This window comes from Paenibacillus sp. FSL H7-0357 (assembly GCF_000758525.1).
Classification (GTDB): domain Bacteria; phylum Bacillota; class Bacilli; order Paenibacillales; family Paenibacillaceae; genus Paenibacillus_AQ.
In genome coordinates, this window is the sequence record NZ_CP009241.1 from 4,843,196 (window position 1) to 5,765,941 (window position 922,746).

A 922,746-nucleotide genomic window follows, 5' to 3' on the forward strand; every position below is an offset into this window, starting at 1 on the left:
TCTAATCAAACTGGCGGAATTCCATCAGACGAGCACTGACTATTTGCTGAACAGGACGAACCAAAAAGCTTCTTATCCAAAAAGTTGAACTAAAATAATCAGTAGGTCTCGCAGTTCTCAAAGGAAGCTATTCGCTAAACACACAGGTGATCTTGTACAAAAGAATCCGCGACTTACGCGAAGACAAAGATCTGACACAGCAACAAATGGCTGAGCTATTACATATCACTCAAGCCACCTATTCCCGCTATGAGAATGGAAATTTGGATGTCCCGAGTGCCGTTTTAATTACTCTGGCCAATTTCCATAAAGTAAGCATCGACTATATTCTGGATCAGACAGACAACCCCAAGCGTTATCCCGGCAAAAAAGAATAGTACGCAGCAAAAACAAGCTCCTGTGACAATCTACGGGAGCTTGTTTTTCAATTATCCAATAAGTATATCAGCTTGATAGGACAATCCGAAAATATTAATAAAGTAGCCTATCCCACTGCTTCCTCCATCCTCCCCAGCACCCTCAAGCCGAGAAAAATAAACCATGCAGCAAAAGCCAGTTGAGAAACAAATACCATAGCAGTTCCAACCATCCACGGATAGGCTCCGATAAGATCCAATATCCCTACCACAAATCCAAAATAAGCTGCAGGCTTGCCGAGCACACTTTTTCTTATCACGAGACACAATATGATGGTTGCCATGCTCAGTATAATCGCTACAGAGTGCATGCCTCCATAGTATATGCTGATTACCAGCTTGTAGATATCAGGTGGGAGTTCAATATTAAAGACGGGATAGACCAAACGCCCCAAGATAATGACCAGTAAGATATTAACCGGTATGATAACAGCCAAAAGACCGCACCCCAGCATTGTTTTGATCTTGTCCACCTTCACCAATATCCGGTACAATGCGACGGTTGAGGGTATTAATAATAATGTAGCAAAAAACAACAGTTCGTCTGCCATCGAGAGATTGAACCGCCATTCCTGCAGCCATGTCACCAGGACCGCATCCGAGAGCGGAGGACTAGGCATAGGCAACATAAATAGATATTGGACAAAAAAGAGAATCCCCGAAAGGATCAATGTAATACCACCAAACTTAATAAGGCCGTATTTAGGTTCCATCGTAATCCGCCTATTCTAATAAACTATCAACAGCATTACATGCTCAAGAGTTCGGTTTCATATTTTTCAAGCTTCTCCATTACACCGTCAACCCATTCCCGGTCATCCCACAATTTAGGATTATCAAGCTTCCTTACCGCTGGGTGGCCTGTTGCCATCGTATCTACACCATCTTTGTTTCCAAAGTACAAATCCACTATTATTAATGACTTGTTAACAGATTGAACTAACAGCTTGCAGCTCATTCCAGAACCCTGGTTTGAAAAGGGTAACTCTAAATAGTAAAGATTGTTATCCAGCCTCTTGAGCTCTGCTTTCTTAAACTCATTGTCCAGGCCGAATATTATACCATTACCACCTTTCGAATCCTGCAGTTGTTCTAACTCCAACATTTTATTAGTGAACTGAAGGAGATTTTTATTAGCGATGTAGTTTTTAAAAGATACGGTTTCCTGTTCTGCAACAGCTCCGGTATAAAGATTTATGAATGCTTTTCCGAAGGCCTCCATAAAAGTATAATCATCTTCACTAATCTGACCTGCTTGGATTGAAAACTCTTGATTAGCCAGATCACTTAATATCTCTGCTGCAGATTTCTCTAGCGATTCAACAGAAGCTTCTATATAGGATATAGATTCCTTTGTTGGATGATTTTCCTTCTGTGAACAACCCGCAAGGATCACAAATACCAATACAGCAATACCTAACGTAAATTTTTCCATAGCACCACCTTTTAATAAATCATACAGTTACCTCAGTCCACGAATTTCAAGACCCCTTACATTCCGGGAGGACCGCGGCGGTTTGTCCGCCATCAAAACATTCCTTAGGTCAGTGGGTTCTCTCCAAATCTTTCCCATAATAATGGGTACATTTCTTCCAGGTCTTCTTCCTCCCAATCATTTTCAATCTCTGTTACTTCAAAATTGTAGCCTCGAGCTTCCAGCTCATTATAGAATTCAGTGTTTATATCATCGTTGTACTCGAACATACCGGTTTTTTGATAAATGTACGCGTCTGAAGCAACTGACAGCATCTCTTCCAGTTGGGGTGCAAAAACATCCTCTTGCAAATTTTCTTCAGATAAATATTCTGCCAGAAATTCAGGATTCTTTATTACCTGATTGAAAACTTCTTCTCCGCGGGAGATTAGCCAACCCCTAAAGCAATCAAATCCATCATCTGAACATCCTCCCATTACTACAAACGCTGCCCCCCATAATGAAGAAGTATAGGATTGTTCCATCTTATTCCTAAATTCTATTTCAAATTGAAGGATCTCTTCTTTACTGGACTTTGTTAATTCTTTGGTTAACCATTCAATTTGTTCTTCACCATACTTTTTTGAGTTGTTTATCATTTCCCAGAATAAATCAGTCGTCATTGCAGAGAACCTCCGTTATTATATTTTTTATTGGGATTACTTAACTTCATATTCATTTAATTTGGATTCAATATATTCCCAAGCACTATTTAGATCTTTAAACACCCATCCAATTTCTTCAATTGTTTTATTGCTTTCTAAGCCAACTATTAGAGTTCTAATAGCCTCTTCTGATCTGTGCCCTACAATTAATGCTACTGGAAACGGTGTGTCTAAATATTTTTCTTCTCCAACAAAAAAGATGCTTTCAATTCGATCCCCCCACTCATATGATAGATCGCTTAAGTCAATTATTAGTCCCCCAGGTTCCCAAGCTTCTAAAACGGCTTTACCAATTGCGCTCATATAAGTTGCATCCGAGTTCCCAGCTGATCCATATCCATAATCCCCGATAAATTTTAAAATCATGATTTCGAGATAATCTACTACTCTTGATGTGCCAGTATGTACTTCATATTGGATATTGCTCAGATCCTCTAGTTTCAATTGCTTTGTAAATATGTTCATATGTTCCTCCGATTTGAGACTCGTGAATATTAATACAAAGCTTGTTGCAGCAGATACGGTGATTTCCCCTCGACTAACCAATAGGATACTTTTTGAATTGTCATGGGGCATTACCTCTTTTCGGTACGATTTGGGGAAAGAGGTTTCATTTTACCTTACTGTAAACCATAGAATTCAATGTCTCTTTAGTTATCGGATCTATGTTAATTATATGTTTCTCAATATCCAATAAACTAAATACCTTCTCTTCAATGTCAGCCCTTTTATAAAAGTATTCCATTAAATCTTCCCTGTTTCCGACTTCATTCTTCTCCCCATAGCTAGAATTCTTTACATATTCAATCATCCAATCAATCCAATCAGGATATAAATCATAATTATCTGATAAGCGTTCAGATGCAACTTTATCTATAATTCCTTTAGTATTATCAGTGCGCAAATGAAACAATATGGGGTTCAATGGTTTTAAAATATTTGTCATTTTCGCTATACATGCTGAAATATATGTTTCTGATAAGTTACTGAAACGCAATAATTCATTTATAATGTGCTGAAATAAAACACTTTCAAAAATAAAAACAATATCATCCTGTAATGCTTTCTCAACAAAATCATTAAATTTCATAAACATTATTCTTACAAAAGTATCACTATTCAATCTTCCTTCATATGCCTGATAAGACTTTAGTTTGTCTAATAATTCATTACAATCATCACTAATGTCCGGGTAATAAATTTGATAGTATTCATCATCAATTTTCTCAACTAAACTTTCAATCAAGCTGGATTGTTCAGGATACTGAATAGTTAGATTCTTATATTCTTCTTCATTTAATAAAGCTAAAAATCTAAGGTCACAGGGATTTCTTTGAGCATAGTCCATGTCCACTTCAAGATAGACTCTCGAGTTGAAACCTTGCTCCCTCAATTTTTCATTTAGCTTCCATGCAGTTGTTGATTTCCCACAACCATGTAATCCTTCAACGTTAATGAACTTTGTTTTCATTTCATACCTCTTTCGTTAAAAAATAGTCCCCAACTTCACACCAGTTGTTAACTCGCACAAAACCTTATTCATTGACATTGTGTGGAGCAGTAAATAGTTGTGGGATAAAAGGAAAGTTATCATTTAACCATTCAAATGTAGCGTATCCTCCATAACCTTCTGCCTTGCAAGTCCTCAATAGTTCGCTTCAATGAATTCAGCCCAATTAGAGATTATTAAGTAGTTTCCAGGCTAGATCGTGTTTAGACGCCTGCTTGAAGCTTGTTTTAATTATACTATCAAATGGAAGAATATTACGATTTCAAAATACACTTAAAAACTAAAAAGCCTCCACCTAACTCTGGAAGAAGCTTCCTTGAATAATTTAATCATTCGAACATCACATCAATGAGAGGTTCGTGTGGGTCAATAACTTGCTCTACACAATAATTCTAATTGTTATCTTTACCAATTCGCTTTATGTATTCAATAAAATAATATCTTTCCCAAATTGGTTCGAGTAGTTTAATAACTTCCTTAATGACTATTTTATTAAGATTATTTATTGCATTCTTGCATTTAAGTGCTTCAATATAGCACTTAAATAACTCACCAATTTGCCCCAAAGTTATATTTTCTTCAACAATAGTCTCTAATTTATGATTAATTAAAGCTATTGCATCCATATGATTATTTTTTTCAAGCATTGAATAATTAATTTGCTTTTTTATGTAATAGTAAGAGTAGTTTGGTAACTCTATATTCATCAGAATATACTTTATTCCTAAAAAAATAGACTTGATCTCTTCTAGAGATAAAGAAATACTTGGGTTAGTACTAAAAAACATTTGTAATGAACACATCTCAGATAACAAATCATCAGCACTGTCAATAAGTTTAAAGTCTCTTTTTATCTGAAAACTAGAATTTATTATGTAGTTGTCAATTTTAAAATCGTTACTGAATTCAAGAAAAGCCATACTTTTTTCAAACCAGCGTTTCTTTATATTGACTAGTTCATAGTAATAGACAACATAAGGAATAAACTTTTCTGTCAACCAATGAAATGTCTGTTCCGCCGTCCAAGGTTCTTCGTCCTTTATTAATCGATTATCATACCTCTTCCATTTAATCCATAAAGTTTCATCGGGATTCATATAAGATTCATAATGATAAGATTCTATGTTCTCAGGTTCTAGTCTTGTCAAGATTATACGATTTGGATAAAGCATTATAGTGCCATTTGTACGATTAAATATATGCCATTCTGAATTTCCATTTGCATAATCAAATTCCCACGAAAACTCAATCATCTTCCTCCATAAACTTCTTTTAATTTCAATAAGTTTTACTGAACATTCATATGGATCAAACTCACAAAAATTTGATACTCCCCATTTGTTTTCAATTGATTGAAATCGTTTAACAAAAACTCCTCCAAAGTCATCAATTATTTTACATAGATCTTCAACTTCTTCTTCCTTTAATGTAAAACGATTATTACCAAGTTGTATATAATACAGATTTGGAAGATTAAAATGCTTACCTACTATAAAACCTCTTTTCTCTAATTTGTAATCAGTATTCAAACCTAAAAACAGTTGTTGGGTAATTTGCTTATGTGAAAGTGTGATCATACAATCACTAACAAAGACACTTCTGAATTCAAAACAACAACTACCACACTGCTCATAAATCCTAGGTAAAAATGCCATAAGACTTACCGAAGGCAGACTTCTTGAAAAATGCTCAGATGTAACTTCTCTTTTATTCTCAAAAGGACCAAATTGTTCAGGTAATAATTCTACTATTTTTGAAAACTCTATCCTTGGGTTATTTGAACTACTAATGTAAGCGCTTATTGCCGCAAGATATCTTTCGAAATCTTTAAAATTCCTCAACTCTTGGATTCTTTTTATTATTTCCGAGGCTTTTTCTTTTGCCCGATTTATTAAAAAAATTGCGTGTGGTACTTTGTATAATTTGTTGCTTTTTAATAAATTTATCTTCCAGGTTGCAGGAACCAAATTATACAAATGATTTATGTCTACATCATGACCAAGTACTCTCTTATATTCATTTAGTTCGTCTAATTTACCTTCATAAGATTGCGGAACTATATGATCTATTGTTGCATTAAACATATTCAATGATTTTTCAGTATAATAGCATTGAAAACCATGTGCTTCCAAAATTGCATAACGAACAATAGGATCTTTAGGATTAACCTCCATTCATAAAGCCCCCATTTCATTAGAAATATTTTTGTTTCCTGCAAGCGAATTTTATTTGCGGCTGATTCTGATTTCTTCTAAAATAGATATAGAATTAGTAGAAGGTCGCTCTACATTATGTAACTTTATTATAAACTAAAAACTAACCACCTATTGAAAAATAAGTGGTTACGTTTTATTGGTGAATTTTTTTATTATCTAGAATTTTTGCGCACTAAAGCTATCTTGACTTTGTCAAAAGCTTCTTCCGACCAAGGAAACCAGTCAACTGGATTGTGTGCCTGTTTCAGCAATTACAGCGACTTTTCCTTGGCTAATCTATTGGGTACTTTCTGAGTTGTCATGGGGCATCACCTCGTTTCGTGTTGAATTTGGGTAAAGTATTGCTTAGGGGTAGTTTACCCAAAAAGGTGGGGGAAGGCGCAGTGAAAACAATTGAAGTATTTGCTCATGATAGTCATTAACACCACCATTTAATATACCCATAAGTAACTACAATCTTTAAAAAGTTTCTTTTGTCAGTATTCGAACACTTTCCAAATCAGAAAAATACCTTGTAATCGCCATTTCCAGGCATGCTTGTCTGTTTTCTGGGGTTCTTTGATTTATAAAACTTTTATTATAGTAGGATGCCATATCATGTATTGTTCCAAATATCATAGAGCAAGCTTCACTCCAACCCTTCATATTATCTAATATAAATCAATGAATTTTGACACAAATATGATACAAGATAACCGTTCTACTCGAACGATTATGATTGGTCTTCATTATTCTTAATTCTGAATACCCATATTCATCATCGATACTTGTATCTGATGAGAGCAAAGGTGCAGGATAGCTGTGATTCGTCACATGCGCAGAATATCTTTCCCAAAACGAATTGAAGTCTGCGATTTTGACGTAAGATAGGCATACATTGAATTTATTACCTGAAGTATCGTATGAAAAAATCTTATCCAAATGCTCGTTAATGTAGTTTGTACTTAAAGAACTAAGATTCATTGCTTCAATAACAGTAAACGGTAATCTGTCTTTTGACACGAATATATCAAGTTCACCAGAACCTTTGCCTGACGAAGAACTTCCTCGTCTAGTTTGGTCTTTTATGTTATAACCGATGGCTGCAAGCATGTCACCAATATAATCATTACGCTCGTCTTCACTTGCATTAGAATAATAATTTCTTGCTTGTAAAGTTAAACAAGCTACAATTAAATTTTTGATAAAACCTTCTTGCGAATCGAGATCTCTTGTAAAATTCATAGAAAGAGCTTTGGGGCTATTCTTCAACTTTATTACAAATACATTTCTCCCATTAACATCTATGTTATCGTACTCAACCTCAAGTTCAACGGATATAAGGCTCAATGCAGTAGAGATAGGTTCTTTAGCACTGTCTTTAACCGTGAGGCTTAACCCAACAACCGCGTAATTGTTGATAAGCTTAGATACACCCATCACGATATACCCATATTCTTCGGAGTTGTCTAATGCACGCAACATAAGCAAAGCCAATTCATACGGCTTTAATTCCATCCCTACACCGACTAGGTTCTTAAAAGATGTTGAACCTAACAACGTACTGATTGTATGTCTATCAATCATTATTCTTTAAACTCCTCAATGGAATTTTGTTTACCCCCGTCAATTTCAGTATTCTGCCAAGAGTAATTTTTTTGGGGATTGGATCAACTTCATTCTCCACCCATAGTTCACAATCTTTATCGAAATCCAGCAGATCTATTTCAGTATCGTAGTACAAAATTATTTGTTCAAAATCCGAAGGTCTAGCAATAATATAAATTTCTCGCCCTAATTTACGAACTCTAAAAATCGTATTTGCTGTATTTTCTATAAGCTGAAGATTGTCTTTGTCAAACTCGTAATCATCATGTTCATATAAGAAGTTTACAATATTCGTTCTTGAGCGATTTAGAATATTTTTAACGTAACTAAAGAGCTCAGCACTATTTGTAGATTGATGAATCTGGGCAGAGCCAAAGACGTTCTTTGACAGAGCCTTACGAAGTTCTTCTTCTGATGATATACCCCACTGAGCAAGAAGTTCTTTTGAAATGCTAATAGCTTCGCTCCCCGCAGATGATTGAGTTGCAAGTATATTCGCCAATTCATTTATATCAGCTACATTATATCTTTTTAAAACTTCATCATACTGTTCTGACTTTGCCATACTTTCAGCAATTTCTTCATCGTCATAGAACCAATGAAGATTTTCTATAAGTTCTTTAAAACACTTACTTACTCTACTATCTTTGCGGTTATCCCTAATCCATGCGCAAGTGTTTCTAAATGTTTCTCTAAGCTCGAAATCGTTTAGTCTTATTGATTTATTGTTATTTCTAACATAGTCAGTGATTGTTGGAGCTATAGTTTCAAGCGATATAGTTCGGTTTAAGGGTAACTCAATTGCAATGCCTTCAAACAACATTTTTCCCCTTACGTCATTGCCTGAATACGTAGCCGCGTCTTTTAGAATTTCATTAAGACTTCCGTCGTCAAAAAAGATTTCACTCTTACACATAAAATCCCCAATTTGATTTGGTAATACAGCGTATCTATCAAGTAAGTTTTCATCCTCACATATTCTGAAATGGTTTGCCAATTTTGAAACCCATTCAGCTACTTCTCTGTCATTTTGAAAGTCATAATGAACAAGGACACTACTAATAGAAGCACAGTCACTTAAATCTATACAAATCTTCTCCCTCCAAAACTTCAATGCGTCGGAGAGCAGTTTATCATTAAGATAATTTACTCTGCTGTACTGATCAAAGCAATTTGGATATAGGCATTTAGCAATATCAACAAACTCATTTTGCTTTTCATTTTTTCCTGCACGAAGATTGATGATAGCTTTATAAAATTCAGGTTTTGTTTCTTGATTAATTTGGGTTTGAATAAGCTCACTAAATACATTCTTTAAGTTAAATTCTTGTAACCCTTGCAGGTAATCTTTTGAAACCCTGTTATCAAGCAATCTTTCTCTGAAATTAATACCTGCAATTAAGGCTATATCCTTGTATATTTCGCCGATATTGTTTTCAGCATATATTCTGTCCAAAGGTAAGAAATCTCCACATTGGTTAGGAAGAATGGATGGATTACGCCCTAATTCAGCAATGAACTTACTTGAATTATGATATAGAAGAATAATTAAATCGTTAAGCCATTTTATCGAATCACAGCCCAAACGAGTACTCAGGGTCACCAAATTACCGCAGTCCTCAACCTCTTTAATTAGATCAACAATGCCAAAATTGCGGCACTCCACCCACAATGAGTTGTACCAGTTTTCGATTTCATCTTTTCGGGTCATCTTCGCAGGCATCAATATATTTGACAACTCCCAAACTTTACTTCTATATTCAGGAGTTTCATCTTTCATAATCAAAATGCTTGAGGTACCCCAAACATCATAAAGAGAACAAATTTCATCCAAACTATTATGAATGAAAGTAGTTGTTTTTATATGCTCTTTGATTGGATGAATAAGAATTTCCTCAACCCAATCTGAGTCGAGCCAATTTTTTTCGGATTGTTCAGAAATCTTAACAATATTATAGAGGTCTTTGTAACCTTTCGTTGAAAAATAGTCAAGCATATCGTTATATAGGTTTATTGCTTCTATAATTCTTTTTCTGTTCTCATCTGAGTCACCACCTGAACGCTCGGAATGAATCAAGGGGATGCCGTCACGAGGCTCTGTGGGATTAAACAATGGACTATTGACAACTACCGGAAATGCAAAGTCATGAGTGCCTAATAAGGGGAAATCGCAAAAAATCCGTGGCAATTCCTTATGCAGCCCAATTAAATGTTTTTCATTTGTGCTGTTTTTTTTAATTTCTACAGCGATCGATACCTCATTATTCGCTTGCACAAAGACATACCTATTGTCGAAAGTAGTGTTTTCGCCTTTTGATGTTGAGATTTGTACCTCGGTAACATTAGCAGATTGAAGTTCTACAGATAATTCCCCCCCTCTTCGAATCACTCTTTCATAATTATCCATGCTAACGGTTATTGAACTTAACTCTGGCACAAATGCAAATACATATGGAATAGAAATTAGAAGATTTTTTAGGCCTGACTTTGCTGTTTCTATCCCTACTCTATCCAATTCGTAAACAAACTTTGTATTCATTTGACTCTCATCAACAGCACATTCTGTTCCGTTGTCCAGCATATCACAACTGTCACTTATGGCATTCATGATTGATGTTTTATCTTGTCCAGTCCTGTCTAATAACGTCTTGAAGGAACGAGGGCTTTCATTATCATCTTGTAGAAATCCATGCACCTGAACTTTCTCAGAAAGCAAATGAGTCGTCAAGAAACCCGTTCCAAATTTACCAGTAGATTTCTTTTTGTTCTCAGCGGTCAATGAGCGTTCTTTTGTTGAAACCTGCTCAATCAAAAAAACTATGTTTTCAGTCGTAAACAATCGACCATTATGGTTAAATTCAATAGTTTTATTAACTTCGCTAAATTTAATCTCGATATCAACGAATCCACTTGCATTCACGACATCCTTAGCGTTTTGAATCAACTCCCATATCCATCTATACGATGTATCTGGACCATTGCTGTCTTTAAGGGCCTTGAGCTTATCGATAATTTTTGTTGCAGATTGAGCCTCGCTTGCACCTTTACGCAATTGTTGGATTTTCTCACGAAACGTCATAAACTATCTACTCCCTTGTAATAAAATAGCCTCTCGATATTCGTCGAGACAAATGGGACAAAGCTTCCATTGATCTATCCAAACTCACATCCTCCTACTTTGCAGGAAGATTTTTATATGTCCTATTTATTTCATTCCGGAAAATCTTCTGGATGGTTTCTATCAATAAAACTTGACAATCTATCATTTATACACATGCTAAAACTACAATAAGCATAGACCATTTAGGTTTTAAATTCCAGAAATTTTTCCCATTTGCAACACAAAAAGACCTCCTCAAGTGACAGGAGCATCATTTTTAAGTAGTCCTATATATACTATTATCTATCCAACAAACGGTATCTTCATCAAATGTCTTACGCTGAATTAATTACTTTGGTTATAACAAATAGCCCGAACTCTAGAAGCTTCGGGCAAAGTAGCTATTTAAACAGGTGAATGTGGCTCCAACTCACTACTCCCTAACCAACAACACACAGCACTCAACATGTGAGGAGAAAGCAATAAGAACGAATATATCAATCTTCATTTATAACAAACCGTCAGCTCCACCCGATTCCCTTCCCTATCATACACAATCCGCTCCACTAACTTCTTCAACGCCCGATTCTTCTCTTCACTTGTCACCGCAGCGCCCCATAACTCCCTAAACTCCCCTATCCGCTCATATATCTGCTCCACAGTCGGATAATTCCCTTCATCTACTACAACCTTCCGCAAATCCTTCAACTCTTCCTCCAGCTTCTGTATCTGTCTTGAACGAACAGCCTTTCGCTCTAAAAACACTTGTTTCGTTATCATGTCCTCTTCATACGATTCATGCAGCTTGTCCAATGCCCGCTTCTGCTTCTTCAACTCCTGCGCTTTAACCTCGATGATCACTTGTGTATCATTATACCGACTGTCATGCATTTCAATCTCCCGCAAAATGTTTGGATCAACATGGATAATCCGATCATACAGCGCATTGAAAAAGTCAACATCCATTACCTTGCCACGCTGTTCACATTTGCTTCCATCTTTGTATTGGTGATAGCATAATGCACTCCAATGCTGTCCCTGCTTCTTGTTCTCACCTACTCTAAATCTCATCCGAGAACCGCATTTCTCACAATAAAGCAAGCCTGATAAAGGAAAAATGTTACGTCTTGAATTTGGATTCAACATGCGATTCTTAAGCAGCCGCTCCATAATTGCTTCATGTTCTTCCGGTGTTTTCAGCTTTTCATGTGTTCCCATGACTTTAATCCGCTCTTCCTCGGGTACAAGCTCCACCTGACCACGCTTGGAACGGGTTTTTCCATAAGTAATGTAACCCAAATGGATTTCGCTTGCCAGTAAACGTTGCACCGTAATGTTCGACCAGCCTTTGTTCTTTCCATCCGGCTTAATGTTATATGGTGTGGGTATCTTGTTATCCGTCAACCAAATGGCGATATGTCCAAGGTTTGTTCCATTAAGATATTTCTCTACAATCGCTCGGTAAATCGCACGCTTCGTCTCATCCACCAGTACCGATCTTGTGTTCTTATCGTAGTAGTAAGGAAACGGCGGCTTTCCATTGGTCCACATGCCTTTCTTCGCCCCGGCCTCTTTGCCCTGCTTCATTCTTCGCTTAATCGTTTTGTACTCTATTCGGGCAAAAATGGACATGAAGTCAAAGGATACATCGTCATTGTCTATTTCCAAATCGTATATCTTGTTCGGTGTAATGATTACCGTCTCTGAGTTCAAAAACGTATCTTTTATGAGTGCCCAATCCTTATTTTCTCCACGCCCTAAACGGTCAATATCCATGACCACTACGCCATCATAGAGCTTGTCTTCAACATGCCGAAGTAACTTCTGCATTTCCTTACGGGACTCTATCTTTTCCCCAGAGGCCACTTCTTCATATAGCCTATAGGTCCAATTTCGATTCTCGACCAAGGCCAGAAGGGTATCCCTATGCTTCGAGAGAACGTCTTCAAATTCACCATCATCACGTGATTTTCTTAAATAAACGGCTACGTGTTTAATTGTTTTGCTTTCCATAAGTTCCTCTACTCCAAACGTGTTAATATTTTGCCGCCTTCCAAATAGAATGTTGAGCATTTTTGATGACACATCATCGAATATGACAACTCTTAAATTTTGGAGGCGTAATTCATGAAGAAATGTGAATATGTAATCAAAGAAGTTAATCAGCAATCTGGCAAAGCGTTGCGGCAATTTCATGAGCATGTGATTGAGATATTGAGCCAAACGGTCCAAGCCAAGGCCGACATAGACATACCTCTCCCCAAAGTGCATCATTCTACGCAAGACAGCCAGAAAATTTAACAAAATAAAAACAAGCCGGAGTACATGACCATCCATGCTCCGGCTTGTTCTATTTCAGGTTATTTTGAATGAATTCTCGCTCCGACTTTTTCAGATACCTTAGTGAGTTCTCGAAGGAATACAAATAAATGGAGCGAAGCAACCTCAGCTTTTCTACTGAGCCAACCGCAATCACTTGCTTAATGGCCGGGATCATTTGGCTGTTCGTTACTCCGAATTTTCCCGGCTTTACAATATCTTCAATGGCAAGTGACGACTCTTCTTTGCCATCGTTTGATTCTGGCTGCAACTCTTGTATATTTGCTTCATTTAATATTACTTGCTGAAGTTTTCCATCATTTAGGTCAGCCACGATCTCTTGTTCTTTATGAATAATTGGCTTTTCCTCTAAGTTCTCATTAGCTGCCTCAGTTGGAGCTGGTTCTTCCTGAACCGAGACCTCCTCGTCCTGTTGAGCTTGTTCTTGACCTGTATCTTCATGAACTTGAATATCCTCTGCCTCAATACTTGTCTGCTCATTTTCACTTTGAAGCTGTTCTGACATCGTTTGTTCACCTTCCAGTTCAAGATGATTACTTCCACGGCTGTTTCTGCCTGAAACCCTATTCTTATTTGCCATTTCTTAACTCCTATAAATTGGTATTTTTCTTAAGTCGATCTTATCAACATGCTTGACCCTCGTACACCGTTTCTTCCGTTTAATATAGTAACTATTTTGCTATGTATCTTCATTTAAAAGGCAAAACAAAGCCCATAGTGAATTTCTACACTACAGGCTCATAAAGCTTGATTAAAATGAAGTTATCTTGCACGCTTTACGACAAGCTTCCCCAATCCCTAATGATTGTCCAAGGGTTCTTCCTTGTCCAGGTTACAATCTGCTCCGGTATAAATGGCTCTGTGATAATCTCCAGTTGGATAACTTGATCTGGACTTAAACTCAGAAAATGTGGTTTTGGCTCGCTATCCAAGTCCCACATATGATATTTGTAAAATTTGATCTTTGCTCGTTCACTAGGTGCCAAATCCAGTGGCGCACATCGTCTACTCCGTTCCTCTCCACTTCTGGTTGTAAACGTAACTCGTAGTAACCTTTTTCGCTCAATGGCATCTGCAAACATCAGCAGCATTTGTTTATCCATAATTGACACTTCCTTACACCTTATTTCCACTTTTGCGGCTTAGTTGAATCATATATCTTGTTGAGCAAAACATAACCTGAAGGAATAGCTTCACATGAAAGTGTAAAGATTCATTGAACAAAGAATTAACACTTTGACCACTTCAAGGCTATTCTTAAAAAAAAGCTATTCATCAAAATCAGTTTCCGCCCATACCTGCTCCCGACCAATCATCTGATCTCCTTTAAAATAATGTTGTCCTTCCTTTTGTAAGCGTTCTCCACATTGTTTGCAGGAAAACCGTTCTTTACCAACATACATGTTTAAACCAGATTCTTTCATTGCTCGTACAAGTTTATTCCCACAAGAACAAGTTGCAACCCATACATACTTTACTTGTCCCGGATAAATGTTCGTTCCTTTGGCATTGATGATTTGCTTCATTAGTAAAACGCCTCCTTCATATGCTACTGAAAATGAAAAAGACGTTAACCAGATGTATTACATCCGTTAACGTCTTCATAGGTTAAGATTGAAATAAACATTATCTAGCTCTTGTCGAGTGATTCCTATGTATGCCAGAGTGACACTCGGTGCTGAATGGTTGAGCAGCTTTTGAATACGAGTAATATCTACACCACTTTGGTAAGCATGAAAGGCAAACGACTTTCTCAAGGTATGTGTTCCAACGGCTTCTTTGATGCCAACACGGCTTGCCCCTTCACTCAGTATCCGGTAAGCATGTACTCGGCTAATTGGATTCCCACCTTTGCGGCTGGCAAACAGCGCTCCTGACTTATGACCTGTTGCTTTTACATATTCCTGAATTGCTTTTTTACAGGTATCTGACAAGGGAAAATCTTTTCTTTTACCTGTCTTCTGCTCTCGAAGGCTGATCCGATCTTGATTGTACACCTCTTCCACCTGAAGCTTGAGCAAATATGATATTCGCAATCCTGAGTTAATGCCAAGCACAAACAACAGATAGTCTCGGATATTCTGCCCTCGCAGATACTTCTTCAAAGCATCAATCTGTTTCTTACTACGGATAGGTTCTACAAATTCCATACCAAACACCTCTTAAACTTAATGTAACTAACTATATAATAATTATATATTGTGTTACTTTCGACGTAAACGGCAAAGCTCCATGGAGCCGAAAAGAACCCGGATGTCTTACCCCGCCTACCCTCGTGGTCATTTGGCCTATGTAACACTATTCTATTGTGTAACATTCATGTTAATTGAAAGTAACTTCATGTTGTTTAATAGAATTGCGAAAACTCCCGTGCCTTTGACTGCGGGAGTTTAAGTTATTAAAACATGCTTTAACCATTCGACAAAACTTATTAATTTATCTGATAGGCTTTTTTTGAATTTTCTCTCATTATATACTCCTTCGTTGCACTTGTTATTTGTGTATCTTTGTTAAAACCAATTATCTTATAAAAATCAATCAGACCTTTACCTTTTGTTTCCAATAAATCATTTAAAATTCTAGATCGTATTATTTTTTGTGTATTGACTCTTGTGGATAAAAATAAACTATTTGACTTATTATCATTTAACACATTTAATAATTTATTTATCGACAAATTGTCAGCGGATTGACCGTTAATACTTATCATATTGTCTGATTTTTCTATAATTTCATTTGATATTCTATAGTTGTAATATTTTTCGCAGACTTCATAAAATTTCTCATTCAATTCAATCCATTCATTAACTAATGGATCTGTATCAAATCTAATATTCCGTATCCTCTTTAATTTAATGTCAAAATCACTCCACTTCAATTTTGCAAGATGATTCTGTTCAAACAAAGCAGAATATGACAAAGAAATAATCATGGGTGTTAACAAACTATCTTCGAAAGCCCTTCTCTTGCTATATTGATAATTAAAGTCTAGTAAAAAATTCAAATCATCTTTTATTAAAAAATCTAATGGTTCTTGTTTTTTACTTTGATATTGCTTCAATTCATTTTTTATTTCAATATAATCCTGTGGCTTAATCCTTCCAACAATAAAGTAAAAATCAAGTAGATTTGTAACAGCATATCTGGCAGTAGCTGAACTTCTCAATTTGTGGTAGCTTTTTAGAGAATATTTACTAAAAAAATCTTTATAATCTTCAATAAGGACTTTACTATTAATACAATTTTGTATATAGAAATTCAAATCATCCAAATATCTTTTCTTTGTCTCATAGCTAGTAGATCGTTCTTTCATTTCAAGATAATTAATAAAATCATTAGAAACCGATTCAAATAACTTTTGTCTAAAATCCAAATCACATACCTCCGATGAAATAGTTTTTCATAGTTATTGAAGCATAACATGAATTTTTCCTATCGTATATATATGATATTGTCTGTTCTATTAATTCAACAATTGATTCACGCGAACATCCCATCAGTGACAAATACGTGTGGGTCAATGACTAGCTATACCAATGTCTTTTGAAACATAGATCTTTGGTGCATCTCCTATCATTTTTAAAACTAAGCAACTTATCCTTATACAGAACCTTGCATATTCACAATCTAAAAAGTTCTATTACAGTCGTGTCCAGTCCCTCTCATTGCTAACTTTCCAGAACGGATTCGTTAAAAAGAAATCAGATGAGTAATCGTTAATCTCAGAAAATAAAAAAGGCAACTTCAAATGAAGTTACCTTTAATAAACAATCGTTATGATGTCATTTCATCGTTTTTTTTGTTTATTGATCACAAATTTACTGGCTTTTTATCTCCCCTGCCTCCTCATGATGAATAAGACATGCTGCTAGCAACCCAACGCACAGAATACATGCCAATAGAAGAAACGTAATTAAATAACTTGCATTATTCATCAATTGAAGCGAGATAATCGGACCGAAGCTTGTGCCTGTAAACAATATAAAAGTATATACGGATACAGCTATCCCGCGCATCTTGCCGCCCACTTGCCCAACAAGCGAAACAAGTGAAGGAACGGCTAGTGCGATCCCTCCCACAAAAAGGATGCTCATCACAATAAGAAGTGGCAGATTAGAAATCATCCCCATAGACGCCAAACCAATGATCGCTAGCAACAATCCACCGCGAAGCGTTCTACCTACGCCGACATGCTTGGATATTCTTCCCGCGAATGGAGAAACGAGCATCCCTACTATGCCGATAATACGGACAGAAAGAATTTCTTGCTTGCTTAGCTCATATGGAGCTGTACTTAGATAGTTACCCAGCACTGTATACATACTTACAAAAGACATAAGCAGAACGAATGCTACTAGATAACATAATACCAATTGTTTTTGAACAAACACTTTGCCAATTTGCTTAATAGGCTCCCAGATATTAGCGTGTGCCTGCTGGATACCGCCTTTGGGAAGGAAGAAGAACACTAATATGGTGGTCACCGCATAAACAACGGCAAGAATATAAAAAACAGCGTTCCAGCCATAATGCTCACTGAGTATACTACTAACCACTTGACCAACAATACCTGCAATCAGAAATCCTGTACTGATAAAACCAATGGTAGTTACCCGTTTTTCCGCTGGATACATCTCAACCGCATAGGCAAGTGCTACTGGAGAGAAGGTTGCTGCTGCTGCTCCCTGTAGTCCTCTTAATCCTAAAATCCATACAAAGCTGTGAACGGTCCCCAGAATTAATGATATCAATGTCAGGAAAAGGAGCCCTGCAAATATAACAGTCTTCCGTCCGTATTTATCGGACAGCGCGCCATAGATTAAGCAACCAATGGCAAAGCCTATCGAAAAGGTGCTTCCCGCAGCGGCAGCATTCGTCGTGGAAATTTCAAAAAGCTGTGCAAACAATGTAATTAGCGGAATCGTTACGTATAGACTGGACATGACAACAAGGCCGGTCCAGCAAAGGATAATGGTCATAAGCTTATAATTTCTAGTTGTACCCGTTGCATTGATTGGATTGTTCATATTACACCTCAATTATAAAATTTGTTCGAAGTTAGATTTTGTTGGAAATTGCATCTCGTATAGTTCCTTGTATCGCCCATTTCGGCGGAGTAGGTTTTCATGATTTCCCAGCTCCACTATCTCTCCATGCTCCAATACAACAATTTGATCGGCATTTTGAATCGTGGAAAGACGATGGGCGATAACCAGACAAGTTCGACCTGGAAGAAGCACAGATAACGCATGCTGAATACGTTGTTCAGATTCCGTATCCAGTGCAGCCGTAGCTTCGTCCAAAATAAGAATACGAGGATTGATCAAGAAAGCTCTGGCGATTGACAATCTTTGCTTTTGTCCTCCGGAAAGCTTGACCCCTCTTTCACCGATGGGCGTATCATAGCCCATTGGAAAGGCTGAAATAAATTCATGGGCGTTTGCGGCATGGGCAGCCGCTTTAATTTCATCTTCAGTGGCCTGAGGTCTACCGTACGCAATATTTTCACGTATCGTGCCATTGAGGAGGATTACGTCCTGAGATACGATCCCCATCTGCTGACGAAGCGACTTCACCGTCACTTCCGTTAACGGATAACTGTCAATATAAATGTCCCCTCGCTGAACGTCGTACAAACGGGCAATCAAATAAGCAATCGTTGACTTTCCTGATCCTGACGAACCAACCAAAGCCGTAGTTTGGTTACATGGAAGCCGCAATTGAAAGTTTTGTAGAATGGGATGTCCTTCTTCATATGCAAACTCAACATCATCAAACACAATTTGTCCTTTTACTGGCGGCAGAACAATCGCTCCTTCCTTATCGTAAACCTCTGGAACGGTTGCTAAGACTTCTTGAATGCGCTCGAATGCTGCTGCCGATTGCTGCACTTTGGTAATCATTCTGCTAAAGGAGCGGATGGGCGCTTGCAACAAACGTAAATAAGCTAAGTAAGCTACGATATCACCAACGGACATGTTCCCATGCATAACCTGCCACGCTCCGAACAGGAGCACCGACGTCATACCTACATAATTCAGCCAATCGATAATTGGCGAGAAAGTTTCCGACAACCTTGAAGCAAAAACTGTGGCTATCCGATGCTGTTCGCTCAATGCCTCGAACTGCTTAGCTTCCGCATCTTCACTTGCAAAAGACTTGATCATTCGTATGCCTGACAACGTATCTTGAAGTGAGTTGTTTAACTGAGCTGATATGTGACGTACCGCTCTATAGGCACTCTTAATGCGTAGGCTGAAATATCGTGACGTTACAAATAAGAATGGCAAGGTAATAAGCGTAATTAATGCTAGTTGCCAGTCCGTATATAATAAGTACCCCACGATCGCAGCGAAGGTTATGACATCCGCTATGATGGACAGGCTATCGGCTGAAACCAGTTCCTGTAGTTGATTTACATCACTCGTTAACCTTGCCATAAGATCCCCGGTCCGATTACGATCAAAAAATTTCAGATCCAAACTTAATGTGTGTTTGTGCAATTTGTTTCGCAACTGGAGAATTGCCTTCTGACTAACAATTGTCATTACATAACTGCTACTGAAGTTAAATATCCCCAGCAGCAATGCAGTTAGCAGGATAAGACCTCCCGTTTCTAGTAGCGCGTAATACCTTTTTCCAGGGATGATCTGGTCTATGATCTCTTTAGTTAACTGAGGGATCATAAATTCAAGAATGGAAATGGCTATCACTGTGACGGCACCAAGCATAAGCAAGACCCATTGCGTCCTTGTGTGCAAGAACATCTCCTTAAACATGATGCGCAGCGATATAAAATGCTGTTCACGACTCTGCTGCTGGTCCCCGGAATGCCAAGCTTGTTTCATTTTGAATCACATACCTTCATGTTGTAATATCCATCACGGTTATCAGATCATATCCATCTCTTATTTCATGTAATTAGATTATCTAACTATATGACCAAAAAAATTATCTACCCGATCCAAGTCGTTTTTCTAAGCTTGCATTTAGTTTAACCAGCACTTTTTGGAACACCGCTTGCTCCTCTTTATCTAATTCATCAACAAGGGATGCGCAAGTAGACCAGAACGTAGGCAATATTTGATTCATAAGCGTACTGCCTTCAGCGCTAATACGAACGTGAGTCATGCGACCATCCTTGGCATACGGTTCACGAACAATCAAATTTTTTTTCTCCAGCCATATTAACAAGGCCGTTACAGACGATCGACGAATCCCCAATCGGTCTGCTATGGATGAAGGTGTAACCAACTCCTGATCTGCGTGAAGGGATAATAGGAGTAATAGATCCAGCTTACTCTCCGTGATGTCAAAAGCAGCTAAATCAATATCCACCATGTCTAAAGTGTTATCTCCCAGCCAGAGCATAATTAGTCCCAGGTGTGCTGAATTTAGATTGGTATCGGATGAGGCTGTACGCTCCATCAACTTCAAATAAGGTGATGTTCCAAGTCTCGGTAATTGTTGCTCGGTCGTATATTCCTTGGCAGGCTTTCTTTTCAATTTGTATACCTCCTTACTCCTATAGTTAGATTATCTAATTACATTGAATATAACTGATTTCTTTTATTTTTGCAAACCAGCTTAAGAAACAAAGGTAAGCTTAGAGGCAGAGGTTTAGAATAAACGAACCGCATTACCAATGGATTTGTTGTATAATTATGTAATATTTTATTTTAGGAGGAAGGATCTTTTGAAAATCCTAATTTATGGTGCGGGCACAATCGGGAGTGTTTTCGCTGGGAAACTTGCTTTGTCAGGATATGATGTCACTATCCTTGCAAGGGGAGCAAGACTTGTTGAGCTGAAAAAAAACGGTGTGATTCTCGTAAATCCAGGCAATAACCGAGAAGAAATCGCAAAGATAGATGTGATTGAACATCTGCTGCCAGACCATATTTTCGACTACATACTCGTTGTAATGCAGAAAATACAGATAGATAGTGTATTACCGGTTCTTTCTCAAAACATATCTAAGAATATCATCTTTGTGGTCAATACGGCATCCGGTTATGACGATTGGGTTCAGGCTGTGGGTAGTGACCGGCTGATGCTCGGCTTTCCGTCCGCAGGAGGAGAACGTGTAGACGGTCGAGTACATTACTTTATCGGCAAGGGATTCATGCGGATTTTTCAGACCACAACCTTTTCAGAATACAATGGTCAAAAAACCGAACGGCTCAAAAAAATAGTAGATGTTTTTAACTGTGCCGGTATTCCTTCTGTTGTAAGCAATAATATGGATATGTGGCAGAAAACTCATGTAGCAATGGTTACAAGTATCGGAAACGCTCTTTATAAATACAATAGTAATAATTATGCTTTAGCAAAATCATATGCAGATATTAAGCTGCTGGTTCTGGGGATAAAAGAAGGATTTGCTGTGTTGACTAAATTGGGTATAAATATCAAACCATCAAAACTCCATTATTTCAAACTTCCCGTTTTTTTGATTGCCCCAATTTTTAAAATTATTATGGGCACAAAGTTTGCCGAAACAGTCATGGCAAAGCATACGGCCGTGGCAAAATCCGAGATGGTCTGCCTTCAAAATGAATTTGATATGCTGATCATGAAGAGTAAGATGGAAACACCTTCTATTGATAAGCTACGAAAAAACCTTGCGAAAGACTGATTTCGTTTTATGTAATGATACTTATATTATGTCGTATTCTTATACTATGTGGAAATATTTGAATGGTAGTAATTGCTTATCTTCAAATAATATAAACTCCCATTAGGCAGCTTGCTGGCACGCTGCGTGAATGCGATGTTGTCTGAAGTGTATGCCCCCTTCAAGCATACTCTCAAAATTCCTTTATGAGTCTTGTGTTGTTTGTTTATTATCACTTAAAAAATAGTCCCCAACTTCATACCAGTTGTTAACTCGCACATAACCTGATTCGTTGACATTGTGTGGAGCAGTAAATAATATTCCTTGTCCTTGAAATCTTTGAAAATGCCTTGAACTATCATCTATAAGATACTCAGCATTAATAATGCTTTTATCACCACAAAACACATAATTCATTTGTGGAATGAAAGGAAAGTTATCACTTAACCATTCAAATTTAGCTTGAAATGAAGATGGATGTTCCATTGCTGCTGTTGTGATATAAATCTCGTAATATTTACTCAATTCTCTGATTACTTTCTGACTTCCCTCCATTACTTTCAAGTCCCGAAAAAAACCTGGATCATCCACAAAATCCAATATTTCTATGAATTCACCCTCAATTAGAGATTATTAAGTAGTTTTCATGCTAGATCGTGTTTAAACGCCTGCTTGATGCATGTTTTTATTATACTACTAAATGGTAGAATATAACTTATTTTTCGAAGTTTGCACTTCTGCCTGTGACCCTCTTCGATCTGTCAACTATGCGCAGGTAATGACAGGACAGTATGAAAGAAAAACAATATCATAATATGCAGAGGGGTGAGTATAAGCCACCCGCTTATAAAATATTTGAAAAATAGTCTGAAAGAAGGCGCTCACCATGTCAAACCAGTTCGTTAGCTTTTCAAAATTCGTCTCAGAGGGCAGCCATTACGAGATTGGCACTAAGCTGGCTCATACAGTCAGAAACAACCCGGAGCTTATGAGTATCAATATACAAGGTGATTGTATGGATAGTTTTTTATTAAGAAAGAAACAAACCCTTTTAGATGAATTTTGTCCCGGAGTAAACGAGGAAATCCTTGGACTTTCAGACAGCTTAAAAATCCCACTGGGGAAATTGGCTGTATTTGCGGATGATGTAATAGAAGCTGGAGCATGCAGTCAATTCGCAGCTTTGCCAAGTATTACATCTGATGGGCACACTTTAATTGGCAGAAGTTATGAATTTTCGACTGAAGATGAGATGTGTTTGTGTGTAACAAGGGCAGACGGAAAACCTGCACATATAGGTTTTTCACTGCTATTGTTTGGGAGATTTGACGGAATAAATGAGCATGGCTTAACAGTAAGCATGTCATCTTGTGAATTTGGACAACGCCCTTTTGGTGAAGGACTTTGGTTCCCGTTTGTGCTGAGGTCTTTATTGGATAATTGCTCCTCTGTTGAGGATGCCATATATCTTTTGAAGAATATGCCTATACGAAGCAATGTAAACCTGCTGATTGCTGATACTTACGGAAATGCCACAATAGCTGAAACTGCCTGCTTCGGAGACGATAGAAAAATATCTTTTAGAAACAGTGAAGATCTTCTTATCGCGACGAATCATTATCAGAATAACGAAATGTTGCCTTATGATAATAATCGCAGAAGGCATTCTGTGATTCGATACAACACTATAAAAGATTTTTTTTCAAAAAAGAAAGGATCTATTTCTGTAGAATCAATAAAGACAATCCTAGAGGAAAAAGTGCCACAGGGCGTATGTTGCCCATTTTATGAAGATTGTTTAGGAACCTTGCATTCAATGGTTTTTGACACGACGGAGATTAGCGTACAGGTGTGTTTTGGGGCAGCATCCCCGCAAAAATGGGAAAAAATCTCTTTTAATAGTCCATGTGAAAATTCTAAAATACAAGTCCCTATAAATAACGAGTTCCCCCAGAACCCCACAACCTTTTGGGAGCACTTAAACCCTGGAAGTATGGAGCAGAATCGTCTTCATCGGTAACCGTAGCCGCATATCACTTTCATGCAACCTGACGCCCTTCTGGCCGTATGAACTACAGTAAACTTGGCACATACGATACTCTAAAGGAGTGAAGCAAATGAAGAAATATGGCTTAAGTCTGCTGCTACTCATCTTGCTGGTTGTACCGGGTTGCGGGATTGCGGAAAAGGTAGGAGACAGCGTCAATTTCACCGCCGATACCGCTTCTTATATGCAAACTTTGACGGAGTTCGGACAAGAGATGGGAACCTGGGCCACGGATGCTGCCACAGACCCGCAGGCCAGGGATGAATTAAAGGATAGGCTGCTTGCCCTCAAGGAACAGATCGTCCAATATGCCGGGCTTCAGGTTCCGGAATATGCGGCAGGCCTGCATCAATCTATTGTCGGATACAATGAAACACTGCAGCAAGGACTGGATCAGGCCATAACCAACCTGGAAGAAGGAAAAGCCGCCTTCGAATCGACAGGTATTCCCGAGACTATAAACCAAGTCAACGAGCTATTGAACCAGATCACCCAGCTCATCCCGCAGTAACAGTCTAAATAAGCGCTCAAAGTATGGGAAAACATACCTGGAGCGCTTTTTCTTTTGTCAGCCGCATCTAAGGGAGCACGTGAAAAAGAAGTGGCAGGTTTCTCCACTTCTCTCAAATTTTCATTTACGATGCTATTTCTGCTTTTTGTACACTAGTTACAATCTCTTGGCTGATAGGAATTACTGCCTTTTTATCTTCTTGCTCTTCAAAATTCCCATGTTTATCTAGCGTATAACAACTCTTGATCAGGTAGCCCTGTTGACAATTGGGACAATGACCAAACTTAAATCCATATTTAACATTAGTATCTGAAGCTCCACCCTCACAAAGTGTCTTTTGTTCAGTGATATATTTTGTTAATCCTTCACCGTTGTTATTTTGTATGTATTGATTGATTTCACTTAATACCGGCTCTATCATTTCATCATTTACATCTAAGAGCTTATGTTCCTGTAAATAGGCTTTGTTACACGAAGAACAATGTGTCTTACCACTTGTCACCAGCAATCCGGCACTTAGACCACCTATTAATAAACCAACACATTGTATGAGGAATTTGCTGATGTTTACCCACTTATTTGGTTCAATATCTATTGCATTGCCTACATGTCCTCTTGAAAATATGCTTAAACTGCTATTATTAAATTTATAATCATAATAGTTCAATAGTGTTATAGGTTTATCTGATTCTCCAAACACAAAATTGCTTATATGCTCCCCCTCAAACTTATAATTAATTTCATTCGATGATGAGACATATGCCATCTGATATTCTCCATACATAAACCCGCTAAATGAAAGTAATATGAAAATAACCGATATTAAATAGTTGTTTTTATTCGGCTTTAATCCCTGTCTTACAGTTTTAGAAAAATACCCGAAGGTGGCTATACCTCCGAGAATAATCCCCCCTACCGGAATAATGAATAACACAGAAAAGCTAAAAAAGTTAAAACCTAAGAGACTCAAGATAAGCAATTGCACAATTACTGATACTGCCGCCGTTATTACTCCCCAAACCCATTTCATAAATATTACTTCCTCCTCTTTCTGAATAAGATATATTTTAACATCTGATGCAAAATGCCCCAATAATAAAAATTACATCATTTTTCGACAGTTTAATCTTGTATTCCTGCCTGTTCACTGGCTTGGGCTTCCTGTTTATTCGCCCCTAGCAGTTTGACGAGCTTTTCCGATCCATGCTGGAGGGGCAGTACAGATGGCGGCTTATTTGGATGCCATTCATCAGGCGGATTTGCTGATGGGAGACCGGAAAGCGGCGGATGAATATGCGAGACCGCTCAAGGAAGGCAGCTTAAAATTATGCCATGATGCACCGCTTCAAAGTTGGTTGCCTTATCTTGAAAATGCGCTGGATCGAGGAGATTTCGAGGATGCGGCTGCCAGTGCTAATGCGCTTTATCGGCAGGGAAGCGGAATAGCTCTGACTATTTTGCACGGGATTTGGAAGCTGCCGAGCGGCTTTTACTCCAGCACAGCCAGAAGTGATTCAGAGCAGAGCCTTAATGCAGAGAGAGTCGGCAGGTTCCCCACATTCTCTCTACAAAACGCAAATAGGGTTGTTACCGCGCTATGCGATAACAACCCATTTTCAAACCAAGGAAATCAGTTCACGCAGTTACTTTTTAAACAAACACATACTCACCAGCACCAACTTGAATTGTCTTTCCTTTTAATCCGGTGGAATCCGTTTCAAAAATGACCTGTTTGAATTGGTTCTCATCCCCTTGCAGAAAAGCAAAAGACTTATCTCCAATCTTAAGGGTGAAGGTGTTATTAACCTCTGACTGTTCAATTGGCAGTCCAAATAACGCTCCCCAATGTTCAGCGGCGGCTGCAGGATCTGAGACACGGAATACCGCCCTCACGATTTCCGCATGTCCCGCAGGATGGGATTGAATGACTCCGGATGCCGTTAACCGTTCCAATCGCTCTTCATCCGTCCCGTTCCATTGAATGATAAACGGATAGACCAGTCCTTGAAAGTCTCCATCTATGGTCATCATCCGCCACTCTATTAATCTTCCTTTATTATCCAGACGTTTACCATCGATTATAGGAGATAACGATAAACCGGCTGCCTTCAAGGAAGCAGCGATTTCTTCAATATCATTCGTCCGGATCACAACTCTGCTTAAGACTTCCTGTTCTGGAAGAAGGTTAACCGCATCCCTCACTACAACATTGTGCTCGGTTGCCTTCGCTAATTCCAGATCCTCGATGCCAAGAAACTCAAGATAGGTTAGCCCAAAGTAACTTAAGGCATTATAGGTTCCCCAATCCTTATGAGAACCTCCCTTAAAAGCAATCAAACCATGATCTCCGAAGATTTCAACCGGTTTATCCAGATCATTGACATAGTGTACTAAATGATCCCATTTCAGGATTGCCATTATTCCTTCACTCCCAGCTCAGTAGTACGCTTTACGGCTGCCAGAACACTTCTTTGCAGTCCGGCCGCGAAATCACTGTTGTTCAGCTCGTACAAGCCGTGAATGCCAACACCGCCAGGCGAATTATTAATATCAAGCAATTGTCTTGGATGCAGACCTGTCTGCTGCAGCATCACAACCGCTCCCATAACATTCTCCAGCGCTACCTTCCATGCTTGCTCCCTTGGCAGTCCTGCGAGGACACCCGCATCCGCAAGAGATTCAATGAAATAATAGATATAGTTAGGTCCAGCTACACCGAACCCAGTGAAGATATCTATATATGACTCCTCCAGATATTGTACTTTGCCGAACCCGAGCAGGAACTTTTCAACTTGATCACGAGTGGCGTAGGCATTTAAAGCTACACCGCTATAGCCGTAACCCGTATCGGTCAACGTATTGGGAATGACCCGAATGATTGGGCGTTCAGCTCCAAAATATTGTCCTAACTTCGCAATCGTTACCCCCGCCACAATCGATACGACTGCGGCAGCAGGTGAAGCGAATTGTTGCACAATTTGTCCGAGTGCAGTCAAATCATCCTGTGGACGAACTGCAACTACAATCAACTCTGCTGTTGAGAGGCCGTGCTCCTGCGAACTATCTGTATTTACGCTGTATTTTGTATTCAACAACTGAAGACGGGCTTCATTAATATCGGATACACTGATTTGTTCTGCAGACAGGGTATCATTGGCAATACTTGCGCGGATGATCGCTTCCGCCATCTGTCCTCCGCCAATAAAATGAATCTTTTGCTTGGTCACGTACGTTCACTCCTTACTTAATTATTTTTCCATGCTTCAGGCAAAATGAAACCATCATATTTCTCGATTCCAAGGATATATTCTTCAAACTCTTTGGATTCATAGGCAGCCTTCAAGTCCTTGGCCCACTGCGAATTTTCATCCTTTTTGTTAACCGATACGATGATTCTGTGTTGCATTGGCGTGTTTTCAATCTTGAGTGCATCCGTAATCTTTCTGTCGGGTGAATTCGCAATATAATTACCGTTCACAACACCATAATCCACATCTTGAAGGGAAACCAGAATTTGCGCCGGGTCCAAAATTTTAATATCAATATTATACTTATCCGGCTCCATGCTGTTAATGTTGAAGTCTGCTACACCTGCTCCTTCTTTAATTTTGATCCAGCCCAATTCCTCCAGAATACGCAGTGCACGCTCCTGGTTAACCGGATCGTTGGGAACCGCCACCGTTGTACCATCTTTAACATCGTCAAGAGTAGTATGATTTACGGAATAAAGACCTTGTGGAGCGCCTGGCACATAAGCAATTCCTGTCATGTCTGCATTAATTTCTTTATTAATGGCTTCCATGTAAGCTGTGCTTTGGAATATGCTCGCATCAATGGAGCCTTCCTTCATCGCCGGATTAACCTGCATGTTTTGCGAGAAGGTTTTAATATCAACGGTATAGCCTTGTTTCTCCAGGATCGGCAGAATCGATTGACGGAATTGTTCCTCATAGGTTCCGACACCGAATCCAACGGTAAGCTTCTTTTTATCTCCAGAACTTTCTGCTTCCTTATTGCCGCAGGCTGTTAACACCGCCAGAACACCTATCAACATTACTAACATTAACTTTTTCATTACCTTCATCTCCTATTCAAATACTGAGTTTTTTAGTTGTTCTAACGCCTCATCTGTAACATTTAGCGGGATCGCACAATTTGGCGAGAGAATAAAAGGCTGGTTTTTCATTAACGTCAAAGCTTCCTTCGCCTGCTTTTGAATTTGATCTAAATTGTTTTCTGCAAACAATCCATGATCAACGCCGCCTACTTTAGTAGCTTTAAGATTCGCTTCTAAACCTGGATTGCCTTCGGCTATAGTATCCCAGCTGATCCCATCAATACGATAATCATTGAATTTCTCCGGCTTTGCATGGGCTCCACAGGTATGAAGGATGTTTTTTCCATAACTTGCGGCCTCCAACACAATAGAATCATAGGGTCTGGACAGCTCATCGAACATCGCTTCATCAAATAATCCCGGATGTGCTGTACCTGTCACCGCGTAGAACAAACCATCTGAACCCGCATGCTGCAACTCTTGCACATAATCAGCTAAGGTTAATGAAATAGCATGTAACGCATGGTGTGCTGCCGCTCTATGCTCTTTAAACAACGATTCCAAAGTAACAGGCTGCTCAATGCCAAACACTGTTTTTGTTACATATGCAGAACGCCCTACGATAAACAGCAACACCGTTAATGGCGAAAATACGGTTTGGATTAGCGGAGTGTCCGGTAACCCTTGACGAATTTTTCTGACCGCCTCTAAATGCTCCTGCAGAGATGCAGTCTGGGTTGCCTTTTTCACTTCGAGATCCCACAGGTTATCGGCTGTAGGAATAGCAGTCGTCTTCTGTCTTGGAAAGACAGTCTGATAATCCGTAAAGTCATACTGATTACCCCAAGCTTCAGCTAAATAAGTTGCTCTAGGATTAATTTTGACCCAGTCCCAATCATATTTTTTCGTGAAAGAAATCGTTGTTGCTGCTAAATCATCCGCATTTTGTTCCTTGTCAATAAAATGACGCCATCCGCTGACAATGTGACGATCCGCCCGTTCTCCGGACAATATTGCTTTAAACCGATCTTGCTTACTCCATTCACTCATCTGCCAATCCCTCCATGTCTCTGTAATAACTAATAGCGGCGAATTTTTCTTGCCAGCTTGTTACCTAAAGATTGAATGCCTTGCACCAAAATGATGAGAATAAGAACGGTGGCTACCACGACTACGGTGTCAAATCGCTGGTATCCATAGACTATGGCCAAGTTGCCGACTCCGCCGCCGCCTACTGTTCCGGCCATTGCAGTTGCACCTATCAATCCGATCGTTGCTGTTGTCAATGACAGGATTAAGGATCCGACCGCTTCCGGCAACAAAAAGTACCAGATGACTTGAAAGGGAGTAGCCCCCATCGCCTCTGCGGCTTCCAGAATTCCCGGGTTCACTTCAAGCAGCGAGTTCTCTACCAAACGTCCTATATAAGGCGCGATATAGATAATCAGCGGTACGATCGCTGCGCTTGTCCCAATCGAAGTATGCACAATGGCCCGTGTAAACGGAACAATCGCAACCAGCAAAATAATAAAAGGTAGAGAGCGAATGATGTTGATCATCGGATTTATGATGGCGTAAAGGGCTTTGTTCTCCAAAACACCGCCTGGACGAGTGATTACAAGCAATATCCCGATTGGAATCCCGAGCAGGGAACCAAGAAACAAGGAGAACCCTACCATTTGAATCGTTTCTATTATGGCCTGCATAAATTGTTCACTTGTTACTGTGGTCGAAAACATAAGATTCTACCTCCTCTACACCGACTCCGCTTCTTTTCAGAAAAGCTAAGGCATTGTTAATCTCTGATTGCTCTCCATTTAATTGAATGATCACTGTTCCGAGTGTCGTTTCTTGAATCTCTGTCATATTCGCAAATAAAATATTGACCTTTATCTCGGAAGAACGAATCATCTCATACAGAACGGGCTCAGATGCACTTTCACCAACAAAATTAAGTTTATAGAGCAGACTTCCATGTTCTGCTTTTATTGATTTTTGAACACTGGACGTCATGCTGTTTTGAATAACGGTTTTCACAAAATTTTGCGTGGTCTCATGTTTGGGTTGACCGAATACATCCAGCACGCTTCCTTGCTCGATGATCCGCCCCTCTTCCATCACAGCCACCTTGTTGCAAATCTCTTGAATGACAGACATTTCATGCGTAATGATCATCACCGTAATGTTGTATTCCGCATTGATTTTTTTCAAAAGCTGTAAAATAGATCGTGTTGTCTGTGGATCTAAGGCAGAAGTCGCTTCGTCACACAGCAGGATAGACGGATTCGAGGCAAGCGCTCTGGCAATCCCGACCCGCTGCTTCTGTCCACCTGATAATTCACTCGGGTAACTTCCAGCTTTGTCACTTAATCCGACAAACTCAAGCAGCTCCTGTACCCGCTTGCGGATTTCATCTTTATTCTTTTTCAACAGAACGAGAGGAATCGCGACATTATCAAATACTTTTTTAGATTCTAACAGGTTAAAATGTTGAAAAATCATGCCGATATTTTTCTTGGCCGCCCGCAGCTCTTTATCGTTGTATGTTCCCAAATCACGCCCGGCTACTAGAACCTGTCCTTTTGTGGGTCTTTCCAAATAATTGACTAAACGGATTAATGTGCTTTTTCCCGCACCACTATAGCCGATAACCCCGAATATATCGCCTTTTTCAACCTTTAAATTGATCCCTTGCAGAGCATCAATCGTAATATCTTTGCGAGTGAATGTTTTGTACACATTCTTTAATTCAATCATGTTCATTCCCCTCAATCATATTGTAGATTTAAGATTGAACTGAAAAGTTTAGAGTAAAGGTTCAGTCGCAACTACGGGTAATGTTTGGACTTCCGGCCGCTGTTGTCTTCGGATTTCTTGATTATGACCGCTGTTCGCGGATGAAATCCGAAGACAAAGGCGGTCGCTATCGCTCCTACAGTTCCAAAATTCCCCTCCGCCGCTCCGCTCTCTTCCCTCAAGTTTCAAGTTCAATCTATAGGATTAAGCCTTCTCTTGCAGCTTCTGAAGTGCTTGCTCTGCCAATGAAGCAAAATATTTAGCGGCAGGCAGTATAGCTGCCTCATCAACATCGAATCGGGGGTGATGCAAAGCATAAGCCGGTCCTGTTCCGATATTTACAAATGCACCCGGTATCTGCTGTAAATAGTATGAGAAATCTTCTCCCCCCATTTGCGGCGGGATATCATGCACATCATATCCGGCTTCTAAGGCGACTTCCTTGGTGAAATCAGCCCAGTCCCCATGATTGATAGTTGCTGGCGGGCCTGGATACCAATGCAATTGCGCCTCAGCCCCGGCTCCTGCAGCAATCCCTTCGATAATTCGGGTCATTTGTATAGGAATCTGGCGGCGGATCTCTTCATTGTAAGTACGTACCGTACCTTCTAATTCAACTTTTTCCGGCAATACATTCCATGTGAAGCCTCCGTTAATTCTGGTAACACTTAACACAACCGGCTCTAAAGTATTATTTTGGCGGCTTACGACGGTTTGCAGCATTGTAACAATTTGCGCAGCGGTCACAATTGAATCCACACCTTTTTCCGGAGTAGCAGCATGAGCGCCAACGCCTTTTACAGTGATTTCAAACCGGTCAACACCTGCCGTTAAAGCTCCCGATCTCGTTCCAAAAGATCCTGTTGGCAAGTCTGGTGAGTTATGTAAACCGAATATAGCTGTTACATCCTTGAGGCCTCCTGATGCTAAGACACCTTCCGCCCCGTGTCCTGTTTCTTCTGCCGGCTGGAACAACACTCTAACTCTTCCCGGCAATTCACTTTCACGCTCTTTCAGCAACAAAGCAGCGCCTAAGATGGTAGCAGTGTGAAAGTCATGTCCACATGCATGCATTTTCCCTGGAATCTCTGAGGCAAAAGGTAATTCTGTTTGTTCTTCTATCGGAAGTGCATCAATATCACAGCGAATGGCCACAACAGGCCCGTCACCTTGTCCAATCTCTGCGATAAGTCCAGTCTCTAAAGGGAGGTCTAAAATATGTATATTGGCAGATGTCAGCCATTCCCGCAGTTTCTTTGTTGTTCTGAACTCTTCATATGCCAGCTCTGGTTCTCGATGCAGGTTTCTTCGAACCTCTATCAATTGACTAGCTAAAGCTTGATCAATCTTATGCAGTGGCTTCATAGGTGAAGTAATCCCCTTTCGTTATGGACCGATATGGTCTATCTCGTTTTCTTCCAGCCCTTTGATTCGCGCAAGCGCAGTAGATAAGCTGCTTAGAATATGATCCCTCATTGCTTTTTCTGCACCATCTTCATTTTTGTCAGCGATCATTTGCAGGATATAATTATGTTCTTCATCCGCCTGTGTGTTCCAATCTCCATGCATGGTGACATAGCGACAGTAGCGAAGCGAATGATCTCTTAATTGATTCAGAACTTTCTCAAAGGTTCTAAGTTCGCTTATTTCAGATAAATAATCATGGAACTCAAAGCCATAGGATACAAAATCCTGTTTGTCACCTAACTGGAAGGAATGTTTGATTCGCTCCATCATCGTCGTTAAATGTAGAATATCTTTATCTGTAGCATGCTTAGCTGCACTTCTTGCAATATAGCCTTCAAGCATGCTGCGAATCAGAAATACCTCTTCCACCTCTTTGATAGTTACGGAGGCTACCCGCAACCTTCCATTCGGCTGACGAACGAGAAAATCCTCATTCTCCAATCTCTGAATGGCCTCTCTTAAAGGAGTCCGGCTGACCCCGAGCAACGCTGCCAAATTTTCTTCATTTACCGCTTGATTCGGCTCTAACTCACTATCAATAATTTTTTGTTTTAATGCATAATAGGTATTATCCTTTGACAACCTTCGTGATCGTATCACCATACCTTTATTGCTCCTCATCGATAAATTGAGAGTGGCTTTAAATATATTTGTATAATTGTATACAATTATTAATTTAATAGATTAAATAGAAGATTATTTTAAAACACGTCTCTGTTTTTCAAGCTTTTTTCATACTATAAACCTATTATTCCCCCTAGTCAAGTGGGTATTATGGGTGAATAAACTCAGGCTTATCCGAAGTATACTGTGCCCCATAAGAAAGACACTTAAAAACAGTAAAACTGTTGAGAGTCTTGCAAATACGTATAGAGTTTCCTACTAGTTCAGAGTTGGTTTCGAGTCGTCATTGGAAATCCCAGGAACAGCAAAAGAAAGACAAAAAGTATCTCCAGTATTGAAATCACCCTTAGCTAGCAAAAGACACTAACGCAGGTTAGTGTCTTTGTCTGTTCATAGCTTGCAATTTTATCATTACATCGAAATAGGACCCACTACCGGATGTGGAACATATGGCTCTTCCAGCGACGCAATTTCTTCAGCTGTTAACTTAATGGAAAGAGCGGCTACGGCATCTTCAAGGTGAGACATTTTCGTGGCACCGATAATCGGGGCTGTTATTGGTGCTTTCTGCAACACCCAGGCAAGTGCAATTTGAGCGCGGGGAACACCACGGTGCTCTGCGATTGCTGCAACTTTCTCTACAATTAACCGGTCCGTATTCGCAGTCGCATCATATTTAGATTTCTGGACTTGGTCGGTTTCGGAGCGATGTGTGGTTTCCGACCAATCACGCGTCAATCTCCCTGATGCAAGTGGGCTATATGGAATCACAGCGATTTTTTCTTCCTTACAAAGCGGCAGCATCTCTCTCTCCTCTTCACGGTATACGAGGTTTAGATGATTCTGCATGGATACAAACTTAGTCCATCCATTGTTCTCAGCTACATGTAATGCCTTTAGAAACTGCCAAGCGAACATGGCAGAAGCACCAATATATCTTGCCTTCCCGGCCTTGACAACATCATGCAAGACTTCCATCGTTTCTTCAATGGGAGTATTGAAATCCCAGCGGTGAATCTGGTATAGATCCACATAATCTGTTCCCAGTCTCTTGAGACTCTTGTCTATTTCACTCATGATCGCCTTTCGGGAGAGTCCGGCACCGTTTGGACCTTGATGCATCCGGAAATGAACTTTCGTCGCCAGGACAATTTCATCTCGATTAGCATAATCCTTTAAAGCCCGTCCAACGATTTCCTCGCTTGTTCCGTCTGAATATACATTTGCTGTATCAAAAAAATTGATCCCATTCTCCAGAGCTTGTTTAATAATGGGACGACTCCGCTCTTCATCAAGGACCCATGGATGGACCCATCGTTCTGCTTCACCAAAGCTCATACAACCCAGACATAGCCGAGAGACATCCAAACCAGTATTTCCGAGTTTCACATATTCCATTTGATTGTTCCCCACTTCCCCATAGATATTGTTTCCTTCAAATGTAGTTTACTCCTTGGAGTTAACTCCAATGCAAGCGAAATTATTACTCACTGCGGATGAATAGATGTCTTCATTGACCATAGCCGCTAAGCGCGGTAATCGTTACGCTTAATAGAGCAAAAACAATATAGAGAGGATGAACCTGATGTTGGAACACCATAGACAGACAATGGAGAATTTCGTGAACAAGCTGAAAGTTGACGCTTCATGTCTGGCGGTCATCACCTCTGGGTCGGTTGCCCGGGACCGGGCGAAGGAAACTTCCGATGTGGATGTCCATCTGTTGGTAACTGATGAATCCTACGAAGCGCATGCAAGAAACAACAACCTGTCTTATGTGGACCGGGAGGCCAGCACCTATGAAGGCGGGTACGTGGATGTGAAGGTGATTAATCTCCGCTTTCTGGAGCTGGCCGCTGAGCGCGGTAACGAGGCGACACGGTATGCATTTACCGGTTCGCAAGTACTTTTCTCAAGAATACCTGAACTGGAGCGTCTTGTAGCTCGAATCCCTATTTATCCCGAAGAGAACCGTGAGCGCAATTTGCAGGACTTCAGCGCGCAGATTCATCTGTATGCTTTTTATTTCTCTAAGGAAGCCGCCAAAAATAACGATGCCTATCTAATGGCGCATACGGTAAGCAATCTGGTATTTTACAGCGGGCGGATGATCCTGGCCTATAACCGTATGCTCTTCCCCTGCCACAAGGCCTTGCTTGATACGGTCGAGACCGCGCCGCACAAACCAGAGGATTTCAAACAGCGGGCTACAGAGCTTCTGCTTAATCCGAATGTCAATAAAAGCACACGGTTTGCAGCGATGATGCTCTCTTTCCACAACCCCGGGCTTTCCTCTGACCAGGCACTGGGGATCTATGTAAAGAACAATGAGCGCAACTGGATAGACCAGCCGCCTCCCTTGTCAGACCGTTAATCCGCACACAAAAAACAGTCTGATCCCTAGACCAGGTTCTGGCCACCGGATGCAGACTGTTTTCTTATTTACCTATAGCTCCAGGCCTGTTCGGCCATAGCCATCATTCGCGATTGAAGAGTTACCCGTTCCAAGGAACGCACCAGTCCAGCCTCACGGGTCCCGTCCATTATTTCAGCGAAAGCTCGAAGCTGGTTCACGTAATAATTCATTGGTTCAAAATCTTGAACTGTGCTGCGGTCATCCGGCAGATCATGGCGTATTTTCATAGGATAGAATCCTTTGAGCGGCCGTAAGAAATCGGGTACCGTCAGCACCGTCTGATCAAAATAAAGGGTATGCGAGGCGCGGTAAGGCAGTTCAAAGGAGATCAGACATTCCGCATCCAGCCCGCTGTCATACTTAAGCGATGCCTGAAAGGTCCAGTCGCAGCCGTCCGGACCGTCAAATTTCGACTGCCCGGAGATTTGCACATGTTGAAGCCCCACTATGTTCTCCACGAACTGTAGCCAGTAACAGCCCAGGTCGGCAAAGGCACCGCCGCCTTTTGACTTGATGCTGCGGTAATTCCCGGAATGTTGGTCCTTGGCAGGAATGGTTATGCGGGTCTTCAGACTGCGCAACTGGCCATATTGACCGGAATCAATGATGGATTTGAGCGCCTGCTGCCAAGGATGATGGGCCACCATCAGGCCTTCGACTAGCTTCGGAGCTGCAGGCTGTGCCGAAGCCGTCCTCAATTGTTCCGCCTCTGCGGTAGTCAAGGCAATTGGCTTCTCGACCAGCACATGCTTGCCAGCCGCCAGTGCCTTGAGGGCCCACTCTGCATGCAGGTCGTTGCTGAGAGCGATATATACCGCATCCAGCTCCTTCATTTCCAGCAACGCCTCAAGACTGCCTGCAACTTGGGGGATGTTGTATGCGTGAGCCAGTTCCGCCGCCTTCTCCGTGGTGCGGTTGGCAATAGCGGATACGGTAATACCATCAACATAACGAGCCGGTTCCAGCAGGGCAGGCCTGACGATATTCGAAGCACCGAGAATGCCGAGCCTGTAAGAGTGTGTCCCGCCTTCAGTCCTCATACATGTGTCAGTGCCGAATAGGTATTCAGGTACAGCACATTGCACTTGGAGCAGGCCGGGGACAACCCTTCATCCAGAATCCGCCGCAGCCGGTCATAACGCTCGGAGTTCCAAATATCCGTTAACGTTTGTTCGTTTACATTGCCGATGGACAACTCAGAAAAGAACTTGCAGGCGCTCACATCGCCATTCGGGGCAATATCGACCCGGGTGCTAAGCGCCAGACATTTCGAGGTGCTGCGGGACGCCATCGGCTTGCCGGCCACGAAATCCTCAATCTCATCGAAGTCCAGTCCCGGCTGGTAACGGATGCGGGTATTTTTCCAGGTGTGGGCATTGATCCGTTTCAGGTCTTCCGTCAGCCTGACCACATTGTCAGGTTTGATATGATACTTGAAGGCATGCCAGCTGCTGCGGTGGTCCGGGCTCAGCTCGGCAAGCCATTGGAAGCGCTCGTCATAGAACCGGTCCATTTCCAGACTGGTCTCACTGGATATATACCAGGGGAAGCAGAGCAGCACCAGATCGACACCCTTTTGCTCAAAGTATTCCACCATTTCGTATAGCTTGCCGATCATATTGTCATTGATCACATTATGCACCGATATTCTGCCTCTGAACTTCCCTTGCTCCCGCAAGGCAAGCAGCCGGTCCACAGCCTCGACCACTTTTTGAAAAGAGCCTTTCCCCCGCAACAGATCATGTTCTTCCTCGAAGCCCTCAATCGGGATCAGCAGTTCCAGATTGTCCGAGATCGCACACAGCTCCTCTTCATATTTAGAGAGAAGAAGGGCATTGGTGCAAATCGTCGTATCTCTGGGATGCGCCTTGAGCAGCTCCAGAATTTGCTGTGTATCGCGGTGAAACAACGGCTCTCCGCCCCACAAGTACAGCCTGGACTGTGCTTCATCGGTCTCCTCCAGCAGTTCGCTGATCATGTCCAGCCTCATGTCGAGATTCTGTTCGGCCTTGTCCATATCATGGTGATAGCCGGATTCATTCCACTGATAGCAATGCTTGCAACGAAGATTACAACGGTTGGTCAGCTTGAGCGACATAATTTCCGGCATCACCGTCTTGAAGCCGGGATCAAGCTTCCGCTCTCTATGAGGAACGACTACATTTTTGATGGTGCGTTTCAGCGCTTCAAAGGACTTGGCGTCCAGCGCTACTTTGCTGCTTGGTTGCATTAGTTTCTCCCTTCTGCTGCATACAGACGTTCTGCATAGCTTTTGGCATAATCAGGATACCATTCTCTGGACGTTAGGATGTTCTCCGATAACCTCCGCAGCAGTTCACGGTCAAAGCCAGCCTGCTTCCACTCCTCATAACGGATACCGAAGCCAAGCCCGACCCAGAGATCACTGTTGATTTGCTCGTGGGGACCGAACGGGTCCAGCAGCACGAGCGGAGTCCCGGAAGACAGTGAATCGACCAAGGCACCACCACCAGGTTTACTGATGACTGCAGAGGCCTGGCGGATAACACCATACATGCCTTCTGGATAATTCTGACAAGTCGGGAACCGGTTCTCCCCGCTGCCGCTCACCTTGGCAAAAGGAGGGAAGCTGTAGTGTCCGCTGCTGTCACGGAGCCATGTCCTCCACTGCGGGTCATTCATATAGTAATGTCTTCCGTGGATTTCTTCGCCGATCTCCTCATTGCTGTAAGCAGCTATATCAAGCAGGTAGCCCGCTGCCTCCAGCTCAGCAAATTTCTCGCGGAATGTTCCGATTCCCCAACCTCCGCCATGCACAACCAATCGGCCATTCCTTGCTGTCATGGGCAGCGGCTCGATACCCGTGTCAATTCTGCACAGCACCTTCCGATTCACAAGGTCATACATGTTCACTTCATGGTAGCCCTGCGCATACCCGGGGTTCAGTCTGCGGAGGTTCTTCCAGGAAGGAGAGAGGTCCGCATCGATATAGAGCAAATCGGCCAAGACTTCATAAGCCGCCGTTTCCCGGTACATATCCAGTACATGAACCCAGTGTCCGGAGAGTGTAATGAAATGCTGCCTTCCTTCCCCGCGCCAACGTTCAAATAGAGCTTTAACCACAGTGGGGTCAAGGCTGTTGCGGATATCCCCCGGTATTTTTTGCGAAGTCAGCGCCACGGCAAAATTCTCCCTGTAAGCTTTGCGGCTGTTATCTGTCGTCTTCTTCTTATCTTCAAACATTAAGGTTTCGAAGACCTCCACCTCCGCCTTGATTCCCAAAACCTTCAGCGCCCGTTCAATCAGCAGGCCAGGGACATAAAAGCCCAGCCCAAAGCCAGAACATAGTATTGTCACTGTATCCTTCATTGGCTGCTTCCCTTCATTTCCGCAAAATAGTATATCCGCTGCTTTGCAGCGCCTCGTCCAGCTTGACCGACAGCTCCTTCTTATGCGCAGTATCGCGGTAAGCAAGTGCCGCATACAGCTTGCCTTTGGTGCCTGCGGAGTGCTCCTTGCCCGGCGGATGAAGCGTTTTTGAAGTTAAAGGAATCACGCCTTCCCCGTTTTCCGCGAAGAACAGAATATTCGCTTGCTCCAAATGCTGCAGCAGCACTTCATAAGAGGCTTGCCCCATAGAAACCAGCGGGACCTGAATCAGAACTGTATGGATGTCTTCCCGGTTCAGATACCGGTCTACGCTGTGCTTGATCAGACTCATCGATTTCCGTGCGTTAATCTCGACCAGAGGCGCGATTGAGCCGTCGCGCAGCAGCATCGAATCCACACAGACATCGCCATAATAGCCATCCTTGTAGAGATTTCTCCCTATACTGTGCATGATTTCACAATAATTCTCCTGCTCCAGCCTATCCAGCAGCGCTTTGCCGGGAGACTGTGATTCTCCGAAGGCAAACCCGTTGTTCACCAGTTGCTGCACAGACACAATGGAGATTGCACCTGCTTGATCAATGTGAAATTGACAGGAGAAATCCATTTCGCGGTCAAGCAGCCGCTCCAGTACAAAACGGATTCGCTTCTCCTTATTCCTGCCGGATTCCAGATACCCGGCAATTCTGCGCAGGGTCCGCTCGGAATCTACCAGCTGGTTTCCTTTGCCGGAAACACCATACTCATCCTTGATCAGGAATGGGCCCTTCTTCAGCATTTGCAGCCCGGTATTCAGCAATTCCTGGACGCTGTCAACTGCTAATCCTACGTTCGGCAACGACAATCGGTCCCGCATCGCAATCGAGTAGGATTTGGTGTTCACGCTGCGAACCGTCTGCTCGTCCGGCAGTTCGGGCTGAAGGCGGTAGCGCCTTAGGGCATTCTGTGTTCCGGGAAGCACGGCAAAAGGGGAAAGCGACGCTCCCCCGGGTATCATCCTGGCTAATGGGCCTTCCGGGTCCAGTCTGTCCAGCAGCTCAAATATATTCAGACTCTCCTGCGCAGCACCTTCCTCTTGCAATGTCATCGGATACACATTGGTAGTGAATGCGTAGCCGAGGGAATGCAAATAATCGACCTGCGCTTTGTTCATGCCGTAACGGGTCAGCAGAACATCGCCGCTGCCGCAGAATACAAACAGCATTTCATCCATAGCCTGCACAATGGACATCCCGCTCAGGTCGGGAATGGAAGGCAGCGCGGCGAGGTCTTTCTCCCGCCAGTACCGTTCCGACTCAAAGCTGCCGCAATGCACCGTAGTCTTCATTGTCCGGTAAGTCCGGCAACATAACCCGTGAAACGGTCTACCGATTTCAAATGCTCCAGATCAAAGGTATCGAAATCAACTTCGATATTAAACTCGTCTTCGATCCTAAGAATAAAATTAATAATCTGGAGAGAATCCAGAGCAGCGTCAATCGTCAAATCGGAGCTGCCGTCAAGCGTTTGCAACAACGCTGGATCCTCCTTGATTTCCGCTATGATTTCAATAACTTTTTGCTGCATGTGTATACTCCTTTCTCTGTGCTTACTTGGATGGAATGAAAAGAATATACCAAATTTAAAACTGTTAATATATGGTTGAATGCGCCAAAATATTCAGTTATACTAGATGGATTCCAGACTACTAATCTTATTTATTCTTCTACTTCTAGCTGAAACGGAGGTTCGTCTATGGAGGTTTTTCCGGTAGTTGCTGGGGAATATCTATTTGACACAAATTCACCGGTTCAAGTGTTGCTGACCGAAGAATCGCTCACATCTGTTCTCCACCAGCATGATTTCATGGAGATCGCATATGTGCTTGAGGGAGAGGGCATTCAGCTTATCGCCGGGGACAAGATACAGGTTGCAAAAGGTGATCTGTTTGTCATCCCGCCTGAGGTATCCCATGTGTTCCAGCCCCGGGATCTGAGTGGAACACAGCCGCTGCGGATCTTGAACTGTATGCTCAGTCCTGAGGTGTTCAAGCTTCCTGCCGCTTTGCCGGCGCTCTTCACGGGGCTGTTCGATGAAGAACAGCAACGCCGGTTGCGGTTGCTGAAAGAACAGAAATCCTGGTTCGGATGCCACGGGCAGGGAATGGAACTGGAGGTCTTGTTCCGCCGCATGCAGGAGTTACATAACAACAGCCCGTCGGCAGATCCACTGAGGCTGTATCCATTATTATTCGAACTTCTAAGGATTGTCGAGCCTTGTGCGGGTGTTCCTTTCTCAGACCGTTTACAGCAGGCAGATGATCCGCTGCATGATGTAATTTTATATATGGTCAGTAATTTCAAGCAGAGAATTTCATTGAAGGAGATCAGCCGCTATATTTCCATGAGCTCGCGCCAGTTTCAAAGACTGTTCAAGCTGAAGACCGGCAAATCCTATATCCAGGTGTTTCAGGAAATTCGTATGAAATACAGCTGTGCACTGCTGATGTTCACAGACTTCGGCATTCAGAAAATTGCGCTTGAGGTCGGGATCGGAGATATGAAATACTTCTACCGTTTGTTCCGCGAATACAGCGGGATGACACCGGGTAATTACCGTAATTGGGGGCACAGCCATTTCTCAATTGCCAAGGAGGTGATAAGTTTTGCTGAACATCCTGCCCGTTAAAAGCACCCCCTACCCTACGCTTCGCAGCTGTATCGATGACTGTATCCAATCAGTGGCTGAATGGCAGGGTAAAGACAGCAAGTACATGTACGGCAATGCCTGGCAGTTCTCCTTCAAGCAACAACAGTCTTCAGGACAGTCCGTCATCGACCGGGTATCTACTCCGCGAATCAGCAAGGAGTATCTGGCGGCTTATCATGGGATAAATTTCACATATGTCAACCGTGAAGAGCCGGCGATGGACAAGTCTTTTCTGCTTGAAATGCTGGAGAAGCGGCTCGCTGGCGGCATGCCTGTTCTGGTAGGATTCGATTCCTATAGCTGCCCCTGGTGTCTGGCCTACCGTAGGCTGCATACTTCACATGCCTGTCTGGCTGTAGGCGTCGATCGTTCAAGCCGGAAGATTTATTTAACGGATGGCTACTACGGCCGCCCCCTGGAAACGGTGGATTTGGATGAATGGGAGTCCGCCTGCCATTTCTTCGCAGAGTTCAGCCTGTGCGAAGCATCGCGCCCCCTTGGGCAATGGCGCCTCGCCCTTGAGCATACGCTGCTGAATCAAGAGCATGAAGTCCAGCCGCTCCAGGTTGCGGAGCATCTAAGGGCCTATGCTGATGCCTACCTCGAGACAGGAATAATCGCCGAGAATCCCGAGGAATATAGTGCCTATTTCTTGCTGGCTGCCAACACCCTTCCGATCACACGGATAAGGTACAGCCTTTTCCTGAGTGCCATTTCCGCTGATCAAGAAGTGCCTGAGCTTACCCGGATTGCCGAGGGCTACCGGATTGCCGGGGAGATGTGGAATATGGTGAATCAATTTATGATAAAGGTGATGTGTTCGGGTAACAAACCGGCACAACGCGGCAAAATTCATAAGAAAATGCTTGAAATCATTCACTCGGAAGAAGAGCTGCTGCTTGAGCTGGTGCAATTAGTGAACCAACCCGCATTCAAGAGTTAGATTTCCCATAGACACCACTACAAATAGACCGCTCCTTATTAGGAACGGTCTTCTCTTATTACGCTTAGATCAAATAGATTTTAAGAAATCGTTAACGGCTTGAGTTTTTTAATCTCCGTTCAAACAACTACTTCTCTAATTGTTCCATGACCAGTGCAATGAACGACTGAACATAACCTTCCTGCTCTGCCTTGGGTCTGCTGGCCATCCATATGGAATGCTTGGTCACAGTGTCTCCTGTTTCAACCTTGGCTAACGTCCCCTGATCAAGATAAGGCTGTGCCAACAAGGAAGAGACAAAGGTAATTCCATAACCGGCTATCACGGCCAGAATCGTCTCGTTCACACCATTAAATTGCAGTTCGATCTTGGGTTGGCCTACTTTTCTGTCTTCGCACAGCCGAAGCAGTCTCTCTCTGGCCGCACTGCCTTCCTCTCTCATAATAAACGCCTCAGATACCATGTCTTCAAGGCAGACCTGCTGCTTGGCAAAAGGGTGCCCGGAAGAAACCACAAACACATACTCATCCTTGTACAATTCGCGGTATTCAAAGTTTCCCGTATTATGTGAAGGAAATTCCATATCACTGTAAATAGCCACGTCCGCTTCAAAGTTTATTAATTTTTCCATAGTTTCGTAAGAATTGGCGGTCGAAATCTGAATTCCAAGGTCGCGAAACCGTTGTTTAAATAAGGAGGCCCATCTGGGAATGAGCAGGCTTGTGGCAAGGTAATTGCCTGCGATGCGGATATTCCCTATCGGAAATTTGTGATAATCTTCAATCATTTGCTCTATTTGTTCACCCATGGCAAACAGTTTCTCAAGTGGCTGGATCAGCCTGTGTCCAAGTGGTGTGAGCGCCATCCTCTTTCCTCTCACTTCTAATAACGTAATGTTATTCTCCCGTTCAAACTTACGAATCTGTGCGGATATCGCGGGTTGGCTGATATGCAATCGTTCCGAGGCTTTGGTTACACTACCTGTTATCGCCACGTAATAAAACAATCTCAATACATGAAAGTTCATCTGAATACCTTCCTAACGATATGAATGGAACGCTGTATTTGTGCAAACAGGAATTTTCAACTATAAATATACATTATGAATATTAATTATTATATAATGTTTATTTATATTTTCTTATTTTATACTTACATCTATAAATAAGGGAGGCTTCGAACATGACAGAAACCGTATTATATTTAACCCGCCATGGGCAGACAGAATGGAATTTGCAGAAAAGAATGCAAGGGCATCAGAATTCAGCGCTTACTACCCTGGGAAAGCAGCAAGCTGAATGGTTGAAGGAACGTTTAGAGGGAGAGAACTTAGGCGCGATCTATTCAAGTAGCAGTCTAAGAGCATTGCATACCGCACAAATTTTGAGGGGAAATCGAACGCTGCCTATACAACAGTTGGATGAGCTGATGGAAATCAATATGGGGATATGGGAAGGAATGAAAACCGAGCAAATAGAGCAGGATTATCCCTTGCAATATGCTCGATTTTTCACCAGTCCTGATCTATATGTTCCTGTCAGCTTAGGCGAAACGTATGAACAGCTAGAACAAAGAGTGATTCCCGCTGTTGAGTGCATCCTTAAAGATAACCTGGGACAGCAGCTGCTCATTGTTACACACCGAATGACCTTGAAAGTTATAATGGCTCATTTTCTCAATAAAACACTGCGGGAAATCGGGGAAATGCCGGATATTTTCTCCACTGCTTTATGTAAAGTACAAGTAATAAATGGAATACCACACGTCGATTTGCTGGGTGATACTTCACATTATCGTGGAGCACAGAACCAGGGAAGCAGAACCGGTAAAGCTACTTGTTAGCAAATGGGAGACCGGTTCAGGTTGAGTTAAGACAAATTGCTCCTAAGGACTCCTAGCTTTTTCAAATTCAATATAATCGATAACATGCAGCTGAGTGAAACAAGGCCCATCCATAGGAATAGGGAATACGACATCCACACGCTAATCATGTAGTAATTATTGTTTAACAGATAAGGCCAGAACATAACCATTACCAGCAACATCGCTCTTAGGATAATAACAAGAATTACTATAATCCTTTTGTTCCTTGTCTTTTGAACATTTTTATTTTGCTTGCTTCCTCCAGCTAATTTAATCACCTTAAGACTGAAACTAATGGCTGCTAGTAAGGCCAGGAACGAAAAGATCAAATCAAGCAATATATAACTGTCATCGTATGTAAATTTATTCATTGGATTACCATTCATATTCTCATGCAGGTTATGTGCAATCAGTGATGGTGCAGTTGAATTCAAATTAGTTAATACTAATACGGCCTCAAGTTTCCCTATATCCATAATAAAATGTGAGGAATAATTAGGATTACTTCCACTGTGACTAATCACCCGTTCTTCTGGATCATTACTCCAACCGTATGAATAGTATTGGTTCTTCTCTTCATATCCAGCGGTTTGGAGGTCCACCTCATGAGATTGCCGAATAGCTCTCCTCAGACCCTCCGGGATATCACCCATTCCTAATTGGGCATTCATCCAATGCTCCAAATCCTTTATATTCGTCACCAAATATCCTGCAGCAATATTCCCATAATATCTGGGGGCATCATATTGGAAGCTTTTGCCGAAAAACACCCGGTATCCTCTGGTAAGCTGATCCGGTTTCTGTTCCTGACCTGTTGAAAAATAACTGTCCGTCATTTTTAGCGGAACCAGTATATTCTGAGTTACATAATTCTGATAGCTTGTACCTGTAACTTTCTCAATAATCATCGCCAGAATATCATAATTTACAGTTGCATACTGATATTCTGCCCCCGGGTATGTATCCAATGAAATATCTGAAATCTTATTTATGGTTTCGTCAAGCAGATTCTCAGTAGTTCCTTCAGGAATTAACTTTATACTCCAAGACGGAATCCCACTTGTATGTGCTAACAGCTGATCAATTGTAATATTCACATTCTCTTCTTGAAAGGTTGGGACAAAACGGGGAAGATACTCTGAGACAGCATCCGAATAAGCCAATTTCCCCTCATCTTTCAACAGAATAATAGCCAGAGCTGTAAACGCCTTAGTCGTCGATCCTAATTCAAATAACGATTCTTCAGTGACCTTCTTGTCTAGGTCAACATCTGCGTATCCGTATACTTTATAATCTGTATTGCCCTGCTTGGATGAGACTATCGCTACTCCTGGAGTCGCTGTTTTGGCCATAAGGGTCTCTACCATATGCTCCTCAGTATCATATTTCCCTACCGTAAACAACGTTCCAAACGCGCCCCTGTCAACAGCGGCAGTAATGATTACGATAAGCAAGATTACACTTGCTAGTGCTAAGCCTTTTCTCCTAAATAAGTTCTTCATTGTCTCTCCTCTTCATGTTCGTATTATTTCATACTCCGTACAGCATCGTTCTTCATTTAGTTAGACGTTATATTCCTCAACTTCTCTGCAACTATTTGACAGGAATCCTCTCCACTAACCGTTTACACAAATCTAAAGACAACCAAAAAAGCTCCTGCCAAAACATCAGCAAAAGCTTCTTTGAACTATTTTTAGACATTTCAGGTCAATTAGTATCTTCGTCACTTTTGTATTCTAAGATATCGCCAGGCTGACATTCTAAAGCCTTACAAATCGCCTCTAAAGTGGAGAAGCGAATCGCTTTTGCCTTTCCATTTTTTAATATAGACAGGTTAGCCATCGTGATTCCAACCCTCTCCGTAAGTTCGGTTACGCTCATTTTCCGCTTAGCCAACATCACATCAATATTGATTATAATCGCCATAGTTTTCACCTCAGACTGTCAAATCATTTTCAGATTTTAGTTCAATCGCCTCTGTTAAAAGCCTTTGGAGAACAGCAGTAAAAACGGCAATCACCATGGAGGCAAAGATAATAATCAATCCGATGACTATGATTCCAGGGGCATCATCCTTCTCCGCTATGAGATAGAAGAGTGGCATGCCTAACACATACACGCTGCTGATTGTAATCGCACAGTATTTTATATTTTTTAATACTCGTACTGATAATTCTGAGAAAGCTTTGTTCTTGTCAATATAGCCCAGAAGTTTAAAAGCTTGATACAGAGCAATGTAAAAAGGAATCGCCGATGCATATAAATCGAGATAAACGAGAAATTGGATGTACGTCATCTCCGGATACAATTCTGCTGCAAAATTTGCGATCTCAGGTACCAGAAATATGCACAAAGCCAGAACCGGGATTCCAATCAGAATAACTGCTGCCTTTAAAAAGAGTGTTGTTCCTCGTTTCATAAAAAGCCCCTCACTTATGTTTAAATTTAATATGACTTTAGCATATAATTTATCGTTTTTCAATAAATAATTAGTGAATTTAAATATATTATTGTTGTTAAAAGTAAAATCCAAAAAAAGCTCCTGCAGCACTATGCTGCAGAAGCTTTAATCTTTTCGTCACTTAAGCGCAACGCCCTTTACGCTCACTCAAATCTGCGACAACAGACCAGCTCTGTTGCCGGCTGTTTAAAACACTTTTGTCGTCCACGATTCGCAGTTCCAGGTTTCTGTCACAATATCGCGGTAAAACTCGGGCTCATGGGAGATCAGCAAAATACTGCCCTTGTACGCCTTGAGCGCACGCTGTAGCTCGTCCTTCGCATCCACGTCAAGATGGTTGGTTGGTTCGTCCAGTACGAGCAGATTTGTCTCACGGTTGATCAGCTTGCACAAACGGACTTTGGCTTTCTCGCCGCCGCTTAAGACCGCGATCTTGCTCTCGATATGCTTGGTCGTCAGACCGCATTTAGCAAGAGCCGCCCGAATTTCAAACTGCGTATAGGACGGGAACTCGGTCCATATTTCTTCAATACAGGTGTTGTAGTTCGCATCCTTCATTTCCTGCTCGAAATAGCCGATTTCCAGCAGGTCACCGAGCTTGACCGAACCGGAGATCGCCTGAATCTGGCCGAGAATGCTGCGCAGCAGCGTCGTCTTCCCGATCCCGTTCGCACCGACGAGCGCTATTTTTTGTCCCCGCTCCATGCGCAGGTTCAGCGGTCTGGACAGCGGAGAATCGTAGCCGATCACGAGTTCATTCGTTTCGAAAATCAGCTTGCCGGAAGTGCGCGCGTCCTTAAAGTTGAACTGCGGCTTCGGTTTTTCCCTCGCGAGCTCGATAACCTCCATCTTGTCCAGCTTCTTCTGCCGGGACATCGCCATATTCCGCGTAGCCACACTGGCCTTATTCCGCGCAACAAAGTCCTTCAGATCTGCGATTTCCTGCTGCTGACGTTTGAACGCAGATTCAAGCTGCGATTTTTTCGCCTCGTACACCTGCTGGAAATAGTCATAATCCCCCACATAACGGGTCAGTGCCTGATTCTCCATATGGTAGATCAGGTTGATGACACTGTTCAGGAACGGAATGTCATGCGAGATCAGAATGAAGGCATTTTCGTATTCCTGCAAATACCGCTTCAGCCACACGATGTGCTGCTCGTCAAGATAGTTCGTAGGCTCGTCAAGCAGCAGAATGTCCGGTTTCTCCAGCAGCAGTTTAGCCAGCAGCACCTTAGTCCGCTGCCCCCCGCTAAGGTCATGGACGTCCTTATCCAAGCCGATGTCGGTAAGTCCAAGTCCGCGGGCGGTTTCGTCGATTTTGGCGTCGATCATATAGAAATCCTGGCTCGTCAATGTGTCCTGAATGGTTCCAACATCCTCGAGCAGCTGCTCCAGCTCCTCTGGGGACACCTCACCCATTTTGCCATACATGTCGTTCATCTCTTGTTCCATATCGAACAGATACTGGAACGCTCCGCGCAATACATCGCGGATCGATTGTCCTTTGGTAAGCACCGCGTGCTGGTCCAGATATCCGGTCCGCACTCGTTTAGCCCATTCAACTTTACCTTCGTCCGGTTGAAGCTTGTCTGTGATGATGTTCATGAAGGTGGATTTACCTTCACCGTTGGCACCGATCAGACCGATATGTTCGCCCTTCAGCAGGCGGAAGGATACATCGGTGAAAATCGCGCGGTCGCCAAACCCGTGACTCAGCTTTTCTACGTTTAATATGCTCATGTATTTAACACCTTTTCCTTTATTCTTTATACTCGTCATATTATAAAGGCTAAAGCGCCACAACTCCATACGGTTTTAAAAAATCTTACATTTCCCTTAACCAAAAACAAGCCATCCCCTCACACGGTCTAAGGGGAAGGCTTGTTCAATTATGCTTCATTGCACTGTGGCTGGGCTGTCCCCGGAAGTATCAGAGCGCCGCAATCCGCTGCTGGATGCGCGGAAACAGCCCAAAGGCATTCTCGTAAAATACCTTCTCGTGATGCTGCTCAGGCACAAGCCGGCGGACGAATTCCGCATACAGGTCAATTGGGGCAAGCGGCCAATCGGTGCCGAACAACATTTTCTCGTAATGGTCGGAGTACACCAGTGCCCGGCGGAAATGGTCCATGAACAAGGGTTCGTTCATAAACCGTTCAAAATGGGGCCGGTCGCCGACGACAAGGCCGGACAAATCGGCATAGACGTTCGGATTCTTGGCCACCACTTCGGCAGCGTCCATCACCCAGGGATCGCCCAGATGGCAGATCATAAAGTTCACGCCCCGCTGCTGGTAGGCTAATTCATCCACGGTAAGAGGATGCGAATACTTAAGCAATCCATTCATCGAATACGTATCGCCGGTATGAATGACCACAGGCAAACCGTATTTGGCAGCCAGCTCATAGACGGGTGTATAGATTTTGTCATAGACGTAATGATGGTAGTACCCGGCGTAGAGCTTAATTCCCGCTACCTCGGGAGCTTGCAGCCGTGCTTCGATTCGGTCAAGCTCCTCTTGGACATGGCCCCCTGCAAGCATGTTCGGGTTGATGCCAACGCATTCCATTAAGAACGGCGGAACACTGGCTTCCAAATCAAGACCCATCGGATTGGGTGAAGTAGAGTCAGGAAAGGCACCCTTCGTCTGTTCCGTGACCCCCATACCAATACCGAGAACAACGTCGTTCTTGTCAAACTCCGCCTTGAGGCCAGCGGCTGTGTAATCGACCTTGGACAGATCCGCCGCTGTTTGATGAAAGCTGTCGATGTCAGACAGATGAATGTGTATATCAATGATCGGCATTTAAGCTCTCCTTTTCGTCAGTGGGACTGGCAAAGGCCAGCTTCAGGAGACCACGTACATCCTCTGGATTCAGAGGGATCTCCCCCATGATCAGGAAGATTGGCTGTGTCCAAGCGGTTTCTCCGTTCAGAAGTGGAAGATGATGACCCACATCATGAGCGAATACCTTATTGTTCACATACGCTGAAGCCCTCTGGTTGGGGTAATTATTCACAACATGCAGCATATCCTTACGTGAAGCCGCACCGACTCGCAAGATCCCCTTGGAATCCAGATGAGCTTCCACTTTCCCAAGAATGAATTTGCCTTCCCCGGGGAATTCCATCCATCCTTCGGAAAAAACAGGTGAAGGCTTGAAGTAACTATCCTCCGATAGCGAATACTGTGGCAGAACCATTCCACTTCCGTTGGTCACTGAATGGAGCATACAGAGCACCGGAACGCCGGGCAGCATAAGGTAATGCTGGTTGATTGTGATCCCCCGGTTTGCCTCCTGCTTTTCGATAGAAGTGGTTAACCGCAGGCCTTTCCAGACATTGCCGTGAACATCCTTCCGCTTCACCCATGCTGCGGTTCTCGTCTCCTGCTGCCGGCTGAATCCGCCCATTCCGGAAATTCCTACGCCGAGACCGCCGTACCAAGGATTCCACCAGGAACGCGGAACGGCTTCCGGGTAGGAGCTGTCCAGCCATTCTTCCCCTTGGTGCTTAAGGGAATACACCACGCTTCCGAACTGAGGGGCAGCCGCTATCGAGAGTACTCCATTACTCACCGTATAAACGGAACCCGCCGGACCTTCCTCGATCTCGCAAACAACAGTTGTTTCCGTCTGAGGGAACCAAAGACCCGACCGTTCCTGAATGCGATCCTCACCGCGATAGACGACCCGGACCTTCTGGCCGGAGTTGCTGTGTCCCGGTGATCCCATTTCCTCAGGAGAGAGCTCAAAGCCCGCAGAGCGTAAATCCTGCTCCCTTTGCAACTCGATACCAGCCGTTCTCCGCTCCGCTCCGCCATCGTTTTGCACATACAGATCGAGGCTTCCTGCAAGCGGGGTCATCTTTCGTTCGAGTAGTTCTGCCTGAAGCGCACCCCCCGCAAACGGATTTCCGCCGCCGAGTGTGAGTTCCAGATGATCGTCCAGCACCGGGATGACCGAATTCTTCTGCTTTCTGGCGAAGGCGCGGAATTCCGGCCACTTAGGAAAGGTGTTTAGTGCAAACACAGTTGCCTTTGTCCGCACGACCTCTCCAGCGGAAATCTGCCCAAGGTTATGCTCAAGCCCAAGCGTGTATTCCGGGCGAAGCAGCTTCAGAGAAGGGTCCCAGCAAATTCCGCAGGTGACGTTCTCTTCCTTGCAGAACATCCAGTTCTCCGTGACATGGTCGCTGTCCCAAAGACCCGGATCACCGGCGTACGCATCGCCCATGTCCACGTAATGTCCCTGATACGGCAGGATGAGCCGCTTGCCAAAAAAGCCGAAATTCGTCAGTACATACATATTCTCATCCAGTGCTTTGCTGCTGGTGTTGCAGATCTCATGATGAAACTCAGCGATTCCGTTTGCGGATAGCTTAGCCACTGTTGTTATCTCCATACCCGGGAATTCATCCGACGCGTAGAGCGCTTCGAGAACCTGGCTCTCCCCTTCCGGGTAGATCTTCACGCTGACGGCCTGCTTCTTAGAGAATTCTTCTGCGAACGGCTTGCCTAGCTTCGGAAAGGTCCACCAGAAGTTATGGCTGGAGCCGGGATATTCAATCCACATTCCATTGTCGGACTTGTTCATATGGAGCGAGAAGGCGCCGTTCACAGCGACCCACTGATCACCCTCCTGCCCGCCGAAGCGGCCCTGCGTTCCCTTCATTAGAACGGATAGTTTACTTGTGAAGGAGACCGCCTTTTGCCCAATTGGAACGGCCGTCACTTCAATATCTTGTGAGTAAAGCCCGTAGGACAACAGGGTGAAGGGTACCGGGATAGAGGCTTTGCTCTTAGCCGGAACCGTGAAGCGTACTGCACGTTCACCCCACTGCAGGAAATCCTCCTCCGGCAAGTCAAAAGCGAACTCCGCTTCCGAGGCGAAGTTATTCTCAACGTTCAGATACAGCTCAGCCGGACGGCCCGGATACAACTCCCGGGTTGGCAATACAATCTTCATCTTGACCGGAAATTTCGGAGCTACGCCAAGGCGGAACTCAGCCCGCTTGCCACCGATGATCCATTGGCTCGTCACAACCGGATGGGTCTTCTTGTCATTCTGCTCCTCCCGAACCGGATCAAGCTCGAAATCACCCTCTACAATGACCGTTTCTCCCGCAGCGAGCGTAAGTGTAGCGGAAAGATCAAACCGGATGTTCTTGTCGTTCTGGCCCTTGATCTCAATCGCCAGCTCGGAAGCAGAACGATTCTTGATCACATAACGAATCTTGTAAGCGGAGCCAAACACAAGATCATGATCGTCGATTTCAGTGGAGATTTCATAGTCAGGTGTATCAAGAGCGGTCAGCCCGCGACCGGACTTCTCGAATTCTGCCCGCAAGGAGAGTTCTCCCTTTTGCCAAGTGTAATCAAAGAAATCAAAACCACGCTCCCGCCGGCCATCCGGCTGAATGGGAAGTTCGCGGGTGCTGTCTGCGTACCAATCCAGCTCCTCGAAATAGGGAGCAAGCGCCTCCGTCTGCAGAACGGTTGGAATGAAGTTCATCAGATGGACGTAATCTTCATTCTTTTCCCAGAAGAATCCGCATTTCTTATACATCGGCACAGCCTTGGTGTTGCCTGCCCAGGTAAACAGATCGAGACGAGGCCACCCCGCTTCGACTGTCTTACGGACGGCGTTCAAAATCAGATTACGGCCTACCTTGTAACCGTGATAATCAGGTCGCACATTTAATAACGGTACGTACAAAGCCCCTTCATCTTGGCGGTAATGTGCAAAACTGCAGAATCCGACCACCTCTTTGCCATCGACAGCGAGAAACACATGAAGATTGGCCGAAACCTCCATCTCCCTGCGCACACTGTCTTCTGTTCTGTGGTTGGTACCGCCCCCCCAGCTTTCGTTGCTGCGGTTCCACATCTCTGCGACCGCCCCAGCGTAAGAAGGATCGTATTCAATAATGCGGATTTGTTCCGTAGGGATAATTGCTGTCATGAGCTCATCTCCTTATGTTTCAAATATGGATATGTAATCTTCTTTAGCAGGGCAATAATAGCCCTATAAGTTCTCATTATACTATTAATTGGAAGACCATTACGAGGGCTAAAACTCTTATACTTAAAGAATACATAGCACAGTCTGACCCTATTATAGGAAATAGCGGCAGCCATGGACGACGAAATTATGTCCGGACTGCCGCTGTTTTATTGGAGTATCGTTCTCTCTTAACCCATAACACTCAGCTTCTTGTTAGGTTGCTAGAGCAAGCGCGTTACCGCGCTGACTAGTTCAACCCGCTCGTCTTGCGGCCATGACGTCCGCCTGGCAAACCGGCATCCTGTCCCCTTCCCGGCTCCGGCACTAGCATGAGAATGACAATACCTGCGATGAACAGGACGACAAGGCTGAAGACCCCCATGTTCGTGTGGCCGGTGAGCTGCGCGGTGACTCCGATTAGAAGAGGCCCCAGAATCGATGCGAACTTGTCGAAAATATTATAAAACCCGAAAAACCGGTTAGCGTTCTCCTTCGGCACCATCCGTGCGAAGTAAGCCCGGCTCAACGCCTGAATGCCGCCTTGCGAGGTGGCGACCAGCATCGCAAGCACCCAGAAGTCGAACACCGACTTCATGAAATACGCGTAGATACATACGATGATGTAGACGCAGATACCGACATATAGCATGGTTTTGCCCGAGAACCGATCCGCCAGACGCCCGTACAACATCGCAAATGGAGCAGCGACGACTTGCGTGACGAACAATATAATAAGCAAATCAGTCGATTTGATGCCCAGATCAGTTCCATAAGCGGTAGACATCGTAATGATCGTCCCGACGCCGTCGATATAGAAAAAATAAGCGAGCAAAAAAAGGAAAATCGCACGATGCTGCTTGATTTGCTTTAAGGTCTCGTAGAGACGCTTGAAGCTGTTCGCGATAATTCGCGGCTCGCGGTTCAAGTAATGCTTCTGGTGTACATTGCGGAGCATGGGTAAGGTGAAGATGCCCCACCAGAGGGCCGTAATGAAGAAAGCGATCTGGCTCGACGCCGTGACGGAGATCGGCAGAATTTCTTGCTCAGCAAGAAGAATGATCGCGATGCTGATGATAAAAGGAATCGTGCTGCCTATATACCCGATCGCAAATCCGCGGGCAGATACCTTATTCATCCGTTCGTTGTCGGTTACGTCTACTAGGAACGCGTCGTAGAACACATTGGAGCCCGCCGACCCGACCGCGATGAACATATAGCAGATGAGCAGCAGCTCCCAGCTATCGTTCGGAATAAACGTGAGCAGCGCGGTAGCGACTATGCCGAGCAAGCTGAAGCAGGCGAAAAACGTTTTTTTGAACCCTTGGTAATCAGCAATTGTGCCCAAGATCGGGCCTAGCAGGGCAAGGATAAACGTCGAAACTGCAACAGCATATCCCAGGTAGGCCGTAGAATCCCCGGCACTAATGCCAGCATCCTGAGCTGCTGCTTTGTAGAAGAGCGGAAAGACTGCCGTCGAAATGATGATAGAGTAGGCAGAATGACCCCAGTCGTACCACATCCAGCTTTTTTCTTCCTTCGAATATGTACTCATAAACTGAGCCTCCTGAATGAACCGAATGCTTTTATGTGTAGGGAATTTTGGACTAGGTGAAATGACTCATAAAGGAAGTATAAGGCTTGAAATCGCAAAAATAACACGATATTTGTAAAAATTGATGGATATAGAATTTATAAAGAGCGATGAAGATGATCAAGAAAAAAAACAATTTAGGCATTAGTCGTTACAGAGATAGGGACAGATACATAGTATGGGGTATAAGTTAAAGCAAAGGAGGAACAACAATGAGTGGTTGTGCAGGATTTGGAGGGTATACTTCTACTACTGTCATCTTGGTGCTTTACATTCTGTTGGTAATTGTTCTGAGAACGTTCTAAAATGATATTAAAAAAACAAGAGCCTACGCTATGGAGGCTCTTTTCCCATTTATGTTATGTGTACAATAAAGTAATGACAAGCAGCTCGTACAGGACAAGAGTTAGAATCATCTCATCACTACTGTAAGAAGGACCTCCGAAAAAAGCACGCTGCCCTCCTTGCTTTGGAACTGCGAAATACAGTAAGCCTCTGTCACAATGCACAATTCTCCCGACGTAAACTTGACCGTCCAGGGTTTCAATTCTGACAATTTGATTACCATGTTGTTTGCATATATGCTGTAGGTGACTTCTAATGTTTTTTAAGTTTTGAACAGATTGGCTGTCTGCTTGATACAAAACTTTTTGCTGATATCCTGCAGTTTGGAAACTCATGGTTAACACTCCCTTCTAATAAACTAATACATCATATGCCTAGTGCAATTACGTGGTTCGTTGCTTTAGAAAAAAGTTCTATGAACCTCCCCTCTTCCTTTTATTTGAAATGAACCCGTTTTATTTGGTATAACATAAGCAAACTGGTAAGGAGGTGAGCTCATATGAACCATAAACTGCTTAAAGCACTGAATAAGCTGTACAAATATCCTAATTACGATTACGACAGAGAGAGGGAAGTAAGCGTCTACCTGGTGGATACCCTGTCATCCCGATCGTGAACTGCTGGAACAGCATCATTGGCAGGCTAATGATATCGGGCACATCACACATGATTCTGTGATTCTGTGTGCGGGTTCAGCCACAACGATGAAGGCTGGACAAACGCATCCTATATTAGATATGCCATTCACTTAGGGAATGTATATGGAAATAGTCCAATCGGCGCCTATGTGGACATAACCGAGTTTGCGCAAATCATAAAGAATGAGCCTATAATCCCGAGTAGTGAGGATATTGCCGTTTTTAATCGGCTGCTCCGCAGTCTCGCTGAGGCGCCGGAAGATGAGACTCCAGGTAAATATGAGAAACGCCTAACCTCCATGAAGCTGGTTAAAGGAACGGCAGGTGTGCGCCGGGGTATCCTGCAATCACTGGCAACGGTCGGCATCCTGCCCAATCAGGTGTTGGAGCTTCAAGCTGATCGTTGGAGCAATAGGGAAGACATTGTAAACGGAGAACTGCAGTTGAACAATACAAGAGGCCGGTCCGACATGGAAATGCCGTGGGCGGGATGGTACGGAGACCTTGGGGTGGATTGGGACAAGGCGCAGCAGTTATTTGGCGAATGGATACAGCCCTAATATTAAAGCGGAGCTGCACAAGAAAGTCGGCAAGAAACTACGAGCAAGAACAATGGTGTTAGATGCATGTAAAAAAGCGAATTTCACGACTGTCCAACTTTTGAAAACTTCATAGCCGTTTCGATTATTGGAAGGGAGTACACCTATTTATGGATAATCTAAAAGCGATTTTGCAAGAAAAAGGGGTTCAATATGAGATTATTCATCATGAAAAACAGATTCGTACAGCCCAGGAAGGCGCAGATTATTTTGGAATTGAAATAGGTCAAACAGCACCCACTTTGGTTCTCAAGTCAGAAAAAGGATATTTTGCAATGATTGTTTCTGGAAATCGTGGGCGTGTAAATTTAGAAGAAGTGTCAGACATTTTAGAATGCAACCAATTGAAAATGGCAACCCCAAAAGAAGTCCAGCAAATAACTGGATACACTGTTGGTAGTGTCTCCTTAGTGCTTTCTTTGCCTTGTATCGTAGATAGAGGGCTTTTTTATTATCCATTTGTTTACGGAGGTACGGGAGAACCAGCATCGACATTGAAGATTGCCCCAAATGATTTAGAAAAACTAAATCAAGTTGTCGCTTTTTGGGATTGATTAAAAGAAAATCATCTTACGCCAACTTGATACTCTAATTATCTAATAAAACAACAATAATTACGAAAAGAGCCAAAAAGAAACATACTGTACCCGATAGATCATCGTTGGCTTCACTATAAATATTAATGCTATTTTCAGCATCATCATGGGCAGTAAGATTATATGAGTCATCAATCCAATCGCCATTGCTGCGCGCCAGCAAATCGCCTAATTCTTCATCTTTAGGCTCAGCAGTTATTTCCTCTTCCACCTTCTTGGGTGGATTGTTCTCAGCAGCGCTACCTCTATTGTCATTTAATTTTGATGTGCTGCAAGCAATCAGGGATGTTAGCAGTAGTGAAACCAAAACAACCATAAACATACGTGATAGAAATTTCAAAAATAGCCTAAGTTTGTTTTATTTTCCACAGTCTAGTTTCTAGTACCCTCTTCCCCACTAGTGAAAAGTCAGCAAAAAGCGGCACATTTAAGTGCCGCCTGCGAATTATGATCTATAAGAGTCATGTGTGGGACGAAACAAATCTTCCTCGGAATCTCTGACCATAGAAAAGTGTTCCACATTGTAGTGCCCATGTAACGTTTTATTGTGATGCCTGATGATCTGTTCTGCACTTAAAACATCAGTGTCCGTTGTAGAATGTCCATCCCCAACCAAGGTGACATCCATATTACTGACCGTAGCAGTCCGGACTGCAGTATCGATGCAGTGCTGAGTTTTACACCCCATAATGACCACATGCCCAATCTGCTGATCTTTCAGGTATTGAAGAAGTCCTGTCCCGTGAAAAGAATTGGTTGCCAGCTTATCAAAGACTTTGGCATCCGCAGACTTATTGATTTCATGGTGCACTTGAAAACCTGCACCTTTTCCCTCCGCTACATCGAGGTCCCTTACAAACACAACTTCGACACCTGCTTCTTGGGCTCGTTCAATCACTTTATTAATATTCCGGATAAGCTGTTCTTTGTTAAATACCGCACTTTCCTGCTCATTTCCATCGATTAACTCTTGCTGCGCATCAATAATTAATAATACCTGATTCAAATTGATTTTCCCCTTTCAGATGGCGGGGAACGTTAACGGACATGATTAGTTAGACGTTATCCCCATATTGTTTTTTTCGCTGGCATTGTTTTTCATAATATCTACCTCCCGAGAAAAATAGTGTATCCACTTTAGGGTGAACCTTTAAGACTTTATTAGTCAGGTACCGCAGAAAGTCCGGTAGGGTCTGGTGGATTCCTCTGGCAGTGAATTGTAGTCATCCTGATCTGAAGAGTAGGCGTATGGGTTCGCAAGCACACCAAGAAGCCGCTCCAGCACACTGAAGTCCTCTTTTCTCACTGCTGCTTCGAGCGCTTCTTCTACCCGGTGGTTGCGTGGAATTACCGCTGGATTGCTGGCGCGCATTACCTGCTGCGAAGCGTCTTGCGATTCCTGCTGCCTGCCCAGTCTCGCCTGCCAAAGTTCATACCACCCCGTAAATTCAGATGTTCCATGCAAAACCGTTTCTTCCGGCTTATTTAAAGTTAAGGCACGGAAAGTATGGGTATAGTCGGCACGATACTGTTGCATCATTTCCAGCAAGCCTTCGATAAGGGATTCATCCTGCGGTTCTTCGTTAAAGATTCCAAGCTTCGCCCTCATTCCTGCGAGCCATTGGCTGAGGAAGATCTCTTGAAAATCTGCAATCGCATCCTCGGCAAGGCTGATCGCCTCGCCCTTGTCTTCATGCAGCAACGGCAGCAGCGTTTCCGCAAATCTTGCGAGATTCCACGCAGCAATCCCCGGCTGATTTCCATAGGCATACCGGCCTTGAAGATCTATCGAGCTGAATACTGTCGCAGGATTATAGACATCCATGAAGGCACAAGGACCGTAGTCAATGGTTTCTCCACTTAGCGCCATGTTGTCGGTATTCATCACTCCATGAATAAACCCGACCAGCTGCCACTTAGCAATCAGCTCGGCCTGACGTTTGATCACTTCCCGAAGCAGCACAAGATAACGGTTCGGATCAGAATCAGAGTCAGCTCCCGGATAATGTCTTTGCAGCGTGTAATCTGCCAGAGCCTGAAGATCCTTGTCAGTGCCCCATGCGGAGACATATTGAAAAGTACCGACACGCAGATGACTGGCAGCTACACGAGTCAATATAGCACCCGGCTGCTCGGTCTCGCGGAATATGGACTCCCCTGTAGTGACAACCGCCAAGCTGCGGGTGGTAGGAATACCAAGCGCATGCATGGCTTCACTGATAATATATTCGCGTAGCATTGGCCCGAGCGCTGCCCGTCCATCGCCTCCGCGGGAGTATGGCGTTCTACCTGCACCCTTAAGCTGAATATCAAATCTCTCGCCTTCTGGCGTAATCTGTTCACCAAGAAGCACAGCCCTGCCATCACCTAACCTGTTAAAGTGTCCGAATTGATGCCCTGCATAAGCTTGGGCAAGTGAATCAGCACCTTCAGGAATTTCGTTGCCTGCAAACACTGCAGCACCATCATCGCTACGCAGTGCCGGACCCTTCAACCCAAGAGATGCTGCCAAGGTTTCATTGAAAATCACCAGCTTCGGCAGTCTTACGGAATCCGGTTTGAGCCTTGTATACAGCGATTCGGGAAGAGAAACATAACTGTTGTCGAAATTCCATCCTGCATCTATTTTCTCAGTCATAATATCTCCTTTATCCGAAATTTATTCTTCACAAAGCATTTTCTCTGATTTCATTTAGTTCAGCTGTATTAAAAACACCTGCATGATACAGGTTGAAAAATTCCTCCGAAACACTTTGATCAAAAATAATCATGTCATCCGTATTTACGGTGACTCTAATCCCATTATCATATAATTTTCTAATAGGATGCACGTTATAACCTGCTGCCCTGCAAAGTACAACATTACTTGTCGGACATATATTAAGCTGAATTTTATGATCACATAACCAATTCATAATGCTTTGCGAGCTGGCAGCAGCTATGCCGTGCTGAACTTGATCGAGTTCAAGTTCTTCTACAGCCTCTTTGACTAATTCAGCTGATCCAAATTCGCCTACATGCGCTTTTAGCAGCAATCCTTTTTCTTTCGCTTTTCTGTATACTTTTTTGAAGGAAGGAACAGCAAATTCATCGCCAAACATATCCAACGATTGGAAATAATTCTGAGCGAAATATTGATCTAACTTTTCATTTATCTCATCAATAGGAGTATAGGATAAGAATGCAATTTCCGGTACAAAAGTAACATCTGGAGCAACGCTTTGATGAATCCTTTTTAATGCTTTAACCAAATCCTCAATGGATTGATCATAAAAAGCCTCTTCTCCTATTGAAACGCTCATATGAAGCAGCTGTACACCATCCAACTTTGCCTGCATAAATGCGGCTTCGAGACGTTTTTCATACCCTAATCTTCCCTGAAATAATGGTTTTATGTATTGCGCATTCCATTGATTCATTTCATCCAGATCTTTAAACTTCGGACAATCAGGTATTTTCACTCCGGCCCATTCTTCGATATACTTCTTATTACCGCCTCTTGGAAGATGGTTGTGCAAATCCCCTTTTGGTATTTTTCTCATCTCAGCCAAATCATTACTTTCCAACGCTTTACAAAATCTTTCCTTCATCCTGCACCTCCTGAATACCGCTCCTCCAGTTCCAAAATCCCCCTCCATTGCTCCTTTTCCTTATCTCAAGTATTTAAGTTCAATTTATATGTCGCTAAAATTCCTTGGATGTAACCGGTCAGCTCTTGTGCCGCTTGCTTATGGGCCAAAACCCCGGGATGGCTTCTTGCACCTATAGTTTCATTCGTCATATTCGGAAGTTGAAATACAGAAACCTTCTTGTCGCCTGTTCTCTTGGCATAACGGTCTACACCACGATGAATCGCCGGCATCATCGGGATGCCCAGCATTCCATAGGCCCAGATGATGTGCGCAGTTTTATTATTAGTTCTGAGCTTCAGAAGAAACTTCTCAACAGCCAACTCGAATGCCGCCAAATCCGCTTCATTATAAGTCCCGTCCTCATTTAGCCGTTGATTATGAATCTTCCCGCTATCTTCATCGTGCCATCCCGGAGAATGAAAAGCACCGTCATCATTGGTTCCGAGATTAACCACCACCACATCCGGCTGCCAAGAATCAAAATCATTTGCTGCAAAAGCTCCTAACGCTGCATTTTTCGCACCGGCAAGCAGCCCGCATACCTGCTCGTAGGTTTCAGGAAGATTGGCATGCGGATTATTATCCCAGCTAGTAAGCACTCCCCACCCGCTTTGCGAAATAACCCGATATTCTGCGTTAAAAGCGTCAGCCGTCATTGCCGTATAATTATGTATTGCGCTGAACCACATCGGAATCCAGTCTTCTTCACTTTTGCCTCCGACGACGCCTTCCCCGGAAGTAATGCTGTCGCCAATAAACTCAAATTTATAGGGCCTAGCTTCAACAGGCACAAATTCCCCATCCGTCTTCACGGCGTGGATTTGCATGTAGCAGCCCGGATCTCCGCTCATAGCCTGCACATCTTTTACAACCCGGACATTCTTCGCAGCATTCTCATTCATCCCTCTGAACACACAGACCCAGTACCTTCCGGCGGTTAACATTTGTCTGCTTACAGGTACAGAGTTGATGAGTATACTAATCCAAGGCTCGTACTGGTCATATCCGGACTCCACTTCAATCCAGAGCTCCGAAGCCTTTACGTTGAATTCAACCGCACTTCCTGTCCAGAACAAGGTTACCGGATCCAGGCAGCCTGTTGTTCTGCCATGAACCTTCAAATGTTCGATCCCGGAGCATGGATATGTCTGCAATGCTTCATTTTTGTGCATCAAATTCCCTCCAATTTACGGTTTTAACCCACAGGAGATCTGTAAACTTCTCTACATCCATTGATACATCATAACAATAGAGGAGATCAGGTTAGTCAGCCCATGCAGGACCCAACCTGGTATAATCGAGCCGGCAGATAACTTCTCGTCCAACAGTCCGATGCTCCAGCCCACAAAGCCTGCAAGAATCATTACAACTACAGAATGAAAAAATCCGGCACTACTGTATAACATAACAGCATGTACGGCGCCAAACAATAGAGCCTGGGCACTGTTCCCAATTGCAAATCCGAACTTCGAGCTTAGCCGTTTGCCAATGAATCCGCGGAACAGAATCTCTTCGGACAAACTCGTCTGCATCCATGAATAGATCAACGCCGGAATCAGCCCCTTAAGACCTGTACCGTAAAACTGCGAGCTGGCCAAAGTATCCTTATCCAGCATATAGATTGTAGTAAGCATTCCCAAGCTGGTGAATATAGTCGCTGTAAGGATGAAGCATAGGATGAACTGCCTTCTGGAAACCACTTGAGGTTTCTTCCAGCCAATCCACTTTACAAACGAAGATGTCTTTCTGCTTGTAAAGAACCAGTATACATAGGGAATAGAGGTGAACAAGATAAGCTGAAGGACTGCACTGATGAGCAATGACAATGTCAACGGAATAACCTCCTTTTAATAAAGAACAGCCTCACTTTATCATGGACTGCTTCTCTGAAACGGGAGGAGACCGTAACTTGCCCGGTTGATGGAGTAATTGGCATCTGATAGCTACCCGGGCACTGGCAATACCGCCAGCATCATGAACTGCTGATCCTCATATCTGAAACTGACACTTCCTTGAAGCTGCTGAACGGCATACTCAATACTTTCGATTCCGAACCCTTTGCTGCCTAAGTTCCGCTTGCTGGATAAAAAGGAGCCATGTCCGTCCTCCGTAAGCAGAGATGCGGGATTCTTCAGGGAAATCACCAATAATCCGTCACTATAAATCACTTCCAGTTCAATTGAATACGGCCCTGGCTGGGGTAATCTCTGAACTCCTTCAATCGCATTGTCGAGGGCATTGCCAAGGATTATCGCAATATTCACCTCTTTGCCTGCAAGCGACAAGTCCTGAGGAATGCGAAAATGAGATTGCATTGCAACCTTATTCAGTTCGGCTATAGCGAACTTCTCGTTATAGATCGCATCAATAGCTATGTTTCCAGAAGAGATAAATTTTTCTCCCGGCCTATGCTTCAAAGCAACCTCCGCAACATAAGCGCTGGCTTCTTGTACAGCTCCTGCTTCCAGCAGAGAATGAATGAGGAGCAGAACATGATTCAGATCATGGCGCAATCGCTTTGCTTCTTGATTCTCTTTCAGCTTACCTGTGTATTCCGTCACTTGCTGCTCCAGCACATGATTATGGAATTCTACCTGCATCCGTCTCATTAACTTATGGTACATAAACATTACAGCAATGTTAATGACAAGAATACCTAACAGAATGATCACAAATTCAAGCGGGATATTGGAAGGCTTGAACCCATTCCCTCTTATATTGACAATAATAATGAGCAAAGAGCCGGCCGAAACCAGATCCAGCACAGCCCAATCCTGATTCGACAGTAACGTTGTGTTGTCAACTTGGAATAGCCGCAACAATAGCAGGCATAACATGATGCTTAGCAAAATAACAACGATGAAACTGAAAGACAGCCATAGGAAATTGGCGTTATCCACTCTCTCGGGATCGAGCGGGATATGCTGAACCCCGTACCACACCAGCATTTCAATAACAACTGTAAATACCGTATAGAAACTGCTGAAGAACAGCTTTTGCAGTACACTGCCGCGAAAATAAACGGTCGTAATCAGACTATACACTAGGAGGTGAAGGACAACCGAAACAACCGGCGGCAAGCTGGCTGCGGTAAGTGATTTAACCATATAAACGAGAATAAGGCAGCCTACGAATGACTTCTTGCTCCTGTTCAGGATTAGAAATTTCTTTAGAAAAATATAGAATGCAAACCCCTGCGGAGCATAAATAAGGATGAGCATAAACACACCGAGCAAAAAGTAAGGACTATTCTCCTGAATGAAAGACATCTATCTAAGAAGCCTCTTTTCTATAAAGGCATGGTACGACCGTAAAGAATCAGAGCTTCTACTGCGGCTGACAGGAAGTTCCACTCCGTTCTTCAATTGAATAAGCTCTTTACTTAAAGACCGGACATAGAACCAATTTACAAGGTATCCCGTATGTACGCGACAAAAATCATGCGGCCAGAGCCGTCCCTCCAACTCCCCCAATTTGCCGTAATATGAATAAGTAGCGTTTTCAGTACACAGGACCAATTTTTTTCCCCGTTCTACCGTGATATACATAATGTCATCTACTTTTAAATTATAGTCCATATGATGAATTGAGAATGACAGCACATTGCTTCTTTGCATGCATTGCTGGACAGCCTTGACTGTCGCGGCCTGCAGTTCATGTTCATCAATGGGTTTCAGCAAATAACGGAACGGATGAACCTCAAAGCTTCTTCTCATATAGCTGGTGTGGCTGGTGACATAGATGATTAACACCCCGGCATCTTCTAGCCGGATCTTCTCTGCGACTTCTATGCCGTTATACCCGGGCATCTCCATATCCAGATAAACAATATCGTAAGCAGTAGAGCTCATGGCCGTAAGCAAGGATTCACCTGACTCAAAAATCTCAATGGTGCCAGTTATCCCCTGCAGGTTCATCAGCAGCTTCATTAGCAATTCTTCCAATCTTGAGGCCTCTGTCCTCTGATCGTCACAAATAGCAATGTGAAGATTCATAATATGTATCCCTCCAAGTGAACGTATTCTATCATATTATCAAATGGAAAAATATGAAGATCAAGTGTGATAAAAAGCGCAGATAACATTCCTATATAGGAATATCCTGTATAGGAGGAAGGTGGTCCACACGAAAACATCAGGTGGTTTCTTGATCTCTCAGATCAAACAGCTCCAAGGCAGAGTTTTTGAAAAAATGTTAAAAGAAAGCGGTGTGGACGCGTTTAACGGTGCACAAGGAAGGATTTTGTATGTGCTGTGGGAACACGAGAGGCTTACGATTTCCGAGATTGGCCAGCTTACCTCGCTTGCAAATACTTCTTTGACCAGCATGCTTGACAGAATGGAAGAAGGGGGGCTTATTGTTCGAATTCCAGACAACCATAACCGCAGGCAAACTTTCATAACGATTACTGAACAGGCCAAAGCATACCGTGAGGCTTACGATCTCGTATCTGAACAAATGAATACTTTGTTCTATCAGGGATTCACAGAATCGGAGGTTACTGCATTCGAGAAAATGCTGAGCAGAATTGTTGATAATTTGAAATGATGAATTGGAGGAACCCGAAATGGAGCAGCAAACCAAAGAAGCTATCATCAAATTAATTGAAAATAGCCGTGATGCCATTGCATGTTCAATTGACAGTGACGGATTTCCAAATGCCAAAAATATGTTCAAGATCAAACATGAAGGCCTAAAGACCTTCTGGTTCTCGACAAACACGTCTGCAATCCGCACCAGCCAATGGATGCACAACTCCAAATCTTGCATTTATTTTCTCGACGCCGAGGACTTTCACGGATTGATGCTTACAGGGCATATGAAGGTATTCCTTGATGATGAAACGAAGCAGAACTTCTGGAAAGAAGGCGACGAACAATATTATCCGCTTGGGCCAACCGATCCGGATTATTGCATGCTGTGTTTTACGGCAGAGAAAGGGAACTATTATCATGGGCTGCAGAAGCATTTGTTCAGCGTAGAGGAATTGCAGGATTATAATCGTCATGCCTTATAAGGCGTGCCCGGTACGAAAATTACGAAACCATTCCGTATCGGGCAACTCATGCCTAATTATTAGATCTCTTTTTAACGGTTACGTACGACGCATATATGCACGCACGGTGATGGGAGCGAAGATCGCTACGATTACAGCCGCTCCGACGAGGGAGAAGACAAGATCTGTGCCCATTGTCCCCGAGTTGACCAGCTCCCGGACGGCTGTTACCAGATGAGAAATCGGGTTAATATTCACGAACCACTGGAGCCAGTCCGGCATGGTATTGACCGGCACAAAAGCATTGGAAAGAAAGGTGAGCGGGAACAGCACAATCATGGATATCCCCTGCACACTGGAAGCCGTGCGTGCTATTACGCCGAAGAAGGCGAAAATCCAGCTGATCGCCCAGGAACATCCGATCACGAGGAGCGCAGCGATTGCTACATGCCCGATCCCGCCTTCGGGACGAAAGCCCAGAAGATATCCCATGACAAAAGTAAGTACAGTCGCTATGGTGTACCGGACGGTGTCGGCAAGCAATGCTCCTGCGAGCGGGGCAATCCGCGAGATCGGCAGTGACTTGAACCGGTCAAACACTCCCTTTTCCATATCCTCCCTGAGCTGAACGCCTGTAACTATGGAAGTCGTAATAACGGTCTGTACGAGAATACCGGGGATGATGACCGGCAAATAATTATGCACATCTCCAGAGATCGCACCGCCAAAGATATAAGTGAACATCAGCGTGAAAATGATAGGCTGAAACGTGACATCAAACAACTGCTCGGGTGTACGCTTGATTTTCAGCAACCCCCGATAGGCCATTGTTAGTGAATTGCGCACCGATTGGCTAAAGCTCGAATGATTTTTCAGCTTTCGTTCGGCACCCGGTTTAATGATTGTACTCATACTGTTGTTCCTCCACTTTGTTCGATTTGCCGGACGCCTGAACCGCGTCCTCCTGTACACCATGGCCCGTGAGCGTCAGAAATACCTCATCCAGCGTTGGTTTCTGCACACTTAATTCGGCTAGCGGGATACCTGCTTCGCGCAGCGCGATCAACAGATCGGTAACCCGGTCGGCGTTGCCCATAGGTGCAGTGATTTTCGCGACTTCCGCCGAAAGACTGGACGGTACCTGAAGCACCTGTTGCACAAGCCGGCGGGCATTCGTGAGATCTTGCGGATTCTGAACCTTTAAATGCAGCGACGAGCTTCCGACAGAGGATTTCAGTTCATCTACGGTACCCTCGGCAACCACACGGCCATGATCGATAACCGCAATCCGGTCGGCCAGTTGATCAGCCTCTTCAAGGTATTGCGTGGTTAGCAATACGGTTGAACCCGACTTCACCAGCCGCCGGATCGTATCCCACATTTGGTTGCGCGTACGCGGGTCCAAACCGGTCGTGGGTTCATCCAGGAAAATGAGCGGTGGCTGCGCAATCAGACTTGCGGCCAAATCCAGCCTCCGGCGCATACCGCCGGAGAAATTTTTGAGCGGACGTTTCGCCGCTTCGGTGAGTCCGAATTCCTCCAGCAACTCTGCTGCCTTATGACGTGCCTCGGCACGTCCCAGTCCGAGCAAGCGGGAGAATATAACCAAATTCTCTGTCGCACTGAGCGACTCATCGACTGAAGCGTACTGGCCGGTCACCCCGATCAGCTGACGCACAATCTGCGGTTCCTTTACCACATCATGTCCGAAGATCCGCGCCGAACCTGCATCCGGTCTTAGTAAGGTCGCCAGCATTCGGATGGCTGTGGTCTTCCCCGCTCCATTCGGACCCAGCACACCGTAGATCGAACCGGTCCCCACTTTCAGATCCACACCGTCTACCGCCCGGTTGTCTCCAAAGACTTTGACAAGTCCCTGCGCTTCAATGGCCCAATCGCCGTGGTGTGGTGCTGTTTTCGTTAATTGATTCATTTGCAATTCCTCCTAAACAACTGAATATATAAGGATGGTAAGCCCCTTATTTAAACTGAATATAAACCTGCTATGTATTTCCTCGGTGCTGCTTTATTATAATCCCGCACCTGCTAGGATCTTAACGGTCTGTGAGATGATTTAAATCTCGGCCTCGGGATGGATAAACCAAAAAAGCCGATCCTCTCGGAGCGGCCCATAATCACTTTTTTTCAAGGAAGTTTCAATCCTAGTCATTTTCATCCGAATCGCTGAACAGCTCACGCAGAACACTCTTTCTATTTTCGAGAAACCGTCTTGTGATCATGTAATGCATCGTCTCTTCATAACGAATTTCCCCAACCGGATCTTCATCGAAATTCAGAATCTGGGCATCCGGATAACCGAGAAGAATCGGCGAATGTGTAGCTATGATGAACTGGGCTTCATGTTCCAGATCCTTAATAATACGGAGTAAGGCCAATTGCCGTGCTGGCGAAAGAGCCGCCTCCGGTTCGTCGAGTAAATAGATCGCCTTTTTGCCGAAACGATGATTAAAGAGTGCCAGAAACGCCTCACCATGGGATTGCTCGTGCAACGAACGCCCACCATAATACTGCAAGCTCTGAGGCATAGTATCCAGATGAGAGGCAAAGTGATAAAAGGTCTCTGCCCTGAGAAAAAAGCCGTTCGTAACTTTGGGCAGCCATGATAAGCGAATATGATCTCCCAGAGCAGAGTGGGAAGCATCCACCTCGTAGAGGTTGTTCTTGCTGCCTCCTGCTGTATTAAACCCGCATTGATAGGCCATGGCCTCCAGAAGGGTTGATTTGCCCGAACCGTTCTCTCCCACAAAGAAGGAAACGTTTGTTTTGAATTCAAGAGAGCTCAGGTTCTTTAAAGCTGTAATGGAAAACGGATAACGGCTATGGTCCATTTCATGTTTCCTCAGAATTTCAAGACTGCGCAAGAACAAGGTACCCTCTCCCCACCATTTTTATAGAATTGTTCCATCGTTGTTCTTACCATACACCTGCGGAATGTTTGATCTGCCGGCCGCTGTAGTCGTAAGAATTTCTTGATTTCGTTCCGCTGTTCGCGGCTAAACGTCTATTCAGTCTCAGTGCGCTGCCGGGACGCCAGCCGCCGAAACTGAATGAAGATAAACAGAGCGGTCAGCATCACGACTATTCCTGAACCGAGGAACCATAGCTGCACGCCGTATTCATCCACCACGGGTCCTGCCAACAGAAGTCCAACCGGTGAAGACAGCATCATAATACTGGTCACGAGTGAAATGACGCGGCCCAGCATCTCCGGCTCGAATGAACGCTGAATCATCGCCATGAAGGGGCCATTGAAGAAGGGTGCGGCACTTCCCATGAAGAACGAGAGAACCGCAAAGATCACAAAAGCATCCGAACCAATCAAGCCGCTGATTACACAGGTCAGGCCGATGACCAGCAGACCCAAACTCATATAGCTAATATCACTCCATTTGGATGAGAACACCGACAGAAGCAATCCTCCCAAAATCATCCCGATGCTGAACACCGCTTCCACCAAGCTGGCACTGTAGCCCCCACGGCCAAAATGAGACAACGTCATATAAGGAAATAGTGTCGCCAGCGGCATAAACGCGATACTGAACACTGCTGTAGCCCCCGTAATCAACACAATAGGTTTTGCTTGAATGAGTGCGCTCCAGCCCAGCCGGAATTCATGGATAAAGGAGGGTGAAACTGTTACCTGCGCTTTGGGCTGATGAATCTTCACCAGGAACAGCATTAGATTCGCAATCAGCGCCCCGGCCACATCCAGGAGCAATACCGCCCCAAGCGAAGTCGCCGAATATACTGCTATCCCAAGCGCTGGACCCATTACATTCGAGAAAGAGAAGACCATCTGCTGCCAACCCGCGACTCTTGTCAGCTCCTCTTCCGGTGCAATCAACGGAATGGCCGCCTGGAAAGCCGGGGCATGAAAGGCCGAAGCCGCCGAACGCAAGCTCAGAATGATATAGACGAAGCCGAGTCCCGGCTCCCCCAAAATGAAATAGAACCCTAAGATCAGACTGAAGAGCGCAATTGCGCTATCCGCAATAATCATCGTTAATTTACGGTTCCAGCGGTCCAGCCAGACCCCTACGAAGGGACCCAGGACAGCTTGCGGCAAGAATGCAGCCAATCCGGCAATCATCAAAACTGCGGCTGAACCTGTCGATTCCGTCAAATGCCAGATCACTGCGAATTGAACCATCGAACTCGTGAGTATAGAGAATATCTGTCCGCTAAAAATAAGCGCGAATGTTTTTTTCCATTGTTTTTGCATAAGGTCATCTCCTTTGATTAAAAACTCAAATAAACTCATTCCATTAGCATAGGCAGACTGAAACAGGCGCATAACAAATAAACTCATTCCCTTGTCTCAAAAAATGGGTGAGTTCACCAGTCTTGCACCTCCAATTACCGTAAACGTATGGAATGGGTCACAAGGAGCACCTCCTGAAAAATTATGTTTATTATAACATCGCCTATCCTCCATGAGCCAGTTTCAATAATCGGCTCGTCTCTTCCATATCTTCTAAGGTCCATTCCATTCAGCATTCCTCCTGAGGTACAATAGTATAATTAACCAAATAAATGCTATTACGGAGGTAATAAATATGAAAAAAAACATTTCAGTTGTATTGATTCTCGCAATTTTACTTATCTCTTTGTCAGCTTGTGCAAAAAATAGCCCCACTAAATATGTAGATGCAAATGGAAAAGAGTATACATATAGTCTTGAGTTAAGTGGCACAATGCCAAATGCTGAAAAGTCGAGTAAATGGGTCGTTTACACGAATGATGCTGATTTGACATTTGATGAGGCAGCAAAAAGTATATTGAGTTCTAATTCAAATGACTGGATTGATATGCATATTGTTTCAATGGAATAATATAGGGCTAAAAAAAGCCCGGTGATGCAGGAATTCCTGAATCACGCGGGCTTTGCATGGGTTGAAGCAGAATATGCCTTGTCTTCTATTACTCTTTCACGATCAGCTTCAGCGGTGCGGGAATCATTGGCTTCACGGTCTGCCCGTCCAGTACATCCTTTGCAGCTTGAACGGCCAACTGGCCGATTAATTCGGGCTGCTGGGCGATGGTTCCGGTCAGTTTGCCTGCCTCGATGGAATCAAGAGCGTCTTTGTTGCCGTCGAACCCGATTACGGGGATGTTTTTACCCGAGCTCTGGATCGCTTCAATCGCCCCTAGAGCCATCTCGTCATTGTGTGCGAAGACTGCCTGCACGCCCGGATTTCCTTCGATCAGGTTCTCCATGACGGTCAATCCTTTGGTGCGGTCGAAATCGGCGGTTTGCTTTGCAATGACCTCAAGCTGGGTATCCGCGATTTCATGGAATCCCTTACCCCGTTCACGGGTGGCTGATGCGCCCGGTGATCCTTCCAGCTCGATGACCTTCGCACCCTTGCCCAGCTTCTGGACGATATATTCAGCCGCCATGGAACCGCCTTTGATGTTGTCCGAAGCGACCAGCGCTTTGACATCTCCTTTATCCGCCGAGCGGTCTAATGTAATGACGGGGATATCTAGGCTGTTCGCCGACTGGACCGCCGTCGAGATTGCCGATGAATCCACAGGGTTGATCAACAACGCGTCTACCCCTTTTTGTATCAGATCCTCCACATCATTGTTCTGCTTGGCAGAGTCATTCTGCGCGTCGATAACCAGGATCTCCACCCCTTGCTTATTCGCCTCGGCCGTCACGCCGTCTTTGAGGGCCACGAAGAAGGGATTGTTCAGAGTTGAGAGAGATAAGCCGATTTTCAAATTTTGCCCGTTGCCTTCATTATTGGGCTTGGCCCATTCCGGGGGCTCCAGGGAGCAGCCAGTCATTAGCAGCAGCAGTATGGACGTCAGGACTAAAGTGATTTTTTTCATAATAGAATCCCCCTTTTATGCGGCTTTCTTGCGGTCAATCAGTACGGCTATCGCAATGACAATCCCTTTGACCACCATTTGGTAGAAAGAAGAAACGCCCAGCAGATTCAACCCGTTGTTCAGAATTCCGATAATGAGCGCACCGATCAAGGTACCCACAATACGTCCGCGGCCCCCGGTCAAGCTGGTGCCTCCCAGTACAACGGCCGCGATAGCATCCAGCTCATAGGAGGTTCCTGCCGTTGGCTGGGCCGAATTCAACCGGGAAGTCAGAATGGCCCCGGCCAATGCCGACAGCATACCTACCAGTGAATAAATCATAATTTTGATGCGGTCTACCTTAATCCCGGAAATTATTGAAGCTTTCTCATTGCCGCCGATGGCATAAGTCTTGCGGCCGAACGGCGTTTTGTGCAGTACGACCCACAACAGAGCGAACACGATAATCATCGTCACAGCTGGAACAGGAATGCCCAAGAAGTACCCGCGGCCAAACAATTGGAATGTCATGCTGTCTCCAAGGCCCGTAATCGGATTGCCATCCGTATAGACTAGAGTTAATCCCCGGAAGATCGTCATAGTCGCCAAGGTAGCGATGAACGGCGCCATTTTCCCCTTGGTGATCATTAGGCCGTTGACCATCCCGATCACTCCACCCAATACACAGCCGCCGATAATCGCCAGTATGGGATTCCAGCCCGCCAACAGCAAGTTGGCCATGAAGGCACTGGAGAGCGCGAGAACGGAACCCACCGATAAGTCAATTCCGCCTGTCAGAATGACAAAGGTCATGCCAAAGGCGATCAGCGCGTTGATCGCAACCTGCCGGAGCAAATTCAGAATATTAAGCGGCTCCAGAAAGCTTGGGTTCAGCATGGACACGATGAGAACAAGAATAAATAACCCCAACAGCGGACCCAACTTTTGTGTAATCTGCCCCACCCGCAAACTCTTCTTTTCTTTGCCATCCGTAATTGTTGTCATCTCTATTGCCCCCCTGTGGCTAATGTCATAATGCATTCCTGCGTCGCTTCCTGCCGAGAGAGTTCTCCGCCGATCTCCCCTTCATGGACCACTATTATGCGGTCACTCATCCCCAGAATCTCTGGCAGTTCAGAGGAGACCATAAGGATCGCAACGCCGCGTTCGGTTAACTCGTTCATGAGCTGATAGATTTCGCGTTTCGCTCCCACGTCGACGCCGCGTGTGGGTTCATCCAGAATCAGCACGCTGAGGCCGATACCAATCCATTTGGCGATGACCACTTTCTGTTGATTGCCTCCTGAGAGCTGACGCGCCAGCGTAGATGAGGACTCTGTCTTGATCTGAAGACGCTGAATGAGCAGGTCCGCGAAATCTTTTTCCTTCTTGTCTATGATTACACCCTTGGGGGCGAAGCTGGATAAATTCGTCATTGCCATATTGTCCCGAATGGAAAAATCAAGAATCAGGCCCTCATCCTTCCGGTCCTCCGTAACGAAGCCGATACCCGCTTGCATCGCATCATGGGGATTGCGGATTGCCACTTGCTTTCCCCGAATCTTCACCTCACCGCTGTCCAGAGTATCCAGTCCGAACAACGCTCTCATGATTTCCGTCCGGCCCGATCCCATCAATCCGGAGAATCCAATAATTTCACCGGCCCGCACCGAGAAGTTAACGTCTTTAAATTTTCCCGTTTTGCAAGCATTCTTCACTTCAAGCACCACTTCTCCGGGCTGGAAGACGCGCTGAGGGAAACGGTCCGTTAATTGACGCCCGACCATTTTCCGAACCACATCGTCAAAATCCGTGTCTGGAATGGCTTGGGTATCTATGGTTTTCCCATCCCGCATGACGGTGATCCGGTCGCATATCGTAAAGATCTCCTCCATCCGGTGCGAAATATAGACGATGGAGACACCTTCTTTTTTGAGGGAGGCAATGACTTCGAATAATTTCTGAATTTCCCGTTCGGTCAGTGCAGCCGTGGGTTCATCCATCACGATAACCTTGGCATGGGTCATGAGCGCCTTGGCAATCTCGATCATCTGTTTCTCCCCGACGGAACATTCTCCAGCCTCCTGGTTCAGTGGAATCGTCACGGAGAGCTTGCGGAACTGTTCGTTTGCTAACGCTTTCATTTCTTTCATATTCAATAGCCCAAGTGAAGAGATTTTTTCCTTCCCGATAAACAGGTTCTCCAGAACTGTCATATCCGGCCATACATTCAGCTCCTGGTGGATAAAGGCGATCCCGCTTCGCTCTGCTTCTCTGGGGTTGGCAAAATAGGTTTCCCGCCCATCAATGTGAATCGTTCCCTGATCCCGCTGATGAAGACCAATCAGAATGTTCATCAGTGTGGATTTGCCGGCGCCATTCTCCCCCATCAGGGCATGAATCTCCCCATCCAGCAGCTCAAAATCTACCCCCGCAAGAACCGGGTTGGTGCCAAAGGACTTATAAATGTCTTTCATTGCAATACGCATATCCCTCGAACCTCCTCCATATCAAAAATAGACGCCGGCTTGCAGGATGCAGTTCGCGTAAGGCTTCGCTTCGCCCGTGCGAACAATCACCTTGGCCTTCTGGGTCAACTGCTTGAATTGCTCATGGGTAAGCGCCTCTACCGGCGTTCCCCTGAATTTATCATTCACAAATTGCGAGGTTGCTTGATTATTCCCGGCCAGTTCCTCGGCCACAATCACCTTTTCGATCACCATATCCTCCGCAATGACATCGACGACCTCTTGAAAGCCGGGGACGCCCAGTTTAAGCGCCAGGTCAATCTTGAGAACGCCCGCCGGAACCGGCAGTCCGATATCTGCAATGACAATCATATCGGTATGGCCCAGATCGGCCAGTATTTTGGAAATATGACTGTTCAATATTCCATGTTTCTTCATAATTAAAGACTCTCCTCGACTTCAGCTCTCATGGGCATGCCGCCTTGAGCGCCGAATTTTGTTACGGATAAAGACGCTGCACGATTCGCGAACTTCACGCTGTCCGGGATGGAGCTGCCTTCGGCCAGAGCCACGGCAAATGCGGCGTTGAACGTATCTCCCGCTCCAGTTGTATCTATAGCCTCCACTTGATAAGTGGGCACCAGCACCTCGCGCGCTCCATCGTAATACCGCACGCCGCTGCTGCCCTCCGTTATGAATAGCTTGCCCGGAAACTTCCGTAAAGCTTCTGCTTTATCCACCCCGCTGAACAAAATGGAGCATTCGTGTTCATTCGGCGTCAGATAAGCAGCCTTTTCGATCACCGCTTCACTAAGCGGACGGGCAGGCGCTGGATTGAGCAGCAAGGGCACATTGATTCTCTGGCAGAGGCTGCTAACATACGATACCGTTTCCTCCGGAATTTCCTGCTGCACCAGGACCATATCGGCGCTTCGGATGGCGTCCAGTGCCCGTTCGACCAGAGCAGGCGTGACGTGATCATTGGCGCCTTTAACCACGATAATGCTGTTGTCCCCCTCAGCTAAAACGATGTGGGCTGTTCCGCTCTCTGTATGTGTAACCGGTTCCACATTAGTGGTAATAACGCCATTTCTTTTAAAATTGTCCATGATCGCTTTGCCGTAAAAATCGTCCCCGACACAGCCGATCATCGTTACCTCAGCACCCAGCCGTGCGGCGGCAACCGCTTGGTTCGCACCTTTGCCTCCCGGAACGGTGGTGAAGCGGTCTCCTAGAACCGTTTCACCAACTTGAGGCCGTTTGGAAGCGGTTACCACCAAATCCATGGAACAGCTTCCAATTACACAAATTTTAGCCATATCTTTCACCCTTTCTTACTTGTTTCCATTCTGCTTCGGGTAGTTTCCCGCTCGATGAAGCTGACGGGCAACTGAATGATCTTATCTTCCACCTGATCCTGCTCAATGAGCTGAATCAATAATCGTGCAGCCTCGCTGCCCATGTCACGTGCAGGCTGGCGGATAGTTGATAAAGATGGCGACATCAGACTGCTGAGCGGAATATCGTCAAAGCCGATAATCTGAACGTCCTCCGGTACGGTTTTACCCAGCCGGTGGGCTTCATGAAGAACCGCCGTGGCCACAATATCATTACTGGCGATCACGCCGTCTGTATCCAAAAACCGCTCAAACAGTTCGGTCGCCCATTGTTCTGCTTCGGTATAGGAAAAGGATGATGTCCGGATCACATTGTAGCTGATCCCCATTTCTTCAAGCGCTTCGGCCGCGCCCTGAAACCGGTCCTGTGCCGGCTTGACATGTGCCGGTCCTTGGATAATGGTAATCCGGCTACTGCCTCTAGCGACAATTTCCTGTGCGGCGAGACGTCCGCCCTTCCGGCCATCCGCGTAAACGGAAGGACTGTCATTGGAAGTACGGTCCAGGAAAACAACCGGAATATTCATTTCCAGATAAGCCCCGCTGTCGGGAAAATTCGTTGAAGATATCACGCCTACGACATTATTCTGTACAAAAGTGCGGATATAATCCAGTTCCTTCTCCTCATTCTCGTCACTATTGCCAAAAATAATCCGGTACCCATTCTCTTGCATGTAATCTTCGATGCCGCGTGCCAACTGTGGAAAAAAAGGGTTGGTAATATCCGGCAGCAGTAAACCGATTAACTTGGATTTGCGTTTGTATAAAGACCGGGCCACTTCATTGGGGGAATAATTGCTTTGCCGGATCGCCGCCTCTACCTTTTTGCGGGTATCGATGTTGACATAACCTGATTCATTGATTACCCGTGAAACTGTGGCCACCGAAACGCCGGCAATTTTGGCGACATCCTTAATTGTAATCATGGACTGCTCTCACTCCCTCATGTGTGTAACCGGTTACATGTTTTACATTTACAGATTAGCATATCCCGATTTGATTTACAAGTACCAAAAAAAGGCACTTGCACGAAGCAAGCACCTCATACTTAGCGCCCCTGTGAATACGGTCTGGGCGATAGGTCTGGGTTCAAATCCACAACATCACCCAGCCATGTTCGCAACGGCATACCGCAGCAGCTGCTCACGCGTATCTAGCGGAATGTCCTGAGGCTCATCCACCAGAGCATGCGGGTTCACCTCTATCTCTTCTCCAGCTTCTGCCTTTAAACGGGCAATCTCTTTAATGGTGTCTACAGGACTGGAGTGACTTCCCAGCAAATGAGAGGTTAACCGCTCCGTCAACTCTTGCGGATTCTCCATCTTAAAGCACAGCTTCCCTTCTGTCAGCCGGATCTGCGACTCATACTGATCTCTTTGATCGGTCACGGTCCATCCCGGCCAAGCTGTGCGAATCTGCTGCAACAGAGTCCCCGCATCCGGGGCATACCAGATGTCTATCGTCCGGGCCAGCAAATCCAGGTGGAAGCCTTGATCCGGTGTCTCTTTCGGCCATTCGTTTAAGTCCAATTCTGTGCTGCCTTCCGATTTATTAAGCAATTCTACCAGCGAAGGCCCCTGCAATAGATAATCTTCCAGCTCCGATTGTACCGGGTATAGCCGCAGTTCCCCATCCAGATAAACCACGCTTGCCACCGTTCGGACCCAGCCGTCCCTGGATTCAGGCACCAGCGATAATGGTGTAATGGTCCTACTCACTTCACTGATGAGTTCTTCCACCGGATAACCCACATAAGCTGCCATGTCCAATATCCCGGAAGAAGCCCATTCAATGGTCCATCCCGGCCATAAGGGCTGCATCATCTTCAATAGATGCCGGCGCAGCGGAATCTCATAATGCTCGTCTTCTCCGCCGTACCACAATAATTGCCTGTGATCCAAATCCACACATGCACAGCCTTCCGCCCATGCATTGTCCAGCCAACCCTCTGCTGGTTCCTGCTGTTCAATAAAAGCCACAGCCGCTTCCGGCCCCCAGAACAAATCACTTGGAAGAGTAATTGCGCACCAATGGCTGTAGTACAAAGAGTAATTACCTTCCCGAATAATCATGAGATTGGCCCGATGTCCCATACTCTACCTCCTAGTGAATGAATGCAGTTTCTCCGATCTCAACTACATCAGCGGTGTTAATTCTTTGTGCACTTTTTCGCTTGATATATTATTCGGCTTAACTACCTCTTTCCCCTCTGAGATTGATAGAATGGTCCTGAATTGGACGGGAATTCGCGCGCAAAGTTGCTCGGAAAACGTAGCTATAACAGCAGCAGCAAACCGCCCTCCAGCTTAATGATCCTTGGCATAATTCAAACCTAAGCGGTAAGCTTGGTTCAGCAGCATTTCGAAATGACCGGGATTTGAAGCCATGGTCTCATATAAGAATTCAACCTTGGAATTGGAAACACCGCAATAATCTGCAATTCCTACATTCAGCAGATGAGTAATCGTTTCATCATAGTTACGCTTTTTCATCTGTTCTTTCGAAACGCCAGCCAAACCAATCCACAAGACATGCTGATGATGAAGGTGGTTCGAACCGTACGCAAACCCATTGTTCCATACACGGTCAATATACCCCTTTAGCATAGCCGGCAAATGCCACCACCAAAGTGGAAAAATAAATGCCAAAGCATCATGCTCCTTCATCCGTCTTATTTCCATTTCTACTTCAGGGGAAAAGGACTGTTCCGCAACTAACCAATCGGGTTCATCTGCTCCTTTTAAAACAGGGTCAAAACCAATCCCGTGCAAATCCAATATCTCGTAGTCGTGGCCAGCCTCGGCAAGACCTTGTACGAAACGACCAGCCACCTGAAAGGTCAAGGAATCTTTTCTCGGGTGTGAAACAACGATTAATACTTTCATGCTTGTATCTTCACTACCTTTCTTGAGTAGCTGACTTCTAGCCATGATCATTGGCTGATGCTATTATAAACAGTAGGAAAATAATCTGGAAGTACGCACTTTTAAGTTCTATAGGAAGATACAGGTGCCATAGGAACATGGAAGTACCCTAGGTAGATTCCCCAGAAACTGACCTGAGTAACGGATTGAAGTGATTGGTTGTTCTCAGCAAACCTAGCCTTTTTAACGGAGGATTAAGAGATGACTGAACAGATGAAAAATAGCGTTCAAAAGAAGTATCAAGTTGGAGTGGAAGCGGCTTTAGAAGTAATGGGAGGAAAATGGAAGCCTTTAATTATCTACCATTTGATGACAGGACGGAAACGAACGTCTGAGCTTCGTCGGTTAATACCCGGCATTACTCAAAAAATGCTGACCACTCAGCTCAGAGGCCTGGAAAAGGATAAGATCGTTACACGAAAGGTTTATAAGGAGATCCCCCCTAAAGTGGAGTATGAGTTAACGCACTACGGCTGGGGATTAAAACCCGCGCTAGACCATTTATGCTATTGGGGTGAGGATCACCTGGAAAAGATTCATGGAGACAAATCCAAGGTTTTGGAAGAGTTCCAAGAGTGACGTGGCCACTGCGAAGAGAGGGGGCCTCCGATCAATCCTTAATGTCGAACAGTAACGTTTTTCCAGCCTCCCTCTCCCTCCGTCTCTGTTACGTTTGCCAGCCAACCTAAGTAGTAATGTTCATCCAGCTTATCGAGACATGCTTCATTCTGATCCGCTCTATTCAGCAATTTGCGTAAAAAAGACCCTTCCCGGGAAGAGTCTCTGTCAGGTTGATTCATTAATCCCAATTATTAAAAACTATCTCTTTAAGTACTTGTGGTTTCCAATATTTAATCTGCTTCAGTTCATCTTGGTTCAGGTTTTGAATCATCTCTTCATTAACTCTCATTTCAAGATCCTCAAGCCCTAATATGCGATAAATATCGCAGCGATCATTACTTTCAAATTGCTCTCTGCATCGAGAAAAGGTATTAATATAATATGTATTATCAATAAATTCAATATTTCCATTTCTATATTCGCTTGCAAATGCTACGAAAGGATATTGTTTGTTCATGATTATATACACCTTACCAGATGCTTTAGCCAGTTCTCCAATGTAGTAATTTGAAGTGTAAAAAATCTCTACAACATTAACTATATCCAACCCTAATTCTTCTGAAAATTGGTGACAGAAGAATTTAAATTCTTTATCCGTAATTTTTGTTGTGGCTAAACTCTTGCCAAATCCCGTAATACCTTCCGGAAGGATCATACTTGATTCTCCAATTTGTCCTTTACTCGTTCAATAAAATTAAGCAACTGTGACTGCTCTCTTCGTTCTGCTATCATCGAATCCATTACTTCTACTGTCACATCACGGCCTCCACTTAAATTCGTAAATAGCGAACCAATGGTATAAATCGGCCCCCACGGTATGCCCCACCATCCGAACAATACACTAATAAACGTGAATTTGAGCCCTGTACCAACTGAACCCATTCTTGGTTCTATGTAATAGATTGACGAACTCTTCCGGAAGGTCATGAAGATGATGGATATACAATATGTATACACGACAAATTTCCCGCCTTGTTCAACCTCCTGCTCTAATGTATCCCAAGGGAGTCCCCCCAGGCCAATAATATCCATCTTACAATTCCCTCCATATGTATGTATAGTTGCAATATTCTTTTGCAGAGTGATTGTAACATAGATTCCACAATTTGTAATCGAACAATAGTCACCTTCCTACACAAGAAAACCACGCCATTTCGGCATGATTTTCTAATCAAGCTATGCAGATAGGACTGTCACGTCATTTACGGTTGCAGAGGGATGGTCACTTCCAAATCCTTCAGATATGTGCGCTTTCCCAGATTTTCAGTCCCTGGAAGAATATTGCCTTTGCTGTCTTTCTTTTGCCCAACAATACTAAAGTCATCATTCTTCATGGTCAATGTAAATGGTTTGATTGTTACCGTCTTAGGTGTAGCGGCAAATGGAGCATACAGTTCATTAACGTGATACGAAGTTTCCGGTTTGCTGTTGAAGAACCCGAATCTGTATGGGTCAAAGGCATTTCCCTGATCATCAACAATCTCATAGTACACTTTACTTGCACTGTAGTCGCCTGACTGCTCCTTAGACTGTGGAACCTCACCTTGGCTGTCCAAGATCAGACGGGTGGAGACTGGAGAAACAAACAATTCCTTGACGGTATAACTAAAGGATCCATCCGATTTGGAAATGTCCGGCTTGACCACAAGCGCATTGTCGTCCAACTGTACAGGTACCTTGAATTCATAAGTTTCATTCACCTTAGCGATTTTAGCCTGAATCGTCAGATCGAATTGGTCAGGCAGATTCAAACCATGTGTCAATTCGACCAGATAAGCGTTCTCTTGAAATGGCACATCACCAAAACTACCTGAGCTGAACTTGATCTCCTGCCCGTCAGCAAGCAGAACCGGAAGTTCAAGTTTTGGTCTCGGATCATTCACATCTGCACCTTCGTGTTCCAGCACGAAAGATAGACGTGTGCCATCATACAGCAGATTGCCCAGCTTCAGAGTGATTCCGTCATGAGTCACACTTTGTCCAGGTTCGGATAGAATTCCTTGCGCAATAGCGGTCTCTACCGCTTGATGGCTCGTTCCTTCATAAATGATGCCAAGGCCCGGAATCTGCTTTAGAGTTTCTGCCATGACCGGTGATACAAATCCTGCGCCGATCGTACCTGCACCAAGCACCCCTGCAATTGATGCCGCAATTGCGGTTTTTTTGAAGACACTGGATTTTGAATTCGATGTTCTTGTTCTTCTGCTCATATCATGCTCCCCAATCTTGTTCATAATGTAACTGCTCAGTTCTCGCTTTGGCAAAGTGGATTCACGAATTATTTGTTCAATGGCATCCAGCTCAGTATGTTCTGTTTGCTTCGGCAATTGTCCCATGTACTCTCTCTCCTTTGTGGCCTATGCGTTCCATTAGCTTTTTGCGCAGCCGTTCATATTTTTTTCTGACCGTAGCGGTCTTGAGTCCCATAATTCCACTTATCTCCTCAAAGGTGTACTGTTCTACCGCTTTTAGAAGCAGGATATGACGTTCTTCCGTTGTGAGATAGGCCATAAGTTCGTAGATCACCGAGTCTTGTCGGGAGATGTGCATCTGTGACTGCTCGTCTTTGCAATGTTCAACCAGCCTAAGCCAACGACCTTGTTTCTTCTTCATGTTGATCAAATGATGGTATGCCAGCTTGTAAAGCCAAGCCGAAAAAGAAATACTGCTACTGTAGTGATGAAGGTTCTGATAGGCGCGGATAAAGATTTCCTGCACGGCATCTTCTGTTTCTGTATGATTTTTTAGAATATAGAAACAATAGGTATACATTTGCCGCTCAAACTGATGAATGATAATTTCGTAGGAATGCTTGTCTCCTGCTCTGACTGCTTCCACAGCCTTCTCGATCATTTTCTTCCTATCATCCTCTTCCCCGGGGATGGTTGGCTGCACAATCTCACCTCCTTCCGTATGTTTACCTATATAACAATCCCAAAGCATGATATTGTGACACGATCAGGTGATTTCTTCTATTTCTTTCAAGCTTACGAAAAAGACCCTTCCCTTGAAGAGTCTAATTAGAATCGTATGTTCACAGCAAATTATCTTCATACACCGTAATGTATAACATATTTCTGTGCAGCAATCGCCTTCCTTAATAATGTCATTAAATCTGTTAGTTCCATTGATGCGGCTGATCTTCTATCTTTTGCAACAATGCTATAGAAAGCTTCTAATGATTCAGGCGGAATTAACGTGACTCCCCACCTCGCAAGCGCAAAATCCGGTCTGCTATAGGAGTGGAAGTAGGTTCTAATTAAAGTCAGGTCGCTCCACCAATCATTCAGGATATCATCATCAATTGCCACACAATGATATTTCATAGGTTCATAGCAGACAGCATAATCCTTATCTTTCTCAAAATCATCTATGATACCGAATTCCGCCACGCAAGGCATAGGACTACCTCCTTTTCAAATCTCCTTAATACTCAATTTCCGCCATTTGCCACATTCGCTCTACGATCAAGCCTATTTCATGAAGCACAGAATCACTCCGTTTATCTTTCGGATACCCAAAATACAGATCAATCTCAAGATCAATGCCGTTCCAGATCTGCAGCTTATTGTCCTCGGCAAAACGCATTGCAATCGGCTCCGCCAGCAGCGAGCAGCCGGTCTCCCGCCCGACCAAATCCCCGATCAGCGATTCGTCATCGACATACATGATTTTGAGCGGAAGCAGTTTCTGCTGCAGGAAATAATCAATGGATTGTTTATAGAAGGGACAACCCTGTGTCGTCCAGATCCATGGCTTCTGAGTAAAATACTCCAACGTTAACTCCCCTTCAGGCATAGCCCAGCTGTTAGGGTAGACAACAACCATCCTGAAGGAATGCAGTTTGATCGAATGTACGGACGGATGTCCGGCAGTTCCATAGTAAAAACCCGCGCTTATCCGGGAGCTGGTCACATCCTTAAAGAAATCTTCACTTTTGATGTCCATAAAATGCAGCTCTACTTGCGGCAAACTCTCCGAGATGAACTCAATCAATGGTTTGATTTGAAGAACCTGCCCGTCTGTATTCAATCCAATCCGAATGGGTTCCGTTGAATTTGTCAGCAAATCACTTGCTTTATTGTGAAAATCGTCAATGGATACGAGTATTTTCTGCGCTTCCGGCAGTAGCTGTGAACCTTTTTCCGTAAGGACCATCCCTCTGGAGGTTCGGTAAAAAAGTGCAAAACCCAGCTCATTCTCCAGAGCTTTCAGCTGCGCGCTTGTTGCCGGTTGGCTCGTGTTGAGCTGTGCTGCCGCTTCAGTTAAATTGCCTGTCCGGGCGATCTCGACAAAGGTCTTTAATTGGTACAGTTCCATGGCTCTCCCCCCTTTAATTGCGGTTAAATAAACCATCCGTTTTTCCGATCGACTTCATCTGAACATACAATTGGACGGCGTGATTCGGATCAACTATAGTAACTCCAGAATGACTGACAAGGAGTGTGCAATTATGTCTCTATTCATTGCCATGTGCTTTTTTTCATTAACCATGTCGATTTCTCCCGGTCCGGTGAACATGACAATTCTGTCTACAGGAGTCAATTACGGATTCAAGCGCTCTATCCCGTTGGTGTCCGGCGCAACTGTCGGCTTTACGCTCTTGCTAATCGCCGTTGGACTTGGAATATCCAATCTCGTAGCCCAAGCTCCGGTATTCTATCAGTTGCTAAGATACGCGGGCACAGGGTACATGAGTTATATTGGCTACAAAATAATGGTATCCCGTCCAGAGATCGAATTCAAGGAGGAGAGGCTCCCATATTACCGTCATGGCTTGCTCATGCAGTGGCTTAATCCCAAGGCTTGGATCGCTTGCCTTTCCGGTGTTTCGGCCTTTGGGTTAAATGAATCCTATTCTTCCCTGCTTGTCTTTGTATGTATCTATTTCCTGATCTGCTATCTTTCGCTTTCCGCCTGGGCCCTTCTGGGCTCAAAACTGCAATTTCTCACCAAAGTGAAGAACGGGATCAAAGTGTTTAACCTGGTAATGGGAGGATCATTGATTATAGTAGCAGTTTATCTGATGTTCACGAAATAGCATGGCTTCAACTTTTAACACTTCAGCCGGCATATAGGCCTCTTTAGCTTGTTAAGAGAATTATACTGTGCGTAGTCAAATCCAGTAATTGACATGAATTTTACATAATAAGGTTGCATTTCTCTTAAATCCTTCTCCCAATCTAGTTGATTTTGAGCGCTTCCATGTAATAGAATGGACTAATTAAAAAGAAAAGGATGCGCATAACCGATGCGGTTGAAGAAACCACGTACACTCAGTAAAAGATCCATATTATTTTTCTCACTGATCATGCTTGCCAAAAGCTATTTTGCTTGGTATTACTTGTTCGAAGACGGGCCAACCTGGACTACATGGTTCAAAGAAATTCCTTTTGTGCTATTGATCTTCTGCTTGATCGAATGGTTCGCTACGAAACGTAAAATAGCCATCTACATGTTTGTGAATTTGCTCATTACCGTTTTGTTCTTCTCTTTGATTGTATATCATAATCATTTTGGTATTATTGCTACCTCTCAGGTCATCGGCCAGGCGAAACAGGTGGGAGCCGTGAAGAAAAGTATTTTTTCGGTCATGCACCCTCAATATATGCTTATTTTTCTGGATATCATTATCATTAGTTTTGTTATGTTTAGCCGAAAGAAAGCAGTCGCCTGGAAAAAAGCCATGTCACGCCGAAGTAACCGCAAAGTGGTGGCTGCCTTGTTCTGTGTTTCTTTCGCGATCTGTGTAATGAATATTTTTCCGAACCAGGCCAGTATGAATGAAACCATCCAGGCTGAGCAAATGGGAATTCTCAACTATGAAGCCTACGCCCTGCTTGCGGAGCGTGAAGAAGAGCTTATTGAGCTCTCCAAAATTAATCAATCCGTCATTGATCAAACTAAAGGCATTGAGGCTCAATCTAATCCGCTCTTGTTCGGAGCCGCCAAAGGAAAGAACCTGATTATTATTCAAATGGAGTCTTTTCAGAACTTCCTGATTAACTTGTCGATTGACGGGCAGGAAATCACTCCGAATCTGAACAAGCTTGCCGCCGGGAATTTCTATTTCCCCCGTTTCTACCAGCAGGTTGGACAAGGCAACACTTCCGATGCTGAATTTATCGTGAACACTTCCTTTTATGTGCCACCGAATGGTCCAGCTACTGATATATATGCTCCCAAAGAGCTTCCAAGCTTACCTAAGCTGCTCCAGGCGCAGGGTTATGATACAGCAACCTTCCATACGAATGAAGTTGACTTTTGGAACCGCGGGGAGCTTTATGAGGCATTAGGATTCGACCGCTTTTATGACAAATCTTACTTCGGTGAAGATGACACCGTCTTCTACGGGGCGTCCGATGAAGTTCTTTACAAGAAGACATCGCAAGAGCTGGCCAGAATGGACCAAAGTGCTCAACCTTTCTATTCACATGTAATCTCCATGTCCTCTCATAATCCGTTCTCGATTCCGGAAAGCAAATACAAAATGACATTGCCGGAGCGATTCGAAGGAACGCTCGTTGGCGATTATATTCGTGCTCAGAATTACGCGGATTACGCGCTTGGACAGTTTATCGACGAACTAAAGCAGAACGGCGTATGGGATAACAGCTTAATCGCATTATATGGTGATCATCGGGGACTTCCTATTTTCTCACTTAAGGATGAGGATAAAGTCTTACTTCAGGAAATTCTGAACCATGAATATACGGAACGCGATTTGATTAATATTCCGTTAATCATAGCTTCTAAGGGGATTACGGCTCCAACCGTAAAGGATCAATTAGGCGGACAGGTTGACATTTTACCTACGGTATCCAATTTATTAGGGGTAACGTTAGATAACCATATTCATTTTGGACAGGATCTGTTAAATGAATCCGCCTATAACCTGCTGCCTCAACGCTATTATTTACCTACCGGATCTTTCGTGAATAACGAAGAGCTTTTCTTGTCCGGCAGCGGGTTTGAAGACGGCCAACATTATACTTTATCCGGAGATGGCGCTAAACCGCTTCAATCCACAGAAGATGAGTTCAATCGTGCCCTGGAGCTCCTCCGGCTGTCAGACAGTTATGTGACGCAATTACCTGATAGAGAAGTTGCCGAAGTAGAACAGTAGGCACAGCCCTCACAGCAAGGACAGCCCTACATAGCTCATTCAACCCCACCGTTATTAAACGGTGGGTTTTTTTGTAGGCACTTAACCCAATCAGCTGAATAATATGTCTTGAAAAGACAAATTAACGGATGAATGAGGGAAGCCTAATGGAACATTGGATTAGAGTAGAACCGCAGGTGAATGTATATGTAAATGATATCAACCCGCTAGGCAGGAAAACGATATTGTTCATCCATGGCTGGCCTGTGAACCACAAGATGTTCGAATATCAGTGCAATCGTCTGGTGCCCATGGGATATCGCTGTATCGGAATGGATATGCGGGGATTCGGGAATTCGGATAAACCTCTGAGCGGATACGACTACAATCGGTTAGCGGATGATATCCGGTGTGTTATCGGGGCCTTAGGGCTTCGGGACATTACACTCGCGGGACACTCCACCGGAGGAGCTGTAACTATACGTTATATGGCCCGCCACAACGGGTATGGGGTGTCCAAACTTGCGCTTTTCGCCTCGGCTGCTCCCAGCCTGATTCAGCGGCCCGGTTTTCCTTATGGCACCACAAAAGAAGCTATAGATCAGATCATTCAAGCGACCTATCAGGATCGGCCCAAGATGCTGCATGACTTCGGAGAACAATTCTTCTATCAAAAAGTATCGCAGCCGTTCTCGGACTGGTTCTTCCAATTAGGACTGCAGGCAGCGAGCTGGTCCACTATAGCCGTCTCCAACGCCTGGCTCGCCGAAGTATTATTTCAGGATCTCCCAAAAATACAGGTCCCTACTTTGATTCTTCATGGCATCCATGATCAAGTTTGTTACTACCCTTTGGCTGTGGTGCAGCATCAAGGGATAAAGAATTCTGTGCTTGTGCCATTCGAGAATAGCGGCCACGGATTGTTCTATGACGAATGCGAAAAATTCAACCGGGAACTATCCAGGTTTGTCGGGTAGCCTAAATAAGAAAGAAGGGCGGGATGCAGATGGGCAGCAATAAGGGTTATGAGCAATGGGCGATTTTTCTGGCTGCTGTCTGCGGACAGACCTATGCGCAATTTTCGAATACGGATGGTTCGTTCGCCGTGCCGGCGAATTATTCGGTCAATCATGTAATCAAGGCGAAATCCTTGGGCCATGTATGGGAAAACTTCGGATTTATTATGGAATCTCCACAGGAGATAATTATTGCTTTTCGGGGGACCAGCTCGACAACCAATTGGATCTCGGACATCATCGCCTCACAGAGAAAATTCAAATATATTAAGGAAGATTGCCTTACCCATCGCGGGTTCACAGACATCTATTCTTCGGCCCGTGAAGGAATTCTCTCAGCACTGTCCAAGATCGAACCCGGCAAGACATTATACATTACAGGCCACAGCCTCGGTGCAGCACTTGCGACAATGTGTGCAGTCGATCTGAGTGCCAATACGGATTACCGCTCACCATATCTATTCACTTATGGGTCCCCTCGTGTAGGCGATCCAGCCTTTGCAAAAGTATGTACAAGGTATGTTCCGAACAGCTACCGCATTGCCAATCCTTTTGACGTCGTGACCTACACTCCACCCTCTATCTACAAGCTGCCTAAGCGGGAAAAAAGGTACTATTACAGTCATGTCCAGACTCTAAATCCGCAGTCTTTCCAGAATGGTGCTGTTGGTCTCAATCACATTATTGGAAGTTATTTCACAGCGCTCTCCAAGCTTCAGCCGGAGTTTACCGAACAATTATGTCAGGCGAATCCCGGTTTTTGCCCGCTCATTGAAGTGAAAGTGCCAAACTAATTCAGGCCGCTATCCATGAATTGGCGCCTTATTGTATCCATTCCATCAAGTACAACCGTTGCTTATCCACGTTAAGGATGATGATGCAGTAACTGCCGTCCTCTTTCTTTTTGTAATAATAATAATCACCTGCGTTATACTCCGTCGGGTAGTTCTGATAAAGTTTACCGTATTCAGCAATCTCTTTCTGTGACACCGGTATAATAGATTGTGTGAACCGCAATACTTCTTCTTCCAGGGAATGCCTTGATTCTTCAGTTATTGGCTGCCAGAGTGCCTGGTCTTGAACCTTTGCCAGTTGTTCTTCGTTATAATTCAGAACATAGTATCCTTCTCCATCCCCATGAAAACTCGGTTCACTTTCAAATACTACTACTAGCTCAGCTGGTTTGGGGATCGTTATTCCCCACCTGCCGCTCCACATATCATAGTTTGCGGTATCGTTGTCATACATTTTATAACCCGCACCTATACCGATAACGATTAAAAAAATGACGCCACTCCATATGGCTACTGTCTTCCTTCGCATTGTTGCTTCCTCCTGCCTTGGGTACTCCCCGAAATAATTGCTACACTTTCAAAAGTAAATATTTGTTATTATACCTTGAATGGTTATTGTTTGCACTCTACTATCCCAATTGCGGTCATAATGATTGTGAGCTAGAATGTTCTTTAATTAGCCATAGAGGTGGTGATTTTTACTTGCTTAATCAGAATAAGAACATAGTTAATAAACCGTATATTCCATTAGATAATTTATCCTGTAAACTTCGGGAGATTATTCATATCAAGTGCAGTCCGAACGAATGGGAAATAAAGCTTCAGTTCATCGAATCGCACCAGCTTCTTATCGCGGCAAGCGGTCAAGGGTGGCTGAACATTGACGGACAGTTCATCGAAATGCGGGAGGGCAACATGTATGTGTGCACACCCGGTCAATTGATTCAAGCCGTGGCACACTCGTTTGATGAACGCGGATTCTATTATTTGCGGTTCGATGTCATTGAGGATGATAAATCAACAGTTGATCCTATGCAGATGGTTAAGCGGGACAGTGTGTTCCCGGTAAAAGGCGAGGTTGCCGCCTCTTCTCCAGTTTCTGTTAACGCATTGTGCGAAAGCATTTGTAACTTCTTTCAAAGCGAAGATCAATTGGAACGGTTTCGCAGCCACATTCTCTTTCAAGAGCTTCTGTATCATATCTTGCAGGATGCTCATGTTGTACAGGCAAAGGATTCGGATGCAGCACTTGAATATGTGAAAACCTACATAGAGCAGCATTATCAAGAGGAGTTGTCGATTGAGCAATTGGCCAAGGTGGCGGGAGTCAGCTCCCGCCACTTCATGAGGTTATTCAAGAAAAGATACGGCTGCAGTGCGATCGACTATTTGGCAGCCTTCCGGATCACGCAGGCGCAGCAGCTTATGAGGACAGGAGGAGAATACCGGCTCAAGGATATTGCCCGGCATGTGGGATACCCTGACGATCTTTATTTCCGGCGCAAATTCAAACAGATATCAGGAGTCCCGCCTGCCGCATTTATGAGAAACAGCAAGCAAAAAATTGCCGCTTATCACGGGTCTAGCATCGGTCAATTGCTCCCGCTTCAAGTCACCCCTAGGGCTGCACCATCCGATCATCCCTGGACAAACTATTATCAGCGAAAATACCAAACGGATCTTGTTCTGCCGCTGAGTAAGGATCATTCATTGAAAAGGGACGAGCTTAAGCTCGCTGTGCCTGATTTTATTATCGGAATCGACAGCTTCGTATCTGCCGAGGAGCAGACAAGGATCAGGCAAATTGCACCCGCATTTTTCGTACCCTGGATTGACAACGACTGGCGTGGACATTTGCGCTTGATTGCACAATTTCTGGACAAAACAGCAATAGCAGAAACCTGGCTTGGTAACTATGAGCGCAAAGCCCATTTTGTAAGAGAACAGATTAAGAACACGATCGGGGAAGAAAATCTTCTCATCCTTAGAATCACTGGAGACCGCTACCATGTTTTGGGCTGTAGGAGCCTGGACGCTGTGTTCTACGACGATCTGCATCTTGTCCCCGCTCGCGGTGTCGATCGTATGAATCCGAATCAGCAGCTGACCCCAGATGAGTTAACGGATTTCTGCCCAGATCGGATATTGCTTATCCTGGACGAAGACCCGCTGTCCCAATCAAGTTGGCGTGATCTTATGCGCTCAGCATCTTGGCGGGAGCTAAAAGCAGTCAGGAACGGGCATGTCGACTTCCTTCCCACGTATCCTTGGATAGAATATACGGCTTTCACACATGAGCTTATCCTCGACGAAGCCCTCAAGCTGTGGCGTAATCGTGCATAAAAAAATGTCGTTATCGTCAATATGCCGAAGCTACAAAATCATTTATACTCCATCTATGTGATAATGATAATCAATCTTATTGCGAGGTTGTCATTGGCAAATTAGTTTATAAGAGGAGTATCGGCGAATGAAAAGAAATAAAATAATGATCACGGGACTAGTTATCCTATTGTTAATAATGCTGAGCACGGCATGTGCGGGCAAAAACACAGCATCAGATAATTCCGGCACGGCATCCGGAGACTCTGCTGAAACAAGCGCAAGTGCATCCGATAATAAGCAGCGTGTTGTAAAAAGTACAAACGGAGACATCCGAATTCCTACAGAACCTAAAAGGGTTATTGGTCTTTCAGTCGTGTATCCCGAGTTCTTATATGCTCTAGGTGTGACACCGGTTGCCGTTCAGAATTACCATCAGGATTTCCCTTCTTATTTAGAAGAAGGATTAAAAGATGCATTGAAAACCGGGATTGCCGAAACCCCTAACTTTGAAGCCATATTGTCTGCTAAACCGGACCTCATTATTGCACCCGTGTGGTGGTCCGAAAAGGATTATGAGCAGCTTTCCAAAATTGCACCAACCGTGCTTTTGCCACAACGGGATCATTGGCGTGAGGAATTACTCGATATTGCTGAGGTTCTAGACAAGAAGGAACAAGCTGAGCAGGTCATTGAAGATTTGCACCAGCAAGAAGCCGACGCCAAGGCTAAACTAGATACTCTTGTTGGCAACGAAACTGTAATGTATATGATGATTATGGCAGATCAACTGATTATTTATGGAGAAAATATCGATCGGGGCAGCTTCATCCATAAAGTGTTAGGCTTGTCACCCGTTAAGGAATTCCCGCAAAATGAAAAGAGCATTTCGATTTCATTAGAGAAAATCCCCGATTATAATCCTGATCATATCATTCTGCAGCTTGATGACGAGTCCAACGAAAAAGTTCAGAACAGGTATAAAGAAATGCTGGACAGCTCGCTCTGGAAAAATATGACGGCCGTGAAGAAAAACCAGATATACATGATGAATGGCAAAGAATGGTTCAATCTGGGGATGTCTCCTTTGGCAGACAGTAGTGCAATTAACGATGTACTTGATGCGTTTGAGAAGAAAGGGAATGAGTAAGGTGACGGTGACAGGTGGTGGAGCGGATGGACTTTAAGCAATTGGAAGACAAGTATTTCCTGACCCTGCATGAGCCTTGCAATACCATACTTGCTATGTCAGCATATGATTTACTCCAAGCAGGACATACGTTACTCCTGCTCGATACTTACGGTCCTTATATCAAGTCAAGAGAACGCTCGACCACTGCCGTTTTTTTCTGTACCTGGCTTGGTGAGCTGTGTGCTGCTATGCAGCACATGTTGTTTTACGGCGAAGAAACCATATTGGAATTGTCATTACGGAATATATCTGTACAATTGTATGATGCAGACACCCAGTACCCTTTGTTTTCATTTAAGATAAACGAAATAAGGCGTATTGAAATTCCGGCTGTAGACCGGGAAGCGTGGAGTATGAAGGTACTCCATTCCTTTTACAACGATCTTGTTAGACCGCTAATCGAAATTTTGTCTGCAGTGGCTCAAATAAACGTCATGCAGTTATGGGGGCAAATCACCAATACGTTGTACTCTCGAATGGAAGAGGAACTTGCCGGAGCTTCGTCCGTGGAAAGCAGGCTTCAAATCAGTAATCATTATAATATCCTGAAGCAGGGTATCGATCCCAAAGCCTTCGGGCTTCGCAGTAATCCGTTTGATGTGAAGTTGCGGTACATTGAAGACCCGGCTCAAAGCAAACAGAGACTCTTGCTTAAGACAGCCTGCTGCCTTGCTTATCGCTTGGATACCGGGTTCGGATATTGCGATACTTGTCCGCGATTGAATGCAAAGGATCGGGCAGCAAGGTTCCCATCCTGATGTTGCCCTTCACCCTTCCACTAACCCATAAAATCTCAAATCTCCGTCTTTAGTTTCCGCGATGAATATATCGCTCCGTTCCTTGACGCTGTAGATCTTTGTCCCAATGGATAATTGATTGGCCGTGCCATTCTTAAATTCCTTGCCATCTCCGGACTGTTCAATAATTTCCGTTACATACTGATCTTTATGAAGTTCTAATTCATCCACCCATGGAATCCCAGAGTTATAAATGATATCCGAGAACATAAAGATATTCGCATTGGAATTGTCAGACAGAACATCTTCCGCAGTTGGATTGGATGTACTCCATTCCCGGCTGACTGAACTTTTGTTGGAATTACAACCAGCTATAACAAACATGAAAATGATAGTGACCCATAGAATTGCAATCCGTTTGTTCATTTTGTCCTCCCCTGAGCTGCTAAAGTATTGGGTGCGGCTCCCTTTCTGTCATTCTCCAAACGTAAGAACCAATTGAAACTCCCCATCCGCAAGTGCGGCGCCAAGGCTCCCCCCCTGCTTCTCTACCAGTTGTTTCACGATGGATAAGCCGAGGCCCAATTGGCCGCTTGCTCTGGAGTGATCACTGGTATAGGTTCGCTCGAACAGCTTGGGAAGATCCTGTTCGTGGATATGATCGGTGTCATTCGCGAAAATAATCATTACTTTGTGATCCTCTGTAAATAAAGAAATCGTAAGCCGGTTTTTGGCATACCTAAGCACGTTCTGCAGCACATTGGAGAAAATTCGGATCATGGCTTTCTCATCCAGCCAGATCGTCCGCACCGCTTCATCCAAGTTCAGCTGAACTTCAATGTTCTTCTGCACAAGGTCCGTATGGAACGCGAGAATTACTTCGCTCAACAAGCTGTACAGATAGAGGGGCTGCATATCCATAGGATAGTCCCCGGACTCCAGACTGGACAATTCATAGAACGACTCCACGATGTTGTTCATCACCGTCATTTTATGCAGAATAATGTCCAGGTACTCCTGCCGCTCCGCTATTGGGATTGCCGGGTCCTTCAGCAGATTGGCGTAGCCTTGCATTGAAGTAAGAGGTGTCCGCAAATCGTGAGAAATGTTGGCGATTTCCTGCTTGATTGCAAGCTCTCTCGATTGATGGGTCACTTGTTCTTTCCTGCGCTGATCGAGCTGCCGGTTAATGGCAACCACCAGCTGCTCCATTTCACGTCCCGGCAAAGGCAGCTTCACGTTCAGGTGCTGCGTGGGAGGATGGTCTACTTCTGCCAGTTGTTTTCGTACTTGCATAATGCTCCGCCGCTGCAGTATATAGGGAATAAGAAACAAAGCAGCCGTTAAGGCAGCAGGTATGACTAGAGCTAGATGCATGTTCCTTATCCCCTCCTGGACCTAGTCAGAACTCTTCTTTCTTGAACAGATATAGCCCTAGCGTATAAAAGACCAGCGTATAGACCGCCCCGACTGCCCACGGTTCCCAGGCTGCATAGCCCATCTCTTCATAGGCATTGAGCAAATAATAAGCGGGTCCATGACTATGCAGCCACCCTGCCCATGTAAATCTGCCTTGGAGGTAACCCAGAATATAATGTGGCAGGAAATAGATGAGCAGGTAGGCGATGAGCAGCTGTGCATTTTTCTTCATGATGGCAGCAAGACAGTAGTAGGTTGTGATTCCTGCAATCATGAGGGGCAGCATGTTAAGCAGCATCCTCGTATATTCCGTGAGTGCGTGATCAACATTGCGAACCAACAGGGTAGTTCCCAGAAGCAGGGACACTCCCACCAGTACAAGAGCGAACAAGAAGAACCCGGCCATTGTAATCAGCAGTTTGGCTGTATAGATGGTTTGCCTGCTGTAGCCATAAGCTACCGTATTCTTAAGCACATTCTTATTGTCGCCCATAACGATCAGCGGAAAGATGAAGAGCAATACGAACACAACCGGCATCATGCTTAGGACATTGCGGTAGAAGAATCGTTCATTTCCGTAGGGGAAATTAGGCTCTGACTGCTGAAAGGCATACAGGGTGACAGCCGCGCCAACCATTAGCAGGATATAAAGCAAACCAGATAAATAATAGTTTCGGGTCCGGACGAAACGATACTGCTCGCTTTTCATCAGATTAAGCATCACGTTCACCTCCCAGCAGACTCAGGTAGTATTCTTCCAGGTCTCCTCCCGTGACATTTATCGAAAATACACCGATACCCTGACTATAGAGTACCCGGTTAATTTGATCGGTCTTGTCCATACCGCCGAACAAGCTGAATATGATGATCCGGCAGGATTCGATAAGGGATGTCCGGGAAGTGCTTTTCCAGAATCGTGGCGGCTTTGCCGCTGTCATTCACAACCAGCTCGACGGTTTTTCTGGTTTTGTTCAGCAGTTCCTCTGCCGTCAGCTGCTCAACAATCCGTCCCTGATCCATGAAAACATACCGGGTAGCTACGCTCTGTAATTCAGATAACACATGACTTGAGATTAGAATTGTCACCTTTTTTTCCTCATTCAAGGTCTGAATAAGCTGACGGATCTCCACCTTCCCTTCCAGATCCAAACCGTTAGTCGGTTCATCCAGAAGCAGGAATGTCGGATGAGTCATCAGGGCAAGCGCCAGTCCCAGCCGCTGCTTCATTCCGAGGGAAAACGCCTTAAATTTCTTCTTCCCGGTAGTAAGAAGCCTCACTTCCTTAAGGGCTTGATCGATAGAGGTTTTGCCTGCGATGCCCCGCTGCTGGCGGTAATATTCCAGGTTCTGCCTGGCCGTAAAGTCCGGGAAAAATGCAGGCTCTTCAATGAGCGCACCCATCTTCCTGCGTTCCTGCCTAACCTCGGCAGCTTCACTTTTTCCATACAAAGTGATTTTGCCAGCCGTCGGAAAGACCTGTTCGGTAATACATTTGAATAAGGTAGTTTTACCAGCGCCATTTTTACCAATTACTGCGCAAATATCACCTGCAGCAATGTTCAGGTGGATATTCTGGAGTGCGTGTGATTCCCGGTAGGTTTTACTTAGCCCCTCAATCTCCAGTATACAATGCATCATCGTAATGACTCCCTTGCAATTTGATAATTCAATTGTATCCAGGTCACCCTTAATAAGCTTTAAGCAAAACCTTAAGAAACCTTAAAGAAGTTAAGACTACACTATTTTGAACCCGATACCCCAAACTGTGCGGATATATTCCTCTTCGGTAACCGCGGCGATTTTGGCCCGCAGGTTGCTGATATGTACATTAATGGTGTTGTCGTCTCCAAGATACGTCCCTTGCCAAATATTCCGGTAGATCTCACTTTTCGAGAAAATCTTATCAGGCTTGGACAGAAGCAGTGCCAGAATTTCGAATTCGTATTTGGTTAAAGTCAGCAATTCGCTGCTCAAGGTGACCTCACGCTGCTGCTTGTCCATGATCAGTTCACGTATACGGATAATTTCTTCGCCAGGATTCACCGCATGCACATACTGTAGACGTCGAAGCTGTGCCTCCACTCTAGCCATAACTTCTTCCTGATCAAAGGGCTTGGTAATATAATCATCCGCACCTAAACGAAGCAGCCCCACCTTGTCCTCCAGTGTACTTTTTGCAGAAATGACAATGATCGGAACCGTGGATTGTTCCCGGATTTGCGGAATCAACGTTTCTCCAGGCATTCCCGGCAGCATCAAGTCCATCAGCACCAGCTGGTAGGCTTCAAGCGACAGCCGAAGCGACGCTTCACTTCCCGAAAATGCAGAGACGGCAGTAAGTCCTTCGCCCGTAAGCATGCGGCACAGCAGGCGATTGATATCGGCATCATCTTCTATTACGAGTACTTTGATGTTTGAGTCATCCACTTAGGTTACCTCCAGCTACAATTATGGCCAATTCCAGTTCATTCTCTGGAAACGTAATTTGCATTGGCTCTACTACTCTATTAATCTTAACGTATTGTGACATCATCCGGTAGACCGGACAAGGGGGAATCGTTCATGGAATGGGACAACGTATTCGGAATCAGTTATCAGAAGCAGCCTGGCCTAACGGAAGCAGAGCTGGAGCAATTTATGCAGAGCTGGCACAAACCGCTGACGGAGCCAGAAATCGACGAAATCATCAGCCGGCAGCGCAATCCCTTCCCGGTTGCCCATCCGCTGCATGCGCAGTACGCTCCGTTTGACCCCGGCTTATGGTCCATCCCGCACAAAGCGCTGCCTGCAAGTTATCTGGACTTTCTGTGTTATTCCAATGGCGGGGAGTTTGTGAACGGGGAACGCTACTTTCAGTTTTTTAGCGCGGCTGAATTAAGACCCATGCTTCTGGCCTATGAGTTTCCGCAGTATATGCCGGGAGCGCTGCCCTTTGCCATGGACGGGAACGGCAATCATTACATTTGGGATATGCGCATGGAAAGGGATGCTCTGGAATATCCGATTCTTGTAGCCCATTCCGGCAACCTCGGCTACGAGGATTCCATTGTTATTGCGGGATCGTTCCCGGAGTTATGCCACGGAACTACTTCAGTGGACGATGAGCTGCACGGGTAGGGCCTGCTGGAGGAAGAAATAATAAGCCTGAAATCGTCCCAGCGCTATGGTATTATCCCCTTCAAGTAGACACTCGTAAAAAACCTCCTGTGTTAACATGAGGAAATGAGTGAACTTGGAGGGGGTTTTTGTATGGCGAAAAAGGGACAAGTATTTCAATCGTACTCAGAGGAATTCAAGGTAGAGGCTATTCAAACCTATCTTAAAGGAGTAGAGAGCTACAAGGTAGTCGCAGAAAGGTTGGGGATTGCGAGTTGTACCCAGCTTAAAGTATGGGTAAAGAAATATCGGATTGGAGAGCCATTTGATACACGTAAGGGTACAACAAACCCTTTGAAAGGACGTCCTCGTACTACATTTGCCAGTATCGAAGAAGAACGAGATTACTTGAAGGCACAGGTGGATTACTTAAAAAAGCGGTATCCAAATCTGTTAACGGAGCGAAGTTCGGGCTACAAGACAAATACGCCGTAATCGAAGAGCTACGTGACCAGCATGGCGTTACCCGCCTATTAGCTATTGCAGGTGTATCTCGAGCAAACTACTACAAGTGGCGAGGTACACAGGCTCAGCGGATTGAAGCCCATGCGCAGGAGCACGCAATTAAAGAGCATATGGTGGCCGTTCACTTAGCCCATCCCTATTTTGGATATCCTCGAATGCGAACAGCCCTGTGGGAGGCCGGCTACCTCGTCAACCACAAGAAGGTGTGGCGGCTCATGAAAGAACTGTCGATCCAGTCGGTCATTCGAAAGAAAAGGAATCGCTCGAGCTATGCTCCTTCCGTGGTCTATCCTAACCGATTAAAGCGCCAGTTTCATGCGACAGCTCCTCAACAGAAGCTGGTAACCGACATTACGTATATCTCAGACGGCACGCGCTTTTATTATCTGTCCGCCATTCAGGACCTGTTTAACAATGAAATTGTGGCCTGGCAGATCTCAGAGCGAAACGACGTAAAACTCGTCCTGGATACAGTTGAACAGTGGACACGAAAAAGAGACGTGTCTGAAGCCGTACTCCATTCGGACCAAGGCTTCCAATACACGTCTCAGGCGTACAACACACGATTAGAGGCATTCAGCGTCAAGGGCAGCCACTCTCGCAAAGCAACCTGCCTAGATAACGCCTGCATCGAATCCTTCTTTTCGCATCTGAAGACAGAAAAGTTGTACCTTCACCAGTTTAAGTCAGAAGCAGAGATTCATCAAGCCGTCGAGGAGTATATCTACTTTTATAATTACCAACGTTTCCAGGCGAAACTCAAACAGCGCGCGCCGATCGAGTATCGGCACGCGCTGGCTGCTTAGCTTTTTTTCATCTGTCTTCTTGACAGGGGTATGACCACTATGCTAAGACGACTTCAGGCTATACTTACAGCTTCTGTCTGCAACTATTTATCAAATAAAATCCATCTTGATCAGCTGCTCAATATGGGAGGGATGATACATCGCCATGCCCGTCTTCATTCTTCGAAACCCTTGTTCCTCGTACCAGGAAACCGTATTCGGATGGGTATACAGCACGACGTTGCAGCCTGCTGTTTCTTCCAGAATCGCAGCAATGATTTGCTTGCCCAAGCCTCTATGATGATAGGCTTCATCCACTGCAATGTTATACACTGCCGCTTGCGAAATGCCGTCAGACAACGCTCTGCCACAGCCGATAACCTTGCCGCCAGCCAATAAAAATACATTGACAGCACTGTTCTCAAAGGCGGTTTGTGTCTGCGCGGGTGTGAAATCCGTTAAGCCAAAACCATTCAACAACCCGGTTACCTGGGTCCAATCGATATTTCCTCTATCTTTTTGAAAAGTATAGGTCATCTTAAATCCCTCTTCTTAAATCGCAAATTCCGGTTCCTGATCACGGTAGTAATTGGCGAGAAACTGCTTGGTTCTGTCGGATTTCGGATGTGAAAATACTTCCTCCGGCGTTCCGTCCTCCACGATGACACCTTGATCCAGAAATAGCACTCTTGTAGCTACTTTGCGTACAAAGTTCATCTCATGTGACACCAGCAGCATCGTGTTGCCTTCTTCCGCCGCCTTTTTGATCGTGTCCAGCACTTCGCCGACCAGCTCCGGATCGAGTGCGGAGGTTGGCTCGTCAAACAGCAGGATTTTGGGCATCATCGCGAGCGCCCGGGCAATCGCTACCCGCTGCTGCTGCCCGCCGGATAATTGCTTGGTATAATGATGCACCCGGTCAGAGAGTCCAACTTTGGCAAGATGTTGTTCGGCGATTTTCCGTGCTTCCTCTTTGGGAACCTTCTTCACAACTGTTAATCCTTCCATGACATTTTCAAGCGCCGTCTTTTGGCGGAAAAGATTAAACTGCTGGAATACCATTGCCGTACTTTTTCTAAGCTCAATCACATCTTTTTTGGATTTCTTAGCCATATCCACCTTGAGATCATCGATCTTAATCGTACCTTCATCCGGTACCTCCAGAAGATTAATGGATCTTAACAACGTAGATTTCCCTGCGCCTGAAGAACCAATTACTGCAACGACGTCTCCTTTGGCAATCGTTAAGTTAATGTGATCGAGGACGATACTTTTATGAAATGATTTGGTGAGTCCGTTAATCTCAATCAAGGATCACATCTCCTTTTCTGCGCCGCAGGCTCTTGTAGTCGATGTCCAGACGTTTCTCGAGCAGCGCAATCGCCTGTTCAATCAGGATCGTCATTGCCCAATAAATTAAAGCCAGCGAGCAATAGGATTCAAAGAACCGGAGATTGTTCCCGGCGAGTATCCGCGATTGGGCCGTGATCTCAACGACCGAGCAGACGAACGCCAGAGAAGTGCCTTTCATCAGTCCAATCAGGGCATTGCCTAACGTGGGAATGGCAACGATAAAAGCCTCCGGAATAATGATCCGTCTCAGCACCTGTCCATAAGTCATGCCTAGCGATTGTGCGGCTTCAGTCTGTCCTTTATCCACAGACAATAAGGCCGCCCGGATAATCTCAGAGTTGTACGCAGCTTCATTTAACGATAAGGCAAGCAGTACATAAAATATAGAAGAAATCGAATTCACATTGTAGCTTGTATCATGATAGTAATTGTAATATTTCAGAATCAGCGGAATTCCTGCGTACGATAAATATAACTGAATGAGGATCGGTGTCCCGCGGATGAACGAGATGAACACCACACTAATTTGATACAGTACGGGTATTCTTTTAATCTTGATAATGGCCAGCAGGAGCCCCAGAAGAAGCCCTACCAGCATGGATATAAGCGTCAGTTCAATCGTCACAGGCAAATATTTAAGCAGCTTCGGAATCAGCGTAAATACGAGCTCAATATCAAATATATTCGGCATGGGTACGTCCTTTATTGAAGCTCTGGTGCAAAATCGCCATTTAAGTATTTTTCGCTGATTTTGGAGATGGTGCCGTCCTTGATCAAAGCTTGGATGCGGCTGTTTACATCCTTCGTCAATTGTTCGCTGTTCTTGCCTTTACTGAGTATCAGGTAGCTGTAAGGAACGCCAATCCGGTCCGTATCTTCCTGTGACAACGGGATGGCTTTCAGCTTCAGGCCAAATTCCTTAATATACAGCTGCAGCATCGCTGCATCAATTAAGTTGAAATCATCTGCGCCGCTCTCCACATTTTGCAGGGTTACGGCAAGCTCAGTGTCTGTGTAGTTCAGAACGACCGGCGTTTTCGCGTGTTCCTTGTTGTATTTCTCCAGAGCGACGGTATAATTCACACTTGGGCTTACGGAGGTCTTCTTGCCTTCCAGATCCGCAAAGGATTTAATATCGTCCCGATCTTCTGCTACGGCGATCACAAACTGATTTTTAAAGATCGGGTCCGAATAAATGTATTTTTCTTTTCGCTCCGCATTGCTGGCAAAATTGTTGGCGCCAATCTGATAGCGGTCCGAGTCCAGTCCGGCAAAGATCGAAGGGAACTCGGTTTTCTCAATATTAATCTCGTATTGGGGCAATCCTTCAAAGATAGCTTTCACGATCTGAATATCGTAACCGTCAATCTCATTATCATCATTTACATATGAGAAAGGTTTCGGCGCACCGCCTGTAGCTATATTGATTGTCGTTTTTTCCTTGTTAGCAGCATTTGCGCCTGCAGCATTCGCCGAAGAGTTATCTTTTCCGTTGCCGCAGCCGGCCACTCCGGCTAATAATACGATTGACGCCAAACCGAGTCCTAATTTTCTCCATGTTGTCATCTTCATTTCCCCCTATATTTCAACCTTATTAATATGCTTTATTTTTGTGCTCTGAATTTATTCTGCGGATCAGCACTTTTGTCTTGTCTGTTCTGCGGTTCTGACCACAGCCCGTCAAAATCAATCTCATTCCAAAACCGTGTATTATAATCAATAAAGATGGTTTCCTTGTTGCCATTCGATTTAGCCAAGTCCCGCAAATACGTATTGTTCTTAAAGGCCGGAATTTGATATAAATCACGGGCATATCCCCATATATTCTTGAAATCGACAATCCGGTTCCGGATCGGGCCAAGGTTCTTGAAATAGTAGGTATCAAAACGGGCCAAGGTTACAAATAAGCGGACATCTGAATCTGTAACATAGTCCCCGAATAAAAATCGTCTGGACTCTAGTCTCTCCTCGATAGCATCAAACGCCGCATACAGGTGATTGAAAGCATCGTTATAGGCTTCCAGTGATTGCGCGAACATGGCCTTATACACGCCGTTATTGACATTATCGAACAAGTAATCGTTGTACTTATCAATTTCTGTTCTTAATTCTGCAGGATACAAATCCGGCGCACCTTCTTTGTGGAAGGGGGCAAATTCATTCTCCAAGTAATTCGTCAGCCAGACGTAATCGTTATTCACAACTTTTTGGGTTGTAATGTCAATTACCGCGGGAACTGTAGGTCTTCCTTTATATTCGGGATCACCGTTTGCGTATAATGTACTTAGGAACTGCTCACCTAATACGGGGTCGGTATTATTGTCATCGTAGACAAATTCCCACCCGAGATTCACTTCATGTTTTCCGTGTCCCACCAGATTAATGCTGATCACGTCTTCTAAACCGAGTAATTCTCTTACGATTGAGGCACGGTTGGACCAATGGCAGCCTTTCGCCCAGATCAGACGGTAACGCCCGGCTTCAACAGGCAGCTTGCCTTCTCCCTCTCCAAAAGGGGTAGTGAAGTGGTTTTTCTGACGGACAAAAAATCCTTTGTCGTCGATTTCATGCTCCGTTTCCTTCGGTCTTACGCGTACATTCGTTTTTTGGGTCATTTACTTTCCCTCACCATCTATTATTTATTATTTTGCTGCTCAAACTTTTGGGCTCTCCCGTGCTCCGTATGCCAGCCGGCCAAATCTGGTCCTTTGGGCAGGATTTTGGAGAATGTGCGGTTAGGGTCATTGGTGATGGATAAATGATAATGCTTTTTAATGGCTTCAAAATCAGTGGTGTCGCCAAAGCCGGGAGTTTGGTATAAATCCCGGGCATATCCCCATAAGTTCGGAAACTCAACCAGACGATTGCGGTTTACTCTGAAAGCTGTGTTGTAAGCAATATCAAACCGGGCCAGCGTTACATACAAGCGGACATCTGCATCGGTTAATTGATTGCCGAATAAATATCGCTGCGCCGCCAGCCGCACCTCCAGCTCATCCAGCAACTGAAATACACCGTCAAATGCCTGCTCGTAGGCTTCCTGAGAACGGGCAAACCCCGCTTTATATACCCCATTATTGATGCCGTGGAAAATACGTTCGTTCAGCTCACGAATCTCCGGCTGCAGCACTTCCGGGAATAACTCCGGTGCACCCTCTTTATGAAGTGGTTTCCAGGCGGTCTCCAAGTAGTAAGTCAATTCATGGTAGTCGTTATTGACCACCTTCTTGGAGGCAATATCGACTACAGCCGGAACCGTAGGTCTGCCTGTGTATTCAAGATCACTATTGAAATACACTTCACTGATATAGTGAATTCCCAAGACCGGGTCCACATTCTCTTCATCCAGTGTAAATGCCCAGTCCACCCGATCTATGATTGGCCGCAGCGGGTCCGCAGTGCCAACACTTATGGCATTTTCGAGTCCAAGCAGCTTCCTCACAATAATGGAACGGTGCGCCCAAGGGCAGACTGGAGCCCACAATATCCGGTAACGGCCCGCTTCTACAGGGAGTTCCCCTTCACCGCTGCCAAACGGAGCCGTGAATTGGTTGCCCTGCCGTTTAAAGGCGCCTGTTTGTTCAATTTCCGCAAGCTTGCTTGTCATCCACGTTTCCCTCCTCTTTCGCTTATTGAAATCTGTTTCGGTCATGGGATTCATTCCAAATCGACACATCAGGACCTTTGGCCAGAATTTGATATGGATTTTCCGCATGATTTCCATGCTGATAACCTCTTTTTATCGCTTCAAAATCTGTGGTGTCCCCGAAGCCCGGTGTCTGATACAAATCCTTGGCATAATTCCAAAGGTTCGGGAAGTCAACGATCCGGTTGCGGTTCGTCCGGAACACAGAGTAATAAGCCACATCAAACCGCGCCAGCGTCACATAGAGCCGGACATCTGCGTCGGTAATTTGATCTCCCAACAAGTACCGCCGGGTTGAAAGTCTTTCTTCCAATTGATCCAGTCTGGCAAACAGGACATCATACGCTTGTTCATAAGCCTGCTGGGATTTGGCAAAGCCAGCTTTGTATACCCCGTTGTTCACTTCATGAAAAAGAATGTCATTCAGCGCATCAATGTCGCTTCTTAATGCTTCCGGATATAGATCAGGCGCCCCCGCTTTATGAAATGGCTTAAAGGCGGTTTCGAAGTAATTGGTTAATCTGAAGTAATCATTATTGACTACCTTTCTCGTAGTTACATCCACTACAGCAGGCACCGTTGCTCTGCCGCTGTATTCCGGATCGGTCTCCGCATAAATTTCAGGCAAGTAACGGATGCCCAGCAGTGGATCAACGCCGCCTTCATCCAATGAGAATTCCCAGCCGTTCTCCGTTCGTACAGGACTCGCAGTCCCCAGGCTAATGACCTCCTGCAAGCCCAGCAATTCACGTACAATTACAGCGCGATGCGCCCAGGGGCAAATTCTTGCCCACAGCAAGCGATAACGTCCTGCCTCAGCGGGCAGTTCGCCCGGCCCCTCGCCAAAAGGAGTAGTAAAGCGGTTTTTCTGGCGGTTAAAGGCCCCATCCTTGGTAATTTCATTGGCATCCTCGTGGTTCACTATATGTGTATCGAGGATTGTATTTTCTTGGGCCATAATCTCCTTCCTCTCTTCAACTGATTTCTTTTTCTGTATACACAATGGGAATCGCGGACTTTATGATGATTTCTGGCTTTGCGATATAGCCTAAGCTCTCATAGAAACCTACCGCTTGTTGTTGACTTGTAATCACAATCTTGTGAATGCCAAGTTCTCTGATCCAGTTCTCCGCAGCATCTATGAGAATCCGGCCATACCCCTTGTTCTGAAATTCCGGAATAACCCCTACCCTTTCAATCTTGGCATACTCTTCATGGGTTAAATTAATGCGCGCTGTGGCAACTGCAGTTTGGTTCTCCTCCAGCAAGAGATAACAGTACCTCTCCCCATACACTTCATCGAACTCTAATTCTTTGGGAATCCCCTGGCCGTTCACAAAGGTTCGAGTTCTTACTTCATAAACACCTGCTAATTGCCAGACAGAATCCACCCTGTAAATTTCCGTCATCTCTCTCCCCCTTGAAATACACTTATCATATCCATGTAAGTTAATTGAAATAATACTACTATAATTCCTATCTACTAACTGTGATTATTATCATTATTAAAAACAGAACGCAAAAAGCACTAACGCGGGTTAGTGCCTTTGTAAGCTCTTATGTACCTTGTATTCAAGCTTATAGCCATCTCTTAAAGCTTTTATGGAATACTTCAATCTGGTGCTGTTCTGCCCATGCCTTCAGCGCTTTCATCCCCTGGTCTTCTTTTTCGGCAAAGGAGAAACAGGACTTATACGGTACAAAAACATTTCCATTCGGTTTAATTCCGACCACAGGCTTGAAATACCCTTTAATATACACAGCTTTGGTTTTCTCGGCTTCAATCGTCAAATCTTTTAAGATAATTGCACCAGGTATCAGCTCGATATTCATAATCTGCCTGGCTGTGAAAAGCCGTTGCAGCAAAACCCCTATGATGGTAAGACAGAAGATGCTCCAAACATACGCGAAATAAAGTGAAAAGCTCCCTTCTTCCGATAAATAGAGCATTGAAAAGATCGCAATTCCTATCGACACACATAGCGATATAGTCATCATAAGCTCCGCAGGACGTCTGCCTTTGTATACCTCTACCGGGTCCATACCTTCACCTCATTCTTTTAATATCCTTGTTAAACCAATGAATATAACCACAACGGTGACAAGTTAAGGTGTTCGCGGAACGGTTGGCAAAATCAAGGTTCAAAAAACTTAAGAAAGCTGTATTCAGCTGCGCGTATCCATGCTCGAATTTATCATATTGGCAATGAACACAAGTGACATAAATTCCATTGGCCTGATAATAACCGGGACCTGTTGATTCCTTAATATTCTTGGCAAACAGCTTAAAGAACCTTTTCGCCTCATTTGGCATAGCAGTTATCCTCCATTTAAATATAGCTTTATATATACATACGCTTCCGTTATTTGGGAAGTTTCGATTACTTGCCTCATATAAGTAAATCATAACCAGCTGAAGAGCAAGCCTAAGAGTTCATTTTCCCCGAGAAAATATTAAGTCCATGCAAAAGAGGGTCTCCAGCCATTTCTGGCTTGGAACCCCTCTTTTGCTAAAACTCAAACCCTTTTTTAAAATTTTCCAAGTTCAATCTATCTAGTTGCTGCTCTCCTGCGCTCCCGGCTTCATCCGATGTTTGCGGTAATCGCCCGGTGTGACACCGACAACCCTTTTGAACACCCGTCCAAAGGTAATGGAGCTGGTATAGCCGAGCTTTTGGGCAATATCCTGTAAATTATCACTTGTTGTCGCGAGCAAATATTCCGCCCGCTGCATCCGGAGCTGCGTCAGGAAGTCTACGAATTTCATATTAAATTCTTCCTTGAACAGGTGACTGGCATATTTGCCCGAGATTTGAAACCGGTCGCTCAGATGCTTAAGAGATAAATCTGGATTCTCAAAATTCTCCTCAATATATATCTTCATTTCGCTGATCATCGCCCGGTAGCTTTTGGATTCATTCACAGACACATAAATCCGGTATATTTCAGCGAGCCACTTCAGCATAACGGTGTGAACCTGCGTCAGAGTGGTCTGTGCCTCAATTTCACTATAATATCCCTGCAGGCTGGGTTCTCCGAAAATTCTGCGTAGGCTGTCCGACAGTTGACCCAGCTCACGGTCCAGCATTTGAATCAGCGTGTGCAGCAGCATATGGATATCTTCATCCTTGATCTGATCCTCGCTGAACCAGACAAACAGCTCATCCACCCGCCGCCGCCAGTTCTCATCTGCAATCCGGAATTCCCGCACGATTTCGCCCAGCATCTGCAAATACTTGTACGATTGCAGCGTCGACCGGTCCGGAAGGCTGTCACTCAGCACGACCATATCTCTGCCGAGTGACAACTTATGCTGCAGGGCTGTCTCCGCCACCGTGCAGGATTTTGAAATAGCATCCAATCCATCTACAACCGGTCCCACAGCGAACGTCAGCGACAGCCCCAAGTTATCACTAACCCATCTCAGACATCTTTCTGCCAGTATTCTAAGCATGTTTTTGTCCGCACTCAAATCCTCGCCGCAGCCGATCATCAGCCCGATCCGGTTGCCGCTCACCCATTCTGCCCAACCCTGCAAGCCTTCATCGCCCGCAAGCTCCTGGAACAGATTCATGAGCGTCAGTTTGAGCATATTCTGCTCCTTAGCCGGATATTTCTGGCGAAAATCATCGTATTGATTAATTTCAGCGGCAATATAGGCGAATTGCACGGCCCCTACGGCGAAGGGTTTAAACCGCTCCAGCTTGTCCTCCAGGAAAGCGACGCGTTCGCCTTCGATTAAATCCAAAAAAAGCTGACGCCGCTGCACCAGCAGGTTCTCATCATGCTGCTTTTGATAGTCCATCGTTTGATTAATCAGCGTTTCCAGCGCCTGATCAATCAGCACAAGCTCATTCCGTGAAGTGCTGTCGAGACTTTCCTCCCGGAACTGCAGCGCTTGAATCCGGTTCATCATTGCTTTGATCGGCCGGTAGTTTTTGCGGGTGATATACAGAATATAGAGTGTTCCCAGAACAACGGTCAGAACACCGATGATAATCCAGAGGTAAGAAACAACGGACATCCAGGCGAAAAGCTCGCCTGCGCGGATTCCGCTCTCAAAGGTCCAGCCTACATTGTCGGAACGGATTCGGGTAAGCACACTGCCCTCCGGAATATCATTCTCCCGATGAGCGGCATAGATTAAGTCCCCCTGATCATCCACCACCCGCATGAAGGATACCTGGCCGCCCGTCATATCATCAATCATACGTTCGATCCGGTACATGCTCAGGTTCACAACAATCATACCTTCCGCCCCGAATGGCAGCGGCAGCTGCCTGGACATACTGATGACCTGCACCGTTTGGTCGGAGTTGAAGAGCCGGAGGGGACGGACATCGCTCCAGTTCCGTTCATTGCTGCCCTTCAAAGCCTGATTCAAATAATCACGGTCTGCAAAAACATCCCTGTCCACCAGACCGTTCAGGGTCAGCACTTTTTCGTCCCATTTACGATAGATATAGATGGAGTCGATCAGTTGGTTGCGGTAAAGAACTCCCCTCATGTCTTTCACGGAACTGTACAGGCGGGTACGGTCACCTTCGTCGCTCAGCCCGCTCAGAAAATCGCTGTAGCCGTGGTTGGTCTCCATCTCCTGAAGCACGGATAGCTCCACCTCACTTAAAGCATTCTGCAAGGTGTCCACTACATATCCAGTAGAGATCCGGTTGGCCTTATTGGTTTCGCTGCGTGAAAGTTCACCTACAATCAGAAAGGAAAGAAAGATCAGGATCGACACGGTCAGCAAAAAGATCGGGAAATAGGAGAACATCATTCTGCTCGACCAGTTCCGCTTCATATGTACTCCCCGCCCCTCTTGAATGGAATCCGAGAAATGCCGCCTGATGTCTTACATAAAACTCAAGATGACAATTTCGATTTTCGGTTTATCCAATATAACATGCCTGCGCCGATAAGTGCACTAACCGTACAAGCCAAATACATCATCTGCGCGCCTCCGGAATAAAACAAATAGCCGTTCAACAGATTCCCGACGATTCCCCCAAGACCTGAAAATACCATATTGAACACACTTTGACCTGTCGCCTGCATTTTTTTGCCGGAGGCCTGGGCCACATATTCAACAGCCGCAACATAGAACAGCCCGAAGGATAAACCGTGCAGTACTTGGATGCCAACCATGACCGCCGGTACAGGGAACAGCCACTGAATGCCCCAGCGCAGCGCGTAGAAAAATGCAGCCAGCAGCAGGGTGCGTTCATGGCCGATGCTCCTGAGAATTCTGGCCGCGAGCAGCATGGAAGGAATGTTCGTCAACGAGGCGAGCAATAACGCAGTGCCGACCAGAGAATAGCTGCCTCCGGCATCTTGAAAGGCCAGGACAAAAAATGAATTATACGCGGTAAGCGTCTGGTTTACAAAAAAGCAGGCCACCAGAAACATCAGAAACAGACGGTTCCCCAGCAGCTCCCTGATCCCTTGCGTAAGTGAAATCGCAGAAGCATTCCTTTCGGTACTGCGTGACAATGTCAGAACCGTAGCCGCCCCCGCAAGACTTAAAGCAAGAAACGGCATCCATAGCTGGGATATCCCGAATCTCGACAGATAGAGTCCGCCGGCATAACCGCCCAGCGCCGTACCCAGACTGCCCAGGCTGCGGATCGTCCCATAGGAGGTACGGCCTTTTTGTGCTGCGGAAACCGCATAGGAGTCGGCGACCGGGCTTTGTGTAGACTGAAAGATAATGGACAGGAAATAGGCCATAATAATCACCGCAACATATTTGAATCCGTAGAAAAAGGACAGGCTAGCCGGTACGCATATACTGAGCAGCAGCACCAGCTTCGTCTGGCGGTACCGGTCAACCAAAAGGCCCCAAACCGGCTGTACGATGATAGAGAGAAGGGTGCCAATTGACATTAGCACACCGACAAGATTGGCTCCGATACCCTGGTGTACAAACAGGGTGGTCAAATAAGGATTAAACAGACCGCCAGCCAGTCCGGTCAACAAATATAATAAGCGGAGCTTAAGCAGTTCCGTTCTGGCTTCCAATGGTATTATCGCCGTATTCTCCATGGTGCATTCTTCCTTTACCACAAGATATTTGCAGCGGCTGCTACCGCTCCAACCGCACCAGCCGTGTTGCCCAGCTTTGCCGCTTCCAGGTCAACCGGATACGGCAGATAGGCATTTACCCGGTTGCGAATTTCATTCATATAATAATCACCGGAAGCAGCAACACCGCCTCCAAGTACGACAAGCTGCGGATTCAGCAGCACCACAGCGCTGGCAATCCCTGCCGCCAGATGCTCCAGCGGCTTGTCCATGATCTCCAGAGCGGCGTAATCCCCCTCCGCCGCTGCTTGCAGCACATGCCGGGTTTCTATCTCCTCCGGCTTGCCCCCGGCAAGCGCCAGAATCCGTGAAGCAGTCAGGGACGCAGAATCGGCAAAGCGGGCTCTGGCCAGTGCCGTGATGCCGCTGCCTGACGCAACAGCTTCGAGCGGCCCGAAGTCAGCTCCTGAAGCGGAGCCCCTGCTGCGGGCAAGCCCGACATCAACAACCATATACCCGGCTTCACCCGCTGCATTATCCGCTCCTTTATAGAGCTGGCCATTCAACAGCATCGCACTTCCGATGCCTGTACCGACCGTCACCATCAGCACATGTTTTTTTCCCGCAGCGGCACCTTTCCAGCATTCGCCAAGCAGTGCCAGATTAACATCGTTGTCCAGATACAGCCGCCCTTCATAATAACGGCGGATAACCGGCCGGATATCCGCCACCGGCCAGGGCAGAGCCGGAGCCTGGCTCAACCGGCCTTCTGTGTCACCGATCACCCCCGGGAATCCAATACCGATCCCTTCCAACTGCTTCAGGGTTAGCGAAATCCCTTGCAGCAGATGCTTCAGTTCAACAAACAGCCAGTCAAAAAAAAGCTCGGGCGAGCCATGGGCAGCTGTGCTTCTGCGCTCCAGCAAGAGAATATCGCCGTTTGCACCCGTAATGCAGAACATAGTCTTCGTACCGCCAACATCAATCCCCGCCTGATAACCGGTCAATTCCTGTGCTGCCATTCACTTCGCCCCCCTTTTCTTATCCATTTAGAAAAAAGATAGACCCCGCCATTTGCTTGAGGTCTATCTGCGCAGGCCTTCCTCTATCAAGAAACCGGGTCGATCCCAAGCGTAAAGCTCATGCTCTGTTTCCCTGCTGCCGGATGGTACACATAAACAATCTCCAGAAGCTTCTCCTGCTCATGCCGTATCACGGATGGCTCCGGTGCTTCAGCAGCCACCTTGCAGGACAAACCCGGGAATGTCCAGTGCTGAGGGGTAATTTGGGCAGCGGATAATCCGGAGCCGCTAATTTCAAATACCACCTCAATCTCAAGCTCCGTTTCCAGCCGGACCTCAACCGCCAGCAGATCCTTTTCCACTGCCGCTTCAAAGGTCATCCCACGCAAATGGGAGTTCCAGCTTTTGCCCTTCTCCCTGCGGATTAGACGCAGATAATAAGGGACTCCGTCCGGAGTTTTCCAGTGAATGGTTGCCGGATGCATCTGCCCGTTCGTATTGCGGCTTCCCGACATCGCGCCGATCATCCGGTTCTGCTCAATCCATGCCGATGCAGTACAAAGATTGCGGTTCTCGTCAGGCTTGTCTCTTTCGCAGAGCTCACGGAACTGCTTCTCCACTCTGCGGTCTCCCCCATGCACCATAAACTGCGACATCAGCTCCGCAGGGATGTCTGCACCAACCAATGCGATGAGCGGATCATGGCTCGTCTCACAGTTGACCCCGGCTAAATGTTCATATCCTTCTCCCAGTGCCAGGTACAGAAAGACACCGATAGAGCTGTGGCCTGTCATCTCCATTTCATAGGCACGGGAGAACGGACCGGACAGATTCTCCAGAACCGGATTATAGAATAACGCAATATTCTCCCAAAGTCCCCGCTCAAGGGTATGGCCTATTGTCTTGAATGTCATTGAACGTCCATAGACTCTCCACATTCCCAGCACTGTAAGATCCACACCGTAATAGGTAGTTGTATTGAATTCCGCAAAGGACCCGAACTCCTCAAAAGCAGCCAGGAACTCCACCGCTTCCCTGTCGCCATGGGCTATCCATGCTGTATTCTCCAAACGGTATCCATAGTAATGAACAATAAATATATGCATCAGCTCAATATTGGAATTCATTGGTATCGCATCAGATAAACGCCTGTCGATTGAAGTTGAGACCGCTATGCGCATAGATTCATCCATTCGCTGAACCAGTCCGCCAGGCAGTACATTTGCAAATTGATCCAGGATTACTGCAAAAGTGCTGGCAATAAACTCCCGCCAATTGGGATCATAACTCTTCCACACCGGAGGGATAACGTCATCCACCGAGGCTTGCAGGCACTTTCTAATCGCCCGATCATCCAGTCCCGGCAGCGCCTGACCCGCTTCCCGGGAAAGATTCAGGCTAAGCTGCTTTCCGATCTTCTCTGTAGTCTCACTCAGGAAAAAGGCAAAGCCGGGTGCGAATGTCTTCCACGCATAATTGCCTGCAGGAGGCAGAGCCGCCTGGGGTGAAACGCGGAACGTGCCGTGATAGATCTCATCCGGGCAATTAAACTGTAAATCCATCACCCGGTCCAGCAAGCTGCAGGCCCGCTGGACATCACCGGTGCCGCTTCTGAGAAGCAGCCCAAGCGCATAGTGGGCACTGCTGCGTGTATTATGCTGGTCATTCTGTTCTTCATCTCTGAGCAGCCCCATCCCTTCGTCATAGAGCGAATCCATCAGCGTCATGGACTGAAGCAGCAGGTGGCGCTGTCTATCCGTAAACCTCTCCATCATTGTCCGCGTCATTATTCCTCCTCCTTTTCAGCTTAGCCCTTGACCGCACCCACCATCATGCCGCTGATAAAAAAGCGCTGCAGGAACGGGTATACGATCAGAATCGGAACGGTGGAGAAAATAACACTGGCCGCCTTCAAGCTCTCAGGCATCAGTTGGGCCATGCCGAGACCCTCCTGCTGCATCAGCTCGCTTACCTGATTGTTCTGTATCATCTGATACAGCTTCAATTGCAGCGGATATAAATCAGGTCTGTTGATATACATTAGAGCATCCTGGAAGCCGTTCCAGCGGCCCACGGCATAGAACAGGCTAAGAGTAGCAAGCGACGGCAGCGACAGTGGAAGGATAATGCGGAACAGGGTGCCCAGGTGAGTAGTACCATCAATTTCTGCCGCCTCCTCCAAGCTTTTGGGAATGCTGTTCAGGAAGGAGATCAGAATGATCATATAGAAGGGACTGATTAATCCGGGCAGTACCAGCGCCCAAATCGTATCGAGGAGATGGAGATTCCGCACCAGGATATAATCCGGAATGATCCCCCCGCTGAAGAACATGGTAATTACAATAATCAGCATGAACCATTTTCGTCCTCGCAGATCCTTTTTAGACAAGGAGTACGCAACAGCTATTGTCATGGCCATAGACAGCACTGTAGCCAGAATAGTCAGGATGATCGTGAAACCCAGGGAGCGGATCATGGACATATCAGAGAAGACCTTGGTATACGCTTCAACATTAAATTCCTTTGGGAAAAAGGTCACCAGCCCCGACATAATCGGGCGGCTAGAGCTTAAAGAAATGGCTACAATATGAATAAAAGGCATCAGGCACAGCAGGATTACAGCAACAATAATCAGGACATTAAGGACATCAAATGTCCGGTTGGATGCGCGCTCGCTCATTCTATTTTCCCCCTTAGTCTCTATTTCGTCCGGCCAGGTCTAAAGTATGCTCTCATCCGCCAGTTTCTTGGATGTATAGTTTGCACCGAGCAGGAAAACAAGTCCTACCAGTGCCTGGAACAACCCTACAGCTGTAGCCAGCGAAATTTGTCCCGATTCAATACCCACGCGATAGACAAAGGTGCTCAGCACCTCGGAGTAATCCCGGACGGCCACATTGCCGACGATAAACGGACGGTCAAAGCCGATAGAGATCATATTTCCCAGGTTGATAATGAGCAGTGTGGCAATGGTTGTTTTGATACCCGGCAAGGAGATATGCAGGATTTTCTTGAACCGCCCCGCACCGTCCACCTCGGCAGCTTCAAACAATTCCTTGTTGATCCCGGTCAATGCCGCCAGGTACAGGATAGTTCCCCAGCCCGCGCTCTGCCATACGCCGACCAGCAAATAAGTAATCAGCCAGTAATTTTTGTCCGAGAGGAATGGAATGGCCTCCAGCCCCAGCCCGGTAATCACATTATTAATGAACCCCGATTCGGTGCCGAATACCTGCAGCACAATCCCGCCGATAATCACCCACGAAATGAAATGGGGAATATAAAGGATGGTCTGGGCAAGCTTTTTGAACCAGCCAATCCGCAGCTCATAGAGCAAAATGGCCAAAATTAGCGGAGCCGGAAAAGAGACGATCAGATCCAGCAGATTAAGCAGCAGCGTGTTGCGCAGTGCCTTGAAGAAATCATTGTTATGAAATACTTCACGGAAAATGTCCAATCCGACCCATTCGCTGCCGCCGATGCCCTGGAAAAAGTTGAATTCTTTAAAGGCAATCTGTACGCCGTACATCGGGCCATATTTAAAAATCAGGAAGTAAATGACCGGCAGGACAAGCAGAGCGTATAATTGCCAGTTTCTGCGTAGATAAACGGTGTTCTTCACTGCCTTCACCCTCCTTCTCTGTGTACGGCCGGCAGGTGGAAGAGACTTCTCCCGCCTCTTCCACCAGAGCAAGCCGTCATCTGTGCTTTTTATTTAGAAGTCATTTCTTTGTAAGCTGCGGTACGTTCATCCTGAATAGCCTGCCCTCCACTGGACATGTAATCTTTAATCATAGAATCATAAGTGCTGTCGAATTGCTCCGGCTTGATCATCGTCAGCTTGACAATGATTTCCTGAAACTTGTCGGCCAGTGTTGTTCCATATTTCGCTTCCGCCTCAATGGGATGATCAAAGCGCACCGGCTGAATTTTATCGACATTGGAGATTTCTACGGATTTGCGCATGTCTGCCTGGAATTTCTCAGGTGTCTGGGCGATATATGCCGCTTCATTCTTGGCATCGTCACCGGCGAATTTGCCGTTTACAATGATCGCGATGTCGCCAAAGTTGTACAGCCGATCCGTCACTTCCTGAGTTGCATCCGCCTTAACCACCGGCACACCGTCAACCAATGTGTAGTTTTCATTCTCCACACCGAACTGAACATCGAACAGGTTTGTTCCCGAAGCCATCCAGTCCAAATATTTCAGTGCGGCTACAGCATTGCTGCTGGATTTCGGGATCATGACATACATAGCGTTAGGGGCATAAGCCGGCTTGGCATGTTTACCTTCAGCATTAGTGAATACATCCACCGGCGTCATCGAAGCACCTGGAACATTACTCTGCAAATTCTCATAGAAATCATTCCAGGTGAAGTACGGCTCTCCCGCATCTTCCGTATAGAAACCAATCTGGCCGTTCTGCAGATTCTGCCACAGTTGCTTCTTATCCTTGTCCAGCCCGAAATCCTTGCTCATCAGGCCTTCATTATATAGTTTATTCATAAATTTCAGCGCATCTTTGAAGCCTGGAAGCAGGGTCGGGTAATCGCTGGATCCCAGCTGCTGGGTCAGGGTGTAGCGTTGCTCATCAGTGAGCGGCTCGATGAATGACCAGATCAGCGGCTCAACTTGTGCGGCAGCGAGACTCACACCGAATGGAATGACTTTCCCACCGGTTCCACCCGGATCTTTATCCTTGAAGGCTTTCAGAGTAGTGTACAGCTCTTCTGTAGTCTGCGGCACCGGCAGCCCCAGCTTGTCCAGCCAGTCCTGTCGGATATATCCGGCATACTTGCCAAGTACAAGTCTTCTGCCCGGCAGAGCAAATTGCTGACCCTTATATTGTCCGTAGGCCAAAGTATCCTCGCCTAGAAACTCTTTGAGGTTGGGTGCATATTGATCGATCAGTTCTGTAAGGTCTGTAAGCCCGCCCTGCTCCGCATATCGGTTGAACGTTCCCGAATCATAGGTAAAGACAATGTCTGGCACTTCGCTTTTACTGGCCATTAATACATTCAGCTTCTGGATTTCTTCCGAACGGGGGACAGGGACAAACTCTACATTAATATTGTTCGGCTTGCCGAACCGCTCTTGCACAAGTCTCGTTAAATAACTGTCTGAGATCGTATAGCCGGAAGGTGTATTCCCGCGGTCGAACACTTCTACCTTTAATGTAGCAGGCGCTGAGGAAGCCGCACCGGCATTTCCGCTTGTATTGTCCTCCTTGGAAGAACATGCGGATAACAGCATTGCGGAGGCTAACATAACCCCCATTGCCGGACTTGCCAACTTCTTAGACCATCTTTTTGTCATTCTCTCATCACCTTTCCCCTTTTGATGTCAGAAAACATATCTTCTAGTGCTGATCGATAGTTAACAGCGCCTTCGATGTCACCTAGTATTACACGAAATTATAAAATCGTACAATAAACCATTTTCCACTCCAAATCGTTTGTTTTTTATGTATGAATACCTGACAAATAAACAATTATCGTCTACACAAACTGCTTTCAACTAGCATACCGGAGACTGCAGGTCCGCCAGTCCGGGTTATTTTGGCCCCGCCGTTTCAGGCTTATACCGGAGTAAGCAATCCTCACACCAGTATAACCACATCCAGTCTGATGTTCATTGGCATAAAATTACATCGCCCTAAAAACGAAAAAAACAGCCTGCCGGAAAGGCAGACTGCTGTAATTTCTATAACGATTCACGGATCACTCTCTTGTAAAAGAGCACCGACAGGAAGCCGAAGACCGAATACAGTATTGTATAGAACAGCATGACCAGGATCATCGGTGTAAGCATTTCAGTACCAAAGAAGAACCAGCCGGATTTGACAGCAAAGTAGCTATGGCTCAGGCCGATGACCAGCGGAATGCCGAAATTGAACAGCTGCTTGAATTGGATGCCGTGCAGAAGGTCGCTCTGGGTAAAGCCCAGTTTGCGCAGGATGGTATAACCGCCTTTTTCCTCCTCGCCTTCATCCATCTGCTTGAAGTAAAGAATACAGCCTGAGGTAATGAGGAAGGTCAGGCCCAGAAACCCGACGATGAACATAATCATCCCCATATTACTCCGCTGGTTCATTTCGTACTCATGCTGGGAAAAGCTTGGCTCCTGCGGAGCCTGGTTCTCGTAAATTTGATTCGCGGTGTCCAATTTCGACCGGTCGGTAATTTCAATCCCATAATAATTCGCTACTTCTTTCTTTTTTTGCAGTTTGGGGTCGAGCACTTTAACCAGTTCCTGATAAACGGACTCATCCACCACGAATACTCCGGAGCCGGAGGCATAATAGACAGGCAGGGTAGGCTGTTTGGATACACCGCTCAGCTGCAGCTTAATCGTCCCGCTTGAAGTCAGGAACCCAACCTCTCCGGTCTCTTTCAGTGTTATTAATTTTTCCAGAGCATTGCTGTAGCCCATGAGACGGGTCTCACCGGGTTCCAATTCTACACCTTCGATGCTGATGTCACTGACAACAGAGGTGGATAGGATGCGGTCCTCGGAAGCTGTGAACGGTGACACGTCCATAATTTGAGTGGCATCTACATCCACCCCAACCGGATAGATATCAATTTCCTTATACTTGATCTGCTCCTTATTGAGCGCTTGAATAAACTTCTCCTTCGCCTCGGTCCGGGCAAAGCCAAAATCATGCGGGGAACTTTCTTTGGCTGTCGCTTCCGCCGAATAATAGGAGATATAGCTTAAAGACAACAACCCGATGGCCAGTGCAGAAACCGTCGTGATGATCGTCAAGAGCAGCGCGTTCGATTTCATCCGGAACATGATCGATGAGAGCGACAGTACCTCGTTGATAGACAGGTAACCCTTTTTGCTCTTGCGGATCGCGTTGAATACAAAGCTGACCGAACCTTTATAGAAGAGGTAGGTGCCGACAATGACTAAGCCGAGAACCAAGATCATGATGATCATTAATTCGTTCATGGCATTGAACTTTCCGCCGAAAAGCTGGGTCGACAGATAATACCCCCCCGCAACAAATCCGATGCCTAGCAACCCCATGATAATCTCCCACAGCGACATTTTTTTAATCCGCTCCTGAGTCGTGGAAGTGACCCTGAACAGGGAAAGGATGCTCTGCCCTTTAATGAACACGTAGTTCATGATCATAATCAGCAGGTATATCGCGGCAAAAACGATCACGGTCTGCAGCAGCGCCTGCGTGGAGAAACGCAGCTTGGCCAATTCATCCACTTCAAGGATTTTGAACAAAATCATCAATATCAGCCGGGACATCACAAATCCCGCACCAATTCCGATGATCATGGAACCGAAATACAGAATCAGGTTCTCCGCGCTGAGCAGTTTGAAGATTTTACCCTTGGTGAGTCCTATCAGCTGGAACAAGCCGATCTCCCGGCTGCGCCGTTTAATGAAAATCGTATTGGCATAGAGCAGGAAAATCGCAACAATGACCACTAGCAGCACAGAAGAGGTGCCGATAGCTGCCCCACCCTTTACCGAACCTTTGACTTCGTCCATGGCCGGATCATATTTAAGGGTCACAAAGGAAAAATACAACGCAACACCGAAGATCAAGGCAAAAACATAAAGATAATAATTTTTAATATTTTTTTTCAGATTGCGCAGAACGATATAATTCAGGCTCATTGCTGGACACCGCCCAATACGCCCTGAGTCTTGATAATGTCGTTGAAGAAGGACTGCCGGGACTCATCACCTTTATTCAGCTGCGTATAAATTTGCCCGTCACGGATAAACACCACCCGGCTGCAATAGCTGGCCGCCACAGGATCATGCGTAACCATGACGATGGTCGCCTGGCGTTTGCTGTTCATGTCAGAAAGCTTGTTCAGCAGGTCAGAGGCCGACTTGGAATCCAGCGCCCCCGTAGGCTCATCTGCAAAAATGATGCTTGGGTCATGCACAAACGCCCTTGCCGCCGATGTCCGCTGCTTCTGCCCGCCGGATATTTCCGAGGGGTACTTATCCTTCAACTCGTAGATCCCCAGTTCGCCCGCTACCTGTTCGAACTTCTGATGGGCATCTTTCTTGGAAATACCTGTGATGGACAGCGGCAGCAGCACATTTTCTTTGACCGTCAGTGTATCCAGCAGGTTATATTCCTGAAAAATAAATCCGAGGTGATGCTTGCGGAATTCAGCCAGCTGTTTCTCCTTCATGCCCGTAAATTCCTTGCCTTCGATTTCGATCGTCCCCTGGCTTACGCGGTCAATGGAGGACAGCACGTTCAGCAGTGTCGTCTTCCCTGAACCGGACGCCCCCATAATGCCGACAAACTCGCCTTTATTTACTTGAAGGTCAATGCCTTTCAAGACCTCTTGTTTATTGAATTTTTTTCCGTAGGTTTTGTAAATTTTATTAGCCTGCATAATGATCATGTTCCACCCACTCCTTTTCTATAGTTCTATCATAAGCGGGATGTTTTTCTTTTTCCTGCGATTCGCCGAACAAAGTGAAGAGGCATGTGACATTGTTGTCACATGCCCGATATCTCCTGAAAAGGCCCTGCCATTCTCAGAATGTATAGGCTGGACTTGCCGTATCCGCCCAAGCCAGCGTTCCATCCGGCATCCATCCGAGCAGCGTGCCCGCAGCCACAAATTCAAATGTCCGGTCAATACGATTGTATACCCAAATAGTGCCGGTATTGGAGGCGTATGCCGCGAGCTTGCCATCTGGCGACCAACGGATCTTCGAGATAGCATAATAGTCCTGCTGGCCTTCATGCGCAAAAATATCCTCCACCACCTGATCCGTTAGCCGCTCATCCTGGACAATCGAGGACTTGCTGCTCCGGATGTCCAAAGCTATCCTGCCGAGCGGATTACTCTCTTCACTGTCTGCTGGGAGAATAAGCACGGAATTGTCCTCCCAAGTCAGTGGATAAACGAACAAGAAGCCATCGCTATGTGACATTGAGGCCGCATTTTCCTTCGAAAAGACCTTATTCCCCTTCTTATCCAGAACCAGCAGATCCGCCCCGGTACCCACATAGTCATCGTGAGCAAATAATACGGCAATTTTGCTGCCATCCGGTGAGGAAGACATTCCGTATACCGGCTTCTCAAAGCTATGCAGCGGCTCGCGCGAGAAATCGTTCAAATCAATTTTGTATAATATCTTGTTTCCCAGAACCATGTAAGTATATTCAGGATAGAAACGGTCGGAATACATTTCATGGTATCCATAGTCATTGCCGTACGAACCCTCCTTAGCCGGAACTGAAGGGATATTCATAATCTTGTCCCCTAAGGCATCGTATAAATGATGTTCCTCTTTCCCGTAAAACAGGAAGGACGGACCGTTCTTACCGTTGTCGTTGATATTTTTGATCCAGCTTGTATCCCAAGCCGGAAGTACCTTGTTCGTATCCGATTGAAAGTTCTTCAGCGTGATACTGCCCTGATTGGCTGAATATTGCACCACGACCTTATTGCGGTACGGCTGATCCTGATTTTTATACGTTCTTCCGTCTGCCGTTTGGGCTTCATCCAGATTAAACAGGCAGGAAAAAGGACTCTCCTCAAGCATGCGAAGACGAATTTGCACAAACCGGGGCGATTCCCATTCCAGTGTATAGCTGAACTCCGTATGTGGATCGCTTGTATTTAGGCTGTTCTTCAGCGCCTGCTCCAGTGAAAGCTTGTCTATGTCGCTATTGGATTTCACTTGCACCAGTTGTTGACCGCTGCTGATACTTTCCAGTTGTTCTATATAGAGAAAGGGTTCTTCTGTACTTACGGGTACTGTGGAGGACGGCGGCGGTGCCAAGGGCGAGCTCTGAGCTTCTGCACTTTTATTGGTATTCACTATGGAAGCATTAACGTTATCCACCGTCGCTTCCGCGTTCTGGCATCCTGCGAGCAATATGGCGGCAACCGCAAACATCGCAAAATAGCGCATATAAACAACTCCTACCTTCAATTTTTATCCAGTATATTTATATTGACGCTTTTTTCGCTCAGATGTTTCAGCACGGACCGCAGGTATGTCCATCTGCAGTCCCTTTAATCCATTGCGCGACGACTTCCGCCAGCTTCTCTTGCTTGCCCTCCACATCCTCCATATCCGTAATTGTCACAATCGCCCGGTCAGCAGCAACCCATTCGAGCAGTCCGGTAAGGTCCTCGAAGAGGTTCCCTTTGACTGCATGCTCTTGTACCTTGGCCCCAGTATGAAAAACAAGCCGGAAAAAACCCTTGCCGTGCAGGTTAAAGGTTATACGATCCTCCCCAGTGAAGCAAAAACTCGGTGCTTTCCATTTGATATGTTCAGAAATTGAGCGACTTGTTCAGGCCCGGATAATTTGACCGGTTTCTTGCCTGGAATTCCGGGCCCATTCTTAGAGTTTGTCATCTTCGCTCATCCTTCCATTATGTTCACATACCTTCAATCTTTACGAACTCATTCTCCCGCGGAAAAATCAATGTAAATACTGTTCCTTGCCCAAGTATAGAATTCACCTGAATATTGATCCCCAGCGGCTCCGCCACTTGCCTAGTCAAATACAGTCCCATCCCGGTAGCGGCCCCTTCCTGACGCCCGCTCGTCGAGGTGAAGCCTTTATCAAATATCCGCGGCAGATCCTTTGGGTCAATTCCCCGTCCAAAATCCTCAACGGTAAGCACAACATGACCGTCTTTTTCCGTGCTCAGGATGAGGATATCGGAAGCTTCACTGTATTTCACGGCATTCGTGAGCAGCTGCCTGAGCATAAAGCCTAGCCACTTGCCATCGGTCAGCACTTCTTCGGCCGTAAGGAATACGTCGAAACCGATGCCTTTGGGAATACACCAGGATTTCAGCGCCCGGATCTCCTTGTTCAGAACCGCCTCCAGCTTGACCCTTTCGATAAACAGGTCATTGCGCATAAAGGGAATCCGTTTCTGGTGAAGCTGCTGGTCGAGCAGATGATGGATCCGCAGCCATTCGTACATTAACTGCTTCTGCAGCGTCTCGTCCGGAAGACGTTCAATCATCAGCTGCATGGCCGTTAGCGGAGTTTTGACCTCATGAATCCACGACAGCAGATCATCCTTCTCTGATTCCAGCAGCTGAAAATTCACCGAGGTTTCCTGCCGGTAACGTTCCGTTTGGGTGATCACGGCTTCCTGCACTACCTTTTCGAACGGGCTCTCGGCTTCCCCCAGAACACCAAGATCATAAGTTTGATCCCAGGCTTCCATGTTTCTGTAGAACCGGGTTTCCTTGGGATATCGGAGAAATACAAATGCGGTACAGACCAGCAGATTCAGCAGTATTATGTACAGCATCGGCATTAACGGAATAGACGCATCGAGATAGACTACTAACAGAAGGAGCAGCTGCAGCACGACCAGCAGGAGCAGCCAGCTCCGTTTCTCTTTAAGGTATTTCCAGATCATAACGCCGCCTCTTCAGTTGCCATATACCCTTGTCCCACCCGGGTTTCAATGTAAGTGTCCAACCCCAGCGGTTCCAGCTTTTTGCGCAGCCGGTTCACATTCACGGTCAGCGTGTTGTCGCTCACAAAATGCTCATTGTCCCACAGATCCTTGATCAGGTCTTCGCGGTTTACAATCTGATCTTTGCGCTCTACCAGGATCTTCAGGATAAACGTCTCATTCTTAGTAAGCAGAGCAGCGCCAAGACTGTTGGTTACAGTGTTCTTCACATATTCAATCGTAGCTCCGCGCCATGTCTTCAGCTCCGTCCGCTCAGTGCTATAGTTGTACACCCGGCGCAATGTGGCTTGGATTTTGGCGATCAGCACCTCGAAATGAAACGGCTTCTGAATAAAATCATCGGCTCCCAGCTGCATAGACATCACCATATCGCTCGGATGATCGCGTGAGGACAGAAAGATAATCGGCACATTGGAATGTGCACGCAGCAGCCGGCACCAGTGGAACCCGTCAAACTGCGGCAGCTGAATATCGATCACGACCAGCTCCGGTTTGACCACCGTGAATTCCTGCAGCACCTTGCCGAAATCCGAAATGCCATAGACTTCATAGGACCACTGTGACAACCGGTCCTTGATCTCATTGAATAACGTAACATCGTCTTCGATAAGCATAATTTTAAACAAATAAAGCCACCCCGCTTTGAATCTTTGGACAGATTCATCTTTTTGTAGTGTCCATCTACATTATCATTAACTATTTCGTTATGCCAGGTCAATATTACTTAATCCCCTTTACAGGAAAAACCCTCTGCGCACACAACGCAGAGGGTTCAATATGAGTATTATGCCATTTCATCCAATCGTACGAATCTAAGGTGTCTTGTCTTCAATTGCGGCAGCACCTCGTCTAAAGCCTCCAGCATAAAATGAGGTGCCTGTGAGTCTGCACCCACTGTCTCGCCGCTGTCATGCAGCAACACAACGGAGCCGCCAGTAATTTGGTCAAGCAGCTTTGACTGGAGGCGGGTCTGACAGACCCGGCTGCTCCAGTCACCTGCCGTAATTGACCATAACGCAATCCGGTACTCCTTGTAACGGAAGTAATCAAACATATTCATTAAGCCCCAGGGCGGACGATAGTGGTCGGGTCTGGTGCCAACAATACCTTCTATAATATCTGCGGAACGATCCAGATGTTCACTGCGAATCGTTTTAGGCAGCATTAGCCAGTTGGAAGTATGACAATAATTATGTATGCCAATCTGATGGCCCTCACGGTCGATTCTTCGAACAAGCTCTGGATACCGTTCCGCTTGCGATCCCAGTACGAAAAAGGTTGCCTTAACCTGATGCCGTTCCAATAAATCGAGTAATTTCGGTGTATATTCCGGATGTGGCCCATCATCAAAAGTGAAGGCCACCTCTCCCTTTCCTTTACCTTTGCGGAAGACCCCCCATCCGGTCATCCGCGAGATTAAGCTTGGAATGAACATATAAAGAGTGGCAATACAGAGTATTCCTCCTATTAAATAGTTAAACATGCTTCCCCTCCCCCTTTATTGGCAGCTTATCCGGACAGACGCTGTTCGGGTGAGAAACGCTTCTTCAGCGATCCCCGCGAGTGAACCAGAAGCATGGGTACAAGCTGATCAGTGCGCCGGTCAATTCTTTTTCTTCCTTCCGGATGCATAGCTGACAGCAGCAGGCGGAGGTAGACTGTTGTAATTCTCGTAAAAAATCCCGATTTCATCTGCTGCTGCTCAAAGCCCAGACCATGTGTCAAACCGCGATGGAGCAGCGTGATACCCATTAACGCTTTCACCTGCTGATACTCCGACTGCGATTCAAAGGCTTCATTAATTTGCTTCATTGATTTACGCAGCATCCGGGCCGTTTGCAGTGCCGCACGATCCGAGCCTTCGGACTTAATAAGCTTCAGAATTTTTTCATTGTCCAGGTGAAGCTCCCCTACCCACTCTCCCTTGTGGATAACTGTTGAATCCTGGCATACAATGGCCTCGCCCCGATGTTTTTTTAGCATCACCGAGCATATGCCAAAACGCGATGTACTCGCTCCCCGAAAATATGTAAGCACTGAAAATGCTTTTTCCCACATCATCCAGAGGTTTTGAACCGTAGTTTTCCGTATTTTGATTCCCAAATGATACACCTTCCTTACTTAGCTGTTCTTTTCCCTAATTACTATAGTAGTGATCAGAAATTTCTTTTTTCTTATGTAATTCTTACGTTATTCTTAAGTTGTTATTGCCCCTAATACTCTACTCCTTTCAATGCAATCCGCTGTGTTATCACACTTCCTTTATTTGACGCTATAGATAGGAATTCCCCTGCAACCGGACCAGCGATCACAGAGAAATGAGAAGGGAATGCCTTCCCTTGTTTATTTACATCCTTCATTCTTCCAGACTCATAATCATTGAATGTAAACGGATGCCTTCCGGCAAATTTTCCTTGGCGACACTGATAAGAGATCTGGTAAACAATTTTCCTGGCATTTCTTTGTCCGATGGATTCTGATCACTCACAGGCACTGCCTCAATTTTTAAAATCGGTTTTTCTGCAGCGGCATATTCAGCGGGAAGTGTCAACGATTTCACCTCAAATCCCTTTGTTACCGACTCTGTTTCCCCGATGCTCACGCAAATGAAATACTCTGTGGGGGTTTCCTTCACTAGATATCCGCCGGGTGCTGAATTTTCGTACTCTTTATACCGGTCCGTTACTTCCTTCAGTAGATTTTCGGTATTACTCCACTCCCAAGTGAAATCAGGCGAATGCTTGGAGTAGAGATGTTGTGTAAACGGGATACTTGCACTCTGTTTATTACTATCTATTTCTACGGTTTCAGTTTCAGTCTTAGTTGCCGTTACTCTATGATTCCTATTTCCTTCTATGTCTGCGCTGCACCCCAGCTGCAAGCCTAACATCAGCGTGATGATACAAGCCCCATATCTTGTTCTGGACAATGCTTAATCCCCCTTATTGGCAAACTTCCTTTTTCGCTTCTTCCCGGAAATCATACCACAATTAGACTTTTCTGTAAGGCCGTTCAGTACCTCTGCTCCAGCAACATCATTCAAGAAATGTTCTGTTGTTCATATTATAATGGTTACATAGAACCAGAAAAGAAGGTGCAGACAGTGACTCGTGAAGTACGTACGGTAGTCTATGATACGGACTTAAAGCTTGAAGCGTATCGGTTTGAAGGAATAATGCAGAAGTTCCCCAACCATTTCCATGACTACTATGTCATTGGATTCATTGAACAGGGCAAGCGGTATCTGGTATGCAATCATGAAGAGTATATTCTTAATAGCGGAGATGTGATTATCTTTAATCCGCAGGATCCCCACGCCTGTGAACAGCTGGACGGCAGAACGCTTGACTATCGCTGTATCAATATAGAGCCGGAGATAATGCGCCAGTATGTGCTGGAAATTACGGGGGCGGGCGATCTGCCCAGATTCACACCAACTGTTCTTTACCAGAGTGAGCTGGCCTTGTCCCTGCATGAGCTGCACCGGATGCTGCTGGAGGAACAGTCCGATTTCCAAAAAGAAGAACTATTCCTGTTTCTGCTGGAGCAGCTCCTGAGAGAATACTCCGACGCAGAACTCCCTAGCCCCAACCGGGAGCTTACCACGGAAATCAAAAGCATTTGCCAGTACATTGAGTCACATTATATGGAGAGCATTACGCTGAATCAGTTAACAGCCTTGACCGGCTTGAGCAAATATCACCTGCTGCGTCTATTTACGAAACAAAAAGGGATATCGCCCTATTGCTACCTGGAAACGATTCGGATTAACCATGCCAAACGCCTGTTGGAACAAGGGATGCTGCCCATTGAAGTGGCGCTCCTGACCGGATTTAGTGATCAGAGCCATTTCACCAATTTCTTCAAGAAGCTGATCGGTCTAACGCCTAAGCAATATATGCGCATATTTACAACCCGGCAGACAGAATCAAAGCCATCTCCGGAGAATACGCCATGATGGAGGAGCGCAAGGCCACTACCGGACATCTGCTCGCGTTGCTTACCATTCTGATCTGGGGTACAACTTTTATCTCTACTAAAATACTGTTAGTTGACTTTACGCCCATTGAAATTCTGTTCTTCCGCTTTATCATCGGTTACATCGCATTGTGTCTTATTTATTCGCGTCCGCTTCGGACGAAATCATTCAAAGAAGAGCTGCTGTTTATCGCGGCTGGGCTCTGTGGGGTAACGTTATATTTTCTAGTGGAAAATATCGCCCTTGTCTATACGCTCGCATCCAATGTTGGTGTGATTGTTTCGATTGCGCCCTTCTTCACGGCGCTTGCCGCTCACTTCTTCCTGGAGGAAGAGAAGCTGAATGCGCAGTTTATGACCGGGTTTCTGATTGCGCTGGCCGGGATTGTGTTAATCGGGCTGAACGGGAGTTTCAACCTGCAGCTGAATCCCATTGGAGATTTGCTGGCCTTCCTGGCCCCTGCCTTATGGGCAATCTATTCCGTACTGATGCGGAAAATAAGCGAATTGCAGCATCATACGATCGGGGCTACCCGCAGAGTGTTTTTTTATGGGCTGCTGTTTATGCTGCCTGCGCTTTTACTGTTTGATTTCCGTCTTGGCCTGGACAGATTACTCAGCCTTTCCAATGTATCCAACCTTCTTTTCTTGGGACTGGGAGCCTCGGCACTCTGTTTTGTCACCTGGAACCGGGTGGTCGGAATCCTTGGAGCGGTAAAAACAAGCGTGTACATCTATATTGTGCCTGTAGTTACAGTTGCCGCTTCCGCCCTGTTCTTGCATGAGAATATCACTTGGGTCACAGTGGCGGGAACCTTGCTCACCCTCGCCGGCTCCTATATTTCAGAGCGCAAAGCAAAAACGATCCCCCGGAAGCGGATCGCTGTAAAAAGTGCGGATTGAGTCTGTCCGTATGCTTATTTGAACGTAAATCCGCTGTGGATGGTGCCACCTGCTTGTTTCACCTGTTCGGCGATTTCTGCAATAATATACTATATGCATGCTAAGATCACCTGTATTATTCATGGGAATAGACTTTAGGAGGTCCTCATGAATATTACAGCTTTTATCATCTATTGCGTTGTTATCACCATCACACCCGGGCCCACCAATATTGTGATCTTATCTTCTGTGCAGCATTTCGGGGCAAGAAAGACCATGAAATATGTATACGGAGCCACGATTGCCTTTGGCCTGCTGCTTGCCGCTTCTGCTGTGCTGAACCATGTGCTTGCCGGAGTGATCCCGAATATTGTGGGTATTATGCAGATCATCGGCAGTGTCTATATGCTCTATCTTGCCTATCAAATCTACAAGATGAATACAGGGGAGGCCACACCGTCCCACAATACCAATTTTTTGTCAGGCCTAGTGATGCAGTTTGTGAATCCAAAGGTGATCATATTTACTTTAACGGTGATTCCCAGCTATGTGATGCCTTACTATTCCTCCTCTTTAGCATCATTTCAGTTTGTAGCTATTATTACGGTTATCGGGTTTCTGGCATTTATGACCTGGGTCATCTGTGGAACAGTCTTCAAGAAATTTCTCCAGCAGCATCAAAAAATAGTCAATATCCTAATGGCGCTGTTTCTGGTATACTCTGCAATTATGGCGTCGGGAATCGTATAAAGAATGTTGGGGGTGAGGGTATGGAGCAATTTACGTATAAAAAATCTGCAGATGTCATTGCTCTGGCAGCAAGTTTCGCCGATTTCACCTATAAAAAACATTGCCACGAGGAGTATGCTGTCGGCGTAACCCTGCGCGGCATTCAGCAATATAATTTGAGCGACAGCTTCCAGTCCTCCCACAGGAATGGCGTCATGCTGTTTAACCGCGAGCAGTATCATGACGGCAGGTCCTACGATAAGGAAGGCATTGATTATGTCATGCTCTATATCAAGCCTGAGCTGGTAGCCGAGATCCTGGGGAAGAAAGAGCTGCGTTTCCAGTCCCCTATCGTCTACGACGTCAGCCTGGCACGAAGCATCTGCGCCCTCAGCCGGGCCATTCTGGACGGTAACGACGAAACGCTGTGTACGGAGCAATTGATCCATTTAATCGGCATGTTATCCAAAACAGCGATAGATGCAGAGCAGCGGAAGAATAACCGGCTAGTGAAACAGGCGAAGGAAATGATGTACGGCAGCATCGGCAATGTGCTCAAACTGGATGATCTTTGTACAGAGTTTGGGATGTCCAAATACCAGTTGATCCGCGAGTTTAAGGCCCATACAGGGATCTCGCCTTATCAGTTTTTTCTGAATTGCAAGGTGGAACATGCCAAACGGTCCATTGAGGCCAGCAAGGATATCTACACGGCCGTAGCGGAATACGGATTTGTAGATCTGACACATCTGAACAGGCATTTCAAAAGTATGTTCGGGATTACTGCATATGAGTACATGACACAATTACAATAATACAATTACGGATCACCCAGATGCCTATGGCATCTTTTTTTTGCCGTTTTATGGCTTGGATCTCCATCATAAATTTACTCTTTACAAAATATTGACTATGGGTTATTTTAACATTAAGTAATTATTAAATATTAACCAACTATCTATAATATTTAAATTATTCAAACTTGAAATTGGAGGACAGTATGGAAATTGCGATGAAGGATATGTTATTGAACAATATCAATTTTGCTTACAATGAGGCCATCGAATTGATAGTGTCCATGGGAATGATCGCTTGTGAGGGAGAGCTGACCTCCATGGCAGAGGATTTAAAGATTGAGATGGACCCACTCGTAGCAGCCTACTATGAGGACGCACGGGTCCGTTTGTCACCTCATTCCTACCGGGAGCTTCAGTTTTTTTTCAACTATAACTTTTTCCACAAGGCACTCGATTTTGCTTTCTACGAATCCATCTGCACTTATCCTGATCCACAGACTGCAGAAGCATGGATTGAACGGCTGGAGCAGAGACCGGCAGAACAAGTGGTAGCCGAAATGGTGTATGGCGTGTATTCCGATAAATTGGAAGATCTGCTGGAAGGCAATGACTGGGAGGAAGTCAAGAAGGATGTTCATTTGATGTCTGAGCTTGTGGCAAGAACGAAACCCCAGCCTGAGGTTGCCGGGGCGCAAGGACCGCTGCTTGAATGTCTTGCTTTCCCGGAAGAAACGAAACTGCGGTATATGCAGCTGCTCCGTCAATTCTACAAGGATGTCTTTACCTATTGGAAAGAGCGGTTACAAATGGAGTCTGAACAAGCCACTCTACATTACGAAGCGCTTTTCCTGGCCGATCCCGTCCGCTTCATTAGGGATATTAACAAAAATGAGCCTGCGCTGTATGATGTACCGACGACTTTTCATATCAGCTTCTTTTCGCAGGTGGGCAATCATTTCCTTAATTTCTGGACGGAGGCTGGAAGGGTCGGATGGGTGATATTTGGTGTACTCAACGACCGTGTATACGGACCTGCTGCTGACCGGGAGAAGACAGAACTTTTCTTAAAAGCATTCTCGGATAAAAGACGCCTCGACTTCCTGCTGCTGTTAAAAAAACGCCCGCATTACGGGCAGGAAATCGCCGCGGCCCTTGGCATTACACCGGCAGCTGTGAATTACCATTCCAACTTCTTATTCTTTCTGGACCTTCTGGAAATTAAAAGAGAGGATCACCGCTTATATTACCATCTGCGCATAGATAGATTACGGGAATTGCTGGCCTTAACCGCAAAAGTCATGCTGGATGAAGATTAGACTGGCTTAACAGGAGTACAGGAAAATTTGAGAATAAGGGGAGTGTCCCTCGTGAGTGAATCAAGCCATGCAGCAGCCGGCAACAAGGAATCCGCTGCTGTTTCCAGCACAACTTTCCGTTTATTTAAACTTGGCAGGCCTTATTTAGGCTGGTACATTCTATTATGCGCCCTGGCAGCAGTCATCTCTCTTACAACGGTTGGTGTAGCCGAAGCTTTACGGCGAATTATTAATTCGGCTACAAATCACAATATGCCGGGCCTGACTTCCGCTACCCTGTTTGCCGTTGCCATTATGTTCGTCGATGCCGCAGCCAACTTTCTAAAAAGCTATTTGTCAGGTGTACTTGAGGTCAAGTCGACCTCCCGGCTTCAGGTATCACTTCTGGGCAGACTGCTGAACGTGCAAATGAAAGAGCTGGATCGTTATCATTCTGCAGATCTGATCAGCCGGATTAATGATTCCGCCTCTGCGGCCCAGCATGGAATCAACCAGAAAACCATTGACCTGTTCAGCAATCTGCTGCAGATTGCTTTCCTTCTCACATATCTGTTATCTCTTCAATTTGCGTTAACCTTGGGAACAATCATCATTTGCTCCCTGGTTCCACTCGTCATGCTTCCCTTCACTTCCCGGCTGCGCTCCATGCATGAGCAAAGACAGAAGATCGAAACCGCGCAGCAAATGTTTATTCAGGATACAGTCCAGGGTGCCGAAGTCGTGCGTGCCTTCTCTCTTGCCCCCAGGCTGCACCAACAATTTGCCGCCCGGGTAAAACAATATTTTACTATTCATATACCGCTCACCCGTTTAGAAGCTGTTGGCTATAATATGCCACTGGTCGTTATCCTTGGCGGACTGCTCTACGTCCTCTCTTTTGGCGGATATCTGGTCATCGGGGGGCGTCTGGATGTGGGAGCCGTGGCGGCCTTTCTGATCTGTTTTGAGCAGATTTCAAATCCGGTCTCGAAGCTGGCCAACCTGTGGACGGAATTGCAGATGTCTTTAGCGCAAGGCAAACGGATGTTTGAAGTGCTGGATTTACCGGAGGAAGAGGCAAATTACGAAGCCGCAGCTTTAAATTCCCGGATTGAGATAACTGAAGAGCCCGATCCGGAAATGATCAGCCGATCCGATATTTCTTTTAACAACGTAAGTTTCCACTATGATGCCGCTCCAGTATTAAACAATGTGCAGCTTACCATACGACCCGGCAAGGTGACTGCATTAGCAGGCCCCAGTGGCAGCGGAAAAAGCACCCTGCTCCATTTGCTGCTCGCAGCCTATGAACCGGACGAAGGGGTTATCTGCTGTGGCGTTCACTCCTTAACCAGAATCCCGCTCCGGCTCTGGCGTGAGCGGATTGCCTACGTGTCCCAGGAGCCTTATCTGTTCTCCGGCACTTTCCATGAGAATATAGCCTGGGGAAGATCGGGTGCCACAACGGAAGAGGTCATCCAAGCAGCCCAAAGAGCCGGCATCCATGAAGTCATTATGAGAACGCCCTTACAATATGAGACTACTATTGGGGAACGGGGGTTAACATTATCGGGCGGTGAACGGCAGCGTCTCTCCATTGCCCGGGCGTTTGTCCGCGAGCCCAAACTTCTGCTGCTCGATGAACCTACGGCCGCACTGGACAGCCACAATGAGGAGCTGATCCAGCAAGCCCTCAGGGAACTCATGCATGACCGGACAACAGTCGTTATTGCCCATAGATTGTCCACTATCCGAGACGCCGATCAGATTTATTTCATGGAAGCAGGATCTGTAGCAGAAACAGGCACACATCAGGAGTTAATGGCACTAGAAGGCAAGTACTTCAAAATGGTTGAGACTTCGATGAAGCAGAATCACGATTTGCTTGAGGTCAGGGAGGGTCTGGAATGAATGCAAAAGCGTCCGCTAAACTCAAGCTTGGATATGTACTGCGCAGGTTGATGACCTTCTCAACCCCCTACCGTATCGGGTTAATGGCGGCTGTATTACTGCTCTCGGCAAGGCTGGTCTTGGACATCGGCTTTGCAGCCATCCAGCAGGTGTTTATTGATACCATCAACAGCTCTAATATGCATTCCCTTACACGCATTACCGTTATTTGCGCCATCGTCTGTTTTATCATTATTATCTGCCTCATGCTGCAGCATTACTTCCGCTTTATTACAGAGAGCCAAATGGCTTGGGCGATTCGCGCCAAGCTGTTCGACAAGACCCACCGGCTTCCCTTCCGTGAAGTCCAGTCCATGCATTCCGGAGATTTGGTCTCGCGCAATAACCGGGATGCAGGTGCGGCCATTGGCATGATTAACGGCATCGTCTATGATTTGGGCTATAATCTGCTTTTATGTCTCGTTTCTTTTCTGTACCTGGCGAAAATGGATGTCTGGATCGCGCTGCTTGCGCTCGGTTCGGGACCAGTTGTGTTTCTTTCCGGACGCTTCTTTGACCGCAGACTCCGCAAACTGTACACGGAGATCCATCAGAAGGAAGCTGAGCTGCGGGGTATTCTGCAGGAAACGCTGCAAGGAATGAAAGTGGTCCGGGCCTTTTCCCTGGAGGACAATCTCTTGAACCGGTATGCAGCCGGACGTGAGCAGTTGAACCGGCTGCAGCGCCAAAGAGCACTGCTGAACACGCTGCTCTGGCAGTCCTCTGCCTTTATCAACAATATCGTAATGGTGGCCTGCGCTGCGCTGATCGCAGTCTCTGCCGTAAGAGGCGGAACAACAGCCGGTGAAGTACTCGCCTTCATCATTCTGATGGGACGGGTACAGTGGCCTTTTGTCCACATGTCCCAGACCTGGGGTGGTGTTCAAGAAGCGTTAGGAGCAGCTGACCGCGTATTCGCTGTACTGGATGCAGATGAGGAAGGAGCACCACATTCTTCTCCGGCTTCATCCCCTCCTCCCTCTGCTTCCGAGAAGTCGGCTGCATTAAGCCTGCAAGAGGTCAGCTATAGCTATTCCGGCCGAATAGAAACGGAGCCGCCGCTGTTTGAAGGCTTCAGCCTGCAAATTCAGCATGGAGAAACGGTCGCAGTTGTAGGCCCAAGCGGTTCCGGCAAAACAACGCTTGCCCGCTTATGCTGTGGATTGTATGAACCCGATGCCGGCAGCATCTCGGTTTATGGAAGACCGGTTCAGGAGCAGCTGGAAGAAGCCAGGGCACAGGTTACTTATGTACCGCAATCCCCTTATTTGTTCTCTGGTACGATTAGAGACAATATAGCCTTCAGCTCTAATTCAGCCAGTGAACAAGAAATTCACGAAGCCGCCCGGCTTGCGGGCGCAGCCGAGTTTATCACGAAGCTTCCGGGCGGATACGATACGGTCATCGGTGAACACGGCTCGAGTCTTTCCGGCGGACAACGGCAGCGAATCGCTATAGCCCGGGCCTTTCTTCGTGATGCACCGCTGCTTCTGCTGGACGAAGCCACCTCTGCTCTGGATAACGAATCTGAGCGGTTGGTTCAGGAAGCGTTAGATCACTTGATGAACAACAGGACAACACTGGTAATTGCGCACAGGCTTTCAACCGTACGGAACGCATCCAGAATTGTTGTACTGGATCAGGGGGTTATTACCGAGGAAGGCACACATGATGTTTTGCTCGCCCAAAACGGGCTTTATGCACAGTTATATAACCTCCAGTTTAAAGCAGCAGAGGCAGAAGCCTCCCTATTTGAAGAATCACATGCAGCTATACAGCCTGCTTAGCAATATATTCTAAATCTTAATATTTTCAAAACATCCCAATCGGGGTTGAAAAGCTCCCTTTCTGGATAGAACGGATCAGCTCCGCCTGATAGACTGTACATAATGCCCACGGCTAAATATCCCAGTGGGCATTTGTGTTCATGAACATCAGGCGGGGGCTGATTAACTCAGCATATTTATTGGTGTTTCTCCCAGTGAAGGGATGAGGAATTTATGATCGATCGGAGATGACATCACGATTAGAATCGTGTAGGTCCCGTATCTATCACATTGATTTCCGAACTCTTCAAGCGCTCGCGTAGAATCGCTAATCACTTTCAATAAATAGTTGTGCTCCCCGCTTATCCGGTAACATTCGACGACATCGGGAGCCGCCCGGCAGAAATCAAGGAATGCGTTACAATCTCTAGAATGAAACAATATATAGGCGGCAGCCTGTTTGCCAATCTTTTCAGGGGATATGATGGTGCGATATTCACTGATGATCCCCTTCTCCTCCATGCGTTTAACCCTCTCTGTAACTGCAGGCTGTGATAAGCCGACGTTTTTCCCCAGTTCTGTCATAGAAATTCTCGCTTGGCTCTGCAGGTGGAACAGGATTTGCTTATCTACATGATCCATTATAGTCAGCTCCTTTAAAATTCAGGTCAATTGGATAAAACAAATATAATTTAATCGTTTTACAGCCGAGTTACCTTTGTTACGTTATGTAACCAAGGTAACTTATTTTATATAATAAGCCTACAATAGTAAAGTGTCCAAGACTTTAACTATTCCGAGAGGATGGAGCCCATGTGTACATTATATTCAAACCCAAGTGATCCGCAATGTTTGTCGGGCCGCATCGATGAAGTGATGGATCGGACGCTTGCCGACAAGAGGCTGGTCGGTGCCGTCATTAAAGTAGCAATAGACGGAACAATGGTTTACAGCCGCGCTGCCGGTTATGCTGACCGCGGTCTGAACCGGCTCATGAGAGAAGATGCTTTATTCCGGCTCGCCTCGGTCACCAAACCTATTGTTTCCACGGCTGCCTTAGTACTGGTTGCACAAGGGCGCCTGCAGTTGGACGACCGTGTTGACCGTTGGCTTCCGGAGTTCCGCCCACGCTTGCAGAACGGCGAACTTGCGCAATTGACGGTCCGCCATCTAATGACGCATACAGCCGGTCTGTCTTACCGGTTCTTCCAGGAAGAAAATAGTTCCTATCAGCGGGCAGGGATTTCGGACGGCATGGATCAGTCCGGAATCACACTGGAAGAGAATATGCGCCGCCTCGCCTCTGTGCCGCTTCTCTACACGCCAGGCACAGAGTGGAGATATTCCATAGCAACGGATGTGCTGGGTGCAGTCATAGCCAAGGTCACAGAAACAACGCTCGGCGAAGCCATAGATTCACTGGTAACCAAACCGCTCGGCATGAGTGACACCGGGTTCATTGCAGCTGATCCAGAACGGCTGGCCACCCCCTATGCCAACAACTACCCGGAGCCGCGGCCATTACTTGATCCGGACAAGATTGCCTTTGTGGACGGTACAGCAGGCTTCCTGCTTGCTCCAGGCCGGGCACTTGATGCCGCCGCCTATCCCTCCGGTGGAGCCGGCATGGTTGGCAGTGCCGGGGACTTTTTGCACCTGCTGGAAACATTGCGCCAGGGCGGGGGCCCTTTGCTGCCGGAATCTCTGGTTCACGAAATGACTACCAATCAGATCGGTGACCTGCCTATGCCCTTTTGGCCAGGACGGGGATTCGGTCTTGGCATTACAGTGCTGAAAGACCCTGCCGCCGCAAACACTCCTGAATCACCGGGAACATGGCGGATGGGCGGCACTTATGGCCATTCATGGTTCGTCGATCCTAAGCAGCGGCTAAGCGTTGTGGCATTTACAAATACCTTACTGGAAGGCATGTCCGGCCAGTTTACGGTTGACCTTTGTGAAGCGATTTATGCCAGCATCAGATCATAAAGAATGAGTACAGGGGAGCCTTGGCCGGTACGTACCGGTCAAGGCTCTCTGTGACTGAAGGAGTCGTGACTTGTATCGGCCTTCAGAGCAGGCTGGCCGTAAAATCTAAACATAAAATAATAAATGCAAAGAGGTGCTACTCAAATGAGCCAAAATACAACTTCTTCCGCACAGAATGACTCCGGCACTTCTGAGCGGCTCCCATGGGCTGGCTTGCTCGCCCTCGCGATGACAGGGTTTATCTGTATTCTCACCGAAACGGTTCCCGCCGGCTTGCTGCTGCAAATTGGTGATGGGCTTGGTGTCTCTGAAGCTCTAGCCGGTCAGCTTGTCACTTTGTACGCCCTCGGTTCATTGTTGGCCGCCATTCCCTTAACCGCCGCAACACGCGGATGGCGGCGGAGACCCCTGCTGCTGCTATGCATTATTGGGTTTCTCGTATTCAACACCATCACTGCCTTTTCTTCTAATTATGTATTGACGCTGGCTGCCCGTTTTTTTGCCGGCATATCTGCCGGTGTCCTGTGGGGAATGATCGCAGGGTATGCCCGCCGCATGGTGCCGGAATCGCTTAAGGGGCGGGCCATGGCGGTGGCGATGGTCGGCACGCCTCTGGCCATGGCCATCGGTGTCCCTGCCGGAACATTTCTTGGCACCTTTGTCGGCTGGCGTGCTGTGTTTGGAATCATGTCACTGCTCGCGCTGCTGCTGGTCTTCTGGGTGCTTTGGAAGCTGCCGGACTACCCGGGCACAAGTGCCGATAAGCAGCTGCCGCTTTATAAGGTCTTTGTTATTCCCGGAGTACGGCCGGTCCTGGCCGTTGTTCTAGCTTGGGTATTGGCCCATAACATCCTTTATACCTATATTGCGCCATTTCTTGCGCAGGCCGGGCTTACCCGGCGTATTGACCTGGTGCTGCTTATTTTCGGTATTACTTCACTGGCAGGCATCGCAATTACCGGAATTCTGATCGACCGTAAATTGCGTCCATTGGTTCTGATTAGCCTCGCAACATTTACTTTGGCCGCCGTTGCACTTGGCATAAGCAACCATCCCGTCGTAATCTATCCTGTGGTTGCTGCATGGGGATTGACGTTCGGAGGTGCTGCAACAATGCTGCAGACAGCAATTGCCGAAACTGCTGGGGAGAGTGCCGATGTAGCCCAGTCCATGCTGGTAACGGCATGGAATCTGGCTATCGGCAGCGGTGGTGTGCTGGGCGGGATTCTAATCGAAACGCTGGGTGTCGCCTCATTCCCCTGGGCATTGTTTATTCTATTGCTGCTTGCGCTGTTCACCGCTTGGCGAGCGAAGGAATACGGATTTCCTGTGAAGCGGCCTTGAGGGAATTGTACATGTGAGAGAAGCGGTCACCTGTGTTGCCGGTTGAGCCAGACCAAACAAATACACCGTCAGCAATCTGACGGTGTATTTGTTTTCTCCTAATTTTTCTTGAACAAGTTTGCTCCCTTAAGCTGTACCCTTTCTACACCCTTTTCGCAACCGGAATCCAAATTTCGCTTTTGTAAGTCGGGGACGTTACATCTTTGCTCTCATTCCATAAGATTTCCGGCCCTTCGGTCTGCTCATAGTTGGAAGAAGGGAACCACTCGGAATAGATCCGTCCCCAAATATTTTGCAGGGTAGCCGGAAAAGGTCCGATGGACTCGAATACTGCCCAAGACATTGCCGGAACCTCCAGCAGCGTGAAGGTCTCGGGACATCCCAGCGTGGTAGCCACTCCGATATAATGATCCAGTTCCCCCTTTTCTTCCATCCGCCCCTCGGAAAAGTTTGTGGATGCGCTTATCAATCCCAGGGGTGCGACATTCGAAAGCTCTTTGAGCTTGGAGAGGGTTGGCAGATCCAGGCTTTGCCACATTGCGGAAATCTCCGGATTCACCCCCTCAAAAATAATAGGGACTCTCTTCTTAATCCCGACGATATGGAATGCTTCCTTCTCCTCAATCCGGTAATTCATTTCATTTCCTCCTCTGATAATGAGCTGAAAAGTCATTCGAGGAAAGGACTTCAGTGAAGGTCCTGCGGTTCTTGCTTCTGAGGGCAAAACACCGTGAAACTGCTGGAATGCCTTGGTGAAGGCGTCCGGTGAACTGTATCCATAATTCAGCGCAATGTCGATAATTTTGAGCTGGCTGCTCTGCAGATCGAAGGCCGCGAGTGTCAGCCGTCTACGCCGTACATATTCCGAAAGCGGGAGGCCGGCGAGAAAAGAGAACATCCGCTTGAAATGATATTCCGAGCACAATGCGCGTTTTGCCGCTTCCCGGTAATCAATCTCCCCAGTCAGATGTTCTTCGATATAAGCCAATGCATGATTCATGTTCTCCAGCAGGTTCATCTTCGCTCCTCCTCTCCTCACATCCAGAATAGCAATAATGGAGCACAGTCACCCGACAGTTCGTGCACTGTTAATGACGGGTCCTTAGAGATTTAGATCATTGGCTCTTCCACACCACGCACGTACTGCTCTATGTAAGTAACTGCATCAGCAAAATCTCCGGCAATATAATCCGGCACGGTATCCAGCCATTTATTTCTATACTCATTTAATGCCGCGTTTCCTGCACCAGTCATGACTAACACTTTCATACATCCGGCACGGTCTGCCGCCACCATATCCGTCCAACGGTCTCCAATCACTGCACATTTGCTTAGATCCAGATTGTTTTCTTGCGCTGCTCTAATCAGCATTCCAGGATTAGGCTTACGGCAATGACAGCCTTCATTATGCTGATGCGGACAAATGTATACACCGTCAAATCCAAACTCCAGCATTTCTATTCTAAAAGCTTCCTCCGTTGCCTCCCCTCTCGAGATTCCGGGTTGATTCGTAAAACCATAAAGTTTAAGCCCCATGAATTTCAGCGTGTTTAAAGCTCCGGGGGTAAACGGGAACAATTCGAAAGCCCCCGGATACTGCACTTCGTCACTTCCGCCCAAGGTTCCATCCCGGTCAATAAATACAGCCTGCAGTTTAGGTTCTCTCATGTTTGTTCGTTCCGCCTTCATACTATAATCTTTTCTCTAAAACAGCTTCATCATGCTTAACATAACCACAGCTTGCGTACGTGGCAATCGCCGGATCATTCGTTCTTCCTGTCAAAATCTTCACAGTGCCCACACCGCGCAAGCGGAGCTGAGCTTCCAGAAAGGCAAGCAGTGCTGCCGCCGCGCCTTTCCTCCGGGCTGATTCCTGAACATACATTTCCGTAATTTCACCATGACTTGCTGCGTAGCAGAAGGATTGCGAGCTCTGCGCGCAGGCAAAGCCGACGACTTCGTCCCTTAATTCGGCAACGGCAACTAACTCGTTCCCTGTGTTCAAACTCCCGATAATTTCCGCCTCCGGACGTTTGTCCCCGCCATTAAACTCATAATTCAGCCTGGATAATACATCTGCATCTTCTATTGTAGCCAGCCTGACTATTGGAATCACATATGTTCACACCCTCAGCAAAAATATTTTGAAGCTTACATTCCCGCAGCCGCCTTAATTTGCTGCCTCTGCGTCATGATTAACTCCTTCAGCCGGTCTGTTCCAAACGCGCCTGCCGTGAAGGCATTCCCCTTGGGATAATAAACCATCCGGAAGGAGGTGCCATCTTGCAGATGCACCCGCAGGAACACTCCGTAATCATGTTTTGTTTGCTTATAAACTGCATCGAAACCAACATTTTTCAGAGGCAGCAATTCACGAATGAATTCTTCGGAGGCCTCTTTTGTGAAATCACCAAGCGGACTGCTATCCATACCGCTTTCCAGACTGACTTTGTCCACTTTCCCTGCAATATCCAGCAGGTCTCCGATAGTGGCTGCCTTTGGATTCTCTTCTACTTCATAAATTTTGTTATCCGCTACCACCCGAAAATCGGATCTGTAGCCTTCCAGCGCATAAATCACTGTACCCACAGGAAGGAATGCGGCATCCCCGTTTTTGGTGACATGATCCGTACAGGCATTATCACTCACTTTAAAAGACACTTCCCCTACCTTATCTCCGAGTTGATCCGCAGGTACCGGCTTGGTTGCATCATAATTATGAGAATACCTGATATCATTGATCATCAAGAAATCCACCCATTCAATCTCGGCATAGCAGGGTTCTGACGTCTGCTCCGGCACTGTTTCAGGTGCAGCAGTCCCGGCTATTGGCTCCACATTTGCCTTATTCGTTGTCCCACAACCGGCTGCGAGCAACATCAATATAAGCAGCATTGAAATCGGCCCGCCAATTTTCATCCATTTCATCATCGTTATTCACCTCTGTTACTATTGACGGGCTAGTGCACCTTGATGTTACAGCATTTACCAAAACTTTTTCATATCCCGATTTATTATTCGTTTTGAATAACTTTTTATATAAAAGTTCTCTATTTGTGCTAATATATAGAAAAATAAAGGAGGGATGCTGATGAATAACCATAAAGTTAAAACTAATAGTCATTATGTTGAATTAGATTCGCTCAGAGGCATCGCTTCTGTTCTGGTGCTTATTACACACCTGATGATTGTTTTCCCCATGATTTACTCGCCCAGTTCGCCGCAGGATAACCTGACTCTCTTCGTGCTCAAATATTTGCCGTTTACAAGGGCTCTGTTTATCGGCGGTCCGGAAGCGGTCAAACTATTCTTCGTACTGAGCGGATTTGTTCTGGCTTTACCCTTTCTTAAAGGCGGTACAATCCGGTACTTGCCCTACTTGCTCAAGAGATTCCTCAGAATCTGCATCCCTTTCTATGTTGCCATATGTTTAGCGGTGCTTCTCAGCATAGTGATCCAAAGGAGCTCCATTCCTGAACTGAGTGAGTGGTATAATTCCATGAGCTGGACTACGCCGATCTCAACCAGACTACTCTTGGGACATTTTTTCCTGATCGGCAATTTCAATGTGAATGCATTTAACAATGTAATTTGGTCGCTGGTTCATGAAATGCGCATATCCATTCTGTTCCCCTTGATGATGTATGGAGTGATCAGGTATTCATGGCAAAAAAACGTCGCAGCTTACCTATTGGCCGGTATCATCGGGTTTTATTTAGGCGGATATGGAGATACGGTTGGCTATATGCTGCTGTTTGTGGTCGGCGCATTGCTGGCGAAACACAGAGCTTTTTTCATCAAACAATATAAAAGAACCGGCTCACTCCCGAAAATCATTCTTTTCACCTTTGCCTATGCGTTGTATTCGCTGCATGCACCAGGGAGCAACCCCTTAATCACAGGTTTGGTTTCCTATATCAACATGCTCGGATGCGGCTCATTAATAATCATTGCCTTATCCAGCGGGAGATTCTCAACAATCCTGAGAAATAAAGCCGTCAGCTATCTGGGGCGGATCTCGTACAGCCTGTATTTATATCATTTCATCATCCTGGTAGCTTCCATTAAATTATTGTACGGAGTCATCCCTATTGGCTTCATCCTCTTGCTAACAGCCGCGGCCAGTATTTCCATCGCTGCATTGTCATATCATTTTATTGAAATCCCGTCTATTAAATGGGGTAAAACACTTACACGCAGCAGGGATACCGCCATTCAGCAGCAATACGCACTTCCCCCATCACAATAAGGTTAGCCTATTCTAAAAGGTGCAAAGTGATTGATTCACTATGCCCTTTTTTTTGCTACTATATAGATTCAACTATAGTTTTAGAGTACAGGATCAGTCGCACTTTTGCACCTAGAGCAACGGTTTAAACCCTTGAGCGCGTAAGAAGAATTCATAATAATTTTCACTTGAATTGACAAAAAAAACACCTTGCTTGTTTGGTATCATGGAAGCGCGAACACCCATGCCAATAAGAAAGTGTCTGAACATTGATTAGTTGAATTTATTTAAGGAATCAATTAAGCGTCTTAAGTCGTCCAATAAACGCTGCTTTTCGTCTACGGTCCAGTCCGTCAAGGCTTCTTGTAAGATGCCATTTCGAGTGGAGTTAATTTGAGAAAAAATCTCCTTTCCGTGATTTGTTAATTCAGAAACACGAATTCTAGAATCATTCCTTGCCGGATAAGTATGGACCAATCCGGCTATTTCCAATTTATCAATTTGACGGCTAACACTGGAGTAATTTTTGCCCATCATGGCAGCCAAATCGCCGACACTAGTTGACTGAAGACGCCCAATGCCGATGAAAACACGAAAAGCTGCTGCTTCCATATTAACGCCAGCATGGGCAATCATTTTCTTATGGCGGTCTGACTGATTAAGCATTGTAGTCAATTCAATCAGTGTACTAAAAAGTTTATCTTCCATGTTCCTTATTTTATCATTATAACGGGACGAGGTGTCAATGGTGCATTCCAAGCTATTTCGATATCTTCTAAAGAAAATGTTGTTGTAGCGATATGGATCTTTCCTTTTGAAGCAAGATCCAAAACACTTTGTGCAGATGACAGCATATTTAATTGTGAAACACTTCTGCCGCCACTGCCGACCAGTTCGATCGTAGATGCACGAAGTAATGAAGAGGGCATGTTGATGTATTCTTGCCCGTACGCAGTTCCTATACTAACAAATCGCGTTGGGCGGCTCCCACCAGCTTTTGCAGCAGCAGAGAGAATGGCGAAGGCACTGTCACCCCAGAGATAATCTAGTACTACATCTACACCATCCGCAAAAGCTGGCTCCAGGGCTTTCTCAAAAGCTTGTTTACCGTTGTCAGTATTCATGTCAAATGCAACGAATTCATCTGCTCCTAAGGACTGTAACTTTGAGTGGTTTCGTCCGGTTGCAATAATTTTTTTTGCGCCTAAATATTTAGCAATTTGAATGGCCAAACTACCGGATTCACTAGTCGCACCGTTAATCAGAACCGTTTGACCAGATTGGAATTGCGCCCGATATACCAAAGCAGCCCACGAAGACATAGCCGGGTTTGTGATTGCAGCGGCGGTTACTTCATCAATCTCTTTGGGTAAATGTATAATCATATTTTTTTCTACAATGGTTTGTTCAGCTAAACTCCCATAGGGTGCGGCAGGGAGCGCAAAGTAAACACGAGATCCATCTGCCAATGTGCCGACACCATCTGCACCAGCTACAATTGGAAAGTTTGTTTCTGATGAATAATGCATGCCTAACGAACGGAACTTGCTAAGTTTACTTAAAGCAGCGGTCGAAACGTTAACAATAACTTTATCAGCGGATTCAACTGGTGCAGGAAATTGACCTAATACGGGAGGGATTCCCGCTTGCTTAACAATTGCGGCTTTAATCATTTGCATTCTTCCCTTCAATTAATATATGTGCGTTTTGCACATAAATACCATAACATAAATAAGTGCAAAATGCACATATTATCGAAGCCGAGTTTATGTATTGTATTTTGCTGCTGATATTCACTCAAAAACCCGAACAATTTCTCGCACATGATGCGATAATTGCCCGGGTTTTTCTGTATACCCTCTATTCCTGCCATGATTGGCCGTGTGTGGGAGTCTGTACACCGCTGGCACAATGCTGAAGCGTCAACAGAAGCTTCGTCTGCTGGTCCTTTGTCCGTACCGCCATTGCCCAGTTCAAAAAATCATTGCCCTTAACTCATTATGAATTCTCTCTGGGATCTCATACCCCTGTCCACTGTCTTCAGTATCTACCAGCAGACCCGTTATCCCCTCTTGTTCGCTATTCGAAATGTTTAGTACATACTTTTTTTGCGTGCCGTCAAGGTAAGAAATATGCATTAGAAAATATGTAACATAATTCAGTTCACCATTCATTTTCACTGCCTTGTTCAAGGCATTTGCAAAGACTTCAAGTTCATCTTCATCGGTGTAATTTTTTTCAGTAAATGGTCCAGACTTGTCCGTCCCTTCTTTGCATAAATCAGCACATTCCAGCCTGATGCTCTTGATCCTGGTGTCCTTTATTCGGAGGCCTGTCAATATCCCGATAAATTCCTGTTTGGTTTCCGCAGCTTTATCATTGTTGGAAAAATTCAATATATATATAATTTCTTCTTTATGCGGGATCACCGCATAATAGGTATCATGAGTCCCTGTAAGCCCGGACGCTGCAGAGCCGTTGTCGGCATCCAAAGTAAATAATCTGCTTGTTCCCATTGGAATATCAAGCTCCTCCTCAGAAGTCAGCGAGCTGTGATTGGGCATTACCATTTTCTTAAAATCAAAGTTCTCCACAAATTCACTGGCCGATACTTCGCCCCTGGCCTCACCTTGCTCATCTTTAATTACATAAACCTTCGGATCGGACGTATCCAATCCCCAGTTTGCCGGCAAGTCCATATGGAGTGTGGACAAATCATAGGACTGTTGAACCGCAGGCGCGGCTGTGGAGGAACCCTGCTCTTCTAACGCTGTAGAGGATGAGCTGGAGCATCCGCCAAGTGTGAATACTGACAAGATCAATACGATCATTATTTTTTTGGACACAAGCACTACCTATTCAACCTCCCCATTCACGTAAATTAATGTCCCCGAATATCAAACGAGGCATCATATCCTCCATCGTACAAAATGATAAAGTAATAACCGGAGTAATCTGCGATGTCTTTTAATGTACCAAAGGTCAAAGAGCCGTGTTCCAAATGTACCGAATCCACAGCAGCTCCTGTAACAGGCAGTACTTCAGTGATGACCGGGTATTCTCCGCTCCGCTTGGCATTTTTAAAGGTTTCCTTGGTGTAATAGCTTGTCAGCTCGTCCACAGATAATGAAGAATCCACTAGAATTGCAGCCAAAAAGTCCAACCCGTTGCCGTTTCCATTCAGTTTGCCAAGTATAGACTCCCTTTCTACAATCGTGGTTTCAGGCGGGAGCTGATGTTTGCTGAATTGTTTCTCGAACTTGGATAAGTTCACATTGTTAACCAATGGAATAATCAGGAACAGGGAAACGAATAACACTATAATAACCAAAGGAGTGACCAGAAGGGTTAATCCTATCTTCTTCAACATAACGGGTCTACTCCTTCACGTCTTGATAGCAGGTTTCATATTGGTCTTTAAGCAGGAGGCTTCGGCAAGCAGATCCTGACTCCTCATAGATCTCGGTATTCACCTTCAGTTCAATATTCCGATATTCTTTATATTCTGGACTTTCATTTGTGATCGAGAGGATATCCGAAGCTTGCCAGTCCATTGAAAATTTGTCTTTGTGCTCGCTGGAATATATGATTTTCTTCACGCCTGTCTTGGTTTGCTCGACTTCGACAAGATACATTACACCGCCTGCAGCGCCACCATATGGGATATAATACGCGCGTGCATTATACTCACCTTCGGGTGACTCAATGGGACCACTAAATAGGGTGGCTTTCCCAAGATCCATAAATTGATAGAAATATCTTCTATAGCCCACTAAACCTAAAATGATTATTAGTAGCAGGATTAATCCAATCGTTCTTTTTTTCACACTAAACCTCCTATGTATAAGGATCGCAGTCCATCCATATTGTACCATATAGGATTTATCAGAATTGACTGGATTGTCACAAGTGGAAACGGCTTCGCCGTTCTCAAAAGGACGGTATCCGTTTCAGCGAGAAATAGAAGGATAATTTATAGTGTGAAGCATATAAATTCTATATTTTAAAAAAACCTGCAGACGTAGTGCCATCGTGGCACTGTCTGCAGGTTTTTGTAAAAAAGTATGATTGCAGTAAATGAATTTACTTAACTTCGGTTGCTCCAGTTACTTTACCATCCACTGCTGCGGATGCTTTCACATCTTCGCTGGCAAAGTAGAGGTTACCATCAATTGTAGAGGATTCGTGCAGGTTAAAACCTTTTGCTTCTACATATACATCACCTTTGATGGTTCCGCCTTGCACTCTGAAGTTTTCACTTTGTACGGTAACCTTAGGTGCGGTAAGTGTGTAATTTGCAGTAACTTTGTGATCCGCATCCTGTGCATAAAGAGCAAGCTTGCGGTAAATTGCATTCTCAGCAACACCTTTATCATGGAACTCACCGGCTACAACAACGTCTTGATCAACAGTCACATCATTTAGAATAGCAACGATCCAGGTTCCTTCTGCACTTACAGCCTTAGTAAATGCAGCCGCTTCATTAACGATGGAAGCTGCCGATGTAGCATCTGTCTGAGCTGCTGCTGGAGAAGCAGTTGCTGCCTCATTTGCCGCCTTTTCATTATTCGCACCACAACCCGACAACAATGCAACCGATACTCCTGCTACTAGCAAACTTTTAAATAGTTTCATCTCAAATCCCCCTAAATTCTTTTTATAAATTTATTATATATTAAAATTTTATAATAGTCACGTGAATCTTTTCACAATTCTGTGTCTTTTCATATTTCGACAAGACATGACAGTCGTCCCCGATTTGCCGTAGGAACGCATAAATCCCCGCTTACCTTCAGCCTAAGGTAAACGGGGATTTATGTGTTCAATCCGTTCTTCAATTCAATCATTTCCTCCAGCAACAATCCATATCCCTGACATGGTGATTGTTATTCATATTTCGGTAGTCCCCGTGCGCTCCCTTTCGGAGTGTTGCTCCATGTCCTGCATATGGGATGAGTTCCCGCGTACTCGATGTCACGAAAAACGTTTTCACGGACGTTTTCCCTACTGTGAGCCATCGTGTTTAGTACGCATCGCTAACCTTTTTCAATGGAATCACGCTCCTTCTTCCGCAAGATGAATCCTGCTTGAATAGCTGTTCCTTGTTCATGGTTACCTCTGGATTCCCGCATACCCACGGTCTGCGAAAAGATGTCGTCACTTACACCTTCTCCAGCAGCAGCCGATTCCGGCATGCATCGCTAACGGTAGTACATCGGGGCCTCTCCTTTCCTACATTCATTTCTAAATTTAGGAATGAGTCCATCACCTGTAACCGCTTGCTGCTGTTCTTTGTGGTTACCATTTGGTGATGTCTATATCTTAACGTATTACGCCTAAAAATTAAACCTTCATAATATTATGTATTCTGTCGCAATACCTGGAAAATCCTGATCTCTTGCAATGAACCGCCCAGACCTAAGAATTCCTTTGAATTTTGGACTATTGTGCGTAAATACGCAAAAACCGCCTTGAGATTCCAAGACGGCTGGTGATCTGAAGCCGAAAATATTAATCCCTGATCAGAAATATGTATTCAAACAGCAAAATAAAAAAGGCGGTGAACATTCCTACCGAGTTAATGACCGTAAGTTCTGCCACATAATTTTCGCTTTGAAAATGAGAAAAGAAGGCGACAGTCCAAAGCACCGCAAAAAAAAGCGGGATCATTCCGGAAACAGCTCCAACGGCTGCCCGTCTGCCCCGGTAGATAAACAATGTAATCTCCGAAACGGTGTAAACGATAAAAATAATGATCTCAGACAACTTAACCGAATCCGGAATGTGGAGCTTGAAAAGATGCATGAGAGCATACTGCAGAGCCAAAACAGTAAATAACCAGTTGTTAAACGAAATCCTCTTAAAGATCAGCATTAAATCGACTCCCTTAAACAGAGTAATCGGACTGCTGTCATATGGCACGGATGATCCTGGAAATGCAGGCCGATTCCATAATGATATCGCTTACATTATACTGGAAAATTTTATTAAATTCTGTGGATATCCTATGACATTTGATCTAAGTAAATAGTATCACCCTTTCGCCGGAGTTGCACAATGAATCCCGGCTGAGAGGGTGATGCAAATTTCATTCCTTAGTCTATCGCTCAGAACTCCAGGGTCCGCAGCCATGAGGACAACTTCTCTTCCCTCTGCTTAAGATCACCTTTTTCTTTATGATATTTGCCCAGCCAATGCTCCGAAGCCATTCGGCCATCCAGCATGTAGAGCACCCGCTCTGCACCAGCAGCGACCTTGGCATCATGGGTAACCAGAAGAATTGTTGTTCCCGAACGGTTAATCTCCCCCAGGATTTCCATGATCTCACCGGCAGCCTTGGAGTTCAGTGCTCCTGTAGGCTCATCGCCAAACAGAATATCCGGCTGATTGATCAGCGCCCTGCAGATCGCCACTCTCTGTGATTGTCCGCCGGACACCTCTGTTATTCCCCGGTCAGCCAATGCGGAAATGCCTGTCCTTTTCATAAGATCGGCAGCTCTTGCATTGATGGCTCTACGGCTGGTCTTTTTCGCCCGGTAAGCGGACAGGATGATATTGTCGCGGATATTCAGATTTTTTAACAGATGCATCTGCTGAAAAATGAATCCCATACTATACAGGCGCAGCGCCGCCAGTTCGGTTTCGGAAAGGGAGCTGATCTCCTGCCCCTTAAAAAGGACACTGCCCGCAGTCATTGTATCCATACCGCTTAATGTATACAACAATGTTGATTTGCCGGAGCCTGAAGGTCCCATCACTGCTGTGAACTCCCCCTGTGGAATCTGCAGGTTGATCTCTTTTAATACAGGCTGCTGCGTTCCTTGCCCGTTTGAATAAGTTTTGCTTAATCCCTTAGTTTCTAATATATGCATCCAGTTGTCGCCCCCTCAGTCGGCTATTTTATTCGTGAACCCGGACTTGTGTATGGATCCTGTACTTCCTATAGTAGTAACCGCCACGGCCAGCATGAGGCTAACCGGAAGAATCAGATAGGCCAGCACCGGATCAACCTCAAGCTGAATTCGGGAAGCACCCAGGAATGATCCGAGAACATGCACCAGACTTTGACCGATCGTCCCGGCCGTCAAGATCCCAAGCAGGCTGCCAAGACCGGCGATCAGCAGCGTTCTGGCCAGATATTGCCGGCGGATATCAGCGACCGTGAACCCGATGCTTCGCAAGATTGTAATTTGTGTGGAATCCTTCGCCAGCAGCATTTTTAGAAACAAGGACGTAATCAGTACCGCTATCGAGATGGAAATGGTGATCGCGAGTATAGTAACCATCCGCAGCTGCTTAACCGTATTCCCCAGGGTCTGAGCTAAATAGCTGTCCAGATAAGTGATTTTAGCCGGATAGAATGCCCCGGCCAACTCTTCTATTTTCCCGGCGACCGGAATTTCAGGCTGTACATCCACCGCTACCACATACCACATTACAGTCTTTGGATCATAAGGCAGCTGCGCTTTGGCCGTCCGCCCTCCATTGGTGATATCCTGATAGATTCCGCTTACTGTCAGCTGCCGTTCTTTCCCTCCAGCCTTGATAAGAAGCGTATCCCCGACCCGTTTATTCAGCTCCTTAGCGTTCAGATCAGACAGGGCGATTGCACTTCCGCCTTCCGGGGCGCCCCCTTCTATGTATGACAAAGGAAAGATGGAGAAATCTCCTGTTTCCACATTGATATTCTCCCAGACGTCATCACTTCCCAGTACCTTAAACCGGGAGGTAATCAGCGGCGATAGTTTCTTGATGTCTGGATCCTTCTTAAGTGTTGTGAGCATTTGTTCAAACCGCCGGGCGGTATCGCCTGACTGCTGAAGATCAATCCGGATGGTGCTCTGTCCTACGCCCATATAGGATATAAAGTGCGGGGAGCGCAGCGTATTCAACAAATTCACCGGCATGATGATCATAAACAGACAGATGACCACAACCAGCAGCAACACTCCGAACATGCTGAAGCGGCTGTACACGTCTTTTAACCCTAAAAAACCATTCACAGGCAGCCATTTACGGTTGCTGAGTGTAAACGATGACGTATGTGTTCTCCCCACCCCGGCAGTACCTGACCGCAAGGCTTCAATGGCTGTGATCCGGTTGAACCTTCTAAGGATCAGCCTGCAAAAGAGCACAACAATCCCGAAGCTCAGACTGACAGCGAGTAAAGGAACAATATACTGAAGCAGACCCTTCGGAGCCGCGCCCAGGTACAGGCTAATGTTGGCTGTAAACAACCGTGCAGTAAAAAGGGACAATCCATAGCCGCAGCATGAAGCCAAAGCGGCCAGTATGATGTATTTGGCCATATAGATTCTTCTGATATCCTGCCGCGGCAGTCCGATTGCTTTCATGACTCCGATCTCCCTGTAATCCTCCTCCATGGAGGCGATCATCGTAAATCTGAGACACAGGATAGCAATCACCATAAGCAGGAGGCTCACCAGTATAATGACAAGGGCTATAATTCCGTCGGTTAGAGCATTTAGCGTCTTAAATAAAGGGTAATCAATGGTCGGTCCTTTATCTGGCAGGCCGGCAGATTGATAGCTATTACGGAACTCAGTAAGCTTGCTGCTATCCTTGAGCTGAAATTCAATCAGATATTCCACTTCACCAACGTTCCCCCGCAGCGCTGTGTAATCCGCCTCATTTACGACAAAACGTTTGGAGCTGACAATCGCCGGATTCATTTGAACATCCCGGACAAAATCAACGATCACGAACTCTCTGGTAAAGGACCCGGAGGTAACATTGACCTTATCCCCGATGTGCAGCTGCTTCTGTCCCTTATAGTAGATAGGAACGGCAATTTCGCCGCGTGAAACCGTGATCACCTGATTATCCAGATTCAGCAGCAGATCGAAATTCTGATTCTGCTTCACAAAACCGATATCCATGACGCTGGCGGCTTCCGACTTTTCCGGATTGCCCAAGTACACATTTGAGCCGTCGACCGTAAGCATCTCCACCGTCTGCTGATCCTGTACAAGCGGATTTTCCGAAACAAAACGTTTAAGGGCGGAATCATCTAGGGTCCCGGAATGCATTTGCACAAAATGGGGAGCCTTGGATGTTGCCAGGAGCTGATTCAGCGAGCCGGTCAGTTCCATAATGATGTGCGAGGCAGAAGCAACCAGCAGCGAAGACAGCATAATAAAAACGAACAATCCGCCGGTGATGATTTTATTGCGTAGAACATCTCTTTTTACGATTTGCAGCAGCATCTGGCTGTCTTGCCTCCTTCTCCGATATAGAAACTCATTAATGTTGTTGTTCAAGAGCCCGAATAGATTTGATTCTTGGAACAATCACCGCCACAATTACTATCAGCAAACCGCAGACGATGAACAGGAGTCCGATACCCCGGCCTTCTCCTGTACCCAGCACCTTGCCCACTGAGGAAGCAAGACTTCCCCCGCTGCGCAGCAGTGGATTAAAGACATGATCTGCCAGCACCCCGGCTACAGCATAAGCGGCCACATACCCGAGCTGTGAAAGAATGCCAATGATCCCCCAAGCACGGCCTTGTGCTTCGGCGGCGATATTTTTTCGGATCAGCACGTCAGCACAGGTGTTAATGAAGGGTAGTGCCGCGAAGAACAACAATCCGGCTGCAGCGATAAAATATAGATTTGTAGTCAGACCAACCAGTGCAAAGAAACCTCCGGCGAATCCCAGGCTTACAGCCAGCACCCTGGCATATCGGCCCTTAATGCTGAACATCCCGATGAACAGACTGCCGATCAGCATGCCAATCGCACTTACCGATTCCACTGTGCCCAGGGTTTGCGTATCTGTAAACGGCAGTAAGAGCGGTGTAAACAAGGTCTGGAGAAAACCCATATAGAATGTAACCAGCGATAAAATGACCGTAAGCTGTAGAACACCTTTCACGGAAACGAGCGTATCCCAACCCTCCTTCAGCTCTCTTGCAAAGGACTGCCGTGTTTTCGCTGGAAACTCAGCCTGCAGGTTCTTTTTCACAGCCAGCACCGCAAGCACGGTCACCACAAAAGTAGAGATATCTATAATCAGCACAGCCTTTATATCCATGTAGCCAAGCAACACCCCGGCAATCAGCGGAGAGAGAAGATATTTGGAGGAGGCTGCAAGCTGCACCAGCCCGCTGGCCTTGGCAAACTGCTCCTCGGTCAATAAATCGGTAATGGTCGCCTTGTAAGCCGGTTCGAGCAAGGATACGAATATGGAGCTGAAGGCCACTCCGAGACAAATTTGCCAAACGGGCGGATCGCCCAGCAGCATGAGAAACAGTAGGAAGACAAGTCCAAATGCGGAGCATAGATCACCCGTGATCATCATCAGCCGCCGGTCAAAGCGGTCAGCCAGCACGCCGCCGATTGGACTGAGCAGAATGGAAGGCAGAAAAGCGCAGAGCGTTACCAGCGCTACACTGGCCGCAGTCCCTGTCATCTGGTACACATAAACACCCAGAGCAAAAGCGGTCAGCCCACTGCCCATACTGGATATCCATTCTCCTGTCCATAACACCAGAAACTTGCTGAAGGATTTATTGTTCTGTTTCCCCATCCTTTATCCCCGCCCTCTCATCCTTTCCATCAGCTACGGGCGGCTGCCCGAACATTTGTGTGACATAGGCGAAGCTGCCCTGCTTGGCACCCAGAGAGGTTTCCATAATATGAATAAAAGCCTCGATCTTGCGGAGAATTTCCTCCGGCTGCCACTGGAAGATGCCTTCATCCAGCAGAAATTGCGAAGCCACCAGCAGAAACTCAACCGTTTCCCTGGGATAAGCGGTATGGAATAACTGCTCCTCGATGCCCTGCTCAATGACTTCTGTCAATACAGGTGTCAGCCGGAGAATGGTTTCCGTCAAGCTCTTTTGATGAAGCTGGGCATTCTCCGCCTGATGGAACTGCTCAATCAGTTGCTCCTTCCCTTCCGAGTCCGGCTTCTGTGCCATAATGATCCTCAACAGCTTCTCATGAACCGTAAGCCTGTGATCGGAGGCAATCTCTTTCGCAGCTGCGACCCCGGCATCAATGAACCGCATGACCACCGCATCCATTACCTCCTCCTTCGATTTGAAGTAATAATAGAAGGTTCCCTTGGCGATTCCGATCCTCTGCAAAATATCGTTAATTGTAGTTCTGCTATACCCCTGGGTGAAAAAAAGCAGCTCTGCCATATCTAAAATTTCGTTTCTGCGTTCTTCAGGTTCCTTGGAAATCCGCATAATTGTAATCCTCCATTTCATCGACCGACCGTCGGTCTATTATGATTATAGTGAGTACCCCCCTCTATTGTCAATCACTGGATTAAGAAAATAATCGCACGCAAAGAAACTCCCGCATACTTAGCTGCAGGAGTTTTTGTGTTCATGTGATATTTAGATCCTTTGATTAGACACTCAACGTTTCCATTGCAATCTCCCATTTTCCGGCATCATAATGGATGTGATGGAGACTGGTATATGTACTAGGGTAAGCTTTGCCTTTATTCGACCACTCTACCCCATTTAAAATATGATAAATAATATTAATAACTCCGCCATGGGTTACAATTAAAATGTTCCCCTCCCCCTTGTTGAGGAGCTGCTCCTCGCATAACTTCTTAAAGGTTGCCTGTATACGGGTGAAAAAATCAATCGGACTCTCCCCGCCCGGGAATTCCTCATCCATCCGCAAAGTCGAGAAATAGAGACCCGGATACTGCTCCTCTACAAGTTCATGAGCCATCCCGGCGATGAGGCCATTGTTCATTTCTCTCCAGTTGTTGCTGCTTTCGAGTGGTAAGCGGAGTTCACTGGCAATCTCGGTTGCGGTTTCAACCGCACGGCTTAAATCACTGCTAACCACCCGCTGAATGTTGTAAAGATTGTTGTGCGCTTTAAGATACTGCCCCAGCTTTTTCGACTGTTCAATTCCTTCTGCAATAAGCCCACGCTGGCTCCATCCACCGCGGAATCCCTCATCATCTTTACCGTGTCTGACCAAATAGATTGACATTGTTCTCCCCCGCAACCATTCTGTTATATTGTGAGCTGTTCCTGATTTCACTTGAATACTGGATGGGACAGCCATTCCTCCCTCAGCAGCCCCATTTGAATTGAATCATAAAATTCTCCATTTGTATGTTAATATTATTGGTTGAAAGGCAAACTATCGCGCAGATGCCGGGTTTCACCCATGAACTCTCCTGATATGATAATGAAAGGATAAACCCAATGAATCTATCTTCAATTTCCGCAGCGCTAACAATGCTCGATTTGCGAAGCTGTCTGATCAGCCGGGACAACAGGCTTGTACTTGAACACTATAGAACGCCTAATACAGCCACTGAACTGGCCAAAATCAATTCCTGCACCAAAAGTGTGCTCTCCGCACTGATCTGCATCGCCATGGACAAGGGGCTGCTGCCGCAGCCGGATGCGCCGCTGACGTTATTTTATCCGCAGCTTAGCCTTGACCCGGATCATCGTAAAACAGAAATCACACTGGAGCATCTGCTCACGATGTCTGCCGGTTTCAACTGGACTGAATTTGGCGGGCAGAACTCATTCCCCCGGATGACCCGTTCTCCGGATTGGGTCCGGTTTGTGCTGGAACAGCCGATGTCGGACACACCCGGAGCACGAATGGTATACAACTCCGGCGTTTCCCAGCTGTTGTCTGCCATCCTGAGGCAAGCGGCTGGCATGTCCACGGCCAAGTTTGCCGAGCATTATTTGTTTGGCCCTTTGGACATTAAAGCTTATGAGTGGGAGGTTGATCCTCAAGGCGTTCATACGGGCGGGTTCGGGCTGAAGCTGCGGCCTTCCGACCTGCTGAAGCTGGGACAGCTCTATTTGCAGGAGGGCATGTGGGAGCACACAAAGCTCATTTTCCCTGAACGGGTCAACCGCTCTACGGAAACCGCACTTCATGTAGAAGCCCCCTACCGCGGCGGATATGGCTGGCATTGGTGGACTGATGTCTACACCTCGGCTGCTCAGGAGTCATCTGCAGCTTCCCAGGCATACTTCTATGCCCGCGGGTATGGAGGACAGTTTGTTTATATTATGCCGGAGCTTTCGACGGTTGTGGTTCTGACCGAAGATCAGCGGCGGAAAAAGAAACCTCCTGTTGATGTGTTCCGTGAGATCATCGCACCTGCACTGCTTGCCCCGTGATCAAGCTTTAACTTTCAGACTCCGGAATTTGGTTATAAGACAATTCATTCTGAACGTTCTTCCCTTACAAAAACGCACCAAAAAAATACTTAAGCGCCTCCTGGGAATAACCATCCTCACCCCGCCAATTGGCTACCGAAATAAAATCGCCGTTGCCGCCCCGTCCCGGGCGCGGCTCGTTCGATGGAGGCAGGATCCCGGCGTATCCCCAAACCTCCATCACGACATCGCGTTCCTGTTTACTGGAAGGGACAACATCCTTCCAGCGTTTCTCCAGCTGCCGGGCAGCATCCTTCGCGCCGCAGTCCATAACTGCATCCGTCATTGCGGTGAGGATGTCCAGATCCTCCCGGCTGACATGCAGGTTCTCCTCCAGGGCAAGCATCTCCAGATCAAGCCAACAATAGAGAAGCCAGTTCAGGCGGACTCCTCCCCATTTGATCCGTTCAAAATTCAGCACATTCCAGTCCTGATTCACATAGGCCTTGTCTGAGATCAGCTGTGCGTTATTGCAGTGACCGCAAGAACTGAACATGGGCGGTTGTACAAGAAGCTCCCCATAGTTGTGCACAGCCAGCTCCGAGGTTAACGCCCAGCTCGACAAAGCGCTCCGCAGATGGACCTTTCGGGTTGACAAGCTGTGCAAGAATGCTGTGGCCGCCCACTCTTTGCTGATGATCTTCTGGTGCAGCTCACATAACCTCTTAATCACCGCATCATGTGTGATGTTCACCGGATCGAACATAAGGCCCTTGTCTTTGGCATATTCAAAATCCGCTCCACTGTAAGGAGACGGACTGCTCTTCCAGCCGCCGGATGTCCAGAAGGTACTTAACAATATTTTTTTGGCTTCTTTATCCATGAAGTCTCCCCCAGTCCTTTAAAGGTTAATAGAGTGCTTCTGCTTCGAGCATGTTCAGTGCTGGAAGCATCGCCTTCTGTTGTTTATGTAACTGTATGTATTACCCAAATAAAGACAAAAAGACTCCGGCCTTTGCCAGAGTCTTCCTGAAACTATTATGTCTGCCTGTTTAGTTCTGCCGGACGCTATGATTCACGACCACATCATCCGAATGTCTGCCCCCGGCGAATTCAAGTCCGGCCAGCACGGATTTGCCTGGCAGAAGCTCCTGGGAAACAATATTCCCGGTGTGGTCCAGATAGGAGTTCACGTCTACAGAGTTGTGATACAGGCAAATCTCATCACTCCAATTATCCCCGGATATCCGCAGCGCCGTAGCTTCCAGCGCAGGCAACTCCCGGCCCTCCAGCGTGACCGGCATTCTACTGATCCGGATCTGCGGCTGGACCGTCCCATAGGGAACAACGAGCGTTTCATAAACCGCTCTTCCCGCAGTGGACATGGACCGCTTCGCTACCGGATTCACGTAATATTGACCCTGCCTGAAATCAAGACCGCTCTCCAGTGTAAGCTGATCCTCAGCCTGCTCCTGTTCCGGGAATAGAAGCAGCACATTGCTGTCATTATGGTTCGTATGCACCTGCCCACGGTCCCACTGGACTACCGCATCGCCTATTGGCAGGTGGAAATATTGCTCGTAGGTATGCTGCTCTTGCGCCTCAAACAGATCCACTATCAGCCAGTAACGGTTCTTCACAAAAACTACCTTACGGGAATGGATAACGGGATCGTCATAGCGGGTATAGCCATAATGACTCGCGAAGCAATAATCATAATCCTTGCCATGACGCGCATCCCATATTTTACAGGCTACGGTTTGCGGTGTATTCCAATGCAGGCCGCGCACATGCTGATCCTGCCCGTCAACGACGACCGTGTTATGCGCTCTTGTCGATACAGCATATTTGCGTTCCTTATTCCATTCGAACAGTCCCATGCCGGAATCGGCCAGCAGTTCCCGTCCTCCGGCATAAAGAATCAGGCTAAGCGCATCGGAATGGGCATGTCCCCCAATGCCCACCCCTGCCCGCATCGCCATATACATAGCCTCCTTCTCCCAGCTCTGCCGGGAGAAGGGCCGCCTCGATCAATTACAGCGTCCCTTATTTCAGCAGTATGTTCAAGAAAACCGTAGGCGAGAGTTTTATCCAGTATTTGACCCGATTGCGGATAGAAAGGGCCAAGCTGCTGCTGTTGACCTCCGATCAGAAAACCTTTGAAATCGCCGAAGCAATCGGGTTCGAGAACTACCGTTCCTTCAACCGTATCTTCAAAAAAGAGACCGGGTTCTCTCCCTCGGATTTCCGCAGGATCGGTGCGTCTGCCGAAGCCAGCGTCTAGAATCCGCTGGCTCTTAACGTCAAAAGGCGCCTCCAGCATTAAGCTGAAGGCGCCTTTGATAAGTGGTGAAGCTATTCATTAATCGCAGCACTCAAGCCACTTTTTGCAGAATCAGGGGTTTCTTCCTCTATGCAGCCTGACCTACCTGTGGTTCCCGACCGTTTTGCCGACTGGATGGTTGACCTTGTTTCTGCGCACCAGGTTGTAAGCCAGATAGATTCCATAGATCAGATACAAGATATTCAAGAAGGAAACCAGCAGAACTTCCTGGTCCAGATTCTCATTGCTGATCATCGCAAGCGCATCATAGGCAAAATGAAACACGATCAATGGAATAATGTGATTTGTAGTTTCAATAAGCAGTGCAAATATGAAACCGAGCAGCAGCGCATTAATGACCTGCAAAAGGATATGTATTATATTACTTCCGTTTAGTGCATTAGCCATATGTAGGACACCAAAAAAGACGGAGGAGAACACGATGTAAAACACCGGCCCCTTGAATTTCAGTTTATCCCTGATGATTCCCCGGAAAACGGATTCTTCCGTAAAGCCCACCAGCATGGTGAAAATTACAATAACCAGAATGTCGACCGCAGAAAGCTCAAAGTTGATGCCGCTCATAATAGGTTGTACAAGTGCGATAATAAGCAGCGGTACATAATAGAGAGCTTCTTTTGCCTTGGACACGCCAGTGCTTCTGAAGCCGAATTGGGCTAATGTGTGCTCTCCTTTTGTCATATACAGCATTACAATAACAGCCATGACCAAAAATGCTACAGCTTGGGCAATCTTCAGCCCCGTATCGTCCAGTTCCATGATGGTTCCGGCTGCGGATGCGACTGAGATCAATACTATCAGCAGAACCCCCAGCATGAGTGAAAATAAAATCGGATGCCCTTTTGCAGTGTTTTTTACCATTACTCGTCTCCTCTGTTATACAATCTAGTGTTCATCGCCATGCAAAGGGCAATAATGGATTTATTGTAATCCATTTCTGTGACTTACGCCATATTTATCTACATAATTCCGCTATGATTCCTTTTTTTAAGCTTCAACTGTTCTCCCCAGTGGTCCATCATCCCAGACCTGCACTTCAATATATCTCTCCGGCCCATATGAGCCATCTCTGTTCCATTCCTGAGGCAAGCCATATTTCTGAATGAGCTCTAAGATTTCTTGGTAGGTGTAAATCTGCCTGCGATATTCCTTGCCGTCATTCACCCGCGGGCTAAAGGTGGGAAACAAATCGCCATAGGAGAATGAGAGGGTGTCCAGTTTAAACTGTGAAATAGGTATTTGTACAAAAGCACTTTCCTTATACCAGTCACTAAGCCAGTCGCATGGGCCAACTACCATATAATGCGGGGCTTTTCTTACAGGCTTCCCGCCTTTTGAGATGAACAGTTCTCTGGCTAATCCCTCTAACTCACGTCTGCGCACTAAATACCCCTGATCTCGGCGGGAAGCCATCACATCGTTTTGTTTGCGGATTGATTCCAGAACTTCGTCTGCCTGCGCTTCGCTCAAATCGGATAAATTGGCAAATGGGCCTCTGGACTTCTCATAATAATGATATAAATAGTCAGCGGAGCTCTCCATACTTACACCTTGCCTTTCTTTAATGAATCGGATCAGACATGCTTTGAGGTAGTGCAACCGTTCGCAAAGAGCAGTGAAGACAGTAAAATGACCGCAAAAAAGCCTTTGTTCAAATCTGCCACTCCTTAATATTCATTCATTCGATAGTTGTATATTTGATCTTCTCTGCCCAGCTTAAACTGCAAAGTATTGCCTTCACGTTTGATAAACTTCAATTCGTCTCCGTAATAAGGCACGTCGTTCGTTTCCGCATATTGCTGCTGTTCCTGATTCAACAGCTCCTTGTACAACAACGTCTTTCCGCCTGTCTTGCGGTCAATAAACATTAGAAGCCCCTTCTGATTCGGACGGATCAACAGGAAATCATCATCAATTCCTTCGACCAGATAATTATCGTCTTCACCCCCGAGCTTCGCCAGATCCAGGGTCTCCTTCACCTTCCCTGTTCCGTCCTCAATCAGCCGGAGAATCTTGCCATCTGTAAGCACCAGATTATTGCCATACATGACAACATTATTCCCGAACCGTTTATAATAGCCGACACTCGCCTGCCGGATCACCACTCCGTTCTTTATCACCAGGGTGTACCATGCATTGTTGATATGAGGTTCACCGTAAATATCCGAGAGTGTCAAGTGGATTAAGCCTCCAGGTGTCTTCTGGAACTTGAATTCGACCATCTCGTACAGCTTGGAGCCGAGCTTAGCAATCAGCTGCGGTTTTCCCGGTCCCTTTGCGGCATACAGCTTGCCGGACTCTTTAACAACAGAATACGTGATACCTTCAAATGTTGCGTTGATACTCGCGAAGGTCCCAAGCCCTTTGGCGGTGTAGACAGCATGAGCCGCATCCCAGCTTACTGTCTGCCCCTCCAGCGCCTGCACCACGAAACGGGCAGGAAGATATAATTGCTCTTTATACCGGAACGGTGCTCCTCCTAATTGAACTGTTTTCCCATCAAGCACAGCAGTCTTGCTTCCAACCGTGACAACCACTGTTTTTTCCCATCCAACGTATTTGGCCCGCAGATCTGCCTTATCCCAGGCAACCCGCAGACCCGCCTCTTCCAGCAGACTTGCCGGGACAAACGCAGTTCCGCTCTTAACCAGTGCCGGAACAGTACCCTTGCCGCCATTCGCCACGTAATAAATGAACGAAGCATGGGTAGCCGCTGACGATATTGCCGGGAACAGAAACAGCAAAAGTAATATTGGAGTAAACTTCCATATTTTTCTCATTACCTATCCATATCCTTTCTTCACTTTACTTTATTTTCTAATTCACAGATAATTATAAGACTCTTGGTTTTCCAAAAAGTTGCAGCTGCGGATGAGGAGGCGGGATATTTATGTTGGAGGGATGCGGACGTTTGCTGCTTAACTTCTATTTGGTTTGCTATAAATTCATCCTTAACATACTGAGCCTCGACCGGACACCGCTGTTTACCGTTCTCTTCGACAACCACTTATTCTGCGGTTTCATCTCTCTAAAAACAATATTACACTTTGAAATGATCCTGCTGCTCTCCAATCATCTCGTACAGGGTTATGATCTGGTATGTATAGCAAGTAAACGAATTCTTATCCGGTTCCATACCTTCAAGGAGCCTAGCCACATCCTGCTTTCTAATAGATAACGCCCGCCGTTATTACTATTAAAGGAGGATTATTTGCTATGGGCAACAATCTGTATAGCCGCATAGAGGCGAAATTCCAGGAGCGTAAGCTCAAGCCTTATTATGAAAAAATCAAACGCATCCGCCAGCTTCCAATGGAGAACTGGAGCGACATCCAAATCAGGCGTTGCGCCGGGGAAATGAAGCTGAAAGCCCAAAGTGGTGTACCGCTTGAGGATTTAATGATTCAAGGGGCAGCACTTGTAGCTGAAGCTGTGTGGCGATTCATGCAAATCCGTCTCTTTGACGTACAGCTCGCAGCCGGATTAGCCCTGTGTGATGGTTATCTGGTGGAAATGCAGACCGGGGAAGGGAAAACGCTGGCTGCCGTCCTCCCCGCTTACTTACAGGCGCTTCAGGGGAAAGGCGCTCATATCTTTACCTTTAACGATTATCTGGCTCGGCGGGATGCCGAATGGATGGGCCCTGTCTACAGGGGGCTGTCTCTCCGTCGGTTATGTTGCAGAGGGGCAGGAGGTCGGGGAAAGAAAAGCAGCATATGCTGCCGATATCACTTATTTGTCGGCGAAGCAGGCTTGCTTTGATTACTTAAAGGATTCACTGGTGTATACTCCAGCCCACAAAGTCCAGCGCCCCCTTCACTGCGTACTGGTCGACGAGGCGGATTCCATACTCATTGATGAAGCCCGGATTCCGCTTGTCATCGCGGGAGAAACGGACAAGAAACGTGCAGGTAACCGTGAAATACCGTTGATCGTGAAGCAGCTCATTCAGGGGCCGGATTATGATACGGACGAGCATAGGCGGAATGTACACCTGACGGAAGCCGGAGCGCTTAAGGCTGAGGTCATGCTGAAATGCGGAAATTTATATGAGTCCCGCAACTCGGATACGCTCGCAGAGCTTCACTGTGCGCTGCATGCAGAGGCTTTATTAAAGAAAGATGTCGATTATATTGTAAGAGACGGCGCCGTGCTGCTTATTGATGAATTCACCGGGCGAATTGCCGAGAACCGGCATTGGCCAGACGGTCTGCAGACAGCAGTGGAAGCCAAAGAAGGGCTGAGCATTCAGTCCGGCGGCAAAATTCTTGGAACCATGACGCTGCAGCATTTTTTAAGCCTCTATGCCCGGCTCTGCGGGATGACAGCAACGGCGTTATCCTCGGCGGATGAGTTTAGAGCCTATTATGCCCTGGATGTGATGGTGATTCCACCGCATCAGCCCTGCAGAAGAATTGATTATCCTCATGTAATATTCACGCACCGTGAAGCCCAGTGGCAGGCCATTCTTAGTGAAATTGCTGCTGTTCATAAGACGAAGCAGCCTATCCTAATTGGTACAGCTAGTGTGCAGGCATCCTGTCAAATGGCAGCCGACTTGCAGAATGCAGGCATTCCATGCAACCTCCTGAACGCACAAAATGATCAAAGGGAAGCGGAGCTGATCGCCGGAGCAGGCCGGCTGAATGCGGTGACCGTTTCAACCCATATGGCAGGCCGGGGTGTCGATATTATTCTCGGCGGAGGCGATGCGGAAGAATACTTGGCAGTAAAAAAGCTCGGAGGGTTGTATGTCATCGGTACAAATCTGCATGAAAGTGTACGTGTAGACCAACAATTGCGTGGCCGTGCAGGCAGGCAGGGAGATCCCGGCTCCTCCCGCTATATGATTAGCCTGGAGGATGATTTGCTCGCAAGGTTCGGCTTAAGAGAGGCGCTTCCGAAGGAATATCAGGATCTGCAGCAGGATTCTCCGCTTAAAGGTTCCAGAATCTGCAACCTGATCAACCATATTCAGCTAGTCATGGATGGCCAGCATATTGAAATCAGAAAAACCTTAAATAAATATGCCGATTTGATCGAACAGCAGCGGCGTATTCTTTTCACGAAACGGGAGGCCCTGCTTGGTGAGTTATTGAGGCCAACCATCTTAATGACAAGAGTACCAGCAATTTACGAACAATTATGCCGCAGGTTCGGGGAAAAAAGGGTTGAGGAAGCCGAAAGATTCATCACACTGGTTCAAATTGATAACGGCTGGGCTGATTATCTGGCTTACGTTTCTTCTGTGAAGGAAGGCATTCATCTGGAAAGCCTGAGCCACAAAAATCCGCTGCATGAGTATCACCGGCTGATCATAAATGCCTTTACAACACTGGAAGAGAGGATCGAAACCGCTGTTGTGGAACTTTTTCTGACAACGGACTTTTGCTCACTGAAGATAAATTTCCACTTGGAGGCTTTGAGAGTCCCCTCAGCGACATGGACGTATATGATCAATGACAGCTTTTTTCAGAACAGAATTAATCTTTTATAAAAGGAAAACTGCTTGTTGCCCTGTCTTAGCCAACTTTCAATGCAATCAGCCATTGTGCGGCTTCCAGCAAGTCTGCTGCAATAAAGTCCGGCTCCGCCGCCTCATACCAATCCTTGCGGTAAGCCATAAGCGAATTTTCGCCCCAGCCCGTACGGACAAGCACTTTGATTGCGCCCACTGCGGCTGCTGCCAGCATATCCGTTGTTCCAACCCTGGTTTGGGTTTCTGGCATTCACAGTCACTACCGGAGGAATGAGGACAAATGTAGGAGGCGTCCATTCCGAAGGACACAAACTGGCTGCTAAATTCCGCCTCACTGGCTTGGCCAACGCGAACGGGAACAGTTCAAAATCGCGGGGATGAATAAAATGTCCAGTTCCCCCCATCGTCCCGTCACGGTCTATGAAAACGGCTTGAAGATTATGCATAAGCATAAAGCCCTCCTTATTGACTGATGATTAATTTCATTTGTTCAACTACTTCGTCCACATCGTGGCTGCTTGTATCTATTTTAGTAGTCCCCATGTTCCGGTATAAGCTTAAACGTTCGATACTGCTGAGAATTTGCTCCTCCGGTCTATGGTCTTGCTCCATCCGCTGCCTTAGTGCAGTCTCCGAAGAGATCAAGGTAATCGTTTGTGTATCAAATTCCAGATCATCTAGCCGTTTCAGAAGACCTTGCAAGATCTCTTCGCGATGAAGTACCCAACTGAAAATGACATGTTCAAATGTAGAGTTCGTCAAGAAGCTTCTTAGCTGATATGTAATGTTATTCTCCACCATGGCTCTGTTTTCATCGTTTACGATCCAGGGATTCATCATCCAGCACCAATCGCCGTCCAGCCATACGGAATGATTTAGCACCCCGTTCAGGCTTTTGCATACGGCGGATTTCCCGACACCCATTGTGCCGTTGACAACAATTAACTTTTTCATGACATCCTCCTCTAAAAGGTATTTACACATAGTTCCATCGAACTATTCTTTTAATAAATTTCAGTAGGAAATGATTCCTTTGCATGATATAATCTCTTAGTCCATCATCGAGAATTTATCCCCATTGAAAGTATGGGTTTGCAGGAGGATCATTATCATCATGAACAATCAGATTAAAATAGTCAAAGTATCCGCAGAGATTGAGAAGGATGAATTTGATATTAAGGTGAGCCCTTGGCGATTGCTGCTTGAGACCAACCGTTATTACGAGATCAAACCCGAGCTTGGACCTGTAAAGAGAATCTATAAAGAGAAGCTTAATACCGTTACCGATGAAACAAAGTCTTATGCCGACGGTATTCTCTCCTGCTCCGCATTTTGCATTGAAGACCGGGTTAATGAGATGCAGTTGGAGATCCTGCGCAAACTGCAGTTGAAAATCAATGCCTTCAGAGATGAACTGCAGTTAAACCAAAAAGCAATCGAACAACAAAAATTCTTACCAAAAATAGAGGGTTCAACGGAATAAATGAGAAGTGGATTTCCTCACAAAGGTAAAGAGCCGCAGGTGCGCAGGTGTCGCATCTTCGGCTCTTTGTCGTATTGTTCTATACCAGCTCTGCGTTTTTCAGGGCATGCTCCCAGCTTGGAAAATAATACAATGCGCTCCGCATCAGCTCCGGATCCTGCTGTTTTACCTGCTTTTTGTTGATTGTTCCGTTGGATTGAAGCTGCTTGATCCGGTTGATAACTTCATCAGATCCCAGTGTAATATCCACATCACCACTCCTTTCCCTTAAGTCTTCTTCCATATTTTTCTCCATCCTGTAAAGTTCTATACAGCGCTCTATTGAAAAAGAGTGCTCATCAGCCATTCTCCCGGCTGATAAAGCACTCTCTCATCATAATTTAATGGCTTACGAGATAGGAAGCATCCAAGATGATAGCCACCCGTCCGTTCCCCAGAATGGTCGCCCCGGATAGATGGTTCAAGGTCCCGAGCATGGTTCCGAGCGTTTTGATGACCACTTCCTGATTGCCCAAGATTTCATCCACCGCAAAGGCAGAAATTTTGTCGACTGATCTGACAATGACAATCGAGATCGTTTTGGAACTGCGCTCAACACGCGGATAATGCAGCTTGTCCCGCAGCCAGGAGAACGGCACAATCCGTCCATGGTTGATAATCGCCTGCTCCCCTTGGATCGTCTGAATCTCTTCCGGGTGAATACGAACAATTTCAGCAATGTTGTACATGGGGAGAATCAATACCCGGCCTGACACCTTGACCAGCAATCCCTTGATGATCGCCAAGGTGAGCGGAAGCCTGATCGTGAATGTCGTCCCTTTACCCGGCTCTGTATCAATATCAATGATTCCGTTCAATCTTCCGATTTGGCTGCGGACAATATCCATTCCCACACCACGTCCGGATACATCACTCACCTCGGAAGCCGTCGAGAAGCCAGGCTCGAAAATGAGATGAAGCGCTTGAAGCGGCGTCAAATGTGCAGCCTGATCCTCTGTAATGATGCCTTTGCGAAGCGCGGAAGCCTTGATATTCCCGGCATCAATGCCCTGACCGTCGTCTGCCAGGGAAATCACTACATTATTCTCTTCATGGAAGGAGGACAGGGTAATGCGTCCCTTCGCCGGTTTGCCTTTTGACGCACGCACTTCGTGGCTTTCGATTCCGTGGTCTGCACTGTTGCGGATTAAGTGGATCAAGGGATCGCTCAATTCCTCGATAATCATCCGGTCCAGCTCAGTCTCGCCGCCCTGTACCACCAGCTCTATATCCTTGCCGAGCTTTTGCGCCAGGTCTCTGACCATACGCGGGAACCGGCTGAAGAGCTGGTCTATAGGCAGCATGCGTGTCTTCATCACGCCTTCCTGCAATTCCTTGATGACACTGCCCATATGATCGGATACGCCACTGATGCTCTGCAGCGCTTTAGCAGGGTCATTGCGGATGCCGGTCGTTTTCAGATCCGCTAGTGAGGTCTGGTCTATCAGCAATTCACCGACCAGATTCATCAGATGATCGAGCCGTTCCACACTGACCCGGACCGTCGGTTGATTACCTTTGACCCGTTCTTCAGCCGGAGGCCCGGACTGTGGCATATTTGCCGGTACTTCTATAGTAGCTATCTCTCCGCCGGCAGCTTCTCCCGATTCGAAGGGAGTAATCGCCAGAGTTTGCACATCTGAATCCCCCTCCAGCTGTGACTGGATCAGCTGCGGCTCTTTCGAGGTTGCAACCACTACAGCGAATCTGCCGTAACGGCTGTCTTCATCTTTATCTACAGCTTCACCGGGTGAAAGTGAAGCAGCAATAACCGATCCGCAGACATCTTCGATCCGCTGCAACAGGATGAAATGGCGTGCTGCCTTCATCTGGCAATCCTCTTTCAGCGAAACGCCGATCATCAGTATCTGTTCCCCGGCGGCAGTGGCTTCCTCTACTTTAAGACTCTCAGCGGCACTTAACACAGGCGGGCGGACCGGTTCTTGCTTTGCAGGTTTGTTAATCAGCGCTTTAATCTCCGAAACCACAGAACTGCAGTCATCATAAGCTTCCCCGCTGATATATTGGCTGCGCAGCTTCTTCATGGCATCCAGTGCGCTAAAGAGTGTATCAATCAGAATTGCGGTGATTTCCGGTTTTTTCTCACGTACCCATTCCAGCGCATACTCCACTTCATGGGTCAAATCACTCATTTCCCGGAAGGCCATCGTTGAAGAAGAGCCCTTGATCGTATGTGCGGCCCGGAACAGAACTTGGATCAGCTCGGACGAAGGAGATTGCTCAAGGGTCAACAGGGACTGGTCCATCCGCTCCAACTGGTCGTTCAGCTCTTCTATGAAAATATCTCGGTAGGCAGACAGCTCCATCATTATTTATATTCTCCTTTCTATCCGCCCAATATTTCCTCGAGCTTCAAGATCCCAATAAGCTGGTCTCCCTGTTGTCCAATGCCATGAAAAACACCTTCTCTACTTCGGCTATGCGCTCCAGTAGGCGGATGAATTTCTCCGTAGGTAGTCACTTTGTTCACTTTATCTACGATCAAACCTACGAATTCATCCCGGCAACGGACTACGATAATCCGGGTTTCTCTTGTATAGGGCTCATCCGACATACCAAGCAGATTGCGCAGGCTCATGACACAGACTACTTTGCCCCGGAGGTTCACCACGCCCTTAACTTCATTCCTGGTGAACGGTATATCCGTAATGCTCAGCATCTTAATGATTTCATGAATCTCTTCGATACGGATCGCACAGGTCTCGGCACCCACGGCGAGTTCAATATACTGTTCCTTCTGCAGCGTGGACATGTTGTCACCTTCAGTCTGTAAAATTAGTGGGTTTTGAATGCGGCAGCGGAAATCGCCAATTCTTCAGAGAGCTGAGCCAAAGACTGGCAGGTAGCTGCAGTCTCTTCAGAAGCAGCGGCGGACTCCTCACTAGAAGCCGAGATTGCTTCTACCGAACTCATAACCTCTGCAGCCTGTGCAGACTCTTCTTCGCAAGCTGCAGCAATTTCATTCACTTTAAGCGCGGAGTTATTCACCATCGCGATAATTTGCTCAAAAGCCTGGCTGGTCATCGAAGATTGCTCCACACTTTCGGACACGGCCCGGACACTTTGCTTCGTATTTTCCTGCATCGCTTTAATAATCTTCGTAATTTCCTTGGTCGCCTCGCTGCTTCGTTCCGCCAGCTTGCGGACTTCATCGGCTACAACGGCAAAGCCGCGGCCCTGTTCTCCGGCACGGGCTGCTTCAATGGCTGCGTTCAGCGCAAGCAGGTTCGTTTGCTCGGCGATATCGTCAATGACCTCAATAATATCGCCAATCTTGCTGGAGTCATCCTCCAGCTGAGTCATCTTGTGATTCACAGCCTGCATTCCCTGAAGGGATGTTTCAACCACATGTCCGCCTTCACGGGCAGTTCTGACCGTATCATTAGAGAGCTCTGCTGCTTCTTCTGCACTTACAGCCACAGAGTTAATGGCAAGCGACAGTTCTCTGAAGAGTTCAGTGATGTTGGCTGCCGCAGCCGACTGGCTGGTGCTGGTGCTGGAAATTTCCTGTGTGCTTGCTGAAATCTCCTCGGAGGAAGCGGCAACACTTTGCGAATTCATCACAATACTATTGATCAATTCCTTTAAGTTGGTCACCATCCGGTTGAGTGCAGATGCCAATTGACCCACTTCATCCTTGGAGGAAACCTCTGCTTGTTGCGTCAAATCTCCGTCAGCCACCGCGGAAGCGAGACTAAGCATCTGCCGTAGAGGTCTAGAGATCGAGCGTGCAATGAAAGTTCCAATAAGGATGCTGATAATGACCGCAGCGACTACCACGGCTATAGTAACAACCAGTGAGGTGTTATAGGTTTGTTCCGAACGATGGTTGGTGGCTTCTGCCAAGCTTGCATTGAAAGCAACCAGCTCCGTCAATGTTACTGCAACCTTTTCTGATTGCAGGCTCAGAACTGTTTTATTAAATTCGTTAAATGCCGTAATATCCTTATTCTCTGCGATGGACATGCCCTGCTCATAAAGCGTTAAATAGGATGGGTATTCGATATCGAACGTCCGCAGCAGTTCCTGCTCCTTCGTGGTAGTGGCTACCGTACGGAAAGTATCGATCTTTTGTTCGATACTCTCGCGGGCTGCAGCAATCTCGGTCTTGATCTTAGCCTTTGCTTCAGCTCCGCTCTCTGTGCTCATATTCCGCAAATATAAACGCATATTCATAAAACTGATCTGTGCTGCGGATAAATCTCTTACGGAAATTAAATTGTTGTTGTACATTTCATTTGTGTTTTTGTTCATCCCCCGCAGCGTCGATATCGAATAGATACCGAATCCCGCCAAAATCACAGCGACTAGCAGAAAAGCTGAGATGATTTTCTTTGCTGTTTTCATGTTACTGAACCACTTCATGAGTACTCCCCCTGGATACGATCTTTGTGTGTGTCCGGTGTTTAGCTGTGCAATTACGCAATCTCCCCAGCATGCATCCCGGACAGCATAGATATATTTCGACAAATTTCGTCGATTTCTGAATAGTTTATTTTTGCATTGCCAAAAAAAAATTTAAAAATCCATACGCCTTTGCTTCTATTACGAAATATCCGGAATCGTTATTTGCGCAAACATTATTACAATATACATATCCAACCAGTTATGCACTACAATCATCTTTAACTTCAGCGGAAATGAGGGAGGTCTCATGGAAACGAAAGTACCCGTCAAAGAAAAGATTTTTTTCTCCGGGGGATTGCTGGGCCAGAATATTCTATACAGCTTTATGTCGATGTACATTTTGTTCTTTTACACCGATTTATTAGGCATACCTGCTACCACGGCCAGTCTAATTCTGGTGGTAGCCAGCATAGTCGATGCCTGTCTTGATCCCGTAATGGGGATGATTACAGACAAGACCCGCACAAAATGGGGGAAATTCAGACCCTATCTGCTGTTCGCCCCGTTCCTTATCGCGGCTGCTACGGTTCTGTGTTTCTGGGATTTCGGAGGTTCCTCTACACTGACGTTAGTAATCGCCTCTATCTCCTATCTGTTATGGGGTATGTTGTATACCGTATGTGATACGCCGCTCTGGGCATTATCCTCTGTAATCTCCAAAGACCCCGATGAACGGACGCTGGTAGTTACCTTAGGAAAAATTGGCGGTACCCTCGGAGCCGTAGCCGTTACCATTGGTGGCATCCAGCTGCTGCTCGCCTTCGGCGGCGAAAGAAACACGGATGCTTACCTCTATTCCGCAATCCTCGTAGCCGCTATTGCGGCGGTCTCTATTTTCCTCACTGGATTAACCTCCAAAGAAAGAGTAACCCCTTCGCCCGGTAAGATTTCCTTTAAGACAAATCTTCAGACGATTTACAAAAATAAGCCTTTGCTGGCCCTGCTCGCCTCACTGCTGATTATCAATTTGATTAACGGCATCAGGCAGAGCATTCAATTGTATTATGTGATTTATGTCTGGGGGGATGCGGTGTATGTCACTCAGGTGGGGATCAGTCTTGTTGTGGGGATGCTGCTGGGAATGGTAGCCACTCCGAAATTGCTGAGGTTGTTTTCCAAGAAAAAGGTGTTTATCGCCTCTTGCCTTCTGGGCAGCTTATCCTGTGTTATTCCCTATCTGTTTGGGGACGAGAATAGGATGTTTGCACTTGTCTTCTTTGGGATCAGCTTCTTTTTTTCAGGGATGACCATCATTGTGAGCACATCCATGCTGCTGGATACGATTGACTATTCCGAATGGAAGCTGGGCTTCCGGGGGGAGGGTATTGTTTTTTCCACGAATACATTCATCACTAAATTCAGCGGAGCTGTCTCCAGAATCATCATCGGTACAAGCCTTGGATTCTTGAACTATGTTGAGAACCAGCCGGTAACCCCGGGTCTCCAGCATGGGCTCAGCTTTGTGATGTTCATCCTGCCGGCGCTTTGTTTTGTCGCTGCCATTATCCCTATCCTGTTCTATACTATTAGCGACAAGCAAAGAGATCGTATATTGTCCGATTTGGAAATTTCCCGAGCCTTATAATCGTCTGAAGCTCGTACATTATGAATAAGGAGTGAATGGATATGGATTCATCTGCATTGCATACCCTTATGGCCCCTCCCGAACTCACGGGATGCCGCAAAATATTATGTGTACAACCCCATCCGGACGACAATGAAGTCGGAATGGGCGGCATTATTGCCAGCTTCGCGGAAAAAGACTGCGAAATCCACTACCTGACCGTAACGAATGGTGACCTGGGGGCAGAAGATGAGCAGCTGTCGCATGAAGAGATTGCCAAGATCCGAAGAGTTGAGCTGGAGGCAGCGGGGAGAATGCTGGGCGCTACGGAGTTTCATCAGCTGCAGCATGGTGATGGCACACTGGATCATGTGCCTTCATTGGCCGAGGAAATCGCCGAAATCATTCGATCCGTACAACCCGAAGCCCTCTTCTGCCCCGATCCGTGGCTGGCCTATGAAGCGCATCACGATCATATCGTTGTTGGCAAGGCAACGGCACAGGCTTTTCTCCTGGCAGGACTTGCCCGTTATCCCAAAGGCACCTCAACCAAACCTTGGCAGCCGCAGGCCATCGGGTTTTATTTCTCGTCAGAGCCGAACACGGTCATTGATATCACCGGAACTTTCGAGCAGAAATTTGCTGCAATGGCCCAGCACCGCAGCCAGTTCAGTGATGAATTACTGGCCCTATACCGGCTCTACTTTGCAGAGAAAGGCCGGCAGTTGGCCCGAGATAAAGATTTCGAAATGGGGGAAGGGTTGAAGGTGTTGTCTCCGCTGCACATGCATTGCTTCGTGGATGCGAAACGGATCTGAGGTCAGGAGGATTCAGCACGGTAAATGTAAAAAGACACCAACGAAACGCTGGTGTCTTTTTACATTCCGGCTCAGGACTATCACATGCCCCTTCGTCTCCAGCCAAACACTTGCACATGTACTATGGCTTTGGTTACCCAATGCGTCAGTACATACAATACGATAAACAGCAGCACGAACGGCCTGAATAAAATCCATATAATGAACCAGGCCATAATGATCTGCCACCGCTTCATTCTGCGCACCAGCCGGGTAGGCCATAAAAAAATCCGTAGCAGCTTGTGCTGCTGCTGGAGCGCCTCCAGAAATTCGCTCTGAATCTGCTTATCGTCAGGGCTTAGGCGTACCGCATTTTTCATGTATGTTTCTTTAAGCTTGTAATCCCCGCGGTCGCCCGCCGCCCATCCCAAATATAACATCACATATGGCATTTCGGCTCCATATTGAACCGCTTGACGGTCAAGTTCGGCTGACTCTTTCATATTGCCCAGCAGTGCCTCAGTATAGCTTAATGTAGCCAAATACAGCGGACTCTCCGGTCTTAGTTCCAATGCAAGCCGCAAAAGCTCTCTCGACTCTTTGTATTTCTGCTTCTTGTTTAGAAGATTAGCCTTCAGAAAAAAGTAATGAGCTTCATAAGGATCAATCCGCATCGCTTCCTGCAGATTCTCATTCAGCGCTTTCTCGTTGTCCGTTTCGTAGTAGACACTGACGCGTACATACCAGGCCAACGTCTGCTCCGGTTCCCGGATCAGTGCCTCGTTCGCCCAATACAGCGCCTTTTCATAATTATCCATGAGATTATAAATATGGGCAATCAGTGCAAAAACATCCGGATCCTCCGGCTCTTCCCGCAGCGCCTGCTCTGCTTCTGTCAGAGCTTCCTTGTAACGTTTCCACTCGATGAGCTGATGTACCGCTTGAAGGGTATTTTGCTTAAATTGATTCTCCACTGTCAGCGCCTCCGTCACTCATCCCGCTATTTAATTCCGTGTTTCTTGACATAGTCCAATACGATCTGGTAGTCCCGGTTGACATCGCTGAAGGTCGCATAATTCTTCGCGGTTGAGAACCATTCCAGTGTCGTGGCCTTCCGGGACTTCGCTGCTTTCTTCAGATCATCATTTGTAATCGGCTGGATCTCTCCGGTCTCAAAGGTGCGCTCCATCGCAGACTCTATGGCATCGCTCACCACCTGCTCCAGATCGGCACCCGAGAAGAATTTTGTATCTGCTGCAATCTTGGGCAGATTCAAGGCTTGAGCAGGTTTTCCGGCCATCTTCAGGCCCAGAATAGTCTCACGTTCGGACTCCTCCGGCGGCGGGACAAACACCAGGTGGTTGAAGCGGCCCGGACGCCGCAGTGCGGAATCGAGATACCAGGGTGTATTGGTGGCACCGATGACAAACACATTCTCATTCTCGGCTTGCAGACCATCCAGCTCCAGCAGCAGCTGATTCACCAGCATCCGGTCATGATGCTGGCGCATCTGATGGCGGCTGCCGCCCATCGCGTCCAATTCGTCGATGAAGATGACGCACGGTTTGTTCTCTCTGGCTTTCTCAAAAATATTATGCAGGTTGTTCTCACTTTGGCCCACATACATCGCCAGGATGGCCTGCAGCTCGATATGCATAAAATTCGCTTCAATCTCACCGGCTACCGCCCGTGCCAGAAAAGTTTTGCCGCAGCCCGGGGGCCCGAACAGCAGCAGACTGCCGCCCGCTTCTTTGCCGTAAGCTTTGAACAGCTCCGGCTGCTTCAGCGGCAGAATAAAGTTCATCCGGATCTTCTTCTTCACTTCTTCCAGACCGCCTACATCGGCGAAGGTTTCCTTAGGTTTCTCTGACTCGATAAGCGTTTGATCCTCTTTACTGAATTGAATGAGTTTCAGCCGCTTGCGCCTCTGTTCCATAAGCTCATCATGATCATCGGACATTCATCTCTCACCCCTATGGTTAATGTGATAAGTTTACCATATTTTAATAGGATTTGTTGTTACACCAGATGTGTTCTCCAGTGCTCCCAAGCGGTCAAATAGTCCTTCAAGTCATGCGGATGGACTCTGGCACAGATGCCAATCCGGCAATACAGCTGGAAGACTACCTCTTCTATCAATCTGGAATGTCCTATTGCCTCCTGCTTGAGCTGGTCAAACGCCTTAAACAAGGTGATCCTATTCAAGTCATCCGGTGAGGAACAGAACGCATAAGTGAAGTCATAGATGAGTGGTCCAACCATCGGCGAAGGGTCAATGACGCCCACCAGGCTGTGATCCTGAAATACAAAATTATGAACACCTGTATCGCCATGCAGAAGATACTTGTCCTCCGCGCCGGAGATTCTGCCGGACAAGGCTTGTACTTTATCATTATCCTCCGCAGGCAATATGTCCCCCACATTGGAGCGTGCCTCTTCTAAACTGATTCTATTGAACTCAGCCCATGAATCCCGCGGCATTTCCAGGCGGCCCCATTGTGGCGCAGATGAGGTTTCATAATGGTTCAGAAGACCGGTTACAATGCCTGTCAGCCAATCTATCTTGGCACCGCGTTTATAATGAGTTGTACCCGCAGTATAGGTATACAGAATGTAGTTACCGTGCGGATCGGTATACAGCAGTTTTGGCAGCAGTGAACTCCCGGGATACGTTGCCAGCAGCAGTTCGGCGCAGGAAATGCTCTGCGGCCTGTCCACCTTCAGCACATATTTCTTTTCCTTATTGACGGTCAGAATGTATACGAGACCTTCGGTCGTTCCTTTCATTTCCTCGCTGACTTGACTGTTCTGTTCAATCACTCCCAGGTCCTGAAGTGTATCAACTATCGCCTGGATATCAGGTCGCAACGTCATTCTAATCCGCCTCCAAATTTATACGTATTCTCTATTATAGGGACGGGTGATCCACAAGAGATAGGTATAGTTTGGATCTATTCAGACTTTGCACTTATTGGGCCTCTTCTTGTGATTCCAGAGCGAATCTCAGCAGACGGCTGAGCGCTGCGGGCAGGACCGTAACATGGCCCTCTTGCGGGAATTTGGCCAGGCTGACCTGCAAGCCTTCCGCAGCAAGTGGGGCGAGCAGAACCGGCAGCTTCTCGGCATCCTCGACCATGTGATCCAGCTCTTCTGCGCCAATGGTGATCAGCAGTTTCCGCTGTAGTTTCAGCCCAGGATAGATGGCGGAGAACCGCTCCTGCTCAACTAGCAGGGAATAACCACCCCACCAGACCGAAGGGCTGCCGGCAGCGTAATGCGTGAACAGTTGCGGCCGTGTGAACAGGGCATGGAGGACGAGCAGACCGCCCAGCGAATGTCCGAACAGTGACTGGCGCTGGCTATCCACAGGAAACAGCCCGGAGATCAACGGCATGATCTCGTTCTGCAGCAAATCGAGGAAGCTATCCGCGCCTCCATGTTCAGGCCAATCACTGCCGTCTGGCCGCTTCGGCAGTGATTCTAACTCCGCAGGCATCGTGAAATCATAGCAACGGCGGGTCATGTCAAAGGGTTCGCTGGAGGGATAGCCGATGGCTACAATCACAACAGGATCATAGCCATGCGGCTTGCGTGTCTGCAAGCGCGCGGACTCTGCCAGCGTATGAAATACGGCATTCCCGTCGAGTGCGTAGATGACCGGGTAGCCCTCCGGCGGCGCTTCCCCGGAAGGATGGGAGACAAGGATCCGGTACTCCAGATTCCGCTCACCTGCGTAGAGGACATGCTCCTCACAACCACGGTGCGGATAACTCCGTTCAAGTTCTTTACTCATTACAATCATTACACTTCCCCCTAATGATAACCATTCTCATTATTGGAGATTATAAAGGATACACGCCCGGGTATCCATGGACTCTATCCTGCTCCGGGCTTGGACAATGTGCTGAAAGCATCAATAACCGCTCTTCCAGCATCCGGTTAATCGCTACGGCCGATTATTCAAAATGTGTTCAACAAAAAGAGACACTACAATGTGTCCCATTAGAAATTGGTTGCCGCTTATACGCCTGCCCTTATAGGATTACACAGCCAGCCGGTAATATGGCAGAGTAACCGCCGGCCTAAAACCAAGCTTTTGCGCCAAATAATATGAACCTTGATTTTCCAAACGACAAGCCCATACCGGCTCCAGATTATGCTCCAGACAATAATCGATCAGTGCTGAGCATACAGCAAGTGCGCAGCCTTTTCCGCGATGATTCTCCGCCGTTTCGATTCCGATCTCCAGCTTCCCCGCAGTGCGGCAAGACGCAAAAGAGGTAGCGGCAGCTTCACCGTCTGAAACTAAAGTATAGCCTATCCCTTCGGCAGCAAAATGCTCCTCATCCCGCCAAAAAAACCGGGGAACGACCGCTCCGCTCTGAGCCAGGAACTGTTCTTTGGTCGTACGCATGATAATGCCGTCAGGTCGCGGAAGCTGCGCCTTGGCATCCATGTAGGCTTCTCGGTTGAAGCAGAAGTTCACTCTTGTATTCCGCTCAATGGCCCGGGAATGATTCTCCAGGGATGAAATTCCGCTGTTTATCAGAGAGCTGTTATGAATAGATAAAATAGAATCAAGGATAGGGGTCCACTCTGCTGCCGGATCACTTTGCAGCCACTCCGCACTCTGTCTCATTCCTGCTTGATTAGTCATATAATCATGAAGTCCCCTTGTAAACGCCTCGTTGCCGGCCTCTCCAAACAATAAAGACATGCCATAGGAATGCACTACATAGAAGGCACGGGGATTGTGCACAGCATCTACATAAACGCTGCCGGGAACAAGGTGCTCAAGCACTGCCCGTGCAAACATTGTGTTAATATTCACATGATCGAGCAGCGGCAAGCCTTTGAAATAATCCTTGCTTTCAAGTTCTAACATGTTATCCTCTCTCTTCTTTGAGTAGTAAATTAAAAAGCCAGCGGAAATTCCATTCATATACATGGGACATCATCCAATGATCATACGGTGCCGGTATCCCCTTCTCCAGCCAGCGATCGGCGGATTCTCCACTCTGGGCAGCGTTTTCCGCGTAAGCCTGGATATCAGTAAGGTAACTTATCATTTCTGTAATGCTTTCCCTGCCGGTGACCCCGCCATGCCCGGGAATAACCAGATTGACATCAATCTCGCGCTCAATCCGTTCCAGAATCTCAATCCAGGCAACCGGAAAGCCGCTCAACATCGCCGGGTGGGAGTGGCTTAAGATAAGATCACCGGCAATCAACGCCTTGGCGTCTTCGATATACACCATCGCATCGCTTTCCGTATGCCCGCCGCCATAGGTGAGCAGAGTAATCGAACGGGCCGAGCCGTGAATGATCAGTTGCCGCGAGAAAGTAACGGATGCTGTCACTCTATGGATCATAGGCGTTGCCGCCAGCAGCGCAGCCTTGTCGGCAATTTCATAACCGAGTGCTTCGCGGAGCCGGGGATCTGCCGCAGCCTTTTCCCCTTGTTCCAGCATTTCGATTTGATTTCGCAGGCCGCTCTGCCAAGTATTCAGATCTGGAGCCCCGCCTTGAACCAGCACCTCCCGGGTAAGCGCTGTGGAGATAATGATGCTGCCGGCAAATACCTGATTGCCATAATGATGATCTCCATGATAATGGGTATTGACTATGTATTTCACTGGCTTTCCCGTAAGCAGCTCTGCCTCAGAACGCAGGAACTCGGCTGCCTGCGGAAGACTGAAGGTGTCTACAACTACTGTTACATCGCCCAGATCTATGATCGACGCGTTCCCCAAAGCTCCACTTCCGGGAATAACGATAGCGGCCCAGACACCTTCCGACACCTGCTGCAATGTAAAATAAGGATTCGTATGCTTTACCTCCTCTATATCTACCTTATAATGGTGCGAATCTCTCATGCCTTTCTTCAGTGAGCGATCACAGATTTATCAGACATTATACTATATTATGGGAAGCTTGGAGTAATCATTTATTAGTAAAAAAAGCGGCGGAGTGCCTCTTAGCACTCCGCCGCTTTTTTTACCAGTGAGTTCTGTCTTGAACTATGCTCTTTGCTTGCGTGTCATTACATCAAAGATTACAGCTGCGGCCAGCACGCCGCCACGGATCATGTACTGATAGGAAATACCAACGCCTAGCAGGTTCATGCCGCTGGAAAGTGAAGCCATAACGACCGCACCGATAATGGAACCGGTAACCTTACCTACCCCGCCGGCAGCGGATACGCCGCCAACATAAGCAGCCGCAATGGCATCCAGTTCAAACAGCGTTCCTGCTGTGGTAGTCGCCGACTGCAGGCGGGAGGTGAACAGTATCCCCGACAATGCAGACAAGAGTCCCATGGAGCAAAATACAATGTACGTAATTTTCTTAACGCTGATCCCGCTTAGATTCGCGGCTTCCGGGTTGCTTCCGACTGCGTAGATATGACGCCCGATTACAGTGGAGGTCGTCAGAATGTGATAGATGACAACGACGATCATCACGATGACTACTGTCCACGAGAAGCCGTTATAACCTGCGAGAATCCAAGTGATGTAAGCAATGATGGCGGACACGAAGACCAGCTTGACGGTAAACATGCCGTTTGACAATACTTCGAAGTTGTATTTGAGCTTATTGTTCCGTTTGGAGAATTCAAAATAAATGAACAGGACGATAATGAGTGCGCCGATAATCAGCGACAGCAGATTCAAATTGCCAACCTTGGCGATGGCCGGGATAAAGCCATTGCCGATCGCGTTGAAATGCTCATCCTTCACGATGATGGTTCCTGTCTTCTCCGTGACCCGGAGCAGCGCACCTCTGAAAATCAGCATCGCTGCCAGAGAAGCCACAAAAGAAGGAATACCCATCTGTGCAACCAGGAAACCGTTAAAGAGTCCAACAATAATCCCCATGATCAAAATAAGCGGAATGGTGAAATAGACCGGAACTCCTGCCTGCGTTAAGAAGATGGCGGCAATTGCCCCCAGGAACCCGGCTGCAAAACCGACGGATAAATCGATATGCCGGATCACAATGACCAGTGTCATTCCGACAGCCAGAACAGCAATGTAGCCAGTGGCATCAATCAAGTTGCTTATATTCCGCGAAGACATAAACAGTCCATCCGTCATGATCGAAAAAGTCAGCATAATGACGAATAAAGCAATGTACATCCCATAATCCCGGATATTAACCTTGATCAATGATTTCGCTTCGTTAAATAATTTCACGGGTCTTCCTCCTATTGCGTAGCAAGTTTCATTATTTTTTCTTGATCTGCGTCCTTTGCGGACAGCTCGCCTTTGATTTTGCCCTCGGCCATGACATACACGCGGTCACTCATTCCAAGCACTTCAGGCAGCTCCGAGGAAATCATGATGATGCTCATACCCTCGCTGATCAGCTTGTTCATAATCGTATAAATTTCAAATTTCGCTCCGACGTCAATGCCGCGTGTAGGTTCGTCCAGAATGAGCAGGGTCGGTCCTACAAACAGCCATTTGCCAAGGGAAACTTTCTGCTGGTTGCCGCCGCTTAAATTACCGACCAGCTGTTCAACAGACGGGGCTTTGATATTCATGGATTTTTTGTATTCGTTCGAAATCTTCACTTCTTCATTGGTGTTGATCATTCCCTGCGAAGAAATGGCCTCAAGATTAGAGACTGAAATATTTTGCTTGATATCCTGAATCAAAAATAAGCCGTCGCCTTTCCGGTCTTCCGTCACATAGGCGATTCCCGCATTGATTGCGTCTTTGGTGTTCTTAAATACTTTTTTGGCGCCGTTCATATATAAGTCGCCATGTATTTTATAGGATTTCGGATTGCCGAAGATGCTTTGTGCCAATTCCGTCCGGCCTGAGCCCATCAGACCGGCGATGCCGACGATCTCGCCCTTTTTCACGTGGATGTTCACATCCTTGACCACATCCCGGCCCAGCTTGGGGTCAAATGCCGTCCAGTTCTTGACCTCCAGCACATCATTTCCGAAATGCTCAGTATTCCGTTTAGGGTAGATATCATCGATGTCACGGCCGACCATGTTCTTGATAATTACACTTTCCGATATTTCATTCTTGGCAGCATCAAGCGTGCATATCGTCCGTCCATCGCGAAGCACGGTGACATGATCCGCTATGGCAATGACTTCCTTCAATTTATGGGAGATCATGATGCTGGTAATTCCTTGTTTCTTCAGTTCTCTCAGCAGTTCCAGCAAGTTCTCACTATCATCTTCATTAAGCGCGGCTGTTGGTTCATCGAGAATAAGCAGCTTCACATCCTTGCTGAGCGCCTTGGCGATTTCGACCAGCTGCTGCTTGCCGACACCCAAATCCTTAATCAGCACTTCAGGATTGACGTTAAGATTCACTTTCTTCAGCATTTCCTTCGCTTTGACAATCGTCTGATTCCAATCAACAATTGCGCCTTTCTTCACTTCGTTCCCGGCAAAAATATTCTCATAAACGGTTAGATCCGGAAACAGGGCTAACTCCTGATATATAATTGCGATCCCGGTTCTGACGCTGTCGCTAATTCTGCCAAAGCTCTGCACGTTGCCTTCGTAGACAATATCTCCTGAATATGTTCCATGCGGATACACCCCGCTAAGCACCTTCATGAGTGTGGACTTGCCGGCACCGTTCTCGCCGACCAGACAGTGAATCTCGCCTTTGCTAACTTTGAAATTGACATTCGAGAGTGCCTTTACGCCGGTGAATTCCTTGGAAATATTGTTCATTTCTAAAATATATGGATTCATAATTAGCTTGTGCTCCTTCACAAAACAAGTCTTAGAATAGAGGAATAGTGATAGATGTATCTATCACTACTCCGTCTAAACTATGTTCAGGTGCGTTTACAGTCCCGTGAACTCGCTGGCTTCGTAATATTTGGAATCAATGAGTGCTGCTTTGACATTGTCCTTGTCAACGACTTGAACATCGGTTTGCTTCGCTTGTACTTCAATCTTGCCGTTATCGTAGGAGCCGGTTGTTTCAGGCGTTTTGCCGTCGAGAATGGAAACCCCCATGTTGATTGCATCTTTAACGAGGTTGCGGACATCCTTGAACACGGTCATTGATTGTTTGCCGTCAATGACGTATTGGATGGAAGCCTTCTCAGCATCCTGGCCGGAAATGATGAAGCTGGTCACTGCGGAATCCGAAGCGAATACGTCAGCAATGGAACGGGCTGTGCCGTCATTTGGAGCAAGGATGGCCACATCGCCCTTTTGATCAGCGCTTGCAGCGGTCAAGTGAGTTTGTGCTTTGTTCTTGGCTTCGTTGGCATCCCAGTTTGTGGTCACCTGGCTGATGATTTTACTGCGTTCCTCACGGGTCAGCTCTGCTTTATCCTTCAGAGCAACAGCTTCACTGGAGTTGGCGATGGTGAATGTGCCGTCAGAAATCTTCGGCTGAAGCACAGACCAAGCGCCTTCAAAGAACAGAAATGCGTTGTTATCCGAAGCTGCACCCGCGTACAAATACAATGGCTGGCCTTTGCCTTTGGCATGATCCACCAGGTATTGGGCTTGTGCTTTACCTACTGCGATGCTGTCAAAAGTTACATAGTAGTTAACGGCATCCGTGTTGTTAATCAGGCGGTCATAGGCTATAACCTTGATGCCTGCTTTTTGAGCGGCCTCAGCTGCTGCAGCGGCGGCATCACCGTCTTGCGGACAAATGATCAGGACTTTAATGTCTTTGGCAATCAAGGCCTCTACGTTTTCTTTTTCTTTAGCAGAAGAACCTTGGCTGAACAGGATCTCCGAGGTATATTTGGTGTCTTTCAGCGCATCCTTGAATCTTTGCTCATCCTGCACCCATCTCGGCTCATCTTTAGTCGGCAGCACGATGCCTACATCCACCTTACCGCCTGCACCGTTACCGCAAGCGGATACCAGCACGGCAAGCATCATGGCTACAAGCAATAATGGTATCGCTCTCAAAGACTTTTTCATTCTAAAAAACCCCTCCCTATATTTGGCTGCTGCTGTTCTTTCATCCTGATGTTATCATTTGAGCTATCCACCCGGAATAGAAAATTCTCCTTTGTTTCTTGAATATCCTCACATCACGGTCCAGCACTTTTTTTCATCATAAAATACTGCACATGGCTATTTATTATAGGAAAGGTTTGATACAATTCTATTGACTTGTTAATGGCATAACATTAGCTTTCTCACATAATAGATTGACCTGAAAGGAAACGAAGAGATGATTATTCCAATCCCTGAAGTGAATTTTGACGCTTCCCCTTACTATAATCCCGTGCTTAAAAATGTGGTCATTCTGGCTACCGGCGGCACCATTGCCGGAAGTGGAGAAGCCCACAAAACATTGAATTACGAACCCGGCGCCCTGCCGATACAAGACCTGCTGGACAGTGTTCCCCATCTGGAGCGGATCGCAAATTGCGCCGGAGTACAGGTCAGCAACCTTTGCAGTGCCGACATTACCAGCGACCACTGGCTGACGTTGGCTACATTGATCAACACTCTTGCCCTTCGTGAGGATATTCACGGATTCGTCATTACGCACGGAACCGACACTCTTGATGAAACCTCTTATTTCCTGAACCTGGTTATCAAAACCGACAAGCCGGTGATTATTACCGGATCAATGCGGCCTGCAACTGCGATCAGCGCAGATGGCCCACTGAACCTGTTCCAATCGGTAGCGTTGGCAGCGAATCCGGACGCTTCCGGTCAAGGAGTTATGGTTGTTTTTGCAGAGGGGATCTACAGCGGCAGAGATGTGCAGAAGGTGAATACCTTTAAAGCCAACGCCTTTGACGAGCGGGATTTCGGCTGCCTGGGCTACATGCGCGACAGTCAGGCTTTCTTCTATACAAGATCCCTTAAAAGGCATACCACTGCAGCACAGTTCGACGTATCGGCTCTGAGTGGATTGCCTGAAGTGTCTGTCGCTTATTTCCACGTCGATGCCGATCCGGGCATTCTAGATTACCTGGCTACGATCTCCAAAGGAATTGTAATTGCGGGAGCGGGCGGAGGAATATACAGCAAACCATGGATTGATAAAGTCGGGAAACTTAAGAACAACAACATTCCGGTCGTCCGCTGCTCGCGGATCTCCAGTGGAATTACGCTGAAGGATTCTTACATTGACCTTTCTGCCAATTCGATTCCCTGCAACAGCCTGGTGCCGCAGAAAGCGAGAATTCTCCTGTCGCTGGCACTGACGCAAACTGTACAGTACGATGAAATTGCCACAATGTTCAATGAGTACTAAGAGTTAAACAACAAACCGCCCGTGGATTGTCCACGGGCGGTTTGTTGTAGTTATAAAAGACAAACTACGCAAATCACTTATTCTTCTTCATATCCGAGCGCCTTTACGCTCATCTTCTCTATGTATGCCGCTATTTCTTCCCCGGACGGATCGTCCGCACATTCCTTGTTAGGCTTTATTCTTCAATTTCAACGATGATGTTAACAATAGATGCATCGTGGTTTTTAATACGAAGCGGAGCTGTAAAGGCAGAAATTAGCTTTTTGCCAACCAACGGCGCTGGATTAATGTCTTCATAAATGAGTATTGTCTTCTCTTTATACTTTTCATGATCTAAGAAGGCATGGTGGACAAAATAACCGTTTCTTTTGGCTTCACTCATATTCTCAATGCTCAAGGTATCAATAGCCACCGCTTTGCAGTTTGGCAACTTCGTCCGTATGTATTCAGCGGCTTCAGGAGAGACAGCGGGGAAATTATTGGCGTATATCCCGAAATCAGTATCCCGGTGTTTCCAATGACTCGTGTTGAAAATCAGAAGATCCGCTTCATTCAGTTCTTCATATTCCTCGAGTTTCTCAACGGTGATAAAGCCGTTCGGGCCAAGCGGGCAATCAATTAACAGCGGCTTTCGGTAAATGAAATCTTCAATCGGAATAGCATCTATTCCCTTACCGTTATTCATGTGATGCCATGGGGCATCGACATGGGTACCGGCATGAAGATAAATACTTAACACACTTCCGTTCCAGTCATCCCCTTTGTCCAAGCGCTCTTTAGGCTCTAATTTCACTTCTGGCAATCCTGGAAAAACAGGCATTCCTTCATAAATTGGATAACCAATTTCGACGTATTTTGACATATTAAGCTGCTCCTGTAGTTTAGTTATAGTTTTGTGCCATGCAGCTCCAAGCAGATTCAGCAGTGTCACTACCACAATAATACTTGAACTTAAGCGCTAACGGAAGCATGGGGAAGCAGCCTCACCGCAGAATAGATAGAGATGTTAGGCTAGTTTTTTTGCGGGTTCAGAGCAGACAGCAAAACCTCCGCAACCTTACGGCTCTGGAGGTTCTGAAAGAGAATTGGCTATTCAAACAGCGTCACACAGTTTCTGCCCGCTGCTTTGGATTGATACAGCGCATCGTCGCCGAGCTTGTAAATATCCTCTTCGCGAAGGTTATCGACGCGAACTGCGGCAACACCTATGGATACCGTTATGATTCCGTGCTCTGGACTCAGCGAATGTTCGATCCGCAGATCGGCGATGCTTCTTCTGATGTTTTCAGCATACTCGCGGGATTGCCACGGAGTGAATCCGGGCACCACGATGCCAAATTCCTCACCGCCTAACCGGAACGCGAAGCCGTCGGCACGTTCAGCCAATTGCTGTAGCAGACTTCCTACCTGCCGGAGTACGCTGTCTCCTTCATAATGACCATACGTATCATTGAATTTTTTGAAATAATCAATATCCAGCATCAGATAAGTCAGATTATTTTTATCCTTTGCCGCTTTCTCCACTTCATCGAGGAATAATTTGTTGAAATACCTCCGGTTATATAGACCTGTCAACTCGTCGGTTATCGATATCTCTTCGATCAGCTGGATATATTTATTCAGTTCCTCGTTGTTCAGCTCCAGCTCCTTAGTCCGCTCCACAACCAGTTCCTCCAAATGATCCTTATGCCGTCTCAGCTCCTCCTCCGCCTTTTTGCGCTCGGTAATATCCTTTACGGTGCCTTGAACAGCCGGTTTGTTCATATAGGTAATAAGAGTCGCCTTATGAATGACAATAATTTCACGACTTTTGTCCTTATGCATCAATTTGGTCTCATACTCAAATGGCGCCTGCTTGCCCTCAACCCGTCTGGAGTAATAATGCAGAACCTTTTCCCGTTCAGCTGGACTCACGAAGTTCTCAAAATGCTGCTCCAGCATCTCCTCCGTGTGGTAGCCAAGCATTTGTGCCAGCGCTTCATTTGCGTATTTGCATTTTTTGTCCTGCGTAATAAAGATTCCGTCCTGCAGATTGCCCACCAGCTCACGGTATTTCTCTTCGGAGCGCTCCAGTTCGGAGTAAAGGCTGGCATTCTCCAGCGAGAAGACCATTTCTCTGGACAGAAGATTGATAATCTTCATCCGTTCCTTCGTAAATAGGCCTGTCACCAGGTTATTCTCCAGGTAAATAATCGCGATGGTCTTGTTCTGGTTGATCAGCGGCATGCAGACGAGCGATTTGGGACGGTGCTTGACGATATAAGGATCATTAACGAACGGGGTCTCGGAATAGGCATCATTGTAAATGACTGTTTCCCTGCTCTCCTCCACCAGCCTTACTATCGAATCCGGCAGATTGTCATACCTCTTATGATCCTGCACGGCTACCGTGATTTTATCTTCCTCCGGCTGATACTCCCCTTCCACCAGCAGACCGGTCTTGGAGGTCATCAGGATAAAACCCCGCTGGGCCCCGGCATTTTTGATGACAATCTGCATGAGCGCTTCCAGCAGATTATTCAGCTCAATTTCCTTAGAAATAGCCTGAGAGGCCAAGATCATCGAATTCAGATCAATGCTTTCGGTATAATCCGAGACCGTGCGCCCGTGCATAAATTCCTTGGTGTTGATTTTCTTGACGATATCCGGGTAGCGTTCGTTAATAAACCTGATCTTCTCCTTCGCCCCCCAGACGGAATAATAATATACCGATTGTCTGAGCAGATAGGCTGCGAACTCTTTGAAACCCTTGTTGTAGTAAAAACGGGCCGCCAGCTCATTGGTCAGCGCCTTATATCTCACGAAGCTGCCCTGTTCACTGGTCTCAATCGCCAGGTCGTAGTAATGCCCCGCTTTCTCGTCCTGCCGGGAGATCCGTGCCCATTCGGCCTTCATCAGATATTCATGCTGGCGGAAGGTATGCGGTGCATGCCTGGCCCACTTGCGGACCCGGCGGAACTCCTTGCGCATTCTGCTCCGGGCCTTCTTTTTATCCAGAAAATTCAGATCCTTGTAACTGTAAGCCAGGTTAAGGAACGTGTAGAGGGCGAACTCCTCCATAAAAGCCGAGCCGGCAAGTGTGCCGATAATCGGGTAGGCTTTATCTATATACTCCATGGCCTCCCGGTAGCTCTCGTAGGTGAACAATAGCTTCATTTTATAAATATAATAGATGGCGATTCCGGAAAAATAATTGGCCTCCGTAAGCTCCCGCAAATAGACTTTTTCACTGAACTCATCCCCGTCAAAAGAATGGTTGTCCGCAAGCTCACCGGCCAGATTCAGTAGATACTGCCGGGCCAGCTGCGCTGTCGCAAGGGACTCCTTATACTTCGTATTCTCGATCATCGCAAGGGTCCGGCTGCTTTCCTGCAGGTTCGCGGCAATATCCATTGACGGATTCCAGAGATTTACGTAGAAGGAGGAGTGGGCCAGATACAATAAATCCCCTGTCCGCAGGCTTGCTTCTATGGATGTGGTGAACCAGTCCTGCAGCGTGTCCCAAGGCTCCGTCCAGGCGTGAGAGAACAGGGTGTATAGTACATATGTCGCGCCCTTCCACTGCTGGTCATTGAACTTGTCATTCATTCGTATGCCCAGTCTTCCATAGTCAAAAGCTCCCTTGCTGTCCCCAAATCCGGATAACAGCATGGCATAGCCGACAAAAGCAAGTGCCGATTCCGGAGCATTGCCGTAAGTCAGCGTGAGCCCAACCTTCTTCAGTACAACTAAGCCAAAAAGTGAGGTCTCCCCGGAAATAAAGGCTGGTGGAATGAAGTTAATCAGCAGTCTCATGATCAGCTTCATTTCCGGCTCCTTCATCTCAGCCGCCGCAAAAATATCCTCGGCCGGTCTCCCGCGAAGTGCAGTCTTGATCTTCACAAGCTCCTTAAGCACGGAGCCCATACCAACCTTCTCCGGGATGTTCATTCCCAGTACAGCCAGGCCTTGTCTGCCCGATTGAATTGATTCCTTCATCAAGCCCAGATACATATAGTGATTAGCCTGCATCTCGTAAATTTGCGCAAGGGCCATTCTGTCTTCCGTATGCTGGATTAGAATTGAACAGGCTCTGTCTGCCGCTTCAGTATGATGGGTGAGGTAGCCGCATTCCGCATAGAGCTCATAGATTTCCGCCGTCTGAAGCCGATCTTCGGTCCAGGCATCCTCCGGCAGCAGCTTTTTTGCCGTCTCCAGCAGCACATAAGCCGATTCATAGCCAAACCCGGCTTTTGCTTTGCGGGCTGCCTTCAGATTAAGCAGAATTACCCTGCTGATTTCCAGCTTATCGCCAATCAGCTCCAGCCCTTTGTTCAGATGTGCGGCGATATCGACGATTTTATCCTCCGCTTCCTCAGGCGTCAGCTTATCCAGCATTAGCCGCCCGATCTTCAGATGCAGCGCTTTGCTCTTGTCCTCGTTCAGCATCTGGTAGAACGCCTGCTGAATCCGGTCATGGGAGAATCTGAACGGGATGTCGGCCAATTGCAGCAGATCTTCCTCCGCATCGGCGAGCAGACCTGAGAATAGGCCATAACGGTAGTCGGCAGGGTGAATGAACTCTCCTTCCACCGCCGCAGCGATACAGCCGGCAAGGACTTCCCGCGGCTCTTCCGCAATCAATGTCAGCATGCCATAATCAAACACATTGCCAATGGCAGCACCAAGCATCAAAATTCTGCGCAGATCTTCCGGCAAGGTGATCAGCTTCATCATTAGAAATTCGACGATATTGTCATTGATCGGGAGGTTTACAATTTGCTGAAGCTGCCAGCTCCACTCACCTTGCCGCTCATCAAAATGCAGGTACCCGGTTTTATTAAGATCCTTCAGAATTTCGCTGATAAAAAAAGAGTTGCCCTTGGTACGCTTATAAATAACCTCTGCAAGCTGTCTGACGTTGTCTGTACCCGTATAGAGTGTATCGGCAATCAGACTTTGCACATGACTCAAGGACAAAGCTCCCAGCTTAATTTCATCAACTTCCCTGCTTTTCTCCATTTTCATCTTAGAGGTAAACAGCGGATGACCAGCAGGTATTTCGTCGTGCCTGTAAGAACAGACAACAAAAACTTTCCGCAGCTGGTTATCCAGCACCAACCTCTCCACAAGCTGAAGGCTCGAGAAGTCCGCCCATTGCAGGTCATCCAGGAACAGGACCAGCGGTCTCTCGTTCCTTGTTATTCCTTCGATGAACTTAGCAAATGTGAGGAAGAACCGGTTCGTCTCCTCTGCGGGATTAAGCGGCGGGGGCTCTATCTCCGGCTGATCGCCGATGAACAGGCTGAGCTCCGGGATCAAACCGGCAATCAGGCTGCCATTTCCGTCCAGCGCCTTGGTCAGAGCGCCTCCGATATATTGTTTGTAATCCTCATCCGGGCTGTCCAGCAGCTGGCTGATCAACTTTCGGAACGCCTGAATCAAAGCACTGTAAGGGATATGCCTGTTGTACTGGTCGAACTTGCCTTCGGCGAAAAGGCCCTTCTCCTGGCTAATGTATTGATGCAGTTCGTGAACCAGCGCAGTTTTGCCCACTCCGGCGTCTCCCGTTACGAACATAATCTGCGGATTGCCCCGGACACAACGCCGGAATGCATCGGAAAGACAGGCTACTTCCGCTTCCCTGCCGTACAGCTTTTGCGGGATGCGGAATAGATTCAGCCGATCCTCGCTGCCGATCACAAACTCCTCGTTTCCTGCGAGACATTTTTTCAGATCCGCTTTAATTCCGTAAGCACTGCGGTATCTATCTTCAGCGGATTTCTCCATGAGTTTCATGATGATAGCGGACAGGACAGGTGAGACCTTGCCGCCGGTTGCTTTATAGGGGGGAACGGCTTCCTTGGCGATAATGGAATAAATCTGCTCCAGCATTTCCTCCGAGTCATGCGGCTTTATGCCGGTCATCATCTCGTAGAGCACAACACCAAACGAATAATAATCACTCCGGTAATCAATATTCCGGCTCATTCTTCCCGTCTGTTCCGGGGAAATATAGTGCAGGCTCCCTTCGAGTACACCGCTGTTCTGAAACTCCGGCCTCTCCTTGGACAGCTTCACGGCAAGATCGAAATCAATGATCTGCACGAGATTCCGTTCCCTGTTCCAAATGATATTCGAGGGTTTGATGTCCTTATGGATTACATTCTGTTCATGTATCGCTCCCAGAATATCAATAACCTGAATCGCCAGCTGCAAAAGCGTGTGCTGATCCGGTGAATCTTCAGCCATAATCCTCTTAAGCGACCGTCCACCGGTATCCTCCAGCACCATAATGTAGCACCCGTTCTGCTCTACCAGCTTGTAAGGCCGAATAACCCCCGAAGCCGTTTCACTCAGCTCTTGAAGCAGCCTGAATTCCTGTTTGAACCGCATCACAGCTTCCGGACCGGCAAACTCCGACTTCAGCACTTTCAGAATGACCGTAATACCTGATGCAGCATCTGCGCACCTGTAGACCGATTTGATAACGTTGTCGGAAATAGTTTCCAGAAGCTGATAGTTTTCAAATGCAATCATGCCCACTCCACCTTTAGCTCTTGTCTCCCGTTACTTCAAAATCGGCATCAAATTTAAACACATAGGCGGCGATCAGCCACATAATCCAACAGTTCAGGCCAAAAAATAGATACCCGTAGTAGCCCAAAATCGGCATTTCGGAAAAAATATGGAACTTATCCAGATAAGGCACAGAATATTTCCAATAATTCGGATTTACGGGCATTGAATCGTGGAACCACTCGCTGCCAAAGTTCCAGAACTCCCAGAAGAATCCGTTGCACAAAGTGGCCAGTGCTATCAGAATAACCTTGGACCAATCTCCGTTCTTGATGGATGTAAACGGGGTCCAGAAGCCGGCAAGCGCCATAGCGGCAGACAACATCGGGACAAGAGCCACCCAAAGTACCCAGAACAGCAAATAGGGGTAATACCCCATACCAAAGGCCAAAATCAGTCCAAGGACATAATAAATAATCAGAAAAGTTCTGGAGACCGTAAATTTCGGCCCGTTTTTGTAGCGCTCCCTAAGCGCCCTGAAAGTCTTGAGCAGCATGTACCATTCAACAATTGCCGGAAGAACGGTAGTATAGGACAAAGAAAACCAGAACACATTACCAAAGTTCGAGAAGACCTCTTTATTGGGATAATACCAGTTTTCGATCACAAAAAAATTAAGATATTCAAAAGCGAACCAGCTGAAGCAGGACACCACAGCCAGCAGCTGCATCAGTTGAGGCTTGCGGGAAATAATCGAAACTCCGTTAGTTCTTTTATAAACCAATCCGTCCAAAATCAAAATAAATGACCACCACAATGGAACAAACGTGTAGGATTCCAACGAAAACGGCAGCTTGAGCCGTGCCCACATCAGAAACCAGCTGAGTGCAAGCACCGGCAGACTCCACCAGAACCAGACGGGAAATCCGGTTGCTGGAGCCTGCGGCTCAGGTATCCGCTGAGTCTTCTTGAACCCAAACCAGCGGGGAAATAACAGCACCAGGGTAATAAGTAAAGCCACAATACAGGCCAGGGAGAAATAGATCAGGCTGAACCCCGGATCGTTCTCCACCTTTTGTGCGGGAAACTCACCATAACCTGCGGGCAACCCCTTCCACTGAGCCAAACTGCCCAGTAAAGGCAGAAGAAAAATCAACCCAAACGTAACAACCAAAAAAAATGTTTTCCGCCCTGTTTTCATTGTCTCTAACCCCTCTTATGCACGGATTTCAAAAGTCGAATTTTGCTGGCACACACTCGCTATCTATTCGATAGTCCTCCAATTTATTCCTGCTAGCGTGATCGGTTCTTTCAACTTCTAGTCATACTTTTCAGCTTTTTTCACAAGTGGAAACGGCTTCGCCGTCCTCAAAAGGACGGTATCCGTTTCAGCGAGAAATAGAAGGATAATTTATAGCGTGAAGCATACTAATTCTTATATTTTAAAAAAGGTCCCGCCGGCCAATCTTGGCCAGAGGAACCCTTAGGAAACATCCGCCTTCGGCGGCATACTCCATGGGATCAACGAACGCATTATCCTGAATCGTTGTTTTCCATGATTTATTGAGCACATTCATATAATAAGAGCAGTGTCCAAAATGATTTACAACGTTGGCCTTACGGGCAATCCAGCGGTTTTCGGCTTATATTTCTTTCATATCAAGCTTGGTGAGCGGGAGTCCCAGAAAAGCAGCATAACGTCCGGCAGCCTCTTCCAACTGTTCTTTGAGGACGCCGTCCAAGGATCTAAAGGGGGATAACATCAGCTCGGCACCTTTTTTCTTGAGGCTGCGTTTCCATATCCCGATGACCTGTCCATCCCATACAATCGTCGGCATAAATACACCGTTGTTGCCGGGAACAATTAGCGGAGCGGTCTCCGGCTCAAGGACCGCACTGCGGTCCTTGTAGCCCAGAATATACTCATCGAAACCCGGAAGCAGATAGACAGCGGAAGATTTACCGGTCTCTGTTCCGTCACCAGGTGTATTCGGCATCCAGTACTCACCGGATTCTATAACTTCGCTTATAAGCTCGTTGCTCACCGCGTCCAGTCCTGCTCTGGCATCCGTAACCGTCATGCCTGTCCACCAGGCGAAATCATGTACGGTTGCAGGCCCATGGGTCGTAAAATACCGCAGGGCAAGCTCAGCAAGTGATTCATCGAAGGACAGCTCCCTGGACCCGGTTACCCATTCATCCAGCAGGACGAAGGTTTGCTGCTTGCCGTGCAGAGGCCCAAAACAAATTAATGCGTTATACGCGCAGTGCCACAGGATATGGTAGCCCCGTTGGCTGGCAGTGCTGATCCCCTCTTCCTCCAGCAGCCGAAGCAGATCAGGGCGCGTAACACACCGCCCTCCTTTTAAGGCATGATAGAGGATCCTTCTGCAGCGCTCCAAAGTCTTGTCGTCCAGCTCCAATTGTTCCAGCCTGCGTTTTGTCGCCCGCAGCAGCCGTGGAGCGCATAGCTGAAGCATCCACTTCACATCTTCAGGCGGTACACAATGAATGGTCCCGCGAAGTGACCAGGTCAGAAGAATTTTCCGTTCCGTGATGGCCCGCTCCACATCGGCCAATCCTGCCGATGCTGTGCGCAAGCCGATAGCCCAGACCGCCTGCATATAGTCCTGTGCCTGCAGCGCACCTAGTGCCCTTACGACCTGTTCCGGCTGCTCGAACGCGGGACTGCTGATGTGCTGGTTCAAGAGCCGAAGGCCGGCAATCCGCTTGTTAGTCACTTCTATTCTCCTTTGCTAAAACCTTTTGAAACCATTTCATTCCCCTAGTATATTGAACGGGCCGGTTAATTGTCTATCCGAAATACTACGGCCCAGGCAGGAAATTGGAAGTTGTCCAGCGAAGCTAATACCAAAAAATGACTTTAAAGCGAGGCGGTTAGACTGCAGCAGTATATGATTGGACAATATGGAGGGTTTGATTACGAGAAATTCCATAAAGACTTTAGAAACGGATTCTATGGAATAGAGGCTTGTTCATTCACCACCGCAGAAGATATGCAGCATTTAATCGAAGAATCGCGCACCAAAGGATTTCAGGTTGGCGTACATTTTCCGTTCCGGGCTGACGCCACCAGGCTACGCGATCCCCTCCTCCTCTCCACAGACGGGCAGGTACGTGAGGATGCCTATCAGCATGTCCGGGAAGAGCTGGATGTTCTGACAGCCCTTCATCCGGAATATATTCTTTTTCATTATCCGAAACCTGTGATTCTAGACGAACGTGTGAATTGGACAGGATGGCGGTTTGGAGATTCCCGGGAGTTTATCTATGAATCTGAAATCACGCTGGAAGAGCTGATAATGCGCAGCGAGCAACTCTTTGAATGGCTGAATGCACAGAGCCTTCAGTATCAATTTGTCCCCGTATTGGAATTTGATGCATTAAACAGATATATTTACGACAACGATTTTTTCGAGCAATTATTGATCCGGTACCCCCGGATTAAGCTCTGCCTGGATACTGCGAGGTTATTTTTGCAGGACAAGCTCGACCCGTATTTTGACGCCAGAGCCATCCTGAGAAAGTTTACCCGCTATGCAGGTCTGATCCACCTCTCCAATGTTCAGGTGAATGACAGCGTGCACAACAGCCACTATCCGGTTCTTCCGGAATTAAGCCCGCAAGACGGCTGGGCACCAATCGAGGATTATTTGCGGATTATCCGTGAGGAGAACAGTGACGTAAAAATCATGTTCGAGCACCGCTCCGACCTTATTTCAGAGGAACAATTGCAACGCTGTTATTTATGGGTTGACGGAATCCTGAACGGAGCAGCGCAGCCGGACAGCGGGAACATTTCATTCTGATGGTCAACTCTTCATGCGCAATATTACCTGAATTGACATGAATTTTGGGGTATTCATTGTATTTGTTCATTGCAGCTTGTAATATAGACCCGAAAGAATATTTTTCTATGGACAAGGCCATGATACAATATGGAAATATGCGCTTGGCTTAATTTAACATTAGAGGAGTGAAGCATGTGTCTGTTGATGTGTATTTGAATTTCAATGGGAACTGCCGTGAAGCTGTAGAGTATTATGCTGCGGTATTTGGTACAGAGGCTCCACAGATCATGACCTTTGGAGATTCGCCGCCAAACCCCGAGTATCCGCTTCCTGAAGAAGCCAAATCCTTAGTCATGCACTCCAGATTGAACATTGACGGCAGCAATGTAATGTTCTCTGATGTGTTTCCGGGCATGCCTTTTACGGTGGGGAACAATATCAGCCTCGCTCTCGTATCCCGCGATGAAGAGCAGCTCAAATCCTGGTTCAATCAGTTGAAAGAAGGCGGAACAGTAGTCATGGAGCTGCAGGAGACCTTCTGGAGCAAATGTTACGGCAGCCTGAAAGATAAATTCGGCATCGAATGGCAGATCAGCCACGAGAATGGCGAAGCAGGCAAGTAAGAACAATGCATGTTGATATCTAAAACAGAGAATATAGAATCCCGCTCGTTTTTCGCAGGGTCTATATTCTTTTTTTGTGGGCAAGAAATCACATTTCTTGAAATAAAAAAACAAGCTGAGACGGTTGTTACAGGTTCGAGGGAAGTTAAAAATCTTATTTATTAATGCGCTTACATACTAAACTATGGTTTAATTAAACTACCGCTACGCATTTATTCCACTGTAAAGGAGTCGAACCTATGGAAATATCCTCTTTTTTGCTGCCCAAAGATCAGGTCGCATTTATTGCTTCCTCCATATCCATGCTGGAAGCTATGGAGCAGCTGGAACAGCATTATTATTCTGCGATACCCATCATTGACGATGAAGGCAAATATGTTGGTACCTTATCAGAGGGCGACTTGCTATGGAAGCTGAAGAACACAGCGGACCTCGGCTTTGAGAATATGCGTGAGGTTACCGTAAGCGAGATCCAGAGACATGTGCATAATGAAAGCGTGGAAATTCACGCCCAGATGGAGGATATGCTTACACTCGCCGCAGACCAGAACTTTGTGCCTGTCGTCGATGGCGCCGGAGTCTTCCTCGGTATTATCCGCCGCAAGGATATCATTGAATATTACACCCGGAATATAACTGATTAATTCGTGAATTACAACTAAGGCCTCCCCCGCAGAAAGCGGTGGGAGGCCTTGGTTGTATTTTTGCTTATAATATCTCAAACACATTGGTCAGCCTTGTTAGTTCAAAGATCTTCAACACATTTGAATTCAAGGATTGCAGTCTGATCGTGCCGCCATTCTCCACGCATTTCTTATAAGAGCTGACAATCACCCCAAGCCCGGTGCTGTCGATAAACCGGCAGCCGCCGAAATCAAGCAGAAAACTTGAATATCCCGTGCTGATATAACTGCGGATATCTTCTCTAAACTTGCTTGCTTCTTCTACGGAAAACATCTCCGGCATTTCAATAATAATCTCGCTCATGTCATTTCCCCCTAATTATAAATTTCTCAACGAGGAATTCCAGCTCATTGGCCATGGCGCTGACCTCCTGGGCAGAAGAGACGAAATTGTTGACTGTCGCCGCTTGTTCCTCGGTTGCGCTGGATACACTTTCGCTGTTCATTGCCGCCAATTCCGAGATCGTGCCCATAGAGTCAATGAGCTTGATGATCTGATCCGAGGTAGCAACCTCGTCTTTGGTAATCTCCAGGATTTCCCGCACACTATCGTTAATCATCTCCACCGATTCAATGATATGGATAAATGCATGATCGGTTTCATTAACGATCCTCACTCCGCCCTCCACGGCTTCCGAGGCACCCCGCATCGAGCTCACAGCTTGCGCAATCCGGGAGACCATATCATGTACCAGCGATGAGATTTCGTTTGCCTGCCTGTGCGTTTCATCCGACAGCTTCCGCACCTCTCCGGCCACCACGTTGAAGCCGCGCCCGTGTTCTCCCGCTTTTGCAGCTTCGATGGCGGCATTCAGTGCCAATAAATTGGTCTGCTTGGCGATGGCATTAATGGTTCCGATAATAGTGGAAACTTTGCCGGACAACTCGCTCACAGTCTGCAGCTGCTCTTCTGTCTCCTTGGTGCTGCTGTTGATCGTATCCATCGCTTCAACCGTATTAATGACCTTGATTCTGCCATCCTGTGCTGCCCGGTTGGTGCTGTCCGCATTCAGGGAGGTCGCTGCCGCCTTGCTCTGAGCCAGCTGCACCAGACTGGAAAGCTGCACCAGAACCTGGGAGGCATTCACTACCGAATGGTTGTTATTCTCCGCACCGGCGGCAATTTCCTGAGTGCTGGAGCTGATTTCTTCAATCGACGCACTGATCTCCTCTGAAGAAGCCGCCATTTCTTCCGACATGGAGGTTAGAACCTCCGAGCCCGCCCTTACTTTCTCAATAATGGCTTCCTGCTTGTCAATCATTGCATTAAAGGAATCGCTAAGCGACTGCAGCTCATCCCCTGATGTGATGGCCGTATGTACTGTCAAATCGCCATCACCAGCCTGAGCCATGGCTTTCTCCAGCTTCTTGATTGGACTGATGATACTCCGGGTGGTGAAGAAATACCCTGCAAGAAGAGCTACCAGAATGAAGGCAATAACAACGATCAGTGTCGTATTTCGGATCTCTGTTGCAGACGCCATATATTCCCCGTAATTCGCAGTGGTCGCCACAACCCAGCTTCCTACAGGCTGAAAGGACACATATTTATAGACGCCTTCATAGGTATAAAAGCCATGGGAAGCTTTGCCGCTTTTCATAATCTGTACAAGCGCATTTAATTCCTTATTACTGTTGCCGTCCAGATTTTCTGTGAGAATCTTGCCTTTATCAGGATGATAAACCACAAGGCCTGTACGGTCGATCATATACCCGTATCCGCTCTCGCCAATTTTCACTTCGGCTACGGGCGCGGAAATGCTGTCAAAGACGATTGTCCCGATCAATACACCCTTAATAACATTATTCTGACGCAGCGGATGGGCAATCGCGACGATATGCTGATTAGTTTCCCTGGAGGTGAGGACATCGCTTATCGCCTCTTTCCCCTGAAGCGCCTGCTGAAAATACTCCCGGTCCTGCACATCCAGCTCTGGAGCTTCAGAACTGCTGGAAAGCAGCGCCTTTCCGTTCACATCAGCAACGATCAGCGATTCAAGCAGCTTGGCGTTGTCTTGCTGGATCCCGGAAAGATAACTGAAAGACGTCTTTCTTTCTCCCTCCGAGGCTGGACTTGCGGCGAAATCGGCCAGTGTGCTGTTTTTGCTGGCGATTTCAAGATAATTGCCTACCGCTTCAAGCTCGCTCTCAACAGACTTGGCGGCTGAACTTGTTGTTGTTCTTAATTCCTCTTCAATTGTCGTTTGCAGTGCATTTGCCGCTAGTTTGTAAGAGATGATACCGGAAACAAATAACGGCACGCTAATGATGAGGAACAAAAGAATGCTGATTCTAACCTTTAAACTTAACTTCACCGAATTCTCCCCTTTTCCATTCACAGAAAACAGTCCTCAGAAGAAAACCTGTCAACTATATAGATTGAACTTGTGGTTTTAGAGTACAGGATCAGTCGCAACTACGGTGAATATTTGGACTTCCGGCCGCTGTTGTCTTCAAATTTCTTGATTTTAACCGATATTAGCGGTAGAAATCCGAAGACTGCTTATGCTTTCGATGCTAGCTTTCCTTCGGAAAGCTTTCAGGCGGACACTACCGTTCCTCCAGTTCCAAAATCCCCCTCCGTTGCTCCTTTCCCTTTTCTCAAGTATTTAAGTTCAATCTATATAGGACATACATTCTTGCTGATGTACATCGTATTTCGGATCATCTCCACACTATCCGAGAAGCAGCTGATCAAGTACAGACCTCTTCCTCCGTCATCCAGCAGCTCGTCACTACTGATATCCTGCGGAATAACGAGATCCCGGCCGCCTTCTCCAGAGTCTTCGACCTGAAGCTTAAGCAGCTCATCTCTAAGCAAATACCGGATATAGATCGGCTTCGTGCAATCGCTGAGATTCCCGTGATAATACGCATTCGTAATAGCCTCAACCAGAATCAGACGGATATCAAAAGCATAGGCTTCCAAATCAAGCTCTTCGATAATTCCGTCAATAATTCCCTGTGTGTGCTCCAGTCCGTGAAGCAGCACTTCCTTATGTACAGCGTTCATAATTCACCCCTTGTCTCACTGGATATTCAGGCTCAGCCAGGTGCAGTCGTCCTGCAGACAAACGCCCGCAACCTTATCGTGCAAATATTCGTATTCACGGCCTAACTCCGCTTCTTCAAACAAAAGCTCCATACCGTCGCTATAGAAGCAGAAACGGTCACCCGATCCAAATGCAACAGCCTGCTGCTCAAATTCACTGTCGCTGAACATGCCCAGCGGAGCTCCTTTGACTGTTATTTGCTGGCCGGCCTGCGCTTTCGGCACATAGATGAATTCGTTGATCCCGGCCCCTGCTGCCTTAAGCACACTGGCGCCGAAATCGAGATGAAAGCAGCAGCCGGCAATATAATCCTCTCCCAGATACTGTCCCGCTTTCAGATTCAAATCCTTCAGAACCTGAACCGGCTCTATTGAAGTGAGCAGACTGTCCAGGAACAGCACACGCAGCGCGGAGATGCTTAATGCGGCCGAAATGCCTTTGCCGGTGACGTCACCGATGATTCCGATGACCTGTTCATCATCAATTTTGTGAAAGATGAAGAAGTCGCCGCTGAGTGTTGTAGCAGGAATGTAGATCTTGTCCAGCACTGCCCTGTTCTCCAGAGGAAAAGCAACGGCATGACGGTGTTCTTGAAGCTTGACCGCCCGTTCAAGTTCCTTTTTGTTCTCCGTAATATCCCTTAATACCAATTGCAGAGCTACTTCTTCTTCATATACAATCGGTACGCCCGAGATCTCCAGATCAAAAATATGTTTGTCATGCCGGATAAAACGCTGCTCGATCCGAAACCGGTCCTTCATGGAACCTTTGGTTTTTAGTTTTTTATACTCTGTGCTGCTAAGCGGTTCCTCGTAAAAAAAATCATCAATGCCCTTTCCAATCAGTTCCTTCTTCTTCCTGCCGAACATCTTCTCAGTTTGCTGATTTGCAAACAGAATCGTTCCCCCGCTGTAAACCAGAATGGCTTCAGGACAGAGATCAACCAGATCCCTGTAACGTTCTTCGCTTTCCCGGAGTCTTTGTTCGGAGCGGACCCGCTCGCTGACGTCATGAATAACGGTGTAGACACATGTCTTTCCTAACATCGTCATGATCCCCGTATGAATCTCCACCACTATGATCTGGCCTCCGGCCAACTGATGCCTGTCCATAAACACCTGGTTTCCCAGATATTCTCCGCCGGGCATCGCCTTATCCACGAAGTCCCGATCCCCAGCCTCACCCTCTGCATTCAAATCCGAGATATGAAGTTTTCTGAAATCACGGAGGCGGTAGCCATAGAAATCGCAGGCTGCCCTGTTCGCATCAACGATACTTCCGTCAGCCGGGTCAACCATCAAGGTAATTAAATGGTTATTCTCATAAATACAGCCATAGTGCTCCATACACTGCTGAGGGCTGGGTGCGCCATGCTGATTCTTGCAATGTTTGTCTGTTGCCATTTCTGATCCTCTATTCCCCTTCAGCCTTGAGTTACCATTATATTCATTCCCTCCCCATAAAACCGTGAATTCCGACACATTAAGACAAATAACCAAAAAAAATAAACCCGGTCAGCGCCATGACATGCATGAGCAGCTGACCGGGCTTACCGGCAGTACTTCCAACCAAATTACGATCCAAACACTTAAGATTACAGCTCCGTCAAAATAATCGTTCCCTGCGGAGTTATCGCCAGGGTGTGCTCGTATTGCGCCGACAAGCCGCCGTCAATCGTCCGGGCTGTCCACCCGTCCGCATCTACCTTTGTCCGGTAGCTTCCGGTATTGAGCATCGGCTCAATGGTGAAGACCATGCCTTCCTTGAGACGCGGTCCTTTGCCTGCAGGTCCGTAGTGAGGCACCTCAGGGGCTTCATGCATTTCGGAGCCGATGCCGTGCCCGATAAAATCACGGACGACTGAGAACCCGTTCGACTCGGCATACACCTGAATGGCATGGGCGACATCGCCGATCCGGTTGCCTGCAACTGCCTGCTCTATGCCCTTGAACAGTGACTCCTTGGTCGTTTCCAGCAGCTTCGCTGCCTGATCGCTGATGTTGCCTATCCCGTAGGACCACGCAGAGTCGGCCAGCCAGCCATTCAGGTTCACGACCATATCAATCGTTACAATGTCACCGTCTTTAAGCGGCTCATGTTTGGGAAACCCATGGCAGATTACATCGTTCACGGATGCGCAGGTTGCGTAAGGATATCCATGATACCCTTTTTGCTCAGGTGTTGCCCCTTGGGAAAGAATGAACTTCTCAGCAAACTGGTCAATTTCCCAGGTCGTAATTCCGGGTTTCAGCATTCCGGCGATTTGCCGGTGGCATTCAGCAAGAATCTTGCCGGCTGCACGCATTTTTTCGATCTCTTCCATCGATTTCATGATGATCATCACATTCGCCTCTTCTGTACAGAACGCATTACTCACTATAATGGCTCTTAGATATGTTATGGGTACTCTTTATATTATGTAAGAAAACCGCCGAAAATCCAAATTCATTCTTCGATTATGTAAATTGAACTTATAATTCTTCTGTTTGGGGATTGCCCGTAAAAAGGAACCCATCCTCCGTGTTGCATTGGAGAACAGGTTCCTTTGTTAGTCAGTCATGGAAATTAAGCCCCGAGGTGACGGCCTTTACATAGCCGCTGCGGATAACAAAATCTCCGAAATGTTCGCCCGCCGCGCGTTCTTTGGCAAAGCGTTGAAGAATAGGCCCCAGCGTTTCAAGAATTTCATTCTCGTCGATATTTTCCTTGTACAGCTTGTTCAGCCTGTCTCCGGTAAAGCCCGCACCCAGATACATATTATATCTGCCCGGAGCTTTGCCGATAAAGGCGATTTCCCCCAGTGCCGGTCTGGCACAGCCATTCGGGCAGCCGGTCATGCGGATGATAATCTCTTCGTTGCGCAGGCCCGCTTCATCAATGATCAGCTCCAGCTTATCGAGCAGGAGGGGAAGATAACGTTCCGCTTCGGCCATGGCAAGACCACAGGTTGGCAAAGCTACACAGGACATAGCGCTGCGCCGCAGAGCGGTGTGCTGCGCTCCGTCGGTCAAACCGTATTGCCGGGCAAGTTCGTCCACCTTACGTTTCTTCGCACTGCTCACATTGCCGATAATCAGATTCTGATTCGGCGTCAGACGGAAATCCCCGGTGTGTATCTTAGCGATCTCCCGCAGTCCGGTCATCAGCGGATAACCTTCCTGGTCCTGAATCCGCCCGCTTTGGATATACAACGTCAAATTCCATTTACCGTTGATGCCCTTCACCCAGCCGTAACGGTCACCGTTATGGTCGAAATGGAATGCACGGGCAGCCTCCAGCTGCCAGCCCAGCCGGTGATGCAGCTCGCCCGTAAACCAATCCAGGCCATGGCGGTCGATGGTATATTTGAAACGGGCATTTTTGCGGACGGAGCGGTTGCCATAGTCACGCTGAATCGTGACCGTCTTCTCCGCCACATCAATCATCTGCTCCGGCCGGCAGAAGCCGATCACCCGCCCAAGCTGGGGATAGGTGTTCGTATCGCCGTGCGTCATGCCCATCCCGCCGCCAACCGAAACATTAAATCCTACCAGCTTGCCTTCCTCCAATACCGCGATGAAGCCAAGATCCTGGGAGAAGACATCGACGTCATTGGAGGGCGGCACTGCCAGACCGATTTTGAATTTGCGCGGCAGATAGACCGGACCGTAGATCGGTTCCACTTCTACGCCTTCCTTGCTGTCCACAACCTTCTCGCCGTCCAGCCAGATTTCATGGTATGCCGGAGTACGCGGGGATAGATGATCGCTGATCTTCCGGGCCCATTCGTACACTTCCGCATGCGTTTCGGACTGATACGGATTCGGGGCGCTCATCACGTTGCGGTTGACATCCCCGCAGGCTGCGAGTGTGGTCATCAGCGTATCGTTAATGGTCTTGATCGTCTTTTTCAGGTTCCATTTCAGCACACCGTGCATTTGAAACGCTTGTCGTGTCGTCAAACGGAGTGTGCCGTTGCCGTATTTATGGGCAAGCTCATCCATGACCAGCCACTGTGCTGCAGTAGCGACTCCGCCCGGAGCCACCACACGCAGCATGAACTGATAGGCCGGCTCCAGCTTGGAGCGCTCACGCTCACTGCGCAAATCCCGGTCATCCTGCATGTAGCTGCCATGAAATTTGAGCAGCCGGTTGTCATCCTCTGGCAGTCCTCCGGTTACCGGGTTGCCCAGTGTCTCCACAAGTGCGCCCCGCAGGTAGTTGCTCTCAATCTTTATATGTTCAACATCACTAGGCGGGCCGCCGATCGGCTTCACCGCTGATTCATTATTCGCCATAGCTGAACCTCTCCTCCCTTAATACACATCGCGCTGATAACGCTGTTCCTGCTGCATGTGCTCCAGGTAAGCTGCTGCCTCTTCCGGGCTTAAGCCGCTCTCCCGCTGGATCACAGTGACCAGTGCGGAATGAACATCATGGGCCATATGCTTCTCGTCACCGCATACATACACATGAGCACCTTCCTGCAGCCAGGCATACAGCTCACGGCTCTGTTCCAAAATGCGGTGCTGTACATATACTTTCTCTTCCGTATCCCGGGAGAACGCAACATCCAGCTTGTTCAGCACGCCGTCCTTAAGCATTCTCTGCCAATCCGTCTGATAGAGGAAATCGGTCACGAAATGCCGGTCGCCGTAGAACAGCCAAGTTCTGCCGCTTGCGCCCTGCTCTTCCCGCTCTTCCAGGAAGGAACGGAATGGCGCTACCCCCGTACCCGGCCCGATCATAATCACGGGAACCTCGGAATTGGCCGGAAGTTTGAAATTCGGGTTGTTCTGAATATAGATCGGAAGGGTATCGCCCGGCTGTACCCGTTCAGCGCAATGGACCGAGCAGACGCCGTAACGGTCACGGTCATGTGATTCGTACCGCACCGCGCGAACCGTGAAATGAACCTCATCGGGGTTCGCGTTATAGCTGCTAGCGATCGAATACAGTCTTGCGGGCAGCTTGCGCAGAATGGTTACAAAGCTGCGTGCAGGCACTTCCCATGGTGCGAAATCCTGGACCAGATCCAGCAGATCACGTCCCTGGATATATGACTTCAGCTCCTGCTGATGATCCGGAGCAAGCAGCGCATGAAGCCCTGCCGATGCGGTCAATTGTGCCGCCTGTTCCAGCAGCGGCTTCGTCAGGACTGTAATTTCATAATGACGCAGCAGCGCTTCATGCAGAGTGCCTTCCTCCCCCTTCTTATTAAGGGGAACAGATTCATCGCTATTCCAGCCCATAGCGGCAATAATATCCGCCACCAGCTGAGGATGATTCTCCGGGTACACTCCCAGCGAGTCGCCCGGCTCGAAGCTCAGATTGGAGCCGGCAAGCGACAGCTCCAGATGGCGGGTCTCGCGGTCAGAGCCGCGTCCGTTCAGATTAAGATTCTCCAGCACTTCAGCAAGGAAAGGATGGTTGCGTGAGTAGGCTGAATCCGGCGACTCCGCATGTTCAGCTGCCTGTACCGCTTCCCCGGCAATTGCCGGGGCATTCTGCGGACCGCTCAGTGAGCTGATGACCTGCTGGAACCATTCCGCTACCGGCTCATCGTAATCGAGATCACAATCGACGCGCGGGCTCAGACGCCGTCCGCCCAGCTCTTCGAGACGCTGATCGAAATCCTTGCCGGTCTGGCAAAAGAACTCATAGGAGGTGTCGCCGAGCGCCAGTACGGAATAACGCAGATGATCCAGTTGGGGCGCTCTCTTGCTATAGATAAATTCATGGAAGGCCCGGGCATTATCCGGCGGTTCGCCTTCGCCGTGCGTGCTGACCAGCAGCAGCAGATTCTCGACCTTCTTCAGACCATTCGGCTTGAAGCCGTTCATTGCCGACACGGTAACCTGGAAGCCCTGCTCCTCCAGCTTGCGGGACAGACTGGACGCCAGACGCTGGCAGTTGCCGGTCTGAGAACCGAACAGCACCGTCACTTCGCGGGAGATTTGCGGCTGTGCCGCCGGGGAGACGGCTGCTGCAATCCCCTCTGCTTGCAGCGGCGTGCCAGTGGAAACCACTGCCGCATTTCCCTGCAAGGACAACGCGGACAAATATCCGCCGAGCCAGATCTGCTGCGTCTCTGTCAATGTCGGCAGAAGGCGGTTCAGAAGCTCAACCTGGTTCTCGTTAAATGGACTGTTCGTAACTTGTAGTTGCACCAATATCGACCTCTCCTTAACATGAAATCTAGTTCCCTCTTAACCTCATGTGATCAGGCTATCATAATTATATGAAACGATCAACGAACTCTCTTTATCATAAAATTTGGTTTTATTAGTAATATTGCCTATAAAACGCGTAAAAGCTGCTTAAATCAGAGTAAATGACCCCGATTTAAGCAGCTTCATTACAATTAATGATAACTTGCATTAGATAAAATGATACTTAATATTCAGCTTTTGATTACTGATTCGCGATCTTACGGACATGGGTCTGCATTTGCAGAGGCGTTGTTCCTCCTTTGCGGCGCAGCAGAAGCATGAGCGGAAAACCAAACAGTACGATGATGGCAGCGACGACAAATACATCATTTACCCCCATTGTAAATGAGAGCAGGGTGATCGAATCAGAACTCGCTGCACCGGACTCAACGAGCTCTTTGGAGTGGATCACAGATCTGCTCGACAAGAGTGAAGTGAATACGGCGATGGCCAATGAGCTTAATACATTGCGCACCCAGTTGTTGATCGAAGTTGCATGACCTGACCATTCCACCGGAATCTCCTCCATGGATGCCGTGCTGCTTGGAACATTGGCCAGACCGATCCCCAGATTGCGCACAACCATCGCCCACAAAATAAAGTTGTGCGAAACATCCACATGCAGCCTGCTCAGCATAAACAAACCGGCAAAGATAAAGGCAATTCCTGCGGAAATCAGCTTCACCGGACCGAACTTGGGATACAGCTTGCCCACAACCGGGCTTAACAATGCCAGCAGGATGGATGAAGGCAGCAGAATTAGTCCTGTTTTGAGGGTCGTGGCGCCTTGCACAGTCTGCAGGAAAAGCGGCGTTAAGTATGTGCCGGCATACATCGCCACCGTTACCAGACTATAGATGCACAGCATAGCCGTGAACCGCCGGTTCTGAAATACGCGCAGATTCAGCAGCGGCACTTCCGTCCGCAATTCACGCAGGACAAACAAGAGGAGCAGAACGATCCCGGCAGCGATTAACAATAGAGTTCTCCAGGAACTCCAGCCCCAGCTGCTGCCTTGGCTAAAAGCAGTCAGAAGCGCGAGGCTGCCCGTCACCACCGTAATCAGGCCGGGAACATCGAATGACTTCGGTACATTCATCCGGTAGTAAGGGATCAACAGTTGGGTTAATATAATAGCCACAAGTCCCACCGGGATATTAATCAGGAACAGCCAGTGCCAGCTGGCATACTGCAGCAGCCAGCCGCTGAAGGTCGGCCCGATGGCCGGCGCAACCATTGCGGACAGCGACCACAGGCTGACGGCGAAGGGCCGGCGCTCAATCGGAATGACCTGAAAGATAATCGTCATCGTGCAGGCCATAATCAGTCCGCTGCATGAGCCTTGAAGCATCCGGAAAATGATCAGCATCAGCGGGTTACCCGATACGGCGCATAACAGGGAGAACAGTGTAAAGCCCGATAAAGCGAACAAATAAAGTCTCTTATAACTGAATCTGCCGCCAAGATAACCGGCCAAAGGTGCCGTTACACCTGTTGCCAGCATAAAGCCGGTAACCATCCACTGCATCGTGTGCAAGCCGGTATGGAAATGATTCATTAGTAGGGGAACAGCAATGTTAATCGTTGTGGTGCTTAAGACAGAGACAAAGTTCCCGAAGAATATGGCAATCATAATCGGCCAAAAAGGAACTTTGCCTCGTCGTTCATGGTTCTCTTCCATGGCAGTTCCTCCTCATCATTATTTATATGTCTACTTTTACATATGTGAGTTAACTTAAATAATGTTATAATCGAATCTACAATATGTCAATGATGACATAGTAGTAATACTCCTAATGAAAACGGATTAATTTGGATTGGAGGAACTCATAGTAATGAATACTCTGTCTTACGGGCTCCTTGCCCTGCTGACTGCCAACTCGCTGTCCGGATACGAGTTAACGCAAAGCATTAAGCCGCTATGGCGGGCGGGCCATAGTCAGATTTATCCTCTGCTGGTGAGTATGGAGCAGAAGGGATACATCTCCTACGAGCGGATCGAGCAGTCAGATAAGCCGGATAAAAAAATATATACGATCACGGATGCAGGACTTGAACAATTGCGGGAGTGGGTTGAGACGCCGGCTGATCCCCCCGTGTTGCGGGACGAACTGCATTTCAAGCTGTACAGCCTGTGGCTCGCAAGGCCGGAGGAGGCTAAGGCGCTGCTGGTAAGGCGTGCGGAATTCTGCAGGAGTGAGCTGGACCGGTATAACCTCATGATTAAAGCTAATGAAGCCCTGTGCCAGGAGCGCGGAGAAACCCGCGAGCTTACGGCAACGACGTTCGGGCGGTATTTGCTGCTGCGCAAGCGGGTAATGGATATGGAATCTTCTGTAGCCTTTTGCGAATGGGCCATCGGGGAACTTGAATCGAACGCCGGTCCGCTGGAATAAAGGTTCGATGTATTGCAGCAAATGATAAGTAAATCCCAAAGAAATAGGGTTGTCCATAGTCATAATAATGACTAATAGGACAACCCTATACTTAAAACCGGGGGTAAGAACAGTCACACCTGTCCGGTGCCGCTGCCTTTCACCCGTCTTCTCTTGGCCGTGCTGCTCTTCACCTGATCGATAATCAGATGGATCACGATCAGGATGCCGCCGGCATTGATTGCCAGATCGGCCAAATTCATGATGCCGCCGCCTTCCCCGAATACAAGAAAATCCGTAACCTGATGAAAAATTACGCGGTCTATTGCATTGCCGATAGCACCGCCCACCAAAAATCCGCTGGCGGCTTCAAGCAAGGGCCCTCGCAGCACTCCTTTACGCCGGTAATAAAAAATCGCGACTACAAATACTGCCGCAACAATCGAAAAATACTTCCCAAAACCCTGAAAAGAACTGAAGGCCGCACCACTGTTCTCATAATAAGTAAATTGCACGTAAGGGTTCCAGAACGGAATGGTCTCCCCCAGCTGCATGTTTAACCGCACCATCCATTTAGCAGCCTGGTCCGCCAGTACCACCAATATTGAAATCAGGTAAAAAAGCATCTCTGTGCCCCTTTCACGTCTGTTAGAATCACTCCATTAACGGGTTCATAAAGACAGCTTATCACAGAGCACCACCCGGATTCACCTTTGGGAGTACAGATAAGGAGAAATGTTACATTCGAAAGCGTAATGGTTAAACACTCTTAGATTATAAATCGTTTATTTGAGGGTGGGTGCCAAATGGAATACGGAGCGATATTCATCAAGCTGATCGCGGGTTTTATCGGGTTATGGGCAATGACGAGATTGCTGGGCAAGAAGGAAATCTCCGCTTTGACACCTTTTGACTTTATCTCTGCAGTGATTCTGGGTGATTTGGTCGGGGACACCATATATACACCAGAAAATTCCGTGCTGATGCTGATCTTTACACTGGCTGTTTGGACCGTATTATCCCTGACGTTCGAGAAGGTTACCCAGCGAATCCGCGCGCTCCGCAAACCGCTTGAGGGCGAACCGGAAATACTGATCCGTGACGGAGAGATCGATCTGGTCAAGCTGCGCAAGAACAATCTTGACTTCGACCAGCTGAGGATGATGCTGCGGGCTAAGGATACTTTCTCTGTCAGTGAGGTCGCTTATGCCATCTATGAGACGAATGGTTCTTTGAGCATTATGAAAAAGCCGCAATTTGAGGCAGCCACCCGCGAGGATCTGGCTGTTTCCATACAGGAAACCACGCTGCCCCAGAGTATTATTGAGGACGGGATCATTCAGCGGCGTACGCTAAGCGAACTTGGCCATGACGAGGCCTGGTTGGATTGCGAGCTGCGCAAACTGGGATATTCGGGCCCGCAGGCTGTAGCTTATGCTGAAATCACTGAAGAAGGCGAGTTTGCCGTGGTCTCCTCGGTTTCCCACTAAAGAAACCAAAAAGAGGATATGCCCGGTGTTCGGACATATCCCCACTCTATCAGAATCTTGCTGAATGGTTTACCAGGCGTAGGCCTCCGGAGCCGGACGTCCCGGTCCCGGGAATATTTCATCCAGCTTCTTCAGCGTGACTTCATCCAGAACGATTTCAGTCACGCGCAGCGAATCCTCGAACTGTTCAATAGTTCTCGGTCCGATGATGGGCGCAGTCACGGCTGGATTCGCCAGCACCCACGCCAAAGCTACCTGATCCTCATGCTCGCCAAGCTCCTTGCAGAGGGCAGAGAACTGCTCCAGCTGGCTGCGGTGCTGCTCCAGCTTGGCGGAGCGGGCGCTGCGCACGCCGGTCTTGGCCAGCGCGTTGCGGCCGAGGAGACCGCCCGCAAGCGGACTCCACGGGATGACGCCAAGTCCCAGTTCCTGCGATGCCGGTAGCACCTCAAGCTCCGGCGTCCGTTCGAGCAGATTGTATAGATGCTGCTCGGAGACAAGGCCCAGGAAGTGGCGCGCTTTTGCCTGCGCCTGAGCATGTGCAATATGCCAGCCGGCAAAGTTGCTGGAACCGATATAATCCGCCTTGCCCTGGGAGACCAGGATTTCAAAAGCACCCCATAACTCATCCCAGGAAACATTGCGGTCGATATGATGCATTTGATACAGCTCAATATGATCGGTCTGCAGACGTTTCAGCGAGCCCTCGAAATGTCGTCTGATCTTATAAGCGGATAAGCCCGAACCTGAATTGGGACCGTCCTGCTCATCAAGCATGTCATTGTAAACCTTGGTCGCCAGCACCACCTTCTCGCGCCGTCCGCCCCCCTGCTGAAACCAGCGTCCGATAATCTCTTCGGTCCAGCCGCGCCGTTCCTGGCCGCCATAGACATTCGCAGTATCAAAAAAGTTAATGCCCGCATCCAATGCGGCATCCATGATCCTGAAGGCGTCCTTCTCCTCGGTTTCCGGACCAAAATTCATCGTGCCGAGACATAACTGGCTGACCTTTAAACCCGATTTCCCCAAATAACTGTACTTCATCGCAATTCCTCCCATTCATCCCTGTATGGTTGTCCGCATTCCCTCCCACTATAAGCCTTAGAGTCCACTTTAAGGCAAGCTTTTTTTTCAGAAAAAAAACAGACCGTTTGTGCATGGCCTGTTCTTCTAATCCTTTTATAAATAATCATTTCGATAAGTGCTGCTACAAAATAATTCTCCTATTCCCCATCATGACCGCTGTCCGGAAACAGCACTTCTCCAGTTCCCTGTTCAATCGCTATGATTTCCTGCAGGGTAACCGACAGATCACCAGGGGGATAAGGTTTGGTCAAATACTTCTGAACATTGTTCATCAGACTTTTATCTGTTTTGTCCAGCGCCGAGGAAATAACTATCGGAACGTTCGCTGTCCGCTCATCATCCTTCAGCATGCGGATCAGGTCCCAGCCATCCAGCTCATCCCCCAGCATCAGATCCACGACAATCGCCACAAAAGGTGTCTTCAGTGCCTGATCAAACGCCTGCTGCGGATGATAATGATGTGTCACCCGGAAGCCTTTGCCCTTCAATTCCTCCGACAGCAGCAGGGAAAGACTGTAATCATCCTCTACAATCATTACGTTCGGCTTCGTTTCCTTCTCCGAATTCCATTTATAAGGCTCATCTTCATGCCGGCTGCCGCTATGATTCAGAACCGGAAGACTGAACCATACAGTGGTGCCTTCGCCTTCCACCGAATCAATGCCGATCGCACCCTTCTGCTTCTCAATGATTTCCTTGCAGATGGCCAGGCCTAGACCTGTTCCGCCGATCCGTTTGGATGCGCTGTTGTCTACCCGTCTGAATTTCTGGAACAAATGGCCGATCTGATTCTTAGGAATCCCCAGCCCGTGATCCTGGATCTCCACAATAATCCGCTCGGGTTCATTATGCAGCAGCACCTTGATCTCATTGCTGTTCGGTGAGAACTTAATCGCATTGCTAAGCAGGTTGGTCAGTACCTGGACAATCTTGTCCTTATCCACTTCCACCTCTGCATTCCGCGCTGCATCCTCCAGCAGAATATGGTGGGTGCCACTCAGTTTGTACTGGTCAATGACGCCGAGGACAAGCGAGCTCAGATTGACAGGCTCGGCATTGTACTGCTGGGTGCCTGATTCCATCCGCTGCAGATCCAGAAAATCATTGATCAGATCGGTCAGCCGGTGCGCCTCCCTATGAATGGTCTCCAGATATTTCAGCTGCTTCTCCGGCTTCATTGTTCTGGATAACAGCAGCTCTGTGAAGCCGAGCACACTGGATAACGGTGTCCGCAGCTCATGGCTGACCGTGCTGACCAGTTCGGATTTCATCAGATCCAGCTCATATTCCCGGGTAATGTTCCGGTGCACAAACAACGTCCCGAAGCGGATCTCGCGGCGGAATACCGGAATAGCATATACCTCCACATGTTTCATCGCTTCCGTGCCTATGGAATATTTGATCGTGCTAGAGTCAAAGAATGTTTCGGACATCGCCGTTTGGTAGAACAGCCGCAGATCATCCTGCTCATTGGCCCTGTGGATGAAATGTTCTGTCCAGCGTTCCTTAAGGACTACTTCCCCTTCAGTCCATTCATCGTACCCGAACAGCTGGCCAAGGGCCTTATTCATCTGCAGCATCGTTCCGTCCATTTGGACAAACTGAATTCCTTCATTGACGTTATTGACAATGTCCCTGTTCAGCATCCGGCCATCTTCGATTTCTTCATACATGAACAGCCGCTCAATGGCCAGCGCCACCCGGTTCATCATACCTTGAATCTCGTCGGTTTCTTCTTCGCCAAAGGAATGTCCGATCCGGGTACCGCAGAATACAGCCAGCACTTCATCATCAGCATTGACAACCGTTGTGTAGTAATCATAGGAATATATGCCTTCCGGAGAAATGCCCTGCTCCCGTAAGGATGCCGGACGTTTTGTAATATAGGATTTCTCCGTTTGCATGCGGAACAGCATATCATTATTATCACTATCAAGATAACGTTCCACATTCTCCAGAGGTACGCCTTTAACGACGGCAATTTTGTCTTTGACCATCAGGAAAAAGCTCGAGTCGAACGCATATTGCTCATTCATAAACCGGATAAACTTTTCGGCGAACTCCTGCTTGTCCAGAGTATAGGTAATGTCATGATTGAGCTGATTGCTCCGCTCCAGCAGAATCTTGGTTTGTTCCGTCTTTTTCAGGGTATCCGCCAGCTCCTGCTGCACACTTTTCATGGAAGAAATATTGTTGGCGATGAGAATGTACTGGTAGACATGGCCTTCATCATTCAGATAAGGCATCGCCGTCAAATGCAGCCAGATCACCGAACCGTCCTTGGCCCGAATCTGAATCTCGTCGCTCCATACCCCGCCCGTGTTCAGCTTGTGGAGAATTTGCTGCGCCTGATCACCTGAAATATTATTAAGCTCGAACAGCCTGAAGGTGTGACCGATGATCTCCGGGTTCTTATACCCCGTATACTCGCTCAGATTCTCATTAGCATAGGTGAATACGCCTTTGTTCGAAAGAATAGCGACTGCGGAGGACTGATCCAGCGCCTTCATCATGCTCTCGATCTCGCTTAAAGACCGTTCCAGCTTAAACTGCTGATCCTGAAGCTCATCCTGCTGCGCATGCAGTTCTTCGTTCTGCATCGTCAGCTCTTCTTCTTTGTCCTGTATGCTTCTCGCCATATTCAGGAATGCTTCATAGAGCCGGCCGATTTCATCCTGCCTCTGAAGCTTGCTTAGCAATACAGACCGGCCTTCCGCAAGCGAATTAGTTGCCTCCTCCAGCTTCACGATCGGATCAATGAGAACCTTCAGGATCCTCCAGATCATCAGGGTGAATAGAAGCAGCAGGAAGCTGCTTAATACGAACGACGCAATAGTAAACGAATTAGCTTGCTTAATGGAATCGGCAGCCATTTCGTTCAATTGTGCATCTGAGCGCGCTTTGTATTGCTTCGTGTATGAAAGAAACTCATTTACCGCCTGGGTGTTGCCATCCTGTGCCAGCGCCCGCAGCGTAACATAATTATCTTGCTCGACCAGAGCGATCGCCTTAGGCAGCGTAACTTTTTGATAATTTTGACTGTATGCCGTCAATTGGTCCTTGAACTGCAATTCTTCCGGGGACAGCTTGAGCAGGGAATACGTATTAAGGACTTCCCCCAGCTTCTGCAGTGCTTCATAGGCGAGCTTCAGCTCATTATCATTTTTCAGCGCCGTGTAGCCTCTGACCCGAAAAAAAACATCATTCAGTGTTGTTGCCAGTTCATTGATCGTCTCCGCCTTGTTCTGCAGCACTTCACGGTCATGGCTCAACTTGTTCTGCTGAGAAGATATATAGAAGAACAAGAGCAGGCCAGTCAGCGCGATGAGAACAAATAAGCCTGAAATAATGCGGAAATATTTATCTTTGATGCTCAAATTAACGAATTTTTTTCTTTTCACCAAGAATACCCTCCACGATCTGCAGGAGCTCTGTCGGACTGAACGGCTTAGGCATGAAATAACGCGCGCCCGCCTCCCTGGCTCTGCTCCGGTCCATTTCCTGCGCCTTGGCGGTCAGCATCATTATCGGCGTGGAGTTCTTCATGTCCTCGTCCAATTCAGACAAAACTTCAATACCGGTCATTTCCGGCATCATATAGTCCAATATCACCAGATCGTAGAGATCATCCGATAGCTTGGCAAGCGCCTCAACCCCATTTTCAGCGGTACGAATCTCCACATCTTCGAGGTCCTCCAGCGTATCTTCAATCAGCATGCGCAGAACATCTTCATCATCTACTACAAGTACTTTTTGCATCTTTCTCTCTCACCTTTCAATGTACCCTAAACCATTATCTGCGTTTCAGCGCTAAATGTTTCAGAACAAAAATCTGTGGGCCAGCCGTTCAATTCTTATGAGCAGCTCCGGCAAGTGAAACGGCTTAATGACATAATCATCGGCGCCCATTTGCAGGGCATGTATGATATCCCGCTGGTCGTTCCGCCCGGTCAGCATGATCACGAGAGTATTCACTTCCGGATAACTGCCGCGGATCCGCTCAAGCACCTCCAGCCCATCCAGCTCCGGCATAATGCCATCAAGCAGGATAATAAATTTCTCCTCGGGAGCATACCAATCCGACTGGAGAAACTGCGGGCCGTTAGAATAGCTGCTTACTTTCACTTTGGCAATGCTCTCCGGCTCCCAAGCTTGGAACTGATGGGTCACTATTCTGCGGATCAGCGGATCATCGTCAACGATGATGACATTCAGAACCGACTCCAGCTTGCCTGCCGGCAAATGCTCGTCATACAATGTGGTCTGGTTTCTGCCGGCATGTTTGCTGGCATACAGCGCCTGATCCGCTTCGTCAATAAGTTTATCGGCATTGAGATGTAATTCCGTTACCTCTGTGATCCCGGCGGAGAAGGAAACATTAAATCGTTCATTTTTGGCCCAAAACTCTTTTAAGGAAAACTTCTGCTGAATCCGTTCGATGACAAGCAAGGCCGATGCGGCATCGGTATTGGGCATGAACAGGGTAAACTCTTCACCGCCATAGCGGCAGAATGTATCCTCCACCCGGATGGATTTCAGCACCAGCTCGGAAAAAGTCTGAAGTACCTCATCTCCGACCAGATGGCCGTAGCTGTCATTCACATGTTTAAAGTAATCCAGGTCCATAAGCGCAAGTGAAAACGTCCGAGCGGTCCGCCTGAAATCAGAGATCAGCTGCTTCATCGTTTGATTAAAATATTTGCGGTTAAAAGCCCCGGTCAGCTCATCCACGATTATGGATTTTTGCCATTCAAGCTTCAGCTCAAAGCGGTTCTTAATGAGTACCAGGAACAAATCAATATCTACAGGCTTCGGAATATAATCCATCACCCCCAGCGAATAGGCATACATCTGCACATCCTTGGAATGTTCACCGCTGACGATAATAATCGGAATACGCTCTTTCTTCGCCTTGCCGATGATTTGTTTCAGGACATCAATCCCGCTCTGATCGGGCAGCAGGATATCCAGCAGGATCATGTCCGGCTTACTTTCATAAAAAATTTTGAGTCCCCGTTCGGCGGATAATGCAATACTCACAAAATAGGACTGCTTCTCCAGCGATTCCCTTAAAAAGGCCACCAGCTCTACATCATCATCAATGAGCAGAATTTCGTATTGCTTCTTGCCGTCAGGCAACATTGCCGCTTGCAACCCCGGGACAGGTATTGCTCCGTTCATCAATTGCTCATCAAAAAGCCCCAGCAAAGGATACAAATAATCCCCCCACTCGGCCTCTGTCCAATTTTTATAAGATTCATCCGAGAAATAAAGCAATGTGCTGCCGGCATACTCCTCCACCAGGTGAAGGTCTACCGTTCCGGCCGTGCCCTTCAAATTATGCAAAAAGCGGTAGATTTCCTTTTCCTCGACGTCTGGCTGTTCCGACCACTTTTGCAGGGTTTGCCTGGTACGCTGCTCAACCAGCTCTTTGTATTTTCTCGTTGTCATAGTTACTCCTTCAGACGATCATGTCAATCTATCGGTTGATCATATATTTTTAACACTGTCAACTGTATTCTAATGAAATTAGGGCATAAGATCAAATTTCTGATCAGACTGACAAAAAACCTTTGGTTGATGACTGCAACATCATTTGCAATAATAATTGCAACGGTTCATTCCGTTAATGCGGCGGATGAACAGAGAATAGATAAATAGGAGGCTTTTTCATTGAAGGGGATTATAACAGTACTGGGAAAAGACAAAGTAGGGATTATCGCCAAAGTCTGTACCTACCTTGCAGGCCACAATCTGAACATTCTCGACATTTCGCAGACGATTGTGCAGGACTATTTCAACATGATGATGATTGTGGATATTTCCGCACCAAGCAAGTCCTTTGAAGAGATTGTGGAGGACCTGCAGCAGGTGGGCGAAGAAATCGGCGTTGAAATCAAGCTCCAGCACGAGGACATTTTCAATATTATGCACCGCATCTAGCTAGCAGCGAAAGGAAGAGATAGGGATGATTTCACTTGTGGAAGTGCAGGAAACGAATAAAATGATCCGCGAAATGAATCTGGATGTCCGCACCATTACGATGGGGATCAGCCTGATGGACTGCGCCCATACAGATTTGCGGGTGTTTAACCAGAATGTATACGACAAAATCACCCGGTCCGCCGAAAAGCTGGTGAAGACCGGTGAGGATCTGGAACGGCAATTCGGCGTACCGATTGTCAATAAACGGATCTCCGTCACCCCGATCTCCATTGCAGCCGGTTCCGTGCATACGGATACTTATGTGCCGGTTGCCGAAATTCTGGACAAGGCGGCCAAAGAGGTAGGCGTCAACTTTATCGGCGGCTTCTCGGCGCTTGTGCAGAAAGGCTGCACCAAAGGCGACCGGATTCTGATCGACAGCATCCCTGAAGCGCTGGCTGTGACGGAAAGAGTCTGTTCCTCTGTGAATGTAGGCTCCTCGCGCAGCGGGATCAATATGGATGCCGTGAAGCTGATGGGCGACATCATCCTCCAGACAGCGGAACGCACCAAGGACCGTGATTCCATCGGCTGCGCCAAGCTGGTTGTCTTCTGCAACGCCGTTGAGGACAACCCCTTCATGGCCGGAGCATTTCACGGCGTGGGCGAGCGGGAATGCGTGATCAACGTTGGGGTCAGCGGCCCTGGTGTAATCAAGCGCGCGCTGGAAGAAGTAAAGGGCCAGGACTTTGAAACACTATGCGAGACGATCAAACGAACCGCCTTCAAGGTGACCCGTGTAGGACAGCTTGTTGCACAGGAAGCCTCCAAACGGCTGGATGTGCCGTTCGGCATCATTGATCTGTCGCTGGCACCCACCCCTTTGGTCGGTGACTCCATCGCCGAGATTTTCCAGGTCATGGGCCTCGAAGAAGCCGGAGCACCCGGCACCACGGCAGCGCTCGCCATCCTGAACGACAACGTCAAAAAAGGCGGCGTTATGGCCTCCTCTTATGTCGGCGGACTTAGCGGCGCGTTCATCCCGGTCAGTGAAGACCATGGCATGATCCAGGCTGTTCAGCGCGGTGCGCTGACGCTGGAGAAGCTTGAAGCGATGACCTGCGTCTGCTCCGTCGGCCTCGACATGATTGCCATTCCGGGCAGCACCAGCAAAGAAACCCTCTCCGGCATTATCGCTGATGAAGCCGCAATCGGCATGGTCAATAACAAGACAACCGCCGTCCGCCTGATCCCGGTTATCGGTAAAGAAGTCGGCGAGATGGTCGAATTTGGCGGTCTGCTCGGCTACGCCCCGGTGATGGCGGTGAATCCTTTTAACTGCGCCGGGTTCGTGAACCGGGGCGGACGTATTCCCGCTCCAATCCACAGCTTCAAGAACTAATATTCCAAGTGGAAACGGCATCCGCCGTCCTCAAAAGGACGGTATCCGTTTCAGCGAGAAATAGAAGGATAATTTATAGCGTGAAGCATATAAATTCTTATATTTGCACAAAAGCGCCGCCTCACCTCATTAGGTGGGCGGCGCTCTTTTTGTAAACCAACCTGTTGATAGAACAGCCCGCGGCTTAGAAGACATGACCCAGCTTTTCCGGTCCTACAACCAGATAGAAACGCTGAATCTGCTGCCCTGCACGGTCCAGCACCAGACATAGCACGGCTTTAACCTCGCCATCCTGCCTGAATACCAGTTGATCTTCGCCATTGACCGTTTCTACAGACGGCTCCAATTCCCGCAGCCGGTTCAGCACCCGGCGCGAGGTCAAGAGTGCCAGCACTCCCTTGCGGCCAACCATCGGCCTAAGGATCGTATGGACATCCTGGCCGCCGCCGTCGGCAACAAGCACGGGATGATCGGACAGCAGTTCCAGCATCGCACTGACATCATAAGCGGTAAAAGCCTCTGTAAAGCGCCGCAGCAGGCCAGATCTCACCGTTCCCGTCCCGGGTTCGGCCATGGTTGCAGAAGGTTCGGTCTGAAGCGTGCGCTTGGCCCGGCTAAAGATTTGCCGGCAATTGGCTTCCGCTTTGCCCAGCATCTCTGCGATATCCCCATAATCGTACTGAAAGGCCTCGCGCAGTACAAATACCGCCCGTTCAGTGGGCGACAGCCGCTCAAGCAGCACCAGAAACGCATACGACAGCGTATCCTTACGTTCCGCTGCTGCCTCAGGTCCGTCACAAGGTTCGCTTACCGGCTCAGGCAGCCACTCGCCGATGTAGGTCTCTCTGCGGCTGCGCGCCGAGTTCAGCATATTCAGGCAGCGGTTGGTAATGCCTTTTGCCACATAGGCCTTCATATTGTGAATGCCGGTCCGGTCACGCCGCTGCAGCTCGGCGAAGCAATCCTGCACCGCATCCTCCGCATCAACCGCTGTTCCGAGCATCCGGTAAGCGATGGAGAAGGCGTAAGCCTTGTAACTGAGAAACAGTTCCTCCATCCCCGGTGCTTGAGATGCAGTTAACCTTGTGTCGGCCTCGTTGCTTTGTGGTTTCAATGGCACTCCTCCTGCTCCTGAATTTATCCTCAGCGATTTAGAGGCTAGCTCCCGGATACATTCCTGTAGAAATCGCTAACCGGTTCCAGCAATTGATCGTATTGATCGCCATAATCCAATCAACAAATTCTTCTTCGCTGAAATGCTCCCGGACCTTCTCATATACATCGTGGGGCACGCCGGCCTCACTGATATGTGTGACTGCTTCGGCAAGCTCAAGCAAGGCTCTCTCTTTATCCGTAAAGATCGGCGCCTCGCGCCATACCGTGACCAGCAGCAGTTTTTCCTGATAATCCCCCAGCTTCAGCAAATCCTTGGCGTGCATATCCAGGCAGAAGGCGCAGCCGTTCAGCTGGGATACCCGTATTTTGACCAGTTCAGTCAGGAGCTTATCGCTGCCCCGGCCTGCGGTATGCTGCTCCAGCGACATCATTGCCCGGAAAGCGGGCGCGTTCACTGCTCTGTAATTGAATCTCAAACTCATCATAATCTCCTCCTCAATGTGTTTACAATACTGTAGACAACCGGGCGGATTATTTTGTGACAACTACTTCAAAATATTTGTTCAAGTTAAGCTGCTGCTCTCTTGTCTCTTCTTGCCGTGATCAGCCGCCAGCCGGTAAGCAGTGCCGAGACCAGGCAAATTGCCGAGGAAGTCATAAATACAACATGCATCCCCGAGAGAAAAATATCCGGACGGCCCGGAACCAGATCGGTTACCCGATGCCCTGCCTTGCTGCTCATCACATTAAACAGGATGGAGGTGGCGATGGTGATCCCGACAACCATGCCCACATTGCGGACCAGCGAGTTGACGCTGCCTGCGGAACCGAGCTGTGTCCGCGGCACTTTGGACATGATGAGTGAATTGTTGGGCGATTGGAACAAGCCGCTGCCGACACCGAGCATCGCAATCCATAGTCCGACCAATAGCACAGAGCTTCCGTCATGCAGCCGGGCCAGCCCAAACTGGGCGATAACCATCACGATTAGTCCGGCAAAGGTCAGGAACTCGGAACCGATCTTATCGGACAAGGCTCCGCTGACCGGCGAAACCACCACCATGCAGATCGGAAACAGCATAAGCAGAAATCCGGCATAAAAAGGCGACAGATTCAGCATGTTCTGCGCATAGAACGGGGCAATGATGTTGAAGCAAAAGTTGGCCACGAACACAAGAAATGCGCACAAAATGCTGAGTGAGAATAAGGGGTTCTTGAACAGCGAAAGCTGCAGCAGCGGCTCCGCGCGGCGCAATTCTACGGTAATAAAAGCAATAAATGCAGCAACTGCGATGATCAGCGCCGTGAGGATGCGGGCATCCCCATACCCAAGCTGCTGCCCGAGCAGCAATCCGGCAAACAGCGTTAGGATAAACACCGCGAACAGCATGCTTCCGGGAATGTCGATTTTCGATTTTACCCGTACCAGATCCTTAGGCAGAACCTTCCATCCAAGCACAACGGCAATCAGGCCAATCGGAAGGTTTACCCAGAAAATATATTCCCAGCCCAGTGTTGAAACAATAATCCCGCCCAAACTCGGTCCGGCGATACTCCCCAGCGATACGAAGGTGCCGATAAGTCCCAGCGCTTTGCCCCGCTCTGTAGCCGGGAAAATATCCGTCACAATCCCCTGGCTGTTCGCCATGGTCATGGAGGCCCCGATCGCCTGAATCACACGCGATATTATAAGGAAAGGCAGACTTGTGCTCAGCCCGCAGAGCAGCGAGCCGACGATAAAGACGATCGTGCCGATTTTGAAAATCCGGATCTTGCCGAGCATATCTCCAAGCTTCCCGAAAAGCAGGATGACTGCGCAAATAGCCATCAGATACCCTGTCGTTACCCATTCGACCTGAGCTACCGGCAGGTTCAGCTGCTTCACCAGCACGGGCAAAGCAATATTGACAATACTTCCGTCGAGCGTTGACATAAAGGTAAAAAGATTTAAGACGATCAAGATAATCCAGCGTTTCTTCTGGATGGCGGCATCATCCTGATAGGTTGCGGCAATGGAACTCATAACTAACACCCTCTTGAATCAGTTTTTAGAGATAGTTGCACGCGCAACTATCTGACATTCCCCAGTGTACCGCAAACTAGTTGCGCACGCAACGACTTTGTTGTAATATTTTGAGCAGATAAAGGGTTGCAACAGCATTTAACCTAAAGAGGTGTCATTTTTGAAAAAAGAACCGATTGGCAAGTTGATTTCCAACCTTCAGCGTCAAAACCAGAAATATTTAGCCCGGCAGTTGGCTCCTTATGGGATCGGCGGCGGCGGGCAGCACAACTTTCTTAAGCTGATCCTTGGCCATCCTGGAATTACCCAGGATCAAATGACAAATGAGATGAAGTTCGATAAAGCAACAACCGCCCGGTCCGTCAAACATCTTGAGCATTTGGGTTATATTGAACGGAGAACCGATCCGAAAGACCGGCGCTCTTCGCTCCTGTATCCGACCGCTAAGACACTTGAGTTCGCACCGGTATTTCAAGCTATAATGGATGAACTTAACCGCAAGCTTTCGGCCAATTTAACGGAGGAGGAAGCAGATCTATTGGTTACTCTGCTCCAAAAGATCAGCATAAATTCCGGAGAGTTGTGATTCGGGGAGGGGGAGGATTGGATGGTCTTGATCGGATTCATCAGACACGGCATTACCGATTGGAATGTGCAGGGGAAGGCGCTGGGCTTGTCCGATCAACCGCTAAATGAGGAAGGCAGACAGCAGGCTGAAGCTTTGGCAGACCGACTGCTGAAAGAGCCTTGGGATATGATCATCTCCAGCAATTTGTCCCGTGCACAGGAAACTGCAGGAATCATTGCTGCTGCAGCTGGAATCCCGGTATGTCTGACCGATGACAGATTACGCGAGATCGACTGCGGACAGATCGAAGGAATGACGGAAGAAGAACGAATCAACAAATGGGGGCTTCGTTGGCGTGATCTTAACCTGGGAATGGAGAGTGTCCATGACACTGCTGCCAGGGGCGCCTCTTTCCTGGAAGAGATTCATTCCAGTTATATTGCCAAGAACATCCTGGCAGTCAGCCACGGTGCGTTAATCGGGTTAACGTTGCAGCATTTGCTACCACTTCAATTTACTGCAACTCATATGAGAAATACTTCTCTGACCCTGCTCACCAAAGCAAACGGCCGGTGGCAATGTGACTTATACAATTGCGTGAATCATCTGTCAACGATGCACTAAGGGCAGATCATTTAATTAACGCCAGCTGACTATACCAGGCTAACACCCTCCAGAATTAAGTCCCAGGTCTCATTGTCCCCGGTCCGGTTCGGAATGCTCAGTGAACTGATGCCGGGTAGTCCCCACTCGTTATCGATCACTGAATCCAGTCCGTCCACTCCGTTTACGATCAGAATATGGAAGGTTCCCAACGTTAACGAGCCCAGCGCTTTTTGAAGCTGCAGTGACTGTTCATAAGTACTTCCCCAGCGGATGAACAACGCCTTCCGGCTGACAATCAGCTGATCCAGCAAGCGCTGGCTGCGTATGTCGATTTTATCCTTAAAGCCCGGATACACGGAGCCCCACTCCTGCTCCCCGAGAATAGGAAAATCATGAACGGAAATCACATAATAATAGTAATCTTTTATAAAATACGATCGGACCGGCATTACAACTTCATTCTCCACGAAGACATCGTCCCCTTCGTCCGGCACCTCATTCGGCAGCTCCATGTATTCCGGGAATCGTCGGCTGAGCAGCAGGTTCACATCTGTATGGGATAACGAAACAACCCAGTCCAGAGGCGATGAAAAAGTCCTTAAACCCCATCTGCGCAAATGCGCCGCCGGTTCGCAAGAACTTCCCAGGCATACAATGCAATCATAAGCCCCCTTGATCTCCTCAAACCTCATCTGTCCTCACCTCTATCCTGTTTTTGTATTATTTAATGCCCTTGAGCCAAAAATGCTTGGATGCTAGATTAGGAATGTTTTGCCCATGCATAAAAAACAAGTTAAAATGTAAACCAAATGAAAAAATAATGAACTTTCAGAAAGGAAGCAAGGCTCATGTCGATTGTAAGTGTAAAAGAACATTTCCGTACCTTTAACAAAGAGCAGGATGTACTGGAGTTTGCCACTTCCAGCGCTACCGTAGAAATGGCGGCGGCGACGATTGGGGTAATTCCTGCCCGTATAGCCAAAACCTTGTCCTTCCGCGGGGTAAATGACGATGCCATTCTGGTCGTTGCTGCAGGAGACGCCAAGGTCGACAACAAGAAATTCAGAGAAGTCTTCGGTTTCAAGGCGAGAATGCTCAGTCCCGATGAAGTTCTGGAGCAGACGGGTCATGAGATCGGAGGGGTTTGTCCATTTGGCCTCACCCGGGAGCTTAAAGTTTATCTGGATATTTCCATGCAGCGCTTCGATACGCTGTTTCCGGCCTGTGGCAGCACCAATTCTGCGATTGAGCTGACCTGTGATGAACTAGCACTGTACTCTAAAAGTACGGACTGGGTGGACGTGTGCAAAGGCTGGGATGAGCCGCCACTGTCCGGGGACGGACAAGCCTTATGAAGATGAATCCGGCCAAGGGCCACACATCGCCATCGCAGCGAAAGGAACGGTTTCCGCTGTCACTTCTCTGTCTTACCCTTGGCGCATTTGCGATTGGCATGACCGAGTTTATCATCATGGGGCTTCTGCCCAATGTTGCGCATGACCTCGGGGTAACCATTCCGCAAGCCGGACAGCTTATTACCAGCTATGCGCTTGGTGTAGCCATCGGCGCACCTATTCTGACTATCTTTACGCACCGGTTGCCGCAGAAGCAGCTGCTCGTCATTCTGATGTGCATTTTTATATTCGGCAATGCTGTGTCGGTGATTGCGCCTACCTACACGCTGCTGATTATCGCCCGCATTCTTACCGCCTTCGCGCACGGGACCTTCCTGGGGGTAGGCACAATCATTGCCGCCAGATTGGTAAGGCCGGAGAAACGGGCCGGGGCCGTATCAGTCGTGCTTGCGGGCTTGACCGTCGCTAATATTATCGGAGTGCCGTTCGGCACCTTTATCGGCCAGCAGCTCGGCTGGCGGGCCTCCTTCGGGGCCATTACCGTGCTGGGCATCGTCTCATTGTTCGGTATTATCCGGTTTATTCCCGTGATTGTCCAGGAGCAGACTGCCAATCTCCGCGAACAGGTGCGCGGTCTGGTGAATCCGAAGGTGCTGCTGATTCTGCTCACCGGAGCGCTGGGCTGCGGCAGCCTGTTCTCGCTCTTCACTTACATCACGCCAATGCTGGAGAACATTACCGGCTTTGCCGAACATCATGTCACCTGGATTCTCGTACTGTTCGGAGTTGGCGTCACCATCGGAAATATTGCCGGCGGCAAGCTGGCTGACTGGAAACTCATGCCGTCACTGATGGTCAACTTCGGCGTGCTCGCACTGATTATCTCTATGTTCACGCTGACGCTGCACAATCCGGTGCTTACAATTATTAATATCTTCCTTTGGGGAATCGCGGCGTTCGGCATTATGCCCGGCATCCAGCTGCGGATCATGAACCTGGCGCATAAAGCGCCGCTGCTGGCCACAACCTCAAGCCATTCCGCACTTAATCTGGGCAATGCGGCAGGTGCTTATCTCGGCGGGGTCGCCATCAATTCATTCGGCCTATCCTCGATTCCCTGGCTTGCCGCTGCCCTTGCAGTGCTGGCCTTGGCCGGTGCTTGGCTCAGCTACCTGTCAACGAGCGGCCGTGCCGGAGCCGTTGTTTCCGGCGATATAACCGCCGCTCCGTAAGGAGCAGCGGGGGGAATATTCTTTTGGGTTAGACGAATGGTTTGGACAAGACAGAAGGCCGGATTTCCCTGATGGGAACTCCGGCCTTCTGTCTGTTCGGGTGCTACGGGCAGCGGAAGCATTTTTCACCGGAATACGAGCATTTACAAGCTGATGGGAGTACTCATAGCGGCTGATCAACCTGGAACGTAGCACTACTCACAGCTGCTGATCAACCTGGAACGTAGCACTGTACTCACAGCTGCTAATCAACCTGGAACGTAGTACTGTACTCACAGCTGCTAATCAACCTGTGAAGTAGCACTTACTCATAGTTGCCTACTTTCTACAATGTTTTCTATCCTTACGGACTCAGATGCAGCTATTGTGGAAAAACAAGATGATTAATACCACAAGCGGACTCAGGTGCAGCTATTCCTTCGATCACAGCCATAATCCGCATCAAGATCAGCATATAACGTCACTGGAGTCCGAATGTCCAAATAAACACATGATCTATCTTAAATAAGGACGCTGGGGTCCGAAAGCTTGTTTATACAACACTGGAACTGTTTGAGGTCACTCACTCGAAACCAAATGTCTAATTGCACTCCACCTGTAATCTCCTTACATACGTCATCCTTTACGTTTACGTCACTTTAACTCTCAGTCAACACCAGAACGGCGCCTTATTCCATCCTTTACTCCCTATCCACTCCCCCCAACCATCCTTTCCATGACCGCGACCGCCAAAGCCCGCTATTCCGCCATATCGCTCATTTGCTCCGCCTCTCTGCTTTTCACGATCACGTTGACTTCTTGGGTGATCTGATCCCCGCCCTGCCTTTTCCATTCCGCCACAAAAGTATCAAAGCTGCTCACCGGCGTATCACCGACGATAATGTTCAGGAAGGTCTCGCTCTCCAGCTTCTGTAGCGCCGGCCATACACTCTGCATATGGGCTGTGCTGCCATAAAAAACGCTGCGCACACCCTCGATCGCCGTCGTGGACAATACAGCTGCCCCGTATTTGTATGAATTGGCTGCTTTCCAGCCCTCCAGATTCTTCTTCGGCTGCTCCTCCTCGGCGAGCCACCGCTCATAGATGACCCTGGTATCCGGGTCGAGCAGATCCGGGTCGATCTTGCCGTGCAGCGCCTGCTGAATGTCCGCATAATGCTTCTCAATAGCGCCGGAATAATCAATCAGCAGATCAAACGGGTAATACGCACGCGGCTGAATGCCGGTCTGCGCCGAGAAGTCATCCAGTTTCTTGACTTCCCCCGTGTTGGGGTCCCGTCTTCTCTCCAGCCGGGTGAAGACGTTGAGCAGCTTCATAACGGCTTCGGGATGCTCATACCCTTTGCGGACGACCAGATAGCGGTCAGTTACCGGCGCCATATGCGCGACGAATTTGCCTGCGCTGTCCAGCGGCGCGGCATAGGCCCGCCATTCCGCCTTTGTATCAAGCGCCACTGCCTCTGACAGCGGATAGTAGGGCATCCACCACGGGCCGAAGAACATCCCCGCATTGCCGGAGATAATCGGCTCCTGCGTTTCTTTGTACAGCGCAAATTCAGGGTCGATTAGGCCGCGTTTGTACCAGTCGGCCAGCTTGGCCAATGCTTCTTTGGTTTCCGGTGCAACTGACCCGTAAACAATCTCGCCGCTGCCCGTTCTGATCCAGTTGGTAGGAAAAGCGTGAAAGGCGCTGAACACGGAGTCTAAGCCATTCACATGCGGCTTGGTTCCGTACACGATATTTTTGTAAGCGCTAAGCCCCAGCGTATCCCGTTTACCGTTGCCGTCAGGGTCCCGTTCAACAAACGCCTTCGCGATGGCTTCAATATCCTCAAAGGTCCGTGGAGCCGGAAGCTCCAGCTTGTCGAGCCAATCCTGGCGGATCCAGAGCAGCGACAGGGAATCCGCATTGATCGCCACATTCGGCAGCCCGTACAGCTTACCGTTGCGGGAGGCATCGCCAAGCGCCTCGCCTTTGGTCGAATCATACATATCCTTAATCAGCTCTGAGCCGTATTGCTCGTATGTTGCGGTCAGATCCGCAATCATATCGCTGTCGATCAATTTTTTTAATTGATCCCTGTCCACCACCACGGCATCGGGCAAATCATTGCTGTCGATAGCCAGCTGCACTTTTTGATTAAACGGCTCCTCGCCTTTTGCCTCCCAGGAGTGGATAACCCTGATGTTCGTGAGGCTCTCCAGATACCGGGAAATCGGGTTATTATCATTGCTGTCGCCGGTGTTCAGCCGGGAATCAGGCACTTTGAACCCTACGCGCATTACGACCGGGTCTTCATATCTGCCATAAGCAGCAGTTTCGGCGGCACCGCCGCCCGGTTCGCTCCCTGCGGAATCCGACGGCCCCCTGCTGCCTTGGCATGCCGGCAGACAAAGCAGCAGCAAGGCGGAGATGTAAACAGTAAGCCTCTTCGTCAAGTCCTCATCCCCTCCGCACGGTATTCACTCGGCAGCTTGCCGACCCGATCCCGGAACAGCCTGCTGAAATAACGGTCATCCTCAAAGCCTGATTTGCAGGCAATCTCGCAAATGGGTTCATTACTTTCAAGCAGCAGCGATTTGGCCAGATTCAGACGCATCTCCCGCAGACTCTCCCCAAAGCTCTCCCCGGCAAAGCGGGCGAAGCATTGGCTGAAATAGCCGCGGCTCATATTGACAGCGGCTGCAACATCGCTTTGATTGATTTTGTCCCCGGCATGGCTTCGCATATAACGGACAGCACGGATGAGGCAGAGCATCACCTCTTTGCTCAGGCCCAGCTCAATCATCCGCCGCTGCGCATGATCGGAGAACTGCCGCAGCCAGTGTTTCCATTGGCACCAGTTCAGGTTATTCCCTGCCGCCGCTTGCAGCTGCGCCGTCTCCTCGGGCTTCAGCAGCAGAGCCCCCCAATTCCCGAGCAGTGCATACCCAAAGTCGGAAACCCGCTGCGGTGAAGGCTGCTGTGTCACTACTCCGGCCATAAAAGTCTCCCATCCGCCCCGGTCTATCGTCCATCTGAGATTCAGTGCTCCTTGTAGTACATCTTTCTCATCACTGAAGATCGTTGCTTCTGATGCCATTACTTTAAGCTCGGCATAGTTCAGTCTGGCCGGTTCCTCGGCTCCGCCGGAATAGAACAGCGCATGTTGCGCTGACAGCCCTAGGATCTTCTCCACTTCCTGCAGGCTTTGATCCCGCAGTCCGCTCACCAGCGCCGTCTGCCAGCGGCTCCCAAGCACTTGCTTGAGCTCACGGCTGCCATCTTCCTCCGCAAACCGCTGGTGCAGCGGCGTGATCCACATGTCCTGAAAAGTGATCAGCGGATGGTTCTTCACCACCGAGAGCTGAAACAGCTCTTCCTCGCTGGCCCGGGGGTCCAGCGGCAGATAGAGCAGCGCCTTGTCCGCAGCGATAATCCTGCCCTCGCTGCGGCTAAGCGACTCCCGGTTGCTGTCCTCCCATTTGATCCGTTCAACCAAACGGCGGATCGTCTCATCCGCATTTTCCACCTCCAGCAGTGTCTTCACGATGTAATCAACCGCACCCAGGCGCAGCGCCTCCTGCACATAATCAAATTCATGATGGCAGGTCAGCACTACACAGCGGATAGCTGGGAACCGCTGCCGCACCTGCCGGATGAGATCAAACCCGGACATCCCCGGCATCGTGAGATCGACAAACAGCAAATCGGTCTCCTGCTCGCGGAGCAGGGCCAGCGCGGCGTTGCCGTCCCCGGCCTCGCCGACAATGACAACTCCAAAGGACGACCAGTCAATCAGCGAGATGAAGCCTTTGCGCACAAGCCGCTCGTCATCGACCACAACAGCCTTAATCATCGAAGTCCTCCTTGCTTTTCTTAGGTATGATAATGGATACACATGTGCCTTCCCCCGGGTTGCTGGCAATTTGCAGCGTCATCTGCTCTCCGTAATACATCCTCAGCATCCGCATGACGTAGGAGAAGCCGATGCCGAGTCCCCGCTTTCTGGCACCGTCATCCGAGAGCAGCTCTTCAATCTTGTCAGGGGCCATTCCCGTTCCGTTATCCTTCACACACAGCAGAATTTCATCTACATCATGCGCAGTAATTATAACCTCGACCTTCCCGTTATCGCTGAGCCCGTGATAAATCGAATTTTCGACCAGCGGCTGAAGCAGAAAACGTGGGACCGCAGCGGACAGCACATCTTCCTCCGCTTGCACGTTGAACTCAAATTCATAATCGTAACGGATGCGCTGAAGCTCCATATAATTGCGGATGGCTTCGATTTCTTCACCGATCGTAACAATAATGCTCTGTTTGCCGAGATTGTAATGCAGCACCTTCACCAGCAGCGTGACCAGCTTGTCAATTTCCTTCTGCCCGTTCAGCCGGGCGAGCCACTGCACCGTGTTCAGGGTATTGTGCAGGAAATGCGGGTTGATCTGGCTGAGCAGCTTCTCAATCTCAAACTGGCTTTTCTGCTTCTCATTGCGGGCTACGGCCAGCAGCAGATCGTTGACCTGATCCTTCATCTGCTGAAAGTTGCTCAGTACAAAGTCGAACTCCTCCACATTCGTGAAGGCAACAGGCGCGGTAACATTTTCAGCCATGCGGATAATTTCCATGTTGACTTTGCGCAGAGGGCCATAAATCCGCTTCCAGATCAGCCAGGCCAGAAATCCGGCAAAGAGCAGTGTGGAGAGGGCGAGCAGAATCATTTTGTAGAACCAGGAGTAAATTTCGCTGTTAAATACCGACTTCTTCACGACAGCCACCAGCTTCCAGCCCTGCGGACTCTCGTATCGGAACAGATGGTAGCCGTCCAGCTCCTCATGCGGAAGCCCCGAAGATTTCCCGGCTGCTTTGACGATCTTTCCGGGCAGCTTGCCATCGATGACATGGGTAAGTGTGCCGCTCTGGTTGACCAGCAGATGATTTACCTTCATTCCATAGGCTTCCTGCTTGAAAATTTTGCGCAGCAGACTGTAGTTCGTCTCCAGATAGATATACAGCTGATGCTGGCCGCTCACCCTGACAATCCGCTGCTCGGAGAAAACCACGTTATCGCCTACAGCATACATCGTGCCATGCGGCCCGTAATAATCAGCTCCGTTATAGCGCATAAAAGAAGGCAGCGTGCTGATATCAAAGTTCCTCCGCGCGCTCATGTTGGTAAACAACACCGGGTCATCGCTGCCCGGCATGATATAGGCAGTTAACCCTATGTAAGGATTGGTGAAGTTGACCAGATTAATCTTCTGGTTGATCGAACTCATAATCTGCGATTTGCGGTAAATCTGCTTCTCCAGCAGAAAAGAAGACATTTCCTCCACAATCTGGCCGTCAAGCGCAAACTGCTTGGAGGCAAAATCAAGATTGTCGATGGCATTCTCCAGGCTGAGCGCCTCCTGGCGCAGGCTTGCGCTGATCCCGCTGCCGATTTTCCCCGAAAGAATCGAAAAAATGGAAGTGTAGGATACAATTCCGACGATCAGGAGCGGCAGCAGCGTACCGATCAGCAAATAAATCACCAAGGTAGTCCGCAAAGATTTGACTGCCGGCGTATGGCTCCCTGGCTTCGTTCTGCTCATTTTCCGTATCCTCTCTTCTTTTTGTAAGCGTTTTATATAATAGAATTAGAATACCAGATTTAACCTGAACTGAAAATAATAAGGCAGAACAGCTTAACGCGCCGCCCTGCCTTATCTTTATGCTTTGCCCCTGCTTACTTTACACTTTTGCGGGCCTCGAACAGCTCCTCCGCTTTTTTGACCGAAAATTCAATAACGTCGGCATAGCCGAGACCGTTGACCTTGTCATGCATTTCCTTGTTCAGCTTGTCAAATTCAGCCTGATTTTTGGCAAAAACCATTTTCCAGGAAATCTGCTGAATGACTGTACCGATCTGTTTATTTTTCTGCTCCAGCGTTTTATCCATAATCAGCGGCTCTTTGCCGGTGAAGCCCTGCGGCGCAACGGCAAGCAGATTGTTTTTCTCAAAGTATTCCTTAGCCGTCAGCACGCCCATCTTTGCTCTCCAGTCACTGTCAAGCTTCGATGGATTGCGTTCCAGTGTTGTCTTCCACAGATTGTGGTCATACGGCTCGCTTGTCTCGGGATTCTCCATCGCCGGAACAACAAACGAGAAGTTCATCTGATTCGACCCGTAATAATAGTCACCGCCGCCGAATTCTTCAGGTACTTGGGTGTTCTGCTGGTCAGTGTAAGCCTTCCAACCGAAATCGGTGACTACTGGCTGGCCATTGCTGTTAATATCCCAGGTCAAGCCCTTAGGCCCGTTAGGTACAGCTGTTCCGCTGCCTGCCGAGAGCATCGCGCCTTCCGGTGTATACATCCAATTGAGGAACTCCATAATCCGCGCAGGCTCCTTGGCTTTTGCTCCGATGGAGATAATACCGTTGCCGCCGTACACATTGAAGCCTGTTGAATACATCAGCTCATCCTTGAACGGTACCAGTGCAAAACCTTTGCCTTCTGCCGTTCTTTCCGCAGTATTGTAGTTGGCGGCACCCAGCCACGGGAACCAGGAGAACAGCATACGGCCATCCTTGTATTTCGCCACCACATCATCAAATTTCTGGGTCAGGGAGTCAGGATCGAGCAGCCCCATTTGATTGGCCTCGTAATACAGCTTGAGCGACTTCATGTACCAGCTGTCCTCGGAGAGGAAATCATAATATTTCTCTTCATCGGCTTTAACGTAGACTGCAGTATCGGGGATTTCATCATAGCCCAGCATGTTGGCGAATTGCTTTGCCAGCGTCATTTTGTAGTTGCCGTCCCAGTCGGACCAGAGCGAGAAGGCATAGGTTTTTTTGCCTTGCTCATTCTTCGGCTCAAGCTCCTGCATCTTTTTCAGTACCGGCAGGTAATCCTCAATGGTTTTAATCTCCGGTGCCCCGATTTGCTGGTACAGATCCCAGCGTAAATCCGGTCCCCAAGTCATATCCTTGCCTTCGGAAGGGCCGGAAGGATTGGTAGCAACACTGTTTCCGATGCCATAGACTGCGCTGCCCCCGCCAAAGGCAACTTTAGCCTTCTCCACAGCTTTCGGGAATTGCTTCATGATATCGGTGCCGTATTTGTCAAGCAGCCCATCCTGCGTCCAGTCCAACAGCAGCTTTCCTTTGATCGCATTGGGATAGTGGTTTTTATCATCCCCGAAGACGATGATATCTCCAAGATCGCCGGAAGCCATCATCGCCGAGATTTTGGTGTCCCCGCCGGTCAGGTTGGAGGCGACAATATCCAGCTCGATATTGAATTTATCCTTGATGACCTTAGCGAACCAGCCGGTCTGCGGACCCGCATAGTTGGCGGTTGTTGAGAATACCGTCAGCTTCAGCGGTTTGGAATGATCAAGTGCGCCGTCATCCGGTGCTGCGGTTTCTTTTGCCGCATTCGTAGCCTCGGTGACCGGTTTATCTGTACTCTCCGCTTTGCCCCCATTGCCTGAATTCCCGTTTCCGCCGCCGCAGGCTGCCAGAACGAACACCATGATGGCGCTCAGCAGAAGCAGCGATAACCTTCTGAACTTCATAGCTTGTTACCCCCTAAAAGTTTTGTGAGAATCTGCTCCTCTTGAATCTGCATCGAACAAAACTCGTTTCGTAAGCATACGCTATAAGTTTTGTGTACATTTGCATAAGTGCAAGCTCCGCCACAGGCAGAGCCGGACTCCATTCCTGTTCCTTGCAGCTGCTGCCTTGTGTCAGCCCTTGACTGCGCCGATCATAATGCCTTTGACAAAAAAACGCTGGAAAAACGGATACACAATCAGAATCGGCAGTACCACAATCATCGTTACTGTCATCCGGACCGAGGTCGGGGTTTGCATGTTCTGGACGCTGGCCGCCATATCTGGTGAATTGCGGATCAGCGCTGCCAGCGAACTGGACTCATTTAAGTAACGCCAGAGCAGAAACTGCAGAGTGTAATATTTCGTATCCGTCATCAGAAATGCGGTATCAATGAAAGAATTCCACTGGCTTACCGCCGAAAATATCGTAATCGTAGCCAGTATCGGCGTCGTCAGCGGGACAATAATACTCCAGAACACCCGCAGATAACCTGCTCCATCCATGCTAGCGGATTCCTCCAGTGAAGGCGGGATCGCCTCCACAAAGGTTTTGACCAGAATAATATTGAAGGGCGTAATGATCGTCGGCAGAATATAAGCCAGATAATTGTTGGTCAGATGCAGGTTGTGCATCGTAATGTACCAGGGAATCAGCCCGGCGCTGAAATACATCGTGACCACGACGCTGCGGTACCAGATTTGCCGGCCCCACATCTCCTTTTTGGTGAAGAGATACCCCAGGAAAGCCGAAGCACCCACAGTCAGCATTGTGCCGACTACTGTACGGTAGACCGACACCAGCGCTGCATGACTGAGCCCGCTGATCCGCAGCACCTTGAAGTAGTTGTCGAAATGGATCTCACGCGGATAATATTTGATATAGCCTGCCGCACTGAGATCATTGGAGCTGATCGTGTTGATGAACAGATAATAGAACGGATAAATGCAGCTCAGGGTGAACAATCCAAAGAGCAGATAGTTAATTCCCTGGAACAGGGCATCGCCGGGCTTTAGCTTTTTTCGCAAGTGGAGTCACCCCCTTAAATGATAGATTCGTCGCGCACCACTCTCGACAGCGTATTGGCCGCGAACAGCAGAATAACGCTGACGACCGATTTCAGCATGCTGACCGCCGTGGCGAACGGGAAGTTGTTGGCAAAAGCGATATTGTACACATACAGGTCCAGCACTTCGATGGCATCCTTGTTCATTGCGTTCTGGAAGGCAAAATACTGTTCCATCCCGTTATTCACAAAGTTCCCGATCGAGAGCAGCAGCAGTACAAAAAAGGTAGGGATAAGACCGGGCACGGTAATATGCCAAATTTTGCGGAACCGGCTGGCTCCGTCCACCTCTGCCGCTTCATACAGCTCCTGGTCAATGCCTGCAATCGCCGCCAAATACAGGATTGCCCCCCACCCGAGCGATTTCCACCAGTACCAGGCAATCATCGTGACCCAGATATTCGAACTGGAAGCAAGAAAATTGTATCCCTCATCGACTATGCCCAACTGCACGAGTATGCCGCTCACCACCCCGCTATCTACGGAAAACAGCGAGAACGCCAGCGCATAGACGAGAATCCAGCTGATGAAATTCGGAATCGTGGTCAGTGTCTGTACGAACTTGCGGTACCAGCCCGACTTAATCTCGGTGAGCAGTATCGCAAAAATGACCGGAAAAACAGAGGTTATCAGCCCCAGGGAGCTCATCGCCACCGTGTTCTTCAGCACGCGCAGCACTTCGGCGGTCTGCGTCGGATTCGAAACCATAGTCCGGAACCATTTCAGCCCGACATACGGCGTGTCCGACAGCGGAATGCCGGGGATGAAATCATAGAACGCGTAGATCCATCCGCTGATCGGCAAATAGTAGAAAATAAAGGTCACAACAAGAAACGGAAGCGCCATGAGAAACAGCTTGTGTTTGTTCTGCAGCTTCCTGCGGGATGGACGGACCGGCTCCACTCCGCGAAGCAGCTCTTCGGAAGGTACCCCCATATCGGAATCTCCTATATCCAGATTTTGTTTACGCTTTCATCCTACCAGACCTAAGCACACCGCCGGGAGAGAGGACAGATCGCCTTTCCGTGAGAGCTGTAGCACAGTTTCGGACCATTTTCGCAGGGGATTAGACCATTTTCACAAGGTGATGCCAAAAGAAACAGACCGCCGGGAACCGGTGGCCTGTTTACAGTTCTATTGTGAAATTATGAATTGCACATGAAGACGGTAACTGGGATGATTATCTCATCAATCAAATGAAGGGGACACATCCTTCATATACAGTTTGAACTTAAGATCTTTCGATTTTGGGTTACTGTCGTAACTGCGGAGAATGTTTGGACTTCCGGCCGCTGTTGTCTGCAGATTTCTTGATTTTATTCCGCTGTTCGCGGTTGAAATCCACAGACAAAGGCGGACGCTAACGCTCCGTAAGTATCCAAACTTCCCCTCCGTCACTTCCACCCTTTTTAAATTTCCAAGTTCAATGTTCATAGGAGGTTATGCCGTTGTTAAAAAATACTGCAAATATCCTCTCAATCAGCCGGATCGTGCTCTTGCCTGCCTTGTTTTTCACTTACGGCAATGCCCTGCTCTTTACGGTAGTTTATCTGGCTTGCGGGCTTAGCGATGTGTTGGACGGGTATATAGCCCGTAAGACCAAAAGTGAAAGTACCTTGGGCGCGAAGCTGGACTCCATTGCAGACCTCGGCTTTTTTGCTGTAGTTATGGTGTCGATCATTTTCAAGAATGGGAATGAAATATTAGAATATCTGCCATGGATCGTAACCATCATACTCATTCGCATGGCCAACCTGGCCATTGCGGCGTATAAATATCATTCTTTTGCCATCCTGCATACCTGGGGAAACAAACTCGCCGGTTTTTTGCTTTTTGCAACCCCGCTCATCCTTCACTTGGATCAAACGGCATGGCTTTTGCCGGTATGTTTCACCGCCGTTCTGTCGGCAGCGGAAGAGAGCATTATTCACCTTTCCTCCACCGAACTTGATTTGAACAGAGCCAGCCTCTTTTACAAAAAATAAATGAATAGCTCGTCTGTTTTGGAATTCATCTAATAAATAGCTTCATCAACTTAACATAAAACGGATTCACTATGTATCCGGTCGGGTTTACTGAGTACCTTTTACCCGTATTTAATCGGTTGACCTTCTCCATCTCTTCTGCGGTTAATTCAAAGTCGAATATTTCGCTGTTTTCTTTTATCCTTTTGGGGTTTGAAGATTTGGGGATTACAATAATCCCCCGCTGCAGATGCCAACGCAAAATAACTTGCGCCGCCGACTTTTTGTGATGACGAGCAATTTCCGCTAACTCCTTACGCTCCAGCAGTGCTTTGTTACCTTGCCCCAATGGCCCCCAGGCTTCATGCGAAATTCGATGCTGCACAAGATAATCATGCAATTCGTTTTGTGGAAATTCCGGATGGGTCTCGATTTGGTTAATCATCGGTGGAATTCTGGAATGCGCCATAAGATGTTCAAGATGTTGTATCTCAAAATTCGCAACGCCGAGAACTTTGATTTTCCCTTCGGAGTATAATTCCTCCATGGCTTTCCATGCCTCAACGTAATGAGGACTAGCAAAATGAATCAGGTACATATCGAGATACTCTACTTTAAGTTTTTTGCAGGTATGTTCAAAGGCCTTTTTCGTCGCGTTATAACCGAGATCCGTCGTCCACACTTTTGAGGTAATAAAAAATTGTTCCCGGGGGATCCCGCTTTTTTGAATCTCCAAACCGAGCGCTTCTTCGTTTCCATAAATTTTGGCCGTATCGAAATGACGATAGCCAACACGAATCGCCTCGCGAATTGCCCTTTCGAATTGTTCTCCTTTTTTGATTTTATACACACCAAAACCCAATTGTGGAATTTTGACGCCGTTCTTTGCTTCAATTACATTGTTCATTCTGGGTTCGTCCTCCTCTATTTTTGAAAATTAATCCTCATCTGTCATTCGCACTGTGAGAGCAGGATCTCAATTTCATCCACGAGATTTTTCAGCAGCTTTAGCTTGCTTGTAACGTCCAGACGATAATAATTCTTGGCCCCTTCTTTACGAACACTTATAATTTGTGCATCCTTCAATATTCTTAAGTGATGGGAAACAGCCGGACGGGAAAGATGGGTTCTCTCCTTAATTTCACCCACCCGCATGCCAGGATATTGTTGTCCTTGAATCAGGGTCATGAGAATGGCTTGCCTGGTTTCATCTCCGATTGCAGTTAATACCTTTTGATTATTTTTAAATTCGTTTGTGAGATTAGCTATGATCTCTTGTTTCACATGATTCTCCCCCTTTCTTGATTCAAGTGTTTAATTCTTTCGACGGATAAAGGATAACACACGTCTCTTTTTCGAAGCCACATCGGGAAAGAAAATCGAGACCAATTTATAATCATTTACTTGATGGCGAATAAGAGCCTCTTCCGGATGGCTGTAGTATAATTACAAGAAAATATTCAGGGAGGGCAGATCCAGCTCAATGCAAACAAAGCATAAATTTTTCATACTGAGTTTGGTAGTTGCAACCGTAATGATTATGCTGTTGCAATTACGTACCACTTCTACTTCCGCAGCTGCTCCTACTTATTTTGTAGACTCCAAAGGCAACGATGATAACGCAGGCACCAAAAAATCTCCCTGGAGAACGCTCCAGCATGCAGCAGACTCCGCAAAACCGGGCAGCACGGTGTATGTAAGAGGAGTCGTCTATAAGCAAAAGCTTAAAATAAGCCGTTCAGGCTCGGCCCGGGAGGGTTCGATCACGTTCGCTAATTTCCCGCAGGAAAGAGCAATCCTTGATGGCAGCGGACTTTCTGTCACAGGACAACAAGGCCTGATTGAGATTGAAAATGCCAGCTATATCACGATAAAGGGGTTTGAAATCCGTAATTTCAGCACAGCAACAACAGAGCAATTGCCAATAGGTATATTTGTCCACGGTTCAGGTAGCTATATTAAGATACTGAATAACAAAGTACATGATATCAAAAATACCGCAACACCAGCCGGCAGTGACCTGCTTGGCCGGGATGCTCACGGTATCGCTGTATATGGCACTAATGCTCCCGCCTCCATTCATGATGTAACGATAGAAGGTAATGAGCTTTATAGGCTGGTACTGGGTTCAAGCGAGTCCCTTGTTATCAACGGAAATGTCGATACTTTTGCCGTGACGAACAATCTCATTCATGATAATGACAATATCGGTATCGATCTCATCGGCTTCGAAGGAACGGCGCCGCATCCCTCCTACGATCAAGTGAGAAACGGATTAGTCAGTGGCAATAGAGTATATAACATCACATCCAACTTTAACCCTTCTTACGGTACATCACTTCCTAACCATAGCAACGCGGCTGGCGGTATTTACATCGATGGGGGAAAAGGCAGCGTTATTGAACGAAATTACAGTTACAACAACGATATTGGCATTGAAATTGCCAGTGAACATGCAGGGAAATCCACAAGCGAGGTTACCGTGCGGAGCAACATAGTCTACAGTAACCGGTATACGGGAATAGCGCTGGGCGGATACGATATGGAACGAGGTTCAACAGTAAATTGCAAGATCATCAACAATACCCTATATCACAATAATTCGTTAAATGATGGCAGTGGTGAAATTTTGCTACAGTACGATACCAAAAATAATATGATGACCAATAATATCATCTTTGCGAATTCATCGAATGTCTTCATCTATAACGAACAGAAGAAAAACTCGGGAAATGTAGTGGACTACAATCTTTATTACGCTCCCGGAGACGTATCGACAGCAAGTTGGATTTGGAAAAACCAGGAGTATATCGGTTTCTCCACCTATAAGGCCCGCACCGGAAATGATAGCCACTCTGTATTTACCGCTCCTGGATTTGTGGATCAAGACTCACATGATTTTCACCTTAGAGCTGCTTCCGCCGCAATCGATGCGGGTAAATCTTACAGTTTCATCATCAAAACCTTGGACATCGACGGTCAAGCAAGACAACGGGGAGCATCAGTTAACATAGGGGCCGATGAGTAACGGCTCACGTGCGTCCGATAGTCTTTTCTCACTATTAGGAAAAAAAGTTCAACCTGCTGGAGACGGGATAAGTAATTATGTAAATATTCTTAGCTATATGGATTGGTTAGCAACCGGTCGTGATTGCATTGTTAGTTCAAATTGACGGGTATTTTCACAGATCTTACATTTCGGGTTCCAAGTGTACTGAGCAGGAGTTAAAACAAAAATATCTAAAAGTAAAAGAGCAAATTACTGATTTAAGAGATTTACCCGAAGTCTTTTACAAGCTCTACAATTTCGAACAGTTACCTCTTAAAGGAGAGGTAGAGGTGGATTTTGTAATCGATACTGACACGGATAGGATTTACAAACCGAGTTATTGAGATGACGGAACACCTTAATTCAATAGAGCAACGGCAGTCTAGAACGCTATTTCGTTCATGGCTGCCGTTGTTTCTTTTATTTGGGTCAGTCTAACACTTTATTTTATTTAATCAACAGGAAGCCCCTACTACCGAACCCCGCCTGCAAAAACATTGGCCGGCACTCCCTGCACCCCGGCTTTGAACTTAAACAGTCCTCCAGCCAGCGGCCAGTGCTGCAATTCTTCTTCGCTCATTCCGCTTCTCGCTGTAGTGATGTACAGCTCGTCCAGCGCCTCGCCGCCGAAAGTGCAGGAGGTTACATTCTTGGCCGGCACCTCAACCTTGCCGATCTGCTTCCCGGTGTGCGGATTCCAGCGCGAGACACAGCTCCCGTCCCACTGGGCCACCCAGAGCATGCCCTCACGGTCAATCGTCATCCCATCAGGACCGCCTGCACCTTCCGGCAAAGTAAAAACTGTCCTGCGTCCGCTGACTGTCCCGCTCTGCAGATCATAATCCATAACATCGACGCCCCGGGTCGGCGTATCAATGTAATACATCAAGCTGCGGCTGTCATCCCAGGCCAGTCCATTTGAGATGCCGATGTCCGGCAAGACATGGCGCACCTCTCCATGAGGCTCCATGACATACAGATTGCCCGCCCCCGGTGTTGAATCCATACTCATGGTGCCGAACCATAGCCGGCCTACACTGTCGCATTTGGCATCGTTCAGCCGGTTGCGGGGCAGCTCAGGCTCCACTGCAGCGATAAGCTGAGGCTGCCCGTTCTGCTTGAATCTGTAGATTCCGTCCTGCAGCGCAAGTATCCAGCCGCCGCCTGCGGCCGGCACTGCCGCACTGACCATGCTATCGAAGGAATAGATCTCCTCGCCTTGTCCCATTGGTTCATAAATTCTCAGCTGTCTGCCCTCGATATCAACCCAATGAAGCTTACTTTCCTGTCCGTCCCAGTGGGCGCCTTCCCCAAGCAGTGCTTTCGCGTCAATTACCAATTCAGCTTGTCCAATCATTGAAGCTCCTCCTAATTCATGCCAGTATATTACACTTCTCTTTATTCTACATGCTTCCACTTTCCTAATCTACTCCGGTCGAAGATGACACTCTTATGTCAAGTTACACATGATATTCTTAGATTAACACAATCTATTGATGAGGTGATTTCTATGAAATACGAATGGAAAAAGCAGGACAAGGCCCTGTATCTGCCCGCCGTCGAACCGGCAATTCTTACAGTGCCTGCATTTCCTTACTTTATGCTGCAGGGAGAGGGCAATCCGAACAGCGAGACCTTTGCTGATGCTGTAGGTGTGCTGTACTCTCTGGCTTACGCGGTAAAGATGCTGCCCAAAAAAGGAGCAGCACCTGAGAGCTACTACGATTATACCGTTTTCCCGCTGGAAGGTATTTGGGATCTGAACCCTGAGGGCCGCAAGAAAGCTGTCCTAGACAAAGACGACCTGCTCTATACCTTGATGATCAGGCAGCCTGATTTTGTGACAACCGATCTTGCGGGTGACATCCTGGAGAAGCTAAAGACAACCAAACCGCATCCACTGCTGCATAAAGCCGCCTTCGGAAGCTCCGAAGACGGCCTAAGTGTGCAAATGCTTCATCTGGGCTCTTACGATGAGGAGCCGCAGAGCTTCGCGCGGATGGAACAATATTGTTCCGAACATAACTTGCAGCGGGTTACCCACACCCACAGGGAAATCTATATTTCAGATGCCCGCAGAACAGCGATGGAGAAGCTGAAGACCGTCCTTCGCTTCCAGGTCTCCCGGCAAGTTACTTCGTAACCTTCACCTGCTGCTTCACGGTGGCACTCTTGTGAATTTCCAGCTTGCCGCGGTATTCCACGATCCCGATTTCGCAGTCTGCACCAATGATGACGTTTTCCCCCCGCACCACTTCTGCACGGGTATTTTGAATGTCCACCTGGTCTCCTTCAATCACCCGTGCAGTAAACAGAATCCCCTTCGACTGAACCTGTTTCAGCAGAACCCCAGCCTTGCTGCGCTTGATGGTAATGCTGCCTCCCCCGACTTCTGACGATCGGCTGGGTCCAAACAGCACAAGCTCCAGAATGTCTGCATTCAGTAGCCTGCCTACCCTAAGCGCACCGGTCATTTGCAGCTTCTCCGCTTCGCAATCTCCGGACACCTCCAGATCGCCGCTCAACTTGACACGTTCAGCGCTTAAGCTGCCACACTTTATCTCCCCCTGTCCGTGCAGGGCTCCTGCCGTAAGCCGCTCTTTGACTTCAATTTCACCGGTGAGCTTCAATTTCTCCGTCCGCAGACTGCCAGAAATCCCGCTGTTCCCGGTCAAAGAAAAGCTCAGGCAATCCACATCTCCGGCAAACTTGCCTTCACCGGTCACCTTCACATCAAGAAAGCATCCGCCCATTGACGATGAAGTTCCAAGAATTTTCAGATTATTGCGCTCAGCAGCATTACTCACCGTACTTCTCCACCTTTCCCACACTTGAACCAGGATGCACTTTCAGTTCCGAGCGGTATTCCAGCCGCCCGATCCTGCAGCCTATTCCGATTATGACCTTGTCGCCCCGCACAATATCTGCTGTCGTATTTTCCAGTTCAAGATAGTCGCCTTCAATGACCTTGGCAAGCAGCTCTGTTCTAAACCGGGGAATCAACCCGCCCAGCAGTTTGCTCACAAGATGTGAATCCCTCTGCCGGACAATCAGGCTCTCTACACCGATCTCATCCGCCTTGCTTTGCCCCTCAAGAGTGAAATCCATATATCCCGCACTAAGTAAGCCGATTACTGTAAAACTCCCCTCACCCTCAAAACGCTCCAGCTCGCAGCTTCCTGTTACACGGATCATCCCGTTCAGGATACAGTTCTCGCCGCGTAGGGGACCGTCTATCGTGACCATTCCGTCTAGCTGCATTCTCGCGGACTCCAGGCTGCCGTTGATTTTGAGCTTTCCATTCACGTCCATTTCTTCTGCTGAAAGATCCCCGTTCATCTGTATAACCCCGTTGCCCTTGAAATTCCGCGCCAGAACCGGCCCGTTCACCCGGCTTACTCCGTCCAAATTAACGTTGTTATAGGTCCCGCCTGCGGCGCCGCTCACTCCGGCCATCTGCAAATCCGGCAGTTGTTTATCAGTAAGCATTAACCATTCCTCCTTAATTCACTTTGCCCTTCAGCTGTTCCAGCAAATCTGTGAAAGCGAGTCTGCTAACAAGCCTTACGCCCTCATCAAAAACCAGATCGGCTGGAGATGCAGCGAGCAGGAACATGCTAACGCCCATTTTGCGGACAAAAAACAGCTCCCAGCTTTTCCCCTCGAACCTCTGCGTATTCACCGTCAGTGTATAGAACAGCCTGTCGGCTTCCTCCAGATTCACCTCGCCTTTGCTAAGCAAGAGGTCAACGGCAAATAGATGTACAATCTGCTCAAAGGCATATTCCTGAACTCCGCCTCCGTCCAACCCACCGAATCTGTCCAGGGTCAAGTTCGAAACAATGTTACGTTCTAACAATTGCTTCGCCGTCAACGACAGCTTGTAGAGGGTTGAAGTATCACCTAACCTGTCTGCCAGCTCATCCAGTGAAAGATCATCCTTCATGTGGATAATATTATGGATCCGACCCAGAATTCTGTCTTTCGGAAAAAAGGTTTCCTGCCCGGTAAACGTAGATTTGCGGATAAACCACTCCTCGGGAATCAGCTGTTTCCGTTTCCAGCGGTACAGCTGCCCGTAAGAAATGCCGGTCAGCTCCAGCAGATCCTTCTTGGAGATCAAATCTTCTTCCATCTTGATCACTCCTTGAAACGATCGTAACATAACACTGTTACGTTGTAAATTATGAAACAGCAAATTTCCCGGCCCCATACCAAGTCACATCAGCCAAATCATTGCACGCAAAAGGAGCAGACAGCTCCTTGTTAAGGAAATGTCTGCTCCTATTTAAACTGAATCTTCAAGTCCGCTAAGTAGCTTATTCTTCCGTCTTGCCCTCTTCGGAAGCCACTGCTGCTGCCGGTTCGGCAGTATCCGTATCCGTCGGCTCTTCAGCAGCGACAGGAGGCGAAATTCGTACGATCAGTGTATCCTCTGGTGTCAATACTTCCCAGCCTTCATGCTTCGGCAGATCGGAGACCAGCAATTGATCGCCAATATCAAGGCCGCTGATATCTACTTCAAAGGTAGCAGTCAGCTTGTCCGGCAAGGTGCGGATATCCAGCTCATAGAGCTCCACCTGCTGACTGCCGCCGCTCTTGACGCCGACAGGATCACCGGTGAAGTGGAAAGCAACCTTGGTGTCCAGCTCAGCCTTCATATCAATCTGATGCAGGTCCACATGCAGCAGCTTGCGTGAAAGCGGCTGACGCTGCACTTCCTGGATCACCACATTCTTGGAGCCGGAATCCGGCAGTTCCACCTTGAGAATCGCCCGCGGGTTCTTGCCGAGAATTTCGTTCAATGTCTTCGCATCCGCTGTAAAGGATTGGCTATCTGAACCTGCACCGTAGACGACAACCGGTACAAAGCCTTTGCTCCGCTGTGAAGAGGTCGAGCCGGATCTTTCAGTCAAACGTACTGTGGTATTCATGATATTTCCTCCTAAAAGTTTTGTCAGCTTGGGCTGCAATGAATTACTACGAACAAAACTGGCTTCGAAAGCATATGCTTAGTTTTGTCAGCTTGGGCTGCAATGAGTTACTACGAACAACTGACTTAAGTATTAAAAAAACAAGACCAATTAGATGTATAGGTCTAATCAGTCTATTATTAACCATATTTACCTGCTGTGGAAACAGTATAGCACTGCCAGTACACCAAGTCAAAATCGGTAAATATTCAATTATAATACATATTTATAAGAAGTTATGCCAAATGACACGCCACATAATGGCCTCCGCCGGCATCGCGGAACACCGGAATCTGCGATTTGCAGACCTCCACGGCAAACGGACAGCGGGTATGGAATTTGCAGCCGGAAGGCGGGTTTGCCGGGCTCGGAATATCGCCTTGCAGCACGATCCGCTCCCGCTTCAGCTTTGGAATCGGAACGGGAACCGCCGAAAGCAGCGCCTTGGTATACGGATGCAGCGGATGGCGGAACAATTCGTCCCTAGCCGCTGTCTCCACCATGGAGCCCAGATACATCACACCGATCCGGGAGCATAAATGCTCCACTACGCTGAGATCGTGGGAAATAAACAAATAGGCCAGTCCCTTACTCTGCTGCAGCTTGCTGAACAAATTGATGATCTGGGCCTGAATGGACACATCCAGTGCCGAGACCGGCTCATCGGCTATGATGAGGTCAGGATTCAGGATCAGCGCCCGCGCAATTCCTATCCGCTGGCGCTGGCCGCCGGAGAACTCATGCGGGAAGCGGTCGATATGATAGGAGGACAAGCCGCAGGCTTCAAGTGCATCCAGCACCAGTCCCCGGACCTCCGCTCTGGAGCATAGTCCGTGATCCAGCAGAGCTTCGCCGATGGCGTCACCAACCCGGACTCTGGGATTAAGTGCGCTGTAGGGGTCCTGAAAAATCAGCTGCATCCGGGGCCGCAGCTGGCGCATCTCAGCAGGTGAAAGGCTGTGAATGTCCACACCTTTAAACTTAACCTCTCCGGCTGTTTTTTCGGTCAGCCGCAGAATGGTCCGGCCTACCGTACTTTTGCCGCTGCCGGATTCTCCGACAAGCCCGAAGGTCTCGCCCGGCTGAAGCCGGATGCTGATATCGTCCACAGCTTTAACATGTCCTACCGTACGGCTCAGCAGACCTTGCGTGACCGGAAAATACTTCTTCAAATGATTAACTTCAAGCAGTGCCTCAGACATGGACTTCCGCCTCCTCATACAGCCAGCAGGATACTTTTTGCCCGCTGCCCGTCTCCTGGAGCTGCGGCTGGCGGCTGCGGCAGACCGGCATGCAGTGCTCACAGCGGTCATGGAAATAACAAGACGGAGTCAGCGTAAGCGGATTAGGCACCTGCCCCGGGATTGAATACAGCTCCTCTTGCCGCTGGCCCATCACAGGCTTTGACTTCAGCAGACCTCGTGTGTAAGGATGTTTGGGATTCTTAAACAGTTCGACAACCTCGCCCTCCTCGACGATTTTGCCGGAATACATCACAATCACATAGTCAGCCATCTCTGCCACTACCCCAAGGTCATGGGTGATTAGCAGGATCGACATTTTGGAGCTTTCCTTGAACCCGCGCAGCATATCCAGAATTTGCGCCTGGATCGTAACATCCAGCGCCGTAGTCGGCTCATCGGCTATCAGCAGCTTCGGATTGCAGGAAATAGCGATGGCGATCATGATCCGCTGCAGCATTCCCCCGCTCAGCTCATGCGGGTAACTGTCGGCAATCTGCTCAGGCCGGGAGATCCCCACTTGCTGGATCAGCTCAATCGCCCGCAGCCGGGCTTCTTTTTTCTTCATTTTCAAATGAACGGTCAGCGGCTCCATAATCTGCTCCCCGATCTTCATTACCGGATTGAGCGATGACATCGGTTCCTGAAAGATCATGGCAATCTCGTTGCCGCGGATCGCCCGCAATGTATTTTGATCTAGCTGCAATAAATCTTCTCCCTGAAAATCTATACTTCCTCCGGCAACCCGCCCTCCGGGTTTCTCCACCAGTCCCATAATCGACATGGCGGTTACGCTTTTGCCGCAGCCGGATTCCCCGACAATGCAGACCGTTTCCCCTTCGCGTACCTGGAAGCTTACATTATCAACGGCTGTTACATTCCCTTCTTCTGTGAAGAACTTGGTGCTGAGACCGTCTATCGTCATTAAATCCTTCATCGGATGTTGGACACCTACCTCTTCTGTTTAGGATCAAGCACGTCTCTGAGGCCGTCACCGAATATATTAATGGCAATGACCGTGGCGAATATCGACAGACCCGGCGGAATCCACAGCCAAGGGCGATTCTGGAAATCGATCATATTATTCGCAGCATCAATCATGTTCCCCCATGTCGGCGTCGGCGGCATAACCCCCAAGCCGAAAAAGCTGAGTACGGATTCGCTGAGAATCGCTCCGCCGATGTTAAGCGTCGCCATCACGATCAGCAGTGGAACGATGTTCGGAAGCAGATGGTTGAACAGCTTTCGGCGGTCGCTAAGCCCCAGCACTACCGCAGCCTGCATGAATTCGCGTTCCCGCAGGCTGAGCATTTGGCCTCTCACCATCCGTGCCAGACCCGGCCAGTTCACGATACTCAGCATAAGCATAACAATATACATCCGGTAGTCCGTCGGAATCTTCCATTCCGACAGCAGCGCACCGAAGATGAACAGCAGCGGCAGACTGGGAATCGTCATTAGCAGATCCGCAATACGCATGATGATCTGATCAGCAATTCCGCGGTAATAACCGGCTATCGCCCCCAGAAGGGCGCCGAGAAATACGGACAATACCATCGAAGCAAGTCCGACCGTAAGCGAGATGCGTCCAGCCTGCATCACCCGCGTCAGTATATCGCGGCCCAGCGCATCCGTTCCCAGCCAATGCTTGAGATTCGGTGCTTTATTCATCATGGCCATATTGATTTTGTTATCTGTATACGGCGAGAACAAAGGACCGATAAAACAAAGCACAAACATAAATACAACGACTACAAAACCGGATACCGCCAGCTTGTTATGAAGCAGTCTCCGTATTGATTGCCGGAACAGTGAAGATTTCTGGACCTTGGCTGCAGGCCTGTGAAGCTCGTTTAAAGTGCTGTTAGCTGCCACAATGTCATCCCCCCTCTATAACCGGACACGCGGATCGGCAACCCGGTACAAAATATCCGAGAGCAGCGTTCCAATCACGGTCAGAATGGCAAGCAGCATCGTAAAGCCCATCAGCAGAGGATAATCTCTCAGCCCGAAGGACTTCATATACAGTTGGCCGATGCCCGGCCAGTTGAAGATCTGCTCGATAATAATCGACCCGCCGAACAGCGCCGGAAGCTCGAAGCCAACGAGCGTAATGGCCGGCAGCAGCGCATTTCTCAGCGCATGGGTGAACAGCACCTTCCGCTCCTTTAAGCCCTTGGCCCGGGCTGTGCGGATATAATCCTGTTTAAGCACATCTATCATATTGCTGCGGAAATACCGGGTTAGTGAGCCCAGCCCAAGCAAGGTCATCACTATAACCGGCAGCGTCATATGACGCACAACATCTTTGAGGTATGCCATACCGGCAGCATTGCTGCCTGTGGTCGTCATTCCGCCAGGCGGCAGCCATTTGAAGTCAACCGCCAATATTTTAATCAGGAATAGGCCGATAAAAAAAGACGGAAGCGACATCGCCGCGAATATGGCAATCATCACCAGCGTATCAAACCAGGAGTATTGCTTATAGGCAGAAATCACTCCGATAATAACTGCGATAACCCAGGTCAGAAAGGTCGATACCGCCGCCAGCAAAAAAGAATTCCAGATATAGTCGTTGAACAGCTGAAGCACCGGCTTCTGCTGGGCGAGCGAATATCCGAAATCCCCGTGCAGTGCATTTTTCATCCATATGCCGTAACGCTCAAGCACCGGTTTGTTCAGACCGTAGATCTCCCGCAGCTCCGCCTTGCGTTCTGCAGTCAGCTTGATATTGCCGGTGATAAAGTCCCCCGGCGTAGTAGCATAAAGACAAAAAATAAGCAGTGATGCCGCAAACAGAATGATGAATATATACAGCAGTCTTTTTGTCAAATAAGTACTCATGATTGGCTCCTTATGGATTCGTCCCCTGCCGTTGCATACCCGGCAGGGGACGAACAGTTAATTATTGCAGAGTCCAGTCCGGCAGGCTGCCGGCAAGCCCGATGAATGGGCTGACCGTAAGATTCTGGATGCGGCCGTTATAGGCGTACACTGTCTTTTTGTAGCTGGTGAAAATGATCGGAAGTTCATCATTTAACAGCTGATAGAGCTCTTTGTAGACTGCTTTACGCTGTTCGATATCGGTAGTGGCCAGTGCTTTATTGTACAGCTCCAGGAATTTCGGATTTTCGTAATCGGTAATTTCACCGTCGAAGAATTGCATGAATCCGTCAGCCGGATCGGTCAGCATAGGTGTGGAGAAGGATACAAGATCATAATCCCCGCCTTCCACCTTCGAAACCAGCGAGTTAAAATCTGCAAAAATTTCCGGTTGGAACTCAATGCCCAGCGCTTCAAAGTTCTCTTTGGCTACAGCAATAAAGATGTCGGTGTTTTTACTCTTGGAGCCCAGATAGTGAATGCTGAGCGGTTTGCCGTCTTTTTCGCGGATACCGTTCGCACCAACAGTCCAACCGGCCTCATCCAGCAGCTGTTTGGCTTTTTCCGGATCATATTTATAAGGATTGATGCCCTCTTCCGTATATGACCAGGAGATCGGCGATGCCGGAATATTGGCAATGGAGCCTGCACCCTGGGCAGCGTCCACGTAAATACTCTGACGATCAAGGCCGTAGACTATCGCCTGTCTCACCAGCTTATCCTTGAGCTGCTCGTGCTTCAGGTTAACCTGCATGTAGCCGTAAGTGCTCGGTGTATAAGGAATGATATTCACATACCCGAGTCCCTTCAGCTTTTCGATATTTTCTTCTGTGGCACTGAAGGAAGCATAGTCGACTTCTCCTGTCTCCAGGAACTGCCAAACGTCGCCCTCAGAGGTTTTGTAAATAAAATGTTCGGTCTTTGGTTTGCCTTTGAAGTAGTTCTCATTAGCCACCAGCCGAACTTCTTGCCCGGGGATGAATTTCTCCAGCTTGTAAGGACCGTCGCCAAGCGGTTTCTCATGCAGCTTCTTGATGTACTCCAGCTCGCCGAATTTGTAGTCCTTGCCATAATAGGCTTTCGACAGCACATTGGAGCCAAGTACCACAAGTGCCGTAGCATTTGGCTGCTCCAGCGTTACCGAGATCGTCTGCGGGTCAATAACCTTAATGCCTTCGATGCTTTTGGAAGTACCTTCTTTGTAAGCTTTGCCGCCCTTCACATTGAGCGAAGGCAGCGAGGACCCGCCGTCATAAGTCTTGTCATATTGAATCGTCCAGGTAAAAGCCACATCCTCCGCAGTGAGCGGTGAGCCGTCGCTGAATTTCAGGTCTTTGTGCAAATGGAAGGTGTATGTAAGCTGATCCTCCGACACATCCCAGCTTTCGGCAAGCTCCGGAGTAGGAACACCTTTGTCATCTACCGTTACCAGTGAAGCATAAAGTAGAGAAGAAACGTTGCCGTCATAACCACTTTCCTGGAAATAAGGTGTAAACGCGCCGCTGGGGTCGGTGAGTCCGACGATTATCGTATCCGTACGGTTCTGGGCAACTGCGGGCAGCTTCGACAAGTCAGTTGCCGTGAAAGGCTCGCTGAGTGCGCCAGCCGGCACGGGTGCCGGTGAAGCTGCCGCTTCGGTTCCGCCAGTATCTGCAGAGGCCGTAGCCGGGGTGTCCACAACTTCAGAGTTGTTCGCACTGCCGTTGTCCGAGCAGGCCGACAGCAGCAATGAACCTGCTATCAGTAAGGTGGACAATAAAATCGTACTTTTTCTCACAAAATCATCTCTTTTCTCTCCATTTTATAAAGACTGATAATTCCTACCTACTAAGTATGATTAATGACCGATAGTTCACATTATAGAAAGTAAATTCTGTTCTGTAAAGAGAGAACTTAAAAATAATTCTCCACAAACAGAATTCACTGGCGTTTTTTCCGGTACAAAAAAAGCCAAAGCTTCTCTTCAGCAGAGAATACCTTGGCTTTGTAAAGGATTATAGGGTGTACCGGGTTCAATTCAAATATTTAAAAAGCTGCTCATTCATCCGGTGAATCCCCTCCAGACGAAGGCTGTATGCGGTGACATTCTCCCCTTCGATGTAGGCATGAAGCAGACCGGCACACCGGAGACTGAAAATATGATCATGTACGATCCCTTTGGAAATGCCCGCTTGCTTTACGATTTCCGTGAACGTTTTGCGTTCTCCGCCGACCGATTGAAGAATCTTCAGCCGGCTTTTTTCACCCAGACTGCGTAGAGTCCTGTACATGAACGGTGATATTTCCTCATCTGTGACCATAATTCTCGCCGCATAATGACAAATGGTCAAAGTGCCGAAGTTGTAAATAATGTTGACAGGCTGAAAATGAAACTGCGGGATTAGCACCAGCCTGCGCAGTCCGTCCCCCGGCAAGAAATAGAAACCATTGGTTGTCTTGTTGACAAAATCGGAAGTATTGTTTGTCTTGAGTTCCCGGTTCCGTTCCTTCGTATGCTCCTGCAGCTTAGCGAGAATGGCGGGATCACTAGTGCTGAAGTATTGCCGGTTCCATTCGGTTAACAGGTAGGTCATCCGGCTGCGGAACTGCTCCATCTGGACAGGAAACACACTGACATGCCCGGCAAGGGTTTCGTATATTTCACCGACCGACAGACTTTCCAGCCAGTTCAGCGCACTCTCCACATTTTGTTTGGCCGGACATAAATAGATCAGCAGGTTCAGCAGCTTCCAGTCATTCCCGAGATCTGTTTCCTCCAGTGCACTAAGAAGCCCTGGACTAAGCTTGCCTGCCACTTCGGCAGCCCACGGGGTACCCAGATCGATTTTTTTATTGGATTTCTTGCAGATAAATGTATGTATGCTGTTTACTAACTCATAAACCGGCTCAAACTGAACCTCTATCTCGTATTCCATGGGCGTTCCTCCTGATGCAACTTCTATTCGTTACAGCGTTAGTGTCTTAATCTTAGGGCATGAAGCAGCGTAAGTGCAAGTCATTCCGCATCCCCTTCCAGTTGGTGTTAAGTTCTTCCATGAAAACAGGCAGTCATTATGTACAGTTCTCGCTTTTTCCAAATCAGGGTAGTAAAATAAAGGCATTACATTTAGGCAGGAGTGAAGAATATGGAACTGATTGAACAAGGAGAAGGACGTTTCTATATTGCAGGCGACGGTAAGGACCTTGCCGAGATTACATACAGGCTGGAAGAGGCTACAGGAACACTGGTCATTGACCATACCTACGTCTCTGAGGATCTGCGCGGTCAAGGTGCCGGTGAAAAACTTGTACGGGCGGTTGTGGACAAGGCCCGTGAAGAGGATTTGAAGATTGTCCCCGTGTGCTCTTATGCTGCGCATCAATTCAAAAAACATGAAGAGTACTCGGATGTACTCAGCGGAGACGGAAACCGGTCTTAAGACCATGCCCGTTTCCTTAAATACTATGAATCTATGGGAGCTAAAGCTTCATCGCTGAGCGCTCACAACCTTAGGAGGAAACGGTTTGACTACAGCTGACACTTTAAAAGATATAGAAGAATTGCAGCAGCGCTGCGAGCAATACGAGGGAATCTCCCTCAAATTGAATTGGGATATGCTGCGGCTGCCTTCAGCGGCCGGCGGGACGGAATGGCTGGTAACCTACGAAGAGGAACTGCTGGTCGGTTTCATCGGACTATACAGTTTCTCCAGCGAAATGGAAATATGCGGCATGGTCCGCCCGGGCTACCGCCGCCGCGGAATCTTCACCTCCCTTTGGATGCGGGCCCAGAGCATTATTAAGCAGAAAAAGGTTACCACACTGCTGCTGAATACGCCCGCCAATTCAGCTTCGGGTTCAGCATTCCTGCAGACATTGCCACTGGTCTTCAATCATGCCGAATACCAGATGAAATGGGATGGAAGCACTTTGCCGCAAGGCTCCGGAGAAGCCAGTTCTGCTGCCGGTACCGTGGTGCTGCGGCCCGCTCGCGAGGACGAGGAATCCATCCTCATTAAGCTGGACAGCGTCGGCTTTAACATGTCGGAAGAGGATGCGGCCGAAGTTTTTGAAATGTATAAACATGAAGGGCTGGAGGAGCATATCATCATTGAAATGAACGGACAGCCTGCCGGTAAGATGCGGCTGTCCACGGAGGATAACGAAACCTGGATTTTCGGATTTACGGTCGACCAGAAGCTGCGCGGACTCGGTATCGGACGCAGTGCACTGCTGCAGACCATCGAGCGGGAGCGGCGCAATTATAACAGTGTGAATCTGGAGGTTTCACTGGACAATCCCAACGCGCTTAAGTTATACGAGAGCTGCGGATTCGTAATTCTTAACAAGCAGGATTACTACCGCTATACCGGCTGAATTCTCTGCCTCTCTATAGCAGCACAATAGTACAACATACAGCAGCCCCTTGTCGCTTGGCACCCTTCGCCAGCAGCAAGGGGCTTTCTTGATTGCCGGTGAGTCCAGCTCCTTATGTTACCTGCAGGTTCCTATATGACTTCAAAGTGCGTACTATTCATCCCTCTTCCCGCGATCCATACTTGGGGTGTATCCAATACGCAGAGAGAGGACAAAGAATATGTATTCTAAAGAATATACACCGCAAAAAACAGCCCTTGTTGTAGGAGCAGGCGGCGTGATTGGACGCAATCTGATCGAACATCTCATTACGCTGCCCGAATGGGACATTATCGGCGTGTCACGCCGGGGTGGAGAGAATACTACGCGCATCCGCTACATTTCCGCCGATTTACTCGACCCTTTGGACGTCCGCCAAAAGTTAGGCAGCCTTTCGGAAGTGACACATATTTTTTACGCAGCCTATCAGGATAAGCCCACCTGGGCGGAGCTTGTCCCCCCAAACCTCGCCATGCTGGTTAACGTAGTAGATGTTATTGAACCGGTGGCCCATGCTCTGCAGCATATCAGTCTTATGCAGGGCTATAAAGTATATGGCGCTCACCTAGGACCCTTTAAAACGCCTGCCAGGGAAACCGATCCCAATCATATGCCGCCGGAATTCAATATTGATCAGCAGAACTTTCTTGAAAAGCGGCAGCAAGGGAAAAGATGGACCTGGTCAGCACTGCGACCTTCCGTCGTCGGCGGGTTTGCACTTGGCAATCCTATGAATCTTGCCCTCGTTATTGCCATATATGCCTCCATGTCGAAGGAGCTTGGGTTGCCTTTGCGTTTTCCTGGTAAACCTGGGGCCTATCATAGCCTGCTCGAAATGACTGACGCAGGGCTGCTGGCGAAAGCGACCATATGGGCGGCAACCGATACGCGCTGTGCTAATCAGGCTTTTAATATTACGAACGGCGACCTGTTCCGCTGGAGTGAGATGTGGCCCAAAATCGCCGCGTATTTTAATCTTGAAACGGCTCCGCCTCTTCAGATGTCGCTGTCTGTAGTCATGGAGGATAAGGAGACACTGTGGAATAACATGGTAGAGAAGTACGGCTTGGAAAAAAACAGCTATCAGAGCGTATCATCCTGGGCATTCGGGGACTTTGTCTTCTCCTGGGATTACGATTTTTTTGCAGACGGTACCAAAGCACGCCGCTTGGGCTTCCATGAGTTCGTAGAAACGGAGAGTATGTTCATGAATATTTTTGACGGGCTCCGAAAAGCCAAGGTTATCCCTTAAGCAATACTCCCTGTATGTATGATAGCTTTTCTTAAGAAAAACGACCGGTCCCTGTTTCAGAGGCCGGCCGTTTTATCATTCCGCTCACGTTCAGACAATACAATGGCCCGATCACCGTACACCCGTTCAATGTGCGTATCGCCCCATTTGCACAGAAGGTGAAGAATTGCTTTTAGACTCCAGCCATATTCTGTCAGCTCATACTCTACTCTCGGTGGAACCACATTATAAGAAGTCCGTTTTATGACTCCGTCCTCTTCCAATTCCCGCAGCTGCTGCGTTAGCACCTTCTGTGTAATAGCAGGCATCAGTCCCATCAGTTCCCCATTGCGTTTCTTGCCAAACGTAAGAAAGAATAGAATCACCGGCTTCCACTTGCCTCCGATCACTTCAAGCGTCGCTTCCACTGCGGTGTTATAGGTTTTAATTGTTTCCGGCATTGGCTGGAACACCTCCTGCCCTTAACCATATCTTCATGTCCCCTGCTTGGCAAGCCTGTCATGCTCCGGGAAGGAATGGATAGTCCACTTGGTTACGGATTACATTAATCCGTATCTTCCGAAGGATTCCTCACTTTTCTCGTTCCTGCGCTCTCCGTATTTTAATGCAGGATGTGCCATGGCTTCGCCCTCCAAGAATACAGACAACAATCGCACATAATCAAGTGATTCGCCAAGCGGTACACCTGCTCCGTCAAAGATATGCCGGCGGCCGTCAAGCAAAGTATATATTTCAATGGTTTCAGCTGGTTCTCCATAAGCCTTATGGCAGAACACATTAGCCATGTGCAGAAATCCGGTGATCACATCCTCATTTCCGTTCACCATAAATTTCTGGATATTCAAGCAGCGTCCATTTATTGCGGAATTCCAGGCCAGTTGAAAAATCAGTGCCAGGTCGATCGCCAGCTCCGGTACCGGAACATGCCACTGCTCATAGAGCATCACCGGCACCTCGCGGGTATGATTCCCGGAGACAATGCGCATCAGCTCGTCAGCCACCGCCGTTTTGATATCCCAATAGTGCATTAGCGAAGGAAAAGCTGTTCCTTTGGGCGGCCAGCGCCGCTCCAGCAGAAATTGGATAGGCGTCTCCCTGCGCACCTCTGGCTGCAGACTGTAGAAATCGTTAAGGGTATGCCCTACTGCATACTGGACTTGCTGCCTCCAGCGCGGAAGCCCTGTGGCCGCAGCCCCTCCGGTAGGATCCTCGGCTCCGCCCAGCATGATATGCTCCATGCGGAAATCGTTAAGCCGGCTGTAGCCTGCGTCCGGCACTTCCCTTCTTCCCGCCACCTGATATCCTGCCGCGCCGCCCATTCTTAAGAAACCGCCGCGCAGGTTTCGATAAATTGACGACCGAAATTCCGGCAGGCCTCTTTCTCGGCAGCGTTCGGACCGTATTCAATCTTCAAGCTTTCCTGAACAATCTCTGCGCCGCGTTCCTTGAGTTTCTCCTCAATCTGATTCACGGCTCCGCAATAGATTTCATATCCGGTGTCCCCGCTTCCGAAGGCAGCTGCCTTATAAGCCGTCAGATCCAGATCATCCATCTCCTCATAAAAATCTAAAAATTCATCAGGCAACTCACCGTCACCCCAGGTATAGGCACCAAGCAGCACGCCCTCATAAGCTTTTATCTCATCCGCATTGCAGTCGGTGACCGATTTCAGAACGGCCTCTCCGCCTGCCTGGCGTATTCCTTCCACAATCAGCTCAGCAATCTCTTCCGTATTGCCGGTCAAGCTGGCATATGCCACGAGCACCTTAGCCATGAATCTGTTCCTCCCCAAGGTAAACATTAAATTTAAACCAACTTTTACTAACCTCATTCTATTTGATAATGATTATCATTGTCAATATATAAAAACACGAACACTGACCGGGAGTCCGGTTGATGTTCGCGTTCATCGTCGATTCTGTATTATCGAGGCTTGCTATAACTTAATATGCTCCTTCAAGCAAGGTAATGCTATTGCCGTCAGGATCGCGGAAATTCATTTCCTTACCCCCGTATTCCATTGTAACCGGCGGCTGGCAATCCAATCCTCTTGCCTTGAGCGTTTCATAGGTCTCATCCAGATTGCTGCAGGAGAACACCAGATTGACTGCTCCTGTCGTCAGCTTATCCCATTTATTCTCATCCCAGATAATGATGCCCGGCTGACTTTTGTCAAAGCCAATCTTCGCCCCGTCAGAGTTGCCATAGCCTTCAAACGGTACAGGAATCCCCAGCACCTCTGCATAAAATGCCGCCAAGGCTGCAGTATCCTTGCTGTACAAATTGATGCCTTCAAAAGCAGAAATCATAGTATATCCCTCTCATTCTCATCATTTGGTTAGCGGCGCATTGGCCATCTGACAACAGTATACCTGGTGACCGCCGCCGCTGTATTGCAAAAAAACGACATGTTAATTCCGTGCATAGGCCAGAGCTTCAAGCGGCGTTTTGCCGGCAAATTTCTTGAAATTATTATTCAGATGGGACTGGTGGCTGTAGCCGTAGCTATATACAACATCCTGAATATTTCTATTCTGCGGGGCTGTGCGGTATAGTTCCAGCCATACATTCTGAAAGCGCACAAGATCGGCTGCTTTTTTGGGCGAAATTCCGATATATTCACGAAAAAGCCTTTCCAGCTGCCGGCTGCTAAACCCCGAATCCCCTTCCAGTGCAGCAGCGGATATGACGCCTTTGGACTTCACGATGGCATACACAGCATTCAGCATGCCGTCATTGCTGTGCCGGGTCTTCTCCAGCTGACGCAGCAGATAAGCTTCCACCAAGGCAATCCGTTCTGCTACAGTACGGGTCCCCGGCAGCTTGTCTCCCAATTCGCTGCGGAACGAACCGAAATAATGGTCCACCCCGGTATGGATGTTCAGGACCTCCCTGAGATGGTCATCGGCGAACAAGTGCACGGCCCAGAAGTGGAAGCGGATGGCGAAGCGGATTTTTCCCGTATCGTCGTGAGCTTGTCCGGCTTCAAAAGGCGTATCGTTAATCCCGCAAAAAATCCCGCCCGACTCTCCCGTCTGCTCATCCCACTCCCAAATGATGTCCATGCAGCTGTCCGGTATAATAATTTCTCCCCCAAGGGAGGGGGCCGAGGGAGCATTAAGCTGTTTCTCTGGCTCTCCCCAGAAACAGCGGATATAAGGACGCAGCGCCTTGCAGGGCAGAATCTCCCCTGCCCCCTTCGGATTCGCCGTAATCGGATAATACAGCTCCGACAGATTGTACATGAAGCCGCTGCCCCTTTCTGTGCTTGTTCAACTTCCGATAAACATACTTAACCTGATCATACACAATCACTGCCAGAAACGCTACAATAACGGCCGTCAGCACTCCTCCGAGAAGCAGATAGTTTCTTGTCATTTGTTGGCCTAACTCGCTGATATATTTGGAAATATTATACGCACATCCCCAAATGGGCAAAATGAGAAGAGTCGCAGCTTTGTTACCTTTTTGTTTGTAGGGCCCGGGCTAAATGTTGTACAATAAAGGCTAAATGAATTTTTTGAAGGATGGATTAAATATGTATATAGCAGGCGATTGGAAAGACTACGAAGTTATTGATACCGGAGGCGGAGAAAAGCTGGAACGCTGGGGCGATATTATTCTGCGCCGCCCGGACCCGCAAATCATTTGGCCGCTCGCGAACGAGACGGCGAAGTGGCGGGATGTGCACGGACATTATCACCGCAGCTCGGCAGGCGGCGGACAATGGGAAATGAAGAAAACCATTCCGGACGACTGGAAAATCAGCTACGGCAAGCTGAATTTCCACCTGCGTCCGACAAATTTCAAGCATACTGGCCTGTTCCCTGAGCAAGCGGCCAACTGGCGCTGGATGATGGACAAGATCGCTGAGGCGAACCGTCCGATCTCTGTGCTCAACCTGTTTGCTTACACCGGTGGGGCTACAGTGGCTGCAGCGAGCGCCGGAGCTTCGGTAGTGCATGTGGATGCGGCCAAAGGCATGGTCCAATGGGCGAAAGAAAATGTGGCCCTGTCCGGCCTTGCCGAACGTCCGGTCCGCTATATTACCGATGATGTCTTCAAATTTGTACAGCGCGAACAGCGCCGCGGCAGCAAATACGATGCAATTATTATGGACCCGCCTTCCTATGGCCGAGGACCCGGCGGTGAAATGTGGAAGCTTGAAGCGAGTCTGTACCCGTTCCTGGAGAGCTGCATGCAAATCATGAGCGACAGACCTTTGTTCATGCTCATTAACTCCTATACGACAGGCATTTCTCCAACCGTTCTGCGCAACATGCTCTCGATGACGATGGGCAAACGGTACGGCGGCAAGCTGACCTCCGGCGAAATCGGACTGCCGATTACCTCCTCCGGGATGAACCTGCCTTGCGGAATTTTGGGCCGCTGGGAGGCGTAAGCCATGACTGCACACAATTCCGGTACAGCCGGAGTGGGCGGGGAGGGAAGTTCCCGTTTTGAAGTTCTGTACGAGGACAACCACCTTCTCGGCATCGTGAAGCCTGTAAATATCCCCGTACAGGAGGATGCTACTGGCGATGCAGACTTGTTGAGCCTGCTTAAGGAAGATGTGAAGGAACGCTTTAACAAGCCCGGTAATGTGTACATGGGACTCGTTCACCGGCTGGATCGTCCAGTCGGAGGTGCGATGATCTTCGCCAAGACATCCAAAGCCGCTTCACGGCTGTCCGAGAGCGTCCGTACCCACAGCTTCCATAAAGTCTACCTGACCGTGGTGCACGGCCAGCCTCCGGCCTCCCAGGGCCGTCTGATCAATACCTTGCTCAAGGATGCCAAGAGCAATACAGTTACCATTGTCCGCAAAGGAACACCGGGCGGCAAAGAGGCTATTCTGGATTATACGGTGCTGGACAGCGCGGAGGGGTATACTCTGCTGAAGATAGACCTGCTTACCGGACGTTCGCATCAGATCCGCGTGCAGCTTGCCGGAATCGGCTGTCCCTTGTTCGGGGATCAGAAATACGGTTCGGCGGTGAACAGACCGGGGCAGCAAATTGCCCTCTGGTCCGCGCTGGTCGGCTTTCCGCATCCGGTTACCAAAGAAGAAATCGAGCTTATCTCGCTGCCGCCGCAGACTTTTCCCTGGAATCTGTGGTCCCGGCATTTGCAAAAACAGGCCATCCGTTAACGGATGGCCTGTTTTTTGAGCTTATATAAGTATTAATAAGATCCAAGTTTAGGTTCAGGGTGTAGAGCCTTCCGGCGTAGGAGCAACCGCCATCTTGCCCATCAGATAAAGCAGCAGCTGCTGATTATGTGAAGAAATCGGATCAAGCGCTTCGGCAAAAAAATCACTGCGGATCTGGAGTCCGCGCTCGGTCTCTTTCTGTCCGTTCTCCGTGATGCTCACCCAGACAATCCGCCGGTCCGCTGCATCGCGTTCACGCACAATCAAATTATGCTTCTCCATCCGGTCAAGCAGCATCGTCACCGCCGCCGGGCTGGTCGCGAGATGGGGGGCCAGATCAGAAGGCTTCATTGCGTCACGTTCCTGAAGCAATTCAAGCACGGTGAGTTGGGCATCTGTCAGTGTAGGCGCAAGCTTGCTATCCATATGTAGCTTATAGTCCTTCAATATTTTATGCCAAATCTTACTGAATTCTGAGGAATGCACAGTTACTCCTTCCTTTCCCTGCGGATTTCAATCCGGTATATCTACATTTTCGAGAAAGAAATTCCATTTCCTGCAAAACGAAAAAATAAATAACCAAACCCCTTGTTATCCGTTACTTTACCTATACAAAAAGGCGTTGTAGCCAGCCAGTGAGGAGCCGTCAAACGCCTTTTGTATGTTAGCCCTGTTGCAGTGCATACGAATTACTTAATTGCAGGCAAAAGAGTGATGATCTCATCCTTCTTCTCAACCGGAACAAGTTGTTTGCCTGTAGAACGGCGATCACCCAGCGGAGCAGCCTCAGAAGAGAACTGATGATGCAAGCCATCACGGGTGAAGGCGACTAACTCCAGCGGATCCTTGCAGTGGAATGCCCCCGCAAGCCTGCTGCCGTTCGGTTTGACCCGTTTGCCTTCCTTGAACTCGAAGGTCGGCATCCCTTTGCCGCCGCGGCTCTGCGACGGATAATCCACTAATAGTGTCCGTTTCGCATATCCAAGGTCGGAGACAACCAGTATTTCGCCTTCGTCTTCGCTTACCCAGAAGCAGGAAACCACTTCGTCACCTTCGCGAAGCTGAATACCGCGGACCCCGCTGGCCACACGGCCCATCGGATTGACTTCGTTCTCGCGGAACCGGATGCTCATCCCTTCGCGGGTCACAAGCACGATGTCCTTGTCTCCGCTGCTCAGCGCCACTGTAATGATCTCATCGCCATCAGCTACCTTGCAGGCAGCCACGGCTCCGGAACGGCTCGTAGAGTACTCCTTGAGCTCCGTACGTTTGACCTGGCCCTTACGCGTGACGAAGACCAGACTCGCCTGAGGCTCCTCCAGATTGCCCACCGGCAGCACGCTGACAATGCCATCGCCTTTCGCCAGGCTGATGACGTTCACGATTGCCGTGCCGGGCTCTTTCCATTTGAATTCCGGTATCTGGTGAACCGGAAGCAGGAAATATTGCCCCTTGCGGGTAAATACCAGCAGGCTGTCCCTTGTATTGAGATCCAGCAGCTTGACGATATGGTCGCCTTCCTTAACACCGGAGGCTTGGCGTTCACCGCCCGAACGCGTGAACGAAGGCATTCCGGTCCGTTTGATGTAACCATCGGCCGAAAGTGCTACAAGCACATCCTCGGCGTTAACCAGTACTTCAAGGCTGACCTTCAGCTCTTCAACCTCGCCCTGAATAAGCGAGCGGCGGTCTATCCCGTATTTATCACGGATCTCCAGCAGTTCCTTGCGGATGACGGCGATCAATTTTTTGTCGCTGTCCAAGATACCGCGTAATGTGGCAATCCGCGCCTGCATTTCGTCCAATTCCTTCTGGAGCGAATGAATCTCCAGATTGGTCAGACGGTACAGCTGCAAAGTAAGAATGGAATCGGCCTGGCGTTCGCTGAAGCCGAACATCCATACCAGATTGTTCTGGGCATCCTGGCGGTTCTTCGATGCCTTGATCGCAGCGATAACCTCGTCCAGAATGTTCAATGCCTTTACAAGCCCTTCCAGAACGTGGGCGCGGTCCTCCGCTCTTTCCAGGTCGAACTGGGTGCGGTGGGTAACCACATCACGCTGGTGGGCGATATAGGCTTGCAGGATAGCCTTAAGGCCAAGCTGCTGCGGAGCCTTGTTGACAATCGCCACCATATTGAAGTTGTAAGTGACCTGCAGATCGGTTTTCTTCAGCAGATAAGCCAACACGCCCTGGGCGTCGGCTTCCTTCTTCAGCTCCACCACAATGCGCAGCCCTTCCCGTCCGCTTTCGTCGCGGACTTCGGCGATGCCTTCGATCTTCTTCTCCAGACGGATGTTCTCCATGGAGGTGACCAATCGTGATTTCACAATCTGGAACGGCACTTCCGTAATAACGATCTGTTGTTTGCCGCCGCGCAGATTCTCAATCTCTGTCTTGGAGCGCAGGTAAATGCGGCCTTTGCCGGTACGGTAGGCGTCCATAATTCCTTCGCCGCCCATAATCGTACCGCCTGTCGGGAAATCCGGACCCTTGATAAATGTCATGATGTCCTCGAGCTCGATCTCCGGCTTTTGCATCACCGCGATACAGGCATCAATGACCTCACGCAGATTATGCGGCGGAATCTCCGTGGCGAATCCGGCCGAAATGCCGCTCGTTCCGTTGACCAGCAGGTTCGGATAACGTGAAGGAACCACCACTGGCTCCTTGGCTGTGTTGTCAAAGTTATCTTTGAACAGCACGGTGCGCTTCTCGATGTCGCGCATCATCTCCATGGCAATCGGCGACAGGCGGGCTTCCGTGTACCGCATCGCTGCTGCCGGATCATCATCCATCGAGCCCCAGTTGCCGTGTCCGTCCACAAGCACATGGCCCATCTTCCAAGGCTGTGCCATCCGCACCATTCCGTCATAAATCGACGAATCCCCGTGGGGATGATAATTACCCATGACGTCCCCGACGGTTTTGGCGGATTTACGGTACGGCTTGTCCGGGGTATTCCCGGAATCGTACATGGCGTATAGAATCCGGCGCTGTACAGGCTTCAGCCCGTCACGCACGTCCGGAATCGCCCGGTCCTGAATGATATATTTGGAATACCGGCCAAAGCGGTCACCGACGACCTCTTCCAGAAAAGCCGGTGAAAATTGTTCTGATAAACTGCTCACTTGGCTCACCTTCTGTTCCTCAAACTGCCCGCCTAAAAATAGTGTGGTGATCCCTTGTCACTGCGGGGAATGTTTGGACTTCCGATCGCTGTTATTCCCGAATTTCTTCAATTTGACCCGCTTTACGGTTGAAATTCGAGAATAAAGGCGAACGCTGACGCTTCTGCAGTTCCAAACTTCCCCTTCGTTCCTCAGATCACCAAGCTCTTTTTAACAATCGGGATAATCGTCACTTGCACACTACTCTACAAATTCGGTAAAGTCGACGTTTTCGACAATCCAGCGCTTGCGGGGATCGACCTTGTCGCCCATCAGCGTGGATACGCGGCGCTCCGCCTTTGCGGCGTCCTCAATCTGCACCTGAAGCAGCGTGCGTGATTCCGGGTTCATCGTCGTCTCCCACAGCTGGTCGGGATTCATCTCGCCGAGTCCTTTGTACCGCTGCAGCTCGAAGTTTTTGCCGAATTCCTTGAGGTAATTCTGCAGCTCCTCGTCGCTCCAGGAGTAACGTACCGTCTCCAGCTTACCTGATTTGCGCGTCAGCTTATACAGCGGCGGCTGGGCGATAAACACCTTGCCGGCGTCAATCAACGGCTTCATGTATCGGTAGAAAAAGGTCAGCAGCAGCACTTGAATATGCGCACCGTCCGTATCAGCATCGGTCATAATGATAATTTTGGAATAATTGCTGTCTTCTACGGCAAAATCCGGACCGATTCCCGCACCGATTGCGGAAATAATCGCCTTGTACTCATCATTCTTAAGAATGTCCAGCAGTTTGGCCTTCTCCGGATTCATCGGCTTGCCCTTAAGCGGCAGAATAGCCTGAATCTTGGAGTCACGCCCCTGCTTGGCTGATCCTCCGGCGGAATCGCCTTCGACGATAAACAGCTCTGTACGCGTAACGTCCTTGGACTGCGCAGGCGAGAGCTTGCCGCCCAGGTTGGAGCTTTCACTGCGTTTCTTGCCGCTGCGGATTTCATCGCGGGCCTTGCGCGCCGCTTCACGGGCTCTGGAGGCCTGGATGGATTTCTTCAGCAGGCTTTGCGCCACCTGCGGATTCTCCTCCAGGAAACGGGCCATGTTCTCGGACACGATAAAGTCGACGGCACTGCGGGCAGAAGCGCTTCCGAGCTGATCCTTCGTCTGGCCGACGAATTCTACCTCGGACATCTTGACGCTGATTACCGCCATCATGCCTTCGCGCAGATCATTGCCCTCCAGGTTCTTGTCCTTCTCCTTAAGCAGCTGTGTCCGGCGGGCATAATCATTCAGCACGCGGGTATAGGCTGTCTTGAAGCCGGTCTCATGTGTTCCCCCGCTGCGCGTAGGAATCGAATTGACGAAAGAGGCCAGCGTCTCGGTATAACCTGCGTTATACTGCAATGCCACCTCAACCTCAATATCATCCTTCTCCGAACTGAAATGGATGACGTCATGCAGCACATCCTTGCCCTCATTTAGAAACTGCACGAACTGGCTTGCGCCGCCTTCATAGAAAAATTCATCCTGGCGGCCGCTGCGCTCGTCACTTAGATTAATCCGCAGCCCGGAGTTCAGGAAGGCGATCTCCTGCACCCGTTCCGCAAGGGTATCATAGTTCAGGGCAATGCCATTCGGGAAGACGCGAATATCCGGCTTGAAGGTAATCTTCGAACCGGTCTTATTCGTATTTCCCAGCACCTCAAGACCGGTAACAGGCTCACCGACATGCTCTTTCCCCTTTGCATCTACCCAATATTCGAAACGCTGGCGGTGGATTTTGCCGTCACGATAAATTTCGACTTCCAGCCACTCGGACAGCGCATTGGTAACTGAAGCCCCAACGCCATGCAAACCGCCCGATTTCTTGTACCCGGAGCCGCCGAATTTACCACCGGCATGCAGGATCGTGAAAACAACCTGCGGTGTAGGCACTCCGGTCTTATGCATCCCGGTCGGGATTCCCCGGCCGTTATCAATGACGGTAACCGAACCGTCCTTGCGCAGTGTAATATCAATCTTCGAGCAAAACTTGGCTAAATGCTCATCTACGGCGTTATCCACTATTTCCCATACGAGATGGTGCAGTCCCGAGGAACTCGTACTGCCGATATACATGCCGGGCCGTTTGCGGACCGCAACCAGACCTTCGAGCACTTGAATGTCGTCAGCATCGTATCCAGTCCGGCCTGTTTCGGCGTTCTTAGAGACTTTTGCAAACATATCGATCTGTTCGAGCATTCATGCTCCTCCTTCTTTTCTCTCTATCTATGAAATGCAAACAAACGTTTTGGTTCACTTTGTACATTCTAATTCAAAATATCCCGTTTCGTAAAGACGGCGAATGAAATGATTACTGCAGAAATCCCCCAAACAGCCAGAACAGCCATGGAAAAAGGCAGTGTCATCCCCTCAATCGGTGCCGGTGTTCCGGCCAAATACCCGGTTAATCCCAGATTAACCATAAATAAATATTTAGCTGTCGTCCAGGCCGAAGCCATATTGGTCAGAATCGTTCCGGCGATCAGTGCGGCCATCATCACCACGATGCTTGCCGCTGTGCTGCGCACCAGTACCGATACCATAAATGCCAGCAGGGCAACGACTACGCTCACGAACCAGATTAATCCGCCCTGCATCAGCAGGTATTTCCACTGCGGAACGGAATGGACAGCCGACATATCCACCGCATCTCCGCTGATTTGGAACCCGGTAAATACAGGAAGATTAAAGCCCTTGTATCCAAAAACAAGCCCCGAAATCAGATAGCTGATTGCAAACACCGACAGTACAATCAAGGAGACGAACATCAGCAGCGCCGCCAGCTTGCTGAACAGCACCTTCCAGCGTTTGACCGGCCGGGTCAGCAGCATCTTGATCGTACCGGTCGTCCTTTCCCCGGATACAAGATCTGAGGCTACTGCCATAATCAGCAGCGGAATGAACAAGGAGACCGAGTTGTCCAGGAACTCGCGGGTAAAGGTAACCCCGCTGGGCTCATTCGGATTGACGTCATGGTCCAGATAATATTGCAGCTGCTGGACGAATATCCGCCGGTAGGACTTCCATTCCTCGGGAATCCGGTCGCTGCCCAGTGAATTTTGATTATCGGTAATCTGCTGCTGTATCTCCAGTCTCCAGTCCGAATTAAACTTGTCCCGGCTGCGCTCGGCTATACGCATCTGTGCATAGGTAAACATAGGCACAAGTACGACCAGAATTAGCAGTATAACATAAAACCGTTTCTTTTTTATAATCTTCAGGCACTCATTACGGATGAGCGGAAGCAAATTAATCAATAGTTTCACCTTCCGTTAGCTTCAAGAATAGCTGTTCCAGTGTGGGGTTTATTTTATGCACAGCGCTAACTTCCACTTCTGCTGTGACGAGCACGGCAACAATCTCCGGAATCAGGTCTTCATCCATGACCGTGATGAGGGAATTCGCGCCCATTCCGGCAATAACGGAGTCGTCAAGCGTAACCTCATCCAGTTCGAGAAGCTTGATGTCAGGACGTCCGGCCAGTATCGTTCTGGCCCTGTCCAAAGGCTCCAGATCCCATAGCACATAAGGGGAATTGCGTGCAACCAGTTCATTTACACCGCCAACCGCCAGCACGCGGCCTTTACTGATAATCGCAACACGGTCGCACAGCAGCTGAATTTCGCTCAGCAAATGGCTCGATACAAATACCGCGAGGCCTTCCGCAGCAAGCTCGCGGATAAATTCGCGCAATTCTTTGATCCCTTTAGGGTCCAGACCGTTTGTCGGCTCATCCAGAATCAGCAGCCGGGGACGGCCCAGCAGCGCCTGGGCAATTCCAAGCCGCTGCCTCATCCCCAGCGAATAGGTGCTCACCTTGTCATGAATGCGCTGGTCCAGCCGGACAATATCCACTACCTCAGCAATTCGCGCCTTGTCCACGCCTGGCTGCATGCGGGCGAAATGCTGCAGATTCTCCCAGCCTGTCAGATAGGTATACACTTCCGGATTCTCTACGATCGAGCCAACATATTGCAGCGCTTTTTCCGGTTCACGGTTAACGTTATAGCCGCAAACGGTTATCTTGCCTTCACTTGGGCGAATCAGGTCCACAAGCATACGGATTGTAGTTGTTTTGCCGGCCCCGTTGGGTCCAAGGAAACCGAAGATTTCCCCTTGCTTCACATCGAAGGTAACATCATCAATGATCCATTTCCGGCCGATTTTTTTGCGGACGCCTTCCACTGACAGAATAACTGTCCCGGCTTCTCCGCTTATGTCTTTATCCATGTTCTCACAACTCCTTGCTACGATCATTTCTGACTTGCGGTGAAGTAAATCCTTAGCGCACAGCCTGTATGATTCGTTCGCTCATCCGCTGATAGCCGTCGCCGTTCGGGTGAAAATGATCGTTTGAAAGATACTTATCCAGATGGCGGTTGAACAAATCAAAGGTTGGGACGAGTGTCATATTGCTGTGTGTGTTAATGATCTCCATTGCCGCATTATTCCAGGCTGTAACCGCCTGATTGCCGGGCACCAGCAGATCCTCGATATCTCCAAATGGATTATATAATCCGACATAATAAATTTGCGCCTGCGGATTGATCTCGGCGATGCTCTCCAGAATCCCGCCAAGCCGTTTCGAAGCATCTGGCAGCGCGGCCAGCAGCGACTCCGGGGTCACCTCATCTTCAGTTGCCGAAGGAACGCTTGTCCCGGATGAGCCGGTTTTCCCGCCCGCTGTCCCTGTTTCAGAAGGATCTGCTCCAGGCATTGAAGCAATGTCCGCAGAACTCCCTGTCTCCGTTGATGTTGTCCCTTGTTCTGCACTGCCCGTTCCCATTATATCTGAGCCCCTGAACAAATCATTGCCCCCGATCGAGAGCAGCACGACGTTGGCCTGCCGCAAGGCATAGCGGACGCCTTCTTCTTTGAGCTTGCTTTGCAGGCCTGCGGTTGTCAGCCCGTTAATGCCCATATTGCCTAGCAGCTCCGCCTTGCCTCCGCCAGCTGACAGACCGTCCAGCGTCCGCTTTACAAAACCGTTTCCGGTGTTGTCACCGGTGCCTTTGGCCAAAGAGTCACCAAGTGCCAATATTTTCACTTCATCGCTGCTTGCCGCCGTGGGAACCGGTGTTACCTGCGGCAAAGAGGTTGATAGAACTTCACCCTTCGGGTATATAATATCGTTCACCGCATATCCAAAACCAACGATCAAAACTAACGTTGCTGCTATGGAAATCAGGCTCACAGTGCGCCAGGTCCATTTTGAATCGTTCAAAGCCATCCCTCCGTATGCAAGTTCTTATCTCCAGTGTTCCACATTTTACAAACTTCTTAACTATGTAGATAAACATAATTCTTCTATACTTAATTTGCAAATATCCACCGCCCAAGCGAAATTTGGCGGTTTTTGTCCTTAATAGTCTATTATATCAATCGAAAGCATTTTTTTCTCAAAAAAAAACGTCCCCCGGCAATGCCGGAGAACGGGTTTTGTACTTTTCATTAGGTTTATTTTCCGATGAATTCCTGAACCCAGTAATTGTTGTCGAAACCTACGCCGATGTAGTTAAAGTTCGCACTCAGAATATTGGCACGGTGTCCCTCACTGTTCATCCAGGCCGTCATTACTTCTTGCGGAGTTCTCTGGCCCATGGCAATGTTCTCCCCGGCAGCCCGATAAGTGACGCCAAAAGTGGCCATCATATCAAAAGGTGAACCGTACGTCGGGGATGTGTGCGAAAAGTAGTTGTTCGTACGCATATCGGTTGCTTTGGCTGCGGCCACCTTGTTCAGGCTTTCCAAAGCGCTGACCGGGGACAGCCCTGCTGTCGCACGTTCCTTATTCACAAGCGTAACGATTTGCTGGATATAGGACTCTTGAGTGCTGACTGCTGCTGCTGGTGTTGCCGTTGGTTTTGGTGTCGCAACAGGTGTTGCCGTTGGTGCCGCTGTTGCTACTGGTGTCGCCGTTGGTTTAGCTGTCGCTACAGGCGTTGCTACTGGTGTTGCCGTTGGTGCCGCTGTTGCTACAGGTGCCGCTGTTGGTTTAGCTGTTGCAACCGGTGCAGGTGTGTTTGTCGGAACAACAACCGGTTGAGATTTGTAAACTGTCACTGTTGTATTGGAAAAAGGAAATCCCTTAAGGCTATATTGGTTAAAATATTGCATGAATTGTGCGAAATTAGTTGGTGCTCCAGTCGCAGTATTACCCGCCTCTGCATTTGCCTGTATTGGAAGAGAAATGCTAAGCGCCATCACTGCCGCCACACTTCCACCTATCATTGCTCTTAAAGTTTTGCTCTTCATTCTGCCATCTCCTTGTTCATGATGTATTTGTTATGTTGCTGTCGGCCGAAGTAATGGGCTCCAAATATTACAAAGTTGTAATCTGTTCCTCAGTCATTGTAGCATAAATCTCTCAGCTGTGCGCTTCTAAATTTTTACATTAATAGATTGCCAGATAAGCAAGCAGACGGCTTGTACATTTCAACTCCAATACAACAAAAAAGCCGCCATCCTATTCAGGACAGCAGCCTCCTATTGACTTCGCTGTACATTCTGTACAGGTTAAGACGTTACCTTCGTTGCTGGAAGCTTAATGGAAAGACTGCCAGAACTCACCTTCGGTCGAGATCAGACCCATGATTTCTGCATAAGGAATGCGGAATGTCGGGAAACCCGCAGCATATGGGGCAATCTCGTAGGGAGCGAAATACAGATACAGCGCTTCTTCATCAACAAAAAAGGGCTGATCCGCCGTAATCCCCTTGTAGGTGTCCGGAAAAACGTAAGAGTACTGGGGATCGTTCGCAATCTGTTTGCCGACAATAGCGCTGAGCTTCGCCACATATTTGCTGCCCGGCTTGAACAGGTCACGAAGAGCATAAAACTTGCCGTTGCGCAAATTGATATGAACATAAATCCGGGTAGGCATGCCATGGGCAGCGCCAAAAGGGTACTTGTAGCCGCTCAGTTCCAGGACAAGCAGATTTTTGCGGAAGAAGGAGACGGCAAAATCCCCGGTATAGCTATAATCCTGCGTCCCTTCACCGGTCCCCGCTCCTTCGGCAAGGGAAAGGCTGCGCAGCTTGTCATTCACTTCTCTGGAAACCTCGGAGTTTGCGATCCCTTCGATAACCGGATAATACACCAAATAGTCTCTATTCGGTTTGTATTTCTTCTCCAGCACTGAATAAGGCGGACGGAGCGTTATGACTCCATTTTGCTTCCATACCTGATTGCCCCGCCGGTCGTAATAGGCTGTCCGCTGATCCACGTCAGCCCTGATCAGACTTCCGCTGAAGGAAAGTGTGCCTGAACCGGCAATCACGGGCGGCTGAGCTGCTTTTTTTCCGCTTTTGTCGATGAAATAGGTATCTGTGGCGTCAAACACTGAGGCGAGTCCATTCTGATAATTGTTCACACCCAGCAAGGGGTGGGTGCTGAGGATTCTGCCGGTTACCGCATCAGCGATAACATAACGTGAACCGCGGTAAGGCTGGTCTGGATACACTGGTGTACCCAATGCCACCCGGTCTTCACCCAGCTGTTGAACTTCATAATACTGGGCCGGGACTACGAGCTTGCCCTGCTTATCAATCAGGCCGTAGGCATTGCCATAAAAATTCTCAGCCGTATTGATCACCGCTCTTCCCGCAGAAAATGGCAGGGCGGCTGTATACTGCGGCTCTATCGCGATGCTTCCGTCTATCCGCAGATACCCGTATTTACCGTTCTCGGCAGCCTGGTATGCCAGCAGGCCATCCCCCGGATAACCTACAAATGGATATTTATACGTATGCAGCACGGTGCCTTGCGGGTCTATCAGCGCAAACTCCCTTTCGCCCAGCTTGACCAGTGCCATTCCGTTCATGAAATCGCCGGCGTCCTCGTAAACTGCAGGCAGTACTTCTTTTCCCTGGGCATCCAGATATCCGTAGTGGGAAGTACCCGTCGTACTTTGCTTGGAGAACATCGCACGCCCTTCATGCAGCGAATTTAAGTAATCATAACGCGCTGCTGTAACCTGCTTGCCTCTTTCGTCAATCAACGTATAGCCTTTGGCATCGGAAACCACAGCACGGCCTTCTGAAAAAGGGGCAATAAAGGAATAGGCCGGTCTCACTTTCTCCCGCCCGGAGCTGTCAATCAGGCCGCTCTTATCGTTGCGCTGCACAATCGCCAGGCCGTTCTCCTGAAAATCCTCGGCATATTCATACCTCGGTTCAATAACCGTCCGTCCTTCATTATTGATGTACCCCCAACGAGTCCCCTCTTTAAGCTTAAAAGGAGCGGGATGCAGCAAATCCGCCCGCAGCTCGCTGTCATCCACCTCAGGCAGGAAATAAAGCGCCTCTACAGGCTTTTTGGAGTAATCTACCCGATACAAACCCGCTTCTGCAGGAATCGTTACGAACAGATCATCATCCGCACGGATGAAATCCTCTTCCTGCTGAGGAATACATTCATTCCAGCCAATCCCGTCCCATCTCCACACTTCCGTCTGCACCAGGCTGTTATCCGTTCCTTTCGCCAGCTCATTCAGCTTAATCCTCAGCATCCCGTCGCTCTCCTTTACAAGGGCTTTTGCCTATAGGATATGTGGTCAAGGGAGAAAGGGTGTGTGGTAGTAAGCTCTGACGCTTTCCTAATTATTCGACGTCGGCGACATTGTCTCTGGTAATCTTCTTATAGGGGATCCATACATACTGGTTATCGGTAATATCGAAACCAATATTTTGTTTGGTTGGCGCTTCGCCTCTAGAGAGAACAGCCGCAAGTTTAATTGCTGCTTTGCCTTGGATGTTGGCATCATTTAGCACAGTGCCCAGCATGGTCCCCTCTTTGAGTGCTTTAACGGCCGGAGCTGTCGCATCTACACCGACTACCGGCATGTATTTCCCGCCGGAAAAATATCCGTCAGCTTTTAGAGCTTTAATTGCACCGAGAGCCATATCGTCGTTGTTGGCAAGCACAGCTTCAATCCGGTCTCCGCAGGTCTTCAGAAAGCCCGCCATTTTCTCCTGGCCCTTCACCCGGTCGAACATTCCGCTGTCTTCCGCCAGTTTCTCGACCTTGATACCTTCATCTTCAATCGCCTGAATGGAATAATTGGTGCGCAGCTCGGCATCCTGGTGTCCCGGCTCGCCCTTCAGCATGACATATTGAAGCACTCCGTCGCCGTTCTTATCGGCTTCGGGATGGGATTTCCAGTATTCCGCGATAATCTGGCCGGACATGGTGCCCGATTCTTCCGCTTTGGCGCCTACATAATACACCTTGTCCCATTTCTTCATATCTTCCGGAAACGGTTCACGGTTCAGGAAGACGACGGGAATGTCGGCGGTTTTTGCTTTGTCAATGATAACTCCTGCAGCAGTGCGGTCAACCGGATTAATCAGCATGCCTTTATATCCCTTGGTAATGAAAACGTCAACCTTGTCATTTTGCGTAAGCTGGGAGTTTTTGCTGTCTACAATGTCCACAGCTGCGATGCCTTTGGCTGCCGCCACAACCGATTTGCGGACACCGGCCATAAACGTATCGCTGAATTTATAAATGGCTACACCAATTTTTGGAGCTGAGCCGGTACCACCAGGGATTGCCGTCTCAGCGCTGCCGCCGGTATTCGCAGGGCTGCCTCCGCAGCCGGACATAGCAGCACCCAGCAACACGGCGGCGAATAAAACGGAAGACATTTTTTTCATCACTAATTGACCTCCCGAGGGTAAATCTTTCTCATGCCGGATCTGTCCCAGGTACATCATTATGCCTGAAAAAAGCACAGTTGCGAATATAAAATCCTACTGTATTCAATAAAAATCCTAATGAGTTCCCTATACTACCGGACAAAAGGAAACAGCAGCTTTTGATTCTCGGGCCATAGCATGTTTTCCAGGTCAATCAGCTTGGTGCCAGTATCCACACGCTCAGGAATGTCGATGCCTTCCAGGGCTTGGGCTGCATATTTCACGGCCAGATAACCGTTGCTGAACGGATTCTGGATCACAGTTGCCTGGACGGTTCCGTCCTGAAGCATTTCCATCATCGAGGGAGAGCTGTCGAAGGCCACCATTTTAACCTTATGCTGCTTCAGATTCTGCAGCACTTTGCCCGCGCCCTGCGACGCCGTTTCATTCAATGTGGCGATTCCGCGCAAATCGGGATGATTCTGCAGCATGTCCCGGGTCAATGATTCTGCATTGTCCGTGTTTGAAGAGGTGTAGGAAATCTGCACGACCTGAACATTCGGATAACGGGCCGCATAGTTCAGGAAACCCTTTTCCCTTTCTTCTGCGTCCCGGGCTCCATAATCAATCGGTCCGCTGGATTCCGGCTGCACGTTCTGAGAGGAGTTGGTGAAATTGATGATTCCAATCTCACCATATCCGTTCAACAGCTGTATCAGTCTTTCCGCTGATTTCTGTCCGGCTTCATAGCCATTTGAACCCACGTAGGCTTTGACTCTGGCCGAACCAACCTCGGCATCGACGGAAATGACAGGGATTTTGTAATAGGCGGCCTGATCCACTACCTGGGCCAACCCCATATAACTGCTGGCTGCCAAAATAATCGCCTCTGCCTTTTGATTAATAGAATCCTCAACCATGGTAATCTGCTTATCAATCTCACTCTCGGAATCAGGTGCCTTGAACGTCAGCTTGACATTAAATTCCTTGGCGGCGGCTTCAGCACCGAGCTTAACCGTGTTCCAGTAATCCCCTTTGTTCATCTTGACAATCATATCGATATTATGCGTTTTGTTGGTGCTGATATAAGCGGCGGGAGACGTATTGAAGCAGGAAGTGACCGTCAGCCACAGCACCGGACAAAGCAGCAGAATCAGCCACAATCGTTTGCTTCTCATGGAGATGATTCATCCTCCTTCTGCGGCTCCGGCCCCTCTGCGGTTTGGATTGCCGGGAATGTAATAGTGACCGTTGTGCCTTCCTCAAGCTCGCTTTCGAATGCAAGACCGAATTCGCGTCCGTAATAAAGTCTGATCCGCTCATTCACATTCCGCACGCCTACACCAGAGCCGCTGCCGCTTTTGGTCCCGCCGCTTAAAATCATATTCAGCATTTCCCTCGGCATTCCTAGCCCGTTATCACTGATTGTGATGACAATTAAGCCATGCTGAAGCTCGGCACTAATGGAGATCAGACCTTCGTCCGGCAGCATTTCAATCCCGTGATACAGTGCATTTTCTACAATCGGCTGCAGAATCAGCTTGATCGTCTGGTACTGGAGCACCTCATCCTGCGCCTTGATTTCAAAGCGGAATTTATTCTTGAAGCGGAAGCTCTGGATGACAAGATAATGACGGATATGATCCAGCTCTTCCTGCACGGTAATAATATTATTCCCCTTGCTCAGGCTGATCCGGAAAAACTTCGACAAGGATTGGATCATCGTGACCACTTCCTCGTTTTTGCCCCGTTCGGCAAGCCGGATGACAGAGTTCAGCGTGTTGTACAAAAAGTGCGGGTTGATCTGCGACTGCAGTACTTCAAGCTCACCTTTGCGCTTGGTCTCCTGCTCATAAATTATCTGGTCCATCAGCTGGCGGATCCGCTGGAGCATCAGGTTAAAGCGCCGCGACAGCTGTTCAACCTCATAAGCGCCGCTGACATTGATCGGAGTATTCAGATCACCCTCACCCACCTGCTTGACGGTCCGCTCCAGCTTGCGGATGGGACTGGCAATGAGCCAGGACAGGAAGACGGAGACAGCAATCACTCCAAGAATAACAGCAGCCAGAAACCAGACCAGAAATTGATTCAGATCCCGTTTCGTAGTCACAATTTCATCGTAATAAGCGACACCGACGATTTTCCAGCCGGTCTCCGCCAGCGTGCGTACGGTGATAAAACGTTTCTCTCCTGTCGATTCATCCAGATAGCTGCGGTAAGCATACTCCAGCACCGGTTCCACGTTCTCATACTTTAGACCGGCATAAATGAGCTGTTGCTGGGGGTGATAAACGATGTTGCCCAGCGAGTCCAAAATGTAAGCGTATCCTCTTTTGCCAAGCTTGACCTGCCGGCTCAGCTCATCAATCGTCCGGAAGTTGAAGTCGATCAGCAGGATGCCGGTTTTCAGTTCTCCGTTTTCTCTGTATTGAATCATTTTGCTAATGGAGACAACCCAGGTATACCGCCCCTTGAATAAATTTTGGATATGCGGTGCGGAATAGGAAATCTCCGAGCTTTTTTTGGCGGTGGTGAACCAGCTCTGACTTTCCAGCTGTGTATTCAGGCGCATGTTCTGGCCCGGGGTCCCGACCACATATTTCCCCTGCAGCGTAAACACGGCGACCGACACCAAATCTTTTCTGCTGTTCATCAGCGTATCCATCCGTTCGTACAGCAGCGGGGAGTCAATAGAGGCACTCGTCGTGACCTGTTCCTCCGCCGTCTCAAAAATATTGCTCATTCCTTTGACATACAGCTCCAGATTATAATTCACCTGCTCTATTATCTGCTGCATATTCAGATTGGCATTCTCCTCGGCTGTCTTCGCAAACTTGTTGTACAGCATGAAGCTGACGATCACCGCAACCAGCACAGTAACCGCCGTGAACGACACCGTAATGATAAGCTGAATACTCCGAAGTTTGGAGGATATCCTTGTTTTGCCGCGTCTGTCTTGCTGCGGGCGCAGCGGGAAAAAATAAGCCTTCGGCCTGTTCATGGCTAGCCTCCCCGGGAGCTGTTCTTATACTCTTTGGGAGATTGTCCATATTTCTTGCGGAAGCAGAAGCTAAAATAATTCGGGTCGGCAAAGCCGATTTTTTCGGCAATTTCAAAAGCCTTCAGCTCTGTTGAGCGCAGCAGTTCCTTGGCAGCCTCCAGACGGATCTGCAGCAGATAGCTGACAAAGGTCATCTTCATCTCTTTCTTAAAAATGCTGCTGAAATATCCCGTACTGATATGCAAATGCTGGCAGACTTTGCCGATCGAGATGTCGGACTCCTCATAATGACCCCGGATATATTCCTTGGCTTGGTCAATCAGCTGTTTGTAGCTCGACTGCCGCTCCGAAGCGATGGAATCCATCAGCCGGCTGCACACATTGATAATCCACTGCTTAGCTTCGCCCATATTGTTGAATTTATGGATTTCCGTCAGCGAAGACAGCCCTGATCCGATGTAATCCGTGGTCTCACTGCCTGACTCCTTAGCCACCCGTAGAATCGAGGTGATGATCTCCAGCAGAAACACCTGATAGTCCTGCGTCGAAACCTGTGCGGTGTCCAGTCCCCCGAACAATTCGTCGACAACCTCTTTCAGCTCCTGTACCGTGCCCAGCTTGATTGTACGGATCAGCGATTGTTGGGTCAGCTCGTCATAAGCCAGCATTTGATTGGATCTTGACTCCACATCTTCGATCCAGATCACTCTGTTGTTGCCGAGAATGAGGCGGTAATCAAGTGCCTGCAGCGCATCGCCGAATGAATTGAACAGCAAGGACGCTGTATGGCATACTGTTCCGGCTCCTGAGGTCACCGTCAGCTTTAGAAACCGCTGTACATTTTGCCGGATTTCCTCCAAGATCGCGAAGGTTTTGCCGGTAATCTCCGCCTCATCCTTCTCCATACTGACCGAGAGCAGCACGACATCATCCCGGTGTATAAATACTTTGCCGAAACCATGCTTCAGACAAATTTCCTCAGCGATATTAAGCACCGCGAACAGCTGCAAATTGCGGTCGCCGGTGTCACGCAGGGATATGGGCAGACTCTGGATAACTCCTGCATTCTTCTCCGAACGGATATAATCTATGCTGATTACGGAAGACTGAAAGCTCTCACCAGAGAGGCTGATGCCGTATTCCGCACTTTTCTCGGCGATTTCCGCGGGCCGCAGCCTGCGGGAAACAAGCGAGGAGAGGAATTGTTCACGAAGCACAGGCAGACTCTTCCGGTAATGCTCGCTCAGCACAAATACATTTTCTTTCTCAGCGATTTCCGCCTCTATGGTTTTTCTAACCTTGAGCAGTGTGTCGATCAATTCCTGAGAAGAAAACGGTTTCAGAATATACTCGTCAATTTGCAGTTTAATCGCTTTCTGGGCGTACTCAAATTCATCATAGCCGGTGAGAATTATGATCTTCGTATTGGGATGACGGCTGCGGATCCATTCGGACAGCTGAAGTCCGTTCAGAAATGGCATCTGGATGTCGGTCACGACCACATCCGGCAGCAGGCGGTCGATTGATTCCGCAGCCTCACGGCCATTCTCCGCCTGATCTACAACCTCAAAACCATAGCTGCCCCAGTCGATCTGTGCGATAATCCCTTCTCTTACGTCCTCTTCATCTTCGGCAAGAATCAATTTATACATGCTTCATCCCTCTTATAATTTCTGTTTAGGTAATTATAAAACTATTCTAGCTGATTCGATCAACTCTATCTATGTTTAACTTAAGTAAGGGGTAAAAGATAATGAATGGCTATTCCGCCGGTTCAGCAAATTCATTATACAGTGGCAATGGACGGGTATACATAAGCAAATTGAGGGAATGATATTCTCCTGTGCAGAACGGTCGGGTATACCTCTACGGCGAATAGACGGTATAGGATTAAATTTCTAAACAGCCTCGATAAAACGGGGGGTTCTGAGGAAACTGCAAAAAAAAAACCATCCCGGTTGCCGGGATGGGGATGATTGTACGTATTAGATTTACAGCAATGCTTTGTTGAAGCGGTAGCCGGTAGTCTGCTCGAAACCCATATGACGGTAAAAAGCATGCGCAGGCGCACGTTCCACACGGTTGCCGCTTCTAAGGAACAGCTGGCAGCAACCCTGCCCGCGGGCCCATTCTTCCGCTGCAGCTACCAATCTTTTGCCGAGGCCGTTGCCTCTAAGCTCCTCTGATACAATCAGCGCGTTGATTTCCGTAATACAATCCGCATGTTTGTAATAGGATTTCACCTGCCGAAGTCCAATCATTCCCACAACTTCATTGTCCAGTTCAGCGACCAGTGTGCAATGGAACGGATCATTCTCCATGCCTTCCATTCTCTCTTTCATCACGCTAAGTGTTGTCGGATAGCCGAATTCCCGCAGAAGGGCTGTCACTCTCTCCAGATCATTCATGCCGCATTTGCGAATTTGCAGTACTTGCTCCTGAGTACTACTGTTCATTCTCATATACCTCCACTTTTAGCATAGACGCCGCCTGTTTGGCGGTAGTCCGCGCGATTTCTACATCTTCCGCTGCACTGAGGGCTACTGCCATCCGCCGTCCAGGACGGATTTCAGGTTTGCCGAATACCCTAACCTGTGTACGGGGAAGCGCCAGCGCTTCGCCGATTCCGGATATGGCAAAAGCCTGTCCGGTTTTTTCTGCTTTCAGGGTAGCCGAAGCGCCCGGTGTTACAAGCGCAACCGAGTCCAGCGGAAATCCAAGAATGGCTCTGACATGCAGAGCGAATTCCGATAAATCCTGCGTAATCATTGTAACCATGCCGGTATCATGCGGTCTGGGCGATACTTCACTGAACAATACTCCCTGCTCTGTAAGAAACAGCTCCACTCCAAAAATACCAAGGCCTCCAAGCTGATCAGTTACCGCTTTGGCGATATTCTGAGCTTCTGCCAGCGTGCGCTCACTCATCTGATGCGGCTGCCAGGACTCTACATAGTCGCCGTCCTTCTGGATATGGCCGATCGGCGGACAAAATACAGTTCCGCTTGCCGATCGGACCGTAAGCAAGGTAATCTCACTTTCAAACGTAACGAAAGCCTCCACGATGACCCGTGTCCCTTTGGCCCGCGCTCCTTCCAGAGCCGTATTCCAGCAGTCCTCCACATCACCTGGTTTCTTGCAGACACTTTGTCCTTTGCCGGAAGAGCTCATAATCGGCTTGATCACACAGGGTGTGCCAAGCTCTTCCACTGCCTGGCGCAATTCGTCCAGACTGTCCGCGAAGCGGTATGCCGCGGTCGGCAGGCCAAGCTCTTCAGCCGCTAAACGCCGGATACCCTCCCGGTCCATGGTCAGCCGGGCTGCACGTGCAGTCGGGACTACGAAGAATCCTTCCGCCTCCAGCTCCAGCAGCGCATGAGTGGCAATAGCCTCAATCTCGGGCACAATCAAGTCAGGCTTCTCGGAACGGATGAGCGTCTTAAGCGCATCCGCGTCCAGCATATCAATTACATAGGAGCGATGGGCTACACCCATCGCCGGGGCATCTTGATAACGATCCACAGCTACGGTCTCTACGCCAAGGCGCTGAGCTTCGATAATGACTTCCTTACCCAATTCCCCGCTGCCCAAGAGCAGCAGCTTACGGCTTTGAGCTGAAAAAGGAGCTCCCCACATTGTCGACTCCAACCTCTTTCGGCTAATTTGACTGCTGACTCTCTTTTTCTGTAAATGTCGCAGTTTTCATTGTAAATTTTCAGGCTTCTTTATTTTCTTCCATCAACGACCAGATTGCAAGCCTTCTTCGACATTTTCCTACAATCTTCACAGATCGCCGTCTACGAGATCGTCGAAATTTCTCTCCAGAACATTTAATTGATGGCCAATTTGGCCCCAATGTTCCGCAGAATCACCCCCTTTCAAGAGACCGGACATCACTTCCTCCCGCTCAGCCAGAGCTGCTCGGAGTGTGTCTGCCGAACGTTTCAACGCCTGCTCCGCTACACCCGTATAAAAATCCAATAATAAATCTTCCTGCGTTCCGGCGGCTCCGGCAACTGTTTCCTTCAGCCAAGGGTCCACTAATGCTCTGACTTCGTTACGCCCCGGCCCCTCAAAGAAATGACGCGGCGATTTGAAGCGGCCCCATAATGCAGCCCAATCCAGAGGGGATAACCGGCACTCCAGCTTATCCGGGGAAGGCCAGTGTTCTTCGGCATTGTCCATGAGCTGAAGCTCCTGAGCCGAAATCGACAGTTCCGACGCGGCCGATGAAGCTGCCGTCCGCACGAGTTTTTGACCTGCCGCTTCCAGGCGCAGGGTAGTCGCCCACAATTCCTGTTCCAGTTCACGCTCAAGGGTGCGTTCCAGTTCTCTGCCACAGGCTGTAAAGATATCTTTCAGATTTCCGCTATCCTCGCGCAGCACGGAAGGATGGAAGGATTCCTGGAAGAAACGGCCGAAGGCAAATCCGATCCGCTGCCGCACATGATAGAGCAGTTCTTCACCTTCCCGGCGCAGGTCGCGCAGCGGACGTTCCTCGGCGGAAAGCGCCGTGAGCCGTGCTTCTGCGGTGCGGCGCCGTTCCTGCAGCTCCAGCAGTCCGGCTTCACGCCTTCCTGCCTCCATCTCGGCCAGCTTCTGCCATTCTTCCGCCCGCATGCGCACGGAGGCAATGTTCTCTTGCGCGGCTGCAAGCGACAACCGCGGCAGTTCTCCGCCCGCGAATTCCGCAAGCGCCTCTTCAAAGGTCTGGAAACGGGAGCTTTCATAAGCTTCCCGGTTGTGGTCTGTTTTGCCTTGCAGCGCCAGCAGACTGGACAAGGTATATATCCGCGGCGAGGTAAGGCCGCCGGCACGCAGGTTCTGCGCGACATGCCCCTTCACCTCTTCCAGCTCCGCTTCGTCTGCGGCCAAATCAGAAGCGTTGATGATAAAGAACATTTTATCCAGCGCGAAGCTGTCTTTAATTCTTCCCAATTGGGCCAGCAGACCACGGTCCGCTTTGGAAAAGGCATGATTATAATAGGTCACAAAACATATCGCGTCCGCATTCTTCATGTAACCGAAGGTTACACCGGTATGACGGGCATGCAGGGAATCCGCGCCAGGGGTATCCACCAGCACAATGCCGCTCGCGGTCAAGGGACAGTCATAATACAGGTCAATCCCCTGCACAAAACAGGCCCGCGTCTCCTCGGCGACCAGTCCACGGTATTCCTGCAGATCAACAGTCCGCACCGTTCCCAGCAGTCCCTCCGCTTCTGACCATCCAGCCGCCGCCGCCCGCAGGAATCCGGCATGCGGCAGGGCGGAAGGATGCAGGCCGCTGACCTTCAGCCCAGCCACCTCAGCGGTCCAGCTCTGCCGCTGCGGGGGCGCAAGCTGCAGTACGCTGAAGGAATGGAGGATGTCCTCCCAGAAATCCTCCGCCGTCTTCATCGTTACCACCGCGCTGGCATGGCGGAACTCCCCTTCCGGTGACAGGATGCGATTCACTGCTGCTGTGGCGGGGTGGGGAGACACAGGCAGCACTTCTTCGCCCAGCAGCGCATTGGCGAAGGAGGATTTACCGGCGCTGAACGCTCCGAACAGCGCCATCGTAAAGCGGCCGGCGGCGATGCTCTCCGCCCGTGCCGCAAGGCTGCGCGCCGCCGAGGCCATGGCCGGCTCGCCGCGCAGCAGCTCTGCCGCAGCGCTCAGCGCCGCTGCGGCCTTCGTGAGCCGGCGGCGTCCGCCCGCCGGCGAGACCGGCCCTGCCGCCCAGGCTGCGGCGGCAGGCCTTCCGGCCGCTGCGCCCGGCAGCGGCCGGACCTCACGCGGTGCGGCGCTGCTGGCGCCTGCCCGCGGGGCAACCCTCACCTCCGGCAGAGTGCCGGGGGTGAGGGTACGGCGCGGCGGCGGCAGCAGCGCCGCGAGCTCTGCCGCGCGGGCATCCGCCGCGCGGTCAAGGGCAGCCAGCGCGGCTAGCGCGCGCGCCTGCCGCTGAAGGGCTTCTTCGCGGCGCGACAGATCGGCGCGCCGCTCTTCCAGCAGCGGCGGCAGCTTCGCCAGCAGCTCATCGCCAAGAGACAGGGCAGCCCGGCGGAACTGGGCTTTAATTTCAGCCGCAAGCGTGCGGGTGAAATTAAGCAACGCCTCGCCCGAGGCCCCGGTTCCCGGCTTCACAGCAGCCGCCAGCCACTCCTGGCTCACCGCCGGAAAACTTTGCTTGAGCAGATTCTCGGCCCCCTCCTCCCACACGCCAAGGCCTTCGGCCCATTCCCGGACCAACTGAAGAATATGCCATTCCAGTTGGGCGGTGATTTCCCGCGTTTGCAGTCCGTGCCAGGCTTTTAGCCGTTCTGCTTGCACCTTCTCCCGTTTCGCAGCCGTAAACAGCAGGCCCTGCCGGAAGCCGGGAGCCATGCTTTCAGCATAAGCACCTGCAGCTTCCCTTACATCGGCAGGCATCAGGTTGCTGTTGCCCAGCAGTGCATCGAGTGCGTTGCGCAGCATTAGGATTGACTGATCAGGCAGCTCTGCAAACTCCTTACGCTCTTCGTCACAAACCTGGAGCGCTCTTTCCACGGTGTACTTATCCACACCGCCCGATGTTTCCAGCAGTGCTTCGCGCTCCTCCTGCTGCTGCTCGCGGTATTCTGTCACTACCGCATCGGCCACATGATGTACCGAGCGGGACAAGCTGTAGCCAAGCAGCTCCTCCCGATGATCCAGCAGCTGGCGAATCAGCATAAGCAGACCGTCCCATTGATTTAGCGGATGCTCCATGTTCTTAAGTGAAGTGAACAAAATACCAGCGGATTGAATTCCCCATTCATGGAAAGCGCTTTCCAATTGCTGCCGATAGGCTTCAATGGCAATTTCCTGTTCACGGTGCTTGTCAATCTGATTGATAATAAGATACAGCGGTTTGCCCCAATCACTGAGGTTTTTGGCAAAAGCCAGGTTATTTTCCGACTGTACATGATTGTAATCCATCACATAAAACACCACATCGGCCAAGTGCAGTGCGGAGCGCGTCGCGGCTTGATGCCCGTCATCCGTGGAATCAACCCCCGGGGTGTCCATCAGAACACCATGTGCTCCAAGCAAAGGCACATCCTCCCAGACTTCAATCGCAGAATAATCACCGCCCTTGCGGCAATATTCCTGCAATTTCTCCGGTGTGGTCTCCCATGCGGAATTTGTCTCATTCTGTCCTTCCACCTTGGGATAGAGCCGTACGCGTGGTGCTCCGCTGCGGATAGACACGACATTGGCACTGGTCGGAACGGGCCCGGAAGGCAGTACATTGCTGCCGCATAACCTGTTAATCATACTCGACTTCCCTGCCGAAAAATGTCCGCAAAAGGTGAGTGTCAGCTCACGTGCACACTCTTTACTCTCCAAATCGGAGAGTACCCGCTGCGTTTCCGTCTCCCCCCACCGTTCCATCAGTGCTCCCAGCAGAGTAAGCGGCGAATCCGTCACATTCTCTGTTTTAATCTTGATTTGTTCTGCTGCCACTATATCCACCTCCGCTGCATCCTAGAAAAAATCGACTTTATTTGAAGTCTATGTATGTACCCTTCATAAAGCGATATCTAAAATAAATATATCTTAACGTAAAAATAAATGGCATAACTAGAATAATTACATTTTATCACCAGTTTGCCACAAATCAAATATTCACGAATTACAAAATCCCCTATAAACCTTTACAAAATTCAGTTGACTAAAAATTTTGCATCCCTGACTTGACAATGCAATATTATGGAATTATTATATCCATATCAAATATATCACTAATGGATATATCCATAACAGATATACCTGTTATTTTAGAAAATGGAGGTGCGCCAATGTCCAGAGCTAATTCACTGCAGACCGAACAGTTGACTGATTCGGCTTACTACATCCTGCTTGCCTTACTCACTCCGAAACACGGCTATGCAATCATGAAATATATTGAAGAACTGACGAACGGGGAAGTCAAAATCGGGCCTGCAACACTTTACACCCTAATCAAGAAAATGCAGAAATCAGGCTATATCCTATTGAATGAGGACGACGATGACCGGCGGAAGACTTATCAGATTACTCAAAGTGGGGAGCTTATTATTACAGCTGAGATCGAACGGAGACTTAGAATGGTTGCACACGGGAATGCCGCAATACAAACTGCGAAGGAGGAATCATCTCATGAAGAAGGATAAACAAACACGTTATGTGATAACGAAAGGTCTGGCATTTGTCGAGGAAGAGGATATGAACAAATTAAGCGCACTGTCAGAAAAAGGCTGGTTTCTGGATCATTTCTCTTTATTTGGTTACGTAATCCGCAGGGGTGAGCCGCATAAGCAGATTTATTGTCTGGATATACGTGAATTGCCGAAGGAGGAGGAAGCAGAGTACCATAATATTTTTGCAGACAGCGGCTGGACTTATGTATGCTCCGCCGGAGACTTCCATATCTTCTCGGCAGAACCGGGAACTGTTCCCATCCATACTGACCGAGCGACTATATATGACAAATATACCAAGGTTGCCCGAATCAGCAAAACATCAGCTTTCATAACACTGTTGCTGACCTTAGGAAGTATTGCTTTAAGGTCCCTGTCTACAAAGGTATGGAACAGTTCACTTCTGGAGTACTCATCTCTCGTAGTCTTAGTGTTGTGCGTCATGGCATTCGTACCTTCCACCATGGTCTATATTGCATACTCCTTGCGTTTAAGGAAGTTCTCATCTTAAGCTCATTCCATAAAGATGTCCCCACGTTTTCAAAAACGTATGACGAACAAAGAGCCGGCCCCAAGGCCGGCTCTTTGTGTGTAAATCCTATTACGCTGTTTCCAGTACCGGAAGCAGAATTTCGAATACTTTACCGTGCTGAAGAATGGTCAGACCACGGGATTTGTCTCTCATAACAACCACTTCAGGCTTCTGGGACATCCGCTCCAGGTAATGCTCAGGCACATCGCCGGAATGGCTGATCGTGATGCCTTCTACTTCCTGCTCTTCATTTTCTTCCAACGGACTTTCCACTACACGGTCAAAAATATCGGAAAAAGCTTCAAAATTATTGGTATATACAGAAATGCATTTCATCTCTATCCCATCCTCTTCTTCATCTCTAACTTTTTACTTGCCTTTAAAACATCATTATCTTTCCTGATTACAGCTGTTTTCATACGTTTCTTGCCCTCACGGCATACATCCAAGAGCGGGCATACCTGACAACTTGGATTCTGGGCTTTGCAGTGATAGCGGCCAAAAAAGATCAGCCGATGATGTGTAAGTGTCCATTCCTCACGCGGCACCGCCTTCATCAGCTTCTTCTCCACTTCCAGTACGGAATCCTTCCAGCCCGCAAGTGCGAGCCGCTTGGATACCCGTTCCACATGGGTATCCACAGCAATCGCAGGTACGCCAAAAGCGTTGGACACAACGACATTCGCAGTCTTGCGGCCGACCCCCGGCAATGTTACCAGCAAGTCATGAGCCTGTGGCACTTCTCCGCCATATTGCTCTATAAGAATAGAACAAAGGCTTTGAATATGCTTAGCCTTATTGCGATACAAGCCGATACGCCGGATATCCCTCTCCAATTCCTCCAGCGGCACGGAAATATAGTCAAGAGGGGTTTTGTACTTTTGGAACAGGTCCTCGGTCACTTTGTTCACTGTTGCGTCCGTACATTGGGCTGACAGCAGCACCGCAATGGTTAGCTCAAAAGCGTTGCTGTGATTCAGCTCGCAATGCGCATCAGGAAACATGTCTCGAATCGTATCCAGAATGTGGCGGACCTCTGCAACTTTCACCGGCGTCCCCTCCACGGAGTATTTACACTCAACAAACCAGACGAGCGTATCTTCTCTGATGTAATGAAATATAAACAAGTATAACCGCTTATATTTCAAAAAAAACGTCTTGATCCAGACAATCTCCTGGATCAAGACGGTGTTTCTCACGGAAAATCACCATTGCCACTATTGTTTCACGACTTCAACTAAGACATCGTTTTTGAAATACAATATAATATTATCATTTTCTTTGAGAGATTGCACGGATAAAGTCGTGTCACCCTGGTGAATATATACACTCGAAGTGATCGCGAACTGATAATTCGTATCGCTCAGAGAAGAGCGTTTGGTTACGATCTGGTTATTTAGGCTGTCGTAACGCGAAACCGAGCGGGTAAGCTGCTTCAGTACAGTGACGATCACTGATCCGTCAGCATCTTTACGGACATCTACCCGGTCAGTTGTAGTCAGACTGCCAAGACCTGTCGTAGTGACACCGTCACGGATAATTTTTACGCCACCGCTGACTGCAATCGTCTGGGAGGTGCCTGCATAATCCTTAAGTACGAACGAACCTGCAGCTGCATCTACTGACGACACAACACCAGTATTCTGCTTGATGTACTGAAGTGATACTGGAGTGCTGCCGCTTACGGTCAGATTCACATAATCACCGACCTTCAAGTCGCCAATTTTCAGGGTTTGCCCTGCTTCATTGGTCATCGCTAAAGTCAAAGTATTCAGTTCAAGCGTTCCTCCGGACCATTTCACACCCAGCTTATTCATTGGTGCATTAAGGGTAGTGATTTCAACCTGTACTGATGAGTTCACTTTAAGCACTGAGATGACATCCTGATTGCTCGTAAGCACTGCGGTTACCGAAGAGTTAAGAGGTATTTCTGTGATGGCAGAAGATGTACGTCCGAGAATATCTATTACCTGTGGATAACCCAGAGTAAGAGTTTGCCCTCCTGCGAGCTTCAGAACAATCGTTCTGTTTGTTGTATTAATCTCGGACAGGGTTCCTGTATATTTGGTGCTGGTTTCTACCGAAAGGGCCCGCTGGCCGACAGCTTTTACATCCACCCTGCGCCCTTCGTAGAGATATATCCCCATAGTAGTCAATGATGTGGTAATGCCCTCGTCAAAAGCAAGTTTTGTCTTGTCATCAATCTGTACCAGATGTGCTTTACTTTTGCCGTCCATAACTGTCAGCAGCTTTGTCTTGCTATTAAAAGCAATTACAGTCGCACCGATAAATTCATCCAGCTGGCGGTTCAGCACTTCAATCTTCGTTACCTGATCAGAGCTGTTGAGGGTAATCTGAACATTGTCTCCACTGGTCGCATCGGCAAGCAGATCACCGATTACCGGGTTAGTAATGTTAGGTATCACAATTGTCGGCGCCGGTGATGTAGCCAGCAGCTTCACTTCGCGCGCACCGTCAGACTTTTTATAAATAATGCTTGAGCTTGTAAGCTCATAAATCGATCCCTCTACCGTTCGCTCCGTGCCCGAAGTCACTTCCACCGAACGGATGACATTGCTATTTATCGTATATTTCACAGCGGCTCCGGTCTTCAAGTCGGCTGGCAGCAGAACTGCGTTTTGCGAACTGAACAGTGTAACCCCGTCTTCCCACTTGAACGTTTCCGCAATTCCGGAAGCATTTTTGAACGTGATGCTTTTTGCTGCCTGATCCACACTTTGAATTGTCCCTGTAGTCGTTTTGTTCACAACGCCCGAGGTCACCTGAACCTTTACCAGCTTATTAGTTCCTGTGAAAGTTTCACGCAGCAAGGTAACTTTACTGTTTGCGGTAATTGCTCCGGAACTAATCGCGCTTCCATTTACATCTACAAAAGAAGTATCGGCATCATAGCTGTACTGGTCATATCCCGTAGCAGAATCAAGCCAAATCGTACTTGGAGTGATCTTGGCAAAGTTCCCTTCGACACTTACCACCTGCTGGGCAGGATCTGTCACCTCAACATAAGCTGCATTATAGGTTGCACCAATAACGGTTACTTTGGTATACGGCTGAACATCATTCAGACTGATTCTTGTGTCTGCCGTACTAGTGTAGTATGCAGTTACGGGAGTCAAATTAAAGACAGACGGTGAACCGTTGCTGTAAACGGTCATTTTCCCGTCCTTCAAGGCACTGATGCTCCCTTTGACTGTGTTGTCATACCCTATAGTGTTAAATGCTTCTGCGCGGCTGAAGAAAGTTGCCACTTGTGCACGGGTTACCGCTCCTTGTGGATCAAAGCGGTTGCCGTCAAGACCATTGGCCAGTCCCAATTCCACGGCAGTGTTCACGTAACCCCGCTTATTCGCCGAAACCTTGGCATCATCAGCGAAGCTAGTCGGCTTGCCTGATACTGCGGCCGCTTCGGAGTTTTTGCCAAGAGCACGGACCAGCAATTCAGCAATCCATTCACGTGAAGCCTTGCGGTCACCCCAGGATGTCTTTAGATTATCCGCCGACATTTCAACCGTCTTGTCCAGAAGGCCCTGCTGGAAAGCCAGCACAACAAACGGCTTAAAATAATTGGACACCTGGAAATTAGTCGGAAGCACCACGTCAGTGCCGGTATTTACTTTGTCCTCAAGCTTCATGAAGCGAAGTGCGATCAGCACAGCTTCCTGCTGGGTAACAGAGTCCCCCGCACGGAATAATCCGTTATTTCCGACAACAAGACCTTGCGCTGCCAGTTTATAGATATGTTTTTCTGCCCAGAAGCCTGTTTTTACATCGCTGAACAATCCTGGTGCAGCTGCAGGCGGCGTAGCTGTAGGTGCAGTTGTAGCTCCAGGCGTAGCTGTTGCTGTAGGCGTTGCCGTAGCTTTTGGCGTAGCTGTAGGTGCAGTTGTAGCTGCAGGCGTAGCTGTTGCTGTAGGCGTTGCCGTAGCTTTTGGTGTAGCTGTTGCTGCAGGCGTTGCCGTAGCTTTTGGTGTAGCTGTTGCTGCAGGCGTTGCCGTAGCTTTTGGTGTAGCTGTTGCTGCAGGCGTTACCGTAGCTTTTGGTGTAGCTGTTGCTGCAGGCGTTGCCGTAGCTTTTGGTGTAGCTGTTGCTGCAGGCGCAGCAGTAGCTTTAGGGGCAGCAGTAGCTGCGCTCTCAGCGAATGCAGCCCCCGCACTGCCAAGCACCATAGCGCCGGCCAGAACAGCAGATGCCGCTTTGGTGGAATAAGCTTTAATAGAGTGATTGGATCTTTTATGACCGGACAATAGGTTATTCCCCTCTCTATGCTTCATGTAAATGGTATATTAGTAATTCGGCAAACATTCCCAAAATTCCTGTACTACGTTTATAATGCGCTGTTCTCCCGGGTAATTGGATGTTCTAAATCCACATGCCCCATTAAACTTTCCACTTGCTCACCGTCTACCAGAAGCTCAACGCTTTTCACTTCTTCGAACTGGAAGAAGAGTTGAGCCAGCGCACTGATGGCCATGGATTCACCGCCTGCACCCAGTTGAGCCTCAGCCGGTTTATGAATGTCCATCACAATCTGTCCATCTGTAAGTTTAAGTGATTTAAGCTCAATACCGCTCCATAACGGGATCATATCCGCCTTATCGCTGTTTTGAAGCGTTTTGAAGGCTTCAGTATATTTCTCCGTATCGTTTGCGAAGCTAATCTTTGCTGCAGCCTTCACAAGTTCCATCTGCTGCGAATCCGTATAGTACGTGGAAATGCTCTGGCTTTGTTTGTCAACTTCAACGGGCTTATCTGTTGCAACAGGAGCATCGGTGCTAACCGGCTCGGCAGTGGCGGGTGTATTGAGCCCTCCTGCATTGCTGTTGTTACTATTGCTGTTGCTGTCTCCATTTCCGTTATTTCCTTCGGCTCCGCTAACGACTGCAGAAGAATTTTGTCCCGCTTCATCAGCCGGTGCTGCAGCCGGCTTGTCTCCGCAGCCTGATATCACTAGTAGAAGAAGTGCTGCAACCCCTGCATATGTCAGTTTTTTGTTCATCAACATTTACCCCCTCTAGATGAATACGGGCAGACAGAACTGCAAAGCCTCTTTCGCCTTCAAATCAGGCCGAAAGCTGGCTTTGCAGCTCTCATCTGCCGCTAAGTCTGCTGTTACATTCCCAGATATTCCTTGATACCACTTACCATTGATGCTGCCACATTGTTCTGCAATGTTTCCGAGAACAACAGCGATTCATCGCCTTTATTGCTTAAGTAACCTACTTCAAGTAGTACGGCAGGCATTGTCGTCTCACGAATGACGTGGAAATTGCCATACCTCACACCACGGTCGCTAAGCCCGGTCGCCTTGACAAGATACTTATGCATCACTTTCGCCAGTGCCTTGCTCGCTTCCCGCTGATAATATGTTTCTGTTCCACTTGCAGCCGATGAACCACTGCTGTTCGCATGGACGGAAATAAACAGATCGGCCTTAAGCTTATTGGCCATACCCGCACGGTCTTTTAATTCCAGGAACGTATCATCGCTGCGAGTAAGAACTACATCGATTTTATTCTCCTGTTTCAGCAGTTCTGCTGCTTTAAGAACAACGGCCAAATTAAAATTCTTCTCATATTTACCGGTAACCCCTACAGCTCCGGAATCCTTGGCGCCATGGCCGGCATCCAGTACCACCAGCTTCCGGCCGTTATTGCCGGGCTGTGTCGTCGTATCTTCTGTGCTTTGCGCATTCAGATCAACCACAACCAGCTTGGAGGAATCACCTGATACTTCAAGACTATAGTTCTTGGAAGTGTTCAAATCAATTACAAAGCGGACGGTATAAGGGCTTGTACTGTACAAAGAATAACGTACACCTGATACATCCGGGTAATCCGTTACAGCAAGTTTGCCATTCAGGTTGGGGTCAAGTTCTTGTCCACTTCCGAACACATCCGAGAACGTGGCATTTGGCAGATCGACAACAATCCGGTCCGGCCCTGTCATCTTCGTTATATTCGGCGCGGAGCTGCCATCCATTGCAATGGTCAGACGGTTCTGGCTGAAGCTGATGCCATTCACCATTGTCAGGCCGCTTGTCGACTCTGCCGGAGGAACAACGACGGTTGATCCACCGTCACCAGAACTTCCCTCTGAACCGGTGTTATTACCGCCAGTTTCCGGGGTAATAATGTTTACAGTCTTCTGGGCGTTATCCCAGGTGACAGTAAGGCCAAACTGCTCGCTGACAAACCGGATCGGTACGAGTGTAGTACCTGCGCGCGCTACTGGCGCCGCCGTAAGAATCACGGTTTTGTCATCAACGGAAGCCGCCGTTTGATCCACGATCAGTTTGATCGTCTTGCCCAGCTGTTCAATTGTAACCGTCTTGCTCTTCTGATCCCAATCTACCTTATAGCCAAGGTTTTCGGCGATCATTCTTAGCGGCACCATAACTGAGTTCTTTACATTTTCGACCGGCGCATCCTGCCCTGCTGTCAGCTCCTGGCCATCCAGATAGATCTTATTCCCGGCAGCAGCATGTCCATGCTCCGGTAATACCAGTACAAAGAGCAGCAGCAACAGCGTAAAAGCAAATTTCTTCATTCTTCACCTCTAAGAATCTAGTATTCCGCCAGAGAACGGCGTTCATGATGATCTCGCCATTGACAACCCTCGACATTGATTAGACGCTGGTATCCGCTAAAAGTTGCGAATAAATCCCATTAAAAAGCTAGTAATTCCGCGCCCTATTAACAAGATTCTATATCTATAATCCCAAATATTCCTTAATTCCGGCTACGATTTCCCTAGCCAGCCTGTCTTGAAGCTGGCCATCATACATGCCCGCCTCATTCCCCTGATTGGTAAGATAACCTACCTCCAGCAGCACTGCCGGCATTGTAGTTTCTCTTGTAACATGCAGACTTTTGCTCCTGATCCCGTTGTCCTTGAAGCCTGTTCCCGCGACCAGATGCTTGTGGAGGACCTGGGCGAGCGGCAGACTTTCAGTACGGGAATAGTAGGTCTCACTGCCATTGATCTTTTCCCTGTTGGGATATTTGAGGTCCAGCGAGTTTCCATGCACTGAAATAAACAGGTTCGCTTGATTTGCTTCAGCAATTACGACCCGGTCCTGCAGACCGAGTGTACTGTCATCTGTGCGGGTAAACACTACGTCGACCAGACCTTCCTGCAGAAGCAGTGCCCCAACCTTATTCACAACTGAGAGATTGAAGTTTTTCTCCAGCTTCCCTGTCAGGCTTACGGCTCCAGATTGTTTACCGCCGTGTCCTGCGTCGAGAACGACAACCGGCTTGCCTGTGATTCCCGGTCCTACGGTAGTACTGCCTCCATTAGCCACTACATTTAAATCAATTGTAACCAGCCCGGTGCTGTCGTCAGTACTTACCTGATATGGCTGTGTTCCGATCGTTTGAATAACGAACCTTACGGTAGAGGGATTGGAACTGAACAGCGCATAACGGACTTCCGAAATCAATGGGTAACCGGTAACATCCAGCTTACCTTGCGGACTGCCGTTAGGGGCTGTGCCAGGCAGACTGCCAACGAAATCCGCCGCGAACGAGGTATTCGGGAAATCAACCACAATCCGGTCAGGGCCACTCATCTTGGTAACAGTAGGCTTGGCTCCACCCGTGGCGGAAACGATCAAACGATTTTCGCTGAACACCGCCCCCATGATCTGAGGCGACGTAACTATCGTACCGCCGCTGCCGGGGATCGGCGTTGGTGTTGGGCCTGCGGTTCCTGTCACGATCTCTCCCTCTGATCCAGTTTCATTCGGGACAGGGGTTGGACTTGGACTCAAAACAGGCGCCGGTGTTGAACTGGCGGACGGCGCTGGAGTTGCTGAAATGTCCGTACCGCTTGTAGAACCGCCGCTTAAATAGACAGTTTTGTCGCTGTTGTCCCAGCCCACGATAAGCCCAAATTGCTCACTTACAAATCGGATAGGCACTAGTACAGTTCCATTATTCTGCTTGGGTGCCGCATTTAGAGCTAGTGTAGCTCCATCGGCTTCAGCCGTTTTGCTTCCTACGGCCAGCAGTACGCTTCTGCCATCCTGTTGAACGGTTACTTTACGCGACTTCGGCTCCCAGTCGACTTTGAACCCCAGATTCTCCACAACTACCCGAATAGGAATCATAACGCTTCCATCGACGTATTCAATTTTGGCGCCTTTGGGCATTGTCAGCTCCTGATTATCCATAATAATCTTGCCTGTCCCGCTTCCGGCGGCGGCAGCTTCATGGCCGGCGAATGATAGCAGTAACAGTGGCAGCAGCAGCAAAAATAACACCCGTTGTCCGGCTCTTCTCATCCTTTCTTTTCCTCTCCTTCTGGTAAATGATAGATACATAGATAAGATTAAGACGACAGAAATCTCCAAAAGTTGCCTTCTGCGGCAATGAATATATCGATTATAGCAAAAAAACTTCTATTTCCGACACCCGGAAATAGAAGTTTTGTGTAAAATTTGTAAAGATTACGTATTCTTCAGGAATAAAACTCCGTTTTCCCTGTGACCGGATGTGCTCTTTACATCGCTTACGAAAACAGCTTTGCCGCGTGGCGCTCCTCGTAGGCGGCGATTTCATCCGCATGCTGAAGTGTCAGCCCGATATCATCGAGCCCCTGCAGCAGGAACTGGCGGCGGTGCTCATCCAGCTCAAAGCTGATCAACAGTCCGTATTCATCGTTAAGCGTGTTGTTCTCAAGGTCAACCGTCAGGTTGTATCCTTCATGGGCTGCCGTACGGCTGAACAGCTCATCGACCTGCGATTCCGACAGCTTGATCGGAAGAATCCCGTTCTTGAAGCAGTTGTTATAAAAAATATCTGCATAAGAAGGGGCAATTACTACTTTGAAGCCATAGTCCATGATCGCCCACGGCGCATGCTCCCGGGAGGAGCCGCAGCCGAAGTTAGCCCGCGAAATCAATACAGATGCGCCTTTATAGCGCGGTTTGTTCATCTCAAAAGCGGCATTGTCATTACCCGCTTCGTCAAAACGCCATTCGTAAAAAAGAAATTGTCCAAATCCAGTCCGTTCAATCCGTTTCAAAAACTGCTTTGGAATAATAGCATCCGTATCTACATTTACCCGGTCAACCGGGGCAACGATTCCTGTTAATTTCTTAAAAGCTTCCATTGTTGTATCCTCCCGCTCTCTCTACGATTTCTATGAATTGACGGCTTCCGTCTTGTAGTTCCAGTCGCGGACGTCGGTGAAACGCCCCTTGATTGCAGCAGCCGCAGCCATTGCCGGGGATACGAGATGCGTACGTCCGCCGCGTCCCTGGCGTCCTTCAAAGTTGCGGTTCGAGGTCGATGCGCAGCGTTGTCCAGGCTGAAGTACATCCGGGTTCATCGCCAGGCACATGCTGCAGCCTGCTTCGCGCCATTCAAAACCAGCTTCCGTAAACACTACATCGAGACCTTCCTTCTCCGCCTGCAGCTTCACGCGTCCGGAGCCCGGTACAACAATTGCCGTAACCTTGTCGGATACCTTGTGTCCTTTGGCTACCTCGGCAGCAGCACGCAAATCCTCAATCCGGCCATTCGTGCAGGAACCGATAAAGACATAATCAATCGGAATCTCCGAAATAGGTGTGCCTGGTGCCAGATCCATATATTCAAGCGCTTTTTCAGCGGCTTTACGTTCATTTTCAGTCGAGAAATCAGCAGGGTTCGGCACACTGGAATTGATGTCTGTGCCCATGCCCGGGCTAGTTCCCCAGGTCACTTGCGGAATCAAAGATTCCACATCGAACTCAACAATTGTGTCATATTCTGCACCTTCATCGCTTACAAGGCCTTTCCAAGTTTCAACGGCAGCATCATAAGCGGCACCCTGAGGGACATATTGGCGATCACGCAGGTAGTTGAAGGTAGTTTCATCAGGAGCGATCAGACCCGCTCTTGCCCCGCCTTCGATCGACATATTGCAGACGGTCATGCGTTCCTCCATCGACAGCTCACGGATGGATTCGCCCGTGTATTCAATAACATAGCCTGTTGCAAAATCAGTGCCGTATTTGGCAATGACACCGAGAATCATATCCTTGGCAGTCACTCCAGGATTACGTTTGCCGATGAAGCGGACTTCCATCGTTTTGGCTTTGGATTGCTGCAAGCACTGGGTAGCCAGAACATGCTCAACTTCACTTGTGCCAATACCAAAGGCCAGTGCGCCGAATGCTCCGTGCGTGGAAGTGTGGCTGTCGCCGCAGACGATGGTTTTGCCGGGATGTGTCAGGCCGATTTCCGGGCCCATAACATGCACGACACCCTGATCGATATCGTTCAGGTCGAACAATCTGACTCCAAAATCACGGCAATTCTGCGACAGCGTGTCAATCTGCTGTTTGGAGATCGGATCTGTAATGTTGTAACGGTCTTTCGTAGGAACGTTATGATCCATGGTAGCAAAAGTAAGGCCGGGACGGCGGACTTGGCGTCCGCTGAGACGGAGACCTTCGAAGGCCTGTGGAGAGGTAACTTCGTGCACCAGATGCAGATCAATATAAATAATGCTAGGCTTACCTTCCTCTTGATGGATTACGTGATTGTCCCAAATTTTCTCAAACATTGTCTTCTTGCTCATGTCTTCACCTCATATAGTAGAATCGTTCAATGGAAGAGAGTGTGGAGTCCCTCTTGAATGATCTAAATATAACATCGCCCCGTTTATAATTCCAAGATATGATTTCTATAGAACTGATAGGCTGCGTCTATAAGCTGTGATGAGGTGAGTTGGTATACCCCTTGTTACATAAGGGTTTACGTAATTCATGTTTATGCTCGTTTGGGGCTGGTTGGGATTAGCCAATAAGGTAGGCGACTGGTATCCCGTATCCGTACCAGGAGCGGTAATGATTTACCGTTATTCGTGGTTTAACAACATCGATGAAGGATACGCCGGGGAGCCTCCGGTGCTGGTGATCGAACGCAAGCCAGAGTTTATGGGGCAGAACAATGGGTAAGGAAAGTTTTCCTGAGCCTAAACCGGAGTATCAGATTTCGAGTCGGTCATGAGCCGCTTCCAGTCGCGCCGGGCTGACAAGATTCAGCAGCTCACAGCCGCACTGCCGGCCTATTAAGCTATCTTTGATATCCTGCAATACAAAGGTAAGGATCTGCGGAGATTGGCGGAATCCACCATTCGGCACAGGTACAGACTTTTTTACAGGAGCACCCGCGCATAGAGTTTGTTTATTTGCCAAAGTACTCGCCCGAACTCAATCTTATTGAAGGATTGTGGAAGTGGCTCAAAATAGACGTTGTCCACAATGTGTTTTACAAGAAGTTTTACCATATTCGCATCAATGTCGCAGCGTTTATGAAGCGTGTCAATTCCGAGCCAATGAACGTTATTAATCGGCTTTACATTCGTCTGTAATTCAAAAATTCAATCTATATAGTGGTAAAAATCTGGAGACCAAGGCGAACGCTATCGCTTTTCCACAATCGTTCCGTCCTCTCCGCTGTTTAAGTGGGAATCGTAGTTACAATCTTTCTAAATATCATAAAAAAGAAACCTTTCTTTGGTAAAATGGAAGTGCAACCAACCATTTTAAATCAAGGAGAGGTTTCTTTAGTACATTCAATAGTTCATAGTCCTAAAATGCTCACCAAACTCATCATTTACACCTATACCCAGCGAACCTATTCGGCTCGTCAAATGGCCAAAGCGGTACGGAAGAACGATCCCTTCATGTGGCTGAGCCGGACGGCAACGTCCAGACTTCCGCACGATCAACCGTTTCCGTTCCTAGTGGATTCCTGCTTCGAGGGATGGAAAAGCGGCTGTCCCATAAATGAGTCAGTCCTTCTTTTCAAGCTTGGATGATTTTACGACCTGCTATTTTTTCGCCATGAGGTTTGCCCCAACAGATCTCGCATGGTGGACATGAATTCTTCTTCCGATGACGACCATCTCAGCTTAGCCATCTCTTCCGCAGCCGTACCAGCAGGATATCGCAGCCGGTCAGTCTCGTCACAAGCGGCATTGTATACCAGAGCGGCAACCTGGTCTTCCTCTGCATCTTCAAAAGGATAGTGGTTTATCATCGAATTCATCATTTGATCAAAATATGACTTGTATTCAACAGGAATGGGCGTATTCAGGGTTGCTGTGTGGCTCGACGTGAAGTTCGTGTTCCGCATGGCTCCCGGTTCTACAAGTTTAATCGAGATATTTTGCGATTCAAGTTCGTAAGAAAGTGATTCCGAGAGTCCTTCGATTGTATGTTTCGTCGCGGTATAAATCGAAAGCAACGGGGATGCTGCATATCCGACCGACGAACAGACATTCACAATGCTTCCGCCACCTTGCTTGCGCAGATGCGGCGTAATGGCTTGAATCACATTCATAACGCCAAATACATTGGTTTCAAATATCTCACGAATTAGCTCCATGGGTGTCGCTTCAAAAATAGAGAGAGTAGTGATCCCGGCATTGTTCACAACAGCGTCTATTTGACCAAATCTGGAGATCCCTGCCGAAATCGCCGCCTCGATGCTCACTGGGCTGGTAACGTCAAGTGCCGTCACCAAGAATTTTTCAGGATTACCCTCTGCGATACGCTCGTCCGGTTTACGCATCGTCGCGATAACATTCCATCCCTCGTCTGCAAACTTTTTGGCTGAAATATAACCTAAACCTGTTGAACAGCCCCGCCAGAAAGTCTGTATCGCTCTCTAAAACTTTCTATGTGTCGTTCACGCTAGACCAATCTAAATTCAAATTCGTCTCTCATATAGTAAGCATCTGCGATCTTCACACTTTCCCGACTTAATTTCCGGACTGGTCCGCCATAACGTTCACTCCCATGAAGACTGATAAATCCTTTAAACGTTTCCGTTGTTACTCATTAAGCGTATATAAGGCCTTCGTAAGTAAACTCATCAAATTTTCTATATCATAAAAGTCTCCAATAAAAAATGCTTTTATCTTATGAACTGGAGATTCAAAAGTTCTTGTCGAAAAATCGTAACATAGAAAAATAACCCAATCGGCGATGGTCTGTTATCCTTAAGTTCTCACACTAAAAGGAAGGACCACTGAATGGGTTACGAACAAATGTGTACCTCATTTCCGAGCGATGTACCATACCTATGCTCAAAACATAAAATGAACTGTTACTTCCCTTCCGTTCCTGCTTTTCCAGACAGGCTACGTTCGAGTTTGTAGTTTTCATCATCGGCTTTATGCTATGCTCCGACCATCTGAGTTTGACTTCTGTTATTCGGGATCTCTCCCTGAGTGGCCGTTGCTATGAAACGCTCCTTCACTTCTTTCGTTCTTCAGCCTGGTCTTTGCCCTCCTTGCGGCAGACATGGCTTTAGGTCGTTCGCCGGGCTTCTTAGAGCTGTAGAAGTTTTCACTGTCCAGTTTAAATACAATCCGTAAAAAATAATCTTACATCAACATCCCACCATCAACATTTATAACCTGACCGGTAATATATCTAGACCTATCGGAAACCAGAAACAAGACACAGTCAGCCACATCATCAGGAGTTCCATATGATTTGACTGGAATCCTCGACAACATTTCTTTAGATACTTCATCAGAAAGTGTATGAGTCATATCAGTAGAAATATATCCTGGGGCAATAGCATTTACAGTTATACCCCTCTCAGCCAATTCTTTCGCAGCAGTTTTTGTAAGAGCTATCATACCAGCTTTTGAAGCAGAATAGTTTGCCTGTCCAGCATTCCCCATAAGTCCCACTACACTAGCGATATTTACGATTCTACCCGACTTGTTCTTTAACATACGTTTTGAAACATGTTTGATACAGTTAAATGCTCCTGTCAGGTTTATTCCCAATACTAAATCCCAATCCTCCTTTTTCATCATTAACAATCCAGCATCACGTATTACACCCGCATTATTAACTAAAATATCTATTTTATTAAATGTCTTTATCACGGCTTTAACTACCTCTTTTGTTGATTCCTCACTAGATACATCATGCTTTAATCCTAAAGTCTCAATACTATAAGTCTTTGCTATTTCATTTGCAGTCTGTTTTGCTAACTCTTCATTTGTACCCGTTATAACGACTTTCGCCTTCTCTTCTGCCAATCTTTGTGCCATTGCACGACCGAGTCCACGTGTTCCCCCCGTTATTATCGCTACTTTATCCTTTAAACCTAAATCAGCCATAATTAATCTCCTCCTATTTATTCAGTTATGAACCAGTTGATTAATGTTATTTAAAATGAGAACCAATCCTATAGTGGCCGCTAAAATATAAACCAGTAATAACTGATATGATTATGCCTACAAATAAACTCCAAAAAGCAAAGTTAACGATAGCACTCACATTCTTTATATGAGAATCCACTAATACATCAACACTTACGTTCTCTTTATAATACTTAAGCAACTTATTAATTCTGCTTTGCCTACACCTCAATATTTTAAATACAAACTAAATGTAAATATAACTCATCTGGAACATTATGTATGTGACGATAAGGAAAATTATCCCTAACGCAAAGAAAATACCCCACCAATACAGGCAGGGCACGATACCTCCGTTACAACTCTTTTGTCGTTACTAGAAACAATGTGTAAATACTATTCAGCAGAATATTCATCTACACTGAACGTAAGAATCTTATCGAAGATCACATAATCTTTGCGGCTTGTAAACGGGCCCTTGTTATTGTTGTGCTTATCAATGGCATAAGATGCTGTTCCTGAACCGGCTTGCTTATTTTCGTACCATGCAATGAAGGAATTCACTTCTTGCAATACCATGTAGTTGTTAACATTGATACAACGTTGAAGACCCGTCGAGTTCTATACATACTGCATCATCATAAAAATCATATGTGAAAAGATTCTTTGCAGAAAATGGACTTCTCTCCGAATCACAACTTATATCTGTTTCCGGCGCAATCCACGTTTCTATTTGTCCCCCAGTACATTTTTTAGTCCCATTATCTAATGGGCCGGTGTATATCAATACATTAATTCTAGGTGGTCTTTCTTCCCCTCTATAGATTCCCGATCTCCACCCCTTTGTAGTTACTTTATAGCTTATAGTAACCTGAGTATTTACGGGAATATTATCATCGTCACTAACAATCCTTTTAATTGTAACATTTGTATCCTCAAAGACAGCTAACAGGGTACCATCATTTGATACCCAGTTTACATCTCCAAATACGAATTCTTTTGTTATTAACGATTTTTCAATTATGCATACAGCACTATGCAATTCACCAGTAGTACTTAAAGCTTTTTGAATATAAGACATTGGGTTCATTGCTCCTTTTTTTCTTATCTTAATTTCATTTTATTGTTTCGCCAAAATAAATAAATATTCACGAACACATTTTAGGATAATTCAGGAATCCTATGGCCGCCGTATAAACAGTGGTAACGATATTTTTGATATGATTGAGCATTCCCCCTGCTCCCTTCCTCAACGTAAAAACCCCCGGAGAGCGTCCGAGGGCAAAATAAAAGACACGCCTATTGAGACGTGCCTTTGCTGCGCAGTATGGTCCTTATGAATTTTGGAAAATTATTACTTATAGCTTTCATTTGCTAAAATAATAACTTGTTCCTCATTGGAGGACTTCCCTATTTGTTTCGTATTTTCAACCAATCGAAAAATATTATCACAACATTGCTTAGCACCCATTACTAATAAAGGAACACCAATAAAATCAATTTTTAATCCTCTTGAGAAGAACCCTCCGATTGACATCGGGATAGGCACCGTGGGTGAAGTATTAGAGAATATTATTTTTTCTTTAAAATGATGTTTACTTTCAAGTAATAAGCTTAAGTCTCTTAATGCTGGGACTACAAGTTTTGATGACTTCCTACCGATTGTATAAACGGAGTCTCCATTTTCATCAATTCCGTGAAAAATAATCTTACCAAAATCATTTTTCGTCAACTTATTGAAAAATTTAACATTCAATATTTCCTCAGTAGTTAATTTTCTCTCAGACTGAGTAATTTGTTTTAAATGATAAGCTGCTGCCAAAGCTGTTGTATGTGTCCCACCATAATCATTATAGATATAAATCATAATATCATCCTTCATATTTTTTCTATTATGATTATATCCATTTTTTTATGATGTAATTCGTTTAATTAATTTTAAACCCTAATTACACAGTATGGTCCTACTTCCCTTCATAATACCCTATTTAATTAAATAGACATTGTTATACTCTTCATATTCAATTTTTTTCATTTGTAAAATTCATTCCTTCTAACTGTGTGTGACATTGCAATTAGTTGATAGGGTTTCACCTTCATTACAATTCATTTTAGTCATAAACCTATCATCGTATGATCTCTGAGGGCAAAATAAAAACGCCTTAAATCGGCGCTGTGCAGGTTTGCTTCTCACTAAGTTGATTCTTTCAACTTTTCTTTTGGTTCCGGTTCTTCTTTAGGTTGTATCGCGGCCAACATTTCACCGACTGCATGATCAACCTTCTGCAAGATCTCAAGTTGTCGCCCTGGATAGAGACTGCATATCCACACGAAATGGAGCTTCGTCGAATTCTGTATGCCCTGCAGCTATACCATGAGTGTTTATTTGGGTAACGTCATTGCCGCTTCCGATTAACATCGAAACAAAGGAACCAAACTGACCATAAACAGTCTCTGCAACCAATCCACGCGCTGTAAGTGCAGCACGGACTGTATTCCATGCATCGGTTGAAATCCCTATGCCTTTAGAGGTAAATCTAACCTGCTCTAAAGGATTTGTTTTTTCTTGTGCTACTATCCCACCTTCAGGTGGATAGATTAGCTCCGATTTCGAGTTGTTGATGTCGTGGACGGCTTGCCGAGCGAATTCCTCAAAAGCCGCTGTTCGTATCCGTCCACCGCTAAATAGGTTCTCAACGGTATTCTTGCTTTTCTCCAGCTCAGTTTGTATATCTCTTTCGTCACGCAGCATGACGTTAGCTACATACTCAGTTAATTCTATGATCCTGATAGGTTAGGCCTATAAGCTAATGATTTGACCGGACAAGTAAATAGCACATCATGTACTTTCGCAGAGTATTGTAGAATACACCTTCTTCTGGCCAGGTACCCAACCTATATTAAGCAGACTTACTATAGGTTATACTTATAAGCAATCATGTTCATTCAAGGAGCTTACTAATGGAACTAAGACAATTACAATATGCACTGCAAATCGCGGCGGAACGGAACTTCTCCCGTGCTGCGGATAAACTGCATATCGCCCAGCCCTCGCTCAGCCAGCAGTTGTCCAAGCTGGAGAAAGAGCTTGGGGTCATGCTGTTTCAGCGCAATACTAGCTCGGTAGAGCTTACCCATGCCGGGCACAAGTTTGTGGAACAGGCAGGAGCGATTATCGACGCCGTGGAGCTGCTGCGCCAGGAAATGTCTGATATTTCCCAGCTTCGTACGGGAAGCGTGGTGGTAGGCAGCATGCCGATCACCGGAGCACATCTGCTGCCCCATGTACTACCTGTGTTCAAGCGGAAATATGCCGATGTGGAAATTACACTGCTTGAGGATTCTTCAATGAATCTTGAGAAACTGACTGCAAGCGGCCAGACTGATCTCAGCCTGCTTTCGCTCCCGCTGGAAATCCCCACTCTTGCTTACGAGGTGCTTGGTGAAGAACGGATTGATCTGGCCGTGCCGCCGGAGCATCCTTTGGCTTCCCGAAGCACAAAGGGTACACGCACCTCTCTCGAAGAATTAAAGGATGAGCCGTTCATCGTGCTTAAAGAAGGCCAGGGGTTCCGCAAAATGACGGTGGAGCTATGCCGCGAAGCCGGATTTGAGCCGCGCATTGTGTTTGAAAGCAACAATATGGAGACGGTTCAATCCCTCGTAGCTACCGGAATGGGCGTTACACTCGTGCCACACTTTATCGCCCGTGCCCCGCGCAGCGAATTTGTGCCCGTCTATCTGCCGCTGGCCGAACCTGTGCCAAGCCGCACCCTGGTGATCGCGTACCGCAGGGGCCGCTATTTGTCCAAAGCCGCAGAAGCCTTCATCGGCACTTTCAAAGCAACCGTTGCCGGTCTCACGGATGAGTAGTACAGAACAAAATGATTATTGTGTCGCCTGTAATTAAAAATGCCCTTTCGGCTCCGGCAAAGGAAACGAAAGGGCATTTTTTGTATTCAAGTATGAATAAGATCCTATCTTCAAGTCAGCTCAATACGAGCCACCCGCTATTTGCGCAAATTATGCTGGGTTATCAAACGGTTCTGATCATCCGTCATACGGGCTGTGCTCTCATCGAACGGTCCCTTTGTTCTAGAATCACCGGCTTTTTCCTCTACAAATTCCCGAATGGCCTTATTCTGAAAATTCTCGCGGAGGATAAACATAATATTTGGAACTCCAGCCATTCCCGAAAAATATTAGTTCGTTCTCCCTTTGCAAACCGCACTTTGCCGTGGTATTCTAAATGTCAAATAGTGAAACGTGCAGACGGGACCAGTAAGAAAATGTCTCTATCCGCGAGCAGAGAGTAAATTCCGGCAGGCTGAGAGAATTTACCGCGGTTGTCATTTCTGAATCCTACCCCCGAGCGGCCTGCCCCTGCAGGACGGAAACTCCCGTTATGAGAATGAAGTCGGATGAACCCTCATCAATGAAGGTGGTACCGCGGAAGTAATCAATGCTTTCGTCCTTTGCTAAGTCTTAGGATGGGGGCTTTTTGTCGTTTTCCGGGCTATCTATATTATTTTGTGAAGGAAGTGAAGAACAATGACGACACGAATCGTAGTCAAAATCGGCAGCAGCTCACTTACCGGTCCGGAGGGCGGGTTAAACCGCTCCGCCGTGGCCTTCTTCGCTGCCGAGATTGCCGCACTCCGGCAGGCTGGCTGCGAGGTCCTGCTAGTAACCTCCGGCGCTGTAGCGGCCGGATTCCGCGGCATCGGCTACCCGTCCCGTCCGAAGCTTCTGCATGAGAAGCAGGCAGCGGCGGCGGTTGGACAGGTCCTGCTGATGCAGGCGTACCAGGAAGCCTTCGCGCAGCATGGAATACCAACTGCACAGATCCTGCTGACCCGCACCGATTTCTGCAGCAGGCGGGCGATGAACAACGCCTTAATGACGGTGGAAGAGCTGCTCCGCCAGGGTGCCGTACCGGTATTTAATGAGAACGACACCGTGTCTGTCGACGAGCTGAAATTCGGCGACAACGACACTCTCTCCGCTCTAGTTGCCAACCTGCTGAAGGCAACGCGTCTGCTCGTCCTCACGGATATGGACGGATTATACAGTGGAGACCCGCGCAAGCATCCTGATGCCGTTCGTTACCGGCAAGTGGAGGAAATTACGCCGGAGATTTATGCTATCGCGGGCGGTGCAGGTTCAAGTGTAGGGACAGGCGGCATGCGCTCGAAAATTGATGCCGCCAAGATTGCAACCCGCGGCGGAGTGCCGGTATTTATCGGCAGAGCCACCGAACCCGGCGATCTGGAGCTGGCAGCAACAGGCGACGGCAAAGGTACGTATTTTGCCACCACGCTCTCTTCTCTGCCCGTCAAAAAACAGTGGCTCGGCTTCATGTCCACGCCGCTCGGTTCCCTCTATGTGGACGACGGAGCCGTTGAAGCACTGCTTCACGGGGGCCACAGTCTGCTTCCCGTAGGGGTCAAGCGGATCGAAGGAAGCTTCCACTCCGGCGACGTTGTAGAAGTACTCGGTCCAGACGCCATGCTGCTGGGACGGGGCATTGTGAATTATGATGACGCCCAGCTCCGCAGCATTCAGGGGCTTCCCAGCCGTGAGATTGTGCCGAAGCTGGGCGAAGTACACAGGCTTGAGGTCATCCACCGTGATGAATGGATTACTTTACGGTAACATCCGGGTTGATGATTGACCCTAAGTAAGTCAACAATATGTTGATTCAGACTTAATAAAAGACGTTTCGTACGATTGGCTAATAAAACTTTAGGAGGAACGGATATGAGTGAAGTCGTGAATAAAGCCACATTGGCCAAAGAAACTACCGGTGTACTGGCAAGCCTGACTACCGGTCAAAAAAATGAAGCGCTGCTTGTAATGGCGGAGGCCCTGCGCCGCGAAGCACAAGCCATAATTGCCGCTAACGGCGAAGATCTGGAACGCGGCCGGCTGGCCGGCACTCCAGAGTCGATGCTTGACCGGCTGGCCCTTGATGTCGGACGGATCAACAGCATCGCAGAAGGTCTGCAGCAAATCTCCGTTCTGCCCGATCCTATCGGCGACACGCTGGAAACCATCAACCGTCCGAACGGTCTCTCCATTGAGAAAATCCGCGTACCTCTCGGCGTGATCGGGATTATATACGAAGCCCGTCCCAATGTTACCGTAGATGCGGCCGGTCTCTGCCTTAAGACAGGCAATGCCGTAGTTTTGCGGGGCGGCTCTTCCGCCCTGTCCTCGAACCGCAAAATTGTTGAAGTGCTGCATGCCGCGTTGGCACAAACCGCGGTGCCGCCTGGTGCACTGCAGCTGATTGAGGACCCAAACCGTTCCTCCGTCGATGAGATGCTCAAACTTAACGGGCTGCTGGATGTCATTATCCCGCGCGGCGGAAGTTCATTGATCCAGAATGTTGTGCTCAACGCTACTGTTCCGGTAATTGAAACAGGTGCGGGTATATGCCATACTTATCTCGACGCAAGCGCCCGTCCTGATATGGCAGAGCAAATCAGCCTGAACGCCAAAGCCCAGCGCCCGTCCGTATGCAATTCCATGGAGACGCTGCTCGTTCATCGCGACTATGCCGTACAATATTTACCTTCCCTTGCGGAATCCTTCCGCACAGCTTCTGTAGAATTACGCGGTTGTCCGGAAACGGTTGCCCTTGTACCTTGGGCACTGCCGGTTACTGCAGAGGATTATGCGACAGAATACAATGATTATATTCTTAACGTCCGGATAGTCAGCGGACTGGATGAAGCGCTGCGGCATATCGCCGAGTTCAGCACCAAACATTCCGAGTGTATTGTAACCGAAGAAACTGAACATGCAGCCCGCTTCCTGCAGGAAGTGGACGCAGCAGCTGTATACCATAATGCTTCGACCCGTTTCACAGACGGATTTGAATTTGGATTCGGCGCCGAAATCGGAATTAGCACCCAGAAGCTGCACGCCCGCGGCCCGATGGGCCTGCCCGCGCTCACTTCATGCAAATATAAAATATATGGCTCCGGCCAAATCCGGAGTTAGTACAAAGAACAAGGGGGACTTTTTAGCTATGTGTCAGCAACCCGCAATTCCACTAATCAATCATAAAATTGTTTTTTATGGCGCAGGCTCAATGTCAGAAGCAATTGTCCGGGGCATGATTGCCCGCAATGTCATTGATTCCAACAATATCGTTATGCTGAACCGCAGCAGCAACGAGCGTTTGGCTGAGCTGCGCAGCCGTTACGGCGTGCTTGGCTGCAATGATCCGGAACAAAAAATGGAACATCTGCGGACAGCTCCAGTCATAGTCCTGGCGATGAAGCCCAAGGACGCTGCCGAAGCGCTGCGCGTATTAGGACCTGTGCTCTCACCGGATCAGCTGGTGATCTCCGTAATTGCCGGTTTGACCGTCCGCACGATTCATGGCCTGTTAGGCACCCCTCAGCCTGTTGTGCGTACGATGCCCAACACTTCCAGTTCCATTGGCCTTGGAGCGACGGGAATTGTGTATTCCAAAGAAGTTAATGAAGAAGGACGCCGTACGGCGCTCAACATCTTTGAATCCGTTGGTATTACGGCTGTGATTGAGGAAGAACGAATGGAGACCTTAACCGGAATTTCCGGCAGCGGTCCGGCTTATATCTATTACATGATGGAAGCGATGATCGCTGCCGGCATCCGCGGCGGACTTCCACCGCAGCAAAGCACTGAGCTGACCGTGCAGACTGTCCTCGGCGCTGCGCGCATGGTGCAGCAGACAGGTGAGGAACCGGCAGCACTGCGCAAGAAGGTCACTTCCCCAAACGGCTCAACGCAAGCAGCCATTGAGGTGCTCGAAAAGGCCGATTTCTTCGAATCGGTCATAGCCGCAGTTAACCGCTGTGCAGAACGCTCACGCGAGATGGGTGTTGCGCTGGAGAAGGAACTGTCCTAAACTCCAGCCTGTGCAACTCAGGATCGCACAGAAGCCCGCAGCCACTTCCTCACGGAATGGCGCGGGCTTCTTATTATTCAGCTTTTCGAACCTCATCCTCGCTTCGATTGTTGCAAACAACAAAAAAGAACCCTGCTGCTTTATTCCCAGCAACAGGGTTCTTCCGTTTGTGCCGCTATCTTCCACCACTGCGGAACTTCTGTGTATAGTTCTTAACATCCTCGGCGTTTTTCACACGGTTGCGGGCCCATTCCAGCAAAATGCGGTCAATATAGCGGAAATGAACCTTCCCGGCGAATACCGATTCCTTTAAGGCAAGCAGAATCAGCTCTTCCGGGTACCGGTCCTGATCCACCCAGCCGGAGATTGTTTCACATTCCATCGGAGAGAGTGGACGGCCGAATTCCTTCTCGAAGATACTGAACAGACTGCGGCTCTCCTCAGCGGCCTTGCCGGGTACAGCGACAGCCGTTCTGCCGTATCCCCCGTCCAGAACGGGAAAACCGGTAGTAAAGCGGGCTGCCTCCCGTGAAGGAGCCGTGCCAGCGTTCTTATCCTCTGAAGCCTCTTTCGCAGCTTCAGCCAGATAAGCACCAAGCTTTGTATACATTCCAGAGAAGTTGTAGCGCTCATAATGGATATCTCTCAGCTCATCATTATCTTCGTCGATGCTGATAAACCCTTCCTTCATGAGCTTCTGCAGTTCTCCCGCTATGACAGCGATACTTCGGCCTGTTACAGCTTGCAGTTCCTCCAGCGAAGGAAAGTCGATCCCCTCTACCTGCCGGAACGACAGAAGGTGAATCAGCAGCATCGCCTCACTGCCGCTGAGATTCAGCTTCCGGTAATGCTTCAAGAGTGCATAAGGAATGATGGCCATTCCGTTCTGAAGACCAGCAGCCATTCCTTCGCCCCATGTACTCCATCCTTTGCCGTCCATGCACCAGCCCCCTTTATGCCCTTACGGGTAGAGACGGTACAGCGTACGAGGGAACGGTATCGTTTCTCGCACATGATCTAGACCACAAATCCAGGCCACTGTGCGTTCGAGTCCAAGACCGAAGCCGGAGTGCGGCACTGAACCGTAGGTGCGCAGATCCATGTACCATTTATAGCTATCCATCGAAAGATTATGTTCTTTGAAACGTTCCTCCAGCAATGCCGGATCGTCGATCCGCTGCGATCCGCCGATAATCTCCCCGTAACCTTCCGGAGCAATCATATCCGCACAGAGTACAACTTCAGGACGCTCAGGATGCGGCTTCATGTAGAAAGCCTTGAACGAAGCCGGATAATGCGTAATAAAGACAGGTTTGTCATTGGCTTCAGCAATTGCAGTTTCATGCGGCGCACCAAAATCGTCGCCCCAGGCAATTTCATGACCATTATCGTTCAGGAACTTAATCGCATCATCATAAGTAATACGCGGGAACGGCGCTTTGATATTCTCCAGCTTGGAGACATCGCGGCCTACCGCTTCCAGCTCAGCACGACAGTTGGTCAGTACCGATTGTACGATAAAGCTGATGAATTCTTCCTGAACTTTCAGACTTTCTTCGTGATCCGTGAAAGCCATCTCCGGCTCGATCATCCAGAACTCGATCAAGTGGCGGCGGGTCTTTGATTTCTCAGCACGGAAGGTAGGACCGAAGGAATACACGCGGCCCAGCGCCATTGCTGCAGCTTCCATGTAAAGCTGGCCACTCTGCGTCAAATAGGCATCCTCATCAAAATATTTCGTGTGGAACAGGTTGGTGGTGCCCTCAGCCGATGTCGGTGTCAGGATCGGCGGATCCACCTTAGTGAACCCGTTCTGATTAAAGAACTGCTGAATAGCGCGGATAATCTCTGCACGGATCACCAGTACGGCCCGCTGCTTCGCGGAGCGGAGCCAGAGATGACGATGATCCATCAGGAAATCGATGCCATGCTCCTTCGGTGTGATCGGGTAGTTCTCTGTAAGATGCAGAACCTCGATGCCCGTTACGGTCATCTCATATCCCGATTGAGCGCGCGGCTCTTCGCGGATAATACCGGTCACATACAAGGAACTTTCCTGGGTAAGGCTTTTGGCATCATCCCAGACCTGCTCAGGCACTTCGGATTTTACTACAACCCCCTGGATATAGCCTGTACCATCCCGGAGCTGCAGGAATTGAATTTTGCCGCTGGAGCGCTTGTTGTTTACCCAACAGCCGATAACAACACTCTCTCCGACATGTTCATTAACACGTTTAATTACACTCTTGTTTGCCATGCCTACGATCTCTCCTCTAGTTTAGCCGTTAACCCCTTGCACAATACGATAGGTATCGCGTGCAATAACAAGCTCTTCGTTCGTCGGTACTATAAGCACCTGCACCTTGGAATCAACTGTAGAGATGCGGCGCGGATCACCGGAACGAACCTTATTGGCTTCTGTATCCAGTTCGATTCCGAGGAACGTAAGCTGATTCAGCACTTTTTCGCGCAACAGGGATGCATTCTCACCCACGCCGGCAGTGAACACGATAACATCCACACCGTTCATGGCTGCTGCGTAAGAACCGATGTATTTGCGCAGACGGTATTCATACATTTCAAAAGCAAGCGTAGAGTTAGGCTCGCCTTTTTCTGCACCATCAATAATATCACGCATGTCACTGCTGATGCCAGAAATAGCCAGCAATCCACTATGTTTGTTGAGCATGGAATTCACTTCGCCTACGGACAGCTCTTCCTTGTTCATCACATAAGGAACGATTGCCGGGTCAAGATCACCGCTGCGTGTTCCCATCATCAGACCTTCCAGTGGTGTCATCCCCATGGAAGTATCAATAGAGACTCCGCCTTTAACCGCAGTAACACTGGCACCATTACCGATGTGACAAGTAATAATCTTCAGATCCTCGAGCGGACGGTCGAGATATTCCGCTGCAGCTTTGCTGACAAAATCATGCGAGGTGCCGTGTGCCCCGTAGCGGCGGACTTTGTATTTGTTGTAAAGCACTCTTGGGATAGCGTACATATAAGCCTTCTCAGGCATCGTTTGGTGGAAGGCTGTATCAAACACAACAACCTGCGGAACGCCGGGCATATTCTTTTCTGTAGCCGTAATCCCCATCACAGCAGCCGGGTTGTGCAGTGGAGCAAGGTCGAACAATTGACGGATCTTCGACTTGGCATCGCCATCAACCAATGAGGATTCCTTGAAGAATTCTCCCCCGTGAACTACACGGTGACCTACGGCATTAATTTCTTCGATCGAACTGATTACGCCATGCTCGCTGTCTGTCAGGCAAGCCAGAACCTTGCGGATGGCGGTATTGTGTTCCAGAATTTCACTGACTTCAGTGACTTCCGGTTTGCCTGTTGGCTTATGGTTCAGAATGGAAGAATCCATCCCGATGCGTTCTACCAGCCCTTTGGCCAATACAGATTCATCTGTCATATTATACAGCTGATATTTCAAAGAAGAACTTCCTGAGTTAATTACTAATACGTTCATACACGGTCACCATCCTTGTCATACTTGAAGAAGCCTTCGCCCGATTTCATGCCCAGTTGTCCCGCACGCACCATCTTCTTAAGAATAGTCGATGGACGGTATTTCAGTTCCCCATACTCACGGAACATGTTATCCAGTGCGGCAAGAATCGAATCCAGACCGAAACGGTCAGCCATTTCAAGCGGTCCATACTGGAACTGATAACCGATGCGCATTGCGTCGTCAATATCCTCTGGGGAAGCGACACCTTCCTGCAGAACATGCATAGCTTCGTTAATGAACAAGCAAATGAGGCGCGAAGTAACAAATCCTGGGGATTCATAAATCATTACGCCTTTTTTCTCAACGACTTCGTCAACAAAAGCTTTGGTATCTTCAAAGGTACTGTCAGATGTCTTCAGTCCACGTACAATCTCCACAAGATCCACCTTACCTACCGGATGTATGAAATGCATGCCGATTACGCGTTCCGGGTACATTGTAGAGCTGGCAAGCTCCGTCAAGCTGAGCGTTGACGTGTTGCTGGCAAGAATAATGTGGCTCGGACACACTTGGTCGAGCTGATTAAATACTTTTTGCTTAGCTTCCAGATCTTCCGTAATTGTTTCGATGACCATATCACACGAGCTGAGCTCGGCGAAATGTGTCACTTTTTGGATGCGGCTAAGAATCAGTTTCTTTTCTGCTTGGGTAATCGCCCATTTCTCCAATTGCTTATCAAGACTTGTCTCGATCATTTCGTAGGAGTATTCCAGTCTTTCTGTGTTTTTCTCCACCAGCATTACATCAAGACCCTTGGCTGCCAGCATTTCAGCAATCCCTTGTCCCATTGTGCCACCGCCGATGACACCTATTTTTTTAAAATTCATAAAAAAGTCTCCATCCTTTCAGGTATCTATACTTTTGTATTGTACCTTGTCTGTCGTAAAAAATATGTAGCCCGACATATAATAATATCTTAGCATGTCTGAAAAGTAAAAAAAAATAACCGGCATAAAGAATTATGCCGGTAAAAGGACACTGTCACGAAATTGACAACGAAATTGCTCTCCGGAGAGGACTTCTTCCTTCATTAAAATGTCAAGAGAGTAATCAAATACATTTCTTTGCTTCTGGAGCAGGTCACGGGTACGAACCATGAGCTCATCCAGAATCTTGCTATTTTCCTTCATCAGCTCTTCTGTAGTTACCATTTCCAGGTTGGCGATCCCAAGTGACGTGAGTCCCGACTTCATCATGGTCTCGACAATATTCAGTGCCTGATCGAAATCGCCGCGTGAACCTGTGCTGCGGCCCCCATAATACATCTCCTCGGAAGCTGCTCCGCCAAGCGCGATCATAATCTGATTCTCCAGATAATCCTTGGTATACAAATACTGCTCGGTTTGCGGGTTGTGACGTACATAACCAAGTGCTTGTCCACGCGGAGTCAAGGTAACTTGGCTGACGCTGCCCGGACGCAGCAGCTCCGCCATAATAGCATGTCCAAGCTCATGGATGGCCACCCGCTGTTTCTCTTCATGATTGGTTTCACGGTCAGTCTTCTCGCCCATCATCACCTTATCGATCGCCATCGCCAGATGGCGCTGCTCGACTTCGGTCAGATTCTCGCGCATCATATAAATCGCCGCTTCGTTCATGACGCTCTCCAGCTGTGCACCGGAGAAACCGTAGGCTTCCTCGGCGATCTTGTCTAAATTCACCTCAGCATGCAGCGGCTTATTCTTGGCATGCAGATCGAGGATTGATTTGCGGCCCTTCTTGTCAGGCATATCCACCTGGATATGACGGTCAAAGCGGCCGGGACGCAGCAGCGCTGAATCCAGCATCTCCTTGCGGTTTGTTGCCGCAACAAGCAGAATGCGCGGTGTATCATTGTTATAGATCCCGTCCATCTCGGTCAGCAGCTGGTTAAGCGTCTGATCGTATTCACGCTGCTGGCCGCCTTCGCGTTTGCCGCCGATAACATCAATTTCATCAATAAAGATAATAGCGCTTTGCTTATTCTCTTTCACTGCACGGGTACGGGCATCCTTGAACAAGTCACGGACACGTCCGGCACCGACACCGACGTACATTTCCACGAATTCACTGCCTGAAGCGGCAACGAACACAGAATTGGTATAATGAGCCGCAGCCTTGGCCATCAGCGTCTTACCGGTTCCCGGAGGGCCTGTAAGCAAGATCCCTTTAAGCGGACGAATCCCGAATTTGCTGATTTCTTCATGCCGGATCAGGAAATCAAGCGCTTCCCGCAACTCCTGCTTCGCGTTATCCTGGCCGCCGATTTCTTCAAAGGTAAGTTTGGAAGGGCCATTCTTCTTACGTTTCTTGTCCCCGCCCGCATTCACTGTCAACCCGCCGCGCAAATGGGCGATCACCAGGAGTGCACAAACCATACCGGCTGCTATGATTACAGGAATAATGTTAATGCCCACAAAAGCCATAAATATCAGCAGGACCGGAACAAATCCGGCTACAATCTCTTTCCACCACTTAGGCATTGTTCCACACTCCCATCGTTGCCGCTGCACGCGGTAAGATGATGAACTTGCTCTCTTCACCGTTGCTAAGGCTAACATAGACGTTGTTGTCATCAATTTCAGTTGTTGCTGTCACATTCTTGTATTCCTGGAATTGCTCTTTCAATCCATCTAGTTTAGCAGGTATTAGTGTATACTTTTTGCTTTCCATTGCTTCTGCTACTGAGAACATCGCTTTATCCCAATATTCGTCCAGCAATTTACTGGAGTGCTGATCAACGTCCAGCTTAAGCGCCCGGCCATTAATGGCTGACTTGCCTTCAGTGTTCACGTATTGCACCAGCTCGCGCAATTTCGTGCCAGGTTTCAAATCCAGTTTCAAGGTTACCTCATTGCGGTTAATAGTAATATGTGAATGATTAACACCTTCATAAGCCGATACTATCTTATCAAGCGGCTCATGGACCGCAAATTGACGATAAGCATAAAAGCTGCCAAAGAGCAGTGCAGCAGACAACAGAGACGTTAGCAGTACAGGCACAAGACGCAGTTTCAAGAAACGTCCTCCTCTCAAGTTGACCAAACCTAAATATATGATTTGCAATAAATAGCGTGTCTAGCGCTCATCCGAGACTGACATGCTCTTAAGCATGTCTTAATACAAGTAGAAGTATATCACAGGTGTATATACGATTTCGCACGAAAGTGTGAATATATTTAAAATTTTTGATACTAATTTCTGGGTATTCTCTTCGATCCTTGCTCCTTTATCGGCAAAAAAGACCTGAATGATTAATCCATTCAGGCCCTTTTCTATTCTACTGATGTATTAATTTCTCCTGACATCGATATTGCTATTTGTATATACTTCGTTATGTACTCCCTATCATCAATAATAGAGAAACCACATACACCGTTAACGTTAAAGAATCCATGCCCTTCCCCCATCATCAACTAATTATTATCTACTGCTTGTTACATTTTTTACAATTTTCTCGCCTTTCAGGAGTTCAGCCAGTGTGTAATATCTTGCACCCATGGCGTTCTTCTCCGGTTTGGGTCGATGCTGCAGCAGAATAAGGTCAGTCCGGCTAAGATCATAGAAACGGTACATTTCGCCTGGATGATTAAATCCATAGCCCCCCTGAATTCTCTCCGTTATGTAATTCTTGATTCTGGCAGCCAGCTCATGCTGAATCCCCTCAAGAACCGCATCCAGCGATGGTGTGAATGGATCAAGAACTACGATATCATCAATTTTGTACAGGCATTGCATTTCTCCGCCCCCGCCGGAACGAAAAGTGATAAATAATGGCGTTTTGTAAATATAACCTTTGGCACTATTCGGACAGGCGTGAATACAATGTTTATTCGTCAACTCATGCGTTTTACCAGCTGCAACGGATAATACCTCTACTTCATAATACTTCATGCCCTTCGCCACCCCATGAATAAAATCAATATATTGTTTGGCTATGATGGTATCCTCGCCCGATTTCTTTTCGCTTATAATCATTTCATTGATCAGTTCGACGATATCCGTCCATTGCAGACTTAAGAATTGACAGCCTGTATCATGAATCAGCTTGTATTTGGTTAAGGTGACGCCATAGACAGGCACATCCGCATCATGGGGAAAATTGTTCGGATCCAAATAGGCGGCAAGCTGGCCGCTCACTTCCTGAGCTTTTGCATACAGCCCTGCGCTCTTTGCTTCGATCACAATAACCAGTTTTTTGCGGTTTCCCTGGAACAAGGACAAGGTAATATCGCGCCTTATTTTATGTACTCCTGCCGCAAGCATTTCTGCGTCCACCTGAACAAAATCATAATCTTCTTTGAAAGCCGGTGTGTCTACATTGTTCCGGCGGTTTAACTCTTTTAGCAGCAACCGGATCAACTTGGGATACCTTGAAAAAAGGTAGGCAAGCCCTTTCGTCTGTTTGGTTTCCGCATCCCCGTTTATCAAATCAAAAAAGGTAGAATGGTAGTCCGTTCTGCCCTCCTGGTAAAGCCTCATCATCGTTTTCAAACGTATCTCTCCACCTGTTCAAGGAATATGTAATTAATCCTCAGAATCACTGTTTCATTCCAATGATAATATAAATTTCACAAAATGTCAGAGTAAAAAAACCGCCTATCGCTCCTATAGTTCTAAAATCCCCCCCCCCGCTGCTTTTGCCTCTAGGCTGTGCTTTAGTTTAACTTATTAGCAATATTATGCAAAAAAAGCGGACAAGCGCTGTCCGCTTTGTCCGCTTTTTATTTGTTATTGCAAGCCTGCCTCTACTTGCTCGGCAAAGTATATCCATCACCGATTGCTGTACCATCCGCAAAACGAAAGAACTTGTAATAATAACGTCCTTCCTGCTTGTAAAAAAGCTGCCAGGCGTATTCTCCATTGTATACACCCGGAAGCAGCCGTTTAATATCGATCCCGGGCAACTGGGAGGCTATAATGGAGCGGATTTGCTTCTCCGAGGTTCCTTTGGCCAGCTCTTCCGCATAGACTCCGTTATCACCGCCGGCCGGCTTGCCGTCCACGGTGAACCGTACCCACACCATCAGATCCGTACCGGCTTTATTTTTCCCGGTCAGCACCCAGTACACCGAATTTTCGTCCCATACCGATTTCTGCGCCTTGGACACCTCAGTAAGTCCCGCCCGGGTCTTGGCAACTTCTTTGGCCGCGCTGCGTTCATTCCATTGGTCCTTCATGATATAGGCATAAAATTGGCTTAGACCGAACAAAATGAGCAGAAACAGAGCGATCCCCAGCAGAAGCCATTTTTTCCTTTTCCTCAAAATGCAGCTTCCTTTCCTTAATATATGAAACGTCATAAAACCAACTGCGGCGGCAGTCGAATTAACGCTTCAGCAGCCCTTCAAAAGTTTCTTGCGCCTTGCGGCGGATTTCTTCCTCGTCCACTGTCAGGCACTGACCATGCTTCACAACCTGCTTGCCGTTCACCCAGACATGCTCGACATCCTTGGCACTAGCCGAATACACGGCGTGGGAGAGCAAGTCGCTATGCGGCAGTAGATGAGGCTGGTCAATATCAATTGCAATAAAGTCAGCCTTCATCCCGGCTGCAAGGCGGCCCGCCTGGTTCAGGAAGATTGACTCCGCCCCGTATTGCGTGGCCATCAGCAGCGCTTCCGGTGCCGGAACTGCGGTAGGATCACCGCTTACTCCCTTATGGATCAATGCTGCAAGCCGCATTTCCTCGAACATATCGAGATTATTATTGCTTGCCGCCCCGTCCGTACCGAGCGAAACTTTGACTCCCGCTCTCAGCAGCTCAGGCACCCGTGCAACCCCGCTGGCAAGCTTCAGGTTACTTCCCGGGTTATGGGATACACCCACCTTGTGGCGGGCGAGAATTTCGATCTCCTCATCGTTCAGGTGGACACCATGGGCGATTAAGGACGGGCGGGTGAACATGCCCAGCTTCTCCAGGTGCGCTACAGGACGCAGGCCGTAATCAGCGGCATTCTGCTCCACTTCACGCAGCGTTTCTGACATATGCGTATGCATCGGCAGGTCCAGGTCATGTGCCGCCTGCACAAACCGCATGAAAAAGTCCGGAGGACAAGTATACGGGGCATGCGGTGAAATCATGGTGGTAATTCTGCCGTCAGCCTTGCCGTGCCAGTTGCGGGCGAACGCAACAGCTTCCGCAAGCTTCTGATTCTGCACTTCTTCAGGACATAGACCAATAACACCGCGCATCAGCACCGCACGGATGCCGGAGTGTTCGACCACCTCGGCCACCCGGTCCATGTGATCATACATATCCAAAAAGGTGGTTGTGCCGCCTTTCAGCATCTCCAAAACGGATAAGGAAGTACCCCAGTAGACATCATCTCCGGTAAACTTCTCCTCCATCGGCCACATTTTCTCCTGCAGCCAGGCTTGAAGGACCATATCATCCCCGTAGCCGCGCAGCAGCGACATCGCAGCATGGCCATGGGTATTGACCAGACCCGGCATGAACAGCAGCCGGCTGCCGTCGAGCGTCACTGTGCCTTCTTCAATAACGGGCTTCTCTTCCCCTATGTATGTGATCAAATCATTTTCTATAGTCATATAACCGCTCAGGACCGGCTTCTCGCTTCCGGGAACCAGAAAACGTCCGTTTGCAATTATCATCTTATTGCTGCTCATCTGTAATTCCTTCCTTTCCATCATGTAAATAATACGCCAGACTTTGCAGGTCAGTCGTAAAGTCAGCAGCATGAATCCGGATGGTTGAAGGTGTCTTCAGAATGACCGGTGCAAAATTCAGGATCGCCTCAATGCCCGATTCTACCAGAATATCAGCCACATTCTGTGCTTCGCTGTCCGGTACAGTGATGATCCCGATCCGGATTCCCTGATCACGGATGGTCTGACCCAGCTCCTCCATCGGCTGAACCGTAAGAGAGTTGATCTTTTGTCCAATCTTGGGAGCGTAAGAATCAAATACAGCAGTGATTTTCATAGTGTCCTTCAGATAAGCATTGTAATTGGACAAGGCATGACCGAGGTTACCGGCACCTACCAGAGCCACATTGATTTGTTGATCCAGCTTCAGAATATGACGGATCTTTTCGATGAGATAAGACACGTCATATCCAATGCCTTTTCTGCCGAAATCACCAAAATAGGCCAGATCCTTACGAATCTGCGCCGGATTAAGGTCCAGCTTCTGCCCGAGTTCCTGAGAAGAAACGGTTGAGATTTCACGCTTTTGGAGATCGTTCAGGAAACGCAGGTACACTGGGAGTCTGCGAACGACGGCCTCCGATATTTTATCCGATTTCATGTTTTCTCCTCCTAATTTAGAATTGCACTGACGCGATATCGTATGACAACCACGTGCAGTGCCCGCTCCGCGAACGGGACACAGCCTATGGTACAAAGAGATGAAAAAAATTTATAAACGATGACAGATTAGGAAACGCCGCCCTCTTCAAGCCATTCCGCTATCCGCGGAACCATCTGATCGGTAAGCATGTGCTCCATCTTCGGACCAGGGAGTGAATACAGGAAGTACTTCCCGTAATAAGCTTCGATGACCCTGGTATCATATACAATAACAATTCCCCGGTCCTGCGCTGTGCGAACCAATCGTCCAAAACCCTGTTTGAACCGGATCACTGCCTGTGGAACAGACATTTTCATAAAAGGATTCTTCTTCTGGGCCTGCAGAAGCTCCGCCTTTGCCTCGGCCAGCGGATGATTCGGCGGCTGAAACGGCAGCCTTACAATCGCAAGACAGGTCAGCGCCTCGCCAGGGATGTCGACTCCTTCCCAGAAACTGCTCGTTCCAAGCAATACCGATGCAGAGCTGTCCTGAAAACGCCGGATCAGCTTGCTGCGGCTGCCTCCTTCCACACCCTGGCCCAGAACCGTAATGTCCTGGGAAGCCAAGGCCTCTTTCAGCGGATCATAAACCTGGCGCAGCATTTTGTAGGAGGTGAACAGCACCAGCATCCGCCCCTTGGTCGCCGCCGCCGCTTCAGCCAGCGAATGCACCAGCTTGTCTACAAAACGCGCATCGCCTACGCTGCCCTTAACACTGGGGAAATCGCGCGGGATGACAAGCAGCGCCTGTTCACGGTACTTGAACGGTGAAGGCAGCAGTGCTGTCATGAGACGCCCTTGTTCAGAGGCTTCAGAAAGACCAAGGTTGTCAATCATGAACTGAAAGGACTTGTCGACCGATAACGTGGCCGAGGTCAGCACAATGCTCTTCTTCTTGTCGAAGAACAGATCCTTGAGCTGGCTGCTTACATCGACAGGCACGGCGTAGAGCTGAAGCGACTTGCCCCGGTAGTTGCCGCTCCCTTCCATCCAGTACACGATATTATCGTCACTGAGACCCATAAAGAAGCGGATTTGTTCCCGGATGGATGCCAAATCCTTGAACAAGCCTCCGATATCGGTCACCAGGCTGTCCGAAGACGACTGACTCTCTGTATCGCGCATCTCGCTAAGCATTTTGTCACCTCTGCGGATGATGTCGCTCAAGGCTAAGTGCAGCGTATTCTCCAGCGCCGCCAGCTCTTCCCAATCTTTGGGCTTGCTGCCGGGAAGCAGGCGTGTGACCAGCTGGCCGGCTTCACCTGCCGCTGCATCGCTGCGTTCGGGCAATAGGCCGAACAGCTTGTCGCTCAGTGTATCCCAAGTTTCCTTTACAGTAAGCAGGTCGGGATAGATTTTATCGATTACGCCGCTCCACTCCGAAGCCTGCTCACTGCCCGAGGACTGCAGAGTCTGGCGCAGTGCCGGCAGCTGGCCGCTGCGGCTGTCTTTATACAGCCTTGTAAGCGTATGAGCTACCGTGAAATACTTCATTTGCATGCCCAAATGCTTGCCGGCCACATCCTCCAAATGATGGGCCTCGTCAATGACAAGATGCTCATAAGCCGGAAGCAGCTGGTGCCCGGCCTTGACGTCTGCGAACAGCTTGGAGTGATTGGTAATGACCACATCGGCAATCCCTGCTTCATGTTTGGCCCGGTGGTAGTAGCATTTGCGGAACCACGGACAGGAACGGCCCAGACAGGAATCGGTATCACTGGCTACCGTCTCCCAGAAATCCCCGCCGCGACCGCTCAAATTCAGCTCCTCATCGTCACCCGATTCCGTCTGGGTCAGCCATACGATCATTTGCGCTGCCGTAAGTGCTTCTTCCCGGGGACTTACGAAGTCCTTTTTATTTATTTTATGTTCAAACTTGCGCAGACACAAATAGTGCCCTCTCCCCTTGAATATCGCAGCCTTAAACGGGAAAGGCACAACACTGGTCAGAAGCGGGATATCGCGTTCGCGCAGCTGATCCTGAAGGTTGATGGTATGGGTGCTGACCATAACCTTCTGCCCGGTACGTACGCTCTGATAAATGGCCGGCAGCAGATAACCGAGCGATTTGCCGGTACCGGTGCCTGCCTCGATCAGCAGATGCTTGTCCTCCTGAAGGGCCGTATTCACTTCGCCAATCATGATCTCCTGGGCTTCCCGGCTTTCATATTGCGGAAGCGTATCCTTAAGCCGTTTGGTTACCTCGGCCATATAATCCTCAAAGGATACATTCTCCACAGGATTGCCAACACCTTCTTCTCTTGGAGGCGCCAGCTCAGTCCAGTCGCCTACAGCCAGTGCAAGCTGACGGTAAAAATTCAGCTCCCCTTCCGGCTGAAAGGTCTCCATCTCGCGCTCCCGCAGCAGGCCGTCAAAATACCAGGCCAAATCACTGTCTTCATCGGCAAACAGCTCGTTAAGCCGCTGAATGGTCAGCAGAGGCAAACTATACAGCTCTTCGAGACATTTAAGCAACACAATTGCTGTAGCTTCTGCGTCACTGTCCGCCTGGTGCGGACGGTCATGCGTGATGCCAAAATGGTTACTTACCGCACCCAGCTGATAGGTCGTTAGGGACGGAAAGCATATTTTCAGGAAATCGATCGTATCCAGAATCCGTCCCTGAAACGGCAAATAACCGCAGCGGTCTAAAGCATTCTGCAAAAAATGGAAATCAAAAGCAACATTATGTCCAACAAGCACTACATCGTCAAGCAGCGGGACGAGCTCCATCATCATCTCATCCAGCTCTGGCGCATCCTTCACATCTTCATCGGTGATGCCGGTCAAGCCCGTAATAAAAGGAGGAATCGGTGTTCCGGGCTTGACGTAAGAACCATACACCCGGGAGATGGACCGGTCTTCTTCTATAATGGCAAGGCCAACCTGGATGATCTCACCCACAGATTGGGTTCCCGTAGTTTCAAAATCAAGCACGGCAAATTTCATTATAAGTTCTATTCCCTTTCACTTGAGACTCTTTATCAGCATAACAGAAGTTACGAAAAAAGGCGATGCACACCGCTTGTTGAAGTGGATGCATCGCTTAAATGAGTGGACTATGATTACAAAAGCGAAACAAGCTGATTTCCGAATTGCAGCTTTCCTCCCCGCCTGCGGCAAACCTCCAGATTGACATTCGGTTCCGGGAGTGCCGGGTCATGAAGCAGAGAAAGGCTGAACAGCTCCCTTGCCTCATTGAAGCGTTCCTGGGAAGCTCTGATACACCCCAGCGCATTGTAGATCATCGCCTTCAGCTTGTTCTCGCGAATCAGCGCAAGCATATGATCCAGATGCCCCCATGCGGTCTCCCCGTCGCCCTCCTGCAGATAGGCCATGGCCAAATACAGGCGGGCCGCCAGACTGTCGGGGTGCTGCGCAATAACTTCCTTAAATTGATCAATACACTTCCGGTACATCAACAGCTTGTAGTAGCCCTGCCCTCTGACAAAAGAATCCATGGCAAGCTCAGGCGCTTCCTGCTGCGGCATCTCTTCGTCCGGCTGTGGCGGAAATTCCGCATGTTCCCGGAAATGACTCAGCTTCTCGGCAAAGGCGAGCCACTCGTCCATAACCTCATCGCTAAGCCGGTGAAGCATGTTGTACTTGCATAAAAGATCATCCCGGCGGGCACCCTCCGAAGTAGGGTAATCCGCTGCGATCTCCTGAAGCATCTTATTCATCTCAGCAAATAATTGTTGAAACACGGGACATCCCCCCCTTACTGAAAATGAAATCAGCCTAAGCTTGCCTGCCTTCATTTTTCGCAAGTGGGGGGCTCTTCATCCCTGCCATTGATTACATGGCTTAGGTCCGGTGATTAAGCAATCGTAGCATGAATCTCATGATCGGCCAGCTTCACCGGCTTGTTCTCGCCATCGACAAAAACTACAGTTGGTTTATGCCCTGCCAGTTCCTCGGCGGACAGCATCGCGTAGGAGATGATGATGACAGTATCCCCCGGCTGAACAAGCCGGGCCGCTGCTCCGTTCAAACAAATGACGCCGCTGCCGCGCGGTCCCGGAATGACATAGGTTTCCAGCCGGGAGCCGTTATTGTTGTCGACAATCTGTACCTTTTCGTTCTCAAGTAAATCCGCTGCTTCCATCAGGTTCTCGTCGATGGTGATGCTGCCCACATAATTCAAATTGGCTTCGGTAACCGTTGCCCGGTGTATTTTGGATTTCATCATATGTCTAAACAAGCGCCGCAACCTCCTTGGGATTAAATACATTATTGTCAATCAGACGGGTTCTGCCAAACTTCACGGCAAGTGCAATAATGATTTCGCCGTCAGCATCACTCAGCAATGAAGCATCATTCAGCGTTTCCAGGCCCGGGAAGGTCAATATTTCCGCATAATCAATGACGGCAAGCGGAGAAGCTGAAATGACTGACACCAGCAGTTTCCGGGCATCTTCAACCGTACGGACCTTACCTTCTTCCATGGCTTGGCGAACTTCACGCAGCGAACGGGACAATACCAGAGCCTGGCTGCGTTCCTCTGCACTTAAATAAACATTGCGTGAGCTAAGCGCGAGTCCGTCGCCTTCACGGATGATCGGGCAGGCCACGATTTCAACATTCATATTCAGGTCAGCTACCATCCGGCGCAGAACCGCCACTTGCTGGGCATCCTTGAGTCCGAAAAAGGCGTAATCGGGCTGTACCATATTGAACAGCTTGCTTACAACTGTGGTGACTCCATCAAAATGCCCCGGGCGGGATGCTCCGCACAGCTGTGTGGTCAGCGAAGAGACCGATACCTGGGTGCGGATCGGCTGCGGGTACATCTCTTCCACACCGGGAATAAATACGATGTCGGCTCCTTCACGCTCCGCAAGCTCCAAATCACGCTGCTCGTCACGCGGATAAGAGGAAAAGTCCTCATTTGGCCCAAATTGCAGCGGATTAACAAAAATGCTCATCACTACCGTACTGCTCATTTCCCCTGCCCGGCGCAGCAGGCTTGCATGTCCCTCATGCAGGTATCCCATGGTCGGCACAAAGCCGATGGGAGTATGCCCGCCCTGACGCATATATTCAAGCGCTTCACGCAGCTGTTCAATCGTTCTAACGACTCTCATCTTATTTCGCTCCTTTTCCGGCAGCGCCGTATAAAGATTCCAATACAGTTTCATCCGCATTAAATACATGATTCTCCGCCGGGAAGGAACGGTTCTTCACTTCCTGTACATAGCTGCCGATTCCCTCACGGATCAGGCTGCCTACATCAGCGTAGGTCTTAACGAAGCGCTTCTCCCGGTAAGGTGAAGCATATTGCAGCAGATCGTGGAAGACCAAAACTTGTCCGTCACAGTACCGGCCTGCGCCGATCCCGATGGTCGGAATGCTGACCGCTTTGGAAATCGCCTCCGCTACTTCTTCCGTGACCAGCTCCAGCACCATGCCGAAAGCCCCGGCCGCTTCAAGTCCCTTGGCTTCATCAATCAGCCGCTGCGCATCTTTAGGATCCTTGCCTTGAATCCGGTATCCACCGATCATGTTTACGGACTGCGGGGTAAGGCCGATGTGGCCGAGCACCGGAACACCGGCAGCAACCACAGCAGACACGGCCTCGCAGATTTCCAGCCCGCCTTCCATTTTAACGGCTTGCGCCCGGCCTTCCTGCATCAGTCTGCGCACACCGCGCAGCGTCTCGTCAATGCTGCCGTGATACGTCATAAACGGCATATCCGCCACAATGAACGTATTCTGCGCACCGCGCGCCACGGAACGTGTGTGATAGACCATATCGTCAATCGTTACCGGAAGGGTTGTATCATAACCCAGTACAACATTCCCGAGCGAATCACCGACCAGAATCAGATCGATCCCCGCTTCTTCGGCCAGCAGGGCCGAAGGATAATCATAAGCGGTCAGCATGCTCAGCGGCACACCGTCCGTTTTCATTTTTTTCATTTTGACAATATTCAGTGCATGTTTGTCTGCCATTTGCTCCCATTCCCCTTTTCGTAGTTAAAATACGCGTAAACGCGCAAACAAAAAAACCTTTTAGCATGGTCCGCTAAAAAGGTCCGAAGGGCAAAAAAGAGTCACTCGCGATCGTCCCTTCTGTCTCGGTCCTTACGGCTCAGAGCAGAATCCAACGTAACCGTGGAAATACAGTTATGAAGGTGAATCCGAAAAGCAAATTGCTGTTGTACAGCTTGCTTGAATGAGTACAGCTCGACCCTGCGATACCGTCTCTGAGCATATTATAACAAAATCCGCAGTTAATTACACCAAAAAAATGTGACAAGGCATGGAACCCTTGTCACTGGATCATTTCTATTTCACCTGATAATATGCAGGTAATATTCCCGGCAGGATCCCTCAGCAGCAGCCCGCCGCCGTCATCCAAACCGACCGCAGTGCCTTCGCTGCGTCCCTCGGGTGTATTAAAGTACACCTGGCGCCCCAAGGTGACCGACATGGATTCCCAAAGCTCACGAACAGGCTTAAAGCCCCGTTCTATGTAAAGGGTGTACAAAAACTCCAGCTCGGCCAGCACCGCTTCCGTGAGTTGCTGGCGGTCAACGGGAATGCCGCCCCCTTCGATCAGCAGCGAAGTCCCGACTCCTTGCAGATCATCCGGATAGTCGTCCTCCGTCAAGTTCACCGCAATGCCGATTCCGGCGATGCAATAATGAAGCCCGCCTTCCCGGAGCGAAGATTCCAGCAGGATTCCGCAAATTTTGCGTCCGCCTGCCAGCAGATCATTCGGCCATTTGATGCCGGCCTGCACGCCGCTGATCTCGCGAATGGCGCGGCAGACGGCTACGCCAGCCAGCAGCGTCAGCTGCGGCGTCAGTGACAGCGGAAGATTGGGGCGCAGCACCACACTCATCCAAATGCCCTTGCCGCGCGGCGAATGCCACTTTCTGCCCATCCGCCCGCGGCCGCCGGTCTGTTCCTCGGCGATAATAGCAGTTCCTTCCGGAGCGCCATTTTCGGCGAGCCTCTTGGCTTCCTCCTGCGTAGACACCACCGTTTCCAGCCGCTGTACACTGCGGTTCCAGCCCGAAACAAAAGTATCTCTGTTCAGCCCGGAAAGCCCCGGCGTTTCATCGCTTTTCATCGTTATCCATCCTTTTTGCTTCCTGAAGCAATGATTGTTTATCGTTGGCAATATCTCCAGCCGCTACAGCCTGCAGCAGCGCATGCAGCAGCTCTCCCAGCCACGGGCCGGGACGTTTCTGCAAAGCTTCGGCCAGCTCATTGCCTGTCACCGCAAGCTCTGCCAACGTCTGCAGCGGCATTGATGCGCTCCAGGACCTCAGGAGACCCGTAGAGAGCGCCGGCGCTCCAGATGGCTGCACGGCGGCGTTATCCGTCTTAGGCTCTGATTGACCAACCTGCTCGGCCAAGGGACTGCCTAACCCTGGCATGTCCACATGCTGCTGCACAGCTGCTCCGGGCCCGGATTGGGCCAGGCAAAGACGCTGCTGATAGGAGGCGGCCTCCGGCACCGCCTCCAGCAGTGTCAGCCACCCTTCGGCGGCTGACGTGCCCAAGGCCAGCACGGCGGCGATCCAGCGCCGCCGAAGCGCCTCGGTGCCGCCCGGAGATTCCGGCGGCATCTCTGCAAGCGCTGCGGTCCAGGCTTCGCGGACGCGCAGCACCGAGGTGACGGCGCTGCGCATCGCCCCCGGGAACGTCCATGCCCGCATCAGGTCGTCGGCCTCAGCGGCCGGCGTCTTCAGGGCATGCAGCAGGAGCGCCCACCGCAGGAGGGCGCCGGGCAGTTCCCCGATCCCGGCTAGCAGGGCGGCGGCTGCCGCCATGTCACTGCCGGTCCAGGGGAACGGGGCTTTGCCGCGCGGCAGCAGGCCGCTGCGCGCGAGAAGACCGAGGCCGCGCGCGGGATGCGGCCCCTCTATCATGCGCTCCAGCTCCGCGCGGAGACGCTCTACGGCAATATGCGCCAGCTTGTCACGCTGGCGCAGCAGCCCCCGCCATGTATTCTTGGCGATGGCGAAGTCCAGCACAGACGCGAACCGCACGCAGCGCAGCATGCGCAGCGCGTCCTCGTCAAAGCGTTCCTCCGCCGTGCCCACACAGCGGATCAGGCGATGCTTCAGGTCAGCAGCTCCGCCAAAAGGATCGACCAGTTGCCCATCCAGGCCGCAGCAGATGGCATTGATCGTAAAATCGCGCCGCCGCAGGTCCTCCTGCACATCGCTTACAAAAAAGACGTGCTCCGGGCGGCGGTGATCGGCATAGCCGCTCTCCGTCCGGTACGTCGTTACTTCAAAGCTATATCCATCCTGCAATACTGTAACCGTGCCATGTGCAAGCCCGGTCGGGACACAACGTGTGAACATGGCCATTACTTCTTCCGGCAGTGCCGAAGTCGTAAGATCCATATCATGCACCGGTCTGCCAAGCAGCTCATCACGGATGCAGCCGCCGACAAAATATGCCTCACGGCCGTCTGCAAGCAGGGTGGCAATCACTTTGCCTGCCGCCTCTGCCATGCCGGATGGTGCCATTTTCCATTCCATGAAGCACCCCTTACCCCCGGACTTTATCCAGTCCGAGCACCTTGCGCCCAAGCACACGGTAATAAATATCCTCATATTGATTCGTAATCATGTCTCTGCTGAAATCGTTGCAGGACCGTTCCAGACAAGCTCTTCTGAATTGCTCTATCATGTCCTCATTCGAGAGCAGCTGAACAGCATATTTAGCCATGGCGGCCGTATCGCCAATCGGAGCCAGGAACCCGGTTTTGCCATGCTGGATCAATTCCGGAATGCCGCCGGCCTGCGAGCCGATTGTCGGCACACCGCAAGCCATCGCTTCCAGGGCTACAAGACCAAAGCTTTCCTTCTCGGAAGGCAGCAGCAGGAGGTCGGCCAAGGAAATGACCTGGGCAATATCATCCTGCTTACCGAGAAAGCGAACCTTGTCTTCCAGACCCATCTCATTGATCTTTGCCTGAATCTTCGGCAGATCAGGCCCTTCACCCACCAGCAGCAGCTTGGCAGGCAACTCATGGCTCACCTTCGCAAAGATATCAACCACATCACCGACACGTTTGACTGGACGGAAATTGCTGATATGCATCAGGATTTTCTCATTCGGTGAAGCAAAATCCCCCCGCAGGTCGGACACGTCACGCGGATAATATACACGTTTATCGACAAAGTTATAAGTCAGGTCAATATCGCGGGTAATATCCAGCACACGCCGTGTCTCGTTGATCAGATCCAGAGACACCGCCGTCACCGCATCACTCTCATTAATGGCAAGACGGATCAAATCCTTAAGCGATTCATCCTGGCCAAGTACAGTAATATCGGTACCATGCAGTGTCGTTACCACTTTGATGTCATTGCCTAACATCTGCTTGGCAAGGAAAGCGCAGACCGCGTGCGGCACCGCATAATGGACATGTAATAAATCCAGCCCCTGCATCTTGGCGACCTGAGCCATCTTAGTAGCGAGCGCCAGATCGTAGGGGGGATAACGGAAGACATAATAATCGTTAACCTCTACCTCGTGGTAAAATATATTTTTCTGAAACGTACCAAGCCGGAACGGGATACTGTGTGTAATAAAATGGACTTCATGGCCTTTCTCAGCCAACAGCTTGCCCAGTTCAGTCGCCACTACACCCGAGCCGCCAAGAGACGGATAACAAGTGATGCCTATTTTTAGCCGGTCCATAGCTCCGCCCCTTCGATAAACTTATGTTAGTACTTTTAGTAATGACATGAGTTAATTATAGTTGTTCATCGGGCTAAAATAAAGCTTTGTGTTTAACGGCCTCCGGTAGTGAACAATTCAACGGCATGCGGCACTTTACTGGCGAAGCCCTCCGCATAAGGAATAAGCCTGCGCTGTCCGAGCAGCATATCCCGCGAACGGACGCGTTCGATATAGCCTTCATTAAGCGGGGTCGAAACTACATCCTCACCCGGTGCTTTCTCGAATTGCGAACGGTAGCAGGATAGCGCCTGCTCTTTAATGCTGTATTGTGCAGTCACATCCACGATAAGATCACACCGTCCGAGATCGTTAATGAAGTAAAAATAAAGCAGCGGTGCCGCTACCGCAGGCTTGTCCGGCATATATTTGCGCAGTTTGGCATTAAACACCGCCTCTTCCACCAGCTTGCTGCAAGCAATATGGTCAGGATGGCGGTCTTCCCAATAAGGTGCAAATACGATGTCCGGTGCGAATTTGCGAATTTCCGAGGTCACCGCTGAGAGATGCTCCTCTGTCAAATAGAGTCCCCGGTCAGGGAGCCCCAGATTCGTGCGGAGTGAGGCACCGAGCAGATCAGCGGCCTGCTGAGCTTCCAGCTTGCGCCGTTCCACGGTTCCGTTCGAGGACATTTCCGCTGCGGTCAAATCGCATAAGCCCACTTTCAGGCCGGCAGCAGTATGTTTGGCGATGGTTCCAGCCATGCCGATCTCGGCATCATCGGCATGAGCGCCGAATACTAGGATATCCAGCTTCATTATTCGTCCACACCCGGCTTGTACTTATGTACCAGCTCCCGCCAGCCGAAATCGCCCCGGTCAATCGCCTTGACCAGAATTTCCGCAGTAGCAATATTTGTCGCTACCGGAATGCCATACACGTCACATAAACGCAGAAGGGCAGTAATGTCAGGCTCATGAGGTTGTGCCATCAAAGGATCACGCAGGAAAATAATCAGATCCAGCTCATCCTGCGCCACCAGCGAACCGATCTGCTGGTCTCCGCCCAGCGGACCGGACATGTAGCGGTGGATATGAAGGTTGGTTGCGTCCATAATCCGCTGGCCGGTCGTTCCTGTAGAGTACATCTCAAGTCCAGTAAATACATGCTCATAAGCGGTTACAAAATTCACCATCTCATCTTTTTTCCGGTCATGTGCGATAAATGCAATCTTCAACATGTGTTCTTCTCTCCTGTCTATTCTATAAAGTGCTCAAAACCATAGATCATTCCTGTGTACTCCATCACTTTCTGGATACCCAGCTTGACTCCAGGCATATATCCAGCCCGTTCGTAAGAATCATGGCGTATTTTAAGCGATTGCCCAAAACCGCCGAAGACTACTTCCTCCTGGGCAAACACACCGGGGAGGCGGACGCTATGAATACGGAAGCCGTTGTAGTAGCCGCCGCGTGAGCCCTCAATAATTTCTTCTTCTTGAGGATTACCTTGACGCAGCTCCTCACGCACTTCAGAAATCATTTCCGCTGTCTTGATTGCCGTGCCCGATGGAGCATCCAGCTTCTGATCTCCATGATACTCGATAATTTCGAGATGTGGAAAATACTTGGCAGCTTGGGCGGCAAACTTCATAAGCAGGATGGCCCCGATGGAGAAGTTAGGTGCGATCAGCCCGCCGATTCCCTGTTCCTGGCATTGCTTGTCCAGTTCCTTAATTTGTTCGGGAGTAAATCCGGTAGTACCAATCACCGGACGTACCCCATATTTAATTGCGAGTGTCGTATTAGCAAAGGCTGATTGAGGAGTCGTGAAATCAACTAACACATCCCCGCTGCTATGTGCAAGGGCGGCCTCAAAGTCCGATGTAACATTAACTCCGCATTCTTCCAGTCCCGCGAGACGACCGGCATCGATACTGCCTGCCGATCGATCTACAGCCGCAGCCAGTTCCAGTTCATCATCCTGCAGCACCAGCTTTATAACCTCTTTTCCCATTCTGCCTCCTGCTCCGGAGACAATTACTCTGATCTTGTCGCTCACCCTTATTTCCTCCTCGCTTTCACTGGTTCCATGTTTATTGGATATATTTTTGCAATGATTTCTGCAGGTCCTTCATGAGCTGCCGCAGACCGGAATCATCCGGATGCAGGGAAATGACCTCTTTCATCGCGGCGATGGCCTGCAAGTGCTCGTTCATCCGGCTGTGCGCAATCGCGAGCCATACATATGCATCCCCGTATAGTGGATCCAGCGTAATCGCTTCTTTCAGCAGCGTGATCGGATGATACGGATTATTTGTCCCTTCCGTTTCATCTTCAAGCAGCCTTTTGGCCTCCTGGACAAGCTGTAGCGCCTGCAGATGCTGAAGATGCAGCCGGTATTCAGGCTTGCCGTTATCAAGCTTGAGCGCTGCCAGTGCATGCTCCAGCGCCTTCTCCAGCATCCCGCTGCGGGCATAGGTAATGGAACAGCGGTATCTCACCTCGGCATCATCCGGACTGGCCGCTATAGCTGCCTCAAAGAAGTGTATCGCTTCGGCGAAATCGCTGCGCAGAATAGAGCGGTAGGCCGCTTTTACAAAATCGTTATGATTCATATCCTCACCATCCTAACGGCTAAATCCCGTTCGTTTGGTACAGCATATGTTATAGAAGCCTAATCGGTGTTTTTCAGTGTCCATCGCCCGGCATCGCGGGTATTGAACTTATGCATGACTTTATTGTGGGCTTCGGTCAGATCGATGCCCAGCGAATTGGCGAAGCAGATCGTAATGAACAGAATATCGCCCAGCTCCAATTCAATGGAATTTTCCGCTTCGTCGGATTTTTTCGGCTTCTCACCGAACTGATGGTTTACTTCACGGGCCAACTCACCCACTTCCTCGGACATTCGGGCCAGCATAGACAGCGGGCTGAAGTAACCTTCTTTAAATTGTGAGATGTACGCGTCGACTTCACGCTGCAAATCACCAAGACTTTTATCCATAATTTGTTTCTTCGCCCCCCTGAGAGTTCTTGCCTTCTGTTTGCCCCTATGTTATCGTAAAGACGTTTTGAAGACAAATCTTTTTTAAATTTACAGCTTCACCCCATGAAAGCAATGTTAGTACAAACTGCCCATTAAGAGGCTTAGGCGAGGGATTATATGAAATCATCCAAATTGTTCGCGATCGGCAAAACAGCAGCTCCCATTATGCTCGGTGCCGCAATCTATGCATTTGGGCTCCTCTATTTTATAGTGCCCAACCAGCTGATGGAAGGCGGGGTAACCGGGATTACCATCCTGCTGAATTACGCCTTTGACCTTCCTATATTCCTGACTACATTACTGCTTAACCTTCCGCTGTTCCTGCTCGGCTGGAAAGTACTCGGCTCAAACCAGATTTTTTATACAGGTGTAGGAATCGGTTTGTTGACTTTTTTCCTCTGGGTATTTGAACGGCTGATTGCCGGCGGCTGGCTTGTCCCGTTCAGCACCGAGCATGATTTCATTCTTGCTTCATTATATGCAGGGGTGACGCTTGGCGCGGGACTTGGGATCGTCTTCCGTTACGGCGGAACCACCGGCGGTGTCGATATCGTAGCCAGAATTCTTGCCCGCAAGTTCGGCTGGAGCATGGGACAGATTATTCTGGCTGTCGACATTATCATCATTGGCGCCTCCCTGCTCTACATACCCCGGGAAAAAATATTGTATACCCTGGTCGCCGTCTTTATTTCTTCGCGGGTCATTGATTTTATACAGGAAGGTGCGTATGCCGCCAAAGCCTTCACCATTATCAGCGATGACGCCCCGCAAATTGCCGATCTTATCACAGCAGAGATGGACAGGGGCGTAACGCTTATCCCTGCTATCGGCGCTTACTCCAAGCAGGCGAAGCACATGGTGTACTGTGTTGTCTCCCGCCAGGAGATCCGCCGTCTCAGCCAGCTGGTGAAATCCATCGACCCCACGGCGTTTGTGATCATCAGCGATGTGCATGATGTGCAGGGGGAAGGCTTCCGGCAAACCTAAATCCATGAGTCAGCGTGATTCATCATTAATAGAGGGTGGACAAAAAAAGGCTTTCCCTGCCATCATCACGATGGATGATGGGGGAGCCTTTTATTTTAGCTACATCTAATAATCAGCAGAAAATGTATCACGGCAGAACTATTAACCATACGGGGTCTGCCGCCGCCTGCCTCATGGCCGGATCTATACCGGCTTCCACTCCTCATTCTCACCGCGGTACTTGCGGTATCCGGTATAAGCCAGCGCTGCCAGAATAAACGCCCCGGCAAGCAGCCCCCACCCTCCATACTCCGGCGGAGACAGCGGCAGAGATAAAGCCGGCTCATCCCTCTCTTTGCCAAACATCACCCGGACTGCGTCCTGTCCGTAAGAAACGATCTCCAGCAGGCGTGTGCGTTCGATCGGCTGAGAGGAGGATGGAATACCCGCCGCGTAAGATAACCAGGAATCAAAGGCATTCACCACCTCCGGCTGGCGGGAGATGACCACTGCCGGACGGATATTATCATATCTGCTTTGCAGTCTTGTTACTGCCGTTTTCCAATCCTTAAGATTATTGGCAACAGCACTTTGCTCCATATCGTTCAGATCCTCGCGGATCAGCTTGTAGTACTGCAGCCACATCGGTTGCTTTGGATGATTCAGACTGTTGGCAGCAAGCCTGAGCTTGGCAGCGGCAGCTTCCCACTTCTGGGGATTGATTTGCGCAGCCGCCATTGTAGTCTTAAGATCCATAACCACTGTCGACAGTGCATTTATTCCCTCCACCGAGGTCAGGCCTTCAAAGGACGTGGATACAACAATCTGTGAAATCTCCCCGCTCTCCTGCCTTGCCTTGGCGACATTCCCTTCCAGAACATAGCTGTACAAGGTTTCTGCCGCCTGCTCCAGCCGCTGCGCTCCAGTCCTGCCGGTAAGCGCCGGAGATTCTCCGCCTACGGAGCTCCCGGTACTAAGCGAATTTTCAAGGCCGGAACCTGCAGCGGCAGCACTAGAATCGGCCATAACCTTTCCAGTATTCCCTCCGGCAAGCAGCCAGCACAACACTAACCCTGTCAGCACATAATATCCCCTGCGCGGCATGAGACATCCCTCCTACCCTAAATGTATGGCAGGAGGACAAGAGATAGAACAGCCTGTCAGCGCCTGTCGCTGAAGCTCTCCAGCGGCCTGGTTCTTCTGCTGAAAACCCAGGCCGCAGCGGCGCTGAGCAAGGTTAATCCAATAGTGAAGTACTGCACACCAATTACATCATCCTCCAGCACAGAAGGCAGCCACGGATAAATCCCAATCGAATAATCCACCATGTCGTTGGCAAGGGTCCAGAGCAGCGCCAATGGCAGCATTCTGCGGAAAGCGAAGAAGCGGGCATAGATCAGCGCTTCAACCGCCATCCCGGTATGCGATGCGACCAGCATCCAGTCCTTCCAGCCCACAGTGTCCCCCTGATATCCCCCGGCAAAAATAATACTTACCGCCCAGATACCGTACTTCACGGAGGTGAGAACCGCCAGTGCCTCGATCAGTTCACGCAGCAGAGTCCCTTTCAGACTCTTTGGCGGATACAGCAGGAGCAATAAAGCGGCCGTAAAGAACAGGCTCGCAGTCGGACTATCCGGAACGAACGGAAGCAGCCAGGCAGGATAATTGGCTGCTGTATATTCCAGTTGATTGCCGTACCACATGTAACCGTAAATCGTACCGAAGAAATTCACAATAAAGAGCAGCCATATGACTCCCCGGTGTTTAAACAACTTCTCGAACCAATGAACCGACATATCGACACATTACCTCCTAGATCATGGCAGCCTCTGCATTTACACAACCAAAAACCTGACCGCATGCACGATCAGGTTTGCGCTTATCATTATTTTACTGTTCGCTTTTTTGTTTGGCAAGCCAGCCGGCAAGAGTGTCAATATCCTGCTCTGTCAGACCTGCCGCCACCGCCGTTTCATACATCGGAGGCATTTGCCCCTGTCCCTCTTTAATGATCGCGAGAATCGCATCTTTGTCATGGGTATCGCCGACACCACGAAGCGCAGGTACACTACCTCCACCCTTCATATCGACAGCATGACAAGAGACACAGGTAGCTTGCTTATAAAGCGCCATCGCCGGATCACTCTTGTCCACGATGGCTACTTCCTCCGTTTCAACAACACTTGTGGTCGGCAAACCTTTGGCTCTGTTCTCTGCCGCCTTTTCCTCGCGCTGCACATCCTCAGGAATTTGATCCGTTAACGCCATTTCATGCTTATATTCCGTCCAGGCTGTATTCGTCAAATAAATGATCGCTGCGAGGGAGAGGAACATTAAAGAGGAAGCGATCGGCCGGCGGTAGAACCGCCGTTCCCGGCCCGTATCCAGAAAGGGGGCCAGCAGGAGAGCTCCAAAGGCTACGCCTGTAACGCCGAGTGTGCCCAGCACAATATAATCGCCGGAGGCATAAGGCAGCTTCAAATATTGATACAGGAACAGGAAATACCAGTCTGGTATCGGAATTACGGTTGCACTGGCATTCGCAGGGAAGCCTAGCGGCGCCGGCTCTGAAATGGTCAGCACCAGGATGCCCACCAGCACGACAACACCGACCATCCATTCTTTCAATAGAAAGTTGGGAATAAACGCTTCCGATTTGCCCGGATATGCCGTGTAGTCCGGCGGTGTAATGAACCCGTTACCTTTGCGGACACGGGAATCACCGACAAATACGACCTTTTCTTTGGTGTTGTCCTTGTCTTTGTGTGCCATCTGCAGTTCCCCCTTTCTGTCAATTGACTTACAGCGGACCGGAGATACCCTGTCTGCGGATCATAATAAAGTGTCCGACGAGCAGAATAAGCAGGACCGCCGGGAGGAAAAATACATGCAGTGCAAAAAAGCGGGTTAAAGTTTCTGCGCCGACAATAGTGCCGCCCTGCATCAGTTCCTTCAGCACAGGCCCCATAACGGGTACAGAATTAGCAATTTCCAGTGTAACCTTGGTTGCAAAATAAGCTTTGTTGTCCCAAGGCAGCAAATATCCGGTCAGTCCAAGCCCCAGCATCACGAAAAAGATAAGCATACCGACAATCCAGTTCATTTCGCGCGGTGCCTTGTAGGAACCGGTGAAAAATACGCGCATTGTATGAAGGAACATCATCACGATCACGAGACTTGCGCCCCAGTGATGCATACCGCGGACGATCTGCCCGAAGGCCACCTTTGTCTGCAAATATTCCACACTGGCATAGGCATTTATAATATCTGGAACATAATACATTGTCAGAAACATGCCCGATAAGATCTGAATGACTGTAATAAAGAATGTAAGTCCGCCAAAGCAATAGACAAATGCCGAAAAGTGATGTGCCGGATTGACATGCTCAGGTACCTCATGATCGGCGACATCTCTCCAAATCGGCGTAATATCCAGACGTTCATCAATCCAGTTGTAGACATTTTTAAACATCAGATTTACGCCTCCTTCTTAGCTTCAGTGTTGGGGACGATATCTCCAAGATAGACCCAGCCTCCATCAATCTTGGTCTTGTACTGGTCAAGCGGCTTCGGGGCGACCTCTAGATTCTTGCCTACTTTGGTATACCTCGCTCCATGACATGGGCAATGGTATTCATCCGGATAGGACTTGTTATTGTTCCATCTGACCGTACATCCCAGATGCTTACAGATCGGTGAAAGCGCATAAATTTCTCCGCTCTCATTTTTACGGATCCAGGCCGTCAGCGTAGCTGTACTGGCATACCATCCGTCCTGCTGTTTCAGCTCAAACGTAAACTCCTGCGGTTCATCGGTAATTTTAGAGGTTTCCGCAATTTTGATGAATTCACCCTCGCCTTTTTTATGTAATATCGGGTCAACGGCAAAACGGATCATCGGCAGGACTGCCCCGGCCCCCATAAAAGCGGTAGCTCCGCCAAGGGTATAGGTTAGAAACTGTCTGCGTGACATCTCTTTTTGGCTGGGCGGTCCTTGCGGATGCGGCTCCTGCTCTTCTTCATGGCTGCTCATACTGTGTGTAACCCCCTATTCAGAAATTGGAGAAGGCACCTGCAGTGTTATCCAGAGGTTTTTCCTGTAAATAATCCGTTTACAATGATATAAGTCACACGACATATAAGTTCAACCTAATCATAGCGTAGGGTCCAAAACCCGTCAAGAATATTGTCTAAATTGTGACAGGCATATTGGGGTGCTTATATATAAATTGTTGATTTTTCGTCACATTTAACTCATTTCTCACCTTGCCACATCTGCTCAATTTCTCTCCCTATCTCACTCTTAAAGGCCATTATCCGGGACGCGTCAAATCCAGTCAGGGAAAGGACTAAATCGCTTTCAACCGTTTCGTTGGACAATACCTCCAAATCGGATGAAGCCACAATGACATATTGGAAGTGACTGGATTTGACTTTTCGGCAAATCTCATTAATGTATTGAAGACTGTCACTTGAGCTGTACTGAATTGCCGGGTAGGTTACAATGCGTCCTTGAAAGGGTTGTTCAATACAGTCCAGCAAATCACGCAGCCGTTCAAGTGCCTCTGCCGCCTCCGGCGGACTCTCCGTACCCGTCAGGCCGGTAAACGGAATCAGGCAGGTATCGAAGTATTTGCAGTTTGCCTCCCAGCTGCTTTTGTCAAAATCACTAAATTTCATTACTGTTCATTCCCCTCACCTGAATTGTTCAAACATTTTTGACAAACATTTCTCCTTGCTTTCTCGAAGATACAGCTAAATCCCTCTTTTACAGGACAACAAAAAAAAGAAATGCGCCAAGCGCATCTCTTATGCCAAACTTTTCAGTTCTTCAGTCAGATACCGGAAAGCCGCTTTATCTCCGGCCGCCAGCGCTGTGTCAATCTCCCGGTACAAGATGTCGGTACGACGCTTTCGCAGCGCTTCATCCCACACCATTTCTGCCGCAAGCCCTAGCATCACTTCATAGGTAGCCTTCATTTTGTCCATTCGATACACCTCCGCTGTTTAGAAGTTTCCATATTCCTTCGCCTTGTTCACATAACTCTCGCTGGTGCGTGACATTCTCAGTAAGTCCTGCTCGGTCAATTCACGGACCACTTTGGCGGGGGTACCCAAGGAAAGGGTGTACGGCGGGATCACTTTGTTTTCGGTTACAAGAGATCCGGCTCCTATTAAAGCATATTCACCAATCTCTGCTCCGTTCAATACAATCGCACCCATTCCGATTAATGTGCCTCTGCCTATCCTGCAACCATGTATGATTGCGGAGTGCCCAACCGATATGTCATCCCCCAATATCAGCGGCAGATTCTCCGCCACATGGCCTACAACCCCATCCTGAATATTGCAGCTTTTTCCAATAATGACTGGAGCAAGATCGCCCCGAAGCACCGCATTGAACCAAATACTTGAATGCTGTCCTACACTCACATTCCCTACCAGCTTAGCCCCTTCTGCCACGTAAACAGATTCATCGAGCTGCGGTATGTAATTCCCATAAGCAATCCGCATTTTCCTCCCCCTTACTTCGGCAGTCGCTTCGGAGTGGCAGCTTCCGTCCCCCATGGCGTCATTTGGACTACCGGGCCTTCAGGTGACTCTCCAAGCCGGATCATTCCAAGATGCAGCATCATCCGCAAAATTCGCTGTTCCAGGATCGATGCGGCGTCATCATAGTAAAACGGTTTGATCAGCCAGCCCAATCCCTCCACCAAGGAAGAAACGCTCACCCACTCTTCCGCACTTACGCTAATCCAGTATACGAGCGATGGAAGATTAGGAACAGCACCTTTATAGAGTTTTAACCAAAAGGTGAATAACTGCATCAGTCTTTCTGATTTTCCTTCCGCAAGCAGCGTCTCACCTGCCGAGGTTAGCTTCAAACGGTAACCTTCTTCCGAAATATAGCGGCGGTGCCTCGCATAATCATACAGAAGCGCCATTCTTGGCGGATAATGCTCGCATGCTCTGCCGTAACCGAATCTCCAGCCCCCCTTGCCCAGCAGCGGCTCAGGAACTTGGATCGCGTTCATTACGCCCTGCTGATAACGTTTATAGAGGGCGCCCTCCTGGTTCAGCTCCAGCTCATTGTCCATCACATAACGCAGGAACAGCAGCAGATCGCCCGCCAGCAGGTCACCTTCCCCGCGGTATACCGCTGGTTCACTGCTCCGGACCACATGTTCCTTGATATGCTGTCCCATCCTCTCGCGGAAACGGTTCTTCAGATCCTCCGGCACCTGAAAGAGGTATCTGCTCTGCTGTGAGGCGCCGCTGAAGAGCCATCCGCCGCTTTTGAACCGGCTGACCATCTCACGGTAACCGCCGGTTTTGCCGGCAGGTGCATCAAAGCAGGCCTGCCTCGCGGCAGCCAGCAAATCTTCAAGACTGAATTTGCTGCGTTCGTCGAACAACAGCGTGTTGAGAAACCGCAGTTCCTCCGGGGTGCAATCCCGGATATGAGTCTCCATGAAATCGCGGCTTCCCAGCGTGATCAGTATACTCTGAATCAAATCATGTTTAGAATTTCGTTTGCAATCGCACTGGTAGCGCCCCGCAATGGCGGTAAGCTGACCAATGTCTGCGTAAGTGAGCATATCCGCCAGATTCATCTTTTATCGCCTCACCGTTTTACTACCATTATGGGAAATACAGCCCTTTTTATTCCTTATTACGCAAAAAAAATAACCCGAGGCTTCGGGTTAACGCTGATTTTGCAAGATATGACGTGTACAATTGTATAACAGCGGACTCCATTCCTGTTCCTTCTTCTCCAGGATGGTCAGCGACAGATTGCCAAGACGTTCTGTGTACTTGTCCTTATAAAGCGCGGTGTACAGCTGAGCCAGAAAGCCGCCGTGGGAAATAACCAGCACATTGCTCTGCGGATAACGGGCCGATAGATCCTCCAGGAAAGCCAGACCGCGTACCTGCAGCTGTTCATCCGTTTCTTGACCCAGCGACAGCAGGTTCCACTCTTTGCCCCACTTCTCCTCCCGCTGCATGGCAGTCATGCCTTCCACCTGCCCATAGGCACGCTCACGGATCCGGTGATCGGGCTCAAGCAGTGGAATGTCCAGCTTGGCAGCTACGATCTTCCCTGTCTCCGCTGCGCGGGAAAGACTGCTGGTAATGCAGTAGTCCCAGCGGTAAGGTTCCTGCAGAAGCCTGTCTCCCAGCATCTCAGCCTGCCTCCGGCCCTCATCGTTAAGCGGAATGTCACTTTGCCCCTGTATCTTTCCTTCCGCATTCCAATCGGTCAGCCCATGGCGTACTAAGCCGATAAGCATTGCCATCACCCTTCCCCTCCTTTATGTTTGCTTAATAATGTATCATGAATGAAAACAAATGTCTTCTTTTCGAAAGATTATTATGCCTTTTCGCTCTTCCTGCACGGAAACAAGACAACAAAAAAAGCCCGCTTTACTTGGTAGTAAAGGGAGCTCCTCATTGTCTGCGGTAACGGTTCAACCGGATGAGCAAAAATATCGATAAGCCTACCCCCAGCATGGACAGCATCATCCAATATTGTGGATGGGTTGGCCCCATGCTTACTACAAGCGGCTCGATAATGCCGCCTTCTGATTCCAGAACAGGATAAGCCGGCGACCATCCTAGTGAAAGGCCGGCCACACCCGTATCCACAATCCCGCTTTGCGCTGTGGTTGTGTTATGGGATGTCTTAAACATAGTGAAATATAGGAAGCTCGATAGAAACACTGCCAGAAAGCAGGCAATCCAAAGGCTTATCCGGCGGCGGAAAACTGTAGAATTACCGGCAGATTTCCCGTCCCCGGGCATCAGCCAGGGACTCTCGAGATAAATCCGCTCCATAACCCTGAGGTTTATAGCTTCCGCACGTTCTTCGCTGACTTCTACCTTCGTCTCGAGCATAAGCTCGCTGCTCTCCTGCCACAATGCCCACTCGGAGGCGCAGTACGGGCAACTTGCAATATGCCTCTCAAGTTCAATCCGCTTGGGGTCGGTGGGGGGAGCGTCCCACAATAGCGGAATGAAATCTTGCGCTTCCCTGCAGTTCATTGGCCTTACACCCTCTCAGCCTGCTCTTCAAGTTCAGGCTCATAGAAATAGGACTCGAGCTGGAGCTTCACACTGCTCCTGGCACGGAACAATAATGATTTCACGGAGCTGACACTCTGATCCAAAATAATGGCGATTTCCTGATAATCCATTTGATCATATTCACGCAGAATGAGTGCAGAACGCTGCTTCTCCGGTAGATTATTGATCGCTTCACGAACCAGCATCATCCGTTCTTTACGCAGCGCCGCCTGCTCAGGCGCTACCTCTGGCGGAGCTACAGGAGTATAGCCGCTTTCTTCAAGAGATACATTGCCTGCACGATTCTTGCGAAGCTCACTCAGCACCGTATTACGGGCGATTGTATACAGCCATGTCGAGAATGAAGCATCCACTTCACGGAAGGAATGCAAGCTGCGGAACGCCTTATAAAAGGTCTCCGAGCAGAGATCTTCAGCAATCAGCTCCATATGGGAATTCTTAAGCATATGATAGACAAAAGCCAATATTTTTCGTTGGTATCTTCGCATCAGTTCCGAGTATAATTCTGTGTTTCCTTGCTTAATAAGCTGGATCAACTGGGAATCCGTCATGGTGAGTTCGGCCCTCCTCGCCCTTGCACGTTTAATCCCGGCCGGTCTGTAACTACTTATACCGGTCGGGGCTTAAAAAGTTGCGCTTTTACGCTAAATTTGTACCGTTTTATGAAATACTTCCTATGTATATTCAAATACCCGGTAAAAAAGGCATGCCACATGTAAATACAGAAATAAATACGCATCTTTACAGGTTTCCTTACATCCCGCACAGCTCTTTTTTGATGATTACGGAAAGGAATCTATAAACATACTTAACCCAGTATAGCATAGATTCTAACAGGATGACATTAATAGACTCGGGGCAACAATACACTATTTTACATTTCGGATATTAAGTCGAATCCTGCTTCATTCCTAAACCTGCCATCTGTGCACATAAAAAGTCAGTCGAAACGCTCTTTCTTATCTATTCTGAATGGCCTGATCTGCGATTTGGAAAATAAAGTTTAAAGAAAGTGTTGACAAAATGTAAACGGATACATATAATAAAAGTACAGTATGGTTTCTCTCCACTCCTATCCAAACACTGCACAATTCCAATTCATTGTGAATTGTAGCCGCTTACTTTGTAAGCGGTCTTTTTTTGTCCATTTTCAGGCTGAGGTGCGCCGTAACCCAAACCAAAAAGGGCTTTGACTTCGAAGTTTGCTCAGGTTATTTGCGTGGAGTCCGATAACTTATAAATCTTAACAACTAAAAAAGCCGGGGCATTCGCCCCGGCTTCTACACATATACCGTATAATCATTGTGCTGCAGCAGAATCTTAGCCCGCTCCATGTCATTCTCCTGACGAAAAGACAGCCGCATAATGCCGGGAACGTCTTCACGGCTCTCAATAATCTGCACATTGCTAAGGTTGATACCCTGATCCCCCAGCTCCGTAGCGATTCGCCCGATAATACCCGGATGATCGGGAACATCAATATGGAGATCGAACAATGGCGTAATCATTCCTTTGCGGCGCTCCGGCAGCTGGCTGCGGAAGCCGTTAGCTTCGCTGAAAGCCTCCTCAATGCCTTCTCCGTCCGCCATCTCCAGCAATTGGATAAATGAAGATACCTCCTGATTCCAATCCTTCAGCAAGCGCAGCATCACCGTACGGTTGTTAAGCAGAATATCACGCCAGATGATCGGATCACTGGAAGCAATCCGTGTGATGTCGCGGAAGCCGCCTGCAGCCAAAGTGCTGTACAGGGAATCCGTATTATCATAGGCATGAATCTGATTCACAAGCGCGACGGCAATAATATGCGGCAAATGGCTGATCGCACCAACGATTTCATCGTGGCGTTCCGGATCGAGCCGGACGATCTGCGCTTTGGTATGTAATAGCAAGGATTCAAGTGCATGATACGCATCGTCCGGCACTCCCGGCGGAGGCGTCAGCACATAATAGGCATTCTCAAACAGCAGTGAGGATGCTGCTTCCACACCGGAGCGCTCGGAACCGGCCATGGGATGCCCGCCTATGAAATGCACATCGGGAAAGTCCAGTGAAACCGCGCAGGCGGCAATGCTGGCCTTGGTGCTGCCGACATCCGTAATGATGCAGCCGGGTTTCAGCGGAAGCTTGCTTAACTGCTGCAAATAATCCTCCAGCATGCCTACAGGTACGCATAGAAAAATAAAATCGGCGTCCAGCGCCGCTTCTTCAACAGAAAGTGTTGCCTGATCGACAACACCTCTGCTGACATATTTAATTGCGGATTCAGGACGGTGGGCATGGCCTACGACGGTCAGGCCCTCCTTGCCTTTGAAGCAAAGGGCCAGTGAGCCTCCGATCAGACCGACACCGAAAATGGCTATTTTTGTCGTCATGTTCTTTGTACTACCTGCCTTCTATAGGTATCGTCTTGTCTGTTACAGGTTACACCTGTACCTTCTGATCTTTAAGCACCCGCTCCAAAGCGGCGATAAAAGCCTTGTTCTGCTCTGTCGATCCGACAGTAACACGGATATAAGTCGGGTAAAGCCTGTGGCCCGCTCTTACAATGATGCCTTGACGCAGCAAGGCGTCGAATACTTCGGTTGCAGGCTTGCGTACATTTACCATAATGAAATTACCGTGTGCCGGGAAAAAGTCCAGGCTCAGGCGTTTGAATTCTCCCTGAAGCTGAATGATGCCCGCGCTGTTGAGACGGCGGCATTCCTGCACGTAATCCTGGTCAGCCAGTGCAGCCAAGGCGCCAGCCTGGGCTAGACGGGAAGTGTTGAAAGGTTCCCGAACCTGATTAATCAGCTTGATAATCTGCGGACTTGCAACACCATAGCCGATGCGGAGCGCAGCCAAGCCATAAATCTTGGAGAAGGTGCGCAGCACCACCAGATTCGGATACTTAGCGAGCAGCTCAATTCCGTCCGAGTAGAAAAGGTCTGTTACGTATTCGGAGTATGCTTCATCGAGCACCACCATTACATTCGCAGGAACCGCGTTCAGGAAAGTGACCAGCGCCTCTTCAGGCACAATCGTACCGGTTGGATTATTGGGATTGCAGATCCAGATCACCTTTGTCCGTTCCGTCACTGCAGCCAGCATCGCGTCAAGATCATGTGTACCATTTGCCAAAGGCACTTCTATCGAAACAGCACCTTCTATATCGGCATTGCTCTTGTATACGGAGAAGGTCTGATCCGCCATAATTGTCTCGTCACCCGGCAGGAAAAAGGCACGTGTAATCAAGGCGATGATTTCATCGGAGCCGCAGCCGAATATGATATTGTCGTTCTCCACGCCAAGGTGGCTTGCCAGTGCGCTTGTCAAATCAGCGGCCGCGCCATCAGGATACAGAAAAAGATTGTCCAGATCGGCAATAATAGCAGCTTTTGCGCTCGGCGAAGGACCATAGGGGTTCTCATTGGACGCCAGTTTAATGACCTCGCTTAAGCCCAGTTCTTTCTTAACCTCATCAATAGGTTTGCCTGGCTTGTAGACAGGGAGGTTGATAATATTTGGTTTCGGATTCATTTATGCTCCTCGCTCTCCATGGGTAAGATAGCTGCTCTCAGGTCTGTCAGCAGACCGTTATGGTCTTAATTGTGCCACAAATTCACGAATTTGCAACAGTCCTTGGCTGCGGGTATCCGGATTGTCCAGCAGCGGAATCACATCCTCTACCTTGCGGACAATGGCACTGCCTACGACTACACCGTCGCAAATGCGGGCAAACCGTGCCACCTGCTCGCCCGTCGAGATGCCAAATCCAACAGCTACCGGCAAGTCTGTTGCCCGGCGTACGGATTCAATAAAGTCATCCACTCCGGTATGAAACGACGATCTTTCGCCCGTCACTCCAAGGGAGGAGACACAATAGACAAAACCGCTGGCACCGGAGACAATTTTGGCAATCCGCTCACTGGAGGTCGGCGCGACAAGCGGTATCAGATTCACACCGGCCTCACGGCTGCGCAGGCGCATTTCCCCAGACTCCTCCACAGGCAGATCGGGAATGATCAGGCCGCTGATTTCGTGGGTCTCAAGCTCTGCAAAAAAGGTGTCCAAGCCCATCTGCATAACCGGATTATAATAGGTGAACAAAATGAACGGAAGCTCGCTTCCCGCCTGTCGGGCCTTCAGTGCCGTTTCCATACAGGTTCGAAGGTTAATGCTGCCTCGCAGCGCTCTAGCAGATGCCCGCTGGATCACCGGACCATCCGCGAGCGGGTCGGAGTAAGGAACGCCTAGCTCCAGAATATCTGCACCCGCCGCCTCCAGTTCGGCAATGATATCAAGCGTGGTCTCCAGATCGGGATCACCAACCGTTAGAAAAGGGATCAAGGCCGTCCGTCCGGCCTCTTTAAGCTGCCGGAAGGTCAAATCCATCCGGTTTGTCGTCTCCGTTGTCATTGCTTACCCGCTCCTTCCGTATAGGCCATTATAGATTCCACGTCTTTGTCGCCGCGCCCGGACAAACAGATGACTACAATATCATCCTTGGTGAGCGTAGGTCCGATCTTAGCAACATGCGCCAGGGCGTGGGCCGACTCCAGAGCTGGAATAATGCCTTCAGTCATACACAGCAGCTTCAAAGCCTCAATCGCTTCCTCATCCGTAATCGGCACGTATCGGGCACGCTCTATGTCTTTGAGGTAGGAATGCTCAGGGCCAACTCCCGGATAATCCAATCCGGCAGAGATGGAATGCGCCTCTGTAACCTGTCCATGTTCATCCTGCAGCAGATAGCTCAGGGAGCCTTGAAATACCCCATGGGTTCCCTTGCTCATTGTCGCAGCATGAAAAGGGGTATCGATTCCCTTGCCTGCAGCCTCTACTCCGATCATGCCGACATTCTCATCCTCCATGAACGGATAGAACATGCCGATCGCATTGCTTCCTCCGCCTACGGCAGCAACCAGCAGATCCGGCAGCCTGCCTTCGGCCTCCAGAATCTGGCGGCGGGTCTCATCGCCGATAATCCGCTGGAAGTTGCGGACCATCATCGGATAAGGATGCGGCCCAACCGCTGAGCCTAAGATATAAAAGGTATCTTCAACATTGCTGACCCAGTAGCGCAGCGCTTCATTCCCTGCATCCTTGAGTGTCCGTGATCCGGAAGTCACCGGTATAACCTCTGCCCCCAGCAGCTTCATACGGAAAACGTTAAGCGCTTGGCGGCGTGTATCCTCCTCCCCCATAAACACCTTGCATTCCATCCCAAGGAGCGCTGCCACCGTAGCCGTAGCTACGCCATGCTGGCCTGCACCTGTCTCGGCAATAACCTTCGTTTTGCCCATCATCTTGGCCAATATTCCCTGACCGATCGCATTGTTGATCTTATGTGCTCCGGTGTGATTCAGGTCTTCACGCTTTAGATAGATCTTAGCCTCACCGATATGCTTGCTGAAACGTTCCGCATAATACAGCGGAGTCTCCCGTCCGGAATACTGCTTCAGCAAATAATCTATTTCTTCCTGAAAAGCCGGTTGCCCCGAATACTTGCGGTAGGCTTCCTCCAGCTCAATCAGTGCATTCATTAAAGTTTCAGGAACGAAGCGGCCTCCAAAAGAACCAAAACGCCCATTGATGTCCGGTACTTGTATCATGATTGCTTCACCCTTTCCACAAAAGCTGTCATTTTAACAATATCCTTAATTCCGCCGCTCTCCACTCCGCTGGAAACATCCACGCCATCCGGGGCGTAGCCCGCCAGCAATTCACTGACATTGCCCGGCTCCAGACCCCCGGCGATAAATAAAGGCAGCCCGTACGCCGCTGCCGCCTGCTGGAAGTGAGGAATACGTTCCCAATCAAATGTCCGGCCTGAACCGCCGCCCTGCGGATCATAAGTATCCAGCAGCAATGCATCCACCACACCGGCATAGCTTTCCAGACTACTATGGTTATCCGAAGCTTGTTCCGTATCACGGCTGACCACAGAAAGAGCCTTCCAGACCTGTACCTGCGGAAACGCCAGCTTAACCTCACGGCAGAATTCTGCACTTTCCTGCCCATGCAGCTGTATCACACCCAGTGGAACTGCCTTCATGATTTCCCGAAGCTCTGCCAGTTCCGGGTTCACAAACACACCTGCGGCTTCCGGAGCCTTGTCTGCCTGCCAGTCCGCAAGCTGCGCGGTAAGCACTGCTGCCTGCTCCGGGGTTATTCTGCGGCGGCTGGGAGCAAAGACAAAACCGACATAATCCAGTGGTAATCGCTTCATAGATTTTAGCACTTCAACGTCCTGAAGTCCACAGATTTTTACCATTGTCTCACTCATGCACGGCACGGCCTTTCCCTGCCTGTACCGGACCCAGCAGTTCATTCACCGCCTGCTCCACGTTCTGCTGACGCATTAAATATTCTCCTACCAACACGCCAAGTGCGCCGGTTGTGCTCAGATAGTCTATATCACGGGGCCCTGCAATCCCACTCTCGCTGATTACCGGTACTCCCTCCGGTGCAAGCGTGGCAAGCTCTGCCGTAGTCTCAAGCGAGGTCTCAAAGGTATGCAGGTTGCGGTTGTTGATTCCCAGCAGCACATTCGGATGTGCCGCTTTGCCGGTCTCCAGTAGCATTTCCAGTTCATTGCGGTCATGAATCTCAATGAGTACGTCCATTCCCAGTGAGGAAGCCAACTCTGTGAAGTTAGCAAGCCGGTTCGGGTCCAGAATAGCCGCGATTAGCAGGATGGCATCTGCTCCCAGCAGACGCGCCTCATAAATCTGTTTCTCGTCGATAATAAAATCCTTGCGCAGCAGTGGAAGACTTACCGCCTTTCTAACCTGCTGCAGGTATAAACCGCTGCCCTGAAAATACTCGCTGTCCGTAAGAACGGACAAGCAGTCAGCACCTCCCGCCTCATAGCCTTGTGCTATGGAAACCGGGTCAAAATCCGCCCGGATCAGACCTTTGGACGGGGAAGCCTTCTTCACTTCCGCAATCAGCCCCATCTCTCTGTTCCGCCGCTTCGTGAGCGCATCACGGAATCCTTTTGTCGACGGCAGCCCGGAAATTTCAAGTTCAGCCTGAGCCAGCGAAAAAGTCGCAGCCAGCATCTCTACCTCTTTTATTTTGGTGGCAACAATCCGTTCAAGATACATAATCAAGCTCCTTCGTCATGACTTTCAGCTGCTCCAGCTTGAGCAGTGCCGCGCCTGAATCTACTACTTCTCTTGCTTTCTCTACGCCATCTCTCAATGTATCCGCCAATCCGGCGACATAGATACAAGCACCTGCATTGGCCAATACAATATCACGGTAAGGATTAACTTCTCCGGCCAACACGGCGGTGATAATCGCTGCATTTTCAGCTGCATCTCCGCCAAGCACATCTTCCAGCGGATGTCTGCTGAGGCCCAGTTCCTCTGGAGTCACTTCATAGGTAAACACAGCCCCGTCTTTCAGCTCGGATACCTGTGTAGGTGCCGAAATGCTGATTTCATCGAGACCATCCAGACTGCTTACAATCATCGCCCGCTTGGAGCCGAGCTCCTTCAGTACATTCGCGACTGTTTCCGTCTTGCTGCGGTCATAAATGCCCATCAGCTGCCGGTCGGCTCCCGCTGGATTGGTCAGCGGTCCAAGCATGTTGAATACGGTCCGGACGCCGAGCTCACGCCGGGGTACGGCTGCATGCTTCATGGATGGATGATAGATTTGTGCGAACAGGAAGCAGATACCGATGCTGTCCAGACACTGCCGGGCCTGCTCCGCATTCAGATGAATGTTGACGCCCAGCGCTTCCAGCACATCAGCGCTGCCCGCTCTGCCGGAAGCAGAACGGTTGCCGTGCTTGGCGACCCGGACCGATGCGGCTGCGGATATGATCGCCGAGGCCGTAGAAATGTTGAATTTATGGATTCCGGAACCGCCGGTTCCGCAGGTATCCAGCAGCCGGGTGCGCTCCGTAAGCACAGGAGTACCGAAACCGCGCATGGCTTCGGCGAAACCGGTAATCTCCTCCACCGTCTCCCCCTTGATCCGCAATGCGGTCAGCAAGGCGCCGATTTGCGCCGGTGATGCCGATCCCTCCATTATTGTTCCCATAAGCTCACGCGCCTGTGTGCGGGTTAGATCCCTGCCCTCGATCAGTCCGGCAATTCCTGATTGCATCAATTGACTTGCTTCCATAGTTCTTTTCCTCCTAAAAGTTTTATGGAGCATTCTCTGCTCTGCTCATCTTCGTAATAAAACTCGCTTCGTAAGCATTCGCTTAAGTTTTGTGAGCATATGCATCCTGAACCCGCATCGAACAACACTGACACCGGAAGCATACGCTAAAAGTTTTATGGAGCATTCTCTGCTCTGCTCTGCTCTGCTCATCTCTGCTATCCCCTGGTTAAGGGGTATATTCGTACATGTAATCCTGGTTGATTACCTGTTTTTCTTTCACTACCGCCGGGAACATCGCTTCCGCCATGCGGATCGCCTTCAGCATCCCTTTTGCCTTGTTGAGGGTCTCCTCATATTCCTTCTCTGGAACAGAATCCCAGACAATGCCCGCCCCGGCCTGCACATAAGCCCGGCCCTTGCGGAAGATAATGGTGCGGATAGTAATGCAGGAATCCATATTTCCGGAAAATCCGAGATAACCGATGGCTCCGGCATACGCGCCTCTTGCTTCGCGTTCCAGCTCCGAGATAATCTCCATAGCCCGCAGCTTCGGTGCTCCGGAAACGGTGCCGGCAGGAAGGCAGGACAGGAAGGCGTCGAAGAAATCCTTGTTCTCGTCAAGCGTTCCGGATACGTTCGAAACCATGTGCATCACATGGGAGTATTTTTCAATTTCCATGAAGGAATCGCATTTGACGGTGCCGAACTTGGAGACCCGGCCCAAATCATTGCGCCCCAGATCGACCAGCATCAGATGTTCTGCCCGTTCCTTCTCATCATGCAGCAGTTCCTCAGCCAGCTCCCGGTCCTGTGCTTCATTCTCGCCTCTCGGACGGGTTCCGGCAATCGGGCGGGTCTTGACCCGGTCACCGTCCACCTTCACCAGCGCTTCGGGAGAAGTGCCGACAATGATCTCTTCATCCATCTTCAGATAATACATATATGGCGAAGGGTTCAATGTGCGCAGCATCCGGTACACATGGAGTGGCGATACTTCCGTTTCTATGTGCAGCCGCTGGGACAGCACCACCTGAAAAATATCCCCGGCCCGGATGTACTCCTTGGCTTGCTCCACATTGCCGATATATTGCTCCTTGGTCAGGTTAGAGTGGATCTGGCCCAGCTCGATATCCTGTGGTATGCTGCGCCGGTTGACATTTTCCTTCGGTCCTTCCTTCTGCAGCTCTTCGGCCATAACCTCCAGCTTGCGGCTAAGCTCTTCATAGCCTGCGCGGATGTCCGAGTCCGTATCTCCGTCCTTGATGTGCAGATTGCCGACAAGCAGGATTTGCTGCTTCACATGATCAAAGACAATGATCCGGTCGCAGAACATAAAGCGGATGTCGTCCATATTCAGATCATCAACGGCATGTGCCGACAGCTTCTCGTAGTACTGTAGCAGATCATAACCGAAGAATCCGATGGCTCCGCCTGTAAAGGGAGGCATTTCTTCCAGCTTCGGGCTGCGGTAAGAGCGGAGCAGCGCTTTAAGCTCCTCGACCGGCTTGCCCAAGAGCCGTTTTTTCTCTCCGCCGACTTCAACGTGAATGATGCCTTTTTTGCCGGAGATCATGAGGAACGGATCACTGCCGATAAAGGAATAACGGGCCCATTGAATACCGCCCTCTACACTTTCCAGCAAAAATGCACGATCCTGTTCGGCAAAACGCTGGAACAGCCGGATCGGCGTCTCCATGTCGGCAAGCAGCCGCTTTACGACCGGAATTAAGTTATACTCCCGGGACAACGCCACTACTTCTTCGACTCTTGGGTTCGTCATTTGAAATACCTCCTTGGGATCTGATATTATGTCCGAAATACAGAAAAACCTCTACCGAAGTAGAGGTTTGTATAAGTGTAAGTATGTGAAAAAGCGCTCAGGACCGGCATTATGATCCATATATGCGGATATCTCCTATGTGGGAATAGACGGGTAGCGCTTTGAAACTCTACACCAAATTAATCCCAGAAGGGAATCACAAATAAATGGATTGCCTATACGAACTAAATCCTGCACTCAACTCAGCTATACTCATCTCATCTAAACTAAACTCTGCTTCACTCGGCTAACTCCACTATACATGATGATGGAGGTCATTGACAACCCCGCATCTGCAAATTATTACTTGCTCTGTGATAGATCCGGGCGAAGCTTCTGGGCTTCGTTCAGATACACATGGCGGATATCCCGCTGCGATTTTTCGGTGTTGACCTGTACCATGAGGCGTATGCACTGTGGCAGGCTGCCCTTGACCGGGATCTCGACGGAACACATGAGCGGCACCATCTCCCAGCCTTCAATCTCACGGATCGCCCTTGCCGGGAAGGTAGCATCCAGATCAGCAGTCATCGTAATCCATACGCTGCAAATATCCTCTGCAATCACGTCATTGCGTTCGACGATTTCCCGCAATAGTACAACCGTTTCACGCAGGATCTCGTTTTCCTCGTTTTTCGTTACGGTTGTTGCACCGCGTATCCCCCGGTTTACCATGGGCTTTCCTCCTTCTTAAGCTGCGCTATAACCTCACGAACAGATGATTGCTGCACATCATTGACAATACTGACCGAACCTATGGAATCTGGCACGATAAAGGTCATTTTGCCTTCTTTGAATTTCTTATCATGCATCATCGCCGCCATCAGTTCGTCCTCACCATATTGCGCCGGCAGTCTTACCGGCAAGGCGAGCGCCGACAGCATAGATACCGTGTCTTCATAAATGGACTTATCTTTGCCCAGTTTGGCCGCTAACAGCGCCGATCCGGCCATTCCGATGGCAATCGCTTCCCCGTGCAGGAATACACCATAACCCCCCACTGCCTCGATCGCATGCCCAATGGTATGCCCGAGGTTCAGTATGGCCCGCTGTCCATGCTCACGCTCATCATTGCCGATTACGGCGGCTTTGATCGCACAGCCCCGCTCGAGCGCATAACCAAGCGCTTCTACGTTCAACTCAAGCAGCTCTGCCGCATGATCACGGCACCAGTAGGCAAAATCCCTGTCCAGAATCAGGCCGTGTTTTACAACCTCGGCCAGCCCTGAAGAAATCTGGCGCGGAGGAAGCGTGCGGAGCGTATCCAGATCATACAGCACCATAGACGGCTGATAGAAGGCGCCGATCATATTTTTGGCTAGCGGATGATTGACTGCCACCTTCCCTCCGACACTGCTGTCATGGGCAAGGATGGTTGTCGGAATCTGCAGGAAGCCGATACCGCGCATATAAGAAGCGGCCACAAAACCCGCCAGATCACCGACCACACCGCCACCGAGTGCCAGTACCGCCGAGCTGCGGTCCAGACCAGCCTGAATGGCCGTTGTGATAACCTCTTCATATACGGCCAGAGATTTGGAAGCCTCCCCGGCAGGGATAATATGGCTTACGACTGTATATCCCTGGGCCTGCAAGGAGCTTTCCACCGTGGGCAGAAAATGTGGGGCAACTTCACTGTCACTGACAACCAGCAGCGGACTGCGCAGTGGAAACCCGGCTTCCTGGCAGCGTTCACCGATACCCTGAAGCAAACCGCTGCCGATATGGATCGGATAAGAACGTTCTCCCAATTCTACAGTAATACTGCGCATAATCAGTAGCTCTCCAGTTGGGACAAGTAATTATTATAGTTGGCTCTGATTTCTTCCAGGGAATCGCCGCCGAATTTATCCAGGAATGCCTTCGCGATCTCCCAAGCCACGACATTCTCCAGCACAACACAAGCTGCCGGAACAGCGCAGGCATCCGAACGCTCCACCTGCGCGGTGAAAGGCTCTTTGGTATCAATATCAACGCTTTGCAGCGGTTTGTAAAGTGTAGGTATCGGCTTCATCACTCCGCGGACAACAACCGGCATTCCGTTCGTCATGCCACCCTCAAAGCCGCCCAGCCGGTTGCTTGCCCGGTAGTAACCTCGTGAGGCTTCATACATAATTTCATCATGGACCTGTGAGCCGCGCAGTTCACCTGCCTCGAAACCAATACCGATTTCAACACCCTTGAAGGCATTGATCGACATTACCGCTCCGGCGATAGCTGCATCCAGCTTACGGTCGTATTGCACATAGCTTCCAAGACCGGTAGGCAATCCTTCAACGACACATTCCACAATTCCACCGATGGAGTCGCCTTCCTCCTTGATCTTGTCTATGTAAGCTTCCATCTTCTGTTCGGTCTCTTTATCAACAACTCTCACAGAGGAGGCTTCGGTCAGCTCGATCAGTTCATCAATCGGAAGATTATTGGCCGGCGCTTCAATCTCGCCGATCCGGATAACCTGTCCGGCAATCTTCACTCCGAAAGCGGCCAGCAGCTGCCGGGCCACAGCGCCTACGGCTACTCTTGCTGCCGTTTCACGGGCGCTGGAGCGTTCCAGCACATTCCGCAGGTCAGTAAGATTATATTTCAGTCCGCCGTTCAAATCCGCATGCCCTGGACGCGGCCGGTTTACCCGCCGCTTCTCTTCGTCGCTGCCGGGAATCGGTTCGATATTCATAATGTTCTTCCAGTGTGTCCAGTCTTTGTTCTCTACCACCAGCGCGACAGGAGCTCCTGTCGTAGAACCATGGCGTACACCGCCGACAATCTGTGCGGTATCTTTCTCGATTTGCATCCGGCGGCCACGGCCGTAGCCCTTCTGGCGCCGCTGCAATTGAAAATTGAGCTCTTCGAAATTAAGTGTCAAATTGCTGGGCAGTCCCTCAATAATTGCTGTAAGCTGGGGGCCGTGCGTTTCCCCCGCTGTTAAATAGCGTAAACTCATGCTGCGTTCCCCCTTCACACTTTTAAACTGTAAACCGCTAAAATCTTAAATGTCTTTGCTCATTATAGTATAGGGAATCCGCTTTGACAAGAAAGGGATGGCCTCTAATCAGGTGCCCCTCATCCATAAAACAACAGCGCCGCCATACTCTTCCGAGTAAAAGCGGCGCTGCTGAGCGTCCGGGGTCAAGAGGCTCTGATCAGCCCCCGATCCTCCGGTTTGAAGGAGGCAATGTCGTCTTGCTCTCCTCAAGCTGCAGCAGGCTTTGCAGCTGCAGCTCCTCAATGCCGAGAATCTGCCCGCATTCGCGGACGGTAAGGAAGCCGCGTTTGTACGCGGCAATGACCTTGCTTTTGTCCATCTGGATTTACGACCTTTCGCATAGCGTACGGGTATCTACTATTCAGTATCACTGAAAAGAAGCGAAAGTATACGTTAACCAGATCGGGCGGTGCAGCACTATTTCTTCCGGTAGAAGAACGTTTCCGTCGATTCAAAGCCATACTGCGCAGGTGTAAAGATTTGCTCCGTACTGCCCACGAACAAATATCCGCCCGGGCGCAGACTGTCCGAGAACTTATGATAGAGCTTATTCTTAGCCTCTTCTGTGAAATAGATCATCACATTCCGGCAAATGATCAGGTCAAACCCTTCGTCAAACTTATCAAGCAGCAGGTTCTGCTTGCGGAAATCAATACTTTTTTTGAGTGACTCGCTGACCTTGAACACCGGTCCCTCCGGCGCGAAATAACGGGCGGCTACATCTTTTGGCACGTCCTTTAAGGATCGTTCCAAGTAGAGGCCCTGCTTTGCTTTGGCCAGAGCGCCATCATCAATGTCAGTAGCCAGAATACCGGTCTGGGAAAGAAGATTTTTGTCGGATAAAATCATCGCCAGCGTATATGGCTCTTCCCCGGTGGAGCAGGCGGCACTCCATAGCTTCAACCGGCGTCCCGAGCGCTGCAAATCAGGCAGAATGACATCCCGCAGGACTTCCCAGCGGTTCGGATTGCGCCAGAACTCCGAGACATTAATCGTCATCCGGTCCAGAAATTCATAAAATAAAGCCTTGTCCTTCATCATTGCGGCATAAAAATCTTGAAATGAATGATAGCCGTTCTTCATCCGCAGCGTAGTTAAACGCCGTTTCATCTGTGCTTCCTTGTACTGGGCGAGATCGATTCCGGTACTTTGCTTGACGTTATGGATAAACCCGGTGTAATCCGGATCTGCTGCTTCAATCTGTTCACGTTCTGCCATATGACTTCTCCTGCCTCCCGCCTGTTGTTACATCCATGCCTGGATGTCTTTGTTGTAGTGAGCCAGTTCATTCGGAGCAAAGAAATTGGAAATTTCACGTTCAGCGCTTTCCGGTGAATCCGATCCATGAATAAGGTTAAGCGGTGTATGGCTGGCAAAATCGCCGCGGATTGTACCCGGCAACGCTTCGCCTACCTTGGTCTTCCCTATCAGCAGACGGGACAGCGCCACTACATCATCGCCTTCCCACACCATGGCAAACACAGGACCGGAGGTGATAAAGCCCACAAGTTCAGGAAAGAAATCTTTACCTTCGTGTTCTGCGTAGTGCTTCTTGGCCTGTGCTTCTGTGACAGTAATCAGCTTCGCGGCAATCAGCTTAAATCCTTTGTCCTCCAGGCGGGCGACAATACGCCCGATCAATCCACGTTGTACTCCGTCCGGCTTGATCATCAGATACGTTTTTTCCATAGAGTCACTCTCCATTTTTATGAATAGGTTAGTACATCGCTGCGAATTCAAGTGGTATATTTTCTGATATTATCAGAAACCCGGTCATCTGTGAACGCTTATATTTCAAAGAGGAGCGAAGTCTAATAGGCTCTGCCTGTTACAAAAAATGCAATATCCCGCAGATTGCGCTTTGTTTTGTTGTTTGGAAGCTCATCCAGCGCCGCCAGTGCTTTGGCTATATAGCGTGAAGCCAGCTCTTCTGCGCGGGCAATACCTTCTCCTGACAGGATCAGATCAATGGCCCGGCCCACACTGCGCTGCCCTTCACGGATAAGCTTCAGCTCCTCCAGCAGCGAATCGCGAAGCCGGTCGTCCTCAAGGCTGTATATCACGGGAAGTGTAATGTTCCCCTGGCGCATATCGCTGCCCGGAGGTTTGCCGATTTGCTTCTCCGTTCCGGAAAGATCGAGCAGATCATCACGGATCTGAAACGCCATACCGACGTTGTATCCGTAATTATAGAGCAGCCGGGCTGTCTCCGGCTCCGCATCAGCGGCCAGCGCGCCTAGCTGGCAGCTGATCGCGATGAGCAAGGCTGTCTTGCGGCGGATCCGCCGCAAATAGTGGCGCACACTCTGCTCGCTGTTGAAGAAATCACGGATCTGCTCCATTTCTCCGATGGACATTTCCACCATCGCCTTGGAGAGGATTTGGTGGATGCGGGGATTTTTCAGCTCCGAAGTCATAACGAGCGCTTTCGCATAAATATAGTCCCCGGTGTACATGGCGATCTTGTCGCCCCACTTCGCTTTGACAGTAAGCTCTCCACGCCGCAGCTCTGCATCGTCGATCACATCATCGTGAACGAGCGAAGCACTATGTATGAGCTCAAGCGGGATAGCTACACGCTTCAGCTTCTCCAGATCATATTGGCCAAATTTGCCGCCCATCAGCACAAATACTGGACGCAGACGTTTGCCGCCCGCCTTCAGCAGATGCAGGGAAGTCTCTGTCAGCAGACCATCATCGCCTTGAACGCTGCGGTACAGCTCTTTTTCGATCAGATCCATATCCTTGTTCAGCAAACCGAATATTTGCATTCGTTTCATTCTTTCACCCGTGTCAGCAGATTGTGGCTCCAAAGCTCCATCTTCACTTCCTGCGGCAGCAGGCCCATTTCATAGGCGTAGCGGAAATAGAGGTTCAGACCTTCCTGCTGCCTTTCCCCAAAGTCATAACATAAATTACGGAAATATCCTTCCCAGTAAGCAGCCGTTCCGCCGATAGCCATACACGCCTCCCGAATAACTGGCGCGAGTTCGCGGATTCCGCGTCTTTTACTTTCCGCAAAGGCCTCGGCAATCTCGGCAATCGCTTTAGGCTTACTGTTCGCTGCCTCCCGGTTTACCGCCCAGACGGCAAAGGTCATGCTGAGTCCAGTCCACTCATTCCACAGTTCACCCAGATCAGTAACGATGTAGCCCTGATTCTGCCACGAGGCTTTGATCGCATTGTCGCCGATTAAGAGACAGGCGTCCGCCTGATCCATCATGTGATCCAGATCAGGCTCTGCACTGATATATTCCGGTTTGCCATGAACGGCCTTCTCCATCAGAATCTTCAGCAGATTCACCGATGTTGCGGAGGTATTAGTTACGGCAATCCTTGCGTTTCCAAGCTGCTGAACAGGCATCCGAGAGAACAGCAGAATTGATTTGACCGGTCCCTCCGAACTGACAGATAGATCCGGAAGCAGCAGCAGACGGTCACTGGCTGCTGCATAGGCAAAGGAAGACAATGCACCTACGTGGATGGTGCCCTCAGCCATGCCCTGATTAAGAATGGCAGGCACTTCACTCACCATCTCTGCAGGATAACTTAACGAAGAGGGGTGAAAATTGTGAAATACCGGCCATGAGTTGGTATAGCTGATTTTACCGATAACGGTATGCTGCGAATTGACCATCCCTCATTCCCCCCATCTGCGAAATAAAGTGTGCTCAATGTTAAAGCTGTCCAGCACCTTGCCCACCATAAAGTTAATCAGATCATCCATGCTGACCGGGCCAAAATAAAAGGCCGGCATTGCCGGGATCAGCTTGACGCCCAGCCGGGACAGCTTCAGCATATTTTCCAGGTGAATGGCATGCAGCGGTGTCTCCCGGGGGACGAGGACCAAGGGGCGCCCTTCCTTCAGCATGACATCGGCAGCCCTTGTCATCAAATTATCGGAGCTGCCATGCGCCACAGCAGACAGTGTACCCATGGAGCAAGGCATAATAATCATCCCTTCCGTGCGGAAGGAGCCGCTGGCGATCGATGCCCCGATGTCCTGTACTTTATGATAAAGCAGAGAACCGGGATAGCCGCTGAACTTTTCGTTCAGAAAGCCTTCCCGGTCGGAGGCGGCAAAGCCAAGCTCCTCTTTAAAAACACGCCAGCCCGCATTGCTCACAACGAGATGGACCGTATACCCCAATGAAAGCAGGGTTTCCGTCAGACGAACGCCGTAAATGCCTCCGCTCGCTCCGGTAATTCCTACAACGAAATTTTTAGGCTTCTGCTCTGTCATTTGTAAAACTGCACCACCAGGTCAATCAAAGTAAATGAGAACACCACGATGCTCAGCACCCCGTTCATGGTAAAGAACGCAGTCTGCAAGCGGCTTAAGTCACTTGGAGACACAATGTGATGCTCATAAAAAAGAATGATGTAAGCAATCAGCATCCCTGCTACATACCACCAGCTTAAATCGGTGATAAAAAGGAGCGAAACGAATCCGATGCCCGTAAGAAAGTGAAATACCTTCGCAATGTCCAGCGCCCGCGGAACACCAAAGCGGACTGGAATGGAGTAAAGGCCTTCCTTCGTATCAAATTCAACATCCTGACAGGAATAGATAATATCAAAACCCGCAGTCCAAAACACAATCGTGAAATAAAAGATCATGGCTGTCCAGTCCACAGTGCCCGTGACGGCAACCCAGCCCCCAAGCGGAGCCAAGGCGATGGTTAGCCCGAGTATCAGATGGCAGGCCCAGGTGAATCGCTTCGTGAAGGAATAAAAAACAAGGAGAAAAACAGCGATCGGCAGCAGTTTCGCCGACAAGGGATTAAGCTTGAAAGCAGCCCAGAATAGTAAAAAGAATGAGATCGCAATAAAAATTATTACTTCTCCAACCTTCAGCAGCCCTGCGGGAATCGCTCTTCCTGCGGTCCGCGGATTCTTGGCGTCGCTGATCCGGTCAATCAGCCGGTTCAGGCCCATGGCCGCGCTGCGGGCGCCAAACATGGCGATAACAACCCAGCCGATCTGGGCCCAGGAAGGGAGTGTGCCGAACATGACAACTGAACCGAGCAATGCGCCCATAAATGCGAAGGGTAATGCAAAAACAGTATGTTCAAACTTGATCATTTGCAGAAAAACGCCGACTTTTTTAAACATTACAGTTCTCCTTGAGCCCAATATGTAATGCTGCGATGCCGCCGGTCAAGGGATAGGATTCCACTTGCTCAAGACCGGTTTCACGGAAAATCACCGCAAGCTGCTCTCTGTCCGGAAATAGGGCCAATGATTCGGGAAGCCATTTATATTGCTCGTATCTTTTGGCAAACAGTTTCCCAAGGAGCGGAAGTACACGCTGAAAATAAAAATAATAAATGCCTTTGAACGGCTGTTTCATCGGCTTGGAAAGCTCGAGGCAGACAACCATTCCTCCCGGCTTCACTACACGCTTCATTTCATTCAACACTTGAACGAGATCAGGCACATTGCGAAGTCCGAAGCCTATCGTCGCATAATCAAAGCTGTTGTCACCGAAAGGCAGGTCCATCGCATTGCCCTGGACCAGTGAAATGCGGTCCTGCAGTTTGCGCTCTTCCACCTTGCGGCGGCCTACCTCCAGCATGCCCGCACTGAAATCAAGCCCGATAACACTTCCGGTCTGGCTGGCATCAGCCAAGGCAATACTCCAGTCACAGGTACCGCAGCACAAGTCTACAGCGGAATCGCCGCGCTTCATGCCCATCTTGCGCATCGTGAACTTTCGCCACGCTTTATGACGGCGGAAGCTTAGAATATCATTCATCAGGTCATATTTGCCGGCAATGCTCTCAAATACGGAGTGTACAAATTGTTCCTTCGGTTTGACGCCCTGGTCACCCAAAGCTGATGTTTTCTCTATAGTCATTCTCTACCCCTCCACGGCCGCTTGTCCGGAAATTTTCGTCTGCAGGAGAAAGTGGTCAAGCGCGGAGCTAAGCTCGCTGATCAGGTGCTCGTCCTTAATGTCTTTCAGCAGTCCCTGTATGGACTGGAGCGACCCATGCAGCTTGTCGGTCAGCAGGGAATCGCATTTATATTTCAGCTTCAGCTTCTTCCAATCCTTCAGATCGAGATTCTGCTCGTCCAGCAGCTGCCGCTCTTCTTCTGTGGCTAATTCCATCACCTTCCAGTAACAATAGCCTTCCCGGGCACTTGCCGGATTACCAGACCGCCGCAGTTCCAGACATAAGGTCTCGCAGTGGCTGAATTCAGCCAGCAGCTTCTCCCACAGCTGGGTAAGCGACTCCTCAATCATCGGTGTAAAAGAAAGGAACAGCCGCATATTGAGCTGTACCGTGTGCCGCAGGTATTGTTCAGCGGAGAGCAGCATCCCCTTCATTTTGCCGTAAAGATGGGCTTTCATCACGTTAAAGTCGGCAATGGCCGTACTTAAGATGCCCACCATCTCGATCTGTTCACGTTTCGCAAGCAAATGGTAAAACCAGCTGCTGAAGTAATCGCCGGCCAGCACCTTGAGCTGACGGGAACGCATCTGGTCTCCCCCTGGTTCTTCAAGGGATATATCGATGCTCTCATGCGTATCAAGACCTAGCTGGACAAGTGCTGTTACCAGAGTATACAGCTCACCGTTTTGCGCACCGTCCGGGGTGCTGTGATTCAGAAAAATATATAACAAATGACCACGCCCATCGGAAAACGGCGGTAATTCCGTATGCCGCTGAATCATATCGTAGTCGGTGTAAGGTTTAGCAAGTTGTGGTATGCGGTACGGTTTCATTTCAGCCTCCGAAGCCATTGACGTTATGACAATATCTTTGTTCACAATCTTGTCTATTATATCACATGTTTTTTTGTCACGCACTCTAGGGCGTTCTAGTTTCATTTACCCACATCAGGGATAAATGAACTGCCTTTTCCACAGCTCGCTTTCACGAATACGGAAGCCTTTCTTGAGCGTATCTGGCAGCGGATCATTCCCGGACGCCTCCAGCTTCTGCTGCAGTTGAAGCGACCACTCCATGCGTCTGATATCCCCGGCAAGCAAAAGTCGGCGTGTGTCCAGCCATTTGTCCTCGGCTACAATGCGCAGGAGCAGCTGATCGACATTCTCCGTGTCTCGGAAAGCAAAGGAGATCGCCTGAGCCATATTCTGATATAGTTCCTTGGGCTCGTGGTTATTGCCGGTTACCTTCAGATCCAGTGACAAGACGCTCTGATCAAAGTCTACGCTATCGATGGACAGGGTAAAGGGGATTCCGTTCAGTATATCTACAAGATTATCATTATCGAGAATCGTATTTGCACCGCTGAAGGTTTCTACTACTCCCTGCTGCCTCTGCAAGGAAGGTTCGAGTTCCGCCAGCTGCGGCAGAATTACGGCAGAAGCCGTGGTCACGAGCAATACAGTTCCGATTAGCCAGCCCCGGTTCATGACCTGCCCCCTTATCCATAATTTCCGCCTTGCCGTACGTTTATACGATCCTGCAGACCTGCCTATACTTAGTTATATTTTGAAAAAAAGCAGGCTATGCCTGCTTTTCAGCTTTCGCTCTCCAGTTGTCCGTGTTTGCTCCATATTTCCGCCTTACCGCGGATTTTCATAGCTGAGGTATGATCGGTGAATTGAGCGATCAGCACCTCGCCTTTGTCCAGCTTCTCCGTATGGTGAAAGCGCGTATCCAGTCCTCTGGTAAGCCCGATTACCTGAACGCCGTTCTCTTTGGCCTTCACCACGATGTACTCGCTGCCTGACGGTGCAGGGCTAACGCCATTATTCTTCTCGGTCATCTTTGATCCTCCTAAAAGTTTTGTGAGCATATACTTCCTTGAAATCTCTTCGTACAAAACTGGCTTCGGAAGCATTCACCTTAAGTTTTGTGAGCATTTACTTCCTAGAAATTTCTTCGTACAAAACTGGCCTCGGAAGCGTTCGCTTAATTTTGTGTGAGTATACGCTTTCTCTACGCAATTGCGGATAAAGATTGCAAAAACAAATGCCGCCTTGGAGGGCGGCATAGTTGTAACTCGGAAGACTATAGGATCGATATGTAGAAATCTCTATTTGATTCCGTCTTTAAGCGCCTTACCGGGTTTGAATGCCGGTACTTTGCTTGAAGGAATTTCGATTTCTTCACCAGTTTGCGGGTTGCGGCCTTTACGTGCGGAACGTTCGCGCACTTCAAAGTTTCCGAATCCAACCAGTTGTACTTTATCGCCGCTTTGCAGAGCACCTGTGATCGCTTCGAAAACGGCATCTACCGCTTTAGTAGCATCTTTCTTGGGAAGTTCAGTTGCTTCTGTTACTACGTTGATCAAATCTGATTTATTCATGTCTTCTCACCTCCCTGGGTAAATTTCCGGTATCATACACTGTTTCCGTTTCAACGCAAAATATACGTGATAATCCCGTTTATTGCTAGATACTGGCGCCCTTCTTCCTAGAAGCGCAACAAACTTATAGTAATACAGCCCATCCATAATTTCAAGGCGTTCCTCAAAAAAGGAGCAGAAAGTATCTACTAAACCCTTAATTAGGCCGAAAATGAGAGACTATTAATGGCAGAAATTCCTATTAACCATAAAGTAGAGAAGCATTTCCGTGTAAAAAGAGTACGGAGGGGAATTCATCGGATGTCATATGCCCCCACTCCGGCACAACAAAAAGAGAGCCGGAAATTCCGGCTCTCTTTTTGTTGTGAAATGTGCCTTACAAAATGATTGCGATCAGGCCGCCTGAACCCTCGTTGATGATCCGTCCAAGTGTTTCCTGAAGCTTGTAGCGGGCATTATCCGGCATCATGGCAATTTTGCCCTGAATACCCTCGCGCACAATCGAATGCAGCGAGCGGCCAAAAATATCCGACTCCCAAATCTTGATCGGGTCATTCTCAAAGTCCTGCATCAGATAGCGCACCAGCTCTTCGCTCTGTTTCTCCGTGCCGATGATCGGCGAGAACTCCGATTCCACATCCACGCGGATCATATGAATCGAAGGTGCTGTCGCCTTCAGGCGAACCCCGAAACGCGAGCCCTGGCGGATCAGCTCCGGCTCATCGAGAGCCATTTCCGCGAGTGAAGGAGCGGCTATCCCGTAGCCGGTTGTTTTGACCATTTCCAGCGCTTCGGAGAAGCGGTCATACTCGCGTTTGGCATGGGAGAAGTCCTGCATCAGCTGCAGCAGATGATCTTTTCCGCGGATTTCAACCCCTACCACTTCCATCAGAACCTGATCATACAGTTCTTCCGGCGCATACAGGTCAATCTCGGCCACACCTTGGCCCATGTTCATTCCGCTAAGCCCTGCTTTATCGATGAAATCATATTCCGTAAACTGGGAGACCAGCCGGTCAACATCACGCAGGCGGCGGATGTCTTTCACGGTATCGCGGACGGAATTCTCATAGCTGCTGCGCAGCCAGTGATTTTCGCCCAGCACCATCACCCAGCTAGGCAGGTTCACATTGACCTCATGGACCGGGAATTCGTACAGCACTTCGCGCAGCACACCGGTCACATCGTCTTCTGTCATATTCGCAGCACTAAGCGTCATAACGGGAATATCATATTTAAGAGCCAGCTCACTGCGCAGCTGCTGTGCCTCTTCACTGCGCGGCCGGGTGGAGTTGATCACAAGCACAAACGGCTTGCCTACTTCCTTCAGCTCCGCAATGACCCGCTCTTCGGAATCAATATAAGAGTTCCGCGGGATTTCAGCAATCGTGCCGTCTGTAGTCACAACTACACCCAGCGTGGAATGCTCCTGAATCACCTTACGTGTGCCAATTTCCGCCGCTTCCTGGAAAGGAATCGGTTCCTCAAACCAAGGAGTGGAGATCATGCGAGGGCCGTTCTCATCCTCATACCCTTTTGCACCCTCCACAGCATATCCTACACAGTCGACCAGCCGGACATTCACTTCCAGCCCTTCCGCAACCTTGATCTGCACCGCGTTGTTCGGTACAAATTTCGGCTCAGTTGTCATAATGGTTTTGCCCGCTGCACTTTGCGGAAGTTCATCCACTGCCCTTACCCGATCTGCCTCGCTGGTGATGTTCGGCAAGACAATCGTCTCCATGAAGCGTTTGATGAACGTCGATTTCCCCGTGCGAACCGCGCCGACGACGCCAAGATAAATGTCTCCGCCGGTACGCTCGGCAATGTCCTTGAAAATATCCACTTTTTCCAAAAGAGATCCCCTCCTCATATTACTCCGAAGAAAAAATGCCTGAAGAGCATCGACTTCGCGTTCCGCCGGCAATCTGACCCTTGCAGGACATCCACCGGACTTTCGTATGTCCGCCCGAAGCCTAGCTGCTGCTTAAGGGCGGAACACTTTTGCCCCGCGCTAAACTCCGAATGCTCGGACATGCATTTGGACTAGTATCATCATATGTATCCGGAACGGATTTATGACCCGCAGCTGCGCAATTTGTATAGTAATTTGCGAAATGAGGTTCTGCACCCCCGCAGGGCGTCACGACGCCCGGAAGTCTTCTCATCAATCATATGAGGGCGGAGTAGTAAGTAGAACTACCTCTCTCCTTTCATGTGGCCGCTGCCGCAGAAACACCGGAAAACACAAAAAAACAGCCCCAGAATAACTTCTGGAACTGCTGTCGGCTGAAAACGGTCTATGGACTATCCGGAGGCTGAGGAACTGGCTGCCCATTAATCCACAAATACGGCAACGACTTCACCGGTACATAATAAGAAGCCTGCTCCAGCTCAATCCGCAGATCCTGATTGGCCGCAGGAGTTGCGCCTTCCTTGCCGATGGCAGACATAATATCAAAGCTGTAGTCGACATACACGTCACCGTTCTTGTCCATGATAAACTCCAGCGGCTGTCCGGAATAGACGCTCTTCAGCGTTATAGACGCCGTTCCCGCCTTTTTGGAATCAATGGTGAAGAAGCCCGGATACCGTTCCTCCCCTGCCGGGAGTGCGCCTCCATGCGCTGATTTGTAGCGGTTGACCTGGCGGGAGACATCATTTACCTTCTGCACGGTAACGAGATCCATCAGCTTTACGGTAGGATCACTTTCTTCGTCCAAGATAAGAAAATAGGCGCTGCCGCCCTTCTCAAAGGCAGCAGCCGGAATTTCATCCAAATATCCTTTTTGGCGCAGCTTCTCCAAATCAATTACGAATTTCTCATAGCGTGGAGTAGACTCCTCACTATTCAGGATCGGCAGCAGACCTTCCTCCTGCTGATAATCATCCACTGCCGCCTGGACCCGCTTGACACTCTCGCGGAAATTGCCCGCAGGCTGGTTCTGTTCTCCGCGGTACATACAGCCCGTGAGAACAAAGAGCAGCAAGCTTATTCCCAGCAGCAAGCCCATTCTGATTCCGGATGTCTTCAGCCCATCTGTGAAAAGCACTCCGTCCGCCCCTTTCTGCTCCAGCATTCTCCGAAAGTTACTTCACAAGCTTACCACAGCCCGTCCTCTTCTCCACGACGCGCTGCTTCCAGTCTGCGCCGCACTGCGGCTTTGAGCGGGTCCTCGGGGACTTCGACGCTCAAATCGTTCCAGACGGCTGCCTGGCACGCCAGACGGACGCCTGAATCCAGCAAGCCGCCAAGCTTCCGCTGCTCGGCATCCCCCGGCGGCCGAAGGGCAGCCGCCTCTTCCTGCGGGACCGTCACCTTGCACATCAGGCAACCGGCTTTGCCGCCGCAGCGGGTAGGCAGGACCACTCCCGCTTTGCGTGCAGCTTCCAGCAGGGTTACCCCGTGCTGCACGACTGTTTTTCGTCCTTCAGGCTGGAAGGTGACAGTCCATCCTTTTTGTGGCTTCATGACATAGCTTCCTTCCTTTGCTTCTTGTTAAATCTGTATCGACGTCGATACTCCAAGCAGTTTCTCCAGCTGCAGCCCAAAGGCTTCATCCAGTCCATTCTCCAGAACTAGCTGCTGCAGCAGTGGTATATGACCAGCCAGATTGACTTTCATAAAATTGGCAATAGCACTGCACCGCTCCCCCCTGCACCGCAGCAGGTTAAACACCAGCTCGTGAGCCGCAGGCATGAGGCGCATTAAGCCGATACCGTTAAAATCCTGGATGAGTGCATGCGGCAGAAGCTGCTGAACATCCACGGCATACCGGCGCGTACCGGAGCCGATCTGAAAACCGCATACCAGTTCTACCCTCGCAGCTCCGATACGGTAGCGGCTGCGCAGCGAATAGCAGCCTCCGCTATAATCTTCTTCCGGACCTCCGTCCACCGAATATCCGCTCAGAGCCGAATGAAGTACTTCGGCATCCTCCAGATCGGCGTAGAGGTCGATGTCGCGCGGCGGGGCACTCAGCTGCACTCCGTGCAGCAGAAGTCCGCAGCTTCCTCCCAGCAGCCATACAGGCGGCTTCTCCAGCCAGCTCAGGCTTAACACCTCGCATATAGAGGCTAGTGCTTCCAATATGTAGGGAATTCCCGAATCTGCCATCTACTCACGTCCTATTCCTGCAAAAAAAATCCAGCGATTCTTCCAAGAACCTTCTGCCTGAATTTAATGTAAATGCTTACATAATTGAAGCGGCTCCACCCAACAGCCCGATCAGCATAATGACAAAAGCAACTATTGATAATATAGCTCTCAGCAGGCCTTTTGTCTTGCTGCGCGCAAAGGTTATCAGAAATACGGACAATCCCATTACCAGAATCGCTATTAGCGACAACCACATTTTCGTCATCGGATCCATGGACAAACCGCCTCCATCCGGCAATATTTGATTGCGACTATTATATCATGAAGACTACGGCATGAAACCTACTAAGTCTAAGGGTTCAAAAAAAAGAGCAAAAGATCACAGAATCAGGACTGATTCCGGATCATTTGCTCTTTGCTCCGCGAAGAGTAATGCTATTTTTTTAGCATCATTTTCATTAAAGACTCCATGGTGCCGGAATTCGCGCCGCCTTTTTTGACAGCGTTGATGATATCCTGCACCGTAGCCTCGCTGACCGGTACCTTCGCCATTGATGACACCTGCTTAATTAACTGGCGGAGCTGGGCTTCATTCTGCATTGTTCCCGGTTTGACCGTACTGGCCAGCTTTTGGACGGCACCTGGTGTGATGTTTTTGCCCGCTTTTTTATTGATGGCGTTCAATGCATCCTTGGAAAAATCTTTGCTCACTTTTCATCCCTCCTCCGTCAATCCCCATTACAACATATGAGGATCCCCGTCAAAAGGTGAACGTGATCAGGAATGCCACTGCTCCCAAGTTTCCTGCGAGATCGTTTCCATCTCCGTCTTGCGGTCGCGTCCCATCAGGGCCTCAACGGCGCTGCGCGGCGTTTTGCCTTTGAACAGCACATGATAGATCTGATCAGTGATTGGCATCTGCACGCCCAGCTTAAGCGAAATAGCGTATGCGGCTTCCGTAGTGCGTATCCCTTCAACGACCATGCCCATAGACTCCAGCACTTCAGAGAGCGGTTTCCCTTGGCCAAGCAACGAACCTGCTCGCCAGTTGCGGCTATGCTGGCTCGTTGCTGTTACCACAAGGTCACCGAGTCCAGCCAGACCGGCAAAGGTCAGCGGATTGGCACCCAGCTCGACACCGACGCGGGAAATCTCGGCAAGACCGCGGGTGAGCAATGCCGCCTTGGCATTATCGCCAAAACCCAGACCGTCAGACAGACCTGCCCCAAGCGCTATGATATTCTTCAGTGCTCCGGCCAGTTCAACGCCTACCTGATCTCGATTGGTGTACACACGGAAATCATTGTTGATAAATAGACTTTGTGCTTCTGTAGCGCGTCTGTCGTCCGGTGATGCTACCACAACCGTTGTAGGACACAGGCGCACCACCTCTTCGGCGTGGCTAGGTCCGGACAAAACAACCACCTGGCCTTCATCACAGCCCAGCTCCTCGGAAATGACGGTGGACATCCGTTTCATGGATTCCGTCTCAAAGCCCTTTGTAGCATGTACACAGAGCATATCTTCTTTCCAGAAAGGTTTGAGGCTGCGGGCGACCTGGCGCATTCCGGAGGACGGGGCAACAATAACCACCGCCTTGGAACCGGTGACCGCTGTCTCCATATCCGTAGTTGCAATGATATTAGCGGGCAAAGAAATCCCGGGCAAGAAATGCTCATTCGTGTGAGCCTCATTAATCTCGGCAGCCTGTTCGGACCTGCGTGTCCATAGATAAACCTCCGAGTGGTTAGCCGCCAGCACAGTAGCCAGCGCAGTTCCCCAACTGCCCGCGACCAGCACGGTTACTTTATCAGACAACGCGATTCCCCTCCTTGACTTTAGCGCCGATTTTATTCTCTCTTCCCTGGGAGATCTTCACAATATTGCTGCGGTGCCGCCAGAAAGCGAAAACTGCAATGATAAGGCTTCCCCACAATTCAGGTGTTGTAAATTCGGTAAACAGCAGGAATACCGGGGTAAGCGCAACAAAAATCAGGGAGCCCAGCGACACAAAGCGGGTAATAACGATGGCCAGAATGGCAATGATCCCTGCAATCAGCGCAGGCCAAAAACAAAGCGTAGCCATTACGCCAATTGTAGTCGCAATGCCCTTCCCGCCGCGAAAGTGAAAGTAGAGCGGCCAATTATGCCCGATGATGGCTGCGACCCCGCAAGCCACCGCGATCCAGGTTCCCCAGCCGCCAGCCCAGGTTCCGAGCCAAACTGCGGCAATTCCCTTCAGTACGTCCAGAACCAGCACCAGTATTGCCGGTCCTTTCCCCATCACACGCAGCGTATTGGTCGCTCCGGCATTGCCGCTTCCGTATTGACGGATATCAATACCTTTTAGCAGCCGGGCGAGCAATACACTGAAGCTGACAGAGCCAAGCAAATAGCTTACAACGATCACCAGAAGTTCAAACGCCACTACTCTTCTCCCCTAACCTTCGTTTTCGGATTTGCGCCGTGTAAACAGACGGATTGGTGTTCCTTCAAAATTGAACGCCGCGCGGATTTTGTTCTCCAGGTATCGTTCATAGGAGAAGTGCATCAGCGACGGGTCATTGACGAATACCACAATCGTCGGCGGCTTGACAGCAACCTGAGTGACATAATTGATGCGCAGGCGCCGTCCTTTATCCGTTGGCGGAGGATTAATGGCCACAGCATCGGACACCACATCGTTGACCAAATGCGTCGTAATCCGCAGAGCATGCTGCTGGGCGACATGCTGCACCACCGGCAGCAGCTTCTGCAGACGCTGTTTCGTTAATGCGGACAAGAACACTACAGGTGCGTAGCTCATGAACAGGAAGTGATCCCGGATTTTGGTCTCAAAGTTCTGCATCGTCTTGTCATCCTTCTCGACGGCATCCCATTTGTTGACCACAAAGATCGAAGCTTTCCCGGCATCATGAGCATAACCGGCAATATGCTTATCCTGATCGATAATGCCTTCTTCGCCGTTGATTACCACCAGAACAACATCAGCCCGCTCAATGGCCCGCATTGCGCGCATCACGCTGTATTTTTCCGTGGTTTCATATACTTTGCCGCGTTTGCGCATACCCGCAGTATCGATCAGAACATAGCGCTGCCCGTCCCGTTCAAAAGGAGTATCAATGGCATCGCGTGTAGTCCCTGCGACATCGCTGACAATTACGCGTTCTTCACCCAAAATGGCGTTGACCAAAGAAGATTTACCTACATTCGGCCGGCCGATCAGGGCCACACGAATCACATCTTCGTCGTATTCCTCTTCAGTTGGCTCTGGAAGCTTCTCGGTTACCGCATCCAGCAAATCGCCGATTCCGGTACCATGGCTGCCGGAGATGCCGATAGGATCGCCGATTCCCAGGGTGTAAAATTCATAAATATCATCCGTGCGCTTCATATTGTCCACTTTATTGATTGCAAGCACGATCGGTTTGCCGGAACGGAAAAGAATTTGTGCCACTTCTTCATCCGAATTGGTCAGTCCGCTTTTCGCCTCGCACATAAAGACGATGACATCCGCTTCCTCAATCGCCAGCTCCGCCTGAACACGGATTGATTTCAGAATCGCGTCTTCACCATCAATTTCAATCCCTCCGGTATCAATTACACTGAAGGATTTGCCGTTCCAATCTGAAACGCCATAAATCCGGTCGCGTGTAATCCCCGGTTTATCTTCTACAATGGCCAGTCTATCGCCAATCAGCCTGTTAAATATCGTCGATTTTCCGACGTTAGGCCTCCCTACGATGGCCACAACGGGTCTTGCCATATTCATTCCTCCTGTCGTCCTTACGTAACTCATCATAGCAAAAAACAATAAAATTGGCTAACCAGCTTGTACCTTACCCCTTTTGGACTTTACATGCCTGTAAAAACACAATCGGCGAACCCTCTTATCGAGGGCTCGCCGATTACTTTACCCGGTATGACAATCTAAAGGATTAGTTGTTACCCTTGAATTTGTCCAGCTTGTCGCCGAAGCGTTCAGCAAGCGTGAAGCTGAGTCCTTCGTTGCTAAGCGATACGTTAGGATTGTTCAGCACTTCTTTAGGAGCTCTGTCTCTGCTGTTGCTGCGTTCCGGTCTTGCTGTAGGAGCCGGAGCTTCTTCGGTTTCTTTGATGCTCAGGCTGACGCGTTTCTCGGATGGATTGAAGTCAAGCACTTTCACTTGTACTTCTTGTCCTTCTTTGAGCACTTCATGCGGAGTACCGATGTGCTTGTGGGAGATTTGCGAGATATGCACAAGGCCTTCCACGCCTGGAAGCAGTTCAACAAACGCGCCGAAGTTTACAAGGCGTTTTACTTCGCCTGTAACTACATCGCCAATGTTGATTTTACCGGCTGCAGAATCCCAAGGACCTGGAGCAGCAGCTTTGATGCTGAGGCTGATTTTGCCTTTTTCAGGATCAACCTTAAGCACTTTTACGCGAACCTTGTCGCCTTCGGAAACAACATCGGAAGGTTTTTCGACATGGTTCCAAGCGATTTCGGATACGTGAACCAATCCGTCAACGCCGCCCACATCAACAAATGCGCCGAATTGTGTCAGACGTTGCACAGTACCTTCGATGATTTGTCCTTCGGACAGCTCAGCCATAATCTTCAATTTGTTGGCTTCGAATTCTTCTTCCAGCACTTCTTTGGCGGAAAGAATAACCTTGCTGTTCTCACGGTCCAGTTCTTTCACTTTCACGCGTAGAGTGCGGCCTTTGTAGTCGCTGAAATCTTCTACAAAGTGACGTTCAACCATGGAAGCCGGAATAAATCCGCGCGCGCCGACATCAGCTACGAGGCCGCCTTTGACAACGTCAGCCACAGTAACATCGAACGCTTCCTGGGAAGCAAAATATTTCTCCAGATCTTCCCATGATTTCTCGCTGTCAATTGCACGTTTGGAGAGAACCAGGCTTTCCTTGTTGTCGTTGATGCTGACAACCTTGCATTCCACTTCTTGTCCAACTTCTACTGCTGCTGCAGCGTTGTCCAGTTGTACGGAAGACAATTCGCGAATAGGAATAACGCCGTCGTATTTATATCCAATGCTTACGTAAGCTTGGTTATCTTCGATTTTGACGATTGTTCCTTTCACGGTATCGCCTTTTTTCAACGAAATGATTTCCAAACCTTCTTGGCTTGTCACTTCTTCTTCGTTAACTACAGCGGATTCCACTGTTTCTGTTGCTTCCACGGCTTCGTTGTTCTCAACATTAGCCGCAGCTTCCTGATTTCTAGTTTCTTCAGACATGTGATTACCCTCCTCGATTCAAAACCCCATTTATTTAAACCCGCGTAGAGCAGAGTTCAAAACAAGCATTACCTAAATATCACTTACATTTTTAAGTTAGTATGTTCCAAAAAATAGCGGTTATGCCGTTATTCCTCAGCATCTGCAAAAAGCGGCGTGATTCAACGTTTATCTTGCACTGGGCCTGCCGGTCTTGGCCATCTCATGAATCCGTCCCATAATTACATCAGTGACTTCTTCAAGAGACTCGCTTCCCTTTCCATCAAACGAACTGAGGTCAATGGGAGCCCCATAAATGACAGTCATCCGGCGAAAGGGCTTGTAAGATCCAACGATAGCGGCCGGAACAACTGCTGCACCGCTGCGAAGCGCAAAACTCGCTGCGCCCTTCTTAGCCACACCGGAATCAGAGTTTCGCGTCCCTTCCGGAAAGATGCCCATAACATGTCCGCTGCGAAGCGTATTAAGGGCCGTTTTGATGGATTCTTTGCTTACGCCGCCACGTTTCACCGGAAAAGCGCCCAACTTATTAATGAGCCAGCCTAGCACAGGAACCTTGAACAGCTCTGCTTTGGCCATATACTTTACCTGGCGGTTCAGCTTAATGCCGATCGTCATTGGATCAAGCAGGCTGATGTGATTGGCGCAGAGCAGCACCCCGCCCTCCTTCGGCACATTCTCTTTCCCGACAATCTTCAGCGGGAACAGGATGGCATAAATCAAGCGAAGCAACCCACAGCAAATGGCATAAATCATGAATGATTTCTCTCCCCGTCAACATGAGATCTGCAGTGGGAGACAATGGCTTCCACGGCTTGCCTGATATCCATAAAGGTCGTGTCAAGAAGAATGGCATCTTCTGCACGGCGCAGCGGTGAAATCTCCCGTCCTTCATCAAGACGGTCACGGGCTGCAATATCGTGTTCAAGCTGCTGGAGAGTTATTGTTTCCGTTTCCTTCAGCTCTTTGTAACGGCGGAGAGCCCGTTCCTCCACACTTGCCGTCATGAAAATCTTCACTTCGGCATCCGGCAGCACGGTCGTACCGATATCGCGGCCATCCATCACGACCCCCTTGCGAAGCGCCATCTGACGCTGCAAATGACTGAGTCTGGATCTAACGCCCTCGATCTTCGAATACTGCGACACCTGGCCGCTAACCTGGAGACTGCGGATATGCGGGGTTACGTCCTCCCCATTGATCAGCACCTTCTGGATGTCCTGCTCCGGAATAAGCTCAATCACCATATCGCGGACACTTTGATCCACCGATTCATGATCTTCCGGCGGAATGCCTCTGCGGAGCATATCCCAGGTAATGGCCCGGTACATTGCACCCGTATCAACATAAATGTAAGACAACTTCTGTGCTACCAATCGGGCTACAGTGCTCTTGCCTGCCCCGGCAGGTCCGTCGATGGCGACGTTGATTCTGTCGTAAGTATGTGTCCCCTGCCTAACCAACGGGGCATTCCTCCTCAAACACGCTTTCATTAAGAAATACGTCCACCGACGTATCTCTAGGAACTTGATGATCTTATCAAGAAAAAAGCAGGCATTGCCTGCGACTTATAAAATTATACCACAGTTTATACCTCAGTGCAAAATGGCATAGCATTAATTCAGCATAAAAAAGGCTATTTTGATGCCCTTTCCGGGCGTTCAGGCGACCTAACATTAACGGTCGCGGAAATCAAACTGGCGTTCGAAGCAGTAGCGGATTATTTTTTGACGCTCGGAATCCGTGATGGCGGCAAACTTTAACATGACTAGATTACGCCCGCTTTCCAGCTGCTTTATCCGCACAACCTCACCTTCAAAGTTCACATGCTCGGTGCTGCCGTTTCGGTAAGGGACCAGCAGCCAACAGAACAGTTTGTCTCCCACCTCCACCTTTACTTTGGGATCACTGAGAAAAGAAGCTCCTCCTCCTCCGATATCATCGGTCCGTACCAGAAAACGGCTGCCCAGCGAATCCTTCACCGCCAGTTCAAGCTCGGCATTTACACGGAAGAAGCTGCGGCGCTGTATTTTGAAGATGGCATCCGTTTCCGGTTTGCGCACCCGGACCATCCGGATAACATCCTCTTTAAAGCCGAGTACATGCGTGTTGAAGTAATTTTTGATTCCGCCTTCGGTAAGAAAATATACAGAGAGCTCGTCCCCTATAAACAGCTTTTTCAGCCGCCCGTTGCTGGCCTGCATTGGAATTTCAATCAGCAAGGCCTCATCTTCCATATCTGCAATTCTGGATCTATATTCTAGTTCTGCTTCAGCCGCATCACTGGAAGCAATCTGTATGTATAGATATTCGTTAATTTTGGGATACAATCATGTCACCGCCACAGAGTTAGTAATAAATTCTTCATAATTATAGCATGGCCGTTTGCCCTCCGGTTAGAAATATTATTGCACAGCAGAAAGAAAAAAAGAGGCGGCATCCCCTAAAGGAACCGCCCCTCCCTCCCCTATCCCGTGTAGACAGGCTTCATTTATTTATCCTGAGCCCCCGAAGAGGTGCGAATCTCTTCGACCGCTTCTTCATTTCCATCCGCCGCATTGAGGTAAATCCGATACTGTGAACCATTGATTTTGCCGCCAAATTCATAGGTCAGCAGTTCAACAGCATCCTCATTCTCGATCCAGGCCATCCGGTTGTACAGTTCCTTGAATTCCGGATTCAGCTTCTCTCTGGCCTTGGCGAGGGACAGCTCAGGTTTTGGAATTTCACGTTTCTCCTGATGCTCACGGACATAATCGCTGGCTTGAAAGCCCACGGTTTCTCCGGTATCCAGCCCGACGCGCAGCGTCAATTTCTCAGGATAAATCAATACACCGTCTTTGCTGCTTACAAAAGTTAAATTCCCCAAATTATTGTATCTGTCAGCACTGACTGCCGTCATGCCGGCATAGCCCTTCTGCTTCAGAAACTCCCCGGCTTTGACGACAGCCTGCTTCATGGATACCTTGGCTGGTCCGACCTCGCGATTGTCATTGTACGAAATCAGCAGTCCGCCCTCCACCGTGAAGTCCATACTGATGGGAGCTTTGTGATTCGGAGGTGTTACAGTGGCTGTATAGGAAGCCCATTCGGTTCCCTTGCCATTCTCCCTAACATCCACCTTGGTATTAGCACCAGTATCGGCAAACTTTACAGCCTTGGCTTTGATATCCTCTGCCGTGACAGGTTTACCGCCCAGCTTCTTAACGGAACGCTTGTCATAAATGCTGGCAACAGAGGGTCCCCAGTCCAGCTCAGGGTAGGCCGCCACACGCTTGTCTACCGTCTTGAAGCCATCAATAATTGTATTGTCTTCCGCCTTTTCTTCTGTAGCAAGAGCTGACTCGACATCCATCCAACGCAGCTTATTGCTGATGACCTTGTTCTGTACCTCCTGCAGATCCTTGGAGATTTCACCCGAATTCTTATAGAGCGCCTTTAAATTCCCCATCTCAGCTTCGGTCAGCGGCTTCTTGGTGAAATCGCGGACAGCAGCTTTGTAAGAGAAATTGGAGATCTTGGAGAGGAACTCCTCTGTTTGGCTAAACGGCAGCAGCGTAAGCGGCAGTTGGTTGATCTCATTCTGCGCCTCGCTGGTAAGCCGCCATACATTGACAAGTCCTTTGCGGTGAACACCGTTAGAGGCCGAATTGACGGCAAGTGTATTTCCCAGCTCTCCATGAAGCCGCTCCACATGATAGGAGAGATCGTGAAAAGCCCGTTGATACTGGTTCTCTGCTTTAATCAGAATCGAATTTTTCTCCTGGTTCTCCTGATACCCCCACACCAGTGCGCCAATCAGCAAAAGCGCGGTAAGCGGGAACATTATGGCACTTAATCTTTTGTACATAGGGCTGCAAGACTCCTTTCGGTAGCTTATTGCCGTTAGTTTGACAATAACTGAGAAGTCTTATGCACCCGGCAGGCCGATAATATCAAGAGAATACTTCCAAGCAGCATTTCAGCCACATTCCTCGATCTGAAATCCGCTGCTGCTGTTGCACAGACATTGCTTGAAGCCGGTCTGGATGACTCCCTCTTCCTTGTTTCCTCTTAATATGTAGCTCTCGCCGCACTGCTTACAGACAATCCGAACTTTTACGCGCAAAAAAAAGACACCTCGCTCCTCTCTGGAATTCCTTGCTTACGGGAACTACCCTTCAAGTTTAAGTGTGTCCATCTCTATTACAGGTTAACCTCTTCCTCCCGCTTCAGAAAACGAAACGGCGAACGGTTGTTGGCCCGCGCCACCTTGCCCATCCCTCCGTACCACAATACGGCCATCAAAGGTACGATATACCAAATCCAGTAATTGGGCGACGTGCTGAGGATAAAATCATAGATTCCGTGCCACAGCCATGGCAGCAGCAGAGAGACTAGCAATATTCCTCTGCCTTTGCCCGGTTTCGAGAACTTGGCCCTGCCCATGTGGTAGCCCATAATGACCCCGAACATTGCATGTCCCGACACCGGAAGCAGCGCCCGCATAATCATTGAACCTATTGAAGCTTGACTGTACCAGGCGTACATTACATTTTCTATTGTTGCAAAACCGAGCGAAATCGCCACGGCGTATAGTATTCCATCATATGGCTCGTCAAATTCGGTATGGTTGTAAATCATATGGTACAGCACAAACCACTTCAACCCTTCCTCCACCCCGGAGGAAATCAGAAAAGAATCGACATAAGGTCCACTGTCCAGCCCAAGCGTAAGACCTCTCTGAATGATCATTACCGGAAAAACAATCAGCAGTCCAAGCAAAAACACCTTGACCACCATATGCAGCGGTTCCTGATCGTACTTGTCTTTCAGATAGAAAAAAGTCAGCAGGGCAAGTCCCGGTGCCACTGCCGACGAAATGACCGATAACCAAAGCACCGAATAACCTCCCCTGAAACTAGACCCATTTCTACTGCATTATCTTCCAATGGTCGAAGGAAGGCAGAAAGCACCCGCTGTCCTGCCGTTCCTCAATTGTTATTCCTGGCGCTTAAAGTGAGTGCACAACAATTGGATCGCATTTTCGGCCATAACCGTCTTTCCGTATTCATCCAGTACGGCCTCGGTAACCGGCGAAGAATCGCCGAACTCTGCCAATACGGCAACAAGTCCAGACAATGCCGGCTCCTCAAATTCCTTCGGATCGAAGTAAAGATACCATTTATTGTTATAAGAATACAGTTTCCCCTGGGAAGTAATATTGCCGATGAGTACATGTGCCGCTTCAACCAGAACCTCAAAATCGCGGAATGCATACACAATGGAGTCGCTTTGTTCAAGAGTAACTTCCATTTCATAGATCTCTTCAGGCAATTCTTCTTCTCCGGGCGCACCGTACTGATGGTGATCATATTTCCCCCGGGTCACAATAACGACCATACCTTGCGCGGGCATTGCGAACACTTCTACGGCAAGCGGACCGGTAGCGTCAAAACCAAGTTCACTATACGCTTGATCCATCATTTCCGTAAAAAGGTCATGCACCTTGGGAACTTCCTGCCACATATCTTCCTTCTGGATGCCCCGCTCGCTCAGGTCGTCAAAAGTGAGGAAAATCCGTATCTTATCTTGACTTAATCGCTCTATTCTCATGACAGGATCCTCCTTTTGCAAGCTCATTTGATATTAATGTATGATGAGTCCCGAGTAATGAGCCAAAAATGGTTACTATGTATGTATGTTATCATTTTGCTGCCATAAATGCACGTAAATAAATATATTTAATCACCCAATTGTGCCGGATTATTGATAAAAAAAGAATCATTTTGCGGATGGAATCCTCCCCAAAATGATTCTAGCGCTTTGCTTTGCGGTTACAAACCCGGTATCGCTGTATGTGTTTCTTTGAGAATCTGCTCTACTTCATGCTTTACATCAGGGTTGCTGCGGATGAAATCCTTCAGCATATTGAGGTTGGCTTCCTTGGATTTAACCGTGGACTCCCCCTTGTGATCGGCACTGCTCTTCAGCTCATGCGAGCCCTTGTCCTGGGAGCTGCCGCCGGCGGCGGTGTTTCCGAATCCGGTCATGGCCATGCCCAGAATTTTGTCCTTCGCTTTTTCACCGGCTCCTTGCATCGAACCGCTTGATCCGAGGGAGGACATCATGGCGCTGCGTTTTTTGGACATAATCATACTAGCGGCTGCACCCATCACCACTCCGCATAAAAATGACGAAGTATTCATATCTCTAACCTCCTTGTATGGTAAAATCATGCTTAGTGTTCGCGGAAAGATTCCGACTCATACAGCAAAGTTACAAGAAAGCGAGATGAAAAAAGTGGTTAAAGCGACATCAGCACTGCTGCTGACCGCCATTTTGCTGGCATCCTGCAGCAACGGCGATAACAGCGGCAAGACAGTGAACAACAATGCTCAGCCGACAGCGGCGGCAACTGAAACAGCATCGTCATCAGCTACGGCTCTAGCCGCTCAGGGGAATGATGCTGCGGAGGCAAGTGCCCCACCTCAGGCGACACCAGCCGGCTCTTCAAACACCGGAGGGACTGCGGGCGGAAGCACAGCCACGGATGGGCAGGCCACGACTTCCGGCGATGCAGGTACCGCTCAGCCAAGCGGAGAGACAAATCCAGCAGAAATCCCGCTCCTGTACCATATGAACAAAAATTACGACATTGTTCCGAATGAAGAAGGCACCAACAAGAAAGTCATCCTGCTGACCTTCGATGATGGCCCGAAGGAAGCCGAAATGATCAATCCGCTGATGGATACCTTGGACAAACACAAAGCTAAAGCGATCTTCTTCGTGAACGGCTACCGCGTCAAAGAACATCCCGAGCTGCTTGAGCTTATCCATAGCCGGGGCGGAATTATCGGTAATCACAGCTGGGATCATATCAAGCTGAAGGACGAATCCTATACCGAAGTGAAGAAACAGATCGAGGATGTGCAGAAGATTGTCAAGGAAGTTGTAGGCGAAACCCCGAATTTCTTCCGTCCCCCGCATGGAGCAGGCGGCGATGTCGGCAAGAAGGTGGCGGCAGAGAACGGACTGCTTTATATGACCTGGTCCGTAGGATCACTTGACTGGGAAATGAAAGAAAAGGATGCCAATAAAACGGAGAAGCTGATTACAAATGTTACCGACCAGCTTCATTCCGGAAGCAACATCCTGATGCATGAGCTTCCCTGGACCGTGGAAGCATTGGATACGCTGCTTACGAAGCTGGAAGCCAAGGGTTACAGCTTCGTAGATCCGCGCAGCATTGAGCTGAAGATGCGCTGAGTATTGCTGCGTCCCTGTTCTATATAGAAGACAATAAACAAGAGGTATCCAGCGCATGTTGCGGAGGATACCTCTTGTTTATCTGCATACATAACCCGATCCATTGCAGGCCAGCAGCCGCTAATCCGGCTCTCTTAACCTGATTGCTCAAGCGGTTCCCTGCCCTTTGCGCAGGGTCAGTACATGCATTTCTGCCGGACTGCCCCAGCGCAGCGGCAGATGAGCGGTGCCGAAGCCGCGGCTGATTAGCATTTGGACGAATGCTCCCGAGCTGTCCTTCCGCTCAAGCCGGTACATTCCGGCATTATATTGCTGGTAGAACGGATCTGTATGCCTCTGCCTGATCAATGGCAGAACCACCTGTCCACCATGCGTATGGCCGGCAAGAATAAGATCTGCGGGCAAGCCGGGCTGCTGGGACACCCAAAGCGGATCATGAACTAGGATAATCCGGCAGCATGAGGAGAGTGACTCAGGGACCGGAGCCAGAGGAGCATACGCTTTTTTGCCGCCTTTCTTCGGGAAATCCACACCGGTCAGCAGCAGACATTCATTTCCCCGTTCAAGTGTTATATTCTCATCGATCAGCAGGCTGGCCCCGCTGCCGCGGATAATATTGTCCACCAGCGAAATATTTGCCCGGTAATCATGGTTACCGTGAACGGCATACACAGGTGCAAGTGAAGCCACAAGCGCCATATTATCAACGAGACGGTTTATGGGACTCCCCTTCTCCGTCAGGTCACCTCCCAGAAAAACAGCATCTACTTTTCCATGTAAGGGATCGAGCAGCTTTTTGGGAAGCCGGCGGCGATGAATATCCGTGATAAACAGAATCCGGTAACCGTCAAATTCCGCTGGAAGTGAACCGAGAGATATTTCCTCGGCAATAATGTTCTTTTTAAATGCCGAAACTACCATAATTGCAGCTACTATACCCAGCAACAGGAGCAGGGCCACCATAATAATTATAACCCAGCCGGTTACCATAGAGTCCTCAATTCAGGAGCTCCTTCAAACCCCCACCAAAAGAGCGAAGCCAGCAGCATGACAAACATTACGATCAACGAGTTGACGAAGATTTTACTCAGGCGGATACGTTCGGAAGGGTAGGTCTGCGCACGGGAAGGCGTATCTTCCCCCTCCTGCTCTGCTCTATCATGCTTTACGGAGGTTTTAGCTGCGGTGCTGGAATGCCGGGCCTTCCTTGACAGCGTACCGGACACAAGAACAGGCGCTTCCGTCTCTTTGGGGGGAGATACGGCAGCTTGCTTTCTATTTTTACCTTTGACCGGAGCCTGGCCTTCGCCTTTATATTTTTTCTGGCGGGACTTCACCCGGCTTAAGTCGTCACTCATGATACCCTCCTGTAGCGAATCACCAGACCTGAGAACAGGTCGATGAAGAAATGACATAAAATCGGTGCCCAAATCGTTCCGGAATGGATGTATATATAACCAAGACCGTAGCTGCTGAGGAATACCCACCCGGTCGGAATCCAGTGCCGCAGATAACGTACATGAATAACTGCGAAAAGAATGCTCGTCCAGTAGGGACCCAGTCCATGCTGAATGGCACCGCGGAACAGGAGTTCCTCGCAAACTGAAACAACCGCTGCAATGACTACAATATGCCACAAAGGGCGGTTGCCGAACAACAACTGGTTAATTCCTCCGTCATCCATGCTTTCTTCTGGTACAATATAAGTCAGAATAAAATCCACAATCAGCATAATTCCTGCCAAACCAAGGCCCCAGTACACAAAATTTACACTGTTAGGAAAATTTAATATGTCAAACGGATTTCTTTTCTGCAATAATATCCATATCAAACCGATAAATAAGGTAAGGCCCTGTGTAATGTAGAGATTGATCAGCAGCAGCTTGTCGGTTAACGCTTGAGGATCGGCTTTTTTAATCTTTATGTCACCTAATTTGAATTTTTTCATTGTAACCTGCCTGTTCTATATTGTTTTTACATAAGATAATTTCCATAGAAGAAGGAGCACTAATTATGAACAGTCGTACCTCCCGCACTCAAATGTTATACACACTAGGTTTTGTATTTTTCCTGATATGCGCTTTCGCCGCTTTCTTTACGGGAGTGAAAGTAGGTGCAGACAAGACAGAAGCTAAATATTCCCACCTGATTGAAGCTGACGGCGCATCGGAGGAATTCTCCGGCTCTTACCAGCAGCAGGATCTTGTTACCTTCTATCATAACGTATTTTTGCCGTATCGTGAATTCAAGCGGAATTGGAACAAAGAGGTAGACAGTTTGTCACGCAGCACGGATGCCCGTGAGAACGCGGCCACACTGAAAAATCTCAGTATTCTGGCGGACAAGCAATATGAGAAGGTTAACCAGGATTCCATCTTCAGCGGCTCGCCACTCCTGTATCAATCCCAGCTTAACATACTTAAGAGCCTGACGCTCTTCTCCCAGGCTTCCAACAAGGTGTCTGCTGGATCATCAGGCACAGAAACAGCCAAAGCGCTGAAGAACGATAACTTCACGGCCAGTGCCATGCAATTCGGGCTGCTTGCCCAGAAGGATTTCTATGATTCCATGCTGAAGTGGGGTTCCAAGACCAACAGCAAAATCCCGGCGGTACCCAGTGAACTGAAGACGCTGTCCTTCATCCAATGGAAGAAGATGCCGCTCCTGCTTAAAAATGCTTCCATCGCCGAAATGATGCTGAACCGGGGAATTTACGCCGGTTATGATCCGCAGGATATCACGGCCAAAATAGACGACATGATCTACTCCGGCATGGCCAGCTCCCTGAAGCTGCAGGATGTACAATCCTCTGTTACACTGCTTATTTCTACCGGAGCTATACAGGAGCAGGACTTCATGAAGTGGCGTGAACAATATTATGGCAAAGAAACGATGCCGCAGCTTCCGTTTTTCTATGAATAAGACTAGTATATTGCATCATAACGAAAAATGAAGCCTACTTCAAGGCAGGCAGGTTGTAATAAGCCTATTGACACTTTTGGTGCCACCATGTTACATTATGAAAAAATTAATCAAGCAAAACCGATGATGGAACAAGGATGCTGGAAGCCTTCAGAGAGCCGGTGGGTGGTGCAAACCGGTGGCATACAGATATCTTTAGCGCTCCTGAGATATTGTATCGAACTATAAGTAGATGCAATCGGATCATCTCCGTTACCAGTGTGGCCTTTGCAGGCCAATGAGGCTGCTTCTTCAACGTTGCAGTGAATTAGGGTGGTACCACGACAACTCTCGTCCCTTACTACGGCAGTAGTATGGGGTTGGGAGTTTTTTTGTTACCCGGAATCCGTCTTTTGGCCTAAAAGGCCCAAATTTGGCAGGAGACCGACCTCCTACACTCTCTTTCTTTTATGCGACAGCGCGTTACTCCGTTATTCCGACATGCTTTTTACCCGTTTTGATGCTTCAGGTACTGTGGATTGCCTTATCAGGGCATCCTTGGCATATTAAGCTTTATCACTTTAAGGGGGACAAGAAACCATGTTTAAAGTATTAGTATCGGATCCAATCAGTGATTTGGGCATTCAGCAATTGATGGACGCAAACGACGTGACTGTAGACAAGAAGACTGGACTTAGTGAAGAAGAGCTTATTGCAATCATCGCCGAATATGACGGCCTGCTCGTACGCAGCCAAACCACTGTTACCGAGAAAATTATTGCCGCGGGCACAAACCTGAAGGTCATTGGACGCGCCGGCGTCGGTGTCGACAATATTAAACTGGAGGCGGCAACACAGCATGGCGTTGTGGTCATCAATGCGCCGGACGGAAATACGATTACGACCTGTGAGCATGCTTTTGCCATGATGATGGCACTCGCCCGGCACATTCCCCAAGCCTATGCCAAAACGATTTCCGGCGTATGGGATAGAAAGACATTCCTCGGCGTAGAACTACGCGGCAAAACACTGGGTGTTCTCGGCATGGGACGGATCGGCAGCGAGGTGGCCAAACGGGCCAAAGCCTTCGGCATGAACATTCTCGCTTATGACCCGTTCCTGACTCCGGACCGCGCGGAGAAGCTCGAAGTGAAGCTGGCCTCCGTTGATGACATTGTCCGTGGCGCTGATTTCATGACCGTGCACACACCGTTGACACCTGAAACCCGCCATATGATTTCCCGCCCGCAGTTCGAAGTGATGAAAAAAGGCATGCGCATCATCAACTGTGCCCGCGGCGGCGTAATCGACGAAATGGCATTGGTTGAAGCCATCGACAGCGGCATCGTCGCTGGAGCAGCATTTGACGTATTCGAGCAAGAGCCGCCACAAGCGGATCACCCGTTCCTCTCCCATCCAAAAATCATCGTGACTCCGCATCTGGGTGCTTCGACCGTAGAAGCCCAGGAGAATGTAGCCATCGATGTATCGGAGCAGGTGCTGCATATTCTGCGCAACGAGCCGTTCATTAACGCTGTAAACATTCCTCCGGTTGCGCCAAGCGTAATGAACAAGCTTCAGCCTTACTTCACACTGGGTGAGAAGCTTGGCAGCTTTGCAACACAGCTGACGGACGGCGCTATTCGTGAAATTCATGTTGAATATGCCGGGGATCTCTCGGATGTGGATACACAGCCGCTGACCCGCTATATTGTAAAAGGCGTGTTCACCCGCCACTTCGGCAACGATGTCAACATCGTCAACTCCATGCATCTGGCCAAAACGCGTGATGTGAATGTTGTCGTGACAAAGGCTTCCAAGACCAAGGGCTTCACTAATCTTATCACCGTTACGCTGAAGGCCGAACCGGATGAAGAACGCCTGGTAGCCGGAACATTGCTCCAGGGCTACGGCGAACGCATTGTCCAGGTCAATAAATTCCCGGTTGATATCGCTCCGGAAGGCCATCAAATTGTAATCTCCCACAACGACAAGCCGGGGATTATCGGTCTCGTCGGCACTCTGCTTGGACAAAACGATGTCAACATCGCTTCGATGCAGGTGGGACGTAAAATTGTCGGTGGTGCAGCTATCATGCTTCTGACCGTAGATAAAGAGGTGCCGCAGCATGTGCTTGTGAAGCTGGCTGGCTTGCCGGAAATCAACACCGCCGAAGAGGTCGTTCTGCTATAGAAGCTATTTCGTATCATCTATAGCTTCTGGGTATTAGCAAAAAAATCGCTCTTTCGAAAATGGAGGCATCTGCAGCCATTTCAAAAGAGCGATTTTTGTTTATTCCGGAACTTTGAATACCGGGACGACCCGCCCGTCAGCATCAGTGAATCCGTATTGTACCGCAAGGCTGCCTACCTGCTGCGGGATTCCCGTTATGGACATTACCTCTGGATCTGCAGCCAGCTGAACCACGGCCCGCCCGATATAGGCTGTGGACTCACTGGTTTGCAGCTCAGGCACCTCCTGCCAATGCTCTTCATCTGTATTGAGGCTCTCCAGCACCAGTTCAGTCCGCATCCAGCCGGGCGACAACGGGATCACGGCTATACCGTCTGCCGCAAGTTCTACCGACAATCCATAAGCCATGCGCACCAGCGCATTTTTAGCCAGATCATAATAGAAATTGTCAATGTATTTGTAGTGGTCCCAATACGTTGTATGAATAATAATACCACCGCTCTGCCGGTTGCTGCGCATTAGCGGAATCGCGTAATAGTTGGTCATCAGCTGCGCTCTGACTCCCGCATCGAACATATGGCTCCAATGTTCCAGAGGCAGCTCCCAGAAGGGTTTGCTCTCGATGGACAGCTCATTACCGCCCCATACATTGTTGACCAGGATATCCAGCCTGCCCTGCTCCGACGCTATCCGCCGGATGACTTCTTCCGTTTCGCTATCCCGGGTATGGTCGCAGCGGATCGCTTCACCCTGCCCTCCAACCGCCTTGATTTCATCAAGAACACTGTCTATCGTCCCTTTACGCCTTCCTTCTTGGGAAAGCCCCGTGCTTCTGCCTGTGATATACACATACGCACCTGCCTTTGCCAGCTCCAAAGCTATTCCCCTGCCGGCTCCCCTGCTTCCTCCGGTAACCAGTGCCACTTTCCCTTGCAGATTTGTCATACTACCGCTCCTCTCTTCTTTGTTGATCTTAGTATCATTGGTTCTTCTGCTTGCTATACTCATCATAAACTCTATATATGACATCAACTGACATATATATATGATAAAATGAAAAAAGATTGAAATTATATAGATTGAACATGAGAATTACATGTAGGGAAAAGTGGCGGAGGGGGATTTTGGAACTGCAGGAGCGACAGCGTCCGCCTGAAAGCTTTCCGCAGGAAAGCTCACTTCGGAAGCATGGGCAAGGTTTGGATTTCTACCGCAATTCGCGGTTAAATTCAGGAAATCCAAACCTAACAGCGGCCGGAAGTCCAAACATTCTCTGTAGTCACGGCCAATCCCAAAATAGAAGAATTATAAGTTCAATCTATATAGGGGGATACCCCCTATGAGGAGGACGTATGAGAGCAGACCGTTTATTATCCATATTGCTTCTGCTGCAGAACCGCGGCAAAGTCACCTCCCGTGAGCTGGCCAGCACCCTGGAGGTATCCGAGCGGACAATATTTCGTGATATGGAGGCGCTTAGTGCCTCCGGAATACCCGTGCTGGCAGAACGAGGCCGGGAGGGGGGCTGGATGCTCACCGAAGGCTACCGCACATCCCTAACTGGAATGAAGCCCAACGAAATAGGCGCTCTCCTGCTCTCTGCCGATTCGGCAATCTTGAAGGATCTTGGTATTCATGAGGATTTCACGATTGCATCGCACAAGCTGGAGGCTGCTGCCTCAGGGAATAAATCCCCTTCCGCCAACTATTTTAACCAGCGTATTCATATAGACAGTGAAGGATGGCTTTCATCCGAGGAAAGCTTCCCTTTTCTTTCAACCTTACAGGCAGCTCTTTGGGAAGACCGGAAAGTACGTATTTCTTATCTGCGAAATGGAGAAATAAAGAACAGAATCATTGGACTGCTGGGCTTGGTGGCGAAACGGGGGGTATGGTATGTTATCGGGCAGCATGAGGAGCTGTTCAGAACCTACCGGGTTTCGAGAATCGTTGCTGCCCAAATATTAGAGGAAGCTTATTCACGACCTGACGATTTTGAGCTGACGAGTTACTGGGAGTCATCTAAAGTATCGTTCAAATCCGCCCTTCCCAGTTATCAAGCCAAATTCACGCTAAAGTCTTCCTCCCTTCAAGCGTTAAGGCAGGAACGCTTTGTTACATTGCTGTCCATAGATGAATCTCCTGATTCTGCATGGCTGGAGGTCGAAGCTGAGTTCAATGTCATAGAAGCAGCTTGCCGAATCATGTTGTCCTTGGGTCCCCATGTGATCGTCAGGTCACCAGAGGAACTGCGTATAAAAGTATATAAGGCTGCACTGGAAACCGTCCTATTGGGTCGCCGGGTGAGTCGTCTTCCAGCTACTGATTCAATTTAGCGGCTTCATCAAGTTTCTTTAAAAACTCTGCCGGAGTGCATCTTCCATCCATTAAGGATTGATGGGCCTCCATTACTTTATTTTTAAATTCATTACTCCCTTGATCCTGGAGGGGGGTCCCGCTGGAAGTTGAAATGGAGCTAAAGATGTCTACCAGTCCTTTTTGCAGCTTATTTTCTGCCCCAGTCAGGTATTGATCGAATTTTTGAGCGGGTATCCCTGCTCCACTTTGCCAAATAAGCTTCGCCCAATTCTCTGGATCGTAGAAGTATTTCAAAAATTGTACAGCCTCCTCTTTATTCTTAGAATGGGCAGAGATCGAATATCCCCCGCCGAACCAGGCTGCGACATCCGTCAGCTTGCCCCTGTCAGAAGCGGGATACGGTGCAGCTGCAACATTATTCCGGAATTCTTCCGAGAAATTCTCATCCGTAGCAAGACTGGATTCCCAGCTCCCCATCAAAAAGAAAGCCGCTTTACCTTGTCCAAACAAGTTGCGGGCTGCGCCGTAATCCGCAGTCAGGAAGCCGTCCGCAAGTGTCTTCTCTTTCTGGAACCGCTGTAATTCTTTAGCCGCTGCAAGAAATTGTTCATTGCCTGTAAAGGTTGCTTTGCCCGCGAGAACCTCGTCTATTTTGCTGAAATCACCCGTATGCCGCTGAGCGATGTACTCGAACCAGATCGGTAGTGACCAGCCTTCAACGGCATTGGTTGTGATGGGATTAATGCCTTTCTCTCTTAACATCTTGCTTGCCTTAAACCATTCTTGTGTTGTTCCAGGAACCGGGATACCGGTGTCGGCCAATATTTTTTGATTGTAGTACATCACAAAGAAGTCGGTATTTCTAGGTAACCCGTATAATTCACCGTGCTGCTTAAATCCATCGAGTGAGCCGGAGACGAAATGGTAGGAGGTATAATCCGACTCGTTCAGCTTAGCCAACAAACCTGCATCAATTAAGGGTTTGATAAAAGAGGTCTGCCCCCAGGATTGAATAATATCCGGAAGAGCATTCGATGTAGCGTATATTTTAACTTTGGATTTATAAGGCTCATCCTGCAATGCCTCGACTTCTATTTTCACATTTCTATGTTCTTTCAAATAAGCGTCTATGATTTGCTGTTCGATTTTCCCCTGTCCGTTCTCGCGGTCAGCAAGGGCTGTGAATAATTTCAACGTGACAATTCCCGGTGTCTCTGTATTATTCTGAACTTTTAATGCAGGTGTCTTGGAATTCATATTCGTAATACTAAATATTGCGCCAGCTGTCAAACCGGTTATGATCAGTATGGATAGTACGCGGTATTTCTTTTTCATCCTCATCCTCTTCCCCACCTCTTGAGAAGTTATTATTTCTAAAATTTAGGGGACAGCACATATATTATTACCTTATTTGTAGTTATACTGATGATATTCTATGTAAAGTAGGGTGAGATAATATTAAACCTATCGTGACGCGTTATCGAGACATTTCACTGCAGTATAAACTACTGATCTGGGTCATCCCTCTGCTGATCTTTACTGTAGGTTTAACTGGCCTTTATTCCTACTATATTGCCGCCAATGAAATCGTCGATAAAATCCGTCAAGCGCAAAGCCACATGGCTGCCAAAACTACGAACCAGCTTGATTTTATCACCAGCGGTACTATTAGCACAGGTAACTTCCTGTTTCTCAATCCATCCTTACAACATTTGGTGACCACCAGTGATACACTCGAAGTAAGAGAGCAAATCTACAAATCCCTCCTCCCATTGATGGTCTCAAGCGAATCCTTTCAATCCTTGCTTGTTTATCGCTTGTCTACGGGTCAAGAAGATAATGGGCCGTTCGCCATTACACAAACCGGCATTGCCAGTGCTGCCTCCTTCGCCGAGTTTCAAGAAACCCGGTTTTTCAAGAACATTATGAAATCTGCCGGTGAGCCTATATGGGATATGTTGTCCCCTGAGGATCACCTGCTGCATGGAGACAGACATTATAAACTCGTGATGATCAAGCCCTTTAAGGATTTCAATACCTATAAACGAATCGGTGTGCTAATGATTGGGATCGATGCCGATCAACTCAGCAATAATCTTTTCCGCAAAGAAAATAATGCCTATCAGCTGGTTATCAATGACGATGGTGTGATTCTGGCTTCTACGGAGCTGGATAATTTGGGCGAACATATTGGTGATCTGCCCTATTTCCAATCTGCTGAACCGGCACTCTCAAAAGATGATGCGCTCAGCTACCTGCTGGATAGAGATGACTTGGTTGTCTCTCAGACCACTTCCCCGCTGACAGGCTGGCACTCTTTGGTGATACAGAATAAAAAGGATTTATTGAAAGAGCTCGATTATATCAAATCTATAACTGTTCTTATTATGGCAGTGTTTACGCTGGTAATGATACTGTGTACTTGGTTAATCGCCAAAATCATTACGAACCCTGTCAAAACATTAATTCTCTCGATGAAGCAGCTGCAGCTTGGAGACTTCAGTCAGCGGGTGAATTTTTCGGGGAATGATGAGATCGGCCAACTGGGTTACTGGTATGATACGATGGTCAAGCGTGTCAAAACCCTAATCGATGATGTATATACTTCACACTTAAAGCAAAAAGAAGCAGAGCTTAAAACGCTGCAATCGCAAATCAATCCTCACTTCCTGTACAACACTTTAAATATGATAAGCTGGACGGCGATGCAGAAGAATGAGCGGGATATTGCAGAAATGGTTCAATCCTTGTCCCAGGTGTTTAGGTTAAGTCTGAATAACGGCCAAGACAATGCCACTCTGCTTCAGGAGGTTGAATTCATCGAGAATTATTTATTTTTGCAAAAGAAACGTTTTACTACCAGATTTCATTTCTCCGTCACCCTGGATGAAGAGATCAGTCATTTCCAAGTCCCCAAATTATTATTGCAGCCTCTTGTTGAAAACGCCATCATTCATGCCATAGAACCTTTAGAGGGAAGCGGAATGATTGCGGTAGCCTGTTATGCTGAGGAATCGTGGATCGTACTGGAGGTTGTTGATAACGGGAAGGGCATGACTCCAGAACGGGTAAAGCAAATTTTATGTCATCCTAAACCGGTTACTCCTTCCATTGGACACTCGGGCCTCGCCTTAAGTAATATTCGCGAAAGGTTGAATCTGTACTTTGAGCTTACGGAATTTCACATTGAAAGCACCTTAGGTCTAGGTACGCGTATCCAAATCCGAATCCATAGAGGGGGTAACTAAACGATGCTCAGGTTGCTGATTGCCGAAGATGAATTATCATTCCGACAAGGAATTATTCAGATGATCGATTGGTCCTTTTACGATATTGAGATTGTGGGCGCAGCGAGGGATGGACGAGAAGCTATGACATTAATGAGAGAAAGGAAGCCGGATGTACTATTAACAGATATTCGCATGCCTTACATAAATGGACTGGAACTGATCCAGACTGCGCAGGAGGAGGGGCTGTCCTTCTATTCCATCCTGCTTACGGGGTACAGTGATTTTAATTACGCGAGGGATGCTGTCCGATATGGGGCAAGCGAGTATCTGTTAAAGCCCTGCTTACCTGAAGATATTCTCCAAGCCATACTTACAGTGAAGGAAAAGATCGATAAGGAACAAAGGGAAGGCTCCACGCTGCAGCAGCTCAATCAGAATTGGACAAAAAATATTCCGCTGCTTAAAAATCAAATTTTAAATCAGTGGCTTGCGAATCCCCCGCTCCTTCTCGGAGACAGGCAGAAAATCATACAAGAGATGGGAATCTCACTTAAACCTTTTAAGATTCATATTGGATTGCTGCGGATTGACACCCCGGACCACCGGAATGACTCCAAACTATATAAACGGGATATGGCATTGATTCGATACGCAGCCAGTAATATTCTGACCGAAACATTGCTGCCTCTATTCCATGGATTTATAGAACCGATTAGCTACGGAGAGGAATTATTATGGCTGGCCAACATCCCTGATCATGAGACCGATACCTCTTTGAAGAAAAAGATGGAAGAACTCCAAAAGAATATGGAGACCTTCTTGAAAATTTCCATCAGTATAGCCATCTCTTCCGTAAAACCATCTCTGGATGAAGTACATAGCGCGTACGCGGAAGCCATGGAAGCCATGGCAGGCCGGTTTTACAAAGGAAAAGGCGGGGTATTTCTTTTTTCCGAATATAATCAGCGCGGTCTGGTTCACACCTCCATCTTGGAGAATGAAGAATTACAGCAACTGGAGAAAGAAATAAAGCTCAACTTGGAAAATCATAATTATGAACAAGCGTTAGATCATCTGGACCATTGGCTGAATTATATCCGCAACACCTCCCAATATGACAAAACGGAAGTCAATCTGCGGGCCACGATCTTCATTCTAGAGCTGCAAAAATTCTCACAGGAACGTAATCATGCCGCCTTCGAATGGAAGGATGACCTCATTAACTGGGTGGAGAAAGTCCCCTCGATCGAGACATTAGAAGAGCTGGCTACCATTATGCAAAAAATTATTCAAAGCATCGTTGAAATTGACTCCCGGCAGAAGCCTCTTCACCGAACGGTTCAAGCTGCACTTGATTGGATTATTCAGAAGTACAACACCAGTATCTCGCTGGAATCTGTCGCTAAGGAAACTTATGTATCCAATACCTACTTAAGCTCTTTATTCAAACAAGAACTAGGGATTAACTTTTTGGATTATTTGCATCAATTCCGTGTGGAAAAAGCGAAGGAGCTATTGAAGCAAAACTACAAAATATATACAGTTGCCAAGCAAGTCGGGTATCAGGAGGAGCGGCATTTCAGAACTACTTTCAAAAAATGGACGGGTCTGACCCCAACACAGTACCAGAAAATGATCGGTTACCTTGAACCTACAAACTGAAGCTCAAAGCCTTGAAGTGGCTGATTGGGACACCTCGTTTTTTGAGCAGGATCAACGTCAGCACTTGGGTGGACGCTCCGCGAACGGACCGTTGTTCCAATCGCTGTGCTCTCCAGATTTTTTCCATTTCCCTTAGCGGTGAAAATCCGGGGACCAAGGCGACCGCTGCCGCTTTTCCACAATCAGTCCGTCCTCTCCGCTGTTTAAGCGGGAAACACACTTACAATCTTTATAGCAAGTCTTCTGAGATAAACATTAAAAAACTCAAACAAGTGATGGAGCTAGGCTGTGAGCCCGATGACGGAACTCGAAAGTGTATTTGACCAACTAAAAAATAACCGGGGCTTCCGGTACTTTCTGCTTCGTGGCACGGAAAAAGTAACGTTTGAGGTCGGTGGCTTTTGCTTGGCCACAATCTACTGAAGCAAGCCGCAAAGGACCAAAAACGCAGAGCAGCGATCCTCCAATAACACGGGAATCGCTGCTCTGTTGACTTTTACGGTTTTGAGAATGAAAGTGGTCTCTCTCCGCTCGTAGAAAATCTACTTTTGGGCCAGCTCCTTCTCTTCATTCAACTACAACAGCACTTAGTTATTGCAAATTATACATCTTATAAATCATAACTGATGCTTCAGCACGGGTTGCAGTCCCAAGCGGATTCACAAGGGTCCCGTTACCAGACACGATTCCATTCTTGACCAGCGTTGCTATGTCTTCAACCGCAAAGGGGGCGATCTTCGTAATATCATCAAATCGCGTTAAGTCCGCTGCTGATCCCTGTTCCAAATGAATCTGTGCAGCACCCAATGCCCGGGTGGCCAACGCCATCATTTCTTGTCTCGTGATGTTTGCTTCCGTTTCGAAGACATTGCCGCCTTTTCCTTGGACAATCCCGAGCTTCTTAGCTATGCCAATAGCCTCTGCATAATAAGCCGTGGATTTAACATCGGCAAAGTTATCACCTGCTACTTCTGTAAGTCCAAGTGCTTTGACTAATAATACGATAAAGTCCGCTCTTTTTATCTTTGCATTAGGGGCAAATGTCGTATCTGATGTGCCCTGTATCACTCCCTTGGACGCCAGAACCTCGATTGCCTGCTTTGCCCACCCGTGCTTACTGATATCTGTAAAAGATTTATTAACATACGCTACAGCAAATGTGCCGAAATGTGTCGTGGTGAAACTAACCATTCCGGTTTTTTCATCGTAACGACCGCTTGGAACCGATATTAGATTTCCTTGTCCATCGATATACCAGACAGTGATTTGCTCCTTATGGGCCAATTCCGTTGCCGAAGGCGTGTAAGGAATAGACACCGTTACCGGTGCTTTCGGATTATTCCATTCAATGACCTGATTACCGGCTCGTAAGGTCAGCCCGATTACGGGATGTTGCCCAATTTTTGCTTTTACCCCATCCTCAGTAATATCCGCTACTGCAATCGTTAATCCAATGTTGTCTACACCACTCGCAACGGTTCTGCTTAGCATGTTACTTGGCACGACTATCTTCCCAATGGCCGTAACAATTTCCAGCTTCGAGGTTAAAGTCCCCGTCGTCAGATTCTCAACAGGAAGAAGTATTTCGTATCCCTTTTGTCCTGCTAATTCCTCAACTTCTATAAAGACCGTTGGGACTCCTTTGACTGGCTTCGCAGCTTGTAGCGCTGCTTTCAAATCTGCACTTGCTATCGTTGTTGTTGCGCGGCCTGTGTTAGGATTTACTACAGGCTTCGGAGCTTTGATCATCGCCTTTTGCCCATTATCAACCGGGGTAGTCCCTGGGGTTATTACGGGATTTGTTACTGGGTTCGTCCCGGGATTCGGATTTGGATTATTAGTAATATTGAAAGTGAATTCACCGACAGCGCTATGATTCAAGCTGTCTTTAATAGAAACTGCTTTGATCGTCGTATCGGAAGTAACCGTAAGCGGTCCCTGATATAAGAGGCTTGTAGTCGTCGGTACGGTACCATCGGTAGTATAATAAATAGTTGCTCCTTTGGTTCTACTTGTTAGATTCACATTGACCAGGTTGTTATAGCTTCCCGCACCTGGACTTGCTTGCGGTGATGCCGCTGCTGCTGCATAGAAGGAGACATAACTGTCATCCATCCCCGCTTTTACGACAATAGCCCGAAGGACTTTCGCCGGTGTTACAGAGACAGGACCCGTATATAATGTGCTGTCCTTTGTTGGAAGTGTACCGTCTGTTGTGTAGTGGATTTTCCCGTCAACGATATTCGTATTGAGCTTTACGATTTGCTCGTCATCCCTTTGACTATCTTCATACAAGACATGAGGCGCTGCAGCCATTTCAAAAACTGGCGCCGGAGCGGAATCCGTTGGCTCAAGCTGGAACCGGTCCAAATTTACTCCGTCGCCATTAATGACAAGCCGAATGGTCTGCGTGCCTGCTGTTAAAGGAAGGATCGAAGCCGCTTCAGAATAGACAACCCAGCCACCAGTACTTGGCAAGCTTGTGGTACCGGTTGTTTGACCATTCGTCTGCAGCGATACGGAAACTCCGCCTTGTGGAGTCGCATAATTATATTTAATTTTGTAGTTGCTGGACTTCGGTACTGTAACTAAGTAATCCATATAGGTTCCCGCAGTTGTATAACCGAGGTTTGTAATTGGATCTCCTACTTGGATCACGTTCTGACCTGCTTTTACGAAACTCTCCGCTTCCACTTTCAAGATACCGTCCCCGTCCACGGAATGAGGGCTGACTTCTTCGACGATAATATGCTGCATTTCAAAGGTGCCCACACTGCCGAGAATTCTAATGATCTGCTCCCCTGCTTCCAAATCCGCCGAAGTACGTATGAGATTCCAATTATTAGGTCCGGAAGGAATGTTAAATGTGGCGAGCGTTGTATGATCAGATTTCATCTGGAAAGCACTGCCTCCACCACTTGGAACTACAGCATTTAACGTAAATGCATATTTGCCGGCTCTCGGAACATTAATCTTAAAGTCTACCCAGTCCCCAGCTCCTATGTCTGTAAATTTCCATCCCTCCGTAAAATTCACTCCTGAGAACTGATAGTAAACATCCGCGCTGACGGTCCCTGGTATTGGTGTAGCCGGTGTCTGCCTTGCAGTCCCTTTCAGCTTCACATGCGCTGAAAGCGGCTTACCATCAGTAGAATCAGAATAGGCGGTAGCCGGTACATTTAGGGTCAGGTTCACATCATTATAATAAGGCGTTCCATCCCATGCGAGTTTTACTTTAACCTTATCCGGGTTGTAAGTAGCGTAGGTAACAGAGGTTACTGTCACACCCTTATCCGTTGCCTCACCAGATAATGAAATGTCATTTACATTGAAGCTATTAAAGGTGCCTCCGCTAAGATTCAACGTTACTTCTTTGCCGCTCACGTCATAATCCAAAACATCCGGAGTAAGACTTAGCACTTTCTCCTCCCCAGGTACCGTTTGAACGTCACGGTTCCAACGGTAAGTGGCTACTGACTTGGGGGCTAGTGTTGCCGCAATTTGTGTTCCGTCACTCACCAGCTTAAACGTTTGTGTTGATGCCGTCTGGTTAATAACGACCGTAACGATCGTTTTCTTGTCCGGACTCATGAAGGATACATTCGTTACACTATCCTTATTACCGTAATTGCTGTCGATTCGAGTGTAGCCTGGTTTCACAAACTTCGTGAAGTGGCCCACGAAGTAATACTCCGGCGTCAGCCAATAATTATCGGTGTTCGACGAATCCTGAATTAACATCGTCGGATCCGGTGTTCCAACCCATTGGTGGGTGTTGACATCGCTATCAAGCATAAGGACCCATGAATTATAGCTTCTTGCCCAATTTCTGAAATACTGTGCAATCCGATCCGTACCTAATGTTCCCCATACTGCACGTTCCGTTAAGTAAACGTTCTTCTCGGGGTACATATCATGCAGCTGAGACATAAGCCCAAGATCGCCGCCGTAATCATGGAAAGCAGTTCCGTCAATCGCTGCGTAGTTCTCAGAATCAGCCAGCATTGGAGCCGGATAAGACATCGTGTCGCCCGGGTTGTGGTCGAATATCCATAACTTCACGTCCAGTCCTGCTGCTGTAAGCTTCTGCTTCAGCAGCTTGGCAAGCTCCGCTTCTTGTTGCCAAGGCATTTTCGTACTGGGATATTCGATTTCAAGAAGCGGCTCGTTCTGTAAGGTCATCGCTTCGATAACAATCCCTTGTTTCTTATACTCTTGAATGAATTTGACATAATAGTCCGCGAGTACAGGCAGATATTCATCCTTAACCTGCCCTTTAACCATGCTGTCAGTGGTCTTCATCCAGCCTGGAGGACTCCATGGTGAAGCGAAAAATTTGAGTTCCGGATTGATCGCCACCATTTTCTGCAATGCCGGAATAATACCGAAGTCGATATCCTTCTGAATTGAGAAATGACTTAAGCTTGTGTCCGTTTCACCCTTTGGCATATCATCATAGGAATAAAACTTCTGTGCTGTAAAGTCAGCCGAACCAATCGTAACGCGCATCATACTCATGCCAATACCTTCAGTCTTGCTAACTAGCTTCTTCAGTAATTCGTCCTGTTTCGCTGGTGACATCTTGAGCAGATTGTAAACAGTCGATTCTTCCATCGATGTTCCAATCCCCATCATCGACTGATATTCTTTGTTTGGATCAATAGTAATCGTTGTAACTTTAGGGTCAACAGCCGTTCCAACCTCAGTTAAGTCGATATTAGCTTGCTGTTCAAGCTTCTTGTCGCCATCCTGCCAACGAGGATCGTAATACCATCCCATATCCCCGGAATCCCGTTCAGTGGTCACCCAGTTCTCTACTGCGTTCGCCTGTATGACCGGTGCCGGGGTTACAATTCCCCCACTATCAATTTCTGGCGCTGCGGGTGAGAAGCCTTTGGAACCAAACCAGTTTAAGTTTAGTCCGCCCGCCTTAAGCACTAACTTAATCTTCTGAACACCTGCTGTAAGGGCAATGTCATGAACTGTAGTCGTCTTCCAGTTCTGCCAGGCTCCTGTGCGGTTTACGGATAACTCACCGAGTTTCACGCCTGACTCATTTAGAATGTTAAATCCGGTATTATCACCTTCACCGGCATGGCGGAAATCTATATCAAACACTCCATCTGTTGGAACGTCGATCAGATATTCCATCCAGTCCCCTGCATCTGCGTAGCTAATATTTTGGCCTCCACCCACATCAGCAGTGCCCTCTAACTGTATCCCTTGCTGTTGTATGAAGCTCTCCGCCTCTACTTTCGCGTAGAGGGCGTTGCCCGGTTTTTGCGGAAGAGCGGGTAAAACAGGTGTTGGTTCGTTTTTAGTCAATCCATACCCATAATCAAACAGAATATATTGCTGTTCTAAATTCGAGGTGCCTGCCTTCAAAGCCGAGTATGCCTCTGTGTAGAAAGGCCAACGAATCGGTAATTTACCTGTGAATTCGTAATCACCGAAAAGGACATCAGCTACTCCCTGCCCCTCCGTTCCCGGCAGCCAAGCTTCAACCAGCCCTGCAATATCCTCCAATTGATCATTTATGATCAAAGGCCTTCCGGATACGAGGACAACAATCGTCGGAACCCCAGATTTGCGGATATTATTTAACGTAGCAATATCTTCCTTATCCAATTTGAGACTGTTCAGGCCATCACCATTTGATTCGGCGTACGGCTTTTCACCGATAACAGCAATCGCGACATCATTGCCCGCTGCGCCACGGCCATGTTTGTTATAGGTTACCTTCTTTGATTCACCAGCTGTGTTCTTAATCCCCTGAAGGATCGTGGTTCCTTCCGTAATTTTTCCGGATAGACCCTGCCAGCTGATGGACCAGCCACCCGACTGTATGCCGATATCATCCGCACTTTTTCCTGCGACAAAAATCTTGTTCATATTCTTAAGCCGGGAAAGGATCGGCTGACCATTTACCTTATCGTTCTTCAGGAGAACGAGGGATTCGCGCACTGCCTTCTGGGCAAGCGCACGGTGTGATTTAGAGCCGAAGGTAGTCTCAAGACTCTGATCCGTCATCGGATGCTCAAATGCACCTGACTCGAACTTAACGCGCAAAATACGCGTTACTGCGTCATCTATACGGCTTTGACTAATTGATCCATCCTCTACAAGTGCCTTCAGGTGAGTGATGGTTACTTTCCAATCGGCTGGCATCATCAACATGTCAACGCCGGCATTCACAGCTACTTTAATCTGGTTCTTCAATCCACTGACAGCATTTCCATCCCAATCCTTGTTGATTTGCTGCACGGCATTATAGTCCGTAATAACAAAGCCCGTGAAGCCAAGCTGGCCCTCGCCTGTACCCTTCAGCGCATCGGTGAGAATACGTTTGTTCGCGTGCATCTTCAATCCTTGGATACTGTTATAGGAAGCCATTACCGTCCTTGCCCCAGCTTCTATAGCCTTTTTGTACATAGGCAGATTCAGGTCGAGCACTTCCTGCTCAGTCATCCCGGTGATATCGCCCTGATTCACTCCATTATCCGTTAACCCTTCTCCAAGAAAATGTTTTGCGGAGGCGATCACCCGATCACTATTCTTCAACTCGCCAATGGTTTTTCCCTGCAGTCCCTTTATGTACGCAGAGGCCATTTCAGCTACAAGGGACTGGTTGTCACTGAAGCCTTCATACGTCCGGCCCCAATTTATATGTTGCGGATCAGCGATGGTAGGACCAAAGATCCAATTCGTTCCAGACGCTTTAGCCTCCTGTGCGGTTGCGATCCCAATTTGTTCGACAAGTTCTGTATTTCTTGTGGCTCCTAAACCTATATTATGTGGGAATAAGGTCGCACCCATGATATTGTTCTGACCATGTACCGCATCAACCCCATAGAGAAGCGGGATACCCAGTGGTGTTGATAAGGCACCTGCTTGATAGGAATCCACCAGTGCCTCCCACTTCTCACGAGTACTGTCTAATTGCTTACCGTTCGGGAAAGAACCCCCGCCACTGAGAACCGAACCTAAGTGATACTTCTTGACATCTTCCGGCGTGACGGATGCACGCTCCGCCTGCACCATTTGCCCGATTTTCTCATCCAGAGACATCCGTCCCAGCAAGTCTGCCACTCGGGTATCCACAGGCAGTGAGGCTTTATAATAGGGAACCAGGGCTTCCGTAGTTGACGCTGCTGCATAGGAAGTTGCAGGTGCTGCTCCTGCAAATGTTGACCACAAAAGAAGTATAGCGGTGGCCGAGGAAATTGCGCGTTTCAACATTTCATATTGCCTCCTTCAAAAGTAGTGAGCACTGAAATCGAATACAAATTTCCCTTTCGAACAGAACCTCCTTAGGCAATTGTTATATAGCGATTGAAAGCGTAATCATTTATAATCATAATTTCAGCATCCACAAAAATATAGGAGTCATTTTTTAGATAACCTGCAGCATTTTTTAGATTATTCCTGTCTTAAATTTATGTCAGTTCTTACAATAGACCAAACCTCCTATAATCACCTATAATATTACAATACACAACATATTTATTAGGGGGAATTAGTTATTATGGACTGGATGAACAAGCTTCCGTTAAAACAGAGAATAGTTGCCGGTTGTTATCTGATTGCCGCATTATTCGCAGTTCCTGTTCTGATTACTTTATTGATCATGGGCAAGATCTTGATCGGAATTATTCTTGTTGTGGTGCTGTCAGCGCTGACTTATCCTCTTTCACGATTTATTGAGAGAACGCTTACATCTTCATTTGACGACATTTCCAATGTGACGCACACGATCGCCAAAGGAGATTTCACAAGCCGTGCGGACGAAAGCGGGGCCATGGGCGACATCAGCCGCTCGTTCAACACGATGATCGAGAAGCTGAAGAAGATTCTGACGGAAGCTTCGGGAATTACCCGCCAGGTAATGGACGCGAGCCGGGGTATTGAAGACAAGAACCAGAATCTCAAGATTGTCATGGCTCAGGTTGCCTCTTCTTCCAACGAGCTGGCCCTCGGCGCCAATGAGATATCCGTGGATATTGCAGATATGACGGAATCCATCAAAGATATAGAAACCAAAGTTTCTAACTACACAAGCTCAACTAAAGAAATGAATAAACGTTCTATACATACGCTGGAGCTCGTCGAAAAAGGACGTGTGTCCGTTGACACTCAGGCAGAAGGTATGCGCAAGAATATTCAGGCTACGCAAAAGGTGGCCGATACGATTGATGCCCTTTCACAAAATGCCCGGGGCATTACCATGATTACGAAGACCATCACTGAAATTGCCGAGCAGACCAACCTGCTGTCGCTGAACGCATCCATTGAAGCCGCGCGCGCAGGAGAGCATGGCCGGGGGTTCGCCGTGGTAGCCCAGGAAGTCCGCAAGCTTGCCGAGGAATCCACCGCTTCTACTAAGGAAGTATTCGGGCTGGTACGCAGTATCGAAGCCGACATCAAGCAGGCAATCGACAATATTGCCATCAACGAAGAGGTCGTGCAGGTTCAGAATGAGATGATCACCGAGACCGCTCATATTTTCGCGCAAATTGTGCAAAGTGTTCAGTACATAACCGAGCAAATCGCCTCCTTCTCTGCTGAAAGTGATCTCATGCTGGAAAGTGCACTCAAAATCTCCAGCGCCATTGAGAATATTTCCGCGATTACCCAGCAGACGGCAGCCGGAACCGAAGAGGTATCCGCAGCCATGAATGAGCAAATTAATGCCCTGCAATCCGTAGCCGAAGAGACAGATAAAATGACGCAATCCGTATTCCAGCTGCAAAAGACCATTCACATCTTCAAGTTCTAGATTAAGCGTATCCTGCTCCGAGACCTCTTTATGGATTATGGCTGATTATCAGCTGTATCCTGAAGAGGTTTTTTTTGATTGAAATATGGTTAAAAATCACTATATAGTGCGCTAGCAACCGCTTTTGTCACCGGGTTTCATTTGATCTTTTGCGACAAATTAATACATATTTCGACTTTATTATTGCATATACATGATATTCATGGTTATCTATATGAACAGATATACATGAGGACCACAGAGGCAAGCTTAGCTGCTCCCTCATGTTCAGCAATCCACTAACGGGAGAGATGTACAGATGGGGAAATTTATTTTAAAGACAGATGTGGAACAGAAAGTAATCGAAATCGAATTGGAAGGCACCTTCTCTGAAGAGGACGGTCTCCGGTCCATCCAAGCTTATCAGCAAACGATCAATCCTATTAACCCAGCCGACTTTGAACTGAAAATTGATTGTATAAAGTTGAATGTAACCGCTCCAGATGTGGTGCCTCTGCTGGAAAGCTGCTTCGTGATGTTCAAGAGCGACGGATTTGTGAAGGTCAAGCTGACGCTGGAAAACAATCCGATCCTTAAAATGCAGCTGGCCCGGCTGGGCCGCAAGGCTGGTCTTGAGAATTTAGAGATCCTTTCCGCGGTTAAAGTGTAGCAGCAGTTATGGGAGAACATGTAATTAAGAAAATGACTGATTTCTCGGAGAGATCTATTGCGGCTGTGAAGTCGCTGGAGCTGCTCTGCAAAAATTCCGATGGGAGCAATCTGAGAGTTGGCGTTGAGAGTCTGGGACCTGAGAACGGTGATGCTGCTTTCCTCTGCCATGCCGGGGAACAGTTAATCGGTTTTCTGAGCTGGTATACGTCGGACGGAACACAAGCCAACATCAATGGAATGGTGCATCCCGAATACCGGCGGCAGCAGGTGTTCCGCAGACTGCTGGATCTCGCGAGGCAAGAGATGGAAGCTCAAGGTATCCAAACACTCCGTTACCGCATCCCTTCGGGGTCTCTTTCAGGAGCTGGTTGTGCGGCACAATTGGCAGCAAACTTGACCAGCTCCGAGTATTCCCTGAGTCTCAAGCAGTACCACGCCCGTGAGCCCCGTTACCCGGAACTAATGTTACAAGTAGAGCAGCCGGATGATTATGAATTTTCGGTAATCTGTTCATCGCAGGCTTTCGGTGATTCAGAATCATGGACAAGGGATTATTGGGCCCATACCCGTCAGCCTGGGCGCATCACCTATATTGCCAAGAATAATCAGATGCCGGTTGGACTGATAAGAGTTAATAAAGTTGACTCCCGGACAGCGGTTATCCACGATTTCTGCGTCCTTCCGTCTTGCCAGGGAAAAGGCCTGGGCCGCGATATCCTTGCAGCAGCAGTGGAAGACCTGCTGCTGCAGGAACCCGATACGCATATACGGCTGGGCGTCGTCACTGAGAATGCCTATGCTCTGGACCTCTACCTGAGCGTCGGCTTTGCCATTATGGGCGAGTTTCAATATTTCACAGGTCCTGTGTCTTGCCGGTAAATCAAAAGTTATAAATAGGAATGCTAAAGCCCGCCAGAACAAATACGGCGCTCAAGAAGAATCTACTCTTCTTGAGCGCCGTTTGCGTGATAGGGTGATCGTGAACCTCGTTTCCAAATCGGTACATGAATACATTCCTGCTTACTGACGCCCCTCATGCTTCTCCCAGCCCATGGTACGCGCTACAGCATCTTTCCAGGCGCCGTAGCGGCGTTCCCGTTCCTCCTCTCCATCAGCGGCGAGAACACCTTCTCGGCCTTGTTGAAGCTCTCCAGCTCTTCTCTTGACCAAATCCCTGAGGTGAGTCCGGCCAGCAGCGCTGCACCCAGAGCCGTCGTCTCCGCATAGGTAGTGCGGGTCACCTCACTGCCTAGAATATCTGATTGAAACTGCATCAGCAGATCATTGCGGACAGCGCCGCCATCCACGCGCAGTCCGGTCAGCGGCATGCCGGCGTCTTTTTCCATCGCCCCAATCACATCCCGGGACTGGAAAGCCAGCGACTCCAGCGTGGCCCGCACCAGGTGACCTGCCCTAGTCCCCCGGGTCAGTCCGAACACCGCGCCGCGGGCGTACATATCCCAATAAGGCGCCCCCAGGCCGGTGAAGGCCGGTACGACCACGACACCCTCGCTGTCCTCCACTTCCCTTGCTTTGTCCTCCGATTCTGAGGGGCCGGTAATCAGCCCCAGTCCTTCCTCCAGCCACTGGACGGCTGCACCGGCCACAAAGACACTGCCTTCGAGCGCATAATACAATTCATCGCCCATACCCCAGGCTACGGTGGTCAGCAGCCCATGAGTGGAGACGACTGCTTCCGTACCTGTATTCATCAGAATAAAACAGCCTGTGCCGTATGTATTTTTGGCGCTGCCGGCATCTAGACAGGTATGGCCGAACAATGCGGCCTGCTGATCGCCAAGGACAGAGCGGATAGGAATTTCCGCACCGAACCACTGTGCCTGGGCTACGCCGAATTCCCCACCGGACATCCGCACCTCCGGGAGAATGGCGCGGGGGATGCAGAACTTTGATAAGCCGCTCATCCCATTTGCGCTCATGCAGATTAAACAGCATCGTACGTGAAGCATTGGTCACGTCCGTGGCGTGCACAGCACCTCCGGTGAGCTTCCAGATCAGCCAGCTGTCAATGGTTCCGGCAAGCAGTTCTCCCCGCTCGGCACGTTCCCTTGAACCCGGTACATGGTCCAGAATCCAGGCCAGCTTTGTTGCCGAGAAATAGGCATCGACGACAAGTCCAGTCTTCTCGGCAATTTCAGCGGCAAGACCTTGCCGCTTAATGTCCTCACACTGCTCCGCCGTGCGCCGGTCCTGCCAGACAATGGCCGGATAAATCGGCACACCTGTAACCCTGTCCCAAATGAGCGCAGTTTCCCGCTGATTAGTGATGCCGATGGCCAAAATCTCCGCAGCCGGGACCCGGCTTCCGCTGATAGCATCTCTGGCTGCGGCAAGCTGGCTTTCCCAGATTTGCTCCGGGTCATGCTCAACCCAGCCTGGACGGGGGAAAAATTGTTTAATATCATACTGACCCTGGGAGAGCATGCCCGCTTCCAGATCAAACATAATCGCCCGTGAGCTGGTCGTGCCTTGGTCCAACGATAAAATCATGATAGATGCCTCCTTGATTTGCTGCAAGATGTTCCACGATGAACAAGATTAAAGTGCTAGTTTCAACAAAAAGCACCTCTGCTGTCAGAGGCGCTGTCATGCTGGGTCAAGCGTTTACTGTTTTTCGACAGGAAGCCGCAGCGTGAAGGTTGTCCCCTCTCCAAGCTTGCTGTACGCGGTAATTTGCCCTTGATGCGACTCGACGATATTTTTAACGATCGCCAGTCCCAATCCCGTTCCCCCGGATTCCCCCCGGACACGCGCTTTATCTGCCTTGTAGAAACGTTCGAAAATATAAGGAAGATCCTCCGGCGCAATGCCGACTCCTTCATCCCGGACTTCAATCCCCAGGTAACGGCGGCCCTCCAGAATCACTGTGCTGGTAACAATGGTAATGTGCTTGCCTGCGGGTGTATGGCGGAATGCATTGTCCAGCAGATTTGTCAGAACCTGCTCCAGCTTATCTTCGTCAGCAGCCTTAAGGAGCGGTATATCGCCAGACTTGGTCAGCTCCAGATGAATCTCCCGTTCCTTGGCCCGTACGGAAAACTTGCGGTATATGCGTTCCAGCAGCTCATCCATATCCACCTGCGCCTTGGCCATATCCGTATGTCCTGCCTCCATGCGGGCAAGATCCAGCAAATCCTTAACCAGCCGTCCCATACGCAGCGATTCGTCATGGATAACCTGCACCAGCTCGCTGCTCTCCTCCGGCGAGGAGGCCATGCCATCCAGCAGCGCCTCGCTGTAGCCCTGCATCATCGAGAGTGGTGTGCGGATTTCATGCGATACGTTGGCCACAAAGTCCGTGCGCATTTTCTCCAGGCGCACCTCTTCAGTCACATCACGCAGAACCGCTACAGCGCCGCGGATATTCCCTTCCGAATAGAGTGGAGCCATATGAACCGACCAGACTCCCTGGCGGACATGCACATTAGAACGATCGTCGCTTCCCTGTCTCAGCGTGCTGAAGAACAGCGGGCGTAGCGGCGGCGGCACATCGCCTGAAGCAACCGCATCAGGATCAAGCTCAGAATCGCTTTCCTGCTCGTGGTCTAAATCCTTCCAGGCTTGAAGCAGTTTTTGGCCGTGCGGGTTGGTCAATATAATCCGGCCTTCGATGTCAAACGTGATGACGGCATCGCTCATGCTGCGCAGAACACTCGACAGATGGCCCTTCTCGTGGTTCAAACTGCGGATATTCTCCTCCAGCTCTTCAGCCATATGGTTGAATGAAGTGGCCAATTGACCAATTTCGTCGCTCGTCACAAGTGTCAGCCTTGTCCCGTATTCACCCTTGCGGATATTGTTGGCCGCTTCAATGACCTGCTGCATCGGCTGGGTAATCTTAGTAAATAAAAACAAGGCAAAAAATGTCGTCAACGAGAACCCGATCATACAGGCATACATGAACAAACGTTTAATCGCCCCGGAATTGGCGAAGTTGCTGTCGATATAAGGCAGCAGAGACAGCCCCACCGTAATGAGCACGACAGCAACCAGACAGATGATCGTGATCCACAGCTTGCCGACAAGACTTCTCCAGAAATTCACTTATTTAGGTACCTCGAGCTTGTAGCCTACGCCCCATACTGTGGTGATCATCGCTGCTGATTCCGGTGAAACTTTATTCAGTTTCTCGCGAAGCCGTTTGACATGGGTATCCACTGTACGTAAATCTCCGAAAAACTCGTAATTCCACACATCCTTAAGCAGCTCTTCGCGCGAGAATACCTTGTCCGGCGAGATAGCCAAATAATGCAGCAGCTCGTATTCCTTCGGGGTCAGGCTTACTTCCTGGCCGCCTGCAGTTACCCGGTGTGCATCATGCTCAATAATAAGATGCGGGAAAACGATGTTGTTGCTGGAATTGCTCTCTTTGGATAAAAAGGCCGTTGCCGAAGAACGGCGCATAATGGCCTTGACCCGATAGATCACTTCTCGCGGGCTGAACGGTTTAACCACATAATCGTCTGCACCCATTTCAAAGCCCTGAACCCGGTTGATTTCCTCGCCCTTGGCGGTCAGCATCAGAACAGGAGTAGATTTGACCCCTCGGAGTCTCGTCAGCACTTCAATCCCATCGATGCCCGGCAGCATGACATCCAGCAAAATAAGGCCGTAATCATTGGCCGTTGCTTTGCGCAGAGCAATTTCGCCGTCTTCCGCTTCGTCGATTTCGTAGCCTTCTTTTTCAAGGTACATCTTTAGCAGGCGGCGAATGCGCTCTTCGTCATCCACCACCAGAATTCTATTCAAATGCTCTGCCATTTCACAACAACCCCTTCATCAAATACAGTAGAACGTTATCTTAAAACCAAGTGCTGCGTTAGTAAACAAAGTTGCTCAGTCCGTCCCCGCATAAGAATGAAGCCCGGCGATGACCAGATTAACGCCCACCAAGGTGAACATTACGACCAGAAAGCCGAGTACGGCGAGCCACGCGGATTTGCGCCCTTGCCATCCGCGGGCCAGCCGCAAATGGAGATAGGCGCTGTAGAACAGCCAGGTGACGAGAGCCCACACTTCTTTGGGATCCCAGCCCCAGAATCTGCCCCAGGCTACTTGAGCCCAGATCATGGCAAATATCAGCGCACCCAGTGTAAAAATCGGGAATCCAATGGCTATAGCCCTGTACGTAATTTCGTCGAGATCATTCTCATCGATTCCGTCCAGTACCGGGTGTATGGCCTTGCCTAGCGGCTTGCGGACAATGAGGCGCAGGAGTCCATAGATAAGCGCGCCGGAGATCAGCGACCAGATAACCGTGTTGAATTTCCGTCCCGCATTGACACCATTCATCCATGAAGGCGCTTCGAAGAGAGGCTCCTTCATGCCAAGAAACGACTGGAATTGCTCAATTTCGCTATGATACGGCGCCACAATCGGCGGCATTTTATAGCTCACTCTTTCTATTGTACTATCTTCCTGCCCGGGGCTGTCAATCGTAACGTTGGAACGAACGAAAACAGTTTCGTATCCGGCGCCGCGAAAAGCAAAGACGCTCCCGAGAAACCCTATTATAACAATGATCGAAAAGAGAGTAAATTCGACCAGCCGCTGCTGCTTGCGGTCGCTCCGCTCCGCGCTGTCGAAATTCACTGTGCGCAGCAGATACATCAGACCGGCTGCGAAGCCGACTGCGAAGAATGATTCGCCCAAGGCAGCCAGGGTAACATGAATGTTCAGGTAGATGGATTTCAATGAAGGTATCAGCGGCTGAACCTCCTGCGGAAATACTGCCGCATAAGCCATAACGATGATGGAGATCGGTACCGCAAAGACGCCGAGAATGATCTTGCGGTAGATGGCGAAGATTACTGTGAAGGCAACCATCACCATCATGGATAAAAAGGTCATGAACTCATACATATTGCTGACCGGAATATGACCCGATCCCATCCAGCGGGTGATGAAATAAGCCATGTGGCAAATGAGGCCCAAAGAGGAAATTATAAACGCAATTCTGCCCCAGCGCGCGGTATGCTCTTCCGGTTTTCTGCCGGACCACCTGCGCCCCATAATAGCGATTGTGAACAACATAAACGCACCGCTGTATAAGAAAAATGCGATGATAAAGACATCACTGCTGAAATCGAGCAAGCTCATGCCATGCCTCCTCCGTTGTCCAATGATTTTTCATCGACTGTCATGTCTATCTTCTTCAGAATAGAAACGATCTCACGGCGGAAGCCGAACCAATTCTTGTTCGTATGGCCACCCAGTACAAGTTCTCCGTTCTCCAGCGCCAGCCAGATGCGTCTATGCTGCCAGTAGAAGCCAAGCACGAGCCCAAGCATTACGATCCCGGCACCGATCCAGACAAAGGGCATTGCACGGTCCACACGCACATTGAGGAAGGAGGTGGACTCTGCAAAATCAACATCGCTCATGCTCTTCACTTCAAGCTCCAGAAACCGGCTGCCGCCTCCCAGCTTATCGTTGATCGTCTGCTGCTGGAACTGATCCTTGTCAATCGCCTTCGGAAAATAGAAATATTGCTGCCCTTCCGCCGGCAGGTCCGGCCCCGTAATCAGAAAAAGGAATGCAGGCGCATTCGGATTAGGCGATTTGGATACCGGCTGCCCCTCCTCGTTCAGGCCGAAATCCATATATTTCTCTTTCAGCTCCAGGGTGTAGGGACCGACCTGAAAGGTGCGCTGAGAGTTCTTCATCTCCAGCTTGAACTTGCCGAATGCCTCACCCGTAGCTGAATTCACCAGCTCAGGCTGTACTGAGCGCAGTACAGGAGTCAGGTCATAATCAAACTGATACGCTTTCAAACCTTTGTAGCTGAGCGGTGAATTCACACGGATATCATGGGAGGTCACCTCTGCGAGCTGCGGCTCCTTCGAAGGATCGACACAATCGGCGGTGCATTCATAAAGCTTAGCCTTTGTCTCATACAGCTTCGGCAGCACTTTCCTGCCGCGGAATTCCTCAGGCATTTCTGCTTCCGAGTAAAATTCCACTGTAAACTTCTCATTGAGTAAATAATAAGTGGTATCCGGAATCCTAGTCATTTCCCCTTGCGGAAAAGCGAGATGCTGATCCATATTCAGCCCCGGCAGTCCTCTCGCCAGTACGGCAAGCAAAAAAATAATCAGGCCGATATGTATAACATAGGGTCCCCAGCGGCTGAAACGGTGCTTCTCTGCCAGCAGAGCGCCACCCTCTGTCCTTACACGGTAGCCTTTTTTCTTAAGCGGCTCTACAATTCCGGCCACCCAAGTCTCCGGGTCTTCCTGTACACCAGTGACCAGAACAGCCTTTTGGCGGGTCAGAAACTGCCGGTGCTTGCGGATCTTCTGGCGGGTCAGCGCCTTGTACAGCGGAAGTACGCGGTCCAGGCTGCAGATCACCAGTGAAGCTCCGATCATTACCAGCAGGGTTACGAACCACCAGGATTCATAGGTGTGCGAAAGGCCGAGTCTATAATAAATATTCCCGGCTGTTCCGTACGTTTCTTTGTAATACGTTGAGGCATCAATGTTCAGAAAAGTGCTCTCCTGCGGGAAAATCGTACCCAGCATGGAGCCCAGCAGCGTCAGCACAATCAGGTAAATCGCTATTTTGACAGAGGAAAAAAAGTTCCACACACGGTCGATCACTCCGGGATTCACACGCTGTGAACGGCGGGCAACTCCATCGTAGCGCATTTCAAGATTCTCTCCCGAGGAACTTCCCTTCTCCTCCAGCGGCTTGCCGCAGGCTTCGCACAGAACGGTACCTACCGGATTCTGATGCCCGCATTCGCATTTGGTATTGCTGATCAGCGGCGTCCGTTTCTTCATTCGTTCACCAGCTTTCCGATCTGGGACTCCAGCGAGTTCAGATCCAGCTGTCCGATATGAATGCTGTCCACTTTGCCCTTCTTATCAATAAAGAAGGTGGTGGGCAATGGGGATACGCCATAGCTGCGGACGGCATCCCGCCCGGTGTCCATGACAATCGGGAAATCAATTTCGACAAGCTTAACAAAATTCTCCACTGTCATCTGATCCTCGCCGACGTTAACCCCCACGACCACTACACCTTGATCTTTCCATTTCTCCCACTGCGCCTGCAGAGCAGGCATTTCCTTCACACAAGGGCCGCACCACGAGCCCCAAAAATTAAGCACAACCGATTTGCCCTTGTACTCTTCGAGCGTATGGGTCAAACCGTCTAGTCCCAACAGTTCAAAGGACGGCGCCCTTCCGCCCTCCCGGGGTTTTCCGTCTCCTCCGAATACGGAGGAACCGATTGCATAACCTCCAAGCAAAAGTATCAAAAACAGAATTACGATTTGAATCGGCTTTCTCGCTTTGCCCACACGCGAAGCCCCCTTCTGTGACGCAACTCATACTTTAGTTGTTAGGTGTGAACATCCTATGAACATTATACCGAATATTGTCACAGTTTTAGGAGGGGGAAATGTGAACTTTATGTGTCCTTGCGTGTCGTATTTGCTTTTAGCGCTCCAGCCTTGGCCATTTGCTGCAAATGATTGATTTCATCTTTGGTCAGGTGGCGATAAGAGCCGCGTTTGAGATTTTGCAGCAAAATATCCCCGAAGGAAATCCGCTTCAGACGGATTACAGGATGAGAAATTGCTTCAAACATCCGCCGGACCTGACGATTGCGCCCTTCATGAATCGTAATGCTGATTACGGTTTCTTTGTTGACTTCATCCACATCTTTGTATTCGACTTCCGCCGGAGCGGTCATACCGTCCTCCAGCTTAATGCCTGCCTTCAGCTTGTCCAGTGCAGTACCATGCGGCACACCCTTGACCGTGGCCAAATACGTCTTCGGTACATGGTGCTTCGGATGCGTGAGCAAGTTGGCAAACTCTCCGTCATTTGTCAGCAGCAGTAATCCTTCCGTATCATAGTCCAAGCGGCCTACAGGGTATACGCGCTCATTAATGCCCTTCAGGTAATCCGTTACCACCTTGCGGCCCTTGGGATCAGATGCGCTTGTAATGACACCTTTGGGCTTGTTAAACATAATGTAAATCTTGTTCTCTCCCCGGATCAAACGCCCGGAAACTTTAATAATATCTTGTTCGGGGTCCACCTTCGTGCCAAGCGTAGTTACGAGTTCCCCGTTGACTTCCACTTTACCGGCCAAAATCATTTCTTCACACTTGCGTCTGGACGCAACACCTGCTTGCGCCAATATTTTCTGTAATCTTTCCATTTTCGACTACTCACCTCAGGTTAATGATAACCATCAGAGGCATAAATCACAAGTTCATTCCATGGAAAAAATGCTCCGGGACAAGAATTGCTGTGTGGTTCCACCAGCAAAGGGGAAATGTGGTAACGGGCAGCCAGCTCCAGAATCAATTTACCTGCTGCAAACAACTGCTCTTTGCGCCCCGGAAGCGGCGGAACACTGTCTTCCGCCCCGAAATCCCCTTCGAGACAGACGTGGATATAATCCGGATCTGTCAGCAGCGGGGCGGCATAAATCCCCCCGTCTGCCCCGACCCAAAAGTCAAAGCCCTTGCCGTTAATGGACGGACAGCGGGAATGATGCAGAATAAAACCTTTATATTCCATCCCATGTGGCCTCCCTCCGTATTGCTGCAATAGCATATGAAGTGGAGGAGAGCAGGGTGAGAAATTGGTGCTAATTTTCGCGCCGCAGAGAAATCGTCCGTTCATAGCGAACAGTGCATGCGAACATAACATGATTTGCATGTAAGGAATTAGTCATGTAAATCGATTGTTACAAAGGCGTGGCCACCTTAGGCTTAAAAGGACAGCAATAACACTATATCTAGCAATGGAGGAATACGTATGTTGATTAAAAGATCATGGAAAATCCGAACGCTCACGGTTGCATCTGTACTTGGGCTGCTGCTTGGAGGGTCCCTTCCAGTGTCTGCCGCACAGCCGGCGCCGAATCCGCTGCCATACGCGCATGAGATTAAATCACTGACAAGCGGGGATTACAGCGATCTTTCTTTCCTGAAGCCGCTGCTGAAGGACAAGACGGTCGTTAGCCTTGGCGAGAACTTTCACCGGGTAGGCGAATACGCCAGCATGAAGACGAGGCTGGTAAAATATTTACATGAGGAACTGGGATTTGAGGTCATCGCTTTTGAATCAGGTCTGGCTGAAGCTTCCGTCGTTAACGATGTTGCTGATGAATTAACCGCAGCAGAGATGATGGATAATTCAATATTTGACGTCTGGAAATCCGCAGAAACCCTGGAGCTGTTCAACTACATGAAACAATCGCGCCAGACGGACAAGCCTTTACAGCTGGCCGGATATGATATGCAGTATACCTCCCCATTGTTTGCAGTGGCTACGCGCAGTTTCATTTCCAAGGTGAATAAGGACTATGGCAAAGCCTTTATGGACTTTGATAATGAAGCCATTAAAACCTATTTTGGGCTGACTGAACAATACGCTCTGGAGAACAAGAGCAATCCAGTTTACCAGCAGCAAATAGGAAAAATCATACAAAAGTATGTTCCTAAATATAAAGAATACATCAGGTACATCCAGGAACGCCGGCAACAGTTCGACGCTTTTTATCCCGGTGCGCCCCACACAGCTGATACGATTCTGAAAGGACTGGAAGACCGGGTGCAATTTTTCACGCAAGGGCAGGTAGCCAATGTGCGGGAAGTTTATGAGGCCCGGGACAGAATAATGGCTGAGCATGTGGAATGGCTGATGAAGGTCAGATACCCCGGCAAAAAGATCATTCTGTGGGCCCACAACGACCATTTGGCTAAAAACACCTCGGACATGCGCATCTTCGAGCAAGGGAAATGGCAGAACAGCTTTACCAGCATGGGCGAACTGCTGCATCAGAAGTTGAAGGATAAGATGTATGTAGTCGGTTTTTATATGAATAGGGGCAAAGCAGCTAATCTTACAACATTGAAGGAATTCTCTATCGGGCCGATGCCAAAGGGAACCTTGGAAGGAAGAATCATGCAAAGCGGATACTCCCGTACTTTCGTTGACCTCACGAAGCATACCCAAGCAGACGCAGGCAACAAATGGATGTTTCAATCTCTATATGCTGCAGAGGACGGGCTCACCAGAGTGGTCATTGCTCCGATGGTGATGAAATTCGTTCCGAAGGAGCAGTTCGACGGCCTGATTCTCATTGATAAAGTATCTCCGCCAACACGTGCCTATTAAGCAGACGATCCGGCGGCACCCGGTTGCCTGCTACCCAAACACCAGCAGGCATACGGCGATGGCAGCGATAAAGCCAATGACGTCTGAGAACAAACCGACTTTAAGGGCATAGCGGCCGTTGCGGACACCCACAGCGCCGAAGTAGACGGTCAGAACATACAGTGTCGTATCTGTACTGCCCTGGATCGTGGAGGCGATCATCCCGATCAGGGAGTCCGGGCCATGGACACGGATCAGGTCGGTGGTGTAAGCGAGGGAGCCTGTCCCGGTCAGCGGACGCAGCAGGCCCAGCGGCAGCACTTCCGGTGGCACGCCCAAGCCTTTGAGGGCTGGGGCGATGAAGCCCATGAAGAAATCCAGCGCACCGGAGGCGCGGAACACGCTGATGGCGACAAGCATGCCGACGAGATGCGGGATTATGGCAATCGCCGTGCCGAAGCCGTCTTTGGCCCCTTCCACAAAGGACTCATAGACTGGAATTTTGCGCGAATAGGCGTATAGCGGGATAAAGGTGATCATAACCGGAATCGCCCAGGCCGAGATGAGGCTGATTAACTGGAACACGGAAGCTCACCCTTTCAGTGAAGAATGCGGAAGCGCTGTGCTGCCTCTGGCTGAATCGCCGGACTTTACCGCCGGCGGTTTCGGCGGCCTGCGCATTAGAGTCAGCCGGCGGAACAGCCTGTCGGCGGCGATGGCAGCTATCGTCGCCACCGCAGTCGCCGCCAGCGTCGTACCGACGATGCCGGCAGGATCGGCTGAGCCGTAGTTGAGCCGGATCGCTATCAGCGTAGCCGGGATCAGGGTAATACTTGCCGTATTCAGCGCCAGCAGGGTGCACATCGCCGGGGTGGCGGTCTCCTTGTCCGGATTCAGCGTTTGCAGCTCCTGCATCGCCTTGATGCCCATAGGGGTTGCGGCATTGCCAAGGCCAAGCAGATTGGCGCTCATATTGGAAAGGATATAGCCGATCGCAGGATGGCCTTTCGGAACATCGGGAAATAGAAAGGAGACTACGGGTCCGAGTACCTTGGCGATTTTCCTGAGCAATCCGGCATCCTCGGCCACCCGCATAATTCCGAGCCAGAAAACCAGCACGCTGATTAGGCCGAAGCTTACCGTAACCCCGCTTTTGGCGCCGTCAAACACTGCTGCTGTAAACTCGTCCATCCGCCCGTTCACAGCGGCAAATACGAAGCCGATCAGGATCATTCCGAGCCAGATTCCATTAATCATGTGTATCCCTCCCCATCCCGGTTCTATCTACATGTAAGAAACGGCATATGCTCAGCTGTCCCCCCGCTGAAAAAGTGCCCGCAGCGCACTGCCAAGCGCCTGCAGCCAGTTCCCCGCCGGATAAGCAGGGGCTAGGGCCGCGCTGTACTTCTTGGTATAAGCCGACTGTTCCGGGGGAAGCTGCTCCGGCTCATAAACGGGTACCCGGCCGATTTCCTGGCCGCCCAGCTGCAGGACTAGCACGCCTTTTAAGCCAAAATCACTGCTGCGCGCCTGTTTCGGCACAGCTGCTTCCCGTTTCAGCTCAAGCTTGGTAAACAGCCTCGCCTCTTCTCCCTGTCCAAGCGGGTAGGCAAAGGATTTACTGGTCACGTAGCTGTAACCGCTGATCCCTTCGCCGCGTTCGATTAACGTTTTGAGGGGATAATGATTGAAACCGAAATTCAGCAGGGATGCATGGTCATTCCAGTCATTTCCGTCATTGATTGTGACCGCAACCAGCTGCTGTCCGTTTCTTGTGGCAGAGCTGACAAGGCAGCGCAGCGCTTTTTTGGTATAGCCTGTCTTTACGCCGTCTGCTCCTTCATAGAGCCGCAGCATTTTATTTTTGTTGCTCCACTTGTAGTCCCATTTCTCATAAGGATTGTCCGCCGTCTTCTCCTGCGTCTTCACGATTTCCTTGAATACAGGATTGTGGAGCGCATAGGCGGTCAACACCGCCAGATCATTGGCACTGGAATAATGGCCTTCGGCATCCAGACCATGCGGATTGGCAAAATGGCTGTGGGTTAAACCAAGCGCCTCCGCCTTCTGATTCATCAGATAGACAAAACCCTGCTCAGAACCGCCGACATGCTCGGCTATTGCTGTTGCTGCATCATTTCCCGAACGCAGCATCATCCCGTACAGCATATCCTCCAATTTCATTTCTTCCCCTTGCTTCAAAAACAGTGAAGATCCTTCCTTGGCAAAAGCGTTTTTACCTACTTTGACCTTGGAGGTCAAATCCCCATTTTCTATAGCCACTATGGCGGTCATAATTTTGGTCAGACTGGCGATCAGCATAGGTTCATCTCCCCTGCTGCTGTACAGAAGCCTTCCGGATTCCACGTCAATCAGAGCCGCAGCCCTGGCATGAGTGGAGATGGAGCTGTTTTCGGCCCGGAGTACTGGCAGCGGACGCAAAACAACTAGCAACAGGCACAATATCAGGATCAAAGACGATTTAAAAGTTAATCTCTTCATGTTCATCCTCCGGCTTCTTTCTTCTCAGTTCTTAAGTCAGGTTAAGGTGCGGATCACGCTATGTTGTACAAGTGTATGCAGCATGGCGGACAGGTATGTCCCTCTCTTAAGTCCTCTCTATGTATGAGGATTGGATACCGACTAGGTAACTCTCAAAAAAAGGGATACCGCCCCGGTTAAGGCGATATCCCTGATTTCTCCGCTAGTGTGTCGATGAATTGCTGGCTGCAGGATCTGTTTTAACTGCTTGCTTTGCAGCAGGGGCACCTACAACTTCCGCCCCGACAGGAGCACCATTTTGGAACATATTCTGGATTTTGTCGATCAGCGCTGGAGTGGCGTCGATGATTTTCTCGAACAGATGGGTTTGATTATCAAGCGGCACAATATGCACGCCTTCCCTGCCCACTACGAGAAAAGCGATCGGGCGAATGGATACACCGCCCCCGCTACCGCCTCCGAATGGAAGCATTTTAACGCTGGAGCCGCTGCCGTTCACACCCGGCGCATCATCCTCCACCCGAAAGTCGCTGCCCCCTGCGGCAAAACCAAATGCCACTTTGCTGATCGGCAGAATGACGCTGCCATCCGGTGTCTCTACAGGATCTCCGACAATTGTATTAACATCCACCATGCCTTTGATATTTTCCATCGCGGTCTGCATCAGACCTTGAATCGGATGGTCACTCATATTATTATCCTCCTTTAACTTCTAGGGAAATACTCTTTCTTCCACAGCGTATATCATTCCCATATCACTACATTTGTATGTAAGTCGTTTCTATCTTCCGGGCAGTTGGAGCTTCCCTTACTGTTTGTGGCTCAATAGCTGTTTCCACCGGGCCAGTCCCCCCTTCACTTTAGTGATCCGGCGCAGCAGCAGTATTCCCGCGTAAAGGGTGTAGGCTAAGGACAGTTTGCCGGCACATACTGCCTCTGTGGAGTAGCACAGCTCATCGCGGAACACCGGTGCGACAAACAGACGCGGAGCGTGCTGCAGCCGGACGAATTGCGAAACCCAGCCAATAAGGCTCCATTTCATTCCCCACAGAGCCCCCGCTGCTGTTGCTGTATAGGCTGCATCGCCAAGCGAAAAATCCGTCGACCAGTCGAGCTTTGATATTTTGACATGGGCCATCAGCCCTTTCAGCCACTTGTTCAACCCCCGGGTCGCCCGCAGCGCTGCCTTTAGATTATCGATCCAGCCTGACACAGCCTCCTTATCAATTTGCTCCTCTTTATCGGCATCCTTCTTCACGGGTGCGATCCCGCTTTCTTCCAGCTTCACCCTCACTCCCCGCTCCATACCCTCATATACGAGTGCTGGCAGTTCATAATGAAACTTAACTAACCCAAATAAAGCCTTAATATCAAATTCCACCCGGTCATCCTTGCCAAGTCTGCACAATCGGAAGTGAAAATGAATGGAAGAAGACAGGACCAGTACAATGACAACCAGCAGAAGAGCCAAAGGTATAACAAGCCATAACGTCACGGATTACCCTCCAAGCATCCTTATAATAGGAACCTTTGGTTTAGTATGGCAAACTTGGCTGGAAAAAATTCGGATGGACGCAAAAAAACCGTTGTTCTCCTAGGAGACAACGGCATTTCAACATAAATTTACAGCTCACAGTTGATCCGTATGAGGATGCTTTACTCCTCAATACCCTGCGGCTGCTCAACATCATCGAACGTCATTTGGCTGTCCAGCTTGCTGAAAAGAAGCTGTGTCTCCTCTTCCAGCCCGTCGGAGTTATCGAAGTTAGACGGCTCCGGCAGCTCCTTCAGGCTGGCCAGTCCAAAGCTGTCAAGGAACGATTTGGTCGTTCCGTAAAGGATTGGACGGCCTACAGCCTCGGCACGCCCGACCTCATGAATGAGATCCTTATTGTTCAGCGTATGAATCGCCCGTTCAGACTTTACCCCGCGGATCTCCTCAATCTCCACCCGGGTAATCGGCTGGCGGTAGGCCACAATGGCCAACGTCTCCAGCGCCGCCTGGGATAAAGAAGATCTTGAAGGCGAATAGGCCAGCCGTTCAAAATAAGCCGCATGCTCCGGCAGCGTAGCCAGCCGGTAATTCCCGGCGATCTGCACGACCTGCAGACCGCGGCCCTGGTTGATGTAGTCGTCCTTCAGCTCTTCCAGTGCACTTGTCGCCAGATCTGGACGCTGCTCGGTGATTTCGGCGATTTGACGCGCCGACAACCCTTCGTCGCCAGACAGAAACAGCAATCCTTCAATAATCGATTTCAGCGTTTTGTAATCCACTGAATTCCTCTCCTCCTCTCCACTCCATCACAATATCCTCAAACAATTTCTCCTGATAACAGTAAATGGCCTTCATCTTCATCAGCTCCAGGATCGCCAGAAAGGTAGTCACGATCTCATGTCTGGCCATCTCATCATGCAGCAGCGCCGAGAAGCGCAGCCTGCCGCCCACCCCTTTGCGCTGCAGCGCCTCTGAAACATCACGAATCCGGTCCTTGACTGAAATTTCATCGCGGGTAATCCGCTGATAAGAGGATCTTCGAGCCGCCTTGCTAAGCGCCTTGCGGAATGCGGCGATGAGGTCAGACGTATGTAACCCTTTCAGTGTGTTATCAATCTGCGTCGGCACGAAAGGACCCAGATCCTCCGGCTCCTTCGTAAAGATCAGACTGCGTTCGCTCTCCATATCCAGCAGCTGCACAGCAATGTTCTTGAATTTACGGTATTCAATCAGCCGCTGAACCAGTTCTGCACGCGGATCATAGCCATCATCCTCGTAATAGTCGAAATCCTCGATCTCAATGACCGGCGGCTTCGGCAGCAGCAGCTTGCTCTTGATGGACAACAGGGTTGCAGCCATAACGAGAAATTCGCTGGTGATATCCAGTTCAAGCTCCTGCATCGTTTGCAGGTAATCCATGTACTGTTCGGTAATCACGCTGACCGGAATGTCCTGGATGTCGATTTCCGCTTTGTCAATTAGATGCAAGAGCAGATCGAGCGGACCTTCGAACGTCTCCAGCTTGTACAATACAGTCACGCGGTTTCCTCCCGCCAAAAAAAAGTAAAGTGCAGCGCCGCTATAGGGACGCTACACAAGTAGAAAGGGTTTTTATAGTCCATGCTTTCTTCTTATACTTATAAATAAGCACGATTATAGTTGTTTCGTCAAGAGGCTGTCTTACTTAAAGAGCTTGTTAAGGTTTGCCATTTCGATAGCCGACGTCGCAGCATCCCAGCCTTTGTTGCCTGCTTTGGTTCCGGAACGCTCGATGGCCTGCTCAATATTCTCGGTCGTAACAACACCGAAAATAGTAGGAATACCCGTTTTAAGATTAATGGCTGCCACCCCTTTAGCCACTTCGTTGCATACATAATCATAATGCGTAGTGGAACCGCGGATGACGGTGCCCAGCGCGATGACGGCATCATATTTGCCGCTTTCGGCCATCTTTTGGCAAATCAGCGGAATTTCGAAAACGCCCGGAACCCATGCCACATCCACCTCTTCATCGGCAACACCGTGGCGTTTGAACGCATCCAGTGCACCGGACAGCAGCTTGCTTGTAATGAACTCATTGAAACGTCCTACGACTACCCCGTATTTTAAACCCTCGGATACTAAATGTCCTTCAAAATAATTCGGCATTGTGCTCATCAACCCTTCATTGGTAAGTTAGTTTTATGGTTAAATTTTGGAATCTTCATTTTGTTCAATATTGTCAAAAGTCAGTAAATGTCCCAGCTTGGCCTGCTTCGTATGAAGATAATTCGTGTTGTCCTTGTTCTCCGGCATTTGAATCGGCACACGCTCCACAACCTCAAGGCCGTAGCCTTCCAGTCCCTTGATCTTGCGCGGGTTGTTGGTCAGCAGTTTGATCTGGCGTACGCCAAGATCCTTAAGAATCTGTGCCCCGATACCGTAGTCTCGCAGGTCTGCCGGGAAGCCGAGCTTCAGGTTGGCATCCACCGTATCCAGACCTTCCTCCTGCAGCTTGTAGGCACGCAGCTTATTAATGAGGCCGATGCCTCTGCCTTCCTGGCGCATGTAGAGCAGTACTCCTCTGCCAGCCGCTTCAATCTGGCGCAGCGCTGCTTCAAATTGCGGCCCGCAGTCGCAGCGGTGCGAGTGGAACACGTCACCGGTCAGACATTCGGAATGCACACGGACCAGCACCGGCTCCTCGCCGGAAATGTCGCCTTTGACCAGCGCGACATGCTCTTTGTCATCCACTTCGTTCGTGTAGGCAATCGTCTGGAAAAGACCGAAATCCGTAGGCAGATTCACTGAAACTTCACGGGTGACTAAATGCTCCTTCTCGTTGCGGTAATGGATCAGGTCCTTGATGCTGATCAGCTTCAGATCATGTTTCTTGGCGATCTCGATCAGATCCGGCAGCCGGGCCATCTCTCCGTCTTCTTTGACCACTTCACAGATGACGCTTGCCGGATATGCGCCGCACATGCGGGCTAGGTCAACAGCAGCCTCAGTGTGGCCGGAACGGCGCAGTACGCCGCCTTTCTTGGCAATCAGCGGGAACATATGCCCCGGTCTGCGGAAATCGGACGGTTTGGCGTTGGGGTCCATAATCGCTTTGATGGTCATGGATCTTTCACCTGCGGAAATACCGGTTGTGGTATCTTTATGGTCGATGGACACGGTAAAAGCAGTGCCATGATTGTCAGTATTCTGGCTGACCATCGGCTGCAGATCCAGCTCCTCCGCACGTTCCGCCGTAATCGGCAGGCAGACCAGCCCCCGGCCTTCCTTAATCATGAAATTAATTACTTCCGGTGTAGCGCGTTCGGCAAGAGCAATGAAGTCTCCTTCATTCTCGCGGTCCTCATCATCAACTACGATGATCACCTTGCCGCGCATCAAATCATAAATAGCGTCTTCAATCGGGTCCAGGACGCTGTCTTGCTTGGGCTCTTGGCTCATGTTTCTGTCCTCCTATATCACTTTACGTTGCCCTCACAGGCTATCCGTAAGCCTAGTCTTATTTATACAAACCCGTTGGCCGCCAGGAAATCGCGGCTGATCCGGGAACTGTTCTCATCTTCCTCATGTCCTGCGCCCGCACTGTAATGCAGGAGATGATCCACATACTTGCCAAGCACGTCACACTCAATGTTGATGCTGTCGCCTGAGCGTTTGTGCGTAAGTACAGTTTCTCCAAGCGTGTGCGGAATAATCGACACGGTAAACGCTGCAGCCGTCGTATTTACGACCGTCAGGCTGATGCCGTCAATCGTGATGGAGCCTTTAGGAATAATGTATTTGAACAGCGATTTGCGGTCCGGTGCAATTTCGAACACAACCGCATTCTGGTCACGCTTCACGCTCCGGATTTCGCCGGTGCCGTCGACATGCCCCTGAACGATATGCCCGCCGAAACGCCCGCCGGCGGCCATTGCCCGTTCCAGATTCATTTTGCCGCCGGTCCGCAGCTCCTTCAGGTTGCTGTTGCGGTAGGTCTGGGGCATCACATCGACGGTAAAATAATGGTCGCCTAAAGACGTTGCGGTCAGGCAGACCCCGTTGACGGATACACTGTCGCCAATCTTCAGGTCATCCATAATGAGGGAAGCGCCGATATTCAGCACCATCATCTCGCCTCCGCTGGAGACACTGCGCAGCACACCGATCTCCTCAATTAAGCCGGTGAACATAGAACCCCTCCTACAAGTTTGGTTAGGATCACTGCAAGCATATGCTTAAGCTTTGTTAGCATCTGCTGTTACTTAGCGGATTGGAGTGCCGCTGATACACACATTATCCCCGAGCACTTCCACTTCCAATCCCTCAAGCGTGATGGCGTCCTTCATCAGCCCGACACCCGGGAATTCGAAGGTTCCGGCCGCTCCGGCCCCGCCGCCGACGATCTTGGGAGCGAAGAACAGCACCACGCGGTCAACCAGTCCGCCCTCCAGCATGGAGCCGTTCAGTGTGCCTCCGCCTTCCAGCAGTATGGAGCCGATCTCCATCTCGCCCAGCTTAGTCATGGCACTTTGCAGATCCACGCGCGGCCCCGTGCCGCAGATGATGACTTGAACCCCTGCCGCCACAAGCGCCTCATGCTTGACCGGATCGGCTGCTTCTGTAGTCACCACAACTGTAGGTGCCTGCCCGTCGGTAACAACGGCGGAGTCCAGCGGGATACGCAGCGAAGAATCGATCACAATCCGGACAGGGTTGAGTCCGGGTACCACCATTCTTGTGGTCAGGGAAGGATTATCGGCAATAACCGTATTGACGCCGACCATAATTCCCTGATGACGGTGCCGCAGGGTATGTACTATCTCCCGTGCCTGCCCGTTAGATATCCACTTGCTGTCCCCGGTCCGGGTAGAGATTTTGCCATCAAGTGTACTGGCGCTCTTCAGTGTGACAAAAGGTTGCTTCGTCAGAATGTACTTGATGAACTTCTCGTTCAGCCGCAGGGCACGGCTGCGCAGCAGCCCCACTTCAACTTCGATCCCTTGATCCCGCAGCATGGCTATGCCCCGGCCTGCTACCTGCGGATTGGGATCTTCACACGCTACCACTACACGAGCTACACCTTCATCAATCAGCCTTTGGCTGCAGGGCGGCGTCTTGCCGTAATGGCTGCACGGCTCAAGGGTCACATATGCTGTACTTCCCTGCGCCTTGCCGGCCGCCATATTCAGCGCATGCACCTCGGCATGCCCTGTTCCGCGCTGCAAATGAGTGCCGAGGCCGATCACCGCGCCGTCCTTCACTACAACACAGCCCACCACCGGGTTGATGCCTGTCTGTCCCTGTGCTCTTTCCGCCATATCCAGCGCCAGCGCCATATAAAACTGGTCGTTCATTGTATCCATGCCTTGCCTCCAATCCCATTGCCTTGTATTCATGCTTCCAGTCCAAAACAGAAAAACCCGTCTCAATCTCCAGGTGGAGTTCAAGACGGGTTATACGAGAGTTTGCCGGCAGTCCAATAAAATGGTGCGTAAATAAACGCCACTAACATGGCATTGTGAAAGTTCGCACATAATATTCGAAAACACTGCAGTACGCCTGCCTATACAAAGCACAGAACGTCAATCTCTCCTTCTTCCATCCAGACTATACTGTCGGTCCCGGAATTACACCGGGTCCACCGTCCGTATGCAACATACGAAGCGGGTAGCGGACTAAGCGCTGATACTGGCATTTCGGCCATATACAGCAGCATCACCGCCGGTAGGGAATTACACCCTGCCCTGAAGGATTGATATATTCAATTGAATTAAGTTTTGCCTACAACAAAATTATCACTTAGCGGCAGGAAAAGCAAGTGCATTTAATATATTTACTTTATTTATGTAACCTACTTCTAGATTTCACTCTGTTTTTCCGCCCGCAGCAAATCGCGGATTTCTGTCAGCAGGGCAATTTCCGGATCTGGTGCCGGGGTTTCGACCACTTCGACTTTTACGACTTCCTTGCGTTTAAATTTGCCTACCAGCTTAATCACCAAAAAGATGGAAAAAGAAATAATAAAGAAATCTACCACTGCCTGCAGGAACAAGCCGTAGTTCACCGTTGCCTCTCGGAAAGTGAAGCTAAGCTTCTTCAAAGGGTCAATCCCTCCGCTAAGCATCCCCACCAGTGGCATAATAATGTCGGCGACCAGGGAGGTAACGATTTTACCGAAAGCTGCCCCGATGATGACAGCAACGGCGAGATCAAGCACATTTCCTTTCATGGCAAAACTTTTGAATTCCTTCCACATTGCAGATTCCCTCCAAAACTTCGAATTTAAACTATTATAGCATTTCCCCTGCGGATGACAATAAATCTCCGGCCTTGTTCTCCCGGAAAGGAGAATTTTCTTAAGAAAATCATTAGATTTAGTGCCGGTAAGTCTTTAGAACTGAGTCTTAAAGTGATTGTTATACCAAATCTGTTGTAAACGAGGGGTCAAAATGTTATTTAATTCGTACATCTTTATGTTCGGCTTCCTGCCTGTTGTGCTGGCCGGCTACTTTGCACTAAACCGCATCCGCCTGTTTAAGTACGCCAAGTTGTGGCTTGCGCTGTCCTCTCTGGTCTTCTATGGCTGGTGGAATATCCGCTACATCCCGCTGATCCTCTTGTCCATTCTGTTCAACTACACGCTTGGCTGGTATATACACAGCGGAAAATCCCGCCCCCGCACACTGCTAATCTTCGGCTTAAGCGCCAATCTCCTGCTGCTGGGCTACTACAAATATGCCGATTTTTTCATCACGAACTGGAATGGGCTGACGGGTTGGAATGCGGCTCCCCTTCACCTACTGCTGCCGCTTGGGATCAGCTTTTTCACCTTTACCCAAATTGCCTATCTCGTCGACACCTACCGGCATCAGGCACGTGAATACGGTCTCGTCAATTACATACTATTCGTTACCTTCTTCCCCCATCTGATTGCCGGTCCGATCCTTCACCACAAGGAGATGATGCCTCAGTTCGACAGACTGCGGGGCAAGCTCTGGAACTGGAACAATGTCCTCAAGGGTACCCTGCTGTTCAGTATCGGCCTCGGTAAGAAAGTGATCATCGCGGATACCCTGGCCGGCTTTGCCAATAACGGCTTTACCTCCGCTGCTCATTTCGTGGACTCCTGGGTGGCTGTGCTGTCCTATACCCTCCAGCTTTACTTTGATTTCAGCGGGTACACGGATATGGCGATCGGCATTGCCCTGCTCTTCAATATTGTACTGCCGCAAAATTTCAATGCTCCATATCGCGCCCTGAGTATCCGTGACTTCTGGAGACGCTGGCATATGACGCTCAGCCGCTTCCTTAGGGATTATATCTATATTCCGTTTGGGGGCAACCGCAAGGGCTTCTGGATCTCCATCCGTAATGTGATCATTACCTTTCTGCTTGGCGGCATATGGCATGGGGCAGGCTGGATGTTCGTACTCTGGGGGCTGCTGCACGGAGTCGGGCAAGCGGTAGAGAAGCTGTGGGCACGCCGGGGTACGCCATTGCCCAAGGGTATCGCATGGCTACTCACCTTCGCCTTTATAAATGTAACCTGGGTATTCTTCCGCGCGGAGAATCTTACGATAGCCTTTAGACTATTAAAAGGAATGAGCGGAATAAACGGTTTGGGAACTTCTGCAGTCAGCGGCTTAAAGTGGGCTATCGTCCTAATTGTTATCCTGCTCGGCGTGATCCTGCTGCGGCACAAGACAGAAATTCAGGTGCGAAGCTGGAAGACGGTTATGGCCATGGCTCTGATCTTCGTCATTTCCTTGTTCTTCTTCAACCGTATCACTCCGTTCCTGTATTTTAACTTCTAATCCAGTAAACGATCCCGTCAAACTCGCTCACACTATTTGCTTAGGAGGTTCGAATGATGTCAGTACCCCATATTCAAATCGCTAAAACCCCGGCACAGCCACGCGGATTGCATGCCCGTTCCAAAAAAATGATGACTTTATTCCTGCTGTTTCTGTTCTCGTTCGCAGCTCTCGCCGCTCTTCTTACCATATTCCTGGATCCGCTGCAGTTCTATCATAAATCCTCATGGTATACCCCGGTTTTCTCACAGGAGGAACGTTACCAGAATCCCGGGCTGGCCAAAAACTATGATTACAACAATATTATTATCGGGACTTCCATGACCGAGAACTTTCTGCCTTCTCAAGTAGACAAAACCTTAGGCGGAACCACAATGAAGTTGTCTATGGAGGGATCAACTGTCGATGAGCACTATAAAATCGCCAAGCTTGCTCTGGGAACCGGCAAAGTAAAGCAGGTCCTCTGGGGGCTGGATTATTTCTCCCTGAAGCTGGAAACCACAAAGGCGGCAAAAGAATTCCCCGATTATCTGTACGACGGCAAGCTATGGACCGATTACAAGTATTGGTTCAATTCCTCGGTGTATACGCAGTTATTCTGGCCCAGCCTCAAAAGCACACTCACCGGTGAGCCCGGAAAAAAGCTGGAATATCTGAACAATTGGAACGGTGTAGTTAAGTTCGGCCAACAATATGTAACCAAAGCCTACCTGAAAGCCAGTGGCAACGAGTTATACTTCGGGCTTAACGAGGAAAACACCGATCAGCTGCAGGCACATTTCAATACCTATATTCTGCCGCTGCTGAAGGAATATCCTGACGTGCAGTTCTACTTCTATTATCCTCCCTACAGCGTGATGAGGCAGGTTGCCTGGAATTCTGATAATCCTATCCGCTTTGGCAATCAACTGGTGATGCGCAAATGGATGTACGAGCAATTCCGGCAGTTCGATAATGTGTCGCTATATGATTTTCAGGCAGAATCGAAGTGGACGTTCAACCTTGATCTGTACAAGGATCTTAGCCATCACAGCGAAGAAGTTAACAGCTGGATTGCAGAGGCCATCGGAGAGAAGAATCCGGATTATCTTGTAACAGATGAAAACATCGACGAGTTTAACAATAAGTTGCAGTCCCAGGCGGAAAGTGCCGTTACCGACCTCAGCGGGAACCTCTATCAGAGCAGCGTTCAGTTCGGTGGAGTGCAGCTGGGATATACCACCAGGCTGATCCAGGGGGACAAGGAGCTGTGGCTGACTGCCAAAGACCTGGGGCCTGCCCTGGGGGCTAAAGTGGAATGGGATGGAACCAGTAAAACAGTAACGCTAACGTCCGGCGGGCACAGTATTGCAATGACTGTCGGCAGCAGTAAAGCGCTTGTGGACGGCACTAGCACAGACCTGGAAGCCGCTCCGCTGCTCGTCGGAGGCAAAGTCTTGATCCCGCTCGCCTTTACCGCCGAACAATTGGGCTGGGATGTCACTACCGATAATAAGGGGAACTGGATCCGCTACAGCCTTACTCCATAACTACAGTGGATTGTGTAATTCCAATAAGAAAAAGAGCACACGGCAGATGATCGCCGTGTGCTCTTTGTTAGTGCCGCTATGGCAGAAAAAATGAATTTCCAGCTGCCTCTGGTGCTATTCCTGCTTTCTGCGTCTGAATACCCGGCTCAGAATGAACCCAGCAAGAATCAATCCTAATCCTGCCAAATAGATTGGCAATGGACTGTTCTCACCCGTCTGTGGCAGTTGGCCGCCCGAGCCGGTCACTGTACCCGCCGGAATTTCATCATCCTCAACCTCCACTTCGCCAAGCGGGATGTCATCATCAGTCGTTGTCACTTGTCCCGGAGTCGGTGAAGGTGTAGCTGACGGAGCAGGTGTAACCTGTGCCGTCGCACCAGGTCCCGCAGGAATCTGTGGTTCTTCGATAATGACAACAGGAGTTGGACTGCCGCCAGGTGCTACTGTCTGTATTGGTGTTGGTGTTGGTGATGGTGTTGTTTCCGTCGTCGGTACTGGTGTTGGACTGCCGCCAGGCGCTACTGTCGGTACTGGTGTTGGTTCTGTCGTCGGGCCAGTTGTTGGTTCTGTCGTTGGACCTGTTGTTGGTTCTGTTGTTGGTACTGTTGTTGGCACTGTTGTCGGCGTCGGCGTTGGTACCGGCACCTCCTCTGTATTGTATACAGTCAGCCCCACGCTCACCGACGAACCGATTGTGACCGGATACTCTTTGGAATCCAGCACATATCCTTTTGGAGCCGCCGTCTCAATCAATACATAGCTGCCCAGCCAAATATTGTTGAATGCCGCTTTGCCTGCAGTGTCGGTAGTCAGGGTATTGATCAGTACTCGTTCTGTTCCGTTCAGCCGGTAAAGCTCAAAAGTTGCCCCTTCCAGCGGTTTCTCCTTGTTTACGGCATCCAGCTTATTGACGATCAATGCTCCTCTGACACCACTTCCTGTGCCCGAACCGCTGGATACTCCCACGATGACCTCTTTGGATGTATCCTTCTCGACCAATACAACATTGTTGCCGTTGAATTTTACGGTATTAAGCAGCTTATCGCCTGTATTCGCTACGATCAGCGACTTGTATTCCAGCACATAAGCTGTCTTGATATCCTTCAAGAAGCTGAGTTCAAAGCTCTGCTTTCCACTGGCATTCTGATTAATGTTAAGTGAATAATCAACATCCTTCACCAGTTCAGGGCCGCCTTTGGTCACTTCTCCGTTTACAGATACAACGGTTGGATACAAATGGAAGGAATCCTGGAGCAGTATTTGATTAGAGCTTGGTTCGTCAATGATTTTTGCATTCTTCACGAACGACTGTGTCCGGTTGACCGCGATGCTCCAATCTACTTTATCGCCGCTTTGCAGTCCATCTTTGTAGATATATTCACCACCGTGCGGGATCTTCAGGGAAGCAGTCAAGTCTTTCGATACCTGCTTAGTTCCATCCAGAAGTTTAGCCGTATTGACTACAGTAGCGTCGATAAGCTGGCCTTCAAGAGTTGTCTTGAATTCGATGATATACGGCTCGCCGATGTTGCCGGCAAATTCTACTTTCAGCTCATTGCTGCTGCTGACAGCGTAAGTATACGCCGATGTGCTAAGTTCTGAACCTTTTGTAAAGTCACCTTTTGTGTCGATGTTCATGCTGTAAACCTTAAGCGAACCTGGAACTAACGTTTGGCCCGCAGTCAGCACATCGGTTACCACAGGATCAGTAATCGCCTTGCCGTTGTAGTTCGCACCCACAGTCCAGGTAATTTCTTTGGCAGCTGCATTGTAAACACCCGACTTGAACCCGTTGCTCTTTTCCTCGGGACGCGGAATGAACTTTCCAAACGCTACAGTTGACTGGATATTTTCAGCACTGTCCATCCAATCAATCTGTGCTTTATTAATAAAATCATCAGTGCTTCCAGTCAGCCAGTCATTGCTGAACAAGGTGGTGTAATTGATGGTATGAAACCCGGATATTGGTGAATGAAACTTCACTGTAAATCCGGCGTTCGGCTGTACAGGTGAATCATAGGTCACCGTATACTTGGAAGGGCTCACTACCAGCCAGTTTTCATCCCTTACAAGCAGCGAACCGGGAACAAATTTCTGACCGCCATCCGGGAAGCTGTCTTTCACAACAACATGGCTCATCGGGTAATTATCACCGTTAAGCGTAATTTTCCAATCTGTCGTTTTATTCTTGTAGTCTACACCCGATAACGTCTTATAGATGACTGCAGGCCGGACAAGCTGTTTGGCATCATAAGTATACGTGCTGTCCGTAACCGAATTGATAACCGTCGTTTCTTTGATCACGCGGTCTTTGGCCTTGATTTTATATTCAATACGGTGCGGTGCGGATACATCGTTTGTGAACTGCAGCTTAAAGCCTTTTTTACCGGTAGCGGTAATTGGAGAAACAGTAAAGTCCACATTCTCAATCAAGGCAGGGCCTTTTGTGGCTACAGCCGCTGAATCCAGGGTTACCGGATAAACCTTAACCGAACCGGCTACAAGCTCATGCGAAGCATCGAATAAATCCGATAAGACAGCATTGGCCTGCGGGATGTTCTTGCCGTTGTAGTTATATTCTATTGCCCAGGAAATCACCTGATTTCCCCATTCATATCCGGTTGAGAATTTTTTAAGTGTTCCGCCGCGCTCAACAGTTACCGTTGCCGAGGAGCTGACCGGATCGCGCCCATCTCCTGTAAACGTCGCTGTATTGGTGAAAATCCTTTTATTCTCCACAGCTATGGGCGTGGTGTATGCAATGCGGTAAGCACGGCTGATTACAGGATCTGTGAAGTGAAGGATAAGCTTGCTGTCCAGGATTTCCGCAGAATATTTCCTGCTGTCAAGCAGCGCACCCGGTGACACTGTACCGTCAAGCTGGACTGCCAGCTCGTAAACCGCAAGCGTGGCCGTGCTGTCTAAGGACAACCCTGCTGGAATAGGGTCGGTGACCGTAGCGTTGGCTACATGCTCCAGCTTCTTGTTCACATCAACCGTCCACTGAATGCTGGTCGCATTGTAGCCGCTGGAGCTGCCGTGCTTGTCGATGGTCGAGCCGATCTCAGGCTTGAAGTGTACGATAACCTTCTGCGTCCCGCCATTCACAGGGAAGAGGATTTCCTCTACCCCGCTGCCGGGAATTTTCTGTTTGTCAAACTTCGTATTGACCCGGAGTGTTCCCTGCACATTGTCATGACTCTCAATATAGCTGTTAAAGGTCATCACTACCTGATGCGTGGATTGACTGACCGTGAAGCTGCCAACTTCCCCGTCATCGGAGACCAATGCGCCGCCGATGTCATTAAACAGCTGGAACTGCTCAGGAAGCAGGAACGTAAAGGTGTCACCTGCTACGTAACCATGTCCATTTGGAAGCGACCAGGTGTAATCCAGACTGACCGTGGAATTGACATCATACACACTGTCCGTAACGGTCTGGCCGTCAGGTCCATACACAGCCATGGAGACGCTGGTAATAAGATCTCTTTCAGTCTCAATCCCAGCTGCCGTAGCCTGCGAGGTGAATCCAATACCATAGGCATACTGCACAAAAAGCATAATGATCATAATGGACAAACTAAATTTCTTCTTCAACATTCCCTGGAAGCCCCCGTTTCTGATTTGATTTTGAGATAATTATCCCTCTTGCAGCATATTCCTTCTCTGTCTATTCATGCTTGATTTCAGGAACAGCTCTAAAACCCGGTCAACAATGATGCAAAATAAAATGGCAGCCGTACCCCTCGTCATGACACTCAAAAGCCTCAAGCCAGTTATGTATTCCGGTTTTCCTGCGTCCATCTTATGTGATATTGCAGAAATCTCTTCCTTTTCTGGTCGGCTTGAGCGTTATATACTTATATCACCTAAGTATAGATCTCTAGAATCAGAAAATGTTAAAATTCCAAATATTTATTTTTGTTAAAATAACCCACGGGTCCTAAGGAGAGAATTCTGTGAACTTCGACTCATTTTTCGCACGGCGGCATGAGACTGATTTCAGTATGTTTTCGCCGTCACACTGGGCTGCTCTGGCTGTTGTGGCTTTGGTTTGCCTGGTGCTGTTCTGGTCGCGTTTTGCACTTCGTTCCCGTCCATCAATCCGCCGGTTTGTGAAACTGCTGCTGGTATTCGTCCTGCTTTTTTCAGAAGCCGGACTGCATGTATGGTACTTTTCGCAGGGGATCTGGAAGAAAGAGTCCTCGCTGCCGCTGGAGTTATGCGGGATTACATTGCTCTTGTCCGTCATTATGCTGCTTACCCGCAGCCGGAGGCTCTACTCCTTTCTCTACTTTGCCGGCATTGGCGGAGCTTTTATTGCCCTGCTGACGCCTAACCTGGTATATCCTTATCCCCATTTCCGCTTCCTGCTGTTTTTTACGGCCCATGGCGCGATTATTCTGGCCTCTCTCTACATGACCTGGGTCGAAGGGTATAGGCCAACCTGGCGCTCGCTTTTCTTCACCATGCTCTGTCTGAATTTGGTCGCTGCCTGTGTCTATGCCGCAAATTCATTGCTGGGATCGAATTACATGTTCCTGGCGCATAAACCCGGCACCTTTTCCGTACTGGATTATTTCGGCCCTTACCCTTATTACCTGCTGGTCGAAGAGGGGTTTGCCTTTATTCTTTTTCTGCTGATGTATCTGATCTTTTTTAGGCTGCCGCAGCGTTCCGCTCTCCGGGACCGGCGTAGAAGCCGGATCCTTTGAAGCGGTGCACCAAGTGGAAACGCATACCGTCCTCATAAGGACGGTATCCGTTTCCGCGAGAAATAGAAGGATAATTTATAGCGTGAAGCATATAAATTCGCACAAAAGCACCCGGCTGGGATCCCAGCCGGGTGCTTTATGAATAGCAGTAAAGGGCGTATGACACGCCTTAGTTCATTTGAATTAAGCTTCGATAATTTCCACCGAAGTCATTTTGTCGCGGCCCTGGAAAGAGTCAACGTAGTCCATGCCCTCTACGACTTTACCGAATACAGTGTGTACTCCGTCGAGGTGAGGCTGCGGTGCATAGCAGATGTAGAACTGGCTTCCGCCAGTGTTCTTGCCGGCATGCGCCATAGCCAGCGTTCCGCGCTCATGCTTGTTCGGGTTGATTTCGCAGTTGATCGTATAGCCTGGACCACCGGAGCCTGAACCGTTAGGACAGCCGCCTTGTGCTACGAAACCAGGGATAACGCGGTGGAAGACCAGACCGTTGTAGAAACCGTCTTTTGCCAGCTTCTCAAAGTTGGCTACGGTGTTTGGAGCATCCTGATCGAACAAGTCCAGCAGCACTACGCCGCCGTTTTCAAGTGTAATTTTCGCTTGCTTTGCCATATGTAAATGACCCCTTTCGAAATAACAGATGTAGAACACTTTTCTTAGTTTACTATGAAACCACGCACAAAGCAAAGCAAGCGGGAGTCACTCCCGCTTGCTCCAATTATTCTACACATTAAGCCTTGCGGTGATGAAGACCTACTTCGCAACAGCCTGCTTGGCGATGCGCTCCGGCACAATATCGTTGGCGGTAATGTCCTGATGACTCTCGCGGCGTACCACTACATCGCTCTGTCCGTTCTGTACAAAAACGACGGCCGGACGGCGGATCCGGTTATAATTGCTGGCCATGGAATAGTTATACGCACCGGTGCAGGCTACGGCAAGCAGATCACCGCTCTCCACCTTCGGAAGCTCCACATCCCAGATCAGCATATCGCCGCTCTCGCAGCATTTGCCCGCGATCGAGACTGTTTCTTCATTGGATTCCGTCGCACGGTTGGCAAGCAGCGCCTCGTATTTGGATTCATACAGTGCAGGACGCGGATTGTCGGTCATCCCGCCGTCAACGGCGACATATTTGCGGACCCCCGGAATTTCCTTGTTGGTTCCTACCGTGTACAACGTCGTACCTGCATCCCCAACGATGCTGCGGCCCGGCTCTACCCAGATTTGCGGCAGTTTGCCGCCGATTCCTGCGAAATGCGTCTTCACCGCATCTGTAATTGCCGCTACATATTCGGATACCAACAACGGTGTATCACCATCCACATAGCGGATGCCGAAGCCGCCGCCGAGATTGACTACAGGGAAATCAATGGCAAGCTCTTCCTTCACCTTGCGGGTGAAATCAGCAATCCGCTCCACTGCAAGCTGGAACCCTTCAGTTTCAAAAATTTGCGAGCCGATATGTGAATGCACACCCAGCAGTTGCAAATTGGCCTTGTCTGAAGCCTGGCTTACCGCTTCTTGAGCGGAACCATTGCCGATGTCAAAGCCGAACTTCGAATCGGTCTGGCCTGTAGAAGCATACGCATGATGGGCATGAGCTTCTACCCCTGGCGTAACGCGGAGCAGGATGTTCACCTTTACTTCCTTGCGTGAGGCAATGCTCTGCAACAGGCTGAGTTCAACCAGGTTATCCACTACGAAGCAGCCGATACCGGCATCAATCGCCATCTCAATTTCATCAGGTGTTTTGTTGTTGCCGTGGAAGTGGATACGCTCTGCTGGAAAACCCGCTTGCAGCGCCGTGTACAGCTCCCCGTCCGACACCACGTCAAGCGACAATCCTTCTTCATCCACCAACCGGCACATCGCCATCACGGAGAAGGCTTTGCTGGCATAGGCCACCTGAAACTCAAGACCGGAGGCCGTAAACGCATCCATGTACTCGCGGCAGCGGCGCCGGACCAGTTGCTCGTCCATTATATATAGCGGGGTTCCATATTCCGCTTTCAATTCCGTCACATCACATCCGCCGATCTCCAAATGTCCGGCATCATTAATTCGGCTCGTCCCGTGTAAAAACATTACTCAGTCCTCCAATTTCTGTGGAATGTCTTGTTCCACCCTGTCTATTGTATGTTATTAGGCCCCGCAGAGTTCCTGAAAGATAACTGTTTGAGCAGGAACTCCGCTTTTTAAGGGGCTGTTTAGTGTATTCAGTATAGCAGACAGAGGGAACACCATAGAATGGACTAATTTGCAGTTGATTTGTATTTTCCTACGATTGTTTCTCGTTCTCCTGGACAGGCGGCATTCGTGTATTATCCCTTGTTTTGTTGAAGGATGGCCTTGTTTTGGAGCTGAGCACAGGCTGGCGCAGGATGATCTCACCCATCGCTTTTGCATTAAATGGTATAAACGGCCACAAATAAGATGAATTGTAGGACCGGTGCAGGGTCAGCAGTACGATGATCAGTGTGGTTCCGATCATAAAGCCCTGCACCTGGAACGCAGCAACGGCGACCAGCAGCACAAGCCTGACAATCCGGTTGGCCAGTCCAAGCTCATAACTCGGCGTTGCGAACATCCCGATGGAGGCTATCGCCATATACAGCACCACTTCATTCACGAACAGTCCGGTCTTTACGGCGATGTCTCCCACCAGAATAGCGGCAATCAGACCCATGGCTGAGCCAAGGGGTGTCGGTGTATGCACCGCCGCCATTCTCAGCAGGTCAACCCCAAGCTCGACAATCAGGAACTGGGCCAGGAGCGGGATTTTAGCTGTCTTCTGCGGCCCGATAAAGTCCAACATCTTCGGCAAAAGCTCAGGATGAATGACCATCAGCATCCACAATGGCAACAGGAACATAGAAGCAAAGATTCCGATGAACCGGACCCAGCGCAGGTAAGTCCCCATAAACGGAGTCTGGCGGTTCTCCTCGGCATGCTGGCAGAGATCAAAAAACGTGGTCGGCAGGACGATGACGCTTGGTGATGTATCTACAAAGATCACGACCCGGCCTTCCAGCAGATGAGAAGCTACGGTATCCGGGCGCTCTGAATAGCGGACCAACGGATAAGGATTCCAGCCTCTGCCGACGATCGCCTCCTCCAGTTGCTTATCCGCCAGTGGGATTCCGTCGATATCCACACTATTAATTTTATCGGTGACAGCCTTCACCTGGGTTTTATCGACAATGTCGTCAATATACGCTACACAGACATCCGTCCGCGTCCGGCGGCCGACCTGATGCATCTCGTATTTCAGCCCGGGGTCGCGGATTCGTCTGCGCACCAGTGCGACGTTGCTAAGCAGCGTCTCCGTGAACCCGTCCCGTGACCCGCGGACCACCCGTTCAATAGAGGGCTCATCAGGATTCCGTGAAGGATACGAGCGTGTATCCATAATAATAACCTGGGTCTCGCCTTCAATGAAGAACACACTCATTCCCGACAAGACCTTATTGATACTTTCGCTCAGCAGCTCACCTTTTTCCACCTGCACGTGGGGGATGTATTCAGTCATGAAGCTGGCCAGCACATCAGTGGAGACATTTTCCGGTGTCAGATAGGTAAGCCGCTTCAGAATCTCGTCAATAATCGTATCCTTGGCAAACCCGCTGATGCAAAGCAGTGCTGCTTTGCGGCCGGCAAAGGACATCTCCCTGAACACGATATCGAAAGACGAACCCAGCCCCATGACCTCAGTCAGTGTATTTTTGGTATGCTCCAGGTTCGGTGAAACTTTGTCATTACCCTGCCAGTATATAATAGATTCTTCAAGCGAATCAGAGCGTTCGTTGTCCCGTTTTAATTGCAGCGGGTCGATTTTCCCCTGGTGTGGAGCATCCTCCTGCTTAGCTTTTTTTTTGTCTTTTTTGGACTTCTGCGGCTGCTGGTTCTGCGCTTGTGACTGCTGCCCGCTCCCGGCCTCCGCCGTAGTTCCGGCTCCAGCCTGACTCCCCATTCCTGATTCATCGTCTGACTCAGCATCTTCCTCAGTATCCGGCTCTTCACTAAACAGTCTGGCGAAAAAACCCTTCTTGCCGCTCTCCGGCTCCTCTGCACCCAGCTCATCTGATGCTTCCATATCCTGCGGCTGGCTGCCGGTCTCATCCCCGGGCTCAGCTGTGCCGGGGGACACTGCACTGTCATCCTCCGGTCTTTCCGATTCCGCTTCAACTGCTGCATTATCTCCTTCGGGTGTGGAGGCTAAGCCTGCTGCTGCATTGCCGGTATCGGCCGTAGGGGCATTGCCGCCAGCCTGCGCCGCCGTCACTTGTCCTCCAGCTCCCTTTGCACTTTCTCCCGCTGCGCTGCTTGCTTCCGTATCTGAACTGCCCTCTGCCAAAGGTGTGGCCACTTGTTGCGGGTTGCTCCCCTCCTGATCCGGTGTTCCTGCTCCATCCGAGGCTTGCAGATCATGGTCGCCATACCCGGTTGCTCCGGCGTCCACACCAATGTCCACACTGCTGTTTGTTCCCTTATCGGCACCCGCACCCGACGCAGTGGAATCACCATTGCTCTGGTCCCCTGTGCCGAGCTCAGTTGAAGCTTCTACGTCCTGATTGCCGGCATCGGTGCCGGATGTAACTTCTGCCTCTGTATCTTTACTGAATAATGTGCTAAAAAACTCCCTCACACCGCTTCCGGAGTTCTCCGCATCTTGTGGTTGTGCCTCACCAGTATTCGCATTGCTGCCGCCAGCCGCCTCACCATTATCCTTACTGTCTGCCGCCCCACCCCCAGCATTCGCATACGTACCCCCTCCTGCTTCCGCACCGCCAGCTTCCGCACCGCCATCTGCCTCTACGCTGGCCTTTGTGTCATTTGCTTGCGTGCTGTGAGCTTGTGCGGCTGCCGCTGCACTAACAATTGCTGCACTAATGGTACCTCTTCCGTCTGCGGCGATATTACCGTCTGTGCCTGACTGTGGTGCCTCTTGTTCCCCGGATGCGCTTGTACTTCCTCCCGGTGCCCCCTCCTGTTTCGACATACCCGCTCTGTCCGGAGCTTGCAGGCCATGATCTCCAGAGACGGTTGCTCCGCCTGCCGGAGCGCCCGCCGATACAGAACCGGAAGCGGGTACCGTTTGTTCCCGGCCTAACAATCCGCCTAACTCGCCCGCAGCCTCGGCTTCTCCGGACCGGGCGGCAGTCCCCGTATGAGCTTCCCCGAGATTATCCGCTGACTGGATTGCATAACTCTCAGCTCCGTCTGCCGGAGCCGCTCCAGTTGTCCCGCCACCAACATTGCCGGCCTGCGGCGCAGCCGGGCCAGCTGTCTGATTTTTTGCTTTTTTATCATTTACCTGATCACCGCTGTGAATATACCTTACCACTCCATAACCCCCTTCTACTGTTGATATACAAAGAAGTCGAACAAAGAGCCTGCAACCTTGCCGCATACCATGGCCATCAGCAGCCCAAACAGATAATGCGTCATTTGCAGACGTTTTGCCAAGATCGGCAGCACATTCAAAACCTCTGTCAAAGCAGCGGCCAGCATACCGACAAATATCCCGTCAAACAGCCCAACTCCCAGTTCGACCACAGGACCTGAGCTAATCCGCCAGTTCCAGAAATCACTCATAGTGCCAAGCAGAGAACCCCCGATCATCGCCCCTTCATACCAATGAACCTTGTCGTAGGAGGAAGTCAGCTGGGCCAGCCGGGGCACCATATCAAGCACGATAAACAGAGCGATCACCCCTCCGCCTACCGCAATCCCCCCGGCGATTCCGAGCAGCAAATTCAGTCCAAGTGTAATCGGCGCGGTCATGTTCCATCCTCTTTAGGTCCTGATGGATCGTTTCCGCTGCGATTCATTTTGCTATACTCCTCGTGGACTACATAATGGTCGATATTTTTCTGATAAAGAAACATTTCCACTTCGAGCGGAGTGGGCTCCTCATTCCATTTTTTCTTAAAGAGGTGGTTGAAAAAAATCACCATGCCAAACCCGATGCCCAGCGAATAGGCAATCTGGAACACATAGGGGTGGTCATCCCGCCGTCCGGTCAGCATCTCCACGATGCGAACATGAACTTCCTGCATGCTGACATCGGCATGAAAATTCATAATCGTCAGCGCCGATCCGAAGAAAAGCAGCAGCCACACCAGCACAAACAGCGCAACCGAAGGTTTGCGTGCTTCGACCAGCCCTTCGATCTGCACAATCGTCCGCCCCTCGCCAATCGGTTGGATGTCAGCACCCGGTATCAATTCGTGAATATGCGGGATAACCGTCAACAGGTCGATCAGAATGAGGTTCCCGTCACTCTGTGCCGGCTTCAGCAGCAGAATTGAATACAGCGGCTCCCTCCACTCCGGCTCGGTGATTAAATAAGCGATATCCCGCAGCGTGACCCCTTTCCCTTTGGGCACCGTTACCCGATTCTTAAGCTGTATGTAAATGGCGGGAGCCGAATAAGTGTTCATCCGTACACCTCCTATTGTTGTCGTGAAAAGCAGGATGAGACGCAAGAATAACGGTAGTATGGGAGAAAAGGCTTATTTTTACTCCAGACCAGCAGAATTCAAGTTGAGGCATCGCCTCTTTAGCACACAGAAACACTTTCCATTGATCTGTTCCTGCGGATTAGTATCCAAAAAATGCATAAGTTCCGATTGTTTATCGCTATCGGAAAAGCACCATATCAACTACCAGTTGACTGGCTAGCGTGCTGGACAGACGCACAAAAAAGCAGACCGGGCGATTCCCCTTGTCTGCCTTATCCTTTGTTTATTGGTGCTGCGTTCATTCTTGTAAATTCAGTGCAGTAGGAAAAAAAGGATGTCTCCCACAGCCGTATGGCTGAAGGGAACATCCTCCTCTTCTACTCAAAACCCGGAGGGTCACCCCCTCAGGCCTACTTTATATTACTCAGAAAGCCGCCACGCACTAGTTGAGTGATTCCTGACGGCTCTGTTGATTAGAGATAAGGAACAGCGCGGTCCAAATCAGCGCAAAGCCGATAATTTGCGGCAAGGTTACCAGCAGATCGAAGAAAATCCAGTTGATCAGGATTCCCGTCATCGGGAAGCTGAGCTCTGCCAAGGTGGCAACGGAAGCTTTGGTGGTGTTAAGACCTTTGTAATACAGCAGCATACTAAGCAGTCCGGGCAGCAGTGCCTGCAGCAGCAGATTGATCGCAATCGCCGTTGAAGCGCCCAGTCCGCCGTGTACCTGCCAGGGAGCACCCTCCATAGCGGTGACGACGAACAAGAGAGGTAATGCCAGAATGAACCGCAGTGAAGTCACCGTTTCATACTTCATTGAACCCAGTAAATAGCGGCCCATTACTGTAGATCCGCCCCACAAGGCAGCGGCACCGAGCGCCAGCAGACTGCCGACACTGATAAAGCTGTTCACATGTCCGAAGGGTGCGGTCCAGCCAAAGGTCAGCAGATAAGTCCCTGCCAGTGCAATCACTATAAGCGGTCCGAAATTTCGGGGCAGGCGTTCTTTAAGGATGACAGCCGCCAGTCCGATGGCAAAGATCGGCTGCAGCTTCTGCAGTAGAAGCACCGCATTGAGATCTCCGCTGGACAAGGCTTTGGTGAAGAGAATCGTAGCCACGGCGGAGCCGCCCCAAGATACAACCATTAGGGCTCCGGCCTGACGCAGACGAATTCCTTTCAGTTCAGCGCGATGCCGCCAAAGTACCGGAGCGGCAGCCAGAAAGAGCACAACATGCTCCAGCAGAACGATCTGTGAAGAGGTCATTGATTTGAGCAGGATGATGCGGAACAGCGGATCGACGCCCCATAGCGCCGCTCCCAGCACAACCAGCCAGAACCCGCCGCGCAGCGGCGCCTGGCGCACCTCTGAAGTTGAAGCAGTTACATTACTCATAATTCCATTCTCCTTGTCGATACAAACCCTCGATAAGAGACCAAAAACCCCCGCGCTGCCTTCTGAGGGGCAACCATCGGGGGTCATTATCAATAAAGACCATCAGGAATAAACCTGTCGTCTTTATCTTATGATCCTCTCCCATCCGGACTTTACCGTCGGCTCTGGAATGTCACCAGATCAGTCCTTTCCGCTGCTGACAGCGAGAAGGAGTCGCGGGCTGAGTTCGCTTTGAACATCACCGCCGGTCAGGAATTTCACCTTACCCCGAGAATCTTGTATTCCGTTATTTTTTTCACAATCTCAGGATACTCCCGTTTATGAATTTCGTCCAGTATTTTATGAAAATATACACATTTTTTCATTCATCACCGCATTTCATGCCCTCTAAATGATATTTTTTTGTAATTCCTGCTGAATTCATTAAGTTATAATAGAATTATGTGAATTATCCATATTCTTCATCCATTGAAAGAGAGGCTCTTATGAAAAGACCACTTGGAACAAACTTGCCGTTATCATTTATCGCTGTAGCCGCTATTGCATTTGCCGAAACTATCGCCTATTTCGTTATCTCCTTGTTTGGAGGGATGCAATTTTATGCCCCGCTTTCCGCTGTTGTCGCTTTTGCCCTTGCAGTTTATGCAGTGCTGGCGATCTTTGACTTGTTCAATCTGCGTATCCGGCGGATCGTGTTCGCCTCTTTCGCCGGGGTATGTCTACTGGCGGCAGGCGTTTATGAAATCAATCAGGCTTATGTGAACAGCCTCGCTGAAGTGAATGACCGGGAGATTTCTCTGGAGAAATATAAACCTTTCCAGCCGGAATCCAAGATAGCCATACTGGACCAAACCTCCACTTATAAGATCATAGACGAGCTTCCGCGGCTGGACGGTGCAACCGCACTCTACCCGCTATATTCGGCATTTGTTCAAGCCGTCTACCCGAAGGACGACTATAGCGTATATGATTTTGAGAGCAGTACGGTAGTCTGCACTTCGACCTCCACTGCTTATGATCGTCTGATCGATGGAGATACGGATATTATTTTTGCAGCAGCCCCCTCTCTCTCCCAACAGAAATCAGCCAAAGCAGCAGGCAAAGAGCTAGTTCTTACGCCCATTGGCCGAGAGGCATTTGTCTTCTTCGTTCATACGCGGAACAAGGTGGACGGACTGACCACACAGCAAATCAAGGATATCTATTCCGGTAAGCTGACAAATTGGAAACAGGTAGGCGGCAAACGGGACTCGATCCGGGCATTCCAGCGGGAAGAAAACAGCGGCAGCCAGACTATGCTTGAGAAAATCATGGAGGGCACACCGCTCATGGCAGCTCCGCAAAAAGATGTTATGGATGTGATGAGCGGCATTATCAGCCAGACCGCCAGCTACCGTAATTATAAAAATGCTCTTGGCTTCAGCTTCCTGTTCTACGCCTCGGAGATGAACAGCAATAACGAGATCAAGCTGCTGGCCGTCGACGGTGTTGAACCCGGCAGGGAGAGCATTCGCAGCGGAGCCTATCCTTTTGCCTCCGAATTTTATGCTGTGACCGCCGGGAGCTCCAATCCGCATATCCAGCCTTTTCTGGATTGGATAGTTTCCCCCGAGGGTCAGGAGCTGGTGGCAAAAACTGGCTATACCCCGGTAAAATAAGCTTCTGGACTACTCCCCTACCCCAAACGCAGATACACAAAAAAGCAGCAGGTTCACGGATACCCGGGTCCCTGCTGCTTCTCTATGATGCCGGTCTTCTTTTTTTGTACAACAAGCAACTTCGCTCAGCTACTATTCTGACAACGTCCCGGCAGATGAGTCTTGAGGCGGGTTCTCTTGTGCTGACAGCAGCCGTGTCCGCTTCTTCCGATCCGGATCAGCCACGATGCGGATGTCCTGCTCAAAGATCAGGGTAGCGCGGTTGTCCAATGTATACTGCGGCCAAGATAGGCCTGGCACCGACGGATCGCCACGGTGGGCAAAGGCTGTCCAGGCGTAGAGCATCGCATCCGACAAACTCTCCATGGCAGGAGTAACCTCTACTCCATAATGCGCCATGTGCGATAAATTATTAAATACATAGCAGATTTCCGCACCATGTACAGCCTTCTCGAGCAGCGGATGGCCGGGGATGGTCCAGTCGAACCGGTACATCCATACCGGGGCATAGCGATGCTGCCGCTCAGCGATAGATATGGAGCTGTCCCAGAAAAAGAGATCTGTCAGAAAATCGGCTTGACCCTCCACGGTCTTGGGATAATGAAGCGCGAGTTCAGCCAAATTTTCTACTCCCATCATCATTTCCAGAGATTGAAGCGACTGGTCAAAGTTCTCTGCCGAACCACTTCCCCGGAAGAACAGGTTGCCCTCATGAAGATTCGTCCCGATCACAAGCGGTATACCGCTTGCTACACCGTCTGCAATAGCCTGCGCCGGATCTGCCGGCAATGTATCCGGCTCAATAACGGGCTGGAACAGCATGCTCATCGCATTGCCGGACAGCTTGTAAACCATCGCGCCTGCTGCCTTCAATATTTGCTCTGCCGGAAGCGTGTCCAGCAGTGTGGTATCGCCGCCTGGACGAATCCCGAGCTCGGCCAGAAAAGCTGCACCAATCTCTTCACCTTGCTGCGCCTTCAGGGTCTGTGCAGCCCCGCTCTGCATAATAGCTCCGGCAAACAAGCCTTCTGCCGCAGGCATCGCCAGCAGCGCGGCAATACTCATGCTGCCCGCAGACTCGCCGAAGAGAGTAACGCGTTTCGGGTCCCCGCCAAACGCGGCAATATTGCCCTGCACCCATTGTAGTGCGGCAATCTGGTCCAGCAGACCGGCATTGGAGGCCAAGCCGCCGCCAAACGGCGACAAATGCATGAAACCGAACGGTCCCAGCCGATAATTGACGGTAACCACAATAACTTTGCCCTTACTGGCCAAATGGGTACCTTCGAACATCGGCTGGCTGCCGGCTCCGGTTACAAAAGTGCCCCCATGAATCCATACCATGACCGGCAGGGCTTCACCTTCAGCCTGTGGCGACCAGATGTTCAGGTACAGGCAATCTTCGGAATATTCCGGAGTTGTACCTCCGAATCGGGTGCTGCCGGTACTGACAGGCTGATGGCTGACCGGGCCGAATTCCCTGGCCTCTCTAATGGAACTCCATGGCTCCGGCGGCTGTGGCGCGCGAAATCGCAGCTCACCCACAGGCGGGGCGGCAAAAGGAATTCCGCGCCAGATGTTCACATCGTCACTTTGTATTCCTTGCAGCTTCCCATATAATGTTTCTGCCACGGGACCTGTCATAAAACAATCATCCTTTCGCGTTATTCCTTTTTTTCTTCGATCACTTGATATAATCCGGAGCGGAAACGGAACCACTGGAAGACATGGGTAACGACCACCTTCAGCACGGCATATCCCGGTACAGCCAGGATAATGCCAAGCACGCCGAACATTTTACCGGCAAAAATAATGACGAAAATTATAGTAATCGGATGAATCTTCAGCGACTTGCCCATGATCTGCGGCGAAATAAATTTACCTTCAATCAGCTGGACCGCAGTCCAGACGAAGATCATTTTAAGCAGCATGAACGGAGAAGTCACCATCGCAACGATCAAGGCTGGAGTAATGGCAATGGCCGGACCCAAATAGGGAACTACCGCCGTACAGGCTGCAACGATCGCCAGCACCAGGGAATACTCCAGCCCGATAATCAAATACCCGATATAGAGCAGCGCACCGATGCAGCAGCTTACGATAATTTGTCCGCGGATATAGGAAGCCACCTGGCTGTTCATCTCGGACATTACTTCCCGAGTCTGCGGCTGCAAGCCGGTAGGGATGAACCTCATCAGGTAATCAGGCAGCTTTTTGCCGTCACGGAGCAGGTAGAACAGGATAAATGGCGTGGTTACCACAGCCAGAACAATTTCGGTCAATGCCCCAACGAAGCTGCCAACGCCATTCACTGCGTTATTCAGAAAGGAGGTGGCCCATGTTGTCACCTTGCTGGTGATATTAGTGAAGTCCATGCCAATATTCTCCTGAATGCGCTCGAACTGCGCACTACCGGTCAGATTAACGAATTCCTGCTGAATCTGCTCACTGTATTTAGGGAAATTATCAATCAGTCCAAGCAGCTGGGTGCGGATTATCGGAATGACTGTCAGCAGAATTAGTGTAATAATCCCGGCGATCAACAGATACAGAATCACAATCCCATAGGCACGCTTCACTTTGCTTCTTCTCTCCAGCCGGTCTACCAGCGGATTCAGCAAGTAGTAGGCGATTCCTGAGAGCAGCAGCGGAGCTGCCACTGTGTGCAGCAGAACCGATATCGGCTTGAAGATAAACGGAACCTTGGAGAACACCAGAATCGTAACTCCGATAAGTAAAATAATCAGTAAAGAAACCACAAATTTGTTATTTAGAAAAAACTTTTTAAACCTCTCAGGCCATACCTGCACCCTTTCCATTACCGCTTTCCCCCTAATACAAAGACTTATCTGTAAGTGTGATAAATTGCACTTGCTATTAGCATAGTCAACGCAGGGGTTGCAAGTCAAATTTTCAGCACTAGCGCCCCTCTATGAAATTCTGCACCTTTTACCTTCGTTTTTGAAAGTTCCAGATCCAGATATCATCCTCAAATCAAAGGTTTATGTAAACTTACCAGCAGCTTTTCCACTAGGCACAATGCATTCAGGGAGACCGATTCCACATGGGTTTCAAAGCTTTCAACACTTTCTTCGTCCGCATGGTCCGATATCGAACGGATAACAACAAAAGGAATATGATTGACATAGCAGGTCTGCGCAATGCTTGCGCTCTCCATGTCCACACACATCGCCCCAAAGGAGTCCAGCCGTTTGCGCTTTTCACTGCTGGCGATGAACTCTTCCCCGGAGATCATTTTTCCGGCGTAGATATTTCCATGATCTTGATCCTCTCCGGCAATACGGATACATTCATTAACCATCGCTGTATCGGCCTCTATGAAAATGCTCTTCATCCATGGATGGTACTCCGTCAGGATTTCCTGCGGAAGATCATGATGGGCTACCGCGGTAGAGATGACCACATCCCCGTGCTTCAGGCTGTCCCCCAATGCTCCGGCGGCACCTGTCAAAATAATATGTGTGACTTCAAGTATGTCAATCAGCACCTGCGTCGCAATGCAGGCGTTGACTTTACCCACCCCGCAGATTACCAGAACCACTTGAGCCTCTCCGTAGAATCCGGAATAGAATTTCAGGGATGCTTTTTCATAAACCGAATCTATATAACATTTCTTTATCAGATGTTCAATTTCTTCATCCGATGGTCCTATTACACCTGTGATCACAAAAACAACCTCCCGTCAGCGCAAATAACAGCCATTGTTAATATCAAACGTTGCACCGGTATAAGCCCTTGACTTCCTGCTCAACAAAAAAACAACACTTTCGGCAATCTCTTCTGCCAGCAGCGGCTCCTTAGTCAATTGATGCTCCAGATATTCCGTCTGTCTCCAAACGGGAATATGGCTCATCATCGGTGTATTCGTCATTGTCGGCGCAACCGCGTTTACGCGGATATAGGGGGCGAAGTTCATCGCGCAGCTTTTCGTCAAACCCAGAATAGCCGCTTTCGACAAGCCGTAAACGGCATCCGAGCTTCCCTCCTGTCCGGATACGGACGACATGTTGACGATTGCGCCTTGGCGACGACTTCCTAGCAGCAGCCTGCCGAACATCTGAGAGAAATAGACATAACCTTTCACGTTGATATCCAGCACCCGATCTATTTCATCAGGGGCATACTCAAGGATACTTTTGCCCAAATAGATGCCTGCATTGTTGACCAAACCATTGATATCCGCATGCTGCTGCTCTATATAGGCAAAGAATTGTTTCACCTCGCGGTGATGACTGGCATCCAGCCGATAGGCGGACAACTTGCCGGAAGCCATTTCCGATTCCAACTGCTCCAGCGCCGGGCCATTGATATCGCAGGCTATGACGCCCGCACCCTCCCGCAGACCAAGCCGGACAATTTCCTTGCCAATCCCGGAAGCAGCTCCGGTTACTATAATTTTCATGGCATTCAGCATATGATCTGTCTCCTTGTTCCACAGCGGCTTTACAGCTACTTCAGTCGAATTTAATATCTGCAATTTGCCCTGCTTCCACAAACCCTACAGTTTGGTAGACCTTATTGGAATCCGGGTTTTTGTCGTCTGCGTACAGCACCGGAGTTAGGCCTTCGGCGAGCAATATTTGGCATAATTCAGCCACGGCTGCGCTGGCATACCCTTGTTTACGGTGAGTGCGCGGCGTATAGACATCATTAATCCGGACATGTCTCGCTGAGCGGTGTGCGATGGCCGCCATAGATACAGGTACGCCTTCCACAACCCACAAATACAGGTTGCCTGCACGAACCGCTTCATCCGCATAGGAAAGGAAATTCTCCTGCTGCTCAGAAGTGCCGAAGGCATCTTCAACGAATCTGGCTGTAAACTCCGCGACCACCGGAATATGGGCCTCACCAGCCTGCAACAGCGACCCACTGACATGACCGGGTTTCCGCACCTCGGGGCAATGATAGGCTTTTAGCATCATATAGGTATGATGAAGTTTCCCTTTGGCCGCGCAAAAAGCTTCCGCGAATGCCTTGGCCGTCTCCGGCTCTGCGCTGATTCCAGGGATTCCGCTATCCTTCACCCGTTCCGCCAGCTGCCGCAGCAAATCGTCCCGCTGCTGCACTCCAAGCTCCTTCGAGACCCATAACCAGGCATTGTGACCTGTCGATTGGGTGAAGATCAGTTGATCATCAATGCTTTTGAGCTTGATCGCATCCGCGTACTCCGCAATGCGGTGAATCAGGTTATGTAGAACCTCCTCTTGCTTAAACCCACTGCTATGCAGCACTCTATCACCCGGCTCAAAACTCTCAAACATCTCTTAACCCCCTAATTTTTCCTTTCTTTCAATCATAATGCGCCTGCCTGAAAAAATAAACAGCCCGAACCGGAATTTCCGGTTCGGGCTGCTGGTCAAACCGCCAGGTTTCGCCAATTGGCGTACTTGATTGGGCATTGCGAAAGTAACGGGGATATTACCCTTTACTTTCACCAGAATCCCGCTTACCGGGGGGATAGCGGGAATTCCTAATGGTAATTAAGTCGAATTACACTGTTACGTAATAAATTGAAATTTTAGCGGGCTGATTTCCCGGCAACAGCTCGATTTCACTAAATAAGCCTAATACAGCGGTAACTATTCCTGTTACTGTGGTACCTGCTGGTCAACCCCTCACCCTCTGGGTGCCCTCTCCGCCAGCCAGCCTGAATGTTGTATCCGACGGGAGATTCTACTTATCCAGCGGTATGGTGATGCTCTGGCCGGTATGAGTAGCAACCCGGATTTCATCCCTGGTCAGCTCTACACCGAGAAGCTGCAACGGGTCACCTGCTGGTTCGGCAGCCATAGCCTTGCCTCCTTCACGACTGTCACCCGGCTCGCCATACACGGCCGAGATAAGCCAGTGGGTCCCGGGAGCAAGCTTCGCCTGCAGCGTCGGTATGACTGTCCGCGGCCGCAGCACATTGGTATTGGTATGCGGACGGATCAGCCCTGCTTCGCTGTAACCGGCCAAGCCGAGAATCCCGCTGGCGCCATGGCTGCTGATCGCTGTCATACCTGCTCCTTCAGCAGGCATTATCTCCTGCAGTCCAGGCTCCAGCGCCACGGCAAAACCGCCTTCTGCAGCATCCAGCGTTCTTGCTGTTTGTACCCGGTGAATCCGTATATGCCAGGGAAGACCAGCCACAACCCAGGTCTGCACTTCCACATTAGGCCAAGGCTTCCATCTGGAAAAGAGCAGATTGTCTTCAATCCGCGTCTCTTCATTTTGTCTTCTCACCCGGTACAGATTGTCGCCTGCCTCGCTGAGCGCCAGCATGGAATCGAATGCCCCCTGGGAGATTCCCCATTCCGAACGGGGAACGCTGAACCCAAAAGCCGTAGAATAAGCGAACTTCTCATATTTGGCCGAAGTATGGGTATGCTCATTGGTGCCTTTATGCCCGCTGTTGAAGGCGACGACATGGTCGCTTTCTGCCCGGCGGCAAATAACAAGATGAGCAGGCTGCTGCACAGCCAGCGCCTCAAGCTCCGGAAGCGGCAGCTCCTCCGCCTGCCAGAAGGGATGCTGATCCGGCAGGGCCAGCGGCAGGAAGAATTTCAACGACCAATACGGCGACCCCGGCGAGTTATAGTTCTCGGCCATCACCAGGTTGGGATAGGTATAACCGATGTTCAATACGCCGTCTGCGTTCAGAATATCCTGCTGGAACCACCAGCGTAAGTTGCGCAGAACGATCCCTTTAATAACACCATAAGGCACAGCTTCAACTCCTGCATAAGCAAGGGCCCCCCAGAAGGCCGATTGGGCGAACCGGTAGGTCAAGCTGCGGCCATACGGAAGCGCGGAGCCGTCCGCAGCAAACCATTGGATGAATTCAGCAGCGAATTTTCCGGCCCGTTCCCTAAATACGCTTGCCCGCTCAGGATCTTCCTCACCCATCAGTTCAGCATACAGCAGCCCGTAGAAATGGATGGCGAACGGAACATAATAATCACTATGACCGCCGATGCCGTCGCTGTACCAGCCATCGGTCAAGTAGAAATCATCCATGCGCCGCAGATTCTGCTCCAGTTGATCAGCATCATACGGTAGACCAGCCTTGCGGAAGCCCAGATTAACCAGCACATTAAAGAAGAGCCAATTGCAGTCATAACAAGGATGTGAGTTCATCTGGTTCAGCCAATTGAACAAATTCCTCTGCTCCCGTTCGCTCAGCGGCCCCCAGATCCGGTCCGGGATCAACGCCAACCCGTAGCCAAATGCTGCCATCTCCACAAGACGCTGGTCATAATCACCGACCTCACCCCAGTATTCCTTATGCTCCGGGTCAGTCCCGTTGCGGATGCCGTCCAGCAGTATCTCCCACATGTCATCTTCACCGCCACCGGCCAGAAACGGCACAAATCCCCATAATACCCGGGAGAAGCCCTCCATTTCAGCAATATCGGGCCCGTAATGAACCCCGGTCACCCCCAGCTTCAGACGGGCACGTCCCTCACTATAGTAAGGCTTAAGCGGATAGGCCAGCTGACGGAAAGCATTTTGCATATCTTCTTTTGTGACCAGCGGATTAGCCCCAATTGTTCCCCATTGGCTACTCATCGACATCACTCCTAATTGCTTCTCGAATTTTTATAGAGTCAGGCTCCAACTATACACGTTCAAAATCGATGCGCTCACTGATGCAACTTTTGCAGTGCTGTTGGTGTTTTCCGATCATCTTCAGCGGTCCCATCACACCGCCAATACAATTTATAGCAACCTCATCCGCGCTCACGCTCGCTGATTTAACTTCAGCAAACCATCCGCAAACACTAGTGAAATTTCTAGCAACCTCATCGGGTCTGACCAACGCTTCTATTAGCACTCCATCCGCGCTCGCTGGTGCTACTTCCAGCAAACCCGCCACGCTCGCTAGTGTACCTTAGCAACCCATTTCCACTCACCAACCGCACTCGCCACCAGTAACCTTCCTTCCAGCAACATCCCCCTACTCACCAGCACATCTTCTGGCAGCATCATCGGCACTCACGAATGCATCTTCCAGCAACCTAGTCAGCACTCTCACCAACGCATCCTCCAACAATCTCGTCAGCACTCTCAACAACGTATCCTCCAACAATCTCGTCAGCACTCTCACCAACGCTCTTCGCGGAAAGCTGCTCCTTCCACCAGTGTCTGCCTGCTCTGCGGACTCCAGTGACGTTACTTTGCAGAAATGGCCTCTTCGCACGAACGAGCGGACTCAGATGACGCTATTCCTAGGAAAATCGAATATTTAGTTGATCTACGAGCGAATAAGTGCGCTGGAGTCCGGCAAGCAGGCCAAGCAAGCGAAATCCGGAAAATAAGAGCACTGGAGTCCGCAGCTTCTCTGCGTATCCACTGCCCGCTCTTAAAAGACGTGTTGCCCACGAATTTCCGAGTGATTTGATAACTAGTGAGCAGGCATATCTGCTAGAGAGCATACTGGCTGGAACAGGCAGCAAACTTGCTAGATTAATTCACAGTCTTAGGTACTGGCCAACTATCTGGTGATATTCGAACAGAGGCAGAACAGCAAGCAATATAATCCATCAGACTGCTATCTCTTCTAGTCATACTATTTCTATTTCATCTGCTGTCTCTTCCTGCACCCTTATTCTAGTCCTAAGATTCAGCGCTTATTGCTCTATTCCCTGTGGACGCGCTGTTACCCTAATCCCACAGCACAATGGTGGGCGCTTACTCCCAATAGAACAGGCCATTCCCCTTCAACCGTGCCAGTCCTTCGACGTAGAAGAAGTCTCCGTAAATCAGGGGAACATCAATGTTTGTTCCGGCCGGATAATTGCTCGTACCATGGAGGATCAGTCCCTCCTCGGCGTCGTTGTCCCAGGTGCCGTAATTGCGGTATAGCGATTCCAGCATGCGGATCGCAGGCTCCCGGTACACCGGTGCCTCGATCTCGCCGACTTTGTCGGCAAGCAGCAGCAAACCGCTTGCCGCACAAGCGCCGGCTGACGAATCGCGGAAGCCGCGCGCTTCTCCGGGTGCGCGGAAATCCCAGTGTGGGATATGGTCCTCCGGCAAGCGGGCCAGGAAGAAATGGGCCACCTTCTGGGCGGTATGGAGATATTCAGCCTTGCCGGTATGATGGTAGGCCAGCGTCAGTCCATAAATCGCCCAGGCTGTGCCGCGGGACCAGGCCGACTCGGCAGCGTAACCCTGGCCGCCGATGCCTTCGAGGAATTCGCCGGTTTCGGGATCGAAACGGACAATATGATACACGGAGCCGTCCGGGCGGATGAAGTGCTTCACGACCGTGTCCATATGTGCTTCGGCGATATGGCGGTAACGCGGATCTCCGCTGGTCTCTGCCGCCCAGAAAAGCAACGGCATGTTCATCGCACAGTCAATGATCGCGTATCCGCGGTTATCTTCGCCTTCATACCAGGGATTCCAGGCCCGGATGTAGCTGCCTTTCAGATTAAAGCGGGCCGCGAGGAAATTCGCTGCCTTCAGCGCTCTCACCTTGGAAACCTCGCTGGCCAGCAGCTTGTAGGAAGCTACGCTGGTCAAGGTCCACATAAAGCCCAGATCATGGTCAAGTCGGACATAATCATTCAGAACCTGGTCCAACTGCTCCTCACAGTCCTCTGCCAGCGCGCGCAAAGACTCATCCTTGCTCTCGTTATACAGAAGCCACAGCTGTCCCGGCCAGAATCCGGCTGTCCACCAGTACGGCTGGGCCAGTTCATATTGGCCGCCTTGACTGGCATGGGGAAACCCCGCACCGATTCTCCGGCTGTTCTTCCGTGTCTTCTCCAGTGCCTTGCTCCACGCTTCCTCTATCCATCCCAGCTTTGTTTCCGCTGTCATCTCTAGCCACCGCCATTCATTGATTTGGATGATACAAGTTGAACTCTAGATTTACGTATTACATCCGGCTGCATTTCTTCTATTGAACCGCTCATCGCGGTTGAAAGCTTATTTAGTCCAGGAATCTGAATTCAAAATGATACCTTTCATGCTTACACGGGTTCCGGGCATAAAAATCCAGACCATACCAAGTCTTCACCTTACCGAAATGGTCGTTATAGCTATGCACGGAAATTTCGGGCTTCAGCGCCGCAATGTCATAGCTGATACGCAGCCCACGCTGGCCCTGCCCATCTGCTCGTCCATCTGCCTTCTCATCTACCTGCCCATCTGCTCGTCCATCCGCCTGTCCATCTACCTGCCCATCTGCTCGTCCATCTACCTGCCCATCTGCTCGTCCATCTACCTGCCCATCTGCTCCTCCATCTGCCTGCCCATCTCCCTCTCCCTGCCTCTCCAGCAGCACCGTATCTTCCTCCAGAACAGGCGGAATAAAGGTAATAAACCGTTCAACCAGTGCCGCTGGAGCTTCCGCAAACCGGAACTCATCAGTCATCGCAAGTACAGGAGGATTAACACCTGTCTCCCATTCGAAGCGGCGTGTTAAGCCCTCCAAACTGTCAACACGGTATGCACGGGTCAAATCAAGCTCCAGCACATCACTGCCGTCCCCGGCCTTCGCTTCCTGAACTTTAGCACAAGCCTCCGCTCCCGCAACCTGATACTGCCCGTCTATAATTGGCACGCTATGGCCTTGAGAACCGTTGCAATCATAGGAGTACCGCTCTGTTCCGAAGTAACCTGAAGTGTATTCCCCGCTGCCCAGCTCGGAAATATATACCGTTCCTTCTCCCTGCAGGATAAATCCCCCGAGGTCATTGTGATTATGAGGTTCGTCATTGTTGCCGCCCTTGGCAGCAAACCCGAAACTGCCATCCGTTCCCGAATGACGGGACAACAGCCACTGTGCATCGGGAAGATAATAGCTGGCGCTGCCCCAATCTCTTGGTCCTTCCTCCGGCTTGCACCAGATCAGATTACGCAGCGCAGGAGCCCAACGGCTGCAGTGATCCTCAGTGTAGGCGGCTCTAAGCGACAACGGAGGTACCTCCACTTCAGGATACGCGGAAGCCAGATAATAGCTGAGTCCGAGAAACACATGGCCTGACTCCAGCGAATCGGAGAAGTTCGCCACAAGCTGCCCGCCCAGAAAACATTTCTGCTGGAAGGCCGCGATGCTGCCTACCTTCTCACGCCGGAACCAGTCCAGCTGCCCCCGGCTTTTTTGACGAAGCAGATCAGCATAGTAGACGAAATAACCAAACCCGTAATTCCAGTACCCCAACCCTTCAAGACAAGCGCCGTCTTCACCAAAACCCTGCAAATAATATTCCATACTGCCCTGCACTTTGAACAGGATCTCGGTAAGCGTTTCCTTATCTTCCATCAGCAAAAGTGCCGCCGAGCCTATAGAGCCGGAACAAACCGCCGACCAATTATGGGTGGAAGTCTCCCAATGATAGGGTCCGCAGGTTAAGTACGGCACGAACAGCCGCTTATCTACCTCTGCCTTGATCCGGACCTGCAGCAGGGCAGGCAGCCGTTCGCCAAGAAGACAATTGATTTCGCTGAGTGCAAAGCCTGTCTCAGCCGAGAACAAATCAATCGTCTCTGTGATGCCGGTATCTCCCAGATGAGCGGGGAGACACCAGGTATATTCGTTGCAGATGCTCCACACAATCTCACACACCGCCGCTAAATGCTTCTCCTGCCCGGGTTCCAGCAGCGCCAGCAGAACAGCCGTATTCAGTATTCGCCTGCGCTCGAAATAGACCCGCTCATATTCCAGCCTTGAACCCGTGCGGGCATAGATGGAGAACAGCTCATACGTAAGCTCAGGAATAGGAACATCATTCAGCCGTTCGCCTTCCCGGCGGATCTCCGCAAGCTCATCACAGTATAGCGGTGATTCCAGCACATAGCTCCAGAATGTCTTCTGATCGCCGTCAGGATAATACAACCGGACATCCGATGGTTCCATCGCTGCAATAATGGGATGCAGTTCAACCCTTTGCATATTACGCCGCCTTTCCTGGCACACCTGAATGTTCAGCCCCGGTATTCCACGGGTGTAACTCCGGCATGCAACTTGAATGTCTTAATAAAATAGCTCTGGTTGTCATACCCAAGCTGCTCACAGATCTCACCGACCGTAGAGTTCGTTCCGTCCAGCAGCTCCTTGGCCCGCTCCATCTTCAGCTTGGTTACATATTCGATAAAAGTAGTGCCGGTTTCCTTCTTAAACAGCCTGCTGAAATAGCTGGAATTCAGGTGCAAGTGATCCGCCACCTCATCCAGGCTGATTCTGGAGCCCAAACGCAGGGAGACATACTGGCAGGCTTCCATCACCTCGGCCCGCTTGCTCGCCCCGGCACCCGCACCTTTGGCGCGGGCGATGGATTTCAGGTGATTATCGAGCCATTCCCGCAGGGCAGGCAGTGAATCAATATCCACAATCTCCTTATGCAGCGTATCCGCCGAATAAGCAGGCCGGACCGACTGCAGGGAATGCAGCTTCAGCTTCAGATCGAGCAGCAGCTTCAGCGTCCAATCCTTGACCACTTCCGGTGCATACTTCTCCTGCCGGATCTGCGCTATCCATTTATCCGTTATTAGGTGCGACAAATCACCGGACCTGCCCAGCAGCACCTCTCTCAGCTCCATACTGGCCTGGTCATAATGGGCGAACAGATTGTTGGTGTGGCCGCTGACCGGAGACTGCGGGGGTTTCCGCTTCGCAATCTCCCCCTGCTCCAGATAGAAACGTTGTTCTTCCCCCGCCAGCAGTTGGCCAAGCTGTTGCTTCAGGCCCTCCGGCGACCCGGTCCCTTCCCCTGTAATGAAGGACATTTGAATCTTCAGCACCCTGAACAAGGTAGACTGGAGCATCTTCAGACCGGCGGCGGCTTCAGCATAAATATTGCCCTGAAGACCGGGCTTATAGGAGAATAACAGGAACGAAGACTTCACATTGTAACCGACATACAGCCCTCTCGGCTTCATTCCGTCCAGCACCTCATTCATCACATTGCACACGGCGAAATGCAGGGTCTGATCCGAGGAGAAGCGGTATTTCACATGCCGGTAGTCCTCAAGATAGGCGATCACCGGCAGGCAGCTTTCTCCATTCTGGAACAATCCATATTCGGCAGCTTCATCCATCCATTTCTCCGGCGAAAGCAGCGGCTGGTGGATAAAATTCTTGATGCTCCGCTCCTTGCGCAGCTCCCGGGTCTCCCCGAACAAATGCTTGATCCGGGAATTCTCCCAGCCTGTTTTGGTTTCCTCATCCAGCGATTCCTTGAATTTGCGCAGGAGCTGCACCAGATCCTCCGGGTCCAGCGCATCCTTCAGCAAATAATCCTGCACATTCAGCCTCATCGCCTGCTGGGCGTACTGGAATTCGTTGTGGCAGGAAAGAATGGCTATCCGCACCTCCGGCTTCAGCTCCTTCATGAGTGAAGACAGCTCCAATCCGTTCATCCGCGGCATCCCGATATCCGTAATCAGAATATCCGGCATCTCCAGCCGGGCATGCTCCCAGGCGTTCCAGCCGTTCTCATGTGTCCCCATCAGACACAGGCCAAGCTCCTCCCAGCGGATACTTTCGGATAAAAGCTCGATTACAGGATAATCATCATCCACCAGCATGACTTTATACATCCCGGATCACCTCCCTATGCGGAATAAACATCTTGATTGCTGTACCATCGCCTGCTATGCTGCTGACTTCAATAGCAAATTCCCCGCCAAAAAGAATTCTCATCCGCTCGACCACATTATGCAGTCCCATGCCGGAAAAAGAGCCCTTAGGCTCTGCCTTGCCGGAAAGGCTCTCCGCTTCCAAGCTTATCTTGCGGGTAAGGCTGGATAATTCGCTGCTGTCCATCCCCCGCCCGTTGTCCTCAACCGTGAGCACGATGAACTTCTCTTCCACGACTGCCCGGATGCTGATCGTTCCCGGCTTTTGGCTGAGACCGTGAATAAGCGCGTTCTCGACAAGCGGCTGAAGAAAGAAACGCGGCACTTTAAGGAGAAAAGCTTCCGGATCAATATCCAGCTGAAGCGCGGCCTCTTCCTTCTGGCGCAGATTCATCAAGCTGACATAATGGGAGACCAGGTCGATCTCCTCATGCAGGAAAATCTCATCCTCCTCACGGCTGATCGTCATCCGCAGCAGCATGGACAATGAACCGATCATTTTGGCGCTGTCCGGGTCTCCCCGCTTCATGACCTTCATCCGGATCGAGTTGAGCACATTAAAGAGAAAATGCGGGTTGATCTGGGCCTGGAGCATTTTGAGCTCCGCTTTTCTTTTGCGCGCCTGGGTGTCGGATACTTCGGCTATCATTTCCTTGACCCGGTCCAGCATCTGATCGAACAGCAGGCCCAAGCGCCCGATCTCGTCATTGCCCCGGACCCCCGAACGCACCAGCAGATTGCCCCGCTGCACTGCCGTTGTCACTTTGCCGAGGCGCACCAGCGGCTTCGTAAAGGCACGGACCAGTGTGATCAGCAGCAGCAGAAACACAAAAAAGGAAATGAGCTGTATGGTAAATACCCGGTTGAAGATGGAGCTGATATCGACAATGCTCTGTGAATATGGCTGCATCAGCACAAGCCTCCAGCCGTTGAACGGAATCTGCTGCTGGGCGACCAGATACCGCTCTCCTGCTATGGAAACCACAGAGGAATCCTTGAGATGATCCACAGCGGCGGTGTATGGAAACGGCTTGCCGATACTTTCGGGATCGCCACCGGAAACGATCATGCCGGCACTGTCCAGCAGCGTCACCTTCTGGCCGGCGGAAAGATTGCCAAAAATTGAATGGAGCTGATCCTCCATAATCGTGACAATGGCATAGCCGTAAATCTCTGTGCTGTCCAGCCGCAGCGTACGGGCAACGGTCAACTGATACGGATGATCAAATTTGTCATAGGAGAAGTCGGTAGACTCGACACCTATCCAATAGGATTCCAGCCCTTTCAGTTCCATCAGCTTCTGGAACCAGGGCTTTTTCTTAAGATCCAGCGGATTGTAATCGCTAACAGAATAGTTCATATAGTAAGCATTGTTGGTCAGCAGAATCGTAACATAGCAGTTCTGGCCTACAACCGTAAGGGTATCAAGCTGCTCCAGCACCTGGTTGCTGTCCATAAAGCGTTCATATTCATTGCCGCTGGCATTGCCCGAGGCCACCAGCTTGAAATAGGCTCTCAGCCCGGGATTGGTCTGCACGTAATTGGCAATGGTCACCATTCCCTTCAAGCTGTTCATTACTGAACCGCTCACCAGCTGCAGGGAATCCTCCGCATTTGAAACCGCTTGCCGTTTTACAGCCTCTTGGGTCAAGGAATTATAAATGATTAGTGTCAGAGCGGCTGGAACGAGAATGCAAGCCACAGCTGCCAGGATCAGCTTATGGCGGATCGATTTAGGGGCAAGTTCCCTCAGTCTGCCAATCATATCGGATGTCCCCCTGAAACAAGTAGAAACGGTGCGCCTCCCCTTTTATGAAGGAAGGCATCCGTTTCTGCAAGAAGTATAAGGTTAAAACATTATATCAATTATTTTTTGTTGGCAGCAATAATTTTGTCGACCCGCTCCTTGGCGTTTTTCACCGTTGTATCCACATCCTGATCGCCGAGGATCATTTTCTCGTATTCTTCATTGATCGCTTTGTAGACCTCAGCCTGGTAAGTAGCGGGTGGAATAATCGCCGAAGCTTTTGAAGCTACGAGAGTATCTACCAGTGACTTTTTGTCCACCTTCTCCGGATTTTTGGTGCCGGTGAGAATCGTATCAATGATGCCTTCCACCTGATCGCTGGTCACCTTGCTCCAGGCCGGGATGTTTTTACCTTGGACAAGCTGTCCCTCCGTTGTGTACCAGCGCACAAACTTGTAAGCCGCTTCTTTGTTCTTGGATTTGGCTGCCACAGCTACATAGTCTGTAGTAACCGGAGTCAGACCGTTCTCATCGCCTGCAGTGTTCTTAGGGAACGGGGCAACCGCCACATTAAAGTTCAAAGGCACCTTTTCCGTACCGCCAATTTCCGTGTTCATCCAGCTGCCGATCAGAATCATGCTGGCGGATTGGTTAAAGAATTGCGTCCGGTAGGCCAGCTTCTGGGAGATCATGTCGGAGTAGGGCACCGAGGATTTATCCTCTTTCTCCATCCGCAGTCTCAGCTCAAGCGTCGCCTTGAAGTTCGGATCGTCCAGATTGGACGTGCCATCGGCTTTGAGAAACTCGGAGTTCTGCGGTTGATTCTCCAGCTTCAGCTTCAGGAATTCCATCCAGCCGCCGGCTTGAGGGCCATGGAAGTAGGTTCCGTAGCGTTTCTCTGCGCCTTCACCTTTAGTCAGCTTCTTGGCGTAGTCGGCAAATTCATCCCAGGTCCATTCGGCCGGCACCGCAAGACCCGCTTCGTCCAATTGGTCCTTGTTTAGCAGCACATACCATGGATTGAATTTGCCCGGGAGCGCATAGACCTTGCCGTCCAGATGGGTATCCACCTTGTAATCCTCTTCCACCTTATAGTTATCCTTGGCAATGTACTCATCCAGCGGTTCCGCCATGCCAAGCGCGACACGCTGCGCATAACCCGCCGCATCGCTGAACATCAGAATGTCCATTTGGGCGGAGGACGCTGCCTCCAGATCCAGCTTTTTGAAGGCCTCCTGTGTATCTCCCTTCTCGCTGAGCTGTACCAGCTCAATCTTCACTCCCGGAGTTGCCGCTTCATAAGCCTCCAGCGTATGCTTCCAGTTATAGGCTTCCTCAGTACCGTAGGTGTAGAGCCGCAGATTGGTAGTCTCGGTGCTGCCGGAGGCCCCGCCGTTTGTGCCTGCAGTCGCTCCACCGTCCGCAGCATTGTTATTGTTATTACCGCCGCAGCCCGACAGCAGGCTTAACATCAGAACCCCCGTAATTGCTCCTGCCCATACTTTTGTTCTCATTTCTATAACCCTCCTCAAAGTTTTCTTCGGCTTTCACTTACATGAAACTAACAACTGAATTATAGAATACGCTTTCATTTGACACATGAAACAATATTTACTTTTATTGAATTATTTTTACTTCTATTAAATATAGGAGAGTTCCCGCTTGCAGCTTATCCTTTAACACCGCCAAGAGCAATTCCTTCGATAACACTTTTTTGGCCAAGGATAAAGATAATAATGAGCGGAAGAATTGCCGACACTGCGGCCGCCATGATCAGGGAATAGAACTCTCCACTCATGGAAGTGAATTTCTGAATGGCTATTGGAAGGGTCAGCAGCTTGTCGCTTCGGATAAAGATCAGCGGATTCTGATAATCATTCCAGGTCCAGATGAACCGGAGTATAGCATAAGTAGCCACAGCAGGCTTCACCAGCGGAAGTGCAATCGACCAGAAGATTCTCGGGTGGCCTGCACCGTCTATTTTAGCTGATTCAATGAACTCCTGATGCAGTCCCATAAAGAACTGCCGCAGCATAAAGGTTCCAAGAACACTGAAACTGCCGAGCAGAATCAGTCCAAAATGGCTGTCAAACAGCCCGATATTACGGTATAGGATAAACTGCGGTATCAGGATCGCCTGTCCCGGAATCATATACGTCACTAGTACGATCATAAACAAGAAATTGCTGGAGCGGAATTTGATCTTCGAAAAGCCGTAGGCGGCCATTGCCGAGACCAGACAGGATAACGCCGTCGTGATCAGCGCCACTTTGATCGAGTTCCAGTAATATAGAGTGAACGGGTAATCCCCGAACCAGACTTCCTTGTAATTCTCAATGGCATTCCACTTCTTGGGGAGCCACTGGATCGGGTAAGCAAACACTTCCGACTCTACTTTGAACGACGTTACCAGCATCCATATAAAAGGCAGCAGGAACAAAACACTTCCCGCAAACATTACAACCGTAATAATTACTTTGCGCCAGTCCAAGCCTGTGCGTATTTCCATAGTTTCTCTTCCCTCCCTTGCCGCCCTAGTAATTGACCCATTTTTTCTCTGCCAGCCACTGGCCGAAAGTAATCAGCATCACGAAGATGAACAAGACCACAGCGATGGCCGACGCATAACCCACCTTCAGATTTACAAAAGCTGTATCGTATAAATACCAGACCATCATTGTCGTTGAGCCGATGGGGCCGCCCTGCGTCAGGACAGCGATAATATCAAACACTTTAAAAGTGGCAATAATACCGGTTACAAGAAGAAAAAAGGTGGTTGGTGACAGCAGCGGGAAGGTGATCCGTCTGAATTTTGTCCAGGCGCCTGCTCCGTCAATGTCGGCCGCCTCATACAAATCCTTCGGAATGGACTGCAGTCCGGCGATGTAAATAATCATATTGAAGCCGATGGAGATCCAGACAGAGATCATCATGATCGAGATCAACGCGAAATGCGGATCAGCAATCCATTTCGGCGGGTCGGCAATCCCGATGGCCTTGAGCATTTCATTAATAGGTCCATAGGAGGGCTGGAACAGCACCTGCCATACGATGGCTACCGCTACGGTCATGGACACATAAGGAACGAAATAGGCAATTTTGAAATATCCCTTCATATACACATAACGGTCAATCAGAATCGCCAGCACCATCGACACCAGCAAATACACCGGCACCGTCAGCAGAAACAGAAAATTGTTGCGCACCGAACGGATGAACATCTCGTCCTGCAGCAGATTGGTGAAATTCTGCAGGCCTACCCAGCGGATGCCGTCAAAGCCCTGAACAAAGTTCCAATCGGCAAATCCGAGGAATAACGTGGCGATGATCGGAATCAGCACCAGTATCGTCACCCCGATCAGCATCGGGCTTACGAACAGCAGTCCGGAAAGCGTCTCACCCTTTTGCAGCGACCAGGCTCTACGGCTGCGCACAGGCGGTTGTTGCGGTAAAGTTTCCAGGTTTTGTCCCATGTCTAACACCTCAATAGTTTCGTTATTGGTTGTGCGCTGTTTATAAATTTAGTATAAAAAAAATACCGCCAGCGCTTTGACGGTATTTTGATCATATTGGATGTAATTTTTACTTCTTCTTTTTGCCCTTCGCATCTTTCTCGGTTGCTGCAATGAGCCCTCCATCGTAAGTATAGAGCACGTTGTCTTCCAGACGTTCGCCTTCCAGAACCTTGCGCACCAGCGCTTTGGCCGATTTGGGGGTAATCTCCTTATACCATACGCCTTCCGGATAGGAAATCACTACGCAGGCATCCGAGCATCTTCCGTTGCAGCGGGTAACCGTCGTATGAACCTGCCGCTCCGCGCCCTGCTTCTCGATCTCATCCTCTATTGCATCAGCCACCTCTTCACCCTTATGCTTTCTGCAGCTGCTCCCATTGCAGATCAGCAGATGGCTTACTGTTCCTTGCAAATTCCAGGTCGTCATGGAAACTCCCACCTCTTTCTGAACAATAATACCTTTACATGAATTCTTCTAAACTCTACCTATTGCCCGGACAATCGTCAATAGGGTGAAAGGCTGCTATAATACAAATGAGAATGATTATCAAACATCAAAGGAGTGATTCTATCCATGCCTCTCCGGCAACCTGGCGATTCCCGCCCTCATTCCCATCATTTCTACTTCCCGGTACGTGTTGAAAATCTAACCGGATTAGCCGCAAGCATTGCTCCCGGATCCTCCGGACACTTGTCTATTATTGTAACCGGAGGCAGCGGAACTATCGATATTCAAGACGAACGCCTTAGCCTCTCAGGCGGCAGCATGCTGTGCTGCAGCACACAGCCCGGTGTTTCTCTGAGCCCGCAGCATCAGTTGCAGGGTGTATGGATTGAATACTCTACATTTCCGCTGCTGAGCAATCAGACAAATCCCCTGAACGACAGGCACCCGTTGGGGAATTGCTCGACTAAGGTTTGCACACTCGCAGCCCGCCTGCTGAGAGTCTGGGAGGGGAGCGAAATTCAGTCCCCTTTCACCGTACAGCAGTTATTCACCGAATTGCTGACTGAGCTTCATGGCGAAATCAGAGAGAACAGCCAGTCCCCGGCGCATTGGCTTGACCGCGTGCTGGAATATATAGAAGCACATTATTCCGAGGATATCACAAGAAGTCAGATGGCCGAACGGGCAGGAGTTAGCCCGGAACACTTCTCGCGGGTCTTCCGCAAAGCTACCGGACAAACCTTCAACGAATATGTAACCCTGCAGCGCATCCGCAGAGCCCAGAAGCGGATGCTGACCGGTGCTCCGAATTTGTCTCAGCTTGCGCTGGAGGTCGGCTATGTTGAGGGGACCTACTTAAGCCGGAAATTTAAGCAGGTCGTTGGTATTTCTCCTGCAGCCTACCACCGTAAGAATAAAAGAATTGTGGCCCTCAATTTCAACCATACCGCAAGCCTGCGGGCTCTGGAGATTACGCCACAGCTCGGAGTGTATTCCGGGTGGATGGAACGTCATGAGACGGTTCCTTCTGCGCTTAAGCTTCAGCTCGAAGGCAGCAGCGCGGCCATGCTCTATAATAGGGTTGCCGCTGTGCGCCCGGATGTCATCATCAGCTATGACCTCCCCGGAGAGAGCAAGCAGCTGCTGCCGGTAGCTCCAGTGATAGAGCTGCCTTACATGCAAATGGACTGGCGCGAGCAGTTTCGGATGATTGCCGGGATTGCAGACCGGCAGCCCCAGGCCGAAGCCTGGTTGAGACATTATGATCAGCTTTGCTACGAAGCTAACCTGCAATTGGACCGGCTGCTTGGCGCACGGGGCACAGCCGTCATTTGGGAGTTCGGCACGAGCAGCGCGTACTGCTTCAGCAGCAGCTATGGCCATGGCTGCCAGATTTTATATGGCGATCTCGGCTTTCAGCCGCCCGGCGTCTTGATGGAGCACGGGCTGATGAACCGTGGTTATCTGGAAATACCGGCTGAGCAAATAGCCGATTATCCGGCAGATCATATCTTCTTCACCAGCAGCGCTTCAACCGCTGAGGGCCAGCGGCGCTTCGAGACCCTGCTGCGCTCCGCCCGCTGGCAGGAGCTTGACGCAGCCCGCAGCGGGCATGTCTATCTCCTCGATCAGCCGGACATGTTCTATGGGTTTGATCCCCTCTCTTCATTGGCTCAGCTAAAGACGCTAATGAGAACAATAAGATCACAAATTTCCATAGGACAAGATCACATTAAGCCATAGTGTTCACCGGTTGAAATCTGTAAAGTGTAAATGAGAATGATAATCGTTCTACATAAGGAGGCCTATAAGTTGATTAACCAGCAACATAACAGCAACACCCGGAAGCGCTGGCTCGTCTACCCGCTGCTCTTGACCCTGACTCTTCTGGTCTCAGCCTGTGGCAGCAACCAGAGCACAGGCTCCGCAACTAATTCAGGAAGTGCTGCCGAAGCTCCGGCACCTTCACAGCAGCCTGCAGAAACAACTGCACCGGCATCGTTCAAAACAGTGACAACTGTAAACGGCGATATTGAAATCCCCGTTCAGCCGAAGCGGATCGTTGCCGAGGAATATCTGGGCAGCCTGATTGCACTGGACACCATTCCCGTCGGCGCTCCTGGCCTGACGCTGCAAAATATGTACTACAAGGAATCCCTTACAGGTGTGGCGGATACCGGAACCTACGGAAAGATGTCGCCCGAGAAAATCATCGCGCTGGATCCGGACCTGATTATCTCCGGCAATGCCGACAGCTATGAGGCTTTAAGCCAAATCGCGCCAACGGTCATTGTACCTTACGGGGATCTAAAAGATGCTCATCAGGAACTGACTTATTTCGGTGAGCTGCTGGGCAAAGAACAGCAAGCAAAGGATTGGCTGGCCGAATACGACAAACGTATCGCCGCTGCTAAGGCTAAGGTAGATGCAGCCATTCCTGCAGATGCAACCTTCAGTATCCTGGAGCATTCAGAAAAAACCACCTGGGTCTACGGGGACAATTTCGGACGGGGCGGACAGCCGATCTATCAGGCGCTGGGCCGCAAGCCTCCAACCGAAGTCGCCGCCGAAATCATGGAGAAGCAGTGGGCGGAATTATCGACAGAGGTGCTTAACAAGTATGCAGGGGATTATCTCATCGTGACCGATAACAACTACACCGTCCAGAACTTCAAAGATGATCCTATTTGGGGCAACCTCCCTGCAGTCAAAAACGATCATCTCTATGTCTGGAAAGAGGAACGTTCGTGGTATTATGACCCTATTGCTGTATTGTCCCAGACTGAGGAATTGGCGGACTGGCTGACTAAAGGACAATAAGCACAAGCCGGAGATTAGCCTTGATTGGCTGGTCTGCCGGTTTTTTTATGGCCAGCTTCCGCAGCCCGGAGTATACAGGAGGCAATTTGATTAACCGCATCCAGAAATGGAGATAATACCTCTAGTCTACAGTTCCCGAAAGAGCAATACTTTCAAACACTTGCCGCCAAGGAGGACAACCGTATGAAGGTTCTGGGGATCTATTTTTTGCTCGCTTTTTTAACATTTTGGCTGTTGGTCGTTGTCGATCTGCTGTCAGGCACCAGCTTCGCGATGTCGATGCATTCCTTTTATGTCACATTTGCAACCACTACCCTGCAGGAAGTGTTCATCATGGTTGTATTTGCCGCTCTGCCCATTGTTGCCGCAATTGCCAGCTATATCAAACGGAACAGAGCTCCGCAGAAATAATAATTTACCGGTACAGTCCGAATCTGCGCCGCAGCCTGTTCACAAGAAACAACAGAATCGGGATGACAGCACACAGAATAGGCAGAATATTCTTGAGGAAAATACTGCCTTCTTTCATATGGACAGGGTAATTCTCCGCACTGACAAACGAAGTGAACAATACCACAACCCCTACCGGGATAACCAGCCTGCGCGTATCCTTAACCTTGAATAAATCAGCCGCAATCATGACAGCCGCATAGCAATAAATCGACATTTTGAAAAACACGCCAATAATCAGGGTCAGGATGACAAACGCATCCAGGCGTTGAATAAAGTTGGCCACATTGACGAGCGTAATGGTCGTAAACATCGGAAAGGTTGTGCGGCTGTAAATGTCTGTTCCAAGCACCGACATCTCAACAGCATGCGTGAAGCTGAGCAGAAATCCGCTTAAAAGAATGGCGGCGATTCCTGTCTTCCTGACCTTCCGCGTTTTGTTGAGATGAGGAAGTATCGTCGTGAAGCAGACAAGTTCGCCAAAAGGGAAAATCCATATGCTCGGGTAAGCGGAGCGCAGTGCTTCCATCCATTCCCCGGCATGAATCGGAAACAGATTCTTGAACTTAGTCAGCCCCGCCGCAATGACTACAAAGTTGCAGAGCAAACCCATAAGGATGGTGATAAAAAAGTAGATCTCTGACGTTCTTGCAAACACCTCGATCCCCTTGTATAGAATATACATTACGGCGATTACCATAATTGAATTAATGATAAACACAGGCGTCCTGTCGTATGAAGCCGAGATGAGGAGGTCTCCTGCTTCCCGCAAATTCCGGGAGCCGTTATACAACAGGATGGGAAGAAACAGCAGACTCAGCGGCCAGCCGATCCATTTACCGAGAATTTGTTGTGTGTATCCGCTGATAATCATATTGGGAAATTGAAGATACAAATCGACGTAGATCCAATATAAGAGAATCCCTCCGGGCAGAGCTATCAGGATCGACAGCCAGACGGTATGTCCGCTTTCCAGCCCAATGGGTACCACAATCGCCGTCCCCAGTTCGAACAGTACTATCATGGAAAATAATTGAACCGGTCCGATAACTTCTTTTCTCATAAATCAGCTCACCCGTTCATTCTTTTTCTGGAGCCATGTAAGGCTTCAATCTCATCCCGGTACTGCGGATATAAGCTTCAACCTGAATATCCAATTCGCCTTGTGCAAATGCGGTGCTCCATTCCTTCCCTAGCTTGTTCCAGGTCGCCGGATCGGTACGCTTCAGTTCATTGCCAAAACCAAAGATGTCGGTTTGAGACGCTTGAGCGGTTCGTATAGCCAGCTCTACTTCCTCCCTGGTTTTCTCCTCCAGTTCAGCTTCCAGCTTCACAATTTCTTCCTTCCGGCTCAAATCCACATAACTTCCCGTTTCGTTTACAATGCCTTCCTCACGAATATGCAGATGAAAGACCGGTATACCGTTCCTGAGTTCAACCTTGGCAGTGGTCTTCGAGTAGAGCACATTGACGGCAATATCCTCATCTTTTTTATCAGAGGCGATGTCAATATTAGTTTCTCTGACTTTATTAAGCACCCATTGAGTGCCTCTCGCCGCAGGCCCGTCCATCCAATAAATCAGCTTACCATCCTTAAAGACACCCAATCCGCTCATTATTGTTCCCGCCTTCGTTTCTGATTGTTCGAGGCTGGATTTCTTCATCCCATCGGCTGGATCCCCGATAATTCGCAGACCGTTAATCGTCAAATCCCCTTCCCCCGTGATCCCGTTAATGATCTCAAATACATTCATGTTCCGGTTCTCTCCGTATACTCTGGAGGTATTTTGCATCTTTTTGACCACCCCCATGGAGGGCAGACTCTCCAGCGTCGTCAATATCTTGAGCACAGATGCGGCATCTGAATTTCTGGAAATCAGCACCGGCGAGTTCAGGCGAAGTTCATGTGATCGCTCAAAAATATCGAACAAGCCTTCAATTCCGCTTCTGGCCAGCGATTCACCCACAACAACGAGCTGAGAATGGGCAAAAAACAGCTGACGCGTCGCCCGCTTGGAGGCTTTACGCAATGCCCCGAATACCGTCCGGTCGCTTGCAGAAATGACAGTAACCGCAGGCATTCCGTTCCCGGAGCCCATACTTGTAGACGAAGCCGACGGAATGACCACCTGAAAGGTAACCCGGAATTCCCCGTTGTTTGCCGTTAGATCAATTCCGATACCGCTCACAATGGCAAGGTCATTTAATTCTCTGCTGTTCCAGCATCCTGTGAGGATCAGAGATAGGATCAACCAAACCGTCAGCAGAACCGGCATTTTAGTTCTCATTGTTATTTCCCTGCCGGTTCTGACCGCTCTGGCCGGATTCAGCGCTATTGCGGTTGATCAAACGTTTGCGGGTCTTCATGAAATGCAAAGGTGTCCGTAATATGACGTCCTTCTGATCACCCGGCGCAAACGGAGCGATTGGGGAGAGATAGGGAACACCCAGGGAACGCAAGGAGCACATATGGGCAACCAGTATCAGGCTGACAATGGCTATGCCGTAAAGACCTATAAAAGCAGCAATAAACATGATAACAAAGCGGAGTACGCGTATGGACAACGCCATATTAAAGGAAGGCGTGGCAAAGCTGGAGATCCCCGTTAATGAAACCACAATAACCATGGCAGGGGACACAATCCCGGCCTGCACGGCCGCCTGTCCCAGAACCAGCCCCCCAATAATCGAGACGGTTTGACCGATGGGAGAAGGCATCCTAATGCCGGCCTCACGGATGATCTCAAAGGTAACCTCCATCATCAACGCCTCAACGAACGTGGGAAAAGGCACGCCTTCCCGCTGTGAGGCCAGATTAATCAGCAGGGGTGTAGGGATCATCTCCTGATGAAAATTCAGTGCTGCAACAAAAACCGCTGGACCAAATAAGGAAATCACCAGGCACAGTAATCTCAGTAAACGGATTAATGTCGATATATCATACCGCTGATAGTAATCCTCAACTGTATGAAAAAACATTAGAAAGGTTGTAGGCGCGATCAGCACGAAAGGAGTCCCGTCTACAAACAAAGCTATTCTGCCTTCCAGCAGATTTCCGGCCACGCTGTCCGGCCGTTCTGTATTGTACATCGTCGGAAAAGGAGAGAACCTGTTCTCTTCAATCATCTGCTCAATATATCCCGATTCCAGAATAGAATCCACGTGGATCGCCTTAAGCTTCTTCCTGAATTCCTGAAGTGTCTCTTCCGGGGCTAGTCCGTGAATATACATCATGGTGACATCGGTTTTAGTTACAGCCCCAAGGGTCATTGTCTCGATCCATAGGTCAGGGCTCTTGATTCTTCTGCGCACAAGGGCGATGTTCGTGCCAAGAGATTCCGTAAAGCTCTCCTTGGAGCCGCGGATGGCTACCTGGGTTGCGGCCTCCGTGACAGCTCTGCTTTCACCGCCGCTTGTACTTAGGCTGATGGCATCCTTCAGGCCATGAAACAGCAATACCGTATCTCCCGACATGAGGGCTTCCAGAAGACTGTTCAGATCCTGAACGAGTTTTTCCTTGCCGATGTTGAGCGCCTTTTCTTGCACATAGGTGAACAAGTCCAAGATTGTCAGTTCAGCGGACTTCTCTTCGCTTAGAATTCCAAACGAAAAGGCATGGGTAATGAACTCTTCTACTCTTTCCTTGTCGATGATGCCGTTGATATATACTGCAGCCATCTGGTTGGCATTATCTGTTGTTTCGTACTCGCGTATAATCAGATCCGGGCTGTTTCCAAGTCTGGATCTAATCACTTTAACGTTGTCCTCAAGGCTTAAGGAGAGGGGGGGGCTTGAAGTGCTGCCTTCATGCGCCCCGGCGGGCTTAGGTTCTGGGTTGCGTTTAGCCATCTTCGGCACCTCCTGCCTTTTACTATTCGCTTGCCACTCTCTTTTTATGCAGGTTATGGAATGTGTGAGATGCTGCATAAAGCTTTCCAGCCGATGATCCTTCATTTCTGAATTTATCCATGCGGAAACAGAAAAAGCTGCCCCGCCGTAGATTCTTCTACTTTGGGACAGCCATATTTATCAATCATTATGTTGTATGCTAGTGTTCATCACTTACGCCAAGCGCCTTGTTCTTTTCCTTGAAGCGGTCATTATGCGAGGAGACATAGGCTGCTTTGGGTGCATCGGGATCCATATACAGCTTGGCACTGTTCAAGGCCAGAACGGCATCGGTAAAGGTGCCGGCAATCAGGCGGACCTTGCTGCTGTAATCTACAAAATCACCTGCGGCAAAGATACCGGGCAGATTCGTCTCCAGCCGCCCGCTGACATTGGCGCACCAGTCGCCCATATCGAGGCCCCATTCCTTCAGTGGCCCAAAATCGCTTTTTAAACCATGGTTCACAATTACCGCGTCCACCGCAAACTGCTCTGTTTCCCCGGATTCTATATGGCTGATCGTCACCTGGTCGATCGTCTCTCCATTGCTGCTGTGCAGCTGGCTTACCGCAAACGGCACGCGTACTTCTACGGAGGAAGCCTTCATCCGCGCGATATTCTTCTCATGACCGCCAAACTGCTCTCTGCGGTGCACAATGGTTACGCTGGCTGCGATACCTTCAAGTTCGTTGGCCCAATCTACCGCGGAGTCGCCACCGCCGGAGATCAGCACTGCTTTGCCGCGGAACGGCTCCAGCTCTTGCACCGTATAATGCAGATTCGTAACCTCGTAGCGGTCCGCCCCTTCAATTTCCAGCTTCGCCATCTGCAGAATACCATAGCCGATCGCCAGAATGATCGTACGCGTCCAATGCTGTTCGCCTGTATTCGAAGTCAGAATATAGGTTCCGTCCTCCTGCCGCTCCTGAGCAATAATCTGCTGCCCCAGAACAATAGTCGGATCGAAAGTCCGGGCCTGCTCCTCCAGCTGTTTAATCAATTGGCCGCAGAGGATCGGGGTGACTCCACCCACATCCCAGATCATTTTCTCAGGATAGATGAGCATTCTCCCGCCAAGCTCTTCCTTGGCTTCAATCAGCTTTGTCTTCAAATCTCTCATGCCGCTATAAAATGCTGTATACATACCTGCGGGTCCCCCGCCAATGATCGTTACATCGTATAATTCCAGTTGATTGCTCATATATTTCCCTCCGTATATGTTTTTGGCTTGAGTAATTTTGGTCTCTATCAAGACTTCGTCCGGGCCAGCAAATAGAGAAAATAAGGTGCACCTATCACAGCAACCACGATCCCTGTAGGGATCTCCGAGGGCTGCAATATCCAGCGGCCGATCGTATCGGCGGTGATAACCAGCAGGGAACCTAGCAGCGCGGAAGCGGGAAGCATCAGCTGATGCTTCGGACCCACCAGACGTCTGGCTAAATGCGGACCGACCAGGCCGACAAAACCGATCCCGCCGCTGACAGCGACACTAGAAGCTGCGAGTCCGACTGCGGCTGCGAGCAGCTTGAACTGCTCTCTGGTAACAGCGGCTCCAAGTCCGGTGGCTGTCTGCTCGCCCAGATTAAGCACATTCATTACCCGGGCTTTGTAGATCACATAGGGCAGCAGAATCACAATCCAGGGGAGCAGGGAAAGCACAAATTTCCAGCTGGTCCCCCAGATGCTGCCCGCCAGCCAGGTAGCGACAAATTGATACTTATCAGGATCAAGACGCAGCGTCAGCACAATCATCGCTGCGCTGATTCCGGCTGCAACTGCTACGCCGGTCAGAAGCAGGCGGATCGGGGATATCCCCTGATACCGCTTATACGCAAGCACATAAATCAAGGCCGCAGTCAGTCCTGCTCCGACAAAAGCAACGAGCGGCAGCAGGTATACCGGTGCAGCAGTCGTCGATGGATAAAAAGAAACCATCAGCATAACCATCAGGCCGGCTCCGGCGTTGATGCCGAGAATGCCGGGATCAGCCAGGTCATTGCGGAAGACGCCTTGCATGACTGCTCCGGAAACGGCAAGTCCCGCTCCGATCAGAACGGAGATAACGATGCGCGGCAGACGGAAGTCGAACAGGATCAGCTCCTGCTTGTCCGTACCTTTGCCGAGCAAAGTGTTCAGCAGTTCCATAGGAGTAAGTCGTATGTATCCTGTATTCACACTGATAATAAACACGAGTACGATTAATGCAAATATCACAGCCAGAACGGTCAGTCCGCGTCTGCGTCTGGTAGATTCATAGGATAAAGCTGTTGTTCTCTGCATGACTACAGCTCCCTTCTTTCTTTGCGGGCCAAATACAGAAAGAAAGGCACACCGATTAGCGCAATGATAGCGCCCAGGGGCACTTCTTGCGGCGGATTGATCATTCTGGCGGTCAGATCGGCAAATACAGCCAGCAGACTGCCCAGAATGGCGGAACAAGGGATAATCCACCTATAATCCACCCCTACAAGATAACGCGTCAGATGGGGAATGATCAGCCCAATAAAGCCCACTGCTCCGACAACTGCTACTGAGGAGCCGGCAAGAATCAGCACGATTAATGCACCGGCCAATTTGACCAGACCCGTCCGTTGCCCGAGGCCTCTGGCGATATCCTCACCCAGGCTGAGCATAGAGATGGAGCGGGATAAAATGAGAGCGCCTATAATCGCCCCGCCGATCCAGGGAAACATAATTTTGAGCTGAATCCACTTCGTACCGGCTACGCCTCCTGCATACCAGAAAGCCAGATCTTGTCCAATCTGAAAATATAAAGCTACGCCTTCGCTGAGCGCAGAGAGCAGCGCACTGAAGGCCGCTCCGGCAAGTACCAGACGGGCAGGTGTAAGGCCACCCTTGGCCATGGACCCGATACCATACACAATTGCCGCCCCGGCCCCGGCTCCCACAAATGCATATAAAATCAGATACATGAACGGTAAATTCGGCAAGAATGCAAAGCAGAGTGCAAGCGCAAACCCCGCTCCAGAGTTTATGCCCATCAGCCCGGAATCCGCGAGCGGGTTGCGGGTCATCCCCTGCATAATCGCTCCTGCCACCGCAAAGCTGGCACCTACCATGGCCCCGCCGAGCACGCGCGGCAGCCGCAGCTCGCGGATAATTTGATGATCCGTAATATCCGGATTGAAGTGAAACACAGCGGTCCACACTACAGAAAAGTTAATGTCTTTGGCTCCGAACGAGACCGAAAGTGCAATGCCTAGTGCTAATGCAATCAGACCGCCGACCAATATCAGCGTTGCTGCCCATGGGCGTGAACGGAACTTCACCGGATCTCTCCCCTGGATTAGCCCTTTGCTGGCCGTTGCCTGTTGATTCATTAAAGTCACCCGTTTTCTATGAAATTGATTCTCATTATCATTGTAATATTGTAAATGAAAATGGCGTTGTTTGGCAATGGACAAATGAAAGCACACCGCTCAAAAACCTCTAATCTCCGTTAAAATGACAAGTTTTGGCCCTAAATAACACAAAATCCCCGTTATCTCTCCTTGATAATAGGACGGATAACGGAGATTTCCTGACCTTGGGACTAGTCATTTTGCAGCGTGCCGCCAAATATTTTGCGGATGTATCCCTGCATTTTGCCAATATGAGGCACAAAAGTGCTTTTGTCATACACATAATTAGCCTGGGTCACAAGCTGTGAATAGATCAGGAATAAAATGGCCGCCAGCTCCCTGTCGATCTGCCTTTCGTGCTCAATCAACACATAAACCTCTTCCAGAACGGCATACAGCTGCATAAATCCGGCCTCATTTATGATTTTTCTGCGCAAAGGTACAATGATATCGGTTGCAAGAGCGTCTATCTGCATAATGATTGCACTCATCTTCCCGTCCATACACCAATCCCTCCTGCTGCAGTTGAATGGAGACAGCTCTTATACAATCCTATGTTTCACAGGCTCTTTGCATGCCTTAGGAAATATCTGTGTCCAGTATTGCAATATTCTAGTAATATAATATAATCTTCTGGAAATATGAGCAGCTAAGTATATGAACCATTGATCAATCCTATAGGGAGTGAATATGATGAACTCAAGAACTTATGGACGTACAGGTAAATCCGTATCCGAAATCGGCTTCGGCGGATGGCAGCTGGGCAACAGACAGGATTGGGAAGCCATGGAGGAGGATGCGGCGGTGCGCCTGGTGCATGAAGCTTTGGAGAGAGGGATAAACTTTTTTGACACCGCTCCCAATTATGGACTTGGCAAAAGCGAAGAGCTGCTTGGGAAGGCTCTAGCCGGAAAACGCAGGAATGCCGTCATCAATACGAAATTCGGACATCAGGCGGACGGCAGCTCGAACTATGGCGCGGATCAAATCAGGGCCTCGGTTGAAGTCAGCTTGCAGCGGCTGCAAACTGACTATGTCGATTCCGTGCTGATCCATAATCCGCCTTTTGACATGCTGGATGGGAAACACGGACATTATGAGGAACTGGAGAAGTTAAAAGCCGAGGGTAAAATCCTCACCTACGGCGTTTCTGTCGATTCCATCCCGGATATGCTGGAGGTTATCGAGCATACGAACATCGGTGTGCTGGAAGTGATGTTTAATATCTTTTATCAGGAGACTGCCGAAGCGTTCAAGCGTGCCCAGGATAACAATATCGCCATTATTGTCAAGGTCCCACTCGACTCCGGCTGGCTGTCCGGCAAATATAACAGCCAGAGCAGCTTCGAAGGTGTGCGCAGCCGCTGGTCGCCGGAAGTGATCCGTAAGCGTGCAGCACTTCTGGAGCAAATCAAATTCATAACCAATGAAGAAACGACGATGACGATGGCCGCTCTGAGATTCATCCTGGCCTATCCTGAAGTCACAACCGTCATCCCCGGTGTACGGAACAGTGCCCAACTGATTGAGAATATATCGGCCAGCGCAGCAGCGATGCCTGAAGCCCACGTCAAGAAGCTTCAGGATCTCTGGATAACGGAGATTAGAGACCAGAAGCTGGGTTGGTAATCACAAAGAAGACCTTGAGGGCATCCCTCAGGTCTTCTTTGTCAATCTGCAAGCGGCTACAACTTTATAGGACTGGCCCGCGCCCATTTCTGCATCCCTGAGGAGCTTACAATTCAGACCGGACCAAACTGCCGGAGGAGCTGTCCCAGCGCCATGGAACGGTGTGACCCTCCAGATGCAGCCCGCCGTACCATTCGTCCAGGCCTTGAACCTCTACCCGGTCTGCTAACCCGTCAAGTATCCGCTCACCAAGCTCGGTGATGGCAACCCGGCGGCCCCAAAATTCCGCAATCTGCCGGAAATCCGTATTTCCCTCTGCTCCCTCTATAGTCAGCAGAGGCTGCCGGTTATACACCAGAGTGTGCAGATAACGGCCAAAATCAAGATCACCCATGCCGAGCCGGTGCAGCTTGTCGGAAACCAGAGGGAACAGCTCCATCGGTGTAAGCGCGCCATGGCGGACAGCCTGAAGCGTAGTCTCTTCTACGATGCCAAGGCCGTTATGAACCGAAGGAAGCCTTGAGAGATGGGCTTTGAATGCTTCATAGGCAAAGGGCAGCGCAGATGCCGAAAGCTCTCCCCTTCTCTCCTCCAGCAGATCAGCCATCGTTCCAGGATCGGTAGACGCATAGGCTCGCCAAAGATCGCTGCCCAGTTCCATTTCTTTGCGCCCAATGCCCTGCCAGGTTCCAGACAATGTTCCAAGCTGAGCCGGAGTCAGCTGGCCAAGACCGTGAAACAGCTCAATCCCCGGAAATTCACCAATACAGAGCAGGCTCAGCTTCGTACTGCCGAGCTTCTGTCCTTTGAACCAGTGCAGCAGATAAGCAAGCATGCTCTGATCGAACAGATCATGCTCAAACCACAGTACTACTTCATCATAACGTTTGAAATCACGAATCTTCGCCTCCTGTGCCTCACACCCTGCTATATACTCTGTAGAAGGAATGCCTAATGTCTTCTCCAGAACCCCGGCCCGCTGTATCCGTTCACTGGAGCCTGCCGGATTGACGAATATCGGACCCGCGGAATAGATTTCCCGCCAGACCAGCACCTCGCCCTGGACAATTCCCTGCTTCAGCATTTCACCCACACTGTCTCCGTTCACAATATGCAGCATATTTCTGCCTCCTTCATATAGATAGTTGAACATGGAGGCGAGATCGGCAACGGGAAGAGCTCCCTTCAGCTTACGCCGCCCATCATACAGCCGCTTCTTTAGCGCCGAAACCGGAATCCCCAGATAATCCGAGATCTCCTGAAGGGAATAACCATAATAATAAAACAGCTGCATGGGCACCCGCAGCTTCGCAGACAACGCCGCAACCGTTCTCTGCAGCAGCTGTTCCCCTTCTCTGCGCTCGGCAATTTCCGCAACGCCCGGCGACTTTTCCGAGATGTGCAGGGCATCATCAAGAGGCAGCAATATATGTCGTTTACGTCTCAGACTCCGCTGGCACTGCCTTACGACAATCGTCTTGAACCATCCCGGAAACGCAGCCGGCTCCTGCAGCTTTCCTAGATTCAAATAAGCTTCAATATACGCTTCCTGCACAACATCTTCAGTAAGATGTACATCTTTCAGCATGTCGTAAGCTACAGCATAAGCCATACCGCGAAAATGCCGCATTAACTGCCCGAACGCTTCCCAATTCTCTTGTTGTGCCTCTTCAACCCATTGCCGCATCACTTTCGATCCTCTTTTCACATGTTCTTAACTATAGGTGCCATCTACGAGAAGAAAGGTTACAACGATCTTGGTGCGGGGGTTAAAACTACTTTATCACTCACTTAATCTACTAAAAATGAGCATATTCATTAAGACAACCACACACTCCGAATTCAATGCCACACATAAGATGTTGTGTCAAGACGAAGGGGGTGATTTGAAATGGTGAAAACTCTTTTAGATTATAATGCTACTGTAGTAACACCAATTACAGGAGGGATTTCTACATTGATTCCAATCTCTCCTGCGGGCGTGCAGATTGCAGGAGTAGCGGTGTTTATTGATCCCGCAAATCCTGCCCATTTTCCGAACAAGGTGGAATTGAAAGCTACCATTGGTATCGATGTTCCCAATCTAGGTGATTTCCCGAATATTCTGATCCGCATTTGGCGTGCAGGTGTTGAAATTTTCTATGCGCTGGCAGAATATGAAGAAGACTTTAACGATGATGGGATCATCAGCCTGCATATGGTGGATATCAATGTTCCTGCCGGAACACAAAATTATCAGCTGATTGTTGAAAATCAGGATAATAACTCGACTGCATTTGTTGTCGGTCCTGTTGTTTTTAGCGCGATGGCGATCGGCGGCTAATGGAATCCTCAATTTTCTAAATCATATTATACGCTAACCTATCATCAATGATTAGCAAGTTTACAGTTCAGGGCAAAAAGCTTCCTCTTGTGGGAAGCTTTTTGTGCTGAAGCGATACGCTTGTCAAACTTGCTTAGATTTAACACTTTTGAACTCTACCGCCTTTTCTGTGCCTTCCAGTGTTTGAATAGCCTGTGTGAGCTGATGAAGCGAAGCATCCAGTTTATCCAGCTTCTCCCCTACCGTTTCCAGTACATAACGAATCAGAATAAAGCAGAGTGTGACCGGAAAGCCCACATTAGTAATCAAGCTGACAACATCTGCAATTTCCATGAATCTCCCCTCCCTTCCCAAACCGACGTTTTAATTGAAGGGAAACTTTGGGCTTTGTTTTACAACCGATTCCATTAAATTGGAAAACGTGTATAATATATAGGAACACACGTTCCTTTTTTGGTTGTTATTTCCCTCTTAAAAGTTCCCTATATACATAAACGTTAAATAGTAGAAAGGGGAGTGTTGGTGTGCAGCAGAGTGAATATAACCGCTATAAAACCGAAATATACCGTATTGGCTGGAGGCTGCAATATCGGGCAAAGAAGATCAAGCGACAAGAGAACAGCTACGATGACAAGCTTGCCGTCCCTTCATTCACAGAATCTTCAGATAACAAAATCGCTGCGGAACAGCTAATCAGTATGCTGTCCCCATACGAGCGATCCATTTTGCAAAAAATCTATTTGGAAGGTTTGACGGAAGCTGAAGTCGCTCGCCAGCTCAACATCAGTCAACAGGGGGTGCACAAATGGAAAAGGAAGCTGATTCAGCGCCTATCCCAGATCGCGAATTTTTAAATTTGCTGAACGAGGTCAGAAACAAAGACCCCGAAGCCACGCTTCAACTGATTGAGCTGTACAGGCCGGTCATTCTCCGGTTAAGTCAATTTATACATTTGCCGGCGGAAGATGTGACTTCCGAAATTATCGTTGAGTTTCTGGAATTAATCCATAGCGAAAAGCAAGTTTAATACGCTTGGAATACGTTTACTAGATTATTCAACTGCACCATGTTCCTCACGAGCAGATTGCTGCAAGGAAGGCCGTATTACGATTCATTTGGACCCATTCAGACATAAAGTTGCTTTCTCCGTCATGTTACGAGGAACGCAGCTTTATTTTTGTTCTGCGTTATCCTAACTCACCTGCCGAAACAATGGATAGTTATTAAAGACTCTAAACATAATATAGAGGATTCTAATAAGGAGGGAATATAAAAATGTCTGAAAAAAGGTTATCGATTGCAGCCTTAGGTGGCGTTCATGAAATTGGTAAGAACATGTATTTCCTGCAATACGCCGATGACATTCTTGTTATCGATTGCGGCTCTAAATTCCCGGATGAAAGTCTGCTTGGCATTGACCTTATCATTCCAGATGTAACTTATTTATTGAATAATGTTGACAAGTTAAGAGCACTGATTGTGACTCATGGGCATGAGGACCACATCGGAGGGATCCCCTACCTGCTCAAACAATTAAATATCCCCATCTATGCCTCCCGTCTGACACTGGGGTTAATTGAGAACAAGCTTAAGGAACATCGTCTGCTCCGCCAGACCAGCCTGCATTGCATTGATGCCGAGTCGAGCCTCACCTTTGGTTCCATTACGACAACCTTTTTTAGTACCAACCACAGCATTCCTGATTGTCTCGGGGTCGTCTTTGATACTCCTGAAGGAACGGTTGTCCATACGGGCGACTTCAAGTTCGATATGACGCCTGTTAATAAACAATATCCGGACATACATAAAATGGCCGACATCGGCAAAAACGGTGTTAAAATTCTGCTCTCCGAGAGTACGAATGCCGAACGCCCTGGATTCACGCCGTCTGAGCAGCTTGTAGGCGCCCATATGGAAGAAGCTTTTCAAAAAGCGGACCGCAGAATATTTGTCTCCACCTTCGCCTCCAATGTGCACCGTCTGCAGCAAATTGTAGATGCTTCTATCCTTACCGGACGTAAGCTCACCTTACTTGGCCGGAGTATGGTAAATGTGGTCTCCGTATCCCAGGAACTGGGTTATTTGAACATCCCGGACGGGATGCTGTTAGAACCTGCGGAAGCTGCGAAGCTTCCTCCAGAACAGATAGCAGTCCTTTGCACAGGCAGTCAAGGGGAGCCCATGGCAGCATTGTCCCGTTTGGCCAACTCCAGCCATAGGCTGATGGAAATTGGAGCCGGGGATACCGTTCTTCTCGCTGCCAATCCGATCCCGGGCAATGAGCGTAATGTATCCAGAATTGTTGATAATCTGTATATGCTCGGCGCAAGGGTCATCTACGGATCAAAGAGTGAGCTTCATGTATCCGGGCATGGCAGCCAGGAGGAATTAAAGCTGATGCTTACCCTAATGAAGCCTGAATACTTTATTCCGATTCATGGAGAATACCGCATGCTTCATCATCATAGCCTCTTGGCAGAAGCAGTCGGAGTTAAGGAGGACAACATATTTATCTTAAAAAACGGTGAAGTCGTTGAATCACTGGAAGGGGTTGTCCGTCAATCGGGACGGGTTCCCGCCGGGCAAATATTTGTGGATGGCCTGGGAGTCGGCGACATCGGCAATGTGGTCTTGCGGGACCGCCGTCAATTGTCTGCGGATGGTGTGTTAATCACTGTCATTACCCTGAGCCAAACGGATGGCCGGATGCTGAGCGCCCCTGACACGATATCCCGTGGCTTCATTTATGTACGGAATTCAGACAATCTGATGGAAGAGATCAATCAGTTTATCGCAGCAACCCTGGAGAAAATGAGCAAAGGGGATCTGGGCCAATGGAATATTATGAAGCAGACGCTCAAAGATGCCTTGAGCAAATATCTGTACGACAAAACAAAACGCCGTCCGATGATTCTTCCGATCATTATTGAAGTGTAGTTGTGATTACACAGTCATGTGAAAGCTTCAATAGTTCAGGATATTACGAAGGCCCGCGACTCATTTGCGGGCCTTCGTTTTGGTTGTCCTATAAACAGCTTTATAAGAATAAGCTAAACATAAAGGAGGAGGTCCTGATTAATGTATTTATAGGTTATATTTTTCTTGGTTTGTCACTTTCGGCTCCTATCGGCCCGATTAATGCCGCGCAGCTGGACAAGGGGATTCGGGGAGGCTTCTGGCACGCCTGGGTTGTCGGTCTAGGGGCGATCAGCGCAGATATCATTTATATGCTGCTGGTTTATTTTGGCGTTATCCATTTGCTTGAGGCTCCTTTTGTGAAAGCCTTCTTATGGTTATTCGGTTTCTTTGTTCTGGTCTATACTGGTGTGGAGAGCATCAAAAACGCAGGCGTAATCTCCGCAGCCGAGATGAGAGGAAGCGAAACTTCCCTGTCAAAGTCCTATCTGTCCGGGTTTCTGATGTCTTTATTTAATCCGCTCTCCATTCTGTTCTGGCTCGGGATTTACGGGTCCATCCTTGCTAAGGCAGCCAATGAATATCCAATGCAGCAGTTATTAATATACAGTGGAGCTATCGTAACGGGGATTCTTCTTTGGGATGTATCCATGGCCGCAGCCTCCAGCATCTTTCGCAGAGTGATGACCTCACGGGTCTTAAAGGGGGTTTCTGTCTTGTCCGGCCTGTCGCTGGTTGGTTTTGGTATTTATTTTGGCGTACAGGTTGTACAACTGCTGTTCTTCCACTAAAGCCTGCTTTTCCGCAGCCTGATGCCTGTAATGCGAAACTTTGGACTGCTGCCTCGCATGGCTTCGTGTTCATTCGATAATTTATCTTCATGAGCATTGGCACCAGCGGAACTGGCTGCTTGTTTCTTCTGAACCCGCTGGACAATCCAATCAATGAGCGCGATCAGCGAAATAATCAGTAGACTGAGGTAGAAGCCTGGACGGCTGAGTGCATGAAACAGAGTGCCCGCTACCGCTGCCCCGATCAGCAGCAACCCGATCCAGCGTTTTACCCCGCTTAACTTACTTGGCTGTAGCAGCCTGCCTGACGACAACAGGATAAAAACCCAATTGTACAGGATCATTAGCCCCGCAGCTGTCGTGATATATTCATACACTTTCCCCGGCAACCACAGCGCCATCACAATGGCACCAACTAAACCGGCAGCAATCAGACACAAGGCAAAGAATGGATACTTATCCTTCCATTTCTTTGCAAATAGCCGGGGAGCATCCCCTTCCTGCGCAAGTGTAATCATCATCGAAGTTATCGCATAAAGCGAGGCAGTCATTGTGGAGAAACCGGCAATAATCAATACTCCGTTAAACAGATGAGGCACAAAAGCAAGATGATCACTGCTGAGCGCCAGCACAAAGGGACTTTCCTTCGGATTAAAGGCGCTTAAAGGAACCATCGTTACGGCAAGCCCAATAGACAGGACGTATACTGTAGTCAATGCCAGCAGCATCACCTTACCTGCCTTCGGTGCCTCTTCGGGTTTTTGGAGCCGGTTGGACATAATGCCGAGTACCTCAATGCCGCCATAGGCATAGAAAGCAAAAATAAAGGCCGACCATAAGCCTATCCCCCCGGCAGGAAACAATGCAGAATAACTTAGCGGGAGTTTAGGCGTATACTTCCCACCCCCTATCCAGCCTGCCAGAAGAGCAGCCGCAATCACCAGGAACATCAAAATCGCCGCTATTTTGATCACAGCCAGCACATTTTCCACCCGGTCAAATCCCTTATTGCCAAAGAAAACGATGCACAGGCTCACGACGCCAAACCCGGCTGCAAAAATCCACATCGGTACGGCCGGTAACCAGAAGCGTGAGAAAATGGACAAGGCCGTCAGCTGGCTCCCCATAATCAGCAGCTCCGAGAACCAGTATACCCAGCCGCTGCCAAACCCGGCCCAGTTTCCGAACGCTTTTTTGGCATAGGATCGAAAAGAGCCCTGCTCCGGGTGTTCTGCCGTCATTTGAGACAAGGCATCGAAGACTACATAGGTTCCAACAGCTGCAAGGATGTAGGCAAGCAGCACCGCTGGCCCGCCGATGGAGATCGCCAGACCCGAGCCCAAAAAATACCCTGTACCAATGGTGCCTGCAACTCCCAGCAAACTCAGCTGCCACCATTTCAGTTTTTTGTCTTCTTTGGTATTACTGGAAGCTTGGTTCATGAATTTCGTCCTCATCACTTTTGGGAATTAGAGAGTTCTCTCCATTCTCTAGATTCCCCCTATGTGCTGAATTTCATGAACTCCATTTTTTATTCCGCTCAGCCCTTTGGCATAAAGCCAATAACCTCATTGCCTCCTTTATTATTGTGCACTGATGGTATCTACAATAGACATCTCGCGGATGCGTTTTACTGGGCCTCGTACAGCTAAGACAACGGAGAAAAGGACGATTGCTATTATGATGGAAATTTCTGCAAATGGAATACTCCATTGTTCACCCCAGTGAAAGGTTACCAGCCTTGCGTACAGAAACTTATTCAGCATTAACCCGACAACGCTGCCGCAGATACTTCCTGTGATTGCATAGGTTGAAGCCTCAGCAATAATCATTTTTATTAGCTGCCGATTACTTAGACCGATGGCACGAAATGCGCCATATTGTTTCATGCGAGACGAAACGCTCATTGCAAGACTGTTTACGATATTGAATATGGTAATCAAAGCAATCAAAGCCATAAACCCATAGATAAACAATCCAAAGGAGTAATAAGTGCCTATTACGCTGCGATTGCCTGAGCGTTCATCAGAGAAGATAACCTCTGTACCAACTAATTTATGAATTTCATCGATGTCAGCTTCCGTCGCGTTCTTAGACAACTGCAAGTCTATAATCGTATAATCCGTTTGGCCGGTCAGCTGCCGAAAAGCGTTCTCAGAACAGATAATCGTTCCAACATCAGGGGCATTGTTAAAAGGACTGGAAGAAAGTGAGCCCACAATTTTTATATTCGCAGAATGATTTTCTGTGTGTAACGTCACCGTATCTCCAACTTTCACGGTATTCTGCTGTTCAAAAACAATCAGTCCGGTATTGTTCTCGTTTTGAACGGTATCCAAAGAACCCTCCAGCAAATAGTCCTTTGCCCACTCAAATTGGTTCTTTTCATAAGAAATCAGATCAACCTTTTTTTCTTCCCCGTTTACTGTAACTAGCACGTCATAGGCAAACATTCGTCCGTATGCTCGTTTGATCGCCGGATTTTCCTGGAATTTTTCTAACAAGGTGTTGCTGATCGAACCAGTATTGTCAGTGCTGATAATAGATAAATCCGGTGTCCACGGCTTCAACGGTGTAAGTGTATGGTGCATAAAGTCAATCGTGACTGAAAAGGCGAGAAAAAGAATGATACTCAGGGAAAAGGAACCTGCCATCAAAACAAAATTCTTTTTGCTTGCTTTTGCATGATGGAAACCAAGGGCGGTATCAATTTTAATAAATGTAGTATTAGCGGCTTTGCGCACAGGCTGTAAAAAATTTGCATTCCCTGATACAGCTGCTAACGGGGAAACGCTGGATGCTCTTTTTGCTGGGGAACGAGCAGCCAGAAGAACCGTCAGGATGCCTACACAGATACCGGCCACGATACTTGGTAAGCTTATGCCAAAGGCTGGCATCTCGGCAAAATATTCCGGACTGAGAAAACGAAGTAAGGCGCACAAGATCCAAATGACAACGGCTCCTGTTGAAATGCCAAGCGGAATTGCGAATTTACACCAGCCGAGGGCTTCCTTGCGGACGAATCGCATCACCTGCTTTGGTGTCGCACCGATACAGCGCATCATTCCAAAAAATTCTGTACGCTGTGCGACATTGCTGTTGAGACTGCTTGCAATCATCATAATGCCTGCCAGTAAAACTAATAAAAACAAAACAGCAGCGGAGCTATAGATTTGCATCATAAAAGAATTCCCGCTTTGACCAAGTAAGCCCAGCAGTTTCGTGTTTTCCGAAACCTGTTCGTCTGAAAGTCCAAACTGAGACTTCATATCGGCAATCGTATTGCGTATATTGCTATGAGTAGAAAACTGCACACAAAAGACACTGTTATAATCGGCTGGTTTACCATTCGTGACTCCGGGATACAGGGAACGAAACGCCTTGGTAGTCAAGCTAACCGCATAGGAATCTTCTTTCATTGTTTTAGATGCATTTTTTATAAAGCCGGAGATCGTAAATCTATAACTTGCTCCATCAGGCGCATTGACTGAAATGGCATCTCCGATTTGCAATCCAAGCATCGTCTTTGCATTTTCTGTTATCATGGCCTCATTGTCCTTTTGGGGAAATGTTCCATCCTGAATTTCATCCGTTTGCATTTCTGTTACAAAGCTTTCTTCGCTTCCAAAAACGACCACGTTTTTTCCCGATACAGTATAGCCCTGATCTCCCCTGAAGTTGAGGACACCATACCAAGAAGATGCAGTTACTTCCGGCCGTGCAGAAATTAGGTTTGCTTGTTCTTCGTTTATGTTTCGAACCATTACATGCCAATTACCGTCCTCTATACGGGCCTGCATAATTTGGCTGCGTATAAACATATCAGCCATACCGAAAATAGCTGTAACTAAAAACACCGCTAAAACAATGCAGAATACAGACATTCTGTTCTGCCTTTTATGGACTTTGGCTGAGATGGGAACAAGGTCAAGATAACTTTTCATTCTCTTTCCCTCCCAGATCCGTCAGCACACCATCTGAAACACGCAGTACACGGTCTACTGAATTAGTCAGATTATTGTTATGTGTAATCATTAGAATTGTTTGTTGGTAGTGGCGTGATGCCTTAACCAGTAAATCAATCACATCATGACTGTTTTTGCTGTCCAGATTTCCGGTGGGTTCATCAGCAAGAATCAATTTAGGTCTTGTAATCAGCGCCCGCCCAATTGCAACACGCTGCTGCTGTCCGCCGGATAATTGGCTTGGCAAGTGATGACGGCGCTCTTTCAGTCCTAAAACTTCTAAAATCTCATTCACTGCCGATTGCTCCGGCTTGCGGTAATCCAGAAGAATCGGAAACATAATATTTTGCTCCACAGTCAATTCTGCAACAAGCTGAAAAGACTGAAACACAAAGCCGATATTGCGCCGCCTGAAAATGGTGCGCTGTTCCTCTTTCATCAAAAACAAATCTTTGCCATCCATATAGATATTTCCTGAGGTAGGAGTATCCAAGGCTCCGATACAATTTAACAATGTACTTTTACCTGACCCGGATTCACCGACTACAGCCGCAAACTCTCCCTGCTCCAATGTAAAGGAAACATCCTTTAAGGCATTCACCTGATTTTCACCTTTGCCGTAGGTTTTAGATATATGCTGTACTTTTAAAATTTCCATATTTCAAGTACCTCCTTTCCTGAAAAGAATAACAGGCTCACCTTACAATCGGGTGAATAACAGCTTACGATTCCGTAAGGAAAGAAAGGATAAAAGTAGTTCCCTCATGCAAAGTGCTTTGAACAGAGATAATGCCGCCCTGTCCCTCAACAATGGATTTTGTCAGTGACAGCCCTAATCCAACTCCCTGCGTGTCCAAAGATTTTTTACTGCGGTAAAAGCGCTTGAAGATATGATGTAAATCCTCCGGAGGAATCCCCGAACCATTATCGGATATCAATATGCGGAGCATGGCAGGGGTTCGGTTCCAAGAAATATGGATTTCTCCTCCAGAATCCGTATGATCCAAAGCGTTTTTCACGATATTCCCAATCGCTTCGCTCGTCCATTGCTTATCACAAATGATCGTTTCTTCCGAGGATTCGTCTATAATAATTTCTTTTCCCTCACTGGATGCCCGTGTTGTTAATTCACCGATAGCCTGTAAAACCAATTCTGATATACGACAGCTTTCCTTTTCAAAGACAATACTGCCGGCGTCTAAGCGGGTAATTTTCAGCATGGCTTGAATAAGCTGTTGCATACGCTTTAGCGCCAACCCTGTCTTTTCAGAATACTCTATGACAGTTTTAATATGATCGGGTTCATCGGAAATGATTTCGTGATACATGGTAAGAGCGGCAAGTGGTGTTTTCAGCTGATGCGATATATCTGAAATTGTATTTTTCAAAAATTTTTTTGCTTTCTGCCCAGCTTCATTTTTCGACTGTAATGTCGTAGCAAGTTGGTCTAAAGAAGCAAAGAGACGGTAGAGCGTCCCCTCACTCATTTGAGGCATGCGGCAAGAAAAATCCCCCTCAGTAAAGCGGGTAATCACCTTTGCCGCTCGCTGATAAAGCTGCTCCCTTTTCCATAAGAAAATAAATGTCCCACCAAAAAGCAATATAGATAGAAACGCTCCTACAGGCAGCATGAAATACCCTGATATCCGCTGAAACTCAGCAATAAAGGGTAAAAATCTTATAGAGGTATGTTCTGTTATACCAATACTAACAAGCAAAGCCGTTCCCTCTTGGCTACTGACGGTATTTGTAACTGCCTTGGCAATCACACCTTTCGAAATGCCCTGTTCTAAAAGAGAAGTTACAATAGCTTTATCATGTGATAAGAATAAATTCTGTATGGCCTTTTCCTGTACTGCGTTTAATCCCATGCTGGAAAGAAAAATCAGCAAAGAAAAAGAAAAAAGAAAGATAATATAATATTTTATTTGGTTGTCACGAAAAAGGTTCATACAGATACCTCGTTCCATTGATAGCCGAATCCACGAATCGTTATTAAATGCTCAGGGTGAGATGGATCAACCTCAATTTTTTCACGAAGCCGCCGTACATAAACGGAAAGCGTATTATCGTCCACAAAGTCCCCTGAACTGTCCCATAGCTCATTCAAAATATTGTTGCGAGTTGTTACCCTGTTAGCATTTCTTATTAACAAGCATATCAGACGGTATTCTACACTTGTTAAATCCAGAGTTCTTCCTTTCAACTGAACACGGCTTCCCAAAAAATCGATTGAAACATCGCCACACTCGATAACAGCATGATTATTTTGGTTTAATACGCTGGTTCGACGCAATAATGCCCGAATTCGGGAACATAATTCACCTAGCTTAAACGGCTTTGTTACATAATCATCCCCGCCACTGTCCAGACCCCGAATGACATTCACTTCTTCATCAGAGGCGGTTAGAAATATAATAGGAATCTGATTTCCTTGTTTCCGCACTTTTTCACAAATTTCAAAGCCTGTTCCGTCAGGCAAAGTTACATCAAAAATCAATAAATCATATGTATTGATCTTGGGCAGGAGGCTTATAGTTTCTTTTTTGGTACGGACGATATCAACTTCAAAGCCGTTACGTTTTAAAGAGTACTTCAATCCATCCACTAAGCTAATATCATCTTCTAAAAGTAAAATTTTGTTATTCATTACTCCTCCTCTTACCGTCATAACTGAGATCGAACTTTTGCTACTCCTCCGGTGATTCTTCCCGATCAGTTTATTTAGTGTTGGAATTAAATAGGAGTTGAAAAACGCGCGAGAAACAGGCATGGCGACAGTTGTGGAAATGTTTGTCTTTCACAAACTCTACAACACTTTCTGCGGAGGCGCTAGTTTTATTGAGTGAATAAATCTTATTAGGAAAGGGGTAGCAGCTTATGGAAAACATGAAGGCGGTTCATGCCGGACATGTCTGTCCTCTGAATTCGAATGTATGGCTATTTGCAGTTTTTAATCGCACCTAAATACCCACAGCCGCCATCCCAGCGAGTACCTTTTCCCCTCTCGCCTCCATATCCCTGCCGCTGAACTTTTGTAGCGGCAGTTCGGAAACGATATTCCCATCCTTCGTAAACAGAACCCTGTCAGCCCTGACCGCGACTTTCGCGTCGTGGGTCACAAGCAATATGGCTGTGCCCTCTTTGTTGATGTCCACCAGCAGCCCCATGATTTCCTCCGCCGACTTTGAGTTGATCGCGCCGGTCGGCTCGTCGGCAAAGAGAATCTCCGGTGCATTCATCAAGGCGCGGCAGATACCGGCCCGCTGGAGCTGGCCGCCCGAAACCTCCGTGGTATCCCTGCTTTCAAGCCCGGCAATCCCTGTTTTCTTCATCAGGGCTTTCGCCTTTTGCGTGAGTTTCGCTATATCCTTTTTGCCCTCATGCGCGGCGGGGAGGATGATATTATCCAAAAGATTCAAGTTTTTCAGCATAGTGGGCTGCTGAAAGACAAAGCCCATTTTTGTCCGGCGAACATCCGCAAGCGCGTTTTCGCGGAGTTTAGATAGTTCGGTATCGCCAAATTTCACCGCCCCTCCTGTAATCTCGTCCATGCCACTGAGCGCGAACAGCAGTGTGGATTTCCCCGAACCCGACGGCCCCATCACGGCAACAAACTCGCCTTTTGCTATTTCCACGTTTACTCCGTTCAGCACCTTTACCTGCTCCTTTCCCTTGCCAAAGGTTTTCACGATGTTTTTCCCTGTAATGATGTTATTCATAGTGTTAAGCCTCCTTAATATGTTCGGAAATTTTTAATGCCTGGATGCCGGAAACGCCCAGCATGGTGGCGGCGACAACGCAACCCGTAATCAGCAGAGGCGAAACGAGGTAGACAAACCACGGGTTTACCGCAAAATGGAAGGTTGTTGCACCAAAGGAAGAAACGATTGCTACGCCGACAAGCTCTCCCAGCGTGTTCGCCAGAATCGTGCCGATGATTACGGCAAGTAGAAGCACAGTGATGGAGCGCGTAAGATACTGCCCGCGAATATCCGCACCGGTGAAGCCCATTGATTTCAGTATGGCGATAGGATAACGGTCTTTCGCCACCAGCATTTTCATAAACAGCACCGTGACCAGTAGTGTGAGCAGGACGGTTGCCCCGATAGCGACAGCGGAAGCCATTTTGATGGCGTCCCGTATAGAGCCGAGCATCTGCCCAATGCTTTCGTCGATACCGGTAACCTTGGCGAAAGGGAACTGTTCCCTGTACTGTGAAATTGCCGCCTTTACACTCTGGCGGTCACGGAACGTGACCGCCAGACCGACGCTCAAAACATCTCCGTTATTTGCCTCAAAACTGGCTTGCGCCGTTCGGCCACCGTTGGTGACATCAGAGTAAATCCCACAGACTGTCAGGTGCTTTTCCGCGCCGTCAACGATTAAAATGATTTCATCCCCAACTGTTTTTTCAAGGTCTTTGGCATTGAGGACGGAGAGAGCGAGTTCCGATTCCGATTGCGGCGCACGGCCCTTGGAGTAGGTGATAGGAAAGGCGGAATAGTCACCAAATGCCACCCGCAGCTTCTCCATCGTTCCGTCGTCCGCTTTCCGGTCTAACATCATGCCGGTGAACAAAGCATACTTTTCAACATTCTTATCCTCCGCCAGCACATCAGCAACTTCCGCCGCCTTTCCCAGAACGTCCTCCACCTGTGTCCGCATCACCCCGATATTAACGTCGGAAATTCCCATGCCCATGTAGGTGATGAAGTTTTCCGCAGAAATGGTGCTGCTGATATTTTGCGGCACAATCATAATGAATGAGGAAATGACCAGCACCATCAGCATGGTGAGATACAGCTTTTTCCGGGAAAGAACATCCTTGATTCCAAGAAAGATATTCCGGGAAAAGAGCCTGTTATTACTCAGCCGGAAATTTCTGGCCGATCTCGATTTTTCCTGCGACGCGCCGAACCGCACCGCCTGCGCCGCAGATATTTTACGGAAGCGCCGCAACATGCCGTTCACATACAGCATGACAACCCCGCAGATTACCGTCGCCCCCAAAAGTCCGCAGAGCAAGCCGGGTAACGGGCTGCCGCTTTCGCCCATGTACAGGCGGATGTTTTGCATGAAAGGCGTTTGGAGCGGCAGGGAGGCCAGAAAGCCCAGCGCGCAGGCCGCCCCCGCGATAGCGCCGTATTTCGCAAGGTAGAGCTTTTTAATCTGCGATACCCGCATCCCAACGGCCTTCAGTACGCCTATTTCCTTATAATCCTCTTCGATTTTAGCCAGTAGCGTAAAGCGGATGCACAAAAACGCCACGATGATGACAAGGACGCCTATCAACACCAGCACGGCAATCATGATGCCGTCCGTAATGCCGTTTATCATCTTCACTTGAGTGTAAGTGATAGCGGGCGGACCGTTTGCCGGAAGCCCCGCATCGAGATAGGTTGCCTCGAAAGCCGGGAAGGAAACGTCCTCTGCCAGCCGGAACTCAATAAGGTTTTCTAACTGTCCGAACTCACGGACTCTTTCAAAATCCGCTTGGCTCACAAGGAACCGCTTGGAGCTTACCATCGCCGCGTTCATGATAGAATCCCGTAAAAACCCCGCGACGGTAAAGGAAATGCCGTGGATTGTCACCGTATCGCCAAGTGCCGCGTTTCCTTCCTGCATGTAATAGATGGGGACATAGATTTCGCCGTCGGCGGGATGGATGACTTCGCCGTTTAAGTTAAGCAGGAAGTCGAATTTCTCGCCCTGCACTGAAAGGCCGTTGTCCTGTATGCTTCCGGCAAGGGAATCGTCCCCGATGATAATGTCCGCGCCCTCGATGTTGAGGAACTCCAACACCTGATAATCCTCTACGTTGTCATTAGCATCCGCGAAGCTCCGTAACTGTTCCAAATCTACGTCGCCTGTGTGCATCTGCATGAAATGAGGCGACTTTGCCGAAAGAAGCATATTGTCGATACCGCCGAACAGGTTTACTGTCAGCGATGCGGCCAAAGCGGTCAGCATGGCGGCAACGAGGATAAACGCCGTAATCGTCGCGGTAACCAGCTTACTTTTGCGTATATCGTTTTTGATAATTTTTTGATACATATTTATCCCTCCGTCTTTCTGTGTCCTGAAACTTTTGGAAATCTCAGGACAAACATCTTTGTATAAGGAGAGGGTGCGTCCAATACGAAAACCTCGCCGGAATGCTGTTCTATCACCTTTTTCACAATGGCAAGCCCAAGTCCTGTTCCACTGCTGTTACTTCTTGAATCACTGCCGGAAACAAAAGGCTCGAACAGATTCCCGGCGATGGCCTCCGGGATAGCCGCTCCGTTATCGGCAATTTGTAACTCAATACAGCCGGGTTCATCCGTCAGCCCCACGGACAATAGGCTGCCCACCGGGTTATGGCGGATTGCGTTTGTCAGCAGATTGCCAATAGCGCGGTTGGTTTCCAACGAATCCGCCATGTAAAATACTGGCTTGTCTGGCAACCGCAGCTCCAATTTCATTTGCCTGCTTTCGATTTCACCAAACAAAGTGGCGCAAGATACGCGAAGCAGCTCTACAAGGTCAACCTTCGCAAAATTCATCCGGTATTGCGGCGTACCCAGCTTGGAATAGGAAAGCAACTGGTCAATCAATTGGTTCATCTGCCCGGATTTCGCTTTAATCGCCAGATGGTATTCCCGCTGTTTGTCCGGCTCCTCCACCATACCGCTTGCCAAGGCTTGCGCGTATCCGGAAATCGTTGTCATGGGGGTTTTCAAGTCATGGGCAATGTGCGAGAAAAGCCGCATCCTCTCATTTTCCATTGTCATTCGCTTTTCTTCGGAGTCTTTCAGCTTTCGTGCCATAAAATTGAAAGCATCCCGCATTTCCCCAAATTCCGTTTCTGTTTCAAAGTCCAGCGTAGTGTCTAAATGACCGGCCGTAACCTCCTTGAAACCTTCTTCCATTTTCTGTACAGGCTCCATGATTTTCCTGTTGATTCCGCGCCCAAAAAGGACAATCCCAATAAAATATATCGCAACTGTGATAAGATTCCAGATAACTGAAAGCGTGATTTGAAGGGTTTCCGTCCCCTCGGCCAGAGGGGACGACGCCAGTTCCGAGAAGTTCATCCCGTTATTCAATGTAAACAGACTGAATAAAAACTCCAATACCAGAAGCGTCAGTGCAATTCCGATGGTATAGCCTATGAATCTGCGCATGATGACACTTTTGAAACTACGCTTTTTCTTCATGTACGCACCTCCAGACGATACCCTAATCCCCGGACGGTTCCGATGGATACCGCACCGTCACCAGGAAGTTTGCCGCGCAGCTTGCTGATGGCGACCATCACCGTATTGTCGTCCACGATGGCTGCCTCCTGCCATGCAGCTTCATAAATCTGCTGTTTGGTGTATACGCGTCCGGGACTTTGCATAAATAGCTTCATCATGTTAAATTCCGTGGCGGTAAGAGGGATTGTCCCGCTGCCAAAGCTAAGTGTGCAAGCGGAAACATCCATACACAGTTCGCCTGCCGTCAGTAAAGCCGCTTCGGAATCCGCCGCACCTCCGTCATAGCGTCGTAATTGAGCTTTGATTCGGGCTGTGACCTCCAAAGGGTCAAAAGGCTTTGTAACATAATCGTCCGCACCAAGGTCAAGCCCCAATATTTTCTCATGATTTTCCGTTTTAGCGCTCACGATAATAATGGGAAGATTGCTGCGTTCTCTCAAACCTTTGATAAGCTGATAACCGTCAAGCTCCGGCATCATAATGTCGATGACAGCCAAATCAATCCGTGCGGACGCAGCCTGTTTAAGCGCCTCCAATCCATTTTCAGCCTGTATCACGGAATAGCCGTCCTTTTCTATATACAACCGCAGAAGCTCACGAATTTCCTTCTCGTCATCTACAATCAGAATAGTTTTGTTCATGGTTTCACCTCTCTTCTTGCTCATCATACCTTCGAGCCGTAAGTTCATTATAGTTGTCCTACCTTTCAGTTAAACATGGTTAACCTTAACATTACCTTAACATTGCTCCTGCAATCCGGCTGTCAATGCTGAGCATTGTGCCGGGAACGAAAATACAGCAACTTTGCGGGGCGAGGCATTGGAGCATAAGTTCCTGCGCATCTACTACGCCGTGTTATGGAACACCTGAATAAGCTGGACTCAGAAGCATAACCACATTTTATTTTGAATAATTCACACGGCGGCGCAAAAAAATCGCCCTTTTAGTAAAATGGAGGTACCACCCAACCATCTCAAAAAGGAGCGATTTCTTTGTACATTCAATATACCATGGATCAACTTTGCTTACCAATGGACTTAGAAGAAGACGATCCCCCTTAAAGTATATAGGGAAACCTTAGAGAGTGGATATGAAGTTCGGCAGCCAATGACCAAAAACAAAGAGCAGCGACTCTCCAGTACCGGGAGAAGCGCGGCTCTGTTGTTTTTTTACGGTCATTTTTAACCACAGAACTGTCCCATTCGCCGGAAACTCCACTTATGGGACAGCCCCAAAACATATAAATTCTTATCTTTTTAAAAAAGCCGCCTCTCCCGAGGCGGCTCCTGCTTCTTGCTCATACACCCTTGATTTCACCCGTCACATTCACTGCTCATACTTATCCTTGCTTCACTGCGCAATCTGCTCGCGGATGTTCGCGAGGATTTTCTTCTCCAGCCTCGACACCTGGACCTGCGAGATGCCAAGGCGGCTGGCGACTTCGGATTGCGTCTGGTCGCGGTAGTAGCGCAGATAGACGATCAGGCGCTCGCGTTCGGTCAAGGCCCCAATGGCCTCGTTCAGCGCAAGCTTGTCGAACCATCGCTCCTGCGTTTCATCAGCGATCTGGTCGATCAGGGTGATCGGGTCGCCGTCGTTCTCGAAGACGGTCTCGTGGATCGAGGTCGGCGGCTTGTTGGCCTCCTGGGCGAAGACGATTTCTTCAGGCGTCACGCCCAGCGCCTCCGCGACCTCGCCGATGGTCGGCAGGCGGTCCAATGTCTTGGACATTTCATCCTTCATCTTGCGTACCTTATTGGCCATTTCCTTCAGCGAACGGCTGACCTTCAGGGTGCCGTCGTCGCGCAGGAAACGCTGAATCTCGCCGATGATCATCGGCACCGCGTAGGTGGAGAACTTGACCTCATAGCTGAGGTCGAATTTATCTACGGACTTCAGCAGTCCGATACAGCCAATCTGGAACAAATCATCAGGCTCATACCCGCGGTTCATAAACCGCTGCACCACCGACCAGACGAGGCGGATGTTGCAGCTTACAAGCGTGTCGCGGGCCAGATTATCTCCAGCCTGACTGAGCGCGATAAGACGTTTGACCTCCGCATCGTCCAAATAGGTCGGCGGAGCTTTTTTTGACTCTGCATCCATGGCTCCAACCCCTAATTGTATAAAGCTTTTTTCGAGACGATGGTTTTCTTCATTGCGATGGAAGTACCGCGCCCCGGTTCACTTGTAACTTCGAACTCGTCCATGAAATTCTCCATAATCGTAAAACCCATACCCGACCGCTCCAGCTCCGGCTTGGAGGTGTACAGCGGCTGCTGCGCCAGCTCCAAATCCTCAATCCCGCGTCCCTGATCCTCTATGGTCAGACGCACGGTTTCGTTCTCAATCGATGCGGAGATGCTGACAATCCCTTCTGGGTCACTGTCATATCCGTGAATAATGCAGTTTGTCACTGCCTCTGAAACGACCGTCTTCAGATCATTCAGCTCTTCCATTGTGGGATCAAGCCGGGAGACAAAGGCTGCCACCACTACACGCGCGAACGATTCGTTCTCCGACAGGGCAGCAAACTGCACACTCATGAAGTTACCAGCTTCACTCTTTGTCATAACGCAACCTCCAAATCCGAGAGTGCAGCGCTCTCGTCGTCATATAGGGACATGATTTTGAACAGGCCCGACATTTCCAGCAGCCGCTTCACAGGTGCGGTGGCATCGCAGACTGCCATTTTGCCGCCTTTGCTGCGAATCAGCTTGTACCTCCCGAGAATGACTCCTAAGCCCGAGCTGTCCATAAACTGCAGGTCCTTCAGGCTGAGGATCATATGCTCGACCTGGCCGCGCATAATCGCTTCATCCATTTCCATACGTACATAATCGGCTGCGTGATGGTCCAGCTCTCCAAATAAACGGACAATCAGCACACCCCGGTGATGCTCCATCTCCACATGAGAATTCATGCCTGCCACTCTCCTCTTCGTTGCTTTCAAAACCGCCCTGAAACTAAATGTTTTCCCCTTCAAGGACAAGGTTTTCTACATGGCAATTGAGGATTCCTGCCCCACGACAAAACTAGAAGAAAACCCCTATGAATCTACAGGAGACTCATGAGCAATCTACAAAATACCAGAAATTAATCAATCGTGAACAGCGAACCCGTCGTCCGCTTGAACAGCTTCCACCAGCCCGCCTTCGCCACATCTTCGCCTGCCTTGAGCTCGTATTCCTTAATTACATTCGTCCCTTGATAAACTACCAGCTTACCTATGATCTGATCTGCAGCTACAGGAGCTTTGAGGTTTGCCGGTAGTACCAGCTCATGGCGGATGCCTTCCTGGGTGATGCCTTTCTTCAGCAGGACACTGTAGGTTTCCTCTGCGGTCAGCGGCAGCTCTGTTTTCACACCCTTCTCAATCTTTAGGGTACCGATAGCGTCGCCTTTTTTGTGAATGGTGTGCATTTTATATTGGGAAAAGAGATAATCGAACATCCCCGACACTTCACTGTTGCGCGTTTTGGTGTTCGGTTCGCCCAGCACGACCGCAACAGCACGCAGTCCGTCTCTGGCCGCAGTCGCAGACAGGCAGAACTTGGCTTCGGAGGTATAACCCGTTTTCAATCCGTCGGCTCCTGTATAGAAACGGACCAGCTTGTTCGTATTCACCAGCCAGAACGGCTTGGCCGAATCCTTGCGCAGATAATCCTGGTAGGAGCCGGTATATTTGATGATCCGCTCATGCTTCAGCAGCTCCCGGCTGATTACGGCAATGTCATGCGCCGAAGAATAATGATTCTGCGCCGGCAGACCGTTGCAGTTGGCGAAATGGGTGTCCTTCAGGCCCAGCGCTTCAGCTTTGCTGTTCATCAGATCCACAAATGCACTCTCCGAACCGGCGATTTTCTCCGCCATTGCCACCGAAGCGTCATTGCCTGAGGCCATAGCGATGCCTTTGAGCATCTCATCCACCGTCATTTCTTCACCGGGCTCCAGAAAAATCTGCGAACCGCCCATGGATGCCGCGTATTCACTGGTCCGTACCTTATCGGTCAATTGCAGTTTTCCTTCGTCAAGTGCCTCAACGGTGAGCAGCATAGTCATAATTTTCGTAATGCTTGCCGGAGGCAGCTTATCATGGCTGTTCTTCTCATAGATTACCGTGCCGGTGCCCGCATCCATCAGGATGGCGGAACGTGCACCCGGCGCAAGGTCAACAGCGGCGGCATTACTGCCGGTACCGGTACCTTTGGCTTTCTCCTCCGCATACGCCCCCGAGGACGCTCCCAGAACCGATACAGCAATACACAGCACTAACATAATATAACGCATTCTTCTCACAATGGTTCCCCTCCTGAACATTAACCTTCAATTCATAGGTACTGTGTTCCAGTTTGGTCAGAAAGGGTGAAAATTATTCCATTTATCCGCAAAAATGCTCTATAAAATAAAGGCCACCCGCTCCCGGATGGCCTCGCTATCTTGCTCTATGCGGTTAATACAAGTGGCAGGAAACCTGGTGCCCTGATTCCAGCTCGCGCAGCACCGGTTCTTCGGTCCGGCATCTGTCCATTGCATGCGGACAGCGGGGATGGAAGGCACAGCCGCTTGGCGGAGTTTCCGGGTTCGGCACATCGCCGCTCAGGACAATCCGCTGCTTCTTCAGCGCCGGATTTGGCACCGGCACTGCGGACATCAGCGCTTGTGTATACGGATGGAGCGGCTTCGCGAATAATGCCTTTGTAGGCGCAAGCTCAACGATCCGCCCCAGGTACATGACAGCCACACGGTCACTGATAAACTTCACTACCGACAGGTCATGGGAGATGAACATATAGGTCAGGCCAAACTGCTCCTGCAAATCCTGCATCAGATTCAGCACCTGGGCCTGGATCGATACATCCAATGCAGATACCGGCTCGTCGCAGACGATGAACTTGGGGTTCAGTGCCAGCGCACGGGCGATTCCGATCCGCTGCCGCTGGCCTCCGGAGAATTCATGCGGAAAACGGTGCGCCTGATAAGGGGAGAGTCCGACAACCTCCATCAAGTGTTCGACCCGGCTCTTCAGTTCATTTCCTGCTGCCTGTTCATGCGTGCGCATAGGCTCCTCCAGGATGCGCTGCACGGTCCAGCGCGGATCCAGCGAAGCATACGGGTCCTGGAACACCATCTGCATATCGGTGCGGAAGCGGCGCAGCTGCTCGGTACCCAGGCTGCGCACATCTGTGCCGTTGAAGAGGATCTCGCCCTCACTTGGTTCGATCAGGCGCAGGATAGCCCGCCCTGTAGTAGACTTGCCGCAGCCGGACTCTCCCACAACGGCTAAGGTCTCTCCTTGTTCTACCGATAACGTAATGCCGTCAACGGCTTTCACGGCACCTACTTGCCTGGAGAAGAACCCTTTGCGGATCGGATAATGTTTCTTAAGATTGCGGACTTCCAGAATTGTACTCATGATATTCCCTCCTGCTGCAGCAGACATCGGCAAGTGTGTCCCGGCTGAATCTCAAGCAGCTCCGGGCGTTCTTCCCAACAGCGCTGAACCACCATCGGGCAACGGGGAGCGAACCGGCAGCCGGGCGGCAGGTTGGCCGGGTTCGGCACCTGCCCCGGAATCGAGCTCAGGCGGTCATTGTCTCCCGCGAGCTGAGGCAGCGATGCCAGCAGCCCTTGGGTATACGGATGCAGCGGATTGTTATAGAGCGTCGCCACATCTGTTTCTTCCACAATCTGTCCTGCATACATAATGACCACTCTGTCGCACATCTCTGCAACCACCCCAAGATCATGGGTAATCATCAGAATGGACATGCCCTCGTTCTTCTGCAAATCGCGCATAAGATCGAGAATTTGGGCCTGGATCGTGACGTCCAGTGCCGTGGTCGGCTCATCTGCAATCAGCAGCTGAGGGTTACAGACCATCGCCATGGCGATCATCACGCGCTGGCGCATACCGCCGGAGAGCTGGTGGGCATACTGCTCGGCAATTTTCTCCGGACGGGGAATGCCGACCTTTCGCAGCATCTCAACCGCACGCTCATTCGCTTCCTTCTTGCCCAGCTTCAGGTGAAAGCGGGCAGACTCGGAAATCTGCCGCCCGATCTTGAATACCGGATTGAGCGAGGTCATCGGCTCCTGAAAAATCATCGCAATCCGGTTGCCCCGGATATTGCGCACTTCCTTCGCTGGCATTTCCAACATATTCTTGCCTTCAAAACGGATTTGCCCGGCGGCGATCCGGCTGATCCGCTTGGGCAGGAGCTGCATAATCGACAGCGAGGTTATGCTTTTGCCGCAGCCGGATTCACCGACAATGCCCAGCGTCTCGCCTTTGCGCACTGACAGACTGATGCCGTCCACAGCGCGGACTGTGCCCGCAGCGCTTACGAATTCGGTGCATAAACCCGATACTTCCAGCAGTTCTGTCATCGTTACCCCTCCGTTACGTTTATCTTTGCGTGTCTTCTTCCACACCCAGGTATTTAAGCGCAGTCAAGGCATAAACCTTGGCGCATTGAATGATCTGCCAGACTGGTGCTTTTTCATTGAAATTATGAATGGTGGACAGCTCGGCCGGGCCGTATTGCAGCACCGGAATGTTATGAGTGCGGAAATGGCGCGCATCGCTGGATGCCCATTGAAGCACACCGTAAGCCTCTTCTCCGCTCACTTCGCAAATGCTCTCTACAAGATCGCTGACGACAGGCTCCTCCGGGGAGGTCCAATTCGCATTCCCCTGGAAGCCGAAGCCCTTGACCTCTGACTCGATTCCCGCCTCAAGCAGTAAGGAACGGGCCCGGTCAAGCACATCGCGGTAATCAACGCCGAACGGCACCCGCGAATCCACCTGAATGGTGCAGCGGTCGGCAACCACATTGACCTTCGTACCACCCTGAATGGTTCCGATATTCACGGTAACATGGTCGAACACCTGGTAGGCGACCGTACCGTACTCTTCACGCTGCTTCACATAATCCTGGGAGATGCGGATAATTTCTTTGACCTCCTCCGGAATATCCGGCTTGATATCCCATAGGCGCTGCAAGGCATCAATGCCTTTGGCCGCTTTGACGATTGCACTTTCACCAACCACCGGAGACAGGCTGCCGTGTCCCGGCGTACCTTCTACTGTGAATTCAAACCAGCAGCTGCCCTTCTGGCCGATCGTCGGATTCAGCGGGCCGGAGGGCTCAGCGATAACTGCTGCTGTCCCGGAAATTAGCCCGCGCTCCAGCACCCAGGGCACGCCCAGGTGGCCGCCCGTTTCTTCATCCGGCACGATAAGCAGGGACAGATCGCCTTTGAGCGGCACGCCCAGCTTCGACAGCAGGGCCACGGCATAGATCAGTCCGGCAAGCCCCGCCTTCATATCGGATGCGCCTCTGCCGAGCATGTATCCGTCGACAATATCCCCGCAGAAGGGATCAAAATCCCAGCGGGACAGATCACCAGCCGGAACCACATCGGTATGTCCGCAGAAAATCAACTTTTTATCGGAAGGCTGTTCAGCTGCTGTTGTCAATGTGGATACGAGATTCAGCATCTTTTCAGTGGCCGGATAAATGCTCGTGCTCACTCCCGCCTGCTTCAGATAATCGATAATAAAGGCGCTGATCTCACGCGAATCACCCGGGGGATTCTCCGATGGATAGCGGATCAACTGCGAGCACAGCTCCAGCAGCTGATCCTGCCCTTCATCAATTGCATTCAGCACCTTGCTTGTCCAGTCTGTCATTGGTAATGGCCTCCCTATAGCTCCCATGAATTTGTGAAAAAAGAGGGACCGCAGCCTCATGGCCCGTCCGCTCTTTGTAAGTCGAATTTTATTCCTGCACCGACAATGGATAGAATCGGATGACCTCATCCGGGTAGAACGCATAGCCGCTGATCTTGTTGCTCATGCCAACGATGCGGTTGTATTCGTAGAGGTACGCCCATGGCGCTTCTGTTGTAATAATTTCCTGTGCCTGCTGGTACAGCTCACTGCGTTTGGCTTGATCGGTCTCCGTATTGGCTTGTTCCCACAGCTTGTCTACTTCGGCATTCTGATAGTTGTTGTAGTTGGAGGAACCTTTGCCATACATCAGGAAACCAAGATGATAGCCGGGATCATTGACAAAAGAAGTCCATTTGGAAATATAAGCGGTCAGGTTCTTTGTTTTCTGCTGTTCCAGGAACTGGGCGCGTGCCAGCTTGTTGATGTTCATAGTGACGCCGATTTTGGCAAGCTCAGCCTGAATCAGTACGGCATCATCTTCCCAGTCGTCAAAGCCGGAGCCCAGGGTGAAGTCAAATTTAAACCCGTTCTCATAACCGGCTTCCTTCAGCAATTCCTTGGCTTTGTCCAGGTTATGCTCGTAGACGTAACCTGCATCGGTGAAGCCCGGAGTATTGCTGGCCACGGCGCTCTTCATCTGATTCGCCTGGCCGTACATGACACCGCTCAGCAGTTCATCATAAGGAATGGCATAATTGATCGCCTGGCGGACCTTCTCGTTGTCAAAAGGCTTCACTTTACTGTTCATCGCAAAGTAGAGAATCCGGTTGCTCGCGTTGGAGGCTACGGTCAGGTCAGTGTTGCTCTTCAGGGAGGATACATCCTTAGGCGGAATCTCAATCGCCATGTCTACATCACCTTTATCCAGCAGCAGCACCCGGTTGGAGGCCTCCTTGGTGAACTTCAGGGTCACCTTACCAAGTTTCGCAGCTCCCTGCCAGTAGTCCTCGTTAGGTGTGAACACTGCTTCCGTAGCCGGGTCCCATTTCTCCAGCTTGAACGGGCCGGAGCCGGCAGCATGGGTCTTGAGGTAATCGGCACCTTGCGCTTCCACCGTCTTCTGATCGACGACGGAGAAGGTGTACATGGCCAGTATTTGCAGGAAATTATGATTGGCATTAGTCAGGGTAATTTCAACTGTAGAATCATCTACGGCGGTTACGGTTTTGATCGCAGCCATCCCATAGAGAAAACTGCCGGAACTGGACTTGGCAACACGGTCAAAGGAATACACAACCGATGCTGCATCCACAGGATTGCCGCTCTGGAATTTCACTCCGGGCGTCAGTTTGAAGGTATAGACAGTATTGTCGCTCGAAGCCTCCCAGCTCTCGGCAAGCATGGGCTGAATATCTTCAGTGTTGGCGATATTCGCGCCATTTTCGGTCTTAATTCCGTAGGTAACCAGCTGATCGTATGCGGCAAGTACCAGTGTATCGGAGGTCAGGTCATTCGCTTCTGCCGGGTCCAGTGTTGTGCCGCCCTCGGAATAAGCTACGGTCAGGAATGGTTTGGCAGCCGCCGTCTCTCCTGTAGTTCCCGATGTCGCTGGTGAGGCAGCCGGTGTTTGCGGATTGGCGCTGGTTGCGCAACCAGCCAGCATAATTGAAAAAGCGATGAATGTGGACAGCAGCTTGACTCTTTTCATCAGTAATTCCTCCCTTTTCTATATCCTGCCTGCTAAAAAAACATATTGCTGCTTGTGATCATGCTCCGTGAGGGGCTGGATCTGCTTCCGAGGGTCTCGCCTGTCTGCAGCAGCCCTTCCGGCAGACTCTAATCTATATTTATCGGGCAACCTGCGGATGTGCAGCGGGACTTCCCTGCCTGCGCTCAGCTCTATTTGCCCGACCGCAACCGTGGATCAAGAACATCTCGTAAACCGTCGCCGAGCAGATTAAAGCCCAGAATCGAAGTGGCGATGGACAATCCCGGAAAAGTGACCAACCACCATTGACCGGAAATGATGTATTCCCTGCCCTCTGAGATCATCGCCCCCCACTCGGCAATCGGGGGTTTGACTCCAAGGCCGAGAAAGCTGAGACTGGATGCCGTCAGGATGGCGAAGCCCATTCCGAGGGTAGCCTGTACCATCAGCGGGGCCAGTGCATTGGGCAGAATGTGACGGTATAGGATCACCGAATTTTTTACACCGATCGCCCGGCTGGCTTCAACATACTCCTTCTCGCGGAGAGAGACGGTCTGGCCGAACATCAGCCGCGCGAACTCCGGAATACCGACGATTCCTACAGCGATCATTGCACTGGTTAAGCCTGCCCCGATGGAAGCGGCAATTGCCATGGACAGCACCAGTGAAGGGAAGGATAACAGGACATCCATCAAGCGCATAATGACCGTTCCGGTCTTTCCGCCGTAGTAGGCAGCAATTCCGCCCAGTGGTACGCCGATAAGAAAAGAAATCGCCACGGCAATCAGACCGGTCCAGATACTGATCCTTGCTCCGTACAGCACCCGGCTGAGAATATCCCGGCCGAAGTTGTCCGTTCCGAACCAGTGGCTTCCTGAAGGAGCCTGCAGTTTATTCGCCATATCAGTAATGTAAGGATCATGCGGAGCAATCCAGGGTGCAATGATGGCAATCACCGTCCAGATCAGAATAAAGATGAGGCCGATGGCAGCCAGACGGTTATGCAGAAGCAGCGTCAGTAATGTTTTGGGTTTCGGTGCAGCGGCGGGTTTGGCAGGGCTGCCCTGTGCTGAATGTGCTGCAGTGCTCAACAGAAATCTCCTCCTCTCCAAAAAGCTGTTTATTCATAGCGGATACGCGGATCAATCAGACCGTATATCAGATCTACCGCCAGGTTAATGCCGCAATAGAGAATCGCACTTACTAGGGTAAACGCCTGAATCGGCGCATAATCCGCGGCCAGAATGGAATCTGTGACATACCCGCCGATGCCCGGCCAGGAGAAGATCGTCTCGGTGATGACCGCACCGCCCATCAGATAGCCAAACTGCAGGCCGAGCACGGTAAGTGTAGGAATGAGGGCATTCACAAGTGCATGCTTATAAATTACGGCGGACTCCCGCAGCCCTTTGGCCCGGGCGGTGCGCACGAAGTCCTGATCGACTACCTCCAGCATGCTCGAACGGGTCATGCGGGCCACAATAGCCATGGTGCCTGTGCTCAGGCAGATTGCCGGAAGCAGCAGGTGGGCCAGACTGCTTTTCAAAGCGGCGGTATCACCCGACAGAAGGCTGTCCAGCACGTACAAACCCGTAATGTGGACCGGCGGATTCAGATCACCGCTGATTCGCCCCATCGGTGCCGGAGCCCAGCCAAGGATCGAATAAAAAATATAAATGAACATCAGACCAAGCCAGAAGATCGGCACGCAGGCGCCTATCAGCGAGAATACACGCGAAATATGGTCGAGGATGGATTCCTTGCGGGTCGCAGCAACAATTCCGACGGGAATCGCCACCAGAATCGCGATCAGTATGCTGGTCAAGGTTAGCTCAAGGGTGGCCGGAAACCGTGAGGACAAATCACTGGCTACCGAATGCCCCGTATGATAGGCATAGCCGATATTCCCTTGAAACAGCTGCCCGAAATAGCTGAAGAACTGAACGTAAAGCGGCTTGTCCAGCCCCATGTCCTGGCGGATCTTGTTCACGACTTCCTCCGGGGCCTGTTCACCGGCCAGCATAATTGCGGGATCACCCGGCAGTACCCTGGATAGAATGAATGTGATGACGATGATACCAAGCAAGGCCGGAATCATCTGCGTTAGTCTTTTTAATGTGTAAGCAAACAATGAATCAACCCCCTTACGGCTTCTGTTGCAATCCAGGCTGTGAGCCCTTTCTTTAGCGGAACCTGCGGTTCCATGTCAGGTACTGTGCTGTTTCTTTATTCTCTTTAGTAGTTGAGCTAATTCTACATACAATTTCATGTCCACTCTACGTCCCGTTTAGCTAAAAAAAAGCACAACCGTTTGTCGGTTGTGCACTATTACCGCCTCTTAATGTCATGTTTTCTAACATTAACTTCCGTAAAAATTCCAGCACGCCCTATTTTTCCTGCAGGTAGTAGTAAATCAGGCACAAATGGCAGACAAATTGCTCACGCGGATCATTGAGATCGAACCCTGTAATATCACGGATCCGCTCCAGCCGGTATTTCACTGAATTGCGGTGTATGTAGAGACTGCTGGCCGTGTCAATCAGACTCCCCCGGTGCTCCAGATAATGATAAAACGTCAACAGCATGTTGCTGTCATGCTCCTGGTCATATCGCAGCAGCTTACCCAGCTTGCGCTCGAACAGCACCTCGAAGCCCTGCCCGCTTAACCCCTCCAGCAGATGGTAGACCTCCATCTCCTCGTATTGGGTGACTGCACCAGCCCCCTGGCCCAGACGTTTGGAGACCGACAGCGCTTTGCGCGCTTCATTATAGCTGGTGTGGATATTCCACAAATTCTCCGGGGTCCCGATACCGGTCCGGTAGGCGCTAAGACCTTCGCTTTTGTCATGCAGCCAGCTTTCCAGCGTTGCCGCCCATGGTTCCTCCCCGCCTGTAGCTCCCGTAAATTTACGGCCTTCCGGTGTCGGCAAGAACAATACGGCTCGGCTTGAGCGGTATTCCACATGGGGAGTCACTCCGCGCTTGCGCGCTTCCCGGTCCAGCAGCCGGTTCACGGTCTCCTCACTAGGAGCGGTATCACCTTCAATGACGGCTACCTCCCATTTATGTTCAGGATTCATGCCAAGCTGACGTGCCCGCCGCTCCACTTCATGCCGTGAAGGCAGCGGAGGCGTCAGCAGCTCGTCGATGAAATTGCCGCGCAGACGAAACTCGGTATCCTCGGCTACCTTTTTCCGCATCAGCTCAAGGGCAAATACCAGCCTGGCCTGCTCGATCCCCACTTCCTCCATATCATCCAGCTTCTCCTTGTCTACCAGAAGCCTGGCCACCGTCCGCTTGTCCACATTAATGTTCCAGTTCAGCGGTGAAGTCTTCTGTGACCAGTCAAAATTGGAGGGTGAGGAAACTATAATACTGCGCTGCGTATCCACCAGTGCGACAGGCGCTTTTAGAAAGTCGGCCACATTATCGCTTACCGCCTGAATTCCGCTGTTCTCCAGCACCATCGTTGTGAGTGTGCGGTAGACCTCTTCTGCCCGGCGCAGCAGCATAGCCTGACGGCCCAGCAGCAGCTCCATCACCGGCTGGGTAATGTTCGTATAAGGGATTTCAGGCGGAATCTCGACGATCGGCAGCCCGCAGGCATTGCTCGCTTCGATCGCCGCTTGAGGAATTTCCTTCAGGAACCGGGCTGGTTTTATCGCCAGCGCAGCTGCCCCGAGCTTGTCCAGTGTGTATACCAGCTCAGTCAGCAGTGAAGGGTCATGACGGATCGAATAGGCCGTAGTGAGCAGCATGACGCCTTCACTGATCCAACCCTTCAGGTCGGGAACCTCCATAATATCTACAAAGCGGACAATCCGGTCCAGTCCCTGTCCACCGCTGACTACGGTGGCTGTGCCGAGTATCGGCAGCTGCAGCAGCTCTCTCAACGTAATTCCTCGTGTGTTCAATATTCCTTCCTCCCTCCGCTGTCTACAGTATTTCAAGTTTTCTCCTGAGATATGCCATAGTCTGGCGTTCCCGATAGTTTATCAGAATTCGCCCGCAAACCACAGGGCAAATATTTCAAATTGCAGATAACAACTGCATCCTACAGTAAAACCTTCTGGAGAAAATCGCTGAAATGGAGACATCCTGCAAACTACATTGTGCGGTGACTTATCCGGACACCAGAGCTGTTAGTTCGTTGAAATCCACAATTTCGGCAATCCACGGACATCACAGTCGCTATTGCAATTTGTATGAAATTGCCGGCATTTTGCCGTTTCTCCAAGGAATTACGCGACTGCGGTCCGCATGTAGTGTGGAAACCAGATTCTTTTGCTTCTCATTCCGCCATCTGTTCCACCACTTTACGCGATCGAGACTCCGCTCCTGCGTTTCATCAAGCTTTCGAGTGATCCACAAAAAAACGTCCTCGCCAGACCGATGGTCCGGGAGAACGTTTCACTTGAGTGTGGGTAGCTGTCTGCCCAACAAATCAGCCGTTGACAACGATTTAGCGGCGGACAAGCCCGGGCAGAGAGGCAGCCGAAGCCGCTGCGGCACCCAGTGAGAGAATCGGGTCGAGCGCACGGATTCCTAGCTTCTCTTCCAGTTCAGCAGCCAAACCGATCGTTGCAAATCCGGTACAGGCCAGCACAATGGCCTCTGCTCCGCGCTCAACGAGCCTTGCCGCTCCGGCCAGAGCTCCGGCACGCCCGGCAGGCGTGTTCAGATCAAGCGTCGTTGTTACACCGTCGGGGCGATCCATCCCGAGATAGGCGTCCCCGAGGATGCTTCGAATGAAGGGAGGCACCTCGGTCAGGATCGTCAGAACCCCGACTCGGCTGCTGAAGGCCAGCGCCATATGGGCTGCGCAGGACCCGGCACCGAGTACAGGAATCCGTACCGCAGCCCTCGCTTCCAGCAGCGCCGGATCCGCCGCGCAGCTGATGCCGATCGCCGTACATCCGCTTGCTTCAAGCTCCCGTGCGAGTTCAATGATTTTCGGTACGGATTCCGCTTCCGTTAGGTCATCGTAGACGCCTTGAGGCTGATCCTGAATGCAGCGGCTCGTGACCGGCAGACCATAGCGGCGCTCTATCAGCTCGCCGTGCAGATGGATGGAGCTCTCTTCTTGAAGTGTTATTACACGTATGATTCCCAGCATCCGTATCCCTCCCTTTCAGGTTGCTTGTAACGACCGCTTAGGTACTTGGCAAGACTAGAGCAATTCCCCGGCACGCATAATGATTTTGTTATCAATATACACATCCGGCTTCATCACTACGGCATCTATATGTACACCTGCCGCTACAACACCGCCAAAGGTGTTATTGCTGCCAAAGGCTACATGAATGGTCCCGTAGACCTTCTCATCCTCAAGCACCACACCGGTTATTCTCGCCTTGTTATTCGTGCCAATGCCGAATTCACCCAGGAGCCGGCCATCGCCTGCCCCCAGCATCCCCAGCAGCTTGTCTCCGCCTTCTCCTTCAGCTGCTGTAAGCCGGCCCTGCTCCACCGTCAGCACCATTGGACTGGCCAAGGCACCAATACCGGCTATGGACCCGTCTACTTTAATCCGTCCTGCGGCGGTGCCTTCAAGCGGTGCTATATACGCTTCGCCCGAAGGCAAATTCCCGGATTCTCCAGGATTCAGGTATAGCCCGGTACTCAGAACTCCGTCCCGCCCTTCTATGGAAAAGGAGAGGCTTAGCCCGTCCTTCTCCACACGTACCTCACGGCCTGCAGACAGAAGCAGGGCAACTTGTTCCGTCAACGACTTCACTTGCCCATAGTCTGCCGTAATGGCTCCATGGCTGAACATGTCATCCGTCATACCCGGCATGGTCGCTACCCGGGTTCCCGCTGCAGCAGCCTGCTTGCGGGCCGCTGTATGTGTCATGGAGTGTTTTGTAATACACACCGCCACATCCGCCTTGGCCATCGCCTCCGCAATCGGAGCAGGCGGTTCTTCACCGGACTTGCTCCGTTCCTGCATGATCAGCAGCACCGATTCGGCTCCGAGTCTTTTGCCGGCCTCGTAGACGGATTCGGCAAGCTCCCGCTTGTCATCGTCCGCCACTACGGCCAGTAGTTCACCGCTGCTGAGTCCCAGGCAGTCCTTCAGGACATTCATACTGATTATTATCCGCTCTTCACTCATATTCGTTCCTCCTGATTACACCATTTCCGCCATCAGCTTCCCTATGAGGGCATTTGACAGTACGGCTGGCACTCCTGCTGAGGCCGCCCATATTCTATGCTGCTCCACATAACCCATGCAGTCAAGCACAATCACATCCGCCTGGTCTTTCAGCCGGCTCGCTGCGGCGCGGAATTCCGCTTCAGTGCCGGTATATGGGGAGACAGCGGCAAAAGGAAGGGAGGTCCCCGGCCCGGCAAATTTCTCGACCATATTCTCTTCCTGCTCAGGCAACGGGCCAATCAGCCCCAACCGGCGTTTGCCAATCATGGCCTGCACTACCGGTGGTATAATCCGGTCCGGCTCAAGCAAATGGGCACGGTTCGTGTGCAGCTCAGGAAACACACCGGTGCAGAGCAGCAGAATCAGTCGGATTCCAGCAGCCTCCATGGCATCAATTTTTCCCTGCAGCACCGTCTTTATCCTTTCGCGGGAGATGATCGCCGCAGTACCATCCGCCATCCGGGTCGTCAGAACGTATTCTCCTTCTTGCGGACTGTAGTATTCGCGGACCTGTGCCGGGGTGTATCCATCCAGTACCCCCGACTGCAGCAATTCCGCACGGCCCTCCAAATATTTCTCTATAATCGGCGCCACATCGGATCTGGGGGACTGTCCAATCGTGATCAATCCAATTTTTTTCAATTTGCTTCCTCCTAGATGTTCATGGAGTTTCCCTTTACAGTACAATCGCTATAAACCCGGATTTAGCGGGAGGTTACCACCGGTTTGCCCAGTGTCTGCAATACACGCATCGTGCCGTACAATTCTGTAATGCGGTCAAATTCCGCTTCGTTATAGAATGAGCATGATCCCCCGGTCACTTCTTTGGCGGTTTCAATCGCAAAACGTACTGCAGAAGCAATATCAACCTCGTGGCTTGCCCCGGTACCGCAGCCGGGCACCATGGACTGTGCAGTTATCGCCAGGCCCACAACCGGAGCATTCGTTGCAACGGCAGGCTGAAGAATCGAGTTAATATGATAGAGGCCATTCCCGTAAGGTGTAATATCCTGGGTCGTCACCGGAAAAGTAACCGGAAACTGGCCTGTCGTCATTTCCAGAATGCGCAGCAGGTCCTCACTCACCCGCAGGATATAGCCTTCCTTGACCGTTGGCGAAATTGCAATGCCTTTGTGGTTGACCACCCGGTTCCCTTTAGTGGTATCAATGGACAGAACCGCTTCCATTTCCGGCAGCACCTCATGTTCATTCATCTGCAGAATATCGACCGGAGAATCCATGAAATCCACCGGTTCATGCGGCAGCGTCGGAGCATCCGGGCAAATATGGGTCGTTACCAGCACATCCCCTTTGAGCACATCGCCTTGGGTCTGCATATGGGCCAATTTCAGTGCTGAAGCAATAGCAGCGACTGCGCCGTCCGCATCGGAGACAATCCCGATCCGGCTGGGACGGGCGCCGATTCCGCCTAGTCTGCCCACAATCCCGAAGGTCGGCGCCGTGCCGCCCGCCAGCTTTCCGTTGCTGCCCGGGATTGAGATTTTGACGAATTCCGTGCTGCCCTTTTCACCCTCAACCTTATGGACGTCTACCTTAACTGCCGGATAAGCTGCAAACAGCTGCCTGACCTGTTCACCGTTAGCATAAGCGCTGTCCAGTGTGTTCAATACCGTTATCGTTTGATGAAGTGCCATTATAATTCCTCCTCGGATGTGCTAACTCACGGATTTGTTAATCTGTAGAAACGCTAACGACATTTCATGAAAAAGCAGCCAACCGCCGCCAGTCTGTACAAAACTATTATTGTAAGGTTAGAGTTTATAGTATCTTAAATTCCAAAACGTTCACAATGTACCGCCCTGCCAAAACTGATGTGCTTTTCTTGTCCTTTGCAGATAAACCTTACGCAGCACGTACAGTCTTCAGTCGTTATTCCAATTCTCGCCTCATAAATAAGGATCAAATAAAGGAAACTTGTATCTTTCAGGCGAATTTCTTAGCTAAGCTACTTATAAATGAACTGAATCGGAGGAACCATCATGAAGCTTGAATATCTGCAGCATAAGCTCGGCGCTGAAGCTGAGACCGAAAGATTCTCTGGAGCAGTTTTGGTCAAAAAACAGAGCCAGATCCTGGCCGCTTCTTACGGCAGTGCCAACATTTCAGAGGAGCGGCTAAATCATCCGGACACACGCTTTGGCATCGCCTCCGGCTGCAAGCTGTTTACGGCGATTGCTGTCTGCCAGTTGGTGGAACAGGGGAAGCTTGCTTTCAGCAGCAAGGTGCTGGATGTGCTGAATGGAAAAGAATTTGCCCGATTCAGCCATGACATGACCGTTCATCACCTGCTGACGCATAGCTCGGGTATTGCGGATTACTTTGATGAAGAAATCATGGATGATTACGCGGCGTTGTGGCTGAACCAGCCCATGTACCTCCTGCGCAAGCTCCAGGATTTCGTACCGATGTTCTCGCAGCATCCGATGAAATTCACTCCGGGAGAAAGATTTCACTACAACAATGCCGGATACATCATGCTTGGCCTGCTGGTTGAGAAGATTAGCGGGATGCCCTTTACGGATTACGTGGAGCAGCATATTTTTGCGCCTTGCGGAATGAAGCATTCCGGGTATTTTGCACTGGATGCGCTTCCAGCCAATACCGCCATGGGATATATCGAAGAAGCGGATGGAAACTGGGTCACCAACATCTATTCCATTCCCGTAAAAGGAGGCGCTGACGGCGGCGCTTTCGTCACCGCGCCGGATATGCAGCGGCTATGGCAGGGACTGCTTGATCATACGCTGTTAAATCCGGAGCTGACGGCCCTGCTGCTCACTCCGCATATTCATGATGATAATGATGAGTACTACGGTTACGGAGTATGGATCACGAAGCGAAACGGCGAGGCACTGAAATACCATCTGATGGGGTACGATCCCGGGGTGTCCTTCCACTCCGCCTTCTATCCTGCAAGCGGAGTAACCGTTGTTGTCCTGTGTAACAAAAGCCGGGGAGCCTACCCTATCCTGAAGGTGGTAGAGGACTGGCTGCTGCAGTAATTCTTCATGGCAAGGTGCAGGTTAGATGATATTTAAAGTCAAACTCCTGGAGGGTTAGATTACTTCAAATTGCAAAAAGCCGTACAGAACATTTGACTGTTCTGTACGGCTTTTCGTTTACATGATGCTGATCTATCACAGAAATACAAGAACCTTTACATTCCTGCGCTGAATCCTAGTACCGCGTTACGCCATCTTTGGTCACAAGCGCAAACACCAGCGGCTGAGGCGGAACAGGCTGAGCGGAAATGCGGTAAGCTTCCAGCACTTTGGCTTCCGCTTCCTGCACTTTGTTCTCGCTGGCATCGTTCACATGCAATACAGCAAGCGTATCGCCTGCGGCTACGGCATCGCCGACTTTCAGCGACAGCTGGATGCCGACGGCGAGATCAATGACCGATTCCTTGGTCTCGCGGCCTGCGCCAAGCAGCATGGCAGCTACACCAATCTCTTCGGCTTGGATGCTCTCCACATAACCACCGGTTGCTGCTTTCACTTCGATAAATCTCCGTGCTGCCGGCAATGTGTCCGGCGCTTCGACCTGCGATACCTTTCCGCCCTGCGCAGATACGATTTGCTTGAACTTGTCCAGAGCACTGCCATCCTCAATATGAGACATCAGGATGGAGCGGGCTTCGGCTTCGTCCTTCGCCTTGCCGCCAAGCACCAGCATTTGGCTGCCCAGAATAAGGCAGACCTCCTGCAGATCCTTCGGCCCGTGGCCCTTCAAGGTTTCGATGCCTTCCTTGATTTCCAGGGCATTGCCGATGCCGTAGCCAAGCGGCTGGTCCATGTCGCTGATGACCGCAACCGTATTGCGGCCCAGATGGGTCCCGATATCCACCATGGCTTGCGCCAAGGCAATGGAATCGTCAAGTGTCTTCATGAACGCGCCGCTGCCGGTCTTCACATCAAGCACGATGGCATCGGCACCTGCGGCGATTTTTTTGCTCATGACGGAGCTGGCGATCAGCGGAATGGATTCCACTGTCGCTGTCACATCACGCAGTGCGTAGAGTTTCTTGTCCGCAGGTGTAATGTTGCCCGACTGGCCGATTACAGCAGCGCCGATCTCCCCTACCTGGGCGAAAAATTGTTCCCGGCCCATCTCGATAGAAAAGCCGCTGATCGACTCCAGCTTGTCGAGGGTGCCTCCGGTATGTCCCAGCCCGCGGCCGGACATTTTGGCCACCGGAACTCCGGCTGAGGCAACAAGCGGTGCCAGTACCACAGTCGTCTTATCGCCCACGCCGCCGGTGGAATGCTTGTCCACCTTGATGCCGGCAATCGGACTGAGATCGACCTGATCACCGGACATGGCCATTTCCAGCGTCAGATCGCCGGTTTCCCGTGCGTTCATCCCGCGGAAATACACCGCCATTGCCCAAGCCGAGATTTGGTAGTCGGGAATTTCACCCTTGCTGTAGCCTTGGATCAGAAAAGCTATTTCTTCACGGCTAAGCTCCCCGCCGTCTCTTTTTTTCTGAATAAGATCAACCGCTCGCATTACACCTGTACCTCACGTACAAAGGCGCGCACAAGGCCGATAAACTTCGGTTTAGTCAGATTGGCGACTTTTACCACCTGCTCATGGGTCAACGGCTCCAGCTCATCTCCGATCGCCATATCGGTGATACAGGTAATGCCGAGCACACGCAGCTTGCTGTGGCTGGCCACGATCACTTCAGGTACAGTAGACATCCCGACAGCATCACCGCCGAGGTATGCCAGCATTTTCAGCTCCGCCGGTGTCTCATAAGTTGGACCGCTGATGCCGGCATATACACCTTCCTGCAGCACAAGCGATTCACCGTCTACACCTTTAACATCAGCCGCAAGCTTTTTGGCCAAAGCCATGTACTCAGGGTCATAAGCACGGGACATATCCGGGAAACGCACACCCAGCTCCGGATCATTAGGTCCGATCAGCGGGTTGTCACCAGTCATATTGAGGTGGTCGGTAATCAGCATCAGGTCGCCTGCTTTGAATGCCCGGTTCATTCCGCCGCCCGCGTTAGTGATCACCAGCGTACCCACGCCAAGCTTTGCCATCACATAGACCGGAAGCACAACTTTGCGCATCTCGTAGCCTTCATAGAAGTGGAAGCGGCCCTGCATGATAATAACATCCTTGCCTTCCAGCTTCCCGATGACGAACCGGCCAGCATGGCCCTCTACCGTAGAACGCGGAAAATGAGGAATTTCTTCATAGGGCAGATACACTGCATCTTCGATTTGGTCGCCCAGATCGCCAAGCCCTGAGCCCAGAATCAGCCCGATGGACGGTGAATACGCTCCGAATTTGGATTTTACGTAGTCCGCTGCTTCTTTCACCTGATTGCCGTAAGAAATATTGGTTTGTGTCATGAATTGAACCTCCCGGGTATGAATTGTTGTGAATGAATAATATTGGCATAATTCCGATGCCATTGAATTTGATCTATAGAGCCTACATCTTCGGAATAAAGGCCAGTACCAGCTTCAAAAAGCGCTCACGCACACGTTCAGCCGTCTCCATAACCTCCGCATGGTTCAGCGGCTGGTCAAGAATGCCGGCAGCCATGTTGGTGATGCAGGAAATGCCAAGCACCTCGATACCGGCATGACGGGCCACAATCGTCTCGGAGACGGTGGACATGCCTACAGCATCCGCACCTTGACGGCGCAGCATGACAATTTCAGCCGGAGTTTCATAGCAAGGGCCGAGCAATCCGGCATAAACGCCTTCTTTGAATTCAAAATCCTGCTCTGCCGCAGCTTCCTTCGCCGCTGCAATCAGGCGGGGGCTGTAGGCGGTCGACATATCCGGGAACCGCACGCCCAGAGCATTGTCATTCGGGCCGGTCAGCGGATTGCGCCCGGTCAGGTTCAGATGATCGGTAATCAGCATCAGATCGCCGGGTGTAAAGTCCGTGTTCACGCCACCTGCGGCATTGGTAACGAGCAGGCTGGTTACGCCAAGCTCTTTCATGACGCGCACCGGGAAAGCCGTCGTCTCCGGGCCGTAGCCTTCATACATGTGGAACCGGCCCTTCATCATTACAACTCGTCGTCCTTCGATCATCCCGATCAGCAGTTCGCCTTCATGTCCTTCTACTGTGGATACAGGAAAATGGGGGATCTCGTTGTAGGGAATTACAACCTCACCCGTAATGAGGTCTGCCAGAACGCCCAGACCTGAACCGAGAATCAGCCCGATTTCCGGGGCGACTGTACATTTATCCTTGATATAAACCGCTGCTTCCTGAATGTGCTTTTGGCTAACTGCTTCCATAGTTTATTGCCTCCTTGAGGGTTGTCCGTAGTATTGATGCTTCATAGGATTTCGTATTATTTGAGTTCCGCCAAAAAGCTTGTCCCATATTGCGGCGCTTTGGCCCCGAAGTTGTCGGCAATTGTCGCTGCCACATCTGAGAACGTCTGGCGGATGCCCAGGTTGCCCGGAGTCTTGAATCTTGGACTATAAATCAAGAGTGGCACATACTCGCGTGTATGATCAGTTCCGCTATGGATCGGATCGTTGCCGTGGTCTGCCGAGATAATGAGCAGATCATCTTCGCCGAGTGTAGAGAGCAGTTCCGGAAGCGCCTGATCGAATACCTCAAGAGCATGTCCGTAACCTTCCGGATCGCGGCGGTGGCCATACAGGGAATCGAAATCTACCAGATTCGTGAACAGGAAGCCGTCAAACGGCTTGCGCAGCTCTCGGATCGTAATCTCGATGCCATGCTCATTGCTTTTTGTCGGATAAGTGGCTGTTACGCCTTCACCTGTGAAAATATCGTTGATCTTGCCCACAGCGATAACGTCTTTACCGATATCCTCCAGCGCGTTCATTACCGTCGGCTCCGGCGGTTTGACCGCATAGTCATGGCGGTTAGGAGTACGCACAAAGTTCCCCGGTTCGCCGACATAGGGGCGGGCGATTACGCGGCCTACTGAGAATTCGGGAGCCATCGTCAGCTCGCGGGCGATTTTGCAGGCGCTGTACAGCTCTTCCAGCGGGATAATATCTTCATGAGCAGCAAGCTGGAATACGCTATCGGCGGAAGTGTACACAATCCAGGCCCCGGTCTTCATTTGCTCTTCGCCATATTCGACCAGAATCTCCGTACCGGAAGCCGGTTTATTGCCGATCACTTTGCGTCCGGTTGCCGCTTCGAACTTCTCAATCAGCTCTGCCGGGAATCCGTCAAAATAGGTGTTGAACGGAACTTCAATCTTCAGTCCCATCAGCTCCCAATGCCCGGTCATTGTATCCTTGCCTACCGATACCTCCTGCATTTTGCCGTAATATCCGGCTGGTGCTGCTACAGGCTCCAGCGGCGGCAGCGGTGCAATATTGGCGAGACCAAGCTTTTGCAGATTAGGCAGCTTAAGACCCGGCACCCGCTCCAAAATATGTCCCAGCGTATGGGACCCTTTATCACCGAAACTTTCCGCATCCGGCGCTTCGCCGATACCAACACTATCAAGAACGATAAATCCAATTCGTTTAAATGAGGACATGTCCGTCTTCACTCCTTCGTAGTATGCATATTCTTTAGGTTTTATCAAAACAAGAAGAAACGGCTCTACCTTCTTCCGAAGGGACAGCCCTTCCGAAGCCAGCGGCCCATTGCCCCGCTTTTTAGGTACCCGTTTCTGCCGAAAGTAACTCCCGGGGTTCACACGTTCCGGTCTATCCTTTCAGTATATTTCCATCATAACGATCTTACTCACAAAAAGCATCTTTTTACCCTTACCTCGGGGATTACCCGCGATTCAGGTCTTATACCCATTCCGCAGCAGCAGTTACCTCGCCCGGGGATGGTGGCTTTCGTAGACTTCCTTCATATTTTTGCGGGCAATCCCGCTGTAAATCTGCGTTGTGGAAATATCCGCATGACCAAGCATCTGCTGCACGGAACGCAGATCCGCACCGCCTTCCAGCAAATGAGCAGCGAACGAATGTCTAAGGGTATGCGGAGTGATATCCTGCTCAATCTGAGCTTCACGCGCATACTTTTTAATGATTTTCCAGAAGCCCTGACGGGTCAGCCGTCCGCCCAGACTGTTCAGAAACAGGGCAGGCTCCTCCTGATTTCCCCGCAGCAGCTTGTCCCGCATACCGGATGTATATACCGCCACGCACTCCGCTGCAATAGCGCCGATTGGCACTACCCGCTCCTTCCCGGAAGCCCCGCTGCAGCGGGCAAACTTCAGGTCCGTATGCACGTCCTCGACATTCAGGGTAATCAGCTCTGTAACCCGGATGCCGGTGGCGTACAGCAGCTCTATCATCGCCTTGTCGCGCATCCCCTGGGGGGTAGCATCATCAGGGGCCGCCAGCAGCCGTTCGATTTCTTCAATACTTAAGATCATCGGCGGTTTTTTGCTCGGTTTGATCATTTCCATATCCAGCGTTGGGTCCTGCACGATCAGCCTTTCTTTCAGCAGATAGTGAAAAAACGCGCGCAGCGACACCGTATTCCGGTTCACTGTTGCGGTGGCCCGCCCTGCGGTGCGGAGCTCAGCGAGATACTGCATAATATGCGATCTTCTAATCTCCTCCGGTGTAACGGCACCACGGCCTTCGGCAAACTCCAGAAACTGCGACACATCGCGTCCATAGGACTCGAGCGTGCTGGAAGATAAACCTTTCTCTACAGTTAAATATTGCATAAAAGGCTGCAAGTGTGACTTCATTTCATTCACGCTCCTGTCTGCTCAGGCTGCTCTTCGCGGCTATGCAGCATTTAGGCATGGAGTTCAGCATCTGGCTGCACAGCGGCAAGCCAGATGCATGAACTCACCTAAGGTTCATTCGACAGTGTTCCGGCTTCTTCCTGCTTCGGGCCGGGCAATCACTCGCCATACCAGTAATATAGCCGCAGACGTTCCCCTGCATTCAGACTGTCCACACTGACAGGGGCATCCTTAAAGGCCCGGACTGCCGTGCCTTCCGGGATTTCATAATGATCTATCGGACTGATCCATCCGCTTAGCCAGCTCAGGGCGTAATACAAGAAACAGCTCAATGCAACAAGCAGGGTCAAAAAATACAGCCGGCGCACCGTTCCAGGCACAGAAATAATCATTAGGATTCCTCCTAAAAGTTTTGTGAGCTTATACTTCCCAGGGTTGCTGCGTACAAAACTCACTTCGGAAGCATAAACTTATGTTTTGTGAGCATATACTTCCGGGAATTGCTTCGTACAGAACTCGCTTCGGAAGCATAACTCGTCCTTCACTTTATGCGCCGGCAGGCGGTGATATGTATGTCGGCCTGATGAAATCATTTAAAAAGCCCCCTCCGGCAGTACACCGGGGAGAGCTTGTGCGGTAATTTATCATCTATAAGCCTATTCGGGCGTATTGCCATCCGTAGTATTCTTGTCCTTGCAGCGGTGGCAAATCCCGTGAAAATCAAGTCTATGATCGAGCACCGTGAAATTATAATCGTTCTCCAGCCGCTCTTCCAGCGGTCCGAGCCAATCCTCACGGATTTCATCCATTGTGCCGCATTGCACACAGATTAAATGATGATGATGGTGTTTCGCCGTATCTGTCCGCAGGTCATAACGGGCAACTCCGTCTCCGAAATTAATCTTCTCCACGACATGAAGCTCGCTGAGCAGTTCAAGGGTCCGGTATACAGTGGCGAGACCGATCTCGGGAGCCTTTTCTTTCACAAGCATAAACACATCTTCTGCACTTAAATGATCGTCTTCGTTCTCCAGCAGCACTCTTAAGGTTGCTTCCCGTTGGGGTGTAAGCTTATATCCTTGGGATTGTAGCTGTTGCTTTATCTTGTCTATCCGGGCTTCCATAGTATCCCTCCCCCTTGGAAAATTACCGCACCGGGCATAAAACCACTTCTTCCATTATAGGGGGAGTCGCTTTGAGAAGTCAAACGCTTTTAGAGTGTGTTCAATAGCGGTATTCCGTGATGGCAATACAGCTCTGACAACGGTTCTATGGACTGTATAAGTTGAACTTTAGATTTAGCGAGCCGGCATAGAACGCAACTGCAGTGAATGTTTGGACTTCCGGCCGCTGTTGTCTACTGATTTCTTGATTTATATGCTCATAGCGGTAGAAATCCGTAGACAAAGGCGGTCGCTATCGCTCCTACAGTTCCAAAATTGGGAGATAGATTAGAATATGATTGCCTATACGTTCAGACTTCCATCCCATTTCCCGATCCGTAAACGTTTCAGAGATGCCTGCTGTCTTTTTTCCTGTCGAGAGATTATACATGCCGGATAGTGAATAAGGCTGCCCAACATTCACGCCCAGCGGATTGCCCACGTTGAAGGAACTGTTAATAACAAGCTCATTGCCGGCAAATGAAGAATCACTGTGTGTGCTCCAATCGGCAACTATAGTGTATGTTTTCTTATTTGAGGTATAAATCACACGAAAAAAATCCTGACTTTGCATTAGACTGGATCCTGTAAATTTGATCACCGCATAAGGCCCGTTCAATTTAATATCCTTAAGCATGATATCTTCGTACCTGCTGCTTGACATTCCGCCTAAATTCATTTTAAAAACAGGATTGTTCCAAGGGGCTTGATACACAGCGAGAACGTTGTTACTGTACACAGAAAGTCTTTCTTTATTGCTACCTTCTGGTGCGTACCAGTGGATCAACTCCCCATTGCTTGTTATTGATTTAGTGATTGGAGCGCTGTTAAAGACTGTAATGGAGAGTGTCGTTCCTTCCTTACTCAGGACGATCTTTTGCAGCTTGTTGTTTTTATCTTTGGCGATCACAATGATTTTCTCCGGAGAGCTGAGTACATCAACATCATAGAGCTTGGAATAACTTTTCGTCCAAGCTTCTTCGCCTGAAGCCAAGTTAAAGACAGATATCGAGTTATCCATCCTGTTAAAAATAACTTTCTCTTGGGCTGAAAGTGTAAACAATTGCAAATCATTGTTAAGAAAGCCTTCTAAAGTCCCAACACCATTTTAATTCCTATATTTGCAAATATCTACTATTCATAACTTTTTGCAATCAAAGGAACAAAAAAATGCTGCCCAGTGAAAATCCCACCCGGCAGCATTCTTTAAATCAACCAATAGATACGAGCATGGGTGTCACCCATCTCATCATCACCGGCGTCACCCAAGCCTCAAAACCGGAAATGCCCAAGACGAGTACGGCCATTCCAAGCGATAATACCGTGTACATTGCAAAAGGCCTTGTCACCGGCGTACGCCGCTTCCCCAGCACCCGGCTGCGGATCATCAGCAGCGAGAAGGCAATAGCCGCTGCGCTGCATACGAGCAGAACCGGGATCAGCACAAGATTGTGCGGAGCAACCGAGACGAGGGCAAACAGCATGCCGTGCCAGGAATATTGACTGACGAGGCAACCGACGGTAAAACCGATAAGCACGCCTTTGAGAAAATCCAGGATTAGAATACCCGGAAGCCCAATGACCGACAAGCCAAGAATCCAAATGAGTCCCACCCACTTCAGATTGAGCGCGGCGATACTCCAGTAAGAGTCGGGTGCAGCCGGCAGGCCCTGCTGATCAACGGTGACGAAGAAATTCCCCATGTAATCTCCCAGCTCCTGCTGCTGGTCCAACGTTAACGCACTGACAATCAGAGCCCCGAAAACGACACCAACGAGAAATAATACGGCAACAAAAATATAAAGAGGCGTCTGTTCCTTCATCATCAGCCTTAAACTGCGCATCGGGACGTTCTCCTTTCCGGTCACATATTACACCATATGAGGAGACATCCCGCTCTATGACTTGTCCTTTGGACAGGTCGCCGTTATGCACAGCAATTCTACTTTTTGTTCACCATTACTTTGCCGTACGTCCCTCCGCCTCCTGCCGACAGTGCAAGTTCCCCCGTGCGTGCAAGAACAATCTGCGCAGCCAGCTCCGTTCCCGCTACTGCAGCAATCTCCGCCTCGCCGGCGCCATGCAGAATGTTCATCTCCGTTCCAAAAGCCGCCAGCAGCGCGTTCATCTTGGCCGGGCCAAGTCCCGGAATAAACTCAAGCGGCACCTGATAGTGATACGGCGGACGATGGTCCGGCACGAGGGGCTGCCTGCGGTCGGCAATGGACAGAATCCGGTCAAACACCCCTTGCACCAGCTTGGGACTGCCGCAATAAGGACAACGTTCCGAAGTGGCATACGCTTCATCAATGATGCTGCCGCATCCGGCACAATAGGTGCGGTGATACTTGCCCAGGCGCGGGTTCAGTCCAAAATTAGCGCTGACTCTACGGCCTGCCTTACGCTTCAGTGCCAGCTTCAGTTCGCTGAAGGACGGCTTAGCCAGCTCGATGACATTGTATTCACGGCCGATTTTGCCGAGGGAGTGGGCGTCAGAGTTGGTCAGGAAGGTATAGCTGTCCAGCTCAGAAATGTATCCTGCCATCTCCGAATCCGCGCTAAGGCCAAGCTCAACTGCTGCGATACGCTCCAGGTCAAACAGCTCAGCCATACGTTCTGCAGCGCAGCCGTAAAGACCTTTATGCGGCGTGAAAATATGCGCCGGAATTAGAATGCCCCCGCGTCCGTAAATCTCATCCTGCAGTTCTCTGGATGGGGCATACAGCCGCTGGGAACTGAGATTTACGTTGCGCATATGCTTGCTCATCCAGCTGCTGAAATCCGCCATCGTCTCCAGATCCGGTATAAAGGCCAACACATGGCATTCCTTCCGGCCAGGCTCGCGGATTTCGATCTCTGACCCCAGCAGGATGGTGGTGCCCCTGTAAGCAATACCTCCACCGTCTGCCACTGTCATCTCTCCGGATTCCAGCGACTGGCGGATATCGCGTTGCACGCCGGGAGAGTGGCTGTCTATAATCCCGATTAGCCCGATCCCCTTGCGCTCTGCGGCCTCCTTGGCGATTCCGGCAAAGGTGAGATTCTTGCTGCCGCTGATTTTGACAGCTTGTCCTTCCGTAGTGCGGCCGATATGAACATGCAGGTCACAGTAGAAGCTGTGCAGCTTGTTTTCCTCTTCTAGTGCCATTGGCCCGTCAGCGTATAGAGATGCCATGCATACACCGCCATCATCGTTTTGGCGTCGGCGATGCGGCCGTCCGCAATGTACTGGTAAGCTTCCTCCAGCGTAAGCTCGGAGACCTCCAGGAATTCGTCCTCATCGAGTGCCATATCTCCCGCCTGGGCGTTGTCTGTCACATACAAATGAATAATTTCATCCGCGAATCCGGGCGAGGTATAAAAGGATTTCAGCAGCTTAAGGTCGCCGCTGTGAAAGCCCGTCTCCTCCTGAAGCTCCCGGCCGGCAGCGGCCAAGGGATCTTCGCCCTTATCCAGCTTACCAGCGGGGATCTCCACCTCGGTGCGGTGCATCGGCTGGCGGTATTGCTCCACTACAAGCATCTTGCCCTGATTCAGGGCAAGCACAGCTACAGCTCCGGGATGCTTCACGACCTCGCGGGTTGCGGTATTGCCATCCGGCAGCTTAACCGTATCCACCTGCAGGGAAATAATTTTGCCTTCAAAAATCGGCTGTGTAGACAACGTCTCTTCATCCAGTGCGGGATTGCGGTGAGTTTCATCTTTTTTCATAGTTTATGGTCTCCTTTAGCTCAGTTCTGCATAGGGTGTATTATAGCAAACTTAAGGGGAAAGAAGGAATGTAGACATGAATGACATCCTTATCCGTACAAGCTCGACTGCAGTCACAATGGTAGGTACACCGGAGCAGATTAAAGCAGTAATCGCCGGGTGGACCCTGCAGTACGGACGTGATATGCCACTGTCCTACATCCTGCGGCTGAAAGCTGAATCACGGCTGAGTCCACCTAAAGCGGGGTAACCGCTTGCAGCATTTTCCCCTTTCCGTTTCTGAATGTATCCGGACCGGAAAGGCGTTATTATACCTGGTAAATCCTTTTTCCCGATCTTTCGGACCGGAAAGACGTTATTTCCTCTACAAGGAGGGAAATTGGCTTCAAAACAGAACAGTAGTGTCACTGGAGTCCGTTTCCTTGTAAAAAACAGGCAATTATTAGAAATAACGTCCATGGAGTCCGGCAGCTTCTAGTCCTCATCCTCAAGTCACGGAGAGTTCTCCCCAGCTTCTAAGTCACGGAGAGTCCTCCCCATTCGCTTGAAGGAACGTTGCCAACAAATACGTAGATTAAGCTAGACAGCAGCATTTCCCGTAAGGTTCCATTCGGCGAAGCTGTTCCATTAAACGCTACTAATGGTACTGTCCAGAAAAACCATAAGGAGCTGTTCCCGGGCATCGCCCGGAAACAGCTCCTTCACTGCATATACCCAGCCTCAGCTGCTGCGCATGATATTTTAACCTTTTACACTTTCCTTAACGATGGCTACAACCAGCTCAGCCGCTTTGACGATGTCTTCGGCTTTGATCCGTTCCTTGGTGGTATGGATATGCTCGTAACCGATGGCCAGATTTACCGTTGGTACCTTTAGACCATTGAACACATTGGCGTCGCTGCCGCCGCCGGACGGGAACAGGCGTGTCTTCAGACCAAGTGAGGTTATGGCACGGTCCGCAAGCACCACAACAGGATCATGCTCATTAAAGCTGAATGCCGGATAAATAATCTCACTGCGGAATTCACATTCTGCACCATGCTCACGCACTGTGGTCTCCAATGCTTCGCGCATGGAAGCCACTTGCCGGTCTACCTTCTCCTGCACAATACTGCGCGCTTCGGCATCCAGCTGCACATGGTCACAGACCACATTCGTTGGTCCGCCGCCTGCGAACTTGCCGATATTGGCCGTAGTCTCATTGTCGATGCGCCCCAGCTTCATCGCCGAGATGGCTTTGCTTGCCACCTGAATGGCGCTGATGCCATCTTCCGGATTCACGCCGGCATGGGCGGATTTGCCGAAGATCTGCATTGTTACTTTAGCCTGGGAAGGCGCAGCAACCGCAATCGCTCCAACCTCGCCGTTGGAATCCAGCGCAAAGCCCATATCAGCATCCAGTAGTTTGGGGTCCATGGCCCGGGCGCCAAGCAGCCCGGATTCTTCACCGGCTGTAATGACAAACTGGATCTGACCGTGAGCAACGCCCTGTTCCTGAATGACACGGATCGCTTCGAACAAAGCAGCTAACCCCGCTTTGTCATCCGCCCCGAGAATTGTGCTGCCGTCGCTCGTAATCCAGCCGTCTTCTCCAAGGGTAGGTTTGATGTTCTGTCCGGGAACTACTGTATCCATATGGCAGGTGAACAGCAGCTTGGGAGCCGCATCTCCGTTATCGGCAGGCCAGGTAACGAACAGATTGCCCGCTCCATGTCCAGTGCGCTCCTGGGAATCGTCCTCGATGGCAGTAAGACCCAAGGCGCTGAATTTTTCTTTTAGCACATCGGCAATTTGCCGTTCGTTTCTTGTTTCACTGTCAATACGGACAAGCTCCATAAATTCCTGAATCAATCGGTCTTGTGATATCATTGGACTTCCCTCTCTTTCACGATTGCGTTACAATAGTGGTACTGCCTTAAATATCTGTACGCTCTTAACTTAAACTAATTCTAAAGGAGTCACTCATGCAACGTCAAAAATGGTTCCGTATCTTCATTTATGTCATGCTGATCGCCATGGTCGGCTCTACCTTGCTGATGGTCATCGAGCCTTTCCTGGCCGGTTAACAGCAGAAAGTAGAACGTTAATAATAGCGTCCGGACTCCCCGGACGCTATTTGACATCCCGGATTACCGTCAAATCAGCCTGAGCCTACGGATTCACCGGGTTGATCACCTTATACGGAAAGTGCTGCAGGAAATAAGGAATCAGCTCCTCTGATACCTGCTCAGGATCCATAGGCCGGCCGGTGCATTCCTCCAGCGAAGTTACCCCATATTCCGCAATGCCGCAGGGAATAATTCCCTGAAACCCGCGCCCGCCAATCCCCGCAGAGATGTTGAAGGCGAAGCCGTGGCTGGTAATAAAGCCTCTGCGTGATTTGCTTCTGTTAAACTTGACGCCAATCGCACAAATCTTCTGGTCGCCAACCCAAACGCCGGTATACCCGGGTTTGCGGTCACCCTCTATTCCGCAGGAAGCCAAATAATCGATAATTACAGCCTCCAGCCGGCGGAGATACCCATGCAGGTCGACCCTTCCGTCCTCCCCAAGCTTCAGCAGCGGGTAGCCGACAAGCTGGCCCGGCCCGTGATATGTAATGTCCCCCCCGCGGTCGATTTCAAACAGCGCAATCCCTTGCTCCTTGAGCTGTTCACCGCTGAGGAGAAGATGCTCCGGGTGATTCTGAGAACCGATGGTATAGGTGGGCGGATGCTGCAAAAGGATCAGCTGTTCCAGGCCTGTTCCGGCATCAATGGCCTGCACATGTTCCTTTTGCAGCTCCCAGGCCGCACCATATTCCATCAGGGGGTGATATGAAATTTCCAGCTTGCCAGGTTGCGGGTTATTCATAACGTCAGGTCCCCTTTGAATTAGAGTCGCCAGTCACTGAATGTTGCAAAATATTAATACAGCTTGGTATCCGGTGTATAGCTTTCCAGGTTATCCTTCACGCGCTGCAGGAAGCGGCCGCAAATGACTCCATCCAGAATCCGGTGATCCAGAGACAGACAAATATTGGCCATGGAGCGTACGGCGATCATATCGTTGATGACCACAGGCTTCTTCACGATGGATTCAAAGGTCAATATTGCCGCCTGCGGGTAGTTGATAATCGGGTAGGACAGAATAGAGCCGAAAGAACCGGTGTTGTTAACGGTAAAGGTACCACCCTGCATATCTTCCAGGCGAAGCTTGCCGTCGCGGGTCTTTTGCGCTAATTCGTCGATCTCCCGGGCAAGTCCGGCGATGTTCTTCTGATCAGCCTTCTTGATTACCGGTGTCATAACGGAATCTTCGGTGCCTACAGCAAGTGTAATATTGATGTCGCGTTTGACAATGATTTTATCAACCGCCCAGACGGAGTTCATAATCGGATAATCCTTGATCGCACTGACTACAGCCTTCATCATAAAAGCGAGGTAAGTCAGGTTGATGCCTTCCTTGCGCTTGAACTCATCTTTAAGCTTATTGCGCAGCACGACGAGATTCGTCACATCCACTTCAATCATTGTCCACGCATGGGGAATCTCCGAGACACTCTGGCGCATTCTTGTGGCGATCGTGTTGCGGATCGGGGTGACGTCGATCAGAAATTCTGAACTGCTGCCCCGGCCGCCTTCCACCTCAATCGTCGGAATACGCGGAGATTCGCTCAGGTGCAGTCCGGAATGGCGAACGGGCTCCTGCACTTCGGTCTGAACAGCCTGCAGCACAAGTTGCTGCGCGGCTTCTTGCGCCTGATGTCCGGCTGCCGAAGCTGCGCCATTGGAGGCATGGACGGCTGCGGCCCCGCCGCTTTCCAGGAACGTCAGCACATCCTTCCGGGTGATACGGCCGCCCATACCGGTTCCCGGCACAGCGGCAAGATTAATACCGTGCTCGGCGGCGAGTGTCTGTACTGCCGGTGAGTAGCGGGAGCGCATGGGAGCGTCAGCTGAACCCCCGGCAGCTGGTACCGGCGGTCTGGCGGCTGCAGGCGCCTGCGGAGCAGTACTCACCTGGCCAGCTCCGGCGGATGGAGCTGCCGGAACCGTTGGAGCTGCGGGAGCAGCCACAGCTACAGCAATACGGGCGATAACTTCGCCAACGTTGACGGTCTGGCCCTCTTCCGCGAGCAGCTCCACCAGTGTTCCTTCCACGGTGGAAGGCAGCTCTGCATTGACTTTATCTGTAATCAAATCGCAGATGGGCTCATATTGATCCACTTGATCGCCCGGCTGCTTCAGCCATTTGCCGATCGTCGCCGATACCAGCGACTCAGCCAGCTGCGGCAGAATCACGTCGATCAGCTTTGTATTGTCAGACATATTGTCACTCCTTAAAATTTTGTAAGCAATACTTCCTGAAATGTCTTCGTTCAAAATTCACTTCGGAAGCATACGCTTAAGTTTTGTAAGCAATACTTCGTGTTGAGTCGTCGTACAAAACTCGCTTCGGAAGTAAGTACCCGCAGAATCAGAATGTTTAGTATTGCGCCAGCCGGAGCATCTCCGCTTTCACTTTATCTTTGCTCAGCATGAAGAATTTCTCCATCGGCGGGCTGATCGGCATCGCGGGTACATCAGGGCCGCAGAGCCGGAAGATCGGCGCGTCGAGCTCGAACAGGCAGTGCTCGGCAATAATGGCCGCCACCTCGCCGCCGATTCCGCCTGTCTTGTTGTCCTCATGGACAATCAGCACCTTGCCGGTCTGGCGGGCAGCGGCAATAATGGCTTCACGGTCCAGCGGCTGCAGCGTGCGAAGATCCAGTATGTGTGCCGTTATGCCTTCCTCGCGCTCCAGCTCCTCCGCGGCCTGCATCGCAAAATGCAGCGGCAGGCTGTACCCGATCACCGTAATATCGCTGCCTGCGCGCAGCAGGTTCGCCTCTCCGATCGGCACGGTATAATCGTCTTCCGGCACGTCTTCCTTAATCAGCTTGTAGCATTTCTTGTTCTCGAAGAATATGACCGGATCCGGGTCACGGACCGCTGCCTTCAGCAGACCTTTGGCGTCATAAGCCGAATAAGGCGCCACAATCTTCAGTCCCGGTGTGCCGAAGAAAATTGATTCGGGGCACTGGGAATGATACAGCCCGCCAAATATACCGCCGCCGATAGGCGCGCGGATAACAACCGGGCAGTTCCAGTCGTTATTGGAGCGGTAACGGATTTTGGCCGCTTCGCTAATAATCTGATTGGTTGCCGGAAGCATGAAATCCGAATATTGCATTTCGGCAATGGGTTTCATGCCGTACATGGCCGCTCCGATGGCCACTCCGGCAATCGCCGACTCCGCCAGCGGGGTATCCATCACGCGTTCTTCCCCGAACTGCTCCTGCAGCCCTTTGGTAGTGGTGAACACACCGCCCTTAACGCCAACATCCTCACCCAGCACGAACACAGATTCATCGCGTTCCATTTCTTCCTTCATCGCCAGCCGGATCGCATCGATATATTCCATCATTGCCATGAATTATGCTCCTCCTTTGAGGTCTGATTCACTGTATACATGCAGCAGCGTATCTTCCGGTTTCGGGAACGGTGCATTGTCAGCATATTCAATAGCCTCTTTCAGTTCAAGATTGTACTGTGCAGCCAGATCGCGTTCCTGTTCGTCACTCCACAGGCCCAGCTCTATCAGATAGTTGCGGAAGGCGGCGACGCCGTCCTTTTTCCAGTTCTCGTCAACCTCTTCCTTGGTCCGGTAAGCCAGATCGTTGTCCGAGGTGGAATGCGGTGACAGGCGGTACATCATCGCTTCGATCAGCGTTGGCCCTTCTCCTCTAAGTGCTCTCTCCCGCGCTTCCTTAACGGCACGGTACACTTCAAGCGGATCATTGCCGTCTACCTGGATGCCCGGGAAGCCGTAGCCCAGCGCACGGTCACTGACTTTGCCTGCGAGCTGCTTATGGGCAGGGACGGAGATGGCGTACTGGTTGTTCTGGCAAAAAATAATGACCGGCAGCTTGTTCACACCGGCAAAATTGCACGCTTCATGAAAGTCACCCTGGTTGCTGGAGCCCTCTCCGAACGTAACAAAAGAAACAAACTTTTTCTTCTGCATCTTGGCCGCAAGCGCGAAACCTACCGCATGCGGTACTTGTGTAGTCACCGGACTTGAGCCGGTTACGATGCGCAGACGTTTGCTTCCAAAGTGGCCCGGCATCTGCCGTCCACCGCTGTTGGGATCCTCAGCCTTAGCGAACACGGAGAGCATCAGCTCGCGCATGGTCATGCCCACGGTGAGCACAAAGGCATAATCGCGGTAATACGGAAGGAAATAATCATTCTGCCGGTCCAGTGCAAAGGCAGCCGCCACCTGCGCCGCCTCCTGGCCGATGCCGGAAACATGGAAGTTAATCTTCCCGGCGCGCTGCAGAAGCAGACTGCGCTCATCGTACTTCCGTCCCATCTGCATATATTTGTACATATCGATGACCTGGCCGTCACTGAGTCCAAGCTCCTTATGTCTGTTGACTGTTCCTACAGTACCTTGAGATTCCATATGAGAGGTACCTCCTAAAAGTTTTGTGAGTCTAATCCCACTAAATTGATTTCGTACAAACTTGGATTAGATGCTTAAAATTATAACAACCTGTGCCTGATCTTATAACCTGGTACTAAGACTTGGCCTGAGTTCATTATAATCCCTTTCTGTACAAAAAGAAAAGAGAGGAAAAGCCGGAATAGAGCTATTTCGGCGCATAACGCTTCTCCAGCTCTATCCGGCATTCTCTTGGGGACTTTTCTCGTATACTAAAAACCGATTGATTTGCCATCTACCGCCAGCATGGCTTCTCCAATAATCTCGGAAAGGGTCGGATGGGCATGGATGGCTTCGCCGATCTCCCAAGGGGTGGCGTCCAGCAGCTGCGCCAGCGCCGCTTCGCCGATGAGATCGGTCACATGCGGTCCGATCATTTGAACACCGAGAATATCCCCGCTGCTGCGGTCGGCAACGACTTTGACAAAACCGTCCTTCATCCCGTAGACGATAGCTTTGCCGATAGCCGAGAATGGAAATTTCCCTGTCACGACATCATGGCCGAGATTCTTGGCCTCTTTCTCCGTATATCCGACACTGGCCACTTCCGGCCGTGTGTAGACACAGCGGGGAACCTGATGGATATGATAGGGATAGAGCTTCTCACCTGCCAGATGGTTCACCGCGCGAATACCTTCATGGCTGGCGGCATGGGCCAGCTGCAGGCCGCCGATGCAGTCGCCGATACCGTAGATATGCGGCTCATTTGTCTGCATGTTAGCATTAACCTCAATCACACCTTTATCGAAGTGGATATCGGTATTTTCCAATCCAATATTTTCGATATTGGCTACTCTGCCGACAGATACCAGCAGCTTCTCTGCGGACAAGCTCTGGCTCTGTTCCCCCTTGCGGGCTTCAATGGTTACGCCGTCCTCCGTTACCACACAAGTCTCAGCATCCACGGTTGTCCCCGTCAGAACTTTGACCCCGCGTTTTTTGAGCAGACGCAGCAGCTCCCGGGCAATTTCCTCGTCTTCCAGCGGCAGCAGCTGGCCAGCGGCCTCGACCACAGTCACCTGTACACCGAAATCAACCAGCATTGAAGCCCACTCCACACCGATTACTCCGCCGCCTACTATAATGATCGAAGACGGCAGCTCTTCAAGCGTCAGCGCTTCTTCACTGCTCAGAATAACCTTGCCATCCGGTTTAAGTCCCGGCAGCACTCGGGGGCGTGAGCCTGTAGCGACAATAAGATTGGATGAGACCACAGTCTCCATCTCGCCATTCTCCAGTTCCACCGCCACAGCACCGCTGCGCGGGGAGAATATCGAAGGCCCGATGATCCGGCCTTTCCCTTTGAGGACCTGGATTTTATTCTTGCGCATCAAAAATTGCACACCCTCATGCAGCTGTTCCACCACAGCTTCCTTGCGGCGCTGCACCTTCGGGAATACCAGCTGCACACCTGTTGTTTCGATGCCATAACTTTCGCTCTCATTTATCTCAGCATAGACTTCTGCGCTGCGCAGCAGCGACTTGCTTGGAATACAGCCGCGGTGCAGGCAGGTGCCGCCCAGTTTGTCCATTTCGATGACGACAACCGACTTTCCCAGCTGGGCCGCGCGGATCGCCGCCACATAACCTCCGGTTCCACCGCCCAGTATTGCCACGTCACAGGATATTGTCATGATATGTATCCTCCAGTCATTACTCATAAGTTCTGCATAACCTATTACATTGTACTCTCTTTTATGCCCATTACAAACTTATAATCGTCATGTATTCATGGACTTTTTCCTGGTGAAGCGTTATCATATGGGGGAATCCAAAGGGCTGCGAAGGAGATGGAACCCTCATGAAACTGCTGATTTCACGCTTCATTGCCATCCTTATTCTGGTTATTCCCGGCCTGCTGGCCATGACGGGCTTCCTGATGATGAAAGATGATATTTTCAACTATATCTCCATGCATGGCGACGATGCTGTGACACCGGATTTTGCCTGGCTGCATTTTGGCGGGGGGCTGCTGCTCTTCTTGGCCGGGATGAGCTTTCTCGGAGGCTGGATTCTGACGCGTGACCGTAAAAAGAACTATGTCGGCCCGCGGTTCAGAGAGAAGCAAAAAATCCAGCAGCCGCCTGCTACGAAAAGTAATCCTTAACTTTTAATAACTTAGATCACTTAACCAGGCATTTCCGAAGACATTCGGAGATGCCTTTTTTTTTGATTCTATGAATCCCTTAGGAAATAAGGTATATTTTCCCTGTAACTTATTTTAATCAGGGAGTGGTATGTCTTGCTGCATCAACAACAGACCCCGGCACTGGACAGCAATGCGATTATCGTATCCGGCGCAGGCAAAACATTAAATCAGACAAAGATCATCCGCAGCGTTTCTTTCGCTGTGCCTCATAACAGCATTTTTGCCATCATCGGCCCGAACGGAGCGGGCAAAACAACCCTGCTGCGTCTCATCATGGGTCTCTTGACACTGGATGAAGGAACGATTACTTATTCCAGTGATCTGCGGAAAATCTCGGTATTGCTGGAGAATGATTACTTATTCGAGACCAAAACCGGGCGTGAAAACATCCGTGATTTCTGCATCTATTTGGACGTAAGTCCGGCGTCGGCTTCTACGATGATCGAACGATATGCTGCTCTTCTGCAGCTCGAAACCGCACTTGATAATAAAGTGGCTTCCTATTCCAAAGGCATGAAACGAAAGCTGTCGCTGCTGATTACGCTGCTGAAGGATTCCCCCATTCTGCTGCTGGACGAGCCTACCTCCGGTGTCGATCCCGAATCAAGACTGGTCATGCGCAGCGTCCTGCGCGGTTTGAAGGATGAAGGCAAAACACTTATCCTTACCTCTCACGATCTGGCGGAGGTTCAAAAAATCAGCGATTGGATCACCATCCTGATCGGCGGTTCCATTGTTGATATTATCCATAATCAAGAATTCTGCGGTGATTTGGAGCAACGGTTCTTCACTGTACTTAAGGAGGCTAGATAATGAGGCTGCATCCGGTGAACAAATTGAATATCAGGGATGTCCTGAGAACCCCCTCGTATATTGCCATGCTCCTGATCGTGATGATCTTGCCGTTTAACTCCCTGCTGCAAATTCTGAGAACCAGCACCGGCCCGTTGGCATTTATCGCGGTCTATATTTACCTTATCCTCAACATCTCGATCTATCTCTTTCTTAATATGCTTGCCCTCAGTCTAATAGTTATTTCCGAAAAAACCTCGGGGCGCTGCGAATATTATCTTGCCAACAAGGTCGATATCCGCCGGCTAACGTCTTTATACAGCCGCTCCGCCTTTGTGCTAAGCATTGCTCCTGTCCTGCTTTTTAATGCCCTCGTGTTCGGATATGCCCTGGCTGCCCGGGAAGCGGTGCTTCTCCATCTGTTCCGGAATGTTGCTTTTGTGATGTTTGCTGCGGCTTATCTCCTGTTTACCTATGCCGCCACCGGAACATTGACGCTGATCTCCATGCTCTCCAAGTCCCCCGAGCGGGTAAGGACTTTCCTTTCGGTCAGTGCCGTTCTGTTTGTGTTTGCCGCCTCACTGCCCGGCACATTTATCCGCAAGCTCGGGATTACACCGGATGGTAACGCCATCCTTTGGATTACCGGCTGCATGCTGCTTCTCCTGGCTGCACTCTGCACCGCTGTGCGCTCCTCTCTAAACGGGAAGCTGAGCAATGAGAGCATTATATTATCCTACAAACAGTAGCTCCATTTTTCGGGAAGGGCAAAAAAAGCAGCAAGCCCGCCGCCCCAGTTCCACTGCCTGCCGGGATGGCGTATCTTGCTGCTTCTAGTTAGTCGTTCTGATTCTGGACTGTCCCCTTACATCGCTGCCTCATCCTTGGCACCCCGAACCAGTTCGCTGTACAGTCCGCCTTGCTGCAGCAGTTCGTCATGTGTGCCCTGCTGCAGCAAACGTCCGCCCTGCAATACCAGGATACGGTCCGCCGCGCGGATGGTGCCCAGTCTGTGGGCGATCACGAAGCTTGTCCGGCCTTTCATCAGCGCCTGCAGCCCTTCCTGAATCTTGATTTCAGTCACCGTATCAATGCTGCTGGTCGCCTCATCCAGCACCAGCATGGAAGGATTGGCGAGAATCGCTCTTGCGATCGCCAGCAGCTGCTTTTGCCCCTGGCTAATCCCGCTGCCGTCCACGGAGAGCATCCGCTCGTAGCCGCCGCGCATCCGCATGATGAAGGAATGGGCATTCGCCAGCTTCGCCGCCTGCTCCACTTCCTCGTCCGTAGCGTCCAGCCTGCCGTAGCGGATATTGTCGCGGATTGTGCCTTTGAACAAGAAGGAATCCTGCAGCACAAAAGCCATCTGGCTGCGCAGACTTTCCCTGCGGATGGACGAAAGATCCATGCCGTCCAGCGTAATGCTTCCTTTGCTCGGATCATAGAACCGCGATAAGAGGCCTATCAGTGTTGTCTTGCCGGCCCCTGTAGGTCCGACGAGGGCGATCATCTCGCCCGGCTTCGCTTCAAAGCTGATATTCTGCAATGTATCGGCGCCGCCGTCATAAGAGAAAGAGACGTCCTTGAACGTCACCGCCCCCTCCACCTGTTCCAGCGATACGGCCGCGCCTTCATCCTTGGCTTCAGTCTCTTCGTCCATAACCTCAAACACCCGCTCCGCCCCGGCAATCGCCGACAGCAGTGTGTTCCACTGGTTCGCCAGATCATTAAGCGGCCGCGTAAATTGACGTGTATACTCCACAAAGGCGATGATGACACCGACAGTGACCAGGCCGCGGATCGCCAGCAGGCCGCCCACACCGGCAACAATGGCAAAGCTCAGATTGTTCAGGCCATTCATCAGCTTGGGAATAAAGCCGGAAATCGACTGCGCCCAATACCCCGACAGCATAATCCGCGTATTGCGTTCACGGAAACCGGAAATGACCCGTTCCTCCTGCGAGAACGCCTTGATAATCCGCTGTCCCGACAATGTCTCTTCTATATAGCCGTTGAGCTCGCCCATGCTGCGCTGCCGCTCCTTGAACAGCGGACCGGTTCGCCGCGTTATCCAGCGCATCCCCAGCGTCATCAGCGGCACTACAATAAACGTCAGCAGCGTAAGCAGCGGGCTGAGCCATAGCATGACACCCACGGTGCCCAGCAGCGTGAGGACACTGGAGAAAATCTGGATCGCCGAGCTGTTCAGGGTGGAGCTGATATTCTCGATGTCATTGGTCAGGCGGCTCATAATTTCGCCCTGCTGCCTGCGGTTGAAGAAGGAAATCGGCAAACGGTGCAGGTGCGCGAACAAATCGGTGCGTATCCGGTAGATTGTCTCCTGGGCAATTTCGATCATCCAAATATTTTGCAGCCAGGAAGTTAATGAATTGAGCACATATACAAGTGCAAGGGTAATGAGGAAGGTCCCCCAGGTTCTGCCCCCCGATCCCTCTAAGTAATGATCGACCGCCCGGCTGATCAGATAAGGTCCAAGCAGCGCCAGACCGGAGCTGAACAGCACCATCAGAAGCACGAGGAACAGCTTGGCTTTGCGCTCGGCAAGATAACTCCAGATCCGTTTCAGCGTAGCCGACCAATTTTTCGCTTTCGCTTGGGGCTTGCGGTTCGAGGCCGCCCCGAAGCTTCTACCCTCTCCAAGTCCCAGATCCAGCTTCGGATGCTTGAAAGGTTCAATTAATGCTTTGAACATGATGCACCGCCTCCTTGCCCTGGGATTCATAAATTTTCCGGTAGAGGGAAGAGCCGGTCATAAGCTCTCCATGGGTACCTTTGGCGATTAACCGGCCTTCATCCAGCAGCAGGATCAGGTCTGCCGATACCGTGGAGCTGATCTTCTGGGTAATAAGAAAGGTTGTGCAGGACATATGCTTCAGTTCCTCCAGCAAAAGACCTTCCGTTACTGCATCTAGCGCACTGGTGCTGTCATCCAGAATGAGTATCGCCGGCTTTCGCACAATCGCCCGGGCGATAGTCAGCCGCTGCTTTTGCCCGCCGGACAGATTGACCCCCCGCTGCCCCAGCATGGTGTCATAGCCTTGAGGAAGACCTCTCACCGTTTCGTGGATTTGCGCCGCAGCAGCTGCCCGCTCGATCTCTTCCCGGGTTGCGTGCTCATTCCCCCAGGCAATATTGTCACGTACCGAGCCGGTGAAGAGCAGTACCTCCTGTGGCACATAACCAATCGCTCCCCTCAGCTTGGCAATATCCAGCTCCGAGCTGTCCACACCGTCAATTGAGATCACCCCATGGTTCTGCTCATATAACCGGGGAATCAGTCCGACCAATGAGGATTTCCCGGAGCCGGTTGCCCCCATAATCGCCACCCGTTCTCCAGATTTCACCTTAAAGGAGATCTCTTCCAGGACTGCGATCTCGCTCCCCGGATAACTGAAGCTGACATTCTCAAATTCAACCTCACCCTGTATAGCATCCGGTCCGGTATAGTCACTGCGTCCAGAAACACCACGCTTACGCTCATTGGTCTGTACGGCTTGCTCCGCCATTACATCCGGAACTGCATCTGCCGACATCACTTCCGCCACCCGCTGCGAAGAAGCAATTGCACGCGAGAACGTCGCCATGATCGAGGACAAGGCTGACATAGCACCTATCGTGCGCAACGAGTAGTTAATGACCGCCACGGTCTGTCCCAGGGTTGCTTCCCCTGCAGAAATCTCAATCCTTCCAAACCATAAAACCGCCATAATCCCCGCGTTGACGATCAGCATAATCAGCGGAGCTGTTGTTTCTGTCAATCGGAGTGCAGCTACAGTCGACTTCATCAGCTCTCCGCTGAATGAAGCGAACCGGCCAATCTCGTGGCCCATACGGACAAACACACGAATTAAACGGATGCCGGTCAGATTCTCCTGAATAACGCCGTTTACCCCATCCAGCCGGACTTGCACGCTGCGAAACAAACCTGATGACCTGCGTATCACCCACGCCAGGAACAGAATCAGCACCGGCAATGTCACCGTCAGCAGCAGCCCCAGCTTCACATGCACGACCAAAGCCATGACCACACTGCCCAAGACAACAAGCGGCACCCGGGTCATAAACCGCAGCCCCATAAATATTGTATCCTGCAGTTGGGTCACATCTCCGGTAAGACGCGTAATCAGCGACGAGGTCGGAAAACGGCTGAACACTTCATAGGTGAAGGACTGCACCTTCCCGTACAGCTTGTCCCTGAGATCAAAAGCAAATCCCTGACTGGCATGAGACGCAAAAAAAGAGCTGAGCACACCCGCCGCAAACGCTATAATCGCGCTTACTGCAAGTACACCGCCCCACAGCCAGACTACTGAATTATCCTTCTCCCTGATCCCATTATCGATAATTTTGGAGATCAGCAAAGGCTGCGACAGTTCCACCGAAAGCTCGATAAGCATCATTACCAGGGCAGCGATCGCCGCCACCCGGTATCTTTTGAGATAAGAAAAAATTAAGTTCATCGACGTTACCCCATTTGTTTATTCGTAGAGCGCATCCCGCAGGCGGGTGGACATTGCCGAACCCTGTCCCGTCTTAAGAATCACCCGCCGCAGCGCCTTGTTGCTCCGGTTCATTTCTGCTAATTCATCAAGCATTTCCGTCAATAAACTTTGCGTTTCCGGGGACAGTTCCCCGCTCTCCTGAAGTGCTGCCATTCTCTCTTTATAATGCTCCATTTTCTCCGTCAACTGCCAAACTTCCTTTCTGTCAAGGCTTCTCCTGTGGAAGTCCATAATTGCGTATATTATAACATATCACCAGGGAAGCACACTTTAAAGCGGTTGCTGAAATTTAAAAACACGATGGCAATGATTTCACTGGCAAGTTCAGCCACGAGTATGATACTCTAATAATATCGTAGGAGTTTTGTAACATCTTCATGTCTGTATCATCACATCCCGGTATAACGTAGTTATTTCGGCATTTCCAAGGAATTCGTCTAATTTTGATTTGTAACATCTTCACGTTTATATCATGGCGTATCCGTTTATTTTGTTACCCAAGATGTTACCCGAGTGACTTATTGTCCACAATGTGGATAACTACTGTATAAAGATATAGAAGAAGGCCCCCCAACAAAGGAGGGCCTTTCGTCATTACTTAGTGTTACCCGGGTTATTTTTTCCAAGTTCAAAGATACCGGTTGATGATAACCCCGCAAATGCTCCGGCCCATAACCGCGGCACCACTTCCAAATCAGTAAACGGGTAAGCTGCCCATCCTGCCAAAATACCAATGACTAGACCGATAATAGGGATAAAGTTTTTAGGAATGCTCACCATTGCTTTTACAGTTTGCAACACTGCAAAAACAGCAGCTGCGAGCACAGAAGCAAAGACCATCACTTGATTCAGCATATCATTCATTTGTCACACTCTCCTTTGGGTAAATTAGTACGCGCTTGGTGTTAACCGCGTCAGGCTCCAGGAACACGCCTTTAACCACTCCCAGAGATTGCAGGTCAATCGACTTGATGTAACTCTTAGTATTAATAAGCTTGGTCTCTACAGGCGCACCATTGATGTAGATGGCTTTCTTTTGGTACAGCCATGTTATACCAAGCTCCGTCAGCACATCACGCGCCGGGACCCAGCTCCGGCCGGGACTAAGTAGCCCATCAAATTGTTTTTCTCCTATATATACAGCTACAGGAGTCATTCCGTCTGGTAGCGTAATTGCTGGGGTAACTTCTATATATGTGCGTCCAAAGTACTGACACAGGCCCCGGGCAATCTCTTCGGCGCATTCAGACCGGTACGCATCAGATTTCAGCAACATCGCTTCGTCTGGATTGTCCATAAACGCGCCCTCGATTAGCACGGATGGCATCTGTGATTCCCGGGTAATGTGCAAGTTTGCTGTCTTCAGGCCCCGGTTGATCAGCGGCGTACCCTTTACCAGATACTCCTGTATGTCCTGTGCGAGCTTTTTGCCCTCTTTGTATTTGTCCCGGTAAAATATTTCAATCCCTTTAGCCTTAGGGTTCCATGTGCTTCCCATGGCGTTTGCGTGGACAGAGACCATTGCATCTGCCGGGCGACCGAATGTATTAAGGATTGTGTTATTAGCCAGTCCGGTGCGTGTCTTCAAGGGAACGTCAGTATCCCCGGCCGAAACATGCAGCACATCGAAAGCATTGCGTTGAAGATGAACAATCAATTTATCCACGACAGCACGGTTAAATTCGTTTTCCCGCATATATGTGCCGTCTTCAAACATCGGCGTGCGCTTGCCATTCGTTTCCATGCCGTGGCCGTCATCTACTGCTATCAGTATTTTTGTCATTGGGTACCGCCTTTCCTGGTCTGTAACCGGCTGTGATAATGTCGATGATGTAGTTAAGTTCCTCGGATCCGACTTCTCGGATAACGTCGAACGCCCATACTCTCTTACGGGGATGTACGGTTCTCCGCCAAGCTTTACGATCTGCTTTCCCACATATTTTCGCCACTCTTCACTTTCCTCCTTAAACAGTGGGAAGTGGTCGGATAAGAATTTACGAAACATCTTCATTCCCGACCGTTTTCCAACCAAGTAGAACAAAAAAAAGAGCAGCGCTTCCCAGCTTAGCTCCCTCGCGTTCTTTAATATGAAATAAAGCAACTCATACAGCGACTCTATGGCTCCCCACATCTATGCTCACCACCGGTGGATCAAGTATTTGCGCCATTTCTTCGCCATAGAGGTACGTGATCCAGTCCAGCGCCCACACGTTTAGGCCATCTTGAAATTCTGTTTCGTCGTAGTCAATTAGGTTATCCATCACTTTTGATCCTTCATTTTCAGGGTTAAGCGCTGAATCATTTCGTTTCTGCGCTTGATTAATGGCTCGATTTTCAATTGCTTTTGTTTTGAATTTAATGGGCCACGCTCAATTGCTTTAATTGTTTTGTTGATGTCGCTCACTGCCTCAGAAACATCATTTATGCTCTTCAGTTGTCCTTGCTTCGTGAAAGGCTTCTTGTTAAGCTTTGCAGATGCCTTTTCCTTGGTGAGCTCTTCTTTTTTCTGATAGAACTTATCCATTGCTTTTCCGCCTTGGTTGGGATCAACAAGGAACGAACGGGTAAATGGTGCCTGTTCAATTGACTTGGCTGGCTTTGCTGTCCTCTCAAATGCCCCTGTCTTGTCTAGGATAAAGTCCACTGCATCAGATGCATATTTACCAAGGCCTGCAGTCAATCCCTGCAGTGTATTGTCGATCACTCGCGGTGAACTGAAGTTCTTGAATGTACCTTTACCACCAGTAAGCTTCTCTACGCCACCCGCAATGATCCTAGCAGATGTCGTAGTGCGAACCGGGTCATACTGGTCAGAGAACTCTAATCCTTGCTCAGAACGTGGAATGATAGGACCTTCTTTAAAGAAAGAATAATTTGAGTATCCTTCATAAAGTGGGAGCAATCCAGAAATTTGTGTTGGCAATGAAGCATCTTTCAATGCTCGCCGTGCAAATCCATCAAACGCTGCAGAGTCCTTGTTAAACACAAAGTCCAGTGCCTTTTCTGGCAGATTAGCAAATACTGCTGCCAAATCAAATGGCTTTGGAATACGAGCCACAGTATCTGTACCCGGAACAGCCAGTAACCAGAAGGAGTCCTTCATCCAATCTGGAGCATTAGCAATAGTATCCTTTTGTGTCTTATTTGCAAACTCGCGGTTAGCGATAAAGATACCTATTGTTGGTGCTGTAACAGAAACAAATCCACGAGACACAACGCCTAAGGGATCATTTTTAATTGCTCTTATAAGTTTTGATTTACCTTGAACATTAGCATTAAAAAATGAAACAACACGGTTTAGAGGCCTCACACTAGCTCCACCACGGGCAAAATCCATCAAATCACGGGACCGGTACGCTGCCTCTTGCTTGCTGGAGCCAGAACGCAGTGCTGCTCGGTACTCCCCGACCTTGGTCGCTGATTCTGTGGTGTCTGAAATGGCTCTCAATAGTCCAATCAGTGACTTACCGTTAACCAAATTTACAAATTTTTTCGAATTCGGCTGCCTCAGAACCGTTTCTAAGGCTTTTTTGTGAAGATTTCTATCCATAGAAAGCGTATTTCCGTAAGCTCCCAGGTTATCAATCCACTCTTTGTACAATGGGCCTTTCGTGATGGTCTGGATCAACCCGGCGCCGAAGTCTGTAATAGGATTGAATCCACTTTCGGAGACAACGAATGCGTTATTGATATCACGGATTGGGTTGCGCAGTGCGAACTCAGGTGTAAGTGTGGCCCCGGCACGCAGCAGGCTGGCAGGCTTAGATAGGATGTTAATCAGCGTGTTGCTGGACTCTTGGTCCAGGTTCATCAGTGCCTTGTATACCTCAGGCTGCACCTCATACCGAACTTCCTTGCCATCTACCTTAACCTTGACTACGTTTTTTTCGCCTACTTGCTCGGCATTGGTGAGTTTGCGGAAGAATGTGCCGTTTCCATCCAGTTCAGCAAGCTTCGGTATCTGCCGGGCCACATTATTGCGTTCGGCAGCATTGACGCTTTGGAAGATGTTCTTCACCATATTTTCCAGCGGAGCAATGACCTTTCGCTCTGACCCTTGCAACGCCTTAATCGGGCTGGTTACGTTGGCGAGAGCACTCGATAACCCGCCGCCTAATCCTACCTTATCGTTATCCATTTCGCGGAACAAAGGGATGTAGTTCTTCCAGCGTTCGCCCAGCACATCATACAGTTCCTTGGATACTACGCCACTGTCCACCAGTTCCTTTAGCATATCGCGGTTAACTTTAACTATTTCTTGCTGAGCTGCTATCATTTCAGGTGATGCCAGTTCATCAATGATTGATTTAATCTCTTGATTTGTATAACCGGATTTATATCCGGCTGCGTTCACGTCCTTAGCATGCATAGCAAGCACGTAATCCTCTAGGTCTTCGGATGTTTTCCCTATGGCCTCTACTCTCCGAATGACAGGACCCAGTCTGTCTTGTATGATGAGGCTAGCACGTTCAGGAGCGCCTTTGAAGAGCCTAGCAGCCTTGTACAAGCTGTCTTCAGCACTGGCTAGTTTTCCCCCACGTACATTCTTTTCAACGGTTTCCAATGCTGCTAGGTCATCTGTGGTTTGTGTCCGCCATTGCTGCCATCTTTCCCCGAAAGGTTTCTTCTTAACTTTAACGTCTCTGCTGATTTTCGTTCTGAATGAAGCAGCATCACCTTCGGTCTTGGTGTTAAATTCAATTGCAGCTTTCCCTTCATCACTCACCAATCGTTCTTGTCGCCGCAATTCCTCCCGGCTCATGCGTAGGATCTTATCTGCATGTGGACGGACAGATTCGCCGAACTCCTTGACCAGTTCCTCTGTGAAGTTTGCCACTTTGATTGTGCTTTTACCGAGCTTGGAAGCCATGATTACCGCATAATCCGCCCACTCTGGCAACGGGCTTGAGTTCAGGTTGCCTTTACGTTTGGCAATGCGTTCTCTGGCCGCCTTCTCAGCATCATCAAGGTACGAGTAAACCTTATCCCGTACATTAGGATGATTGACTGCTTGAATTGCTTCCTCGACCTCCTGCAACTCTGTTTTAACAGGTAATTTCACAGGTTCAGGTGAAGACACTGGTTTAGGCTCCGGCGCTGGAGACGAGTAAAGCACTCTCTCATTCTCCAAGGACGACTTGAGCGCATAGTCTATATCCTCTTGCGTTAATTCAGACGCCGGTTTGTTGATGATCTCACGATCCCTGGCACTTATGTTTTCATCAATTGCTGGTTTTACTTTTTCTGGTGCTGATTTCACAGCCTCCGGCGCCCTAGCAATCATTTCCTGTACCGGTATATCTGTCTCTATATTTGGATTTCTATTGGTAATGGATGATGGTGTTTCTATTGCTGCGCCTTCTGGTATACCGGAATTTCTTGCTGCTCGTACCTCAGCAAACTTTTCAAAACCGGATTTAACCGCGCCTCCCACTGTACCCAGACCTAGACCAAACCCACCACCAATCAAGGCATTTATACCAATTTCCCGGTTACTATCCTGTTGGTTCATTAGCCCAGAGGCAACGTTTTGTACAGTTCCGGCCAATCCTTCTGTGAGTCCTCCACGCACGATATTATTCGCCGTAGATGGGCTAACTTTGGGTATGATCTTGGAGATCGCGTTAGTTGCCTTCATTCCGGCCCCTGTGTTTAAGAGTTTACCTGCGGCTTCATACGGCGCCACGTTTGGACCTGAACCTACAGGTGCACCTGTAGGAGTCAGGAACGGCGTTACAAAGTTGTTTACCGCATCTGCTACTTTATCCACTACTGTATTTCCACTTGAGTCTTTACGGGTAGCGCCTGAGTTACCACTAAAGGCATTACCTATAGCTACCCCAATCGGGTTACCCTCCATGAGATAGTTCATGGCTTGCGCGTACTGTTTTACCACAGGCGGTGCGGATGCGATTTCCTTTTTATTAATCTCGTACTGTGATATGCCCGGTATCTGCGAAGCATTTGCCGGACCGCCACCAGTTTGATTCAGCAGGCTTGCGGCTGGCAAACGTCCCTGCAGTTGAGTCTGCAGAGATGTCACCGGTATGTTAAGCGCCGAGGCTGCTGGAAGCTTGCCCTGAAATGCTGCTATCTGTTTGCTTTTTAACTGTTCTGCTTTGAAATCAATTGGTTGGGTTTTAACCGGCTGCGGCGTAGTGTCGAATCCCTGCACCTGAGGACCCTTGCCAACACTGGATAAGGTACTGCTGAGCAGTGCTTTAGATCGGGCATTGTTTTCAGCGGTTGTATCAACAATTTCCCGATTGCGTACAGCAGCAAATGAACTTTCTCGCTGTTCATCTTTTGGCGAGTAAGTACGATTTAGCACACGCTGCTTCGCCTCTTCGCCCCGTTTACGATTACGAACCGCGTCAAATGTTGACATTCCGACCACTCCTTAGTACCACTTATTTTTGTCCCAAAATTGAAGGGCTTTGTAAGGATCCCCATAACGATCTATTACATATTGAAGTCCTTTGCTGGCTTGCTGGTTTGGATCAGACCAGTCTACGCTGTTTCCACCATAATTTTTACGAGTGCCATTCAAGAACTGATATAGCCCAGCAGCCGTAGATTTAGGATTTTTTGCATTAGGATTAAAGCTGCTCTCCCGCGCCACCAATTCTTCAAGGGGTTTCTGCCATTCTGCTGGTTTACCTGCTGCTTTTAAGGATTGAGATATAGCCGATGATGCAATCGCATAATTTTTCGGATTAGATTTTGCGTCCGCCGAAGCTTTGTAGTAATTGTTGTAAGCCCCACTAACCGAAGCTGTGGGGCTACTCAGTTTCCCGAGTACGTTTTTAGAAGCGAATCAATTTCTTTCTTTGTCATGCCCAGCGATAAAAGAATCTGATTTGTTTCAGCATCACTTAATCCAGCATCAACCACAGATTCAAACATTTGCTTACGCTTCGTTGGATCCGCTGTTATCTTATCGCCCGTTTTCTTTTGCTCACCCGTTAATTCATTTGTGGTATACACGGGTTCAGTGTAAAGACTCTTCATGCTGCTGAGTATTTGATTTGCAGTAAGACCAGCCGTCGGGCTAGTTCCGGCCTGCTCAGCATCCATTTGTACCCACGCCCGGGCATTATCATCCTGCGACAGCGCAAGATTAGCCTGCTGATACGCCGTTTGATTCTGCTCCTGTAGGACATTAAGCGCATAACTCAACCCGTTTTGTTTAACATCTTCGTCGAATTTCGCTTGCCATTGCTTGTCAGAGATTGCGTCACGGGCTTTCTGATAGGAAATTGTTTCCTGTGTATTCTGCTGATTGGCTGTGAGTGGTGTATTTGGATCTGCTGCTTGTCTGTACAGACCTTGCCAGTCGGATTGCGGTGTAACTGCTCGGCCTGTTGTATTAGCTACTGTCGTGGCTGCATCAAGGTTAGCGTTCTTAACTGATTGGTCTTGCGCTTGGCCTGCTAGTGTGCGTATACCCGGGTTGTTTGCACTCGCCTGTGCTGCTGTCTTGTCCGCGCTGTAGAAGCTTGGATCAATGCCCAATGACTTAAGCTGTGCACGGATTGCATCAGCCTCTGTGCTCAACTGTGTACGTGTATCCTTGGTTATTCCCTTTGTCTCAGCCTGCGCTTTAAGCCCTATAAGGTTCTGAATTGCTTGTTTGGCTTCTGCTGGCATGTAATTACCGGTTACCTGTGACTCTGTAATTGGGTTTTGGAAATCTTGCTGGTTATAATCCTGGTACAGATTACGCTGGTTGCCTATGCTGTCCTGATACTGCTGGTATGCCTGCTGCGCGTAGATTGGCAGGATATTGTTTGCTACGTTCTCTGCGCTCTGGTTAGCCAGTTGATTAGCTACAGTTTCGGAATAAGAGGACTTACCTTGACCCGTTGCCCGGAGTTGCGCGTTTGTATTCTTTTGGTTCACTTGCAAATTCTGTTGGGCCGCCCGAAGTGCCGCCTGATAGGACGGGTCTGTTTCAGCGTTAAAGGTAAATGGTGTGTTCACCAGATTGCTCTGCGCTGACAAAGCTTGCTCTGTTCGCGGCTGTGAAGTTGTAGCAACCATCCTCTTAGCTGCTGCTGTAGCCGCTGGCGGAACTGCTGTAGCAACATTGCCACTCCTTACATTGTTGGCCGCTTTGATTGCCGCCTGTGGTAGTCCGTTGCTCTGTACTGTTGGATTAGGTACGCCAGCCATCATACCGGCTATTGCTCCCGGTGCTGATCCGGCGGTTGATGCGGTCTTATTGGTCTTGTACGTCTGTACCGCCTTACGTAGATTGTCCAAGTTGAATATGCTCTCTGCCATGATAACCCTCCTTTTCAATAGAAAAAGGACCCCGAATGGAGTCCTCTAGCCGATCAATTATTTATTTAAATGTAGCATACATGGGCAATAGTTTCGGGTTATTTTTGTATCATCTTGTTGTATAAAAACCGATATGCTAAGATACAATTAGAAAAGGAGCCGTGCTGTAACACGACTCCCCTCATGTACAATCCGCATTAAGAGCGGTAGGCGTTGCAAGGGTGATCAAGAATAGACCGATTCCTTACTGGGGGGCGGTCTATTTCTTTTTGTTAAAAGATAAAACGAGTATCATCAACGTTGCAAATTGGATCATTAACGTTAACGCATCTTTTATCTCCACAGGCATCACCTCCTTTACAGGAGACTAGCCGACCGCCCTTATGCCATTGTACTGGATTATTATAGCAGACTGTACTCTATTGGAGTATGGTCTTTTTATTGTGCTTGCAGTTCTGCGAGTTGGGTCTTGAGTTCTGCAATCTTTTCTTTATACGAAGTGAGCAGTTTTTCGCGTTTCGCCTTGCTTTCTGTTAGATAATCCAACTCATCTTTACTAAGTTTACCTGCTGCTATTGATTCATTAGCTCGTTTAATGCCTTCCTCAGTTGAAGTAATCAAAGTTGCATATTTATCTATTTCTTTTTGTAGTTCATCGGTAGAGTATTGTTTAGCTTTTGTTTTCATTTTCACCACGCCCTTTTCATAATCAACATTTAATCCTGATGCTTCGCTCACGGTTCTAACAGGAGCATAACTTGTACCGTTGATGATAACAGCAGAACCAATTTCCTTGCCATCCAGAGAAACAACAGCAGTTTCTTGAACCGTCTGTCCGATCAAAGATTTAATATCATCTGCAAACACAGAAGTTGAAATGGTGAAAATAGCCCCGACCAGGAATCCAACAATATATTTTTTCATGTCAATCTCCCTTTATAATTCCATTTTTCACCAATATACCACAATAATTATGGACCTTCTAGTGCCTCTACTCGACTGTATAACTCATTAAGTTCATCTTGTAGGGTCTTGCTTTCATCAGAATTATATATCACTGACCAATTTTGGAACTGTACAGTAGGAGAAGTTAATGTGATACCATAGGGGGCGTAAACCTCCCAGTCTGCAAAAATCGTACTAATTCTTGCTCTAAGTAATGTACCTGTAACAAATTCAATAGCTGGTGCATTTGCATAGTTCGAAACATAATTGATGTAATTGTTTTCATCATACGAAGTTCTAAACAATTTTTCGGTATTACTCATTTCTGTCTTAGGATATCCGGTTTCGTTGGTACTGATATATGTACCGTACACTTCCCCGGCTGTGATCTTTCCCAAATCCGCTGATATAGCCGACAATTCATCCACATGAATCTTTTCTGCTGTCACTGACCCGGCCTTAATGTTCTTTGCTGTGATGCCATCCGCCTTAACATTAGTAAAATTGATGTCACCGTTCAGGGTGAAATCCAAGTCCTTAAACATGATAGCAATCTGGTTAGACAGATAGTTAATATACTTTCGTAATTCCACTGGATCGTCTGTGAGAGGCGGTGCTTTCAACTGTGACATTTTCCATATACCCATGATAACCCTCCTAAAATAGTGGCAGTTGCCGGACTTCACGAACAAGCTCATGAATCTTGCAAGGACCTATCATTTCGATTTTGACGCGGACCGTATTTTCCAGCACTACACTACGCACCGGGATGATTACTCGCTGCACGCCGGTTCCTGATCCAGCTACCGTATGAACTAAGTTGAAGTCGTTTCCGTCCTTGGTCGTGGAAAGATAAACGTTAACCGTTGTACCAACCGGAATTTCAGCATACATCCATAATTTAATCCATCTCTGCCGTCTTGAAAGCGTGGAGTTGGAGAATGGCTTGGTTATGAAATAAGCCGTTATCGGAGTTCCTGCATCGTCTGACGAGGTGAACATTTTAAGGACTCGACCTGTGCTGTCCCCGATATACAACACATCATCCAGCATTAAAAAGAATGTTGGATTAATACCGTTCCACCTACTCCATGAGCTTACGCCTGTACGGGAGTCGTATACCATAATTTCATTGGTATGTGTGCGGAAATACAATAGATCCGGGTCCGAACCGGCTACGGTATTGGTATCCATGCCTGTGAGATACCCGCCAACAATTTGTGAGAACTCCTGATTTGGAAGGTTGCCACCAGCATAATCGTATATAGCCCTTTGATCAATGATGCGCATAATACCGCTTTGTGTTGTAGCAGATTTATTATTCAGTACACCGACATCGTCCGTAATTAGCTTTGTAACAAAGCTTGATGGCACACCACCGTATAACTCGTGCAAGCTGTTAGGCATTCCGATGGTAAGCTTGGTCAGGCTTCCAGACAGCATATTAACATTCTCGCCTCGGGTGCTTTCAATCGTCTTCCCGTATGATGATCCATCTAAATTAGCAAAATCATTCCACACCTCTGGTTGATCAACTGCACAGGCCCTAATCTCATTTCCAAAAGCTACCCAGAGACGATTTTCGTATGTTGTGATGTACTTTGCTCCTGCTGGTACACCCGACAAATCGACTATCGTAGATCCGTCATAGCGCTTAGCTACGATGCCATTCACGCCTATAAGATTGATGTCTGCCCAATCTGCGCCTTGGAACCCGGTAAATGCCCACTCAGCGATTGTATCAATACCCGTAAGCAGCGTGGTCCATGTACTTCCGTTCCAGCGTCTCCACGTTCCGTCATTCGCGATGATGTGCAACTCACTTTTCCATGCACCCACGCCCAGTATCCGACTGCCAAACGTGCCTAAAACAGAATACCCAGCCCTCACAGAGAGAGCCGGGTAATCGGATGTAGACATATTTGACATATCGGTGAGTTGTGTTTCGGATATGCTGAGTGGATCAAAGGTATTTAGTCCCTGCCACTGCCTGATACTGATCGGATCCTGAATGCCTGTCAGCGGCTGGTACTCCGTTCGTTTGCGTGGTACATAGTTAACCATTGGCGGTCACCCCTGCATATTGTGTAGCAGCCTGTTCCCATACGGCTCGGTATTGGCTCTCATAGGTTGCAGCCTTTCCGGTGTCGTCCATCGCGTTAGCAAGGTATGCAGCCAATCCCACGTAATAAGTAAAGTGGTATTCGTCTGGAGCGTCTGGAACTGCGCCCAGGTTGCCTGTCGTGAATGTTGTTGTCGCTATCCTAGCGTAACGTAAAACGCCCTGCAAACCGTTTGAGTACGGCGCAGGACGCAAGGTCAATGTATGGGTGCTGTCGTCAAAGGTATAGGTGTTCTGTAGTGGGTTCGTAGTGCCGGGAACGAGTTCCTTATACTTGATGATTCCCACCATCACAAGGTCAATGTTCTTCAGCCGGACCTCAGTTGATATGGAATATGCTGCCTGATCCTTTACCGGCGCGAGTGACAGCACCCTCGGGATCTTAACCACGTTGAAAAAGTCATTGTTTAGCGCGTTCAGTGCGACGATTTTGTCTGCAAGTGGGACTTCGTTCGGGACCAGTAGGTCAGCTTCTGATATGATATCACTGATTTGCATAGTGGCCTCCTTTCTAAAAACAAACTTCCCTAATTGTTAATGATTATATAAGTTTAAAAAAGGAGTAATGCCAGCATCAGAACTACAGGAGTGCTGAAACATACGATACTGGTCCGCAGTAATTGAATGCTTCTTGTATTTGCTTTCTTTTCCTTCTCTATTACATTGCTTGTGGAAATAGTGCCATTTAAAAGCCCGGCGTATAAACAAAATGCGTTGAAGTAGAATATCCATCCCTCTAGAACAGGTTCCATAAAGAACGTAACAACAAAGGCGCTGGATAAACAGAGGAACAACACTTTCAACTTGTAAGGAATTTCAATTCGATTTAGCTTAACGACATTCAACAAGACAAGTAAAGAAAATATCGCAAGCAACAGAAAAGGAATAATTCCAGTTTCAAAACCTACATCCAGCCATAAATTGTGAGCATATTGCAGAGGTAGAACAGTTTGTTTTCCTCCACTCGGGAACAAAAATAATCCTTTCCATGCCGCGTCCCAAGCTTTGATTCGTGGGTCATCTGCAAAAGACATTCCTGATGTTCTGGATAAAAAAAGCGACCCTTGAGCGTTTTTGTAATAGTACATAGCCGCAAACGCTCCAATAACCAAAACGAATATCGACTTTTTCGTAACCCTTTTTAATATAAGGAAATAAGAAGCTATAGACAGAGCAATGATCAATATCCCAGTTCTACTTCCCATTTTGGTCATAGAGTATACAGATAATCCGAAGATTATCAAGTATAACAGCTTTTTCCGTTTGGAATCCTTAATGAATAGCATGGGAATTAAGGATAACCCCAATGATATATAAGCGTTAATGCCAGTTGCCGAAATTTTGTAACCCCAAACACTTTCAACGCCGCGCCATTGCAGAAGATCAATGACATTTGATGTGTACACATTTGTAAATCCAAATCCGGTTATGGTCAAAATAGTTAACACAAGAACGTGCATTGTCACTTTTTTAGATTTGTGCGCTAAATATTTTCCGAGAAAATAAAAAACGCTCGGAAAAACAACGGTTATAAAAATGATGCCAGGAGTCCTTAATTGGTAAGCGTTAAGAAAGTAACCAAAGACACTACAAAACAGCAGAAGCATAAACTGTTGTATGTTTATTTTTGCTCCGGTTCTGAAGAACATGATAATGACGATTGGAAATAATGCAAATATCGCGTAGTGCCCAACATTCATAAAGTTTGTGAAATATAACAGTATTAATGACAGGTAAATGAACACACCTTCTCTTTTCTTCTTTCCCTCGTCTAATAACAAATCATTGACCCCCCTGAAGCTAATTCCCATATTTTACATCAGGAATTATTTTACTTCAATGACATTTTGGTCAGTTGTTCAATCTAAATATCGGATTACCTACATAAAAATTGGTCATTGTATTTCCACCATTAAAAGTAGGCAATCTATAGTAACACAATCACACCACAGTGCCGGTCGCGTCTTTCCAACTACTCCCCCACCACGTTATTGTCTTTTGAAGGGTAGTATCATCATATTTTTTTCCGATATATAGTCCTATGGTTGGTCTGTTTGCGGTTGTTCCGTAAGATGTGTTCTGCACTTTTGTTCTAATTTGAATAGAATCAGCTGTTGTAGTTAATCCAAATGTTAGTGGATCTAACGGTTCACATGTTACGGAAATCTGTGACCTTATCGCTCCAGTTTCTACGCCGCTATTTAAAACGTAAACAGTGATGGATTGAAGGGTAATGTCTGAATAGTATATCGTTGCAATTCCTTCCCACAACAAAAACTCGCTCTTTATATCTGTGGATGGGTTCGGATTTGCTACATCAATAAAATTTCCAATTGACTTATCTCCAAAGTATATGCGGAATGCGCTAAAGGTACTAGAAATGGCGGAGACATATATCTTGATGTTCTTAATGGTTTGAAAAGGTGGAAGTGAGAATGTGTTTCCTAGTGCTATCCCACCTTTTGAAAAGTTGAATGTTCTTTCTATCCGTCGCACTGTTCCTACTGATGCTTGATTGTTGGTTATGTCGAAGTCTATAGTACCGTTACCATTAGAGTGAGTACATTCCTCAAAACGTGCACTTTTGAAGATAAGAGCACTTACGAATACATCTTTTATGTTGTATTGAGTTGTCCCATCATAATATTTTATTTCATAACCCGTGCTTAAAAGATCACAGTATCTAAAAATAGCTCCCAGTGAAGAAAGACCCCCAGTAATAGCTGGAGCAATTGCAATTGGAAGAAGAAACAAAACATTGTTGAATACGACATTTTCAAAATTAAAGTTAGCAAGTCCATAAGCAGAAACTATTGTTTTAACTAATGATGCACCTGAAGCTAATCTAAGGTTCGCATTCCTCATATTCAATCTTCCAAAGTTCATATCTGCTAATTTCCACGTTGTCCCAGATGAACCGTATATTTCAATTCGATTATTATCAAAATTAAAATTGGATACGGCCGATTGCGTATAAAACCCACCTGATATTTCTGAGTCTGTTTTCAACAGTGTTTCAGAACTGCTCACTGAGAATGAACAATTTCTAACATTAAAATTATCTGACATTTTAGTGAAATGGAAATAAACTGACGTTGTGAAACCACCACCATATAATCCACATGAATCGAACGTCCAGTTTACTGATTCAGTATTTTCACCAAGGTATAATGTTTCAAAGTACCAGAATCTACAATTTAATACTAATGTTTGATCACCCATTCCATACCCTTTATTGTGAAATACTCTTTTTATTTTTGTTGTAAAATTTGGATTGGATGTTGAACGGCCATTCCATACTGAAATATTATGATAATTCCCCTTACTTGCATCTGCATAACCAAGAACAGTGGAATTGTTGAAATATTTAAAAATCGTACCTCCAATGGATATAGATTGGTTCTCGGAAACAGGTATAATTGTTATCCCACTTACCTGAGGCATCGTGATAGTACCATCAAAATAGAACAATTCATCTGATGCGGAAGTGAGTTCCCATATTATTGTTGCATTGTCTCCTATGAGCTTAAAATCGATAGCTGGAGAAGTTCCTGATTGTCCTTCAGCTAAAGGAGAACCAAAAACATGGTTCCCACGCACTCGGTAAATACCTGCCGGAATGTAAATTTGCATGGAATTAGTTGGTATAGTCTGGACGCTTGGCACCCGTGCTTTATTGTATCCATACAAGTTTGCTGCTCGGATTGCATCGTCATCATCCACTTCACCGTCACCTATCGCGCCAAAATTCTTAACGTTAATCACAATGTCCGCCAACTGTTCATCAACCTGAATGAACTTAGCGACTACCGCAGCCTCGGGATATTGCTGTAACACCTCCGGGCTTAGTTGGTCCGGTCCCACAGCACCGTCAGCTATCTTAGGCTGCGTTACCTGTTTATCCCCGATGTTATACGTCTGTGATACGTAGGACTCAACCTTATTCTGCGCCCCGCCCGGTGTCTCGTACCGTGGATCGTCCTCAGCTGCTATGGTAGGCGTTGTGCTTGATCTATACGGATATAAATTTGTCATATGCTCACCATCTTTCCTTTACTACGTATCGTTCATAACCACTCGTTGCTGATGTGTACTCTTTAAACAGTTCCTGATACCGGTTATAAAAGTTTCCGTTGTCAGGCATGATGTCCTTCAGCACGCCATATACCAGTAACATATCAAAGTCAGGATCAAAACCACTGCCATGATTCAAGTCATCCAGCGTCAACTCACCGATGATTGCGGTGTAAAATATCTTGATGCCGTAAAAAGTATCGTAGATGGGTGGAGGGTATATGCCGATCTGCCCGGCCACGAAGTAGTAATATGGTCCGCGAGCCTGTTCGTCGAACTGCCTAAGTGGAATCCGGCGCCAGTCACGTTCATCATCATCAAATGATTGATTTGTGTATATGGCGTTACGGATAGCGACCTCCGTAACATTACCAGGAGGGCATATAAGGTCCGTCAGTCCATTACCTGCTGTTAGGTCGAATGCTTGGTTAAGTACGTCAGATTGAGCCTGTGCGGGGCTGAGATTGCGTAACAACCGATCACGTACCTGAGTTATCTTCCTAAGGATTGATGTGATCGGCATAGTGTTCTCTGGGATTTTTTCAACAATTTCTTCCACGATTTCCTGTAATAACATGTCAACACCCCTTAGGCCGGAACACGAGGTTTGCGGCCAGTTCGCTTGCCCGTTTGCCCATCCCGGATTATGTTTTTCTTAACAGTCTCCACCTTCTTAGGAGTCTCTTCTTTTTCCAACAATTTCTCCAATAGTTCATTCGTTCTATGCTGCGCTCTGACCAATGCGTTCAAGGCATCTAGTTCCATGCGGTAATTTTCCATAGTTATAAAAGAAAAGAGGGAGCTAAAAGCCCCCTCAGTCCTTGTCCTCCATTCCGCCGTGATTCCTAATCCAGTTAACCATGATGTTCCAAAGTTCAGCGCCCTTTTTCTCAGATGCGCTCATTTCTTTTGTGACCCTTTGTAAGGTGATGTAAGGCACTTTGTCTATATTTGCATTCGTTGATTCAAATCCTACACGTTGCGGCTCCATATCATCACTTCCTAATCACATGAATTGTCCACGTGCCAGAAGCAAGGTCAATAGTTCCCGCCGTGGGATTGAAAAAGGAAATCTTAACCGCATTCGCTGCGGATACATATCCAAACGCCATGACGCCTTGCATGTCAGCAGGGGGGAAGAGTTCAACTCTATCCCCTAATGCTGCTCCAGTGGCTGTAATGGCTGCTGTAACTGCACCCGTGACAGTGGCTAAGCTTGCCGGGTCAACGGTAGCGGTGACTACAAAAAGATTCGTCAAGAATTGCTGTGATGCAGATCCCGCCTTTTTAATTCCGATAGAAGATACGTTCATGATAACCCTCCTTATACTGGGAAGTTCCCGTATCCCCATGCCCAGTCTACTGTACCAAACGAGCAGCGTTTAACGACTTTGTATTTAGCGATTTCAGTATCAAAATCGGTAATTGAACCGGTCTCAGCCAGTCTGCGGTTGAACCATTTCATGGCGTTTTTCATCCGTGTTGAGTCAGCCAGTACCCAAGCTTTAGGGTTCGTGAAGAACGGATTTACAATGACTTTAATACTGCCATCTGCATAAACGTTTGCGTTGTGGTCTGCATTTCCTGGTTCATACTTCACGGCTCCGTCAGGCAATCCAGCAATTTGCAGCGCTGTCCGGCGAAGTCCAGGAGCTACATACAAGGTGTCGCCCATTGCTGCCATCAGGTTACCTTTATCATCTTTCCATCCCTGCATAGCAACAAATGCGGCGTCAAAGTTATCAATGTTCAACTCAAGAACACCCTTGTTTGACTGTGTATCAACAGAGTTTGTAGGGCTGTACGGATGGTCCGTTGCAAACAAAGCCTTTCCATCAGGCAGTGCAGCGTTATACAGGCGGCCGCGGTAGTCTACAGCTGTCGTAGTCCGGTCCCCATTGTTAAACCATTGTGCACCTTGCATTTGCTGCGTCTTGTATACGGCATCAGCCAGAGAGCGAATCCGGTCACGGATGGCGGTAAGCTTCAAGTCATCCACGAAGTCGCGGTCAATCTCGCGGCCCAAGGAATACTTGGAGTGAGTAAAGTATTTCTGCCAGAGTTGATCCACATCTTCATATTTGACTTGGTTGTTAGAGAACTTCCAGTCCTCCATCAGCCCTTCGCCGCCGATCATTTCAACGCTTTCAGTGGCTTTGTCAGACTTTTGGACATCAAACATAGACGGTACATAGTCCTTTTTATTACTCATTTCTCTTGTATATAGTTCACGGAACACCGGTTCAAGTACGTTTTTATCCCATTGCAATGCTGTAACTGCCATTTAAATGCTCCCCTTTCTTAGGAAAATACCCGTTTTTTGACTTTGAGTGTAACCAGAGACTTTGCAGTATTGATATTGAGGATGGAGAACGGTCCGGCAGTTACGTCTGAAGCCAGTACAGATAGTCCGTCTGTTGAAACGTCTGCCACTTCAACCCCTGGTACGAATGCAGCGTCAGGTGTGCCAGTGTATGGAGCCTCGAACCAGTCGCCTTCACGTGCAATAACCACCTCAAGGAACTGATCTGTGCCAGCTGCAAGGGTTTGATTTGCGAAACCAGCCACATTTGCACCGTTTGTTGCTTTGGTCCAGCGACCACTTGCGAGTTTTACAGCCTCACCGAGTACGAAAGCTTCAGAGTTTGTTGCTAGAATAGAACTGATCCGGTGCGTAGGTGCGCCGTAATCGTTAAATGCGAATTTGAACGCCATGTTGATTACCTCACTTTTTCACGTATTTTTTTGCCTCTTTTTGATCAATGCCAAATAGGCTGAATGCATCAGCCAGTTCTTTCGGTACTTCAACTTCGTCTCTTGCTTCGCCGCCAGTCGTTACCACAGCAGCCCTTTTATTGAGCCGTTGCTGTTTCAGCACATTTTGCTCGGCCATCTTGCGTTCTTCCGCGCTGATCTTATCCCGGTTCGCCAATTCATAAGCATCTATCGGGTCGTATCCGCGGTTGATCTTTTCCTGAATGGCAGGAGTAAACCATTCTGCTGCTTGTCCTTCCTCTGACATCGCGCTTGCCAGATCAGGATACTTAGCAAACAGATCTTGCCAGCCCTTAAGCATTGACTCTTCTGACTGTTGTTTTTTCTGTGCCTCTTGTGAAGCCTTATCACGGTCCAAAACAGCTTTGGCTTCAGTGAAGAGTGGATGATTGTCAATTAACTCTTCAATCTGCTTGGGGTCGTATCCATCAGCAGCGTAGCCATCAATTAACTCCTGTTTCAGTGTGGCGAATTTGCTTTCTTTATCTTGAATGGCTTGCTGTTCCAAACGGTCAAGGTCTGCGACATACTCCGCATTATCCTTATATCCGTTTAATTTTGCTGCTCTATCCAGTGCGGCTTCGTATTCTTTGGCCCGACCTTCTACCTTTTCGTAGTTCAGTCCCTTACGCGCATATTCAGCCACCTTTCCATCTTCAATAAACACGTCCTCTTTATTGAATTTGACGGTAATTCCCTTACGTTCCGGTTCCTGATCTGTGGGAGGATCTTCTTCGGGCGCGGGTTCTGGATCTGCTTCAGGTGCTGTAGGTTCAATGCCAAACAACGCTAATGCTTCACTGACTTCAGTGTCGGCCTGTGGGAGGGCGGACGGTTCGACTCCTTCGCTTTGGGGGGCGTTGTTGTCAAGGTTTTCCATGGGTAACACTCCTTTATCGAATGGCTCCTATGGGTGGGAGCGAGGTAAAAAGCAATAGAAAAGGCCGGGGGATTCTCACCCACGGCCCACTATGCTGATTGTTTTGTTAATGCTGCGGCTGCTTTCGCGGCCTCTATATCAATCTTTTGTTGTTGAATGCTTTGCTCGAACTGTTTATCCTGCTGTTGTGTCTGTGCTTGCTGATCATTGACCTGTTGAAGTTGCTGCTGTAACCCTTGATTCTCTTGCTGTAACTGCTGCGCCTGCATCATGGCCTCTTGTTGCTGTTGTTGCACCTGTGCAGCCTCTTGGATGCGCTGCTGTATGACGTTCATAGGCTCCATACGCCCATATTGGACGGTGTACCGGACCGCCTCAGCGTCGATCATAGGTAATTGTGTGATCGGATCAAGCATCTTCAGCATGTTGAAGGCCATCTGCACCCAGTATTCACGGTCAACCGGCTTATCTGCTGCGATATTTACCTTGATATCAAACATCGGCACATACTCTTCTTGAAGGTCTAGCTTTTCTACTTCCCCGTTATCTAGTTGATTCTGAAGCTGTGTGTCTACGCTGTTAACCAACCTGTCCCGGCTCATGCCCACCTTACGGCCTGTTACACGTGCCACACGTTCAGTAGTGTAGAATTGCGCAATCAGCTCAACATACTGGCCGAAAGTCTCTTCTAGCGCTTCCTGTATCGCATCAGTAACTGAGTTTAACCGTGTGCTAGCTGCCGATATTAGAGCCTTCGCTTGTTCTCCACTGGTTACGTTGCTGCTGGCCTGACCATTGGCAGAATCGAACTGCCCCGGGATCTTCTGAAGCATGTTCAGGTAGTACTCAATCATGTTGAATACAGTAGAAGGTACGTCTACACCTTGAATTTCCTTGATCTTCTCAAGTCCACCTTGCGCAACGGGCAACATAGCTCCCGGCATGGATCGCTGTTCCTTCCAGGTTCGCACCTGTTTGGAGTTGATTGCACCTTCCTCATACATGGCCCCAGCATTACCTTGCTTTGCCATCGTCTCAACAGCCAATTCAGCGAATTTATTCAGCATGATTTGCGGCTTAATCATGTCCCTCATAAATCCCTTGCCCCACACGCTGCCTTCAATAGGGAACAATGTCCGGGCGCTGAACGGGTATTTACCATGATCGTATACATATGCCTTATGCTCCAGGAACACGCCACCGGCGCTAACATAGATGCAGTGTATGCCCTCCATGGTTCCGTCAGCCTTGGCTAATGCTTCTGATGGGTCTTTGCCACTCTCTACAAGGTTGGTAGCCTGTTCCTCAAATAGCTGCTTATCCTCTGGCGTAATCACCTTAGGTAGCCCTCTGTACCAATATTCCAGCAGACCAGCCATTTGACTTTGTGTACTTGCGTCTCCAGAAGTGTCAGTGAAGTTAAATGACTCTTGTGTGCCTTCGTTCTGAAATATGCGTACATCTGAATCACTTTCAGCCTGAACCTTCTTCCCTTGCTTCGGCCATCTTTCTCTGAAGTAACTCAGTGGCTGCGGCGTCTTGACGATATTTGCTCCGGCCTTTTGAAGGTTAATGAAGTCGATGATGCGCGGGTCCGGGAAGAAACTACCCAATTCCACTGGTATGATATCGTTCTGTCCATCCCAGCGGTTAAGGCCCCTCCCACCCTCGACTGTAGGGTCATAGATGGTCTTGAGGATCAACGGTCCGTGAATAACACATGTCCGAATGGCCCGTGTATACTTCGACCTGAAACCAATCTGCCGCAACTCATATGGCATGAAGTCGTTGAGGTCCTGCGCCTTTTCCTCGTCACCTTCCTCCTGCGCCTCAAAGTCAGGGAATGGGTCCCAGCCGGTGATTTTACCGACAATAGATTCAATTTGCGCCCAACATATGTTATCCACGTTGGACGGTCTAAGGTTGGTAATATGCTCGGGCCTCAGTCCGTACCAGTGATCACCGCGGTACATTCGCTGTTCCTGCTGCCATGTCGGTTCAATGTTCTGTCGATTTTCCTTATATGTGCTGAAGTCCGTCTGAACCACATTTACAAGCTTCTGCTGCTGTGGGGTGTTGATCGGTTCAATCTCTGGTTTCTCTGTTCCTTCGTTGCCGAATATGCTTTTTATCTTGTCCATTACTGCCACGCTATCACCTCCCTATTGCTTCAATTCATCGTTGTATTGAATGTCATCAGCCCAACTCATAGGCTTGTGCTTAGGTGGATCCGGCTCAGGTGGTCTATCCATCTGCTTATACTCCCGGTAATCCTTCGCCATGAGTTTGTTTGTCATATCGTGTATCGTCGCTTGCTGCTTGCTTATGATCACAGACGACAAATAAGCGATTGCGCTGATGGCAATCACTCCGAATATGGCTATGATGTTGGTGTCTGTCACTGTATCACCCCTTATAAGATTCCACTGTACTGCTGTGGTTCGTCATCATCATCGTCGTCAAACCGTCCTTGTCTCCGGTCATCTGGCATTGCTGTCCACGGTTCGTCATTGTATACGATAGTGTGCACCAGTTCTCCAGCAATGGATATGGTGTCCACTTGGTCATCGTTCTTACCACGTGGGAAGCTCAATAGTTCATCCTCGAAATCCGTTAGCCACGGCGCTCCCTCACGGTGATAAACCTTGCCAGCCTCATATCGTGCTGCGATTGGTAAGCTGCGAGTAACCTTATCCTTATCTACCTTAATCGGTAGCACCGTCATGCCCTCGCGGGTCATTTCCTGAATCAAGTTGGTGCCGAAGGTTTTATCTTCAATGGCCTGAAATGATGGACGGTAACGGTAATTCTGCTCTTTCATGAGTGGCTTCTGATCAGGTCCTATAATATGAGTCCGGTATACATCGTATATGAGTATGTCATTGTCCGGCGTAACATAAAATGTAGTTACGACAAAGTAGTCATTGATCGTCTTCTCGCTATTCGCTGTATCAACCGTTTGAAATATCTTGCACCTTGATTTCTCATATCTCTTCTCACCTACCAGTAAATATTGCATTGATACGAACTTAGTTTCCTCTTGAAAGTATTTGAAGTTCTTGCGCTGAAATATCGTACCGCCTGCAGCTGATGGCCTTTGCTGATATAAGGCATTGAATACATACGAGCCAACATCGGACTTGATCTGGTCCATGCGGCGAACATCAAAGCCATATTCAGGCCATAACGCTTCACCCTCGGTACGACCTAAAAAGTCATTAGCCTCCGCAATAGCCGGGAAGTTAATGACTGTCCAACGCTCGCCCACGTGTATTCCTTCTCTAATCTCGTCGGCTTCTTTCTTTAGCAACCTACCTACCAAGTCGTCTTCATGCCACCGTGTCATAACAACGACTATGCGACCATCTGGAGTTAAGCGAGTGTACAGCGTTGAAGTGTACCAATCCCACACCTTTTCCCGCATAACCTCTGAGTTAGCTTCCTCCGCGTTCTTCACAGGGTCATCAATGATTGCTATCCTTGCGCCCTTACCTGTTATTGATCCGCCCACACCAGCAGCTGTAACGCCTCCACGGTAGCCCTCAATGCCCCATGATTCAGACGATTTATTATTCGGGTCAACAACAGCGTCAAACACGCCGGGATTACTGGTTAAAGTGTCACGTGATATCCTTGAGAATCCTCTACTCAGGTCGATTGAGTATGATGCAACAATGATTTCATCGCCGGGATTGCGTCCGACGTGCCATGCTGGGAACTTCTTAGACACTCGTTCCGACTTACCATGCCGCGGGGGCATAGTCACTATCACACGCTTGAGTTCTCCGGTGGACACCTTCATCAGCGTTTCATCAAGCACATCCAAATGTTTTCCCGGCCGATCCCGGTACTCACTGTCATAGTCCATAAAATAAGAAAAGTCAGCATAGGCACGTGCCTGTCTGACTTCATCCAGTGTCGGCAACCTTGCCAAGGATGTTTTCAAGGTTCCTCAACTCCTCTGGTGAAAGCTTCTTCAGATCCTGTTTAACGGTCATTGATCCGTTTATGTTAGTGCTGGCTGTTGGATCACCCTTCATCAGCGCCCGTTTATCATATAGGGTACCGAAGTATGTGGATATCTGGCCTAATGGAATCGACATTACCGATGAGACTTCTCTCACCATATCCATGATATCTTTGGGATTTGCATTAGCATCCGTGAGAGCATCTGTGAGTTTTTCGATAATTCCATCAAAGTTCTCAGCTGCCGCCTGAGCAAGTTTTATCTTTTGTCTCCCCAATGCCAGAGCCTGCTTCATATCATCGTAGATAACATCGATCAATTCTTCTCTTTTCTCTTCTCGCAAACTCTCAAGCTCATCCGGTTCTTCCTTACTGATCTTGTCCACAGTTGCCCATGATACACCAACCTCTTTAGCAATTAGGTTCTTTGACTTGCCCATAGTAAGCAGGGCCTTGATGCGTTCTCGCTTTTCATCATCCAGAGCTACACCTGCTCCCATTGTGTTCACCTCCCCCTAATCCAAAATGTAACCACCTAACACAATGTAGCGACAGCATGTTGTCACCTATCTAACTACCTCTATGAAGATATATATCATAGCCATTAATATCCAATATACGTACCGTTCTGAATACCTCAACCTTATCCGGCCTCGCTTTGCTTAGTATTTCGGTCGTCTCGATGGCGGCTTTGCCGCAAATACAAAAAAGGCAACGACGACATGTCGTTACCTCTTGTGATGTGGGCAAGGATTTACACCTTGCATGGAACTATACCGTTGTTAGTTGGCACCATGTTTCAGGGAAATACAGTTTCGTATTTTCAACGGTTTTTTCAGCCTTCCTACCTTACTTCTTTTTACCCAACTTGTTCTAGGTAGGCATATCGTAAGACTGTTCCTTAACTGTAAGTAGCGTCTACATATTCCGCCACCACATCATATATGCAAACCATTCCCAACATCGAAGGGGCGCTGTTCTCTAGCGCGTTGGGGATGGGTGTTGCTAAAAGGTAGCGCCAACCCGTAGCAGTCAGCGCATGAGTTTAGGTGTTACCCTAAGGAGTGAGTGGAATTGATGGGAATCGGCGATAGGGGCAGTCCGCGCGTCACTGATCGCCAATTCCTCATACTAGCATTATATCACGATGCCTTTGCACTTGTTGTCACTACTTTGTCATGTTGAGCCATTCTATTGCGAATATATCCGTACGAATGTCCAGTATGTGCGGCGATTTCCTTCAAACTGTACCCCTGTGCACGTTTGGACAATATTACATTATCCAACCCCGTGAACTGATCCATGTATGATTCATATTGACGCTTGATACCTTCCAATCGCTGTACCTCGTCAACACACTCATTTAGCTTATCAGCAGCTATGTTATATAGTTCCAGTCCCTTTACCAGATCTATATGGCAGTAGATGCTTGATGGCAACTTACCTTCAACCATAGCTTTCTGAGCGGCTTCCCATTGCTTACGAAGTTCAAATTCCCTGAGCTTCATCATCTGCAGTTCAGCGCACGTATCGGCGTATGACTCCTTCCAGTTCATGGTTATCCCCCCTATAGATAAAATGAATTATTCCAACACCAGCACATACCCCTCATCACGTAGTTTATGTGCTCCCTCACAATCTATTTGCTGTACTGTTCCGATCTTCGGATTTGATAACCCGGGCAACTCCTTAATCCATTCACACCGAACATATGTTAATGATTCAAAGTGTTCTATAAGATTCTTCAGTGGATCACTCATGTTTTACCACTCCAATCACTTCCAGGCTACCCGCATGATATGGCATCGTCGTCCGTGTACCGTCTATCCATACATATACCCATTCGTTGATACGTATGATCCTGCCGGTTATGCCTGACTTGTGCCGGACCCTGTCGCCTACTTTTTTTCAGCCACAACTCTCTTAACTTCATCCCAAAGTTTGTCACAAATATCATTATCGTACCAATGAGTCCCATCCAAAAATATTTGCATTCCAGAGTCTTGTAATATCTCAATCATTTGTCCGATGGTTAGCAAAGGCACATTTTTAAGGTGAGGTTTACTGATGTTTTCAGCATTTGTGACAAAATACTCTTTTGGATCATTGTTTAGTAAATCTACAATGTAATCTCCGACTTCAGGCGACCATTTAATTGCTAATATTTTCTGTTGTTCTTCTGTTATTTCAGAAAGTTGATCCCTCGTGATCCTCTTCTTCATCAAAATTACTCCTTAGGAGAAAAGGCGACCGGAGCCGCCTCACTCATTCATCTTCTTAAGCAACCGATCGTACATACTCGATTTGGGCAACTCTGGCTTTGAGCTCTTCGAACTCTTCCCGTGTAACTGTCGATCCAGCCATTGTTGATGTCTCAGCAACCAATCCAGTGGCTGCGCCTTCGGTAGTATCTTCTTCGGTGTCGCGAAAGGCCGGGGCCGTATAGGTTACCTCTTCAGTGGTTGCGTCGCTGTTTTGGTCGGGAATATCGTATGAATGATCCTCATCACTAACGTCCGATTGTTGCGCTGCAAGGTATTCGGTGCGAAACGGAATTGCCTTCTCGGCTGTTACCTCCGTATATTTTATGTCTTTGTACAGCGTGTAATCTTTAATTTCCTCTTCAGTATCCGCAAGTATGGCCTTGAACTGTTCATTCCATTTACCCTCATAAACTACACTGTGTATTACTCTCTTTTCTTTCTTCACCGTTTCTGCGCCATCAAGGTTTGTTCTCGCTGGTGCCTTTGGTGCCGTAGCTGCTGCAATCTTATCGTTTAATTCATCAATCGTTTTCTTTGCTTCCTGTAGTTCATTAGAGGCGTTGTCGCGCTTTGTAGCGTGGTCTTCTGCTTGCAATTTAGATTCATACAGCGCTGCCTTTAAGGTTGCGATTTCCGTATCTTTCGCCTCGATAATTTCGCTCAGTCTTTGCGATTCCGCTTCTGAAGCTTCGCTGAGCTTGTTATACCCTTCCTCAATGTCTTTCTTTTCTTGGATCAATTGTCTGAATGCTGATATAACTACCGATCTTACAGCCACATGATCCGCGATAGTGGTAAAGTATGCGCCAAGAGGCACCCCAAACAGTTCAATCTCTTCTTCGCCGCGTGCGATTACTGGGTCAACTTCCGGCTTGTCCAACTCTGCGGTCAGTTCCGCAATCTTTTCCTCAAGGTTCGCCACCTTTGCATTGTCCCGGAGTCCCCCGTGCTGATTTTCCGTGTTAAGCTCATATTGCAACTGGTTGATCTGTGTTTCAATTTCCGATATTTGCACAAATACTCCCCATTTCGTTCATATTCTTGATTATTACCTATATTATACACTATTTCCCGGCTTTATTGTACATTTTTCTCCGTATTTCTAACGTTTACTCATGATTTAATCATGCCGTTTTGAGATTAATCAAGTCCTTTTGCAGCATCTTGCAACCCTCTGTGTATATGACCACAGGAGGGTCATACAGCGCCCTTAAGCTCCGCTGGTGTGTTTGCTTGTCCAGCGTAATGATCGTGCCTCTATGGACCCCTGAATCGTCAATGAGCTTATATCCAGTGCCAAGGTTGATCCATGCTGCCTTCATGCGCTGACCTCCCAAATTGATATTTCAATTCTTGGCTTTGCACTGTACCTCTTTTTTACTGTGGCCTCGACTACTTGACTATCATCCACCCACATGATGTTTGTGAGCGCGTCTGTGATCCCCTTCAGGTAATTGTCTGCATCAGGCTTGGTGAGTGGTAGGATCTCTCCTTTCTCGGCTGCAGCGGCCTTTTTAAGCGATTTGCGAATGACTGATGTTAGTGGACGGTAAGCAATCACTTCAAGCCCTAGCGCCCCTTGTAGAGGATGTGGCGGTGCGTATTCCCGGGAGGCTAGTCTCACATAATCTTTGTAGTGTTTGGACTTGGCTGGATCGTACATTTTTACAAAGCCTGTGGCTGTAGTTGCCCGGGGTCTGCCTTGAGCGACAGGAGCCCCGTATACCGTGAATTTGATCATGCGCCCTTCTTACCTTTCTTGCCGCTGAGGTAGTGACTCTTGTTCTGCTTGAGTGGCATCTTTGGTGGTCCGTACTTGGCTATCATGTCGGTGTACTCTTGGGGTGTCATTTGCCGGGTGATACATTCACTATGGCATGTGGCGCGGTTCGGTGGTGGAAAGCTGGATACTACTGGCATAGGGGTGATACGGCGATGTCTTTTTACGCCACTACTCATTTTTGATTACCTCCCATTCCGTATCTTCTCTCATATTCACTTCGTGTCATCACTAGCTTAATGGTTGTGCTTTCAGGTAGATTGTGAGGATCTATATCGCTGTCTGGCTGTACTGGTGTGGGGTCAGCCGCTTTTGCCCTCAGTTCCTTTACTTCAGAAACCAGTTCTGTAAGCCAAGTGTACGAATTATCACGAATCATTTTCAGATATCTACCTGACTCCATACGATTTACCGACCAAGTTTTTGTGAGCGTCTTTTCAATAATTTCAATTTCTTGATCCGACAGTTTAGGCATTGTCTGTTTCCTCCCCTGGTAGGTTGATGTGGGCATAGTGGGTGATTCTATCGGCTATATATCCATTTGGCGTGTACCACATGAACCTTCCAGCATCTACTTCATCAAGTTCCGCACTTGCTAATTTACCGTTTCCATACACCAAGTAAACCTTGTTGCGTTCTGGTTCGTTCTCAGGGTACTTTATCCAATTGATCATGTGGGTTGTTCCTTTCTTTATGGGGAGCCAGATTATGTAAACCTTATCCGGCCCCCGCTGCGCTGGGATTATTCGGTCTGATTCGATGGTCTTCGGCCAAGGAGTTAATTCCGCATCAATAGCGCCATGTCGTACCCGGATTCGATGAATTGGATACTCAGCTTCCGGTTTACATCGTTCCCCAGCCGGTCATAGATTTCGTACATTTCATCTTTAGTGAATTTAGTACCCATCACCTCATTGAAACTTCTCAGAACCCGCGGTGCCCAGTATTTGTTTAAACCCTTAGCTATCGGACGGGAAACCCAAGCAAACATCTTACATTTGAAATCAAGCTCTGTACTTAATCCATCCAGCCTGAAGTACACATTATTTCTTGGTTCAAGGATGATTTCGTTATTGCGGTTTATGAAGGCCTTTGGAAATGCGTGGAGCGCTTGATTGATAATGTTGCTCAATGACGCCTGATCCGATAATTGATAGCTTGCTGTGCTCATATCCTCTTCTCCCCCTTATACCTCTATTAGTTCTGGATTCTCGTAGATGTTGCCGATGACTTCAGCCTTATATCCCCGCACATCATATCCAGTCCAACCGCCATTCCCGGCATTTATGCGATATGTTTCTGGAGGAACTGCCTTGTATCTTCCTTGATTGCTGTCGTAGCAGATAATGAACTTTCTTGGTGTGTCGTCGATATATTCATCATCTGAGTGGTCATTCGGGTTGACGTTAGAGAAATAGTCCTCTAAAACAATATCCCCTTCGTAGATCTCCCGGCCGTTCTTGTCCTTTAATCCGGTGTATTGCATGAGCTCCACATCTTTCCCATGAATATAGTGACCGGATGATGACCAATTGGCGTTCTCACCATCGAATGGCTTCCTCCATACATGAACGTTTTCTTTTTTGCTGTCTTCCAGTTCTCCGCCTAACTCATAATCAATTTGTGAAGGAACAAACATTCTTTTGAAACTCTTATCCCACGCCCGGAACTTAATCTCTCTGCCCATCGTGTATCCTCTCCCTTTGGGGTCTGCCCCCTAAAATTCAACTCTTCCAAACGCTATATCAATATTCAACTTGCTTCTCCGTTTATCATGGTCCTTCTGGATCATGGCGTGTAGCTTATTGCAGGACGGGCAAAACTCAAACCCTGCTACATTCGTGGCACACTCTTTACAAATGCCGTTGTCGCAGGTTTCGTGGTGTCCGCCTATCATATGCCCCCTTTGATCTTTTGCTGAGGTCCATAGGTAGCCAACTACAAAATCACATAGTTGAGTGGCTTCATTCCTGCGGCAAAAGGTGCAAGGGTATTTTGGCATTTTTGCGACATTGCCCATGTCTCTGCCCCCTTATAAGTTAAGTACCGCTAGTAATGCAGCCTTACCGATGGCTTCAGGTGCTGAACCACCATACACCTTGTAATGCTTTTGGGATTCAGGATCATCAGGTGAAAAAATGCAAACCCATTGTTCATTTTCTTCACGTTTGTCTGACCAAAAAAGATCGAATGTGTATTTTTTCATGCCTTTCAATATGTTCCATGCTGCGGATATATCTTTTGACCAACCACGATTTACAAAGTAGGTGAACGGTATGACTCCCTTTGGCGGCAAGTACCTGAATGCTTCTTCTTCACTGGTGATGGTCGGTGGAACAAGTACATCATTTGAATCACAAGGTCCGTCATAGTCAAAGTTTGGACCTTTCATTCTCCACCAACCAAATACATGTTCAGCAATTAGTGCGTCCAGTTCCGGTCCCGGAGTGCGGCTTAGTATCTCTTCCCTTGTGAGTGTCATGGCCGATACACCTTCCATTCTCCACTATCCAATTTCTGTTGAGCTTGATCTTGAGTAACTGTTATGTTAGATCCATCAGCGTAAACAACCAGTATTTTTCCCCAACCTTCACTGTCTACATTGTCATTCCACGAAATCAGCATGCTGCCGAATATCCGACTGGAAACAAATTCGCATCCCTCGATATCCGAAATTTGGAATTCTGGTACTTCTGTCATTGGTTATCTCCTTCCTCAGCCTGCTTCAGAATCTCGCGCTTTAAATCTATCAATTGCTGCCGGACAAGCTTTTTAACATCAACCGAACGCCAGCAGTATTTATTCTCATACACGTTGTCACAAAGAGGTATTTTGATTTCGATGTTAGCCTGCTCATAAGTCCGGTAATTCGCTGTTTGCTTGTTGCAGACGACGCACGGCTTTGATTCGGAGGAACTGCAGAATCCTTGTTTCACGGTTATTCGCCCTCCTTGGGTGCTGGGGCTGCTGGAATCACGATTGGTGTCCAGTGAGTATGATATCCCGGCCAGTCTTCATCCAGTGGGCTACCGCAATACGGTGACTCCTGAATCGGGAACGTCCACCAGAGTGCATCCCCGTAATCCTCATGCCATTCATCTATTGATTTCGCTTCTGTCAGAGGTTTAAATAATTCATCTACAACCCAAGATGGTCCAGATATTTCTCTTTTCATTGTCTTCTTTAACTCTTCGATTAGATCATTCATGATTTTCTCCTTCCTCACTGGTGGGTGCTGGGGTATCTGGGTATAGGGTGGATATCAGAGTGTCAAATCCAAATGACTTAGCAGCAACGTCAGGCACGTACAGCAGTAGGCCATTGTATGCCTCTTTCAGTCGTTGTTCCCGGAACTCCGCTGCATCTGCACGTGCTTTTTGACAGTCAAATTCGCATTTCCAGAAGTCCCGATCTTCCTCCATTGCTACCAGGTTCCAGTCCCTCGGTGTTTGTGTCATTGGGCTTCCTCCCCGACTTTCTCAAATTCAGCCTTCAACTTTTCGTACTCCTGTCTGCGGCGTTCTTCTTGCCCTTTGGCCCATTGCTGCCGGACAACTTCCCGCTGGCGCTCATATTCTTGGATGTCCTCCATTGTCACAACGCCAGCTTTCAACAGTTCACTTCTCAACCAAATGGTTCCAAGAATATAATTGCTTGCTTGATGCTCACTTTTGACGTGGATCTCTCCAGATTCATCTCGGCTCTCAATTATTATGATTCCGCCGTCCGTTGTGGCTATGGTGATGGCTTCGGCAAATTGCGACATGTGAGTGTAGGCAATTGTCTTACCAAGCAGGTCTGCCTGTTTTGTTATAAAGTACATGTTTGTTCCTCCCTTAGTGGGAGAGGAGGGTTACTCCTACTCCCTTAATGATCTGGTGCGGCCCCCGCCTGTCGGCTGAGCTTATGCTGTCGAGCGATGGCCTGACGGCCTAGTGCATCATCTCTTCGGCACTGTGCATCAGTATTGATTAGATTCTTTCAAGCTCACTGTGATAATAAAAACTAGAGCGTTCTTTTAACGTGTATGTGTACCGTGTAATGCCTCTGCCCATTCTAGTAAGCGACCACTCGTTTATCGTGACGGTTTCACCAGTTTTCTTTAACCTGACCTTTTCACCGTCTTCAAAATGTTCCGACATGTGTCTCTGCCTCCTTTTCGTACGGGTATTAACTAATTCCTTTGTACTTATCAATCATCGCGCCCAAGACAGAACGGGCTTCGTTGTACATTAAAATAATCTGCGGCTTATTCTCTGCTTCAAAAACATACTGGTAAGGCTTGCCGCTTGTTGTATCCGTATTGGTGAAAGTGCCTTGAAAAATATACTCGCTGCCATCAATGTTAAAACATCCGCCAATATGCCTTTCAAACCAAGCCCCCAAATAATTCACCTTCCTTCGCTATATGCGTCTACTGCTTACTACTAAGCGTGATATATGCCGCCTCTGCCCTCTCTCGGTGGGTGGCGGTAAAGAAATTAGCAACTCCGGTGTACGAGAATAAGTCGTTATCGCTAAAGCTTAATGGGTCGCCATCCTCGTCCCATTTAAGACGCTTAGCTAAATTAATCGCATACATCCGGGCATTCGCTTTTATCGCTGCTGTCTGTACCTCTAGAGAGGCAGCAGGGTCCTCACAATACTTTGCGATCATGTCATAGTTGACCATTATCGCTGTTGGCTCTGTCCGGCCCATTAATTTCGACAATGCTATGTTAAGGCGTTCGTTGCTCCATTCCTGTACCTGTGTCATGGCTGTGCCTCCCCTTCCTCCGGCTGCCACTCTATTTGAACAAAGAGGCCGTCAACATAGGTTTTGACCTGGAAAGCATTCAGCGCACCCAGGATCGCATAACGTTGAGCCTGATCCTTTATCAACACCCGTTTGCCCGCCTTAAGCTTCTTCAGAATCGTCAGTAATTGGTTCATGCCTTGTCGCTCCCTTTCTCCAGGGCTTCCAGAACGCTCTTGTCAGAATGTTCTTCACAAAACCAAACTTTTCCACCGGATTTGTCAAAGGTTGAGAACATGAACTCTTCCCATATGGTCCGGCCACAGACTATGCATTTCTGTTCATACATCTGTCATTTCTCCTTCCTGTCTCTCCCTGATTAATTCGCCCCGAGCAATTGCCTGTATGCTCACATATACACTGCCTACTATCTTCATATCCGCAATCAGTGTCAGCGCCTCCCGTTGCCGGGCTATGGTCTGTTGTGCCTCTGCTAACTCCTTTTTTGTTGAAAGCAGTTCAGCCTCCATCAGAGCCATTGTCATGCCCAAATCATCCCGTTCTTGCATCCGCAAATACTTCCGGTCTTTCTGGCGTTCTGCTTCCTTCTGTGCCTCTTCTAGAGCAGCCAGCAACTTTGAGTTCAGTATTTCTGCTTCTCTCAATGCCATCTTCATTCCAGATTCTTTAACCTGTTCTTCTGGTGTCATTCAATTATCTCCTTCGTTGTTAGATGATGTATTAAGGGCTTTACGGGCGACATCCCATGGTCCTTCAAGCGATGTATATTCAAATGGATTTACCGCATAAGTCCCGTCAATATCTGTTGTTAACCAAACTTCTTCGTTAGCGTAGAACGCTAGGGCTTTGTCCTTTTCTTCTAGGAGAGAAAGTAGGTAGCCGTACCAGTCCATTGGGATTGTTGTGTATGTTCCGGGAGTGGCTTTGCACTTTTCATAGTCATTCTTAATCTGTGTTAGTTTATTCATGGGAACCCCCTATACGGCCCCCGGCTTGCGCCTGAGTAGATTCAGTCGATTGATGCCCTTCGGCCTGTGAGTCTCCTTTTATGCGTTTAATGGTGGTACGGGCTAAATATCCTCTGTCGTTGTCTATTTGATTAGTTGGTTGGTGAACACTTTTATACTTTTTTATGCTCCCGTACCACTCCAATGTCTTCACCGCTTCGTCTAGTTGTCTCTCTGTGATTTCTAGCCGGTCTACCAGTCCAATTAATTGATTTATGGTTTGATTGTATTCAAAAAGTAACTGCTTTGATTTTAGCCGTTCCTTTACCGCTTGGATTAGATCATCCATTCCCTTCACCCTCTCACCAATTTTTTTACCGGAACATTGCATTGAATTTATTTACTTGTTCGCCAATCGCCTTGTTTTGTTCGCGTTCCTTCGCTCGTCTTTTCTGTTCAATTTTCTCGTCATGTTCAACAATTTCACGTTCGATGTTCCGAAAGTATTGCAGGATTGGTGTTACCCATGTTCCTTTGTGCAACCACCCATAAGTTTCTGTCCATCCAGGATTACCGCCTATAATTCCATATACTTTGAACAGGTCTTTACCATCATCGTCGATTAGATAGATGAAGAATGTTTCCCCTCTGGCATGCGAAGCAGTTACATAAAGGATATTTCCGTTTCGATAGCATTCTGCATCTCCGCCATGGTGTACATATCCAAATTTCGTTTTTTCTAAATCCCCAAGTTTTCTATCACTGGCCTTTTTAATTAGTCTGTAATATTCAGTTGCACCTTTCACTCGTACCACCCTCTCACATTCTGTACGCCCCGTAGAGCGCTGATTATGGTTGACCCTAACTTGTGCCTGCCCTTGCGGTTATAACGTCTGTGTGGGGCTTGTATTAGCTGTGCGGTCTATTAACAACCCTCTTCCCCAACACTTCATAATTGGACGAATCATTAAATATTCTGCCGGATCAATGTCATATACTGGTGGTTCATAGTACGATCCGTGATCTGTGCATACAATATCTCCAGCGTGACACTTAATGCCGATCGGTTTAGCTCCAAACTGTTTCTCGCTATAAGCAACCGGATATTTATAATCATTTGGATATCGCCATACTCCTGGATGGTCAACCGGCATATAGTGATAGTTGATATCTCCATATTCGTACTTCATCCCTGTTTTCTCCCTTTTTCTCTCGCGCGTAGAGTGGCTTGCTTATCTCTGAGAGGCCCCTCTCGTTTTACTCTCTGCCGCGATATACTGTCTTTCCACACCGTTTACACCGTTGTTTCCATATCCTCATGTTGTAGTCGTATTTATGACCGAATATTTTGCATAGGAGATGCATGGGTTAGGCTCCTTTTCTCTGCGTCTTCCTTGAATGCTTCGATTCCCCGGCGCTGCCATTCTTCAAAGTCCAGGTCGTAGAGGTCGTAGTCGTCTATGGGTTTGGTCATCATCCTATCTCCAAATCAGTTCCATACTTTTCATTCACCGCATTCAAGTGATGCTTTAAGTCCACAATAGCTTTGTCATATCCTTCTTGATCTTGTATTTGGTCGAAGTTAACCTTTGTTCCTTTTGCGGTAGGCTTAAGCCACCGTGTCGGCAGCATGCCATCACCAAGCATCTTGTGCCATATAATAGCTTTTCTTACTTCGTAATCCTTTTCAGCGACTTTATTAGTCAGATATTTAAACTCAATTTGTCCACCGACAACTTTAATTTCTGATACGCTCACTGTTCATCCATCCTCTCTTATTTAAGCCGGTTCACTCTTGCTTTGTGGTCTGCGATCCGGTCCCAGCATTTCAATTTGTTCTGCCTTGCCGTTTATCCGACTTCCGATCTTCCCGCCGTTCATCGGTAACCGTTCTCTGATGCGACCTAATGCATAGTTGCTGGTCATGATCGTAACCTTGTTGTTCTTCATTCGCTCGTCAATGATGTTGTATAGCATCCCTTCGGCCCAATCCTTGTACTGAGCTGTGAAAATGTCGTCTATCATCAGGATCGGCACGTTGTAGTATCGCTGTAGCACATCAATTTCAGATTCTTCGCTATCTCGGCTGTATGTCGCTTTAATCTCTCCGTACAATTTTGACTCTGTGACGTATATTGCCGGGATCTTCCGGTATGAGAATGCATTTGCCATACACTGCATGAGGTAGGTCTTGCCAGTACCGTAGGCGTTTAAGATAGCTCCCTTTTCCTTAGAAGCTTCTGCTACCCGGGCATCGTCACCGAAGATGTACAGCCATGTGCCAAGCTCCATATGCCTCTTGATGTCACGAACAAATTCTATAGCCACCCCAAACTGTTCGCGGTTCAGATTGTCGACCGTTGCAGTTTTAAAGGTGTATCCTCGCTCTTTTGGGCTGAAGCTCTCGGCTGCGTTGTACTTTTGGAACATCCGGTCCATGTGGCAGCTGCAGTTTTCCACCACGGCCACTTGCATCGGAATCGGGTATCCTTCCGGCTGCTCCCATCGGAATGAGTTTATCGTTCCGGTGTAATCACATTTTGGACATCCTTCAGTCGAAGTTGCTGGCGATCCGCTGAACTTCTTCGGTGGTAAGTCCTGATTCTCGTCCAGGGCTTCCGATGAAGGTTTCAGCGCCTCGGCTCGCAGCCTTTCGACTCGCTTCAGAAACTCCTGCATAGCCGGCTTGATACTTTCCACCGTTCCCGCCTCCCCTGACCAAAGTTAGCTTTCTTTCGTCTTCCTCAACTCTAGTGACCACCCAGTTTAAAATGGCTCGGTAATCGCTGGTGTACTTCTTTCCGGTTGAACCTTTGTAATTGTCTAAGGTTTCAATGATCCGGTTAAGCTTGTCCTGTCCATGGGCTTCAAGGAGTTTGTCGTATTCTTCTTGAGTCATTGAGACGAATTCAGCAAATTTAATTTTAGGTATAATATCTTTTTTCTTTACCTTCTCAACATTCTTATCATTCTTTACATTCTTGTTTGTGTTCACTTGTTGTTCAGTTGTTGTTCGTTTGTTGTTCACTAGGTGTTCATTTTGTTGTTCACTATCTTGGTAATCTATCCATGAAAGTATTGATACTAAGCGGTTTTTATTGCCGTTTTGTTGTTCAATCTGTTGTTCGATTTCGAAGCTTTTTAGTATTCGTTGTACCTTACTTTCTGAAATATTGAATTTCTCAGCGATCACCTTTCTGCCGGTTATAAGTTGCCCGGGCTGAAGGATGATCTTGATCCCTTTGAACACTGTAGGGTACTCCTTATGAGTCGCATTCAGCAGTAAGTAAGTCCATACAGCGATGTGATCACTGTCCTTACAGACGATAGGGTTGTCCAGGATCTTACGATGTAATTTTATCCACCCATCCATATGCCCACCGCCTAAACGGCCTTATTTTGTGCAGCCCGTAATTCATACCAGCGGTTTTGGCAAGATTTCGCTGTCCGGTCAAGTGCTTCCGCTGCCTCGTTGAACCGGTCCAATACCTTTTTCCGGTTGTCTTTGGTCATAATCTCAGTTAGTAGAGCATCTTCATTGCTTGTCCAACTGTGGTAATAGAACCTTGGCATGTTGTTCAACTCCTTATTTCGTTTTCCTTGATCTCACTATATCCTACTTTATCCTACTTAGCAAGATAAATGTTTAGGTTATCGGATAAAATGCTATACTTTTTTTGAGGTGTATTTATATGGTGAGACAAACCAATAAAGAAAAGTTATCAATAACGCTCGACCCGGATGTATTTGAGTTTATAAGTGAAGCAGCCGCTGAGGATGACCGGTCGGTTAGCTCAAAGATCAATATCATCCTCCGCGACTATATGAAAGCTAATAAGAAGGACTAAGCACTCTTTAACTGCTGCAACTCAGCCTCTAACTCCGCAATCTTGCGTCGGGAAAACTCAATCATGTGTTCGTTATAATGTATACCGCCAAAGTCTCCGTATTTGATCGCATCTGGCATATCACTTGCGTAGATTGCGGCGGTGTTTTCCCATACCTCGATTTCGGATTTGATGCGTTCCTCGCGGGTCATACCTGTTCACCTCGCTTATAAACGCGCACTTGTTCAAGTCCACACTTGTTGCATGACATCACGACTAATGTTGAACCGTCTCTATATTCACAATAGTGTTTCTTATCACAAAAGCAGTGAACGTGCTTGATGTTGAATATGGCGTAGATCCACTTCATGCGCTCACCCCTTTCTTCTGCTTCCGCCGCGCCCGTACATCTGCTTCCAGTACATCCGCAATTCGTAGTAGCTTCTTACCTGTGGCACACTTAGTGTTACAATGCTTCTGCAGCCGGTTATAGGATGGGTTGGCCCATTTCTTATCCGTTCGCTTGGGGCATACCTTGCACACAGCTAGGTACTGGTCCAAGTCTTGCAAAGCCTCTTTACGATTCATAAGTTAAGTACCGCAAAAAGTGCAGCCTTACAGATCGCTTCAGGCGCTGTTTTTGAAACAGCCTGCGAGGAAAGACCAAGTTCATCAAAGTCAGCGCCCCACTCTTGTTCATTTGGATAAAACTCCAGCGCCAGACCGTGGGATTCTCGTTTATTGATATGCTCTACTACTTCCCATGCTGCGGATATATCGACTGAAGGAGAAAACACAGCCCATCCAACATGCGTGTTCCCATCTGACCAAAACCAACCGTTTCCTTTGGGCGTTAATTCAACTTTGTGCCATTTCAACACTGTTTCAATTACAATATGATCTAACTTTTTCCCCGGCTCCATCGCCATTATCTCTTCCCTTGTCATTTCCCTTTCGCCTCTTTCAATAGATTTGTAAGTACTGCCGTCTGTTCATTATCCAGACTCCACACGGTTGATAGTTCAGACTGCTTCAGGGAGCGATTCACGCCACGTTGGAGTATTAGTGACAGTTCGATAAACGAAGCGTCCTTGGACTGATTCTGTGCGTCTGGTGATGTGCTGGATAGGAATCGCTTGAACATCAGGCTTCCTCCTTGTACTGAATCCGGTCAAGTTCATCGAACCAGAAGTTTTCTCCGTACTTTTCACGCTGCAGCTCAATGTATTTGTTCAGCACGGACGTTTTTTCGTGAATCATCTTGTGGCAGTAGTTGCAGACGCGCAGCCCGTTTTCTTTAACGCCCCGGCCGGATCTGCTCCGGGGCATGATGTGGTGCGTTTGAGTACCGCGGCTAACGAAGCAAACTTGGCATAGGCCGTTAGATTCGCTGATCAGTTCAGCCACTACGTTTAAAGGGAACTCGGCACGCTGTGAACGGGTCTTATTCTTTTTGTGGTTTTTGAAAATTTCCTTTTTTAATGGTGACAAGACTTTTTTCTTCTTCTTTGGGATTCCCATTTGCTACACCTCATTTTGATATTTGATGATGCTCTGCAATGCGGATATCTGCGTCTGTATGGCTCCAATGGACTCTATAGCAGCCTTCCAAATCGTTTCGTCATAGTCTCGCTTGAATAGGTAATCCCCGACATTTCCCTTGGCAACATCACCGATCATGCCGATGCTCATGCCTTCTGTTTTAAGCTTGATCATTTCCTGTGCCAACTTGACGCGGTACGCCTGCTCTGATTCAGCCTTTGACTTTCCCAGCGCATACAGTGTATCTGCGGCCTTGCTCAATCGCTGAGAGGCCGCATAGATTTCCTGGTTAATCTGGATGATATCTATTGCCATAAGTCACCTCCGTTATATGGCCTCAAGCAAATCAAGGTAATGTGTCATGCTGCTCAATCTTTTTTTAGCTTTGCAGTAATTACAGCGTCCGCATCCGGTTGGCTTAACATTTCCGAATTTAACATCCAGAATATGAGGTAGTTTTTGTTCTACTTCTCTAAGCTTTTCTTGGATGATTTGATCGTCAAACCAAATGATTTCTTTGTCTGGAACCTCTTCCTTAGAAACAGCCAGTAGTGTAGGCTCGAGATATTCAAATTTCATTTCTCCGCTCAATCTCTCGATCTCGGCATACATTGCCATTTGAACGTCATATCCGTACATCTGGATGAAGGACACATATTTTGTTCCGTCCCAATATTTTTCCCGAATTCCTTTAACTGTTTTAATATCAGTGAACCGCCCGTTATCCCGAGATAAAACATCTATCTTCGATTTCCACATAGTGCCGAATATATCAGCTGTAAGAATGACCTCTTTCTCACCTTCAAGCACCTTATTGCATAGATCGTCAGCTAAAACCACGTCAATCATGTTGTTTGCTGACTTATATGGTGCTTTAAGTTCCTTTTTAGCTGTGTAAATATCTGGTGTTGATGATTTAAAAGCTTCAAAAGCTTCATTGCTTTCTAGCGCTGCATGTACATATGAGCCAACCAATAACGCTTCATGTTTCATGTCCGTGTATGATCCATTGAGTTTTGCCATAGCTGCGGATTCACATTTTATGAAATCTTTGTATTGCGAAACGCTCATATATTCCTGGTTCGCTTCAGGAGAGTAATAGTTTTCAGCCGTTAGTTCCATCACGTTTACCTCCTGTAGCAAGTTGTTCAGTCAATTTGTTCAGGAATGATTCAGCCATTTCATCGTCCAATTGCATCAAAGGGACACCGTATAGAGCGGAACTCTGATCATCCAGTCGGTTAGCTCTCATTCCTAATGTGGCCCATGCTGCCTTGATCTTCGACAAAACCTCTTTAGATGCTTTCTGACCGAACTTGTTTTGGAATGCGTCTGGATCGTCCTTATCCGTCGGGATGTTGAAGAATTTAAGCGTGAAATATTTTTCTGCGTATGTGAGAGCTTTACCTACGCCTTTTTCGCCCGCAATATCAACACCCTGGGAATACCATGGGCATTCTATTTTTTCCTCTGGATTGTCTGCATTTACCCATGTAAATGTCATATTCAACTCCGTAAAATAGGTGGTTGTCTTTTTTGGCTTATCCCGGTCCATATATTCAATTGTTTCTGACAGAAGGTTCTTATCCGTGATTCTTGGTATCAACAACAAACCCATATCATTAATTTTGTCGCGAACAGATGCCAACACTTGGGCGCTACCTGTATAGTCGTATTGATTTGATTTCGATTCTTTCTTGAGATAATCAACTGACTTACGAACCTCAACCAATTTTTGATAGATGTTCAATGTGTACTACCTCCTAAAGTTTTGGTATAATTGTCGTAACTTAATTTTCAAACAGTCTTTCCCGGGCAGCCAGTGCAATGGCTGCTTCTTCTCTGCGTTTAGCCCTAACCATGCTCATAAAGTAAACTCTCAATAACGTGTCAGTTAGCGTCCCCTTCGCCTTTGCGATCTTCGCAAGCTCTAGAAATGTCAGTCTGTTTGGTATCATCCTCCTTTCCCTCCTTCCCGTAATGCTCTAAAATGTCCAGTACCGTTTTAAGCAGATTCTTTCAGCTCTCTTTCCAGGAATGCTTTGCTCATTTCCATCAGTTCTTCAAGCTCTCGCTGCTCGTCCAAGGTGCGGATTTCCTTAGCCCGGTAACCTTTCTCATGGATGCGGATAATCAGGCTCTCCATGTCTACAGCTGCCCATTGGAAGATCCGTCCACACTCTGTTGTAAAGTAGAACTGCACAGATGGTGCTGGTGGTGGATACTTAGCTTGCATCGTCAAACCCTCCTAATTCCCGCACGAAAGGCCGCGGTATGCTGGTTAATGCTTCATCCTTGCAGGCTGTACAATGGGGCTGTAGGATGTCGTATACTTCCCATTCTGCTTCCCGGCCGCAGCCACATGTTGGTGAGTAGAAACGGTATGGACTTGGTTTCGGCTTGTCTGGTGTTTTAAATGGGATCAGCGTCAACATCGGGTTTCTGAGGTCTTCGATTTTTTTAGCCATGGCTTGTCCCTCCTTATTTGAAATATGGTTCCATGAATTTGAACGCCATTTTTGCTGCATTCTCTTTTTCACCCATTGGTGCAGCAGCACAACTTGCTAGCTTAAGAAGCTTTTCAATTCTAGAATCTTTTATCTGTGCTTCCTTGATGCTTTTGATCATTAACGTTATAAGGTTATCCACACTACCAAATGTAAATAGTGCACCTTCCCACATTTTATCCAGTCGTTTAGCCAACTTTCTTCACTCCTTTTTCTCCTTTGATAAGCGCGTATCGACGGTCTTGTTTGTCGCGTTGTTCTTTCTTCTTCGACTCAAGCCAGAGAATGAAATCTTCTTTAATAGTTCGACGACCGTTTCCAATCTTCATATTTGGGATTCCTCCAAACTCGATCGGCATATCGTAGAGGTCGTATACAGTGTTCCGAGCCATAATTAGGTAATCAGCAATGTCTTGCGCTCTTAGCACTGGTGGTAATTCTTCGAGGCTTACTCGCTTCTTCATGATGTACCTCCTTGGAATTATTATCCTTTTAAGTCGTTTGGTGTCGTGTATAATTGACTTGTGAGTCATGTCGTTCTTTATGCTGTTCGGTCATGTATTTCTTGTATTACATTATCTACAAAAAAAATATCTCTCTCAGCTTTTTTTAAAGCATCCGCAATTGAAAACATTAAAGATCCTGAAATGTTTTTCCGATCACCTTTTTCTATCGCGTGAATGGTTTGTCTGCTTGTCTTAGCTCGTCTCGCTAACTCTGCAACACTCATACCAGTTTCAGTTCTATACTCTTTTACTTTGTTCTTCATGTGTTACACCTCCTTGTTAATAAGGTAACATATGAATTACTTAAGTGTCAAGTATGAATTACACATTTAGATTTTTATTTTGGAATTACATAATGTAATGTAAGAATTACACGGAGGTGCAATGGTGGTTAATTTAGGTGAATTGTTACGCCAATTACGAGGTAAGGAATCTTTGCGAAGCGTTTCTAAACGTGCAGGGATTAGTCACAACTACTTAAGCATTGTTGAAAAGGGGGTAGATCCAAGGACAGGCGCGCCTGTAAAAGCTTCTCCTGATACGTTGAGAAGTTTGTCGCGCGCCTACAATTATCCGTATAAGGATTTGATGCTAGCTGCCGGTTATTCAGAACTTGAAGACCAACATCAAAGAGAAATAGAAAGCGTTACAAAATCAATAAATGCTATAAGCGACCTGAAAGAATTAATCTTGAGATATGATGATGAGCAAATTCTAGATATGTATCATCACACATCAAATGGAGAAGATTTGAAAGAAGAAGATGTCAAGAAAATTCTCTCTTATGTTCGATTTGTTCTGAAGGATTCTTAAATTCCAAGACTGACTTGTCCAATCCTAGTTTTACGAACACTTCATACCAGTCGATCACATCTTTCTTTGTTTGTTTCATGCAAGTCTCTCCTGTCGAATCAGAATGTTAATACCATAATATACGAACATAGGTTCCTATACAACGTTAAAAAAAATTGAGGAGTACGTGCATGGCCTATATACCGGGTCGATGTCGCCTCCGCCTGTTACTTAGAGAGAGACGCAAGTCTCAGAAATGGTTGTCCGATAAAACTGGTATAGATAAGTACAGAATTTCTTATTACGCCAATGACCGAGGTTTAATGCACATTTCCACAGCAAAAACCATTGCTAATGCTCTAGGATGTCATATTGACGATCTGTATGAATGGATTCAAGGCGGAGGCCATGAGTAGATTTTCTACTCTCGGCTCGGTGTAAAAGTTGTCACATCTCACAACCATTTATTTAAGTGGTAGCGCTGCCACGTGTACAAGAATAATTTACCATCTATAGAGATTGTTTTATAGCGGTAATGTATTACAGTAAATTACTATTTGGAATCAATTACATAATTTTTTACATGATGGTGGTAATAAAGGAGGGCATAACCATTTACACTATGGATGTTTAGGTTATAATGAGGGTGTAAGGGTTATGCCCTAGATGGTTGTCACCTAGTTACCTTGGTCGGGCTTAGGTGAACGGATTAGTCGCTGAATAGCGGCTTTTTTTATTTGACAACATGTAGGTACCTGGGTATTGCCTTTCTGACTTTTGTAACTTCTCCAGTCTGGCTATTCTCCAAGTACTGCTTTCCCTTTTCATCCGTGTGCATTGTGTAGTATGGTACATCATTTTCATCCATGAACTCTTCCATAAGACCTTTTTGTCCTTGTACTCTACGAATATCACTTATCAAGGACATATTATTTACCATGAAATGGGACACATCCCAATTTTGATAATCCCATAAAAAGTCATTGATTTTTTCCAATATAGGTGTATTTTCGCCTATTTCCGCTATAGCATTCTTTGTGAAAAAATAATCTTTCCACCCGTTCTTCTCGCCATCATATTTCTTTTCTATTGGGAAAATGTTTTCAAATTCATTTGGACTAAGTTGACTCATGGCCCCCTTGATGAACTCAAATGCTTCCATTATAGATAAAAGCTCATCATAATTTAAACCATCAGTATTTTTAGCATTTAACATTTTCACTCCATAATAAACGAATCTTTTCTTTTCTAATATCTTCAGTTCATCAAATAATGAATCTGAGTTATTTAGGCGTTCAACACATTTAGAGAATGCATTGAAATATAGATCAAAGTAGTTAGGCCGTTCCCTTTTGACTCCGTTTATAACTTTAAAATTCATTTTTATCCTCCTCCATTAAGCTGCTGGCAAAAACTTATTGATAAAATATATTTGTCCTTTTCCTGTAACTTTTGCAGTAAAAGTAAGCTTGGTTGTACCTCCAGATCCGCTGCGATATCCGGTTTTGATCTCAAACAATCCCATTTCCATTGAACGTTGTGTAGGCTTGTTGTACTCAGTTCCAGACTTAATCAGATATCCTTCATCCCTCATCCATTTAAACAATCGAATTTCTCCTATCTCTACACCTTTTTGACGCATCAACTTAGCTAATTGTCCAACCAGTATGGAATCCTCTGATATTTCAATTGCTTCAGCATAATGTACTTTGTGCTTGTCATTTTCAATTTTCAACTCAAGAACTTTGTTTTTCTCTTGTGCTTCTTTCAATACATTTCCTAGTTGTATTAGAAAATCTGGGTTGGTTGTAATTTTTTCAATTGTGTCTGGAGTCATATATGCTCCGTGTTTTCTAATTGATGGGAGTATTTCGTCTGCTACTCTTGCCTGAAACGCAATGCCTTTTTCGTTTTCTGACTTCATCGACAATCTATAGAAGACGTTTTCTGGTATATACTCTTTCCCCACAAGTGGAGAAAATCCCAATTCAATCAAATATCCATTTACTCTTTCCCAACGAATGTATTCTACCTTCCCTTTTTGTTGAGTAAAACCAAGGCCTCGAGACACATCATCCAAATTCAATTGCGCTACTCCGTTTTCGTCAATAAACCCTCTTACCCCGTTAATAGTAATTAATTGATTCATTATTAATCCTCCCTTGTAAAATATAATTTACAAATGCTACAATAAACACGGAGTTGTTACGATACATCTCTGAGCAGTTCTTCAATGCATGTCAGGTTAAATATTACCTTGAGCGAATCCGCCATATCCAGATTAATTTTCGAAGTGCCTTTCTCGATTTTGTGATAGAACTGTTGCGAAACTCCCAACTTCTCAGCCACTTCTTTTTGAGATAAAAAGTTGATTTTTCTCAGATACTCTACTCTTGTTTTTGGCTGTGCCATTGTTTTCCACCTCCCATAATTAAATAATACAACCATATGTTTATTAAATCAATGCCAAGGAGATGTTTTTTTGAATTTATTTTCCGCACGTTTAAAATGGCTAAGAGAACGCATGAATATTTCTCAAAAGGAAATGGCACAAAAAATAGGTGTTTCCCAGCAGTACTACAATAAATTCGAAAAGGGGACTGGACAACCGAATCTTGAAACCTTGTATAAAATCAGGCATACAACTGGTGAATCACTAGATTTTATTATTGGGTATACTTTTGAAGATAAGGAAGCAACTCTTCTTTACGAAATTTATATTGACCACAGGGATCAAAGAGAAAAATTGGAAAACGATATAGAACATCTCAGTAACGATACTTTTGCAATGGGAAAAATGAACCTTGAAGAGAGGATGTCACTTGTTAGCAAACTAAGAGAGGGTGTTTTGGATTATTTAAAGAGGGAAGAAAGAGCTTTAGATATGTTCATAACTCATATTTCTGAACTACCAGGTTTTGATGATCACATGAATAAAGAACACTGGAAAAATGAGTACGAATCTTATAAAAACAACCATAATGTTTTTTTTACTGACTTTGCAAAGAAATACACGGATATTTTTGATTGAACAAAAAGACCATACTCACTTCGGGTATGGTTTTTTTGTTACCCCTACCCTACAATACAGACATAGAGAGAGTTAGGAGTGATCCAGGTGAAAGGTCATTATTATAAGCCTCATTGTAAATGCCCAGGGTTGCAGAAAAAGAAGTGTAAGTGTGGTGCCAAGTGGGCGTTTTTGCTAGACTTGGGGAAGAAACCGGACGGATCCCGGAACCAGAAGAAGCGCGGAGGATTTGACACCAAAGACGACGCAGAGGCCGCAGCAGCCATCATGATGGAGCAACACAAGACTAACACCCTGCCAGAAGATGTGGCCCGTAGAGAGGCTGAGGAACAGCGCAAACTTGAAGAGGAGAAAAAGGAAGAACAACGACTTAACATTAGCTTTGAAGATCTGGCCGAACAGTGGTACGAAGTATATAAGTCCACGGGAAAACGAAAACGAGTTAATACGCTTAAGAATAGAAGAAACGATAAAGTCAGACTTGTTGCATGCTTCGATAAACCAGCGCGCGAAATAACGCATGATGAATATCAGGATACCCTGATACAGTTGAAAGATGGCTCTCACGAAAAGCATAAAAGAAAATTTACTACAAATACTTTAAGCAACACACACGTGACTGCAAAGATGATATTCGAGTTTGGGATTAAGCATAAATTTTTAGAAGAAAACCCAGCTAAAGGCGCTCACGTACCTAAAGATTACCAAACAGTCGAAGAAATAGAATCCTGGGAAGACATACCTGATTTTTTGGAGCGTGACGAGCTTCTGATTTTCCTTGATACTGCCTACCTACATGGAAACCCATTAGACTATGAAATATTCACCACTTTAGCGTATACTGGTATTCGGATTGGTGAATTAGAAGCGCTTCAGGAACCTGCCTTTAATCCAGCATTAAATAAGATAAAAATTATAAAGAACTATATAAATTATAACAATTACACAAAGTTCGAATTGGGTCCTCCTAAGACAACCTCTTCTATTCGTGAATTAGATATTGACCCAGAGATCACAACCATGATGTTAGGATTAATCGAGCAACACAAGGTAATTAAATCCACCAACAGTTCACATCTTGACCAAGGATTTATATTCGGGCAGAAAGTAGGGAGGTATATTGGTTATCCGATTCCTGAAGGCATTATTAACCAAAGGATGAAACGCATATTGCGTATTTCCGGTTTAGACAAAGACCTGTCGCCCCATTCAATGCGGCATACATTCACGTCATTGATGGCAGAAGCAGGAGTTAGCCTGGAACAGGTAATGGAGATGTTGGGACATGCTGGCGATGAAATGACGAGACGAGTTTACCTACACACCACCAAGACGAAGAAAAAAGATGCAGTAGAAAAATACAGCAATTTGCTCCAAAATACGATCAATCGAGAGCAAAATGTTACCCAATTGTTACCCAAGCTTGTTTGAACCTTGATTTTGCTTGATTTATAAGCGTTTTATGACTTTCTAATAAAGTCGCATTTTTCGGTACACTATTACACAGGTTGAAGAACGAAAGGATAGATGGACGTGGCACAGTTGTTTTTCAAGTATGGAGCAATGAACAGCGGCAAATCCATTGAGATTCTCAAGGTAGCCCATAATTACGAGGAGCAGGGCAAGTCGGTGCTCATCTTCACTCCATCCCTGGACGATCGGGACGAGGTCGGGTATATTTCCTCCCGCATCGGACTGCGCAAGCAGGCCATAGCTATCGACGAGAGCACAGATATATACAGTATAGTCAGCAGCAATCTGCCGAAGCCCCACTGCGTGCTGATCGACGAATGCCAGTTTCTGACCAAGGACTGTATTCTCCAGCTTGTGCGTATTGTGGATGAGCTGAACATACCGGTAATGGCTTTTGGACTAAAAAATGATTTTCAGAACAACTTATTCGAAGGCAGTAAATATATGCTGATCTACGCGGATAAAATTGAAGAGATGAAGACGATCTGCTGGTTCTGTGAACGGAAAGCCACAATGGCGCTACGTGTAGAGAACGGCCAACCCGTATACAGCGGCAAGCAAATCCAGATCGGCGGCAATGAAGCTTATTATCCGGTCTGCCGCAAATGCCACAAGAATCCGCCCTTGTAAATATAAAAGCATTCCAGCCTCTTCATAAAGAGCCGGAATGCTTTTTTTGGTTTAGACCGAAGACGATTGTATCTCCTTCAGCGCTCTATGTTCGTCTTCCCTGCTCACAAACAGCTCGTGCTGCACTGCCACGTTCCCTCCATAATTTGCGCGGTTGGTTGCAGCCCGCATGCCTCCATTAATCTTGGAACGGTGGCGGATGCCCGCTGCGGTAAGACGGCTCTTCACCCGCAACTAATTCAAGTAACGCTCGTTCAACACATTCAAATGATGAAGTTCATGTCCGATAATGAGGCAGGCCTGTGCTCTGACCGACATTGCTGTCGAATGGAACATTCCTCTCCGGGTCCAGGCGTCTTCCGGCAGACTGTCCAGCAGAGCCAGCGTAGACTCGCGGACCAGTTTGTACTGGCTGACCAGTTCCTGAAGAGTGAAGCGGTCAAAATCACCTGCGCCCACATAATCATTTTCCTCGTACCCGGGCAGCGGTGCTTGTTCTCCTCTGGCAAAACAAAGCAAGCGGTAAGACATAATCCGGTCATTGTCGGTCAGGTGGCCAATCATCTGCTTAATGCTCCACTTCTCCGGTGCATAACGGTAGTTCCCCTGCTCTTCGCTTAAGGCTCCCAGCAAATCAAAAAAGCTTCCGGATTGCTCCCTCAGAATGGCTGCCAAATCTCCGTCAGCTGGCACTAGAGCGATATATCGCTCCTGAACCTCAAGATACTCATTTTTTTCCAGACGCTGATTCATCAAATAATACCTCTTCTCCAACAATATTAAGAAAAATTTGGTGAAAAGAACAAAATCTTATTGTTGTATTTTAGTTCATTAGGTATAATATTTGCAAGATTAAAGGTTGAGTTAATCTGACCTTCGGGAGTGTCGGTATGCTGGATTCTGTACTTTTTATTGTGTTTTCGGTACTCGAAAGTACCGCATTATTTTATCTGGCATTTAAGATATTTAAGATTGATCTTTATCCGAAGGAAATGGTTTTTGCTGGTTTAATTATGGCTTTCTTCTCTTATGTCATTCGGGTGAATAACGGTTTTGCAGGGATTGATGTATTTACCCAATACCTGCTTGTTTTTCTCTTTTTATGGCTGCTATTTCGAATTCATGTTTTTTATGCAGCTATTATGACAGGTATGTCCTACCAGCTCTACATGCTTATCCAATCTATACTATATTTGTTAATGAGCACTTCAGGAATTACAGATTTTAAACTTCACTCAATATCGATAGGAGTATATTTAATGCAGACGCTATCTGCCTTGACAGCATTCTCTATCGGACACTATATTGGGAGGAAAAGGAAAGGCTTTGATTTTGTTCCGGACAAGCCCGAAGAGAGAATCGTTTTAGGACATCAGGAAAAAGTCCTCTTTACATTAAGTCTACCTTCTATTCTTATTGTTTATTTAATGATTTATGTTTCTGAGAATTCCTCTCAGTTATTTATTCTCATCCCTCTCGCTTACGCTGTGCTTTTGTTCGGATATTTAGATTTTTCGATCAAGAAGAACCGTGGTGATGAATTTTGAACAGTTTGGCTATTAAAATTTCAGCCGCAATAAAGCGGGCCAATCCAGAGGAAACCTGTTCTGAAGAAATAATGCAGTATGCCTTGAATATTATTTTAAACACTCTTCTAACCATCACAGCTTCCCTTGTCATTGGCGGGTTGTTAAATAATTTCACTGAAACCTTGATTTTTTATATATGTTTTAGCATACTGCGCATATGTTCAGGCGGTTTTCATTTACGGACGGCGACTGCCTGCAATATTGTTACTACATTAATTTGTGTTCTCACCCCATTTCTTTTGAATTTCACTGGATCTTCACTTTGGATAATAAATGCTTTTAGTTTAATCATTATGTTTTTATTTGCCCCAAATCCGGATAAAAATGCCCAAATTCCGCTCAGATGGTTTCCCGGTCTGAAGATGGCTTCCATAGCACTTGTTGGTTTTAATTTTATTATTGGTTCGTCTGTCATCGGACTGGCTTTTCTGGTTCAGTCCTTAACAGTAATTCCATGGAAAGGGAGGTTGAAGTTATGAAGTCATACATTGCGAAACAAGCATCCTCAGCTCTTGAGGCTTCCGCACGATTCTTTGTCTCTGTTATGAAAATTGGTTTACACAGCCCTGAAGCACCAAAAGAATTGCGGAAGTAATTAAACAAGGATGGGGAAAACATGCGTGTCTTACAAAACGACGGCTCCTCCCTGGACATCCAGGAAGAAGAAATATTGTATTTTTCCAGCTACAAAAATGCAATATTCGTCCATACGAAAGAAGGCGAGTTTGTTCTCCCCACTACTCTTTCCGATCTATGGGTTGCTTATAAGGGTAAAGGATTTGAGCGTCTTGACCGCAGCAATGTCGTGAGTCTCAGCAATGTGGACAGTTATGATGCGGAGCGGAAGATCGTTCTTTTTAATCAAGGAGAACAATTTGCCACTGTATCTGAGTCCAATGAAGCCCGCCTCAAAAAACATTTAGCAGGACGCAAAAAAGACTCCTCGCAAGAAGAGAACAAAGACAGCAACAATAAGCAGTGATCCCGGTGCACATTAGCACTGGGATCGTTGCTTTTATTCAACATCCTTCGACCCAATCCTTCATTTTCCCATATCATTCATTTTTTGTAAAGGGGAATTCACGCTGTGAATACCAGGAGACGGATTTCTTTCCAAATGGTACCATTTAGATAGATTACTATAATTTAAGTCATTCTAAATAACCGATGGAGGAATCTAATGGATTATTACTTTCATCCTTCTCCGCGCCCCTCATCCCTTGAAATGTTATCTGACGAACAGTTATTGAACATCTATGAATTGGCGGTGGAGGCGAAGGCTTCGCCTGATTTTATTGAAATTATTAAAAATGTACTGAACGGGAGAAAATTAATGGACTCAGAGCACCTGGATGCTTGATGCTGCTATAATCTCAGCATATTATTACATAGTTTCTACTTTTTGGAATAGGCCTTGCCCGATAAACAGCAAAGAAGCCATCCTCACTTTAATGTGCAGGATGGCTTCTTTTATTGGGATGATTAATGATTAGATAAAGGAGAGTACTTCAGGACTACTCGATGAATTCTGTCTTGAAGACGTTGTCGAGCTTTCCGCCCAGTCTTTTTTTGAGAGGCACCTTGATATCCCGGCCCAGTTCTTTGAAGAAGGTTTCGATATCACACTTCACATTCTGTGCCATGGCGATTATGGTTCCGTCCCCCACGATATTCTGGTTCACTTCGAGAGGCACGTCCACTTCGATATCATATTTCTTAGTCAATGTTTTGATGTATCTCGCAAAGATCTCCAGCAGCTCTTCGTTGTTGAAATTTTCGATTGCCGCTTTTCCCTTGCTGGTAAATTTCATGTTAACTCTCATTTGAGATATCCCCTTTTCTGTGTAACCATTTTTGTTGTTGGTTTATGGATCAAGATGAATAGATGGCTGCAAGAAAGGGCAACATTATTCATTTTTGAAAACAATAGAACGGACGCACGCTCATTTAAACGCGCCCTTAACCTGCTGCACCTTAAATTGGGTAAACTCCTTAAGTGCCTGGATAACCTCGTCCTGCTCCTCATCCTTCAGCTCATAGATGCATTCCCGCAGCCACTCGCCGAAGATATAGGCCTGTCGGCCTTTTCGGGGCTGCTTACGGAGTGAATCCAGATTGCCTTCAAATTTGTCGTTGAGCACATCAGTAAGGTTATATTTCTCAATTTTTTCTATTACCATTCCTGCCCCATATTCCGTTTCATAAACGATGACCTCATCGGAATCAAACGAAACGTACGAAGTTTCTTTCCCTTCCTTGGACCGAAACTCCTTCAGCTTGTTAAATGCCGTCTCATATATATAATCCTGGGACTGATTAAGGACAGGCAGCTTGTAGCCCTGCTTAAGTGTCTTGATGTATTCAATATCCGGCATATAGTCGGCCAGATGATACATGCGGTTCTTAAGATCCGCTCCAAGCGCTTCAATGATCTTATCCAGGTTATCTTTGAGAGGAATACTTTCCCCGCGTTCAATCTTGCTGAGCTGAGAGTAACTGATGCCGCTCTTCTCTTCCAGTCCTCTTAAGGTCAACCCGCGTGCTTTTCTGAAGTGCCGGATAAAATCCCCCAGCTCATCAGGATAGTTATCGAAATCGTTCATGGGAGTCACCTCTACCTATATCATAACACAAGATAACACTTTGTGTTTCAATATAACAATTAATCCCTAAAATACTTGCTGCTTATTTAAGCATTATTCTCATTTTAGCGCCCTGCTTTACCGATAAAACATTTATATGGTAAATAATTCTTTGATTTGGAGGAAATACCCATGAATTCCATCCCCTCAATCTCAAGTAACGTTAACACTAATACCGCAAACCAAACCATTGCTTCCCCCCGTGGCAAGGAGATCCAAAGCTTATTAAGCCAAAAAAGCAAATTAAATGAAGAAATCAGCGCGGTTAAGGCCGATAAAGATTTGGACACGAAGATGAAGGCCGAACGGGTTCAGTCCCTGAGGACCTCAATCCAAAACATTGATGCCCAAATTGCCGAGCTCAAAGCCCAAGAAATGCAAGAAAAAGCTGAACGCAACCGGCCCGAGCAGCAGGACAGCAAACCAACGTCAACAGACAGCTCTGCAGCAGTGCTGGACGTTGTTTTAAAGCACAGCACGACTTATGACCGCCTGGGCAAGCTGGTGGGCCTGAGCAAGAAGCTGGAAGGCTCTATAGATCCGTTAAAGAGCGAATCCAAGATGGAGCACGACAGACTGGCTAACAACCCTACCAAAGATATCGGCAGATACGAAATGCTGGAGAATGCAGAATATACCGTCCTGCAGACCAAACGGGAACGGATACTGGATATCCGCTCTACCATACATAATGTCGATCAAAAAATTGGCGAGTTGGTTTCCGAGCTCAAAGAGGATAACTCCCGCTTGTCACAAGCAAACAAAGCCGTACCGGAAATTTCCGGACTTGAGGAAGATACGGACAGTGATAAGAAGGCTACCAAAGACAGCACTTCGAAAGATAAATCGCTCTCGGGAGACGAAAAAACTGTGGATGATGCTGGAGCTTCCGGGGCGGTAAAATCAATTGACGTACGGGTGTGAAGGCTTTCGAGGAGATTAACAAAAACCGCTATTCACTTCGATTGGTTAATCAAATGAATAGCGGTTCAGCTAGACTAAGATTTATTTCATTGAAGATTTCAACTAAAATTCTGATCAAAACATATATTAGTTTCACATTTAATTTTGTACCATTTACCACCATAGCCCTCGTTTTCTTGTACAATCAGTCTATTTCCGCATCGTAGGCAATTCTTTGTTACGCTGCTATCTAACTTATACTCTTTAACGTATTCTTCGGCATGTTCTACCTCTTTGATTTCTTGTCTAAGTGCCTGGTCACTGATGTCGAATTCTTTCATGTCTCCTCTACTAGCATGTATAGACCGGCCAAATGCACCAAACCCTCCAACCAATTCGTGATGATGCGTACTAATCCGTCCTCCACCTCTTTCAAACAACTTGATGATTGGCTCATATGTATCATGAAATTTAACAGCAATCGGGTCGCCGGCATCAAGCAGTATGCACCATTGAATATAATTGGAGCAAATCATTTTTAAAACCGTTAAATTTATCGGCTCAAGATTAGGACAAATTTTAAACAGATTATCAAAATCGAGAAGCTCTATTTCATTATTAATGATTTTCGCCATGCCTGCATAAATACTAACGCCTTCTATAGACATAAATTGTAATAAAACACCAACTCTACGATAGTATTCAGCGATAAGTGTAGCATCTGCAGTATATTCACCTTTGGACCTTACATCTTCATACCTTTTATTAGAGATATCTATATAATACTTAGCATCAATATTGTTAATTCGATTTACGGCTCTTGTATAATGAGTCTCCATAATAACTCCCCTATTTTGATCAGTTATTTTCTAAACGTTCGTTCATAATCCTCGAAACGGATCTTTCTAATTTGTTTACGGTCAGTTGTTCTAACAATGATTCCTTCTGATTTGCCTGTTGCCTCGATCCCTACTTGCGTATTTTCGAACCTTGTTAAGTAAGAATATGTACTCTCAAGAGAAGTTGGAAATTGGGAACCCTTGATGGTTTCCAGAAGTGGTGCGGACTGCAAATCCATGCGCTCTACAAATCTCTTCTTCTCAATCTCATTATAAAATGGCTGATTACCATGATCTCGCCACTCCGCAATTTTCTCCTGCGATAACTCTAGTAGTCTATCTAATTCATCCTTATCCAAGGAGAACACATCAAATACACGATACCCTTGAGTTCTTCTGTCAGAATAGTTCTTGGATGCTTTAGTTTTTCCTCCATAAGATTCCTGATAAATTACGGTTAATGCCCAGTCACCCTGTGAAAAGATATCTGCTGTTACTTTCTCTGCTAACGGTTTAAGGAATTCCGCAATGTTCCCGTAAGGATTACCGATTCTGTCTCCTTTTGCATATAACAATTCTTCTCTGGAACCAATCAGATAATCAACTTCGTTATAATCATTTTTAAATAGAATGATTCTTGAATTTTCACCATCTACTTTTTCGTAAACAAAAACATCGTCTGATTCTGAGAAGCCTTTGGACTCAGTTAATACATCATTCAAGCGACCCCGTTCACCTAATTGATGATAGGTAAGAATGCTTGGGTACTTTGTTAAAGAATTAAATTTCTTCAAATTCAAAATATAACTTCCTCTCTCAATGAAAGTATTTTTCAATTTCACGAACAACTTTAATGCGAAATGATTGAAGTTGGTTGTAAACAGTGTTACTCTATCAACGGTAAACTCAAAATCTATGATCTTCAATACATCTATTAATCGTCACTAATTTAGTTATAAAGAAAGGTAATACTATGATAAAAGTTGATAACTTATCCTTCTCATTTCCGCAAAAAGAACTATATAAAAATATTTCATTTACGTTAGAAGAGGCACAACATTGCGCTTTTATAGGAACAAGTGGCAGTGGGAAAAGTACACTGATAGATATACTGATGGATCCAGAAAGATATATTTTCGATGGCATGTTAGAGATGGACCCAACTTGCACAATTGGGTATGTAAGTCAGTTCTCCCAACTGGACAAATCTAAAGAAACAACAGTTTTTGAATATATTGGACAAGAATTTATTAAGATCCAAAATGAAATAAAATCTATTTGCACTGAAATGGAAACATCATCGGAGATTGATTCGTTACTAGAAAAGTATCAATTAGCTTTAGACGCATTTGATTCAATTGGCGGGGATGATTTTGAAAGCAATATTAATAAGAAACTAAATCTAGCAAACCTCATGAAGCTAAAAGATCTTAGGGTATCCGACCTGAGTGGCGGAGAATTCAAACTTATTCAAGTGATGAAGGAAATGCTTAGTAGTCCAGACTTAATGATTATGGACGAACCAGATGTATTTTTAGACTTTGAAAACCTAAATGCGCTTAAAAATCTTATTAATTCCCACAAAGGAATGCTGCTAGTTGTTACGCACAACCGATATCTATTGAATCATTGTTTCAACAAAATTATACACCTTGAAAACATGGAAATCCAAGAATTTAATGGGCGATATATTGATTATAACTTCTCATTACTTCAAACTAAAATTGAGTTACAAGAACTCACGGTCGCTGAGAATGAAGAAATTGAGAGAAACGAGAACATCATCAATAATCTTAGAGTTATCGCAACCTATAACTCAGAAGCATCTAGAGGGAGAGCTTTAAAAGCTAGAGTTAGGTTTCAAGAGAGATTGGAAGCGCGTAGAATTAAAGCGCCATTCGTAGATATTAAGCAACCGAATATCAGTTTAGGTATTGATAATGAAATTGAAGACAGCGTTGTTGTAAATGTCAATAATTATAGTGTTTCCTTTGATGAATTGCTTTTAGAAAATGTTAACTTTGAGATAAAATCTACGGATAAAGTAGCTCTTATCGGTTCAAACGGTACTGGGAAAACGACTTTACTCCGAGAAATCTTTAAAAATAATCATGATTCAATTGAAATAAACACTGATGTTAAAATGGCTTATTTATCTCAGCTTCAAAGCGAAATACTAAAGGATTCTAATACAATACTGGAAGAATTCATCGATGCCGGGTTTAAAACTAATGATGAGATAAGATCGTATATTTCAAACTATGGCTTTGAAGGAGAAATCGTTACTCAAAAGATAGAATCTTTATCTGGTGGAGAAAAAAACATGCTTCAATTGGCTAAAGTTTCTGCCAGGAAAGCAAACGTATTGCTTCTTGATGAACCGACAAGCCATCTAGACACCTATACACAAATAGCACTGGAGAAAGCCATTGAAGACTATAAAGGTGCGATTCTCATGATTTCTCATGATTTCTATTCTGTGGTAAATGGTATGGATTATGTTTTAATCATTGCCGATAAGACGATTAGAAAAATGAGTATGCGAAAATTCAGAAAGATGATTTATGCTAGTCATTTTGATAGAGACTATTTAGAAACTGAACAAAAGAAAAAATCAGTTGAAATGAAAATAGAATTGGCTTTAAAAGATACTGATTTTGAACTTGCAAAAGTATTGGTTGATGAGCTGGAAGAGCTGATTAAGTTGCTTTAAACTACAACCTTCTGGAATGAAATGATTACAACAAAAAAGACACTGATGAATAGGATCTCAGTGTCTTTTTACTGCATTCATTTCCGAATAGCTCTTGCCGCTAGAAAATCATAAAATCCCCTTACCACTCACGCTCACTGATCCTAACCCTTTCAAGAAACCTTATGTTCAATCCGCAGCTTGTCGGCTACCATGGCAATAAATTCTGAGTTAGTCGGCTTGGATTTGGAGATATTAATGGTATAGCCGAACAGGTGGGAGATGCTGTCGATGTTGCCACGGGTCCAGGCCACTTCAATGGCATGACGGATCGCGCGTTCTACGCGTGAAGGCGTGGTCTTGAATTTCTCGGCGATGGCCGGATAAAGTGTCTTGGTGATGGCACCGAGGATTTCGATATTGTTGTACACCATCGTAATGGCTTCACGTAAATATTGGTAACCCTTAATATGGGCCGGAACGCCGATTTCATGAATGATTGAGGTAATGTTGGCATCCAGATTTTTGCCTTTGGAGAGCGGCACAACATTGTTGTTACTTCTGGAGCCGGAATAATTGGACATGCTGGAGGAGGAGCTCATACTGCCTTGGGTACCAACAAGCTGACGCACACGATTGGCCAGTACCTCCATATCAAACGGCTTAAGAATATAATAGGACGCGCCAAGCTGCACAGCTCTTTGAGTGATGTTCTCCTGCCCAAAAGCAGTCAGCATAATGATCTTCGGTTGCGGATTCAAATCCATATCACGCAGGCGTTCCAGGACGCCAAGTCCATCTAAATGCGGCATAATGATATCAAGAATTAGCACATCCGGAACTTTACGTGCCCCGCTAAGCATTTGAAGCACTTCTTCACCATTATAGGCAATGCCCGTCACGGTCATGTCTTCCTGTTCCGTAATGTATTCGGCAAGCAAGTTCGTAAACTCTCTGTTATCATCGGCCAACAACACTTCAATATTCTGCACTGGCTGCTTCCTCCTTATTAATAACTGCTATTCGAAAATAACATTTATCTTGTCTCCCTTACATTTTCGACATGCAGTTTGAATATCCTTCTGTCGAAAATTATTTTTCTTTATTTTTTTTCGGCATTGGATTATAATTAAATATTTTGTTTCATGTTTCGATCTTTCTCGCTTAGCTTCGACAAAAAAATCTTAAGGCTAAACCGCCTTAAGATTGTAGGGAGTAATATTGCTCTGCTGAGCCACACCAGAGTCTTTCAGCATCCATTCGATGAAGCAGCCATACCCTGACTTCGGGTCATTAACGAATACATGGGTCACTGCGCCGATTAAACGGCCATTCTGCACAATCGGACTGCCGCTCATGCCTTGAACGATTCCTCCGGTTTTGTCAATCAGACGGGGATCGGTAATGCGCAGCACCAGACCTTTGGTTGCCGGGGTCTGCTGATGGGCAACATGGATGATCTCTACATTGAATCGCTCGACCTGCTGTCCGTCAACCACTGTAAGAATTTGCGCGGGCCCTTCCTTGACTTCACTGCTCATGGCAATCGGTATCGGCTGCTTATACAGGCTGTGCTCCGGATTGCGGGTCATTTTGCCAAAGATCCCGAAGTCCGTATTGCTTTGAACATTGCCAAGCACTTGGCTTTCTTTTAGAAATACAGCACGTTTCTCGCCGGGATCACCGTCCTGGCTCTTGGAGATTGAGGTCACACTGGACTGGACGATGTGACCGCTGCCGACGACAATCGGTGTTCCGGTATTCATGTCCGTAATGACATGGCCCAGAGCGCCATATACGCCCTGCTCAGGAGCATAGAACGTTAAGGTGCCGACACCGGCTGCTGAATCGCGGATGTACAGCCCCAATCTCCACACCTTGTCATTACGGTCATAAGCAGGCTTCAGCTTCGCCGTATGTTCTTTCCCGTCGCGTTTGTACACGATGGTCAGCGGCTCATTTGCCATTCCTGCACGTTCCACAAGCTTGGCTACCTTAGATACCTCGTCCAGCTTGTTCCCGTCAATCGAGATCATCAGATCACCCGGTACCAGACCGCTGTTCTCTCCTGGTGAAAGCTTGGACTGCTCAGATACTTCAATAAGATGATGGCCCACAACCAGAACACCTGCTGACTTCACTTTGACGCCAATCGTCTGGCCTCCAGGGATGACTTTCAGCTCCCCGTCAATTCCTTGTACCGGCTTGTCAGGCGGAATATCCAGCGGTGATGCATAGGCCTGGAGTGATCCCGTCATTCCTGACATGCTGAGAAAGAAGGCAAATAAAAGGCCGGGCATTAACTTCCTGAGGTTCGGCTTCAATGGCTGTCACGCTCCCTTTTGCTTCTTTCGCTTGACGAAAAAGGTGGTCGCCAATTGCGTACCTATAAGATAACCCTGCCCCCAGGCTTTTATTACTGTCAATCATTGTCCCGCTTACCCTAAAGCTGCTTTGCTGGCCTCGGCCAGACCAAGCATCTCCTGTGCGTGATGCAATGTTTTTTCGGTAATTTCCACACCGCCCAGCATCCGGGCCAGCTCCATCACCCGGCCTTCCGCTGAGAGGGACTCCACTTCGGTCATCGTGCGTCCGTCCTCGACTTTTTTGCGAATTAAATACTGATGATCGGCCATGCAGGCCACCTGCGGTAAATGCGTAATTGAAAACACCTGGCAAGAAGATGACAACCTGAACAGCTTATCCGCTATGGACTGGGCGGCCCGGCCGCTGACACCGGTATCCACTTCATCAAAGATAAGAACCGGAATCGCATCGGTCCGCGCGAATATGCTTTTCATCGCCAGCATAATCCGCGACAGCTCCCCGCCTGAGGCAATCTTGCCCAGCGGTCTCAGCGGTTCTCCCGGGTTCGGGGAGATCATAAATTCGGCGCTGTCGATTCCCTGTCGGGTCAGACGGTAACGCCGCCCCTGATATTCGATACCCCGGGGGTCCTCCAGAGGTTCCAGCTTGACCTGCAGCGAGGTCCGTTCCATCTGCAGATCCTTCAGTTCACCTTCAACCTGGGTAGACAGATCCACCGCACACTGGCTGCGCGCGACGCTGAGCTTCCCGGCTGCCTCCATCAGAACGTTCAGCAATCCATCGCGCTTCACGGTGAGCTTCTCTATATATTCGTCTTTATTCTCCAGAAGGTCGGTTTCCCGCTCAATCTGCTCATAATAAGCCAGAATCTGCTCTACACTTTCCCCGTATTTGCGCCGCAGACCGGTAATCTGATCCAGACGGTTTTCAATTTCCTCCAGCCGGACCGGATTGAACTCGATTTCCTCACGATAGTCACGCAGCTGGAACGCAGCATCCTCAAGCTGATAATAAGAAGACTGCAGCTGATCAAGCACTGCCCGGAGACCCTTTTCATCATATCGTACCGCGTCCTCCAGCTTCGAGATCACGTTACCAATTGATTCCAATCCCTGCCTGTCATACAGCAGCTCGTATGCGCCGGATACGGAATCCATCATTTTCTCGCTGTGGGATAGTTTGACCCTTTCTTCAGCAAGTAATTCATCTTCTCCGGGTTTTAATCCTGCAGAAGAAATTTCCTCTAATTGAAAGCGGTACAAATCGAGCATTTGGTAAGCTTTTTGGCTTGATTCCTGCAGCTCCCGCAGTTCTTTCTCTACTTTGGCAAAAGCGGAATATTTCTCTTGATAATCAGCCTTAAGAGGGCCGATCACGGCATCTCCGTATGTATCCAGCAATCCCAGGTGACGATCTGCCTTCAGCAGGTTCTGGTGCTCATGCTGCCCGTGAATATTGACCAGCTGTTCGCCGATCTCACGCAGCATGCTGAGATTCACCATTTGCCCGTTGACCCGCGAAGTGCTTTTGCCAAGGGAGGTGATTTCACGGCGGATAACCAGATGCTCCTCCCGGTCGGCTCCGATGCCAAGACGATCTAGGGTTTCCCATACCGGATGGCTGGCGGGTAAGCTGAATAACGCTTCCATTTCTGCCTTCTCACAGCCGTAGCGGATCGAATCCGCTGATCCGCGTCCGCCTGCAATAAGTCCAAGCGCATCTATAATAATCGATTTACCTGCCCCGGTTTCCCCTGTAAGCACATGAAAACCGGGATAAAAATGCACATCTACCGCTTCAACAACGGCAAGATTGCGGATCGACAAGGTTTCTAACACGAATACAACACCTCCGAAAAGATGATCACTGAGTTTTTTAAATTAAGAGATATAACCCATAATTTGCGAAATAACATCTTTGCTGTCCTCCGGCTGACGGCAAATAATCAGAATAGTGTCGTCACCGGAAATGGTGCCCATAATTTGCGGCCAGTCAATATTGTCGATCAGAGCCGCTACTGAATTGGCAGTACCCGGAAGACATTTCATCACCACGAGGTTGGCGGAGAAATCAATATGAACAAAGTTGTCCACCAGCACGCGCTTCAGCTTCTGAATCGGGTTGTAGCGCTGGTCGGTCGGAAGAGAATATTTGTATCTGCCGTCATCCATGGGAACCTTGATCAGCAGCAGTTCCTTGATGTCACGCGATACCGTAGCCTGAGTGACCTGGAAACCGGCGCCGCGCAGTGCCTCTACCAGATCATCCTGCGTTTCAATATCCCTCTGTGTAATAATTTCACGTATCTTAATATGCCTGTGTCCCTTCATTATTGCCTCCCGTATTTAAAAAATGAACTTTAATTCGATTCCCCATCATCTTTGCCAAGTTTGATGAGATGTATGGCCGAAGCAGACGTGTTAACATACAGAACACCGCTGCATTCGGGATAAATCAGCAGATAAGGCAGCAGGGTATCCCTAAGGCCGCTGCCGGTAAACTCCAGCCCTTTGCGCGGGCGGGATAAAATCACCAGGTAAAAATTGTCCTCTTCTTTACTGGCAACGTAGTCAATGAACAGCCTGCTGTACATCGGAGACCCGTCCACCTGAAAGGATAACGGAATCTTCAGTTTGCCACCAATCACCTCATATCCAGCCGCCTCCAGCAGATCTATGGCAGGATGGGGAAGAATGTCTTTATTGAGGGGCAGCCGGTCCTTGATGAACGAACGCGGAGAGCTCTGCAGCCATATAAATATCCGGTAAATCAGGAAGATCGATACCGCCACTCCAATGAGTATCATAACCGCTTTATCAGAGCTCGCCAAAGCAATCACCTCGGTGATTTATTCGCTTGAGGATCGCTGAAATCCTGCTTGTCGTACTTAGCCGTGGTTATTTGTTGCTGAACTAGCAAAAGAAACTCATCGTTTCTTCGATGAGTTTCCAGTGGTATTGGCAGTAAATGTCGCCGCCGCTTCCTTAATTACGGCATCAGCAAGCTCTGCAAACGAAGTCCCCGGGTCCGCTGCCGATGCTGTTTCCACAGCTTCCGGCAGCAGCTTCCAATGGGCCAGAAATTCGATATTTCCTTCTCCGCCAGTAATCGGTGAGAATGTCAGACCTTCCAGCCGGTAGCCCAGCCCTGAAGCCATGGTCAGCACATTCACCAGCACCTCTTTATGAACGGCCGGATCACGCACCACTCCTGATTTGCCTACCTTTTCACGGCCAGCCTCGAACTGCGGCTTGATGAGTGCGGCGATGTCCGCAGGGCGGTTAACCAGCGCTTTGAGCGGCGGGAGAATGATTTTGAGCGAGATAAAAGAGACATCTATGCTTGCAAAATCAGGCACCGGCCCGATCAGATCAGGTGGCGTCATGTAGCGGAAGTTGGTCCGTTCCATCACGCTGACCCGCTCATCATTGCGCAGACCCCAATCCAGCTGGTTATAACCGACATCAATCGCATAGACATGGCTTGCACCATTCTGCAGCGCGCAATCGGTGAACCCTCCGGTAGAAGCGCCAATATCCAGCATGATTCTCCCGGTCAGTTCGATTCCAAACTGGCGGAGCGCCTTCTCCAGCTTCAGTCCCCCGCGGCTGACATAAGGATGCACAGCTCCCTTAACCTTCAGGGTTGCACCGCGCGATACCTTCATGCCCGCCTTCTCGATCCGTTCTTCATCCGCAAGCACCAGGCCAGCCATAATGGCAGCCTTGGCCTTCTCGCGGCTTTCATAAAAGCCTTGTTCAACTAACAGTACATCTATACGTTCTTTAGGGTGTTCCATGTTCATCTCCCGATCATTGGGCTCCCAAGTTCAGCTTCCTTCATTCAGGAAGTAGAAGTCGTCTTGTAAGTATATTTGCTTAAAGCCTTCATTGTCTTAATGCGTGCGCACAGCGCTTCCACGGTAAGTCCCGTCTCCTGGCGCTGCTCTTTAATCGAGCCGTGTTCAATAAACAGATCCGGCACACCCATTAAGTGAACGCGGGCATCATAAATTTCATGTTCGGCATAAAATTCAAGCACAGCACTGCCCAGAGAACCGGCCTGGCTGGCTTCCTCCAGCACTACCATGCTGGTTGCGGCATGGGCAAGCTCAAGCAGCATAGAGTTGTCGAGCGGTTTCAGGAACCGGGCATTCACAACACCTACCTGGATGCCTTCACGCTTCAGAATCTCTGCCGCTTCCTCTGCAACCTGGACCATCGGTCCGCAGGCAAGCACCGCATAATCGTCACCCGGGCGCAGACGCTCCCAAGAGCCGATAGGCAGGCTGCGCAGCTCGGCGTCCAGTTGAACTCCGGTTCCGTCAATCCGCGGATAACGGTAGGCAATCGGACCGTCATTGTACTCCAGCGCCGTCTTCATCATATGGCGCAGCTCATTCTCATCCTTCGGCATCATCATGACCAGATTCGGAATATGGCGCATAAAGGCGATGTCATACACCCCTTGATGCGTCTCACCGTCAGCGCCGACGAAGCCGGCGCGGTCAATCGCGAACATTACGTTGGCGTTATGCCGGCAGATATCGTGAACGATCTGATCGTACGCCCGCTGCATAAAGGTCGAATACACGGCAAATACCGGTTTCATGCCTTCCATTGCAAGTGCCGCACAGAGTGTCGCCGCATGCTGCTCGGCGATCCCGACATCAATCATCCGATCCGGAAACTCCTTGGCAAACGGGAATAAACCCGAACCCCCAGGCATCGCCGGGGTAACGGCAATGAGGCGTTTATCCTCATGACCGAGTTCAATCAGTGTCTGCCCGAATACTTCAGTGTACATCGGATTGCCCACAGCCTTTAGGGACTGTCCGGACTCAATCTTGTAAGGAGAAATGGCATGCGATTTATAGTAATCGGTTTCAGCCGGTTTATAACCTTTGCCCTTAGTGGTCAGCACATGCACCAGAACAGGTCCTGACACATTATCCGCCTGATGGAAGGTATCAATCAGCTTCTCCAGATCATGCCCGTCTACCGGTCCAAGATAGGTAAAGCCCAGTTCTTCAAACAGCACTCCGGGAACCATCATATATTTAAGACTGTCCTTGATCTTCTCAACGGTCTTGGCCAGCTTGCCGCCGATCGCCGGAATCTTCTTCAGTGATCTTTCAACTTCATCTTTGGCCCGCAGGTAGTGGCGGTCGGAACGGATTTTGCTCAAATAATTGTGCATCGCCCCGACGTTGGGAGCAATGGACATTTCGTTGTCGTTCAGTATGACCATCAGCTTGCGTTTCTCATGACCGATATGGTTCAAGGCTTCAAAAGCCATCCCGCCGGTGAGCGCGCCATCGCCGATTACAGCAATTACCTTGTTGTCTTCGCCCTTCAAATCGCGGGCCATAGCCATGCCCATCGCAGCTGACAAAGAGGTGCTGCTGTGCCCGGCTTCCCATACGTCATGCTCGCTTTCAGAACGCTTTACAAAGCCGCATAGCCCATCACGTTTGCGCAGCGTATCAAACCGGTCCTGGCGGCCGGTCAGTATCTTATGCACATAAGCCTGATGCCCTACGTCATATATCATTTTGTCCCGGGGACTGTCATAGCAATAGTGCAAAGCCAGTGTAAGCTCCACTACCCCCAGGTTGGATCCGAGGTGCCCGCCGGTTACAGTAAGCTTCTCGATCAGAAACCGGCGGATTTCCTCCGCAAGGGTAGCCAGCTCCTCGGTTGACAAGGATTTAAGTTGCTCCGGATCATTTATTTGTGGAAGCAGCACGAGTATTCCCCGCTTTCCTAGATGTTGTAAAATATATAAAACCCATTATAACACAAACGAAACGGCTGTCGTAACACAGCCGCTCCCTAAATTTTTCTAATGATCGCGAGCCATTAAATACCCCGCGATTTCAAGCAGCCGTGTATTGTCGGCAAATCCGCCCTCAAGCACCGCGCTCCGGGCAGCGTCCGTTAGGCGTTTCACCTCTTCGCGCGAGGATTCCAGCCCGATGAAATACGGGTAGGTCACCTTTTGCTGCTTGATGTCGCTGCCTGTTTTTTTGCCGAGTTTGCCTTCGTCGCCGACCAGATCCAGAATATCATCCTGCACCTGAAAAGCCAGACCGATATGGGTGCCGAACTCACGGAGCGCCTCCAGCTGCTTCTTATCGGCTCCGGCGATCCGTCCGCCCGCCAGCAGCGAGAAAACGATAAGATCGCCAGTCTTATGAAGATGGATGTACTGCAGCTGTTTCAGATCGGTCAGCCCCTGCTCACCCTCCATATCGGCAACCTGGCCGCCGACCATGCCGCGGGGACCGGCCATTTCGGCCAGGTCCTCTACGATGGACAGCACCTGCTCCGCAGGAATGCCATGGCGGCGGGAAGCCTGTACCACGCTGTAGAACGCATGCGTCAAAAGCGCATCGCCGGCCAAAATTGCCGTCGCTTCACCGAATACTTTGTGATTCGTCAATTTGCCGCGCCGGTAATCATCATTATCCATGGCGGGCAAATCGTCGTGAATCAGCGAATACGTATGCACCATCTCAATGGCCGCTGCTACCGGCAGAGCCGCCTCGCGGCTGCCTCCCAGCGCTTCACAGGCAGCGATGACGAGCAGCGGGCGGAGGCGCTTGCCTCCGGCCTGCAGCGAATAGTCCATCGCTTCCTTCAAATGGACGGGGACCGTCCAGGCTGCCGGAAGCGTCCGCTCCATCTCAGCTCCAACCAGTTCGCAGACTTCGGCAATGTAATCCTTCAGCGGCGGTTGCTGGGCCTTACCGGCAGTGCCTGTCTCCAAGTCATGCTCAAAGCGGCTCATCGGCATCCCCTTCCAGGCGGGCACCGAACGGTTTTTTGCGCAGCTCCCCATCCTCCAGGGTAATCATCTCAATCTTGCGTTCCACTTGTTCCAGCTTGCTGCCGCACAGCTGCGAGAGCTTCATGCCCTGCTGAAATAAATCTATAGCTTTCTCCAGGGGAACGTCGCCGTGCTCAAGCTCACGTACGATTTCCTCCAGCCGCTCCATAGCTCCTTCAAAATCCAGTTCCGCTTCCTTCGTCATCGTCTTTGCCATCCTCCTTCATTCCCCATACCTGGCAGCTTAGCTGTCCGTCACTGAGCTTTATATTCACCACATCGCCAAGCTCGACTTCCTTAAGCGATTTGATTAAATGCTGTTCCTGTTCGTCGTAGACGAGGCTGTAGCCCCGCGACATAACCTTGAGCGGGCTGAGCGCATCCAGATGGCGCAGCTCGGACACATACCGCGAGCGCTTGTCCTGCAGGCGCGCCTGCATGGCCCCCGCCAGCTGGCGGGTCATGCTCTCCGCCTGCTGGCGGGCAGCGCTGACACTGCCCAGCGGATGGAACCGCTGCAGGCTGTGGTGCAGCACCGCCTGGCGCTCACGCGCACGGCGGTTCCGGGTCTCCGCTGCGCGCGTGAGCGCCGTGCGGAGCATATCCAGCCGCTGCGCGTGCTGGGCCAGCTGGCGGCGCGGGCCGACCAGCGCCAGCGAGCGCTGCAGCGAAGCCAGGCGCTCGCCGCCGCGCTGGGAGCGGCGCAGCAGGCCCTGGCGCAGCCGCTGCTCTGCCGTGCGCAGCTGCGCGGCCAGTTCGGCCGCACTCGGCACGGCCAGCTCTGCGGCGGCCGTAGGCGTCGCCGCCCGCAGATCGGCGGCGAAATCGGCGATCGTAAAGTCGGTCTCGTGGCCGACGGCCGAGATGACCGGAATGCTTGACGCCGCGATAGCCCGGGCGACAGCTTCTTCGTTGAAGGCCCATAGCTCCTCCAGTGAGCCGCCGCCCCGGCCGACGATCAGCACGTCAGCCTCTCCCATGTCATTTAAGGTTTCGATGGCCTTCACAATGGAAGGGCCTGCACCTTTGCCCTGGACAAGCACGGGATAGAGCACAATTGCCACCTGCGGAAAACGCCGCTGCAGCGTAATCACAATATCCCTGACCGCCGCGCCTGTAGGAGAAGTCACGACCCCGATACAGCGCGGGAACCGCGGCAGCGGCCGTTTGCGCGCTGCCGCGAACAGCCCCTCCTGCTCCAGCTTGCGCTTGAGCTGCTCGTAAGCCATGTACAGACTGCCGATCCCGTCAGGCTGCATATGCGTAGCATAGAACTGATACTGCCCGTCCCGTTCATACACGGTTACATTGCCTCTGGCAATAACCTTGGTGCCTTCCTTCGGGACAAAGGGCAGGCGCTGGTTATGCGAAGCGAACATTATCGCCTTGATCCGGCTGCTCTCATCCTTCAGCGTGAAATACATATGTCCGCTGCCGTGATGGGTGAAATTCGAGATTTCTCCGCGAATCCACACATCGGACAGCAGGTTGTCGGAATCGAGCTTCATGCGGATGTAACGGTTAAGATCCTTTATCGAGTAGACTTGCCGTTCTGCCGCCATGAGCCCTGACCTATTCCAGGCCGCGGCGGCGTTTGGCCGCTATCAGCGTGTTGCTCATCAGCATGGTGATTGTCATTGGCCCCACTCCACCCGGTACTGGTGTAATGTATCCGGCAACTTCCTTGGCGCTCTCATAATCGACATCACCGGCAAGCTTGCCGTTATCCAGACGGTTCATCCCGACGTCAATCACAACCGCACCGGGCTTGACATAAGATCCGTCAATAAAGTTGGCCCGGCCGATGGCTACCACCAAAATGTCTGCCTGGCGGCTAAGCTCAGCGATGTTCGCGGTGCGCGAATGGCACATTGTTACCGTTGCGTTCTCACGCTGCAGCAGCAGTGAGACCGGTTTGCCGACGATATTGCTGCGCCCGATGACTACAGCATGTTTGCCTGACAATTCAGTGCCGGTACGTTTAATCAGCTCGATGACTCCGGCAGGCGTACAAGGAAGCAGACTGTCATCGCCGATGACCAAATTGCCGACATTGATAGGATGGAAGCCGTCAACATCTTTCTCCACGGAAATGGCGTCAATGACCGCCTTCTCCTCAATATGCTTCGGAAGCGGCAGCTGAACCAGAATTCCGTCAATATCATCACGGCTGTTCAGCTCTGCCACCAGCTTCAGAAGCTCTTCCTCGGAAGTGGAGGCATCCAGCCTGTGGACTTCCGAATGGAAGCCAAGCTGGGTGCTGGATTTCTCTTTATTGCGGACATACACCTGAGAAGCCGCATCTTCACCGACAAGAACGACAGCAAGACCGGGCTTCACGCCGCGTTCGGCCAGTCCGGTAACCTCCCGGGCAATGTCGATACGAATTTCGTCGGATACCTGTTTACCGCTGATGATTGCTGCTGTCATGTAAGTCTCTCCCCTTTTGTCTGATTAAGATGTAAATAGAATACTTTAAAGGTCTGCTTTGAGCGTATCAATCTCCTGAATCATCTTGCCGAGTACGCCATTGACGAACTTGCCGGAATCGTCCGTACCGAAGTGCTTAGCCAGATCAATCGCCTCATTGACGGCAACCTTAGCCGGCACATCATTGGCAAATACCATTTCGAACGTGGCCAGGCGCAGAATCTGCCGGTCCACCCGCGACAGGCGGCTCATCTGCCAGCCTTTAAGATAATGCTCAAGCATATCGTCGATCGCAACCTTATGCTCCCATACGCCATTCACGTGCATAACGACATACGCCTTCAATTCAATTTCGTCTGTGATGACACGTTCAGTCTCATTCTCTTCCGAAGCTTCCTCAATCAGCATCTCCACGGCTTCCGCACTGTCTACGTCATTCATTTCCATCTGGTACAGGCTTTGGACAATAATCTCTCTCGCTAAACGTCTTTTCATGTGTTTCCTCCTACAATCTGATCTCGCATTTTATGTTACACTGCCATGTTTCCACACCAGTCTGTCGCGTTGCATTTCGTACAATTATTTTAAGCTAAATCAAGCAAATTCTATCCCTAATTGTATTTCGTACAATTAAAAATCAAAAAAAGTTCTTTTCCGTGTTTACTTCTGTATTTAATTGTACGAAATACAGTTAAAAAAACTTTTAAGACCAATACTGCAATTTTAAATGCACAAAATGCAATTAAACAAGCGCAAAACTTCATTTTACATTAGTTAAATAAGCCTGTGGCCTAATCTCAACTACTAGCCAGAGCTAATTGAGCTTACTGCTGCGGGCAAATCCCACAATGTTCCAGCCGATTACCGCCAAAAAAACCGCACAGCCCTTCTTCCGGCAAAACAGGCAACTCTAACGAACGGGTTCCAGCTCCGGGAGAAAGACTATAGCGGTTCACTTGAAGGGACGCCAGCGTCCGGACAGCCGCGCTACGAGTTCCTGCCACTGAAACAGGGGACCCTGTGCGGTATCCTTTCTTTTGCCGAACGTATATCCGATGAACACTACCAGTGCAAAGAACAGCATATCCCAAAAACCGCTAATCAAATAAATCAATCCGAGAACGATGCCGAAGGTGACTCCGGCAATTCTACCCCCGTGACTTTCCCATACTTCTCTCCAGAACATAGGGAAACTCACCTCTATTCCACTCGACTTTTGAAGCTTGGAGACTGAGTAAGGTTGGCAATATATACAGAAACGTCAGCAACCGGAATCCCGGTCGTTTCCTGCACGAATTCATGCACCTGGCGCTGCACTTCTGTTGTAAGCAGCGGAAGGGAATGCTCGCCGTCCACCACTGCACGGATCATAATTTCAAGACCGGCCTGTGAAACGCGAATGCGCGATTTCAAATCCCTGATCCCTTTTACTTTACCGGCAGCCTTGAGGCTCAGATTCTCAATGGTCTCTATAGAGATCTGAATATCCCCATACTCCGTGCGCTGATCCACCGAAGGCATCGAGGCGCGGTCCCGGCGCAAAGAAATGTAGAAGAAACGGATGCTGAGCAAGAACAGGATAACAGCCACGGCAATTACGGTTATATACGCTGCAGGGTCATCTGGAATCTCCAGCGTATCCGGAATAGCGCCGCTTAAGAGGAGGATGGCAATTACTGATAATATTCCGATACTTAAGCTGTACAGAAACAGCAGAAGTCTGTCCAAAATTTTTGCCACGAGTCACATAACCTCCTTAAATTAGAGTAAACCCTCGACGGTGCTGTCGGGGGTTTATGGAAGAACGCAGGCCCTTATTTCACGCGGAGAACCGCATCTGTATCTTCACTCTTGTCTGCAGTGTTGTTGTTTCTGAACTGCACATCATGAATATGCACATTCACTTCCACAACGGTCAGACCTGTCATTGTCTCAATGGAACGTTTCACGTTGCGCTGAATTTCTGCAGCCACTTCAGGGAGACGGTTGCCGTACTCAATAATGACGGACACATCTACAGCCGCCTCACGTTGGCCAACCTCTACCTTAACGCCCTTGGACAGGTTCTTGCGTCCGAGAAGCTCCACGATTCCTCCGGCAAAGCCGCCGCTCATGCCAGCCACACCTTTAACTTCTACGGTTGCCAAACCTGCGATAACCTCGATCACTTCAGGAGCGATCTGGATCTCACCGATCTCCGTACGTTCGAATTCTGTCGGCAATGTACTCATTTTGGACTTCACACCTTTCAATCAAAAAGTTGTTCACAATTTCAAGCGCCAAGCACGTCTCTTATTAAACATACTATATCATTTGCCGAACTTTATGACAAACAATGAGAAGCCGTCCTAAATTTCATACTCTTCGAGGAATTTGATATCGAAATTGCCGTCCAGAAATACCGGGTGCTCCAGCAGCTTCTGATGGAAAGGAATTGTAGTATGTATGCCTTCCACGGCAAATTCAGCAAGCGCACGCTTCATCTTCGCAATCGCTTCCTGGCGCGTAGGCGCCCAGACAATCAATTTGGCAATCATCGAGTCGTAGAAAGGTGAGATTGTATATCCCGGATAAGCTGCGCTGTCTACACGTACACCCAGTCCGCCCGGAGGCAGATAAAAGCCAATCTTGCCCGGTGAAGGCATGAAGTTACGCTCCGGATCCTCTGCATTAATACGGCATTCAATGGACCAGCCGTTAATCACGATATCTTCCTGTGTAAAGGACAGCGGATTCCCTTCAGCCACAGAAATCATTTCCTTGATCAGGTCAACACCCGTAACCATCTCCGTTACCGGATGCTCAACCTGAATCCGTGTATTCATCTCCATGAAATAAAACTGTCCGTCCGGACCCAGCAGAAACTCCAGTGTACCCGCTCCCGAGTAATTGACCGCCAGTGCGGCCCGCACTGCTGCTTGGCCCATAGCTTCGCGGATCTCCGGCGTAAGTACGGAGCATGGAGCTTCCTCCACCAGTTTCTGGCGGCGGCGCTGCACGGAGCAATCCCGTTCGCCTAGATGGACAACATTGCCGTGGTTATCGGCAATGATCTGAATCTCCACATGCTTCATGCCGGTCAGGAATTTCTCCAGGTACACGCCTGCATTGCCGAAAGCCTTCTGTGCTTCCTGCTGTGCGGCGGTAATCTGCTTCACGAGTGATTCCTCATCCTCGGCAATGCGGATGCCCTTGCCTCCGCCGCCTGCGGTAGCCTTTACGATAATCGGATATCCGATATCGCGGCCCAGCATAATAGCCTCCTCCACATCGCCCACCAGCCCGTCAGAGCCGGGAATGATCGGCACGCCAGCCAGCTTCATCGTTTCCTTGGCTACAGCCTTGTCGCCCATACGCGTAATCGCGTCGGGGGACGGTCCGATGAAGGTTATATTGCAGGATCCGCAGATTTCTGCGAAATCGGCATTCTCAGCCAAAAAACCGTAGCCGGGATGAATGGCATCGCATTCAGTAAGCGTGGCTACACTCATAATATTTGTAAAATTCAGATAACTATCCTTCGACAGCATCGGGCCGATGCAGTAAGCTTCGTCAGCCAGCCGGACATGCAGTGAATCCCGGTCAGGCTCCGAATAGACCGCCACGGTGGAAATGCCCAGTTCACGGCAGGCCCTGATAATGCGGACCGCGATTTCGCCGCGGTTGGCAATCAACACTTTTTGAATGTTCATGCGTTTCCTCCCAAAGTTTAACGAAGCTTGCAAGCTCCTCAAGTTCAGCGTGCTTTATTCCGGTTTCACCAGAAACAGCGGCTGGCCGTATTCCACAAGCTGGCCGTTCTCGGCAAGGACGGAGACGATCTCTCCGCGCACTTCAGCCTCCAGCTCATTCATCAGCTTCATCGCTTCAATAATGCAGACCGTTGATTTCTCGCTGACCCGGTCGCCGACATTAACAAAAGACGGGGTTTCCGGTGAAGCGGCACTATAGAAAGTCCCTACCATCGGTGAGACAATTTTATGTAATGCGCCTTCAGCGGGTGAAGATGGCGGCTGCTGTGCAGCAGGGATCTCATAAACGGCCGTAGGTGCAACTTGCTGCGGACTTTGCGGCTGCGGTGCTTGCGTAAAGGGATAGCCATAAGGAGTCGCCTGTATTGCTGTTCCATCAGCTTCAGGGCGATCCGGTTTTCGAATAGCCAGCTTCATTCCTTCGCTTTCAATCTCCAACTCGTGTACGGAGGAGGTCTGGTCCAACAATTTAATCAATTCCTTAATTTCGCTTAACTTGAACATTTAATAGTTCACTCCTTCAGCTTTCTCTCGAAGCCACTCTTCTGATACGGTCAAGATAACTTTATGTATTATATCACAAACGATAGAAATGGAAAGAGCCCGGGGTGCGCCCGGGCTCTTTCGGCATTTTCTTTGGTTTTCGACAGGCTGATTATTGCTCGCTGACATATTGGACTCTGATCTTATCCTGGGAAACGCTTAGTTCCTTCATCACGAGATCCACGATTCCAACAGCTTGCTTCACATCCAGCTTCTCGCTCAGCACCACCACGGTATAAGCATCTCCGGATTCTTCTTTGACAATGGCTTCACCGTATTTTTTCTGCAGTTGCTCTTCAATTCCGGTGATTTTGGTTTCTTTTTCTTCAAGCTTGTTCAGCTGTTCATGGGCAACTGCGTTTTCGGCAGGGGTTTTGTCCATGTCATTGATCAGGGCCAGCAAATCGTTGTAATTCTTCAGATTCTGCTGCTCGCGTTCATAGAGGTAGTTGTTGAACAGGCTGCTTGCAGAAACACTCTGGGAGGCTACCTCATCCAGAATTTCATCGTCGCCCTTGACTGGAGTTTTCTCTGTGGAAGCTGCTGCAGTATCTTTATCGGCTGCTGCGGTTTTCGAATCGCTTGATTTGTCGTCCTTTGCGGCCGCTGTCTTATCGGTGTCTTCACCTTTGGCATTCGCCGGCAGGGTGCTGTCATCTTTTACTGCGGTATCATCGTTGTCACCTTTCGCAGTGACAGTGCTGTCATCTGTGCTGTCATCAGCAGTGACAGCTGTGTTGTCGTCCGCTGTACCCTTTGTTCCGGCATCAGCAGTAACTGCATCCTTTGTGTCCACTTCATTGATGACCAAGCCGTTATCCAGTACTGATGAATTCGCGCCAGTTTCCTTGAGGTTATCCACTTGAATACTTCCCGCTGTTTCCTGGGGGACCGAGGCCCCGGAGTCCTCTGTGAATAAATAGTATGCGGAAAGCACAACCATTAAGCTGAGCATGGATACCAACCAAATCGTTTGTCTGTTGCCCTTCATTTTTTATTCCTCCTCAAAGTTTGTGCATGTAATCATTCACTGCTCCTGCTTGCGCGGCACTACGGATATGCGGTAGCTAGGCACGTTCAAACCCTTCTCGACAGCCTCTTCAATCAATCCCCGGACGACTTTGTTCTCCGCTCCCTTGGCAACGACGAGAACGCCGCGCACCTGGGGTTTTATCCGTTTGGTTATAATCGGGGTTTCGTCGCCCGATTGGCTGTAGGTGACGATCTCGCCATCCCTTGTGTATTGTGTGGTGTGCCGTTTGCCTCCGTTGGCATCGGTCTCTTCGCTCTGCTGCTGGGAATCGTTCATATCCCGGACCACGACAATTTCTTCAGTAGAATCCACAGTGACCATAATATCGACCGTGCCTACACCAACGATTTTCTCCAGAATTTCTTTCGTGCGGTTCTCCATTGCCAGCTCAATGCCATCAAATGAATTGGGAGTGCTCAATTCCCCCTGCTGCAGGGTCGCCTGCGAACTCTCGCTTACCGGCGGTTCTCTTCCAGTGTTCTCGCTGTCCAGCTTTTTCACGTTCACGAAGGAGTTGAACAGCATAATTGCCGCACCCAGCAGTCCCAAAATAATCAGCCAGCGGAAGGTATGACTCCTTTTCGGACTGCCGGACCCGCCCCCTGCCCATTGCTCCAGTTTCTTCAGCCAATTGCCCACTTCTTATCCCTCCTCCGGTTACCGGCGTATGCCGTATTGGTAGAGCTATATTTATAATTTCTCGGCGCCGTTTTTACCGCCTTGAATATGGATCGCATCGCGGTCTAAATTCCAGTTCTGCTCCAGCAGCTTGATGATCAATTCCTCATCGGTATTTGCACTGGGGCTGTCTTCAACCGATGTCCCGGCTTCCGTTCCAACCTCAGCTGCCTCTCCCTCTTCACCGCCCAGGCTAACCTGCACAGGTTCCACCGGCTGGATGATGATCGGCTCTGCTGTGCCTGCGCCATTGTCTGATTCCGCACCTGTACCCCCAGCCTCCACTGCTCCAGCTGCTGCCGGCAGGGAGACGGTCACCGAAGAGATTAACGGAACCTCTTCACCGCCGCCCTCCCCGGGAGCCTTGCCCATCCCAAGTGTTACGGTGACTTTCGCCCCGCCTACCCCTGTGCTGCCGGCAATCTGGTCTCTCATCTGCCCAGCCACCTCTTCGGCGGCCAGCTTCAGACTTTGTTCCTTCGCTCCCGCAGCCAGCCTCCGCCCGTCCGCCAGGATTTTCTCCAGCGAGTCTGCCCCGTCACCTGCACCGGACAAAAGACCGCCGTGTTTCTCCTGCTGCACCATCGCCACACTCAGCTCTGCTGCAGCATCTCCTTTCAGAAAAGAGACGATCGGGCTCAGCATAGTAAGCAGGACCAGCAGGCTGAGCACCAGCCTGGCATAACGCTCCATCGACTTGCTCGGAAGCAGCATTTCCACGAAGGCGGCCATCAGCACCACCAGAATGAGCTCCCGCAGCCATCCGCCCAACCAGGTCATTGTCTACCTCCTACAAGTTTTCTTAGGACTGCATCGCAGAACTCACTTCGACAATACTCACTTCGGAGAAAAAACCGCTTTGAAGCTGTTCCCTATTCACCTCATCATGACGGTGACATTGCCGGCCGTCAGCATGATCGTGACGGCCAGGAAGAACATCAGTGATACGGCGGCCAGCGCCGCGAATACATAAATCATGCTTTTGCCGATCGTCTGCAGGCAGGTTACAATCGGTGTCTCGCCCAGCGGCTGCATGACTGCTGCGGCCACATTGTAGATCAGCGCGAGAACCAGGATTTTGATCGCCGGAAAAGCACAAAGGAAGAGGATGATAATGACGCCCGACAACCCGATGGCATTCTTCACCAGCAGTGAGGCCGAGATCACCGTATCGGTGGCGTCCGCGAACATTTTGCCGATAACCGGCACGAAATTCCCCGTAATGTATTTGGCGGCACGGATGGTCACCCCGTCCGTAACCGAGCTGGTGATCCCCCTGACAGAAATGACTCCGAGGAACACCGTCAGCAGTACGCCGAGCAAGCCCGCTCCGATGTTGCGCAGCAGATTGGCCAGCTGGGTCAGCTTGTATTTCTCGGACATTGCGCTCACCAGATGCAGCACCGCCGAGAAGAACAGCAGCGGGAACACGACGGTGTGGATGAGCGTGCCCACCGCATGGATCATGAAAACGATCAGCGGATGGGTAACCGACACCGTAACGATGTTGCCCATCGAAGCCAGAAGCGCGAAGAGCAGCGGGATCATCGCCATCATGAAATCGATCATCCGGTCGATGGCATCCTTGGCATAACCGATTGCGATATTGAAGCTGTTGACGGCGATGACCAGCACAACCATGTAACAGAGCATATAGGCGATTTTACTGACTGATTTCCGTTCAAAAGCGGTCTGCAGCGTCTCCAGAATCATGCTGAGCACACTGACCATAACGATCGTCACCAGCAGCTTGCCGTTGTACAGCACCTCGTGCCACATGTAGGAGGTCAGTCCGGTCAGCACGCTTTTGAAGCTGAGTCCCTTCTCCCCCGGCAGCAGCATATCCATCAGCGAAGGAGTCTTCCCGTCCGGAAAAAATCCTCCGTAATCCTTCATCAGCTGGTCCCAGTACGACTCCACCTTGTCTGTCGGCAGACTTTGCATTTGCCCTTTCACCCACTGATCCACTGGAGAGGAAGTTCCTCCCTGGGTGGGTGAAGACGTTGGTGAGGTAATTGGCGCATTGGTTGGCGCAGCGGCTGTAGCCCGGGCGGTATCCGCACACCACAGAAACAGCAGGCAGGGCAGGAGCAGCAGCATTTTTAGTTTTGGCGGACGAAAAATACTGCGTTGACGCATATCCTTTCCTCCCGCCTTTCTCTGGCTTTTTTTACTAAGGGTCACGGATCAGGCGGGCAGGAGCTTCATCACCGTTTCGATAATAATGCTGATGATCGGTACGGCAAGCACCATGATCAGCACCTTGCCGGTCAGCTCGATTTTGGAGGCGATGGATTCCTGTCCGGCATCACGCACAATCTGCGCTCCAAACTCCGCGATATAGGAAATCCCGATGATTTTAAACACGGTTTTGAGATAGATCATTTCCATCCCGGAGGACTCCGCCACCCGCTCCAGCGTGCCCAGAATCGTGCCGATCTTGCCGATCAGGAACAGGAAGATCAGAATGCCTGCCGCAGTGGTCAGCAGAAAGGCGAACATGGGCTTTTGTTCCTTCAGAACAAGGATCAGAACCGTTGACAGGAGCCCTATTCCTACCACTTGAATGATTTCCATAAGGCCTGCCTATTGAAAAAGAAAAATCGTTTTGATTTCCTGGAGCAGTCCGTCCAGCATGCGGATCACCATAAACAGCACGATGATGAACCCGACTATCGTCACCCAATGGGCGATGTCCTCTTTACCCATCTGTTTGAGCACCGTGTGAATCATGGCGATGATGATGCCGATGCCGGCAATCTGAAAGATCGCATTGACTTCAATATTCATTCCTGGCACCTCGCTAAAAGATCAAAATGACGATCAATGCTCCAAGCAGCAGACCCAGGCTTTTGCTCATTTTTTCATATTTGCCCTGATCTTCTCTGGCCACTGTCTCCTCCTGCTTCAATTGCTGCAAAGCCAGCGCGATATGCGTGCTTTGATTCGACCTGTCGCTGGTGCCGAGCGTGCAGCTCAGCTGCCGGAGGATCTCCTGCTCCGTTCCCTTCAGGGAGGCGGTTTTGAAGTGGGCATCCATAGCCCGCTGGATGGCTTCCTCGGCGCTGCGGTCATGTGGCGGGCTCATCTCTTCAGCCGCTCTCATAAAAAACGCCCTCAGCGGATCCTTGGACTGCAGCCCAATCCGGCGCAGTGCTTCCGGGAGCGGGGTGAAGCCGTACAGAATCTCGGTCTCCAGCCGCTGCAGCGCTGCGATAAGGCCTCTGATGTGCCGGGGCCTGTCAGCATATTGCGCAGCCCGCTTGAACCCGGCCAGCGTACCCGCCAGCACGATCAGCACGGCTCCGAACAGCTTAAGCATGGCGGTCACCGCCCAGCCGCTCTTCAGGCGAGACCAGCAGCAGCCCGCGTTTCTGCCCGTCCAGGATGCGGAACGACAGCCCGGCGTCCGTCCGGTGCAGGATGACGTAACGCTCGAACATATGATGTTCCAGCAATCCGCCAAGGCCGGGCCGCCGGGCCAGCTCGGCCACTTCCTTGCCGTGGGCCGAGGCCACTACCGAGATGCCGGCGTGCAGCGCTTCGGTGACGGCTTCGGCATCCTCAGGGCGGCCGATTTCATCGGCGATCAGCACATCGGGCGACAGGGAGCGGATCATCATCATCATGCCTTCCGCCTTGGGACAGCCGTCGAGGATGTCCGTACGCGGACCCACGTCAAAGGCCGGGATGCCGCGGCGGCTGCCGGCGATTTCCGAACGTTCATCGACGATGCCGACTTTCAGTCCCGGCCGGTTGCCCTCCCGCCCTCTTGGGCTCCCTGTCGAGATCTGCCTGGCGAGATCGCGCAGCAGGGTAGTCTTGCCATGCTGCGGCGGCGAGAGGATCAGCGTGTGCATGACCCGCTGCCTCCCCCTTTCCAGCAGGTAGGGCAGAATTCCGTCGGCAATGCCGGGCAGCTCACGGGCGATCCGGACATTGAAGCCGGTGATGTCCCGCAAGTGTTCCACGCCGCCGCCGCTTAAGACGGTCCGGCCGGAAAGACCAATGCGATGTCCGCCGGGGATGGTGATAAAGCCTTTGCGCAGTTCTTCTTCCATCGTATAGAGCGAATGATTGCTGATCAGGTCAAGCAACCGGTGAGTGTCCTCTCGGCTTGGCTTGTACGCTTCTTCGGGTCTTTGGGTCAGACTGCCGTCGCCGGTGAGGAAATGATATTTGCCGGAATAGTTGATCTCCAGCGGACGCCCTTCGCGGACCCGGATTTCCTCCACCTTGTCCAGCAAATGAACAGGAAGTCCTCTCAGCAGCGCCCTTACTTTTTCGGGAAACAATAAAAGCCAGTCGTTAGCCATACAGAGTACCCCCAAGTTGTCCTCTACTTTAATAGCTTTATTCCATATTTATGCTTGTACCTGTGCTTTATGACTATCATCTATCATTTTTTCAGAATCCCGATTAAGAGAAAGGCTACCCCGCAGCCAATCCAGCCCAGCTTGCCCCAGGACAGCTCCTGCGCCATCCCTGTGAGACCAACCGCCGTCGTTAAGATTAGTATCGTAGGTCCGACCAGAGCCAGCCCGGAATTGACCGCCAGTGCCTTGTCCACCTGATTCAGCCGCAGCATGATCAGCGCAGCCGTTATTTCCACACTGCCTGAGAGCAGCCGAAGCGCCGCCATCCAGCTCACATACTTGTCCAATCTGTTCAACTCCTTTTTTACAATTGGAAATTGAATTGCAACCTGCCAGACTTCACCCGCGGGAAAACTTGCTGTTATCCATGGATATGCTGGACTTGCCTACTTTAGACAATAAGAAATGGGCGGTTTTCAATTGGAAGATGTGAAAGAAATCATAGTGAATCCCTCTATAAAAAAATATCATCAGTATGATAAAATAAATTTTGCAGTGCCTGAAAAAAAGGAGCTGGAAAATATAAGGGCGGCCTGTGGGATAAACTACAAGCGTACTTATCGCTTCAAGCTTCTTGTTACATTGTTATAGTTGGATAAAGACATCGGAAAAAGAGGGGATTTATGTCATGCAAGTTCGTAATTTCGTAGTACCGCTTGTTTCAAACACAGTAGCCAAACAGGTGAGGGATGTGGCCATCATTATTTTCTCGGCCTTTCTGGTGGCGAGCGGACTCCGGCTGTTCCTTATTCCTCATCAGCTGCTAAGTGGCGGGGTAGCAGGGACGGCATCCATCCTTGGTTATTTAACGAATCCGAAGTACATCTCACTGTTCTATTTTGGTATCAATCTTCCAATTCTGATCTGGGGCTTCATTGCCGTAGGGAAGAAATATATCTGCTTAAGCATGCTCTCGGTACTAGCCACTACCTGGTTTCTGACCGTCATCCCCCTGGTGAAACTGACCAAGGACCCGATCCTTGCCAGTATCTTCGGCGGGGTAATAATTGCGGGCGGGGTAGGCTTCTCGCTTCGTGCAGGGGGTTCTTCCGGGGGTTTTGATATACTTGGCTCTATTATTACGCGCAAACACGATATTCCAATGGGCACCGTACTCTTTGTAATGGATGGTCTGGTAATCCTTAGCCTCGGCTTCTTCAAAAGCTGGGATTCTGCCCTTTACGCTATGCTTTGTATTTTCGTCAAGAGCCGTGTAGTCGATATGATCCACAGCCGCCACATCAAGCTGACCTGCTTCATCGTCACGAAGGAACGGGAAAAGATGCTGACCCGCCTCAAGCTTCTGCCTCACGGCGTTACCGTCGTCAATGCGGAAGGCGGCTACAGTCATGAAGGCAATACAATGCTGATGACTGTAACGACCCGATATGAGCTTGCCGAACTGAGAAAAACAATTCTGGAAACCGATCCAAAGTCCTTCGTCAATGTTCTGCAGACCGTAGAGATTGTCGGCCGGTTCCGGCGTCTCGGATAACAGCAGCGGAAAGCTGCCCATAACAAAAAGTCCTATTCACCACTTTTATAGCGGGAATAGGACTTTTTGTTATTTAGCGGCGGTCCTGCGGACCCCCGACGAAGGCTTGCTCCTCTGTATCCAGATTGTAGGCGGTATGAAGCGCCTGAATAATCTGCTGCAGATTGCCGGATTCAATCACGCAAGATACCTTGATCTCGGAGGTGCTGACCATCTTAATGCTTACACCCTCTTGGGAAATGACCTCGAACATTTGCGCGGCCACACCCGGATGGCTGACCATACCTGCGCCTACGATCGATACTTTGACGAGATTATCCTCTGAAGTGACTTCCCGGTAAGGCAAGGCGCTGTGCAGCCCCTCGATCACTTCCTTGGCCCGTGCGAGCTCGCTAAGCGCCACCGTAAAGGAGAAATCCGCTTTCTCATTCTGCACGCCGCTCTGTACGATAATATCTACGTCAACGCCTTCTTCGGCCAGCTTGCCGAACACTTGGGCCAATACGCCGGGAACATCAGGCACTCCCAGAATACTGACCCGCGCCACGTTCTTGTCATAGGCAATTCCGCTAACTACTACTCCCTGCTCCATGCTCGCTTCCTCCTTCACAACAGTACCTTCATTATGGTTAAAGCTCGATCTGACGACCAGCTTCACTTGATATCGTTTGGCATATTCCACGGCGCGCGGATGTAGTACTGCCGCTCCCAGGTTAGCCAGCTCCAGCATCTCATCATAAGAGATTTCCTTCAGCTTGCGCGCTCTCTTCACGATGCGCGGATCTGTGGAGTAGATGCCGTCCACATCCGTGTAAATTTCGCATACATCCGCTTTGATGGCGGCTGCCAGCGCTACGGCTGTCGTATCCGAACCTCCGCGGCCCAGCGTGGTAATTTCGCCGCTCTGGGTCATCCCCTGGAATCCGGCTACAATAACGATCTGCTCGCGCTCCAGCGACTCCAGCACGCGGTGGGGATCAATTTCATTGATCCGTGCCCGGCCGTGAGTCTCATCGGTGACGAAGCCGGCCTGCCAGCCCGTATACGATACGGCATTGCGGCCGATTCCGTGCAATGCGATGGAAAGAAGCGCAACAGAGATTTGTTCCCCCGTCGTCATCAGCATATCCATTTCACGCGCGGGCGGCTGAGCGTTCAGCTGCTTCGCCTGATCGATTAGATCATCCGTGGTGTCCCCCATGGCGGATACAACCACAACACAGCGGTGCCCTTCATCCTGCTTGTCTGCGATGCGTTTGGCGACACGCTGCATGCGTTCAATATCGCCGACGGAGCTGCCTCCGAATTTCATGACATAAAGTGACAAAGTCCCATTCACTCCCTATTTCGCTCTATGTAGTAGCTTATATTTGGTTTCCCGCTTTAAACCAGTATAATACGAAAACCATATCATGCGTTAATGGTTTCACAAAAAAAGCGCCCAATTCCCGTTTCTTTCCGTGATTTACCAGACTGCCTTACCCGGGTAGCCAAAAGCCTCCCCCGCAGGATGCGAGGGAGGCCGGTTGGTATAAATGTAAGTTAAGGCAGGACAAATCTTACGCGCGGGAGATGTATTTACCTTCGCGGGTATCAATCAGAAGCACGTCGTTTTCATTAATGAAAAGAGGAACCTGAACGTTCAATCCGGTTTCTACCTTAGCAAATTTAGTAGCGCCCTGAGCCGTGTTACCCTTGATGCCCGGCTCTGTTTCTACAACCTTCAGCTCAACGCTGGTAGGCAGGTTGATTCCGAGAATTTCGCCCTGGTAGCTGACGATGTTCACAGTCATGTTTTCTTTAAGGAAATTAAGCTCCCATTCCAATTGCTTGGCAGACAATTCGAATTGATCATAAGTTTCGTTGTCCATAAATACATGTTCCGCACCGCTGGCATACAGATATTGCACACCACGGTTCTCGATGATCGCCCGGCCAATAGTTTCACCTGCACGGAATGTACGTTCTACAGTGTTGCCGTTGCGCAGATTCTTCAGTTTGGAGCGAACAAATGCCGCACCTTTACCTGGTTTAACGTGCTGGAAATCAAGTACGGTAAAGATGTCGCCTTCTACCTCTACGGTCAAGCCTGTTTTGAAATCGTTAACTGAAATCACAAAAAATCCCTCCTGGAATCAATAATTTACCTGTTCAAGCGATCCTTACAATACCGTATAATCTTTGGACGAATGTGTGAGCAGCGCAATGCCGCTGTCTGTAATCACGATGTCGTCCTCAATGCGCACACCGCCAAGGCCTTCCAAATAAATGCCCGGCTCCACAGTTACTACCATACCCGGCTGCATAATTTCATCAGCAAGCTTGGACAACCGCGGCCATTCATGGACTTCCATGCCAAGGCCATGGCCTGTGCTGTGGCCGAAATAATCCCCATAACCATAACGGGTAATAATGTCACGCGCCAAAGCGTCGCACTCCCGTCCGGTCATACCCGGCTTGATGTTAGCCAGCGTGTGCAGCTGCGCTTCAAGTACAATATCATAGATTTCTTTCAGCTTGGGATCCGGAGTTCCCAGCGCAATGGTGCGGGTTACATCCGAACAGTAGCCGTCCAGCAGCGCACCGAAATCGAAGGTTACGAATTCGTTGTTCTGGATGACCTTGCTGCTTGCCACGCCATGAGGCATTGCCGAACGTTCACCGGAAGCCACAATGGTGTCAAACGATGAAGAAGTAGCGCCATGGGTACGCATGTAGAATTCCATTTCCAGATCTACATCACGCTCGGTCATGCCGGGCTTGATCACATTCAGAATATGGCTGAATGTTGCATCCGCCAAATCCGCTGCCCGCTGCATGACGGCCAGCTCTTCCTTGTCCTTGAACATGCGCAGGTTCTCAACTGCTTTGGAGACTGGAACCAGTTCCGCAGGCTGCAGAGCCGCAGCATATGCGGTGTAAGCGCTGAAGGTTACATCATCCTGTTCAAAGCCGACACGGATATTGCTGCCCTGCGGCAGCAGTTCGCGTACAGTGTCAATGAATTTCGCACCATGCTGAACCACTTTAAGTCCGTTCACCTGCTCTGCAGCCTGTGTCATGTACCTAAAGTCGGTCAGCAGATAACTGTCATCACCGGTCACCAGTACATAACCGGAAGAGCCGGTAAATCCGCTCAAATAGCGGCGGTTGATGCCGCTGGTTATTAACATCGCATCCAATCCCTGTTCCTGCAAAACCGTACGCAGCTTGGAGACGCGCTCGTTGCCCATTTTCATTCTCCTCTCGAAATAGCCACATTGTATTTTAACATAGGGTCATGCCCTTGAGAAGTTTTTTCGGGCCATTAAGCCAGGCTTGTCTGCTGCTCGCGTTTCCGCTCATCCGTATACTCGATCGCCGCGGTATAGCCGATGAACAAACCCCAGAGTAAAAAGATGCAAAATTCACTGATTACAGAGTTCCAAGGCAACCTGAACGGAGGCTGCATGAGAAATTGCCACGACCCGGCAAGAAAGAGCGCGGACCAGCACAGAACCCCGTAAATAATCCCCGGCCAGGGGCCCTTCAGCTTGCGGAAGATCAGCACATAAAAGAGTGATGCGGCTACCGAGAACACGATAAAAGACAGGTATCCGGCCAAATGCCCGGCCGCTGTCATCAGAAATTCATGTTTAAAGAACGGCTCGGCCAAAAAACCAGGAAGAACCTTGGTGAAATGAAAGGCATACATCAGCCAGCGGATCCCTCCCCAGATTATTCCGGCAAAAAAGCCCAGTTCAATGGCAAAATAAAAAGGGTTCGTATGCTGCGATTTTTGCTTGCCTGCATTATTCATCTTACTGCCTCACTTTCAATATATAGGTTGCCCTTAGGCCCCTCCGCTCTCTAAATGCTAGTATGCACAGGAAAAGGCAATCCAACTAGCAATGTGGGCATAAATTAGTTACAATGTATTATATAAATCATATTAATACATGGGAAGGTGAATTGGTTGTCCCAAGAAACTCCAAGTTACGGCGGCCAAGCCGTTATTGAAGGCGTCATGTTCGGCGGCAAGCATATCAACGTAACAGCCGTAAGAAGGAAGAATCAGGAAATCACATTTTTGGAGGTGCCGAGAAGCGATAAGAGCTGGGTCGTTAAACTGCGCAAGATTCCGCTGCTTCGCGGCATTGTCAGTATTATAGATTCCAGCGCCAAAGGCTCCAAACATCTGAATTACTCTGCGGAATCGTATGCTGAGGATGAAACAGAGCCGGAAGAGCTTGCCAAGCAACAGAAAGAAAAAGAAAAGAAAAAGGATGAGGGCTGGAGCCTCGGCATGATTTTTGGCGTGGCGGTTATGGGTATTCTCTCCTTTCTCTTCGGTAAGGTAATATTTACGCTGGTGCCGGTATTCGTTGAAGATTTTTTATTCGGCAATGCATTTGATAACTATGTTCTGCACAACCTCGTAGAAGGTGCGATCAAGCTGGTTCTTCTGCTCGTTTATTTATGGGCAATCTCGCAGACCCCGGTGGTCAAGCGGTTGTTCCAGTATCACGGAGCCGAGCATAAGGTCATCAGCGCTTTTGAAGCCGGTGAGGAATTGACTGTTCAGAATGTACAGAAGTACAGCCGCCTGCATTACCGTTGTGGAAGCAGCTTTATGATGCTGACTATTGTACTGGGCGTGATCATTTACTCCGTTGTCCCTTGGGATAACCTTACCCAGCGCGTACTGCAGCGGATTATTCTCCTTCCTGTCGTCATTGGTGTATCGTTTGAAGTGCTGAAGGGCACCAACGCTGTACGCGACATTCCGGGTCTCAAGTATTTAGGTTATCCGGGGCTGTGGCTGCAGCTGCTCACCACTAAGGAACCAAAGGATGATATGGTGGAAGTCTCCATCGCCTCGTTCAACCGGATGCGGGAGCTTGATGCCGCAATTGAAGCAGGGGAATATTCAGAAGTGAGAGTGTCAGGCGGCATATTGGATCCTGCGAAAGGATGAGTGGCCTATGAGGCATGCTTTGATTTTTTGGATTTCGGTATCGCTTGCGGTACTGGGTCTCGTTACAGGAATGTTGAGCGATGTATTCGGAACGTTGTCGGTATTCATTTTTCCTTTGGTGTTATTCGGTCTGCTCTATTATGGCTACAAGATGACACCGGCGGGAAAAACACGGACTCCCGGCAGACCACGTACAAAAGTAAAGCCTTCACAGAAAACCATGTCTAAAGTGGCCGGGGTACGCAAAGCCCAAACCGCACCCGGTAAACGCAAAAGCTATCCGTTCCAGGTTATCGAGGGCAGCAAGGGTAAAAGCGACGATCAGCTTCCAAAATATCATTAACAGGTTCTTGCTGCTCAAGCAGAAAACTGTAAGCAAAAGTGGAAACGGCTTTGCCGTCCTCAAAAGGACGGTATCCGTTTCAGCGAGAAATAGAAGGATAATTTATAGCGTGAAACATATAAATTCTTATCTTTTCAAAAAGGCATCTCCACGTTGCATAACTGACGTGTGGGATGCCTTTTTTAATACCATTGCTGCGGTGGGAAGATGGAGACTCACTGGGAGAGCTTGTGAACGGGCGGCCTCCAGTTTTTGAAGAATTCCTCCCCCGCCTTATATCCCGCCGCGTACAGATCATCACCCTGCACCGGGGAAATATGAAAACTGGTTGTGGAAATCCCCAGTGTCGGAATTTTGACCGTCCGCACAAGTTTCTCTGTTTCGATATAACGTTCATCATGGGCCGACAGCATGGTCCCAACCAGCGCCTGCAGCATACTGAAGGGACCGGTGATCCGGTGAGGCTGGGGATCCGTCCTCCCGATCAGCTGATAGCCGACTGTAGGGATGTTGTGCCCCGGACTTTTAAAGCCTGCTTGTTTCTCATCGAACAGCCATAACGGAAAATTGCTGAGCAGTCCTCCGTCCACGAAATAAACGAATTGTTCAGTGAATGACTTCCCCCGGGCAGCCTGCCCGCTTAAACGCAGCATAACCGGGTCGAAAAAATAAGGAATGCTGCAGCTCATACGGACTGCCTTGGCGACTTCAAACCCGCCTGGGGTTATGCCGTATTCCTCCAGTCCGTCCGGAAGGACAACAATTCGTCCGTTCGAGATATCCGAAGTAATGATGGACAGCTTTCCGCGCGGTAAATCACTGAAGGTAACAATGCCTTTCTCCCGCAAAATGCCGCGGATCCAGGATTCCAGCGCCTCTCCTGAGTACAGGCCTTTTTTAATCATCACCCGCAGCGCAGGGCCTACGAAAGCTGTGTTGTACAACGCTCCCCGTTTCAAAAAAGAAGAAAAAGAAGTTCCTTTTATAATCCGGCTCATGGCTTCACCGTTATAACCTGCAGCCAGCATCGAGGCGATAATGGAACCCGAGGAGGTTCCGGCTACTTTACGAAAGGTGCGGCCCGCATGTTCCGTCGCCTCCACAGCTCCCGCGAGCGATATTCCCTTTACCCCACCGCCTTCAAACACAGCATTAATCTCCATACAGAGTTTACCCCCGTTCCATAGATCCTATTGCTTATCTATGAGCACGGGGGTAGTTTCATGACTTCTTATGATTGCAATTGCCGGCAATTCATCAGGATTTGAAATAGAACGTCAATAAGCTGGAGAGTCCGAACGGATCACGCACGACGATATCATTCGCACGGAACATAATGCTTCCGGCAACCTCATCGTACTGTTCGTTATATTTGAGCTGGTTGATGATTTGCTCGCCGCTCTGCCATTCGGCCTTCTGATCACTTGCTCCAACCTTATAAGCTGCCTGACCAATGTACAGCTTCACTCCGGTACCCTTAACTTCATTTACCCACCAGTCTACCAGCTTGTCATAGCGGGCAGCGGAGAAGGATAAACTCCAGTAAATCTGCGGTGCAATATAATCGATCCAGCCGTTTTTGATCCATGTCCGGGTATCCGCATACATGTCATCATAGGCTGATACGCCTGCCGTTGTGTCCGAGCCGGTACTGTCGGCCTTCTTGTTGCGCCACACGCCAAACGGGCTGACACCGTAAGAAACATCTGACTTGGCGCTATGAATCTCCTGGCCTAGCTGGCGGATAAATTCATTGATGTTGTCCCGCCGCCAATCCCCTTTACTCGAGATAGCCTTGGCGTTATATGTATTGAACGCCGTGTCATCGGCGAAAGAGCCGGAGGGATAAAAATAGTCATCCAAATGCACACCATCAATGTCGTAGCCTTTGACAACCTCCATCACCGTGTCGATAATATGCTGGCGCGCCTCAGGAATTCCCGGATTAATGTACAGCTTGTTCTCTGCTTTTACAATCCACTCCGGATGGGCCTTGGCCACATGATTGCTGGCAAGGCTTGAAGTGCTGGCATCCGTGGTTGCACGGAACGGGTTGAACCAGGCATGAAACTCCATACCGCGTTCGTGTGTGCTGCTAACCATGTACTCCAGCGGATCATAACCGGGATTCTTCCCCTGCGTTCCGGTTAACACCTTGGACCAGGGAACAAGCACCGAAGGATACAGGCTGTCCCCTGACGGTCTGACCTGGACAAATACGGCGTTATAGCCGGTGGCCTGCAGCTTGTCCAGCATGGTGTTGAACTCTTTCTTCTGTTTGTCGGCATTGTTTGCCGATGAGGTCGACGGCCAATCCAGATTGAATACGGTGGAGATCCACGCCCCTTTCATCGCCTTGCCTGTTTTTGCTCCCGGAATGGACGGGATTTCAGGAACGGTTGGCTTCGGCACCGTTGGCGTTGGCACGGTAGGTGTTGGCACCGCAGGCGCTTCCGGTGTAGTTGGAACCGACGGGGTCACAGGACTGATAATTTCGGTATTCGAGTATAGGGCAATATTATTTGCTGCCTTATTCCAGGCCACCTGTAGCCCGAGCTGTTCGCCTACAAAACGAAGCGGCACCATCACCCGGCCCTGCCGGCTCTGAACTGATGTTTCAAGGCTGATAGAAGCTCCGTCCACGAGGGCCGTTGTGCTGCCGCTGGTCAGCTTCAGCACAGTGCTCCCTTTGCTGATCGTGGCCGTCTTGCTGCTCTGGTTCCAATCCACTGTCGCGCCAAGTCCCCTGCTGACTACAGCTACAGGCACCAGTGTTACGTTGGAAGCGGTAATGTACGGCGGCACATCACTGCTTAGTAGTTTCCCATCCAGCTCAATCGTAATAGGCACCGCTGCCGCACGGACACCGGGTAACCCTACAGACAGGCACAAGACAAAAACCAGCAATCCTACAATCCATTTTCGGTAATTCATAATTCCTCCCAGGTTTACATTCTGAAATGTGTATAAACAAAAAGAAACGGCCCTCTCGTCCTTAAATAAGGGAGACGGCCGTTTGCTTTGGAAACGGGGTCATAGAAAAAAAGAACGTTACCCGTTTTGACGTAAAAAAACTGGAAAAGTTGCGCAAAGCAAGAAAAATCTGCTTCGTTTAAGAATCGCTGACCAGCTCATGGTGAATATCGTATAAGGTCTGGAGACGTGCTTCATCGCGCCGGAAATATTCCACCAGCGTTTCAATCCGCGTGATAGAATCCCAGCTCAAATGATGTTCGATGCCTTCCACATCCTTATAAATATGCTCCTGCTGTACTCCGATCAGGCCAAGAAACTCCTCCAGCAGCTGATGACGGTCAACGAGACGTTTTCCTACTTTTTTACCTTTGCTCGTTAGGACAAGCCCACGATATTTCTCATAGATGAGATAGTCGTCCTTATCCAGTTTTTGGATCATCTTGGTTACAGAGGAGGGGTGTACTTCCAGTCCCTCGGCAATATCCGAAACCCGCGCATATCCTTTCTCGTCGATGAGCTTGTATATGCGCTCCAAATAATCCTCCATGCTGGGTGTTGGCATTCAAGTTTACCTCTTTTCTATAATGAGCGTGGCGCGGGGGCCAACCTTGCTCTAACAATGATACATGTTTCTGCCGCTCTTTGGCAAGTCCTCCGGCCCCTTGTTGCCCTGCATAGCGATGATTACCATGATTTTATTCCGCCCTTAACCGGCACAATAACGATATCCTCATCCCTAAGGAGCGTGAACCCATGACTGTAGTAACGCCCGAACGTCCCGCGGTAAAAAGACAGAAAAAGCCGACCGGTCTTTTCATTCCAGAGCTGGTTTTTTTCGAGCCGGATTCGCTTAATTATCCCAAAGGAGTACGGATTATGGAATGGGTCAAAGCCCAGAACATCCCCTACCGCATGACGACCTCGCATAACCGTATTACGAACCTGCCCGGCGAAACCGAGGTTGAGCAATACAAAATCGCCAAAAGAACACTGGTGGTCGGCCTGCGCAAAACGTTGACCTTTGACCAGTCCAAGCCGTCCGCGGATTATGCGATTCCGATTGCCACCGGCTGCATGGGACATTGCCATTATTGTTATTTGCAAACCACGCTGGGGGCCAAGCCCTATATCCGTGTCTATGTGAACACCGGGGACGTCATCGAGGCCGCTAAAAAATATATCGAAGAGCGCGCTCCAGAAATCACTACGTTTGAAGCCGCCTGTACTTCAGATCCGCTCGGGTTGGAGCATATTACCGGCTCCCTGACGGAGCTGATCAGCTTCATGGCCGCAGAGCCGCTCGGGCGGCTGCGTTTTGTAACCAAATACCAGCATGTTGAGCCGCTGCTTCAACTGAAGCATAACGGCCATACACGAATCCGTTTCAGTGTGAATGCCGACTATGTCATCAAGAACTTCGAGCCGGCTACTTCACGGTTTGAGGAGCGGATTGAGGCTGCGGGAAAAGTAGCCCGGGCCGGTTATCCGCTGGGCTTTATCATCGCACCGATTATCTGGCATGACGGCTGGGAAAAAGGCTATGCGGAACTGCTGGAGAAACTGGCCAAAACCCTTCCGCCGGATGTGGGCAAAGGATTGACTTTTGAGATGATTCAGCACCGTTTCACCAAAACGGCCAAAACCGTGATTGAGAAACGTTACCCCAAATCAAAGCTGGAGATGGATATTGAAAAGCGCAAAAAGAAATGGGGCCGCTGGGGCCAGAATAAATATGTGTACCCTGACAAACAGCAAACCGCCCTGCGGGAGTTCATCACAGAGCGGATTTTTGAACATTTCCCGGAAGCGGGAATTGATTATTTTACCTAAGCTAGAAGATCAGCCAGTCCGGCGTGACTCCCTGCAGCCAGATCGTTATCCGGAACATTTGATCTGTAAACAGCAAAACCCCCATTAAGACCATTAGTGCGCCGCCGATCTTCATCAGCACATTGGAATATTTCAGGATTTTTCTCGCCCCGCCCAGGAAGAAGGCCAGTGCGAAAAACGGCAAGGCAAAGCCGATACTGTATGCGGTAATCATCGTAAACCAAGTTCCCGGATCACTGGCAGACAGCGCGATGATTGCCGTCAGAATCGGCCCGATACAAGGTGACCAGCCCGCGGAAAAGCCGATGCCAAAAATAAAGGAGCCGGCATAACCCGCCGGTTTCCATTTCAGATCAAGCTTGCGTTCCCGCAGCAGAAACTGTGGCTGAAAAATCCCCAGCAGGAACAGTCCCATCACAATGATTAGGATAGCCGACAATTGGCGGATCAGATCACGCTGCCCGTTGAAAAATTGCCCGAACAGCCCGGCCCCAAAGCCGAGCGTATAAAAGACTACTGAAAACCCCAGGATAAAAGCCAGCGTATGCGACAGGGTGCGGAAACGTACCTCTTTGCTGTTACTGCCGCTCTTCAGCTGCTGCACGGACAACCCGGTAATATAAGATAAATACGAAGGGTAAAGCGGCAGACAGCAAGGTGATATAAACGACGCCACACCAGCGGCAAAAGCAATTCCTGCATTCAGGTTCGACAAAGCGGCAGCTCTCCTTCCGGGTTCAGGGTCACTTTGCTAGTTACATACTTACGTGGGCAATCCTTTTTTGCCGATTAGTGTCAGGGTCAGAAGGGCAATCAGCAGCAGAACGATTGTTGCCCCAGGCGCCAGATTCCACACCCCCGCAACTACCAGACCTCCCACAACAGCAATCTCGGCAATGATAACCGACAGTACAACCGAAGACTTGAAGCTGCGTGACAGCAGCAGACTGATCGCCACCGGAATCGTCAGCAGCGCAGACACGAGCAGCGAACCGACAATCTTAATAGCCGTACTGATCACAAGCGCCGTAAGCACCGTAATGAGCATGTTGAGCAGCTTCACAGGCAGGCCGCTGACACTCGCCGCATCCTCCTCAAAGCTGAGCAGAAAAAACTCCTTGAAAAACAGCGTCACAACTACAACTACGGCAATCGTCACGATACCCACTACAATCAGATCTGTATTATTGAGCGTATAGATACTCCCGAACAGATAGCTCATCACATCCGCATTATACCCTTTGCCTAAGGTGAAAAAGAGTGAAGCCAGCGCTACCCCACCTGACATAATAATCGCGATGGACAGCTCAGCGTAGCTCTTGTACGCCTTGCGCAGCTTTTCGATGGCAAAGGAGGCCACCACCGCAAAAATCAGACCTGCCCCCAGCGGATAAAACCCGGTCAGAAAGCCAAGCGCCACACCTGCGATGGTCACATGGGCCAACGTGTCTCCGATCATCGACAATCGTCTGAGCACAAGAAAAACGCCTATAAGCGGCGCGGTAATGCCGATCATCAGCCCGCCCGCAAGCGCCCGCTGAAAAAAGTCACTGAATAGAATTTCCAAGATATATTCTCCTCGTCTGAAACAATTTCGAACCCTCCCAAACCCTCCCTTCCAAGGGAGGGCCCCAAGGGCTCTGCCCTCTGGACACCCGCTTAAGTGCAACTGGCGTGGGAAAGGTGTATTGCGGTATCTGGTGACTGCGGAGGAATGAACGCTTTTCCTCCCTTACGGGATACGCTTTACCGGTGCGGGATCTGGGTACGGAATAAAGGCCAAGATCAAAGGCTAAGATCAATGACTAAGATCAAAGACTAAGGTCAAAGGCTAAGATCAATGACTAAGGTCAAAGGCTAAGATCAAAAGCCTGGTCATCCTATGTTGTACAATGGATGACCAACGGGAAAACCGGCTTGTTTCAGCGGAGAAGAGCAATCTACTGCAGATGATACAATAGATTGCTCACTTTTGGCGCTGATATGGAATTCTGTTGCATTATGTGCAGCAGAATGCAGCAATATGGCTGAATAATGGTGCGTTCACTGAATTCTAATGTAGGAAATACATCAGAATATAAAAACTAGTAAATATGTAGCTATTCTGCTGCACATAATGCAGCAGATCAAGTTATTAGTCTGTCCATAGATGCCAAATCAGGCGTTTTCTTGCTAAAGTTAGCTTCTGGTTGAGTTGCTGATGCGGCAGACCGATGGTTAACGGTACGGTATCCGGCATATTTGTATTTACTGCAGCTTTTTAGCATGTCAGCAACTGGTTTGGAGTAATAAGTGTATTGTGACAGCCCCGGATCAGCTAAGTGTATGCTGCAGGTTCTCCACGGCGCAATCCTGGACGTCATGAGAGTGGCGGCAGTAGAAATTGATTTTGCCGTTTTTCTGTACCGGCTCCTGCCCCAGATAATTTTTGATCATGTCGATGTCATGCGAAACCATCAGGAAAGTCATATGATGATGGGCGTGCATATGCATAATGAGGTCGAAAAACCCGGCTTGCGTTTCGGCATCAATACCGACGGTAGGTTCGTCCAAAATGAGCAAATCCGGATGGTTGATCAGCGCACGGGCCAGGAATACACGCTGCTGTTGACCGCCGGACAGCTGGCCAACTCTTTTCTCAGCGATATCCTGAATCCGCATTACCTCAAGGGCGTCCTCACACTGGCGCTGCTGCGCTTTGGACACTCTGCGGATCAGATTCTTATTGTTGTACAAGCCGGACAGCACGACTTCACGGACCGTTGCCGGAAACAAGGGGTTGAACGCATTCTTTTGCGGGACATAGCCGATGCGCTCCCAATCCTTAAACTTGCGGACAGACTGGCCGAATAATTTAATATCCCCGCTGGTTGCGGGCAGGAGCCCGACGATCATCTTCAGCAAGGTTGTTTTGCCGGCGCCGTTGGAACCGATAATTCCCAGGAAGTCCCGTTCCTTAACGGTGTAATTCAGATTGGAAATCACCTTCTGCTCTCCGTAAGAGAAGGAAAGATCCTGTATCTCGATCATATGCTGATGGCAGTCCAAGGATACCGATTGCATTGTGAAGTACCGCCTTTCACTTATACTTTCCTTACTATTGTAAAGCCAGAATTAGATTTTGCAAATTTTTCTCCATTAATGTGAAATAGTTGTCTCCATTCTTGTCCTGTTCGGTGGTAAGTCCCTCAACCGGATTTAGCACCATCGTCTCCACACCGGCTTCACCAGCCAGGGTTTTGGCCAGCTTGTCGGAAACCAGCTCCTCGAAGAAGATATAACGGATGCCTTCCTCTTTTACCAAAGCCGCCAGATCCAGCAAATCCTGCCCGCGTGGTTCCGCATCCGGGGACAAGCCCATGATAGCATGTTGTTTCAAGCCATAATCACGCGCGAGATAAGCAAACGCCTGGTGGGACACGACGATTTCTTTATTCGGCAGCTTGGCAAGCTCTGTCGTAAACTTGCTGTCCAGCGCCTGCAAGCGCTCTGCAAGCTTGTTATAACGTTCCTCATAACCGGATTTATGCTCAGGATCGACGGACTGGAGGCTCTCTTTAATGTTCTCAGCCATCACAAGCGCGGATTTTGGACTTACCCAGGTATGGGGATCTGTATGCAGGCTGTCGGTGCCTGTTTCTTCGGAATGCTCTTCATCCGCATGTTCCTCACCTTCATGCGCATGTTCCTCGCCTCCATGATCATGCCCGTCTTCTTCATCTGTCATAATATAATCGACGCCTTTGCTGACTTCAACAGCCTTGGCTTTACTGTCGCTGTTGAGGCTTTTGAGGAAGTTTGGCACCCAGCCCTCAAGTCCGGCACCATTGTACAGAAACAGCTGGGCTTTGGAAGTATTGATGATATCCTGGCTGCGCGGGGTCCAATCATGAGGCTCCACACCCACCGGAAGCAGATTGATGACATTGGCATCTTCCCCGCCAATTTCTTTGGCAAATTCATATATAGGATAAAAAGTAGTGACTACATTCACTTTACCCTCAACGATACTCCCGCTGCTCTTGGGACCGCAGGCCGCAAGCGTTAGGATTACCAGCAGAGCAAGCACCAGCAGCAGCCCTCTGTGTGGTTTTGTTAAAGACATAATTACTATCGACTCCTTAAATCGTAAATTTTACTATGAGAATTATAATAGTAATGGTTACGATAAGTCAACTCTCATGTTCTCTCGAACGTTCCGCTGCCAGCGTCAATTACAGCTTCGAAGCTTTGTGTATCCCTTGTATCCATAACAAAAAGGAACGCCCGCAGCCATTGCTGGCTTACGTGCGTTCCCTTGCAGTCGTTCGGCGGGTCAGTGGGATTTGCCCATTTGGACCCGTTATTTGTTCTGGTACAGTCTGTTTACTTCACAATTGCACCGTTTGGCATGCTGTCCGGTACGGTTGCGATCGTCAGCTTGTCGCCTTTGGAGGCGGCCAGGATCATGCCTTGCGACAGCTCGCCGCGCAGCTTCACCGGCTTCAGGTTGACGATGCAGATTACCTTTTGTCCCACCAGCTCCTCTGGAGTGTAGAACTTGGCAATCCCGGACACCACCTGACGCTGCTCATAACCGAGATCAAGCTGCAGCTTCAACAGCTTGTCTGCCTTCTTCACCGGCTCAGCGGCGATGACCTGGGCCACGCGCAGTTCGGCTTTGGCAAAATCGTCGATGCCGATTTCTTCCTTATGCTCTTCCTCCGGCTCAGCTGCTGCGCCGCTTTCAGCGCTTGCAGGTTCCGCTTCTGCTGCCGCCGGTTTGCCGGCACCCATCGCTTCGGCGATGTAGGCAACCTCTACAGCAACATCGAGGCGCGGGAAGATTGGATCGCCTTTGGCCAGCTTCGTTCCGGCTGGAATGAGGCCGAAGGTTTTGCCGCTGTCCCAGGCTGTCAGCTCACCCGGCTGAATGCCGAGCTGCTCCCAGATCTTCGCCGGTGCGCTGGTCAGGAACGGCTGCAATAGAATCGAAGCGGTGCGCAGGCCCTCCACAAGATGTCTCATGACGGAAGCCAGCTCGCCGGTTCTGCTCTCATCCTTCGCGAGCACCCAAGGCTGGGTCTCATCAATGTATTTATTCGTACGGCTGATGAATGCCCCGATCGCGGTAAGCGCCACGGAGAACTCCATTTTTTCCATCGCTTCTTCAACTTTGGCATAGGTGCTGCCCGCAGCCGCTTCAAGCTCGCCGTCGAACGCCGTTACCTTGCCTTCGTAAGCCGGAAGTTCGCCGCCAAAATATTTCTCAACCATCGCCCCGGTCCGGTTCAGCAGATTGCCGAGGTCATTGGCCAGATCATAGTTGATCCGGTCTACAAAGCTTTCAGGCGTAAAGGTACCATCCGAGCCAAATGCCACTTCACGCAGCAGATAGTAACGCAGCGCATCCAATCCGTAGCGGTCGATCAGCGTGACCGGATCCACTACATTACCCTTGGATTTGGACATTTTGCCGTCTTTCATCAATAGCCAGCCGTGTGCGAACACTTTCTTCGGAAGCGGCTCGCCCAGCGCCATCAGGATGATCGGCCAGTAGATCGTATGGAAACGCACGATTTCCTTGCCGACAATGTGCACATCCGCAGGCCAGAACTTGTCATACAAGCTGCGGTCCTCGGAGCCATAGCCAAGCGCTGTGATATAGTTCGTCAATGCATCAATCCATACATACACGACATGCTTCTCGTCGCCCTTGACCTTAACGCCCCAATCAAAGGTTGTACGGGAGACCGCAAGGTCCTCCAGCCCGGGCTTGATGAAATTGTTGATCATTTCGTTCTTGCGTGATTCCGGCAGGATAAACTCCGGATTCTCTTCATAATACTTCAGCAGACGGTCAGCATATTTGCTCATGCGGAAGAAATAGCTTGCTTCCTTGACCAATTCGACAGGGTGGCCGCTGTCCGGGCTTTTACCGCCGGTGATGGCACCGTTTGCGTCCCGCTCGATATCCACCAGCTGAGTTTCGGTGTAGAAGGTCTCATCCGGAATGCTGTACCAACCTTCATATTCACCTTTGTAGATGTCGCCCTGCTTCAGCAGGCGGTCAAAGATATCCTGCACCACTTTCTTGTGCCGTTCTTCCGTCGTGCGGATGAAGTCATCGTTGGAAATATCCAGCTTGCGCCACAGATCCTTAATGCCGACGACAATATCGTCAACGAACTGCTGAGGGGTCTTGCCGGCTTCAGCAGCCTTTCGTTCAATCTTCTGCCCATGCTCATCCGTACCGGTAAGATAACGGACCTCATAGCCGCGCAGGCGCTTGTAGCGGGCCATAGCATCTCCAGCTACCGTAGAGTAAGCATGCCCGATATGCAGCTTGTCACTCGGATAATAAATCGGCGTAGTCAGGTAAAAAGTTTTCTTATCGCTCATTTCATGTCATCCTTTCGTCTTGGCAAACACAATAAACACAAAAAACTCCCGCCCCTTTATGGGGCGAGAGTATACTCACGCGATACCACCCAAAGTTCCCTGGTTCTTCACAGAACACAGGCTTCGCCAGTTCCCTTGCGGAACTGTCCATTAACGCTGGAACACGCTGTTATCTTACTTAAGCCGCAACAATCCGGCTCCAGCTCGAACACAGTTCCTCCCGGACCATATTCAATCCTGCGTACCATACCGGCTCCCAGCTGTTCCCGGCTCTCTGTAATGGACGTCCCGATCTACTCATCCGTTCCTCGGAAATTGATGTTATTATCCAAAATATACCCACAATGCAGGCATCATGTCAAGTCGTGGGAGCAGCTTCGTCCCCGGCAGAGTGTTCTTTGCGCGGCGGTACCGGGTCCAGTCCCCCGGGATGGAAGGGATGGCATCTGCCAATTCGCTTCGCGGCAAGCCACGAACCCTTGAGCGGGCCATGGATTTCGATTGCTTCCAGCGCGTAGGCTGAGCAAGTCGGATAGAAGCGGCAGGTCGCCGGTTTAAGCGGCGAAATAAATTTGCGGTACACGCGGATTGGGGCCTGGATCGTTCTGCGTATAATAGGCATAATCAGTGCCCTTCTTTGCTGTGCGCCGCAAGTGCCGTCTCTTCTTCACGGTTCTGTTCACAATCCTTGCAGTAACCGAACACCTCAAATTTATGCTTGACCACCCGGAACTGATCCGGAGTATCCGTTAAATTCATCGGGCAGAAATGAATCGGGTAAGTCTTCATGCATTGAAGGCAAATCATATGGTGATGGTGATGATCCTGATTGCAGCTGCCTTTGAACTTGACGCCATCCTCAAAGACCACCTGCTCCAGCACACCCAGTTCCTCCATGACACGCAGGTTGCGGTAAACTGTATCAAAGCTGAGCCCGCTGTACTTGCGGCCCATATGCTCATAAACATCCTTCGCCGACAAATATCCCGTATTCTCGCCGAATAACTTGGCAAGCGTTTTGCGCTGATCGGTGATTCGCAGTCCCTGCCCCGACATGGCTTCCAGTATTTGTTCTGTCGACAGCATTCGCTCATCTCCCATAACATAGGTCATTTGTATTGCACTCTCTTTATAATGCCCCAAAACAAATGCCCCGTCAATGAAACGGGCCACCCAAGACTCGCTTGCTGGAAGACTTCAGGCCTAATCCCCCTATATTTGCCACAAAAAAAGCTGCCCTTCCATGACGGAAGCGGCAGCCTTTTTTTGTAGACTGGAATGTCCGTTGCCGGACATTCCAGTATTACTTAAGTACTTCCCTGTTTATTTCTTCGGAGGAAGTGGTGTGAACAGGAAGTTGATCGACAAGTTACTGCCGGAAGCCGGAGTAAACTGGATCTCTACTGGACCTTCATAATCACCGGTCCGGTACACAACGCTGTTCAAATCGGAACTTCCCAGACTTTTCTCGTTTGGCACCTGCACGACTTGATTGCCGTTAACAAGAACAGTGCCCATATAGTTTCCTCCACGCGGGTTAAAGGTAATCAGCGTATTGGCCGCTACCCGCTCCAGCCTGATTTTGTACAGAACACCGAAGTTCCCCAGATTGGTTTCCTGGAGACCTGTCAGGGCATCGAGGCCGAGCAAGTTCGGATCATTGTTATTGTCGCCGATCACGAGTCTGGCTGGAGTAGTTCCCACCAAATCCGAAACGTTAATGAGACGAGTAGAATCCGGATAGGTTCCACGATTATGGACTCCGTCACGCGGCAAGATAGGCGTTAAAGGCAGTGAAGAAATCGGCTCTTTATTCGCATCAATCATCATCACGGAATAGGTAACCGCTAAATCACTGTACAAATCAGCCTGCATCGAGACGTTATCATTTGGCTTCATGGCTATAGTATTTAGTTCTGTAAGAATCGATACGCTTTGTCCTGGCTGGATTACCGTTTGCTTGTACGAGCTGCCGTTCAGCATCGATTCCCAGTACCGTGTTACAGATTTCTGTCCGGTTAGCTCTGCAAATGAGCTAGGACCACCAAATCCGGAATATTGGGTTGTAATTGTCACAGGATACATATTGTCATTGGTGGCAATCACATATACCTTGGTGTTGATCGACAAATTATTCTTATGGTGAATCAGGAAACGTGTTGCGCCTGTAGCCGTTTCACGGTACAGAACACCCTCGCTGAACACCGTTTCCGGGCTGTTGCTGCGGATCAGAGTAAACGGCTCGGAAGACGTGTCGTATTTTAGATTCGGCCAAGTAGGGACCGGAGTGCCGTCAAATTTGAATGCTGTACCGGGTACTGCGAACAGGCGGTTAAAATCCTCTTCATTGTACAGCTGTTCTTCCGTAATAATAACTGTTTTCTCAAACGTATTGACGGCTCCATGGGAATCCGTAGCAGTCAGGCTGATGACCTTTGCACCGGGTGTAAAGAACGCCTGGGCTTTATTGGTCCATGTTACTGTAATCGTATCGCCGTCCGGATCACTGCTGTTATCCGTATAAGTGATGGGTTCACCCATTTTGTACTGTTCCTTGTCCGTGACGAAATTTGCCACCGGAGCTTCATTCGGCTTCAGAACATTGATGGTCGCAGTGTACGGATCACTCGTGCGTCCATTGGCATCCACAACGGAATAGGTAACGGTATAAATACCGGGTTCATCATAGTAGTCCCGCTTGTCTCCACCCCATAGATCACTAACGATAGGCGTATTATTCGGTGAACTGCTGGAGGTCACAAAGTTGACCATGGTTTGACCGGCATAAATTTCGGTAGGCTGAACGGTAAAAGAAGCCTTAGGCTTTGTGGAAAGCGTAAGAATTACACGTTTCTGAACAGTATCCAATACATAATTTAATTTCAGTGCCGATGTAATGGAGGTCAAAGGAATCATAAACGTTCCTTTGTACTGGTAGGTTGCACCCTTCATTGTGGACTTCTTGCCATTGACTGTATAGGTTTTGCTGTTTAGCTTAAAGCGCATTACATCGCTGCCTTTTGTAACTACGGTTTCCTTAGCCTTGGAATCATAAGTAACCTGCAGTCCTACACGTTCCACCATCGCCCGGATAGAGACGTAGGACACGCCGTTCTTGACTGCCATCGGCTGATTGGCCAAATATAACACACCGTTTACGTACATTTTGTTGCTGTTCAACATCAGCACCAGCTGGTCATCGCCTGTAGCGGAGAGCATTTGCGGATCCATACTGTTCGTCTGCATGTACGTTTGATCGGTAACCGTTGCTGGCGGCAGCGGTGTTTCCGTAGGCTCTGCAGACGGAGTCGGTGATGCTGTACCGTCCAACAATCCGCCTGACGACGGGTCAGTAGATAGGGGTACAGATGAAGCGGACGGTGTTGGTGTTGGTGTTGGTGTCGCCTCCGCGGTGCTCACGTTGCTCGGTGAAGTGGTGCTGACGGGTGCGGCGAAAACCGGTACCGCTGCGGCAACCTGTGTGATGGCCAATACAGCAGCTAATGATAATTTCTTAAGATTCATGATATGACTCCTTCTACTCCCAGTTGTAGTATATAAGGCCTGCAGTTCTCTCTCTGTAATCCTTATATTCCCCGCAAAACGCATGACGCCCTGAAAGGACGGCAGGCAAAATTTTGCCACATGCTTTTTACAAAACATAGTATTAGACGCAGTAAGCCCTTAAAAGTTTCATTAAATGTAAAGAAAGATCAAAATCCATTTTCAACCTGTAAAAATATGATTTTTTAATAAAAAAACCGAGGTTGCTGCGTTTTGTTATATTCTCCTTTATTTACCTTTGCTACAATGATTGCATTATAGAATTAACGCAGCGGGTGATGCCTTTGTCCAAAAAAAGTTCGATTCTGACCCAACTGATTTCCGGCTTCTCGCTTATCATTATCGCCATTGTTGCTGTCACCATTTTTTGGTCCTACCGCTCCTCCTCAGAAGCTGTACAGAGCCGCTCCAATCAGTACCTTCTGGAATCGGTCAAGCAGCTTCAGGGCAAGATGGACGCCATCCTGTTGGACCATGACAGATTATCCTCTACAATCATGCTCAGCCCAATCATCCAGAATAACCTTAAAGATGTCGCAGGCAACCGCAGACCGCGGACCGACGGACGGGAGATTAATCATTTCATTGACCAGCATACACGTTCCATTAATTACGATGTGCAGCTTAAACTTTTCAGTCTATACGATAGACAGGTCTACTCCAATACCAGCTCGCTTAAGGTGCTTTGGGAGCGGGAACAGGAAATTCACAGCGCCTACTGGTATCCGGCAATCGGGGAGAACCGGGGGAAAATGGTCTGGTTCGGCGCCGATGTCTGGCAGAATGGCAACATTCCGGTACTGATGGGCGCACGCCAAATCATTAACTATGATGATCTGCAGCCGCTGGGAACCCTGTTCCTTGTTCTTCCAGTAGCAGTTATAGACAATGCGGTCAACCAGTTTCAGCTCGGCCCCCACGAGAAGATTCAGATCTCCGATTCGTTCAACACCATCGTCTATTCGACTGATCCGAAGGACATCGGGATGTACATGGAGAGCGGAATGGTCGAGAAATTCAGCAGCGGGAAAGCGCAAGTCATTCAGCAGAAGGTAGCCTCACGGAATATGTTTATCTCCTACGCCCACTCTGCCTACAACCAGTGGAGTGTCTATGCTTATATAGATGCGAAGGAAGCAGTGAAAGATTTGAACTCCATCCGGCGGAATATCCTGCTTATCGGCTTGTTCGGCATCGCGGCTGCCTTGCTCTTCACCTTCTTTTTTTCCTGGACGCTGTCGAGGCCCATCCGAATCCTGGCTTTCAAGCTGAACAAGGTAGAACGGGGAACGACACTGCCGCTTTTGAAAAGAACGATGAACAAGGAGATGGATATTCTCTATTCAAGCTATAATTCCATGCTTCAGAACCTGGATCATACCATCGCCGATCTTGCAGATAAGCGGATCAGTGAGAAGCAGGCGCAGATCGTAGCCCTTAAGGCACAATTCCGGCCTCATTTTCTCTACAACACATTGAACACCATCTACTGGTCTCTGGCGGGTAAACGGCTGCGCGAAGAAGCACAGATGGTGCTGGCGTTAAGCGACCTGCTCCGTTACAGCATCGACCGGGGCTCTGAATTCGTTACGGTCGAGGAAGACCTGCAGCAGCTTGACCGCTTTATCTATCTGCAGAAATTGCGTTATGAAGAGAAGCTCCGGGTTGAGCTCACCGTAATTCCAGAGGTCAGGCTTTGCCAGATTATGAAGCTTACTCTTCAGCCTCTAATTGAGAATGCCATTACCCATGGCCTGGAGCCTGCAGTCCGCGATTATTGGCTGATACGGGTGCTGGTCTACAGTGAAGGCTCGTCTTTAGTCATTACCGTAGAAGACAACGGAGAAGGAATGACCGGGGAGCGGATGATAGAAGCACTCTCCACAGAGAATAACAGCCCGGTAAATCTGCTGCATACCGGGATCGGGCTCTCCAATCTGCATAACCGCATCAAATTGATTTATGGCCAGGAGTATGGCCTCAAGCTGTCAGAAAGTGAACTGGGCGGTCTGCTTGTCAGGGTGACTGTTCCTCTGCAATATGATCAGGACCACAAAGGGGGAAGCACGTAAATGCATGTGCTAATCGTCGATGATGAAAGTTTTGTCCGCCGCTCCTTGTTAGAGCTGCTGGAAAGCGAGGATTCACCCTCCAGCAAGGTAAGCTCGGCAGAAAACGGAATTGAAGCTGTCCGTATCTTGCAGGAGCATGCGGTTGATCTCGTGATCTCGGATATCCGTATGCCGGGAATGGATGGCTTGGAGCTCGCCAGACATATTCACGAAGGTTATCCTGATACCGAGACGGTACTCTTAACCGGCTACCAGGATTTCACATACGCCCGCCAGGCGATCCGCTATGGGGTAAGAGAGTATCTTGTGAAACCGAATTCGGTTGAAAGCATTCTGGGCGTTGTATCGGCAACATCTGAACGGCTGCAGCTAAAGAAGCAGCAGGAACAGCTGCTGCAGCTGCGTAATAAGCATTTGCAGAAAAAGCTGCTGTCCGACCTGCTTTACGGACTGCCGCTGCCTTTTTTTGAAACTAATCTCCTCCCCTCCTTCCATTCGCTGGTTGTCGTCACAATATCGCTCCGCGGAGATACCCTCCCGCAAAGCTGGTCAGAGCAAGCGATGTATTCTGCAGCAATCAATATTCTCGAGGAGTTGTTCAACCAGCATACCTACACGGTTGGGATTCAGGATGAGCAGGAAGCGATCTTCCTGTTGTTCTATGCACAGGAATCCGAAGATCTTGAGAACGTGAATGAAGCGTTGGCGCTGAAAGGGCTGGAGAAGCTGAAGAACCTGCTGAAATATTCATTTGGGGCTGGAATATCCAAGTTCCACCGGACGCTGGAAGAAATTACACCTGCTTACCGTGAGAGCCTCGAAGCCTTGCGGCAGGTTAAGAAAGAGAACGCCTCACCTGATATTTCCCGCAGTGACGGCAGCCGGAGTTCATCTTCCGCACAATTGGAGGAACAGCTGCAGGTTAAAGCCAAACGCAGAATCATCTCCCTGATGACTGAGGCGATGAGATCAAGACTGCAGGAGAATCTCACCCTGAAGATGATTGCTGATGAGCTTTACATGAATCCCACCTACCTGGGCCGCATCTTTAAGGAGGATATGGGTGAATGCTTCTCCAGCTTTCTGACCCGGCTCCGCATCCAGAAAGCAACAGAGCTGCTGGAAGATGTCACCTTGAAGGTTTATGAAGTCAGCGATCTCGTCGGATTCAGAGATCCTGCCTATTTCAGCCTTATCTTCAAAAAAACAATGGGTGTGACGCCACAGGATTACCAGAAGCACAATAAATAAAGTTGAGGTGGAACTTCTTGTCTGCAAACCCGATAACACCGGCCTTCAAACTGCCGGCCTTCCTACTGGCCTTGGGGCTGCTTGTATCTACCGGAGGATGCCGCATCGCATCCCAGCAGGAAGGTTTTGTTGAGCCGGACCCGCCGGTTGAGCTGAATATTTGGCTAATACCGGGATCGGGTCTGGAACCGCTGATCGGACAATATCAGGCGCTGCATCCGGAGCTTGATATACATATCCAGATTTCTACCTTCACCCAGCTCCCCCTCAAGCTGCAGACTTCATTTGCTGCGGGCTACAGCTCCCCGGACATTGCTTCTATTGATATCAGCTATCTGGATCAGTTTAAGCAATTCCCCGAATATTTCTATGATTTGAGTCAATATGGTGCAGCAGAGCTGGAGAAGCAGTTTCTGGCGTGGAAGTGGCAGGAAGCACTGAACGGAGCTTTCATCTACGGCCTGCCAACGGATATTGGCCCCTACGCCCTGTTATACCGTCAGGATATTTTTTCGATTGCCGGACTTCCGAACACAGCGGAGGCAGTGGCTGAAAGAATTGGAACCTGGGAGCAATTTATTGAGACAGGCAAAATCATCAAAGAAAAGACGGGCAAAGCCTTCGTCAACAATCTGGAGGATCTGTATCTGGCCATTCAGCGCCAATCTCCGCTGCAATATTACAGTCCTTCCGGAGAATTGCTGGTTGAGGACAATCCGCAGATTAAGCGGGCCTGGGAGTATGCGATCGAGGCTCACCGGCTTGATCTATCCGCACATACAGCCATAGATACGCAGCAGTGGGGAATAGAGCTGCTGACCGGGGATTTTGCTGTTATGCTCTGTCCGGCCTGGATGGTCGGACATATCAAGAGCAGCTCGCCCACAGCCAGCGGCCTGTGGAATATGACGCTGATTCCAGGAAATAGCGCTAACCGGGGAGGTTCTGTGCTGACCTTACCGAAGAGCGGCAAACATCCCGAAGAAGCCTTCGCTCTGATTAAGTGGCTGACCTCCCCCCAGCAGCAGCTTGCCGTCTTCAAAGCGCAAGGAAATTTCCCTTCAACACCGGAAATTTATGAAGCGCCGGAGATTAAGGATCAGCACGATCCTTATTTCGGCAACGCCCAGCCGGGGCTGATCTATTCCGAGTCCGCCTTGCGCATCCAGCCAACCTATTACGGCCCGCACCATACCGCAATTGAAGAAAACATGCTGGAATTCCTGACCCGTGTCGAGCTTCGTGAGCTTGATCCTGACACTGCCTGGACCTATGCTGTCCAGAATGCGAAGAAGATTGATGCCGGCTTCCGCTAGCAGCACCCGGACCGGCAAAGAGGCTTTCTCCAGCGGAATCAAACTGCCGGAGAAAGCCTCTTATAGTGTAAATCCAACTGAACCGTTACAGTATTTTATTTCTGCGCTGCTAAAAAGGCATCCAGCTGGTTCTGTTTCTCGGCAATAATCTTCTCGACTCCCGCCTTCTTCAGCTTCTCGGCATATTTCGTCAGCACGGTATCCGGGTCAACGGAGCCGGTATCCAGGCTGGTATCGAACTCATCCATAACCGCTTTGCAGGCAGCTACCTCTGTCTTCATCTGTGAAGCATCAAAGTTGAAGCCAAGCGCCACAGTGGACTTTCCCTGGGAATTGAAAGCCTTAAACTGCTCCCATTTGTCAGGAGCTTCGCTTTCCCAGACGGGATTCAGGAATTGGCTGCCCAGCATCCAGGCGGCGGCTGTATTATAGTCACCGGATTTGGCCGATGCCTTGATCGTATCTCCGCTGACGACATCATAATGGACACCCTTCACTCCGAAAACAAGCAGATTGTTGATCTCTTTATCCGTGTGCAGGAGGTTCAGCACCATCATGGCCCGGGCCGGGTCGCCGGACGAAGCCGAGATGGCCAGCATGGACCCGGCAGCATCGCTTGTGGAAATCGTCGGCTCATTGAAGGCAATCTGTTTCAACTTGCCTACCAGACCCGTAGCATTTGCAAGTTCGCTGTCTTTTCCCGGTTTAAGCGATTGCACAGTCATAAAGACATTGCCCGCTTTCATCGCATCCTGGGTTGAGGTGGTAGCAATCGCTGCATCGGCATTGATATACCCTTTCTTCATGTATTCACGGGTAAGCTTGACAATCTCCTTGTAGCGGTCAAGTTCAATCATCGAAGTAATCTTGGTGTCCTGGCTATCCTTCAGCAGGATGCCGGGAATCGCCGCATCGCCGAGTGTATCATACTGTGCCATATACTGAGAATTGAACGTTTCTCCCTGTTTAAAATAAAGCGGTGTAATATCCGGTCTCTTATCTTTGACTACCTTAAGTACAGCATCCAGATCCTGAATGGATTTCACATTCGCCATATCAATTCCAAGTTCATCCGCAATATCCGACCGGTAGACAATTCCTCCCTGTGCCGCCAACTCCTTATTTGTAGGAACCGCATAGTTCACACCGTTGATCGCTGAACCCTTAAGGAACTGCGGATCAAGGGTATCCAGTATGCCTTGGCCGTAATCCTTCAGCAGATTGCCACTCTGTCCGCCATCATCATTCAGCGGAAGGTAAGCACCCTTGGCAGCGTTGGTAACATAATATCTCCATTGCGCCGTAAAGATCAGATCGAATTTCTCCTGGCTGGCAATCTTGAGATTCGTCTCACTGTCCCATTGCCCCCAGTCAATCGGTGCAATGTCCAGCTTCGCATTAATCTTCGGCTCCAGGATTTTGTTGATAGCTTCTTCTACCATCACTTCATCCTTTTGCGGAGCGCCAACATAAATTAACTTCACAATGTAAGGCTTAAGCTCCTTTGCCGGGTCCGCCGTCGGATCAGCGCTAGCCTCCGTTTTGACAGCGCTTGCATTTTCAGCAGGCTTCTGGGACGCCGTATCTTTATTGGCGTTGTTGCCGTTATTCCCCCCACAACCGGATAAACCAAGTGTGAAAACAACCATGAGCATCAACAGTACTATGGAGCCTTTTCGCACAACCTTCATCTGAAACATAACCTCCCCAATTATTTTGTTTATGCTGGACCGGCCGCTTTAACGGCAGTGCCGCAAATCGGCCGGGTAAAACCGGAACAAGTTGCGGTCACCCCTTGACGGCACCGACAGTAAGCCCTTGGATGAAATACTTCTGGAAGAAGGAGTAGACGAACACGATCGGGCCAATCCCTATAACAGCCATTGCCATACGCACCGTTTCTGTAGGCAGCTTGATCTCTACACCCTGTGCTGCGAGCGCCGCCATCGCCTGCGGGCTTGCCGTCAGAAACTGCACGTTCAGCATTGTTTTATACATGAGGTACTGCAGATTGACATGTCCATCCGGAGATATAAAGATCAGACTGAGATACCAGTCATTCCAATAGGCCAAAGTCTGAAACAGCCCCACTGTAGCAAGGACCGGCAACGACAACGGCAGAATAATCCGGATGAATATCCGCAATTCGGAAGCGCCGTCAATTTTAGCGGATTCGATTAGTGCCGGTGGTATCGTGTTCGCAAAGAACGTTCGAAGCAACATGACAAAGAATGCAGAAACCAGCAGCGGCATAATCAGGATCCACAAAGTATCCTTGAGATGTACCATCCGTGTATAGACCAGATACCATGGCACCAGCCCCCCGTTAAACAGCATCGTGAAAAACATGAAGAAGGCGAAGAAATTTTTGTGCGGAAAATCGCTTCTTGAAATTGGATAAGCATACAGCGCCATAATAAGCAGGCTCAAAATCGTTCCAGCCACTGTAACGAATAAAGAAACCGCTGCTGCATCAAGAATCTGCTTGTAATCCTTCAATAGGAACTCATAGGATGATGTATCCCATTGCTTCGGGAAGAAGCTGTATCCATTACGGAGGACGGCGTCCTCATTCGAGAACGATACAATGATGACCAGCAGGAGCGGTATGATACAAAGTGCTGAGTAGATCCAGAAGAATATATTTATGAGCAGATTGGAGATCCCGGAGATATCATTGGGCTTTTTTTGCCGTTTCAAGACTTTGCCGGGTCTAAGAATTAACCCATCTGCTGTTTCCGTTGTTACACTCATGCTCCCCACCTCTTAATATTGTTTTAAAACTGCATAGCCGAAGGCCGCCTCAGAACAAGGCATCGTCTTTGCTGATCCGCCGCACCGCGAGGTTAGACAGGTAGATCAGTGTAAAACCTACCACCGATTGCACAAGACCGGCAGCGGATGACATTCCGATATCTCCAATGGCCAGGAAGGTCTGATACACATACGTGTCGATAACCTGAGTCGTGGAGTAGAGTGCGCCTGCATTCCGCGTAACCTGGAAGAAAAGTCCGAAATCCGCGTTGAAAATCCTCCCGATCTGCAGCAGCGTCATGACAATGATCACCGGACTGATCAGCGGAATCGTAATTTTACGGATCTGCTGCCATTTCGAAGCTCCGTCAATAAGTGCAGCCTCGTAATATTCGTGGTCGATTCCGATAATGGCGGCCATATATATGACCGTCGTATAGCCTATTTCCTTCCATATCTTCACCACTACGAGAATAATTGGCCAATATTGCGACTGAGAATACCATTCTATCGGCTTAAGGCCGAGAAAAGGCAGCACTGTCTGATTGATGAATCCATGCTCATTGCTCAGAAAGCCGTACACCAGATAGCTGACCACTACCCAGGACAGAAAGTACGGAAGGAACATTGCACTCTGATGAAACTTTGACAGCAGCCTGTTGCGCATTTCGTTAAACATAATGGCAAAGGCGACTGAAATCACCAGTGTCAGCACAATGAAAGCTGTATTGTACAGCAGCGTATTTCTTGTAATGATCCATGCCGTTTCTGTAGAGAACAAATATTTGAAATTGGAAAAACCAACCCAATCACTGCCCCAAATCCCTTTTTGATAATTGACATCCTTAAAGGCGATCAGCGTCCCGAACATCGGAATGTAGTTGTTAATGACCAGAACCACAATCGCCGGAAGCATCATCACGTAGAACACCCAATATTTCCTCATGACCCGCCATATCGAAGGTTTTATGGTCCTGCCGGCATTGTTAGCTTTGGATAAGCTGACGGAAGGATTACTCGCGCTCATGGTTCTTTCCTCCATTTCATTTCCTATCATCCTTTGAAGCCTCGATTCCCCTTGCAATCCCCTTCTGTTTCCGCACCCCCCTGCCCTTTAATTAAAACATATGGTTTATTTTGGGAGTATAAGGTGCAGCTTAGATTTCTATGAGAAAAGCAACTACATACAGAAATTACAAACAAAAAAGACGATTAGCCTTGTAGTTCAAGGTTAATCGCCTTTTATAGTATTATTTGCAGTGCCGGTTTCCTCTTACGTTACTTACGTTCAGGCCTTACATTGCCCTGACAGCAACGCAGTTACACTTTCCGGTACTGATCACGGTATTCCTTGGGGGACATGCCTGTCTGCTTCTGAAACACTTTGGTAAAATAACGCCGCTCCTGATAACCTACTCCGGAGCTAATCGCCGTGATGCTCTTGTCGCTGCTCGCCAGCATGAACTTGGCGGCTTCAATCCGCTGCTGGGTCACATATTCCACAAAGGTCATCGCAAAGCGATTCTTGAACAACAGGCAGAAGTAGCTGCCGCTGATACCTATCTTGTTCGCGACTTCTTCTATGCCCAGATCATAATGCAGCCGCTCCGAAATATACTGTGCTGCCAGATTCATCAGCTGGTCTGGTGTTTTTTTGACGGAATCGTCGGCTGCAGGCACTTCCTGAAACAGCGGAATGCTGTTGTACAGCTTATCCTTGTACTGCCTGCTGCGGATTTGCGTACCGATCTCCCGCACCTTGTTGCCAAGCTCCTCATAATGAATCGGCTTGCAGATATATTCCTTTACACCAAGTCGTATGGCTTCCCGGGCGTAATCAAATTCCTGGTAGCCGCTGAGCAGCAGTACCTCGCTCTCCAGACCCATCTCCCGCAGCTTGCCGATGAACGTCAAGCCGTCCATCACCGGCATGCGGATATCACATAGCACAAGGTCCGGCGCGTTCTCCTCGGCAATCCGTAATGCTTCCATGCCGCTGCGGGCCATACCGGCAACCTCCATCCCCATTTCCTGCCATGGCAGCACCCTGTTGAGATTGTTCAGAATGGGAGCTTCGTCGTCAACCAACAATACTTTTAGCATAATGATCTTCCCCCTGCCCGTATTTAGGTATGACGCATTGGATGATTGTTCCTTCACCCGGGCTGGCACAGATGAATATCCCGTATCTGTCGCCGTATTCAATCCGGATACGATCGGCCACACTGCGCACTCCAAGACCACGCCGCTCCGGATGAATGCCATGCTCCGTCCGGCCTTCGTCCGACTGGTTTGCTGTTTCGTTAACCATATACTGGAACATCGAGAGCTGGGCCGGAGTCATCCCGATTCCGTTATCCTCAATCTGCAGGATCAAGTTGCCGCGGTCTTCCCAGCCCTTTACAGTCACCTTGCCCTTGTATCCGATCCCCTCGAACCCATGCTGGATACTGTTCTCCACCAGCGGCTGCAGTGTCAGCTTGAGGATACCGCAGCCCATAAGCCCTTCCGGGATGTCTATTTCATAATCAAATACATCCTCGAAACGAAATTTCTGGATATCGAGATAATTACGCAGGTGGGTAACTTCTTCTTCCAGTGTGATTTCATCCCTGTCCTGAATGCTGATCCGCAGAATGCTGGCTAGCCGGTAGACCATCTCGCTAACCTTACGGCCTTCATTCTGTACAGCAAGCACATTGATCGACTCCAGCGTGTTGAACAGGAAATGCGGCTTGATCTGTGCCTGCAGAACCCGCATCTCAGCCTGATTCTTCCGTCTTTGCTCCAGATGGATCCGATTAAACAAGCCGTTGATTTTATCCATCAAATCGTTAAAGCCTTTGGCAAGCAATGTCATCTCGTCATTGCCCTTCTCCTCAACCCTTGTAGTAAGATCGCCATCCTCCACCCGCCGCATAAAGCGGACAATAACAGCAATCCCGCCCGTTATCCGGTTCATAAAGAACAAATTAAAGATGACGGCAGCCAGGAAGCAGAGAAAGATAACCCCGACAAACCAGCGGGCGAACACTGTAACCTCCCGTGACAACGAACCCCACGAGGTGATAGAAACGAGGCTCCAGGGATACTCCTTCAGATGATAGACGGACAGAATACTTTTCTCCCCGTCGAACTGGGTTTTGAAGCTTTGAAAACCTTCCTTGAAGGTAATATTTTTCGCCGTAAACGACTGGAAATCCTGTCCGTCCAGCTTGCGGTCCGGATCCAGCAGAATCATTCCGTCATCGTTCACCAGCATGAAAGAGACCTTTTGGTTACTGTCCCCAATCTTCAAATTCCGGAATATGGATTCGAACTCCCAGTTCTTGATCTGCACGACCAGAATGCCGATGTTCTCAAAGAAGCTAAGCTCCTTCACTAGCCGGATCTGTGTGAACACGGCTTCTGTTCCTGTCAGTTCCGGATATTCATGCGGTGCCAGCCATTTCGGTACACCATTGAGCTTCATGACCTCCTGATAGAGAGCACTTCCTTTGAATTTATCGTAAGGGAGTGTGCGGAAATTTTCCTTGTTGAATACCGATACGATCTCCGAGCTGCCTTTACCGTTAAAATTGTACAGAAAGGCATAGCTGATCGAAGGGTGATTATACAGCAGACTACGGAAATTGCGCTGGCTGGCATTCAGGTTCAGCTGCTCAGCATCAGTCAGATCCTGCTTTGAAGGATCATCCGCGCTGAGCGCCATATGAAACACCGAGGTAGCAATTCCGTTGTCTGTCACGTTGTTCATATCTTTAAAGACGTTGGAGATGCTGTAGCTGATCGCTTTAAGTGAATACTCGGACTGCTGGCTGTATTTCTTCTCAATTGAATTATAAGTAACGAAGAACATAATCATGCCAAGAATAAACAAGGGGATGATAATCAGGCCCAAAAATGCCGTAAATAATTTATAGCGCAAATTCATCGGCAGTGCTCCTGACTGTGAATAAGGTTATCCTTTTACGCTGCCTGCCGTTACGCCTTCAATAATTTTCTCCTGCAAAATGGCGTAAATAATAATGACCGGCAGCACACTGTAGACAATGCCTGCAGACATTTGCGCATAATTCATCTGATACTGATCGCGGAATTGGACCATTCCCACCGGAAGTGTGCGCAGCTCGTCATTCGAAAGAAAATAGTTAGCCAGCAAAAATTCATTCCAATTTCCCAGGAAATTAACAATGAATACTGTAACCATGGCGGGAACCGTCAGAGGTACAATAATTCTAGCAAAGATACCGGGAGCCTTCAAGCCATCCATAACTGCCGCTTCTTCAATTTCACTGGGCAACGAACGCATAAATGCGGCCAAAATAATAATTGTAAACGGTATTGCATTGGCAATATAAGGGATGATCAATGCCCAATGTGTATTCAGAATGTGCAGTTTGCGCACAATCGTATAAATCGGCAGCATCAGCGCATTGTTAGGAATAAGCATTCCGACCAGTACAAGCGAGAACAGGATACCATTCCATTTGCCCTGCCGCATCCGTGTGACTGCAAAGGCAAACATCGACGCCAGCAAAATGGAGACGACAGAAGCCAGCACAGAAATGTACAAGCTGTTAAAGAAGTAGGTGCTGATCTTGGCGTTGACCCAGGCCTCCACATAGTTAGAGAAGGCAAATTCCTTCGGAATGCCGAATGGATTCAAGGCGATCGCGTTGTTGTCTTTCTTTACTGAAGAGAACAGGACGAACAGGAAAGGAAAAAGAATAACAAGCAGATACGACAACAGCACAACATGCGGCAGACTCTTTTTCAGGCGTGGCATCAGTATTCAATCCTTTCATTGCGCCGGGCAAACAGCAGATGATACAGCGCCGTAACCACAAGCGTGAATGCAAAGATCAGGACTGCGATGGCATTGCCGTAGCCATACTTAAAGTTGGTGATCGCGTATTTTATCATATAAGTCGCCATGACCTCGGTCGATCCAGCCGGACCGCCTTTCGTCATCACGATGACGATATCCGCAGCCTTCATTGCACCGGCGATGGAGAGCATAATAACTACGGAAATGATCGGCACAATCAGCGGCAGTGTGATGCGTGTGGCACGCTGAAAGCCGGTAGCGCCGTCAATGGCCGCAGCTTCATCCAGTTCACTAGGAATGGATAGAATAGCCGCCAGCACCATAACAATGTAGAATCCGGTCCACTGCCAGGCATTCGTGATCAGAATGGACAGCATGGCAAACCGCTCATCCGACAGCCAGTACACCGGCTCAATGCCAACGAGACCAATTAGCTTATTAAAGAGGCCGATATTGGGCTCATAAATAAATCCCCACAGAATGCCGATTACCGCAGTAGACATAATAGAAGGCATAAATACGGCTGTCTTGTAGAGTCCTTTCAGCTTCTTAACGTTGGCAATCAAAAGCGAAAAGAATACGATCAGGGGAACCTGCACGCACACGGAGAATAGGATAAACCAGCCGTTATTCTTCACCGAAACCCAGAAGCGTTCATCTCCAAGCGCTTTTTTGAAGTTAGTGAGGCCGGTGAATTTAACCGTATCCGATACTCCGTTCCAACTGGTGAAGCTGTAGTAAAGTGAGCTGAAGATCGGATATATAAAGAACATGAAGAACAATACCAGTGCAGGAATAACAAACAGGATAAAAACCAATGGATTTCTGAGTGATTTATTCATGACTACCTCCGATTGCTTAGACTATCTGGGAGCGATTAGGGCAGATTTTAAAAATGCACCCTGGAGCAAGCACCAGGGTACATAGAATTTACCGTTCCTTATTCCACTGCTGCATTAGCTTCTTCTTGAACTTTTTGCAGCGCCTCGCCCATTTTTTCAGGTGTTGTCTGTCCGCCGATCAGCTTCTGAATTTGAATGTTGCTGATCTCGGTGGTGACATCCGCTTGAACCAGAGAGTCAAAGGCAGGGAATGAAGACTGGGAATTATTCAGTACCGCTACGATTTCACTCATCAGATCATCGGTAATATTCTCGTTCAGGATATTCTGATCAATCTTCATGGCCGGCAGCACTCCGTCCTCTACCAGACCGCGAAGCTGCATTTCTTCATTGTACATATTCTTGATAAAGGATTTCACTGCAGCCAGCTGACGCTCGTCATCTGCCGCTGAAGCAGAGAACCCGTAACCGTTGTTCACATCGCGCATCAGTGCCGTTTGGTCGCCTACCCCGCCGTCAACTGCCGGGATATTGAAGAATCCAACCTTGCCGATCAGACCTTCACCCGATTGTCCTGCTTTGAATACAGAGGATTTCCAAGTTCCATCATAGAGCAGAATGGCTTCGCCACTAGTGAACTGGGTGGTATACTCAGCATATTCGAAACCAAGCTCGCCTTTTTTGAAGTAGCCTTTATCTACCCATTCCTTGTATTTCGCAAAACCTTTCACAACATTAGCATCGCTCCATTTAGCTTCACCGGTCGCGAATTTAGCCGTCACATCCGGTCCGGCATAACGTGACCAGAGGTGGTTGGCCAGCATCAGCGGCACCCAGCCGGCTTTGGAAGCGCCAGCCAGCGGTACTTTGCCATCAGCCTTAATATCGGCCAGTTGCTTCTCAAGCTCAGCAAAGGTCTTCGGAGCTTCCCAGCCCTTGCTGCCATAGTATTCTTTATTATAGAAGAAACCTTCACCGGAACCGCCGATTGGCAATCCGTAAATCTTGCCTTCATAAGTAAATGGATCAAGATTCGAGAACTTGTCTTTAATGCCCAATTCTTCGAGGATCGGGGTCAGGTCAAGCAATTTTCCTTCTTTGGCGTATATTTTGGAGTCAGGGCTCCCAAAGAGATCGAACACTGCCGGAGGATTGCCGGCGGCCATTTCACCGCGTAGCTTCTCTTTGCGGTTCACATCGGAATCTACACCATCCAGTTTGAATGTCAGCCCCGGCACTTCACTCTGAACCTTGCCTACCACATCCTCCAAAATAGCAAGACGTTTCTGCTTATCAGCACCAACCTGCGTATGACGGATCGTCATTTCGAAAGGCTCAGCGCTGGCAGGCTCATCAGTGGCAGCAGCATTGGTTGCAGCAGCTGAATTGCTTGGTGCTGCAGTTTCTCCATTGTTGCTTGCCTTATTATTGTTGCCTCCACAGCCAGCAAGCAAAGCAGAAGAGACAAAAACCAGGGACAACAGCATAGTCATACTTTTTCTCATTACGGGTGACCCTCCCTATTTATTAATTTCCCTTACAACTCTTATTATAAAAAACAGTGTGTGTAATCGTAAGGTTAAGATTCATCTACTATAGGGATAAAATACTCTAATGTAAGCGAATACACCTCTTAACAGTCACATTCTGCGTTATTTATAGTTACATATACTGAAAAATTACTCCATAGGAAATAGACCTTGCGTCATTAAACCTCTACACAAAATCATCCTTCCTGCAAAATAATCCCTTTATCTGCTGAAACATAACATGCGTTCTGGATCATTAAAAAGCAAAAAAGCCGTTTCCGCAGTACATAAGCTACTGCAAGATACGGCTTCTGCTTCCTATGATAATTATCATCACTTAACAAGTGCTGTCTCGTTGCGTCCTTCTTCAATCAGCCGGTAAGCGCGCTGCACTTCTTCATCGTTCGGTGAGGGTACCCCTTCTAGTTCATAGGGACGGCCAAGTTCTTGCCATTTATAAATCCCCATTTGGTGATAAGGCAGGATTTCAAACTTTTCTACCCCATTAAGCGTTCCAATGAATCGGCCGAGATTCAGTAAATCCTCTTCCTTATTATGAATGCCAGGAACGTACACGTGGCGGATCCACATTTTACGGTTATGATCCGACAACCAGCGGGCCAGCTTCAATGTACGATCATTCGATTTACCGGTCAGCTTAATATGCGCTTCATCATCGATATGCTTGAGATCGAGCAGCACAAGATCAGTAACATCCAGCAAATCGCTGATCTTCGAACCATCATTATAGCCATTTGTATCCAGTGTGGTGTGCAGATTCCAGCGCTGTTTCACTTCAGTGAACAGTTGTTTGACAAAATGCGCCTGCAGCGTTGGTTCGCCGCCAGACACGGTAAGCCCGCCACCTGAAGACTTATAATAATTCAGGTAAGGTTCGATTTCCGACAGCACTTCCTCGATGCTCATTTCTCTGCCTTCATTAAGACCCCAGGTATCCGGGTTATGACAATACTGGCATTTCAATAAGCAGCCCTGCATAAATAGAACAAAACGGATACCAGGCCCGTCTACGGTCCCGAACGTTTCTAAGGAATGTATATGTCCATTAGCCATATGATGACTTCCTTTCGAAAAGAACTTAAAATTTTAATTAATTTTTAGCAAGATTTTACCGCCCCCTGAATCAAGGGCGGTATCACCTCACTGCTATTACATCTTATACAAGAACTGTATTACACAGTTAATTTAATTACATTGTACCGTGGAATGTACGGTTGATAACATCCAACTGTTGTTCACGGGTCAGCTTGATGAAGTTAACAGCATAGCCGGATACACGAATGGTCAATTGAGGATAGTTCTCCGGATGATCCATAGCATCGATCAGTTGTTCACGGTTAAATACGTTAACGTTCAAGTGCTGAGCGTTGTTGTGGAAGTATCCGTCCATCATGAATACCAGGTTGGATTTACGGGACTCTTCGTCTTTACCCAGCGCCTTAGGAACGATGGAGAACGTGTTGGAAATACCGTCTTGTGCCTCGGAATACGGCAGTTTGGCAACAGAGTTCAAGGAAGCCAGTGCGCCTTTCTTGTCGCGTCCGTGCATTGGGTTAGCACCTGGAGCGAACGGTTCACCTTTCTTACGTCCGTCAGGAGTAGTACCAGTCTTCTTACCATAAACTACGTTCGAAGTGATAGTCAATACCGATTGAGTCGGCATAGCGTCACGGTAAGTTTTGTGTTTGCGGATCATCGACATGAAGGTTTCAACCAGTTCAACTGCGATGTTGTCAACAGCATCGTCGTTGTTGCCGTAGCAAGGGAATTCTCCTTCGGTTTCGAAGTCGATGGCGATGCCTTGTTCGTTGCGGATCGGTTTAACCTTAGCGAATTTAATTGCGCTCAGGGAGTCAGCAGCAACGGACAGGCCGGCGATACCGCAAGCCATCGTACGCAGAATGTCACGGTCATGCAGTGCCATTTCGATGCGTTCGTAGGAATATTTGTCATGCATGTAGTGAATGATGTTCAGGGTGTTGACATAAGTCTTAGCCAGCCACTCCATCATCGGTTTGAAGCGTTTCATTACTTCGTTGTAATCCAGATATTCGGAAGTGATCGCAGGGAATTCAGGTCCAACTTGCACGCCTGATTTCTCGTCTATACCACCATTGATCGCGTACAGCAAAGCTTTCGCCAGGTTGGCGCGGGCGCCGAAGAACTGCATTTGTTTACCAATGCGCATTGGGGATACGCAGCAAGCAATTGCGTAATCTTCACCCCAATATGGACGCATTACATCGTCATTCTCATATTGGATAGCGCTGGTTTCGATGGAAACCTTGGCACAATATTTTTTGAAGCCTTCAGGCAGTCTTTCGGACCACAGAACCGTCAAGTTAGGCTCTGGAGCAGGCCCCAGGTTGTACAGGGTATGCAAGAAGCGGAAGCTGTTCTTAGTTACGCGTGTTGTTCCGTCTTCAGCCATACCACCGATGGATTCCGTTACCCAAGTAGGGTCGCCGGAGAACAGTTCATTATAGTCAGGCGTACGCAGGAATTTCACAATACGCAGTTTCATTACGAAATGGTCAACGATTTCTTGTGCTTGTTCTTCAGTAAGTGTACCTTCTTCAAAATCGCGCTGTGCATAGATGTCGAGGAAGGAGGATACACGTCCCAGGGACATTGCAGCACCGTTTTGTTCTTTTACTGCTGCCAGATAACCGAAGTATACCCATTGAGTAGCTTCTTTGAAGTTGTTCGCCGGTTTGGAAATATCAAGTCCGTGAGCGGCAGCCATTTCTTTCAGCTCGCCCAGAGCGCGGATTTGTTCCGATAGCTCTTCGCGCAACCGGATTACTTCTTCAGTCATGGAATCAACTTCAAGCTCGGTTTGTTGTTGTTTCTTGTCTTTGATCAGGAAGTCGATACCGTATAGAGCAATACGGCGGTAGTCACCGATAATACGTCCGCGGCCATAAGCATCAGGAAGACCTGTAATAACGCCGGATTTACGTACTGCTCTCATGTCAGGTGTATATGCATCAAACACGCCTTGGTTATGCGTTTTGCGGATATTCGTAAACATTTCGACAATGTTGTTCGGAAGCTCGAAGCCATAAGCTTTGGTGGCATCGATCATCATCTTAATACCGCCGAACGGTTGAACAGAACGTCTGAAAGGAGCATCAGTCTGTACGCCTACAATTTGTTCCTTGTCCTTGTCGATGTAGCCTGGCTTGTGGGAAGTGATGGTGGAGACAGTATCCAGGGAAACGTCCCATACGCCGCCTCTTTCTCTTTCTTCCTTGCTCAGCTGAGAGATAATCTTCCACAGTTCAGTAGTGTTGCTGGTAGGACCCACGAGGAAATCTTCGTTTCCTTCATAAGGCTTGATGTTCTTGGAAATAAATTCGTTAACGTCGACTTTTCTTGCCCATTTACCTTTTGTAAAACTTCTCCAACTCGACTTCACTTCTTGTACATCTTTTTCAATCACCGACATGCTAAATCCCTCCATTTATATTTATTATATTTGTAGAGATCGCGGGCTTGAAGGTTAATCCCGTGTCTCGTGATCCCAAAGATATGGTTGTAATTAAATTCACAATCGCGTCTTCATAACTGGGACCGTTCTTTATATAAACATTTTAGTTTATTTTCTGAAAAAGGACTGTGACAAATATCACCTTTCCGGTGATATTTGTCACTACCATCCCCTTCCATATTAACCTATAACCTTATCCTTTGCTAAGCAATCACCAATTAGTTGTCGAATCTTCCGTAGAATGCGTTGCGGTATACATCAGCAAGTTCAGTAACCAGCGGCAGTTTAGGGTTGGCAGTAGTACATTGGTCTTCAAATGCACGGTCAGCCAGATAGTCTACGCGGGATTCGAAATCCTTAGGATCAAAGCCGAGTTGTTGGAACGACTCTTCAATGCCCAATTTTTTGTTCATGTCGCGGATTGCATTGATCAGGCTGGTTACGCCTTCTTCGGTAGTGCGTGCAGGCAATCCCAGAATACGGGCGATTTCAGCATAACGTTCGTCAGCTACAAAGTGCGAATATTTAGGGAACGAAGCAAACTTCGTTGGTTTCTTGGCATTGTAACGGATAACGTGCGGCATCAGGATGGCATTGGTACGTCCATGAGCCGTGTGGTATTGACCGCCCCATTTGTGCGCCAAGCTGTGGTTGATGCCCAGGAATGCATTGGCAAATGCCATACCAGCCAGCGTCGATGCGTTGTGCATTTTTTCGCGGGCAAGTTTGTCGCCTTCAAGTGCGGACTTCTCCAGGTATTGGAATACCAGCTGGATAGCTTTGATAGCCAGACCATCGGTGTAGTCACTTGCCATAACGGAAACATAAGCTTCAATCGCATGTGTCAATACGTCCATACCTGTATCAGCAACAGCAGTCTTAGGCAAGCTATATACAAACTCAGGGTCGATGATCGCTACATCCGGAGTCAGCTCATAGTCTGCAAGCGGATATTTAGTATTATTTGCAGTAGTTTTGTCAGTAATAACCGCGAACGAGGTTACTTCCGAACCTGTACCCGATGTTGTTGGAATAGCTACAAATTTCGCTTTGTTGCCGAGCTTAGGGAATTTGTATACCCGTTTGCGGATATCCATGAACTTTTGTTTCAAACCGTTAAAGTCAGCATCCGGGTGTTCATAGAACAGCCACATTCCTTTTGCAGCATCCATTGGGGAACCGCCGCCGAGTGCGATGATGCAGTCCGGTTGGAATCTGTTCATCATAGCTGTACCTTTTTCCACGGTAGTTGTCGATGGATCCGGTTCAACTTCCGAGAACACTTCGATCGCTACAGGGGTCTGGCGTTGACGCAGGTAGTGCTCTACTCTTTCTACATAACCCAGTTTAACCATCATAGGGTCAGTGATAATTGCTACGCGGGTAATATCAGGCATTTTGGCCAGGTATTGAGTGGCTCCCTTTTCGAAATAAATCTTATCAGGCACCTTAAACCATTGCATATTCACGGTACGACGGTTCACCCTTTTCACATTGATCAGATTGATGGCAGTTACGTTTTGCGATACCGAGTTGCGTCCATAAGATCCGCAGCCCAGAGTCAGCGAAGCGATATTAGTATTGTAAATGTCGCCGATGGCGCCATGTGTTGAAGGCGAGTTAACAAGAATACGTCCAGTTTGCAGACGGTTCGAGAACTTCATGATAACTTCTTCATTGTTGGAATGGATAGCCGAGCTGTGTCCCATGCCGCCGAATTCAACGACTTGAGCTGCGCGTTCAATCCCTTGGTCAGCGTTCTTAACCTTGTAGCAAGCCAGAACCGGGCTAAGTTTCTCAGCGGACAGCGGGTACTTGGTGCCTACGCCTTCGAGTTCAGCTACCAGAATCTTCGTTCCGGCAGGAACCTGGATACCGCACATTTCAGCGATCTTCACAGCGGATTGACCTACGATTGCCGGGTTAACCGCACATTTTTCTACATTCATTGCGCCGTTGGTCAGCTTAGCAGCTTCTTCTTTATTCACAAAGTAGCAGCCATTTGCGATCATTTTCTTTTTCACTTGGTCAAAAATTGCTTCTTCAATAATAACAGCCTGCTCGGAAGCGCAAATCATACCATTGTCAAAAGTCTTGGAAAGAATAATGTCAGTAACCGCTTGGTCGATATCAGCACTTTTCTCAATGAAGGCAGGTACGTTACCAGGGCCTACGCCGAGAGCCGGTTTACCACAGCTGTATGCCGCTTTAACCATTGCAGATCCGCCTGTTGCCAGGATAAGAGCGACGTCCGGATTGTTCATCAATGCGTTTGTTTTGTCCATTGTCGGAAGCTCAATCCATTGGATACAGTTCTCAGGAGCGCCTGCTTTCACAGCTGCATCATGAAGAATTTTTGCTGCTGCGGCACTACACTCTTGCGCTGATGGATGGAAACCGAATATAATAGGATTACGTGTCTTAGCGGCAATCAGTGCTTTAAACATCGTGGTTGATGTTGGGTTGGTTACCGGTGTGATACCCATTACGATTCCGACCGGCTCGGCAATTTTTTGGAAGCTATCATATTTATTATCTTCAACGACGCCTACTGTTTTGTCGTATTTAATTCCGTGCCAGATATATTCAGTTGAGAAGATGTTCTTCGTAATTTTGTCTTCGTATACACCGCGTCCTGTTTCTTCTACAGCCAATTTTGCCAGGTACATATGCTTGTCGAGCCCAGCCAATGCCATTGCATGAACGATTGTGTTAACTTGCTCTTGATCCAGCGCCATATACGCTTCTTGAGCTTTCTTTGCTTTATCCACCAAAATCTGAATATACTCTTCAGCGGTGGTTTGTTTCACTTGGGCGGCGACTTCGTTTTTAACTGCCATCTCCCTCGTCCTCCTGTCAATTTTTAGGTTGTTTTTCTCTACACATTTATCTTATCACATCCTCTTCAACATTTAAAGTGAAATCTTTCACAAAGTATAAAGTTTTTTTTGATTTGTTTTCAAAGCGCTTTCATTTAATCATATTCAGGTATTATTTCCATTTTATATGGTAAAATTCGCTTATATTTGTCCAATCTGCGAACAGCAAAATAAGGACTCTAACCGTATGAACCTGTTACAGGGCTCCACAAAGCATTATTTTTCTATTTATTGGTAATTACATCATATTTCTTTATCTTATTCCTCCCGCCTTATCCTTGATCGCCTCTTCCCTCACCTAACCTTTGGAGAACTATTTACAGCAAAAAGACAGGGGAACAACGTCCCCTGCCTCTTCCGCTTTTTACAATTCATTTATAAAAACTACCATTTTATAAACTTCCTACTCTACTTTAATAGTATCAAAGAATTTCTCCTGCACAGTTTTGGCAGCAGCATCTAACTGTGCTTTGGAGTCGGTTCCTTTTTTGGAGAACAGCTCCTGAATCACATTGGACAGGGTTGCATAGTAATCTTGAGTATTGTACTGTGCTTCCGGTTTGCCGTCCAAGAGGGCCATAATATCCGGGTTATATTGGTACACGATATCGGAATACTTGTCATATACCGCTTTGGTCTTCTTGCCGAACTCGGAATCTGCAGCATAGTAGTCCAGAAGCGGCGGGATGAAGTATTTGCCGTCCGCTTTACGCTGCTGCAGAATAGCGTCGAGCGCATCGAGACCTTTATCGGAGAAATAATCAAAGGTAATGTAACGGAACGCCATCTCCTGCTCGTCTTTTGTAGCGTTAGGATTGATGACCAGATAGTCTCCGCCAAGTACTCCGGTATGCTTGCCGCCTTTTTCAAAAGCAGGCATCGGATAGGTCAGCACATCTGCAGGCTTCAATCCGCCTTGATTCAGCGCTTGCTCAATAACTCCGTCGGAACCCGCCATTACCATGGCCGTACGTCCTTGTTGGAATGCACCTACAGCATCACCCCAGCCAAGTGCCCAATCCTGAGGAATTGCTTCCGCTTCCCATCTCAGCTTCTTGTAGAAGTCCAGCGCTTTCACACCGGCATCAGAGTTGAAGGTTGCAACGACCTTGCCTCCTTCAACTTTTTGAATTTCCCCACCCGCTTCGAACAGGAAGTTGGTCCAGTTCCAGCCTGCTTCATTGCCTTTACCCATAGGTGCGATACCGGAAATTCCTTTTTTGGCATCTGCTACACCTTTGGCTGTATTCAGCATATCATCCCAGGTCCAATCCATTGCAGGCACCGCTACACCTTTGTCATCCAGCATTTTTTTATTGATCATTGTCGTGGTAACATAACCCTTCTGTGTGACCCCGTAGACTTTATCGTCAATAATGAACTGGTTCTGCAGCACCGGATTGATCTGATCCTTGTATTCATATTTGTTCCAAAGATCGGTAATATCGGCAACCCAGCCTTTTTCAATCAGGAATTTGGCTTCTGTAGCATAAGTGTTGAAGAAGGTCGGCGCTTCATTCGCAGCCATCTTCACGCCGATTTCACTTACGTTGTACTGCCAGTCGTCTTTTACGATCTCGACGTTCGGATACTCTGCCTGGAAGCGTTTGATCCGGTCATCTTCCTGTGCCCTCATTTCTGTCAAGTCAGGTGTAGGATAGTGAATTTTGATCGTTACTTTTCTCTGAGTGATATCATCCGCGGGCGCATCCGTTGGAGCAGCAGTTTTATCCGCTGTCTCAGCAGTAGCTGCCGGTGAAGCTTCCCCTCCCTTATTCCCCTGTGCATTTCCGTTGTTGTTATTGTTGCCGCCGCAGGCGGATAACAACGAGCCGGTCACAAGGAGACAGGCTAATACGCTGGAATATTTACGCATTGAAACTCCCCTTTTCAATTCATAATTAGCTAACAAAATCATCATAAAAGAGAAATCGCTTACAAACGAGGTGTATTTATATTCCTTATGTGTGCATGTTTACGATCTCTGCATAGAAGAAGTCATATTCTGATTCAGCCCTTAACCGCTGACAGCGCCACCCCGCGCATAATGAATCTCTGAAAAATCAGGAAGACCAAAATTGGCGGCAGCGAGACTAGAAAAAGAATAGCGAACTTGATATTAGTATTGAGCGCCTTGACGTTGATCACATATTTATAGATCGATGTCGCAAGTGTATATTTGTCCTCGCTATGCATGACAAGCGATGGCCAGAACCAGTCATTCCAGGCTGTCGAGAAGATAAAGATCGCCAGTGTGGCGAAGATTGGAATGGACAGTGGTACGGCGATTGAGAAGAAGCTTCGCGGTTCCGAGGCACCGTCAATCCGCGCAGCTTCAAAAATCTCAGGATGGAGTCCGTCAAAAAAGTTCTTCAGGAGCAGGAAATAAAACGTATTCGCCCCGGCAGGAAGCCAGAAAGCTGCATACTGGTTCAAGAGTCCGAGTTCCTTAAGATTGACAAAGTTCGGGATCATATAGCTGGTCGCCGGAATAAACAGTGTCATCAGGAAGAAGAAATAGAAAACTCTCTTGAACGGCACATTCATCCGCGAAATACTGAAAGAAGCAAGACCGAGCACGACCAGAGTCATAATCATATTCCCGACAAAAATATAAATCGTGTTCCTGAGGAATTTCAGCAGGTCAATGTAATCCAGCGCATCTTTCAGGTTGGCGAAATGCCATTCCTGGGGGAAAAAATGCGGCGGGAACGAGTTGACCTCCTGATTGGATTTCAGGCCGTTGAACATCGTCATCAGGATGGGATACAGCATGGTAAAGATCATAATCAGGATGAAAAACACCATAATTCCGTAGACGATTTTGTTGCTTGTTTTCTTCAAATCATGTTCGGAAAGAATTCCTCTCTCTGCGCTCTTCATCTTAATTGTCCTCCTTGTTCAGCTTGAACTGTAAAATGCCCAAACCGCCGAGGACAACAAACATCAGCATGCCCAGTGCAGTCGCGGTTCCATAATCCAGTCTGGTAAATGCATACTTCACAATTAGCAGAGCATAGGTCAGCGTCGTCTTATTGGGTCCGCCGTCAAGCAATGCCAGCTGTGATTGGTATCCCTGGGAAGTCGCGATGACCTGCAGGATCAGCATCAGAATAATCAGATTACGCAGTGAAGGAAGTGTGATATGGCGGATACGGGCCCAGACACCGGCACCGTCAATTTCCGCAGCTTCATACCAGTCGCGTGGAATACTGAGCACGGCTGCCAGATAAATCAGCATCCCGGAGCCGAACTGCTGCCAGGTTTCCATGAACACCAGTGAGATCATCGACCACCTGCTGTCCGTCAGAAACGGGATCTGGTCTGCACCCATCGTGCCCAGCAAGGCATTGATCGGGCCTACGGGGTCATACAGCCATCTCCACAGCCCATAGAGCACTACGGCCGGCATAACATAAGGCAGATAAGCCGCAACGCGTACAAAACCGCCGAATTTTCTCAGTTCCGAGATAGCGATAGCAAAAGCGATCGGTACCCAAAAGCCTATAACCAGACAGAGTCCCATATAGTAGACTGTATTTTTGACGGCAATCAGAACATCGGGGTCCGTGAGGGCTCTCGCATAATTGTCCATGCCGACAAAGGTATTGCCTTTAACGAAATCTACAGTATAGAAGCTGTACAGAAAACCTTTAAAAATAGGCACCCACATAAACATGATAAAGATGATGATTGCTGGCAGAAGGAACATATAGCCCCAAAAGTTTTTTTTCCAGCGATTCTGTTTGTACGGTTTGTTCTCGAGCTTCGCCGGCAGCTCCTCGTGTAACGCAGCGGTCTGGTTCATCTTGCTCCCTCATTCCTTTCGTCTTCAGCACTTTGACAAAGTGCTTCCTACCTTAATTGTAGGAAAGGCGGGGGAGGCTGAACATGTCTATATCTACCGAAGTAGTGAGCGTTCTTACTTCTTCAATTCACTGGGGCTGATTCCATAATATTTTTTGAAAATCTTGCTGAAATGCTCCGGTGATTCGTAGCCGACCCGCTCGGCAATCTCATAACGGCGCAGGTCCGTATGCAGAATCATCTCCCGGCTGTCCTCCATCCGCAGCTTAATAACATATTCCCACAGGTTATGGCCCGTATTTTTTTTGAACAGATAGCTTAAATAATTGGGGCTGACATGATTTTTTTTGGCTACCTCGTGAATGGTCAAGCCCTTCTGGGCGTAGTTCTCGTCGATATATTCCTTGGCCTTCTGCACGATCAGATTGCTGCGTGTATGCAGCTCCTCTGCAGAGGGGTCGGCGGTATAATTGTTCCAATTGAAATCTCCGTAGTAGAACACATAATGATCGTTATGTTCCTTGTTCCACAGAATAGCCTTGGAAGCCTGACGGTTCAGCACCTCCATGAACGACAATCCCTTGAGAATCTGACTGATCCCGATCACCACGTTCAGATGCAGGTATTTATGGATATTAAAATGCAGACTGCGGCCGAGCATATCCAGCCTGCCCACCTGGCCTGCCGCCGATTCCTCGTAGCTTTTCTCATCCCACTGGATGATAACGGTAATTTCTTCCCCGGGAGAATAAAAAGCAATGGAGTTCCACTCCTGATCCAGCAGCTCTTTGGCGATGTTAAGCACACCGTAACGCAGCAAGCCGCTATCGCGGGCATTGTACTTCTTGCCCAGTCCTACTCCCGGGAGCTTGAGCTTGATTACCGAGAAATAAGGCCCCTTCAGCTGCAGTTCATCCAGCTTGCGCATCCCTTCCTCATCGCCTAACACAATGCCCGGATCAGCAAGCAGCGCATTTAATAGCTGACTGTATGCCGGAAGCGGCTCCTCAAGCCGGAAGCTTTCGCCGATGCCGCTCATTAAAGTCGCCAGCTCCGGTGATGGCTTATCCATCTTGAGCAGCACATTGCGTACCGAGTCAAGAAACTGCTCACTGTTCAGCGGTTTAATCAAATAATCCTTAGCTCCCAGCCTTACGGCCATTTGAGCATATTGAAAGGTTTCATGAGCGGAAATGACGATGGTCTGCACCCAGGGTTTCGCCAGCTTCGCATGCTGCATCAGTTCAATGCCGCTCATCGCTCCCATCTGGATATCGGTAACAAGCAGATCAATCTCTTCCATGCGGACGCAATCCAGCGCCTCAAAACCGCTGCTCGCGGTATAGATATGGCCGATATCCAGCCCTGAGGAAGCAAGCAGGCTGCTAAGCCCTTTGCAAATGAGCGGTTCATCGTCCACAACCAAAATATTGAACATATGCAGATTCCCCTTTCTATTCCTGATTCTCCGACTTCGGAAGCTTGACGGTCACTACCGTCCCGCCCTCCCGGCGCGGCGCATAACTGATTCCATAATCAGGACCAAAATGCAAATGCACGCGTTGATTAATATTGCGGATGCCATAGCCGCTGGCAGGGTTCGGACTCTCATCGTTCAGCACCTGCCTAATCGCCTCATAGTCGACCTGTTTATATCCGTTGTCTTCAATTGTGATTTGGATGACGTCATCCTGCGCGCTTGCGCTGATGATAATCTCTCCGTCCTCATCCATGTTTTTGACACCGTGTATGATGGCGTTCTCAATCAATGGCTGCAAAGTGATCTTGGGAATCAGATTGCTTTTCGTGTCCGGCTCTATTCTCCAGATGACAGCAAAAACATAATCATAGCGGTGCTGCTGCAGTTTGATATAGGCACTGGCATGCTCCAGTTCTTCTTCCAGCGTAATCAGTTCCCTGCCCCGGCTCAGGCTGATTTTCATCAGCTTGGATAGTTCCTTGATCATTTCCGCCGATTCCACGTTACCTTCCAGCGAGCTTTTCCAGTAGATGCTCTCCAGCGTGTTATACAACAAATGCGGGTTGATCTGCTGATAAAGCAGCTGCAGCTGGGATTCTTTCTGTTTCAGCTCCATTTGGTATTTATACATAATCAAGCCGTTTAACCTGCGGGCCATATCATAGGTCGAGGAGATCAGGACGCTGACTTCGTCGTTGGTCCCTCTTCTGGGCGTTTCGGGCACACGGTTCCCCGGTTCAAATTTCCGGACGAAAAAGGCCAGCTTCTGCAGCGGTGTCATTAGGGAGCGCCAAAAATAGGTGATGATGATAATCCCGAATAGCGCATAGGCGACCGTTATGTATTGAATGACCTGCTTCATTTCATTCTGCTGCTGCAGCAGCGCTTTTACCGGAACCTTATAAACCAGCTTCTGCCCCAGCATATGATTATTGTTCACAACATAAATGAAATCATCTGTAATCACATCCCGCGTCCCTTCGGGATCCCCGCTCTCTGCCCCCTCCGGCAGCTTAATCACTTCACCGGTGGAATTTGTAGTGGACGCCAGCACACGGTTGCTCATATCCGTTAAGTAAATTTCTCCGTCAGGCAGAGAGATGGATTTAAGTGATTCGCCGATCTTGGATTCCATCTTGGTCACCACCAGCACACCTATCGTCCCTGATCCCCTGTAAATGTTATTGACCGCTCTGACGTAGGTAAGTGTCTTCATATTTTCCGCCTGCGGACTGAGTCTTTCTGTAAACATGAGATACCCCCGGCCCTTCTCATGCACCACCTGATCGAACCAATACGGCTCCTCCCCTGTGGAGAAAAAATAAACGCCTGCTTTCTTCACCTGCGGGAAGTTGGGTGCGAAAAAGTAATAGTTATCCGGATCGTACACATAGAGAGAGTAGAAGATTCCGTCGCCGTGTTCGGCTCCCTGTGAATAGCTCCCCAGGAGCTTTTCAATCGTTTCATAACGTTCGACCCGCTCCAATACCGTATCATCCCCTTGCATATTCAGCTGCTGCAGGATCGGGTTCTGGATGACCGTCGTAGTGATTTTGTTTACTGTATCAATGTCCCTGTTAATGATTGCAAAATTCTGTTTATTCAGCTCTACATAAGCATTGGTGACATGCCGCTTCAGAATCTCCTCCGCCTTGTAATTTCCGTAGCTGTTCAGGATCAGTATAGGTGAGACCATAATCAGAAACAGCAGGATCAGCTGCTGCTTAACGTTCAGCCTGACGAACGGCTTCATAAGTGCTGACAACATCTGGATACACCTCCAGTTTCAATAATATATCAAATGAATAAGCGCTTACATATGTTTATTTTAAAGTTTATTATGGGTATTTGTATGCAATTACTCCGGTGTGCAGGCAAAAAAGGAACTGTCACAGGACAGTTCCCTAAAGTTCCCTCACATTTACTTATAGCTAAATATTAGCGCTGTTTGGCATAGCCGTTCAGTTGCAGCCAGGAAGCGCATGCCTCTGTCCAAGTGCGGGTATGAGGTTCTTCATCCGCCAGGCCGAGCCCATGTCTCCCGTGCGCGTATACATGCAGATCGAACGGAATATGATGACGTTCTAATTCGGCGGCGAACAGCAGGCTGTTCGCTACAGGTACTGAACCGTCATCTGAGGTGTGCCAGAGGAAGGTCGGCGGAGTGTCCGCTGTTACTTGCAGCTCACTGCTGAGCAGCTTGACCAGCTCCTCCTCCGGAGTCTCCCCGAGCAGATTGGCTCTGGAGCCTTGATGGGCTGCCGCGGCGTACAGGGTGATCACCGGGTAACACAGGATCATAAAGTCCGGGCGGCTGGACTGACGGTCCAGCGGTTCGGCCGCCCCGGCATTTTCCCGGTCAAACGAGACTCCAGTGGTCGAAGCGAGATGCCCGCCGGCAGAGAAGCCCAGGATTCCAAGTTTACCGGGATCAATTCCGTATTCGCCAGCACGGAAGCGGATTGTGCGCAGCGCTCTTTGGGCGTCTTGCAGCGCGCTTGGATATTGATATGGCGCCACACGATAGCGCAGTACAAAGGCTGAGATTCCCAGTGTATTCAGCCACTCGGCTATCGGCTCCCCTTCATGATATGCCCGCATGCCGTAGCCGCCACCCGGGCATATCAATACCGCAGCATTGTGCTTTCCTTCTACCAGATACGGCGTAATCGCCGGACTATCCTCATCGCTACTTCCCAGAGCTCCCGGAGCTCCCTCCGGCCATAACAACAACGTTTCCATCTGCATCCCTCATACTTTCCTTCTATAATAGAATAATGAGACGGAGGATAATTTATCCTCTTCTATCATTAGTCTATCAAGGCCTTACAGTTCATGCAATCCGGTAACCACCAGATCGGCTTCCTTCAGCACCTCCGGTTTACCGATACCGACAACCAGCATCCCTGCCGCTTTGCCTGCTGCAACGCCAGCCTCTGCATCCTCGAACACCACACACTCGCCGGGCTGCAAACCAAGCTCCTTGCAGGCGGTTTGAAATACTTCCGGGTCCGGCTTGGCAAGGGTTACCTTGTTGCCGTCAACAACCGCATCAAACAATCCGGCAATGTTCAGCTTATCCAGAATGAACGCGGCATTTTTGCTGGCTGAACCGAGAGCAATGGCTACACCACGCGCCCTCAGGCTGTTCAAGTATTCCTTAACGCCGGGCAGCAGTGCAGATTCATTCAGACCGGAGATGTACTCTACATACAGGCGGTTTTTCTTGTCTGCCATGGCAAGCTTCTCCGCTTCACTGAATTCCATGCCGCCGATTTCCAGCAGGATGTCCAGCGATCTCGTCCGGCTTACCCCCTTAAGCTGTTCATTGTGTTCTTCTGTAAACACGAAGCCAAGCTCTTCGGCAAGTGAACGCCAGGCCAAAAAGTGATATTTAGCTGTATCCACAATCACACCGTCGAGATCAAAGATTGCGCCTTTCATATGTTCCAGCATTTATTTTCTTTCCTCTCTAATGAACTTTCCTTGCCCGTTCCTCTCCTGCTCACTGGCAGCTGCGCTATTCAAGAGACGGAGCTTGGCACCCGGCAGACATGACACGCACCCGCCGCCAAATGCGCTGATAGCCAATGGCTCGCGGTTATCCGCAGCCGCAGTGACTGCCACATCATTTCGGCTGATCCGCAGTCTGAAGAGGCCGCCTCGCAGAATCACAGGCAATTCCACAGATTGCCACGGTCCCGGCAGCGCCGGATTTAGGCGCAGCACTTCACCGTCAAACTGTACCCCTGCAAAGCCGAGTACTGCTGCCATCCAGGCGCCGCCGTTCGCGGCCGGATGGGTTCCCCCGATGTAGAGGTCACCGACATATTGCTTCGACTCCCCGGTGAGATCAACCGTGGCTGTACGCATGAAATACGGATATCCCCAATCAGGCGAGCCGATGTCCGCGGCCACCAATGCGTAGATACAGGGGCTGAGGCTGGAGCCATGCTCGGTGCGCGGCTCATAGAATTCCCAGTTTGCCTGTTTCACTTCCTTAGAGAAGGAAGCTTTGAACAGATTCAGCATCAGCACAACATCAGCCTGTTTCAGAATAGTCGTGGTAGTGGCCAGCCCGCTGCCGCCGCCCCAATATTCATTTTTGTTGATGACCCGGGATTTCAGCTCGGAAAGTGTCACCTCTTCCAATTTGAAATAACGGTCGAACTGCTCAATCACAAGATTCTCCGGATCAGGCTGTGGAACATAAAAATGCTCCAGCATCTCGTTAAATTCCGCCACGAAAGGTCCATCCGCAAACAATGCTGCAAGTCCCGGGTAATGCCCGGGATATTTGTCCTGCAGCAACTGCACAACCCGCAGGGCGATTTCCAGTGTCTCCTTCACCAGCGCATTTGTAAAAGCGTTGTTGTTCACCCGCTCATGATATTCGTCCGGGCCGGTAACATCGAGGATCTCATACCGTTTTTTGACCGGGTTATAGTAGGCATAAGAATAGAAGAAGCGGGCACATTCCCAGATCACTTCTGCCCCACCGTCCACCAGCAGACTGTCATCACCGGTAAACGTTACGTATTGCCAGATCCCGTGCACCACATCCGCGCTGATATGCACCTGCTTGTCACGGAAGTAAGTCCGCATCGGACGGCCGGTAAATACATCATTTACATTAAATAATGTACAGGCATCGTCTCCGCTGTCCTGGCTTTCCCAGGCATAAAAAGCGCCAAGAAATCCGTATTCCGCTGCCTTGCGGCGCGCTCCATCCAGTGTATGGATGCGGTACATCATCAGATTGCGGGCAATCCGGGGATCGCTGTGCAGAAAAAAAGGCAGCATGAACATTTCCGTGTCCCAGAACACGGCACCTTTATACACTTGCCCGGATAACCCCCGCGCCGGAATCGAAACCTTCTCCGATTCGGCGGGTGCAATAATCAGCAGCTGATAAATGCTGTACCTCAGCGCAAACTGGGCCGCCTCATCACCTTCAATCCGGCAATCGCAGCGTGACCACCGCTCCTCCCAAACCGCGCAGTGAGCCTTGAGCAGCTCTTCGTAGCCTGCCTTTTCCGCGGTCAGGACCTCCTGCTCCGCTGCCGCTGCCGGATCCCCAGCGTTATCAAGCCCGGTATAAACCGCGACATATTTGAACCATTCGTAGGTTTCTCCCGCCTTCGCGTCAAAAGAGATCACACGCATGGCACCTTCCCCGGCGGTTTCCTGAACATCAAAGGTGAAGGTTGCCCTTTCCGCGACAGCTACCGGCAGTTTCAGCTCACCGGTTATGGCAGTGGAGAGGGCTGTCCCTGCCTTGAACTGTTCTTTTCTCTCCGTGAGATGTGGGCCATTAATATCCCACACCTCTCCGTCGATGCCGGTCTCAATATAGAGACGGCAATCTGCTGTGCTGTGCAGGGTCAGCCTGCCTGCCAGCAAATGCAGCTGATCCATGCTGACAAACCGTTCGGCCGTGAAGGTCAGCTTGCCGCCGCGGAACCCGTATTCAGTCTCCCGCCGATGGACAGCGTTACGGAAGTCCAGCTCCTGACAATGAAACAGCGGATCAGCCTCCAGAACTCCAAGCGGCTGGCCATTGCAGCTCAGCTTGGTGAACAGACCGTTTGGAGCGTTCACCGGCTCTCGCCATTGCTCGCCGGATTTGTCGTACAATCCGGCCAGAGTTACAGCTGTTAGCTGCTCCTTGGTGAATTCCTCCAGCGTACCGCGGTAACCCATATAGCCGTTGCCGGTCATATATTTGTTTCCGTTCGTCGTCACCCTGCTTTTGTCGAAGTCATGCTCTGCTACTGTCCAGCTCATCCGGCCAACATCCCTTCACCCAGCGGAATCGCTGTGCCGGCAGTATCCACCTTCAGCTGTTGTCCATAGACGACAATCTCTGTACTTCCGCCATCCACAGCTTTAAAGCTCACCGTGTCCTTCGTGACCTCGATGCGCAGCAGCACTCCCTCATACATCACCTGGAAGCTGTAAGAGGTCCAGCGCTGCGGAAGCGAAGGCTGGAAGCTTAGACAATCGCCATCAGAGCGCATGCCGCCAAAGCCGTATACAATATTCATCCATGCGGCAGCAATTGAAGTGGTGTGCAGGCCTTCCCGGGTGTTGCGGTTATAATTATCCAGATCAAGCCGGGTGGCAAATTCAAAGAAGGTATAAGCCTCCTCATGTTTACCGATTTCACTGGCCAGAATGGAATGGATCGACGGAGAGAGTGAAGACTCATGGATACATCTGGGTTCGTAATATTCATAGTTCGCTACCTTGGCTTCTCTGGAGTACTGCCCGCTGTACAGGAACATGAACATCAGCACATCAGGCTGTTTGATCATGTCGTAACGGTAGAGACGGTCATAGGACCAATTCGCATAAAGCGGAAAATCCGTGACAGGTATGGAATGAATATCAATATGCGGCATATCGAAAAATCCGTCATGCTCCTCATAGATCCCGCTGTTCGGGTCCAGCGGAATCCGCATATGCTGCGCTTTAAGGCTCCAGTCCGCTAATTCTTCGTCACGCAATCCCGTCTTGGACATCACCCCGGCGAACGTATCAGGTACCTGCTCTTTCATTTCAGCGACCGTTGCCAGCGTGTATTCGAACAATTTTTGGGCCATCAGGTTGATATAGCAGTTATTGTTCACCATCAATTGAAACTCATCAGGACCCATGACACCGAAATAGCCGTATTCTCCGCTCCGCTGTCCCCATTGCCCTCGTGTAGCATAAAAGCGGCTGATCTGGATCAGCATTTCTGCGCCTTTGCTGTACAGGAAGGTTCGGTCGCCCGTATTCTTCACATAATGCCAGATGCCGTAGGAAACAGCAGTGCCAACATGAAGCTGCAGATTAGAATGCTGCCACAGGTCGCAGCTCTCCGTCCCGTCAATCGTGGCGATCGGATAACAGGCTCCCTCGCAGTCCACGTCTTTGGCGCGCAGCATCGCTTCCGGCAGCGTTTTATAGCGGAATTCGAGCAGGCTTTTGGCGGCCTTGGGATTATTGAACATATAGAACGGCAGGCAGTAGGACTCGGTATCCCAGAAGGCAAGACCACGGTAAGCCTCGCCTGTTAAGCCTTTGGCACCGATATTGAAGCCGGGATGGTCACCGTGATACGTCTGGTAGAGCTGGAAGATACAGAAGCGGATGCCCTGCTGGTTCTCAGGATCACCTTCGATGCGGATATCGCTGGTCTGCCAGATGCCGCTCCAGTAGGTCTTTTGTTCGGAGAATACTGCTTGCTCGTCTAGTCTGCCTGCCGCAACCGCAAGCTCCATTCCTTCTGCCCACAGACTATCTTCGCTCCGTGAGGAGTCACTATCCGTGCAATTGACGGCAAGCTTCGTGTAATGCACGGCTTTCCCCTGGGTCAGCTCCAGTGTGAACTGCTGGCCAATAAATCGATCCCGTTCTACCCGTGCAGTATTCAGCACCTGCGAAGAGTGCAGGACAAAGCTGCTAAACAGCTTATTGCTGGTAGTCAGCGTTTCCGCCATAATCGCAGTGACGCCGTCTTCCCCCCCGCTGCGCAGGCTTTTCCACATGCTCTTCCCGCGTTCCTCATGAATCATGTTAAAATCAAGCCCTGTGCACACTTCTGCGGTCCCCGAGAAATTCAGCGGCTGAAAGGCAACCTGCTGCAGCCCCAGATGGGACAGGGTCATGCTGACCAGCCGGGTGAATGTTACTTTTAGATTCTTCCCGCACTCCAGATGCCAGATGAATTCACGGCAATACGTCCCGCTCTGAAAATCCAGTCTGCGGCTGAACTCCGAAACCTTGCTTTTTGCAAGATCCAGGACTTCTCCGTCCACAGTAATTCGGGTGTGCAGCCAGTCCACTGCATTTACCATGTAGCGCAAGGAACGAATGATACCCTTATAGTGATTACCAATCTCCTGCTGCTCGTTCAGACCATTAAAATAGCTGCCAGGCAGTGAATCACCGCTATAACCTTCATCTGCATAACCACGCACACCCAAATACTCATTGCCCAGTGAAAAAATCGATTCCGAGGTACGGTTCCTTTCCGGATCAAACCCCTCTTCAATGATCGCCCATGGATCGACCTTTAAATATTTATCCGCCACTTTTGCCATGTCTGATTTCTCCTTCTCCCGAGTTGTATCCACACGTCCCCCTGTGCTCAGAGGATACGCCGGACGCTCACTTCAAGAGTATCTTTCCGGAGAATCTTGGCCAATGTCTGCCTGTAATGGAGTTATGTGCATTTTTACGGAGTTGAAGGAATCCTGCAGTTTAGGATATGATCAATGAAGTTGAGCAGCCCTGAAAAGCATATTAAATCTCACACGTTTGAAGTGAAAATTATCACAATGTTAAAAATTCGACACTTTTTGGCGAAAATTTTTACCCATAATGAGGGATTTCAAGGTATAATTAATTTAAAATTTACTGAAAAACTGAGGGAATAAAGGGGATGTCGATTATGATCAAGGAACATTATAATGTTATCGAAGCCCACGGGAATACAAACTGTTTCTCCGAACAGAACTTCAACAGACTTCTTGTCACAATGAAAGAACGCATGGTCCCTGAAGGATCTCACTTGTTTTGGGAAGGCGACTACTCGGATAAATTGTTTTATATCAAACGTGGACGTGTTAAACTGACCAAATCTACTGACGAGGGTAAGGAACTTATTCTTTATATGTATCAGGCTGGTGATATGGTAGGTCAAGCAGACCCTTTCTTCAGCACGAAGCACAGCTTCACCGCAGAAGTGATTGAGGAGAGCGAGGTTGGTGTGATTGAGCAGAAGGATCTGGAGATTCTGATCTGCCAGCACTGTGATTTCGCCATTGACTTTATGAAATGGATGGGCATCCACCACCGTCTCACCCAGACGAAATTCCGTGATTTGATGATGTACGGCAAACCTGGCGCACTTTGTTCGACGCTGATCCGTCTTGGCAACACTTACGGCGAGAAGAACGGCGACAACATTCTGATCAACAAAAAAATCACGCATACGGATCTGTCCAACATGATCGGTGCTACCCGTGAGAGTGTCAACCGGATGCTAAGCGACCTTCGCAAGAAAGACGCTGTGGAATACGAAAACGGCATGATCGTAATTAAAGATCTTGGCATGCTGCAGGAAATCTGCCACTGTGAATTATGTCCGAACGAAATTTGCCGTATTTAATATCCTTGTAATAATACCCTCTATTCTCCTCAATGAAACATATAGGGCCCAAATTTTCTTCACAATAAAGATAGAGTGGTCTGAGACGCCTTGCGGGCGTCTTTTTTTCGTTTATATTGCCTTGAGACAAAGCTCCATTGTGAAGCTGTACTACATGGAGCCTCTTTTCATCTCCCATTCCGCATAATATCCAGCCTCTGGAGATAAGCTGCCTCCGCTTAGCCAACCCGCTGCAAGTACCGCCACCGGTGAAGCCGAATCCAGCGTAATGGCTGCCAGATCCACCCACTCCATACCCAGTGAATCCTGCTCCGCGAATACGCCGATAGTAACAGCATGTTGAGGGTCCGTGATATCCACAGTGTACAGCGCTGCGATGTGATGCATATGTGTAAAGTCATTCTCCTGATACCGCACAAAAAAATCAAAGGTGCCCAGACTGTCTCTCACTTTGACAGACAACCCGGTTTCCTCCATAAATTCTCTGACCAAGCCATCAGCCAGCGATTCATTCTCCTCCAGCCTTCCCCCGGGAAGATCATATCTTCCGGTATAAGCCCCTCTTCCTTTATGTATGACCAGCAGCCTGCCCTCACGCTCACAAATTCCATAGACCCCAAAATGATTGAAGCTCTTCATCGCAGATCTCTCCCTGTAAAAACAACTATTTGACTTAATGTAAAGTCCCCGTGCAGATACAGTTTAACAAAAAAACTGTCCTGCGGGCTATGACCCACAAGACAGTTATAGTTGCTTGCTATTCAAAACTTATCGTTACATTAACGTTTGCCTCGGGCAGCACGCACCGGTGAAATCAGCCAATAGGCCATACCTACAAACACACCGCCACCGATGATATTGCCCAGGGTAACAGGAATCATGTTATGCAGCCAGCCGGCAATGCTGATGGTCTCCGGATGGTTCGGCAGCAGTACGGCTACGCTTAGCAGTGTCATGTTAGCCACACTGTGCTCATATCCGCTGGCGATAAAGGCGAACAGACACCACCAGATCAGCACCAGCTTCGCCGCCTCACTTTTCGCACGCGAGGACATCCACAAGGCCAGACAGACCAGCCAGTTACAGAGGATACCGCGGAAGAACAGCTCCGAGAAGGGCAGTGTCATTTTTTTGGCGGCAGCGGTAAAGATCAGATGCTCAGCAGGAGCTGCCTTGAACAGACCCGTTCCTTGAATCAGCAGCGCCAGAATGACCGCACCGGCAACATTGCCGACAAATACAATAATCCAGTTTTTTACCGTATCCCAGACACTGGTTCTTCCGGCAAGCGTACTTACGGTAAAAAACATATTGTTCCCGGTAAACAGCTCAGATCCGGCAAATACGACCAGTGTCAGTGCAATCCCGAAGGAGGTGCCCATCACAAGCGGCTGAAAAGGGGATTTGGCCGCCGCTAGCGGTGCGCCGAGTGAGAAAATAAGAATGATTCCGATCCCAACGTAAGCCCCGGCCAATAATGCAGCCAGAAAATACCTCGGCAGACTCTCGTTCATTTTGTCGCGTTTGCCTACTGCTGTTTCTACGATGTTCTCGACACTTTGCGTAAACATCTCTCCACCCCGCCATTCCTCATCTTAATTTAGCTTTGAAAAACTGCCTGTTGCAGGCTGACTTTCACGATATCTCCGTCCAGAGAAACGGGAAAGGTTGCTACTGTACCGTGGTCCGGTGCCTGAACCTCGCCGCTGCGAAGGTCAATCTTCCAGTCATACAGCGGATCGTACAAATAATGTCCTGATACGATTCCCTCAGCGAGAGGTCCACCCTTGGGATGAGGGCTGCTGTTCTCTACGGCATAGAAAGCTCCGTCCGAGGTGCGGAATATGGCCAGCTCCAGATTCCCGGCTGTTACAACACGTCCAATTTGCGGCAGGAAACTCTGTACCGGTCCTACGGCGTATTCTTGTTTTGCGCTATCCATTGTTCTCTCTCCTTTTGGGTTATGATTAGACTCTTGCCTTCTCAAACAGCGCGGTGCGGGTGCTGTCGTCATTCAGCATTTTTTTCCAAGGATCAGTTACCTGAGCCAGGGCAAAATCAATCCGTGCAGCCAGCTCCTTACGGTTGTCCTCATTGTTCAGAATCACGTTCTGGATATTTTCCAGTCCCATGCGTTCGACCCACTCCGAGGTTCTTTCCAGGTAGTTCCCGGTTTCACGGTAGTACTGAATCACGGCGGAGCAGATTTCGATCAGCTCATCATCGGTTTTCACCTTGCAGAAGGCATCGGCTATCCGTGGTTTGATCCCGCCGTTGCCGCCAATGAACACTTCCCAGCCGCCGTCGTTGCCGACGATGCCGATATCCTTCGTGCAGGATTCCGCACAGTTGCGCGGGCAGCCGTTGACTGCTATTTTGAATTTGGCCGGCAAATCAAGGCGTTCATATTTACGTTCAATAAAAGCTCCCATACCCATGGAATCCTGTGTCCCGAAGCGGCAGAACTGCGAACCTACACAAGTTTTGACCGTACGAAGCGATTTCGCATAGCCATAACCGGAAGGCATATCCAGCTCTTCCCATACTTTAGGCACATCCTCTTTTTGGATACCGACCAGATCCAGACGCTGACCACCGGTCACTTTTACAACCTTTACGTTATATTTCAAGGAAACATCGGCAATTCGTCTCAGGTCTTCCGGTGTAGTTACCCCGCCGTACATCCGTGGAATAACGGTAAAGGTACCATCTTTCTGGATGTTCGCACTCATCCGTTCATTGACGAACCGCGATTCCTTCTCATCCTCATGGGTATCCGGGTAGATCATGCCAAGATAATAGTTCACAGCCGGACGACATTTGGAGCAGCCTTCCGCTTGTTTCCAGCCCAGCACATTCATAACCTCTTTGGTCGTTTTCAAGCCTTTAGCGGTAATCTCTGCTACAATCTCATCGCGGCTCAAGGTGGTGCATCCGCAAATCCCCTGCTTCGCACTTTCCTGGAAGCTGTCACCGAGAACAAACTGCAGAATCTGCTCGACAACCGGCTTGCAGCCACCGCAGGAGCGGGTAGCTCCGGTGCAGGCTTTAATTTCGTCTACCGTGGTAAAACCGTTCTCCGTAACGGCATCAACGATCGCCTTCTTGGTCACGCCGTTGCAGCCGCAGACAATCTCCTCATCAGCCATCGTTTCGACTGACAAGCCTTTTTTCGCACTGCCTCCGCCGCAGCAGCCCGTGCCCATTACTTCGCCATAAATTTCGTCGGTCATTTCGGTGCCCTGCTTGACCAGCTTCTGCAGACTTGCGGATTCAGTCACATCGCCGAACAGAACTGCACCGACAATAATATTGTTTCTGAGCAGAATCTTCTTATAGGTTCTCTTCCATTCATCTTTAGCCGAAATGACGGTATGCTCCGCTGTTTCAGTGAAATCACCGGCAGAGAAGACATCCACCCCCGAGATCTTCAGCTTGGTGGCTACGACAGAACCTTCATACGGTTGGGTGGAGGCGCCGCACAAATGCTTCGCCAGCACCATCCCCTGCTCGAACAGTGGAGCTACCAGCCCGTAGCAGGTGCCGCGGTGCTCTGTACATTCTCCTACAGAATAGACATTCGCCATCGAGGTCTGGAGATAATCGTTCACGACAATTCCGCGGTTCACCGTGATGCCGCTGTCTTTGGCCAGTTGGACATTCGGTTTGATTCCGACCGCCATCACTACAAAATCTGATTGCAGCTCGGTTCCATCGCTGAAACGCAGGCCGTTTACCCGTTCCTCCCCGGTCAGCTCAACCGTCTGTTTGCCCATGGCAAACTTCACACCCTGGCGTTCAAGTTCAGCTTGAAGCATGGATGAAGCAGTATGGTCAAGCTGACGCTCCATCAAATCCTCCAGCAAATGCACGACGGTAACATCCATACCGAGGTTCACAAGTCCTTTGGCTGCTTCAAGACCAAGCAGTCCACCGCCAATCACAGCCGCTGTGCGGTATTGCTGTGCTGCAGCCAGCATGGCGTCGCAATCCGCAATGTCGCGGAAGCCTACAACTCCATCCTTTGTGCTGCCCGGTACCGGCAGAATGAATGAATTTGAACCTGTTGCAATAATAACTTTATCGTAAGGAACCGACATTCCATTATCTGTAACGATCTGACGGGAGGCTTCATCAATCCGGACAACAGTGGTTCCAGTATGCAGAGTAATATTGTTATCCTCGTACCACTGCCGGTCGTTCAGAATGATATCCTCAATGCTCTTGCTTCCTTCGAGGACATAGGACAGCATTATCCGGTTGTAGTTGGGATGAGGCTCGCTTCCAAAGATCGTAATATCATAAGCGCCGCCAAGCTTAAGGATCTGTTCGATAGTGCCTACGCCAGCCATACCATTCCCTATCAAAACTAACTTTTCTCTCTCCACGGTCACTGTTAAGACCCTCCTTAATGCTTCTGGATTTCTTCATATACATATCTGATAACAAAATTATACGTTTTAAATTTGAAGAGCATTTGTGATTCAAATCACAATAAATGTGAATCTTTTCACATATTTTTATGCCAGCGTATGTAAGGTTTTTTGCTGAAAGAAAAATAGCCAGCTTCCCTTATGCTACCGCTTGCATTAAGGAAATCTGGCTATGCTACTTATCATCTTACCGGAGAACCAGTGAAATCTCGAGTACATCTTGAGGTCTGAGCTTCATATCAATTCCGCTGTCAAGCAGCGTCTTGTCGTTCACTTTCAGCTTCCAGTCTTCACTGGTGAGCGGCGTGTACCCCATGACCGTGATTACCGTCTTGTTGTCTTCCGCCAACTGAACGATTCCGCTACTCTTCAGCAGACCCCTGACAGACAAGTCCTCGCTATAAGATAAAATATGTGAATGTGTCAGTTCAGGCTGCTCACTCCCGCCGTTCACTGTAAGAATAATGGGCAGAAGCGGGGCATCTCCGGCTGCCGGCTTCGCAGTAATAACAATCGCCTGCTCCCGCGAGACTGGACTATTCCAATCGGTTATGATTTTGCCGCCAAGCTGAATCTGCCAGATCATGTCCGGGGCAAGAAAAATTTTATTGACTGCCAGTATGCTAAATCCGTCTTCGGCAAAAGTAACGACACCGCTACTCTTCAGCAGCTCTATAAGCGTTATTCCTGGCTTGTATGCTTCGCTAAGCTGTCTCCCCGAGTTCCCTGCCAGCTCATTATCACCGGCCATTAGTGAAAAAGCAGGGCCTGCAGCCCCGGCTGCGGCATTGTTTCCGTTCGCATCTGAACCAAATGACGAGCATCCGCCTAGCGTCGCAATGATAATTAATCCTAACCATAAACGCCACAGAAATTTCGTGGACATTCCCGGCACCGCCCTCTTCCGCCCGATCATAACCTCAATCATTTTCTCAGGTCTTTAGTCATTATGTATACTATCTTTTAAGAATAACGCAAACTAGCTTTGTTCTCAAACGATAAATTTCGGGCGTTAATCAGGCAGCGAAACGGTGCAGAAGAAAAAAAGTCCCCGCAGGGACTTTGAGAACAGCATGCTCTATTTTACTGATAACGCAGGAACAAGATATTATTCTCCAGATGCACATGCTCGAAGGTCATTCCCTCTAACTCCTCCAGGCGGGCATAGGTCAGGCGGTAGGTTGTGCAGGCATGCTCTGGCGGAGTGAAGTCGTTCGTAACTCTGCGGAGCTCCCGCAAAATCTCACCGGCTCCGTCATGCTCTTCTTCCAGCGTATGCAACAGCCCGCGCAGCTCGGCCAATCCTTCTTCGCTCGGATTCTCGGAGTAGGCCAGCATCTTAGGGAATTCGGATTCCTCCTCCTTCGCTGTATGCTGCAGCAAATCTTCCCGCAGGAGGTTAAACAACCGGTAAACTTCGCCCAGATGCAGAGAATCCTCGCCATGGACGCGGAATACCTTGGTTACATTCTGACTGATCAGGGGCAGCTCTTCGCGCAAGTAGCGGTGATGCTTGTTCACAATATACTCAACCAGCTCAGCGGAAGATGCCTCATTCCATGCAGTGTCTACATCAAGCACAGGATGCTCTTTCAGCAGCTTATGCAGATCTGCAAGCAGTGTCTCCGGGTCAATCCCTTTCTCAGCTGCCACTTCGGCCAGCGGCTTTGCCCCCCCGCAGCAGAAGTCGATCCGCTGTCCCTTGAAATAATCTGCCGCCTTCGGGAATTGCAGTACAATATCTCTGACCATGTCCGCTCCGGTAAACTGGATAGGCGCTGCCGCAGAATCGCTTCCCGCATTGTCCCGTGTTCCTGTAATTGTATTATTGAATTGATTGGCCGTCATAATGGCCCCTCCCTTACGTTATTGGTTTCTGTTACCCTTCCACCTTAACGCCCAGAGAAGCTCAAGCTAGTGATTGAACGCACTGAATATATAAAATTTTATTGAACGTCAAATGTAATATTTGATAACTTTGAAAATTCCGAAAGCTCTTCCACTTTTTCATTATAAGCACAAAACGCTTTGCTTAGAATTTTTAGATTTTTAACAAACTTATCATAATATCCAATTTCATTCATCAATCCCCTCATCCCTTCGGATAGATTTGTCAATCTTATATATTCTGCCTGCATATCAGGATCGTGTTTTAATCGGTGAATATAATCAGAAATTTTCTCTCTTTCGTTTACAAGTCCCTCGTCTGTTATGGTAAGCCGTTTCTCGATATAGTCATTAATATGTTTTTCATACTTTTCAACATCTTTAATTGTCAGCTTTTCATACATGTCGACTATTTCCTGTGGATATTTTATCACTTCGACTTCATCTAAGAATTTAACTATGGAAATCCACGCTTCCTCTTTTTCCGGCGTATCTATAGGTTCATTTAAGAAAGAACTGTATTGCATGATCAACATCTTCCCAAAGTTCCCTGGAAAAATACGCTCAATCTGCTTTTTCATAAAACCCTCTCTGCTACGCTCATCCAGCTCAAGAGTTTTATTCAGCACCGATAGTTGTTGTGTTAATTGCAGAAGTCCAATCTCATCAGAATCGAAACTGCTCAGGCTGGATCGAAGCACATTTTTGCTTTTTTCAAGTCTTTTGATCTCATTGTCAAGTCTTACTAAGTGTTGTTCTAAACAATCTTTTAACCTTTGAGGGTTCGATATCATGGTTTTGATATCCTTTAGAGGTACATCAAATTGTCTCAAAACAGATATTTGCACCAATACACCGGCATCATTTTGCGAATACTCCCGATAATTGTTTTCAGGATTAACATGAGGGCTTAGTAACCCTTCTTCCTCATAATAGTTTATTGCTTTTTTGGTAAGGCCCGTAATATCCATAATCGCACTTATTTTCATCAATAACACCTCCTTGTAATAAAATAAGCTAATACCCAAGGGAACAGTCAATAACTTATTTTCACAGCCATAGTTCAGATTGTCCGTACTTATTACTCTCAGCGATTTCAAGCCCAACTCAAAACAGCGCGCACCGATTGTGCCGGCACGCGCTGTTGTCATAGACATTCCCACTGGTTTATTTTTTATATTCTTACCATCCTTCTTGTTATCAAGCTTCGCTATCGAACCGTAGCCTGCATATACGTCCGTTTACCCTCAGAATCCTTCAAATAAGGTCCCAGACCAGCGAAGCGGGAATGGTCTACATAGACTCCTGTCATCCATCGCCCCTCAGTCAGGCCGCCATTCCACTGCAGTACAAGATCGGGAGCTGCGATCCATTCCTGATACACCCTTATGTTCTTTTCTTTATATTCTTTGCTGGGTTTGCCAATCTCGGCCAGCCTTAGATTATTCATATAGGTCGGTACGAAATACGTGGAAATCGTATCGAGATCATCGCCATCCAGAAAGGCTTCTTCGCCCAAGTATGGCTGAAGCAGCACCGTATTCTCATACAGCGACCATATTACAGCCTGCAGCACCATGCTCTGCCGGATGCCATTATGGAAGGTGAACCTGCGCTGCTGGCTGGAGCTGAGATTGTCCGGGACTGCCGATGGTTCCAGGCAATGCCGTTCACAGCCGATGCATTTCCAGCCGGCCGGGCTCTGGATCCATTTCTGAAACACGCTCCCGCTATCGTTATCTCCCTTGTATAAGGAAGATATGATTTCGTAGGGCACTCCAATCCACGCATCCCATAACGAGCCGGGAAGATGTCCGTGCAGCATAAACAACGTCTTGTCGTAAATGAGCTGAACTTTAATTGAGGCGGTCTCCAGCTCGGCAACATCGTCTTTTCCATATGTTATTTCCCGGGAAAACAAGGTGGTTTTCATCTTCCTCGCCTCCTAAAAGTTTTGTTAGCGTTACTTCTATCGAGTCCACTACGACAAAACTTACTTCGAAAGCATACACTTAGTTTTGTTAGCGTTACTTCTATCGAGTCCACTACGACAAAACTACTTCGAAAGCATACACTTAGTTTTGTTAGCGTTACTTCTATCGAGTCCACTACGACAAAACTACTTCGAAAGCATACACTTAGTTTTGTTAGCGTTACTTCTATCGAGTCCACTACGACAAAACTACTTCGAAAGCACATTCATATATTTGGTAACGCCCGCACACGTCCGGCAACAGTTTTTTCTATTATATTATATCCTGCGGTTGATTGTGCAAGTTTTATTTGAAAAAATTTGAATAAATTTGAAAAAGCCCCTTTTCCATGAAGCGGAAAAGAGGCGATCAATAGGACGCTGAAGCGCGGGCTACTCGACCCAGCTCTCTGCCCAGGACTGAATTTGCTGCATAACCGGCTCAAGTGCGCGGCCCTTAGTGGTTAATTCGTACTCGATGCGCACCGGAGTTTCCGGATACACATGCCTTACCAGAATACCCTCACATTCCAGATCCTTCATTCGTTCGGACAGCATCTTATCGCTCATTGATGGAATCAGGCCGGAAATATCCTTAAAACGCTTCGGTCCACTCATCAATGTCTGGATAATCAGCCCATTCCAACGTTTGCCTAAGAAAGAGAAGGCCGTTTCGAATCTTGGGCACATCGTCAGCTGATGTTCTTCCATTGTTCTCACCTCTCACTTGTGAAACTTACAATTAGTTAGTATATATAATTTTACCACATTTATAGCGTAATGAACATCGTTTACCAAAAAAAAGTTCATTAGCCTACCTTATTATATCCCTGATGTCAATCCATGGTGCCTTGCGGCGGCTTTCGCTGTGCAATCGCCTCGGTTACCACGTAAGCCAGATCATCGTTGCTATAGAGGGACAACACTCCTAGAACCGTATCATCGGAGATAAAGCCTGCTTCCTCCTCGGGTACAGTCAGCGCCAGTGCCCTGCTGAGCGCGGCATTGCCCTCCTGCTGCGGGTAAGCCTGCAGATACAGCATATGCGGGTCTAATTTGTTGTTCACACACCATTGGGCAAATACGAGAATCATCATTTCCTCATCCCGTTTGTAGCTTTCGATAATCTGCTCTTCCATTGATTTGCTGTACTCGTCCATAGTGTGCTCCTTTCTGCTCTTCTGTCATTCGGCAAGCTTCGCTGCCAGCACATGGCTGGGCAGAACGGCGGAAGCTGCGATGCCGCATTGCTCCGGGGTATGAATATTGTTCAAAAAATGACTGACCACGCCGCTGAAGCCTCTCCGCTCCAGAATCGTATCCCAGCTTCCGAAGCTTTGGTTGCGTGGCAGGGAACCCTTCTCGAATAACGTAACCTTCTCCATGTCCACCACTTCTACTGATCTGCCGTTTCCGTGCAGCTCCAGCTTCTCAAGGTCAGCTCCGGCATCCCTGACCATGCTGTACATTCCGCTCTCCCCGCTGGTCCAGGACAACATTCCGGAGGATTGAAGCAGCCTGCCTTCCCGATCGGACTTAAGACTGCTGTGAAGCAGCTCATAATCCCCGCCGCAGAGCCAGAGCAGCAGGTCCAGCATATGAATCAGATCATCATGCACAGTTTCACGGCTGCTGCCGGATTGCAGCTTCGCGCGGTGTTTGACCGCCTGACAATGGCTGATACCGCCGGCTTTAGTTAGCCAGGCCTTGGCTGCCATATACATCGGGGCATACCGGCGGTTGAAGCCTACAGCCAGAAGCAGTCCTTTGTCATCGGCCAGCTCCGCCATCCGCCGGGATTGTTCCAGCTCATAAGACAGCGGCTTATCTACATACACTGATAATCCGTGCTCCAGACACTGGGTCACAATCTCATAATGAGTAGGCGTGGGACTGTGCACGAAGACCGCATCAAGATCCCAGGACAGCAGCTCATTTAGATCGGTGGTGCCTTTGGGCAAGCGGTACATACCGACCGCTCCCTGAACCGTAGCCGGAGAATGGCTTAGCACTCCAACTACCTCGGCCTGGTCATGACGGGAGAGCAGCGGCAAATAGACTTTACGGGCGATATCCCCGATGCCGACCATCGCCACTCTTTTACGTGCAGTGTTATTCATCGTAGCATCTCCCTCTTCTGTCATTCTTAGATGTATTATACAGTGACAAGCTCATTCGACAAATGATCTTTGCTTCATTAATTACTTTTTTTTCAGTATGATGAGATGAATGAACGGAAGAAAGGGAATAGTAGAATGAGAAAATGGCTGATGGCTTTGCTGTATGTTGCGGGTGTAATCCTTGTGTTTATCTATAGAAATGAAATCCTGGGCTGGCTGCGGGAGGATCACAATCTCCTCCTGTCGATCGGCGCGGCCACATTGCTGGCCTTTTTTCCTGTCATACCCTATAAGGCTGTCATCGCTTTATTCGGATATGCCTACGGAAGTGTAGCCGGCGCAGCCATCTGCTGGTTAGCGACCACTATAGCTGCCGCGGTAGTGTACGGCATCGTAAAATATATATTTCAAGACAGGGCGGGTACATACTTAGCCTCTATACCACTGCTTGAGAAATTCTCGTCTGCCGTACAGCGGCGCCCCTTTGCTTCCATCGTGCTTGCCCGTCTGACTCCGGTAATTCCGCAAATGGCGGTGAACATCTACGCCGGTGTATCCGGACTGCACTTCTGGAGTTATCTCGCCGCTACCGGCCTAGGCAAAATCCCCGGCATATTGCTGTACGCCTTTCTTGGAGGACAGCTGTTCCTTCATCCGAAAAGCGCTGTTATAGCTATTCTGATCTATGTCGCCGTAATCGCACTGGCCGTATGGTCCCTCCGGCCCCGCCGTTCCTTGGAATAAAGAGTCAACTGAGCACACATGTAGCAGTGAGAGTCCCGGCAGCTATGAGGATGTTGCTTACAAGCATTCTGCCACACGAATGGCATCTGCTGGCAGAGTGATCTAATTTGCTTTATAATTAAATTGAATTGTGATCTATTTAATTGCATTCTATGAATGGAGGGATATTTATGAGTGATGTTCAGTCTAACCATATAGGCACCAAAACAGAAAAAGCGACTTTTGCGGGAGGCTGTTTCTGGTGCATGGTATCTCCTTTTGAGGAGCTGCCGGGTATTGTCGAGATCCTCTCCGGTTATACGGGCGGGCATACGGTCAATCCGACCTATGAAGAAGTGTGCTCAGAAACGACCGGGCATGTTGAAGCGGTACAGATTACTTTTAACCCGGATATTTTCCCATACAGCAAGCTGCTGGAGCTGTTCTGGCAACAGATAGACCCTACAGATGCCGGAGGACAATTCTATGACCGCGGAACTTCCTACGGCACGGCGATATTCACCCATTCGGAGGAGCAGCGCCAGCAGGCAGAAGCTTCCAAGGCTGCGCTACAGGCCAGCGGACGTTTCTCGGGGCCAATTGTAACTCCAATCCTGCCGGCTAAAACGTTTTACCCTGCCGAAGAGTACCACCAGGGTTATCATCACAAGAATCCCGGACATTACAAGCGTTACCGCAAGGGCTCCGGCCGGGATGCTTTTATCGAGAATCACTGGACACATCAGGAGGATAAGAACAGTCTGAAGGAACGTTTGACGCCGCTGCAATACGAAGTGACGCAGAACAACGCTACGGAATCGCCTTTCCGCAACGAATTCTGGGATCATCATGGAGACGGTATATACGTAGATATCGTATCCGGTGAGCCGCTTTTCAGTTCCCATGATAAATTCGATTCCGATTGCGGGTGGCCCAGCTTTACCCGGCCAATCCGCGACTATTCGGTCAAGGAGAAAACCGATCTCAGCCACTTGATGATCCGCACGGAAGTGCGCAGCAAAACTGCCGATTCCCACCTTGGTCATGTGTTCAACGACGGTCCCGGTGAAAATGGCCTGCGGTACTGCATCAATTCGGCTGCCCTGCGTTTTGTGCCGAAAGAAGATCTGGAGAAGGAAGGCTATGGAGAGTACCGTGTGCTCTTCCAGCATGCCTGATTCATAACGAACAGGAATTCTAAACATCTAACCCATACAAAAAAAAGAAACTCTGATTACAGAGTTTCTTTTTTTTGTATTTGCTTATGCAGGGTCAAGCTTCGTAATAAGTGGTGCAAAATTAATCACTGAGAATTTATTCGCACTGGTCGGATCACCACTGCCTACAGCAACCTTTTGTGTTGTTGAGAGGCTGCTGGTCCAAGGGGTGTAATTTGCCCCGGCTGTGTCCGTACGCAGCTGGGTTTGAGAGAAGCTGGCCTGGCTGTACGAGCTGGCGCCTTGATCCTCCACACCGTGTATCATTTTCACTTTGTTATACGTCCCCAGCGCCTTCGACGCATTGCCGACATCCTTGTGGTCGGTCCAAGGGAGCGCCGCACCATTCAGATACAAGGTGGCTTGACGCGTGGAATGATCATAAGTGAGCTTAAGGTCAACCGTCTGGCCTTTGGCAAGACTCGATACAACTTGGGAATCATAGTACGTGCTGGTTCCTCCGTAGGAGGCTCCAAGAAACACTTTGAACCCGAGGTAAGAGTAGGAAATCCCCGCTTCAATGGAGGCATCTCCGATGCCCAAGTACCAGTCGACGTAGCCGTTTACCGGATTAATCGTTGTCGGCAGAATAAGCTTTGTTGTTACCCCTGTGTAGCTGGCTGCATTGGTAATTGTTCTAACTGCTCCGTGTCTGTTCATTCTTATCCATCTCCCTATACATATTAGTTAGTAGAAGCTGGCGCGCCATCTTTGCTTCTCATCTATTAGGGAAATTTCAAAAGAGAATTACAACCAAGCTCCAAAAAAACTTATCATCCCATACAGGGTGCTCATTCTTTATCCTTTATTCTCCGGTTCACCGCCATCTTCCTCGGGGGCAGTTCTATTCTCCGGCGCAGGCTCTGTGCTGCTGCGGTTCAGATTCTCCCTGTTCTGCTCCCGGTTGATCTGGCCGATCCGCTCCATATGCGTCTTCTCACGCTCCTTGGATTTTCTCCGGTACCAGAGGACAATCGCTGTAACCACTCCGCCTATAAGGAGCACCGGAAGTGCCGCTGCAAGGAAAACAACCAGCCACTGGAACATAATGGACAAAGCGTTCAGGCTGCTCTTGAGTGCATCCGATGCCCGCTCTAACAGCGGACCCTGCTCTTTCTTCTGCGTAACGGCAAGACTTTCGTCCGTCTGATAGAGGCGGAGCTCCACGGTGGAGAAGGAGACATTTTGATCAATATAACGCATTCTGCCTTTAATCTGTTCGATTTCCTCCTGAATCGCTCCAAGCTGGTTAGCGAAAGCGACCAGGTCGGCCGATTTGGTTGCTTTTTTCATAAACTCGATATACTGGTTCTCCATCAGCTGCTTAGCCTTAAGACGTGATTCCAGATCAACATATTCCTCTGAGACATCCTGCCCTGTAATGCTTTGCTGAATGTTCTCATTCTTGATCTTCTCCAGATTATCCAGAAAAGACGAGAATCCGGAAGCCGGCACCTTCAGAATAAAGGTCCCGCCCTTCTCGTATTCAGACATATTCTCCGAGAATTCAATAATATAGCCGCCGGCCAAAGTAATCATGTTACGTACATCACTTTGCGCTGAGGCATAGTCCTTTACCTCCATATTGAGGTTGGCCCGGTAGATCAGCTTCTTGTTCAGTCCGGCTGCAACATCGCTCCCGGTAAATCCGGAAGGTTGTTCAGCACCCTGTTCTGTACCAAGATTCTTGGCTGTACCGGTCTTGTTCGCATCGGTTTTCTGATCCTGTCCGCCTGCTGTTACTGTAGCAGACTCCGCCGAAGAATCCTTTGATTGAACCGAAGCAGCCGCAGGTACTGAATCTGCCGCCCCTCCCTCAGAGAAGGTGTTCGCACTGAGTTGATCAGCAGCCGAGTTGCTGTCGTCGCCTGAACCGCAGCCTGCCAGCACAACTGTTAGAACCAATAAAGATAAAAAGTAATGCAGACCCCATTTTCGCATTCTCATTCCTCCAAAAGTGTAGTGGAATTTCAGCTTCTTCTATATAAACTACCCCGGCGAAAGGCCCTTTGATCTCTGAGTCTCTTCCGCGTTATTTATTTTGACGTTCCAAAAGCTGGAAGGTTGCAGGAGATTAGAGAATTCCGGACCTTTTTTGATGTTTATTCCCAAAAATAACACCGTTTACATCGCAAACAGGATCATTCGAATGCTGAATGATCCTGTTTGCGAAATGAGGCTTTATTTGCTACAATAATCGTGTCTGAAAAGACACGAAACACCAAAAACCCTCTATTCACAAGGAATAAGGGCAGGGTTCTGTTCGGACAAGCTCCACCTTGCTGAACAGGACAAATCACAACGTTCTAATCATGTTGCCAATCCACTATAAGGGGAGGTGAACCCTCATGGCAAAAGACGTATTGTGCGCAGTGAACTCTTGCACCTATTGGGCAGAAGAGAACAAATGCAACGCTGAGTCCATTTTTGTTGCTTATCACAGCTCCAAAGAGCCTACACAGTCTGAAGAAACAGACTGCAAAACTTTCGAAAGTAAATAAGGGTAGACTTAGAAGGGACCCTCCACGGTTCCTTCTTTTCTGTTTCCCATTCTATCAAGAATGAGAATTATTATCAAGTGTTTATGCTAAAAAAGATCGCCGCAAAAAACCAATCCGGGGTGGAATACCCCGGATTGGTTTTTACAGTATATATGCCGACCCTAGCTGGACTTCCTCGGGATATTCAGCCCCCCTACGGATCACTGGGAAAATGTGCACCCGGTATAATGGACGTATCAGCGGCTGACCGCTCCGCTCTTCTCTCTGACAATCACGGCAGCCTGCACCATGTTGCGCAGCGCCGCTCCGGTTTCTTCCCAGCCCCGTGTCTTCAGGCCGCAGTCCGGATTAATCCAGAACTGTCCGGCATCAAGCACACGCAGCGCCCGCTCAATAGCCTGTGTCATTTCCTCTACCTTCGGTACACGCGGACTATGAATATCATACACACCAAGACCGATTCCCTTGTCATACTCCTGTTCTTCAAAGCTGACGATCAGCTCCCCATGGCTGCGCGAGGTCTCGATGGAGATTACATCGGCATCCATCGCCGAGATCGATCCGATCATGTCATTGAACTCACTGTAGCACATATGCGTATGGATCTGCGTGGTCGCCTTCACAGAGTTGGTAGCGATACGGAAAGATCTTACCGCCCAGTTCAAATAATGCTCATGATCTTCAGCCTTTAACGGCAGGCCTTCACGGATCGCCGGTTCATCCACCTGAATCATCTCGATTCCCGCTTCCTCAAGCGCCTGAACCTCATACCGCAGGGCAAGGGCGATCTGGTTAGCCACCTCTTCACGGCTGAGATCATCACGGACAAACGACCAGTTCAGAATGGTCACCGGACCGGTCAGCATCCCTTTTACCGGAAGACTGGTGAGCGACTGGGCGTACAGACTTTCCTTCACGGTCATAGGGCCGGTAAACGCAACATCGGCATAAATGACCGGCGGCTTCACACAACGTGAACCGTAGGATTGGACCCAGCCCCCTTTAGTAAAGAGGTACCCTGCCAGCTTCTCGCCGAAGAATTCAACCATATCCGTCCGCTCAAATTCACCGTGCACGAGCACATCCAGCCCGAGCTCCTCTTGAAAAGTAATCGCATCTGCAATTTGCTGGCGGATAAATCCGTCATAGCGCTCCTGATTCCAGACACCCTTGCGCCATTTGAGCCGGGCCTGGCGCACTTCAGGCGTCTGCGGGAAGCTGCCGATCGTCGTTGTCGGCAGCAGCGGCAGCTGCCACTTCTGCTGCTGCACCTTCACGCGTTCCGCGAAAGGCAAGCTGCGGCTGTCCGGCAGCTTATCCAGGCTGCTCACCTGCTCAGCCACATCCTGGCGCCCGCGTTCCGGCAGGGCGCGGAACACTTTCAGCGCCTCGCGGCTCTCAGCGAGCGCTGCGGCATAGACCTGCCCATCCTCGCCCGCCGCTGCTGCAATCAGACTCAGCTCCGCCAGCTTCTCATCGGCGAAGGCCAACGCCTGCCGTACCGCAGGCTTTAACTTGTCCTCGCCTTGAACAGTTACCGGCACATGCAGCAGACTGGAGGATGGCTGGAGGATCAGCCGTTCGTCCGGCACATGGGACTTCAGCGCACGGACCAGCTCAAGCTTGGCATCCAGATCGGAGCGCCAAATATTGCGCCCGTCGATAATGCCCGCTCCCAGCCATTTGTCCTCTGGCCAGCCCAGACGCCGGATCGAGGCCAGATTAGCCCCGCCGTCATGGACAAAGTCCAGTCCGATACCCTGCACAGGCAACTCCAGCAGCGCTTCCAGCGGCTCTGCGGCTTCAAAGTAAGTCTGCAGCAAGACATGAAGTCCGGGCACTGCTGCAGCGATCTCTCTGTAGATAGTTCCCAGCAGTTCAACTTCTTCCGCGGTTAAGCCGGTTACGATAGCCGGTTCGTCGATCTGTACCCAAGCCACGCCTTCCTGCTGCAGCTCCTGCAGCAGCTGCACATACACCGGCAGGAAACGGGCAGCAACCTCTGCAATTTGATCGGCAGCGAACCCCTTGGAGAGCTTCAGGAAGGTATAGAGTCCGACTATAACCGGCTTGCCTTCAATACCCGCCTGCTCTTTGGCGAAACGGTAGGCAGCGAGCGGTTTGTTCTCAATCAGGCGGGGAGTCTGCCCGCCGATTTCCGGCACGATATAATGGTAATTCGTATTGAACCATTTGGTCATCTCGCAGGCAGGGGCGGCCGAATTGCCGCGCGCCATGGCGAAGTACAGATCGAGCGGAATGTCTCCGCCATCGTAGGCATATCGCGGAGGAACAATGCCAAACATAGCAGCGGTATCCAGCACATGGTCATAAAAGGTGAAATCATTGACAGGAATCAGTGCGATCCCGGCCTGCTGCTGTGTCTTGAGGTGCTGAAGCTGAATCCCGGCCATTTCCGCGCGGAAGGCTTCTTCATTGATTTTGCCGCTCCAGTAAGCCTCCAGCGTCTTTTTCCACTCCCGGTTCTTTCCGATTCTCGGATAACCGAGGCTGCTCGTCTTGATGTTGTTTGTCATTACAGTCACTCCCTTGTCTATAGTAAATGCCTTAAGCTTTAGTTAATGATCTCAGTCGGTATCGATAATAAAGAGCGTCTTCCCCTAACCAGTCCGCAGGGAAAGACGCCCATGGGCTGCCAATGGGTAACGTCTTAACACCTCCCTATCTTCCGTAGGTACTGCAGTGCTGTTGAGACAGGCAGGTCTCCTGGCTAGCGGCGTCGGCATCCATCAGCAAGTCTTCCCGGCGAAGTAGAGATGGCCAGTGACATGGGCTGCTATGAACTCTTCCGTTACAGTGGCGGGACCGCATCGGCTTGTCACCGAATTTCCCTATTAAGCCTCCGGGCCTTTCTGATACTCCGGCTGGCGCCTGTCTCCGATATTTGCAAATTGTATTCATCCCGTAATCTGATGCCATCATACTGAATCCGATACCTTATCCGCAACAGATTTATGGGTATTCCCGTTATACACATTCCCTATAGCTGGCGCCGTGCAGGCTCATTTTGCGGCGATTCTGCCGCACATTCCCTCACAGCCTCTCTTCAAGAAGCAGCTTCGGCAGAACGTTTGGTATACAGCAAAAAGAACCGGCTGCACCGTCCTTAGCAAGGAGGTACTCCCGGTTCCTTTTCGATAAATGATAGCAGTTAACGGACTGTTTCAGCCTATCTTTTAGAACCAGACGAGGTAGACTACCCCGGCAAGAACGAGACGGTAAATCGCAAACGGCATGAGCTTGATCCGGTTGATCAGCTTCAGGAAAAACTTCATAGAGAGCAGCGCGAACAGGAAGGCACTAATGAACCCGGCAATAAAAAACGGCAGGGCATCTATCGTAAAATACTGCCAGTTCTTGACCAGTGAAATCAGACTCGCACCCGCCATAATCGGCACCGCCATAATAAAGGTAAAATCGGCAGCCGCACGGTGGCTCATACCCAGCAGCACACCACCTGAGATGGTCGATCCGGAGCGTGAAAAGCCGGGCCAGAGCGACAAGCATTGGATCAAACCTACCGATAGCGCCTGTCTATATGTAATTTGGTCAACACTCTCTGTCTTGATTTTTTTGGGGGCGAACCGGTCGGCAAAAATCATGAATATTGCACCAATGACCAGACCGATCAACACCGTCGACGTCGAGAATAAATGCTCATCGATGTAATCCTCGAACAGAAAACCGAGGATTCCTGCAGGGATAAGTCCTACAATGACCTGCGCCAGCTTCAGCCGGCCTTCCGTCTCCACCGGAGGTTGTCCTTCCGGCACCGCCGTCAGCTCCTTGCGGCTAAACCGCTTGAGACCCAGCAGGTCGATGAACCGGTTGCGGAAAATGATCACTACCGCCAGGATCGAACCCAGCTGGATGACTACTTTGAACGTGTTCGCCGCATATTTTCCGAGAAATTCCTGGGATTTCAGCCACATATCATCCACGATTACCATATGGCCGGTCGAGGATACCGGAGCAAATTCAGTTAATCCTTCTACAATTCCCAGAATGATGGCTTTCATGATAGTCAGCAGCTCCATATTGATCCCCTCCTTTTTGTTGACCTCACCCTATGCGAGGCTTTAAATAGTTCTGCGAAACCTGTGAATTTAATTAATCTGTGGTATCTACCGGTTTTCTACCGGACTGGCGTTTGCGGAAATAGAGCACACCACCCACAACAACTCCCACAGCAATCAATACGTAGACGACACTCGAGTAAGCTTCCATGTACACGCCAATATCCTCCCAGGATTCTCCCAGCGCAGCACCCAGCAGAATAAGCAGCACATTCCAGCCGAGCGTCCCGATCGTCGTAAACAGCATGAATAATCCGAATTTCATCCCCGACATTCCGGCAGGAATGGAGATCAGACTCCGCACCAGCGGAATCATCCGGCAGAATAATACCGTCCAGTAGCCGTATTTGTCGAACCAGGCATCCGCTTTGCGGATATCTTTTCCGCTGATCCGGAGCAGTCCGCCCCAGCGGTCCACAATCCGCTCCAGTCTGTTCACGTCAAGCATCCGGCCGATCCAGTACAGCACAAGCGCTCCCAGCAGCGAGCCGGCCGTTGAGGCGACCAGCACGCCGGGGATGGTCATCCCGGAAGTGGTTGTCATGAAACCGCCGAACGGAAGGATTACCTCCGAGGGAATAGGCGGAAAAATATTTTCCAGGGCCAGCATCAGAAAAATGCCCAGATAGCCGAACTGTTCCATAAAATCGGTAATCCATGTTTTCATATCGTGCTCCTCCGCGTTCAGATGAGATTTTTTTTGAGATTGCGCAAATAACGGCTGCGGATAAGGAAGAAGTATAACCCCTGCGCAGCCAGGTAGCCGATAAGCACCGCGCCCGTTTCGGCAGCGATGGACAGATAGAACAGCCGCTGCAGCGCAATAAAGGCGAACAAGCTATGCAGGATGGCCAGCCCCACCGGAACAAAGAACATTAGGGACAATTGCAGGGTCACAGTCCGGTCCAGTTCCTGGTCGGTCAGGCCCATTTTGGACAAGGTCGAATACTGCAGCCGGTCATGGTCAAGATCCATGTACAACCGGAAGTACAAAAAGCTGCCTGCGGCGATAAAAAAAACTGTGCCGACCAAAAGTGAAGCGAACAGCATCGTACTGTATAGTGTCTGCTGAATTTCGAACAACGTGCCGCTGACCACAACGGCATAAGGGGATTTACTCTCGTAGGACACTTTGCCTTTGTCCGCAAGTCCCGAAGCAATGCCAACCGTCTGTTGGAATGGGTCCATATAGAACCCGGTATACAAATCGCTTTGCACGGGATCAATGGCGGAGAACAAGCTGTCACTGACGACAACTCCGCTGAAATCACCGCCATCCCTCCCGTCCAGCTCCGGCAGCAGATATTCAGCAATCGGCACATGCTCCGTATATCCGATCTCCTGAATATCTACTCCCTGCTTCAGCTTATAGAGGGCATGAACCCGATCAGAGGTCAGGCTGCGGTCACGCTGGGAACCGATCATGACCAGACCTTCGTTCCCCATGAGCGGCTGCTCACGGGAGGTAAATCCGGCTTGCTGGAGCGCCTGTTTGTAATCACTGTAAGCCATCAGCGGCAAACGCTCTGTACGGTCAGGACCGGTCTGAGACTCTACTTCCGCATATTTGATTTGGATCTCCAGCGAGCGATAGGGAAGATTCAACCGCTCCAGTTCCGCTTTTATCCCGCTTAAATCCTCTTCCGCAGCGGACCCGGCCTCATTGCCCTTGGCCACATAACCGACCGCTGCCGGATAGTCCAGCTTCAGCTCTTTGGAGAGTGTATGAATAGAAGCAAATACCCCGACAGAGGTGAAGGATACCGCCGAAACAATCGTCACCATAAAAAACATCCGCCCGTTGTCTTTCCAGCGGTAGGTTAAGCCCGAGAGCGTAATAATGTTTGTCTTATGCCAATAAAACCGCCGGACTTTCCTCATTATCCTAACCACATATAGACTAAGCTGTGTATAGAACAAGTAAGTGCCGGCGACCGTAATCGCCACTACCGGAAACATCACTCTCTCCACCGATGCTGCGGTCGTGGTAGCGGCCAGAACATAGCCTCCAAGCAGCAGCAAGCCAGAAGTGAACGCCAGTAAGGCAGACACCCGCGGCTCCTTGTCTCCTTTGCGTCCGCGCTGAAACAAACCTCTCGCCGACTCGTTCCCGATAAAGGCAAAGGTACTTAACGAGATCAGCATGAACAGCAGAGCAAAGCTGCAAATCGTCAGTACCGGCGCGTGCCAGGAAAGATAAAATTCCAGCGGGCCAATGCCCAGGAACCCCGCCCCAATCATCAGGAACAGCTTGCCCAGCAGCAGACCGAGCAAAGTGCCGGTGAGAATGGCGGAGCTGCCGATCATCATATTCTCCAAAAAGACCATCAGGTTCAGCTGCCGCTTCGTCATGCCGTGCATCAGCAGGATGCCGAATTCCAGCTTACGGGACTGCAGAAAAGACCCTACGGACACCAGCACGAACAGTGAACAAAATACAAAGATGATTCCCTCAGCCACCATCATGGTGTCAGCCGCCGTATCCAGGATCATATCACCCGAAATCGCCGGATGAAATATAAACAGTGCGCAGAGAAAAAAGATCATTACGGAAAATGCGCTGCTGACAAAATAAGCGGCGTATTTACGCTTATTCCGCGTTACATTTCTATAAGCGAACTGCCGAAAGGTCATGGCTTGCTCCTCCCAGCAGCGACAGCATGTCGATGATATTCTGGAAGAAAGCCGGCCTGCTGCTGCCCCGGTACATCTCGCTGTAGAAACGTCCGTCCTTGATAAAGATGACCCGGTGGCAAAAGCTCGCCGCCACTGCGTCATGGGTGACCATCAGCACCGTGGACCCTTCCGCTTCATTGACTTCAGCCAGCAGGCTCATCACTTCGGCCGCTGTTTTGGAGTCCAGGCTGCCCGTAGGCTCATCGGCCAGAATCAGCGCCGGCCGGTGAATCATTGCCCGGGCAATCGCTACCCGCTGCATCTGCCCGCCGGAGATTTCATACGTCCGTTTATGAAAAAGCGGACCGATGGACAGTCGCTCAGCCACCTCTTGCAGCCTGTGTTCCATTTCCGGAAGCGGCACCCCGGTGAGCGTCAGCGGCAGCACGATATTTTCTTCTACGGTAAGCGTATCAAGCAGATTGAAATGCTGAAAGACGAAACCCAGCTCCTTCCGCCGGAAGAGCGCTTTGTCCTTGCGCCCGAGCGCATTCGGATTTCCGCCGTTAATCATTACCTCGCCTGAGGTAGGCTCGTCGATCGTGGCGATCACGTTGAGCAGTGTTGTTTTCCCACTGCCTGAAGGTCCCATAATACCTACAAACTCACCCTTCTCCACGGCAAAACGAATATGGTTCAGCGCATGAATCGATACCTTGCCCTCATATATTTTGGATAAATTATGGACGTCTAATATGGGCAAGTGCTTCCGCTCCTTCGTTCGCCTGATCGTTTTGGATTGACTTCATTATACAAACTGTAAACTACAGCTGCTATTTCTGAAACTTACAGTCACCTTACATTATTGTAAGCAGAATAGAGTTGACAGAATTCCGGTACGCTGCAGCCGATTCCTCTGTATCTATCAAACCACGGGCGTATGATGCTATAATAGTTGAATATTTAATTTCATGAGTCGGTATATAGCCGGGAGAGGAATTGTGATATGCGATGAAGGATACTCTTGCCAATGAACTGATAACCAGCTGGTTGTCATTGACCCATATACAAATGAATGTAGCAAATGAGTTAGAAACCAAACTTCAGGAGAACTACCAATTGTCTCTAAAAGAATTCTATCTGCTGCTGTTTCTCTCCGAAGCCCCGGAGAAGAAGCTGAAGCTGCAGCAACTGGAGTCGATGGTCGGGTTAAGCCAGAGCGCCGTCTCCAGACTGGTCAGCCGTTTTGAAGCCAAAGGCTGCAACGCGCTCCAAAGAAAGACCTGTGATGATGACCGCAGAAGCATCTATACCTCGCTTACTGCTATAGGGCAAGACAAGCTGGACCGGGCCCGGGTGACCGTTAACGAGGTTCTGGCCCAGTCGTTCCCTGACACCAGGGTGCAGGAGCTGCTGGAGCAGTTGCTGCGTCTGAAACAGCAATGATGGCGTAAGCCTGGCTTCCTGAACGACCCGCTGCCTCATCCCAGAGGCGGCGGTTTTTTTGGGGTGAAAAGAACCCATTCCGCCCGCGGCGCATACAACGTACAAAAAGGAACTGTGAGGTGCTCTCATGCTCTTTTCGCTTATGCAGCTGATCGGCGGTGTCATTCTTTCCCTCGGCTGGCTACCGCAAATCATCCAAATTCTCAAGACAAAATCGGTTGCGGACTTAAACCTGAAGTCCTACTTATTGATGCTGCTGGGGATTGGTTTAATGGAGGCTTATGCTGTCAACTTGGTGTTGACGGGCGTGGGACTTGCTTTTTTCATCACATACACCATGTCTTTAATAGTAGTATCGGCTGTCGTTATTCTGATCCTGCGGTTTCAGCCCCGGCTCAGAAAATAATCCGCACTGCCGTACCCTTGCCCACCTCAGAGGAAATTTCCACCTCATGCCCCAGCTTGCTGCAGATCTGCTTCACCAAATAGAGGCCCATCCCCGTGGATTCCTGAAAGCTGCGGCCGTTCACACCGGTAAAATAAGCATCGAAGACGCGCGGTAAATCCCCCGGCGGGATGCCGACTCCTTCGTCGCGGACTTCCAGCACCGCCCTGCCCTTCTCCTGAAGATATCCGCGAAAATGAACTACACGCCCCTCCTCTACCGTATAGCGCAAGGCATTGGTTATCAGCTGTGTCAGCACAAACGTCAGCCATTTCTCGTCAGAGGTGATGGTTATGCCGCTGTCCATCGCTATCGCCGGAAACACCCGTTTGCGGATGAACAGCCGTTTTTGTTCTGAGGTCACACCGCGCACGATGTCCGCCAGCTCCAGCTGCTCTACATAGAAATCATGCTCGAACGTATCCAGTCTTGCGGTATAGAGCACCGTATCCAGCCCTTTTTTCAGCCGGTCCAGCTCATCGCCAATGGCCGTAAACGGGGGACCGTCTTTATCCTGAATAATCAAGTGTATCACCGAGAGCGGAGTCTTCATAGCGTGCACCCACTGGTTGATGAAATGAATATGCTCCTCCAGCTTGTGGCGGTAGCTGTGCAAATCATTCTGGTAGAGCCGGAACTGCTGTGCCAGCAGCTTGCGCAGGCTTTCCGCGAGCGGAGAGCCCTGTGCGGGCCCTCCCGATTCATCCAGCGATGAAGGCAGGCTCTCCAGCCGCTCATAGAATGACCGGTTGGAGAAATAACGGTATGCCAGATAGGCCAGCAGCAAAAAGGTGCTGAGCAGCCCGGCGTACAGACTGACATTCACACCGCTTCCTCCGTCCAGCCGGTACACCAGGGTAATGATCATAAGCTGGGCAAGGTAGATCACGATTAACGGCGTCTGTTCCCGCAAAAATAGCTTCACGTCACTTCCCCCCAGTTGTCGCTTAACCGGTATCCTTGCCCGCGTACGGTCTGCAGCCCGTCCTGAATACCCATCGCCGCCAGCTTTTTGCGCACACGGGTGACATAGACATTCAGCGTATTGTCATCAACAAACGCCTGGTCATCCCAGATTTTCTCCAGCAGCCGGTCGCGGGTCACGATGGTGCCTGTTTTTTTCATCAGCTCGTCGAGAATTTTCGCTTCCGTATGGCTGAGGTCGACTTTGGCATTGCCGCGCGACAGCACCAGACGTTCCACATCCAGCGTCAGTCCTGACACCGCCAGACTGCGCTCGTTCGCTCCCACAGCATAGGAGCCGTAAGCACGGCGCAGATGGCTTTTGATTTTGGCCATGGCAATTTCATAATCAAACGGCTTCGTAATGTAATCATCCGCTCCGTTCTCCAGCGCCATCACCTGATCCATTTTGCCGTCGCGGGCGGAGATGAAAAGAATCGGACAGGTCGAGATTCCGCGGATCTGGCGGCACCAGTAATAACCGTCAAATTTAGGCAGATTAACATCCAGCAGTACGAGATGCGGCGCATACTGCTCAAACTCGGTCCGAACCGCTTCAAAATCGTTCACCGCCTGTGTTCCATAGCCGAACCTATGTAAATATTCCTGGAGCAGCGCCACCAGCCCCCGGTCATCCTCAATGATAAATATTTTGAACATATCAGGCCTCCGGTTTATGCCCTAGTGAAGCTAAGGGGTTTGCCCAATAATATATACAGTCACTGCAGGCTAGTCAAATATAGGTTATAATTTTCAGTCAAAGGAGCTGATGAGAGGCATGATAGATTATGGTCAGGATCTTTTCAAAGGATCGGCAGGTTATTACGCGAAGTATCGTCCGCTCTATCCTTCCGGGCTGGTGAGATTCCTTGTGAACCGCTTTGGGCTGGACGGGGAAGGCGAACTGCTGGATTTGGGCTGTGGAACCGGGCAGCTTGCCTTGCGTTTTGCCGATTGGGTTCAGCGCGTGACCGGACTCGACTACGAACAGGAAATGATCAATGAGGCAATGCGGATCAGCAAGGAAATGAGAGCGCTTAATACGGAATGGGTTGCGGGAAAAGCGGAAGAATATTTGGCTCTGGCCACATTTCCCGTGTACCGTCTGGTCACTATAGCCAAGGCTTTTCACTGGATGGACAGGGACCTGGTGCTCGAACTGCTCTACAACCGGGTTGCTCCGGGAGGCGGGGTCGCTATTGTGGATCAATATAAGCCTGATCAAGCGCCCCTGCCTTGGCAGAACGAAGTGGACCGGATCGTGCGCAAATGGTATGGCGAGGAGCGGAAGGCTGGCAATACGACCTATTCTCATCCGCTCAAAAGTCACACGGATATCGTAGCCGGATCCAGCTTCCGCCTTGAAACTCACCGGCTGCCAATGTATGAATATCAGTGGACTATAGAAGCCATACTGGGGAATCTGTATTCCACCTCCTTTGGTTCGAAGCGGTTTCTCGGCGACCGGGCACCTCTATTCGAGAGAGAGCTGGAAGAGAGGTTATTGCTTCTTGACCCCAAAGGAGTCTTTACTGAAGGGATACATACTAATATTATTCTGGCCGTAAAATAACACAAACAGCCGCCTTCCCGGGTAATCCGGTGAAGACGGCTGTTTCTCTAATCACGCTGTACCCGCGAAGTGGAAAAGCGGCAATTCTAATTCTTGTCTCTGGCAATCCTATCTGCCATCCAGCAGATTGCCAAGGCCCCCAAGGACGCTTCCTTCTTCCTTGCGGCCGGTGTTGCCGGCTGCCGACAGAATGCGGTCCGCCATCCGGCTGAACGGCAGCGACTGTACCCATACCTTGCCCGGCCCGCGCAGGGTAGCAAAGAACAATCCTTCCCCGCCAAACAGCGCGGTCTTAACACCTTTGACAAATTCGATATCATAATCCACAGACGAAGTCATGGCCACAAGACAGCCGGTGTCGATCTTGATTGTCTCCCCAGGCTGCAGCGTCCGTTCCAGCACATAGCCCCCGGAATGGACGAAGGAGAGTCCGTCTCCCTCCAGCTTTTGCATAATGAATCCTTCACCGCCGAAGAAGCCTGCGCCCAGCTTGCGCTGGAATTCAATTCCCACCGAAACACCCTTCGCTGCACAGAGGAACGCGTCCTTCTGGCAGATGATTTTACCATGGTATTGCTGAAGATCAAGCGGGATAATCTTGCCCGGGTATGGAGCCGCAAAGGTAACACTCTTCCGGCCATAACCCCCGCTGTGCGTGAAGATCGTCATAAACAGGCTTTCTCCGGTCAACAGGCGTTTGCCTGCACCCATCAGCTTGCCTACCAGACCATTTGTCCGTCCAGATCCTGATCCGTCGCCAAAGATCGTCTCCATCGTAATCTCCGGGTCCATCATCATGAAACTCCCAGCTTCAGCGATTACGCTCTCTCCGGGATCAAGCTGCACCTCCACACACTGTATTTCCTCGCCCATAATGACATAATCAATTTCGTGAGCACTCATCCTTGTTATCCCCCCAAAGTTTTTGTAATCCTATGTTTTTGAATGAGATATATACGCGCTCCCTCCAGCAGCGGTTTCAGCATTCTGTTAAATATTGCAGGGTATGGACAGCAGACGGTCACGCGTCTCCATATAAGCATGGTCCCAGCCCATTTTTGCGTAAAACCTCATAGCATCCAGCCCTTTAAAATAGCGGGCACCTGTTAAGCGCTCCTCAAAATGGGCAACCGGTGCTCCCAGTTCTTCATAATGCCTGTGGATAACCTGTGCCATATCCACACCGGGTATCATTGCATGCATTGAGGCCACATCAATCATGAAATCCCCGTATATGCTGTTACTGTCGATAATTCCGGTAATCCGGCGGCCGTCTGTGAGTATGTTCCACTCATGGCAATCATTATGGACAAAATGGCGGTGTGGCGCGTTATATTTGCTGTATGCAAGCAACCGGGCGTAGCACTCGTCAAACACATCCTTTTCCAGACAGCTGCTGGTGAACAGCTCATGCCAATTCTCCCAAAAGCCTTCCTGCTGCTCCTGCCCGTAAAAAGAGCGGATGAACTCCTCCCAGCTGGCATAGATGCCATTGCCTTCCTTGCTTAAGAAACCATACCCTGAAGAGCTGCTGTCCAGCTTCACCCCGTTCATCCCGGTAATGACTTGAACCAGCTCGGGAAGCAGTGCAGCCCTCTGCTCTGCTTGCAGGTCTGCCAGATTATGCCCTGTCACGCGCTCCGAGATACAATAGCTGTAAGCCTTATGTAGCCCCAGCCCCAATACTCTCGGAAAAGGTACTCCCTGTGAGGTGAGCAGATTTGCAATATAGGACTCGGTTTGGAAGGCATCCTCCGCCTCGTTGAACCGGATAACATACTCCTGGTCTTCCGCCTTGAATGAGAAGACAGTGCTGAGATTCCCGCCTTCCATCGCACTGATATTCTCAGCTTGCATTCCCCGGTCATTTCTGAAAATCCTTTCGATTTCCTCTGCAGTGACGTTTGGTTTAACTCTGTTCATTACTCATCATCTCCCTTTGAATTGGTAAAATAAAGCCCGGTCTGCCTCCTCCAGGGCACAGCAAAAAGCCGTGAATGAACATTGTTCATCCACGGCTGTACGCAAACGGTGCCCGGCAATAGAGAGACCTCTATCGCGGCAATGGATACGGCAGCTTGAGACTAGACTATAGTTCATAACAAAAGAAACATGAGCTGCGGCCATGCGGAATAATCCCTCAGTACTCCGGGAATACCTGTGCCTGGTCAGTTCATGCGTTATTCAGTTAATGGATTAACCGATTTCTTTTGTCAGGAATATAGTCATCATCAAAGCGCTGATCCCACCGTTCTTTTATTTGTTTCCATTATATAACACAATTCCCCGACATCAACTTTTTTAATTGTTTTTTACCGGAAGGTGGTTAACTTCGCCACACAAACAAGAGGCCAGCCGGGTAAGTTCCCGTTGGCCTCTCATAATGATCCCCATGACATGGGGCTAACTTTGCCCTATTCACATTACCGTACCATCCTGCGGCTTCACGCGTGCAGGCTGGATCTTCGGCGCCTTGCTCAGCTTCGGTCTGCCCAAGGACGTGGTAAAGGTGATCACATAGCCGGCTACAACCACGGCCATCACCGTATACAAGGTTTCCTTGAGAGGCATATAGAAGAGTGACAACGCCAAAACAATTACATCCATCAGGATGAATACCGTACCCACTTTAATTCCTTTCCATTCACTGATCAGCAGGGACAAAATATCGTCTCCGCCGCTCGCCCCGCCGCCGCGCAGGACCATTCCCGCTCCTAGACCTGTCAGTACACCGGACAACAAAGCCGCAAGCGGCAAATTATCCTGCAAGTCGATGACCCATCCGGAATAGCGTTCCATCAAACCATAGAATACCGTGAAGGCTCCTACGGAGATGAAGGTGTTCACCACGAACGATTTTCCTTTGAATATCATTGCGATTATGAGTACTGGAATGTCTAAGATTAGCGTAGATAGTGAAGGTGAAATTCCTAATACGTATTTGCCGAGCAGTGCCAGGCCTACAAACCCGCCCTCAGTCAAATGATTCTGATAATTGATGTGATAATAAGTAAATGCAAGTAACAATGTTCCGGATAAAATAATAATGAGTCGTAGCGGCAACCTCATGCCACTGTCTTGTTTCTTCATACAGGTCTCCCCTTATCGTAAATGGCGGCTTAGACGTCCCGCCAGCCTCTACGAGGGGTAAAACCAGAAGAGTTCTTCCTTCGCATACAATACTCCCTTCCCACGCAGAGGCGGCTTCGTCAATTAACAACGGTTCGCGCACATTCTACAGGGAAGCTAAGTATAAGACAGATCATAACGTTTCCAAATCGTCCTTTGGGGAATCGTCCTTCGGGGACACATGGTATCCTGATCCTTTCTTTAGTTTGATATGTTCTGTTTAGATTATACCACGCAAAGGAGTCACTCTAAACAGTTTTCCAATAAAAAGCATGAATTAGCCCGGATTTCGCAGCAGACGGTTCACCGTCTCCCGCCGGACGCCGATCAATTGCCCAATTTCTTCCTGTGTCAGCAGGTCTGTCAGCTGTGCTCCATATGAGTACTCATTCAGCCAGCGGGTCAGCAGCTCCATCCGCTCCCCCGGCGATCCGACAGTAAGGTGGTCAATGCGTGTCTGCATAAAACGAACCTTCTCCTGGAGCAGCAGAGCGATTTCCATCACTTTATCCGGCTCCTCGCGCAGCTCGCGGTACCATTCCGCAGCCGGAATGACCTCCACCTCGCTTCTCATCATCGCCACCGCCGTTCCATGCGCCTCCTTTGGCGAAATGAGGGAATGATGGGGAACCGTCTCACCGGGATACAACAGGTTGAACAGCACCATGTTCCCGTTCTCATGCAGCCTTGTCACCTTAAACAGCCCGCTCTTTACCTTGTACAGATTTTGGCAGCTGTCTCCCTGGCGGAACAAAGCCTCCCCTTTGTGCAGAATCATCTCGCTCGCTCCTTTATCTTCTCGTTAAGTATATTTGTAATTATACAGAAATACGCCTGCAAAATGCAGTTCGTTCAGGCAAAAAAAACTGCGGGACTCAGAGTTGAATTCTGAATCCCGCAGTACGGATGTTGTACTGTCTTAATTAGCCTTAATCGGCTTCTTCCAAAGTCCCAGCGTCAGACCGGAGATAACAGCTCCGATAAGAACCGCCAGAATGAACAGCAGAGCGTTGCTGGACAGAGCGGCTACAAAAATTCCGCCGTGCGGAGCCGGGACGTTGATGTTCCACAGCTGTGTAAGTCCGCCAGCTACAGCTGAACCAATAATACAGCTGGTCAGGACACGCAACGGATCGGCTGCGGCGAAGGGAATAGCTCCTTCGGTAATGAATGACAAGCCGAGCACATAATTCGTTACACCTGACTTGCGTTCCGTTTCTGTGAACTTGTTCTTAAAGAATGTGGTTGCCAGCGCAATGGCCAGCGGAGGAACCATCCCTCCCGCCATAACGGCAGCCATCATTAGTCCGTTAGTGTTGCCGCTGGACGTAAATACTCCAATGGCAAAAGTGTAAGCTGCTTTATTGAAGGGACCGCCCATATCAATCGCCATCATTCCACCGAGAATAATTCCTAAAATGATCATATTGCTGGTGCCCAGACTGTTGAGACCATTGATAAGTCCTTCATTGATCCAGCTGAATACCGGATCAAACAGGTAGAACATAATGCCGCCGGTAATGAGCAGACTGAATACCGGATAGAGCAGTATCGGCTTCAAGCCGTCCAGGGTTTTGGGCAGACCGGCGAAAACCTTGCGCAGCAGGATGACCACATACCCTGCCAGGAAACCTGCGGCAAGTCCGCCAAGGAATCCGGCATTGGAGTTCAAGGCCATATAACCGCCGACCATTCCGGGCATGAGTGCCGGGCGGTCGCCAATGCTGAGTGCGATAAATCCGGCGAGAATCGGAATCAGGAAATGGAAGGCGCCATCTCCCCCGCCGATCGTCTGCAGCAGCTTCACAAGCGGATTATCTACACCTGCCACCTGCTCGAACAGGAAGGAGATCGCCAGCAGAATCCCCCCGCCGACTACGAATGGCAGCATATGTGAAATGCCGTTCATCAGGTCTTTATAGATCTTGCTACCGATGCTGGAGGAGTTCCCTGCTGGGGCATCCCCGCTGCTGCGGCCTTCACTGCGGTATATCGGCGCATCTCCATTCATTGCTTTGGTGATCAGCTCTTCGGGTTTGCGGATACCGTCGCTTACCGGTCTTTGCAGCACCGGCTTACCGGAGAACCGGGCCATCTCCACATTTTTGTCGGCGGCAATGATAACACCGCTGGCCCGGCGGATTTCGTCCTCGGTCAGCACATTCTGTGCCCCTTCAGAACCGTTTGTCTCTACACGGATGTTGACGCCCATTTCCAGGGCCTTTTTCTTTAATGCATCCTCAGCCATAAAGGTATGGGCGATTCCTGTAGGGCACGCCGTAACCGCAACGACGAAGCTTGAAGAAGCCGGGTTGCCTGTAATTACGCGTTCAGGAGCCTGCTTTACGCTTTCGGATTCATTGTCCTTTTCCTTGGCCTTGGCCTCCTGCTCTGCCTGTTTGGCATCGAACAAAGCGGATACTTCATCCGGGGTGGAAGCTTTCATCAGCGCCTCGATGAATTCGCTTTCAATGAGCAACCTGGACAATGAAGCCAGTGTACGCAGGTGCATATTTCCAGCACCCTCCGGCGCGGCAATCATAAAGAACAGCTGTGCCGGCTCTTCATCGAGTGAGGCAAAATCAACGCCCGCTGCGCTTTTGGCAAACACTACCGTTGCCTCGTTGACGGCCCGGGTTTTGGCGTGTGGCATTGCAATGCCTCCGCCAATGCCGGTGCTGGATTGAGCTTCACGAAGTAAGATCATTTCTTTAAACTGCACGGGATCATTAATGCGCCCGCTGCCTGCAAGACTGGCGATCAGTTCGTCGATCGCCGCTTCCTTGGTCGTGGCCTTGAGGTCCATAATCATCGTTTCTTTTATCATCAAGTCTGTAATTTTCATTTATTTCAACTCCCCTTTTTTTCTTAAACTGCCCGTTTACAACTGCGAAATTTCGATCAAGGGCTTGAGCTGCTCAATAAGTTCTCTGTCCGCCAGATCATCGGAGAATGCGGTTGCGCTGCCGGAAGCTACTCCTGCACGGAATGCCTGCAATACATCTCCTGTCAAGGACAATGTGCCAACAAAACCAGCAATCATAGAGTCCCCCGCACCTACCGAATTCTTCACCTTGCCTGCCGGCGCGTTGGCGCGGAACAGGCTATTCTCTGAAATGAACAGAGCCCCCTCTCCAGCCATGGAGACCAGCACATGCTTCGCCCCGAGCTCCAGCAGCTTACGCCCGTAGGTAATAAGATCTTCCTTGCTGCTGATTTGAACCCCGAACAACTCTGCCAGCTCATGATGATTCGGCTTAACAAGCAGCGGTCCCAGAGGCAATGCCTGTTGCAATGCTTGTCCGGTCGTATCAATAACAAATTCGGCCCCGTGCTGCTTGCATACGCCTATCAGCCTGTTATAGAAATCCTCACCCAGCGAAGGAGGAATGCTTCCGGACATTATAACGATGTCACCCGCCTGCAAAGTAGCAAGCTTCTGAAGCAGCGCCTCAGCTTCGTTATCACGGATCACCGGACCCGCTCCGTTAATCTCCGTCTCCTCTCCGGCTTTGAGCTTGATGTTAATCCGGGTATCATCCGAGACGGATACGAAATCACTGGCAATGCCTTCTTCATGCAGCCAATCTTCAATATAACGGCCGGTAAAGCCCCCAAGAAAGCCAATTGCCTTGTTCTGGACGTTCAACTGGTTCAGAACACGCGAGACGTTGATCCCTTTACCGCCCGGCAGCTTCAAATCACGTTTCATCCGGTTCAGGCTGCCAAGCTTTACCTGGTCAACTTCCACGATATAGTCAATGGAAGGGTTAAGTGTCACTGTATAAATCATGATTATCCCTCATTATTGTGGTTTTCTAGTTTTCAAACTAATGTATAGTCCATATCCATCATTTCAAGCTCACGGATAAAGCTCTCCGGCGTTTCCGAGTCCAGAATGCAATGATCAATTTCCTGCAGATCCGCCACCTTGCAAAAGGATACCTGCCCGACTTTGCTATGATCGGCCAGCAGGATGACCTGCTTGGCAACGGAGATCATTTTGCGTTTGGTGGCGGCTTCCAGCATATTGGGTGTGGTAATGCCTTCATGCACATCCAGCCCGTTCGTACCGAGAAACGCCTTATCCACCCGAACCATCTCCAGTGACCGCTCCGTCATCGGTCCCACAAAAGCGAGTGTATCCGGACGAAGCATACCGCCTGTGATGGATACTTCGATATTACGGCACTCCTTCAGCTCGTTTAGCGCCATGATAGAGTTAGTAATGACCTTAAGATTAGAGAAGGATTTCAGCTCCCTGGCAATCTGCAGGGTTGTTGTTCCTCCGTCAAGCAGGATTGCATCGCCGTCCTGAATCATCTCCACCGCTTTGCGGGCGATCCGCAGCTTCTCCTCCAGGAACCGGTCTTCCTTGTCCTGAAAGACCGCTTCAAAGTTGACGCTCTGCAGGGAGACCGCCCCGCCATGCGTCCGTTTCAGCAGCCGTGCTTCCTCCAGCTCTTTAAGATCACGGCGGACCGTCGATTCGGATACGCCAAGCTGCTGGCTAAGCTCCTGCACCGATCCCCTCGTGTGCTTCTCGACAAACTGCACGATGCTACGTTTTCTTTCCTCTTCAAACAGCATGACGGTTCACTCCTTAACGGAACAGCGTTACCTTCCGGCTTCTTTAGGATCTGAATTAACAATAATCCTTATACTCCATATTTTGATCGAATAGATTCCACTGCTCGATTTTGATTGAAATTGACTGTTTGTGATTACTTTTGCTTATTTATGATAATAACAGCGTTTTCATCATCTGTAAAGCTCCTTTTTCTTGATCATATCTGCTCAAAGCCGGCTGTCTGAAATATCCTCCCGAACGCCTATTTCATCTGCCCGGGGTGTTACATATTTTATAATACATATGGGGAAAAGCGGGTGAACAGAAAATGGCCAATAACAAAAACAACTTTGGATATCGCAACCGCATGGGTGTCAGCAATCTGAATAATAATCCCGGCGCCAGCAATCCGGTAGAATCCGCGGAGCTAAGCGCTGAAGATTATGAAATTATCGCTGCCGGTCTGACCGCTTTGGGAGAAGTATTCGCATTTTTGGCCCTCGTCAAAGCGAAGCAAGTGACCAAGGAAACCGGAGGCCAGGTAAATATCGACCCGCTTTTATTCATACAATCCAGAAAAAAAAAAGCGGCCCGACGGAAATCCCGTCCACCGCGTTAAAGCTTAATCCATGGCAATAAGTTCTTTCGCATTAGGCAGACCCAAGCGGTATGGCCTGATGCTTTTCAAATATGGCGTTTATCTCCCCGCGAGGTTCTTCATTCTTAAGTGTGACAATCACAATAATATGCTCGAGGTCAGCATGTTTGGCATAGGCCTCAGCATCCTCCTTTGGGATTCCGATGCTAATCAGGCTGACGGCAAGACCGTCGATATCCAGATCAGCTCCAGCCAGCTTCTTCGCTGCAGGCCCCGCTGCCACCGCCGTATCGGACAACATATCCAGCCCTACCCCCAGGCCTCTCGCTGTTCCGAACAAGCCTGCATTGCCTTCCCCGGCTTCGGGCTTGCCAATCCCTGTATCGTGGCTGATGACCTCCAGCGTATTTTTCTCCTTCGTCACAACCGATATCTGCTTCGCTTTGACTCCGAGCTCCTGCACCGCCTCTATCGCCAGTATTGCATCGCTCCGGTGCCCGAATATTCCTACAACCAGCATAGTCATATGACATCCCTCCTGTTTAAGCGATATTAACCGCCACCTTTGCGGCTTGAACCGGCCGGCCGGTTGTCCTGGTTCCGGATAAACTTGAATCAAACTCTCGTATATCGGTTATAAAGATAGAATCGGGTTTAGATTTACCGCGATTTTAATGTACTATTAGTATATTGGTAGATCTACCAATGATCCTGATGCTGATACATACAGGCATTATTTAGAATGAAGGGGAGGCTGCTATGCTACAAAGCAAGTATTTTCGAACATGCCTAGCCATTATCGCCTTTCTGACGATTCTGTATCTGGGCTCCAAAGTTATTTTTCTGTTCACTCCTGTGGTGGCGATCCTGAATCTGCTGCTTGTGCCGATGATGCTGTCCGGATTCATGTATTACCTGCTGCGGCCGCTGGTCTCATTCCTGGAGCGCCATAAACTGGGACGCGGATTATCCATCCTGCTGATCTATCTTGTCGCTGTGGGACTATTCATCCTGTTCTGGGTGCTGGTCTGGCCGACACTTCGTGAACAGATTCAGAACTTTATTGACAACACCCCTTACCTGGTTCAGGGAATGCAGGATCAGTTCAACAAGCTGCAGAATGATCCTTCATTATCAAGATTCTTCAAAGGGGATACCGACGTGGCCGCCCGGCTCTCAGGATATTTGAACGATGGGATTACCTGGGTCACCAATTCGATGACCAATCTTATCGGTGTCATTTCAAGCATTGTAGTGGTCATCGCCACTTTGCCGATTATTCTTTATTACATGCTGAAGGACGGACACAAGCTGTCCCCTATTCTGCAGAGCCTGATTCCGAAAAAGTACCGCAAGGAAGGCCAGGAAATGCTGAAGGATATCGACAGCGCACTCAGCGGTTTTATCGTGACCCGGGTACTGCTCAATGTTGTGCTGGGAATTATGCTCTATATCGGCTTTCTGATTATTGGATTGCCCTATTCGCTCCTGCTCGCCGTAATTTCCATACCGCTTAATTTCATTCCTTATGTCGGTTCTCTGCTGGCGGCAATCCCGGTAGTCATTGTGGGATTCATTGATTCGCCATCCATGGCGATTTGGTCTTTGGTCATTATTGTGGTCGCCCAGCAAATTCAAGATAATGTGCTTTCTCCGATTATTTACGGCAAGTCGCTGGATGTTCACCCGCTCACGACGGTACTCCTTGTGCTGATCGGCGGAGATTTCTTCGGCATCATCGGTGTGCTGATTGCTCTTCCCGTGTATATGATTATCAAAATCATATTCCTGCGAATCTATGAGATTATCATCGCGGAACGTGTTGAAGAGGTTGAGGTCATCAAGGAAGAACAGCTATAGCAGCTGTTGGTTAGGCTAACTTCTCATATAGGCCCCTGAAACAAAACAAAAAACAGCTGCGCCATCCTTAATCGGGAGGGTGCAGCCGTTTTTTGTTTTGTCTTGCTCAGCCCCGCAGGGAGCGGACGACAAAGATGTGTGTGCCTTTCATCAGATTCTGCCCGTCCACCAGGGTAACCGAACCTTTGGTATGCGAAGCTATAGTTGTATTAAAAGCAATCAGCTGATCACCTTTCCACACGGTTACTGCTGATTTAAAATAAACTGCGTTATCGAACTGCTGGCGCTCTCTCATGACATATCCAACGGAATGAAGAACCGGGGGCAAGGCTCTCTCTTTGGGAGCCAGAGCCTTAATGAACACAATGTCACGAAAAGGTACAGCAATTTCCTGATGGCCGATCACGGCCACCGAAGCGGCTGGATCCCATTTGCGCAGAACGCCCTTCATAATGGTGTAGGGCTCTTCCCCGCAATACATAATGACCGGTCTGCCAACCCAATGCTTCATTGCTCCACCCCCTTCGCTGTGTCCGTGCTACCTATACATTCGGTATGGACCAATCTATTCCTCTAAGACCATGTGACTCCAGATACTGATTGGCTCTGGAGAAGGGGCGGCTGCCCAGAAAGCCGCGATGTGCCGAGAACGGACTCGGATGCGGTGACTGAATCACCATATGCCGGTCCCGGTCGATATAAGCCCCTTTTTGCTGAGCATGGCTTCCCCACAGAATAAATACCATCGGCTCCGTCCGTTCATTCAGCTTCTCCATGATGGCGTCAGTGAAAGTCTCCCAGCCTAGCCCCTTATGTGAATTGGGCTGGCCTTCGCGCACAGTCAGCACTGCGTTCAGCATGAGGACACCCTCTTCGGCCCAGTGCAGCAGTGAGCCGTGGTTCGGAACCGGCAGCCCGGTATCCGTATGGAGCTCCGCATAAATATTGCGCAGCGAAGGCGGAATACGCACCCCGGGCTTCACTGAGAAGCTTAACCCGTGAGCTTGTCCCGCACCATGATAAGGATCCTGTCCCAGAATAACCACCCGGGTCTTGCTGTAAGGTGTCAGCTTGAGCGCCGAGAACAACAGCTCTTTAGGCGGATAAACTGTATGTTGTTTATATTCACCCGCAAGCGTGTAGCGTAGTTCCTGAAAGTAGGACTTTGTTGTTTCCTCCTGCAATACCTCATCCCAATCGTTGCCGAACATCCCCGTTCTCCTTCCGGTCTTTCACGTAATCATTATTCATTACCTGTTATTACCCATAATATAAGGCTGGCTTACGCACTCCAGTGGCAGGGCAGCTCTAAAGCTGGGTTGCCAGGGCTATTTCCGCCCGTAATCCGCTTTGATCTCGCCCCACTCTTTGGTCTGCCATTTCAGCAGCTTGTTGTCATAAGTATTGCTCTGCAGCCAACGCTCGGCGCGGTCAATCAGTATCCAAATCTCCTCTGTAGAGGCATCTCTAGGCAGAGTCGTGGCCACCTTTTTCTGCTTGACCCATTTCATCGCGTTCACTGAATCACTGTAAACCGTCCTGCTGCTGCCCTCTTTCTTCAGCAGGGCCAGCGCATGAACAATTGCCAGAAATTCTCCCAGATTATTCGTACCTTTCTTAATGGGTCCGCAGCTGAATATAATGTCGCCGGTCTGAGTGTCCACACCCTTGTATTCTACCGGTCCCGGATTGCCCCGTGTGCCGACATCAACGGATATGCTGTCATAGTCTATCTCTGCCGAGGTTTCTACACTAGCGCTCCGTCCCCGTGAGGCAGCCGGTTTCCCCTTTGTGCTACCGGAAGCAGATGAGGATGCCCCCGTTCCCCAATTCCCCTTCCAGCCAGCTTTGTACGCTGCGTCTGCGGCAGCTCTGGATTCATAGGACTTGTATTTCGCTCCGGTGTAATGATCCGTCTGGGCTTGGCATTCTGCCCATGTACCATACACTCCCGGCTGTTTGCCTTCCCATACTACATAAAATTTCTGCTTAGCCATGGTACAGACCTTCCTTCGCGTAAAAATTCATCAGAAGAATATTGTAATCCAAACTGCGGCCATATTGAAGCCAAATTATATTCAGAGCCTGTTGCCGCTCAAAAATCTGCGGATATTTGACCCGGCACAAGCTCATACTATACGAGAAGTTTAATCGAGCACCACAAGCGTAGTATCTATAATCCCTTGTAGTTTGTCTACATCCCTGGTTGTTTTGACCATTACCCGCAGTCCTACCAGCGCGTTGTGCAGATATGCCGCCAGATCCGACGCCGGACGGCGTCTGGAGATTTCACCGCTTGCCTGGCCATCCAGCAGCAATTTCTCAATAAGCTGCTCTGTATCCAGGAACGCTTCATTCACTCTGGCTGCTGCCTCGGGATCATGATAGGACAGCTCAACCGCAGTGTTCACAAGCAGGCAGCCCTTCGGGTCCATTTCTGCCATCTGAAGAATCAGTTCAAACAGTTGACGAATTGCCCCTTTTGCTGAGGCCGCTTCCTTCACCTGTTCTTCCATCTTGGCTGAGGTATTCTGCACATACCGGTCTATAGCTTTCATATATAAAGTATGCTTGTCGCCAAAAGTATCATACATGCTGCGCTTATGAATTCCCATTCCGGTCACCAGGTCCTGCATGGAGGTTTTCTCATAGCCCTGCTGCCAGAAAACATTCATGGCTTTACCGAGTACATTGTCGATATCGAACTCTTTGCTTCTTGCCATCATCATGCTCCTCTCTGGGTCGATTTTACCATTTATAGAACGATCGGTAAATATAATGTAGGAAATGTGAATTCCATCGCAATATTTCCGCACTAATCATTCTACATTAATTTTGAAAGAACATACCACAAAGTCACACACACCATAAGGAGGTTCTTTAGATGGGAAAGATTGCAGGCCTGGCCGCAGTATTCGCTTTGACCCTACTCGTAGGATGCGGTAACTCGAACAACAATAATGCGGCAAATCCAAATACGTCCGCAAACGGCAATACCAATGTTACGGAAACCACTGACGCTGTTACCTCAGCATCCGTAGTTAACAATGGAGAGGATTTCAAAAAAGCGATCAGCAAAGACGGAACCTGGATTGCCGCAACCTTGAATGACCTTACGTTCACCGAAGACCTCGTTGTGGACGGCCAGTTCATCAACAAGGAAGAACCGGCGCGCAAAATCGCCCTCTATACCCAGGATGCGGAGCACAACATCACTAACTCGTTCATACTGACTGCTCCCAAAATCACCATTAAGAGTGAAAATGCCCGGATTCAGGGCGGTACTTTTGTCGGGGACGTTTATGTGGAGGCGGACGGCTTCAGCGTTGTGAATGCCACCATCAAGGGCAACGTCTATTTCGCGAATGCTCAATATCAATCCACCTTCGACTCATCAGATCAGGGCATTGTATCCGGCGTCACAGAAGTGAAGAAATAAACCGTGGGGAGCTTGATTGCCGGCAATCACGATATCCGCAGCCTTGCTGAATACACTCTCTGGCGGACTGCGGAGTTATGTCGTCGGAATGGCCGGCAATATAACGGACTAATTTCCGTCCGATCGCAGGGGGTGTCCCAAAAGCCGTGAAATGGCTGCTTGGGACACCCCTCGTTTTTTGAGCAGGTAGTAGGAATATCTACTTATGGGATAGCCCTGTGTTTATTACTAATTCCGCATATCCCTTCTCCACTCAGTCATATCCGCCCACCGCTTCAGGCATCTCCAGATATTCCGCTTTTTTCTTGACGAGTTCAAAGATATAGCTTCTTATTTCCTTCAGCTTTTTGGCATCTTCGGTGACCTCGCATTTTTCCTCGGACCATTCCAGTGTTTGCTCTTCTCCATTCAGCCTTATCTGCCAATGCTCTTCATCATAGGGTGTCTGGTTGCAGTTTTGCCTCGCCGGTTCCAGCTTCAGCTCACCCATTACATCAATATCCCGCAGGCGGGTATAGATGTCCGCCATTTCGCTCCCGGTAAACGTCAGATCCGCAGTTGCCTCACCTTGGGTCACCAAATCCTTGGTTACGGTGCCCTCAAAGGTATTAATTTCATTCTTCCCGGTAATTCCGAAACGGACAGAGAAGGCAAAATCCTCCGGCATCACTTCAGGCATACGGTGGTCAGGCCTCTGCATTGGAGCTGCAGACTGTGTAGTGCTTCCGTTTCCTCCATCCGTGCTTTCACACCCTGCAAGCAGCAGAACCAGCAGCAGCGGCAGACAGGCCAGCAGCTTAAACATCTTCATTTCCTCCTTTGGCGGTTTCCCGCGCTTGCTCCATTTCTTTCTAAACGATGATAACACTCCAATATGTTGCAGATAGGCTGCCGAAAACTAGAAAAAGATACCATCCGCGTGGGATCGTATCTTTGTAAATGCTGTACTCAGAGAACACTTGCTCATTTTACGATGGAATATACATTTGCGTCATGCGGCTTGCCGTCCTGGACCATATAGTTTCTTAATAGCCCCTCTTGCTGAAACCCCTGTTTAACCAGCAGCGCTTTAGAGGCTTCATTTCCAGTGAATACTACAGCGCCGATCCGGGTCAGCTCCATTCTTTCGAAGCCATAAGCTAGAACCCTGGACACCGCTTCCGCGGCATAACCTTTGCGCCAAAAATCCGGATTGAGCTCATAGCCAATTTCGGCCCGTTGGTACTTTGGTGACCAGGCGTTAAACCCGATCGTCCCGATAAGCCCTTTGCTGCCCTTAAGCTCAATGCCCCACCGGATACCTCGCTTGTCCCGGAAGCTGTCTGCGAAGAAATCAACATATCCCTCCGCCTGTGCAAGTGTCGTAAGCGGCTCCTGCCCGTAGTAGCGCATGACCTCGCTGCTGGAAAAGCAGGCGAAGATCCCCTCGGCATCCTCTGCTGTAATTTCTCTTAATCTAAGCCTGTCCGTCTCCAATACAGGAAATTCAAAATTCACTTTATCCCCCCCAATATAAATTGAACTTATAATTCTTCTATTTTGGGATTGGCCGTGACTACATGTAATTCTTAAGTTCAATCTATATAGCAGAGGGAAGCTGACGATTCCAGCACGCCCGCAATGTAACCGGACACCTCAAGATGATAAGGATGCACCAGATAAGCCTCCATGTCCGCCATTGATGCATACTGAACGATTAGCATAAGATCATACGAGCCGCTTCGGACGTCAATCTCTACTTTCAGATCGCGGATATACTCTATTCTCTCGCGCATGCCAAGCAATACCTCTCTTGTCTTGGCTATGCTGCCCGGACTGCTGTCCTTCAGCTTGATTATTAAATTGTTGATAATCACAGCCCGATATCCCCCTTCTCCTGCTTCTCCAGCTGCAGCATGGCCGTAGCAGCTTCGCGTCCGTTCACCAGCAGCGTTATCCGGTGTTCTCCCGGATAATGGCGGCGGGTCGTCAAATCACCCCAGCGGTGTGTCCGTGTGGCCTTTAAAGTACTGCCGCCGGGCACTGTTTTATCAGACAGGAGAAATAATTTGCGTGATATCTTTCCTCCGGCTTTCACAAAATCAATGCCATATTCAATCCGGATTCGCACAGGGCCGCCTTGAGCAATATCAAGGCTGTACCGCAGTTCGCAGCTTCCCCCAATCTGCACGATAGCCGGATCGACAGAAAGCGAGGCATCGGCAACAAGCGGTGTGTCCTCCGCTTCAGCCGCATATCCAAACAGTTCCATAATTTCCGGGACCGCCTTGCGGATCAGCGAACGGCAGGCATGCCGCACAATCCAGTCCGTGTATTCATTCTCACCTTTCCAGCGTTGGGCAATCCCGATGACAACATCAGGATGATCCTTCGCGATATCATTCAAATTGTTGGCCACACTCTTGCGCACATACAGCGACGGGTCAGCCTTCAGCCGTTCCAGCACCGGCAGCACCGGAGCCGGATCACGCTTGAACATAGGCAGCGCCTGCCCCCACGGCAGACGGGGCCGGCTACCCTCACTGGCCAGCCGCCGCACATGCTCGCTGGAATGGCCGGACCAGCGCAGCATCTGCGCCATCATCCGCTGCGGATCGCGCAGCAGGAAGGGACGAACGGCAAATTCCGCCGACGATCCTCTTGTGAACCGCTCCAGTGCCGCCATCGACCGTTCCCAGTGTTCCTCCGCCTGCCCGTACACCTCGACAAAGTCGGGGAAGATCAGGTACGGAAACCCTACACATTGAGCATCTATTGCATACAGAATATCCAAGGCGTCCTCATACCCCGGGGGCAAAGAAGACCCAAGCGCCTCTGTAATGCGCCGCATCCGTCCCTTAAGCTCCAGTTCCTCCCAAGGCGCCTTCATCGCCGACCGGACGAAGCCTTCCAGATCGAACAGCCCGTATATGGCTTTAATCTTTCCGCCGAAGCCGCGCAGAAATTCCTCGTTGTACATTGCTTTTAATGGTTCAGCCATACGTTAGTCTCCTCCTGCTGTTTCATTCAGACTCTCTGTCAGGAAAGCGTAGCATAACGAACCAGACAGCCTTATGTCATATTCATTTAAGTGTCAAAAGAACGCCTCTGGATACCTCAGCTCACCTTTAATGTCCCCCAGCTGGCCTTCCTGTAACTCATACACCTGGAATACCTCGTCCGGCACCTCAATTTGCTTTAGCTCCAGCCCAAATGCACGTGCTGGTGTAAAGCCGAATTTGGGATAATAAGAGGGATGGCCGATCAGCAGCACAAGCCCGTATCCCAGCGCCTTGCAGCGGCTGAGCCCCTCCTCGATGAGCCGTCCTCCCACGCCTTTTCCCTGATAGTCGGGATGTACAGCTATAGGGGCAAGAGCAATAACGTTATGGGCCGCAGTACCATCGGTAACCTTGGCTCCGCTTAACAAAATATGTCCGATGACCATCTCATTCTCCACAGCCACAATGGAAAGCTCAGGAATGAAGTCTGCCGACTCTCTTATTCTTTCAATCAGCCTCGATTCATCCTCGCGGTTTCCAAAAGCCCGGTAATTTAGATCAAATACTCGTTGGTAATCATCCGTTGTTTCTGTTCTTAAGTGCAAATCTTCCATCCCCTTTCGATATTGCTTTGCTTGCTTTAATTGATCAGCACTTCTATCTCTTCTATGCTTTTTTTCGCTCTGCTGTTCAGCCCACGCTTATCTTTAAGTCCAAGCGACTGCAGTTCATGTCCGGGATCTATGACCAGCGGCTCTGCAATCACAGACTCAAGCAATTGAACCGTTGTGCGGCAAGCGCTGAACAAAAGATCGCGGGGAATGACCCCTTTGTTCGAGCGGATGATTCCCACCAGACTTTCGGCATACATCAGCCGGACGATACTGTCGGCGCTGAGCAGGTTACGGGCAGCGAAGGAAGCTGTATTTTCTACGATAACAGGAGCCTGGAACTGTCTGGAAAGTGCATCCAGTGCGGACACCGCCTCCCAATCACGGATCGACAATTGCTGCAAATAACCGGTTACCATCTCCTGAAACCATTGCAGCTCCATTTCCCTTGGAATTTCATATTGCTTGTACTGCTCCAGCACACCTTCACGGTGCATCTGCACAAAGCTGCCCAAATACCGGGCAAAACATTCTTTTGCTTGCTGTGTCAGGTCATTCATGAGGGTTCCACCTTGTTCTGTAGATTGTATTTAATAAGGATTATAGGGCTCAATATGCTTAAGACTGGACTCGCGGATTCCCGACTTCCGGCCTTTAAGACTGATCTCATGGCTGAACTGCATTACTTCATTATGGGCAAAATAAGTATACTCCACCTCAGGCTCATCGCTAAAACTCACTACGGCAAAAAAAGGCGGTGCTTTGATTCCCCAAACCCCTTTTACCGAAGATATCGTTTCATCGCTGTAACCCTTCTCTTCGATCAGATAGGCCTTTACCCTGTGAGAAAAGATGAATTTGTTGACTTGCACGTATACTACAGCAGTCAAAATAACTAGCAGAATCAGCACAACAAGCGCTCTGTAAGCGAATTTCCTCATAGGCCTCACTAGAAAGCCACCTGCCTCCCTGTATAACCACAGTTTTATTTTCGCAAATATTACAAATTAAATCCTATTTTCAAAAGTCACAGCCTGTCGTAAAATGATTGAAATGACTTTATGGAACGATTAAAATTCGAGCCGATAAACGGAGGGACGGGACTATGCCGCAAACACTTGTTAAAAATGCCGATTTTTTTGTTGCTGCCTTGTCGCAGACCTTTGTGTCCGCGCTGCAGCTTGACCCCGATGGAATGTACTCCCAGGTAGGCTTCGGGATTGTTGAGAAATTCTCCGAAGAGTATGTACGCTTAAAAAGATTCGACGGCTCCATCTCGCACTATGACAGGGATATTACGAAGTTTCAGCATAACAAGGCCTAACGCACCGCACATAAGCTTTATTTTAATTTCCCCTTTTCAGGGCAATTCCCCTGCTTTTTCTAGTAAAACAATAACTATCCGGATTTAAAGATGGCCCCAACGCAAAAAAGCGGACACTTGAATTGACCTGGTGTCCACTTTTTTATGCCCTTGCAGCGGGCTAACTTATCCCTGCATTTGTTCCAGCTCATAGTAGGCTCCCCGGCGGCTCATCAAATAAACAATTGTTCAAAATGGGCAGGGAATTACCGGTCCTGTCTGTTTCCGCTCACTCCTTCCACACTTTCCAAAAATCCGTACCGGCAAAAACCTGCTCTTTCCTCGGCGCCTCTTCCCCCATGTCCGGCAAAATAGCCCAGCCTACACGCTGTTTCCTCAAAGGGTCATCCTTCGCTAAACCATATTCGCGGTAACGGACGGTCACTTCATTGGCCGGATCCTCCCAGTTATCCCAACCGCTTGGATGAATATGCCCGCCCATGCGGCAATTCAGCATCTCTGTCTTGGCATAGCCGCGCCAGGGACGGCCCAAATACACTTCATCCACATTCGGGTCAGCTGTCAGGTAACAATCCTTGAACAGGTAGCCGTAAGGCTGGCCCGGCGGTGTGGAGCCTGCCGTGATATAGCCAGGACCATCATTGTAGTGCCGCAGGCTGCGGATTTCGCAATGCTCGAAATAAGCCGTCGCACCGCCAAAAATAAAATCTACCGTACCTTCTATGTAGCAATGGGTATACAGCTGGCGGTAATGGTTATGCCGCTCTTTGAGGGGGATTCCTCCGAAAGCTCCCCCCTGTTTGTTCGCCGGAGGCAGCGGGCCAGTAAACAGGGTATCCTGGTGCCCCTTTAAGATACAGTTGCGGAAGACCGTTTCGTCGCAATGTGCATATACTGCAAGCGCTTGCCCGATTTCAGTGCCTTGCCCGGCCGTATTGGATAGGGTCAGGTTTTCCAGCACCAGCCTGCTCCCACCCAGAAACAAGGTCGGAGTGGCAAAGGTGCCCTGTTCCTCTCCAGTCACATCTTTCTGCCTTGCGTAACGGTTGTTGGTAATCTCTACTTGTCCGATGCCCCTGATCGTCAGGTCCGAACGATAGATCCGCACAGCCTCCTCATAAATACCGGCCAGAATATACAACGTCTCCGCTTTACCTGAAGGCAGCCGTTCAAGCGCATCAACCGCCTCCTGGATCGAATGAAAATCGCAAAAGCCCTCTTTGCCCACCAGCATTTCATTTTCCTCCTCTTCCGTCCGCATGCAAATAAATTATAGCGCCCGGGAGCGTGTTCTGCCAGCATAAATTTTAACGTGTGCATTTCATAAATCGCTTGACTTGATCCCGTTCAGGAACTACACTGGAATCGTTAACAATCCTATTTCCCGGAGAGATATTATGATTACTATCAAAGATATTGCACGTGTTGCCGGCGTTTCCCATACCACCGTTTCCAGAGCACTAAACGGCAGCCCGCTAATCAAGAAAGTAACCCGGGACAAGATCGAGAAAATCGCCGCGGAAATGAATTATGTGCCGAACTACAGCGCCAAAAGCCTGGTCACCAAACGGTCCTTTACCATCGGCCTGTTCTTCTCCAGTATTGATCAGGGAACATCGTCCAGCTTTCTGGTCGACGTCATTAAAGGGATCAGCCATGTGCTGGATGAGAACTTTAACCTGACTGTAAACGGAATTGACGGCGTTCACAATTACGCCAACATTCAGCCGCAACGCTTTGACGGTATTCTGGTCATGAGCCAGAGCGACGAGGATAACGCTTTTATCTACCATGTCAAAACAATGGGCATCCCGCTTGTGGTGCTGAACCGCCAATTGGAGGATCCCGGCATTATGAACGTTGTAGCCAATGACCGCGAAGGTGTGAAGGAAGCGATCGATTATGCCGTAACACAAGGGCATCAGCGTTTTGCAATTATTGAAGGCAAACCCGGCTTCAAGTCCTCAACCGAGCGTAAACAGGGCTTCATAGATAGCCTGATCGCTCACCAGCTTCAACTGAATTCAAGTTATTTTGCAGCCGGTGATTACAGCATTGAAAGCGGATATGCAGCAATGTCTACCCTGCTTGAGTTGCCTGATCCGCCTACGGCCGTCTTTTGCTCCAATGACGATATGGCTATCGGCGCCATGAATGCCTGCTATGCCCGAAAGATCAGCATTCCGCAACAGATTTCACTCATCGGCTTCGACGATATTATGTTCGCCCGCTACACGAATCCGGCATTGACTACGGTCCGCAAGCCTATTGTCGATATCAGTGAGCTCGGCACCAAGATGCTGATTCAGCTCCTGCAGCAGCCGGAGACCAAACCCCAGCAGTTGTTCGTCAAGACTTCGCTGGTCGTACGGGACACGGTCACAGAAATTTAGGGATGTGGAAGGATCTGCCCGCCCCTGCCCTGCCGGTCCAATGCGCTCCGGCAGAGCAAATACCGGGTCCCTGGTATTGTTTAAAAAAGAGCCTCTCTTTTTTAAAATAAAATGTTAACGTGTGCATATAACTATTTGAACTCAAAGGAGATCAAACCAATGTCGACAAACCGTTTATCCCGAAGCACTCACCCCCATCTGCCCCTGCATCCCGAACGGATGATTCAGTTCGGTGAAGGCAACTTTATGCGCGCCTTCGTAGACTGGCAGCTGCAGCAAATGAACAATCAAGGACTCTTTAACGGAAGTGCAGTATTGGTTCAGCCGATTGAGCAGGGTCTTGGCGGGCTGATGGCCGCCCAGGATAACCTGTACACTGTACTGCTAAACGGAATCATGCAGCAGCAGCCTGTGAATTCACGCGAGATCATCTCCAGCGTCAGCCGGGTGATTAATCCCTATACCGATTATGAAGCTTATCTCGCTCTGGCTGAGGACGATGAGCTGGAATTCATCACTTCCAACACCACTGAAGCCGGGATTGCCTATCATCCGGGCGACCTCGCGGGCGGTACACCGCCGAAGAGTTTCCCGGCTAAGCTAACAGCACTTCTGCACCGGCGTTTTCAACTGGGCAAAAAAGGCTTCGTCATCATCCCTTGTGAGCTGATCGACCGCAACGGCGAGAAATTGCGGCAAATTGTGCAGCAGTACGCTGCGGAATGGAACCTGGGTGAAGCCTTCCTGCAATGGCTGGAACAGGAGAATACGTTCTGCTGCAGTCTGGTAGACCGGATTGTACCAGGGTATCCCCGTGATAAAGCCGCGGAGCTGGAGGCTGAACTGGGTTATCTTGACAACCTGATGGTGACTGCTGAACCGTTTCTATTCTGGGTCATTGAAGGCCCGGCATGGCTTGCAGAGAAGCTGCCGCTGGCGGAAGCCGGGCTGAATGTCGTGGTGACAGATGATATGACGCCTTACCGTGAACGGAAGGTTCATCTGCTGAATGGCCCTCATACGGCGATGGTGCCACTGGGCATGATGGCCGGCCTTGAGACGGTTGAGGATGTGATGAATGACCAAACGTTCTCCCGGTTTGTACGGGAACTGATAGAGGAAGAACTGATCCCGATGCTGGATCTGCCGAAAGAGGAGCTTCTGCCTTATGCTGACGCTGTGCAGGAGCGGTTCAAGAACCCTTTTATCCGTCATGAGCTTACATCCATTTCCCTGAACAGTATCTCCAAATTCAAAACCCGGCTGCTCCCTGTGCTGCTAAAGTACCAGCAGGAGCGCGGCAAGCTGCCGGAGCTGATTACCCTCTCTTTTGCCGGCCTGCTGCTCAGCTACCGTGGAGACCTTGTGGCGCGTCAGGACAGTCCGGAAGTGCTGGCCATTTTTGATGAAGCGTGGAGCAATCCTGCCAACTTAGTTCAGGCGATATTGAAGGACGAGAGCCTGTGGGGTGAAGATTTGTCGCAGGTGCCGGGTCTGGCAGAGGTGCTTTCGTCCCATCTGCAGAAGCTGGAAAGCTCGGACAGCCGGGCTGCACTGGAGCAGTTTGTAAGCTGAGACTTCTACCGTTGGCAGGTAAATGAACGATAGGCGGACTAACAATCACAGCTTCTTCTAAAGGTTCCAAAGCAAGCTTTAGAGGAAGCTGATCAAGGAAGTTAATGAAATCACCATACTTTTAGGAGGGACAGCATGAAGCGTCTAATGAAAATGAATCCCCGGGATACGGTAGCTGTGGCGCTGCGCCCCATTTCCGCCGGAGAAGAGCTTGTTTTTGAAGGAATGACTCTTAAGGCAGTCCAGGACATCCCGCAGGGTCATAAAATAGCGTTGACCAGCTTTGCGGCGGATGACGTTATTACGAAATATGGTTATCCTATCGGCCACGCGATTGCTCCGATTCAAGCGGGCGAATGGATTCACACGCATAACATCAAGACGAATCTGGCGGGTGAAGAGGAATATGAATACGTGCCCGATCTTCATCCGGTCACTTACCCTTCCCGTGATTTGACCTTTCAGGGCTACCGCCGGACAAACGGCAAGGTTGGTATCCGCAACGATCTGTTTATTATTCCCACAGTAGGCTGTGTGAACGGTATCGCTGAGCAAATGCTGCAGGAATTCAAGGCTGAACATCCGGATATGGGAACCTTCGACAACTTTACCGTGCTTAAGCATCCTTACGGCTGCTCCCAGCTTGGCGATGACCACCGGATGACCCGCAGCATTCTGCTGGATGCCGTGAATCATCCCAACGCCGGGGGTGTGCTCGTCTTCGGTCTCGGCTGCGAGAACAACATTGTCTCCGAGTTCCGCAGCATGCTGGGTGATTATGACGAGAAGCGGGTCAAATTCCTCGTCGCCCAGGAAGTGGGTAATGAAGTGGAAGCAGGTCTCACGCTGCTGGAGGAGCTGTATGAAGCAGCTAAGGATGATGCCCGTGAGACAGTTCCGCTCAGCGAGCTGAACATCGGGCTGAAATGCGGCGGCTCCGACGGATTCTCGGGCATTACCGCCAACCCGCTGCTGGGCGCTTTTTCCGATTTCATTATCTCCCAGGGCGGAACCTCGGTACTGACCGAAGTGCCTGAAATGTTCGGAGCGGAGAAAATGCTGATGGCCCGTGCGGAAAGCCGTGAGGTCTATGAAGATATCGTATCCCTGATCAATAACTTCAAGCAATACTTCCTCTCTTACGGGGAACCGGTCTATGAGAACCCTTCTCCCGGCAACAAAGCCGGAGGCATCAGCACGTTGGAAGACAAATCGCTGGGCTGTACCCAGAAGGCAGGAACGTCCCCTGTGGTGGATGTGCTGCAATATGGCGTAAAGCTGCGCAAAAAAGGGCTCAGCCTCCTCCAGGCACCGGGCAACGATCTGGTGGCCGCATCTGCGCTGGCCGCATCGGACTGCCAGCTGGTATTGTTCACAACCGGCAGAGGAACTCCATTTGGTAGCTTTGTGCCTACGGTTAAGGTGGCGACCAACAATGAGCTTTTTGCCAAAAAAGGCCATTGGATGGATTTCAACGCCGGTCCGCTGCTGGAGGTCCCGATGGCCGATGTGCTTGAGGAGTTTATCGGCTATATTATCGATGTTGCCAGCGGTCAAAAAACACGGAATGAGCAAAACGAAGTGCGCGAGCTGGCTATTTTCAAAACTGGAGTCACGCTATAATACCCTATTTCCATTCCAAATCCATGCAAAGGGAGCGTCATTATGTTTTTAAACGATGATTTTCTATTAACAACCGACACCGCACGGCTTCTGTTCCATCAACATGCCAAAGCTATGCCCATTATTGATTACCATTGCCATCTCGATCCAAAAGAGATTTATGAAGACCGTGCATTCAGCAACCTGACCGAGGCCTGGCTCTACGGAGATCATTACAAATGGCGGCTGATGCGTGCCAACGGGGTTCCGGAATCGCATATTACCGGAGATGCCTCGGATTATGACAAGTTTCTGGCCTGGGCCCGGACCGTACCGCAAGCCGTAGGCAACCCGCTGTACAGCTGGACTCACCTGGAGCTGCGCCGTTTTTTCGGTATCCATGAGCTGCTCAACGAAACGTCTGCTCCGGCCATCTGGGAAGAAGTCAACCGCAAGCTGGCGGAACCGGCCTTCTCGCGCCGTGGACTGATTCGCAGCTCCAGAGTCAAGACCATCTGCACTACCGATGATCCGGCTGATACGCTGGAGTACCACCGGCTGTTAAAAGATTCAGAGACAGCCTTCAAGGTATTCCCTACCTTCCGTCCCGACAAGGCGCTGAACATTGACGCCGAAGGATTCCCGGCCTGGATCAAGCGGCTGGAAGAAGCATCCGGTTTAAGCGTGGTGTCGTATGCTTCGCTGCTGGACGCACTGAGAAACCGCGTGGAATTCTTCCATGAGAACGGCTGCCGCCTGTCCGACCATGCGCTGGATGTGCTGCGCTACCGTGCAGGGGAGCCTGCTGATGCCGAAGCCATCTTCGCCAAGCGGCTGGAGGGCGGAATCCTCTCGCCGGAGGAAGTCACACTCTACCGCACGGAGCTGCTGTCGGCTCTAATCGGGTTCTATCACGATAAAGGCTGGACGATGCAGCTGCATCTGCACGCCTTCCGCAACAACAATACACCAATGTTCCGGAAGCTGGGACCGGATACCGGTTATGACGGCCTGAATGACCTGCCGCTGACCGAAGCGTTGTCTAAGCTGCTCGACCGCGCAGAATGCGGGACCGGCCTGCCGAAGACGATTCTTTATTCGCTGAATCCGGGCGATTATCCCGCCCTGCTGGCCTTGATGGGCTGCTATCAAAAGGACACACCGGGCAAACTCCAGCTTGGCTCCGGCTGGTGGTACAACGACACCCGCAGCGGAATGCGCGAGCAGCTGACACTGCTTGCGGACAACAGCCTGCTGGGCAATTTTGTCGGCATGCTGACAGATTCCCGCAGCTTCCTCTCCTACACCCGCCACGAATATTTCCGCCGTGTGCTGTGCGGGCTGATCGGTGAACTGGCCGCGCGCGGTGAAGCGCCGGATGACGAAGTGCTGCTGGGTCAACTGGTGGAGAATATCGCGTATAACAACGCCGCCGGATTCTTCGGTTTTCCAGCCGGAGAATAAAGAAAGCAGGAGCGATCTGCTCTGCAAGAGCTGGCGCAAAAACATTAATATGTAATGAAGGAGAATACTTCATGCCGACACTATATATCGCCGGTGACTCCACCGCAGCGCAGAAAGGTGCCGATCAGAAGCCGATGACCGGCTGGGGAGAATATCTTCAGGGCTATTTCGGCCCGGAAATCACCGTGGACAACCGCGCAATTAACGGACGGAGCACCAAATCATATCTCGAGCAAGGACGGCTCGCGGATATTGAACAGGATTTCCAGCCCGGTGATTATCTGCTGATTCAGTTTGGCCACAATGACGAGAAGCAGGAGGATCCGGCCCGCTATACCGATCCCGGCAAGGACTACCGCCTCAATCTGATCACGTTTATTGATTCGGCCCGCAGCCGCGGCGGTTTCCCTGTCCTGCTGACCTCTGTCAGCCGCCGCCGCTTCACTCCGCAGGGCGATCCCGATCCGCTGGCGGTGGGAGCTTACCCGCAGGCGATGCGTGAAGTGGCGGAGCTTACCGGCACACCGCTGCTTGATCTCTTCGCTTCTTCCCAGCAGCTCTACCGGAAGCTCGGTATCGAGGGGTCCAGGCATTTATTTATGCATCTGCCCAAGAGCAGGCATCCCAATTATCCGGAAGGGATTACGGATGATACCCATTTCTCTAATGAAGGGGCTAAACAAGTGGCAGAGCTGGTAGCAGAAGCAATCCGCCATTCTGCAGACTTGTCCGCTCTTATTCAACACATGCAACCATTGCAACAGAACCGGATTTAACTAAGAAAAGGGGATGTACCCTATGTCCGCACCGCTTCATTTTGGCATCCGCGCCCATGATTTTGCCCGGCTTCCTTTGCCGGAGCTGATCGCCAAGCTGGATCAATACCGCTTTAAGCATATTCAGTTTGCGGTACGCAAATCTTTTCCCGAAAGCGTCCCCTCTCTGGCGGCATTAAGCCCGGGAACGGCGGCATACTTTGGCGAAGCGTTCCGGCAAGCCGGGGTCCGGATTGCCGTTCTCGGCTGCTATGTGAATATCATTGATCCCGATCCCGGCAAAAGAGCGCAGGCGCTAAATGATTTCAGCACCCATCTACGCCTGGCACGTGATTTCGGAGCCAGCCTGGTAGGTACAGAAACAGGCAGCGTAGGCAAGGGCTATACAACGGATAACTTTACGGAGGAAGCCTTCCAGGAGGTAGTCGTTTCGGTCAAGGCCATGGTGGCGGAAGCGGAACGTTTCGGCGTAACGGTAGGCATTGAGGCAGGCCAGAATCATCCCCTGCACTCTGCGAAGCTGACGAGGCGGCTGCTGGATCTGATTCCCTCCAATAATCTGCAGATCATTCTGGACTGCGCGAACCTGATGTCGCCCGATAATTACCGGCAGCAGGAAGCGGTCATTACCGAAGCACTTGAGCTGCTTGGGGACAGAATCGCGGTGATCCATCTGAAGGATTTCACGGTCCAAGACGGCCAAATCATCATTGTTCCTGTCGGTCAGGGGCATCTGCAGTTTGCCCCCATTCTACATTATATGAAATACAAGCGCCCGCACATTCAGGGTCTCCTGGAGAGCACCTCCGAACCGCATCTGCGGGAAAGTGTAGATTTCCTGCAGCGGTTATACAGCGAAGTCTAGCGAAACGCTGCATTTCAAACACATTTCAGGACCGATTCACCGTATCTATTATGCCGGATGATTCCAGAACATGCACTCTGAAATCATCCGGTGCTGCAGTTGAATGCCCGGGCTCTCTGGAGTTCCGGGCATTTTTATGTAACGACGCACGGCTCGATTTTAACCAATGCTGCTGTGACTCCCCGTCCCCGCCCCGCTGCGCGTAATCTATAACTCATGAAACTGCCGCTTGTTACTGATGGGGAATCATGGGTACAATTATTAGAAACGCGTTATTATAAAAAGGATAGGTGAAACCAATGCATAATTATGGATTCGCGCGGGTGGCTGCCGCTTCCCCGGAACTGCGGGTGGCTGACTGCGAGTTTAATGCAGCACAAATTATTGAGGTTATCAAGCAGGCGGACGAGGAACAGGTGGAGTACCTGGTGCTGCCCGAGCTTTGCATCACTGGTTATACCTGTGCAGATTTATTCCTGCAGCCCGCGCTGCTGGATGCGGCTCTGAAGAGCCTTCATAGCATTGCCGCCGCAAGTGCCGGACTTCACATGGTAGTCATTGCCGGGCTGCCCATTGCTATTAAGGGACGGCTGTTCAACTGTGCCGCCGTCATCCAGCAGGGAAACATTTTGGGCATTGTGCCCAAAACCTGTATTCCCGGCTACAGTGAGTTCTATGAACCGCGCTGGTTTGCAGGTGCCGAAGAGCTTGAAATCACAGAGCTGCGTCTCGGGGAAATCACCATTCCCATCGGCAATGATCTTATTTTCGCATGTGAAGCGAACAGCAATTTATCCTTTGGCGTTGAAATCTGTGAGGACTTGTGGGTTCCCGTTCCACCGAGTAGTCTGTTAGCCCAAGCCGGCGCTGTGCTGCTGTTTAACCCTTCAGCCAGCAACGAGCTGGTAGGCAAAGCAGACTACCGCCGCCAGCTTGTCTCCAGCCAGTCCGCCTCCTGCGTGGCAGGTTATGTCTACGCCGGCTGCAATGCCGGCGAATCCACAACCGATGTCGTATTCGGCGGCCATTCCCTGATCGCCGAGAATGGTCTGACACTTGCGGAATCGGAGCGTTTTACCCATGAGAGCCGGATCATCATCGCCGATATCGACATCCCGAAAATCCAGTATTCCCGCACGGTCATGGGTACCTTCCGTGCCGGAAAGGGCGGCCGCAATTATCGTGAGGTGCTGTATGCGGAGCCTGCCCCACGTAACAGTGAACGGAAACTCGTTCGTACCGTCGGCGTTAATCCTTTTGTTCCCGGCAATCCGCTTCAGCGCGATGAACGCTGCCGTGAGATCCTCTCCATCCAGACCTCCGGCCTGATGAAAAGAATCCGCCATATCGGCACCAAGCAGGCCGTCATCGGTATTTCCGGCGGCCTGGACAGCACGCTTGCGCTGCTGGTGTCCGTACGGGCCATGGAGCTGCTCGGCCGCCCGGCAAGCGACGTGCTCGCCGTTACGATGCCGGGCTTCGGCACCACGAACCGGACCTACGATAATGCCGTCGGCCTGATCAAAGCGCTTGGAGCTTCACTTAAGGTTGTCGATATCAAGGCTGCCTGTCTGCAGCACTTCGAAGACATCGGCCATGACAAGGATGTTCATGACTTGACCTACGAAAATGTACAAGCCAGGGAACGGACACAAATCCTGATGGATTTGGCCAACAAAAACGGCGGCATCGTCATCGGCACCGGCGACTTGTCCGAGCTGGCGCTTGGATGGTGTACCTATAACGGGGACCATATGTCCATGTACAGCGTCAACTCAGGCATTCCGAAGACACTGATCCAATACGTCGTCGCCTGGTACGCGGATCACGAAGCGGACGAGACGGTGAACAAACTGCTCTACAGCGTTATTGAAACGGGGATCAGCCCGGAGCTGCTGCCGCCTTCGAAGACAGGGGAAATTGTCCAATTGACCGAAAATATACTCGGTCCTTATGTTGTGCATGATTTTTTCCTCTATTATATGCTCCGCACCGGCGCTTCCCCCGGCAAAATCCTGTACCTCGCCCAACATGCCTTCGGCGATGGCTATACCCGGGAACAGCTGGTCGGGTGGCTGAAAGTATTCATCACCCGTTTCTTCACCCAACAGTTCAAACGCTCCTGCCTGCCGGACGGCCCGAAGGTCGGGACCGTCAGTCTTTCACCGCGCGGCGACTGGCGGATGCCAAGCGACGCTTCCGCCGCGCTCTGGCTGCGGGAAGTCGAGGAATTGTAGAGATACAGGCTTATGAACAAAAAGGAGCATCCGCTGCGCTGGCGGATGCTCCTTTTGCTCTATTGTCCGGCGAATGCTTCCTTGATCCGGTTGTATTCTTCCATTGTAATAGCCAGCACTGTGCCGTGCTTGAAACCGTACGGGAAGCTGAAGCTCTCGTCTGAGCGGATAAACCGTCCACTGTCGATTTCATCCGCTATAAAAGGAACGTAGCCCTGACCCTCCCCTTCCACACCAAAAAAGTCCAGCATCAGGCACCATTTGCCGTTGCTCAGCTTAAATGCTGTAGGTGCTTCATAAGCACTGTGGCCCAGCTTGGCCATTTCTTCATCAAAGGCTTCAATTCGGGTGTACTCTCCGGTAAGAGTTCTGCCCTTCTGCAGAATAATCCCCGCCGGGTTGGCCTCGCTCTTTAAGAAGCGGTAATACATGCCGTTCTCTTCATAAATTGCCGAATCGATAATTCCGCTGCCATCCTTCCGGAACAGCATCCGGGGTTCGCTAAAGCTGTCAAAATCCTTGGTACGTGTATTATAGATGGCCTTATCCCCATAATTATTGGAGGCATGCGAAGAAGACCAGTGAATGACATAGTCTTCTCTGGTAATCATTTGACTGGATAAAAGTTTGATGATATATTGATTCACGGTTTATTATTTTAGTATTTAACCATTTACTTCTTAACGATTAGAATCAAAGAAAATTTCACTAGCTTGTTGTCTTGACGGGATAAAAAAATGGTGATATATTGATTCACAGCTTAATAATTTAGTATTTAACTATTTATCACTTAATCATTAAACACTAAATTAACTTGTCCGCGTTTTTCCATACAGCTTTCGGAGGTGAAGTTTTGTCCGATCACAATGATTTTTTTGAAATCTCTACCATGTTCAAAACGTTCCTGAAAGGAATGGCTCAGGGCTGGAATAAACAAGGCTTTGCCCTTAGCCTGACCCAATTCAAGGCTTTGCATTTTCTGTCCAAGGAAGGCCCGATGATGGTATCCCAGCTGGCCGCTGCGCTTAACATGACCCCCGCGGCAATCACAGGTGTTACAGACTCGCTGCTTGCTGAAGGTTACGTCGAGAAGGAACGGGCGGCTGACGATCGACGAGTGGTTAATATTACACTGACGAAGGAAGGAAAAGCTGCAATCGAGGAGGCGCATAATAAACAAAAGGAGATCATGGGCTCCTACTTCAGCATCTTGCCTGATGAGGATATCGCACATTTAAGAAGAATTTTTGGAGTATTAATCTCGGAATTAGACAAAAAATAAAAAAACGGTGGGGAAAAAATCAATGGAACATTTATCTGATAAGCGCAAGCTTACCATTATGATCGCCATTATGGCAGCTATGCTGTTTGCCGCGATCAATCAGACGATTACCAGCACGGCTATGCCGCGCATTATCGCGATACTGGACGGTATGGATTACTATACCTGGACGATCAATATTTACATGCTGACTTCAACAATCGCCACAGTGCTTGTCGGCAAGCTGTCCGACATGTTCGGCCGCAAGCCTTTTCTGCTGGCAGGGATTCTGATATTTATGGTCGGAGCTTTTCTGACCGGTACTTCGGATGATGTGTATCAGTTCATCATTTACCGCGGGATTCAAGGCGTGGGCGCCGGTATTATCCAGTCCACCGCATTCACAGCTGTAGGCGACCTGTTCCCTCCGCGTGAACGCGGCAAATGGATGGGCCTAATGACGGCTGTCTTCGGCTTCTCCAGTGTACTTGGACCGACACTCGGCGGTTATCTTGTTGACCATATGGATTGGCACTGGCTCTTCTGGATCTTCCTGCCGCTCGGCTTTGTTGCTTTTGCGCTGATCCTGGCCCTGTTCCCGAAAGCCAAACGCGGAGAGTCTACAAGCATCGACTATCTCGGCTCACTGTTCCTGACGACGACCATTGTTCCGCTGCTGCTGGCCTTCTCTTGGGCAGGTACGGAATATGACTGGGGTTCATCCCAAATTCTCGGCCTGTTAGCCGGATCCGTTGTTTCGCTGCTTGTCTTTATTTTCACCGAAACCAGAGCGAAGAATCCGATTCTGCCGCTTCATTTATTTAAAAACAGTGTAGTTACAATTTCCAACCTGATCGGGTTCATTATGAACTTCAGCATGATGGGCGCGATGATTTATCTCTCGTTCTTCGTGCAGGGTGTGCTCGGTATCTCCGCTACTTACGCCGGTTATGTCACAATGCCGATGTCGATCGTTATGGTGGTTGCCAGTACCTTTACCGGCCAGATGATCGCCAAAAAAGGAAAATACAAACGTTATGCCTTGATCGGCGTACCGGTTATGATTGCCGGCATGGCGATTATGGTATTCATGAACAATGTGCCAATGGCAGTTCTGAGTATGATCGTATTCGGTCTCGGCCTTGGTCTGGGTATGCCTGTATTCTCGCTGGCTACACAAAATGCAGTTTCCCATACGGAGCTTGGTGCAGTTACCGCTTCGTCGCAGCTGTTCCGTAACCTCGGCGGCACCATCGGTATCGCTGTGATGGGGACTGTTATGTCGAACAATCTTACGAAACATCTCAAGGAAGCCCTGCAGTCTTCCTCAGCAGCGGACTTCTCTCAGCTGGATCCGGCAGTGACCCAGCAGATGACGGCCTTCGCCAATCCGCAGGCGCTGATGAACAAGCCGCTGCTTGAGCAGACACAAGCCAGCCTGCCAGCCGATGCCCAGCCGATCTTTGTTCAGATGATTGACAGCATCCGTGACGCTCTGGGTCAGACATTGTCCACCGTGTTCCTGACAGGGACCATCGTATTGGTTGTCGCCTTTATTCTGGTCTTCTTCCTGAAGGAGCTGCCGCTCCGCACTTCGAACAAGGCTCCTGCCGAAGGGGAAGCGGAAGGCTTGAATCCTTCCAAGCTTACGGTAGAAAAAGCTTAAGTGTAATGGATTAAATCATATTCTAATATTCTAAATAAAGGGCAATCCATGGTCACTATGACCCGGGATTGCCCTTTTAGTGTAATCAGTAAGGATTGTGCCGTCAGAATCCTGTTTTGGGTATCTCTGCAGGAAGTACATTATAGGGTTCAACAAGGCCGGTCCGCACCGGATACATCTGCTCATGGGCCTGCTTCGCTGCTTCTACAAAATGTTCATACGGCCGGTTGCAGACATCCACCACGCCGATCCCGTAATTCTCCCCGTCAAAACGCCCCAGCACCGGCTGATCATTCCACTGAAAATAATGCACCCCGATCAGCTGCGGAATGGCTGCAGCCTGCTCGACATAGTAGCGGTAGGCAGCGCCGCGCTCCTCCCGGGTTGCCACCGCGCGTATGCCGTAAGCCAGCATGCCGCCGTCCGCTGCGCCGAAATGATATTCTCCGATCATGACCGGCTTGCCCAACCGCTCGCTGATATGCATGATCTGTTCCCGGTCAGGAGCGAACTGGTAGCAGTTCAGCGAGAAGACATCAAACCACTCGCAGCCCTCCAGCACATCATCGCTGCCCACCCAGGCATAACGCATGCCCAGATTGAGATGATTCGGGTCCGCCTGCTTGCATAGGCGTGCCGGAATCTCGACATACCGCCGGATCATCATCCGGTTGAATTGTGTGTAGTCCGCTTCCCTTACGGGATGATCCGAGGCTGCCGTATCATGCGGTGTGTACAGCTGTTCAAAGCTGGCGTAGCTGCTGGCCCACGCCTCATTCAGCTGCTCCACAGTCCCGTATTTTTCGCCCAGCCACTGGACGAACCGTTCCTTGCTGGCATAACGGACCGGTGATTTCAGCATCAGCTGCGTCAAATTCAGACTGTCCACGAATGCCCAATGCGGCTCATTGCGCATGAAATAGCCGATCATCCGCCGATCTCCGCGCAGCGGAACCAGCTGCTTCGCGAATCCCTCTGCATTCTGCTCATACTCCCGGCTGAACACGTCGGGGAAATCGCGGAAGATCGTCTGCTCCGTCGCCGGAAAATCAGACAGCGGATACACATAGGGAAGCTCCGAACTCTTGATAAATCCGTCATCGGACCAATTGCCGATCGTATTAAACCCCCACTGTCTCAGCCGGTATTCAGTCAGCTCCGTCCAGGCGGAGCGCCACTGTGACCCGAAGGTTGTGATCAGATTGGCGATCCCGAAGCTGAATTCCTGCCCTGTCTGTGACCAGGCCTCATGATAGCTCCCTTCCCGCTCCGGCAGCTGCGGGATCAAATGCTCCATGCCGGTTGCGCGCATGGGAGAAGCCGGACCGGCACAGTCCATTCCCGTGCTGAACAGGGCATAGCCGTCCGGATCAGCAAACCACCAGTTGCTGCCGTCAAACTCTGTCCGGAAATAGCCGGTCGCCTGAAATGCGAGTCCCTTCCAGCCTCCGTACCGGCCGAGACCGTTCCCGCTGAAATCAGCCGCAGCTGCAAGCTGGCGTTCTAGATGCAGCCTTTCGCTCAACTCCGCCTGATTGGCCGTCTTCCCCTGCCAATCCCTGCCTTTCAGCTGGCCCAGCCCATCAATATAAGGGTGATATTCGTAGGTGAAATCCGGCTCGGCTCCGCTGAGGGACAATCCGCTAATCTCCACACTCCGGCTTGTCGTTGAAGGAATGGTCGCAATGGAGAACTCTGCAATCCGCTTCCGGTCGACCCTTGCATCTCCGCGCAGCACGGTCTGCATCACACCCGGATAACGGTCAAGGAACAGCTTCTCCCCGTTAAGGTGCTTCAGCGGCAAACAGATCACCGTTCTGACGCCCGGCAAAATGCCTGTGTGATAGGTGATCATACGGCTGTCCTGATCACGGAAACTGAATAGCAGCACCAGTACATCATGTGAATCGTGATACACCTCTGCATTCATAAACTCGTATTCCTGCCATACAGAACTGTCCAGACTGCCCGGTAGAAGCTCCATTCCCCCGCCCTCGGGCGTTGTGTTCAACCGGAAGCCGCCGGACAGAGCCGCGGATACTTGTGAATTATGATCAGCTTGAAACCATTCATTGGAGAATGGGATCGTAAGGTTCATAAGTAACCTCTTTTCTCAGAAATAAATGATTCCATAATTATAAGACCAGCCGTCAGCCCGTTATCTTACCGGTATCAGCTGAAACAACTGCCTATCCGGGCCAAGGCGTGGATCATGAGCAGATTCCGGTTCAAGGAACACCCGGCCCGGTCCTTCCCTTGAATCTTTCACTGCCTTAAGCACTTTGCTGTCCCTGGAGCTGATAATCAGCGCCTCTTCTTCCGTCTCTGTTAGCAGCCAGCTTGATTTATCAAGGTTGTCCGGTGCAGGCTCCAGTGTCAAGGCACCGGAAGTTCCGGAGCATAATGTGAACTCCCCGTTCATGAGCTTTACAATCCCGTCATCGCTGTACTCCACGGCCCATTGCTGTTGCTTATCGTTATAAGCAAGCTTGCGGACTTCCACACTCAGCGCTTGGCCTTGTTCTCCAAGCTCACCCGCCGCGGCAAGATAAAGTTCTGTGCCTACACTCTTCAGCCGGAACAGCCCGCTGCCGGAGCTGCATTCCGCCTTCATTCTTCCCGAACCGAGATCTATAGTCAGCCGGTCTCCCCACGTAAGCTGCATCTCTCTTTCAGACGGGAACTCAAGCGGTAGAAACACATAGGACGAGGCGTAGTAATCCGCAGGGTCCCAGCGGTCACCAACATATAAATAAGAGGTCTGACCCTGTGCGGTATCCGTTACTGGAACGATAAATGCAGGCTGAGTGTCGTAGGTCGTAATGTCGCCAAGCGGCATCAGGGGCGACCAGCGGCCGGTCAGCTGCCCGGCCCAGGCATACGCGCCCTGGTTGGGCAGCCAGCCGGTACAAGCTGACGAGATCAGAAAGTAGATGCCTCCCCGCTTCATCAACGCAGGAGCTTCGCGCGCCTGCCCCGGCCACAATGTCTTCACCTGCTCCTCTATACTGAGATAATCCGGTGACAGCCGGTACATGATAAGGTCTGCATTCTCCCTGGCCGCAGCCAGGAAATAGGCCGTACCATCGTCATCCTGAAACAGAGTGCAGTCCCGGGACATGTTGCCTACCGGATTAAAGCTGCCGCGAAAGACGTAATCTCCGTCGATTGTCCCGCAATCGGCAATCGCACACCGCGCGTCGGAATAGTCGCACCCGTTCTCCCAATGCATCCACATGACGTATCTGCCGGTAAGAGCATTGTAAAGCACCTTCGGCCGCTCGATGACAGCCCCTTTTCCGTACCCGCGGTTCTGTGCTTCCCCGGGTTCCAGCTCCAGGGAAGTGCGGTGATAAATCGGCCGTACCGGAGAATCCAGCGTCAGTACATCATTCCGCCATTCCCAGTCCGCCAGGTTCGCGGAGCGGTAGCAGCTCACTTTACGCCGTCCTGTGCGGTTTTCTCCGAACCAGTAATAGAATCCATCCTCGAAGAGCATATGTCCGCCATGTGCATGTACGGGATTTCCATTTGAGTCCATCAGCGGAACACCGTTTTGGATGACAGCCGTGTTTAAGATATTTTCCATCATTGGCTCATTTCAGGCCCATATTGGACATTACATCGACTTTGCTGGCATTAGTGTACCAATCGTTCACTTCTTCTGTAATTTGCGTGCCGCCTTTGTCATGCCATTGCTTAACAAAGGTGTCGTAAGCTTCAAGCGGTTCTTTGCTGTAAATGATCTTTGTGAAGGTTTCCTTCTCCATGGTGTTCAGCTGTTCCCACGAAGTTTGCATCGTTTTGGTCGGCGGTCCGTTAAAGGCATTGGGAAGCAGCACATCTCTGTTCTCATAAGAAATAACATATCCGTCTTTGGCGGTAGGATCATTGGCTGCCGATCTCATCAGAACCCCATTATCCGGCTTCGCACCTTGCGCAAGATCATAGAACGATTTGCCCGGGCCATCAACGTTTGGTGTATTCTTAGTAAAGGACATCTTACCTACGCCTTGTGCAGCATCCATGGGCGTGTTGAATTTCTTGGAATCAAAGACAACTTCGCCGTTTACGGTATCATAATCATAACCTTCGGCATATCCGTACTTGAAGTCACCCGTGCCAAATGCCGCATCGTACAGCTTGTCGTAGTACAGGAAGAAAGCTTCCATATTGTTAAAATCCTTATTGAACATGAATACTCCGTCATTCTGTTGACCGGATTGATAGGTCTTATCTCCGCTGACACCGCTGATAGTGGGATAAGCACTGATTTTGGCACCTTGAACGTTGGTTTCAACATCCTTTACACTGCCATATAGCCAAGGACGGCCAATGATAATGCCTGCTTTGCCTTCGGTAAAGTCAGCCAGTGCATCCCATGCGCCCTGTGTAGCTAATTCCTTGTTCAGATACCCTTTCGAATACCAGTCGCGGAGTTTGGCAAGCGCATCCTTAGTTCCTTCGGCAACTGACCCGTAAGTGAGCTTGCCGTCCTCGCTATACCATTGGCCCGGAAGATGCTTGCCGGTATAGGCACTGAAGATCATCACGGAGTCACTGACCCAGCCTGTGTTGTAGGAATCCTTACCGGAGAAATCAAATCCGTAGGTATCCTGTTTGCCATTGCCGTCGGGATCATCATTCGTAAAGGCAGCAATCACTTTTTCAAACTCATCGATAGTTGTCGGTGCCTTTAAGTTCAGCTTATCCAGCCAGTCCTGACGGATGAGCATCACTTGGCCTTCCGTCAAATTGGGGGCAATCGGCATGCCGTACACCTTGCCGTCCTGTATGACCGGATTGAAGGCCGTCGGGTATTCCTTATAAATCTCTTTCAGCCGCTCAGGCATATATTTGCTGATGTCCTCTGTAATATCTTTGACCAGCCCGGACTGAATCAGGTCATTCTCTAGCGAGGTGTCATAGACAGGCAGAACATCCGGGAGTTTCTCGGAGCCGGTGAGCGCGAGCCGCAGCTTGGTGTTATATTGGGTCGCATCGCCGCCCAGCAGTGTGGTCTCGATCTGGATGCCGAGATGCTCTTTACCCCAGCGGGTCAGGACATTGTCATTCAGGCTTTCGCCGTTGATGTATTTGCCGGCATTTTCATCCTGCTGCTTCGCAATGCTGATCGTAATCGGAGGATCATATTTCCCGTCCTTAAGCGTTGCTTCCGCAGCGGAGCTTGATCCCTTGTTATCCGAGCCGCAGCCGGCGAGCAATCCAGTCATCAGTAAAGCGGCGGAGAGTAAAACACCTGTTTTTTTCATTGAGTAGGCTCCTTTATAGTGGGTTATTCTTTGACTGCACCTAACACGATGCCTTTCACAAAATACTTTTGCAGGAAGGGATAGACCAGAATGATCGGCAGAGTGCTGATAAAAATCTGGGCCGCCTTGATGCTTTGCTCCGACATCGCTGCCGCTTCCGATTGGCTGAGCGCCATACTCTGGGCAGAGCCTTGGACGACGACCGTCTGCAGGAACGAAGCCAGCGGGTAGTTCTCAGTATTCGACATATACAGGATGCCGTCAAACCAGGCGTTCCAGTGCCCGACCATGATGAACAATCCCACAGTGGCCAAGCCGGGAAGCGACAGCGGCAGGTAGATTTTGCGGAAAATCACGAAGAACGAAGCTCCGTCAATAAACGCCGCTTCTTCCAGCGCCTTCGGAATGGTCTTGAAGAAATTCATGATCAGAATCAAATTGTAAGCGCCAAAGGCACCCGGAAGCACCAAGGACCAGATCGTATCTTTTAATCCAAGCTTCGTGACCAGGATATAGGACGGAATTAGCCCCCCGGAGAACAGCATGGTGAAGATGAAAACCCACATCAAGGCATTGCGTCCGCGGAAATCTTTGGATAAGGCATAACCCGCAGTCGTAATAATAAACATGCTGATTAAGGTTCCCAGTACGGTTCTGAACACGGATACCTGCATGGAACCGGTGAAGTTGGAGTTTTTAAAGGTTTTGACATAAGCGTCCGCATTGAAATCCACCGGCCAAAAAGAGACCAGATTACCATTTATCGCTGCTTTGCTGCTAAGAGATTGCGCGAGCAGATGGAGCATAGGCAAGAAGCATGATAATGCAATCAGAATCAGAAATATATAATTGAAGAACGAAAAGATCTTATATCCCTTGGACTTATGATACACTCTCCATGCTCCTTTCTAGAATATCTTGTAGTTGGCAACCTTATAGGCAATCCGGTATGAAACGACGATCAATATAAAACTGATGCCAGATTTGAACAACCCGACGGCAGTACCGAACCCGTATTGTCCATTCAATAAGGAAGACCGGTACACGTACGTATCGATAATATCTCCTGTGCTATAGACAAGCGGATTGTACAGGTTGAAGATTTGGTCAAAGCCCGCATCGAGGATATTCCCCAGGCTCAGCGTAGCAATGACGATGATCATCGGCATCATGCTCGGCAAAGTAACATGCCTGATTTGCTGCCAGCGTGAAGCGCCGTCGATCTCAGCAGCCTCGTAATAGGAAGGGTCGATCCCGGTGATGACCGCCAGGTAGACAATCATGCCGAAGCCGAAATTTTTCCACAGGTCACTGATAATAACCGTCGGCCTGAACAGGACCGGATCACCCAGGAAGAAAATCGGTTTCGATCCAAACAGATTGGACAGAAAGTGGTTAATGCCGCCGTCCAGTCCCAGAATATCAATCATAATTCCGGCAACGGTTACCCATGATAAGAAATGGGGCAAATACACCAAGGTCTGGATACTCTTCTTGACTCCCATATTTCTGATTTCACTTAAAAGGATTGCCATGAAGATCGGAACGATAATGCCGACAATAATTTTGATTACAGCAATGATGAGCGTGTTGGTAATGGCCTGTGTCGCTTCTTTATACTGGAAGATTCTCGCGAAGTTGTCCCAGCCGATCCACGTTGAGCCGGTAAGTCCCAGCCAGGGCTTGTAATCCTGAAAAGCCATCACCAGGCCGACCATCGGTCCGTACGCAAAGATAAGAACGAATACGAGTGCCGGGATACAGAGCACATACAGCGGCCAGTTTTTCCTGATCTCCTTATTCCAGGGATTTTTGCTGCTTTTTTTCCTGTCATCTGTCTTTAACGTCCCCACTTGGGTATTTATAACCTGAGCTATTTGTGTTACCCCCTTTTATCATGCCAAGAAGTTTTTCTTTCAGGTTTAATGTTAGCAAAAGCGCTTTCATCCTAAAATGTCTTAATCTAAAGATCATAACCAATCCCTAAACATGTTTGATAAGCGCTTTCATTTTGCGGCTGGATTATCTTTTTCTTTTGAATTTAATGAATTATGATAGATTTATACAGAATGATACGAATCCGGCAACCGCCAGTTTTGGGGAACGAGGAAGAGAATATGATTAAAAAAGTGAATATGAAACGGTTCATCTACTTTTTCGTTTTTTTTCTGCTGCTTACGCTGGGACTGTTTTTTATCATGAATACGTTGGGTTCAAGAACGATTCAGGAAAGTCTGATCAACTCCTCCAAAAATCAGCTGGCTTATGCGGAGAGCATTATGGATGGCGTCATCTCCGAGGCAAGCATGTACGGTATCCAGTATACCGCCGACAATGATGTGCGGTTCTATCAGAGCCGGAAACAGGAGTTAAGCAATTATGATGCACAGATGAATAAGAATGAAATCTCGGACCGGTTATCGGATCAGCTCTTTTCGAGTCTCGCGGTGGAATCTATCGGGATTTACTGGAAGCCGGATGGCACCTTTATTCAGACCGGCCATGATTCGCTGGCCAAGCTTCCCTTCGAACAGGTCACTGAGCGCGGCTGGCAGACCTATAATAACAGCCTGTATTATTTTTCAGTCTACCCCTACATCCATCAGCCCAAAAACCCGGCAAATATTCAATACATCGTGGGGGTGAAGCTCAAGAAGGAATATCTGGTCAGCCTGCTGGGCAAAGCGGTTAACGGCGACAGCTCCAATGCTTTTTTCCTTGTGAACGACAACCTGGTGATCAGCGGCAAACCTGTAGACAGCCGTATCGAGCAAAAAGCCAAGGAGACGATTACACCGGATACGCAGAGAATCCTGAAATTTGACTATCATACCGGCGAGGACGACTATTATGTATTGTCTAAATATATCGAGCCTATTGACACATATCTTGTGACATATACACGGATGAGTGATTTTTTGAATCCGCTGGACCGGAATCAGCAGGTATTCGTAGGCAGTATCCTGGTCATTCTGATTATTGGGCTGATCGTCATTCTGATGTTCTACCGTAATTTCTACCGGAATGTTCATTTGCTGGGCAAGAAATTTTATCAGGTGGAGCAAGGGAATTACAGCACACGGATCAGCGAGAATCCCGTTAATGAATTTTTTAATCTGTTCAAAAGCTTTAACCACATGGTGCTCAAAACCCAGAATCTGTTTGCGTCCCTGAAGATTGAAACAGAGCTGCGGAGAGATGCCGAGGTGAAGCAGCTGCAGGCGCAGATCAATCCGCATTTTCTGTATAACAGCCTGTTCTTCATTATGTCGATGGCGAAGACGTCTCCGGAGGCTGTCATGCAGATGAGCAAACATCTGGCTGAATATTACCGCTATCTGACGAAGCTGGATCGCCATGACGCCACTCTGGCCTCTGAGCTGCAGCTTGCGGATCATTTTTTATCCATCATGTCCCTATGCAAAGAGATTCATTATGAAATCAACCTGCCCCCGGAGCTGGGAGAACATCGTATTATGCCGCTCATTATCCAGCCGATCGTAGAGAACGCCATCCAGCATGGTATTGAGGAACGGCAAGGCGCCCATCGTGTATCCATAGAAATAAAAGCTCTTGATGACGGTGCACTGATCATAATTGCGGATGACGGCAAGGGGCTTACGCCGGAGCAAATCGTTCTGCTGGCCGCCAGGGTCGAAAGCGAATCCCCTCCGCCAGGCTCCAGAGGAATCGGTCTGTGGAATATACATCAGCGTCTTAAAAATGCTTACGGCGAATTAAGCGGCCTGCGTTTCTTCACCAATGACTGGGGCGGCTTGTCCGTGATGGCCTACATTGATTTCTCGCTGGATGAAGGAGGAGAACATGCGATTACTGATTGTGGATGACGGACATTACATTGTTGAATACTTAAAACATCTGCTGGATTGGAAGAAATTCGGCATACACCAGATTGTGACCTCAACCAATTCGGTTGAAGCCAAGCAACTATTGAATCAGAATCAGATTGATATTCTGATTACGGATATCCGCATGCCCGAGGTGTCCGGCATTGATTTGCTGGAGCATATTAATGAGAACATGCTTAAGACCAAAGTGGTTTTTCTCTCGGGCTACTCCCAATTTGATTATGCGCAGAAAGCGATCCGGCTGGGTGCTCTGGATTATTTGCTGAAGCCCGTAGATAAAGAGGATATGGAGAAAGCGATGAAGCAAGTGCTCAAAAGCATTGATGAGCAGCAGCAGAAGCCCCAGATTAAGTGGGAGAAATTTGACGGACTGGGTTATCTGCTGTCCGTTATTGGCGGCCCCTCCCCCGCAGGCACTGATTTCAGCGCTTATGACACCGTGCTGCTGAAGGAGACCTTTTGCTTCTTTCAGGTTCCAGATGCAGGGGGAGCAGATGAAATCACCTTAAGAGACAACAGCCGGGAGCTGGATCAATTAATTTGGACGACAGGCCCGGGGCTGGCAGGATTAATCCTGGAATCCGACGCTCAGAAGCTCGCGCACAGCATCAGCAATATTTCCTTTTCAGAGAAATTTGAATTTACCCGGAAGAATGCCGTCCGGCATATCTTCTGCCAGTTTTACTACCAGGAGGAAGTTCACGCGGGTGACTGTACCCTGTTGCAGGACTGTACTGCTCATCCTAAGTGGGAGCCGGGAGAATGGGAGCTGACCAGAAAGAACATTCTCAAGACCTTCGCCCAGCTTGGGTCCAGAAAGCAGAAAATCTTATATCTGCTCGACTTTATTCAGCGGGTGTATTTCACTGCCAGTCGGCTGCAGCAGGTTGAGGTCGCAGGTTGGATCTTCAGTCAACTGGCAGAACCGGACACTGCACTTGAGTCCATTCTGCTCTGCATCACACAACTCGAGCGAAGCGCAAAATTGTCTAACAGCCATATTGTCCAAACCATACAATCTCATATTGCCGGTCATATCGGCGATGGTTTGAGCCTGGACGATCTGGGTAAAATTGTTCATCTTCATCCTGTCTATCTGTCCAAAGTGTATAAGCAGGAGACCGGTGAGAATCTATCAAACTTCATTGCAGCCAAACGATTGGAAAAAGCCTCCCAGCTATTGATAGAGTCCAATTTGCATGTGATCGATATTTCTCATATGGTCGGTTACAAGAAGCCGCAGTATTTCATCAAGCTGTTCAAGGATCAGTATGGAATCACACCTTATCAATACCGCAGACAACAGATTCAATAATAAACAGGGCGATCCCCATCCTCTCACTTAGAGGATGGGGATCGCCCTGTCTTTAGATCACTTAACGGGAAAGCACGATGCTCTTCCTTACTTCTGCAGCTCCAGATCCTTCTGTTTCAGCAGATCTGTGTATTCCGATTTATACTGCTCCAGCTTAAGCTTCAATTCAGCATTATTGGCATCTGTCTTCAGCAGGCTGCTGGTGACCAGAATGTTATCGACAACAGTATCAATTTTTTCGTCAATTTGCTTGATTTTATTTTTGGTGACCGCCGGCAAAGGGTCAGGTGTTGTGGTCGGCCGCGGTCCCAGGACGGCATTGGTATTTTTATCATTGGCCAATGCGCCCGCTCCGCTATCTTTCTCATCCAGATTAATATTCTTGCCAGATATCGAAACCTTATAGCCAGCCAGTTCTCCGATGGCGCGCACCGGGGCGTAGCTTTTTCCATCAATGATTATGGCCGGATCTACCAGCTTCTTGCCGTACACGTTGATTGTATATTCCGCTTGGATTTTCTTTCCTACCAGACTAGAGGTAGCCCCAAGTGCCTGCGCACTAACCATCAGTATTGCCCCGGCAAGAAATCCGGCAGCAATCTTTTTCATAAGAAATTCACTCCCCGTTAAATAATGTACTACTATCTTAGCATTTTACAGCTCCTGATAGAAATGGTTGGCCGACAATTTTCGCATTCTGCTGCGGCCGCAAAGAAAAAAGGCGTATTTCCACAAGGAAAATACACCTTAGAAGCGGTAGATTCTACGTTTTATGATTTGCTGTACATATTCTGATCCTGCAGCCGGATCAGCACCTTGCCGAAACGTCCGCCCTGCTGAACCGTTACCTTCTTCTCTTGATACTTGCTGCGTATATAATCCGTAACAATATTCCGGGAAACTTCGTGGGCAGGCAGATGATGCATCTTCAACAGTTGCAAGACCTCTTCAATTGCCGCCTCTACGGAGAGTTCGGTGCTTTTCATTTCTCGTGTCACAATGGACTCATAGGCATAGCCTTTCAAGTAAAGCAGATGGTTCAAATACGCCATATCTGAGGAATCCGGGTGCATCTCCCTCCCGGTCAGCAGCGGCATCACCTCATGAATAAGACTGTGCTGTCTGCTCCCAGCTGAAGTACTGATATAACAATATTGACGGGCACAGCTCAGCACTCTCTCCACGCTATCCCAGTCAATGATCACCGGACACATGGAGACGAATACCAGATCAAACCCTTTCTCCCAGCCCATTGCAGCTATGTCGAGGTCCTCGAATGCTTCCCGCACTAAGGTTATCTTTTCTTTTCCGGAGCTGACACGGGCTGTATTGGCCTCAAATAAATCAGCCAGCGGTACGTTGGGCTCAACAGCGGTAACCTTGGCCCCGCGCTCGGCAAAGGGTACGCTGAAGCCCCCTGAAGCCGCACCGATATCCAGTACGCTGAGTCCGGAAAAATCCACTCCCTGCCCTTCCATCCAGCCGATAATCCGCTCGCTTCTGCGTCTTCCGCCTTCACTGAATACCTCTTCATCAAACACCTTGGCCTTATGATCAAACCCATGCGTGGGATCAATGCCAGCACGCTTCATCTGGTTGGCCGTGGATGAGGGGTCCTCCTTCCACGCCTGCTCCCACAATTGAATATCAAATAAATCTGTTGCCATCTTTGCTCATCCCTTTCTTGAATATCATTTAGCCTGCATTTAATAGACTTAACAGACTTATTATATCTATAATTTAATTGCAAAAATAACGGCGGTTATAAAGCCACCGTTATCTGTGCAGCAAGCTCGGAGATTTTTTTGTTCCGCAAATACTCTTCCATCCGCCGTTCAGCTTCCACCATTTCCTGCTGAATCAGACACTCGCTGGGATGATTTAGTGTGCAATCAAACAACGAGGCCGTGCCTTCAATGGCATGAATGATGTCGAGAAATGAAATGTCTTCCTTCTTGCGCTTAAGCCGATAACCGCCATTCGCACCCGATGCCGACTCGATCAGTCCAGCTTTCACCAGCTTGGTCAAAATCTTGGACAGATACGTAGGGGAAACCTCCTGCCGCTCTGCTAACTGCTGTACGCCTACCGGCTTGTCGGACGCAGCCACCACCAAAAAGAGCATCGTATGCAGCGCATAATTTGTTGCCTTTGAATATTTCATCTTCCACCTCAATCAAAGACTTTATTAGTCTATAATAGCCTTTATTCATTCGAATTGCAAGCTGCTGTTTTCTGTTATGTAGCACATTTGCGAAGTATTCCAGATTATTACATGCTGAGATTATTAGCAGGTTTCTTATTTGTGTTTGTAAAAACTTCGGCTATGCCAAATCAGGCGCAGCCTTCCAGCCTCCCCTTTGCGTGATCCCGCAAAAATCATGCGGCTTGTCCGCGCCCGCTGCCCGCTTCTACGGATTTCAGGCTGATGCAATTATGATAGGATAAGGGCTCAACCTGATTAAAGGAGCACATTTATGAGAAAAATTATGCTTGTTGTTATGGCCTTCTTGATGTTCCCCCTCTCTGCCTTTGCCGCCGGTCCGCAAGGCTCCCCCTCTGCGGTTACGCTCAACATGGAGGATGCGAAGCGGTTTGGCGCTGATTTTTTTAAGCAGCAAGAGATACAGGAGCAGCTGGCTGGAGCTGTTCTAGTCATCGTTAAGGATGGAAAGATTCTGCTGAACCAGGGCTATGGGTATGCCAATGTTGCTGCCAAACAGCCGGTTGATGCGGAGAAGACCTTGTTTCGTCTGGCTTCCGTATCCAAGCTGTTTACTGCAGCTGGCGTGATGCAGCTGAGCGAATCAGGCAAGGTTGATCTGGACACAGACGTGCAGAGGTATCTGCCGGGTCTGCACATTAACAACACAAGCGGATTACCGCTTACCCTCAAACATCTGATGACCCATACTACCGGTTTCGACAACGGAGATGTCCTTGAATCCGGAACCCCTTCCACACTGGAGAAATTCGTGAAGGAGAAGATGCCTACAATCGTCCGCAAGCCGGGTGAGGTCTACCGCTACGACAACTTCGGCTTCACCCTGCAAGGTTACATCATTCAACAAGTCTCCCGGATGCCCTTTGAGAATTACATGGCCGAAAAGCTATTCAAGCCACTTGGGATGAGCAACACCAGCTTCATTTTCGATGATAAGGTGATCAAGCGGATGGCCACCCCATATGATAACCAGCTGCAGCCGACCGAGCAGATTCCCAACGACCCGGTTAGCGCTCCTGAAGGCGGCATGACTTCTACCGGGAAGGATATGGCCCAGTTCATGCTTGCGATGCTGAACAGCGGGAAGAAGGGGGAGAACCGGATTCTTCAACCAGAATCCATACAGGCCATGGAGCACAGCAGCGTAGCGATCCACCCTAAGGTTCCAGGAAACGGTTATGCCTTCGAGTCTACCTACTCGCAGGACTACAACGGATATAAAGTTGCTGAGAAGGGCGGCGATTTATCCGGCTTCCATTCTAATCTTTGGCTGCTGCCTGAGCAGAACACGGGAATCTTCCTCGCATTGAACAGCGATAAAGGCAATCTGCGCCAGCCCCTGTTCCATCAGTTCATGAGCCGTTATTTCCCTAAGGCAAGCAAGGCCCCCGCTTCCATTGAGCCTGCAGCTACCCAAGAGCAGCTTCAGCGTTTCGCAGGCTTGTACCGCCATCTGCGAACACCAGCCTTAACTTCGGAGATCACCGCAATAGACGGCGCACTGCTGGTTAAGGATGTGTTCGGAGAGCATAAGCTGCGGCAGAATGAGGAGCTGCTGTTTTATGATGAAGAAGACAAGCCGGCCGGCTTCAAGCTGGATGCCGACGGCAAGGTGCTGTACTTCTATTACAACCAGCCCGACAGCTGGCTTGAAAAGCTGCCTGAGCCCCAGCACTTCAGCGATGTGGGCTCTGATCATCCCTATGCCAAATACATCTATAATCTTGTTCAGTTAGGCGCCATTCCTGAAAGCACTGGATCCTTCCAGCCGGATCGCCCAGTTACACGCGGACAATTCATTGCCCAGTTGATCCCTCTTGCCGGATTTCAGTCTTCGACCCGGCCCAGCGCATTCAAAGACACCAAGGGCAGCCCATATGAGACCGCCATTCAGACTGCGCTTGATTACGGTGTCGTTCAAGGACTGCCGGGCAGTTATTTCGGCCCCGACCTGCCTCTAACACGTGAACAGGCTGCAACCTTTGTCTGGCGGATTGCCCATATTGGACTGGGAGCTGCCCCGGTGAAGGCTGCTGTGCAGAAGCCCTTCTCGGACTGGGCCGCCGAAGGTGTCCAGTATGTGGTTGGCCGCGGCCTTTATGGTCCTGACGCAGAATTGTCAGACGGGAAAGTAAATTACAGGGCACAGGATCCAATGCTGAATCAGGAGGCTGCAGCTTTAATCTACCGGCTGCTGCAGAACCTGCTGTAACAACAGGGCAGCCGAACAGGCGATTCGAGACGAATCGCCTGTTTTATCATATACTTTTAAGAAAAAGAGTGATAAAGGATTGTGAACCATGTTCAGCTTTTTTCAACGCCCCCGTGTCAGCCGTAGGATCATCTACATCTTCATGGGGCTTGTAGTGCTCGCCACAACCTATATACAGATTCAATTATTCACCAATCCCTACTCAGGCATCAGCGTGGAACCGGATTCCAGCGGCGGATGGATGATCTCCAGAATCGATAGGGACAGCCCTGGTTCGAGAACAAACCTCAAACCAGGTGATCGTATTCTCGCTTTCGATGGGGAGCCGGAACCGGAAGTATTTATCATTGACAGAAGGCAAATGCTTACTGGAACCCATAGTCTGAAGGTTAAAAGCAAGGAAGGGCAGCCGTATACCATTCAGCTTAAAGCTGGCAGTAAAGACAAACTGGAGAATGGCTTTGCCTTCGTCATGGAAATCCTTCTGGTGGGTGTAGGCACTTATGCCCTGAGCAAGAATCCTGAATCGCTGCTGATCCGCAGATTTCTGCTGATGAATCTGTTGTTTGCATTCGTCATAGTGGCGCTGTTCTCGGATGAGCTTGTGCTCTCCGGCTACCTGTTCACTTTTTGTGCAATCTGGATGCCTTATGTGATAATTTCCTTCTATCTGCTGTTTGCCTTCCGTCCTATTTATTCAAAATTCCGTGCCTTGCTGCGGGGTTATCAGGTCTACTCGCTGATGTTCTCGGTCTTTGCTCTAGGCTTCATGCTGCAGCGTCATGTATATGACTGGGTAACCAGTGTTCTGAATATGGCCTTGCTTGCCACACTGCTGCTGATGGCTGCCATAACGGTCTGGCACTGGAGCAAATTCGACCGGATTGAGAAAAATCAGCTCTACATCCTGTTTACAGGAATAACCGTAAGTCTGCTTCCTTATGTATGGCTGTATGCCCTGCCCTATCTGTTATGGGAACGGTATTGGATCACGGCAGAATATGCATTGGTTGGTCTGGTGCCGATTTCTGCAACGTTCACTTATCTGCTCGTCCAGCGGCAGGTTCTGGACATGAGATTCTATATTCCCAGATTGGCCGCGCACAGCCTGTACTTCAGCCTGACACTAGTGCTATTTCTATTGACAACCGTCTGGGGTTCGATAGGATACGCGGTGTTATTGTTCATTCTGCTGGCGCTATTGACCGGCGGCTATCGTCTGCTGCTGCGGCGGCTGCAGCATGGGGAAAAGCGCAAAAAAGACTGGCTGGAGCAACAGAAGCTGCTTCTCTCCCTACAGCTGGCCGGTAACAAGAATATCCGCGATATCCTCAAGCTGTTCGCTGAGCTTCTGCAGGATATGATTGAAGTAGAAGGTCTTACACTGGTATATTACGATGACAGTTCCCTGCCGCTTGTACATAACACAGGGATTTACGAGGGAAAAGGGACGAAGGGTCCAGCTCCGTTACGGGACACCCCTGAACCTGAATGGTCCGCCGGCAGCGAATACGCTGCCGTATTCGTGCTGGTGCATGAACTGGAGGAGCAGCGGCTGGGCTACCTGTGCCTTGGACCGAAGCGTAATCAGACCTTGTTCTCTGCCGAAGAACAGCGGATCATCCAGAAATTCCGCAGCGAAGCTGTTCAGATGCTTATGAACGCCCGCCATCTGCTCCGCTTGAGGCGCGAATATGAGGACAATCAAAAACAGATTGACCATTACGAGCGCCAGGTGCATGATTTCCGCAGCTATAGCCAGGGCTTGCTGGAGGCCAGAGAAGCAGAGAAGGTCCGCATCTCTTATTTCCTGCATGATGACTTGCTGCAGAACCTGATCTTCTTGTCCCGGGATCTGGAGGAGCTGCATGATACCGGAAGATACCAGCAGGAGCGCAATGCGAAATGGCTCAAATGTCTGGCCGATTCTCAGCGCAGCATCCGGGCGCTCAGCGATCATTTATATCCGCATATTCTGGATAAAGGCAATCTGCAGGAAGCACTGCACTGGCTGCTGCAAGACATGAACCGCCTGGAGGAGCTTAACGTGACCCTGCAGTTTGAGGCTCCATTGCCGGACGCCTTCCCTGTCTTTATCAAGGCGAATCTCTTCCGGGCAGCCCGCGAGCTGGTCGTCAACGTTTTCAAGCATGCGATGGCTTCCGAACTGAAGGTCCGTGTCTGGATAGACGGTGACAGCATCTATTGCAGTGTGTCCGACAACGGCATAGGCTTCAACGGAAATATTGCCATTACGGCCCCTGCCGACGGCCGCCCCCGCTTCGGACTGCTGTCGATCCGGGAACAGATGGAGCATCTGGGTGGAACGGCTCTGATTGACTCTGTACCGGAACAGGGAACTTCCGTCACTCTCAAAATACCTCTCTATAAGGAGCCATCATCTCATGATTGACAATATAACTCTGTATATTCTTGATGATCACCCCCTTGTGCTGGACGGGCTTAAGAGCCGTCTGGACGAGGAGCCCGGCCTTGAAGTTCTGCGGACCTTCACAGATCCGGTAGAATTCCTCGCAGAGACGGCGCTGCTGCGCCCGGATGTAGTGCTGATGGATATCTCGCTGCCACAGATGGACGGCTTCCAGGTAGCCCGGCTGTTGAAGGAGAACTACGGCAATGTGCTGAAGATTATTCTGTTATCCGGCTATACCTACGAAGAGTTCTACTACAAAGCGTACCGAATCGGCGTTCATGCCTACCTCTCCAAACAAAGCTCATACAGCATCATTATCAACGCGATCAAACAAAGTGTGCTGGGCAATATTCTGGTCCCTGAGCATCTTCGGGCTTCCGCTTCTCCAGACGCGCTAACAACAACCGAACGACAAGTGCTGCGCTGGCTGGCGAAGGAGAAATCCAACAAGGAAATTGCCACAGAGCTGGCCTTAAGCCAGCGGACTGTCGAATACCATCTGGCCGCAATCAATCAGAAGCTGGGGGTGAAGACAAGAATCGGTGCTGTGGTGAAGGGGTTTGAGTGTGGTCTATTAACTTTTTGGGATGAGGATTGAGACTCTTCCTCTGAAGTAATCCACCCAGATCCCTTCCGGCAGCCAAGCCTTGAATTCAGCAACGCCTGTCTGCTTGTCTACCGGCTGTGTGACCGGACAGGCTATCAGCTCCGTGCCAAAAGTGCTATTCCTTCACGGCGCCGATCATAACCCCTTGATTAAAGTACTTCTGCACAAACGGATACACACACATAATTGGAACGGTGGCAACGATGATCACGGAATAGCGCATCATATTAGCCAAACGCAGCGCGATTTGGGCAGCTTCGCCTGTCCCCATGCCCGACTGCATCTGATTGGTGATCAGAATGTTGCGGAGAATCAGCTGCAGCGGATGCAGGTTCGGATTTTTCAAATAAATCAGCGCATTAAAATATGAATTCCAGTAGCCGACAGCAATCCATAATCCCAGCACCGCAATGATAGCTTTGGAGAGCGGCAGAACCACTTGGGCAAAATAACGCAGGTTCCCGCAGCCGTCGATCTGCGCCGCTTCCCACAAGTCTCCGGGAATGCTGGTCTGGAAAAAAGTACGTGCAACAATAATGTTATAAACGCCTACTGAAAAAGGCAGCACCATGACCAGGAAGGTATCGTACATATGAAAATCGCGGATCGTCAGAAAGGTCGGAATCAGACCGCCGTTAAAAAACATCGTAAAGATGAAGAAGAGCGACAGGAACTTTCGTCCGGCAAGATCCTTTCGGGACAATGCATAAGCCGCCGAGATATTGACCACAAGCCCAATGGCTGTGCCCGCCACCGTGTAGAGGACTGTATTCCGGTACCCGATCCAAATGTTTTCATGCCGCAGCAGCTCTCTGTAACCGTCAAAGGTGAACCCTTTGGGGAACAGCCACACCTGTCCGCCCGCCACCGCAGAAGGATCACTGAACGAAGCGATAATGATAAAATACAGCGGGTACATCAGGATGATCAGAAAGACCACCGCAATGGCATACATTACATATTCCATAACCGTATCCGAGGAACGGTTGTTTTTTATTTTTCCCATGTTCTCTTTCACTACAGGTTCCAAGACTCCCATGTCTAAGTTCCTCCTTTCTACCACAAGCTGTTTTCGCTGAGTTTTTTGGAAATCTGATTGACGATAATGAGCAAGATAAAGTTAATGACCGTGTTGAACAGGTTGACCGCCGAGGAAAAGCTGTATTGGCTGCTGAGCAGACCAATTTTGTAGACATACGTTGAAAGAATTTCGCTTGAAGTGGCATTCAGATCGTTCTGCATGAGATAGACCTTTTCAAAGCCAACCCCCAACAGCCCTCCGACGCGCAGGATCAGCAGTGTAACCGCTGTCGGCATCAGCATCGGAATATCAATATAGCGGACTTTATGCCAGCGGCTTGCACCGTCTACAGTAGCGGCCTCGTACAGACTGGGGTCTACTGCAGACAGCGCGGCGATAAAGATAATACTGTCCCAGCCCACATGCTGCCACACATCCGACCAGACATAGACACTGCTGAACAAGCTGGAGGAGCCCATCAGATCGGGGGCTTCTTTGCCAAACAAACTGTACAGATTACCGACAAACCCGGTGCTTGGGGACAGCAGTATCATCATCAGCCCAACCATAACCACGGTTGAAATAAAATGCGGCATATAGGATACGGTCTGGAAAAAACGTCTAAACCGGTTTGGCCGCATCTGATTGACCATCAGTGCCAGCAGAATCGGGATTGGAAACGTAAGCAGGCTGTACAAGCTGATGATCAATGTATTCTTAATCGTCGATGAAAACTGATAGGAATTAAAAAACTTCTCGAAATACTTGAATCCCGCCCATGGACTGTCACTTATACCCATCGCCGGACTATAATCCTTAAAAGCAATGAGCACCCCATACATCGGTTTGTAGGCGAATAATAATGTAAGCACCACAGCGGGAAGCAGTAACAGGTACAGTCCCCAATTTCGTTTCATTTGTCCGAATGCCCGTGCCGGACTGGCTTGACCGGATTTCATGAAATCCCCCCTAAAATTTTGTAAGCATCCGCTTCCTGATTCTGTTTATCTGTTTAATTGCTTTCAGTATATCGCCTCTGCTTCTGCGCCTACCGGACATATAAGGCGCGTTAACCGGACTTTTAGAGTTCGTTTCTGCGGCAGAATGCAGAACAGTTCCGGGATGAACGGGAAGCCATAGGGTATTCGGACTTTCCCTGCTGTTTTCCGGACTTTCACTATTCCAGCAAAAAAAACGTCCGGCACAGGGTGGTGTGCCGGACGTTTTCCATGGGATCGTTGAGTGTTGCTTATTGTTCAAGCTCCAGTATGACAGGCGCGGCAATATCCACGCCTAAATCCCGGATGCGTTCCAGATCCTTTTCTACTGCTTTGAACGTTCCCTCTTCACTGTGATTGCGTACATAAATCGAATAGACAACCTGATTCCGCTCACTCCTTCATTCCGATATGAACAGTACATACGGATAGCTATTCGACTTGAGAAACTGAATGACGGCGTCCTCTTTGCGGGAAGAGAGCACAATCACACCGTCGGCCCGCCCTCCCTTGAGGAGACGGGATACAACCTCCAGCTCCTCCTGCTCATTTGCTCCTGAAGCAATGAGGATATCGAAGCCCAGACGGCTGGCCTGTGCAACAATCCCGCTCATGCATTCCATGGAGAACAGGTAGGAGAACAGCTTCTCGGCCGGCCTCGGCAGCAGAACACAGATACTGTTGGTACTTCTTAAGACCAGGTTCTGTGCGATGATATTCGGGGTATAGCCCAGCTCCTCCATGATCTCCTTGACCTTGCGGGAGGTCTCCTCCTTAACATTCGGATGGCCCGACAATACCCGGGAGACCGTGGAAGGAGAAACTCCGGCTCTACGGGCCACTTTCTTAAGTGTAACTGTCAAAACTGCCTCCTTGCGGATAGTGGACTTCATATCCCTTGTTTGCTGAGCCATGAATATAATGCGCCCCGCGCTAGTGAGCTGCGCAGGGCGGATTCGTGGAGTCAAAAAGAGTTATTTTACGCTCATATAACGTTCGTAAGCTTCAGTACGGATCTTGATCAGCTTCTCAAGTCCCATGTCATTCAGCTTCTTCACATATGCGTCCCAGCCATCATCAATTCCGCCCTTGCTGATAAATTGGGCCCGCATGGTGTTCACATAGGTATCAATATCGGTGGTCAAGGTAGGCAGCTCCTGGAATTCTTCCGCAGTGTACATTACGTTAGGGAAAGGCGTTGTTACGTATTCGCTGCCCAGCTTATCGAGCTGCAGCTTCAAGCCGTCGCCGCTTTCGCTGCTCAGCACGATGTTCTTTTCAAAAGACGGGCTTACATATTTCGGCCCGAAATCACGCAGCGATTGATCCCAGTACCAGGCATCCGCGCTGGTTCCGGCTGGCGGGTCCATGAGCGTATAGGTGCCATCATCATTCTTCTGAATAACAGTGCCGATAGCTCCCCAGAAATTCTGAATGCTTGCTTCATTGGTGTAGAACTGGTCGGCCCAGCGGGCAGCGATTTCCGGTGTTTTGCAGGAAGAGGTGATCAGCAGCTCGTTGCGCGCCAGATTCATCCCGATTGGATTGCCGATCGTATAACGTTTGCCATCCGGTCCGGCAATCGGCGGAATGGTTTCATACTGATCTCCCCATTTGCCAAATACGGCATCGGGAGTCCATTGGTACGAGAAGCCTACAACCGGAGCATCCGGGCTCTGGAATTTGGCCGATCTCATGGTGTCGTCTTGCGTAAACAGCTCTTTATCCAGCAAGCCTTCGTTGTAGAGTTTATTTTCCCACTTGAGGCCTTCCTTGAACGCTTCCGAAGTAGGGTAGTATACTGCTTTCCCGTCCTTGACCAGCATGTTGTTGGTATTCAGATCGGTGATCCCGAAAGGACTGATGAGGTCATTGCTCACTTCAATATAAGGAATTTCATCCGCTTTGCCATTTCCGTTCGGATCCTGCTCTTTGAATGCTTTCAATACATTGTATAAATCATCAAGGGTATCCGGCACTTCGAGACCCAGTTTGTCGAGCCAGGTTTTGTTGATTACAGGCTGGCGCGAGCTCTTTGGACGCGAGGGCAGTCTTGTGGCCAGAGAGTAGATTTTCCCGTCGGGAAAAGTGCTGATTTTCTTCATATCCGGCGTTTCTTCCATTGCCGCTTTCAGATTAGGCATATACTGATCAATATAATCATCCAGCGGACGGAAGTAGCTTAAGTTGTTGACGATGTCGGAATCGGAGAAGGTCTGATCCCCCAGTACCACATCCGGAAGGGTGCCGCTTGCTAACATAATGGATTTTTGCTCAGCCCAGTCGTTGGATGACATCACCTGCCAGTCAATCTTCACATTGGTGTTCTTCTCCAAATCCTTAAGCCACTGGTTCTGGGTAAAAGTATCGCCCATACTGCCCCAGCGGACAGTCAGAATCTTCAGGGTCACCGGCTCGCTTACAATCGGCAGACCCTCTTTATTGAACCCGCCCGTTTCGGTCGCCGCGGTATTGTTCTCCTTGTTGTTGCCGCCACAGCCGGCAAGTCCCATGACCATTACAGCTGCCAGAAGACCGGTCATCCATTTCTTTGCCGATGATTTCTTGCTCTGTTCACCCATTTCATAATCCCCCATTTCGATATATACATCCTCTTTGCAGTTCTAATCATACCTGCTTGCCGCTCAGCATTCCGGACACTTTGAACCTCTTATTCGGACTTCTGCATCCGCTTACAAAATATTGAAGCTGCAAAATTATCCGCGGCCTCATTTTAATAACAGTTTCCAGACTTTTGTTTGCGCTTTCCGGACTTTGCGCCGAAACGGCATCTTGTTCTTATGTTTTTTTCAACTAAAGGTTTTATAATGATTTTGTTACTTATAAAAACGCATTCATAGAAATGGCTGCGCAGGAAAGGATACTGGATTTGGGAACTATGACCAATACAACTTCAGGTAAAGCAGTAACCAAACTGTACCCTGTTCGTCATTATGTGAAAGTTATGCTTCTGATTTCATTCTCCGTGCTTGTTCTGGATTTGGCAATCAGCATCGCTTCTATTTTTATCGTCAAGCAGCAGTCCACAAGGTATTTGCAGGATACCGCTGACCTCTATATCAACCGGATCAATCATGATTTTGCTTACATTAATCACTATATGGGCTGGACACTGGCCAATGATGAAAGCCTCAACACGATGAACGCTTTCCGGATCAACAGCATCGAGTTCTTAAAAGCAAATGAAAACCTGCATAAACGGTTCACCGAGCTGCAGAAAAACTACGGACTGGAGTATAACTTCTTCTACTATTTAAAGAATCAGTCCTACTTTCTGAATTGCGCACTGATCAGCGTGACCTATACCGACTATCGGGAGCTCAAGAAACAGATCATTTCCTATATAGATGATAAAGAGCTGTACGAGAAGTTTTATTCCAAATGGACGCCTGTCCTCGTAAACGGCAAATATTATGTGATCAACATTGTTCCCTATTATAACCGCTATCTCATCGGTCTCATCTCGGCGGATCATCTGATCCGCCCGCTGCGCCAGATCAATCTGGGAGCCAACGGTTATGCATCCCTGGTGGATGAGAGCGGCATCAGCCTTACCAGCCCGGTCTCCAACAGCGGAAAAGTGCTTCAGAACAATGATGGCGTTTTCAATCGGCTGCAGCCCCGTACCACGATCAGCAGTGAATTCACGAGTACAACGTTCAGCGCTGAGATGGTTATTAAATTTGGAGCCTTTGAGAAAATCATGATCGCCCAGCTGCTCATTATGCTGCTGTTCTTCATAGTCACCTCAACGATATGTGTCGTTATGCTCTTTTTCAAACGAAGGGTACTTGGCCCGATCCAAAGCTTCTCCGAGAATCTGGCACGCATTAATGAAGACGGGCAGCCGGCGGATCTGAAGAGCAGCAAGCTTATTGAGCTGGAACAGGCAAATGACCAGTTCAAAGACCTGGTGGAGCAGATCAAAACATTTAAAATTGCCATGTACGAGCAGGAACTGGAGAAACAGCAAATCCAGCTGGACTATATGAAGCAGCAGATTAAACCGCATTTTTTCCTTAACTGCCTGACCAGCATTTACAGCATGGCGCAAATTCAAATGTATCAGGAGATCGAAGATATGGCGATGTCGACCTCCAAGTATTTCCGTTATTTGTTCCAGAACGGCGAGAATTTTGTTCCGCTGGAGAATGAACTTGAGCATGTGCGGATGTATCTGGAAATTCAGCGTCAACGTTACCGGGATGCCTTTATCTATCATATCGAGCTGGCTGAACAGGCTGGCACCGTGATGATTCCTCCGCTCGTGCTGCAAACCTTCATTGAGAACTCCATTAAATATGCGATTTCCAGAGATTCGGAAGTGCAGATTAAGCTTACCGTCAGACGTTGCGTGAACGAGGAAGAAGACACTGAGCTGACTATTATCCAAATTTCTGACACCGGACCGGGCTTTCCGCCGGAGGTTCTGGAGAAACTTCATTCCGGATTGCCGCTGGATCAGACGAAAGGCACACATATCGGCATCATGAACACCCTTAAGCGCCTGGAATACCTTTATGCTAAAAAAGCGGCCGTCAGCTTCTCCAATTTGCCGGAAGGCGGCGCTGTTATCACGTTGACCCTGCCGGATCAGCCGGATCTATCATCAGGAATGGAGAGAAGCTTATGAATATATTACTTGTGGATGATGACTATTACGTAATTGCCGCCTTGCAGAAGAAAATAGATTGGAAGATGCTGAATATCGAAACTGTGTATACGGCCAATAACGTGGCGCAAGCGCGGGAAATTCTGGAGAAGCATTCGGTGCAAATTCTGATATCGGACATCGAAATGCCGCAGGGGAGCGGACTGGAGCTTCTGGCGTGGATTCGTGAGCAGAATTACAGTATTCAAGCCATCCTGCTTACCAATTATGCTGATTTCAATTATGCGCAGAAGGCCATCGAATTGCAAAGCTTTGAGTATTTTCTCAAGCCAATCGAATTTGACAAGCTGATGCTAATCATTCAAAAAGCTGTCGTGCGGGCAGCGGAGCAGCAAAGCAACGAGCAGGCGATTCGGGGCGGTTACTTCTGGCAAAAGAATCAAGCGAAAAATCTTGAGCATTTCTGGCGCAAGCTGGTCAGCAGCAGCACCTCCTTCCCGCTTAAACCGGGGGACATCGCCCATGCAATTGAAGAGCAGAACCTGTCCTATCAAATGGAAGATCTCCTGCAGCCCATATTGTTCAACCTATTTCCCCACAATGGAAGCATGGGCAAAGAAGAAAAAGGCCTGTTTGATTTTGCGCTGCTGAATGTGCTGTACGAACTGCTGAACCATCCGGGCTTCTCCATAGAAAGCATCCTGGAAGTTAAAGACTATAACTGGATCGCCATATTAAAATGGAACGACCCGCCGGAGGACGCCGGGGTGCTCAGAGCGTTCAGTGCCTCTTTTATCCAAAAAGCCAATCCCTACTTAAAATGCGATGTCTGCTGCAATATCGGCCTGCCTGGCACACTGAATAAGGTCGGTGTTATTCTCAAACAACTGCTGAATATGGATGAAGAGCTGACCAAATGCCGCAACCAGACCTTCTCCGTGGAAGAGTACTCCCGGCAAAATAAACCACTCTACCTTCCGCCGGATCTGGCACATCTGGAGGAGCTGCTTAATCAGAACAAGCTTGCCGATTTTCTTGGAGAATCCATCTCGCATCTGAACCATATGCTGAGCAACAAAGCTATCGACACCTCTGTCCTGGGCTTGTTCCGGCTGGATATTGTGCAGCTTGTGTATTCCTTCTTGAAGCTGAAGGGGATACAGGCGCATAAATTGTATACCGGCAAAACCAATGATCAGCTGCTGATGCATTCGCTGAGCTCCATTGAGGATATGGAGGAATATCTGAAGTATCTGGTCAACACCGCCATGGAATACCGCGACTTTGCCGCACAGCCCACTTCCATTGCCGAAGAGATCAAGGAGCATATCCATAAGCATTACGGGGATGATCTGACGCGCAATGACTTGGCGGAAATCGTCTATCTCAATCCGGATTATCTGGCCCGGCTGTTCAAGAGAGAGACCGGCGTCTCCCTCGGCAGCTATGTCATTCAAGTCCGGATCGCAGCCGCCAAGCACCTGCTGGAAACGACCCATATGTCCGTCTATACCATTGCCAATAAAACAGGGTACAACAACTACTCCTATTTCTCCAAGCTGTTCAAACAAGAGGTCGGCCTCTCACCCAACGAATATAAAAAGGAACAGCAGGCGCCGCCAGCACTGCATAATTACAAAGTATAGGCGAAGCGGGGGTGTCTATTGTTTAAGCGGGAATTGTTGCTAATTTCTTATAAAAAAAACAAAAAAAATCGCCCTTTTAGTAAAATGGAGGTACCACCCAACCACTTCAATAAGGAGCGATTTATTCTGGCGAGACTGCATCACTCACAATTATTTGCTGCTGAAGGCAAACATGATCTCCGCCTGGCAGACCAGTTCTCCGTCGACGGTGGCGGTTCCGTTGCCTTTGACAATCTGTCCCTTCACCCGGGTAACTTCGAATTCGAGCCGCAATTGGTCCCCCGGCTTTACTTGACGTTTGAAACGGCAATTGTCGATGCCCGTCAATAGTCCAATTCTATTGCTGTCTTCCTCTGAACTGGACATGGCAATGCCACTGGTCTGTGCCAAGGCCTCAACGATGAGCACCCCCGGCATAACCGGGTACTCGGGAAAATGTCCCGTGAAGAACGGCTCATTAACCGTCACATTTTTAATCGCTACCGCTCGTTTCCCCTCTTCAAGCTCGATGACTCTATCGACCAACAGAAATGGATATCGGTGCGGGATTAGCTCCTTGATTCTCTTAATATCAAACATAGAACGACTCCTTCCGGTTCAAATCATTACCATTTTACCACATTATAAAAAAGAGGAAGCAGCGAGTTAAACTCTCACTGCTTCCCATTTTTATAAAAGTTATAGGCTGAAGCCCAGCTCTACCAGATGAAAATATCTTTATCCAGCAATCTCAACACAGCTTCAATGAAGAAATAGTCTCCGTAAATAATCGGAATTTCTTTGATTTCACTGTGATATGCTCCCGTACCACCGCTGACAATCGAATCCTCTTCAGGATTCCAATTGCAGTATTTACGCTCGGTCGCCTGCAGAATCTTGATGGCGGAGCGGATATACAGCGGTTTCTCGTATTCGCTGACATGCCCGGCAATCTCAAGCAGACCGCAAGCCGCACATACCCCGGCAGTAGTGTCGTAACATACCGGTTCCGCCGGAGCACGGAAATCCACGAGCGGGATGTAGCCGGTCTCAGCAACATTTGCGATAAAATAATGGGCTACCTGCTTTGCTGCATCGAGATATTCCGTTTTTCCAGTGTGTTTATAGCTCAGAGCCATCCCGTAGACCGCCCATGCCTGGCCTCTGCTCCACGAAGAACCGCTGTCAAACCCCTGACCTCCGGGATTATCGATAAACTCCCCGTTCTCGGGGTCCAACATGACAATATGATTCGAAGAACCGTCACCACGGATTGTTGTCTTCAGCACAGTGTCCGCATGATGGATGGCAACCGCTTTAAATCTGGGGTCATTGACTTCCTTGGAGGCCCAATAGAGCAGCGGAATATTCATCATGCAGTCAATAATAATCCAGCCTGTACAATCATTCCCGGAATGAGAATTCCAGGCACGGATAAATTGTCCCAGCGGGTTGTAACGGCCAGCCAGCAGCGACGCGGCGTGCAATCCGCGGATTTTCGACTTTTCATTCCCGGTGATCCGGTAGTTCGCCACGGCGGAATGAAGCCACATGAAACCTACATCATGATGCAATCCCTTGAAGCCTTCCAGAGCCTCGTCCAGCCGGGCTTCCACGCCTTCCGCAGTGGTCCGGTAAAGCTCTTCTCCGGTGGCATGATACATTTGCCATAACATTCCCGGCCAGAAGCCGTTGGTCCACCAGTAAATGTCCTGCTTGCCCATATCTATATATTTCCCGTTCTCGGCTTCGAATGGAATGTCTGTGCCGATTCTTTCACATTCCACAGCCATTTTTTTGCGGATACTTCCCCATATTCCCTCCAGCCATTGCCGGTCATCGGTTGTCAAATGATATTCCATCTTCTGATCCTCTCCCTATTTCTTAGTAGGTATTCTTGCTGCTCTTAAGAGAGCGGACGTTATCCTCCGGACAACTCAAAGCGCAGTGACAGCTTCATGTTCTGCTCCATGCGGATGACCGCAAAATCAAGGGCATAAAAGGTTACCAGGCGTCCACGATGAGCTTTATGCTGCAATTCCTGGATTTCCGGGGCCAGCAGCTTATTGTCAAAGACAATCCTTAACGCAGCTTGATCCGAAGACAGGATGACTGCGTCTTCTTCAACCCGCGGCTTCAGCGGGGTAATAAATCTTTCCGTAACAGATTGAGGCGGAGAGGCAAACTGGTAGCTGTCTTCCAGCATAAGTACAGGCTGACTTGTTTTGGTCCATGTGAACCGGCGTTTCAGCCGCAGCAAACTGTTATCCGCATAGACCTGGGCCAGGTCAAGCGAGAAGGTTTCCGTCTGCTCCCCGCTCTCCATCTGAACATCGGCTGCACGGTGCTGCCCGCCCGGCGACTGGGCCATTCCGTTGATGATAGGAACAGAGTGTCCGAAACTTGCATTGCACAGAATATTGTAGCGTTCCGGGCCGAAATATCCGCTGGTATATTGCCCGGACCCCATATCTGCTAACAGTGTCGTCCCCTCGGCAAAAAGGATGAAATTACCGACATCGTTATGATTATGCGGCTCATCGTTGTGCCCGCCCTTGGCGGCAAATACAAACCGCCGTCCCTGCGATTCATGCCGGGAAATTAGCCACTGCGCTTCCGGCAGGTAGTAGGGAGCCGGCCTCCAGGGCTGTCCCTCCGTTTCCCCATGCTGCCAGATCAGATTGCGTAACGACGAAGCCCAGCGATAGCAATGATCCTCCATGTAAGCGGCCTCATAACTGCGCGACGGTATGTCAACCTCTTCAAACCGGGCATGCAGATAGTGGGACAAGCCCATAAACACGCCTGCCACTGTCCGGGTATCGGAGAAGCTCACGGTATGGCACCCATCAAGAAATGCTTTTTGCTGAAACATGGCAATTTGCCGGATTTTAGGTTCTGCCAGCAAATCGAGTGCTCCACCGGTCCGCGTCTTCAGCAGATCCGCAAAATAAACATAAAATCCGAATCCGTATTGCCAATAACCATACCCCTCCGTGCACGCGCCATCAGCAGGATAGCCTGACAGAAAGCTGTCCATCGCGGGAAGTACACGGGCCAGCACGACCGCCGTATCCTCAGCATTGTCCAGGATATACAATGCTGCGGCTCCGACAGAACCTGCGCAGACGGCCGCCCAATTATGCTTGGATTCTTCCCAAAAAAAGCTGCGCTCGGTGAATGGAATCAGCACACGGTGAAGCACCTCGGAGATGACCCGTTTACGCACTAATTGCGGCAGATTATCCCCGTGCAGATGCAGTAATTCTGCAAGCGCAAAAGCGGTTTCCGCCGAGAATAGATCTATTGTGGCTGCCGGAACCTCCTTGCCCGCTGCAATCGAACCTTCGGGAAGCGCGGGATCATTCTCCGCCTCACCGGCGAGATGTGCCGGAACGCACCAGGTATACTCGTCGCAGACTGCCCATAAGGTATCGCATAGCGCATCACGGAGCACTAGGTTATCCGGCTCCAGCCATGCCAGCAGCCCAAAGGTTCTCAGCCGGTTTCTCCTATTGAAATAGGCCGTCTCATACTCCATCCGGGTGCCTCTTTCGAAATAAATCCGAAATAATGTGTAAGAAAGCTCTGGAATCGCTGTTGCCAGCAGCGCTTCAGCCTCCGCCCGGATCTCTGCCAGCATGGGCTGCAAGGCCGGCGAACCGAGCACCTTCTGCCTCAGCATCTCCGGATAATCAGCCAGATACAGCTTGGACGATTCCGTGCGCAGCAGCATTTGTTTTATTTCCTTGATTTCGAGCATTATTAACCCTCCTGATCAGTCCATCCCTTCATATCAACCAACCGAATACTGTTTGCTGTATTGAGTTATTTCCCCTCCTAGTTTACCTTTATAGTAATGCAAGTTCTTTGCGATTAATGTTTGATTTCTTGCGAATATTGCTATATGTGGAGGCCGTTAAACTTATGAAACATTCCCAGTATTATGAGAAAATTGCCGCGCCTTTGTTGGCGGGAATCGGAAATTCACCCTTATCGCCTACAAAAGATTTTCACATTCATGACCATTATGAAATTTTCCTCTTTCTGAACGGAACAGTGAACGGCTTCGTGGACCAGTATTGCTATCCGCTGCAAAGAGGGTCTGTGCTGGTATTCAATAATCAAGAAATCCATAAAATCATCAATTTGTCACCGGGGCCCTATGAGCGGGTAACCATCCATTTCAAAGCAGAGCTGGTGTATCCCTTCTGTACCGCGGAGACAAATCTCCTGGCCTGCTTCCAAAACCATCAACCGGGCAAGCAGAACATTTCCCATATGGACGAACCTCAATTGAATGAATATATGCGGCTGGCTTCCCGGCTGATTGATGCGTTAAACCACCCGCAGTATGGCAGCGATGTGCTCGCCCTGACCTATCTTGTGCAGTTGCTGGTATTCATCAATGGTCTCTATAACAAGTCACATTCCCCGGTTCCCAGCATTATTTCCGCCTTGATCGAATCGGCAATCCATTATATCGACAACCATCTGCACACCGGCCTTTCGCTGGAGCAGGTTTCCAGTGAGCTGGCTGTTGATAAATACTATTTAAGCCACCTGTTCAAACAACAAACCGGGGGCACCCTTTACCGCTATGTACTGCTAAAAAAAATAGCTCTGGCCAAGCAGCTGCTGGCTGGAGGAAAATCAGTATCCGAGACCTGCTACCTGGCCGGTTTTAATGATTATGCCAATTTCATCCGCACCTTTAAAAATATTGCCGGAGTTTCTCCCGGAAAATATAGCAAAAGCACCTGAGAAACCGGCCCATCTAGCCGGTGTCTTTGCAGCAGCAGAGCAAGTCCACTTCACCATACACCCCGCACCTTGCTTGACAAAGTTTCGATCAATACTTAGAATTAATATATCTTGATAATCTAGATAATCGTTAAATAACCTTCTCGTCTATCCAACATATTTATCTGAAAGGGTGCGGACCAATGTCATTAGTCGTTTTATACGCTACAAAATCAGGAGCCACAGAGCAATGTGCCAAAATCCTATCGGAAGAGCTTTCTCACTGTACGCTTTGCAATATTGATTCCGGGAAACCAAACCTGGAGGAATTTGATAGCGTTATTCTTGGAGCTGGAGTAAGAGACGGAAAGCTGTATAAACCGATCCGCGATTTCATCAAAAAAAATCAAACCGAACTGCTGAAAAAGCGTGTGGGTTACTACATTTGCAACGAAAAGCCAAAAAAAACTGAAGAAATCATCGAGGCGAATTTTCCTGAGGAACTAAAAAAAGCAGCGGTCTGCATTGAATCCTTTGGCGGTTATAAGGCCTATGCCGCGCCGAAGGAAGGCACAGATCAGCTGAAAGGAATTTTCGTAGATAGAATAAAAGCATTTTCCGAAAAGTTCAAAGAAGATTAAAATACAAATCTATAAACATTCCCATATAAACCTTTTTATGTTATGTTGGATATATATGGGAGGTGATCAATGCTGCAAGCCTAACTTATGCTTCTGTGAGTACCCTTCAGTTGAATTCTCCATTTCTTTCGGCAGTGCTGGCTTCCGAAGCAAGTTCAATATCCATTTGAGGAGGAACTATGAATGAAATCCGGCAAATTATTTTCGTTCCGCAGCATTAGTCTAGTGGCTCTGGCTTGCGTCCTCATCCTCTCCCTCTCACTCCCTCAGAAGCAGGCCGCAGCGGCAGGTACATCAGTCAAAGGATTTTATGTAAGCGGTTCCAATCTGTACGATGCAACCAATAGCCCTTTCGTAATGAGAGGCATTAACCATGCACATACCTGGTACAAAAACGACCTGGAAACGGCCATTCCGGCCATAGCGGCCACCGGCTCCAATGTCGTTCGCATCGTGCTTTCGAACGGAAACAAATGGTCCCTCGACAGTGTGGCAGATGTCCAGCATATTCTGGCGCTGTGCGATGAGTACAAGCTGACCGCTATGCTTGAAGTGCATGATGCCACAGGTTCAGACAACATCTCTGATCTGAACGCTGCCGTAAATTACTGGATTAGTATAAAGGATGCGCTGATCGGCAAGGAAGACCGGGTCATCGTCAACATTGCCAACGAATGGTTTGGTTCCTGGAGTACGGCTACCTGGGCCAGCGGCTATCAATCCGCCATTCCTGCCCTCCGGGCCGCGGGAATCAGAAATACGCTGGTCGTGGATTCCGCCGGTTGGGGACAATATCCAGGTTCGATTTTCAACAGCGGCAATGCAGTGTTTAGCTCCGATCCGCTCAAAAATACGATTTTCTCCATTCATATGTATGAGTATGCCGGTGGCACAGCCACAACAGTCAAAAGCAATATCGACAGTGTTCTGGCCCTCGGTCTGCCGGTTATTATTGGAGAATTTGGGTACAAGCACACCAGCGGCGATGTTGATGAAGCGACGATCATGAGCTATTCGCAGCAAATAGGAGTAGGCTGGCTGGCCTGGTCCTGGTACGGTAATGGCGGCGGTGTCGAATATCTGGACTTGGCCAGCGGCCCGGCAGGCACGCTCTCGGAATGGGGAAATACCGTTGTGAACAGTGTGTACGGCACACAGGCAACCTCTATTCTGAACAAAATCTATACAACGCCCGGTTATGTACCTGTTCCCGACAATGGAACCACTCCAACTCCAGCCCCAACAACGCCGTCACCAACAGCAACCGTCGCACCTACACCTACCCCAACTGCAGCCCCCACAGGACTTGCCCTCTACTACCGGGCTGCGGATACGAACATCAATGACAACCAGATCAAACCCCATTTCAATATCAAGAACAATGGGCCATCCGCAGTCAGCTTAAGTGACTTACAAATACGTTATTACTTCACCAAGGATGGGACACAATCGCTGAATGCCGTTATTGATTGGGCACAAATCGGTGCAGCCAACATCACTACCGCATTCGGCAACTTCAGCGGCACTTCCGCTGATTCCTATGTGGAGCTCACCTTTGGTTCAAACGCGGGCAGTCTTCCTGCCGGGGGACAGACCGGAGATATCCAGCTGCGCCTGCATAAAAGCGACTGGAGCAATTTCAACGAAGCCAATGACTACTCCTTTGACCCAAGCAAAGTGGATTTCAGCACATGGGATCATGTTACCCTGCACAAGAACGGCATCCTCATATCCGGCATTCGGCCTTAAAATGTGACTTTCTATCCCCATTACTGAAAGTAATCCTATAGCGGTGGCCCATTCGGCCTTTGCCTGTAAGACGGGCAGGGACCAAAGGACCGCCGCTTTTCTATTGTTAGTTGGACTGCAAACTTATTAAAGATTTATTATTCCTGCCGAATTTCATCAGCGGCTGATTTCAAATAGGCTATTAGATCAGCTACCTTATTCGCGACAGCTAATTCCGCCTGCGAAAGTCCAATTATATTAATCGTGCATGCTTCTGTTAGAGATTCACATGTATTATCGATCACGGTAAGCACATTTTGACGCAACTCGGAGCCTGCCGACTTCACGATCGGCTCTTGAACCAATTGATAGCCGCCCCGAACCGGATTGGCATAATGCCCCCCGCTATTACGCACAAGATCGCGTATTGCCCCTGTATACATACCAGTAGTAAAATTCGCACCGTTGGAAGAATGCCGTTCAACATAACTTCGCATTTCTTCAATGCCATGTATCGCACCATCTTGAAGCAATTGTTTAATATAATATCTGATTTCCTCAGCGTTTGAGCTAAATTGTTCTCCACTCATTCTGATCAACTCCTACTCTTTATAAATTTCACAATCCTATATTCGCTTTAAGTATACAAGTAAAAAAGTATGCATACAATCAAAAAAACTTCTGAACTTTAGAAGTTTCAATCAAAAAACAAAAATTAAGCTTACATTCTATAGTTCTCTATAAAAAATAAACCTTGATTTCTCAAGGTTTTCATACGTAGGCCGGGGATAAAGTGATTATTATTCTTAAAGCTTATAGCGTTCGTAGTAGTCTTCTGCTTGAATCTCAAGCGTTGCATAATCGGTAATCCCATTTTTCTTAAAGAAGTTGTCATATGCTAACTCGTCTGTAAATCTGTTTTTTGTTTTGAATTTAAAATAGCTGAAAATTTCCTCACATGATCCAGTAAGTTCTTCCCCATACTTGCGGTTCCTATTGTAGCTTTTGAGGCCTTCTATTATCTGTGTAGCCTCATTCCGGTTAAACGGCTTTCCTGTGAGATACATCTGAATCTTGGACACCGCTGTTGTGCCAGCCTGACTTCCATCGTATTTCATAATAAACAGCACCTCTCCTACCTTCGTATATTTTGCTTTCCTTCTAGCATTCAGAAGCTTCTTAATACTAACCCACAAGGAACTAATTGTCAAGAATTTCAGAAGTTCTAATGTTTAAATTAACAAACATTAATAGAATGATCATCCGAAGTACAAATATCCTCATTACACCGAAAAGGGCCACGACGAATGCTGTGGAAATTGATATATTTAAAGTTGGTGACGATGTAACAAGTGGTTAGCCAACAGGCAAGATAAAGCGTCTCGCCTATCAGGTTTTTAATTCAAATATAAATGGAGGCCTCAAATATGTACAAAGAACTAGATAACCTTTTATCGGCTGATACATCAGTAGATTCGTGGTACGATGATGGCTGTGTCATTGCAAGCGAGATGCTTTCGGAGTTTAACCCAAGTGATTGGGTTGAATTATCTAATCAAGTGCAAAATAAACCTATAGAGTGGCAGAGAAAATTAGCGTATAGTTTGGATAATGAATGCAATGTAAATGAATTCAACATTTTATTATCATTGCTCAGTACGAATGATGAGGAATTATTCGAAATATGTATTGACACACTAAGAAGTTTTACAAATCAAGAAATTAAGAAAATGATATTAGATAACCCAAATATACTCCAACGTATAAATGACTCATTACACACTGCTAGCCTACCAGTAAAGAAAATGCTCCAAGATTTCCTTTCGAAAATCCATTTGTGATTTTGTGGATTAGATGTTAATTAGGTTCTTAATGAGATAGCCACGTCTCTATCTGGACAGCTTGGATGAACATGAGGTTGAGTATCTAGAAGAGTATGTGGAACTGGTGAAGAACAAATATATAGAATTAACTCATAAAGCCCAATAATATAGAAAGACAATGATCCTTGTCGATGAAGATATTCCTAGTGAGTTTAGGCATTCAGTGGTCAGTCTACAGTAAAATAGAAAATCAAAAAGGAAAATAACTATGGCGAATATGGATCGAGGAAACAAGACAATAACTATAAATGAAATTCGTGAATTTGAAGGTAAATATGTTCTAAAGCTTCCTGAGCAGTATATTGATTTTTTGCTTAATAATAATGGTGGGTATCCTAAAGCATCTACATTTAAGATTTCTGATGAAGCGGGTGAAAGTGTCGTAAATAAATTTTACGGGATCGGTGATATGAAGGGGAATTTGGCTAAGGTATTTGAGATTTTAGATGGTGAGCTGCCTGAAGGTTTTATATCAATCGCTAGTGATCCAGGAGGAAATGAGATTTGTATTGGAATTAGTGAGAAATACTTTGGAAAAATATATTTTTGGATGCATGATATGGAGTCAGATGAAGAAATGGAAAACATGACTTTTTTAAAAAACAGTTTCAACGATTTTTTTGATAAATTATATTAGGGATTGGCTCTAATATACACCCCACACAATGCCGAGTGATTCGGGCGGCTTAGCCCAAGCAGACTTAACTCAAATAATATCAGTATAAGAATTCTTCCATTTTACTTGTACGCACAATTACGCTAGCAACTTCTCCCCCGGTCTGAGAACTGCACGGAAATCGAAATGGCCCTTTTCCTCTCCCGTAAGCTGAACCTGCCTGATCCCAAAACATATGTTTCTGACGCCCCCGCCCCCTCTTCCCTGCGCAATATCCATTTTAAAATCGGCCTGTTTGATGTAACGCTGAATCGATGGGAGGTAGTTCTAATGTATACAAATTATAGTCAAGAAAGAAATTTCCTATATACTAAACCCTATTTCGCTAAAGTGATTGTGGATACAGTTTCAAATGGATTTGACTGGTTCGGGAACGACGAGAGGGGTCAATTAGGGAGAATCATAAAGGAGAGTAACTTTACAGACCTTATATGTGAATTGGTTCATATTTTTAAGGAAGGGCTGCCAAACTACTACGAGCTTTCTTCACTTTTTAGTATGAAATATGAAATAGTACAAGGATATTTGATATCTCGTTATGGATTAGAAACTGCTCGAAAAGAGAAAGAAGAGTTTGAAAGACGGTTTGGTAAAGGTAAAGCAGGTATGGATAACGGAGACAAAATTATTTGCAGAGTCGAAAAAGTTGAACGTAAAGATCAAGATATATCTAAAATAGAAATGGATATTGACATGGAGTGTTTAAAAATCAATGACCTTTATTTATTTGTCAACGAAATACCAGATCTGAATGAACTGAAAACCATCATAGAGGCAAAGTTTGATGATATTCACATTTCGGTTGGTAATAGATTAATTCTCAAAGAAAAAACTTATAGGATTATTGTTTTAGAAGATGAAAATAGGATGACCAGTGCTGAATGAACTCATCATTCAACCAGAAACACATATACCCATGTAGTAATCGGGGAGAGTACTTGGATCAGGCTTAAGGGACGAGCAAAAGAACTGGTGTTAGTTGAAAAGACATACATGAGCACATGGGCGGACGGTCCATTGTAAACGGAACAGGAGGAGATTGGTTTGGAAATGCAAAGCAATCAAGAAGTTTTAACAGAAGCTAGACTTCAAGTTTTTGAGCGAATCATTGGAGTGCAACTTCCTAACCATTATCGAGATTTTTTATTGAGATACAATGGGGGCTATCCTAAACCATACTACTTCATCATTTCTGAGGGGCAAGGTAAGGGTATGGTAAATATTTTCTATGGCATTGGAGGAATGTATGATAATTTAGACAAAAAAATAGATATTTTTGACGATATACTTAATGCAGGATTTTTACCAATTGCAGATGATTCTGGTGGAAATCAAATTTGCATAGGTCTTACTGAGAAGTGTTTCGGAAATATTTATTTTGGGATTCATGACGAAGACACTGAAGATATGGACAACATGTATTTTATTTCTGAGAATTTCAAGGTTTTTTTAGAAAATTTATATGATGATACAGAAGAGTAGTTGGATATTTTCAAATACTCTTCCATTCTACGTTACATTGAACAGGTCGAATATGGTCAGATACCACCATGATTGACCTGTTTATTATTATTTTCTCGCCGTTAGTCTTAACAACAGGTTTCTAAAATGGGTATTGCCATCAACGTCTCTCCATTTCACCCCCTCTCGCTAGATGGGGCTATTTGACGTTCCCCTTTCCTCACACTACTGGAGATTCACATGCTGCTTGCTTTTATTGACCCGGCCGCTCTTGATTTGAAATGTCATCAATGCCAGGGAGCTGACGAATAAAATCGCTATGGTCAAAATTGGAGAAGCTGCAGCAGATATCGTTACTAATAAAAAGGTTGTTAACGGTGCAAGGCCTACTAAAAGTGTATTAATGATGCCAATCGTAGTTGCCAGCTTGTTCTCTTCTACTACGGACACGATCCAGCCGGATAACTTGGGTACGATCGTTCCGACCAGGAAACAAACAGGTGCTAGCATCGGCAGAATGATCAGCATATTTTTTAGAAGTAGAGCAGGATAAAAAATAGTGGTAAACACTAAGCAGATCATCACTAATTGCTGCAAATGCATTTGCTTGAGTATTTTAGTTCCCAGCAGTCCGCCAGCAGCTAGTGAAAGAGAAATCACCGTGCTTAGTACAGCTATTGTAAATGGATAGGAATAAATAACCATCTCATTTTTAGCCGATACAATGATCATTTGAATGAGTGGTGTGAGGGACGATAGCATGGCATTAAGCACGATAATTGCAAGAATTACGCCGAAAAGCTTGTTTTCCTTTGTTAAGGCTGCAAAGCTCACCTTCAGGTTTTTGAAATAGCTGTCCCCTTTATGACCTTGCTGTACTTCGGTTACAGCCTTTGTTGCGAATTGCGGGCTTCTTCTAAAAAAACTCAGCATAATAAAGCCAGAAAAAAGAAAGGTTGCTGCATTCGTCCAGGCTAAAAAGGAGTAAGACACAACGATCAGTAAGGAGGCGGTTATGAATTGGGAAATCATGCCGACGATTTGTGAAATGCCCTGATTGAAGCCGCTGGCTTGAGGATAATCCTCTTTTCCAGTAACTTTCACAATGAGCGGCAGCCGCAATCCACTTGCGTACGATCCTGTGAAATCGGACAGGAAATTCAATATGACGATGCCTATTAACACAATCCATTTCTCAAGGGTCGAACAAAATAGCAAGCCGACGATGAAATACAAGCCAACTCTGATGAGATCAGCCCAAATTAAATTTCTGGCCACCTTGTGCGTTTGGTCTGCCCGATACCCAGTATAAGAGGAAAATAGCTGCGGAATCAATTCAGACGCTGTCACCAGGCCAATCGCTAACTGCGCGTTAGGAAGTGTACTGACAAAAGTCAACATGGCCAGATAATACATCTTATCCCCGATCGTTGAGAAAATGTTTGCAGTAGCGATTTGCCGAAATTGTCTGTTAGAAAAATAAATGTGCATTGTCATTCTCCTTTTATCTTGATAAATCAAACATAACCTGTTTACTATCTAGGTATGGCAATGATTTCGAATTCGAAAGGAGTTTTTTTTATGGAAATTGGTTCTTTATTGAGGGAATATCGTTTGCAAAAAGAACTGACACAGAAGGAATTCATCAAGAATTGTATTTCGGAATCCTATTATTCAAAAGTGGAGAACAACCTACATAGAATATGCGCGGAGGACTTGTTCAGCTTGCTGCAAATCAATGCCATTTCAATTACGGAGTTTGTGAACAAGTTGGATATATCAGATCAAAAATCCCCGCTGACACTTCTAGAGGTACAAATGTATCAAATATTTTATGACAACAAAATTGCTGAGCTCACACAACTGGAGCGTGTTGCACGAAATCACCAGGAACTATCTGACTCTGAAAAGAAAATTTTCATTACCTTATTGGAGGTTTTAAAGGAGATTACGGATCATTCTGACAGGGAGATTTCCGAAGCAGACAGAAATTTTTTGAAGTCCAGAATTTCAAGTGATTCAGACTGGACCACTCGCTCACTTATGCTTTTTGCAAATACGCTCCACATTTTCGACTTTGAAGATACCGTTTTTTTAGTCCAGTCCTTAATCCGAAAGCGGATGGATTACTCATTTACGAAAACTGCAAATGAAAACCCGTTCCTGCTGGCGACAATTCTACTGAATTATATATCTATATGTATTAGAAAAAAAGAACTTGTCCTCACCAGAAAACCGTTTCAGCTACTAGACAAGCTTCCTAAAACTCCTGATTTCACCTTTTATCGTTTAATGAGCAAATACTATCAGATCGTCATCGAGTGTATAAATGAACTCCGAACCTTTGACCCGAATATTACGCACATTATTCATAGCTTCTATTTGATGGGAAGAGAGCCTTTTGCAGAGGCTCTAAAAGAGTTTGCAGAATTGAATATCCCGAATTTCAAATACGCAAGTTGAGTTTCGATTCGTCAATTCAAACTTTTCATTGCCCCTTTTGAAATAACCTAATTAACGCTAAAGCGATACATAAAATAGGGCAATTGTGGTCAGATACTACCATGATTGGTTTTCTCCTCTCCAGTGAACTGGACGTACCTAATCCCAACAAAACACATGGTCCTGATACCCGGTAACCAAGCTCGGCGACGGCTAGCTCAAGACCCAAACTCTCCGCCTGCCAAGCAATCTGGATTCTCTCGAAGGCTTCTTGCAAAGTGTTGTCCGAAAAATGAAAATCCGCATGAAGCGGTTCTCACCCCGGAGAGACAAGGACTGATTGATGCGTTAGAATCAGGAGAGTACTTGGGTCGAGCTGGAGGCCGGATAAAGATAACCTTTACGATAAGGATGGAAAGTATAACGGAGGAAGAAATCAAGAATTGAATTGGTCTCTTAAGGAGTGGGAAAATGGAAGGAAATATTATAAATAATTTTGAACTACATAAAAAGTGGGTTGAGTCCATTGGTAAAGAAGGCGAAGTGTTAAAATTAGATGAAGTGGATTTAAGAGGTTTTGATTTATCCAATAAATTGCTTGAACAAGCATATTTAACTGAGTGTATTTTTGATGAACTAAAATTGGAAAATATCGATTTTCATGCATCATTATTATGCTCATCAACTTTTAAAAATGCATATTTAGATAAATGCGATTTTTATAAATCAGATCTTGGGTATACAGATTTCTCTAATTGCGTCATTAAAAACAGCAGATTTAGTAAAGGTGATTGTTGGGAAGCAATATTTAGAAATGCATATTTAGTGAATTGTAATTTGATTAATGTATTTTTCTATTTAACTGATTTTAGTAATGCAAGACTAGAAAATGTAGATATAAGTGTAGCCTCATTTGAAGAAACATTATTAAACGGAGTGACACTGAAAAATATTACAGGTATAGAAGAAGCTCATTTTAGAAGCATTAATATTGGTACCTTGGAGAACCCTATATTGTTGAAATCAGAACAAGCAAAGGAATGGGTGCTAGAAAAATGCGAAATAAGTGAATAAGTAAGTGCCGCTGCCAATGAACTTGTACGTTAGAAATTATTGATTCGTCTACTGATCTGCCTGATGGATTAAAACCTTAGAGGAGGCTAAACATGGAAAAAGAAGGAGCCGTATCTCTGTGGGTAGGCAATGTTCAATCTTCCGAGGAATTGGATAGGCTGCTTACTGTGTCTTATACGGATGAAGGATACTTTATTCCATCGATTTTTGCTAAACATTTTGGGATTCGTAGATATGATGATGCTGTAAGAGAAGCAGAATATTATGAAGAAGCAAGTAATAATCTGAATCAATTACTTGAAGGATTCTCTTATGATGATGAGATTGTTCTGAGATTTACTGCCTTACTACAAGAAGGTTTGACGGATGATTTTAATGCAGTAGTTTTACTATATAATTTTATGTATACTGAGGAACTTCTTGAAGCAACCATTCAATCGAATTATTTCAGATTTTTGGGTGCGGTAGAGTATCAATAGTGGGGGCTACCCGGTGACGAATGAATCCATCTCCTCCATGCGCTCCGCATGATGCCGCTCACCCCCGACGTAGATCAATCTGCTTACTCACAAACATTAACCCTTTGCAGATTAATAATGTCATTAATATGGCAATCATCAAACTTCTCCAACAACAGTGTAAAATTATTATCCCTCAGAAAGTTCATTTCCTCCAAAAAAACAGGAAATACAACTAGAAACTGAATTTCTTTATCAGGAGTTTTTAGTATGAAAAAATCAGGGTTCTCGTTTATAGGTGGTAACAGCATAAAGCCGGCAAATGGGTTTTTGTTGCTTAATAACTGCGGAGGATCTCCATTTGGAATACTGTCACCGTAACAAAACCAAGTTTGATGATCAAATGTAAACTTCCCAAGTTTCCGTAACCAGACGAAAGGCCAATACAATTCATCTTGGATGTCAGCTTGTCGTACAGGCCACTCTGAAGGTAAATACATTATTAATTCTGTGTATTTCCACTCTTCATATCCTTCCTCCACATTGGATGAATAGTTGCTCATTCCAGAAGTAACTATGGTGTGATAGTTTCTATTAGTGTTTGCCTCAAATACTATTAAATCTATATTTATGTTTTGCATAAAACCTTCCATGTTTACAAAACTAGGTTCTCCAATATTTTCACGCAAATGATTTATTAGCTCACCTGATGCAAAGTCATCATTTTTAACCATATGTACCTCCGGAGGTTAGATCCTTATATTAAAAAATTAAAACACTTCCTTCCGGCCATTTTCCTTTCCAGCCACATGGAAGATGACCTGCTTCATATACATCAAACATTTTGAAATAAAAACCTGGAGCGACGAGATCGCTGTAGGCATATTCCATCAACACGCAAAGAAGATCCCATTCAACACTCTCATATACACTATAATTGATGTTATTAGCAGAAACATAAGATTTGAGTTCGTTAAGTACACCTTTTTGGAGTACAGCTTTCGCTTCTAAAGTAATCGTATTCCATTCTCTATATTCATTTCTCCAACGTTCATGTAAAGCACCCGTTAGATTATTTCTTATTTCTAGTTTCAGATTGTCCCATTTCCCGTTTATCCCTTTCTGAGCTTTTGTCCAACTATCAACAATTATGATATTACCTTCAAAATAAGGCTCCCTTATCTCTTTACCACAATTCTCGAACCAGCGAACTTTTGCAACTCTTTCATCATAAAAATCTTTTATTGATTTCACAACTTCGCCTCTTTCTCTTTAATTTGTTATTGTTGATGAAAAGCGAGACAGTTCTTCAAGATACTGAACTTGAAGAAGGAATAGATTGGACTATAATTGAAAAATAACCTGTTCCTAGCACTCTCCCCTGAGAGATAAAGATAGATTGATGATTTTTTCCCAGTCAGTTTCACATTTTTTTTCGTATGTTATAAAACCTTCAGTCGAAAACCTTTTTTCAAGTACCCTACTAACCTCGTATCTGCTACAATCCTTTTCCATATAAATTTCATCTTGTAAAAATAATATGAATATAGAACTGGATGCATCATTATTCGCCAAATAGAAACCCAATAATTCGTTGTATTGAGTGTTAAAAAACATACCTACATACTCTATTTTGAGTTTAAAATTTTCCTTACATTCAATTAACCCTTCATAACTTGCAAATAAATTAAAATCATCCAAATCGTAAATTCTATTCACTGAGAATAACGGGTTCATGCCTCTTATATACAAGCCTATGACATCACCACTATCTTTCTCAAGAAAAAGGACATGATCTAATCTCTCATTATCACCCTCATCATGTAAATAAATAAGATTCGCGATTTCTTTTTGCCCGAAAAAATAATCAAACTTTTTTGTAAAAGATATTATATAGTTGTTCATACTTATCCCCACTTTACAAAAGCGCCTACAGACTCGATTGTACTGTTCGATTTGAATTCAGGCCAAGGGTCGATCCATAGGCGCAATGCAATATAGTTTAGGTTTAAAATAGAGTCAATCTTAAATAGAGGCCCACTAAAGTGATAAACAATGTAGGAATCGTCAATATAATTCCGGTCTTAAAATACGTGCCCCAGGAGATTTTCACACCTTTGCCCGAGAGCACATGCAGCCACAGCAGCGTGGCCAGTGATCCGATCGGCGTAATCTTCGGGCCTAGATCTGAGCCGATGACATTGGCATATATCAAAGCTTCCTTAATGATTCCGGAGGTATGTGTGGCGTCGATAGCCAGTGCGTCAATCATGACCGTAGGCAGGTTATTCATTACCGATGAAATGACAGCGGCTATAAAGCCCATCCCCATTGTGGCAGCGAATACCCCCTGATCCGCAACAACCTGAATCAAATCCGCTAGTATATCCATTAACCCGGCATTCCGCAATCCATACACAACAACATACATCCCGACAGAAAAGAACACGATCGCCCAAGGTGCGCCCTTAACTACTTCCATTGTTGAAATAGCAGAGCTTCTTCTGGCCATGAGCAGGAAAAAGATCGCAATAGTCCCAGCCACCACAGAAACCGGAATGTTCAGGAATTCACTGACGAAGTATCCAACCAGCAGAATCGCAAGCACAAGCCAGGACAGTTTGAACATTTTTGGGTCTTCGATCGCCTCTTGCGGATGTTTAAGCTCTGAGCTGTCGAAGTTACGCGGGATGCTTTTACGGAAGAAGAGGTATAGCACCAGGGTACTTGCTGCCAAAGAAAACAGTGTAGGTATCAGCATATGCCCTGCATAGTCCATGAAGCTGATTCCGAAGAAGTCCGCCGATACGATATTGACCAGATTGCTTACCACCAGCGGCAATGAGGTCGTATCCGCAATAAAGCCGCTGGCGATGATGAAGGGAAAGACCTTTTTCTCATCAAAATTCAGCGCACGGACCATGGCCAGGACAATAGGCGTCAGGATAAGCGCCGCTCCGTCATTGGCAAAAAACGCAGCCACTACCGCACCAAGAAGTGTGACATAGATGAACATCCGGGTTCCATTCCCCCGTGCAGCTCTCGCCATATGCAGGGCAGCCCATTCAAAGATCCCAACCTTATCAAGGATTAAGGAAATCAGAATAATCGCAACAAACGCCAGTGTAGCATTCCACACGATTAAAGTGACATCGAGAACATCGTTAAAGCTGACTACACCTGCCAGCAAAGCGAGAATCGCACCTCCGCAGGCCGACCAGCCGATAGACAGGTTCCTGGGTTGCCAAATAACAAAAACCAATGTGAGCAAAAATATAAAAATTGCAAGTATTACCAAGTCTGACCCTCCCGTTTATGTATGATTCTATTTAGTCACAGCAGACAGCACCAGACACCTTGTTGAGTCCTGCCAAAATCTCTTTGGAATCCGGCGTATACTCAAGAATAGCCTGAATATGCGGCTTGTCTTTGATATTCAGGGAATAATGAACCCATTGCCCTCTTTTCTGTTCTTTGACCAGCCCTTTGCTTTTCAGTTTGCGCAAGTGCTGACTGATCGCCGGCTGTGAAATATCAAATAATTCAACGAATTCACAGACACACCACTCCCGTTCTTTCAATAACGAAAGCATAGAGAGACGTGTTTTGTCACCCAGCAGCTTCAGATCATCCACGAGTTCATTTAGAACATCCATGCAGGTTTCTCCTTTCCAACATATAAGTCATTACTTATATTCTAAAACGCTATTTAGAATTAAGCAACCTCGGTCTAGACAGGACATCACAAATACTCCTCCGAAGCGCTTGAGGCTGCACAAGCGCTTCGGAGGAGTAAGATCAACTATTTACAATTTAAGTTGATATACAGGTTATTACGCGACAGCACATGGAAGTTCGAATACAAAGCAGCTTCCCTGTTCACACGAATCCTTAAGCCATACTCTCCCGTTCATCAATTCGGCAAGCTGCTTGCAGATTGAGAGTCCTAATCCCGCACCGCCAAATTTGCCCGGAGTTATTTTATCATGAATTTGCGAGAAGGAATGGAACAGACTGTTCATTTGTTCGGCCGGCAGGCCGATCCCGGTATCCCTTACCTCGAAAGTAACGATGACCCCGCCATCTGGGGCAGCTTGATTCCGGATTGAAAGGCATACTTCACCCTTTTCCGTGAATTTAAGTGCATTCCCAAGCAGGTTGGTCAAAACCTGACGGATTTTATTGCTGTCTCCCAGCAGTCTGGGATTGGCCTCGCTATCGAAAACGGCCGACAATTCCAGGCCCTTCTTCTCTGCTTCTGTGGAGAATAGTTGCAATACATGGCCCACGACTTCACGGACAATAAACGGGCTGTTGTCGAGCGTCATTGTGCCAGCCTCCATTTTGGAATAATCCAGGATCTGATCCATCATAGCAAGCAGATTACTACCGCTCTTCTCGATGACATCGACGTATATGGACTGTTCCTCGGAGAGCTCAGTCGACTCCAGCAAGCTTGCCATGCCAATGACACCGTTCATCGGTGTACGAATTTCGTGACTGAGCACTGCAAGCAGATTATTCTTGTCCTCCAGTACCTGCGCAGCTATTTCTTCAGCCTCTCTCAGCTGTATAAGCGTTGATTCCATTTCAAGCAGCACGGTGAAAAAGGCTGACAAAGAAAGCAGCAATTCAATATCCCGTTGCTGATACTGATAGAAATCCTGATCAAAAGAGCAAAGTGAACCGTAAAACTCGCCTTTTTCATTACGGATCGGAACTCCGATAAACGAACAACCGCCTACGAATTGAGTCGCATCCATGTCTTTGGTTAACGGATGGGTAAGATTATTGTTAATAAGCAGCGGGCCCTGGGCATGCTCCGTCACCAGCGCGCAGTAAGACTCCTCATTGTCTACTACCAGTCCCTCTCCCAAGATGAGCTTGTCCCGGTTGTATGCTTTCATCACCTTTGTAGAGAGACTATCCAGATTCGCGATGCAGAAAGTATTTGCGGGGATTAACTTGCTTGCTGTATCCATAACCTTGGCAGCCGAATCATATAACTTTATGGAAATGACCGACAATACATCAATAAATTCTGTCTTTAACATAATGCCGTTCGTCCCTTCTAGTCCTGCTAATTCCAAGACCACACACATTTCACACTGCTATTAACAATATCACATTCTATACAAATGAGATACATTCCCCATATTATTCCCAGTTTCTGTTGTCATTGATTTCCTTCTTGCGATTGAAGGCGTCCTCCAGATTAATGTCCAGTTTGTTAGCTAAATCAAAGATGTTCCACACCACATCGTACATCTCATAACCGAGATTCTCTTTCTTCTCGGCATCGGGATGAAAGGATACTGACAGTACCTCTTGCGACAACTCACCAACCTCAGTCATCAAGTACAACATCCGCTGCTCAATGGTACTCCTGTCAAAACCTTTCACTTCACTGAATTCTCTTACGTACTGTTGGAACTCCGCTGTGTTCATTCCCCTGCTCCTCACCTTTGTTCAAATATAAACATTCAATTATTCCTCAAATATAATATATACCATTTATCCCGCAGAACAAAAGTTTGCAGCAAGGAACAAGGACATGACAACGTTAGCGGTTGATAGGTGATTTTAGGCATTAGACAACCTAAAATAAGCATATTTAGTTACATAAACCCTGAAGAGACGGTGATTAATCCATGACCCATAACCAAGAATTCAAAGTCTATATCATAACCTCCAGCGATATCCTGCGCTTCTTTGTCATCGAAATTATCCTCGGGACTGTAACCTATTCTATAGCGTTGAAGCTTTTCCACAATGTAATCCTGGCAAGTGCCGGAGGATGGGCCGGCACGGAAGGAATCAAGCGGCTGAACACTTTACGGAAATTCCTGTAACAGCTAAGAGCAAGCTGAAACAGTATCATGCCAAAAACCTAAAACAGCAGAAAATATCAAAATCAATTATTTCCTTTCTTGTAAAGTAAAACAGGAAAGGTAAGGTGACTATTTTGAAAAAAACCACGGCGTATTATAAAACCTTTGAAGGAAACAGTTATCAAATTGGCGTATTGCTTGGTAAATGGGCGTTGTCCAAACCGGAAATGCTCAAAGCTATGTTGCTCCCTCTAAATGTGTACCCTCAAAAGAAATTACAGGAAATCACAGAACTACTGGATCAATATTGCAGCGGTATTAATGAAGAAATACAAGGATTCGCTGATACCGTTGGTATTGAACGCGGTCAAGCATTGTTTTATGCTATGACCTATTTAGAACGCGGATGCAGCTTGTTTGCGGCAATGCCTGCCAAAACACGGGACGGACATACTATCCTTGCGAGGAATTATGAGTTCTCCGATGTGATGGAGGAGCTTTGCTTTAGCTATACTCAAACAGCTGGTAAATACAAGCATCTCGGCTCTATGATTAACCTATTTGGTCGCGGTGATGGGATGAATGAATGTGGCCTTGCCGTTGCCCAAGCCTCCTGCGGAATGCCTGTGGGTAATTTTGAGGGCGGACAGAAGGCGGAAGTAAGCGGACTGCAGTTCTGGGCTGTCATTCGCGGAATTTTGGAAAATTGCCAAAACGTTAAGGAAGCAGTTAATTATTGCATGGAGGCTCCCATCGGGTACAACATGAATTTGATGCTTGCCGATAAAAGTGGTGAAATAGCCTTGTTTGAATGTATTGATGGACACAAAGCGAATAAGTTACTGGATGGCCAAACAGAAGAATCTTTTTTAAGTGCTACCAATCACGCAGTACTTACTGAGCTAAAGTCCTTTGAGAAAGTGATCCTAGAAAATTCCATGATTAGAAACGACCTTATTGTCCACTTTAGCCACGCAAGGGAAAAATTCACGAAAACAGATATAAAACAATTGCTATCTTCACCCTATCCAAATGGGTTATGCTGCCACTACTACGGAGACTTTTTCGGCACATTGCGTTCTATGATTTTTGATGTAACAGCAGGACAAGTGGAAATGACCTTTGGTTCCCCACAGCAGAATGATTGGCAGTTGTTTACTTTCGCTTCACAGAAGGATATGGAATTTTCTGTACAGCTTCCTTACGAACAGACACCAAAAAACTTTTATAATATTTTATAATTTGAGAAAGAGAGGCTGCTATGGACTATAGGATGCAATTGGAAAAAGCATTGGTTTTTATTGAAAGCAATCTAAATAACGCTATCTCCGTTACTGATGTTGCTAAAGCAGCCTCCTATTCGTATTATCATTTCCATCGTTTTTTTCAAGCAATGATGGGAGAAACCGCAGGAAGTTATATACGCTCCAGAAGACTGACACAGGCCGCTAAGGAATTGCTGTATACTAATAAAAGAATTTTAGATATTGCGGTTTCTTTGCAGTTTGAATCCCATGAAGCTTTCAGCCGGGCCTTTAAATCCCAGTATCATATGACACCGAATCAATACCGCAAAAACCGTGTAGAGACCATCCTTGGCAGCCGCAGGGAAATCACTAAACCTGAAATACAGCATCGGTGTAATTCTATTACGCTGCGGCCGCAAATTGTCGATGTTGAACCCAAACAGCTCGTTGGCATACGATTTCAAACTAGTGTTGCAAACAATCAAAGCGTTAGTAAGTGGGAATATTTCCAGTCTCGGGTTCATGAAATCCATCATGCGCTTCCTGACTCCTGCCGTTATGGCATCTTTGAGTCTGCACAAGGCTGTACATTTGATTCGTTCAGTGAGCAGAGCCAAACAAGCGAATTTATCGGAATAGAAGTAAACGAACCAAGCCTTGCTCCAGATAAAATGTGTTATAAAAAATTCCCCGGAGGAAAATACGCACGATTCACACACACTGGAAAGGTACACTCATTGTTTCAAAGTTATCAGTATATCTGGGGAGCTTGGCTGTCTGCAAGCGATGTAGAACTGGCTGCCAGGGATGATTTCGAATGCTATTCTGAACGGTTTCTAGGCGCGGATAACCCCGAATCTCAGATTGATATTTATTTTCCGATAAAATAATTAATCAGTGTCCATCTATCCCGGGGATTCATCATGAATTCTGATGCGATGGCTACGACTAGATCTTTTTCTGGAATACAGCAAATGACATTGCCGCCATCTCCCATTGCTAAGTATGCAGAAATTCCATCCTCTTGGCGTAACCACCATAGGTAGCCGTACTTATTAGGGTTCATTGCTGTGGATTCGCGGGTCCATGCACCCGAAACAACCTCATGTTCGTCCCAAATGCCACCGTTCAGATATAGGAGACCAAAACGTGCCATATCACGGGGACTTAGTGTAAGTCCCCATCCTCCTGTGGAGTTACCGTTCGGATCTGCAACCCATCCCCTCACATTTTCCCCAAATAGATCCTCAAAGCCGAACGATTTCATTTTATAATCCGGAATTTCTTTCATCCCGATGGGTTTAAATAAACATTCGTTGGCAAACTCACGGGCACTTTTCCCTGTGCTGCGGGTGAGGATGGCGGAAAGCAGATGCGCCCCTGCGGTGGAGTACTTAAAGGTTCCAATACTACCTTGTTGGCCGAGAATATCCAAAGTGTATTTTACCCAGTCAGGCTGCATGCACATCTTGTCGAGCGGTTCTTGCCAGTCCTCAAATGAATAGGGAGCTGTCATCGTGAGTAGATGGCGTATACTGACTTCTTGTTTCTGCTTATCAGCCGCACCTTGAGCATATTCGGGGAAAAAATCGAGCACCTTCTGGTCTACATTGCGAATATATCCTGCATCTATGGCAATGCCAACGAGAGCAGATATGACACTTTTCGTTACAGAGGCTACATGGTGCGTATCCTCCGGGCCATAGCCGTTATAATAGTTTTCATAAGCCATGTATCCGTTTCTCACAACAACAATACCGTTTATATTGCTGTACTCCGATTTAATGATTGGATCAAGCGCTGTAAGCTTCTCAGCATCCTTCCTCAAGGTTGCCGGGTCTGGGGCTTGCAGCCATTCTGAAGTGGGCCAGTAGTTTCTTTGCATGATAGACACCTCTCTACAAGACGTTTTTAAATTTTCTTTACAGGAAAATATATCTCGGTAACGTGATCCTCAGGACCGGTGCCTTGATAAGGGTCGGTTACATAAATTTCATAGGGTGATTTCACCATTACATAGCCCTCATTCTCTATCCATTCCCTCAGCTTGGCATAGACCGAAGTCAATTCCGAATATGATCCCTTTAAAACAGACTTCGCACACAGGCCTCCAGGCAGATTACGCGTTCCGTTTACCGTTTCTTTTACCGGGATGGCAAACTCGATATCATTGCTGGCCGGATTGTATTCAGCGCTGTGATAAATTGTCATTGGTGTACCCAGCGAGGTGAGTTTTTCAGTCGCAATCTTCTCATATAACCTGCTAAAATACTTTCCGTATCCAAAAGCATAGTCATCCCTGCTCATCATCTGACGCATATAAAGCATATTTATTGGCCGGGTTTCAACAAGTTGCACTTCAATATCGTCCATATAGGACATAATCGGCAGGCCCTTCTCTACATTTAAAATATCGTTGCTTATTTGTTGCAGTGTTTGTTCAAAAGCTTTCAGCTTGTCCTCTATTTCTCTTTTCTTGCGATCCAGGGCAGAACGAAGCTTCTCATCGGATTGATCCTCTTCCCAGTCCAGAAGAGCTTTGATTTCTTCCAGTGAAAAATGATAGGATTTCAAACGGTTGATAAAGAGCATCTTTTTAAGCTGCCTGATAGAATAATACCTATAGCCATTTTCCGGATTAATCTCATCAGGTTTAATTAATCCCATTTCATCATAATATCGGAGCGTTTTTGTAGATACTTCGCATATCTTCGAGAAGTCTCCAATCGAAAGCAAGCCGTCCCCTCCATTCCTTGTATTTGTATCCACTATGCACCTTCCCCTAAGGGCAAAGTCAACTACAAAATAATAAAGGCGCAGAGACCGGAATTAACGGCTTCTGCACCTCGTCAGTCTGAAATATTGCTTGCACCAGAGGTACATGCCGGGGCTGTCTCCCTGAATCCGCAGGAATTTGCGCATCACATGAAATGCAACCTTTTAGCCACTGGGAACGTTTGGTAGGTAACCCGGAGGTGTTCCTTATGAGAAAAGCAGCCTTGCTCGTTCTGTTGTTCACTCTGTTCCTGCCCGCCCCAAGCACATCAGCCTTATCCTGTGTACAACTGCTTTCCATGGAAGCGGCCTATGATACATACGATGGAGTCGTCATTGGACATGTGGAGGATGTCGTGCAAATCAGCTCCAACAACCAAATCCATATGACGGTAGTACGCAGTTTCAAAACGATCACGGAACCTTCCCTTGTCGTTGACGAAAATATGACTTGGGGTGCGATGAACGGCCCCAGCGAAGAAGGCAGTGATTATCTTTTTTTTCTGAGGCAAAAGGACGGCAAGTGGGAAAATCCGTTATGTTCCCCTTCCGTAAAGATTTCGGACGCCTACGTAGACCTGGAGTTTCTGAAGGATAAAGAAATCAGCATTTCCCCATCACCTAGTCCTACCGTGAGTCCAGCCGCTGAAAGTCCTTCGACTGCAAGTGCCGCCAATGCCGGTGCAGAACCAGCAGCCGGACAAGCTGGAGACAGCCGGCACCTCTGGATTGCTGCGGGGATAGCAGGTGTAGGCCTCATTACCGGATTGTTTCTTCTGCGCTATTTCAAGCGGAACAGGTAGCTTTTGCAGTTCTTCGACTGTAAAATTATCATCTTTATCAGGTTAATTGAAAATAGCGGTTGGCATTATGGTAGCAAATATCCTGAACGATGCCTCCAAGGAATGAAAGATCCCGCGGGGCCTCCCCGCTGGTCACCCAGCCGCCGATATGGTTGCACAGAATCCGGCGGAAATACTCATGACGTGTATAGGACAGGAAAGACCTCGAGTCTGTCAGCATCCCTACAAAGCAGCTGAGCAGCCCCAGATTGGATAAGGAAGTAATTTGTTTGATCATTCCGTCCTTCTGGTCGTTGTACCACCAGCCGGAGCCGAATTGAATCTTCCCTTTGACTCCTTCGCCTTGGAAAGACCCCGCCATCGCAGCCAGCACATCATTCTGCACTGCATTCAAATTGTAGAGAATGGTCCGGGGAAGCTCGCCGGTCCGGTCCAGCCCGTCGAGCAGCTTGTATAAGTTGTCCGCGTAGCTGCGGTCACCGATGATGTCGAAGCCCGTGTCCGGACCAAGCTCCCGGAACATCCGTGTGTTCGGATTGCGGATCGCACCGATATGCAGCTGCATCGCCCAGTCGTGGGCGGCATATTTGCGGCCCATGGCTAAGAACAACGCTGTTGCGTACTGATCGCATTCCAGTCTGCTCAAGGTCTCGCCGCTCAGCCGCTTGCTGAAGATCGTCTCCAGTACAGATGGCGGCGCCTCAGCATAAGGAAGGTGTGAGAAGCCATGGTCAGAGATCATACAGCCCTGCTGGTCAAAGTATTCAATTCGCTCCAGCAGCGCGCGTTCCATCAGTTCATAGGAGGTGATGGCATACCCTACGGTCTGCTCCAGGTTTGCTACATAACCCGGAAAGGACTCCGCTTCAATCAGCAGTGCCTTATCCGGCCGGAAGGTCGGCGTCACCCCGGTCTTGAACTCTTTGTCTCCGGCAATCTGCTCATGGTACCGCAGATCATCCACCGGATCATCCGTCGTGCAGATCCATTTCACCCTGGAACGGGTAATCAGCCCCCGGGCCGTGAAGCCGTCCTGGGCAATCAAGGTGTTGCAGTGGTCATAGATCTTCCGCCAGTTGTCCTGACTCAGCTGCTCCTCTACGCCAAAGTAAGCTTTCAGCTCCAGCGCCGACCAATGGTACAGCGGGTTGCCGACAGTATAGGGAAGCACCTCGCTCCACTTGGCAAACTTTTCTTCATCAGAGGCATTGCCGGTAATATATCTCTCTTCGATCCCGAATGTTCTCAGCGCACGCCATTTATAGTGGTCTCCACCCAGCCAGACCTCGGCAATATTATTGAAACGTTTATTGTCGGCAATGGCTTTCGGGTCCAGATGGCAATGATAGTCGATAATAGGCAGAGCTTCCGCATACTCATGATAGAGTATCCGGGCCTCCTCTGACTGCAACAGAAAATCCTCATGAATAAAAGGCTTCATCCTAATGCTCCTTTACCCTTATTTCAGGTATTTCTCCAATGTGCTCCGCACAGCTCCCGGGCCGGCCAGCATTTCAAGGAACATACCCTCAATCTTCTCCCCAAGGCCGATGTCATAGAGCCGAACACCAAAGAGCTGCCCGTCTTCAAGAATTGGCCGCACATTTACCGCGGTAGCTCCGAGTGAAACTCCCTGCAAATGTCCTTGCAGTACCTCAAGCAGCGGGTCCGGACTCAATGTGAAAGGTTTGCCTTCATCATCTACTCCAAGCAGATAGCGGCACCAGACGGCAATCGCCAGCGGGATGGCTGTCAGCTGCGCCGGATCAAGATCCTCCCGGCGGATATACGATTTAATGGTTTCTCCGAACCGTATGCCCACCTTCTGTGAGGTGTCGGTCGCGATCCGCTGCGGGGTATCAGGGATAAACGGATTGGCGAAGCGTTCTGTCAATACTTCGTCCAGGAACTGCTTTGGACTGAGAATCCCCGGATCCACAACGACCGGCAATCCCTCTTTGTAGCCGATGATTTCCACGAATTTACGCAGCGTATCATCCTTCATCTCATCGGCAATCAGGGTGTAGCCAAGCAGACAGCCGGATACGGCAAGCGCGGTATGCAGCGGATTGAGGCAGGTTGTTACCTTCATCGTCTCCACGTTGTTGACTGTATCGCGGTCGGTAAAGATAATCCCTGCTTCCTCCAGCGCCGGACGGCCATTCGTGAACTTGTCTTCAATCACCAGATATTCGCTGATCTCCGCGTTTACGAATGGGGCTGTATAGGTATTCTTGGAAGTGACGATGACATCCATATCGCCGATTCCCTGTTCCAGCAGCGCCGCTTGGACCGTTTCGGACGGGCGCGGCGTAATTTTGTCGATCATGGACAGCGGGAAGGCGATTAACCGCTCGTCCTCCAGATAAGTCACAAATCCTTCTTCGACAAGTCCCTTGCCGGCCCACTCTTTGGCAATGGTCACGACACCGTTCTTCAGCTTATCGCCATTGTGGGAGCAGTTGTCCATGCTGACAAAGGTCATCGGGTATTGGCCCTTCAGGTAGCGACGGTAGGCCAGGGAAGCCACGATGCTCATCGCATGCACCGGCTGCTCCGGCCCGCCTGCGATATCCTTTTCCACGATGCCGAGATACTGTCCGTTCGGGCCTGTCAGTGAGTAACCCTTCTCCGTAATGGTGAAGCTGGCCATCTGCAGGCTGGGATTCTCGAACACCTCCGTCAGACGGCGGTAATCCGCTTCACGGTTCTTGTCAGCTGCGATTCCCTCAACAATGCTGCTGACGATCTTTTTCTGGAAATCACCGCGTGCGTTCATCAGCACGAGCAGTGTCAGATTGTCGTATGGCTTGTAGACCTTATCGATCATCTCAAAATCGAACGTTTCCGCCGCGATGATCCCGGTGTCCGCTTTGGCGCTGTCCAGCAGCTTCTGGTGGGCATTCGCCACGAATCCGCGGAAGATGTTGCCTGCACCGAAATGAACCCATTCCGGCTTCGCCTGTGTATTCTTCGCCACTTGATCAAAGTCAAAGCGCGGAAGCTCTACACCCGCAGCCTTCCAGGCTGCTTCATCAGAGATACTGCTTCGGCTTAAGCGCAGCATTTAGTTCGCCCCCTTGACATTGTCAAGACTGTCCCATACGCCAAGGAGATACATGATGCCCATGGCTCTGTCATATAGGCCGTAACCCGGACGGCAGTTCTTCTCTTCGCCCCATAGATGCCGCCCGTGGTCCGGACGCACATAACCGGTATATCCATTCTCGTGATAGGCTTTGACGACTTCAGCCACATCCACACTGCCATCACGCCCGCGGTGCGACACCTCTATAAAGTCACCGTTCTCAAACACCTTCACGTTGCGGATATGGGCAAAATGAATACGGTCATGGAACTCGCGGATCATCGCCGGCAGGTCGTTCTCCGGATTCGTGCCCAGCGATCCTGTGCAGAAGGTGAGACCGTTGTAGGGACTGTCCACCAAATCCAGGAACCTGCGGATCATTTCCCGGTTGCGGATAATGCGCGGCAGGCCAAAGATCGGCCAGGCCGGATCGTCGGGATGGATCGCCATCTTGATGTCTACTTCCTCGCATACTGGAATAATGCGTTCCAGGAAGTATTTGAGGTTCTCGAACAGTTTATCTTCGGTCACATCTGCATAGGCTGCGAACAGCTCATCCAGCTTCGCCAGCCGCTCAGGCTCCCAGCCTGGCATTGTGAATTGTCCGGCGCCTTTCAGAATCCGGTCCACCATCTCACGCGGATTATCGGTAATGGCAGCCTTTTCATAAAAGAGGGCATTGGAGCCGTCCGGCAGTTCCTTGTACAGCTCCGTGCGGGTCCAGTCGAATACAGGCATGAAATTATAGCAGATGACTTTTACGCCCACTTTGGACAATTTGCGGATCGTGTCGATATAAATATCGATATATTTATCACGGGACGGAAGACCGATTTTGATATCATCATGAACGTTGACGCTCTCCACCACAGCTGTGCTGAAGCCTTTGGCAGTGATTTGATCCGCCACTTCCTGGATCCGTTCCATTTCCCACACTTCACCGGCTACTTTATCGTGCAAAGACCAGACGATACCCATAACCCCCGGAATCTGCCGGATATGGTCAAGCGTAATGTTGTCATTGCCTTCACCATACCATCTCCACGTCATGTTCATTGATAGAACCTCCTCTGATTTAACCTATGGTATCTTGTATACAAGATTTCCTTGATCATAAAATACAGCCATTAAGTTGTCAATATATCTTTCGAAACATTATCGTTTACTTTAATAAACCTCTACAATGATGTATACTAGGTCTTAAAAACGACAATGGAGCAGGAGTACAATGTCAATTAAAGAAGAAATTATGAATTCGCTAAAGAACGAAATTCTTACCCTGACGCTGAAACCCGGTACCATTCTAAGTGAGACCGCCTTGTCCGAACGGTTTCAGATATCAAGAACACCTTTACGCGATGTGCTGAAGCAGCTCAGCCGGGAGTCCTACATTGATGTCTATCCCAAAAAGGGCAATTTGGTCTCTTATATTGACCTGGAGTCGGTCGAACAGATTATTTACCTGCGAAGCGTTCTGGAAAAAGAGATTATCAAATATCTGTCCACTCATCTTGTACTCAAAGGCGTACATGAACTGAAAGATATTTTGCAGCAGCAGAAAGCCGCCATCCATGAAGAATCGGCCACAGAGCAGTTTCTCCGCCTGGACGATGCATTCCACGCTGCCCTGTTCAGGTTAGCCGGCCGGGAGTTCCTATGGAATCTGATTCAGCAGTCCAATGTGCATTATGAAAGATACCGCAGACTGCACATGCTGAGAACGGAGAAGCTTGAGGAAATCTGGAATGAGCATCAGCGTATCCTTGAATACATGATGCAAAAGGAAACCGAGTCCATTGATGCGTTGATTCATCACCATCTGCGGGAGGATATCAATTCGCTATACCTGCAGGAGAACTTCTCGGAGTACATCAGAGCATAAATGAAAAAGGGCTGTCTCCACAGTAGAAACTTCTACTGTGGAGACAGCCCTTTATTGTTCGTACATGTACCAAGCATAGTGAAACCTATGTATCGTGCTCCAGCCTAATCCGTAATTCCAAAATCATGAAGCAGCTGCTGCTTGTCGAGCGCAGGCAGACCCAGCGGTTCGCGAAATTTCTGCAGCTTCACCAGCAGATCCTCTTCTTTGGCATAGACATAAGGGCTCTTCCAGACCGAATCCAGTGTAATCAGCTCACTGGATGAAGGCTTCATGGATTTATAATTCAGAATCCAGTCACGGAGCTGAACTTTGTCGATATCGGTGCGGATATTCTCCCCCAGGATGTCGATGATATCCCCCAGCTGAGCGAGCCCGTTAACAGAATCCAGCTTGCCCAGAATCAGGTTCAAGACCTCCTGCTGCCGCTCATTGCGGGATATATCTGAGGATTCTGCCGTTCCCCGGTTCGACTTGCGGTAACGGACGAAATCCAGCACTTCCTTGCCGCTTAAATGCTGCATCCCTTTAGTCAGATTAATGTTCGTTCCGTCCGCATTATCCACATAGCGCATATTCATCGGCACATCGATATCCAGTCCGCCAAGCTCATCCACTATGCTGCTGAACGCCTCAAAATTAACCAGAATCATATGGTCAATGTCGACCTGCAGAATGCTGCTGTAGAACTCCTTGGTCTTGCTTAGAACCTCACCTTTGTTATGTGAGTAATAATAAGCGTAATAATAATTGGCCTTATGCGTGCCGATATCACTGCTTGTGATCTTCATGTCACGGGGGATGGACAGGATGGACAGCTTTTTGCTCACAGGCTCATAGACCACCGGCATCAGCACATCCGTATTCAGCGTCCCTCCGCTGCCACTCCGGTTGTCCACACCAGCGAGTAAGAACGTGAGCGGTTTATTCTCATCCACGGCATCCGCAGCATCAGCCTCGGCCGAAGCTCCAGGCATAGGCGATGCAGGACTTGCCGTTTCACTGGGAGTCGTTCCCGATGCCGAAATCCGGTCAAGTGCCCGTTCAGCCTTATAATACAAAGTTCCTGCATAAACAGCTCCAGCGATCAGACACGTACCCAGCACAGCGGTTACACTAAGCAGCGTTTTGCGGTTACGTGATTTGCTGCGCTGCGCTTTCCTTCTCTTGCTTCGTTCTTGCATTCCCTTCCTCCTGTTTACTTTCATTAGTATAAGGAATTATAGCATAGACCGGTGTTAATGCTCAAAAAATGGCAGAGATCAAGCTGACCGCTTGTGCCTTTCACAAAATACTCTTTACAGGCAAGTTGCTGATTAAATAGCCTTCCGGCAGACAAAAACCGCAGCCAAACCGGCTGCGGTTTCCATCATTTGTAACCTGAACTATTTGCTTAAGTGTGAAAATAATTACAGCTTGACCATTTGCCCCGTTTTCTGGGATTCGAATGCAGCCAAAATAACTTTCAGGGATCTCAGACCTTCTTCCCCAGAGATCGCCGGAGGTGTATTCGTTACGATGGATTTCACGAAATCATCAATGACACCGCTCGGCACTTGTTTTTCATTGGTCGCCATAGCGCCCACTTTGTAGGTCTCGACCGTACCATTCGTAAGCTCTACGATCACTTCGTCACCCTCTACAGTACCAATCTTCATCACGCCATGCTCGCACCATAACACGGTACTGTTGTCCCCGCCTCTGTATTGTGTCCAGCTGGCAACCAGTGTTCCGATGGCGCCGCTCTTCATACGCAGGATGCAGGCTGCGTTATCATCGACTTCCGTGCCTTCTTTGTGTAAAGTGCTGATAAAGCCGGCAACTTCGGATACTTCGTCGTTCAGCAAATAACGGATAAAGTCTGATTTGTGTACGCCCAGGTCGCCCATCGCACCCATGATTGCTTCTTCTTTGCGGAAAAACCAGCTGTCTGCACCGTCTACACTCCAGCCCTCCGGACCGGGGTGCCCAAAGGACGTGCGGAATGTAAGCACTCTGCCCAGTTTGCCGGAGTCGAGAATTTCTTTGGCCTTCACATGAGGCGGCATCAACCGCTGATTGTGTCCAACCATCAGGTACACTCCGTTTTTACGGGCAGCTTCGATCATCTGCTCACCTTCTTCAGCGGAGCATGCCATGGGTTTTTCCACCAGAACATGTTTGCCTGCATTGGCAGCCGCAATAGCCAATGAAGCATGCAGATAGTTCGGTGTACATACGCTGACCGCATCCACTTCTTCATTAGCCAGTAATTCCTCGTAGCTGGCATAACCTTTGCCGCCATAGGTTTCGGCCATCTTCTCGGCGCGCTCAATGATAGGATCTGCAAAAGCAACCAGCTCTACGTGTTCACTCGCTGCATACTCTGGAATATGTCTGCGCTCGGCGATGGCGCCGCAGCCGAATACAGCAACTTTGATTTTTTTCATGTTAAATAGCTCCTTTAAGCAATGGATTATTATTTGTTTAAATAGTTTTGTTTAAGCCAGCTATAGCTGTTCGATATACTTTCAAGCGGCGGGTTCTGACAGACATCCTGCTCCACGATCAGCCATTGCACCCCCGCTTTCGCTGAGGCCTCAATAACCGCAGGCAGATTAACGGAACCTTGTCCCAATTCAAGCGTTATCATCTGACCCTGCTCGTCTGTACTGAAATCCTTCAGATGGAGAAGCGGCAGACGTCCGGCATATTTGTGGATATACTCGATCGGATGATGTCCAGCGAATTGTACCCAGCACACATCCATTTCCACTTGAACCGCTGCCGGTGTGGTTTGCATAAACATGCCATCAAATGCGTTATGTTCTCCGGCCTGTCCTATAAATTCAAAATCATGGTTGTGATAACCAAAGATCAATCCCTGCTTACTGACTTCAGTTCCTATTTCCTGCAGCTCGGAGAACAGCTTGCACCACTCCTCACTGCTTTGAGGACGATCCTCGGGCATTAGAAAAGGACAGATCATATACGCTGCACCGATAGTTTTGAGGTAATCAATCTCTTTTTGCAGATCCTTACGCATGGCTTCCAGCGAAACATGACTGCTGAATCCTTTGAGACCCAGCTCATCAAGCAGCGACTTCATTTGTTCAGCGGGAATATCTCCATACCCGGCAAATTCAACGCCTTGATAACCAAGCTCCGCCACCTTCCGGAGTGTTCCTTCGAAATCAAAAGCGGTTAGATCACGGAGCGTGTACAGCTGCAACCCGATATTGATCTTGTTCATGATAACAAGCACCTCTGTCTACTTAAAATTTTATTGTTCTCTCTGGTATCATTCTAGTGGAATACAGACTAAAATGAACATATACAATATCGACAGAACATGAACTATTTGCTCTGAATTCGTTGGGAGGGTCATATTCGTGGACACGTCTCTGCTCATCTGCGATCACTCATATCACTATAAGTCGTTTAACCACAATCTGAAGGGCGGATTACAGAATTACCTGTTCCGGCTACAGACCGAAGGCTCCTGTGAAGTGACTTCACACGGCAAAGAGTACACCCTGAGCGGCGGTGATCTGCTGCTGCTCAGGCCAGGCGACGATTACCAGCTGACAGTGAAGGAACCGGATCATAAGGGACGCCTGTCCAGCGGAGACTATTATCTGTTCTGCGAAGGCCCCTGGATTGACGCCTGGTGGAAACGGAGGAACCGTCCGGTAGCTAACCGGATTGGCCTGGATGACAAGCTGATTGGCTTATGGCGCAACCTGCTGCTGGAGAAACGGCGCGGTTCGCTTGAAGAGGATACCGAGCTGAAGGATGTGCTGCTGCGCAGCCTCTGCCTGTATATTGACAGAGCGATTACCGAAAATGTACAGGCGGACCGGAAGGGTACGGCAACCCTGAAGCTCAAACGGTTTATTGAAGAGCATGCCACGGTCACCTTTAAGCTTGAGGAAGCTGCCGGCTATGCCGGTCTTAGCCTGTCGCGGGCAGTAAGGCTGTTCAAGGAGCATTATGGTAAAACCATGATTCAATATGCGATTGAGATCCGGCTCAAAGCGGCTGTAGAACAGATCAAATACAGTGAATTGACGCTGGAGCATATTGCCGAAACTTGCGGCTTCGCCAGCTACTCTTATTTTCACCGCGTGTTCCGGGCTCACTTCGGCGTCTCTCCGTTAGAATACCGCTTGAAATGAGATTGAACCGCTGGTAAGCATCACGGGCAAGGACACTCTGCTGTTCTGCACATCGCCCGCCAGACAGCAAAAGGCTCAGTTTTCACTGAGCCTTTTGCTGTCTGGCGGGTACTCCTGATGCGAAAGCTTTATTTCCCCATGTAAAAACGCCGGTATCTCATTACTCTTTTATACATGGATTTATCCTTAAGCTGATTAAAGATATAGGGATCGGGATTCATGTTCACTTCAATAATCCATGGCGTCAGCGACCGGTCCAAACCGACATCTACGCCAATTTGCCGAATCCGGGGGTAGGTTTTCTGCATATGAGCGGCCATGCGGGTGCCCAGTCTATTTAATTCCTCTATCAGCTGCGCAAGCCTGCGCTCCGAAAGATGGGTCGAGAGCAATTTCTCAATCGCCATGGGTTTGCCGCCGCTGTGGTAATTCGTCACAATTTTGCCCGGATGCCCCAGCCGCCCAATGATCCCGGTAGCTTCCCATACGCCCTTGGGGCTTAACTGTACCATCACCCGGATATCAAAGCGCCGCCGGTTATGCTTCAGCAGGTGAATCCCTTTCTGAATCAAATAACTCCTGCCGTTAGTCTTCTTCGCCAGACTTTTGTGAAAGGCCTCAAAGCTGTCAAAATGACGGACGGTTTCTTCATACTGGTAAGTAAAGCCCTGCCGTTCCCCCCGCTCCGCGCGGATGACCCCGTTGCCATAGGTTCCCCGTTCCGGCTTGACATAGATCATTCCATAGCTGTGAATCATCTGCTCCAGATTACGTTTGCTGAATTTCCGGGTGTCCGGAATAAAGGGCCTGATCGAAGCGTTGCGCAACAGCAATTTGGTCTTGAGCCATTTGCTCTGCGGTAAGTTAGCGTGTTTTGCCTTCACTCATGCACTCTCCTGTCTGAGATGGGATGAATTCCCTCCCTGATTTACATAGTCACTGCATCCTATGCAGAAGAGGCCACGGCTGAATTAAGCATCTATCCCGTAATGAATAGATTATCTTTACGGTGATCTATGCCCGGTCATGAAGTGAATTCGCGGCATACATTAGTGCAGACGCTCATGTCAATTTGTGCATGGAGATGAACCTATGTCAGCAACCTCAGCAGGCTTAAGTGTTAGCGGTCCCGCGATAGATGTCCTTATTCCGGCGATTGAAAAGGACCTGGCGACCCTCCCTCATGTGATCGACAGTCTTCGCCGCTATGTCCGCCACCCCATCAGCAATATCTATATTGTCTCACCGAACAGCAGCAAGATCAGAAATCTGTGCTCACGCAAAAACTGTATCTTTGTCAATGAGACCACCGTTCTGCCGTTTACTAAAAAGGACATCCGTTATTCCTCCTCCCGCTGGAACCGTTCCGGCTGGCTGTATCAGCAGCTGCTTAAAATGAACGGTGATCATATCTGCCGGGAGAGTCATTTTCTGGTCATTGATGCCGATACGGTGCTGATTCGTCCCCACCGGTTCCGTACCGGGGGAAAGAGTATCTTTTATTGCCGCAACTGGAGCCAGCCGGAATATTTCCGCACCTACCGCAAGCTGCTGGGTACTGCCGCCCCTTCACCCAAATCCTTTGTCACCCATTACATGCTGTTTGAGAAAGCAAAACTGGCCGGACTAAAAAGAAAAATCGAAGCCCGGCACGGGATGTCTTGGCATGCCGCCATTATCCGCAGTATCGACAAGAAGAAACAGTTCGGCTTTTCCGAATTTGAAACCTATGCCAATTATGTCTATAGCGGAAACAGCGCCGCTGTGATATTGAAAAATGCCAACAATAAGTCTCTAAAAACCTCAGCCGCTTCTCTGGGAAAAGCGCAGATTCGGAAGTATGCCCGTACCTACCGTTCGCTTTCCTTCCATCAGCGTAAAGGATATTCCACTCCACCTAAGCATTAAGGAGGCAGACAGCCGTGCATACCATTCTTTTATGCGGCGGTTCCGGACAGCGGCTGTGGCCGCTGTCCGGACGGATCCGTTCCAAAATGTTTCTAGAGCTGCTTCCCGCACCGGGCGGAGGCACAGAGTCCATGCTTGGACGGGTATGCCGCCAGCTCAATCACTGCGGACTGGGTGAATCGGCGTTGTTCGTGACGCATAAGGATCAAATGGCTCTGACCCGGCGGTATACCGGAAATGGATACCCGGTAATCGGGGAGCCTTATAAGCGCGGTACTTTCACCGCCGCCGCGCTTGGGGCACTCTACTTGCACTCCACCGGAAAAGCTAAACCCGAAGATACCCTCTGCGTGGCTCCGGCGGATATGTTTGCGGATGATGCGTTCTTCCGTTTATTTCATCAGTTCACGGATACATTGGCCGCTTCACAGGCAGACCTTGTTCTGCTTGGGACAAGGCCCACCCATCCCTCGGACCAGTACGGCTACATTGTCCCGGGAAAGGGGAAGACTTCCGCCTATTCGCCCGTCATTTCTTTTGAAGAAAAGCCGGTCATCTCTAGAGCCCGTGAACTGTTACAGGAACATGCGTTATGGAACTGTGGAGTTTTTGCTTTTTCACTGCGCTTTATGCTGTCGCATCTGGAACAAATGGGGCTGCCTATTGACCTCGCCGCATTTACAGACGCGTACCCCGGATTCCCGGTCCGCAGCTTTGACAAGGAAGTGGCTGAGCGCAGCAGCAAAGCCGTCGTGCTGCCGCATGAAGGCGAGTGGCGTGATCTGGGAAGCTGGGAAACACTGACTGCCCAGCTGAATCATCATGTAATTGGTGCAGGGGGCATTTGGGGAGAGTCGGGTCATACCCATATTGTCAATGAATTGAACATTCCGCTGCATGTGATTGGCGTACCCGGCATAGTTGCCGTAGGAAGTCCCGAGGGCATTCTGATTGCCGGCAAAGCAGAAGCAAATGCCATTAAAGAAATCCTCCAAGACGTTTCCGCTGCACCGAGGTATGGGGAAACTGAATGGGGGAGCTTTACCGTGCTGGACGAGGCAACCAGCGGTTCGGGGCTTGTGCTTACAATTAAATTGTCCCTGCTGCCGGATCATGCCCTGCCTGAAATGCCCTGTCTTCATTCCAGCAAGAGCTGGATGATAGTGTCCGGTCATGGAGAAGTCGTTCTGAACGGATCGGTTGCTGCGGCCCGCACAGGTGAGATATTTACAATGATTCGGGGAGATCGGCATGGAGTCAGGGCTTTCACCGCCATGAAACTGATTGAGATACGGACTCTCGAAGAACAGAATGATGATGACGATAGAATCTACGACTCGTAATCAGGGATGAAAGGGTTAGAAAACGCTATCTCATTTTGAGGAGATCATCCGTTTCGGTGAAGTCATCCAATGAATTCTTTTCCAAGTAGGCCATCGTTGCCTCGGGCAGTTTGATATAGCACATTGAAACTGCCCAGGCGACGGCCATTTTCACATAATATCCGTCATGCTTGTATAACCGGATTACATATCAACTTGACAGAGTCAAATAGTCATTATACAATATTCAACGTTGAGTAATGGAGGTGGAAAACGATTGACACGATTACTTGTACTTGGAATGCTGAATGTTCAGCCTATGTCAGGTTATGATGTACAGCAGGGGCTGCAGATGACAGATGCGGAACGCTGGGGTGGGGTGCTGATCGGTTCTATTTATCATGCACTGAAAAAAATGGAGCTGGAGGGTTATGTTGCGGTCACAAGCATTGAACAGACCGGGCATCGCCAAAAGGCGATTTACACCATTACTGAATCCGGAAAACAGTATCTGCAGGAGCTGATCAGCGATGCGCTAAAAGCTTCTTCTGTGCTATACCCTTCGAAGATGTATTCCGGTTTATCCTTTTATGAAAAACTGTCGCCGGAGGAATGCCGAAGAGCATTAGAACAGCAGCGCAGCACTCTACAGGACGAATACGACGCTGTGAAGCAAGGTTTTGAAGCCAAAGATGCAGCCATGCAGCATAACATCCCTCCAATGGTCATGTTGATCATGGATAATATGTTCGCCATTATCCGGCAGCAGCAGGATTTTGTTGAAAAGGCGCTGGCGCTTTTGGATACGCAGGAATAAACACTCTCCCTCATAACTGAGGGAGAAAAAAATGCCCCTATACTCAACGATGAATAAACAATGTGAAGTAAAGGAGAGTGGAAAGAATGAACCTCATTGAAGCCAAAGGTATCCACAAGCAATTCCGTAACCGTGAGGTAGTAAAGGGAATTGACCTGGAAATCAGGCAAGGAGAAGTTCTTGCTCTGATTGGCACAAACGGAGCCGGAAAATCAACCACCTTGGCGATGCTGTTGGGGATTTTGCAGCCGGATTCCGGCGACATCACACGCTGGAGGGACGATTACCGTGCGCATATAGGTGTGCAGCTCCAATCGACTCCATTTTTTGAAGGATACACAGCTGAAGAGAATCTTGCACTTTTTGCGGCACTTTATCATGTGAAGCTAAGCAAGGCGCAAATACGAAACAAGCTGGAGGAATGCAACTTAGCAGATGCAGGAAAAACACCCGCCGCCCGTTTGTCCGGCGGACAGCAAAAGCGGCTTGCCATTGCAGTCACTGCGATACACAATCCCGATTTAATTGTTCTTGATGAACCAGCGGCTGGGCTTGACCCCCGGGCACGTCAAGAGATTAGAAGAATGATTGAGCGGCTTGCCGGGAACAAAGTGACTGTGCTGTTCTCCTCTCATGATATGGAGGAAGTATCCCGTATCGCTGACCGCTTGATTTTGATGGACAACGGACAAATCATTGCTGAGGGACAACCGGAAGACTTGTTGCAGCAATATCATGAAGAAAAACTGGAAGATCTATATCTTCAGTTGACCGATAATGCTTAGATTGGGAGGAAAATACAATGAAAACTATCTTCAAACTTACGCTTAAATCAGCAACCCGTGATCCATTTTTATTATTTTGGTCGATTGTGTTACCGATAGGCGGAACCATTGGCTTGGGAATGTTTATACAATCTCCGGATTACCCTGAGCGCATACTAACCGGCATGATGGCTGTCAGCATTTTGTTCTATTCGTTCATGACCACATCCTTCGCGGTCCTGACACAGCGCCGAAGAGGTGTATACAATCTGCTGCGTGTAACCCCTATGTCTCTCTGGAAATATATATGCAGTATTTCAGGTGCATGGACACTGACTTCTCTTGTGTGTGCAATCCTCGTATTGATATCAGGTATTTTTGTTTTTGAGCTGAATATTGCAGTACGTTCTATTGTTGCATTGATACCGGTGATAATTATCGCTACGATTGGCTATGTTTTCCTGAGCTTTTTTGCGGCCAGCCTGAGCCGGACGGAGAGCAATGTAAGTATCCTAACGAATATGATTACTATTCCGCTATTGCTTTGCAGCAGCGCATTTTACTCCTTGGATAATGCCCCGGGCTGGGTGCAGATGCTCAACCGGATTAACCCTTTTCAATGGTTTATCAACGGATTACGCAATTCTCTGGCCTTGGAGTGGTCCGGCTACTTTATAAGTATGGGGCTATTGTCACTGGTGGGGATTGCCACCTTTTTATTGGCATTAAGAACATTCAGATATGCTGATATATAAGTATCCCGCAGATCTAAACAGCGGCAGTCCAGACAGAAAAACACGCCCAAAATGCCGCTGTTTTATTGCTTTATCTTTCTCCGTCTGTTTCAAAAGTCTTGCTTTCCGCTTATTGCTTTTCGTTTGCATCTTTTACCAAGAAACCCAGCAGACCTTTGGCATAGGGTTCTGGTTGACCTAATACTTCTACCGGGGTACGGTCAATTACGGTTGTCATTTTAATAAATGACCCTATCTGCTCATCCATAAAATCAATGTCCAGTTTGTCTAAATATCCGTTGGGTCCTGTTGCACATAAATAGTCAGGCGCTGGAACAAGTGAGATATTCGGTATCCCGGCGTCAAATAACGGTTGCCCTTCGCCGAAATGTATATTGTTTATCGGTTTCAACGTTATACTTCTCACTTTCGTTCTTCCCTTAAGCGAATCCAAATAAATTGTATTCATCATCTCATTTGCTGTATACACAAGTTCAGTTTCAAGATTTCCGGTGTCGCTGTATTGGCTATTCTCCTGATTATCTTTCCATTCCCTGCATCCCAAGTGCTCCAGTGTAAGACCTGCCACCGCCTTCTGATGGCCTCCTTCTCCGTCCCAAAGTTCAGGATGATCTTGCAGCCAGCGTGTAGTGGCTTGACCCTGTATGCCGAATTGCGGAATTTGGAAGTGGCCTGTAACGAACACAAACACTAAGTCCCTTTGACGCTGTTCCAATGGAAGCTTTGAGAAATACTCTGCCATCGCCAGCAGGCCAACCCCTCCGTTTTCCTCACAGGCATTCGGTCCGTCTGTATGGGTATTGATCAGGATATTTTCGCTTCTATTCGTTCCCGGAAGAATGGCATAAAGCGTATCGCTATCTGCATTTTCCTCGATTTCAGCATGCAGCACTAAACGTGCTTTAGCATGCCGGAAGGCTAGCTGCTTCAATTGATCTCCTGTGTTCCCGTCTACCCATAGAGCCGGACAGTCTTTAAGTGCAGTTGTGAATGGAAGGTATTGCCCCCTAACGTTTTCTGCGGATATCTTTTTCCACACACATATCACGCCTAACACTCCAGCTTGTTGTGCCTCTACTAAATCCGGACCTTTCATTAACGAACTAACAACAGAATTTCTTAGTCCGAAAGGAAGCTTTGCGCTTTTAGGAAACGAGGTTCTTTTTCTAAGTGCTACCGAAGAGGGAAGTTTAGAAACGGTTACTTCCACAATCGCGATTTTTCCAGCCGCCTGTTTGAAATTTCCGGGTCCTGAACCACAATAGATCAGTTCACCCACAACGCCATCCTCTGTGGTTGTTCCTGAATAGGGGTAGTAGGACGTAACGGGATATTCCTCTATGACGCCATGTTCCGCCTGCACAGACAGACTCCATTGCTTTGCTTCCCATTTTGTGAATACATGCTTGTCCCGGTTGACTTTCAGTCCCATGTCCGTTAATTCTTGTTCGAAAAAATCAATCAGCTTTCTATGTGCCTTATTTCCAGTAAATCGCGGACCGACTCTATTCAGCTCTTCTTGCCAATACCATAGCTTATCTTTGTCAGGAAGGATGTTGCTATTCATAGTACATAGCTCCTTTTTGCTGTAGCTCAACTTAATACTTTTCTTCATCACTGATTCCATTATAAAGGTTGAAGTATACTGCAAGGTCAAGCTCCTCCTAAAATTAAAGACCCGCAGAGGGATGGGGCATCCATCCCTTCTGCGGGTCTTGTTTGTATTTCAGCATCGCTTTTACATTAGAACAAATTTTGAAAAAGCAATCCCATCAGCACAGCAGATTCTTGATTTAACAGCATATCCTTCGGCCGATATTGTACTGTTCCATTAGTCGTTGCAACATCAGGACCATACAGATGAAGGCCCACTACGAATTGTACACCTTCAGATGCCCAAGGGCTGACATCCTCGCTTAGCTCAGCCTTTACAGGTTCAACCATTAAATTTTGCTTCACCAGCCTCCATATTATAGTTGCTGCCTGCTCCCGGGTCACAGGCTCATCCGGGCGGAAGCTTCCATCCGAAAATCCCGATACGACTCCGCTTTCAACTGCAGTCTGAATAACTGCCTCATACGGATGACCCTTAGTATCGCTAAACTGGCTAGGAGTTGAAGAAAGCGGGAAATCTGTAAACTTGAACAACTGGGCAATAAATTTGCCCCTTGCCAGGGGTTCTTCCGGCTTAAATGTATCCTGATCCTGCTGAATCACACCCAATTGAACGAGTTCATAAATGTATTTTGCATAAGGATGATCCTCTGGAACATCAGAATATTTCGCAGGCTCAGGAAGCTTCTCAGACCAGCTCCCCTCCTTGTTGTAAGAGAAGTATTCCATGTTCCCGTCTTTATCCGCTTTGAAGCCGGCAGGCACTCCCTCCTCATCATAGAACAGCATATCCTTTGACTGGCGTAAGACATGCTCTCCCCGGGGATCAGACACCATCAGAGTTCCGTCACCGGCCTTAATATTGTAGGTCCAGCCAGGCATACGCAAATCCCGATATAACCCTTCGAATGGATGCAGTTGCTCTTGCGTAGGCTTCGGCGTTTTGATCACAGGACTTATCCCTTTGCCAGGGAAATAGCGGTTCATAAACTGCTCAAAGAATGGGGCCCGGAGGTTGCCTTTATCACTGTTAAACACAATGAATATTCCCGTTTTCTCTTCAGGCAGCAACCATAGATTGCTATGAAATCCCGGTAAATCGCCACCCTTCTCAACGACAGTGTATCCATTGTAAGACGACGGATAAATAGTCTCCAGGCCATAACCGCTCCCCGGAATATCAGGATGAATAGTCACACTGTTCTTCTCCATCTCCAAGACTGAGTCTTTCGTTAAGATGCGTTTAGAACCCTGTTGTCCATAGTTAACCATCGCCTGAAGGAATTTCGCCATGTCACTGCCTGTTGAGAACATGCCTCCTTCCGGACCGCTATCAGGGATATTGGGAATCTGTGCTGCAGGCTTCAGTGTTATATCATAAGGGGTAGCAATGGCCTTCTTCACCTCACTGTTGAACAGCACATTACTGTTATCCATACCTAAGGGTTCGAACAAGCCCTTTTTCATATATTCTTCAAAGGTTGAGCCACTCGTCTGTTCGATAATGTAGCCCAGCAGAGAAAATCCATAATTGTTATATCTGTAGGCTTCACCAGGTTTACGGGTAACAGTGGGTACTGTTGCTTTTACATATTCCTCCAAGCTGTAGGCTTTAGCAGGATCAGCGGACCCGCCTAAATCAAAACCCGAAGTATTGGTCATCAAATGCTTAAGAGTAAGCGGGGACCCTGTTTTATTAGGAATTTGCAGATGAGGCAAATAGCCCTGTATATCCTTATTCAAATCAACCTTGCCTGCCTCAGCCAACTGCATGATACCTACAGAGGTAAGCAGCTTGGAGACGGAAGCCAGACGAAATACGGTCTTATCTGCATCGAAAGGTTTCTTGGCGGCAACATCAGCGTAACCGTAACCTTGATTAAGCAATACCTTGCCATCTTTAACCACAACAACTGCAGCTCCTACAAGCTGTTCTTGAATTTCTTTCTGTTTAAAAAACTGATTGGTAAATTCCTTTACATCTGCCTGTTCCAACTTTGCGTCTGAGCGCTGAACGGGTTCAGCTTTCGCCAGTGCTGTTGAAGGCAGTATAAGTAAGGTGGCAAGGGCCAGCCCGAGGATTTTTTTCATCATAAATCTCCTAATCATAGAATTGGTTAGTACTCCATAAGCAAAAGGGTCTAAATAGTTTGTCCGTAGGTTTCAACTATGATGTCATCTGGTAACTCCCTCCTTTGACTGGATCGGTATCCTATACCCTTTCTAGTTTACTCAATCAATTCTTAACAATCTTTATTTGATTCTTAACTGTTTCTTAAAAACGCAGCCAACAGCATTTCATGGTAGTATTTAGGGTGTAGGAGGGGGTGCTCCAGTTGTGATCCTCCAAAAATTAAAGACCCGCAGAGGGATGGGGCATCCATCCCTTCTGCGGGTCTTGTTTGTATTTCAGCATCGCTTTTACACTAGAACAAATTCTGAATAATCAATCCTATCAGCACAGCAGATTCTTGATTTAACAGTATATCCTTCGGCCGATATTGTACTGTTCCATTTGTTACTGCAACATCAGGACCATAAATATGAAGGCCCACTACGAATTGTACACCTTCAGATGCCCAAGGGCTGACATCCTCGCTTAACTCAGCCTTTACAGGTTCAACCATTAAATTTTGCTTCACCAGCCTCCATATCATAGTTGCTGCCTGCTCTCGGGTCACAAGCTCATCCGGGCGGAAGCTTCCATCCGAAAATCCCGATACGACTCCGCTTTCAACTGCAGTCTGAATAACTGCCTCATACGGATGACCCTTAGTATCGCTAAACTGGCTAGGCCTTGTAGAAAGCGGGAAATCTGTAAACTTGAACAACCGGGCAATAAATTTGCCCCTTGTCATAGGTTCTTCCGGCTTAAATGTATCCTGATCCTGCTGAATCACACCCAATTGAACGAGCTCATAAATATATTTTGCGTAAGGGTGATCCTCTGGAACATCAGAATATTTTGCAGGCTCAGGAAGCTTCTCAGACCAGCTCCCCGCTTTGTTGTAGGAGAAGTATTCCATGTTACCGTCTTTATCCGCTTGGAAGCCGGCAGGTAATCCCTCCTCATCATAGAACAGCAGATCCTTAGACTGGCGTAAGACATGCTCTCCCAAAGGATCTGACACCAGCAGAGTTCCCTCACCGGCCTTAATATCGTAGGTCCAGCCAGGCATACTCAAATCCCGATATAACCCTTCGAACGGATGCAGTTGCTCTTGCGTAGGCTTCGGCGTTTTGATCACAGGACTTATCCCTTTGTCAGGGAAATAGCGGTTCATAAACTGCTCAAAGAATGGGGCCCGGAGGTTGCCTTTATCACTGTTAAGCACAATGAATATTCCCGTATTCTCTTCAGGCAGCAACCATAGATTGCTATGAAATCCCGGTAAATCGCCACCCTTCTCAACGACAGTGTATCCATTGTAAGACGACGGATAAATAGTCTCCAGGCCATAACCGCTCCCCGGCATATCAGGATGAATAGTCACACTGTTCTTCTCCATCTCCAAGACTGAATCTTTCGTTAAGATGCGTTTAGAACCCTGTTGTCCATAGTTAACCATCGCCTGAAGGAATTTCGCCATGTCACTGCCAGTTGAGAACATGTGTCCTTCCGGACCGCTGTCAGGGATATTGGGGAGCTGTGCTAGAGGTTTCAGTGTAATGTCATAAGGGGTAGCAATGGCCTTCTTTACCTCACTGTTGAACAGCACATTACTGTTATCCATACCTAAGGGTTCGAACAAGCCCTTTTTCATATATTCTTCAAAGGTTGAGCCGCTCACCTGTTCGATAATGTAGCCCAGCAGAGAAAATCCATAATTGTTATATCTGTAGGCTTCACCAGGTTTACGGATAACAGTAGGTACTGTTGCTTTTACAAAATCCTCCAAGCTGTAGGCTTTACCAGGCTCAAGGGAGCCCCCTAAATCAAAACCCGAAGTATGAGTCATCAAATGCTTAAGAGTAAGCGGGGACCCTGTTGGATTCGGAATTTGCAGATGAGGCAAATAGCCCTGTATATCCTTATTCAAATCAACCTTGCCTGCCTCCGCTAACTGCATGATCCCCACAGAGGTAAGCAGCTTGGAGACGGAAGCCAGACGAAATACGGTCTTATCTGCATCGAAAGGTTTCTTGGCGGCAACATCAGCGTAACCATAACCTTGGTTAAGCAATACCTTGCCATCTTTAACCACAACAACTGCAGCTCCTACAAGCTGTTCTTGAATTTCTTTCTGTTTAAAAAACTGATTGGTGAATTCCTTTACATCTGCCTGTTCCAACTTTGCGTCTGAGCGCTGAACGGGTTCAGCTTTCGCCAGTGCTGTTGAAGGCAGTATAAGCAAGGTGGCAAGGGCCAGCCCGAGGATTTTTTTCATCATAAATCTCCTAATCATAGAATTGGTTAGCACTCCATAAGCAAAAGGGTCTAAATAGTTTGTCCGTAGGTTTCAACTATGATGTCATCTGGTAACTCCCTCCTTTGACTGGATCGGTATCCTATACCCTTTCTAGTTTACTCAATCAATTCTTAACAATCTTTATTTGATTCTTAACCGTTTCTTAAATGTGCTGCCTGCTTCATTCTTATAGTTTGAACCTTGGAAGTCAGTTCTGTATGTATGGCTGGCTGTTATAATATTTTTCGTATGCACCGTAAATAAATATAAATTCCCGAGGTCATAAAATATAACATAGTTATAGTTATAAATCGCCACAAATTCATGATATATTCGGAGCCTTGGAATAAATTTATCATTCCCAACAAAATACAGATTCCGAATGTAAAATCATATAGTAAGGGTTTCACTATTCCTTTAAAGGCAACCTCCTTGTTGCGTAAAACTTTCATATTCCATATAGACGCAACCAATTCAAGTACAATTATTGCAATAGCAGCCCCCTTATAACCAAACCCGGGGATAGCCACTAAAAAATATTGGATGATTATTGAACATGCGATTCCGGAAAGAAGTCCAAAGAAGGGATCTTTCCTATTATCCTGAGCCCATAAAATACTGGTGGAAATCTCACGAAAACCAACGATCAGAGGGATAGGGGCTAAGGCTCTAATCACATGACTTGCGCTGTCCGTATTAAAAATGTAAAAAGACAGTTCATCTGCATATACAAATAAAAACAAACCGGTTACTCCTCCCCATAACCAGCATGTGTATAAGGCAGTATTACAGATGCTAATGAACTTTCTTTTGTCTCCCTTTTGCCACTCAGCAACAATGTGACTCGTTAAGATATGACTCAATGCTCCGGTAAACAGTGTAGGCGCATAAACTACAATGACGGCCATTCCATAAATAACTCCGTATATAGCGGTTGCTTCAGAAGCACTGTAGCCTGCTGCAACGAGACGATTGGGAACAAGAAGAGCATCAACAAATTCTGAAAGCGGAATAAACAGACGGGTAGCGGAGATTGCCAACGAAGTTCTCACAAACCAAGAGAGTGTTATAAATGAATCTCTGCTCCTGTATGAAGATATAGTTTCTTTATTAAGTGAAATGAAAATAGTCAACATACTAAATGAGATAAATGCGCCCATGAAAGTGCCGTATAATCCATATCCAATTGCCCGCTCTACACCGAGTGACAAGAACTGACCAACAAGCAACAGCATAAAAACAAATCTGAACGACTGCTCAACAATCTCCGAGAATGCGATTATCCCAAATTGCTTCAGCCCTTGCAGGTACCCTCGTACCAACCCCAGCAGAGGTACTGCAAATAAAGATAAGGAAAGACTGCGAATCCCATATTCCAGTCCAGGATTACTCAGAAACCCGGCAACATCTGATGAATTCCAGAAAACCCCAAGACTAAGAAGGCCACAGGAAAGAATAAGACATAGCGATACTATTTTTAAAAATCCCCAACCCTGTTTAGGTGCTTTAGCTGTTGCAATAGCAAGTGTCGTTGGAAATCCGCTGGTAAGCATCAAGATAAATCCGTAAAAGGAATAGGAAATTTGATACAGTCCTATTCCTTCTGCGCCAATGATTCTTGTAAGGATCACCCGGCCGACGAGTCCAATCAACTTCACTACGAACATGGCGCCGGCTCTGATCACGAATTGTTTGATAAGCCGGGGTATCCTCATTTTCCCCTCCTGCATCACATAATGGTTCTTATTTCTATGTGTATGACAGTGAGCCCCTGATATGCTGACAAGCCTTAATTTCACTCATTTGCTCAATCTTTGATGTGAAATAACTGATATCTAGTATCTCTGTCCCATCCTAAATCAAAAGGAACCCGATAACGGTCAGCGGTGTGTGAATTAACTAACGGATAGCCATAATCATCAAATCCGACAACGACGGAGAAATGATCCGTATCATCATCATGTAATATATAACCGATGAGATCCCCAGGCTTCAGCATGGAAAGCGCACCTTCAGGGTATTTATCAGAGGGGCTGGTAATTTGCAGATAATTACCCTTAGCAATAAGCTTGCCATATCCAGATCTTATAAGGAAGCGACTCAAGGAATCTGTTTGAACCCAGGTTTGGGTTCCACCTGAATTTTTAAAATAACGCCAGTTCCCTGCCACAGCTAAACCCCCGCCCTCCTCAGCATCTCCGATGACCTGGGAAGCAAAATTTGTACAGTCCCCTCCTTTACTTGTGTAATCCATATATTTGTTATTGTAACGATGCTGATTACCGGCCCCCCAAGCAGCTCCGGCATACTTGTTGGCATAACGGACAGCACGATCGCGGTTATACATTTTGTTGCTGGTATGATCGGAGGATTGTGGCTTAACGGAAGGGGCTAGCCCGTCTAATCCTTCTGTAACCTTATCCGGATTCTCATCCAAAGGATCTAAGTACCATTCCCTGGAAACTTTCCAAAGTCCGTTTCTTTTTTTCAATGTAATGAAATGCCTTGTTCCAACTCCGAAAAATTGCTCTGGCAAAATTTTGTTTGTATAGATATATCCAACTTTGTGGGATTGCACAAGTGAGACTACAGCTTGATCTCCTGCAATACTCTGACGGACAATCCGAATAGTGCTTTGAGAATGTGTCAATTGAATAGCTCTTTTATTTGACCATTTATTTAAGTATTTCATTCTGTTTTTTTCATGCTGCAGTGCAATTTGACTGGCTTTATCATCAAGGTAATAATCCTTTACTTTTTGAAGGTCTTGGCTGATTATTGCTTCAGCTCTGACCCTGTATAAGTCATCCAATGCAGACTTAATTTCATGGTCCACCTTATTTTGTTTAGCAACTGCCGCATTTGCTGAAAATGGCAGAATGGTCATAACCAATATCATCACAACTATTTTGTATATATATTTTATTTGTGTGCCTCGTTTCATAGTTCCCCACCTAATTTAGCGAAAATAACCAATCTTTGTTCATGTTCCTTTTTCTTTCTACTGTAACGGCCAGTACAAGTAATAAGATTCAAGCGGTAATCATCGCTTTTGCCGAATATGCGTTCTAATGGTGCTTCCTTGGGTTTGAAAATCTCTACGGACTCGACGGTGTAGGTTAATTTATTACCTTTTAAGCTGGTAACAATAATTGGATCACCTCGTTTTAGTTTTTTCAAATTAAAAAAAATTGCTGGCCCTGTGTAACTATCCACATGCCCGTCAATAATGACATTCCCCTTCTCACCAGGTAACGTACCCGGGTATAAAAGACCCGCCAATTGTGTATCTTTGGGCACATCCATCTGACCATTATCAAGCACAGCAACCTTTTTTAATTTGGCCTTGACTGAAATTGAAGGAATAGTAATGACATCAGGCATAAATTTGACAGGTAAGACATCCGTCTTCTTCATGATTTTAATTTTTGTTGGCTGCGAAGCTGCTGTTGGAGTAGGCAAAGCCTCTAGTACTACATCTTTTTTTTCATTTCCATTATTGGATTGAGATGCAAATAAACTGGCAAGCCCCAGACAAAAAATCACCAAAATATACAAGCTGATTTTTTTTTTCATATTTAGAAAAGAAAGAGGGTCAAGAATTCAACCCTCTTTCATCCTCCTATTCCATTTGTTCGCTGGCACCGCCGAAGCCGGATTTTGGCATTTCGGTTGCTTTTGTCTTAATACTCTTGGCTTTCAGACTTTTAGCTTTTAATCCTTTAGTTTCAACACTTTTTATTTTCATGCTTTTTCCTTTAACACTTTCCGCTTTTATCTTGCTTGGTTTGTGACTTTTCATGTGCAATTTCTTTTCATGCTCTTTGTGCATCTTTTCCTTATGAATCTTTTCTGAGTGGAGCATCTTTTCTTGTTTTGCGTGAGGTTCACTTGGTGCTGCTTGTACCGCAGAAGCAGCTGACAGCATTAGACATACCGACATTATTGCTACAGAAATTTTTTTCATTTTATACCCTCCTTAAATTTTTTCCCCGAATATTAATATCTCCACAATGATCTTTTTTAGAGAAGTAAATTAATCCCACCTCCTTGTTTTTATTCCACTATTTAACATAAATAAAATGACATATTTCCTTATTCTCTGAGCAAAATACGGGCATGGAGGTGATATTAATGAAAAGACTGCATATGTTAGTGCTTATGACCTTGGTAATTGTTGTCCTTTCCACGGGCTGTGGTACTAAAAACAACAACACAACAAATGGATATAAGACTCAATCAAAGGAACAACATATGATTCATAAAGCCGATTCTACTCACTCGGATAAGGTTGCCAAAGACCTTTCCAAGATTAGAGGAGTAGATAAAGCCACTGTTGTCATCCATAACAAGGAAGCAATTGTGGGGCTTGATGTAAAACAAGGTGAGAATCTTTCCATCATTGAACAGGACGCGGTACGGACTGTAAAACGTGAATTGCCTAATCATAATGTGCATGTGACAGCAGACAAAAACCTGCACATGCGTATTCAAAGTCTCCATCAGGGCATGAAACCGCTTGACGGGCATCCTGTCCGGAATTTCTCGGAGGACGTAACTACACTCATCAAAGACATCGGGCGAACCGTAACTTACCCTTTACGTTAACTTTCACTCAGCACGAAATGGGGTGTCCCAAAAGCCATGAAATGGCTTGCCCGGGACACCCCATAGGTGCTTCAATAGTTATAGCTTTCCGTGGTCAATGCGAGTTGTGGTTCAACTTCACCAAGACAATTAATAATTCACTTCCAGTGGGATCATGGATCGAGCCGAGGCTTCATACTCTTGGGGGATGAATGGTTTGGCCGAAGAATAACTCAAGTAGGTATCCACTATTTTAAAATATAAAAAGGCCACGCTGCTTTCATCTTCCGGAATCCATTTACCGTTTACTTCATCGGTAAGCTGCACTTCTTTTTCATCGCTGCCCTCTACAGCAGGCCCAATCTCTTCTTCAGATTGAGCAATAGCCATACGCAGGAATTTAAGGATTAACGTATTCTCCTTCACCTCTATACCTTCAAAGGAATCGTCCGGCCCACCGCCGATTGTAGGGATATACACTTTTTTGACTCCAGCCTTTTGAGCCGCTGCGAGAATCTCCTTCTTCTGCTGATCGGTATATATCAAAGTATTGATTTCATTTTCTGTTGCAGAAGGAGAAGGAGAAACTGTATTATTTGGATGATTAGACACGTCGCTGCATCCTCCCAGCACCAGTACTGCTAAACAGCTCACCATTAACAATTGTCTTCTTGTATATTTCATGATTAGTCCTCCAGACTTGATCATTGTTTTCTATTTCAGAAGTATAAACTCCAGCCATAATCTATAAGTTTCATAATGTTTTCAATTATAATAAATTTTTGTAAATTACTTTACATAAAAGTGAAGCACCCTCAGTACGGTGAAATACCGGCTGAAGGTGCTTCTTTTAATAAGACATGCTGCTGGTTACTTCAGGTAGGTACCCGTCACTCCAATTCCGCCGCTGCCGTTTAACACATACACTCTCGCATTTCCTTTACCGGAGCATGTCAGTGTAATTGTGCCGTTGGTTACATTTTTCGAATCGCCGGTCACCGCATCCACGTAAGTTCCGTTCGGAATTCCGGTAAAAGTGGCATTGCCCGAAATCGTAACCAATGCAAAGCTGTCAATGCCTTTGGCGTTGTCAGTATATCTTCTCTTAAACGCCAGGTTGCCCGTTACATTCTCTGTAGAATACTGACCTTTCTGCAAAGCAGGAACCGCTCTTCTGATTAGATTGAGCTGTCTGATATGTTTGGCCAGAGGGTAGTTGAGCGAGTCCGCAAGTGTGCCGGTAGCATTGGTATATCTGCCGTAATCTTGTACTGTTACATTGCCTTCAATATGGTCACCGTAGTAAGCGCGGCCTGTTGTGCTGAGCGGTGCGTTTGGACCTACATCAATAACGGACCCCTTTTTGAATTCAATTTCAGAGCCATAGAAGATGGCGGGGATTCCCCGGAAAGTGAACATCAGAGCGAGATTCTCAGCCCAAGTGTCCTGTGTACCAGCAAAGCGCTGATTTTCCGGAGCCTGGTCGGGAGCATAGTCATGAGAGTCGATGTAGGTCACATTCCAGGTTGCATCGTTATAGAATTGGTCACCGCTTTTCATACTGAATGCTTCCTGTGCTGACTTGAAGGCCCAATGCATAGGGAAATCAATCACATCCATACCCGATTTCATGGAATAATCAGGCGCATGATAGGTATTGCCGATCAGGAAAGCATTGTTTGAGGTAGGCTGTCCTGCTGTAGTCGAGTTATCTGCCCACTCCTGTTCAACCGACGCTTTATTGGAAGCGTAATCATTTGTGTTATCGCCCGGATACGATTTCGAAGATTTCCAGGTATAAAATGGTGTCGAAATTGCCGGAATCCCGCTGTTCCATACATCTCTGTAGCGGGTGGCCACTTCACCAAAGATAAAGAAGTCCGAGCCGCCTCTTGTCTTCCAGGCAGGAATAAAGTATTTATTAAAAATATACCGGCTCACGTGCTTCACTGTATCGAGACGGAAAGCATCTACACCCATATCAATATATTGGTTATAGGAGTCTATCAAATACTGGTCAACTACAGGATTTTCCGTGTTGAGGTCGACGCAGTCTCCGGCAATCTGTCCTGTCTGTACGGTGTAAGATTCCCAGGAAAGACTTTTCTCCGTATGGTAAATGTTATTATTCGTCCCCTCTGTCTTCATTAAGGCAAGTCTTGCCTGATATTGCTGATCGGGTGTCATGGAATCATAGTTTGCCGGCAGCTTATCGGTTATTTTGAGCATGTTGTTAACGGTGTCCGGCTTGGTCTCATCTTTCTTGAACATGGGGAACAGATTCTCTTCACCGAAATTACCGGTATGATTAACGACGATATCCTGAATAACCTTCAACCCTTTGGCATGGGCCGCATGGATCAGCTCCTGATAGGAAGCGCCTGCCGATTCATACCTTGGGTCTACTTTGGCAAAATTGATCGGGTGATAACCATGATAATCATAACCGCTCGCATTCTCCACAACAGGTGTAATCCAGATGGCACTGAATCCGAGAGCTTTGATGTAATCGAGCTTTTGAATCAGGCCCTTGAAATCGCCTCTCCAGGCCGGGTCCGAATCCGGATTATTCGCCTTGGCATCATCCCATGCGTGCACGTTGTTGCTCGGATCGCCATCATAGAACCGCGAAGTGATCACGAAATAAATGCTGTCTTCCCGGAAATCTCCCGACTTTCCAATGTTATAGACAAAGCTTTGCGTGGTTTGATTACCGGCGCCGTCTATCACAAGAAACTTCAATGTGGTGGTTTTGGAAATAAGTATGGAAGGTCCAGTCAAGCCGGTCAGTGCATTGCCTGAAATATAGGCTTTAGAACTTGCGGATGGTTCCGTACCATCATCTGTGTAGTATGCCCTCGTCGTTGCTGCCTTGTTATCTTTTATCGTGAAGGATACAGTGACCTGGGACTCAGAATGCCCAACAGGCAAATTCGCTGTGATTGTCGGGGCTTGAAAATCGGCATTTAAGTCAATCACATAAGCGAAAGAGACTACATTTCCTGCTTGACCCAATGAGTTCACAGCAAAGGCCTTGATGGTCAAAGAGGAAGCCACCTGAATTGGCGAGGTATACAAGGCCGATGCTGTCGTAGGTGTTGAGCCGTCTGTTGTATAGTAAATTTTATCGCCGCTATTGGTACTGGAAAGTTTCACTGTCTGGGCAGAATCGTATGTCTTCGGTGCAGGAGAGACTGAAACCACTGGAATTTTGGGGATTTCCGGGTTGGCTTCATACCACACGTTATCCGTGTAATACCAGGACTCCTTCACACTGCGGGATAAATCGCCCGTCTGTTTGCCGCTGCCGTCATTAAAAATCAGACTCGCGCCCGCGGCATCAGCAATCGTATAGCTGTACCAATCGTTCCCATCCGACTTCATCAGAATTCCCGGCCATGCCCCGCTTGTTGGAACGGTTGCCGGACTCAGATTCCAATAATGAATTCGCATCGCTGAATTCCAGCTTGAAGGTTTCTTAATGTGAACCGTTACCCCGGCTGCGATAGCTGTGGGTGTCGGTGTTACGGTTGCCGTCGGTGTTGGTGTTGGTGTTGGTGTTGGTGTTGGTGTTGGTGTTGGTGTTGGTGTTGCGGTAGCTGTTGCTGTCGGTGTTGCTGTTGGTGTTGGTGTTGCTGTTGCTGTCGGTGTCGCAGTTGCTGTCGGTGTTGCAGTGGATGTAGGTGTTGCAGTGGATGTAGGTGTCGGTGTTACGGTAGGCGACGGAGTAGCTCCAGGCGAGACGGTCACATAGTCGATATTAATGTTGCCAGTGTCAGTGGAGTCGTATTTGTAAGCAACCGTATTATTTCCGGTCTGCAAGGAGAGCGTTTCTGTCTGGTCGCCCCATGTATCCCAATTGGCCAAGCTTGGCAAAGTTGTCTGTTTTACTTTTATTCCATTGACATAAATGGAGAGGTTTTTGGCGCTGCCCGTTGCATTCGCATAGCGGAGAGTGGCATTATAGGCGGCCTGACTGGACGCCTGGACGCTGAAAGTTGCAGCTGCTCCGGAGGCGGTGTATCCATCCACAAACCCGGTCCCGGAATATCCGGTGTGGTTTGTATTTACTTTCGCCCCTCCAGACAAGCCTGCGTTCTCTGCTTCGTATTTCCCGGTAACCGGAATTGTGACCGTCCAGTTTTTCCCGCCATTGCTATCCCAGTAATCTGTCGGGGCCGTAATATGATAACAATAAATTAGTGAGGCACCCTCCGGCACATTGATGTTCGCCGTAAATGTGGTCCCATTCCTGGCCATGGCCGTGTCCACAACATTCGTCCAGTTATTAGTAGTCCAGTGTAATGTTACAGCTGTCGCTGTAGAGCTTGTATAGGTGACCGTATAATCGGTATCGCTGGCCGAGGCCCCTCCTGATAAGCCAAATAAGCTGAAGCAAAGCGAAAAAATAACCAACCATGAAACTAATCTCCGAGCTGTTTTTCGTGCCAAATAAACAACCTCCTGATCTAATTTTTAATGGGATAACGTGCGCAAACGTTTGCATTAAAGAGAAAAAAAAGAAAATCTTCTAATATGACCACATTGGTCCATTGATCCCCTCCTCCGTAGGTAATTTGGAAAGATCCATCACGTGTATACGCTTACAATTAGAGTATTCGAGAAGCATCCGCTACGCTGTTACACAGAGTTTCATATCTCCAATGAATTTTCCTGTTATGATTATAGCCTCCATACTTTTCCAGGTCAATGAATCTCTTTGCCTATTAAGCTGTCGCTATAGCTACAAATTTCTCCAAGTTATTCATCCCGATTGTCGATTATTAAGCTACACTGTCAACAATTGTTGGGTCAGTAGTCCCCCCCTTTCCACATGCGCAAATAAAAAAACGCAAGACCACCGCTTTTACGGGTATCTTGCGTTTTGGAGCTATATAGATTGAACTTAAGGTTTTAGAGTAAAGGATCAGTCGCAACTACGGTGAATATTTGGACTTCCGGCCGCTGTTGTCGTAAGAATTTCTTGATTTTAACCGCTACTAGCGGTAGAAATCCGAAGACTGCTTATGCTTTCGATGATAGCTTTCCTTCGGAAAGCTTTCAGGCGGACACTACCGCTCCTCCAGTTCCAAAATCCCCCTCCATTGCTCCTTTTCCTTATCTCAGTTTTTAAGTTCAATCTATATAGCATTTATTGTCCTAATCAGCAGAAGGCCGGAATTGAAACCACTGGAAGTCAAACTGGCTGCCTGGCAGGAACAAGAAGGTTACTGTCCGGCTGCCGCTTACAGGCTCGAGGATAAATTCCCGCTCTGTGTAGCCGTCTGAACCGGCAAACTCCACAAGCTGCTTGGATTCGCCCCCGGGACCGCTGAACAGCAGATGAAGCGTATTGTTCTCAAGTGCAGAGCGCCCGCAGATTACAATCCGTGTACAAACCTGCTCTCCAAAGTCCATCCCGTCAAACACAAGAGAGACATTGTTCCCGATGCCTTCGATAGCGGTCTCCGTAACGTTGAAGGTGTCTCCGTATAGCCGGCTGTTCTCAAGAGCGGTGAGCCGCTCGTAGGCTTTGCGCTTGTGGACAAAGCGGAACCCTTTCAGGTGTATCTTCCGCCGCAGGACAAACGAGAGGGAAGTGATACCCGTCAAACGTTTGGGCAGCTTGTAGGTTTCCTCCTGATATACATTCCATTGTGACGGCTTCTGGTAGGTTACGATAGACAGCAGCCCGGCCCCCGGCTCTCCAGAAATGCCTTCCCAAATTTCAATCGGGAACTCTTCGCCGTCCAGGGAGAAAATAGGAAGAATGATCTCATCCGCCCCATAGTCGCCGAAATCAATCCGTTCGAAACAGATCCGGCTCTCCCCTTCCCGCGCCGTTGCAACGCCGCGATCGTTGCCGTTGGTCAGGTTAAGGCTGGCGCCGCTGTGATAGCCGGCGGATATAAACTCATAGGGGTCCAGATAAGCTTGGCCGAGCCCGGTGAGCTTGAATTCCATTTGCGAATAGAGCCGAATCCCCTCAGCACCGTTGGTAGTGCCACAGCGAATGTACACATCCCCATCTCCAAGACCGGTAATGACTGCTTCATGACCATCCGCCTCAATAGTCGCTATATTGGCATCTATCCCTCCGGCATTGGTAATGCGCCATTCTACATCCTGAAAGGTAGCATTCTCCGGATGAAGCTTCACACGAACTGGAAGCGCAGGATGCTCCGCAGTAAGGACATTGCCCTCGGGACAGATCAGTTCCAGCTTGCGAACAGGAATTTCCGCAGCCACCCTGCTTTGAATTTCTTCCGGTTCTTCCCTTGCCTCCAAAGGACAGTCCGCATAAAGGCATAACCCGTCTTCCGCAGCAGTTCCATGCTCCGGTGCTGCGGACTGCAGCACAAGCCCGGCGGAAGGCATTTCCGGTGAAGAAGCACGCAGGATGATCGTGCCCGTCTCCCGGGTGCCGGCAATCACAGCGAGCAGCTTGCCGCTGAACATCTTGCGGCTTACACCTTTGTATGGATCGTAGTCCGTGCTGTCGCCATTATCCAGACCAACCAGACGTCCGGGGCCTTCTATACTAAGGCTAACCCGGTTATTGGCGTTTGCCACCGGAAGACCTTCCTTGTCAGCTGCGGTAATCGTAACAAAGATCAGGTCCTCACCATCAGCCGTAATTTGCAGCTTATCGGGAGTCAGGACCAGAGAGGCGGCATCACCAAAGGAGGATTGCTGCTCCGTAGCGATCACATTGCCCAGACCATCATAGGCAACGGCACGGAGGACTCCCGGAGCATAAGGCAGCTGCCATTCTCCAAGCAGCTTGTGGTCATTGACATGATCGATGTCATAGGTGCCTTGGGATACGTCATTGAAGAACAGCTCAATCCGCGGCGCATTCGAGCAAACCCGGACATCAATGAGCTGCCCCCCCGAGAAGTCCCAGTACGGGAAAATATGGATCATCGGATGGGTTCTGTAATCCGTCCATTCCGCCTGATAAATGTAATAAGCATCCTTCGGAAACCCTGCCGTGTCCAATTGTCCGAAGTAGGAGTTTTTGGTGAAGTACGGAGTCGGCTCTCCTATATAATCGAAGCCGGTCCACAGAAACTGTCCGAGTGAATAGCTGGCATCGCGGTCGGCCGTGATGCAGGCCTCCGTGCTTTTGGCCCCCCAGCTGGTTGAGCTGTTGCCGAGGGAGGAGCACTGCTGATCATCGTCGGCCAGCACTGACTGGGCCAGCGGGAAATGATAGATCCCCCGGCTCTGTACGGTTGAACAGGTCTCGCTGCCATAGATGATCCAGTCCGGATGCTCCTGATGCTGGCGGTCATAATATTTCTCCCCGTAGTTGTATCCCACCACCTTGACAATATCGGCGCATTTCTGCGCATTCTCCCAAGGCATGTAGTTGGAGCCGATCGTTACGAATGCGTTGCCCCGGGGATCGTGGGAGAGGACCTCATCCTGCAGCTGCCTTGTGACCTCCTGGCCGCGGGCATCAGCATGGGTGTCGTAGATCTCATTGCCGATACTCCACATGATGAGACTAGGGTGGTTGCGGTCCCGCCGCACCCAGCTGGCCACATCCTTCTTCCACCACTCCGGGAAGAAACGGGCGTAGTCATAGGGAGTTTTGCTGCGCTCCCACATGTCGAAGGCTTCCGAGACGATAAGCATACCCATTTCGTCCGCCAGTTCCATCAATTCAACCGCAGGCATGTTATGCGCGGTGCGGATGGCGTTCACACCCATGTCCTGCAGCAGGACGAACTGCCGCCGCAGCGCAGCCTTGTTGACGGCAGCGCCCAGACAGCCAAGGTCATGGTGCTGGCACACACCGTAAATTTTAACGTGGTTGCCGTTCAGGAAGAAACCTCTCTCACTGTCCAATTCCACCCGGCGGAATCCGAAGCTTTGACGTTCTTCTTCGGTAACTTCATCCTGATCCAGCAGCTCCGTCTGGACTGTATATAGACAGGGATTACCGATATCCCAGAGCACCGGCCGGTCCACGGTCAGACGGCTGTGGGCATGAACGATAAGACCGCCGCCCTGCGCAGGGATCGCAGATTCCCCATGTGCGATTGCCGTTCCGCCCGCGTCCAGAATGATGTGGCGGAGCTTCAGGCCTGATGTTTCTGCTCCTTCTTCCACCTGCAGCTCGCAGTCCACATCGACTGTCCAGGCTTCGCCGCCCGCATGCCGGGCGGCAATATAAATGCCATCGGGAGCTATGTGAGTCTTCGGATAAGTCTTCAGCCACACAGAGCGGTAGATCCCGGCACCGGAGTACCAGCGGGAATTGGGGGATTCATGAATGACACGCATATGAATCGTATTATCTCCCTCAATCAGATAAGGGGTAATATCGAATTCAAAGGTTGAGTATCCATATTTCCATTCGCCCGCCACATGTCCGTTCACATAAAGCGTAGAATTCATATACACTCCCTCAAAACGCAGGGACAGGCGGCTGTGGGCTGGCACTTCGTCCAGGGTGAGGATTTTGCGGTACCAGCCTTCTCCGTTTTCATAGAGCCCTTGAGTGTTGTAGATCAGCCAATCATGAGGCAGCGAAACCGGCATCCAGTCCGCATCAGCGGCTACCTTCGCCAGCTCCGAATGAAGCGGCTGTTTACTGAAATGCCAGCCAGCATTCAGTTTTCTTTTGATACTCATATGGATAAGATTCCCCCCGTTTGTGGATTGCAGAGTGCAATTAATTATCCTTTCAATGCTCCCACCATAACACCTTTAACAAAATATTTCTGCAAAAAGGGATACAGGAGCAAAATAGGTGCCGTTGTCACGATGATGGCCGCATATTTTAAAGTCTCGGCAACGTCGCGGCTCTGGATCAGGGTTGTGGTCCCAAGCATGCTGGCATTGTCGTTCTCGAGAATAATGTTTCTGACCACAAGCTGTATCGGATAGAGATCCTGATCCCGCAGAAAGATCATTGCATTAAACCAGCTGTTCCAGTGGCCCACGCCATAATAGAGAATCAGTACAGCAACAACCGGCATGGACAGCGGAATGAAAATCCGGAACAGGATCGTAAAATGACCGGCTCCGTCCAGAAATGCGGACTCCTCCAGTTCCTTCGGAATGGCCATAAAATAGGTCCGCATAATGATTAAGTTAAAAGTGCTGACAGCCGTAGGCAGAATAAGCGCCCATAAGGAGTCCAACAGCCCGTAAGATTTCACAATCAGATAGAAGGGGACCAGTCCTCCCTGAAAAAACATCGTAAACACGATAAAGAACATGATCGGCTTCTGCAGCATCACCCCTTCCCGGGATAGAAAATAGGCTCCGAGAGAGGTCAGCGTCATATTAATCCCGAGCCCCACTACTAATATGAAAAGAGTGTTTTTGAAGCCTGACAGGATCGTAGGATTACTAAGAACTGCCTTGTAGCCCTCCAGGGAAAACCCTTGCGGCCACAGCAGGATGCCATTGAACGAAATCAGTTGGTTGCCTTCACTTAAGGAAGAGAAGAGGATATAGAGCATGGGATACAGCGTCAGAATAATCAGCAGCACCATAATAATGGCATTGCAAATGTCAAAAATACGTTCACCGAGCGACGTTTTAATCATCGTTGTCCACCCCTTACCAAAGACTGTTGTTACTAGCACGTTTACTGAAAGAGTTGGCGAGCAGCAAAATGGTGAAGTTGATCACGGAGTTGAATAGTCCCACCGCCGCACTGTAGCTGTAGCTGAATTCCAAAATCCCTTTACGGTAAACATAGGTGGATATGACATCCGCCGTCTCATAGATACTGGCACTGTATAAGAGAATGATCTTCTCGAAACCGACGTTCATGATATTCCCCAGCGCCAGAATCAGCATAATCATAATGGTCGGAAGAATACCCGGCAGCGTAACGTGGCGGATCTGCTGCAGCTTCGTCGCTCCGTCAATCTTGGCAGCCTCATACTGCTGCTGGTCAATTCCGGTGATGGCCGCCAGATAAATGATGGTTCCCCACCCGATCTGCTGCCATATTTCACTGATTATATAAATGGGGCGGAAGGATTCCGGTTGCTGCAGGAAGGAGATCCGGGCGCCGCCAAAAAAGGCAATGACATCATTAATCAGACCATCGGATAAGGTAAAATACCGGATGATTCCGGCTACAACCACCAGTGTAATAAAATGCGGCATGTAAGTGATCGTCTGTGTAATCCGCCGGAAAAGCGGGCTTTTTAATTCATTCAGCAATAATGCCAGAATAATCGGTGCGGGAAACCCGAATAGCAGGTTGAAAAAACTCAGCAAAACCGTATTCTTAATTACGCGAAAAAAGTAAATGCTGGAGAAAAACTCCTCAAAATGCTTGAATCCGACCCAATCGCTGCCCAGAATGCCTTTGGCCGGAACAAATTGCTTGAAGGCAATAATGGTGCCGTATAAAGGAACATAGTGAAATAGAAAATAGTAAATTACCACCGGAAGAATCATCAGGTAGAGCCATTTATTGCGCAATAAATCTTTTCCCAATCTGGATTTCAGCATAACTTTCTCTCCTTTGCTGCATTACTTCAGAAGGGGCCGCCCATTTTATCCTATTTATAGCGGCCCCTGCTGACAGGGTCTACCGTTTCATGTAACGCTCATAAGCTGCCTGCTGAATCTCCAGTGCCCGCTCAATGCCCATATCTTTCAACTGCTGAACATATTTATCGTAATTATCAACGGATTCGGTACCCAGAATAATTTTGAGCTCGACCTCTTTCACAAGCGCGTTAATGTCATTCATAATACTGCTCATTTCATCAGCTTCCTCGGCTGTTGGTGTAATCGGTGGAAGCAGATGGCTTTCATGATTGGTTTTCTTCCAGATATCGATGGACTCTGTGGTTTGCAAATATTTAGCTGGCAGATTGTTGTCCTGCTGGATCATCGGGAAATTGGTTCCGTGCGAGTATTTCATCATGACCTGATCACTGCCGAGACCTTCCGGATTTTTAACCACCAGATCGGTATATGCAGGTTTGCCGTTCTCCAGAGTATACGTAGTGCCTTCAACGCCAAACGTATTCAGCAGGCTGCCTTCCTCGGTGTAGGCGTAGTCCAGCCAGCGCATCGCCGCTTCGACATTTTTGGCAGTCGCCGATATTGCGGCTGAGCTGGTGCCCGCATAGGCATTATCCAGTTGTCCGAACTCGGGGAGCTGGCCTTTGGCAGCAGACGGATAAGGAGCCGCCACAAAATTGGCGTTCGGATCGGTTTCCTGTGCAGCGGAGTTGTACTTCTCGATATAGAACTGCCAGCCAATCGTTGCCCCGCTTACTTTGGAGGTCATCTTCTTGTCTACCGTTGCCGAATCAATCGAAGCAAAGTCCTTGTCAATCAGCCCTTCTTTATACCACTGGGCCATCGTTGTCAGATAATCCTTATATCCGGGCTCCAGATAGCCGTACACTACTTTTCCGTCATTGATATAAAAATTCCCCATCACTCCATAGGCCCCGGCAAAACCGCCGGTCCGTTCGCCCAGAAACATCGTGCGGAACGTTACAGGCGCAGCGGCATTTTTCTTTTCTTTAAAAGCAGTCAGCACCGTATGCCATTCATCAATCGTTTCCGGAACAGTCAAGTTCAGCTCATCAAGCCAATCCTTGCGGATAATAGGGCCGCCATATACCCGTCCGGCCTCGGAGCGGATGAACGGGAAGGCATAATAAGTGCCGTCATCTGTTTTGATCATTTTATCGATTTCAGGATGCTCCTGGAGCGTCTTCTTCAAATTGGGTGCATATTGATCAATCAGGTCATTCAGCTTCAGAATGTACCCTTGCTCTACCGCTTTATCCGGACCGCCCGGATACTGCAGCCATGTATTCAGAAAAATATCCGGCAGCTCACCCGAGGCCAGCAGCAGGCTGAATTTCTGGTCAGTCATGGGTGTTCCGCCTAAATGCTTGATTTTAATCCCTGTACGCTTTTCATATTCGTCATCAATAGGCAGTTTTTCCGGAGTACCTCCCAATTGTTCGTTCATAAAGGTGAGCTCCGTGCTGCCAGACATCGGATAAGCGAATTCTGCGGCAGGCGTTTCATTGGAAGGAGGGTTAGAAGCGCTTTCATTCTTGCTATTGCTTGAATTGCCGCATCCGGCTGACAGCAGAGCAAGACCCAACAGCAGGATAACCGATTGGTGAATTTTTTTCTTTTTGAATGTTTTCATCAACATGACGACCTCCGTTTAATGTGATTTGATGACTTGTTGCCTCTACAATGTAAGCGGATTTATTCGGGCAAACAATGTTCAATATGCAAAATCCATTGATCAAAACGCAAAAAGCGGATAGGCATTTTGAGTCCCTATCCTCCTTTTTGGAAATTGAAGATCCAGTTTGTTTATTGCAGATTCTTATATCGGCCAGGCGTGATGCCTTCATATTTTTTGAATACCCGGATAAACGCACTGCTGCTGGAGAAACCGACCCGGGAGGAAATTTCTTCAATAGTGACCCCCTCCAGCAGCAGCGTTTTGGCCTCGCCGGTACGGATCTGGCTGATGTAATCATGTAGCCCTTGCCCGGTTTGTTCCTTAAATAACCTGGATACATACTGGGGAGTAATGCCGAAATGGGCACCGATCATAGATACGCTGAGATTGATATCCGCATAATTGTCCTTCACATACGCAGATACCTCTTCCCCAATTCCGGTATTGGACATCAGAGTCAGCTTCTCATTGGCCATGCCGCAGGCCATCCGCGTCAGCTCCATCAGCTCTTGCCGGAATTCCCCGCGTGTTGTGCAGACTAATAGACGTTTCATTGGACGCCATTCTTCCCACAGCTTGGACCGCTGGGCCTCTTGAGGAATTGCCTTCATAATCGAGCTGGTCAAATCAATCATCGCATACCTCACCAGGTCAATGGACACCTGAGAACCGAAAAACTGTGCCAGAATGGCATCCACCATAGCTGATGCTTTATCAAACTCCCCGCTTTTAATCAGGTTAATAAATACGACTTCATCATTGATGGAGAGATAATAATCCGTTTCCTGCGGCTCAATTTCCCCATACCAAATAGACAGATTCTCTTCCAGCACCAGCCGGTATTCCTGAGCCTCCAGCGCCTGAAGATAACCCTGGTGCAGGCTGTTCAGTCCGGTGTGGCGCTCGCTTCCGGCCATAACAATCTGCAGACGGTACTTCCGGTCAATAAACTCCAGTGTTTTGGTCAGTGCTTCCTCAATATCCTCTTTCCAGCTGGCCGAACGTTCGGCATTGATATTGATTACAGCTGCCAGCATGCCGTCCATTTCGGTAAAGCTTAGACTATGATGCCCGCCGGTGAAATCCATGATGATATTGGAAACGATAAAATTGGAAAGGCTTGGTGAAGGACTGCCTTCTCCCCCGCCCTGGATATAGAACAGCAGCACCGCGAAATCCTCAGAATCCCATTTAAAATGATGCAGTCTTGCTGCTTCCTCCACAGACAATCCATCTTCAGCCTGCCCTTTAAGCAGACGGGATAAATAATAGGTTTGCAGGACACGAAGCTGCCTGAACTGCCGGTTGTTACTGTCATCCCTTTCACGGATGGTGGCCAAAGCGCTCTCCCTGATGAAGGAAAACTCATCCAGCACCCGCTGTGTCTGCTCATCCTTGGCACCCGAGAACATATTCACTAATTCGCGTACAGGATTATAGTTCTTGCGGGCAAAATATGAAATCACACCGCCTCCGACCAAAAAGCAGAGCAGCAGCCCGAACAGGTTCAGATTGCGGATTTCCCGCGCTTTTTCCCAAAACACACTTGAAGGAAAGACGCTTATATATTTCCAGTCTGTTGTGTCTGAATCGATAAAAGATACCATGTTTTCGGTCCCGGCGATATTTATGAAAGAGGTTCCAGCTTTTTTGCCGCCTTCTTCGGTGTACGGCACGTTCTGAAAGCCGGCAAGGCTGTTGTTCTGGAACAAAATTTGATTATTCTTATCTACAATATACACATCACCTTTATTGACCCAATCCACATTTTTCAGCATACTTTGAATTTTGCTGCCGTTCAGCGGAAGGATAAGCGCTCCTTTGAATGCATTTTCTGCTCCGGCGCTTGAGAAAGGCTTCATTAAAACAACCTTGGTTTCCCAACGTTTGAATTGGGTGAAAGGGGTCAATGCCTTGCCCCCGGCAGACTCACCCTTCAACAGTAACAACCACTCTTCATAAGGCATACCAATCATTTGGCGGTTCATCTCATAAAAGGTTTGACTGTCTACATAGGTCTCATCCGTCAGCACTTTGTCCAGACGGCTTGAATACAAATAAATTCCGCTCACAAAATCATTTGTCGATTTATATTTGCTTAACTCCTGACGGGTTTTGTAAATCTGAAAGGATTGACTCTTCTCTTCCTTGGTTGTCATGTTCAAGTATTTATTCACATCATTATGAATGGACAACTGCATAGCCATCTTCTCAGCCTGGTCAATTTCACTGTCGACCGTATTCTGCATCTGCTTCAGCATTGCATGGCCTGCCCGCTCAATTTCATATTCAACGATTTGTTTAGTTTGCAGATATATGATAGCGCTAACAATAAGCGGAATAAGCATAATCACAGCATAGGAGACAATCCATTTGTAGGCCACACTTTTGCTGAACATCAACTTTTTTTGCTTCATATTCCGCACTCCCTTACGGTGTCTTTGCCTTTGTCCTTGCTAGATTTCAACTATATATATAAATGACCCGGAGGGCAATCTACAAAATGAACCTGATTGATTATTTGTAAACTTCCGCTTTTGCAATAGCCTATTGCAGTGAAAACTCAAAAACCTCTTTGTCGGCAGGAGGATACAAGGAGTGAACAGGCAGTTCCTCCGTCCTTTTGCTTCAAAAGAGGCTTCGGGCTTTATACGATTTGAAACACCGGCTGGTCTTTAACAAAGTGGACCGGAAGCTGTGGAAACTGCAACGACAGCCGCTCTGCCAGATAACTCATGCCGGGCGCTTCACTCTCTGCATGGCCCAGCATAATTAAGGCTTTACTCCGCCCTTGATGGGCTGCATCCCTTATATACTCTGGAGTCTCCCACTCCGGACCTTCTCCGGCTATGATTAAATCGAGGGACTCTTGTTCAATTAAGGGGATCGCCGTGGCACCGCTGCCCCTGTAACCGACCAGTATTCCCACTCTGCGGCATGAAGTTGAGAGGCTGCCTGCTACACGCAAGTAAGGAATTTGAAGCTGCCGTTTCAGATATTCTGCAACCTCCGCAACCTTCATAGCAGGAATAGTCAGAATGGATGCAGAGGGCTGATGTGACGAAACATATTTCTGCCAATCAAGCGCCCGGAGAAGGCCTTCCATGATCCCATCCGGTGTATAGCGGTGCAGGTAATCATGAAACCGGTAAATTCCCAGTCCCGAGCCTGCGATCAGATCAGCTTTTTGCTTATATACAGAGTCATGCATGAGCCATTCCCGGTGATCCTGATGACTGAAAAAAACGCCTTCGTGCGTGATGATCAAATTGGCGCCCAAGGCAATAGCCTGTTCTATGACATACTGTGAAGCGGAGAAGGCTGTAACGATTCCCTGCACCTTCGTCTCCAGGCCCCCTGGCTCCAGCTTGTCTACAGTTCCGTCCGGCGTAGCAATTCCTGCCGTTAATTTATCTATAATGCATCCGAAAGTAGGTGTCATTATGCCCTCCTAATGTTTTGTGAGCATAAGCTTCATCGAGACTCAGGTCTATTCATTGGGATATACAATAACCTTCAGGCTGCCGCTTTTGTTATGAATGGCCCGTTCGAGCGCTTCGCGGGTTTCTGCCAGCGGGTAACGGTCTGTAATTAACACACCTGCGTCCACGTCTCCCGAAGCCAAAAATTCGATTCCTTTGGGGTACGTATTGGCATATCGGAAGATGCCGTAAATGTCTATTTCGTTATCCGCAATAAAGGGCACATTAAGCGGTATCTCATCCTGTGCCGGCAGACCTACGATAGCCAGCCTTCCCCCGCGCCGTATGGAATATAGTGCCGACTGCAGCGCCTTCGGATTACCGGCAGTCTCCCAGGCCACATCTACGCCCGCCCCATCCGTTAATTGCTTGATGGTCTCTACCGCGTCCTCTTTCCTGATATTGATCGCATGCGTCGCTCCAAGGCGCAGCGCCGCCTCCAGTCTGACCTCCTCCAGATCGGTCACAATGATCCGGGAGGCCCCATGGGATTTGGCTGCCGCAACCGCCATCAGCCCGACAGGCCCCATCCCCATGATCGCCACCGTCTCACCTGCCTGCAGCCGGCTTCGTTTGGCCGCGTGGATGCCTACCGAGAAGGGTTCATTTAAAGCCGCTTCTTCAAAAGACAAATGAGCGGGAATCCTGAACACCATATCCTCGCGGATCGCCAGATACTGTACGAATGCTCCGTCTACAGGAGGTGTCGCAAGGAACTGGACATCGGGGCAAAGATTGTATCTTCCAGCCTTACAGGCGCTGCAGTGTCCGCAGGTCACTCCCGGTTCAACTGCAACACGGTCACCGATGACTGCTTTGGTTACCTTTTCTCCTGCGGCAACAATAACTCCCGCACATTCATGCCCCAGAATAATCGGCTTCTCCACTACAAACCGCCCAATCCGGCCATGCTCATAGTAGTGCAGATCCGAGCCGCATACGCCAACGGCCATAACCTGGACGAGCACTTCATGATCGCCAACCTCCGGTACCGGCACTTCCTTAATTACGATGCTCCCGGGTTTGTCCATGACCGCTGCTTTCATGGTCAAGGGCAGCTTATCTTGTCTTGTGACTTGTGAATGCTTGCTCATGTCCGTTCCCCCTCAGTAAATGACCCGTTTGCTGTTATCTTCGATCCCGCTCTTCCGGTAAAAGTACGTATTGATCTGGTCGCACCATTCCTTGGCATGACCGGCCTGCTCCTTCAGGCGTTCCTCCACCTGTACGTAAAGACCTTCTGCAACCTTGTCCTTTAGACTGGTCCACATTGACAACAGCTCTGCTGCACGCTCCGCACCTTCGAAGTGGGCATCATAAATATGCTGGATCACGGTTTTCCCGGAACGAAGCACATGGGTATATGGAACATGGTGGAAGAACAGTAGCAATTCATCGGGGCATTCCTCCAGAGAATCATAGTGCTCAGCATTGCTGCCTAAATATTGGGCACTGTAGCCAGTGCCTGTCTTAACCGTCCGGTCTACGCCGATTCCCCGATGGTCGGCATAATGATAGGTGCCCCACTGCGAATATTCATAACCGTCGACATTCGGTCCATAATGATGCTCCGGATTGATCATCCAGCCTACGCCCAGCGGTGCCGTGTAGGATTCATAAATCTCCCACGAATCAAGCAAAATCCGGCTAATGACGCCTGATACTACCGGGTCTGTGCCAAAGGTCAGCGAGATCCATTCACTGGCGATTTGCTCTGCCGTCAGCTCCGGATTCCAGGCAAGACGTCCGTATCCGTACAGATTCGCCTGTGCCAGCAGATGGCCGGTCCAATTCTTGTCATTGCCCACATTGGAAACCGCTGCAATACCACTGTAACGGTTGCCCCATAGTGATCCATCCACGATATGCTTTACAGGGGAAGCCTCTCCTTTGGCATAGGTGTTGAATTCCATGATCTCTTTCCATTGGGGGACCAGATAACAGACATGGCGCTGCTGGCCGGTATATTCCTGGGCAATCTGGAATTCAATCACCTGATTGGTCCGCTCCAGCGCCCCGAACAGTGGCGATACAGGCTCTCTGACCTGGAAATCCATCGGGCCGTTCTTGATCTGCAGGATCACGTTATCGTTAAATTTGCCGTCGAGCGGTTTGAAATGGTCATAGGCTGCTCTGGCCCGGTCGGTCTTGCGGTCCCGCCAATCCTGCTTGCAGTTATAGACGAAGCAGCGCCAGATCACGATTCCGCCAAACGGTTCAAGCGCTTCGGCCAGCATGTTGGCCCCGTCGGCATGGTCCCGGCCATAGGTGAACGGACCCGGGCGGTTCTCCGAATCGGCCTTGACCACAAATCCGCCAAAATCGGGGATGGCTGCATAGATTTCGGCTGCTTTACTCTGCCACCACCTGCGTACTTCAGGGTCCAAGGGATCGGCTGTCCCTACTTCTCCCTCATGCATCGGACCGGCAAAATTAACGCTCAGGAACAGCTTGATCCCATACAGCCTGAACACATCGGCAATTCTTGAAACGTCGGGCAGGTACTTCGAAATAAACAGCGTTTCAAGAGCATGGACATTCACATTATTGATCGCAATCGCGTTGATGCCTGCCGAGGACATCAACCGCGCATAATCGCGGATACGCTCTAGGTCGTCCGTGAACCGGTTGTTTTCATACAAAAACGATCTTCCCGAATATCCCCGCTCCACACTGCCGTCAAAATTATCCCAATGGTTGATCATCCGCAGCCCGTTCACCGGATTGACTACCTCGTCCAACCCTTCAATGCTCTGCAGGCTGCCGATCAGGCGCAGCAGGTGAAATACACCATAGAGAACACCCGCCGGTGATGAAGCGCCTACTGCAATGCAGTCATTTTCTTCACTGGATCGGATCGCAAAGCCTTCGGGGCCCACCTTTGCAAGGGTATCTTCAGCAAACACACTGGAAATTAATTCATTTCCTCCCTGGAAGGTGCCGATGGCAATACACAGCCCATCCGGTTTGGATGACACCTTTATGCCCAGCATAGATTCAATACCTCTTTGCCATTCCTGAAGCGCAGCCTGAACCATATCGTCCTTTTCGGCAACCTTCACGGCCCCGCACCATTTCACGTATTGATTATATGCGTTCCCTTGCGGCAGCACCGGATAGCTTAACCAGGCATTGTATCCACTGTCAGCAAGAGTATGTTTATTATCGTTGGATGCTTTCATATGCAGAATTCCTCCTTGTTCTGGCCTGAAGTAATTTGACTTAGCGTACAGCTTCCCGGGTCAGCGACCGGTTTCCTGTGCCCTCAACCAGCCACAGGATTGCAGTTACTCCCCGTGGATAATACTTGCTGCCGCCGATTAGGCCGGATAGTATTTGGTCACTCCAGCACCAGTACGAAAGCTCGGGATGGAGCAGCCAGCTGACATGTGCCGCATCGGCCGCGAGTCCGCGTTCATCCCAGGGCAGATGCAGAATTTCCCGGGCGATGAACTGGGATAGATAGATTTTACTCAGCCATGAATTGTTGCTTGTAGACGAGAGTTTCCACCCCCCGTCATCAAAAAGGCAAACTCCCGGAACCAGCACATTGTTCAAGTGTGTGTTCAGCGTACTCAGATAATCGGCAAATCTGCCATTTGGATCGAGCGCTTCTTCACAGCCGGTGAAGAGCGGGAACACAAGCCCTTCAATCGCCGGGATAATGCAGGAATGGTTGTCTTCATTGATGATGGCCGGAATGTATCCTTCGCTGTTCAACTGTGAAGCTATGGACGCGGCGCATTTGTCAGCCTGCAGTCCGGCATCCGCTGACAGCTCAGCCCATCCTTCTTCTCTGAACAATTTCTCCAGTGCTACATAAGCTGCCCAGCATTTGCCCGCCATGTAAATATTATTGCGGGACTGCCCAAGCGAAGTATCCAAACTGTCGTACGTCGTAATCTCTGCGCCGCCTTGAGTCCGGTTGCTGTCAAGTCCCATCAGTCCCTTGCGCAAGTTGCTGTCAGGATGATCGCGGTTCAGCATGCCGAAGCTCTGCTTAAGCTCTCTTGTTCTGCTTGTTCTTGTTCATCCTATCATGGGTCCGGCAGCCGGGAACATTGTCAAATCGAGCATTTATTTACCCAAATCAAGCAGAACTCAGATATACTGATATAGACAAAACAGAACTCAAATAATCGGGGGGGAGCTTCTTGTGGTTTCAGCATTTCTGCCGCCTGTACTTGGACAAAGTATCAGCGAAACGATTATACCGGATGTGAAAACAACTCTTAATCTGTTCGGTATGCATCTGCGAAAGGTAAGTGGAGAGTGGGATTATCCCGTCCATGCTCACCCTCAATACGAATTTAATTATGTGCTTGAAGGAGAACAGCTGATTATCGTAAATAATCACAGCTATACTCAGCGGGCCGGAGATCTGGTCCTGCTAAGGCCCGGAGATTCACATTCCAGTCGAAGCGGCAATGGCAAGCCCTTCACCTATTTCTGCATTCATTTTGATATCGATGACAAGATCCTGATCTCCCTGCTGAGCCGCCTGAACCATGTTCTCTTTGAATCCGACAGCACCATTGCCCATAAATTAGGTCCGGTTCTCTCTAAACTGGTGGAGATTTCAAAGTCAATTGCCGGAGATATTACGATGTCCCAGCGAATGCGGCTGCAGTCCGCAGTTTTCGATCTGTTCGCCCAGCTGTGGGAGGCCTTTTCCATTGATGCTCATTTATCTTCGTCCACTACTTATGAGAAGGTAGAGCTTGCCCACCAGATCCGCAGCCGCCTGCAGGGACTGGTCTATCAGCAATTCAAGCTGGAACTGCCTTACGACAGCCATTACGGCATTGATGACATTGCTGCAGAGCTTGGGATCAGCACCTCACATTGTTACCGTGTATTCCGGCAAGTCTTCGGCATGTCGCCCAGAGTTTTTCTGTCCGAGCAAATGCTTCATGAAGCAAAGGTACTTCTGGATGATCCCAGCTTATCCGTGAGCCAGATTTCGGGCATTCTGGGTTACCGTGATATTGCCCATTTCAGCCGGCAATTCAAACGCTGGTACGGCAAATCACCGCGCGAGTATCGGGGATCAACGGACGAATAAGCTTGGGACACCCCTGGTTGTTTGAGCAGAACAAGTTTATGCAATCTTAAAAAAACGCAAAAAAAGAAATCGCCCTTTTTGGTAAAATGGAAGTGCCACCAACCATCTCAAAAAGAAGCGATTTCTTTGTATATTCAATATAGGATGGACTCGGGAAATTCAGTCTACCTTTGCACCATAGGAGCGCATAAAAAGAACTGTCCATCAAAATGCACCCCGGCAAATTCCTGATCCTCATACTGATACATACGATAATTCCTCCGGAATAATAAAGTTCCTGATACTTAAATTTTCTTCTTCCGCGGCGCTGCTTTCTTGCGGGCTTTGCTCTTTGCTGCAAGCTTTTCCTCAGCCAGCTTATGGATTTCTTCTATACGAAGCTGCTCTTGGCGAATCTTTTCTGCTGCCACCTGTTCCCTTTTCAATTGTAAATCTGCAGCAGCTTGTTCCTGAAAAGAAGGATTGGCTGTTTTCAAATAGCGCTCAAAGGCTTCCGGATACAGAAAGCTTTTTTCACCAATGGCTTCCGAAAATAACACGCTTATCCGTCCGTCGATATGGCTGACGACAATTCCAGGGCCATACCCGGTATGATAGATTTGTTCATTTACCCAGTTCATTGCGGCAATGCTCCTTTCATCCACTCTGCACACAACTTTTATCCAGCTCTTTTTTTAAATATTGGCCTGTATGGCTCGTTTCAACAGAAGCTACCTGCTCCGGTGTGCCTGTGCATACAATCGTTCCGCCTTCCGCTCCACCTTCAGGTCCCAGATCAATGATGTAATCTGCATTTTTGATCAAATCCAGATTATGTTCAATAACGACTACGGTATTGCCCGCATCGGTTAACGAATGCAGAACATCAATCAATTGATGCACATCTGAAAAATGCAGCCCGGTCGTCGGCTCATCCATGACATAAATAGTAGACCCGGTTGCCGGCTTAAGCAGCTCTGCTGCCAGCTTTACCCGCTGCGCTTCCCCTCCGGATAATGTGGTGGACGATTGCCCGAGTTTAATATAACCGAGTCCCACGCTGCAGAGCGCTTCGATCTTTTTGCGGATTTTAGGAATATTCTCAAAAAACTGAACTGCTTCCTGAGCCGTCATTTCCAGTACATCCGCAATACTCTTGCCTTTATAGTGGACCTCAAGCGTTTCACGGCTGTATCTTCGCCCTTTGCAAATGCTGCAGGGCACATAGACATCCGGGAGAAAGTGCATTTCCACCCTAATCAATCCTTCGCCCGCACAAGCCTCACAACGGCCCCCTTTTATATTGAAAGAAAACCGTCCCGGGCCATAAGCACGAATCTTCGCTTCATTGGTGAGCGAGAACAGCGTGCGGATATTATCAAACAAACCTGTATAGGTGGCCGGATTGGATCTCGGGGTGCGTCCGATCGGTTGTTGGTCGATATTGATGATCTTGTCCAGATGCTCCATTCCTTCTATGCTCAGGTGAGCTCCGGGAACGGTATGAGCCCTGTTGAGCGATGCTGCCAGCTTTTTGTACAGGATTTCGTTGACCAGACTAGACTTACCTGAGCCTGAAACCCCTGTGACACAAGTGAACGTACCGAGCGGAATCGACACATGAATCCCCTGCAAATTGTTGGCGGCTGCCCCTGTAATGGTTAGCTGTTGTCCAGTTCCGGCACGGCGCGTTTCAGGTACGGGGATCTGCTTTTGCCGGGAAAGATACTGGCCCGTAATGGAGCGGGACTCCGCCAGGATGTCTTCAAGTCCCCCCTGCACCACCACTTCACCGCCATTCATACCGGCATAAGGACCAATGTCCACGATCCAGTCCGCCTGCCGTATGGTATCCTCATCGTGTTCCACGACGATTAAGGTGTTGCCGAGATCACGCATTTTTTTCAAAGCCAGCAGCAGGCGGTCATTGTCCCGTTGATGCAGCCCAATCGAAGGCTCGTCCAAAATATACAGTACGCCCATCAGCCCGGAACCGAGCTGCGTCGCCAGACGAATGCGCTGGCTTTCACCGCCCGATAAAGTTCCGGCAGCTCTGGAAAGCGTTAAATAGTTCAGCCCTACGTTGTTCAGGAACTGATATCTGGAATCAATCTCCTGAAGAATAGAACCGGCAATCTTGGAATGTTCCTTCGACAAGCTCAGATTTCTAATCAATTGCAGTTCCGCGTCAATGGATAAGCTGCAGAATTCCGATATATTCAACCCATTAACAGTAACTGCAAGAACAACTGGGGACAGGCGGTCACCGTGACAATCCGGACAGGGCAATACGGACATGTACTCTTCAATTTCTTTTTGCATCGCCTCAGAGGGTGTCTCGCGGTAACGCCGCTCCAGATTGTTCACAATGCCTTCAAAGTATTCTTTCACATATTTTCTTAAGGCCTCACTGGGATGGTACACTTCAAGCTTCTCTCCACGGGTTCCATACAGCAGCGCATCCAGTGCTTCTTCCGTAAGCTCGCCTAGCGGAGTGTCGAAATCAAAGCCATACCTTGCTCCGAGCGCTTCATAGTACATTTTGCAAAAGGAATTACTCTTGACATTGTTCCAGCCGTTGGCCACAATCCCGCCTGAGTTGATCGAGCGGCTTTTATCAGGAATAACCTTGCCCGGATCGACCTTCAAATGCGAACCCAAACCGGAGCAGGCCGGACAAGCACCCTCATGATTGTTGAACGAGAACATACGCGGGGATAACTCCGGCAGTGAGATCGAGCAGTAAGGGCAGGCATAGGTTTGCGAGAATAAGGTCTCTTCACCGCTGGCGGTTTGACGAATAACGACCAGATCGCCTGAGAGCGACAATGCCGTTTCCAGGGAGTCTGACAGCCTTTGAACATCTATGTCCTTCACTATCAGACGATCAATCACTATTGCGATTTGATGTTTTTTATTTTTGTCCAAGCGTATTTCACCGGATAAGTCATGAACCTCCCCATTCACCCGGACCCGGACATATCCATTTTGTTTGGCCTGTTCGAATACATGCTGATGCTCTCCTTTTTGGTCACGGACGACGGGAGCCAGTATTTCGTATTTGGTTCCGATAGGAAGACTGCTGATCTGTTCCACAATCTGATCCACAGATTGGCGTTCAACCCTTCTCCCGCAGGAGGGGCAATGGGGAATTCCGATCTTGGACCACAGCAAACGCAGATAATCATAAATTTCTGTAACTGTCCCCACTGTTGAACGCGGATTGTTTGAAGTCGTCTTTTGCTCGATGGCTACGGCAGGTGAAAGTCCGTCGATAGAATTGACATCCGGCTTGCCCCTAAGCCCCAGAAATTGCCGGGCGTAGGACGAGAGCGATTCCACATAACGCATTTGTCCTTCGGCATACAACGTATCAAAAGCCAGACTCGATTTGCCCGATCCGCTTACCCCGGTAAAAACTACGAATTGGTTGCGTGGGATGTTAAGACTGACATTCTTCAGATTATTTTCCCTGGCTCCGTGAACACTTATATATTTATGCATAAGGCCTCCTAATTTGAACAAAAAAAACACTCTTAAATAAATTCTATCATATGCATGTCAAGGATTTTTACCATATAATGTAATTTATTCAGACTTTATTTTTTTATCAAAATAGGTTTGAACTATATTTTTCAGGGAAAACGCTTTAATTTGTTCACCTTCCGCCATGCTATACTTTGGGCAAAATCAGTTCTACTGGAGGGTGCTATGAACATTAGCAAAGAGGGTTCTTATTACACGCATGAATATAGAAATCTGTTCAGAGAGATTGGCTATACGGAAGAGGAGATCCAAGCAAGGCTTGATCAGGCGTGGAACGATTTGTTCTACGGGGCTCCCGATGTGCGGATCTATTATCCGGCGGACAACGATAAAGCCTATATGCTGGATACCGGAAATTCCGATGTGCGCTCCGAAGGCATGTCCTACGGGATGATGATGGCTGTGCAAATGAATAAGAAAGATGAATTCGACCGGCTGTGGCTTTTCTCCAAGGTGTTCATGCAGCATACGGAAGGACGCTACAAGGATTATTTTGCCTGGCACTGCAAGCCGGACGGCAGCCGTTTGTCCCAAGGCCCCGCACCAGACGGTGAAGAATTCTTCGCGATGGCGTTGTTCTTCGCCTCCAGCCGCTGGGGTGACGGGCCGGAGCCGTACAACTATTCTGAACAGGCGAAGACGATTCTCCGCGCCTGCGTGCATAAGGGAGAACAAGGTGAGGGAGACCCGATGTGGGACCCGGCGAACAAGCTGATCAAGTTCGTTCCTGAGTCTCCTTTCAGTGATCCTTCCTACCATCTGCCTCATTTCTACGAATTGTTTGCCCGGGAGGCAGACAAGCAGGACCGCACATTCTGGAAGGAGGCTGCGGAAGCAAGCAGAGTCTACCTGCATCAAGCCTGCCATCCGGTAACCGGCCTTTCCCCGGAATACGCAAATTTCGACGGCACACCTGCAGCTCCTCAGCCCCATGGCGATTTCCGGCATTTCTTCAGCGATGCCTACCGCGTAGCGGCCAATATTGCGCTGGACTATGAATGGTTCCGCAGCGATCCCTGGCAGATCGAGCAGTCGAACCGGATTCAGCAATTCTTCCGGGACATTGAACCTGCGGATTACCGCCGATACACCATTGACGGCCATCCGTTCGAGGAACCGGCACTGCATCCCGTCGGACTCCTTGCTACTCTGGCCATGGCCTCGCTCGCTGCCGATGGACCGGATGCGGAGCCGTTCGCAAGGCTCTTCTGGAATACGCCTCTGCGCAGCGGGGTCCGCCGGTACTACGACAACTGCCTGTATTTCTTCAGTCTGCTGGCCTTAAGCGGAAATTACCGCATTTATCAGCAAGAATAAAGTAAATAAAGCATTAGACTAGCCTTCAATATAAAAACAGCGGCAGCCGTGGACGAAAAAAAGTCCTGGACTGCCGCTGTTTTATTGAGCTAACGTTTTCTGTTAGCGGAACAACAAAACTCCTTGTGCTACTCGATTTTACAAATTGTTCTGGCAATGCGTTAAGAGTTCCACTTTAACTACGAAATCCATTAAAGTGCCTCAGCCTTTGGATGAAATCATGAAGCTCTGCATCTTTCCAGTCCGAAAGCCGTTCATAGTACACAGACTCTTTTTCCTTCAGCGCATCTAAAACTTTTTGTTGCCCGTAATCGGTAAGAGATAATACAACTCCCCGTCCATCATTAGCCGACGTTTCTCGTTTTACATATCCCAAAGCTTGAAGTTGTTTGACGAGGCGACTGACCGAACTTCGATCCATTGCTGTTGATTCAGCTAAAGCGGCGGCATTAGTGGCGCCATAGGAATACAGCCAGCGAACAAGATGGAAGGCAGCAGGCTGTATGGAGGAATCGAATTTAGCAGCGGCTTTTACATTTAATGCATGTGCAGAACTAATGAGAGCATTAAGCTGTTCGCCCAATTCAATCTCAAGTCTATCCCTAGGTACGTTTATCTCGTTCATTCTTATTCACCTTTCTTTAGGTCTAAATCAAGCCTTCAAATAGTTGACATATATCAACTAAATCAATATAGTGGATATATGTCAACTAATTAATAGGCAGGTTATAGTGATTATCCACTCTTAAAGTGTATCATAGGAAGGAGAAATGACGATGGTTAATAAAGAAAATGTTGTCATTACTGGTGCTACCAGTGGACTTGGGCAGCTTGTCGCGCTCGAATTAGGAAAACGCGGATTTGACCTTATTTTGACTGCCCGGAGTAAAGAACGCGCTGAAATCACGAGAGAACGCATTAAGGAGCAGGCACCTTCAGCGAATATTGATTTCTTTTATGGAGACTTTTCGTCAATTAAGGATGTTTCACGGGTTGGGAGTGAAATAGCTGCCGAATATCCTAAAATCGATGTGCTGTTGAACAATGTGGGGATTCATGCTTTTAAGCCTCGCATCACCCCCGAGGGTCTTCCTGAGATGATTACCGTCAATTATTTCGCTCCCTGGATTTTAACACAGATTCTAAAACCTTCCCTGCAAAACTCGAGCCATGCCAGAGTTGTCAATGTTGCCTCTGAAGCTTCACGCCGTCACGGTATATTGAAGCTACCAGAGGATTTAACAGATACAACTCCCTTTACCGCTCGCGGCTCATCCCCTGTCTATGGAAAAACCAAATTATTAAATATTATGTTTTCGGCTGAACTTGCGCGGAGGTGGTCAGGAACGGGTATTAGCGTAAATGCACTGAATCCTGGATTTAATGTTACCGGACTCGGACGAGAACTTTGGTTCGCCCCCGTACTCGAACGATTGTTGAAAGCCCTGCACCTCGGAGATCCGCGAAGAGGAACCGATATTATTACCCGATTAATTGTTGATCCGGAATATCTAATTAAGACGGGTGGATACTTTAATGTCGGAACAGGACAATCCATTGAGCCAGTCTCTCCCGGAGGAGATGATGCAATGCAGCGCAGGTTGTGGGAAAGCACAGAAAAATTATTGAGAGAAAAGGGGTTTCTGTAGGCAATTCAACAAAGACAGCCGATCGTACTGACTGGCTGTCTACATATCGTGTTTGAACTATCGTGTCCCGCTATTTTGATAATCTACGGAGAAATTTAATCCACTTGGGTTCGTATGCTTCGCTAATTGGAATCCCTGTGTAATATCTATTATAAGGGTCCATTTCCCATATCTTTAAGAGCCCCTCGGGAACTTCATACTTAAATATGGGAGAGCTAGGGTTTGCCCTATAATAAAATTCATTACATGCAACACAGTACAAAATCTGCGATTCACCGGAGGAATATGCATAAATACTAAGCTCAGTGCGACAGGCTTCGCATCGACGTATTCGATTGCGGTTTAGCCAATCAATAAAAAACTTCAAAGTATCATCTCCTGCCGTAAAATAAGGAATATCCAACGCATACTAGTATCCCGTTAGATTAGCCCTAACTTTTCCATAATCGAGTTTATTAAATCTGTTTTGGCATGGGAATACGTAACTTAATGCTGAATGTGTCCTGGTTTAAGCCATAACACGTCATATCCCATATTACTGAGTATTTCCAGCCCATCATTAAACTCAATTCTGTTTGATCCATTCCACCCATTTTCCAAACCATATAAAACAAACTGCTTAACTATTCCTGGGTAATGTAAATTAAAACCTTCAATATCACCCGAGGTTATTTTCTTTAAGTGAACACCAACTAACAGAGGGCTTCCCGAAATCGGGTCATCCCATGTACAAAAGTGGAAGGAACATGTTATGTTCTTCAGTTCCTTTAATGATATAGAAAGAGTGATTTCGCATGCACCTTGGTGGTACTTTTGGTTAATAACATAAACGTATTTTTTATCTCGAACATTGATTTCCCTTGTGCTTTTCTTCATATTATCAGCACCTATTTGAAATTTGCAGTCGTTGGACGTCCTCAGTTAGCTTCATAATCGTGTATCAATACGCTGCATTTTCTTGACAAGCAGCTATCCCGAACAGATATGGTTTTTAAATATTATCCATTCATAAATCCAAAACTTCGGTGTGCCAAAGAAAACGGATATTTAAAATGTGACCGGCAAGAAGAAGGCAGAACACGGAGATGACGAGAAACATCAGCACGAATGCGGACAGAGTGAGCAGAATTGTTTTGCTTGGCATGTAGTATGGCAGCGGGCTTATCTGCAACACATCGGCTCCGATCATCATGAATAGCTTGGCGAACAGCATGCCTTCGCCGAAGAGCGATTGGAACTTACTGTGTTTCTATAGTTTGAATAGGCTGGATTAGGTTCCGTTGGAATCTATTATAGTCCTCCAATACCGCAAGATCGAATTTCAAACTTGTAAGGTAGATGTAAGGCAGATCGATAGCTCAGGCCAGCCTGGCAGGATAAGATTGGAACAAATGAAAAAAGAATTTTTAAAAAGGAGAATCGAGATGAGGCTGTTTGAACTGTTGCTTTTTTTGTCAAACATCGGCTTATTTGCATTAACAATCCTATTAAAAAAAGGAAGGCGTAGAATTCCAGTATTCGTTGCAAGCGGGATCGCCACACTTCTACTGGTCATTCATTGGACGGTGGAAGGATACAGAGTTCAGCTATTCCCCCCATATTGCATAACGATCATTTTTTTAGCCATTTCAGGTTATAGCTATTTTAAAAAAACCGGCCAAAAAAAAATCCCACGATTCATGTTGGGTTCAGCTTATACCGCTATAGCGATAATGCTGGTCGTAACAGCGGGTCTCATGTATGCTTTTCCTGTATATAAACTACCTGAACCGACAGGCGAATTTAAGGTAGGAACGCAAACTTTTCATTTCGTGGATACAAATAGGGAAGAGATTTTCGACGAAGCCAGAGATGGTAAGAGAGAATTGATGGTTCAGGTATGGTATCCGGCTCAAGCTGGCAATGGCAAGTACGCTCCCTTTATTCCCGATACCCAGATTTTACGTTATATGTCCGCGAACTATGGCCTTCCCGGGTTTACTTTTCAACACCTGAAGTACGTATCCAGTCATGCTTATTCGGGGGCCGAAGTTTCTTCGGCACAGACTTCATACCCGCTGATCCTTGCGAATCCCGGCTTCGGCTCTTCCAGGTTCCTCCACACGTCGCAAGCCGAAAATCTCGCGAGTCACGGATATATCGTGGCAGTGATCGACCACACCTACAATACATTTGCAACTGAGTTTCCGGACGGTCGAATCACGACCAGCACAACCAACGACTTATTCTCGCCCGACCATGATTACCGGACGGAAAGCGGAAATCGCGACAAGTTGGGAAAAGTTTTAACCGGCGATGTGGCGTTTGCGCTGGACCAATTCGAACTCATCCAATCGGGGCAGATTCCAAGTCATCTAAAAGGGAGGATTGATCTCGGTCATGTCGGGGTGTTCGGTCATTCCATCGGCGGAGCGACGGCCTATGACGCTTCTTACGATCCGCGAATCGCGGTTGGAATAGACTTTGATGGAGGGCTTTATCGACTGCGTGACAGAGAGGGTCTGCGAAAGCCGTTTTTGTTCATCAACTCGGAAAGCGAATTCGAAAAATTAAAAATGGTGATGGATAACCGGGTCTACACGGATGCAGAGCTTAACCGTATGGGCTCAACAAGAGAGTGGGAGGATCAAGTAACGGAAGATAAAAAGTTGGAGCTTGAACGGAGGCGCGAAACGGTCAACGAAGGGGGACAAGTCCTCTATATCGACAATACGGAGCATTTGAATTTTGCCGACGTACAGTTCATTACTCCGATTTTCAAAATGCTGGGCGCTACAGGAAAGATTGCGCCCGAAAGAGCGAACTCCGTTATCAATACCTATATGCTGGATTTCTTCGATATGTATCTGAAAAATCAAAGCGGAATCTTAATGAAAGGACCGGATAGCCGCTTTCCGGAGGTGAAGTTCGTAACCTCGCTATTATAATCACGGAACAGGCTATCGATTTTGATATACTCCCCTTCAATTAGACAGGTTTAATAAATAAACCGCTATTTGAACGAACACAACTCTCAGATTGGGTGAAGAAGGGGAAGCGAAAGCTATGAGCAAGGGGCGGTCTATCAATTATCAGGAACGAATAGACATTGTTCTTTACTGTCTTGCCCCTCCATCCATTTATAAGATTCTATCTTTTCATCAATCATCTTCAGGTTGTTCTTCAGTTCATTAATTTGAACAAGAACGTTTTTTTGATGGGTTTCCAACAGCTCTCGTCTTGCACTTATTGTAGCCTCTCCTTGACTTCGCAGATCAGAAAAACGCTTCATATCACTGACTTTCATTCCTGTTACCCGCAATCGGAGTAAAAAATGGATCCACGAGATATCAGTCTCTGAATACTGGCGATACCCACTTGTATCTCGATGGATCCCGTAAAGCAATCCGATTTTCTCGTAATAGCGCAATGTGTGAACAGTAAGCCCTGTCATTTCAGAGTTTTGTTGAATTGTAAAAAAATTAGGTTCCATAAATATTATTATAGCACATCAAAAAAAGCCATTGCTTTAGAGTGCACTCTAAAGTGTAACATTTAATTCAAGTTACACAGAGGAGGAATAATATATGTCAAATGAACGTTATACACGTGGTTGGGAAAAACTAATGCAAATAGATGGTGAAGGAGGAAAACGTGTTATTGAGTCAATGAGGGACATTGCTCCCGACCTGGGAAAGTACGTTGTTGAATTTGCATTTGGAGAGATATACTCAAGGGAAGTGCTTGATCTCAAACAGCGTCAGCTAATAACGGTCGCATCGCTTACAACACAAGGCGGATGTGAGCCACAGCTAAACGTGCATATCAACGCAGCTCTCAATGTAGGACTTACACCCAATGAAGTAATTGAAGCGATTATGCATTGCATTCCCTATACTGGTTTTCCAAGAGTTCTTAATGCCGTTTTTGTTGCCAAAGAAATTTTTGAGGAACGGAATTTGAAAATTGTGAACTAAAACCTGATTTTGCATCTTTTCAATGTTGGAATCAGTTCCAATAAAATTAATTCAGACAAGTCATTAGCATCTTCAATTCTTGCCTTCCTTACGTTTATATCCATACACTCATCTCCAACGATTTTTTTGTCATTGAATTATTAATACGAAAAGTATGCTAAACTTAGGATCACCAAAAATCCCCTCGACCTGAGGGGATTTTTTCTATTGCAATGCATTGCGTCTCTCCTAACATTTCCTACAAACGCTAATGATAGATGAAGATGACGGAGAGAACGGCGTCTTATCCCAATCAGCATATTGATGTTCGACGCGAAAGCCGTGACGGGTTAATAAAGAATGCAGCGTATCCTGATCCGTGAACCGACAAGCAATTCGGGAAATCGTCTGCTTATCCCCCCAATCACGCATCGTGACCCAATGCATGACATGCTGTCTAGCATCGTAACATTGTGTGCCTGATACCTTGACGTTATTCCCATCCTTATCTATGAATGATCCCCATTCTGTCTCCTCTTGATCGGATAAATCCGTTCCCTCCGGATTACGGGTCTCGAATGCAAAGATTCCATGGAGTTGTAAATGTTTGTGAACGGTCGTGAGCAAATCAATTTGATCTTGATCACTTATGAATGCCTGAAATGCATTACCAGTCAAATAAATCATTGAAAATCGCTTGTCCGATTCGAAGGTACGGGCATCACCTTCCATAAAAGTAACAGTCAACCCTTCCGCCTTCAACCGCGCATATGCGAGCATCGCTGAAGAGATATCTACACCGGTCATCGTTATGCCGGCTTTCGACAGGGGTATCGTTGTTAAGCCTGTACCACAAGCAAGCTCTAACACTTCCCCAGGACTCGATCTAGCAAGCTCAAGATAGAACTGATATTTTTCAATTTCACCGTCAAATTCAAGATCGTAATTTACCGGATCTTGATATTCTTCAAGATTGCTATGTTCAATCAACGCCATTCCCCCTTTCATATTGTAAGACCTAGACAAAATAGTCACTGATGAGAAGCAGCAGCTTGGTCAGCCTTCACACAATCAATTGCGACAACGAACGCAATCATGATTGCCTCCATCTCCTCATTCAATATTTGAATCTTGTAGCTATCTCCCCAAGTGAACCACTCCTTGTTCACTTCACCTATGACTACTCCATGCTGTAAGACCTGAAAATCCATGTCCCACCAATTACCATGTACCTCTATGTCAGCCGAATCAATCGTATAGCGTGCTTTAAAGAAAGAAAACTCCTTCTTAATCGTTAACACCTCTCGACCATTAACCTCAACAAAAAACTTCGGTAAAAAACTGAACACCTTTTTCGTAATAAGTGCGACTTCATCTCTTGTTGTGTTCATAATGGAGAACGTCTTTGGAATTTGCATAAAACTGCCCTCTACATAATAAACATCCTCCTCCTGCTGATTCTTTACCGTAAATTTTCCACTTAGACTGAATACTTTCTGCTTTATATAAAGCTGCTTCATACCCCGCCTCCTTCTCCTCCACAATATAAACTAAGTATATCAAAGATAGGTTATTCAACTATACTGCCCGTTCGGTTAAAAAAGGCAGCCGATCGTCGTGACCGGCTGCCTCCACGTCATTATTAGGTTATCGTTCTCCGTTAGAGTTCAATGTAATTCAAATCAAAATCGTTGCCTAGATTCCCTTAAAACAAAGAATCGCCCTATTCACGGGAATCATCCTTCAAGTTAAACTTCAACCTCTATCCAAGATATGTTAACAATGTTTTTAATGGATTTCCAATTTGCACATCCATTTCACGCTCAACTTTTTCAGCAGTTTCAACCATGGATAATTGAGCGACAGAAATGGTCTTGTTGGGGTCAGAGACAAGCAAACCCTTTATATAGTTTGATACTTCATTCACATACTGCTCCTTCTTTCCTTGCATTATTAGCTCGAAGGTATTCTCAATGACTTGAACATCAATATTAATTGGTTTTGCGTGTGTGGTTGCAAATTCATTAAGCCGTTTCATGGTTCCTTCGACTGTTGCTGGATTAGTAAATAGTAGCATCTGTGGCTTTGTTATATTGCAAACGTGATGGATAAATGGCTCATCAATTTTTATTATTGGGACTGATGTCTTAAGTTGTTCTTCGTTGAGAATAGCAATGTAATTAGTACATGTAATTAGAATTGCATCAACATTCGTATTTGCTATCCATTCAATCTGCTCATTCACTTTGTTTTGGGCTTTTGTTAAATCGAAATTTTGATCTGACGCAATTCTGCTCATTAATCCAGGGTCTACAAAGTGTACTAATTCCAAATCATTTGAAGCAATAGCTTTTTGAATATACTCAATATTTGAGTAGTGGGCATGCAAACAACCAATCTTCTTCATATGATAACCACCCTACTTTATTTCCTCTTACACTACCAGTTTATTGTTTTTTTCTTCAGAAACAACTTGCTATACAATCCTGCCCTATAGTGAATAAGCGGGGGATCTTAGAGCAATTAATTCTAGCTTGCTTTTTCAGCGCTTTTGTTGAAATTAAGTGGAGAATTCATCAATAATTTCTACTACTTCGATTTCCCCATTAATCAGCAGCTCAGGAAGTTCGTTATTTACATTGCCTTTCCAATATTCTCTGGCTTGTTCGATTTTTCGGGAGAAAGCAATTCCATCTTCCTTTGGTAAAAGATTACCGTCTCCTTCAAAGATATTCCCAGTAACCCGAAGTTTAACGATCTGCAAAACATTTCGATGATAAGAATCAAAAAGTTCTTTCCATTTCAGAGCGTCTTCATAGCTCTTAGCAGCGTATAAGCAAGACAACCGTGAAGGATATTCAGGATATTCTTGCAATCTGACCATTTCAACTATTACTTCTCTAGTAGCTCTGATTGTTTGTTCCGCATATCTAATAACTACATCTGCATTCTCTTTATCCAACTTAAAGCCGTCATTTGTATAATGACGGTGTAATATTTGAATAAAGTCTTCACCTTTGGAATTCATCTGTTCCTTCTCAAAAAAGAAGTGATATAAAGTGTTTTTTTGGTTTTTGTCAAAGCTAATTATCTGCCCAATGTCCATTTTTCTTCTCGTGACAATGTGATAAACATACAATTTGCTTCTTTCCATGGACTGCCCCCCATTAATCATTGTTAGCATAAGTAAATTCGGAATTTACCAGCATTATCCTGCCTGTTAGCTTAATTATGGGTCCCGAAAGTCCATACATTTAGGAAATACGTCTCGATTCTTTAGTCCTCTAAAATTTGCACATTCTTAGCTGTCCAACGCTGAGAATCAACCATACTCGGGAACTCGAATAGGTCGAACGCAACTTTTTGACCCTCTTTAAGAAACCGAAAGCCGTTCGGTAGCCTAATAGGGTCTGGTCGTATTTCGCTAAAGTGAACAAACACATGGTTATCGTCCTGCCCGTCTAGCATTATCCGTCCGTAACCTTTATCTTCTTTGAACCATTTGACAATACCACATCTTCTTTCCGCCATTTAAGCACCTCCTCTGTCACTTTATTAAGTATCATAAAGATTGAGTTTTTTGCCCAAGCGGTGAATAAAGCAACCACTTTTTCATTAACGTTTCCTGTTAGTGCTTCGCTGTACTATACATAATGTGTTCCCATCGCATTGAGTGAGTTACCTCATTTTATTTTTTTCGGGAACCCATATACGAAAAGTATCATACCGAGGAACGTAAGGATTGGCACAAAGATATTATCGAAGAAGCCTGTAATATGAGTTTCAGGCAGGGCATCGAACATATTCGCTTCGTATAACACTACAATTTCTTGACTACGAGCTATCAAAGAGCCCACACGTTCAATAGCATAGATTACTCCAGCGGAAATTAGAAAGGATGCACCTAGTTTTCTGTATAAGTCGTTGCCCATGAAATATTTGTTGCCTCCTCTATTTTTTGTTGATTACTTGTCCCATCATTCCACTTTACCACATTGTTCCATTTACTGAAAATTAGAATAATGCTAGTGATTTAACGCTATAGAGCTACAAATTGTAACTATCCTGCGATGAGGGACTTCACTGCTTACTAGGGAATCCGTGTCTCTTCGCACTCCAAGCGATAATCAATGCAACAAGTAGCAGGATCAATAGCGCCACCGGAAAAGACTGAACTCCAACATGCTCTAGCAACGCGCCACCAACAATTCCTCCGCCAGCGATGGCCAAATTCCATACTGTGGTATTTATCGGCATTGCGATATCCACGCCTTCTTCACCGCTTGCATTAGCTTGGGCGGTTTGCAGCAACGTGGCAGCACCGCCGAAGGTCAGTCCCCATAACACAACTGCTGTATAGACAATCGGTGCTGATGTGCCGCCCACCCATAGGGCAACGGACACAAGCACAAAACCAATTAGGCTGATCAATACAAGAGGGCGTAGCATACGGTCAATTAACAGTCCGACAATCCAGATGGAGATAAGTGCGGCTATTCCGAAGACCAGCAAGACAAGATCGACACGCTCTGAGAGTCCGATTGGCTCGAGAAAGGGTGAGATATACGTATATAAGATATTGTGTGCCAACATCCAGGTAAACACCACTATAAGAATTGAACGTAAGCCGGGCATAACAAACACTTGCCTAAAGGTCATTCTTTGATTTGTAGTTTGCCCTGAATAATCCGGAACTTTCCACAGCACCCAACCAATTAAAATAAGAGTGAGAAGAGACATGAGTCCAAAAACGGCACGCCAACCAATCAGGTCACCGAGCATGGTGCCCAATGGTACTCCGAACGTAAGAGCGATTGGAGTTCCCACCATCGCAACTGCCAAAGCACGTCCTTTCAAGATCTCTGGCACCATCCGCCGTGCGTAACCGGCGATCATCCCCCATGCGGCGCCGGCAGCCATACCGGCGAAGAAACGAGCGATGAGTGTCAACACATAACTGGCCGACAGAGCGGTGACGGTGTTAAATACCAAGAATACCGCTATAATGGCGAGCAACAGCGGACGGCGCCTAAACCCGCTGGTAAACATGGCGAACGGAATTGCGGCCACTATGGAACCAATCGCATAAGAAGTTACCAGTTGACCAGCCAACCCCTTAGAAATATTTAGCCCTTCTCCTATTAGTGGGAGTAGCCCCGCCGGAATGGTTTCAGTAAGAATGCAGATGAATCCTGTCATAGCAAGCGCCAGCAGAGCAAGCCAGGGAAGCTTAACAGAAGCGTCGGCAGATTGAAGTTTACCCGCGGATGATGAACGTTGGGACAATTTTATTTCCTCCTTAAGATGCATTTGTGGATCAATCATTCCATATATTAATCATAACACATTCACTTGTCAATTATTTATGGATCGAATAGTATAGAATTAATTAAGGAGGTTATCTTATGCCACGAACGGGACGCCCCCGATCATTTAATCGAGACGAAGCGGTTGTTGCCGCAATGATACTGTTCTGGGATTATGGCTTCGAATCGACTTCACTTGCTCAGTTGCGCGCAGCAATGGGAGACATATCTGCGGCGAGTTTTTATGCAGCATTTGAATCCAAAGAAATGCTGTTCCGCGAAGTAGTGAAACATTATATCTCAACTTATGGACAGGTTTCAGAAAGTTTCAGGGATACAAGCATAACATCGAAGGAAGCTATTGAGCAGGGATTAAGGCGATCGGCACAAATGCAAACAGAGAAGTCCCACCCATTAGGCTGTCTTCTAGTTTTGTCTGATGTATCCTGTTCTCCCGAGCATAAACACATACGAGAGATGCTCTCCAAGGAGCGTGAGAAGGTCCGCAGTTGGCTACACGATTGTATAGACAAGGCCGTAGCAAATGGTGAGTTGCCTGATTCCACGGATGTTTCCATGCTAGTCACCTTATTTGACACCTTTCTTCGAGGAATCTCGACACAAGCCCGGGACAATGTTCCATACGAGTCAATTGACTCTGCCATTAATCAACTAATGAGCGTATGGGAAATATTATCCGTTAAGCCAAGTGCTCAGGAGACTGTTTGAGCAGCGGCCGCGTCATTTCTTGTTACCTATCTCAGTGACACTCAATGAATTGGTTGATATCATACAGTCTTCAGTAGTCCATGTGCATCTCATATTGTGCAAAACAAAGACTAACAGCCTCCTGATAAATGGGTTGCTGTTAGTCTTTGTAACTGCCTATTATTAAACTAATCTGCCAGTTAGTTTAACAAAAGCAGCCGATCACGTTGATCAGCTGCCTTCTTGTTATTATTGAGCTAACGTTTCCCGTTGCTCGGAAAGCTATCGGGAAATGCAGCGAAAAAGTTAATCATTTCATCGGTTATATTCCATCCGAACGCACTAGTTAGAGCGGGATCCCTGAAAAATGCATTTGCAACGGTATAGTTCAATTTCGCATCGTAGCACACATAACAAATATCTCCACTACTACCTGCAGGCTGCTGAAGGTTCAACGCCATTGTCGTTGCGTGCGCGGAGAAATCCACCTCACTAAGCCGAAACGTTTTCAATTCAGGATAAAGGCTCGACGTAAAATGAAGTTGCATCTGTTGCAAATCATATATCAGACTGAAAGCAGTATCTTTCCGCCGAACCGCTTGTAAAGTTTCCAGCATGAATTTGAGTCGGTCATTCTTGAAAGCAGGGAACCCACCAGTAAGATGAGCCGCCCCTTCCACAAAACGTTCCATGGAGTTGTATTCGTAATCGCTGTACGTGCCCCTCCAGCACTCATCTACGTCTTCCAAGTCTCTTATCGCCTCGGAATAGGGTGTGTTCGCCATAATTGGAAACGGCAAACTGTCGCTTTTGTATACACGCATGGTTCCGTCTATAAATTCGAATATTGCGCAATCACCAGTGCGGTCAGCTATCATATAATGCAACCGTGACATCGGCTCTACAATTCGGACCAGTGAAGCCGCTAGTTCTGCTTCTTTCACCGTGGCACAAGTATCAAGTAGCAATTGGATCCACTGTAGCTCACCGATCGCAGGTAATTCCTCGTCATTCGAATAAGTAGATTGCCATAGTGTCGTCTGTTCCACTACGAGACCTGCTTCGTTGAAACCGCAGTTAGGCATTTCTTTGCCAACTTGCGAGACGGTCAGACTTCCGTATCTAGAAATCCATTTTGCTGGCTGATTTGGCGGTTGCACTAGTGCGCTTTTGGCAACACCACGCTTATTCGTGAATATGTACACTCCTGCGTAAGGAATATCCTGATTCTTTGCAAGCAACCGGGTTCCATCCCCGCCGAAGTAAATTGCAGTACTCATGGTCGGTTCCTTCCCATTTCCAGCTTCATTTCGAGTTCTTCAACCTGTCCCGCATCAAGCTCAGCTAGTACGATATCAAATATCCAGTCGATTCGTTCGTCATTCTGCTGAAGTGCGGCAGCAATTCTTTCTAGGCGATGCTGGTCAGCCTTCTCCTTAAGAAGCTTCTGTTTTTTTTCTCTATAAGGTTCAATATCTTCTTCATCAGCCCTTTCCTCTACAAGCTGTGCCACCTTTTGCTCCACTAATAGGATATGGAGTTCGATTTTCCCCAAAGGCGTCATTGGTTTTGCGAAATTGCTGTTATCTACGAATATAGCTCCATCCACACCAAAATAATCGGCGAGCGCCTGCAGCCGTTCTTGTGGAATCGGCCGGCGTTTTTTAATCCAATCGGAAAACTGCTGCGGTGTAATCTGAAGCTGACGGCCAATGCCTGAATAGGATTGTTCGTTAATCATGACCATATATTCCAACACTGTTTTGGATTGGACCTGTTCATGCTTATTCATGCAATCACTCCTCGACGTAATTTATGTCTATACAATATCTCAAGACATATTTTATGTCAATAGAAACGACATAATTTATGTCAATAGAAACGACATAATTTATGTCATTTGGATGACAAGAATATCCTTTCCTATCTTATTTTATCAGCTCGGGTAGTATCTAATGGGTTGAAAAGCCAAGAATATTTAGAAAAATCTCTAAATACCACTACTCAAACAAAAGCACTAATGACTTCTGACGAAGCAGCACAATACATGGGAGTTTCATTAGAAGATTAGCCATACAATATGCTTAATAAATAATGGCTTAAGAGAGCTCCCAGCATAAATAACCGCATTTTTAGACAATGCGGTTATTTTCATGTCCAGAATCAACATTGTACTTAAACATAGCCAAAAATTTAAATAACCGTGATTCTCTATAATCGAAGCTCGATCTATACTTCTCCCCAAAATATCTCAGTTTCATAATCAAATAGAACGATACCATCCTGATTATTCCTATCAAATAGATTTCGCAGTTCCGTCATCATCGGATTGTAATTCGGATGCCCGGGTACAGGGCTGTAGGAAGATGATTGCAACCGGCCTCTCAAGCCCTCGAAATCGAACTCCTGACTCATTCTGAATCGCACTTCATGCATCGTACCTTCCTTGAAAAAAGAGAGAAGCATCGTCTGAGAAATATTTTTATGATTGACTTTTTCGTAGTCTGTTCCGTATGTATGAAGCAGTTGATCGTACTCTTCACGAAATGAAGTACCGTTTGTAAGACGGGAATTCCAGATTAGTATTACTCTCCCGCCCGGCTGTAGAATTCTACGGAACTCGGTTTGCGTTGCTAAGCGATCAAACCAGTGAAACGCTTGTGCGCAGACAATAAACTCAACCGACTGATCAGGTAATCCAGTAGATTCTGCAGAACCTGATATAGTCTGAAAGTTCGGATTGCTTTCTAACATTTGCTCGGCGGCTACCCGCATTGCCTGATTCGGCTCGACCGCGGTCACATAGCTTCCGCGTTCCAGAAGCAGCTTTGAAAAGATTCCTGTACCTGAACCGATGTCTGCTATTTTACTGTTTGAACGCAAACCGACGAAGTCGTACAAATAATCAACAGCCTCTTTCGGATAGCTCGGGCGGTACTTCAAATATGAATCGACCCGGTTCGAAAATCTTTCTCTATTGTTCATCTCTTGTCACTCTCCCAGTATTTCATTAGTTTCATAGGCAATCGTTTCCCGTTAGAATTCCTGTAATACGAATAATTTGGAGTTTGAACAAAAACGAGCGCCTCTGTACGATGGGATTATGCAACGGGTCAAAAGCCCTTAAAATCCACATCAGGAGGTCGCTCTATCATGAAGTTTAAGGCACAAGATAAGCAAAATCAACTCATAGAAAACATTACCGTTCATCATTTGGTCATAGGTGTAGACATCGCCCAAGAAGTCCATGTGGCCCGCGCAGTCAGCTTTCGTGGGATTGCTTTGGGCACTCCGCTCGAATTCGGTAACCATCGTGAAGGGTTCGATCTGTTCGAACGCTGGATCCAAGATCTACTCAAATCCTACAAACTTAGCAGCGTCATAGTTGGTATGGAACCCACTGGCCACTACTGGTTTAGCCTGGCACATTGGCTACTCGATCAAGGCATGGAGCCCGTACTGGTTAATCCTCATCTCGTCAAAAAGAACAAGGAAAACCGGGATAATACACCGTCTAAAAGTGACCATAAAGATGCGCTTGTCATAGCAGACATGGTTAAAAACGGGTACTACTCCCCCGTTCGTTTTCATCCCGAAGAATACGAGGAACTACGTATTTTAATGGCAAACCGAGAGACGGTTACCAAGCGCCTCAACGCTGCGGTTAATCAGATTCATCGCTGGGTAGACATTGTTTTCCCTGAACTTCGTCAGGTCTTTAAAATCCTTACTTGCACCAGTGCAATCGCAACACTCAGACTCTTCCCCTTGCCTAAAGAGATCCGCCTGTTAAATACGGAACAGGTCCTTAGCGGTTGGAAGCAATATGTAAAGCGTCATGCTGGAGTTAAACGTGCTGAACTACTCATTTCACTTGCGAAATCCAGTGTGGGTGCCACTCAGGCACTCCACGCATACAAGCTCCATCTTGGGCAATTACTCGAAGAATATGACCTGGCCCAGCGCCAGCTTGAACAAATTGAGCATGAGCTCCGCCTCATTCTTGAGCGTATTCCTTATGCACAGAAGCTCCTTGAAATACGAGGCATCTATGTTACCAATCTAGCTGGTGTACTCGGTGAGGCTGGTGATCTAAGCGGATATACGCACGGAAATGCTTTACTGCGGCATGCTGGGTTAAATCTAGCTGAAGCTAGCTCCGGGAAATGGCGGGGAAAGATGGTGCTCAGCAAACGAGGTCGGCCACGTTTACGTCATTTTCTTTATCTCATGACAATGAGTATGGTTATGACAAATCCGGAAATACGAGCGGCACATCGTTACAATGTAGAGGAAAAGAAACTGAAGAAGATGAAATCCATTATGAAATTAATCGGTAAAGTAGCGCGAATGCTAGTCGCATTGGCTAAAAGCAGTACCGCTTACGAACCGATCAAGGTATTCCCACAAGCAGCATAAAACCAATCAATCCTCATCGACTCATGCATTCGCAGGATGACAAGAAGCACGGAGTATCGGGAGACGTTAAACAAAAGGGCTCGGACCCGTTCCGTTAGAAAGACCGACCTCCACCCCTTAGTTAGATGTGACGAAGGAATGAAAGGGCTATGACCCGTTGAGACATGGGAGTGAGAATCGCTAGGGCGAAGTGGAGACGTGCACATAATGGAACAATATGGGTGATCCTTATTCACCCTTTATTTACGCATGCCCAATTCTCCACCTCCCTGCCACCGGCTCCTTCATCATCCTCTTCATCACTTTAACTACAGGATGAAATCCTGCGAATTCATGAGTCTGGGTGAGGAAACTGAATCATTTCGAGGGAGCTTAACAAGAATAAGCAGAAAGCCGAAGTTTGGTGTTCGTGTCGGTCACAGTAAACAGGCACGATTTGACCAACATATTTTTCTTATTCGATGCGGTATTCTCATATTCCTTGCTGTCTAAGTAACGAAACCACGCCAAGTAATTCTGCAAATACTTTGTTATTTGGATATGGTACACGCCTTTCACACGTTGTTTTCCGTCGGACTTGAATCGGTAATGAGTCATGCCTTTTGAATTCGCATAGGAGCTAAATGCCCTCCATGAATCAGTGCATAACACGTTTGAGTCAGATAGATGACCACCAATCGCTTCGTCTAATTTTGTAATCCGAATACGTCCACGCCCAAGTACGCCAGAGTAAGTCATTTTCTGACGGTCACGGGCAACCAGCACGCACACTTGATCGTGGCTTATACCACGATATTTCGCTTTGCCGCCACGTTTACGTGGCTTGCGTTCGGCAATATTCCGCTTACCCTTTTCCGAGTAAAGAAAGTAGGTCTCGTCCATTTCAACAATATCTTGAAATGCTTCGGTTGGAATCTGCTTCAGAGCGGAAAGAATCTTATGCCGCCAGTAAAACAAGGTGACATGCGTGACTTCATCGTTTAACTGCTCTGCACATTTTCTCAGAGAAAAGCCCTCAATAATGCATTCGATAAAACGAACCCACATATGAGGTCGCCTCATTCGTTGCAGAGGGGTGTTCGTAAGGTCATTGAATGTTTGGCGACAGGACTTACAACGGTAACGTTGACGTTTAACCTCTCCAGTGCGTGTTCTTACAGCGTACTTTCCAAATCGAACAACAGAATGGTTTTTGTAATGCGGGCAAACAAGTCCATCTTTATGCTTCTGCTCTTGAATTTCATCAATCGCTCGAACTGGAAGTGCCACTCCCTTGGTTCGGGACTGCAAAAAGTAGATAAGTTCTCGCTTACCATTATCGTCCAACGTATCAGCAAGCTTTTTCAGTTCCTTTAAATCCATGGGCAAATCATCTCCGAACAGTTATATTGCCCTTATTATAGAACACTTGTTCGTAATTATCAAATATCAACAACAAAGTTTAACATAGCCAAAAAAATAAAAAGGATCTGCACCGCTGCCTGACCGAAAATCCGGTCAAACACCATACAGATCCTTGGTCCATCAATACAGTTTATGTTTGACAATAATTCTGGCAAACTCAGCATACGTTTTGCATTTCAGCATTTGCTGGATAATCTCGGTATCGTCGACCAGCCCCATCAGATGTTGATACATTTTCGCCTGGGGTTCTTCGCCGCTCTTGTCAATACTGAGCAGGCAGATAAATTGCACCGGCCGGCCGGACCAGTCAATCGGAGACTTAAGTGTACAGATGGCCCATACCGTGCGGTTGCTTTGCGGAATGATGGGATGGGGAATGGCCACCAAATTCCCATAGGCTGTCGGTGCGGCATTTTCCCGTTCCAGAACCAGGCCGATGAAACCTTCGGAAGAGCGGATCAACCCGAATTCAGACATTTTGTCCCCGAGGAAAGTAATGATCTCTTCCTTCGTGGTAAAGCTCTGTCTCAGAAACACGAGTTCCTCCATAATGTAGCGGAAGGAATACGGCTTCTCGCCATTCAGCAAAGCATTAATGTTATCCATATCCCCACCCCCCAGGAGTGTCTGCACGACAATCACCGGAACAGAAAACGGCTGTGGGATGGGGACTGTGCTTACTACAAAATCAATGTTGTGCAAAGGGACCTGCTGCAGCTTGTAAAACTCGGTCGTCCCCACAACCTCCAGTCTCTCGCCGAATTTGCTCCTTAGCTTGTAATAAAGCAGACGCGCGCTGCCTAAACCCGAAGTGCATACGACCAGGCAACGTTTGGGCCTGATATCCATCTGCTGTCTTTCCATGGCTGCACCGATATGAATAGCCAGGTACCCCATTTCCGTCTCGGGAATCAACATATTGAGCTTACTTTCAATTAGCTTGGCTCCGATGACACCTGCCTGAAAAGCCAGGGGATAGTTGCTCTTCACATGCTCAAGCATCGGATTGCGGATGCTCATCCCGTATCTGACACGGTTCAGCGCCGGCTTCAAATGAAGGCAAATGCCCATCAACAGCTCTTGATCCCTGCTGATTCTCAAGTTAAGGTCCCTGTCAATTTCAGCAAGGATTTCCTTCCCCAGCTCATAAATCCTGCGATCCAACAGCTTCTCGGGACCGGCATCTTCCTTCTCTTCCCCGGTGACCCCCGCAAACCACTTATTGCCGGCCAGATGCATGGCTATATAGGCAACCTCATCTTCGGGAAAAGATAAGTCCAGCTCTCGTTCAATCAGCGCAACAATCTGCTCAGCGGCCTGGAATTCCTCAGCGGCCCGGAATTCTTCCTTCTCATCCACAAGCATCGCGACCCGGTTCCCGTCACGAATCCGCTTACAGGCGATCGCAATATGAATAGACAGATTGCTGAAGGCAACATCCGACAGGCTCACGCCAAGCTTCTGAATCTGTTCCAGAATAATGCTGCGTATCAGCGTCATCTCGCGGGGAGAGACAATGCGAGCCGCATCCTGTATTCCTCCGGCGCGCTCTTCATCCGAGCGGTTCACCACAAATTCAGATATGCACAAACGCAACCGTACTTCATCGCCTCTCAGCTTTATGCCATAGTTCGGGCGCTTGTCGATACCAATCCCATAAGCAAGCAACGTCTGCTTGACCTCTTTGAAATCGTTCTGAACAGTGGACTTGCTGACATAGAGCTCATCTGCCAGCTCTTCAAGCTTCAAATACGCTCCGGCAAGCAGGAGACGCCTGATTAAATAAAGCTGCCGGTATTCAGGTGATCCCGAATCTTCCGGTTCATTGTTCATAAACAATTGCTGCAGCAGCATACGAAAGCTGCTGTCGTCTGTAATCTTCAGTTCATACCCTCTTGAGCGAACAGGTTGAACCGATGCTCCATGCTTGGCCAGGAACTCATCCAACTCTCTGATGTCACTGCGTACGGTGCGTGAAGTAACCTGGATCAATTTTGCCAGATGCTCGCTTTTGACAGGAATGTCCGCAGCCAGCAGATGCTGTAAAATCGAAACCATGCGTGAATTCATTCAAGGTCCCCCTGTTCTTATAAATGCAATACGATTTTAGTCCAGCCCGGAGCTGTCCGGCATTTGTCCCGCAAGCCCGGAACCGGCAGGAGCCGCGCAGGAATTCCGTTCCACCAAAATGGTGTCCACAATAATTTTGCTTGTCCCCTGCGAGCCCTGCGAGAGTGTATCAGTCAGCAGATCAACTGCCAGACTGGCCATTCTTTCTTTATCTACGTGAATAGTTGTCAACTCCGGAGTGACAACCAGCGATTCATTAATATTATCAAAGCCAATGACCGAAGTATGCTGCGGTACCCGGATGCCCAACTCGTTCATCGTCTTCATGGCGCTGATAGCTATATAGTCACATTCGCAGAACCAGGCCGTAGGCATAGTGTTCCCGTTCTCCAGATAGGTGGTCAACTGCCGTTTCAGCTCATCCTGAGAAGTAAGAATAGTTGGCGCTACGGACAAATATGCTGCCTCGGATACCCTCAGACCCCGCTCAGAAAGCGCCGCCATAAAGCCGCGTTTACGTTCCTCAAAATTGTGAATTCGCAAATTGGAAGCGATATAGCCAATCGAGGTATGTCCAATGTTGCACAAATAGACCCCGGCCTGATATGCACCCATTACATTATTAATTTGAATGAATTGTACAGGCAACGTCTCAAAGCAGGTATCGAGCACAATCAGATTCGGCAGTTTGGCATGAATATCCCTGATTTGTTCACGGGTCAAATTGGTGCCCAGCACTATGGTTCCGACACTGCGTTTCTCATCGGCTACCACCTGGATATCCCTCTGAAAAAATTCTACATCTAACGTTGAAAAAATCAGGGCATATCCTTTCTGCCGGCAGCGTTCTTCAATAAAATGAATCAATTCTTTAAAAAATGGCTGCTGATAATATTCTTCAAGGATAATCCCTGAATTTGTACATACAAGAAAAAGCAACGATTTATCTGCTTTTGTAACGGCTACTTCCCTGCTCTTGGGGCTGTATCCAGCTTCATAGGCTACTTGGAGAATGCGTTCTCGCGTATCCGGGCCAATTCCCGGCTTGCCACTGAAGGCCAACGAAACGGCTGCTTTGGATACATTGGCCAGTTTAGCGATATCTTCCATCTTCATGCCTTGATTCTCCATTTCCTAATAAGTTAACAAACACAACAATGTGATACGTGAAGTGTACACCGAAACTGAATTCGATGCAATGTTTAGCTGAATTAAGTTCATTAAGTTTAGTTATGAGTTTAGATATTATCACTAAACAAAACTAAATTATTCATTGACACCGCTTAATTCCAATGTTAACATGGCGTCGTAATAAAAAAATATATTAAATTAAGTTAAAATAACTAAACTTAATAATATTGTTTAGTTGTCGTTTTTATTTCAGCAGGATCGAAATATTCCATACCGAGGAGAAATGATGATGAAGAAGTTAAAGTTGGGTTATGCCCCAACACGACGTTTTACGTTCAGTGCTGAGGACGCATTCAAGTACAAAGTAGAAATCCGCAAGCAAATTGAGAGCTTTGGAATGGATATTGACATTGTGGACCTGGAAGGCCTAAACGAGGAAGGGCTGCTGTACGACGACCATATTAATGCCGATCTGATTGCCAAGCGGTTCAAAGAGGAAGAAGTCGATGCCGTATTTTTTCCGCATTGTAACTTCGGCACCGAAGACACTGTAGCCCGCGTTGGCAAAGCGCTTGGCAAGCCCGTTCTGCTCTGGGGGCCGCGGGATGAAGCGCCGCTTGCAGACGGCATGCGCCTGCGCGATACTCAATGCGGTATTTTCGCCACAGGTAAAGTACTGCGCAGATTCAACGTCCCCTTCACTTATGTAACCAACAGCTGGGTGAATGATCCAGTATTCGAGCGGGGCTTCACCAACTTCGTCGCAGCAGCCAATGTTGTGCGTCAGTTCAAGAGCCTGCGCATTCTCCAGATTGGTCCGCGTCCTGCTTCATTCTGGACCATGATGTGCAATGAGGGCGAGCTGCTTGAACGCTTCGGCATTGAAATTCATCCGATTACCCTTGTTGATATTCAGCTCCGCACCCGAAAAATTGCGGCCGGCAACAGCGCCGAGCTGCTGGATACGATGGATTACATTAAAGAAAAGCTCGATTACAGCGAAGTGACCGAGGATGATGTAAGGCGAATCGCCGCTTTAAAGGTTGCCATGAAGTCCTTTGCCCGCGAGACGGGAAGCAGTGCTATCGCTATCCAGTGCTGGTCTTCGCTGCAGGAGGCCCTGTCGATCATGCCCTGTCTGGCCAATGCAATCCTGACGGATGAACAAATTCCAGTCACCTGTGAAACGGACATCCATGGAGCCATTACTTCCATTATGGTGCAGGCTGCCGCCATGAATGAATTACCAACCTTTTTTGCGGACATTACCATCCGACACCCCGAAAACGACAACGGGGAGCTGCTTTTCCATTGCGGCAACTTCCCCGTCTCGCTTTCTGTGGAGCAGAAGCCGAAGCTGCGTAAGCATTTCCTCTTTGACGACCATGCTCCAGGAACCCATGAAGGTGAAATCCGCGGCGGCGGCATGACCATTGCCCGGTTCGACGGCGACCAAGGTGAATACTCGATGTTCCTGGGCAAAGCCCGTGGCATCGAAGGCCCTTATACTCGCGGCTCCTATGTATGGGTGGAAGTGAATGACTGGCCACTGTGGGAAGAAAAGCTCGTCAAAGGTCCTTATGTTCATCATTCCGTAGGCATCCATGCCAATGTTATTCCGGCCATATACGAGGCCTGCAATTATATCCCCGGCCTGACGCCGGACCCTGTAGACCCTACAGAACAGGAAATCCAAAGCTGGCTCAGAGGTTCGGATCTTGCCCGCACTAAACAGTCAAATCTTCACGTGTAAAGAAAAGATCTGCTCTATTAACATCTATAAGAGGAGGATATTATGGAAATCCAGGAACTGAAAGTCAAGGCCGCACAAATCCGGATGGATCTGCTGACTATTATTCACCGCGCCAAAACGGGTCATACTGGGGGATCTTTGAGTAACACGGACATTTTAACGGCTTTATATTATGAAATTATGAATATTGATCCCGCTAATTCGAAATGGGAAGACCGTGACCGCTTCATTGCCAGCAAAGGCCATTCTGTAGAATCACTATGGTGTGTTCTGGCTGACCGCGGTTTCTTCCCCAGAGAAGAACTGGAAACCTACAGCCAGTTCGGCACCCGCCTCATCGGTCACCCGAACAACAAGGTTCCCGGCATCGAGATGAATACCGGCGCGCTCGGCCATGGTCTGCCCATCTCCGTCGGCATGGCACTGGCGGCCAAGCGGGACGGGCGGTCTTACCGTGTGTTCTGTCTGATGGGAGACGGCGAGCAGGCCGAAGGCTCCAACTGGGAAGCCGCCATGGCAGGCGCCCATTATAAACTGGATAATCTGGTCGGCATTATCGACCGCAACCGGCTTCAAATCAGCGGAACTACCGAAGAGGTTATGGGCCTCGACCCGCTGGACGAGAAATGGGCTGCCTTCGGCTGGAACGTTGTTTCCATCAACGGCAACGATATGGAAGAACTGCTGCAGGCATTCCGCGCCGTACCGGAAGTCCCCGGCAAACCAACGCTGATTATGGCCAATACGACCAAGGGAAAGGGTGTATCCTTCGCCGAAAATGTTCCCGCCTGGCACCACCATGTGCCAAACGATGAGGAACTGGCGCTGGCCCTGACTGAGCTGAGCGCGTCCATTGAGGAATTGACACAGAAAGGGCAGGTGTAATAACAATGAACAAGATTCCTAACCGCCAAGTCATCTGTGACACACTGCTGGAATTGGCCAAAGACGACCGGGATATTATGGTACTAGCCAGTGATTCACGCGGTTCTGCCGCGATGGCTCCTTTCGCCAATACATTTCCGGAGCAATTCGTCGAGGTGGGTATTGCAGAACAGAACATTGTAGGCATGTCCGCCGGCTTGGCCCACAGCGGCAAGAAACCTTTTGTCACTTCACCTGCCTGTTTCCTGAGCATGCGCAGCATTGAGCAAATCAAGGTTGACGTCGCTTATTCACGGACCAATGTGAAGCTGATCGGGATCAGCGGCGGTGTAAGCTATGGTGCGCTTGGCATGTCCCATCACTCCGTACAGGACATCGCGGTGGCCCGCGCCATTCCGGGACTGGCGATTGTGCTTCCCGCCGACCGCCACGAAACGAAGAAGCTGACCGAAGCGCTGGTTAAATATGACGGCGGCGTATATGTGCGGATCGGACGCAACCCGGTCGAGGACGTATACGAATCCGACGATTACCCGTTTGAAATAGGTAAGGCTGTAATTGTACAGGAAGGTTCCGATATTACGATCATTGCCGCCGGTGAAACCGTACGTGTTGCCCTCGATGCTGCCAAGGCGCTTTCCGAAAATGGCGTATCCGCACGGGTCATCAACATGCATACAATTAAACCATTGGATGAAGAGGCCATAATTGCTGCGGCACGGGAGACCGGACGCATTATTACAGTTGAAGAGCACAGCATTTACGGCGGTCTTGGCGCTGCCGTGGCGGAGGTTGTCGTACAGCATCATCCCGTTCCGATGAAGGTGCTCGGCATCCCGGATGAGCCGGCCATTGCCGGCAAAACAGCGGAGGTCTTCCGCCACTACGGCCTTACGGGCGACAATATCAAGCAAATCGCACTCGAATTGATCAACAAGTAAAGGGCGAAGCATATGGACCACAATCAGAAATATATCTTGGCCATTGACCAGAGCACTTCAGGCACCAAAGCACTCTTGGTAAACTCTGAAGGAGCAGTCATCGCCCGCAGCGGAATGGCGCATAAACAGCATTTCCCCCAGCCCGGCTGGGTAGAGCATGACCCGCTCGAAATTTATAATAATGTCATAAAGGTGGCCCGCAGCGTGCTGGAGCAAACCGGCATCCACCCAGCGGAGCTGGCTGCCCTGACCCTCACGAACCAGCGGGAAACTGCGCTGATGTGGGATAAGACAACCGGTCAGCCGGTATATAATGCCATCGTCTGGCAATGCCAGCGTACTGCGGACCTATGCGCCGGGCTGAAGCAAGCGGGTCACGAAAGCAACATCCGTGCCAAAACAGGACTTATGCTCGACCCTTATTTCTCCGCCACCAAATGGAGCTGGATCATTAGGCATGCAAAAGGAGCAGCGGAACTGCTGGCCGAAGGAAAGCTGCTCGCAGGAACCATAGACAGCTGGCTGATCTGGAAGTTGACCGGCGGCAGCACACATGCTACCGACTATACGAACGCCAGCCGCACCTCGCTGTTCAATATCCGTACCTTGGAATGGGACGAAGAGCTTCTCCGGATTTTCGATGTCCCCCCTTCCCTGCTGCCTGAGGTTAAGCCGTCCGATGCCATATTTGGATATACGGCGGACAGTAGCCTTTTTAATGAAAGAGTCCCGATCTCAGGTGTGATCGGGGATTCCCAGGGCGCATTGTATGGCCATCTCTGCTTTAAGCCCGGAAGTGCCAAGGCCACCTTTGGTACCGGCACCTCTGTGTTGATGAATATAGGCGACACCCCGATCGATGGCGGTAACGGTCTTGTAACTGCTATCGCCTGGGGGGCGGGGGGAAAGGTGACGTACGCGCTTGAAGCCATCATCCGGACAACAGGTGATAGCATCAAATGGACGCAGGATAATTTAGGGCTTTTCTCTACCTTAGAGGAAATGCAGGAATTGGTCGAAAGTGTTCCCGCGAACGACGGCGTTTATCTTGTGCCTGCTTTTGTCGGAATGGGTGCACCCTATTGGGATCCTTACGCCAGGGCGGCTATTACTGGCATGAACCGCGGAACCACCAAAGCCCATATTGTCCGGGCTGCTCTGGAGAGCATTGCCTATCAAGTTAGGGACGCGGTGGAATTCATGGAGCAGCAGTCCGGCATTCAACTGCTCGGTCTGCGGACCGACGGCGGAGCTTCATCCAATGTCTGGCTCATGCAATTTCAAGCCGATATCCTGGGCAAAGTGGTGACTCGGTCGACCTGCGCTGAACTGTCAGCCATGGGCTCGGTATATCTCGGCGGGCTCGGCACAGGTGTTTGGTCCGACCCCGAGCAGCTTGCAGCCCAACTTACGCTGTACGAGACATACGAACCCAAGCTAGATGAAGCCACCCGCCAAAAAAATTACACAGGCTGGCAGCGGGCTGTCCAGTCCGTGGTTCAGCGGAATTAAAAGAGTCCATTTGAGCCTCAAAAGGACGCATCATTATGGTGCAGCATCAGTTAATTTCTGGTTTGATCGGCTTTGTGCCCCCAATGTGGAGATTCAAACCACCCGGAAAATGTCTACCAACTCACGATGTATAAGGTGGCTGGCACACCATTAATAGAATAGATGGCCGAAGCCGGTAAACATTAATGCCTGGATTCCAAAGTTGAATTCTAACATAAATTCTCATGGTTCTGGGGCTGCCCATATATGTTGCCCAATTTAAGAAAGCCTGCAATTGTGCAGGCTTTTTGACTGCTTTCTTTGAGGAAGAAAAAACTGCAAATCTGAACAATGAGTGATGTTCTGATCTTTTAATAAAAAAAGATCGCACGCCCTCAATACTACATGAGAGTCATGCGATCTTCTCTTAGTTCTCTCCCAGGCTGTAATCAAGGTAATGTTACGTTCAGCAAGCTCATGGCCTAAAGCCTCGGAGCTTTCTTTATCTATCGACGATGCTCATGAATACCTTTGGGCTAGCTTTTTCTTATGGGAGTGGAATATTTCCTCTAATGAAATATCATACTTGTTTGCGATAACAATAAGATTTCCAAGCACATCCCCAAGTTCTTCCGTTAATTGACTTTTATTTTCTTCAAATGATCCTCTGCTCTCATCAGGCCGATCTCTGCCGATTTCAAGTGCCCGGATAGCTCTTGCAACCTCACCCGTTTCTTCGGCTAAAAAGCCAATACGAATGAATATATCCAAATCCGACCAGCCTCTGTCTTGATAATACTGTTTTACCCACTCTTGAAAATCAGTAATGTCCAATGATGACCCTCCAATATGTAAGATATAATTCATTCAATGCTTTTGTATGATGTACACGCCCGACACAAGTAAAACTACACCCACAATTCTATAAGGGTTGATTAGGTGAACATCATTTCCTAAAAGACCGAAATGGTCAAATAAAATGGCAAGAATGATTTGACCACAGATTACCAGGCTGAACATATTGGCAAATCCGATTTTAGGAGAAGCAAATATGGTTGTGAATATATAAAACGCACCAAATAGACCACCTGCTAACATCCACCAACGGACACCCTTAATCGTATTTTCACCAGACATTGTATAGGTACCGTTTGCTAGAGTATAGCAAAATACAAGAGCAAGACCCAATGCCCCTACAGCAAAACTAATGAATGAGGAGAGAATTGGACTTCCGACTTTTGAGCGAAGCTGTCCATTTATTCCAACCTGTAAGGTTAGAGAAATCCCCGATAAAAATGAAAGCAGATAATACAGTAGTGACATATTTGTCGCCTCCCTTGCGGATAAGTCATTGACTACATTCTTTCAGCTCATTATATTGAATAAATAGATATAAGTGAAATACGATTTTCGGATAGGAGGTATACTGAATTATTATATGTCTATCAATTTAGAGCTTTATAAAATTTTTTATACGACTGCAAAATTAGGAAGTATCTCTAAAGCTGCGAAGGAGTTATTTAGCTCTCAGCCCGCAATAAGTCAATCCATAAAGCAGTTAGAGGAGAAACTTGGGGGGCGGTTATTTTATAGAAATGCAAAAGGTGTTTCACTGACCGTTGAGGGAGAAATTATGTTTCAGTACATCGAGCAGGGTTACGGTCTGATGCTGACAGCCGAGCGGAAGTTTTCTGAACTAAAGCAGATGCAGGCGGGACAATTACGGATATCAGTATGCAGTGCGGTATGCAAATACGATTTATTACAATATATCAGCCAATATAATCGTGAATACCCAAATATCAAAATGTATATAAAAGATGATTCGAGTCATGAAATAGCGAGGCTATTAAACGTAGGCGAAATTGATATCGGTATTTTGAATCTCTACAATACGGATGAAAGTAACCTTGATATTATCAAAACCTTACAAATGAAGGACTGTTTCGTTGTAGGCGAAAAGTATAAACATCTTTGTGATGAATCTTTATCCATCCAAAAGCTTACAGAAAACTACCCGATTATCCTCCTTCAACAGGGTGGGAGTACACGAGAATATATTGATGAATATTTCCGTTCTCACGGAATCGCTATAGACCCACAAATCGAACTTAGCAACATGGATTTGATGGTAGAATTCGCCATTAAGGGATTAGGGATTGCTTGCATTATGAAGGATTATGTTCAAAAAGAATTGAAAAGCAAACTGTTATATGAGTTAGTGATTGCGGAAAAGATACCCTCAAGAAGTCTGGGAATAGCTACAAAAAAAGGGATGCCTCTGTCAACCGCTACACAAAAATTTATTAATATTTTTGATGCACAGTAGTCATGTTCAAAAAATAAAGGGGAAAATAAAAACCCGCGATACTCTTTTGCAAAAGAGTATTGCGGGTTTTTAATACCTCTGCTTATGATGGCAATTAATCGTCCCATAGCCTGGAATTGTTGCCCCCTTTTGCTCCAGCTCCGTGCTGATGGATGCGAACAATCGTTGCATCAATCATTACGCTCTCGAAGTCAGATTCTATCGAAACTTTTTCTAATATTCGATTCCATATTGCGGCCTTTTGCCATCGGCGAAACCGAGTATACACGGAAGACCAGGAGCCGTAATTTTCTGGCATATCACGCCACGGTGCACCTGTACGAGCTACCCAAAGCATGGCATTGAGCATCTTTCAATTGTCTTTAGGGGGTCTCCCACCTTTTGGATTAGGTTCTTTTTCAAGCAAAAGTATGTATTAGCCCTCCGGTCGGAGGCTGTTCATAAAATATTGTTATCTGCTAAGCGGAAGGACAACAAAGACTTCAAATTGCTTGTAGTTTGTAATTTTCCTCAAATATCCGCCGTACTTGGAAGTCACATTCTGGACATTACCTAAACCCAATCCGTGGAATTTAGCATTCTTATAGGTAAGGTGCTTCTTGCTGCATGTACAATCTGGCCTGGAGTTGGAGACATGAATGAGCAGAACCTGATTGGCAGAATTGATTTGCAGACGGATGAATCTCTTTTCTTGTTCAGGAACAAGGCTCACTGCTTCCAGTGCATTATCAAGAACATTTCCAAGAGAAATACATAAGTCATAAGGATCAATCTTGATATCTGATGCGCCAATATAGATTTCATGCTGTACGTTAATATGGTTTTCTTGGGCAATGTTAAGCATGTTGCTCACTAAAGCGTCAATTACTAGATTCCCCGTAAAAATTCTTTTATCAGATTCGTTGAGCTCTCTTAGCATTTTATTCGTGTGCACAAGGGCTTCGTGGTACTCCTTTTCCTGAATACATGTCTGTATGTATAGCAACTGCTTGTTGGTATCGTGTACAATTCGTTTGATCTCTTCAATAGAACTGGTAGATTCATTCGAAATTACATCATAGTATTCTTTGTGTTGCTGCAACAGATGATTTTCGCCCTCCAATGTGTAATTCCTCATTAACCGCTCGATTATCAGGATTAAGAAAACAGTAATCAGAAATATGCAAGTTACAGTGACAGAGATAGATATTCTTTGCGGCTGATCTAGACAGAGACGATGTATTACATACATATTGATAACAATAATTACCGGCATAATCAGATAGTCACTTTTGTTAATACGGCAGCTTTGGCTATGCCTATAAATCCTGAGCAGCAGCACCAGGAGAAGTTTAGGCAGTGAAGCATAGATGAAAACGAGTTGACGATAATTTATGCCGGACGAAATGCCCAGTTCCGGTATTTGCTGTTCCGAAACCCAACATGCAGAAGCAAACTCCAAGATTAGGCACACAAAAATATAAATCGCGCTATAAGACATTCTCAGTCCGAGGGAATCAATATAGGCATGCGCAATAAGAAAGATACTGAGATAGAACAGCAGTGATGTCTCATATCCAAATGACAAGAAATAGCACAGCAAATAAATAAATATTCCACAAATGGAACAAGGCGTGAACTTTAACCATTTCCCAGTTGAACAGTTATTTGACACTATCTTAAAATATTGATGCGTCAATACTAATTGCACAACTATTATTCCAGTCGACCACAACATGCTGTATAAAAAGAGGCTGCTCATATTCTGGAACTTCCCACAATAAATTCAGCGAAAGCATTTTTGACAGTGCCGGCCTGGGTACGGCCTATAGGAAATTCTTCATCGTTGGACATAATGACTGAAGTGGCTGTAAATCTCCGCACATGCTCCAAATTAATGACAACCGACCGGTGAATCAGCTTGAACGGTTCATTGATTCTCGCCAGGCACTCCGTCAGTGTCCCTGTCACGCAAAAGTTATGATGGATGGTCACGACTTTGATTTTATTCTGAAGCAGGCTGTGCTTGATCTTAGCTAAGGCTATGATCTCGGGCTTACGCAAGACAATATAGCCATTCTCCGACTTCATGGTCACGAAGCGGCTATCGTTCGCAAACAGATAGCTGCACAATCGAGTGAATGTATACTTAAACAGATCATAATCCATTGGCTTCACTAAGAATTGAAATGGCTGGACCTCAAAGCTGCTCAACATATACTTTGGATAATGGGTGATAAAAATAAATTGGACATCGTAATCCGGAAAGGAACGGATGGTCTTTGCAGCTTCCAAACCGCTCATCCCGTTCATCTCCATATCCATAATTACAATATGAAAAGCGTATGGTCCGGCATCCTTATAATAAGCAAGCAATTCTTCAGCTGCTTCGAAAAAGTGGATTTTGAAATCGTAAGAGGTCTCGATTTGCAGCTGTGAGAAGTACCGCTGCAACCTTTCGTGAATCCGGATTTCATCGTCACATATTGCTACTCTGATCAATGTCTTTTCCCCTTCTCATTTTCGAATTTAGTTAACAAACCGCTGCTTCGGATGAACAATAACTCGACTAGGAAAGCATAGCAACCATTAATCATTATGCGATATTGCGTTTAAACAATATCCACGTACTTATAAAATAGCAACCCAATAGCACTATAACGGCAGACAGCGCTGCAAAACTGCTCGTCAATACACTCTGTATTCCGATATAAGCGGACAGTTCTGCGTAAAAGCTGTCAATCATGAAGAATATTAAAAGGATGTTAATAATAAAGGCCATCAGAACGGGTGTACCGAACCAGATCCCCATTTGCTTCAAAATAATACGGTTTAATTGTCGCTCGGATATTCCCATATTTCTTAAGATGCTGAACCTGTATTTAAAATCTGAAGAGTCTGAAAGCTGCTGCAAAGACAAAACAGTGAAGCAGATAATCAGCAGTACTACGCCTGTATAGTTCAGCATTGCCTTTGTTGTGAATCCTCCTGCCGTACTGTCATTGATCTGCAGAGTGCTTAGCCTGATCTCACTTGAATTTCCTGTTGTAGTATCAGCAGTACGAACAGTTTGATCAAAGAGTGTTCTCAATTGTTCTGCATCCTTATAGGGCAGCGGATCTGCAGTATTAATGAAGAGCAATTGATTAGCAGGCATAAGCTCCGCACAGACTTTATCCGGAAACACATATAATGCCTCAGTGTAGGTGTTATACAAATACGGTCCCAGATCATCCTGATAAAAAGGCGTTGAGGATATGACAAGGTCCGCCGTCTCTGCACGGAGCTGCCGATGCTCGTTCAAGAATCCGTTGATCACTTTTGGATCTGCTAACGCATTCCACTGAGTCGTAAATTCCTCTTCGCTCAGCCGGATAGGCTCCAGATTATTCAAGCTTCGCAGAAAGTTATAGTCGGATAGCGAGAGTGCCAACACGGGGAACTGATATTTATTTCTCTTATTGAAATTCTCACGGTTAACGAAATAGCTGGTGAATTCAAGGATCCCGGCAACCTGGACATTCCTGTGCTTTAAGAATTCGGCCACAAAGCCATAGTCGGCCTGAGCTATGTTCTTCTCGTATCGGATATTGTTGTACTGGCTGAACACTTGGACGTCATACTTGCTTTTTTTCTCCAAATGACCGCTCATCCACCCCGTCATGACCGGCTCCAAGGCAAACAGAAATAGAGACAGCGCCAGTATAAGACAAATGATGGACATGGTTTTGGATGTCGTTTTTAATTTGGCCATTATCTGTCCAAAGAGAAACAGATTCTCACCGTTATATGTAAGTCCGGGGGATTTCTCTTTCAAATAGGCTATCCAGCGGTTCAGGAAGTAGAAGAAGCCGCAAACATTGAGCGCCACGAAAAAAAAAGCGGCTGCAATCTCAACATTTGAACTTACGGTTACATGAGAGCTTCGGGATACCCGAAAAGAAAATACCACGTTAAAAATACCAAGAGTCATCAGAGTTCCCAACAGGCCATTGAAGCCCAACCGCTTGGAAAAGCATCTTCCGAGTCCAAAATATATTACAGACAAGACCATAATTGCCGGAGATATTACGCTGCCGTACAGAGATATTTGGAGGCTTTCGGGCAAGCTGTCCGAATAGAATTTCCGGAAGATATAAATCCCCCGGAACAGCATTAATGCTGCCGTGGCGGCGGCCAGAATGACCCAGACGGACATCCAGGCGCTGCTCTTGTAATCCGTTTCCGTTTTCTTATCAGCATGCAGCATATCAATAATCTTGATTCTCCGAATGGACCTGATGTTCAGGCATCCGATCAGGCCAAATGCCGAACCAAAGAACAATAGAGTGAACAACAGCGTGTCGGTATAAAGAGGAAAGGTAAATTTGAAGGGCTGGTCATAGGTGCTTAGCAGCATAGCCGTAATCAATTGAGAGAGAAAACATCCTATAATGATTCCAAGGCTAACCGCAATTCCCCCCATGGCAAGCGTCTCTACAAAAAAAAGCTTCGCTGTAGTCTTTTGCTCCATGCCCAGAATGGTCTGAATTGCAAATTCTTTTTGCTTCCGCTTAATCATGTAGTCATTTACGTATTTAATCAAAAATAAGAGAATGGCTGTAATCGCCAGTATAGGCAATGTCATATCCCCGCGGACCGAGGAGAAGGTGAATTCTTCTCCCAGTGAGGGATTATAGTAACGGCTTGATAAAGCCATAAATGCATAGAACAGCCCGACACAGAAAATCAGTGTGACCATATAGATCAAATAATCTTTTCTGGAGCGCTTGATATTCCGCAGGATCATTTTAGCGTACATCGAACAGGTCCCCCCGAGCAGAGCCATCACATCCAGTATCTCATTGAAAAACTGCTTCCTGGATTTACTGCCGCGATAGATTTCATTAAATATCCGCCCATCTTTGAGAAAGAGCACTCTCTTGGTATAACTCGCAGAGAAAGCGTCATGGGTTACCATCAGAATTGTGGCATCCAGCTGCTCGTTCATGCTTTGTATGGTATCCAGCAGCATTTGTGATGATCTGCTGTCCAGCGCTCCGGTCGGCTCATCGGCAAGGATAAGCTTGGGATCGTTCACCATCGCCCGCGCACAGGCACAGCGCTGCTGCTGCCCTCCCGATGTTTGATAAGGAAATTTATGCAGAATATCATGGATGCCTAACTGAACGGCGATTTGCCGGACACGCACATCGATTTCATGGGGGGGAGTCTTGTTAATCGTAAGCGCAAGAGCAATGTTCTCACCAATGGTCAAGGTATCCAGCAAATTGAAATGTTGAAATATAAAACCGAGGTTCCTCCGGCGAAAACGCGCGAGCTCGCTTTCCGGTATTTCCGTCAGATCGGTTTCCGAAAGATAAATGTGACCTGCACTAACCGTATCAATTGTAGAGATGCAATTCAGGAGCGTTGTTTTTCCCGATCCGGATGCACCCATAATACCAATGAATTCTCCCTGTTTGACCGCGAAGCTGAGATCATCGATCGCCTTCGTAACGGAAGGGCCATTACCGTAATATTTCTCTACATGCTCGATTTTCAGTAACTCATTCATGTTTTTCACCTCCACTACAGTGTACCTTGAGCAGGTAAAACATTGTATCCGGAATGCTTTCTAAAATCTTTCATCTTTGAAAGATTCGAGTTCCTGTCCGCTACACTTTGGTGAAGCTTCCTTTCGGAAATTCCAAGATAATAGAAGTTCCTTCACCCGGATAAGATTCCGCCTCCAGATGTATTCCCAGCTTATCGCCTAAGCGCTTGCATATATACAAGCCCATCCCCGTTGATTTCTTCCGGATCCTTCCGTTCTCGCCGGTAAAGCCCTTGTCGAAAATCCGGGGTAAATCGCTCTCATTGATGCCTATACCATTGTCTTTTACCGTGAGTGCCAAGCCACTGGAAGCCGGAACGACTTGAAATCGAATTTCCGGAGAGTGCACATTTCGGTACTGTACGGCATTTGTAATCAGCTGCTTCAGAATGAACTCCACCCATTTACGGTCTGTGTAAACAGTATGAGGTGAGGACTCTACGTCAACATGGACATTATTTCTGAGCAAAATCTGTTTATTGTCGGCGATGGCTTGATGAACCATATCGGTAACCGAAACCTCTTTTACCAGAAAATCGCGTTCTGCTTCGTCGCTGCGGGCATAGTACAGGGCCTGCTCGGCATACAGATCGATTTTTTGCAGTTCGGAAAGTACTTTCGATGAGAGTTCCGACTTATTATTGGCACACATAATCTGAATGGCGGCGATCGGTGTTTTCACCTCATGAATCCATTGCTCAATGTAATCCTTGTACTCTTTCCGTTCACGTTTCGTTGCCGATACTTTTTCCAGCATAGATTTGTTGCACGCCTTCAATATTTTGAAATAAGCTAAGCCTTCACCTGTATCCGGAACATCCATAACTTCCGACAACAAATACTTATGTTCAAGTTTCTCCAGAAGAGCAACCGTCCGGCTAATTCTTTTGTTCTTGCCACGGTAATCAAGAAAGCTATACATTACTGCACCTGCAAGCCACACCAGAATAATTAATAGTACCTCTTCAAACTGAATATTGAGCGTGAGCAGGAGCAAGGTTAAAGTCAGCATGCCAAAGACATTCAGTACACCCACTAACAGCTGATCCTTAAGATATTGGCTTTTCTTCATACTTTGTATCCTTGCCCATATTTAGTCTGAATCAAGTTATCGATGCCAATCTGGCTGAGCTTGCTGCGGAGCCTTGTGACATGAACACTTAAAGCATTGTCATCAATATACAATTGATTGTCCCATAAATATTCCACCAGATCTGCTCTGGAGACCATTTGTCCCTGATGCTTGAACAGATAAGCTAGTATCTTGCTTTCATTTTTCGTCAACTCCACACTCTCGCCATGATAGTGGACTTTACCTGTGTCCGAATAGAAGTAGACATCCCTGCAGGACAGATAATCTTTATTCTCGTTCGGGAACGCACGTCTGAGTAATGCCGTAATACGGGCAAGCAAAATAGAAGCATTATAAGGCTTGGTAATAAAATCATCTCCGCCTCTCATAATGCCGTTTAATTCATCCATATCTGTATTCCGGCTCGTTACAAAAATAATCGGAATGCCCGATTCCTCGCGTATTAGTGAGCAAAGCTTAAAACCGTCAATACCAGGTAAGTTGATATCCAACAGAATCAGATTCGGATTCTCCAACGCGACTTCTTCAAGGATATTGGAGAAATGGACCGGTGCGCATACCGAGTAACCGTTAAACGACACCAGTATTGATAATTCTTCACGAATGGTCTCATCATCTTCCACAATCATAATCTTCATTGCTAACCACCTCTTCATGCAGAATTCCCAGGTGCCTCCGGACTCATAGCGGGTGGCTTGCAGCCGATCCATTGATGACAATGCAATACTGAATGTTACCGGGATAAAAATCGCGAAGAAAGGCATCTTCTTTCCCGCTCAGCATCGTAAAGGGCGATCCCTCATGGTCCAGTTTTACAACCGTCGCTCCGTCAGGAAATATTCCTTCAAACAACGCTTGCAGCGGCACGGGATAACTGATTTTTTTGATTTTAAAACGGTTTCCGGACTCAAGCAGTTCGTCGCAATCATTATAAATACAGCAAATTCTAACGACGGAATTTCGGACTGGGGATACATCAGAATCATTCAAGCGGTTCGCAAACGGTTCAATAATGTTAAATGGACTTCCGACATGAGAATTTCCGAATTGGCCAAAGTAATTATACCGGCTGTCGTTGGCCCTTATCTCCTCGGCAGTCCGTGTAAACATATAATTCTCCCGTATTTCGCGCGATTTTGTAACGCTCATCCCGCGCTTGATTCTTGTAAACATATCACTGCTCACTTTTAAAAAATCAGAAAAATGAACTCCTAAATACCCGGCATACTGTCCCCGGCAAGTCCTCAGGCTAGACATGAAAGCAAGCCATATTCCGGTAATATCACTCTCGGTACTAATATGCTCTTCTCTATATATTGACTGAAGTTGAACCACACAATCAATTACATTTTTAATATCTTCTGGTGGATTTCCGCATTCACGGATCAAGCCCGCAATATAATCGAGAGATTTTCGAACTCCGCTGATGGAGTCGATGCCGATCACTTTGATCTTCCGCTCGGAGCAGCACTTGGCACAGCAATATTCCCCGGTGCAGGAACAGCCGTTGGTTATTTATTTGACGCTTACGTTTGGCACGACTTCAAATGCAGTTTCTTGAATTTATCAATATAAGATCTATTTGAAGAACATTTATCTGACAAAAATAAAAGCACTCTCCCGAGTGCTTCTTCAATAACCATCTATTCTTCTGGCACATACTCAATTAAGTCTGACAGCTTGCATTGAAACATATCACAAAGTTTAAATAGCGTCTCCAGCTTAATAGTCTCCAGGTGGGCTTCTCTGTACAGCTTATTAATTGAATTTCGACTAAGACCTGATTTCTCCATTAATTCGGTGATGTCGTCTATGCGATGTTTAGCCATCAGAACTCTTAAATTGCTTTTCAACAAAATGTTCCCCTCCAACTATTATGTAATGATAATTGCAGACAGCTAATTGACCTTATAGAGTTAAATTTAGCTTTACAATCAACTCCACAAGGTTATATAATGACCTTATAAAGTTAAAAAACTTGGAGGTGTCCTGTTTGTTTGAATCTTTAGAAGCTTTAACTGATCCATTGATTCGCATACGGGTTGAAGCGATGTACCGTGAACTGTTGGACACCGATTCTAACTATAAAGTGCTTTTACTGGAAAGCGATCAGTGCTTTCAGCAACTTTGGAACGCTCTGCCCGAGGAACAGCAGAAAACTGCTTTCCTGTATGAGGACACTCAGTTGTCGCTTCAAGCCATTCTTGAGCGCTCCATCTATTTGCAGGGATTTAAAGATGCTCTTTATCTTTTCAATGAACTACAGATTTCAACACATTCTTAATTCGATTCTTTAATTACATTATCCTTTTTCTAACTTACGTGCAAAGAAAAGGCGCATTCACTTGAATGCGCCTTTCACTGTTGCTATTGATGCCGAGGACGGGGGTCGAACCCGTACGGTACTCACGTACCGCAGGATTTTAAGTCCTGTGCGTCTGCCTGTTCCGCCACCCCGGCATGAAATGTGCGTTGTAACGCGACAAGAAATATAATATCACGTATCCCGCAAACACGCAATCAAAATCCCAAAAATTTTATTTGCAAAAAAACATCCCGGCCGGAGCCGGGACGGGTCAAGTTCAAGCGTACGGATGCTATTGGCGATCACGTTCACCGCTTCTGCTGCGCATACCGGCCAGCCCCAGGAGTCCCAGGAGTCCGAGCCAGCCCCAGTTGGAGCCTCTGCCGTTGGTTGTGGCAGCTGTAGTGGTGCTGGTCGCCCGGTATTTGGTGCCACGCGAGGTATCCGGATATTGTGTCAAGGTGTCGTTTGTTCCTGTACGGATCCTATCGTTCATGATCGAATCGTTCCTGTGTGTCGTTCCTGTAGTCCGGTTCATCAGGGTATTGTCTTCCTGGTTAAGCATAGGGGCTCCGGTTCTGGTCCCCATGTTGCCCATGGTGTTGCCTGTTCTATTCTCTGTTCTGTTCTCTGTCTTCAGTCCGTTCATTCCCGTATCAGGAACGGCCGAGCCCATCCCGGCCGTTCCTGCAGCATTCGCTGCGTTACCGGCTCCAAGCAAACTTATCGATAATACTGTACCGCATGCAAGGCTTGTGATCAGCTTCTTCAAGTTGTTATGCCCCCTTCATGGTTTGTCGCTGATAATTTCCCCACAAGGTGCGGCATCTATTCATACAAGTTATTCCTTAACGAGGTTGACGGTCTTGCTTGCGGCATCATAAGTTACCTTGGCGCCAAGCGCTTCCGCAACTGCCCGCACAGGCGCATACGTTGTCCCGTTCTCTACAAGCCCGGTTGTGAGCTTACGCCCGTTCAGCACGATGGTGATCCCTTGTTCCTCTGCCGGTTCGTTTGCGCTGATCTTAGCCAAAGCCTCTTGCACCTGTTGTTCGGTCGGATGCTTTCCGGCCAGTAGCTGAGCGGTTGTAAGTCCGAAGGTCATCTGCAGATGGGGATAGTCTTTAAAGGAAGTCCAATCGCCGCCCCATTCAAACCCCAGCTGTTTAGCTACCTCAGCCACTTCCTGCCAATCTGGGACCTTATCGCTGTCTCCGTCCCGGTTCATATCCCAGGATACGTTGTTGCCATCCGGCAGCAGCAGCGCAAAATCAATGGCCAATCCGTAATTATGATAACTGCTGCCTCCCCGGGCATTCGTAACAATCGGTCCCTTCTTGGTTCTGCCCTGCGCATAAAGCGCATTCTGCTCTGCAATTGTGCGCATCCCCTGAGTAATGATAATGGGGACACCCTTGGCATAGCTCCGCTGGATCAACTCATCCGCAGCAGCTTGCAGCACGGGATGAAGTTTGCCCAGCGATCCGGCAGATTTACTCTTAACCTGATCCAATGTCAGCATATAATCACCCCCTGGTATAGTAAATGCCTTCTCATGCTGCATTTCTTGTATACCTGTCTTGATCAAGCTCCCGGGTGGATGATTTCCGCAGAAAAAGGCTAAAATAACAATGAAGGGTGGGATAACACAATGGAGATTCACAGCGATAGCTACAAGGTGGCTGCACTTGCCGATCAGGAAGATGCCGTGGAGGTGATCCGCCAGGCCGAAGCGGCAATTGCCCAAATTACAGGCAACAAGGCCGTTACCCTGATCGCTTATGAGAAGACGGAGGCAACCGGCGTAAATTGAAATGAAATACCAGTACAAGCAGTTCATATCATATGTGGAAAATAATAGATTCACATGGTAAAATCCATTTGTGAAACTCTTCACAGGGAGATTATTGCCATGACCTTACAGGGCACTTCCACGAGGAGTGCCTTTTGTATTTTGAAAACTTGAACTGGGTTTGGGGGGCAAATGTGAACATCACTATTCATAATGTAGAACAAGTGTACCGGAATAACAGTCATGCACTGTATCCGGTACATTTGGAATTTCACGAAGGGGTTTACGGTCTGCTGGGACCAAACGGAGCAGGCAAGTCCACCTTGATGAATATTCTGACCATGGCCAAAAAGCCGACAAGCGGAACTGTCTACTGCAACGGTGTGGATATCAACACGATTCAGAACGAGTATAAAAGCAGGATCGGCTATTTGCCGCAAACCTTTGGACTGTTCCCGGCCTTGTCAGGCCGAGAATTCCTGATGTATGTTGCCGCTCTAAAAGGATTATCCAAGAGGCATGCAGCGGGCAGAATACAAGAGCTGTTAAGTGTGCTTAACTTGAATGAGGTCGGTGACCAGCATATCGCCAGCTACTCCGGCGGAATGAGGCAGCGGATCAGCATTGCCCAAGCTTGCTTAACAATCCCAAGTTTCTGCTGCTGGATGAACCCTCGGTGGGACTCGATCCCGACGAACGGGTAAATTTGAAGAATCTCATTACCAAGGCCGCGCAAGACGCAACCGTGATCTACTCCACCCATATTGTGTCCGATATTGAAGCACTGGCAAGAAGCATTATTATCATGAAGCAAGGCAGAATACTGGCGGCTGGAGCCGTGAACCAATTAACAGAACCTGTAGAAGGCCTGGTATGGAAGATGAACGTGGATTACAGCGGGCTTGCTACCCTTCAAGACAAATACATATGCAGCAGCAGCAATAGATCAAGCGACGGAATTGAGGTCCGTGTCCTTTCGTCAACACCGCCAAGCGCCGGGGCCGAGCCGGTCTATCCCACCCTTGAGGATGTCTACCTCTATCTCATTCACCAGGATAAGATCAAAGGAGAATCACCAGCATGACAAGAACCGCCTCCGCCTTAAATCTCCTGTCTGTATCTCTGGTCCTGGTGAAGGAACGCATACGAAGAGCAAGCTTTCTGTGGACAATCGTAGTGTTTGCGTGCTGTACTTATTATTACTTTCCGGCGAATGATACTACCGGCAGCCTAACCACCGTTATTAAAAACAGTCTCCTTGACGGGCACTACAGAGGGACCTATAACTCCGTATGGATGGGTCTGCTGGTGGTGTTGTTTTTTAACTGTCTGCTGCTATTCGGGGGTATCTTCCTGATCCGAAACTCCATCGGAAGAGATGTTACGCTGCAACTGGAGTTGTACTATACTACCTCTCCCCTAAATGTGCATCAATATGCGGAATCCAAACGTTTGGCAAATTTCCTCTACCTTGCGCTGGTTGCCATGGCCGTTGAAGTCATGGCTCTGATCATGCAGCTCAGCAGGGGGGGAAAGTTATGCGATTGAGCCTCTTTCCTATATTGCGCCTTTTGTACTGCTGATTTTACCCTTTATCTATGTATTATCCAGAGTGACGGTTTGCATGGAGCTACTCCCCCCGCTGCGCAGAAATCTCGGCAATCTGCTGTTGTTTATCCTGTCCTACGCCTATCTCTCCATCGTATTCGCCGGTGCGAACAAAACAGAGATCAATCCGTACTTCGATGTTACCGGTCTGCAGTTTATCGTTAAGAATGTATTCAGCCAGTTCAGGCAGTACTTTGCACTGACCCGTCCAAATGATCCTTCCATTTCCTTGTTCAATTTATTCGTACACGCTCAGTACGCCGGGATACTTTCGCTCATTGTGGGAATTACGTTTGCCGTTGCATCCGCCAGCCTCACCGTTGTTGTTCCCCCTAATCTGTTCAATGTCCTGTACATGTTGATGTGGTATATGGGCATCATTTAAAAGATAGAGGTCTTGATGATGGTCTTCTCCTACAAAAAAATATAATCCGCATGCATTCCGGCAACCGATCATCAAACGATGTATACCTCCAAAATATCGTCCACGTTGACCCATTTCCATTCCTCCGCCCACTGCAGCTTGAATTCGCGCGAGTGGGTGTGAATGGAGGTCACAAAGCCGCTCAGCAGCTTGCGCTCAAAAGGATCAAACAGAACAACCGTCACACGGACATGCGCCCGCAGCGACAGAGCCAGCGTACACTCGATCTCCTCCAGCTTCTGTTCATCCAGAATCGGCTTAATCGTGCGCAACGTTTCCCGTTCATCTCTTATAATCCGGCTCTTATGCTCCGGTAGCATCATCCGGCTGCTCTCCCACAGGCCATTGCCTTTCAGCTTCTTGCCGAGTGTCATTGCCATTCCCCTTCCCGATGTTAATGCATTACTTATACTTTTCATAACACGAACGTATGTTTGTATTATATCCGCAGTTCCGCTTATTAATCAACCAGAAATAAATGACAGAGGGAAGTGCCTGTTTTCCACAAAATAGGTGTATAATTCTATATATCGTAAATGAAAAAATCGGCTGCTCCATTCCCAATAACGAATAAAAAGGCGCACACAGCCTGCAGCTGTGAAGCGCCTTTTACCATGTTGTGTAAGGACGGACCTCAACATTAATTGTGGGTATTCCTTATTTGCCGCCGGTAACGGTCGATGTCCCGGAATTTGTGCTATTCTCTGTCGTCGGAGCCAGCTTTACGTCCGTACTGCCCACTGCTGTACCAGACTCCGCATCCGCAGTCCCCGCAGCTTCTGTACCGATCTCATCTTCGATCAGCCCTACGGCAGCCCTTGCTTCATTCAGCTTGGAAATGCCATACAGCATCGCCACATCCGCCTGCTGGTTCATTGCATTGAACTCATCGGCCGTAACGTCGGGAGAAACGGCGCTTTTCGAGGCTTGCTCTTTAATGGAGTACGCGCTTTTAAAAGCGATCATTGATTCACTCAGTAGTTTTTGAACCTCTTCAGGCAGGCTTTTGGAAATCTTCACATCCCCCACCTCATCGGCAATTTCCGATGTCGCATCCTGGAATTGATCAACCGCTTTCTCCAGCTCCTTGTCCGAGGCTTTTCCTGTCGAATAAGAGGTTAAAGTAGTGTTGAAATTATCCAGGGAAGACTTGCCCTTTTCATCGAATTTTGACATCTTATCGTAGAAGTTTTGTACGGTCTCCTGCGCTTCTTCCTCTGAAGCAGGGGCTGAACTATTATTGCTGCAGGCGCTGAGGATAACCACCACCATAAGTAATCCTGTCAGTAAAGCTTTTCTCATTTTTGAATCCCTCCACTTAACAGAATAATGGCGGCTTTTGCAAAGTGCAAATGAAAATATTGTAAAATGACCCCGAATGAAACATTTTCCTAAAATTAAGCGTATTCATGGGTAAAAGATCTCCGGCCGTGACCGGAAATCTAATGGTATACTATAATCATTTCATCCAGAATAAGAGAGGAAGATCCCTTATGGCTTATTGCACAGCCTGTGGCGCGGAAAACAAGCAGAGTGCCAAATTTTGCGGAAAATGCGGAGCGCCTGTCGATGGAACGGTTCCAGCGGCACCGCACCAAACGTCAGCTAAAGGAATGTCCGGCTCCGGCTCAGGTCCGGAAGTCGAGCTGTGGGAGGGCAAACCCGCCGGCATTTCCGACCGCCTCAAAGGCCTCATAGGCCTTAACACAACTACCTACACGATCACCAGTCAGCGGATTATGGTCAAGACCGGACTTATCGGCAAGGATCTCGAAGAAGTTGAACTGCTGCGGGTAAATGATTTCTCGGTAGCCCAGTCCATTCCGGACCGTCTGCTTGGAATCGGAACGCTTACTGTGTTCTCCGATGACCCTTCATCACCACAGCTTTTGTTCCGGAAAATCCGCAAGGTGCAGTCTGTGAAGGATGTGCTGCGAGGCGCTGTCCGCAACGAAAAAATTGCCAACAACATCAGCTACCGCGAGCAAATCTAAGTTGTTGCGGCAGCCCGTTACGGAAGATACAACGCTCCGGCCGGAATAACACCTTTAGGCTGGCTGGAGCTTTCCCACATTAACACCGCCTTCGCATCGCCCTGGTTCTCATAATACTCCACCTTCAGCTCATGCAGCTTGCTGGCAATCAGGCCGATGCTGCCCTTGCGCTCCTGTCCGCTTTGCTTCATCCAGCTGTCAATCACCAGCACTCCGTCAATCCACACCCGGATGCCGTCGTCCGAGGAAGTGTAAATCGTATAGCCCTCGCTGTAACCCGCCTTCAGCCTGCCGCTCCAGCGCACTGAGAATAAATTGGCCGGAACCGCCGGATCGGGAGCACCCTGCTTCCAGATGAAATTAATATTGGCATCGGTGCGGACCAGCGCCGGAGTGCCGCTAAGTGACGCATTATTGTAATACTCTCCCCGAAGTCCTGGCAACGAAGTTGCCGGAGGCGCCGAGACTGGTTCCGCAGCCTTGACCGTATACTCTGACCGCGTGAGTACAAAGCTGTCCTTCATAAAAGACTTAATAACCACATCGCTGTTATTCTCGTACAGCAATTTGCCCCAGGTCATCTGGTACGACCATTTATTCTGCGAACCTGCCAGCAGGGCCGGGGACGGCAGCTGCCCGTTCTCCCCAATGGCTATCAGCTTGCCCCGCCCCAGATCCCAAAGGGTGTCGTGGTGACTCTTTTTGAAATCACCCTCATAAATATCCAGCGCCAGCACATCCACTCTTCCCGCACCGGGATAATAACCCGCAGGCTCGTCACACCACTGATTTTTGGCATTCGGGCTCCACACCCAGAGCAGATTATGCAGCTTATTATAAACCGTATACCGTTCGAACATAAGGTTCCAAAGCTCGGTAAAGCGGCGTTTTTGCCCCCACCAGAACCATCCGCCGTTCATTTCATGGTACGGTCTCCACAACACAGGCACACCGGCATCCCTCAGTTTTTTTAAAGAAAGGGCCGTCTTGTCCAGATCCTTCATTAACGCATTGTATTGAGCGGTGCCGGGAGTGAGGTATTTGGCAAAATCACCTTCGCTAAGACTCATAGAGACATTGGACCAGGCCGGAGCCGTACCCGGTAAATGGGCATGGTAGCTCATCGTCACAATTCCGCCCGCCTTATGCCAGCGCACTGCACTGTCCACCACCGCCTGACGCTGGCTCTCTATAACTGTCTCTGTCTGATTGTTAATCGCACCCAGCTCATAGCCGTGGAGCGCGGCATATTGTCCGCAGGTATTCTTCAGCTTGTTGCTGAATTCATCCGGACTCTCCAGATAATCATGCTGCCCGCTGAGGATTGCTGTGCCTTGCAGCGAATATAACGTATTCAGCACCTTCAAGGCCGGAAGAGCCAGTTCGGTGTCCGCCGGAGTTCTAAGCAGACTGCTGAATGCTGCCTGCCACTGGGCGTCATTCACCAGCCTTGAAGCCGAATCGAGCATATCCCGGAGTATACGCTGTTCCATCCTTGTTCACCCTCCCTTGGTTTTATACCATGTTATGACAAGGTTTGGGACAAAGTGGCGGCGGATGGACAACAAACGGACAAAATTATCGGTTCCCACAAAGAAACGGCTCCGCTCTCCGTTTCCAGGGACGGAGCCATTTATGCGGAAAGATCAGGACGAAATAAAGTATGATACTTTATTAGGAGTTCCGCCAATTGACGCGGCAGCAGTCAGATTGGTGTACTGCCTCTCATGTAGCCATACATGTGGTGCAGTCAAATGCACTTTTACCTCACATTTCACCAAATTGACCACATACAGCGGATTCAATTGCATATTTACCTCTCATTGCACCATATAGCCCGCATGCGGCGAATTCAAATGCACTTTTACTTCTCATTTCACCATATAGCCGCATGCTGCATCTGCTAGCAAAAAAAGAGCCCGAAGGCTCTTGGTTTTTGTCTCCAACCTGGGTTAATATCCCCATTGCATGGCCTGCCGATCTCATCGACTCTAGACGTATGTATAATGCCGGGACGGCTGCCTCCTACCTTGCATACCGCAAAGGCAGCAAATCAATAATATCGACCTTGGTCAGATTGTCATCCTCGATTAGAATGACCTTGCAATCCTTGCCATAGTCAGCGATCAGCTCCCGGCACATGCCGCAAGGTGAGACAACCTTGATCTCTCTGTCCTCGCTGTCCGGGTCCGGGTGCCTCACCGCAACGATGGTATCGAACTCCTTGTACCCCTCGGAAATTGCCTTGCCGATCACCATCGCTTCCGCGCACACAGTAACACGGGAGAGGCTGGCCTCGAGGTGAACCGCCGTGAAGATCTCTCCCGTCTTGGTGCGCAGGGCCGCACTGACATGATGCCGCTCCCACTCATACCGTTTCTTGATAATCTCCACCGCAGAGGCGATAAGCGTCTGGTCTTCAATTGAAATCTCTTTTCCCATCTCCCTGTCCCCCCTTTATTTTCCTAACTTAGTATACTAAAGGACACTGAATTTACGCTATACTAATTAAGCCTATGCTTGTGATACTAGTTTTGTACGAACCTGAATCATGAAGCTATGCTCACAAAACTTAAGCCTATGCTTCCGATGCCAGTTTTGTACGAACCGAATCCATGAAGCTATGCTCACAAAACTTTTAGGAGGAGCAGATGTGAAAAAGAAGAAATTCATCCCCAGTCTTATCATCATTGCACTGTTGGTCCTGGCGGCTTACTGGTTTGAAGATATTGGCCAGAACGTCACGACGCCTTCTTCGGAAGACTCCGAGGTGGTCCAGCTCGAATTCCCGGCGGATCGTTACCCGGAGACAGCCGGACATATCCAGGAGGCAATCAGCAGCGGGGAATCGGCGATCTGCACCATCAACCGTGGGGAAGCCGAAGCGAACCGCAAGGAATCCTTAAAAGGGGTGCCGACCAAAAAAGGCTACGACCGTGATGAATGGCCGATGGCCATGTGTGACGAAGGCGGCGCCGGAGCCGACATTGAATACATAACGCCAAGCGATAACCGCGGGGCAGGAAGCTGGGTAGGCAATCAGCTGGAGGATTTTGCCGATGGAACAAAGGTAGAATTCATGTTCAAATAACAAAGAAACGGATACCGTCCTCCCGGAAGGTATCCGTTTCTTTGTGTACATAGCGCTACGCAGATTCCCTCAGTCCTTCCAGTGGCCGCTGATCGAAGTATGCGCCCCAGGCTCGGGAGTTTCCCAGGCCACCAAAATAACCGCCGATTCTATAGGCTGTGGCAGCTGCCATTGGATATGACCCTCCAGCACCAGCTCGCGAAATCCGGAATAGATTCCCGCCGGTGTCCGCCCGCTGAGCCTTGCAAGCTCAGGCAGTGTAGGCATCCTCCGGAAGTGGTTGCTGAAATGGTACATGATCCTCAACAGCTTGCGCGCTGTATCATCCAGCATAACGGGCCTTTGCCTGACGCCAGGCAAGGATGTTAGCAGTCCGGAATACCCTTGGACCGCCCGTGGTCAGACAGGTGGCCCGGAGCAGCCCGCCTTTAATCCCATGAACCTCAACTCTGCGCTGGGTGATGTTCCCCGACTTGTCCTCATATATGATCTCAATTACCTGCCCGATCAGTTTCTCCAATTCTTTTACACTCATGTAAACCGCCTCCTTTAGAAAGCCCAGGAATATTTGTATGTATTATATGCGAACAAATGTTCTTTATGCAATCTTCCGTGAATTAGGCGTAATATAAAGTGGGATAATATTCCACGCGCGGAGAGCCAAGGTGTTCTATATTTGTTATCGGGGAAAAAGGCTTTACGGGCCCATGTCTGAGGAAGAAGCCTTCAAGGAATGGTTTGCACTTGCAGGCACGGTAAAAGAACTTTATATCATTGAAGTCGACGAAACCACGGGAAGAATCAAACGTCAGATTGGACCCACAGCCCGTAAAAAAAAGAAATAGCCCCATCTGGCATATGCCTGACGGGGCAGCATTCGATTGAGTCTGATTTAGAATATACAGGCTTTTGTAATAATTACCAGAAGAATAAAGAGAACCAGTATGGAGGTTGTCGATGTCCATGGGCTTACTACCGGCATAACTGCCGGAGGACCTTGGTTTACTCCACCAACGTTATTACCGCAACCGCAACCATAATCTACACCCATTATTTAATTCCTCCTTGTGAATATTGAATACAGCACAGAATATGTCAAAGCCTGATTTACCGTATGGGCCAAACGGCAAAGAAATGTCATTCACCTAAAGTATCGGCCCGTCATTGTCGATATACAGTATGTAAATTCAAAGCTGTGAAGCTTCAAAAAACTTAGCGTATGCTTTCGATGTGAGTTTTGTACGAAGAACTTTCAGGAAGCATTGCTCACAAAACTTAGCGGATGCTTCCGAAGCGAGTTTTTGCGATGCAGTATCTAAAGTAGTAAAGCTTCACAAAACTTTTAGGAGGTGCAACATGGACATTGCTGCATTATCAATGGCGATGAGTCAGGCGTCCCTACACCAGGCTGCAGGGCTGCAAGTCATGAATATTGCCACAAAAACGACTGAGATCCAAAGCCAGAATCTGGTCCAAATGCTCCAGCAGAGCCCACACCCCAACTTGGGAAAAACACTTGATATTGTAGTTTGATTGATTTATGCTTACATACATAAGAACATGAGTTCCGGTTATCCTTGAGCCCTTTGGGCTTTTCTTTTGGCCATTAATACGAACATACGATCCTATATCGAGGTGATTCCCATGCAATCCTACTATCAAATGACCGCCCTGGAGAAATGGACTGAAGATTTATATCAGCGGTTGAACGTGCAACAGCCGTCGCAAATCTCCATTGAGTACATATCGGAGCGGCTGAATATCTGGATTCATTATCTGGATGTAAGAAGCAAGAGCATTGAAGCCTCTGCAGGCATGTACAGCATGTTTATTGACAGCCGCCTTCCACCCGAGCTGCAGCGTCTCGAGTTCCTCCATGAGCTCTGCCATTTGCTTCGCCATGCCGGTAACCACACGCTGATGCCCGAACAGTTCACACAGGCACAGGAGGATGAATCCGAGCGTTTTATCCTTTATGCGGCGATGCCCTACTCCATGATTTCCGCCAGAATGTTGCCTGAACTCCGTGAAGATGCCGTCCAATATATCGCTTCAACCTTTCAGGTTCCTGCTGAGCTGGCCATGCAGCGGATTGACCAAATTCAGAGACGAGTGTTCCAGGGGCAATTGATGGCTGTGATGGAAAGGAACGAAGACAGAAATTTAATCCACCGACATATTCGGTAAACGCTGCGGGGATAATAAACCTATGCATAATGAAATGCAGAGACCTTATGTATAGGGTGAATTTACCCGTAAGGGGGAGCGAAATGGACGCCATTCAAGTCATCCAGTTATTAATGACCCATCCGGATTACAGCGTGGATGCCGTGCATCCTGATATCCCGGATTTCGTTGGCATTGAGACCATTGAGGTCGATCATGAAACCCAGACCTTCTCCATTCTGCTGCAAGAACCGAAGGAAGAAGATTAGGGGAACCCATGAACAAAAAAGTGACCCCGCCGGCGTCCGGCAGGGTCCATATCTATTAATAAGGGGGGTATGTGTTTACTATAATCCCGTTAGCTTAAGCCCTTATGAAATCCCGCTGAAGATGAACTGAATCTTTTCCGTCACTACCATCTATCTGCTGCAGCATGTATCCTTCTTCATCCTGATAGCGCTTGTCTGCACTACACTGCTCGTTCATGAGAAGAACGAATGAACACTCTGGCTAGCCTGCGCTCACAAACTGCATTACGCCTATTGCCGTCAGCAGGAAAAACACGATCAGAATCCCCCATATTACCCTGCGCAATATTTTTCCGGGGTCATTGCCGGGTGGATGCCCGCCTTGATTCTCCAGCGTAGCTATCCGGCGCTCAAGCTCCTGAATTTTCTTTTGCTCAGACATATTCTCCATCTCCTTTTTCTGTGTATACTCAATAAAACGCTTACAAATCCAAAAAGTTTCATAAAAGGAAATTAACCTTTCTTTCATCTCTCTGTAACCTATCTCCCAATTTATTCCTTTACTATGGGAGGAGGAGGGGATTTCCATGAAAACACTCTGGGTTCTTATGTCCGTAATCCAGCTTATGTTCGCATACAGTCCGCAAGCCGGTAACATAGATGAAGATAATAACATCCGTACATTCCAATATTCTTTGGAAGCTGGGTACAGCTGGAAGGCAACTTCAGCAGGTTCAGGAATGTATCAGGCAGATAACCGTATCTATATGAGCAATGACAGAGGCATATCCTGGCATAAGCTGAGCGATTCCTTAAACGGCACTTTGCCAAGCGGCCCCATTGGAGACCTCAAGTTTAAGACGAAGGACACCGGCTGGATTACGATCCATTCTCCACGACAAGGCGATATTGGACTATATAAGACAACCGATGGCGGAATTCACTGGGCCAAAGAGCAGCTTGAAGTGCCTCCCAAATACGCTGCCGTTCAGTTTAACCCTGCATCTCCTATATTTTTCACCTCTACAAATTATGGAATCGTCCTACTGAATGAAATCGGGCTGCTGAACGAGGAAGGCCAGACTGAAACCTCTCTACTCTTCTATGCAACGCAAGACAATGGACGTCATTGGACCCCCATCATGGATAGACCTGAGGGAGAATGGAACGGTTTATCCTGGAAGGCCTCCTTGGATCAGAAATCCGCAAGCTACTCATGGAATATTACTATCGGCGATAGAACTTGGACTTCATCCAATGGGGAAATCTGGTCTATGAATTAAGATCCTTAGCATTTATAAAGCGGGTGTTTTGAAGAATAGGCACAGCACTGCTAATATTCACCTGGCAGCAATAGGTCACATCGTCTTCATACCCGCGCTCACGGAGTTCACGGGCACTCGCACAATCCCATATAAGCTCCCTGATGGTTTTGCTGGAGTACTTCAAGGCTCCAATACAGACCTCAGCCTCAGGAGATTTGCTGCCGGTTAATTGGGAAAGAATCAATCCTGCACCTAAATAATCTTCAATGCCTGGACGCAAATTATTTTCACCCTCCCTAACATCGGACCACCTTTCGCCGCAGGGGACCACAGTGATATTTGCCTGCAGTTGCTGCATTAAACGGTTAGCAACCTCAGCCACGGCAGACGCATTAAGGAAACATCCGATGAGCAGCGCCGGCACCTGTGAAGCAATCCACGTACAAGCAGCACCATTTAATGAACATAATACAAAGTCACGGCCAAAATCAGCAGAACTAAACGACAATGGAGACAGGGAATGCCCTCCTTCTCTGATCGCCTCCGCTCTTCCCCAGACGATTTCCGCACTGTTGGCTCTGGCATAGGCTTTGGCATTCTCATTGATTGGCGGGGGATACGGAAAGACATTAGCCTTGTGCTGAACCGCAGTCACTACCGTAGAAGAGAAGCTGAGCACATCAACTATGATCACAATGTCCCCGCGTTCAGACGCGGCCCGCGCTCCTCTTTGCCCCCATTCCACTTTGACTTTATACGGTGCCTGGTCATAAAACATCGGACTTCCTCCTTTATCCCAATATATTCTTCAATCACTAATACACCAAGGTAAAATGCGATCCATGTACCCTGAATGTCAATTACTCACCAAACGATTCGCTGCCGCCTCTTTTTTTATAGGCTGGAGATTATATTTGCTATAATATAAAGTTGAAAATATACAAGTTCTATAATTTTGTCTTTGTAACTCTTTGGGGGCTGGCGGTCAGACCCTGACAAACACATACCTTTTATGATCTTTCAGATTAGGAGGACATTTGATGAGCTCCCCCTTTGTCCCAGTTCAAGCCCGCTCCTCCATTCTTAACTTGCCCGGTAAATATAACGAATGGAGGCCAAGTGTTAAATTACATAAATATGTATACTGTTACTGGCTGTCTACCATCCGCAGTTCCCAAGACTCCCAAAGCCCAATTTCAATATCCGGCAGGAAGGAAATGATTGCCCCCGACGGCTGCATCGATATCGTATTCCAGATAGGAAAAGATAGGGCAACCCTTCATGGCATGATCGTTGGCACGTTGGACCGGTCACTTTATGTGGATCTGGCGTATGACCGCTTGCACACTTTTGGAATCCGATTTTATCCGGGAGGGCTGCAGGCTTTCTTGAGAGAACCGGCCGATTTATTCACGAACCAAATCCTTGACCTAAGCGAGATATGGAAACAACTCCAGACGGAGTTGACCGGCCATTTGCAGACTGCCGCTTCCATGGAACACTTCATACTTCTGACCGACCGCAGCCTTCTTTCCAGATTAAATGACTCTCCGGCCGGGGATGATCTTTTTCAGAACGCCCTTGTCCATATCTGGCAGGCTCAGGGGATTCTCACGGTCAAGGAGCTCGCCCGAAGAGAATGCGTCAGTGAACGGCAGCTGAGGAGAATCTTCTATGAACGCACCGGCGTAAGCACCAAAACCTTTACGCGCATCATGCGCTTTCAAAGCGTTCTCGGGATGCTGAACAGGATGGAAGGCAGAAAATTGACCGATGCAGCACTGCAGACCGGATATTATGATCAGGCTCATTTCATACATGAATTTCAAAGCATCTGCGGGCTGCTTCCCAGCGAATATATCAAAAGCTTGAACTAAGCCTGTCCGTTTTTTACAATTCAGCTATTGTCATGTCTTATACAATAGAGTAATACAGGAATTAGGAGGCTAGACATGACCAACATTCAGTTCAGGCTCGAACAATACATGCAACCCTGGGAGGATGCGGAACGTTTTAGCGGAACCGTGCTGGTTGCCCAGGGAGATCATATTTTATTGGAGAAGGGATATGGATACGGAAATCATGAGTATGCCATGCCGAATACACCCTCCACTATTTATAATATAGGCAGCATCACTAAGCTGTTCACGGCAGCGGCTGTAATGCAGCTGTATGACCGGCAGAAGCTTCGCCTGAACGAGCCCATGGAAACTTATTTTCCCGGCTATAGACACGGAGACCGCATCACCATTCATCATTTACTGTCCTCCACCTCGGGGATACCGGATTACACAGAGCTGAGCCAATATAGTCCAAGAGACCGGCTTTCTGCCGAGAGCATTCGGGAGTGGTTAAATCACGAACCGTTGCAAGGTGAACCTGGACAGCAAGCGCAGAAGAGCAACTCGAATTTTGTCTTCCTCGCCAGAATCGTTGAGATTGTGTCGGGCATGGAGATCGGCGCTTATTACGAGAAATTTTTATTTGCTCCGCTCGGACTTAAGCATACCGGAATAAGCTGCAATGAGGAGATTCTCACCAATAAGGCATACGGGTATTCCTGCTCGGGTGAAGGCGTAGTCTGTGCAGAATATTACGATATGTCTGGTGCCTTTGGAAGCGGATTTCTCTATTCCACTGCGGCCGATTTGTTCACATGGATCCAGGCGCTGGGCAGCGGCACAGTAATAAGCAAGGAAGCCTATGACCGTATGCTTACTCCTTACGGATATTTGTGGTACCTGGAGGCTTCGGCGGGATATGGCTGTTGTGTAAAGGGCGAGCCTGTAGAAGAAATGTTTATGGACGGGAATATTTATGGATACACCTGTACCCTGCAGCGGTACATATCCGGAGATTTCACCGTAATTGTACTCAGCAACAACGATGCCAGCCCTGTAGCCCGCCTTGTAAAGGGCCTGAGAAGCATTCTGTACACTGGGGCGACCTCCATAATAGTCAAACCGGAACTTGCGGACACCGCGGACTATGAACAATATAGACACTTCGCGGGGGTGTACTGCTTTCCGCCCATGGGCTGGCATTTTACAATTCATTATGAAGAAAGCCTGCTGTATGTAGACCGGCTGTTCAATCAGGAGTTCAAAAAAAAGAAGTTCCAGCTTAAATTAGTTGCAGATACCGCGGAAGCTGTAGTACTGGCCTGCGTGGTGTGTGACAGCACCTTTACTTTTCATAAGGCTACGGAAGTAAAGTCCCAGCAGGTAACCTACAGTTTCGATACCTTGAACCTGCCCTATGAGAGATCCGGCGGATAAACCGGTAAACAATAAAGCAGCGGAAGCCTGAGCAGAAACAATACTCTTGGCAGCCGCTGCATTTGTGTGTGTGTAACTTAGGAAGCTGGATAAGCAGAAGTTACAGCCAGAATGATTTGGTAATAATTACGAGCAAAATAAACAATACCAGAATTGCCGCAGTCGATGTGCCCATACCGCCAACATAACCTTGATTTTCTCCGCATCCACATGAACCCATTTCCCATTCCTCCTTCAAAAGTGAGTACAGCATAGAATATGCAGAATGCCCTTCACTGCTTGGGTGAAATGGAAATGTGTTATTGTGCATTCAGCCGGTCTGGTTTATTTATCCGCCATGAATGTTACGTATGTTGCTGCTGCAAATACAACAACCAGCACCAAAGAAATAACGCCCATAATCCGTTCATTTTTCCAGGCACGAATTGTGTTTGCAATATATAGGATCATGAGCCCTGCCATCATTAGCGACAGGTTAATGCCCGTTATAAACAACACAACAAACCCAATCATTACACAACCCCAAATAATCATGAACCACAAAGGATAATTTTTAAAGATCGTTTTAAGCATTTTTCGCCTTCCTCTATTCCATCTCAAATTTATACTTCCCTATAATCTCACAATCCAGTCTCGCTAGCAACGGAGGAAGTTTGTCCGGCAGCCGTAAACAAAAAAAGGACAAGCTCTAAGAGCCTATCCTTATCCATTTAGACTACATAATTCCATATTAATCCGATTTATACGAGAGGCGCTTGAATCAATGTTGCGAAATTGAACTTGTGTACGTGACCATCACTTAATGTAGTTTGACCCGTAACAAAATGGACGTGTTTGCCGTTACCTACTGAAATAGCTGGCCCTGTTCTAATCTTCTTCAAATTATGAAAATGATTCAAGAAATCAGTTCTTTCCAAATCAATCTCGTGGACATGACTTGCTCCTGCCCGAATCGCTTGCCCTGTAACACCTGCGAACCGGTGGTTGTGCCGATCTGCACCTTCTTCAGCCAGTTTAGTGCTCCCTTCAAATTCATGTACGTGTCTCTGTGCCTGAGTTGAGCCTGTTCTTGTCTTCTTTATTGTAGGCCGTTTCTTCTTCATCCGTTGTCTACCTCCCTAAAATTATGCAACTTCACAACATCTTATTAAGGCAAACTCGGATAGGTGCACAGCCATTGTCAGGTCTTTTCTGGATTCAAAAAAAAACCACAACATAGCAAAAACCCCTTGCTAGGCAAGGGGTTTAGTGAAGTGGGCCCTACAGGACTCGAACCTGTGACCAATCGTCAAGTTATATATTTATATCTGTTTCGTTCGGTTCGTTTACAAATACGTTAGCAAAGGAATGTCCTGAACTAGCTCTATGCCAGAACTACTTTGTGACTCTTCCTTCATAAATATTACCTGTAACTTCTACGCTAGTTGGATCTAAAATCCTACTAGGAAAATCGTTTTTTGCATTAATAGAAAGGTGGTCTTGGGAGGCTGGGATGAAAATCACTTCAGGTAGGTGTGATCTAATGGGTTCCCAGTCATCTTCATACCAATCATAGTCTTGATGTAGAGTCGCCTTATGTTTTACTTCTTTCTTAATCCGATCAAGCTACGAGGCATTTGTTGGTTTTCTTGATGGAAATTCAATTGATAGTGTTTTGGCGATGGCTTTTAAAGTTTTGTAATCATCAAGTTCTTCTTCTGTGGGAATTGAAATTAACTTGTATATAAATTGCTTGGCGATAATTTTACCGTTGTGAGCTTCATACGTCTGTTTTAATTTCACCAAATCCTCGCTCCCAGAGCTTATTCCTTTATTGCTTTCAAAATGAAGCTCGATTTCACAAACCTTAAATAGGTCATCATTTGGGAAGTCCTCTAAAGTCATCTTCTCCTTTTCTAAGAACACACATATTGCACGCAACACAGACGATTTCCCGACATCATTTTGGCCAACAACAGACAATAAATTATTATTCATTACGGCTTCAAAGTGGTCAATCCCCCTAAAATTTTCAACTCGAATATAACGGATAAACAAAGCCAACAGCCCCTTCCTAAGTCCACTGGTCACTACAAACATATTTCTAAATTATACCATTCGACATTTAGGAATAGCTTCCTTTTGTGCATTTGAAATAAAAAGGGAGTATATGGTATTTTTGTCGGATTTGCAGGAATAAATTACTCAATTAATGTAATAATTATGGTGCGGATCTCCCGGGGATTTCATGTGAGCTTCACATTTGCACCATCTTCCTTTGGATGCAGACGCCTTGCGTATCATTCCTCTCTACCGGATTCCACGGTCGTTATGACTCAATATACCCTTGCTGGTGCCTTCTTCACGGACTGAGAATACACTAACTCTTCGATCTGGCCCCAAATGAGTGGCGAGATGAGCGAATAGCGAAACGTCAGTCCGCGAAGCACTCACAAGGTGTGTTAAGGTACGAATAGCGCCTATTCAATCCGGGAAGCATCGTGAAGGGAGGGTAGGAGTATCTCTACATAATCTCTAAGAACTACAGTCAGCTCCTGTATTGATTCGATAATTCCTGCACCAGCCTTACGATTTGTCCCCGTAAAGCAACAGGCCGGTGTACATGAGCCTCCAACCCGAATCCCAGGAAAAAATGTGCTGCCCAGCTCAGATAGGACTCACTAATCTGCGTATTTATAACCCCTGCCCCATCCTCACGCACCTCAATCGACTGTGACAGCCATATCTCGGATTGGCAGCGCCTAACCCCCTCAGGCGTCAGCTCCACTACCAGCTCGACCAGATCCCTCTCCTCCATCCGCATCACCCAATTGTGAATATTGGCCTCGTAATGGGTCGGATTGTAACGCGGACTGGAATCTGCCGCTGGTACACATGCTTTTACCCGATCTACCCGGAAGACCCGCATATCCTTCACCACCTCACAGTACGCCCGGCAATACCACAACCCGTTCACTGTATACACACCTAGAGGCTGAATGGTACGCTCACTCCGCTTCTTGGCCTCATAAAGGATACGGACGGTGTGTTGCTCCAAGGCCGCCTCGAGTAAGTCTCTTAGACAGGGAAGGTCCAGATCATGGGGAGGTATCCAGAACACCAGACGCTCCTGCATCCGCTCAATCGCAGATTTTCTGTCATCTGACAAGTAATGCATGAGCTTTTGAAGTGCAGTGTTCACCTCATTGTCGAACGGGAGAGATTTATAATTACGAAGCGATTGACAGGCAAAAAACAAAGCCATCGCCTCATACTCCGTAAAACTGATGGGTGGAAGCACTTTTTCGCGTAGTACGCGGTAACCACCATGAGCACCCACCTGGGAATACAGAGGCACCCCCAACTCACTCAGCTCCGTCAGATCGCGGATCATGGTCCGCCGGGATACGCCGCACTCGTCAGCCAACTCCTGTATCGTAAACTTTCTGCGTTCATTCACCAGCATAATCAATTGGATCAGGCGCTGTGCTTTGTTCACTTCCATGCTCCCTTGGGATTTAATTTTGGAATAGTGCCATGTGTTGGCACCATTACTCTTTATACTGAACCTTGTTAGTGAAGTCAAGCCTTACGACACAGCTGACAATAACATTAGAGGAGCAAGGAACATGACACAAGCAGCGACGCCGTATGTATTGGAATTGGTTGTATTTCATTTAAAAGAAGGCACGAACGAGGCGAGTTTCCTCGAATCTGCACAGACCTTAACCGAATTTCTGCGCACCGAGGTTCCCGGCTTTCAGTCCCGCAATCTGATGCATACCGCAGACCATAGCCAATGGACCGATATGATCTATTGGTCAACTATGGAGACCGCGTTGGCAGCAATGAAACAGCTTCATTCCGCGCCCGAGTTTCGGGATTTTGCCAGTATGATCGACTCAAAGAATATTCAAATGAAACATCTCATTGCAGTTGAATCCGCTTCGGGGAATGTCAAGGAGGGCAGAACGCATGCATAAAGTTACGGTAATTGGTCTAGGGGCCATGGGAGCTGCAATCGCCGCAGTATTGGTAGAGCAGAATTACCAAGTCACGGTATGGAATCGCACCCCCTCAAGGGCAGAAGCCCTTGTCCGTAAAGGAGCCGTTCTCGCTTCCAATCCAGCTGTGGCCGTAGCTGCCAGTCCGATCACGATCATCTGTGTATCGGATTACACCGTGTCCAAAAGCATCATGGATCAGGAGAACGTGAAGTCCACTCTGGCTGGCCGTGTACTCATTCAACTGAGTACCGGGAGTCCACAGCAAGCCCGTGACAATGAGGCGTGGGCCGCTGGGCTGGGAGCAGCGTACCTTGACGGAGCTATTGTGGCATCGCCACCGCAGATGGGCAGCGCCGGGGCTACGATTTTCACCTCAGGCAGCGTTACAGCCTGGGAGCAAAGTGAGTCATTTTTACAAATGCTGGCCGGGAACGTAACTTATCACGGTGAACAAGTCAGCGCAGCAGCTTCAACTGACCTGGCCTTCCTATCCTATCTGTTTGGCTCCTATCTGGGATTTTTCCACGCTGCGCGAATTCTTGAAACTGATGATTTATCGGTGGATGCTTTTGGCGCGATGATTGCCCTTGTATCGCCTGTGATCGGTGAGGTGATGAAACATCAGGGCACGGTCATCCAGAACAACAGTTACAGTCAACCATTAAGCTCACTTCAAATGTCCATGACAAGCATCGAGCTACTCACACTGCAAGCCCGTGAATCCGGTATCAATAACAAGTTCCCCCTGTTCGCCGAAAGTCTGTTCCAAAAGGCCCTTCATGCTGGCTACGGTGACGAAGAGATCGCGGCTTTGGTTAAGGTGTTGCGCTAAGAATAATGTAGTGAATACAGGTGTATGTATGGGGGAAAATAGAACCGACCAAGCATTGGCTTGGTCGGTTGTTGTGTAGTTCTTTCGTTGCTCAAGTAAAAAGTACGCGTTCAACTCTAAAGGCATGATCTTCATTCCTATATGTTCGCCAAAAACAGCCCCGGATCGCCACCGTTTAAAACTTGCAGTCGCTCTGCTTGTTATATAGCTTCAATCCACGCTCCCACATCAGGGGAGCAACATGCACGTTCGGTGCTTCCGTACAATGCAAAAACAGAAAATTATATTTAGGACAATCTGTAAACGACAAAAAGCCCGCCGACCAGTTAAGGTTGACGGGCTTTTGAAACTCATCCAATCGATATTCCAGAATAGGTAACCGGTCCAGTAACACTGGCAGTATTCAGTAAAATATTGAGACTGTTATTGGCCACGCCTAAAGAATATGCATGATACCCTTCTGGAACGCTTCTATCCAAATATGAAATAGTAATAGGTTGAATTGCTGAAATCGAAAGTCCACTAGCTCCCACATTGAAAATAGGTTGTCCATCTCTGTACAAAGTGAAAATCACACTTGGAACACCCAATGTCGTTTGAAAACCAATAGTTGCATCCAGTTGAACACTTCCACTTGCTACGGTAGCTAGTCCAAACTCAGCTAAGATTAAATTTTGAGCCGGCGCGAGAATGGGAATGGATACCGTTTGGCTTCCTGTTGTCGCAGTACTACTTCCTACATCTATGATTTGTGCCATGTCAAACTACCTCCTCTTTATTTATACTCATAGAGTATGCATAGAGAGGAGTATTGGATTGGACAGACAATGAAAACCTTCAACCTATTTTATGTATGCTCTAAATTCAAATCGTTCACGCATAAACCAACTGTCGGCTACCCTGATCGACTCCGGTGTGTATCCTTCCACGATCCCCCCCCGTAATCTATCAGGTGACCATTTGGATCTGGATCTTCCCGGTACCAGACAGACACCTTGGATTGTGCAAGGGCAGCAGTCAGGAAGTCTATATCGTTCTCCAGGACTTTGTATGTAGTACTCATGTCGCCCCCCACAAATGGTTTATTTTGAATAAACTTTAGCTCTAATCTAATCGGACCTTATCCGAAATCACAAGGAAGAATGTAGCCAATGGACCACAAAGCAATGAAAGTAAAAACCAGTTTAGTCCACTCCTGTTTTTCCCTTGCGCCAGTCCTGCATTAATTAGAGCCAGCGTCCCCCAACCCACAAAATAACCGTTATCCATCCCACACACAACCTTTCGATTTCAAACTAAATAATTTCAATATATTTCATTTGGAACATTATGTATATGTACTCTATATCACTGGTAAGGAAAGTTTTCCTATACTAATTTCTTCAAGAACAGACCGATTTCTTCAATGTATTTTTGTTGTTCTTCATCTGGAATCATATGACCGGAATTCTGAAATTCTATAACATTCAATCCGGGGATTGATTCCTTATATATTTCAAGTGTTTCTTCCGATATATCCGAAGGGATTTTCGCCGCCGCATTCCTACCAGCGAAAAGAGCAACTGGAATGTGAAGGTTTGATAGTTGTTCCGAAAAATCAACTTCATCTGCGTCATTCCTCAATCCTTGCAACGCTTCAAGACGCATATGGTTTAGTATTGGCACTTGCAAATATACCAATTTACTCCAAAAATCCAATGCCTCTTTCCCGACACTTCTATGTATAGGAGCTTGGTCAACCAAAATAAGTCCACACATGTCTTTCTGATTTGATAAGCTCCAACCTATAGCGTACGCAGCACCTCTGGAGAACCCAAGTACACAGTAATTCTTAAGGCCGCAATAGGAAATAACTGCTTCAATATCTGATAGATGATCCACAAGATTATAATTATTTTCTGGAGTAGAACTCAACCCACGACCTCGAAAACTAAAAGTAACAACATGTCCCTGAATTTTGGACAGCAGTGGGATGGCTCTCTCTGCAGATTCCCACAATCCATTAATTATAAGTAATGAAGGTGATTTTTCAGATACCACTCCATTCTCAAGAATGTGTAGAACAACTGCCTCATTATGAATAAAATAACTTTTCATATTTCACCATCCATTTCAAATATATTATTTCATCAACAAAGATGCATCTACTCAATACAATAAAGCCCAACAAACACTTAAGGTTGACAGGGTATTTATTATACACGCTTATGCCAAAACCATCCTAAATTCAAATTCACTCATCAGCAACCTTAACACTAACTGGACTCCATTTCCGGATTGGACCTCCACAATCAATTATACAACCAGCCAGATCTCCACGTCGTTCTACGATGGCAACCCGTGCTTGACGGAGAGCAGCTGTCAAAAAATCAGTATCGGTTTTCAGGACTTTGTATGTATTATTCATCTTCTTACTCCCCTTGTTGCTCAACTAAAATTCGCTTCTCTGCTTTGTAATCTTTCTTTATTACTTTATCTCCATTCATGTAGTTATCCCAGGAATCAAATATCATATGTGGGTCTCCTTCTATAATGTCCTTCGCCTTCTCGATCTGTCCCGCCTTGAACAAATCCATTATTTTTATAAGATCATTTCTGTTATGTAGTTTTACAGCGTTATGTCCCGCAAGTTCTTCGCATGCAGTGGTATATTGATTTGAGGCTATCACCATAGACCTCTTGGCTCGGTAGTACCTCATTGAGCTATATACCTCTTGAACAGCTCCTAAGCCTACTGGGTACGAATATCGCTTCGCCTGAACTACATTCCGATATCCGTCCCGATCCGTAAAAACTAAATCCGTCCCAAACAGATACCGCAACTGCAGATACAACCACAAGTACTATGGCAAGGACTACAAACTTCAGCAATACTATTCCCCCTACAAAAATAGACCTGCGATTATATCCGCTAGGTCTGATAATTCCGGATTACACTGCCGATGCTTCCGATCTATGTAATTTAAATATAAATCATTTTCCACATTATGTATGTGACGATAAGGAAAATTTTCCTGAATGCAAAGAAATACCCCACCAATAATGGCAGGGTACGGTGCTTTCGCTACATCAAATTTATCGTTATTAGAACAAGGTGTAAATAAAGACTTTGTATGTAGTGTTCACTAACCTCTCCCCTATGTAGTAAAACACCCTGCTGGAAGGCAGGGTGTTTTACATTTATGTTCGTACTAATTTGCTAAACTTACCTCCATTCGATGAAGGTACTGATTGCTCTTCATAATGGAATTTATTAAAGTCCCAATTCATGTCTTTTTTGAAATCATAGTCATCAGGCCAACTTAAGAGAAAATTATTAATAATACTCTCTTGGTATTTGCCTTCATAATAATCATTTATAGGCAATAACGTTGATAAAACTAATTGGAGTTTTTTAGCAGTTCACTCTTATTTTCATACTCAATGCCTACTTTTATTCCACCATTTTCACCTAAGAAAATAATAAAATCTTCTGCTCGTATTACATATCCGTGCGCATATTTTATCATCTGAAGAGGACTAAAACACGTTTTTAATATTTCGAAATCCAGATTGTAAAATTTATTAGCAATTACATCTGTCATTAATCTTTGCAATTTTAGTCCTCCTTCGGATAATTTGTTAATTCGAGAACATTATTGTAGTAAGTCATAAAGATGACTTTGTCTTCTGCTTTATTATATGCACGTGTAGTTATTAAGTTCTCCATCTGACCTATTTCGCTTTTTATAATCTCCACTCGCCAACTTTCCGGGTCACCTTTTCCGGATCCAGTTGCCTGTCTCTCCGCGACTTCCTTCAATTGATGAGAGTGACTGAGTGCCAGAGTCATCTCGGTGAGATTGTTGTCGGGACTTTACTATCTTTAGGAGCAGCTACAGCAGCTAATAAAATCATTAAGTTCTTCTTAAAATAATTATTTAGCAAGAAGCCATCCCTTAGATCTATTTAAAATTGGTTGGCTTCTTGCACAGAGTTATTGTGCTTTCTTAACCTTGCTCTTTATCAGTGTACCCCTTGCCTGCTTCTGGATTACTTACAATCCCCAACACTACCAGGATACCTAACACTGCATTTACCGCAGCCGTAATCTGATCATACTTTTCCGGTGCCAACTGCACCCCAAAGATCACAATCCGAAGGTGGCTGCCGAAAGATTGGGAATGACTCCTGCAATGTTCAATGAGAGGTACTCACATCTTCTCCCAATCATGCAGGAAGAGGCCGTTGACAGAATTGAAAATGAACTCAATAAATTCGCAGAAAAGCAGCTTGAACCTGTGGAATAAAAGTCTCCGTTAGCAAATCCGTTAGCAAGCTTAAAAAAATGGCCTTTCCCCACTCAAGCATATTCGCTCCGACGAGCCTACATATAGCAAAAACCCCTTGCTAGGCAAGGGGTTTAGTGAAGTGGGCCCTACAGGACTCGAACCTGTGACCAATCGGTTATGAGCCGACCGCTCTAACCAACTGAGCTAAGGGCCCGGATCTAAAGTATCCGTATGATATACAATGGCTGTAGGAAATAAATTGGTTGCGGGGGCAGGATTTGAACCTGCGGCCTTCGGGTTATGAGCCCGACGAGCTACCGGGCTGCTCCACCCCGCGTCAGTAATCATATTCAAACAGCGACAATAGTTAATATACAATATACCAGGCACTAAAGTCAAGGATGATTTTGTTAATTTATTCAGGGCAGGAAACGCACCCCGTAGCGGCCCTTGCGGGAGCGATAAATTTCCACAAATCGCGGATCATGATAGCCGTAAATCCAACCGTCCTGCTCCAGCCTCTTGGCCAGGCAGCCTGCTTGAAATCTCGTCCTGAACAGCTTCGCGAAGTATATCCAGTTCATGATGCCTTCTTCTCCTTTGTTACGATAATGGATGTCTTCCTTCCCTGAAGTTATCATGCCCAGTTTTTAAAATATAAGCCGCCGAATAAGGTATCCGCCAATAAAAAAACAGCAAGGCCCTCACCTTGCGGTGAGGGCCTGAAAAACATTGCCGGATAACCCCGGCTAACATTCCGGATACAATTCTGCTACACGCCGAACGAGGCCGGATCTTTGCGCCAGGACTGCAGCAGCGCTACATCGGTTTCAGCGATTGTGCCTTGACTCAGTGCTACATCAATCAATGTGCTGTAGTTGGACAAGCTTTGCAGCGGCACACCAGCTGCCGCAAATGCCTCGGTGGCCCGGTCCAGCTCATAGCTGAAGATGGCCAGTACGGCCAGCACCTCTCCTCCGGCCTCCTGTACGGCCTGCGCCGCCTTAATGGAGCTGCCGCCGGTAGAAATCAGGTCCTCAATCACAATGACCTTCTGTCCGGGAGAGATAATGCCTTCGATCTGGTTCTGCTTGCCGTGGCCTTTGGCTTTGTCGCGGATATATGCCATCGGCAGATCCAGCTTGTCGGCCGCCCAGGCCGCATGCGGAATACCCGCAGTGGCTGTGCCCGCAATCACTTCAGCGTCCGGGTAGCTGGCTCTGATCAGCTCTGCGAAGCCAGCGGCAATGTAGCCGCGAACTGCCGGAACGGACATGGTCAGGCGATTGTCGCAATAGATGGGCGACTTGATGCCGGAGGTCCAGGTAAAAGGCTCCTGCGGACGCAGCGCCACTGCCCCAATCTCCAGCAAATAGCTGGCGACTTGCTGGCTTGTATTCGATAATATGCTCATGCTTGAGTCATCTCCTCAATAATAGATAGTGCGGCTGCGCGCGGATCCGCCGCAGCCGTAATAGGCCGGCCCACTACAAGGTAGTGGCTGCCTTGCCGGATAGCTTGTCCCGGTGTCATCACCCGGGACTGATCGTCCAGGGAAGACCCTGCCGGACGAATGCCCGGGGTAACCGTGCGGAACTCCGGGCCGCACGCGGCAGAGATCGCCGCCGACTCCTGCGGTGAAGCTACCACGCCGTGCAGGCCGGCCTCAACCGCCAGCTTGGCGTAACGCACCACGGTGTCCGCTACATTCCCGGCAATGCCAATCTCGCTGTTCATCACTGCCTGACTGGTGCTGGTGAGCTGTGTCACTGCGATAATCAGCGGCATTCTCAGCGACGGGTGCAGGCTAACCGCCTGGGCAGCCCCGTCCAGCGCTGCAGCCATCATGGCCGAGCCGCCGGAGGCGTGTACGTTGAACATATCCACACCGAGCATCGTAAGGCTCTCCGCCCCACCCCGCACCGTATTGGGGATATCATGCATTTTGACATCGACGAACACGGAATAACCGCGGGCCTTCAGTTCTCTGATGAAGTCTGGTCCGGCTGCATAGAACAGCTGCATCCCAACCTTCATGTAACAAGGAATACCTTCCAGCTTCTCAATGAGCAGCCTCGCTTGCGCTGCATCAGGATAATCCAGGGCAATCATCAGCCGCCCAGCCATTTCATCCCGTCTGGTAATTTCTCCGATATTCTCGTGTTCAAGCTGCTGTGGGTCCATCTGTTTCACGTACGGTTCAGCTCCTTTGGTCATTTTTTAACGGTTACCGGGTCCCCGGGCATAGCGGAACGGTCTGCGATAACGCAAACCGTTCCAGTGGCATGCCCGAATGGGCTGCTCATACATCTATAGGTTATTGTCCGACAAAAGCTGGCATGGACTGCGACGAGAAGTTGATCGTCTGCAGCATGATGAGCAGCGCCGTTACCGTATCCAGTGAGGTCATACATACGACACCGTTCTCTACCGCTTCACGGCGGATACGGAAGCCGTCACGCTCTGGCGTTTTGCCTTTAGTCAGCGTATTGAAGACAAAGTTGGCCTGACCACCGCGGATCAGATCAAGGATCGTCGGCTCTCCTTCATCCAGCTTGTTGACATTCATCACGTTCAGGCCTGCCTGTTCAAGGGCTTGCGCCGTACCGCCGGTGGCAATGATTTTGTAGCCCATGGCGTGGAAGCCCTTCATCAGCTCAACTGCCTCAGCTTTGTCTTTGTCTGCTACCGTAACGATGATTGCTCCGGTTGTTGGAATTTTCATGCCTGCTCCGATCAGACCTTTATAGAGCGCTTTGGCATACAGCTTGTCGCGGCCCATAACTTCGCCGGTCGATTTCATTTCCGGTCCTAAGGTAGGCTCCACTCTGCGCAGCTTGGCAAAAGAGAACACCGGCACTTTTACCGACACATAGTCGCTTTCCGGCCAGAGGCCTTCTGTGTAGCCATCGTCTTTCAGCTTGCCGCCGAGAATGATCTTGGTAGCCAGATGGGCCATAGGAATGCCGGTTACCTTGCTCAGGAAAGGAACCGTACGCGAAGAGCGCGGATTCACTTCGATCACATATACTTCATTCTGGTAAATGACGAACTGGATGTTGACAAGGCCAATCGTTTTCAGTTCCTTGGCAATCTTGATGGTGATTTCGCTTATTTTCTGCTTCAGGCCTTCATCCAGATATTGCGGCGGGTAGACAGCGATGGAGTCACCGGAGTGGACACCCGCACGTTCTACATGCTCCATAATACCAGGGATGACTACGGTCTCGCCGTCGCAAATCGCGTCAACTTCAACCTCTTTGCCCAGCATGTAGCGGTCGATCAGCACCGGATGCTCCGGATTCACCTTCACCGCTTCAACCATGTAGCTCAGCAATTCCGCATCGTTGTAGACAATCTCCATTGCACGGCCGCCCAGTACATAGGAAGGACGTACAAGTACCGGATATCCCAGCGATTGAGCTGTTTCTACGGCTTGACTCACATCGGTTACCGTCTTGCCTTTAGGTTGTGCAATATTCAGACGGGCCAGAAGCGCTTCGAATTTCTTGCGGTTTTCAGCTTCGTCGATGCTTTCCAGACTGGTGCCGAGAATATTTACACCGGCTGCAGCCAGCGGCGCAGCAAGGTTAATGGCAGTTTGTCCTCCGAACTGGACGATAACGCCAATCGGATTCTCCTGGGTGATGACATTCATGACATCCTCGAAGAACAACGGTTCAAAATAGAGCCGGTCCGAGGTGTTGAAGTCGGTCGATACCGTTTCAGGATTGTTGTTGATGATTACAGCTTCATAGCCGGCTTTCTGGATCGCCCAGACCGCATGTACGGTACTATAATCGAATTCGATCCCCTGACCGATCCGGATAGGTCCGGACCCGAGCACGATAACCTTCTGCTTGTCGGAATGGATAACCTCATTCTCCGTCTCATAAGTGGAGTAGTAGTAAGGTGTGGAGGCTTCGAACTCAGCCGCGCATGTATCTACCATCTTGAAGACTGGAGTTAGTCCCTGCGCAAGGCGCATAGCACGAACATCCACTTCCTTCGTCTGAGCTCCGCCCGGACGTCCTTCCGCCCGGATCTCGGCAATTGCCCGGTCAGTGAACCCTTTGCGTTTCGCTTGATACAAGGTTTCGGCACTCAGCGTCTCTTCGCTGCGCAGCACATCCTCGAAGTTCACCAGGCCTTCAATCTTGGACAGGAACCACCAATCAATGCTGGTGATATCCTGAATCTCCTGCAGGCCGTAGCCGCGGCGGAACGCTTCCGCGATCAGGAACAGCCGCTCGTCATCCGCTTTGGCGAGACGACCCCGCAGCACGCTGTCTTCCAGCTGCTCTGCGCCCGGCAGGCGGAAACGGTGGACACCGATTTCCAGGGAACGGACTGCTTTATGAATCGACTCTTCAAAGGTACGGCCAATCGCCATGACTTCGCCGGTTGCTTTCATCTGCGTGCCCAGTTTACGGTTCGCCGATGTGAACTTGTCAAACGGCCAACGCGGAATTTTGCTGACGATATAGTCCAGTGTCGGCTCGAAGCAGGCGTATGTCTGTCCTGTAACCGGGTTAACAATTTCATCCAGGGTGTAGCCGAGAGCGATTTTGGCTGCCATTTTGGCAATCGGGTAACCGGTCGCCTTCGACGCCAGCGCCGAGGAGCGGCTGACCCGGGGATTTACTTCAATGACATAATATTGATAGCTTTGCGGATCAAGCGCGAACTGCACGTTGCAGCCGCCTTCGATATTCAGCGCGCGGATGATCTTAAGTGACGCGCTGCGCAGCATTTGGTATTCGCGGTCGGACAACGTCTGGCTTGGTGCCACAACGATACTGTCGCCTGTATGTACGCCGACAGGATCAAAGTTCTCCATGTTGCAGACAACGATACAGTTGTCGTTCGCGTCCCGCATAACCTCATATTCAACTTCCTTCATACCGGCGATGCTTTTCTCCACCAGACATTGACCGATCGGGCTGTAACGGATACCCGCTTTGACGGTTTCACGCAGCTCTTCCTCGTTGTCGCAAATGCCGCCGCCGGTTCCACCGAGCGTATAGGCCGGACGAACGATCAACGGGTAGCCGATTCCTGCGGCAAAACCCATCGCTTCTTCCACAGTCGTGATAATTGTGCTCTCCGGTACCGGCTGATCCAGCTCGCGCATCAGTTCGCGGAACAAATCCCGGTCTTCTGCTTTCTCGATGGATTCCAACTGTGTGCCCAGCAGCTTCACGTTCTCCGACTGCAGCACACCTGCGCGGGCCAGTTCCACGGCCATGTTCAGGCCGGTCTGTCCGCCCAGTGTCGGCAGCAGGCCATCCGGGCGTTCCTGGCGGATAATCGCCGTAACAAACTCAAGTGTAATCGGCTCGATGTATACCTTGTCGGCCATATTGGTATCGGTCATGATCGTGGCCGGGTTGCTGTTGATCAGCACAACCTCCACGCCTTCTTCTTTGAGCGCCTGGCAGGCCTGTGTTCCTGCATAGTCAAACTCGGCAGCCTGGCCGATGACAATCGGGCCGGAGCCGATGACGAGAATCTTTTTAAGTTTATCGTTCTTTGGCATGTTATAGAGCTCCTTTCACGGCTTCAAGCTGTGCTTTGGGTTGTGGTGCCGTGATTCTGGCATTTGCGGCAAGCTGGGCCTGGCGTGAGCCTGCTGGCGTCTTCGCTTTGTGATCAGCAATCATTTCCAGGAAACGGTCGAACAAATAGCTGCTGTCATGCGGTCCCGGCGCCGCTTCCGGATGGTATTGCACCGAAAATGCGGGGTAGCGGGTATGTTTGAGTCCTTCAACTGTCTTGTCATTGTTGTTGATATGCGTAACCTCAAGCTCGGTATTGACAACTGAATCCTCGTTTACTGTGTAGCCATGGTTCTGCGAGGTAATGAAGCAGCGTCCGCTCTCCAGCTCCTTAACCGGGTGGTTCCCGCCGCGGTGGCCGAATTTAAGCTTCTCTGTGTCGGCGCCACAAGCCAGGGCGAACAATTGGTGACCCAGACAGATCCCGAAGATCGGGTATTCGCCGAGCAGCTCGGAGATCGTGTTGACGGCATACGGCACGTCTTTAGGGTCCCCAGGGCCGTTGGAGAGCTGAATGCCATCCGGGTTCAGGCGGCGGACCTCATCTGCAGTCACATCATGCGGCACGACTACAACATCACAGCCGCGGCTGTTCAGTTCGCGCAGGATACCGGTCTTCGCGCCGTAATCGACCAGCACGATCCGTTCTTTGTTCCCCGGACTGCTGTACGTTTTGGTTGTAGATGTCCGGGCTACCTGATTGCGCAGCTCCTCAATGGTCGTGTCGCCCATCATTTCCATGAGCTCTTCCACACGTTTGTTGGAAGTGGTTAGAATGGCCTTCATCGTGCCGTGGTGGCGGATAATGCGGGTCAGCATCCGCGTGTCGATCTCGCTGATTCCGGGAATGCCATATTCCTTCAGCAGGTCATCCACGCTGTATTCGGCGCGCCAGTTGCTTGGCACTTCCTCATGGCGGCGTACAACAAAGCCGTGTACGAAAGGACGCACAGATTCGAAATCATCGCGGGTAATGCCGTAATTTCCAATCAGCGGATAAGTCATGGTGACGATTTGCCCGCAGTACGAAGGGTCCGACAGCACCTCCTGATATCCCGTAATTCCTGTGTTAAAAACAACCTCGCCCGTCTTTTCGCCTTCAGCGCCAAATGCGGTGCCTGTAAACAGCGTTCCGTCCTGTAGCAGCAATCTCGCCTGCATTCCCATCCACTCCTTCTTGTTTCTGTAGTCTGATTCTATGCCTTGCATCATTAGCGGAGTGTAACGCGCCAAAATGCCGCCGCATGTTCACCTTGCCCCATACAGCCGGCATCTTCGCTCCACCAGTTCATTAATTAGCTTTAGTCCATACCGCTGTGCCGTCTACCCATGTCATAACCGGCCAGCCTTTAAGCTTCCATCCGGCAAAGGGAGTATTGCGTCCTTTGCTGGCAAATGAAGCCGGATCTACTTCCTGCTCCTCCTTGAGGTCGATCAGCGTCAAATCGGCAGGCGCCCCAACCGTGAGATGGCCTGTATTCAGCCGGAACACCCGGGCCGGATCAGCGGTCATCCGCTGCACCAGCAGGGACAGGTCCCATTTGCCGGTTGCCACAAAAGCGGTGTAGAGCAGCGGGAATGCTGTCTCAAATCCGACAATGCCAAACGGTGCAAGCTGCATGCCTTTCGCTTTCTCTTCCTCGCTGTGCGGTGCATGATCGGTCACGATGATATCCAGCGTCCCGTCGAGCAGACCCTCGATGCAGGCTTCCACGTCGCGGCGCGAACGCAGCGGCGGGTTCATTTTCCAATTGGCATCCATGCCCGGAATGTCTTCCTCCGACAGCAGCAGATGATGCGGGCATACCTCCGCGGTCACCTTGATGCCGATTTGCTTGGCCTGGCGGATCAGCCGCACCGATTGTTCCGTGCTGACGTGGCAGACATGATAGTGAACACCGGTTGCTTCAGCCAGCAGAATATCGCGTCCGACATGGATCGCTTCCGACTCGTTCGGAATACCTTTGAGGCCATGCGCGGTTGCGAACTTGCCTTCGTTGACCGCACAGCCCTCAACCAGCGAATCGTCCTCGCAATGCGCGATTACAGGCATATCCAGCCCGGCAGCCAATTTCATGGCATCCTTCATCATCTGGGCTGTCTGTACGCCTACTCCGTCGTCCGTGAAACCAATGGCTCCAGCTTCCTTAAGTGCGGCAAAATCGGTCAGCTCGCGTCCCAGCTCATTTTTCGTAATCGCCGCATAAGGGAGCACCTTCACCAGTCCGGCTTCGCGCGCTTTATCCTTCACAAACTGTACGATTTCCGGGCTGTCCGTTACCGGGCGTGTATTCGGCATGCAGGCGATGGTAGTAAATCCGCCCTTGGCAGCCGAACGTGCTCCGGTTTCTACCGTTTCTTTATGCTCAAAGCCAGGCTCGCGGAGATGCACATGCATATCAATCAGTCCCGGGATCAGCAGTTTGCCTTCGGCTTCTATGATTTCAGCGGATTCGTCGAGCGCATCCAGATTACTCTCAATTGCGGAAATTACGCCGTCCTGAACTACGATATGTCTAGTCTCTAACTCGCCTTCCTGGTTGAGCACGCTGGCGTTTCTAATGATCACGGTTATGATTCTCCTTTTACCTGCAGGCCGCAGCCGCAAGCTCTCTGATTATTATATAATAAAAATTCATCTTTGTGTATATTTATTAGTGTATTTATGTCAGCTTTTTTTAACTTGGAGAGTTGCTATTGAAGGGCTCTCTCCATTACAGCCATCCGCACAGGCACGCCGTTGGACATCTGCGGGAAAATCCGCGATTGGCTGCTTTCGACCACTGCGTCATCAATCTCTACGTTGCGGTTCACCGGAGCCGGATGCATAATGATCGTGTTCTTATCGAGCCGCGCCGCCCGTTCTTCCGTCAATCCATACTGTTTCCGGTATTCCTCGGCAGACAGCAGTATGCCGGATGCATGGCGCTCAAGCTGAACCCGCAGCATCATGACTACATCAGCCTTAAGCGCTTCTTCCATACTCACATAAGGAGCGTAGGCAGCAAGTTCCGGCGCCTGCATATTCTCCGGTGCGCAGAACTGCACTTTGGCCCCCATCTTTGTCAGTCCCCAGAGGTTCGAGCGTGCAACCCGGCTATGCATAATATCCCCTATAATCGAAACTTTGAGGCCCTTCAGCCCGCCAAAATTTTTGCTCATTGTGTACAGGTCCAGCAGTGCTTGTGTCGGATGCTCGTTATTACCGTCTCCGGCATTGATCAGCGGAATGGACACCTTCTCGGCCAGCTGCTGCAGCACGCCCGCAGGCTTCAAACGCACAACTCCGGCATCGATCCCCATTGATTCCAGTGTGCGTACTGTATCGTAGATCGACTCGCCTTTTTCTACACTGGAAGCCGCAGCCGTGAAATTCAGCACCTGAACGCCAAGGCGTTTCTCGGCCATTTCGAAGGAAAAGCGGGTGCGCGTGCTGTTCTCAAAAAACATGTTGGCAACAAAATGTGATCTCAGTACCGGGGTCAGCTTCTCGGCCTGATTGTCCCAGTACGCTGTTCTCTCCAATAACTCACGGATTTCCGAGCTGTCCAGCTCTTTAATCCCCAGCAGACTGCGTTCCTTCACCTTGGTTGCCGTCATCATTGTTATCGTTCCTCCCGGTTTGAAATAATGTAAACTTCATCCTTGCCATCGAATTCGGTCAGCGCCACTTCGATCTGCTCATGCCTGGAGGTAGGTACGTTCTTGCCGATGTAGTCCGGACGGATCGGAAGCTCCCGGTGTCCACGGTCAGCCAGTACAGCGAGTTGGATCATCCTTGGCCGTCCGCAATCCATCAGGGCATCCATCGCCGCGCGGATCGTGCGTCCGGTGTACAGCACATCGTCAAACAAAATCACTTTTTTGTCGTGGATGCCGCTGCTGCCTTCCGGCAGGGTCAGGTAGCTTTTCACTACCGTCCGGTCCATCTCTTCCCGGTTATCTCCGCCTTCGCGGTCATCGCGGTAATGTGTGATGTCCAGCTCGCCGTAAGGAATATCAACACCTTCAATTTCCTTGATACGTTCTGCGATCCGCTGGGCCAGGTAAATGCCGCGTGTCCGGATGCCTACCAGCAGACAATTCTCGATACCTTTGTTTTTCTCCAAAATCTCATGGGCAATGCGCGACAGTGCGCGGCGAATTGCCGTTTCATCCATAATGACATTTTTCTCAGTAACCATAATCCGTCATCCTCCTGCTTGTACGCCCGTTCAAGCTCCCGGAAATCAAAAAACTCCTTGCCCAAAGCAGGCAAGGAGTGAAATCCGCAGATTCAAAAAGATGGCGTGTCCGCGCGCATAAAAAGGCCCTCCGTACTCATACGGATTCCTTCCTTAAGTCGCGAACCTCGATTCACGTTACCTTGCCAGCCTCACGGGACTGAATTAAAGGCGCATATTCATTTAACAGAATTATGACAGAAGTCATGGCTTGTGTCAAATGGGAGGCAGTGGGAACAGAAAAACTGGAGGAGATTTAGGTGAAAGGACGCAGACTGCGGGAATGTTGGACTTTCGGCCGCTGTTAGGTTTGGATTCCTTGATTGATACCGCTACTAGCGGTAGAAATCCAAACCTAAAGGCGGACGCATTCGCTCCTACAGTTCCAAAATCCCCTCCACTGCTTCCACCTAAACGTGGAATTTTTCAGTTTAAAAGTAAGAAGCAAAAAAGAACGCCAGCTTGTTTCATAAGCTGATGATGATCAAGACCATTAGACCATTTTCCATTCATATAGTTTACATCTCATGACCGAGAAACTAATAAACTGCCGGCTTACCCTCTGCTTGTTTTACGTCCCTGCTTCCGCTTTGATATGATGAAGACCGGAGGCGACTGATAATGGAACTGGAATTTATCACAGCTGCGCATTGGAATGATAGCTTGTGGCAGTTAATTGAACCCATGTACCGGGAGGCTTTTCCCAGCGGGGCCAAACCGGAAGGAATACTGCACAATATGCTGGACAGAGGAATAGCGTATTTGCATGCAGGCCTAGCTGATGGACATGTTGTAGCAATGGCTGTAACCGGGATCGTTGGAGGGACGGCAGACAAGCGGCTTATCATTGATTATCTGGCAGTTGCCAAGAAGTCGCGCGGAGAAGGCCTTGGCTCATTGTTTCTGGAAAAAATCATTCACTGGGCTGAACAAGTGCATAACGCCAGTGGAATCATCATTGAAGTGGAAGGCGGAAACACAGCTGCGCATCTTGAGCGTATTCATTTCTGGGAACGGAATGGTTTCAAGCTGACACCGTATATCCATCAATATATTTGGGTGCCGGAGCCGTATCAGGCAATGCTGCGCCCGCTGAAGCAGGGGGTTGCTGTCGAAGATAATGGGGAGTCTTTATTCCGTTATATTAACAATTTTCACAGAAATTCTTACCGCCTATCTTGAGCATGCTGCAACAAGAAGCCGCCGCAGATTTCTCTGCGGCGGCTTCTTAGTTGCCCGTTATTTTAGAATTCGAATTCAACGTCGCTGAGGCGTCTTTGAATTTCGGAGATTACACGTTTCTCTTCCTCTTCACCTTTGGCGATAAAAGTAACGGAGAAACGTACGAATGGACCTGCATCATCCCAAGGCACGGTAGAGATCAGCTTCTCGCGGATCAGGAACTGCGAGAAATCTTCGCCGGATTCGAAACGGCGTCCGCCTTTGACACCTTTTGGTGCAGCTACATAAAGGAAGAAAGAACCTTTCGGTTTCTCTGCCTTGAAGCCCAGGCTGTTCAGCGCGTCCACCAGCATGTTGTGGCGGCGGGAATACTTGGCAGCAATCGCTTCAGTAATCTCAGGGTGTTCCAGACCGTAGGCGGCAGCCTTTTGAATCGCGATGAACTGGCCGGAGTCATTGTTGTCCTTCACATCGCTGAATGCTTTCACGACCAGCGGGTTGCCGGCAACGAACCCGATTCTCCAGCCTGTCATGTTGTAAGACTTGGAGAGCGAGTGCAGTTCTACGCCGACATCCTTCGCGCCGGGTACGGACAGGAAGCTCAGCGGCTTCACACCGTCATAAGTCAGCGCTGCATATGGAGCGTCATGGATGACTACGACGTTGTATTTTTTGGCCCAGTCTACAACGGCGCTGAAAAATTCAGGAGTTGCGCTGGCACCTGTAGGGTTATTCGGATAGTTCAGGTAGAGCAGCTTCGCTTTGCGGGCGATATCTTCCGGAATGGAATTCAGATCAGGCAGAAAGTTGTTCTCTCTCTTGAGTTCCACCGTATAGACTTGTCCACCCAAATATTTGGTGTGGGTACCCAGTACCGGATAACCCGGAACCGTCATAATGGTGATGTCACCCGGATTGATGAAGCAGGATGGCAGCATGGCCAAAGCCGGCTTCGAGCCGATGGAATGCACAACCTCGTTTACAGGGTCGATCCCCTCTACACGAAATACATCCTTCAGGTAAGCAGCAGCGGCAGCTTTGAATTCAGGAATTCCGTTATCGGAATAGCCGCGGTTTTCTTCTTTGGCCGCTTCGATGGCAAGTCTTGCAACAATGCCTTCATCCGCCATCTCGTCAGGTTCGCCGACGCCCATATCAATCAATTCAATATTAGGAAAATCCTGTTTCGCCGATGCTTTGGCGCGTTTGATTTTCTCGAATTTGTAAATGGCTGTATCTTTGCCGTAATTCGCACCGCCGATGCGGTCCGCAAAATTAGTCTGAATGAAAGTCTCTTGATACTGTTCGATACTCATAATTTTGTTCTCATCTCCTGGCTATTATTAAATATATCATTAAATATGAAGCAAAATTGTCTCCAAAACCATGGATTTATGATCACTTCATTTGTACTTATCTGCTGCGCAGCGTAAACAGCACTTCTTCCATATCTGCCGGAATCGGTCTGCTGAACTCCATATACTCACCCGTGGAAGGATGCTTAAAGCCCAGTACGGCGGCATGCAGAGCCTGTCCGTTCATCATAATCCCCTTGCTGCGCCCGTATACCGGATCGCCGACCAGCGGATGCCCGATAAACTTCATGTGCACGCGGATCTGATGCGTCCGTCCGGTCTCCAGCTGCAGTTCCAGCAGTGTGCAGTCGCCAAAGCGTTCCAGCACGGTAAAATGGGTCACGGAACGTTTGCTGTTTTTCTCGGTTACCGTGTACAGCTTGCGGTCATGCGGGTCACGGCCAATCGGAGCGTCTACGGTTCCATGGCTATGGGCCAGGTTACCATGCACCACTGCGATGTAGCGGCGTGTTACACTGTGCTCTTTGAGCTGGGCAGCGAGTGAAGCATGACTGGCATCATTTTTGGCTGCCATAATCAGACCGGAAGTATCTTTATCAATGCGGTGTACAATCCCGGGACGAATCTCGCCATTGATGCCGGACAGATCTTTGCAATGAAACATCAGCGCATTGACCAGTGTACCGGACGGATGCCCTGCTGCCGGATGCACAACCATGCCGCGAGGCTTATTAATTACAATAACATCACTGTCCTCATAGACCACTTCAAGCGGAATATCCTCCGCAATCAGATCGGTAACTTCAGCCTCTGGAACTGTAACAGCGATAACATCGCCTTCATTCAGCTTATAGTTGGCCTTAACCGGAGAACCGTTTACCTTAACATGTCCGCTGCTGATCCACAGCTGTACCTGAGAGCGTGAAATTTCTTCTTCCCAGGCCTCCGTAATATATTTATCAACCCGTTCCCGGGCATTCTCTCCGGAAACAATCCACTCCGTGACGTCCCTTTCTTCTTCGTAGGCAATAGCACCTGCCTGCTCATTGACGTCCTTGTTCAAATCATTCATTCCCTTCTTTTACTTCCTTTGATTCCTTAACTTCGATGATTTCTTCTCCGCTCTTCATATCCAGCAGTGTATCGAGAATAATCAGTCCAACCCCAATCACGATGCAGGAGTCGGCGACATTAAAAATAGGGAAGGTGTAGCTCCCGAAGTTGAACATCAGGAAGTCAACAACCTCACCGTTCAGCATCCGGTCCAAAAAGTTGCCTATAGCTCCGCCCAGCACCAATGCCAGAGCGGTAGGAAGCAGCTTCCGCGAGGCTTTGGCCTTGTTCATATACCAGACAATTCCGACGACAACAACAACCGTAACTATAAAGAAAAACCATTGCTGTCCTTCAAGAATTCCGAAAGCGGCTCCACTATTGCGGTGGGAGGTAATAATGAAGAAGTCGTTTATGACCGGAATCTGCTCGCCGAGCTCCAGCCGGGTAGCAATCACATATTTGGTACCCTGGTCAATCAAAAACACAATTAGCGCAATCAGATAGTACACCACAGAAGTTGTCACTCCGTTCTTATTTTTCCCGCGTTATAGCGGTACAAATACTGAATAAAGACTTGTATATTGTAGCACAGGCCTCAAGAAGCCGTCTATTGCGGACCGTATAACCCTTTTAAGGCCGGGGGACTATTTACCATCGCTAAAAAGACGCTTCTCCGGTCAAGCTATCAAAGAACGAACCGGCAGGAATGCCGGGAAGCGTACGTTATGACAAAAGCATCTGAAAGGAGCACTCGCCTATGAGCCATCTGACATCACAGCAGCTCTCGCAGCTGCGTGCAGCGCTGCAGCAGCAGCAGGAGGAAATCCGCCACAGGCTGCAAAATAACGAGCATTACGGTCTGCAGGAAGCCATGCGCGATACAACCGGGGAATTGTCCGAAATCGACAACCATCCCGGCGATGCCGCCACTGAGCTGTATAACCGCTCGATAGATATTTCCCTGCTGGAACGCGACGAGCATGAATTGGACGATATCGAAGCCGCTCTGCAGGCCATGGATGAAGGCACCTACGGGATTTGTATCGCCAGCGGCAATCCGATTCCATATGAGCGCCTCTCAGCCATTCCATCCACCAGATACAGCAAGGAGCATGCCCCACGCCAGAACGCGCCGTTTACCCGGCCGGTCGAAGAAGAGCTGCTGTCCCCGCCTTTTGGACGCACCAGCCTTGACGAACGCGATGAGCAAAACGGTTTTGACGGCGAAGATGCCTGGCAGATCGTCGAAAGCTGGGGCAGCTCCAACTCCCCGGCCATGGCCGAAGGCAATGATATCAGCTCCTACAACGATATGGAGATTGAGGCCGACGAAACCGAAGGCTTCGTGGAGCCGTGGGAGAACTTTGTGGCGACCGATATCGCCGGAAACCATTTGACCATCATCAAAGGAACCAGTTACCGCCATTATATGGACACCGAGGAAGGCAGCTACCTGCTGGATCCGTCCGCTAAAAAGGAAAGGGAGTAGCCATGTGCTGCTCCTTTTTTAGGTACACACGCCAGATCAATGATTCTCTAATCCCTAAAAAGTCTTAAGCTCCAGCTGGTGCTGTACGATCCGCACAATATCTGCAATATAATCTCCGATAATCGGCAGGTTCAGCGCCCCCAGCATCTGCAGTACATAAATGATCGTCGCTGCAAAAAAAGTGAATCCGAGGGCAATCCCCACCCCGCGCGCTATTCCTGATATTATGTTCAGCCAGATCAGCCGCCAGGGCGAATGCAGCAGCTGTGTATATTCAGCAACCCGCGATTTCTCCATCTCCCGGGCCAGCCACAATGTCAGCCGGTATACCGCGCTCAATTTCTCGTCCTGGGAAAGGGCCTCTGCTCCCGCTTCAGTCTCCCGTTTGAAATCCGGCGCCTGATCCAGTCCGCTGCCCTCGCCAGTTGCGGCGGAGATTTCTCCCTGCTGCCCGGAGCTTTTGCTTCCTTCTTTCCGACCCTCCAAAACACTCTAGCTCCTTCCCTAACGTCCACAAAATAAACGAGCCCGGTTCGGGGAGAGGCAATCTCTCCCCGAACACGGGGCTCGTCATTTTGCGCATAAATATAAGGTTCTCAGTAAAGATCCTCATATTTCCGCAGAAACGGCTTCCTGATCAGCGGTACACATACCGCCAATCTCGAAAGCCCCTGCCCTATGCTAAAGGCCTGGACGTTTCTTCTTATGCCGCTAGTATATGTCATTTGGAGACAAGCGATACGGGGATCAGCATTTACCTTCTCTTTAGGCTCCGATATGGATACCAATGGATCTGCCGCCGGCATCCACCGTTTCAAATGGATGCGCTCCGTCAAACTCCACGTTAGTCACAAGTACATTTTCACGCAGTACATGTTCAAAAGCAGTCACTGCCGCTTTCAGTTCATCATCCAGCTGCAGCGTGAGCGCAATCCGTTTCTCGATCGCCAGATCTAGGCGTTTGCGGTAATCCTGCACTGCACGGACAATTTCGCGGACCCAGCCCTCCTGCTCAAGTTCAGGAGTGATTTCCGTGTTCAGTGCTACCGTAAGCCCGTAACCGGAGGCTGATGCAAAACCCGGTTTGGCCTGCTTCTCAACAAGCAGCTCCTCGGCAGTAATCTGCAGTTCTTCCCCTTCCGGCGACACGATGGCAATCACACCGTCCTGTACCGCTTTGCGGGTAGCGTCGCTGTCCATCCCTTTCAGGTAGCCTTGCAGGAAGCCTACGCTCTTGCCGTATTTTTTACCGGCTACCTTCAGGTTCAGCTTCAGCGTAAAATCAACAAACCCGCTGTCGCTGTTCTCCAGCACAATTCCCTTGACATTGATTTCATCCTTGATGATCTCTTCATAATCCGTTACATCAAAGCTGCCGTCCAGGGAAACGATCAGCTCGGACAGCGGCTGGCGTGTCTTGATGCCAGTCTCGTTGCGCACGTTGCGGGCAAGCTCGACAATGCCTCTGGCACTCTCCATATCCCGCTCCAGCTCAAGATCGATCAGACTCTCGTCGGCAGCCGGATAATCCGCCAAATGTACGCTTTCCCCGCCGCCAAGGTTGGTATAGATATCTTCCGACAGCATCGGTGTGAACGGTGCCATCAGCGTAGCCGTTGTGAGCAGCACATGTGTCAGCGTACGGTAAGCGTCCAGCTTCTCTACGCCAAGCCCGCTTCCCCAGAACCGGTCGCGTGAGCGGCGGATATACCAGTTACTCAGTTCATCCACGAAGTTCTCAATCGCTTTGGACGAATTAACGAAGTCGTTGATGGCGAGGCCTTTTTCCACAACTAGAATCAGACTGTTCAAGCGGGAGAGAATCCAGCGGTCGAGCTTATGTCCGGATACCTTGAAAGGATGCTCTGCAGGGTCGTACCCGTCAATACCGGCATAGAGCGTCAGGAACGCATGTGTGTTGACCAGCGTATCCACAACCTTGGATTTGGTCTCACCAACCAGACCGCGCGAGAAACGTTTGTTATTCCACGGCGCACTGTCAGACAGGATCGCCCAGCGGAAAGCATCGGTGCCGTATTCGTTCATGATTTCCCAAGGGTCAATGACATTGCCTTTGGATTTGGACATTTTTTGGCCGTTCTCATCGAAGATGTGGCCGTGGGCAATAACTGCCTTGTAAGGCGCTTTGCCCTTGAACAACGTCGATACCGCAAGCAGGCTGTAGAACCAGCCGCGTGTCTGGTCAATTCCTTCACAGATCATATCTGCCGGATACTGGTCGGCGAATCTGTCTTCATTCTCGAACGGATAGTGGCTTTGGGCAAACGGCATCGAGCCGCTGTCAAACCATACGTCGATGACCTCAGATGTACGCACCATCACGCCACCTTCGCTGAACGGGCTGCGCAGCTTGATGTTGTCTACATATGGCTTATGCAGCTCGATATCCTCAGCGACTTCGCCGATCGCCATCGAGCGGAGTTCAGCGATGCTGTGCGGCGCAAATTCTTTGCCGGTGTCCTGGCAAACCCAGACATTCAGCGGTGTGCCCCAGTAGCGGTTGCGGCTGATATTCCAGTCCACCAGCTCTTCCAGGAACTTGCCGAAGCGGCCTTCGCGCACATGGTCAGGATACCAGTCTACGCTGTTGTTGTTGGCGATCAGCTGATCTTTGATCGCTGTCGTTTTGATGAACCAGCTGTCTGTCGCATAATACAGCAGTGGAGAATCGCAGCGCCAGCAGAACGGATAGCTGTGCTCGTATTTCTCTTTATTGTACAGCAGCCCTTTTTCGGACAGCACCTTGATGATATCTAAATCGCAATCTTTCACAAACCGTCCGGCAAAATCACTTACCACATCAGTGTATTTACCGGAAGTATCCACCACATTGACAAAGCTGATGCCGTTGTCGCGGCAGCTCTTATAGTCATCCTCACCATGTGCCGGAGCCATATGCACGATCCCGGTACCGCTGGAATCCGTTACGAAGGATGCAGCAACAATCACATTATGTTTCTCCGCCTGGATATAGCTAAACGGCGGGGTATAGCTTTGACCGATAAAGTCAGAGCCTTTGTGCGTAGAAAGAACCGTATACTCCCCTTTCAGCACCTCTTCCACGAGGTTCTTGGCCAGCACGTATACGCCGTCTTCCTGCTGCGCACGGACATATTCCATCTCCGGGTTCATCGCCAGCGCCATATGCGCCGGAAGCGTCCAAGGGGTGGTCGTCCAGGCCAGGACATAGTCGCCGCTGCCATCCAGCTTGAACTTGGCCGTTGCACTGAGGTCCTTCACCGTCTTATAGCCCTGCGCCACTTCATGGGAGCTCAGCGTTGTCTGGCAGCTCGGGCAGTACGGGCTGACGCGGTGTCCGCGGTACAGCAGACCTTTCTCATGCACCGTAGCCAGGATATTCCACACACTTTCGATGTACGTATTATCCAGCGTCACATACGGATTATCCAGATCGGTCCAGTAACCGATCGCTTCCGTGAACTCACGCCACTGCTTCTCGTAACCAAATACGCTCTCTTTGCACTCTTTGATGAACTTCTCCACGCCGTACTCTTCAATTTCCTGCTTGCCGGAGATTCCGAGTTTCTTCTGCACGCCGAGTTCAACCGGCAAGCCGTGAGTATCCCAGCCTGCTTTACGCACAACTCGGTAGCCCTTCATCGTCTGGTAGCGGCCGATGAAATCCTTGATGACCCGGCCCAGCACGTGCCCGATATGCGGTACGCCGTTAGCTGTCGGAGGTCCTTCATAGAACACATAGTTCGGACGGCCCTCGCGGTTCTCCATGGATCTGCGGAACGTATTCTCATCGCTCCATTTCTTCAGAATGCGGACATCTCTTGCCCGCGCTTTTTCTCTGACATCTACTTTTTGCATTGCTGGTCAATCCTTCCTTGATATAGTCTATAAAGCTGCTCGATCCCCCTAAATCCCCCTTAGCCAAGGGGGACCCCGAGGGCCCCGGCCCTCTGGACACCCGGAATATTGTCTAAACTCCAAGGAGAGGCGGATGTAGAGTTCATTTTGGTGTTATCCCCGCTTGTCGCCGCAAGCGGCCCGCTTTACCTCAAGCACGCTAGGCGCGCAGCCCGCTCGCAAGGTTTGCTCTTGCTCTTGCTCTTGCTCTTGCTCTTGCTCTTGCTCTTGCTCTTGCCCTTGCCCTTGCTCTTGCCTTGGGCCCCCGGCCCGCGATCCCGTCAGGGCAGCGCTGGGCCGGGTTGCCCTCGCGGCGGGGCGCAGCCGCCGCAAGCCGTCTTTGCCTTTGCCCTTGAGCAGGAAAGGCCCCGCAGGCGTACCCGCCAGGGGAGCCTAAGAAGGGGCGCTCCCCCGTCGAACAAATCCCTACCCGTCCGCGGACGCCACTCTCTGCACAATGCCCTTGTTGCGGGTGTCCAGAGGGCGGCCAGCCCTTGGGGTCCCCCTTGGAAAGGGGGATTTAGGGGGATCGCGCCCCGCAACAACAAAAACGAGCGCCATCCCGCCCCCAAGGGGCGAGACGACGCTCGCGATACCACCCTAATTCTGTGCTTCAGGCACATCCTCAGGGGGAGTGTATTCAGCACAATCTCAGTTCCGCACAGACAATCTAAACGCGCGGGTCCGGGATAACGTCCGGCAGACGGCTAAACTTACGCACGAATTAACGCTTCAGCTCAGCTTCTAGGGGAAGATCTTCCGGCAAGGTGTGAACAATCGGCTCGCAGCAAACACCGACTCTCTGGAGAACGTAACCTTATCGTACTTGTCCCGTCATCGAATGATTATGGTACAGATATGTTTTAGTTATAGACGTTTTAAGACAAAATGTCAATATTCATAGCCACGGTATAACTGTGGCCGGAAAACAAGAAATATTCATCTCACATGATATGCTCAGCATTTTAGAAGGTTAAAGCACGTTCTCACTGACTTCGCGGCTCTCCAGGGCGTTCCAATCATCCTGAGACAGCAGTTCAAGCTGTGCTTCGACGAGAGTCCGGAAACGGGTGCGGTAGATAGAGGCTTGCTTGCGCAATTCTTCCGTCTCAATCGCTACTTTCCGGGATTTGGATAACGCTTCGTTGATAATCCGGTCAGCGTTCTTTTCCGCTTCCTTGATAATCAGCTGTGACTCCTTTTTGGAGTTGTTCTTGACATCATCTGCTGCTTCCTGTGCGACGATGATTGTCTTGGACAAGCTTTCTTCAATATTCACAAAATGATCAAGGCGCTCTTGAATAGACAATAGCTGATTGTGCAGCTCCTTGTTCTCACGAATGACACTTTCGTAATCCTTGATTACCTGATCCAGAAATTCGTTGACCTCGTCTTCATCATAACCGCGGATTCTCCGGGAGAATTCCTTGTTATGTATATCGAGCGGCGTTAATGGCATGCTGTGCACCTCCTAGAAATTTCGGACCTCTTATGCCCATAGAACATAATTTGTCCCGGCAGACAAAGAAGAAAGACTGTACTTTAAGAAGAAACGAACATGCCTGTCTGGATAAAGCGGCAAGTGTTTCTGCAAGAAAATTAAGGCTGGTTATCATTCCGAATGCCGTTTAAGGATCCGCCTCTTCTACAAGTATCGGCGCCCAGCTTTCAAAATGTTTGCTTCCCTAGAGATAATGAATTTCGACAAGCAAATCCGGATTCCTGCAAACGATTCAGACAAATTTGCCAACCTGAACCCGGTAACGGCCTTTTTTCGTCAAACTTCCGATCTCCAGAACCTTAAAACGGCCAAAACCTTGAATGGAGACCATATCGCCGTCTTTAAGTCCACAGGAGGGGTCTTCCTCCACCTTCCAGTTCACCCGGACCCTTCCGGCTTTGATCGGGGCAAGTATCTTGCTCCGGCTGAGCCGGGTCACATCCGCAGCGATCCCATCAAGCCGCAAGGAAGCCACAGTCAACTCCATGATCTCAAGCTTAACCTCACTGCTCCGCAAGCCGGACAATGGCAGTATCTCTGTGCTGACATTAATCCGGTGTACTCCGGTTAAATTCACGTCCAGGAAATTAGCGATATCCGCTGCCACTACAACATGACAGCCATCCTCAAGCACATGAATATCACCGATTTTGCCTCTTTTGATGCCCAGTCCAAGAATTGAACCCATATAATCGCCATGCTCCAAAGCCAAAAACTTCTGTTCCCCGGAGGTGATGGCAAGCACCTTGAGTTCCATATCTTCTTCTGAAAGGTCACGGTAATCTGGTGCCACCATCGCCCGTTTCCGCTCAGCATTTTCTGAGCCGCCCTCCCATCTTATAGTAACATCGGGATGACGGTTCACAAGACTCTGCAGAATATAACTCTGACGGGGATCGAGAAATTCAGTCAGCTTGAGCTCATGATACTCTCCTGCATGAGTGACCCATTCCCAGGCCTTGTCCACAAATTGCCGTTCGTCAGGGTGAAAATGACCATAGATTTCATTCTTCATGTCATTAACGGAAGAGCAGGCCCACAATGGAGTGCACGCCGCCTTCCGCAAATTGAAGCACAATCAGCGCGATGATCGGGGAAATATCCAACGTTCCGAACAGCGGCGGAATAATCCGGCGGAATGGACTCAGAAAAGGCTCCACGAGCTTGCCGAGCAGCTCTCCGATGAAATTGTCACGGACATTGGGCAGCCAGGACATGAGGATATAGAAGAAAATCATGTAGTAGTAGATCTTGAAAAGTAAATTAATAATTAAATCGATTTGGGACAAAGCCCGTTCACCTCATTCTGTTGTAGTCTTGATCGTCACCCAGAATTTCCGTTATGGAACCTTGAATTTCGACCGTATCCGGTGTGCACATAAATATATTGCCCCCAATTTTGGAGATTCCTCCACCCAGGGCATAAACAGTTCCGCTGAGAAAATCAATAATCCGCATTGCCTGGTCATTGCGCACGCGCTGCAAATTAATTACGACTGTGCGGTGCGAACGAAGATGGTCGGCAATTTCCTGAGCTTCGTCATAAGAACGGGGCTCATAAAGCACTACCTTCACATTTTTTTGCGAATGGATACTGACGACGTTGGCCCGCTGGTTTTTACGGTTTTCTACAGGGGCGGGCTCGTATTCATCCTCTTCACGGGAAATCTGCTCCCGCTCCACAATTTCCTCTTCCTCCTGCAAGCCCAAAAAGCTCATAAACCGGTTCATCACGCCCATCAAGCTCCCTCCTCATGACCTACTAATACCGTTCCCAGGCGCACCCAGGTGGCTCCTTCCTGTATCGCCACTTCAAAATCATTCGACATTCCCATCGACAGCTCTTGTATAGGCTCAGGTGTCAAAGCTAGCAGATTGAGCGCATCGCGCAGTTCGCGGAGTCCGCGAAAGACCGGGCGGGTAAGCTCGGGATCCCCTTCATAAGGCGCCATCGTCATAAGGCCGATTACTTTCACACGATGCAGAGGAGCGATTTCACGCAAAAATCCAGGCACCGCTTCAGCAGATAAACCAAATTTCGTATCTTCTCCCGAGATATTCACCTGAAGGAAGACGTTTACGTCTATACCGAAGGCCTCGGCCTTCTTGTGCAATTCCTGTGCCAGTGATAACCGGTCCAAAGAGTGTATATATTGAAATTTGCCGATAACGTCCTTTACCTTATTGGTCTGCAAATGACCGATGAAATGCCATGTGCCTTTGTTGCCCAGGGCGTTCCATTTATGTTCGGCGTTCTGCCAGCGGCTTTCGGCAATGTCCTCAAGACCCGCTTCCAGCACAGCGGATACCGTTTCCAGCGATACATATTTCGTCACTGCGATAACCTTGACGTCACTTGCATCCCTGCCGCTTGCCGCGCAAGCCCGTTCCACACGTTCCTCGACCTCGGCTATTCTTTCTTGCAGTGTCAAACCCAACTTTCAGCTCTCCTTTATTCCGATCCAGCTCGTCATTCTTCCTGTAACCCCGTTTTCCTTACGGTATGAGAAGAAGAGATCACTGTTACAGCTTGTACACCAAGTTGTACATTCGATATGAGTCGGCAATATTCCTGCTTTAATCATAATGCGTCGATTCATTTCTTTCAAGTTCAGCATGCTTTTGCTGTCATCTGCATCCGACTTCCTGTATAAGAATGGAGCGTTCTCAGCCAAATTCAGTGTGCTAAGTTCATCCTCCAACCGGCGGACATGATTCATTACATAATCATCGACCTCATAACAGCATTCACCGATAGAAGGTCCAATGGCTGTCAGAATATCTTTTGGACGGCTGCCGTAGACCTCACCCATTGTGCTGACCATAGCCCCGGCAATTTCTGCTACAGTCCCTTTCCAGCCCGCATGCGCAAGGCCGGCCACCTGCTGCAAAGGATCATAGAAATATAGCGGCACACAGTCCGCATAAAAGGAAGTCAGCAGCACCCCCGGCACATTGGTCAGCAGCCCATCAGTGGACTGAAAGGCGCTTGCTCTGTCCAGATTGCCGTATCCTTGGTTCTCTTTGGTAACAACCGCAATATTTTTCCCATGAGTTTGTTCCCCGCATGTCCATGAATCCAGTGTAAAACCGAGACTCTCGGCGAGCATCCTCCGGTTGCTGATCACATCTTCCACGTCATCGCCGACATGAAGAGCACAGTTGAAGCTGTCATACGGCGCCTTGCCCGCACCACCTTGTCTTCCTGTAAAGCCGGCAGTAATTTGGGCATATGCTGAACACCACGGCTTCAGATGAAGCTGCACAGGCGTTCTGTCGATTTGTACGAACGGTTCCATCTTCTCACCTCCGCCTAAGTGTACCACAAGACCTCCCCACAAAGTGTTGTTAAGACCTCGAAGCTTACTCAAGTACTTTACAAAGCCTCCGAACAATCTCCCGGTTATGGGCTGTACTTCTTACATAAGCTCTATACCCGTTTCCGCTCAAAAAAGACGCACCCAGTTAATATGTGCGCCTTTCACTGCGGTCTCCCCGTTCCAAATACATAGTTTCCCGCTCTTCCTGACCTTGGGGCATTCTGGACTCCTCTATCTTTACGAGCACAACATCAGCACCAATCTTAACGATATTCCTCCAGGGAATGATCAAATCAGCGCCACCTCCAAAGAGCCCCATAAAGCGTGTATACCCGGGCACAATGATTGCGTCAATGACTCCGCGGCGCAGATCGAGCTCCAGATCACTGATTTGCCCGAGCCGCTTACCATCAACAATATTGATGACATCCTTGGTCTGAAAATCGGAGATTTTCATTTTTTTGCCTGTTCCTATTGAATCCTCGTTCACCTCGCCACCCCTGTACTTTCAGACATATAGTCCAATATATGTTGTTCGGGCTTGGCAACATGCAATGCAATATATATTTTCCAATACGGTTCTACATACAAAGGGGTATCCAGAAGGGTTATAGCCTCCTGGATACCCCTGCTTCATCTATCGCTGTTACTCAGGTCTTCACATGCTTTTGCATTTGCTGGATGGCCGATTTCTCAAGTCTGGAAACCTGGGCTTGAGAGATCCCAATCTCATCGGCGACCTCCATCTGGGTCTTGCCCTCGAAGAAACGCATGGACAGTATCCGCTTCTCGCGTTGTCCCAGTTTGCGCATCGCTTCCCTCAATGCAATTTCCTCAATCCAAGAGACATCTTTATTCTTATCGTCGCTAATCTGGTCCATCACATAAATCGGGTCCCCGCCGTCATGGTAGATTGGCTCGAACAAGGAGACCGGGTCCTGGATGGCGTCTAAAGCAAAAACCACATCTTCTTTCGGAACTCCCAGCGCCTCGGAAATTTCAAAAATCGTCGGCTCCCGGGAATTCTGGTTCGTCAGACTGTCACGCACCTGCAGCGCCTTGTATGCGATATCCCTGAGCGAACGTGATACCCGAATCGGGTTATTATCGCGCAGATACCTGCGGATTTCACCGATAATCATCGGCACCGCATAGGTGGAGAACTTCACATTTTGCGATAAATCAAAATTATCGATGGCTTTCATCAACCCGATGCAGCCTACCTGGAACAGATCGTCAACGAACTCTCCCCGATTATTGAACCTTTGAATAACACTAAGAACGAGTCTAAGGTTACCATTTACCAATTTCTCTCTGGCGGATCGCTCGCCCTGCTGCTGCAGCGAAGTGAACAGCTCCCGCATTTCCACGTTTGTTAGTACGGGCAGCTTGCTGGTGTCCACACCGCAAATCTCGACTTTATTTCGGGTCATGATGATTTACCTCCCAAGGAGAAACATTACTGTACATTATCTCCCCGGTCCGGCATTTTATTCCTTGCTGATTTATGCTTACACCATCTTGTTAAACTCCTTGCGCAGCCGCTTGATAATTCTTTTTTCCAGACGCGAAATATAGGATTGGGAAATACCCAGCAGATCGGCCACATCCTTTTGCGTTTTTTCTTCTCCCCCGCGCAGTCCAAACCTTAGCTCCATAATCAGGCGTTCCCGCTCACTCAGCTTCTCCAGCGCCTTCTGCAGCAGCTTCCGGTCCACTTGCTCTTCGATGTTCCGGTAAATGGTGTCGTTCTCGGTGCCAAGCACATCGGAGAGAAGCAGCTCGTTGCCGTCCCAGTCAATATTTAGCGGTTCATCAAAGGACACCTCACTCCGTGTCTTGCTGTTGCGCCGCAAATACATCAGTATCTCATTTTCGATGCAGCGTGAGGCATAGGTAGCCAGCTTGATTTTTTTCTCCGGATCAAACGTATTGACCGCCTTGATTAGTCCAATGGCCCCGATAGAGACAAGATCTTCAATGTTGATGCCGGTGTTCTCAAATTTCCGGGCAATGTATACAACGAGCCGCAGGTTGCGCTCAATCAGCATGGCCCGGACTGCCGCATCGCCGCTGGACAGCCGCTGCAGTAAATACTCCTCCTCTTCCCTCGTCAAGGGAGGAGGCAGCGCCTCGCTTCCACCGATATAATAAATTTCCTGGCTTTTCAGCCCCAGCAGAAACAGCATGCGGTAATATTGCAGTTGCAGCGCTAACTTCCATTTGACCATTCTTGTTCCTCCTCCAAGAAGTACACAGTAACCCTGTGATATTTCTTATCCCATCCATTTCCCTGCTGCCCTGCCCCAATTCCCTTTGTCCAATATTAGGATTGAAATGCCAAATGCTTCTGCGGTTATCAGCATGGCAGCGCTGCGTCAGCAGCCTGTTCTTTTTGGGCGAGGTCAGGATGTATGACCGCCCGGTACGCGCCGTCTCCCGACAGTGTCCCGCCATCCAGCCCGATGAGCACCCTTTTGCTGTAAAAGGTCTCCTCACCCAACTGTATCTTCACAAGATCCGGCTTCAGCGCAAGCATAAAGGATGAACCACGGTTGATGCCCCTATAAGGGACAAGCCGCATCCTGTCCTGCCAGGCAAAAGACTGCCCGTCCGTTTCCAGCAGAAGGGTGTCTGCGCTCGTCTGTGTCAGCCTCCCTTTCCATGAAGCAGGCAGATGGCCTTCCCAGAGCGACGCCTCCATCACCATTACCGGAATCCGCGTCAACGGATCACTGAGCCGGTTCCCTGTATCCAGCAGCCCTGGACAGACCACAGTTACGCCGTCAATTTCCACAGTTACCTCACCAATGTACGATTCGAGCTGCTCCCTGCGGACCCGTGAAGAATGGAAGAGCTTAAAGAGGAGCAGTACCAGCGGTAAGACCGCAAGCACAAACCAGAAACCGATCTTCATCCGGTATGCTTGGCCTCCTGAAGAGGTAAACAGAATACCCTTCCAGATGTCGCCTGAGCTCTGCAACAAATAGTGAATACCTACAATGCCGCCGGCTGCTGCAAAATTAATAATATAAAAGGCCCCCAACACGCGGAGGTAGCTTTGCAGACTCCTGAATCCAAAGGCAATCCACAGCATGACTACCGACAATCCGAACTTAATGAGGAAGGTATAGAGAAAAGACAGCTCCGGTACGAACATCATCACTACATAAAGCGCGCCAACCAGCGCGGAGAGCGCCAATCTCCACCTGGAGGCCTTAAGCTTGACCAGCCAGCCTGTCAGCCATAGAAGAATGCCATCGATCAGCAGATTGGCAGCGAAAATCAAGTCAATATAAACTACCAATGCATTCACCTGCCTAAGGGCTGCTATCTATCCTCAAGGCCGGGGATCAGGCTCTCTTTTTGGACGATAAGATTAGTATAGGAACTCTCGCATTCAAAGTCTGTCTAAACTTGGGGGGCGTTCTTGAGGTTTTTTTGTCGAGTTATAGCGTGACAGAGTTAACTTGAGAGGCTGGAGCTGCTCGAGGCTTATCAGTACAGCATAAACCTCTACATGACAAGTGGAAACGGCTTAGCCGTCCTTATCTTTTAATAAAAAAAGCCAGCCTCTAAATCTAAAGGCTGACTTCAAAATTCCTAATCTTAAATTCACTTCATAGACTCTAATTCTTCATCTGTAAGCCCCGTTGCCGTTCGGATCGCATGATAATCCAGTCCCATCGCAAGCAGATTTCTTGCCACTTCCAATCTGGCTTCTAATTTCCCCTGTAACTTCCCTTCCAACTTCCCTTCCAGCTTGCCTTCCGCCTTACCTTCCTCTATACCCGCAGCTCTTCCTACCGCTCTTCCCTCAGCCAACCCTTTGGCAAAGCCCTCTGTAAGCGCCCCGTCTCTTTGCGAAGCCTCATCCAGCAAAAACTTCTGGCGGGCTTCATACTTCATGCGGGCCTCCTCATCCTGGCTCAGGAATTGCAGCGTATCCATTGCCTTTTTCAAGACAGGCTCATTCATGCTAAGCACCTCCCAATTCGAATCGTCTATTCCTTTCAGAAACAGCAGCCAATTGACCAAACCGCCTTCACCGGGAACAGGCGTATGCTCCAGCTTCGGCAGCTCCAAGAAATGAATTTCAATATCGTCTGCAAGCGGAGTTCCATTCCTATCTTCCCGCAGATGAAACACACTATGAGTATGTTCATTGGGCAAAACTTTATAATTTAATATATTGATGGTCACACATTTTTTGAGATCCTTATACTTACCCGTCTCCTGCAGCTGGCCCGAATATCGTTTGCTCCAGTAATAGAGCGTGCGTTTCTCAATATCATATTTATTAAACAGCTGCATTTCAATATTAATCAACTTGCCTTCCTCGGTCTTGGCCCATATGTCGAATATCGATTGCTTATCCAGCGGATCATCCTTATCCGTGTATGGATTCAGCAGCACCACTTCATTCAGCGGAGGTTCCCCTGCATCCGAAAAAATACCGTTAAGAAAAGCCAACAGCACATCCTTATTGCCCTCGCTTGCAAAAATACGTTTAAATACAAAATCAACCCGGGGATCAAGCAGTTTCATTGTATCCTCTCCCGCTACTAGTATTATAACAGCCGGTAAACCAAAAAACACCGTATCCACCCATAGCTGATCGCTTGGGAGATACGGTGCTTCCGTAAATCTATTTACACTATACTATTTTATTAGTCGTTATTGCCGCGAGTACGGTTGCGCAGGAATGTTGGAATGTCCAGCTGGTCTGAGGCTGTCTGATTGCCAAACGGACGCAGATTGGCATTCTTATCCGGCGCAGCAGGTTCGCTACTCGCCGATGGACGGCGGGCCGGAGCAATCGGTGAAGGTTTGTGTTCAAAGCCGGTAGCGATTACCGTAACTTTGATTTCATCCTTCATGCTTTCCTCAATGATGGCACCAAAGATCATATTCACTTCAGGATCCGAAGCAGAGGTAACGATCTCGGCTGCTTCATTCACCTCATACAGGGAAAGGTTGGAACCCCCTGTAATGTTCATGATCACGCCGCGAGCACCTTCAATGGAGGTCTCCAGGAGCGGACTCATGATCGCTTTGCGGGCCGCCTCCGAAGCACGGTTCTCGCCGGTGGCGATACCGATACCCATAAGCGCTGAACCGCGCTCCGTCATAATTGTCTTCACATCGGCAAAGTCAAGGTTGATCAGGCCGGGAACCTGAATAAGGTCGGAGATCCCTTGCACCGCCTGGCGGAGTACATTATCCGCTTCACGGAATGCCTCCAGCATTGGGGTTTTCTTATCCACAATTTCCAGCAGTCGGTCATTGGGAATCACGATCAGTGTATCGACCTTTTCCTTGAGCGCCTCGATGCCAAGCTCTGCCTGATTTGCACGTTTTCTGCCTTCAAAAGTAAACGGACGGGTCACGACGCCAACCGTCAATGCTCCGCACTCTCTGGCAATCTCAGCAATTACAGGCGCTGCGCCCGTTCCGGTACCCCCGCCCATACCTGCGGTTACGAATACCATATCTGCACCTTTAAGCGTATTTGAAATCAGATCGCGGGATTCTTCAGCCGCTTTCTTCCCCACCTCAGGATTGGCTCCAGCGCCAAGTCCGCGGGTCAGTTTATCCCCGATTTGCAGTTTATGCTCCGATTTGGCCATATGCAGCGCTTGGGCATCTGTATTAACTGTGATGAATTCCACACCCTGAACGCCATTTTCAATCATCCGGTTGACAGCATTGCTACCGCCGCCGCCCACGCCGATGACCTTTATTTGCGCCAAGCTCTCCATTTCAAAATCAAATTCCAACATATTGTTCCATCTCCCCCTCAATGTGCTTGGATGGCCAGTCCAAGTATATCTGGACTTACACTTATATGAACTCGCTGAACATATTCTTTAGACGTTCCACCAAACCCGGCTTCGAAACGGCTTCCTGATTCGGAGCTGCATTCTGCTTGTTCCGGTTGACCGTCTTTTTATTCCCGCTGCTGCTGTTTCCGCGTCCGCGGAATCTGCGGACAACGTTATGCAGGATGCCTACTCCTCCGGTAAATCCGGGATCGCGGACTCCGATATAATCCGGCACCGCAACGCGCACAGAGGCTGATAGTTCAGTCTGGGCTGCTTTTAATACCCCCGGCATAGATACAGTGCCACCCGTTAGTATATAACCTCCGGGAAGCTCATTGTAACCAAGCCGCTTCACTTCCTGACGAATCAGATGGAAGATTTCCTGCACTCTCGGTTCAATGATCGCCGCAAGATCTTCCTGATTAAATTCTTTTTCCACATTGCTGCCGATCCGGAGCACCTTGAACACCACGTCAGAAGCGGCGTCGTCAATCCAGGCGCAGCCATACTTCAGCTTCACCTTCTCCGCCTGATCAGTAAGTGTACGGAGTCCGTATGCGATATCATTGGTTACAAATTCTCCGCCGATCGGGATCGTGGAGGTCGCACAAAGGGAACCTTCTTCATATACGGCTATCGTCGTTGAGCCCGCACCGATGTCAACCAGCACGGCGCCCATTGATTTCTCATCTTTGGAAAGCGCTAATCCGCCAGCTCCAAGAGACATCAGTACAAGATCTTTGACTTTAAGTCCTGATTTCTCTACGCAGCGAAGCAGATTATGTATTGGCGTTTTAGCCCCGGTAATAATCGTCGCTTCCACTTCCAGACGAACTCCGATCATCCCGCGGGGATCCTGGATTCCTTCAAGGCCATCGACGATATATTGCTTGGCGACAACATCAATTACCTCGCGTTCAGGAGGCAGTGCAATAACTTCTGCTGCCTTGATTACACGATCGATATCATCTTCGCCGATTTCACGATCCTCATTCTGAACGGCCACAACACCATGACTGGATTGAAGCCCGATATGATTGCCGGAAATGCCGACATAGACCTCGGATATTTGTATACCGACCATTTGCTCCGCATGATCTACAGCACTCTTGATCGATTGCACAGTCTGGTCGATATCTACAATCGCACCTTTTCGTATTCCTTCCGAATCAGCAGATCCAACGCCAATAATATTAAAGGTTCCATTAGTAACTTCCCCAATAATTGCCCGAACTTTGGATGTACCGATGTCCAAACTAACAATGATGTCATTGTTGCTCAAGCCCTATGGCACCTCCTGTTATTATCAAAATGAAATGTAAAGCTGATTTAGTTTTTGGTTTCCATTGAAGAAAAACTTCTCTGTACATATTCAACATCTCTAATCCTTTCCCTCTTTTTTCTACAAATTTTTTGAGTGGGATAATATGACAAGCATCTCGCATGAAGACAGCAGCTGCTAGAAACCTGAAAACAGGCATTTATTACATGAAATATAAGTGTAATAAAGAAATGTCATCCATATTTGATACATCATTTCAAAAAATCCGAAGAAAAAAGAGGGACGTTGCCTATTGCCCGTAAAACCGATTGTAGCATTTTTTTCTTACTATTAGTAGGGCCTATTTACTCTTGCGTGTCCTCTTTCACATTCTCCTCTTTTACAGGTGCAAAAGGAACATAGGAATCCGCTTCAAGCATCTTGATCAGTCCGGGCTCCTCTGTCTCTATCACTTGATTTAAATACTCTACTTTATCCTTAAGCAAAGAAATTGCCGTAATGACTTCAAAATGCGAACGGGTATACAGCTTGATGCGGTCTGGAAAGGATAATGTTGGTGATGGCACAATCTCGGAAATGTCACTGGTCAGTTCATTAGGGATACTGGCGAGAGCCTGGCACAATTTGGCTTTATGGGGATCATCTTCCCCCCAGCTTGTCAAGATCGGCTTCTCCACCGCAATGCCCGTTTCATTCACGGAAACAGCAGCGCCGCTGGATAGAATCGCCTCCAGTACGCCATCTTGATCCAATTCATAGGCCACTGCAGGGTACTCCTTAATACTGATGGTGACTAGACCGGGGAATTTCTTTTCCACACTGGCCTCCTGAACCGTCTTGAGCTCCTTAAGGCGATCGGCCACTGCATCATTAGAGACGGCAAAATACTGTCCTCCGAGGGCAAGTCCGCTTTTCTCAAGCAGCTCCTCACGGGTGGAATATTTGTTTCCCTGAAATTGGATCTCTGTAATCCGGCTCATGGACGAGCGGAAGAAAATCACGGCCAGCAGCGCAATAAACAGCAGCAGCAGAATGAAAGTAATCTTTCGGCTCATTTTTTTGGTAGGCTTGTCCTCTTTAAGAAGAGGTAAACGGGTTTTTGGCATCTCATATCTCCGTAATAAGGCCCTGTCTCCTTCCCACGCATGAAGCTGAAGGAGACAGGGAGCTTTAATTGGCCAAATCAAACGGACCCGGCACAGGTACTTTGCGGCTGATGCGTGCACCCAGCTTCTGAAAGAGCTGCTCAATGCCGTCATATCCGCGGTCAATATGATGCGCCTGCTCAACAACCGTGGTCCCATGAGCGGCGAGTCCGGCAATCACCAGGGCAGCTCCCGCCCGCAGGTCGGTTGCTTCCACCGTTGCTCCATACAGTCTCTGCACCCCGCGGATAAACGCACGGTTCAGATCAATGGAAATATCGGCGCCCATCCTGGCCATCTCCTCCACATGCTTGAAGCGTCCCTCGAATACCGTCTCTTTGATGACGCTGAATCCGTCGGCCAGCGACAGCAGCACCATTACCTGAGATTGGAGATCTGTGGGAAAGGAAGGGTAGGGAGAAGTAACGATTCGTTCCACCGCACGGGGACGTCCCATGCAACTGATATTAATTATATCATTGCATACGGTGATTTGAACACCAGCCCTCCTCAGCACATGGATCAGGGAGGTTAAATGCCCGGCATTGGTATGGGTCAATGTAACGTTGCCCCGCGTGGCGGCAGCGGCTATCATGACCGTTCCGGCGACAATCCTATCGGGAATAACCTCGTACGTACAGGGATATAGCTTCTTTACACCTTGAATCGTAATGGTATCGGTACCGGCACCGATAATCTGGGCACCCATCTGATTCAGGAAATTCTGCAGATCCTGAATCTCCGGCTCTCTGGCCGCACCCGATATCGTTGTCGTTCCTTCTGCCATGGAAGCAGCCATCATAATGTTCTCCGTGGCTCCGACACTAGGATAATCAAGATGTATATCGCTTCCCTTAAGTCTTGCGGCCCGGCAGGAAATCCGTCCATTGCTCTCTTCAATTTCCGCCCCCAGCTGCTTCAGTCCCTGCAGATGAAGATCAATCTTGCGCTCCCCGATCGCACAGCCACCCGGCTGATAAATCGTCACCTCTCCAAATCTGGATAATAACGGTCCCATCAGAAAAATAGACGATCTCATCTGCCGCATTAAATCCTCAGGAACATGGGAAGTGCCCAGCATTGACGTGTCGATGGTCACCGTCTCGTCTTCATGCACGCCCCTGCAGCCCAGCCGTTCCAAAATATTCAGCATTGTTTCGATGTCCAGCAGCTTCGGCACATTATGCAGTGAGTGAACTCCTTCGGCCAGCAGGCTTGCCGCCAGGATCGGCAGCGCCGCATTTTTTGCTCCATGGATACGTATGGTGCCTGACAGGGGGTTTCCACCCTCAATCACCAATTTGTCCAATGTATCACCTCCGAGATTACCGCTCACCCACCACAAGCACTTCCCGTACAAGGCGCAATGAAATGTGCGGGATGGCCCTCCCGCATTTGTCATCTCATAAACCGGAAGTGCCCTGGGTGATTGTCACGATTATAGGATTATCCTATGTTCATAACCCCGGGTGTGTGACAGTGGAGGATAACAAGAAGATTAACGCACTAAGTACAGGTTTGGCACGGAGAATTGCTTTGCTGTTCACCAAGAAACTCACAACCTCTTAACTAGAGAAAAAGTGCGCGTTTCCCCGCCTAATTGCCTGTTCACGCAATCGGGAAATAACATCGTCTTCAGTTATACATTACCCAACAACCTGCAGAAGACCTAGGCTTTACGGTTGGCCACGAGCCTGCGCAGCTCGGCCACGACCAGCGAGGCGGAATCTCTTTTGCCCAGACGTCTTGAGGCTTCCGACATGCTTCTCTGCACATCTTCTGCGCCAATAATCTTCTGTACAGCCGCCAGCAGGGTCTGGCCGTTCAGATCCTTCTCCAGCAGTACAACCGCCGCACCTTCACGTTCCAATTGTCTAGCATTTGCTTCCTGATGATTATTCGTCACGTTGGGGGACGGGATAAGGACGGAGGGGATACCCAGTGCCGTAATTTCTGCAAGAAAAGATGCGCCTGCCCGGTTCACAATCAGAGAAAGACAAGCCAGAACCTCGGGCATATTGTGTATATAGGGAAGGATATGCAGCCAGCTTGGTTCGCTTCCCAGCTTTTGACGCAGGGCTTTCCGGGTCTCTTCGAAATAGGACTCGCCGGTAACATACACATAATGAACACCATTACCCTTACCCACATACGGGGCCATCTCAATCATCGCCTGATTGATGGCCTTAGCCCCCCCGCTGCCTCCGACAACCAGCACCACTGTGCTGCCTTCAGGAATGCCCAGTGATGCGAAACCTCTCTGAGCGCTGGCAGTCGTTACGGTAGTTGCCCGGGGATTGCCTGTATAAATGACGTTTTTCCCTCCCGGAAAGGCCGATTCAGTCCCTTCAAAGCTTACGGCAACTGTGTCGGCATACCGGCTAAGGAAGCGGTTCGTAAGCCCGGGAATGGCATTCTGCTCATGAATCAAGGTCGGAATTCCAAGACGGGAAGCCGCATAAACGACTGGGCCGCAGACATAACCTCCAGTGCCGATCACGACATCCGGTTTAAATTCTCTGAGCATTTCTTTGGAGGCTTTAACCCCCTTAAGGAAACGCATGACTGTCTTTACATTGTCCATGGAGAGCTTCCGGCGGAAGCCCGTAATATCAATCGCCTTGAATGGAATTTTCTCCTGGGGAACGATTTTGCTCTCCAGACCACGCTTGCCTCCGATATACAAAAAGGCAGAGCCCTTGTCTTCCTCTTCCAGCTGTCTGGCGACGGCTACGGCGGGATAAATATGTCCCCCCGTACCCCCGCCGCTTAATACGATACGCATGTCTCTCACCTCGCATAACGGGATAAATTCAGTAAAATACCGAGTGCTGTAAGCATCAGGGTCAGCGACGAGCCTCCATAGCTGATCAACGGGAGCGTAATGCCCGTTACCGGCATCATCCCGATGACAACACCGATGTTGATGATAACCTGGACAGCCACCATACAGACGATGCCTACGGCCAGATAACTGCCGAAACGGTCAGGCAGGCTCATCGCCACCTTCATCCCGCGCCAGATCAGAATCAGAAACAGCAGCAGTACTGCCAGCCCCCCGATAAATCCGAGCTCCTCGGCCAATATAGAAAAAATAAAATCAGTCTGCGGCTCCGGCACGTAGCTGTACTTTTGCCGGCTCATGCCCAGTCCAAGACCGCCAAGGCCGCCAGGTCCAATTGCATACAGCGACTGGATAATCTGGTAACCGGCGCCGAGCGGATCCGACCAGGGATCCAGGAATGCTGTAATGCGCTGCAAGCGGTATGGCGCGGCAGCAACCAATCCGGCGAACCCGGCGATGCCGGCCACACCGAGTGACAGCAGATGCTTCATCCGGGCTCCTGCCGTGAACACCATCATCAGAGCCGCACCGAACATTACAGTGCCAGTGCCCAGATCCGGCTGCAGCATAATCAGCCCAAAGGCAGAACCAATCAATGCCAGGGGAGGAAGCAGCCCTCGAGTGAAGACGGAGATATCATAGTCATCCTGTCCCAGCCATTTTGCCAGAAAAAGAATCATCCCCATCTTCATAAACTCGGAGGGTTGAATTCCGAAGGAGCTGATGCCCAGCCAGCTCCGCGCACCGCCGCGCACAACCCCGATTCCGGGAATGAGCACCATCACGAGCAGAACGAAGCAGATGATCAGAGCAGGCTTCGCAAATTTTTTGAGCACCAGATAGTCCGTGTTGGCAGTAACAAACATTGCCCCGAGACCCAGTCCGGCAAACAGCAGCTGTCTTTTAACAAAATAAAACGAATCGCCATAATTGCGGAAGCCCAAAACGGACCCGGCGCTGTACACCATCACCATGCCGATTGCCAGTAGAGCCAGAATCGGAATCAGCAGCCAGATATCAGGCGCATGACGGGATTTCTTCATCAGGAGCACACCTCTTGCATCCGTAGTAGGGGCTTATCCACCCCCCTACTTAAAGGTTATGCACCGCCTCTTTAAAAATACGCCCGCGCTCCTCATACGAGGTAAACATATCCCAACTTGCACAGGCAGGAGACAGGAGAACAACATCTCCCTCTTCCGCAAGAGCGGAAGCCTCCCGGACAGCCTCCTGCAGCACGGCGGCGGCGCTCTCCCCATTATCGACGGAGATGATGTGCTTTACTCCTGCCATTTGCGCCACACTGGCCAGCTTGTCCTTTGTTTGCCCCAGGACCACCAGCCCCTTCACATTGCCGCTGAGGACAGGCAGAAGCTCCATATAATCGGACCCGCGGTCGAGCCCCCCGGCGATCAATACAATCGGCTCGCGGAACGAAGCCAATGCCATGGAGGTGGCTTTGGAGTTTGTTGCTTTGGAATTGTTGTAGTAAGCGGCGCCAGCCTTATCCGCCACATATTCCAGACGGTGCTCCACCCCGCGGAAAGAAGCCAGCACAGCACCAAGACCCTCCGGAGCTGCTCCGGCAGCGATGGCGATTCCGCAGGCAGCCAAGGCATTCTCAACGTTGAACCGCCCCGGCAGGCCAATGGAATCTACCGTGGCAATCTCCGTCTCGCTCTCCGAATAATCACGATAAATGATTACCCGATTGTGGTCATCTTCGGTATCCGGCACAAAAGAGGGACGGACAAAGATGCCCTGAACCAGCTCCTCCGTCATGGAGAAAGGCAATATGCTGCCTTTGATGTAAGGAACCAGGCCCCGGCAAACCGGATCATCCCAGTTCAGCACAGCCGTGTCAGAAGGCCCCTGGTTAGCAAACAGCTTCGCTTTGGAAGCCACATAATCGTCCATGTCGCCATGATAATCCAGATGGGTTTCGGCTACGTTCAGCAGAGCACCCACCTTGGGACGGAAGGTCTCCGTCCCCTTAAGCTGGAAGCTGCTTAGTTCGACAACCATCCAGTTGTCCTCATCCACCTCCAGAGCGGCCTGAGAGAGCGGCGTACCGATGTTGCCGGCAACAATCGGCTTCATCCCTGCGGCCTCCAGCATGCGGCCTACCCAGGTCGTAGTCGTTGTCTTGCCGTTGGAGCCGGTAATACCGATCATGGGGGCGGCACAGAGCCGGTAAGCCACCTCCACCTCGGTCACAACCTCGATGCCTAGCTGCAGCGCCTGCTGCACTGGAGGAACAGTGTAGGGAATGCCCGGATTTTTGACCACCAGGCTGACACCTGAATGAATCAGTCCTTCCGGATGTCCGCCGCATATAACAGAAATTCCCAAAGATTCCAATTCGGAAGCTTCGGGACTTTGATCTCTTTCCTTTTTATCGTTGACCGTAACTACCGCACCGCGCTCATGCAGCACTTTGGCCACCTGGACGCCGCTTTTAGCCAGCCCCAGGACGACCACCTCTTCCCCTCGGTACATATCCGGATGTTTCATTCTTTACAACCCCTTGCTGATATATAGTCCTACTGCCGCCAGCACAAGGCTAACCGCCCAGAAGGAGACAACAACCCGCCATTCGGACCAGCCGCCGAGCTCAAAGTGATGGTGGATCGGGCTCATTCTGAAAATGCGCTTGCCGCGCGTTTTAAAGGAGGCTACCTGCAAAATCACAGACAGCATCTCAACCACAAAAACTCCGCCAATCACAACAAACAGCAGCTCGGTTTTGGTCACAATCGCAATAGCCCCGATCGCACCGCCAATTCCGAAGGAACCGAAGTCTCCCATAAATACTTTTGCCGGATGTGCATTAAATACCAGAAAACCTAATACCGCCCCGATCATCGCCGCTGCGCAGACACCGGCAGCAATCGAGGTAGCCTGCATGGCCACTACAGCAAAGGCGGCAAGCGCGATCGCGCTGACACCCGACAACAATCCGTCTACTCCGTCAGTAAAGTTTACTGCATTCGTGACCGCCATCATCATGAGGATAATAAATGGATAGTAGAACCATGCGCCCCAATCGAAGCTGATGGAGGTTCCCGGTATGCTGATGCCTGTGTTATGGCCGGCGTTAATCAACAGAACGCATAACACCACCCCGATCAGCAGTTGACCTGCCAGCTTTTGGCGGGCTGTAAGTCCCAGCGAACGCTTGAATGCAATTTTAATATAATCATCAAGGAAACCAATCAGCCCGTAACCGAGCGTTGCTACCAAAAGGACATAAAAGTCCGAATTCACCACGGAAAATTTCAGAAAAGATAAAGTGAAGGCCACCATAATAATGATACCGCCCATGGTAGGCGTTCCAGCTTTTTTCAAATGAGTTTGCGGTCCGTCATCACGAACCTGCTGTCCGAATTTCATCCGTCTCAGCAGCGGAATGATCAGCGGAGCGGCAATGACCGCAAGGATAAAGGACACAGCAATCGTCAGCAGCAGCAGTTGATAATCCATGGGTACACCCCCTCCAATATGTTAAGTTTGCTCAAAATGTTTGTTTAGGCTGTGCAGTACTTCTTCCAAGCGCATCCCTCTGGAAGCCTTGAACAGCACAACATCGTCAGGACTGCATTTCCCGATCAAGACGGAAGTCAGCTCCGCTTTGTCCGTAAAAGAAAACACGCGTTCTGCTCCGAATTTGTCCCTTGCCGTCTCAGCAATGTGGGCGGAGAGTGGTCCATAGGCAAAAACCAGATCCGTTTCCTCAGGATCGAGATAAGTCCCGATCTCCTGGTGGAACCGCACTTCATCCGGCCCAAGTTCCAGCATGTCCCCCAGCACAGCGATTCGGCTGCCAGTGCATTTCATAGACTGCAGCACATCAATCGCTGCTTTCATCGAGGTAGGACTGGCGTTATAAGCATCATTCAGCAAGGTAAGCCCCGAAGAGGTCAGCATCACTTCAATCCGCATGCCGGTCAGCTTAAGCCTCTTCAGTCCATCCTCTATGTGGTCATCAGTTACGCCGAAATGGCGTGCAACCGCAAGCGCGGCCAATGCGTTGACTACATTATGCCTGCCCGGCAGCGGGAGCGTATAGGCACGCTCCTTGTGGAGGTAACTCGTAAAGGTCATACCTCCGCTGTGCGTCATCATCCCGGTCGGATAATCATCGTTATCCGTAGAGATGCCGAAACGCAAGGTTTGCATTCCCTCGGGCGCATGGAAGGAGGCTTCAGCCATAACCTCAGCTAGCAGCGGCTCATCCCCGTTATAGATCAGCAGACCTCCCGGCTTCAGCCCTTCGGCAATCTCCAGCTTGGCCCGGGCGATCTCCTTGCGGGAGCCGAGCTGCAGCAAATGGGATTCACCTACATTCGTGATGACGGCCACATCAGGCGCAGCGAGCGAAGCGAGCAGGGCGATTTCGCCCCTTGAGCTCATCCCCATCTCCAACACGGCGATCTCCACATCCTCGCGCATAGAAAGGACCGTAAGCGGCAGTCCGATATGGTTATTGAAATTGCCTTGAGTTTTATGAACCTTAAATTGTCCTTCAAGCAAGGCTGTAATCATATCCTTGGTAGTCGTTTTGCCGTTGCTGCCTGTAACCGCAACAACCTGCGGAGCAATTTCGCTCAAATAAGCAGCAGCCAGCTTCTGCAGTGCAGACAGCGTGTCTTCTACCAGAATAACCCCGCCGCCTTCAGGCGCAGTCCCCTTATCCTTCTGCCATAGCGTTGCGGCCGCTCCCGCAGCCAAAGCTGCGGCACCATAATGATGTCCGTCAAAGTTGTCTCCGGCAAGCGGAACGAACAGACAGTCAGACGTAATTTTGCGGGAATCGGTAACCACTCCGGCAATCTTCACATTCATATCTTCAGCGGAAAGCACTTCTCCCCCGCACATGTCAGCGATATTTCGCAGCGTTCTTGTAATCAATAGCTTCGGCCCCTTATCACTTCTTTGGCGACAATGCGGTCATCGAAATCATGAACCACTCCGCCGATCAACTGGTAGGTCTCATGACCTTTCCCCGCAATCAATACTACATCGCCGGGGCTTGCCATTTCAATAGCTTTTCTGATCGCTTCCCGCCGGTCGGGAACCATTTCATAACGTTCCTGCGCTACCCCATCCTCTTTCAGTCCCGCTTCAATATCCCGCAGAATCAGCAGCGGATCTTCAGTCCGTGGGTTGTCAGAGGTCACAAATACGCTGTCGCTGTATTTGGCTGCGATCTTCCCCATCAACGGCCGTTTAGTGGTATCTCTGTCGCCGCCGCAGCCAAAGACGGTAAGCACTTTGCCGGTTGCAAATTCGCTGACTGCCTTCAACACATTTTCAAGGCCATCCGGTGTATGGGCATAGTCAACGATAACCGCAAAGTCCTGCCCCTCATCCACCGACTCCACCCGTCCGTCCACACCTGGCACAGACTCTAAGCTGGCTTTGATCTCTTGAAGCGGCACATCTTCTAGAAGAGCGGCAGTGATAGCGGCAAGTGCATTATATACGTTAAACTTGCCGACCATGCGCAGAGAAATGTCTGCCTCTCCCTTAAACGTATCCACATGGAAAAATGTTCCTTTGGATGTGATCGAAATTTGTGAGGCTCGGACATTTGCCTTGCTGTCGATGCCATATGTAATCACTTCCGCTGCAGTCTGGGCAGAAAAATAAGCGCTCGCCTCATCGTCCGCGTTAAGTACGGCATATTTGCGCTCTTCTTTCCATGGAGAAATAGCGTTGCCGAGACGGGAGAAGAACAGGCCTTTAACGGCGCGATACTCTTCCATTGTATGATGATAATCGAGATGATCCTGGGTTAAATTCGTAAATATTGCTGTGCGGTAATCTGTCCCCTTCACGCGTCCTTGCTGCAGCGCATGGGAGGAGACCTCCATCACGCAGCAATGTACACCTTTAAGCACCATATCTTGAAGCGTACGCTGCAGTTCAAGCGACTCCTGCGTGGTACCTGACATCGGATAACTTTGTCCGTCATATCGCATTTGAATGGTTCCGATCAGTCCCGTTTTTACACCATGGTCCTGCATGATCCGTTCAATCAGATAAGTGGTGGTAGTTTTGCCGTTGGTGCCAGTGATCCCTATCATTCTCATGCGGCTGCTAGGCGATCCGAAGAAGACATTTGCCAGCACGGACATAGCAAACCTGCTGTCGTCCACTACGAGCTGGGGCAGATCAATATCCAGCCTCCGCTCGCAGACGATGGCAGCGGCTCCACTCGCGGCAGCCTGCGGGGCAAATTTATGCCCATCCACAGTATGTCCCGGCAAACAAATAAATAAATCACCCGGTTTCACCTGGCGGGAATCCGTCTGAAGATCGGAAATCTCTGTTTCACCATCGCCGTATAGGCGCGAAGCTGCAAGACAAGAAGATAATTCATTAATGTTCATAGCAATCCCTCACTCTGCTTTGTCATTCTTATCATTCACGGAAGACCCCATATAAATCCTGATTGTCGAACCTTGTTCGACTCTAGCTCCCGCTTTGGGGGCCTGATTGACTACGGTATTGCCTGAGCCTGAACGCACGAGCGTAAAATTCATGTTGAGATCTTCATAAATATCCTGAACTGTGGCGCCTGTCAGATCGGGAACCGTCACAATCGGAGTCTCTCCGTACTTATAGGTTTTGGGAAGCTGGT

At 48.5% G+C, this 922,746-nt stretch carries 897 protein-coding genes, 3 tRNA genes, 11 pseudogenes, 3 riboswitches and 2 other annotated features (2 of these 916 only partly in view); of the genes and pseudogenes, 205 read left to right on the plus strand and 706 right to left on the minus strand.

What is annotated here, in order from left to right:
* Together H70357_RS21140 and H70357_RS21145 are read left to right on the plus strand one after the other, a co-directional pair.
* Positions 1–88, plus strand: partial view of a helix-turn-helix domain-containing protein gene (locus H70357_RS21140; protein ID WP_038593724.1) — the final stretch only. It extends 131 nt beyond the left edge of the window; the window shows 88 of its 219 coding nt (coding positions 132–219); its start codon lies off the left edge, out of view; it ends in the stop codon at positions 86–88.
* A gap of 55 nt (positions 89–143) precedes the next feature.
* A pseudogene (locus H70357_RS21145) lies at positions 144–377 on the plus strand (helix-turn-helix domain-containing protein); the annotation flags it as partial.
* A 107-nt stretch (positions 378–484) separates the two neighbouring features.
* Here H70357_RS21145 and H70357_RS21150 read toward each other — a convergent pair.
* From H70357_RS21150 to H70357_RS21230, 18 genes and pseudogenes are all read right to left on the minus strand, one after another.
* Positions 485–1,129: a hypothetical protein gene (locus H70357_RS21150; protein WP_038593731.1), complete on the minus strand. Its 645-nt coding sequence runs from the start codon at positions 1,127–1,129 to the stop codon at positions 485–487.
* 35 nt (positions 1,130–1,164) lie between these two features.
* Complete coding sequence (locus H70357_RS21155; RefSeq protein ID WP_038593734.1) at positions 1,165–1,851, minus strand: hypothetical protein; 687 nt, start codon at positions 1,849–1,851, stop codon at positions 1,165–1,167.
* 104 nt (positions 1,852–1,955) lie between these two features.
* On the minus strand, positions 1,956–2,513 hold the full coding sequence (locus H70357_RS21160; RefSeq protein ID WP_038593738.1) for a DUF4240 domain-containing protein: 558 nt from the start codon (positions 2,511–2,513) through the stop codon (positions 1,956–1,958).
* Positions 2,514–2,549: 36 nt separating this feature from the next.
* Complete coding sequence (locus H70357_RS21165) at positions 2,550–3,020, minus strand: hypothetical protein (RefSeq protein ID WP_038593741.1); 471 nt, start codon at positions 3,018–3,020, stop codon at positions 2,550–2,552.
* A 145-nt stretch (positions 3,021–3,165) separates the two neighbouring features.
* The gene (locus tag H70357_RS21170; RefSeq protein WP_038593744.1) at positions 3,166–4,026 is read right to left on the minus strand and encodes a P-loop NTPase family protein; all 861 of its coding nucleotides are present in this window, start codon (positions 4,024–4,026) and stop codon (positions 3,166–3,168) included.
* Between the two features lie 431 nt (positions 4,027–4,457).
* Entirely contained in the window at positions 4,458–6,239 is a 1,782-nt protein-coding gene (locus H70357_RS21175; protein WP_038593747.1) for an HNH endonuclease, read from the minus strand.
* Positions 6,240–6,463: 224 nt separating this feature from the next.
* Positions 6,464–6,583, minus strand: a pseudogene (locus tag H70357_RS37175) (DUF255 domain-containing protein); the annotation flags it as partial.
* Between the two features lie 358 nt (positions 6,584–6,941).
* Positions 6,942–7,847 (minus strand): RNA-binding domain-containing protein, encoded by a 906-nt coding sequence (locus tag H70357_RS21180; RefSeq protein ID WP_038593750.1) that lies wholly within the window; start codon positions 7,845–7,847, stop codon positions 6,942–6,944.
* On the minus strand, positions 7,840–10,947 hold the full coding sequence (locus H70357_RS36715; protein WP_038593753.1) for an ATP-binding protein: 3,108 nt from the start codon (positions 10,945–10,947) through the stop codon (positions 7,840–7,842). Before H70357_RS36715 ends, H70357_RS21180 begins: the two co-directional genes overlap by 8 nt.
* Before the next feature lie 525 nt (positions 10,948–11,472).
* Positions 11,473–13,305, minus strand: a complete 1,833-nt coding sequence (locus H70357_RS21190) for a recombinase family protein (protein WP_038593756.1) — start codon at positions 13,303–13,305, stop codon at positions 11,473–11,475.
* Between the two features lie 13 nt (positions 13,306–13,318).
* Complete coding sequence (locus H70357_RS21195; RefSeq protein ID WP_038593759.1) at positions 13,319–13,888, minus strand: hypothetical protein; 570 nt, start codon at positions 13,886–13,888, stop codon at positions 13,319–13,321.
* A gap of 196 nt (positions 13,889–14,084) precedes the next feature.
* Complete coding sequence (locus H70357_RS21200; RefSeq protein ID WP_052092162.1) at positions 14,085–14,411, minus strand: hypothetical protein; 327 nt, start codon at positions 14,409–14,411, stop codon at positions 14,085–14,087.
* Between the two features lie 165 nt (positions 14,412–14,576).
* The gene (locus H70357_RS21205) at positions 14,577–14,834 is read right to left on the minus strand and encodes a hypothetical protein (RefSeq protein WP_038593762.1); all 258 of its coding nucleotides are present in this window, start codon (positions 14,832–14,834) and stop codon (positions 14,577–14,579) included.
* A gap of 75 nt (positions 14,835–14,909) precedes the next feature.
* Positions 14,910–15,458, minus strand: coding sequence for a site-specific integrase (locus tag H70357_RS21210; RefSeq protein WP_038593766.1), 549 nt, complete (start codon positions 15,456–15,458; stop codon positions 14,910–14,912).
* 281 nt (positions 15,459–15,739) lie between these two features.
* Positions 15,740–16,681 (minus strand): hypothetical protein, encoded by a 942-nt coding sequence (locus H70357_RS21215; RefSeq protein ID WP_038593769.1) that lies wholly within the window; start codon positions 16,679–16,681, stop codon positions 15,740–15,742.
* Between the two features lie 445 nt (positions 16,682–17,126).
* Positions 17,127–18,335 (minus strand): MFS transporter, encoded by a 1,209-nt coding sequence (locus H70357_RS21220; protein ID WP_038593772.1) that lies wholly within the window; start codon positions 18,333–18,335, stop codon positions 17,127–17,129.
* A gap of 12 nt (positions 18,336–18,347) precedes the next feature.
* On the minus strand, positions 18,348–20,156 hold the full coding sequence (locus tag H70357_RS21225) for an ABC transporter ATP-binding protein (RefSeq protein ID WP_038593775.1): 1,809 nt from the start codon (positions 20,154–20,156) through the stop codon (positions 18,348–18,350).
* Between the two features lie 103 nt (positions 20,157–20,259).
* On the minus strand, positions 20,260–20,814 hold the full coding sequence (locus tag H70357_RS21230; protein WP_038593778.1) for a MarR family winged helix-turn-helix transcriptional regulator: 555 nt from the start codon (positions 20,812–20,814) through the stop codon (positions 20,260–20,262).
* A 190-nt stretch (positions 20,815–21,004) separates the two neighbouring features.
* Here H70357_RS21230 and H70357_RS21235 point away from each other — a divergent pair, with 190 nt between their 5' ends.
* On the plus strand, positions 21,005–21,946 hold the full coding sequence (locus H70357_RS21235; RefSeq protein ID WP_038593781.1) for a ketopantoate reductase family protein: 942 nt from the start codon (positions 21,005–21,007) through the stop codon (positions 21,944–21,946).
* Between the two features lie 183 nt (positions 21,947–22,129).
* On the opposite strand, the gene H70357_RS21240 is transcribed toward H70357_RS21235, so the two are convergent.
* A complete protein-coding gene (locus H70357_RS21240) occupies positions 22,130–22,516 on the minus strand; it encodes a 5' nucleotidase, NT5C type (RefSeq protein ID WP_231578498.1) in 387 nt (128 codons plus the stop codon).
* A 295-nt stretch (positions 22,517–22,811) separates the two neighbouring features.
* On the opposite strand from H70357_RS21240, the gene H70357_RS21245 reads away from it, so the two are divergent.
* Entirely contained in the window at positions 22,812–23,945 is a 1,134-nt protein-coding gene (locus H70357_RS21245) for a C45 family autoproteolytic acyltransferase/hydrolase (protein ID WP_052092164.1), read from the plus strand.
* Between the two features lie 97 nt (positions 23,946–24,042).
* Positions 24,043–24,483 (plus strand): DUF6376 family protein, encoded by a 441-nt coding sequence (locus H70357_RS21250; RefSeq protein ID WP_038593784.1) that lies wholly within the window; start codon positions 24,043–24,045, stop codon positions 24,481–24,483.
* Between the two features lie 124 nt (positions 24,484–24,607).
* Here H70357_RS21250 and H70357_RS21255 read toward each other — a convergent pair whose 3' ends face one another.
* Entirely contained in the window at positions 24,608–25,513 is a 906-nt protein-coding gene (locus H70357_RS21255; RefSeq protein ID WP_038593787.1) for a hypothetical protein, read from the minus strand.
* A gap of 193 nt (positions 25,514–25,706) precedes the next feature.
* Between H70357_RS21255 and H70357_RS21260 the strand changes: the two genes are divergently transcribed.
* Complete coding sequence (locus tag H70357_RS21260; RefSeq protein WP_038593790.1) at positions 25,707–26,210, plus strand: hypothetical protein; 504 nt, start codon at positions 25,707–25,709, stop codon at positions 26,208–26,210.
* On the opposite strand, the gene H70357_RS21265 is transcribed toward H70357_RS21260, so the two are convergent.
* The 9 genes from H70357_RS21265 to H70357_RS21305 form a co-directional block, all read right to left on the minus strand.
* Complete coding sequence (locus H70357_RS21265) at positions 26,134–26,901, minus strand: VOC family protein (RefSeq protein WP_038593793.1); 768 nt, start codon at positions 26,899–26,901, stop codon at positions 26,134–26,136. The two genes, H70357_RS21260 and H70357_RS21265, sit on opposite strands and share 77 nt — an antisense overlap.
* Positions 26,901–27,710 carry a pyrroline-5-carboxylate reductase gene (gene proC, locus H70357_RS21270; RefSeq protein WP_038593797.1) on the minus strand — a complete coding sequence of 270 codons (810 nt, stop codon included), beginning with the start codon at positions 27,708–27,710 and terminating at the stop codon, positions 26,901–26,903. Before proC (H70357_RS21270) ends, H70357_RS21265 begins: the two co-directional genes overlap by 1 nt.
* A 17-nt stretch (positions 27,711–27,727) precedes the next feature.
* On the minus strand, positions 27,728–28,567 hold the full coding sequence (locus tag H70357_RS21275; RefSeq protein WP_331281736.1) for a MetQ/NlpA family ABC transporter substrate-binding protein: 840 nt from the start codon (positions 28,565–28,567) through the stop codon (positions 27,728–27,730).
* Between the two features lie 3 nt (positions 28,568–28,570).
* Positions 28,571–29,590, minus strand: a complete 1,020-nt coding sequence (locus tag H70357_RS21280; protein WP_038593803.1) for a uroporphyrinogen decarboxylase family protein — start codon at positions 29,588–29,590, stop codon at positions 28,571–28,573.
* Between the two features lie 29 nt (positions 29,591–29,619).
* Positions 29,620–30,279, minus strand: a complete 660-nt coding sequence (locus H70357_RS21285) for a methionine ABC transporter permease (RefSeq protein ID WP_038593806.1) — start codon at positions 30,277–30,279, stop codon at positions 29,620–29,622.
* A complete protein-coding gene (locus H70357_RS21290) occupies positions 30,254–31,297 on the minus strand; it encodes a methionine ABC transporter ATP-binding protein (protein WP_038593809.1) in 1,044 nt (347 codons plus the stop codon). Before H70357_RS21290 ends, H70357_RS21285 begins: the two co-directional genes overlap by 26 nt.
* A 243-nt stretch (positions 31,298–31,540) precedes the next feature.
* Positions 31,541–32,692, minus strand: a complete 1,152-nt coding sequence (locus tag H70357_RS21295) for an amidohydrolase (protein ID WP_442950479.1) — start codon at positions 32,690–32,692, stop codon at positions 31,541–31,543.
* A 30-nt stretch (positions 32,693–32,722) separates the two neighbouring features.
* On the minus strand, positions 32,723–33,406 hold the full coding sequence (locus H70357_RS21300) for a GntR family transcriptional regulator (RefSeq protein WP_038593815.1): 684 nt from the start codon (positions 33,404–33,406) through the stop codon (positions 32,723–32,725).
* A 432-nt stretch (positions 33,407–33,838) separates the two neighbouring features.
* Complete coding sequence (locus H70357_RS21305; RefSeq protein WP_038593818.1) at positions 33,839–34,825, minus strand: aldo/keto reductase; 987 nt, start codon at positions 34,823–34,825, stop codon at positions 33,839–33,841.
* A 223-nt stretch (positions 34,826–35,048) separates the two neighbouring features.
* On the opposite strand from H70357_RS21305, the gene H70357_RS21310 reads away from it, so the two are divergent.
* Positions 35,049–35,801: a nucleotidyltransferase domain-containing protein gene (locus H70357_RS21310; RefSeq protein WP_156130917.1), complete on the plus strand. Its 753-nt coding sequence runs from the start codon at positions 35,049–35,051 to the stop codon at positions 35,799–35,801.
* A 68-nt stretch (positions 35,802–35,869) separates the two neighbouring features.
* On the opposite strand, the gene H70357_RS21315 is transcribed toward H70357_RS21310, so the two are convergent.
* From H70357_RS21315 to H70357_RS21335, 5 genes are read right to left on the minus strand one after another with little or no spacing between them, the layout of a single operon-like run.
* A complete protein-coding gene (locus tag H70357_RS21315) occupies positions 35,870–36,883 on the minus strand; it encodes a Gfo/Idh/MocA family protein (RefSeq protein WP_038593826.1) in 1,014 nt (337 codons plus the stop codon).
* Complete coding sequence (locus tag H70357_RS21320) at positions 36,880–38,073, minus strand: radical SAM/SPASM domain-containing protein (protein ID WP_038593829.1); 1,194 nt, start codon at positions 38,071–38,073, stop codon at positions 36,880–36,882. The genes H70357_RS21315 and H70357_RS21320 overlap by 4 nt, the downstream gene beginning before the upstream one ends.
* Entirely contained in the window at positions 38,073–39,191 is a 1,119-nt protein-coding gene (locus H70357_RS21325) for a glycosyltransferase family protein (RefSeq protein ID WP_038593832.1), read from the minus strand. The genes H70357_RS21320 and H70357_RS21325 overlap by 1 nt, the downstream gene beginning before the upstream one ends.
* A gap of 13 nt (positions 39,192–39,204) precedes the next feature.
* Positions 39,205–40,539, minus strand: a complete 1,335-nt coding sequence (locus H70357_RS21330) for an ATP-grasp domain-containing protein (RefSeq protein WP_038593835.1) — start codon at positions 40,537–40,539, stop codon at positions 39,205–39,207.
* The gene (locus H70357_RS21335) at positions 40,536–40,778 is read right to left on the minus strand and encodes an acyl carrier protein (RefSeq protein WP_038593838.1); all 243 of its coding nucleotides are present in this window, start codon (positions 40,776–40,778) and stop codon (positions 40,536–40,538) included. The genes H70357_RS21330 and H70357_RS21335 overlap by 4 nt, the downstream gene beginning before the upstream one ends.
* A 168-nt stretch (positions 40,779–40,946) precedes the next feature.
* On the opposite strand from H70357_RS21335, the gene H70357_RS34480 reads away from it, so the two are divergent.
* Together H70357_RS34480 and H70357_RS21345 are read left to right on the plus strand one after the other, a co-directional pair.
* Positions 40,947–41,879 carry an AraC family transcriptional regulator gene (locus H70357_RS34480; RefSeq protein WP_052092165.1) on the plus strand — a complete coding sequence of 311 codons (933 nt, stop codon included), beginning with the start codon at positions 40,947–40,949 and terminating at the stop codon, positions 41,877–41,879.
* Complete coding sequence (locus tag H70357_RS21345) at positions 41,857–42,843, plus strand: BtrH N-terminal domain-containing protein (protein WP_038593841.1); 987 nt, start codon at positions 41,857–41,859, stop codon at positions 42,841–42,843. Before H70357_RS34480 ends, H70357_RS21345 begins: the two co-directional genes overlap by 23 nt.
* Before the next feature lie 127 nt (positions 42,844–42,970).
* Here H70357_RS21345 and H70357_RS21350 read toward each other — a convergent pair whose 3' ends face one another.
* Positions 42,971–43,870 carry a LysR family transcriptional regulator gene (locus tag H70357_RS21350; RefSeq protein ID WP_038593844.1) on the minus strand — a complete coding sequence of 300 codons (900 nt, stop codon included), beginning with the start codon at positions 43,868–43,870 and terminating at the stop codon, positions 42,971–42,973.
* A 155-nt stretch (positions 43,871–44,025) separates the two neighbouring features.
* On the opposite strand from H70357_RS21350, the gene H70357_RS21355 reads away from it, so the two are divergent.
* Positions 44,026–44,685 carry a histidine phosphatase family protein gene (locus H70357_RS21355; RefSeq protein ID WP_038593847.1) on the plus strand — a complete coding sequence of 220 codons (660 nt, stop codon included), beginning with the start codon at positions 44,026–44,028 and terminating at the stop codon, positions 44,683–44,685.
* Positions 44,686–44,711: 26 nt separating this feature from the next.
* Here H70357_RS21355 and H70357_RS21360 read toward each other — a convergent pair whose 3' ends face one another.
* From H70357_RS21360 to H70357_RS21390, 7 genes are all read right to left on the minus strand, one after another.
* Positions 44,712–46,208, minus strand: a complete 1,497-nt coding sequence (locus tag H70357_RS21360) for a serine hydrolase domain-containing protein (protein WP_038593850.1) — start codon at positions 46,206–46,208, stop codon at positions 44,712–44,714.
* Between the two features lie 205 nt (positions 46,209–46,413).
* Positions 46,414–46,632 carry a helix-turn-helix domain-containing protein gene (locus H70357_RS21365; protein WP_038593853.1) on the minus strand — a complete coding sequence of 73 codons (219 nt, stop codon included), beginning with the start codon at positions 46,630–46,632 and terminating at the stop codon, positions 46,414–46,416.
* A 10-nt stretch (positions 46,633–46,642) separates the two neighbouring features.
* Entirely contained in the window at positions 46,643–47,125 is a 483-nt protein-coding gene (locus tag H70357_RS21370) for a DUF2975 domain-containing protein (protein ID WP_038600135.1), read from the minus strand.
* Positions 47,126–47,353: 228 nt separating this feature from the next.
* Positions 47,354–48,910 (minus strand): ABC-F family ATP-binding cassette domain-containing protein, encoded by a 1,557-nt coding sequence (locus H70357_RS21375; protein WP_038593856.1) that lies wholly within the window; start codon positions 48,908–48,910, stop codon positions 47,354–47,356.
* 190 nt (positions 48,911–49,100) lie between these two features.
* Positions 49,101–49,976, minus strand: coding sequence for an amidohydrolase family protein (locus tag H70357_RS21380; RefSeq protein WP_038593859.1), 876 nt, complete (start codon positions 49,974–49,976; stop codon positions 49,101–49,103).
* Positions 49,963–53,133 (minus strand): GNAT family N-acetyltransferase, encoded by a 3,171-nt coding sequence (locus H70357_RS21385; protein ID WP_038593862.1) that lies wholly within the window; start codon positions 53,131–53,133, stop codon positions 49,963–49,965. The genes H70357_RS21380 and H70357_RS21385 overlap by 14 nt, the downstream gene beginning before the upstream one ends.
* A 289-nt stretch (positions 53,134–53,422) precedes the next feature.
* Positions 53,423–54,727: an MFS transporter gene (locus H70357_RS21390; protein WP_052092167.1), complete on the minus strand. Its 1,305-nt coding sequence runs from the start codon at positions 54,725–54,727 to the stop codon at positions 53,423–53,425.
* A 251-nt stretch (positions 54,728–54,978) separates the two neighbouring features.
* On the opposite strand from H70357_RS21390, the gene H70357_RS36720 reads away from it, so the two are divergent.
* Positions 54,979–55,071 carry a YjcZ family sporulation protein gene (locus H70357_RS36720; protein WP_231578298.1) on the plus strand — a complete coding sequence of 31 codons (93 nt, stop codon included), beginning with the start codon at positions 54,979–54,981 and terminating at the stop codon, positions 55,069–55,071.
* A 54-nt stretch (positions 55,072–55,125) separates the two neighbouring features.
* On the opposite strand, the gene H70357_RS21395 is transcribed toward H70357_RS36720, so the two are convergent.
* The gene (locus H70357_RS21395; RefSeq protein WP_038593865.1) at positions 55,126–55,446 is read right to left on the minus strand and encodes a hypothetical protein; all 321 of its coding nucleotides are present in this window, start codon (positions 55,444–55,446) and stop codon (positions 55,126–55,128) included.
* A gap of 347 nt (positions 55,447–55,793) precedes the next feature.
* On the opposite strand from H70357_RS21395, the gene H70357_RS34830 reads away from it, so the two are divergent.
* Together H70357_RS34830 and H70357_RS21405 are read left to right on the plus strand one after the other, a co-directional pair.
* Positions 55,794–56,309 carry a hypothetical protein gene (locus H70357_RS34830; RefSeq protein ID WP_231578299.1) on the plus strand — a complete coding sequence of 172 codons (516 nt, stop codon included), beginning with the start codon at positions 55,794–55,796 and terminating at the stop codon, positions 56,307–56,309.
* A gap of 149 nt (positions 56,310–56,458) precedes the next feature.
* Positions 56,459–56,902 (plus strand): aminoacyl-tRNA deacylase, encoded by a 444-nt coding sequence (locus H70357_RS21405; RefSeq protein ID WP_038593867.1) that lies wholly within the window; start codon positions 56,459–56,461, stop codon positions 56,900–56,902.
* 34 nt (positions 56,903–56,936) lie between these two features.
* On the opposite strand, the gene H70357_RS21410 is transcribed toward H70357_RS21405, so the two are convergent.
* From H70357_RS21410 to H70357_RS21445, 8 genes are all read right to left on the minus strand, one after another.
* Positions 56,937–57,266, minus strand: a complete 330-nt coding sequence (locus tag H70357_RS21410) for a hypothetical protein (RefSeq protein ID WP_156130918.1) — start codon at positions 57,264–57,266, stop codon at positions 56,937–56,939.
* Positions 57,267–57,389: 123 nt separating this feature from the next.
* Positions 57,390–57,950, minus strand: a complete 561-nt coding sequence (locus H70357_RS21415; RefSeq protein WP_038593874.1) for a cysteine hydrolase family protein — start codon at positions 57,948–57,950, stop codon at positions 57,390–57,392.
* A 159-nt stretch (positions 57,951–58,109) separates the two neighbouring features.
* Positions 58,110–59,582: a protein adenylyltransferase SelO gene (locus H70357_RS21420; protein ID WP_038593877.1), complete on the minus strand. Its 1,473-nt coding sequence runs from the start codon at positions 59,580–59,582 to the stop codon at positions 58,110–58,112.
* A 28-nt stretch (positions 59,583–59,610) separates the two neighbouring features.
* Positions 59,611–60,534, minus strand: a complete 924-nt coding sequence (locus H70357_RS21425) for an amidohydrolase family protein (protein WP_038593880.1) — start codon at positions 60,532–60,534, stop codon at positions 59,611–59,613.
* Positions 60,535–60,599: 65 nt separating this feature from the next.
* Positions 60,600–61,748, minus strand: coding sequence for an SGNH/GDSL hydrolase family protein (locus tag H70357_RS21430; RefSeq protein ID WP_038593883.1), 1,149 nt, complete (start codon positions 61,746–61,748; stop codon positions 60,600–60,602).
* A gap of 51 nt (positions 61,749–61,799) precedes the next feature.
* Positions 61,800–62,408: a CPBP family intramembrane glutamic endopeptidase gene (locus H70357_RS21435; protein WP_038593886.1), complete on the minus strand. Its 609-nt coding sequence runs from the start codon at positions 62,406–62,408 to the stop codon at positions 61,800–61,802.
* A 111-nt stretch (positions 62,409–62,519) separates the two neighbouring features.
* Positions 62,520–63,845 carry an ATP-binding protein gene (locus H70357_RS21440; protein WP_038593889.1) on the minus strand — a complete coding sequence of 442 codons (1,326 nt, stop codon included), beginning with the start codon at positions 63,843–63,845 and terminating at the stop codon, positions 62,520–62,522.
* Positions 63,846–64,571, minus strand: coding sequence for a LytR/AlgR family response regulator transcription factor (locus H70357_RS21445; RefSeq protein ID WP_038593892.1), 726 nt, complete (start codon positions 64,569–64,571; stop codon positions 63,846–63,848).
* A gap of 196 nt (positions 64,572–64,767) precedes the next feature.
* On the opposite strand from H70357_RS21445, the gene H70357_RS21450 reads away from it, so the two are divergent.
* Entirely contained in the window at positions 64,768–65,124 is a 357-nt protein-coding gene (locus tag H70357_RS21450; RefSeq protein ID WP_081966217.1) for a MarR family transcriptional regulator, read from the plus strand.
* Positions 65,125–65,143: 19 nt separating this feature from the next.
* Positions 65,144–65,593, plus strand: a complete 450-nt coding sequence (locus H70357_RS21455; RefSeq protein WP_038593899.1) for a pyridoxamine 5'-phosphate oxidase family protein — start codon at positions 65,144–65,146, stop codon at positions 65,591–65,593.
* A 78-nt stretch (positions 65,594–65,671) separates the two neighbouring features.
* Here the strand turns inward: H70357_RS21455 and H70357_RS21460 are convergent, their stop codons facing one another.
* From H70357_RS21460 to H70357_RS21475, 4 genes are all read right to left on the minus strand, one after another.
* Positions 65,672–66,484: an ABC transporter permease gene (locus tag H70357_RS21460; protein WP_038593902.1), complete on the minus strand. Its 813-nt coding sequence runs from the start codon at positions 66,482–66,484 to the stop codon at positions 65,672–65,674.
* Positions 66,468–67,505 carry an ATP-binding cassette domain-containing protein gene (locus tag H70357_RS21465; RefSeq protein ID WP_038593905.1) on the minus strand — a complete coding sequence of 346 codons (1,038 nt, stop codon included), beginning with the start codon at positions 67,503–67,505 and terminating at the stop codon, positions 66,468–66,470. The genes H70357_RS21460 and H70357_RS21465 overlap by 17 nt, the downstream gene beginning before the upstream one ends.
* Positions 67,506–67,734: 229 nt before the next feature.
* Complete coding sequence (locus H70357_RS21470) at positions 67,735–68,460, minus strand: AAA family ATPase (RefSeq protein WP_038593908.1); 726 nt, start codon at positions 68,458–68,460, stop codon at positions 67,735–67,737.
* Between the two features lie 134 nt (positions 68,461–68,594).
* Positions 68,595–69,815 (minus strand): MFS transporter, encoded by a 1,221-nt coding sequence (locus tag H70357_RS21475; RefSeq protein WP_038593911.1) that lies wholly within the window; start codon positions 69,813–69,815, stop codon positions 68,595–68,597.
* Between the two features lie 334 nt (positions 69,816–70,149).
* On the opposite strand from H70357_RS21475, the gene H70357_RS21480 reads away from it, so the two are divergent.
* Positions 70,150–70,425, plus strand: a complete 276-nt coding sequence (locus H70357_RS21480) for a hypothetical protein (RefSeq protein ID WP_038593914.1) — start codon at positions 70,150–70,152, stop codon at positions 70,423–70,425.
* Between the two features lie 88 nt (positions 70,426–70,513).
* Here H70357_RS21480 and rbsB read toward each other — a convergent pair whose 3' ends face one another.
* The 8 genes from rbsB to H70357_RS21520 all read right to left on the minus strand — a co-directional run bounded on the left by rbsB (position 70,514) and on the right by H70357_RS21520 (position 78,160).
* A complete protein-coding gene (gene rbsB / locus H70357_RS21485; RefSeq protein WP_038593917.1) occupies positions 70,514–71,431 on the minus strand; it encodes a ribose ABC transporter substrate-binding protein RbsB in 918 nt (305 codons plus the stop codon).
* A 15-nt stretch (positions 71,432–71,446) separates the two neighbouring features.
* Positions 71,447–72,415: a ribose ABC transporter permease RbsC gene (gene rbsC, locus H70357_RS21490; RefSeq protein ID WP_038593920.1), complete on the minus strand. Its 969-nt coding sequence runs from the start codon at positions 72,413–72,415 to the stop codon at positions 71,447–71,449.
* A 2-nt stretch (positions 72,416–72,417) separates the two neighbouring features.
* Positions 72,418–73,899 (minus strand): sugar ABC transporter ATP-binding protein, encoded by a 1,482-nt coding sequence (locus tag H70357_RS21495; protein WP_038593922.1) that lies wholly within the window; start codon positions 73,897–73,899, stop codon positions 72,418–72,420.
* 21 nt (positions 73,900–73,920) lie between these two features.
* On the minus strand, positions 73,921–74,316 hold the full coding sequence (gene rbsD / locus H70357_RS21500) for a D-ribose pyranase (protein WP_038593924.1): 396 nt from the start codon (positions 74,314–74,316) through the stop codon (positions 73,921–73,923).
* A gap of 2 nt (positions 74,317–74,318) precedes the next feature.
* A complete protein-coding gene (gene rbsK / locus H70357_RS21505) occupies positions 74,319–75,197 on the minus strand; it encodes a ribokinase (protein WP_038593926.1) in 879 nt (292 codons plus the stop codon).
* 5 nt (positions 75,198–75,202) lie between these two features.
* Positions 75,203–76,201 carry a LacI family DNA-binding transcriptional regulator gene (locus tag H70357_RS21510; RefSeq protein WP_038593928.1) on the minus strand — a complete coding sequence of 333 codons (999 nt, stop codon included), beginning with the start codon at positions 76,199–76,201 and terminating at the stop codon, positions 75,203–75,205.
* Between the two features lie 177 nt (positions 76,202–76,378).
* Complete coding sequence (locus H70357_RS21515) at positions 76,379–77,368, minus strand: hypothetical protein (protein ID WP_038593930.1); 990 nt, start codon at positions 77,366–77,368, stop codon at positions 76,379–76,381.
* 213 nt (positions 77,369–77,581) lie between these two features.
* A complete protein-coding gene (locus H70357_RS21520; protein ID WP_038593932.1) occupies positions 77,582–78,160 on the minus strand; it encodes an NAD(P)H oxidoreductase in 579 nt (192 codons plus the stop codon).
* A gap of 240 nt (positions 78,161–78,400) precedes the next feature.
* On the opposite strand from H70357_RS21520, the gene H70357_RS21525 reads away from it, so the two are divergent.
* A complete protein-coding gene (locus H70357_RS21525) occupies positions 78,401–78,778 on the plus strand; it encodes a winged helix-turn-helix transcriptional regulator (RefSeq protein WP_038593935.1) in 378 nt (125 codons plus the stop codon).
* 220 nt (positions 78,779–78,998) lie between these two features.
* Here the strand turns inward: H70357_RS21525 and H70357_RS21530 are convergent, their stop codons facing one another.
* The 6 genes from H70357_RS21530 to H70357_RS21555 all read right to left on the minus strand — a co-directional run bounded on the left by H70357_RS21530 (position 78,999) and on the right by H70357_RS21555 (position 83,140).
* Positions 78,999–79,475 carry a hypothetical protein gene (locus H70357_RS21530; protein ID WP_038593938.1) on the minus strand — a complete coding sequence of 159 codons (477 nt, stop codon included), beginning with the start codon at positions 79,473–79,475 and terminating at the stop codon, positions 78,999–79,001.
* A complete protein-coding gene (locus H70357_RS21535; RefSeq protein WP_063848052.1) occupies positions 79,472–79,852 on the minus strand; it encodes a hypothetical protein in 381 nt (126 codons plus the stop codon). Before H70357_RS21535 ends, H70357_RS21530 begins: the two co-directional genes overlap by 4 nt.
* Before the next feature lie 170 nt (positions 79,853–80,022).
* Complete coding sequence (locus H70357_RS21540) at positions 80,023–81,156, minus strand: DUF4179 domain-containing protein (RefSeq protein WP_038593940.1); 1,134 nt, start codon at positions 81,154–81,156, stop codon at positions 80,023–80,025.
* On the minus strand, positions 81,122–81,715 hold the full coding sequence (locus tag H70357_RS21545) for an RNA polymerase sigma factor (protein WP_038593943.1): 594 nt from the start codon (positions 81,713–81,715) through the stop codon (positions 81,122–81,124). Before H70357_RS21545 ends, H70357_RS21540 begins: the two co-directional genes overlap by 35 nt.
* Before the next feature lie 155 nt (positions 81,716–81,870).
* Positions 81,871–82,221, minus strand: coding sequence for a hypothetical protein (locus H70357_RS21550; RefSeq protein ID WP_038593945.1), 351 nt, complete (start codon positions 82,219–82,221; stop codon positions 81,871–81,873).
* Between the two features lie 25 nt (positions 82,222–82,246).
* Positions 82,247–83,140, minus strand: a complete 894-nt coding sequence (locus H70357_RS21555) for a LysR family transcriptional regulator (RefSeq protein ID WP_038593948.1) — start codon at positions 83,138–83,140, stop codon at positions 82,247–82,249.
* A gap of 133 nt (positions 83,141–83,273) precedes the next feature.
* Here H70357_RS21555 and H70357_RS21560 point away from each other — a divergent pair, with 133 nt between their 5' ends.
* From H70357_RS21560 to H70357_RS21575, 4 genes are all read left to right on the plus strand, one after another.
* Entirely contained in the window at positions 83,274–83,861 is a 588-nt protein-coding gene (locus H70357_RS21560; protein ID WP_038593952.1) for a LysE family translocator, read from the plus strand.
* 210 nt (positions 83,862–84,071) lie between these two features.
* On the plus strand, positions 84,072–85,946 hold the full coding sequence (locus tag H70357_RS21565; RefSeq protein WP_038593954.1) for an LTA synthase family protein: 1,875 nt from the start codon (positions 84,072–84,074) through the stop codon (positions 85,944–85,946).
* A 146-nt stretch (positions 85,947–86,092) separates the two neighbouring features.
* Positions 86,093–86,902, plus strand: a complete 810-nt coding sequence (locus H70357_RS21570) for an alpha/beta fold hydrolase (protein ID WP_038593956.1) — start codon at positions 86,093–86,095, stop codon at positions 86,900–86,902.
* Positions 86,903–86,931: 29 nt separating this feature from the next.
* Positions 86,932–87,735, plus strand: coding sequence for a lipase family protein (locus tag H70357_RS21575; protein ID WP_038600141.1), 804 nt, complete (start codon positions 86,932–86,934; stop codon positions 87,733–87,735).
* 28 nt (positions 87,736–87,763) lie between these two features.
* Here the strand turns inward: H70357_RS21575 and H70357_RS21580 are convergent, their stop codons facing one another.
* Complete coding sequence (locus H70357_RS21580; RefSeq protein WP_038593959.1) at positions 87,764–88,264, minus strand: hypothetical protein; 501 nt, start codon at positions 88,262–88,264, stop codon at positions 87,764–87,766.
* 173 nt (positions 88,265–88,437) lie between these two features.
* Between H70357_RS21580 and H70357_RS21585 the strand changes: the two genes are divergently transcribed.
* The 3 genes from H70357_RS21585 to H70357_RS21595 all read left to right on the plus strand — a co-directional run bounded on the left by H70357_RS21585 (position 88,438) and on the right by H70357_RS21595 (position 92,007).
* On the plus strand, positions 88,438–90,078 hold the full coding sequence (locus H70357_RS21585) for an AraC family transcriptional regulator (RefSeq protein ID WP_052092169.1): 1,641 nt from the start codon (positions 88,438–88,440) through the stop codon (positions 90,076–90,078).
* A gap of 127 nt (positions 90,079–90,205) precedes the next feature.
* Positions 90,206–91,207, plus strand: coding sequence for an ABC transporter substrate-binding protein (locus H70357_RS21590; protein ID WP_038593962.1), 1,002 nt, complete (start codon positions 90,206–90,208; stop codon positions 91,205–91,207).
* A gap of 26 nt (positions 91,208–91,233) precedes the next feature.
* The gene (locus H70357_RS21595) at positions 91,234–92,007 is read left to right on the plus strand and encodes a (2Fe-2S)-binding protein (RefSeq protein WP_038593965.1); all 774 of its coding nucleotides are present in this window, start codon (positions 91,234–91,236) and stop codon (positions 92,005–92,007) included.
* Positions 92,008–92,016: 9 nt separating this feature from the next.
* Here the strand turns inward: H70357_RS21595 and H70357_RS21600 are convergent, their stop codons facing one another.
* From H70357_RS21600 to H70357_RS21620, 5 genes are all read right to left on the minus strand, one after another.
* Complete coding sequence (locus H70357_RS21600; protein WP_038593968.1) at positions 92,017–92,412, minus strand: hypothetical protein; 396 nt, start codon at positions 92,410–92,412, stop codon at positions 92,017–92,019.
* 48 nt (positions 92,413–92,460) lie between these two features.
* A complete protein-coding gene (locus H70357_RS21605; protein ID WP_038593971.1) occupies positions 92,461–93,363 on the minus strand; it encodes a sensor histidine kinase in 903 nt (300 codons plus the stop codon).
* Between the two features lie 25 nt (positions 93,364–93,388).
* Entirely contained in the window at positions 93,389–94,126 is a 738-nt protein-coding gene (locus H70357_RS21610) for an ABC transporter permease (protein WP_038593974.1), read from the minus strand.
* Positions 94,127–94,224: 98 nt separating this feature from the next.
* The gene (locus H70357_RS21615; RefSeq protein ID WP_052092170.1) at positions 94,225–95,043 is read right to left on the minus strand and encodes an ABC transporter ATP-binding protein; all 819 of its coding nucleotides are present in this window, start codon (positions 95,041–95,043) and stop codon (positions 94,225–94,227) included.
* Between the two features lie 96 nt (positions 95,044–95,139).
* Positions 95,140–95,832 carry a response regulator transcription factor gene (locus tag H70357_RS21620; RefSeq protein WP_038593976.1) on the minus strand — a complete coding sequence of 231 codons (693 nt, stop codon included), beginning with the start codon at positions 95,830–95,832 and terminating at the stop codon, positions 95,140–95,142.
* Positions 95,833–95,967: 135 nt separating this feature from the next.
* Between H70357_RS21620 and H70357_RS21625 the strand changes: the two genes are divergently transcribed.
* The 3 genes from H70357_RS21625 to H70357_RS21635 all read left to right on the plus strand — a co-directional run bounded on the left by H70357_RS21625 (position 95,968) and on the right by H70357_RS21635 (position 97,832).
* A complete protein-coding gene (locus H70357_RS21625; protein WP_038593978.1) occupies positions 95,968–96,522 on the plus strand; it encodes an SMI1/KNR4 family protein in 555 nt (184 codons plus the stop codon).
* 132 nt (positions 96,523–96,654) lie between these two features.
* A complete protein-coding gene (locus H70357_RS37180; RefSeq protein ID WP_038586069.1) occupies positions 96,655–96,996 on the plus strand; it encodes a transposase in 342 nt (113 codons plus the stop codon).
* Positions 96,879–97,832 carry an IS3 family transposase gene (locus tag H70357_RS21635; protein WP_442950466.1) on the plus strand — a complete coding sequence of 318 codons (954 nt, stop codon included), beginning with the start codon at positions 96,879–96,881 and terminating at the stop codon, positions 97,830–97,832. The genes H70357_RS37180 and H70357_RS21635 overlap by 118 nt, the downstream gene beginning before the upstream one ends.
* Before the next feature lie 90 nt (positions 97,833–97,922).
* Here H70357_RS21635 and H70357_RS21640 read toward each other — a convergent pair whose 3' ends face one another.
* The 26 genes from H70357_RS21640 to H70357_RS21760 all read right to left on the minus strand — a co-directional run bounded on the left by H70357_RS21640 (position 97,923) and on the right by H70357_RS21760 (position 124,247).
* Positions 97,923–98,348, minus strand: a complete 426-nt coding sequence (locus H70357_RS21640) for a GNAT family N-acetyltransferase (RefSeq protein ID WP_038593981.1) — start codon at positions 98,346–98,348, stop codon at positions 97,923–97,925.
* 15 nt (positions 98,349–98,363) lie between these two features.
* On the minus strand, positions 98,364–99,122 hold the full coding sequence (locus H70357_RS21645; protein WP_038593984.1) for an amino acid ABC transporter ATP-binding protein: 759 nt from the start codon (positions 99,120–99,122) through the stop codon (positions 98,364–98,366).
* Complete coding sequence (locus H70357_RS21650) at positions 99,115–99,855, minus strand: amino acid ABC transporter permease (RefSeq protein ID WP_038593986.1); 741 nt, start codon at positions 99,853–99,855, stop codon at positions 99,115–99,117. Before H70357_RS21650 ends, H70357_RS21645 begins: the two co-directional genes overlap by 8 nt.
* Before the next feature lie 11 nt (positions 99,856–99,866).
* On the minus strand, positions 99,867–100,730 hold the full coding sequence (locus tag H70357_RS21655; RefSeq protein ID WP_179091799.1) for a transporter substrate-binding domain-containing protein: 864 nt from the start codon (positions 100,728–100,730) through the stop codon (positions 99,867–99,869).
* A 38-nt stretch (positions 100,731–100,768) separates the two neighbouring features.
* Positions 100,769–101,779, minus strand: coding sequence for a glutathione S-transferase C-terminal domain-containing protein (locus tag H70357_RS21660; protein ID WP_038593992.1), 1,011 nt, complete (start codon positions 101,777–101,779; stop codon positions 100,769–100,771).
* Positions 101,780–101,799: 20 nt separating this feature from the next.
* Entirely contained in the window at positions 101,800–102,771 is a 972-nt protein-coding gene (locus H70357_RS21665) for a glutathione S-transferase family protein (protein WP_038593995.1), read from the minus strand.
* A gap of 22 nt (positions 102,772–102,793) precedes the next feature.
* Positions 102,794–103,768, minus strand: a complete 975-nt coding sequence (locus tag H70357_RS21670; protein WP_038593998.1) for a glutathione S-transferase family protein — start codon at positions 103,766–103,768, stop codon at positions 102,794–102,796.
* Positions 103,769–103,784: 16 nt separating this feature from the next.
* On the minus strand, positions 103,785–104,219 hold the full coding sequence (locus tag H70357_RS21675) for a GNAT family N-acetyltransferase (RefSeq protein ID WP_038594002.1): 435 nt from the start codon (positions 104,217–104,219) through the stop codon (positions 103,785–103,787).
* A 169-nt stretch (positions 104,220–104,388) separates the two neighbouring features.
* Entirely contained in the window at positions 104,389–104,853 is a 465-nt protein-coding gene (locus H70357_RS21680) for a hypothetical protein (protein WP_038594005.1), read from the minus strand.
* A gap of 4 nt (positions 104,854–104,857) precedes the next feature.
* Positions 104,858–105,124, minus strand: a complete 267-nt coding sequence (locus H70357_RS21685; protein ID WP_052092171.1) for a zinc ribbon domain-containing protein — start codon at positions 105,122–105,124, stop codon at positions 104,858–104,860.
* Between the two features lie 240 nt (positions 105,125–105,364).
* Complete coding sequence (locus tag H70357_RS21690; RefSeq protein WP_038594008.1) at positions 105,365–107,611, minus strand: helix-turn-helix domain-containing protein; 2,247 nt, start codon at positions 107,609–107,611, stop codon at positions 105,365–105,367.
* 62 nt (positions 107,612–107,673) lie between these two features.
* Positions 107,674–108,852 (minus strand): MFS transporter, encoded by a 1,179-nt coding sequence (locus H70357_RS21695; protein WP_038594011.1) that lies wholly within the window; start codon positions 108,850–108,852, stop codon positions 107,674–107,676.
* Between the two features lie 14 nt (positions 108,853–108,866).
* Positions 108,867–109,853 (minus strand): ROK family protein, encoded by a 987-nt coding sequence (locus tag H70357_RS21700; protein ID WP_038594014.1) that lies wholly within the window; start codon positions 109,851–109,853, stop codon positions 108,867–108,869.
* An 86-nt stretch (positions 109,854–109,939) separates the two neighbouring features.
* Positions 109,940–111,640, minus strand: coding sequence for a DUF8769 domain-containing protein (locus H70357_RS21705; protein ID WP_038594017.1), 1,701 nt, complete (start codon positions 111,638–111,640; stop codon positions 109,940–109,942).
* A 20-nt stretch (positions 111,641–111,660) separates the two neighbouring features.
* Complete coding sequence (locus tag H70357_RS21710) at positions 111,661–112,533, minus strand: carbohydrate ABC transporter permease (protein ID WP_038594020.1); 873 nt, start codon at positions 112,531–112,533, stop codon at positions 111,661–111,663.
* A gap of 39 nt (positions 112,534–112,572) precedes the next feature.
* Entirely contained in the window at positions 112,573–113,475 is a 903-nt protein-coding gene (locus H70357_RS21715; protein WP_038594023.1) for an ABC transporter permease, read from the minus strand.
* An 89-nt stretch (positions 113,476–113,564) separates the two neighbouring features.
* Entirely contained in the window at positions 113,565–115,172 is a 1,608-nt protein-coding gene (locus H70357_RS21720) for an extracellular solute-binding protein (protein ID WP_052092172.1), read from the minus strand.
* A gap of 387 nt (positions 115,173–115,559) precedes the next feature.
* On the minus strand, positions 115,560–117,500 hold the full coding sequence (locus H70357_RS21725) for an FtsX-like permease family protein (protein ID WP_038594026.1): 1,941 nt from the start codon (positions 117,498–117,500) through the stop codon (positions 115,560–115,562).
* Complete coding sequence (locus tag H70357_RS21730) at positions 117,497–118,252, minus strand: ABC transporter ATP-binding protein (RefSeq protein WP_038594028.1); 756 nt, start codon at positions 118,250–118,252, stop codon at positions 117,497–117,499. The genes H70357_RS21725 and H70357_RS21730 overlap by 4 nt, the downstream gene beginning before the upstream one ends.
* A gap of 136 nt (positions 118,253–118,388) precedes the next feature.
* Positions 118,389–119,777, minus strand: coding sequence for a WD40 repeat domain-containing protein (locus tag H70357_RS21735; protein WP_038594031.1), 1,389 nt, complete (start codon positions 119,775–119,777; stop codon positions 118,389–118,391).
* A gap of 67 nt (positions 119,778–119,844) precedes the next feature.
* Positions 119,845–120,153 (minus strand): DUF1801 domain-containing protein, encoded by a 309-nt coding sequence (locus H70357_RS35430; RefSeq protein WP_081965878.1) that lies wholly within the window; start codon positions 120,151–120,153, stop codon positions 119,845–119,847.
* 100 nt (positions 120,154–120,253) lie between these two features.
* A complete protein-coding gene (locus tag H70357_RS21740; RefSeq protein ID WP_038594034.1) occupies positions 120,254–121,258 on the minus strand; it encodes a sensor histidine kinase in 1,005 nt (334 codons plus the stop codon).
* Positions 121,255–121,944, minus strand: a complete 690-nt coding sequence (locus H70357_RS21745; RefSeq protein WP_038594037.1) for a response regulator transcription factor — start codon at positions 121,942–121,944, stop codon at positions 121,255–121,257. Before H70357_RS21745 ends, H70357_RS21740 begins: the two co-directional genes overlap by 4 nt.
* A gap of 158 nt (positions 121,945–122,102) precedes the next feature.
* Positions 122,103–122,801: a polysaccharide deacetylase family protein gene (locus H70357_RS21750; protein WP_038594040.1), complete on the minus strand. Its 699-nt coding sequence runs from the start codon at positions 122,799–122,801 to the stop codon at positions 122,103–122,105.
* Between the two features lie 26 nt (positions 122,802–122,827).
* Positions 122,828–123,430 carry a YkoP family protein gene (locus H70357_RS21755; protein ID WP_379144548.1) on the minus strand — a complete coding sequence of 201 codons (603 nt, stop codon included), beginning with the start codon at positions 123,428–123,430 and terminating at the stop codon, positions 122,828–122,830.
* A gap of 244 nt (positions 123,431–123,674) precedes the next feature.
* Positions 123,675–124,247, minus strand: a complete 573-nt coding sequence (locus tag H70357_RS21760; protein WP_038594046.1) for a hypothetical protein — start codon at positions 124,245–124,247, stop codon at positions 123,675–123,677.
* Between the two features lie 174 nt (positions 124,248–124,421).
* Here H70357_RS21760 and H70357_RS21765 point away from each other — a divergent pair, with 174 nt between their 5' ends.
* The 7 genes from H70357_RS21765 (at position 124,422) to H70357_RS21795 (ending at position 132,736) form a co-directional block, all read left to right on the plus strand.
* The gene (locus H70357_RS21765; protein WP_038594049.1) at positions 124,422–125,276 is read left to right on the plus strand and encodes an AraC family ligand binding domain-containing protein; all 855 of its coding nucleotides are present in this window, start codon (positions 124,422–124,424) and stop codon (positions 125,274–125,276) included.
* Complete coding sequence (locus H70357_RS21770; protein WP_038600152.1) at positions 125,276–126,199, plus strand: DMT family transporter; 924 nt, start codon at positions 125,276–125,278, stop codon at positions 126,197–126,199. The genes H70357_RS21765 and H70357_RS21770 overlap by 1 nt, the downstream gene beginning before the upstream one ends.
* A gap of 147 nt (positions 126,200–126,346) precedes the next feature.
* Positions 126,347–126,928, plus strand: a complete 582-nt coding sequence (locus H70357_RS21775) for a LysE family translocator (RefSeq protein WP_038594052.1) — start codon at positions 126,347–126,349, stop codon at positions 126,926–126,928.
* 20 nt (positions 126,929–126,948) lie between these two features.
* Positions 126,949–127,722 (plus strand): AraC family transcriptional regulator, encoded by a 774-nt coding sequence (locus tag H70357_RS21780; RefSeq protein WP_038594055.1) that lies wholly within the window; start codon positions 126,949–126,951, stop codon positions 127,720–127,722.
* Between the two features lie 185 nt (positions 127,723–127,907).
* Positions 127,908–129,020 carry an ArsR/SmtB family transcription factor gene (locus H70357_RS21785; RefSeq protein WP_038594058.1) on the plus strand — a complete coding sequence of 371 codons (1,113 nt, stop codon included), beginning with the start codon at positions 127,908–127,910 and terminating at the stop codon, positions 129,018–129,020.
* 51 nt (positions 129,021–129,071) lie between these two features.
* Positions 129,072–130,910 (plus strand): ABC transporter ATP-binding protein, encoded by a 1,839-nt coding sequence (locus tag H70357_RS21790; RefSeq protein WP_038594060.1) that lies wholly within the window; start codon positions 129,072–129,074, stop codon positions 130,908–130,910.
* Complete coding sequence (locus H70357_RS21795; protein ID WP_052092173.1) at positions 130,907–132,736, plus strand: ABC transporter ATP-binding protein; 1,830 nt, start codon at positions 130,907–130,909, stop codon at positions 132,734–132,736. The genes H70357_RS21790 and H70357_RS21795 overlap by 4 nt, the downstream gene beginning before the upstream one ends.
* A gap of 162 nt (positions 132,737–132,898) precedes the next feature.
* Here H70357_RS21795 and H70357_RS21800 read toward each other — a convergent pair whose 3' ends face one another.
* Positions 132,899–133,357, minus strand: a complete 459-nt coding sequence (locus H70357_RS21800) for an Lrp/AsnC family transcriptional regulator (RefSeq protein WP_038594063.1) — start codon at positions 133,355–133,357, stop codon at positions 132,899–132,901.
* A gap of 171 nt (positions 133,358–133,528) precedes the next feature.
* On the opposite strand from H70357_RS21800, the gene H70357_RS21805 reads away from it, so the two are divergent.
* Positions 133,529–134,704, plus strand: coding sequence for a serine hydrolase domain-containing protein (locus tag H70357_RS21805; protein ID WP_038594065.1), 1,176 nt, complete (start codon positions 133,529–133,531; stop codon positions 134,702–134,704).
* Between the two features lie 144 nt (positions 134,705–134,848).
* Positions 134,849–136,048 (plus strand): MFS transporter, encoded by a 1,200-nt coding sequence (locus H70357_RS21810; RefSeq protein ID WP_038594067.1) that lies wholly within the window; start codon positions 134,849–134,851, stop codon positions 136,046–136,048.
* A gap of 142 nt (positions 136,049–136,190) precedes the next feature.
* On the opposite strand, the gene H70357_RS21815 is transcribed toward H70357_RS21810, so the two are convergent.
* The 4 genes from H70357_RS21815 to H70357_RS21830 form a co-directional block, all read right to left on the minus strand.
* On the minus strand, positions 136,191–137,066 hold the full coding sequence (locus H70357_RS21815) for an AraC family transcriptional regulator (protein WP_038594069.1): 876 nt from the start codon (positions 137,064–137,066) through the stop codon (positions 136,191–136,193).
* 92 nt (positions 137,067–137,158) lie between these two features.
* Complete coding sequence (locus H70357_RS21820; protein WP_038594071.1) at positions 137,159–137,716, minus strand: HAD-IIIA family hydrolase; 558 nt, start codon at positions 137,714–137,716, stop codon at positions 137,159–137,161.
* Positions 137,717–137,738: 22 nt separating this feature from the next.
* On the minus strand, positions 137,739–138,164 hold the full coding sequence (locus H70357_RS21825) for a GNAT family N-acetyltransferase (protein ID WP_156130920.1): 426 nt from the start codon (positions 138,162–138,164) through the stop codon (positions 137,739–137,741).
* Positions 138,165–138,199: 35 nt separating this feature from the next.
* Positions 138,200–138,979, minus strand: coding sequence for a hypothetical protein (locus tag H70357_RS21830; RefSeq protein ID WP_179091797.1), 780 nt, complete (start codon positions 138,977–138,979; stop codon positions 138,200–138,202).
* A gap of 160 nt (positions 138,980–139,139) precedes the next feature.
* Here H70357_RS21830 and H70357_RS21835 point away from each other — a divergent pair, with 160 nt between their 5' ends.
* Positions 139,140–140,297: an acyltransferase family protein gene (locus H70357_RS21835; protein WP_052092174.1), complete on the plus strand. Its 1,158-nt coding sequence runs from the start codon at positions 139,140–139,142 to the stop codon at positions 140,295–140,297.
* A 252-nt stretch (positions 140,298–140,549) separates the two neighbouring features.
* Here the strand turns inward: H70357_RS21835 and H70357_RS21840 are convergent, their stop codons facing one another.
* From H70357_RS21840 to H70357_RS21895, 12 genes are all read right to left on the minus strand, one after another.
* Entirely contained in the window at positions 140,550–140,984 is a 435-nt protein-coding gene (locus H70357_RS21840; protein WP_038594072.1) for a MarR family winged helix-turn-helix transcriptional regulator, read from the minus strand.
* A 5-nt stretch (positions 140,985–140,989) separates the two neighbouring features.
* Positions 140,990–141,949, minus strand: coding sequence for a zinc-binding dehydrogenase (locus H70357_RS21845; protein ID WP_231578300.1), 960 nt, complete (start codon positions 141,947–141,949; stop codon positions 140,990–140,992).
* A gap of 300 nt (positions 141,950–142,249) precedes the next feature.
* Positions 142,250–142,951 carry a YhfM domain-containing protein gene (locus H70357_RS21850; RefSeq protein ID WP_156130921.1) on the minus strand — a complete coding sequence of 234 codons (702 nt, stop codon included), beginning with the start codon at positions 142,949–142,951 and terminating at the stop codon, positions 142,250–142,252.
* Positions 142,952–143,157: 206 nt separating this feature from the next.
* Positions 143,158–143,646 (minus strand): hypothetical protein, encoded by a 489-nt coding sequence (locus H70357_RS21855; RefSeq protein ID WP_038594076.1) that lies wholly within the window; start codon positions 143,644–143,646, stop codon positions 143,158–143,160.
* Between the two features lie 7 nt (positions 143,647–143,653).
* On the minus strand, positions 143,654–144,103 hold the full coding sequence (locus H70357_RS21860) for a DUF5412 family protein (RefSeq protein WP_052092175.1): 450 nt from the start codon (positions 144,101–144,103) through the stop codon (positions 143,654–143,656).
* 256 nt (positions 144,104–144,359) lie between these two features.
* The gene (locus H70357_RS21865) at positions 144,360–144,911 is read right to left on the minus strand and encodes a hypothetical protein (protein WP_038594079.1); all 552 of its coding nucleotides are present in this window, start codon (positions 144,909–144,911) and stop codon (positions 144,360–144,362) included.
* A gap of 876 nt (positions 144,912–145,787) precedes the next feature.
* Positions 145,788–146,150: a hypothetical protein gene (locus H70357_RS21870; RefSeq protein ID WP_038594082.1), complete on the minus strand. Its 363-nt coding sequence runs from the start codon at positions 146,148–146,150 to the stop codon at positions 145,788–145,790.
* A gap of 233 nt (positions 146,151–146,383) precedes the next feature.
* The gene (locus H70357_RS21875) at positions 146,384–147,148 is read right to left on the minus strand and encodes an ABC transporter ATP-binding protein (protein ID WP_038594085.1); all 765 of its coding nucleotides are present in this window, start codon (positions 147,146–147,148) and stop codon (positions 146,384–146,386) included.
* A 15-nt stretch (positions 147,149–147,163) separates the two neighbouring features.
* Positions 147,164–149,503, minus strand: a complete 2,340-nt coding sequence (locus tag H70357_RS21880; RefSeq protein ID WP_038594089.1) for an ABC transporter permease — start codon at positions 149,501–149,503, stop codon at positions 147,164–147,166.
* A gap of 37 nt (positions 149,504–149,540) precedes the next feature.
* Complete coding sequence (locus H70357_RS21885) at positions 149,541–150,827, minus strand: MFS transporter (RefSeq protein WP_038594092.1); 1,287 nt, start codon at positions 150,825–150,827, stop codon at positions 149,541–149,543.
* On the minus strand, positions 150,808–151,494 hold the full coding sequence (locus H70357_RS21890) for a TetR/AcrR family transcriptional regulator (RefSeq protein ID WP_052092176.1): 687 nt from the start codon (positions 151,492–151,494) through the stop codon (positions 150,808–150,810). The genes H70357_RS21885 and H70357_RS21890 overlap by 20 nt, the downstream gene beginning before the upstream one ends.
* Positions 151,495–151,660: 166 nt before the next feature.
* On the minus strand, positions 151,661–152,266 hold the full coding sequence (locus tag H70357_RS21895; RefSeq protein ID WP_038594095.1) for a histidine phosphatase family protein: 606 nt from the start codon (positions 152,264–152,266) through the stop codon (positions 151,661–151,663).
* Positions 152,267–152,484: 218 nt separating this feature from the next.
* Here H70357_RS21895 and H70357_RS21900 point away from each other — a divergent pair, with 218 nt between their 5' ends.
* Entirely contained in the window at positions 152,485–153,429 is a 945-nt protein-coding gene (locus H70357_RS21900; protein ID WP_052092177.1) for a serine hydrolase domain-containing protein, read from the plus strand.
* 64 nt (positions 153,430–153,493) lie between these two features.
* Here the strand turns inward: H70357_RS21900 and H70357_RS21905 are convergent, their stop codons facing one another.
* Both H70357_RS21905 and H70357_RS21910 read right to left on the minus strand, forming a co-directional pair.
* A complete protein-coding gene (locus H70357_RS21905) occupies positions 153,494–154,291 on the minus strand; it encodes a hypothetical protein (RefSeq protein WP_038594098.1) in 798 nt (265 codons plus the stop codon).
* A gap of 169 nt (positions 154,292–154,460) precedes the next feature.
* Complete coding sequence (locus H70357_RS21910) at positions 154,461–155,396, minus strand: heparinase II/III family protein (protein WP_081965881.1); 936 nt, start codon at positions 155,394–155,396, stop codon at positions 154,461–154,463.
* Between the two features lie 41 nt (positions 155,397–155,437).
* Here H70357_RS21910 and H70357_RS21915 point away from each other — a divergent pair, with 41 nt between their 5' ends.
* Positions 155,438–155,692, plus strand: a complete 255-nt coding sequence (locus H70357_RS21915) for a helix-turn-helix domain-containing protein (RefSeq protein WP_269322572.1) — start codon at positions 155,438–155,440, stop codon at positions 155,690–155,692.
* Positions 155,693–155,833: 141 nt separating this feature from the next.
* On the opposite strand, the gene H70357_RS21920 is transcribed toward H70357_RS21915, so the two are convergent.
* The 3 genes from H70357_RS21920 to H70357_RS21930 form a co-directional block, all read right to left on the minus strand.
* A complete protein-coding gene (locus H70357_RS21920; RefSeq protein ID WP_052092178.1) occupies positions 155,834–156,613 on the minus strand; it encodes a CPBP family intramembrane glutamic endopeptidase in 780 nt (259 codons plus the stop codon).
* Positions 156,614–156,739: 126 nt separating this feature from the next.
* On the minus strand, positions 156,740–157,294 hold the full coding sequence (locus H70357_RS21925) for a hypothetical protein (protein WP_038594106.1): 555 nt from the start codon (positions 157,292–157,294) through the stop codon (positions 156,740–156,742).
* 125 nt (positions 157,295–157,419) lie between these two features.
* Positions 157,420–158,532, minus strand: coding sequence for a copper amine oxidase N-terminal domain-containing protein (locus H70357_RS21930; RefSeq protein WP_052092179.1), 1,113 nt, complete (start codon positions 158,530–158,532; stop codon positions 157,420–157,422).
* A gap of 110 nt (positions 158,533–158,642) precedes the next feature.
* Between H70357_RS21930 and H70357_RS21935 the strand changes: the two genes are divergently transcribed.
* From H70357_RS21935 to H70357_RS37190, 3 genes and pseudogenes are all read left to right on the plus strand, one after another.
* Complete coding sequence (locus H70357_RS21935) at positions 158,643–158,930, plus strand: hypothetical protein (protein ID WP_038594109.1); 288 nt, start codon at positions 158,643–158,645, stop codon at positions 158,928–158,930.
* Between the two features lie 134 nt (positions 158,931–159,064).
* A pseudogene (locus tag H70357_RS37185) lies at positions 159,065–160,580 on the plus strand (preprotein translocase subunit SecA); the annotation flags it as partial.
* Positions 160,581–160,736: 156 nt separating this feature from the next.
* Positions 160,737–161,249, plus strand: a complete 513-nt coding sequence (locus H70357_RS37190; protein ID WP_442950480.1) for a hypothetical protein — start codon at positions 160,737–160,739, stop codon at positions 161,247–161,249.
* Positions 161,250–161,274: 25 nt separating this feature from the next.
* Here the strand turns inward: H70357_RS37190 and H70357_RS36730 are convergent, their stop codons facing one another.
* Both H70357_RS36730 and H70357_RS21950 read right to left on the minus strand, forming a co-directional pair.
* On the minus strand, positions 161,275–161,481 hold the full coding sequence (locus H70357_RS36730; protein WP_231578301.1) for an HAD hydrolase-like protein: 207 nt from the start codon (positions 161,479–161,481) through the stop codon (positions 161,275–161,277).
* Positions 161,482–161,693: 212 nt separating this feature from the next.
* Complete coding sequence (locus H70357_RS21950) at positions 161,694–162,185, minus strand: AAA family ATPase (RefSeq protein ID WP_038594112.1); 492 nt, start codon at positions 162,183–162,185, stop codon at positions 161,694–161,696.
* 160 nt (positions 162,186–162,345) lie between these two features.
* Here H70357_RS21950 and H70357_RS21955 point away from each other — a divergent pair, with 160 nt between their 5' ends.
* Entirely contained in the window at positions 162,346–162,714 is a 369-nt protein-coding gene (locus H70357_RS21955; protein ID WP_038594114.1) for a hypothetical protein, read from the plus strand.
* A 79-nt stretch (positions 162,715–162,793) separates the two neighbouring features.
* Here H70357_RS21955 and H70357_RS21960 read toward each other — a convergent pair whose 3' ends face one another.
* The 4 genes from H70357_RS21960 to H70357_RS21975 form a co-directional block, all read right to left on the minus strand.
* Positions 162,794–162,997 carry a hypothetical protein gene (locus H70357_RS21960; RefSeq protein WP_038594117.1) on the minus strand — a complete coding sequence of 68 codons (204 nt, stop codon included), beginning with the start codon at positions 162,995–162,997 and terminating at the stop codon, positions 162,794–162,796.
* A gap of 97 nt (positions 162,998–163,094) precedes the next feature.
* Entirely contained in the window at positions 163,095–165,083 is a 1,989-nt protein-coding gene (locus tag H70357_RS21965) for a chemotaxis protein CheA (protein WP_038594120.1), read from the minus strand.
* A gap of 17 nt (positions 165,084–165,100) precedes the next feature.
* Complete coding sequence (locus H70357_RS21970; RefSeq protein WP_038594123.1) at positions 165,101–165,526, minus strand: chemotaxis protein CheW; 426 nt, start codon at positions 165,524–165,526, stop codon at positions 165,101–165,103.
* 23 nt (positions 165,527–165,549) lie between these two features.
* Positions 165,550–167,139, minus strand: a complete 1,590-nt coding sequence (locus H70357_RS21975) for a methyl-accepting chemotaxis protein (protein WP_038594126.1) — start codon at positions 167,137–167,139, stop codon at positions 165,550–165,552.
* A 289-nt stretch (positions 167,140–167,428) separates the two neighbouring features.
* Here H70357_RS21975 and H70357_RS21980 point away from each other — a divergent pair, with 289 nt between their 5' ends.
* Together H70357_RS21980 and H70357_RS21985 are read left to right on the plus strand one after the other, a co-directional pair.
* On the plus strand, positions 167,429–168,766 hold the full coding sequence (locus H70357_RS21980) for an MFS transporter (protein ID WP_038594128.1): 1,338 nt from the start codon (positions 167,429–167,431) through the stop codon (positions 168,764–168,766).
* Positions 168,767–168,807: 41 nt separating this feature from the next.
* Positions 168,808–169,563, plus strand: coding sequence for a PIG-L deacetylase family protein (locus H70357_RS21985; RefSeq protein ID WP_038594131.1), 756 nt, complete (start codon positions 168,808–168,810; stop codon positions 169,561–169,563).
* Positions 169,564–169,643: 80 nt separating this feature from the next.
* Here the strand turns inward: H70357_RS21985 and H70357_RS21990 are convergent, their stop codons facing one another.
* From H70357_RS21990 to H70357_RS22030, 9 genes are all read right to left on the minus strand, one after another.
* A complete protein-coding gene (locus H70357_RS21990) occupies positions 169,644–170,516 on the minus strand; it encodes a tetratricopeptide repeat protein (RefSeq protein ID WP_052092183.1) in 873 nt (290 codons plus the stop codon).
* A gap of 26 nt (positions 170,517–170,542) precedes the next feature.
* The gene (locus tag H70357_RS21995) at positions 170,543–171,502 is read right to left on the minus strand and encodes an ATP-binding protein (protein WP_038594137.1); all 960 of its coding nucleotides are present in this window, start codon (positions 171,500–171,502) and stop codon (positions 170,543–170,545) included.
* 59 nt (positions 171,503–171,561) lie between these two features.
* Entirely contained in the window at positions 171,562–172,416 is an 855-nt protein-coding gene (locus H70357_RS22000) for a phosphotransferase (RefSeq protein WP_038594139.1), read from the minus strand.
* A 94-nt stretch (positions 172,417–172,510) separates the two neighbouring features.
* Positions 172,511–173,344, minus strand: coding sequence for an alpha/beta hydrolase (locus H70357_RS22005; RefSeq protein ID WP_231578302.1), 834 nt, complete (start codon positions 173,342–173,344; stop codon positions 172,511–172,513).
* A gap of 240 nt (positions 173,345–173,584) precedes the next feature.
* Positions 173,585–174,427: a GNAT family N-acetyltransferase gene (locus H70357_RS22010; RefSeq protein ID WP_038594142.1), complete on the minus strand. Its 843-nt coding sequence runs from the start codon at positions 174,425–174,427 to the stop codon at positions 173,585–173,587.
* 1 nt (position 174,428) lies between these two features.
* Positions 174,429–175,418 (minus strand): MBL fold metallo-hydrolase, encoded by a 990-nt coding sequence (locus tag H70357_RS22015; RefSeq protein ID WP_052092184.1) that lies wholly within the window; start codon positions 175,416–175,418, stop codon positions 174,429–174,431.
* 144 nt (positions 175,419–175,562) lie between these two features.
* On the minus strand, positions 175,563–176,738 hold the full coding sequence (locus tag H70357_RS22020) for a sugar ABC transporter permease (RefSeq protein ID WP_038594145.1): 1,176 nt from the start codon (positions 176,736–176,738) through the stop codon (positions 175,563–175,565).
* Between the two features lie 11 nt (positions 176,739–176,749).
* Complete coding sequence (locus H70357_RS22025) at positions 176,750–178,270, minus strand: sugar ABC transporter ATP-binding protein (RefSeq protein ID WP_038594148.1); 1,521 nt, start codon at positions 178,268–178,270, stop codon at positions 176,750–176,752.
* Positions 178,271–178,366: 96 nt separating this feature from the next.
* On the minus strand, positions 178,367–179,470 hold the full coding sequence (locus H70357_RS22030) for a sugar ABC transporter substrate-binding protein (protein WP_038594151.1): 1,104 nt from the start codon (positions 179,468–179,470) through the stop codon (positions 178,367–178,369).
* A 256-nt stretch (positions 179,471–179,726) separates the two neighbouring features.
* Between H70357_RS22030 and H70357_RS22035 the strand changes: the two genes are divergently transcribed.
* Positions 179,727–180,764, plus strand: coding sequence for an asparaginase (locus H70357_RS22035; protein ID WP_052092185.1), 1,038 nt, complete (start codon positions 179,727–179,729; stop codon positions 180,762–180,764).
* A gap of 175 nt (positions 180,765–180,939) precedes the next feature.
* Here H70357_RS22035 and H70357_RS22040 read toward each other — a convergent pair whose 3' ends face one another.
* The 4 genes from H70357_RS22040 to H70357_RS22055 all read right to left on the minus strand — a co-directional run bounded on the left by H70357_RS22040 (position 180,940) and on the right by H70357_RS22055 (position 190,003).
* A complete protein-coding gene (locus H70357_RS22040; protein ID WP_038594154.1) occupies positions 180,940–181,626 on the minus strand; it encodes a cyclase family protein in 687 nt (228 codons plus the stop codon).
* Between the two features lie 227 nt (positions 181,627–181,853).
* Positions 181,854–187,283, minus strand: coding sequence for a diguanylate cyclase (locus H70357_RS22045; protein WP_038594157.1), 5,430 nt, complete (start codon positions 187,281–187,283; stop codon positions 181,854–181,856).
* 13 nt (positions 187,284–187,296) lie between these two features.
* On the minus strand, positions 187,297–188,463 hold the full coding sequence (locus tag H70357_RS22050) for a hypothetical protein (RefSeq protein ID WP_038594160.1): 1,167 nt from the start codon (positions 188,461–188,463) through the stop codon (positions 187,297–187,299).
* Between the two features lie 442 nt (positions 188,464–188,905).
* On the minus strand, positions 188,906–190,003 hold the full coding sequence (locus tag H70357_RS22055; protein WP_038594163.1) for a winged helix DNA-binding domain-containing protein: 1,098 nt from the start codon (positions 190,001–190,003) through the stop codon (positions 188,906–188,908).
* A 174-nt stretch (positions 190,004–190,177) separates the two neighbouring features.
* On the opposite strand from H70357_RS22055, the gene H70357_RS22060 reads away from it, so the two are divergent.
* The 3 genes from H70357_RS22060 to H70357_RS22070 all read left to right on the plus strand — a co-directional run bounded on the left by H70357_RS22060 (position 190,178) and on the right by H70357_RS22070 (position 192,341).
* Positions 190,178–191,092 carry an apurinic/apyrimidinic endonuclease family protein gene (locus H70357_RS22060; RefSeq protein ID WP_231578303.1) on the plus strand — a complete coding sequence of 305 codons (915 nt, stop codon included), beginning with the start codon at positions 190,178–190,180 and terminating at the stop codon, positions 191,090–191,092.
* Positions 191,093–191,268: 176 nt separating this feature from the next.
* Complete coding sequence (locus tag H70357_RS22065) at positions 191,269–191,697, plus strand: VOC family protein (protein WP_038594169.1); 429 nt, start codon at positions 191,269–191,271, stop codon at positions 191,695–191,697.
* 239 nt (positions 191,698–191,936) lie between these two features.
* Positions 191,937–192,341: a CBS domain-containing protein gene (locus H70357_RS22070; protein WP_038594172.1), complete on the plus strand. Its 405-nt coding sequence runs from the start codon at positions 191,937–191,939 to the stop codon at positions 192,339–192,341.
* 64 nt (positions 192,342–192,405) lie between these two features.
* On the opposite strand, the gene H70357_RS22075 is transcribed toward H70357_RS22070, so the two are convergent.
* From H70357_RS22075 to H70357_RS22110, 8 genes are all read right to left on the minus strand, one after another.
* Positions 192,406–192,684: an STAS domain-containing protein gene (locus tag H70357_RS22075; protein ID WP_038594175.1), complete on the minus strand. Its 279-nt coding sequence runs from the start codon at positions 192,682–192,684 to the stop codon at positions 192,406–192,408.
* A 1-nt stretch (position 192,685) separates the two neighbouring features.
* Positions 192,686–194,695 carry a methyl-accepting chemotaxis protein gene (locus H70357_RS22080; protein WP_038594178.1) on the minus strand — a complete coding sequence of 670 codons (2,010 nt, stop codon included), beginning with the start codon at positions 194,693–194,695 and terminating at the stop codon, positions 192,686–192,688.
* A gap of 305 nt (positions 194,696–195,000) precedes the next feature.
* Positions 195,001–195,393 (minus strand): ATP-binding protein, encoded by a 393-nt coding sequence (locus tag H70357_RS22085; protein WP_038594180.1) that lies wholly within the window; start codon positions 195,391–195,393, stop codon positions 195,001–195,003.
* Positions 195,394–195,408: 15 nt separating this feature from the next.
* Positions 195,409–196,836, minus strand: coding sequence for a SpoIIE family protein phosphatase (locus H70357_RS22090; protein WP_052092186.1), 1,428 nt, complete (start codon positions 196,834–196,836; stop codon positions 195,409–195,411).
* 191 nt (positions 196,837–197,027) lie between these two features.
* A complete protein-coding gene (gene map, locus H70357_RS22095) occupies positions 197,028–197,774 on the minus strand; it encodes a type I methionyl aminopeptidase (RefSeq protein WP_038594183.1) in 747 nt (248 codons plus the stop codon).
* Between the two features lie 211 nt (positions 197,775–197,985).
* Positions 197,986–199,710, minus strand: coding sequence for an assimilatory sulfite reductase (NADPH) hemoprotein subunit (gene cysI, locus H70357_RS22100; protein WP_038594186.1), 1,725 nt, complete (start codon positions 199,708–199,710; stop codon positions 197,986–197,988).
* An 18-nt stretch (positions 199,711–199,728) separates the two neighbouring features.
* Positions 199,729–201,582: an assimilatory sulfite reductase (NADPH) flavoprotein subunit gene (locus H70357_RS22105; protein ID WP_038600195.1), complete on the minus strand. Its 1,854-nt coding sequence runs from the start codon at positions 201,580–201,582 to the stop codon at positions 199,729–199,731.
* Between the two features lie 244 nt (positions 201,583–201,826).
* A complete protein-coding gene (locus H70357_RS22110; RefSeq protein WP_052092187.1) occupies positions 201,827–203,305 on the minus strand; it encodes an MDR family MFS transporter in 1,479 nt (492 codons plus the stop codon).
* Between the two features lie 154 nt (positions 203,306–203,459).
* Here H70357_RS22110 and H70357_RS22115 point away from each other — a divergent pair, with 154 nt between their 5' ends.
* Complete coding sequence (locus H70357_RS22115) at positions 203,460–204,020, plus strand: PadR family transcriptional regulator (protein ID WP_038594189.1); 561 nt, start codon at positions 203,460–203,462, stop codon at positions 204,018–204,020.
* A gap of 113 nt (positions 204,021–204,133) precedes the next feature.
* On the opposite strand, the gene lspA (H70357_RS22120) is transcribed toward H70357_RS22115, so the two are convergent.
* Complete coding sequence (gene lspA / locus H70357_RS22120) at positions 204,134–204,625, minus strand: signal peptidase II (RefSeq protein WP_038594192.1); 492 nt, start codon at positions 204,623–204,625, stop codon at positions 204,134–204,136.
* Between the two features lie 180 nt (positions 204,626–204,805).
* On the opposite strand from lspA (H70357_RS22120), the gene H70357_RS22125 reads away from it, so the two are divergent.
* Complete coding sequence (locus H70357_RS22125; RefSeq protein WP_038594195.1) at positions 204,806–205,489, plus strand: DUF421 domain-containing protein; 684 nt, start codon at positions 204,806–204,808, stop codon at positions 205,487–205,489.
* Between the two features lie 69 nt (positions 205,490–205,558).
* Here the strand turns inward: H70357_RS22125 and H70357_RS22130 are convergent, their stop codons facing one another.
* The 4 genes from H70357_RS22130 to H70357_RS22145 form a co-directional block, all read right to left on the minus strand.
* The gene (locus H70357_RS22130; RefSeq protein WP_038594198.1) at positions 205,559–206,533 is read right to left on the minus strand and encodes an aldo/keto reductase; all 975 of its coding nucleotides are present in this window, start codon (positions 206,531–206,533) and stop codon (positions 205,559–205,561) included.
* A 179-nt stretch (positions 206,534–206,712) separates the two neighbouring features.
* Entirely contained in the window at positions 206,713–209,976 is a 3,264-nt protein-coding gene (locus H70357_RS34495) for an ATP-binding protein (protein WP_052092188.1), read from the minus strand.
* On the minus strand, positions 209,954–210,334 hold the full coding sequence (locus H70357_RS22140; RefSeq protein WP_038594201.1) for a response regulator: 381 nt from the start codon (positions 210,332–210,334) through the stop codon (positions 209,954–209,956). Before H70357_RS22140 ends, H70357_RS34495 begins: the two co-directional genes overlap by 23 nt.
* A gap of 60 nt (positions 210,335–210,394) precedes the next feature.
* Entirely contained in the window at positions 210,395–212,026 is a 1,632-nt protein-coding gene (locus H70357_RS22145; protein ID WP_038594203.1) for a GGDEF domain-containing response regulator, read from the minus strand.
* Between the two features lie 222 nt (positions 212,027–212,248).
* Here H70357_RS22145 and H70357_RS22150 point away from each other — a divergent pair, with 222 nt between their 5' ends.
* On the plus strand, positions 212,249–212,518 hold the full coding sequence (locus H70357_RS22150; RefSeq protein WP_019910116.1) for an ACT domain-containing protein: 270 nt from the start codon (positions 212,249–212,251) through the stop codon (positions 212,516–212,518).
* Between the two features lie 28 nt (positions 212,519–212,546).
* The gene (locus H70357_RS22155) at positions 212,547–213,902 is read left to right on the plus strand and encodes a PFL family protein (protein ID WP_256718062.1); all 1,356 of its coding nucleotides are present in this window, start codon (positions 212,547–212,549) and stop codon (positions 213,900–213,902) included.
* A gap of 184 nt (positions 213,903–214,086) precedes the next feature.
* On the opposite strand, the gene H70357_RS22160 is transcribed toward H70357_RS22155, so the two are convergent.
* From H70357_RS22160 to H70357_RS22170, 3 genes are all read right to left on the minus strand, one after another.
* Entirely contained in the window at positions 214,087–214,959 is an 873-nt protein-coding gene (locus H70357_RS22160; protein WP_052092625.1) for a sigma-70 family RNA polymerase sigma factor, read from the minus strand.
* Positions 214,960–215,053: 94 nt separating this feature from the next.
* A complete protein-coding gene (locus H70357_RS22165; RefSeq protein ID WP_038594213.1) occupies positions 215,054–215,500 on the minus strand; it encodes a carboxymuconolactone decarboxylase family protein in 447 nt (148 codons plus the stop codon).
* A gap of 86 nt (positions 215,501–215,586) precedes the next feature.
* Complete coding sequence (locus H70357_RS22170; protein WP_038594215.1) at positions 215,587–217,041, minus strand: MFS transporter; 1,455 nt, start codon at positions 217,039–217,041, stop codon at positions 215,587–215,589.
* Between the two features lie 160 nt (positions 217,042–217,201).
* Here H70357_RS22170 and H70357_RS22175 point away from each other — a divergent pair, with 160 nt between their 5' ends.
* Positions 217,202–217,627 (plus strand): MarR family winged helix-turn-helix transcriptional regulator, encoded by a 426-nt coding sequence (locus H70357_RS22175; RefSeq protein ID WP_038594217.1) that lies wholly within the window; start codon positions 217,202–217,204, stop codon positions 217,625–217,627.
* A gap of 21 nt (positions 217,628–217,648) precedes the next feature.
* A complete protein-coding gene (locus H70357_RS22180; protein ID WP_038594220.1) occupies positions 217,649–218,233 on the plus strand; it encodes a histidine phosphatase family protein in 585 nt (194 codons plus the stop codon).
* A gap of 29 nt (positions 218,234–218,262) precedes the next feature.
* Here the strand turns inward: H70357_RS22180 and H70357_RS22185 are convergent, their stop codons facing one another.
* A complete protein-coding gene (locus H70357_RS22185) occupies positions 218,263–218,907 on the minus strand; it encodes a DUF1796 family putative cysteine peptidase (RefSeq protein ID WP_038594223.1) in 645 nt (214 codons plus the stop codon).
* A gap of 156 nt (positions 218,908–219,063) precedes the next feature.
* On the opposite strand from H70357_RS22185, the gene H70357_RS22190 reads away from it, so the two are divergent.
* Complete coding sequence (locus tag H70357_RS22190; protein WP_038594226.1) at positions 219,064–219,570, plus strand: YbaK/EbsC family protein; 507 nt, start codon at positions 219,064–219,066, stop codon at positions 219,568–219,570.
* A gap of 2 nt (positions 219,571–219,572) precedes the next feature.
* Entirely contained in the window at positions 219,573–220,802 is a 1,230-nt protein-coding gene (locus tag H70357_RS22195) for an MFS transporter (RefSeq protein WP_038600203.1), read from the plus strand.
* A gap of 738 nt (positions 220,803–221,540) precedes the next feature.
* Here the strand turns inward: H70357_RS22195 and H70357_RS22200 are convergent.
* The 6 genes from H70357_RS22200 to H70357_RS22225 all read right to left on the minus strand — a co-directional run bounded on the left by H70357_RS22200 (position 221,541) and on the right by H70357_RS22225 (position 230,388).
* Positions 221,541–223,241, minus strand: coding sequence for an extracellular solute-binding protein (locus tag H70357_RS22200; RefSeq protein WP_052092189.1), 1,701 nt, complete (start codon positions 223,239–223,241; stop codon positions 221,541–221,543).
* Positions 223,238–224,641, minus strand: coding sequence for a response regulator transcription factor (locus tag H70357_RS22205; protein ID WP_038594228.1), 1,404 nt, complete (start codon positions 224,639–224,641; stop codon positions 223,238–223,240). The genes H70357_RS22200 and H70357_RS22205 overlap by 4 nt, the downstream gene beginning before the upstream one ends.
* On the minus strand, positions 224,634–226,379 hold the full coding sequence (locus H70357_RS22210; RefSeq protein WP_052092190.1) for a sensor histidine kinase: 1,746 nt from the start codon (positions 226,377–226,379) through the stop codon (positions 224,634–224,636). Before H70357_RS22210 ends, H70357_RS22205 begins: the two co-directional genes overlap by 8 nt.
* 134 nt (positions 226,380–226,513) lie before the next feature.
* Positions 226,514–228,349 carry a type 2 periplasmic-binding domain-containing protein gene (locus tag H70357_RS22215; RefSeq protein ID WP_038594231.1) on the minus strand — a complete coding sequence of 612 codons (1,836 nt, stop codon included), beginning with the start codon at positions 228,347–228,349 and terminating at the stop codon, positions 226,514–226,516.
* 171 nt (positions 228,350–228,520) lie between these two features.
* Complete coding sequence (locus H70357_RS22220) at positions 228,521–229,414, minus strand: carbohydrate ABC transporter permease (RefSeq protein ID WP_038594234.1); 894 nt, start codon at positions 229,412–229,414, stop codon at positions 228,521–228,523.
* Positions 229,415–229,428: 14 nt separating this feature from the next.
* Complete coding sequence (locus H70357_RS22225; protein ID WP_038594237.1) at positions 229,429–230,388, minus strand: ABC transporter permease; 960 nt, start codon at positions 230,386–230,388, stop codon at positions 229,429–229,431.
* Positions 230,389–230,900: 512 nt separating this feature from the next.
* On the opposite strand from H70357_RS22225, the gene H70357_RS22230 reads away from it, so the two are divergent.
* Complete coding sequence (locus tag H70357_RS22230) at positions 230,901–231,437, plus strand: CDP-alcohol phosphatidyltransferase family protein (RefSeq protein WP_197073608.1); 537 nt, start codon at positions 230,901–230,903, stop codon at positions 231,435–231,437.
* Between the two features lie 25 nt (positions 231,438–231,462).
* On the opposite strand, the gene H70357_RS22235 is transcribed toward H70357_RS22230, so the two are convergent.
* Entirely contained in the window at positions 231,463–232,323 is an 861-nt protein-coding gene (locus tag H70357_RS22235; RefSeq protein ID WP_038594243.1) for an aldo/keto reductase, read from the minus strand.
* A 44-nt stretch (positions 232,324–232,367) separates the two neighbouring features.
* On the minus strand, positions 232,368–232,700 hold the full coding sequence (locus tag H70357_RS22240) for an ArsR/SmtB family transcription factor (protein ID WP_038594246.1): 333 nt from the start codon (positions 232,698–232,700) through the stop codon (positions 232,368–232,370).
* 199 nt (positions 232,701–232,899) lie between these two features.
* Between H70357_RS22240 and H70357_RS22245 the strand changes: the two genes are divergently transcribed.
* Positions 232,900–234,444, plus strand: a complete 1,545-nt coding sequence (locus tag H70357_RS22245; RefSeq protein ID WP_038594249.1) for a right-handed parallel beta-helix repeat-containing protein — start codon at positions 232,900–232,902, stop codon at positions 234,442–234,444.
* A 493-nt stretch (positions 234,445–234,937) separates the two neighbouring features.
* Here the strand turns inward: H70357_RS22245 and H70357_RS22255 are convergent, their stop codons facing one another.
* Positions 234,938–235,822: an SMP-30/gluconolactonase/LRE family protein gene (locus H70357_RS22255; protein WP_038594252.1), complete on the minus strand. Its 885-nt coding sequence runs from the start codon at positions 235,820–235,822 to the stop codon at positions 234,938–234,940.
* A gap of 153 nt (positions 235,823–235,975) precedes the next feature.
* Here H70357_RS22255 and H70357_RS22260 point away from each other — a divergent pair, with 153 nt between their 5' ends.
* Positions 235,976–236,608, plus strand: coding sequence for a GyrI-like domain-containing protein (locus H70357_RS22260; protein WP_038594255.1), 633 nt, complete (start codon positions 235,976–235,978; stop codon positions 236,606–236,608).
* On the opposite strand, the gene H70357_RS22265 is transcribed toward H70357_RS22260, so the two are convergent.
* From H70357_RS22265 to H70357_RS22310, 10 genes are all read right to left on the minus strand, one after another.
* Positions 236,598–237,272 (minus strand): hypothetical protein, encoded by a 675-nt coding sequence (locus H70357_RS22265; protein ID WP_038594258.1) that lies wholly within the window; start codon positions 237,270–237,272, stop codon positions 236,598–236,600. The genes H70357_RS22260 and H70357_RS22265 overlap by 11 nt on opposite strands.
* Positions 237,265–237,954 carry a hypothetical protein gene (locus H70357_RS34500; RefSeq protein ID WP_052092191.1) on the minus strand — a complete coding sequence of 230 codons (690 nt, stop codon included), beginning with the start codon at positions 237,952–237,954 and terminating at the stop codon, positions 237,265–237,267. Before H70357_RS34500 ends, H70357_RS22265 begins: the two co-directional genes overlap by 8 nt.
* Positions 237,955–237,967: 13 nt before the next feature.
* Positions 237,968–238,600 carry a YhbD family protein gene (locus H70357_RS22275; protein ID WP_038594261.1) on the minus strand — a complete coding sequence of 211 codons (633 nt, stop codon included), beginning with the start codon at positions 238,598–238,600 and terminating at the stop codon, positions 237,968–237,970.
* A 184-nt stretch (positions 238,601–238,784) separates the two neighbouring features.
* Positions 238,785–239,399 (minus strand): 50S ribosomal protein L25, encoded by a 615-nt coding sequence (locus tag H70357_RS22280; protein WP_038594264.1) that lies wholly within the window; start codon positions 239,397–239,399, stop codon positions 238,785–238,787.
* Positions 239,400–239,674: 275 nt separating this feature from the next.
* Complete coding sequence (locus H70357_RS22285; RefSeq protein ID WP_038594267.1) at positions 239,675–240,640, minus strand: ABC transporter ATP-binding protein; 966 nt, start codon at positions 240,638–240,640, stop codon at positions 239,675–239,677.
* On the minus strand, positions 240,633–241,616 hold the full coding sequence (locus H70357_RS22290) for an ABC transporter ATP-binding protein (protein ID WP_038594270.1): 984 nt from the start codon (positions 241,614–241,616) through the stop codon (positions 240,633–240,635). Before H70357_RS22290 ends, H70357_RS22285 begins: the two co-directional genes overlap by 8 nt.
* Positions 241,617–241,630: 14 nt before the next feature.
* Positions 241,631–242,491 carry an oligopeptide ABC transporter permease gene (gene opp4C, locus H70357_RS22295; RefSeq protein ID WP_379144776.1) on the minus strand — a complete coding sequence of 287 codons (861 nt, stop codon included), beginning with the start codon at positions 242,489–242,491 and terminating at the stop codon, positions 241,631–241,633.
* A 78-nt stretch (positions 242,492–242,569) separates the two neighbouring features.
* On the minus strand, positions 242,570–243,523 hold the full coding sequence (locus H70357_RS22300) for an ABC transporter permease (RefSeq protein WP_038594276.1): 954 nt from the start codon (positions 243,521–243,523) through the stop codon (positions 242,570–242,572).
* Between the two features lie 61 nt (positions 243,524–243,584).
* Positions 243,585–245,339 carry an ABC transporter substrate-binding protein gene (locus H70357_RS22305; RefSeq protein ID WP_038594279.1) on the minus strand — a complete coding sequence of 585 codons (1,755 nt, stop codon included), beginning with the start codon at positions 245,337–245,339 and terminating at the stop codon, positions 243,585–243,587.
* 235 nt (positions 245,340–245,574) lie between these two features.
* A complete protein-coding gene (locus tag H70357_RS22310) occupies positions 245,575–246,477 on the minus strand; it encodes an ArsR/SmtB family transcription factor (protein WP_038594282.1) in 903 nt (300 codons plus the stop codon).
* Between the two features lie 210 nt (positions 246,478–246,687).
* On the opposite strand from H70357_RS22310, the gene H70357_RS22315 reads away from it, so the two are divergent.
* The 3 genes from H70357_RS22315 (at position 246,688) to H70357_RS22325 (ending at position 249,209) form a co-directional block, all read left to right on the plus strand.
* Positions 246,688–246,981 carry a GNAT family N-acetyltransferase gene (locus tag H70357_RS22315; RefSeq protein WP_038594285.1) on the plus strand — a complete coding sequence of 98 codons (294 nt, stop codon included), beginning with the start codon at positions 246,688–246,690 and terminating at the stop codon, positions 246,979–246,981.
* Between the two features lie 85 nt (positions 246,982–247,066).
* On the plus strand, positions 247,067–247,918 hold the full coding sequence (locus H70357_RS22320) for a GNAT family N-acetyltransferase (RefSeq protein ID WP_038594287.1): 852 nt from the start codon (positions 247,067–247,069) through the stop codon (positions 247,916–247,918).
* Positions 247,919–248,138: 220 nt separating this feature from the next.
* Positions 248,139–249,209, plus strand: a complete 1,071-nt coding sequence (locus H70357_RS22325; RefSeq protein WP_038594290.1) for an SDR family oxidoreductase — start codon at positions 248,139–248,141, stop codon at positions 249,207–249,209.
* A gap of 56 nt (positions 249,210–249,265) precedes the next feature.
* Here H70357_RS22325 and H70357_RS22330 read toward each other — a convergent pair whose 3' ends face one another.
* The 5 genes from H70357_RS22330 to H70357_RS22350 form a co-directional block, all read right to left on the minus strand.
* The gene (locus tag H70357_RS22330) at positions 249,266–249,649 is read right to left on the minus strand and encodes a winged helix-turn-helix transcriptional regulator (RefSeq protein WP_038594293.1); all 384 of its coding nucleotides are present in this window, start codon (positions 249,647–249,649) and stop codon (positions 249,266–249,268) included.
* A gap of 99 nt (positions 249,650–249,748) precedes the next feature.
* Positions 249,749–250,528 carry a hypothetical protein gene (locus H70357_RS22335; RefSeq protein ID WP_052092192.1) on the minus strand — a complete coding sequence of 260 codons (780 nt, stop codon included), beginning with the start codon at positions 250,526–250,528 and terminating at the stop codon, positions 249,749–249,751.
* Positions 250,529–250,530: 2 nt separating this feature from the next.
* On the minus strand, positions 250,531–250,983 hold the full coding sequence (locus tag H70357_RS22340; protein ID WP_038594296.1) for a flavodoxin: 453 nt from the start codon (positions 250,981–250,983) through the stop codon (positions 250,531–250,533).
* A 169-nt stretch (positions 250,984–251,152) separates the two neighbouring features.
* Complete coding sequence (locus H70357_RS22345) at positions 251,153–251,518, minus strand: VOC family protein (protein WP_038594299.1); 366 nt, start codon at positions 251,516–251,518, stop codon at positions 251,153–251,155.
* 102 nt (positions 251,519–251,620) lie between these two features.
* Positions 251,621–252,454 carry an AraC family transcriptional regulator gene (locus H70357_RS22350; RefSeq protein ID WP_038594302.1) on the minus strand — a complete coding sequence of 278 codons (834 nt, stop codon included), beginning with the start codon at positions 252,452–252,454 and terminating at the stop codon, positions 251,621–251,623.
* A gap of 293 nt (positions 252,455–252,747) precedes the next feature.
* On the opposite strand from H70357_RS22350, the gene H70357_RS22355 reads away from it, so the two are divergent.
* Positions 252,748–253,611, plus strand: coding sequence for a class I SAM-dependent methyltransferase (locus tag H70357_RS22355; protein WP_038594305.1), 864 nt, complete (start codon positions 252,748–252,750; stop codon positions 253,609–253,611).
* 3 nt (positions 253,612–253,614) lie between these two features.
* Positions 253,615–254,361: an RluA family pseudouridine synthase gene (locus H70357_RS22360; RefSeq protein ID WP_052092193.1), complete on the plus strand. Its 747-nt coding sequence runs from the start codon at positions 253,615–253,617 to the stop codon at positions 254,359–254,361.
* 54 nt (positions 254,362–254,415) lie between these two features.
* On the opposite strand, the gene H70357_RS22365 is transcribed toward H70357_RS22360, so the two are convergent.
* The 15 genes from H70357_RS22365 to H70357_RS22435 all read right to left on the minus strand — a co-directional run bounded on the left by H70357_RS22365 (position 254,416) and on the right by H70357_RS22435 (position 277,625).
* On the minus strand, positions 254,416–254,847 hold the full coding sequence (locus H70357_RS22365; protein WP_038594308.1) for a MarR family winged helix-turn-helix transcriptional regulator: 432 nt from the start codon (positions 254,845–254,847) through the stop codon (positions 254,416–254,418).
* A gap of 203 nt (positions 254,848–255,050) precedes the next feature.
* Positions 255,051–257,492, minus strand: a complete 2,442-nt coding sequence (gene gyrA / locus H70357_RS22370; RefSeq protein ID WP_038594311.1) for a DNA gyrase subunit A — start codon at positions 257,490–257,492, stop codon at positions 255,051–255,053.
* Between the two features lie 240 nt (positions 257,493–257,732).
* Positions 257,733–259,715, minus strand: a complete 1,983-nt coding sequence (gene parE / locus H70357_RS22375; RefSeq protein ID WP_038594314.1) for a DNA topoisomerase IV subunit B — start codon at positions 259,713–259,715, stop codon at positions 257,733–257,735.
* Positions 259,716–259,783: 68 nt separating this feature from the next.
* The gene (locus H70357_RS22380) at positions 259,784–260,773 is read right to left on the minus strand and encodes an ABC transporter permease (protein WP_038594317.1); all 990 of its coding nucleotides are present in this window, start codon (positions 260,771–260,773) and stop codon (positions 259,784–259,786) included.
* Positions 260,766–261,746 (minus strand): ABC transporter ATP-binding protein, encoded by a 981-nt coding sequence (locus H70357_RS22385; RefSeq protein ID WP_081965883.1) that lies wholly within the window; start codon positions 261,744–261,746, stop codon positions 260,766–260,768. The genes H70357_RS22380 and H70357_RS22385 overlap by 8 nt, the downstream gene beginning before the upstream one ends.
* A gap of 52 nt (positions 261,747–261,798) precedes the next feature.
* The gene (locus H70357_RS22390; RefSeq protein ID WP_052092194.1) at positions 261,799–262,740 is read right to left on the minus strand and encodes a GDSL-type esterase/lipase family protein; all 942 of its coding nucleotides are present in this window, start codon (positions 262,738–262,740) and stop codon (positions 261,799–261,801) included.
* A gap of 233 nt (positions 262,741–262,973) precedes the next feature.
* The gene (locus H70357_RS22395; protein ID WP_038594321.1) at positions 262,974–263,771 is read right to left on the minus strand and encodes a CAP domain-containing protein; all 798 of its coding nucleotides are present in this window, start codon (positions 263,769–263,771) and stop codon (positions 262,974–262,976) included.
* Positions 263,772–264,060: 289 nt separating this feature from the next.
* Positions 264,061–266,025 carry a WG repeat-containing protein gene (locus H70357_RS22400; protein ID WP_038594323.1) on the minus strand — a complete coding sequence of 655 codons (1,965 nt, stop codon included), beginning with the start codon at positions 266,023–266,025 and terminating at the stop codon, positions 264,061–264,063.
* A gap of 91 nt (positions 266,026–266,116) precedes the next feature.
* A complete protein-coding gene (locus tag H70357_RS22405; RefSeq protein ID WP_156131026.1) occupies positions 266,117–267,172 on the minus strand; it encodes a galactose ABC transporter substrate-binding protein in 1,056 nt (351 codons plus the stop codon).
* A 134-nt stretch (positions 267,173–267,306) separates the two neighbouring features.
* Positions 267,307–268,332, minus strand: coding sequence for a substrate-binding domain-containing protein (locus tag H70357_RS22410; protein WP_038594327.1), 1,026 nt, complete (start codon positions 268,330–268,332; stop codon positions 267,307–267,309).
* Positions 268,329–270,158: a sensor histidine kinase gene (locus tag H70357_RS22415; protein WP_081965884.1), complete on the minus strand. Its 1,830-nt coding sequence runs from the start codon at positions 270,156–270,158 to the stop codon at positions 268,329–268,331. The genes H70357_RS22410 and H70357_RS22415 overlap by 4 nt, the downstream gene beginning before the upstream one ends.
* Positions 270,159–270,160: 2 nt before the next feature.
* The gene (locus H70357_RS22420) at positions 270,161–271,810 is read right to left on the minus strand and encodes a response regulator transcription factor (RefSeq protein WP_038594329.1); all 1,650 of its coding nucleotides are present in this window, start codon (positions 271,808–271,810) and stop codon (positions 270,161–270,163) included.
* 339 nt (positions 271,811–272,149) lie between these two features.
* On the minus strand, positions 272,150–272,614 hold the full coding sequence (locus tag H70357_RS22425) for a GNAT family N-acetyltransferase (RefSeq protein WP_144024272.1): 465 nt from the start codon (positions 272,612–272,614) through the stop codon (positions 272,150–272,152).
* Positions 272,604–273,794 carry a formate-dependent phosphoribosylglycinamide formyltransferase gene (purT, locus tag H70357_RS22430; protein WP_038594334.1) on the minus strand — a complete coding sequence of 397 codons (1,191 nt, stop codon included), beginning with the start codon at positions 273,792–273,794 and terminating at the stop codon, positions 272,604–272,606. The genes H70357_RS22425 and purT overlap by 11 nt, the downstream gene beginning before the upstream one ends.
* Before the next feature lie 147 nt (positions 273,795–273,941).
* Positions 273,942–277,625, minus strand: a complete 3,684-nt coding sequence (locus H70357_RS22435; protein WP_052092195.1) for a dynamin family protein — start codon at positions 277,623–277,625, stop codon at positions 273,942–273,944.
* 335 nt (positions 277,626–277,960) lie between these two features.
* Between H70357_RS22435 and H70357_RS22440 the strand changes: the two genes are divergently transcribed.
* Positions 277,961–278,314, plus strand: a complete 354-nt coding sequence (locus H70357_RS22440; protein ID WP_038594337.1) for a PadR family transcriptional regulator — start codon at positions 277,961–277,963, stop codon at positions 278,312–278,314.
* Positions 278,301–278,852, plus strand: a complete 552-nt coding sequence (locus tag H70357_RS22445) for a DUF2812 domain-containing protein (protein ID WP_052092196.1) — start codon at positions 278,301–278,303, stop codon at positions 278,850–278,852. Before H70357_RS22440 ends, H70357_RS22445 begins: the two co-directional genes overlap by 14 nt.
* 90 nt (positions 278,853–278,942) lie before the next feature.
* On the opposite strand, the gene H70357_RS22450 is transcribed toward H70357_RS22445, so the two are convergent.
* The 8 genes from H70357_RS22450 to leuC form a co-directional block, all read right to left on the minus strand.
* The gene (locus tag H70357_RS22450; protein ID WP_038594340.1) at positions 278,943–279,209 is read right to left on the minus strand and encodes a hypothetical protein; all 267 of its coding nucleotides are present in this window, start codon (positions 279,207–279,209) and stop codon (positions 278,943–278,945) included.
* A gap of 2 nt (positions 279,210–279,211) precedes the next feature.
* The gene (gene nth, locus H70357_RS22455) at positions 279,212–279,922 is read right to left on the minus strand and encodes an endonuclease III (protein WP_038600229.1); all 711 of its coding nucleotides are present in this window, start codon (positions 279,920–279,922) and stop codon (positions 279,212–279,214) included.
* Positions 279,923–280,090: 168 nt separating this feature from the next.
* Positions 280,091–283,138 carry an S-layer homology domain-containing protein gene (locus tag H70357_RS22460; protein WP_052092197.1) on the minus strand — a complete coding sequence of 1,016 codons (3,048 nt, stop codon included), beginning with the start codon at positions 283,136–283,138 and terminating at the stop codon, positions 280,091–280,093.
* A gap of 80 nt (positions 283,139–283,218) precedes the next feature.
* Positions 283,219–283,890, minus strand: a complete 672-nt coding sequence (locus H70357_RS22470) for a GerMN domain-containing protein (RefSeq protein WP_038594343.1) — start codon at positions 283,888–283,890, stop codon at positions 283,219–283,221.
* A gap of 113 nt (positions 283,891–284,003) precedes the next feature.
* Entirely contained in the window at positions 284,004–285,440 is a 1,437-nt protein-coding gene (locus H70357_RS22475) for an N-acetylmuramoyl-L-alanine amidase family protein (RefSeq protein ID WP_038594347.1), read from the minus strand.
* Between the two features lie 163 nt (positions 285,441–285,603).
* On the minus strand, positions 285,604–287,178 hold the full coding sequence (locus H70357_RS22480; RefSeq protein WP_038594350.1) for an N-acetylmuramoyl-L-alanine amidase family protein: 1,575 nt from the start codon (positions 287,176–287,178) through the stop codon (positions 285,604–285,606).
* Between the two features lie 227 nt (positions 287,179–287,405).
* Positions 287,406–288,008: a 3-isopropylmalate dehydratase small subunit gene (leuD, locus tag H70357_RS22485; RefSeq protein ID WP_038594353.1), complete on the minus strand. Its 603-nt coding sequence runs from the start codon at positions 288,006–288,008 to the stop codon at positions 287,406–287,408.
* Between the two features lie 30 nt (positions 288,009–288,038).
* On the minus strand, positions 288,039–289,463 hold the full coding sequence (gene leuC, locus H70357_RS22490) for a 3-isopropylmalate dehydratase large subunit (protein ID WP_038594356.1): 1,425 nt from the start codon (positions 289,461–289,463) through the stop codon (positions 288,039–288,041).
* A gap of 187 nt (positions 289,464–289,650) precedes the next feature.
* Here leuC and H70357_RS22495 point away from each other — a divergent pair, with 187 nt between their 5' ends.
* The 3 genes and pseudogenes from H70357_RS22495 to H70357_RS35995 form a co-directional block, all read left to right on the plus strand.
* Complete coding sequence (locus H70357_RS22495) at positions 289,651–289,842, plus strand: hypothetical protein (RefSeq protein ID WP_038594359.1); 192 nt, start codon at positions 289,651–289,653, stop codon at positions 289,840–289,842.
* Between the two features lie 170 nt (positions 289,843–290,012).
* Entirely contained in the window at positions 290,013–290,258 is a 246-nt protein-coding gene (locus H70357_RS22500; RefSeq protein WP_269322573.1) for a transposase, read from the plus strand.
* Positions 290,259–290,471: 213 nt separating this feature from the next.
* Positions 290,472–290,631, plus strand: a pseudogene (locus tag H70357_RS35995) (transposase); the annotation flags it as partial.
* 79 nt (positions 290,632–290,710) lie between these two features.
* Here H70357_RS35995 and H70357_RS22505 read toward each other — a convergent pair.
* From H70357_RS22505 to H70357_RS22530, 5 genes are all read right to left on the minus strand, one after another.
* A complete protein-coding gene (locus H70357_RS22505; protein WP_038594362.1) occupies positions 290,711–291,553 on the minus strand; it encodes an SDR family oxidoreductase in 843 nt (280 codons plus the stop codon).
* Between the two features lie 727 nt (positions 291,554–292,280).
* Positions 292,281–293,033, minus strand: a complete 753-nt coding sequence (fabG, locus tag H70357_RS22510) for a 3-oxoacyl-[acyl-carrier-protein] reductase (protein ID WP_038594364.1) — start codon at positions 293,031–293,033, stop codon at positions 292,281–292,283.
* A 607-nt stretch (positions 293,034–293,640) separates the two neighbouring features.
* Positions 293,641–294,135: a hypothetical protein gene (locus H70357_RS22520; protein ID WP_038594369.1), complete on the minus strand. Its 495-nt coding sequence runs from the start codon at positions 294,133–294,135 to the stop codon at positions 293,641–293,643.
* 273 nt (positions 294,136–294,408) lie between these two features.
* A complete protein-coding gene (locus H70357_RS22525; RefSeq protein WP_038594372.1) occupies positions 294,409–294,921 on the minus strand; it encodes a DUF3189 family protein in 513 nt (170 codons plus the stop codon).
* Positions 294,922–295,347: 426 nt separating this feature from the next.
* Positions 295,348–295,806: a hypothetical protein gene (locus H70357_RS22530; protein WP_038594374.1), complete on the minus strand. Its 459-nt coding sequence runs from the start codon at positions 295,804–295,806 to the stop codon at positions 295,348–295,350.
* Positions 295,807–296,015: 209 nt separating this feature from the next.
* Here H70357_RS22530 and H70357_RS22535 point away from each other — a divergent pair, with 209 nt between their 5' ends.
* A complete protein-coding gene (locus tag H70357_RS22535) occupies positions 296,016–296,927 on the plus strand; it encodes a LysR family transcriptional regulator (protein WP_038594377.1) in 912 nt (303 codons plus the stop codon).
* 137 nt (positions 296,928–297,064) lie between these two features.
* Here the strand turns inward: H70357_RS22535 and H70357_RS36000 are convergent, their stop codons facing one another.
* The gene (locus H70357_RS36000) at positions 297,065–297,223 is read right to left on the minus strand and encodes a hypothetical protein (protein ID WP_156130926.1); all 159 of its coding nucleotides are present in this window, start codon (positions 297,221–297,223) and stop codon (positions 297,065–297,067) included.
* Between the two features lie 382 nt (positions 297,224–297,605).
* On the opposite strand from H70357_RS36000, the gene proB reads away from it, so the two are divergent.
* The 3 genes from proB (at position 297,606) to proC (H70357_RS22550) (ending at position 300,957) form a co-directional block, all read left to right on the plus strand.
* A complete protein-coding gene (gene proB / locus H70357_RS22540; RefSeq protein ID WP_038594380.1) occupies positions 297,606–298,709 on the plus strand; it encodes a glutamate 5-kinase in 1,104 nt (367 codons plus the stop codon).
* 105 nt (positions 298,710–298,814) lie between these two features.
* On the plus strand, positions 298,815–300,062 hold the full coding sequence (locus H70357_RS22545) for a glutamate-5-semialdehyde dehydrogenase (protein WP_038594383.1): 1,248 nt from the start codon (positions 298,815–298,817) through the stop codon (positions 300,060–300,062).
* A 28-nt stretch (positions 300,063–300,090) separates the two neighbouring features.
* Complete coding sequence (proC, locus tag H70357_RS22550) at positions 300,091–300,957, plus strand: pyrroline-5-carboxylate reductase (RefSeq protein ID WP_038594385.1); 867 nt, start codon at positions 300,091–300,093, stop codon at positions 300,955–300,957.
* 175 nt (positions 300,958–301,132) lie between these two features.
* Here proC (H70357_RS22550) and H70357_RS22555 read toward each other — a convergent pair whose 3' ends face one another.
* The 23 genes from H70357_RS22555 to H70357_RS22665 form a co-directional block, all read right to left on the minus strand.
* Entirely contained in the window at positions 301,133–301,897 is a 765-nt protein-coding gene (locus tag H70357_RS22555; RefSeq protein WP_038594388.1) for a DnaD domain-containing protein, read from the minus strand.
* Between the two features lie 21 nt (positions 301,898–301,918).
* A complete protein-coding gene (gene asnS, locus H70357_RS22560) occupies positions 301,919–303,214 on the minus strand; it encodes an asparagine--tRNA ligase (RefSeq protein WP_038594390.1) in 1,296 nt (431 codons plus the stop codon).
* 21 nt (positions 303,215–303,235) lie between these two features.
* Complete coding sequence (locus H70357_RS22565; RefSeq protein WP_038594392.1) at positions 303,236–304,444, minus strand: acetate/propionate family kinase; 1,209 nt, start codon at positions 304,442–304,444, stop codon at positions 303,236–303,238.
* The gene (locus tag H70357_RS22570; RefSeq protein WP_038594395.1) at positions 304,441–305,313 is read right to left on the minus strand and encodes a 3-hydroxyacyl-CoA dehydrogenase family protein; all 873 of its coding nucleotides are present in this window, start codon (positions 305,311–305,313) and stop codon (positions 304,441–304,443) included. The genes H70357_RS22565 and H70357_RS22570 overlap by 4 nt, the downstream gene beginning before the upstream one ends.
* 132 nt (positions 305,314–305,445) lie before the next feature.
* Positions 305,446–306,948, minus strand: coding sequence for an AAA family ATPase (locus tag H70357_RS22575; protein ID WP_038594398.1), 1,503 nt, complete (start codon positions 306,946–306,948; stop codon positions 305,446–305,448).
* Complete coding sequence (locus tag H70357_RS22580; protein ID WP_038594401.1) at positions 306,941–307,483, minus strand: hypothetical protein; 543 nt, start codon at positions 307,481–307,483, stop codon at positions 306,941–306,943. Before H70357_RS22580 ends, H70357_RS22575 begins: the two co-directional genes overlap by 8 nt.
* A gap of 405 nt (positions 307,484–307,888) precedes the next feature.
* Positions 307,889–308,959, minus strand: a complete 1,071-nt coding sequence (locus tag H70357_RS22585; RefSeq protein ID WP_038594404.1) for a hypothetical protein — start codon at positions 308,957–308,959, stop codon at positions 307,889–307,891.
* Positions 308,960–309,213: 254 nt separating this feature from the next.
* The gene (locus H70357_RS22590; RefSeq protein WP_038594407.1) at positions 309,214–309,732 is read right to left on the minus strand and encodes a cell wall elongation regulator TseB-like domain-containing protein; all 519 of its coding nucleotides are present in this window, start codon (positions 309,730–309,732) and stop codon (positions 309,214–309,216) included.
* Between the two features lie 61 nt (positions 309,733–309,793).
* On the minus strand, positions 309,794–311,095 hold the full coding sequence (locus H70357_RS22595; protein WP_038594410.1) for an amidohydrolase: 1,302 nt from the start codon (positions 311,093–311,095) through the stop codon (positions 309,794–309,796).
* Entirely contained in the window at positions 311,082–311,774 is a 693-nt protein-coding gene (locus H70357_RS22600; RefSeq protein ID WP_269322574.1) for a redox-sensing transcriptional repressor Rex, read from the minus strand. The genes H70357_RS22595 and H70357_RS22600 overlap by 14 nt, the downstream gene beginning before the upstream one ends.
* A gap of 89 nt (positions 311,775–311,863) precedes the next feature.
* The gene (dinG, locus tag H70357_RS22605; RefSeq protein ID WP_038594417.1) at positions 311,864–314,725 is read right to left on the minus strand and encodes an ATP-dependent DNA helicase DinG; all 2,862 of its coding nucleotides are present in this window, start codon (positions 314,723–314,725) and stop codon (positions 311,864–311,866) included.
* Positions 314,726–314,841: 116 nt separating this feature from the next.
* On the minus strand, positions 314,842–315,483 hold the full coding sequence (locus H70357_RS22610) for a tetratricopeptide repeat protein (RefSeq protein ID WP_038594420.1): 642 nt from the start codon (positions 315,481–315,483) through the stop codon (positions 314,842–314,844).
* 113 nt (positions 315,484–315,596) lie between these two features.
* Entirely contained in the window at positions 315,597–315,980 is a 384-nt protein-coding gene (gene panD, locus H70357_RS22615; protein WP_038594422.1) for an aspartate 1-decarboxylase, read from the minus strand.
* The gene (gene panC / locus H70357_RS22620; RefSeq protein ID WP_038594425.1) at positions 315,973–316,863 is read right to left on the minus strand and encodes a pantoate--beta-alanine ligase; all 891 of its coding nucleotides are present in this window, start codon (positions 316,861–316,863) and stop codon (positions 315,973–315,975) included. The genes panD and panC overlap by 8 nt, the downstream gene beginning before the upstream one ends.
* 1 nt (position 316,864) lies before the next feature.
* Positions 316,865–317,731: a 3-methyl-2-oxobutanoate hydroxymethyltransferase gene (gene panB / locus H70357_RS22625; protein WP_038594428.1), complete on the minus strand. Its 867-nt coding sequence runs from the start codon at positions 317,729–317,731 to the stop codon at positions 316,865–316,867.
* Between the two features lie 322 nt (positions 317,732–318,053).
* Positions 318,054–318,857 (minus strand): biotin--[acetyl-CoA-carboxylase] ligase, encoded by an 804-nt coding sequence (locus tag H70357_RS22630; RefSeq protein ID WP_052092199.1) that lies wholly within the window; start codon positions 318,855–318,857, stop codon positions 318,054–318,056.
* Complete coding sequence (locus H70357_RS36740) at positions 318,844–320,283, minus strand: CCA tRNA nucleotidyltransferase (protein WP_038594431.1); 1,440 nt, start codon at positions 320,281–320,283, stop codon at positions 318,844–318,846. Before H70357_RS36740 ends, H70357_RS22630 begins: the two co-directional genes overlap by 14 nt.
* A 10-nt stretch (positions 320,284–320,293) precedes the next feature.
* A complete protein-coding gene (gene bshA / locus H70357_RS22640; protein ID WP_038594434.1) occupies positions 320,294–321,451 on the minus strand; it encodes an N-acetyl-alpha-D-glucosaminyl L-malate synthase BshA in 1,158 nt (385 codons plus the stop codon).
* A 92-nt stretch (positions 321,452–321,543) separates the two neighbouring features.
* A complete protein-coding gene (bshB1, locus tag H70357_RS22645; RefSeq protein ID WP_038594437.1) occupies positions 321,544–322,248 on the minus strand; it encodes a bacillithiol biosynthesis deacetylase BshB1 in 705 nt (234 codons plus the stop codon).
* Positions 322,248–322,670: a methylglyoxal synthase gene (gene mgsA / locus H70357_RS22650; protein WP_038594440.1), complete on the minus strand. Its 423-nt coding sequence runs from the start codon at positions 322,668–322,670 to the stop codon at positions 322,248–322,250. Before mgsA ends, bshB1 begins: the two co-directional genes overlap by 1 nt.
* Positions 322,671–322,687: 17 nt before the next feature.
* A complete protein-coding gene (gene dapB, locus H70357_RS22655) occupies positions 322,688–323,491 on the minus strand; it encodes a 4-hydroxy-tetrahydrodipicolinate reductase (RefSeq protein WP_038594443.1) in 804 nt (267 codons plus the stop codon).
* Positions 323,492–323,525: 34 nt separating this feature from the next.
* Positions 323,526–324,047 carry a tetratricopeptide repeat protein gene (locus H70357_RS22660; protein WP_038594445.1) on the minus strand — a complete coding sequence of 174 codons (522 nt, stop codon included), beginning with the start codon at positions 324,045–324,047 and terminating at the stop codon, positions 323,526–323,528.
* A 59-nt stretch (positions 324,048–324,106) separates the two neighbouring features.
* Complete coding sequence (locus H70357_RS22665; RefSeq protein WP_038594447.1) at positions 324,107–324,436, minus strand: nucleotide pyrophosphohydrolase; 330 nt, start codon at positions 324,434–324,436, stop codon at positions 324,107–324,109.
* Between the two features lie 159 nt (positions 324,437–324,595).
* On the opposite strand from H70357_RS22665, the gene H70357_RS22670 reads away from it, so the two are divergent.
* Positions 324,596–325,465: a YitT family protein gene (locus H70357_RS22670; RefSeq protein WP_038594449.1), complete on the plus strand. Its 870-nt coding sequence runs from the start codon at positions 324,596–324,598 to the stop codon at positions 325,463–325,465.
* Positions 325,466–325,648: 183 nt separating this feature from the next.
* Here H70357_RS22670 and H70357_RS22675 read toward each other — a convergent pair whose 3' ends face one another.
* From H70357_RS22675 to H70357_RS22925, 53 genes are all read right to left on the minus strand, one after another.
* On the minus strand, positions 325,649–326,548 hold the full coding sequence (locus H70357_RS22675; protein ID WP_052092200.1) for a sporulation protein YpjB: 900 nt from the start codon (positions 326,546–326,548) through the stop codon (positions 325,649–325,651).
* A 56-nt stretch (positions 326,549–326,604) separates the two neighbouring features.
* Complete coding sequence (locus H70357_RS22680) at positions 326,605–327,243, minus strand: DUF1405 domain-containing protein (RefSeq protein WP_052092201.1); 639 nt, start codon at positions 327,241–327,243, stop codon at positions 326,605–326,607.
* A gap of 94 nt (positions 327,244–327,337) precedes the next feature.
* Positions 327,338–328,219, minus strand: coding sequence for a menaquinol-cytochrome c reductase cytochrome b/c subunit (locus H70357_RS22685; RefSeq protein WP_038594451.1), 882 nt, complete (start codon positions 328,217–328,219; stop codon positions 327,338–327,340).
* Positions 328,220–328,247: 28 nt separating this feature from the next.
* The gene (qcrB, locus tag H70357_RS22690) at positions 328,248–328,919 is read right to left on the minus strand and encodes a menaquinol-cytochrome c reductase cytochrome b subunit (protein ID WP_038594453.1); all 672 of its coding nucleotides are present in this window, start codon (positions 328,917–328,919) and stop codon (positions 328,248–328,250) included.
* Positions 328,920–328,924: 5 nt separating this feature from the next.
* A complete protein-coding gene (locus tag H70357_RS22695) occupies positions 328,925–329,479 on the minus strand; it encodes a QcrA and Rieske domain-containing protein (RefSeq protein WP_038594455.1) in 555 nt (184 codons plus the stop codon).
* A 221-nt stretch (positions 329,480–329,700) separates the two neighbouring features.
* Positions 329,701–330,126, minus strand: a complete 426-nt coding sequence (locus H70357_RS22700; protein WP_038594458.1) for a DUF2487 family protein — start codon at positions 330,124–330,126, stop codon at positions 329,701–329,703.
* A 129-nt stretch (positions 330,127–330,255) separates the two neighbouring features.
* Positions 330,256–330,435 (minus strand): IDEAL domain-containing protein, encoded by a 180-nt coding sequence (locus tag H70357_RS22705; RefSeq protein WP_038594463.1) that lies wholly within the window; start codon positions 330,433–330,435, stop codon positions 330,256–330,258.
* Between the two features lie 18 nt (positions 330,436–330,453).
* Complete coding sequence (locus tag H70357_RS22710; protein WP_038594465.1) at positions 330,454–330,960, minus strand: gamma carbonic anhydrase family protein; 507 nt, start codon at positions 330,958–330,960, stop codon at positions 330,454–330,456.
* Between the two features lie 11 nt (positions 330,961–330,971).
* On the minus strand, positions 330,972–332,060 hold the full coding sequence (locus H70357_RS22715) for a hypothetical protein (protein WP_038594468.1): 1,089 nt from the start codon (positions 332,058–332,060) through the stop codon (positions 330,972–330,974).
* A 90-nt stretch (positions 332,061–332,150) separates the two neighbouring features.
* Positions 332,151–332,738, minus strand: a complete 588-nt coding sequence (locus H70357_RS22720; RefSeq protein ID WP_038600248.1) for a histidine phosphatase family protein — start codon at positions 332,736–332,738, stop codon at positions 332,151–332,153.
* 157 nt (positions 332,739–332,895) lie between these two features.
* Complete coding sequence (locus tag H70357_RS22725) at positions 332,896–333,489, minus strand: anti-sigma factor (protein ID WP_038594472.1); 594 nt, start codon at positions 333,487–333,489, stop codon at positions 332,896–332,898.
* Positions 333,490–333,494: 5 nt separating this feature from the next.
* A complete protein-coding gene (locus H70357_RS22730) occupies positions 333,495–334,082 on the minus strand; it encodes an RNA polymerase sigma factor (RefSeq protein WP_038594474.1) in 588 nt (195 codons plus the stop codon).
* Positions 334,083–334,811: 729 nt separating this feature from the next.
* Positions 334,812–335,906, minus strand: coding sequence for a prephenate dehydrogenase (locus H70357_RS22735; RefSeq protein ID WP_038594477.1), 1,095 nt, complete (start codon positions 335,904–335,906; stop codon positions 334,812–334,814).
* Positions 335,907–335,955: 49 nt separating this feature from the next.
* A complete protein-coding gene (hisC, locus tag H70357_RS22740; RefSeq protein WP_038594480.1) occupies positions 335,956–337,053 on the minus strand; it encodes a histidinol-phosphate transaminase in 1,098 nt (365 codons plus the stop codon).
* Positions 337,054–337,110: 57 nt separating this feature from the next.
* Positions 337,111–337,932 carry a tryptophan synthase subunit alpha gene (gene trpA / locus H70357_RS22745; RefSeq protein ID WP_038594482.1) on the minus strand — a complete coding sequence of 274 codons (822 nt, stop codon included), beginning with the start codon at positions 337,930–337,932 and terminating at the stop codon, positions 337,111–337,113.
* On the minus strand, positions 337,929–339,128 hold the full coding sequence (trpB, locus tag H70357_RS22750; RefSeq protein WP_038594485.1) for a tryptophan synthase subunit beta: 1,200 nt from the start codon (positions 339,126–339,128) through the stop codon (positions 337,929–337,931). The genes trpA and trpB overlap by 4 nt, the downstream gene beginning before the upstream one ends.
* Positions 339,125–339,802, minus strand: a complete 678-nt coding sequence (locus H70357_RS22755) for a phosphoribosylanthranilate isomerase (protein ID WP_038594488.1) — start codon at positions 339,800–339,802, stop codon at positions 339,125–339,127. The genes trpB and H70357_RS22755 overlap by 4 nt, the downstream gene beginning before the upstream one ends.
* A complete protein-coding gene (gene trpC, locus H70357_RS22760) occupies positions 339,795–340,625 on the minus strand; it encodes an indole-3-glycerol phosphate synthase TrpC (RefSeq protein ID WP_038594491.1) in 831 nt (276 codons plus the stop codon). The genes H70357_RS22755 and trpC overlap by 8 nt, the downstream gene beginning before the upstream one ends.
* The gene (gene trpD, locus H70357_RS22765) at positions 340,615–341,655 is read right to left on the minus strand and encodes an anthranilate phosphoribosyltransferase (RefSeq protein WP_038594493.1); all 1,041 of its coding nucleotides are present in this window, start codon (positions 341,653–341,655) and stop codon (positions 340,615–340,617) included. Before trpD ends, trpC begins: the two co-directional genes overlap by 11 nt.
* Before the next feature lie 208 nt (positions 341,656–341,863).
* The gene (trpE, locus tag H70357_RS22770) at positions 341,864–343,417 is read right to left on the minus strand and encodes an anthranilate synthase component I (RefSeq protein ID WP_038594495.1); all 1,554 of its coding nucleotides are present in this window, start codon (positions 343,415–343,417) and stop codon (positions 341,864–341,866) included.
* A gap of 342 nt (positions 343,418–343,759) precedes the next feature.
* Positions 343,760–344,131 (minus strand): chorismate mutase, encoded by a 372-nt coding sequence (gene aroH, locus H70357_RS22775; protein ID WP_038594497.1) that lies wholly within the window; start codon positions 344,129–344,131, stop codon positions 343,760–343,762.
* Complete coding sequence (aroB, locus tag H70357_RS22780; RefSeq protein WP_038594499.1) at positions 344,125–345,228, minus strand: 3-dehydroquinate synthase; 1,104 nt, start codon at positions 345,226–345,228, stop codon at positions 344,125–344,127. Before aroB ends, aroH begins: the two co-directional genes overlap by 7 nt.
* Positions 345,229–345,230: 2 nt before the next feature.
* Positions 345,231–346,400: a chorismate synthase gene (aroC, locus tag H70357_RS22785; RefSeq protein ID WP_038594501.1), complete on the minus strand. Its 1,170-nt coding sequence runs from the start codon at positions 346,398–346,400 to the stop codon at positions 345,231–345,233.
* Positions 346,401–346,599: 199 nt separating this feature from the next.
* Positions 346,600–346,761 carry a hypothetical protein gene (locus H70357_RS36370; RefSeq protein ID WP_197073609.1) on the minus strand — a complete coding sequence of 54 codons (162 nt, stop codon included), beginning with the start codon at positions 346,759–346,761 and terminating at the stop codon, positions 346,600–346,602.
* Positions 346,762–346,859: 98 nt separating this feature from the next.
* Positions 346,860–347,660 (minus strand): CheR family methyltransferase, encoded by an 801-nt coding sequence (locus tag H70357_RS22790; protein ID WP_038594503.1) that lies wholly within the window; start codon positions 347,658–347,660, stop codon positions 346,860–346,862.
* A 27-nt stretch (positions 347,661–347,687) separates the two neighbouring features.
* Positions 347,688–348,131 carry a nucleoside-diphosphate kinase gene (ndk, locus tag H70357_RS22795; protein WP_038594505.1) on the minus strand — a complete coding sequence of 148 codons (444 nt, stop codon included), beginning with the start codon at positions 348,129–348,131 and terminating at the stop codon, positions 347,688–347,690.
* A 122-nt stretch (positions 348,132–348,253) separates the two neighbouring features.
* Positions 348,254–349,222 carry a polyprenyl synthetase family protein gene (locus H70357_RS22800; RefSeq protein ID WP_038594507.1) on the minus strand — a complete coding sequence of 323 codons (969 nt, stop codon included), beginning with the start codon at positions 349,220–349,222 and terminating at the stop codon, positions 348,254–348,256.
* A complete protein-coding gene (locus H70357_RS22805; RefSeq protein WP_038594509.1) occupies positions 349,219–350,079 on the minus strand; it encodes a menaquinone biosynthetic enzyme MqnA/MqnD family protein in 861 nt (286 codons plus the stop codon). Before H70357_RS22805 ends, H70357_RS22800 begins: the two co-directional genes overlap by 4 nt.
* A gap of 3 nt (positions 350,080–350,082) precedes the next feature.
* The gene (locus H70357_RS22810) at positions 350,083–350,685 is read right to left on the minus strand and encodes a UbiX family flavin prenyltransferase (protein ID WP_038594512.1); all 603 of its coding nucleotides are present in this window, start codon (positions 350,683–350,685) and stop codon (positions 350,083–350,085) included.
* Positions 350,682–351,557: a UbiA-like polyprenyltransferase gene (locus tag H70357_RS22815; protein ID WP_038594514.1), complete on the minus strand. Its 876-nt coding sequence runs from the start codon at positions 351,555–351,557 to the stop codon at positions 350,682–350,684. The genes H70357_RS22810 and H70357_RS22815 overlap by 4 nt, the downstream gene beginning before the upstream one ends.
* Positions 351,550–352,302, minus strand: coding sequence for a demethylmenaquinone methyltransferase (locus H70357_RS22820; protein ID WP_038594516.1), 753 nt, complete (start codon positions 352,300–352,302; stop codon positions 351,550–351,552). The genes H70357_RS22815 and H70357_RS22820 overlap by 8 nt, the downstream gene beginning before the upstream one ends.
* A 3-nt stretch (positions 352,303–352,305) precedes the next feature.
* On the minus strand, positions 352,306–353,175 hold the full coding sequence (locus H70357_RS22825) for a heptaprenyl diphosphate synthase component 1 (protein ID WP_038594518.1): 870 nt from the start codon (positions 353,173–353,175) through the stop codon (positions 352,306–352,308).
* A gap of 114 nt (positions 353,176–353,289) precedes the next feature.
* On the minus strand, positions 353,290–353,829 hold the full coding sequence (locus H70357_RS22830; RefSeq protein ID WP_038594520.1) for a hypothetical protein: 540 nt from the start codon (positions 353,827–353,829) through the stop codon (positions 353,290–353,292).
* Between the two features lie 107 nt (positions 353,830–353,936).
* Complete coding sequence (gene mtrB / locus H70357_RS22835) at positions 353,937–354,185, minus strand: trp RNA-binding attenuation protein MtrB (protein ID WP_038594522.1); 249 nt, start codon at positions 354,183–354,185, stop codon at positions 353,937–353,939.
* Positions 354,186–354,455: 270 nt separating this feature from the next.
* Positions 354,456–354,728, minus strand: a complete 273-nt coding sequence (locus H70357_RS22840; protein ID WP_019909963.1) for an HU family DNA-binding protein — start codon at positions 354,726–354,728, stop codon at positions 354,456–354,458.
* A 376-nt stretch (positions 354,729–355,104) separates the two neighbouring features.
* Positions 355,105–356,583 carry a stage IV sporulation protein A gene (spoIVA, locus tag H70357_RS22845; protein ID WP_038594524.1) on the minus strand — a complete coding sequence of 493 codons (1,479 nt, stop codon included), beginning with the start codon at positions 356,581–356,583 and terminating at the stop codon, positions 355,105–355,107.
* Between the two features lie 445 nt (positions 356,584–357,028).
* Complete coding sequence (locus tag H70357_RS22850) at positions 357,029–357,808, minus strand: DUF3939 domain-containing protein (protein WP_231578305.1); 780 nt, start codon at positions 357,806–357,808, stop codon at positions 357,029–357,031.
* 23 nt (positions 357,809–357,831) lie between these two features.
* Positions 357,832–358,200: a 2Fe-2S iron-sulfur cluster-binding protein gene (locus H70357_RS22855; protein WP_038594526.1), complete on the minus strand. Its 369-nt coding sequence runs from the start codon at positions 358,198–358,200 to the stop codon at positions 357,832–357,834.
* Positions 358,201–358,227: 27 nt separating this feature from the next.
* Positions 358,228–358,845 (minus strand): hypothetical protein, encoded by a 618-nt coding sequence (locus tag H70357_RS22860; protein WP_038594527.1) that lies wholly within the window; start codon positions 358,843–358,845, stop codon positions 358,228–358,230.
* A gap of 76 nt (positions 358,846–358,921) precedes the next feature.
* Positions 358,922–359,101, minus strand: a complete 180-nt coding sequence (locus H70357_RS22865; RefSeq protein WP_038594528.1) for a DUF2768 family protein — start codon at positions 359,099–359,101, stop codon at positions 358,922–358,924.
* A gap of 161 nt (positions 359,102–359,262) precedes the next feature.
* Positions 359,263–359,538 carry a stage VI sporulation protein F gene (locus H70357_RS22870; RefSeq protein WP_038594530.1) on the minus strand — a complete coding sequence of 92 codons (276 nt, stop codon included), beginning with the start codon at positions 359,536–359,538 and terminating at the stop codon, positions 359,263–359,265.
* A 66-nt stretch (positions 359,539–359,604) separates the two neighbouring features.
* On the minus strand, positions 359,605–360,645 hold the full coding sequence (locus H70357_RS22875; protein ID WP_038594532.1) for an NAD(P)H-dependent glycerol-3-phosphate dehydrogenase: 1,041 nt from the start codon (positions 360,643–360,645) through the stop codon (positions 359,605–359,607).
* Positions 360,638–361,255, minus strand: coding sequence for a glycerol-3-phosphate 1-O-acyltransferase PlsY (gene plsY, locus H70357_RS22880; RefSeq protein ID WP_038594534.1), 618 nt, complete (start codon positions 361,253–361,255; stop codon positions 360,638–360,640). Before plsY ends, H70357_RS22875 begins: the two co-directional genes overlap by 8 nt.
* 12 nt (positions 361,256–361,267) lie before the next feature.
* Entirely contained in the window at positions 361,268–362,593 is a 1,326-nt protein-coding gene (gene der, locus H70357_RS22885; RefSeq protein ID WP_038594536.1) for a ribosome biogenesis GTPase Der, read from the minus strand.
* Between the two features lie 172 nt (positions 362,594–362,765).
* Positions 362,766–364,070 (minus strand): 30S ribosomal protein S1, encoded by a 1,305-nt coding sequence (gene rpsA, locus H70357_RS22890; RefSeq protein ID WP_038594538.1) that lies wholly within the window; start codon positions 364,068–364,070, stop codon positions 362,766–362,768.
* A gap of 168 nt (positions 364,071–364,238) precedes the next feature.
* Entirely contained in the window at positions 364,239–364,826 is a 588-nt protein-coding gene (locus tag H70357_RS22895; RefSeq protein ID WP_038594540.1) for a lysophospholipid acyltransferase family protein, read from the minus strand.
* The gene (gene cmk / locus H70357_RS22900) at positions 364,823–365,533 is read right to left on the minus strand and encodes a (d)CMP kinase (RefSeq protein ID WP_038594542.1); all 711 of its coding nucleotides are present in this window, start codon (positions 365,531–365,533) and stop codon (positions 364,823–364,825) included. Before cmk ends, H70357_RS22895 begins: the two co-directional genes overlap by 4 nt.
* 213 nt (positions 365,534–365,746) lie before the next feature.
* The gene (locus H70357_RS22905) at positions 365,747–366,400 is read right to left on the minus strand and encodes a flagellar brake protein (protein ID WP_038594544.1); all 654 of its coding nucleotides are present in this window, start codon (positions 366,398–366,400) and stop codon (positions 365,747–365,749) included.
* A 161-nt stretch (positions 366,401–366,561) separates the two neighbouring features.
* Entirely contained in the window at positions 366,562–367,920 is a 1,359-nt protein-coding gene (ypeB, locus tag H70357_RS22910; protein ID WP_038594546.1) for a germination protein YpeB, read from the minus strand.
* 111 nt (positions 367,921–368,031) lie between these two features.
* Positions 368,032–368,178 (minus strand): hypothetical protein, encoded by a 147-nt coding sequence (locus tag H70357_RS36375; RefSeq protein ID WP_179091702.1) that lies wholly within the window; start codon positions 368,176–368,178, stop codon positions 368,032–368,034.
* Positions 368,179–368,255: 77 nt separating this feature from the next.
* Entirely contained in the window at positions 368,256–368,951 is a 696-nt protein-coding gene (prsW, locus tag H70357_RS22915; RefSeq protein WP_038594548.1) for a glutamic-type intramembrane protease PrsW, read from the minus strand.
* Positions 368,952–369,050: 99 nt separating this feature from the next.
* On the minus strand, positions 369,051–369,665 hold the full coding sequence (locus H70357_RS22920) for a genetic competence negative regulator (RefSeq protein WP_038594550.1): 615 nt from the start codon (positions 369,663–369,665) through the stop codon (positions 369,051–369,053).
* A gap of 221 nt (positions 369,666–369,886) precedes the next feature.
* Complete coding sequence (locus tag H70357_RS22925; protein WP_038594552.1) at positions 369,887–370,258, minus strand: hypothetical protein; 372 nt, start codon at positions 370,256–370,258, stop codon at positions 369,887–369,889.
* A gap of 94 nt (positions 370,259–370,352) precedes the next feature.
* On the opposite strand from H70357_RS22925, the gene H70357_RS22930 reads away from it, so the two are divergent.
* On the plus strand, positions 370,353–371,318 hold the full coding sequence (locus tag H70357_RS22930; RefSeq protein WP_231578503.1) for a polysaccharide deacetylase family protein: 966 nt from the start codon (positions 370,353–370,355) through the stop codon (positions 371,316–371,318).
* A gap of 147 nt (positions 371,319–371,465) precedes the next feature.
* Here the strand turns inward: H70357_RS22930 and H70357_RS22935 are convergent, their stop codons facing one another.
* The 3 genes from H70357_RS22935 to H70357_RS22945 are packed head-to-tail and all read right to left on the minus strand — an operon-like array spanning position 371,466 to position 373,266.
* The gene (locus H70357_RS22935; protein ID WP_052092203.1) at positions 371,466–372,308 is read right to left on the minus strand and encodes a metallophosphoesterase; all 843 of its coding nucleotides are present in this window, start codon (positions 372,306–372,308) and stop codon (positions 371,466–371,468) included.
* Positions 372,302–372,676, minus strand: a complete 375-nt coding sequence (locus tag H70357_RS22940) for a hypothetical protein (RefSeq protein WP_038594556.1) — start codon at positions 372,674–372,676, stop codon at positions 372,302–372,304. Before H70357_RS22940 ends, H70357_RS22935 begins: the two co-directional genes overlap by 7 nt.
* A complete protein-coding gene (locus tag H70357_RS22945) occupies positions 372,673–373,266 on the minus strand; it encodes a CPBP family intramembrane glutamic endopeptidase (protein WP_038594558.1) in 594 nt (197 codons plus the stop codon). The genes H70357_RS22940 and H70357_RS22945 overlap by 4 nt, the downstream gene beginning before the upstream one ends.
* 65 nt (positions 373,267–373,331) lie before the next feature.
* On the opposite strand from H70357_RS22945, the gene H70357_RS22950 reads away from it, so the two are divergent.
* Both H70357_RS22950 and serA read left to right on the plus strand, forming a co-directional pair.
* Positions 373,332–374,240 carry a hypothetical protein gene (locus H70357_RS22950; RefSeq protein WP_038594560.1) on the plus strand — a complete coding sequence of 303 codons (909 nt, stop codon included), beginning with the start codon at positions 373,332–373,334 and terminating at the stop codon, positions 374,238–374,240.
* A gap of 114 nt (positions 374,241–374,354) precedes the next feature.
* Positions 374,355–374,581 (plus strand) — a binding site (T-box leader).
* 238 nt (positions 374,582–374,819) lie between these two features.
* Complete coding sequence (gene serA / locus H70357_RS22955) at positions 374,820–376,412, plus strand: phosphoglycerate dehydrogenase (RefSeq protein ID WP_038594562.1); 1,593 nt, start codon at positions 374,820–374,822, stop codon at positions 376,410–376,412.
* Between the two features lie 99 nt (positions 376,413–376,511).
* On the opposite strand, the gene H70357_RS22960 is transcribed toward serA, so the two are convergent.
* A complete protein-coding gene (locus H70357_RS22960; RefSeq protein ID WP_038594564.1) occupies positions 376,512–377,357 on the minus strand; it encodes an SDR family NAD(P)-dependent oxidoreductase in 846 nt (281 codons plus the stop codon).
* A gap of 407 nt (positions 377,358–377,764) precedes the next feature.
* Between H70357_RS22960 and H70357_RS22965 the strand changes: the two genes are divergently transcribed.
* Positions 377,765–378,748 (plus strand): helix-turn-helix transcriptional regulator, encoded by a 984-nt coding sequence (locus H70357_RS22965; RefSeq protein WP_038594566.1) that lies wholly within the window; start codon positions 377,765–377,767, stop codon positions 378,746–378,748.
* Here H70357_RS22965 and H70357_RS22970 read toward each other — a convergent pair.
* Positions 378,732–380,066: an ABC transporter substrate-binding protein gene (locus H70357_RS22970; protein ID WP_038594568.1), complete on the minus strand. Its 1,335-nt coding sequence runs from the start codon at positions 380,064–380,066 to the stop codon at positions 378,732–378,734. The genes H70357_RS22965 and H70357_RS22970 overlap by 17 nt on opposite strands.
* Positions 380,067–380,200: 134 nt before the next feature.
* Between H70357_RS22970 and H70357_RS22975 the strand changes: the two genes are divergently transcribed.
* From H70357_RS22975 to H70357_RS37195, 3 genes and pseudogenes are all read left to right on the plus strand, one after another.
* On the plus strand, positions 380,201–381,979 hold the full coding sequence (locus H70357_RS22975) for a sensor histidine kinase (RefSeq protein ID WP_038594570.1): 1,779 nt from the start codon (positions 380,201–380,203) through the stop codon (positions 381,977–381,979).
* A gap of 3 nt (positions 381,980–381,982) precedes the next feature.
* Entirely contained in the window at positions 381,983–383,623 is a 1,641-nt protein-coding gene (locus tag H70357_RS22980) for a response regulator transcription factor (RefSeq protein WP_038594572.1), read from the plus strand.
* A gap of 285 nt (positions 383,624–383,908) precedes the next feature.
* A pseudogene (locus H70357_RS37195) lies at positions 383,909–384,093 on the plus strand (transposase); the annotation flags it as partial.
* Between the two features lie 121 nt (positions 384,094–384,214).
* Here the strand turns inward: H70357_RS37195 and H70357_RS22985 are convergent.
* Positions 384,215–390,862 carry a glycoside hydrolase family 3 N-terminal domain-containing protein gene (locus H70357_RS22985; protein ID WP_038594574.1) on the minus strand — a complete coding sequence of 2,216 codons (6,648 nt, stop codon included), beginning with the start codon at positions 390,860–390,862 and terminating at the stop codon, positions 384,215–384,217.
* Between the two features lie 286 nt (positions 390,863–391,148).
* Between H70357_RS22985 and H70357_RS22990 the strand changes: the two genes are divergently transcribed.
* The 3 genes from H70357_RS22990 to H70357_RS23000 all read left to right on the plus strand — a co-directional run bounded on the left by H70357_RS22990 (position 391,149) and on the right by H70357_RS23000 (position 393,929).
* Positions 391,149–392,399, plus strand: coding sequence for a methyl-accepting chemotaxis protein (locus H70357_RS22990; RefSeq protein ID WP_038594576.1), 1,251 nt, complete (start codon positions 391,149–391,151; stop codon positions 392,397–392,399).
* Positions 392,400–392,697: 298 nt separating this feature from the next.
* The gene (locus tag H70357_RS22995; RefSeq protein WP_038594578.1) at positions 392,698–393,048 is read left to right on the plus strand and encodes a hypothetical protein; all 351 of its coding nucleotides are present in this window, start codon (positions 392,698–392,700) and stop codon (positions 393,046–393,048) included.
* An 8-nt stretch (positions 393,049–393,056) separates the two neighbouring features.
* On the plus strand, positions 393,057–393,929 hold the full coding sequence (locus H70357_RS23000) for a GNAT family N-acetyltransferase (protein WP_038594580.1): 873 nt from the start codon (positions 393,057–393,059) through the stop codon (positions 393,927–393,929).
* 141 nt (positions 393,930–394,070) lie between these two features.
* Here the strand turns inward: H70357_RS23000 and glpK (H70357_RS23005) are convergent.
* The 8 genes and pseudogenes from glpK (H70357_RS23005) to H70357_RS23040 all read right to left on the minus strand — a co-directional run bounded on the left by glpK (H70357_RS23005) (position 394,071) and on the right by H70357_RS23040 (position 402,610).
* A pseudogene (glpK, locus tag H70357_RS23005) lies at positions 394,071–395,561 on the minus strand (glycerol kinase GlpK).
* A 114-nt stretch (positions 395,562–395,675) separates the two neighbouring features.
* A complete protein-coding gene (locus tag H70357_RS23010) occupies positions 395,676–397,115 on the minus strand; it encodes an ATP-binding protein (RefSeq protein WP_038594582.1) in 1,440 nt (479 codons plus the stop codon).
* Positions 397,116–397,832 (minus strand): response regulator transcription factor, encoded by a 717-nt coding sequence (locus H70357_RS23015; protein ID WP_020427515.1) that lies wholly within the window; start codon positions 397,830–397,832, stop codon positions 397,116–397,118.
* Positions 397,833–397,907: 75 nt separating this feature from the next.
* Positions 397,908–399,170, minus strand: a complete 1,263-nt coding sequence (gene ccsA / locus H70357_RS23020; protein WP_038594585.1) for a cytochrome c biogenesis protein CcsA — start codon at positions 399,168–399,170, stop codon at positions 397,908–397,910.
* Entirely contained in the window at positions 399,167–400,855 is a 1,689-nt protein-coding gene (gene resB / locus H70357_RS23025; protein ID WP_038594587.1) for a cytochrome c biogenesis protein ResB, read from the minus strand. Before resB ends, ccsA begins: the two co-directional genes overlap by 4 nt.
* Positions 400,852–401,376 carry a thiol-disulfide oxidoreductase ResA gene (gene resA / locus H70357_RS23030; protein ID WP_038594589.1) on the minus strand — a complete coding sequence of 175 codons (525 nt, stop codon included), beginning with the start codon at positions 401,374–401,376 and terminating at the stop codon, positions 400,852–400,854. Before resA ends, resB begins: the two co-directional genes overlap by 4 nt.
* 110 nt (positions 401,377–401,486) lie before the next feature.
* On the minus strand, positions 401,487–402,245 hold the full coding sequence (locus H70357_RS23035; RefSeq protein WP_038594591.1) for a pseudouridine synthase: 759 nt from the start codon (positions 402,243–402,245) through the stop codon (positions 401,487–401,489).
* 20 nt (positions 402,246–402,265) lie between these two features.
* A complete protein-coding gene (locus tag H70357_RS23040; protein ID WP_038594593.1) occupies positions 402,266–402,610 on the minus strand; it encodes a peptidoglycan recognition protein family protein in 345 nt (114 codons plus the stop codon).
* Between the two features lie 240 nt (positions 402,611–402,850).
* Here H70357_RS23040 and H70357_RS23045 point away from each other — a divergent pair, with 240 nt between their 5' ends.
* Complete coding sequence (locus H70357_RS23045) at positions 402,851–404,215, plus strand: erythromycin esterase family protein (RefSeq protein WP_038594595.1); 1,365 nt, start codon at positions 402,851–402,853, stop codon at positions 404,213–404,215.
* A 30-nt stretch (positions 404,216–404,245) separates the two neighbouring features.
* Here the strand turns inward: H70357_RS23045 and H70357_RS23050 are convergent, their stop codons facing one another.
* The 12 genes from H70357_RS23050 to mscL form a co-directional block, all read right to left on the minus strand.
* Complete coding sequence (locus H70357_RS23050; RefSeq protein ID WP_052092630.1) at positions 404,246–404,734, minus strand: spore maturation protein; 489 nt, start codon at positions 404,732–404,734, stop codon at positions 404,246–404,248.
* Positions 404,735–404,785: 51 nt separating this feature from the next.
* Positions 404,786–405,451 (minus strand): nucleoside recognition domain-containing protein, encoded by a 666-nt coding sequence (locus H70357_RS23055; RefSeq protein WP_038594599.1) that lies wholly within the window; start codon positions 405,449–405,451, stop codon positions 404,786–404,788.
* A 51-nt stretch (positions 405,452–405,502) separates the two neighbouring features.
* The gene (locus H70357_RS23060) at positions 405,503–406,702 is read right to left on the minus strand and encodes a D-alanyl-D-alanine carboxypeptidase family protein (RefSeq protein WP_038594601.1); all 1,200 of its coding nucleotides are present in this window, start codon (positions 406,700–406,702) and stop codon (positions 405,503–405,505) included.
* A 196-nt stretch (positions 406,703–406,898) separates the two neighbouring features.
* A complete protein-coding gene (gene ytfJ / locus H70357_RS23065; protein WP_038594603.1) occupies positions 406,899–407,387 on the minus strand; it encodes a GerW family sporulation protein in 489 nt (162 codons plus the stop codon).
* 117 nt (positions 407,388–407,504) lie between these two features.
* Complete coding sequence (locus H70357_RS23070) at positions 407,505–408,191, minus strand: DUF2953 domain-containing protein (RefSeq protein WP_038594605.1); 687 nt, start codon at positions 408,189–408,191, stop codon at positions 407,505–407,507.
* Between the two features lie 161 nt (positions 408,192–408,352).
* A complete protein-coding gene (gene scpB / locus H70357_RS23075; RefSeq protein ID WP_038594607.1) occupies positions 408,353–408,970 on the minus strand; it encodes an SMC-Scp complex subunit ScpB in 618 nt (205 codons plus the stop codon).
* The gene (locus tag H70357_RS23080; RefSeq protein WP_038594609.1) at positions 408,939–409,730 is read right to left on the minus strand and encodes a segregation and condensation protein A; all 792 of its coding nucleotides are present in this window, start codon (positions 409,728–409,730) and stop codon (positions 408,939–408,941) included. The genes scpB and H70357_RS23080 overlap by 32 nt, the downstream gene beginning before the upstream one ends.
* Positions 409,731–409,871: 141 nt before the next feature.
* Positions 409,872–410,339 carry a 6,7-dimethyl-8-ribityllumazine synthase gene (ribH, locus tag H70357_RS23085; RefSeq protein ID WP_038600255.1) on the minus strand — a complete coding sequence of 156 codons (468 nt, stop codon included), beginning with the start codon at positions 410,337–410,339 and terminating at the stop codon, positions 409,872–409,874.
* A gap of 39 nt (positions 410,340–410,378) precedes the next feature.
* Positions 410,379–411,632 carry a bifunctional 3,4-dihydroxy-2-butanone-4-phosphate synthase/GTP cyclohydrolase II gene (locus H70357_RS23090; RefSeq protein WP_052092204.1) on the minus strand — a complete coding sequence of 418 codons (1,254 nt, stop codon included), beginning with the start codon at positions 411,630–411,632 and terminating at the stop codon, positions 410,379–410,381.
* A gap of 62 nt (positions 411,633–411,694) precedes the next feature.
* Positions 411,695–412,363 (minus strand): riboflavin synthase, encoded by a 669-nt coding sequence (locus H70357_RS23095; RefSeq protein WP_038594610.1) that lies wholly within the window; start codon positions 412,361–412,363, stop codon positions 411,695–411,697.
* 72 nt (positions 412,364–412,435) lie between these two features.
* Positions 412,436–413,536, minus strand: a complete 1,101-nt coding sequence (gene ribD / locus H70357_RS23100) for a bifunctional diaminohydroxyphosphoribosylaminopyrimidine deaminase/5-amino-6-(5-phosphoribosylamino)uracil reductase RibD (RefSeq protein ID WP_038594611.1) — start codon at positions 413,534–413,536, stop codon at positions 412,436–412,438.
* 223 nt (positions 413,537–413,759) lie between these two features.
* A riboswitch (FMN riboswitch) is annotated at positions 413,760–413,929 on the minus strand.
* A gap of 101 nt (positions 413,930–414,030) precedes the next feature.
* Positions 414,031–414,429 (minus strand): large conductance mechanosensitive channel protein MscL, encoded by a 399-nt coding sequence (gene mscL / locus H70357_RS23105; protein ID WP_038594612.1) that lies wholly within the window; start codon positions 414,427–414,429, stop codon positions 414,031–414,033.
* 193 nt (positions 414,430–414,622) lie between these two features.
* Between mscL and H70357_RS23110 the strand changes: the two genes are divergently transcribed.
* Entirely contained in the window at positions 414,623–415,987 is a 1,365-nt protein-coding gene (locus H70357_RS23110; RefSeq protein WP_038594613.1) for an MBOAT family O-acyltransferase, read from the plus strand.
* A gap of 53 nt (positions 415,988–416,040) precedes the next feature.
* Positions 416,041–417,516: a copper amine oxidase N-terminal domain-containing protein gene (locus tag H70357_RS23115; protein ID WP_081965891.1), complete on the plus strand. Its 1,476-nt coding sequence runs from the start codon at positions 416,041–416,043 to the stop codon at positions 417,514–417,516.
* A 114-nt stretch (positions 417,517–417,630) separates the two neighbouring features.
* On the opposite strand, the gene H70357_RS23120 is transcribed toward H70357_RS23115, so the two are convergent.
* Positions 417,631–421,116: an LPXTG cell wall anchor domain-containing protein gene (locus H70357_RS23120; RefSeq protein ID WP_052092205.1), complete on the minus strand. Its 3,486-nt coding sequence runs from the start codon at positions 421,114–421,116 to the stop codon at positions 417,631–417,633.
* Between the two features lie 359 nt (positions 421,117–421,475).
* Here H70357_RS23120 and H70357_RS23125 point away from each other — a divergent pair, with 359 nt between their 5' ends.
* Entirely contained in the window at positions 421,476–422,231 is a 756-nt protein-coding gene (locus H70357_RS23125; RefSeq protein ID WP_038594616.1) for a YwaF family protein, read from the plus strand.
* Positions 422,232–422,414: 183 nt separating this feature from the next.
* On the opposite strand, the gene H70357_RS23130 is transcribed toward H70357_RS23125, so the two are convergent.
* The 6 genes from H70357_RS23130 to H70357_RS23155 all read right to left on the minus strand — a co-directional run bounded on the left by H70357_RS23130 (position 422,415) and on the right by H70357_RS23155 (position 430,097).
* On the minus strand, positions 422,415–422,846 hold the full coding sequence (locus tag H70357_RS23130; RefSeq protein WP_038594618.1) for a peptidylprolyl isomerase: 432 nt from the start codon (positions 422,844–422,846) through the stop codon (positions 422,415–422,417).
* Positions 422,847–422,987: 141 nt separating this feature from the next.
* Positions 422,988–424,322, minus strand: coding sequence for a diaminopimelate decarboxylase (gene lysA, locus H70357_RS23135; RefSeq protein ID WP_038594620.1), 1,335 nt, complete (start codon positions 424,320–424,322; stop codon positions 422,988–422,990).
* A gap of 193 nt (positions 424,323–424,515) precedes the next feature.
* A complete protein-coding gene (locus H70357_RS23140) occupies positions 424,516–426,207 on the minus strand; it encodes a spore germination protein (RefSeq protein ID WP_081966226.1) in 1,692 nt (563 codons plus the stop codon).
* 1,388 nt (positions 426,208–427,595) lie between these two features.
* Entirely contained in the window at positions 427,596–428,021 is a 426-nt protein-coding gene (locus tag H70357_RS23145; RefSeq protein ID WP_038594622.1) for a stage V sporulation protein AB, read from the minus strand.
* Entirely contained in the window at positions 428,018–428,680 is a 663-nt protein-coding gene (locus H70357_RS23150; protein WP_038594624.1) for a stage V sporulation protein AA, read from the minus strand. Before H70357_RS23150 ends, H70357_RS23145 begins: the two co-directional genes overlap by 4 nt.
* Before the next feature lie 463 nt (positions 428,681–429,143).
* A complete protein-coding gene (locus H70357_RS23155) occupies positions 429,144–430,097 on the minus strand; it encodes a DMT family transporter (protein ID WP_038594626.1) in 954 nt (317 codons plus the stop codon).
* 129 nt (positions 430,098–430,226) lie between these two features.
* Positions 430,227–430,376: riboswitch (FMN riboswitch) on the minus strand.
* 206 nt (positions 430,377–430,582) lie between these two features.
* Between H70357_RS23155 and H70357_RS23160 the strand changes: the two genes are divergently transcribed.
* Complete coding sequence (locus H70357_RS23160; protein ID WP_038594628.1) at positions 430,583–431,755, plus strand: PstS family phosphate ABC transporter substrate-binding protein; 1,173 nt, start codon at positions 430,583–430,585, stop codon at positions 431,753–431,755.
* A gap of 132 nt (positions 431,756–431,887) precedes the next feature.
* Here H70357_RS23160 and H70357_RS23165 read toward each other — a convergent pair whose 3' ends face one another.
* The 14 genes from H70357_RS23165 to H70357_RS23230 all read right to left on the minus strand — a co-directional run bounded on the left by H70357_RS23165 (position 431,888) and on the right by H70357_RS23230 (position 451,040).
* Positions 431,888–433,399: a carboxylesterase/lipase family protein gene (locus tag H70357_RS23165; RefSeq protein WP_038594630.1), complete on the minus strand. Its 1,512-nt coding sequence runs from the start codon at positions 433,397–433,399 to the stop codon at positions 431,888–431,890.
* Between the two features lie 20 nt (positions 433,400–433,419).
* A complete protein-coding gene (locus tag H70357_RS23170; protein WP_038594632.1) occupies positions 433,420–434,574 on the minus strand; it encodes an AI-2E family transporter in 1,155 nt (384 codons plus the stop codon).
* 170 nt (positions 434,575–434,744) lie between these two features.
* Positions 434,745–435,443, minus strand: a complete 699-nt coding sequence (locus H70357_RS23175; RefSeq protein WP_038594634.1) for a 5'-methylthioadenosine/adenosylhomocysteine nucleosidase — start codon at positions 435,441–435,443, stop codon at positions 434,745–434,747.
* A gap of 15 nt (positions 435,444–435,458) precedes the next feature.
* Positions 435,459–436,190, minus strand: a complete 732-nt coding sequence (locus H70357_RS23180; RefSeq protein ID WP_038594636.1) for an SDR family NAD(P)-dependent oxidoreductase — start codon at positions 436,188–436,190, stop codon at positions 435,459–435,461.
* Between the two features lie 40 nt (positions 436,191–436,230).
* Positions 436,231–437,040: a GNAT family N-acetyltransferase gene (locus H70357_RS23185; RefSeq protein ID WP_052092206.1), complete on the minus strand. Its 810-nt coding sequence runs from the start codon at positions 437,038–437,040 to the stop codon at positions 436,231–436,233.
* Between the two features lie 412 nt (positions 437,041–437,452).
* Complete coding sequence (locus tag H70357_RS23190; RefSeq protein ID WP_038594638.1) at positions 437,453–439,330, minus strand: DUF2264 domain-containing protein; 1,878 nt, start codon at positions 439,328–439,330, stop codon at positions 437,453–437,455.
* A gap of 1,122 nt (positions 439,331–440,452) precedes the next feature.
* Positions 440,453–441,589, minus strand: a complete 1,137-nt coding sequence (locus H70357_RS23195) for a glycoside hydrolase family 88 protein (RefSeq protein WP_038594640.1) — start codon at positions 441,587–441,589, stop codon at positions 440,453–440,455.
* 112 nt (positions 441,590–441,701) lie between these two features.
* Positions 441,702–443,666: a heparinase II/III family protein gene (locus H70357_RS23200; protein WP_038594642.1), complete on the minus strand. Its 1,965-nt coding sequence runs from the start codon at positions 443,664–443,666 to the stop codon at positions 441,702–441,704.
* Positions 443,667–443,698: 32 nt separating this feature from the next.
* Positions 443,699–445,312 (minus strand): AraC family transcriptional regulator, encoded by a 1,614-nt coding sequence (locus H70357_RS23205; RefSeq protein ID WP_038594644.1) that lies wholly within the window; start codon positions 445,310–445,312, stop codon positions 443,699–443,701.
* Complete coding sequence (locus H70357_RS23210) at positions 445,305–447,116, minus strand: sensor histidine kinase (protein WP_038594646.1); 1,812 nt, start codon at positions 447,114–447,116, stop codon at positions 445,305–445,307. Before H70357_RS23210 ends, H70357_RS23205 begins: the two co-directional genes overlap by 8 nt.
* Before the next feature lie 101 nt (positions 447,117–447,217).
* Positions 447,218–448,612 (minus strand): extracellular solute-binding protein, encoded by a 1,395-nt coding sequence (locus H70357_RS23215; RefSeq protein WP_038594648.1) that lies wholly within the window; start codon positions 448,610–448,612, stop codon positions 447,218–447,220.
* A gap of 155 nt (positions 448,613–448,767) precedes the next feature.
* Entirely contained in the window at positions 448,768–449,607 is an 840-nt protein-coding gene (locus tag H70357_RS23220; RefSeq protein ID WP_038594650.1) for a carbohydrate ABC transporter permease, read from the minus strand.
* 25 nt (positions 449,608–449,632) lie between these two features.
* Complete coding sequence (locus H70357_RS23225) at positions 449,633–450,571, minus strand: carbohydrate ABC transporter permease (protein WP_038594652.1); 939 nt, start codon at positions 450,569–450,571, stop codon at positions 449,633–449,635.
* 109 nt (positions 450,572–450,680) lie between these two features.
* Positions 450,681–451,040: a (2Fe-2S) ferredoxin domain-containing protein gene (locus H70357_RS23230; protein WP_038594654.1), complete on the minus strand. Its 360-nt coding sequence runs from the start codon at positions 451,038–451,040 to the stop codon at positions 450,681–450,683.
* Between the two features lie 147 nt (positions 451,041–451,187).
* Here H70357_RS23230 and H70357_RS23235 point away from each other — a divergent pair, with 147 nt between their 5' ends.
* From H70357_RS23235 to H70357_RS23245, 3 genes are all read left to right on the plus strand, one after another.
* Positions 451,188–452,804: an AraC family transcriptional regulator gene (locus H70357_RS23235; protein WP_052092208.1), complete on the plus strand. Its 1,617-nt coding sequence runs from the start codon at positions 451,188–451,190 to the stop codon at positions 452,802–452,804.
* A gap of 69 nt (positions 452,805–452,873) precedes the next feature.
* Entirely contained in the window at positions 452,874–453,881 is a 1,008-nt protein-coding gene (locus tag H70357_RS23240) for an ABC transporter substrate-binding protein (RefSeq protein WP_038594656.1), read from the plus strand.
* A 183-nt stretch (positions 453,882–454,064) separates the two neighbouring features.
* Complete coding sequence (locus tag H70357_RS23245; RefSeq protein WP_038594658.1) at positions 454,065–454,292, plus strand: YczF family membrane protein; 228 nt, start codon at positions 454,065–454,067, stop codon at positions 454,290–454,292.
* 4 nt (positions 454,293–454,296) lie between these two features.
* Here H70357_RS23245 and H70357_RS23250 read toward each other — a convergent pair whose 3' ends face one another.
* The 7 genes from H70357_RS23250 to H70357_RS23280 form a co-directional block, all read right to left on the minus strand.
* Entirely contained in the window at positions 454,297–455,394 is a 1,098-nt protein-coding gene (locus H70357_RS23250; RefSeq protein ID WP_038594660.1) for a GerAB/ArcD/ProY family transporter, read from the minus strand.
* Positions 455,395–455,410: 16 nt separating this feature from the next.
* Positions 455,411–456,619: a Ger(x)C family spore germination protein gene (locus tag H70357_RS23255; protein ID WP_038594662.1), complete on the minus strand. Its 1,209-nt coding sequence runs from the start codon at positions 456,617–456,619 to the stop codon at positions 455,411–455,413.
* Positions 456,609–458,180 carry a spore germination protein gene (locus H70357_RS23260; protein ID WP_038594664.1) on the minus strand — a complete coding sequence of 524 codons (1,572 nt, stop codon included), beginning with the start codon at positions 458,178–458,180 and terminating at the stop codon, positions 456,609–456,611. Before H70357_RS23260 ends, H70357_RS23255 begins: the two co-directional genes overlap by 11 nt.
* A gap of 199 nt (positions 458,181–458,379) precedes the next feature.
* A complete protein-coding gene (locus H70357_RS23265; RefSeq protein ID WP_038594666.1) occupies positions 458,380–459,420 on the minus strand; it encodes an NAD(P)/FAD-dependent oxidoreductase in 1,041 nt (346 codons plus the stop codon).
* 47 nt (positions 459,421–459,467) lie between these two features.
* A complete protein-coding gene (locus H70357_RS23270) occupies positions 459,468–460,502 on the minus strand; it encodes a FecCD family ABC transporter permease (RefSeq protein WP_038594668.1) in 1,035 nt (344 codons plus the stop codon).
* A gap of 2 nt (positions 460,503–460,504) precedes the next feature.
* Positions 460,505–461,563, minus strand: a complete 1,059-nt coding sequence (locus tag H70357_RS23275; protein WP_038600267.1) for a FecCD family ABC transporter permease — start codon at positions 461,561–461,563, stop codon at positions 460,505–460,507.
* A gap of 212 nt (positions 461,564–461,775) precedes the next feature.
* Positions 461,776–462,087 (minus strand): hypothetical protein, encoded by a 312-nt coding sequence (locus tag H70357_RS23280; protein WP_038594670.1) that lies wholly within the window; start codon positions 462,085–462,087, stop codon positions 461,776–461,778.
* A 187-nt stretch (positions 462,088–462,274) separates the two neighbouring features.
* Here H70357_RS23280 and H70357_RS23285 point away from each other — a divergent pair, with 187 nt between their 5' ends.
* On the plus strand, positions 462,275–463,213 hold the full coding sequence (locus tag H70357_RS23285; protein ID WP_231578306.1) for an aldo/keto reductase: 939 nt from the start codon (positions 462,275–462,277) through the stop codon (positions 463,211–463,213).
* 106 nt (positions 463,214–463,319) lie between these two features.
* Here the strand turns inward: H70357_RS23285 and H70357_RS23290 are convergent, their stop codons facing one another.
* Entirely contained in the window at positions 463,320–464,900 is a 1,581-nt protein-coding gene (locus tag H70357_RS23290) for a sigma-70 family RNA polymerase sigma factor (protein ID WP_038594674.1), read from the minus strand.
* A 204-nt stretch (positions 464,901–465,104) separates the two neighbouring features.
* Here H70357_RS23290 and H70357_RS23295 point away from each other — a divergent pair, with 204 nt between their 5' ends.
* Positions 465,105–465,536: a hypothetical protein gene (locus H70357_RS23295; protein ID WP_052092209.1), complete on the plus strand. Its 432-nt coding sequence runs from the start codon at positions 465,105–465,107 to the stop codon at positions 465,534–465,536.
* A gap of 123 nt (positions 465,537–465,659) precedes the next feature.
* Here H70357_RS23295 and H70357_RS23300 read toward each other — a convergent pair whose 3' ends face one another.
* Positions 465,660–465,869 (minus strand): hypothetical protein, encoded by a 210-nt coding sequence (locus tag H70357_RS23300; RefSeq protein ID WP_038594676.1) that lies wholly within the window; start codon positions 465,867–465,869, stop codon positions 465,660–465,662.
* Between the two features lie 191 nt (positions 465,870–466,060).
* Here H70357_RS23300 and H70357_RS23305 point away from each other — a divergent pair, with 191 nt between their 5' ends.
* From H70357_RS23305 to H70357_RS23320, 4 genes are all read left to right on the plus strand, one after another.
* Positions 466,061–466,390, plus strand: a complete 330-nt coding sequence (locus tag H70357_RS23305; RefSeq protein ID WP_038594678.1) for an RNA polymerase sigma factor — start codon at positions 466,061–466,063, stop codon at positions 466,388–466,390.
* Positions 466,342–466,563, plus strand: coding sequence for a hypothetical protein (locus H70357_RS23310; RefSeq protein WP_038594680.1), 222 nt, complete (start codon positions 466,342–466,344; stop codon positions 466,561–466,563). Before H70357_RS23305 ends, H70357_RS23310 begins: the two co-directional genes overlap by 49 nt.
* A 242-nt stretch (positions 466,564–466,805) precedes the next feature.
* Positions 466,806–468,473, plus strand: coding sequence for a ribonuclease J (locus tag H70357_RS23315; RefSeq protein ID WP_442950481.1), 1,668 nt, complete (start codon positions 466,806–466,808; stop codon positions 468,471–468,473).
* 137 nt (positions 468,474–468,610) lie between these two features.
* Positions 468,611–469,243 carry a LysE family translocator gene (locus H70357_RS23320; protein WP_038600273.1) on the plus strand — a complete coding sequence of 211 codons (633 nt, stop codon included), beginning with the start codon at positions 468,611–468,613 and terminating at the stop codon, positions 469,241–469,243.
* On the opposite strand, the gene H70357_RS23325 is transcribed toward H70357_RS23320, so the two are convergent.
* The 24 genes from H70357_RS23325 to H70357_RS23440 all read right to left on the minus strand — a co-directional run bounded on the left by H70357_RS23325 (position 469,240) and on the right by H70357_RS23440 (position 497,650).
* Entirely contained in the window at positions 469,240–470,685 is a 1,446-nt protein-coding gene (locus H70357_RS23325) for an amino acid permease (protein WP_038594684.1), read from the minus strand. The genes H70357_RS23320 and H70357_RS23325 overlap by 4 nt on opposite strands.
* A 141-nt stretch (positions 470,686–470,826) precedes the next feature.
* The gene (locus H70357_RS23330) at positions 470,827–473,187 is read right to left on the minus strand and encodes an ABC transporter permease (RefSeq protein ID WP_038594686.1); all 2,361 of its coding nucleotides are present in this window, start codon (positions 473,185–473,187) and stop codon (positions 470,827–470,829) included.
* On the minus strand, positions 473,171–473,866 hold the full coding sequence (locus tag H70357_RS23335; protein ID WP_038594688.1) for an ABC transporter ATP-binding protein: 696 nt from the start codon (positions 473,864–473,866) through the stop codon (positions 473,171–473,173). Before H70357_RS23335 ends, H70357_RS23330 begins: the two co-directional genes overlap by 17 nt.
* Positions 473,867–473,930: 64 nt before the next feature.
* Positions 473,931–475,160, minus strand: coding sequence for a sensor histidine kinase (locus H70357_RS23340; protein ID WP_038594690.1), 1,230 nt, complete (start codon positions 475,158–475,160; stop codon positions 473,931–473,933).
* Positions 475,157–475,858: a response regulator transcription factor gene (locus tag H70357_RS23345; protein ID WP_038594692.1), complete on the minus strand. Its 702-nt coding sequence runs from the start codon at positions 475,856–475,858 to the stop codon at positions 475,157–475,159. The genes H70357_RS23340 and H70357_RS23345 overlap by 4 nt, the downstream gene beginning before the upstream one ends.
* A gap of 313 nt (positions 475,859–476,171) precedes the next feature.
* Positions 476,172–476,930, minus strand: a complete 759-nt coding sequence (locus H70357_RS23350; RefSeq protein ID WP_038594694.1) for an ABC transporter ATP-binding protein — start codon at positions 476,928–476,930, stop codon at positions 476,172–476,174.
* A gap of 4 nt (positions 476,931–476,934) precedes the next feature.
* A complete protein-coding gene (locus H70357_RS23355) occupies positions 476,935–479,265 on the minus strand; it encodes an ABC transporter permease (RefSeq protein WP_038594696.1) in 2,331 nt (776 codons plus the stop codon).
* Between the two features lie 2 nt (positions 479,266–479,267).
* Complete coding sequence (locus H70357_RS23360; protein WP_038594698.1) at positions 479,268–480,410, minus strand: HAMP domain-containing sensor histidine kinase; 1,143 nt, start codon at positions 480,408–480,410, stop codon at positions 479,268–479,270.
* The gene (locus tag H70357_RS23365; protein WP_038594700.1) at positions 480,407–481,093 is read right to left on the minus strand and encodes a response regulator transcription factor; all 687 of its coding nucleotides are present in this window, start codon (positions 481,091–481,093) and stop codon (positions 480,407–480,409) included. Before H70357_RS23365 ends, H70357_RS23360 begins: the two co-directional genes overlap by 4 nt.
* Positions 481,094–481,802: 709 nt before the next feature.
* Positions 481,803–482,558 carry an RNA polymerase sporulation sigma factor SigF gene (sigF, locus tag H70357_RS23370; protein ID WP_038594702.1) on the minus strand — a complete coding sequence of 252 codons (756 nt, stop codon included), beginning with the start codon at positions 482,556–482,558 and terminating at the stop codon, positions 481,803–481,805.
* A gap of 11 nt (positions 482,559–482,569) precedes the next feature.
* Positions 482,570–483,025 (minus strand): anti-sigma F factor, encoded by a 456-nt coding sequence (gene spoIIAB, locus H70357_RS23375; protein ID WP_038594704.1) that lies wholly within the window; start codon positions 483,023–483,025, stop codon positions 482,570–482,572.
* Complete coding sequence (gene spoIIAA / locus H70357_RS23380; RefSeq protein WP_038594706.1) at positions 483,022–483,375, minus strand: anti-sigma F factor antagonist; 354 nt, start codon at positions 483,373–483,375, stop codon at positions 483,022–483,024. The genes spoIIAB and spoIIAA overlap by 4 nt, the downstream gene beginning before the upstream one ends.
* A gap of 173 nt (positions 483,376–483,548) precedes the next feature.
* Positions 483,549–484,742 (minus strand): D-alanyl-D-alanine carboxypeptidase family protein, encoded by a 1,194-nt coding sequence (locus tag H70357_RS23385; protein WP_052092635.1) that lies wholly within the window; start codon positions 484,740–484,742, stop codon positions 483,549–483,551.
* 163 nt (positions 484,743–484,905) lie between these two features.
* Positions 484,906–485,868 (minus strand): ABC transporter ATP-binding protein, encoded by a 963-nt coding sequence (locus H70357_RS23390; protein ID WP_038594708.1) that lies wholly within the window; start codon positions 485,866–485,868, stop codon positions 484,906–484,908.
* Positions 485,865–486,842 carry an ABC transporter ATP-binding protein gene (locus H70357_RS23395; protein ID WP_038594710.1) on the minus strand — a complete coding sequence of 326 codons (978 nt, stop codon included), beginning with the start codon at positions 486,840–486,842 and terminating at the stop codon, positions 485,865–485,867. Before H70357_RS23395 ends, H70357_RS23390 begins: the two co-directional genes overlap by 4 nt.
* 19 nt (positions 486,843–486,861) lie before the next feature.
* Positions 486,862–488,148: a M20 family metallopeptidase gene (locus H70357_RS23400; protein WP_038594713.1), complete on the minus strand. Its 1,287-nt coding sequence runs from the start codon at positions 488,146–488,148 to the stop codon at positions 486,862–486,864.
* Between the two features lie 88 nt (positions 488,149–488,236).
* On the minus strand, positions 488,237–489,838 hold the full coding sequence (locus H70357_RS23405) for an ABC transporter substrate-binding protein (RefSeq protein ID WP_197073610.1): 1,602 nt from the start codon (positions 489,836–489,838) through the stop codon (positions 488,237–488,239).
* 191 nt (positions 489,839–490,029) lie between these two features.
* Positions 490,030–490,929 carry an ABC transporter permease gene (locus H70357_RS23410; protein WP_038594717.1) on the minus strand — a complete coding sequence of 300 codons (900 nt, stop codon included), beginning with the start codon at positions 490,927–490,929 and terminating at the stop codon, positions 490,030–490,032.
* A 29-nt stretch (positions 490,930–490,958) separates the two neighbouring features.
* A complete protein-coding gene (locus H70357_RS23415) occupies positions 490,959–491,969 on the minus strand; it encodes an ABC transporter permease (RefSeq protein ID WP_197073611.1) in 1,011 nt (336 codons plus the stop codon).
* A gap of 256 nt (positions 491,970–492,225) precedes the next feature.
* Complete coding sequence (locus tag H70357_RS23420) at positions 492,226–493,752, minus strand: PucR family transcriptional regulator (protein ID WP_038594719.1); 1,527 nt, start codon at positions 493,750–493,752, stop codon at positions 492,226–492,228.
* Positions 493,753–494,300: 548 nt separating this feature from the next.
* Positions 494,301–494,954 (minus strand): aspartate/glutamate racemase family protein, encoded by a 654-nt coding sequence (locus H70357_RS23425; RefSeq protein WP_038594721.1) that lies wholly within the window; start codon positions 494,952–494,954, stop codon positions 494,301–494,303.
* 54 nt (positions 494,955–495,008) lie between these two features.
* Positions 495,009–495,953, minus strand: coding sequence for an aminopeptidase (locus tag H70357_RS23430; RefSeq protein WP_038594723.1), 945 nt, complete (start codon positions 495,951–495,953; stop codon positions 495,009–495,011).
* Positions 495,954–495,968: 15 nt separating this feature from the next.
* A complete protein-coding gene (locus H70357_RS23435; RefSeq protein WP_038594725.1) occupies positions 495,969–496,637 on the minus strand; it encodes an AroM family protein in 669 nt (222 codons plus the stop codon).
* Between the two features lie 62 nt (positions 496,638–496,699).
* Positions 496,700–497,650 (minus strand): DUF1177 domain-containing protein, encoded by a 951-nt coding sequence (locus tag H70357_RS23440; protein ID WP_038594727.1) that lies wholly within the window; start codon positions 497,648–497,650, stop codon positions 496,700–496,702.
* A gap of 345 nt (positions 497,651–497,995) precedes the next feature.
* Between H70357_RS23440 and H70357_RS23445 the strand changes: the two genes are divergently transcribed.
* Positions 497,996–499,018: a serine hydrolase domain-containing protein gene (locus tag H70357_RS23445; RefSeq protein WP_038594729.1), complete on the plus strand. Its 1,023-nt coding sequence runs from the start codon at positions 497,996–497,998 to the stop codon at positions 499,016–499,018.
* Between the two features lie 175 nt (positions 499,019–499,193).
* Here the strand turns inward: H70357_RS23445 and H70357_RS23450 are convergent, their stop codons facing one another.
* From H70357_RS23450 to H70357_RS23500, 11 genes are all read right to left on the minus strand, one after another.
* On the minus strand, positions 499,194–500,525 hold the full coding sequence (locus H70357_RS23450) for a pyrimidine-nucleoside phosphorylase (RefSeq protein WP_038594731.1): 1,332 nt from the start codon (positions 500,523–500,525) through the stop codon (positions 499,194–499,196).
* A complete protein-coding gene (locus H70357_RS23455; protein ID WP_038594733.1) occupies positions 500,525–501,385 on the minus strand; it encodes a purine-nucleoside phosphorylase in 861 nt (286 codons plus the stop codon). Before H70357_RS23455 ends, H70357_RS23450 begins: the two co-directional genes overlap by 1 nt.
* A gap of 82 nt (positions 501,386–501,467) precedes the next feature.
* Positions 501,468–502,292, minus strand: a complete 825-nt coding sequence (locus H70357_RS23460; protein WP_038594735.1) for a purine-nucleoside phosphorylase — start codon at positions 502,290–502,292, stop codon at positions 501,468–501,470.
* 56 nt (positions 502,293–502,348) lie between these two features.
* On the minus strand, positions 502,349–503,527 hold the full coding sequence (gene deoB, locus H70357_RS23465; RefSeq protein ID WP_038600282.1) for a phosphopentomutase: 1,179 nt from the start codon (positions 503,525–503,527) through the stop codon (positions 502,349–502,351).
* A gap of 285 nt (positions 503,528–503,812) precedes the next feature.
* A complete protein-coding gene (xerD, locus tag H70357_RS23470; protein ID WP_038594737.1) occupies positions 503,813–504,706 on the minus strand; it encodes a site-specific tyrosine recombinase XerD in 894 nt (297 codons plus the stop codon).
* A gap of 158 nt (positions 504,707–504,864) precedes the next feature.
* A complete protein-coding gene (locus H70357_RS23475; protein ID WP_038594738.1) occupies positions 504,865–505,098 on the minus strand; it encodes a DUF4227 family protein in 234 nt (77 codons plus the stop codon).
* Between the two features lie 264 nt (positions 505,099–505,362).
* On the minus strand, positions 505,363–505,830 hold the full coding sequence (gene fur, locus H70357_RS23480) for a ferric iron uptake transcriptional regulator (protein WP_038594739.1): 468 nt from the start codon (positions 505,828–505,830) through the stop codon (positions 505,363–505,365).
* A gap of 301 nt (positions 505,831–506,131) precedes the next feature.
* A complete protein-coding gene (locus tag H70357_RS23485) occupies positions 506,132–506,890 on the minus strand; it encodes a hypothetical protein (protein WP_038594741.1) in 759 nt (252 codons plus the stop codon).
* Between the two features lie 190 nt (positions 506,891–507,080).
* Positions 507,081–507,713 carry a stage II sporulation protein M gene (gene spoIIM / locus H70357_RS23490; protein ID WP_038594743.1) on the minus strand — a complete coding sequence of 211 codons (633 nt, stop codon included), beginning with the start codon at positions 507,711–507,713 and terminating at the stop codon, positions 507,081–507,083.
* A gap of 98 nt (positions 507,714–507,811) precedes the next feature.
* The gene (locus H70357_RS23495; RefSeq protein WP_038594745.1) at positions 507,812–509,017 is read right to left on the minus strand and encodes an endonuclease Q family protein; all 1,206 of its coding nucleotides are present in this window, start codon (positions 509,015–509,017) and stop codon (positions 507,812–507,814) included.
* Positions 509,008–509,580, minus strand: coding sequence for an NUDIX hydrolase (locus H70357_RS23500; RefSeq protein WP_038594746.1), 573 nt, complete (start codon positions 509,578–509,580; stop codon positions 509,008–509,010). The genes H70357_RS23495 and H70357_RS23500 overlap by 10 nt, the downstream gene beginning before the upstream one ends.
* Positions 509,581–509,656: 76 nt before the next feature.
* Here H70357_RS23500 and H70357_RS36015 point away from each other — a divergent pair, with 76 nt between their 5' ends.
* Positions 509,657–509,830, plus strand: coding sequence for a hypothetical protein (locus H70357_RS36015; protein WP_156130927.1), 174 nt, complete (start codon positions 509,657–509,659; stop codon positions 509,828–509,830).
* Between the two features lie 491 nt (positions 509,831–510,321).
* On the opposite strand, the gene H70357_RS23505 is transcribed toward H70357_RS36015, so the two are convergent.
* On the minus strand, positions 510,322–511,449 hold the full coding sequence (locus H70357_RS23505; protein ID WP_038594748.1) for a M20/M25/M40 family metallo-hydrolase: 1,128 nt from the start codon (positions 511,447–511,449) through the stop codon (positions 510,322–510,324).
* Positions 511,450–511,544: 95 nt separating this feature from the next.
* Between H70357_RS23505 and prli42 the strand changes: the two genes are divergently transcribed.
* Positions 511,545–511,646, plus strand: a complete 102-nt coding sequence (gene prli42 / locus H70357_RS36020) for a stressosome-associated protein Prli42 (protein WP_144024217.1) — start codon at positions 511,545–511,547, stop codon at positions 511,644–511,646.
* An 85-nt stretch (positions 511,647–511,731) separates the two neighbouring features.
* On the opposite strand, the gene lipB is transcribed toward prli42, so the two are convergent.
* The 5 genes from lipB to lpdA form a co-directional block, all read right to left on the minus strand.
* Positions 511,732–512,433 carry a lipoyl(octanoyl) transferase LipB gene (gene lipB / locus H70357_RS23510; protein ID WP_038594750.1) on the minus strand — a complete coding sequence of 234 codons (702 nt, stop codon included), beginning with the start codon at positions 512,431–512,433 and terminating at the stop codon, positions 511,732–511,734.
* A gap of 53 nt (positions 512,434–512,486) precedes the next feature.
* On the minus strand, positions 512,487–513,890 hold the full coding sequence (locus H70357_RS23515) for a dihydrolipoamide acetyltransferase family protein (protein ID WP_038594753.1): 1,404 nt from the start codon (positions 513,888–513,890) through the stop codon (positions 512,487–512,489).
* A gap of 157 nt (positions 513,891–514,047) precedes the next feature.
* Positions 514,048–515,034 carry an alpha-ketoacid dehydrogenase subunit beta gene (locus H70357_RS23520; protein ID WP_038594755.1) on the minus strand — a complete coding sequence of 329 codons (987 nt, stop codon included), beginning with the start codon at positions 515,032–515,034 and terminating at the stop codon, positions 514,048–514,050.
* A 3-nt stretch (positions 515,035–515,037) separates the two neighbouring features.
* The gene (locus tag H70357_RS23525; RefSeq protein ID WP_038594757.1) at positions 515,038–516,069 is read right to left on the minus strand and encodes a thiamine pyrophosphate-dependent dehydrogenase E1 component subunit alpha; all 1,032 of its coding nucleotides are present in this window, start codon (positions 516,067–516,069) and stop codon (positions 515,038–515,040) included.
* Between the two features lie 251 nt (positions 516,070–516,320).
* Positions 516,321–517,742 (minus strand): dihydrolipoyl dehydrogenase, encoded by a 1,422-nt coding sequence (gene lpdA / locus H70357_RS23530; protein WP_038594759.1) that lies wholly within the window; start codon positions 517,740–517,742, stop codon positions 516,321–516,323.
* A gap of 167 nt (positions 517,743–517,909) precedes the next feature.
* Between lpdA and H70357_RS23535 the strand changes: the two genes are divergently transcribed.
* From H70357_RS23535 to H70357_RS23545, 3 genes are all read left to right on the plus strand, one after another.
* Positions 517,910–518,215, plus strand: coding sequence for a DUF2627 domain-containing protein (locus H70357_RS23535; protein ID WP_038594760.1), 306 nt, complete (start codon positions 517,910–517,912; stop codon positions 518,213–518,215).
* A gap of 135 nt (positions 518,216–518,350) precedes the next feature.
* A complete protein-coding gene (locus H70357_RS23540; RefSeq protein ID WP_052092211.1) occupies positions 518,351–519,070 on the plus strand; it encodes an ABC transporter ATP-binding protein in 720 nt (239 codons plus the stop codon).
* Positions 519,070–519,798, plus strand: a complete 729-nt coding sequence (locus tag H70357_RS23545; RefSeq protein WP_038594762.1) for a hypothetical protein — start codon at positions 519,070–519,072, stop codon at positions 519,796–519,798. Before H70357_RS23540 ends, H70357_RS23545 begins: the two co-directional genes overlap by 1 nt.
* Before the next feature lie 116 nt (positions 519,799–519,914).
* Here the strand turns inward: H70357_RS23545 and H70357_RS23550 are convergent, their stop codons facing one another.
* The 68 genes and pseudogenes from H70357_RS23550 to H70357_RS23875 form a co-directional block, all read right to left on the minus strand.
* A complete protein-coding gene (locus H70357_RS23550) occupies positions 519,915–521,762 on the minus strand; it encodes an ABC transporter ATP-binding protein (protein ID WP_038594764.1) in 1,848 nt (615 codons plus the stop codon).
* Entirely contained in the window at positions 521,743–523,530 is a 1,788-nt protein-coding gene (locus H70357_RS23555; RefSeq protein ID WP_038594766.1) for an ABC transporter ATP-binding protein, read from the minus strand. Before H70357_RS23555 ends, H70357_RS23550 begins: the two co-directional genes overlap by 20 nt.
* A gap of 18 nt (positions 523,531–523,548) precedes the next feature.
* Positions 523,549–523,758: a hypothetical protein gene (locus H70357_RS23560; RefSeq protein ID WP_038594769.1), complete on the minus strand. Its 210-nt coding sequence runs from the start codon at positions 523,756–523,758 to the stop codon at positions 523,549–523,551.
* A 408-nt stretch (positions 523,759–524,166) separates the two neighbouring features.
* Entirely contained in the window at positions 524,167–524,436 is a 270-nt protein-coding gene (locus H70357_RS23565) for a holin (protein ID WP_038594771.1), read from the minus strand.
* 409 nt (positions 524,437–524,845) lie between these two features.
* Positions 524,846–525,703: pseudogene (locus H70357_RS34505) on the minus strand (N-acetylmuramoyl-L-alanine amidase family protein); the annotation flags it as partial.
* Positions 525,704–525,832: 129 nt separating this feature from the next.
* Positions 525,833–529,960, minus strand: a complete 4,128-nt coding sequence (locus H70357_RS23575; protein ID WP_038594773.1) for an LPD38 domain-containing protein — start codon at positions 529,958–529,960, stop codon at positions 525,833–525,835.
* Between the two features lie 12 nt (positions 529,961–529,972).
* Complete coding sequence (locus H70357_RS37200) at positions 529,973–530,362, minus strand: aggregation-promoting factor C-terminal-like domain-containing protein (RefSeq protein ID WP_081965894.1); 390 nt, start codon at positions 530,360–530,362, stop codon at positions 529,973–529,975.
* Positions 530,359–531,858 carry a hypothetical protein gene (locus H70357_RS23580; RefSeq protein WP_038594775.1) on the minus strand — a complete coding sequence of 500 codons (1,500 nt, stop codon included), beginning with the start codon at positions 531,856–531,858 and terminating at the stop codon, positions 530,359–530,361. The genes H70357_RS37200 and H70357_RS23580 overlap by 4 nt, the downstream gene beginning before the upstream one ends.
* Positions 531,859–532,117: 259 nt before the next feature.
* Entirely contained in the window at positions 532,118–532,207 is a 90-nt protein-coding gene (locus H70357_RS37205) for a putative holin-like toxin (RefSeq protein WP_442950452.1), read from the minus strand.
* A gap of 89 nt (positions 532,208–532,296) precedes the next feature.
* Positions 532,297–532,782 carry a stalk domain-containing protein gene (locus H70357_RS23585; RefSeq protein WP_038594777.1) on the minus strand — a complete coding sequence of 162 codons (486 nt, stop codon included), beginning with the start codon at positions 532,780–532,782 and terminating at the stop codon, positions 532,297–532,299.
* Between the two features lie 47 nt (positions 532,783–532,829).
* Complete coding sequence (locus tag H70357_RS23590) at positions 532,830–533,450, minus strand: hypothetical protein (protein ID WP_038594779.1); 621 nt, start codon at positions 533,448–533,450, stop codon at positions 532,830–532,832.
* Positions 533,451–533,460: 10 nt separating this feature from the next.
* The gene (locus H70357_RS23595) at positions 533,461–534,621 is read right to left on the minus strand and encodes a hypothetical protein (protein WP_231578308.1); all 1,161 of its coding nucleotides are present in this window, start codon (positions 534,619–534,621) and stop codon (positions 533,461–533,463) included.
* A gap of 238 nt (positions 534,622–534,859) precedes the next feature.
* A complete protein-coding gene (locus H70357_RS23600; protein WP_038594785.1) occupies positions 534,860–535,423 on the minus strand; it encodes a phage adaptor protein in 564 nt (187 codons plus the stop codon).
* Between the two features lie 53 nt (positions 535,424–535,476).
* Positions 535,477–536,706 carry an O-antigen ligase family protein gene (locus tag H70357_RS23605; protein ID WP_038594787.1) on the minus strand — a complete coding sequence of 410 codons (1,230 nt, stop codon included), beginning with the start codon at positions 536,704–536,706 and terminating at the stop codon, positions 535,477–535,479.
* A 160-nt stretch (positions 536,707–536,866) separates the two neighbouring features.
* Complete coding sequence (locus H70357_RS23610) at positions 536,867–538,960, minus strand: hypothetical protein (protein WP_038594790.1); 2,094 nt, start codon at positions 538,958–538,960, stop codon at positions 536,867–536,869.
* Between the two features lie 4 nt (positions 538,961–538,964).
* Positions 538,965–539,576 carry a phage adaptor protein gene (locus tag H70357_RS23615; RefSeq protein ID WP_038594793.1) on the minus strand — a complete coding sequence of 204 codons (612 nt, stop codon included), beginning with the start codon at positions 539,574–539,576 and terminating at the stop codon, positions 538,965–538,967.
* A 237-nt stretch (positions 539,577–539,813) separates the two neighbouring features.
* A complete protein-coding gene (locus H70357_RS36025; RefSeq protein WP_156130928.1) occupies positions 539,814–539,990 on the minus strand; it encodes a hypothetical protein in 177 nt (58 codons plus the stop codon).
* A 4-nt stretch (positions 539,991–539,994) separates the two neighbouring features.
* Positions 539,995–540,312, minus strand: a complete 318-nt coding sequence (locus tag H70357_RS23625; protein WP_038594798.1) for a hypothetical protein — start codon at positions 540,310–540,312, stop codon at positions 539,995–539,997.
* 11 nt (positions 540,313–540,323) lie between these two features.
* Positions 540,324–541,283, minus strand: coding sequence for a phage major capsid protein (locus H70357_RS23630; protein ID WP_038594800.1), 960 nt, complete (start codon positions 541,281–541,283; stop codon positions 540,324–540,326).
* 17 nt (positions 541,284–541,300) lie between these two features.
* Positions 541,301–541,714 (minus strand): hypothetical protein, encoded by a 414-nt coding sequence (locus tag H70357_RS23635; protein ID WP_038594802.1) that lies wholly within the window; start codon positions 541,712–541,714, stop codon positions 541,301–541,303.
* Positions 541,715–541,724: 10 nt separating this feature from the next.
* Complete coding sequence (locus tag H70357_RS23640) at positions 541,725–542,654, minus strand: hypothetical protein (RefSeq protein ID WP_038594804.1); 930 nt, start codon at positions 542,652–542,654, stop codon at positions 541,725–541,727.
* Between the two features lie 89 nt (positions 542,655–542,743).
* Positions 542,744–544,795 (minus strand): portal protein, encoded by a 2,052-nt coding sequence (locus tag H70357_RS23645; protein WP_231578504.1) that lies wholly within the window; start codon positions 544,793–544,795, stop codon positions 542,744–542,746.
* 21 nt (positions 544,796–544,816) lie between these two features.
* Positions 544,817–545,056 carry a hypothetical protein gene (locus H70357_RS23650; protein ID WP_038594809.1) on the minus strand — a complete coding sequence of 80 codons (240 nt, stop codon included), beginning with the start codon at positions 545,054–545,056 and terminating at the stop codon, positions 544,817–544,819.
* Positions 545,057–545,067: 11 nt separating this feature from the next.
* Entirely contained in the window at positions 545,068–546,600 is a 1,533-nt protein-coding gene (gene terL, locus H70357_RS23655; protein WP_038594811.1) for a phage terminase large subunit, read from the minus strand.
* Complete coding sequence (locus H70357_RS23660; RefSeq protein ID WP_038594813.1) at positions 546,563–547,120, minus strand: hypothetical protein; 558 nt, start codon at positions 547,118–547,120, stop codon at positions 546,563–546,565. Before H70357_RS23660 ends, terL begins: the two co-directional genes overlap by 38 nt.
* 642 nt (positions 547,121–547,762) lie before the next feature.
* Positions 547,763–548,176, minus strand: coding sequence for a hypothetical protein (locus H70357_RS23665; RefSeq protein ID WP_038594815.1), 414 nt, complete (start codon positions 548,174–548,176; stop codon positions 547,763–547,765).
* 342 nt (positions 548,177–548,518) lie between these two features.
* Positions 548,519–548,842, minus strand: a complete 324-nt coding sequence (locus H70357_RS23670; RefSeq protein ID WP_038594818.1) for a hypothetical protein — start codon at positions 548,840–548,842, stop codon at positions 548,519–548,521.
* 55 nt (positions 548,843–548,897) lie between these two features.
* Positions 548,898–549,899, minus strand: coding sequence for a hypothetical protein (locus H70357_RS23675; RefSeq protein WP_038594820.1), 1,002 nt, complete (start codon positions 549,897–549,899; stop codon positions 548,898–548,900).
* Positions 549,900–550,008: 109 nt separating this feature from the next.
* The gene (locus tag H70357_RS23680) at positions 550,009–550,206 is read right to left on the minus strand and encodes a hypothetical protein (protein WP_038594821.1); all 198 of its coding nucleotides are present in this window, start codon (positions 550,204–550,206) and stop codon (positions 550,009–550,011) included.
* Positions 550,203–550,625, minus strand: a complete 423-nt coding sequence (locus H70357_RS23685; RefSeq protein WP_038594822.1) for a RusA family crossover junction endodeoxyribonuclease — start codon at positions 550,623–550,625, stop codon at positions 550,203–550,205. The genes H70357_RS23680 and H70357_RS23685 overlap by 4 nt, the downstream gene beginning before the upstream one ends.
* 214 nt (positions 550,626–550,839) lie before the next feature.
* Positions 550,840–551,139 carry a hypothetical protein gene (locus H70357_RS23695; RefSeq protein ID WP_038594825.1) on the minus strand — a complete coding sequence of 100 codons (300 nt, stop codon included), beginning with the start codon at positions 551,137–551,139 and terminating at the stop codon, positions 550,840–550,842.
* Entirely contained in the window at positions 551,132–551,338 is a 207-nt protein-coding gene (locus H70357_RS23700) for a hypothetical protein (protein WP_038594827.1), read from the minus strand. Before H70357_RS23700 ends, H70357_RS23695 begins: the two co-directional genes overlap by 8 nt.
* 104 nt (positions 551,339–551,442) lie before the next feature.
* Positions 551,443–551,835, minus strand: coding sequence for a hypothetical protein (locus tag H70357_RS23705; RefSeq protein WP_231578309.1), 393 nt, complete (start codon positions 551,833–551,835; stop codon positions 551,443–551,445).
* Positions 551,836–551,850: 15 nt separating this feature from the next.
* Positions 551,851–552,351 carry a YopX family protein gene (locus H70357_RS34510; protein ID WP_052092213.1) on the minus strand — a complete coding sequence of 167 codons (501 nt, stop codon included), beginning with the start codon at positions 552,349–552,351 and terminating at the stop codon, positions 551,851–551,853.
* A gap of 30 nt (positions 552,352–552,381) precedes the next feature.
* The gene (locus H70357_RS23720; protein ID WP_052092214.1) at positions 552,382–552,684 is read right to left on the minus strand and encodes a hypothetical protein; all 303 of its coding nucleotides are present in this window, start codon (positions 552,682–552,684) and stop codon (positions 552,382–552,384) included.
* A 12-nt stretch (positions 552,685–552,696) separates the two neighbouring features.
* On the minus strand, positions 552,697–553,164 hold the full coding sequence (locus H70357_RS23725; RefSeq protein WP_156130929.1) for a BC1872 family protein: 468 nt from the start codon (positions 553,162–553,164) through the stop codon (positions 552,697–552,699).
* Positions 553,143–553,364 carry a hypothetical protein gene (locus H70357_RS23730; protein ID WP_038594831.1) on the minus strand — a complete coding sequence of 74 codons (222 nt, stop codon included), beginning with the start codon at positions 553,362–553,364 and terminating at the stop codon, positions 553,143–553,145. Before H70357_RS23730 ends, H70357_RS23725 begins: the two co-directional genes overlap by 22 nt.
* Positions 553,361–553,600: a hypothetical protein gene (locus tag H70357_RS23735; protein ID WP_038594834.1), complete on the minus strand. Its 240-nt coding sequence runs from the start codon at positions 553,598–553,600 to the stop codon at positions 553,361–553,363. Before H70357_RS23735 ends, H70357_RS23730 begins: the two co-directional genes overlap by 4 nt.
* A gap of 2 nt (positions 553,601–553,602) precedes the next feature.
* Positions 553,603–553,872, minus strand: a complete 270-nt coding sequence (locus H70357_RS23740) for a hypothetical protein (RefSeq protein ID WP_052092215.1) — start codon at positions 553,870–553,872, stop codon at positions 553,603–553,605.
* Positions 553,865–554,122 (minus strand): hypothetical protein, encoded by a 258-nt coding sequence (locus H70357_RS23745; protein ID WP_038594839.1) that lies wholly within the window; start codon positions 554,120–554,122, stop codon positions 553,865–553,867. Before H70357_RS23745 ends, H70357_RS23740 begins: the two co-directional genes overlap by 8 nt.
* Positions 554,119–554,487, minus strand: a complete 369-nt coding sequence (locus H70357_RS23750; protein WP_038594842.1) for a hypothetical protein — start codon at positions 554,485–554,487, stop codon at positions 554,119–554,121. The genes H70357_RS23745 and H70357_RS23750 overlap by 4 nt, the downstream gene beginning before the upstream one ends.
* A 347-nt stretch (positions 554,488–554,834) precedes the next feature.
* Positions 554,835–555,059: a hypothetical protein gene (locus tag H70357_RS23755; RefSeq protein WP_156130930.1), complete on the minus strand. Its 225-nt coding sequence runs from the start codon at positions 555,057–555,059 to the stop codon at positions 554,835–554,837.
* Between the two features lie 19 nt (positions 555,060–555,078).
* Entirely contained in the window at positions 555,079–555,420 is a 342-nt protein-coding gene (locus H70357_RS23760) for a hypothetical protein (RefSeq protein ID WP_038594848.1), read from the minus strand.
* A complete protein-coding gene (locus tag H70357_RS23765; protein WP_038594851.1) occupies positions 555,417–555,596 on the minus strand; it encodes a hypothetical protein in 180 nt (59 codons plus the stop codon). Before H70357_RS23765 ends, H70357_RS23760 begins: the two co-directional genes overlap by 4 nt.
* Positions 555,593–555,748, minus strand: a complete 156-nt coding sequence (locus tag H70357_RS36030; protein ID WP_156130931.1) for a hypothetical protein — start codon at positions 555,746–555,748, stop codon at positions 555,593–555,595. Before H70357_RS36030 ends, H70357_RS23765 begins: the two co-directional genes overlap by 4 nt.
* Complete coding sequence (locus H70357_RS23770) at positions 555,741–556,109, minus strand: hypothetical protein (protein ID WP_038594854.1); 369 nt, start codon at positions 556,107–556,109, stop codon at positions 555,741–555,743. Before H70357_RS23770 ends, H70357_RS36030 begins: the two co-directional genes overlap by 8 nt.
* The gene (locus H70357_RS23775) at positions 556,110–556,388 is read right to left on the minus strand and encodes a hypothetical protein (RefSeq protein ID WP_038594857.1); all 279 of its coding nucleotides are present in this window, start codon (positions 556,386–556,388) and stop codon (positions 556,110–556,112) included.
* Entirely contained in the window at positions 556,381–556,716 is a 336-nt protein-coding gene (locus tag H70357_RS23780; protein ID WP_038594860.1) for a hypothetical protein, read from the minus strand. The genes H70357_RS23775 and H70357_RS23780 overlap by 8 nt, the downstream gene beginning before the upstream one ends.
* A gap of 25 nt (positions 556,717–556,741) precedes the next feature.
* Positions 556,742–557,173: a hypothetical protein gene (locus H70357_RS23785; RefSeq protein WP_052092216.1), complete on the minus strand. Its 432-nt coding sequence runs from the start codon at positions 557,171–557,173 to the stop codon at positions 556,742–556,744.
* Positions 557,174–557,251: 78 nt separating this feature from the next.
* Complete coding sequence (locus H70357_RS23790) at positions 557,252–557,557, minus strand: hypothetical protein (RefSeq protein ID WP_156130932.1); 306 nt, start codon at positions 557,555–557,557, stop codon at positions 557,252–557,254.
* A 67-nt stretch (positions 557,558–557,624) separates the two neighbouring features.
* Positions 557,625–557,732, minus strand: a complete 108-nt coding sequence (locus tag H70357_RS37210; protein ID WP_081965895.1) for a DUF1660 family phage protein — start codon at positions 557,730–557,732, stop codon at positions 557,625–557,627.
* A gap of 108 nt (positions 557,733–557,840) precedes the next feature.
* Positions 557,841–558,125: a hypothetical protein gene (locus H70357_RS23795; RefSeq protein WP_038594866.1), complete on the minus strand. Its 285-nt coding sequence runs from the start codon at positions 558,123–558,125 to the stop codon at positions 557,841–557,843.
* Between the two features lie 21 nt (positions 558,126–558,146).
* Entirely contained in the window at positions 558,147–558,842 is a 696-nt protein-coding gene (locus H70357_RS36745) for a DnaA ATPase domain-containing protein (protein ID WP_038594869.1), read from the minus strand.
* 76 nt (positions 558,843–558,918) lie between these two features.
* Entirely contained in the window at positions 558,919–559,740 is an 822-nt protein-coding gene (locus tag H70357_RS36750) for a hypothetical protein (protein ID WP_231578310.1), read from the minus strand.
* Positions 559,741–559,751: 11 nt separating this feature from the next.
* On the minus strand, positions 559,752–559,940 hold the full coding sequence (locus tag H70357_RS23810) for a hypothetical protein (RefSeq protein ID WP_038594873.1): 189 nt from the start codon (positions 559,938–559,940) through the stop codon (positions 559,752–559,754).
* A 271-nt stretch (positions 559,941–560,211) separates the two neighbouring features.
* Positions 560,212–560,406 (minus strand): hypothetical protein, encoded by a 195-nt coding sequence (locus H70357_RS23815; protein WP_038594876.1) that lies wholly within the window; start codon positions 560,404–560,406, stop codon positions 560,212–560,214.
* 372 nt (positions 560,407–560,778) lie between these two features.
* Positions 560,779–561,141: a BC1872 family protein gene (locus H70357_RS23825; RefSeq protein ID WP_038594881.1), complete on the minus strand. Its 363-nt coding sequence runs from the start codon at positions 561,139–561,141 to the stop codon at positions 560,779–560,781.
* A complete protein-coding gene (locus H70357_RS23830; RefSeq protein WP_038594883.1) occupies positions 561,138–561,338 on the minus strand; it encodes a hypothetical protein in 201 nt (66 codons plus the stop codon). Before H70357_RS23830 ends, H70357_RS23825 begins: the two co-directional genes overlap by 4 nt.
* Positions 561,338–561,685, minus strand: coding sequence for an HNH endonuclease (locus tag H70357_RS23835; RefSeq protein ID WP_197073612.1), 348 nt, complete (start codon positions 561,683–561,685; stop codon positions 561,338–561,340). Before H70357_RS23835 ends, H70357_RS23830 begins: the two co-directional genes overlap by 1 nt.
* A gap of 33 nt (positions 561,686–561,718) precedes the next feature.
* Entirely contained in the window at positions 561,719–562,051 is a 333-nt protein-coding gene (locus H70357_RS23840; protein WP_038594886.1) for a hypothetical protein, read from the minus strand.
* Positions 562,052–562,063: 12 nt separating this feature from the next.
* On the minus strand, positions 562,064–562,858 hold the full coding sequence (locus H70357_RS23845; RefSeq protein WP_038594889.1) for a PD-(D/E)XK nuclease-like domain-containing protein: 795 nt from the start codon (positions 562,856–562,858) through the stop codon (positions 562,064–562,066).
* Entirely contained in the window at positions 562,842–563,486 is a 645-nt protein-coding gene (locus H70357_RS23850) for an ERF family protein (protein ID WP_038594892.1), read from the minus strand. Before H70357_RS23850 ends, H70357_RS23845 begins: the two co-directional genes overlap by 17 nt.
* Positions 563,487–563,526: 40 nt before the next feature.
* Positions 563,527–563,694 carry a hypothetical protein gene (locus H70357_RS36035; RefSeq protein WP_156130934.1) on the minus strand — a complete coding sequence of 56 codons (168 nt, stop codon included), beginning with the start codon at positions 563,692–563,694 and terminating at the stop codon, positions 563,527–563,529.
* Positions 563,695–563,741: 47 nt separating this feature from the next.
* Complete coding sequence (locus tag H70357_RS23855) at positions 563,742–563,972, minus strand: hypothetical protein (RefSeq protein ID WP_038594894.1); 231 nt, start codon at positions 563,970–563,972, stop codon at positions 563,742–563,744.
* The gene (locus H70357_RS23860; RefSeq protein WP_038594896.1) at positions 563,962–564,204 is read right to left on the minus strand and encodes a hypothetical protein; all 243 of its coding nucleotides are present in this window, start codon (positions 564,202–564,204) and stop codon (positions 563,962–563,964) included. Before H70357_RS23860 ends, H70357_RS23855 begins: the two co-directional genes overlap by 11 nt.
* 13 nt (positions 564,205–564,217) lie before the next feature.
* Positions 564,218–564,439 carry a hypothetical protein gene (locus H70357_RS23865; protein ID WP_038594897.1) on the minus strand — a complete coding sequence of 74 codons (222 nt, stop codon included), beginning with the start codon at positions 564,437–564,439 and terminating at the stop codon, positions 564,218–564,220.
* The gene (locus H70357_RS23870) at positions 564,432–564,707 is read right to left on the minus strand and encodes a helix-turn-helix domain-containing protein (protein ID WP_052092218.1); all 276 of its coding nucleotides are present in this window, start codon (positions 564,705–564,707) and stop codon (positions 564,432–564,434) included. Before H70357_RS23870 ends, H70357_RS23865 begins: the two co-directional genes overlap by 8 nt.
* A gap of 77 nt (positions 564,708–564,784) precedes the next feature.
* Complete coding sequence (locus tag H70357_RS23875) at positions 564,785–565,012, minus strand: helix-turn-helix transcriptional regulator (RefSeq protein ID WP_038594898.1); 228 nt, start codon at positions 565,010–565,012, stop codon at positions 564,785–564,787.
* A 121-nt stretch (positions 565,013–565,133) separates the two neighbouring features.
* Between H70357_RS23875 and H70357_RS36040 the strand changes: the two genes are divergently transcribed.
* On the plus strand, positions 565,134–565,562 hold the full coding sequence (locus H70357_RS36040) for a helix-turn-helix domain-containing protein (protein ID WP_038594899.1): 429 nt from the start codon (positions 565,134–565,136) through the stop codon (positions 565,560–565,562).
* Positions 565,563–565,732: 170 nt separating this feature from the next.
* Positions 565,733–565,957, plus strand: coding sequence for a helix-turn-helix domain-containing protein (locus tag H70357_RS23885; protein ID WP_038594900.1), 225 nt, complete (start codon positions 565,733–565,735; stop codon positions 565,955–565,957).
* Between the two features lie 317 nt (positions 565,958–566,274).
* Here H70357_RS23885 and H70357_RS23890 read toward each other — a convergent pair whose 3' ends face one another.
* The 3 genes from H70357_RS23890 to H70357_RS23900 are packed head-to-tail and all read right to left on the minus strand — an operon-like array spanning position 566,275 to position 567,953.
* Entirely contained in the window at positions 566,275–566,922 is a 648-nt protein-coding gene (locus H70357_RS23890; protein ID WP_038594901.1) for a hypothetical protein, read from the minus strand.
* A 15-nt stretch (positions 566,923–566,937) separates the two neighbouring features.
* Complete coding sequence (locus H70357_RS23895) at positions 566,938–567,690, minus strand: phage antirepressor KilAC domain-containing protein (protein ID WP_038594902.1); 753 nt, start codon at positions 567,688–567,690, stop codon at positions 566,938–566,940.
* Positions 567,691–567,746: 56 nt separating this feature from the next.
* Entirely contained in the window at positions 567,747–567,953 is a 207-nt protein-coding gene (locus H70357_RS23900) for a helix-turn-helix transcriptional regulator (RefSeq protein ID WP_038594903.1), read from the minus strand.
* 70 nt (positions 567,954–568,023) lie between these two features.
* Between H70357_RS23900 and H70357_RS23905 the strand changes: the two genes are divergently transcribed.
* The 3 genes from H70357_RS23905 to H70357_RS23915 all read left to right on the plus strand — a co-directional run bounded on the left by H70357_RS23905 (position 568,024) and on the right by H70357_RS23915 (position 570,675).
* A complete protein-coding gene (locus H70357_RS23905; RefSeq protein ID WP_038594904.1) occupies positions 568,024–568,572 on the plus strand; it encodes a helix-turn-helix transcriptional regulator in 549 nt (182 codons plus the stop codon).
* An 87-nt stretch (positions 568,573–568,659) separates the two neighbouring features.
* Complete coding sequence (locus H70357_RS23910; RefSeq protein WP_052092219.1) at positions 568,660–570,003, plus strand: tyrosine-type recombinase/integrase; 1,344 nt, start codon at positions 568,660–568,662, stop codon at positions 570,001–570,003.
* 102 nt (positions 570,004–570,105) lie between these two features.
* Positions 570,106–570,675, plus strand: a complete 570-nt coding sequence (locus H70357_RS23915) for a thymidine kinase (protein WP_038594905.1) — start codon at positions 570,106–570,108, stop codon at positions 570,673–570,675.
* 51 nt (positions 570,676–570,726) lie between these two features.
* Here H70357_RS23915 and H70357_RS23920 read toward each other — a convergent pair whose 3' ends face one another.
* Together H70357_RS23920 and H70357_RS23925 are read right to left on the minus strand one after the other, a co-directional pair.
* Positions 570,727–570,903: a hypothetical protein gene (locus H70357_RS23920; protein WP_156130935.1), complete on the minus strand. Its 177-nt coding sequence runs from the start codon at positions 570,901–570,903 to the stop codon at positions 570,727–570,729.
* Positions 570,904–570,909: 6 nt separating this feature from the next.
* A complete protein-coding gene (locus H70357_RS23925) occupies positions 570,910–571,428 on the minus strand; it encodes a DinB family protein (RefSeq protein ID WP_038594907.1) in 519 nt (172 codons plus the stop codon).
* 137 nt (positions 571,429–571,565) lie between these two features.
* On the opposite strand from H70357_RS23925, the gene H70357_RS23930 reads away from it, so the two are divergent.
* The 5 genes from H70357_RS23930 (at position 571,566) to H70357_RS23945 (ending at position 573,624) form a co-directional block, all read left to right on the plus strand.
* A complete protein-coding gene (locus tag H70357_RS23930; RefSeq protein WP_038594908.1) occupies positions 571,566–572,222 on the plus strand; it encodes a hypothetical protein in 657 nt (218 codons plus the stop codon).
* Positions 572,219–572,743, plus strand: coding sequence for an accessory gene regulator ArgB-like protein (locus tag H70357_RS23935; protein WP_038594909.1), 525 nt, complete (start codon positions 572,219–572,221; stop codon positions 572,741–572,743). Before H70357_RS23930 ends, H70357_RS23935 begins: the two co-directional genes overlap by 4 nt.
* Complete coding sequence (locus H70357_RS36045) at positions 572,740–572,859, plus strand: cyclic lactone autoinducer peptide (protein ID WP_156130936.1); 120 nt, start codon at positions 572,740–572,742, stop codon at positions 572,857–572,859. Before H70357_RS23935 ends, H70357_RS36045 begins: the two co-directional genes overlap by 4 nt.
* Positions 572,860–572,880: 21 nt before the next feature.
* Positions 572,881–573,246: a LytTR family DNA-binding domain-containing protein gene (locus tag H70357_RS23940; RefSeq protein ID WP_038594910.1), complete on the plus strand. Its 366-nt coding sequence runs from the start codon at positions 572,881–572,883 to the stop codon at positions 573,244–573,246.
* A 198-nt stretch (positions 573,247–573,444) separates the two neighbouring features.
* Positions 573,445–573,624: a sporulation histidine kinase inhibitor Sda gene (locus H70357_RS23945; protein WP_038594911.1), complete on the plus strand. Its 180-nt coding sequence runs from the start codon at positions 573,445–573,447 to the stop codon at positions 573,622–573,624.
* A gap of 154 nt (positions 573,625–573,778) precedes the next feature.
* Here the strand turns inward: H70357_RS23945 and H70357_RS23950 are convergent, their stop codons facing one another.
* Together H70357_RS23950 and H70357_RS23955 are read right to left on the minus strand one after the other, a co-directional pair.
* Complete coding sequence (locus tag H70357_RS23950) at positions 573,779–574,087, minus strand: hypothetical protein (protein WP_038594912.1); 309 nt, start codon at positions 574,085–574,087, stop codon at positions 573,779–573,781.
* Positions 574,088–574,207: 120 nt separating this feature from the next.
* Entirely contained in the window at positions 574,208–574,867 is a 660-nt protein-coding gene (locus H70357_RS23955; RefSeq protein ID WP_038594913.1) for a helix-turn-helix domain-containing protein, read from the minus strand.
* 171 nt (positions 574,868–575,038) lie between these two features.
* Here H70357_RS23955 and H70357_RS23960 point away from each other — a divergent pair, with 171 nt between their 5' ends.
* Positions 575,039–575,830, plus strand: coding sequence for a FlxA-like family protein (locus H70357_RS23960; RefSeq protein ID WP_038594914.1), 792 nt, complete (start codon positions 575,039–575,041; stop codon positions 575,828–575,830).
* A 98-nt stretch (positions 575,831–575,928) separates the two neighbouring features.
* Here the strand turns inward: H70357_RS23960 and H70357_RS23965 are convergent, their stop codons facing one another.
* Both H70357_RS23965 and H70357_RS23970 read right to left on the minus strand, forming a co-directional pair.
* Positions 575,929–576,648 carry a hypothetical protein gene (locus tag H70357_RS23965; RefSeq protein WP_038594915.1) on the minus strand — a complete coding sequence of 240 codons (720 nt, stop codon included), beginning with the start codon at positions 576,646–576,648 and terminating at the stop codon, positions 575,929–575,931.
* A 23-nt stretch (positions 576,649–576,671) separates the two neighbouring features.
* Positions 576,672–577,448, minus strand: coding sequence for an RNA ligase family protein (locus H70357_RS23970; protein ID WP_038594916.1), 777 nt, complete (start codon positions 577,446–577,448; stop codon positions 576,672–576,674).
* A 173-nt stretch (positions 577,449–577,621) separates the two neighbouring features.
* Between H70357_RS23970 and H70357_RS23975 the strand changes: the two genes are divergently transcribed.
* A complete protein-coding gene (locus H70357_RS23975; protein ID WP_038594917.1) occupies positions 577,622–579,361 on the plus strand; it encodes an ATP-binding cassette domain-containing protein in 1,740 nt (579 codons plus the stop codon).
* 152 nt (positions 579,362–579,513) lie between these two features.
* Here the strand turns inward: H70357_RS23975 and spo0A are convergent, their stop codons facing one another.
* The 26 genes from spo0A to H70357_RS24105 all read right to left on the minus strand — a co-directional run bounded on the left by spo0A (position 579,514) and on the right by H70357_RS24105 (position 601,598).
* Complete coding sequence (gene spo0A, locus H70357_RS23980; protein WP_038594918.1) at positions 579,514–580,332, minus strand: sporulation transcription factor Spo0A; 819 nt, start codon at positions 580,330–580,332, stop codon at positions 579,514–579,516.
* Between the two features lie 198 nt (positions 580,333–580,530).
* On the minus strand, positions 580,531–581,607 hold the full coding sequence (gene spoIVB, locus H70357_RS23985; protein WP_331281772.1) for a SpoIVB peptidase: 1,077 nt from the start codon (positions 581,605–581,607) through the stop codon (positions 580,531–580,533).
* Positions 581,608–581,778: 171 nt separating this feature from the next.
* Positions 581,779–583,506: a DNA repair protein RecN gene (recN, locus tag H70357_RS23990; RefSeq protein WP_038594920.1), complete on the minus strand. Its 1,728-nt coding sequence runs from the start codon at positions 583,504–583,506 to the stop codon at positions 581,779–581,781.
* A 42-nt stretch (positions 583,507–583,548) separates the two neighbouring features.
* The gene (gene ahrC, locus H70357_RS23995; RefSeq protein ID WP_038594921.1) at positions 583,549–583,998 is read right to left on the minus strand and encodes a transcriptional regulator AhrC/ArgR; all 450 of its coding nucleotides are present in this window, start codon (positions 583,996–583,998) and stop codon (positions 583,549–583,551) included.
* A gap of 29 nt (positions 583,999–584,027) precedes the next feature.
* Positions 584,028–584,498, minus strand: coding sequence for a hypothetical protein (locus H70357_RS24000; protein ID WP_231578311.1), 471 nt, complete (start codon positions 584,496–584,498; stop codon positions 584,028–584,030).
* Positions 584,499–584,594: 96 nt separating this feature from the next.
* Positions 584,595–585,467, minus strand: a complete 873-nt coding sequence (locus H70357_RS24005) for a TlyA family RNA methyltransferase (RefSeq protein ID WP_038594922.1) — start codon at positions 585,465–585,467, stop codon at positions 584,595–584,597.
* Positions 585,468–585,511: 44 nt separating this feature from the next.
* A complete protein-coding gene (gene dxs, locus H70357_RS24010; protein WP_038594923.1) occupies positions 585,512–587,416 on the minus strand; it encodes a 1-deoxy-D-xylulose-5-phosphate synthase in 1,905 nt (634 codons plus the stop codon).
* A 96-nt stretch (positions 587,417–587,512) separates the two neighbouring features.
* Positions 587,513–588,460, minus strand: a complete 948-nt coding sequence (locus tag H70357_RS24015; RefSeq protein WP_052092220.1) for a polyprenyl synthetase family protein — start codon at positions 588,458–588,460, stop codon at positions 587,513–587,515.
* Positions 588,447–588,704, minus strand: a complete 258-nt coding sequence (gene xseB, locus H70357_RS24020) for an exodeoxyribonuclease VII small subunit (RefSeq protein ID WP_038594924.1) — start codon at positions 588,702–588,704, stop codon at positions 588,447–588,449. Before xseB ends, H70357_RS24015 begins: the two co-directional genes overlap by 14 nt.
* Entirely contained in the window at positions 588,676–590,061 is a 1,386-nt protein-coding gene (gene xseA / locus H70357_RS24025; protein ID WP_038594925.1) for an exodeoxyribonuclease VII large subunit, read from the minus strand. The genes xseB and xseA overlap by 29 nt, the downstream gene beginning before the upstream one ends.
* Before the next feature lie 10 nt (positions 590,062–590,071).
* Positions 590,072–590,929, minus strand: coding sequence for a bifunctional methylenetetrahydrofolate dehydrogenase/methenyltetrahydrofolate cyclohydrolase FolD (gene folD, locus H70357_RS24030; RefSeq protein WP_038594926.1), 858 nt, complete (start codon positions 590,927–590,929; stop codon positions 590,072–590,074).
* A 45-nt stretch (positions 590,930–590,974) separates the two neighbouring features.
* Positions 590,975–591,424, minus strand: coding sequence for a transcription antitermination factor NusB (gene nusB, locus H70357_RS24035; RefSeq protein ID WP_038594927.1), 450 nt, complete (start codon positions 591,422–591,424; stop codon positions 590,975–590,977).
* Between the two features lie 457 nt (positions 591,425–591,881).
* Positions 591,882–592,115 carry a DUF2273 domain-containing protein gene (locus tag H70357_RS24040; RefSeq protein ID WP_038594928.1) on the minus strand — a complete coding sequence of 78 codons (234 nt, stop codon included), beginning with the start codon at positions 592,113–592,115 and terminating at the stop codon, positions 591,882–591,884.
* Positions 592,116–592,129: 14 nt separating this feature from the next.
* Complete coding sequence (gene amaP / locus H70357_RS24045; RefSeq protein ID WP_038594929.1) at positions 592,130–592,669, minus strand: alkaline shock response membrane anchor protein AmaP; 540 nt, start codon at positions 592,667–592,669, stop codon at positions 592,130–592,132.
* 74 nt (positions 592,670–592,743) lie between these two features.
* Positions 592,744–593,160 carry an Asp23/Gls24 family envelope stress response protein gene (locus H70357_RS24050; RefSeq protein WP_038594930.1) on the minus strand — a complete coding sequence of 139 codons (417 nt, stop codon included), beginning with the start codon at positions 593,158–593,160 and terminating at the stop codon, positions 592,744–592,746.
* Between the two features lie 117 nt (positions 593,161–593,277).
* A complete protein-coding gene (gene accC, locus H70357_RS24055; protein ID WP_038594931.1) occupies positions 593,278–594,621 on the minus strand; it encodes an acetyl-CoA carboxylase biotin carboxylase subunit in 1,344 nt (447 codons plus the stop codon).
* Positions 594,622–594,675: 54 nt separating this feature from the next.
* Positions 594,676–595,185 (minus strand): acetyl-CoA carboxylase biotin carboxyl carrier protein, encoded by a 510-nt coding sequence (gene accB, locus H70357_RS24060; protein ID WP_038594932.1) that lies wholly within the window; start codon positions 595,183–595,185, stop codon positions 594,676–594,678.
* A gap of 151 nt (positions 595,186–595,336) precedes the next feature.
* Entirely contained in the window at positions 595,337–596,215 is an 879-nt protein-coding gene (locus tag H70357_RS24065) for a SpoIIIAH-like family protein (protein ID WP_038594933.1), read from the minus strand.
* 36 nt (positions 596,216–596,251) lie between these two features.
* Complete coding sequence (gene spoIIIAG / locus H70357_RS24070; RefSeq protein ID WP_038594934.1) at positions 596,252–596,896, minus strand: stage III sporulation protein AG; 645 nt, start codon at positions 596,894–596,896, stop codon at positions 596,252–596,254.
* A 51-nt stretch (positions 596,897–596,947) separates the two neighbouring features.
* Positions 596,948–597,715, minus strand: coding sequence for a stage III sporulation protein AF (gene spoIIIAF, locus H70357_RS24075; RefSeq protein ID WP_052092221.1), 768 nt, complete (start codon positions 597,713–597,715; stop codon positions 596,948–596,950).
* Between the two features lie 96 nt (positions 597,716–597,811).
* Positions 597,812–599,074: a stage III sporulation protein AE gene (spoIIIAE, locus tag H70357_RS24080; RefSeq protein WP_038594935.1), complete on the minus strand. Its 1,263-nt coding sequence runs from the start codon at positions 599,072–599,074 to the stop codon at positions 597,812–597,814.
* 48 nt (positions 599,075–599,122) lie between these two features.
* Positions 599,123–599,512: a stage III sporulation protein AD gene (spoIIIAD, locus tag H70357_RS24085; RefSeq protein ID WP_038594936.1), complete on the minus strand. Its 390-nt coding sequence runs from the start codon at positions 599,510–599,512 to the stop codon at positions 599,123–599,125.
* A gap of 9 nt (positions 599,513–599,521) precedes the next feature.
* On the minus strand, positions 599,522–599,725 hold the full coding sequence (gene spoIIIAC / locus H70357_RS24090) for a stage III sporulation protein AC (protein WP_020426549.1): 204 nt from the start codon (positions 599,723–599,725) through the stop codon (positions 599,522–599,524).
* Between the two features lie 13 nt (positions 599,726–599,738).
* Positions 599,739–600,257 (minus strand): stage III sporulation protein SpoIIIAB, encoded by a 519-nt coding sequence (gene spoIIIAB, locus H70357_RS24095; RefSeq protein ID WP_038594937.1) that lies wholly within the window; start codon positions 600,255–600,257, stop codon positions 599,739–599,741.
* Complete coding sequence (spoIIIAA, locus tag H70357_RS24100; protein WP_038594938.1) at positions 600,250–601,251, minus strand: stage III sporulation protein AA; 1,002 nt, start codon at positions 601,249–601,251, stop codon at positions 600,250–600,252. Before spoIIIAA ends, spoIIIAB begins: the two co-directional genes overlap by 8 nt.
* Before the next feature lie 83 nt (positions 601,252–601,334).
* The gene (locus tag H70357_RS24105) at positions 601,335–601,598 is read right to left on the minus strand and encodes a YqhV family protein (protein WP_379140721.1); all 264 of its coding nucleotides are present in this window, start codon (positions 601,596–601,598) and stop codon (positions 601,335–601,337) included.
* A gap of 133 nt (positions 601,599–601,731) precedes the next feature.
* Here H70357_RS24105 and H70357_RS36050 point away from each other — a divergent pair, with 133 nt between their 5' ends.
* Together H70357_RS36050 and H70357_RS24110 are read left to right on the plus strand one after the other, a co-directional pair.
* Positions 601,732–601,902, plus strand: coding sequence for a hypothetical protein (locus H70357_RS36050; protein ID WP_156130937.1), 171 nt, complete (start codon positions 601,732–601,734; stop codon positions 601,900–601,902).
* A gap of 37 nt (positions 601,903–601,939) precedes the next feature.
* The gene (locus H70357_RS24110) at positions 601,940–602,806 is read left to right on the plus strand and encodes a YitT family protein (RefSeq protein WP_052092222.1); all 867 of its coding nucleotides are present in this window, start codon (positions 601,940–601,942) and stop codon (positions 602,804–602,806) included.
* 73 nt (positions 602,807–602,879) lie between these two features.
* Here H70357_RS24110 and H70357_RS24115 read toward each other — a convergent pair whose 3' ends face one another.
* The 4 genes from H70357_RS24115 to H70357_RS24130 all read right to left on the minus strand — a co-directional run bounded on the left by H70357_RS24115 (position 602,880) and on the right by H70357_RS24130 (position 606,605).
* A complete protein-coding gene (locus tag H70357_RS24115) occupies positions 602,880–604,133 on the minus strand; it encodes an aspartate kinase (protein ID WP_038594939.1) in 1,254 nt (417 codons plus the stop codon).
* Positions 604,134–604,365: 232 nt separating this feature from the next.
* Positions 604,366–604,923: an elongation factor P gene (gene efp / locus H70357_RS24120; protein WP_038594940.1), complete on the minus strand. Its 558-nt coding sequence runs from the start codon at positions 604,921–604,923 to the stop codon at positions 604,366–604,368.
* 45 nt (positions 604,924–604,968) lie between these two features.
* Positions 604,969–606,039 (minus strand): M24 family metallopeptidase, encoded by a 1,071-nt coding sequence (locus H70357_RS24125; RefSeq protein WP_038594941.1) that lies wholly within the window; start codon positions 606,037–606,039, stop codon positions 604,969–604,971.
* Positions 606,040–606,113: 74 nt separating this feature from the next.
* Entirely contained in the window at positions 606,114–606,605 is a 492-nt protein-coding gene (locus tag H70357_RS24130) for a YqhR family membrane protein (RefSeq protein ID WP_038594942.1), read from the minus strand.
* 207 nt (positions 606,606–606,812) lie between these two features.
* Here H70357_RS24130 and H70357_RS24135 point away from each other — a divergent pair, with 207 nt between their 5' ends.
* Both H70357_RS24135 and H70357_RS24140 read left to right on the plus strand, forming a co-directional pair.
* Complete coding sequence (locus H70357_RS24135; RefSeq protein ID WP_144024220.1) at positions 606,813–607,763, plus strand: DUF1385 domain-containing protein; 951 nt, start codon at positions 606,813–606,815, stop codon at positions 607,761–607,763.
* A gap of 7 nt (positions 607,764–607,770) precedes the next feature.
* Complete coding sequence (locus H70357_RS24140; protein WP_038594944.1) at positions 607,771–608,106, plus strand: hypothetical protein; 336 nt, start codon at positions 607,771–607,773, stop codon at positions 608,104–608,106.
* A gap of 215 nt (positions 608,107–608,321) precedes the next feature.
* On the opposite strand, the gene H70357_RS24145 is transcribed toward H70357_RS24140, so the two are convergent.
* From H70357_RS24145 to mntR, 3 genes are all read right to left on the minus strand, one after another.
* Positions 608,322–609,269, minus strand: a complete 948-nt coding sequence (locus H70357_RS24145; RefSeq protein WP_038594945.1) for a patatin-like phospholipase family protein — start codon at positions 609,267–609,269, stop codon at positions 608,322–608,324.
* Between the two features lie 94 nt (positions 609,270–609,363).
* Positions 609,364–611,040, minus strand: coding sequence for a family 10 glycosylhydrolase (locus tag H70357_RS24150; RefSeq protein ID WP_038594946.1), 1,677 nt, complete (start codon positions 611,038–611,040; stop codon positions 609,364–609,366).
* 178 nt (positions 611,041–611,218) lie between these two features.
* Positions 611,219–611,644, minus strand: a complete 426-nt coding sequence (mntR, locus tag H70357_RS24155) for a transcriptional regulator MntR (RefSeq protein WP_038594947.1) — start codon at positions 611,642–611,644, stop codon at positions 611,219–611,221.
* Positions 611,645–611,835: 191 nt separating this feature from the next.
* On the opposite strand from mntR, the gene splB reads away from it, so the two are divergent.
* Positions 611,836–612,912, plus strand: a complete 1,077-nt coding sequence (gene splB, locus H70357_RS24160) for a spore photoproduct lyase (RefSeq protein ID WP_038594948.1) — start codon at positions 611,836–611,838, stop codon at positions 612,910–612,912.
* A 1-nt stretch (position 612,913) separates the two neighbouring features.
* On the opposite strand, the gene H70357_RS24165 is transcribed toward splB, so the two are convergent.
* The 8 genes from H70357_RS24165 to H70357_RS24200 all read right to left on the minus strand — a co-directional run bounded on the left by H70357_RS24165 (position 612,914) and on the right by H70357_RS24200 (position 622,818).
* Positions 612,914–613,627: a cytochrome c biogenesis CcdA family protein gene (locus tag H70357_RS24165; RefSeq protein WP_038594949.1), complete on the minus strand. Its 714-nt coding sequence runs from the start codon at positions 613,625–613,627 to the stop codon at positions 612,914–612,916.
* A gap of 48 nt (positions 613,628–613,675) precedes the next feature.
* A complete protein-coding gene (locus H70357_RS24170) occupies positions 613,676–614,479 on the minus strand; it encodes a metal ABC transporter permease (RefSeq protein ID WP_038594950.1) in 804 nt (267 codons plus the stop codon).
* Positions 614,480–615,225: 746 nt separating this feature from the next.
* On the minus strand, positions 615,226–615,975 hold the full coding sequence (locus H70357_RS24175; RefSeq protein ID WP_038594951.1) for a metal ABC transporter ATP-binding protein: 750 nt from the start codon (positions 615,973–615,975) through the stop codon (positions 615,226–615,228).
* Positions 615,976–616,009: 34 nt separating this feature from the next.
* Positions 616,010–617,017 (minus strand): metal ABC transporter solute-binding protein, Zn/Mn family, encoded by a 1,008-nt coding sequence (locus H70357_RS24180; RefSeq protein WP_038594952.1) that lies wholly within the window; start codon positions 617,015–617,017, stop codon positions 616,010–616,012.
* Between the two features lie 260 nt (positions 617,018–617,277).
* Positions 617,278–619,293, minus strand: coding sequence for a methionine--tRNA ligase (gene metG, locus H70357_RS24185; protein WP_038594953.1), 2,016 nt, complete (start codon positions 619,291–619,293; stop codon positions 617,278–617,280).
* 358 nt (positions 619,294–619,651) lie between these two features.
* On the minus strand, positions 619,652–619,915 hold the full coding sequence (yidD, locus tag H70357_RS24190) for a membrane protein insertion efficiency factor YidD (RefSeq protein ID WP_038594954.1): 264 nt from the start codon (positions 619,913–619,915) through the stop codon (positions 619,652–619,654).
* A 2-nt stretch (positions 619,916–619,917) separates the two neighbouring features.
* Complete coding sequence (locus H70357_RS24195; RefSeq protein ID WP_038600332.1) at positions 619,918–620,379, minus strand: Fur family transcriptional regulator; 462 nt, start codon at positions 620,377–620,379, stop codon at positions 619,918–619,920.
* A gap of 237 nt (positions 620,380–620,616) precedes the next feature.
* Positions 620,617–622,818, minus strand: a complete 2,202-nt coding sequence (locus tag H70357_RS24200; RefSeq protein ID WP_038594955.1) for a copper amine oxidase N-terminal domain-containing protein — start codon at positions 622,816–622,818, stop codon at positions 620,617–620,619.
* Positions 622,819–623,141: 323 nt separating this feature from the next.
* Between H70357_RS24200 and H70357_RS24205 the strand changes: the two genes are divergently transcribed.
* Genes H70357_RS24205 through H70357_RS24215 form a run of 3 tightly spaced genes read left to right on the plus strand, consistent with a single transcriptional unit; the run spans position 623,142 to position 627,496 of the window.
* On the plus strand, positions 623,142–624,929 hold the full coding sequence (locus tag H70357_RS24205) for a sensor histidine kinase (protein WP_038594956.1): 1,788 nt from the start codon (positions 623,142–623,144) through the stop codon (positions 624,927–624,929).
* Positions 624,930–626,180, plus strand: coding sequence for a response regulator (locus H70357_RS24210; RefSeq protein WP_038594957.1), 1,251 nt, complete (start codon positions 624,930–624,932; stop codon positions 626,178–626,180).
* 17 nt (positions 626,181–626,197) lie between these two features.
* Entirely contained in the window at positions 626,198–627,496 is a 1,299-nt protein-coding gene (locus H70357_RS24215) for an ABC transporter substrate-binding protein (protein WP_052092223.1), read from the plus strand.
* A 95-nt stretch (positions 627,497–627,591) separates the two neighbouring features.
* On the opposite strand, the gene H70357_RS24220 is transcribed toward H70357_RS24215, so the two are convergent.
* The 20 genes from H70357_RS24220 to H70357_RS24315 form a co-directional block, all read right to left on the minus strand.
* Positions 627,592–629,187 (minus strand): ABC transporter substrate-binding protein, encoded by a 1,596-nt coding sequence (locus tag H70357_RS24220; protein ID WP_038594958.1) that lies wholly within the window; start codon positions 629,185–629,187, stop codon positions 627,592–627,594.
* A 97-nt stretch (positions 629,188–629,284) separates the two neighbouring features.
* Positions 629,285–630,250, minus strand: a complete 966-nt coding sequence (locus tag H70357_RS24225; protein WP_081965903.1) for a carbohydrate ABC transporter permease — start codon at positions 630,248–630,250, stop codon at positions 629,285–629,287.
* Positions 630,251–630,299: 49 nt separating this feature from the next.
* The gene (locus tag H70357_RS24230; RefSeq protein ID WP_038594959.1) at positions 630,300–631,277 is read right to left on the minus strand and encodes an ABC transporter permease; all 978 of its coding nucleotides are present in this window, start codon (positions 631,275–631,277) and stop codon (positions 630,300–630,302) included.
* A 293-nt stretch (positions 631,278–631,570) separates the two neighbouring features.
* On the minus strand, positions 631,571–632,353 hold the full coding sequence (locus tag H70357_RS24235) for a response regulator transcription factor (RefSeq protein ID WP_038594960.1): 783 nt from the start codon (positions 632,351–632,353) through the stop codon (positions 631,571–631,573).
* Positions 632,331–634,184: a cache domain-containing sensor histidine kinase gene (locus H70357_RS24240; protein ID WP_038594961.1), complete on the minus strand. Its 1,854-nt coding sequence runs from the start codon at positions 634,182–634,184 to the stop codon at positions 632,331–632,333. The genes H70357_RS24235 and H70357_RS24240 overlap by 23 nt, the downstream gene beginning before the upstream one ends.
* Before the next feature lie 27 nt (positions 634,185–634,211).
* Positions 634,212–635,039 (minus strand): carbohydrate ABC transporter permease, encoded by an 828-nt coding sequence (locus H70357_RS24245; RefSeq protein WP_038594962.1) that lies wholly within the window; start codon positions 635,037–635,039, stop codon positions 634,212–634,214.
* Positions 635,039–635,923 (minus strand): carbohydrate ABC transporter permease, encoded by an 885-nt coding sequence (locus tag H70357_RS24250; RefSeq protein WP_038594963.1) that lies wholly within the window; start codon positions 635,921–635,923, stop codon positions 635,039–635,041. Before H70357_RS24250 ends, H70357_RS24245 begins: the two co-directional genes overlap by 1 nt.
* Positions 635,924–636,021: 98 nt before the next feature.
* A complete protein-coding gene (locus H70357_RS24255) occupies positions 636,022–637,428 on the minus strand; it encodes an extracellular solute-binding protein (RefSeq protein WP_038594964.1) in 1,407 nt (468 codons plus the stop codon).
* Positions 637,429–637,785: 357 nt separating this feature from the next.
* Positions 637,786–638,526, minus strand: coding sequence for a pyruvate formate-lyase-activating protein (gene pflA, locus H70357_RS24260; protein WP_038594965.1), 741 nt, complete (start codon positions 638,524–638,526; stop codon positions 637,786–637,788).
* 136 nt (positions 638,527–638,662) lie between these two features.
* Positions 638,663–640,924, minus strand: coding sequence for a formate C-acetyltransferase (gene pflB / locus H70357_RS24265; protein ID WP_038594966.1), 2,262 nt, complete (start codon positions 640,922–640,924; stop codon positions 638,663–638,665).
* A 260-nt stretch (positions 640,925–641,184) separates the two neighbouring features.
* The gene (gene adhE, locus H70357_RS24270) at positions 641,185–643,806 is read right to left on the minus strand and encodes a bifunctional acetaldehyde-CoA/alcohol dehydrogenase (RefSeq protein WP_038594967.1); all 2,622 of its coding nucleotides are present in this window, start codon (positions 643,804–643,806) and stop codon (positions 641,185–641,187) included.
* 442 nt (positions 643,807–644,248) lie between these two features.
* On the minus strand, positions 644,249–645,721 hold the full coding sequence (locus tag H70357_RS24275; RefSeq protein ID WP_038594968.1) for an ABC transporter substrate-binding protein: 1,473 nt from the start codon (positions 645,719–645,721) through the stop codon (positions 644,249–644,251).
* Positions 645,722–645,855: 134 nt separating this feature from the next.
* A complete protein-coding gene (locus tag H70357_RS24280; RefSeq protein WP_038594969.1) occupies positions 645,856–646,728 on the minus strand; it encodes a carbohydrate ABC transporter permease in 873 nt (290 codons plus the stop codon).
* 1 nt (position 646,729) lies between these two features.
* Positions 646,730–647,653 (minus strand): carbohydrate ABC transporter permease, encoded by a 924-nt coding sequence (locus H70357_RS24285; protein WP_038594970.1) that lies wholly within the window; start codon positions 647,651–647,653, stop codon positions 646,730–646,732.
* Positions 647,654–647,767: 114 nt separating this feature from the next.
* Positions 647,768–649,090, minus strand: a complete 1,323-nt coding sequence (locus tag H70357_RS24290) for a response regulator (protein ID WP_038594971.1) — start codon at positions 649,088–649,090, stop codon at positions 647,768–647,770.
* A 16-nt stretch (positions 649,091–649,106) separates the two neighbouring features.
* A complete protein-coding gene (locus tag H70357_RS24295) occupies positions 649,107–650,900 on the minus strand; it encodes a cache domain-containing sensor histidine kinase (RefSeq protein ID WP_038594973.1) in 1,794 nt (597 codons plus the stop codon).
* A gap of 170 nt (positions 650,901–651,070) precedes the next feature.
* Entirely contained in the window at positions 651,071–651,874 is an 804-nt protein-coding gene (locus H70357_RS24300; protein WP_038600343.1) for an alpha/beta hydrolase, read from the minus strand.
* 84 nt (positions 651,875–651,958) lie between these two features.
* On the minus strand, positions 651,959–652,588 hold the full coding sequence (gene pgmB, locus H70357_RS24305) for a beta-phosphoglucomutase (RefSeq protein ID WP_038594975.1): 630 nt from the start codon (positions 652,586–652,588) through the stop codon (positions 651,959–651,961).
* Positions 652,589–654,919 (minus strand): glycosyl hydrolase family 65 domain-containing protein, encoded by a 2,331-nt coding sequence (locus H70357_RS24310; RefSeq protein WP_063848055.1) that lies wholly within the window; start codon positions 654,917–654,919, stop codon positions 652,589–652,591. It abuts the gene before it with no gap.
* Positions 654,916–657,222 carry a glycoside hydrolase family 65 protein gene (locus H70357_RS24315; protein WP_038594977.1) on the minus strand — a complete coding sequence of 769 codons (2,307 nt, stop codon included), beginning with the start codon at positions 657,220–657,222 and terminating at the stop codon, positions 654,916–654,918. The genes H70357_RS24310 and H70357_RS24315 overlap by 4 nt, the downstream gene beginning before the upstream one ends.
* A gap of 350 nt (positions 657,223–657,572) precedes the next feature.
* On the opposite strand from H70357_RS24315, the gene H70357_RS24320 reads away from it, so the two are divergent.
* The gene (locus H70357_RS24320; protein ID WP_379140765.1) at positions 657,573–658,292 is read left to right on the plus strand and encodes a Crp/Fnr family transcriptional regulator; all 720 of its coding nucleotides are present in this window, start codon (positions 657,573–657,575) and stop codon (positions 658,290–658,292) included.
* Between the two features lie 150 nt (positions 658,293–658,442).
* Here the strand turns inward: H70357_RS24320 and H70357_RS24325 are convergent, their stop codons facing one another.
* The 11 genes from H70357_RS24325 to H70357_RS24375 all read right to left on the minus strand — a co-directional run bounded on the left by H70357_RS24325 (position 658,443) and on the right by H70357_RS24375 (position 668,704).
* The gene (locus tag H70357_RS24325) at positions 658,443–658,931 is read right to left on the minus strand and encodes an NUDIX hydrolase (protein WP_038594979.1); all 489 of its coding nucleotides are present in this window, start codon (positions 658,929–658,931) and stop codon (positions 658,443–658,445) included.
* Positions 658,932–659,071: 140 nt separating this feature from the next.
* Positions 659,072–659,863, minus strand: a complete 792-nt coding sequence (locus H70357_RS24330; protein WP_038594981.1) for a formate/nitrite transporter family protein — start codon at positions 659,861–659,863, stop codon at positions 659,072–659,074.
* Between the two features lie 29 nt (positions 659,864–659,892).
* Complete coding sequence (gene nirD, locus H70357_RS24335; protein ID WP_038594983.1) at positions 659,893–660,234, minus strand: nitrite reductase small subunit NirD; 342 nt, start codon at positions 660,232–660,234, stop codon at positions 659,893–659,895.
* A 25-nt stretch (positions 660,235–660,259) separates the two neighbouring features.
* On the minus strand, positions 660,260–662,686 hold the full coding sequence (gene nirB, locus H70357_RS24340) for a nitrite reductase large subunit NirB (protein WP_038594985.1): 2,427 nt from the start codon (positions 662,684–662,686) through the stop codon (positions 660,260–660,262).
* 226 nt (positions 662,687–662,912) lie between these two features.
* Positions 662,913–663,611 carry a hypothetical protein gene (locus H70357_RS24345; protein ID WP_038594987.1) on the minus strand — a complete coding sequence of 233 codons (699 nt, stop codon included), beginning with the start codon at positions 663,609–663,611 and terminating at the stop codon, positions 662,913–662,915.
* A gap of 197 nt (positions 663,612–663,808) precedes the next feature.
* Positions 663,809–664,477: an iron-sulfur cluster repair di-iron protein gene (gene ric, locus H70357_RS24350; protein WP_038600352.1), complete on the minus strand. Its 669-nt coding sequence runs from the start codon at positions 664,475–664,477 to the stop codon at positions 663,809–663,811.
* Between the two features lie 194 nt (positions 664,478–664,671).
* A complete protein-coding gene (locus H70357_RS34515; RefSeq protein ID WP_197073613.1) occupies positions 664,672–665,763 on the minus strand; it encodes a MerR family transcriptional regulator in 1,092 nt (363 codons plus the stop codon).
* 59 nt (positions 665,764–665,822) lie between these two features.
* Positions 665,823–666,545 (minus strand): hypothetical protein, encoded by a 723-nt coding sequence (locus H70357_RS24360; RefSeq protein WP_038594989.1) that lies wholly within the window; start codon positions 666,543–666,545, stop codon positions 665,823–665,825.
* A gap of 432 nt (positions 666,546–666,977) precedes the next feature.
* Positions 666,978–667,295, minus strand: a complete 318-nt coding sequence (locus H70357_RS24365; RefSeq protein ID WP_038594991.1) for a winged helix-turn-helix transcriptional regulator — start codon at positions 667,293–667,295, stop codon at positions 666,978–666,980.
* A gap of 125 nt (positions 667,296–667,420) precedes the next feature.
* Positions 667,421–667,744 (minus strand): protein YxiS, encoded by a 324-nt coding sequence (locus tag H70357_RS24370; protein ID WP_038594993.1) that lies wholly within the window; start codon positions 667,742–667,744, stop codon positions 667,421–667,423.
* A 24-nt stretch (positions 667,745–667,768) separates the two neighbouring features.
* Positions 667,769–668,704, minus strand: a complete 936-nt coding sequence (locus tag H70357_RS24375; protein WP_038594995.1) for a Gfo/Idh/MocA family protein — start codon at positions 668,702–668,704, stop codon at positions 667,769–667,771.
* A gap of 135 nt (positions 668,705–668,839) precedes the next feature.
* Between H70357_RS24375 and H70357_RS24380 the strand changes: the two genes are divergently transcribed.
* A complete protein-coding gene (locus H70357_RS24380; protein ID WP_038594997.1) occupies positions 668,840–669,448 on the plus strand; it encodes a TVP38/TMEM64 family protein in 609 nt (202 codons plus the stop codon).
* A gap of 170 nt (positions 669,449–669,618) precedes the next feature.
* Positions 669,619–670,605 carry a peptide-methionine (R)-S-oxide reductase MsrB gene (gene msrB / locus H70357_RS24385; RefSeq protein WP_038594999.1) on the plus strand — a complete coding sequence of 329 codons (987 nt, stop codon included), beginning with the start codon at positions 669,619–669,621 and terminating at the stop codon, positions 670,603–670,605.
* 84 nt (positions 670,606–670,689) lie between these two features.
* On the opposite strand, the gene H70357_RS24390 is transcribed toward msrB, so the two are convergent.
* Complete coding sequence (locus H70357_RS24390) at positions 670,690–671,304, minus strand: hypothetical protein (protein WP_052092225.1); 615 nt, start codon at positions 671,302–671,304, stop codon at positions 670,690–670,692.
* Between the two features lie 138 nt (positions 671,305–671,442).
* Positions 671,443–672,585, minus strand: a complete 1,143-nt coding sequence (locus H70357_RS24395; protein WP_052092226.1) for a DUF4349 domain-containing protein — start codon at positions 672,583–672,585, stop codon at positions 671,443–671,445.
* Positions 672,586–672,992: 407 nt separating this feature from the next.
* Here H70357_RS24395 and H70357_RS35450 point away from each other — a divergent pair, with 407 nt between their 5' ends.
* Positions 672,993–673,145, plus strand: a complete 153-nt coding sequence (locus H70357_RS35450) for a DUF1540 domain-containing protein (protein ID WP_076108838.1) — start codon at positions 672,993–672,995, stop codon at positions 673,143–673,145.
* A gap of 236 nt (positions 673,146–673,381) precedes the next feature.
* On the opposite strand, the gene metE is transcribed toward H70357_RS35450, so the two are convergent.
* From metE to H70357_RS24420, 5 genes are all read right to left on the minus strand, one after another.
* Positions 673,382–675,682, minus strand: coding sequence for a 5-methyltetrahydropteroyltriglutamate--homocysteine S-methyltransferase (metE, locus tag H70357_RS24400; protein WP_038595001.1), 2,301 nt, complete (start codon positions 675,680–675,682; stop codon positions 673,382–673,384).
* A 163-nt stretch (positions 675,683–675,845) separates the two neighbouring features.
* Positions 675,846–676,056, minus strand: a riboswitch (cobalamin riboswitch).
* A 286-nt stretch (positions 676,057–676,342) separates the two neighbouring features.
* Positions 676,343–677,203, minus strand: a complete 861-nt coding sequence (locus H70357_RS24405) for an undecaprenyl-diphosphate phosphatase (RefSeq protein ID WP_038595003.1) — start codon at positions 677,201–677,203, stop codon at positions 676,343–676,345.
* Between the two features lie 73 nt (positions 677,204–677,276).
* Entirely contained in the window at positions 677,277–677,909 is a 633-nt protein-coding gene (locus H70357_RS24410) for a DedA family protein (protein ID WP_038595005.1), read from the minus strand.
* A gap of 17 nt (positions 677,910–677,926) precedes the next feature.
* Positions 677,927–679,876: an ABC transporter permease gene (locus H70357_RS24415; protein WP_038595007.1), complete on the minus strand. Its 1,950-nt coding sequence runs from the start codon at positions 679,874–679,876 to the stop codon at positions 677,927–677,929.
* On the minus strand, positions 679,851–680,621 hold the full coding sequence (locus H70357_RS24420) for an ABC transporter ATP-binding protein (RefSeq protein WP_038595009.1): 771 nt from the start codon (positions 680,619–680,621) through the stop codon (positions 679,851–679,853). Before H70357_RS24420 ends, H70357_RS24415 begins: the two co-directional genes overlap by 26 nt.
* Before the next feature lie 248 nt (positions 680,622–680,869).
* Here H70357_RS24420 and H70357_RS24425 point away from each other — a divergent pair, with 248 nt between their 5' ends.
* Positions 680,870–681,304, plus strand: coding sequence for a MarR family winged helix-turn-helix transcriptional regulator (locus H70357_RS24425; RefSeq protein ID WP_038595010.1), 435 nt, complete (start codon positions 680,870–680,872; stop codon positions 681,302–681,304).
* 127 nt (positions 681,305–681,431) lie between these two features.
* Positions 681,432–681,710: a PQ-loop domain-containing transporter gene (locus H70357_RS24430; RefSeq protein ID WP_038595012.1), complete on the plus strand. Its 279-nt coding sequence runs from the start codon at positions 681,432–681,434 to the stop codon at positions 681,708–681,710.
* On the opposite strand, the gene H70357_RS24435 is transcribed toward H70357_RS24430, so the two are convergent.
* The gene (locus tag H70357_RS24435; RefSeq protein ID WP_038595014.1) at positions 681,700–682,674 is read right to left on the minus strand and encodes a sensor histidine kinase; all 975 of its coding nucleotides are present in this window, start codon (positions 682,672–682,674) and stop codon (positions 681,700–681,702) included. The genes H70357_RS24430 and H70357_RS24435 overlap by 11 nt on opposite strands.
* Positions 682,671–683,372, minus strand: coding sequence for a response regulator transcription factor (locus tag H70357_RS24440; protein ID WP_038595016.1), 702 nt, complete (start codon positions 683,370–683,372; stop codon positions 682,671–682,673). The genes H70357_RS24435 and H70357_RS24440 overlap by 4 nt, the downstream gene beginning before the upstream one ends.
* A gap of 118 nt (positions 683,373–683,490) precedes the next feature.
* Here H70357_RS24440 and H70357_RS24445 point away from each other — a divergent pair, with 118 nt between their 5' ends.
* Positions 683,491–684,285 carry a class I SAM-dependent methyltransferase gene (locus H70357_RS24445; protein ID WP_038595018.1) on the plus strand — a complete coding sequence of 265 codons (795 nt, stop codon included), beginning with the start codon at positions 683,491–683,493 and terminating at the stop codon, positions 684,283–684,285.
* A 108-nt stretch (positions 684,286–684,393) separates the two neighbouring features.
* Here the strand turns inward: H70357_RS24445 and H70357_RS24450 are convergent, their stop codons facing one another.
* The 7 genes from H70357_RS24450 to H70357_RS24480 form a co-directional block, all read right to left on the minus strand.
* Positions 684,394–685,188: a TIGR00266 family protein gene (locus H70357_RS24450; RefSeq protein ID WP_038595020.1), complete on the minus strand. Its 795-nt coding sequence runs from the start codon at positions 685,186–685,188 to the stop codon at positions 684,394–684,396.
* 87 nt (positions 685,189–685,275) lie between these two features.
* On the minus strand, positions 685,276–686,208 hold the full coding sequence (locus tag H70357_RS24455) for a phosphotransferase family protein (protein WP_038595022.1): 933 nt from the start codon (positions 686,206–686,208) through the stop codon (positions 685,276–685,278).
* Between the two features lie 495 nt (positions 686,209–686,703).
* Positions 686,704–687,375, minus strand: a complete 672-nt coding sequence (locus H70357_RS24460; protein ID WP_038595024.1) for a YitT family protein — start codon at positions 687,373–687,375, stop codon at positions 686,704–686,706.
* Positions 687,376–687,691: 316 nt separating this feature from the next.
* Entirely contained in the window at positions 687,692–688,192 is a 501-nt protein-coding gene (locus H70357_RS24465) for a Crp/Fnr family transcriptional regulator (RefSeq protein ID WP_038595026.1), read from the minus strand.
* Between the two features lie 141 nt (positions 688,193–688,333).
* Complete coding sequence (locus H70357_RS24470; protein WP_038595028.1) at positions 688,334–690,259, minus strand: PTS fructose transporter subunit IIABC; 1,926 nt, start codon at positions 690,257–690,259, stop codon at positions 688,334–688,336.
* Positions 690,260–690,295: 36 nt separating this feature from the next.
* Positions 690,296–691,207 (minus strand): 1-phosphofructokinase, encoded by a 912-nt coding sequence (pfkB, locus tag H70357_RS24475; RefSeq protein WP_038595030.1) that lies wholly within the window; start codon positions 691,205–691,207, stop codon positions 690,296–690,298.
* A 32-nt stretch (positions 691,208–691,239) separates the two neighbouring features.
* Positions 691,240–692,004, minus strand: coding sequence for a DeoR/GlpR family DNA-binding transcription regulator (locus tag H70357_RS24480; protein WP_038595031.1), 765 nt, complete (start codon positions 692,002–692,004; stop codon positions 691,240–691,242).
* A 308-nt stretch (positions 692,005–692,312) separates the two neighbouring features.
* On the opposite strand from H70357_RS24480, the gene H70357_RS24485 reads away from it, so the two are divergent.
* Positions 692,313–692,603, plus strand: coding sequence for a hypothetical protein (locus tag H70357_RS24485; RefSeq protein ID WP_038595033.1), 291 nt, complete (start codon positions 692,313–692,315; stop codon positions 692,601–692,603).
* Positions 692,604–692,634: 31 nt separating this feature from the next.
* Here H70357_RS24485 and H70357_RS24490 read toward each other — a convergent pair whose 3' ends face one another.
* On the minus strand, positions 692,635–693,108 hold the full coding sequence (locus H70357_RS24490) for a general stress protein (protein WP_038595035.1): 474 nt from the start codon (positions 693,106–693,108) through the stop codon (positions 692,635–692,637).
* Positions 693,109–693,341: 233 nt separating this feature from the next.
* Between H70357_RS24490 and H70357_RS24495 the strand changes: the two genes are divergently transcribed.
* Complete coding sequence (locus H70357_RS24495) at positions 693,342–694,442, plus strand: AI-2E family transporter (RefSeq protein ID WP_038595037.1); 1,101 nt, start codon at positions 693,342–693,344, stop codon at positions 694,440–694,442.
* 106 nt (positions 694,443–694,548) lie between these two features.
* Here the strand turns inward: H70357_RS24495 and H70357_RS24500 are convergent, their stop codons facing one another.
* From H70357_RS24500 to H70357_RS24515, 4 genes are all read right to left on the minus strand, one after another.
* Positions 694,549–694,953 (minus strand): hypothetical protein, encoded by a 405-nt coding sequence (locus H70357_RS24500; protein ID WP_038595039.1) that lies wholly within the window; start codon positions 694,951–694,953, stop codon positions 694,549–694,551.
* 31 nt (positions 694,954–694,984) lie between these two features.
* Positions 694,985–695,653 (minus strand): uracil-DNA glycosylase, encoded by a 669-nt coding sequence (locus H70357_RS24505; protein WP_038595041.1) that lies wholly within the window; start codon positions 695,651–695,653, stop codon positions 694,985–694,987.
* 117 nt (positions 695,654–695,770) lie between these two features.
* A complete protein-coding gene (gene rnhA, locus H70357_RS24510) occupies positions 695,771–696,439 on the minus strand; it encodes a ribonuclease H (protein ID WP_038595043.1) in 669 nt (222 codons plus the stop codon).
* 150 nt (positions 696,440–696,589) lie between these two features.
* Positions 696,590–697,165: a TetR/AcrR family transcriptional regulator gene (locus tag H70357_RS24515; RefSeq protein ID WP_038595045.1), complete on the minus strand. Its 576-nt coding sequence runs from the start codon at positions 697,163–697,165 to the stop codon at positions 696,590–696,592.
* Positions 697,166–697,326: 161 nt separating this feature from the next.
* On the opposite strand from H70357_RS24515, the gene H70357_RS24520 reads away from it, so the two are divergent.
* Entirely contained in the window at positions 697,327–697,881 is a 555-nt protein-coding gene (locus H70357_RS24520; protein ID WP_038595047.1) for a hypothetical protein, read from the plus strand.
* Positions 697,882–698,134: 253 nt separating this feature from the next.
* Here H70357_RS24520 and H70357_RS24525 read toward each other — a convergent pair whose 3' ends face one another.
* From H70357_RS24525 to H70357_RS24555, 7 genes are all read right to left on the minus strand, one after another.
* Positions 698,135–698,686, minus strand: coding sequence for a hypothetical protein (locus tag H70357_RS24525; protein ID WP_052092227.1), 552 nt, complete (start codon positions 698,684–698,686; stop codon positions 698,135–698,137).
* 158 nt (positions 698,687–698,844) lie between these two features.
* Positions 698,845–699,378, minus strand: coding sequence for a GNAT family N-acetyltransferase (locus H70357_RS24530; protein WP_038595049.1), 534 nt, complete (start codon positions 699,376–699,378; stop codon positions 698,845–698,847).
* Between the two features lie 77 nt (positions 699,379–699,455).
* Positions 699,456–699,737: a Dabb family protein gene (locus tag H70357_RS24535; protein WP_038595051.1), complete on the minus strand. Its 282-nt coding sequence runs from the start codon at positions 699,735–699,737 to the stop codon at positions 699,456–699,458.
* Positions 699,734–700,861 carry a DNA alkylation repair protein gene (locus H70357_RS24540; protein WP_038595054.1) on the minus strand — a complete coding sequence of 376 codons (1,128 nt, stop codon included), beginning with the start codon at positions 700,859–700,861 and terminating at the stop codon, positions 699,734–699,736. The genes H70357_RS24535 and H70357_RS24540 overlap by 4 nt, the downstream gene beginning before the upstream one ends.
* A 93-nt stretch (positions 700,862–700,954) precedes the next feature.
* Entirely contained in the window at positions 700,955–701,476 is a 522-nt protein-coding gene (locus H70357_RS24545; RefSeq protein ID WP_331281737.1) for a GNAT family N-acetyltransferase, read from the minus strand.
* Positions 701,477–701,502: 26 nt separating this feature from the next.
* Positions 701,503–702,033 (minus strand): hypothetical protein, encoded by a 531-nt coding sequence (locus H70357_RS24550; RefSeq protein WP_038595058.1) that lies wholly within the window; start codon positions 702,031–702,033, stop codon positions 701,503–701,505.
* A gap of 30 nt (positions 702,034–702,063) precedes the next feature.
* Positions 702,064–702,414 carry a DUF3139 domain-containing protein gene (locus tag H70357_RS24555; RefSeq protein ID WP_038595060.1) on the minus strand — a complete coding sequence of 117 codons (351 nt, stop codon included), beginning with the start codon at positions 702,412–702,414 and terminating at the stop codon, positions 702,064–702,066.
* A gap of 164 nt (positions 702,415–702,578) precedes the next feature.
* Here H70357_RS24555 and H70357_RS24560 point away from each other — a divergent pair, with 164 nt between their 5' ends.
* Positions 702,579–702,797 carry a hypothetical protein gene (locus tag H70357_RS24560; protein WP_038595062.1) on the plus strand — a complete coding sequence of 73 codons (219 nt, stop codon included), beginning with the start codon at positions 702,579–702,581 and terminating at the stop codon, positions 702,795–702,797.
* Positions 702,798–703,065: 268 nt separating this feature from the next.
* Here H70357_RS24560 and H70357_RS24565 read toward each other — a convergent pair whose 3' ends face one another.
* Complete coding sequence (locus tag H70357_RS24565) at positions 703,066–704,031, minus strand: pectinesterase family protein (RefSeq protein ID WP_038595064.1); 966 nt, start codon at positions 704,029–704,031, stop codon at positions 703,066–703,068.
* A 163-nt stretch (positions 704,032–704,194) separates the two neighbouring features.
* Here H70357_RS24565 and H70357_RS24570 point away from each other — a divergent pair, with 163 nt between their 5' ends.
* The 7 genes from H70357_RS24570 (at position 704,195) to H70357_RS24600 (ending at position 713,709) form a co-directional block, all read left to right on the plus strand.
* The gene (locus H70357_RS24570; protein WP_038595067.1) at positions 704,195–705,190 is read left to right on the plus strand and encodes a LacI family DNA-binding transcriptional regulator; all 996 of its coding nucleotides are present in this window, start codon (positions 704,195–704,197) and stop codon (positions 705,188–705,190) included.
* 159 nt (positions 705,191–705,349) lie between these two features.
* Positions 705,350–706,765 carry a tagaturonate reductase gene (locus H70357_RS24575; RefSeq protein ID WP_052092228.1) on the plus strand — a complete coding sequence of 472 codons (1,416 nt, stop codon included), beginning with the start codon at positions 705,350–705,352 and terminating at the stop codon, positions 706,763–706,765.
* Between the two features lie 135 nt (positions 706,766–706,900).
* Positions 706,901–708,388, plus strand: coding sequence for a UxaA family hydrolase (locus H70357_RS24580; RefSeq protein WP_038595069.1), 1,488 nt, complete (start codon positions 706,901–706,903; stop codon positions 708,386–708,388).
* Between the two features lie 42 nt (positions 708,389–708,430).
* Positions 708,431–709,831 (plus strand): glucuronate isomerase, encoded by a 1,401-nt coding sequence (uxaC, locus tag H70357_RS24585; protein ID WP_038595072.1) that lies wholly within the window; start codon positions 708,431–708,433, stop codon positions 709,829–709,831.
* 71 nt (positions 709,832–709,902) lie between these two features.
* Positions 709,903–710,607, plus strand: coding sequence for a rhamnogalacturonan acetylesterase (locus tag H70357_RS24590; protein WP_038595074.1), 705 nt, complete (start codon positions 709,903–709,905; stop codon positions 710,605–710,607).
* Positions 710,608–710,629: 22 nt separating this feature from the next.
* Positions 710,630–711,472, plus strand: a complete 843-nt coding sequence (locus H70357_RS24595; protein WP_038595076.1) for a sugar phosphate isomerase/epimerase family protein — start codon at positions 710,630–710,632, stop codon at positions 711,470–711,472.
* 299 nt (positions 711,473–711,771) lie between these two features.
* Complete coding sequence (locus tag H70357_RS24600) at positions 711,772–713,709, plus strand: NAD(+) synthase (protein ID WP_038595078.1); 1,938 nt, start codon at positions 711,772–711,774, stop codon at positions 713,707–713,709.
* A gap of 59 nt (positions 713,710–713,768) precedes the next feature.
* Here the strand turns inward: H70357_RS24600 and H70357_RS24605 are convergent, their stop codons facing one another.
* The gene (locus H70357_RS24605) at positions 713,769–714,356 is read right to left on the minus strand and encodes a glycoside hydrolase family protein (RefSeq protein WP_231578312.1); all 588 of its coding nucleotides are present in this window, start codon (positions 714,354–714,356) and stop codon (positions 713,769–713,771) included.
* A gap of 206 nt (positions 714,357–714,562) precedes the next feature.
* Here H70357_RS24605 and H70357_RS24610 point away from each other — a divergent pair, with 206 nt between their 5' ends.
* Both H70357_RS24610 and H70357_RS24615 read left to right on the plus strand, forming a co-directional pair.
* On the plus strand, positions 714,563–714,991 hold the full coding sequence (locus tag H70357_RS24610; protein ID WP_038595081.1) for a MarR family winged helix-turn-helix transcriptional regulator: 429 nt from the start codon (positions 714,563–714,565) through the stop codon (positions 714,989–714,991).
* Positions 714,992–715,013: 22 nt separating this feature from the next.
* Positions 715,014–716,636: an MDR family MFS transporter gene (locus tag H70357_RS24615; protein WP_038595083.1), complete on the plus strand. Its 1,623-nt coding sequence runs from the start codon at positions 715,014–715,016 to the stop codon at positions 716,634–716,636.
* A 103-nt stretch (positions 716,637–716,739) separates the two neighbouring features.
* On the opposite strand, the gene H70357_RS24620 is transcribed toward H70357_RS24615, so the two are convergent.
* Genes H70357_RS24620 through H70357_RS24640 form a run of 5 tightly spaced genes read right to left on the minus strand, consistent with a single transcriptional unit; the run spans position 716,740 to position 723,762 of the window.
* Complete coding sequence (locus H70357_RS24620) at positions 716,740–718,734, minus strand: beta-galactosidase (RefSeq protein WP_038595085.1); 1,995 nt, start codon at positions 718,732–718,734, stop codon at positions 716,740–716,742.
* Between the two features lie 60 nt (positions 718,735–718,794).
* A complete protein-coding gene (locus H70357_RS34520; RefSeq protein WP_197073614.1) occupies positions 718,795–720,177 on the minus strand; it encodes a family 43 glycosylhydrolase in 1,383 nt (460 codons plus the stop codon).
* A 55-nt stretch (positions 720,178–720,232) separates the two neighbouring features.
* Complete coding sequence (locus H70357_RS24630; RefSeq protein WP_038595087.1) at positions 720,233–721,909, minus strand: type 2 periplasmic-binding domain-containing protein; 1,677 nt, start codon at positions 721,907–721,909, stop codon at positions 720,233–720,235.
* A 23-nt stretch (positions 721,910–721,932) separates the two neighbouring features.
* Complete coding sequence (locus H70357_RS24635) at positions 721,933–722,802, minus strand: carbohydrate ABC transporter permease (RefSeq protein ID WP_038595090.1); 870 nt, start codon at positions 722,800–722,802, stop codon at positions 721,933–721,935.
* 15 nt (positions 722,803–722,817) lie between these two features.
* Positions 722,818–723,762, minus strand: a complete 945-nt coding sequence (locus tag H70357_RS24640; protein WP_052092230.1) for an ABC transporter permease — start codon at positions 723,760–723,762, stop codon at positions 722,818–722,820.
* Positions 723,763–724,026: 264 nt separating this feature from the next.
* On the opposite strand from H70357_RS24640, the gene H70357_RS24645 reads away from it, so the two are divergent.
* Both H70357_RS24645 and H70357_RS34525 read left to right on the plus strand, forming a co-directional pair.
* Positions 724,027–725,757 (plus strand): sensor histidine kinase, encoded by a 1,731-nt coding sequence (locus H70357_RS24645; protein ID WP_038595092.1) that lies wholly within the window; start codon positions 724,027–724,029, stop codon positions 725,755–725,757.
* On the plus strand, positions 725,735–727,093 hold the full coding sequence (locus H70357_RS34525; protein ID WP_052092231.1) for a response regulator transcription factor: 1,359 nt from the start codon (positions 725,735–725,737) through the stop codon (positions 727,091–727,093). Before H70357_RS24645 ends, H70357_RS34525 begins: the two co-directional genes overlap by 23 nt.
* Positions 727,094–727,180: 87 nt before the next feature.
* Here H70357_RS34525 and H70357_RS24655 read toward each other — a convergent pair whose 3' ends face one another.
* The 3 genes from H70357_RS24655 to H70357_RS24665 form a co-directional block, all read right to left on the minus strand.
* Positions 727,181–727,702, minus strand: coding sequence for a hypothetical protein (locus H70357_RS24655; protein WP_038595093.1), 522 nt, complete (start codon positions 727,700–727,702; stop codon positions 727,181–727,183).
* A 161-nt stretch (positions 727,703–727,863) separates the two neighbouring features.
* Positions 727,864–728,760: a class I SAM-dependent methyltransferase gene (locus tag H70357_RS24660; RefSeq protein ID WP_038595095.1), complete on the minus strand. Its 897-nt coding sequence runs from the start codon at positions 728,758–728,760 to the stop codon at positions 727,864–727,866.
* A 95-nt stretch (positions 728,761–728,855) separates the two neighbouring features.
* Positions 728,856–729,257, minus strand: coding sequence for an Rrf2 family transcriptional regulator (locus H70357_RS24665; RefSeq protein WP_038595098.1), 402 nt, complete (start codon positions 729,255–729,257; stop codon positions 728,856–728,858).
* Positions 729,258–729,570: 313 nt separating this feature from the next.
* Between H70357_RS24665 and H70357_RS24670 the strand changes: the two genes are divergently transcribed.
* From H70357_RS24670 to H70357_RS24680, 3 genes are all read left to right on the plus strand, one after another.
* Entirely contained in the window at positions 729,571–731,529 is a 1,959-nt protein-coding gene (locus tag H70357_RS24670; protein ID WP_038595101.1) for a serine hydrolase domain-containing protein, read from the plus strand.
* 88 nt (positions 731,530–731,617) lie between these two features.
* Positions 731,618–733,942, plus strand: a complete 2,325-nt coding sequence (locus tag H70357_RS24675) for an ATP-binding protein (RefSeq protein ID WP_038595103.1) — start codon at positions 731,618–731,620, stop codon at positions 733,940–733,942.
* Entirely contained in the window at positions 733,935–734,561 is a 627-nt protein-coding gene (locus tag H70357_RS24680) for a response regulator transcription factor (protein WP_038595104.1), read from the plus strand. Before H70357_RS24675 ends, H70357_RS24680 begins: the two co-directional genes overlap by 8 nt.
* On the opposite strand, the pseudogene H70357_RS36970 reads toward H70357_RS24680, so the two are convergent.
* The 5 genes and pseudogenes from H70357_RS36970 to H70357_RS24700 form a co-directional block, all read right to left on the minus strand.
* A pseudogene (locus tag H70357_RS36970) lies at positions 734,538–734,672 on the minus strand (hypothetical protein); the annotation flags it as partial. The gene H70357_RS24680 and the pseudogene H70357_RS36970 overlap by 24 nt on opposite strands.
* A gap of 13 nt (positions 734,673–734,685) precedes the next feature.
* On the minus strand, positions 734,686–735,609 hold the full coding sequence (locus tag H70357_RS24685) for a carbohydrate ABC transporter permease (RefSeq protein ID WP_081965908.1): 924 nt from the start codon (positions 735,607–735,609) through the stop codon (positions 734,686–734,688).
* A gap of 17 nt (positions 735,610–735,626) precedes the next feature.
* The gene (locus H70357_RS24690) at positions 735,627–736,550 is read right to left on the minus strand and encodes an ABC transporter permease (RefSeq protein ID WP_038595106.1); all 924 of its coding nucleotides are present in this window, start codon (positions 736,548–736,550) and stop codon (positions 735,627–735,629) included.
* Positions 736,551–736,990: 440 nt separating this feature from the next.
* Complete coding sequence (locus H70357_RS24695) at positions 736,991–737,452, minus strand: LacI family DNA-binding transcriptional regulator (RefSeq protein ID WP_052092232.1); 462 nt, start codon at positions 737,450–737,452, stop codon at positions 736,991–736,993.
* Positions 737,453–737,563: 111 nt separating this feature from the next.
* Positions 737,564–739,171 (minus strand): extracellular solute-binding protein, encoded by a 1,608-nt coding sequence (locus H70357_RS24700; RefSeq protein ID WP_038600383.1) that lies wholly within the window; start codon positions 739,169–739,171, stop codon positions 737,564–737,566.
* Between the two features lie 317 nt (positions 739,172–739,488).
* On the opposite strand from H70357_RS24700, the gene H70357_RS24705 reads away from it, so the two are divergent.
* Together H70357_RS24705 and H70357_RS24710 are read left to right on the plus strand one after the other, a co-directional pair.
* Positions 739,489–741,243, plus strand: coding sequence for a sensor histidine kinase (locus H70357_RS24705; RefSeq protein WP_038595107.1), 1,755 nt, complete (start codon positions 739,489–739,491; stop codon positions 741,241–741,243).
* Complete coding sequence (locus H70357_RS24710; protein ID WP_038595110.1) at positions 741,240–742,868, plus strand: response regulator transcription factor; 1,629 nt, start codon at positions 741,240–741,242, stop codon at positions 742,866–742,868. The genes H70357_RS24705 and H70357_RS24710 overlap by 4 nt, the downstream gene beginning before the upstream one ends.
* A gap of 150 nt (positions 742,869–743,018) precedes the next feature.
* Here H70357_RS24710 and fabZ read toward each other — a convergent pair whose 3' ends face one another.
* The 3 genes from fabZ to H70357_RS24725 all read right to left on the minus strand — a co-directional run bounded on the left by fabZ (position 743,019) and on the right by H70357_RS24725 (position 746,610).
* Positions 743,019–743,447 carry a 3-hydroxyacyl-ACP dehydratase FabZ gene (gene fabZ, locus H70357_RS24715; RefSeq protein WP_038595112.1) on the minus strand — a complete coding sequence of 143 codons (429 nt, stop codon included), beginning with the start codon at positions 743,445–743,447 and terminating at the stop codon, positions 743,019–743,021.
* 119 nt (positions 743,448–743,566) lie between these two features.
* Positions 743,567–744,709 carry a glycoside hydrolase family 88 protein gene (locus H70357_RS24720; protein WP_038595114.1) on the minus strand — a complete coding sequence of 381 codons (1,143 nt, stop codon included), beginning with the start codon at positions 744,707–744,709 and terminating at the stop codon, positions 743,567–743,569.
* Positions 744,710–744,768: 59 nt separating this feature from the next.
* The gene (locus H70357_RS24725; RefSeq protein WP_038595115.1) at positions 744,769–746,610 is read right to left on the minus strand and encodes a heparinase II/III family protein; all 1,842 of its coding nucleotides are present in this window, start codon (positions 746,608–746,610) and stop codon (positions 744,769–744,771) included.
* Positions 746,611–746,774: 164 nt separating this feature from the next.
* Here H70357_RS24725 and H70357_RS24730 point away from each other — a divergent pair, with 164 nt between their 5' ends.
* The 3 genes from H70357_RS24730 to H70357_RS24740 all read left to right on the plus strand — a co-directional run bounded on the left by H70357_RS24730 (position 746,775) and on the right by H70357_RS24740 (position 749,980).
* On the plus strand, positions 746,775–747,611 hold the full coding sequence (locus H70357_RS24730; RefSeq protein WP_052092233.1) for an AraC family transcriptional regulator: 837 nt from the start codon (positions 746,775–746,777) through the stop codon (positions 747,609–747,611).
* Positions 747,612–747,793: 182 nt separating this feature from the next.
* The gene (locus H70357_RS24735) at positions 747,794–748,231 is read left to right on the plus strand and encodes a flavodoxin domain-containing protein (protein WP_038595118.1); all 438 of its coding nucleotides are present in this window, start codon (positions 747,794–747,796) and stop codon (positions 748,229–748,231) included.
* A 183-nt stretch (positions 748,232–748,414) separates the two neighbouring features.
* Positions 748,415–749,980 carry a cellulose binding domain-containing protein gene (locus tag H70357_RS24740; RefSeq protein WP_038595120.1) on the plus strand — a complete coding sequence of 522 codons (1,566 nt, stop codon included), beginning with the start codon at positions 748,415–748,417 and terminating at the stop codon, positions 749,978–749,980.
* Between the two features lie 137 nt (positions 749,981–750,117).
* Here H70357_RS24740 and H70357_RS24745 read toward each other — a convergent pair whose 3' ends face one another.
* Together H70357_RS24745 and H70357_RS24750 are read right to left on the minus strand one after the other, a co-directional pair.
* Positions 750,118–750,549: a hypothetical protein gene (locus tag H70357_RS24745; protein WP_038595122.1), complete on the minus strand. Its 432-nt coding sequence runs from the start codon at positions 750,547–750,549 to the stop codon at positions 750,118–750,120.
* A 216-nt stretch (positions 750,550–750,765) separates the two neighbouring features.
* Complete coding sequence (locus tag H70357_RS24750; protein WP_038595125.1) at positions 750,766–751,077, minus strand: hypothetical protein; 312 nt, start codon at positions 751,075–751,077, stop codon at positions 750,766–750,768.
* A gap of 309 nt (positions 751,078–751,386) precedes the next feature.
* On the opposite strand from H70357_RS24750, the gene H70357_RS24755 reads away from it, so the two are divergent.
* From H70357_RS24755 to H70357_RS24770, 4 genes are all read left to right on the plus strand, one after another.
* A complete protein-coding gene (locus tag H70357_RS24755; RefSeq protein ID WP_038595128.1) occupies positions 751,387–751,800 on the plus strand; it encodes a hypothetical protein in 414 nt (137 codons plus the stop codon).
* Between the two features lie 250 nt (positions 751,801–752,050).
* Positions 752,051–752,479, plus strand: a complete 429-nt coding sequence (locus H70357_RS24760) for an SMI1/KNR4 family protein (protein WP_038595130.1) — start codon at positions 752,051–752,053, stop codon at positions 752,477–752,479.
* Between the two features lie 309 nt (positions 752,480–752,788).
* Positions 752,789–753,403 (plus strand): hypothetical protein, encoded by a 615-nt coding sequence (locus H70357_RS24765; protein WP_038595133.1) that lies wholly within the window; start codon positions 752,789–752,791, stop codon positions 753,401–753,403.
* A 165-nt stretch (positions 753,404–753,568) separates the two neighbouring features.
* Positions 753,569–754,000, plus strand: coding sequence for an SMI1/KNR4 family protein (locus H70357_RS24770; protein ID WP_038600388.1), 432 nt, complete (start codon positions 753,569–753,571; stop codon positions 753,998–754,000).
* Between the two features lie 204 nt (positions 754,001–754,204).
* On the opposite strand, the gene H70357_RS24775 is transcribed toward H70357_RS24770, so the two are convergent.
* Positions 754,205–755,470 carry an MFS transporter gene (locus tag H70357_RS24775; protein WP_038595135.1) on the minus strand — a complete coding sequence of 422 codons (1,266 nt, stop codon included), beginning with the start codon at positions 755,468–755,470 and terminating at the stop codon, positions 754,205–754,207.
* 90 nt (positions 755,471–755,560) lie between these two features.
* Here H70357_RS24775 and H70357_RS24780 point away from each other — a divergent pair, with 90 nt between their 5' ends.
* From H70357_RS24780 to H70357_RS24790, 3 genes are all read left to right on the plus strand, one after another.
* Positions 755,561–756,442 (plus strand): helix-turn-helix domain-containing protein, encoded by an 882-nt coding sequence (locus tag H70357_RS24780; protein WP_038595137.1) that lies wholly within the window; start codon positions 755,561–755,563, stop codon positions 756,440–756,442.
* A gap of 450 nt (positions 756,443–756,892) precedes the next feature.
* Complete coding sequence (locus tag H70357_RS24785) at positions 756,893–757,495, plus strand: pentapeptide repeat-containing protein (protein WP_038595139.1); 603 nt, start codon at positions 756,893–756,895, stop codon at positions 757,493–757,495.
* Between the two features lie 92 nt (positions 757,496–757,587).
* Positions 757,588–757,974 carry an immunity 22 family protein gene (locus H70357_RS24790; protein ID WP_038595141.1) on the plus strand — a complete coding sequence of 129 codons (387 nt, stop codon included), beginning with the start codon at positions 757,588–757,590 and terminating at the stop codon, positions 757,972–757,974.
* 83 nt (positions 757,975–758,057) lie between these two features.
* Here the strand turns inward: H70357_RS24790 and H70357_RS24795 are convergent, their stop codons facing one another.
* From H70357_RS24795 to H70357_RS24825, 7 genes are all read right to left on the minus strand, one after another.
* Positions 758,058–758,687 (minus strand): suppressor of fused domain protein, encoded by a 630-nt coding sequence (locus H70357_RS24795; protein ID WP_052092235.1) that lies wholly within the window; start codon positions 758,685–758,687, stop codon positions 758,058–758,060.
* A gap of 28 nt (positions 758,688–758,715) precedes the next feature.
* Entirely contained in the window at positions 758,716–759,207 is a 492-nt protein-coding gene (locus tag H70357_RS24800) for a hypothetical protein (protein ID WP_038595143.1), read from the minus strand.
* A gap of 114 nt (positions 759,208–759,321) precedes the next feature.
* Entirely contained in the window at positions 759,322–759,858 is a 537-nt protein-coding gene (locus H70357_RS24805; RefSeq protein WP_038595145.1) for a hypothetical protein, read from the minus strand.
* A 103-nt stretch (positions 759,859–759,961) separates the two neighbouring features.
* The gene (locus tag H70357_RS24810; protein ID WP_038595147.1) at positions 759,962–761,251 is read right to left on the minus strand and encodes an arsenical efflux pump membrane protein ArsB; all 1,290 of its coding nucleotides are present in this window, start codon (positions 761,249–761,251) and stop codon (positions 759,962–759,964) included.
* 31 nt (positions 761,252–761,282) lie between these two features.
* A complete protein-coding gene (locus tag H70357_RS24815) occupies positions 761,283–761,609 on the minus strand; it encodes an ArsR/SmtB family transcription factor (RefSeq protein WP_038595150.1) in 327 nt (108 codons plus the stop codon).
* Positions 761,610–761,786: 177 nt separating this feature from the next.
* A complete protein-coding gene (locus H70357_RS24820; RefSeq protein WP_038595152.1) occupies positions 761,787–763,007 on the minus strand; it encodes a GAF domain-containing sensor histidine kinase in 1,221 nt (406 codons plus the stop codon).
* A gap of 103 nt (positions 763,008–763,110) precedes the next feature.
* Positions 763,111–763,401, minus strand: a complete 291-nt coding sequence (locus H70357_RS24825; RefSeq protein WP_038595156.1) for a MazG-like family protein — start codon at positions 763,399–763,401, stop codon at positions 763,111–763,113.
* Between the two features lie 203 nt (positions 763,402–763,604).
* On the opposite strand from H70357_RS24825, the gene H70357_RS24830 reads away from it, so the two are divergent.
* The 3 genes from H70357_RS24830 to H70357_RS24840 all read left to right on the plus strand — a co-directional run bounded on the left by H70357_RS24830 (position 763,605) and on the right by H70357_RS24840 (position 765,921).
* On the plus strand, positions 763,605–763,805 hold the full coding sequence (locus H70357_RS24830; RefSeq protein ID WP_038595159.1) for a hypothetical protein: 201 nt from the start codon (positions 763,605–763,607) through the stop codon (positions 763,803–763,805).
* A gap of 104 nt (positions 763,806–763,909) precedes the next feature.
* The gene (locus H70357_RS24835) at positions 763,910–765,025 is read left to right on the plus strand and encodes a C45 family autoproteolytic acyltransferase/hydrolase (RefSeq protein ID WP_231578313.1); all 1,116 of its coding nucleotides are present in this window, start codon (positions 763,910–763,912) and stop codon (positions 765,023–765,025) included.
* Positions 765,026–765,045: 20 nt separating this feature from the next.
* Positions 765,046–765,921 (plus strand): effector binding domain-containing protein, encoded by an 876-nt coding sequence (locus tag H70357_RS24840; RefSeq protein WP_038595161.1) that lies wholly within the window; start codon positions 765,046–765,048, stop codon positions 765,919–765,921.
* Here H70357_RS24840 and H70357_RS24845 read toward each other — a convergent pair.
* Positions 765,903–766,916: a serine hydrolase domain-containing protein gene (locus tag H70357_RS24845; protein ID WP_038595163.1), complete on the minus strand. Its 1,014-nt coding sequence runs from the start codon at positions 766,914–766,916 to the stop codon at positions 765,903–765,905. The two genes, H70357_RS24840 and H70357_RS24845, sit on opposite strands and share 19 nt — an antisense overlap.
* Positions 766,917–766,942: 26 nt before the next feature.
* The gene (locus tag H70357_RS24850; protein ID WP_038595165.1) at positions 766,943–767,767 is read right to left on the minus strand and encodes a MerR family transcriptional regulator; all 825 of its coding nucleotides are present in this window, start codon (positions 767,765–767,767) and stop codon (positions 766,943–766,945) included.
* Between the two features lie 248 nt (positions 767,768–768,015).
* On the opposite strand from H70357_RS24850, the gene H70357_RS24855 reads away from it, so the two are divergent.
* Complete coding sequence (locus H70357_RS24855) at positions 768,016–768,609, plus strand: hypothetical protein (RefSeq protein WP_038595168.1); 594 nt, start codon at positions 768,016–768,018, stop codon at positions 768,607–768,609.
* Between the two features lie 37 nt (positions 768,610–768,646).
* Here H70357_RS24855 and uxaC (H70357_RS24860) read toward each other — a convergent pair whose 3' ends face one another.
* Genes uxaC (H70357_RS24860) through uxuA form a run of 3 tightly spaced genes read right to left on the minus strand, consistent with a single transcriptional unit; the run spans position 768,647 to position 772,753 of the window.
* On the minus strand, positions 768,647–770,050 hold the full coding sequence (gene uxaC, locus H70357_RS24860) for a glucuronate isomerase (RefSeq protein ID WP_038595170.1): 1,404 nt from the start codon (positions 770,048–770,050) through the stop codon (positions 768,647–768,649).
* 18 nt (positions 770,051–770,068) lie between these two features.
* Positions 770,069–771,676: a mannitol dehydrogenase family protein gene (locus H70357_RS24865; RefSeq protein ID WP_038595173.1), complete on the minus strand. Its 1,608-nt coding sequence runs from the start codon at positions 771,674–771,676 to the stop codon at positions 770,069–770,071.
* Positions 771,677–772,753, minus strand: coding sequence for a mannonate dehydratase (gene uxuA, locus H70357_RS24870; protein WP_038595175.1), 1,077 nt, complete (start codon positions 772,751–772,753; stop codon positions 771,677–771,679).
* 172 nt (positions 772,754–772,925) lie between these two features.
* On the opposite strand from uxuA, the gene H70357_RS24875 reads away from it, so the two are divergent.
* Positions 772,926–773,579, plus strand: coding sequence for a GntR family transcriptional regulator (locus H70357_RS24875; RefSeq protein ID WP_038595176.1), 654 nt, complete (start codon positions 772,926–772,928; stop codon positions 773,577–773,579).
* 104 nt (positions 773,580–773,683) lie between these two features.
* Here the strand turns inward: H70357_RS24875 and H70357_RS24880 are convergent, their stop codons facing one another.
* The 3 genes from H70357_RS24880 to H70357_RS24890 all read right to left on the minus strand — a co-directional run bounded on the left by H70357_RS24880 (position 773,684) and on the right by H70357_RS24890 (position 776,811).
* Positions 773,684–774,763, minus strand: coding sequence for an LCP family protein (locus H70357_RS24880; protein WP_052092236.1), 1,080 nt, complete (start codon positions 774,761–774,763; stop codon positions 773,684–773,686).
* Positions 774,764–774,988: 225 nt separating this feature from the next.
* Positions 774,989–776,008 (minus strand): Gfo/Idh/MocA family protein, encoded by a 1,020-nt coding sequence (locus H70357_RS24885; RefSeq protein ID WP_038595178.1) that lies wholly within the window; start codon positions 776,006–776,008, stop codon positions 774,989–774,991.
* A 29-nt stretch (positions 776,009–776,037) separates the two neighbouring features.
* Positions 776,038–776,811 carry a sugar phosphate isomerase/epimerase family protein gene (locus H70357_RS24890; RefSeq protein WP_038595180.1) on the minus strand — a complete coding sequence of 258 codons (774 nt, stop codon included), beginning with the start codon at positions 776,809–776,811 and terminating at the stop codon, positions 776,038–776,040.
* A gap of 139 nt (positions 776,812–776,950) precedes the next feature.
* On the opposite strand from H70357_RS24890, the gene H70357_RS24895 reads away from it, so the two are divergent.
* Positions 776,951–777,736, plus strand: a complete 786-nt coding sequence (locus H70357_RS24895; RefSeq protein WP_038595183.1) for a helix-turn-helix transcriptional regulator — start codon at positions 776,951–776,953, stop codon at positions 777,734–777,736.
* A 128-nt stretch (positions 777,737–777,864) separates the two neighbouring features.
* On the opposite strand, the gene H70357_RS24900 is transcribed toward H70357_RS24895, so the two are convergent.
* Positions 777,865–778,620 (minus strand): YheC/YheD family protein, encoded by a 756-nt coding sequence (locus tag H70357_RS24900; RefSeq protein WP_038595185.1) that lies wholly within the window; start codon positions 778,618–778,620, stop codon positions 777,865–777,867.
* Between the two features lie 208 nt (positions 778,621–778,828).
* Here H70357_RS24900 and H70357_RS24905 point away from each other — a divergent pair, with 208 nt between their 5' ends.
* The 5 genes from H70357_RS24905 to H70357_RS24925 all read left to right on the plus strand — a co-directional run bounded on the left by H70357_RS24905 (position 778,829) and on the right by H70357_RS24925 (position 783,302).
* Positions 778,829–779,644, plus strand: a complete 816-nt coding sequence (locus H70357_RS24905; protein ID WP_038595188.1) for a DUF6492 family protein — start codon at positions 778,829–778,831, stop codon at positions 779,642–779,644.
* A gap of 14 nt (positions 779,645–779,658) precedes the next feature.
* The gene (locus H70357_RS24910; protein WP_052092237.1) at positions 779,659–780,987 is read left to right on the plus strand and encodes a sugar phosphate nucleotidyltransferase; all 1,329 of its coding nucleotides are present in this window, start codon (positions 779,659–779,661) and stop codon (positions 780,985–780,987) included.
* 256 nt (positions 780,988–781,243) lie between these two features.
* The gene (locus H70357_RS24915; protein WP_038595191.1) at positions 781,244–781,783 is read left to right on the plus strand and encodes a PadR family transcriptional regulator; all 540 of its coding nucleotides are present in this window, start codon (positions 781,244–781,246) and stop codon (positions 781,781–781,783) included.
* An 86-nt stretch (positions 781,784–781,869) separates the two neighbouring features.
* Positions 781,870–782,568, plus strand: coding sequence for an ABC transporter ATP-binding protein (locus tag H70357_RS24920; RefSeq protein ID WP_038595193.1), 699 nt, complete (start codon positions 781,870–781,872; stop codon positions 782,566–782,568).
* Between the two features lie 17 nt (positions 782,569–782,585).
* Positions 782,586–783,302 (plus strand): ABC transporter permease, encoded by a 717-nt coding sequence (locus H70357_RS24925; protein WP_038595194.1) that lies wholly within the window; start codon positions 782,586–782,588, stop codon positions 783,300–783,302.
* Positions 783,303–783,411: 109 nt separating this feature from the next.
* On the opposite strand, the gene H70357_RS24930 is transcribed toward H70357_RS24925, so the two are convergent.
* The 7 genes from H70357_RS24930 to H70357_RS24960 form a co-directional block, all read right to left on the minus strand.
* On the minus strand, positions 783,412–784,869 hold the full coding sequence (locus H70357_RS24930; protein WP_156130940.1) for a zinc-binding metallopeptidase family protein: 1,458 nt from the start codon (positions 784,867–784,869) through the stop codon (positions 783,412–783,414).
* 176 nt (positions 784,870–785,045) lie between these two features.
* Positions 785,046–787,010: a serine hydrolase domain-containing protein gene (locus H70357_RS24935; protein WP_038595196.1), complete on the minus strand. Its 1,965-nt coding sequence runs from the start codon at positions 787,008–787,010 to the stop codon at positions 785,046–785,048.
* Between the two features lie 332 nt (positions 787,011–787,342).
* Complete coding sequence (locus H70357_RS24940; RefSeq protein WP_038595199.1) at positions 787,343–789,307, minus strand: serine hydrolase domain-containing protein; 1,965 nt, start codon at positions 789,305–789,307, stop codon at positions 787,343–787,345.
* Between the two features lie 251 nt (positions 789,308–789,558).
* Positions 789,559–791,040, minus strand: a complete 1,482-nt coding sequence (locus H70357_RS24945; RefSeq protein ID WP_038595202.1) for an oligosaccharide flippase family protein — start codon at positions 791,038–791,040, stop codon at positions 789,559–789,561.
* A 92-nt stretch (positions 791,041–791,132) separates the two neighbouring features.
* Entirely contained in the window at positions 791,133–792,269 is a 1,137-nt protein-coding gene (locus H70357_RS24950) for an amidase domain-containing protein (RefSeq protein WP_038595204.1), read from the minus strand.
* Positions 792,266–792,901: a class F sortase gene (locus H70357_RS24955; protein WP_038595206.1), complete on the minus strand. Its 636-nt coding sequence runs from the start codon at positions 792,899–792,901 to the stop codon at positions 792,266–792,268. Before H70357_RS24955 ends, H70357_RS24950 begins: the two co-directional genes overlap by 4 nt.
* Before the next feature lie 46 nt (positions 792,902–792,947).
* Entirely contained in the window at positions 792,948–793,292 is a 345-nt protein-coding gene (locus tag H70357_RS24960) for a hypothetical protein (RefSeq protein WP_038595208.1), read from the minus strand.
* Positions 793,293–793,459: 167 nt separating this feature from the next.
* Between H70357_RS24960 and H70357_RS24965 the strand changes: the two genes are divergently transcribed.
* Positions 793,460–793,933: a YhcN/YlaJ family sporulation lipoprotein gene (locus tag H70357_RS24965; RefSeq protein ID WP_038595210.1), complete on the plus strand. Its 474-nt coding sequence runs from the start codon at positions 793,460–793,462 to the stop codon at positions 793,931–793,933.
* 129 nt (positions 793,934–794,062) lie between these two features.
* Here the strand turns inward: H70357_RS24965 and H70357_RS24970 are convergent, their stop codons facing one another.
* The 11 genes and pseudogenes from H70357_RS24970 to H70357_RS25020 form a co-directional block, all read right to left on the minus strand.
* Entirely contained in the window at positions 794,063–794,596 is a 534-nt protein-coding gene (locus H70357_RS24970) for a hypothetical protein (protein ID WP_038595212.1), read from the minus strand.
* Between the two features lie 186 nt (positions 794,597–794,782).
* Positions 794,783–798,364, minus strand: coding sequence for an alpha-amylase family glycosyl hydrolase (locus H70357_RS24975; RefSeq protein WP_038595214.1), 3,582 nt, complete (start codon positions 798,362–798,364; stop codon positions 794,783–794,785).
* 708 nt (positions 798,365–799,072) lie between these two features.
* Positions 799,073–802,558, minus strand: a complete 3,486-nt coding sequence (locus H70357_RS24980; RefSeq protein ID WP_038595216.1) for a glycoside hydrolase family 2 TIM barrel-domain containing protein — start codon at positions 802,556–802,558, stop codon at positions 799,073–799,075.
* Between the two features lie 44 nt (positions 802,559–802,602).
* Positions 802,603–803,481, minus strand: coding sequence for a carbohydrate ABC transporter permease (locus tag H70357_RS24985; protein WP_038595219.1), 879 nt, complete (start codon positions 803,479–803,481; stop codon positions 802,603–802,605).
* A gap of 13 nt (positions 803,482–803,494) precedes the next feature.
* Complete coding sequence (locus H70357_RS24990) at positions 803,495–804,403, minus strand: ABC transporter permease (RefSeq protein WP_038595221.1); 909 nt, start codon at positions 804,401–804,403, stop codon at positions 803,495–803,497.
* Positions 804,404–804,482: 79 nt separating this feature from the next.
* The gene (locus H70357_RS24995; RefSeq protein ID WP_038600406.1) at positions 804,483–806,078 is read right to left on the minus strand and encodes an extracellular solute-binding protein; all 1,596 of its coding nucleotides are present in this window, start codon (positions 806,076–806,078) and stop codon (positions 804,483–804,485) included.
* Between the two features lie 173 nt (positions 806,079–806,251).
* Positions 806,252–808,540: an AraC family transcriptional regulator gene (locus H70357_RS25000; RefSeq protein WP_038595223.1), complete on the minus strand. Its 2,289-nt coding sequence runs from the start codon at positions 808,538–808,540 to the stop codon at positions 806,252–806,254.
* A gap of 230 nt (positions 808,541–808,770) precedes the next feature.
* Entirely contained in the window at positions 808,771–809,565 is a 795-nt protein-coding gene (locus H70357_RS25005; RefSeq protein ID WP_038595225.1) for a Nif3-like dinuclear metal center hexameric protein, read from the minus strand.
* 48 nt (positions 809,566–809,613) lie between these two features.
* Positions 809,614–810,699, minus strand: coding sequence for an NAD(P)-dependent alcohol dehydrogenase (locus H70357_RS25010; RefSeq protein WP_052092241.1), 1,086 nt, complete (start codon positions 810,697–810,699; stop codon positions 809,614–809,616).
* A 12-nt stretch (positions 810,700–810,711) separates the two neighbouring features.
* Positions 810,712–812,787 carry an alpha-glucuronidase family glycosyl hydrolase gene (locus tag H70357_RS25015; RefSeq protein ID WP_038595227.1) on the minus strand — a complete coding sequence of 692 codons (2,076 nt, stop codon included), beginning with the start codon at positions 812,785–812,787 and terminating at the stop codon, positions 810,712–810,714.
* Between the two features lie 40 nt (positions 812,788–812,827).
* A pseudogene (locus H70357_RS25020) lies at positions 812,828–813,592 on the minus strand (glycoside hydrolase family 52 protein); the annotation flags it as partial.
* A gap of 169 nt (positions 813,593–813,761) precedes the next feature.
* Here H70357_RS25020 and H70357_RS25025 point away from each other — a divergent pair.
* Positions 813,762–814,670 carry an AraC family transcriptional regulator gene (locus H70357_RS25025; protein WP_038595229.1) on the plus strand — a complete coding sequence of 303 codons (909 nt, stop codon included), beginning with the start codon at positions 813,762–813,764 and terminating at the stop codon, positions 814,668–814,670.
* 284 nt (positions 814,671–814,954) lie between these two features.
* Here H70357_RS25025 and H70357_RS25030 read toward each other — a convergent pair whose 3' ends face one another.
* The gene (locus tag H70357_RS25030) at positions 814,955–815,290 is read right to left on the minus strand and encodes a hypothetical protein (RefSeq protein WP_038595233.1); all 336 of its coding nucleotides are present in this window, start codon (positions 815,288–815,290) and stop codon (positions 814,955–814,957) included.
* Positions 815,291–815,306: 16 nt separating this feature from the next.
* On the minus strand, positions 815,307–818,153 hold the full coding sequence (uvrA, locus tag H70357_RS25035) for an excinuclease ABC subunit UvrA (protein WP_038595235.1): 2,847 nt from the start codon (positions 818,151–818,153) through the stop codon (positions 815,307–815,309).
* 207 nt (positions 818,154–818,360) lie between these two features.
* Here uvrA and H70357_RS25040 point away from each other — a divergent pair, with 207 nt between their 5' ends.
* The gene (locus tag H70357_RS25040) at positions 818,361–819,512 is read left to right on the plus strand and encodes a family 8 glycosyl hydrolase (RefSeq protein ID WP_156130941.1); all 1,152 of its coding nucleotides are present in this window, start codon (positions 818,361–818,363) and stop codon (positions 819,510–819,512) included.
* Between the two features lie 175 nt (positions 819,513–819,687).
* Here the strand turns inward: H70357_RS25040 and H70357_RS25045 are convergent, their stop codons facing one another.
* Positions 819,688–820,137 (minus strand): MarR family winged helix-turn-helix transcriptional regulator, encoded by a 450-nt coding sequence (locus tag H70357_RS25045; protein WP_038595236.1) that lies wholly within the window; start codon positions 820,135–820,137, stop codon positions 819,688–819,690.
* 151 nt (positions 820,138–820,288) lie between these two features.
* Here H70357_RS25045 and H70357_RS25050 point away from each other — a divergent pair, with 151 nt between their 5' ends.
* Positions 820,289–821,161, plus strand: a complete 873-nt coding sequence (locus tag H70357_RS25050) for an SDR family NAD(P)-dependent oxidoreductase (RefSeq protein WP_038595239.1) — start codon at positions 820,289–820,291, stop codon at positions 821,159–821,161.
* 486 nt (positions 821,162–821,647) lie between these two features.
* On the opposite strand, the gene H70357_RS25055 is transcribed toward H70357_RS25050, so the two are convergent.
* Positions 821,648–822,037 carry a hypothetical protein gene (locus H70357_RS25055; protein WP_038595242.1) on the minus strand — a complete coding sequence of 130 codons (390 nt, stop codon included), beginning with the start codon at positions 822,035–822,037 and terminating at the stop codon, positions 821,648–821,650.
* A 548-nt stretch (positions 822,038–822,585) separates the two neighbouring features.
* On the opposite strand from H70357_RS25055, the gene H70357_RS25065 reads away from it, so the two are divergent.
* Entirely contained in the window at positions 822,586–824,088 is a 1,503-nt protein-coding gene (locus tag H70357_RS25065; protein WP_038600417.1) for an alpha/beta hydrolase family protein, read from the plus strand.
* A gap of 137 nt (positions 824,089–824,225) precedes the next feature.
* On the opposite strand, the gene H70357_RS37215 is transcribed toward H70357_RS25065, so the two are convergent.
* Both H70357_RS37215 and H70357_RS37220 read right to left on the minus strand, forming a co-directional pair.
* The gene (locus tag H70357_RS37215; RefSeq protein ID WP_379141409.1) at positions 824,226–824,447 is read right to left on the minus strand and encodes a hypothetical protein; all 222 of its coding nucleotides are present in this window, start codon (positions 824,445–824,447) and stop codon (positions 824,226–824,228) included.
* Between the two features lie 36 nt (positions 824,448–824,483).
* A pseudogene (locus H70357_RS37220) lies at positions 824,484–824,633 on the minus strand (MerR family DNA-binding transcriptional regulator); the annotation flags it as partial.
* Positions 824,634–824,727: 94 nt separating this feature from the next.
* Between H70357_RS37220 and H70357_RS25075 the strand changes: the two are divergent.
* Positions 824,728–825,117 (plus strand): carboxymuconolactone decarboxylase family protein, encoded by a 390-nt coding sequence (locus H70357_RS25075; protein WP_038595249.1) that lies wholly within the window; start codon positions 824,728–824,730, stop codon positions 825,115–825,117.
* A 228-nt stretch (positions 825,118–825,345) separates the two neighbouring features.
* On the opposite strand, the gene H70357_RS25080 is transcribed toward H70357_RS25075, so the two are convergent.
* The 7 genes from H70357_RS25080 to H70357_RS25110 form a co-directional block, all read right to left on the minus strand.
* Positions 825,346–826,086, minus strand: coding sequence for a class I SAM-dependent DNA methyltransferase (locus tag H70357_RS25080; protein WP_081965916.1), 741 nt, complete (start codon positions 826,084–826,086; stop codon positions 825,346–825,348).
* A 41-nt stretch (positions 826,087–826,127) separates the two neighbouring features.
* Positions 826,128–826,616, minus strand: a complete 489-nt coding sequence (locus tag H70357_RS25085) for an LURP-one-related/scramblase family protein (RefSeq protein WP_038595251.1) — start codon at positions 826,614–826,616, stop codon at positions 826,128–826,130.
* 242 nt (positions 826,617–826,858) lie between these two features.
* Positions 826,859–827,503 (minus strand): aspartate/glutamate racemase family protein, encoded by a 645-nt coding sequence (locus H70357_RS25090; RefSeq protein ID WP_038595253.1) that lies wholly within the window; start codon positions 827,501–827,503, stop codon positions 826,859–826,861.
* 153 nt (positions 827,504–827,656) lie between these two features.
* Entirely contained in the window at positions 827,657–828,250 is a 594-nt protein-coding gene (locus H70357_RS25095) for a DUF2441 domain-containing protein (protein ID WP_038595255.1), read from the minus strand.
* Between the two features lie 122 nt (positions 828,251–828,372).
* The gene (locus H70357_RS25100) at positions 828,373–828,627 is read right to left on the minus strand and encodes a cold-shock protein (RefSeq protein ID WP_038595257.1); all 255 of its coding nucleotides are present in this window, start codon (positions 828,625–828,627) and stop codon (positions 828,373–828,375) included.
* Positions 828,628–828,779: 152 nt separating this feature from the next.
* Entirely contained in the window at positions 828,780–829,028 is a 249-nt protein-coding gene (locus H70357_RS25105) for a hypothetical protein (RefSeq protein WP_038595260.1), read from the minus strand.
* Positions 829,029–829,176: 148 nt separating this feature from the next.
* Positions 829,177–830,382: an MFS transporter gene (locus H70357_RS25110; protein ID WP_038595262.1), complete on the minus strand. Its 1,206-nt coding sequence runs from the start codon at positions 830,380–830,382 to the stop codon at positions 829,177–829,179.
* Between the two features lie 119 nt (positions 830,383–830,501).
* On the opposite strand from H70357_RS25110, the gene H70357_RS25115 reads away from it, so the two are divergent.
* Complete coding sequence (locus tag H70357_RS25115) at positions 830,502–831,131, plus strand: TetR/AcrR family transcriptional regulator (protein WP_038595264.1); 630 nt, start codon at positions 830,502–830,504, stop codon at positions 831,129–831,131.
* Between the two features lie 236 nt (positions 831,132–831,367).
* Here the strand turns inward: H70357_RS25115 and H70357_RS34530 are convergent, their stop codons facing one another.
* The 3 genes from H70357_RS34530 to H70357_RS25130 form a co-directional block, all read right to left on the minus strand.
* Complete coding sequence (locus H70357_RS34530) at positions 831,368–832,390, minus strand: linear amide C-N hydrolase (RefSeq protein WP_052092242.1); 1,023 nt, start codon at positions 832,388–832,390, stop codon at positions 831,368–831,370.
* A complete protein-coding gene (locus H70357_RS25125) occupies positions 832,387–832,902 on the minus strand; it encodes a helix-turn-helix domain-containing protein (protein WP_038595267.1) in 516 nt (171 codons plus the stop codon). Before H70357_RS25125 ends, H70357_RS34530 begins: the two co-directional genes overlap by 4 nt.
* A 437-nt stretch (positions 832,903–833,339) precedes the next feature.
* Positions 833,340–834,095 (minus strand): class I SAM-dependent methyltransferase, encoded by a 756-nt coding sequence (locus tag H70357_RS25130; RefSeq protein ID WP_038595269.1) that lies wholly within the window; start codon positions 834,093–834,095, stop codon positions 833,340–833,342.
* A gap of 168 nt (positions 834,096–834,263) precedes the next feature.
* Between H70357_RS25130 and H70357_RS25135 the strand changes: the two genes are divergently transcribed.
* Entirely contained in the window at positions 834,264–835,529 is a 1,266-nt protein-coding gene (locus tag H70357_RS25135; RefSeq protein WP_038587943.1) for an IS110 family RNA-guided transposase, read from the plus strand.
* Positions 835,530–835,901: 372 nt separating this feature from the next.
* On the opposite strand, the gene H70357_RS25140 is transcribed toward H70357_RS25135, so the two are convergent.
* From H70357_RS25140 to H70357_RS25150, 3 genes are all read right to left on the minus strand, one after another.
* Positions 835,902–836,891: an IS1595 family transposase gene (locus H70357_RS25140; protein WP_052092243.1), complete on the minus strand. Its 990-nt coding sequence runs from the start codon at positions 836,889–836,891 to the stop codon at positions 835,902–835,904.
* A 162-nt stretch (positions 836,892–837,053) separates the two neighbouring features.
* The gene (locus tag H70357_RS25145; protein WP_038595272.1) at positions 837,054–839,003 is read right to left on the minus strand and encodes a BglG family transcription antiterminator; all 1,950 of its coding nucleotides are present in this window, start codon (positions 839,001–839,003) and stop codon (positions 837,054–837,056) included.
* A 36-nt stretch (positions 839,004–839,039) separates the two neighbouring features.
* The gene (locus H70357_RS25150; RefSeq protein WP_156130943.1) at positions 839,040–840,119 is read right to left on the minus strand and encodes a LacI family DNA-binding transcriptional regulator; all 1,080 of its coding nucleotides are present in this window, start codon (positions 840,117–840,119) and stop codon (positions 839,040–839,042) included.
* A gap of 304 nt (positions 840,120–840,423) precedes the next feature.
* Between H70357_RS25150 and H70357_RS25155 the strand changes: the two genes are divergently transcribed.
* From H70357_RS25155 to glpK (H70357_RS25170), 4 genes are read left to right on the plus strand one after another with little or no spacing between them, the layout of a single operon-like run.
* Positions 840,424–841,887, plus strand: a complete 1,464-nt coding sequence (locus H70357_RS25155; protein ID WP_038595274.1) for an L-fucose/L-arabinose isomerase family protein — start codon at positions 840,424–840,426, stop codon at positions 841,885–841,887.
* Positions 841,888–841,929: 42 nt separating this feature from the next.
* Positions 841,930–842,772, plus strand: coding sequence for a transketolase (locus H70357_RS25160; RefSeq protein WP_038595276.1), 843 nt, complete (start codon positions 841,930–841,932; stop codon positions 842,770–842,772).
* Between the two features lie 5 nt (positions 842,773–842,777).
* On the plus strand, positions 842,778–843,713 hold the full coding sequence (locus tag H70357_RS25165; RefSeq protein WP_038595278.1) for a transketolase family protein: 936 nt from the start codon (positions 842,778–842,780) through the stop codon (positions 843,711–843,713).
* A gap of 12 nt (positions 843,714–843,725) precedes the next feature.
* Positions 843,726–845,225, plus strand: coding sequence for a glycerol kinase GlpK (glpK, locus tag H70357_RS25170; RefSeq protein WP_038595280.1), 1,500 nt, complete (start codon positions 843,726–843,728; stop codon positions 845,223–845,225).
* Positions 845,226–845,723: 498 nt separating this feature from the next.
* On the opposite strand, the gene H70357_RS25175 is transcribed toward glpK (H70357_RS25170), so the two are convergent.
* Positions 845,724–846,038, minus strand: a complete 315-nt coding sequence (locus H70357_RS25175; RefSeq protein ID WP_038595282.1) for a MazG nucleotide pyrophosphohydrolase domain-containing protein — start codon at positions 846,036–846,038, stop codon at positions 845,724–845,726.
* Positions 846,039–846,071: 33 nt separating this feature from the next.
* Entirely contained in the window at positions 846,072–846,527 is a 456-nt protein-coding gene (locus H70357_RS25180; RefSeq protein ID WP_038595284.1) for a DMT family transporter, read from the minus strand.
* 115 nt (positions 846,528–846,642) lie between these two features.
* Here H70357_RS25180 and H70357_RS25185 point away from each other — a divergent pair, with 115 nt between their 5' ends.
* Positions 846,643–847,533 carry a LysR family transcriptional regulator gene (locus H70357_RS25185; RefSeq protein ID WP_038595286.1) on the plus strand — a complete coding sequence of 297 codons (891 nt, stop codon included), beginning with the start codon at positions 846,643–846,645 and terminating at the stop codon, positions 847,531–847,533.
* A gap of 94 nt (positions 847,534–847,627) precedes the next feature.
* Here the strand turns inward: H70357_RS25185 and H70357_RS37225 are convergent, their stop codons facing one another.
* The 9 genes and pseudogenes from H70357_RS37225 to H70357_RS25225 all read right to left on the minus strand — a co-directional run bounded on the left by H70357_RS37225 (position 847,628) and on the right by H70357_RS25225 (position 856,057).
* Complete coding sequence (locus H70357_RS37225; protein WP_081965917.1) at positions 847,628–847,882, minus strand: transposase; 255 nt, start codon at positions 847,880–847,882, stop codon at positions 847,628–847,630.
* A 102-nt stretch (positions 847,883–847,984) separates the two neighbouring features.
* Positions 847,985–848,635 (minus strand): sensor histidine kinase, encoded by a 651-nt coding sequence (locus H70357_RS36380; RefSeq protein ID WP_179091709.1) that lies wholly within the window; start codon positions 848,633–848,635, stop codon positions 847,985–847,987.
* Positions 848,636–849,270: 635 nt separating this feature from the next.
* On the minus strand, positions 849,271–850,014 hold the full coding sequence (locus H70357_RS25200) for a LytR/AlgR family response regulator transcription factor (protein WP_038595291.1): 744 nt from the start codon (positions 850,012–850,014) through the stop codon (positions 849,271–849,273).
* Between the two features lie 94 nt (positions 850,015–850,108).
* Complete coding sequence (locus H70357_RS36760; protein ID WP_331281773.1) at positions 850,109–852,340, minus strand: ABC transporter permease; 2,232 nt, start codon at positions 852,338–852,340, stop codon at positions 850,109–850,111.
* Positions 852,323–853,069 (minus strand): annotated as a pseudogene (locus tag H70357_RS36765) (ABC transporter ATP-binding protein); the annotation flags it as partial. The pseudogene H70357_RS36765 and the gene H70357_RS36760, both read right to left, overlap by 18 nt.
* 100 nt (positions 853,070–853,169) lie before the next feature.
* Positions 853,170–854,180, minus strand: a complete 1,011-nt coding sequence (locus tag H70357_RS25210) for a sensor histidine kinase (RefSeq protein WP_038595294.1) — start codon at positions 854,178–854,180, stop codon at positions 853,170–853,172.
* The gene (locus H70357_RS25215) at positions 854,177–854,839 is read right to left on the minus strand and encodes a response regulator transcription factor (RefSeq protein ID WP_038595296.1); all 663 of its coding nucleotides are present in this window, start codon (positions 854,837–854,839) and stop codon (positions 854,177–854,179) included. The genes H70357_RS25210 and H70357_RS25215 overlap by 4 nt, the downstream gene beginning before the upstream one ends.
* A gap of 43 nt (positions 854,840–854,882) precedes the next feature.
* A complete protein-coding gene (locus H70357_RS25220) occupies positions 854,883–855,647 on the minus strand; it encodes a hypothetical protein (protein ID WP_038595297.1) in 765 nt (254 codons plus the stop codon).
* A 197-nt stretch (positions 855,648–855,844) separates the two neighbouring features.
* Entirely contained in the window at positions 855,845–856,057 is a 213-nt protein-coding gene (locus H70357_RS25225; RefSeq protein WP_038595298.1) for a helix-turn-helix domain-containing protein, read from the minus strand.
* 137 nt (positions 856,058–856,194) lie between these two features.
* Between H70357_RS25225 and H70357_RS25230 the strand changes: the two genes are divergently transcribed.
* On the plus strand, positions 856,195–856,485 hold the full coding sequence (locus H70357_RS25230; RefSeq protein ID WP_038595300.1) for a hypothetical protein: 291 nt from the start codon (positions 856,195–856,197) through the stop codon (positions 856,483–856,485).
* Between the two features lie 90 nt (positions 856,486–856,575).
* Here H70357_RS25230 and H70357_RS25235 read toward each other — a convergent pair.
* The 3 genes from H70357_RS25235 to H70357_RS25245 all read right to left on the minus strand — a co-directional run bounded on the left by H70357_RS25235 (position 856,576) and on the right by H70357_RS25245 (position 858,028).
* Positions 856,576–856,661 (minus strand) — tRNA-Leu (locus H70357_RS25235).
* Positions 856,662–856,798: 137 nt separating this feature from the next.
* Entirely contained in the window at positions 856,799–857,278 is a 480-nt protein-coding gene (locus H70357_RS36770) for a WGxxGxxG family protein (protein ID WP_052092246.1), read from the minus strand.
* Between the two features lie 69 nt (positions 857,279–857,347).
* Positions 857,348–858,028, minus strand: coding sequence for a M15 family metallopeptidase (locus tag H70357_RS25245; protein ID WP_038595302.1), 681 nt, complete (start codon positions 858,026–858,028; stop codon positions 857,348–857,350).
* Between the two features lie 129 nt (positions 858,029–858,157).
* On the opposite strand from H70357_RS25245, the gene H70357_RS36390 reads away from it, so the two are divergent.
* The 5 genes from H70357_RS36390 to H70357_RS25260 all read left to right on the plus strand — a co-directional run bounded on the left by H70357_RS36390 (position 858,158) and on the right by H70357_RS25260 (position 860,291).
* Positions 858,158–858,319, plus strand: a complete 162-nt coding sequence (locus H70357_RS36390; protein WP_197073616.1) for a hypothetical protein — start codon at positions 858,158–858,160, stop codon at positions 858,317–858,319.
* A 173-nt stretch (positions 858,320–858,492) separates the two neighbouring features.
* The gene (locus H70357_RS35460) at positions 858,493–859,002 is read left to right on the plus strand and encodes an ATP-binding cassette domain-containing protein (RefSeq protein ID WP_197073617.1); all 510 of its coding nucleotides are present in this window, start codon (positions 858,493–858,495) and stop codon (positions 859,000–859,002) included.
* Positions 858,975–859,382 carry a hypothetical protein gene (locus tag H70357_RS35465; RefSeq protein ID WP_052092248.1) on the plus strand — a complete coding sequence of 136 codons (408 nt, stop codon included), beginning with the start codon at positions 858,975–858,977 and terminating at the stop codon, positions 859,380–859,382. Before H70357_RS35460 ends, H70357_RS35465 begins: the two co-directional genes overlap by 28 nt.
* Positions 859,379–859,846, plus strand: a complete 468-nt coding sequence (locus H70357_RS25255; RefSeq protein ID WP_038595303.1) for a hypothetical protein — start codon at positions 859,379–859,381, stop codon at positions 859,844–859,846. Before H70357_RS35465 ends, H70357_RS25255 begins: the two co-directional genes overlap by 4 nt.
* A 76-nt stretch (positions 859,847–859,922) precedes the next feature.
* Positions 859,923–860,291 (plus strand): hypothetical protein, encoded by a 369-nt coding sequence (locus tag H70357_RS25260; RefSeq protein ID WP_038595305.1) that lies wholly within the window; start codon positions 859,923–859,925, stop codon positions 860,289–860,291.
* A 71-nt stretch (positions 860,292–860,362) separates the two neighbouring features.
* On the opposite strand, the gene H70357_RS25265 is transcribed toward H70357_RS25260, so the two are convergent.
* Together H70357_RS25265 and H70357_RS25270 are read right to left on the minus strand one after the other, a co-directional pair.
* Positions 860,363–860,704 carry a YolD-like family protein gene (locus H70357_RS25265; protein WP_038595306.1) on the minus strand — a complete coding sequence of 114 codons (342 nt, stop codon included), beginning with the start codon at positions 860,702–860,704 and terminating at the stop codon, positions 860,363–860,365.
* Positions 860,705–860,987: 283 nt separating this feature from the next.
* Positions 860,988–861,632 (minus strand): hypothetical protein, encoded by a 645-nt coding sequence (locus H70357_RS25270; RefSeq protein WP_038595307.1) that lies wholly within the window; start codon positions 861,630–861,632, stop codon positions 860,988–860,990.
* 191 nt (positions 861,633–861,823) lie between these two features.
* Here H70357_RS25270 and H70357_RS25275 point away from each other — a divergent pair, with 191 nt between their 5' ends.
* The gene (locus H70357_RS25275) at positions 861,824–862,324 is read left to right on the plus strand and encodes a PH domain-containing protein (protein ID WP_038595308.1); all 501 of its coding nucleotides are present in this window, start codon (positions 861,824–861,826) and stop codon (positions 862,322–862,324) included.
* A 17-nt stretch (positions 862,325–862,341) separates the two neighbouring features.
* Here H70357_RS25275 and H70357_RS25280 read toward each other — a convergent pair whose 3' ends face one another.
* Together H70357_RS25280 and H70357_RS25290 are read right to left on the minus strand one after the other, a co-directional pair.
* Positions 862,342–863,817 carry a glycosyl hydrolase gene (locus tag H70357_RS25280; RefSeq protein ID WP_038595309.1) on the minus strand — a complete coding sequence of 492 codons (1,476 nt, stop codon included), beginning with the start codon at positions 863,815–863,817 and terminating at the stop codon, positions 862,342–862,344.
* Between the two features lie 532 nt (positions 863,818–864,349).
* Positions 864,350–864,766 (minus strand): cytidine deaminase, encoded by a 417-nt coding sequence (locus H70357_RS25290; protein ID WP_038595311.1) that lies wholly within the window; start codon positions 864,764–864,766, stop codon positions 864,350–864,352.
* A gap of 211 nt (positions 864,767–864,977) precedes the next feature.
* Between H70357_RS25290 and H70357_RS25295 the strand changes: the two genes are divergently transcribed.
* On the plus strand, positions 864,978–865,415 hold the full coding sequence (locus tag H70357_RS25295) for a NucA/NucB deoxyribonuclease domain-containing protein (protein WP_038595312.1): 438 nt from the start codon (positions 864,978–864,980) through the stop codon (positions 865,413–865,415).
* Between the two features lie 69 nt (positions 865,416–865,484).
* Here the strand turns inward: H70357_RS25295 and H70357_RS25300 are convergent, their stop codons facing one another.
* Together H70357_RS25300 and H70357_RS25305 are read right to left on the minus strand one after the other, a co-directional pair.
* Positions 865,485–865,748: a hypothetical protein gene (locus H70357_RS25300; RefSeq protein WP_038595313.1), complete on the minus strand. Its 264-nt coding sequence runs from the start codon at positions 865,746–865,748 to the stop codon at positions 865,485–865,487.
* Positions 865,738–865,950, minus strand: a complete 213-nt coding sequence (locus H70357_RS25305) for a hypothetical protein (protein ID WP_038595314.1) — start codon at positions 865,948–865,950, stop codon at positions 865,738–865,740. The genes H70357_RS25300 and H70357_RS25305 overlap by 11 nt, the downstream gene beginning before the upstream one ends.
* Positions 865,951–866,122: 172 nt before the next feature.
* Here H70357_RS25305 and H70357_RS36055 point away from each other — a divergent pair, with 172 nt between their 5' ends.
* Positions 866,123–866,260, plus strand: coding sequence for a hypothetical protein (locus H70357_RS36055; protein WP_156130945.1), 138 nt, complete (start codon positions 866,123–866,125; stop codon positions 866,258–866,260).
* A gap of 47 nt (positions 866,261–866,307) precedes the next feature.
* Here H70357_RS36055 and H70357_RS37230 read toward each other — a convergent pair whose 3' ends face one another.
* Positions 866,308–866,466 (minus strand): YjcZ family sporulation protein, encoded by a 159-nt coding sequence (locus tag H70357_RS37230; protein ID WP_379143734.1) that lies wholly within the window; start codon positions 866,464–866,466, stop codon positions 866,308–866,310.
* A 305-nt stretch (positions 866,467–866,771) separates the two neighbouring features.
* Between H70357_RS37230 and H70357_RS35470 the strand changes: the two genes are divergently transcribed.
* The 3 genes from H70357_RS35470 to H70357_RS36060 all read left to right on the plus strand — a co-directional run bounded on the left by H70357_RS35470 (position 866,772) and on the right by H70357_RS36060 (position 867,850).
* Entirely contained in the window at positions 866,772–866,948 is a 177-nt protein-coding gene (locus H70357_RS35470; RefSeq protein WP_076109072.1) for a YjfB family protein, read from the plus strand.
* Between the two features lie 111 nt (positions 866,949–867,059).
* Positions 867,060–867,602 carry an ImmA/IrrE family metallo-endopeptidase gene (locus H70357_RS25310; protein WP_038595315.1) on the plus strand — a complete coding sequence of 181 codons (543 nt, stop codon included), beginning with the start codon at positions 867,060–867,062 and terminating at the stop codon, positions 867,600–867,602.
* A gap of 83 nt (positions 867,603–867,685) precedes the next feature.
* Positions 867,686–867,850 (plus strand): hypothetical protein, encoded by a 165-nt coding sequence (locus tag H70357_RS36060; RefSeq protein ID WP_156130946.1) that lies wholly within the window; start codon positions 867,686–867,688, stop codon positions 867,848–867,850.
* A gap of 241 nt (positions 867,851–868,091) precedes the next feature.
* Here H70357_RS36060 and H70357_RS25315 read toward each other — a convergent pair whose 3' ends face one another.
* A complete protein-coding gene (locus H70357_RS25315) occupies positions 868,092–868,271 on the minus strand; it encodes a hypothetical protein (RefSeq protein WP_144024223.1) in 180 nt (59 codons plus the stop codon).
* Between the two features lie 145 nt (positions 868,272–868,416).
* On the opposite strand from H70357_RS25315, the gene H70357_RS25320 reads away from it, so the two are divergent.
* Positions 868,417–869,112 carry a WD40/YVTN/BNR-like repeat-containing protein gene (locus H70357_RS25320; RefSeq protein ID WP_038595317.1) on the plus strand — a complete coding sequence of 232 codons (696 nt, stop codon included), beginning with the start codon at positions 868,417–868,419 and terminating at the stop codon, positions 869,110–869,112.
* Here H70357_RS25320 and H70357_RS25325 read toward each other — a convergent pair.
* On the minus strand, positions 869,102–869,872 hold the full coding sequence (locus H70357_RS25325; RefSeq protein WP_038595318.1) for a 2-phosphosulfolactate phosphatase: 771 nt from the start codon (positions 869,870–869,872) through the stop codon (positions 869,102–869,104). The genes H70357_RS25320 and H70357_RS25325 overlap by 11 nt on opposite strands.
* Positions 869,873–870,134: 262 nt before the next feature.
* Between H70357_RS25325 and H70357_RS25330 the strand changes: the two genes are divergently transcribed.
* Positions 870,135–870,971, plus strand: a complete 837-nt coding sequence (locus tag H70357_RS25330; protein ID WP_038595319.1) for a helix-turn-helix domain-containing protein — start codon at positions 870,135–870,137, stop codon at positions 870,969–870,971.
* Between the two features lie 75 nt (positions 870,972–871,046).
* The gene (locus H70357_RS25335; RefSeq protein ID WP_038595320.1) at positions 871,047–872,372 is read left to right on the plus strand and encodes a serine hydrolase domain-containing protein; all 1,326 of its coding nucleotides are present in this window, start codon (positions 871,047–871,049) and stop codon (positions 872,370–872,372) included.
* A 100-nt stretch (positions 872,373–872,472) separates the two neighbouring features.
* Here H70357_RS25335 and H70357_RS35475 read toward each other — a convergent pair whose 3' ends face one another.
* From H70357_RS35475 to H70357_RS25355, 5 genes are all read right to left on the minus strand, one after another.
* Entirely contained in the window at positions 872,473–872,592 is a 120-nt protein-coding gene (locus H70357_RS35475; protein ID WP_081965922.1) for a YjcZ family sporulation protein, read from the minus strand.
* 104 nt (positions 872,593–872,696) lie between these two features.
* On the minus strand, positions 872,697–872,945 hold the full coding sequence (locus tag H70357_RS25340; RefSeq protein ID WP_038595321.1) for a hypothetical protein: 249 nt from the start codon (positions 872,943–872,945) through the stop codon (positions 872,697–872,699).
* A 167-nt stretch (positions 872,946–873,112) separates the two neighbouring features.
* Complete coding sequence (locus H70357_RS25345; RefSeq protein WP_038595322.1) at positions 873,113–873,475, minus strand: YmaF family protein; 363 nt, start codon at positions 873,473–873,475, stop codon at positions 873,113–873,115.
* A 502-nt stretch (positions 873,476–873,977) separates the two neighbouring features.
* Entirely contained in the window at positions 873,978–874,415 is a 438-nt protein-coding gene (locus H70357_RS25350; RefSeq protein WP_038595323.1) for an AAA family ATPase, read from the minus strand.
* Positions 874,416–874,899: 484 nt separating this feature from the next.
* A complete protein-coding gene (locus tag H70357_RS25355) occupies positions 874,900–875,856 on the minus strand; it encodes a helix-turn-helix transcriptional regulator (RefSeq protein WP_331281738.1) in 957 nt (318 codons plus the stop codon).
* Between the two features lie 124 nt (positions 875,857–875,980).
* Between H70357_RS25355 and H70357_RS25360 the strand changes: the two genes are divergently transcribed.
* Together H70357_RS25360 and H70357_RS25365 are read left to right on the plus strand one after the other, a co-directional pair.
* Positions 875,981–876,334 (plus strand): hypothetical protein, encoded by a 354-nt coding sequence (locus H70357_RS25360; protein ID WP_052092249.1) that lies wholly within the window; start codon positions 875,981–875,983, stop codon positions 876,332–876,334.
* Positions 876,327–877,190 carry an NAD(P)-dependent oxidoreductase gene (locus tag H70357_RS25365; protein ID WP_038595325.1) on the plus strand — a complete coding sequence of 288 codons (864 nt, stop codon included), beginning with the start codon at positions 876,327–876,329 and terminating at the stop codon, positions 877,188–877,190. Before H70357_RS25360 ends, H70357_RS25365 begins: the two co-directional genes overlap by 8 nt.
* Before the next feature lie 350 nt (positions 877,191–877,540).
* On the opposite strand, the gene H70357_RS25370 is transcribed toward H70357_RS25365, so the two are convergent.
* The 15 genes from H70357_RS25370 to pyrR all read right to left on the minus strand — a co-directional run bounded on the left by H70357_RS25370 (position 877,541) and on the right by pyrR (position 891,203).
* Complete coding sequence (locus H70357_RS25370) at positions 877,541–877,948, minus strand: hypothetical protein (RefSeq protein WP_038592998.1); 408 nt, start codon at positions 877,946–877,948, stop codon at positions 877,541–877,543.
* A gap of 137 nt (positions 877,949–878,085) precedes the next feature.
* The gene (locus tag H70357_RS36065) at positions 878,086–878,253 is read right to left on the minus strand and encodes a hypothetical protein (protein ID WP_156130947.1); all 168 of its coding nucleotides are present in this window, start codon (positions 878,251–878,253) and stop codon (positions 878,086–878,088) included.
* Positions 878,254–878,558: 305 nt separating this feature from the next.
* Positions 878,559–879,287: an alpha/beta fold hydrolase gene (locus H70357_RS36070; RefSeq protein ID WP_156130948.1), complete on the minus strand. Its 729-nt coding sequence runs from the start codon at positions 879,285–879,287 to the stop codon at positions 878,559–878,561.
* A gap of 314 nt (positions 879,288–879,601) precedes the next feature.
* A complete protein-coding gene (locus H70357_RS25380; RefSeq protein WP_081965926.1) occupies positions 879,602–880,030 on the minus strand; it encodes a restriction endonuclease in 429 nt (142 codons plus the stop codon).
* 540 nt (positions 880,031–880,570) lie between these two features.
* The gene (locus tag H70357_RS25385) at positions 880,571–880,786 is read right to left on the minus strand and encodes a hypothetical protein (protein ID WP_038595326.1); all 216 of its coding nucleotides are present in this window, start codon (positions 880,784–880,786) and stop codon (positions 880,571–880,573) included.
* Between the two features lie 815 nt (positions 880,787–881,601).
* Positions 881,602–881,675 (minus strand) — tRNA-Ile (locus H70357_RS25395).
* Between the two features lie 46 nt (positions 881,676–881,721).
* A tRNA-Met gene (locus H70357_RS25400) sits at positions 881,722–881,798 on the minus strand.
* Between the two features lie 82 nt (positions 881,799–881,880).
* Positions 881,881–882,045: a hypothetical protein gene (locus tag H70357_RS36395; RefSeq protein WP_019909365.1), complete on the minus strand. Its 165-nt coding sequence runs from the start codon at positions 882,043–882,045 to the stop codon at positions 881,881–881,883.
* A 188-nt stretch (positions 882,046–882,233) separates the two neighbouring features.
* The gene (gene pyrE / locus H70357_RS25405; protein ID WP_038595328.1) at positions 882,234–882,875 is read right to left on the minus strand and encodes an orotate phosphoribosyltransferase; all 642 of its coding nucleotides are present in this window, start codon (positions 882,873–882,875) and stop codon (positions 882,234–882,236) included.
* Positions 882,872–883,645, minus strand: coding sequence for an orotidine-5'-phosphate decarboxylase (gene pyrF, locus H70357_RS25410; RefSeq protein ID WP_052092663.1), 774 nt, complete (start codon positions 883,643–883,645; stop codon positions 882,872–882,874). The genes pyrE and pyrF overlap by 4 nt, the downstream gene beginning before the upstream one ends.
* 133 nt (positions 883,646–883,778) lie before the next feature.
* On the minus strand, positions 883,779–887,000 hold the full coding sequence (carB, locus tag H70357_RS25415; protein WP_038595330.1) for a carbamoyl-phosphate synthase large subunit: 3,222 nt from the start codon (positions 886,998–887,000) through the stop codon (positions 883,779–883,781).
* Between the two features lies 1 nt (position 887,001).
* A complete protein-coding gene (gene carA, locus H70357_RS25420; protein WP_052092251.1) occupies positions 887,002–888,180 on the minus strand; it encodes a glutamine-hydrolyzing carbamoyl-phosphate synthase small subunit in 1,179 nt (392 codons plus the stop codon).
* A 130-nt stretch (positions 888,181–888,310) separates the two neighbouring features.
* Positions 888,311–889,594 carry a dihydroorotase gene (locus tag H70357_RS25425; protein WP_038600449.1) on the minus strand — a complete coding sequence of 428 codons (1,284 nt, stop codon included), beginning with the start codon at positions 889,592–889,594 and terminating at the stop codon, positions 888,311–888,313.
* 119 nt (positions 889,595–889,713) lie between these two features.
* Positions 889,714–890,622: an aspartate carbamoyltransferase catalytic subunit gene (locus H70357_RS25430; RefSeq protein WP_038595331.1), complete on the minus strand. Its 909-nt coding sequence runs from the start codon at positions 890,620–890,622 to the stop codon at positions 889,714–889,716.
* Positions 890,623–890,624: 2 nt separating this feature from the next.
* Positions 890,625–891,203 carry a bifunctional pyr operon transcriptional regulator/uracil phosphoribosyltransferase PyrR gene (pyrR, locus tag H70357_RS25435; RefSeq protein WP_038595333.1) on the minus strand — a complete coding sequence of 193 codons (579 nt, stop codon included), beginning with the start codon at positions 891,201–891,203 and terminating at the stop codon, positions 890,625–890,627.
* A 660-nt stretch (positions 891,204–891,863) separates the two neighbouring features.
* On the opposite strand from pyrR, the gene H70357_RS25440 reads away from it, so the two are divergent.
* Positions 891,864–892,424 carry a GNAT family N-acetyltransferase gene (locus tag H70357_RS25440; protein ID WP_052092252.1) on the plus strand — a complete coding sequence of 187 codons (561 nt, stop codon included), beginning with the start codon at positions 891,864–891,866 and terminating at the stop codon, positions 892,422–892,424.
* A 62-nt stretch (positions 892,425–892,486) separates the two neighbouring features.
* On the opposite strand, the gene H70357_RS25445 is transcribed toward H70357_RS25440, so the two are convergent.
* From H70357_RS25445 to lspA (H70357_RS25455), 3 genes are all read right to left on the minus strand, one after another.
* Positions 892,487–893,740 carry an LL-diaminopimelate aminotransferase gene (locus tag H70357_RS25445; RefSeq protein ID WP_038595334.1) on the minus strand — a complete coding sequence of 418 codons (1,254 nt, stop codon included), beginning with the start codon at positions 893,738–893,740 and terminating at the stop codon, positions 892,487–892,489.
* 97 nt (positions 893,741–893,837) lie between these two features.
* Entirely contained in the window at positions 893,838–894,812 is a 975-nt protein-coding gene (locus tag H70357_RS25450) for an RluA family pseudouridine synthase (protein ID WP_038595336.1), read from the minus strand.
* Positions 894,805–895,308 (minus strand): signal peptidase II, encoded by a 504-nt coding sequence (lspA, locus tag H70357_RS25455; protein ID WP_038595337.1) that lies wholly within the window; start codon positions 895,306–895,308, stop codon positions 894,805–894,807. The genes H70357_RS25450 and lspA (H70357_RS25455) overlap by 8 nt, the downstream gene beginning before the upstream one ends.
* 245 nt (positions 895,309–895,553) lie before the next feature.
* Between lspA (H70357_RS25455) and H70357_RS25460 the strand changes: the two genes are divergently transcribed.
* Positions 895,554–896,285, plus strand: coding sequence for a TraR/DksA C4-type zinc finger protein (locus H70357_RS25460; protein ID WP_038595339.1), 732 nt, complete (start codon positions 895,554–895,556; stop codon positions 896,283–896,285).
* A gap of 54 nt (positions 896,286–896,339) precedes the next feature.
* Here the strand turns inward: H70357_RS25460 and H70357_RS25465 are convergent, their stop codons facing one another.
* From H70357_RS25465 to H70357_RS25585, 24 genes are all read right to left on the minus strand, one after another.
* The gene (locus H70357_RS25465) at positions 896,340–896,693 is read right to left on the minus strand and encodes a DUF5665 domain-containing protein (RefSeq protein ID WP_038600453.1); all 354 of its coding nucleotides are present in this window, start codon (positions 896,691–896,693) and stop codon (positions 896,340–896,342) included.
* A 357-nt stretch (positions 896,694–897,050) separates the two neighbouring features.
* Positions 897,051–900,143 carry an isoleucine--tRNA ligase gene (ileS, locus tag H70357_RS25470; RefSeq protein WP_038595341.1) on the minus strand — a complete coding sequence of 1,031 codons (3,093 nt, stop codon included), beginning with the start codon at positions 900,141–900,143 and terminating at the stop codon, positions 897,051–897,053.
* A 607-nt stretch (positions 900,144–900,750) separates the two neighbouring features.
* Positions 900,751–901,029: a binding site (T-box leader), on the minus strand.
* A gap of 126 nt (positions 901,030–901,155) precedes the next feature.
* Positions 901,156–901,641, minus strand: a complete 486-nt coding sequence (locus H70357_RS25480; protein WP_038595344.1) for a DivIVA domain-containing protein — start codon at positions 901,639–901,641, stop codon at positions 901,156–901,158.
* Between the two features lie 274 nt (positions 901,642–901,915).
* Positions 901,916–902,698 (minus strand): YlmH family RNA-binding protein, encoded by a 783-nt coding sequence (locus tag H70357_RS25485; protein ID WP_038600456.1) that lies wholly within the window; start codon positions 902,696–902,698, stop codon positions 901,916–901,918.
* 4 nt (positions 902,699–902,702) lie between these two features.
* Positions 902,703–902,972, minus strand: a complete 270-nt coding sequence (locus tag H70357_RS25490) for a YggT family protein (RefSeq protein WP_038595345.1) — start codon at positions 902,970–902,972, stop codon at positions 902,703–902,705.
* 7 nt (positions 902,973–902,979) lie between these two features.
* Complete coding sequence (locus tag H70357_RS25495) at positions 902,980–903,423, minus strand: cell division protein SepF (protein WP_038595346.1); 444 nt, start codon at positions 903,421–903,423, stop codon at positions 902,980–902,982.
* A complete protein-coding gene (locus tag H70357_RS25500) occupies positions 903,423–904,115 on the minus strand; it encodes a YggS family pyridoxal phosphate-dependent enzyme (RefSeq protein ID WP_038600459.1) in 693 nt (230 codons plus the stop codon). The genes H70357_RS25495 and H70357_RS25500 overlap by 1 nt, the downstream gene beginning before the upstream one ends.
* A gap of 9 nt (positions 904,116–904,124) precedes the next feature.
* Positions 904,125–904,982 carry a peptidoglycan editing factor PgeF gene (pgeF, locus tag H70357_RS25505; RefSeq protein WP_038595348.1) on the minus strand — a complete coding sequence of 286 codons (858 nt, stop codon included), beginning with the start codon at positions 904,980–904,982 and terminating at the stop codon, positions 904,125–904,127.
* A 166-nt stretch (positions 904,983–905,148) separates the two neighbouring features.
* Entirely contained in the window at positions 905,149–905,460 is a 312-nt protein-coding gene (locus tag H70357_RS25510) for a YlmC/YmxH family sporulation protein (protein ID WP_038600462.1), read from the minus strand.
* A 193-nt stretch (positions 905,461–905,653) separates the two neighbouring features.
* Positions 905,654–906,436, minus strand: coding sequence for an RNA polymerase sporulation sigma factor SigG (sigG, locus tag H70357_RS25515; protein WP_038595349.1), 783 nt, complete (start codon positions 906,434–906,436; stop codon positions 905,654–905,656).
* A gap of 78 nt (positions 906,437–906,514) precedes the next feature.
* Entirely contained in the window at positions 906,515–907,234 is a 720-nt protein-coding gene (sigE, locus tag H70357_RS25520) for an RNA polymerase sporulation sigma factor SigE (RefSeq protein ID WP_038595351.1), read from the minus strand.
* 128 nt (positions 907,235–907,362) lie between these two features.
* Positions 907,363–908,310, minus strand: coding sequence for a sigma-E processing peptidase SpoIIGA (spoIIGA, locus tag H70357_RS25525; RefSeq protein ID WP_038595353.1), 948 nt, complete (start codon positions 908,308–908,310; stop codon positions 907,363–907,365).
* A gap of 308 nt (positions 908,311–908,618) precedes the next feature.
* Positions 908,619–909,551: an Rpn family recombination-promoting nuclease/putative transposase gene (locus H70357_RS25530; protein WP_038595355.1), complete on the minus strand. Its 933-nt coding sequence runs from the start codon at positions 909,549–909,551 to the stop codon at positions 908,619–908,621.
* Between the two features lie 122 nt (positions 909,552–909,673).
* Positions 909,674–910,786: a cell division protein FtsZ gene (gene ftsZ / locus H70357_RS25535; protein WP_038595356.1), complete on the minus strand. Its 1,113-nt coding sequence runs from the start codon at positions 910,784–910,786 to the stop codon at positions 909,674–909,676.
* Between the two features lie 61 nt (positions 910,787–910,847).
* Positions 910,848–912,110: a cell division protein FtsA gene (gene ftsA / locus H70357_RS25540; RefSeq protein WP_038595357.1), complete on the minus strand. Its 1,263-nt coding sequence runs from the start codon at positions 912,108–912,110 to the stop codon at positions 910,848–910,850.
* A 344-nt stretch (positions 912,111–912,454) separates the two neighbouring features.
* Complete coding sequence (locus tag H70357_RS25545) at positions 912,455–913,216, minus strand: cell division protein FtsQ/DivIB (protein ID WP_038595359.1); 762 nt, start codon at positions 913,214–913,216, stop codon at positions 912,455–912,457.
* A gap of 64 nt (positions 913,217–913,280) precedes the next feature.
* Complete coding sequence (murA, locus tag H70357_RS25550) at positions 913,281–914,564, minus strand: UDP-N-acetylglucosamine 1-carboxyvinyltransferase (RefSeq protein WP_038595361.1); 1,284 nt, start codon at positions 914,562–914,564, stop codon at positions 913,281–913,283.
* Between the two features lie 360 nt (positions 914,565–914,924).
* Positions 914,925–916,040 (minus strand): undecaprenyldiphospho-muramoylpentapeptide beta-N-acetylglucosaminyltransferase, encoded by a 1,116-nt coding sequence (gene murG, locus H70357_RS25555; RefSeq protein WP_038595362.1) that lies wholly within the window; start codon positions 916,038–916,040, stop codon positions 914,925–914,927.
* Positions 916,041–916,045: 5 nt separating this feature from the next.
* A complete protein-coding gene (gene spoVE / locus H70357_RS25560) occupies positions 916,046–917,143 on the minus strand; it encodes a stage V sporulation protein E (protein WP_038595363.1) in 1,098 nt (365 codons plus the stop codon).
* A gap of 49 nt (positions 917,144–917,192) precedes the next feature.
* Positions 917,193–918,614 carry a UDP-N-acetylmuramoyl-L-alanine--D-glutamate ligase gene (gene murD / locus H70357_RS25565; protein ID WP_038595365.1) on the minus strand — a complete coding sequence of 474 codons (1,422 nt, stop codon included), beginning with the start codon at positions 918,612–918,614 and terminating at the stop codon, positions 917,193–917,195.
* 3 nt (positions 918,615–918,617) lie between these two features.
* Positions 918,618–919,583 (minus strand): phospho-N-acetylmuramoyl-pentapeptide-transferase, encoded by a 966-nt coding sequence (gene mraY / locus H70357_RS25570; RefSeq protein WP_038595366.1) that lies wholly within the window; start codon positions 919,581–919,583, stop codon positions 918,618–918,620.
* A gap of 21 nt (positions 919,584–919,604) precedes the next feature.
* Positions 919,605–921,011 (minus strand): UDP-N-acetylmuramoyl-tripeptide--D-alanyl-D-alanine ligase, encoded by a 1,407-nt coding sequence (locus H70357_RS25575; RefSeq protein WP_038595368.1) that lies wholly within the window; start codon positions 921,009–921,011, stop codon positions 919,605–919,607.
* Positions 921,008–922,495, minus strand: a complete 1,488-nt coding sequence (locus H70357_RS25580; protein ID WP_038595369.1) for a UDP-N-acetylmuramoyl-L-alanyl-D-glutamate--2,6-diaminopimelate ligase — start codon at positions 922,493–922,495, stop codon at positions 921,008–921,010. Before H70357_RS25580 ends, H70357_RS25575 begins: the two co-directional genes overlap by 4 nt.
* 9 nt (positions 922,496–922,504) lie before the next feature.
* Positions 922,505–922,746 carry the 3' portion of a stage V sporulation protein D gene (locus H70357_RS25585; RefSeq protein WP_038595370.1) on the minus strand. 1,705 nt of this gene lie beyond the right edge of the window, so only the last 242 of its 1,947 coding nucleotides appear in the window; its start codon lies off the right edge, out of view — the gene reads right to left on this strand; the stop codon is at positions 922,505–922,507.

Coding starts and splice junctions, on each gene's coding strand:
- H70357_RS24320 (WP_379140765.1), top strand. CDS start 657,573: ATGATCAAGGAACATTATAATGTTATCGAAGCCCACGGGAATACAAAC.
- H70357_RS36740 (WP_038594431.1), bottom strand. CDS start 320,283: ATGGAATGGAAAATGGCACCATCCGGCATGGCAGAGGCGGCAGGCAAA.
- H70357_RS22925 (WP_038594552.1), bottom strand. CDS start 370,258: ATGAATACTTCGTCATTTTTATGCGGAGTGGTGATGGGTGCAGCCGCT.
- H70357_RS22565 (WP_038594392.1), bottom strand. CDS start 304,444: ATGAACGTATTAGTAATTAACTCAGGAAGTTCTTCTTTGAAATATCAG.
- H70357_RS24790 (WP_038595141.1), top strand. CDS start 757,588: ATGGAAAAAGAAGGAGCCGTATCTCTGTGGGTAGGCAATGTTCAATCT.
- H70357_RS23035 (WP_038594591.1), bottom strand. CDS start 402,245: ATGGAAAGATTACAGAAAATATTGGCGCAAGCAGGTGTTGCGTCCAGA.
- H70357_RS23275 (WP_038600267.1), bottom strand. CDS start 461,563: ATGAATCAACAGGCAACGGCCAGCAAAGGGCTAATCCAGGGGAGAGAT.
- H70357_RS23975 (WP_038594917.1), top strand. CDS start 577,622: ATGATAAAAGTTGATAACTTATCCTTCTCATTTCCGCAAAAAGAACTA.
- H70357_RS22350 (WP_038594302.1), bottom strand. CDS start 252,454: ATGTACAATCTGTCGGAGCTGTATTATCCGATTACGGCGAATCCGAAG.
- H70357_RS24460 (WP_038595024.1), bottom strand. CDS start 687,375: ATGAAGAAACAAGACAGTGGCATGAGGTTGCCGCTACGACTCATTATT.
- H70357_RS22660 (WP_038594445.1), bottom strand. CDS start 324,047: ATGAATCATAACGATTTTGTAAAAGCGGCCTACCGCTCTATTCTGCGC.
- H70357_RS23705 (WP_231578309.1), bottom strand. CDS start 551,835: ATGAGCACAGCAAGCTATCAATTATCGGATCAGGCGTCATTGAGCAAC.
- H70357_RS21970 (WP_038594123.1), bottom strand. CDS start 165,526: ATGTCCACGCTGCAGAAGGAACAGTATATTGAACTCGCCGTGGGTGCC.
- H70357_RS22860 (WP_038594527.1), bottom strand. CDS start 358,845: ATGGCAGATTCGGGAATTCCCTACATATTGGAAGCACTAGCCTCTATA.
- H70357_RS22045 (WP_038594157.1), bottom strand. CDS start 187,283: ATGATTGCATTTGAAAACTATCAGCTTCTGGAAACTATTTCCGACAAC.
- H70357_RS23750 (WP_038594842.1), bottom strand. CDS start 554,487: ATGTACTTTATAACAAAACAGGCAGACCTGCTTGGTAAGACAATTGCC.
- H70357_RS21300 (WP_038593815.1), bottom strand. CDS start 33,406: ATGGTGATACGATCACGAAGGTTGTCAAAGGATAATACCTATTATGCA.
- proC (WP_038594385.1), top strand. CDS start 300,091: ATGTGTCAGCAACCCGCAATTCCACTAATCAATCATAAAATTGTTTTT.
- ileS (WP_038595341.1), bottom strand. CDS start 900,143: ATGCAAAAAGTAGATGTCAGAGAAAAAGCGCGGGCAAGAGATGTCCGC.
- spoIIIAB (WP_038594937.1), bottom strand. CDS start 600,257: ATGCTTAAGCTGTTCGGAGCCGTGCTGATCGTGCTGGCGGGTACGCTG.
- H70357_RS25045 (WP_038595236.1), bottom strand. CDS start 820,137: ATGAACGAGATAAACGTACCTAGGGATAGACTTGAGATTGAATTGGGC.
- H70357_RS23040 (WP_038594593.1), bottom strand. CDS start 402,610: ATGGAATATAAAGGTTTTATTCTGCATCATTCCCGCTGTCCGTCCATT.
- H70357_RS24180 (WP_038594952.1), bottom strand. CDS start 617,017: ATGTCTTTAACAAAACCACACAGAGGGCTGCTGCTGGTGCTTGCTCTG.
- asnS (WP_038594390.1), bottom strand. CDS start 303,214: ATGGCAAACAAGAGTGTAATTAAACGTGTTAATGAACATGTCGGAGAG.
- H70357_RS21625 (WP_038593978.1), top strand. CDS start 95,968: ATGGAATGGGACAACGTATTCGGAATCAGTTATCAGAAGCAGCCTGGC.
- H70357_RS25065 (WP_038600417.1), top strand. CDS start 822,586: ATGAGGCTGTTTGAACTGTTGCTTTTTTTGTCAAACATCGGCTTATTT.
- H70357_RS23250 (WP_038594660.1), bottom strand. CDS start 455,394: ATGAGAAAAGAAGTTATCGGACCGGTTCAATTATTTTCCATGATAGTA.
- H70357_RS22405 (WP_156131026.1), bottom strand. CDS start 267,172: ATGAAAAAAATGTCTTCCGTTTTATTCGCCGCCGTGTTGCTGGGTGCT.
- H70357_RS21780 (WP_038594055.1), top strand. CDS start 126,949: ATGGAGCAATTTACGTATAAAAAATCTGCAGATGTCATTGCTCTGGCA.
- H70357_RS21425 (WP_038593880.1), bottom strand. CDS start 60,534: ATGAAGGAAAGATTTTGTAAAGCGTTGGAAAGTAATGATTTGGCTGAG.
- H70357_RS25310 (WP_038595315.1), top strand. CDS start 867,060: ATGCAATCCTACTATCAAATGACCGCCCTGGAGAAATGGACTGAAGAT.
- H70357_RS22815 (WP_038594514.1), bottom strand. CDS start 351,557: ATGTTTAAAAAAGTCGGCGTTTTTCTGCAAATGATCAAGTTTGAACAT.
- H70357_RS24645 (WP_038595092.1), top strand. CDS start 724,027: ATGATTAAAAAAGTGAATATGAAACGGTTCATCTACTTTTTCGTTTTT.
- ndk (WP_038594505.1), bottom strand. CDS start 348,131: ATGGAAAAAACGTATCTGATGATCAAGCCGGACGGAGTACAACGTGGA.
- H70357_RS24490 (WP_038595035.1), bottom strand. CDS start 693,108: ATGACTATGCTGGTTGTAGGAATATTCGGGCACCGGAGCGATGCAATA.
- H70357_RS21560 (WP_038593952.1), top strand. CDS start 83,274: ATGTCTCTATTCATTGCCATGTGCTTTTTTTCATTAACCATGTCGATT.
- H70357_RS23310 (WP_038594680.1), top strand. CDS start 466,342: ATGGAAAAGGAAGCTGATTCAGCGCCTATCCCAGATCGCGAATTTTTA.
- H70357_RS21355 (WP_038593847.1), top strand. CDS start 44,026: ATGACAGAAACCGTATTATATTTAACCCGCCATGGGCAGACAGAATGG.
- H70357_RS24440 (WP_038595016.1), bottom strand. CDS start 683,372: ATGTTCAAAATATTTATCATTGAGGATGACCGGGGGCTGGTGGCGCTG.
- H70357_RS21330 (WP_038593835.1), bottom strand. CDS start 40,539: ATGAAGACTACGGTGCATTGCGGCAGCTTTGAGTCGGAACGGTACTGG.
- H70357_RS23425 (WP_038594721.1), bottom strand. CDS start 494,954: ATGCTGGGAATCATACGTGTAATAACACTTCAAGAAGAGAGCTCCATC.
- H70357_RS21770 (WP_038600152.1), top strand. CDS start 125,276: ATGGAGGAGCGCAAGGCCACTACCGGACATCTGCTCGCGTTGCTTACC.
- H70357_RS25260 (WP_038595305.1), top strand. CDS start 859,923: ATGGAGCTACTCCCCCCGCTGCGCAGAAATCTCGGCAATCTGCTGTTG.
- H70357_RS22400 (WP_038594323.1), bottom strand. CDS start 266,025: ATGCTGAGGATTAAGCTGAATGAGCTGGCGAAAGGAACGGATAACAGC.
- H70357_RS23230 (WP_038594654.1), bottom strand. CDS start 451,040: ATGACGACCTGGAATTTGCAAGGAACAGTAAGCCATCTGCTGATCTGC.
- H70357_RS21390 (WP_052092167.1), bottom strand. CDS start 54,727: ATGAGTACATATTCGAAGGAAGAAAAAAGCTGGATGTGGTACGACTGG.
- H70357_RS22525 (WP_038594372.1), bottom strand. CDS start 294,921: ATGATTTATATCTATAATGATTATGGTGGGACACATACAACAGCTTTG.
- H70357_RS25095 (WP_038595255.1), bottom strand. CDS start 828,250: ATGGAAAGAAGCAAATTGTATGTTTATCACATTGTCACGAGAAGAAAA.
- hisC (WP_038594480.1), bottom strand. CDS start 337,053: ATGAATCCGAAACCAAATATTATCAACCTCCCTGTCTACAAGCCAGGC.
- spoIIIAF (WP_052092221.1), bottom strand. CDS start 597,715: ATGACCTGGTTGGGCGGATGGCTGCGGGAGCTCATTCTGGTGGTGCTG.
- H70357_RS34500 (WP_052092191.1), bottom strand. CDS start 237,954: ATGCTTACTGATAAACAACTGCCGGATTTGCAGATGGCCGGAGTGAGC.
- H70357_RS22710 (WP_038594465.1), bottom strand. CDS start 330,960: ATGCGGATTGCTTATGGGAATTACATACCGCAGCTCGATGAATCTGTT.
- H70357_RS23695 (WP_038594825.1), bottom strand. CDS start 551,139: ATGCCTAAACTGTCGGATCAAGAAATTGAAATTATTGAAAAGACGCTC.
- nusB (WP_038594927.1), bottom strand. CDS start 591,424: ATGAAAAGACGTTTAGCGAGAGAGATTATTGTCCAAAGCCTGTACCAG.
- H70357_RS24295 (WP_038594973.1), bottom strand. CDS start 650,900: ATGTTGTCAGCACTTATGAAGCCGTTCGTCAGGCTGAACGTTAAGCAG.
- sigE (WP_038595351.1), bottom strand. CDS start 907,234: ATGGTCAAATGGAAGTTAGCGCTGCAACTGCAATATTACCGCATGCTG.
- H70357_RS22700 (WP_038594458.1), bottom strand. CDS start 330,126: ATGAAATTTAGTGATTTTGACAAAAGCAGCTGGGAGGCAAACTGCAAA.
- spoIIM (WP_038594743.1), bottom strand. CDS start 507,713: ATGCGCAGTTTAAGGCTGATGATGAAGGAACAGACGCCTCTTTATATT.
- H70357_RS23385 (WP_052092635.1), bottom strand. CDS start 484,742: ATGCGTTATATTATGTTAGTGCTGTGTATTGCTGTATCGGTTCTGGGA.
- H70357_RS24725 (WP_038595115.1), bottom strand. CDS start 746,610: ATGCTCGAAATCAAGGAAATAAAACAAATGCTGCTGCGCACGGAATCG.
- H70357_RS22950 (WP_038594560.1), top strand. CDS start 373,332: ATGAACAGTCGTACCTCCCGCACTCAAATGTTATACACACTAGGTTTT.
- H70357_RS24845 (WP_038595163.1), bottom strand. CDS start 766,916: ATGCAAAGAAACTACTGGCCCACTTCAGAATGGCTGCAAGCCCCAGAC.
- H70357_RS24730 (WP_052092233.1), top strand. CDS start 746,775: ATGAAACATTCCCAGTATTATGAGAAAATTGCCGCGCCTTTGTTGGCG.
- H70357_RS36395 (WP_019909365.1), bottom strand. CDS start 882,045: ATGAACTGGATATACTTCGCGAAGCTGTTCAGGACGAGATTTCAAGCA.
- H70357_RS23155 (WP_038594626.1), bottom strand. CDS start 430,097: ATGAGTAATGTAACTGCTTCAACTTCAGAGGTGCGCCAGGCGCCGCTG.
- H70357_RS21455 (WP_038593899.1), top strand. CDS start 65,144: ATGGAGCAGCAAACCAAAGAAGCTATCATCAAATTAATTGAAAATAGC.
- H70357_RS22355 (WP_038594305.1), top strand. CDS start 252,748: ATGTATATAGCAGGCGATTGGAAAGACTACGAAGTTATTGATACCGGA.
- H70357_RS23665 (WP_038594815.1), bottom strand. CDS start 548,176: ATGAACTGGAAGGAGTCATACGCCGATACGTGCGCTGAACTGCAGATG.
- H70357_RS22140 (WP_038594201.1), bottom strand. CDS start 210,334: ATGCAAAAAGTACTTGTAGTAGATGATGAAGATGTTCTGCGCATGCTG.
- pyrR (WP_038595333.1), bottom strand. CDS start 891,203: ATGGTTACTGAGAAAAATGTCATTATGGATGAAACGGCAATTCGCCGC.
- uxuA (WP_038595175.1), bottom strand. CDS start 772,753: ATGAACATGACGTGGAGATGGTATGGTGAAGGCAATGACAACATTACG.
- H70357_RS21890 (WP_052092176.1), bottom strand. CDS start 151,494: ATGCGGATTTCCAAGGAACCTGAAGAACGCAGAAACGAAATTTTAGAT.
- H70357_RS23225 (WP_038594652.1), bottom strand. CDS start 450,571: ATGGGACAAAACCTGGAAACTTTACCGCAACAACCGCCTGTGCGCAGC.
- spoIIIAA (WP_038594938.1), bottom strand. CDS start 601,251: ATGGCTAACGACTGGCTTTTATTGTTTCCCGAAAAAGTAAGGGCGCTG.
- H70357_RS21170 (WP_038593744.1), bottom strand. CDS start 4,026: ATGAAAACAAAGTTCATTAACGTTGAAGGATTACATGGTTGTGGGAAA.
- H70357_RS24240 (WP_038594961.1), bottom strand. CDS start 634,184: ATGAATTTGCGCTATAAATTATTTACGGCATTTTTGGGCCTGATTATC.
- H70357_RS25010 (WP_052092241.1), bottom strand. CDS start 810,699: ATGAGCAAGCATTCACAAGTCACAAGACAAGATAAGCTGCCCTTGACC.
- nirD (WP_038594983.1), bottom strand. CDS start 660,234: ATGGATAGCGCAAAACAAGAATACGCCGTAGGACCGGTACAGAGTTTC.
- H70357_RS21880 (WP_038594089.1), bottom strand. CDS start 149,503: ATGCTGCTGCAAATCGTAAAAAGAGATGTTCTACGCAATAAAATCATC.
- H70357_RS21245 (WP_052092164.1), top strand. CDS start 22,812: ATGTCAAACCAGTTCGTTAGCTTTTCAAAATTCGTCTCAGAGGGCAGC.
- H70357_RS24005 (WP_038594922.1), bottom strand. CDS start 585,467: ATGGAACACCCTAAAGAACGTATAGATGTACTGTTAGTTGAACAAGGC.
- pyrE (WP_038595328.1), bottom strand. CDS start 882,875: ATGAGCATATTATCGAATACAAGCCAGCAAGTCGCCAGCTATTTGCTG.
- H70357_RS23060 (WP_038594601.1), bottom strand. CDS start 406,702: ATGAACATGAAGAGATTAACTTTTAAATCGTCTTTGATCCTGATATTG.
- H70357_RS21520 (WP_038593932.1), bottom strand. CDS start 78,160: ATGAAAGTATTAATCGTTGTTTCACACCCGAGAAAAGATTCCTTGACC.
- H70357_RS22940 (WP_038594556.1), bottom strand. CDS start 372,676: ATGAGTGACGACTTAAGCCGGGTGAAGTCCCGCCAGAAAAAATATAAA.
- H70357_RS24390 (WP_052092225.1), bottom strand. CDS start 671,304: ATGAACAGACACGGAGCAGTTAGAACAATTACCAATGCAGCCAGCTAC.
- yidD (WP_038594954.1), bottom strand. CDS start 619,915: ATGCCTATTATACGCAGAACGATCCAGGCCCCAATCCGCGTGTACCGC.
- H70357_RS23285 (WP_231578306.1), top strand. CDS start 462,275: ATGATGAACTCAAGAACTTATGGACGTACAGGTAAATCCGTATCCGAA.
- H70357_RS21285 (WP_038593806.1), bottom strand. CDS start 30,279: ATGTTTTCGACCACAGTAACAAGTGAACAATTTATGCAGGCCATAATA.
- H70357_RS22040 (WP_038594154.1), bottom strand. CDS start 181,626: ATGTCAAAATACGTCGAAATTGGTTATCCAATTTATGAAGGAATGCCT.
- H70357_RS21175 (WP_038593747.1), bottom strand. CDS start 6,239: ATGGAGGTTAATCCTAAAGATCCTATTGTTCGTTATGCAATTTTGGAA.
- H70357_RS21600 (WP_038593968.1), bottom strand. CDS start 92,412: ATGAACAAACGGATTGCAATTCTATGGGTCACTATCATTTTCATGTTT.
- H70357_RS24740 (WP_038595120.1), top strand. CDS start 748,415: ATGAAATCCGGCAAATTATTTTCGTTCCGCAGCATTAGTCTAGTGGCT.
- H70357_RS34515 (WP_197073613.1), bottom strand. CDS start 665,763: ATGACAACAGCGCGTGCCGGCACAATCGGTGCGCGCTGTTTTGAGTTG.
- H70357_RS23955 (WP_038594913.1), bottom strand. CDS start 574,867: ATGAACGATTTCGATAACTATCCTGATGAGCTGGGGGATTTTATCCGG.
- H70357_RS25270 (WP_038595307.1), bottom strand. CDS start 861,632: ATGAGAAAAGCTTTACTGACAGGATTACTTATGGTGGTGGTTATCCTC.
- H70357_RS22480 (WP_038594350.1), bottom strand. CDS start 287,178: ATGAGAAGAGCCGGACAACGGGTGTTATTTTTGCTGCTGCTGCCACTG.
- H70357_RS25090 (WP_038595253.1), bottom strand. CDS start 827,503: ATGAAGAAGATTGGTTGTTTGCATGCCCACTACTCAAATATTGAGTAT.
- fur (WP_038594739.1), bottom strand. CDS start 505,830: ATGGAAGCCCGGATAGACAAGATAAAGCAACAGCTACAATCCCAAGGA.
- H70357_RS24945 (WP_038595202.1), bottom strand. CDS start 791,040: ATGAGGATACCCCGGCTTATCAAACAATTCGTGATCAGAGCCGGCGCC.
- H70357_RS21380 (WP_038593859.1), bottom strand. CDS start 49,976: ATGCCGATCATTGATATACACATTCATCTGTCTGACATCGACAGCTTT.
- H70357_RS23045 (WP_038594595.1), top strand. CDS start 402,851: ATGTTGATTAAAAGATCATGGAAAATCCGAACGCTCACGGTTGCATCT.
- H70357_RS24145 (WP_038594945.1), bottom strand. CDS start 609,269: ATGGAGATTAATGCTGTGTTTGAAGGCGGTGGGGTAAAGGGAATATCG.
- xseB (WP_038594924.1), bottom strand. CDS start 588,704: ATGACGAAGGAAGCGGAACTGGATTTTGAAGGAGCTATGGAGCGGCTG.
- H70357_RS21385 (WP_038593862.1), bottom strand. CDS start 53,133: ATGACAGCAATTATCCCTACGGAACAAATCCGCATTATTGAATACGAT.
- H70357_RS22920 (WP_038594550.1), bottom strand. CDS start 369,665: ATGAGAATAGAGCGATTAAGTCAAGATAAGATACGGATTTTCCTCACT.
- H70357_RS21315 (WP_038593826.1), bottom strand. CDS start 36,883: ATGAGGACTGAAGGCGGGACACACTCTTACAGGCTCGGCATTCTCGGT.
- H70357_RS22215 (WP_038594231.1), bottom strand. CDS start 228,349: ATGAAGTTCAGAAGGTTATCGCTGCTTCTGCTGAGCGCCATCATGGTG.
- H70357_RS25300 (WP_038595313.1), bottom strand. CDS start 865,748: ATGCTGGATGATACAGCGCGCAAGCTGTTGAGGATCATGTACCATTTC.
- H70357_RS24395 (WP_052092226.1), bottom strand. CDS start 672,585: ATGCGAAAATGGGGTCTGCATTACTTTTTATCTTTATTGGTTCTAACA.
- H70357_RS23055 (WP_038594599.1), bottom strand. CDS start 405,451: ATGATTAATGGAATCTGGCTCGGAATGATCCTGATCGGCTTCGTATTT.
- H70357_RS23885 (WP_038594900.1), top strand. CDS start 565,733: ATGGCCTATATACCGGGTCGATGTCGCCTCCGCCTGTTACTTAGAGAG.
- H70357_RS21205 (WP_038593762.1), bottom strand. CDS start 14,834: ATGAAGCAAATCATCAATGCCAAAGGAACGAACATTTATCCGGGACAA.
- H70357_RS23455 (WP_038594733.1), bottom strand. CDS start 501,385: ATGACACAAACCAATATTTCTTACGGCAATCAGGTGAAAGAAGCAGCG.
- H70357_RS24310 (WP_063848055.1), bottom strand. CDS start 654,919: ATGAGCTGGACAGTAGCAGAGCATGACTTCGACAAAAGCAGGGTGACG.
- H70357_RS36065 (WP_156130947.1), bottom strand. CDS start 878,253: ATGAGTACTACATACAAAGTCCTGGAGAACGATATAGACTTCCTGACT.
- H70357_RS24065 (WP_038594933.1), bottom strand. CDS start 596,215: ATGAAGGGCAACAGACAAACGATTTGGTTGGTATCCATGCTCAGCTTA.
- H70357_RS22310 (WP_038594282.1), bottom strand. CDS start 246,477: ATGGAATACGAGATAGAGGTTCAGTTTGAGCCGGTTTATGAGTTAGTA.
- H70357_RS22115 (WP_038594189.1), top strand. CDS start 203,460: ATGAATACTCTGTCTTACGGGCTCCTTGCCCTGCTGACTGCCAACTCG.
- H70357_RS22210 (WP_052092190.1), bottom strand. CDS start 226,379: ATGAGCAGAACGAAGCCAGGGAGCCATACGCCGGCAGTCAAATCTTTG.
- H70357_RS23140 (WP_081966226.1), bottom strand. CDS start 426,207: ATGGGGAGTCAGGCTGGAGCCGGAACTACGGCGGAGGCCGGGAGCGGG.
- H70357_RS23095 (WP_038594610.1), bottom strand. CDS start 412,363: ATGTTCACCGGCTTAATTGAGGAGATCGGTGTGCTGCGCAGTGTCTCC.
- H70357_RS21900 (WP_052092177.1), top strand. CDS start 152,485: ATGAATCTATCTTCAATTTCCGCAGCGCTAACAATGCTCGATTTGCGA.
- H70357_RS22665 (WP_038594447.1), bottom strand. CDS start 324,436: ATGGATAAAAGTCTTGGTGATTTGCAGCGTGAAGTCGACGCGTACATC.
- H70357_RS21180 (WP_038593750.1), bottom strand. CDS start 7,847: ATGATTGATAGACATACAATCAGTACGTTGTTAGGTTCAACATCTTTT.
- H70357_RS24505 (WP_038595041.1), bottom strand. CDS start 695,653: ATGTTCGGCAACGATTGGGATGAGGTATTGCAGGAGGAAACAACAAAG.
- H70357_RS21150 (WP_038593731.1), bottom strand. CDS start 1,129: ATGGAACCTAAATACGGCCTTATTAAGTTTGGTGGTATTACATTGATC.
- H70357_RS22730 (WP_038594474.1), bottom strand. CDS start 334,082: ATGACGGATTCCCAGTTGATCCAGCTTATTAAGCAAGGAAACACAGAA.
- H70357_RS21665 (WP_038593995.1), bottom strand. CDS start 102,771: ATGACAAGCAAGCTTGCGGAAATTGAACAAACAGGCGCCTTTAAACGG.
- H70357_RS25450 (WP_038595336.1), bottom strand. CDS start 894,812: ATGAATGATTTGAACAAGGACGTCAATGAGCAGGCAGGTGCTATTGCC.
- H70357_RS24830 (WP_038595159.1), top strand. CDS start 763,605: ATGACCCATAACCAAGAATTCAAAGTCTATATCATAACCTCCAGCGAT.
- H70357_RS23745 (WP_038594839.1), bottom strand. CDS start 554,122: ATGACACAAACACCGAGGGACTGGAACCTGGTAGCAATGGAGGAAGAT.
- H70357_RS21930 (WP_052092179.1), bottom strand. CDS start 158,532: ATGAGAAAAATATGGAAGTTTACTCCAATATTACTTTTGCTGTTTCTG.
- H70357_RS24705 (WP_038595107.1), top strand. CDS start 739,489: ATGACCAATACAACTTCAGGTAAAGCAGTAACCAAACTGTACCCTGTT.
- H70357_RS23145 (WP_038594622.1), bottom strand. CDS start 428,021: ATGACCGCGCCGATTACACTTGGACTGAATTTGCTGCTCGGAATCGCC.
- H70357_RS21210 (WP_038593766.1), bottom strand. CDS start 15,458: ATGGAATTTGTAGAACCTATCCGTAGTAAGAAACAGATTGATGCTTTG.
- H70357_RS23495 (WP_038594745.1), bottom strand. CDS start 509,017: ATGGCACTAGAAGAGGAAAACAAGCTGCACAGCTTCTACTGTGACCTG.
- H70357_RS22820 (WP_038594516.1), bottom strand. CDS start 352,302: ATGACTATAGAGAAAACATCAGCTTTGGGTGACCAGGGCGTCAAACCG.
- H70357_RS21960 (WP_038594117.1), bottom strand. CDS start 162,997: ATGGAAGAAGACTTAAGGGAAAGGAGTGGTGATGTGGATATTACACTG.
- H70357_RS37210 (WP_081965895.1), bottom strand. CDS start 557,732: ATGCATCTCCTATGCAAAATATTCGGTCATAAATACGACTACAACATG.
- H70357_RS25125 (WP_038595267.1), bottom strand. CDS start 832,902: ATGAATAAGCATGAACAGGTCCAATCCAAAACAGTGTTGGAATATATG.
- H70357_RS21670 (WP_038593998.1), bottom strand. CDS start 103,768: ATGGCCCAAGAAAATACAATCCTCGATACACATATAGTGAACCACGAG.
- H70357_RS24760 (WP_038595130.1), top strand. CDS start 752,051: ATGGCGAATATGGATCGAGGAAACAAGACAATAACTATAAATGAAATT.
- H70357_RS25000 (WP_038595223.1), bottom strand. CDS start 808,540: ATGAAGCAAAAAAAGTTGATGTTCAGCAAAAGTGTGGCCTACAAATGG.
- H70357_RS22670 (WP_038594449.1), top strand. CDS start 324,596: ATGAAATCATCCAAATTGTTCGCGATCGGCAAAACAGCAGCTCCCATT.
- H70357_RS21980 (WP_038594128.1), top strand. CDS start 167,429: ATGGAAACGAAAGTACCCGTCAAAGAAAAGATTTTTTTCTCCGGGGGA.
- H70357_RS24990 (WP_038595221.1), bottom strand. CDS start 804,403: ATGCTGAAATCCAGATTGGGAAAAGATTTATTGCGCAATAAATGGCTC.
- H70357_RS24365 (WP_038594991.1), bottom strand. CDS start 667,295: ATGGAAGAACATCAGCTGACGATGTGCCCAAGATTCGAAACGGCCTTC.
- H70357_RS36745 (WP_038594869.1), bottom strand. CDS start 558,842: ATGCAAGTGGCCGTGGTGGAAAACTGCAGCTGCCACATGGACCGGATG.
- H70357_RS22030 (WP_038594151.1), bottom strand. CDS start 179,470: ATGAAAAAGTCTTTGAGAGCGATACCATTATTGCTTGTAGCCATGATG.
- H70357_RS24615 (WP_038595083.1), top strand. CDS start 715,014: ATGGAACATTTATCTGATAAGCGCAAGCTTACCATTATGATCGCCATT.
- H70357_RS23205 (WP_038594644.1), bottom strand. CDS start 445,312: ATGTATAAAGTCATGCTGGTGGATGATGATTATCCTGTAATCGAGCTT.
- H70357_RS22180 (WP_038594220.1), top strand. CDS start 217,649: ATGGTCTTGATCGGATTCATCAGACACGGCATTACCGATTGGAATGTG.
- H70357_RS22280 (WP_038594264.1), bottom strand. CDS start 239,399: ATGAATACCACAGTACGTTTGACTGAAAGATCCGGCTCGACCTCTTCA.
- H70357_RS25460 (WP_038595339.1), top strand. CDS start 895,554: ATGAGCCATCTGACATCACAGCAGCTCTCGCAGCTGCGTGCAGCGCTG.
- H70357_RS36025 (WP_156130928.1), bottom strand. CDS start 539,990: ATGGAGCCGCAACGTGTAGGATTTGAATCAACGAATGCAAATATAGAC.
- H70357_RS25265 (WP_038595306.1), bottom strand. CDS start 860,704: ATGACACTCGGCAAGAAGCTGAAAGGCAATGGCCTGTGGGAGAGCAGC.
- H70357_RS25100 (WP_038595257.1), bottom strand. CDS start 828,627: ATGGCGGAAAGAAGATGTGGTATTGTCAAATGGTTCAAAGAAGATAAA.
- H70357_RS21675 (WP_038594002.1), bottom strand. CDS start 104,219: ATGACGGAAATTTACAGGGTGGATTCTGTCTGGCAATTAGCAGGTGTT.
- H70357_RS24410 (WP_038595005.1), bottom strand. CDS start 677,909: ATGAAAACATGGATTACCGATTTTATGGAACAGTTCGGCTATCTGGGC.
- metE (WP_038595001.1), bottom strand. CDS start 675,682: ATGACAAACAACATCAAGACGAGCAGCCTCGGTTATCCGAGAATCGGA.
- H70357_RS24515 (WP_038595045.1), bottom strand. CDS start 697,165: ATGGCAAGAAGCAAAGAGTTCGATATCGACAATGTACTCGGTAAAGCC.
- H70357_RS22475 (WP_038594347.1), bottom strand. CDS start 285,440: ATGAAGAAATTTGCTTTTACGCTGTTGCTGCTGCTCTTTGTACTGGTA.
- H70357_RS23870 (WP_052092218.1), bottom strand. CDS start 564,707: ATGAAGAAGCGAGTAAGCCTCGAAGAATTACCACCAGTGCTAAGAGCG.
- H70357_RS23440 (WP_038594727.1), bottom strand. CDS start 497,650: ATGGCACTTCATCAAACGATAACGGTATTGAACACACTGGACAGCGCT.
- H70357_RS21885 (WP_038594092.1), bottom strand. CDS start 150,827: ATGGGGAAACAGAACAATAAATCCTTCAGCAAGTTTCTGGTGTTATGG.
- H70357_RS22190 (WP_038594226.1), top strand. CDS start 219,064: ATGTCGATTGTAAGTGTAAAAGAACATTTCCGTACCTTTAACAAAGAG.
- H70357_RS23945 (WP_038594911.1), top strand. CDS start 573,445: ATGGATTATTACTTTCATCCTTCTCCGCGCCCCTCATCCCTTGAAATG.
- H70357_RS21870 (WP_038594082.1), bottom strand. CDS start 146,150: ATGCTGATCTTTAAGAGGATTTCGTTTAACAACTGGTTATTTACTGTT.
- H70357_RS23270 (WP_038594668.1), bottom strand. CDS start 460,502: ATGCAGAGAACAACAGCTTTATCCTATGAATCTACCAGACGCAGACGC.
- H70357_RS23400 (WP_038594713.1), bottom strand. CDS start 488,148: ATGACAGACTGGACAAGCAAGGTGCTGAATGCAATTGATGAAGGGCAG.
- H70357_RS22005 (WP_231578302.1), bottom strand. CDS start 173,344: ATGATTGTAATGAGTAAAGAACTTGAACGGAGTTATCCGCACCGTGGT.
- H70357_RS25440 (WP_052092252.1), top strand. CDS start 891,864: ATGGAACTGGAATTTATCACAGCTGCGCATTGGAATGATAGCTTGTGG.
- H70357_RS22825 (WP_038594518.1), bottom strand. CDS start 353,175: ATGAAACCGTACCGCATACCACAACTTGCTAAACCTTACACCGACTAC.
- H70357_RS21750 (WP_038594040.1), bottom strand. CDS start 122,801: ATGTTTAACTATTTAATAGGAGGAATACTCTGTATTGCCACTCTTTAT.
- H70357_RS22360 (WP_052092193.1), top strand. CDS start 253,615: ATGACTGCACACAATTCCGGTACAGCCGGAGTGGGCGGGGAGGGAAGT.
- H70357_RS21730 (WP_038594028.1), bottom strand. CDS start 118,252: ATGATCATTATGCAGGCTAATAAAATTTACAAAACCTACGGAAAAAAA.
- H70357_RS22495 (WP_038594359.1), top strand. CDS start 289,651: ATGTTTATGCTCGTTTGGGGCTGGTTGGGATTAGCCAATAAGGTAGGC.
- spoIIAB (WP_038594704.1), bottom strand. CDS start 483,025: ATGACAAAGAGTGAAGCTGGTAACTTCATGAGTGTGCAGTTTGCTGCC.
- rbsD (WP_038593924.1), bottom strand. CDS start 74,316: ATGAAGAAACATGGAATATTGAACAGTCATATTTCCAAAATACTGGCC.
- H70357_RS21785 (WP_038594058.1), top strand. CDS start 127,908: ATGGAAATTGCGATGAAGGATATGTTATTGAACAATATCAATTTTGCT.
- H70357_RS21965 (WP_038594120.1), bottom strand. CDS start 165,083: ATGATGGAGCTGTCTGCCTACCGAGATATTTTCATAGAAGAGCTGAAC.
- H70357_RS21685 (WP_052092171.1), bottom strand. CDS start 105,124: ATGCCAAATGAGGCGAAAAGGTTCTTTAAGCTGTTTGCCAAGAATATT.
- H70357_RS21975 (WP_038594126.1), bottom strand. CDS start 167,139: ATGAAGTGGTTCAGTAACATGAAAACAGCAAAGAAAATCATCTCAGCT.
- H70357_RS22290 (WP_038594270.1), bottom strand. CDS start 241,616: ATGAAGGATTTAATGACGATAGACGGTCTCAGCACCAAGTTCTTCACA.
- purT (WP_038594334.1), bottom strand. CDS start 273,794: ATGTGGGGAGCTCCTTTTTCAGCTCAAAGCCGTAAGCTGCTGCTCTTG.
- H70357_RS23940 (WP_038594910.1), top strand. CDS start 572,881: ATGCGTGTCTTACAAAACGACGGCTCCTCCCTGGACATCCAGGAAGAA.
- H70357_RS25335 (WP_038595320.1), top strand. CDS start 871,047: ATGACCAACATTCAGTTCAGGCTCGAACAATACATGCAACCCTGGGAG.
- H70357_RS21615 (WP_052092170.1), bottom strand. CDS start 95,043: ATGATGCATTGTATACTGGAGATTGAGGGGCTAAGTAAAACCTACCGG.
- H70357_RS21610 (WP_038593974.1), bottom strand. CDS start 94,126: ATGCTTAATCTGATGAAAAGCGAGCAGTATCGTTTCGTCCGGACCCGA.
- H70357_RS21805 (WP_038594065.1), top strand. CDS start 133,529: ATGTGTACATTATATTCAAACCCAAGTGATCCGCAATGTTTGTCGGGC.
- murG (WP_038595362.1), bottom strand. CDS start 916,040: ATGCGTATCGTATTAAGCGGCGGGGGTACGGGGGGACATATTTATCCC.
- rbsC (WP_038593920.1), bottom strand. CDS start 72,415: ATGACAACAATTACGGATGGCAAAGAAAAGAAGAGTTTGCGGGTGGGG.
- H70357_RS23115 (WP_081965891.1), top strand. CDS start 416,041: ATGATGTCAGTACCCCATATTCAAATCGCTAAAACCCCGGCACAGCCA.
- H70357_RS23260 (WP_038594664.1), bottom strand. CDS start 458,180: ATGGCTAAACGCAACCCAGAACCTAAGCCCGCCGGGGCGCATGAAGGC.
- H70357_RS21250 (WP_038593784.1), top strand. CDS start 24,043: ATGAAGAAATATGGCTTAAGTCTGCTGCTACTCATCTTGCTGGTTGTA.
- H70357_RS24345 (WP_038594987.1), bottom strand. CDS start 663,611: ATGTCCACGAAATTTCTGTGGCGTTTATGGTTAGGATTAATTATCATT.
- H70357_RS23015 (WP_020427515.1), bottom strand. CDS start 397,832: ATGGCAGAGCATTTGAATAGAATTCTGGTGGTGGATGACGAAGAGCGC.
- H70357_RS23790 (WP_156130932.1), bottom strand. CDS start 557,557: ATGAAGTACGAATATGGAGATATCAACTATCACTATATGCCGGTTGAC.
- H70357_RS21420 (WP_038593877.1), bottom strand. CDS start 59,582: ATGACTGAGAAAATAGATGCAGGATGGAATTTCGACAACAGTTATGTT.
- H70357_RS23215 (WP_038594648.1), bottom strand. CDS start 448,612: ATGAGAACAAAAGTATGGGCAGGAGCAATTACGGGGGTTCTGATGTTA.
- H70357_RS22300 (WP_038594276.1), bottom strand. CDS start 243,523: ATGAGTACTTATTTGACAAAAAGACTGCTGTATATATTCATCATTCTG.
- H70357_RS24290 (WP_038594971.1), bottom strand. CDS start 649,090: ATGTTCAATATTTTGGTTGTGGACGATGAACCGCTCATTTGCAAAGGG.
- H70357_RS25365 (WP_038595325.1), top strand. CDS start 876,327: ATGCATAAAGTTACGGTAATTGGTCTAGGGGCCATGGGAGCTGCAATC.
- H70357_RS22450 (WP_038594340.1), bottom strand. CDS start 279,209: ATGAAATGCATTTCTGTATATACCAATAATTTTGAAGCTTTTTCCGAT.
- H70357_RS25370 (WP_038592998.1), bottom strand. CDS start 877,948: ATGGCACAAATCATAGATGTAGGAAGTAGTACTGCGACAACAGGAAGC.
- H70357_RS21655 (WP_179091799.1), bottom strand. CDS start 100,730: ATGACAACATGGAGAAAATTAGGACTCGGTTTGGCGTCAATCGTATTA.
- H70357_RS21845 (WP_231578300.1), bottom strand. CDS start 141,949: ATGATTAAAGCCGCAATTGTTAAGCAAGCGGGAATCCCTCCCGTATTA.
- ric (WP_038600352.1), bottom strand. CDS start 664,477: ATGGTCAGAGATATTGTACTGCAATTCCCGAAGGCGGCAGATTATTTC.
- H70357_RS22575 (WP_038594398.1), bottom strand. CDS start 306,948: ATGCCTAAGTGGTGGAAAGAGATTGTAGCCGGATTTGTTCCGGTCCTG.
- H70357_RS24820 (WP_038595152.1), bottom strand. CDS start 763,007: ATGTTAAAGACAGAATTTATTGATGTATTGTCGGTCATTTCCATAAAG.
- H70357_RS24150 (WP_038594946.1), bottom strand. CDS start 611,040: ATGAATTACCGAAAATGGATTGTAGGATTGCTGGTTTTTGTCTTGTGC.
- H70357_RS23950 (WP_038594912.1), bottom strand. CDS start 574,087: ATGAGAGTTAACATGAAATTTACCAGCAAGGGAAAAGCGGCAATCGAA.
- H70357_RS22720 (WP_038600248.1), bottom strand. CDS start 332,738: ATGCTTATCGGCTTAGTACGCCATGGGCTGACCGATTGGAATGCGGAA.
- H70357_RS22990 (WP_038594576.1), top strand. CDS start 391,149: ATGGACTGGATGAACAAGCTTCCGTTAAAACAGAGAATAGTTGCCGGT.
- pflA (WP_038594965.1), bottom strand. CDS start 638,526: ATGGCTAATGGACATATACATTCCTTAGAAACGTTCGGGACCGTAGAC.
- H70357_RS23730 (WP_038594831.1), bottom strand. CDS start 553,364: ATGACAGAAGTACCAGAATTCCAAATTTCGGATATCGAGGGATGCGAA.
- H70357_RS22530 (WP_038594374.1), bottom strand. CDS start 295,806: ATGCTGCGTGACGAAAGAGATATACAAACTGAGCTGGAGAAAAGCAAG.
- H70357_RS23355 (WP_038594696.1), bottom strand. CDS start 479,265: ATGTATCAAAAAATTATCAAAAACGATATACGCAAAAGTAAGCTGGTT.
- ccsA (WP_038594585.1), bottom strand. CDS start 399,170: ATGAGCTTGCTCGATTTCAGCAGTGATGTCTTTATCATCGCATTTTTC.
- H70357_RS25345 (WP_038595322.1), bottom strand. CDS start 873,475: ATGAAGAAGAAACGGCCTACAATAAAGAAGACAAGAACAGGCTCAACT.
- H70357_RS25290 (WP_038595311.1), bottom strand. CDS start 864,766: ATGGGAAAAGAGATTTCAATTGAAGACCAGACGCTTATCGCCTCTGCG.
- H70357_RS22935 (WP_052092203.1), bottom strand. CDS start 372,308: ATGGTAACCGGCTGGGTTATAATTATTATGGTGGCCCTGCTCCTGTTG.
- H70357_RS22790 (WP_038594503.1), bottom strand. CDS start 347,660: ATGGCAGAACGTGAACAGATTGAAGCAGCAGATCCGGATTACACCGGG.
- H70357_RS21450 (WP_081966217.1), top strand. CDS start 64,768: ATGTTAAAAGAAAGCGGTGTGGACGCGTTTAACGGTGCACAAGGAAGG.
- H70357_RS24955 (WP_038595206.1), bottom strand. CDS start 792,901: ATGAAAAAAAAAATCAGCTTGTATATTTTGGTGATTTTTTGTCTGGGG.
- H70357_RS24950 (WP_038595204.1), bottom strand. CDS start 792,269: ATGAAACGAGGCACACAAATAAAATATATATACAAAATAGTTGTGATG.
- H70357_RS25150 (WP_156130943.1), bottom strand. CDS start 840,119: ATGAAGATGGAAGATATCGCTAAACTGGCCAATGTATCCAAAGCAGCC.
- H70357_RS24595 (WP_038595076.1), top strand. CDS start 710,630: ATGTCCGCACCGCTTCATTTTGGCATCCGCGCCCATGATTTTGCCCGG.
- H70357_RS23775 (WP_038594857.1), bottom strand. CDS start 556,388: ATGAATAAACTAACACAGATTAAGAATGACTATGAAAAGTGCAAAGCC.
- parE (WP_038594314.1), bottom strand. CDS start 259,715: ATGCTCGAACAGATCGATATGTTTGCAAAAGTCTCTAAGAACGCCGAA.
- H70357_RS23680 (WP_038594821.1), bottom strand. CDS start 550,206: ATGAAGGCAGCATGGATCAACCTTGGCACTGGATATAAGCTCATTGAC.
- H70357_RS24685 (WP_081965908.1), bottom strand. CDS start 735,609: ATGGGAGTCTTGGAACCTGTAGTGAAAGAGAACATGGGAAAAATAAAA.
- H70357_RS24230 (WP_038594959.1), bottom strand. CDS start 631,277: ATGAGCGCGAGTAATCCTTCCGTCAGCTTATCCAAAGCTAACAATGCC.
- H70357_RS23590 (WP_038594779.1), bottom strand. CDS start 533,450: ATGGGTATATGGAAAATGTCACAGTTGAAAGCACCGCCTCTCACAGAC.
- serA (WP_038594562.1), top strand. CDS start 374,820: ATGTTTAAAGTATTAGTATCGGATCCAATCAGTGATTTGGGCATTCAG.
- H70357_RS21370 (WP_038600135.1), bottom strand. CDS start 47,125: ATGAAACGAGGAACAACACTCTTTTTAAAGGCAGCAGTTATTCTGATT.
- H70357_RS24520 (WP_038595047.1), top strand. CDS start 697,327: ATGGGAAAGATTGCAGGCCTGGCCGCAGTATTCGCTTTGACCCTACTC.
- H70357_RS22725 (WP_038594472.1), bottom strand. CDS start 333,489: ATGAACTGCAGGGAAGCGCAAGATTTCATTCCGCTATTGTGGGACGCT.
- rnhA (WP_038595043.1), bottom strand. CDS start 696,439: ATGGCTAAGCAGAAATTTTATGTAGTATGGGAAGGCAAACAGCCGGGA.
- H70357_RS24275 (WP_038594968.1), bottom strand. CDS start 645,721: ATGCGTAAATATTCCAGCGTATTAGCCTGTCTCCTTGTGACCGGCTCG.
- lpdA (WP_038594759.1), bottom strand. CDS start 517,742: ATGACAATATCCTGTGACGTGGCAATACTGGGCGGTGGAACCGGAGGT.
- H70357_RS21640 (WP_038593981.1), bottom strand. CDS start 98,348: ATGACCTATACTTTTCAAAAAGATAGAGGAAATATCGATTGGACCCAG.
- H70357_RS23725 (WP_156130929.1), bottom strand. CDS start 553,164: ATGGAAGGTGTATCGGCCATGACACTCACAAGGGAAGAGATACTAAGC.
- H70357_RS23325 (WP_038594684.1), bottom strand. CDS start 470,685: ATGAACCAAGCTTCCAGTAATACCAAAGAAGACAAAAAACTGAAATGG.
- H70357_RS24655 (WP_038595093.1), bottom strand. CDS start 727,702: ATGAAAAAGATTGCTGCCGGATTTCTTGCCGGGGCAATACTGATGGTT.
- H70357_RS23780 (WP_038594860.1), bottom strand. CDS start 556,716: ATGGATGATCTAATCCAAGCGGTAAAGGAACGGCTAAAATCAAAGCAG.
- H70357_RS36000 (WP_156130926.1), bottom strand. CDS start 297,223: ATGTTTATCCTCCGCGAGAATTTTCAGAATAAGGCCATTCGGGAATTT.
- H70357_RS24200 (WP_038594955.1), bottom strand. CDS start 622,818: ATGAATCTTAAGAAATTATCATTAGCTGCTGTATTGGCCATCACACAG.
- H70357_RS23670 (WP_038594818.1), bottom strand. CDS start 548,842: ATGAAGAAGAGGATCACGAGGGATCAACTTTCTGAAATAACAGAAGAA.
- splB (WP_038594948.1), top strand. CDS start 611,836: ATGACTGTAGTAACGCCCGAACGTCCCGCGGTAAAAAGACAGAAAAAG.
- H70357_RS24700 (WP_038600383.1), bottom strand. CDS start 739,171: ATGGGTGAACAGAGCAAGAAATCATCGGCAAAGAAATGGATGACCGGT.
- H70357_RS24565 (WP_038595064.1), bottom strand. CDS start 704,031: ATGCTGGTGGGCAAAGAGGGCTTTTGCGATTTTCATTCGATCCAGGAG.
- H70357_RS21460 (WP_038593902.1), bottom strand. CDS start 66,484: ATGAGTACAATCATTAAACCGGGTGCCGAACGAAAGCTGAAAAATCAT.
- H70357_RS34480 (WP_052092165.1), top strand. CDS start 40,947: ATGGAGGTTTTTCCGGTAGTTGCTGGGGAATATCTATTTGACACAAAT.
- leuC (WP_038594356.1), bottom strand. CDS start 289,463: ATGAGCAAGAAGACAATGTTTGAGAAAATTTGGGACAATCACGTAATC.
- deoB (WP_038600282.1), bottom strand. CDS start 503,527: ATGTCCTCATTTAAACGAATTGGATTTATCGTTCTTGATAGTGTTGGT.
- H70357_RS24620 (WP_038595085.1), bottom strand. CDS start 718,734: ATGAACCTTACGATCCCATTCTCCAATGAATGGTTTCAAGCTGATCAT.
- H70357_RS21220 (WP_038593772.1), bottom strand. CDS start 18,335: ATGAACAATCCAATCAATGCAACGGGTACAACTAGAAATTATAAGCTT.
- H70357_RS21440 (WP_038593889.1), bottom strand. CDS start 63,845: ATGTCTTTCATTCAGGAGAATAGTCCTTACTTTTTGCTCGGTGTGTTT.
- H70357_RS36015 (WP_156130927.1), top strand. CDS start 509,657: ATGAATGACATCCTTATCCGTACAAGCTCGACTGCAGTCACAATGGTA.
- H70357_RS23180 (WP_038594636.1), bottom strand. CDS start 436,190: ATGCTGAATGCCATGAAAATTATAGTAACCGGAGCTGCTTCCGGGATT.
- H70357_RS24770 (WP_038600388.1), top strand. CDS start 753,569: ATGCAAAGCAATCAAGAAGTTTTAACAGAAGCTAGACTTCAAGTTTTT.
- H70357_RS25165 (WP_038595278.1), top strand. CDS start 842,778: ATGAACAAGATTCCTAACCGCCAAGTCATCTGTGACACACTGCTGGAA.
- msrB (WP_038594999.1), top strand. CDS start 669,619: ATGAGTGATGTTCAGTCTAACCATATAGGCACCAAAACAGAAAAAGCG.
- H70357_RS37215 (WP_379141409.1), bottom strand. CDS start 824,447: ATGAAAGTCAGTGATATGAAGCGTTTTTCTGATCTGCGAAGTCAAGGA.
- H70357_RS24750 (WP_038595125.1), bottom strand. CDS start 751,077: ATGAAATACGATGGAAGTCAGGCTGGCACAACAGCGGTGTCCAAGATT.
- H70357_RS22010 (WP_038594142.1), bottom strand. CDS start 174,427: ATGTTAGAACTTGAAAGCAAGGATTATTTCAAAGGCTTGCCGCTGCTC.
- H70357_RS23210 (WP_038594646.1), bottom strand. CDS start 447,116: ATGATTGGCAGACTGAGGGAACTTGCCCCTAAATCGATCCGCCATAAG.
- H70357_RS25480 (WP_038595344.1), bottom strand. CDS start 901,641: ATGCCATTAACGCCGCTCGATATACATAACAAGGAATTCTCCCGGAGA.
- trpC (WP_038594491.1), bottom strand. CDS start 340,625: ATGTATCTTGAACGGATTGTTGCCACCAAAATAAAAGAGGTAGAGATG.
- H70357_RS22025 (WP_038594148.1), bottom strand. CDS start 178,270: ATGAATCCATATATTTTAGAAATGAACAATATTTCCAAGGAATTCACC.
- lysA (WP_038594620.1), bottom strand. CDS start 424,322: ATGTTTTTACACGGGACGAGCCGAATTAATGATGCCGGACATTTGGAG.
- H70357_RS23050 (WP_052092630.1), bottom strand. CDS start 404,734: ATGATCACCTTTATCCCGCTATACGCCTATTCGCGCAAAATTCCAGTC.
- H70357_RS23700 (WP_038594827.1), bottom strand. CDS start 551,338: ATGATCAATTGGATAAAGTACCCTGAGAACGAACCAGAACGCAACAAG.
- H70357_RS21935 (WP_038594109.1), top strand. CDS start 158,643: ATGTTGGAGGGATGCGGACGTTTGCTGCTTAACTTCTATTTGGTTTGC.
- H70357_RS21775 (WP_038594052.1), top strand. CDS start 126,347: ATGAATATTACAGCTTTTATCATCTATTGCGTTGTTATCACCATCACA.
- H70357_RS24970 (WP_038595212.1), bottom strand. CDS start 794,596: ATGAAATATACAAGAAGACAATTGTTAATGGTGAGCTGTTTAGCAGTA.
- H70357_RS24735 (WP_038595118.1), top strand. CDS start 747,794: ATGTCATTAGTCGTTTTATACGCTACAAAATCAGGAGCCACAGAGCAA.
- H70357_RS21510 (WP_038593928.1), bottom strand. CDS start 76,201: ATGATTACAATTAAGGATGTCGCCAAAATTGCCGGCGTTTCGGTGGCC.
- H70357_RS25485 (WP_038600456.1), bottom strand. CDS start 902,698: ATGAAGAATGAAATCTATGGTCATTTTCACCCTGACGAACGGCAATTT.
- H70357_RS22410 (WP_038594327.1), bottom strand. CDS start 268,332: ATGAGAAGCAAACGATTGTGGCTGATTCTGCTGCTTTGTCCGGTGCTG.
- H70357_RS21660 (WP_038593992.1), bottom strand. CDS start 101,779: ATGACCCAAAAAACGAATGTACGCGTAAGACCGAAGGAAACGGAGCAT.
- H70357_RS25030 (WP_038595233.1), bottom strand. CDS start 815,290: ATGAACTGGGTAAATGAACAAATCTATCATACCGGGTATGGCCCTGGA.
- H70357_RS24545 (WP_331281737.1), bottom strand. CDS start 701,476: ATGGAAGATTTGCACTTAAGAACAGAAACAACGGATGATTACCAACGA.
- ytfJ (WP_038594603.1), bottom strand. CDS start 407,387: ATGAGTGACCATCCGATTCAAGGTCTGATGCAGACCGCGATGGAAAAT.
- H70357_RS24280 (WP_038594969.1), bottom strand. CDS start 646,728: ATGAAGAGCGCAGAGAGAGGAATTCTTTCCGAACATGATTTGAAGAAA.
- cysI (WP_038594186.1), bottom strand. CDS start 199,710: ATGGCGAATAATGAATCAGCGGTGAAGCCGATCGGCGGCCCGCCTAGT.
- H70357_RS24540 (WP_038595054.1), bottom strand. CDS start 700,861: ATGGCTGAACCATTAAAAGCAATGTACAACGAGGAATTTCTGCGCGGC.
- H70357_RS23555 (WP_038594766.1), bottom strand. CDS start 523,530: ATGAACTTAATTTTTTCTTATCTCAAAAGATACCGGGTGGCGGCGATC.
- H70357_RS21725 (WP_038594026.1), bottom strand. CDS start 117,500: ATGAGCCTGAATTATATCGTTCTGCGCAATCTGAAAAAAAATATTAAA.
- H70357_RS25280 (WP_038595309.1), bottom strand. CDS start 863,817: ATGGAACAGCGTATACTCCGGGATATGCTCGATTCGGCTTCAAGGCTG.
- H70357_RS23090 (WP_052092204.1), bottom strand. CDS start 411,632: ATGAGCCAAGAGCCCAAGCAAGACAGCGTCCTGGACCCGATTGAAGAC.
- H70357_RS21335 (WP_038593838.1), bottom strand. CDS start 40,778: ATGCAGCAAAAAGTTATTGAAATCATAGCGGAAATCAAGGAGGATCCA.
- H70357_RS24445 (WP_038595018.1), top strand. CDS start 683,491: ATGATAGATTATGGTCAGGATCTTTTCAAAGGATCGGCAGGTTATTAC.
- H70357_RS22555 (WP_038594388.1), bottom strand. CDS start 301,897: ATGGACGGCAAAGGATGGAGTACATGGGGCGAAGGAATGGCTGCTGGT.
- H70357_RS35450 (WP_076108838.1), top strand. CDS start 672,993: ATGGCAAAAGACGTATTGTGCGCAGTGAACTCTTGCACCTATTGGGCA.
- pflB (WP_038594966.1), bottom strand. CDS start 640,924: ATGTCGGTGATTGAAAAAGATGTACAAGAAGTGAAGTCGAGTTGGAGA.
- H70357_RS22125 (WP_038594195.1), top strand. CDS start 204,806: ATGGAATACGGAGCGATATTCATCAAGCTGATCGCGGGTTTTATCGGG.
- H70357_RS23000 (WP_038594580.1), top strand. CDS start 393,057: ATGGGAGAACATGTAATTAAGAAAATGACTGATTTCTCGGAGAGATCT.
- H70357_RS25210 (WP_038595294.1), bottom strand. CDS start 854,180: ATGAAGAAAAGCCAATATCTTAAGGATCAGCTGTTAGTGGGTGTACTG.
- der (WP_038594536.1), bottom strand. CDS start 362,593: ATGGCAAGACCCGTTGTGGCCATCGTAGGGAGGCCTAACGTCGGAAAA.
- H70357_RS21740 (WP_038594034.1), bottom strand. CDS start 121,258: ATGATCTGGAAATACCTTAAAGAGAAACGGAGCTGGCTGCTCCTGCTG.
- carB (WP_038595330.1), bottom strand. CDS start 887,000: ATGCCAAAGAACGATAAACTTAAAAAGATTCTCGTCATCGGCTCCGGC.
- trpA (WP_038594482.1), bottom strand. CDS start 337,932: ATGACAACGGAGACGACAAACCGGATGGATTTGACCTTCCGGCAGCTT.
- H70357_RS23645 (WP_231578504.1), bottom strand. CDS start 544,795: ATGGACAAGATAAAAAGCATATTCGGCAACGAAGGAACAGAGAAACCA.
- H70357_RS21575 (WP_038600141.1), top strand. CDS start 86,932: ATGGGCAGCAATAAGGGTTATGAGCAATGGGCGATTTTTCTGGCTGCT.
- H70357_RS24805 (WP_038595145.1), bottom strand. CDS start 759,858: ATGAACAACTATATAATATCTTTTACAAAAAAGTTTGATTATTTTTTC.
- H70357_RS24925 (WP_038595194.1), top strand. CDS start 782,586: ATGAAAACTATCTTCAAACTTACGCTTAAATCAGCAACCCGTGATCCA.
- H70357_RS22260 (WP_038594255.1), top strand. CDS start 235,976: ATGAAATACGAATGGAAAAAGCAGGACAAGGCCCTGTATCTGCCCGCC.
- H70357_RS23875 (WP_038594898.1), bottom strand. CDS start 565,012: ATGAAGAACAAAGTAAAAGAGTATAGAACTGAAACTGGTATGAGTGTT.
- H70357_RS23900 (WP_038594903.1), bottom strand. CDS start 567,953: ATGGCACAGCCAAAAACAAGAGTAGAGTATCTGAGAAAAATCAACTTT.
- H70357_RS22695 (WP_038594455.1), bottom strand. CDS start 329,479: ATGAGCAGCCATGAAGAAGAGCAGGAGCCGCATCCGCAAGGACCGCCC.
- H70357_RS23830 (WP_038594883.1), bottom strand. CDS start 561,338: ATGTTCAAGCGATTCCTATCCAGCACATCACCAGACGCACAGAATCAG.
- H70357_RS24670 (WP_038595101.1), top strand. CDS start 729,571: ATGAGAAAAATTATGCTTGTTGTTATGGCCTTCTTGATGTTCCCCCTC.
- H70357_RS25180 (WP_038595284.1), bottom strand. CDS start 846,527: ATGTCACTACTGTATTATCTGCTTTCATTTTTATCGGGGATTTCTCTA.
- H70357_RS21830 (WP_179091797.1), bottom strand. CDS start 138,979: ATGATGAAATGGATGAAAATTGGCGGGCCGATTTCAATGCTGCTTATA.
- H70357_RS21445 (WP_038593892.1), bottom strand. CDS start 64,571: ATGAATCTTCACATTGCTATTTGTGACGATCAGAGGACAGAGGCCTCA.
- H70357_RS23925 (WP_038594907.1), bottom strand. CDS start 571,428: ATGAATCAGCGTCTGGAAAAAAATGAGTATCTTGAGGTTCAGGAGCGA.
- H70357_RS23580 (WP_038594775.1), bottom strand. CDS start 531,858: ATGGCAGAGAGCATATTCAACTTGGACAATCTACGTAAGGCGGTACAG.
- H70357_RS21190 (WP_038593756.1), bottom strand. CDS start 13,305: ATGGATGGTCATGTACTCCGGCTTGTTTTTATTTTGTTAAATTTTCTG.
- H70357_RS21605 (WP_038593971.1), bottom strand. CDS start 93,363: ATGCATCTAGCTCTAGTCATACCTGCTGCCTTAACGGCTGCTTTGTTT.
- H70357_RS24250 (WP_038594963.1), bottom strand. CDS start 635,923: ATGAATAAATCACTCAGAAATCCATTGGTTTTTATCCTGTTTGTTATT.
- fabZ (WP_038595112.1), bottom strand. CDS start 743,447: ATGTTTGATATTAAGAGAATCAAGGAGCTAATCCCGCACCGATATCCA.
- H70357_RS21815 (WP_038594069.1), bottom strand. CDS start 137,066: ATGAACCTGCTGGAGAACATGAATCATGCATTGGCTTATATCGAAGAA.
- H70357_RS21700 (WP_038594014.1), bottom strand. CDS start 109,853: ATGGCAGCACAGGAATTGACCGGTTATCAGGCGGGGATTGATGTTGGC.
- H70357_RS21985 (WP_038594131.1), top strand. CDS start 168,808: ATGGATTCATCTGCATTGCATACCCTTATGGCCCCTCCCGAACTCACG.
- H70357_RS23345 (WP_038594692.1), bottom strand. CDS start 475,858: ATGAATAACAAAATTTTACTTTTAGAAGATGATATTAGCTTAGTGGAT.
- qcrB (WP_038594453.1), bottom strand. CDS start 328,919: ATGTTTAAAAATGTCTACAACTGGATTGATGAACGTCTGGATATTACG.
- fabG (WP_038594364.1), bottom strand. CDS start 293,033: ATGGCTGATTTAGGTTTAAAGGATAAAGTAGCGATAATAACGGGGGGA.
- H70357_RS22285 (WP_038594267.1), bottom strand. CDS start 240,640: ATGTCTGAGGCACTGCTTGAAGTTAATCATTTGAAGAAGTATTTTCCG.
- H70357_RS24600 (WP_038595078.1), top strand. CDS start 711,772: ATGCATAATTATGGATTCGCGCGGGTGGCTGCCGCTTCCCCGGAACTG.
- H70357_RS24720 (WP_038595114.1), bottom strand. CDS start 744,709: ATGGAATATCATTTGACAACCGATGACCGGCAATGGCTGGAGGGAATA.
- H70357_RS23340 (WP_038594690.1), bottom strand. CDS start 475,160: ATGAACCTTTTTCGTGACAACCAAATAAAATATTATATTATCTTTCTT.
- H70357_RS24690 (WP_038595106.1), bottom strand. CDS start 736,550: ATGAAATCCGGTCAAGCCAGTCCGGCACGGGCATTCGGACAAATGAAA.
- H70357_RS21695 (WP_038594011.1), bottom strand. CDS start 108,852: ATGGAGAATACGGCGATAATACCATTGGAAGCCAGAACGGAACTGCTT.
- H70357_RS21540 (WP_038593940.1), bottom strand. CDS start 81,156: ATGGGACAATTGCCGAAGCAAACAGAACATACTGAGCTGGATGCCATT.
- H70357_RS22415 (WP_081965884.1), bottom strand. CDS start 270,158: ATGAACAGGCCGAAGGCTTATTTTTTCCCGCTGCGCCCGCAGCAAGAC.
- H70357_RS21160 (WP_038593738.1), bottom strand. CDS start 2,513: ATGACGACTGATTTATTCTGGGAAATGATAAACAACTCAAAAAAGTAT.
- mtrB (WP_038594522.1), bottom strand. CDS start 354,185: ATGACCGAGAAGAATAATGGCGTTAGCCCTGCACCGTCAGGCAGCGAG.
- H70357_RS36045 (WP_156130936.1), top strand. CDS start 572,740: ATGAAGTCATACATTGCGAAACAAGCATCCTCAGCTCTTGAGGCTTCC.
- H70357_RS23185 (WP_052092206.1), bottom strand. CDS start 437,040: ATGTTTGAGAGTTTTGAGCCGGGTGATAGAGTGCTGCATAGCAGTGGG.
- H70357_RS25305 (WP_038595314.1), bottom strand. CDS start 865,950: ATGAGTGTAAAAGAATTGGAGAAACTGATCGGGCAGGTAATTGAGATC.
- H70357_RS24285 (WP_038594970.1), bottom strand. CDS start 647,653: ATGAACCAGACCGCTGCGTTACACGAGGAGCTGCCGGCGAAGCTCGAG.
- H70357_RS24840 (WP_038595161.1), top strand. CDS start 765,046: ATGGACTATAGGATGCAATTGGAAAAAGCATTGGTTTTTATTGAAAGC.
- H70357_RS22985 (WP_038594574.1), bottom strand. CDS start 390,862: ATGTTGAAACGCGCAATTTCCTCGGCCACCGCTATACTTCTTTTGTGG.
- ahrC (WP_038594921.1), bottom strand. CDS start 583,998: ATGAAGGGACACAGGCATATTAAGATACGTGAAATTATTACACAGAGG.
- H70357_RS22960 (WP_038594564.1), bottom strand. CDS start 377,357: ATGACAAATCTGCAAGGGAAAGTGGCACTGGTTACCGGAGGAAGCAGG.
- rbsB (WP_038593917.1), bottom strand. CDS start 71,431: ATGAAAAAAATCACTTTAGTCCTGACGTCCATACTGCTGCTGCTAATG.
- H70357_RS22185 (WP_038594223.1), bottom strand. CDS start 218,907: ATGAGGTTTGAGGAGATCAAGGGGGCTTATGATTGCATTGTATGCCTG.
- H70357_RS25245 (WP_038595302.1), bottom strand. CDS start 858,028: ATGCTGACATTGGATCAGGTTAAGAGTAAATCTGCCGGATCGCTGGGC.
- H70357_RS22685 (WP_038594451.1), bottom strand. CDS start 328,219: ATGGCACACAAAGACAAGGACAACACCAAAGAAAAGGTCGTATTTGTC.
- rbsK (WP_038593926.1), bottom strand. CDS start 75,197: ATGGCTAAAATTTGTGTAATTGGAAGCTGTTCCATGGATTTGGTGGTA.
- H70357_RS24175 (WP_038594951.1), bottom strand. CDS start 615,975: ATGCAATCGGTATCCTTGGACTGCCATCAGCATATGATCGAGATACAG.
- H70357_RS21820 (WP_038594071.1), bottom strand. CDS start 137,716: ATGAGAGAACCTAAACTGCAGGCTGTATTTATTGACCGGGATGGAACC.
- H70357_RS23765 (WP_038594851.1), bottom strand. CDS start 555,596: ATGAACCAATTACTGACGATTCTGAAGAAGCTTAAGGCGGGCAAACGG.
- panB (WP_038594428.1), bottom strand. CDS start 317,731: ATGGCAGACAAACATGCACTGAATATTGTCAAAATGAAAAAAATGAAA.
- H70357_RS24380 (WP_038594997.1), top strand. CDS start 668,840: ATGAGAAAATGGCTGATGGCTTTGCTGTATGTTGCGGGTGTAATCCTT.
- H70357_RS21550 (WP_038593945.1), bottom strand. CDS start 82,221: ATGCCTTGCGTGGCGGAATTCGGTATCATAGATGATTTTGAGAAAGAT.
- H70357_RS23840 (WP_038594886.1), bottom strand. CDS start 562,051: ATGGCAATAGATATCATCCAGATTAACCAGGAAATCTATGCGGCCTCT.
- H70357_RS21590 (WP_038593962.1), top strand. CDS start 90,206: ATGAAAAGAAATAAAATAATGATCACGGGACTAGTTATCCTATTGTTA.
- H70357_RS24680 (WP_038595104.1), top strand. CDS start 733,935: ATGATTGACAATATAACTCTGTATATTCTTGATGATCACCCCCTTGTG.
- H70357_RS25130 (WP_038595269.1), bottom strand. CDS start 834,095: ATGAACAATAGAGAAAGATTTTCGAACCGGGTCGATTCATATTTGAAG.
- H70357_RS23405 (WP_197073610.1), bottom strand. CDS start 489,838: ATGAAAAGAGTCAAGCTGCTGTCCACATTCATCGCTTTTTCAATTATG.
- bshB1 (WP_038594437.1), bottom strand. CDS start 322,248: ATGAAGCTGGATATCCTAGTATTCGGCGCTCATGCCGATGATGCCGAG.
- H70357_RS23195 (WP_038594640.1), bottom strand. CDS start 441,589: ATGACAGCGGAAACAAAGCTGGGATGGATAGAGGAAGCGTGGAGCAAG.
- mscL (WP_038594612.1), bottom strand. CDS start 414,429: ATGTGGAAGGAATTCAAAAGTTTTGCCATGAAAGGAAATGTGCTTGAT.
- H70357_RS23445 (WP_038594729.1), top strand. CDS start 497,996: ATGAAGCTTGAATATCTGCAGCATAAGCTCGGCGCTGAAGCTGAGACC.
- H70357_RS24480 (WP_038595031.1), bottom strand. CDS start 692,004: ATGCTGTTTGAAGAGGAAAGAAAACGTAGCATCGTGCAGTTTGTCGAG.
- H70357_RS23350 (WP_038594694.1), bottom strand. CDS start 476,930: ATGAATAACATCATTACAGGGAAAAACATCGTGAAAACCTTTGGCAAG.
- bshA (WP_038594434.1), bottom strand. CDS start 321,451: ATGGACCGGCTAAAAATAGGCATCACTTGTTATCCGTCTCTTGGCGGC.
- H70357_RS25005 (WP_038595225.1), bottom strand. CDS start 809,565: ATGACACCTACTTTCGGATGCATTATAGATAAATTAACGGCAGGAATT.
- H70357_RS24630 (WP_038595087.1), bottom strand. CDS start 721,909: ATGAAAAAAACAGGTGTTTTACTCTCCGCCGCTTTACTGATGACTGGA.
- H70357_RS23660 (WP_038594813.1), bottom strand. CDS start 547,120: ATGGGAGCAGGTGTAGCTCTGGATGATGAAAAGCGAGAACGCATCAAG.
- H70357_RS23855 (WP_038594894.1), bottom strand. CDS start 563,972: ATGCAAGCTAAGTATCCACCACCAGCACCATCTGTGCAGTTCTACTTT.
- H70357_RS21840 (WP_038594072.1), bottom strand. CDS start 140,984: ATGGAAGATAAACTTTTTAGTACACTGATTGAATTGACTACAATGCTT.
- H70357_RS24040 (WP_038594928.1), bottom strand. CDS start 592,115: ATGTTCTGGAGAGAAGTATGGGAAAGTCACGGGGGTAGAATTGCCGGA.
- H70357_RS24210 (WP_038594957.1), top strand. CDS start 624,930: ATGCATGTGCTAATCGTCGATGATGAAAGTTTTGTCCGCCGCTCCTTG.
- H70357_RS24995 (WP_038600406.1), bottom strand. CDS start 806,078: ATGAAAACATTCAAAAAGAAAAAAATTCACCAATCGGTTATCCTGCTG.
- H70357_RS21705 (WP_038594017.1), bottom strand. CDS start 111,640: ATGACGCGGACAATGATGGAGAGGTTTACGGATAGACAGCGCCACCTG.
- H70357_RS34530 (WP_052092242.1), bottom strand. CDS start 832,390: ATGAGTACTGCAATTTACTTCGGCGGGGATGGAACCCGGTTGCTTGCA.
- H70357_RS23460 (WP_038594735.1), bottom strand. CDS start 502,292: ATGGAAGCAGTTAGCCAAAAGCACATTCAGGAAGCAGCGGTTTATATC.
- H70357_RS24965 (WP_038595210.1), top strand. CDS start 793,460: ATGAAAAGACTGCATATGTTAGTGCTTATGACCTTGGTAATTGTTGTC.
- H70357_RS24140 (WP_038594944.1), top strand. CDS start 607,771: ATGAGGCATGCTTTGATTTTTTGGATTTCGGTATCGCTTGCGGTACTG.
- H70357_RS23760 (WP_038594848.1), bottom strand. CDS start 555,420: ATGACACAGGTACAGGAATGGAGCAACGAACGCCTTAACATAGCATTG.
- H70357_RS24930 (WP_156130940.1), bottom strand. CDS start 784,869: ATGAATAGCAACATCCTTCCTGACAAAGATAAGCTATGGTATTGGCAA.
- H70357_RS25340 (WP_038595321.1), bottom strand. CDS start 872,945: ATGCTTAAAACGATCTTTAAAAATTATCCTTTGTGGTTCATGATTATT.
- H70357_RS23390 (WP_038594708.1), bottom strand. CDS start 485,868: ATGAGTACAATTCTGGAAGTCCGCAATCTTAAGAAACATTATCCGATC.
- H70357_RS21515 (WP_038593930.1), bottom strand. CDS start 77,368: ATGGGACATCGGGCCAATCTCATGATTATTCGGGAAGGTAATTACTCT.
- H70357_RS24015 (WP_052092220.1), bottom strand. CDS start 588,460: ATGAGCCGCTTTGAGCATGACTTGGAGACAGGCACTGCCGGTAAGGCC.
- H70357_RS23265 (WP_038594666.1), bottom strand. CDS start 459,420: ATGAGCAATCAACTGGAATTATACGATGTAACGATCATTGGCGGGGGA.
- H70357_RS23220 (WP_038594650.1), bottom strand. CDS start 449,607: ATGGAAATACGCACAGGCTTGGACTGGCGCAAAGTAATTATTACGGTT.
- H70357_RS37180 (WP_038586069.1), top strand. CDS start 96,655: ATGGCGAAAAAGGGACAAGTATTTCAATCGTACTCAGAGGAATTCAAG.
- H70357_RS25135 (WP_038587943.1), top strand. CDS start 834,264: ATGAAGTTTAAGGCACAAGATAAGCAAAATCAACTCATAGAAAACATT.
- H70357_RS24470 (WP_038595028.1), bottom strand. CDS start 690,259: ATGAAAATTACAGACTTGATGATAAAAGAAACGATGATTATGGACCTC.
- H70357_RS22995 (WP_038594578.1), top strand. CDS start 392,698: ATGGGGAAATTTATTTTAAAGACAGATGTGGAACAGAAAGTAATCGAA.
- H70357_RS22015 (WP_052092184.1), bottom strand. CDS start 175,418: ATGAGAGATTCGCACCATTATAAGGTAGATATAGAGGAGGTAAAGCAT.
- H70357_RS22085 (WP_038594180.1), bottom strand. CDS start 195,393: ATGAACGCTGTACATAAGGAAGTGCTGCTTCACGGACTGGAGCACACA.
- H70357_RS23245 (WP_038594658.1), top strand. CDS start 454,065: ATGAAGGTTCTGGGGATCTATTTTTTGCTCGCTTTTTTAACATTTTGG.
- H70357_RS25510 (WP_038600462.1), bottom strand. CDS start 905,460: ATGAAAATCTCCGATTTTCAGACCAAGGATGTCATCAATATTGTTGAT.
- H70357_RS21800 (WP_038594063.1), bottom strand. CDS start 133,357: ATGGATCATGTAGATAAGCAAATCCTGTTCCACCTGCAGAGCCAAGCG.
- H70357_RS24775 (WP_038595135.1), bottom strand. CDS start 755,470: ATGCACATTTATTTTTCTAACAGACAATTTCGGCAAATCGCTACTGCA.
- H70357_RS23295 (WP_052092209.1), top strand. CDS start 465,105: ATGGTGAAAACTCTTTTAGATTATAATGCTACTGTAGTAACACCAATT.
- ribD (WP_038594611.1), bottom strand. CDS start 413,536: ATGGATACAATGAACGACCAGTTTTATATGGCGCTGGCGCTGGATATG.
- spoIIAA (WP_038594706.1), bottom strand. CDS start 483,375: ATGAATTCTCATGTGGAGATGGAGCATCACCGGGGTGTGCTGATTGTC.
- H70357_RS23170 (WP_038594632.1), bottom strand. CDS start 434,574: ATGGAAAGGGTGCAGGTATGGCCTGAGAGGTTTAAAAAGTTTTTTCTA.
- H70357_RS25330 (WP_038595319.1), top strand. CDS start 870,135: ATGAGCTCCCCCTTTGTCCCAGTTCAAGCCCGCTCCTCCATTCTTAAC.
- H70357_RS21365 (WP_038593853.1), bottom strand. CDS start 46,632: ATGGCGATTATAATCAATATTGATGTGATGTTGGCTAAGCGGAAAATG.
- H70357_RS22865 (WP_038594528.1), bottom strand. CDS start 359,101: ATGGATCCGATGACGAAAATGTGGTTGTCGCTAATAGCGATTCTGGTA.
- H70357_RS21835 (WP_052092174.1), top strand. CDS start 139,140: ATGAATAACCATAAAGTTAAAACTAATAGTCATTATGTTGAATTAGAT.
- H70357_RS22425 (WP_144024272.1), bottom strand. CDS start 272,614: ATGAACAGTAGTACTCAGGAGCAAGTACTGCAAATTCGCAAATGCGGC.
- H70357_RS22830 (WP_038594520.1), bottom strand. CDS start 353,829: ATGAACCGGGGCTGGCTAATCGGAACTGTATTGCTCGTGACCACGGCT.
- H70357_RS23360 (WP_038594698.1), bottom strand. CDS start 480,410: ATGAAGAAAAAGCGTAGTTTCAAAAGTGTCATCATGCGCAGATTCATA.
- H70357_RS22335 (WP_052092192.1), bottom strand. CDS start 250,528: ATGGGCGGCGCGGCAGGATATCAGGTGGCGGGAAGAAGGGAAGTGCCG.
- accB (WP_038594932.1), bottom strand. CDS start 595,185: ATGTTCAAGTTAAGCGAAATTAAGGAATTGATTAAATTGTTGGACCAG.
- H70357_RS23810 (WP_038594873.1), bottom strand. CDS start 559,940: ATGCCAAGGTTCTATTACCACAGTTGGACAAGCAATGAAGATGCTCTA.
- accC (WP_038594931.1), bottom strand. CDS start 594,621: ATGAACATTCAAAAAGTGTTGATTGCCAACCGCGGCGAAATCGCGGTC.
- mntR (WP_038594947.1), bottom strand. CDS start 611,644: ATGCCAACACCCAGCATGGAGGATTATTTGGAGCGCATATACAAGCTC.
- H70357_RS22170 (WP_038594215.1), bottom strand. CDS start 217,041: ATGAGTTCCATTGCCGCAACCTATCAGGATGATGCCGCCATCCAGAAG.
- H70357_RS21255 (WP_038593787.1), bottom strand. CDS start 25,513: ATGAAATGGGTTTGGGGAGTAATAACGGCGGCAGTATCAGTAATTGTG.
- H70357_RS23600 (WP_038594785.1), bottom strand. CDS start 535,423: ATGCAAATCAGTGATATCATATCAGAAGCTGACCTACTGGTCCCGAAC.
- H70357_RS22345 (WP_038594299.1), bottom strand. CDS start 251,518: ATGATTTCTGCTTTTGAAGGCATCAATTTGTACAGCAAGGATACTGCA.
- H70357_RS21280 (WP_038593803.1), bottom strand. CDS start 29,590: ATGAGTGAATGGAGTAAGCAAGATCGGTTTAAAGCAATATTGTCCGGA.
- H70357_RS21795 (WP_052092173.1), top strand. CDS start 130,907: ATGAATGCAAAAGCGTCCGCTAAACTCAAGCTTGGATATGTACTGCGC.
- H70357_RS21395 (WP_038593865.1), bottom strand. CDS start 55,446: ATGAGTTTCCAAACTGCAGGATATCAGCAAAAAGTTTTGTATCAAGCA.
- H70357_RS24675 (WP_038595103.1), top strand. CDS start 731,618: ATGTTCAGCTTTTTTCAACGCCCCCGTGTCAGCCGTAGGATCATCTAC.
- H70357_RS25275 (WP_038595308.1), top strand. CDS start 861,824: ATGGCTTATTGCACAGCCTGTGGCGCGGAAAACAAGCAGAGTGCCAAA.
- H70357_RS22075 (WP_038594175.1), bottom strand. CDS start 192,684: ATGAGCGAGATTATTATTGAAATGCCGGAGATGTTTTCCGTAGAAGAA.
- H70357_RS24415 (WP_038595007.1), bottom strand. CDS start 679,876: ATGACCTTTCGGCAGTTCGCTTATAGAAATGTAACGCGGAATAAGCGT.
- H70357_RS22255 (WP_038594252.1), bottom strand. CDS start 235,822: ATGATTGGACAAGCTGAATTGGTAATTGACGCGAAAGCACTGCTTGGG.
- H70357_RS23535 (WP_038594760.1), top strand. CDS start 517,910: ATGAAACTGCTGATTTCACGCTTCATTGCCATCCTTATTCTGGTTATT.
- H70357_RS24765 (WP_038595133.1), top strand. CDS start 752,789: ATGTATACAAATTATAGTCAAGAAAGAAATTTCCTATATACTAAACCC.
- ftsZ (WP_038595356.1), bottom strand. CDS start 910,786: ATGTTGGAATTTGATTTTGAAATGGAGAGCTTGGCGCAAATAAAGGTC.
- H70357_RS21325 (WP_038593832.1), bottom strand. CDS start 39,191: ATGAAGGATACAGTGACAATACTATGTTCTGGCTTTGGGCTGGGCTTT.
- prli42 (WP_144024217.1), top strand. CDS start 511,545: ATGCAACGTCAAAAATGGTTCCGTATCTTCATTTATGTCATGCTGATC.
- H70357_RS24125 (WP_038594941.1), bottom strand. CDS start 606,039: ATGGGCAACGAGCGCGTCTCCAAGCTGCGTACGGTTTTGCAGGAACAG.
- H70357_RS21405 (WP_038593867.1), top strand. CDS start 56,459: ATGGATAATCTAAAAGCGATTTTGCAAGAAAAAGGGGTTCAATATGAG.
- H70357_RS23165 (WP_038594630.1), bottom strand. CDS start 433,399: ATGACAGGTCCCGTGGCAGAAACATTATATGGGAAGCTGCAAGGAATA.
- H70357_RS36035 (WP_156130934.1), bottom strand. CDS start 563,694: ATGATACCAAACAGACTGACATTTCTAGAGCTTGCGAAGATCGCAAAG.
- H70357_RS25445 (WP_038595334.1), bottom strand. CDS start 893,740: ATGAGTATCGAACAGTATCAAGAGACTTTCATTCAGACTAATTTTGCG.
- H70357_RS25160 (WP_038595276.1), top strand. CDS start 841,930: ATGGAAATCCAGGAACTGAAAGTCAAGGCCGCACAAATCCGGATGGAT.
- xseA (WP_038594925.1), bottom strand. CDS start 590,061: ATGGCGGCAGAACGGCAAGTCTACTCGATAAAGGATCTTAACCGTTAC.
- H70357_RS22325 (WP_038594290.1), top strand. CDS start 248,139: ATGTATTCTAAAGAATATACACCGCAAAAAACAGCCCTTGTTGTAGGA.
- uxaC (WP_038595170.1), bottom strand. CDS start 770,050: ATGAAGCCTTTTATTCATGAGGATTTTCTGTTGCAGTCAGAGGAGGCC.
- lspA (WP_038594192.1), bottom strand. CDS start 204,625: ATGCTTTTTTACCTGATTTCAATATTGGTGGTACTGGCGGACCAGGCT.
- H70357_RS23525 (WP_038594757.1), bottom strand. CDS start 516,069: ATGGAATCTCAAGGTACTGTAGGAACAGTCAACAGACATAAGGAGCTT.
- H70357_RS24935 (WP_038595196.1), bottom strand. CDS start 787,010: ATGATGAAAAAAATCCTCGGGCTGGCCCTTGCCACCTTACTTATACTG.
- H70357_RS25040 (WP_156130941.1), top strand. CDS start 818,361: ATGAACATTAGCAAAGAGGGTTCTTATTACACGCATGAATATAGAAAT.
- H70357_RS24795 (WP_052092235.1), bottom strand. CDS start 758,687: ATGGTTAAAAATGATGACTTTGCATCAGGTGAGCTAATAAATCATTTG.
- H70357_RS24330 (WP_038594981.1), bottom strand. CDS start 659,863: ATGTTTACGCAAAGTGTCGAGAACATCGTAGAAACAGCAGTAGGCAAA.
- H70357_RS22275 (WP_038594261.1), bottom strand. CDS start 238,600: ATGGAAGAAGATTTGATCTCCAAGAAGGATCTGCTGGAGCTGACCGGC.
- H70357_RS21535 (WP_063848052.1), bottom strand. CDS start 79,852: ATGGATATTATTGGCCTGGGGGGACTCCCTTGGGATACATTAGAGCAG.
- H70357_RS36730 (WP_231578301.1), bottom strand. CDS start 161,481: ATGCCAGAAACCCAAACCAGGGTTGGAACAACGGATATGCTGGCAGCA.
- mgsA (WP_038594440.1), bottom strand. CDS start 322,670: ATGTTGAAGATTGCATTTATCGCACATGACCGGAAAAAAGATGAGATG.
- H70357_RS34510 (WP_052092213.1), bottom strand. CDS start 552,351: ATGGGCAGAGAGATTAAGTTCCGGGCGTGGGATAAGAGTTTCAAAAGA.
- H70357_RS25015 (WP_038595227.1), bottom strand. CDS start 812,787: ATGAAAGCATCCAACGATAATAAACATACTCTTGCTGACAGTGGATAC.
- H70357_RS24375 (WP_038594995.1), bottom strand. CDS start 668,704: ATGAATAACACTGCACGTAAAAGAGTGGCGATGGTCGGCATCGGGGAT.
- H70357_RS23475 (WP_038594738.1), bottom strand. CDS start 505,098: ATGATTATTTCTGTGCCTGGAACGGTGCGCCGGCTGTATTTTTTGACC.
- H70357_RS23930 (WP_038594908.1), top strand. CDS start 571,566: ATGCTGGATTCTGTACTTTTTATTGTGTTTTCGGTACTCGAAAGTACC.
- spoIIIAC (WP_020426549.1), bottom strand. CDS start 599,725: ATGAATATTGAAGTCAATGCGATCTTTCAGATTGCCGGCATCGGCATC.
- H70357_RS22755 (WP_038594488.1), bottom strand. CDS start 339,802: ATGAGTGAGACAATGGTAAAAATCTGTGGACTTCAGGACGTTGAAGTG.
- H70357_RS23625 (WP_038594798.1), bottom strand. CDS start 540,312: ATGAACGTATCTTCTATCGGAATTAAAAAGGCGGGATCTGCATCACAG.
- H70357_RS24980 (WP_038595216.1), bottom strand. CDS start 802,558: ATGAGTATCAAAAGAAAACTGAATGCTGGCTGGCATTTCAGTAAACAG.
- H70357_RS22330 (WP_038594293.1), bottom strand. CDS start 249,649: ATGCCGGAAACAATTAAAACCTATAACACCGCAGTGGAAGCGACGCTT.
- H70357_RS23585 (WP_038594777.1), bottom strand. CDS start 532,782: ATGAAAAAATATATTGTTGGATTCCTGGTCGGGGCTATTTTCACCATT.
- H70357_RS22980 (WP_038594572.1), top strand. CDS start 381,983: ATGCTCAGGTTGCTGATTGCCGAAGATGAATTATCATTCCGACAAGGA.
- H70357_RS21165 (WP_038593741.1), bottom strand. CDS start 3,020: ATGAACATATTTACAAAGCAATTGAAACTAGAGGATCTGAGCAATATC.
- H70357_RS21225 (WP_038593775.1), bottom strand. CDS start 20,156: ATGAAACAAGCTTGGCATTCCGGGGACCAGCAGCAGAGTCGTGAACAG.
- H70357_RS24255 (WP_038594964.1), bottom strand. CDS start 637,428: ATGAGAAAAAGTATGACTATGCTGTTGTCCCTGGTTTTTGTCTCTTCT.
- H70357_RS23825 (WP_038594881.1), bottom strand. CDS start 561,141: ATGACAAGGGAAGAGATAATGGCGATGGAGCCGGGGAAAAAGTTAGAT.
- H70357_RS22840 (WP_019909963.1), bottom strand. CDS start 354,728: ATGAATAAATCAGATTTGATCAACGTAGTAACAGAAGCAACTGAACTT.
- leuD (WP_038594353.1), bottom strand. CDS start 288,008: ATGGAAGCTTTTAAGAAATTAACAGGAATCGTTGCCCCGGTTGACCGG.
- H70357_RS24865 (WP_038595173.1), bottom strand. CDS start 771,676: ATGCTGCGCTTAAGCCGAAGCAGTATCTCTGATGAAGCAGCCTGGAAG.
- H70357_RS23635 (WP_038594802.1), bottom strand. CDS start 541,714: ATGGCGTTCAAATTCGCATTTAACGATTACGGCGCACCTACGCACCGG.
- H70357_RS22050 (WP_038594160.1), bottom strand. CDS start 188,463: ATGAAAACAGGGCGGAAAACATTTTTTTTGGTTGTTACGTTTGGGTTG.
- H70357_RS21810 (WP_038594067.1), top strand. CDS start 134,849: ATGAGCCAAAATACAACTTCTTCCGCACAGAATGACTCCGGCACTTCT.
- H70357_RS22535 (WP_038594377.1), top strand. CDS start 296,016: ATGGAACTAAGACAATTACAATATGCACTGCAAATCGCGGCGGAACGG.
- H70357_RS23845 (WP_038594889.1), bottom strand. CDS start 562,858: ATGGAACTAACGGCTGAAAACTATTACTCTCCTGAAGCGAACCAGGAA.
- H70357_RS36055 (WP_156130945.1), top strand. CDS start 866,123: ATGTCTGAGGAAGAAGCCTTCAAGGAATGGTTTGCACTTGCAGGCACG.
- H70357_RS36760 (WP_331281773.1), bottom strand. CDS start 852,340: ATGGCTCTGCTCGGGGGGACCTGTTCGATGTACGCTAAAATGATCCTG.
- H70357_RS21320 (WP_038593829.1), bottom strand. CDS start 38,073: ATGCAACCAAGCAGCAAAGTAGCGCTGGACGCCAAGTCCTTTGAAGCG.
- H70357_RS21195 (WP_038593759.1), bottom strand. CDS start 13,888: ATGGCAAATAAGAATAGGGTTTCAGGCAGAAACAGCCGTGGAAGTAAT.
- sigG (WP_038595349.1), bottom strand. CDS start 906,436: ATGACCCGAAATAAAGTCGAGATTTGCGGTGTGGACACCAGCAAGCTG.
- H70357_RS25185 (WP_038595286.1), top strand. CDS start 846,643: ATGTCTATCAATTTAGAGCTTTATAAAATTTTTTATACGACTGCAAAA.
- H70357_RS21275 (WP_331281736.1), bottom strand. CDS start 28,567: ATGAAGGTAATGAAAAAGTTAATGTTAGTAATGTTGATAGGTGTTCTG.
- H70357_RS21595 (WP_038593965.1), top strand. CDS start 91,234: ATGGACTTTAAGCAATTGGAAGACAAGTATTTCCTGACCCTGCATGAG.
- H70357_RS24710 (WP_038595110.1), top strand. CDS start 741,240: ATGAATATATTACTTGTGGATGATGACTATTACGTAATTGCCGCCTTG.
- H70357_RS23550 (WP_038594764.1), bottom strand. CDS start 521,762: ATGTTCAAAGCATTAATTGAACCTTTCAAGCATCCGAAGCTGGATCTG.
- H70357_RS21265 (WP_038593793.1), bottom strand. CDS start 26,901: ATGGCAATCCTGAAATGGGATCATTTAGTACACTATGTCAATGATCTG.
- H70357_RS22110 (WP_052092187.1), bottom strand. CDS start 203,305: ATGGAAGAGAACCATGAACGACGAGGCAAAGTTCCTTTTTGGCCGATT.
- H70357_RS24485 (WP_038595033.1), top strand. CDS start 692,313: ATGGCCAATAACAAAAACAACTTTGGATATCGCAACCGCATGGGTGTC.
- H70357_RS25580 (WP_038595369.1), bottom strand. CDS start 922,495: ATGAACATTAATGAATTATCTTCTTGTCTTGCAGCTTCGCGCCTATAC.
- H70357_RS24905 (WP_038595188.1), top strand. CDS start 778,829: ATGTCAGCAACCTCAGCAGGCTTAAGTGTTAGCGGTCCCGCGATAGAT.
- H70357_RS24755 (WP_038595128.1), top strand. CDS start 751,387: ATGTACAAAGAACTAGATAACCTTTTATCGGCTGATACATCAGTAGAT.
- dinG (WP_038594417.1), bottom strand. CDS start 314,725: ATGAAATTTGCCGTGCTTGATTTTGAAACTACGGGAACCCAATCTGTG.
- pfkB (WP_038595030.1), bottom strand. CDS start 691,207: ATGATTTATACAGTGACACTTAACCCTTCCATTGACTATATCGTGGAA.
- spoVE (WP_038595363.1), bottom strand. CDS start 917,143: ATGAAGAAATCCCGTCATGCGCCTGATATCTGGCTGCTGATTCCGATT.
- H70357_RS23200 (WP_038594642.1), bottom strand. CDS start 443,666: ATGCAAAGGGTTGAACTGCATCCCATTATTGCAGCGATGGAACCATCG.
- H70357_RS21875 (WP_038594085.1), bottom strand. CDS start 147,148: ATGCATATATTAGAAACTAAGGGATTAAGCAAAACTTATTCAAACGGG.
- spoIIIAD (WP_038594936.1), bottom strand. CDS start 599,512: ATGGAAATCATTCAAGTGGTAGGAATAGGGCTCCTGTCAACGGTTCTG.
- H70357_RS23610 (WP_038594790.1), bottom strand. CDS start 538,960: ATGACAAATTTATATCCGTATAGATCAAGCACAACGCCTACCATAGCA.
- H70357_RS23615 (WP_038594793.1), bottom strand. CDS start 539,576: ATGTTATTACAGGAAATCGTGGAAGAAATTGTTGAAAAAATCCCAGAG.
- H70357_RS21950 (WP_038594112.1), bottom strand. CDS start 162,185: ATGAAAAAGTTAATTGTTGTCAACGGCACAATGGGTGTCGGGAAATCC.
- H70357_RS21910 (WP_081965881.1), bottom strand. CDS start 155,396: ATGTATATGGCGATGCGGGCAGGGGTGGGCATTGGGGGACATGCCCAT.
- H70357_RS22440 (WP_038594337.1), top strand. CDS start 277,961: ATGTCCAGAGCTAATTCACTGCAGACCGAACAGTTGACTGATTCGGCT.
- H70357_RS25055 (WP_038595242.1), bottom strand. CDS start 822,037: ATGAAGAAAAGCACAAGGGAAATCAATGTTCGAGATAAAAAATACGTT.
- pyrF (WP_052092663.1), bottom strand. CDS start 883,645: ATGGACCCACAGCAGCTTGAACACGAGAATATCGGAGAAATTACCAGA.
- H70357_RS23235 (WP_052092208.1), top strand. CDS start 451,188: ATGCCTCTCCGGCAACCTGGCGATTCCCGCCCTCATTCCCATCATTTC.
- trpD (WP_038594493.1), bottom strand. CDS start 341,655: ATGGAAGCAAGTCAATTGATGCAATCAGGAATTGCCGGACTGATCGAG.
- H70357_RS22965 (WP_038594566.1), top strand. CDS start 377,765: ATGAGAGCAGACCGTTTATTATCCATATTGCTTCTGCTGCAGAACCGC.
- H70357_RS22245 (WP_038594249.1), top strand. CDS start 232,900: ATGCAAACAAAGCATAAATTTTTCATACTGAGTTTGGTAGTTGCAACC.
- pgmB (WP_038594975.1), bottom strand. CDS start 652,588: ATGCTGGAACATATGAAAGGCGCAATCTTTGATCTCGACGGTGTGATT.
- H70357_RS24405 (WP_038595003.1), bottom strand. CDS start 677,203: ATGGAGCTGCTGACTATCATGAAAGCCATCATTCTGGGAATTGTAGAA.
- H70357_RS24890 (WP_038595180.1), bottom strand. CDS start 776,811: ATGAACAAGATCAATATCGGGTTGCAGCTGTACACGCTCCGTGATCTA.
- H70357_RS22225 (WP_038594237.1), bottom strand. CDS start 230,388: ATGGGGGTACCTTCCGAAGAGCTGCTTCGCGGAGTGGAGCCGGTCCGT.
- H70357_RS36060 (WP_156130946.1), top strand. CDS start 867,686: ATGGACGCCATTCAAGTCATCCAGTTATTAATGACCCATCCGGATTAC.
- H70357_RS21530 (WP_038593938.1), bottom strand. CDS start 79,475: ATGATCCTTCCGGAAGGTATTACGGGATTTGGCAAGAGTTTAGCCACA.
- H70357_RS24325 (WP_038594979.1), bottom strand. CDS start 658,931: ATGAAGAGCTTCAATCATTTTGGGGTCTATGGAATTTGTGAGCGTGAG.
- H70357_RS23300 (WP_038594676.1), bottom strand. CDS start 465,869: ATGGAAATTGCAGATGTTGTCAGCTTGATTACTAATGTGGGCTTTCCG.
- murD (WP_038595365.1), bottom strand. CDS start 918,614: ATGAAACATCCGGATATGTACCGAGGGGAAGAGGTGGTCGTCCTGGGG.
- H70357_RS24880 (WP_052092236.1), bottom strand. CDS start 774,763: ATGCAAGAACGAAGCAAGAGAAGGAAAGCGCAGCGCAGCAAATCACGT.
- H70357_RS24495 (WP_038595037.1), top strand. CDS start 693,342: ATGCTACAAAGCAAGTATTTTCGAACATGCCTAGCCATTATCGCCTTT.
- H70357_RS21260 (WP_038593790.1), top strand. CDS start 25,707: ATGGCGGCTTATTTGGATGCCATTCATCAGGCGGATTTGCTGATGGGA.
- H70357_RS21905 (WP_038594098.1), bottom strand. CDS start 154,291: ATGGATAAAGAAGCCAAAAAAATATTGTTAAGTACCTTCTGGACATCC.
- H70357_RS24555 (WP_038595060.1), bottom strand. CDS start 702,414: ATGAGGAAATTCGCTTACAGAGCGCTTGTTGTGCTGATTCTGCTAGTT.
- H70357_RS22420 (WP_038594329.1), bottom strand. CDS start 271,810: ATGTATAAATTGATTCTTGCCGAAGATGAAGAGGACGTAAGAGAAGGG.
- H70357_RS22855 (WP_038594526.1), bottom strand. CDS start 358,200: ATGAAGCCACAAAAAGGATGGACTGTCACCTTCCAGCCTGAAGGACGA.
- H70357_RS23545 (WP_038594762.1), top strand. CDS start 519,070: ATGAGGCTGCATCCGGTGAACAAATTGAATATCAGGGATGTCCTGAGA.
- H70357_RS22570 (WP_038594395.1), bottom strand. CDS start 305,313: ATGAATTTTAAAAAAATAGGTGTCATCGGCGGTGGCACAATGGGACAA.
- H70357_RS24560 (WP_038595062.1), top strand. CDS start 702,579: ATGCCGCAAACACTTGTTAAAAATGCCGATTTTTTTGTTGCTGCCTTG.
- rpsA (WP_038594538.1), bottom strand. CDS start 364,070: ATGTCTGAAGAAACTAGAAATCAGGAAGCTGCGGCTAATGTTGAGAAC.
- H70357_RS24815 (WP_038595150.1), bottom strand. CDS start 761,609: ATGGATGTTCTAAATGAACTCGTGGATGATCTGAAGCTGCTGGGTGAC.
- H70357_RS24130 (WP_038594942.1), bottom strand. CDS start 606,605: ATGAATAATGCAGGCAAGCAAAAATCGCAGCATACGAACCCTTTTTAT.
- H70357_RS24050 (WP_038594930.1), bottom strand. CDS start 593,160: ATGAGTACATTGCCGACAGAATTCGAACGTACGGAGATCGGTGAGATC.
- H70357_RS23965 (WP_038594915.1), bottom strand. CDS start 576,648: ATGGAGACTCATTATACAAGAGCCGTAAATCGAATTAACAATATTGAT.
- H70357_RS22090 (WP_052092186.1), bottom strand. CDS start 196,836: ATGGCAACAGACAAACATTGCAAGAATCAGCATGGCGCACCCAGCCCT.
- H70357_RS23430 (WP_038594723.1), bottom strand. CDS start 495,953: ATGAGTGAAGAGCGGATAATAATCAGTATGAATGTCCTGAAGGACTGC.
- H70357_RS23640 (WP_038594804.1), bottom strand. CDS start 542,654: ATGGAAAACCTTGACAACAACGCCCCCCAAAGCGAAGGAGTCGAACCG.
- H70357_RS21465 (WP_038593905.1), bottom strand. CDS start 67,505: ATGAATCAATTAACGAAAACAGCACCACACCACGGCGATTGGGCCATT.
- H70357_RS24875 (WP_038595176.1), top strand. CDS start 772,926: ATGTCAATTAAAGAAGAAATTATGAATTCGCTAAAGAACGAAATTCTT.
- H70357_RS23895 (WP_038594902.1), bottom strand. CDS start 567,690: ATGAATCAATTAATTACTATTAACGGGGTAAGAGGGTTTATTGACGAA.
- H70357_RS21410 (WP_156130918.1), bottom strand. CDS start 57,266: ATGTTTATGGTTGTTTTGGTTTCACTACTGCTAACATCCCTGATTGCT.
- H70357_RS22070 (WP_038594172.1), top strand. CDS start 191,937: ATGGAAATATCCTCTTTTTTGCTGCCCAAAGATCAGGTCGCATTTATT.
- H70357_RS23860 (WP_038594896.1), bottom strand. CDS start 564,204: ATGGCTAAAAAAATCGAAGACCTCAGAAACCCGATGTTGACGCTGATC.
- H70357_RS25360 (WP_052092249.1), top strand. CDS start 875,981: ATGACACAAGCAGCGACGCCGTATGTATTGGAATTGGTTGTATTTCAT.
- H70357_RS24590 (WP_038595074.1), top strand. CDS start 709,903: ATGCCGACACTATATATCGCCGGTGACTCCACCGCAGCGCAGAAAGGT.
- H70357_RS36390 (WP_197073616.1), top strand. CDS start 858,158: ATGGAGATTCACAGCGATAGCTACAAGGTGGCTGCACTTGCCGATCAG.
- H70357_RS21720 (WP_052092172.1), bottom strand. CDS start 115,172: ATGACAAAAAGATGGTCTAAGAAGTTGGCAAGTCCGGCAATGGGGGTT.
- H70357_RS22060 (WP_231578303.1), top strand. CDS start 190,178: ATGATTGGACAATATGGAGGGTTTGATTACGAGAAATTCCATAAAGAC.
- H70357_RS22675 (WP_052092200.1), bottom strand. CDS start 326,548: ATGCCGCGCAGGGGATATTATGTGCTGACAGGGTTAGTGTTGTGCTGG.
- H70357_RS36030 (WP_156130931.1), bottom strand. CDS start 555,748: ATGTATGAACAGAAATGCATAGTCTGTGGCCGGACCATATGGGAAGAG.
- H70357_RS21475 (WP_038593911.1), bottom strand. CDS start 69,815: ATGCAAAAACAATGGAAAAAAACATTCGCGCTTATTTTTAGCGGACAG.
- H70357_RS21690 (WP_038594008.1), bottom strand. CDS start 107,611: ATGAAGCGGAACTGGTCGAGCAGAATGATGTTCTCCTATTTCCCGATC.
- H70357_RS21155 (WP_038593734.1), bottom strand. CDS start 1,851: ATGGAAAAATTTACGTTAGGTATTGCTGTATTGGTATTTGTGATCCTT.
- glpK (WP_038595280.1), top strand. CDS start 843,726: ATGGACCACAATCAGAAATATATCTTGGCCATTGACCAGAGCACTTCA.
- H70357_RS24425 (WP_038595010.1), top strand. CDS start 680,870: ATGAAGGATACTCTTGCCAATGAACTGATAACCAGCTGGTTGTCATTG.
- H70357_RS22895 (WP_038594540.1), bottom strand. CDS start 364,826: ATGATTTATGCCATTTGCTGTGGGTTGCTTCGCTTGATTTATGCCATC.
- H70357_RS24225 (WP_081965903.1), bottom strand. CDS start 630,250: ATGAGTGTAACAACGGAAACAGCAGATGGGTTAATTCTTAGACCCGGC.
- H70357_RS22160 (WP_052092625.1), bottom strand. CDS start 214,959: ATGGAGGAACTGTTTCTCAGTTACAAGGCTTACGCCTTCTCCATCGCT.
- H70357_RS25145 (WP_038595272.1), bottom strand. CDS start 839,003: ATGAATTCACGCATGGTTTCGATTTTACAGCATCTGCTGGCTGCGGAC.
- H70357_RS23150 (WP_038594624.1), bottom strand. CDS start 428,680: ATGAACACTTATTCGGCTCCCGCCATTTACATACAGCTTAAGAATCGG.
- H70357_RS24360 (WP_038594989.1), bottom strand. CDS start 666,545: ATGAAAACCACCTTGTTTTCCCGGGAAATAACATATGGAAAAGACGAT.
- H70357_RS24370 (WP_038594993.1), bottom strand. CDS start 667,744: ATGGACGAGTACAGCAAATCAATGGAAGAGCAGATTATCGAAAGCTAC.
- ypeB (WP_038594546.1), bottom strand. CDS start 367,920: ATGTACAAAAGATTAAGTGCCATAATGTTCCCGCTTACCGCGCTTTTG.
- H70357_RS25115 (WP_038595264.1), top strand. CDS start 830,502: ATGCCACGAACGGGACGCCCCCGATCATTTAATCGAGACGAAGCGGTT.
- H70357_RS21920 (WP_052092178.1), bottom strand. CDS start 156,613: ATGGTAAAAAACACTGCAAAAGGGCATCCGATTTTATTTTCACTCATG.
- H70357_RS21650 (WP_038593986.1), bottom strand. CDS start 99,855: ATGCCGAATATATTTGATATTGAGCTCGTATTTACGCTGATTCCGAAG.
- H70357_RS23485 (WP_038594741.1), bottom strand. CDS start 506,890: ATGGATAACTCGATATCTGTCTTTAACTTGGCTTCAGGCGAAGAAGCT.
- H70357_RS22805 (WP_038594509.1), bottom strand. CDS start 350,079: ATGGTCAATTCGCAGCATACCGTTATCGGTAAAATCAGCTATACCAAC.
- H70357_RS35470 (WP_076109072.1), top strand. CDS start 866,772: ATGGACATTGCTGCATTATCAATGGCGATGAGTCAGGCGTCCCTACAC.
- H70357_RS24785 (WP_038595139.1), top strand. CDS start 756,893: ATGGAAGGAAATATTATAAATAATTTTGAACTACATAAAAAGTGGGTT.
- H70357_RS25215 (WP_038595296.1), bottom strand. CDS start 854,839: ATGAAGATTATGATTGTGGAAGATGATGAGACCATTCGTGAAGAATTA.
- H70357_RS22195 (WP_038600203.1), top strand. CDS start 219,573: ATGAATCCGGCCAAGGGCCACACATCGCCATCGCAGCGAAAGGAACGG.
- H70357_RS21555 (WP_038593948.1), bottom strand. CDS start 83,140: ATGGAACTGTACCAATTAAAGACCTTTGTCGAGATCGCCCGGACAGGC.
- H70357_RS23515 (WP_038594753.1), bottom strand. CDS start 513,890: ATGTCTGACAATACAAAGCTGATCGACGTGATTCTGCCGCAGCTGGCT.
- trpE (WP_038594495.1), bottom strand. CDS start 343,417: ATGACGAACCCAAGAGTCGAAGAAGTAGTGGCGTTGTCCCGGGAGTAT.
- H70357_RS24195 (WP_038600332.1), bottom strand. CDS start 620,379: ATGCTGTCGACAGAACAAATACTGGAAGCCATGTCGGGGCAGGGACTG.
- map (WP_038594183.1), bottom strand. CDS start 197,774: ATGATCATCATGAAATCGATGGAAGAGATCGAAAAAATGCGTGCAGCC.
- H70357_RS25315 (WP_144024223.1), bottom strand. CDS start 868,271: ATGTCTGAGCAAAAGAAAATTCAGGAGCTTGAGCGCCGGATAGCTACG.
- H70357_RS21495 (WP_038593922.1), bottom strand. CDS start 73,899: ATGCGTATTGCAATGAAAGACATTTATAAGTCCTTTGGCACCAACCCG.
- H70357_RS22595 (WP_038594410.1), bottom strand. CDS start 311,095: ATGAGCAGCAATAAGATGATAATTGCAAACGGACGTTTTCTGGTTCCC.
- H70357_RS24985 (WP_038595219.1), bottom strand. CDS start 803,481: ATGATTAAAACGTCGCTCGGTGAACGTATTTTTGACATTTGCAATGCC.
- H70357_RS23960 (WP_038594914.1), top strand. CDS start 575,039: ATGAATTCCATCCCCTCAATCTCAAGTAACGTTAACACTAATACCGCA.
- H70357_RS24315 (WP_038594977.1), bottom strand. CDS start 657,222: ATGGCAAAAGTGGCGGATAAATATTTAAAGGTCGATCCATGGGCGATC.
- H70357_RS25075 (WP_038595249.1), top strand. CDS start 824,728: ATGTCAAATGAACGTTATACACGTGGTTGGGAAAAACTAATGCAAATA.
- metG (WP_038594953.1), bottom strand. CDS start 619,293: ATGAGCGATAAGAAAACTTTTTACCTGACTACGCCGATTTATTATCCG.
- H70357_RS25530 (WP_038595355.1), bottom strand. CDS start 909,551: ATGAAACTGCTTGATCCCCGGGTTGATTTTGTATTTAAACGTATTTTT.
- H70357_RS25325 (WP_038595318.1), bottom strand. CDS start 869,872: ATGTTTTATGACCAGGCACCGTATAAAGTCAAAGTGGAATGGGGGCAA.
- H70357_RS36750 (WP_231578310.1), bottom strand. CDS start 559,740: ATGGATGGGTGGATAAAATTACATCGTAAGATCCTGGACAACCCTATC.
- H70357_RS25050 (WP_038595239.1), top strand. CDS start 820,289: ATGGTTAATAAAGAAAATGTTGTCATTACTGGTGCTACCAGTGGACTT.
- aroC (WP_038594501.1), bottom strand. CDS start 346,400: ATGAGTTTACGCTATTTAACAGCGGGGGAAACGCACGGCCCCCAGCTT.
- H70357_RS23120 (WP_052092205.1), bottom strand. CDS start 421,116: ATGTTGAAGAAGAAATTTAGTTTGTCCATTATGATCATTATGCTTTTT.
- H70357_RS24525 (WP_052092227.1), bottom strand. CDS start 698,686: ATGTTTAAGCTGCTGGCCTGTCTGCCGCTGCTGCTGGTTCTGCTGCTT.
- H70357_RS21925 (WP_038594106.1), bottom strand. CDS start 157,294: ATGGAGAGCTCCGCTGACTATTTATATCATTATTATGAGAAGTCCAGA.
- H70357_RS24450 (WP_038595020.1), bottom strand. CDS start 685,188: ATGAGTGCTCACGAAATTGATTATGTCATTATGGGCGAGGAAATACAG.
- H70357_RS23335 (WP_038594688.1), bottom strand. CDS start 473,866: ATGGAAATTTTAAAAGTACAGCATATATCTAAAACCTACGGCAAAGGT.
- H70357_RS23630 (WP_038594800.1), bottom strand. CDS start 541,283: ATGGCAGTTACAGCATTGCAATGGGATAAAAACGTACTTGAACCGGTG.
- H70357_RS22205 (WP_038594228.1), bottom strand. CDS start 224,641: ATGATTAAGGCTGTTGTGGTCGATGACGAGCGGCTTGTGCGCAAAGGC.
- H70357_RS23190 (WP_038594638.1), bottom strand. CDS start 439,330: ATGAGTAGCCAATGGGGAACAATTGGGGCTAATCCGCTGGTCACAAAA.
- H70357_RS34520 (WP_197073614.1), bottom strand. CDS start 720,177: ATGGACTCAAATGGAAATCCCGTACATGCACATGGCGGACATATGCTC.
- H70357_RS36720 (WP_231578298.1), top strand. CDS start 54,979: ATGAGTGGTTGTGCAGGATTTGGAGGGTATACTTCTACTACTGTCATC.
- H70357_RS23685 (WP_038594822.1), bottom strand. CDS start 550,625: ATGATCAAATTCACGGTATACGGGGCTCCTGTCGCTCAAGGCAGACCC.
- H70357_RS21865 (WP_038594079.1), bottom strand. CDS start 144,911: ATGAAACTATTTAAAAGTTTGCTAGTAGCAGGAGTATCGGTTGCATTG.
- H70357_RS34525 (WP_052092231.1), top strand. CDS start 725,735: ATGCGATTACTGATTGTGGATGACGGACATTACATTGTTGAATACTTA.
- H70357_RS23575 (WP_038594773.1), bottom strand. CDS start 529,960: ATGTCAACATTTGACGCGGTTCGTAATCGTAAACGGGGCGAAGAGGCG.
- H70357_RS25255 (WP_038595303.1), top strand. CDS start 859,379: ATGACAAGAACCGCCTCCGCCTTAAATCTCCTGTCTGTATCTCTGGTC.
- H70357_RS24300 (WP_038600343.1), bottom strand. CDS start 651,874: ATGGAAACGTTGTTGTTATGGCCGGAGGGAGCTCCGGGAGCTCTGGGA.
- H70357_RS23740 (WP_052092215.1), bottom strand. CDS start 553,872: ATGAATGATCTAATCGAAGAGTTAAAGAAGACAATGAAAAGAGAAATA.
- H70357_RS21580 (WP_038593959.1), bottom strand. CDS start 88,264: ATGCGAAGGAAGACAGTAGCCATATGGAGTGGCGTCATTTTTTTAATC.
- H70357_RS22945 (WP_038594558.1), bottom strand. CDS start 373,266: ATGAAAAAATTCAAATTAGGTGACATAAAGATTAAAAAAGCCGATCCT.
- H70357_RS22715 (WP_038594468.1), bottom strand. CDS start 332,060: ATGAATCTGGCGGATATGCTCACTTACGCAGACATTGGTCAGCTTACC.
- H70357_RS24885 (WP_038595178.1), bottom strand. CDS start 776,008: ATGAAAAAAATCAAAGTTGCTGTATTCGGCTGCGGCGCCATCGCCGAG.
- H70357_RS24135 (WP_144024220.1), top strand. CDS start 606,813: ATGTTCGGCGGCAAGCATATCAACGTAACAGCCGTAAGAAGGAAGAAT.
- H70357_RS25545 (WP_038595359.1), bottom strand. CDS start 913,216: ATGCCAAAAACCCGTTTACCTCTTCTTAAAGAGGACAAGCCTACCAAA.
- H70357_RS24465 (WP_038595026.1), bottom strand. CDS start 688,192: ATGATTCTGCACAAAGGGGAGGCTTTGTTCCGCCAGGGAGACAGCTGC.
- H70357_RS22395 (WP_038594321.1), bottom strand. CDS start 263,771: ATGAAGAGCAAAACTTTAAGAGCAATGATAGGTGGAAGTGTGGCGGCA.
- carA (WP_052092251.1), bottom strand. CDS start 888,180: ATGCAGGCGAGATTGCTGCTACAGGACGGAACGCTGTTTACAGGCACC.
- H70357_RS25430 (WP_038595331.1), bottom strand. CDS start 890,622: ATGATGACGGCAACCAAGGTGAAGGAACGCAGTCTGCTGGGGATTAAA.
- H70357_RS24430 (WP_038595012.1), top strand. CDS start 681,432: ATGCTCTTTTCGCTTATGCAGCTGATCGGCGGTGTCATTCTTTCCCTC.
- H70357_RS21430 (WP_038593883.1), bottom strand. CDS start 61,748: ATGCACAAAAATGAAGCATTGCAGACATATCCATGCTCCGGGATCGAA.
- H70357_RS21360 (WP_038593850.1), bottom strand. CDS start 46,208: ATGAAGAACTTATTTAGGAGAAAAGGCTTAGCACTAGCAAGTGTAATC.
- H70357_RS24920 (WP_038595193.1), top strand. CDS start 781,870: ATGAACCTCATTGAAGCCAAAGGTATCCACAAGCAATTCCGTAACCGT.
- aroH (WP_038594497.1), bottom strand. CDS start 344,131: ATGGTAAACCGGGGGATACGCGGTGCAACAACCGTAACGAAAAACGAG.
- H70357_RS21955 (WP_038594114.1), top strand. CDS start 162,346: ATGAACAATCAGATTAAAATAGTCAAAGTATCCGCAGAGATTGAGAAG.
- H70357_RS23890 (WP_038594901.1), bottom strand. CDS start 566,922: ATGAATTTTAAAGTTATAAACGGAGTCAAAAGGGAACGGCCTAACTAC.
- H70357_RS21855 (WP_038594076.1), bottom strand. CDS start 143,646: ATGTTGAAGAAGATAGGATTAACCCTTCTGGTCACTCCTTTGGTTATT.
- mraY (WP_038595366.1), bottom strand. CDS start 919,583: ATGGATTATCAACTGCTGCTGCTGACGATTGCTGTGTCCTTTATCCTT.
- spoIVB (WP_331281772.1), bottom strand. CDS start 581,607: ATGTCAGGAATGACGGGATCACTCCAGGCCTATGCATCACCGCTGGAT.
- H70357_RS23280 (WP_038594670.1), bottom strand. CDS start 462,087: ATGGACGGGAAGATGAGTGCAATCATTATGCAGATAGACGCTCTTGCA.
- H70357_RS22970 (WP_038594568.1), bottom strand. CDS start 380,066: ATGAAAAAGAAATACCGCGTACTATCCATACTGATCATAACCGGTTTG.
- adhE (WP_038594967.1), bottom strand. CDS start 643,806: ATGGCAGTTAAAAACGAAGTCGCCGCCCAAGTGAAACAAACCACCGCT.
- H70357_RS21680 (WP_038594005.1), bottom strand. CDS start 104,853: ATGGACCCGGTAGAGGTATACAAAGGCAGACGTCCTGCGGAGCTTATG.
- resB (WP_038594587.1), bottom strand. CDS start 400,855: ATGAAGAAACGGACGCCGCTGATCAGCAATACCAAATGCGAATGCGGG.
- H70357_RS22035 (WP_052092185.1), top strand. CDS start 179,727: ATGATTATTCCAATCCCTGAAGTGAATTTTGACGCTTCCCCTTACTAT.
- H70357_RS22315 (WP_038594285.1), top strand. CDS start 246,688: ATGGAACTGATTGAACAAGGAGAAGGACGTTTCTATATTGCAGGCGAC.
- H70357_RS36040 (WP_038594899.1), top strand. CDS start 565,134: ATGGTGGTTAATTTAGGTGAATTGTTACGCCAATTACGAGGTAAGGAA.
- proB (WP_038594380.1), top strand. CDS start 297,606: ATGACGACACGAATCGTAGTCAAAATCGGCAGCAGCTCACTTACCGGT.
- H70357_RS21570 (WP_038593956.1), top strand. CDS start 86,093: ATGGAACATTGGATTAGAGTAGAACCGCAGGTGAATGTATATGTAAAT.
- H70357_RS22385 (WP_081965883.1), bottom strand. CDS start 261,746: ATGGATAAAGACATAAGCGGAGAAGCCGGGACAGTTATTCTGTCAGTG.
- H70357_RS21480 (WP_038593914.1), top strand. CDS start 70,150: ATGAAAAAAAACATTTCAGTTGTATTGATTCTCGCAATTTTACTTATC.
- H70357_RS24570 (WP_038595067.1), top strand. CDS start 704,195: ATGATTACTATCAAAGATATTGCACGTGTTGCCGGCGTTTCCCATACC.
- H70357_RS23110 (WP_038594613.1), top strand. CDS start 414,623: ATGTTATTTAATTCGTACATCTTTATGTTCGGCTTCCTGCCTGTTGTG.
- pgeF (WP_038595348.1), bottom strand. CDS start 904,982: ATGGAACCGTTCGTACAAATCGACAGAACGCCTGTGCAGCTTCATCTG.
- H70357_RS23395 (WP_038594710.1), bottom strand. CDS start 486,842: ATGACAGAACTGCTGGAAGTATCGGGTTTATGCACCGAATTCGTAAGC.
- H70357_RS23720 (WP_052092214.1), bottom strand. CDS start 552,684: ATGGGCAATGTCGCAAAAATGCCAAAATACCCTTGCACCTTTTGCCGC.
- H70357_RS21350 (WP_038593844.1), bottom strand. CDS start 43,870: ATGAACTTTCATGTATTGAGATTGTTTTATTACGTGGCGATAACAGGT.
- H70357_RS37225 (WP_081965917.1), bottom strand. CDS start 847,882: ATGCTCAATGCCATGCTTTGGGTAGCTCGTACAGGTGCACCGTGGCGT.
- H70357_RS21735 (WP_038594031.1), bottom strand. CDS start 119,777: ATGCGCTATTTTGCGATGTTTGCGGTTGCCGCCATATTGCTCGCAGGA.
- H70357_RS24110 (WP_052092222.1), top strand. CDS start 601,940: ATGCAAGTTCGTAATTTCGTAGTACCGCTTGTTTCAAACACAGTAGCC.
- H70357_RS24665 (WP_038595098.1), bottom strand. CDS start 729,257: ATGAAATATTCAAAGGCAACAAATTATGCGCTGCATACGATGCTCTTT.
- H70357_RS22545 (WP_038594383.1), top strand. CDS start 298,815: ATGAGTGAAGTCGTGAATAAAGCCACATTGGCCAAAGAAACTACCGGT.
- H70357_RS24780 (WP_038595137.1), top strand. CDS start 755,561: ATGGAAATTGGTTCTTTATTGAGGGAATATCGTTTGCAAAAAGAACTG.
- H70357_RS36715 (WP_038593753.1), bottom strand. CDS start 10,947: ATGACGTTTCGTGAGAAAATCCAACAATTGCGTAAAGGTGCAAGCGAG.
- H70357_RS22810 (WP_038594512.1), bottom strand. CDS start 350,685: ATGACAGAGCAGAAGCCTAAAAATTTCGTTGTAGGAATTACCGGAGCG.
- H70357_RS23505 (WP_038594748.1), bottom strand. CDS start 511,449: ATGATATCACAAGACCGATTGATTCAGGAATTTATGGAGCTTGTCCGT.
- H70357_RS23520 (WP_038594755.1), bottom strand. CDS start 515,034: ATGGCAATGATGGAATATATCGATGCGATCCGGCTGGCGATGAAGGAA.
- H70357_RS22235 (WP_038594243.1), bottom strand. CDS start 232,323: ATGAACAATGTAATTGAAGCAAAGAACGGCGTCAAAATTCCACAATTG.
- H70357_RS21565 (WP_038593954.1), top strand. CDS start 84,072: ATGCGGTTGAAGAAACCACGTACACTCAGTAAAAGATCCATATTATTT.
- H70357_RS23815 (WP_038594876.1), bottom strand. CDS start 560,406: ATGACCCGCGAGGAACGCATCAAATCCGAAATCGAGGTATGGGAAAAC.
- H70357_RS21305 (WP_038593818.1), bottom strand. CDS start 34,825: ATGGAATATGTGAAACTCGGAAATACTGGTTTGGATGTCTCTCGGCTA.
- H70357_RS21710 (WP_038594020.1), bottom strand. CDS start 112,533: ATGAGCGAGCGCGCATCCAACCGGACATTTGATGTCCTTAATGTCCTG.
- H70357_RS24825 (WP_038595156.1), bottom strand. CDS start 763,401: ATGAACACAGCGGAGTTCCAACAGTACGTAAGAGAATTCAGTGAAGTG.
- H70357_RS21200 (WP_052092162.1), bottom strand. CDS start 14,411: ATGGATAAACAAATGCTGCTGATGTTTGCAGATGCCATTGAGCGAAAA.
- H70357_RS24575 (WP_052092228.1), top strand. CDS start 705,350: ATGTCGACAAACCGTTTATCCCGAAGCACTCACCCCCATCTGCCCCTG.
- H70357_RS22850 (WP_231578305.1), bottom strand. CDS start 357,808: ATGCTGGAGCAGAAAGGGGCGGACGGAGTGCTTTTCACAGATGGGCTG.
- H70357_RS24745 (WP_038595122.1), bottom strand. CDS start 750,549: ATGAGTGGAGAACAATTTAGCTCAAACGCTGAGGAAATCAGATATTAT.
- folD (WP_038594926.1), bottom strand. CDS start 590,929: ATGACAGCAGCAATCATCAGCGGTAAACAGGTATCCGACGAAATTCGT.
- uvrA (WP_038595235.1), bottom strand. CDS start 818,153: ATGCATAAATATATAAGTGTTCACGGAGCCAGGGAAAATAATCTGAAG.
- H70357_RS24660 (WP_038595095.1), bottom strand. CDS start 728,760: ATGGCAACAGATTTATTTGATATTCAATTGTGGGAGCAGGCGTGGAAG.
- H70357_RS25105 (WP_038595260.1), bottom strand. CDS start 829,028: ATGGGCAACGACTTATACAGAAAACTAGGTGCATCCTTTCTAATTTCC.
- H70357_RS22705 (WP_038594463.1), bottom strand. CDS start 330,435: ATGGACAAAATGAAGGCTACCTATGAAGTGATGCTAGGGCTTGCGGCA.
- H70357_RS25355 (WP_331281738.1), bottom strand. CDS start 875,856: ATGGAAGTGAACAAAGCACAGCGCCTGATCCAATTGATTATGCTGGTG.
- H70357_RS21895 (WP_038594095.1), bottom strand. CDS start 152,266: ATGTCAATCTATTTGGTCAGACACGGTAAAGATGATGAGGGATTCCGC.
- H70357_RS22340 (WP_038594296.1), bottom strand. CDS start 250,983: ATGGCTAAGGTGCTCGTGGCATATGCCAGCTTGACCGGCAATACGGAA.
- H70357_RS23450 (WP_038594731.1), bottom strand. CDS start 500,525: ATGCGAGCGGTTGATCTTATTCAGAAAAAAAGAGACGGCGGGGAGCTT.
- H70357_RS24220 (WP_038594958.1), bottom strand. CDS start 629,187: ATGAAGGTTGTGCGAAAAGGCTCCATAGTACTGTTGATGCTCATGGTT.
- H70357_RS22680 (WP_052092201.1), bottom strand. CDS start 327,243: ATGTCGGTTCATTGGTTCGAGAAGTTGTTTAAACACCGGGGAGTCATA.
- H70357_RS21290 (WP_038593809.1), bottom strand. CDS start 31,297: ATGATTGAATTAAAGAATGTGTACAAAACATTCACTCGCAAAGATATT.
- H70357_RS25155 (WP_038595274.1), top strand. CDS start 840,424: ATGAAGAAGTTAAAGTTGGGTTATGCCCCAACACGACGTTTTACGTTC.
- H70357_RS23160 (WP_038594628.1), top strand. CDS start 430,583: ATGAAAAGACCACTTGGAACAAACTTGCCGTTATCATTTATCGCTGTA.
- xerD (WP_038594737.1), bottom strand. CDS start 504,706: ATGAAGTCACACTTGCAGCCTTTTATGCAATATTTAACTGTAGAGAAA.
- H70357_RS23500 (WP_038594746.1), bottom strand. CDS start 509,580: ATGAAAAAAGATGAAACTCACCGCAATCCCGCACTGGATGAAGAGACG.
- H70357_RS22735 (WP_038594477.1), bottom strand. CDS start 335,906: ATGACGACAAAAATAGCCATTTTCGGTGTCGGTCTGATCGGAGGCTCA.
- H70357_RS25495 (WP_038595346.1), bottom strand. CDS start 903,423: ATGGGCGTGATGAACCGGTTTATGAGCTTTTTGGGCTTGCAGGAGGAA.
- H70357_RS37230 (WP_379143734.1), bottom strand. CDS start 866,466: ATGGGTGTAGATTATGGTTGCGGTTGCGGTAATAACGTTGGTGGAGTA.
- H70357_RS36070 (WP_156130948.1), bottom strand. CDS start 879,287: ATGAAAAGTTATTTTATTCATAATGAGGCAGTTGTTCTACACATTCTT.
- H70357_RS25085 (WP_038595251.1), bottom strand. CDS start 826,616: ATGAAGCAGCTTTATATAAAGCAGAAAGTATTCAGTCTAAGTGGAAAA.
- H70357_RS25140 (WP_052092243.1), bottom strand. CDS start 836,891: ATGGATTTAAAGGAACTGAAAAAGCTTGCTGATACGTTGGACGATAAT.
- H70357_RS24500 (WP_038595039.1), bottom strand. CDS start 694,953: ATGAAGCATTGGGTTGGCAGACCGGTCATTATGTATTGCGGGGAAGAG.
- H70357_RS37205 (WP_442950452.1), bottom strand. CDS start 532,207: ATGCCTGTGGAGATAAAAGATGCGTTAACGTTAATGATCCAATTTGCA.
- H70357_RS21525 (WP_038593935.1), top strand. CDS start 78,401: ATGACTGAACAGATGAAAAATAGCGTTCAAAAGAAGTATCAAGTTGGA.
- aroB (WP_038594499.1), bottom strand. CDS start 345,228: ATGCGCAGTATTACTGTAGAATTGGGAGAACGTTCTTATCCGATCCAT.
- panC (WP_038594425.1), bottom strand. CDS start 316,863: ATGAGAGTCGTTAGAACGATTGAACAGCTGCGTGAAGCGCTTGAATAT.
- H70357_RS21995 (WP_038594137.1), bottom strand. CDS start 171,502: ATGTCCGATGATCATGATGAGCTTATGGAACAGAGGCGCAAGCGGCTG.
- H70357_RS24235 (WP_038594960.1), bottom strand. CDS start 632,353: ATGCTAAAAGTATTGTTGGTTGACGACGAAGCTCCCATTCTGAACAAT.
- trpB (WP_038594485.1), bottom strand. CDS start 339,128: ATGATACAAGTACCGGACATCAATGGGCGTTTTGGTTCTTTTGGAGGC.
- sigF (WP_038594702.1), bottom strand. CDS start 482,558: ATGGATGCAGAGTCAAAAAAAGCTCCGCCGACCTATTTGGACGATGCG.
- H70357_RS24940 (WP_038595199.1), bottom strand. CDS start 789,307: ATGATGAAAAAAATCCTCGGGCTGGCCCTTGCCACCTTGCTTATACTG.
- H70357_RS22520 (WP_038594369.1), bottom strand. CDS start 294,135: ATGTCTTATATTCAAAAAGCTTTAAGTACTACTGGTGAATTGCATAGT.
- H70357_RS36370 (WP_197073609.1), bottom strand. CDS start 346,761: ATGGACAAAAGCAAGGTCATTGCCGCGTACAAACGCGGCTTCCTTACC.
- uxaC (WP_038595072.1), top strand. CDS start 708,431: ATGTTTTTAAACGATGATTTTCTATTAACAACCGACACCGCACGGCTT.
- H70357_RS23770 (WP_038594854.1), bottom strand. CDS start 556,109: ATGACACCAGAAGAACAGGTTAAAGAATCTGGAATGAAGATGGCATTG.
- ribH (WP_038600255.1), bottom strand. CDS start 410,339: ATGCCGAATTATTTTGAAGGACATTTAGTATCCGAGGGTTTAAAATAC.
- H70357_RS22130 (WP_038594198.1), bottom strand. CDS start 206,533: ATGAAGTACAGTTATTTGGGGAAATCGGGTTTAAAGGTCAGCCAGTTA.
- H70357_RS23255 (WP_038594662.1), bottom strand. CDS start 456,619: ATGAGAACTAAAATGCCGGTTCTGCTGACGGTTTGGTTGATCCTATCT.
- H70357_RS22470 (WP_038594343.1), bottom strand. CDS start 283,890: ATGAACAAAAAACTGACATATGCAGGGGTTGCAGCACTTCTTCTACTA.
- H70357_RS24960 (WP_038595208.1), bottom strand. CDS start 793,292: ATGAAAAAAATTTCTGTAGCAATAATGTCGGTATGTCTAATGCTGTCA.
- H70357_RS22630 (WP_052092199.1), bottom strand. CDS start 318,857: ATGAAAAGCGATGAAACGCCGGGGCTTTCCGGGCTGAACAGAGATACT.
- H70357_RS35475 (WP_081965922.1), bottom strand. CDS start 872,592: ATGGGTTCATGTGGATGCGGAGAAAATCAAGGTTATGTTGGCGGTATG.
- H70357_RS22000 (WP_038594139.1), bottom strand. CDS start 172,416: ATGACGTTGCGACCTGATATCCAGGCGATAGTTGATACACTTCAGGAC.
- H70357_RS24455 (WP_038595022.1), bottom strand. CDS start 686,208: ATGAACAGAGTTAAACCAAACGTCACTGCAGAGGAAATCGAAAGGATT.
- H70357_RS25320 (WP_038595317.1), top strand. CDS start 868,417: ATGAAAACACTCTGGGTTCTTATGTCCGTAATCCAGCTTATGTTCGCA.
- H70357_RS24550 (WP_038595058.1), bottom strand. CDS start 702,033: ATGAATGACCTGACACAGCAAGCAAAAGAATGTTTTGCCCGGTATTTG.
- H70357_RS23365 (WP_038594700.1), bottom strand. CDS start 481,093: ATGAACAAAACTATTCTGATTGTAGATGACGAGAAGGAAATTCGTGAG.
- H70357_RS23130 (WP_038594618.1), bottom strand. CDS start 422,846: ATGGCAAAGCAAGCGAAAATTACACTTGAAAACGGCGGCGTAGTGCTG.
- H70357_RS22445 (WP_052092196.1), top strand. CDS start 278,301: ATGAAGAAGGATAAACAAACACGTTATGTGATAACGAAAGGTCTGGCA.
- H70357_RS24245 (WP_038594962.1), bottom strand. CDS start 635,039: ATGCCACGCCTGAAAAAGAGTCTGCCGCATGTTGTGCTGTTGTCGTAT.
- H70357_RS37190 (WP_442950480.1), top strand. CDS start 160,737: ATGGATGGCCAGCATATTGAAATCAGAAAAACCTTAAATAAATATGCC.
- H70357_RS24580 (WP_038595069.1), top strand. CDS start 706,901: ATGAAGCGTCTAATGAAAATGAATCCCCGGGATACGGTAGCTGTGGCG.
- lipB (WP_038594750.1), bottom strand. CDS start 512,433: ATGAATAACCCGCAACCTGGCAAGCTGGAAATTTCATATCACCCCCTG.
- H70357_RS22800 (WP_038594507.1), bottom strand. CDS start 349,222: ATGAAACGAATGCAAATATTCGGTTTGCTGAACAAGGATATGGATCTG.
- H70357_RS23330 (WP_038594686.1), bottom strand. CDS start 473,187: ATGAAAAGTTATCTTGACCTTGTTCCCATCTCAGCCAAAGTCCATAAA.
- spoIIIAE (WP_038594935.1), bottom strand. CDS start 599,074: ATGCGTCAACGCAGTATTTTTCGTCCGCCAAAACTAAAAATGCTGCTG.
- H70357_RS22145 (WP_038594203.1), bottom strand. CDS start 212,026: ATGACAACGAGAAAATACAAAGAGCTGGTTGAGCAGCGTACCAGGCAA.
- H70357_RS23565 (WP_038594771.1), bottom strand. CDS start 524,436: ATGAATGATATGCTGAATCAAGTGATGGTCTTTGCTTCTGTGCTCGCA.
- H70357_RS22165 (WP_038594213.1), bottom strand. CDS start 215,500: ATGAGTTTGAGATTCAATTACAGAGCAGTGAACGCGCCCGCTTTCCGG.
- H70357_RS24855 (WP_038595168.1), top strand. CDS start 768,016: ATGAGAAAAGCAGCCTTGCTCGTTCTGTTGTTCACTCTGTTCCTGCCC.
- H70357_RS23290 (WP_038594674.1), bottom strand. CDS start 464,900: ATGCGGCAATGGGTTGAAGAGGCACAACAAGAGAATTGGGAAGCGTTC.
- H70357_RS21375 (WP_038593856.1), bottom strand. CDS start 48,910: ATGAGCATATTAAACGTAGAAAAGCTGAGTCACGGGTTTGGCGACCGC.